Origin of the sequence: Kribbella sp. NBC_00382, from assembly GCF_036067295.1 — a bacterium.
GTDB lineage: Bacteria > Actinomycetota > Actinomycetes > Propionibacteriales > Kribbellaceae > Kribbella.
The window spans coordinates 6,630,831-7,553,576 of sequence record NZ_CP107954.1; the positions used below are offsets into that span (position 1 = coordinate 6,630,831).

A 922,746-nucleotide genomic window follows, 5' to 3' on the forward strand; every position below is an offset into this window, starting at 1 on the left:
TTCGCCGCCGAGACCGAGCGGTTCCGCAGGGAGCTGCTGGCGCACTGCTACCGGATGGTCGGCTCGGCCCACGATGCCGAGGACCTGGTGCAGGAGACCTATCTGCGCGCGTGGCGGTCCTATGCCGGGTTCGAGGGCGGTCGTCGATCCGGTCCTGGCTCTACACGATCGCGACCAACGTCTGCCTGACGGCGTCGAAGCCGCGCCCGATCCGGATGCTGCCCTCAGGCCTGACCGGCCCGTACGCCGGACCCGATCGCCCACCGATTCCCGTTGCGGCCGCCGAGGTCTCGTGGCTGGAACCGCTGCCGGATGCCTGGATCGCCCCGCCGGCCGACGATCCGGCCGCGGTGGCGGTCGACCGCGAGTCGTTGCGGTTGGCACTCATTGCCAGCCTGCAACACCTGACCTCCGGCCAGCGCGCGATCCTCCTCCTGCGAGACGTGCTGGCGTTCTCCGCGGCTGAAACCGCCCAGATCCTCGGCACCACCACGGCAGCGGTCAAGAGCGGTCTGCAGCGCGCCCGCGCACGACTCGACGAGCTGGAGCTGGAACCCGCCGAACTACTCGAACCGACCGACCAGCGAGCACGCGCGCTGCTCAACGGGTACATCGCGGCCTTCGAGCGCTCCGATGCCGGTCTACTGGAACAGGTGCTGCGCAGCGACGCCACGCTGGAGGCGACGCCGTTCCGCGACTGGCAGGCGGGCCGCGTCACGTGCATCCACATCCTCGACGCCTACGTACTCGGCACTCCCGGCGAGTGGCGGATGCTAGCCACCACCGCCAACGGCCAACCGGCCGCCGCCGTGTACCGCCGAGACGCAGACGGGATGCTCCGTGCCGACGGAGTCGTGGTGCTAACCGCCACCGCCACGGGCGTTTCGCACGTGGTCAAGTTCCACGACCCGGCGCTGGTCGCGACGTTCGGCTTCGCAGATGTGCTCACCCATTGACCGCCGGTACGGAGCCCTCAGGTGAGGCGGCGGACGGCGGTGTCTTGGCGGGGTTTTTCGTTGGGGGCTATCCGGATGTTGGTGTCGAGGACGGTGGCGCCTTGGGCGGCTACCAGGACGGAGCGGAGGTCGCAGCGGACTACCTCCTCGAGCTCCAGGGTTAGGCGGGAGACTCGGTGGAGGAGGTTCTCGATGGCTGGGATGTCGACCGGATCGGAGCCTCGGTAGCCGAAGAGGAGCGGGGCTGCTCGGACCTCGCGGACCATCTCGGCAGCGTCGGTGGTGGTGAGGGGTGGCATGCGGTAGGCGCGGTCGCCTAGGAGGTCGGTGGCGACGCCGGACAGGCCGAAGGTGACGACCGGGCCGTAGGAGACGTCCTCCAGGGCGGAGATGACCACTGGTACGCCGGGGGGCGCCATCTTCTGGACGACGAACTGGGCCCGTCCAGGGTCCGAGGCGACGCCGAAGGTTCGGGTCATCTCGGCCCAGGCGCCACGCATGTCGTCCTCGTCGTGGATGTGGCGCCAGATGTCCGCGAGGTCGGGACGCATCCGCCACTGCTCGGCGGTCGCCTTGAGGATGACCTCGAAGCCCAGGTCGGCCGCGCGGTCGACGGCTTCGTCCGCGGACAGCACGGGGAAGGCGGGCAGCACGCTGATGTCGTAGAAACTCAACAGCCGTTGGCGATCGGCGTCGTCCAGGTCGGCGCCGTGCGGATGCCGTTGCAAGAACTCGGCGACGAAGTCCTCGGCGCCGGCCGTGTCGACGCTCGGCAGGTCGGGGATCCGGCTGTCCGCGCGGCGGCGCCACTCGGCGTACGTCGTGGCCTTCGCGAGCGCTCCCACCGCGTACTGCGGAGACGAGAACGAAGGAATCGAGCCACGAGCAGCGCCCCCGTGCTCATCGGCGACGCGAAGCTGCTCGGGAACGCTGCGCGATGCGAGGAAGGTAGAGACGACCGGCTTGTCGGAACCGGCGGCCGCGGCGGCGAGCACTCGCGCGACCTCGGCGCCGTTCGACTGGACCGGCGGGGTGAAGATCACCACCACCGAATGCACCCGATCGTCCGCGAACACCTCGCTCAGCGCCTCACCGAAGTCGGCAGCCGTCGCCTCGGCGTTTAGCGTGCGCGGCTCCCCCGCGACGTCGAGCCCGTAGCCCGCCACCGAATCGAGCGCGAGCAGGGTCAGCGCGTCCGAGTTGCTCACGATCGCCACCCGGCGACCCTTGGGCAGCGGCTGGTGCGCGACCAACTGGGCGACGTCGAACAGCTCCCCCGGCGTGTCGACGCCGATCAGGCCGCTCTGCCGGAACAGCGAGTCGACCGTTGCCGGTGGCAACGTGCTGCGGCGGACCGTGTGCCCGAGCGGCACACCCTGAGTGGCGCGGCCCGACTTGAGCGCGATCACCGGCTTGCGACCGGCCAGCCGTCGCGCGACCCGGCTGAACTTGCGCGGGTTGCCCAGCGACTCCAGGTAGAGCAGGACGACCTCGGTCGCCTCGTCCGAGTACCAGTACTGCATCAAGTCGTTGCCGGAGACATCAGCACGGTTACCCGCCGAGACGAAGCTCGACAATCCGAGCCCACGACCGGCCATGTCGGCCAGGATCGACACGCCGAGCGCCCCGGACTGGCAGAAGAACGCGACCCGCCCCGGGCTCGGCATCAACGGCGAGAGCGTTGCGTTCAGGCTGACCCCGTCGGCCGTGTTGATCACTCCGAGCGCGTTCGGCCCGATCACGCGCATCCCGTACGACCGGGCGAGGCCGACCAGGTACCGCTGCCGCTTACGCCCTTCCTCACCGATCTCGGCGAACCCGCTCGACACCACTACCAGCCCGCGCACGCCCTTGGCCGCGCAGTCCAGGATGACGTCGGCAACCATCTCCGCGCGCACCGCGACCACGGCCAGGTCGACCGGCCCGTCGACATCCCGGATCGTCGGGTACGCCGGTACGCCCTCGATCTCACTGGCCTGGGTGTCAGCGTTGACCGCGTACAGCCGTCCTGGGAATCCCCCGTCGCGCAGGTTGCGCAGCAGTGCATTGCCGATCGTGCCCTCGCGTCGCGACGCGCCGATCACGGCGACACCGGCCGGAGTCAGCAACCGGGCGATCGAGAGCGCCTCCGAGCGCTGCTCGCGGGCCTGCATCACCCCGAACGAGGTGTCGGTCGGCGCGATGTCGAACTCGACCATGATCACGCCGTCCTCGAACTCCCGGGCGACCTTGTAGCCGGCCTCGGTGAAGACGGTGATCATCTTGCGGTTGTCCGGCAGCACCTCGGCGATGAACCGGGCGATGCCGTGCTCGCGCGCCGCCTGGGCGAGGTGCTCGAGCAGCAGTTGCCCGAGGCCACGGCCCTGGTGCGCGTCCTCGATCAGGAAGGCGACCTCGGCCGTCCGCGGGCCGGTGCGCTCGTAGCGGCCGACGCCGATCATCTCGTCGCCGACCGTCACGATCAGCGCGAGCCGGTCCACGTAGTCGACCTGGGTGAAGCGCGCCACGTCGCGGTCGGACAGTTGCGGGTACGGCGCGAAGAACCGGTAGTACTTCGACTGCTCCGAGACGCGCGCGTAGAAGGCCACCAGCAGGTCCGCGTCACCAGGCGTGATCGGCCGCAAGTGCGCTGTCGCCCCGTCGCGCAGCACCACGTCCGCCTCGTACACCGCCGGATAGCCCTCTGGGTACTCCAGGACATACTGGGCCGGTCGCTGGGGCTGCTCCGGCATTGTCACGCGGCCAGCGTACTCACTCACCAGATTTCGGAGGACGGCAATTCCATGTGGTGGTTGAGTGCGATCGGTGGCATCGCTGCGCTCGTCACCGGTCTGCTGGGGCCGTCTGACGCTCTCGACGTGATTCAGCGAATCGCTCCCGTGCTGGTCTTCCTGGTCGCCGTCACGGTGATCGCCGGGCTCGCCGACGCCGCGAAGGTCTTCGACGTGGCGGCACGTGAGGCGGCTCACCTCGCCCGCGGCCGGATGTGGCGGCTCTGGCTGCTCGTGGTGGTGCTCGCGACCGCCCTGACCATCGTGCTGTCGCTGGACACCTGTGCCGTGCTGCTCACGCCGGTGGTGCTCGCGATGGCGCGCCAGCTCGAGATCCCGCCGAAGCTGTTCGCGTTCACCACGGTCTGGCTGGCCGGCACCGCCTCGATGCTGCTGCCGGTGTCCAATCTCACCAACCTGCTCGCGCTGCACCAGTTCGACCGGCTCGGTCTCGGGCTGCGCGACTACCTCGGCCTGAGCTGGCGACCGGCCATCGCGGCGATCCTGATCACGGTCGTCGTCCTGGCCGTGCTGTTCCACAAGGACCTGCGCCGGTCGTACGAAGTGCCGCCGACGCCCGACCTGGACGACAAGGTGCTCTTCTGGGGCTCGGCGGCGGTCTGCCTGGCGCTCGGTCCCGCGTTCGTCACCGGTATCGACGTCGCCTGGCCGGCCAGCATCGGCGCGCTGGTGCTCGTCGTGCTCTTCGCCGTCCGGCGCCGCGCGGAGCTCACCTGGGTCCTGGTGCCCTGGCGCCTGGTCATCACCGTGGTCGGACTGTTTCTCGTCGTCGGCGCCCTCACCGCCCACGGACTCGAAGGCCTGCTCAGCGACATCGCCGGCAACGGAAACGGCCTGGCCGCGCACCTCCGGCTGACCGGCACGGCAGCGCTCGGCGCCAACGCGGTCGACAACCTTCCCGCGTACCTGGCGATGGAGCCGGTGGCCTCGGCGGACGGGACCCGGATGATGCTGCTGCTGATCGGGGTGAACTGCGGCTGCCTGCTCACCCTCTGGGGCTCGCTGGCCACCCTCCTGTGGCGCGACCGCTGCCGTGCCGCCGGAGTCCACATCTCCTGGTGGTCGTTCCTGTGGCGCGGGCTGATCCTGACCCCGCTCGTCCTCACCGGAGCCGTGCTCGCCGTCAGCCTCGGCTGACGGCCAGCACAACCACGGGAAAGACGCTGGATCGAACATGCGTTCGACTTTAGTCACAGATCGCAGTGTTTCGCAAACCCGGATGTCGCGTTGCCGATCTCGGTGCGCTCGGCAATAGTGCGCACCATGAGCCAGGAACAGAGCACCTCGGACAACACCCGCACGTTCCGTGAGGCACGCGACTTCCTGGTCGCCCATCGCGAGGACTACGACACCGCGTACCGCGAGTTCAGCTGGCCTGCTTTCGACCAGTTCAACTGGGCGCGGGACTGGTTCGACGCACTCGCCGTCGAACAGGCCGAGGTCGCCGCGCTGACCATCGTCGAGGAGGACGGCGAGGTCAACTCGCTCACCTACGCGGAGATGGCCGAGCGATCCCGCCAGGTGGCCGGCTGGCTCACCGAGGCCGGACTGCAGCCAGGCGACCGGGTACTGATCGTGCTCGGCAACATCGTCCCGCTGTGGGAGGTGATGCTCGGCTGCATCCGGGCCGGCGCGGTGATGATCCCCGCGACCACACTGCTCACCGATGCGGATCTGGCCGACCGGATCACGCGCGGTGCAGTACGGGCCGTCGTGACGACCGATCAAGATGCCCCCAGGTACGAAGGTATCGCTGATCAGTGCATCCGGGTCAGCGTCGGCGGACCTGTGGACAACTGGCTCGACTACGAGGACTCCAAGACCTACGACGGCCCGGTTCCCGCGCCCGACACCAAGGCCGACGACTCGCTCCTGCTCTACTTCACCTCCGGTACGACGAGTCAGCCCAAGCTCGTCGAGCACACCCAGGTCAGCTACCCGGTCGGCCATCTGTCCACGATGTACTGGATCGGCCTGCAACCCGGCGACGTGCACCTCAACGTCTCCTCACCCGGCTGGGCCAAGCACTCCTGGAGCAACGTCTTCGCGCCCTGGAACGCGGGCGCGACCGTCTTCCTCTACAACTACACCCGCTTCGACGCCGAGAAGATGCTCCGGGTCCTGCAGACCTACGGCGTGACCACCTTCTGCGCCCCGCCGACCGTCTGGCGGATGCTGATCCAGGCCGATCTGTCCGCGGTGGACATCAAGATCCGCGAGTGCATCTCGGCCGGCGAGCCGCTCAACCCCGAGGTGATCGAGCAGGTCCGCAACGCCTGGGACGTCACCATCCGCGACGGCTACGGCCAGACCGAGACGACCGCGCAGATCGGCAACCCGCCCGGCCAGCCGGTCAAGCTCGGCTCGATGGGCCGGCCGCTGCCGGGGTACAAGATCGCACTAGTCGACCCGGCCACCGACGAGGTCGGCGACGACGGCGAGATCTGCATCGAGCTCGCTCCCCCGCCGGTCCCGCTGATGCGCGGTTACCGGGACGCCGATGAGATGACGGAAGAGGCGATGCGCGGCGGCTTCTACCACACCGGCGACGTCGCAAGCCGGGACGAAGAGGGCTACATCACCTACGTCGGCCGCTCTGACGACGTGTTCAAGGCCAGTGACTACCGGATCTCGCCGTTCGAGCTGGAGTCGGTACTGATCGAGCACCCGGCCGTGGCCGAGGCTGCCGTCGTACCGTCGCCAGACCCGGTTCGCCTCTCGGTACCGAAGGCGTACGTCGTCCTGGCGGCTGGCCATGAGCCGTCACGGGAGCTGGCCAAGGACATCCTGCAGTTCTGCCGCGACCACCTGGCGCCGTACAAGCGGATCCGGCGGATCGAGTTCGCGGAGCTGCCGAAGACGATCTCGGGCAAGATTCGCCGGGTCGAGCTGCGCGCGGACGAAGCCGCCAAGGTGGACCAGGGCGAACCCACCGAACACGCCTACGACGAGGCCGACTTCCGGGACGCTTAACAAGTCAGGTGGTGCAATAGTCCGATGTCGCACGACACGGGCCTGGGGATCGCCGCAGTAATAGTGCTCCCACTCCTAGTCGCTATCGCCGTTGTGGCGTCACGACTCGCCTCCCTGCGGCATGAGAAGGGCATCGTCACAGCCGCCCTCCGTGCCCTGGTCCAGCTGGCCGTTGTCGGCGCGGTGGTCGGTTTCGCGCTCCAGTCGATCTGGGGAACGCTCGCCTTCATCCTGGTGATGATGGTCGTCGCCACGATCACCAGTGCTCGCCGCATCCGGCACGTGGCGGTGGTACCGGGTCAGTACCTGTACTGCGCTGCCGCGATCGCCGGGGGCGCAACCCTGGTACTCCTCCTGCTCGTCCTCCCCGGCGTGGTGCCGCGCAACCCGGGCAGCATCCTCCCGATGGGCGGCATCATCGTCGGCGGCGCGATGAACGCCACCACGCTCGCCGGGCGCCGGCTGCTGTCGGAGTACGGCGGCCGGTACGGCGAGTTCGAGGCGGGTCTGTCGATCGGCCTGATGCAACCGGACGCGTTCAAACTCGTGGCCGGCCCGGTCGCCGGCGACGCCTTGCTGCCTTCGCTCGACCAGACCCGCACGGTCGGCCTCGTCACGCTGCCGGGCGCCTTCGTCGGGATGGTCCTCGGCGGCGCCTCACCGACAGCTGCTGCGGCGTTGCAACTCGTAGTACTGATCGGCCTGCTCGCGGCCGGATCGATCGCCATCCTGACCACAACCGAGCTCCTTGCCCGGTCATCCCTTCCCGACGGGCGTACCGTTTCCTCATGACCGACGACAAGAGCCTTTTCAGCCGGATCGACGAGCTTGTTGCCGAGGAGCACGATCTGCGGACCAAGCACGCGGCCGGCGAGATCAACGATGCCGACGAGAAGGAACGCCTGCGCAAGCTCGAGGTCGAGCTGGATCAGTGCTGGGACCTGCTGCGCCAGCGCCGCGCCAAGCGTGAGTTCGGCGAGAACCCCGAGGACGCCCAGGCCCGCTCGGGCGACGTCGTCGAGGGCTACCTCAATTGAGACGAACCGGATGGGCCTCAAGCCTGAGGCCCATCCGGCGAGAGCTCAGAAGCCGCGGAGGTTGTCCGGGCGGATCCGGATCAGCACCGAGTAGTCGCGGTGGAAGTCGTCCGCGGTCAGGCTCAGTCCGCTCATGCCGGCCGCGTACTTCGCGTTGTACGCGGCCAGCTCCTCGTCCGTGGCCGGCTTGCCGTCGAGTACGGCGTCACCGGTGAGCACGCCGACGTCGCCGCCCGAGTGGGTCGCGTTGAAGTTGACCGCCACCCGGGACTGCCCGGCGATGTTGCGGAGCTTGGCCTGGCCGGGCTGGCTGAAGACGAGAACCTCGGTACCGTTCCAGCCGAACCAGACCGGGTTCGGCTGCGGCGTACCTGACTTGCCGACGGTGGTCAGCCAGATGACCAGCTCGTCGTTCAGGCGGCGCTCGATCCGCGCGCCGAAAGCGGTGGAGTTGTCGATGGTGAACATATTGGCCCCTCAGAACTCGCCGGAACGGGTCAGGTCGGACCCAGGCGTCCCCACTCGATCGCCGGGCAGCGGTTCATCACCATCGTCAGACCCGCGGCCGTCGTCCGGGTGTAGGCGTCCGGATCCACCACATCCAGCTGGAACCAGACCGCCCGCGCATTGATTCCCACCGCCTGGTCCGCGACCGCGCCGGCGAGCTCGGACCGTACGAAGACATCCACACAATCCACCGGGAACGGGATGTCGGCCAGCGACGCGTATCCCTGCTCGCCATGCACGGTCTCAGCCGACGGATGCACCGGCACGATCCGCTTCCCCTGCCGCTGCAGGAACCTCGCCACCCCGTACGCCGCCCGCTGGGTGTTGCTCGACAACCCCACCACAGCCCACGTCTCGCAGTCGGCCAGCACCTTACGGATGTCACTCTCATCAGCCCACGTCACAAGCCAATCATCCCTCGCCGACCAACCGGCGTAGGCTGCGAGCGACCCCGGACTCGACGACAGCTCACTCAGAGCTGCCCGCCACACCGGCCAGCGCACGGTACGTGCCCGCCATCGTCGACCCGAAGGATCCTCCCGTGACGACCGCAGCAGCCAGCCCCGCCGCGACAACGCGCATCCTGCTCGACACCACCAACACCAAGAACACCCTGCTCGACGGCGCCTGGTGGCCGCGCTCGAACGACCCGTACGCCGAACTGCCGGCCCTCGTCGAGGCGATCGACAGCCTGCGTGGACCCGTCAAGCGCCTGATCCTGCACGCCGGCGACTGGGCCGAGCAGCCCACCAAGCTGCAGGCGGCCGGCCGGGTGATCAAGCTCGGGTACTTCCGCAGCCAGCCCGCCACCCTGCTGACCGCGATCTGCGAGCAGCAGGCCCGCGTCGACCTGATGATCATCCCGCTCGACACCCCGGCCGAGACCGCCGAGGCAGCGATGAAACTGGCCGCGACCGCAACCAACCGGATCAACACCCCGGGCATCCTCAAGGCGGTCACCGGCTAGTTCAGCGAGGTTCAGCCGCGTAGGTAGGTGAGGACGGCTGAGACTCGGCGGTCTCGGCCGTCGGGTAGGTCGAGTTTGGCGAAGATGTTGCCGACGTGTTTGCGGACTGCTGCCTCGCTGACCACGAGTTCCGAGGCGATCGAGGAGTTGACCCGGCCCTCGGCCATCAGGGCCAGTACTTCGAGTTCGCGCGGTGTCAGCGCTGCCAATGGACCGTCGTCGCGCCGGCGTGCCAGCAACTGCCGCACCACCTCGGGATCGACGACCATCCCACCCTCGGCGACCCGGTCGAGCGAGGCGAGGAACTCGGTCACGTGCCCGACCCGGTCCTTAAGCAGGTACCCGATCCCCCCGGTCGTTGTCTCCAGCAACGACGAGAGGTACGCGTCGGCGACGTACTGCGACAGCACCAAGATCCCGATCTGCGGCAGCTCGGCCCGGATCGCGGCAGCCGCCCGTAGACCCTCGTCACTGTGGCCGGGCGGCATCCGCACGTCCGTGATGACGACGTCCGGCGGATCCTTGCGCACGACGGCCAGCAACGTGTCCGCGTCGCCGACGGTGTCGCGGACTTCGTGGCCGGCCCGGTCCAGGATGCTGGCCAGTCCTTCGCGCAACAGCAGTGAGTCTTCAGCCAGGACGATGCTCAGTCGTCGAGCCGGCACGGGCACTCCATCCTCAGTCGAGTGGGCCCACCGGGTGGGCTGGACAGGTCGAGTGTGCCTCCCAACGCGTCCAGTCTCGTCACCAGCCCTTTCAATCCTGTCCCACCGGCCGCATCGAAGGTCGCTCCACCGACACCGTCGTCGGTGACCGTCACGACCAGCCGGTCGCCCGCGACCCAACCCTCGACCTCACACCGGGTTGCCTGGGCGTGTTTCGCCACGTTGCCGAGGGCCTCGCTCACGACGAAGTACGCGGCCCCCTCGATCGGCGTAGGGAGTCTGTCGGGCAACGTCATCCGCACACTCACCGGCAGCGGGCTCCGGTCAGCGACCTCTCGTACCGCCGCCTCCAACCCGTGGTCCACCAGCACACGCGGATGGATCCCCCGCACCGCCTCGCGCAGATCCGCCAACGCGGCCTCGGCCTCACCATGCGCCTTCACCACCAGCCTGCGCCCCTCCCCCTCGGGCAGGTCAAGCTCGGCGAGTCCCAGCGTCATCGTCAGCCCGACAAGCCGCTGTTGTACGCCGTCATGCAGATGCCGCTCGATCCGCGCCCGCTCAGTCTCGAACGCGTCGACCAGATCGAGCCGGGACCGGCGCAGCTCCGCGACGTTGCGCCGCAACTCTTCCTCCCGCGGCCCGAGCAACGCCTTCGCCAACTCCGCCTCGGCCCCGGCGAGAGCCCCGAGAATGTACGAGCTGATGACGTAGAAGGGCGGCCCGAACAGGACCAGGAAAGCCCAGCCCTCTCGACCGGTGTCCAGGGTCCACGGCCCCATCCCCATCTCCTCGTGCGCGGCGATCCACGGCGCGGCCAACGTCAGGCCGAGCGCCGTCGCGCTGATCCCCCCGAACAGTGCGCTCAGCGGCCAGACGAAGACGCCCAGCACGAGCCCGTACCCGAGTGCCCGCAGCGACGCACGCTCGCGGCGCCGGAAGGTCAGCCGGGCCCGCAGCCGGTACCCCGGCGGGATCGTCGCGTGTGGCGACCGCACGCCGGCCGGGATCATCAGCCGCACCCGCCACCGCTCGATGCGGCCGATCACCATCCCGGCGAGCGGGAACGCCATCAGCATCCAGATACCGATGATCAGTGGACTGAGCACCAGGCTGAGGCCGACGGCAGCGAACAGCAGGGCGATCGTCAACGCGCCGACGGGCACCGAACTGAGCAGGTAGGCATAACTGCGCCAGGGCCACGACGAGATGAGGAACCGCCTCGATGCCAGGGCGGCCCACGCCGTGTCCGGTTTCTCCACTCGCTCAACACTAGGTCCGGTACGGGCCCCAGGTCGGTAGCGTGCGCGCTACTCCAGGTGTCCCGCGTAAGCCAGGGTGGCGAGGCCACCAAACGAGTTGGCTGGAACCATGACCAGCACCGCGCCGACGCGCTACCCCGTCGTACCGAGTGAACCGCCTGCCCTGCTACTGGACGGGATCACCAAGACGTACCGCTCCAAGGCCGGCTCGGTCGAGGCGCTGCGAGGCGTCACCTACCACTTCGTCCGCGGCTCCTTCACCGCTGTCATGGGTGCGTCCGGCTCGGGCAAGTCCACCCTGCTGCAGTGCGCGGCCGGGCTCGACCAGCCGACGTCCGGCGAGGTGATGCTCGGCGGTACCAGCCTGCGCGGGCTCGGCGAGGTCGCGCTCACCAAGCTGCGCCGGGAGCAGATGGGCTTCGTGTTCCAGGCGTACAACCTGCTCCCCTCGCTCACCGTCTACGACAACATCGCGCTGCCGTTGCGGCTGACCGGCCGCAAGCCGCGCCGCGACGAAGTTCATCGGGTACTCGACCAAGTCGGCCTCGAAGGCAAGGCCCGGCGCCGCCCGGCCGAGCTCTCCGGCGGGCAGCAGCAACGGGTCGCGATCGCGCGTGCCCTGATCACCCAGCCGGCTGTCTTCTTCGCCGACGAGCCGACCGGCGCGCTGGACAGCAGCACCAGCCGGCAGATCCTCGGGTTGTTGCGTGAGGCAACTGATCGAGCGGGCCAGACCGTTGTCATGGTCACCCACGACCCGGTCGCCGCGGCGTACGCCGAACGTGTCCTCTTCCTGTCCGACGGCCTGGTCGCCGGACAGATCGACCGTGGCACCCCGGCCCAGATCGCCGCGGCCATGAGCGACCTGGAGCGCTGATGTTCTTCCTGAGCCGGCAAACCGTCCGCCGGCACCTGTCCCTGTACGCCGGTTCCTTCGTCGCGCTCGCCGTCGGTGTCTTCCTCCTCGGGCTGGCCGCTACCGCAACCGCCGCCACCATCGCGTACCACGGCCCGGCCGCCGACTACATCACCGTCAACCTGCCCCACGCCGATCCGCCGACCACCGCGCGAGTCCTGCTCTCAGGTGAGGACGCATCCGGCCTCCAGGTCGTGCTCAGCATGGTCGGCGTGCTCAGCGGCTTCATCACCATCTTCGTCATCGCGAGCACCTTCGCGTTCGCCGTTGCGTCCCGGCGCCGGGAGGTCGGTCTGATCCGGTTGATCGGTGCGACGCCGAAGCAGGTCAAGCGGATGGTGCTCGGCGAGGCGCTCGTCGTCGCGCTCGCGGCATCGCTGACGGGCGCGGTACTCGCTCAGCTGGTGACTCCGCTGGTGCTGGCCAAGGCGTCATACACGGAACTGGCGCCGGTGAAGCTCGAAGCGGCCAGCCCCTGGGTGCCCCTCGCGATCGCGGTCGGCGCCGGACTGGTCGTCGCGCTCCTCGGCGCGCGATCGGCCGCTCGCCGGGCCGGGAAGGTCGGAGCCGTCGATGCCCTACGTGAGGCAGCGCTCGAGCCGCCGCGGATCGGGCCTGTCCGGGTGATCTTCGGCGTACTCTTCCTGGCCGCGGCGATCGTGCTGCTCGCCCTGATCCGCCCGGGCACCGGCGAAGCCGTCGTCCCGCTCGCGATGTTCACCCCGATGCTGCTGGTCATCGCGCTGACCTTGCTCGCGCCGCTCGTTGTCCCGTTGGTGAGTTGGCTGTGGGCGCTGCCGCTGGTCGCCTGGACGCAGGTCTCCGGACGACTTGCCCGCAGCAATGTTGTCGCGGCGCCCCGCCGCAGCGCTTCGCTGGCCGCTCCGATCCTGGCCATCTCCGCGATCGCCGGCTCGATGGTCCTCACCCTCAGCTTCGCCGCCGACGCCGCCACGGCGACGATCCGGGACACCGTCCGTACGCCGATCGTGGTGACCGCACCAGAGGACTCCGCGCCGCTGGGCGACCGCATCCTCGGTACGCCCGGAGTCGGGTACGCCGACGGCGCCGTCCCGGTCCGGCTGATCCGTACCGACCGCGACAGCGCCGAACTGGAGGACGCCGAAGGGATCGACCCGGCGATCGCCACCAAGGCCCGCGCGATCACCACGCTCAGCGGAGACCTGGCCGGGATGACCGGCAAGAAGGTTGCTGTGAGCAATCAAGTGGACGGGCACAAGTATCGGGTCGGCGACTCGATCGACGTCACCTTCGCCGACCGGACGACGGACCGGCTCGAGGTGGTCGCAATCCTCAAGGGAGCACCCGAGGTCAATCCCCCGCTGTTCATGTCGCTCGACCTCGCCCGCCGGCACGCCCCCCAAGCCGGCCCGACCCGCTGGTTCGTCCAACCGGCCGAGGGTGTCGACGCGGCCACGCTCATCAAGGCGCTCGACGAGCGACTGGCAGGTACGGGCGCGGACGCCGTACCGGCCACCGAGTGGGAGCAAGAGCAGGGTGAAGGGATCCGGACGGGCAACCAGCTCGGGCTGATCCTGCTGCTCGGCCCGGCCGCGTTGTACAGCGCCATCGCGATCGCCAACACCCTCCTGATGGGCAGCCTCCAACGCCGCCACGAGTTCGTCACCTCCCGCCTGCTCGGTGCCACGCCTGCGCAGATCCGCCGGATGGTGTTGTGGGAATCGTCGCTGGTCGGAGTGGTCGCGATCAGCCTGGGAACGGTGATCACGGTGACGGTCGGCCTGCTGATCCGGCACGCGATGACTGCTGACTTGTCAGATGTTCCGACGACCGTGCCCTGGGCGACGCTGCTGGGGATCGGCTCGGTCTGTCTCGTCCTGGCGGTGGGATCCGCGCTCGTACCGACCTCCTTCATCCTCCGCCGATCCCATCCCTCCGGCGCGGTCGACTAGCCGTTACGGCGTACGCTGTGCGGACTCTGGGGGCCCAAATCCGGCGGACAGCCGGGTCGGTGCTGGGATCGAGCACCCCCGGCAGTGACAATGGGCCCCAGCCGCCAAGCAGCTCGTACCTGAGCTGAGTCGATGAGGAGCACGCAGACCCGCATGGCACGCCGTACCAGCAGCACCGCCGAACCCGAGGACTTCGAGGAGCACATCCTCGATGTCGACGTCTCCGACGAGATGCGCAGCAGCTTCCTGGAGTACGCCTACTCGGTGATCTACTCCCGGGCCCTGCCGGACGCCCGCGACGGACTGAAGCCGGTCCAGCGCCGGATCCTGTTCTCGATGGCCGAGAACAACATCCGGCCCGACCGCGGTCACGTGAAGAGCGCCCGTGTCGTCGGTGAGGTCATGGGTAAGTACCACCCGCACGGCGACGGCGCGATCTACGACGCGCTGGTCCGGACCGCGCAGCCCTGGTCGATGCGGCTGCCGCTGATCGACGGCCACGGAAACTTCGGCTCGCTCGACGACGGCCCGGCCGCGATGCGGTACACGGAGTGCCGGATGGCTCCGTCGGCCGTGGCGATGACGAATGGCCTGGACGAGAACGTCGTCGACTACAAGCCGAACTACGACGGCCGGGAAGAAGAGCCGTCCGTACTGCCGGCCGCCTTCCCGAACCTGCTGGTCAACGGCGCCGCCGGCATCGCGGTCGGGATGGCCACCAACATGGCCCCGCACAACCTGGTCGAGGTGATCCAGGCGCTGCGGCACCTGATCAAGACGCCGGGCGCCGACATCGACGACCTGATGCGCTTCATCCCCGGCCCGGACCTGCCGACCGGCGGCAAGATCGTCGGCCTGGAAGGCATCAAGGACGCGTATCTGACCGGCCGCGGCAGCTTCAAGATGCGGGCCACCGCCCGGATCGAGAACGTCACCCCACGGCGCAAGGGCATCGTGGTCACCGAGCTGCCCTACACGGTCGGCCCGGAGAAGGTGATCGAGAAGATCAAGACGCTGGTCCAGGCCAAGAAGCTGCAGGGCATCGCCGACGTCAAGGACCTGACCGACCGGGCGCACGGGACCCAGCTGGTGATCGAGGTCAAGAACGGCTTCGTGCCCGAGGCACTGCTCGAGCAGCTCTACAAGATGACGCCGCTGGAGGACTCGTTCTCCATCAACGCCGTCTGCCTGGTCGACGGCCAGCCGCGCACGCTCGGGCTGAAGGAACTGCTCGAGGTCTACCTGGGTCACCGGTACGACGTGACGCGCCGGCGCACCGAGTTCCGCCGCAAGAAGGCGCAGGACCGGCTGCACATCGTCGACGGCCTGCTGGTCGCGATCCTGGACATCGACGAGGTCATCCAGATCATCCGGACCAGCGACGACGCGGCCGCCGCGCGGACCCGGTTGATGGACATCTACGACCTGTCCGAGGTGCAGACGAACTACATCCTGGACATGCCGCTGCGCCGGCTGACGAAGTTCTCCAAGCTCGAACTCGAGACCGAGAAGGGCGAGCTCGAGCGCGAGATCGAGAAGCTGTCCGCGATCCTGAACGACGAGACGCTGCTGAAGAAGACCGTCTCCGAGGAGCTCGCCGACGTCGCCAAGACCTATGGCACCCCGCGTCGCACGGTCCTGCTCGAGTCGTCCGGCGCGACCAAGACGGCGGCCGTGCCGCTCGAGGTCACCGACGACCCGTGCTGGGTGCTGCTGAGCTCCACCGGGTTGCTCGCGCGGACCAATGGCGTCGAGGCGTTCGGTGGCGGCGAGGACCGGGCCAAGCACGATGCGATCGTCTCGGCGATCAAGAGCACCGCCCGCGGTCAGTACGGGCTCATCACCAGCGCGGGACGGTTGATCCGGCTGGAGTCGCTCGACCTTCCCGCAGTACCGACGACCGCCTCGGCGCCGAACCTGCAGGGTGGGGCGCCGGTCGCCGAGTTCATCTCGCTGGATGCCGGTGAGAAGGCGCTGGCGCTCACCACGATGGACCCGGACTCGATCGGTGTCGCGCTCGGGACTTCGACCGGTGTCGTCAAGCGGGTCACCCCGGATCACCTGAGCAACCGCGACTCGTGGGAGATCATCCGGCTCAACGACGGCGACGAGGTCGTCGGCGCGGTCGAGCTGACCACGGGTGAGGAAGAGCTCGTCTTCGTCTCCAGCGACGCGCAACTGCTGCACTACAGCGCTTCCGCGGTACGCCCGCAAGGCCGGACCGCCGGCGGCATGGCCGGCATCCGGTTGGCGGCCGGCCAGAAGGTCGTGTACTTCGGCGCCGTCGACCCGGCCAAGGAGTCGGTCCTGGTCACCATCTCCGGCTCGTCGTCGGCGCTCCCGGGCACCGAGGTCGGCCAGGTCAAGGTGACGCCCTTCAGTGAGTACCCGGGCAAGGGCCGCGCGACCGGAGGCGTTCGATGCCACCGGCTGCTCAAGGGTGAGGACGGGCTGCTGCTCGCCTTCGCCGGAGCGGCCCCGGTCAAGGCCAGCGCCAACAGCGGCGCCCCGGTCGAGCTTCCCCCGCTGGACCCCCGACGCGACGGTTCCGGCGTACCGGTGGCTCAGCCGATCGCGGCGGTTGCCGCAGACCTGGCAGGCTGAGCCCATGAAGAAACTGGTCACGTTCGGTGCGGTACTCGTACTGGCTGTGTCACTGGCAGCTTGTGGCGGCAAGAAGGACAACGCCGCTGCCAAGACCGCTGACGATCCGGTCGCGCTGCTGACCGAGGTCAAGAAGACGATCGACGACGCCGCGAGTGTGCACGTCGTGATCACCGGGCGGGACCTGCCGAGCTCCGGTCAGGTGCTCGCCAGCGGTGACGGCGTCGCCACCCATGCGCCGGCGTTCAAGGGCAAGCTGACAGTCCGTACCGCCGGTTCGCCGATCGATGCGGAGGTCGTCGCGGTCGGCGGCAAGGTCTACGCGAAGCTGCCGTTCCTGCCGGGGTTCAACGAGGTGCCACCGTCGCAACTGGCCGGTCTGGGCGCACCCGATCCAGCCATCCTGCTCGACCCTGCCAAGGGCCTGACGGGGGTGCTGCCGACGCTGAAGGACGCCAAGATCAAGGGCGACACCCGCGACGGCGCGAAGGTGCTGACCGAGGTCACCGGCTCGGTCGAGGGCAAGACGCTGCAGGGCATCTTCCCGAAGGCACCGGCCGACCAGGACTTCCCGAGCAGCTTCAAGATCGACAAGGACACCAAGCAACTCGTGTCGGCGACGATCACCGGCCCGTACTACGACGGCGCCACCAGCAGCTATGACGTGACCTTCGACAAGTACGGCGAGCAGGTAGAGATCACCAAGCCGTGACCGCCAGCCCCCGGGCGCGGCTGACGCTCGCGTCGGTCGCGGTCGCCTTCGCGGCGGCCGACACCTACGTCGTCGTACTGGCGTTGCCCGACATGATGTCCGGGGTCGGCCTGTCTGCGGATCAACTGCAGCGAGCCGCTCCGATCGTGTCGGGCTTCCTGCTCGGCTACATCGCAGTACTCCCGCTGATCGGCCGCATCGCCGACGTGGTCGGGCGTACGCCGGTACTGGTCGGCGCGCTGATGCTCTTCGCGGTGGGCTCGCTCATCACGGCCAGCTCCTACGACCTGTCGTTGGTCGTCACTGGGCGGTTCCTGCAAGGAGTCGGCGGCGGTGGTCTCGTACCGGCGACGCTGGCTCTGGTGGCCGACCTCTGGCCTGCTGACAAGCGCGGACTCCCACTAGGCATAGTCGGTGCAGTCCAAGAGCTTGGGTCAGTGTTGGGGCCTTTGCTTGGCGCTGCTGTTCTCGCGATCGCCGACTGGCGCTACATCTTCTGGCTCAACCTCACGGTCGCCGTCATCCTTGCTCTGCTCCTCCGCGGACTCCGACGGCCACCGCTGTCAGCTGCAGTCGGGTTGCTGGCCTGCATCGCGCTAGGTCTGACCCTGACCGCTCCAGAGCGACTAGCCAGCGGGGTCACGCTGGGTCTGCCGTTCGTACCGTTCTCTGGTGAGTCCCGGCTCCTCACGCCCATCGGCGTCGTCTCACTCGTGCTGCTGGTCCTTTGGCTCGCACTGATCCTCTTCAAGGCTCGGGCGAGCCTCAGGGATCTGGTGAAGCAGGTGGACCTGGTGGGCGCACTGCTACTCGCCTGTGCGCTGGCGGGCGTAGTACTGGCGTTCGCGACAGCTGATCCTGAGCGTGAGGTCATGGCACCGGCTGGGCCGTGGCTGCTGGTCGCCGCTGCGGTCTTCGCCGGGCTATTCGCCCTCTGGCAACGCCGTACTGCGCAGGCGATCGTCCCGCCCGGTCTGCTCGGCGCCAAGCCGGCCTGGGGATCGCTGGTGGTCAGCTTCCTCGTCGGGGCCGCCCTGATCGCAGCACTGGTCGACGTCCCCGTCTTCGCCCGTACTACGCAGAGAGGCGGCCAACTCGCGGCCGCGCTGGTCCTGCTGCGCTTCCTGATCGCCCTGCCCATCGGTGCTGTCGTCGGAGGCTGGCTGACGCGTCGCTACGGACTGGGCCTCATCACCGGCGCCGGGCTCGGGCTCGCCGGCGCCATGTTCGTCCTGATGGCCCTGTGGGAGAAGGACGCCCTCAAGCATGCCCCGGCCACCATCGCGCTGCTCGTCTGCGGCTTCGGGTTCGGGCTCGCCCTGTCGCCGGTCAACACCGCGATCCTCGGCGCCACCCGGCCGGACAGCCACGGACTCGTCAGCGCGCTGGTCGTGGTCGCCCGGATGATCGGCATGCTGATCGGCGTCTCGGCCCTGACCGCCCTCGGGCTGCGGCGCTACTACACGCTCGTCGACGACCTTCCGTCACCGAACGACCTCTGCCCGGGCAAGGCCCCGACCACCTGTCGTCCGTTCATCGACGGACTGCAGGAAGCAGCCATTTCACAAGTTCACACGATCTTCGCCGGGGCGGCGATCTGCGCGTTCGCGGCCGCGGTACTGGCTGTTCTGCTGCTCGGGCGGCGTGGCGCTGTCCACAGGTGACGATGGTCATGGGGACAAGGTCTCCGCTCGCGTACCGTCTTACTTGTGAGCGCAACAAACAGCGGCAGACCGGGCCTGTGCTCGACCTTCTGCCGTGACCTGCAGGAACCGATGCCCGGTACGGCGGTGGTCGCCACCGGCTGGATCGTCGTTGAGCAGCCAGGCCCGTGGGGCAACAAAGCGCCGACGCAGAGCCATCTCGATCCCGAGTTCGGCGCCAAGATCGACGCCGACGCGAAGAAGGCGGACCTGCGTTTCGGGCTGATCCGCTCCCCTGGCAGGCACGCCGACGCGGCACCGCGCTCCCACCAGGTCTATGTCGCCAGCACGGTCCCGGGCCGGACCTGGCTGCTCGGCGGCTGCGTCGCCGACCCGAAGATGCTGCTGGCACTCGATCTGCCGGCCGTCAGCCGTGGCGACCGAGACGCGGCGATGCGCTCGCTGCCAGAACTTGCCCCGGTCAACGAACCTGTCCTGCTGGTCTGTACCAACGGCAAGCGCGACGAATGCTGCGCACTGCTCGGCCGGCCGATCGTCAAGGCGCTGGCCGCTCAGGCACCCGGGCGGGTGTGGGAAGCGAACCACCTGGGCGGTCACCGGTTTGCGCCGACCGCTACTCTGCTGCCCGCAGGGATCATGTACGGCCAGCTCGACGTGGAGACGGCCGGAGCCATTCTCACCGCGGCCGACCGCGGTGAGACCGTCCTCGAGAAGCTGCGCGGCCGGTCCACCTGGACCAAGCGCGGCCAGCTCGCCGAGATCACTGTCCGCAACCTCATCGGCGAGGCCGGACTCGACGCCCTCGGCGTCGTGGCGGAAGACCTGGAGACCGTGACGGTCAGGCACCGCGACGGCCGGCTGTGGACCGTCGAGGTGATCAGCGAGTCCGCCGATCCACCCCGCCCGGAGTCCTGCGGAAAGGAACCGTTCGCCATGTCGATCCTGCGTGCCGCAAGCGTCACCCCCGGAGCCGCCTCATGAGCGCCACCCCTCGTAACTTCGACGACCTGCTGGCCGCCAACGTGGAGTACAGCAAGAATTTCCAGTACAGCGGTTTCGACGGGATCGCCCACGCGGGCATCGGTTTCGTCACCTGTATGGACTCCCGGATCCCGCCGCTGGAGCTGCTCGGCCTCAAGCCGGGCGACATGAAGGTGCTGCGCAGCGCCGGCGCCCGGGTCACCGAGGTGACCATGACCGGCCTGGTCCTCGGCGTCCAGCTGCTCGGCGTGAAGCGGATCATGATCGTGCCGCACACCCGCTGCGCGATGGCCTCGATGACCGAGGACGAGATGCGCGCCAAGGTCGAGGTGGCGGCCGGCAAACCGGCCGGGTACCTTCCCCTCAACGTCATCCCCGACCAGCTCGAGGCACTGCGCCACGACGTCGCCGCAGTCCGCGAACACCCCTTGATCGGCGACGACATCCTGGTCGGCGGCTTCATGTACGACGTCGATACAGGCTTGCTGGAGCAGATCACCTGACGCACGGATCCCTCGGTCCGGGGGCGGAGATCTGATAGACATCACGTATGAGACTCCGCCCAAGCTCTCTTCCCCGCTTCGTCCTGCTCGGCGCACTGGCACTCGCCACCGCCCTGACCGCCACTCCAGCGGCGACCGCGGCCCCGGCGGCCGAGACTGCGGTCAAGCCGACCTGCTTCGACTCCGGCGTGGCCGGCACGGTCGAGGAGCAGCGGCTCGGCCGTGGTGTCGCCGGCGGTACGTCGGTACCGGCCGAGATCCTGGCCCGGTCCGGTTTCGATCGCCAGGTGGCGTTGTTCAGCAAGCTGCTCTGCGCAGTGCCGAACCGTGCCGCGGCGAACGCTCTCGTGCGCGTACAGGGTGAGGTGCTGTGGCGCACTGCCACCTACCGCGCCCAGCACCCGCAGGTTGCTCCCGCCCTGCCGTCCACCGACGACCGTGGTCTCTACTGGGCCCGCATCTCGATGGCGCTCGCGCTCCGCCAGTGGCAGCCGCATCACTTCAGCCTCGGTACGGCGGAACGCGCGGAGCTGATCCGGTCTCTCGAGTACTCGTCGCGCGGGATCACCAGCACGCGGTTCTCCCCGGGCGTCCAGAAGATCCTGGTCACCGGGTTCGACCCGTTCACGCTGGATGCCGACATCCGGATCGGCAACCCGTCCGGGGCGAACGCGCTCACGCTGGACGGTCAGCGGTGGAAGGTGAACGGCAAGACGTACGAGATCCAGACCGCCGTCTTCCCGGTCCGCTACACCGACTTCGACGAGAACATGGTCGAGAACGCGCTCGCCCCGCACTATCGCGGCGGCCCGCAGCACGCCGATCTCGTCATGACAGTGAGCCAGGGCCGGGTCGGGATCTTCGACCTCGAGGCGTTCAACGGGCGTCGTCGCTCGGTCAGCTCGATCGGCGACAACAACAACCTCTGGGGTGGCGGCACGATCAACGCTCCGGTCGTCTCCCCGAGCATGCCTCCCGGCCCGGAGTGGATCACCTCGAGCCTGCCGCTCGCCCGGATGGCGGGCGCGACGGTGCCGGCCCAGTTCCGGACCCGCGTGAACACCTCGGTCCTCGAGATCCCCGCCGGCGAGACTCTCCCGGTACGCCGCCCTGACGGCCCGACTCCTGGCTCGATCGCCTCCGAAGGTACCGGCGGTGGCTACCTCAGCAACGAGATCGCCTACCGCAACACGCTCCAACGCGATCTGCTCGACCCGTCGATGCCGGCCGGCCATCTCCACGTACCGGTCCTGCAGTTCGACGCCGCCAACAAGACCGCGATCACCGACCCGACGTACGAGGCCAACCGCGACCAGATCGTCGAAGGCGCCCACTCCGTACTCCGAACCGCCCTCGGCTGACCCGTCGACGCGGCAAGCCGCAGGGCTACTGCCCGGCTTGCCGCGTCGCTCAGCTTGCAAGGATGACCGGGAACGCCTGCAGCACCGACGCGAAGTGGTGCGTGGGCACCCGATCCGGCGAGGCGGCCGTCGGGTGATGGTTGCCGATCAGGATCGTGGACAGCCCGGCCGCGATCCCACCTGCGATGTCGTACGCGGGGTGATCCCCCACCATCCAGCCGTCGACCAGCGTCGCGCCGGTCTGCGCGGCAGCGATCTTGAAGATCCGCGGGTCCGGCTTTCGCACCCCGACCGCCTCGGAGATGCAGCAGTAGTCGACGACCGCCCCGACCCCGGTCCGCTCCAGCTTGATCGACTGCTGCACAACCCCACCATTGGTAACCACCGCCACTCGCCAGCCCGCCGTGCGGAGCGAGGCGAGTCCCGGCACCACGGCAGGGTCGATCGAGGCGAACACCGGGTACTCACGGTCGTAGGCATGCACCAGCGCGGCGACATCCGCATCGAGCCCGAACCGTTCCTTCATCCCCGCGAACAGTTCTTCCCGCGGGCGGTATCCGCCGCCGTCATGCTCGTGCAACCAGTCGACCGCCTCAGGCCCGAGACCTTTCCGCTGGACCCACCACTCGACCCAGTCGTGGAAGGCGCGATCGCGATCGATCAGCGTGTTGTCGAGGTCGAAGCAGGCGAGGCGGGGCATTGCCTCAGGGTGTCACAGCGGGTTTCGGGAGCAGCAGAGAGAGCAACGCGGCGACGGCGGTGAAGCCGGTCGCCCACCAGAAGGCTGCGCCGTAAGCATCGACGAGGCTGGTGGCGTTGGCCGCAGCGCTGGTGAGGATCACGGCCAGTACGGCGGTACCGAACGAGCCGCCGACCTGCTGGGCGATCCGGGTGATGATGCTCGCGTCCGGCATCTCGTGGCGTTCGAGTCCGACGTACGCGCCGGTCATCAGCGGGATGACGACTGCTCCCAGGCCGAGACCGCGGACGAGCAGTACCGCCATCAGGTACCAGGTGTTCGTGCTCTCCGAGGCGAAGGCGAACGGGACCGTCGCGATCGTCATCAGAGCGAACCCGGTGACCGCCACCCAGCGTCCGCCGATCTTGTCGGTGAGGCGGCCGGCCAGCGTTCGGGACGCGAGGGCGCCGATGCCTTGTGGTGCGAGGAGCAGACCGGCTCCCAAGGCGTCCTCGCCACGGACCTGTTGCCAGTAGAGCGGGAGGACCAGCATTGCGCCGTACAGGGCGATGCCGGTGAGGAACAACAAGGCGGTCGAGACGGCGAGCGCCCGATGGCGGAACAGCTGGAGGTCGATGAGGGCCTGCTCGCCACGCCGGGACGCCCACCACCAGAACGCAGCCAGCAGCACGAGCCCGGCCACCATGGGGACGAGTACCGCGGACTGGCCGAAGCCGCCCTTGGTGCCGACCTGGCTCAGCCCGTAGATCACGCCGACGACACCGGGCGAGACGAGCAGCAGCCCGACCACGTCGAGCCGGACCCGGCGGCCCGGTTCGTCGGCGGGGAACAGGCGGATCGCGAGGATCAGGCCGATGATGCCGAGCGGGAGGTTGATCAGGAACATCCAGTGCCAGCTCAGGTAGTGCAGGATGATGCCGCCGAACACCGGCCCGAGGATCGGACCGACCGCGGCCGGCAGGCTGACGGCGGCCATCAGGCGACCGAGGTTCCGGCCCTGGGCCGCCTGCATCAGGATCGTCGTCATCAGCGGCAACATCACGCCACCACCGACGCCTTGCAGGGCACGGAACGCGATCAGACTCGGCGCATCCCAGGACAGCGCGCACAGCAGCGAGCCGGCGGTGAAGACACTCAGGGCGATCAGCCACAGCCGCTTGCCGCCCAGGCGACTCTGGGCCCAGCCGGTGAGCGGGATCGTCGTGAACATCGCGATCAGGTACGCCGTACTGACCCACTGCAGAGTCGACACCGACGCTCCGAGGGCAGCACCGATGTCGTGCAGCCCGACGCTGACGATCGTGGTGTCGAGGATGACCGCCATCGCCCCGGTGATCAGGGCGATCGCCAACTTCTTGAGCTGTGGATCGATACCTGTGGTGGTGGCAACCTGATCGGACATTCAAACCCCCAGAAGATGCGCGACTGTTTCTTATCGCACCGTAGAGCGATGCGATAAGATACGCAAGTGGATCTTGAGAGCGAGCCTTTACGCCGTCGTCGTGGCGCCGAACTCGAGGACGCCCTGCTGGCCGCGGCCTGGGACGAGCTGATCGAAACCGGGTACGCCGCGCTGACCTTCGACGCGGTCGCGCACCGGGCGGGCACCAGCCGTCCGGTCATCTACCGCCGCTGGCCGACCAAGGCCGAACTGGTCCGCGCCGCCGTCGACCACACAATGCTGCGGGACCTCCCGGTCCCGCCCGACACCGGCGCACTCCGCACCGACCTGATCGCGCTGATGCATTTCGCCAACGAGCACCGCGCGGGCTTCACGGTGCTGCTCTCGTACTACCTCGGCCCGTACTTCCAGGAGACCGGCACCAGCCCGGCTGATCTGCGTGAGAGCGCCTTCGAGCACAGGTCGACAGGCGCCGACCTGGCCCTGGACCGCGCGGCCGCGCGCGGCGAACTGGACCCGGCCCGCCTCACCCCGCGCATCCGCTCGCTACCCTTCGACCTTTACCGCCACGAAGCCCTGATGACCCTCAAACCGGTCCCGGACGACGTGATCGAAGAGATCGTCGACGAGATCTTCCTCCCCCTCGTCCAATCCACTGAGCGAGAAGGATCACGATGACACTCGACTGGAAGCCCGATCTGCTCGGTGACGACTACCAGCAGCACACCATCGCGCTCGGCGCTGACCCCGACGGTGAAGGCGAGGTCGAGGCGACCCTGGTCCGGCGTACCGCGCCGGCCGAGCCCAACCGCGTTGTGCTCTATGTCCACGGCTTCGCCGACTACTTCTTCCAGACCGACCTCGCCGACTTCTTCACCGGCCGCGGCGCGGCGTTCTACGCCCTCGACCTCCGCAAGTGCGGCCGCGCCCGCCGTCCCGGCCAGACCGCCCACTACGTCTCCGACCTGGCCCAGTACGACGCTGAGCTCAACCGAAGCGTCGACCTCATCACCCGCGAACACCCGGGCCTGCAGGTCACCGTCGTCGCCCACTCGACAGGCGGACTCATCGCGCCTCTCTGGCTGGACCGGCGCCGCCGCAGCGGCCAAGCCGTCCCTGTCGAGGCACTGGTCCTCAACAGCCCGTGGCTAGACCAGCAGGGCAGCACCATGCTCCGCGGCCCCATCACCTGGGCCCTGGTCCCCCTCGCCCGCTTCATCCCGAAGCGAGTCCTGCCGGCCCCCGTCGGCGGCGTCTACGGAAACTCCATCCACATCTCCGGCACCGGCGAATGGGACTTCGACACCGCCCTCAAGCCACTGATCGGTTTCCCGGTCACCGTCGGCTGGCTCAACGCGGTCCGACGAGGGCACCGCAAGGTCCACCAAGGCCTGGAGGTCGGCGTACCGACCCTTGTCCTCCACTCCGACAAGACCCATTTCGCCAAGTCGTACACCGACGCCGTCGACCAAGCCGACAACGTCCTCGACGTCAAGCAAATCGCCCGCTGGTCCCCGCGCCTGGGAGCCCGCACCACCGCCGTAGTCATCCCCAACGCCCGCCACGACGTCTTCCTCAGCCAAGCCGCGCCCAGAGCCGAGGCCTACGACACCGTCACCACATGGCTCGGCGCCGTGCACCGCTCCGAGTGAGCGGTCCACGGCGCCGGCAAGACGGTCAGGCGTCGATGCGGTTCTCGTCCAGTTCGTACGCGCCCTGGACGATGAACTCCTTGCGGGGGGCCACGTCGTTGCCCATCAGGAGGTCGAAGACGCCGGCGGCTTCTTCGCCGTCGTCGACGGTCATCCGGCGCAGGGTGCGGTGGCGCGGGTCGACGGTGGTCTCCGCGAGCTGGTCGGCGTCCATCTCACCGAGACCCTTGTAGCGCTGCGGGGGCTCTTTCCACTTGACGCCCTTCTTCATCAGCTCGGCCGACTTCCGCTGGTACTCCGCGTCGGAGTACGTGTAGATGTACTTCTCCTGCCCCTTCTTCGGGTTCGTCAGCTCGAAGCGGTGCAGCGGCGGTACGGCGGTGTAGACCCGGCCCGCGTCGACCAGCGGGCGCATGTAGCGGAAGAACAGCGTCGCCAGCAGGCAGCGGATGTGCGCGCCGTCGGAGTCGGCGTCGGCCATGAAGATGATCTTGCCGTAGCGCGCCTGCTCCAGATCGAAGGTGCGGCCGGAGCCGGCGCCGACCACCTGGATGATCGAGGCGCACTCGGCGTTCTTCAGCATGTCGCCGACCGACGCCTTCTGCACGTTCAGGATCTTGCCCCGGATCGGCAGCAGCGCCTGGAACTCCGAGCTCCGGGCCAGCTTCGCCGTACCGAGCGCTGAATCACCCTCGACGATGAACAGCTCGGACCGGTCCACGTCGTTGCTGCGGCAGTCAGCCAGCTTGGCCGGCAGCGCCGATGACTCCAGCGCCGTCTTGCGCCGCTGCAGCTCGCGGTGCTGGCGAGCCGCGACCCGGGTCCGGGAGGCCGCGACGACCTTCTCCATCACCGCGCGGGCCTGCGCCTTGGCCACGCCCTTGGTCGAGCTGAGGAACGCCTCCAGCTCGGTCTGCACCACCTTCGCGACGATCCGCGAAGCGGCCGGAGTACCGAGTACTTCCTTGGTCTGGCCGTCGAACTGCGGCTCGGACAGCCGCACCGTGACCACCGACGTCATGCCCTCGAGCACGTCGTCCTTGATCAGCTCCTCGCCGCTCTTCAGCAGCCGGGTGCCGGTCAGCGCGCTGGTGAACACCTTCGGCAGCGCCCGCTCGAAGCCGGCCACGTGGGTGCCGCCCTTCGGCGTCGCCACGATGTTCACGAACGACCGCAGCTCGGTCTCGTAGCCGTCGCCCCAGCGGACCGCGATGTCCACCTCGAGGTCGCGCTCGACATCGGTCGGCGTCATGTGGCCGGCGTCGTCGAGCATCGGCACGGTCTCGCTGAAGTGGCCGGTACCGGTCAGCCGGACAACGTCGGTGACCTTCTGGTCGGTGGCCAGGAACTCGCAGAACTCGCTGATCCCGCCCTCGTGCTTGAAGGACTCCTCGGTCACCTCGTCGGTGCGCTCGTCGCGCACGACCAGCTCGAGGCCCGGCACCAGGAACGACGTCTGCCGCGCCCGGGTGACCAGCTCGTCGTAGTTGAAGGTCGCGTCCTTGGTGAAGATCTGCCGGTCAGCCCAGTACCGGATCCGGGTGCCGATCGAGCCCCGCTTGGCCCGGCCTGCCTTGCGCAGCCCGACCGACGGGGTGAAGGCCGCGTCGGCGCCCTCGGTCTCGAACTCGCCGGCCACACCCCGCCGGAACGAGGTGGTCCAGGTCACGCCGCCACGGTCGACCTCGACGTCGAGCCGCGCGGACAGCGCGTTCACGACGGAGGCGCCGACACCGTGCAGACCACCGGAGGCGTTGTAGGACCCGCCGCCGAACTTGCCGCCGGCGTGCAGTTTGGTGAAGACCACCTCGACGCCGCTGAGCCCGGTCTTCGGCTCGATGTCGACCGGGATGCCGCGGGCCTTGTCGCGCACCTCGACCGATCCGTCGTTGTGCAGCACGACGTCGATCCGCTCACCGTGTCCGGCCAGCGCCTCGTCGACGGCGTTGTCGATGATCTCCCACAGGCAGTGCATCAGGCCGCGACTGTCGGTCGAGCCGATGTACATCCCCGGCCGTTTCCGGACCGCCTCCAGGCCTTCGAGCACCAAGAGGTTGCGGGCGTTGTACGTCGGGTCGAGCTCGGTACTGCGAGGCGTCGGGGCGGCCACAGGGCTCCTTCTCTGGTTCACAAGCAGACAGCGCGCTCGGGCCGGAGCCGTCGCACGGGAACAGCCTACGCAGCCCCACCCCCAAAATCCGCCAACACCACCCGGTCGCGGCTGGTGTATCGGGCAACTGTCGTGGGTACTGACCCAGCACCAGATACGGTGGGCTCAGAAAGGTGTTACAGCAGATATCGATCCGGACTCGATCGACGTGTTTTCCGACACTCCGTTCATGCGCACGCAGTGACGTACATGTAGCGCACAGTGAAAGTAGACACGCCCGACACCCGTTGGAAACAGCAGATCACCCGAATCCGAAACGATTCCCCGTCAATATGCGTCATAAGGGAACAGGTGGTTCGTCTCACATTCGGACACGCTGCCCCTACCGGGAAGCGAACCGCATGTCAGGATGTTGCTATCTGGTGAGTACGGAACTAGATGAGATGAGGCCTCAAGTGACTACAGCACTCGCCCCGAGTTCGACCCTGTCGGCTGCGGACCGTTGTGACCGCTGCGGCGCGCAGGCCTACGTTCGTGTGACCCTGACCTCCGGTGGGGAGCTACTTTTCTGCGCCCACCACGGACGGGAGCACGCGGACAAGCTGCGCAACATCGCGATCACCATCCACGACGAGACGGGCAAGCTCGAAGATGCCAAGCCCGCCGAGTCGGTCCCTGCGGAGGGCGACCGGTAACCCGGCCTCGCGGCGCCAACGAGGGCGCTTCCCACGACTAATCTTCGATGGCGGTCACCCCACCAGGGTGGCCGCCATCCGTCATCTCAGACGATCTCCGGTACTACGTCCGCCGGGCCGTGCCGCCGCAACTCACGCCACGCCGACGCCAGCCGGTCGACCGCCTCCGACATCACCTCGGCGGAGTAGCTGAACGGCACCCGCAGGTGGTCGTCGTGCTCCCCGGTCGGATCCATCGCCCGGCCGGCAACGACCTCGACCCCGTGCCGCAACGCGACCTGGGCAAAGATCCGCGCGTCCGTATCCGGCAACCGGATCCACAATGCGGACCCGCCGACGGGCTCTTCCCACTGCCATTCCGGTAGACGTTTCGTCAGCAACTGACTCATCAACTGCTTTCTCGCCGTCGCCATTGTCGCCCGCGACGCAGTGAGTTCAGCGAGCCTCGGCAACAATCGCGCGGTGAGTGCTTGCTCGATCACCGGACTGCCGAGATCGGCGAGCGCTTTGTGGCGCGCGAGACGTTCGGCCAACGGACGCGGCGCGCGGATCCAGCCGATCCGCAAACCGCCCCAGACGGCCTTGGATACCGACCCGATCGTGAGAACCTCGGCGTCCTTCGGCGCATAGGCCGCCAACGGCGCCGGTACGTCGGGACCGGCCGGATCCCACGCGGAGTACGCGTTGTCCTCGACAACCACCACGCCATGCTTGGCCGCCAATTCGGCGACCTGCCGTCGTCGCGCCGCCGACATCAACCTGCCGGTCGGGTTGTGGAACGTCGGCATCACGAACAGCATCGCCGGCTGATGCTCCCGAAACGCGGCGGCCAACAGATCGGGCCGCACACCGGCATCATCCAGCGGTACGCCGACCACGCGGCCACCCGCGGCACCGAAGAGGTCGAAGCATCCCGGCCAGCTCGGCTGCTCGATCACGACCGCGGCACCCGTTCGCAGGTACATCTGCGTCACCAACGCGATCGCCTGATGCGCTCCACTCGTCACTACGATCTCGTCGGGGCTGGTCGGCAGACCTGACTCGGCGAAGTGCTCGGCGATGCGCTCACGTAGTACCTCGAGACCGCGCGGGTGATAGCCGACTCCTTGGAGTAGCAACGGGAGCTCGGTACGCGCCAGGTCCTCCACCTCGGCCGCCAACTCGGGGATGCCCGGGTCGACGGCGTACGTCATGGCGATCACTTCGCTCGGGCCGTGCGCAATCCGGTGGAACAGCGATTCGCCGTACCCAGCGGGCATCCGCTTGTCGGCGCGTGACCGGCCTTTGGAGGCGGCCGGCGCGACCGTCGTACCGCTGCCTCTGCGGCTCTCGACCAGTCCACGGGCGCGCAGTTCGTCGTACGCCGCGACGACCGTCGACCGGCTGATCGCCAACGCTTCGGCCAGTGGACGCTCGGCGGGCAACCGCGCACCGACCGGAAGCTCGGCCGATCCGATCAACGCGCCGATCGCGTCGGCCAGGCGGCGGTAGAGCCCACCCGATTGGCCGGTCAGCTGGTGGCCGATCAGGTCGGCGAGTGCGGCCGGATCTCCCGAACGGTCCACTTCTCTCCCTATTGGCTCGGGTGGACTGGGTCGAACCTCGTCAGGCTAGTCGCAAGCAGTCCAATTCGAGAGTGGAGGTCAGTGGATGGGGATCGGGCAGGCGCTCGGGTTCGTCGGAGCGACGGTGGTACTGGTCGGGATGCCGGGACCGAACAACATCTACATCTCGCTCCGCAGCCTCACGCAGGGCCGCCGGGCCGGTGTGGTCTCCGCCTTCGCGATCGAGACCGGTTCGATCGTCTACATCCTGGTCGCCGCGCTCGGGCTCGCCGCCGTGGTGCAGGCATCGCCGCTGGTCTTCACAGTGATCTCGCTGGCGGGCGCGGGCTACCTGGCGTTTCTGGGAGTGCGGACCCTTCGCTCGTCCGAGTCGCAGGGGGTCGGCGGGATCAAGGTCACCACGCTCGGCCGGGTCTTCCGCGACGGAGTGCTCGTCAATCTGCTCAATCCGAAGGCCGCGCTGTTCTTCCTTGCCTTCCTCCCCCAGTTCACCAGCCGCGGAGCCGGTACCGGGCAAGTTCGCGACGAGATGCTGTTGCTCGGCCTCGCCGTGCTGGTCATCGGCCTGGCACTCGATCTTTGTTATGCGCTCGGTGCCGACGCGATCGGCCGCCGGGTCCGGACCGGCGGCCGTTTCGGTGGCCTGCGCAAGTACGTTGTCGCCGGCATCTATCTGACGATCGCGGCAGTCGCCGCGCTGGGAGCCCTCTAGGCGACAGTGAGCATGCCGTCACTGACGCGGATCGACAGCACGTGGTCGCCGACGCGGACTCCCTCAAGCTTGATCCGCTGCCACGGCAGGACGGTGGCCGGAGTGAGGTCGAGGGTGCCTGCGGGGACGTTCGGTTCGATGCCCAGCGCTGCGACCACGACGGCGATCGCGGCGGCGGCAGCCCAGGCTTGCGGACGGCAGGACAGTGGGTAGGGCGTCGGCGTGGTCTCGTGGTCGATGCCTTCGCCGCCGTACAGCTCCGGCAGTCGGTAGTCGAAGGACTCGGCGGCGGTGAGTAGACCTTGGACGTACGACGTCGCGGTGGCGGGGTGGCCGGCGGCGTACAGGCCCTGGATTGCCATCGCGGTGTCGTGCGGCCAGACGCTGCCGGTGTGATAGCCGAGCGGGTTGAACTGAGTCATTGCCGTCGACAACGTTCTGAGCCCGAAGCCGCTGTTCAGCTCGGGCGAGGCCAACTGCTTGGCGACGGCGGCTTCTTCGGCGGCATCGAGCAGACCGGTGCCGAGGAGGTGGCCCATGTTGGAGGCTGGGCCGGCGACCGGGCGCTTGGCGGCGTCCAGTGCGATGGCGGGATAGCCGTCGACCCAGAAGGTCGCGCGGAAGCGCTCTCTGAGGGCCGCCGCCCAGTCTCGCCAGTCCGCGCCGCCGTCGAGGTTGAAGGCGTCGAGGAGCTCGGCACCGGCGATCGCTGCGGCGTAGGCATAACCCTGTACTTCGCAGAGCGCGATCGGCGCGGTGGCCAGGGTGCCGTCGGGCCATTGGACCGAGTCGCGGGAGTCCTTCCAGCCTTGGTTGGCCAGCCCGTGGCCGGACTCGTCGATGTACTCGAGGAAGCCGTCTCCATCGGGGTCCGCGTAGTCCCGGATCCAGCTGAGCGCTCTCTGGAGGTTCGGGAGCAACGCACGTACTTCGTCCTCGGGCATGCCCCAGCGCCAGGCTTTGTGGAGCGTGGTGATCCAGAGTTGGGTTGCGTCGTGCGTTCCGTAGTACGCGGCGGGGAGGACCAGGCCGCCGCCGTGGTCGGCGACTTCGGCGCGCAGCTCGTGCGGGATCTTGCCGGGTTGCTCAGCGGCGGCGGGGTCGACGCGAGAGCCCTGGTGCGCGGCGAGCGCGCGCAAAGTACCGGCGGCGAGTTGTGGGTCGACGGGGATCAGCATGCCGGCGGAGATGAGTGAGTCGCGGCCGAAGAGGGTCAGATACCAGGGCGGGCCGGCGCCGAGATAGCGCTCTCCCCCGTCGGCGGCCAGTTGCAGGCCGGCGACGTCGTCCAGGGAGCGGCGGATCCAGCGGCTGATGCGCTGGTCGTCGCAGTCGAGTTCGACACCGTCGTACGCCGGCCGGGCAGCAGGCGGCTCGATGGTGAAGGCGGTGGCCGGCGGGAAGCTCGCGGTCAACCTGAGCGTCACAGTTGCCGACTCGCCCGGATCGACCTTCAACCTCCAGCTTTGGTTGAGGTCCGGGGCCGGGTCGAAGGCGACATTTGCCCGGACGCCTGAGCCGTCGTCCCAGTGCAGGCCGTCCGCGTCGGCGGTCGGCTCGATGGCCGGAAGGTCGGCGGCGGCTTCGCTGCGGACTGCCGCAGTACCGGCCAAGTCGGTGCCCAGGGCAACAATCAGCTCGCAGTCGACGGTGTCGTGGGAGCGGTTCACGACGGTGATGCGCTCTGTGACGCCGGCACCATCCACCTGCCGGGTACGGAGCAGAGTCACCGTCGGGTCGTGGCCGGCGTCGCCCAGATCGTCCAGCACCGCGCCGTACCGAGTGGTGCTGGACGCGGGTTCGTCGACGTGGACCGGCTTCGGCGGACGGCCGTCGACGGTGATCTCCAGCCGGGACAGGATCCGTCGGTCGCGGGCGTAGACGCCCTCCGCGCCGGTACCGGTCAACTGCCCCGATCGCGGTGACAACACCACCCAGGGAGCGGCGAGCGTGGTGACGAGATCGTGAAGGTCAGGCATAGGTCCACCCTAAGACCGCCGATCTACGGCAGAGTGAGCACGTGAACAGCGTTGCGACGGTCCTGGTCGGCGTGGTCATCTTCGTCGGCATCCTCGGCATCGTGATCCCGGTGCTGCCCGGCGCCATCCTCAGCCTGGCCGCGATCCTGGTCTGGGCGCTGGAGGAGCAGAGCGCGACCGGCTGGATCGTGCTGTCCGCCGCGGTGGTGCTGATCGGGGCCAGCCAGGTGGTCAAGTACATCGTGCCGGAGCGGCGGCTGCGCGAGTCCGGCGTACCGCGAAGATCGATGTTCGTCGGTGTGGTGCTCGGGATCGTCGGGTTCTTCGTGATCCCGGTGGTCGGCATGTTCGTCGGCTTCCCGGCCGGCGTGTACCTGTCCGAGCGGCAGCGGCTGGGCACGCACGACCAGGCCTGGACGTCGACCAAACACGCTCTGCGAGCGACCGGTCTCTCGATCCTGATCGAGTTCGTCGGTACGTCGCTGGCCGCGGCCGTCTGGCTCGTCGCCGTGCTCTTCCTGGTCTGAACCCGGCCCCTGGGTTGCCAGGTTCTTGCCAGGCTCACGGCAGGTTCGTCTCAGGTCTGCGGTGGATCGTGGGATGACCAGTACCAGGCGACCTGCTTGGTACGCAGTACCGGGAGGCAAATACCGCATGGCGTCGAAGCAGAAGCTCACCGACAACCGCTGGCGTTTGGTCGGGACCGTGGCGGCAGTCGTGGTCACCACCGGAGCCGGCGGCGTCGCCTGGGCGGCGACCAACGCCGATCCGACCCCGAGCCCGTCCACGTCCCCGTCAGCGCCCAACCCGACGAACCCCGCCAAGCCCGGGGGTCCTGGTGGCCCCGGCGGACCTGGCCGGCACGGCGAGTTCGGGATGGGGAAAGCGCTCCACGGCGAGTTAACCGTCGAGAAGGACGGCGGCGGCTACCAGACCGTCGCGACCCAGACCGGCACCGTGAGCGCGGTCAGCAAGGACTCGATCACGGTGAAGAGCGCCGACGGCTACAGCAAGGAGTACGTGGTCACGGCGGACACGCTCGTCAACGCGACCCGCGACGGGATCACCAGCATCAAGACCGGCAACACGGTCAACGTCTCGGCGATCGTCGCCGACGGCAAGTCGACGGCGACCAGCGTCAGCGACGGCACCCAGCGCGACGCGGCCCACAAGAAGTTCGGCTTCGGTGAGCGTGGACCGCGCTGAGCAGCGCTGATTCAGGCTGATTCGGGCGGACACTCACAGTCGATTGCCAGGAATCTCCCAGGGTTAGCCAGGGTGCGGGCGTAAGACTGGGACCATGAGCCCGCACCTGCTGGTCGTCGACGACGAACCGAACATCGTCGAGCTGCTGTCCGCGAGTCTGCGCTTCGCCGGGTACGAAGTGACCACGGCGACGCACGGCGCCGAGGCGTTACGCAAGGCCCGCGAGGTCGAACCCGACCTCGTCGTGCTGGACGTGATGATGCCCGGCCTGGACGGCTTCGAGGTGGTCCGCCGGCTGCGCGGTGAGGACCGGCACGTACCCGTGCTGTTCCTCACCGCGCGCGACGCGGTCGAGGACAAGGTCCTCGGACTGCACACCGGCGGCGACGACTACGTGACCAAGCCGTTCAGCCTGGACGAGCTGGTGGCCCGGGTGCGCGCTCTGCTACGCCGCTCGGGCCACCGCGAGCAGACGGCGACAGAGCCCGCGGTACTTCGGTACGCGGATCTGGAGCTGAACGAGGACAGCTACGAGGTGTTCAAGGCGGGTGAGGCGGTGCAACTCTCGCTGACCGAGTTCAAGCTGCTGCGCTGCCTGCTGGAGAACGCGGAGCGGGTGATGTCCAAGGGCCAGATCTTGTCAGCCGTCTGGAACTACGACTTCGCGGGCGACGCGGGCGTGGTCGAGTCGTACATGTCCTACCTCCGCCGCAAGGTCGACACCGGCGACCAAAAACTCCTCCATACAGTTCGAGGCGTCGGCTACGTCCTCCGCACCCCCCGAGGCCCCAACTAATGCAAGGCCACCGCCGAATCACCGAGCGGTATCCGCTCCGAGTCACCATCGTGGTGGTGCTGCTGGCCTTGGTGACGGCGGCTCTGCTGGCCTCGGGTTTCACGGCAACCACCATCATGCGCGGCTACCTCGTCAACAAGGTCGACGACCAGCTGGCAGCCGCCGCCAAGACGTTGCCTCCGCCGAGGCCTTTGGGCGATACCAGCTGTCCGGGCGACGGGGAGGGCAGGGGCCGGCGGCCGCCGCTGCCGAGCTCCATCGTTCTGCAATTCAACCTCGCGGACGGGACGCCGAAGATCGGCCCCTGCCGTGCGACGCTGACCGACCCGGAACCTCTCCCCGACCTTCCCACGCTGGACCTCAACCAGGTGCGCAACCTCGATGGCCAGCCGTTCAACACCAAGGCCGTCAGTGGAGGCGCAACCTGGCGGGTGCTCAACATCGAGCTGCCCAACGGCGAAGGTTCAGTCGTCGTCGCGCAGAGCCTCGGGGAGATGGATCAGACGATCACCAAGTTGATCGGCATCCAGGCCGCCACGGGCATCATCCTGCTCATCCTGCTCGCGGGGGTTGGGACCTACGTCGTGCGGCGGAGTCTTCGGGGGCTTGAAGATGTTGAGCACACTGCGGTGGCGATTGCGGGTGGGGATCTCAGTCGGCGGGTGCCGCAGCGGGATCCTCGGACTGAGGTGGGGCGGTTGTCGTTGGCGTTGAATCAGATGCTGGGGCAGATCGAGGGGGCGTTTGCGCAGCGGACGGCGTCCGAGTTTGCGGCTCGGCGGTCGGAGGATGCGGCCAGAAGGTCCGAGGAGAATGCTCGGCAGTCGGAGGAGCGGATGCGGCGGTTTATTGCCGACGCCAGTCATGAGCTGCGGACGCCGTTGACCTCGATCCGCGGGTTCGCGGAGCTGACGCGGCAGAAGGGTGCCGCGGCTGATCCGGCGACGATGAAGCGGATCGAGGACGAGGCCAAGCGGATGGGGCTGCTCGTCGACGATCTGCTGCTGCTCGCGCGACTCGACCAGCAACGACCGCTGCAGCACCAGCCAGTGGATCTCCTGACGCTGGCCGGCGACTCAGTGCACGACGTACAGGCCGTTCAACCGGGTCGTGAGATGAAGCTGCAGATCCTCCCGAACTCTGGTGCGCCCGTCGTCAGCGGCGACGAAGCGCGCCTGCGGCAAGTACTCGGCAATCTCGTCAGCAACGCGCTGCATCACACGCCGGTCGACGCTCCGATCGCGCTATCCGTCGGTACCCGCAACGGCGAGGCGATCCTGGAGGTCGCCGACACCGGACCCGGCCTGAGCGAGGAGCAGAAGGTCAAGGTCTTCGAACGCTTCTACCGCGCCGACTCGGCCCGGACCCGCGCCACCGGCGGCTCAGGCCTCGGCCTCTCCATCGTCGCCGCGTTGGTGGCTGCGCATGGCGGCAAGGTCACCGTCACCGACACCGTCCCCCACGGCGCCACCTTCACCGTCCACCTCCCCGTCATCGCCTGACGGGGAGGCTAGACGGCTAAAGCACCGGGAACTGACGGGTGGTCGACTCGCCCTGCTCAAAGACCTGCGCAGCCGGCCCGAGGATCTTGGGATCGGCCTGGGCGACCAATTCGTGGTCCTTGTTGTCGTACTCGTAGAGGCTCAGCACGTGCCGCATCGCCTCGAGCCGCGCACGCTTTTTGTCGTTGCTCTTGACGACGGTCCAAGGCGCATGAGGCGTGTCCGTGTAGTGGAACATCGCCTCCTTCGCCTCGGTGTAGTCCTTCCACTTGTCGAGCGACGCGAGGTCCGTCGGCGACAGCTTCCACTGCCGGACCGGGTCGATCTGGCGGATCATGAAGCGGGTCTGCTGCTCGGCCTGCGACACCGAGAACCACAGCTTCACCAGATGGGTGTCGGACCGGACGAGCATCCGCTCGAACTCCGGCGCCTGCCGCATGAACTCCTCGTACTGCGAGTCGCTGCAGAACCCCATCACCCGTTCGACACACGCCCGGTTGTACCAGGAGCGGTCGAACAGCACCATCTCGCCGGCGGCCGGCAGGTGCTCGACGTACCGCTGGAAGTACCACTGGGTCTGCTCGCGATCGGTCGGCTTCTCCAGCGCGACGATCCGGGCGCCGCGTGGGTTGAGGTGCTCCATGAACCGCTTGATCGTGCCGCCCTTGCCCGCCGCGTCCCGGCCCTCGAACACAATCACCAGCTTCTGCTTCGAGCGCTTCACCCAGTACTGGAGCTTGAGCAGCTCGATCTGCAGCAGCCGCTTGTCCCGGTCGTAGACCTCGCGGGCGAGGCGTTCGCCGTACGGGTAGCCCTCCCGCCAGGTGTCGACCGGCGTACCGTCGCCGCGCAGCAGGACCGGGTCGTCGTCTTCTTCGTCGAGTACGCGGAACCCGAACTCATGGACCAGATCAGGGGCACTCATCGACGTCCTCGCTTCGCTCCGGGCGCCGATGAGGCACAAAGTGCACTGTCCTGAATGATGACCTCGCTGCGCTCGCTCATAGCCCCCAAGATTCGCCGGACCAGACACGCCGATGGTGAACATGGACTGTCGGCACGATGAACACCTGCGTCTCAGCTCAGCCGGCGTGCCTTCACCGTGGAGTCGCGACGGGCCAGCGTCTCGCCGTCGACGACCTGCTCACGGTCGTGGGCGCGGCTGACCAGGATCTCCCAGCGACCGTCGTCCAGCCTCAGATCGGCGATCACCTCGTCCGGCGTCGGGAAATGCACATCAGGGTGGTCCCCGTGCTTGAGCGACTCGGGCCAGTCGAGGTGCCCTTCGATCAGCAGGACTCCACCGGGTGCCACAGCCTCGGCCGCCGTCCGCAGGATCTCCTCGCGCGGCAGGTCGACCGTCGAGTGCAGGAACTGCGCCGACACGAGATCGAAGGTCCCGTCCGGGAACGACTTGCCGAGCTCGTGCTGCTGCCAGTCGATCTGCTCTCCCACGCCGGCCTCTGCCGCGTGCTGCGCCGCGCGCTCCAGGGCCACGGCCGAGACGTCCACGGCGGTCACTCGCCATCCCTGCTTGGCCAGCCAGATCGCGTCGCCTCCCTCGCCGGAGCCGAGGTCGAGGGCAGTCCCCGGCGTCATTCCGGAGACCTCGTTCACCAGCTCCACGTTCGGGTTGCCGCTCCAGATCCGGGTGCTCTCGCGGTAGCGGTCGTTCCAGTACTCTTCGGCGGTTCTGTCATCCACAGTCATGTCTCCAGCATCTGCGGTCCGCGGCCGATCTGACAAAGAAATTTGCTATTCCAGCAACTGTTGCCGTGCCGCCGCGATGATGCCGAGCAGCTCGTCGCGATCGCCCGGCTCCTCGGCCAGCTCCGTGTTGAGAACGCGCTGCAGCAGCGTAGTGACCCGCGGCGTCCCGATCCGCAGCGGGATGCTGTACGTCAGCTCGTCGATCGTCGTGCCGGGCAGCGGCGGGTCCGGCGGGTATTCGGCGTACCGGTCGAGCAGCGCCCGGAGGTCGTCGAGCGACTGGACCATCTCGGTCGTCGCCACGTACCGCGAATGCTCAGTCGGAATCCCGGCCATCGGCGCGCCGATCGCGTCGAACCACATCCAGCCGAGCCCGGACAGCTCCTCGGTCACCAGCCACTCCTCGACCGCCGGCGCTGCTTCGAGCCCGATCCTCAGCAGGTAACCGAAGACCGTGTTCAGCACCGTGCCATGCACGTGACTGCCGAGCCGCACCAGTTGGTACGCGAACTCCAGCGGCTCTGCCTGGTCGAACCACCGCTGCACACTCCACGCCTGATCGACCAGGCACAGCTTCGACGCCGCCGTCATGAACGCGATCAGATCCACCGATCGCAGATTCGCCCACCACTGCCCCGGATCGAGCAACCAGTACTCCGGATCCGCCCACCTCCCCCGCGTGAACAGCCCCCGTACGCCGACAGCCGTCAACCCCAGCTTGCCGTCGACAACTGTGACCGCCCCCAGCCGCTCAAGCAGCTCAGTACCGCCGGGCGCAACCGTCGTACCGTCCCGGAACGCCGTCAGCAACGGATCCACCAGCTCGGGCGACTCCGTGAGTACTACCCGATAGGTCTCCAGCCAGGCCTTCAACGGCTGGGCCGGAGTGAGCGTCGGATCGTCCGGATCCCACGCATGCATCGCCGGCCCGTACTGCGGACTCACCGGGCTCGGGCAGATCCACCCGGCCAGCACCGCGAGACGCCACAAGCTGTGCTCGGGCTGCTCCTGCTTGTTCAGATAGACATCCAGCGCGAACTCGTGCAGATCGTCGAGCAAGTCCGACGCCGCCGCAGCAGCGTCCAGCCGGCTGGGCATCTCGGTCACTGGCGTGGGTGAACCCGGCAAGGGCTCCAAAGGCAGCTCCACCGAGTGCTCGACCGGCGCGGTCAAGGCCTCCTGCTGACGCCGGTACTGGCACCAGCTCACCGGATCGGCCTTTCCGAGCAGTGGGTCGTTGAAGGCGACCGCGGCCTCGCCCGCGAGGAGGTCAGCGAGCTGGCCGCGGCCGGTCTGCCGCAGGATGGTGACGAACTGCGGGAACGCGACCCGCAGTTCGTCCATCCACCCGGGACGGACACCACCGGAGTACGGGAGCAGGTCGAAGAGCACCGTCGTCAACTGACCCGCGTGCCAGTTGTCGAGGTCCGCGCCCAGCTCGTCCTTCGCCAGGTCGAGCACCAGCTCGATGATCTCCTCATCCACCCCAGCAACGTACAGGCGAAACTACTCCGGCTGGATGTTGTGGTTGCCTGCGAACAGGTTGCCGGGGTCGTACTGCCGCTTGATCCGCGCGAGCCGCTCACGGGTAGCGCCCGGATAGACCGCCGCGACGGCCTCCTCGGTAGTGGAGCTGAGGAAGTTGGAGTAGGCGCCGCTGACGTGTGGTGCGAGCCTGCCCCAGAGCGCGGTCAGTGCCGGAACGGCCGCGTCGACGACGGGCTTCGGTCCGAGCACGGTGGTCGCGAACATCAACTCCGCTTGGCGATGCGCGTAGGCCGTGGCGTCGTCAGCGACCCGCGCCACCGCACCGCCGACACTGCGCACGGACATGATCGGCGACCGCTCCGCGCCGCCCACCTCGGCCAGGATCCGGAGCACCTCGGGCACCGAAGCGGTGTCCACGAAGCCGCTGCGGGTCATCAGCTGGATGCCCGGCGGCGGAGTCATGCCGTCGACCAGGATGTCGGCGTACGGGCGCAGCGAGACCTCGTCGCTGAGCACTGTGCCGAGTCGACGGATCGGGTCGATCGCCTGCGCGGCCAGTTCCGCGTCGTCGCCGTCGTACGCGACGTTGATCTCGACCGGCGCATTCGGCCCGCCGAGGAACGGATTGGCGAAGTCGACGATGCTCGTGAGTTCCTCCGGTGCCGTCCGCAGGTAGTCGGCCCAGCCTTGCAGCACGGTCGCCAGTTCCGTTGCCGGGAAGGCGATCTTGCCGAAGAAGATGTCAGTGGTCGGGTGCGCCGCGAACTCGAAAGCGGTGACGATCCCCAAGTTGCCGCCGCCCCCACGAACCGCCCAGAACAGCTCCTGGTTCTCATCACCGCTCGCCCGCACAACCTCGCCGTCGGCAGTCACCAACTCCACGGCAACAAGGCTGTCCAAGGCCAGCCCGTACTTCCGAACCTTCCAGCCGATGCCCCCGCTCAACGTCAGCCCGCCGACCCCGACGCTTCTCGTGTCGCCCGATGAGATCGCCAGGCCATCCGGGGCCAACCCGTCCGCGACCTGACCCCAGACGGCGCCGCCTCCGATCCGTACCAGGTGCTGTTCCTTGTCGACGACCTCGACAGTGGCCAGCCGGCTCAGGTCGATCACGACGCCACCGTCGTTGGTGGCGAACCCCGCGAACCCGTGTCCACCGCCTCGCACTGCCAGCTTCAGCCCCGTGTCGACCGCGAATCTGACCCCGGCCCGCACATCCGCAACACTCACCGGCCGGAGCACGTACGCCGGACTCCCCGGCACCACCACCGACCCACTGACTGCCTCGTACTCCGCCCCGCCCGGCTCGATGACATCCCCACCAAAGCCCTGCACTTCCAGCGCTGAACTCATGACGCCCTTCTTCACACCTAGAGACCCATTCACCACTCCTGACGACCCAGGCCGCCGAGATGTGACGGCGGACAGCCGGACCGCCACCACTCACAAACCTCAACTGATCGCATCAGGCCAAGCGTGCGCAGGCGTGCTCCCGGGTGGAACGGCAGGTTTGTGAGTGGTGGCGGTCCGGGTCTGGACCGGCCCGGCTAGCGCTGCAGGATCGTGCGCTCGGCGACGGTCCAGGTGGTTGTGGTGAGGAGGTAGATGCCGGCGGCCAGTGGCACGAAGGCGACGGTCAGCAGTGTGCCGAAGGGCAGTAGCTGGGCCAGGCGGCGGGACAGCTTCGGCGCAGTGGCGTCGAGTTGGCGGAGGGCCAGGCGGGCGGAGAAGTAGGCGACGATCGCGAGCAGGGCGGCCAGGACGAGGAAGGCCGGCGTACCGGTGAAGAGGGGCCAGTGCAGGCCGAGTTGTGCGCCGAAGAGGTTTCCGCTGATCAGTTGGTTCGACTCACCGCCTACTACGGCTCGGGAGAAGAGGGTGTACATGAGCCAGAAGAACGGGAGCTGCGCGAGGGTCGGCAGGAAGCCTGCGAAGACCGTGGTGCCGGAATCCGTTTGCAGCTTGGCGACCTCGCGCTGGAGGCGTTCGGGGTTGCCGCGGTGCTTCTCGGTCAGCTTCTTGAGTTCGGGCATCAGGACGGCCCGGGCGCGCATACCGCGATGCGCGCGCAGGCTGAGTGGGATGAGCAGCGACCGCACGGCGAGGGTGCAGAGCACGATCGCGAGCACGGCTGCGTAGCTACCGGCGAGCGGGTGGATGGCGTCGACGAGGGACGTGAGCAAGTGATAGGCACCGGTGACCGGCGCCTCCAGGAAGGAAGGCACAGCAAGACTCCACGAGTGAGAAAGGGATGGGTAGCGAGAAACTCGGCTACCTTCCCGGTGCTCGTGGTCGCGGCCTCCCGGCGGCGTCGGGGTCGCGGAGCAGGAGATACGCGGTACGGCGGGAGTTGGCGCGGGTGGCGCTGGCGCGCGCGGGCAGCGGCGACGAGAGCGGACGCTGGGCCGCAGTACTGGAGAGCTGGACGACGGCAAGCAAAACGGCCGCCGCCGTGAACACGGCGACGGCCAGTAAGCCGGAATCCTGACCGAGGGCAGGCATCGCCAGCATCCAGATGCCGGCGAGTGCCCTCTCGATCATTGCCCCATGATATGACACAGCATCATGCCAGCTGACTAGTCCAGGTAGTCGCGGAGCACCTGGGAGCGCGACGGGTGCCGCAGCTTCGACATCGTCTTCGACTCGATCTGGCGGATCCGCTCGCGGGTCACGCCGTAGACCTTGCCGATCTCGTCCAGCGTCTTCGGCTGGCCGTCGGTCAGGCCGAAGCGCATCGAGACGACGCCGGCCTCACGCTCGGACAGCGTGTCCAGGACCGCGTGCAGCTGCTCCTGGAGCAGGGTGAACGAGACGGCCTCGGCCGGCACGATCGCCTCGGAGTCCTCGATCAGGTCGCCGAACTCCGAGTCGCCGTCCTCACCCAGCGGGGTGTGCAGCGAGATCGGCTCACGACCGTACTTCTGCACCTCGATGACCTTCTCCGGGGTCATGTCGAGCTCCTTGGCGAGCTCTTCCGGAGTGGGCTCGCGGCCCAGGTCCTGCAGCATCTGGCGCTGGACGCGGGCCAGCTTGTTGATGACCTCGACCATGTGCACCGGAATACGGATCGTCCGGGCCTGGTCGGCCATCGCGCGGGTGATCGCCTGCCGGATCCACCAGGTCGCGTAGGTGGAGAACTTGTAGCCCTTGGTGTAGTCGAACTTCTCGACCGCGCGGATCAGACCGAGGTTGCCCTCCTGGATCAGGTCCAGGAACAGCATGCCGCGGCCGGTGTAGCGCTTGGCCAGCGAGACGACGAGTCGCAGGTTGGCCTCGAGGAGGTGGTTCTTGGCGCGCCGGCCGTCCTCCGAGATCCACTCGTACTCGTCCTTGACCTTCTCCTTGAGCTTGGTCTCGACGTCGCCGATCTGCTCCTCGGCGAACAGGCCGGCCTCGATCCGCTTGGCGAGCTCGACCTCCTGCTCGGCGTTCAGCAGGGGGACCTTGCCGATCTGCTTCAGGTAGTCCTTGACCGGGTCCGCCGTGGCGCCGGCGACCATCACCTGCTGCTCGGGCTCGTCGGTCTCGTCGGCCTCGGAGACGATGAAGCCCTGGTCCTCGGTGAGCTCCTTCTCCAGCGGCTTGACCGCGTCGGCGGAGAAGTCCGACTCGTCGACCTCGTCGAGCGCGCGCGGCTTACCGGTCTTCGGGTCGATCGCGAGACCCGCCTCGGACACGGCCTTCTTCGCCGGCGCCTTCTTCGCGGCGGCCTTCTTCGCGGGAATACCGTCCTCCTTGGGGGACACAGCGGCCTTCTTGGCGGGAGCGGCAGTCTTCTTCACACTGGCGCTGGTCCGTTGAGTCGTGGTGCGGGCGGTGGCGGCCACGGCCCGGGTGGACTCGGCGGGAAGGTTCTCGGACGAGCTGGACGACACGAATTACCTCTCGTCTGACGATTCAGTCTGCAGGGTTACTGGTACGGCAAAACAACCGTAAATAGCGGTAGTGCGTTTGGTGCTGGTGTGTACTGCGAGTCGGTGGCCCCGCGCTGGTCAGGCGGCAGCAACACTTCATTGTAATCCGGCCACCAAGTCCGGACGTCCCACGACCCCCCAACGGCGCGCCCAACCGGTACCAGTCCACGCTCGCTACTGGTACCGGTGGAACACAAATCCAGTGTTCAACTGTTCCTGGTCTGCCGGAGCGGTCTGGCCACCACGCGCTTCTCGACCTGCTGCTCCTGCTTGAACTGCCGCACCTTCACCAGGGACGCCACGTCGATCACGTCCGCGACCGACTTGTACGCGCCGTCCTCGCCGTACGGTTCGGAGGCCTCACGCCAGCCGCGCGGCCGGACCTTCAGCTGCTTGCCGAGCAGTGCGACGAAGATCTTCGCCTTCTGCGCGCCGAAGCCCGGAAGAGCCGACAGCCTGGCCAGCAGGTCGTCCCCACTCTTCACATCGGCCCAGACGGCCGAGGCGTTACCGCCGTACTCCTCGTCCAGGTGCTTGGCCAGCGTCTGGATCCGGGCCGCCATCGCGGTCGGGAACCGGTGCACCGCCGGCGGGCCGGCCACCACCTCGACGAAACCGTCGGGGTCGTAGGAGGCCACCGTGGACGGATCGAACGGGCCGTCCATTCGTTGCGCGATCGCAACCGGACCGGCGAAGGCTCGCTCCATCGGGATCTGCTGGTCGAGCAACATACCGACCAGCAGCGCGAACGCGTCTCTGCTCAGCATCTCGTCGGCGTCGGGCTGCTGTGCGAGGCACAGCTTCTTGCTGCGTGTCGAAGTCACCTCAGTCCTCCCCTTCGTCGGCCTTGACGGCCAGCACTGGACACGGAGCGTCGAGCAGCACCCGTTGGGCGTTGCTGCCGAGGATGAGCTTGCCGACCGGGGACCGGCGCCGGAGGCCGATCACGATGAATTCCGCATGCACTTGCTCGGCGACGGCCACCAGGTCCTCCGCCGGATCGAGTCCACGCACCAGCTGCCGCACCTCGTAGGGCACGCCGGTCGAGTCGAGCTGCTCCCGTACCTCCGTCAACGCGGCGTCACTCGCCGCGGCCTCGTCGCTGTCGAAGCTGCGTCCACCCCGGTGCGAGTTCACCACCACCAGTTTGGCGTCGCGCAGCGTCGCCTCCTCTGCCGCCCGCCGGAGCGCCGCGCGCCCTTCGGCCTTCGGCACATAACCCACGACGATGGTCGTCATCGACTTGCCTCACCTCCGGGTGTCCATCACCTGAAACGGTCGACCCGTTCCGAACGATACTGCCCTGAACCCGCTCCGGCATCTGTGGAAATGCACGATCTGTGTCGCGACCGTGACGCATTCGCGGTTGCGCCTGCAATACGGCCATACAGATCGGCCGTCACCCCTCGATCAAAGGGTGCCGGCCACCGTCCCCCAACGGTTCACGTCTCCATACCCGCCCTGTCGCGGTCTAACCTTCGTGGCGCACACCTTTGCAGGGTTGCGACCCGGCGCGCCAGCCCCCTCTTTTTCCCGCCGGGCAGGGACCGGTACGCCGTTGCCTTGGGCAAGGGCGCCCTTGGTTCCACCGGGCTGACCCCGGTTCCAGCCGTGTCTTTCGTTGTCTTGCGGGGACTTACGCGGTTAACCCGCTCAGTCGATCGGCCATTCGTGAACCGGAAGGTTCTCGTGCATGTGGTCGCGGTACCGGCGCAGCATGCCGCGCAAGGCGTCCTTGCGACCGTGCGAGCCCTTTGTATACAGGCGGTGGAACTCATCGGCCTGCCAGGAGGCGCCGTTGCGATTGGTCAGACAACGTTGCTCGATGATGCCCAGTAGCCGGTCCCGGACCGACGAGTCGACGCCCCACGAGTCGAGGCCCTGCGATGCCAACGGCAACAGCCGCCGCAGTACCAACTCGGTCGCGCGGGCCGTGCCGACGCCCGGCCAGAACACCTCGGCGTCGATGCCCTGCCGGGCCGCCTCGTGGAAGTTCTCCTCGGCGGCGCTGAACGACATCTGCGACCAGATCGGCCGTTCGTCGTCGGCCAGGGCCCGGACCAGACCGAAGTAGAAGGCGCCGTTGGCCATCGTGTCGACCACCGTCGGGCCGGCCGGCAGCACGCGGTTCTCCACCCGCAGATGCGGCTTCTCCCGGACAACGTCGTACACCGGACGGTTCCAGCGGTAGATCGTCCCGTTGTGCAGGCGAAGCTCCGAAAGAGCTGGCGTATCGCCGCGATCGAGGACCGCGATCGGGTCCTCCTCGGAGGTGACCGGCAACAAGGCCGGGTAGTAGCGCGAGTTCTCCTCGAACAGATCGAAGATCGAGGTGATCCAGCGTTCGCCGAACCAGACCCGCGGCCGCACGCCCTGGGTCTTCAGCTCGTGCGTGCGGGTGTCGGCCGCCTGCTCGAACAGCGCGATCCGGGTCTCCCTGTTCAACTCCTTGCCGAACAGGAAGGGCGAGTTGGCACCGATCGCGAGCTGCACGCCCGAGATCGCCTGGGCGGCGTTCCAGTACCGCGGGAACGCCTCGGGCGTGACCTGCAGGTGGAACTGCGTCGAGGTACAGGCGGCCTCGGGCACGATGCTGTCGGCGGTGACCTGCAGCCGCTCGATCCCGTCGATGGCGATCTGCACATCCTCGCCGCGGGCCTGGAAGATCTGGTCGTTCAGCAGCGCGTACCGCGGGTTGGTGCTCAGCGCCTCGCGGTTGATGTGCTCGGTCAGCAGGGTCGGCAGGATCCCGACCACGACCATCGAGGAGCCGGTCCGCTGGGCCTTCTCCTCGGCCGCGTTCAGGCTGTCCCGGATCGACTCCTCCATCCGGATCAGACCGGTGCCGTCGATCTTGCCCGGCGGCACGTTGATCTCGATGTTGAACTGGCCGAGCTCGGTCTGGAACGCGTCGTCCTCGATCGCGCTCAGCACCTCGCTGTTCTTGAACGCCGGGTCGCAGTTCTCGTCGACCAGGTTCAGCTCGATCTCGATCCCGGTCATCGGCTTCTCGGCCTCGAACCGCGACTCGCGCAGCATCCGCGCGAACGCGTCCAGATTGCGATGGACCTGGTTGCGGAACGCGGTCCGATCCGCCCGGGTGAACTCGACCCGGTCGACTTCCTCGCCCATCAGCGCCTCCCCTGTCAGTTCTTTGCCTCAGTCTGCCCGAAGCGCGACCGATCCGGGATGGTTCTCGCGTCTCTGCCCACCGGCTGGTACGCCGACCGGCCAAGTCACAGCGGTTCCCCGGTCGCCGAGAGCGGAAACACGATGAAGTGGTCCCGGACGATCCGGTGCGGCGTCTCCCCCGCCGCGGCCATCACTTCGGCGAGCTCGGTCAGTACTGCGGGAGCCAGCTGCAACTCGTGTTCGCCGGGATGCTGGTCGGCGCCGAAGTCGAAGTCGACGCCCGGCTCGCGAGTCAATTCGATGTGGGTGCCGAGTACCAGGTCGACCGGATTGCCAGCGGCAACGAACCCGGCCAGCCGGGCGACACTGGCCCGGAAGGCGGGCCAGTCGAAGACGTACAGCCGGCCCGGGTACAGCGAGTCGCCGGTCAGCAGGAGGCGGGTCGAGCGGTCGTAGTACGCGACATGCGAGGCGTGATGGCCGGGGATCGGAATGATGTCCAGCACCCGGTCGCCGAGGTCGAACTCGACGATCTGCTCCGGCCAGGCGGTGATACCGAAGTACTCCGCGACCGCTTCCGCCGACTTGCCGACGACGCTGTCGAACTGGTCGTCGCCGCCGACGTGGTCGCCATGCCCGTGGGTGTGGGCGACCACGAGCTCGAGGTCGCGGCCGGCCAGCAGCCCGTCGACGATCCCCCGCAGGTCGATGTGGCCGGTGCCGGTGTCGAGCAACAGGGCTCGCTCGGAGCCGAGCAGCAGGTAGATGAACGGACCCTCGAAAGTGGTCCGGAGCGCTTGCCGGATGATCGCCGTGCGCTCGTCGTACCAGTGGATCTGGTGATCGGGAGTGGTCGTCGTGGTGCCGTCGTCCCAGGCGGGGAAAGTCGTCATGGCTCGATCGTGCCAGGGCGGGGGGCCGAATTGTCGGTGGCGCCGGGGAGACTGGGGTTCGTGCGTACCGACCCGTCCGTCCTGCACGTCGACCTGGATGCGTTCTTCGCAGCGGTCGAGCAGCGGGACAAGCCCTCCCTGCGCGGCAAGCCCGTCGTCGTGGGCGGCATCGGCCTGCGCGGAGTCGTCTCGACGGCGTCGTACGAGGCGCGTAAGTACGGCGTACGGTCGGCGATGTCGACCGCCGAGGCGCGCTCACGCTGCCCGCACGCGGCGTACCTGGGGCCACGGTTCGAGGTCTACCGGGTGGTCAGTCAGGCCGTGATGGCCCAGATGCGCGCATTGTCACCGCTGGTCGAGCCGCTGTCGCTGGACGAGGCGTTCGTGGACCTGGCGGCGGCCGGGTTGAGCAACCTGACGGTCGAGGACGTCGAGGCGATCGCGAACGACCTGAAGGCGGCGATCAAGGAGGCCAGCGGTGGCCTGACCGCGTCGGTCGGGGCCGGCACGTCGAAGCTGATCGCCAAGATCGCGAGTGATCTCGACAAGCCCGACGGAGTGGTCGTCGTACCGGCCGGCACCGAGGCCGAGTTCCTCGCGCCGATGCAGGTGACGGTGATCCCCGGTGTCGGACCGGCGACCGCGCAACGGCTGAGCATGGCCGGGGTCCGGACGGTCGGCGATCTGCAGCAGCTGAACGAGGACGAGCTGGTCCGGCAGGTCGGCTCGGCGCACGGGTCGAGCCTGCATCGGCTCGCGACCGCGTCGGACGACCGGCCGGTGGTGAGCGATCGGGAGACCAAGTCGATCAGCGTCGAGGACACCTTCGAGACCGACATCATCGACCGGTCGTTGCTGGCGGCCATCGGCGACCGGATGGCCCATCGGGTCTCGGAGCGGCTGCAGAAGGCGCAGCTGTCCGGCCGGACGGTCACGGTGAAGACGCGGATGCACGACTTCACGACGCACACCCGCTCGTCGACGCTCGCGGGGCCGACCGACGATCCGCGGGTGATCGCCCGGATGGCCAAGCGGTTGCTGGAGGACAGCGACATCTCCGGCGGGATCCGGTTGCTCGGCGTCGGGGTGTCCTCGCTCGCGGACTGGATCCAGGACGACCTGTTCACGGAGAGCGAGCACGCGGAGGAGGTACCGGTCGAGGTGGTCGAATTGCCCGAGCGGCCGAGGGACCGGCTCGTCGGGTACTACCCGGGTCAGGATGTCGTGCACACGCAGCACGGCGAGGGCTGGGTCTGGGGTTCCGGGCGGGGTCTGGTGACAGTGCGGTTCGAGACCGCGCTGACGCCGGCCGGGCCGGTCCGGACCTTCGCGGTGACCGATCCGGAGCTCACGAAACGCGCCCTTTCAGGCGTCGAAGACGACAAACCGGCCGAAACCGGCCAAGATGGGCTGAATGACTGACGTCCGCGGCGGGGTGTACCCGTTCTGCCGAGCCTGCACCGCGTCGTCGACAGCCTGGCGAGCGCCGGATGCTGCGACCCGGCTCAGCGGCATGGGCAGCCGCTTCTACGGCCATCGAGACGTCTGCCCGGACTGCGGTTCGTCGGTGCGCACGCTCTACTCGACCTTCCTGCTGATCCCGGTCGCGTTCCGGGGCCGGTTCCGGATCATCAAGACCGGCGGCCGCAGCTTCGTCGGCCGCCGGCTGCTCGAGGGCCCCGCCGCCGTGCCGCCTCCGTCTCCGTCGTTGTCGGCGGAGCCGCCGCCGTCGGAGTTCAAGAACCATCCTGAGCTGGTCGATGCCACGTACCACGAGGCCGAGGCCCGGTGGGCAGCAACGGATTCCGCCGGCGCTCTCCCGCTGTACGAGGCGTCGCTCACCGCTTGCGAGAAGGTCCTGGAGGCCGACGATCCCGCCACCCTTCAGGTCCGGCTACGAGTAGCGCAGGCGCTGCTGGCAACCGGCGACTACGGGCTGGCCATCGGCTGGTTCGAGCTCATCACGCCTCAGCTGTGGCGGGTGTTCGGATCCGATCACGACCTCACCCGGATCGCCATCGAAGGCGTGACCGGAGCCCGGCTGATGGTCGGTGGGCCGCGGGAAGAGGCGAAGCTGCTGACCGGTCTGCTCGACCGGGACGAGAAAACCCTTGGCCGGCAACACCCCCAGGTCCTGCGAACCCGGGCCGCGCTCGGCGAAGCCAACACCTATGTCAATCAGCCGGGCACCGCGGTCGAGGTGCTGGAGACGACCGTTGCCGACAGCACCGAAGGGCTTGGTGCCGGCCACCCTGACACGGAGGTCTTTCGGGAGCTGCTGTCGAGGGCCTGTGACGCTGCCGATCGGGGCAGCAAACGGGATCGCGAGCTGGCTGCGGCCGCGCGGCGGCGGTGGCTGTCAGCCCCGAAGGCGGACTGACAGACAGGTCACGCAGCCTTCGAGTTTCTCGAATTCGCTGATGTCGACGACGACGGGCGTGTAGCCGCGTTCGCGGAACAGGTCAGCGGTCTTGGGGGCGGACGCCGCCATCAGGAGCCGGTCCTCCCCCAGCAGGACGACATGCGCGCCGCCTTCCTCTGGTACGGCGAGGAACTTCGGAAAGGCAGCCGGATTGTCCGTGAGCGATTCGTAGCCGATCACGGTGCCGTCGGGCAGCGCAGTCACCGCCGACTTCAGGTGCAGGACTTTCTCGACCGGTACGGCGACAACCTCCGCGCCAAGTGGCTCGAGGTGCTCGCGCAACTGGTCGATCGCCGACTGGTTGGTGCGGCCGCCCAGGCCGACATACACCGTCGAGCCCACCTTGAGGATGTCGCCGCCGTCGAAGGTGCCGGGCTCGGTGACGTGCGCAATCCGGTAGCCCTGCGCGGCGACGGCACGCTCGGCCTCGGCTGCTTCGGGACGACGCTCGTCGGCTCCGGCCCGGGCGATCACGGCGAGGTTGTCGAAGACAACCATCGTGTCCTCGACGAAGACACCGTCGGGGCAGTCATCGACCGGTGGCACCTCGACGGTGCTCCAGCCGGCGGCCTCCAGCGCATCGACGTACTGCTGCCATTGGCGTTGCGCGAGATCGAGGTCGACGGGGACGCGTTCGAGGTGGGTGAGCAGGCCCTCGGCGAGGCGTGGGCTCGGGCGGCGGACGAGTGCACGGACGGTGACCATCCACGCAGGCTAACCCGAGCGTGGTTGAGGTCGGCCGATGCGGGTACCGGAGGTCCACAGTGGTTCGGACTTGGAGGACGTGAGCATGCCGAAGATCCTGCAGCAGACCGGTGGCGATGTGGTCGAGGTCATCCTCGCCGACCATCGCTGGTTCGAGGAGGCCTTGCGCGAACTGCGCGACGTACAGGCCGATCGTGCGGCGGTGCTGGCGGATCTGGCGACCGTGCTGATCGCGCACGCCGAGGCGGAGGAGTCGAAGGTCTATCCGTCGTTGCGCAAGAAGCACGCGATCGATGCCGAAGAGGTCGAGCACTCCGAGCACGAGCACGACGAGGGCAACGAAGCGCTGCTCGCGTTGATGGAGGTCGAGGACACCTCTAGCGAGGAGTTCAGCGACAAGACGCATGAGCTCTCCGAAGCGTTGTCTCACCACCTCGACGAGGAGGAGCGCGACGTCCTCAACCCGGCCAAGACCGACATCTCGGCGGACGACCGGGCCAAGCTCGGCGAGGTGTTCGCCGAGGAGCGAGCCCGGCTGATCGAGAGCGGCTGCGGCTCGATCGAGAACGTCCGCACAGTGGTCGGGAAGTCCAAGAACTAGCCGCGCGCCCACCGCCGGCTCGGCGGGGTGCTGCGGTGGAGCCTACCGACCTTGAGCACGGGCCAGTCGCCAGAATCGGCGTCAGTGCGGCTGGCCCGTGCCCAAGGCGGCGGGATCAGGGCGGTAGCCGGCTCAGCAGATCTGTCTCATAGGGTCTGGGGATGGGCCGCCGCCGTTATCCGCTGCTGGAGCATCCCGGGTACGTGCGCTTCTGGACCGCGGACGCAGTGTCCATGGCGGGCTCGGCGTTCACGGCGCTGGCCGTGCCGATCATCGCGAAGCTCACGCTGCAGGTCAGTACCACCGAGCTAGGAATTCTCCGCGCCGCGGCCTGGCTGCCGTACCCGCTCTTCGGGCTGCTCGTCGGGGTATACGTCGACCGGCATCGCCGCCGGCCGTTACTGATCGGGTCTGACTTCGCCCGGGCCGTTGTGCTCGGCATCCTTCCGCTCGCGGCCGCCCTCGATGCGCTGACCTATCCCCTGCTCGTCTGCGTCACGTTGGCGTTCGGCTCGCTGTCGATCGTGTACGACGCGGCGCACCAGTCGTTCCCGCCCGTACTGGTTCCGAAGCCACTGCTGACTGCGGCCTACGCCCGGCTGGAGCAGAGCGCCGCCGTCGCCCAAAGCGCCGGTACGCCGTTGGCCGGTGTGGTGATCGGCATCATCGGCGCGCCGCTCGCGATCCTGCTGGACGCGATCTCGTACCTCACCTCGGCCATCCTGCTCAGCACCGTCCGGACCCTCGAGCCCGAAGTTGCCCTAGGCAAGGATCAGCCACGCCATCTGCGCCGGGAGATCCGCGAGGGACTGAACTGGGTCTATCGCAATCCTGCCTTCGGCCCGGTCACTCTGACGTCGCACCTGTGGTTCATCGCACAGGGTCTGCTCACCACGGTCTACCTGGCCTACGTCCTCGGATTCGAGCACGGTGCCATCGTGCTCGGCATCACCTTGGGCTGCACCGGGCTGGGCTCGGTGCTCGGAGCGGGCGCCTCAGGCTGGTACGGGCGTCGTTTCGGCGTCGGGCCGGGCATCATCGCGTGCCGGTGGCTCAGCCCGATCGCCTACCTCACGGTCCCGCTGGCCGGTGACTCGATCGGCGGAATCGCGCTGTTGTGCGCCGGGCAGTTGCTGTTCGGCATCTCGCTCGGGCTCGACGGACCGATCGAGATGGCCTATCGCCAGTCGATCACGCCGTCCGGGCTGCTCGGCCGGATGAACGCGACCACGCGGTCACTGAACCGGGCGATGATCGTGGTCGGCGCGCCGCTCGGCGGCATCCTGGCCGACGGCTACGGCATCAAGTTCGCCCTGTGGGTCGGCGTCGCGCTGATGGTCGTCCAGGCGATCTGGCTACAACTCAGCAGCTTCCGCCACGCCCGCCTTCCAGACTGACAACGAGTCCCTCTTCGGCGGCGATGACCTCACCGTCGAAAGCCTGCGTGGCCTCGGCCAGCGAGATGGACCGGTCGGAGCCTGGCCAGAAATGCGTCAGCAGCAGCTTGCTCGCACCGGCTGCTGCCGTGGCTGCCTCGGTCGCAGTCATCACGTAGCGAGGAGTCGTGTCCGGCGATGGCCCTTGCAGGGTCGCGTCGCAGATGAAGAGGTCGGCGCCGGCGGCCAATGCGGCGGCTTCTGGGCCAGGGCCGCTGTCGCCGGTGTACGCGACTGTCAGCTCGGGGGTGCTCAGTCGGACGCCGAGATTGGTCACATAGTGCGGTAGGAGAGCGGTTTCCAGGCGGAACGGGCCGACGGTGGTGTCGGCCAGGTCGTGGACGTCGAAGACGGTGGCAGGGTCGGGGCGTGGTTCGAGTGCTCTAAAGACGTCGAGGACGCCGGGCGGAGAGTAGAGCGGGATCGGCGGGGCGTCGGGCGTCACGTAGTACCGGACGCGGGCGAGGGCGCTGACGTCGACGCAGTGGTCCGGGTGCTGGTGGGTGACGATCACCGCGTCGACGCCGCCATCAGGGCAGTACTTGAGCAACTGCGGCAACGCGGCGTAGCCGAGGTCGAGTACGAGCTTGAAGCCGTCGTACTCGAGCAGGAAACCCGCGCACGCGCGACCCGGCTCGGGCCACGCGCCGCAGGAACCGAGGACCGTCAGTGACCTCATCGAGTGGCGAAGGGCTGGTCCGAGGGGACGATCTCCTTGCCGAGTGGGAGCAGCGAGATCGGGATCAGCTTGAAGTTGGCCAGGCCGAGCGGGATGCCGATGATCGTCACGCACAGCGCGATGCCGCTGGCCAGGTGACCCAGCGCCAGCCACCAGCCGGCCACGATCACCCAGATGACATTGCCGAGCACCGAGCCGGCGCCCGCACTGCGCTTGTCCACGACGGTGCGGCCGAACGGCCAGAGGGCGTAACCGGCGATCCGGAAGGACGCGATGCCGAACGGGATGGTGACGATCAGGATGCAGCAGATCAGCCCGGCGACGACGTAGCCGACGGCCAGCCAGAAGCCGGCCAGCACCAGCCAGATCAGGTTCAGAAGCGTTCTCATGCCCTCCAGCCTGCCACCCGGCGGGTGTGCTCAAGGGTCAAACGGGCCACCAGTCCGGGATCATTCCGGGGCAACCAGTGGCCGCCCCTGACCACTTGCACGCTCAGGTTCGGGGCCCACCGCGCCACGTCGGTCTGCATCGGCGTCGTCACGAACGCATCCCCGTCCGGTGACACAGCTAGCACCGGTACGCCGGTACGCCGCTCCCGCGGACGCCACAGCCGCTGGAGCACGTTCGCCCGGTACAGGTTCAGCCCGTTGACGTAGTCCCCCAGAGAGCGCTCCCCCTCGCCAGGAGCCTTCCCGCCCGCGCTGGCCTGCAACTGTCCGAACACGCGATGCGCCCAGCCCTTCCGCCAGCCGCGCTCCGGTAGCCACGGGAGCTGGAAGTAGAAGACGTACCAGGAATGCAGGAGCTGCCTCAGCCCCTCGCGAGACCGCCAGCGACCCCGCATGAAGTAGCCCACATGATCCAGCGACGGTCCGGAGATCGACACGAACGAGACGATCCGTCCCTGCATCCGCTCGCTCGTCACGAAGTGCCACGACTGGATCGATCCCCAGTCGTGCGCAAGCAACTGCACCGGTTGCCCAGGCGACACCGCGTCGATCACTGCGGTGAAGTCCTCCTCGAGCCGCTCCAGCCGGTACGCCGCCCGCTGCCGCGGTTGGTCCGATTCCCCCGCGCCGCGGACGTCGTAGGTGATGACCCGAAAGTGCTCGGCCAGCCTGGTGGCGACCGGCTCCCAGAGCTTCGCGTTGTCCGGGTACCCGTGGACTGCGATCAGCGCGGGAGCGGTCGGCTCGCCGTACTCGTAGACGGCGAGCCGGGTGCCGTCGGCGCTTGTCACGTACCGCATGGGCTCAGTAGTCCTCGACGCTCAGGATCTCGAACTTGATGCCTGCAGCAACCAATCGCCGGCGGAGCGCCGGTCCCATCGCCGAGGCTGTGGTCACCTGGCCGGAGGTCTCCGGGAGCGAGTCGAAGGCCAGCGAGAGCGCGCACTCGCTCAGCATCTTGGCGGTCTCGTCATAGCCGGGATCCCCGCCGGACACCTCGGTGACGACACGTTTGCCGCCGCCCTCACCGATGAAACGGGCCTTGAACCACGACTTGGCGCGGCGTTCCTCGGTGGGTCCTTCGCCGGCCTTGATCCTGTTGAGGATGGCGTTGCGGGCCGGTGGGATCTGCGCGGCGACAGCGAGCAGACCGACGCCGGCGATGCCACCGGCAACCACCGGCAACTGCTTCACGGCGGCGAAGTGGGAGTACCGGAAGTCAGGTCCGTACTCGTCGAGCAGCGCCGCCGAGTTCGCCACGATCTGCGGGTCGACGGTCGGCAACGGGACGGCCCAGAAGCCTTGGCTGCGATGGATCTTGCCGGTCACGACTTTGACCGATCGATTCGTCGGACGCGGCTGGGCCCGGCGTCGGGCGCGGTGGGCATCGAGGTTCTGCTTGCCGCGCGAGAAGGCGGTGATCACGGTGTGCAGGGTGCCGCCCGATGGCTTGCCGCCGGCCCGGATCATGCCGTCGACCTTGATCGGGACGTTCTTCGGCAGCTGCTCGACGGTGTACTGGACACCCAGGTCGTACGGGATCGAGTCGAAGCCGCAGCAGTGGATGATCCGCGCGCCGGTCTCGATCGCCTTCGCGTTGTAGGCGACGTACATCCGGTCGACGAACTCGGGCTCGCCGGTGAGGTCGAGGTAGTCGGTGCCGACTTCCGCGCACGCGGCCACCAGCGGTTCGCCGTACCGGACGTAGGGGCCGACCGTGGTGACGACGATCCGGGCGGCCTCGGCGATCTCCCGGAGTGAGGCGGCATCGTCGACATCGGCGATGAGCAGGTCGACCTCGACGCCGAGCTTGGAGCGGATCGCCTCCAGCTTGGTGCGGTTGCGGCCGGCCAGGGCCCACTTCAACTCCGCCGGGGCGTTCTTGGCGAGGTACTGGGCGGTGAGCGCTCCGGTGAATCCGGTCGCGCCGAAGATGACGACGTCGTACTTGCGACTCATCGTTTGGTGGCCTTCTCGGTGTCCGCCTTGCCGCCCGCGCCCGACGCGCGGGAGGAGGCCGCGGCGCCACGGGCCTCGATGTCGGCCAGCGCCGCACGGTCGGCCTTCGGAACGTTGAACCTGGCGCCGAGTTCGATCACGTGCGGGAGTAGCGCGCGGAAGATCTTCAGCACGCTGATCCAGCCGGGCACATGGATCACGCGAGAGCGCTTCTTGATGCCTTGCTGGAACTTGTCGACGGCGAATTCGAGCGGGTACGTCTTGCTGATCAGCGGGACGCCGGTACGGACCTTGCCGAACACCGGGTGCTCGTCGACGCCGCGCACCATGTCGGTGTCGACGAAGGTCAGGTGGGCGACGCCGACGTCCACGCCGAGATGCTTCAGTTCGGACCGCAGGCTGTTGCCCATCGCCTCGACGCCGGCCTTGGCGACGTTATACGACGCGAGCCCAGGGATGTGGACGACGGCGGCCAGCGACGACACCAGCAGCAGGTAGCCCTTGCTCGCCAGCAGGTGCGGCAGGGTGAGGTGGACGGTCCGCCAGACGCCGTACAGGTCGACGTCGAGAACGCGCTCCCAGACGGCCGGGTCCATGCTCCGGGTGAAGCCCGGCGCCGCGATACCGGCGTTTGCGATGACAACGTCGATCCGGCCATAGCGCTCGACGATCGAGTCCACCGCCGTGCGCAGCGACTCGAGGTCGGTAACGTCGACCTCCCACCAGCCAGCGTCCGGACCGCAGTCCTCGGCGACCTTCTTCAGCTCGTCAGGCTCCAGGCCGACCAGCGCCAGCGTGTCTCCCTCACCCGCCAGTCGGCGCGCGACGGCCGCTCCGATCCCGCGTGACGCGCCGGTGATGAGCACAACCTTGCCAGCCATCGTGACCTCCGCCTGTTGAGTGGATACTCAACAGTAAGTGCTTGTTGACCGATTACTCAATACACTGGGCCCGTGAGCCAGACCTCGTCCGCCAGATTGCAGCCCGCGGAGCGCCGGACCCAGATCCTCGACGCCGCCCGCCGGGTCCTCGAGGCGGACCCGCACCGCGAGCTGAGCGTCGAGCTCGTCGCCGCCGAGGCGGGCGTCTCGCCTGCGCTGCTGTTTCACTACTTCGGCTCGAAGAAGAAGTTCCAGTACGCCGTGATCGAAGCGGCCGCCGCCGAGGTGATGTTGCGGACGGCTCCCGACCTCTCGCTCCCCCCGGCCGAGCAGCTCCGTAGCGGCATCCGGGCTTTCGTCCGGGCCGTACTCGAGGCGCCTCAGCTCTACCGCGCGACCCTATTGATGTCAGCAGCCGGCGACCCCGCAGTACGGGCCTTGCATTCGGAGCTCCGGCAGGTCTTCAGCCAATGGGTGATCAACGCCGTCGCTCAGCGCGGAATCACCGTCACCCCATCGGTCGAGCTCGCATGCCACGGCTGGCAGGGCTACGTCGAGCAGACTCTCCTGAGGTGGATCGACAACCCCACGGTCTCGCCCGACGAACTGGAGCACCTCTGCGAACGCTCCCTCGACGCCATCCTCGGCACTGCTACTTCTTGAGACCGACCAACGCCTGCAGAACCAGGTCGGCCAGGTGCCCGGTACTTTCGTTGCCGAGGGCATCGAGTAGGTGTTGGTCGGCGGCTCGGAGTACGGCCCGGCCTTTCTCCAGCAGCGCCTGGCCGGCCTCGGTGACCTGGAGGTCCGCTGTCCGGCCGCGGCCCGGCTCGGTGAGGAGTTCGACGGCGCCCACGTCCTGGAGCTGGCGAAGGGTGGACTGCATGCTCTGAGCGGTGATGCCGTCGCGACGGGCCAGCTCGCTGTAGGAGAGGCCGGGCTGGTGGGCGAGGTGGCCGAGCGCGGAGAAGTGGCGCATCGACAGGCCCTGCTCGCGGAGCTCGATCTCTGCCTGCTCGCGGAGCTGACGACCGAGCATCATCAGCAGCAACGCTGGGCTCATCGCGGCGCCGGCCGGTGGTCCCCCTGATGCTTCTGTCACCCAGCCATCATCGCAGGACTAGTTTCAGCCAGACTGATAGGTGAGTTACAGTCTGCCTGAAACTAACCCCCAGGAAGGTCGCGATGAACAAGTTCCTGCTCAGCGTGCACGTGCTCGCCGCCATCATCTTCGTCGGCCCGGTGACGGTCGCCGCCAGCATGTTCCCGCCGATCGCCCGCCGCGAACTGGCCGCCGAGCAGCCGCAGACCGCAGTACTGGGGGTGCTGCACCGGATCAGCAACATCTATGCGATCGGCGGGATCGCGGTGCCCGTCTTCGGGATCGCAGTCGGTGCCGGGCTCGGCGTACTGGGTGAGGTGTGGCTGATCATCTCGATGGCGTTGACCGCGGTGGCGGCCGGAGTGCTCGTGGTCGCAGTACTTCCGGTGCAGGCCGAGGTCATTGCCGCAGCGGATCGGGATCACGAGGCGCGGACCGCTCTGCTCCCCCGCGCGAGAAGGCTGTCGATGACGACGGGGATCTTCGGATTGCTATGGGCGACCGTCACCGTGCTGATGATCGTCCGGCCCGGCTCGACGACCGGGGTGTGACCAGCAGCTAAGGTGCCGGGGTGCTGAAGGTTGCGACGGTGAACGTGAACGGGATCAGGGCGGCGTACCGGCGAGGGATGGCCGGGTGGCTCGAGGAGACCGATCCGGATCTGTTGCTGCTGCAGGAAGTACGGGCGACTGATGAAGTACTGCGTGATCATCTGGGCGCGGACTGGCAGATTGCCCATGCCGAGCCGGCGTTGGAAGGGCACAAGGGGCGGGCGGGGGTCGCCGTCGCGAGCCGGCGGCCGATCAAGCAGGAGAACGCGGAGATCGGGCCCGAGCGGTTCAGCGGGAGTGGGCGCTGGGTCGAGGCTGATGTGGTCCTCGACGACGGTTCGACGTTGACCGCCATCAGCACCTACGTGTTCACCGGCGAGTTCGAGACGCCGCCGCGGCAGGCGGAGAAGTACGCCTTCCTCGACGCCTTCGCCGAGCGGTTGTCGGCACTGCGCGCCGACGGGCGGCACGTACTCGTCTGTGGTGACCTCAACATCGCCCACCGCGAGGTCGACCTGAAGGCGTGGAAGGCGAACCGGAAGAAGAGCGGCTTCCTGCCCGAGGAGCGGGCCTGGCTGGATCGTTTGTTCGAGGCCGACTGGGTCGACCTCGGCCGGCGGTTCGGCGGCGACGGACCGGGACCCTATTCCTGGTGGTCGTGGCGCGGAAAGGCCTTCGACAACGACGCCGGCTGGCGGATCGACTACCAGATCGCCTCCCCCGAACTGGCAGCCGCCGCGACGTCCTGTGTGATCCATCGGGCGCCGACCTATGCGGAGCGCTGGAGCGACCATGCGCCGGTCGTCGCGAGCTATCAGATCTGAGTTAGTCTCGCGGCATGTCCGAGTTGAAGCCGCCAGTAGCCGCCCGCAAACCGATCGAACGCACGCACCACGGAGACGTTTTCGTCGACGACTACGAGTGGCTGCGGGACAAGACGAACGACGAGGTGCTGGACTATCTGCGCGCCGAGAACAGCTACACCGAGGCCCGCACCGAGCACCTGGAATCGTTGCGTGAGGCAATCTTCTCGGAGATCTCGGACCGGACCCTGCAGACCGACCTGTCGGTACCGGCCCGCAGCGGCGGCTTCTGGTACTACGCCCGCACGATCGAGGGCAAGCAGTACGCGCTGAGCTGCCGGGTCAAGGCGGCCGGCGACGAGCCGCCCGCGACCGACGGCGAGATCCCCGGCGAAGAGGTGCTGCTGGACGGCAACGAGCTGGCCGGCGACTCGGAGTTCTTCTCGCTGGGAACGGTCGACGTCTCCCCCGACGGCCGGCTGCTCGCGTACTCGGTCGACCTGACCGGCGACGAGCGATTCACGATGCGGATCAAGGACCTCGACAGCGGCGAGCTGCTGCCGGACGAGCTGCCCGGTGTGCACTACGGCTCCGCCTGGTCCACCGACGGCTCGACGATCTTCTACACGAAGGTCGACGACGCATGGCGGCCGCACCAGGTCTGGCGGCACACCCTCGGCGCCTCCGAGGACGTGCTCGTGATGGAGGAGCCGGACGAGCGGTTCTGGGTCGGCGTCGACCTCACCCGCAATGAGCAGGCCATCATGATCTCCCTCGGCAGCAAGCTGACCAGCGAGGCGTGGCTTCTCGACGCTTCCGACCCGACCGGCGATCCGGTTGTGGTGGTGCCGCGCCGTGAGGGCGTCGAGTACGACGTCGAGCACGCGGGCGACCAGCTGCTGATCGTGCACAACGCCGACGCGTCCAACTTCTCGCTGGCCACCGCGCCCCTGGACTCTCCCGGCACCTGGACCACGCTGATCGAGGGCGACGAGTCGAGCCGGCTGCTCGGTGTCGACGCCTTCGCCGACCACGTCATCCTGTACCGCCGTCGCGACGCGCTGACCGAGCTGGCGATCATGCGGCGCGAGGGTGGGTCCTTCGGCGCACCCGAGGCCCTGACCTTCGACGAGCCGATCTACACGGTGTCGCCGGGGCGCAATGACGAGTGGCAGGACACGCGGTACCGGTTCGGCTACACGTCGCTGGTGACACCCGGTACGACGTACGACGTGGATGTGGCGACGGGTGAGCGGCGGACGCTGAAGCAGCAGCCTGTGCTCGGCGGGGTCGACCTGAGTGCCTATACGCAGTACCGGGAATGGGCGACCGCACCGGACGGCACCCGCGTGCCGGTCTCGATGGTGGCGCGCAAGGACGTGGCCAAGGACGGGAACGCGCCGATCGTGCTCTACGGCTACGGGTCGTACGAGAGCTCGATGGACCCGTGGTTCTCGATCCCGCGGCTGTCACTGCTGGACCGTGGTGTGGTGTTCGCGATCGCGCATGTCCGGGGTGGCGGTGAGCTCGGACGGCACTGGTACGACGACGGCAAGATGCTCACCAAGCGCAACACCTTCACCGACTTCATCGCGGCGGCCGAGCACCTCGTCAAGGAGGGCTGGACCAGGCCTGAGCGGATCGTCGCGCAGGGCGGATCGGCGGGCGGTCTGTTGATGGGCGCGGTCGCCAACCTGGCGCCGCAGGCCTTCGGCGGCATCGTGGCCGAGGTGCCGTTCGTGGACGCGCTGACCACGATCCTCGACCCGTCGCTGCCGCTGACCGTGATTGAGTGGGAGGAGTGGGGCAACCCGCTCGAGGACCCCGAGGTCTACAAGTACATGAAGTCGTACGCGCCGTACGAGAACGTGACGGCCCAGCAGTACCCGCGGATCCTCGCGATCACCAGCCTGAACGACACCCGCGTCTTCTTCGTCGAGCCGGCCAAGTGGGTGGCGAAGCTGCGCGCGACCGCCAGCGGCAAGGTCGATGTCCTGCTGAAGACCGAGATGGACGCCGGCCACGGCGGCCGTAGCGGCCGGTACGACGCCTGGCGCGAGGTCGCCTTCACCCTCGCCTGGGAACTCGACACCCTCGGCCTGGCCTGAGCCCTCGGGAAGACTGCCGGACCCTCCAGCGTTGTCAATCAGTGAGAGCAGACCAGATGCATGTGTCCTGTGACACATTCATCGGCCCCGAATGGCTGATTCAGCAGCCATTCGGGGCCGCTCAGTGAGAAACCTGAGAATTGTTCGCGGTGCCTTTTCGGGCCGGAAACCCCACGAATCAAGCCGAATGTGCGCGGACCGTGTGTGCGGCGCGCAGAACCGGGGCACTGAGCGTGCAGCAGGGGGCGGTTTCGGCCCCGCGAGGGTGCCGGGAAATCTCAGGGAACGTTCAGGCTGTTTACACACTCATCGTGGAATCTTGAACCTCACTCGAGCGTTGCTCTCCATGTAACGACGAAGGGAGTTTCGGTGGCTCGCATGGCTCGTGTCCGGTCCACGGACGACGGTATCGACGGTAAGGACAGCGTCGGTCTCTACCTGGAAGAGATCGCTCGCACTCCTTTGCTGACCGCGGAAGAAGAAGTCGAGCTCGCTGAAACGGTCGAGGCAGGTCTCCTCGCGGAGCAACTGCTGGCCGAGGGGCGGGTTGGACGCAAGAAGGGCGGAGCGCCCAAATTTGCGACGGAGGAAGAGCTCGAGTGGCTGGCCGAAGAGGGCCAGCGCGCACAGCAGCGGTTCGTGACCGCGAACCTCCGGTTGGTGGTCTCGATCGCCCGCCGCTACGGACGGTCCCAGATGCCGCTCCTGGACCTGGTCCAGGAAGGCAACACGGGCCTGATCCGCGCGGTGGAGAAGTTCGACTACCGCAAGGGATTCAAGTTCTCGACGTACGCGACCTGGTGGGTCCGGCAGGCGATCACCCGCGGTATCGCGCAGCAGGCCCGAGTGGTCCGGCTGCCGGTACACGTGGTGGAGCAGCTGAACCAGATCGGGTCGGCCCGGCGGACGCTGGAGCGCAAGCTCGGGCGTGAGCCGGAGATCGCCGAGATCGCCGAAGAGCTGGACCTGGACCCGGAGCGGGTGACCGACCTGATCCGGATCGGCCGGGACCACATCAGCCTGGACAACCCGATCGACGACGAGGGCGAGACCTCGCTGGGCGACCTGATCGCGGCCGAGACCGCGCCGGGCCCCGACCAGCTGGTCGCGGACGCGTCGGACCGGTCCGGCCTGTTCAGCCTGGTCGACCAGCTCGACCCCCGGTCGGCGGACGTGATCCGTCGGCGGTACGGGCTGCACGACGGCCGCCAGGCCAAGCTCGCCGACATCGGCGCGGTGCACGGCATCTCCGCCGAGCGCGTCCGCCAGATCGAACGCGAGGCCCTCGGGCGCCTGCGTCTCCTGGCAGACCCGACACTGGCCGCCTGACCCGCACCACCAACTCCCCCAAGGACCCCCGAGCCGCCACCGCGGCCCGGGGGTCCTTCACGTTCGGCCCGTGTTCCAGCCCGCGAGGTCACGCTGGTCTAGCGGGCGTTCCAGGTGTCGATCAGCGGGAGCAGGTCGGCGAGGTTCTGGATGGTGGCGTCGGGGACGCCTTCGGTGTGGCCGATCTGCTCGGTGGGGATCGCGCTGTGCGGGATGTGAGCGGCGCGCATGCCGACATTCTGCGCGCCCCAGACGTCGTCGAACAGCCTGTCGCCGACGTAGAGCGCCCGGGCCGGCTCCGCTACCTCAACGGCTTGGAGCGCGGCTTTGAACGCCTCTGGGTGCGGCTTGGAGTACGGGATCTCGCTGGTGTAGACGGCGCCGTCGAGCAGTTCGAGGACGCCGTCGCGGGCGAAGATGTCCTCGTGCCGCTGCCGCGACCAGATGGTGTTGGACAGCACGCCCAGCTTCAGGCCGCGATCGCGGAGTCCGCGCAAGGTGTCGATGGCGTCCGGCGCGAGCTCGGTGTGCGGGTGCCAGCGCCGGTCGTACTCGGCCAGGGCAACCGGGGTCATCGCCACGTCGGCCAGCAGGCAGACCTCTTCCAGCGTGCTGCTGAGGTGCTCGTCGCGGGATCGGCGCCAGATCGAGTTCTCGGCCTCGAGCAGCCGGGTGGCGAGGTCGTCGGCCCGTGCCTCGTCGATCAGGGCGGCCACCGACCGCCACACGTCGTACAGGTCGATGTCGTGCCAGGTGGCGAGGGTGCCGCCCCAGTCGAACAGGACGGCCTCGATCGGTTCAGTCTTCACGTTTGTCACGGCCGACACCTTGCCAGAGGGTGCCGACAGAACTCAGCTTGTTTTCTCGGCGCTGACCCGGGCGATGTTGTTCCGCTTGGCGAGCCAGAGGACGCCGGCCGCGTAGAAGGCGATGCACGGCAGGTCGAGAACGAAGACCGACCAGGGAGCGCCGCCCTGCTCGGACCAGTCGGACAGTTGGCCCAGCGCCGCGGGGATCATGAACGCGATCAGGTTGTTGACGGTATGCAGCGCGATGCCGGTCTCCAGTCCCCCGGTTCTGATCGTCAGCCAGCCGACGGTCATCGCGAACAGGAAGATGTCGGCCATCGCCCAGCCCGTGTAGCCGTGGCCGAAGACGAACGCGACGCTGCTCACGACGAGGGCCGGCCATGGGGAACGGAAGAGCCGCTTGAGGTTCCTGACGAAGGGCTTGCCGTCGGTGTTGTCCGGGCCGTAGGCACCGACCGCCTGGACCAGCCAGCCGCGGAAGACGAACTCCTCGGCCGCTGACTGGAACGGGACGAGGAACAGGATCACCAGGGCCGGTACTACGAACCGTCCCCAGCCGACCCAGGAGCCGTCGTCGGTCGTGTCGGGGCCGGTGTCGACGTTCGGGAAGAGGGCGTCGAAGGCGTTCCCCAGGATGATGTTGAGGACCAGGTAGCCGAGGCCGGGCAGGCAGCACAACGCCAGCCAGCGCCAGCGGATCTTCGTCAGCACCGAGGCGACGCTGAAGGCGGGCCGGCGCTGGATCCAGCGGGCGATCAGCAGGACGAGCGGGGTGAGGACGCCGAGCAGGACCAGGTTGATCGCGATGTCTTCGGTCGGGTTCTCGAAGAAGCTGTCCGCGCTGTCGCCGGCCGACGGGCTGGGCGAGATCAGATCCCAGACGCCGATGATGAGGATCGTCGTGAAGATCGCGAGCAACCCCAGCACGATCGTCCCGAGAACCGGCCGCCACCACCGGTGCAACGGAGTCCGCGCAAGCCGGTGAAACGGCGTACCGGCGGCAGCCGGCACGATCCGGGGCTCCTTAACCCCGAACTGGTACTGGCTATATGGCTGCGGCGGGTACTGCTGATACGCCCCCTGCCCGTACGGCGCGGGCGCACCGGGTTGCGGATAACCAGGCGCCGGCGCATACGGCGAAGCCCCCGGATACGGCGAACTACCCGGCGCAGGCCCGTACTGCGGCTGCTGGCCCGGGTACTGCGGGTAAGGCGGCTGCTGGCCGGGGTGCTGGGGTGCGCCCGGGTACTGCGGCGGCGGTGGCTGCTGCGGCGGTGCGCCGTAGGGCGGTGGTTGCTGCGGTGACCAGCCTGCTGGCGGCTGCCAGCCGCCTGGCTGCACCGGCGGCTGACCAGGAGCCTGCCAGGTCGTGGGGTTCTGATGTGGTTGGCCAGGAGCTTGCCAACCAGTTGTGTCCTGAGGCGGCCGCTCTGCCGGTGGCTGCGGAGTTGCAGCGGGGTCCTGGTCGGCATTTGCCGGTGGGGTGTCGGCAGAGGGGGTGTCCGCGGGGGGCGGGTCCTGGTGGGGATCCATGGGGAGACTCTATGAGATTGGGGGTAATGGAGGGGGCGGGCTGGCATGCTTCGGGGCATGGGTGTTGTGGGGGTGCGGGTTCGGGTGGGGTATGCGTTGGGGTCGGTGGCCACCGGGTCCTTCGGGACGGTACCGGGGTTGCTGCTGTTGCCTTATCTGACCGACACGTTGGGGATCGCGGCAGCGGCGGCCGGAGCGATCGTGTTGTTGCCCAAGGCGCTTGATGTGGTGCTCAATCCGGTGGCGGGGCGGATCTCGGACCGGCATCAGTCGCCGCAAGGACCGCGACGGCCGTTCCTGCTCAGGGGTGGGCTTTCGCTTGCTGCCTGCTTCGCGTTGCTGTTCGCAGTACCGGATCTGGATTCGAAGGTGTTCGACGCGGCGTGGGTGCTGCTCGCGTTCGTCGGGTGCGCGACGGCGTACGCGTTCTTCCAGGTGCCGTACATCGCGATGCCCGCCGAGATCACCGACGACTACACCGAACGCACCCGGATGATGAGCTGGCGCGTCGCCGTGCTGACCATCGCGATCCTGATCAGCGGCGGCAGCGCCCCCGCCATCCGCGACGCGATCGGCGGCCGCGACGGCTACCGCGTGATGGGCCTCACCGTCGCGCTTCTGCTCGCCATCGGCACCTTCGGCGCGTACTACGGAACGCGCGGCGCCCCGATCGGCACCACCCGCGAAACCACCGGCACCCTGCGCGAGCAACTCCGTGTTGTCGCGCAAGCCGCCGACTTCCGCTGGCTCCTCACCACCCTCGTCCTCCAGGCCCTGGCGATCGGCTCGATGCTCGCCGGCATCGACTACCTCGCCCGGTACGTCCTGCGCAACCCCGGCGCCGCCACCATCGGCTTCGTCTGCGTGGTCGGCCCGGCGCTGCTGGTCAGCCCGCTCTGGCTTGCCATAGGCAACAAATACGGCAAGAAGACCGGCTTCCTGCTCGCCTCCGCCGTGCTCGGCCTGGGAGCGATCGCCGTCATCCCCGCCCAGCATGTCCCGACCTGGTGCGTGTACCTCGCCACCGCGATCGTCGGAGTCGGCTTCACCGGAGTACAGGTGTTCCCGCTTGCCATGCTCCCCGATGTCACGGCAGTCGACGCGGCCCGCAGCGGCATCCGTCGGGCGGGCGTCTTCACCGGCATCTGGACGGCAGGCGAGACGCTCGGCCTCGCTCTCGGCCCAGGCCTGTACGCCTTGGTGCTGGCCGCCGGCGGCTACGTCTCGTCCACCAACCGCGACGCCGTCCAGCCCGGCTCGGCGCTGACGGCCATCGTGCTCGGAATGTCGGTGGTCCCTGCTTTGCTGATCGCCGTCAGCTTCTTCGCACTCAGGCGATACAAGCTGACCGCCGAAGAGGTTCTGGAGGCCCGATGACCGACGTACTGGCCCGGCTGCGCGCGTTGCAGCAAGGTGACCTGCCGACGCACGGCGGCAGCACGCTCGCGTATGTCTACGACTCGGGTCTGGCCGAGGCCGACGAGATCGGCCGCCAAGCACTCGCCTTGTACGGCGCGACGAACGGCCTCGACCCGACCGTCTTCCCCAGCCTTCGGACGTTGGAGAACGACCTGGTCGCTTGGGCGGCTCGCCTGTTGCAAGGCGACGAAGCAGTCGGCACGGTCACGTCGGGCGGCACCGAGTCGATCCTGCTCGCGGTGCAGACCGCGCGCGACGCGGCACCCGGGATCGCGCAACCGACCATGGTGTTGCCGTCCACCGCACATGCCGCGTTCCACAAGGCAGCGCACTACTTCGGGGTTCGCGCGATAACGGTCGACGTGGACGCGGCGACGTACAAGGCGGATCCGGACGCGATGGCTGCGGCTTGCGATGACACGACGGTGCTCGTGGTGGCTAGTGCGCCGTCGTACGCGCATGGTGTCGTCGATCCGATTCCCGAGATCGCTTCGGTGGCGAGTGCGCGCGGCATTCGGTTCCATGTGGATGCTTGCATCGGTGGCTGGGTGCTGCCTTATCTGCGGGCGGATGGCGTGGAGGTTGCGCCGTTCGACTTCGTAGTACCGGGGGTGACGAGTATTTCGGTGGATCTGCACAAGTACGCGTACACGCCGAAGGGTGCGTCGATCCTGTTGCATCGGACGCCTGGGCTGCGGCGTCCGCAGTACTTCGCGCACGCTGACTGGCCGGGCTACACGATGCTCAACTCGACGACCCAGTCGACCAAATCCGGCGCTCCGCTGGCCGCCGCGTGGGCCGTCGTCCAGCACATCGGCGACGACGGCTACCAACGCCTCGCTCGTACGTCGTACGACGCGACGCTCCGACTGGCCTCGGAAGCCGGCGCCATCGACGGGCTGACCGTGCTTGCTCAACCGGCGACGACCCTGGTTGCGTTGACGAGCGACGAGCGGGCTGACGTGTTCACGATCGCTGACGAGATGACCGCACGCGGTTGGTTCGTGCAGCCTCAGCTCAGCTTCCGCGACCAACCGGCGTCGCTGCATCTCTCGATGAGTGCGGCGACGGCGCCGCGGCTGGATGAACTGCTTGCCGCCCTCAAGCAGTCGGTCGACGCAGCCCGGCAGGCTGGTCCGGTGCAGGTCGCGCCCGAGTTGGCGGAGGCAGCTCGGGCGCTGGACCCAGCGCTACTCGACGATGCCGCCTTCGACGGGCTGCTGGAGATCGCCGGTCTGGGGACGGGCGAGACGCTGCCGGAGCGGATGGCACCGGTGAACGCGCTGCTCGACGTCGCTCCCCCACGCCTGCGCGAGGCACTCCTGATCGCCTTCCTCGACCGCCTGATGCGCCCTAGCTGACCGCTCCCCGGACCCGCCGATGCGACCCACTTGAGGGCTCTGCCCGAGCCTTGTTGCATGCTGGCTGGCGTCTGCCGAATCTTTGGAGGATGTGCTCGATGGTGACCGATCCGACGCCTGGGCCGACCGCGTCGACCCGTGCCCTGCCGCAGTCCGTGCTGACCCCGCTGACCGGATCGGCGATCTTCCTCGTGGTCAGGATCGAGGCCGGCGGCGAGGAGCAGGCCCGCGATCTGCTGGAACGCGTCACCGGACTCACCCGCGCGGTCGGCTTCCGCGTGCCGGCCGGCAACCTGTCCTGCGTCACCAGCATCGGGTCCGACGCGTGGGACCGGCTGTTCGGTGGCCCACGCCCGGCCAAGCTGCACCCGTTCATCGAGTTGGAGGGCGCCAAGCACAGGGCGGTCTCGACGCCTGGTGACCTGCTCTTCCACATCCGCGCCGCCCAGCTGGACATGTGCTTCGAGCTCGCCCAGCAGATCATGAAGGAGCTCGACGGCGCCGCGACGGTGGTCGACGAGGTGCACGGCTTCAAGTACTTCGAGATGCGCGACCTGCTCGGTTTCGTCGACGGCACCGAGAACCCCACCGGCACCGAGGCCGACGAGGCCGTCCTGGTCAGCGACGGAGACCCGGATTTCGCTGGCGGCAGTTACGTGATCGTGCAGAAGTACCTGCACGACATGAAGGCCTGGAACGCGCTCACGGTCGAGCAGCAAGAGCTGGTGATCGGCCGGACCAAGCTCGAGGACATCGAGCTGCACGACGACAAGAAGCCGACGAACTCGCACATCGCGCTCAACGTGATCGAGGACGAGGACGGCAACGAGCAGCAGATCCTGCGCGACAACATGCCGTTCGGCACGATCGGCAGCCAGGAGTTCGGCACCTACTTCATCGGCTACGCCAAGGACCCCGGCGTCACCGAGCTGATGCTGCGCCGGATGTTCCTCGGCGAGCCCGAGGGCAACTACGACCGCATCCTCGACTTCTCCACCGCGGTCACCGGCACGCTCTTCTTCACCCCGACGGCCGACTTCCTCGACGACCTGCCGCCCGCTCCCTGACGGCGGAGCCCCGCGTACCGGCGTACGCGGGGCTCGAATCGGTTATTCGCCGTAGGGCGGGAGGTCGTAGCCGGCCGGGGCGACCCAGTTGAACAGGATCGGCTCGTTGAAGGTCGCGGGGACCTTGCCGCGGTTCTGGATCACCGTCGAAGCCCCGTTCGCGTGGCCGATGGCGTACAGGTAGCCGGCGTCGCTGTCCTTGTCGATGGCAAGCAGCAGTGTGCCGTACTGCCCGCAGCGATGCGCCTGCAAGGACTCGAAGCCCTGCCAGGTCGAGGTGCGAAGGTTCTTCACCACTGGCTTCATCGCCGCAGTCGTCGGGATGTGGATCGTGTACAGCCCGCCGCTGCGAGTGTTGGCCAGAAGCGTGTCGTACGTCGGCGTCTGACTGATCAGGGTGAACGTCTTCACCGACGCGAAACCCGGGGCGACGCCGGTGCTGTGCCAGACGCCCTTGCCATCGATCGTCCAGCGATAAAGGTTGCCGTCGCCCCGCAACCCGTACTCCGTAGTCCGGGCGTGCCCGCGGCTGTCGTCGAACCGAGAGGTCTCGATGGCGGTGAACGCGCCCCAGCCGCCGCCGACCTTGGTGGTCTTGAAGCTGCCCGGCTCGACGTCGAAGGTCTCGTTGAGGACGAACCAGCTCACCGAGTACATCGCGTCGCCGAGCACCATCCAGCCGGACCGCGACGAGCCCTCCAGATAGTCGGCGTCGTAGGCCGCCGAGCCGGGGAGTCGCACCTGCCCCGGGCCGAACAGCTCAGGCGTCTCCGTCCGGTCGACCGTCGACGAGGGCGGCGTGGTCGCGAAGAAGTCCTGCACCTTGACCGAGCCGTTCGCCGTCAGCGCGCCGGCCAAGGTGCCGCATTGCTGCGCGGTCACATTCGGTGGAGCGGCCGGATTGGGTGAAGTCGCCGTGGCGTGCGCGACGCCGGTGGCCGGAAGGGCGAGAAGCACGGCTGCGAGAAGAGAACGTGTCCTCATCTGTGATCACTCTCCACTGAACTGATCGAGGTCCGGGATGTAGCCCCAGCGGAAGTATGTCGTCGGGTTGAAGGAGCCCGGCAACTTGCCGCGGTTCTGGATCGCCGTGGCAGTGCCATTGGCATGACCGACGGCGTAGAGGTAGGCCACTTCGCTGTCCCGGTTGATGCCGACCAGCAGGACGCCTTTGCCGCAGCCCTGTGCGATGAGCGTGTCGAAGCCTTGCCAGGTCGACTTCCGGACCACTTTCACGACCGGCTTCATCGGCAGCTTCGTCGGGATGTGGATCGTGTAGAGCGCGCCGCCGCGGGTGTTCGCGAGGAAGGTGTCGTACGTGCGGGTCTTGCTGATCAGCGCCATCGCCTTGACGGCCGAGAAACCGGCCGCCGTCCCGGCGGTGTGCCAAGCGCCCTTCGCGTCTACGGTCCAGCGGAAGAGCGTGCCGTCGTTGCGCAGCGCGTACTCGTTGGTGCGATCGAAGGAGGCGTCGACGTACTGCGATTCCTCGAATGTGTGGAACATCCCCCAGCCGCCGCCGATTCTCCGGTAGATCGGCCGACCGACGAGTTGCTGGTTCTGGTCGGTGTTGTACTGGCTCCGGTACATCCCGTCGCCAACGGCCACCCAGCCGTCGGCATGACCGCCGCTTGCCGCGCCCGGCTCGTACTGGAACCGGCTGCTCATCCACGGGCCGCCCTGCGTGTACACGTGCTCGGTGGTCCAGGTGGGCGTGATCGACGGCGGGACCGTTGCCCTGATCTCCTGGCGGATGTGCTCACCGAGCGCACCGCCCGACCCCAGGCTCAAGCTACAAGCGGCCGCGGGAGTGGCCGACCCCTCCGTGGCCGCTCCCGCCGCGCTCGTCACCCCCAGGCCGGCCATCAGCAGTGTCAGCCCCAGGACAGCGGAGGCGCCCCGAAGTCGCCTCTGCTCAACATTCACCATGGTCGCTCCCCTTGCTTGAACCGGTCTAGACCTGGACTCGTAGTCAACCTTGTACAGGGAGCTAGATGCAGGCGGCACGGCGAAAGTTGCGGCCGGAAATTGTCGGTGGCGTGGGTAAGACTGGACGCATGTTGCTCGCAGATGTGGTCGCCACCTCGACCTCGCTGAGTCAGACCAGGTCGCGCCGGGCGAAGGCGGACCTGATCGCGACCCTGCTCTCCACCGCGACCGAGGCGGTGGAGACCGAGATCGTCGTGACGTACCTGTCCGGCGAGCTGCGGCAACGGCGGACGGGCGTGGGTTGGCGGACCCTCGCTGACGCGCCGGCACCGGCCGCGGAGCCTTCGCTGACGATCGAGGAGGTCGACCAGGCCTTCGCCGAGCTGTCCGAGTTCGCCGGCGCGGGGTCGCAGGCGAGGCGGCGGGAGGCGGTCGATGCGCTGTTCGGGCGGGCGACCGAGGACGAGCAGCGATTCCTGCGGCTGCTGGTCAGTGGCGAGCTGCGACAAGGCGCGCTCGACGGGGTGATGGCCGATGCCGTCGGCAAGGCGACCGGGATCCCGCTGGAGAAGATCCGGGCGGCGACGATGTTGCGCGGGGCGGCGGCGCCGGTGGCGGTCGCGGTGCTGACCGAGGGTGAGGCGGGGCTCGACCAGTTCGGGCTCGAGGTCGGGCGCGGGGTGCAACCGATGCTCGCGCAGTCGGCGACGAGTATCGCCGAGGCGCTCGCCAAGACGGGGTCGCCGGCGGCGATCGAGTGGAAGCTGGACGGGATCCGGATCCAGGTGCACCGCGACGGATCGGACGTGGTGGTCTACACCCGCACGCTCGATGACATCACCAGCCGGGTGCCCGAGGTGGTCGGTGCCGTGCTCGAGCTCAAGGCCGACAAGATCGTGCTCGACGGTGAGCTGATCGCGCTGCGGCCGGACGGGCGGCCGGAAGCCTTCCAGGTCACGGGTTCCCGTACCGCGACGCGGGCGGCGACCGGGCCCGAGGCAGTGCCGCTCACGCCGTACTTCTTCGACATCCTGCACCTCGACGGCCACGACCTGCTCGGGCTCGACTCGACCGAGCGGCACGAGTGGCTGAGCCAGGTGGTGCCCGAGGAGCGGCGGATCCCGCGGTTCGTCACGGCCGACGCGGAGGCGGGTGAGGCGTTCTTCACGGATGCGGTGAAGCGCGGGCACGAAGGCGTGATGGTGAAGTCGTTGTCGGTGCCGTACGAGGCGGGCCGGCGTGGGTCCGGCTGGGTCAAGGTGAAGCAGACGCACACGCTCGACCTGCTCGTGCTCGCGGCGGAGTGGGGGCACGGCCGACGTACCGGCTGGTTGTCGAACCTGCATCTGGGCGCGCGGGACGAGGAGACCGGCGAGTTCGTGATGCTGGGCAAGACGTTCAAGGGGCTGACCGACGAGCTGCTGCGCTGGCAGACCGAGAAGTTCCAGGAGATCGAGGCGAGTCGCGACGACTACACGGTCTACCTGCGGCCGGAGATCGTGGTCGAGATCGCGTTCGACGGCGTCCAGACCTCGCCGCGGTATCCGGGCGGGATGGCGTTGCGCTTCGCCCGGGTGCTGCGTTATCGCGACGACAAGACCCCGGCCGAGGTGGACACTGTGCAGGCTGTTCGGGCGATCCACCAACCCAGCGAAGGACCCACCGATGACGAGTGACCCCATCGACCCCGACCTCGCGTCCCGCCGCCTGGCTCACGAGTCACTGGAGCAGGACGACCCGACCGGGTGGTTCGAGCGCCTGTACTCCGCTGCGTCGGAGGGTGCTGCCGTCGTCCCGTGGGATCGCGGTACTGCGCACCCGCTGCTGGTCGACTGGGTCGAGACCGCCGACCCCCATGGCGCCGGCCAGCGGGCGCTCGTCGTCGGCGCGGGTACCGGCTGGGATGCGGAGCTCGTCGCTGACCAGGGCTACGACACGACAGCCTTCGACATCTCGCCGACGGCTGTCGAGACCGCCGAGCAGAACCACCCGGACTCCAAGGCGACATACGAAGTGGCCGACCTCCTCGACCCGCCGCCGGAGTGGCACCGCGCCTTCGACCTGGTCGTCGAGATCTACACCGTCCAGGCCCTGCCGATCCCCCTCCAACCCGAGGCAACCGCCCACGTCGCCGACTTCGTCCGCCCCGGCGGCACCCTGGTCGTCATCGCAGCCGCCCGCGCCGACAACGCCCCCGACTCCTCCGTCGAAGGCCCGCCATGGCCCTTGACCCGAGCCGCCATCGACGCCTTCACCACCTCAGACCTCAAACTCATCCAACTAGACCGCAGCCCCAGCCCGAACGACCCCACTCTCTACCGGTGGCGAGCCGAGTACCTCCGCGACTAGCCGAAGGCTTTCCCAATAAACCGCTGGTAGTGCGGGTCCAGCACATCCGGGCCAGCCGCGGCGATCTCGCCTGCTGTCCACCATCGCGCTGCGCGGAACTCGGTGAGGTCGACGGTCATCGGCATGCCTCGCCACCCATGCAGCACAAACCAGAGGCTCACGTCGGTATGCCCGTGATCGATCCCCACCGTCTCGGTGACCGTCACGAAGGCCGGCGCTTTCGCCGGGTCGGCGAAGACTGCTGTGACCCCAAGCTCCTCCTGCACCTCTCGGGCTGCCGTGTCCGCAGGATGCTCGTCGACCTCGACATGGCCGCCCGGTGGCAACCATCGGCGGGCGTTGAGGTGATCGACCAGCAGACTGCTGCCGTCCTGCGGATCCGACAGGACCGCGTACGAAACGAGATGCATTCCTGGAGTCGCCGGCTTCTGCCGACGGAAGACATCGTCGGTGCCTTCCAGCCAGCGCAGAACCTGGTCGCGATGCTCCGACTCGAGAGCGTCGACGGGTTCGAGCTGGGTGACGAGTTGGTGGATGGTTCGGACCGACGCTTTCATGCGGCGGAGTGTTCCAGGCGAGGCCGACAGTTCAGGGACGATACGGGCGGAAGGTGTTTTGCAGGTCGGCGGTCCATTCGGTGGGGAGTTCCCAGGGGATGAAGTGGCCGCCGGCGGGGTGGGCTGTCAGGTTGACGTGGTTGTACCAAGGGGCTCGGTCGCTGTCGAGGAAGTGCTGGACCCGGCGGTCGGTGGTGATGCCGGGTGGGTTCTCGTGGGCGACGAAGGTGATGCCGGTGGGGGCTTCGATCGTGGGGTGGCGGTCGTGGGACGGCGTCCACGGGTAGCGGTTGTTGTTGGAGTAGGTGCGGATCGACGTACCGATCGCGTTGTTGACCCAGAAGATCATCGCGTGGGTGAGCAGGTCGTCCTTGCTGAAGACGGTCTCCAGGTCGCCGCCGTTGTCGCTCCAGCTGCGCCAGCGTTGCAGGATCCACGCGAGCATCCCGGCCGGCGAGTCGGACAGACCGTACGAGAGGGAGCTCGGGTCGAGAACGTGCACCGCGAGATGGGTCGCGAACCGCTTCTCCAGCTCGACGATGCGCGCATGAACCTCGGGTGGCAAGCCTTCGGGGATCGGCTTGCCACCGCTCAGGTCCCAGCCGCGGTCACCGCTGAAGAGGTCGAGCTTCAGCCCCGAGCCGATGTGGATCGCGTACAGCTCATCGGCGTACTTGTGGCCCAGTTGCCCCGTCACCAACGCACCGACATCGCACCCGGCCGCCGCGTACTTCGAGTAGCCAAGCGTCCCCGTCATGAGTTCATGCCAGAGGTCGGCCACCTTCCAGAAGTTCATGTCCGGGTTGTCCGGCAACGGCGTCGAGAACCCAAAGCCGGGGAACGAGGGCACGATCACGTCGAACGCATCCGCCGGATCACCGCCGTACGCCGCCGGATCGGCCAGCGGCTCGATCACCTTCGACCAGTGCCAGAAGGTCCACGGCCAGCCATGCGTGAGGATCAACGGCACCGGGTTCGGCCCGATGCCAGGCTTGCGCAGGAAATGCACCGGTACGCCATCGACCTCGACGCGGTAGTGCTCATAGGCGTTGATCGCCGCCTCGGCCTTCCGCCAGTCGTACTCAGTACGCCAGTACTCGACCAGCTCCTGCAGATAGTCGCGGCGCACCCCGTAGTACCAGTCCTCGTTGCCGACATCGGCCGGCCAACGGGTCAGCGCCAGTCGCTGGCGAAGATCGTCGAGTACCTCATCCGGGACGTGGATCGGCGTTGCTTCCAAGGGAAAGTCGTTCATTCCTCACCCGATGCTCGATGGATTTCGACCAGGCGCGTCAGCGCGGGCAGCGCGGCCTGGATCTTGGACCGTTCGGCAGGCGTGAGCTGCTCGGCGAGCTCGGTCAACCGGACCATCCGCTCCTCCTGACGGCCGCGTACGACCGCCGCTCCCGCCGCGGTGATGTGCACGAGAACCGCCCGCCCGTCCGACGGATCCGCGCGCCGCTCGACCAGCCCGTCCCGCTCGAGCTTGGTCACGATCTGCGTCACCGCCGGCTGCGTGACCTGCTCACTCGCGGTCAACTCGCTGAGCCGCTGAGGCCCGACGGTGGCCAACGTGTGCAGGACGGACAGCGTCGTGAAGCTCAGCCGCTGGATGGCGGGCAACCGGATGTTCATCCGGGTGAACTCCCCCATCACCTCGACCAGCTCACCGATACTCAGCTCTTGTCTCACGCGGCAACTGTATAAGAATCTTAGATAAGTTTCTCATCTAATTCCGGTCCTCGGCCGTAGGCTTCGGCAGGTGGATCTGCAGACCTTGATGACGCGCTTCGGCAGCGAAGACGCCGAGCCGATCGACCTCGGCTACTCCGACGCGACTGTGGTCCGGCTGGTACGAGCCGGTGAAACCCTTTACTACAAAGGCGGCCCGGACGTCGGCGCGGAAGCCGATCGGCTTGGGTGGCTCGGCACGACGGACATCCCGTGCCCGCGAATCCTCGAGCGTGGCGACGACGAGAAGGGCGAGTGGATGCTCACCACGAAGCTCGCCGGCCGGGACGCGTCCCAGCCATGGCCTGCCGCCGAGCGTCCCGCAGTACTGGCGGCTGTGGCTGATGGCATCACGCAGTTGCATGCGCTGACCGAGTGTCCGTTCGATTCGCCTTACCCGGGGTCGCGGGGTGCCGTGACGCATGGCGATTTCACTGCGCCGAATGTGTTCGTCGACCCGGTGACGTTGCGCTTCAGTGGGCTGCTCGATCTCAGTCGGCTTGGGCTTGGCGAGCCGTACGTCGATTACGCGTTGATGTACCGGAGTTTGGCCGGCGGGCTCAATCCGCAGTACGGCGGAGTAGCGGCGGCGCGCGAATTCGTCGTACTGGCCGGTGGCGACCCGGATGATCCACAGCTCACGCGGTACACCGAGCTGGGCGTCTCCGGGGACTACTAAACTCCGGTAGATGTTTCCAACCGGACTGTCGATGCTGTGGGAATCGGTCGAGCCGCGGCAGGCGTTGCGGGACAGGTTCGGACTCGACAGCTTCGATGACGCGGCAAGTTGGCTAGCCAAGGTGCTGGCCGAGAGTTGGGCTCTCGACGTGGAGGCCTGCGACCGGATCCTGATCAGCGACAACAACGCCATCGCCTGGGTCCGTACGGATCAGGGAGCATTGGTGGCGAAGTGGTCTCGCGCCCAGGACCTGTTCGAGAGGTTCACCGCCGTCGCGGACCTACTCCAAGCGCTACATCATCAAGGCGTCCCGGTGGCGGCGCCGCTGCGGTCGATCGACGGTCGGTACCGCATGGTTGTTCATTCCGGTTCAAGGCCGTTGTCGATGACGGTGCAACCGCAGGTAGCCGGCGAGTTGCTCGACACAACCGATGAGACCGCCGTCTATCAAGCCGGCGCTTGTCTGGCCAGGTTGCACGGAGCGTTGGCCAGCCATCGGGACGACCGCCTGGCGGGCGTGCGCTTCGACCTGCCCCTGGATCTGCGCCAGCGGATTGAGGGCTGGCTCGAGCACAGGGACACAGGACTCGCACCGGCTGCCTCAGCAAGACTGCGCGACCAACTGGCGTCGCTGCAGCCGATCGACGTCGAGCCGCAGCTCATCCACAACGACTACCGGTCGTCGAACATCCTCACGGCTGGCTCGGAGGTCCTCGCCGTCATCGACTTCGACGAGGTCGGCACGGACTACTGCGTCAGCGACCTCGCGAACTGCCTCGTCCTCTTGGCCACCCGCTTCACCAAGTGGCAGCCGACTCCGGTCAGCGTCCGCACAATCCTTCTCGAGGGGTACGAATCCGTACGGCCACTCACCGCCCTCGAACACGATTGGCTCCGGGCCGTCACGCTCCTGCGCGGAATCCAGTCCATCCCCGCCGGCGACGACCCCGCCGGGTGGGCTGCTGCCGTCCAATGAAACCGATGGGAACATATGTTCGATAATGCTGTAGAATCGAGGTATGGCTGGGCGGAGTGAGGCGGGGCCCACCGCGTTGCGGATCATGTTGGGAGCGCATCTGCGGCGGTTGCGCGAGCGTGCCGGCGTGACCCGGCCGGAGGCGGGCTGGGCGATCCGGTCCTCGGAGTCGAAGATCAGCCGGATGGAGCTCGGCCGGGTCGGCTTCAAGGTGCGCGACGTGGAGGATCTGCTCACCCTGTACTCCGTGACCGAGCCCGAGGAGCGCGAGCGGCTGGTCCAGCTCGCCCGCGATGCGAACAACCGCGGCTGGTGGCAGCGGTACCACGACGTCACCCCGGACTGGTTCGACGCCTACCTCGGGCTGGAGGCGGCCGCGGACCTCATCCGGACGTACGAGGTGCAGTTCGTGCCGGGCCTGCTGCAGACACCGGAGTACACCCGAGCGGTCGCAGCCCTCACCTCTGGGACCGAGCGGTCGACGGAAGAGCTCGACCGCGTCGTCGCCCTGCGCAAGAGCCGTCAAGAGGTGCTCGACCGCGATCCGCCACTGCGGCTCTGGGCGGTGATCGAGGAATCGGTACTGCGCCGGCCGATCGGCGGGACCCGCGTATTGCGGGAGCAACTGGTCGCGCTGATCGAGGCGATCCACCGACCGAACGTCACGGTGCAGGTCATTCCGCTCGGCAGCCCCGGGCATGCGGCGACCGCGGGTGCGTTCAGCGTGCTGCGCTTTCCGCAGGCCGATCTGCCCGACGTGGTCTACCTGGAGCAACTGACCAGCGCGCTGTATCTCGACAAGCGCGACGACCTCGACGCCTACACCCACGTGTTCGACAGCCTGACTGTCTCCGCTCCCCCGCCGCAGGAGGCGGAGGCGCGGATCGCGGAGATCCTCGAGCAACTCGGCTAGATTTCTGGAGAAGCAGCTGTCCGTCTGGACCGTTGCCGTTCGTCGGTCGGGTGTAAGGAGGTCTTAGGTGAAGTACCTACTGATGATCTGCGGCGACGAGACCGCCGCGGAGCACGCCAACGACGGCTGTGGCGGCTGGTCCGAGGAGATGGAGCGGCGCGGCGTCGTCCGAGGTGGTGCAGGGTTGGCACCGGCCACTGACGCGACCACGGTGCGGGTGCGTGACGCGGAGGTGCTGCTGACCGACGGGCCGTTCGCCGAGACGAAGGAAGTGGTCGGTGGCTTCGTCCTGATCGAGTGCGCCGACCTCGACGAGGCGATCGAGATCGCCGCGAAACACCCTGCGGCCGGCTACGGCACGATCGAGATCCGCCCAGTCATCGACGGACCGACGCCCGACGTCCAGTGACCTCACGAGACCGCGAGCCGATTGAGGCGGTTGTTGGGCGGGCGTTTCGGGAGGAGTGGGGGCAGGTTGTCGCGACCCTGATCCGGGTGACCGGGGACTGGGATCTTGCGGAGGAGTGCACGCAGGATGCGTTCGCGGTGGCGTTGGAGCGGTGGCCGCGGGACGGGGTGCCGGGCAGGCCGGGGGCGTGGCTGACCACGACGGCTCGGCATCGGGCCATCGATCGGCTGCGGCGTGAGGCGGTGGGTGCTGCCAAGCTGCGAGAGGTGGCCGCGATGGCGGAGGACGTAGTACCGGATCATTCAGACGAGCACGACGATGCTGTGCCGGACGACCGGCTGCGGTTGATGTTCACCTGTTGCCATCCGGCGCTGGCGTTGGAGGCGCGGGTCGCGCTCACGCTGCGGACACTCGCGGGGCTCAGTACCGCCGAGATCGCGCGCGCGTTCCTCATCCCCGAGCAGACCATGCAGAAGCGGATCGGCCGGGCCAAGCAGAAGATCAAGAACGCTGCGATCCCGTACCGCGTACCGCCCGCGCAACTCCTGCCCGAGCGCACCCCCGCCGTGCTCGCCGTCCTCTACCTGCTCTTCAACGAGGGCTACACCGCAACCGCCGGCGCAGACCTGGTACGCCGGAATCTCAGCGCCGAAGCAATCCGCCTGACCCGCGTGCTCGCCCACCTGATGCCCGACGAACCCGAAGTCTCCGGCCTGCTCGCATTGATGCTCCTCCACGACGCCCGCCAGGCCAGCCGGCAGGACGACACCGGACAGCTGATCCCTTTGGAGGAACAGGATCGGGCTCATTGGGACGCCGAGACCATTGCCCTAGGCATCGAAGTGCTGGAGACCGCCCTCAGACGCCGCGAGCCCGGCCCGTACCAGATCCAAGCTGCCATCGCCGCCTGTCACGCGACCGCCCAAACAGCCCAGGACACTGACTGGCCGCAGATCGCCGGTCTGTACGCACAGCTGACGAGATTCGTCCCGACGCCGGTGGTCAAACTCAACCAGGCAGTCGCGATCGGAATGGCCGAAGGTCCAGCAGCGGGCCTGCTCCTCGTCGACGAGTTGGTTGCCTCAGGCACCTTGGCTGACTATCACCTACTACCGGCCACCCGAGCCGACCTGCTGCGCCGCGCCGGCCGCCTCACCGAGGCCGCGACCGCCTATCGCGAGGCCGTCACCCGGGCGACCACCGACGCCGAACGCGCCTTCCTGCAGAGAAGAATCGAAGAAACCACCCCCTGACCTGTCCGCCTGGGCCCGTCCCGTTCGTCGGTGAGATGACCGATGGACGAGAGGACGCGAAGAATGACCGACATCAGGCAACTGATCGCGGCGGAACGTCACGAACTGGCCACATTGCTCAAGGAACTGCCGAGCGACCAATGGGACGCACCGAGCCTATGCGAAGGCTGGCGAACCCGCGAGGTCGTCGCCCACCTGACCATGCCCTACCGCTACTCGACCTCCCGGTTCCTGCTCGAGCTGGCCAAGTCGGGCGGTCAGTTCAACACCATGTCCGACCGCGTCGCCCGCCGGGACGCCGCCGAACTCAGCACTGCCGAGCTCACCGACTGCCTAGCGGCCAATGTCGACCATCCATGGAAGCCACCAGGCGGCGGCTTCGAAGGCGCCTTGTCCCACGACGTGATCCACGGCCTCGACATCACCGTTGCACTGGGCATCGACCGCACGGTCCCACCCGAACGGATGCGCATCGTCCTCGGCGGCCTCTCCCCCAAACACCTCAAGTACTTCGGCGTAGACCTCACCGGCACGCAACTCAAAGCCACCGACCTCGACTGGACCTACGGCACCGGCACGCCCTTCGAAGCCCCGGCCCAAGACCTCCTCCTCAAGGTCTGCGGCCGACTTGCCAAGGGTAAGTAAGCCCTCGGGGGTTGACAGTCAGCGATCGAGTCACAACTATTTGTCACGTCACCGCCCCTGACAAGGTTGTCATCCGCGCCTGCCAGCGCTGACCGCCGCCCGTTCCGCCGAATGTTCGCGGGTGGTCGACAGTGCCTGGCAACGGCCAGGTCCATTCCGTGTAGTGAGGACCGGAAGGACGATCTCGATGAAATCGACCGTATCCCGAGTGGCACTCTTGTTCGCGGCAGTGGCGGCGACAGTGCTCGGCTCCATCCCCGCCGCCAGTGCAGCGCCGACGCCTGACCAGCCCACGGCAGTACAGGCCGCACCTGCGCCCGACGGCGTGAGGTTTGTGCCAGGCAAGGGTCAGGCGGTACCGCCGAAGATCACCGGGTGGGATGTCCCCACCGCCCGCCAGTACTACCTGACCGCCTCCTGTAACCAGTGGGCCGGCGAGATCCGCCAGGGCGCGACCGCTTGGAACCAGTTGAGCGAAGGTGGCGGCACCCCGGTGTCCTGCCAGACCACCTACATCACCGACTGTGGCGCCACTGGTGCGATCATCGGCTGCAACTACAACGCGGGCGACCGGATCACCCTCGTCCCGACGGCGACCGGCCAGGTCGCCCTGCTCGCGGCACACGAGTTCGGACACGACTGGTACGGCCACTCCGGCGACGGATGCGCCTCGTGGGCCAGCCCCGCCGACGTCATGCGAACAACCATCTGCGGCTGACCAACCCGACCCAACAAAGCGGCGTGCGCCTCCCCGAGGAAGCGCACGCTGCGGGTCAGTCCCACTCCCAGTCGATCCCCACGACACCCCGATCAGCAGCCGGTACGACGACGTGCACGCGGCCGTCGGGGGTCATCATCAGCTCGCGCCGCAGCACGTCCGGCCCACCGGAATGGTGGCGACGGAACTCGGTCACCCGGACCGGCATCGCCTCCCGGTGGAACTGGACCTCCAGCACGTGATGCGTCCCAGCCCATTCGTGGAAGCGGAAGTACTGGGTAGAAGGAATCCCGTTCCGATCGGCGATCTCGTAGTGGACGACAGCCGTGTCCCCGACGAGGAGCGTGCGATCCAACAGCAACTCGCCAAGCACGGCGCCATCCTCAGGGTCGCGAGCCACCCGGCCCGTGCGGCAACCCGCCAATCCACGCGGCACGATGTCCTGGGCATCGCAGCCCGGTTCGCCCTGGTGGACGACGATCAGCCGGTCCACGTCCTTGACCGCGACCAGCGCTTGGATCACCCGCTTCGAGGTCATGCTGCGGTCCGCCCCGATGCCGATCTCCTCGACGACGGTGATACTGCGCAGCCGGCCGTGCGCTTCCCGGCGTACCTCATCGAGCAGCCGGATGAGGGTCGACGCGTTGGCGACCACGGCGTACGGGCGAGTGGGCGCCTCGGTGGCGGGCGGCACCCGGACGGCGAGCCAGCCGGCCGGAAGCTCGAGCAGCTCCTCGAGCGCTGTCACGACGGCGAGCGAACCGGGCCGCGGATGGCGGCTGCCGTTCTGCCAGGTACTGAGCGTGGCGACGCCGACATGCAGTCCGCGATCGGCGAGCCGGGCCTGGATCCGGTTCAGGGCGAGTCCGCGGCTGGCGATCGCCGCCCGGAGCGCATCAGCGAACGGCGCTTCCGGGCCCACGTCCGGAACGTGGATCCGCGCTTCCGTCATCGTCCGCTCCCTTGCCGAGGCCGGGTCGGCGTCAGTGTAAACGTTCACAACCGGGCCGGGCTGTTGCTGGCCGCTTGCCGTTCACCGCGTGTCTGCCGTTCACACCCCCGCGCAACGCCGGAATCAGCGCTTGTCCGGACGTGACGGAGTGATCACGATGAGTGCCCTCACCGCCCCAGTGAAGGAGGCCCCCTATGAGGAGGGTCAGCACACCCCGTACGAGGTCGTGGCTCGCGGCAACGATCGTCGGCCTGGCGGCACTCCTGCCGCTCGCCCCCGCCGCGTCCGCCGCCGCTCCGGTCACTCCCGTCGCCCCCACCGCCTCGAAGCTGCTCGCCAGCCGGTACCTGAACGTCACCGGCCAGTCCCAGCAGAAGTCCAACTGGTGCTGGGCCGCCACCGGCAACAGCATCGCGGCCTACTACGGCAGCAACTACTCGCAGAACCAGTTCTGCAACATGGCCTTCGGCTACAGCCAGAACGGCACCTGCCCGAACGACCAGGCCACGCTGGCCAACGACCAGCGCGCGTTCCGGACGATCGGGATCAGCCAGGGCAGCTACATCAGCGGCACCCTGAGCTACGCCTCGATCCAGACCGAGATCAACGCCAACCGCCCGGTGATGACCCGGATCGGCTGGAAGTCCGGCGGCGGTCACATGATGGACATCATCGGCTACGACACGTCCAACTCGACGATCGAGTACTACAACCCGTGGGGCAGCGATCCCCGGTACAACTACTCGACCTACAACTGGTACCTGAACAACTCCCAGTTCCAGTGGACGCACTCGCTCTACCGGATCGGAGCCTGAGCCATGATGCCTGTGAAGCACCTCGTACTCCGGACAGCAGCCGGCCTCGTCGGCACCGTGCTCGCCTTCGCCGCAACTGCCGCCACCGCCTCGGCCGCCACCGGCCCCGACCTCGCAGCCGCCTCCACCGCTGCCCACTCGACCGAAGCGACCCAGCTGCTGAGCAAAGCCGCCCAGCGCCCGGGATCCGCAGCCGCCAAGTCGACCGCGAAGCTGGCCATCCAGCAGGACACCATCCCGGTGTACGCGCTGAGCGCCGACTTCGTCCGCACCGGAGCCGGTGACGTCGGCACCCTCTGGTACGTCGCGACGCCGGCCACCAAGGGCACCGACAAGCTCACCGTCTTCACCGCCCCCGACCAGGCCGGCGCCTGGCACCCGGTCAACGTTGCCAGCGGCAACACCGAGGCGACGATGGCAGCGGCCGCCCGGGGCGCCAAGCTCCTCATCGAACCCCAGATCGGAGCCTGGTACGCCGTCACCGGCAGCACTCTCCGTGCCCTCAACCCGGAGGCCACCAAAGCGGTGGGCAGCGCTCCGATCGCGCTGACGGCGTACCGCCAGCAGGTCACCGCCCGCTACCAGGACAAGCAGGCCGGCAGCACCTACGCCAAGAACGGCACCGCCGGCGGGTACGACGTGACGGCCAGCAACTCAGCCACCTCCACCGCCAAGAACGACACCACCCCCGGCGCCTGGCTCATCCTCGCCGCCGGCACAGCAGTCGCACTCGCCCTCGCGTCGGTCACCCTCATCACCCGTCGCAGGCGCACCACTTAACAGCCCGGCTCGCTGGTGTCCGAGACTCCCTGACCTCGGACACCAGCGAGTTGCTCGCTCCCGTCCGGTTCGCGGGAATTCGAAGATCGGACCGATTTCCACCTCCCTGAAATATCCACGCGACCCGTCTGCGGCTAAGCTTGGGTCAGCACCGAACGTCGGCGACGCTTCGAGCACCGCCGATCACCTCGTGACAGCTGCGCTTGCCGACTGGAACAGGCCATCGACGGCCGGTCCCACCCGGTGGCCAGCTCCGCCGGATTCCGACATCTCGACCACTCGAAGACCAGGGTGGTGGGGGCATCGAGCAGCCGTATACCCGGGTCGCCTCGGCGATCAGCCGGCCCGGACCACTGACTGCAACGTCGGACGGGTCATGCGAGGGCGTGCGGTGCGACGTACCGCCACGGCGAACACGCCGCGGCAGTTCAGAGGAGGAATCGTTTGGCCCGACGAGGCCAGCGCCAGCCCGGCGCTCGGCGTACTGCTGCTGCCACTCCGCGCCGACGGCGTCCTGCCCGCGATGCCGAGGGACTGATCCCGGTGCTCGCCCGCGCCGTCCGCGAGATCGAGGCGGCCGTCGAGCGTTCCAACGTGCAGCCGTCCGTCCGGACGAAGTTCCAGGTGGTGGCGCTGCTGGTGCGCGAGGAGCGGGCCCGGGTGAACGCCGACGCGAAGGCGACCGAGGCCTATCGCGCCACTCAGCTGCGACGCCTCGACGGGCTCGCGACGATCCTCGCCAAGAGCGCCGCGCTCGAGCCGTCGTTGCTCGCGCTGCTGGCCGAGGACGCCGTCATCTCCGAGGCTGCCGCCACGCTCAAGCGCGAGATGATGCTCGCCGCGGGTGAAGAGCCGCCGGAGCCGGTCGAGCCGACCGTGATCGAGCCGCAGACCGCCACCGCTCCCCCGCCACGCCAGGTGGTGCCGCAGTCGGTCGTCTCCCGCCAGCTCGCGAACCCCTTCCTCGCGCCGGACTTCAGCGCCGCGGCCGCCATCCCGAAGCCGCAGGCACGACGCCTGTCCGGCTGGGAGCTGATCAACCCGCTGCTCAAGTCCTTCGAGTACGCCACCGCCTCGGCCAGCAAGTCGCTGCCCGAGCCGGCTTCGCTGCACCTCCCGGGTGGCCAGGAGCTGATGCCTCACCAGGCACAACTCGTGGCCGCTGCAGCAGGGGGTCATCGCACATTCCTGCTCGCCGACGAGCCCGGCCTGGGCAAGACGGCACAGGCGCTGCTCGCTGCTCAGGCGGCCAATGCTTATCCGTTGCTGGTCGTAGTACCGAGCGTCGTGAAGACGAACTGGGCACGCGAGGCGGGGATCTGGACGCCGAAGCGGGTCGCCACCGTGATCCAGGGCGACGGCGACACGATCGACGGCTTCGCCGACATCGTGATCGTCAACTACGAGGTGCTCGACCGGCACGTCGGCTGGCTCGGCGACCTCGGCATGCGCGGCATGGTGGTCGACGAGGCGCACTTCATCAAGAACAAGAAGTCCCAGCGCTCCCGCAACGTGCTGCAGCTGGCCGAGCGGATCCAGTCCCGGACCGTCCGCCCGCTGCTGATGGCGCTGACCGGCACACCGCTGATCAACGACATCGACGACTTCCGGGCCATCTGGCAGTACCTGGGCTGGATCGACGACAAGGCGCCGAAGGCCGAGCTGATGGCCAAGCTCGACGACACCGATCTGACCCCGGCCGACCCCGGTTTCTACGCGGCGGCCCGGTCCTGCGTGATCGACATGGGTATCGTCCGTCGCCGCAAGGTGGACGTCGCGGCCGACATCCCGGCCCGCCGGATCGCCGATCTGCCGGTTGAGCTCGATGGCGCCGCCGGGCGTTCCATCCGGGCTGCCGAGCGCGAGCTCGCTGAGCGCCTGGTCGCCCGGTACGAAACCGCCCTCAAGACCCGTACGTCCGGCGTCACCGTCGAGGGCATCGATCACGACCTGGTCCGCGCAGTTGCCGGCTGGGAGCGGACCGAGCAGGCGAAGGCCAAGAACGGCGACAACATCTTCAGCCTGGTACGCCGGATCGGCGAGGCGAAGGCCGGCCTGGCCGCCGACTACGCGGCCCAGCTCGCGCACAACGTCGGCAAGGTCGTCTTCTTCGCCCGGCACATCGAGGTGATGGACACCGCCGAGGCGCTGTTCGCCGAGCGCGGCATCCGGTACGCCTCGATCCGCGGCGACCAGACCCCGAAGAAGCGTCAGGCGAACATCGACGCCTTCGTGAACGACCCCGAGGTCGAGATCGCGGTCTGCTCACTGCTCACCGCGGGCGTCGGCCTGAACCTCCAGGTCTCGTCCAACGTCGTGCTGGCCGAGCTCTCCTGGACCAACGCCGAGCAGACCCAGGCGATCGACCGGGTCCACCGGATCGGCCAGGAAGAGCCCGTCACGGCCTGGCGGATCATCGCCGCCCAGACCATCGACACCAGGATCGCCGACCTGATCGACGCCAAGGCCGGCCTGGCCGCACGCGCGCTCGACGGCTCCGACGAAGAGATCACCTCGTCCGCCGACCTGCAGCTCGAAGCCCTGGTCACCCTGCTGACCAACGCGCTGGAGGCGTGAGCTCCCACCTCTCCGGTAGCCAGGAGGGGTGGGAGGTGTTCGTAACGCTGGTGGACTTCTGATGTCACGGGTGCGTAACCGCATCGTCATAGGTTCGGCTGGGTGGGCGAACAGGTGCGTACCGTGTGCACGTACTGCGGCGTCGGCTGCGGCGTAGTACTGGACATCGCGCCGAGCGTTGACGGAGCCAGGCCGGTGGTCAAGGCTTCGGGCGACAAGGCTCACCCTGCCAATGCGGGGCGGTTGTGTACGAAGGGTGCCACCAGCGGGGAGCTGTTCTCGGCGCCGGGGCGGCTTGATCGGGCGCTCGTCCGGGCGGAGCGGGGAGCGGAGCCGGTTGCCCGGCCGGTCGACGAGGTGATCGCGGAGACCGGGCAGCGGTTGCGGGCGATCGTCGACGAGCACGGGCCGGACGCGGTGGCGCTGTATGTCTCGGGGCAGATGACGCTCGAGGCGCAGTACCTGGCGAACAAGCTCGCCAAGGGGTTCATCCGGACCAATCAGATCGAGTCGAACTCGCGGCTCTGCATGGCCAGCGCAGGCACCGGGTACAAGCTGTCGCTCGGCTCGGACGGACCGCCCGGATCGTACGAAGACTTCGATCACGCCGATGTGTTTTTCGTGAGCGGCGCGAACATGGCGGACTGCCATCCGATCCTGTTCCTGCGGATGATGGACCGGGTCAGAGCTGGAGCGAGGCTGATCGTGGTCGATCCACGGCGCAGCGCCACCGCGGACAAGGCTGATCTGTTCCTTCAGATCAAGCCTGGTACGGACCTCGCCCTGCTCAACGGCTTGCTGCATCTGCTGGTCGAGGGCGGGTATGTCGACTCCTCGTTCATAGAGTCACACACCGAGGGTTGGGAGGGGATGCCGGCGTTCCTTGCCGACTACCCGCCTGCGGTGGTTGCCGGGATCACCGGTCTGTCCGAGGCATCGTTGAGGCAGGCGGCCGAGTGGATCGGTGCCTCCGGCAACTGGATGAGCTGCTGGACGATGGGGCTCAACCAGAGCACGCACGGCACCTGGAACACCAACGCCTTGATCAACCTGCATCTCGCCACCGGCGCGATCTGCCGGCCCGGCAGCGGACCGTTCTCGCTGACCGGCCAGCCCAACGCGATGGGCGGCCGCGAGATGGGCTACATGGGCCCCGGCCTCCCCGGGCAGCGCTCGGTGCTGGTACCGGAGGATCGGGCATTCATCGAGGACCTCTGGCAGTTGCCGCCGGACACGCTGCGGACCGAGGTCGGACGCGGCACGGTGGAGATGTTCTCGCAGCTCGCCGAGGGCAAGATCAAGGCCTGCTGGATCATCTGCACGAACCCGGTCGCGTCGGTCTCCAACCGCAAGACGGTACTGGCCGGGCTGGAGGCGGCCGAGCTGGTGATCACCCAGGACGTCTTCACCGACACCGAGACCAACGCGTACGCCGATGTGGTGCTGCCCGCGACGATGTGGGCGGAGTCCGAAGGCATCATGATCAACTCCGAGCGCAACTTGACGCTGGTACCGGCCGCCGTACCGCCGCCGGGCGAGGCGCTGCCGGACTGGCAGCTGATCGCGCGGATCGCCTGTGCGATGGGCTTCTCGGAGGCCTTCACCTATGCCAATGCCGAGGAGATCTTCGAGGAGATCCGGCAGTGCTGGAACCCTCAGACGGGCTATGACCTTCGCGGCGCCAGCTACTCGAGGTTGCGCTCGGAGCCTGTCCAGTGGCCAGTGGCTCCGGACGGACCTACCCGCAACCCGATCCGCTATGTCGCCGACGACAAGCTTCGCTTCGCTACGGCCAGCGGTCGAGCTGTCTTCTTTCCACGGCCGCATGTGCCTGCGGCGGAGATGCCGGATGACGACTACCCGTTCCTGCTCAACACCGGCCGGGTCCAGCATCAGTGGCACACGCTGACCAAGACCGGAACCGTTGCCAAGCTCAACAAACTCGCACCCGGGCCGTTCGTGGAGATCAACCCCGTCGATGCTGCCCGCCTGGAAGTTGCCGAGGGCGACGAACTAGAGGTCGCGTCCCGTCGCGGGCGCGCGGTGATGCCGGCCGTGATCACCGACCGGGTCCGCGAGGGCAACCTGTTCGCTCCGTTCCATTGGAACGATCTGTACGGCGAGTACCTGGCGATCAACGCGGTCACCAACGACGCGGTCGATCCGCTCTCGTTCCAGCCCGAGTTCAAGGTCTGCGCGGTCACGGTGACCCTTGTTAGCAAGCAGTCGACGCCCAGCTTCGAATTACCTACCTCGCGACCCGACCTGACCGACGATGAGAAGCAGTACCTTGCGGGGTTCCTTCAGGGGGTTGAAGCACGGCCACTCGACGGCGCGGTGCCGGTACTGCCGGCCAGTGCGCCGTTCGCCGCGGATCGCGCGCTGTGGGTGAACGGCGTACTGGCTGGGATGTTCTCGCGTCTCCCGGCCGGGCCCGCTTCACCGACGGGCCGTCCGTTGTATGTGCTGTGGGCCTCGCAGACCGGTACCGCGGAGGAGTTCGCCGTCGACACCACCACGCCGAGACTCCTCGCGGCCGGGCTGGCGCCCGTCGCGCACTGCATGGCCGACCTCTCCCTTGACGCGCTCCCCCGCGACGCCGACCTCGTCCTCATCACCAGCACCTTCGGCGACGGCGATGCCCCGGACAACGGCACCGCCTTCTGGGACTCGCTGGAGAGCGCTCCCCCGGGTGCGCTCGCCGGCATCCGGTACGCCGTACTGGCGTTCGGCGACACGAGTTACGACAACTTCTGCGGTCATGGCCGACGCCTCGACACGCGTCTTGCCGAGCTGGGCGCGGTACAGCTGCTGGCGAGGGTCGACTGCGAGGCGGACGACTCCACCGGCCAATGGTTGGAGCAGCTTGTCGAAGCGCTGACGACCGCACCCCGCCGCAAGACCGCCGCGCAGCTCGCGCGGCTGGTCGGGAACCGGTTGCTCAGTCGGCCGGGCGCCGGCAAGGAGGTGCGGCAGTTCACGTTCGACACGACCGGGACCGGCCTGACTTATCAGGTCGGCGATTCGCTGAGCGTCATGCCGCGCAATTGCCCCGACCTGGTCAAGGAATGGCTGACGACCACCGGCATCGACCCCGCGACGGAGGTGGAGCTTGGCGGTACCGCAGTACCGATTGCCACGGCGCTTCGCGACCATCTCGACATCACGCGCATCACCTCGGACCTGTTGCGTTTCGCCGTCGAGCAGACCGGCGACCTCGAGCTCAGGAACCTGCTACGCGCCGACAACAAGGGCGAACTCGCCAAGTGGGCCTGGGGTCGGCAAGCCGTCGATGTCGTTGACTCGTACAACCTCACGGCCAGCGCGCAAGGCTGGGCGGACCTGCTGCCGAAGCTCAAGCCCCGGCAGTACTCGATCTCGTCGAGCCCGCTGACCAGCCCGGACCAGATCAGCCTGACCGTCTCCGTCATCCGGTACGCCGGTCCGCTCGGTGTCGGCCGCAAGGGCGTGTGCTCGACGTATCTCGCCGATGCCCCACTCGATCACCCGGTCGCGGTCACCGTCCAGCCCGCGCCGCATTTCCAGCCGCCCGCGGATCCCGGCGTACCGATGGTGATGATCGGACCCGGTACCGGCGTCGCGCCGTTCCTCGGGTTCCTGGACGAGCGGCGGGCGCGTGGGGACCGTGCGCCCAACTGGCTGTTCTTCGGTGAGCAGCACGAGGCGACCGACTTCTACTACCAGGACGAGCTGACCGCGATGCAGCGCGACGGGGTGCTGACCTCCATGGACGTCGCGTTCTCGCGGGACCAGCGCAACAAGGTCTACGTCCAGGACCGGATGCGCGAGCACGGCGCCAAGCTCTGGTCCTGGCTCGAAGACGGCGCCCACGTCTACGTCTGCGGCGACGCGACCCGAATGGCCAAGGACGTCGACCACACCCTCCGCGACATCATCACCCACCACGGCCACCTCACCACCGACGAGGCCGACGCCTACGTAAAAACCCTCACCACCACAAAACGCTACGTCCGCGACATCTACTAGGCAATTTTCGATACCCGGACGTCAGGTCCAAGCCACCGCCTAGTCGGAGCACGCCACGCGGTCGTCGAAGTCGCCTGGGGTGCCTGGATAGGCGCTGCCTGTGCCGTGGCCGTGGTCCTAGTTGTAGGTCAGGGCAGCTCCCGGTACGCCGAGGTGCCAGACATCGTCACGTCGGTGGCAGACCGGCCGCCGCCGGATCCCCAGGCGAACGACTGGAGGAAGTTCGGTGACATCGGCGTACGTCGGTCCCTGGCTGTGGACCTTCAGGTGATCGCCGCCGCAGATCCCCTCAGTCATAACGCCGAGTGCCCCGATCCGGGAGGGATCGGGGCACTCGGGAGGTGGTGGGTGGTTAGCCGCCGAGGACCTTGAAGAGGTGGGTGTGGTCGTTGGTGCCGAGGACTGCTTCGGCGCCGGGGCCCTGGGCCCAGACCGGAACCACGGTGCCGGTGTGCTGCTGGCTCGGCGGCGTACCGACGGGAGCCTTGCCCTCGCCACCGAAACCGGAGGTGCCGTAGGTCAGCGTGAGCGTCTGACCGTCCTTGGTGGTCACGTTGGTCGAGTAGCCGGTCGGCAGGCCCGAGCCGGAGTTGTCCTCGCCGACGATCTGGCTGGTGTGACCGTGGTCGGCAGTGACGACCACGAGCGTGTCGGGGTGCGAGCGCTGGTAGTCGAGCGCGACGCCGATCGCCTTGTCGAAAGCGACGGTCTCGCCGATCTGGCCACAGGCGTTGGTGGCGTGGTCCTGCTTGTCGATCGAGGCGCCCTCGACCTGCAGGAAGAAGCCCTTGCGGTTCTCCAGCAGCTTGATCGCCTTGGTGGTCATGTCGGCCAGGCTCGGCTCGTTCGACGGACGCTGGTTCTCCGTGCAGGCGACCGGCGCGTTGCCCTTACCCAGCGAGGCCGCCGGGCCGCTCCACTCCACCGACATGTTGCTCTTGTTGAACAGGCCGAGTACCGGCTTGCCGCTCTTGACGGACTTCAGCCCGTCCGCATCCGTCACGTACTGGATGCCCTTCGCCTTGGCCTGGTCGACCACGGTCTTGCCCGCGTAAGGCCCACCGGTGATCGTCTGCTCGAACCGGGCGCGACCGCCACCCAGCAGCACGTCGACCTTGTGGTCCACTTCCTGCTCCGCGATCGAGCCGAGACCGCCAGCGGCCTTGGTCTCCTTCGCGCAGGCGGTCATGTCCGCCGGGCCCTGGCAGCCGCGCAGCGAGATGTGCGACGCGAGCACCGCCGGAGTAGCGTCGGTGATCTCCGCGGTCGAGACGTTGCCGACCTTCAGGCCGCGCTTCTGCGCCACCTCGAGCACCGTCTTCAGGTTCTTGCCCGGTACGTCGATGGCGCTGCTCGGGCCCTGCGAGATCCGCTCGTCGAGGGTCTTCTGGCCGGTCGCCCAGCTCGAGCCGGTGGAGGCCGAGTCCGGGTCGTAGTCAGGCTTGTACGGTGCCTTGGCCGCGGGCTTCACCGACCACGTCGTGTCGAAGCCGGTGTATTTCGCCCGGTCGACGTTCAGCTTGTTCTGCACACCCTGGTAGTAGCGCGCTGCGGTGATCTCCTGGGTTCCCATGCCGTCGCCCAGCAGGAAGATCACGTTCTTCGGCCCGCGGGGCGACGAGTGCGCCTCCGAACCCTGGGCGGGTGAGAACACACCGCTGGCCGCGGCCGAAGCCATTCCCGCCGCGGCGACTACCGTCGCTGCAGCCAGGGCAGCCACAGCAGCTTTTTTCCTGATCATTTCGGGCCTTTCTCGTTGACGGGTCAGTCGGAACCTAGGGGCGGCACACAGATTCCAGATGACCCGCAGGCAGACAACAGGTAACAGTTGCCTGCGGCAAGGAGTGCCCTAGGTGCTGACTGGCCTATCCCCCAAGGGCGAGCGTCACGCGCTGTGGCCGGCGGGATGCGGTCAGGCGGCAGGTCAGGTAGATGGCAAAGGAGATGCTGGTGATGTACGGGCTGATCGGGACTGAGCTGCCCGCGGCCAGCAGCACACCGCCGACCGCGGCGATGAGGGCGAAACAGGTGCTCAGCAAGGGGACCCGTAGCGGGGAGGCTGAGACTTGGAGCGCCGCTGCTGCGGGTGTGACCAGGAGTGAGAGCACCAGGAGCGCGCCGACGATCTGGACCGAGACCGCGACGGCCAGGCCGAGCAGGATCATGAAGACGATCGACATCAGCCGCACCGGGACACCACGGGCGGCGGCGACGTCGGCGTCGGTGCTCGCGAACAGCAACGGCCGCCAGACCAGGACCAGCCCGCCGATGACCAGCGCGGAGATGATGATCAGGGACTTGATCTGCGGATCGTCGATCGCCACGATCTGACCGGTCAGCAGCCCGAACTTGTTCGCCGCGCGGCCGTGGTACAGGCCGAGACACAGGATGCCGAGGCCCAGGCCGAACGGCATCAGCACAGCGGTCACCGAGTTGCGATCACGCGCCCGAGAGCCGAGTACGCCGATCAGCAACGCGGCGATCAGGGATCCGACCAGCGAACCGGTGACCACGCTGGTACCGAGCAGCAGGCTGGCCGCCGCGCCGGCGAACGACAACTCGCTGACGCCGTGGACCGCGAACGCCATGTCCCGCATCATCACGAACACGCCGATCAGGCCGCCCATGACGCCGAGCACGACACACGCGATCACCGAGTTCTTCAGCAACGGAAGCAGTTCGGCGTAGTCGGAGAAGTTGAAGATCTGCGACCACAACGAGTCCAGGGCGATCATCGCAGTACCGCCTCGAGGTCCAGCGAATGGTGGTACGGCTCGTGATCCGGTACGCCGACCACGAGGATCCGCCCGTTGTGCCGGATCACGTCGACCGGTGCATCGAAGAGCTCGGTCAGCACCGGACTGGTCAGCACCTCGTCCGGCGTACCGATCCGGAACCGGTTGTTGGCGATGTAGAGGACCCGATCGACCTTGTCCAGGATCGGATTGACGTCGTGGGTGACGAACAGTACGCCGAGATCGAACCGCCGGCGCGCGTCGTCGACCAGGTCGCTGACCAGCCGCTGATTCGGCAGGTCCAACGACAACAGGGGTTCGTCACACAGCAGCAGTCGCGGCTCGGCCGCCAGCGCCTGAGCGATCCGCAGCCGCTGCTGCTCCCCACCGGACAGCGACGACAGCCGGGCATTCGCGTAGCCCTCGGCTCCGACGGACGCCAGTAACTGGTTCACCCGTTGGCGGCGCTGGCGAGACGGGAGCGGAATGCCCCACCGGTGCCCGTCGACGCCGAGCGCCACCAAGTCGCGGCCACGCAGCGGCAATCCGTCCTCGGCCATCCGCTGCTGCGGGATATACCCGATCCGGCGGTCACCGCGGCGTACCGGTGAGCCGAGGAAGTTAGCGGCTCCGGACCGGAGCCGCAGCTGGCCGAGTACAACCTTCAACAGGCTCGACTTGCCCGATCCGTTGGCCCCGAGGACGGCGATCAGCTCCCCTGCCCGGACCTCTAGGTCGAGGTCCTGCCACAGTGTCCGGGATCCGAAGCCCAGGGCGGCCCGCTCCAGCGTCAGCAACATCTTGCTACTGCCCCAACGCTGCGCCGAGCGCGGCCAGGTTGCCCGACATCCAGCCGACGTAGTCCTTGCCCGCCGGGAGCGTCTCGGTCACGGGTACCACCGCGATGCCGTTCTCCTTGGCCGCGTTCAGCACCTTCTCCGTCTCCGGACCGGTGGTCTGCGCGTTGTACGCGAGGACCTTGACCTGGTGGCCGCTGTAGAGCTGCAGCGTCTCGTTCAGGACCTTGGCCGGTACGTCGCTGTCCTCCTCGATGGCCTCACTGAACGCGGCCGGGGTCTTGTTCTGCAGGCCGACCGCGTCGAGCAGGTACAGCGGCACCGGCTCGGTGATCGCGACCGGCTGACCGTCGTACTTCTGCTTGAGGGTCGCCTCCTGCTGCTCGAGGTCGGCCAGCTTCTGCTTGAGTGCGTCCGCGTTCTGCTGGAAAGTCGCCGCATCGCCGGGGGCTGCCTTCGCATAGGCCTGCTCGAGCTGGTCGACGACCTTGACGACCGTCGGGAAGTCGTACCAGACATGCTCGTTGAGCTCGTCGCCGGCCGCGGCCTTCTTGCCCGAGATGGTGACCGCGTTCAGCACCGTCGTCGGGGAGCCCTTCGCGCTCTTCAGCATCCGGTCGATGAAGTCGTCGTACCCGCCGCCGTTCTCGATCACCACGGTCGCCTGGGCCAGGGACAGCTGGTTGCGGGTGCTGGCCTCGTACTCGTGCGGGTCGGCGTCCGGGCTGGTGATGATCGAGGTCACCTGCACCTTGTCGCCACCGACGCTCGTCGCCAGATCGCCCCAGACATTCGTGGAGGCGACCACCTTGATCGAGGCGCCCGTCGACGAGGACGCCGTACTGGGCGAGTCGTCGCCTGATGAGCAGGCGGTCAGGCCCACTGTGACAAGGGCGGCAGCAGCGGGCAGGGCGAACAGTCTGCGATTCACGAGCCAAGGCCAATCTTCGAGCGGGACCCCACTAATGGGAACGATTGTCATTATCGTACACCTATTAGCGATCAAACGTTCGTTCCCACAAAGGGAAACCGCTCGCCGGCACTTCCGAGACGATTCGGTCCGTTTGGCCAGTTTCGCCGTGTTGGACCGGGGGTAGTCGTGAGAGGTCGAAGCAGTGACGGACTCGGGGACGGGATTGGGAGGGAACGCTTGGCAACGGCTGCTGATGCCTTGCAAGACAGCTGGGACCTGGTCACGAAACACGGAGAACAGGTACCGCTGTACTTCTACTCGCACCTGTTCGTGTCCCACCCCGAGGTGCGGACGATGTTCCCGCTGTCGATGCTGAACCAGCGGGACAAGTTCGTCGGCGCGCTCGGCCGGATCGTCAGTCACGCCGACCAACTGGACAAGGACGCGCCCTTCCTGCAACACCTCGGCCGCGACCACCGCAAGTACGCCGTCGTCGCCGAGCACTACAACGCCGTCGGCGCTTCGCTGTGCGCGACCCTGATGCATTTCCTCGGCCCCGTGTGGGACGAGGAACTCGCCGCCCACTGGACGGCGGCGTATCAGGTGGTCGCACGGATCATGGTCGAAGCGGCCGAGATGTCCTCGGAGTCCACGCCTGACTGGTGGGATGCCGACGTCGTCTTCGCCGAGCGACGCACCATGGACCTCACCTTGCTCAGGGTTCGCCCCCGGCGTGCGTTCCAGTACCTCCCCGGCCAGTCGATCTCCATGGAGATCCCGCAACGCCCGCGCCAGTGGCGGTACTTCAGCCCGGCCAACGCCCCGCGCAAGGACGGCGCCATCGATCTCCACGTACAGCAGATCGACGGCGGCCAGGTGAGTCCGACGGTCGTCCGGTCCTTGAAGGCCGGCGATGTCGTGAAGCTCGGGGCGCCGGTCGGCGAGCGGCTGACCCGGCGCGAAGGCGATCCACGCGAGTTGCTGCTGGTCGCCGGAGGTACCGGCCTTGCTCCGCTTCTCGCTGTTCTCGAACAGATTGACGAAGAGTGGCAACGATTGCATACCGGGCCGCTGGTGCACCTGCTGCACGGCGTACGGATGCCCTGGCACCTGTACGACCGCCCGCGACTGCGCAACCTGGCCCAGCACCGGCCGTGGTTCGAGTACACGGAGGTCGTGTCCGACGACCCGTCCTACCCCGGCACCCGCGGGAAGGTCGGCACCGTCGCGGCGCGGCAGGTGCTGACCGGACGGACGGCGATGGTGTGCGGCGGACCGCAGATGGTGGCCCACACGCTGGAGCAACTGGCCGCCGCGGGGATGCGGCCCGAGCACATCAAGTACGAGCACTTCTACTACGCAGCCGCAGGTGAAAACACCGTCGGGCCGGCGATACCAGGTGAGGAGACGACAACTGATGAACAGCCACCGCCACGGCTCCATCCATCAGACACCTCGAACGATCCGGGACCAGGCGTTCCGGCGGCGGATGCGGGGTCTCGACTCCGACATGGTCTACGGGTACCTCGATCTGCTCGCTGATCAGGTCCAGGCCACGGAGCGGGAGCTCAACGAGAGCAGGGCCAAGAACCAGCGTCTCCAGACCGAGTTGCAACGCGGGAAGGCCGAGCTGCAGCGCGTCCAGGCGGAGCTGGATCACCATGAGCAGGCCGGCGCCCGGGTGAACGACCAGGTCATCCAGATGTTCAGCCAGGCCCAGCTCGTGGTCGAGGAGATGGTCCAGGACGTCAGCCGGGACGCCCGGGAGCGGATCGGCCAGGCGCGGGCCCACGAGCGCAAGATCGTCGCGGAGGCGATGGACACGGCCGGGGAGCAGGTGCGGTCGTACGCGCAGACCGCCCAGGAGCAGATGCAGTCGATCGTGAACTCGTTCGCCACCGAGGTCGAACAGCTCGGTACGCCGGAGCTCGGCCCGCATCCGAACGACCCGCTGCCCGACGAACCCCGGGACTGGCACTCCCACCTCCAGAACGGCAACGGTCCGGGTGCACGATGAGCCTCGGGCCGTGGCGAAAAGCCCCACGGGTCGGCCGGAGAGCATCGTCAGGTCCCGGGAGGGTCCGGGCCCGCTCCGAGTATTCGGCACCGTGGTCCGACCGTGCGGTGAAACATCTGGTGAGCGTGCCGGACCCAGTGCCGGCGAGAGTCGATCTCGAGGCGGTTCGTGCCGCATCGGAGGAGTTCCTCGAGCTCTTCTACGCCGAGAATCCCAAGGCTGGGCGGGTGGGCCCTCGGATCGCGGCGGTGAAGCGCGAGATCGACCTGACCGGGACGTACTGGCACACCACTGAGGAGCTGGCCTTCGGCGCTCGGGTCGCCTGGCGCAACAATGCCCGGTGCATCGGGCGGCTGTACTGGCACAGCCTGCAGGTCCGCGACCTGAGGACCGTCTCCCGCGCCGGCGATGTCGCCAGGCATTGCTTCGACCATCTGCGGGTGGCCCACAACGGCGGCAAGATCCGGCCGATGATCAGCATCTTCGCACCCGAGACGCCGGCCAGGCCTGCGCCCAGGATCTGGAACGAGCAACTCGTCCGGTACGCGGGGTACGAGCAGCCGGATGGGGAGCTGATCGGGGATCCTCGCTATCGGGCCTTTACGAGCGAACTCATCGGACGTGGATGGCGGCCGCCCTCCTCGCCCGGAGCCTTCGATGTGCTCCCGCTAGTGGTGGAGACCTTCGAGGAGGGGCCGCTGCTGTTCGACCTCCCCGGTCATGCGGTCCATGAGGTCGCACTGGAGCATCCCGAGCTGGCGTGGTTCGCCGACCTGGGCCTGCGATGGCACGCGGTCCCGGTGATCAGCAACAGCCGTCTCGTCATCGGCGGTGTCTCGTACCCGGCCGCGCCCTTCAACGGTTGGTACATGGGCACCGAGATCGGCGCCCGCAACCTGGCCGACAACGACCGCTACGACCTAGTACCCGAGGTAGCCGAACGAATGGGCCTCGACACCTCGACCGAGGCGACCCTCTGGCGGGACCGAGCCCTGGTCGAGCTCAATCGCGCCGTCCTGCACTCGTTCCACGCAAACAACGTCAGCATCACCGACCACCACACCGAGTCCCGCAGATTCCTCATCCACCTGGAACGCGAGGAGCAAGCCGGCCGCCACTGCCCCACCGACTGGACCTGGATCGTCCCACCCATGTCCGGCGCCCAGACCCCGGTCTTCCACCGCCACTACAACGCCACCCCCCAACTCCCCAACTTCATCACCGACCCCGACTCCACCCACCGAGCCCTCCAAGGCACACCCCCGGCATTCGGCACCTAAGTCAGGTGACGGAGGCCGGGCTCGCGGCGCCGAGCAAGGCAGCGCTGAGCTGCCTGCGCGACGTGACAGACCGTGGCCCTCGCCGTAGCCACGTCCCAAACATTAGGCAACAACAACGGCTCCCCCACCCGATGCAACCCCCGCAACAACTCACAACGCCCCTGAAGCTCAGAGCTGCCCATGTCAGCCCAACCTTTCCGCTCAAAAGGCTAAGGACAATCTCCATCAAGAAACCAGCTCCCGCGATGTCACAAACCGGGCAGGCATCCGGTCATTGGTCCAGGAACGGTATTCATCCGCACTGCCGCGCTCGGCACCGTTCGAAAGAGTGTTGTCGCCGCGACACCCTGCAACATCTCGCTGACCCCTCGTCATCGTGCACACTGGACCCATACACTGCGAAAGCTGACTTCGGGGACATGTACAGCCGACACGCCGAGACGGTTGGCCTGGCTGCAAACTACATAAGTGTAATTTCGACAATGAGAGCGACGGCGGCGACACCGGAGCGAGTAGTTGACCATTGGGGTGGTTGGATGGCCGGGTTTGAAGTCCTCGGGGGTATGGCATGAACGCCGATCAGGCTGCCGCGCACGAAGGGATGCGACCGGGCTCCAGATTCTCCGAGATCGAAGATCCTGAAGCGTACCTGGAATCATTCCGCGTCGAGCGGTCGATTGCAGACGCTGACGCGGCGGCGAGAAAGCGGGCTCAGCGCGCCGGCCGGCGAAGGCGGAGTTAGTCGGACCGCGGCAAGGGATTCAGGACGCCGGTTCCGAGCGTCCGCAGGTTCTTCACCAGGGTTTCCATCTGCTGGGTATCTTTCGCCCGGATCGCCGATTCGTCCTTTGTCTTCGACGAGGCGAGGGTGGCGATACCGACCACCTGTCGCCGCTGGGGAGCCTCGAGGTAGATCGGCACCGACAGGAACGACCGCCAGCGTGCGGGATACGGACGATCGCTGCGCTGATCCTTGGGTGGCTGGACGTCGCTCAGGTTCACGTACTGCGGTCGTCCTTCGGTGAAGCATTTGGCCGACGCCTGAGCTGACTCGAGGACGAGCTTCGCTTCGCGGAGCAGATTGCGGGGCGCGAGCAGGCCGAGGGAACTCCCCCACAATGCGAGGGAACGCCGTTGCGTCGGATACCAGCGAACCCAGAGCTCCACCTTGAACAGCTCCGCGTCTTCGACCGTCTCGCTCGGCAATTTCCAGTCCTGGCGAAGATTGTTGGTGAACTCGCGCAGTTCGGCGTAGGTGTCGATGATGTACGACGCGTTGCCTGATGCAGCCACCCAGTCGTCCCACCAGCTACCCAATCGCTGGCCGTAACTCACCGCCGGGTAGGTTTGCGGATCCGCGAGTCCCGCGCAGATGGTGGCTTCCTCGAAGAATTGAGCGATCTGCGTCTTGAAGTCCGGAGTGAGCAGGCTGAGACCGATCCGGGTACATCTACCGGCCAGGTGCTCGAGCAGGACAGGGACATCCGCCGCGGAATTTCCGGCCACATCGGTCGACGCGATAGCCATCAGCGCGAACCGCTGTTTGCGTCTCCGGGTCAAGGCCAGCGCATCGATCAGCGGTGGATCGGTCAGGCTTGCACCGACGACGATGCTGGCGCAGCGGCTGTGGTCGAGCAGACGGGTCAGAACATCGACCGTCACCGGGCGGGTCTCGGCGTAGTCCACTTCATCGAGCACGACCCGGCCCAAAGCGCGACCTTCGGGCGGAATCCGGCCGTGAAGATAGATCAGCCTGATAATCGGCAGACCCGGATCGGACGGCTTCACCTTCCGCGCCGGGCGACTGCTGCCGGCCGTCTCAACCTGAAAACCAGGGCGGGGCTTCTTGTTGTTGCTCCACCGCTTCAGCTCCTTGTCTATCTCCTGCTCGATGTAGGTGTCGTAGTTCGTCGTAACGATCGAGACCTGCTTTCCCACGGAAGCGGAAAACACGGCATACCGAGCGATGTTGCCGACCAGGCGCCCACCGCGCCAGGTATGCCTTCGATACAACTCTCGCTGCAAGTTGCCGATAATTTCGTGCCGCTGATCATCCTCGACGCTCGGATGCTTCAAGGTGAAGTGCTGGCGAAGGACCGAGGCCAGCCGCTGGGCGTCGAGTGACTTGTTGAGCACCGCGAGATGCTCATCGGTGACATAAGACGAGTCGTCCTCGGTATCGGCACGAAGACCGAGGGAAATGAGCTCTTTCCAGCCGAGCCCGGTTCGGTCGATCGTCACGCCTGCGCCGCAGTACAGGACCACATCGCTGGCTTGGGCGAGCGTCACCAAGCACTGCTTCGTAGAATCCTGCGAGAAGAAGGGCTTCGCACTTCGCTCGAAGAGCAGCGGGTCGTTCATGTCGTCAGCGCCCCCTGAAACGCCTAGCTGAACCACGTAGGCTACTGGGATCCCTGCCTGCTGCCTAGCCTGGTCGGCCGATTCCACGGTCGAACTCAGCTTCTTCATCAAACGCATCATTGAATTTCTCGGTGGATTGAATTCCCGATTCCAGACCTCCCCGATAAGTCACGGAACGTGCCAGAATGCGGCAAGGAAAGTTGTTACGGGGAGGACGACGTGAGCGCAGGCCGCCAGGTTTTGGCTGCGGTCGAGAACGAGATAGTCGACTATCAGGACGCGGCTCTGGGTCGTCTACTCGAAGTCAACGGCAAACGATTGGTCATCAAGTACGTGGCCAGCCGCTGGGCCGTTCCCTACACAGCCCCTGGCCTGCTGCTCAAGGTGTCCCAGGCTCCGGCCCTGACCTGGGGCACCGGGACTTATGTGAGCCCGATCTGCCATCCGTTGTCGACGGCTCTTTATGGGCGATGCGGTCTCGTGGCACGCGCGGACGATGCTCCGTCATGGCGCATTTTCGATGCCCGTAAGCACTCGGCTCAGGCCGCGTACATCAACTGGGCCAGAGCGCAGCCGATCTTCAACGATGTTCTGCTCACCGTTCACTCCGGCTACACCAATCACGTACTTCGCAACGCCTTCAGGCGGAGGTTCCGCATCGACTGTGTGCTTTTCCGTCCTGACCAAGCCGCGGAGTCCCATACCGATGTGCTCAACGACACCTGGCTTCTCGTCACCGACTGGGACAACGACGAGATCGATCCGACCTTCAGCAGGCGGTTGCTGGACGCGAGGTTCACCGTTCTGGTCGACGAGGAATTCGACCTTGCCGACCAGGGCGGTCTGCCGACGCGTGCGGCGGACCGGAAATTGGAGGCCGCGACGCTCGCGCGAACCTCGAATCGAGGGATCCACGTCGGCCAGGCGCGGACCAATCTTCGCGCACTGGCCGGCGATATCGCCACCGAGTACGGCCGCGACGGCTTTGTCCACGTCTGGATCGCACCATGAGCGGCATCCTGCGCCTCGCGAACGAATTCATCGAACGGATGATGAATCCCGCTTATGGTCAAGTCATCAACGACGAGTATTCGATGATGCTCGGAGACCTGTTGGCCGATGGCGAGGACGTAGAACGCCTGCTGTCGGAGGCCCACCGGCTGAGCAGGGTCGACGAACTCTCGGCCTACACGTGGACCTGGTTGCTCACTCTGCCTGGAACAGAGAATCAACTGAGCAAGGAACTTCTCCTCGAATTAGGTCAGCAGTTCCAAGCGCCGGCGTTCCGCGTCGCAGTCATCGATTGCGCCTTGCGCGGCAGTTACCGGCTTGCCGAGGGGGAAGGTCCTCACTTCGATCGCGTCCCGACGCTGGACGAGATCGAGAACCCCTGGCTGGCCCGGTTGGTCCTGTCCACTCTTCCCTCCGTGCCGGACGAGGCCCCAGACGCCGGCGCGGGGACCGTCGATTCAAGCGCCTACCAGGATGCCGAGAACCTTCTCGTTGCCTTGCTGACAGTCGATTGGCAGGACTGCCGACTGGCCGCCGTCGCGCTGCTGAACCACGAATGGGCCGGAAGACGGGAACTACTGAGCTTCTTCCGGAGCCGAACGACCGCCATGGACGAAGAGTCACGCGCGCGGTGGCTACGACTGAGTCCGCCGGAATAACAGAGTCCCGCCGAGGTGATTTGCGGCAGCAATAGTTGGCGGAAGTTCAGATGACCATTGCCGGGCGATCATGAACGTATCCGGTGCAGAATCGTTCGACCAGGACCCGAAGCTCGGCGATGGCCGGCCATCGGGGGAAGTCCTGTCGGCACGCGTGCTGTTCGGCGGCTCTGGTGGAGCCCTTGCGGTCGGCGCCGTGGCGGCGATCTTCGTCGCGGCAGGCTCGGGCGCGTCATGGAGCGAGGGTCTTCGCTGGTCGCTCTACATGATCGCCTCCGGGGTGATCGCCGTCATCGTGGGACTGATCTTCGGGGTGCCACGTGCACGTTCGGAGTTCGTCGCGGGTGCGAGCGAACGGTACTCCTCGAACTCGAACCTCGAGCAGATCTCCGACTGGCTGACCAAGCTTCTGGTGGGCGCGGGGCTCGTACAGCTGGCCAGCGCACCCGGCCGGCTTGCGAAGCTCGGTGACTATCTCGGGAGCGGATTGGAGGTCCCGAGCTCCGCCGCGTACTCCCTCGCAGCCGTGGTCTACGGCGCAGGTGTCGGCTTCACCTGTGGCTACCTCTGGACGCGCCTGCGGATGCGGATCTATCTCGAGGCGGCCGAGGTGCAGGCGGCCTACGCATCGAAGCAACGCGCCCTCGCCAGCATCGTACAAACGCAGAACCAGGTGAACGAACAGTCCGAACCGAGGCGTGACGTGGACCGGGCGGTGCAACGCGCGCTCGAAGCCCGGAAGGCTGTCGGTGGCCGCCGGATCGCCCCGATCCTCTGGGTCGACGACGTGCCGTCGAACAACACCGCCCTGATCGCCGCACTGAACACCCTCGACATCGAAGTCCAGCTCGCCGACTCGACAGCGAAGGCGATGGAGCTGATCGGCCAGCGCAACTACGGCCTGGTGATCTCCGACCTCGGCCGGCAGGAAGGGGATCACTATAACGACCGAGCCGGAATCGATCTCCTCGACCAGATTCGCGCCCGCGACACCACCGTGCCCGTCATCATCTTCGGCACCTACCGCGCCCTCGCCCTCCAAGACGAACTACGAGCGCACGGCGCCACCGCGGTAACCACCCGCGCCAGCGAACTACTAGAACTAGCAACAAAAGCAGTCACCGCGCCCTAGCAGGGGGACCAGATGATGCATCACACGCCGAACGTCGCAGAAGCACAACAGCTCGCCGAACGCATGAAGGCATCGGGAGAGTGCAACTGGTTCCGTGGTCAGACGCGTAACTGGCCGGTGCTGAGCAGCTTGAGCCGGCGCGACGAAGCCCAACACGCTGAGGCATGCGACCGGATGGCTGCTTTCGACCACTGGGTCGATCGCAATCCCGACGTCCGCTCGATGATCCGGACCCGCGATGATCGGATTGCCGTTGCCCAGCACTACGCCCTCCCGACCAACTTCGTCGACTTCACCACAGAGCCGGCTGTTGCCGCTTTCTTCGCCTGCCACGAGCCACCGCTGGAGTGGTCAAGCAGTGACCTGAGCTGCATCATCTGCGTCAATACCGACGATCTGCGCGACGTCTGGGAGACCGTCCGAAACGCCGGAGTGGAGATTCCGCCGTTCGAGGAGATACGAGTCGACGTTCCGGAGCTGTGGCGGCTGCAGGCACAGCGTGGCATCTTCCTCTACTTCCCCTTCGACGAGGGCTTCGAGCGGCACGTCTACGATTTCGACCGGATTTGTTTCCCGAGTCCACAGCCACCGGCCGGCTGCAGCGTCTCCATTCCTGAAGAAGACATCTATCCGACTCAACAGAGCCAGCTCGAGATATCGCTCGACCAGTTCTTCATGCTCGAACGGTTGACCGAAGGGCATCAGGCATTCGAACAGATGCTCAGCGACGGACGATTGAGAAAGATCACCAAGCCCAGCCTGCCTGACGGTCTGGATCCAGACGTTTTCGGGCCGCTCGGCCTCCCGGAACACGAATCATGGTCACCGGCGGCGCTTTCGGGATGGTCGACGCCGGCACCCGAGGCGTTCGTCCCGATCAGTACAGCTCCAGAGTTGGAGGTTTTCGTCCAAGCAGACGCGATGCCGAACGAGCGTCGGCTCAGGCTCGCGGAAAGTCTCACCCAGCAGATCGCGGGGACGACCGGATGCAGAGCCGGCCCGGTGCGCTGGCACCTGTCCGGCGAGGACTTCAAGGAAGGTTCGGGTCGGGTGTCGGAGGCAATGTCTCTCACCTGGGACGGTCTGCGCAGACTGCCATTCGGCGATGACGACCTGGCGCATGCCCTCGCGATGGCCGCCACCTTCGCTCTGGCCGTGCACGACGACCCGCAAGCACGATCCGACCCTGAGCTCGCCGGGCGACTGGCCGCTGTCTGTCTCGGAGCGTCCTCGGTCTTCGAGACCGAGATCGGCATGCTCGACGGCAGCTACACCCGTGGCTGGGCCGCGGCCGATGAGCTGGCCGCGGCGGTTCGGGACGATTTCCCGTCGTTCCTGAACGCCGAGTTCCGGTCCCGGATCGACTCGATCTGGACGATCCTGCAGGTCTCTACGGTTCCTCGACGGACGTTCGTCTTCGAGCGACTCGCGACCGTCTTCGCCCGTCAGATCGTACCGACGCAGATCGTCGCTCGCGGACCGGCGACAGGCAAAGCAAGGCTGTACAACCCAGTCCAAGCCATGAGCCTAGGACGACCCTGACAGCTCAGGCATCGGTGGCAGTGCCCCGCGGCGGCGCCAGTAGGTTGGTTGCCTCGGCGCGTTGGGTGTTGGTCAGGGCGGGATTGGTTGACGTCAAGGCTCTTTGGAGTGCGTCTTCTGCCTGGTGGGGTTGGCCGCGGCCGGTGAGGATCTTTGCTCGGCGCAGGTGGGCCCAGGCATTCTCCGGCGTGGCGCTGAGAGCAGAGGCGAGTTCCCGGTCTGCTTCCTCGGATCTGCCAAGTGCTTCGAGCGCGAGAGCACGCGCCGATCGTGCGTATGCCTCAGTGAGCAGGTCCGGCCCCAGCCCCAGGAGAAAGTCCAGATCTGCGAGAGCCTCCCGCGGCTGTCCCAGGTCGGCCAGTAACTGCCCACGGCCGTTCAAGGCGGCGAACGACAGCGGGTCGATCGTCAGCGCCCGGGTGAACGCCTCGATCGCCTGAGCCGGCTCGCCAGCGTACCAGAGTGTGCTGGCGAGTTGCTGTGCCGCGTCCAGATTGCTCGGGTCGAGCGCTACCGCCTCCTCCAGCTCCGCCTTGGCTTCGGCCAGTCGTTCCTGGTCCAACAGCAACCCGCCGCGAGCCGTCAGGACTCGAGCCAGCGCATGGTCGTCATGGATCACGCGCAGGCGGTTGCCGGCGTCGAGATAGATCTCCAAGGCTCGCTCGACGCGCTCCGCTCCTTTCGACGCCTCGATGTCACCCAGGAACGCGACGGCGTTGGCGGCGGCCCAGCGGTCACCGATCGATTCGCAGATCTCGAGCGCGATGCGGGCGCACTGCTGGGCCTCGTCGTACTGCTCGTTGCCCAGCAGGTGTTCTGCCCAGGCCAGATTCACCGCCGCCTCCTGGGCCCTGGATGCCTCGGGCGTTCGGAGAGAGGCCCGGTTGGAGCGACGGATCACCTCGATCAGCCGGTCGTGGGCGAGCTCGAACCAACGCGCCCGGGCCCGGTCTTCGGCCCGCAACACATGCCGGTCCTCCAGCCCCTTCGGCACCGCGTTCGGCATACCCCGGGTCATGGATCGGCCCTCGTTGACCGCGCCTCGGGTGTCGACGTCCGTGATGAACGTTTCCTCGATCCAGCGCCGGATTCGGGACGCCGCGATATTCGTACCGGCCGCGACGGCGTCGACCGCCTCGTCATAGAACGCACCCAGCGCCTGATCGACGTCGCCGAAGCTTCGGACCATCTCGGTGGTGATGACGTCGTCGTCCGGCGGTATCGAGTGCCAGAGCCGCTCGCAGACGACCTGCAACTGCACCGGCTCGACGAACTCGTCCACCACGGTGACCTCGGCGCCGTCCTCGTCCACCAACGTGGTGGTACGCAGCAGGTCGACCACCTCCGACGCCACCCCTTGCGCATAGCGGCGGCTCGTACTCAGAGCAGGCAGTTCCACCGCTTCGACCGCGGCCTTCGGCAGTAACGGGAGGAGGTGGAACCGGCCGCACGAACCGAAGCCTGACCGCTCGACCAGGCGGGTGTACTGCGCGAGGAAGTCCTCGCGCAGTCCGATCAGCACGTGCAGGTTGGGCACGGCATCCAGCGCTTCCCGCAGATCCGCGAGCAAGGCCATCCGATCGGCGGCCCGGTGAGCGCCGACCGTGAAGATCTCCTCGGCTTGGTCCATCACGCCGATCACAGGAACCGGGTCACCGTACCGGTCCAGCCGTACCTCCCGCCCCGAGACAGCAGCGAGAATCGGTCCGTTGTCCGCCGGCTCCGACGGCTCGGCCAGCTGCCACGAAGCCAACAAGGCGCGAGTGAAGTACTGGCCTTCTGCCGCTGGACCCGCCTGTGCGGCGGCGGATCGAGCGACCCGGCCAAGGGGCAACACATCCGCGCCTCCGGCTGCGAGCCGCGGCAGAAGGCCCGCGGCGAGGAGCGACGTCTTCCCGGTCCCGGAGGCGCCATAGAGCAGTACCGCCCGGTTGGACAGCAGCAGCGAACGGAGCTCGTGGGTCTCCCGGTCCCGGCCGTTGAACAAGCCGGCATCGGCCGCCTCGAACGGTTTCGGACCGACGTACGGCGCGGGAACCGGCCGGACGCTCACGTTCTGCCGTCCAGGCGAGCCGTCAGTTCGGTGCAGAACTCCTGCGCGGTGCCCCAATAGATCGAGATTCGCATGTTGTCGAAGTACTCGGCGAGATACTCCTGCGCGGCAGCACGGGTTTCCTCGGTGTCGTCGCGCCGGTCCGGGAGCAACTGCACGCTCATGTGACGCCGCTGCTGGTGCGGTGGAACGGTCGCGAGCAGACCGCGGAACACGACCCGGAAGGTCCAGTCCTGCAGGCTGTACCCGATGAAGAGCAACGGCCGGCTGCCGAGCGCCTCCTCGATCACCGGCGGCAGGATCTGTTGCTTCCCGGCGACGCGGACCAGGAAGTCGAGGTAGTCGTCCTCGCTGATGACGAGCGAGCGGGGTTCCGAGCTGTTGCCGTGCAAGTGGTACACGATCGGCTTGTCCGCGGCCGGCGCATAGCCGGCCGGCGTGTCGAAGACGGGATCCTGGGTAGCACCGGCGTACCAGGGACAAATGGCCTGATGCGGTTGCTTGCCCTGATTCGACAACGCGGCGGCCATGAACCCGTCGTAGTTAGTGGTCAGGTAGACCGGAATGGGGAATCGAGCCAGCAAGGCATGTGGCTCGTGTGCCTGAGTGAAGTCCGGCTGTTCGATGCCGTGGAAATGCTTCCGCGCGAGGCGGCCTTTCTCGTAGACCGCGTCGCCGCCCCTGCTCACGACGTACTGGAAGACCCGCGTCAGGTCGTCCTTGTCCTTGAACGGGTAGCCATGCTCATCCGCGGAATCCGTTGCCAGGGCAGCCCCGGTGGGCAGGTGGCCGGCACCGGCACCGGCCCCGAGGAACGGCGTACAGTCACCGTCTTGCAACTGGTCCATCAGCCGTTCCCAGTCGGCCTCGGTCAGCGAGCGTGCCATCGATGCGGCCCCCTCCCGGCGAGGCCCGGCAAGGTGGCCTCACATCGAGCCTCAAGCCTCGCAGCCCTAGTCCACCGGGTCCAGACCTTCAGCACCATGGCCAAGGTGATCCGGGGGGACTACGGTTCGTAAATGCGATTGCCGGAATCGGAGAAGATTGATCTTGCTGCCGCAACCGCATTGGTAGGCGCCGGGATCTCGGTGGACGCTGGACTTCCCACCGCATATGCGCTCTACGATGTCCTGATCGATGCGCTGGTACGTCGCGATTGGGCCGCTGAGGAACTCAAGCAGCTGGCCCGTCTACCGCGGGACGGGGCTCGGAATGCTTACGACGTAATCCGTTTCGAAACGTTGTTGCTATGGATTTCGGACGTCTTCGATGAAGACCTGACTCTCTTCGAGTTCTTGGATCACTACACCTCCCCCGCGCCATTGCACATAACTTTCGGCGAGGCAGCGCTGTCCGGATTATGGCTCGCCACGACAAACTTTGATGACCTACTCGAGCGAGGCATCCTGGCTGCCGGTGGCAGCCCCATGACCATCGATGCGCACACGCAACAAGCCAATTCGGCAGGGACGGCAGTTCTCAAACTCCACGGAACTCGTCACGTCCACGTCGACGGGAAGATCGCTCACGCCGCGGCGCCGTTGCACGCGACCACTGAGGTCATCGCCGCGCGGAACCCCGGCCAGCTTTTGAATTCAGATGCCGCGGAAGCACTGACGGAAGCGGTCAATGACCGAACGCTCGTCGTCGCTGGATACTCGGCGAGCGACGACCTCGACATCGTGCCTACGCTCGAATCGTGCCGCCCCGCCAGGGTCGAGTGGATCGATCATGGATCTCCCCCGCTCCGCCGGCACATCCTCAATTCATCCGGCGTGCTGGCCTCTCCAGCCGGTTCGCCGAGCGGTTGGCAAGCCCTGACGGAGAAGTGGGCCGGCAACAGCGTACCGGTCAGAGTGTGGTCCGGGCCCACGACGGACGCACTAGCAGCTTTGGGACTGCCCGCCGCAAACGTTGCTGCTCGTCCAACTGCCGAGATCTGGCGCCGGCAAGTGCAGGCATGGGCGCGCCGGGTGCGGTCTCAAGATCCCAGTGGCCTTGGTCTGGCCGCATTGCTCTTCGCAGAAATCCAGCGCTACGACATGGCCGAGCGAGCTATGAGAGAGAGCCGTGGACGGGCAACGCCGACGTCTGGATGGTCAACGGCACGCAGACGATATGAACTTGCCCAGGGAGCCCTTCTGAGAGATGCATCAGATCCTGCGCTCGCAGCCCGGCTCGCGCGGGATGCCCGCCGTGAGGCACGGCGAATCGGTGATGATCAGATGGAGGTGTTCTCCGTCCTTCTTCTCGGGCGCGCTGCCTTCCTCCAGCAGGACTGGCAGGTCGCGATCGCAGCCTTCGATGAGGCTGAAGCAATGGCATCGTCTCGCGAACACAAAGCCTACGCACAGAGTTGGTCCGGGCGGACGCACGCCTGGGCCGGTCACTATCGAGAGGCTCGCAAGCCGCTTGTTCGCGCGGCACGAACGTTTCGGAGCGCTGGAAATCTGGAGGGGCTCCTTGACTGTCTCCATGGCCTCGCAATGGCCGATCTGGGTCTCGGCGATCTCAGCAAAGCCAAGGCCGGCTTCGAGGAGGCAGACCGCATCGGAGCACTCCTCGGCTTCGCGGACCGACGCTCGACAACGCAACAGATGCTGGCGGAGATCGCCTTTTTGACCGGCGACTTCGACACCGCACAAGAACACCTCGACCTGGCTTTCGCGCTGTCAGAGGATGGCAGCGACGACGAAATCGCGGACGCCTGGATTCTTCGTGCTGAGATTTTCATCGAACTGCGGGACTACGAAGCCGCGCTGACCCACGCCGTGGGAGCGTTCGACTCGTTGAGTGTGATCTCGGACAGCAGAGCAGCCGAAGCGCAGGCGCTCGCTGCCTGGTGCCTCCTCCACCTCGACCGCCCCTCCGACGCACGGGCCAAGGTCCTCGACGCTTTGGCCCAGCCGGATTCCCGCAGTTCGTGGTGGGGACGCACACTCGGCTTGATCGTAGATCGATTTCTGGAGCAAGCGAGCACCGACGTCCTCAAAAGCACTCTAGTAGCCAGCCCCCCGGGAGGTCCGGTGCTCCTACGATGCGGCGTGATGCTGGCTCGCTCCGGAGCAGCTGACCAGGCCTCAAGGAAAGTCATCACCGCTGCCCGAAAACTGGCCAACCGCTGGAACGGAACCTACTGGCTGCAGGAGATCGACCAGTCCCGACCGGACAAAACTGAAGTCCTCAATCCAGCCAGCCATTGCATCCAGCTCGAATAGACCTCGAGCTGCCCCAGGTCCTCCGTACGGTCGCATCTGCAGGGATTTTGCGACCTACCACCAACCGGAGACCACGTGATCAAGAAACTAGTCGGCGCCCTCGCAGCCGCAACCGCACTGCTGCTCTTCACCGCCACCCTCACTCCCCCAGCCACAGCCGCCGACCTCACCACCGAACAGACCGCCGCCGCAGCAGCACTCCCCTGGCCGTACACCAGCCCCAACCCGGAGGTCTGGGAATCAGCCACCAGCCAGCAGCAAGCCACCGACTGGGTCAACCGCTGCCCCTCCGGCCGCTTCTGCACCTGGATCAGAGACGGCTCCAGCTACTCCCTTTTCCAGTTCTACCGCTGCGGCATCTACGCCCTCAACAACTTCAACGGCATCAGCAACTTCTACAACAACCAGAACGTCCGGGTAGAACTCCAAGGCTCCCGCCACGAACCAGTCCGCTACGAATCCCCCGGCTACAAATTCATCACCAACTGGGACCCCATCTGGTACATCAACCTCTGCGCCTGAGGTCCCCGCGCCACCGCCAACCCGCGGTGGCGCACCCCAGCGCGCCGCGACGCGGCAGCGCCGAACCGGATACGTTCGCGCCATGGCGAAATACCCCAGGATCCGCGAGCAGCACATCGTCGTCTTCGGCGAGAGCGGCTCCGGCAAAACGGTCCTCGTTTCCTCCTTCTTCGGCCCCACCCAGGAGGGCTCGTACTCGAACGAGGGACCTAGTCGCAGACGACACCGGCCAAGGCAACCGCCTACCAGAACTACCCCGGCACGCGAGACCGCGCGAGGGTGCCGGCAGCGACGCGATTCGAGTCCACCACCTACTACTTCTCGGTGAAGCTCAAGGGCGGCGACAATCCCGCAGCAACGAAGCGTCCGTTCGACGCCCTGCGACTCGCCTGGCACGACTACCCCGGGGAATGGTTCGAAGAGTCGCCGAGCAGCGAGGAAGAGGCCAATCGCCGGATCGACACCTTTCGGTCCCTGCTGCGTTCCGATGTCGCGATCCTGCTGGTGGACGGCCAGAAGTTGCTGGACTACGCGGGCGAGGAGGAGCGGTACCTCAAGTCCCTCCTGACGAACTTCCGCCAAGGCGTACTGCGACTCAAGGACGACCTCCTCGGCGACGAGGACCGCCTGGTCGAGTTCCCGCGAATCTGGATCATGGCTCTGTCCAAGGCAGATCTCTTCCCGGACTGGGACATCCACTCCTTCCGCGACCTCGTCATCGAGAAGGCGGCCAGCCACATCGAAGGCCTGCGCTCGACGCTCAACGACCTGGTGGACACGCCTGACGCGCTATTCGGTCGGCGAGACTTCATGCTGCTCTCCTCAGCCAAGTTCCAACTCGCCGCGGCTAGCCCCGAGCCGGTGGAGATCGACGTAACCCGACGGGTCGGCCTAGACCTCATCCTGCCGGTGGCCTCAGTACTTCCCCTGGAGCGCCGAGTCCAGTGGAGCGAGCGGATGGAGATCCCGAGGAAGGTACTGGACACCCTCGCAGACGGCGCCGAGACCCTGGCAGCAGTCCTGGTGGGCGGCAAAGCCCTCGGCATCGACAAACTGGTCGCATTCCTGCCCAAGGTAGGCCCCCTCGCAGGCATGGCAGCGATCCCTGTCCTAACTGAGGCCGCAAAAACTGGCCGGCTCGCAACTCAGGGAGATCAACGCCCAGGCCCGCGAACACCACGACTACCTGACCGCGACGCTCACCCAGTTCAAGCTGGACCTAGACCAAGGCGTCAAGAACAAACTCTTCATCAGGAGCCTCAAATGAGCGCTCACCCCCCACCCGAATCCCTCATCTGGGCCACCCGGAGCCACACCTGGGGCTTCCGCTTCCTCCTCAACGCAGGACACCCCGACCCCCTCCCGACCTACGAACGCGCGTTCGCGAACCTCCAGGACGACCCAACGACGTACCACCGAAGTGCCGGAAAGGTCGCGCTGCGCTTCCAGGACCCTCTGGACCGAAGAGACACAGCAGGCCGCCTCATCCCCCATGAGTTCATCATCTCCGGACCATTGGCCGACGAGATCAACTCAGTCGATGACGGCCTACACAAGATCTGGCCTCTAGTCGCAGCCGCCTACGCCGGAGTCTGGAACACGAAGACCCTGCCGTCACCCACAACCCTCGACTTCACCACCAGGGCCGACCCGCCTGCGTCATGATCCGCGACGGTTACTTCATCCGTTCTCGAGCTTGAACATCCCTGCTGCCGTCCCGCCTTACCTCGGCGGTCGTTTCCTTGTGGCCGGCGACTGGACAGTGATCCTCCGGAGAGGGATCGTGCAAGGGGAGACACAGATGGCTGACGTAGCGGAGCGAATCGGTGCCGGAGCGGCTACTAGCACGCTCCCGCGCAGGAGAAGCCTGGGCAGTGCGGTTCGCAAGTGGCTGACCACCACCGACCACAAGCTGATCGGGCACCTGTACCTGATCACCTCGTTCGCGTTCTTCCTGATCGGCGGCGTGATGGCGCTGCTGATCCGGGCCGAACTCGCCCAGCCGGGTCTGCAGATCGTCAACGAAGAGGTCTACAACCAGCTCTTCACCATGCACGGCACGATCATGCTGCTGCTGTTCGCCACCCCGCTGTTCGTCGGCTTCGCGAACGAGATCATGCCGATCCAGATCGGCGCTCCCGACGTCGCGTTCCCGCGGCTCAACATGTTCAGCTACTGGCTGTTCCTCTTCGGCGGCTTGATCACCCTCTCCGGATTCCTGATGCCTGGCGGGGCCGCGGACTTCGGCTGGACCGGCTATGCACCGCTGTCCAGCGGCGCGCGTTCGCCGGGCGTCGGCGCGGACCTGTGGATCATGGGCCTGTGGATGGCCGGTCTGGGCACCATTCTGGGTGCGGTCAACTTCGTCACCACGATAATCACGCTGCGCGCTCCCGGCATGACGATGTTCCGGCTACCGATCTTCACCTGGAACATCCTGGTGACGTCGATCCTGGTACTGATCGCCTTCCCGATCCTCGCCGCCACCCTGCTGATGCTGGAGGCGGATCGAGCCCTCGGGGCTCACGTCTTCGACGCCGCGAACGGCGGGCCACTGCTGTGGCAACACCTGTTCTGGTTCTTCGGGCATCCCGAGGTCTACATCATCGCGCTGCCGTTCTTCGGCATCATCACGGAGATCCTCCCGGTCTTCAGCCGAAAACCCATCTTCGGGTACGTCGGCCTGGTGGCGGCCACCCTCTCCATCGGAGCCCTGTCGATCGCCGTCTGGGCCCACCACATGTTCGTCACCGGCGGCGTGAACCTGCCGTTCTTCTCCTTCATGACGTTCCTGATCGCCGTACCGACCGGGGTGAAGTTCTTCAACTGGATCGGCACCATGTGGGGCGGCTCGATCTCGTTCGACACCCCGATGCTGTGGTCGGTCGGCTTCCTGGTGACCTTCCTGTTCGGCGGTCTGACCGGGGTACTCCTCGCCTCGCCCGGAGTGGACTATCAACTGTCCGACTCGTATTTCGTGGTCGCGCACTTCCACTACGTCGTCTTCGGCACCGTGGTGTTCGCCATGTTCGCGGGCTTCTACTACTGGTGGCCGAAGTTCACCGGCCGGATGCTCGACGAGAAGCTCGGCAAACTGCACTTCTGGCTGCTGTTCATCGGCTTCCACACCACTTTCCTCGTCCAGCACTGGCTGGGAGTCGAGGGAATGCCGCGGCGCTACGCGACGTACAAGGCAGACGACGGCTTCACCACGCTGAACCAGGTATCGACGGTCGGCGCGGCGCTGCTGGGCGTCTCGATGCTGCCGTTCTTCTACAACATCTACAAGTCGCGCAAGGCACCGCTCGTCGGTGTCGACGACCCGTGGGGCTGGGGCCGCTCGCTGGAGTGGGCGACCAGCTCTCCACCGCCGCGACACAACTTCGAGAAGCTACCGCGGATCCGATCCGAGAGCCCTGCCTTCGACCTGCACCACCCGGAGATCGCGCTGATGGAGTATCCGGACAGCGGCGCTCCCCCGGACAACCTGCTGGACGCCGGCGAGGACCAGGGCCGGGTCGAGAACCTCGAAAGCAACACCGGCACCGACAAGGACACCTAAGGGTGGCGGCACCGAGCAACGAACCCGCGGGCAAGGGGCGTCTCGCCGCGATCCCGACGGCCTGAACGCCTGGCTAGTCTCCACCGCCACCCCCGCCGGCAACCTAAAAACGACCCAACCAAACACCCCACCCACCGACAACTGACCGCCCCTCCCAGACGCAGCTCCTCCGTCGCAGCGCGGTGTGGGAATCAGATGTTGAGGGCGGCGCTGGTTTGGTCGGGGGTTGGTCGATCCGCCGGGGCCTTGCTGAGCAGGGCTTCGATGATCGGGCGCAGAGGGCCGGCGTGTACGAACGGGGCCGGCCGGGCCTCGACGACCGCGACCAGCGTGCTGAACGGGTCGCCGGCGCCGAACGGCGACCTTCCCTCGACGCCCGCGAACAGGGTCGCTCCGAGCGAGAACAGATCGGAGGCCGGGCCGACAGCGTCACCACGGGCTCGCTCCGGTGACATGTACGCCGGGCTGCCGGCCATGGCCGCGCTCGACAGCGTCTGCTCGTCGTCGATTTCGGTGGCGATGCCGAAGTCCATCAGCACTACCCGCCCGTCGCCGCACAGTTGTACATTCGCAGGCTTGACGTCGGAGTGCACCAGCCCCGCACGGTGGATGGCCCGCAGCGCGTCGACCAGGTGTAGCGCGATCCGCCGTACCTCCGCAATCGGCAGCGGACCGTCCGCCGCGACCGCCTCAGCAAGCGTCCGACCTGACAGCAACTCCATGACGATCCACTGCTCGCCGGAGTCCTCGATGATGTCGTGCACCTTCACCGTACTGTCGTGATCCAGTCGCGCCGCCGCACGCGCCTCAGCCAACGCACTGGCGCGGACGTACTCGGCCGCTTGGCCGCTGAGCATCACCTGCTTGAGGGCGACTCGCCGCTGCATCAGTTCATCCTCGGCGAGCCAAACGCGGCCCATCCCGCCGCGGCCGAGCAACGCGACCAAGCGGTACCGGCCGGCCACCAGCAACCCTGAGCCGACGATCGTCGGCGCCAACCCCACCGCGACTGTGTTCATGATCGCCTGCCTCTACGGGTTCGGATCTGTCTTCCGTGCTCTCTACACGGATCCTGGCCCCATCCGGTTCGATGACAGTTCCGATCGTCCTCGTCGCAGGCGCCCAGCACATTGTGGATGTCCCCGGGACCACCCCTGGTCCGCACCCAACGCACCCTTAGGGCACGACCTCAGTCTTTAGTTGCCTAAGGCACCTTCAGTGATCTGAACCGGTCGGTCGCAGCGGCCGTGTAGGGCGCATAGGTCAACACCAACTGGGAGGGATCGCATCATGAGTCACGTCACCAGAGGTTTCCGCCGAGGTCTCAGCACGGCAGCTGTCGCGTCTGTCGCTATCGGCATCGGCATCGCCGTGAGTCTGGCCGGCCCGGCAGCAGCAGCGCCCGCGAGCAGGGTCGTGATCGACACCGGCCAACTGATCGTCACCGGCACGAACCACGCCGACAACATCACCTTGACCGTGCCGGCTGCCGACACGACCGTACTCGAGGTCGACTTCGCTGACGGTACGGCGAAGCGCACGGTGAAGCGGAGCGACTTCGGCCAGATCCAGGTCAACAGCCGAGGCGGCAACGACGTCGTACGGATCGACTACGGCGCCGAGGTGCAGCCGTTCACGATCATCGACACCGGCGACGGCGACGACACCGCGTTCGGTGGTAGCGGCAACGAACTGTTCCGCACCGGCGCCGGCAACGATGCAGTCGACGGCAACCGTGGCACCGACACCGCGCTGCTCGGCAACGGCAGCGATACGTTCACCTGGGATCCGGGTGACGGCAGCGACGTGATCGAGGGCAATCGCGGCCAGGACACGATGGTGTTCAACGGCGCGGCCGCCGCGGAGAAGTTCGTTGCCGCCGCCAACGGTTCGCGGCTGCGGTTCACCCGGGACCTCGGCAACATCGTGATGGACACCGACGACGTCGAGCGAGTCACGCTCAACGCACTCGGTGGCGCCGACACAGTCACCGTCGGCGACCTACGTGGGACCGATGTCCGCAAGGTCGGCATCGACCTCGGCGCACAACTCAACACGAGTGGCGGCGACTCAGCGGTCGACGCGGTAACCGTCACAGGCACCCCCGGCAAGGACCACATCCGAGTCTCCGGCTCCGCCGGCAACGTGCGAGTCTCCGGCCTGAGGACCAACGTCACCCTGTCCGACGCAGACCCAACAGACCACCTAACCCTCGCCACCCTCACCGGCAAAGACAAAGTCACCACCACCAAACTCACCCCAACCACCATCACCCTCAACATCCTCTGACCACCCACCCCGGCGTCCGCCCAACAGCGGACGCCGGCACGCATACCTGAATCCCACGGCCGCCTCACGCTGACCGCACCACTACTGCCCTCAACCTGAATCGGCCGGATTCAAGGATGAGAGGAGCGAGTGCTGCGGGAGGGCGTAGCCATGTACCGAGTAGGGATCGTGTCCACCGCCTTGGGCGAGGTCGAGATCGCCAGAGTCAACGCGGCCGGCCCACCTGTGCTGTTCTCCCGGCGGTCATTGCTCGGCCACCGTCGACTGCGGCTGGGACCTGTACGCCGGCCTCGGGCACCCGATCGTCTCCTTCTCCCGACCCGGCTACGGCCGCACGCGAGTCGGTGACCTGACCGCAGCGGAGTCCGTGCCCGCCGTCGAGGAGGTGTGCACCGCGCGCGGCCTGGCCGAGATCGCCGCAGTCGTCGGGGTGTCGTTCGGTGCCCTACGCGCGCGCCACGACGAAGTGCCACGGAACCGGGTACCTTCGCGCCATGGCGAAATACCCCAGGATCCGCGAGCAGCACATCGCCGTCTTCGGCGAGAGCGGCTCCGGCAAGACCGTCCTCGTTTCCTCGTTCTTCGGCCCAACACAGGAGGGCTCGTACTCGAACGACCTCTGGGACCTGGTCGCAGACGACACCGGCCAGGGGAACCGGCTCTACCAGAACTACCTCGGCATGAGAGACCGCGCGAGAACGCCGGCGCCGACCCGATTCGAGGCCACCACCTACTACTTCTCGGTGAAGCTCAAGGGCGGAGACAACCCCGCGGCGACGAAGCGTCCGTTCGACGCCCTACGACTCGCCTGGCACGACTATCCCGGGGAATGGTTCGAGGAGTCGCCTAGCAGCGAGGAGGAGGCCAATCGCCGGATCGACACCTTTCGGTCCCTGCTGCGCTCCGATGTCGCGATCCTGCTGGTGGACGGCCAGAAGTTGCTGGACTACGCGGGCGAGGAGGAGCGGTACCTCAAGTCCCTCCTGACGAACTTCCGCCAAGGCGTCCTGCGACTCAAGGACGAACTGCTGGGCGACGAGGACCGCCTGGTCGAGTTCCCGCGAATCTGGATCCTGGCACTCTCCAAGGCCGACCTCTTCCCGGACTGGGACATCCACTCCTTCCGGGACCTTGTCATCGAGAAGGCCGCCAACCACATCGAAGGCCTGCGCTCGACGCTCAACGACCTCGTGGACACGCCTGACGCGCTATCGGTCGGCGAGGACTTCATGCTGCTCTCCTCGGCCAAGTTCCAGCTCGCCGCAGCCAGTCCCGAGCCGGTGGAGATCGACGTGACCCAACGGGTCGGCCTCGACCTCATCCTGCCGGTGGCCTCAGTACTTCCCCTGGAGCGCCGAGTCCAGTGGAGCGAGCGGATGGAGATCCCGAGGAAGGTACTGGACACCCTGGCAGACGGCGCCGAGACCCTGGCTGCGGTCCTGGTCGGCGGCAAAGCCCTAGGCATCGACAAACTGGTCGCATTCCTGCCCAAGGTCGGCCCCCTCGCTGGCATGGCCGCGATCCCCGTCCTGACTGAGGCCGCAAAACTCGCCGGCTCACAACTCAGAGCGATCAACACCCAGGCCCGCGAACACCACGACTACCTGACCGCGACGCTCACCCAGTTCAAGCTGGACCTGGACCAAGGCGTCAAGAACAAACTCTTCATCAGGAGCCTCAAGTGAGCGCTCACCCCCCACCCGCAACCCTCATCTGGGCCACCCGAGGCCACACCTGGGGCTTCCGCTTCCTCCTCACCGGAGGACACCCCGACCCCCTCCCGGCCTACGAACGCGCGTTCGCCGACCTACAGGACGAGCCGATCACGTACCAACGCAGCGCCGAAGAAGTCGCCCTCCGCTTCCCAGACCCCTTGGACCGACGAGATACAGCGGGTCGCGTCATCCCCCACGAGTTCGTCATATCCGGCCCACTAGCCGACAAAGTCAACTCAGTCGAAGACGGCCAACAAACAATCTGGCCCCTCGTCGCAGCCGCCTATGCCAAGGTCTGGAACACCAAAACCGCACCTTCGCCCACAGACCTCGGCTTCACCACCAGCGACAATCCGCAACAGTGATCACCCACATGCTTTGTCAAGAGTCTGCATGCCGCTGAAATGCCGCCGATCCTGAACCCGGCGGTCAATAAGTTCCCGATGGCAGGAATCTCGCTACACCGCTGATCGGAGAACGACATGCTCAAGACATTCTTCGGGCGAGGCCGCTCCTCGACTCACCGGCGCGGCCGGCTCACGGCGTTCACCGCCGTCGCCGCACTGATGCTCTTCGCCACCACCCTCACCGCCTCAGCAGCCGAGGCACGGCCGGACACCACCACCCAGATCGCCGCACCGGCCGGCGTCCTCGACCCCTGGGTCAGCCCGAACCCGGAGAACTCCGCGTTCGGCAAATGGACCCAGCAACAGGCCACCGACTGGTCAACAACTGCCCCGCCGCCCGATTCTGCACGTGGATCCGCAAAGGCGAGTACTACACCATGTTCCAGTTCTACAACTGCGGCACCTACTCGTTGAGCGGCTGGCTGGGCAACACCAACTTCTACAACCACCAAAACGTCCTGGTAGAAACCCTCGGCTCCCGCCACGAACACATCGGCTACATCCCCACCAACTGGAAATTCATCACCAATTGGGACAAGGTCTGGTACATCAACCTCTGCGCCTGACCACTAGGCGGGCGCGGACTACGTCAATCCCGAGGCGGTCCACGCCGCGCCAGCGACGGCCGCAGGAGGCCGTCGGCGGGGTGGGGCACGCACCCACGACGGAACTCACGGAGCTATGACGGAGCAAGAATTTACCCAGTTCAACATTCGCGTGTGTGCTAGCCCGAACTCAGGAGTGAACCTCAGCCTCGGCGAGCAGGCCGAACGGGCGCTCTGCATCGTCAACGGGCCTCGGCCCACTCCAAGATGTTGGCAGCCCGGACGAACCGAGGAATCTCGCTAGAAGAGCGGCGAACTGGGCTCCGAGCCGGCAACCGTGCGTAAACTACGCCCAGGGGTGGGGAACTAATGAGCGGAGTTGGTCATGGATGTAACAGTCCGCGTAGCCGAGGGGGACGCCGAGGACGAGTTGCGGTCACTACGTGATTGGCTGGCAACCGACGACGAGTTTCGGGGTCGTCTCGGTCTGGCTGGGAATGGGCCGGCTCCGGGGGAAATGGGCGCTGTGGTCGACCTGCTCACGGTCGCGGTCGGAGGTGGCGGCGTCGCAACAGTACTTGCCGCGTCTATCAGTGCCTGGCTTCGGACTCGGCGCTCGGATGTGACTATCGAGATCACCGAATCTGTTAACCTGCGCTCGGTCAAAGTGACCGCGAACAGGATCAAGGATCCTGAGGGAATGATTCGTGAGGTGCTTGACGCAAAGGAGCGGTAATGCGTCTGCCTGAGCTGGAGCGCTCCAGAGCCGTGTTGATCGGTACAGCCAACTATAAAGATGTCGGGCTGCCTGACCTTCCGGGTGTCACGGCTAACCTCGCTGACCTTAAACGACGACTCGTCGACGACCGTCACGGCGCTTTCCGCGAGGTTCGGACCGTACTCAATCCGCGCTACACCGTCGAGGTGGGCCCCGTTCTCGCGGAGGAGGCGGTGCTCGCAGAGGATACTTTGTTGGTCTATTACGCCGGTCACGGCCTTGTCGACGAACAAGGCGAATTGTATCTCGGCCTGACTACCTCTACCAGCCGCCATATCCACTCGAGTGCGATGCCTTTCGAGCACGTTCGGCGCGCCTTTCTAGACAGCCCGGCAGCGAATCGGGTACTAATCCTGGACTGTTGTTTCTCGGGCCGTGCTATCGAGGCAATGGCTGATCCGGATTCTGTGATCTCCGGACAGATCGACATCAACGGGGCGTACACGCTCACCTCATCTCCAGCGAATCGGACGTCGACTGCTCCCAGTGGCGCCCGCCACACATCGTTCACAGGCGAGCTGCTCAATCTCTTGGGCAAGGGCATTCCGTCGGGCAGCGAGATGATCTCTCTTGACGATACGTATACCTACCTGGTCCGTTCTCTCTCTGCACGCGGCCTGCCTAAACCGCAGCGCCGAGGTACCGGTACGGTCGGTCAGCTTGCCCTCTCTCGCAACCCGGCTTGGTCTAGACCCGTTGCTTCGCCCGTATCTGAGCGTGAGCTCGGCTTCTCCACCACCGTCACCGGCCTGAGCGGGGACCCTGGGAATCGGCCGTCTATTGGATACCTCACGCACCTGCTGGACTCAAGAAACCCGGAGATTGCGCAGGCGGCATATACGGTGCTGACCGAGCTTGAGGCCGGCGACAACCCTGATATCGCAATGATTGCCAGGGCCGCCCTCCGCGACGCTGACGGCAGCAACGTGGGCTCCGAGATTGATGACGACATCAGTCCTGCACTTGGGTTGCAGGTCGGCGGCCAATTCGAGCTGCGAACACCATTGCGCTGGGCGCAAAATCCAAGCAGTTCGAGCGTCAACACCGTCGCAGTTCAGGCTGAACCAACCTCGTCGATATCGGGCGATCTGCAACTGAAGACAGAGGCCGAGATCGCCCCTGACCAAGGGGCGAGAGGAGCCGCTGCGTCAGGGAAGGAGGCGATGGCTCCGCCGACCGACGACCTCTCCACTCGCAGACTGGGCGAAGAAATCCGCAACCTGAACAAGCTGTTCGAGAAGGACCTGCGGAGTCAACCGAACACAACTGCCCAGCTCCTCGCGGATCAAGCCGCCGGGAACTCTGCCGGCGCGGCTGCGACAGCCCGACCTAGAACCGCCGCCGAGATCATCGCGGAACACCGCGCCGCTCGCAGACTGAGTGAAGAACTCCGCGACTTGAGTGAACAAATCCGCAACCTGAGCGAGCAGTTCGAGAAGGACCTGCGGAGTCAACCGAAGACAGCTGCCGAGCTCCTCGCGGATCACGCCGTCGGCGCGGCTGTGACAGCCCGACCTAGAACCGCCGCCGAGATCGTCGCGGAACAACGCGCCAGAGAAGCTGCCGCAGAGGCCACGACCAGAAACGAAGAAGAAAAACAACCAAAGACACGCGTGTACGAGCTCGCCAAAGAACTCGGACTCACGAGCAAGATCGTTCTCACCAGACTGAACGACATGGGCGAGTTCGTGCGATCGGCATCCTCGACGCTCGAAGAGCCCACCGTGCGCAGACTCCGGGCAGATCTCGAGAAGAACCCGCCCAGTCGGATACGTCGGCCAATTATGCGGGTCATACGTCTTCAGGGCAGCTAGCCGACGGCCCCGTCCTCGTGCGGTCGACAGCCTCTGCAGGCTCCGCATCCCGGGATCGGATCATGGCTGACCAAGCAGGAGAGGGACGCCTGCTCGGGAGTGGGAACTGCGGTGGGGCGCAGGAGGCGAAGGCCGGCGGGGTGAACGATCCGCTGGCGAACAAACGGATGATGGGCGTTCACTGAGGAGGCTGCTGCATGGCGTGCGGATGCGATGGTGACGGATTGAAGGCGTGGGGAGTACGTCGATCCGGTGGCTGATCTCGGGCACCCCACTCGCCAGCCAGCCGCACGTGCCATCCGGCGTCCACCCGTCGACGGTGGAGGGCGGGTGGGTACTCACCCGCGACGGAGGAGCGGAAAAGGACGGGTGGGTGGGAGCGACCCAGAGCTGCTCGCGACGGAGGAGCGGGCGGCGGCGGGCGCGTGGGGATGGAACGGGTTAGCGGATTCGCATTCCTGAGATGGCTCGGGAGATGACGAGACGCTGGATTTCGGAGGTGCCTTCGAAGATTGTGTAGATTTTTGAGTCTCGGTGCATGCGCTCTACGGGGTATTCGCGGGTGTAGCCGTTGCCGCCTAGGATTTGGATGGCGTCTTCGGTTGCCTTGACGGCTACTTCGCTGGCCTTCAGCTTTGCCATGGAGCCTTCGCCGTGGCGGTAGTCGGGGGTTTGGCCGCGCATCAACGCCGCTGACATGAAGCCGGCGCGCCAGACCAGGAGGCGGGCGGCGTCGATTTCCATGGCCATGTCGGCGAGCTTGAAGGCGATGCCTTGGTTGTCGATGATGGGGCGGCCGAATTGTTCGCGGCCCTTGGCGTAGTCCAACGCGAATTCGTAGGCTGCGCGGGCGATACCGATCGCCTGTGAGCCGACGATGTGGCGGGTCATTTCGAAGGTGGCCATCGAGGCGTTGCCGCGGGAGGCTGAGCCGTTGTTCTCGCGGGCCTTGGCGATGCGGGCGTCGAGTTTTTCCTTGCCGCCGAGGACGTTCGCGGCGGGGATGCGGACGTTGTCGAAGAAGACGTCGGCGGTGTGGGAGGCGCGGAGGCCGTGCTTCTTGAGCTTGGTGCCCTGCTCGAGGCCCTTGACCTCGGACTTCGGTACTACGAAAGCGGCCTGCCCCTTACTCCCCAGCGACGGGTCGACGGTCGCCACGACGACGTGGATGTCGGCGATGCCGCCGTTGGTCGCCCAGGCCTTCTGACCGTTGATGACCCACTCGTCGGTCTTCTCGTCGTACGTCGCCTTGGTACGGATCGCAGAAACGTCCGAACCGGCGCCCGGCTCAGAAGAGCAGAAGGCAGCAACCTGTACGTCATCAGGCGTCCCGTAGCAGCGCGGAAGCCACTGGCTCCACTGCTCAGGCGTGCCATTCGAGAAGACGGCCGAGCTAGCCAGGCCGGTACCGACCAGCGACATCCCGATCCCCGCGTCGCCCCAGAACAGCTCCTCCTGGACCAGCGGCATCAGCAGCCCGGACGGGTCGATGAACAGGTTGATGCTGCCGTCCATCGAGTACAGCCCGATCTTGGCGGCCTCCTGGATCACCGGCCAGGGCGTCGCCTCGCGCTCGTCCCACTCGGAGGCAGCCGGCCGGATCACGTCGGCGGCGAAGGTGTGCGCCCAGTCGCGGATCTCGATCTGCTCGGGGTTGAGGTTGAGGTTGAAGGTCTGCCACTCCGGCTTCGAGCGCTCAGCCGCGAGCTCGCCGGCCAGCGCCATCACGTCGGCCGACAGCGGCTCGGCGGGCGGCGTACTGGTTGACTCGGTCATGGTCATCGATTCCTCCGGAGCGAGCTGCAGGGTGGTCGTACGGAAGTGATGTTACCCACGAGTGTAACTATCGTTTGCACCCAGGGGTACCCGTATGACTAAGATCGGTGCATGAGCTCCGCGCTGCTCGCGATCGGACGCCGCCGGACCACGGCGGAGCGTCGTCGCGACCGTGAGCGGGACATCATCCGGGCGACCCGTGAGCTGTTCGACGAGCGCGGCACGATCGACGCGCAGATCGACGACATCGCCAAGCGCGTCGGCATCAACAAGGCCCTCATCTACCGGCACTTCGCGGGCAAGGAAGAGCTCTTCGCCCTCACCCTGGTCGACTACCTCGGCGAGCTCGACGAGCGGCTCGAAGCAGTAGACGGCCCACGCAAGGCGCCGATGAACCGGCTGCGGAGCCTGAGCGAGGTCTTCGTCGACTTCTGCCTGGAGTACCCCGCCTTCGCCGACTGCGCGATGAGCCTGCTCAGAAGGACCGGCGAGCAGCTGTTCGGCGAGATCACCGAGCCGGTGATGATCAAGCTCGGCAACGCGATGGCGGCCGCGCTCGACCGGATCTCGACCATCCTCAAGGCGGGTCAGAGGACAGGCGTTTTCGACGAGGTCGACACCGACTACCTCGCCAACCACCTCTACACCCAGACCCTCGGCGCGATGCACATGGCCCGGATGGGCCTGATCGTCTCCCGTCAAACAGGAGACATGGCCCACCCAGTGGTCCACCACGCCGACATCAGCACAGTACGAGCGACAGCCATCACCGCAACGCTCGCCACAGCAGTTGGCCGCAAGGCACTAGCCGGTACCACCACGCGCAGTACGAAAAAGGCCACCGCCCGGCGCTCACCCTCTAGTACCGCAGGAGAGAACCAGTGACCGAGACCCGCAAGGTGGCTGTCGTCGCCGGCAACCGCATCCCGTTCGCCCGGCAGGACAAGACCTACCGGCACGCGTCGAACTCCGACATGCTGACCGCCGCCCTCAACGGTCTCGTCGACCGCACCGGGCTCGGCGGCCAGGAGGTCGGCGAGGTCGTCGCGGGCGCGGTCCTCAAGCACGCCCGCGACTGGAACATGGTCCGCGAGGTGGTCCTCGGCTCGAAGCTCGCGGCCACCACCCCGGCGTACGACATCCAGCAGGCCTGCGGCACCGGACTCGAGGCCGCGATCCTGGTCGGCAACAAGATCGCCCTCGGCCAGATCGAGGCCGGTATCGCCGGCGGCGTCGACACCGCGTCCGACGCACCGATCGCGGTCAGCAACGAACTGCGCAACGTGCTCCTCGATCTCAACCGGGCCAGGTCGCTCCAGGAGCGTCTCAAGGTGCTCACCCACCTAAGGCCGAAGGACATCGTCCCGGAGATTCCGCGCAATGCGGAGCCGAGGACGGGCAAGTCGATGGGCGACCACGCCGCCCTCACCGCGCTCGAGTGGGGCATCACCCGCGAGGCGCAGGACGAGCTCGCGTACAACTCGCACATCAACCTCGCCAAGTCGTACGACCGTGGCTTCCAGGACAGCCTCATCACCCCGTACCTCGGCCTCGAGAAGGACCAGAACCTCCGCGCCGACACCACCCTGGAGAAGCTGGCCAAGCTCAAGACCGTCTACGGCAAGGGCGAAACGGCGACGATGACCGCCGGCAACTCCACTCCCCTGACCGACGGCGCCTCCACCGTCCTGCTGTCGACCGACGAGTGGGCCGCCGATCACGGCCTCCGGCCCCTCGCCTACCTGACCCACTCGCAGACCGCGGCGGTCGACTACGTGAAGGGCGCCGAAGGCCTCTTGATGGCGCCCGCGTACGCCGTACCGCGGATGCTCGCACGAGCCGGCCTCACCCTCCAGGACTTCGACTACTTCGAGATCCACGAGGCCTTCGCCTCCCAGGTGCTGTCCACCCTGAAGGCCTGGGAGGACCCGATCTTCTGCAAGGAACGCCTCGGCCTCGACGCCCCGCTGGGTGAGATCGACCGGGTAAAACTCAACGTCAACGGCAGTTCGCTGGCGGCGGGTCACCCGTTCGCCGCGACCGGCGGCCGGATCGTCGCCGCACTGGCCAAGCAGCTCGACGAGAACGGCGGCGGCCGCGGCCTGATCTCGATCTGCGCCGCCGGTGGCCAGGGCGTCGTCGCCATCCTCGAGAAGTAGGAGCAGACCGAAGATGACGGATCGCTACCAGACCTTCACCCGTACGCCGCTGGGCCGCACGCTGGTCAAAAACCTGGGACTGCCGGACCCGACCCCGTTGCCGCGATGGACCGAGGGGTCGCCCGTGATCGACGGCCAAGTCGTCTTCGGCGCGATCACCGAAACCGATGCGGGCAAGGCGATCCAGGCCCTGCTGCGTGACATCGGCGCATCCTTCAGTACTGCGGCCGAAGGCGTCGCGTCCAGCACCCTCCGCCCGAAGGCACTCGTCTTCGACGCGACGGGCGCAACGTCGACCGCGGACCTCACCTCGTTGCAGCGCTTCTTCTCCCCCGTCATCCGCCAGCTCGGTCCGGCTGGACGCGTGATCGTCGTCGGCCGTACGCCGGAGCTGTCCGCGACGCCCGAGCAGCAGATCGCGCAGCGTGCCCTCGAAGGCTTCACCAGGTCGCTCGGCAAGGAGGTCAAGCGGGGCGCGACGGTCAACCTCGTGTACGTCGCACCCGACGCCCACGACCAGCTCGACTCGACCTTGCGCTTCTTCCTCTCCCCCAAGTCGGCGTACGTCGACGGCCAGGTCGCCCGGATCGGCACCGGCCCCCACGTCGGCAACGACCCGACCGCTCCCCTGGCCGGCAAGGTCGCCCTGGTCACCGGAGCTGCCCGTGGCATCGGCGCGGCCATCGCCGAGACTCTCGCCCGGGACGGCGCGATTGTGCTCGGCGTCGACGTACCGCAGAACGCCAACGACCTGCGCAAGGTGATCAGCAAGATCGGCGGCCACGAGCTGCTGCTCGACGTCACCGCGATCGACGCACCACAACGGATCGCGGCGGCCGGTGCAGAGCTGGGCGGCCTCGACATTGTCGTCCACAACGCCGGCATCACCCGCGACAAGCGGCTCGCGAACATGCGTACCGACGCCTGGGACGCCGTCCTCGACGTCAACCTGCGGGCGCCCGAGCGGATCACCGCCCACCTGCTCGAAACCAAGGCTCTCAATGACGGTGCCTCAGTGATCGGCGTCGCGTCAATCGCCGGCATCGCGGGTAACAATGGCCAGACCAACTACGCCACTTCCAAGGCCGGCGTGATCGGCCTCGTCCAGGCACTCGCACCACGGCTCGCCGAACGGAACCTAAGGATCAACGCGGTCGCACCCGGCTTCATCGAGACCGAGATGACCGCGAAGGTACCGTTCGCGATCCGCGAGGTCGGCCGCCGGATCAACTCGCTGCAGCAGGGTGGGCAACCGATCGACGTCGCCGAGACGATCGCCTGGTTCGCCGATCCGGCCTCCGCGGGAGTCACCGGCAACGTGGTCCGCGTCTGCGGCCAGAGCATGCTCGGCGCCTGAGATGCCCACTCGCCGGTACGACGATTCGCCGGGCCTCGGATCGCTCTACGCCCGCACGGTCAAGGCGACGCTGCGCAAAGCGGAGTACGAGCCGGACCTCGACGGGCTGACCCTGGAGTTGCCGCGGGCAACAGTCGACCAGGACCACCTGACGGCGTACCGGGAGGTGACCGGGTTCTCAGCAGGACCTGCGCTGCCGGTCACGTACCCGCACGTCCTGGCGTTCCCGCTGCATCTGGATCTGATGTCGGATCCGTCGTTTCCGTACAAGCCGATGGGCATCGTCCACCTCAGCAACACGATCACCCAGCTCAAGCCGCTGCCGATGCACGCCGAGTTCGCGATCACCGTGCACAGCGGCCCCGAGCGGCCGCATCCCAAGGGCACGGTCTTCGAGATCCTCAGCTCGGTCAGCGTGGACGAAGAGGTCGTCTGGACCGACACGACCACGCTGCTGAGCCGCTCGTCCGGCACCCCGTCGTCCCACGCCGACCTTCTCCCCGAGCCCGGCTTGGCGCCGACCGCCGTGTGGGATCTCAGGGCGAACCTCGGCCGCCGGTACGCCGCCGCGTCCGGCGACCGCAATCCGATCCACCTGTTCAAGCTGTCGGCACAGGCCTTCGGGTTCCCCCGCCAGATCGCGCACGGCATGTGGGCCAAGGCTGCTTCCCTGGCCTCCGTCCAGCGATCCGGCGGGCTCCCCGACGCCTACACGGTCCGCGTCGACTTCCGCAAACCGCTCCTGCTCCCCTCTCGTGTCACCTTCGCCCACAGCCGCAAGGGCGACGCGGTCGACTTCGCCATCTACAACGACGACCAGTCGGTCACTCACCTCATCGGTCAGCTTCAACCTCGCTGACCCGTCGAAGCGGGTCGCAGGCGAGGGCGATCTCATCCAGAGACTGCCCGATCGGTGCTGCAGGCAACTTCTCACCGTCGCGCAGGCGGAGGGCGATCGCGCCGTCCGCCGCCTCGCGCGCACCGATGACAGCCTGGTACGGCGCCAGCCGATTCTCCCGGATCCGCGCACCCAGCGACCCCTCGTCGGCATGCGCGATCTCCACTCGGAGACCGCGATCCCGCGCCCGCCGCGCAACCTGCTCGGCAGCCTTCTCCTCATCGTCCGAGATCGGCAGTACTACGAGTTGCACCGGCGCAAGCCAAGCCGGGAACGCGCCGCCATGCACCTCGATCAAATGCGCCACCGCCCTCTCGATGCTGCCCACGATCGCCCGATGCACCATCACCGGCCGATGCTTGTTGCCGTCAGCACCGATGTACTCCAGCCCGAACGCCTCCGGCTGGTGGAAATCAACTTGAATGGTCGAAAGGGTCGACTCGCGCCCGGCCGAATCGAGAATCTGGATGTCGATCTTCGGCCCGTAGAACGCCGCCTCCCCCGGCTCCTCGGAGTACTCCACCCCCGCCTTCTCCAACACGTCACGCAGCAGATCAGCCGCCACCGCCCAGCTCTCGGCTGAGCCGACGTACTTGCTCGACGGATCGCCAAACCGAGCGTCAGCAGCGGGAAGCGAGAGCACATAGCCCGACGCGCTGATCCCGAGATCGCGGTGTGCCTGCTTGATCAGTTCGAGCGCTGCCAACGCCTCGTCGGCGACCTGCTCGAGCATGCAGAAGATGTGCCCGTCGTTCAGCTGCATCGCGCGGACTCTGGTCAGCCCGCCCAGTACGCCGGACAGCTCAGAGCGGTACTGCCCACCAAGCTCGGCCATCCGCAGAGGCAACTCGCGATAGCTGTGCGCCCGCGATCGGAACATCAGCGCGTGATGCGGGCACAGGCTGGGTCGCAGGACGACCTCCTCGCCGCCGATGGACATCGGCGGGTACATGTCCTCGCTGTACTTCGACCAGTGGCCGGAGATCTCGTAGAGCTCGCGCTTGCCGAGTACAGGTGAGTAGACCTGCTGATAGCCCGCTCTTCGCTCCACGTCGGCGATGTACCGCTCCAACGCCTGCCGGATCGCGGCACCGGCGGGCAGCCAGTACGGCAGGCCGGCGCCGATCAGCGGGTCCGAGTCGAACAGGCCGAGCTCGCGGCCGAGCTTGCGGTGGTCGTACTTCGCGACGTTGTTCATGGTGCTGCACTCCTCAGTGATGAGTGAGGCGAGTGTCCACATGGCGAAGGCCCGGGGCACTCGCCCCGGGGCTTCGAAAATCGACAGTCAGCTGTCAGCGCGCCGGGACGTACCTCGGCGTCGTCGTCACCACTGCGCGCTGATTCATGTCACCAACGCTAGCAGATGTCTCAAGCTTCGTCGTCGTCCAATTCCAGCCCGATCGGCCGGATCAGCCCCTCCTGCGCGACCGACGCGACCAGCCGCCCGTCCTGACTGAACAGCCGCCCGGTGGCGAACCCGCGGGCCCCCGACGCGGACGGCGACGCCTGGTCGTACAGCAGCCACTCGTCCGCACGGAACGGCCGGTGGAACCACAGCGCATGGTCGATCGAGGCCGGCTGGATCCGCCGGTCGCCGATGATGATGCCGTGCGGCAACAAACTTGCCCCGAGCAACGTCAGGTCGCTCGCGTAGGCCAGAACGCAAGCATGCAAGGCGTGATCGTCGGCAAGCTTGCCCGAGGCCTTGATCCAGAACTGCCGCCCGGTGACCCCGGCCAGCCGGACGTCGAGCGCCGCCCACTCCTTGTTCCAGTCCTCTGCCTTGCGTCCGCTGGCCGCCTCGAAGACCGACGCCAGCGTTGGCGCCTCGTCTGGTGGTACCAGGTCGCCCGGCATCTTGTCGGCGTGATCCAGCCCAGGCTCGGGCACCTGGAACGACGCCGACATGTAGAAGATCGTCTTGCCGCGCTGCGACGCGACCACCCGCCGGCTGCTGAACGAGCGCCCGTCGCGGATCAGCTCCGGGTGGTACTCGATCGGTACGGAGGTATCACCCGGGCGCAGGAAGTACCCGTGCAGCGAGTGCACGATCCGATCCTCGCCGACCGTGCGGCTGGCGGCGGCGAGCGCCTGGCCGAGCACCTGCCCACCGAACACCCGCTGGGCACTCGTCTGCGGCTGCCGGCCCCGGAACAGGTCGGCGTCGATCTTCTCCAGGTCGAGCAGTTCGACCAGATCCTCCAGAGACTCGGGCATGTCTCATCCTGACAGCTTCGGCCGGTACTCCGGGCCGCCCGGCTCCGCGGCGCTCATGTGTCGCCGCTCACCCCGTTGTTTTCGGTGATCTTTCGGTCGCTCCCGGTAGATTGGTGAACGTTCAATCATCAAACGCACGACTGACAGGAGTAGCTGTGAGCCCCCTCCGCACGCTGACCCGGCCCGTCCACGCATCGCGCGACCTCGTGCTGCTGATCGCCCGCGTCGGCCTCGGCGTCGTCTTCATCGCCCACGGCTGGCAGAAGTTCCGCACCAACGGCCTCGACGGCACGGCAGCCGCCTTCGAGCAGATGGGCGTCCCCGCCCCCACGCTTTCGGCGTACTACGCGGCCGCGGTCGAACTCATCGGCGGCGCAGCGCTCGTCCTGGGCGTCCTCACCACGGTGGCCGGCGTCCTGCTGGCGCTCGACATGGCCGGCGCGTTCCTCTTCGTCCACATGTCGAACGGAGTCTTCGTCGCCGACGGCGGCTGGGAGCTGGTCGTCGTACTGGGCCTCTTCTCGCTGGCCCTGGCGGTTGTCGGCGCCGGGCGCTTCAGCGTCGACAACACGCTCACGCGCAGCACTGCAGGACGCGCGACCGTCTCGGCCTGAACGCAGGCAAGAGCCCCCACCAGTTCGGTGGGGGCTCTTCTACGTGGTACTTAGTTGTCGTCCTCGCGGTTGAGCTCGGCGAGGAACTGCTCGACCTCGGCGCCTAGCTCGTCGGCGGACGGTGTGGAGCCGGCGAGGAGGCTGCCGCGGCTCACTGAGCCGGCGGCGGCGTCGTACTGGGTTTCGAGGGCGTTAACCACCGAGGACGCGTCCTCGGAGGCCTCTACCTGCTCGTCGACCAGGCGGCCGGTCACTGCAGCCTCGTCGAGCAGGGCCTTGCTAGGGAGCAGCAGGCCGGTCGCAGCCGAGATGGCGTGGACCAGGGCCAGCGCTGCGCCCGGGAAGCGGTTCTCGGCCAGGTAGTGCGGCACGTGGACCGCGAAGCCCATCGCGTCCTTGCCGGCCTCACCCAGGCGGACCTGCAGCATCGTCGCGGCGCTCGCCGGCAGGCGCATCTCGCCGTCCCAGATGTTCGAGCGGGTGACCAGCTCAGGCCGCGTCGCGTGGGAGGTCAGGCCGAGCGGACGGGTGTGCGGGACGCCCATCGGGATGCCGTGCATGCCGATCGTCAGCGTCACGTTGTACTTCTCGATCAGCTGGCGGACCGCGCCGGCGAAGCGGTTCCAGTGGTTGTCGGGCTCGACGCCCTCCAGCAGCAGGAACTCGACGCCCGCGTCGTCCTTCATCAGGTGCAGCGACAGCTGCGGCGGGGTGTAGTCGATGAACCGGTCCTCGGCGAACGTCACCTCGGGACGGCGGGCCCGGTAGTCGTGCAGCAGGTCGACGTCGAACCGCGCGAGCAACCGGTTGTCGAGCACCTCGAGCAGGTGGTCGGCGGTCGCCCGCCCGGCCTGGCCCGCGTCCATGAAGCCGTCGAGCGAATGCACCAGCACTTTCGGCGTAGCCGCCGGGCCGGTCGCCACCGACTCGTCGACGATCTCGTAGAGGTCGTCCGGTCGCAGCATCGTCGTCTCCTTCTTAGTGGCCTTCAGGGCGGTCGGCCCCTCTATCCTGCCTTCTCCCTCAATAACGTCCGCGCGCCGGGCGGTAATTCCGCCTGCTGGGATCTTTCTCACTCCGTACTCCGGTCCGCGCTCACCCCGCTGCGTCGAGCTGTCCAAAAGTGGTCAGACATGCCCGTCGGCGAGCATTCCGGGAAAGCGCTTGCTAGCGTGCTCCTGTGCGCACCGAATCCGAACCGGCCCCGGCCGGCCACTCGCCGTCCCCTGAAGCCGCCCCGACCGCTGCCGTCACCGGCCGGCCGACGGTCATGCTCGCGATGAACGAGTCCAGCCGAGCGCGGGTGCTGGTCCCCGCCGTCCGCGAGCGGCTGGAGCGGGTAGCAGAGGTCCTCTCGATCAGCCCCGGCAACGCCGCCCGCTCTGGCAACGCCTTCCTTGACGATCCGGCCATCCGCGCGGCCCTCGCCGACGTAGACGTGCTGCTCACCGGGTGGGGCTGTCCGGCGATCACGCCTGACGTGCTCGCGGCGGCGCCGAAGCTCAAGGCGATCATCCACGCGGCCGGCTCGGTCAAGGGGTTCGTCGACCCGGCCACCTTCGAGCGCGGCATCCAGGTCACCTCGGCAGTCGTGGCCAACGCGCTGCCGGTAGCAGAGTTCACCGTGGCGACGATCGTGCTGAGCGGCAAACGCGCGTTCCGCCTCGGAGCGGAGTACAAGCTGAGCAAGCAGCGGCCGGACCCGGGCGCAGTGCCCGGCAGCTACGGCAGCACAGTCGGGCTCCTCGGCGCCTCGCGGATCGGACGGATGGTGGCGGAGCGGCTGCGCGCCTTCGATCTCGAAGTACTGATCAGCGACCCGTACCTGACAGCAGCTGAGGCTGCGGAGCTCGGCGCGGAGCTGGTCGAGCTGGACGACCTCTTCAGTCGCAGCGACATCTTGAGCGTGCACGCGCCGCTGCTGCCCGAGACGGTCGGGCTGGTCGACGCTCGTCTGCTCGGGCTGTTGAAGGACGGCTCGGTGCTCATCAACACCGCTCGCGGACGCATCGTCGACGCCGCGGCGCTCGAGCGGGAGTGTGTCGCGGGCCGGATCGACGCGGTCCTCGACGTCACCGATCCGGAGCCGCTGCCGCCGAATTCACCGCTGCTCGACCTGCCGAACGTCTTCCTCACCCCGCATCTGGCCGGCGCGGTCGGCAACGAGGTCGCTCGACTAGGTGAGCTCGCCGTCAGCGAGCTGGAACGCTTCGCCGCCGGTACGCCGCTGAAGCACGTCATCAGTTCCACCGAACTCGGGAGGATCGCATGAGCCGCCTCATGCTGCCGGACACCGACCGCGTGCTCTCGCGCCAGACCGGCTGGGTCCGTGCCCACTGGGAGGCACTCGCCGATCACCTGCTCGATTCGCTCGTCCCGTACTTCTCCCCCGGCAACGCCCGTGTCGTCCTGCCCGGTCGACCGAGCCGGTCCGGTACTGCGTCCGACGAACTGGAGGGGTTCGCCCGGTCGTTCATGCTCGCCGCCTTCCGGATCGCCGGTGTTCGCGGCGAGGGCTGCGAGAAGCTGATCGAGCGGTACGCGCGCGGCGTCACCAATGGCGCGAACCCGGACCACCCCGAGGCGTGGCTGCGGCTCACGCCTCGCTCGCAACAGATGGTCGAGGCGGCCGCGATCGCCGTCGCGCTGCACGAGTCCCGCGAATGGATCTGGGACCGGCTGGACACGCGGGCGCAGGAGCACGTCGCGGAGTGGCTCGGCGGCTTCATCGGCTCGACTACGCACGACAACAACTGGCGGCTGTTCCAGGTCGTCAGCGAGCAGTTCCTCGCCTCCGTGGGCGCGCCGTACTCGAAGGAAGACATCGAGGGCGGGCTGGACCGGATCGAGGACTGGTACGTCGGCGACGGCTGGTACTCCGATGGCGACGGACAGAACTTCGACAACTACATCGGCTGGGCGATGCACCTCTACCCGGGGATCTGGGCCCGGATGGCGGCGGCGACCCCGGGAGCGCAGTACGAGAATCGGCTGAAGGTATACCGGGAGCGGCTCGCACTGTTCCTGGAGGACGCGGTCCATCTGGTCGGGAACGATGGCGCGCCGGTCTACCAGGGGCGGTCGCTGACGTACCGGATGGCGTCCGCCACGCCGTACTGGATGGGTCAGATCCTCGACGCGACGCCGCTCAGCCCCGGGCAGACGCGGCGGTTGTGTTCGGGAATTGCGCGGCACTTTGTGCAGCACGGCGTACCGGATGAGCGGGGACTGCTGACGTTGGGCTGGTACGACACATTCCTGCCGACTACGCAGTCGTACTCCGGACCTGGGTCGCCGTACTGGGCCTCCAAGGGCTTCATCGGGCTACTGCTGCCGCCGGAGCACCCGGTGTGGTCGGACCCCGAGGAGACGGTGCCGCTGGACGAGGCTGACCAGGTACGGGCGATGCCTGCGCCTGGATGGTTGGTGCACGCGAGCCGGCACGACCAGGTGGTCAAGCTGATCAACCACGGCGCCGATCATGCTCCCCCTGCTGAACCTGATGGCGTCGAGCCTGCCGCTGACCCGCACTACGACCGCTTGGCCTACGCGAACCATGCTGGGCCGGAGATCTCCGATGCGGCCCTGTTGCAACGGGTGGACAACCTCACCTCGCTCGTCGACCAGCGCGGCAAGTCGAGCTATCGCGGGCGGATCCGGCGGCTGGGAGTCGGCGAACGATCGGCGGCGTCCTGGAACAACGCGTGGCTCGGCAACGACGGGCCGTGGGCGATCGAGACCGCGTCGGTGGTGCACGGCGGCTGGGAGATCCGTTGCTCACTGGTTGACGGGCCTGCCGGCGTACTGGTCCGGAGCGGCGGGTATGCGATTGCCGGGGATTCCTTGCCCACAGCAACAGTCGGCGAGGGGCCGGCGTGGGCGTCGGCGCGGAACTCGGACGGGCTGATGGCGGCCGTGGTCGACCTGCACGGGTACGACGAGGCCGGGGTGCACCGCGATCTGGGGGCGAACCCGTTCGGGCCGCACTCGACCACGCCGTACCTGACCGCGAATCACACCGGCTCACCGTTGGTTCTTGTGCACGCGGTGTTGCTGACCCGTGACGCGATCCGGCCCGAGGCCCTTGCCGAAGGCATCGCCGTGGCCGTCGACGGACACGAGATCACTCTCACACTGCCCGGCGACGACACCGAAATAGTGCGCCTCGGGAACCGCTGACCTCGTACCGTAGGGATCATGACGGAGACGATCGAACCCGCACCCACCGACGCGTTGTCGGCGGCGGTCGCGGCCGACCCCAGCACGGCGAACCAGGAAAAGTTGTGGGCGGCAACCTTCGGGCTGGAGCGCTGGTGGTTCGTCCAGCGCGGTGAGCCGGAGAACCCGCAGCCCTTTGTCGGAGTGCATCAGGACCAGCCGTTCCTGATGGCGTTCACCTCGGCGCAACGGGCGCGGGGCTTCGCGATCGAGAACGGGTTGAGCCCGGCCGACGCCGAGGTACTGGTGCTCGCGCTGACGCCCGACGACGCGGTCGCGCAGGCGCCGGTGTGGTTGCAGCAAGGGATCGCGGCGATCACCTTCGACCACGGGATCGCGGGCTACTTCGCCCCGCTGGGCAACCTTCCTGCGATCCGCTCGCATGTGGCAAGCCTTACCTGACCCGAATCTGACACGCCGTTAGGCCAGCCTCGCCAACGGTGAGATTTTGGTTGGCGAGCACTACATTGGCCTGCATGAGCACGTACGAGAAACTTCTTCAAGAGCAGATCAGGAACGAATTCACGGCGTCCCACCAGTACACGGCGGTGGCCGTCTGGTTCGACGACCAGGACCTCCCGCAGCTCGCGACGCACTTCTACAAGCAGTCGCTGGAAGAGCGCAACCACGCGATGATGATGGTCCAGTACCTGCTGGACAAGGACATCCGGCCGAACATCCCCGGCGTCGGCGAGGTCGTGAACGAGTTCAAGTCCGCGCTGGAGCCGCTGGAACTCGCGCTGCAGCAGGAGATCACGGTCACCAAGCAGATCGAGACGCTGGCCCGGACCGCACGCGACGACAGCGACTACGTCGGCGAGCAGTTCATGCAGTGGTTCCTCAAGGAGCAGGTCGAGGAGGTCTCCGCGATGACCACCCTGGTCAACGTCGCGAAGCGGGCCGGCGACAACCTCTTCCACCTCGAGGACTTCCTCGCCCGCGAACTCGTCGGCAACGAAGGCTCCGACCCGACCGCCCCCAAGGCCGCCGGCGGCGCTGTCTAGTTTTTTCCCCGTGCTCAGGGCCGCCGCCATGGGCGCGGCGGCCCAGCCGAACCCCCGGTACTACCAGGAGCCTCCGCCACCGCCGCCTCCACCGCCACCGGAGGAGCCGCCGCTGAAGCCGGAGGAGCTGCCGCCGCCTCCACCGCTTCCCGCGGGAGCAGGCGGCGGGTCGAACGTGCTGGCCACGGTCTGGCTGATGTTGCCGGCCGCGAAACCTGAGCTGTAGTAGGACGGGCCCGTGTACCAGTAGGGATCCGGGGTGATCCGGCCGGCCGCGACGAGCTGGGCGCAGACGCGCTGCCAGCGGTCGGCCAGTTCGAAAGCGATGGCCCAGGGCAAGTACTTGCTGAAGATGTCTTCGCCTTCTTCGAACTTCAGCTGGTCCGCCTCGGCCGTCGCGAGGTAGGTCCGGAAGCCCACCAGCTGGTCGGTCACCGCCCGGCCGGCCGCATTTCGTTGCCCCCGGCCCCGAACTCCGAACCAGATGCCGATCGCGATCAGCACGGCCAGGGCGGGGATCCCGTACGTGAGGGCCCGCCCCAGACCGCCGGTAGCCGCACCAATCGCCGTACCGCCGATCAGCCCGCCAAAGACCCACGTGCCGATGATGCCCAGGCAGGCGACTCGCGCGCCGCCCGAGACGGCCGAGCCGCCGCCGGCGCGTGGCATCCGGACGTACCAGTTGCGTTGTTTGATCTGCTGGCGTAGCTGGGCGATCATCGCGTCGTGCGCCTGCCGCATCGAGGTGTCACCGGTCGGGCGGCGCTCCAGCACGATCTCCGCACCTGGTTGCAGGCCGGGGAACAGACCCTGCATCAGGAACTGCTCGTGCGGGGCCGTTGCGACGGCGGGGTTCAGCAGGACGGCCTTCTGCTCATTGCCGGTGTTGTCGATCCGGATCCCGCCGCGGACCGCGAGGTCGATGAGGGTCGCAGCTGTCTCGGTGGTGTTCGCCTTGGCGTCGATCAGCAGCCCGCCCTCGGCGACCGGGATCCTCGGCGGTGAGAACGCGACCGGGAGCTGACTATCGTTCAGGTCGTCCTTGACCGGCGGCGCGACCATACCGTCCGGTGGGAAGCTGCCTGGCGGCATCCCGGCGAAGCGCTGGTCCTTGTTGCCGTTCTTGCTGTACAGCACGGCGCCGGCGATCGCGGCGAGAGAGACGGCGCCCGAGCCGATCAGGCTGGGAACGGTCAGACCGGCGCGCTCGAGCAGGCTCGGCGGGTCGACCACGATCGGTGTGTCGTTGCTGACCACCCCGGCCTTGATGCCGGCGACGATGGTGAGCTGCTGCTTCCGGTTCAGCGTTGCCTGCTGGAACACCGCTTCGCCACTCACGACCGTCGCCTGGCTGCATGCCACGTCCGGCGGGCCGGCGATGCACTTCACTTGCTGCACACCGGGCGCGGGGACGCTGACCTTGACGGTGACGTTGTTCAGGACTGCGTCCCAGCCGTTGCCGGTCGCATCCCAGTAGAGCTCGCTGTGGTCGGAGAAGTGCCGCAGGGCGCCGCGTACGTCGTACTGAATGACGTAGGTCGCCTTGGTGCCGGAGACGGTCCGGTTCGCGTCGCCGATCTTGATCTGGATGCTCTCGTCGCGCTGACTGTTCGACTTCGTCGTCTCCTTGGTGAAGTCTGCCGGCGCGCCACTGGGGCTGCTGACCTCGATGCCGGAGACCTCGTACTTCTGGTCCTTCGACTTGTCGTCGGCCCAGACCTCGCGGGTGATCAGGTTGCGGTAGATGCCGTGCCGGCCGGTACTGCCGAAGCTGTAGTCGATCGTCTCCTTCACCCCCAGCACGCCATCCGCCTTGACGGTGTACTCGATCTGCATCTTCGTCACGACGTCACCGAAGTCCGTCGGGCCGGCCATCGCTGGTGCGGCGCTGGCGAAACCCGCCAGGACTAGGCCGGAAAAGGCTGCGGCGACCGCTGTGAAGAATCCCCTACGCATGCGGCGACAGTACCGACGGCAAGGGTCCGTCAGCCCTCGCGACTGGCCGGTGTGTCGGTGCCGGCGGCCTGGATGGCGGCGGCTACTAGGTCGGCGGCCGTGGTGTCTCGGGTGCGGCGGCCGCGGTCGTAGTACTGGGTGGTGGCGATGGTGGCGTGGCCGACGTCTGCCTGGACGTGCTGGATGCGGGCGTCTTGCTCGAGGGCGATGGTGACGTAGGCGTGCCTGAGCGCGTGGGGATGGATGCGGTCGGCTACCTCAGCCAGCGCGGGACCAGCCTGTACTGCGATCCGCCGCAGCAGCGCATTGATGTCGAAGCGGGAGCAGCGGCCGCCGCCCCTGGTTGCGATCATCGGGGCGCGGTTGGCGCTGGTCCTGCCTCGGAGGGCTGGCGTGGCTGCGTCGCTGGTGCGGTCGCGCTCGGCCAGGTAGTCGGTGAGAGCCGTCGCGGCGAGGTCGGTCAGGTAGACCTCGCGATGGAGCCCGCCCTTGCCGAGGACTCGCAGCATGGGCTCTCCCCCGGACAGGACCAGACTGTCCCGATCCAGGCCAACCAACTCGGACACCCGAAGCCCCAGCGTCAGCAGGCCGACTACTGCAACTGCTCGGCGCGCATAGAGGTCCCTGTGCCGGGTGCGGTTGGGTAGCTCGGCAGCCGCGTCTAGAAGCGCCCTCAGCTGGCCCGCTGTCAGCCTGATCGTCGGTGACGCGTCGCGAGCAGTGCTCCCCAGCCCAAGCCGCGCCCGATTCAACGCCGCCGGATTAGCCGGTACCACGCCTGCCTCGGTCAGGTGCCCGTAGAACGCCGACAACGTAGACAACATCCGCTGCCGAGTCCGCTTCTCAGCCCCAGCCGCATCCAACTGATGCAACCAAGCCTTCACATCCCCACCAGTGGCTGCCCGCGGATCCATCCCCCGCCCCGCACACCACCTGAACCACGCCAGGTGATGCAGTACCCCAACCCTTCCCACGGGCGGAGGCGTGCCCGCCCCGCCGAGACCGCTGGTTTCGGCGGCAGTCGATCGGCGGCCGTCAGCGCTGGCCGGCCCTCCAGTGGTTGCACCTTGCCCGACGGGGCCGGTCACGGCATCCACCCAAGCCACCGGCAGGCCCAGGGCGTAGGCGTAGGTCTTGCGGGTGCCCGGGTTGGCGTATTGGGTCAGCCAGTCGGCTATCTGCGCCTGCAGTTCCGCCGGGTCTTCGACGCCTGGCCAGTCCTCGACCGGTTCTGCTGTGGCGGGCACTGCTCTGAGCGTCTCCAGGACCACCAAAGCGTCCAAATCTGTGGGCATTTGCCGATCTTCACCCGCCAACCCAGTCCAGCTCGGACGGCTCGCCGGACGTACCAACAAAACATTGGTTTCGTTGGCTGATGGTTTGGTTTTGGAAACGCCGAACCGGTTTCCCGGTTTTATATCTCCTAACCTCTACGCTCACGACCATGAGTGAGGACACTGGACGCTGCGGTTACAGCAAGTGCCGGGCGGAGTTGCCGGCGCCGGGGATGCAGGGTGGAAGGCCGCGGAGTTTCTGCCGGGATACCCGTTGGGACGGCGGCCGGACCTGCGCCCAGATGGCTAGAGCCGAAAGAGAAGCCCTGGGAGCACTCGGCCTGGACGCGGGCAGCAACACCTTCCGTCTAGACGCTGAGCGACTCCGCGACCACTTGGAGACAATCCGCGAGCCAGTAGACGCACTGACGGCGGCGCTAGCAGCGGTGACCACCCGCCTGGACGAGGTAGAGGCCGCCGCAGTCGCCTCCGTGGAGACAGCCCACGCCCAGGTAGCGGAGGCAGAGCGAGCCCGGCTAGCCGCCGAGGAAGCCCGTGAGGCTGCCGAGCACCGCACCCGCCAGGCAGTAGCCGCCGCGGAGAGAGCCGCCAAGGAGCGCACCGAGGCGGTAGACCGAGCCGGCGCAGCAGCACGCCAGGCGCTTGAAGCCACGGAGGCTCTCGGCGCAGCACGCCAGCAGGCGCAAGACGCGATCGCCGCCCGAGACAGCGCAGTACAGGCGCGGGAAGACCTCGTACAGGCGCTGGAGAATGCTGTACAAGCCAAGGACCACGCTGTCCGCCAGACGGAGACCGCGAACGCAGTACTGGCCACCAGGCAGCAGGAGTTGCATGACGGCGAGCGGGATCGCCTCGAGCTGGCGGCAGCGCTCGAACGGACGGCCTTGGAGCGAGACACCGCTCTCCGCGGCGAACAAGAACGCCGAGCCGAGTTGGAGCTTGTCCGGGAAGAGCTCACTTCCCAGCAGGAGGCTGACCGTCAGGCGGCTGCTCAAGCGGAAGCCACCGCAGTCGACCTCCGAGCTGCTCTGGCGGGCGCCGAAGCCAAGGCCACCCACCTGCGAGAACTGTCCGCTCAGACAGACGCCGAGCTCAGCCACTTCAGACGAACGGCCACGGAGACTGCCGCCGAGCTCGCGCGGCTTCGCACGGAGTTCGCCGAGCGGCCGGCGCCCCGCCTCCATCCCGAAGACCTCCAGGCAATGCTCACCGCCCTAGCACCCACACCCCCCACCACATCCGTCCCCACCTGACCACCCGCACGCCACCACTTTGTGCTCCACGTGAGTAAATCCACCCCGCCTCGACTGCTCACGCTGAGCACAAAGTCGCCCTGCCACCCCGGTGAGCCGAGAGGTTGGGAGCCGAGTAGGCGCCAAGTGGTGGGGTTGTGGTGGTGGGTGGGGTGGTGGGGGCTTGTGCTCGGTGGGCGGTTGGGGGAATGGTGGGTGAACCAGGAGGAAACGTCATGGCAGACAAGGCGAATGCTTCCCAGGGCGGTGGTGCTGCTCCGGTCGCGGACAGCCCGGCCGCCATCCGTAACGTGGTGCTCGTCGGGCCGTCGGGTGCCGGCAAAACCACTCTGATCGAGGCCTTGCTGGTTGCCTCCGGAGTGCTGAACAGACCGGGCACCGTCGTCGACGGTACGACGGTCTGCGACTGCGACGACGCCGAGATCCGGCAGCAGCGGTCGGTGGGGCTCGCGCTCGCCCCGCTCCCCCACAACGGCGTGAAGGTCAACCTGATCGACACCCCTGGGTACGCCGACTTCGTAGGAGAACTCCGGGCCGGACTCCGCGCCGCAGACTGCGCTCTCTTCGTGCTCCCGGCCAACGAGGGGATCGACGAGCCGACCAAGGCGCTGTGGCAGGAGTGCGACCAGGTCGGCATGCCGCGCGCCGTCGTGATCACCAAACTCGATCACGCCCGGGCGAACTACGAGAACGCGCTCTCCGCGGCCCAGACCGCCTTCGGGGACAAGGTTCTCCCCCTCTACCTGCCAACGACCAACGGGCTCGTCGGCCTGCTGTCGCAGACACAGTACGAGTACGCCGGCGGCAAGCGCACGACGCATGACCCGGATCCGCAGTACAGCGATCAGGTCGAGGAACTCCGCGGCACGCTGATCGAAGGCATCATCGAGGAGTCCGAGGACGAGTCGCTGATGGAGCGCTATCTCGAGGGCGAGCAGATCGGCCAGGACGTCCTGATCGAGGATCTCGAGAGAGCGGTTGCCCGCGGGTCGTTCTTCCCCGTCATCCCGGTCTGCAGCGGCACCGGCGTCGGCACGATGGAGCTGCTCGAGATCGCGACGAGTGGGTTCCCATCGCCGCTCGAACACCCGCTGCCCGAGGTGTTCACGCCGCACGGCGTACCGCGCAAGCAGGTCGCCTGCGATCCGGACGGGCCGTTGCTGGCCGAGGTGGTGAAGACGACGTCGGATCCGTACGTCGGCAGGGTCAGCCTGGTGCGGGTGTTCTCCGGCACCATCAGGCCCGACACGACGGTTCACGTGTCGGGCCATTTCACGTCCTTCTTCGGCGACGCGAACAGCCACGCGGACCACGACGAGGACGAGCGCATCGGCACGCTCTCGTTCCCGCTCGGCCGTCAGCAACGACCGGCCACCACGGTGGTCGCGGGAGATCTCTGCGCGATCGGCCGGCTCACCAGGGCGGAGACCGGGGACACGCTCTCCGACAAGGCGGACCCGGCGCTCCTCAAGCCGTGGACGATGCCCGAGCCGCTGCTGCCGATCGCAGTACAAGCACATGCGAAGACCGACGAGGACAAGCTGTCGGTCGGGTTGGCGCGACTGGCCGCTGAGGACCCGACACTGCGGATCGAGCAGAACCCGGAGACGCATCAGATCGTCTTGTGGTGCATGGGTGAAGCGCACTCGGACGTCGTCCTCGACGCGCTCGCCAACCGGTACGGCGTCACCGTGGACACCGTCGAGCTGCGGGTGCCGTTGCGGGAAACCTTCGGCGGCAAGGCCAAGGGGCACGGGCGCCACGTCAAGCAATCGGGTGGGCATGGGCAGTACGCCGTCTGCCACATCGAGGTCGAGCCGCTGCCCGAGGGGCAGGAGTTCGAGTTCGTCGACAAGGTGGTTGGCGGTGCGGTACCGCGGCAGTTCATCCCGAGTGTGGAGAAGGGCATCCGGGCGCAGATGGAGAGGGGTGTCGGCGCCGGGTATCCGATGGTCAACATCCGGGTGACGCTGCTCGACGGCAAGGCGCACAGCGTCGACTCGTCCGACATGGCGTTCCAGATGGCCGGCGGGCTGGCACTGCGCGAGGCGGCGACCGCGACCAAGGTGAACCTGCTGGAGCCGGTCGATCTGGTCTCCGTACTGACGCCCGATGACCTGGTCGGCGCCGTGATGAGTGACCTGTCCGGCCGTCGCGGCCGTCTGCTCGGCACCGAACGCGTCGGGGAAAGCCGCACGTTGGTCAAGGCCGAGGTCCCGCAGGTCGAGATCACCCGGTACGCCATCGACCTGCGCTCGCTCTCCCACGGCGCCGCATCCTTCACCCGCACCTTCGCCCGGTACGAAGCCATGCCCGACTCAGCGGCCGCCCGGGTGAAGTCCACGGTCAGCTGAGGCGACGGCTGAAGTCCACCGTCAGCTGAGGCGGCGGCGGATGTCCTTCGTACGCAGGTACTCCGCGACGTCGTCGTAGCGCTCGGACTGGTTCGCGAACTCGATGTACGAGCGGACCCGATGCAGCCAGTCGAGCGTCGACGGCTTCACCGTCGTGAGGGCCGCCGAGAGGTGCTGCATGGACAACGGCGGCTCGCCCCCACTGGTCAGCGCCTCGTCGATCACCCGATCCACCCCGCGTTCGACCAGCGCGCGCAGATCGGCGCCGCTGAACATCGGCGTCTGGCCGGCGAGCGACTTCAGATCCACCCCGGCCGTCGGTACGTCCTTCAGCACCACCGAGAGGATGTCAGCGCGAGCCGGCTCATCTGGCGGTGGTACGAAAATCACCCGGTCGAACCGCCCCGGCCGCAGCATCGCCTCGTCCACATCCCAGGGCGCGTTCGTGGCGGCGAGTACCAGCAAGCCCTCGTTCTCGGAGCCGATCGCGTCCAGCTCCTGCAGCAGTACGTCGACCAGCCGCCGCGACTCCGACCCGCCGTGCTTGTGCCGCGCGAACGCCAGCGCATCCAGCTCGTCCAGGAACAACACACACGGCGCATTCGCCCGCGCCCGCTCGAAGGCGGCATGCAGATTGCGCTCGGACACCCCGAGGTACGGGTCCATCACGTCCTCGATCCGGACGTTGACGAACGGCAGCCCACACTCCCCCGCGGTCGCCCGCGCGAGCAGCGTCTTGCCGCACCCGGGCGGCCCGTAGAGCATCACGCCACCGCCCGACCTGCGCCCGTACTTCGAGTACAGCTCGGGCCGGCTCAGCGGCAGGATCACCATCCGGTGGATGATCCGCTTGATCTCGTCCATCCCGCCGACCTGGTCGAAAGTCGTGGTCTCCTTGACCGTCTCACTCTCGACAACAGCCTCGTCCTCAGGACCGACCTTCACCCGTACGCCGCTGCGCTCGGAGATCATCTCGTCGGCAAGTTGCTGTAGCCGCCCGGTCCCTTCGACCACACCAGCCTGCCGGGCCGCTTCGAGGCAGCTCCTGAGCAAGGCGAGCCGTCCGTTGGCTGCGGCGAGCTCGCCAACCGGCACCAGCTGGTCCACGGGCAGTCCGTGCTGATCGAGCAGCACGACGTACTGGTCGAGCGCCGGCTCGGTCTCGTCCGCGGCCACCAGCGTCTCGGCGAGGATGAGGCGCAGCAGCACGTCGTCCGGGCTGGCCTCGACCGCCTTGCGCAGCGCGGAGATCCGGTCGTCCGTCATGAACCCCACTTCCGGTTGATCAGGCGGCGTACCAACGGCGGCGCGACCCATGAGTAGATGCAGAAGGCGAACCAGCCGATCGCCGCGACCGTCGCGAGCAGCCCGAACCCGGCGTACCGGAGGCCGTAGATGATCGCGACCGCGCCGATCCAGACCACCAGCGGATTGAACCGCTGGAAGGGACGCAGCGGGCGCAGGAGCGGATGGTTGATGAGTTTGGCTTCCCGTGCCGCTCCGCGCAGATCGCCATCGGCCGGGTTGTTCGCGGCGGCTGAGGCGAGAGAGCGGTATCCCGATCTCGGGTCGCCGGTGAGCATGGACGCCGTACCGTGCAGTGCCTGCGCGCCTGGATCCTCGGGATCGACAGAGAGCGCTTCCTGGCTGTGCCGCCGCATGTCCTTGTGCCGGCCCTGGGCGAAGGCGACCTGCGCCCGAGCCGATGACACGGCTGCGCTCTCCGGAGCGAAGGATGCTGCGCGTTCGACCAGAGCAGATGCCTTCTCTGTCTGGCCCGCCGCCAGGCAGACGATCGCGTAGCCGAGGAGGAGGTCGGGCTCGTTCGGGTCAAGGCTGAGGCCTTGCAGATAGACCGATTCGGCCTCCTGCAGCTGACCCTCCGACCGCAACGCTGAGCCGAGCAGGTGGAGCATCGGGGTGGACTGTCCATAGTGGGACAGGCCGTCACGTAGTACGGAGATGGCCTCGGTGTTGCGGTCGAGCGTGTGCAGCGCGGCGCCGCGGAACAGGAAGGCTCGGTAGTCGATCGCCGCGTCACCCCACAGCCCTTGGAGCTCGTCGAGAGTCCGCTCGGGGTGGCCGATCTGCAGCCAGTGGCCGGCCATCTGGAGCCTGGCCTCGGTCGGCTCGTTCACAGCGCCGCCTCCAGCAGCATCAGGAGGCCGACCTCGAGCACACCGCCGCCGATCACCGCGGCAAGCCCCGGCCACCACAGCGACTTGTACTCCGCGCCGCGCAACTGGAACGCCCGGTCCATCGGCTGCTGGATCCGCAACTGCGCCAGGCAGGTCAGTACGGCGATCACCCGTATCACCACCCGCGTCCCCGACGCGACCGTCACCTCACCCGTGAGCAAATCCAACACGACTGCTACAACCACGAACCCGGCCAGCCCGGAGCCGAGGATCAGCCACCGTCCACGAGCCGGTACGCCGAGCCGCCGCGCGTTCAGCCAGGCGATCACGGTGACCGCGATGACCCCGCCGAAGAACGCCACGTAGGCCTGCGACATCAACCGCCAGGGGCGCACGGTCACGTCGACGTCGGCGCCGATGGTCGGGCGCAGCAACTCGTCGGACATGGGACTCCCTCAGAGGATGGCGGTTCGCGCGCAGTTTAGCCTGGGGCGATGACCGAGAACTGTCTTTTCTGCGGGATCGTGGCCGGCACCATCCCGTCCCAGCAGGTCGCCGAGAACGACCGCGCGATCGCCTTCATGGACATCAACCCCGCGACCCGCGGCCACCTGCTCGTCATCCCGCGCGAACACTCGACCGATCTGCGCGAGGCCGCTCCCGAGGACCTCACCGCTGCCACGCTGCTCGCGCAGTCCTTGGTCAGTCGCGTGATCGATCGGCTGGATGCCGACGGCGCCAACCTGCTCAGCTGCATCGGGGCCGATGCGTGGCAGTCCGTGTTCCACACTCACCTGCACGTCATTCCGCGGTACAAGGACGACCCGCTGCAACTCCCCTGGCACCCGACGCCCGGCGACTTCGACGCCATCGCGGCGACTGCGACCTCCTTGCGCTAACGCCTGACGACGTTGCGCTAGCGCCTGGCGACCAGCTCGTAGACGGCGACGAGGTCGTCCACCAGAACACCCCAGTCGTACGCCGGTACTGCGGCCTTGCCGGCCATCCGTAGCTTCTCGCATTCATCCGGCGAGGCCAGCAGCCGGGCAGCCTGGGTGGCGAGCGCATCCGAGTTGCCCGGCTCGAACAGCTCGCCCAGCCGGCCGCCGTCGAGTACCTGCCGGAACGCGGCCAGATCGCTGGCGAGAACGGGAGCGCCCGCCGCCATCGCCTCCAGCAACACGATGCCGAAGCTCTCGCCACCGAGGTGCGGAGCGACGTACACGTCGGAACCGGCCAGCATGTCGGCTCGTTCTACGTCGTCGATCGCGCCGAGGAAGAGCACGTTCTCTCGACAGTGCTCCGGCAGCGAACGGCGGGCCTCATCGGCTTGACCGGTGCCGGCGACCAGTACCTTCACCTGCGGGCGCTTCGCCACCAACCGCGGTACGGCTGCCATCAGTACGCCGAGGCCCTTGCGTGGTTCGTCCATCCGGCCGAGGAAGCTGATCGTGCCGTGAGCGCCTTGCCACTCGGGACGGATCCGGCCGGCGAACCGGTTCGTGAAGAGCCCGTTCGGGATCACGACAGCCTCGCCGCCGATGTGTTGCACCATCATCGAGCGGGCGTTCTCGGAGACTGCGATCCTCGCGTCGAGCTTCTCCAGGGCCGGCCTCAGCAGCCCAGCCGCGGCGCTCATCGCCCGCGAGCGCACTTGCCAGGTATGGAAGGTCGCCACGAACGGACCGTCGCCGGCCCAGAGCGCGATGATCGAGGCGCTCGGCGTTGTCGGCTCGTGCACATGGACGACGTCGAATGCGCCCTCGGTCAGCCAGTTCCTGACGCGTGCGGCGGTACGGGGTCCGAAGGTCACGCGGGCGATCGAGCCGTTGTACGGCACCCCGACGGCATGCCCGGCCGATACGACATAGGGCGGGCCGTTGTCGTCGTCGACAGGCGCGAGCACCGAGACTTCGTGGCCGAGGGCAAGCAACGCTTCGGCCAGGTCGCGGACATGGTTCTGCACCCCACCCGGCGTACCGAGCGAGTACGGACAGACCAAGCCGATCTTCATCTCAGTCCAAGAAGATTCGCTGCAGCATGTGCCAGTCCTGCGGGTGTTCGGCGATGCCGATCGCGAAGGCGTCGGCGCAGCGCTGGGTCATTTGCGCGGGGCCGCCGGTGCGGTCGATCGGGTCGTGGAAGGTGATCACTAGCTCGGGGCCGTCGTAGTGCAGGGTCGCGGGGATCAGCGGGGCGCCGGTGCGGACGCTGAGTGCGGCGGGGCCGGCGGGCATCCGTGATTGGTGGTCGAAGAACTTCACCGGTACGCCGCGCTCGGACAGGTCCCGGTCGGCGACCAGGCAGACGAAGCCGCCTGACCGCAGGCGCTCTGCCAGTACTCCGAACACGTGCTCATCGCTTCCGGTGAGCGGAAGCACCTCCATGCCGAGCTTGGCGCGGTACGCGACGAAGCGGTCGAACAAGGACTCGGGGCGGAGGCGCTCGGCGACGGTTGACACGGGCATACCGGTCCGGCCCGCCCAGGCGCCCGCGTGGTCGTAGTTGGCCAGGTGCGGGAGGGCGCAGATGACGCCCTTGCCTGCGTCGTGGGCGTCGCGGAGGAACTTCTCGTTGACCGTGCGGACCCGGCCGACGATCCGCTCGTCATCCCACTCGGGGAGCCGGAACGCTTCCTGCCAGTACCTGAGATAGGACCGCATCCCCGCCTGGGTCAGCGCGTCCAGCTCGGCCGGTGTCGCGTCCGGCCGGACTACGGCGAGGTTGGACCGCAGGCGCTGGACGCCGCGGCCGTTCCGGCGTACGACGAAGTCCGCCACCCGCCGGAAGACCGCCGAGACAACAGACTCCGGCAAGCGCCGCACCAACGCCCACGCCACCGCGAACGCCAGATCAACGGCCCGCTGCCGCAACCCTTCCACTGGTCAGGAAGAGGTCGGTGGCGTGCCGGGCGCGCCACCATCCGGTCCACCCAGCCCGAGGTCGCTCGGTGCCACCCCATCCGTCGGGTCAGCGGCCGGCGTAGTACTGGCCGGTGGTGCGCCGAGGCCTGCGTTGGCGGGGTCGGAGAGGACCTGTTTGCGGACTGAGAGGGTGCGCTGGACGACTGTGATGGTGCTGGCGACGGCTAGGGCGCAGAGGACGATCTTGAGGAGGATGGGGAGGTTCAAGACGTCGGAGAAGAAGCCGATGACCAGCACCGAGACCAGCCGGTCCGAGCGTTCGGCCAGGCCGCCGCTGGCGTGCAGGCCGAGGCTCTCGGCCTTCGCCCGCGCGTACGACGTGGTCGCGCCCATCACCAGCGCCCAGAGCGTGACGCCGGCCATCCACGGGGTGTGCCCGGCGCTGCCCGCGTAGTACAGCACCAGCCCACCGAAGATGGCGCCGTCGCCCAGCCGGTCCAGCGTGGAGTCCAGGTAGGAACCCCACTTCGACGACGTACCCGAGGTGCGGGCCATGTAGCCGTCGATCAGATCGGAGAAGACGAAACAAGTGATCACGACCGCGCCCAGCCAGATGTGGCCGCGCGGGAAGAAGATCAGCGCACCGGCGCAGACGCCGATGGTACCGACCAGCGTGACGGCATCAGCGCTCACGCCGAGCCTGAGCAGGAGGTTGGCGATCGGTGAGATCACCTTGGTCCAGAACTGCCGGAATCTGTTAAGCATGGCGACGCGATCGTAGTCCAGTCCGGTCGCCGTCCTGTGACGCGCCACCCCGGATAACCTTCCGTGAGCCCGCCCGGAGGCGCACCATGGGCTCACGCCCACCTCCGACGGGAGGTCCCGATGACCGAGCCCCGGCTCTCTGCCGCGCGCCTTCGCACCGGCAAGCGGGCGTCCACCACACAGCAACCCACGGCAGGTCCCCGCCTTCGGCGGGTGGTTTTGGGGTGGGTGGTGCTCGGGTTGGTGGTGGGGTGTGGGGTGGCTCGGCGGGCGAACGAGGGGCTGCCGGTGACCCCGGCGCCGCCACCGGTGGTACCGACAGTCATCGCGCCTCCGCAGGCAGAGGGGCTGGATGGGACGTCTGGTGAGGCGGGCGTGAATGTGTGTACTGCGGTCGCTTGGCCGCTGAGCAAGGAGCTCAGGGTGACCGTGACCGGCAAGCCGTTCTCCTGGAATGACGGTGGGTTGCCGGCGCTCGACCTGTGCACGTTGCTGCTGGACGGGCGTTCGGTGACCGTCGGGATTACCGCGCTAGAGAAGCAGCCGGACTCCATCGACCGACTGGCCGCCGGGTCCGGGACGCTGGAGTTGCTCCCCGAGCTCGGGCCCGACGCGCGGATCAGCCCGTCGCGGGTCGTCTTCCCGGTCGACAACCGTGCGGTGCGGGTGCTTTCGACGGGCGGGATCGGTCGGTATCCGAGTGGGATCGATCGGGTGAAGGCGGTCGCGATCAGTCGGGCGGCGCGTGCCGTAGTACCGAGGCTCCTTCGTACTGCGCGGCAGACGGACTCAGCGTGTCAGCTGTCGACTCCGGAGGCGGAGCGGTTCATTGGTACGCACGTTCAGCTCCGGCGCGACTACCGGGTGAACGGCGCGCTGACCTGCATCTGGGGCAGCTTCGACGCGACCTTCTCGATCGTCGAGTCCTTCCACGCCGACACGATCCCCGAAGCGGTCCGCACCCCACCACCGCGGTTCGCGCCGATCGGCAAGCCCGGCTACTACCTCCCAGACCAGGGGGAACTCGTCTTCCGCCAAGGCCGCCGCGTCGTCCGCGTCAGCGGCCTCACCAACCCACCCCGCGAGGTCCCCCTCGACACCCTCCTCGGCGTCGTCGGCCCCCTGCTCCCGCTCTTCATCCGCTAGCGGGCGCAGCTAGTCGGTGGTGGGCCAGGCCTTCGCGAGCAGAGCGCGGGTGTCCGACAGCAACTGCGGGAGCACCTTCGTCTGGGCGATCACCGGCATGAAGTTGGCGTCGCCACCCCAGCGCGGCACCACGTGCTGATGCAGATGCGCGGCGATCCCCGCTCCGGCGATCTCGCCCTGATTCATCCCGATGTTGAAGCCATGCGCCGCCGACACGATCCGTACCGCCTGCATCGCCTGCTGCGTCAACGTCGCCACGTCGGACACCTCGTCCGGCGTCAGCTCGGTGTAGTCGGCAACATGCCGGTACGGCACCACCATCAGATGCCCCGGGTTGTACGGATACAGATTCAGTACCACGTACGCCGCCTCCGACCGCCGGACGATCAATCCGTCCACATCCGGCAACGTCGGGATCCGGCAGAACGGGCACCCGTGCCCCGCCTCCCCCGTGGTCGGCTTGTTCTCCCCGGCGATATAGGCCATCCGGTGCGGAGTCCACAGCCGCAGGAACGGATCCGGCGTACCGACCCCGTCCTGCTCCTCCACACCCTCCAGCTCGTACGGCGTATCGCCGGGGAGATCACTCATACCTGGACGCGCTTCTTGACTGCCTCGACGATCTCGGCGACCGCGTCGGCGATCGGGATGCCGTTCTTCTGGGTGCCGTCGCGGTAGCGGAAGGAGACCGAGCCGGCCGCCATGTCCTCGTCGCCGGCGATCAGCATGTACGGGACCTTGGCCTTCTGGGCGTTGCGGATCTTCTTCTGCATCCGGTCGTCGGAGTGGTCGACCTCGATCCGGATGCCCTCCGCCTTGAGCTTCTCGGCCACCTCGTACAGGTAGTCCACGTGCCCGTCGGTGATCGGGATGCCGATCACCTGGACCGGCGCGAGCCACGGCGGGAAGACACCGGCGTAGTGCTCGGTCAGGACCGCGACGAACCGCTCGATCGAACCGAACAGCGCGCGGTGGATCATCACCGGCCGCTGCCGCGAGCCGTCCGGAGCCGTGTACTCCAGCTCGAACCGCTCCGGCAGGTTGAAGTCCAGCTGGATCGTCGACATCTGCCAGGTCCGCCCGATCGCGTCCCGGGCCTGGACGGAGATCTTTGGTCCGTAGAACGCCGCACCGCCCGGATCCGGGACCAGCTCCAGCCCGGAGCCCTCGGCGACCTCGCGCAGCGTGTCGGTGGCTTCCTCCCAGACCTCGTCCGACCCGACGAACTTCTCCGGGTTCTTGGTCGAGAGCTCGAGGTAGAAGTCATCCAGGCCGTAGTCGGCGAGCAGGCCGAGCACGAAGGTCAGCAGGTTCTTGAGCTCGTCGCGCATCTGCTCGCGGGTGCAGTAGATGTGCGCGTCGTCCTGGGTGAAGCCGCGAGCCCGGGTCATGCCGTGGATGACGCCCGACTTCTCCAGCCGGTACACCGTGCCGAACTCGAACAGCCGCAGCGGCAGTTCCCGGTACGACCGGCCGCGGGATCCGAAGATCAGGTTGTGCATCGGGCAGTTCATCGGCTTGAGGTAGTAGTCCTGACCCTGCTTGCGGATCTCGCCGTCCGGCCCGCGCTCCTCGTCGAGGTGCATGGGCGGGTACATGCCGTCGGCGTACCAGTCCAAGTGACCCGAGGTCTTGAAGAGCTGCGCCTTGGTGATGTGCGGCGTGTAGACGAACTCGTAGCCGTCCTCCACGTGCCGCTGGCGCGAGTAGTCCTCCATCACCTTGCGGAGCACGCCGCCCTTGGGGTGGAAGACGGCCAGGCCGGACCCGATCTCGTCGGGGAAGCTGAACAGGTCCAGCTCGGTGCCCAGCTTGCGGTGGTCGCGCTTGGCGGCCTCCTCCAAGTGGTTCAGGTATGCCTTGAGGGCGTCGCGGCTGTCCCACGCGGTGCCGTAGATGCGCTGCAGTTGCGGGTTCTTCTCGCTCCCCCGCCAGTACGCCGCGGCGACGCGCATCAGCTTGAAGTTGCCCAAGTACCCAGTCGCGGGGACGTGCGGACCGCGGCACAGGTCCTTCCACGCCACCGAGTCATCGCGCCGGATGTTGTCGTAGATCGTCAGCTCACCGGCGCCGACCTCGACCGAGGCGCCCTCAGCCGCGTCGGCGGAGGCCGAGCCCTTGATCCCGATCAGCTCCAGCTTGTACGGCTCTCCTGCCAGCTCGGCACGGGCGTCGTCGTCCGAGACCACCCGGCGGCTGAACCGCTGCCGCTCCTTGATGATCTGCTGCATCTTCTTCTCGAGCTTGCCCAGGTCCTCCGGGGTGAACGGAGTGGCCACGTCGAAGTCGTAGTAGAAGCCGTTCTCGACCGGCGGGCCGATGCCCAGCTTGGCGTCCGGGAACAGGTCCTGGACGGCTTGGGCGAGCACGTGCGCGGTCGAGTGCCGGATGATCGCCAGACCGTCCGCGGACGACGCCAGCACCGGCTCGATCTCGTCGCCGTCGGCCACCACCCGGGCCAGGTCGCGCAGCTCCCCGTTGACCTTGGCGGCGATGGCGGAGCGATCCTGGCCGAAGATCTCGGCGAACAGCTCTCCGACGGTCGTCGTCTCGGTCACACTCCGCTCAGCCTCGCCCTCGACGCCGATCAGATGGACCTTGACTTCCGACACGTTCACTCCTCGGGTACGCCGGTCCGCCGTGCGCGGCCCGTCACATCGCAGATGGTATCGAGTCCGGTCGCCGGCCGTTGCGGCCCATCCACAGGGGCATCCGGACCTGACGAAAGTCGGGGGTGGGTGACTCCGATAGTCCGATGTGCCGCGGCCTGCGGATTCCTAGGTTCGTACTGACAGTGACGAACTCAGAAGGGGTCCGTGTGATCACCCTCGAAGCACTCAGCAAGCGGTACGGCGAGACGACCGCCGTGGACGCGTTGGACCTGACCGTCTCGCCCGGCCAGGTGACCGGCTTCCTCGGCCCGAACGGCGCCGGCAAGTCGACCACGATGCGGATGATCCTCGGGCTCGACACGGCCACCGAAGGCCGCGCGCTTGTCGACGGACGCCCGTACGCCGATTGGCCGGCCCCACTCGCCAAGGTCGGCGCCCTGCTCGACGCCAAGGCGCTGCATCCCCGGCGGACGGCCCGCAACCACCTCATCGCGATGGCCCGCAGCAACGGGATCCCGGTCAGCCGGGTCGACGAGGTCCTGACGATCGTCGGGCTGGACGAGGTCGCCCGCAAGCGCGCCGGACAGTACTCCCTCGGCATGGGCCAGCGACTAGGGATCGCTGGCGCATTGCTGGGCGACCCTGAAGTACTGATGTTCGACGAGCCGGTGAACGGTCTCGATCCGGACGGCGTCCGCTGGGTACGCCGATTGATGCGCCGGCTCGCCGCTGAGGGGCGGACCGTCTTCGTGTCCAGCCACCTGATGAGCGAGATGCAATTGACGGCAGACCAGCTCGTCGTGATCGGTCGCGGCCGCTTGATCGCCGATGCGCCGATCGCCGACGTCATCGCGGGATCGTCCCGGACGACCGTGCGCATCGGGATTCCGTCGCCGGCCGACCTCGCCGTACTCCGGGACCGGCTGATCGTCGAGGCGGAACAGGTCGAGACTGTGCCATTGCTGACCCCACCCCACCACCCCGGTCAGGTACCCGGCCAGCTGATCGTCACCGGCGTACCGGCTGAGCGGGTTGGCGATCTCGCGCACGAGCTCGGAGTACGGCTGCATGAGCTGCATACCGAGCGGGCCTCGCTGGAGGAGGCCTACATGGAGCTCACCGCGGACAGCGTCGAGTACGGCGTGGTGGCGGGATGAGCGACGCGATCCTGCACTTCACGCAGGAACTGATGTCGTCGTGGTGGATCTACCTGGCTCTGTTCGGCTTCGCTGCACTGGACGGGTTCTTCCCTGCGATCCCGAGCGAGACGCTTGTCGTCACGGCTGGCGTCTTCGCCGCGACTGGAGGGCCCAACCTGTACGTCGTGATCGCGATGGCTGCAGCCGGTGCGTTCCTCGGAGACCACGTCTCGTACTTGCTCGGCCGAGGTGCCGGCGGCAGGTTGCTCGACCGCCTCGAACCGGGAACGAAGCGGCACAAGCTGTCGCTGTGGGCGCGCAACGCCCTTGATGAGCGTGGCGGGTTAGTACTCGTCGTCGCTCGCTACGTCCCCGGCGGCCGGACCGCGGTGACGCTGACGATGGGCGCGGTCCGCTATCCCCTGCGCAACTTCTCCCTCTTCGCCGCGTTGGCCACTGTCAGCTGGGGCCTGTACTGCTCGCTGGTCGGCTACCTCGGCGGCAAGGCGTTCGAGGACAACCCGCTCAAGGGCGTCGTCCTCGGCATCGGCCTGGCGCTCGGCGTGACGCTGATCGTCGAAGCCATCCGCCACCACCGCCGGACCCCTGAACCTCAGGTCGAGGGTCAGCCCGAACTAGTCGAAGCAGGAGACCGATGACCACGGCAACCATCACGGTCCAGCGAAGGTCGAGCGGCCTGCGGGGCGCGATCGCGTCCGAGTGGACCAAACTCTGGACGGTCCGCTCGAGCTGGCTGAACATCGTCGCAGCCTTGGTGCTGACCGGACTGCTGGCTGTGCAGTTCGGCTTCTCGACCGCCTACGACTACGAGAACCGCGCGTACGAAGGGGTCATGGACAAGTCGGCTGTCGGCGGGGTGGCGGTCTCGTCGATGACGATCGTGCAGGTCGTCGTCGCGGCGTTCGCGATGCTGCTGGTCACCTCGGAGTACGCGACCGGCAGCATCCGCTCAACGCTGCAATGGACTCCGGTACGCCGGAACGTAGTACTCGCCAAGGCGATCGTCCTGGCCCCGGTGCTGTTCATCTACACCTTGCTGCTCAGCGTCGTCGCGTCGATCACCGGCGGCCTGGCGATGGGCCAGTGGGCCGACTGGGACCTGAAGACGCTGGTCATCGACCTGCTCTCGGTCGCTACCTACGTCACCCTCGCGGGGCTCTTCGCCGCCGGCATCGCCTTCATCATCAGAAGCACCGCCGGCACCCTCACGGCAGCCTTCCTGCTCCTGATCGTCATCCCGATGATGATGAGCCAGAGCAGCATCCGGGCCCTCATCTGGCTAGCCGCCCTACTCCCCGGCGGCGCCGGCCAGAACTACCTCTCCAGCTCCACCGATCCCCTATCCCCCACAACCAGCCTCCTGGTCCTGCTCACCTGGGCAGCCGGAGCCCTCTACGCCGGCTACACAGTCCTCACCCGCCGCGACGCCTGACCCCCGCCCAGCCGGACTCGGGCACCAAGGCGGCACCTTGAACGGGAGTGGCGACCTTGAACACGAAATGGCGACCTTGAACAAGTTATTACTTGTTCAAGGTCGCCACTGGGTGTTCAAGCCCGCACCTTCTCGACGGTGCGGTTGGTGTTCAGCGAGGGACGTTGAGTGCGATGGTGACTTGTTCGGCGACCTTGGCGGCCAGCTCGAGTGCGGCGCGGCGGGTGGCCGGCTGGAGGGCTGAGTGGTCCAGGGGGCCTTCGGCGGCGATGTGGGGGTCGGTGGGGATGTCGACCACGGCGGCTGCGCGCGATTCGAAGTACGGGCGGAGCTGCTTCTCGACCTCCTTGTTGACGTCGCCGGGGCCGTTGCTGACCGCAATGACCGCGCGGCGGATCAACCGCTGCGCGTCCGGACCCTGGTGGTCGAGCTCCTCCAGCATCTGCACGGCGGCGGCGCAGGACAGGCTCTTCCACTTGATCGGGATGACCAGGACGTCGGACGCCTTCATCGCCTCGCGCCAGTTGCTGGAACCCTCGTTGTTGCCGGTGTCGATGACCAGCACCTTGTAGAAGCGGCTCAGCAGCCGGTGGATCTGGTCGAAGTCCTTCGCCTCGATCTGCGCGTACGTCGTCGTCGCGGACGTCAGTACGTCGTACTGCCCCGACACCTGATGACGCAGGTACGCACCGACATCGCCGAGCCGCGCATCCGGCTGGGTGAGCATTTGCATCGCCTGCAGCAGATCCGTCACGGTCGAGCGGCTGTTGGTGTCATGCGTACGCAGGTGCATGTTGCCGCGCAGCTCATTGTTGTCCCAGGCCACTACCCCGCCACCACGGGCCTGACCGAGCGCGCCGGCCAGCAGCAGCGTGGTCGGCGTCTTGCCCGATCCGCCCTTCGGGTTGGCGATCGTCACCGTGACGGGCCGCCGGAAGGCAGTCGCCGCAGTAGCGCGAGCAATGCGCTCCAGCCGCTCAGAGGTGCCCGGGCGCAACCGCAGTACGCTGCGAACGCCCTTCTCGGCAGGAGCTTCCCGCGGCAACGGCAGAGCCTGCAGCAGCTCGTCTGCGCGGTACGAGACCTGGCGATCCGGCTGCGGCGCTCCCTGGCCGGGAATGCCTTGCGGGAAGAAGTGCTGCGCGGCCGGGGACAGCTGCGGCGACTGCTGACCGGCTGGCTCCTGGGTGGGCTGCGTCCACGGGTCCGCTGCCGGCTCCGGCGTACCGGACCTGGTCCAGGACTCCCCTGTCGGCTCATACCCGGCTGACTTGCTCCACGGGTCCGCAGCAGGCTCCGGCTTGGTCCGTGCTTCTGCGGCAGGCTCCGCGGCCGGCTGCTGGGTCCAGGCGTCGGCTGCGGGCTCTGCGGCCGGCTTGGTCCACGGGTCCGGGGCGGCGCTGGGTGTCTCGGCAGGCTGGGACCACGAGTCGCCAGGGAACTCCTGGGACAGCGCGTCCGACTGCTCCTCCTCCACGGCCTCGTCCTCGACCTCGTCCGGGTCGGGAGTCGCCTGGCTGCTCACCGGCGGTTTGTTCTGCGCAGGCGGCGGTGGGGGCGGTGGCGTGGTGGGAGCTGGGTTGGGATCCGGCTGGGTCCAGGACGGGGTCGGCTGCCACATCCTCCGGACCTCGGCCGCAGCCGCTTCCCGGTCCTTGTGCTGTCCGGAGTTGTGCGAGTCGGTCACGACCTAGATCCCCCGATTCTGTGAGAGGGGGCGGGGCTGCCGCTCCCCTGGGGCTGTTGAAGGGTGTATCCCAGGCACCAATCCACCCGGGAGGTCCACTATCCCATGACCGGGTGTCCAGGCGATGTCACCCGCCGGAGCGTCGGCCGGCCACCCGGATACTGCCCGTCGCAGGCCCCGGTCCGCCGGCGCTGGCCGGTAACGGTCAATCCGAGACCAGCCCGGCCTCGTAGGCAACGATCGCGGCCTGGACCCGGTTCTTCACCGCGAGGCGGGTGAGCACGGCGCTGACGTAGGCCTTGACGGTCCCTTCGACGAGGTACAGCCGTCCGGCGATCTCGGCATTGGAGAGCCCGGAGCCGACCAGGGCCAGTACTTCGCGTTCCCGCGGGCTGAGCACGCCGACCTGCTCTTTCGCCGCCGCGGCGCGTGCCATGCGACCACCGCCGGTACCGGCGCCGAGCTCGGCGATCACCCGGTGAGCGATCTTCGGGGACAGGTACGCCGCGCCTTCGGCGACTGCCTTCAGTCCAGCGATCAGCTCATGGGGATCGCCCGACTTCAGCAGGAATCCGCTGGCGCCGTCGCCGAGCGCCTTCGCGATGTACGCGTCCTCGGAGAAGGTGGTGAGCATGACGACGGCTGTCTCGGGAACGGTCCGCTTGATCTCGGCGCCGGCCGCGAGCCCGTCCATCCTCGGCATCCGGATGTCGAGCACGGCGACGTCGGGCCGGTGGCGTTGGGTGAGCGCGATGGCTTCCTGTCCATCGGCGGCCTCGGCGACGACCTCGATCAGCTCGTCCGAACCGAGGATGGCGCGCACACCCGCCCGAACCATCGCTTCGTCATCAGCAAGCAAAACCCTGATCGTCACGGCGTCCCTTCGGTGGTGGGCTGGGCTTCGCTCGGTTGGCCTTCGGTGGCGGGGAGCTCTGGTTGTACTGAGCCGGTCTGGACGGTGGCCTTGGCCACCAGCAGGCCGTTCTGGAAGCAGAGCCGATAGGCGTAGGTGGTCGAGAACGGCGCGTCCGGCCGGTAGAAGCGGCAGCTCCACTCCTTCGGCTGCTGGACCCGATCGGTCGGAGCATCGAGCATCTGCATGTCCGGCAATCGGGTCTCGACCTCGTCGAGCGGCTGCCCGACCTGGATCGCGTCATAGTCGGCCGGCCGCAGGATAGAGCTGTACCCGACGACCATGTAGTAGCCGAGGGCAACCAATCCGACGACGGCCCCGATCGCGACCGGCGCGGCAACCGCCGTGATCAACCCACGCCGGGCATTCCGCCGTACCGTCGCCCGCTCATCCGCCGCCCCAACACCAACCGGTACTTCAGCCTCGGCCGGCCCACCAGCTCGCGGAATCCGAGCCAGTACCTCGAATCCCCCACCACTCCGCCCCTCCGCCCGCAACGACCCACCGACCAACCGGACCCGCTCCCCCAACCCCGCCAACCCCCGACCGCCGGCCCCGCGCCCGGCGTCTGCCCGCCGACCGGCGGCCGCGCTGGCCGCCTCGAAGCCGCCCGCCCCGACCTCCATCAAGCCCGCCGCTCCCCGTCCACCCACCTCCGCATTGCCCGACCCCGCGATACGCCGACCACCCGCCCTCGTGTTGCCCAAACCCGCCTCACCCCGACCAACCGCCGTCGTGTTCCCCGCCCCCACCCCACCCCGACCAACCGGCTCCGCGTTGTTCGCCAGCCTCGCCTCACGCCGGCCAGGCGCCTCCGCGGTCGTCGACCCTGCGGCGGATCGTCGGGCGGCATGGGTGTTCGGCGGGCCGGGGGCAGGGTCGTTCAGCACTCGGACGTCGACGTGGTCGTCGACGTGCGACACAATCACCGTGACGTCGGCGCCTGGGGCGTGTTTGCTCGCGTTGGTGAGGGACTCCTGGACGATCCGGTGGACGGCGCGGTCGACCATCGGGGACAGCTCGGAGTTACCCTCCTGGACGAGCTTCACCTCCAGGCCGGATGCGGCCGCTCGCTCGACGAGGTCGGCCACAGTCTCCTGCGCCGGTACGACCGACGCCTCGCCATCACGGAGTACGCCGATGATCTCGCCGAGCCGTTCCGTAGCGGTGGCTGCTGCCTCGCGAAGCTCGGTAGCGGCGCGGCGATGGCGCTCGGGGAGTTCCGCGTCGACCTCCAAGGCGGCGGCTCGCAACGCGATCAGGCTGAGTTCGTGGCCGACCGAGTCGTGCATGTCCTCGGCGATCCGGGAGCGCTCTCTGAGTCGTTCCTGCGCGATCTCCATCCGGTGTTCGCGCTCGATCCGCTCGGCGCGATCCCAGCCGGCGGTGGCGAGCAACGCCTGCTGCGCGCGGTACCGGCCGATCAACCACGGGAGCACGACGACGAGCAGCCCGAGCAACAGGATCAGCAGCCAGCTCAGTACCGTCTCGGTCACCGGGATGTCGGGATGCACGACCAGGCCGAGGATCAGCAACGCGGCCAGCTGACCGCAGGACATGATCACGAACGGCCGCAGCTGCGTTTCCCGGCGCCCGGAAACGTAGCTCAGCAACGAGATCGCCGGGATCAGCGCGATCGGAACGCCGAGAGTCGTTCCGAGGCTGACGGCCAGGATGACGACCTCGGTGGCGATCACGAGGCCCAGCCCGATCACCGGGCGGGAGCGGCGGAGCAGGATGGCGACGGCCAGTACGGCGAGGCAGCCGGCCCTCATCCAGAGCGGGTCGTTCCGGGCACCACTCTCGGCGAGCACCAGGAGCGAGAGTCCGGCCCATAGCCCGAAGTCACCCGCGCGCGTCCACGTCACACCCCCGACGCTACACAGAAGCGCGCTTCCCGGAGTACTGCCGAAAGTCAGGCGTTCTCCCTGGCTGAGTGGCGGCGGGGTTCAGTTGCGGTCGGCATCGATCAGGTGGAACGGGACCAGGGAGAGCTTCGGGACGGATTCGCCGCGGAGTTGGGCCAGCAGCAGGTCGACGGCCTGTTTGCCCATCTCGCGCTGGTCCTGCCGGACGTGCAGGAACGGCGGGCCGGCGATCGGATCGCCCGGTGAGTCGAAGCAGCTGATCACCAGATCGCTCGGTTTCAGCGCGCGATCCAGCATCCTCGCCAGGTTGTACTCGCACGCAACGAACGCGGTCACCTCGGGGAAGCGGTTCCGGAACGCCCGGATCAGCTCGAGATCCGACCGAACGCTCTCCGGCGTGAACGATCCCGGCAACGTACTGCGCAACTCGGTCAGCTGATGCGGCTGGTACTGACCGGATGCCCGCTCCGCGAACGCCGACCGGAAGCCCTCCAGCCGGTCCTCGATGCTCGACGTGTTCAACGGCGGCGGCGACACGAACGCGATGTGCCGATGCCCCCGATCAAGCAGCCGCTCGGTCAAGGCACGCGACGCGGCGACGTTGTCTGTATGCACGGCCGACACCGGTATGCCCGACAGATGCCGGTCGACGAGTACGAGCGGAAACCCGTCGAGCACCTGGCGGAGGAGGCTCGCGTTGTAGAAGTCGCCGTGTACCGGGAAAACGATCAGCCCGTCGACCTCGCCCGATGCGACCAGGGACTCCACGGCCTGCTCCTCATCGGCTTGCCTGCCGCGGGTGCGTCGTACGATCAAATTTGCGCCTTCTTCGGCGCAGCGCTCCTCGATCGACTGGAGCAATTCGAGGCCGTACGCCTCCGACACATCCGGTATGACGAGGGCGATCGACCCCGGTACATGGTGGCGTCGCGCCGGGCGGAGCGCTCCCTTGAGCGGCGCGGTCACACCCTCCAGGTTCGGCAACTGCTTGACGACGAACGATCCTTTGCCCCGGATGCGTTCGATCAGCCCGGCTTCCCGTAGTACCTCGAGAGCGCGCTTGGAAGTGATCCGGCTGACCTCGAACTGCGCCGCCAGCTCCATCTCGGACGCCACCCGATCCCCCGGCCCGAGCACCCCACTGCGGATCTCCTCGAGCACATGCGTACTGATCCGCTCGTACAGCAGAACCACACCATCGCCTTCCCACTCAACAAGTTGATATACCAAACCAGCCCTATTCCCCAGAGGCAAGCACCCCGCTTGACCTATACCAACCTGTTGCGTCCTACAGCAGTCCCCTCGCGCGGCGCGACCACAGGGTGCGTCGGCAGTTCCTGTCGGTGGTAGCGGGGAGGGTGGTGGGTGGAGGTGATCGGCGTGCAGATTGCGGGCGAGGTTGCGGTGGTTACGGGTGCGGCGGTGGGGATCGGGCGGGCGATTGCTCAGCGGTTGGCGGGTGAAGGGGCTGAGGTGATGTTGGCCGATATCGATGAGGATGGCGGGCGGGAGGCCTGCGAGTTGATCGGGGCGGCTGCCACCTTCGTACGGGTTGATATGCGGGATGACGACGCGGTGGCTCGGCTGATGGAGTGCCGGCCGCGGATTCTGGTCAACAACGCGGGTGGTGGGGCTGTACTGCGGCCTTGCTTTCCTGAGGCGACTGTTGAGCGATGGTCCGCGTCGCTCGACCTCAACCTGCGGGCTCCGATGGTCGCGACGCAGCTCGCGATCGGTCCGATGCGCGATGCGGGCGGAGGGGCTGTAATCAACATGAGTTCGACTGCGGGGCTGGGGTTCGGCGCGCATGTCTCGCCCGAGTACAGCGCCGCCAAGGCTGCATTGATTCGGTTCACCGCGACGCTCGCGCCGCTGCGGGAGTCGCATGGCGTCCGGGTCAACTGCGTGGTGCCTGATTGGGTGGCGACCGAGCGTGGCATCTCGGAGTACGAGGAAATGCCGGAGGCCGAACGCGGCCTCGCCCAGGTGCCGCTGGCGACGTTGACCGATGCGGTGGTCGACCTCATCGCCGACGACTCGGTCGCGGGCAGGGCGATCCACCTGCTGCGCGGCGCAGCGCCGTACTTCCTCAGCTGACAAGTGCCGCACTTCGGCTGACGGCGAAAGCTTCCCGACGCCCCCACCGGCTGACAACATGCCGCCATGAATCGTCCCGGGGTGGGGTTCGCGGCGCGGCCGGTGGCCGGGATCGCGGTGACGCTGGCTGCGGTACTGACTGCTCTGTCGGGCCGCTACGGCTTCCATCGCGACGAGCTGTACTTCCTCGTAGCCGGCGACCACCTCGCCTGGGGGTACGTCGACCAGCCGCCCCTCACGCCGCTGCTGATCCATATGTCCAGCAGTATCTTCGGCGAGACCCCGATGGGCATCCGGGTGTTCTCGACGCTCGCCAGCGCCCTGACCGTCGTGGTGGTCGCGCTGATCTCCCGCGAGTTCAACGCCACCCGCCGAGCCCAGATCCTCGCCGCCCTCTGCACTGCGGTCTCAGGCTTCGTGATGGGCGTAGGCCACCTCGCGTCGACGGCCACCTACGACCTGCTCGCCTGGATGACCATCGCCCTGCTGGCCATCAAGCTCCTCCGCACCAACAACCCCCGCTGGTGGGTAGCCCTCGGCCTGGCAACCGGTATCGCCCTAGAGAACAAGTACCTAGTCGTACTCCCCTTAGCCGCACTCCTGATAGCCGTCCTCATCACAGGCCCCCGGTCCGTACTACGCACCTGGTGGCTCCCAGCCGGCCTAGCCGTAGCCGCCCTGATCGCCGCGCCCAACCTGATCTGGCAAGCAACCCACGACTGGCCCCAACTCACCGTCGCCAGCGGCATCAGCGAGGACGACGGCACCGAGAACCGCATCATGTTCGTCCCCCTCCAGATCCTCCAGCTCTCCCCGTTCCTGGTACCGATCTGGATAGCCGGCTTCCTCAACCTCTGGCGCTCCCCGACTCTGCGCTGGGCCCGCCCGGTCGCACTCGCCTACCCAATCCTCTGCGTCGTAGTACTAGCCCTAGGCGGCAAGCCCTACTACGCCCTCCCCCTACTCCTAGTACTAGTCGCAGCCGGCGCCCAACCCACCCTCAACTGGCTAACCACAACCGCTCGCCGCACCACCCTGGCAGTAGGCCTAGCCCTGACCGCCCTGACCTCGATGCTCTTCACCCTGCCGGTCCTACCCGCTTCAGCCGTCAACTTCGTCATCCCCGTCAATGCCGAGCAAGGCGAACAGATCGGCTGGCAAGAACTGACCATCGCCACCGCCAAAGCCTGGCAACAAATCCCCGAAGCCCAACGGGCCCGAGCCGTTCTCTTCGCCGGCAATTACGGCGAAGCCGGCGCGCTAGCGAAGTACGGACCCGCCCACGGCCTCCCCCAACCCGCCTCCGGCCACATGAGCCTGGCCGACTGGACCCAGCCCTCAGACATGCAAGACGGCCCAGTCCTCCTGGTCGAACAAGAACGCAGCCAGTCCTACGAAGCCAACTTCACCGAATGCCGGCAAGTAGGCACTGTCGGCAACGGCGTCAACGCAGACAACGAAGAACAAGGCGCAGCCCTAGTCCTTTGCACAGGAACCAAACTCCCCTGGTCCCAAACCTGGCCCGCCTTGCGTAGGTACTACTGACAAGCCAAGGCAGCCAAGGCTGGGCGGCAACCCAGCAAACCCGACCCCAGCCAAGGGGGTGTGGGTGGCGAAGCCCCCACAACGCGGCGAGCGAAGCGAAGCCGCACAAATGAAGAGAGCGACCCGGTCCGCCGATGTTGGCGGACATGGGTCGCTCGTCGATCTCGTGGGCGATACTGGGTTCGAACCAGTGACCTCTTCGGTGTGAACGAAGCGCGCTACCACTGCGCCAATCGCCCGGATCTGCTTGCGTCGTACTGTGTTGCGGGTGAAACCATAGCGCATTGGTCAGCGACGTACGAATCGGGCCGGGCTACTCTTGCTGGCAAGACGGACACCCCGTCGCGTTGGAGACGTGATTGTGACTTTCTCGCACGACACCGAGCACGCGCTCGGCACGCTGGTCCGGCTGGTCAACACGCTGCCCGGGCCGAGTAGCCAGGTCGACATGATGGACACGCTCGAGGACCTGGAGAAGTTCGTCCACGAACGCGAGTTCAGCGCGGTGGGCAATCTGACCGAGACCGACCTGCAGGACGTCCGGGAGCTGCGGCCGTTGTTCGCGCCGGTGTTCACGACGGCGTCGGACGCCGAGGCCGCGGCGATGATCAACGCGATCGTCGCCAGCGGTACGACGACGCCCCGGCTGACCAACCACGACGGTCACCCGTGGCACATCCACTACTCGCGCGACGGTTCGTCGCTGACCTGCCGGATCACGGTGGAGTGCGGGATCGCGCTCGCCCAGGTGATCTCGGCAGGTGAGCGCGAGCGGTTGCGGCGCTGCGAGGCGCCGGACTGCGACGACGCGCTGATCGACCTGTCGCGGAACCGCTCCAAGCGCTACTGCGACGCCCGTACCTGCGGCAACCGGCTGCATGTCGCGGCCTACCGCGAACGCCGCAAGACGGCCGGCGAGTAGCTGACGCGCAGCGTCCGGAGTACCGACTGGTGATCCGGACGCTCTCGTTTTCAGCCTGTACTACGTACGCCGCGCATTTCTGCCTGTACTACGTACGCCCTGCCCTTACGGGTCGAGGTCGTCGGCGGAGCGTTCGGCGAAGACCTTCGCGACGGTGGCCGTCACCTCACCCGGTACTGCGAGGTCGCGCTCATCGGCGCGGTGGATCGCCTGGACGTCGCGGGTGGTCGAGGTGAGGAAGATCTCATCGGCCTCGGCCAGCTTCGCCAACGGGATGTCCCGCTCGACTCCGCCGAACCACGCGAGCACCAGGTTGCGGGTGACGCCGGACAGCGCGCCCGACTCCAGCGTCGGCGTGACGAGCTCGCCGTCGAAGACGCAGAAGATGTTCGAGCCGGTCCCCTCGCACAGGTCGCCGATGGTGTTCGCGAAGATCGCCTCGCTGCCGCCGCGCTCCTTGGCATAGGCGAGCGCCCGGACGTTCTCGGCGTACGACGTGGTCTTCAGCCCGGCGACCGCGCTGCGCTCATTGCGCACCCACGGGACCGTGACGATCGCGGAACTCGACGCGGGCTTCTCGATCGCCTGGGCCGCGACGATCAGCGTCGGGCCGTCCGTACCGCGATCCGACGACAACGGCGAGACGCCACCGGTGTACGTGATCCGCAGCCGGCCGAACGCGATGTCCGGATCGGCCTTCACGACGGTCGCGATCGCGTCCCGTACCAGCGCCAGATCGGGCGACGGCAATCCGAGCCCGGTGGCCGAGACAACCAGCCGGTCCAGGTGCCTGGTGGCAGCGAACGGCTGCCCGTCGACGATCTTGATGGTCTCGAAGACGCCGTCACCCGTGGTGAGGCCGTGGTCGAGCGGCGAGACGGTGGCCCCGCCCGCAATGGCAGAGGCGTCGTGAAGAGCGCCGTTCAGCCAGATGTTCATTCCTGCTCCTTCCAACCCGGGACACCTTATGCCGCAAGGCTTCCGGGGCCCGTCACGACGCCCGCGAGTGACCGGGCGATGACACGCGGTTGGCCGGTAGGTGACCCCCGTTTTTGAACTGGCCCGCAGGTGCGCTAATGTTCTTCTCGCACCGAGGGGAACGAAAAACCCGGTTGCAACGCGAACGTAGCTCAGTTGGTAGAGCGCAACCTTGCCAAGGTTGAGGTCGCCGGTTCGAACCCGGTCGTTCGCTCGGAGAGGGCCATTTCTTGGTCATGGAGTCGTAGGCCAGCATTCTCTCGCTTGGTGGAGTGGCCGAGAGGCGAGGCAACGGCCTGCAAAGCCGTGTACACGGGTTCGAATCCCGTCTCCACCTCGATCAGCCTTGTTGCAGCATGCAGTTGCTTGGACGATTGGCGCAGCGGTAGCGCGCTTCCCTGACACGGAAGAGGTCACTGGTTCGATCCCAGTATCGTCCACGAGATCGAGAGCGATCTGTGTTCGCCAACATCGGCGAACCGGGTCGCTCTCGTCATTTGTGCGGCTCGCTTCGCTCGCCGCGCGTGGGGGCTTCGCCACCCACACCCCCTGTCCTGCGCGCCGACGGGGCGACGGTCGGTACTCCCCCGACGGCTGGCCTTTGCTTGTGGTGCTCCGGCGTTGGGGGGCCTATCCCCGGTCTCCGCCCACCCGCGTCTCGCCCGGGCCTCTCCCCGCGGGTCTCCGCCCACCGCCCTTGCACCCGCTCGTCTTTCGACTCGCGCGTGTCCACCTGGATTGCCGTCGGCGCTGCCGTGGTTGTTGTCTTGGCTTAGGTGAGCCAGTTGCCTTCGAGCATGAGGTCGCGGGTGGGGATTTCGTTGACTTCTCGCCAGGCTTGGATGCGGGTGGGGGTTACTCGGAAGAACGGGTAGTTGGCGGGGCGGGGGTCGAAGCCGGCTTTCTTGGCGAAGGCGTTGGCGGTGTTGTCGTCCAGGGAGTCGACGAGCTCGGCCGTGCCGGTGATGAGGACTACGTCTCGGGTCTCGCCTAGTGACAGTTGGATCAGGCCGGTTGCTTGGATGTTGAGGCTGGTTGGGTTCTTGCGGGCGGTCGAGAGCAGCAGGGTGTTGTCCAGCCAGAGGAACGAGAGGGGCATCAGGTACGGCGTACCGTCTGGTGAGGCCGTTGCCACCCAGGCGTCTACGTCGGATTCGAGGCGGTGGAGGATGTCGGCTTTGCGGGTTTCCGCGTTGCGGGCGGGGGCGTGGGGCATCGGGAGATCCTCCGGTTCGGCCTTGTGTGGTGGAGACATGATGCTTCAGGAACGGGTGCAACCAGTGGGGCTGAAGTGGCGAGATTCACGCCTGGGAAGGTGTGTCGGACTTGCCCGGATACTGATTTCAAACTTGGCGGAAAGTGCGCTACTGTTCTGCTCTCGCACCGAGCAGCTCGGAGTACTTCGAACAGCTCAGCGCGATGCGAACGTAGCTCAGTTGGTAGAGCGCAACCTTGCCAAGGTTGAGGTCGCCGGTTCGAACCCGGTCGTTCGCTCGGTACAGGTCAGTAGGCTGAGACTCTGTGGTGGAGTGGCCGAGAGGCGAGGCAACGGCCTGCAAAGCCGTGTACACGGGTTCGAATCCCGTCTCCACCTCGAAACATCCTGAAGCAGTCTGTAGTTGCTTGGACGATTGGCGCAGCGGTAGCGCGCTTCCCTGACACGGAAGAGGTCACTGGTTCGATCCCAGTATCGTCCACGAGAGCGATGAGCGACTCGTGTCCGCCAACATCGGCGGACCGGGTCGCTCTCGTCATTTGTGCGGCTGCGCTTCGCTTGCCGCGTTGTGGGGGCTTCGCCACCCACACCCCCTCTGCTGTGCTCACCCTCGTTGGTAGGCGACTCCCTCGCGAGCCGGCCTCGTCGGTAGGCGACTCCTCCGCGAGCCGCCCTCGTTGGTAGGCGACTCCGCTGTGATCCGCCTTTGTCGGTTGGTATCAGCTGCTTTGTTCGTGGCTGGTGTGCTTCTTGTCCGTCAGGTTCTGGTGAGCGGCAGAGAGGCCCAATCCCCCGTGAATCGGCGGATCCATGGGCCCTACTGGGAGGGGGAGCTGTGTTCACTGCGATTCTGGTGTTCGGGTACTTCGTGGGGGTGAGGATTGTCGGCCGACGGTACTTCGCGCGCCGGCACGGAGTTGGGCTGCGGTTCGGGGAGAGCGGGATGATGGGGGCGACGCTGGTCGGCGCTGGCTGGCCGGTGACCATGTGGTTGGAGTCCGTGCGGCAGCCGGACGCCTGTAGCCATCATCACCACGTCCTGCGACGCAACCAGCTCAGAGCGGAGATCTCGATGGTCGAGCAGCTGAGGCGGGACGAGCGGTCCTGAGCATCACATGCGGAGGTGGGAGCCGCCGTTGAAGTCGAGGACTGTGCCGGTGGCGAACTCCGCCAGGGGTGAGGCGAGGTAGAGGATTGCTGCGGCGACTTCTGCTGGTGCAGCGACCCTTTCTAGCGGGCTCTCTAGACGCCGTCTGTCGTAGCCGGAGCCGGAGAGGGCTTCGGCGGCCATGTCTGTGGTGGTCCAGCCGGGGGCTATGGCGGTTACTGCTATGCCTTCTGGGCCTAGGGATCTGGCCAGGGATTGGGTGAAGGAGACCAGGGCCGCTTTGCTGGCGCCGTAGGCGGGTTGGTTGGGTTCGCCTCGGAAGGCGCCGCGGGATGAGACGTTGATGATTCTGGCGCCTCGGGTCATGTGCTGGGCTGCGCACCAGGTGACGTTGGCGGTGCCGGTGAGGTTGACGTTGAGGGTGTTGGACCAGGCTGATTGCCATTGCTCGTACGTCGTCTGGCGGAGTGGGTGGGGTTCGTAGATGGCAGCGTTGTTGACCAGGACGTCGATTCGGCCGAGGGCACTGGCGGCGCTCTCGACCATCTGCTGGATTGCGGTTGGGTCGGCCAGATCGGCTTGAGCCAGGACGTGGCCCTCCCCCGGTAGGTCCTTCAGGATTGCTTCGGCGGAGTCCCGGGAGGAGCCGTAGTGGACGGCTACCCGATCTCCTTCGGCGGCGAACGCGTGGGCGGTGGCGGCGCCGATGCCGCGGGAGGCGCCGGTGACCAAGACGGAACGATCCATGGGGCCGAGTCTTCCACCCGGCCCTAGGGGCGCGGTTTGATGTCTCGGCGGTAGTCCTTGGTTTGGCGGACCCAGGCCTTGCGGGCCTCGGCCTGGAGGCGGCTGTCAGCTCGGCGGGCCATGTAGGCGGCTTCGCGTTGCAGCTTCACCCAGCTCTCGTACCGACGTACGGAGAGCGTTCCCTCGTCTAGAGCCTCCCGTACTGCGCAGCCTGGCTCGGTGAGGTGCACGCAGTCCTTGAAGCGGCATTGCTCGGCTAGGGCGGTGACGTCCGGGAAGGCAGCCGCTAGGCCCTCGCCGGCCTCTTGCAGGCCGATCCCTCGCAGCCCAGGGGTGTCGATGACGACTCCACCGGCGGGTAGGAGGATCAGCTCACGGCGTACGGACGTGTGCCGGCCTTTGCCGTCCTCGCGGATCGCCTGCACGTCTAGGAGCTGCACGCCGGCCAGTGCGTTCACCAGAGACGATTTGCCCGCGCCACTGGTCCCTAGCAAGGCCATGGTGGCGTTGCCGTCCAGTAGGGCTCTGACGTCTTCTAGGCCTTCGCCTGTTGTCGCACTGCAGACCAGTACGTCGGCACCGGGGGCGGCAGTCGCTACGTCCTCGGCGACGGTGTCGGCGTCGCCTACTAGGTCGGCTTTGGTCAGTACTACGACCGGTCGCGCGCCGCTCTCCCAGGCGAGGGCGAGGAAGCGCTCTATCCGGCCGATGTTGGGCTCTGGGTGCAACCCGACGACGATCGCGACCACGTCGATGTTGGCCGCGAGGACCTGGCCGCGCGAACTACCGCCGACCTCGGCCCGCACGATCGCGGTACGCCGTGGTGCCACCGCCTCGACCGTGATGCGGTCGTCCGGCCACTGGCGTAGCGCGACCCAGTCGCCGGTACACGGTACTGCTTGAGAGTCGGCGGAGATGGCCGCCAGTACTGCGCCTGACCAGCTGGCGCGGACCGGGCCGTCTTCGGTGAGGACAGTCGACAAACCCTTGTCGACCCGGACCACGCGGCCCGGTACCAGTTCCTCGGAGAGTGTTGCGAGGTAGTCGGCCGTTTCGGGGTCGAGCCCGAGGGCCAGAAGTTCTGCTGACATCTTGCGACGAACCTTTCGGGAGGCCCGGCCGCGAGTTCAGCTCAGCGGACGGACGAAGTGGGAGACGACGGCCCGGTGGGCCTGGTCCAAGCTCATGACACCGTCAGCTCCCTTCCATGTCCTGGGCGCTCCGCACACACGGAACGCTGCTGTCACGTCCCGATCAGCCTAGGTCGTCAGGTTCCTTGGGCGCACCGGGTTTTCCGACCGCCGCCGGCTCTCGCTCCTCAACCGGCTCAACCGACTCAACCGGCTCAACCCGCTCGACCACAGCCTCGACGACGGGCTCCACAACCGGTTCAGCGACTACCTCAACGACAGGCTCAGGTTCAACCACAGGCTCGACGACCTCGGCGGGTGCGGCATGTACGCGGGGTTCGCCCAGGGCTTCGATGGCTTTGGCCATTTTGACCTCGGGGCGTTCGTCGTCGGGGGTGATTGCTTCTTCGTGGTGGGTCTTGGAGTCCGTCTTCATGACCGGCTCGGTGGCCTCCGCGAGGGCGTGTTTGCGGGATTTGTGGGGCCACATGCGGTCGACGACCGCGTTCAACGCCGCGCCGATCAGTACGGCGATGGCTGTCATGTAGAGCCACATCAGCACGGCTATCGGCGCCGCCAACGGCCCATAGATCGAGGTGCCGCCGACAGTCGTCTGCAGGATCCAGCGGAGGACGAAGCTGCCTAGGATCCAGATCGAGAGGGCCAGGAAGGAGCCGGGGAGGTCGGAGATCCACGGGGTCCGTACGGGTACCGACAGGTGGTACAGGGTGTTGAGGAAGCCTGCGGACAGGATCGTGACGACCGGCCAGTAGAGCTGGTTGAGGAAGTCGAGCCGGGCGGGCAGCAACGCGTCGACCGCACCAGGACCGGCCAGTACCAGCGGGAGGACGATCACGCCGATCACCAGCGCACCGCAGTACAGGCTGAAGGACAGGGCCCGGGTGCGGATGATGCCGCGCCGGCCGCCCATCCCGTACATGATCGTGATCGTGTCGACGAAGACGTTCAGCGCGCGGCTGCCGGACCACAGCGCCAGCACGAAACCGACCGAGATCACGTCCGGCCGGCCGCCGTCGTCGAGCACCTTCTCCAGGGTCGGCACGATCACGTTGTTGACGGCGTCCGCGGTCAGCGCCCGGCCGGCCAGTTCGGCGATCTGCAGCTTGATGTCGTCGATCGTCTCGACCTGGAAGTACTTGCCGGCGATGAAACCGATGCTGCCGGCCAGTCCGAAGATCAGCGGCGGCAGCGACAGGATCGCGAAGAACGCCGCCTCCGCGGCCAATCCGGTCACCCGGTAGCGCAGACAGGTGCCGACCGTCTGGGTCAGCAACCGCCACGTCGTCCCGGGGAGTCGTCGGGCCCATGCAAGTGAGACGGAGGTCTCGGACCCAGAGCGTGCCATACCGCTTACCGTACTGACATGGCGGACCCAAACGCTGTAACGAATCAGGCTCCCCCACTGCAAGGGGTGAACTTCTTCACGCGAGACACCGCTCTCGGTGACTCTCTGCGTCCGTACGCTGACCTCTTCGACGATCCCGGCCTGACCGCGATCGGCGAACTGGCCAGCTCCGAGGAAGCGCTCTCGCACGCCCTCCCGGCCAATCAGAACTCCCCTGTACTCCGTACGCACGACCGCTACGGTCATCGCATCGACGAGGTCGAGTTCCACCCGTCCTGGCACTGGCTGATGGACAAGGCGGTCGGCTTCGGCCTCCAGGCATCCCCATGGACGAGCGACAAGCCGTCCCCACACCTCACCCGCGCAGCCGGCTTCTACGTCTGGTCGCAGGTCGAGCCCGGCCACGGCTGCCCGATCTCGATGACGTACGCCGCCGTACCGGCCCTCCGCGCCGACAAGGCACTTGCTGACCAATGGGTCCCCCACCTCGCAGCCACCCAGTACGACCCCCGCCGACTGCCCGCCGCCGAGAAGGCGGGCGCGCTGGCCGGGATGGGGATGACGGAGAAGCAGGGTGGATCCGACGTCCGGGCCAACCTCACGACCGCCACCCCGACCGGTGCCGAAGGTGAGTACGTGCTCAACGGGCACAAGTGGTTCTGCTCCGCGCCGCAGGTCGACGTCTTCCTCGTACTGGCCCAGGCGCCCGACGGCCTGACCTGCTTCGTCGTGCCGCGCGTGTTTGCCGATGGCAACCGGAACGCGTTTGCCCTGCAGCGGTTGAAGGACAAACTCGGCAACCGGTCGAACGCGTCCAGCGAGGTCGAGTTCCACGCCACCGTCGGCTACCGGCTCGGCGACGAGGGCGCCGGGGTACGGACGATCATCGAGATGGTCGCGGCGACCCGGCTCGACTGTGTGCTCGGCTCGGCCGCGTTGATGCGCCGGGCGCTGGTCGAGGCGACCTGGCACACCGCGCACCGGAGCGCGTTCGGCGACCTGCTGAAGAACAAGCCCGCGATGCAGAACGTACTCGCTGACCTCGCCATCGAGAGCGAGGCAGCAACCGCTCTCTCGATGCGCCTGGCGGCCGCGATGGACGCGTCGCAGGCCGGTGACGAGCAGGCAGCCGCATTCCGCCGGATCGCCTTGCCCTTGGCCAAGTTCTGGGTCTGCAAGCGGACGTCGTTCACCGTCGCGGAGGCGCTCGAGTGTCTCGGCGGCAACGGTTACGTCGAAGAGAGCGGTCTCCCGTTACTCTTCCGCGAGTCGCCGCTGAACTCCATCTGGGAAGGCTCCGGCACGGTCAACGCCCTCGACGTACTTCGAGCCCTCAGACGGCCCGAATCGCTCGAAGCATGGCTCCTCGAGGTCGGCGCGGCCCAGGGCGCCGATCATCGACTGGACGCGGCAGTGACCGACGTACTGGAATCGCTCTCCGACCTGGCCGGCGCGGAAGCGGGTGCTCGACGGCTGGCCGCCCGGATGGCCGTCTGCCTGCAAGCATCGCTATTGGTCCGGCACTCCACGCCCGAGGTGTCCGACGCGTTCGTGGCGTCGCGGCTGGCCGGCGACTGGGGTGGCGTCTTCGGCACGCTGCCGCGCAGTACGGCGTACGGACCGATCCTCGACCGCATCCTCTGACACGCTAGGGTTACGGCGTCGCGACTGGCGCTGAGGTGGGATCGACCACCGGGGAGCGAAAAGACCGTCGGCACCGTGCGCCTGGGTGCCGCGACCTTGTCACAGGGAACCCCTGTGCGACCTCAGGAGAGAGACGAAGATGACTCAACCCTTCGACGCCGAGAAGGCGTCGGCCGCGTACCGGAACGCGCTCGAGGTGATCGGCGCGGTGGAGCCCACCATCGCCGGCGCGATCAAGGCCGAGCTGGCCGACCAGCGGTCCTCGCTGAAGCTGATCGCCAGCGAGAACTACGCCTCCCCCGCCACCTTGCTGACGATGGGCAACTGGCTCTCGGACAAGTACGCCGAGGGCACCGTCGGGCACCGCTTCTACGCCGGCTGCCAGAACGTCGACACGGTCGAGCAGACCGCTGCCGACCACGCGCGCGAGCTGTTCGGTGCAGCCCACGCCTATGTCCAGCCGCACTCGGGCATCGACGCGAACCTGGTCGCGTTCTGGGCCATCCTGGCGAACCGGATCGAGTCCCCGGCGCTCGCCGAGGCCAGCGCCAAGCACGTCAACGACCTGTCCGACGAGGACTGGGCCAAGCTGCGCAAGGCGCTCGGCGACCAGAAGATGCTCGGCATGTCGCTGGACGCCGGCGGTCACCTGACGCACGGTTTCCGGCCGAACATCTCCGGCAAGATGTTCCACCAGAGCTCGTACGGGACCGACCCGGAGACCGGCCTGCTGGACTACGACAAGGTCGCCGCGACGGCGCGTGAGTTCAAGCCGCTGATCCTGATCGCGGGCTACTCGGCGTACCCGCGCAAGGTGAACTTCGCCAAGATGCGCGAGATCGCCGACGAGGTCGGCGCGACCTTCATGGTCGACATGGCGCACTTCGCCGGGCTCGTCGCCGGCAAGGTCTTCACCGGCGACTACGACCCGGTGCCGCACGCGCACGTCACCACGACCACCACGCACAAGTCGCTCCGCGGCCCGCGTGGCGGCATGGTGCTGTGCCAGCCCGAGTACGCCGATGCCGTCGACCGCGGTTGCCCGATGGTGCTCGGCGGCCCGCTCAGCCAGGTGATGGCGGCCAAGGCCGTCGCGCTCGCCGAGGCGCGCCGCCCCGAGTTCAAGACCTACGCGCAGAACGTCGCCGACAACGCGGTGACGCTGGCCGAGGGCCTGATGAAGCGTGGCGTCAAGCTGGTCACCGACGGCACGGAGAACCACCTCGTACTGCTGGACGTCTCGTCGTACGGCATCACCGGCCGCCAGGCTGAGTCGGCGCTGCTCGACGCGGGCATCGTCACCAACCGGAATGCGATCCCGCGCGACCCGAACGGCGCCTGGTACACCTCGGGCGTCCGGATCGGTACGCCGGCGCTCACCACCCGCGGCTTCGGCGCCGACGAGTTCGACAAGGTCGCCGAGCTGATGGTGGACGTCCTGTCCAGCGTCACCCCGACCACCACGTCGGCCGGTGCCGCGTCGAAGGCGAAGTACGTCCTCGCCGACGGCGTCGCCGACAAGGTCCGCGCGGCCTCCGCCGAACTGCTCGACAAGCACCCGCTGTACCCAGGCCTCGACCTGAACTGAGTCAGACCGAGCGGCGCCCGTCCCCTTCAGGGTCGGGCGCTGTTTTGGTACTAGGCATCAGTACTACGGCCAGCACCGCGCCCGCGATCGCGATGCCCGCCGACACCCACATCGTCGTGTTGAGACTGGTCAGGAACGCATCCCTCACCGAGTCGAGCAAGCCGGCCGAGCCCGTCTTCGCCGCCACGGCGAGCCCGCCGCCGAGACCTCTCTCGACCGCCTCGGCAGCAGTGGCGGGCAACCCCTCCGTGTCCACGTTGCTCCGATAGACCGAGTTCAGCACCGTGCCCAGTACTGCGACGCCAACCGTCCCGCCGACCTGCCGGAAGGCCTGCAGGAGCGCGGATCCGGTGCCTGCACGCTCCGGATCGAGTACGCCGAGGCCCGCGTTCATCGCCTGCGGCATCGAGCAGCCGAGCCCGAACCCGACCACGACGAACCAGATCGCCGTGTAGCCGTAGCCGGTACCGAGCTCAGTGGAAGCGCCGAGTACGAACCCAGCGGCCATCACGACGAATCCGGCGCTGACCACCAGCCTGGTCCCCAGCTTCGACTCGACCGGAGCGGCGAGCTTCGCGCCGAGCGTCATGCCGCCGATGAACGGCAGCAGCTTGAGCCCGGTGTGCAGCGCGTCAGATCCGTCGATGCCCTGGAAGTACTGCGGCATCGTGAACAGCAGGCCGAAGATCGCGAACACCGAGACCGTCAGCAGCAACGCGCTCCCGGTGAAGGTCTTCTCGCTGAACAGTCGCAACTCGATCAGAGCGTTACCGCGTCGACTGCGTTGCCACCGCAGGAACAGGGTCAGCAGAACGACGGCGAGCACCAGGAACACGATCGTGGCTCCATCGGTCCAGGAGCTCTCGCCCGCCTTCGTGACGCCGTACACGAGTGCGGCCAACCCGGCACTGGAGAGCGCGATCCCGAGCCAGTCGATGCTCGGGCGGTTCGCACTCCGTGACTCCGGTACCAGCAGGCTGACCGCGAGCGCGGCGAGCAGCGCAATCGGTACGTTGAGGTAGAAGATCCACTGCCAGCCGGCGTGATCGAGCAACAGGCCGCCGACGATCGGGCCGAGCGGCATGCCGATGCTGTTGGCCACGACGAAGAAGCCGATCGCCTTCTTGCGCTCCTCCGGGGTTCGGAAGAGCACGGTGATCAGGGAGAGCGCGACCGGGACGATCATCGCCGCGCCGATGCCGAGGGCCGCGCGTGAGGCGATCAGCGCGTCGGCCGAGTCGGAGAGCGCGCACGCCAGGGACGCGGCGCCGAAGAGTGTGAGTGCGATCGCGATGATCTTGCGCCGTCCGTACCGGTCGCCGAGCAGGCCGGCGGGCAGAAGGAGCGCTGCGAGCACCAAGTTGTACGAGTTCGCCATCCACTGCAGCTGGCTGGTGGAGGCGTCAAGGTCGGCGGCCAGCGTGGGCAGCGCGACGTTCAGCACGGTGGTGTCGAGGCCGAGCACGAGGACGGCCAGACAGAGCGCGGACAGTACGCCGAAGCGACGGCCGCCGGTCAGCGTCTCCGCCTCGGCCACGGGGGTGCAGGTCATGAATGCAAATTATCAGAACTCTCTGATAATTGGGATAGATCCGACTGCTGTAGTCTTCAACCATGTCACCGGATCCCACCCCTGCTGAGATCAGCCAGTTCGTCGAACGGTTCGCCGGCGTGCTCGCGAACAGCGGCGTACCGACGATGTCGGCCCGGGTGATGGCGTGCATGCTGGTCAGCCCTAACGGCACCATGACGGCAGCCGAGCTCGCCGAGTCGCTGAAGATCAGCCAGCCCGCGGTCTCCGGAGCCGTCCGGCAACTGATCCAGGTCTCCTTCATCACCCGCGAACGCCTGCCCGGCTCCCGCAAGGACCACTACCGCATCCGCGACGACGTCTTCGCCGCCATCCTCGAACGCCGCAACAACGCCCTCGGCGAATGGGAGTCCTCGGTCCTGTCCGGCGTCGACCTCTTCGGCGAGGACAGCGTCGTCGGCCGGCGCCTGTCGGAGAACGCCGAGTTCTTCGCCTTCATCCGCGAAGACCTCAACCAAATGATCAAGAACTGGCGCGCCGACCACCCAGCCCGTTAGTCCCCGCACGGCTCCTCCGCCGCATCTCCAACCCACCCCAGGTCGCACACCTCGACTTTGTGCACGGTGTACCCATCGGCAATCGTTTGCCGGTGACTACACCGTGCACAAAGTCGGCAGCCTCGGGCACCTATCGCTTGAACTGCCGTCCACGAGTCGCGTTCACGGTCGGGCGAGCGCCACGGTGGAGGAGATGGGTGGGGAGTGCTAGCGGGTGAGGGCGTAGACGGCGATGGCGGCGAAGTCGTCGGCGGGTTCTGAGGCCTGCCAGGAGCGGACGTCGTCCACGTAGCGGGAACCGCGGCCGGTGAACTGGTTGTAGAAGTCGATGCCGTTGACTGGGCAGGGCTTCATGTTGTCGAGGTTGTCGCCCAGGCCTTCTTCGAAGAGGTCGGCGGAGTTGGGGCCGTTGACCACGCCGCCGATCAGCGGGCGGTCGACGATGTTGGCGATCTGGTGGTGGGGGCAGCGCTCGGCGGGTTCACCGATGCCGATCATGAAGGAGACGCCCCAGGGGTTGGCGCCGAAGTTCCAGTTGAGTTGGTTGTTGCCGAAGGTGTCGTACCGTCGGTCGCCGGTGGCGGTGCGGTAGAGGCGGGCGGTGGCGGCGAGGCCGAAGGCGTGCGGGACGGCGTCGAAGTTGTCGTACTGTGCGCCGGCGCCGAACGGGTCCTTGGCGGCCCGCTTCACGCCGATCTCCAGTTGCGCCCGGAGGTCGTTCTTCAACGCGGCAACGTCAACCGTGCGATCAAAGCGGGCCGCGCGGATCAGGTCGGCATGGGCGAGAGCGCTGACGTCGTACAGGTTGAGGGTGTCGCCGCCGGCTTCGTGCTTGAGGTACTCCCCCGCCCAGTACTGCGAGGTCTTCAGCCAGCCGCGGGCCCTCGGGTCACGGAGCTTCTGGGCCGCCAGGGCGAGTTCAGCGGCGCCGAGTTCGAGGTCGTCTCGCCAGGCACTCTCCGGGTAGAAGGCGAACGGCAACGAAGTCGTCAGCTGCTTGACGTTCGTCGTCTGCGCAAGGGAGAAGATCTGCGCGGCGGTCGCCAGGTGCTGACGGGCGCGGCGTGGCGACGTACGGGCTTCCACCTGTGCAGCAAGGGCAAACGCGGCAGCCGTGCGACCAGCGAGGTTCGGGCTCAGGAGCTTGCCGGGAGCGGCCGCGCGGAAGACCGGGCGGTTCTTGATGAACTGGTGGCCTGGCGCGTTGTCGTGGTCGTCCGCCTCGGGCAGCCGCCAGATGTCGTGATCGCCGATGAAGGTCTCCTCGGCGTTCCCAGCGCCCGCACCAACCTGGATGTAGAGCGTCTTCGTCTTCTCGTCCCACATCTTGTCCAGCCAGGTCAGCCCGTGCCGAGCTTCCTTCAGCAACGTCTGATCCGGCCACCGGCCGTCCCGGGCCGATGCCCAGAGCAACGATTCCGAGTACGCCGCGATGTGGGTGAACTTGAGGTAGTCGCCCGCGTCGTACCAACCGCCCTCGACATCGACCGGCCCACCGATCCGCCGCAGCTCCCCCACGGTCTGATCCGTGTCGGGATCGACGAACTTTGGCGTCTCGTAGACCGACGCGGTCCGGTCCGTGAGGTGCGCCGGCTTACGCCCGAGCGACCCGCGGACGACGTTCGCCCCGTCCCGCTGCTCGGTGAAGAACGTCACCGCCTTGTCCTTCGCCCCGCCGAGCAACCGGTTGGCGGACCCGACCTCGAAGGCCGGCGACGTCGGCACCCCGGCGACCTTCACCCGGTACGTCCCCGACCGCCGCAGCCCGGACAGATCCAGCTTGTAGACATGCTTGTACGCCGTATTCCAACTGCCGGCGTCCTGACCAGCGCGCCCGGAGAGCAGCCGACGCCCCCGCCGATCAACCACCTCGAATCGCGCACCCGCCGCGACCTGCCCGGTCATCAGGTACGCCGCTTCGCCCGCCGCCCCCGTATAGCCGAGCTGGTTCACCCGGATCAGCCCCGAGTACAGCGGCGAGTATGCAGCGGCCGCCACCGGCGTCAGCGCCAGACCGGCGGCCAGAGTGCTCGAGATGACGCGGCGCAACGTTCCCATCGCGGGCTCCTCTGCGACAACCGTTAGGAAACCTTCCTATTGGTGGCCGACACGCTAGCGCAGGCGCGCGGCGGAGTACACCATCAGAGCGCCGAAAATCGCTCCGATCAGCAGACAGGCCGGGCCGATGCCGGACAGGCTGATCAGCGCGCCGAAGGCGACCATCGCCACGGGCATCAGCGCCTCGTCGGAGAGGCTCACGATGCTGCTCGTCCGGCCGAGGTACGCGGGGTCGATCGTCTGCTGGAACGCGCCGGACAACTGCGCTGACGCTAGTCCCGCGGTGAACCCGATGAGACCCATCGCGATGAAGACGCCCGGTCTTGGCGTCAGACCGATCGCAGCGCAGGCCGCGGCCTGCAGGATCAGGACGATCATCCCGGCACGAGCCGCGTTGTTCGGGCGCCAGCGCATGGCCAGGATGGCGCCGACGGCTGCGCAGATGCCTGAGCAGGCTTGGAAGAGGCCCAATGCTCCGGCTCCCCAGCCGGACTGCGAGGTTCGCTGGACCAGGCCGACCGCGATGACCGGACCGACGCAGAGGTTGAGTCCGAAGAAGGCGATCACGAGGGTGCGGGCTTGGAGGTCGCGGCGGAGGTAGCTGAAGCCGGCGCGGAGGTCGGCGCGGATCGACGTACCGGTTGAGGCGGGTTGTGGGACTCGGGGGCGGACGACGAAGGCCAGGGCGAGGGCGATCAGGGCGAAGGAGACGGCGTCGACGAGCATCACGGAGGCGAGGCCGCCGTGGGCGACGAGGAAGCCGCCGAGTGGGGCGCCGGCGAAGACTGCGAGGCGGCTGGCGAGTTGCTTGGCGGCGGCGAGGCTGACGAGGTCTTCGGGGCGGACCATTCGGCGCGGCATGGTGCCGGCGGCGGGGGTGTAGATCGCGTCGGAGGCGCCGAAGAGGATCGCGACCACGAGCAGCAGCGGGAGCGAGATGCCCTGCATGGTGGCGACCACGGCCGCGGAGGCGAGGACGACGATGCGGGCGAGGTTGGCGAGGATCATCGTGCGGCGGGCGTCGAGGCGGTCGGCCAGGGCGCCGCCGTACAGGAGCATGAGCGCCCGCGGGAGCGCGCCGACACCCATCACCAGCCCGGTCCCGGCAGGCGACGTCACCTGAGCAGCGCTCCAGGCAAGACCCACGTACCAGGCGACATCACCGACCTCGGACACCGCCGACGAGAAGATCCACCCCTGCACCCGCCGATCCCGCCGCAACGGGGGAAACACCGGGGCGACAGTCGTACTCATGGGCGGGCGGGGACGCCGTGGGCGAAGGCGAAGATTGTTTCGGCATCTTCGCCCGAGTCGGGGTTTTCGTAGTACTCCTGGATCAGGTCTTGGATCCGTCCGGACAGCTCAGTGAGGCGTTCAGGTGTCAATGTGAGCCAACTCTCGGTCGAGAACGCAGCCCGCACCCAGGGCTCGTCGTATTGCTGGCGATCTTCGAACCAGCCCCGCACTTTGGCCGTGTGATGGGCCAGGTTCACCTCCTCCGCGGTCGTCGCGACCAGCTCCGCAGCCGGGTCGCCGCCGGCGTCCGCGACGGACCACGAGTACGACGCGTGCGCGCTGCGCCACCACCTTTCGCGCCGGTTCTTCGCGAGCTCCGGCGCCTCCTCGATCACCCCCGCTGCAGCGAGAACCTTGAGGTGATGCGACACATTTCCGACCAGTTCACCGGTCGCCTCGGCCAATCGGGACGCCGTCGACGGACCCTCGACGCCGATCAGGTCGATCAGCCGGCGCCGGAGCGGGTGATTGATCGCGGCGATCACGGAGCTGTCGGCGGTACGCCGGTTCGCGGGGCTCATAGCGGTGAGACTATCTTCAACAAGAACTCTTGCACAAGAGTTCTTGCTGGTTACATTTCACGCCTGAATCAATCAGCAGCAGACTGGTACAGATAGCCACATCGTGAGATCGCATCTCACGATGCAGGAATGGGAGTTGATTTACCGGCTGATTCCACTGAGGCTTATCACCATGCTCGCTGCCCGCTCGACTCATCTCGTAGGTCGGATTCACGTCGACCTCGGTCGCATGCGCAGCGCCATCTGTCGTCCTTCGATGCTCTGACAGCCACCCCGCTCGAAACATCTGCTGGGTGCGCACCGCGCAGACCAGATCGAATCGACGACGCTTCGAGCTAGCCTCACGCGGACGCACCTGTCTCTAGGACAAGGACACCGTTCCGGATGACTGGCGTCTCCTCCCCACAGCAAGCCCGCAAAGCCCCGCGCCCCCGCAAGGGCAAGGGCGAAGGCCAATGGGCGCTCGGCTACCGCGAGCCGCTGAACAAGAACGAAGAGAACAAGAAGAACGACGACGGCCTGAACGTCCGGGCCCGGATCGAGAACATCTATGCCCACCGCGGGTTCGACTCGATCGACCCGGCCGACCTGCGCGGCCGGTTCCGCTGGTGGGGTCTCTACACCCAGCGCAAGCCCGGGATCGACGGCGGCAAGACCGCCACCCTCGAGCCGGAGGAGCTGGACGACAAGTACTTCATGCTCCGGGTCCGGATCGAAGGCGGCCAGCTGAGCGCCGAGCAGCTCCGGGTGATCGCGGAGGTGTCCAGCACCTACGCCCGCGACACTGCCGACATCACCGACCGGCAGAACATCCAGCTGCACTGGATCCGGGTCGAGGACATCCCGGCCATCTGGCAGAAGCTCGAGGCGGTCGGCCTCTACACCACAGAGGCCTGTGGTGACGTCCCGCGCGTGATCATCTCCAGCCCGGTTGCCGGGATCGCCGCGGACGAGATCATCGACCCGACGCCGGCCATCGACGACATCGTCGAGCGGTACATCGGTACCACCGAGTTCTCCAACCTGCCGCGCAAGTTCAAGACCGCGATGACCGGCCACCCGTCGCACGACGTGGTGCCGGAGGTCAACGACATCAGCTTCGTCGGCGTCGTCCACCCCGAGCACGGGCCGGGCTTCGACCTCTGGGTCGGCGGCGGCCTGTCCACCAACCCGATGCTCGCTCAGCGCGTCGGGGCGTGGATCCCGCTGGACGAAGTACACCTGGCCTGGAAGGGCGTCATCGGGATCTTCCGCGACTACGGGTACCGCCGGCTGCGGACCCGGGCGCGGTTGAAGTACCTGGTCGCCGACTGGGGCATGGAGAAGTTCCGCGAGATCCTCGAGAGCGACAAGTACCTCGGCCGCAAGCTGATCGACGGACCCGCGCCCGAGATCCCCGCAGTACAAGGCGATCACGTCGGCGTGCACAAGCAGAAGGACGGCCGGTACTACGTGGGCGTCGCTCCCGTCGTCGGGCGGGTCTCGGGGAGCGCTCTCGCCAAGGTGGCCGATGTCGTCGCGGCGCACGGTTCGGACCGGATCCGCACCACCGCGCAGCAGAAGTTCATCGTGCTCGACGTCGAGGAGTCGAAGGTCGAGTCGCTCGTCGCCGCACTGGACGACCTCGGCTTCCAGGCCCGGCCGTCGGCCTGGCGGCGGAACACGATGGCCTGCACCGGCATCGAGTTCTGCAAGCTGGCGATCGTCGAGACCAAGGCCCGCGCCGCCGAGCTGATCAACGAGCTCGAGGAGCGGATCCCCGATCTCGACACGCCGATCACGGTGAACGTGAACGGCTGCCCGAACTCCTGCGCCCGGATCCAGGTCGCCGACATCGGCCTCAAGGGCCAGCTGGTACTCGATGCCGAGGGCAAGCAAGTACCGGGCTACCAGGTGCACCTCGGTGGCGGGCTCGGCCTGGACGCCGGCTTCGGCCGCAAGCTGCGTGGCCACAAGGTCACCTCCGAGGGACTCGCCGACTACGTCGAGCGGATCACCCAGAACTACCTGAAAGAGCGGTCCGAGGGCGAGCGCTTCGCCCAGTGGGTCGTCCGTGCCGAGGAAGGAGCTTTGCAATGAGTGAGCGAGCAGCACCGTTGTACTGCCCGTACTGCGGTGACGAGGACTTGCGTCCTTCCGAAGAGGGTCACGGCGCGTGGGAGTGCCGCCCTTGTGCACGGGTGTTCCAGCTGAAGATGATCGGACTGCGGGTGAGCGTCGAATGAATGCCTTGAAGGAACTCGCCGAGGAGGCGAACGAACGACTAGCCGACGCCTCGGCGCTGGAGGTGCTGGCGTGGGCGCGGGAGACGTTCGGTGACGAGCTGGTGGTGACCGCGTCGATGGCCGACGGAGCACTCCCCCACCTGGCGGCTGAGGCGGCGCCCGGCGTCGACGTGCTGTTCCTCGACACCGGCTACCACTTCGCCGAGACGATCGGCACCCGGGACGCGGTCGCCGCGACCCTTCCGATCCACCTGATCAACGCGACGCCGAAGCAGACGGTCGCCGAGCAGGACGCGGAGTACGGCAAGGATCTGTTCGCCCGTGAGCCCGACAAGTGCTGTGCGATGCGCAAGGTCGAGCCGCTCAACCGGGTGCTGTCCGGCTACAAGGCGTGGGTCACCGGCGTACGCCGGGAAGAGGCGCCGACCCGGGCCAACACCCAGGTCGTCGAGTACGACGAGAAGCGCGACATGGTGAAGCTCAACCCGATCGCGCCGTGGACGCAGGCCGACTTGGACGAGTACATCAACGACAACGGCGTACTGGTGAACCTGCTGCAGTACGACGGCTACCCGTCGATCGGCTGCCAGCCGTGCACCAAGCAGGTCGCTCCTGGCGAAGACCCGCGCAGCGGCCGGTGGGCCGGCCAGGGCAAGATCGAATGCGGGCTGCACACGTGACCGCGGTGATCAGCGCGCCAGTGGCGACCGAGCTGGACGCGCTCGAGAGCGAGTCGATCTTCATCTTCCGTGAGGTGGCGGCGGAGTTCGAGCGGCCGGTGATCCTGTTCTCCGGTGGCAAGGACTCGATCGTGATGCTGCACCTGGCGCGCAAGGCGTTCGCGCCGGCGCCGGTGCCGTTCACGTTGCTGCACGTCGATACCGGGCACAACTTCACCGAGGTACTGGAGTATCGCGACGCGACCGTCGCGGCACTCGGGCTGCGGCTCGAGGTCGCCAAGGTCGAGGACTACCTGGCCGACGGCCGGCTCAGAGAGCGCTCTGACGGCACCCGCAACCAGCTGCAGACCATTCCGTTGCTGGATGCAATCAACGGGCACCGGTTCGACGCGGTCTTCGGTGGCGGACGCCGTGACGAGGAACGCGCTCGGGCCAAGGAGCGGATCTACAGCCTTCGGGACGAGTTCGGCCAGTGGGACCCGCGCAACCAGCGGCCCGAGTTGTGGTCGCTCTACAACGGCAAGCACAAGCCGGGCGAGCACGTCCGGGTGTTCCCGCTGTCGAACTGGACCGAGCTGGACATCTGGAACTACATCGAGCGCGAAGAGATCCCGCTGCCGAGCATCTACTACGCGCACGAGCGGGACGTGTTCGAGCGCGACGGCATGTTGCTTGCCGTCGGCCCCTACTCGCAGCCCCGCGCCGATGAGGACGTCACCCCCAGGGTGGTCCGCTATCGGACCGTCGGCGACATGTCCTGCACCGGGGCGGTCGCGAGCACCGCGGTCTCAGCGGCCGAGGTTGTCATCGAGGTCGCCGCGAGCGAGATCACCGAGCGCGGCGCCACCCGCGCCGACGACCGGGCCAGCGAGGCCGCCATGGAAGACCGCAAACGAGAGGGGTACTTCTGATGAGCGCCCTGATCCAGCGGCAGCTGCTGCGGCTCGCCACGGCGGGCTCGGTCGACGACGGCAAGTCCACGCTGGTCGGACGGCTGCTGCACGACTGCAAGGCCATCCTCGCCGACCAGATCGCGCACGTTCAGCACGTCTCGTCCAGTCGCGGCTCGGGTGACTTCGACTTCGCTCTGCTCACCGACGGTCTGCGGGCCGAACGCGAACAGGGCATCACGATCGACGTCGCCTACCGGTACTTCGCGACCGACAAGCGCTCCTTCATCCTGGCCGACTGCCCCGGGCACGTGCAGTACACCCGGAACACGGTCACCGGAGCGTCGACGGCGGATGTCGTGATCATCCTGGTCGATGCGCGGCACGGCGTACTGGAGCAGACCCGGCGGCACCTCGCCGTGGCCGGCCTGCTCCGGGTCCCGCACGTGGTGCTGGCGGTCAACAAGATCGACCTGGTCGGGTACGACGAGGCCGTGTTCAAGGGCATCGCCAAAGATGTCTCGCAACTGGCCGACCAGCTCGACATCGGCGACGTGCAGGCGATCCCGGTCTCCGCGCTCGTCGGCGACAATGTCGTGGAGCGCTCTCCGGCCACTACCTGGTACGACGGGCCGACGCTGCTCGAGTACCTGGAGAACGCGACCGGCCGCGACGACATCTCGGCCCAGCCGCTGCGCTTCCCGGTGCAGTACGTGATCCGGCCGCAGACCGACGACCAGTACCGCGACTATCGCGGGTACACCGGAACCGTTGCCTCAGGCACCGTGTCGGTCGGCGACCAGGTGATCGTGCTTCCCGCAGGGCGGCGTACGTCGGTCTCCGGGATCGACCACGCCGTCATCAGCGCCACCAGTACCGCCGTCGCCGAGCGGCCGTCCGCGGTCGCCGGTGAGGCCATCACTGTCCGGCTCGCAGACGACCTCGACGTCGCCCGTGGATCGGTCATCGTTTCCGCCGACTCCTCCCCCGGCACCCGCCGGGAACTGGCGGCCACCCTGTGCTGGCTGTCGGACCGTCCGCTGACCGTGGGCGCCCGGCTGCTGATCAAGCACACCACCACTACTGCCCAGGCGATCGTCACCAAGATCAACGGTGCGCTCGATGTAAGTGGCACAGGCACGCTCTCCGTTTTGCCGGCCACCGGGCTCGAACTCAACGACATCGGCAAGGTGCAGCTCAAAATCGCCGCACCACTCGCCGCTGACCCGTACTCCAGCAACAACATCACCGGATCGTTCCTGCTGATCGACGCCCACGACGGGTGGACGCTGGCGGCCGGAATGATCGACGACGAAGAAGGGGAACTGCTGTGACCGCACCAGCGCTCGTAGTCCTCGCCCACGGCAGCCGCGATCCGCGATCGGCCGCCACCGTCCACTCGCTGGTCGCGTGCCTGCGCGAGATGCGGGACGACCTGCGGATCGAAGCCTCCTTCCTCGACCACTGCCCGCCGACGCCGTACCAGGTGATCGGGAAACTCGCCGCCGAGGGCGTCGAGGAGGTGGTGGTGCTGCCGTTGCTGCTGTCCACCGCCTTCCATGCGCGGACCGACATCCCGGCCGTCATCGACGAGTCGCGCAGCCGGTTCCCGGACCTGCGGATCATCGCCTCCGACGTGCTCGGGTACGACGACACGCTGCTCGACGTCCTCGACCGCCGGATGCGCGCCGAGCTCAAGGACGGCCGGGTGCGTGAACTCGACGCGCTCGTACTGGCGTGCGCCGGCTCGAGCGACGCCCAGGCCAACGCAGCCGTCACCCGGCTCGCCAGGCTCTGGGGTCAGCGCCACAAGCTCCCGGTGACCGCAGCCTTCACCACAGCCGCCACCCCGAGCCCGGCTGAAGCCGTCCTCCAGTGGCGCCTCGAAGGCCGTCGTCACGTAGCCGTCGGCTCCTTCTTCCTAGCTCCCGGGGTCCTCCCCGACCGAGCCGAAGAAATGTCCCGCAAGGCCGGCGCTGTAGCTGTCTCCCGCCCGCTAGGAGTAAGCGCCGAAGTAGCCCGCCTAGTCCTCCTCCGCTACGGCGTAGCCGGCCTAGACCTCCTCACGCTGGCACCGGCGCCTCGCCCGGTGCTCATGCGCCCGGAGCTGGTTCGGACCGCCTGACCTCGCACCAGCACCAGAACCCCGCCGGGAAGCACGTCCCCGGCGGGGTTCCGTTTCTCCGGGGACGGTTGTACCTTCTGTCGCTAGTGGGACTGACCGGGCTTGGGGGATCTTGCGCGGCTGTTCAGGGGGAGGGCCGACGTGGGCGGGAGCACGGACGCCATTGTGTTGCCGTCCGGCGGCGGAGCGATGGCAGGGATCGGCGAGACGTTCGGTCCTGACCCACATACCGGCACAGGGAACTTCACCGTGCCGATCGCCCTTCCGCCAGGACGTGGGGGGCTCCAGCCTCAACTGCAACTGGGGTACAGCACCGGTAGCGGGAACGGGCCGTTCGGACTCGGCTGGGGGCTGTCACTGCCCGGTGTCAGCCGCCGAACCGGCAAGGGCGTGCCGCGGTACGACGAGAAACGCGACGTCTACCTGCTGTCGGGTGGGGAAGAGCTGGTCGCGGTCGGCAGCAATGGCCCGGCCACCCTCTACCGCCCACGCACGGAAGGGCTCTACGCGCGGATAGCCCGTCGGCGGGACGGTACCGACGACTACTGGCAGGTGACGAGCAAGGACGGCCTGGTCAGCACCTACGGGACACCGGGGTCCTTCGGCTCCGACCCGGCCACCGTCGCCGACCCACTGGACCGCAGCCGAGTGCTTGGCTGGCAACTCACCCGTACTGCGGACACGTTCGGCAGCCACATCGCCTACGACTACCGGCGTGACTCAGGTGTCGACGGAGCGCATCACTGGGACCAGCTCTACCCAGAGCGGATCCGCTACGTCGACAACGGGCCCGACTACCTGGTGAGTGTCGGGCTCGAGTACGAGGAGCGCCCGGACCCGTTCTCGGATCGCCGGGCCGGCTTCGAGGTACGGACCCGGCTGCGCTGCACCCGGATCGCCGTCAGCACCCATGCCGGCCAGGACCAACTCGTGCGCACCTACGACCTGACCTACTCCGACCAGGCCGCGAACGGCATCTCCCAGCTCACCAGGGTGACGATCACCGGGTACGACGAGGCCGGCGGCCAGGAGTCGATGCCCGCGTTGGTGTTCGGCTACACAGGCTTCCGGCCCGATCAGCGGTCGTTCACCCCAGTGACTGGGGTGAACCTGCCTGCGGTGTCGCTGGCCGACCCGTCGCTCGGCCTGGTGGATCTGGCCGGCAACGGGCTGCCTGACCTCGTCCAGCTGGGCGACTCCGCACGGCACTGGCGCAACCTCGGTGGTGGGCGGTTCGACGTACCGAAGGGCCTTCCCGACGCGCCGGCCGGGCTGAGCCTCGCTGACCCGGCAGTCAGGTTCGTGGATGCCAACGGTGACGGCCGGCCGGATCTGATGGTGACCTCGGGAGCGCTGTCCGGGTACTTCCCGATCCGGCCGGGACTGGGCTGGGACGAGCGATCCTTCCGCCGGTTCCGGCAGGCGCCGAGTTTCGAGTTGTCCGACCCGGAGGTCCGGCTGGTCGACCTGGACGGCGACGGGGTGACGGATGCGATCCGGTCCGGCGCGAGGCTGGAGTGCTTCTTCAACGACCCGGTCGAAGGCTGGCACGCGACCCGTTCGATCAGGTCCGGGCCGGCCTTCTCCTTCGCCGATCCCCGGGTTCACTGGGCGGACCTGACCGGCGACGGTCTCCAGGACGTCGGCCTCGTGCACGACGGCAACCTCGAGTACTGGCCGAACCTGGGGCTGGGCAACTGGGGTCCGCCCGTCTCGATGCGCAACGCCCCCAGGCTTCCGTCCGGCTACGACCCAGCGCGGATTCTCGTCGGTGACGTCGACGGTGATGGCCTGGCCGATCTCGTCTATGTCGACGACGACACCGTGACACTGTGGATCAACCAGAGCGGCAATGCGTGGAGTGACCCGATCACTGTCCGGGCGCGGGCGGGCTACCGCGGTACTCCCCCGCTGGCCGGTGGAGACGTCCGGCTGGTCGATCTGCTCGGGACGGGCACAGTCGGAGTCCTGTGGAGCCGTACCGGCCGCTCAGCGAGCATGTACTTCCTGGACCTGACCGGTGGCGCCAAGCCCTACCTGCTGGAGCAGGTGGACAACTCCGCCGGCAGCGTCACGACGATTGAGTACGCGCCGTCCACGCGGTACTTCGTGGAAGACGACCAGCACCACCTGACCCGCTGGCGAACCGCTCTACCGTTTCCGGTGCAAGTGGTGGCCGGGGCAGTGGTGCGGGACGAGTTCTCGGGCGGCAGCCTGCGGACGTCGTACCGGTATCGGCATGGGCACTGGGATGGGGCTGAACGAGAGTTCCGCGGGTTCGCGATGGTCGAGCAGCGTGATGCCGAGGTGCTGAACGGCACCGACCCGCCGCCGACGCTGACGCGCACCTGGTTCCATCCGGGGCCGGTGGGTGATGAGTTCGGCGGCTGGGACGCGCCTGACTTCTCGGACGCCTACTGGTCAGGTGATCCGACCCTGTTCGAGCCAACCGAGTTGCCGCCGCAGGTACGGGAGCCGGCCGGCCGAAGGATCCGGAGGGACGCCCTGCGCGCTCTGCGCGGGCGAGCGTTACGGACCGAGGTCTATGCCGAGGACGGAGGTCCACGAGCCGACCGGCCGTACACGGTCTCTGAAACCCGTTACGCCGTTGAGCAGCTGACCGACCGGGTCTTCTATCCGCATAGCGTCGCGCAGCGGAGCACTACCTGGGAGCGCGGCGACGACCCGATGACCAGCTTCGCGGTCAGCTCCTTCCTGGCCGACGACGGCAGCTTCGACCCGTTCGGCCGACCACACTCCAGTACTTCGATCGCCTGCCCACGCGGATGGCGGACGATGGCAGACCGCCCGGCAACGGAGTTCCTGGTTGCCCACAGCCGCACCGAGTACGCCGTACCGGCTGCAGCTGAGACCTACCTGCATGAGCTGGCTAGTGCCAGCACGGGGTACAGCCTGTCGGGCACTGCCGGGCAGACCGTCGCAGAGGTGATCGCCGACGCCCTGGCGGTCGGGCCTCGCCTCGAGGTGGACAGCCACAGCGTCACGCACTACGACGGCGAGGCGTTTGAAGGGTTGCCAGCCGGTCAGGTGGGCGCGCATGGCCTGCCCACACGGACCAGGACCCTCGTACTGACCGACGCGATCATCACCGAGGCGTACGGCGGTCCGCCGCCCTACCTCAAGCCGGCAACGGTCTGGACCGGTGACTACCCCGCCGAGTTCCGCACTCTGCTGTCACCGAACGCCGGATATCAGCGCGAGCCCGGGGGCTGGTATGCCACAGCCAGTCAGCGCTTCGACGAGCGCGGCCTGGCAGTGGAGAGTCGGGATCCTCAATGGCACGAAGGGAATCCGCAGGCCCACCGGGTGAGCAGCGAGTATGACGAGTACGGCCTGCTCGTGCTCAGGAACACCGATGCCGCCGGTCTCGTCACCGTGGCCGAGCCCGACTACCGGGTGTTCCTGCCGCGCAGGGTGGTGGATGCCAATGGCACGGACAGCCGCTTCACCTTCAGCCCACTCGGGCTCCTCACCACCAGCTCGGTCCGTGGACAGAGCGCGGCCGAAGGCGATGCTGCGGCTCCCACGGTCGAGATGACCTACGACTTCTCCCCTCCGATCAGCCTGCGCACGGTCCGGCGGATCCACCACGACACCGACCTGACCGTGCCCGCCGACCAGCGGGCCGCGACCATCACGACGGTCGAGTACTCCGATGGCTTCGGCCGGTTGCTGCAGACCCGCACCCAGGGCGACGAGGTCCGGTTCGCCGAAGCCGGCGACGACCTGGTCGGGCAGCGGGCGGAACCACAGCATCCGAACGTCGTCGTGAACGGCCTGACCGTCTACGACAACAAAGGGCGTGAGGTCGAGGTCTACGAGCCGTTCTTCAGCACCGGCTGGGACTACAGCCCGCCACCGGCGACCGGTGCGAAGGTGACGACGACCTACGACCCACTGGGCCGGGTCAGCTGCACCGAACTGGCCGACGGATCGCAGGAGCTGATGATCCCTGGCATCCCCGAGTTGACCGACCCACTGCGCTACGAGCCGACTCCCTGGATCGCCTACACCTATGACGCGAACGACAACGCCGGCCGAACGCATCCAGCCTCCTCCCAGAGCTACCGACACCACTACGACACCCCTGGCAGCGTGCTGGTCGACGCACTCGGGCGCGGGATCGAGATGGTCGCGCGGACGAGGGAGGCCGTCGGCGATCCGATCCAGGAGCAGGTCAGCAGGAACCGGTACGACAGCAAGGGCAACCTCCTTGAGGTCACCGACCCTCTGGGCCGCTCGGCCATCACCAGCGTCTACGACCTCGCAGGCAGAGCGCTCAAGGTCACCGAGCTGGACTCCGGCACCCGCGCCACGGTCTACAACGCCACCGGTGCACCGGTCGAGCATCGTGACGGTCGAGGAGCCCTGGTGCTGCAGGGGTACGACGGCCTTGGGCGGGCCAGCCGTACGTGGGCTCGCGAGCGGCCTGACCAGGAGGCGACTCTGGTCGTACGAGCCGAGTACGGTGATGGGGGTCGGCCGGACCAACCACCTGCCGAGCGTGCCGCGGCACGGACGGCGTACCGGCTCGGGCGGTCTTATCGCCAGTGGGACGGAGCGGGCCTGCTCACGGTCGAGCGCTACGACTTCGCTGGGCGGGTGACGGCCAAGGCCCGCCAGATGGTGTCGGATGCGGCCCTCCTAGCGCCGGAGCCGTTCCGCGCTGACTGGACGGATACTGCTGACCCCGTGCTGGAGGCCAGCAGCTTCGCGACTGACCTCCAGTACGACGCACTCGGGCGGACGACCCAGCTGATGCTGCCCGTTGACGTGGACGGGGACCGCAAGACCTTGCACCTTGGCTACTCCAGCGCCGGTCTGCTGACCTCGGTCAGGGCGAACGACGAGACCTATGTCGAGCGAATCTCGTACGACGCCAAGGGGCAACGCATCTTGATTGCCCACGGCAACCAGACGATCACCCGCTACACCCATGACCCGCAGACCCGTCGGTTGGCCGGCATGCGCACACACAGGTTCGCAGCACCGGCCGAACTCGTCTACCGGCCCACCGGCCAACCGCTGCAAGATCTGTCCTACCAGTACGACGTCTCCGGCAACGTCGTACTGATCAATGACCGCACACCCGGCTGCGGCGTACCCGGTACGCCGCTGGGTCCCGACGCGCTCGACCGGGTCTTTGAGTACGACCCGCTCTACCGGCTCCGAACAGCAAGTGGCCGCGAGTGCGCAGTACCGGCGGCGACCGACTACGACGTCGTGCCGCGCTGCACCGATGCGACCCAGACCCGGGCCTACACGGAGACCTTCCGGTACGACGCGCTGGGCGGACTGAGCGAGCTCAAGCACTTGGCGGGCGGCTCCGGCAGCACCCGCACCTTCACGACGGTAGCCGGAACCAACCGGCTGGCAGGCATGACGACAGGCGGTGGCAGCAGCATCGGCTATACCTATGATGCCAACGGCAACGTGCTGTCCGAGGGCGAGTCCCGGTTCTTCGAGTGGGATCACGCTGACCGACTGCGCGGCTACCGCACCCAGGCAGGCGCAGGCCCTGCCTCGGTCACCGCGCAGTACCTGTACGACGCCGCCGGCGCCCGCGTGAAGAAGCTGGTCCGGTCAGGTGGGCTGACCACCGTCACCCTGTACGTCGACGGCGGGTTCGAGCGGTGCAGGCGCAGTGGTGTCGGCGGGGACCTTGCCAACGACACGATCACGGTGCAGGACGACCGAAGCCGGATTGCGACGATCAGGGCCGGCCAGGCCTTCCCAGGCGACGCCACTCCCCCGGCGCAGTACCACCTGAGCGACCATCTCGGCAGCAGCACTGTCGTACTGGATGCTGCCGGTGCGGAGGTCAGCCGTGAGGAGTACACGCCGTACGGGCAGACCTCGTTCGGCGGTCAGTCCTTCAAGCGGTATCGCTACGGCGGCAAGGAGCGTGACGAGGAGAGCGGGCTCAACTACCACGGTGCCCGGTACTACGCGCCCTGGCTCGGGCGGTGGATGAGTCCAGATCCCGCTGGTCCGGTGGACGGGCTGCATCTGTACAGGTTCGCCTCGAGCAGCCCGATGCGGATGGCAGACCCCAGTGGGCTGCAGAGCTGTGACTCCTCCGGTTGCCAGGGCAGCTCCACTGCCACCAACGTCGAGGAGTCCGGCAAGGGGTCGAGCGGTGGGACCACTGCCGCCACCCCCGCGCCGGCCGCACCGCCGGCAGCGCCCGCGGAGCCGCCCCCGGTCGACGTCAAGACGCAGCCCGACGTACCACCGCGGACGGAGGCCGATAAGGCCTATGAGGCGCAGGCAAAGGCGGCCTTCGCGAAGTCGAGGGCGCAGCAAGGCAGCTTCCAGCAGATCGCCAAGAGTCTGTTCCGTTCGGTCTCCCCTGACGCGAACGCCCTGCTGCCGCCCGCGCCGCGGCTGCAGGGCATGCCGCCGGGGATGCAGCAACTGACCGATCCGGGCAAGCAGGACGACATCGCGTCGGCCGGTGGCGAGGTGGCGAAGGAGATCGCCGAGAAAGGCGTGACAGCGGCGTCGGTGGCCGGCGACGTCGGGCTGGTCGGCGTCAACATCGCGGTGGGCCAGGGCGGCAAGGCCGTCGCGAACGCGGTCGCGGAGAAGGCGGCGGAGACCGCCGTCGAGAAGACCGTCGAGAGCGCCGCGCCCAAGGCGGCGCCGGGGCTGATCGCCCGGGCCGCCGAGATCCACGCCGAGATCGCCAAGTACGTCTCCCCCCAGACCGCGCGGAAGATCGCGGTCGCCGTCGGAGACGGTGGCGGCCTGCGGGTGGTCACGGTCAACAACCGGGCCGCCTACAACCTGATCGTGAAGAAGGTCGTCAACCTGGCCGAGCACGAAGTGCTCGGGATCGCGCCCTACAAGCGCTACAACTACCTGCGCAACTACTGGCGCTTCACCAACCTCCACGCCGAGGAGCTGCTGATCAGGTCGTTCCGGCTGGTCGGCGTCCGCGGCGGCGAGATGGCGACCAGCCTGGAAGGGTGCTGGCGCTGCCAGACCATGATCAACGCCGCGAACGCGATCTTCCGCCACGCCTGGACCCATCTGAACCCGAAGCAGGGCGAGGTCCTGCGCCACACGGCCGGGTTCAGATAATGACGAGGGAGCTCAGATGCCCGAACCGTTCGTGATCTCAGGGATCGTGCGCCGCCGCGACGGCGACCCGGCCGGGCTGCTGGTCGTCGCCGAGGAACGCGGCCTGCCCAGCCGGGAGCGGCGGCTGCCGGACGGGCCGGTCGTCCTCGGGCGCGCGACCACGGACCCGGAGGGCTCCTTCGCGCTCGGCTTCGAGGCGACCCGGCCGGACCTGACGTTCACCGTGTCCGGGCCTGACGGCCGGTTGCTCGAGTTGCAGGAGGTTGTCACCGGCAACCATCAGGGCCGGGGCGACGACATCCTGTTCAACGCGATCAGCCCGCTCGTCGTCGAGCTGACGGTACGGGGTGACGCCGAGCCGGCCGGCGGTTCGGAGTACGAGACCTTGCTGGCGGCCATCGCGCCGGAGCTGGGCGACCTCGCACCGGGTGACCTGACCGAGGCCGATCTGAGCTTCCTGGCAAGGGACCTCGGGCAGGATGCCGACGAGCTCCTCCACCTGGCCTACCTGCGTGCGGCCGACCTGCTGTCACGTACTACGAATCTGGTCGCCGCAGCGTTCTACGGCTGGGCACGGCTGGCTGTCCCCGACCTCTGGAGTCAGCTACCGCCTTTTGACGACGAGCAGCGGCGTGACGACTACCTGGCTCGGCTGCTGAAGGAGCTGACCGCTACCGATCCCGACCGGCTCGCTGATTCGCTCCGGCGAGCCGCTGACGCTCGGATCATCCCTCCGCTGACTGGAGAGCGGGCTCATGCACTGGCGCAAGCACTGCGCGGCCGCGCACTCACCCAGGTCTCCGTGCGGCTCCTGCTGGTAGCCGCGGCCAGCGGGGAGCCGCTGGTCGGCTACGGCGTCCACGCCTATGACGGGACCAGTGATCTCGGGGCAGACGTCACTGATGCGCTCGGTGCCGTCGTGGTCAGCTACTACTCCGCTGACCCGAGTGTGGCGACATCTCTGCGGCTGCTGATCTCCGACGATCAGACGGAGGTCACCGCCGACGTCCTGCCCCCAGATACCGAGGTCAGAGTGCCCGTGCCGACACCGCCGGATCTCGAGGCCTTGGTGACCGCTGGGCATTTCCAGCTGACGCCCGGCACGCTCGACATCCTCGCTACAGCAGGGATCGCCGGCTATGCCGACATCCGCCGCCGCGGTGGCGTCGCAGGCCTGCAGGACCTCGATGCCGGTGATGCCCGGACGCTCGATGCACTGACCGAGCTGGATCTACTGACTCCAGATCCGGTCGAGGCAAGCAGCCTGCTCGCGCTGGACTACACCAGCGTCGGGGCGATCGCCGCCACGCCCTGGGGACGCTTCCTCGCCCATACCGCCGACCAGTTGCCTGCTGAACGAGCAGTAGCACTCCGAACCAGCGCGCAGGCGCAGGTGGGCATGCTCGACCTCCTGCTGGCCGGCCAGGCCGCTGACCTCGCGAACGGATTCAGCTCATGACCGATCTGCACTGCTCCTGCGGCGACTGCGAATCCGCAGTGAGTCCAGGCGCCTACCTGGCCAGCCTGCTCGACTACGCGCTCAAGCATGTGCAGAACGGCGATGCGCCGCTGGACCTCGGATACTTCACCGCACGCTTCCACCAGCCGTTCGCCGGTCTCCCGCTGGACTGCGAGGCCGCGGAAGCCACCGTGCCGCAGGTGCGGATAGCGGTAGAGGTGCTGCGTTCCTATGTCGGCCTGAGGCCATTGCTCAGGGCCGGCCAGGAGAACCGCCTGCTAGCCGGCGAAGCCGACTACCGGCTGGCTGCCTACACGGCCCTGCTCGCCGGTGCCGGCACGTCGTACGAGGAGGTGCGGCGGGTTCGCAACGGGAGTCCCGAGGAGCGGCTCGCCCTGGCCGAGCGGCTCGCTGTTCCTGAGGCATCGCTGGATCAGCTCTACCGCGACGCTTCGCTTCCGGCTGAGCTGACAGAGGAGTTCCTCGAGCGCACTTTCGGGCTCGCCGGTACTACGGCTCCCCCGCTACTGGTCGGACTCAAGGAGGGTGACGCCGCCGGACAGTTGACCAGCTGGCGATTCACCGGCTCCGACCCAGATCGCAATACCGACGCTGATGGCGTGGTCCATCTCTCTGTCACTCAAGACGGTCCGCAGTATGTGGTCTCTGCGTACGCAGACGCCGCCCGAGCGACGCTGGTTGCTCTAGGCGTGCGTGCGACTCCTAACGGGCCGGTCAGACTGACTCCTCGCGAAGGTAGTGGCCTGGTGGGCTCGGTAGAGCTCGCCTACACCGCCGACGCGGCCGACATCTCGGTGGTGGTAGCGCCGTTGCTCCAGTGCTGGCGGCTCAGCAGGCTCCGGGCTGGATGGCTGGCTCAGGACTGGCCAATCCCTGCGGTAGAAGGCGTTCCGCTGCTCGACCCGCAGACCATCGGCATGGCCGACCTCCGTAGTACCAGGCCGGGCAATGCTGCGTATGACCTCTGGCTGGCGCGCTACAACGACCTCGCGGCTCGACGGACTGCGCTGGTGGCGGCGAAGGATGCTGCTGCCGATCCTGCCGCCGGGTTGGCTGATGTGATCGCGCTGGCGCTGAGCCGCCCCGGCGACGCTGTCGACGTCACCCAGCTCGGGGCCTTGGATGACGCGCAGCGGCTCGGCGAACGGATCGGTCCGCGGCTTGCTCCGCTCGGCCTGAACTCGGCCGCCTTCGCCTTCCTCATCCCGATCGTGCGGCTTGCCCTGGCCGGGCAGCCGATCCTCGTGCCGGAGTGGGATGCGGTCATCGACACGCTGCTCGTGGCAGGAAAGCAACGCGACTTCGCCGAGTGGAGAGCAGCGGAACAGGCTGCTGGTATCACGCTCTCACCGGACTACTTCCGGCTGGCCACGGACGCCAGCACCGCACCGCTGACAGCGGTGAGCCTGACCATCGCGCCCTGGTTGTCGACCAGGGATCCACGGCGCTCCTGGTCCGAAGTACTGGAGGCCCGGATCGGCCAGGAAGCTGCTATCGGCGCTGGCGTGAACGCAAGTCGCAACAGCGCCGAGGAGAGCACGCTGCCTCTGTTGCGAGATCTCTTGGTGGAGGTGTCGGACGCCGAGGGCCAGTCCCTGGCCGAGGAGGCAGACTGGCTTACCCGACGGCTGTTGCTGGACCTGCGGACGGCCGGAACCCATCGGACGACCAGGGTCGCGCAAGCCATCGAAACCCTGCAGGAGTTGCTGTTCCGGCTTCGTACTGGGCAGCTGCCACTGGATGACCCCGGCAAGTTCTCCCCACGGTCGTCCGTCCGAGCAGTAGCGACACCGGACGGCCGTACTCATCTGCTGGCGCTGGATGACGACGGCATCGTCTGGCACCGGGTCTGGGACGGTATCTGGCGGACCTGGCACAACATCGGCGTACTGCCGGGTGCTGGCTTCTTGACGCCCTCCGCTCTGGCTATCGCCCTTCGCGGCGAGGGCTTCGACATTGCTGTCGTCGGTGGCGACCGCACCCTCTGGGGACGCCGCTACGAGTCCGGCTGGGAGCCTTGGCAGCAAGTGCCGGGCAGTCCCCAACTCACCGGCGGCCCTGCTCTGACTGCCCGCGGCTCTAACGCGCTCGACGCGTACGTACTACGAATCGGCGACCTGCAGGTACTCCGCCTCAGCTGGGACGGGATCACCTGGTCGGCACCAGAAGACACGGGCGTCACCTCGCAACGGGTGCCGGCGGCTGCCTCGCTCACGCCCGACACGGTTGACCTGGTCGTCGCCCGGGCCGGTGCCGACCTGTTCAAACCGTTGCATCGCTGGTGGGACGGTGCGACGTGGCAGAGCGAGAACCTGACGGGCATCCTCGGCAGTGACGCAGTAATGGTGGACGCCGGTCGCCTGGAGCTCTATCAGAACCTGGGTGGGCGCCTGAACCGACTGGTCCGCGACGGTGGCGTCTGGCTCGCGTGGGAAGACGTCGACGCCGGCCTGGCGGCTACTGATCCGCAACTAGAGGCTTCACCGACTGCTTGTAGTCCCGAGCCCGGTGTCGTCGACGTCTACGGCGTGCGGCGTTGGCGATTCGGTACGGCCCTGTGGTTCCGGCAGTTCGCCGCCGGTGCCTGGTCGGCCTGGGGCGAGTTGCCAGGTGAGCGGCTCGAGCTGGATGCGATGCAGTTCGACGCCGAGTGGCAGTGGATCGGGTCGTATGCGACCTGGCGCTCCGCCGTCTTCGTCAGGCTCTATCCGGACAACCTGCTGCTGCCGTCGCTCGCTCCACGGCAGACTCCTGCCTTCGCTGAGCTCGTCGCCCAGACGCGGCCCACCCGGCGGGTCACACCGGCTCAGGCCGACGCGTTGGCTCTCGACTACGCCAACTACCTCGCCGATGTGTCCGCGCTCAAGGTCCAGGCGTCCTGCCGCGTCGCGGTCCGGGTGATGGGGCCGAGCGGTGTACCGATCCTGCGCGCGGTGGAGTTCCTGTTCGGACGGTCGCCGACCGGGCGGGTCTACTGGTGCACCTTCGATCAGGCGGAGGTCGACGCGGGTGGCTACGCGCAGGGGTTCTGGACCGAGGTGCCACTGGCAGCCAAGGAGACCAACAGTGCGGCGCCCAAGGTCACCAGCATCGTTGGTGCGCTGCCCTGGCTGAACCCTTCCCTTGATCAGCACTACATCAGCCTGTTCCTGATCGCCTCTGAGGCCGGCGATCACACGCTGGTCCGGGCGCGTTTCGATCTCGATCGCTTCGGGCGGGACGACTTCTGCGAGGCCGGGGCTGTCGCGGTCGGCGGTCTGCCGCCGGGAGCCGGTGGCGTCGTCGAGAACATCGACCGGATGGTGGTGGTCCCAGTGCAGTCGGACCGGGTAGACGAGGCGCCGCAGCTCGCCATCCACACCCCCTCGTCCAGCAAGGCGTACATCCGGACGCTCAACGCTAGTACCGACGGCTTCGCCCAGGTCGCCGGCGACTGGGCCGCGTGCGAGGTGGTCCCCAACCTCATGACCACCGGCGGCTTCCTCGGCTCGGAGACTGTCACAGGTCTCCATGGCGCTCTGAGGACAGGTGGCCACAACTGGCTCGTCTACGCCCATAACACCAGCGTTCGCGTGTACCCACAACGCAGTGGTGGCTTGGCGGCCTCAGTAGTGGAGCTGCCCGACCGCGTCGTCGGAGTACTGCCGGGCGGACCGTCCACGGTCCTCGTTTTCACCGAGCAGGGCGGCACCAGCATGTACCAAGCGTTCAGCTACACCGCCGGCGCAATACAACCGGGGACTGTCTACCTCTCTCCAGGCGTCCCCAGCCTCGCCCGGCACACCGGTGCGACGTCGCCGTCCTTCCTCGTCGCACCCGGCAACGCAGGCCACTGGTACGCCTACCTGTGCCGCTTGCAAGGCGACAAGCTGATCAGCAGCCGTAAGTTCGACGTCGTACCGGTACTCGGCTCGGTCACCTCGATCCCGTCCCAGCAGACGGTCTTCGAACTCCAGAACCGGCGCGTAGCCATCCGTGGCGTCTACGACAACAACGCGGCCGCCTCGGAGAGCCTCCTGTGCGTACTACGGGAGGCCTACCGACTAGTGCCGCAGCAGCTCGCCCTGGCCCTGCAGGGAACCGGTGAGTACGTCGCAGCACTCGACTGGTTCGCCACTGTCTACGACTACCGAGCCCCACTCCCCGACCGCTACATCGACCACGGCCTCGCGCTGGACGCCACCCTCCCCGCCACCTCGGTACTACGCCAGCCCGAGGGCTGGTTGCTCGACCCTCTCAACCCGCATGCCGTAGCCCGGACCCGTCGAGCGGCAACCGCGCGCTACGCGATCGCTGCCATCATCAGCTGCCTCAACGCCTACGCGGACAACGAATTCGGCACCGACACCAGTGAGTCCCTGGTCCGGGCCAGGTTGCTCTACGACAGTGCTCTCGGCCTCTGCGACGTGCCGGAGTTCCGCCAGGCTCTGCCCGACTGCGGCGCGCTGATCGGGGCACTGCAGATCAGCCCGGGCGAATCGGTGCCACCAGAGGTCGCAGCGGCGCTGGGCGCAATCGCGGAGGAACTCAGTCAGGGAGCCGCCTTCCCGGCACCCGGTTCCGTCTTCACTCCGGAGAAGTACCTCAAGCTGATCCAGCAAGCGAAGGCAGGCATGGCGGAGTGGGCCACGGTGGTACCGGAGCTGCTGTCCTACAAGGAAGAAGTCCTTGCGTCGGCGGCACCACCACCGACAGCCGGCGGAGTGGTACTCGAGTCTGCGGCGCACCGGGCAACGGCGTACACGGCACTGCTCACTGATCCCGCCGTGGAGAAGGCCGTCCGACTGGCCGGCTCACTGAGCACGGCCCTCCCGGTCAGCCTGGGTGCGCTGTGAGCGGCCCGACGCCGGGCGGCGTACCGACTCCGCCGATCGCAATGCCGCCCCTGCAGTTCTGCATCCCGCCGAACCCGGCTGTCGGCACACTGCGCGCGCATGCGGAGCTCGGCCTGCGGAAGCTCCGCTCCGGGCGCAACCTGGCCGGCATCCTGCGTGAAGTGCCCGCCTATGCGGCCGCCACCGACACCACTACGGGCATGCCTGTTGCGACCAACGGGCAGCTCAGTGTCCCCACTGCTCGCGCAGTACCACCGACTGCGTACCGGTACGCGGTACTGATCGCGCGGGCCAAGGAGCTCGTATCGCAAGCCGCTCAGATCGAGATGCAGTACCTCAACGCGTCGGAACGACGAGACGAGGCCGGCTACACGCTCTTGAAGGCACGGCAGGAGCTGACGCTGGCTACCGCGCAGGTGCGGCTACAGAGCCTGCGAGTCGCCGAGGCCAACGACGGAGTGAAGCTGGCGGACTTGCAGATCCAGCGCACCCTGATTCAGCAACAGACCTACCAGGCCTGGATCGCCAACGGCCTGAACGACTACGAACAGTCGATGATGGACCTGTACGACGATGCCGCGAACGCACAGCGAGCCGAAGCGATCGCGAGTGCCAGCGTGCAGACAGCCCAGGCCATCACGACCGCTGCATCCGCTCAGTTCGGTGCAGCCGCGGCTGTCGCGAGCGCCGCCTCGGTGGGTCTGTTCGCCGCCGCCGGCGCGACGGCCTCCATCCTGGGCGCGGGCATTCAGGCGAGTATCGCGAAGAACAGCCTGCTGGCCAGCCAGGAACGCCGGATGGACGAGTGGCGGCTGCAGGCTGCCCTGAGTGCCCAGGACCTCCAGATCGGCGCAGCCGAGCAGAGCCTCGCGCAGGACCGGGTGGTGATCGTCGAACAGGAGCAGACGATCGCGAGCACCCAGGACAGCCAGGCCCGCGACACGTTGGAGTACCTGGCCAACCGCTTCACCGGGTTCGAGCTGTGGGACTGGATGAGCGGCGTTCTCGGCGACGTCTACCGCTCGCTGCTCCAGCAGGCCGCGGCGATGCTCAACGTCGCCCGTGCCCAGCTGGCCTTCGAACGCCAGGAGCAGCCACCGGTGACGATCCGCTCCGACTACTGGACCGTCCCGTCGTCCGCGGCCACCGCCACTGATTCAGACGACCGTCGCGGTCTCACGGGGTCAGCACGACTGCTGGCCGATCTCTACCAGCTGGACCAGTACGCATTCGACACCGACCGGCGCAAGCTCGCGGTCTCCAAGACGTTGTCGCTCGCCCAGTTGGCCCCCGCCGACTTCCAGACCTTCCGGGAGACCGGGGTGCTGGTGTTCTCGACGCCGACCGAGCTCTTCGATCGTGACTTCCCCGGCCAGTACCTGCGACTGATCCGGCGGATCCGTACCTCGGTGATCGCCCTGGTGCCACCGATCGACGGGATCAAGGCAACGCTGTCGAGCACCGGGATCTCCCGGGTCGTGGTCGGGCCGGAGCCGTTCCAGCCGGTGACGATCCGGCGCGATCCGGAGACCGTCGCGCTCAGCGTTCCGATCGGCGGCACCGGGGTGTTCGAGGGCGAGCAGCCGGCCGAGACGATGTACCTGCCGTTCGAGGGCAACGGCGTCGACGCCAGCTGGGAGCTACGGTTGCCCAGGGCATCGAACCGGTTCGACTTCAGCCGGTTGTCCGACGTCTTGCTGACCATCGACTACACGGCGCTGCAGAGCTACGACTACGGCCGCGCGGTCATCCAGTCGCTGACCCCACGGGTGCGCTCGGAGATCGCGTTCAGTCTGCGCAACGACTTCCCGGATGCCTGGTACGACCTGTTCAACCCCGACCTGCTCGCCGAGCCGGATCGTGGGCTGCTCAACCTGAGCGTCAGTCGCGACGACCTCCCCGCCAACCTGGACAGCATTCGGCTGGACCAGGTCAGCCTCTACCTGTCGGGCGACGCCCCGGTCCTGAAGACCTTCACAGTTCCGGGCCTGAGCCGCACCTCACCAACCGGTACGACGGTGGCCGGCGGAGCCGCCCGATCCATCGACGGCACCATCAGCACCCGACGCGGCAACGGCGCCTCCTGGCTACCGCTCACCGCCATGGCAGCGGGTGGCGAGGCGCCCACTCCGTACGGCGACTGGACGCTCAACCTCCGCACGCCCAACCCTGCCGACGCGCAAGCCCTGGAGGATGCCATCGCGACGGGCGACCTCCAGGACATACTCCTCGTCCTCACCTACACAGCCGAGACCCCACCCTGGCCGGCCTGATCAGGTCGCAGCCAGGCGCGCCTTCTCGGCTTCGATGTCGAAGTCGGGCTTGGGCCACTCCGGGTTGAGGTCTTTCAGGGTTTCCAGCAACAGGGTGGTGACGGCCCAGTTGCGGTACCACTTGCGGTCGCTGGGGATCACGTACCAGGGGGTTTCGGCGTTGTTGCACTGCTCGAGTGCCGCCTGGTAGGCCTCGGCGTACGCGGGCCAGAGCTCGCGCTCGTCGACGTCGCCCGGGTTGTACTTCCAGTACTTCGTGGGGTCGTCGAGGCGGGCCTCCAACCGGGCCTTCTGCTCGTCCTCGGAGATGTGCAGGAAGCACTTCACGACCGTCACGCCGCTCGCGGCCAGCTCGGCCTCGAACTCGTTGATCTGCTCGTACCGGCGGTGCCAGACCGGCGGGGCGACCAGGTTGCGGACCCGGGCGATCAGTACGTCCTCGTAGTGCGACCGGTCGAAGATGCCGATCATGCCGGGACCGGGCAGCGCCTGGCGGATCCGCCAGAGGAACCCGCGCCGCTTCTCCGCCGGAGTCGGCGCCTTGAACGAGGTGATCTTCAGCCCCTGCGGGTCCATCAGCCCCGCGCCGTGCCGGATCACACCGCCCTTGCCAGAGGTGTCCATGCCCTGCAGGACCAGCAGCACCCGGCGCTCGCCATCCTTGCGTCCCTCGGCGAACAGCCGTTCCTGCCACTCGGAGACCTCGGGCCCGATCGCGTCCAGCGCGATCTTGCCCTCGTCCTTGCTGCCGGGGAACCCGGTCGTCGCCCGCGTGTCCCAGGCGCTCAGGTCCACCGAACCCTGCGGCACCCGCAACTGGTCCAGCAACCTGCCACCCGCCACGTCATCCGGCTTCGGAGCCTTCTTCTTCGCCATCTGCCCATCCTGCCTCATCAGCAGCCGGGATCAGCTCAAGCAGAGACACTCGTCTGTCGCTGCCGCCGGACCAACTCGGTGACGACGATGAGCACCACACCCACGGCCAGCGCGATCAGGCTCCCGCTGACGCCCCAGACCAGCCCGCTCAGGTCATCGTCGTCACACGAGGCGACCTGCTGGCAGTGTGTCGACTCGTACCTGCTCACGCCGATGAAGAAGGCCACGATCACGGCGGCCACGACACCGGACAGGTACAGGGCTGCCCGGACCAGCCAATGCGAGCCGGCGGCTTGGCCGGACGGCTGGATGGACGTGGCGAGCAGCACCAGCCCGATCAGCCCGATCGCGACCTCCAGCAAGAAGAGTTCGCCTTCATCGGCCATCCAGACGAACCGGAACGCATCGTTGGTGGTGCTCTGCCAGACCAGGACGATGTCGAGCAACACCAGCGCGCCCCCGAACCACCGCCTCGACTGGCTACTGAGCAAGGCGATACCGGCGCCGCCAACGGCGACCACGGCCGCCAGGAACCCGAGCGGCAGGATCCACTGATCACTGCCGAAGCCCGAGTTGTCGTGGAACCGCACGAACCCGCCGACACCGAGCAGGACGATCGCCAGGGCCAACGCCCCGAGAGCACCTACCGCCGGCGTGGGGACTGATCGCTGCTCGTCTGTGGTCATGCCTCAGCGAACCACGGCACCGGCCCACGCGGCTTGAGTAAGACCACTCAACTCGCCGGGGCCATCCCGACGTGGGCGAGGGCGATCAGCCGGGAGAGCGCTCGCAGGTACTTCTTCCGGTAGCCGCCCTTGAGCATCTCCGGCGTGAACATCCGGTCGAGCGCTACTCCCCCGGCCAGCAACGGGATGTCGCGGTCGTACATCCGGTCCGCGAGCACCACCAGCCGCAGCGCGACGTTCTCGTCAGTCAGTTCACGGATGTCGGTGATACCGACCGTTGTCACGCCATCGAGCAGAGCGCCGTACTTGCTCGGATGCAGCTCAGCCAACTGCCGATAGAGATCCACGAAGTGATCGCACGATGCACCCGGAATCGCAGCCGCCGTCTCCTCTACCCGGCCGTCCGGCCAAGGCTCGGGAGCAACGGGCAACCCGCGATGCCGGTAGTCCGGACCATCGATCCGCCGTACGTCGAAATGCGCGGCCAACCCCTGGATCTCGCGCAGGAAATCCGTCGCCTGGAACCGTCCCTCGCCCAGCTTGTCCGGCAATGTGTTCGACGTCGCCGCCAGCTCGACCCCCGCCTCGACCAGTTGCCCGAGCAACCGCGAGATCAGCACCGTGTCGCCCGGATCGTCCAGCTCGAACTCGTCGATACAGATCAGCCGGTACGCCGACAGCGCCTCGACCGCCGAACGCATCCCCAGCGCGCCGACCAGATTCGTCAGCTCCACGAAGGTGCAGTACATCTTCGGCCCCGCCGACTCGTGCCACAGCGAGGCGAGCAAGTGGGTCTTGCCGACCCCGAATCCGCCGTCGAGGTAGAACCCGGGCTTGCCCGCAGAGAGCGCTTTCGCCCCGCGCAGCCGGTCCCACAGAGAGCGCTCCCTGCGCGGTTCCGCCAAGGCCAGCCCGCGCTCCCGCAGTACGGCCAAGGCCTCGGACTGGCTCGGCTCGGCCGGGTTGGGGCGGTAGGTGTCGAAGCGGACGTCGGCGAAGCGCAGCGGCGGCACGCACTCGGACAGCAACCGGTCCGGGCTCACCTCCGGCCGGCGCTCGCTGAGTCGGATCGGCATGCCCTCACCCTACAAAGAGTTGACCTCAACTGCTCTTGAGGTCATAGCTTCAGACGCGTTGACCCCCAGTGAGGAGTGCTGATGCACGCGGTACGGCTGCACGAGTTCGGTCCCGCCGAGAACCTGACCTACGAGGAACTGCCCGACCCCGTTGCCGAGTCCGGACAGGTGCGGATCCGGGTTGAGGCGGCTGGTGTGCATCTGCTGGACACGGTGCTCCGCGCGGGCAACGCGGGTGGGGGCCCGGTTGCCCCGCCAGAACTCCCGACGATCCCCGGCCGCGAGGTCGCGGGCACGGTCGATGCGGTCGGTCCGGGCGTGGCCAAGTCCTGGATCGGCAAGCGCGTCGTCGTCCACCTCGGACCGAACCCCGGCGGGTACGCCGACCTGGCGGTGGCCAAGGTGCAGTCGCTGCACGAGATCCCCGACCACCTGGACGGCGCGACCGCCGTCGCCACCATCGGTACCGGGCGGACGGCAGCCGGGATCCTCGAGCAAGCGGCCCTCACACAGGAAGACGCCGTCCTCATCACCGCCGCAGCAGGTGGCCTGGGCAGCCTCTTCGTCCAGGCTGCCCGCAACGCGGGGGCTCTGACCGTCGGCCTCGCCGGTGGGCCGGAGAAGGTCAAGCAGGTGCAGCAGCTCGGCGCACAGATCGCGATCGACTACACGGCCGACGACTGGCCGGATCAGGTGAAGACGCAACTCGACGGGCGGGAGCTGACCGTAGTACTGGATGGCGTGGCTGGTGAGAACGGGCAGCGAGCATTCGAGCTGCTCGGTATCGGCGGCCGGCTGCTGATGTTCGGCTGGTCCGGCGGCGGCCCGATCCAGCTCACCACCAACGACCTGATGGCTCGCGGTCTCACCGCCACCTGGGCGATCGGGCCGAAGCTCATGCGCAAGCTCCGCGCTCTCGAGGCCAAGGCTCTGCACGAGTCCATCGAGGGCCACTGGACTCCCCTCGTCACGAAGTACCCGCTCGCCAAGGCGGCCGACGCCCACCGCGCGCTGGAGAATCGCGAGACCGTCGGAAAAGTCGTACTGATCCCCGCTTGACCTTCACACCGTGTCAAGCCCCACCGTTGAGACATGTTCACCATCGGAGACTTCGCCGCCTTCGGCCGGGTGTCGACGCGGATGCTGCGGCACTACGACGCGATCGGCCTGCTGCGCCCGGCCGGCGTCGACCACACCACCAGCTACCGGTACTACACCGCCGACCAGCTGCGCAGGCTGAACCGGATCGTCGCGCTCAAGGAGCTCGGCTTCACCCTCCAGCAGGTCGGCGACATCGTCGACGCCAAGGTCGGGCCCGAGGAGCTGCGCGGCATGCTCCGGCTCCGCCGCGCGCAACTGGCGGAGCGGCTGGCCGAGGACGCGATCCGGCTCGATGCGGTCGAGGCGAGGCTCCGGATCATCGAGAAGGAGGGGCACATGTCCACTGACGACGTCGTACTGAAGACGATCCCGTCCGTCCGCGTCGCCGAACTGTCGGCCGTGGCGGCGAGCTACGAGGGACCCGACATCACGCCGGTGATCCAGCCGCTGTACGGGCAGATCTGGGAGCGGCTAGGCGCAGCGAGCGTGCAACCGGACGGTCCGCCGGTCGCGTACTACGAGAAGACCGACGGCGAGGCTGTCGTCGTGCACGCCGCTGTGACCGTCAAGCCGGACCAGACTGCCAGCGGCGACTTCCAGGTCGTCGACCTGCCCGAGCTGACGACCGCCGCGACGATCGTCCACCAGGGTTCGATGGACCACGCAGACCAGAGCATGCAGATCCTCGCCCGCTGGATCGACGACGGCGGCTACCGCAGCGTCGGCTACGCCCGCGAGGTCTGCCTGGCCTTCGACCCGGACGACGAGTCCAAGTGGGTGCACGAGTTCCAGATCGAGGTCACCAAGCCTTGAAAGCAGAGTGCCCCGGGCCGCCTGGTGGACGGTCCGGGGCGCTGCTGTCGCGGGGTTCTTACCAGATCGTGTACGCGAAAGTGGCGCTACCGCTCGCCCCGCCACTGTCGGTTCCAGTCACTGTCGCCGTGTAAGAGCCGCTGACCGTCGGCGTACCCGACACCACTCCGGCTGCGCTGATCGACAGGCCCGCAGGAAGGCCCGTCGCCCGGAAGGTGATCGGCAGGCCGGCGCTCGAGGTGGCCCGGATCTGCAGTGGGAAGGACGACCAGCCGACGAACCCGTACTGGCTGCCCGGGTTCTGCACGGTCACGGTGCCCGTTGAGGACCCGGTCACGGTCAAGCTGTAGGTCGCCTGGTGGCTGACCGCACCCGTCCCCTTCACGATCACCTGGTACGTCCCGGCCGGTGTTGTGGCCGAGGTCGCCAGCGTGAGCGTGGAGGAGCTGCCCGACGTCACCGTTGACGGCGAGAAGGATGCGGTCGCTCCGGTCGGCAGACCGCTGGCCGACAGTTGCACCGACTGCGGGTCACCGCTGCTGGTCGTCGTACCGACCGTCGTCTGGACCGAGCTGCCCGGGGCGACAGACCCCGAGGCCGGGCTCAGCGAGATCGAGAAGTCGCTGCCGGTCGGCGGGGCATCGCCGACTGCCAGCTTCCACAGCCCGTACGCCGCGGCGTCCGCGCTCCGGTCGAGCACCGTCGAGGAGATGTTCGACGGGTACTTGTCGCAGGCCGAGTGGTAGCAGGAGTCGTAGGCCTGGTTGGCCGTGCCGCCCCACTTCTGCGCCTGAGCCGTGGTCTTGCGAGCACTCGCGCCGGCGGCGACACCGCTGGTCGGGATGCCCGCGTTCTTGAACGAGGCGTCGTCGGACCGGCCGACACCCTCCTGGTTCTCCTCCGGCTGCAGGTTCAGGCCGTCGTAGAAGGCCTTCAGCACCTTGCCGGTGTCGGTGGTGATGTTGTTGACGAAGTACCCGGCGTTGGTCGAGGCGACCATGTCGAAGTTGAAGTACGCCTTGATCTTCGACTTGTCGGTCGAGGACAGCTGGCCGACGTAGAACTTCGAGCCGTTCAGGCCCTGCTCCTCGTCGGTCCACCAGCCGAACCGGACGTGCTTGGCCAGCGTCGGCTTGTCCTGGGCGAGCCGCAGCGCGACCTCCAGGATGGTGGCCGAACCCGAGCCGTTGTCGTTGCTGCCGGGGCCCGCGCTGACGCTGTCGAGGTGGGCGCCGAGCATGACGACCTGGTTGGCGTCACCGCCCGGGAAGTCCGCGATCAGGTTGTCCGACGGGTACTGGCAGCTCGTGCAGCGTTGCTTGACGACCGTGTAGCCGGCGTCGCGCAGCTTCTGCTCGATGTAGCTGACCGACGCGGTGTGGCCCGCGCTGCCGGCCCGGCGGTTGCCGCCGTTGTTGTCGGCCGCCTGCTGCAGCGCGGCCAGGTGCGCCTTGACCTTCTCGACGTAGATGTCCGGTACGCCGGCGGGCGGGGTGGAACCGCCGACGGTGAGCCGGTACGTCGCGGTCTTGTCGACGTCCGTGCCGTCACCGGTGATCGTCACGTTGTACGCGCCTTCCGGCGTGCTCGACGTGGTGGCGATCTTGAGGCTCGACGAGTTGCCCGACTGGACCGAGCTCGGGTCGAAGGTCGCCGTCGCGCCGCTCGGCAGCCCGCTCGCGGTGAGGCGGACGGTCTGGGCCGAGCCGCTGCCGATCACGGTGTTCACCGTGGCGGTCGCGGTCTCCCCCGGCTTGACCGACCCGCTGGCCGGTGAGACGGAGAGCGTGAAGTCGTTGCCGCTCGGAGTACAGGTCGCTTCCCCGGACTGGGCGCCGACGGAGACGGCGTCCCAAGCGGCCTTTACCTTGGCGTGCAACGCGCAGGTGCTGTCCAGGTTCTTGGCAGCGGTGAGCGTGGTCGAACGCCACTTGCCATAGGACATGTTCGACGTCTTGATCAACATCGAGTTGTAGAACAGCTTGCCGGCTTCCTGGTGGCCGATGCCGGTCAGCGTGGTGTTGTTGCAGGTCGGGCTCTTCGGCTGGCCGTTGGTCGGACTGGTGCCCTCGGCAAGCAAGTAGAACCAGTGGTTCATCGGGCCGGCCGACGCGTGGATCTCGTTCGGCAGGCTGGACGAGTTGCAGTCCGGGTGGCCGGAGACCTTCGACGGCTGGTACATGTACCGGATCGGGCCGCTGCCGGTCAGGTTGATCGTCTCGCCGATCTCGTAGTCCGGCTTGTCGTTGGCGTTGTTCAGGTAGAACTCGCTCAGCGTGCCCCAGATGTCGGCGACGGCTTCCTGGGACGGGTAGCCGGAGATGCCGCCGGGCGTCATCGCGTCCAGGCCGTGGCCGTACTCGTGCGCGACCACGTCCGTCGCGGTGATCCAGTTGCGCGCGTTGTTGTAGCCGAACACGACACCGTCGGAGTTGTACTGCGAACCCCAGTAGGCGTTGACGTCGCCGAGGCCGACGAGCGCATCGGCCCACTTGCCGTTGCCGTCCAGCCCGTTACGGCCGTACCAGTTCTTCAGCATGTCCCACTCGCCGGCGGCGACGTACATGACGTCGGTGCAACCGGCTTCCTTGTCGGTCTTCGACGTGCTGCCCCACACGTCGTCCGAGCCGGAGTAGGTGCTGCCGGTGGACTGGTCGCCACACCGCAGGTTCGGGCGGGCCGGGTCCGTCATCGAGTACGTCGTACCCGACTTGGTGGTGCCGATGGTCAGGTTCGAGCCGTTCCAGATGCCCGTACCGGTGCCGGCGGCGGTCTGCTCGATCGCCTGCAGCACCTTGCCGCTGCGCGCGTCGACGTACACCTTCTGCCGGCTCAGCTCGCCGTGGTTGCGACCCTGAACGATCGCTTCCCAGGCCAGTACCGGCTTCTTCGTACCGGCGTAGACGACCAGCGTCGGCTCACCAGGAGCCGCCTTGCCGTCGGTGATGGCCGTGCGGGCGGCCTTCTTGGCGGCGGCCTTGGTGACGACCGGCTGCCGGTTGACGTTGATGACGTCTTGCTGAGCCACGGTCAGGCTCTTGGCGTTGCCTTGGGCATCGGTCGTGACGACGAAGTCGCCGCCGATCACGGGCAGGTCCTGGTACGTGCGCTGGTAGCTCACGTACTGCAGACCCCAGGGCGTGCTGATGTCTTGCTGGCGGACGAACTGGTCGCTCGGACTCGCCTTGAGTTCGGCGACCCGGCCTTGGACCAGGCGGTCCGCCGTCTTGAGCGCGGCGGCTCGCGGATTCACCGGTGGTGCTGCGTCTTGCTGAGCCGATGCCGAGGGCATCTTCATGGCGATCACCGCTGTGGCGGCTACTGCCAGGCTCAGCACGCAACCGGCTGCGACGACGCGCAGGGCTGTGCTCTTCACGGGACACTTCCTCACTGAGGGGGCGGGAGCCCCGCCATCGGCCGGGGGGCTGCAAACCAGCCGGCGGATGGCGGGGCGAGGATGCCTGGTGGCGCACTTGGGCGTGCGCGCCGAAGAGTTCCGTGGGCAGGTGGATGAACTCCCGGCTTCCTCTGTTGGAAGAGATTGGCATCTGCGAGTTATGGCTGTCTTATCCCAGCAGGGCATAACCTCACCGCTATGGAGCTGGAACTACGCCATCTACGGGTCGTCTGCCGCCTCGCCGACACGGGCAGCGTGTCCAAGGCCGCGGCGGCGCTGGGCGTCTCCCAGCCGTCTTTGACCGCCCAGTTGCACAGAATCGAGGACGCGATCGGCGGTGTCCTGTTCGAACGCGGCCCGTACGGCGTCGTCGCGACGCCGCTCGGCAAGCATGTGCTCGGCCGTGCGCGAGCGATGCTGGCCGACATGGATGAGCTGGTGGGCAGCAGCCGGCGTTATACGACCAGCTCCTCCGTACTACGCCTCGGCGCGGTCCGGACCGTGATGTTCGGGGCCTGGCTGTCGCGACTCGAACAGCTGCTGCCGGGCCGCCAGATCGCGGCGCAGGTGGATCCGTCGTGCGCAGTACTGACTGATCTGCTGGCGGCCGATGTGGTCGACGTGGTGATGCTCGGGCGTTGTGACGACGCCTTCGCGCCGCCGTGCCCGCCGGGGATCCGCGAGCAGACGATGGTCTGGCCCGAACCCTTCGCGGTCGCCTTGCCGGCCGACCATCGACTCGCCGGCAAGGACACCATCGCGTTGGAAGACCTGGCCGAAGAGATCTGGATCTGCCCGCCCGCGGGCAAGGAGGACGGCGATCTCGCCTACCTCAGGAGCATCTGCGAATCGGCCGGCTTCACCCCGGAGTTCCGCTACGCCAACCTGGACACCTCGGAGATCGAGCAACTGATCGGCGCCGGCCGAGGCATCAGCCTGTGCGCGCCGACGGTCCGCGAGATCCCCAACACGATCGTCCTGCCGATCACCGGCGCACCTCTGCTCTGGCGCCGAGCCCTCCGCTGGCGCGCCGACAGCACCCCCCAGACCGACATAGACCTCATCCACCGCGCCTTCACCGACGTCTACCGCCAAACAATCACCACCCACGCCGCCACCCGCCCCTGGTGGTCACTCAACCCCGGCGCGCACCCGACCATCCTCACCCCATGAACGCCTAGAATCTGCCGCATGGACGTCACGCCAAGCAGGCCCAAGGTATTTCTGCTGACCGAGCAGGACCGCAACTTGGTTGCCGACGGCCCCGCACTGACCGACCCGTCCGGCGCGCGGCACGACATCCCGCCGAAGGTCTACGAGGCGATGGCATACGTCGAGGCCGCCCTCCGCGAGGGGTATGCCGTCCAGATCACCCCGCTGCGCCACGAGCTGCCGATCGACGAGGCTGCCGACGCGGCCCTGATGCCACGCAAGGAGCTCCGGCTGCTGGTGAGCCAGGGCGAGATCCCGTTCCGCTCGTCCGACTACGTCGACTGGGTCCAGCTGTCCGACGTACTGGCCCTCAGCGCCCGGCTCGACGCCGCGCGGGACGAGATGCTCCAGTCGTTCGCCGAGGAAGAGCCGTGGGACGACTCGCAGGACGGTGACCGATGACGAACCCCCGCAGCGCGTTCCTCGACGCGAACGTCCTGCGCGGCCAGCTCACCACCGACATCATGATGACGCTCGCCGCCGAGCGCCTCTACCAGCCGCAGTGGTCGCAGGACGTGCTGAACGAGGCGGGACGCAACCGTCCGCCGGGCGTCAGCGAGGAACAGGTCAACAAGCGCTTCGCGCAGATGAACAAGGTGTTCCCGGCCGCGATGACGACCGGCTATGAGGGACTCGAGCCGCAGATGCAGGCGGACGAGAAGGACAAGCACGTGCTCGCCGCGGCCGTCCAGGGCGAGTCGGACGTCCTGGTCACCGAGAACACCAAGGATTTCGATCCGCCGGCCAGCGGACCGCACGCGATGAAGGTCGAGCGCACCTCGGAGTTCCTGAACCAGCTCGCCGACGATCACCCGCGGGAGGTGGTCGGCGCCATGCAGAAGATGGTCGACCGCAACCGCCGGGCGCCGCAGACGATGCCGGAGCTGATCGACAAGATGGCGACCCAGCAGGACCTGAAGGGCTTCGCCCACAAACTCAACTCGCTGGTCCCACCGGACAAGCAGGGCTCGCACCCGAACCTGCAGGCGACTCAGGCTGCCAAGGTAGCGCTTGACGGGACGGCGCCGGCCAGCAAAGCGGTGAGTGCGCCGGCAACCGCTCCTGAGGCTCGCAAGGCCGGCACCGATGGCCCAGAGAAGTCCACCGGGCAGGAGCGCTAGCTCGGATCGGTCCAGGCCTGTGGACAATTGCCAACGACTACGGACTCCCGCGTCCTAGAATCCGAAGCATGGACGTTACGCCGAGTAGTACTGAGGTCTTTCTGTTGGCTGAGGAGGATCGGAATGTGGTGCCTGGCGGGCCTGCGTTGGTCGGGGCGGACGGCAGTCGCCGTGACCTTCCGCCGAAGGTGTACGAGGTGATGGCGTTCGTGGAGGAGGCGCTGCGTCAGGGGTATGCGCTTCAGGTCACACCCTTGCGGCAGGAAGTACCGGTCGACGAGGCCGCCGATGCCATCTCGATGTCGCGCAAGCAGTTCCGGCAGATCGTCGGCAAGGGTGAGATCCCGTTCCGCTCCAGCCAGTACGTCGACTGGGTGAAGCTGTCCGATGTACTGGCGTTCGACGCCCGCCGAAAGGCCCAGCGTGAGGAGGCCCTCCAGGCCTTGGCTGACGAGGAGCCTTGGGACCAAGAACCTCCGAAGGGCAGCTGATCGCCGGTGGCAGATCCGCGGATAGCCTTTCTCGACGCGAACGTGCTCCGTGGGCAACTGACGACGGACATCATGCTGAGCCTCGCGGACAGCAAGCTCTACGAGCCGCAGTGGTCGGCCGAGGTACTGGACGAAGTGAAGCGGAACCGCCCCGCCGGTGTCACCGCCGAGCGCGCCGACTCCCGGTTCGCCCAGATGGCCAAGGCTTTTCCCGAAGCACTGGTGACGGACTATCAGCACCTGATGCCGGAGATGCGCGCCGACGACAAGGACAAGCATGTCCTCGCCGCCGCCGTGCACAGTGAGGCTGACGTCCTGGTCACCGAGAACACGAAGGACTTCGACCCGCCGACCAGCGGAAGACATGCGATGAAGGTCGAGCGTACGTCGGAGTTCCTCAACCAGATGCTCGAAGAGCACCCGGACAAGGTGGTCGGGGCTATGCAGAAGATGGTGGACCGGAATCGGCGGGCCCCTCAGACGATGCCTGAGTTGATTGACAAGATGGCGACCCAGCAGGATCTGAAGGGGTTTGCGCACAAGCTCAACTCGATGGTGCCGTCGGAGCAGCAGGGGTCGCACCCGAACCTGCAGGTGGCGAAGGCGGCTCAGGCGGCTCTTGAGGGGACGTCGCCGGCCAGTCGAGCAGTCAGTACGCCGGCAACTGCGCCCGCGGCGCGGAAGGCCGGTACCGATGGCCCGGAGAAGTCCACCGGCCAGGAGCGCTAGCCCGGGTAGGTCCGGGCAGGCACGTTAGCTGGGGTCGGTCCAGGTTAGGCGGTAGGTGACTGCGCCGAAGCGGATGTGGTCGCCTGGGCGGACCCGGACGGGGGTGGTGATGCGGAGGCCGTTGAGGTGGGTGCCGTTCATCGAGCCGAGGTCTCGGAGGAGCCAGCCGTCGTCTACGTGGCGTAGTTCGGCGTGGAAGCGGGAGACGGAGAGGTCGGTCTCCCGGAGCGTGGCGCCGGGGCCGCGGCCGATGCGGACCGTCGGTGTGCCGGGCGACGGCAGGGCAAGGCCTTGCGGGCGGACGTACGGCTTCGCGGTGCGGGGTGCGATGGTCAGGCGCGGGATGCGGGCGAGCAGGCGGTTGAGGAGCTGGACCGCGCGGGGCTCGGTGCCGGGGAGGTCGTGGGTCGCGTTGGCGAGTTCGCGGCGGCTCTGAGCGCGGAGTACGAAGTTCATCCGGCGGATGAAGGTGTCGTGCGAGAGGCGGCCGCTGCCGGCGCCGTCGCGCAGGATCGCCAGCGCCCGGTCACGCTCGGCGTCCGAGGGACGCGCCAGCTCGATCCGTTCCGCCGTCATGTCTGGATTGTCCGCGCCCCCGGGTTCACCTGTCCAGCATGCCTCAGGGCCGGGCGGTCAGTACGTCGGCCAGGTCGAACTTGATCGGCTCCTCGAGCTGCTCGTAGGTGCACGACTCCGGCGTACGGTCCTCGCGCCAGCGCACGAACTGGGCCGTGTGCCGGAAGCGGACGCCCTCCATGTGGTCGTACTTCACCTCGACCACCCGCTCGGGGCGCAGCGGCACGAAGCTGAGGTCCTTGCCGGCCTGCCACCGACTGCCCTCCGCGTTGCGCGGTGTCCGGTTGCCCTCTTCCTGCTTCGCCCAGGCCCACGGGTGATTGTCGAAGTCCGTGACAAGCTCCTGCATCTCGACGAACAGCTCCTCGCGGCGAGCCATCGGGAACGCGCCGATCACGCCGACGCTCGCGAGCACGCCCTCGGCGTTGTAGAGCCCGAGCAGCAGCGACCCGATCCGGTTCTCGCCGCTCTTGTGCACCCGGTACCCCGCGACGACGCAGTCCGCGGTCCGCTCGTGCTTGATCTTGAACATCGTCCGCTTGTCCGGCAGGTACAGCCCGTCGAGCGGTTTCGCGATCACGCCGTCCAGTCCGGCGCCCTCGAACTGGTTGAACCAGTCGGTCGCGGTCGCCTTGTCGGTCGTGGTCCGGGTCAGGTGGATCGGCGCCGCGGCCTTGGCCAGCGCTTGCTCCAGCGCCTCCCGCCGCTCGGCGAACGGCCGCTCGGTGTAATCGGTATCGCCCAGCGCCAGCAGGTCGAACGCGACGAACCGGGCCGGCGTCGTCTCCGACAGCATCTTGACCCGGGAGGCGGCCGGATGGATCCGCTGCTGCAGTACTTCGAAGTCGAGCCGGTCCCCCGACGCGCCGACCACGACGATCTCGCCGTCGATCACGCAGCGCTCGGGCAGGTTGGCCTTGATCGCCTCGACCAGCTCAGGGAAGTACCGGGTCATCGGCTTCTCGTTCCGGCTGCCGATCTCCACCTCGTCGCCGTCGCGGAAGATGATCGATCGGAACCCGTCCCATTTCGGCTCGAAGCTGACGTTGCCGTCGGGGATCTGCTTGATCGGCTTCGCCAGCATCGGCGCGACCGGCGGCATCACGGGGAGCTTCATGGCCGCCATTCTGCCCCCACCAGGTTCCTTTCGGGGGCATGATGGGGGCATACCGACTGGTACGAACCGGAGGTACCGAGATGTACGACGTCGTACTGCTCGTCGAGCAGGAGCTGACCGAACCCGATGCCCAGCGCGTGGTCGAGCTGCACCAGGACATGCCCGAGACGGTGAAGTACCACGTGCTCGTGCCGTGCCACAACGCCGAGGCGGGTGTCGAGGCGTCGATCAGCGCGCTCGGCACGGCGGATCTCTACGGACCAGGACTCGCCGACCAGCGGCAGGATCTGGCCGAGGCGCAGAAGGCGATCGACAGTGAGGCGAGCGACTGCACCGGGCGGAGCATCCAGCGGCTGCGCGACCTCGGTCAGCAGGCCGAGGGCGGGATCTCGCACGACCGGCCGATCGACGCGCTGACGGCGACGGTCGACAAGGTGGGCGGGCGCGAGGTCATCATCCTCACCCGGCCGCACATCGTGGCCGAGTTCTTCCACCTCGACTGGACCAATTCGGCCCGCCGGCATCTCGGCGTACCGGTTCTTCATCTGCTCGAACAAGACGAAAAGTAGTCGGCGTCGTTAGACAGGTGTGATTCCAACCCTCTACACGACGGACGAGGTCGCGGACCTGCTGCGGATCTCGGTGTACGCCGTCTACAAGCACGTCGCAGCCGGGACGGTCAGCCCGCGGCGCACACCAGGACCGCTGCCGGCGGAGCTGCGCTTCACCAGTGATGACGTGGTGCGGATGCTGCTCGCGATGAGGCCGTCCGTCGCGACGCCAGTACGGCGGCATCTTGCCCTTGTCAGTGGATGAGCTCACCAGAACAATCGCTACCGCGTCCGCTGGTTAGACCCCCGCAGCTGAGCCGGATTCGGCGAACTGGGTGTGGTACAGGTCGGCGTACTCGCCGTCGAGGGCGAGCAGCTGCTCGTGCGTCCCGCGTTCGACGATGTTGCCGTGGTCAACCACCAGGATCTGGTCCGCGTTCCGCACGGTCGACAGCCGGTGCGCGATCACCAGCGAGGTCCGGCCCTCCAGTGCGGTGTCCAGCGCCTTCTGGACCGCCACCTCGGACTCAGAGTCCAGGTGAGCGGTCGCCTCGTCCAGTACGACGATGTGCGGTGCCTTCAGCAACAACCGGGCGATCGCCAGCCGCTGCCGCTCACCACCGGACAGCCGGTGTCCACGGTCGCCGACCACGGTGTCCAGCCCGTCCGGCAAGGAGTGGACCAGGTCCCACACCTGCGCCGAGCGCAATGCGTTGGCCATCTCCTCTTCGGTGGCGTCAGGCTTTGCGTAGGCGAGGTTCGCGCGGATGGTGTCGTGGAACATGTGGGCGTCCTGCGTCACGTACCCGATCGCGTCGTGCAGCGACTCCAGCGTCACCTCGCGGACATCTTTGTCGCCGATCCGCACCGCACCACCGGTCACGTCGTACAAGCGGGCCACCAGGTTGGTGATCGTCGTCTTGCCGGCACCGGACGGGCCGACCAGCGCGATCATCTGCCCGGGCTCGACGGTGAAGGAGATGTCTTCGAGTACTTGCGCGGAGACCCGCTTGTCGAGCACGGCGACCGACTCGAGGCTCGCCAGCGAGACCTGCTCGGCGGTCGGGTACCCGAACGACACCTTGTCGAAGGTCACCGAGGCCGCGTTGTCGGGCAGCGGCTTCGCGTCCGGCGCGTCCTTGATCATCGGCTCCAGATCGAGCACCTCGAAGACGCGCTCGAAGGAAACCAATGCGGTCATCACGTCGACGCGCACGTTCGACAGCGCCGTCAGCGGACCGTAGAGCCGGCCCAGCAAGGCGACCAGCGCGAGCAGAGTCCCGACCGTCAGGGTCTCGCGTACTGCGAGGTTGCCGCCGACACCATAGACAAGTGCTGTAGCTAGAGCCGCGACCAGCGTCAGCGCGGTGAAGAAGACCCGGCCGAGCATCGCGATCCGGATGCCCAGGTCGCGGACCCGGCCCGACTTCTCACCGAACTGCGCGTTCTCCAGCTCGGGCTTGCCGAACAGCGTCACCAGCAGCGCGCCGCCGACGGAGAACCGCTCGGTCATCGCGGTCGACATCTCCGCGTTGAGCGTCATCTGCTCGCGCGTCATCGCGGCCAGCCGGCGTCCGAGGTACCGCGCCGGCAGCAGGAAGACCGGCAGGATCAGGATCGCGACGACCGTCAGCTGCCAGCTGAGCAGCAGCATCGCGCCGACCACCAGGATCAGGCTGATCACGTTGGACACGACACCGGACAGCGTCGACGTGAATGCCTGCTGGGCGCCGATCACGTCATTGTTCAACCGGGACACGAGCGCGCCGGTCTGCGTCCGGGTGAAGAACGCGACGGGCATCTGCTGCACGTGCGCGAAGACCTTCGTCCGCAGGTCGTAGATCAAGCCCTCACCGATGCGCGCCGAGAACCAACGCTGCATCAGGCCGAGCGCTGCCTCGACAACCGCGAGCAATGCGACTACCAGGGCCAGCGCGGTCACCAAGCCCGCGTTGCCCTTGGTGATGCCGTCGTCGACGATCTTCTTGAACAGCAGCGGCGACGCGATCACCAGGAACGCCGAGATGATGACGAGCGCGAGGAAGGCGGTGATGTGCCACTTGAACGGCTTGGCGAACCGCAGGATGCGCCGCAGCGTGCCCTTGGCCAGCTTCTGATCCACCACCGACGCGTCCTGCCGCCGCCAGCTCATCGCGCTGCCGCCGCCACCACCCATTCGCATTCCTGCAGACATCCCGGTCCCTCCCCACACTCAACTCGTCAACGTTGACAACACCTGACCTCAGGCTTTGCTTCCCTGCGTTCAGCCGAAGGCCGCGATCAGCTCGGCGAGCCGCCGGGCCTGGGCTTCCCGCTCCGCCTTCAGCTGCTCCTCGTACGTACGGTCGGAGGCTCCCAGCAGCAGCGCCTTCGTCTCCCGCACCGCACCGACCAGCGGCGACAGCACCGCGTCGGACAGATCCTTCACCGTCCCGGCCAGCTCCTCACCCGGTACGACGATGTTCGCCAGCCCGAGCTGATGCGCCTCAGCCGCCTCGACCCACCGCGACGTCACGCAGATCTCCAGCGCTCGGGAGTACCCGACAAGCTGCACCAGGGGTTGCGTCCCGCCGAGGTCCGGTACGAGCCCGAGCGCCGGCTCCCGCATGCTGAACTTCGCGTCCGGCGTCACGACTCGCAGATCGCAAGCCAGCGCCAGCTGGAACCCGGCCCCCACTGCATGTCCCTGGACCGCGGCAATGCTCACGATCTCCGGCCTGCGCAGCCAGGAGAACCCACCCTGAAAGTGCGAGATCAACTCCTGCAACTCATCCGCAGGCTTCTTCCCCAGCGTGAGCAGCGGCTCCTGCCCGTCGACCGGCTCGCCCATCATCAGGTTGCGATCCAGCCCCGCCGAGAACGACTGCCCCTCCCCCGACACCACGACCACCCGGACCTCATCAGGCAGCGCCGCCCCGAAATCCGACAAGGCGGCCCACATCGCCGGAGTCTGCGCGTTCCGCACCTCCGGCCGATCCAGCACCACCCGGGCGACCGCCCCGTCCACCGACAACCGCAATCCAAGATCAGCCATGCCAGGAAGATACGTCACCCGGACCCGGGCGCGATTCCGCTGTCTCCGTACACGGCGATCGGGTCGTTCGGTGACCTATTCGATCCGTCTCGAAACGCTGGGTAACCGACGGGTCGCGTCGTTAGGGTCGGACGGCGGCCCTCTGAGGGGGTCGTTTCTGGCACAACAGACGATCGGGCGGGGTCTGGGGTCCTGCCCAGGAGGAGTGTGCACGTTGGCAACATCAAGGATTCGCAAGCCGTTGATCGCAGTCATGATCGGTGCGGGCGCCATCGTCGGCGTCGCGGCACCTGCCCTGGCCACCAGGGAATACCCGGGCGGTGGCGCTTGGGACTACGGCGACACCGGCCTCACGCTGTACTCGAACTACTACCACCCGAACAACTGCCACCGTTCGTCGGTGTCGGTGAACGGCTTGGTCACCCGAAGCCCCAACACCGCGGCGGGCCAGTGGTCGCATGCCGAGGACTGGTCGGCCGTCTCCGGGAACAAGGTGTATTGGAACAACGAGTGCTGAGTTGATCCACCGCCGTTGAAGTCGACGGGTACGGGCGCTCACCGCGTTCGTACCCGTCCCGGGGAGGAGACCAATTGCTGCCCAGGGCAATCAAGTTCGGCTACGTGGTGATCGTGCTGGCAGCGGCCATGCTGTCCTTCGTCACCCTGCGCGGACACGACGAGCTGGCGACGGCCGGCAGTTCGTACCTGATCCAGCTGGACAAGCCGGATGCCGGTGCCGGCGCCGCCGAGGTGGCCGGAGCGGTCGAGGCCTTCGCCCGGCAGCAGCGGATCAACATCGGCCGCCTGTACGACGATCCGCGCGACCCTGGCGAACGTACTGTCTTCCTGGCCGTCGGCGACACCGCGGCACCGTCGACGAGTTGGCTGAACAGCCGCTACCCGGGCTTCAGTCCCGCGGTGAACCTGCACTTCCGTCCGTACCAGGAGTCCCGGGCGCTGACCGCGGACGGCAGGTACCTGGTCTACGGCAGCCAGCAACAGAGCCTCGACCTGGTCCAGGCCTTCAAGGAGCTCGGCTACCACGGCGCGTCGACGCCGGTACCGTCGCTCGGTACGGAGCTCCAGAAGCTCGGAGCCGGCGCGCTGACCACCTTCGTCCTGGCGATCGCCCTCGTCATCGTCGTGACCGTCGCGTCGAGCGTGGTCCTGAACACGAGGTCGTACGGGATCCAGCGGCTGCACGGGCACTCGCCGGCCAGGATGATCGCGGGCGATTTCCGCCGGGTGCTGCTGCTCGCCGCGGTGACCGTCGTCGGGGTCAACCTGCTGCTCGCGCTCCCTTTGTACCTCTACAACGGTTTTCACCAGGTCGGCATGTTCCTGCGCGTGGAGCTGATCATCGCCGCCGCGCTGATCGTTCTTGCTTTGGTCGTCCAGGCTCTGACGGTGATGCTGCTGCAGAGCAGCCCGATCACCGAGGCGATCGGCGGCCGGATCACCGCCGGCTGGGCGTTTGCGGGCGCCTATCTGCTGCGCGGCTGGAGTCTGCTGCTGATCCTGTCCATCGCGTCCTCGAGCCTGACCGCGTTCTGGACGCTGACCGACGCGCGGGAAAGCCAGCGGACCTGGGCCGCGGCCGGCGAGGCCTACTGCCTGCGGGTGAGCGCCGCGATCGAGTACTCGAAGAACGCGGCGCAGCTCGACACCCGGATCGGCCAGGCGCTGCGGAAAGCCGACGAACGCGGCGAGGTGACCATTGCCGCGCGCTACAACCTCTTCGAGTCGAAACGCGACCTCCTCATGGTCGACGAGAGCTACCTGAGCAAGCACGACGTACGGGACGCGAACGGCCGTCGGGTGACACCCGGTACGAACGCGCGGCTGCTCGTACCGGCCCGGTACGGCGCGCAGGCGGCCCGGATCGAGGACGAGCTGCCTCGCTGGGCCGCGGTAGCCCTTCAGGGCAAGGCCCCTGACCTCCAGGCTGAGCCGATCCTCGATGGCCAGACGTTGCTGTCGTCAACCACCGGTACCGGCAATCGAACTCCTCTGGTGCGTGATGCGGTGGTGCTGGTCGTCCCCGCTGCCTCCGGGATCATCGGCGACGGCGCGTACACCACGATGGCCACCAACGGCGGCATCCTGGTGGAGAACCCCGAGCGCATCACGCAGGCTATGACTTCCGCTGGGGTGGGCGACTACATCCTTGGCGTGACGCCGTTCGCGTACGACGCCGGGCAGCGGTACCTCGAAGCCCGGCGGGACGCGGGGATCCAGCTGGTCAATCTGCTCATCGGGGTGGCGCTGCTGATCTTCACCGCGCTCGCGATCGCCTTCGTGTACAGCGGCCGCAACGCGCAGAGCCTGTTCGCCAAACACCTGCACGGCTGGGGATTCCTGCGCACGCACTGGCGGCTGCTGGCTCTGGAGGCGGCGATCGGTATCGCTCTGCTGGTATGGACCTGGAGCGGGTCGGCTGCGGTACTCGCCCGCAGCCGGGTCCCCACGCTGCCCCCGCTACCGGCGTACGTCGTCGACGGCGCCACCTGGAAGCCGGTACTGGCGGGCGGTGTCGTGCTGATCGCCGTGACGCTGGCCGCAGGTGCTGTGCGCTGGCTGTCCCCGGACAAGGAGATCCGATGATCGTCGCTGATCGCATCACCAAGGCCTTCGGGCCGGACCCGTTGTGGTCCGAGCTCTCGTTCACCGTCGAGCAGGGCGAGATGCTCGCCCTCACGGGCCCGAGCGGCGCCGGCAAGTCGACCCTACTCAACTGCCTTGGGCTGCTGGAGCGGGTGGACTCAGGCACGATCCGGGTCGGCGACCAGACCATCACCAACCTGCGAGCCGGTGGCCAGCGACGCTTCCGCAGCGACACCCTGGGCTACCTGTTCCAGAACTACGCCCTGATCGAAAACGCCACCGTCGACGCGAACCTCGCGATCGCAGGCCGGCGCGAGGCCTTCGCCCCCGCACTGCAGGCCGTGGGCCTGGCTGGACGTGGCCAGGACCCCGTCTACCGCCTCAGCGGCGGCGAACAGCAGCGCCTAGCGGTAGCCCGACTCCTGGTCAAGAAGCCGACGGTCGTTTTGGCTGACGAGCCGACGGCCGCGCTGGACACCGACAACACCGACCTAGTCCTCACCCTGCTGCGCCGACTGGCCGAAGACGGCTGTGCCGTGGTCATCGCCACCCACAGCAAAGAGGTCGAAGGCCACTGCGACAACACCCTCACCCTTTAGGCGAGAGAGACCAGATCCGCGTAGTCGTTGGTCCAGAGGTCTTCTACGCCGTCGGGGAGGAGCAGGACTCGCTCGGGCTCTAGGGCTTCTACGGCGCCTTCGTCGTGGGTTACCAGGACTATGGCGCCTTGGTAGGAGCGGATCGCGTTGAGGACCTCGGTGCGGGAGGCGGGGTCCAGGTTGTTGGTGGGCTCGTCCAGGAGGAGGACGTTGGCGGCGGAGACGACCAGGGTGGCCAGGGCTAGGCGGGTCTTCTCGCCGCCGGAGAGGACGCTGGCCGGCTTGTCGGCGTCGTCGCCGCTGAAGAGGAAGGAGCCCAGGACCGAGCGTGCCTGGGTTTCGTTCAGGTCGGGGGCGGCGGACTTCATGTTCTCGATGACCGTGCGGTTCACGTCGAGGGTTTCGTGTTCCTGCGCGTAGTACCCGAGCTTGAGGCCGTGGCCGTCGATGACCTCGCCGGTGTCCATCTTCTCGATGCCGGACAGCACCCGCAGCAGGGTGGTCTTGCCGGCGCCGTTGAGGCCGAGCACGACGACGCGTGAGCCGCGGTCGATGGCCAGGTCGACGTCGGTGAAGATCTCCAGCGAGCCGTACGACTTCGACAGCTCCTTCGCCATCAGCGGCGTCTTGCCGCACGCGGCCGGTGTCGGGAACGAGATCTTCGCGACGCGGTCGGACTGGCGCTCGTCCTCGAGCCCGGACATCAGCTTCTCGGCCCGCTTGAGCATCTGCTGGGCCGCGGTCGCCTTGGTCGCCTTGGCACGCATCTTGTTCGCCTGGGCGATCAGCTGGGAGGCCTGCTTCTCGGCGTTGCCCCGCTCGCGCTTGCGGCGGCGCTCGTCGGTCTCGCGCTGCAGCAGGTACGCCTTCCAGCCGACGTTGTAGATGTCGATCTCGGCCCGGTTCGCGTCCAGGTGGAAGACGCGCGTGACGGTCTCCTCGAGCAGGTTCACATCGTGGCTGATCATGATCACGCCACCGGGGTAGTTCTTCAGGAAGTCACGCAGCCAGACGACCGAGTCGGCGTCCAGGTGGTTGGTCGGCTCGTCGAGTAGCAGCGTCTCGGCCTGGGCGAACAGGATCCGGGCCAGCTCGACCCGGCGGCGCTGACCGCCCGAGAGCGTCCCCAGTGGTTGCCCCAGCACCCGATCCGGCAGGCCGAGGTTCGCCGCGATACGGGCCGCCTCGGACTCCGCGGCGTACCCACCGGCCGCATGCAGGTCAGCCTCGGCGCGCTCGTACCGCCGCATGCCCTTCTCGCGGGTCTTGTCGTCGGCGCTGGCCATCGACTTCTCCGCGTTGCGCATCCGCCGGACCACCTCGTCCAGCCCGCGCGCAGCCAAGATCCGGTCCCGGGCCAGCATCTCGAGATCGCCGGTACGGGGGTCCTGCGGCAGGTAGCCGATCTCACCCGAGGACGTCGCCGAGCCGGAAGCGGGCAGGCCCTCACCGGCCAGGATCTTGGTGAGCGTCGTCTTGCCGGCGCCGTTGCGCCCCACCAGCCCGACCTTGTCGCCTGGGCCGACGCGGAAAGAGGCAGCCGACAGCAGTTGCCTGGCTCCGACGCGTACCTCGAGGTTGGTGGCAGTGATCATGGCGGCGCAGGTGTCCTCAGGTCGGAAATGAACGGGCTGGGTCGGCGGGGCGGCAGCGGCTGGTAGCGGGCAGGGCCGCGCGCCGCGTCACAAGGCGGCCTCTTGCGGCGACGAGGTCTAGTGTATGTCGTGTGAAATTCAACCCTGACGCCGACTTGGACACGAGCGGTGTCGAAGACACCCGCGGCAGCGGTGGTGGAGGCGGCGGACGGCTGCCCGGCGGGATGGGGATCCCGGTGGGCGGCGGTATCGGCGGCATCATCCTGCTGGTCGTCATCCTGCTCCTGAACGGCACCCTCGGCGGCGGGGGCGGCAGCGACCAGCCCGCGGCGCAGAACACGGCCGCCGGCAATCTCGGCTCCTGCAAGACCGGCCGGGACATCGCCCAGAACCCTGACTGCGCCTTCGTCGCCTACCAGAACTCGATCGAGGGCTTCTGGGCCGCCGAACTCCCCCGCCGCGGCAAGAAGTACACCAAGGCGCCGATGCGGGTCTTCAGCAACTCGGTGAGCACCGGCTGTGGCCCCGCCACGGCGGCGGTCGGGCCGTTCTACTGCCCGCCCGACAAGACCGTCTACCTGGAGCTCGGCTTCTTCAAGACCCTGGAGACCGATCTGGGCGCGAAGGGCGGCCCGTTCGCCGAGGCGTACGTCGTGGCGCACGAGTACGGCCACCACGTCCAGGACCTGTACGGCATCCTCGACCGGATCAAGTCCCGCGAGGGCGCCAACTCCGACTCGGTCCGCTCGGAGCTCCAGGCGGACTGCCTGGCCGGCATCTGGACGAACCACGCAACCACGGTGCCGACCAAGAGCGGCAAGCCGTTGATCACCGAGCTGTCGCAGGACGACATCGAGCGTGGCCTCGACGCCGCCGCCTCGGTCGGCGACGACCGCATCCAGGAGAAGACCCAGGGCCAGGCCAACCCCGAGTCCTTCACCCACGGCACCGCGGCCCAGCGGATGAAGTGGTTCCAGCTCGGCATGGACTCCGGCGACATGACCCGTTGCGACACCTGGTCCGCCAACCCGCTCTGACCCCGCACGCACAACCGCCCCGGGAGGACTTCCTCCCGGGGCGGTTTCTTGTCTGAAGAGCCGGTACTACGCGACGAGACCCAGTACTACGCGACCGCCGCCGGCCGGTGATAGCCCGGCAGCAGCTCGTCGACCAAAGCGTCCGTCTCGGCCTCAGGCCCACGCGGTGCGCCGTGCTTGGCCAGCGCCCCGTACATCTGCGCCGCCACGTTGCCAACGTCCTCCGACGAACCGAAGTGCGCTGCCAGCCGCAGAGTGGCCCGCCAGAGGTCCTCGGAGGCCGGCGAGAAGCTCAGGCCGGTCTGGAGGGCCGTACGGGCCAGATTGCCGTCGTTGTGGCGAAGGCTGGCCTCAGCGAGGCGTAGAGCGGCGTCGACGACCGACTCGGCCATCTTCCGCTCGACACCGGACGCCGCGAGCCACGAGTAGCGGCCTGCGGGCAGGTTGGACCACGACTGACCGTGCACCAAGCTCAGGGCGGTCGACAGCGGACCACGCGGGTCCTCCATCATCGACGCCTGCTTGGCCAACGTACGGAAGACGTCCCAGTCGACCCGGACGACGCTGCGGTTCAGCAGCCAGCGACCGGACTCGTCGGCGTACATGGCGTCCACGCCGACCCAGTTGCGCGTGTGCTCCAGCGCCGCGTTGCGCAGCTCGTCGCTGATGCCGCGCGGCCAGATCGCACCGGCGAGCACGTTCGGGTGTACGCCGTAGTCCTGGCTGGCCAGGAACGCCACGATCTCCGTCGACAGCGCGACCCGGCCGGGGTCGATCTCGCCGCGGGCGTCCACCTCGACCGGACCGAGCAGGTCGATCTCGACCGGCGCGGGCCGGCTGAGATCCGTCGCGGAGAACTCGTACGCGGGCATGTCCAGATCCGCGCGCCGCTTGTCCAGCGCCTCGGCCTCGGCCACGCCGAACAGGGCAACCAGATCCGCGAACTGGGACGGGTTGATGCTGTGGGCATCGACCTCGAGCCCGAGCAGCCGGCAGACGGCCTGGTTCTTCTCGTCCACCACGAACCGCCACGGCGAGCTCATCACGTCACCGACGACGACCACCGCGACACAGCGCTTCGGGTCCGAGGCCAGCTTCGCGAGCTTGGCCTCCTCCTCGGGCGACGGCGGCGCGGAGACGAAGATGATCTCGGCACCCCACAACTGCGGGTCCGGGAAGGCCATCCGCGCGTCGGCGACCGAGGCGGCGTCGCGCCGCCCACAGGCCTGCACCTGAGCGTCCGTACGCCGGGTCACCTCCCGCAGCGCGTCGTCCAGGCTCACCCAGTAGCTCAGCCGGCTCGGGGCCAGCGTCGAAAGGTCGTCACCGAAGCCGACCATGCTGATGTGCGCGCCCTCGGACCACTGGTTGGTGGCCAGTTCGGCGGCCAGCGATCCGACGACGTCGCGCGAGGCGTTGGTGACGCCACCGAAGCTGACGATTCCGTCGGCGGTGTCGAGGTCGACCAGGACCGTCGCGCCGTCGGCGTTGCTGCCCAGGGTGACGAGCGTCGGGTACGGAGCGGGCGCGTCTACATCGCCCTCAGGCTGGTACGCACGGCGCAGTACCCAACGGGTGCCGTCGGCAATGGCCTGCCAGGGACCGGGAGGCGCAGCCTGCGACTCCCCCGGCTCCAGTACCAGCGTCAGCGCCCGATCGGTCACCAGCGCGGCAACCACGGTCGGCATCACCCGGTTGTCCTTGGTCATCGTCGCGCCCAGCGAGCGCAGCGCGTTGTCGACGAACCGAGCCGTCGGTACGTCGGAAGCCAGCCGCAGCCCGATCTCGGTCTGCCGGTGCCCGGCCGCCTTGGGACCAGGACCCTGGGCCCAGCCGCGACGACGCTTCAGCGCGATCGCGAGCCCAGCAGCGAGCAGCGTCGCCCCGAGGCCGTAGATGCCAGCCTGCTGAACGTCGAATCCGCTGTCCGCGGGAGCCTCGGCCTTGGAGCCGATCGGTGCCACAGCGACGCCCGCCTTGTCCGGCGTAGAGGCGTCGACGCCCGGCTGGACCGTCTTGCCGTCCACATCGACCGACGAGCCCGCTTCTTCCTTCTCGAACCAGCGACTGCCGACGGCATTGCCACCCTGCTCGGCAGTGCGCGTCTCGCTCGCCGGGTTCGCGGCCGGTTTCTCGGCGGGCTTGACCGCTGGCTTGGCGGCCGGAGTCGTGGTGGTCTTCGCGGCCGGGTGGTGGTCCACGTTGACGAGCACGGTGTGCACGCCGGCGCCCTTGGCGTCCGCGGGCAGCCGCACCTGCCAGCCCGGCAGGATCAGGTCCGGGTTCGTCAGCCGACGGCCGTCAGGCTGCAGCTTGTTGTGGTTGAGGTCGTAGATCTCCTTGTACCGCCGACCCTCACCCAGGTAGCGCTCGGCGATGTCCCACAGGCAGTCGTAGTTGCGCCCCTGCGGCGGCCGCACCTCGGTGTACTTGACGACCTGACCGGTGTGGTCGTTGTTCGTCCGTACGCCGGTGTGCGTGTGCTTGACAGGCGCGATGCCGATCTGCACCGAGCTGCGCGGCTCGGTCTGGCGGAAGGCCTCGACCGAGCTGTTGTCGTTGCTCTGGGCAACAGTCACCGAGGTCGGGTTGCCGACGGCCGGTGCCGTCACCGCGTTCGCGACCGGCAGCGTGACGCTGGCGGCGCCCGCGATCAGCACGACCCCCGCGATCAGCCGGCGGGCCAGCGTCTGCGAGCCCCCGCCGAGCGGGATCCGTGGCGACAAGCCGTGCCCGCGGATCTCCGCGACAGCCTCCGCGATCAGGCAGATGACGAAGTGCAGCCACGCCACCCAGATGAAGAAGGCGATGATGCCGATGATCGTCTGCGCGCTCAACTCGTCGAACAGCACATCCCGGTTCGGCACGTGGTCGGGCCACGGCGTACCGAAGAAGGTCAGCAGCACGTAGGGAACGCCGCCGACGATCGCAACGATCGCCGCCAGCGAGAACAGGCCTCTCAGCCGGTCGCCGGCCCCTCCGCCCGACCGTTGCGGCAGCCGCGCGTTCCGCACCGGCTCGCTCGTCTTCACCATCGTCGCCCCTCCCTTACCCACCGATTGCCTCAACTTCCTGCACAGGCAGGCGCTGTACTGCGTGAATGTCGGCCGTGCCGATCGTCTTCCAGTCGGGCCCACCGGTCCAGTAGGCGACCGTCCAGGTGATCGTCAGCTTCACCGTGTACATCCCGTCGGGCTGCTTGGCGCTCGACCGGGCGTACTTGTGCGAGCAGGTGCTCATCTGGTGGAACGGGTCCGCGTGATCGTCGTACCCGTCGAAGCCGTCGTCGACGCGACCGACGCCCATCGCGCAGGCGAACGGCTCGGTACCGTCGCCGGGATCGACCACCATCGAGGTGACCAGCCCGCGCATGGTCAGGTTGTGCGTCGCGTCGTAGAACGCGCTGTTCAGGTCCGGGTCGCCCTGCTCGGTGTGGAAGATCATCGAGCTCTCGCGGGTGAGCGAGAAGTACGCCGGTACGTTGACCCGGGGCGTGTAGGTCGGCTTGACCTGCAGCGCCGGATCCGGATAGGTGCTGTCGAACGTCGCCCAGAACTCGTCCATGTACGGCTCTTTACGGCACTGGTCGCGGTCCTGCGCCGAGACCGGCGTGATCGCCCGCTCGAGGTGGACGTCCTTGCCACCGTCGACGCTGTTCAGGTTGTAGTCCTCGATACTCACCCGCAGGACCCACTCCTTGCCGGGCGGCGGTTTGCCGAGCGCGATCCCTTCCGGGATCGGGAAGTCGCGGCAGGGGATGAAGATGTGGTTGCCGAGCCGGTCCTTCCAGGTCGGCGGCGGCGAGCCGTCACCGAAGTACGCCTGGCCCGAACTGCAGAAGGCGCCGAAGCCGATCGAGTTCACGTACATGCTGCAGACCCGGTCACCCTGGGTGATCGTGTCCGCGGAGGCGGTCGACGCCGGATAGACCAGCAGCAGTGCGAGCACCGTGGTCAGGGCTATCAGCCCTCGGCTCACTCGGTTGCGCATCCTCACTCCAGAGTCTCGATCGGCTACTCGCAGGTTATCTTCAGCCAGGGGCATCATGCCCGGTGAATTCTGTCCAGTCACGTCATTGCGGAAAACGATTGTATTTCGGACTAGGCCGGAAAGCGCACAGTTGAACAATTGCTCAGGTTCGCCGGGCCCATTTGGTACGGCAGCCAGCCGAGGCCGGTCCGGATCATGTCGATGGATCGTGCGACTCCCTTCGGCGCCGGCACCACCCAGCTTTTCGCCTTCGGGTTCCAGAACTGCGTGGTCTGGGACAGGCAGAGCTTGAGCCGGACCACACCGAGCGGCTGCGGCGCGGTGCCCATCACCACCACGCTGGCCGGTGGCTTCATCACCCACCCGTTACGTTTCGCCTCCGAGATGTCCTGCGAGGTGTCCGCGTAGAAATACGCCGGGAAATTGTCCTTGACGATCTCCACGTCCCGGGCGACGAGAGCGCTGAAATAGAGCGGGTAGCTCTTCACGAGGCCTTGGACGGCTTCCTGCGTCGCGAAGTTCCCTGGTACGACGGTGACCTGGTTGGCCGCGGGCGGTGGGGCGGTGGTGGTCGCCGGGGCCGAGGTCTTGCCGGTGGGCGCCGAGGTGGGGTCGGCGGACGGAGTACCGCTCAGCGTGACCGTGGGGCGGGTTTCGTCGCCGCCGACGGGCACGGGCATACCGCCGTCGTCTTTGCTGCCGCCGCAGGCGGACAGCAGCAGGGCTGCGGCCAGCACGGCGGCTGGGGCGCGGAAACGTCGCACGACGGGGGCTCCTCGAAGATCGGTCATCAGTTGACTCCCGGGGGCAGGGAGTTCTGCGGTACTTCCGTGGGCACCGAGTTCTGCGGTACTCCGGCAGGCGCGCCGCCGCCTGGCTTGGTTGTCTTCGGCGTCGTCGGCTTCGTCTTCTTCGTGTCGGTCGGCACCGGCCTGGTCGGCTTCGAGGACGTGGGGGTCGACGGCGGCGTCGTTCCCCCGGTGCCACCCGGAGGCGTCGGGGTGATGCTGGCGCTGCAGCTGGCCGGGATCGGGAACGGGATCTCCCAGGGCGGGCTCGTCACGCCGATCGTCCAGTTGACCGGGCACGGGATGTCGAGGGTCGGCGGTACGGCGGTGCTGGTGACGGGAATCTGGCCCGGGCCGTCGGTGCGGCCGCTGACCACGATCGGCGGGATCTTCGGGCTGTCGTCGGCCTTCAGGACGCCCTGCTCCGCATGCGCCTCGCCGGTGCCGGTGGCGTCGAGGTGGCCGATGCCGACCATGCCGAGGAAGGTCGTCTTGTTGCCGATGACGACCTGGACCTTGAGGCTGTCGTCGGTCAGCTCGGTGGCGCCGCAGCTCTGGACGGCTTTGTCGTTCTTCGAGACCTCGCCGCAGAAGGCGGCGACCGCGGCGCCGGCCTTGGTGGTGTCGATCTTGGCTTCGATGGTGTTCAGCTGGATGGTGGCGGCGCCGACGCGGGCCGCTTCCTGGGCGTAGCCGACCGCGCGGGACTTGGCGCCGAGCTGCCGCCCGCCGTCGATGACGAGCCCGGCCAGCGTGAAGATCATCACCGCGAGAATCGCCACCGCCGGGCTGAGCGCGCCCCGATGGTTGCCTGGGGCATCTACCCGGACGAACGCGACGAGGCGAGCCCAGGCGCCGGTACGCCGGACCGCCGGGTCAGGGGGTGTTGCCATCGCGGACTCCTCGGTAGGGGTCGACGGAGGAGCTGAAGCGCTTGGTGATGGTGGTGTCGCCGCCGATGCCGAGCAGGCCGAGATCGCGGTAGTTGATCGTGCAGGTCACCTCGACGGACAGCGTCGAGCCGGCCGCGAAGGCGCTGGTGATGCTGCCGCTCGCGCTGTCCTTGCACGACGTCACCGCCTGCCCCATCGTCCGCGTGACCGCCTCGTCCACCTGCCCCTGCGCATCCCCCAGCGACCGCATCTGACTGGCCGACCGAGCCCCGTCCCGCGCCGCGTTCTCCAGCAACGAAGACGTCTGGAAGTACCGCCCACAAGCCAGCAAGAACATGAACAGAATGAGCAGGAGAGGCGCCAGAATCACCATCTCCAAAGCCATAGTCCCCCGCTCACCGCGGAAGGCAGGCCGCAGCGCAGCTAGCCGGCCGCATGCGCGGCAGGCGGCGGCACCACGGGGGCGGGTGGGTGTCATGCCTCGCTCATTTGTCGTCGGCTTGGAATTGTTCGATGGGGCCGGTGGCGGTGCGGGTGACGGTGAGTTTGAGGCCGGGGACCAGGGAGATGGTCTCGCCGGTGACGGTGAACGAGACCATGCCCTCGGGCGTGTTGTACGCCGGTGGCTCCACCACGGCGTCGCCGAGGGTGTTGCCGCCGAGCTGCTGCGCGTAGGCCTCGATGTCGCCGCGGACCTTCTCACCGATCGCGCTGGTGTAGAGCGGCGGCTGGACGAGCCTCAACCGGGAGACCCCTTCCTGCGCCGCGTTCAGCGCGACCGACCGGCCGTACAGCCACAGCGCCGTCTGGATCGAGATGAAGATCAGCGCCAGGATCGACGGCGCCAGGATGGCCAGCTCGAGCGAGGACGCACCTCGCTCGGACCGCCTCCGACGCACGCGACCACTGCCCGCCCGGATCCTGCCCGGGCGGCGGCGCGCACTTCGTTCCCCAGGACGAGGTGACCGCGACAACGCCTCAGCCGTTCTGGATCTCGCCCGTGCGCTTGTCGATCACGCCCCGGACCACCAGACCGATGGCGAGTGCCGCGGCGACCAGGATCGCCGAGATGATCGCCCACTCCAGCGCCGACGCACCGAGCTCGTCGCGGGTGCGGGTGCCATTGGCCTTGGCGGCCGCGCCGCGGGCCCGTTGGGTGTGGGCCCGCGCCAGCGCGTAGCCGACCATCGCGCGCACGAACTGCGTTTCCACGTTCATCCGGTTAACCCTCCGAAACTCGTTACTTCAGTCCTGAGCCCGATTCGAGCCTCAGTATGCCCTGTACGACGGACACAAAGGCCCGACGGATCCCTGTTCCCTGTGACCGCCATCATCAACTGCCCAGGATGGCGGCGCCGGCCGGATAGCCGAGGAACAACATGAACGCCGCACACATCACCAGCTGCGCGACGAGCATCGACTGCGACCGCTCGCCTGCCTTGCCTTCCACATCCGCAAGCTCTTTCCGCCGCAGCGACGCCGCTCGCGCCAGCAGCGAGGCGCGGATCTTCGCACCCTCGTCACCGGCCAGCGCCAGCGCCGAGGCGAGGTCGCGGAGCTCCTCGACCCCGAGGTCCTCACCCAGCCGCGCCATCGCGTCCCACGGCGTGATGCCGATCAGTCGCGCGTTCGCCAGTGCCTGCCGGATCCGGGCCATCGCCCAGTGGTCGCCGATCGTGGAGGCCGTCATCAGCGCCTCCGGCAGACCCCGGCCGCCGGCCAGGTTCATCGCGACCAGATCCAGGAAGCTGCCGACCACGTGCCGGAAGTCGCGCCGGCGCGCCTCCGCCTCCTGGCGCAGAGCCAGGTCAGGCAGGAAGAACGCGAACGCCATCGCGGCCAGCGTGACGATCGCGGGCGTCGCCCCCGGCGCGCTGAACCCCAGCATGGCGAACAGGAACAGCACGAACGGGATGAAGATCAGCGCACCCAAAGCGAAGAACACCTTGGTCGCGAGCATCGCCGCGAACGGCTGGTTCATCACCGCGAGGTCGCGGCGCAACCGGCCGAAGGTCCAGCCCCGCGCGTTCGCTTCGGCCTCGAGCCGCTGGCCGAGGGTCTCGCGCGCCCGGTCCACCCCGCCGAGCACCCGCTCCCCCGCCGCGCTCGCGGTCGCCGCGCTGACGTATCCCGAACGGCCCGCGTCGATCCGCGCGATCGTCGAGAGCACGTTGGCGCGCGGCCGGATGATCATCCGGATCAGCAGGTAGACACCGAGTCCGACCATCGCTCCCGTGATGAAGGCGCCGGTCATCCGCCCACCACCTCCATCCGCTCGTCGCCACTGCGGGCAGCCCGCCGGTCGTCACTGCGGATCAGGAACCGATCCGGTACTTCGATCTTCGCCAGCTTGCGCAGCCAGACCAGCCCCACGGCGTACAGGGCGATCACGATGAACAGCACGAACTGGCCGATGAAACTCGTGTAGGGCGAGACGTAGGTCGGGTTGAACAGGATCAGCGCGGCGGCCACCAGCAGCGTGATCGCCACGACGACCTGCACGCTTCGGCGGGTCGACCGGCGCTCGGCCGCGACCTTCCGGCGGACGTCGAGCTCCTCACGGGCCGAATCGGCCAAGGCGCTCAGCACCTCGCGCAGACCTGGTCCGCGCAGTCGGGCGTTCAGTACGAGCGCCGCCACGATCAGGTCTGCCGACGGGTCGTCCAGGTCGTCCGCGAACCGCATCAGTGCCGAGGGCAACGGTTCGCGGATCCGGAGCCGGTCGACCAGCAAGTTCAGGCCCGGCTTGATCGCCGGCGCCGCGTTGATCGCAGTCGCCGGGATGGCCTGCTCCAGGCCGACCGCACCGGCGATCGTGTCGCGCAGCGCCTCGGTCCAGGTGGCCAACGCCTCCAGTCGCTCGATCGCGCGCCGCTCTTCCCCGGTACCACCGAAGAACCGGTCGGCCAGCGCGGCCAGCAGCCCAAGGGCCGCCGCCAGTACCAGCCAGTGGGTCACCACGAGGACGATCAGCCCGACGCCAAGCCCGGTGCCGAGCCGGATCAGTTGCTTGCGGCCCTCAACGCTCCCGCCCCGCCGGAACAGCGACGGGGTCGACTCGCGCGGCGTAGTACCGCGGATGGCGACGATCAGCAGCAGGATCGCGCCACCGACGACGGCGCCGCAGAGGAGGGACAACAGGGTTTCGTTGCTCATCAGGCCCACCGACCGTGCACGAGCGGCTGGTAGCCGTAGTGCTCGAGCTCGTCCATGCACGCGATCGGCGCGTGCGCCGCGGCCCGGCCGTCGGGGCCCGGGGCGAAGACCTCGCCGGACAGCACCCGGCCGTCCCAGCCGGTCACCTCGCGGATGCTCTCGATGTACCGGCTGAGCGTGCCGCCGTGCTGGTAGTCGTTGTGCTTGCGGACGAACACGACGAAGTCGAGCGCACCGGAGATCAGCATCTGGGTCGCCTCCATCGGCAACCGCTCGGACGCCTGGATCGCGTAGGTGCTGATCCGGTTGAACACCTCCATCGAGCTGTTCGAGTGGATCGTAGACAGCGAGCCGTCGTTGCCCTGGCTCATCGCGTTCAGCATCGTCACGATCTCGTCGCCGAGCACCTCACCGACGATCACCCGGCTCGGGTTCATGCGCAGCGAGCGGCGAACCAGGTCGGCCATGCTGACCTCGCCGACGCCCTCGGAGTTCGGCAGCCGCTCCTCGAACGCGACCACGTTCGGGTGCAGGTCCTTGAACTCCCCCAGCCCCAGCTCGAGCGAGCGCTCGACCGTGATCAGCCGCTCGTGCGGCTGGATCTCGTTGGCCAGGGCGCGCAGCAGCGTGGTCTTACCGGAGTTCGTCGCGCCGGCGATCATCACGTTCTTGCGCGCCGCCACGGCCGCTCGCAGGAAAGACGCGATGTCGGCGGACATGGTGCCGTTGGCCACCAGATCCTGCAGGAACACCTTGCCGAGCCGGGATCGCCGGATCGAGACCGACGGCCGCGACGTCACGCCCATCACGGCCGAGAGCCGGGAGCCGTCGGGCAGCCGCAGGTCGAGCTGCGGGTTGGCCGAGTCGAACGGGCGGCTGGTCAGGCCCGCGTGCGCGGCGAGCACCTGGATCAGCTCGACCAGCTCGTCATCGCTGTCGGCCACCGGTCCGGGGCGCTCCTCGCGACCGTCGCCGTACTGGATGAAGACCTGGTCGCACCCGTTGATGTCGATGTTCTCGACCTCGGGGTCGTCGATCAGCGGCTGCAGCCGGCCGACGCCGAACAGGGAGGCGTGGATGGCGCCGGCGATCTGCGCGTCGTCGTCCGGCGTGGGCGGGGTGCGTCCCTCGGCCAGCTCGTACCGGGCATGGTCCTCGAGTACCTGGACGATCAGTGAGCGCGCGTACTCCCGCTCGTCCTCGGCGCTCATCGGCGGTACGCCGTTCACCTGGTCGCGCCGGCGCTGCTCGTTCAGCCGCTCGGCGACCTGGACCCGGAGCTTGCGGACGAGCTCCTGATCCGTGCTCATCTACCCTCCCAGGCACCGTCGGGTGGGAAGGCCGCCTGGGCCATGTCGAAGTCGTGCTGGGTCGGCCGGTTGACCACCGCCGCCATCTCGGCCGCGATGTCGCTGGCGGTCCGGATCAGCGGCGTACGGTCCAGCCGGCCGTGTCCGCGACCGTCGAAGAACGCGGCGCCGACCGGGTCGTAGGCCAGATGCCAGCGGTGCTCCAGCGGCACGGACATCGCGTCCAGCACCGACCAGACCTGCTTGACGCCATCACGCTTCTTCGGGTCGGCGACCACGATGACGCCCAGCTTCGCGTCCACGTGATGCACGAGCGACGACAGCCGCTCCCGCAGGTGCGCGACGGACGAGCCGGTCGCAGTACAGACGAGAACAACCAGCCGAGCAGCCTGTACTACGGGAAGCTGCGGCGAAGCAGGACCGATCCGACCGCAGTCCGCGATCACGTCCGAGCTGAACATCTGGTTGAAGGTGATCCCCAACGGCTCCCAGAGCCCGCCCATGCCACCGATCTGCTCCGGCGCACGCACGCCGATCATGACGTCGAGGCCACCGTCGAGCTGCTGGCTGTGGGCCATGATGACGTCGTCATCGAGACCCTTGCGACCGGCAGCAGCAAGGCTGACCAATCCACGGTCGGAGTTGAGCGGCTGGCCACCGGGCGCCGTCATCCGGATCGCCACGTCGCTACCGGCCGGGTCGCACTCGGCCAGCAGCACCGGCCGCGGCCACAGCGCGCCGAGCACCAGGCTGGTCGTGGTCACCCCGGGCGAGCCCTTCGCGCTGGCCAGCGCTACGAGTGCCATCAGCTGTCCCCGTCGTTCGCGGGGACCTCGGGCTTCGTATTGGACGGCAGCTTCACCAGCACCAGCGTCTTGCTCGCAGCGGCGCCGGCGGCAGTGGTCGACTGCGCGGCCGGTACCACGATGGTGACGTTCAGGGTGGTGTTCGCGTTCGTCTTGTCGTCGGTGATCTTGCCGGCGACGCTCGTCACCTCGGCAGCCTTCACCAGGATCTGGGGCACGCCGCCGGCCTGGTTGGCGGCCGGCACCTGGACCACCTGGACGATGTCGCCGACCGACAGACCCGACGACGGCGCCCGGCCGGCCTCGAGGCTGACGCCGATCGCGACACCACCGGCGGCGATCTGCTTGTCCGTGAAGTTGCTCTCGGTGACGTACTGGCCCCGGTACAGCCAGCCGGTCGCGTACTTGTCCTTCACCTTCGTCTCCCACTGATCAGATGGGATCAGGGCAGCCGTCTTGCCGGCCAGGTCACCGGTGGCGAGGTCGCTCTTGGTCATCTTGTGGCCGGGGCTGATCGAATCCACGCCGATCGCGACGTAGTTGGTCCGATCCCCGCTGCGGAGCGCGATCAAGGCCGACCCGGCGGCGCCGAGCAGGATCAGGATCACCGCCAGGGCGGCGAGCGCGGGACGGCGTTCGCGGCCGGAGGGAAGTCGGTTCGAGCCACCGACCGGAGCCTTGGAACCGCGGGCACCGGGGGCGGAGGGACGCGTGGAGGACGAGAAACTCACGCGCCTACCGTAATGGTCGATGAGGACCATTCGGACCGAATGGTCATGCCGTTACCTCTTCGGTGCCCTGGATGCGACCTGCTCGCGCTCTTCCCGGGTGAGCAGCCGGGTGAACGTTCCCGGTCCGCCGTACAAGTGGTCTAGATAGGTGTAAAGCGCCTGCAGTGCGCGGCCCAGCTCGCCTTGCCAGTCTTCTGCAGCGGCCAGGTACGCCGTGAGCTCACGCCCCTCGGCCAGCGTCACGGCCGAATTCACCGGCTGATCCAGCCGGTCCAGCGGGTCGCCGTCCGGGTCCGCCGGAGTGGTCGACACCACACTCCGGATGAGACCACCCAGCGCGGCCTGCTGCGGCTCGGGCAGCAACTCGTCGAACCCGGTACCGCCGTACAGCTGGTCCAGGTACTCGCAGAGCGCGCTGAACAGCTCGATGCCGTCATAGGCATGGCCGTCGGCCACCGGACGTAGTTGAGCAGTCAAGCTCCGGGCCTCGGAAACCGACCACTGGGAAGGAGAAAGTTTCACGTTCATCGGGAACCAGCCTGACACGGCAGCGGCCGGAACTCAGCACCGTCGATCGGTAGCCGGATTGAAATCTTTTACCGGTTGCCGGGTGGAACCCAGGAGGTTACTTTGCGGTCACACTCACGTCACCGACGACGAAGGAGCGGGCTGGATGACCATCGCGGCGCAGGGCGATCCGGCCCACGGCACCCCGGCACAGGGTGACCTCGCCGCTGCCCGCGCTCGCCACGCTCTCGGCCTTGCCTTCGGCGTGGTCGCGCCCTCCGGCGTCCGGCTGCGCGACGGCAGCTTCCGGCTCGATGCCCACGAAGCCTTGCCGTCCGAGGTCGTCGATGCTCTGGACGGTCGGCTCAGCCGCCGGGCGGCTGACCGGGCGAGCGACGAGCGGTTGCTCGCCGAGTCGGTCGCCCTGGTGGGTGCCGAGGTCGCCCGCAACCGCGACCTCGAGCCCGCGGACGGCGCGATCGCCGCACTCGATCGCCTTTTGCACGTACCCGGTCTCGAGCAGGTCCGTCGCGACGAGGCCGACGCGATGCTGCGGATCGTCCTGGAGAGCGCCGCGCCGCGCTCCGAAGCCGCCGCAGCACGACTGGCCGCCCTGCCCGACCAATCTCAACCGGCCAGGCCGACAGAACTCGTTGCGGCCACACGTCAGATCCGCCGCGATGCCTACCTGCTGAACCACCAAGCAACCCCGGGACCAGCCGGTACTGCGCTGCCGATCGCGCAGCAGCAGCTGCAGCAAGGTGGACGGCATCGCGCCCAGCCCGGCTCGAGACACCGCGGGGTGGCCAACGCCCGGACCACGACCCCCGAGGTGCGCGGCTCCGGACTCGTCACCGGAATCGGCGGCAGGCCCGCCCTCGACCCGAATCTCGATGAGCGTGCAGCACTCGCGGCTCTGCAGCAGCTCGGCCGCGCAGAGCTCGGCGGCATGATCACGAGCCGGCCGTTCATCGATCCCCAGGCCCAACTCGCCGTACTGCAGACAACGACGAGCGACGCGCCTCAACACGTCCGGGTCGAGGTCCTGCCCACCGCGCGCGGTCAGGTCGCCGAGGGCCGACTCCGCTCGGGCACAGCCAACGATCCCCACGTACTACGGATCTCGCCGCGCCTGTCCGATGACCAGCTGGCCCAGGTCTGGGTCCACCAGCTCAGCCAGCTGACCCACGAGCTCCACGCGGCCAACACGCGGCGCCCGGCCGGTGTGCTCAGCAAGCTGCGCTCGGCCTTCGGACGCGAGAAACGCGATCGCAGCCTGAACGCCGACTACGCGTCGTACCAGTTCCTCAACAGTTCCTGGCAGCAGGCGAGGAACCGGCAGGATCCGCAGCGCACCGCCGTGCTGGAACGAGATCTCGATGCCCTCGCGACCTCGATCCGCCACAAGGGTGGTGTTTCGCCGGTACTCCCCTGGGCTGCCGACGCGATCCACGTCCGCGGGGCGTCAGCGGCAGGGACGGCGGCGGCGCTCGCAGTACGGACCGAAGCGGCCGCGCTGGCGCCGTACACGCCTGCTGCTCTGCAGCTGAAGGTCGACACTGCGGTCACCGGTCTGGAGTCGGAAGTCCAGGAGCTGCAGAAGCTGGCTGACGCGAAGACGGCTAGCTCCGCCGCGGCCGCCGAGGAAGCCCGGGACTTGTCGGCCAAGGTCGTTGCTGAGGGCAAGTTCAAGGACAACGGCCGGCACGAACGCGCGCGCGTCCTGGACGTCGAGGCCGCGGGCGCCGTCCGGAAGGCCAACCGGCACACCGAAATCGCCGGAGGTTACGAGGCGGCCGTCGCGGCGGCCGAGCAGGCGTTGAGCAGTCAGCGCGATCTCCTGGCCGAGCTCAACGCCGTCCTTGCCGATCCGAGTCGTCCCCAGGCAGCACTCGCCACGCTGGCGCAGAACGCCGTGGAGAAGACCACTGCGTACCAGGTCGCGTCGGATGCAGCTCTGCCGGTCAAGGACGTCCTCAATACCGGAGTACCGGACGGGGAGCTGCCAGCAGTCCCCGTCAGCGAGATCAACCAGGTACTGGCCGCGCACGGTATCTCTGCCCGGCTCAGTGACGGTGGCACCCCGCTGCCGGTGCCCACGGCGGCGTACCGGCGATTGGTGACGGACGAAGGGATCGAGTTCACGGTCGGCGGGAACGCTGACTCCGACGTGAGCGAACTGGCGCAGGTCCGGTTCCGCCTGAAGCCGCGGGACGTGCGCGAGAACCTCGACCGGGACTACGACCTGGCCGAGCAGATGACCGGCACGATCGGCGACGGCGGACAGAGCATTACCACCACGGCCAACCACTCCACCGGCGTCAACTTCGGCGTCTCCGCGCAGCCGTTCATGGCGATGGCACCACAGGGAAGCACCGTCCACACGCTGTCCCAATTCGCTGCTCCGCGGGTCGATGTGTCCTCCGGTCACGGACTCAGCGAGTCGAGCGGATCGACTGCGCACGAGAAGGAAGGCTCGGTCGACGACGACCGGGGCGAGTCGCTGCAGGTCGGCTGGACCGGCGAGTGGGAGATCGAGGTCCGCGCGTCGGCGACCGAGCCCTGGTCGGCACCGGCCGCCTTCGACGCCGGCCCGCAACTGACCTGGGTGTCCGCGGCGTACACGGTGAAGCCCGCGACCGAGACCGTCACGCTTGCCGAGCTCGGCCGGGCCGACGAGGTCAGCAAGGACTTCCCTCGCCACACGGTCACTCACATCGATGGCATGACCTCCATCCGGGACCGGCTCGTCGCGGGCGGCCGTGAACGCTTCGGCAAGATCGATCGGGTCGCCTACGGCCAGATCGACGGCCTGCTTACCCAGAACGTTTCGCGGCTGCTGCGCCAGACCAGCAGACCAGGTGGATACGGCCATCAGATCGTCAGCGCGGGCGAGGCGGCGTACCACGTCCAGCTCGAGGTCGAGCCGATCTGGAGTACGGCGAAGCTCAGCGGTGAGGCCAGCTACGACCTGTGGCAAGAGCGGGTCGAGGTCGACTTCAACGGCGTCAGCGCGAGCCAGAACTCCGATACCTCGGCCTCGGTCTCCGTCGGTGTCGGCGGCACTTTCAAGGACGTCGGCTCGACGACAGCCGACGTCGGCCCGAGTGTGTCGGCCGGGCGCAACGTCTCGCGGCAGGGCGGGCTGAGCGTCAGCGCGACCTCGATCACTCCGGTGGTCCACCGCAACCAGGGACCGACCCAGGGCGTAGTGGTCGGCTTCCGGGTCAGGGCCACGTTGCGCGACCTCGGCAATCCCAAGGCCGATCCGGTCGTCATCACGGACTTCTGCGACGCCAGGCTCCGAGTCCCCGAGAACGACCTCCTCCGGGCCGGCGGCCGGGTCGACAAGAACGCCGTACTGCTCAAGCCCGACGGCACAGTCCGCCTCGATCAGCACAACCGGGTACTGCTCCGCGGCGACCCCGAGCCGCCGACCGAGGAGCAGACGCTGCCACCCATCATCGGGAACGGCGCTGAGAAGCTGCACGGCGCCGGGCAGGCGCTCGTCCAGAACGTCACCGGCGATCGCGTCGCGCTGGAGCAGACCCTGCGCAAGCTCAGCCGTGACGGCTTGGTCCCCCCGCTCGACCACAACCTCCAGCCGGTCTTCGACGACCTGCCGGAGGATCGACGGCTGCGCAGCGGGCAGCTGATCAACTACGACCGAGTCATCCAGACCATCGCGTCCGAACGCCTGGAAGCCGGCTACAACCAGGCTGCGCAGAGCGGCATCCCGATGGTCCTGATCGACCAGCGGACCGGGCACGAGCCGCGGTACCGAACATTCCGGGTCGCTGTCCGACAGGACTTCGACGACGTCACCGGCGAGGGCACGAGTACGACGGACAACGTCGTCCGGCTCGGTATCGCCTCCGACGCGAACAGCCGGTCCGGCGGCCGGTCCAAGGGCGTGCCGCTCTCACTCGGAGCGAGCGTGAGCGACGGTCCGGGTGCTGGGGTCCGTGGCTGGGCCGGACGGCTCGGCGTGAAGCTCAGCCGGAGCGCGGTCGGCCGGAGCTTCAGCTGGTCGGCGGGCCGCCGGGTCAACCGGGTGTCGCTGACCGAGACCACCGCGCCGGTCGACATCCTGCGCGTCGGCCACGACATCGTGGTTACCGAGGTCACGCCGAACGGCGACACCGATCCTCTGGTCAGCGCGCCCGGCAGCGCCCGGATCTTCGTCGACAGCGCCTTGTCGCGAGCGGGTGAGCCGGTCCGTGGGCCCCAGCCCAAGGCGCCGAGCATGGCCGCGGTCAAGCAGTCGATGCCGGTTCACGTCGACGCGGGCAACCCGGTCGACCGGATCACCTCGGCCGTCGACGGGATCGAGCTGGGCTCCAACACGTACCTCGAACTGCACGCGATGCTCGGGCCGGACAGCCTGGTCGCGCACAAGGAGTGGATGAACGGGGAGTACCGGCTCCCGCTGACGATCGTCCCGCCGGCCGGCAATCCCGTCGACGCCGTCCGGCAGAGCACGATTCTGCCGCGCGGCTATAGCGTGGTGGTCCGGGGCGAGGCCGTCGACCGTGCCTTTGTCGCCGTCACCCAGCAGAACTCCGGCGACATCAACCTCACCATGAAGGACACCGGCTTCACGTCTGGCCGGTCCTCGTCGGGCGGGGTCGGGGTCGACGGCGGCGGTGGTCCGGTTCAGGCCGATGCGTCGTCGTTCGCGGGCAGCCTCAATGCCGGGCGTACCGGTGGTACGGCGCAGTCCACCAGCAACAGCCAGACCATGGGCGAAGAAGGCCTGCTGATCAACGTCGGCACGCACCACCAGTTCCTCGACCGGTACAAGCTGTCCGCGGACGTGATCGATGCCGACGGCAACGTCGTACAGTCCGTGCCGCTGCAGGACGCGAAGGTGCAGACGACGACGCCGGAGCGGCGGGCCCTGCGCCTGTACGGGCGTGGTGAACTCGATCTGCCGCTGGAGGTCGTCACCGACGCGGCCGAGCGATACCTGGGCGGCCAGCTCAAGATCAGTCCGCGCGACGCCAGCGCCTTCGTCCGTCGCTACAAGAAGGAGAAGGCCGGGATCACCACCGGTCTCGCGGCCGAGCACACCGACGAACGGCTGGCCGAGCGGCTTCTTGCTCAGAGCAAGGAGTCCCAGGCGACGCCGGCAGCCCCGGTCCAGCGGATCGATGACGTGATCGTCGAGATCGAGCAGGCCGCCGATCAGCCTCGCGTGATGAGCCTGCCACCGCAGTACGACGTCGGTCTCGCGTCGGCGCAGATCGAGGACATCAGCCCGATCGGTCAGCCAGGCGGACACGTCGACCTGCTCACCCCGGCGCTGCAGCAGGTGGAGGAGCTCGCGCCCGGACTGATGGCGACCAACCCGATGCTGCGCACTGCCCTCGCGATCGATCTCGGTACGGACGGCTGGCAGGGGCATCTGGGCGACATGTACGGCGTCCGCGGGTTCGTGACCGAGGTCGAAGTACCGGTCCCGGGTCAGCCTCAGCCTGACCTCATCGTCGTCCAGGTCAAAGCGCAGTACGACGGTCCGCCGATGGTCGACGGGACGCCGGACATCCCCGACGTGGACGCGATCGGGCTCAAGCAGAACTACGACTATGTCGGGCAGGACCAATCCGTCTCGCACACCACGACGTACGCGGCCGGAGCTGAGCTGAAGGGCTCGACCGACACGTCGTTGTCCGGGGGCGTCGGCACCGACCGCAGCCGGAACGTCACGGCGAAGCACGGGACCCAGAAGACCCACATCGACCGGACGGGACACTTCAAGCAGGCCGAGGTTCAGCGGGACGCCGCCTTCGACATCCAGGTGTCGCGGGTCCGCAATGCCGGCGCGGCGACGATGGCAGGTGTGCGCTGGCGCCTCAACCGCACGCTGCCGGCCGAGCAGACGACTCATGCGACGCCGGCCAGGGTCAACGCCCGGATGACGCAACTGGTGCCGCGGGAGTTGCTCAAGGAGGCCACTCCGAACGTTCCTGCTCAGCCTGTGCTGCCCGACCATCGCTCGTTCCGGATCCCGGAGGGCGCTAGTGCGGAGGCGATGGTCCCGTACGGTCCGGGTGAGCCCGCGACCGATCAGCTCCACGCGCAGGTCAGGGGCTATCTGGCCGCTCACAAGGACGTCGGCGAGGCGGCAATGCGGGAGTACGACGTCGCGCTGGCGGGCGAGCTCTCGCCGACCTCCCTGCGGTCCGCTCTGAAGCGCCTCACCAGCGACGAAGGCCTCGAACTGACGGCAATCGCCGGACGGGGCAACTCCGGTACAAAGTTCGTCGTTGTGGTGAAGGCCAGGCCGGTGGGCTGGACACTCCAGGACACGCCGATCCCCGGCGGTCAGAGCGGCCAGGTGTGGCGCGACATGGAGAGCAACGGGATCACCACGACCGGCAACAGACTCATGCCGGTCACGGCAACCGGTGGCGCGAGCGGCGGACCGGTCAACGTCGGCGGCTCGGTCGGTGAGCAGCTCAAGGAGCAGTCGTCCGACTCGCAGGGGACGCGACTGGAGACGAGCCGCTTCCACGAAGGGGCCCTCGGCACCGTCGAGGCGCCGATGGTCTACAGCGTCACGGTCCATGAGGTGTCCGATCGCGGCAACAACTCTTTGAAGGTCAAGCACTCGGAGCGACTGCCCGAGACGTCCAAGGCCGTGTACTACCTGAAGATGCTGCAACACGAGTACCTCGACGGGTTGCGGCAGCTCGAGTCGGGCCGGCGAGCCGCTCCCCCGTTGGAGGCCGCGGCACCCAAGGCCGCGAAGCCTGAGCTGCGCGCGACGGAGTACGTGATCGATGCCGCAGGCAACAGAACGCACCACCCCTACCAGCCGATGGTGGCCGCGTTGAGCAAGGCGGTGAACGAGAAGCGGACGGTCAGTCTGAGGGTCGAGGAAGCGGATGGCGTACGGCAGTACGAGGCTTTCAAGGACGGGACGATGACCGAGATCGGTGACGACAGTGGTTATGCCGAGGCCTTCGCCGAGCTGCATCCGTCCGTGGCGCTGATGTGTGAGGGGCGGGTTCCGTTGCGGGAGCTGTACAACGCCACGCCTCGCTCGGAGTCGTTCAACGCCAAGGTGGCCTCGGAGCTCGTGGAGAAGGGCGTACCGCTGTCCATGCTGAAGGGGCTCGACCATTCGGCGACCGTCCGGCAGTTGCCCGCGGCATCGGGACAGGGCGAGCGGCAGCCGACCGGAGGGGCCGCATCCGCCAGGACGATCACGAGCCACGGGCCGTCGTTGGCTGGTTCCTGACACGGTGCGGCTGTTGCCTGGCCAGCGGGCATGATGGTCCGGTCACCTACGACGAGAGGGATTCCGATGGCGTTCGCGGTCGCCCGCACGAGGGATGAGGCGTATCTCTATCTCGAGCTGCAGCCCTGCCCGGATTGCGGCTCGGTCGAGGCGCCTTGGGAGCACGCGCTGATCGAGGTCGACGGCGAACTGACGATCAGCTATGCCGCGGTCTGTCCTGGGTGTGAGGCTTCGCGGGAGTACCTGTTCGGGCTGCCGGCTCGGGAGACCGCGCCCGGTTCGTGGCCGACCTTTGGCGGCAGTGAGCCTTCGGAGTTGCTGGACGCCGGGCAATGGATGGCAGTGGCCGATCAGGCTGCGGGCAATGTGCCGGTGGAGCCGGGCGACGCGCGGGTCGCGTTGTCGATCGCGCGGGCGGCGGTCGGGGAAGTGATCAAATTCGTGCCGGCTGGGCGGGACGTAGTACCGGCGGAGGAGTTCTGGACGCCGGAAGGTCGCCGGGTATTCGACGCCGAACCGGGTAGGTTCCGGCTGGACCGGTTGCTGGTGGTCCACGACACGTATTCCGAACTCGTACGGGAAACAGGAGCGAACTAACCGATGCTGACCGCAAGGACGCTGGCCGAGGCGCAGGTCTACGTGAGCTTGACGACCGTGATCGACGAGTCGCTGCCGGCCGTCCAGCCCGCACCGATCGAACCAGGCGTGAACTCCGTCGAGGGTTCGGATGCGTGGACGTTGACCACGACGGCCGGTGAGATCGCCGTGCCGTACGCCTCCGAGCAGGCGGCCAGGACGGTCGGCTCACGCTTCGGCCTCGGCGTCTCGTCGCTCGTCGATGCCGTTCAGTGGGTACTGGTCGCGGAGGCGTACGCGCGCCGCGCACAGCTGGCCGACCTCGCCTACACAGGCGAGCCGGATCAGGACCGGTACGCCGTCGAGCTCAACTGGGAGTTCGCCGCCGACGCGACCGGCGAGGCGCTGAAGTTCCTCCCCGAGGGCGCCGAGAACGTGCCCGAGTCAGGCGTCTGGTCCGACCTCGGCACCCAGACCTGGGCCCAGAACCCCCAGATGCTCACCCGCAGCAAACTCGTCGACGACCTCCAGCACTACCGAGGCACCCTCGACGACTTCCGCGCTCTCTACGGCCCCGCCTAACCTCGGCCGGGTCGGTCGGCGTCCGGTGGGTCGGTCAGCTCGATCCTGATGGCGCGGGCATCAACACCGGCCTGCTCCAGTACCTTCTGCTTCGGATCAGCCACGCCGAGAAACGGCGGCCGCACCAACGGCCGGAGTCCCTTCAACCGCAGGTCCTCCAGCACGGTGTCGATCGCCTTGCGGTCTCCCCCACACACCAGCACCTCGAGCTTGGCCGGCGCGAGGATCCGTACCGCGACCTCGGTAGCCGCATTGAACGCCTCACGCGCCTGGTTGTCCCGCCGCCGCGCAAACCGCTGCTGCGACCACCCACCCGCCTTGGTCGTGCCCTGGACATGCCGAGACCCAACCTTGGAGTCCACCAACTTCCCCCCGTCGAACACCCCCGCGCCGTAGCCTCCCCGGCGTACCAGCAAGAGCCCCAGCCGACGGTCCTTCAACACATGAGCGACCAGCCCCGCAGGCGTCAGCTCTTCGAGCGGCCCGAACGGTACGTCGATCCCGGCCCGCGACCCGTCCTCGGCCGTCGCGCTCAGCCGGTCCGGCGTCACGGCGTACTCGGTCGCCCCGTGCCGCTCGGTGAATCCGTCCAGCCAGCGCTCGAGCCGCTCGGGTCCGATGGAGACGATTCGGGTCACCTGCTGACGCTAACCCATCCGGACATGCGAAAGCCCGGGCCACCTGACCCGGGCTGGCGCAGCACTACTGGTTTGTCAGACGTTGAAGCCGAGGGCGCGCAGTTGGTCCCGGCCGTCGTCGGTGATCTTCTCCGGGCCCCACGGCGGCATCCAGACCCAGTTGATCCGGAAGTCGTTGACCAGGCCGTCGAGCGACATCCGGGTCTGGTCCTCGATCACGTCGGTCAGCGGGCAGGCCGCGGACGTCAGCGTCATGTCGATGATGGCCGTGTTGCTGTCGTCCACGGTCACGCCGTAGATCAGGCCGAGGTCGACGACGTTGATCCCGAGCTCGGGGTCGACGACGTCCTTCAGCGCCTCGGTGACGTCCTCGACGGCAACCGTCGAGCCAGCCGGCTTGTTGGCGGCCTCGAGGTCGACCTCGGGCAGCTCGATCTTCTCGTCGGTCTGGTCAGACATTGGTTGCTCCTTCTTTCTTCGCGAGTGCCTGAGCGGTCGCGTCGCGCCAGGCCGACCAGCCCAGCAACGCGCACTTCACCCGGGCCGGGAACTGCGCGACACCCGCGAAGGCGACGCCGTCTTCCAGAACCTCTTCGTCCGGTTCGACATTCCCCCGGCCCTGCATCAGTTCCAGGAACTTCTCGTACGTCGCCATGCCCTCGGCGACCGGCTTGCCGATCACCAGGTCGCTCATCACCGAGGTCGCGGCCTGGCTGATCGAGCAGCCGACGCTGTTGTGCGTCACACCGGTGACCGTGTCCCCATCAAGCTCGACGCGCAGCGTGACCTCGTCCCCGCAGGACGGGTTCACGTGGTGCACCTCCACGTCGTACGGGTCCGACAGCCCCGCGTGGTGCGGGCTGCGGTAATGATCGAGGATGATCTCTTGGTACAAGCTGTCGAGCTGCATATCAGTCCACCTTGAAGAATGACCGGACGAAGCCGAGGCCGTCGACGAGCGCGTCGATCTCCCCGGGAGTCGTGTACAGGTAGAAAGACGCTCTGGTCGACGATTGCATTCCGAACCGCTCGTGCACCGGACGCGCACAGTGGTGCCCGGCCCGTACTGCGATGCCGCGGGTGTCCAGCACCGTCGACACATCGTGCGGGTGCACACCGTCCAGCTCGAAGCTGATCGCTCCACCGCGGTCGGCGATGTCGGTCGGCCCGAGGATCTTCAGCCCCGGAACCGTCTGCAACCCCTCCAGCGCGTACGCCGTGATGGCCTGCTCGTGAGCCGCCACCTTCTCCATCCCGATGCCGGCCAGGTAGTCCAGCGCCGCACCGAGTCCAACCGCCTGCGCGATCGGCGGCGTACCGGCCTCAAAGCGAGCCGGCGGCGGGGCGTAGGTCGAGCCGGTCATCCGGACGACCTCGATCATCTCGCCACCACCGAGAAACGGCGGCAGGGACGCGAGGAGGTCGTACCGGCCCCAGAGCACGCCGATACCGGTCGGCCCGACGGCCTTGTGGCCGGTGAAGACGAGCAGGTCAGCGCCAAGCGTGGACACGTCGACCGGGAACTGCGGTACTGCCTGCGAGGCGTCGACGACAACAGTCGCACCCACCGTGTGCGCCTTCGCGGCGATCTCGGTGATCGGGTTGATCGTGCCGAGCGCGTTCGAGACCCAGGTCAGCGAGACGACCTTGGTGTGCTCGTTGATCAGTTCCTCGATGTTGCTGAGGTCCAGCCGGCCCTCGTCGGTGACGCCGAACCAGCGCAGCGTCGCGCCGGTCCGCTCACAGGCGAGCTGCCACGGGACGATGTTGCTGTGGTGCTCCATCTCGGTGATGAGCACCTCGTCCCCGGGCTTCAGCGACGCGCCGAGCGTGTGCGCGGCCAGGTTGAGCGCCTCGGAGGCGTTCTTGGTGAAGACGATCTCGTCCCGGTTGGCCGCGCCGATGAAGGCCGCCACCTTGTCCCGGCCACCCTCGTACGCCGCGGTTGCCTCGGCACCCAGCTGGTGCATCGCGCGGGCGACGTTGGCGTTGTGGACCAGGTAGTGATCCTCGATCGCCTTCACGACCTGGCGAGGCTTCTGCGACGAGTTCGCCGAGTCGAGGTAGACCAGCGGATATCCGCCTGCCAACTCACGAGACAGGATGGGGAAGTCCGCCCGGACCGTTTGCAGGTCCAGCGGACTGCTGAAGGTCCGGGCGTCCGTCATGCCTTGGCGCCGGTCTTCAGGAAGCGCTCGTAGCCGTTTGCCTCGAGCTCGTCGGCGAGCTCGGGGCCACCCTCTTCGGCGACCTTGCCGTCGACGAACACGTGCACGAAGTCCGGCGTGATGTAGCGCAGGATCCGGGTGTAGTGGGTGATCAGCAGAACGCCCTTGTCACCCTTCTCCGCGAACCGGTTGACGCCGGTGGAGACGATCTTCAGCGCGTCGATGTCGAGGCCGGAGTCGGTCTCGTCGAGGATCGCGATCTTCGGGTCGAGCAGCTCGAGCTGAACGATCTCGTGCCGCTTCTTCTCACCACCGGAGAAGCCCTCGTTCACGTTCCGGGTGCCGAAGTCGGGGTCCATGTCCAGGTCGGCGAGCGCCTTGTTGACGTCCTTGACCCAGGTCCGCAGCTTCGGCGCCTCGCCGTCGATCGCGGTCTTGGCGGTGCGCAGGAAGTTCGACACCGACACACCCGGTACCTCGACCGGGTACTGCATGGCCAGGAACAGGCCGGCCCGGGCCCGCTCGTCGACGGCCATGTCGAGCACGTCCTCGCCGTCCAGCGTCACGGTGCCGCTGGTGACGTTGTACTTCGGGTGGCCGGCGATCGAGTACGCCAGCGTGGACTTGCCGGAACCGTTCGGGCCCATGATCGCGTGCGTCTGACCACCGGCGATGGTCAGGTCGACGCCGCGCAGGATCTCCTTCGGGCCGTTCTCGGTGTCGACCGACACGTGCAGGTCGCGGATCTCGAGTGTCGCCATGAGGGTTTCTATCTCCGTCTTTTTACTAGGAAGCCTGGTTCAGGGGGTTTTTGACATCGACCAGCAGATCGTCGCCGTCGACGCGGACCGGGTAGACCGGGACCGGGTCGTAGGCCGGCAGGCTGAGCGGCTCGCCGGTCTTCAGACTGAAGCGCGAGCCGTGCAGCCAGCACTCGATCTCGCAGTTGCCGACGTCACCCTCGGACAGCTGGATCTGCGCGTGCGAGCACTCGTCGCGGACGGCGAAGTACTGGCCCTCGCTCTTCACGACGGCCACCTCCACCCCGCCGACCTCGGTGGCGACGACCCCTTCGTCGGGGACGTCGGCCACCGCGCACGCGCGTTCGAACGAATCGCTCATGCTCAGGCCTTGGCCGCCGCGCTCAGCTCAGCCGCCCGGGACAGCTTCTGCTCGATCACGTCGTGCAGGTGCTCGGTCACCTCGGGCACGCCGATCCGGCCGATGATGTCGTTGAAGAAGCCGGACACCACCAGTCGCCGGGCCTCGTCCTCGGGGATGCCGCGGGCCTGCAGGTAGAACAGCTGCTCGTCGTCGAACCGGCCGGTCGCCGAGGCGTGCCCGGCGCCCTCGATCTCGCCGGTCTCGATCTCCAGGTTCGGCACCGAGTCGGCGCGGGCGCCGTCGGTGAGCACCAGGTTCCGGTTCAGCTCGAAGGTGTTGGTGCCCTCGGCCGCGGCCCGGATCAGCACGTCGCCGATCCACACCGAGCGGGCCCGGTCACCGGCCAGCGCGCCCTTGTAGAGCACGTTGGACTTGCAGTTGATCGCCTCGTGGTCGACGAACAGCCGGTTCTCGTGGTGCTGGTCGGTCTCGGCGAAGTACACGCCGAGGAGTTCGGCGTCGCCACCCGGGCCGGCGTACCGGACGTTGGTGGAGAGCCGGACAATCTTGCCGCCGAGGGTGACCGCGACGTGGTTGAGCTTGGCGTCGCGGCCGATCACGGCGTCGTGCTGACCGATGTGGATCGACTCGTTGTCGCCCTGCTGGATCGAGACGACCCGCAGCTCGGCGCCGTCGCCGACGACGATCTCGACGTTGCCGGCGTACTCGCCGCTACCGGTGTGGTCGATGATCACGGTCGCCCGGCTGTGCCGGCCGGCCTCGATCACCAGGTGACCGAAGCCGCGGCCGCCGAGGCTGGCGACGTTCACGTGCACCGGCTCGGAGAGCTCGGCTTCCACCGGGATGCGCACGGCGTGCGCCTCGCCGGCCTGGTTCCAGGCGACGGCGGCGATCCGGTCCTGCGGGGTGAGCGCCTTGACGGCGTCCGCGGCGATGCCTTCGAGGACGACGCCCTCGGGGCCGTGTCCCTCGATCTTCGGGGTCTCGGTGCCGGCCTCGTCGGCGAACAGCGCCTTCAGGGCCTTGACCGGGGTGAAGCGCCACTCCTCTTCACGGCCGTTCGGCACCGGGAAGTCGGCCACATCGTACGACGTGGTCCGCTCGCTCCGGGCCTGCAACGGCACCGGCGAACCCGGTCCGTGGGAGTGCGCCTGGTTACCGGTCGCAACCAGGGTTTCGGTGGCTGACATCAGCCGACGGCCCCTTCCATCTGCAGCTCGATCAGTCGGTTCAGTTCCAGCGCGTACTCCATCGGGAGCTCGCGGGCGATCGGCTCGATGAAGCCGCGGACGATCATCGCCATCGCCTCGTCCTCGGCCATGCCCCGGCTCATCAGGTAGAAGAGCTGGTCATCGCTGACCTTGGAGACGGTCGCCTCGTGCCCCATCGCCACGTCGTCCTCGCGGACGTCGACGTACGGGTAGGTGTCGGAGCGGCTGATCGTGTCGATCAGCAGCGCGTCACAGCGCACCGTGGACTTGCTGTGGTGGGCGCCCGGCGCGACCTCGACCAGACCGCGGTACGACGTCCGGCCACCGCCGCGGGCGACCGACTTCGAGATGATCGAGCTGGACGTGTACGGCGCGTTGTGGACCATCTTCGAGCCGGCGTCCTGGTGCTGGCCCTCGCCGGCGAACGCGATCGACAGCGTCTCGCCCTTGGCGTGCTCGCCCATCAGGTACACGGCCGGGTACTTCATCGTCACCTTGGAGCCGATGTTGCCGTCGATCCACTCCATCGTCGCGCCCTCTTCGCAGGTGGCGCGCTTGGTGACCAGGTTGTAGACGTTGTTCGACCAGTTCTGGATCGTCGTGTAGCGGCAGCGAGCGCCCTTCTTCACGATGATCTCGACGACCGCGGAGTGCAGCGAGTCCGACTTGTAGATCGGCGCCGTGCAGCCCTCGACGTAGTGAACGTAGGCGTCCTCGTCGACGATGATCAGGGTCCGCTCGAACTGGCCCATGTTCTCGGTGTTGATCCGGAAGTAGGCCTGCAGCGGGATGTCCACCTTGACGCCCTTGGGCACGTAGATGAACGAGCCGCCGGACCAGACCGCCGTGTTCAGCGCGGCGAACTTGTTGTCGCCGACCGGGATGACGGAGCCGAAGTACTCCTGGAACAGCTCCGGGTGCTCGCGCAGGCCGGTGTCGGTGTCCATGAAGATGACGCCCTGCGCCTCCAGGTCCTCGCGGATCTGGTGGTAGACGACCTCGGACTCGTACTGCGCGGCGACGCCGGCCACCAGGCGCTGCTTCTCCGCCTCGGGGATGCCGAGCCGGTCGTAGGTGTTCTTGATGTCCTCGGGCAGCTCTTCCCAGCTGGTGGCCTGCTTCTCCGTCGAGCGGACGAAGTACTTGATGTTGTCGAAGTCGATCCCGGACAGATCGGCGCCCCACGACGGCATCGGCTTGCGGTCGAAGAGCTTCAGGCCCTTCATCCGCAGGTCCAGCATCCACTCCGGCTCGTTCTTCAGCGTGGAGATGCCCCGCACCACATCGGCGCTGAGGCCGCGCTTGGCGATGGATCCGGCAGCGTCACTGTCGGACCAGCCGAACTTGTACGTGCCGAGCCCTTCGAGCTCGGGGTGAGCGGTTTGCGTCATCGAGTGGTCCTCGCAGATTCGCTGTCGGATACAGGGGAAACCGATGCCGGGGCACCGGGAATGTGCGTTGTGCAGACACCGTCGCCGTGGGCGATGGTGGCCAGTCGCTGGACGTGCCGGCCGAGGAGTCTCGAGAACACCTCGGTCTCGGCCTCGCACAGCTGGGGGAACTGCTCGGCCACATGGGCGACCGGGCAGTGGTGCTGGCAGAGCTGCTCGCCGGCACCGGCTTGCTGGGTTGAAGCGGCATACCCGTCCGCGGTGAGCGCCTTGGCCAGGGTCTGCGCCTTGTCACTGTCCGGAGCCGCCGCCAGGAGCTCCCGGTACCGCACCTCCACCTCGGCCACCCGTTGCCGGGCGAACTGTACGACGGCCTCGTCGCCACCGGACTCCGCGATGAAGCGGAGGGCGGTCGCGGCCAGGTCGTCGTAGGCCTGGTGGAAGTCGTGCCGGCCGGTGTCGGTCAGCACGAAGACCTTGGCGGGACGGCCACGGCCACGGGGGCCGTAGACGCGCTCCTCACGGCTCTCGACCAGGCCCGCTTCGAGCAGGTGGTCGAGGTGCCGGCGGACCGCCGCCGGGGTCAGTTCGAGTCGCTCGGCCAGCACCGCGGCGCTGGACGGCCCGTTGGTCAGGATGGAGCGGGCGACCCGGTCCCGGGTGGACTCGTCCCGCGCGACAGCGGTGCCCACAGGGGCCGTGCTGGTCTGCGCGGAAGTTTTCACAACATCAGTGTCACCTAATTGCCGGAGCCCTTCAAATAAGGTTGCCCTAACCGGTTCACGGCTCCGCGCCTGCCACTTGGGGTGACCGTGAGCAGGGTCACGTCAAGGCGTTGACTAGTCTGCCCTTGTGCCAGTCGCAGTGGAGATCGACAACCTCGTCGTCCGGTACGGCGAGAAAGCCGCAGTCGACGGCCTCAGTCTCACCGTAACCGGCGGAACAGTGACGTCCGTGCTCGGCCCTAACGGAGCCGGCAAGACGACGACCGTGGAGAGCTGCGAAGGCTTCCGCCGGCCCGACTCGGGTCAGGTCCGGGTGCTCGGGCTCGACCCGATCGCCGACCACGACGAGTTGATGCCCCGGATCGGGGTGATGCTGCAGGAGGGTGGCGCCTGGTCGGGCGTTCGCGCCATGGAGATGCTCCGGTACGTCGCTTCGCTGCATTCCTACCCGCTGGAGTTGCCGGCCCTGGTCGAGCGACTCGACCTGGGTACCTGTGGGCGTACGCCGTACCGGCGGCTGTCCGGTGGGCAGAAGCAGCGGCTGTCGCTGGCGATGGCGATCGTCGGGCGGCCGGAGATCGTCTTCCTCGACGAGCCGACGACCGGGCTGGACCCGCACGGGCGCCGGGAGATCTGGCAGCTGATCCGGGATCTGCGCGACGACGGCGTCACCGTAGTGCTGACCACCCATGCAATGGACGAGGCGGAGCAGCTGTCCGACCAGGTGCACGTGGTGTCGGCCGGCAAGGTGATCGCCTCCGGCAGCCCCGATGTGTTGACCGAGCATGGGTCCAAGTCGCTTGAAGATGTCTATTTGGCGCTGACGGCTCGGGAGCGCACCAAGTGAATGTTGCTGTGCTTTTGGCCTCGCCTTCGGCTCGGCGGGTCATGGGGCTGAACTCCCGGTCTTCCCTCGTCGCTTCGCTCCTCAGTCCAGACCGGGAGGCCCCATGACCACGTATGCACCTCATCCGCGGAGTGCTCCCTGGCCTCGCAAGGTCTACTCGCATGCGGTGATGGAGTTTCGGTTGCTGCTGCGGAACGGGGAGCAGTTGCTGCTTGCTCTGGTGATCCCGCTGGGGCTGCTGCTGCTTTTGGGCGGTACTGGGCTGGGCGACCGGCTTCCGCTCGGGGACGGGCCGGCGGTGGATCTGGCAGTACCGCGGGTGCTGGCGCTGGCCGTGTTGTCGACGTCGTTCACGTCACTGGCCATCGCTACCGGGTTTGAGCGGCGGTACGGGGTCATCAAGCGACTGGGCGCCTCTCCCCTGTCCCGGACCGGTCTGCTGGCCGGGAAGATCGGGTCGGTGCTCGCGATCCAGGTGATCCAGCTGGCCGTCCTGATCGGCGCTGGGTTCGCCCTGGGCTGGAAGCCGGTCGGTGGGGCTACTGCGGTGTTCGGCGTACTACTGATGGTGCTGTGCGGTACTGCGGCCTTTGCGTCACTCGGGTTGCTGATGGCCGGAGTACTGCGGGCCGAGGCGACACTGGCCGCGGCGAACCTGCTGTACCTGCTGCTGCTGGTGGGTGGCGCGATCATGACGCCGGTCGAGGAGTACCCCGACAGCATGCAGGGCGTAGTACGGCTACTGCCGAGTGCTGCACTGGCCAACGGGCTGGCGAACTCCACCCTGGAAGGTGTTGTGCCGTGGGCCGCCGCACTGTCCCTGGCGCTCTGGGCGGGCGTGCTGGGTTACCTGGTGTCCCGGACCTTCCGATGGGACTGAGAAGGCCCTTCTCTAGAGTGTGCCGGTGACCACGGACGCCCCCACCCACCCGACCGAGCCCGTCAACGGATTCTGGCGGTTGGTGCCAGAGCCGAGCCTGGACGTCGTCCGCCGCTGGGGCTGGACCTCGGTGATCGTCAACATCGGCATCGTGGTGACCGGTGGACTGGTCCGGTTGACCGGCTCAGGGCTGGGCTGCCCGACCTGGCCGTCGTGCACCGACGAGTCGTACGTGCCGCACAGCGCGCTCGGGTACCACGGCGCGATCGAGTTCGGGAACCGGATGCTCGGGTTCGTGGTCGCGGCGGTCGCGATCTGCACCTGGCTCGTCGTGATGCGGTACCGGCCCCGGCGTACCGACCTGCGTCGCCTCGCCACGGCGGCCGCGCTGGGGGTCCCACTGCAGGCCGTGATCGGTGGGATCAGCGTGCTCACCGGGCTGAACCCGTGGATCGTCTCGGCGCACTTCCTGGTCTCGCCGATCATCATCACGCTGACGGTGGCGATGATGCGGCGATCCCGCACCAGCCCTTATCCGCACACTCCCCCGGTGGTCCGAGCACTCGCAACCGCTTCTGTGGTGTGCGTCTGGCTGACCGTTGCCCTCGGCACCGTTGTCACCGGCGCGGGGCCGCACTCGGGCGATCCGGAGACCGGCCGGAACGGCTTCGATCCGGAGATCATCAGCCAGCTGCACTCCGACAGTGTGTTCGCCTTGCTGGGGGTCTCGATCGCGCTGGTGATCGCCACCCGCGTGACGGCGACCTCCCGCACCCTGCGCAAGCTCGCTGCCTGGTTGCTGGCTGTGGAGCTGCTACAGGGTGCGGTCGGCTTCACTCAGTACTTCACCGGCCTGCCGTGGGGTCTGGTACTGGTCCACATGTTCATGGCCGGCCTGCTGATCGCTCTGGTCACCGCGGTGTACGGCGAACGCGGAACGCCTGCTACCTAACTTCTACTTGACCCGGTAGACCGCGCCCGGCCCGAAGAGCGGCGACGAGACGAAGACGTCGCCCCACTTGTTGATCGCGGCGCCGGCCGGAAGGACCAGCTTGCCCTTGGCAAGTTCCTTCTTGTAGCCGGCCTTGTGGTGGCGGCCCTGGTACTGCAGGTACAGCGAGCCGATCACCGGTTCGGTGCTCGGTCCTTCGGCTGCGAGCCAGGTGGCCTTGGCCAGTTCGACGACCGCGATCGTGCCGTGCGGTCCGCCCGCCAGGTCGACGATCGAGGTGTAGCCGTCGGCGTACCGCTGGCAGTTGCCCTTGTTCGGCTTGTACGGGTCGCAGACCGCGCCCACTGAGCCCGGCTTGATCCGCCAGATCTCGGAGGTTCCGGCCGTTGCGGGGAAGCCGCGCAGCTCGCCCACGTAGTAGTAGCCGTCGGATCCGACCGTCACCGAGGTGGCGACAGCCTCTGCCGGCATCAGCTGACCACCGAACTCAGCCGGTGCCTTGACGACGCGCGGCTTGAGCCGTGCCACCGTCTTGATCTTCCCGTTCGGCCAGACGCGCAGCAGGTCGTTGCCCGCCGCATCGGAGACCAGGACCGTCCCGTCGCGCAGAGCGGCCACGCCGAATGGGTTCGACTCCGTCGGCTCGTCGGCCAGGTTGTACGGGTCGGGGTCTTGAGCCTGGTACTTCGCGATGTCGGCCACCTTGAGCGGCGCCTTACCCGGCCGCAGCCTGAACAAGGTCGCGCTACCTGGCGGGAGCGGCTGCCCTGGCTCGCCACCGGCGCCCGTCAGCGCATACGTCCGGCCCCACCGATCCGTGTCGATCGCCGGCGGGAACCCACCCGGAACCGTCCCGAGCTTCCTGATCCGCTTGTTGATCCCGTAGCCCCACGCCTCGTACACCGAGCCGTCGCCCACGCTGTAAACGACCTTCGTCCCGTTGACCGCCACACCCCGCGGCCCATCCAGCCCAGTCACCACCGGCTTCAGATTGCTCTGCCCAGTACCGTCAGCCTGCCCGGCCACCAGCACCGTACCGACCAACGCCACCACCGAAACCGCTGCTATTCGTACTGTTCTCCCTCGCACTACTGCCCCCTACATTCCCCGTCCCCCCAGCGTGGAGCCGCCCCCCACGGACTCTCCATGGCAACACCGCATCCCCTGCAGGTCAACGGGAAAGCACACCGCCACCACCCGAGCACCGAGGGCAAATAGGCCGACCAGGCAACCACCGTTGCCCAATCGGGCACCTCGTCCACGGTGGGCGCATTGCCGGCCACCGCTTCAGCCGATCGACTGGCGGGTTTTGGTGCCACTGGCGTGATGCTTCAGGCCAGTCGCCCGACAACCTGCCAGTGACCGGGCAGCGGCGGGCGCGTGGGCGTACGTAGTACTAGCGGAGCAGCGGGTCGATGGCTGCGGCTATGAAGAGGAGGGCGAGGTAGATGTTGGAGAAGTGGAACAGGCGCATCGGGCGGAGGGCTGGTCCGTCGGCGCCGGTGTTGGCTCGGGCCAGGAGGGCGAAGGCTTCGCGGAGGAAGACGACGCCGAGGGCAACTGCTGCCAGCGGGTAGACCCAGCCCGTACCGCCGACCGGCCAGAGAGCGATCGAGGTGATCACCATGACGATCGAGTAGAAGAGGATCTGCCGGGCCGTCTGCACAGCTGTGGCGACTACCGGGAGCATCGGGACGTCTACCGACGCATAGTCCTCGCGGTAGCGCATCGCCAGCGCCCAGGTGTGCGGCGGCGTCCAGAAGAAGACGACACCGAACAGCACCACCGGCGTCCAAGCAAGCGAACCGGTGACGGACGTCCAGCCGATCAGGGTCGGGAAGCATCCCGCGATCCCGCCCCAGACGATGTTCTGGACGGTCCGCCGCTTCAGCAGCATCGTGTAGCCGAAGACGTAGAACGCGTTCGCCGCCAGCGCGAGCAGCGAGGACAGCCAGTTGACGAGCAGGCCGAGCTCGATCGTCGCCAGGATGCCCAGGACGATGCCGAAGACCGTCGCCGAGCGCGGGCTGACCGCGTGCCGGGGCAGCGGGCGGCGGCGGGTACGGCGCATCTGCTCGTCGATGTCGCGGTCGAGCACGCAGTTGATCGTGTTCGCGCTACCGGCGGCCAGGATGCCACCGACCAGGGTGGCGGCGACGACGCCCAGCCCGGGGACTCCCCCGGCGGCCAGGAACATCACCGGCACGGTGGTGATCAGCAGCAACTCGATGATGCGCGGCTTGGTCAGACCGACGTACGCCTTGATCACGTCGCGTACCGACGGACCGGGCACCTCAAGGGTTGGGTCCAACGGAAGCGGCGCCGGGTACGACGTCGTCGCGGCTGGACGCGGGTCGACGGCCGTCACGAACACCTCGAACTGAGTGGGTTGACGCCGGGAACCGGCGCTGACGGTTCGACAGTCTACGACGGCCCGTAGGAGTCTTTTGCACCCACCCGCACCGGGGTGTCGTCCGGCCGCCGGGGACAGTCCGCCGGACAACCGTGGCACCGAAGTAACGCGCCCGTCGGACAGCGGTAATCAAGCTGTGGAATAAGGAGCGTGGATGCCGTCGAGAGGGGTACCGATGTGATCTGCCAGACGCCCCGCGCAACCGGGGAACAACGACGGGCCGGTCCCGGTTGCGGAGGTATGAAGGGCTCGGGACGACTGGGCGAGTAGGCTCGCTCACGGTGACGCGCGGGGGCGCGACGGCGGGTGGGCACTAGCGTCCGGCCGGACCCTCGAACGTCAGTAACTGCAGTATTCAGCAGCCATCGAGAGGAGCGCCGCCGGCGTGACGGAGAAGACCAGCCCCAAGCTTGACTGGACCGAGCTCGACAAGCGCGCGGTCGACACCGTGCGGGTCCTCGCGCTGGACGCCGTGGAGAAGGTCGGCAACGGCCACCCCGGTACTGCGATGAGCCTCGCCCCCGCCGCGTATCTGCTGTTCCAGAAGGTGATGCGGCACAACCCCGCCGACCCGCACTGGGCCGGCCGCGACCGCTTCGTCCTGTCTGCCGGGCACTCCAGCCTGACCCTCTACATCCAGCTCTACCTGGCCGGCTTCGGCCTGGAGCTCGACGACCTGAAGTCGCTCCGTACCTGGGGCAGCGCGACTCCTGGCCACCCGGAGTACAGCCACACCCCCGGCGTCGAGACCACCACCGGTCCGCTGGGCCAGGGTGTCGGCAACGCGGTCGGGATGGCCATGGCGGCTCGCCGTGAGCGCGGCCTGCTCGACCCGGAGACGGCCAAGGGCGAAAGCCTGTTCGACCACAACATCTACGTGATCGCCTCCGACGGTGACCTGGAGGAGGGCGTCTCCGCCGAGGCCTCCTCGCTGGCCGGTCACCAGAAGCTCGGCAATCTGACGGTGATCTACGACGCCAACAAGATCTCCATCGAGGACGACACGAACATCGCGTTCTCCGAGGACGTCGCGGCCCGCTACGCGGCGTACGGCTGGGACGTCCACGACGTCGACTGGACCAACGGCGGCACGGGCTACGAAGAAGACGTGCAGGCGCTGTGGGACGCGATCGAGGCGGGCCACGCGGTCACCGACAAGCCGACCTTCATCCGGCTGCACACGATCATCGGCTGGCCGGCCCCGAACGCGCAGAACACCGGCAAGATCCACGGTTCGGCCGCGGGTGCCGCCGAGGTGGCCGCCACCAAGACGGTGCTGGGCTTCGACCCGGAGCAGACCTTCGAGGTCACCGACGAGGTGATCGCCCACACCCGGGGCGCGCTCGACCGCGGCAAGGAGCTGCAGGCCGCCTGGACGACGAAGTACGAGGAATGGCGCCAGGCCTCCCCCGACCAGGCCGCGCTGCTCGACCGGCTGGACAAGCACGAACTGCCGGCCGGCTGGAAGGACGCGCTGCCCACCTGGGACGCCGACGCGAAGGGTGTCGCCACCCGCGCCGCCTCTGGCGAGGTGCTGACCAAGATCGCGCCCGAGCTCCCCGAGCTCTGGGGCGGTTCGGCCGACCTGGCCGGTTCGAACAACACGACTCCGAAGGGCCAGCCGTCGTTCATCCCGGCTGAGCACGCGACCAAGGAGTTCCAGGGCAACGAGTACGGCCGCGTCCTGCACTTCGGGATCCGCGAGCACGCCATGGGCGCGATCCTGAACGGGATCGCCCTGCACGGCGGCACCCGGCCCTACGGCGGCACCTTCTTGACCTTCAGCGACTACATGCGCCCGTCGGTCCGGCTGGCCGCGCTGATGAAGCTGCCCGTCACGTACGTCTGGACGCACGACTCGATCGGCCTCGGCGAAGACGGCCCGACCCACCAGCCGGTGGAGCACCTGGCCGCTCTGCGCGCGATCCCGGGCCTCGACGTGGTCCGCCCCGCCGATGCGAACGAGACCGCCGCCGCCTGGGCCACGATCCTCGACAACATCGACCGCCCGGCCGGGTTGATCCTGACCCGCCAGAACGTCCCGACCTACCCCCGCGGAACGGACGGCTACGCCACCACCGAGAACGTGCACAAGGGCGGGTACACGCTGCTCGACACCGACGGCACGCCCGACGTGATCCTGATCGGCACCGGCTCCGAGCTGCAGCTGGCCGTCGAGGCCCGCGAGACGCTGGCCGCCGAGGGCATCAAGGCCCGCGTCGTCTCGCTGGTGTCGCGTGAGTGGTTCGACGAGCAGGACGACGACTACCGCGACTCGGTCATCCCGGCCGCGGTACGGGCCCGTGTCTCGGTCGAGGCCGGCATCAAGCTCGGCTGGCGCGAGCTGGTCGGCGACGCCGGGCGCAGCGTCAGCCTGGAGCACTACGGTGCCTCGGCCGACTACAAGAAGCTGTACACGGAGTTCGGCATCACCGCCGAGGCCGTCGTGCAGGCAGCCAAGGACAGCATCGCCGCGGCAACCGAGCTCGGTGGCAGCGGTGTACCGGCAGGACGCGCCGCAGCAGGGCCGGTCGGACCGGCCGACACATCCGCCGCCAACAACTGAACAACCACAGAACACTCGGAGGGCTTCGGACATGACCGATCGTTTGAAAGACCTCGCCGACGCCGGCGTTTCCATCTGGCTCGACGACCTGTCCCGGCAGCGGCTGACCAGCGGCAGCCTGGCGAACCTGATCCACGACCAGCACGTCAGCGGGGTGACCACCAACCCGACCATCTTCGCCAAGGCGATCTCCGACGCCGGCGCGTACGCCGAGCAGGTCAACCGGCTCGGCGCCGAGGGCGTCTCGACCGACCAGGCGATCCGGGTGATCACCACCGACGACGTCCGCGACGCCGCCGACCTGTTCAAGCCTGTGTACGACGACACCGACGGTGTCGACGGCCGGGTCTCGATCGAGGTCGAGCCGGGTCTGGCCCGCGACACCGCCAAGACGGTCGCCCAGGCCAAGGAGCTGTGGGCCACCGTCGGCCGGGAGAACGTCTTCGTCAAGATCCCGGCGACCAAGGAAGGCATCCCGGCGATCACCGAGACGCTGGCGAACGGGATCAGCGTGAACGTGACGCTGATCTTCTCCCTCGAGCGCTACAAGGCGGTCGTGGACGCGTTCCTGTCCGGTGTCGAGAAGGCGATCGACAACGGCCACGACGTCACCAAGCTGGCCAGCGTGGCGTCCTTCTTCGTCAGCCGGGTCGACACCGAGATCGACAAGCGACTCGATGCCATCGGCACCGATGAGGCGGAGGCCCTGAAGGGCAAGGCCGCGATCGCCAACGCGCGGCTGGCCTACGAGGTGTTCGAGGAGGTCTTCGCCTCCGACCGCTGGCACGAGATCGAGACCGCCGGCGCCAAGGTCCAGCGGCCGCTCTGGGCCTCCACGGGCGTGAAGGACCCGGCGTACAAGGACACCCTGTACGTCGAGGAGCTGGTTGTCGCCAACGTCGTCAACACGATGCCGCAGGCAACGATGGACGCGTTCGCCGACCACGGCGAGGTCCGCGGCGACACCGTCACCGGCGACTACGACGGCGACCGCAAGGTGATCGCAGACCTCGAGAAGCTCGGCATCTCGTACGACGAGGTCGTGCAGCTGCTCGAGGACGAGGGCGTCAGCAAGTTCGACGTCTCCTGGACCGAGCTGCAGAACACCGTCACCGCAGCGCTGAAGGCGGCCGCGAAGTGACCGAGCCGGCTGTCACCACTGCCAACGGCGAGTGGTCCGAGACGATCGACCGGCTGGTGTCGGAGAAGATCGCCTCCCGGATCGCCGCCAAGGACGCCACGATCTGGGGCCCGGACGCCGAGTCCGAGTCCGCGATCCGGCTGAACTGGGTCGACCTGCACGACACCTCGCGGCCGCTGCTGGCCGAGATCGAGGCGCTGCAGGCCGACCTGCGGGCCGAGGGCCTGGACCGGATCGTGCTCGCCGGTATGGGCGGCTCGTCACTGGCTCCCGAGGTCATCACCCGTACTGCGGGTGTGGAGCTCGTCGTACTCGACTCGACCAACCCGAGCGTGATCGCCCGGGCCCTGGCCGGCGACCTGCAGCGCACCGTCATCGTGGTGTCGAGCAAGTCCGGCGGCACCGTCGAGACCGACAGCCAGCGACGCGTTTTCGTGAAGGCGTTCACCGACGCCGGGATCGACGCCGCCACGCGGGTCATCGTCGTGACCGACCCGGGTTCGCCGTTCGAGAAGCTCGCGGCCGACGAGGGCTACCGCAAGACCTTCTTCGCCGACCCGAACGTCGGCGGCCGGTACAGCGCGCTGACCGCCTTCGGGCTCGTCCCCTCAGCTCTTGCTGGGGCTGACGTGGCCGAGCTCCTGGACCAGGCGGCTGCGGCCGCTCCTGCACTCCAGGCGGACTCCGCTGACAACCCGGCGCTTGTGCTGGGCGCAGTACTGGCTGCGAGCGGTGGCCGGGACAAGGCGATCGTGGCCGCGGACGGCTCCGACATCGTCGGGTTCCCGGACTGGGCCGAGCAGCTGATCGCGGAGAGCACCGGCAAGCTGGGCAAGGGTGTTCTGCCGGTCGCCGTGAAGGGTGCCCACGCTCCTGAGCTGAACAGCGACTGGTCGGACATCGTCCACGCGCTGCTGGCTGATAAGGCGACCAGCGCAGTACCGACTGCTCTGACGTCGGGGTCGCTCGGCGGGCAGTTCCTGCTGTGGGAGACGGCGACTGCGGTCGCCGGGTACCTGCTCGGGATCAACCCGTTCGACCAGCCGGACGTGGAGAGCGCCAAGAAGGCCGCTCGCGGTCTGCTCGACGCTCAGCCGGAGCCGGAGGCTGCCGCCTTCACTGACGGCGCCATCGAGGTCCGTGGCACCGACGGTCTGCTGGACGGCGTCGACACGGTCTCGGGAGCGCTCGACTCGCTGCTCGGCCAGCTGGCTGACGACGGCTACGTCGCCGTGATGGCCTACCTGGACTCGGCGCGGGACGAGAACCTCGTCGCGATCCGGCCCGCCCTGGCGAGCAAGACGCAGCGCCCGGTCACCTTCGGCTGGGGTCCGCGCTTCCTGCACTCGACCGGCCAGTACCACAAGGGCGGCCACCCGCAGGGCGTCTTCCTGCAGATCACCACCTCGGAGTCCACCGACGTGGAGATCCCGGACCGCCCGTTCAGCTTCGGCACGCTCATCTCGGCCCAGGCCGCAGGCGATGCCGGAGTCCTGGCCGACCGCGGCCGCCCTGTCCTACGACTGCACCTCACCGACTCCGCCACCGGTGTAGCGCAGTTGATCGACCTACTCAACGCATCTGACAAATCGGAGGCTGGCGGCGCATGACCGCAGAGTACGACGAGGAGTCGACCGGCCCGGTGAACCCGCTGCGGGATCCCCAGGACCGGCGGCTCCCGAGGATCGCCGGGCCTTGCAGCCTGGTGATCTTCGGCGTCACCGGTGACCTGGCCCGCAAGAAGCTGATGCCGGCGGTGTACGACCTGGCGAACCGGGGCCTGTTGCCGCCCGGCTTCGCACTGGTCGGCTTCGCCCGCCGCGACTTCACCAACCAGGACTTCGCCCAGATCGTCCACGACTCGGTGAAGGAGCACGCCCGGACTCCCTTCCGCGAGGAGGTCTGGCAGCAGCTCGCCGAGGGCTTCCGGTTCGTCCCGGGCGACCTGACCGACGACGAGGCGTTCAAGCGGCTCAAGGAGACCGTGGACGAGCTCGACGTCAACCGCGGTACGGGTGGCAACCACGCGTTCTACCTCTCCATCCCGCCGGGTCTGTTCCCGCAGGTCGTGCAGCAACTGAACGAGCACGGCCTGACCAAGGAGACCCCGGGATCGTGGCGCCGGGTGGTGATCGAGAAGCCGTTCGGGCACGACCTGAAGAGCGCGCGTGAACTCAACCAGGTGGTCGAGTCGGTCTTCCCGCCCGAGGCGGTCTTCCGGATCGACCACTACCTGGGCAAGGAGACCGTCCAGAACATGCTGGCGCTGCGGTTCGCCAACGCCATGTTCGAGCCGGTCTGGAACAGCCACTACGTCGACCACGTGCAGATCACGATGGCCGAGGACATCGGCATCGGCGGCCGCGCCGGGTACTACGACGGCATCGGCGCCGCCCGCGACGTGATCCAGAACCACCTGCTCCAGCTGCTCGCGCTGATCGCGATGGAGGAGCCGGTCTCCTTCGACGCGTGGTCGCTGCGGCAGGAGAAGAAGAAGGTGCTGGCGGCCGTCAAGCTGCCGGAGGACCTCAGCCTGCACACCGCACGCGGCCAGTACGCCGCCGGCTGGGCCGGTGGTACGAAGGTCAAGGGCTACCTGCAGGAAGACGGCATCCCGAAGGACTCCGCGACGGAGACCTTCGCGGCGCTGCGGGTGGATGTGGACACCCGGCGTTGGGCCGGCGTCCCGTTCTACCTGCGGACCGGCAAGCGGCTCGGCCGGCGCGTCACCGAGGTGGCCGTGATGTTCAAGCGCGCGCCGCACCTGCCGTTCACCAAGACGGAGACCGAGGAACTCGGCCAGAACGCCCTGGTGATGCGGATCCAGCCGGACGAGGGCATCACGATGCGGTTCGGCGCCAAGGTGCCCGGCACGATGATGGAGATCCGGGACGTGAACATGGACTTCGCGTACGGCGGCTCCTTCACCGAGTCGTCGCCGGAGGCCTACGAGCGGCTGATCCTGGACGTGCTGCTCGGCGACCCGCCGCTGTTCCCGCAGCACACCGAGGTGGAGCTGGGCTGGAAGATCCTCGACCCGGTGATCAACTACTGGGCCGACCACGGCAAGCCCGAGCAGTACGCGTCCGGCGCCTGGGGCCCGGACTCCGCCCACGAGATGCTCGCCCGCGACGGACGCGCCTGGAGGCGGCCATGATCATCGACCTCACCGGTACGACGTCCAGCGAGATCGCGTCGGCCCTGCTGAAGGCCCGCCGCAACGCCGGTTCGCCGGCGATGGGCATGGTCGGCACCATCGTGGTGGTCGTCGACGAGGCCTCCCACCACGACGCGATGAAGGCCGCCAACGAGGCCGGCCGTGAACACCCCTCGCGGGTGCTCGTGGCGATCCTGCGCCCCGGCCGGGGCACGGGTGGGCTCGACGCCGAAGTACGCGTCGGCGAAGGCATTCCCGGCGAGGCGGTGCTGCTCCGGCTGCACGGCGAGCTCGCCAAGGTGCCTGAGTCCGTCATCACTCCCCTGCTGCTGCCTGACTCCCCCGTCATCGTCTGGTGGCCGGGTGGCGGGCCGAAGGTGCCGCACGAGGACCCGCTGGGTGCGTTGGGCCGTCGCCGGGTGACCGACGCGGCTGCTGGCCGACGGGCCGCCGTGGACTTCCCGGCGCGCGCCGAGGGCTATGCACCGGGCGACACGGACTTCGCGTGGTCGCGGCTGACGCCGTGGCGTGCGTTGATGGCTGCCGCGCTCGACCAGTACCCGACGAAGGTCTCGGGGGCCGAGGTCGTGTCGGCCAAGGGCAACGCATCGGCGGATTTGATGGCGGCTTGGTTGCAGTGCCGTCTCGGCGTACCGGTGGAGCAGCGGAACTCGCGAGGGCCGGGCATTACCGCAGTACGGATGTTCACGCCGGCTGGCCCGATCGCGTTGACGCGGCCGGACGGTGCGGTGGCGACGTTCAGTATCCCGGGTCAGCCTGACCGGCCGGTGGCGCTGAAGCGTCGGAACACATCTGAGTTGCTGAGCGAGGAGCTGCGGCGGCTCGACCCGGACGACGTGTACGCGCAGACGCTGGCGTGCATGGTCAAGCGGGAGAAGATGCCGGAGTCGGCGAAGATCGTCAGCGAGGCTGACCGGCGATCCGCGCAGACGGCTGCCGCGAAGGCTGCTCACCGTACGGCGACTCCAGCGAAGACGGCATCGCCTGAGCTCGAGGCGCACGCGGCCGGGACCCGGAAGACGGCGCCGAAGCGGCCCGCTGCGAAGAAGGCAGCTGCTGACAAGGCAGTGGTCCGGAAGGCGACCGCGGCGGCGAAGTCGGCCCGGAAGGCGGTCGCCAAGAAGGCAGCGCCGGCCAATACCGCGGCGGCTAAGAAGACCACCGCCAAGAAGTCGACGGCGAAGAAGAGTGCGAGCAAGAGGGTGGCAGGGCGGTCATGACAGAGCCGTCGATCCTGATCAACCGCGACGCCGAGGGCCTGGCCCACGCCGTCGCGGCCAGGCTGATCACCAAGCTGATCGACGTCCAGAGCAACGGCGGGGTCGCGCAGGTCGTACTGACCGGCGGCCGCGTCGCTGCGGTCGTCTACAAGGCCGTGGCGGCGTCCCCGGCCCGTACTGCGATCGACTGGAGCCGGGTCGAGTTCTGGTGGGGCGACGAGCGCTTCCTGCCCGAGGGCGACCCGGAGCGCAACGACACCCAGGCATGGGAGGCGCTGCTGTCCCACGTGGACGTCGACAAGGCGCTGGTACACCCGATGCCCGCTGACACCGGGCAAGGCGCTGAGGCGGCCGCAGCGGCGTACGCCGAGACGCTCGCGGTCGCCGCTGGTCCTCACGACGGCGCGGTCGATGGCGAGAGTGATGGGCCGGCGTTCGGGGACGGCGTACCGGCGTTCGACGTACTGATGCTCGGTGTCGGGCCGGATGGGCATGTGGCGTCGCTGTTCCCGGAGAACCCGGCACGGGTCGTCGTGGACAGCTCGACGGTCGCGGTGTTCGACTCCCCCAAGCCGCCGCCGACCCGGGTGTCGCTGACCTTCCCGGCGCTGGCGAACGCGCGAGAGACGTGGTTCGTCGTCTCCGGCGAGGACAAGGCCGACGCGGTCGCCGACGCCATCGCCGGCAAGGGCGACCTCCCCGCGTCGATCCCGAAGGGCATCGACCGCACGCTGTGGCTGATCGACGAGGCAGCCGCCTCGAAGTTGTAGTTAATTCGCCGGTGGCCGAACAGTCCGAATGACACGATGGCTGTCATGACGACCTTCCAAGAGCTGCATGAAGCGACCACCGGATTTGTGATGCCGAACGCGTGGGATGCCGGCAGCGCCGTGCTGCTGGTGGAGGCCGGCTTCCCCGCGATCGCGACCACGAGCGCGGGCATCGCCTTCTCGCTCGCCAAGGGCGATCACACCTTGCCTGATGGCGCGAAGGCGGTCTCCCGCGAGCAGATGTTCGAGCGCATCCAGCAGATCGTCGAGGCTGCCGGCGTACCGGTGAGCGGCGATCTCGAGGACGGGTACGGCGAAAGCCCCGAGCAGGTGGCCGAGACGATCACCCTGGCCCGCGAGGCAGGCCTGGCCGGCGGCAACATCGAGGACTACGACGGCCACGCCCTGTACGCCGAGCAGCTCTCCGTCGACCGCATCGTCGCCGCCCGCGAAGCAGCCGGCCCCGACTTCGTCCTGACGGCCCGCACCGACGGCCAACTCCTCAAGACACCAACCGCCTTGGCCGACTCCATCCGCCGCGCCAACCTCTACCGCGCGGCCGGCGCCGACTGCCTCTACGTCCCCGGCGTCAACGACCTCGACTCGATCAGCACGCTCGTCAAAGAGCTCGACGGCCCGGTGAACGTCGTACTAGGCCTCGGCACCAGCACCCTGACCACCCACCAGCTCCTGGCAGCCGGCGTCCAGCGCATCAGCCTCGGCGGCAGCATCGCCCGCGCCGCACTGGGCTTCATCCGGGCAGCAGCCAACGAACTGCAGACCGCCGGCACGATGACGTTCGCGGCCGACCAGATCCCGCAGGCCGAGCTGAACCAGCTGTTCGGCTCGCGCGCGAACTGACGCGAACCGGCCCGCGCCGATCGAAGGATCAGCGCGGGCCGGTCGGCGGACAGCTCAGAAAATAACGTCCCCGCGGGCGCGGCGGGCGCGGAGCTTCTGCAGGGCTTCGTCGAGGATCTCGGCGGCCTCCTGCTCGCTGCGGCGTTCCTTCACGTACGCGAGGTGCGTCTTGTACGGCTCGATCTTGGTGGGGGGCGGCGGGTTGTTGACGTCGGTGCTGGTCGGCAGACCGCACCTCGGACAATCCCAGGCCTCCGGTACGGCCGCCTCCACCGCGAACACAGTCGCGGTCTCGTGCCCGTTGGCACAGAAGAAGACGACTCGCTGGCGGGGCGCGGTGTCGCCGCGCTCCGCCTCGCCCATCGGTCCGGCACCTACCCGGCTGCCACGAATAGCACTGCCACCACCAGCCACGGGAGCTACTCCCCTCTCAGCCGAGCTTGTACAGCAGGCCGAGCCCGACGATGGCGGCGAACCAGATCAGGCCGACGCCGATCGTGATCCGGTCGAGGTTCCGTTCGGCCACCGACGACCCGCCCAGGCTGGACGAGACGCCGCCACCGAACAGGTCGGAGAGGCCGCCACCGCGGCCTTTGTGCAGCAGCACGAGCAGCGTCAGGATCAGGCTGCAGATGACGACGACGATCGAGAAAGCGAGAATCACGAGGAGTAGCCTAACTGAAGGTCCAGGTAACGGCAGATACCGGCGAACTCGTCCACCTTGAGGCTTGCTCCGCCCACCAGGCAGCCGTCGACATCCGGCTGGGCCATGATGCCACCTGCACTGGCCATCTTCACCGACCCCCCGTAAAGAATCCGTACCGAGTCGGCCACTGCCGGTGAAATCTCCTCCAGCCGGCCCCGGATCGCCGCGCAGACCTCCTGCGCGTCCTCGGGGGTCGCGACCTCGCCGGTACCGATCGCCCAGACCGGCTCGTACGCGATCACGACCTTGCGGACGTCGTCCGGCTTCAGCCCGGCCAGCGAGCCGTCGATCTGAGCCAGCGTGTACTCGACCTGGTCCCCCGCCTTGCGGACCTCGAGACCCTCGCCGACGCAGACGATCGGGGTGATCCCGGCCGCGAGTGCCTTGGTGGCCTTGGCGTTCACGGTGGCGTCGTCCTCACCGTGGTACTGGCGGCGCTCGGAGTGCCCGGCCAGCACGTACGTCACGCCGAGCTTCGACAGCATCGCCGCCGAGATCTCGCCGGTGTACGCGCCCTCGTCGTGCACGGAGATGTCCTGTGCGCCGTAGACGATCTTCATCCGGTCACCGTCGACCAGCGTCTGCACGCTGCGGATGTCGGTGAACGGCGGCAGCACGGCCACCTCGACCCGCTCGAAGTCGTGCTTCTTGTCCTGCAGCGTCCAGCTCAGCTTCTGCAGCAGGTGCACGGCCTCGACGTGGTTGACATTCATCTTCCAGTTGCCCGCCATCAACGGCGTACGGGCAGCGTTGTCAGCCATAGGTAGTCAGTCCTCTTCCAGCACAGCGAGACCCGGGAGCTCCTTGCCCTCCAGGTATTCCAGTGACGCGCCGCCACCGGTCGAGATGTGGCCGAACTGGTCGTCGGCGAAACCAAGCTGCCGTACTGCGGCCGCCGAGTCACCACCACCGACCACACTCAGCCCGTCCACCTCGGTCAACGCCTGCGCGACGGCCTTGGTTCCACCGGCGAACGCCTCCATCTCGAAGACACCCATCGGGCCGTTCCAGAACACCGTCCTGGCCGCCGCGATCTCCGCGGCGAACGCCTTGCCCGAGTCCGGACCGATGTCCAGCCCGAGCTGGTCGGCCGGGATCGCGTCCGCGGCGACGACCGTGGCCGGCGAGTCGGCCTTGAACTCGGGCGCGACGACGATGTCCGTCGGCAGCACGATCTCGACACCCTTGGCCTTGGCGGTCTCCAGGTAGCCCTTGACCGCGTCCAGCTGGTCTTCCTCGAGCAGGCTCTTGCCGACCTCGTGGCCCTGCGCCTTCAGGAACGTGAAGACCATGCCACCGCCGATCAGCAGCTTGTCGGCCTTGGCCAGCAGGTTGTCGATCACGGCCAGCTTGTCCGAAACCTTCGCGCCACCCAGTACTACGACGTACGGACGAGCCGGGTCCTCGGTGAGCTTCTTCAGCACCTCGACCTCGGCGAGCACCAGGCCGCCGGCGGCATGCGGGAGCTTGCCGGCCACGTCGTACACGCTGGCCTGCTTGCGGTGGACGACGCCGAAGCCGTCGCTGACAAACACGTCGGCCAAGCCGGCGAGCTCCTCGGCCAGCGCGCCGCGCTCGGCCTCGTCCTTGCTCTCCTCGCGAGCGTCGTACCGGACGTTCTCGAGCAGCAGCACCTCGCCCTCGTCCAGCTCCTGGACGGCTTCCTGGGCGCTGTCGCCGGTGACGTCGGTGGCGAAGTGCACCTTGATGCCCTCGGGCTGCAGCAGCTCACCGAGGCGCTTGGCGACCGGCGCGAGGGTGAACTCGGGGTTCGGCTTGCCCTTGGGCCGGCCGAGGTGGGCGGTCACGATCACCTTGGCGCCGGCCTTGGCCAGCTTCAGCAGGGTCGGCACGCTGGCCCGGATCCGGCCGTCGTCGCCGATCTGGTCACCCTTGATCGGCACGTTCAGGTCGGAGCGCACCAGCACCCTGCGCCCGGCGAGGTCACCCAGGTCTTCGATGGTCTTCACTGTTCTAGCTGTCCTGTCTGGAAACAGGCTTGCGCCCGAAGCGACACCAGGGTCACCTTCGGACGCAAGCTGTGGGAAGGAACGTCAGAGCGAGGCGCCGACGTAGTTGACCAGGTCGACGAGACGGTTGGAGTAGCCCCACTCGTTGTCGTACCAGCCGACGACCTTCACCTGGTTGCCGAGCACCTTGGTCAGGCCGGCGTCGAAGATGCAGGAGGCCGGGTCGGTGACGATGTCGCTCGACACGATCGGGTCCTCGGTGTACCGCAGGTAACCCTTGAGCGCACCCTCGGCCGCGGCCTTGACGGCGGCGTTGACCTCTTCGACCGAGGTCTCCCGGCCGACGTTGACGGTCAGGTCGGTGGCGGAGCCGGTCGGGACCGGGACGCGCAGCGCGTAGCCGTCCAGCTTGCCCTTGAGCTCCGGCAGGACCAGGCCGATCGCCTTGGCGGCGCCGGTCGAGGTCGGTACGACGTTGATCGCCGCGGCGCGGGCGCGACGCAGATCGGAGTGCGGGCCGTCCTGCAGGTTCTGGTCCTGGGTGTAGGCGTGGACTGTGGTCATCAGGCCCTGCTGGATGACGAACTCGTCGTGGATGGCCTTGGCCATCGGGGCGAGGCAGTTCGTCGTGCAGGACGCGTTCGAGATGACCGTGTGCTGGTCCGCGTCGTAGAGCTCGTGGTTGACGCCCATCACGATGGTCAGGTCCTCGTTCTTCGCCGGGGCGGAGATGATGACCTTCTTGGCGCCGTTGTCGGCGTGCGTCTTGGCCTTGGTGGCGTCGGTGAAGAAGCCGGTCGACTCGATCACGATGTCGGCGCCCACATCAGACCACTTCAGGTTCGCGGGGTCGCGCTCGGCGAACGCCTTGAAGGTGTGGCCGCCGACGCTGATGTCGGTGTCGGTGGCGGACACGTCACCGGGGAAACGGCCCAGGATCGAGTCGTACTTGAGCAGGTGGGCCAGGGTCTGGTTGTCGGTCAAGTCGTTGACGGCGACGACCTCGATGTCGGCACCGGACGCCTGCACGGCGCGGAAGAAGTTACGGCCGATCCGGCCGAAGCCGTTGATACCTACGCGTACGGTCACGGGACTACGTCTCCTCAAACTAGCTCTCGAGCACTGCCGCTACACCCGAAACACTAGCCCAACAGCCCACTCGACCCACTGGTCCCGTCCACATATAACCACCCGACCCGCGAGTAGCTCCGGAACCAGACCACCGCAGACCCCTGGCATTTCCCCACCGGCCACCACCTGGTAACTCCCCCGGCCAGCTCTCTCCCACCCCAGCCACCCGGCCGCGGAGCGCCCGCCCTCCCCCGTTCCAGCTGTTGCCCGGCGGCGCAGCCGCCGGGCAACAGCGTCGGAGTCAGCGCTCGAAGGCAGGCTTTGCCGCCCGGACGCCGGGGGTCTTCGATTTCGCACCGTCTGCCTGCTCGACAGCGGGGCCAGCGCTTCCCGCGCGCGGCTGACCTGAGTCAAGCAGGCTTTTGGCGAACGCGGCGTCGCCTGCCTTGCCTACGCCGAGGGAGCCGGCGATCTGGGTGAGGCGACCCGGGGCGGACTCCACCTCGTTGTCCGGCCAGCCCTGGCCGGTGCTCTGTGGGGTGTCCGCGACCATCTTGCTCTGCTGCTGTTCGCGGAGCTTGCGCAGTTCCTCATCGCGCTGCATCGCCTTGATCGCGTTCTCGGTCCGGACCCGCTCCAGCTCGGCGCGTGCCTTCGCTTCTTCTTCCTGGGTGCCCATCAGTCCTCAGCCTGTCGTCGGATGGAAGATCCCCGTCCGGCAATCCAAGCAGCACCCGGGACCCGGACTCGCCATGCGAGCACAACGGTCCGGGAACGATCACTCCGCGCGATCCGGCGCGGCGCCCGCAAGTACGGAGGACGAGGTGGATCAGGCCGGGTCGAGCATGTCCGGGGTGAGGTTGGCCTCGGTGTTCGGGATGCCGAGGTCGGCGGCGCGCTTGTCGGCCATCGCCAGCAGACGACGGATCCGGCCGGCGACCGCGTCCTTCGTCAACGCCGGCTCGTGCAGCTGGCCGAGCTCCTCGAGGCTGGCCTGCTTGTGCTCCAGCCGCAGCTTGCCCGCCACCTGCAGGTGGTCCGGTACGTCGTCGCCGAGGATCTCCAGCGCCCGCTCCACCCGCGCACCGGCCGCGACGGCAGCCCGCGCGGAACGGCGCAGGTTCGCGTCGTCGAAGTTGGCCAGCCGGTTCGCCGTCGCGCGTACCTCGCGGCGCATCCGGCGCTCTTCCCAGGCCAGTACCGACTCGTGCGCGCCGAGCCGCGTCAGCAGCGCGCCGATCGCGTCACCGTCACGGATCACCACGCGGTCCACGTTGCGGACCTCACGCGCCTTCGACCCGATTCCGAGCCGCCGTGCGGCGCCGACGAGAGCCAGCGCGGCCTCCGGGCCGGGGCAGGTCACCTCGAGCGACGAGGACCGGCCGGGCTCGGTCAGGGAGCCGTGCGCCAGGAACGCACCGCGCCAAGCCGCCACAGCGTCGCAGGACGCGCCGGAGACGACCGCCGGGGGCAGACCCCGGACCGGACGCCCACGGTTGTCCACGAGGCCCGTCTGCCGCGCCAGCGCATCACCGTCACGAACGACCCGTACGACGTACTTCGTCTGCTTCCTGATCCCCGACGGGGAGATCACCACGACGTCCGACGGGTGCCCGAAGATCTCCGCGATGTCCTTGCGTAACCGCCGCGCGGCGGCGCCGCTGTCGAGCTCGGCCTCCACCACGATCCGGCCGGACACGATGTGCAGACCGCCCGCGAACCGCAGCACGGAAGACACCTCGGCCTTGCGGCAACAGGGTTTCGTGACCTGAATACTGGTCAGCTCGGACTTCACCTGTGCTGTCATCGCCATGTAGTGAATCCTCCCACTCCTGTCAAAGACCCTCGAAAAAGCTGCTCGCTCCGCTCGCGTTGTGATCAGTGCTCGCTTCGCTCGCGTTGTGATCGGTCCTCGCTCCGCTCGGACGGGAGTGGGTGGTCACTTGGTGTCCAACTGTCAGGAGTGGCTGTTGTTACGAATCGCAGCAACCTTTCGTGTCAGTCATGTCGTTACCCCTCCCGAGATGAGAGGAGCCCGTGAATGCGAAGACGCGACGAACCGGAGTTCACCGAGTTCGCGACCGCCGTCATCGGGAGGCTGCGACGAACGGCGTACCTGATGTGCGGCGACTGGCACCGGGCCGAGGACGCGGCCCAGGACGCCCTGGTCCGGATCTACCGCCGCTGGCCCAGGCTCAACCGCGAGCACGGCCTCAACACCTATGCCCACAAGGTCGTCGTCTCGGCCGTGCTCGACCAGGCCAAACGACCCTGGCGCCGCGAACGCGCGACTGCCGAGCCGGCCGAGCCGCTGCGGCCGGAGCCGGGGCTGGACCCAGCCGGCACGATCGACACCCGGCAGCTGGTGGTCGCCGCCCTGGCCCAGATCCCGGCCGGTCAGCGGGCTTGCGTCGTCCTCCGGCACTACGCCGACCTCAGCATCGAGGAGTCGGCCGAGGTCCTCGGCATCAGCCCAGGGACCGTCAAGAGCCAGACCGCCCGCGGCCTCGCCCACCTCCGCGAACTGCTCGCCAGCCTCGAAAGGATCCCGTCATGAGAATCGAAGACCTTCTCACCGAGGCCGCCGACGACACCGGCCGCCCGCTCCGTCACTCCGTCGACGACATCGTTCGGCGGGGACGGCGGACGACCAGGGCCCGGCAACTGGCCACCGGTGCGACCGCGACGCTGACGACCGCCGTGGTGATCGCTGGCGTCGCCACCTGGCAGGCAGACCGCCCGGACAGCATCCAGCCCGCGGCGACGCCGGGGCAGACCTTCAAGACGGACGCGAGCACCGGCAAGCTCATCGATCCCACCACCGGCAAGCTGATCGAGCCACCGCCGCCGGTCAGCCCGCTGGCCGATGCCGAGATCATCAGGCGGTGCGGCCCGGACGACAAGTTGTGGCGCGAGCACCTTCCGAGCGCCGGAGACAAGGCCGGCCCCATCAACGGCCAGTGGACGGTTCCGCTCAAGACCGGCCGGGGTGACGGGTTCCAGGCCGTCATCCTCTCCCCCGATCGGACGATCGCCGTGACCTGCCAACTGAAGGACAAGTCCTCCGGCTCGGGCGAGGGCGACTACCGCCGGACGACGCTGGCGAGCCAGCCTTCGCTGCTGCCGACTGTTGACGCCAAGTCCAAGAGCCGCAAGATCTCGATGACCTGGAGCAGAGTGCCCGAGTCGGTGGTCCGCGTGGTGGGCCGACCGGTGACCGGCAGCCCGAGGGAGGCGCTCGTCACCCGTGGCTTCGCGACCTGGGGAATCGAGAAGGACCCCGGCGGTCTGCCGGTGTCGGGCAAGGTCACGGGGTACGACGCCGGCGGCAAGATCGTCTTCGAGGACACCGGGGGCGCCGTTCCCGTCGGTTGAGCTAGCCGAAGATCTCGCGGTAGACCTTGGCCAGTTTGTCGGGGGCGTGGTGGAGGTGGCGCTCGTCGTCGGCGATGTCGGCGACGACGAGCTCCGCGCCGAGCGATTCCGCCGTACGGGCCAGGGACGCGGGGTCTGGGACATGCTCCTCGTCGGCCAGGACCACGTCGATGCGGAGATCGGGGGCGTGGGCGGCCAGAACTTCGAGGTGGGTCTCCGGGGAGAAGCCGTCCGTCTCGCCCTTTTGCTCGCCCAGGTTAAGGGTGAGGAGGCGACGGGCGCTGGTCTCCTGGAGGCCGCGGGACAAGGCCGGTACCAGCAAGTTCGGGATGACTGAGGTGAACCAGGAGCCGGGGCCGACGACGACCCAGTCGGCCTCGGCGATGGCGACCAGCGCCTCGGGGCAGGCCGGCGGGTCGGCCGGGTCGAGGGAGACGTCCACCACTTGTCCGTTGGTGGTGGCGACCTCGGCCTGGCCGCGGATCTCGGTGATCGCCTCGGGGTGCTCGGGGTCGAGTCCGATCACCCGGGCGGTGATGTCGAGCGGTACGGCCGACATCGGCAGTACGCGCCCTTGAGCACCGAGCAGGCGGGCCACCCAGTCCAGACCGTCGACGGCCTCGCCGAGCAGCTCCCACAACGCGACGATCAGCAGGTTGCCGACCGCATGGTCGTGCAGCTCGCCGTCGCTGCGGAAGCGATGCTGCAGGACGTCGGCCCAAGTGCGGCCCCACTCGTCGTCGCGGCACAGCGCGGCCAGCGCCATCCTCAGGTCGCCGGGTGGCAGTACCCCGAGCTCCTTGCGGAGCCGGCCCGACGAGCCGCCGTTGTCGGCAACGGTGACGACGGCGGTCAGCTGGTCGGTGACCTGACGCAGTGCGGACAGCGAGGCGGCGAGTCCATGCCCGCCGCCCAGTGCGACTACCCGTGGGGCTCTCGTCACTCCCGCCCCAGATCCCGGTGCACTACCAACGTCGGTGAACCCTTCTCGCGCAGCCGCTTGCCGATCTCCTCGGCCATCGCGACGCTCCGGTGCTTGCCCCCGGTGCAGCCGATCGCGACCGTGACGAATCGCTTGCCCTCGTTCAGATAACCGGTCCGCAGCGTGTCCAGCACGTCCACATAGTTCTGCAGGAACTGCTGGGCCAGCGGATGACCGAGCACGAAGTCTGACACAGGCCGGTCCTGACCCGTCATCGGGCGCAGGTCGGGCTGCCAGTACGGGTTCGGGATGAAGCGCATGTCGGCCACCACGTCGGCGTCGACCGGGATCCCGTACTTGAAGCCGAACGACACCACGGTGGCCCGCAGCTCGGCGTTGTCCTCGTCCCCGAAGGCGTTCACGACCTTCGCGGCGAGCTGGTGGATGTTCAGGTTCGAGGTGTCGATCACCATGTCGGCGCCGGCCCGGATGTCGCCGAGCAGCTCGCGCTCGCGCTGGATCCCGGTCAGCAGCCGGCCCTCGCCCTGCAGCGGGTGCGGCCGCCGGACGCTCTCCTGCCGGCGAACGATCACGTCGTCGGAGGCCTCCAGGAACAGCGTCACCGGCCGGTAGCCCTTGGTCCGCAGGTCCTGGATCGCCGAGCCGAGCTCGTCGAAGAACATCCCGGTCCGGACGTCCACCACGATCGCCAGCCGCGGCGAGGCGCCGGTGCCGACGATCTGCTCGACGATCGTGGTCAGGAACATCGGCGGCAGGTTGTCGACCACGAACCAGCCGAGGTCCTCCAGTACGTCCGCGACCGAGCTCCGTCCCGCGCCGGACATCCCGGACACGATGATGAGGTTGCCGCTCGACTCGTCCATCAGTTCTCAGATCTCCCCGTTCGGGTCCCCGTGGCGCAGGCCGGTGAGCTCCGGCCCGTCGTCGTCCAGTATCTCGCCCGTCGCGGTATTGACCGACGGTGCACGGGAAGTGTCGGCCTTCGTTGCCGCGGAGTTCACTGCGAGTACGACGGATTCCGCCGTCCGGCGCCCGAATCCGGGCAGCTCGGCCACTTCGTCGACGGTGGCCTGGCGGAGCTTCTTCAGCGAGCCGAAATGCTTGAGCAGCGTCTTCCGCCGTACTTCGCCCAGCCCGGCGACCTCGTCGAGCACGCTCTCGACCATCGACTTGGACCGGCGATTGCGGTGATGCGTGATCGCGAACCGGTGCGCCTCGTCGCGCAGCCGCTGCAAGAGGTACAGGCCTTCCGACGTACGGGAGAAGATGACCGGGTCCTCGTCGTCGGGCAACCAGACCTCCTCGAGCCGTTTGGCCAGGCCGCAGACGGGGATGTCGCCGAGGCCGAGCTCGTCCATCGCCTGCCGGGCCGCCGCGACCTGCGGCGGGCCACCGTCGACGACCACCAGGCTCGGCGTGTAGGCGAACTTCTTCGCCCGGCCGGTGTCCGGATCGATCAGGTACGCCGTCGGATCCTCGCCCTCGGGGATCCCGGCCCGGTCCTCCAGCATCCGCTTGAACCGCCGGGTCAGCACCTCGGCGATCGAGGCGACGTCGTTCTGGCCGTCGACGCCCTTGATCACGAACCGCCGGTACTCGCTCTTGCGCGGCAGCCCGTCCTCGAAGACCACCATCGAGGCGACCACCTCGGTGCCCTGCAGGTTCGAGACGTCGTAGCACTCCATCCGGAGCGGGACCTCTGGCAGGTCGAGCGCGGCCTGGATCTCCTCCAGCGCGAGGTTGCGGGTGGTCAGATCGCTGGCCCGCTTGGTCTTGTGCATGGTCAGCGTCTGCAATGCGTTGCGCTCGACGGTCGCCATCAGGTCCTTCTTGTCACCCCGCTGCGGCACCCGGATCGCGACCCGCGAACCACGGAACTCGGACAGCCACTCGACCAGGGCCTCCTCCCCCGACGGCAGGGTCGGCACCAGGATCTCCCGCGGGATCGCGTCCGGACCCTCGCCGGCGTACATCTGCTGGATGAACCGCTCGACCAGGTCGGCGGTCGTCGCGTCGCCGTCGGCCTTGTCCGCGATCCAGCCGCGCTGGCCCCGGATCCGGCCGCCCCGGACATAGAAGATCTGTACTGCGACCTCCAGCGGATCCTCCGACAGCGCGATCACGTCGGTGTCCGTACCGTCGCCGAGGACGACCGCGTTCTTGGCGAGCGCCTTGTCGAGCGCGCTGAGGTCGTCGCGGATCTTGGCGGCCCGCTCGTACTCCAGCTCGGCCGCCGCTGCCTTCATCTCCTTCTCCAGCCGGCGGATGTACGTCGCGGTCTGACCGGACAGGAACGAGGAGAAGTCCTCGACGATCTTGCGGTGCTCCTCCTGGCTGACCTGGCCGGTGCACGGCGCCGCGCACTTGCCGATGTACCCGAGCAGGCAGGGCCGGCCGATCTGGCGGTGCCGGTTGAAGACGCCCTTGCTGCACGAGCGCATCGGGAACACCCGCAACAGCAGGTCGACGGTCTCCCGGATCGCCCAGGCGTGACTGTACGGACCGAAGTACCGGACGCCCTTCTTCTTGGGTCCGCGGCCGACCATCACCCGCGGGTACTCCTCGTTGAGGGTGATCGCGAGCCAGGGGTACGACTTGTCGTCGCGGTACTTCACGTTGAAGCGCGGGTCGTACTCCTTGATCCAGGAGTACTCCAGCTGCAGTGACTCGACCTCGTTGGCCACCACGGTCCAGTCGACCTTCGCCGCGGTGGTCACCATCGTCTGGGTCCGCGGGTGGAGGTTGACCAGGTCCTGGAAGTACGACGACAACCGCGAGCGCAGGTTCTTCGCCTTGCCGACGTAGATCACCCGGCCGCCGGCGTCGCTGAAGCGGTACACACCGGGCGAGTCGGGAATCGACCCCGGGGCGGGACGGTAGGAGGAGGGATCAGCCACCGACCCAGCCTAGTTCGCTCCACGGACAGAACACGCCGGACCTTGCGATCGTCCGGCGGTCGTGTTGCGGGTTGTCCCATATCGCTCGGTTGATCCCCGGTTGGGATGGGCGCGGTCCGTAGCTTGTCACTCAGGGTTGACGTGCAGGATCCGTGCGTGAGGCAACCGGGCCCGCGCTGACTCGAGGGAGTTCCGCCCATGTCCCCAGTGACAACACCCCGTCGGCTGAGAGCCGTTGGCGGCGCGACAGCAGCCATGGCGCTCGCCGTTGCCGGTCTGGTCGCCACAACGACCAGCAGCCAGGCCGGGGTGATTCCTCCTGACTCGTCAACTGCCGCAGTCCGTGGAGCCAACAGTCCGACCGCCGTCCCGGGCAGCTACATCGTCGTCCTGTCCGGATCCCGCTCGGCCGCGGAGACCCGGGTGACCACGCAGAACCTCGCGACGTCGTACGACGCGAAGGTGCGCAAGCAGTTCAGCGCCTCGATCAAGGGCTTCTCGGCGAGCATGTCGCCGGAGCAAGCCAAGAAGATGGCTGCGGACTCACGGGTGGCGTTCGTCCAGCAGAACCAGAAGTTCACGGCGAACCAGGACGACCCGCCGTGGGGTCTGGACCGTACGGACCAACGCGATCTGCCGCTGGACAAGAAGTACGAGCCCTCGGCAACTGCTGACAACGTCAACGTGTACGTGATCGACACCGGGATCTACGCCGCCCACAAGGACTTCGGCGGCCGTGCGTCCGTCGGCACCGACACCGTCGGCGATGGGCAGAACGGCGTCGACTGCATGGGCCACGGCAGCCATGTGTCGGGCACCATCGCCGGTACGAACTTCGGGCTGGCCAAGGGCGCGAAGATCTTCGGCGTCCGGGTGCTCGACTGCAACGGCTCCGGCACGACCGAGACCGTCGTGGCCGGGATCGAGTGGGTGACGGCCAACGCGAAGAAGCCCGCGGTCGCGAACATGAGCCTCGGCGGCGGGGCCGACGCTGCCCTCGACGCGGCCCTGAAGGCCTCGATCGCTTCCGGAGTCACCTATGCAGTTGCTGCGGGCAACGACTCTTCGGACGCCTGCAACAGCTCGCCGGCGGACGAGCCGTCGGCGATCACTGTCGGCGCGACCGACGACAAGGACGCGAAGGCGACGTTCTCCAACTGGGGCAAGTGCGTCGACCTGTTCGCGCCGGGCGTGGACATCGAGTCGGTCGGCATCACCTCACCTGACTCGACCGCCAAGATGAGCGGTACGTCGATGGCGACCCCGCATGTCGCCGGCGGCATCGCCCTGTACCTGAGCGCGCACCCGGACGCCAAGCCGGCCGACGTCGCCACCGCCCTGCTGGGTGCGACCACCCCAGACAAGGTCGGCGACCCCGGCACCGGCTCCCCGAACAAGCTCCTGTACGTCGGCAAGGTCGACCCAGCCACCCGCTGACCCGTCCGAGCCCACATCTAGTGGGCTCGGACACCTTCCGGTGGGCTTGAACACCTTCTGGTGGGCTTGAACACCTTCTGGTGGGCTTGAACACCTTCTGGTGGGCTTGAACACCTTCTGGTGGGCTCGGACATGAAATAACGTGTCCGAGGTCGCCGCTTGGTGTCCGAGCCCACCAGATGTGGGCTTGTGCCGTCGGGATCCTCAGGCGGGGCCGAGGATGTTGCCGCCGGAGACGGTGACCTGGATCGCCGCGAGCGGGGAGGGTGCCGGGCCGCCCTGGACGCTGCCGTCCTCGGCGCTGTACTTGCTGCCGTGGCACGGGCAGTTGATGGTGTTGTTCTCCACCGTGCGGACCAGGCAGCCCGCGTGCGTGCAGACCGCCGTGAACGCCTTGAACTCACCGGCCTTCGGCTGCGTCACCACGATCTTGTCGAACACCTTGCCGCCACCCACCGGCACATCGCCCACCGGGCCGAGTACCGCTCCCCCGCCGCCGCTGGACGGCGTACCGGAGGAGGAAGGCGCCGAGGTCGGTGTGCTGGCCGGCCCGGACGTCGTGCCGCCGGCGGCCGGCGTATCGCTCGCGCCGTCGCTGCCGCACGCGGCGAGCAACGGCACGCTGACGCCGGCGAGACCGGCGACCGCTGCGCCGCGGAGCACCGCCCGCCGGTCACGCAACGTGTCGATCGCCCGGGCGAGTTCTGCCGTTCTGTCGTCGCTCATGAATCTGGACCTCCAAGAGCCTGCTGGCAAAAGTAGTTGAACGCTTGGTTACTTGCTGTTGTAGCCGACGGCACCAAATCCCGGTGCCCGCCGTGGTCGATACCTTCGCTACACGGATCAGTCCGCCGGATGGTTCAACGGAGCACCAGGCTTTACCGAATACGCGCAGAACCCCCGCCCCGGTGACCCGGGTGCGGGGGTTCTGAACGTACTAGTCCGGTCCCGTCGCGTCAGCCGAGGCGCCTGACTGCCAGGACCTTCTCAGGCTTCGCTGCGCTTCCCAGCTAGCGCGCTTGCGCCACTTCTCAACCGGCGCGCTTGCGCCGCTTCTCAGTCGGCCCGCTTGCGGGCCGCGACCTTCTTGGCCGGCGCGGCCTTCTTCGCCGCCGTGCTCTTGACCGCCGCGCCCTTCGCAGTCGCCGTCTTCTTCGCGGCAGCCGTCTTCGTCACCGCCTTCTTGGCCGGTGCCTTGGTGACTGCCTTCTTCGCCGCAGTGCTCTTCACGGCCGGCGCAGGCGCGGCCTGCTTAGCGCTCGGCTTGGCCGCGCGACCACGAAGGATCTCGGCCAGGAACTCCCCCGTGTACGACGCCGGGTTCGCCGCGACCTCCTCCGGCGTCCCCTCCGCGACCAGCGTGCCGCCGCGACGGCCGCCGTCCGGCCCGAGGTCGACGATCCAGTCGGCGGTCTTGATGACGTCGAGGTTGTGCTCGATCACCAGCACCGAGTTGCCCTTGTCCACCAGGCTGCCCAGCACGCCGAGCAGCTTGCGGATGTCCTCGAAGTGCAGACCTGTCGTCGGCTCGTCGAGCACGTAGACCGTGCGCCCGGTCGAACGCTTCTGCAGCTCGGAGGCGAGCTTGACGCGTTGCGCCTCACCACCGGACAGCGTCGGCGCCGGCTGACCGAGCCGGACGTACCCGAGGCCGACCTCGTTCAGCGTGGTCAGGTGCCGGGCGATCGCCGGGATCGCGGCGAAGAAGTCCGCCGCCTCCTCGATCGGCATGTCCAGGATGTCGGCGACCGTCTTGCCCTTGTAGTGCACCTCGAGCGTCTCCCGGTTGTACCGGGCGCCGTGACACACCTCGCACGGCACGTAGACGTCGGGCAGGAAGTTCATCTCGATCTTCAGCGTGCCGTCACCCGAGCAGGCCTCACAGCGGCCGCCCTTGACGTTGAACGAGAACCGGCCCTGCTGGTACCCGCGGACCTTCGCCTCCGGGGTCTCCGCGAACAGCTTGCGGACGTGGTCCCAGACTCCGGTGTACGTCGCCGGGTTGGACCGCGGCGTCCGCCCGATCGGTGACTGGTCGACGTGGATCACCTTGTCGACCAGCTCGAGCCCGGAGATCTTGGTGTGCCGGCCCGGAATCGTCTTGGCGCCGTAGATCTGCCGCGCCAGCGACGTGTAGAGGATGTCGTTGACCAGCGTCGACTTGCCCGAGCCGGACACCCCGGTGACCGCGACGAAGACCCCGAGCGGGATCGCGACGTCGATGTCCTTGAGGTTGTGCTCGCGGGCGCCGAACACCTTCAGCTCGCGGCCCTCGGTCAACGGACGGCGAACGGCCGGGATCGGGATCTCCCGACGGCCCGAGATGTAGGCGCCGGTGATCGAGTCCGGGTGGTTGCGCAGGTCCTCGACCGTGCCGGACACCACGACCTGGCCACCGTGCTCACCGGCGCCCGGGCCGATGTCGACCACCCAGTCGGCGTGGTCAATGGTGTCCTCGTCGTGCTCGACCACGATCAGCGTGTTGCCGAGGTTCTTCAGGCGGACGAGAGTCTCGATCAGCCGCCGGTTGTCGCGCTGGTGCAGACCGATCGACGGCTCGTCGAGCACGTACAGCACGCCGACCAGGCCGGAGCCGATCTGCGTCGCGAGCCGGATCCGCTGCGCCTCGCCACCGGACAGCGAACCCGCCGGCCGGTTGAGTGCCAAGTAGTCCAGGCCGACGTCGAGCAGGAACTGCAGCCGCTCGCCGATCTCCTTCACCACCCGCTCGGCGATCTGCATCTCCCGCGGCGACAGCACCATCCCGGCGAGGAACTCGTGCACCTCGTCGATCGCCATCGCGCCGATCTCGGCGATGTTCTTGCCGCCCATCGTGACCGCGAGCGAGATCGGCTTCAACCGGGCGCCGTTGCAGGCCAGGCAGGGCACCTCCCGCATGTAGCCCTCGAACCGGTCCCGGCTGGTGTCGCTGGACGCCTCCGCGTGCCGGCGCTCGACATACGGGATGACGCCTTCGAAGGTCGTGTTGTACGAGCGCTCACGGCCGTACCGGTTCTTGTACGAGACGTGCACCTGGGTCTCGTGGCCGGTCAGCAGCGACTTCTTCGCCTTGGCGGGCAGCTCGGCGAACGGAGTGCTGGTCTTGATGCCGAGGTCCTTGGCCAGCGCGCCGAGCAGCCGCTCGAAGTACTGAGTGACGTTGGCGCCGGCCCAGGGCTGGATCGCGCCCTCGTCGAGCGACTTGGACGGGTCCGGGACGAGCAGCTCGGGGTCGACCTCCATCCGGGTGCCGAGCCCGGAGCAGACCGGGCAGGCGCCGTACGGGGAGTTGAAGGAGAACGAGCGTGGCTCGAGCTCGTCGATCGCGAGCGGGTGATCGTTCGGGCAGGCGAGCTTCTCGGAGAACCGGCGCTCGCGGCCCGGGTCCTTCTCCGGCAGGTCGACGAAGTCGAGCGTGACGATGCCGCCGGACAGGCCGAGCGCGGTCTCCACCGAGTCGGTCAGCCGCTGCTTCGCGCTGCCCTTGACCGCGAGCCGGTCGATGACGACGTCGATCGTGTGCTTCTTCTGCTTGTCGAGCTTCGGCGGCTCGGTCAGCTGGATCGTCTCGCCGTCCACCCGGGCCCGGGAGAAGCCCTGGCCGGTGAGCTGGCGGAAGAGGTCGAGGTACTCCCCCTTGCGGCCGCGGATCACCGGCGCGAGCACCTGGAACCGGGTGCCCTCGTCCAGCTCGAGCACCCGGTCGACGATCTGCTGCGGGGTCTGCTTGGCGATCGGCTCGCCGCACTCGGGACAGTGCGGGCGGCCGGCCCGGGCGAACAGCAGCCGGAGGTAGTCGTACACCTCGGTGATCGTGCCGACGGTCGAGCGCGGGTTCTTCGAGGTCGACTTCTGGTCGATCGAGACGGCCGGTGACAGGCCCTCGATGAAGTCGACGTCGGGTTTGTCCATCTGGCCGAGGAACTGGCGCGCGTACGCGGACAGCGACTCGACGTAGCGCCGCTGGCCCTCGGCGAAGATGGTGTCGAAGGCCAGACTGGACTTGCCGGACCCGGACAGCCCGGTGAAGACGATCATGGCGTCGCGCGGCAGGTCGAGCGAGACGTCCTTCAGGTTGTGCTCACGCGCTCCGCGCACGATCAGACGGTCAGACACAAGCTCTACTCTCAGCCGTTCTCGAGGGATTTCCAGGGGCAGTCCGTGATGCTAACCGGGCCCACCGACAAAAACTTCCGCACCGGTTCCGCAGGCGCTTTCGAAAGCATATTCGATAGAGTCCGGACATGGTCGCACCGGAGCCAACGAGCCGCCTGATCGCCGAGTTACCGTCCGCGAGCCGGCGCCTGCTCGACACCGTTACCCAACTACCGGATGACGCAGTACTGCGCCCGTCGCTGCTGCCCGGCTGGAGCGTCGGGCATGTGCTGAGTCACGTCGCTCGCAACGCCGACGCGCTCGTGAACTTGTGCGACTGGGCGCGCACCGGCGTCCGTAAACCAATGTACGTGTCGATGGAAGCCCGCGAGTCCGACATCGCGGACGGCGCCGGCCGACCGGTCCCGGAGCAGGTTCAGGACATCGCCGATACCCAGGCGAGGCTGCTCGAGCGGTTCGAGGACCTCCCCACTGCTGCGTGGGCTGCCGAGGTGACGTGGCCGAGTGGAGCCGTCCGTGCTGCGGCGCAGGTGGTCACGGCCCGGCTGTGCGAGTTGGAGGTGCACCATGTCGACCTGGGGCTCGGGTACACGTTCGACGACGTACCGGTCGAGTCCCGCGACGTCCTGCTCAGCTACGCGACCAGTCGGTGGCCTAGCGGGTTCGGCGTGGCGTTGCGTAGTACGGACTCGCCCTGGGTGTCGCCTGAGCACCCGGCCGATGCAAGGATCCTCACTGGTGGCAGCGCTGCTCTGCTGAGCTGGGTGCTCGGCCGGAGCGACGGTAGTGAGCTGGGTGGCGACATGCCACAGGCACCGCCCTGGGGATGAACCGAGGAGAGCGCATGACGGAGTATCACGGCAACGTCCACGTCGGCGGGCCGGCGCAGACGCACGAGCTGGCCAAGCTGATGATCACCAAGGTCGCCGTGGGGCCCGGCAACAACAACGCCTACCTGTTGCGCAGCCGACTCACTGACGAGCAGGTGCTCATCGATGCCGCCGACGAGGCCGAGACGCTGCTCAAGGTGATCGGTGAGGGCGGGATCAGCCGCGTCATCACCACCCACCAGCACGGCGACCACTGGCAGGCACTGGCCGAGGTGGTCGCCCGTACCAGTGCTGTCACCGTCGCCGGCCGCGACGACGCCGAAGGCATCCCGGTCCCGACCGACGAGCCCGTCGGCGACGGCGACCGCATCCACTTCGGCGAACTCAGCCTCGAGGTGATCACCCTGGTCGGCCACACCCCCGGCTCGATCGCCCTCCTCTACGACGACCCGACCGGCCCGCCCCACCTCTTCACCGGCGACTCCCTCTTCCCCGGCGGCGTCGGCAACACCCGAGGCGTGAAGAAAAACTTCGACTCGCTCCTCCACGACGTCGAAACCAAACTCTTCGCCCGCCTCCCCGACGAAACCTGGGTCTACCCCGGCCACGGCGCCGACACCACCCTCGGCACCGAACGCCCCCACCTCGCCGAATGGCACGAACGCGGCTGGTGAAGCCTGGTCAGCCGGCGAGGAAGGCCAGGAGGGTGGTTGTCAGTTCGGCTGGTTTTTCTTCGAAGAGCCAGTGGCCGGAGTTTGGATGACGCCGCCGGTGACGTTGGTGGCGTAGTCGCGGACCTGGTTCAGGACGAAGGGGCCCCAGCTCTATTGGGCGCCTAGGGCAAGTACCGGCATGGTCAGTTTGGTGTGGGCGTTGACGGCGTTGTCGGCTACGTCCTGGTTGAAGGCTCGGAACCATTCGAGGCTTGCCCGGAGGTGGCCGGAGCGTTGCATGTACCGGCCGTAGATCCTTGCGTCGGCGGCTGTTACGCCGTCCTTGTTGTACTCGAGCATGTCGGCGAAGCCGTCGATCCACTCGGCCTCGCGGCCCTGGATCATCCGCTCGGGCAGGCCGTTGCGGACGTTGAAGAAGCCGAGGTTCCAGGAACCGGCGCCCTGAGGGGTCAGGGACGGTGAGCTGTAGAGCTTCTGGTCCGGGATCGGCGCCTCGGTGAGGGCGAGCTTGGTGACGTCCGGATGCGCGGCGGCGTACGCGTAGGCGACCATCGTGCCGATGTCGTGGCCGCCGGCCGGGGCGTCGCTGCCACCCGCACCGCGCAGGTCCGGCGCGATCACGTGGTAGTGCTTGGCCAGCTCCGGCAGCACCTTGTGCCACGCGTACCAGGTCTCCGGGTAGCCGTGGAGCAGGACGAGCGTCGATACCTCACGTCGGCGGGCTGAACGGTGGATTGACAGAACAGCCCGCCGGCCTGTGACAACGACTCAGATGGAGACGTCCGGGATCTCGAAGGTCTGTACGGTGTTGGCTTCGAAGTACGACCAGAAGCGAGTGCCGTGCATGATCGTGTCCTGGTGGAACTGGTACCGCTCCGAGCCGCCCGTGATGGTCGACCAACGTGGGATGGGCGCGCCGTCGGTGGAGGGCTTGGTGAATTTGGCCAGGTCGAAGTCGAGGTACTGGGCGGTGCCGTAGTTGGTGGCGACGATGATGAGCTTGCGGGCCGTGGGGTCGTACGCCGCAATGGTGTTGCCGTTGCCGCCATCGATGATCTGCATGCCGGGGCGGATGTGGCGGGCGTACTGAGCCAGGACGTAGTACTTCGGGTTGACGCCGCCAGTGGTGCCATTGGCGAGGTCCTGGATCAGGCCCCAGCCCCCGCCGTCCACCACTTGCCAGTACACCCAAGCGGACGGGTGCAGCCAGCGGAAGTCGAGGTTGAGGTTGCTGGCCAGGCTCATCCCGGTGGCGTCGCTCTCGCCGTACTCCGAGTTCCACACCTTGCGGCCGGCGGCCTTCGCAGCGGAGTACAGGAGGTCACGGCGGCCACCGCCCTGCTGGTAGCCGTGCACGTTGATGCGGCCGACATTGCCGCGCGTGGTGCTGTCGAAGCTGTTCCAGGTCGACAGGGCCGAGTCGTAGCCCCAGGAGTCGGATGCGGCGATCGGCATCCAGCCCAGGTCGCGTGAGTTCAGCTCTGCCCGCAGGTAGTTGATCACTGGGCGTTGGGTGGCCGGTTCGAAGTGGCAGCCCTCCTGCGAGCCGTCGGCCCGCCACCAGCTGCCGTCGGGCTCGTTGAAGGGCTCTACCGAGGTGAAGTCGACGCCCCAGTGGTCATGGGCGTAGCGGGCGACTGTGGCGAGGTACACGGCGTGCTGCTGGTGGTTCCAGGTCTGCAGGTTGTCGCCGCCGTTGGCCGCGCCGGACGGGTTGTGGTTCTGGCACATCCACCACATCGGCGAGTTGGAGAACAGTTCGATCCGGTTGACGCCGCGGTCGCGGGCCTTCCACATCAGGTTGCGCTGGGCGCTGTCGGCGTACCAGTTCCAGCTGGCCGACGACGGGTCCGCGCTGAACCAGTCGAGCCAGTAGCCGTCGATCTGCCGGGCGTCGCCGATGTTGGGCGACCGGACCATCGACTCGCCGTTGATCGGCGTGGTCGAGCAGCCGCCGGCGTTGTACCGGGCGATGTTCAGCCCGAGCCCGGGGAGTTGGGCCCCTTGGTAGTTCACGGTGTTGCGGGTGAAGAACACGTCGGCCAGGTCGTCACGGTTGCCGTGCGCCTTGCCCCACCAGCACAACGACGTACCCCAGCCCTCCCAGGCTCCCCAGTCTGTGCGTGGATCGATAGTGCTGGCGGCCGCCGCGGCCGGTGTTGTCTGGCCAAGTACCGCCGCCCCCAACGGAGCGGCAACGATCGAGCCGAGCAAGGTACGACGACGCATGGCGATCCTCCAGAGGGGCGGTCCGGCAGGTAGCTCATCGCGACCATACCCACACCGGAAGTAGTTGCCCACCCACGCAACGTTCAGCTCGAGAGTGCCTGCGTCCTAGGCTCTGCGTTCATGAACGGTTTCGCGCCGTACGACCCTGACTCCACCCGCCGCGCGGCAGAAAGCGCGATCTCGGTACGACCCGCAGTCGCCGCGGATCTCGCCGTCTGCGCCGAGCTGATCGTCACCAGGACCGGCGGGCCGGCCGAGGCGCGCAGGGAGATGTTGCTCAACGACCTCGAGCGCGATGATCGCTACGTCGCGGTCGCCTGCGCTGGGTCGGAGGTGGTCGGCTACGGCGGCGTGTTTCGGCATGAGTTCGTGCCAGAGCATCCGGCGGCGCCGACCGGGTACTACCTGGTGGGGCTGATCGTCGCGCCGGCCTGGCGGCGGTACGGGATCGGAGAGTTGCTCACTGTCGAACGGATGCGATGGACGGCCGAACGGGCCGGGGAGATCTACTACTTCGCCAATCTGGGCAACGGTGCAACCCTCGACCTCCACGAGAGGTTGGGGTTCATCGAGGTGACCCGTGACTTCACCTTCCCCAAGGCGCCGATGGCGCCCGGGGCCGGCGTACTACTGAAGGCCCCGCTCAGTCGGTGAGCTCGGCCGGTTCGGCGACGACGTCGACCAGGGCGCCGTTGCGGACGGCGGTGATCTCGGTACGCCGGCCGATCGCGTCGGCGAAGAGTTGCCGCTGCAGGGACTGGGCATCTCGGAGCGGGGTGCCGTCGACGGCCAGTACCAGGTCGCCTTGCCGCAATCCGGCTTCCGCCGCCGGGCTTCCCGAGATGACCTCGACCACTCGGAGCGCGTTCCGCTGGCCGAAGCGCTCGGCCAGCTGTGGGCGGAGAGGGGCTGGGGTGGTGACGAGTCCGAGGTACGCCCGGCGGACCCGCCCGTCGTGCAGCAGTGAGTAGATGATCCGGCGGGTGGTCGGGTTCATCGGTACGGCCAGGCCGAGACCGATGCCAGCCACTGCCGTATTGATGCCGATCACCCGGCCGTTGCCATCGGCAAGCGCTCCGCCGGAGTTGCCCGGGTTGAGCGCCGCGTCCGTCTGGATCACGTCCTCGATGATCCGGCTCGCCGTTCCCGACCGGACCGGGAGCGATCGCCCGAGAGCACTCACCACACCGGCCGTCACGCTGCCGGCCAGCCCGAGAGGGTTGCCCACCGCAACCACCAGATTGCCGACCTTCACCTTGTCGGCGTCCCCGTACTCCGGCGGATCCGGAATCTCCCGATCAGCCCGCAACACGGCCAGATCGGACAACCGATCCACCCCGATCACCTGAGCCTGCGCCGCCGTACCGTCCGCGAACTCGGCCGTCGCACTACTACCGTCACCGACCACATGCGCATTCGTCAGCAGATGCCCGTCCGCCGTCAACACCACCGCCGACCCCGACGACTCCCCCCGCCGCCCCTGCACCCGCAAACTAGCCACCCGCGGAATCAACAACTCCGCCACCCCGGACACCACCCGCGAGTAAGCATCCAGAACGTCGTCATCCATCATCTCGCCACCTCCTGATTACATCATTACCCCGCAATCAAGCCGGCGGCATCACCCACCCGATACGGCAGGTAGGTATCGACGTAGATTCCGGTTCGCCCAGCCAGGACGGAGCTCGGGATCACGTAGATGCTGCCGTCGCCGAGAACGATGAAGAACAGGTCGAGGGAGTCCGGGTCGTAGGGCATCTTCCCGGCCGACTTGTCGAGTGCGTACGGTCGCCGCCCGACCCCGACGCTCCAGCGACCTTTGCCGTTCGGACGAACAGAGGTCTTGATCTGAACCCGCTGCACCCCGTCCGCAGTGGTCACCAAGAGGTCATACAGCTGCGGCTCCACGGGCAACGCAACCGCGCACCCACGCATCGCGAACCACGCCATGGCAATGCCGGGCGCCGCGGCGCTGAGCATCTCAGGCTGCACCGGCAGATCGAACATCTCACCTGTCATCGACGCCCGGTGCGGCGTCTTCAGGTGGCTGCAGTCGAGTTCGAGCCGGACGGCGTGCCCCTTGATCCGGACCCGGTCCTGACCACTGTCGGAGATACCGAGGCTGGCGAAGACCTCACTCCAGCAGGTCGATCCCAGCAGCGCCTGACGAAGCTGGCCATCGGTCCACCGGCGCTGTCCGGTGAAGTGCCCGCTGTCCAGCTCGAGCCTGAGGGCATGCCGCTTGATGGTGCGGACCACACCCGCGGAGGTGTCCTTCAGGCCCAGCGCACGGGCGACCGCGCGCCAGGAGCTGTTGTTCTCAACCGCCTTGCGCAGTTGGGCATCGGTCCAACTGCGTTTGTCCCCGATCGTGTCCATGGGGAGACAGTAAAGAGGGGCACCGACAGAATCGGTGCCCCTCTTTTTTCGGTCGGGCTGACAGGATTTGAACCTGCGACCCTCTGGCCCCCAGCCAGATGCGCTACCAAACTGCGCTACAGCCCGAAGTCGCCTGCCCATCAAGAGCAAGCGGGTAAACCTTACCCCATTCCCAGGCCAGTTCTGACCAGGGGGCCTAGCGTTTTGGCTTCTTCACGCGGGGGCGGATCTGGACGTGGACGGGGCTGCCGACGAAGCCGAAGTCTTCGCGGAGGCGGCGTTCGATGAAGCGCTGGTACGAGGGTTCGAAGGCGCCTGAGGTGAAGACGGCGAAGGTCGGCGGCATCGTGGTCGCCTGGGTGCCGAACAGGATCTTGGGCTGCTTGCCGCTGCGGACCGGGTGAGGGTGCGCGGCGACGAGACGGCCCAGGAAGGCGTTGAGCTGGCCGGTCGGTACGCGCGTCTGCCAGCCGTCGAGGGCTGCCTCGATGGCGGGGACGAGCTTCTCCATGTGGCGGCCGGTCATCGCGCTGATGTTGACCCGCGGGGCCCAGCGGAACTGGACCAGATCGCGGTCGATCTCGCGCTCGAGGTAGTACCGGCGGTCCTCGTCGACCAGGTCCCACTTGTTGTAGGCGATGACGAGTGCCTTACCGGCTTCCTCGACGGTGTTCATGATCCGCAGATCCTGCTCGGTCATCGGCTCGGACGCGTCGATCACCACGACGACGACCTCGGCCCGCTCGATCGCGCTGTTGGTCCGCAGGCTGGCGTAGTACTCGTGGCCCTGCACGTTCTTGACCTTGCGCCGGATGCCGGCGGTGTCGATGAAGCGCCACTGTTTGCCGCCGAGGACGATCTCCTCGTCGACCGGGTCGACGGTCGTGCCGGAGACCTCGCTGACGACGACGCGGTCCTCCTTGGCGACCTTGTTCAGCAGCGATGACTTGCCCACGTTCGGCTTGCCGACGATGGCGACCCGCCGCGGCCCACCCAGAACAGCGTCCCGCTCGGCAGGCGCCTCGGGCAACGCGGCCAGTACTGCGTCCAGCATGTCGCCGGTACCGCGCCCGTGCATCGCCGAGATCGGGAACGGCTCCCCGATGCCGAGACTCCACAGGTTCATCGCCTCGGCCTCGACCCGTGCGTCGTCGACCTTGTTGGCAGCCAGTACGACCGGCTTGCCCGCCTTGCGCAGTACGCGCACTACCGCCTCGTCCGAGTCGGTGATGCCGACGGTCGCGTCGACCACGAAAAGCACGGCGTCAGCAGCGTTGATCGCGACCTCGGCCTGCGCGGCCACCAGTGCGGCCATGCCGACCGCATCCGGGTCCCAGCCGCCCGTGTCGACGAGCGTGAAGCCGCGACCGGCCCAGTTGGCGTCGTACGAGACGCGGTCGCGAGTGACGCCCGGGGTGTCCTCGACCACAGCCTCGCGGCGGCCGATGATCCGGTTCACCAGCGTCGATTTACCGACGTTCGGCCGGCCGACGATCGCAACGACCGGCAGCGGGCCGGTGTCTTCGCGGTCGTGGGTCGGCTCCGCGTCGATCTCGTAGCCGGTGGGCAGGTCACTCATCAGGATCCTTCTGGTCTGGCTTGCCCGGTAGCGGGTGGCCGGTGGCTTCGACGGCCGCCTGCACATGGGCCCGCAACACGTCGCCGATCTGGTCGGCAACCGCGCGTACGTCGACATGCCTCCGGGGAAAGGATACGCGGTCAACCGTGAAGGTCTCGCCATATACCACGTCGACCCGGCTGCCGCGGGGCGGGAAGTGCTCGATATTGCCCCCTGGCTGCCGGGTCCCGAGCAGCGCCACCGGGAGGATCGGCGCTCCGGTGACCATGGCGAGGTAGGCCACTCCCCCGCGGATCCGCCGGAAGTCGCCCGGGCCGCGGTTCCCCTCGGGATAGACGCTCAGCGCGCGGCCTTCGCGCAGGATCTGGATCGCCCGGCGGATCGCCAGTACGTCGTATTGCGAGCGATCGATCGAGATCTGTCCGGCGCGGTGCAGCACGAAGCCCTGCACGCCCCCGAACGCCTCGACCTTTCCGAGCTGGTGCAGCATCCGCGGCGCGACGGCACCGAGCAACGGACCATCGAGCAGACTGAGGTGGTTCGGCGCGATCAGTACCGGGCCACCCGCCGGGAAGCGCTCCTCGTGGTGGATCGTCAGGTCGTAGCGCCAGCGCATATAGGGCCGGACGGCGTGACGCAGAACACTGCCCAGCCGATGCGGGATGGCCGGCAGATCGTCGGTCCGGGGCAGATCAAGGTGCCCGGTCAGCTCGTCAGCAGTCATGAGTCCCGGTCGCGTGACGCGGCCTCAGCCTCCTTCGCCAGTCGGGAGATGACGTCGATGACCTCTTCCAACGTCAGGTGGGTCGAATCGATTTCCACCGCGCCGTCGGAGGCCACCTGGAACTGCGAGACGGTCGAGTCGTCGGCGTCCCGGCGGACGATCTGGTCCCGCAACTGCTCCGCGGTGATCGAGCCCTCGGCCAGCTCCGCCTTGCGGCGGGCCATCCGGGCGTCCTGGTCCGCGGTCAGCAGCACCTTGAGCTCCGCCTGCGGCGCCACCACGGTGGCGATGTCGCGCCCCTCGACGACCGCGCCACCGGTCGGCTGCGCGGCCTCGATCAGCTCGCGCTGACGCCGGATCAGCTCGGCCCGTACGTCGAGATTGGTGGCGATCTTGCTGACGCTTGCGCTGATCCGGGGATCCCGGATCGCCTCGGTCACGTCGACTCCGTCCGCGGCGAACTGGGCCCGCTGCGGATCGGTACTGATCGACAGCCGTACTGCGCGGGCCCGCTCGGCGACCGCCTGCAGGTCGTCCAGGTCGAGCCCATGCTCCAGCGCCGACCACGTCACCGCCCGGTACATCGCCCCCGTGTCCAGGTACTGCAGACCGAGCCTGGTCGCGACTCCGCGGGCCGTGCTCGACTTACCGGACCCGCTCGGGCCGTCAACAGCGATGATCATGGGCCGAAGATTACCGGTGGACGGCCCAGCCCCGCTCGGTCAGTACCTCGACCAGCTGATCCACCGACGCCGGCTTGACCGACAGCTCGACCTCACCGACCGGGCGGCCGGGGCTGTGGTCGATCCGCAGGTCCTCGACGTTGGCGCCGGACTCGGCCGCATCCGCGAACAACCGGGCCAGCTGGCCGGGGCGGTCGGGGATGGTGACGAGCACGGGGACCAGGTCGATGTGCGGCGTGCCGTGCTTGCCCGGAACCCGGATCGCGCCGGAGACACCGCGATTCAGCACTGCGGTCACCTCGTCCGTCGCCTCTTCCTTGCCCAGGGCAATCAACAGCCGGTCGAGCTCGTCGCGGATACCTTCGAGCAAGCCGCTCAGCGCGGGCGAGTTGGCCGAGACGATCTGGGTCCACAGGCCGGGGTCGCCAGCTGCGATCCGGGTGACGTCGCGGACGCCCTGCCCGGACAGCTCGAGGTGCGCTGCCGGTGCGTCGACCAGAGTGCCGGCTGCCAGCGATGACATCAGCTGGGGCAGGTGCGAGACGCGAGCCACTGCCAGGTCGTGGTCCGCGACGGACAGCTCGACGGTGCGGGCTCCGGCTGCCTCGGCTAGTCGGCGTACCAGCTCGACCGCTTCGGGATCGCTGGTCTCGTGGGGCGTGATCGCCCAGGTCGCGCCGTCGAAGAGGTCTGCCCGGCCTGCGAGTGGGCCGCTGCGCTCGGAGCCGGCCATCGGGTGGCTGCCGACGTACCGGGAAAGGTCCTCGGGGTTCGCGACCAGGGCGCGGGCGTCGTGGAGGGGCTTCGACTTCACGCTCGCGGCGTCGGTGACGATCGCGTCGGTCTGCTGGAGTTGCTCGACGATGACCGCGCCGACATGGTCCGGTGGTACGGCGACGACGACCAACTGGGGCTCGATCTGGACCAGCCGCGAGCCGGCTCCGATTCGCTCGGCCATCAGGGCGTTGTCCGGGTCGGCGTCGACGAGCTCCACGACGACACCGAGCCGCCCGAGCGCGAGGCCGATCGACGTACCGATCAGGCCGGTACCGACGATCCGGACCGGGCCGCGCAGCTCGGTCACTGGGCGCCGGTCAGGTCGGGGCGCAGACTGACGGCGCCGTGCAGGTAGACGTGCTGGATCTTCTCCCGCGACCGCGGCGAGTCGGCATGCACCATCATCCGGACCACGCGGGGCAACGCGTGCGGCACGTCGATCTCCTGCATGCACATCAGCGGTACGTCGGTCAGCCCCATCTGCCGTCCGGCCACCGCCGGGAACTCGGAGTGCAGGTCCGGGGTGACGGTGAACAGGATGCTGATCAGGTCCGCGGACTCCACGTCGTTGGCCTCCAGCACGGCGTTGACCAGCTCCGCGGTCCGCGTGAGCAGATGCTCGCGCTCGTCCACCTCGAGCTGGGTGGCTCCGCGGATCGCCCGTACCGCCACAGCGTCTGCCTCCTCAATCGATGATGCCTTCACCCTCAACCCTAGGACAGAAGGCCTGGCCGGTGCGTCACCGTCTCGGATTCCGCACCTGCGCCTCGGCCGCGTCGACCGTCTGCTCCAGCAGGAGCGCGATCGTCATCGGCCCTACGCCGCCTGGCACCGGGGTGATCAGGCTTGCCACCTCGGCTGCCTCCTCGAAGTGCACGTCGCCGACGTTGCCTTCGTTGTATCCGGCATCGATCACGACGGCGCCGGGCTTCAGCCAGTCGCCGCGGACGAAATTGGCCCGGCCCACCGCGGCGACCACGATGTCGGCCGTCCTCACGAGGTCAGCCAGCCCGCGGGTCTTCGAGTGCGTGTAGGTGACGGTCGCGTTCGATGCCAGCAGCAACATCCCGACGGGCTTGCCGAGGATCGGGCTGCGACCGATGACGACGGCATGAGCGCCTTCCAGCGGTACGTCGTACGCCCGCAGCAGCCGCAGGATGCCACCCGGCGTACAGGAGACGAAGCCAGGTTCGCCAAAAGCCATCGCCGCGAAACCGTGCATGGTCACGCCGTCGACATCCTTGCCCGGCGCAATCGCTTCGAACGCTGCCCGCTCGTCGATCTGCGCGGGCACCGGGTGCTGCAACAGGATCCCGTGGACCTCCGGATCGGCCGACAACTTCTCGATCTCGGCCACCAGCTCCTCGGTGGTCGTGGCCGCCGGCAACACCACACTCCGCGACCCGATGCCGGCCTTCTTGCTGCGGTTCTGCTTCATCCGCACGTAGGTCGCCGACGCCGGATCATCCCCCACCAGCACGGCCGCCAGACACGGCTGCACCCCGGTCTCTTCAACCAGCTTGGCGGCCCGCTCCCCCGCCCGCACCACCATCTCGGCAGCCAGCTCGGTCCCGACCATCAACTTCGCACTCACGGCAACTCCTCCAGGCATCGACGAAGACTCGGATGCCCAGGCGCGCGGCTCAACCACCAGACCGTTCCCCGGTGGTGACCCACCTCAGCGCCAGTCGCGGTCCACCCCGGAGTTTACTTCGCGCCGAAGAAGCTCCTGCACGCCTCCAGACCATCCACCTGTACGTCGGTGCGCTGCCGCCAGTCGGCTCGCATCAACCGCAGCCGGTCGGAGACCACAGCCTCACCGTGCAACGCGTCACGCGAGATGCCATCCGGGCGATACCCGAGTTTGCGGGAGACGGCCTGGGATGCGTGGTTGTCCTGGAAGACCTCTGACAAAGCAGCCTCCGCTCCGAGTTCGGCAAAGGCGAGGTGCAACAGCGCAGTACGGGCTTCTGTCCCGTATCCCTGACCTTGATATGCCAGCCCGAACCAGGAACTGCTCCGTACCTCCCGCAGTACTGCGAACTGGCTCGCGCCCATCCACACCTTCCCGATCGGGAGCCCCTCACGGAAGACGACCAGGCCGAGCCCCCAGTCGTCCGGCGACCAGCTGCCGAGGCCGCTCCAGTGCCCCTGGCTCACCCATCGCGCGCGCTCCGCCGGCGGCAGGTCGCCAGTGGTCTGTCATCACCCGGCAATCCTCGGGCTGCTCCCGGACGACGGCAACTGAATTTAAATTTCATGCAATTCGGTGATCAATCGTATTAGTTGCTGAATGCAAAGAGCTGCCCTTTAGTGCACGATCTCTGGTGCACCCAGCGTAATGCGTGCGATTCTGACGGTAAGGGGAAATTCTGCACAAGGGGGCCGGCCAATGGCTGAGGAACGTCTTTTCCGATTCATGGCACTACGGGCGGCGAAGGCGGGGATCGACCGGGTGCCGCCGGGAGCGATCGAACTCCAGGTCAATCAAGGTGGCGACAACAGCACCCACGGCGAGATCACCCGAGCGCGGGCGGCCGGTGAGATCGCCACCGATGCCGCCAGCATGCCGTTGAACCTGAAGCCCTTCCTGCGATTCCTGCTCGCCCAGGCCGGGCAGCCGCCGACGATCGCCAAGCTGACAGACGGGATCCGGCAGGCGTTCAACCTCACTCCCGCCCAGTTGGTAGCCAAGCCGGAGTTCGCCGCGACCCAGCGTGCGGTCGGCGACGCGATCGTGGCGCAGACGGTGGTACCGGCCGCCGGCAGCCGTCCTGACCAACTGATGTTGTCCGCGCGGGCGCTGGCGCTGGTGCAGTCCGTCGCGGCCGGCACAGCCCCAACGGCTGCCACGATCGGCGACTACCTCGCCAGGACCCTGGTAGTGCTGCCCCAGCAGTCGTCCGCTGCGCTGGCGCGGTCGGCTCAGGCACCGTCGCCCGAGCCTGACGATGAGCCGCAGGCCCCAGCCGCGGATCCGGCCGAGCGCCGAGGACCGCTGGAACGAGCGCTGGGCGAGTTGGAGGCCCTGGGGCGCCGAGCGCGGACGACCTCGGTGGACGTACCGGTTCCTGCCCCGGCCGAGATGGCGGCGCTGCGGGTAGACCTGGACCGGATGCGTGAGGCCCTCGACGAGGCGGTGTCCCACCGTCCCGAAGAACAGACGGACGATCCGGGCTATCCGGCAAGCGATCCGGTTGCGACCGGGCCGGCGACCATGGTTCGGGCCAGTCTGCGGGCCGCGCCGGAGGACCTGGCCAGGCTGTCCGACGACACCGTCGCCGTGCTGGACGAACTGGGCCTGAGCGCCGCCGACCTGGACCCTGACCACGCCGTACTGTCGGTCGCCGGCGCGCTCGCCCAGGTCCCCGGCCCAAGCCTCGCGGGTCCGTCGGTCGTGAGGCTCGGCGGAGTCGACCTGGACGCGACCGTGCTCAAGAACATCTTCGGCGCGGGCAAGGGTGACCTCGACGGAGGCAAACTGCTGCAGGCCTGCCAGGCCGCCGCGAGCGTCGGCGACCTGCTGATCGTCAAGCAGAAGCTCAAGTCCTACGAGGCCGGCGACATCGCGCATGTCGAGAACGTGCTGTCCGGCGAGTCGAGGTCCCGCGAGCACCGCCGGCTCGACCGGACCGAGGAGACGACGACCACCGAGCAGGAGACCGAGACCGAGAAGGAGCGCGACCTCCAGAGCACCGAGCGCGACGAGCTGCAGACCGAGGCCACCAAGACCGTCGAGACGCAGACCCAGCTGGACGCCGGGCTGCAGGTCTCCGGATCGTACGGACCGGCCGTCAGCTTCAGCTCCAACCTGGACGTCGGCTACTCCACCAGTACCACCGAGTCGCAGCGCAAGGCCACCGCGTTCTCCCGCGAGGTCACCGAGAAGAGCGCGGAGCGGGTCCGCGAGCGGATCCGTACCGAACGGGTGCGCACAGTGGTGGAGGAGGTCGAGGAGATCAACAAGCACGGGATCGAGAACACTGGTCCCGCCAGCAAGCACGTACGCGGCGTGTACCGCTGGCTGAACAAGATCTACTCGGCCCAGACCTACAACTACGGCCAGCGGATGATGTTCGACTACGTCGTGCCCGAGCCGGCCGCGTTCTGGTTGTACGCCCAGCTGAACCCGCAGCCCAAGGACGGCCAGCTGCCGATGCCGCAGCCGCCGATGCTGGCCGGCAAGCTGTTGCAGCCCGACCAGATCAGTGAGACCAACTACCTCGAGCTGGTCGCGCAGTACCAGGTCACGAACGCTCCGGTACCACCGCCGCTGGCCCAGTGGGTGACGTACTTCGACCGGCAGGACGGCACCACCAAGAACAACATGGGCCGGGCCGCGAAGATCGAGATCCCGGCTGGGTACTTCGCGAAGACGATCACCGTGCACACCGCCTACCTGTGGATCGAGGGCGACAACAACTCCTTCCACCTGGTGCTCAACGGCCTTTCGTTCGACCGGACGAACCTGTGGGGCGGGATCGCGATCAACCTGCTCAGCGAGCCGGAGAAGGAGATCAGCATCGCCTACACGATCCTGCAGTCGGTGGCCTTCGCGGTCAGTGCGGACGTGTTGTGCATGATCACCCGGCAGGGCTGGCGCAAGTGGCAGCAGCAGGTCTACGACGCGGTGATCGAGGCGTACCAGCGGCAGAAGGCGGCGTACGACGAACAGCAGCGGGTGGCCGCGATCGCCGAGGCCAACCCGGTCCAGGGCCAGAACCCGCTGGAGAACGTCCGCTTGATGCGCGACGAGCTGAAGAAGTGGGTCCTGATGCTGATGACCGGCCGGACCGACATCGCCAGGGACGGCTTCACCGGCGCCCCGGTGCCGACCCTGGACCTGGGCGACGCCTGCGCGAACGGCTCCTACATCCGGTTCTTCGAGAACGCCTTCGAATGGCACAACCTGCTCTGGGTCTTCTACCCGTACTTCTGGGGCCGCGAGCCCCGGTGGGCGCCGGCGCTGCACTTCAAGGACCCGGATCCCGACTTCGCCGCCTTCCTCAAGGCCGGCGCGGCCCGGGTGCAGCTTCCGGTCCGGCCGGGATTCGAGCGCGCGGTGGCCTACTTCATGCAGCACGGCCTGATCTGGGAGGGGCAGGACCCACCGCTGAGCGGCGACAACGCCTACCTCCCGATCGCCGATGAGATCACCGAGAACCTGGGCAAGATCGAGGGCGGCGTGGTCTACCCGGCCGGCGCCCAGCCGTGGGAGGTCACCATCCCGACCTCGCTCGTGCTACTGCAGAACCTCAGCGAGGTACCGGCCATCCGGGACATGCTGACGGGTCAGCCGATCACCGTCACCCCGACGCCAGGCGGCTAGCCAGTGGGTACGTTCCATCTGGACGCCGACTGGGATCGCGACGGCAAGATCAACTCCACGCCGGCCGAGCGTTCCGCAAGGAGCCTGGCGCCAGGGCTGATCGTGCTGGCGAACCTCGACGTGGACGGGCGACGCCTGCCTGCCGCCGTGAAGTCGGAGAGCATCCAGACCCCAGACGCTGAGCAAGCCTCGGTGCCCAAAGGCGACGATGACGCCCGGACGCTCCGGGTATCGGCTGATGCGGCCCCCGGCGGGCCGTTCACGACCTCGCTGCTGGTGCCGGATCTGGCGGAGAAGACACTGCGCCTGAGCACCTCGGCCGGGACCCGGATCGCTGGGCGGAAGGGCGGCGGCACCATCCGCTTCCCGGTGCCCACCGCCGGCGTGGGCAAGCCTTCCTCGGTACTGCTGGAAGCGCGACTGCTACCCGGATCTCCGTTGGGTTCGACGGCCCGCGCATCGATCGAACTGGAGTCGGTGGACGCGAGCGGCCGGGTCGGCAAGGAAGCCGGTCTGATCAGCGTGGCGCCGCTCATCCTCGTCGGGGATCTGGCCACGCCCGAACGGCTGTACATGTGCCTGGACGAGGGCGAGAACGACCCGTCGGTCGCTGAGGTCCGGGCCGCCTGTGCGCAGGCCAGGGTGCCGTTCGTTTCGGTCCCGGTCTCGGTCCATGCCGGCGACACCTGGCTGCAGGACCAGTTCCAGATCGGCTACTGCCAGGGCCCGAACCAGATCATGCGGGTGCTCCTGCACCTACCGCGGGTGCGCAACGACTTCGTACTCGGCCAGTTGGCCCCGAATCTGGCCGCGCTGGTCGAAGGCCACTTCCCGTCGACCGGCCTCGGCATCTGTACCGACTTCTGGAAGCGGACCGTCAAGGTCACCGACGTCACCGGCGCGGTCCGGCAGCTGGCCTTCACCGATACCAGCGAACTGCTCTACAAGGTCGTCGGCGTCGGCGCGGTGTTCAACCAGGTGTTCTTCCAGCTCGCCCTGCTGGGTTCACCGTTCACGGGCGCGATGCCGACCACCTTCACAGGCGCCCGCCAGGCGTTGCCGGGTGCCTTGGCCCAACTCCGCGCAGCGGTAGGCAAAGCCAAGGCCGGAGCTCCTCAGCGTCGGGCGTCCGCGCTCGATGCCCGGCTGAAGACGATGGAGGCGCTGGTCAAGGCGGTGATCGCGGCCATGCCGATGACGAGTGCCGGCATCAGCCTGCCGGTCGGTGGCCAGACCGTGGTGCTCAGTCTCGTCGAGGCCGACCTGTTCGCCACCAAGCTCGAGGTGCTGCACGACTCGCTCAACTACGGCGGCAACATCGAGGTGGGTCCGGCCGGTACCGACGCGCCGTTCGGCCGGATCGTCATCGGTGAGGAGCCGGCCGGGCCGAACAGCAGCGGGCAGCCGCGCGAGATCGACCCGGAGCTGTTCGCCTTCCTGGCGGCCCAAGGCACCCAGCCGATCACCAAGATCGACACTTCCTGGCTGGACGTCGGTCACGTGGACGAGCTGATCTCGTTCGTACCGGATCGGGAATCGTCCAGCGGAGCGGCGGTGCTGCGGGCGTCGCCGCAGGTCGCGCTGGCGATCATCGACGAGCTGAAGGCCCGGTTCATCGCCGGTGCGCCGCCGGACCAGGTGCTGTGGGAGAACTACGTCTACCAGGGGCTCAAGCCGAGGCTCACCACCGGCGGGAGCTTCCCGGTCACCCATCTGCTCCGCGGCAAGCTCTGGCGGCACGAGCACCGTACCGGCGACGCGTCCGCGGCGGAGCCGCCCCGGATCTACCGGCGGCTGGCCGAGGCCGACGAGAAGGAGACGGTCTCGGGTCACCGGATCGACTACGAGGTCGGCATGAACATCAGCCGCACCTATAACGCCGGGATCAGCATCTTCGAACTGGCCGCGTTCGAGGCCGGTACGAACGCCACGATCGAGAAGACCAAGCTGGCCGGCGTGGACAAGGTCCTGACCGCGGCCTTCCCCGGATCGAGGCTGATCCCGGTGCCGGTGCTGTTCGACTACAGCGCCGACCTCGACACCACCCGGACTTCCGCGTTCACCCCTGACTTGGTCAACCTCCAGGTGCTCGGCAGGACGCTGCTGATGCCCCGGCCCTATGGTCCGCGGGTCCCGTTGGCGGCGGCTCCGGGAGTACTGCGCGCAGTCCTGCCCGACTCGGTGAAGTCCAGGGCGAGTGCCGACATCCTGGCCGGCAAAGGGCTGGACCGCACATCCCATTGGGCCAAGGACGGCAACGACCTCAAGCTGGCCGAGTTCTTCGCGGACGGCTTCCCGGGCGTACCGGCGGTCGAGGTGGCCAAGCGGATCCGGACGGCCAACCCGGCGCACTTCTTGCCGGACGGGCGGATGCGCGACGGGTGGCGGCAGCTCGTGATCCCGGAGCGGACCGTCGACCTGTTCCAGGCGTACACCGCGCTGGTGCTCGAACCGCTCGGCGTCACGGTCGCCTGGGTGGACTCGTGGTCGTACCACGTGCGGTTCGGCGGGATTCATTGCGGGACGAACGTACTGCGTGCGCCCACGCCGCCCGCCGTTCCGTGGTGGCGTACCAAGGCGGCCTCGAAGTGACCGCGGGTCAGAGCAGGCCGGCGTGGTCGAGGGCCAGGTAGGCGGCGTCGGTGCCGGTCATGATGCCGGGAGTGCGCAGGTCGGCGCGGAACTCGGCCGGGGTGAGTTCCACCGGTACGCAGTCCTCGAACTCGTCGAGGGACTGCTTGCCGTTCGGGCGGCAGCCGCGGGCGATGGCGACGTACTTGCGGAAGGTCGACGACGAACCGGCCCAGAGCCAGCCCTTCACCTCGATCGACTCGCAGCTGTAGCCGGTCTCTTCCTCAAGTTCACGACGTCCCGCGTCGGCCGGGTCTTCCCCGGGGTCGATCAGGCCGCCGGGCAGGTTGGTGACGATCTTGTCGGGGCCGGCGCGGAACATCCGTACGGTGACGATCCGGCCGTCCGGGGTCAGCGGCAACACGGTGACGCCGGCCCGGATGTCTGCTCCGGACTCGGGGCCGGAGACGTCCCAGACTGCCTCGCGGCCATCGGGTAGCCGGTAGCGGCGGACATTCACCGTCAGGAAGCCCTTGTAGCCGGGCTTCTCCCCCACCAACACCCACGGCTCGGGATCACCTGGACGTACGTCGTCCGCCCCTGGGGTTGAGCCAGGGGCGGACGGCAGGTTGTCGGTCACAGCGGGCGGTCGGTGTCCGGGTTCTCCGGCGGGGCGATCGGCGTGTCGTCTGCGGGCGGCGCCACCGGGGCGTCGCTCGCCGACTCGCTCTCGTAACTGCCGCCGTTGACCGTCTCGTCGGAGTCCGAGTCGGCGTGCGTCGCCGGCTCGGACGGGGACGTGTCGGGGCGCGACTCGGACAGGATCCGGGCCAGTGTCTCGTCCGAGATCCGCTTGAACTTGCGCACCTGGGTGCGGGTGCGGTCCAGGATGGCGACCTCGATCTGGTCCGGCTCGAGCTGCCGGATCTCGGTGCCGTCGTGGCCGAGGGCGTCCACCGCGAGGCGCAGGGCCCCCGCCAGTGAGATCCCTTCGGAGTAGTGCTCACCGACGTACTCGGCGACCTGCTCGGCCGGGCCGCCCATCACGGCGTAGCCGCGGACGTCCGCGATCGAGCCGTCGTAGGTGAGCCGGTAGATCTGGTCCTCGGCCGTGCTGGCGCCGATCTCGGCGACCAGGATCTCCACCTCGAGCGGCTTCTCGCCGCCGGAGGAGAAGATCGCGCCGAGCGTCTGCGCGTACGCATTCGCCAGCGCCCGGCCGGTCACGTCCCGGCGGTCGTACGAATAGCCGCGCATGTCGGCCAGCCGGACGCCCGCGATCCGCAGGTTCTCGAACTCGTTGTACCGCCCGACGGCGGCGAACGCCATCCGGTCGTAGATCTCGGCCACCTTGTGCAGCGCCGGGGACCGGTTCTCGGCGACGAACAGGATGCCGTCGGCGTACTGCAGCGCGATCGCGCTGCGCCCCTTGGCGATGCCCTTGCGGGCGAAGTCGGCCCGGTCCCGCATCAACTGTTCGGGCGAGACGTAGAACGGCGTACTCATCTGGGGTGTCGTCCTCTATCAGTCGATGGTGGTCAGGTGAGGGGCGCGGCCGGGCCGTCGGGACGCTCGTGCCGGGCGGCGATGATCGTGTCAACGATCGCGCCGACCTCCTCGGCCGGGAGCCGCCGGTAGCCGTCCACGGTGACCACGCCGACCACCGGGAAGATCCGCCGGAGCAGGTCCGGACCACCGGTCGCCGAGTCGTCGTCGGCGGCATCGACCAGGGACTGGACGAGCACCGTCGCCACCTCGGTCTCGGACAGGCCCTCGCGGTAGAGCTTCTTCAGCGCGCCCTTGGCGAACAGCGAGCCCGAGCCGACGCTGTGGAAGCCGCCGAACTCCTCGTACCGCCCACCGGTCGGGTCGTAGGAGAAGATCCGGCCGCCCTTCAGATCGTGGTCGTAGCCCGCGAACAACGGGACCACGGCCAGGCCCTGCATCGCCATCGCCAGGTTGCCGCGGATTAGCGCGGTCAGCCGGTTGGCCTTGCCGTCCAGGCTGAGCGTGGTGCCCTCGAGCTTCTCGTAGTGCTCGAGCTCGACCTGGAACAGCCGCACCATCTCGATCCCGAGCCCGGCCGTCCCGGCGAAGGCGACGCACGAGTACTCGTCGGCCGGGAAGACCTTCTCGATGTCGCGCTGGGCGATCACGTTGCCCATCGTGGCCCGACGGTCGCCGGCCATCACGACGCCACCGGGGAAGGTGGCGGCCACGATCGTCGTACCGTGCGGGACGTCCTTGCCGAGATCACCCGCCCCCAGGTCGCGCCGTCCGGGCAACAGGTCGGGCGCATGCCCGGCCAGGAAGTCCATGAAGGACGAGCCACCTGGGGTCAGGAAGGCTTCCGGCAACCGGCCGGAGGCATCAAATGTCATCTAGCGGTTCACTCCCCACCCTTTTGCACGAAGCCGCGGACGAACTCTTCCGCGTTCTCCTCCAGCACCTCGTCGATCTCGTCGAGGATCGAGTCGACGTCGTCGTCGAGCCGTTCCTTGCGCTCGGCCACGTCCTCGCTGGACTTGGTCTCGGCGACCTCTTCCTCGGTCGACGAGCGCTTCGGCTGCTTGTGCTGCTGTCCGCCGTCTTTAGCCATGGCACACACCTCCTAGAACCGCTGTGGAGAATCGCCCAACCGACTCTCTATAGCGACCCTACCCGGCAGCGCCCCCAGTAATGGTGCGAACCAGGTCACTCGCGGTGTCGCACTGGTCCAGCAACGCTCCGACATGCGCCTTCGTGCCGCGCAGCGGGTCCAGGGTCGGGATCCGTTGAAGCGATTCACGCCCGGGCAGGTCGAAGATCACCGAGTCCCAGGACGCGGCGGCGACCTGACCGGCGTACTGCTGCATGCAGCGGCCGCGGAAGTACGCGCGGGTGTCCGTCGGCGGGTGCGAGACGGCCATCCGGATCTCCTCGTCGCTGACCAGGCGTTGCATCCGGCCGCTCTTGACGAGTTTGTAGTACAGGCCCTTGTCCGGGCGCAGATCGGCGTACTGCAGGTCGACCAGGTGCAGCTTCGGGTCGTCCCACTCCAGCCCGTCGCGGTCACGATAGGACTGCAGCAGCTTGTACTTCGCGACCCAGTCGAGCTGGTCGGACAGCTTCATCGGGTCGGTGGCGAGCTGGTCGAGCACCGCCTCCCAGCGCTGCAGCACGTCGTTGGTCTGCCGGTCCGCGTCGTCGCCGTACTTGTTCTCGACGTACTTGCGGGCCTGCTCCAGATACTCCACCTGGAGCTGGACGGCGGTGATCTTGCGGCCGTCCTTGAGCGTCATCAGGTGCGTACAGCTCGGGTCGTGGCTGATCTCGTGCAGCGCGGTGACCGGCCGGTCGACGGACAGGTCGTCGGTCAGCCAGCCGTCCTCGATCATCGCCAGCACCAGCGAGGTGGTGCCGACCTTCAGGTAGGTCGAGATCTCGGCCAGGTTCGCGTCGCCGATGATCACGTGCAGCCGGCGGTACCGGTCGGGATTCGCGTGCGGCTCGTCGCGGGTGTTGATGATCGGCCGCTTCAGCGTCGTCTCCAGGCCGACCTCGACCTCGAAGTAGTCGGCGCGCTGGCTGATCTGGAAGCCGTTGGTGTTGCCGTCCTGGCCGATCCCGACCCGGCCGGCGCCGGTGACCACCTGGCGGCTGACGAAGAACGGCGTCAGGTGCCGCACGATCGACGCGAACGGTGTGGACCGGCGCATCAGGTAGTTCTCGTGCGAGCCGTACGACGCGCCCTTGTTGTCGGTGTTGTTCTTGTAGAGGTTCAGCTGCGGCGCGCCGGGGATCTGCCGGGCCTGCCGGGCGCCCTCCATGATCACCAGCTCGCCGGCCTTGTCCCAGACCACCACGTCGCGCGGGTTGGTGCACTCGGGCGCGGAGTACTCCGGGTGGGCGTGGTCGACGTACAACCGGGCGCCGTTGGTGAGGATGACGTTGGCCAGGCCGGTCTCCTCGTCGGTGAGCTGGCTCGAGTCGGCCACCTCCCGGCTCAGGTCGAAGCCGCGCGCGTCCCGCAGGGGGTGCTCCTCGTCGAAGTCCCACCGGGTTTTGCGCGCCAAGGGCTGCGTCTGGGCATAGCCGTTCACCACCTGGCTCGAAGTCAGCATCGGGTTGGCCCCGGGCTGGCCAGGAACCGAGATGCCGAACTCGGTCTCGGTCCCCATGATCCGCCGAACACTCATGCGATCGAGCCTACGCGGTACAGCGGACTAAATGCGGTGATGTGTCCACAGGGTTATCTGTGAGACTTCGGAAATGGACGAACTGGTGGCTTTGCTGGACAGCGACGGCAAGGTGTGCGGGTCTGCGCCACGCTCCGTGATGCGGCGCGACAACCTGCGCCATGGGGCAACCGGCGTACTGGTCCGGAACAGTGCCGGCGAGATCTACGTGCACCGCCGCACGCCGACCAAGGACGTCTACCCGCACCGGTACGACTTCGCCGCCGGCGGTGTCGTGGCGGCAGGTGAGGACCCGTACGACGCCGTCGTACGGGAACTGGACGAGGAGTTGGGCATCACCGGGGTCGAGCTGACCCGCCTGCCTGAAGGCGACTATGCGGACGAGCACACCAGCTACCGCGCCTACCTGTACACCTGCGTCTGGGACGGCCCGGTGAAACACCAGCCGGAGGAGGTCGAGTGGGGCGCGTGGATGTCGCCGGCCGACCTGGTCGCCAAGTTCGACGAGTGGTCCTTCATGCCGGACACCGTTGCCCTGCTCGGCCCGCTGGTCAGGACATATGCGCAGTGACCATCAACGATGACGGCTGGGACAGCCGGGCCTGGCTGGACGGCGAGTGGCTTAATCGTGAGCCCCGCCGCGAGGAGGTCCGCCCGCGACTACTCGCCGAGACCCGCCTGATGCCCTGGCTAGCCCCGCAACTCCCAGTACCGGTCCCAGTGCCCGAGCAGACGCAGTACGGCGTACGCCACCGCGTCCTGGTCGGCCAACCACTCGAAGCAGGCAGTACTGAGCTCGGCCGCCAGCTAGGCAAGTTCCTGAGCGCCCTGCACGCCATAGACCCGGCCGAGGCAGCGGCCCAAGGCGCTGTTGACGCAGCGACGGCTAGAGCCGCCAAGGCGGTCTTCCTGGACGAGTGCCGGGCCCAGGTAATTCCACTGCTTCCAGAGCACACCCACCAGACCGCCCTCGAGCTCCTAGACCGCGTAGCCAACACCCGCACAGCGCTAGTGCACGCAGACCTCGGCTCCGAACACATACTCGTCCAGGACGGCCGTATCGGCGGCATCATCGACTGGACCGACGCAGAGATCGGCGACCCGGCCCTGGATCTCTCCTGGCTCCTCAACGACGCCCCAGCCGGCATCGCGACCGGCCTGGCCGAGACCTACGACGTCACCCCGGTACTCCGCGAGCGCGCGCTCGACTGGCATCGCCTCGCACCTTGGTACGGGGTGCACCGAGGACTCCTGCTCGGCCTGCCGCACGATGTCGAGACCGGCTTGGCCGAGATCCTGACCCGGTTGTGATGCAACCATCGGCCGACCGAGCGGTCACTCCCCGGTGTGAAGATCATCCTGACGTTCGGGTTCACCCAGAGCGTCGCGGATACCGGCGCGACACCTCGCGTCCAGCAGCGCGAGGAGTTCCGGGCCTTCGATGCGGACGGAAACCCGGTGCCGTTGCGGTACTAGTGCTGGCGGCCGATGAAGCGCGAGATGGAGCGGGCCAGGTTGATACCGACCAGCCCACCCCAGCAGATGACGATTGCGAAGGCGCCTTCCTGGGCCGCGGCGATGGCTGTGATCGGGATGCCGGCGGTGACCGAGACGATCGCTAGGGCGAGCCCGCCGGGGTCGCTCTCGCGGCTCGGCTTCTCCGGCTTCACCGGCGGCGTGGCGAGATGCTGGGCGGTGTGCGCATCGAGCTTCGAGAGGAACCCCTCGATCACCTCGAGCTCGTACTCCGGCCCCAGCTCCTGCCGCGCCGCCACCGCGGCCCGCAGGTCCTTGCGAATCTCGTCCGTCGCCATACCCGTCAAGGTACGACGCGAACAGCTCGCTGCCTATCGGGGAAACCCCCTACCCACCCCTCTGACGGCGTCAGCGCCGTCGGTGCGGGACCCGGCCGTCGCCGGAGGCCCAGAAGTCTGAGACGACCTCGACGCGGCCGTTGCCGTCGTCGGCGATCAGGACGGCTCGGTGGTCGCCCTCGAAGTCCATCAGGTCGGTGAAGACCTCAGAGCCGGTACCAACGTGCTGGCCGTCCAGCTCCCAGTGCAGTTGCTCGTCCGCCAGTGGCCGGCCGAAGCAGTCCGTGGCCAGTGCCCAGAGGCGTACCAGGGAACCGGCCTTCACAGTCGACCCGGGGGCCGGCGCGAGGATGGATGCTTCAGGTGGTCGTCGGGGGACGTCTAGCCGGGTCCACTCGCTGACGGCGGTGTCGAAGCCGTCCGAGATGATCACCTGTACCAGGGCTGAGCCAGCGAGCAGCGGAGCCACCGGTACCGTCGCCTCGCCCGCGTCGAGCGCACCGGCGAGTACCTGCCAGGTCTCCCCCTCGTCGGCCGACCAGCGCAGCAGCCGGTGCACCTTCTCGGCGTACACCTCCTCCTGCCAGGTCAGGCGAACCCAGTCGCCCTCCACGGCGCCCTGCAGGCCCTCCAAGCGCGGCGGAGCACCGGCGGGCTCCCGGATCCACGTCTCCTCCTCGTCGCGCACGATGCGCAGCGTGGAGCCCCGCGGCGGCTCCGGGATCACAGCACAGACCACCCCAGAGCTCACCGAACCACCACCGCCGCAACCTCCGCTGCAGCCACCGCAGCCGCCCTGGCCGTCTCCACAGGCAGCGGTCTCGATCACCTGCACTGACGTAGTCGCAACGATGTGCCCCACGTCGTCGATCAGATCCAGCCGCGTCCCGGGGAGGCTGGTCCCCAACTGCTGCGCAACCGTCGTCTCCAGCGTGAGTACGTGCTCGATCTCGATCTGCCCCTCGACCATCCGCCCGAAGACCATCAGCGTCAGTACCGGACTCTGCAGATCGACCACCCACGGTGGCGGCGGATCAGGGATGTAGTGCGGAATCGGCCCATCGAGATCAAGCTCCACGTTGGGCGGCCGCATGTCACCCGGCCCCGGGATCCACGTCGGGTTCAGCGCGGAGTGCTGCAGCATCCGCTTGTACTGGTAGAGCGACGGCCAGCGCGGATTGCAGTACGACATGAAGTCGCGCCCGACAGCCGGCGAGATCATATTCGGGCCGGCCAGGTCGAAGCCGTACTCGCCGATCGACGCCATCTTGTTGGTGGCCGAGTCGTAGGGCTCGTACGCCGGATAGGCGAGGTCGACCTTGGGATCGTTGTTCAGCCCGCAAGGGGCGTGCCGGAAGTCGAGGACGTGGCCGAGTTCGTGGCCCATCGGCTCCTGCGATCCGACCGGCCCGGCGCCGAGTCCGGCTCCACCGCCGCCGCATCCGCCGGTACCGTCGCGTGGGATCGCGCTCGGCAGCATCCCGTAGTACAGCCAGCCGGGCTTGTTGCCGTCGGCCATCTTCACCAGGTAGAGCCACGCCAGCAGGCTGTTCCAGACGTCCGGGCACTTGCCCTTGACGATGCCGCCGGTCAGCGGGACGAACCAGTTCATCTGGCCGGCGATCGAGAGCTCCGGCGTCTTGGAGACCGGATACCAGTCGAGCGTCCGCCGTACCGTCGACTGCAGATCCGCAAGCGATGGCGCCGGCAGATCGACGTGATTGCCCGCGATGTCGTCGCCCGAGTAGTGGACCGGGATCATCCGCACCTTGAGCGTCTGCAGCAGGCTCGCGTTGACCACCTGCGTGTACTCCACCAAAGAGCGGCCGCTGCCGACGGAGACCTTGAGCCGGAAGGTCCCGCGCATCTGAGCGGCCGGGATGACGAAGTTGAGGCTGTTCGCGAGCGACCCGCGTTCGGTCGCATAGTCCGGATCAGCGAGCGCCGTGATCGCGCCAGGCGTCTGCTGGATGAGCGACCCGGCATCCACCCAGATCCCGTACCGCATCTTCTGCACCGTCACGGTAGCTCGCACATTGGGCACATCGCTGAACACCCCGTGCACGAACACCCGCACGTACGCCGTCTTGTCGGCGACGAGCTGGATCGAGTTGTCCGGACCATGATCGTCCGAGTCGGTCAGATGGTCAGCGGCGTGCCGGTACTGGATGACCTGTGTGACCTCGACGCCATCGATGAAAATGCCTGCGAGCAACGGTTTGAGCCAGTCGACCTGCGACAGCTGCTGTACGACCCCGGACATGCTGAACCTGGGCATGCTCGCCCACCCCCTGTAGCCCTCCCCCAGGCCATTCCCCTTGTCGCCTAAGAAAGCACGACCAGGCAGCCAAAGCAACAGCCGCCCCGGTCCGAAATCCGGACCGGGGCGGCTGCCGTTGGAACTGGTTACAGGTACTGACCCGTGTTGGTGGCCGTGTCGATCGACCGGCCCGGCTCGGTGCCCTGCTTGCCGGAGATGAGCGTACGGATGTAGACGATCCGCTCGCCCTTCTTGCCGGAGATCCGGGCCCAGTCGTCCGGGTTGGTGGTGTTCGGCAGGTCCTCGTTCTCCTTGAACTCGTCCACGCAGGCCTGCAGCAGGTGCTGCACCCGCAGGCCCTTCTGGCCGTCCTCGAGGAACGCCTTGATCGCCATCTTCTTGGCCCGGTCGACGATATTCTGGATCATCGCGCCCGAGTTGAAGTCCTTGAAGTACAGGACCTCCTTGTCACCGTTGGCGTAGGTGACCTCGAGGAAGCGGTTCTCGTCGGCCTCGGTGTACATCCGCTCGACCGTGCGCTGGATCATCCCGTTCACGCACTCGCGGCGGTCGCCACCGAACTCGCTGACGTCCTCCGGGTGCAGGGGCAGCGAGGTGGTCAGGTACTTCGAGAAGATGTCGCGGGCGGACTCGGCGTCCGGCCGCTCGATCTTGATCTTCACGTCCAGCCGGCCCGGCCGCAGGATCGCCGGGTCGATCATGTCTTCCCGGTTCGAGGCACCGATCACGATCACGTTCTCGAGGCCTTCGACGCCGTCGATCTCGCTCAGCAGCTGCGGGACGATGGTGTTCTCGACGTCGGAGGAGACACCGGAGCCGCGGGTGCGGAACAGCGAGTCCATCTCGTCGAAGAACACGATCACCGGCATGCCCTCGGAAGCCTTCTCCCGGGCGCGCTGGAAGACCAGGCGGATGTGCCGCTCGGTCTCACCCACGTACTTGTTGAGCAGCTCCGGACCCTTGATGTTGAGGAAGAACGACTTCTGCCCCTCCACCCCGGTCCGCTCGGCGACCTTCTTGGCCAGCGAGTTCGCCACCGCCTTGGCGATCAGCGTCTTGCCACAGCCCGGCGGGCCGTAGAGCAGGACGCCCTTCGGCGGCTTCAGCTCGTGCTCGAGGAACAGGTCCTTGTGCAGGTACGGCATCTCGACCGCGTCCCGGATCTGCTCGATCTGGCCCGCCAGTCCGCCGATCTGCGTGTAGTCGATGTCCGGGACCTCTTCGAGCACCAGCTCCTCGACCTCGGACTTCGGGATCTTCTCGTAGACATAGCCGGAGCGGGGCTCCAGCAGCAGCGAGTCGCCGGCCCGCAGCGCGATGTCGAGCAGCGGCGAGGCGAGCCGGACGATACGTTCCTCGTCGGCCTGTGCGATCACCAGTGCCCGCTCGCCGTCGGCCAGCAGCTCCTTCAGCATCACCACGTCACCCACGACCTCGAAGTCGCAGGCCTCGACCACGTTCAGCGCCTCGTTCAGCATCAGTTCCTGGCCGAGCCGAAGCGCGTCCAGATCGACTGAGGGGCTCGCCGCGACCCGGAGCTTGCGGCCCCCGGTGAACACGTCCAGCGTGTCGTCGTCGTTGCGGCCCAGGAAGGTACCGAAACCGGACGGCGGTTGCGCCAGCCGGTCGACCTCCTCCTTCAGGGCGATGATCTTCTCTCGGGCCTCGCGCAGTGTTTCCGCCAGCCGTTCGTTCTGGGCGGTCACACTCGACAAGGACGCCTGGGTTTCGGACAGTCTGCTCTCGAGCGACCGGCTGTCCGCCGGGTGCTCCAACAACCTCCGCCGCAACGCTGCGACCTCGGCCTCCAGGTAACGGACCTGGTTACGCAGCTCTGCCGCGGTAGGACTCTCGTCTCCAGCCACGATCATCACCTCACCATGTGGGGCTCGACCCTATGGACCTTACCCAGAAAAGCACGCCTAGCAAGCTGAATCCCATCACGTGTCGGTTGCGGATGAATCGGTTGCCTCCGGCGTGTCGACGGGTGTATCGGACTTGCGCGGCCCGGAGTAGTCGTCGCCGTACGCACCCGGGGCCGGCCGGCGCTTCTTCCGCGGAGCCTGTACGCCGTGCGCCATCCGTCGAGCCGTGACCAGGAATGCCGTGTGGCCTTGCATCCGATGGCCAGGACGGACGGCGAGCCCTTCGACGTGCCAGTCCCTGACCAGCGACTCCCAGGCCCGCGGCTCGGTGAACTCGCCATGGGCCCGCAGCGTCTCGACGACCCGGCTCAGCTGGGTCGTGGTGGCGACGTACGCGCAGAAGACCCCGCCCGGCACCAGGGCACCCGCGGCGGCGTCGATGCACTCCCAGGGGGCCAGCATGTCGAGCACGATCCGGTCGACGTCCTCCTCGTCCAGCGACTCGACCAGGTCACCGACCTGCAACCGCCAGGCCGGGTGCTCGGCGCCGAAGAAGCCGGTGACGTTCTTGCGGGCCACCTCGGCGAAGTCCTCGCGGCGCTCGAACGAGATCACCTGGCCGTGGATGCCGACCGCCCGCAGCAGTGCCGTGGTCAGCGCACCGGAACCGGCACCCGCCTCGACCACCTTGGCGCCGGGGAAGATGTCGGCCATCGTCACGATCTGCGCGGTGTCCTTGGGGTAGATCACCGCCGCGCCGCGCGGCATCGAGACCGAGTAGTCCGCCATCAACGGCCGCAGCGCGAGGTACTCGACCCCGCCCTTGGACCGGATCGTCACCGCGTCCGGGCCGTCGATCAGCTCGTCGTGCTCGATCCCGCCCTTGGTGGTGTGGAAGATCTTCCCGCGCTCGAGGAACACCGAGTGCCGGCGCCCTTTGGAGTCGGACAGGGTGACCCACTCACCGGCCTGCAACGGCCCGTGGTGCACCCCGGAGAAGGAAGCATCAGGAAAATCACGAAGATCAGACATAAGGCGCTCACCCTACTTCGCCACCCCGACAGCCCGGGAAACCCCACCGATGCCCCTGAAGCTGACCCGTCAGCAAGCCGTCGCCCACCGCCTCTCCGTCAACCACCTCACCACTCGCCTCCCACCCGGCGCGTACGCCGACGCCGCGCGCTACGGCCTCCAGGACACCGCCCCACGCGACGCCCTGATCGCCCTGCATGCCCGCGTAGAAGCCTGCGAGCCGACCGCCTGGGAGCATCCCGACCTCACCCAGACCTACAGCCCCCGGGCCGCCGTCTACGTCCTGCCGCGCGCCGACTTCGGCATCTTCACCATTGGGCGCCTCCCCCTTGCGCCTGAGGCGCTCAAGTATTTAGAGACTGCAGCGGACAGCATCTGCCGAGACCTGGCGGGCACAGAGGGCCGTAGCGGCGCACCGGACCTCAGAGGTGCCTGTGCGACCGGTCGCATCGCGTTGCGCTGGACAACGAGTGCCCTGTACTTCCGTGAGGTCCCCCGCCCTGGGGTCGACTTCATGGACGCCCACCGCGAGCTCTGCCGCCGCCATGTCGAGGCATTCGGGCCAACAACCCCAGCGGCCTTCGCCTGGTGGTCCGGTCTGTCCGCCAAGGACGCACGCGAGGTCTGGGGGCAGTTGGAGCTGCTGGAGGTCGACCTGGACGGCCACCGTGCCTGGATCCTGCCGGAGGCCGAGCAGGCCGTCCGCAATGCGCCGGAGCCGTCCGGAGTTCGGTTCCTGCCTACCCCTGACCTCCGCCTGCTCGGGCAGGACCGGCATGGGCTCTTCGTCGGGCCGGGCGGCAGCAAGCACCTGCCGCTGCACGACACCTTCCACCCCAACGGGCTGCTGGTGGACGGGCGGCTCGTGGGCATGTGGGTCGCCGCGGTGGGCAGATCGACGTGAAGCACGTCGGCCCGCTCGCGGCTGGGGCTCGGGCTCAAGTTGAGGTCGAGGCCTTGACGATGGCGATTCCGGGCGCGGAGATGCGGCTGAGCATCACGGAGTACTGACGGTCAGCGGTTGCGGAAGGCCTGCTCGACGTCGGTGGTGGCGAGGACGCCGTAGACCGCGCCGTTGGCGTCCAGGACCAGGTACTCCGAGGCGGGGTTCTCGCGGAGGATGGCGAGGATCTCCTCGCCGGTGTCGTTGACGCCGATGATGTGGCCGGCACCGATCCGGGTGGCGACCTCGCCGACCGTGGTCCATGGGCGCTGGTTCTGGGCGACGGAGTTGACCGCCGATTCCGAGACGAGCGCGTGCGGCTTGTCCTCGCCGTCGATGACCACCACGGCCCCGGCTTGCGCGCCGGCTGCGAGTCGTACCGCCTCGGAGATCGGCGTACTGGCGTGTACTGCGATCGCGCGGCGGGCCAGGGTGCGTACCTGCAGGGACGGCAGCTTGCTCCGGAGCCGGGCCTGCATCAGGGACGCGGTCGAGCCCATCCAGAGGAAGAATCCGACCGCCAACGCGATGATGTAGTCGACGATCGTGGGCTCCCGATCGAAGACCCGCTCCAGGATCACCGGCGCTGCCAGGACTCCGATCGCGATCACCCGGCCGGCCCAGGCCGCCGCGATCGTGCCCTTGTGCATGTTGCCGGTCAGCTTCCAGACGAAGGCGCGCAGCACCCAGCCGCCGTCGAGCGGCAGCCCGGGCAGCAGGTTGGTGACACCGACGATCAGGTTGGCGATGGCGAGCTCGATCAGCGCGACGTACCCGACGCCCTCGTCCACCGCCCGCGAGCCGAGGTACGCGAGACCGCCGACCAGCAGCGAGGCCAGCGGGCCGACGACGGAGACGGCGAACTCCTCGAACGGGCTCTTCCGCTCCCCCTCGATGTGTGTGCCGGCCGCGAAGAACCCGAGGTTGATCTCGGTCACCGAGATGCCGAACCGGAGCGCGACCAGCGCGTGCGCCAGCTCGTGGATCAGGATCGAGGCGGTGAACGCGATCACGAAGGCGAACGACGCGACGTACCGCCAGCTGCCCAGTTCGGGGAACTGCGCCCCGATGATGCTGGCGAAGCCGAGGGCCAGCAGCATCGCCACCGGCAGCCAGCTGTACCGCATCGTCAGCTTGATCCCGCGGACACGACCGATCACCCAGGTACCGGGCGTAGGACCGGCAGGCTGGGCGGGACTCTGGGGATCACGCGAATCGGACATCGAGGCAACGCTACTGGTCCCCTGTTAACAAGCCTTACACCCCCACCGCAAGCCGAGCCGTGTATCCCGTCTTCACGTCCCCGCTCATCGTCGCCAACTGGTGCACCGCCGCGTCGTCCCGGAACACGTTGTCGGTCTGCAGCGAGGTGCGGGAGAGGTTCTGAGCGCTTCCGTCATACCCGTCAGTCGCGTAGACCGCAGTACACGCCTCCGCGGGCAGTGCCAGCTGCGAGGTCGCACTGATCTTGCCGGCCGCGGTCGCCTCGGACAGGGACGAGTAGACCTCGAAGTGGATGTGCGGCCACCTCCCCTGGTACGCCCCGGGGAAGATCGTGGTGAAGGTGACCGTCCCGGCCGCATCGGCAGCCTGTACTCCGCGGCAGTAGTTCTCCTTGGTGATCTCCCCGTCGTAGAGCGAGTAGCGGCCCTGGGCGTCGCAATGCCAGAGGTAGACGGCAGCACCCGGCAGAGGCGTGTCCTTCGCTGCATCCAGTACTACGAGTTGCACCGTCAGCGGGATCCCCTCAGCCACCCCCGTCGCCGTACCGAAGCTCTTGGTGAGGTCACTCCGCACGATGCCCGACTCGGTCAGCACATTCGGCCCATTGGACCCGTCCCCAGGAAACGGCCCCGCCGTCTCCTCAGGGATCTCGTCCACACCATCATTTGTTGAAGAACTCTGTGGAACTGGAGTTGTTGAAGAACTCTGTGGAACTGAAGCCGTGTTGTCAGCCGCACAACCAGCCACAGCTACCAATCCCGCACCGGCGAACAGCCTCAGGACATTGCGTCGGCGGAGCATCCCCAAGTCGTACTCGAGGCCTCTGTCGTGGTCGTGCATCTCGGTCTCCCTTGCTCGTTGGGTCCAGAGTGCCAACCGGGACCGATGGTTTCCCGAAAGCCTGCTGGGAATCCGCTGTGAGGCCGTTATCCACAACCAGTGCGGCGACGACTCCGACTGTCGGTGGTCTCGCCTAGCCTTGGCGGCATGAGCGTTGCACCAGCAGTCGACAGGCACGGCCACCCGAACGGAGCGCTGTCTCCGTCCCGGGCGGCGGACTTCATGAGCTGCCCGCTCAAGTACCGGTTCCGGGTGATCGACCGGCTGCCGGAGAAGCCTTCGTCGGCGGCCGTCCGGGGCACGGTGGTGCACGCGGTGCTGGAGCGGCTCTTCGACCTGCCCAGTGGGCAGCGGACGCTGGAGCACGCCGCCGAGATGCTCGAGCCGCAATGGCAGAAGCTGCTCGAGGCCGAGCCCGAGGTCGCGGAACTGTTCGCCGAGGACGCCGACGGCGAGGAGCTCGCCAAGTGGCTGGCCGAGGCCCACCAACTGCTCGGCAAGTACTTCAAGCTCGAAGACCCGAACCTGCTGGAGCCGGCCGAGCGCGAGCTGTACGTCGAGACCGAGCTGGAGTCAGGCCTGACGCTGCGCGGGTACGTCGACCGCCTCGACGTCGCGCCGACCGGCGAGATCCGGGTGGTCGACTACAAGACCGGCCGGTCGCCGTCGGAGTTCTTCGAGGCCAAGGCGCTCTTCCAGATGAAGTTCTACGCCCTGGTGCTCTGGCGGCTGCGCGGCGTCGTACCGGCGATGCTGCAGCTCGTCTACCTCGGCAACGGCGAGATCGTCCGGTACGTCCCCGACGAAGCCGACTTGCGCGCTTGTGAACGCAAGGTCGGCGCGCTCTGGACCGCGATCACCCGAGCGCTGGAGTCCGGCGACTGGCGGCCGAGCCCGGGCCCACTGTGCGACTGGTGCGATCACAAGGCCATCTGCCCCGCCTGGGGAGGCACTCCGCCGCCCCTGCCGGACCGCTCGGTCGAGGAAGTCGCGCAGGAGTCCGCAGGCGTGGATCTGGTCGGAGTCGACGGATGATCGGCGGCCCTAGCACCGGGCTGAGTTTCTGCTCACACCCGGTCGATGCCATTGACAACCGCCCCGGCGGGATACGGTCCGCACTATGAGTCATCCGCATCCCGACCTCGGCCAACCGCCCCGCCTGCCCGACACCGCACTCCGTGTGGTCGCTCTGGGTGGTCTGGGTGAGATCGGCCGCAACATGACCGTGTTCGAGCATCGCGGCCGGTTGCTGATCGTGGACTGCGGCGTGCTGTTCCCCGAGGAGCACCAGCCCGGCGTCGACGTGATCCTGCCGGACTTCGGCCACATCCGCGACCGGCTGGACAAGATCGACGCGATCGTCCTCACCCACGGCCACGAAGACCACATCGGCGGCGTCCCGTACCTGCTGAAGGAGCGGGCCGACATCCCAGTGATCGGCTCCAAGCTGACCCTGGCGTTCATCACCTCCAAGCTCAAGGAACACCGGATCACCCCGAAGACCGTCGAGGTCAAGGAGGGCGACCGGCGTAAGTTCGGCCCGTTCGAGACCGAGTTCTTCGCCGTCAACCACTCGATCCCGGACGGCCTGGCGGTGGCGATCCGGACCAAGGCCGGCATCGTCCTGCACACCGGCGACTTCAAGATGGACCAGTTCCCGCTGGACCGCCGGCTGACCGACCTTCGCGGCTTCGCCAAGCTGAGCGAAGAGGGCGTCGACCTGTTCATGACGGACTCGACCAACGCCGAGGTGCCCGGCTTCACCACCTCCGAGAAGGACCTCGGCCCGGCGATCGACACGGTCTTCCGGACCGCGCCCGGCCGGATCATCGTCTCCAGCTTCGCCAGCCACGTGCACCGGATCCAGCAGGTGCTCGACGCGGCCAAGCTCGGCGGCCGCAAGGTGGCCTTCGTCGGCCGCTCGATGGTGCGCAACATGGGCATCGCCGGCGATCTCGGCTACCTGAAGATCCCGAAGGGCCTGATCGTCGACCTGAAGGAGCTGGAGAAGCTCCCCGACCGCAAGGTCACGCTGATCTGCACCGGTTCGCAGGGTGAGCCGATGGCGGCCCTGGCCCGGATGGCGAACCGCGATCACATGATCCGGATCGGCGAGGGCGACACGGTGCTGATGGCCAGCTCGCTGATCCCCGGCAACGAGAACGCGATCTACGGCCTGATCAACGGCCTGATCCGCTGGGGCGCGAACGTCGTGCACAAGGGCAACGCCAAGGTGCACGTCTCCGGTCACGCCAGCGCCGGCGAGCTCGTCTACTGCTACAACCTGATCAAGCCCCGCAACGTGATGCCCGTGCACGGCGAGTACCGGCACCTGAAGGCGAACGCGGCGCTCGCGGTCGCCACCGGGGTGCCGGCCGACCGGGTCATCATCGCCGAGGACGGTGTGGTGGTCGACCTGGACAAGGGCCGGGCGAAGATCGTCGGCAAGGTCGAGGCCGGCTACGTGTACGTCGATGCCATGACCGTCGGCGGGGTCACCGAGGCGAACCTGAAGGACCGCCGGACGCTGGCCGAGGAAGGCGTCGTCACCGTCGTGCTCCTGGTCGACGCCAACACCGGCCAGCTCGCCGAGCCGCCGGACTTCCTGGCCCGCGGTTTCGTCCACGACGACACCACGTTCAAGGACGTCATCCCCGTCATCGAGGACACCTTGGCCAAGGCCGCCTCGGAGAGCATCGGCGACGCCAACGCCCTGGAGGAGCTCGTCGGACGGGCCGTCGGCAACTGGACCTGGCGCCACTGGCGCCGCCGCCCGGTCGTCATCCCCGTGGTCATCGACGCCTGACAGCAGCCGTTCCCGCCCACCAGCCACCGACGACGGCTGGTGGGTCGGGCCGGACCGCCCGCCTGCGGGTCGGCGGGGGTGGGTCGCTCGCCGAGTCGGTATGTCGTACGGGCTGGTGGGTCGTCGCGGACCCGGTGGGGGTTAGCGTTCTCGCTGTGACGGTGAAAGTTGTCGGGCAGGGCGTGGCCATCCGGACCAGCGGTCTCGGGAAGAGTTACGGATCCGGGGACACCCGGGTAGAGGCGCTGGCCGACGTCGACCTGGAGTTCGGCAAGGGCCGGTTCACCGCGATCATGGGCCCGTCCGGCTCGGGCAAGTCGACGTTGCTGCACTGCCTGGCCGGGCTCGACCGGCCGACCACCGGCCAGGTCATGCTCGGCGACGTCGAGATCACCCGGCTGGACGAGAAGCGGCTCACCCATCTGCGGCGCGACCGGATCGGCTTCGTCTTCCAGGCCTTCAACCTGGTCCCGACGCTGACCGCGATGGAGAACATCACGCTCCCCCTCGACCTCGCCAACCGCAAGCCCGACAAGGAATGGGTCGACAAGGTCGTCACCGCGATCGGCCTGCAGGACCGCCTTCACCACAAGCCTTCCGAGCTGTCCGGCGGTCAGCAGCAGCGCGTCGCCTGCGCCCGCGCGCTCGCCTCCCGCCCCGAGGTCGTGTTCGCCGACGAGCCAACGGGCAACCTCGATTCCCGCTCGTCCGCCGACGTGCTCGGCTTCCTGCATCGCTCGGTCCGCGAGTTCGGCCAGACCGTCGTAATGGTCACCCACGACCCGACCGCGGCCTCGTACGCCGATCGCGTGGTCTTCCTCGCCGACGGCCGGCTCCAGGACGAGCTGCTCGACCCGACCGCGGACACCGTGCTCGACAAGATGAAGCAGCTCGACACCCAAGAGGCCGGCTGATGCTCAAGCTCGGCCTCCGGTCGGTGCTCGCGCACCGGCTCCGGTTCGTGCTGTGCACGGTCGCCGTCCTGCTCGGTGTCGCCTTCGTCGGCGGCGCGCTGATCTTCACCGACACCCTGTCGGCCGCGCTGAAGAAGAACTTCGCCGGCAGCCCGTCCGACATCACCGTCACCCCGGTCCAGACCCTCAAGAGCAACCCTGGCCTGTCCAACGCCCGCCCCGCCACGCTCACGTCCGACCTCGCGAACCAGATCGCCAACCTCCCCGGCGTCGCGAACACCGATCCACAGGTCCTGGTCCCCGGCGCCCAGATCCTCGGTACCGATGGCAGGCCGACCGAGGCATTCGGCCTGCCGACGTACGCGACCGGCTGGCCGCACGACCCCCGGACAGCGAACATCCACCTGCTCGACGGCCAACCGCCATCGGGCCGGGAACAACTCGCCCTCGACCAGTCGACCGCGAAGCGGGAGGGCTACGAGATCGGCGACCAGGTCAAGGTCGTCACTCCGGCCAAGGCCGTCACCGCGACCCTCACCGCGACCACCACGCCGAACCTCACCGGCGCGTCGGCGGGCGCACCACTGATCACCTTCGACTCGGTCACCGCCCAGCTGTACCTCCTCGGCCAGCCGGGCTGGACCTCGATCACCGTCGCCGTCCAGCCCGGTCAAGACGTCCAAGCAGTTATCCAGGCGATCACCAAGATCGCGGGCAAGGACGTCAGCGTCCGCACCGCGGCGCAGGTCTCGGCGGACGGCGAGAGCGACGTCGACAACACCTTCGGCGGCTTCAGCGCAGTACTGCTGCTGTTCGCCGGGCTCGCCTTGTTCGTCGGCACCTTCCTGATCGTCAACACCTTCTCGATGCTCGTCGCCCAGCGCTCCCGCGAGCTCGCCATGCTCCGCGCGATCGGCGCCTCGCGGGGCCAGGTCACCAGCACGGTCATGATCGAAGCGCTGATCATCGGCGCGATCGGCTCCACCCTCGGCCTCTTGGTCGGTGCCGGCGTCGCCGCCGCCCTGCAGGCGTTCTACCAGTCCCTCGACCTCGCGATCCCCGGTTCGAGCCTCCAGATCAGCGCCCCGACGGTGATCGCCTGCTACCTCGTCGGCATCGGCGTCACCCTGTTCGCAGCACTACCGGCAGCGCGCCGGGCAGGCAAGCTACCGCCCGTTGCAGCGATGCGCGACGACGTCAGCGTCCCCGAACGCTCACTGCTCCTCCGCCTGATCATCGGCAGTTTCCTGCTCCTGATGACCGCGTTGCTCGTCGCGATCTCGTTCACCCTGCAAGGCCTCCCCGCGGCGATCCTCCTCGGCCTCGCCGCCGGCCTCGCCCTGCTCGGCATGGTGATGACCAGCCCACTGATCAGCCGGTACGCCGTCCGCGGACTCATGTTCCCGTTCGGCCGGAAGGCACCGATCACGCTGGGCCGGCGCAATGCCGAGCGCAACCCCCGGCGTACCGCCGCGACCGCGTCTGCCCTGATGATCTCGGTGGCCCTGGTCAGCGGCCTGGTCGTCATCGCCGCCTCCGCAAAGGCCTCGGTCAACCGCAACCTTCAGGACGCGATCGGCAGCTCCGCGCTCCTGGTCAGCGGCGACGAGCCGTTCAGTGGTGAGGTCGGCGACAAGATCGCCAAGGTCCCCGGCGTCGCCGCGGTGCACCGGGTCCGGCAGATGCCGGGCGACATCGACGGCCACCGGGTCACCGTGGCCGGTGTCGACGACGGCACCCTGGCCGGCCCGATCACCACCCGGTTCGTCTCCGGCTCGGCCGACGGCCTGAAGGACGGCGAGGCGGTCATCCCCCGCAATTTGGCCAAACAACTCGACCTCGTCGTCGCGAAGAAGTTCGAGCTGACCACGACCACCGGCAAGCAGACCCTGCGAGTGGCCGGCATCATCGCGCCGAACCGCCAGCTCAACGCGATCATCCTCGCCCAGCCCGCCTTCACCCAGGCCGGCGGCGCGACCACCGACAACACCCTGTACGTCGATGTTGCCAACGGCACCGAATTCGGCCAGGTCCGGCTGGCAGTCGCGGCCGAGCTGAAGGACTACCCCGGCGTCCAGGTCCGCGACCAGCAGGCCTTCGCGAAGAGCCAGCAGCAGCCGATCGACATGGTGCTGGCCGTGATCGCGATGCTGCTCACGCTGGCGATCATCATCGCCGTGCTGGGCATCGTGAACACGCTCGCGCTCGGTGTGATCGAGCGCACGCGGGAGATCGGGCTGCTCCGCGCGATCGGGATGGACCGGCCGCAACTGCGCCGGATGCTCCAGGTGGAGGCGATCGCGATCGCCTTGCTCGGGGCGCTGCTGGGGTTGCTGATCGGGGTCCTGTTCGCGGCGGCCATCCAGCATGTGATGAAGGAGGACGGGCTCAGCGTCCTCGACCTGCCGTGGTTCCAGTTGCTGATCGCCGTCGTGGTGGCGGGCGTGGTCGGCGTACTGGCTGCAGTGTGGCCGTCACGCCGTGCAGCGAAGCTCGACGTACTGCGGGCGATCGCGGCCGAGTAGCACGTACGCAGTACCGTGGCGAGGGGCAGCCAGGACAAGTAATCGCAGGTAGCCTGCGGGTGTGCCGGGCAGCGTGCAGTCGATCGAGCGGGCCGCGGCAGTGCTGCGGTTGCTTGCCGCGGCGCCCAACGGACTGGGGGTGGCCGATTTGGGCAACGCGCTCGGGCTGGCCAAGACGACCGTGCACGGCATCCTCAAGACGCTGCACCAGGTCGGATTCGTGGAGCAGGACCGCAGCGGCGCGCACTACCACCTCAGTGACGCGTTCGGCCGGCTCGGCGAGACGTACCTCGATCCGAACGAGCTGCGCAGCCGCGCGATCAATTGGGCCGACTCACTGGCCTCCCGCAGCGGCGAGGTCGTCCGGGTCGGCCGCCTGGTCGAGGGCAAGGTCGTCGTCGTCCACCACGTCTTCCGCCCGGACGACAGCGATCAGGACCTAGATGTCGGTACTACGCTCCCTCCGCACGCCTGCGCACTGGGCAAGGCGGTGCTCGCCTTCGATGCCAGCGGTGCCGCCCGGCCGCGCAAGCTCGATGCCTACACGACGCGGACGATCATCGAGCCGGCCCGGCTGGCCGACGAGTTGGCGGCCGTACGGGCGAAAGGCTGGGCAGGTGAGTTCGAGGAGCACACGGTCGAACTGGCCGGCATCGCCGCTCCGATCCGAGGCCTCGGCGGGCTGGTCGTCGGCGCGGTCGGCCTCACCGGCCGGATCGAACGCATCTGCGACAGCCGCCTCCGCCACCGCACCGACCTGATCACGATGGTCAGAGCAACCGCCGAAGCCATCGGCCGAGACCTCCGCGAGGACAGGTGATCAGGCGAGGCGCCCGGACGCCGCCACCAGCGTTCGCGAGGGGGATCTGATGGCGGAGCAGTACGTCGCAGCGGTCGACCAAGGGACCAACTCCACCCGGTGCATCCTCTTCGACCGGCGGGGGCGGTTGGTGTCGGTGGCTCAGCGGGAGCACAAGCAGCATTTCCCCAAGCCGGGGTGGGTCGAGCACGACGCGGCGGAGATCTGGCGCAACGTGACTCGCGTAGTACCGGCCGCGATCCGGCAGATCGATGCCGAGCCGTCGCAGATCGTTGCCATCGGCATCACCAATCAGCGGGAGACCAGCCTGCTCTGGGACCGCCGGACCGGCGAGCCGATCGGGCACGCCGTCGTCTGGCAGGACACCCGGACCGACCGGCTGGTCCAGGAGCTCGCGGCCGACGGAGGTACGGACCGTTTCGCCGATCTCTGCGGTCTGCCGCTGACGACGTACTTCTCCGCGCCGCGACTCCGCTGGATGCTCGACCACACCCCCGGGCTGCGAGCGCGAGCCGATCGTGGCGAGGTGCTGTTCGGCACGATGGAGAGCTGGCTGATCTGGAACTTCACCGGCGGCCCGGACGGCGGCCTCCACGCCACCGACGTGACGAACGCCAGCCGCACGATGCTGATGAACATCGAGACGCTCGAGTGGGACGACGAGCTGCTCGCGGCCTTCGACGTACCGCGCTGTGTCCTACCCGAGATCCGTCCATCGTCCGGAGTCTTCGCGACGGCGACCACGGTGCTGCCCGGCGTACGGATCGGTGCGGCGCTCGGGGACCAGCAGGCCGCGCTGTTCGGCCAGACGTGTTTCAGCCCGGGTGAGGCCAAGTGCACGTATGGCACCGGATCGTTCCTGCTGCTGCACACGGGCAAGGAGATCGTCCGGTCGACGCACGGCATGCTCACGACGGTCGCCTACCAGATCGGGTCGGAGCCGGCGGCGTACGCGCTGGAAGGGTCGATGGCGGTCACCGGGTCACTCGTCCAGTGGTTCCGGGACGGCCTCGGACTGATCCACACGGCCGCCGAGATCGAGACGCTCGCGCGGACGGTCGAGGACAACGGCGGCGCCTACATCGTGCCCGCGTTCTCGGGGCTGTTCGCGCCGCATTGGCGCAGTGAGGCCCGCGGGGTGATCGCCGGGCTCACGTCGTACATCACCAAAGGCCATCTCGCCAGGGCGGTGCTCGAGGCGACCGGCTTCCAAACACTCGAGGTCGTCGACGCGATGAACGCCGACTCCGGGATCGCGCTGAAGGCGCTCAAGGTCGACGGTGGCATGACGGCGAACAACCTGTTGATGCAGTTCCTCGCCGACCTGCTCGACGTGCCGGTGGTGCGGCCGATGGTCACCGAGACGGTGTCGCTCGGCGCTGCGTACGCGGCGGGCCTTGCAGTCGGCTACTGGCCCGACCTGGAAGGGCTCCGGAGCAATTGGCATCGAGCGGGCCAGTGGCTTCCCCACATGGACCCTGATCGGCGCGCTACGGAGTACCAGAACTGGCAGGCGGCGGTCCAGCGCACCTTCGGCTGGATCCGCCCCGACCAGTAGCCGCTACGGCCGCCAGATCCAGTTCTTGCGGTCGTACTGGATCTCGAAGCCCGCCCGGGTCATGTTGTTCAGCGAGCTGTTCTTCTCGCCCTCGTCCGGCTTGCCGGTCTCGGCGCTGAACCACTTCACGCCTTCGGCCACGGCCTTCTGCGCCCGCGCCGCCAGCAGCGCCGACTGCGCACCCTTGCCGCGATGCTCCGGCAGCGTCGCCGCGCCGCAGAACTCCGCCACCTCGCCAGTGATCAGCAGTGACGCCGCAGCCACCAACTGATCGCCTTCATAGGCCCCGTACGCCGTCCAGCCCGGCTGACCCACGACCCCTAGCGACATCGGCACGAGCAGATCCTCCGGCATCCCGAAGCCGCGCGTCAGCACGGTCGCCCACAGCTCGGCATCCGCCGGTTCGATCTCGGCCACCCGCAACCCCGTCGAAGGCGTGGCGATCGGACCGGCGGGCCGGGCGACCTTCACCCAGGTACCACCGGCCGTGATGCCTTCCTTCGCACAGATGGCGTCCCAGTCGGCCGGCAGCACCGACGGAGCCAGGTTCAGCACCGCGACCGGGTTGCCGTTGCTCCGGTAGAAATCGATGATCGAGGCAACCACTTTCGCGGTGACCGGCTCGGTGAAGCCGAAGCCGAGGGCGCGACTCCAGTAGTGCGTCGCGTCGTTGCGCACCGCCAGCGCCACCCCGCCGCCGATCCGCGCCGACGCCATCCCGAACCGCTCCAGCACCTCGGGCGCCGCATGGGTCTCGTACCCCCACACCGCCTCGGCCTCGGCGGTCTCCAGCAGTTCGACGAGGCGATCGTCCGACATCTCAGGGCCTCCAGATCCAGAACTGACGATCGTACAGATCCTTGAAACCAGCCCGGCGCAGGTTGTCCAGCGACGGGTTCTGCTCGCCTTCGGCCGGCTTGCCGGTCTCGGTGGCCACCCATGTGCAGCCGGCCTTCAACGCATCCTGCACCCGCAACGCGATCATCTGCGTCTCGACCCACGCCCGCACACTCTCGGAGTCGCTGGGATCCACCGCCCCGATCCGCAAGGACGACTCCACGTCCACCATCGGCGCGTCATCGCGCACCAGCTTCACGATCGTCCCACCCGCTTCGAGCCCGTACTCGGCCCGGATCCCGTCCCAGTCCCCCGGCAACACGTCCGGCGGCAGATGAAAGTTCGCGGCCGGCGTCCCCGCCTCCCGATAGAACTCCACCACCTCGCCGATCAGCTCCGAGCTCACCGGCACGTCATCGCGCCCGAACCCCTGCGCCTTCGACCAGAACTGCGAAGGATCCTCCCGCACCGAGATCGCCACCCCACGGCCGAATCTACGCCCGGTGATCCCCAACCCCTCGAGGACGGATGGCTCGAGCCCGGTGATCCTGAACATCAAATTGGCCTCGACCACCTCGGCCAGCTCCACGAGATCCATGCCGCCACTCTAGCCATCGGCCAACATGCTTGCCCTCGACAACGGCTCAGGCGACGGCCGGTACCTCGTCGGTGATCTGCGCGGCGTGCGCCTCCTCGAACCCGGCCGCCGCCAGCCGGTCCAGCGTCCGTTCGAGCACCGCCGTGTCCTCCAGCGTCCGCACCTCGGTGATCTTCCCCCACCGCATCCGCAGGAACTGATGCACGACGTTCTCGTACCGCGTCCCGTCGACCACCCCGACGTGGACCGTCACCGCCGTCGCCACCCGGGTGTCCCACGGCCAGCCGGCGACCAGCACGTCCCGCACCTCGAAGGTTGTCTCCGGCAACAATCGGAAGCACCGCTGCCACCAGCGCCGGAGCGACTCGTGGGTGTGCCGCTCACCACCCAGCGCATGGTCACCGTAGAAGCGATAGGTGAACTCCGGCGCCATCCCGGCCACCATCGCCTCCCAGTTGCCCGCGCTGATCTCCGCGAACGCCGCCCGCACCTTGCCTGCCACGATTCGGTGGTACATGCCCGGATCCCCTCGTCGATGAGCTTCTCACCCTAGGCGTAGTGAGTTCAATGCAGCAACCCACTAAGCTGAGCAGATGCGGAACACGAGCTTCGCCGAGATGCACTGCTCCCTCGCCCAGTCGCTGGAGGTGATGGGCGACTGGTGGAGCCCGCTGATCCTGCGCGACCTGTACCTGGGCCTCGACCGGTTCGACCAGTTCGTCACGGACCTGGGGATCTCCCGCAACCTGCTCACCGACCGGCTGACCACGCTGATCGAGGCCGGACTGGTCGCGCGTACGCCGTACCAGGAGAAGCCGGTCCGCTACGCCTACTCCCTCACCGAGCCCGGGCGGGAGTTGATCCCGGTCCTGATCGCCCTCACCGCTTGGGGCGACCGCTGGGCCACGCCGCCCGCCGGCCAGCCCATCCGCTTCACCCACACCACCTGCGGCAAATCCACCACTCCCACGATCTGCTGCTCCGAGTGCGGCGGCCAACTCACCACCGCCAACACCACCCCCTCGCCCGGCCCCGGCGGCCGCACAGCCCCGGGCACGGCGCTCATCGCCACCGTGATGCAGACATGACAGAAGCCCCGAAGAGGCATCTTCGGGGCTTCTGTCAAACAGGGGTCAGGCCGGGGAGACGATGTCCGGGGCCTCGAGGCGGACCTTGTCGGCGGACTCGTCGTCGGGCTGGTCCTGGGAGTCGCGTTCGGACTGGACGCGCTGCTTGTAGAAGGAGACCTCGCGTTCGATCGTCGCCTCGTCCCATCCGAGGACGGGGGCCATCAGGCGGGCGGCCGCGTCGGCTGCTTCCACGCCGCGGTCCCAGGCCTCGATGGAGATCCGGGTCCGGCGGGCCAGCACGTCGTCGAGGTGACGGGCGCCTTCGTTCATGGCGCCGTAGACGACCTCGGCCTTGAGGTAGTCCTGCGTACCAGGCAGCTGCTCCCCCAGCGACGGGTCCTTCTCGACCAGTGCGAGCACCTCGTCGATGAGTGCGCCGTACCGGTTGAGCAGGTGCTCGATCCGGGCGACGTGCAGCCCCGAGCGCTGCGCGATCAGATGGCGCTGGTTCCACATCGCGTGGTAGCCGTCGGCGCCGACCAGCGGCGTGTTCTTGGTGACCGACTTCGGCACCCGCCCGTCGAGGGCGTTGGCGGCCGCGTCGACCGCGTCCTTGGCCATCACCCGGTACGTCGTGTACTTGCCACCGGCAACCACTACCAGCCCGGGGGCGGCGTGCGCGACGACATGCTCACGCGAGAGCTTCGAGGTGCTCTCCGACTCGCCGGCCAGCAGGGGCCGGAGGCCGGCGTACACGCCCTCGACGTCTTCGCGGGTCAACGGAGTCACCAGTACTGCGTTGACGTGGTCGAGCAGGTAGTCGATGTCCTTGCTGGTCGCGGCCGGGTGAGCCTTGTCCAGGTTCCAGTCGGTGTCGGTGGTACCGATCAGCCAGTGCCGGCCCCACGGGATGATGAACAGCACGGACTTCTCGGTCCGCAGGATCATCCCGGTGCTGGACTGGATCCGGTCCTTCGGCACGACCAGGTGGATGCCCTTCGACGCGCGCACGTGGTACTGCCCGCGCTCGCCGACCATGGCCTGGGTGTCGTCGGTCCACACGCCGGTCGCGTTGACGACCTGCTTGGCCCGTACTTCGAACTCCCGCCCGCTCTCCAGGTCCTTCGCCTGTACGCCGGTGACGCGCTCCCCCTGTCGCAGGAAGCCGGTCACCTTGACCCGGTTGGCGACATGCGCGCCGTACGACGCCGCAGTACGGGCCAGCTCCATCGTGTGCCGAGCGTCGTCGACCTGCGCGTCGTAGTACTGCAGAGCGCCGATCAGTGCGGACTTCTTCAGCGATGGCGCCAGCCGCATCGCGCCGCGACGCGACAAGTGCTTGTGGATCGGCAGGCCCGCGCCGAGGCCCGAGCTGAGGGCCATGGCGTCGTACAGGGCGACGCCGGAGCCCGCGTAGAACCGCTCCCACCACCTGTGCTGCAGCGGGTAGAGGAACGGCACCGGCTTCACCAAGTGCGGTGCCAGGCGTTGCAGGAGCAGCCCGCGCTCCTGCAACGCCTCGTGCACCAGACGGAAGTCGAGCATCTCCAGGTAGCGCAAGCCACCGTGCACCAGCTTGCTGGACCGGCTGGAGGTACCGCTCGCGAAGTCGCGAGCCTCCAGCAGCCCGGTGGTCAGGCCCCGCGTCGCGGCGTCGAGTGCCGAACCAGTGCCGACCACCCCGCCACCGATCACCAGGATGTCCAGTTCCCGGCCGTCCGCCATCGCGTCGATGGCGTCGGTCCTTGCCTGCGATGACAGTGCCACTGCGCCCACGTCTCTTCCTTCCGTCGTTCCCTCTTACAGCTACAACGCTGACAGCTGGTCTGTTAGTCCACGTCGACCCAGTCGAGGGTGCGCTGGACGGCCTTCTCCCAGCCCTTGTACCCCTCGGCACGCTGCTCGTCGTTCCACTCCGGGCTCCAGCGCTTGTCCTCGTTCCAGTTCTGCACCAGCTCGTCGGTGTTGTTCCAGAACCCGACCGCCAGACCGGCCGCGTACGCCGCTCCGAGGGCCGTGGTCTCCGCGACCACCGGCTTGCTCACTGGTACGCCGAGGATGTCGGCCTGCATCTGCATGCAGAGCTCGTTCGCCGTCACCCCGCCGTCGACCTTGAGGACCTCGAGCTTGACGCCCGAGTCCTTCTCCATCGCGTCGGCGACGTCCTTGCTCTGGTAGCAGATCGCCTCCAGTGTTGCTCGCGCCAGGTGAGCATTGGTGTTGAACCTGGACAGTCCGACGATCGCACCACGTGCGTCCGACCGCCAGTAGGGCGCGAACAGGCCGGAGAACGCCGGTACGAAGTACACGCCGCCGTTGTCCGGCACCTGCCGGGCGAGCGTCTCGGTCTCGCTCGCGCCAGAGATGATGCCGAGCTGGTCGCGCAGCCACTGGACGGCCGATCCGGTGACGGCGATCGATCCCTCCAGCGCGTAGACCGGGGCTTCGTCGCCGAACTTGTAGGCCATCGTGCTGAGCAGACCCGCCTTGGAGCGGACCAGCTCGGTACCGGTGTTCAGCAGCATGAAGTTACCGGTGCCGTAGGTGTTCTTGGCCTCGCCCGGGTTGAAGCAGACCTGGCCGACCGTGGCCGCCTGCTGGTCACCGAGGTCACCCGTCAGCGCTACCACGCCGCCGAGCGGGCCGTTGGCGAGCGTCTCGCCGTACTTGTTCGGGTCCGACGACGGCCGGATCTCCGGCAGCATCTGGCGGGGGATGTTGAAGAACGAGATCAGCTCGTCGTCCCACTCGAGCGTCTCCAGGTTCATCAGCATCGTGCGGCTGGCGTTCGTCACGTCCGTGACGTGGACGCCTCCCTCGGTACCGCCGGTGAGGTTCCACAGCAGCCAGCTGTCGGTGTTGCCGAAGACGGCGTCACCGGCCTCGGCCGCCTCCCGGACCCCGTCGACGTTCTCCAGGATCCACTGCACCTTGCCGGCCGAGAAGTACGTCGCCGGCGGCAGACCGGCCTTCTGCCGGATCACGTCGCCCTTGCCCTCACGCTCGAGCGCGGAGGCGATCCGGTCGGTCCGGGTGTCCTGCCAGACGATCGCGTTGTAGTACGGGCGTCCGGTCTTCTTGTTCCAGACGACGGCCGTCTCGCGCTGGTTGGTGATGCCGAGCGCCGCCAGGTCGCTCGCATGCAGTCCCTGGGCGTTCAGCGCGGTCCGGATGACCGCGCTGGTCCGCTCCCAGATCTCCACCGGGTTGTGCTCGACCCAGCCGGCCTGCGGCAGGATCTGCTCGTGCTCCAGCTGGTGCTTGCCCACCTCGTTGCCGGAGTGGTCGAAGATCATGAAGCGGGTGCTCGTGGTGCCCTGGTCGACGGCACCTACGAAGTCAGCCATGGATTTTCCTCTCCTCACGCTCGCGGGTCATGCGGTGGTCTTCTCCTCGGGGATCCGGCCCGGTTCCTCGTCGTCGTCGGAGATCGGCAGGTTGCGGCCGACCAGCAGGTCGTACAGGAACGCGCCGACCAGGGCGCCGATGATCGGTGCCACGATCGGCACCCAGAAATAGACATCCCCGAACTGGTCCTTCATCGCTCCGCCGTACCCGGTGAAGAAGGACGCCAGCCGCGGACCGAAGTCACGGGCCGGGTTGATCGCGTACCCGGCGTTGGTGCCCCACGCCATCCCGATGCCGACCACCAGCAGGCCGACGATCAGCGGCGCCAGGTTGGCCGCCGGGGAGGTGTTGCGCAGGTCGGTGATGGCCAGGATGACCATCATCAGGATCGCGGTACCGATGATCTGGTCCCGGAAGCCGCCCCACATGTGGACGCCGAGATCCATGCTGCCGTTACCGGGCAGCGTCGAGAAGACGCCCTGGGTCTTGATCGTCAGACCCGGGTCGACCTTGTGCAGTGCCTCGGTGTAGTTCCAGCGAACTACGAGCGCCGCCAGGAACGCTCCGAGGAACTGTGCCGCCGAGTACGGCAGCACCTTCTTCCAGCTGAACCCGCGGAACGCCGCCAGCGCGATCGTCACCGCCGGATTCAGGTGCGCGCCGGTCATCCGGCCCGCCACGTAGATACCCAGTGTCACACCGAGTCCCCAGGCCCACGCGATCGAGTCGTGGTCGCCGATACCACCGGCGACTACCTGGGCGACGACGCCACAGCCGAACAGGATCAGGATGAACGTACCGGCGAGCTCGGCGGAGCACTCCCCCAGAAGGGTCTTCGCCTTGACCGCCTCGGTCGTAGCCATGCTTGATCTCCCTTCCACCCCGTGACGACCACGGAGAACTGGAATCTAGGAGCGTTAGCGAGGCGGCACAACGCCACTCGTTCGACATTGTCGAACGCCACCACCTTGCCACACCGACCGGCTTTCGTACGACCTTCGGCGTACCGCGTGGCGCGGGACGGCAGACCTTGGGCAGACGCCGCCGGGATGCTCGGTTCCTAGCGTCGGGGCATGATCGAAATCCACGGATTGACCAAGCGGTACGGCGGCGCGACCGTCGTCGACGACCTGTCCTTCACGGTCGGGCCGGGGCGGGTGACCGGGTTCCTCGGGCCCAACGGGGCCGGCAAGTCCACCACGCTGCGGATCCTCGTCGGGCTGGCCCGGGCGACCAGCGGGACGGCGACGATCGACGGTGTCCCGTACGCCGAACTGCCGGATCCCCTGCGCCGGGTCGGAGCCCTGTTGGAGGCGACTCCGGTGCAGGGCGGGCGTACGGCGTACCGGCATCTGCTGGCGCTGGCGCAGACCCACGGGATCGGGACCGATCGCGTGGAGGAGGTGCTGGAGCTGGTCGGACTGACCTCGGCGGCGAGCCGGCCGGCGTCGGAGTACTCGCTGGGGATGCGGCAGCGGCTCGGGATCGCGGCGGCGTTGCTGGGCGAGCCGTCGACGCTGATCCTCGACGAGCCGACGAACGGGCTGGATCCGGCCGGGGTGCATTGGTTGCGCACGCTGCTGCGCGCCCAGGCAGCGGAAGGGCGGACCGTACTGGTGTCGTCCCACCTGATCAGCGAGATGGCGCTGACCGCGGATCAGCTGGTGATCGTCGGGCGTGGGCGGCTGATCGCGGATCTGCCGCTGGAGGGGCTGATGCTCGGGCACAGCTCGCTCGAGGAGGCCTACCTGGAGCTGACTGGCGACGCGGCCGAGTTCACCGGGGGTGTGCGATGACGTTGACATTCAAGCGGGTGCTGCGGTCGGAGTGGACCAAGTTGTCGACCGCCAACTGGTTGGTGTTGATCTCGTTGCCGGCGGTCTTCAGCGCGTTGTCCGGCTGGATCGGACACACCAACCACGCCCAGCCGACCCCGGCGACGCTCAGTGTGGGTGGCGGCTTCCTGCTGTTCGCGGTGGCGATCGGGGTGCTCGGGCTGACGATGATGTCGGGCGAGTTCCAGTCCGGGGTGATCCGGGCGACCTTCGCGGCGGTACCTCGGCGGCTTCCGGTGTTGTGGGCCAAGGCGATCGTCCTGGTCGTGGTGGCGACACCTGCCTTACTTGTCGGGTACTTCGGCGCGTTCCTCACCTTTCAGGCCTTCACCGACAGCGCGTATCGCCTCTCCCTGGGGGATCCGGGGATCTTCCGGTCGTTGCTCGGGGCCGTCGGCGCTACCGTGGCCGCCGGGCTGATCGCGCTCGCGTTGGGGACGCTGCTGCGCAGTACGGCGGGCGCGCTGTCGGCGTACATCCTCGTTCTGGTCGTTCTGCCGTCGGTGCTGATGTCCGCGCTGCCCGTGTCGTTCCAGGGCGCGTTGCCGTACTTCCCCACGCTCGCGCTGCAGGGCATGTTCCGGAATACCTCGGAGGCGATGGTCCAGGTCGGGAGCGCACCGGACGTGATGCTGTCCCCCGGCGTCTCGGGCATCGTGGTCCTCGGGTGGGTCATCCTGATGCTGGCGTGGGCCGCGGCTTTGCTCCGGCGCCGCGACGTCTGACCCCGGAGGATCCGTCGAGAGACCGCTGGAGGATCCGTTGAGAGACCGTTGGAGCATCCGTCCGCCGCGGCTCGTGGACGCCTGTCTCACCGCGTTGGTGGCGCTGATCGTGCTCCCGGCGACGGTAGGCGGGTCGACCGCGCCCGGAGCGATCGGATCAGGTCCCGGGATCGCCGGCGCGACGTGGCTCTTGTTCGCCGCCGTCCACTTGCCGCTGATCTGGCGACGGCGCGCCCCGGTCCTCGTCTTCTGGTCTGTCGTCACCCTGGTCGGGCTCTGCGTTCTGCTGGATGTCGCTGGTGTCTACCTCGTCTTCGCTCCGCTGTTCGCTCTGTACGGCGTTGCCCGGTATGCCCGGCTGATCCAGTTGTGGCCCGCGCTCGCAGCAGTGCTGACCGCGGTAGTCGTCGCCATCCTGACCAGCGACGGCCAGCTGTCGACCTTGATCGGGATCTGCTCGATCGTCGCCGTCATCTGCCTGCTGGCGATCTCGCTGCGGCTGCGGGAGGCGGCCGAGCAGGAGCGGATCCGGCACCGGCAGCAGGAGCTGGAGGCGCAGACGAGGATCGCGGTCGCGGCCGAGCGGACTCAGTTGGCCCGCGAGGTCCACGACGTGGTGGCGCACAACCTGGCCGTCATGGTCGCGCTCGCCGATGGCGCTGCCGCGACGGCTGCGACCGATCCCGGCCAGGCGACCGAGTTGATGCGGCAGTCATCCACCACCGGGCGGGCCGCCCTGACCGATATGCGGCGGCTGGTCGGCGTACTGCGGGACGGTCAGTCGCTGGCACCGCAGCCCGGTATCGCGGACCTCGATGACCTCGTCGCCCAGGTCCGGGACGCTGGGCTGACCGTCGAGCTCAGCGTCGGGGAGCTCCGGGGAGCGCTCTCCGCTGGGGCCGGCCTGGTCGTCTACCGGATCGTCCAGGAAGCCCTCACCAACACCCTCAAACACGCCGGTCCCACCGCCCACGCAACGGTCCGCCTGCACGGCACGCCCGACGGCCTGGACCTCGACATCACCGACGACGGCGCCCACACGCCGGCCCCCGCACCGATCCCCGGCGGCCACGGCCTCCTCGGCATCACCGAACGCGCCACGGCCTACGGGGGTACGATCCGGGCCCTCCCGCTCCATCCAACCGGGTGGCACCTGCACGCCCACCTGCCGCTGCCTACTGCTTCCACCCCGCTACGGCAGGAGGTGCGGGCATGATCCGAGTTCTTCTCGCCGACGACCAGGCCTTGCTCCGGCTGGGGTTCCGGGCGTTTCTCAGCCAGGAACCGGATCTCGAGGTGGTCGGAGAAGCCGGGAACGGTCAGGAAGCGCTCTCGCTGACCAGAAGGCTTGCCCCGGACGTGGTTCTGATGGACATCCGGATGCCGGTGCTCGACGGTATCGAGGCAACCCGCCGGATCGTCGCGTCCGGCTCCCCGGCCCGGATCCTGGTGCTGACGACCTTCGACCTCGACGACTACGTGTACGCCGCGCTCCGGGCCGGCGCCTCCGGGTTCCTGATCAAGGACGCGCTTCCCGCTGACCTCATCAACGGCATCCGGGTCGTCGCGGCCGGAGATGCGGCGGTCGCGCCCGCGGTCACTCGCCGGTTGATCGAGAGATTTGCTGAGCACCTGCCGGCTCCCGGCGTACCGGCCGAGGATCCGCTGACCAGCCTGACCCCACGAGAACGCGAGATCCAGCTCGAGATCGCCCGGGGCCACTCCAACAAGGAGATCGGCCTGCACCTCCACCTGTCCGAGGCGACCGTCAAGGTCCACGTCGGCCGCCTCCTCACCAAGCTCGGTCTCCGTGACCGCGCCCAGGTCATAGTCCACGCCTACGAACACGGCATCGTCCGCCCCGGCACCGGCTGAACGAAGCCACCCAACCTTTTCGCCGGTCCAGCGCGTCAGGGCGGGCAGGATGGCCCGACGGGGAGAGGGAGTACAGATGGCTGACGACTCCAGTGCGTTCGCGGAGTTCGCCACTGCCCGGCACGGGGCTCTGTACCGGTATGCCTACCTGCTGGCCGGTGATCGAGGGCTGGCCGACGACCTGGTCCAAGAGGGGCTGACCAGGACGTACGTCGCCTGGCGCAGACTGCGCGACCCGGCCAACGCCGAGGCGTACACCCGCAAGGCGATCACCAACGTCGCCATCGCCTGGTGGCGGCGGAAAGCCTGGCATGCCGAGCGCCCGCACGACGACGTACCGGAGCAACCGGCGGGTGACGAGGACGCCACTGCGCGCCTCTGGCTGTGGGACGAGCTCAAGCACCTGCCACCACGCCAGCGCGCCGCGGTCGTCCTCCGGTACTACGAAGACCTCACCGAAGCCCAGACGGCCGAGCTCCTCGACTGCTCGGTCGGCACGGTGAAGAGCCAGGTCTCCGACGCCCTGAAGAAACTCCGCGCCCGGCTCGGCGCCGACGCGGACCAGCTCCTGGACAAGGCGGGGATGACCGAATGACCGACCTTCTGAAAGACACCCTGACCGAGCACGCGGACCGGACCCAGCCGTCGCCACTCGACCTCGACGCGATCATCACCACCGGCAACCGCCGCCTGCGCCGCCGTCGAGTGGTGGCGATCGCCGGTACTGCGATGGTCACGCTCGCCGTCCTCATCACCACGCTCACCCTGATCAAGCCCGCCACCGACCAGCCGGCGCCGGTCTCCGTCCCGTTCACCGAACGCCGCGCGACCTACGCGATCGGCAGCGAGATTCACTTCGGCCAGGACGTCATCTCGACCGCCCCGCACAAGCTCACCGCCTTCGTCCAGACCAACTCCGGCTTCGCCTTCATCGCGACCGGTGAACGAGGCCTCTTCGTTGCTGATGGCAAGCAAGTACGCAAGATCGCAGCGTACCCCGGCGACCTCACCCGGTTGACAGCCGCGAATCACGGCAACCTGGTCGGCTGGGTGGAGGATTTCGACGGCGGCAGCGACTCTGTCATCTACGACGTCGCCACCGACCGCGAGGTTCTCCGTACCCCCGTCGGCAACGAGCGCGGCCCACTCCTGGACCCGGTGGAGTCCCCACGCATCGCCGCCATCGACGACCGCTTCGCCTATCTCGGCACCTTGAAGGGCACCTATCGCTGGGACCTGAAAACCGGCAAACACCAACTGCTCCTGAACACCACCACCGGCAACGTCCTCACGGCCGCCAGCGGCTTCTCGCTGCGCCGCGGTCCCGAGAAGGCCTACCTAACCGGCACCACCGTCGTGCTGGTCGACGACCTCAACGGCTTCCTCGCCCCCCGCACCTTTCCCGGCCAGGCCGGCTACCTCTCCCCGACCGGCGAGTACCTACTGACCGCCCCGAACGACTCCCGCAGCATCACGCCCCCGCCGGCCGCCCTACGCCTCTTCCAAACCACCACCGGCAAAGAACTATCCCTGACCCACCCCGGCCACCCCTTCCTGATCTTCAGCCAATGGCTCACCAACGACACCTTCACCGCCGCCGGACTCCGCACCACCACCCCCAACTCCCCCGTAGACCTCCTGACCTGCTCCCTCAAATCCCTAACCTGCCAAACCACCACCCCCGCCATCTCCACCTACACCTTCACCTTCGGCCCAGCCGGAACCACCACCCCCTTCACCCTCCCCACCGGCACCCCCATCTACCGCCTCTTCGGCTGACCCCACCACCCCGTTGAACTCCCCGCCCCCGGCCACTAGGTTGACCAGTCCCGTCCGCCGCCCGCCGCCCGCCGAGGAGTCCTAGATATGCCCCGCTCCCCCCTCACCTTCTTCGGTGCTCTACAGCTGGCCGAGGTGGAGCAGAACAAGCGCGGCATGCTCGACAAGCTCCTGGGTGGAGCGATCGTGGCCGGCGGCGCGGGCCTGGCAGTCACCGGCCCGCTGGCCGGGCTGGGCGCGGCAGCCGTGCTCAGTCTGGTCGACCCGAAGAACGAAGCGATCCGGCTGCTCGGGCCGTTGACCGACAGGTTCGTCGCACGCTTCAAGGGCGGCAAGGAAGAGAATCAGTACGACCTCGTGGTGGCGGCGCACACCGTCACCGTGCTGGCGTCCTACTTCGACGGCCTGCACGATTTCCTCGGCGCGAGGTTCACCAACCTGGAGCTGACTGACAAGGAGACGGCCCGGCTGGCTGGCCTCCCGGAGAAGGTCCTCCAGGCGGCCACTTTCGTCAACACCCTGCTCGACGCCAGCATCCCGCTTCCCTCCGAGGAATTCGGCGTACTCGAGAACCTCGACCAGCGCATCATCCCGTACTACCACCGGCTGACCAGCACCTGTCTAGACTTCTTCAGCGGCCTCGAAGTGTGGGAGCGAGACCCTCGGTCGCGCGATACCAGCGCCCTGACCGAACACATCGCCGTCGGCGCCGCCAACATCTACCGCGGCCGCATGCTGACCCTCGGCAAAGGCGACGCCTTCGCCATGTGGGTAACCCTCAACGAACACGCCGCCACCCGCTCGACGATCCGCGCCACGCAGGCCTCCGCACTGAGTGAGCTACAAACTATGCTGCCCCTCGTACTACGAGGAGCTCCCCCTCCCGCCCAGAGCTACCGAGCCCAACTCGTGCTGGCCGCCCGAGAGGTCCTCTCCGACCCGCTACTCCGCGCGGACTCCGACGGCCTGATCTCCCCCACCGTCGAACAAGGCTTCGTCGAACCCGCCTTCAAGGTCACCGCCGCCGACACCGAGGTCAGACCCGCCGATGAGGCCTGGTGGGACACCCTCCCCACGCACGAGTCGATCGTCGACTACCTGTCCAGCTACCTGGCCGACAACTCCAGCACCGAACTCCCGCTCCTCCTTCTCGGCCACCCTGGCGCCGGCAAGTCCCTGCTCACCGAAGTACTGGCCGCCCAACTACCCGCCGAATCCTTCGCCGTCGTCCGCGTCCCCCTACGCCGGGTCAACACTGACGACGAGCTGACCGTACAAATCACCAAAGAACTCCAGCGGACTCTCCAGCGGCCCCAAGCCGACCTCACCGAACTCCGTGACGAATGCGGCGAGGACTGCCGCCTGGTGATCCTCCTCGACGGCTACGACGAACTGATCCAAGCGACCGGCATCACCCAATCCGGCTACCTCAACAAAATCGTCGAATTCCAGAAACGCGCCCGCTCCCTCGGCGTCCCGACCTCGGTCATCATCACCTCCCGCACAGTCGTCGCCGAACACGCCGACATCCCCCACAACACCGCCATCCTCAAACTGTGCGAGTTCGACGAGCCCCGGATCGACCGCTGGCTAACCACCTGGAACGCAGCCCACACCGGCATCGCCAAGTACCAGCCGCTGTCCGTGGAGACCCTCATCAGCCAGGACAGCATCGCCGAACTGACCCGCCAGCCTCTGCTCCTGCTGGTCATGGCCGTCTACTTGGCCGACGCGGGCACCGACGTACTCCGCGACGGCGCCTTCAGCCAGGCGGACCTCTACCGCCGGATCCTCGACCGCTTCATCGATCGGCAGGTCGAGAAGAACGACTCGGATCGTCAAGATCCGAAGGCGATGGCGGCCCTGCAGCGCAAACAGTTGCAGTTCGCCGCGGCCGGAATGTTCAGCCGCGGCCGCCAACACGTCTCCGATACAGAACTCAACGCCGACCTGGCCGCGGTCGTCCCGCAAGCCGACAGGACCACCGAGACCGCCGCACTCCAGCAGGCCCATCGTGTGCTCGGCGCCTTCCTGTTCGTCCACAACGCCCAGGCGGACCGAGAACAACGCAGCGCTTATGAATTCCTGCACGCGACCTTCGGCGAATACCTCGTCGCTGAGCTGGCCTTCGAGCAACTGGTGCACCTGACCAATGTTCGCCAGGTACAGCCGACCAATCTCCCCCTCGCCGCCTCCCAACTCGACGATCTGATCCTCCGCCGGGTGCTCTCCCACCAGCCGTTCAGCACCAGGCCGCCGATCATCACCTTCCTGACCGAGCTGACCAACGAGCTGGCCCCCGACCGCCGCACCTCGATACTCAGCACGATCACCGAACTGATCCGCTCAGCGAAGATCCGCCCCGACGTCCCCGACGAGCTCTACAGGCCCACCCCGTACGACCCGGTACGCCGCCGCGCCGCGTACTCCGCCAACCTCACCCTCCTCCGCGTCCTCCTGGCGACCGAGCCGGTGAGCCCGGAAGAGATCATCGACAGCCCACACCGATCGGACTGGGAGAGCCATGTCCGCCTCTGGGATGCCGGTCTTGACAGCCCTGCCTGGCTGACCGTCATCGACGCCATCGGCGCCGCACCGACAGCCGACCTTCGGCTCTGCGCGCGGCAGACCAGGCACCGCGCCGAGACCGGCGAAGCCGAACTTCTCGGATACCGCGAGCTGATGGCGCAACTTGTCTTCGGTGAGAACAAGCCCGGGCCTGCTGCTTACAGGTGGTCGGAGGCCGAACTCGACGCGCTGAGCAAGCTCGCGAGGCTCTACCAGATTCACACCGGATCGCCTTACCTGAGGCAGATGCAGCCGGCCTACGTCGATCTGTACCTCGATCTGGCCAAGACGGACACCCACAACGACGAGCTTGCCAACCGCATCATGGTTCTGCTGTCCCGAGAGGCCGAGTACCTGCCGGTAGAAGCAGTGCACACGCTCCTCACCACCGCGACCTATCCCCTACACGGCGTCAAGTTGGCCGCTGTGGCCGCCACCCACCCACCGACCCTGAGGGAGGCGATCGCCAACATCGATCCTGCCCACGGGGCGGCCGTCGTCGCGATGCTTTGGCGAGCGTCAGCAGCGCACTCGGGCGATGAGCGCGACCTGCTGCTCGACCTCCTGGAGGTGGTCGACCAAGCGATGGCTGCCCTTCCGGGGCTCACCTTCAGCGACAGGCACTTCGCGCCAGAGTTCATCACCTATCTCCGAGAGGTCCAACCGCCGCACTGGACCCAGCGGCAAATTCCGTTCGGCGTCGTGTTCAACGGGCTCGCACCTTCGACTCTCCGGAGCATCGCGCCAGCCGACGTCCTCTACATGGCCGAGACCTGGCCGTCGTCAAGCATCGATTACTTCGTCGACAGGTATCTCGCCAGCCAGGGCTTCAACCATACTGACGTCCCCGATCGGATCGCAGTCCTGCGGACTCTCGTGCAGCAAGACTGAAGCCCGGGATCCGTTGGATCCCGGGCTTCGGCAGGTCAATTCAGCTAGCGGTGGCCTTGCGGGGGGCTTCGCCGCCTGGTTGGTTTTCTGGGAAGTGGCAGGCCGTTTGGTGGTTTGGCGCGATCTGCAGGAGTGGGGGTTCTACCGTTTTGCAGATGTCTTGGGCTTTCCAGCAGCGGGTGTGGAAGCGGCACGCCGGGGGTGGGTTGATGGGGCTGGGGACGTCGCCCTGGAGGCGGATGCGTTCCTGCTTGCCGCGGCGTTTGACGTCCGGGATCGGGACAGCCGACAGGAGCGCCAGGGTGTACGGGTGCATGGGGGTTTCGTAGAGGTCTACCCGGTCGGCGATCTCGACGATTTTGCCGAGGTACATGACTGCTACCCGGTCCGAGACGTGGCGGACGACTGAGAGGTCGTGGGCGATCATCACGTACGTCAGGTCGAACTCGTTCTGGAGGTCTTCGAGGAGGTTGACCACCTGCGCCTGGATGGAGACGTCCAGGGCCGAGACGGGCTCGTCGGCGACGATGAGCTTCGGGCGCAGCGCCAGGGTGCGGGCGATGCCGATGCGCTGGCGCTGGCCGCCGGAGAACTCGTGCGGGTAGCGGTTGTAGTGCTCGGGGCTCAGGCCGACGAGTTCGAGCAGCTCCTGGACGGCCTTCTTGGTGCCGCCCTCGGTCTTCACGTTCTGCAGCTTGAACGGGGCGCCGACGATCTTGCCGACGGTGTGCCGCGGGTTCAGCGAACCGTACGGGTCCTGGAAGATCATCTGGACGTCTTTGCGCAGCGGGCGCATCTTGCCCTCGGACAGGTGCGAGATGTCCTCGCCCTCGAAGACGATCTTGCCCGCGGTCGGCTCCAGCAGCCGGGTGAGCAGCCGGCCGGTGGTGGTCTTGCCGCAGCCGGACTCCCCCACCAGCGAGAACGTCTCGCCCTTGGTGACGGTGAAGTCCAGGCCGTCGACAGCCTGGACGGCGCCGGTCTGGCGCTGCAGCAGCCCCTTGCGGATCGGGAAGTGCTTCACCAGGCCCGTGACCGACAGCAGCGTCTCGCCGGTCGGCGGCGTCGCTGGGGTCGGCTCGGTGTCAGTCGTGGTCACGGTTGCTCCGTCAGTCCCCTGTGAGTTCACAGCTTCGGCTTGATGTCGGTTTCCCAGGCCTGCGTGCGCAGTTCCGGGGTGAGGTGGCAGGCCACCTGGTGCCCGTCGCCGATGTCGAGCAGCTCCGGCCGCTCGGTCTCGCTCGCGCCACCGTTCAGGTGCGCGTAGTTGCAGCGCGGGTTGAAGGCGCAGCCGGACGGCACGTTGATCAGGCTGGGCGGGGTGCCCTTGATCGGGATCAGCCGCTCAGTACGTTCCCGGTCGATCCGCGGCATCGAGCCGAGCAGACCCCAGGTGTAGGGGTGCTGCGGCCGGTCGAAGATGTCCTCGGCGGTGCCGTACTCGATCGCGCGGCCGGCGTACATCACCTGGATGTCGTCGGCCAGCTCGGCCACCACGCCGAGGTCGTGGGTGATGATGATGACGGCGGAGTTGAACTCCCGCTGCAGGTCCCGGATCAGGTCCAGGATCTGCGCCTGCACGGTCACGTCGAGCGCCGTGGTCGGCTCGTCGGCGATCAGCAGGTCGGGGTCGCAGGACAGCGCCATCGCGATCATCGCGCGCTGCCGCATACCGCCGGAGAACTGATGCGGGTACGCGTCCACGCGCTTGTCGGGCTGCGGGATGCCGACCCGATCGAGCATGTCGATCGCGTGCTTGCGGGCGACCTGCTTGGTCACCTTGTTGTGCACCCGGTAGGCCTCGATGATCTGCTTGCCGACCGTGTAGAACGGGTGCATCGCCGACAGCGGGTCCTGGAAGATCATCGCCATCCGCTTGCCGCGGAGCAGCCGGACCTCTTCCGGGGTGGAGGCGATCAGGTCCTGGCCGTCGAGGAAGACCTCGCCGGTGATTTTCGCGGTACCGCGCTTGTGCAGGCCCATGATCGACAGGCTGGTGACGCTCTTGCCCGAGCCGGACTCGCCCACGATGCCGAGCGTCTTGCCGCGCTCGAGCTTGAACGAGATCCCGTCGACGGACTTGACCATGCCGTCGTCGGTCGGGAAGTGCACCTTCAGGTCGCGCACGTCGAGGAAAGCCTCGCCCCGCGGGGCCCGCTTGGCCGGGGTGTCCTGGGTGTTGCCTGGGGTGTCCTGGATTTCTTCGGTCACGAGATGCGCACCCTCGGGTCGACGACGGCGTACAGGAGATCGACGATCAGGTTCGCCAGCACGATGAAGACCGCGGCCACCAGGGTCACCCCGAGGACCTTCGGCAGGTCGTTGGCGCGCAGCGCGATCACGGCGTACTGGCCGATCCCGGGCAGCGAGAAGGTGGTCTCGGTCAGGATCGCGCCGCCCATCAGCAGACCCAGGTCGAGACCGAAGATGGTCAGGATCGGGGTCAGGGCGGAGCGCAGGCCGTGCTTGATGACGACGTCCCGCTCGGTCAGGCCCTTCGCCCGCGCGGTCCGGACGAAGTCCTCGTTCATGGTTTCGAGCATGCCGGCCCGGGTCAGCCGGGCGTAGGCCGCGGCGTACAGGAAGGCCAGCGTGACCCAGGGCAGGATCAGGTCGTACGCCCACCAGACCGGGTTTGTTTCATCCAGTGGGTTGGTACCGCCCTGAACCGTCCAGCCGAGCCCGTAACTGAAGATCGACAGCGACAGCAGGCCGGTGAAGAAGATCGGCAGCGAGACGCCGGCCAGCGCGACCGACATCAGCGACCGGTCGAGCACCGAGCCTCGTCTCAGGGCCGACACGATGCCAGTGCCGACACCGGTGATGAGCCAGATGAACGCCGCACCACCCGCCAGCGAGGCAGTTACTGGTATTCGCGCCACCAGGTCCGGCCAGACCGGGGTCTGGGTCAGGAACGAGTAGCCGAAGCACGGCGCCGGGCAGTGCTCCACGGCAGGACCGTAGTTGTAGTCCTGCCCGGCGACGAGGCCCTTCACGAAGCGGCCGTACTGCACGTACAAGGGGTCGGTGAAGCCGAGCCGCACCGCCGTCTGGTGGATCTGCTCGGCCCCCGCGCTCTTACCGACATAGCGCGAGGCCAGGTCGTCGGCGGACGCGCCACCGAGCTTGGGGACCAGGAAGAAGATCGAGAACGTGACGGCCGTGACGATGAAGAGCAGGACTACTGCTCCGATCAACCGGCGGACCAGATATGCGAACACCGTGCTCGGCGTGGTGGCCGATGATCATCGCTGATCACCGGCCACCTAAGCCTTCACCTACCTCTACTGGCGAATGATGGTTGTTCAGGGCAACCGACGACTACTTCTGGGCAAGCCCGATGCCGGCGTAGTCGTACATGTTCTGACCGTCGTTGGAGAACACGTTGGCCAGGGTGTCGGGACGGTAGAGCAGGCCCTTGGCCCAGGTGCCCGGCAGGACGTTGGCCTCTGACATGACCTTCTTGTCGACATCGACCCAGATCGCGTTACGGGCGGCCTCGTCGGTGGTCGTCAGCGCCTTGTCGATCATCGCGTCGACCTCGGGGATCCGGACGCCCAGGTTGCTGTTACCACCGGTGGCGCGGATGGTCCGGCTGTCGACGATCTGGCTCAGGAAGCCGAAGCCGTCGCCCCAGTCAGCACCCCAGCTGTAGATGATCATGCCGAGCTTGTTGGCCTTCGCGAAGTCCGGCTTGCCGGCGTACAGCTTCAGGTAGTCACCGGTCGGGTAGGGCTTGGTGGTCAGGATGATGCCGGCCTTCTTCAGCGACTGCTGCAGGGTCTCGGCGACCGCCTTCTCCTTGGCCCGGTCGGCCCGGTAGGAGATGTTCATCGGGAAGCCGTTCGGCTGACCGCACTGCTTCAGCTCGTCCTTGGCCTTGTCGACGTTGCCGTTCTTGTCGGTCTCGAAGCCGTAGTCGTCGAACTTCTGCGCACCGGTGACCAGCGGCGGCATCATGTTGGTGGCGATGTCGCCACCGATCGGGCCGCCGTAGGCGCGCTGGTAGCCCTCGTGGTCGGCCGCGTACAGGATCGCCTTGCGGCAGTGCACGTTGTCCAGCGGCGGGACCTGGGTGTTCAGCACGGTGAAGTTGAGTCGCGACGCCGCCACGTTGTCGGTGTGCGCCTTCAGCTTCGGGTCGGCCAGCACCTTCGCCTGGGTCTCCGGCTGGACGCCGGTACCGGCGATGTCGACGTCGAGGTCACCGGCGATCAGCCGGTTGTCGATGTCGGTGCCGTTGACGTTGAAGGCGACGGTGATCTTGTCCGGCAGCGCCTTGCGGCCCGAGTCGGGGTCGGTGGCCGCGTCGTAGGACGTGTTGCGGACCAGCGAGAAGCCCTTGTTCGAGTCGTACGTCTCGAACTTGTACGGGCCGGTCGCGATCGGGTGCTCCTTGTACTTCGCACCCGTGTCCTTCGCCTGCGGCACCGGCGCCGTCGACGGCAGCTGCGCGAAGTAGTCGAAGCTGGCGAACGGCTTGTTCAGGTGGAAGACGATGGTGTTGGCGTCCGGCGTCTCGATCGCCTTGGCGACCCCGGCCAGCGTCTTGTCCTTGTAGACGCTGTAGTCCTTCGGCACGTCCAGCAGGAAGTCGTTGAAGTACGTCGGGCCGTTCGGCAGCGTCGCCTTGTCGAGCGACCGCGCGACGCCGTACTTGACGTCCTTCGAGGTGACCTCGGTGCCGTCCTCGAACTTGACGCCCTTGCGGATCTTGTAGGTCCAGGTCTTGGCGCCGTCGCTCGGCACACCCGGGGCCTCGGCCAGGTCCGGAACCGGCTTGGCGCCCTCGGCGCCCGGAGCCGACTTGAACATCATCAGCGGCCGGACGTAGTTGCGCGCCAGGTTCCAGGACAGACCGTAGTAGGTGTCACCCGGGTCGGTGGAGTCCCAGTTCTCGGTGATGGCCATCCGCAGGGTGCCACCCTTTTTGTCGGACGGGTTAAAGATCTTGCCGACCGCCGCGTTGGCCTCCGGCGTGGCCGCGCCCCCATTGCTGCTCGACCCGCCAGGGGTCGCCTTGGGGCCCCCACATGCCGCCACCAGGCTCAAGGCGACGGCCGCACTGACGACGGTCGCCGTCTTCATGCGATTCCATCTCATCTTTTCTTGCACCCCTTTTTTCGTGAGAGCCCAGGCTCCCTGGTTGGAGAGAAGTACTTATCGCGAGCGCGGGTCCAGCGCGTCACGCAAGCCGTCGCCGAACAGGTTGAAGGCGAGCACCGTGATGAAGATCGACAGACCGGGCGGCACCATGTACATCGGGTCGACCTGGTACCAGTTCGCCGCGATCGACAGCATGTCGCCCCAGCTGGCCGTCGGCGGGCGGACACCCACGCCGAGGTACGACAGGCCGGCCTCGAAGAGCACGTTGGTCGGGATCAGCAGCGTCGCGTAGACCAGGATCGGCGCGATCAGGTTCGGCAGCAGTTCGGTGAACAGGATGTACGGCCGGCGGGCGCCCAGGCTGCGGGCCGCGTCGACGAACTCACGTTCGCGCAGCGACAGCGTCTGACCGCGGATGATCCGGCCGATGTAGGGCCAGCTGAAGAAACCGATGATGAAGACGATCAGCGCGACCCGGAGGGCGTCGCCCTGCAGGCCGAGGATCGAGTCCGGGACGGCGCCGACCAGCGCCAGTGCGAACAGCACCAGCGGGAAGGCCAGGAAGATGTCCATCAGCCGGCTGATCAGGGTGTCGATCCAGCCACCGAAGTAGCCGGCGATGATGCCCAGCGCGACGCCGATCACCACCGACAGCAAGGTGGCCAGGAACGCGATCAGCAGCGAGATCCGGGCGCCGTAGACGATCCGGGCGAAGATGTCGCGGCCGTTCACCGGCTCGACCCCGAACGGGTGCGCGCCGCTGACGCCGCCGAGCTTGCCGATCGGGGTCTGCAGCGACGGGTCCACCAGGTCCTGGTGGAAGTCGTTCGGGGTGACGCCGACGAGCTTGCAGATCAGCGGCGCGAAGATCGCCACCAGGATCAGGAACACCACGAAGACGCCACCGGCGATGGCGATCTTGTCCCGCTTCAGCCGGATCCACGAGATCTGCCACAGCGACCGGCCCTCGATCTTGCGGACACCCTCGAGAACGGCTTCGGGCTGAGCCGCCGAAGATCCCGGCTCGACCTCGAGTGGTGTGCTCACGCGATGGGTACCCCTGCCTCATGTCGTCGGACCGGCCAGCAAAGAGAAACGCCGGTATGGCTGCCGCCTTAACCTGCCGCGATTACTGCCCGGAGTCAAACGCCGAAAGTGCTGCGTTGCCCGATCGTGATGAGCAGGAAATCGTCCCGTATCGTGGGACAACTCGCAGTACAGCATGCACCCACAGAGGGTCGCTGGCGACGCGCTGTCACTGGCACCGACGGGCCAGTACGGAACTACTTCCGCAACGGCGAGAAGTACACGAAAGACAGCGGATCCAGGGTCCTGCCGACGTTCTCGATCGCAGGCCCCGCGACCACCGTCAGCCGGCCCTGCCAGACCGGGATGACGGGCGCTTCCTGAGCCAGCAGGTTCTGCAGATCGGTCAGTAACGCTTCGCGTTCGATCTGGTTCTGCTCGGCGATCTGCTGGTCCATCAGCTTGTTCGCGGCGGAGTTGCGATAGCCGTTCTGAAACAGACCACCGTCGCGGACGAACGGCTGCAGGTAGTCACCGCTGTCCAGGTAGTCCGGGATCAGCCCGGCCTGGTAGAGGTCGTACGCGCCGGACCGGGCCAATTGCTGGTACTTCGGCCAGTCGGCGCTCTTCAGCACGACCTTGAACAGCCCCGACGCCTCCAACTGCCGCTTCAACTCCAGTACTTCGGCCTTGGCACCCGCGCCGTACTGGACCGGCGTCCACCCGACCGTCAGCGTCACCGGCGCCGTGATGCCCGCCTCACGCAGGATCGCGGCGGCCGCCGTCTTGTTCGGGTCCTTGTACTGCGTCCTGAACGCGTCCACCTGCCCGGCGAACCCGGGCGGCACCACCGAGTACAGCGGGGAGACGTGATCGCCGTACGCCTTCTTCGCGATGGCCGGCCGATCGATCAGCTGAGCCACCGCCCGGCGTACTGCCGGCTTGCGCGAGACGAGCGAGGCCATATGGAAGGCGAAGAACCGGATCTCGGCCGACCCCGCGTCGACGACCTGCAGCTTTCCATCGGCGCGCAATCTGTCCAACGTCGCCGGCCCCAACCCGTGCACCCCGTAGTCGGCCTTGCCGCTCGTCAACGCCTGCGCCAGGGCTGCCGCCGTCGTCAGCAGGCTGACCTCGACGGTGTCGTTCTGGGCCGCCCGCGGTCCGCGGTACCCCTTGAACTTGCCGAGCACCGCCTCGGAGCCCGCCTTGTACGACTTCAGCTGGTACGGGCCGCTGCCCATCGCGTTGTCACTGAGCAGCTTGCTCGCCGGATAGAACTGCTCGTCGACGATCGACGCGGCGGTGGTGGTCAGTAGATAGGGCAGCCGGGCATCGGGCTTCTTCAGCGTGAACACGGCGGTGAGCCGGTCCGGCGTACTGACCGAGGCCACCGAGCTGAACAGTGGGGCCGCTCCGCCGGGCGTCTTCAGCCGCAGCATCCGGTCGAAGCTGAACTTCACGTCCGACGACTCGAGCTCATGCCCGTTCGGGAAGGTCAGGCCGTCCTTCAGGCTGCACGTGTACGTCGTCGGCGCGTCGTACTGGCAGTCGGCGGCGTCCGGTACCGGCGACGGCTTGCCCGGCAGGATGGTGAGCAGGGTCTGGTACAGGTTGGCCTGCAAGGTGCGGGAGCCGATGTCGTACGGTCCGGCCGGGTCGAGCGAGCTGACCGAGTCGGTGGTCGCGACCTTGATGACCATTTCCTTCGGCGCCGGATCACCCTGGCCGGGGTGATCCGCGTTCGGCTTGCCGCAGGCAGCGAGCGAACCCGCCAGCACGCCGGCGGCCGCGAGCCACACGGCTCGGCGCTTCATCACAGTCACCATCCCACTCCCCCAGAACACCCCCATAGGCACCCAAAGAAGGTAGCCCCTCAGCGGAGCAAGTCGCGCAGCGCATCCGGGCTGAGTGACTCAAGTGACTCCAGTACGAGTCGGCGAGGGGCCGGCGGGATCGTCACCCACTGCGGTACGGCGACCACGAACGCTCCTGCCTCAGTACCGGCTTGAGTGCCGCCCGGGGAGTCCTCGATTACGATGCAATCGGCCGGTTCGACGCCGAGCTCGGCCATCGCGGTCAGGTACGGCTCGGGATGCGGCTTGCCGTTGGTCACCTCGTCGCCGGCCACCACCACGTCGAACAGATCCGGCGGCAGGTGGGACAGTACGGCGTCGATCATCGTCCGGTACGACGCCGAGACCAGCGCGCACGGAATCCCGGCCGTCTTCAGCCCGGTCAGCAGCTCCAGCGCGCCGGGGCGCAGGTCGACCTCTTCCTTCAGCGTGCGGATCACCTCGCCGTAGATCCGGCCGGCGAGTTCGTCCGGCTCGATCAGCCCCTCGGGCAACCGCGCCATCCAGACCTTGAGCGCATCACCGAGGTCGCTGCCGACCAGCGTCAGCGCGTCCTCGGCGGTCCAGGTCGTTCCGAGTTCGGCGAGCACCGAGATCTGCACCCGCACCCAGACCGGCTCCGAATCCACCAACGTGCCGTCCATGTCCCAGAGCACCGCTTGGAGCGTCATGGTCCGATCCTATGTAAGGCCAGGGCGACACCTTCCGCTGGCTGCGAAACGACCGCCGCCGGGTGGGCGATGGAAGTAGGCTGGGCAGTCCGACAGTGCGCAACTTCGGGGCACAACAGACGACTAGGACAGGGGATGGCGAGTGGCAGATCTCGCGAACCTTAGGGATCCGGTCGTGATCGCCGCGTTCGAAGGCTGGAACGACGCGGCCGAGGCGGCCACCGGAGCGGTCGATCACCTGATCGAGGAGTGGGACGCCGAGCTCGTCCTCGCGATCGACCCCGAGGACTACTACGACTTCCAGGTGAAACGGCCCGAGGTCGAGTTCGACGACGAGGGGGTCCGGCGGCTCACCTGGCCGACCACCCGGATCTATCTGGCGCGTCCGGACGACACCGGCCGCGACGTGATCCTGATCCGCGGCGTCGAGCCGAACATGCGCTGGCGCGGGTTCTGCCGGGAGCTGCTCGAGGTCGTCGACGAGTCGAACACGCAGCTCGTCGTCGTGCTCGGCGCCCTGCTCGCCGACTCGCCGCACACCCGGCCGATCCCGGTCACCGCATCGTCGTCTGACCCGGAGCTAACCGCGTCGTGGAGCCTCGAGCCGTCGAGCTACGAGGGCCCGACCGGTATCACCGGGGTCTTCGCCGACCTGTGCACGACTCTCGGCGTACCGGCCGTGTCGATCTGGTCGGCGATCCCGCACTACATCGCGGGCACGCCGTGCCCGAAGGCATCGCTGGCGCTGCTCAGCAAGGTCGAGGCGTTGCTGGACCTGCCGATCCCCGAGGGCGATCTGCCCGAGCTGGCCCGGGCCTGGCAGCGTGGCGCCGACGAGCTGAGCGAGGAGGACCCGGAGGTCGCGGAGTACGTCGCGTCGCTGGAAGAGCAGCGCGACACGACCGACCTGCCCGAGGCCACCGGCGACGCGATCGCCGCGGAGTTCGAGCGCTACTTGCGGCGACGCAACACTGACCGTCCGGAGTAGAAAAGGTGTACTGAGGAGTAGCCTCTTCGCTTCAAGCGTTCTATTGTCGACCGGGACGCTGGGGACGACGGGGAGCTGTGCATGCGGAAGGTACGCGCCGACGAGCGCGGTGGCGGGTCGATCGGGGCACTGGCCGTGCTCCTGGTCCTCGGCGCCGTCGCGGTCGTCGGGATCCTCGGCAACCGCAAGCACGCCGAGGCCGCGGTCGACCTGACCACGCTGACCGGCTCGTCCACGCAGATGACGATCCCCACCGCACCGCTCGACCCGGATCCGTTCGCGCTGACGGACGGCCTCGTCGTCCACCCCCGCGGACAGACCGCCCTGTACTCCGCGCCCGACGCCGACGCCTTCGCCAAGATCGGACCGACCCAGTTCGGCCCGACCTGGCTGCCCGTCGTCGAGGAGTCGGACGGCTGGTTGCGGGTGCTTCTGCCGTCGAAGCCGAACCGCTCGACCGGCTGGATCCGCGACGACGGACTCGATCGCGCTTCCTCGTCGTACCTGATCCGCGTGCACACCGGATCGCGGACGATCGAGCTGTTCGAGCAGGGCAAGAGCCTCGGCACCTGGCGGGCCGGCGTCGGCGCGAAGAAGACGCCGACACCGCCCGGCCGGACGTTCCTGCTCGGTTCCATCATCGACAACAAGCGCTCGGCGTCGCCGATCGTGCTGCCGTTGGGTGCGCACAGTCCCACCTTGGACACGTTCGGTGGCGGTCCTGGTACCGTCGCGATCCACGGCTGGCCTAGACCAGACGTCTTCGGCGCCGCGATCAGCGCCGGCTGCGTGCGGGTGCCAAAGGTCGCGCTGGCCAAACTCCAGCAGGTCCCGTTGGGGACCCTCGTCCTGATCGACAGCAAATGACAGTTTCTTTTGGTAGAGGCTTTTCGAGAGTGGGGATCTGATGCGACGACAGTTGGTACCGACCATCACGACGTTCGCCGCCGTGACCGGGGTCGTGGCGTTCACGCTGGTCGCGAGTGCTCCGGTGGGCAACGCGGCCGCGCGGCCCTCATCCGCGTACGCGATCAGCGCCGAGGGACAGGTCCCAGTGGCCCGTACTCCGTACGCCGAGTCGCTGGACGGCAAGCGGCACACCACCTCCGCGCTTGAGCTGCCGAAGAACCCGCTGATCTCCGTGCGGGCCGGCACCGCGACGGCCGGGAACGACGCCGCGTCGGTCGAGCTGTTCGACATCACCGTCGGGCCGGACATCCTCAGCCAGATCAAGCTGCCGCCGGACCTGAAGAAGAGCTGCGACACGCTGCCCGCCACGGGTGCCGACGACCTGCCGATCCCGAAGCTGCCGCTGCCCGACCTGGGCATCCCGCTGCCGGACCTGAGCACGATCGACCTGCCGGTCAAGAACCTGCCTGACCTGTGCAAGCTGCTGCTCACCCCGCCGAGTTCGCTACTCGGCATCGAGGGCGTCAACGTGTGGTGCTCCGGGGACACGGGCGGCGTCGACATCGGCGCGCTGACCCTGCTCGGCCAACGCATCGCAGTACCGACTGTGAAGCAGAGCGCCTCGATCCCCGCTGCTCCCCTGGCGACGATCACCGTCAACGAGCAGTCCAAGCACTCGGACGGCTCGTTCACGATCACCGGCCTCACCATCAACCTCGGCGGTGGCGCCGAGGTCATCCGCCTCGCCTCGGCCACCTGCGCCAAGCCCGCAGCCAAGCCGACCCCGAAGCCGACCCCCACCAAGACTCAGCCCGTCCCGCCGCGCGAGGCCCCGGCCCCCGCAGCCCCGGTCCCCACCCCGGTCAAGACCCACCACCCGGTCACCGGCTGACCACTGCCCACCGATCTGGTGGGCTTGAACACCTTCGGGCGACCTTGAACAAGTTATTTCATGTCCAAGGTCGCCGCTTCATGTCCAAGGTCGCCGCTTCTGGCGCTCAGCCGGCCAGCAATGCTTTGGCTCGCCTGGTGTCGTCGTCGGCCAGGACCTCGGTCTGGTCGGCTTCCAGGCCGTCGAGCGCCTGCCGGACGACATCGGCAGGGTCGTTCTTGGGGATGTCCCAGCCGGCCATCATGTCGGTGTCGGTGGCGGCCAGCAGCAGCCCGGTCACCAGCGTGCCCTGGTCGGCGAGCTCCAGCCGCGCGCCGTTGGTCAGGCTCCATTCAGCCGACTTGGCCGCGGCGTAGGCACCGGCTCCGGGTGACGTGGCCCACGACAGCGCCGACAACACGTTCAAGATGCCGCCACCGCCGTTGGCCCCGAGGATCGGCGCGAAGGCCCGGATCATCGACAACGTCCCGTAGAAGTGCGTGTCCAGCTCCCGCCTGATCTCTCCCAGGTCGCCACGGACCAGATCGTTCATGGTCGTGATCCCCGCGTTGTTGATCAACAGGTCCACGTCCCCCGCGACGGCGGCCGCCGCGGCAACAGCCTCCGGATCGGTGATGTCGAGCCGCAGCGTCTCCACCCCCGGCAGGTCGATCTGCTCCGGGTTACGAGCAGTCGCATAGACCTTGCGAGCACCCCGCTCCAGCAACGCCGCCGCGAAATGCCGGCCGATCCCCCGGTTGGCTCCAGTGACAAGTGCAGTGCTTCCAGCGATTTTCATAACTCCACCGTATGGATCAGCCCCCGAGTCAACCGATGCCCAAATGCGGCAGATCAATAGCTGTTTGTCGCATCGCGTAGCCTCAAAGCCATGGACTTGCTGGCCGATGCCCTAGCTGTGAGCGGCGTCCGCGGAACCCTCGGCGCCCGGATCGAGGGCGCCGAGCCCTGGGCAGTCGCGTGGCAACCCGTCGAGCGTGCCGTCATCTACGCCGTCACCGCGGGAACCGCCTGGCTCAACGTCCGCGGCCGCGAGCCGCTGGAGCTGATGCCCGGCGACGTCGTACTGCTCCGCAACGGCGCCGGCCACGTACTGAGTAGCGATCCGGGCGCGCTCGCACCCGGCTGCGACCACCTGGTCGCCGAGCGGGCGCGGGAGACCGGAGACGTCCTGCGCTTCGGTACCGGCGAGGTCCGCACCCACGTGACCAGCGCCAGCTACGAGAACGATCCGGCGATCTCCACCCAGGTGCTCGGGTCGTTGCCTGAGGTCGTGCACCTACCAGCCGACAGCAGCGGCAGTTGCCTCGACGACACCGTCCGGCTGATCGGCCGGGAGGTCGCGTATCCGCAGCTCGGTGCGGCGATCGTGCTCGACCGGCTGGTCGACATCCTGCTCGTCCAGCTGATCCGCGTCTGGCTCGCGCACCACCCCGAGGAGGCCAGGAAGTCTTGGCTCGGCGTGCTGGACGACCCGTTGCTCAGCGCGGCACTCACCAAGCTCCACGGCGATCCGGCCCGCCCATGGACGACGGCCAGCCTCGCCACCGAGCTGGCCGTCTCACGAGCCACCCTGTCGCGCCGCTTCCTCGCCGGCACCGGCGAGAGCCCGGGCGCGTACTTGACCAACTGGCGCATGGACCTCGCCGCCCGCCGCCTCCGCGACTCCGACGACACCCTCGAGACGATCGCCCGCGCAGTCGGCTACATGTCCGTCTACGCCTTCAGCCGCGCGTTCAGCCGCGCCCGCTCGACCCCACCCGGCCGGTACCGGCTGACCTCGCGCACAGCCGAGCCAGTCGGCGGTGCCTGCTAGAGCTTGACGCCCAGCAGAGCATCGACAGCCTGAGCAACCAGCGCCGGCGCTTCAGTGTCGTCGCCGTTGCTCTCGGCCCACTGGTCGACAGCGGCCAGTGCTGCAGCCGTGTCGAGGTCGTTGGTGAGGGCAGCGCGCAGAGCATCGACAGCAGCCGCACCGTCGGGGCCGGTGCCGCGGCCGATCGCGCCGCGCCAGATGTCCAGGCGTTCCTGGGCGGCGAGCAGGTCGGGAGTCGTCCAGAACCAGTCGGTGCGGTAGTGGTGGGCCAGCAGGGCCAAGCGGATCGCCATCGGGTCGGTACCGGCCTGGCGTTCCTTCGAGACCAGGACCAGGTTGCCCTTGGACTTCGACATCTTCTCGCCGTCCAGGCCGACCATCGCCTGGTGCACGTAGGCCCGCGCGAACGGGTGCTCCCCCGTCGCCACCTGCGCGCCGCTCGCCGACATCTCGTGGTGCGGGAAGATCAGGTCGCTCCCGCCACCCTGGACGTCGAACGTCATCCCGAGGTGCTCCAACGCGATCGCCGAGCACTCGACATGCCACCCCGGCCGGCCGCGCCCAAACGGCGAGTCCCAGGCCGGCTCCCCCGGCCGTTCGGCCCGCCACAGCAGGCTGTCCAGCGGGTCACGCTTGCCCTCGCGATCCGGGTCGCCGCCACGTTCGGCGAACAGTGCCCGCATCTTCTCGACGTCGTACCCCGACACTCCACCGAATGTCGGGTCGGCCTTCACTGCGAAGTACAGGTCGTCGTCGACCGAGTAGACCGCGCCTGCTCGTTGCAGGTCCTCGATCGCGCCGACCACCAGGTCGATCGACTCGACCACGCCGATGTAGTTCTGCGGCGGGATCACCCGCAGCGCGGTCATGTCGTCGCGGAACAACTGGATCTCGGACTGCGCGAGATCGGTCCAGTCGACGCCGGTCGCGGTCGCGCGCTCGAGCAGCGGGTCGTCCACGTCGGTGATGTTCTGGGTGTAGTGCACGGCGTACCCGGCATCGCGCCAGAGGCGGTTGATCAGGTCGAATGTGACGTACGTCGCAGCATGCCCCATGTGCGTCGCGTCGTACGGCGTGATGCCACAGACGTAAATGCGCGCCGCGCCATCGGGCCCCGGCGGCACCTCCACCGGACCCGCGGAAGCGGTGTCGTAGAGGCGAAGACGCCGCGCCGGCCCGGGTACGACCGGGATTTCTGGTTCTGTCCACGCCTGCATGGGAGCGAGCCTATCCAGTCAGCGAATTCGCGCCACGACCTGGCTCACTCCCCGATCCGCCGCGCGATCCCGGCGGTTTTGCGCTAGTGGGTCCGCCAGGCCCTCGCGGCGTACTCCCGGAAGGCGATCGCCGGCCGCCCGAGCAGCTTCGCGACGGTGTCGGTGGGTTCGGTGATCAGCCCCGACCGCATCACTTCGAACAGCCCACCCAACTCCGCCGCGACCTCGACCGGGTATCCCTCGCCGACCAGCCCCGCCTCGTACTCTGGACCCGTCACCTCGACGTACTCCATCGCCCGCCCACTCGCCTCGGACATCACCCGAACGGCCTCGGCGAACGTGATCGAATCCGGCCCCGACAGCTCATACACCTGCCCCGCATGCCCGACCCCGGTCAACGCCAGCGCCGCCACCTCGGCCACGTCCTGGACGTCGATGAACGGCTCCCCCACTGCACCGATCGGCAACGACAGCCGCCCGGCCAGCAACGGCTCGCGCCAGGTGTACTCGTCGAAGTTCTGGTTGAAGTTGTTCGCCCGCACGACCGTCCAGTCCGCCCCGGACGCCATCACCACCTGCTCAGCCGTCAACATCGCGTGCCCGAAGGCACCTCCAGCCTGGTCGAGCCTCCGCCCCGACAACACGACCAACCGCTCCACCCCCGCCCCCACGCCCTGCGCCACGAACTCCTCGATCGGCGCCGGATCGTCCGGCGCCACCAGATACACCGCCCGTACGCCGGCCAGCACCGCCTCCCACGACGCAGGCTCAGCCCAGTCGAACCGCACCTCCCCCGACCGCGACGCCGCCCGAACTTCGTTGCCCTCGGCCCGTAATTGCGGAACCAGCCGCCGCCCGGTCTTCCCCGTCGCCGCCAACACCAGAATCGTCATACCCACAACCCAACGACCTCACCGGTGAAAGCCCGCTCGGATACCTGACCGACCTGCGGATGACGCTCGCCGCCGACCTGCTTGCCGAGCCGGGCGCATCGGTCGGCGCGGTCGCCCGGCGCATCGGGTACGCCGACGCGTTCAGCTTCAGCGCTGCCTTCAAACGCGAACGAGGCATCAGCCCGAGCAACCTCAGCCAGCCGGCGACCGTCTAGCCAAGCCAGTTAGAAGGCCGGCCAGGGAATGGCTGGCCAGTCGTCGCTCGGCTGTGGGAAATTGCCTGCCTTCAACAGCGCGGCGCAGCGCTCGCGGGTGACCGCCAATTCGACCGGGGTGATCAGGTCGGCGAGCTCCGCACCGACTTCACCGGCCAGGCCGTCGGCGAGTTTGCGGACGTCGTCGAGTAGTTCTGGCGGTACCGGCGTACCGGCCCAGCCCCAGAGCACCGTACGCAGCTTGTCGTCGGCGTTGAAGGTGACGCCATGGTCGACGCCGAACACGCGTCCGTCGCCCGGGTTGAGCACGTGCCCGCCCTTGCGATCCGCATTGTTGACGACGGCATCGAACACCGCCATCCGCTGCAACGAAAGGTTGTCCGCGTGCACCAGCGTCACCGGCTTGTGCCGGCCGTCGAGTGCGTCGAGTACGCCGACCCAGCCCTTCGGCACCCGGCCCTGCGGGACGATGTCGACCAGCTCGGTCTTGCCCGGCGGCAACTCGATCTCGTCGATCCACAACTGCACCATGCCGACACCGAGCGGCCCGTCGCGGAGCAGCGTCGGCGGTACGACATGCCAGCCGAGCGCCTCGGAGACGACGTAGGCGGCGTACTCCCGCTCCGCCAGCGTCCCGTCCGGGAAGTCCCACAGCGGCCGCTCACCCTCGACGGGTTTGTAGACGACCGTCGCCGACTCGCCGTCGAGGCTCACCGTGCCTTGAAAGGTTCCGTTGGACGCGGCCACCAGGCGGCCGAGCAGATCCAGCTCGCCACGTGCGAGCAGGTCCGGGTCGATCATTCGCGGACGTGCCTGCGGTAGCCGTTGGCGCGCGGGCAGATGTGCCCCTCCGGGTCGATCGGGCGGCCGCAGAACGGGCAGCTCGGCCGGCCGGACGCGACCAGCGCGACGGCCCGGCGGGCGAACGCCCGGGCCTGCTCCTCGCTGATCCGGACGATGAACACCTCGGCATCGTCGGACTCCAGCGCTGCCGCGACCGGGTCGGGCTCCTCCACCTCGGCCTGCTCGGCGACGACTACCGCGAAGACCTCGATCACCACCTTCTCGGCGTCGGCCTCCCAGGCCAGCGTCATGGTGCCGGCCCGGAACTCCTCCTCGATCGGCTGCTCCAGCGGATCGGTGTCGTCGACCGTGGTCTGGCCGGCCGGCTCGCGGTCGAACCGCCGCGCGACCTCGTCCAGCATCACGTCCAGCCGCTCCGCGAGCGCCATCACCTGTTCCTTCTCACAGGCCACCGAGGTCAGCCGGTTACCCGCCCTGGCCTGCAGGAAAAAGGTCCGGGCACCGGGTTCACCGACGGTGCCGGCGACGAACCGGTCCGGATCGTCATACGAATGCACTACGCGCGCCATGCTCTAGACCCTATTACCGTCCACCGACTACGGCGTCGGAGGACTGCACTGCGGACTTCTTGGCGCGTCCCTTCGCCTTGGCCGGAGGCTTCGGGATCAGCGATGCCAGCTCGCTTCCCGAGTCGTTCAGCCGGATCAGGAACGGGCGGGTCTTGGTGTAGGTGATGATCGTGGTCGAGGCGGTGTCGACGACGATCCGCTGGAAGCTGTCCAGATGCTGGCCGAGGGCATCGGACACGATCGCCTTGATCACGTCGCCGTGCGACACGGCCACCCAGACCGCGTTGTCCCCGTGCGATGCCGCGATCGCCGCGTCGTGCGCGCGGATCGCGTCCACCGCGCGCTGCTGCATCCCGCGCATCGACTCGCCGTTCGGGAACGTGACGCCCGACGGATGCTGCTGGACGACGGCCCACAGCGGGTCCTTGGCCAGCGTGGCGATCTTCTCTCCGGTCCAGTCGCCGTACCCGCACTCGGTCAGCCGCCGGTCCGTTGCCGGACGCAACTCCGGGTGGTGCTTGGCGATCGCCGCCGCGGTCTGCTTGCAGCGGTCCAGAGGTGAGGTCACGATCGCGGCCAGCGGAAGGCCGGCCAGCCGCTCCGCCACCGCGGCCGCCTGCTGGACACCGGTCTCGTCGAGCTTCACCCCTGGCGTCCGCCCGGCCAGTACGCCGGAAGTATTGGCACTGCTGCGTCCGTGCCGGACCAGAATCACCGTGGGCATAGACCGCACGTTATCCGGTCGGGCAAGTCACCGATGCCATGATGTGTCCGTGATCGTGGATTGCGGGGTCTATTCGGAGGGTCAACGGCACGACCTGCCGAAGGACCCCGAGACGGTGGCGCGGACCATCGGCCACGACCAAGAGGCGTTCGGCTGGGTCGGCCTTTACGAGCCGACCGAGGCCGAGCTGGCCCGCGTCCAGGCGCTGTTCGACCTCCATCCGCTCGCCGTCGAGGACGCCCTCGAACCCCATCAGCGGCCCAAGGTCGATCGCTACGACGACTCCTTCGTGATGGTCCTCCGCACACTTTGGTACGTCGACGAGGAGGACGCCGTCGAGACCGGCCAGGTCAGCATCTTCGTCGGCCGCCGGTACGTCGTGACCGTCCGGCACGGCGAAGGCGCGCCCTTGACCACCGCCCGCCAGGACCTCGAGGACCGTGCCTCCGTACTCGGCCACGGCCCGGCCGCGGTGCTCTGGGCGATCTGCGACTCCATCGTGGACGGCTTCGAGACGGTCGCCGAGGCCGTCGAGGTCGATGTCGACGAGGTGGAGACCTCGGTGTTCTCCCCCGAGCGCACCAGCGACGCGGAACGGATCTACACCCTCAAGCGCGAGGTGCTGGAGATGCGCCGCGCGATCATCCCGCTGCGGGAGCCGATCGAGGCGTTCGCGCACGGCTCCGTACCGGGGATCAGCCACGAGGCCGCGCCGTTCTTCCGCGACGTCGCCGACCACGTGATCCGGGTCTCCGACCAGACCGACGCGCTCGACACGCTGCTCACCTCGGCCCTCAACGCACACCTGGCCCGCGTCTCGGTCCAGCAGAACGACGACATGCGCCGCATCTCTGCCTGGGTGGCGATCGCAGCGGCCCCCACGATGATCGCCGGCATCTACGGCATGAACTTCCACAACATGCCCGAACTGACCTGGCACTACGGCTACTACGCCGTCGTCACACTGATGCTCGTCACCTGCACCACGATGTACGCCGGCTTCCGCAAGGCCGGCTGGCTCGGCCCTTCGTAGTACCGCCCGCACTTCGTAGTACAGGCGGTACTTCCGTCAGGTCGCCGTGATGGTGCTGGTGGCCAGCAGGATCAGGATGACGATGCCGAGCAGCACCCGGTAGAAGGCGAAGATCGACGTCGAGTGCTTGGCGACGAAGCGGATCAGCCAGGCGACCGAGGCGTAGCCGACGATGAAGCTGACGATCGTGCCGACCAGCAGTGGTACCGGGCCGATGTCGCCGCCGAGCGCATCCTTCAGCTCGAAGACCGCCGCGCCGACCAGCGCCGGGATACCGAGCAGGAATGCCATCCGGGTCGAGGCGACCCGGTCGAGGCCGCGGAACAGACCGGCCGTGATGGTCGCGCCGGAGCGGGACACACCCGGGATCAGCGCCAGGCACTGGATCAGGCCCATCACGACCGCGTCGATCAGCGTGATCCGGGTGAGCGGCCGGGCTTTGCTGCCCAGCCTCTCGGCCGCGACCATGAAGAACGACCAGACGATCAGCGAGCCCGCGACCCACCACATGCTGCGCAGCGGGCCGGAGATGATGTCCTTCGCCAGGAAGCCGATGATGCAGATCGGCAGCGAGCCGACGATCACGAACCAGCCCATCCGGTGGTCGAACTCGCCCCGGTGCTCGGGGTGGCGCAGCCCGCGGAACCAGGCGACGGCGTACCGGCTGATGTCCTTCCACATGTAGAGCACGACGGCCGCGATCGCGCCGAACTGGATCACCGCGGTGAACGCGGTGACGGCCGGGTCGTCGATCTTCATGCCGAGCAGCTTCGACGCGATGGTCAGGTGGCCCGTGCTGGAGACGGGCAGGAATTCGGTCAGGCCCTCGACAATGCCGAGGATGATGGCGTCCCAGATCGTCATCGGTGCTCAGTCACCGATCCCGGCGAGGTCGAGTGCCTCGGCGACCGTCCGCAGCGTGGCGATCCGCTGCTCGACGGTCGGCTCGAAGGGGGTCAGGGCGACTGTCGTCGTACCGGCTTCGGAGTACGCCGTGAGCTTCTCGGCGATCCGCTCCTTGCCGCCGAGCAGCGAGATGGAGTCGATGAAGCCGAGCGGTACGGCGGCCATCGCCTCGCGGTGCTTCTTGGCCAGGTACAGGTCCTGGATCTCCTTGGCCTCGTCGGCGTACCCCATCCGGACGGCCAGGTTGTTGTAGAAGTTCTTCTCCCGGCTGCCCATCCCGCCGATGTAGAGCGCGGTGTAGCCGCGGATCGGTTCCGCGCCGGCCTCGATGTCGTCCCCGACCACGACCGGTACCGACGCGACCACGTCGAACCCGTCCATCCCGAGGCCTTCCTGACGGGTCTCTCGACCTGCCTTGATCAGGTTCAACTGCTCTCCCAGGTAGGCCGGGTCGTTGAGGATGCCGAGCCAGCCGTCGGCGATCTCGCCGGCCAGCTCGAGGTTCTTCGGGCCGACCGCGGCCAGGTAGACCGGCACGTGGTCACGGACCGGCCGGATGGACAGCTTGAGCGGCTTGCCGGGGCCGTCGGGCAGCGGCAGGGTGAAGTACTTGCCCTCGAACGCGACCGTCTCCCTGCGCATCGCCGAGTTCACGATCTCAACGTACTCACGCGTCCTGAGCAACGGCTGAGCAAACCGTACGCCGTGCCAGCCCTCGGACACCTGCGGGCCCGACACGCCGAGACCGAGCCGGAACCGGCCGTTGGAGAGCCGGTCCAGGGTCGCCGCGGTCATCGCAGTCATCGCCGGGGTCCGGGCCGGGATCTGGAACACCGCCGCCCCGATGTCAATGGTGGAGGTCTGGGCGGCTATCCAGCTGAGCAGCGTGGCGGCGTCCGAGCCGTACGCCTCCGCGGCCCAGGTGACCGAGAATCCGAGTGCCTCGGCCTCCTTCACCAGCCTCAGATGATCGAGGTGGTCGTCGCCACCGAAGACGAAGCCGATGTTGAGTCCGAGTCGCATGACAGGCGAGCCTAACGAGCCCATGTCGGTGGCCCGCAATAGGCTCGCTCCATGCAGCAGCGCTATCTCGGTCACAGTGGCCTCACGGTGAGCAGGCTCGGCCTGGGAACCATGTCCTGGGGACGCGACACCGACGAACATGAGGCGCGCGAGCAGCTCGCGGCGTTCGTGGCCGCCGGTGGCACCCTGGTCGACACGGCAGCGGCGTACGGGGACGGTGACAGTGAGCGGCTGATCGGGTCGCTGCTCGGCGACGTGGTGGACCGCGACGACCTGGTGATCGCGACCAAGGCCGGGTTCAGCGTCCGGCGGGGCGAGCGGATCACAGACACCTCCCGCGGCGCACTCCTGCGCGACCTGGAGGGCTCCCTGCGGCGGCTGAACGTCGACTACATCGACCTGTGGCAGCTGCACACCTGGTCGGACGACGTACCGCTGGAGGAGACGCTGTCGGCGCTCGACCACGCAGTGAGCTCCGGCAAGGTCCGGTACGTCGGTGTGTCCAACTACGCCGGCTGGAAGTCGGCCCGGGCGGTCACCTGGCAGCAGGCCTGGCCGGGACGCGCAGTACCGGTGTCGAACCAGGTGGAGTACTCCCTGCTCGCCCGGGACGCCGAGGCGGACGCCATCCGGGCTGCTGGTGGGCTCGGCATCGGCGTACTGGCGTGGTCGCCGCTTGGGCGGGGTGTGTTGACTGGGAAGTACCGGACCGGCATCCCTGCTGACTCGCGGGCGGCGTCTCAGCATCTGTCCAGATTCGTCGACCCCTATCTCGACGGGCGAGGTTCGGGCATCGTGGAAGCGGTCGCCCGTGCCGCTGACGGACTGGGCTGGACCCCGCTCGAGGTGGCACTCACCTGGGTCAGGGACCGGCCCGGGGTGACCGCGGCGATCGTCGGGGCCCGGACGGCGATGCAGCTGAAGTCGGTCCTGGGTGTGGAGGAACTCACCCTGCCGCCGGCCATCGTGGCGGCGCTGGAGGACGTTTCGTGAGGTAATGCTTGTTCCGGAAGGTTCGGAGGTGCGGATGGCCGAATACGAGTTGCAGCAGTTCGAGGTGTCGAGGACGGAGACGCGCGGGGCTGTGCGGCGGCTGCTCACCGAGCACGCCGAGTACGGCGGCTGGGAGCTCGCCCGGCTGAGGCGCTACCCCGACGGCACCCGCCGGGTCTGGCTCCGCCGCCGCATCATCAAGGTGATGCGCACGCTTTAGAGGTTGAGCCTAGAGGTCGTGCCGGACCCAGACGTTGGGTTCGACGTACACCGCGTAATTGTGGTCGAGGTCACAATGCACGGGAACCAGCGCCTTCGGGACGATGACCTCGCCCGTGCGGTCGAACGGCAGGCCGGTCCATTCGCGCCATTCGGCCAGCGAGCCGGCCATCACCATCGAGGTCTCCGCCGTGCGCAGGATCTTGCCGCCTGCCTTCACGTGCACCCGCAGCCACGGATCGACCGGCAGGCCGTCGTCGCGGACCTGTTCGAGGTACTCGGCCATTGGCTGCCTGGGATCCTGCTTGCCGTTCGGGCGGACCGGCGCGTAGAGCGTCTTGAGGCCCATCGACCGGACATTGGCACGCATCGTCGCGAGCATCGTGTGGGACAGCCCCTGGCCCAGGTGGCTGGCCCGGACCGAGATCTCCAAGGCGCTCGCCACCGTCGGTGTCCGGCCCTTGCGGTGATCGGCCGCTCCCCAGATCAGCGCCCGGTCCCAGCCGCTCGTGGGCAGCTCGGTACGGTCCTCGTCCGGGAACACGAAAGGGATGCTGCGGCCGATCGCGACCAGCTCATCGCCTTCCGTCGCGAGCAGGACGTGCTCGGGGAACAGCTCGCGCACCCGGCCCATCAGGGCACCGCCGACCGGGTCCTGCTGCATGAACACCGGCCAGCCGCCCTTGAACTCGGCCAGCGGATCGAACAACTCAGGCCGCTCGGCGAGCGTGGTGATCACGATCTTCTCGGACATGATCCGCAGTCTCACAGGGCCGGCCGCCCGGTGCAGCCGATTTTCTTCTGATCAGCACTCCGAGAGCGACCAGCGCGGTGAGCAGCCCGGAACCGACCAGCGTGTGCTCAGCACCGGCCGCCGCGATCACCGGACCGCCGATCAGCAGACCGGCCGCGCTCCCCGCGTTCACCACCACTGCCTGACCGGAGAGCAACGCGCGCCGCTCGGCGCCGGCCGAGGATCTCGTGATCACCACCGAGATCGCGGCGATCCCGAGCACCAGCGTCGCTCCGGAGAGCGCGGCCACCCCGGCGATCGCGGCGGGCGTCGTCCAGATCCCCATCCCGATCCAGCACAGACCCATCAGCGTCCACGCGAGAGCGGCCAGCGGCGCCGGAGAGAACCGCCGGACCACGGCCAGCGACGCCATCGTGCCCACCACCGACCCCAGGCCGTAGCCGGACATCCCGGCCGCGAGATACACCCCTGGCCGACCGCGCTCGGCCCCGATCACCGACAACCCGAGCGGAAACGCGAACCAGGTGAAGGATCCCGTCCCGCGCGCGATCCAGCCGTACAGGACGTCAGGCCGGCCAGCCAGGCTGCCCCGGATCGAAGGCACCACGGCCATGGCTGGAGAGCGCTCCCCGACGATCCCGATCGCGAGCAGCCCTGCCATCAGTACCGCGACCGCCTCGACCCACAACAACGCGTCCGTGAACCCAGCAGCCACCGCCAACGCCCCGAGCGGCGCTCCCACCACCATCCCGACCCGCCGGATCCCGTCCTGCCAAGTCAGCAGAACGACAGCCCGATCCGGACCCCACCGATCGCCGATATCAGCAAGCAATGCACTCCGCCCGGGACTCGACAAGGCGTCTCCACACCCCAGCAGCAACCCACTAGCGACCAGCACCCACGCCTGCAGCAATCCGAACATCGCCGCCGCCGGAACCATCGCCAGCGCCGCCGCCTGAACAACGGCCAGAATCGCCAGCCGCGTCCCCGAATCAACCCACTGCCTCGCCCGCCGAGCCCACCACGGCGACAACAGAACCGGGATCCCAGCGCACCCACCGGCCAACCCGGTCGCAGCCACTGACCCCGTCTGCTGCAACACCACCAACGGCAACGCAACCTGCGTGAACCGAACGGCAAGGTCCGCAGAACAGCTGCCTGCCAACAGGAACAACGCATCCCGACGAGCTTTCACACTCTCGATCGTCCGTCCCTGCCGTGATCCCTGGTAGCCGGCAGCAACGAACGATCGGTCATAGGCTGGGCCTATGGCTTCATTACCCTCGATCGAGGACCTGCAGCTCGTCCTGGCGATCAGCAGGACCGGTTCGGTCGGTACCGCCGCCCGCGAACTGCGGATCTCCCAACCGTCCGCATCCCAGCGTCTGGCCCGGATCGAACGCAGCTGCGGCACCAGCCTCTTCGCCCGCGACACCCGGGGAGCCCGGCCCACCGCCGCCGGCCACGAACTCGCCCGCCGGGCCGAGCACATCCTCGGCCACCTCGACGAGGTGTACGACGCCACCCGGGCAGCCGTCGCCGGCGAGCGCCTCTCCATCGGTACGTTCGCCAGCCTCGCACCGATCCTCTTCCCGGTCCTCGACGCCGAACTCCCCGACGTCGGCATCGACCAGGACGTCGACCACGGCCGGCACCTGGTCGAACTCGTTGCCGAAGGCACCATGGATGCCGCGTTCATCGCGATCGCCGACCAGCTGGTACTCCCCCGCGGCGCCGTCGCCCGCCCCGTCGGCCGCGACGAGCTGGTCCTGTTCGTACCGGCCGGCGTCGCCCCACCCGGCACCGGCAAGTACCCGCTCAGAGAGCGCGATCTTCCCTTCTCCACCTACGATCTCGGCGCCGACGAGATCCGCGCCCGCCTGATCGCCCACGGCGCCAACGCCCGCCGCGGCATCACCCTCGCCACCACCGTCGCGATGGCCCGCCGCCGCTCCCAACTGGCCCTGATCCCCCGAAGCGCCCTCTCCCACGAACTAGGCCCCGGCGAACGCCTGGTCCCCGCCCCTTTCCGCTACCGCCTGACCCTCAGCATGATCACCGGCACAACTCCACCGCCACGGCTCCTGGCCCTACTCCCCCGCCTCCGGGAAGCAATGCACCTCAACGCAGTACGACGGCCCCGCTAGCCGCCGAGAAGACTGCGCGCGGTGGCGACGACCTCGGTCTCCATCCCGGACAGGATGGTGAGGCAGGCATCGGCAACCTGGAGGGCCGCTTCACCTTCGTACCCGGCGAAAAGGCCACGCAGTACGGCGGCCCGCTGGTCGGACGGTGGATGCGTACGCCGGGTCAACGCGGGCGGGAGATCGAAGACCTCGCGCTGTACCCGCTGGACGAGGTGATCGATCGCCAGGAAGACGAACGGTCCCGCGACGGTGATGAACTTGAGCAGGGCCGGCGTCGACGGCGTCAACTCGCGCAGGAGCAGGAGCGCTGCCAGTTCGTCGGCCTCGTACTCGCGATCAACCCGGCCTGCGGCGGGCGGCTGGTGCAGATGGCCGGCCAGCAGATGACCCAGCTCATGCCCGATCGTGAACTTCTCCGCCGCCCTCATGACCAGGTGTCCGAACGCCAGCCGCTCGTCCAGCGCCAGCCGGAGCCGCACCGGCGGCTCAACGGTCCCTGGGGACAGGTACGTGACGATCGCCTCGGCGAGCATGACGCGAGCCTGCGCCCGGACCCGCTGCTGCTGTGCCGTCGCCTGCTCGTCCCGGCGGCTGCCGTCCGCCTGCCGCTCGGAGGTCAGCAGCGATGCACTGAGCAGCAAGGCGACGCGGTCGAGCAACGTCCGCAGCCCGGTGTTCAGCAGGATCAGGGTCCCGGTGCGAGCCCGCCGTGCCTGCGCGTTGTACGCGTGATGCGGATACTCCCCCACATACACGGGATCCGGTACTTCGAGACCGCTCGCACGCATCGTCGATCGGAGCTGCGCGTGCAGGTCGTCGAACGGATTCTCGTACTCGGCCCGGTAGCCGGTCGCAATCTGCTCCTCGACCAGGTCGCCCATGAACTCCCGCTCGGCCGGCGACAGTTGCTCGATGAAGTGCCGGACGATCTCCCGACTCGGCGGCTCCAGCAGCTGCCCATAACCCTCGCCACGCAACAGCTCCCGATACTCCTGCTCGATCGGTGTCCCGCTCAAAGCGCCCTCAACGCCGCCCGCGCCCGCAAGGCCAGCGCCTCGTCATCTCCTCGAGCCGCGATTCTGTAGTACTTGCGGGCCTTGCGGCTGCGGCGACGGTGCTCCCAGTACCGCGCGAGGTTGAACGCGCCGTGCTGGACCGGACGCGGCTCATCCGACTTGACGGCGTACTCGGCGAACTTGCGGGCCTGCGCCCAGTCGCCGTCGTCCTCCGCGAGAGCGCCGAGGTCCACCGCGGCCTCGGCCGCGCCGTGCGTCCCGAGCGTCAGCGCCTGGCGGTACGCCACCTTCGCCTCTTCCGGCCGTCCCAGGTTCTCGAGAGCCTGCCCTGCTCGGCAGGCGGCGAGGCCCCGGACCGCCACCGGTCCATCGACGATTGCCGGCCGGTACGCGTCGTATGCCTCCGCCAGCCTGTTCGCCCCGCGCAGTGCGTTTCCCAGGTAGAGGTGAGCGACAGCTTTCACATCGGTTTCGGCCGTCGCCGTCGCTTGCCGGTACCACTTGATGGCAGCCTTGCTGTCACCAGCCGCCGCGGCGAGTTCGCCCAGCCGCACGGCGGCCCGATACCCCGCCGGTTTCCCCGTGCCGGCGGAGATCTTGTACGCCTTGGCAGCCTTCGCCGTGTCGCCGGCCTCCATCGCCTTCTCGCCGCTGTCGAAGGCGTAGTCGGCTCGCACCATGTCGCTCACCGCTTCGAGCACGGACCGCCGACGGCCATCCGCCTGCTTGGACAGCTGACCACGCAGCAGTCCCGCCGCCGCGGAGGTCCCGCCGGGCGCCGTCAGGTGCCGGCTGAACTCGTCGAAGCCGCCGGCGGATTGCCCGTACGGCGACTCGCCCGCTCTGGCCGCGGCCACCACGCTGGAGTCCATCACCAGCCAGAACGTCTTCGTCCGTACCCCGCAGAGCAGACAGACCGTGCCGCTGACGCTCTTCATGAAGTCGCTCAGGTGATCCTTGCCCGGCACCTCTCGGTAGGCAACGCAGTGAAAACACTCCTCGGATACAGCTCCGACCAGCATCCTGTCCCCCAGTCGTCAGCCGCCGTCAACCTGCCAGCGCCGGGCATGACCGTCCCAATAGACGCGGACCTTCGTGCGCCGGTCGCGCGTCGCCTCGCTCAGGTCGAGCTCCAGCAGAGCCCGGATCGCCGCATCGTCCATGTCGGGCTCGGCATACAGCTTGAGGTCCAGCCCGGGGTCGTCGTTCTTCACCACCAGCAGGGTCCGTGCCGGGCCGGCTTGCTCTTTGCCCGTGACCCGCGCCTCGCGGTACCTGCGTCGCAGCAGGTCGCGCACAGCGTCGTACGTATCCTCCGCCGCCTTCTGCACCAAGGTCTGGACGAACGGCACCACCGCAGCCGTCACCACCGCAGTGATGATGACCGTCTCGAGCGCCTCCTCCTCGACCAGTTCCGGTCCGTCGACCAGCTCGGAATCCTCTGCCTCACCCATCCACCCCTGCTCTCTCTCCGTACACCCAACGCTACCGGGCGACACGGACAGAAAGCAGTCCGTTGCAGGTACCTGTCAGAACTGCACGTCAGGCCTCGGTGAAGAAGCGGTCGAGGACTCGGGAGCCGAACTCGAGGGAGGCGGTCGGGACGCGCTCGTCGATGCCGTGGAACATGCCCATGAAGTCGAGGTCCGGCGGGAGCTGGAGCGGTACGAAGCCGAAGCAGCGGACGCCCAGACGGGACCAGGACTTGGCATCCGTACCGCCTGACATCAGCAACGGCGCGGTCCGGCTCTGCGGGTCCTCTGCCGTGAGTACCGACTTCATGATCTCGACCAGCCGGCCGTCGTAGCTGGTCTCCAGCGCGATGTCCTCGATCACCGTCTCGCGCTGCACCTTGTCGCCGAGCAACTCGTCGATGGTGGCGAAGAACTCGTCCTCGTACCCGGGCAGGAACCGCCCGTCGATGTGCGCCTCGGCGTCGCCGGGGATCACGTTGACCTTGTAGCCGGCGTTGAGCATCGTCGGGTTCGCGGTGTTGCGGATGGTTGCCCCGAACATCCGGCTGAAGCTGCCCAGCTTGGCCAGCGTCTCGGTCATGTCCTCGGGATCGAGCTCGGTACCGAGTACATCCTCAAGCGTCGCGAGGAACTCCTTGACGGTCGGCGTCAACCGCAACGGCCACTCGTGGTTGCCGATCCGGGTGACCGCCTCGACGAGGTTCGTCACGGCGTTGTCGTTGTTGACCATCGATCCGTGGCCGGCCGTGCCGCGCGCCTTCAGGCGCATCCAGTTCATACCCTTTTCGGCGGTCTCGATGAGGTACAGGCGCAGGTCGTCCTTCATCGTCACCGAGAACCCGCCGACCTCACCGATCCCCTCGGTGCAGTCCGAGATGGTCTCCGGGTGGTTCTTGATCAGCCACTGCGCGCCGTACAGCCCGCCGGCCTCCTCGTCCGCCGTGAACACCAGCCGTACCGGCCGCCGCGGCTTCACGCCCGCCCGCTGACGAGCCCGGACCACCGACAGCACCATCGCGTCGAAGTCCTTCATGTCGACCGCGCCGCGCCCCCACACGCACCCGTCGAAGATCTCCCCCGCGAACGGATCAACCTTCCAGTCCTTCGGATCCGCCGGCACCACATCAAGATGCCCATGCACCAGCAACGGCTCGGCTGTGGCGTCCTCGCCCTCCCAATGCGCCACCAACGATGCTCGCCCAGGCTCGGACTCATAAATCGTGGACTCGATCCCCACCTCGTCCAGCTTCGCCGCCACATACTCCGCGGCGTCCCGCTCCCCGTTGCTCTTCCCGTTCCCGTAGTTCGTGGTGTCGAACCGAATCAACTCACTGCACAGCTCCACCACCTCGGCATCAGGGCCGTACGACTGGTCACCGGGGCTCGAAAAAGTCATACCCCCACCCTGCCAGGGCCCGATGTGAAATTCACCCGTGGGGTTTGCTAAGGTTCTCCAGTCGACGCCGCACAGCGGCAGACACCACTCGTCCGGGTGGCGGAATGGCAGACGCGCTAGCTTGAGGTGCTAGTGTCCTTTACGGGACGTGGGGGTTCAAGTCCCCCCTCGGACACGCGACTTAACCACACGGTCGGCCAATGGGTCGACCTCCACATCAACAATCTGGTTGGTGTGGTGACAGACCAGCGAGAGCCTTAGCGCTCCATAGAGCTGGCTCCTCTCCTCCGGATCGGCTCGCTCAAGAGCCCGGGCCATATCTCCTAGCTGATCGATGTAACCCGCCAGTTCCTCCCGGCTCATCACGGCCTCGGGAGGAATCTGCGTGATGGCCGTCTCAGCAGCCCGCTTCTCTGCCACAGCAGCGTTGTACTGCTCCCGCAGCGCCGCCGGATCCCACCCCGCATCCAACGCCCGCTGCAACCGCCCCATCACCACGTCGGCCGCCGCAACGCGATCCCGCAACTGCGCTACATGCTCGTCACGACGCGCCGAACTGTCGTCGTCCTCCAGAAGTAAGTCAATCGTTACCTGCCGATTCAACGGCCCGAACAGCTCCCCGATCCACCGATTGAGCGCCGGCGTGACGAGATCCTCCCGAAGGTAGATCTGCTGCGGATGCGCCAGCGCCGTGGCCGATTCCGGCACCAAGGTCCGGGCGTTGCATCGGTAGTACTTCACCTCCTTGTGCCGCGCCGCTCCCTCCATCTTCCGGTCACAAATCCCGCACTTGATTCGTCCGCGTAGCTCATAGGTCCGCTTCTTCGGTGCCCGTCGCCGACTCCGCGTCGACCACCCCTCCACCCCACCGCTCCGCCTCTTCCGCTTTTCCAGCTGAACCGCGGTGAACGTATCCACCGACACGATCACCGGATGCGCCGGCTCCCGTGACCGCACAATCTTCGCCTGGGGCGAGCGCCGAAACCTCGCGATGTAGCCCGCGGCAACATCTTCCGGATCAAGCAACTCCTCGACCTTCTGCCACCTTCTATAGATCGCGTACCCGGTGTATCGCGGGTTCTCGAGGATCGCGGCGACAGTCGAGTGCTGCCAGCCATCCATCTTCCGATGCCGGTTCTGATGCGGCGCATGCGCCGACGGACACGGCACCCATCCCGATTCAACTGCTCAGCGATCGCCTTCCTCCCCCACCCCGCGAGATACATCTCGAAGATCCGCTGCACCACCGCCGCTGCGATGTCATCCACCACCAACACCCGCAGCCGCTGCCCCTCCTGCGCCTTCCGCGGATGGGGATGAGGCCCACCATCAGCAACCAGATACCCGTACGGCGGCCGGCCACCCTGATACCGACCATCAATCAACACCTGCGCAGCCATCGCCGCCCGAACCCGCCGCTGCACATGCTGCCGCTCAGACTTCGACAACCCACCAGTAATCGTCATCGCCATGTCATGCACGGTGTTCTCCGGATCGAACCGCCCACCCAAACTCGGTATCCACAGGGACACCCCATACCGATCAAACTTCGGCCAAGTCAGGCTGAACTGATTACTGAACCAACACCGAGTCGCCTCCCCCACCACCAACCCGTCCCACCCTCGCCCAGGATCTTTGAGGGCCTGCAACACCCGGTTGGCCTCGCTCCTACGCTCCCAAGGCAACGACCTCGACTGCCCGATGTCGAAGAACTCCTCGACGATCTCACCGCCCAGTGGCTCGACGAACCGTGCGGCCTCCCCCATCTGCCAAGCCTTTGAGGTCGCCGGATCCTGATTGTCCTCAGTCGAACACCGCCCATAGAACGCCAACTGGCCAACCCCCGCGCTGCTCGCATCAGCCGCCAGCGCCTCCATCCCCAACAACTCATCCAAAGTCGCCCACACATCGCCGCTCAAGATGCCTCCTCGTCCGTCCTGCCGGCGTCCTCCACCAGCCGCTCCATCTTCGCCAGCCGCACGACGATCCGGCAGAGCACTCGCGCCACCTGTGGATAGACCACCGGTACCCCGTCCGGAAGTACCACCCGAACGACGCCGTCACCGCCCGCCGCTTCTTCCCCCTGCGCAGAAACCTTCTCGACACTCACACACCCTCAACGCCCGCGAAACAGAGGATTCTGCCGCTGGCACCCCGGAGTCGGGGTACTCACCAATCGTCAATTGTCGCCAGGATTCATCGCCTTCCGACAACACCCAACACATTGCAGAGATTCGTAGACAGCTCCGCTAGGAACCGTGGTCACCTTGAACAGCGCGGGAGATGACCAGGCGCAGGCCCTTCTGAGACGCCTTCAAAGATGTCGAGGATCTTGCCGGTGCAGGCGAGGGCAGATCGGCGACCACCCCGATCTGCCCTCGCCTGCACCGGCGGTTTTACTCTCAGCCGTTCTCGTCGCTGATCGTCACTTGCCAACGTCCCACGGAGCAGTGACGGAGCAGCGATCCGTTGAGCGGGCGGGGCGCTCTACCCCCACGGCGCGAGCTGAGCCCCTGCAGTGACGCTTTGCCGTGAAATTGCATGTGCCTTCAGCCGCCGGGTCGCTCGAACCTCTCGGCAGACTGCTCCTATTCCGATAGCTCAGGCGTGGGCTGAGCCCATGAATGTGGTCGTGTCGCCCTGCCATAGGCGACCGCGCAAAGGACTCGAGCCTTCGGCCCGGGGATCATGAGAGCCAAGCCAACACCAACACTGGCCAACTTCAGACTCCGCTAGTCAGGCTTCCCACCTCATCCAGCCACTCGACCAACACTGTTTGACAGCATTTCGCGTCACGACCCGCGTCACGTGACTCGCCGAGGGGTCGGCTGGGCAGGACGCCTACTTCAACTGTGGGAACGTACCGTCCCCGAGCCCGACGTTCTTCAGGTCGTTCCAGAGCCAGCGTGCAGCGAGGCTGGACGCCGGCCGCACCTTAGACATGTCGTCTGCGCCCGCGCCGCCCCACCCCAGACCACCCAGCAGTTCGCGGTTCTGCTGAGCGAGCCATGAACGCACTGTGTCGGCAATCGCGGAGTAGCGATCCAAGTCTGTCGAGCGGCTCTCGCGCCTCTCTGTGATCACCGACCGCCCGGACGCCGACCATGTCGCCTCGGCGCCAGAGGGAGCCATCGACGGCAGTAACTCCATCGGCACCCGCGTCGAGGTCAATCCGGGCATGTTGCCGATCCGGCCAGGGGTGAAATCCACTTCCAGGATGACGCCGAACGGCGCAATCGCTGAGTCTGGCATTGACCATCCAAGCCGAGCGAATGGGTGAGCCATCGCCTCGTCATACGCCTCACACGCGCGTCCGTATACCTCGGCCTCGAACTCCATCAGCCGCCGTGGTGAGTAGGAGTGCCAGATGAATCCGCCCTTCGGATGCTGCACATCCTTTTGCGGGAGGTGCGACACAATCTGTCCAGCTGGGATCGCATCGATCCACGAGACGAGGTCTTCAAGCTCCCCGCCGGAATAGAGCGCGGCACCGCCGAGCGAGATCCGAGCCTGTCGGTCTCGTCCAATCTGCTCTAGTAGGTCCGCCGCGCGGACCCGAACCTTGTCGGTGGGAAGGTCCCCGTGGAACAGAGACCCGAGGCCGAGGAGGCTGCGAGCAAGATCGAACCGACGCTCCTGGACCCAGACCCCGTCCGGGGCGCCGAGGAAAGGGTCGCGGGACAACTTTTTCAGGGTCTCTCTTGCAATGATCCTTCGCACCATCGTCCACGGCCAAGCGTCACCGTCCGGTGGTGCACCGCTCCACCACGGCTGCCAGTCCGGTACCGCATCCGGGCGCAGAGCGTGTACCTCAGGTGGAACCTCACTGACGTGATCGGCTGCCGGCTGAGACGTCGAGATAGCGATGTCGATCCAGTGACCGCGCACCGTGACACCCAAGCCGACCGGGCCCTGAACGATGCGGTAAGGGAGGATACCCTCAGCAAAGGGGCCCAGAGCGTTGGCCCAGGTGCGTAGCGCCTGGAGAAGGCGGGCCCCACTCGTCGTGGCGTCGAGATCCTCACTATCGTCGGTACGCCACTGCCGGTGTCCACTGAACGCCGCGTTGATGACCCATGCAGCAGCGCCTGGATTCCCGGTGACCCATGTCTCCAACAGGGCATCCACTTGCCTAGCATCAGGAGCGCTCAGCGCGGCTACGGCCGCCGCCCACCGCCACCGGCTGAAACCTCGAGCGTCCGCCACAACCTCCGCCGGCGGGACGTCACCGACGAGAATCGCCTGGGCCGCGAACCAGTGCTGGAAGATGGGCAGCGAAAACCGGACTGAGCCGTCGGCGTTGTCTGCGACGAGCCGACTCGAACGGGCGATCTGGCGGTCGCTGAATGACAGGCCGTCCCTACCCGTCCTGGTGAGCGCGACGGCGAGGTTCTCAAGGACCGATCGAGTCTCGCCAGAGGTTACCGCCGAGCGCTCGGTGCCTTTCGCGAGAGCGTTCTCGACCAGGCCTCGAATCAAATCCGCTTCTCCGCGAGCAGCTTCATCCCGCCCGAGCATCGCGCCCGCCGCGAGAGCAAAGAACGGCCTCGACACTGTGGCACGCATGTCGGCAGTCCAGCGCCAGGTGTCATGCGACTTCCCACCGGCCAACTCGACGAGCTTGAGCGCGTCGTCCTCAGCTAGGACTGCCGTCGTTGCCTGCTCCGCCGGAGTTGGGGACAAGATGCCAGGGCGAGCGGTCAGCAAGACACGAACATTGGTGTGGGCTCTGGCCATGATCCGGGCGGCATCCAGCAGAGTCTGCGCTGTGGCTGGGTCGGTCTCATCCAGACCGTCAACTGCTATCGATGCGCCCCGTCCTTGGCGCCAGGCTGGGCCTAGCTGCCGTTCGACGGCGTCTTCGAGCGGCTGACCATGCAGAGCGCTGGCGCTCAACCACACTGGGAACGGCGCATCCTGATCTTCGGTCAGAGTCTCAATCGCGCCTCGATGCCAGACTTCCGCGGTCTCGGACTTTCCGGCGCCGAAGTCGCCTAGCAATACCACGACTCCGCCGGCCGAGATATCCGGGACCTCGATCTGGGCGAAGTACGGGCCTAGGGCCGCTTCATCGACCTCGAACACCTGCAGGCGAACCGCTCGGCGCGCCTCAGACCGCCGTTGGAGAACCATCGCGAGGTCAGCAGAGCTCATCGCAGCGCCAGGACCTGCTAGCTGCAGTAGCCGATCCCGCACGTCTACGCTGCGGCGCTGCGCCCAGCTCTCAGTCAGCTCGACTCGTTGAATATCGGCGAGCGCCGCCGCGACGGCCGGGTACGTCAGCTCCACCAACCGCAATGCGTGGGAGAGATGGTCATCCGCGGACGCCCAGTTCTTCGATGCGCTTGCCAGTGTGTCATCGAGCCTTTTCGCCAGCAGGCCGTGGATAACCTCTACCGGCGTGGCGAGTTCCTCGGCGGTGATGGTCTTGAGCCACTTCCGATAGGCCCGCCACGGGCACTTGAAGTCGACTCTTTTCCGCACTTGCCACCAGACGATCCACCGAAACGACGACTTACGTGCGAGTGCCTTCGCAGCAGGCGCCGCTAGGCCTCCGAGGAGGCGTCCACCCCCAGCAATAAGGGCAGGCTCCAAGCCGCTCATGAGCCCTCCTCGATCTGATGGCTACTACCCAGGATGTGCGGGATCCGAGCCCATGGAGGCTCTCACATATACCTCGTGCACCTCCCGCCGAGGCTTCTCGTTCTCCTGCCTGATCGCGGCTCGACTCCTTATGGACCGTGGCCTAACCAATTCGATTCCCTTCTCGCTCGCCTGGGCGGCGCCGGGATCCGGACACTTTCCTGGCACACTCAGGCAGGAGTTGCAGCTCACTAGACATACGGGCATCCGCGACCATCGAGAAGTACGTTCAGACTATGTCCTTGGCCCCGCGCGCGACGACAGCGACGATGATTCCTGGGGCGAGCACGCCCAGACACTGCGCCACGCCCTCCGCACCCTGCCATGCTTACGCCATGTCACCGGATCGAGCTGACGGCGCGGGACAGCGCAAGAAGATTCACCCTGCCCAAGAGGCTGCCCTCTGGGCGTTGAGCAGTGGTCGATGTTACGCGCCAGGATGCATCCTGCCGGTGGTACTCGAGGTTCGCCCTGGCGTCTATCGCAAGAACGCTCAGGTAGCGCACATCTACGGCGTGAAGGGCGCGCGCTGCCGCCCCGGCATGGCCGCCTCAGAGCGCGACTCCTTTTCCAACCTTCTCCTGCTCTGCTATCCCCACCACACCGAGGTCGACGGCGACGAAGAGAGGTACCCGCCGGAGCGTCTCCGGGAGTGGAAGAACGAGCACGACGGTCCAGAGCTAGCTGCACTCAGCGTGGCCGCCGTCCCGGATCCCGACACATTCGTCGATTTCCTTGCCACGATCGCCAAGCCGCCCCTTGACCGTCTTGAGTCGATTACCGAACGGCTGGAGAAGACCGGAGAGGTAACCGAGGAGACAGTCGGCGAACTGAGGTACCTAGTGGGCATGATCTCCTCATCGGAGACCGGTGTCGACGCCCAAAGTGCGCGCAATCTCGCCGTCGCCGCAGAGATCCTCAGCTCGGTCAACATCAAGCAGAGCGCCAGCTGGCTCCTGACGGTCTCCGACACGCTGCCGAAGGTTGTTGCGCGCCTCGAAGCAGCCGTTCGGCAGCTCCCTCCGCAGTAGCCGACATCCCGCGTCGCGCAGCGCCCCGGCCAGGCCACGTTGCGGAGGCCGGCTGCTTGGCGCCCGGCGTAGACGTCACAAGGATCGTTGTCTGCCGTGCCCAAATGAACAAGCCGGGTACGGTCGCCGCGATGTCCGAGTGGTGGCGCAGATGACTCCCATGACTCCCACATCCGCCTGATTGCAGGCTGGGCAAACCTTGCCGAACGCATCTGCTTGGGTTGCGAATCCGTGGTCATCGCGAAGGTGGGCCTGAAGACATGGACTACCGGTGTCGTCGAGAGTTTGATGACGCGTCGGGACGCGGCACTCGACGAGGAGGCCGAGAAACGCTAGCTGGCGCCATCGGGTCGTTTCGCTGATCAGACGCGAAGGCGCCGCTCTTGCTCGGTCGGCCGACCTTCTCATTACGAGGAAGACCGACAGCGTCTCTTACGCTCTCTACGAGCGTATTGGCTTGCACGGCAAACCGCATCACACGCGGATTCCACCATGCTCATCCGCATTTTCGTGCCACGAGTAGTGCCACGCAAAGCAGCAGTCCGGGCCGGCGGTTGAGTGCCTCTCACGGGCCAACCCGGACCCCCAGCCTCATTCCGGTCGTGAGACAACGTCTGCACACCACGCGGTTACAGCCGATCCAGTGAGCAAGGTCCCGGTGCCGGACGGCTACCGGCTGTCAGTCCGCGTTCCAGATAGCCGAACGACCCGTCGCAGCCTGAAGCAACGCGCGGTCAAGAGCTCGCGGAGGTTCGATCTATCGCGAGAGTCTTCAGGTCATGTGTGGACCATTCTCCAGGAACGTGAGATCTTGCCGAGATGGTGACGGAGAGTACGGGGTGGGACTTCTTTGTTTCCTACACCCAGGCGGATCGCGTGTGGGCAGAGTGGATAGCTTGGGTCCTCGAAGAGAACAGCTACAGCGTCCTGGTCCAGGCATGGGATTTTGTGCCGGGCAGCAACTGGACTCAGAGCATGGTTAAGGGTGTAGCTGAGGCGGAGCTAACGATCGCTGTCTTGTCTGAGGCGTATCTGGGTTCGGTGTACGGCAGGGATGAGTGGCTGGCAGCTTGGGCGCAGCAACCGGTCAGTGAACAGCGCAAGTTGCTGCCTGTCCGGGTCAGCGACTGCGATCTGCCGGGTCTGCTCGGCAACGTCACCGGGTTCGATCTGTTCGGCCTGGACGAAGCGAAAGCCAGGGCTCGTCTCCTTGAGATGACTGCCGCGGCCACCGAGGGAAAACGAAAGCCTACCGGGCGTCCGCGTTTTCCCGATCAGGGCCGGGCGATGCAGAAGCGGGCCCGTTTCCCTGGTGATCTGCCGTCAACACTGAAGGTCCCCGCGCGGCACGCGAATTTCACCGGACGGACCGCGCTCGCGCGTGATCTCGAGCGGCGGATGTTGCTGTGGCTCGACGCGCAGGAAGGGAACAGCGTCAATCCTTCGACCTTGGAGCCCTTCGTGCAACTGGCGTCGACGAAGGATGGTGGCGAATACAGCGAGCGCCAAGTTCGGCTCGCAGCAGAATACTTGTACGAGAACCGGTTGATCGACGCTATCAGGGTCGATCAAGAGCATAACGGCTGGATCAGGCCGACCCTTACGGCCTCGGGAAAAACGTGCGTTACGGACTTCGGCGCGGATGTCGCTGAGTATTTGATTCGGGGACAGGCTCGTCCCGTCGAGACGAATCTGCCATCTGCTTCCCATAGCTCAGTCGGCGACAGTCAGGTCAACCTGTCCATAGCTTCGGACACGGCGAAGTTCCGCGAGGTCGGACGTCTGCGAGAGCAGGCCGGCGACCTCCACGACGCGCAGGTCTACTACCAGCGAGCAGCCGACTCCGGAGACACCGCAGCACTCCGCGACCTCGCACGATTGCGAGAGCAAGCCGGCGACTCTGTTAGCGCACAGACCTACTACCAGCAGGCTGTCGATGCCGGAGACACCGCAGCACTCCGCGACCTCGCACCTTCATCGAGAAGACCCAGCGGCGCGGACGAGCTCGCTGAGACGGCATCGGACGACATCGTCTCGTCGTCCCGCCCATCACTCCTGCCCGGCGCGATGGCGGACACGGTTCCAGAACCAGGCGATGGGCGGGTCAAGGGAGCAGACAAGCTCGGTGCGGCGTCCGACGTTGAGATGCTCGTGTCGGTATTGCTTGCGCGCGACACACCGCTACCACTGGCCGTTGGTCTGTTCGGTGACTGGGGCAGCGGCAAGAGCTTCTTTATGGCACTCATGCAAGAACGGATCGACGAGCTAGCCTCGCTCGCTAAGGCAGGCCGACCAGATGCCTGGCCGTATTGCAAGGAAGTCCGTCAGGTGCGCTTCAATGCCTGGCACTATGTTGACACAGACTTGTGGGCAAGCCTAGCAGCGACGCTATTCGACGAACTGGCCCGCGCAGGAAGACCCGATGAGACCACTGCCAAATTGAACGATCTCGATCAGGCGCGAGAGAAGGTCGCACGGACTAGGTCCGAACGGCAGCGATTAGAACGTGAGGTTAGCGATCTCGAGATCAGTGTCAATCGTCCGATCGCCGCCACACGAGCTGCGCTCACCGTCGCGTTACGCGCGGTCAGGAGTGAAGGAAAGATCCCTGGGAAGCTACGCGACGTAGCCGAGCATGGCGCCGAGGTCGCCGACGACCCGACAATGCAGCTCGCAGATACTCTCGGCGCGGTTGACCAGGCAGTTGGAAAGGCGCAGGTCGCCTGGCGCCTATTCAAGGAAGAAGTGCTTTATCAAAATCGGCGTGCAACCCTCGCCACTTTCGTTGTGTTAGCTGTCCTCGCAGTTGCGGGAGCGAAGTTTATTCAATGGCCGCCTGTAGTCACGGTACTAGCATTTGTAAGTGCTGTCATAGTGGGCTTAACGCCAGCCTTGAGCGCGACTGTGCGCGTACTGTACTGGGCGCGTGAAGCAAGAAAAACGCGCCAACTACCGCTGATCCAGAAGCGGGCCGAGCTGGCTGATGCGCAGGCGGCGGAGAAGGCAGCGAAGCATGAAGCGTCACTGGGAGAGCAAGAGCTCGCAGACGCGCGCAACAAAGGGCATCAACTACAGAAACTCGTGCGTGAGCGTGCTGCCAGTTCAGATTATCGTGACAGGTTAGGTGTGATGTCGAGGGTGCGCCGCGACTTCGAGGACCTAGTCAGCCTGATGCCCAGCGCCAGGCCTCGCGGGCAACAGCACCAGGCAGAAGCCGCGGACCTGTCCACCACCAGTGGCAACGAAGTCCCCGACGTGGACAGAATCTTCCTGTATGTGGATGACCTCGACCGCTGCCCACATGACAAGGTCGTCGAGGTGTTGCAGGCCGTCCACTTGCTGCTTGCATTCGAGCTCTTTGTTGTCGTCGTCGGAGTCGACAACCGGTGGCTGACAAAGTCAGTCGCAGCGCATTACGACAACCTCCTAGACGCGTCGGACAGCTACCTTGAGAAGATCTTCCAGATCCCGTTCGCGCTAGGCCCGATGACACGACGTCGCTACCAAGACCTCATCATCGCTCTGACCCCGCCACCAAGCCCAGACACTGAAGCCGCCCGTGCGACCGGCGTTCCCGGCTCGCCTGCCCCGGAAGTGTTGAGCAACGTCGATGGCGACCAACTAGGGACTGGGGCCCATCCCGCCACCACCGAGGCCTCAGTAGGGGCTGGAGGCTCGACTGAGCCAACCGATCCTGCAGCAATTGAAGCAACGCCACCTCGACCCGAATCATTATCGATTACAAAACCCGAGCAAGACCTACTCGGTAAAGTCAACGACCTCGTCCCGACACCGCGAGCCGCGAAACGCCTCGTCAACATCTATCGAATGTTGCGCGTGTCCGTACCAGACAGTGAGATCCAAGCCTTCCTCCCGCAAGAAGACCCGGAGGTCAAGGGGGGCAATGAATACCAAGCCGCCATCCTATTGCTCAGCATCCTGATCGGGCGCCCCGCAGCCGCCCAAAACCTATTCAAAGAACTAACTATCTCCCCTTCCGACCGCGATATTTGGCAGCTACTCGATACAATCCCAGGACTCGAGCAAACCTCTCAACTAGCCCGTGACTACGTGACAGTCACGCGCATCGATGCCTACCGCCGCTGGGCGCCTCGCGTGTCTCGCTTCTCTTTCCGCATGAGTTCAGAATCGACGTCTTCAAGCGAGGATCAACGCACCAAGTGAACCGTACGACCAGGTTCAAGCCGGACGATATGCACCAAACTATTGCGGGAGGCACATCAGATGCCCGGAACGAACTGAAGACCTTCTCATTACGAGTAGGACGTACAGCGTCGCATCCGCTCTCCACAAGCGGTTCTAGTCACGCGACTGCACCCATCGCACACGTGATCCACCATCGATCTCAGGAATTCGCACCACGAACCGCACCTCGACCCACACGCATGAGGTGGTGGGCCGCAGACGGCCCGCATCCTGCCCGAAGCAGCATCCCGATCGGCCTCGTTTGGCACGGGAACTCGATCCGACGACTCAGGGATTGTGAGAGCCTTCGTCATAGCCACACTGATGCTCTTTAGGCCCCCGTACTTCGCGAATCGACTGCATTAGACGACTCTAGCAACGTCACTCGCCCCTGTTTCGCACCATGTTTCGCACCACGCTCGCGACCTGTCTCTGAGTGCTGCCCTCGACGTAACACACCGACGGTCCCGACTCGAGCTGTTCGCAACAGGGTCCGGCGCGGCCCTCGCTGTCGTCGCACTGGCTGCATGGCCCCCTTAACCAGGCGAGCCAGTTCGAACACTCACATGCCAACGATCACCGATCCCTTCCAGTGACTAGGTTCCTGCGTCGGCGAATCAGGTAATCGGGGACGCTGTCAGGAGGGAACACAGAACGAATGGCCACCAGTTCAAAGGGGGCCGGGGATCGACATCGTGACGATACGTGAGACAGACTGCGATGTGTTTGGATGGTCCTTGTTTCCGGGCCTGACTGGGACGGTCTGATGGATCCGGTGTCATTGGTAGTCGCGGCGGTCGTGGCCGGCGCAGTCAGTGGGGTAAAGGACATGACGACGCATGAATCGCCCACTGGCAGCCAGCCGATGCCCCGACGATCGCCATGCAGACCGGGCAACGACCAAATGATGCGGAAAGCAACTTGAGGCAAGTAATGAGTTCACAGGAAACACCCAACCCATTGTCACCTCTCCTCGAAAGCGCCTACGGCTTCGTCGAACATTCCCTCCAAGAGGCCGACGCGGCTACAAATGAACCGAAGCGTTGGAGGTTCGCGATCATCGACATCGCGACCGCTGTCGAGCTATTCCTGAAGGAACGACTTCGGCGCGAGCACGCAATTCTGATCTACACCAAGGTTGACGAAGGTAGTGGCCATACCGTCAGCATGGATATTGCGATAAAGAGGCTCCGCGTATGCAATGTCAAATTTGACGAAGATGACCTCGCCCGACTGAAGCGATCGCGCGACATTCGAAACTCGATCATTCATTTCAGCACACAAGCGACGAGTGAGCAACTCCGTGCCGCATTTATAGATCTATTCGAATTCGCGCACGTGCTTCACGGACAGGAACTGGGAGAAGAGCTGCACGACGAAATCGATCAGGCATACTGGTCGGCAGAAGCCGCGTTCATGGAGGAGTTCAAGAGAGAGTACGTGTTATATCACGGTGAGATGGTCCACCGGGAATGGCCCAGTCAACTAGTAGACGCACAATACTTCACCCATGTTCGCATCGATGGCGAGCCATTCCAGCGCATCCCGTTTGGAGATACGCGTGAGGGCGGACAATCACTTCCGACGCGGCCGTGCCATGACTGCGCTGCCCTAGTGGGCCAATTCCACGGGCCTCTGTGCGATTCTGAATATTGCCCGAAATGTGGAGGACAGGCTCTCATGGAAGACTGCGCGGACGAATACGAGTGGGCCTCATGGCCTGATGCGAACTCCGGGCCACGACAGGAGGGCGCCTAATCAACACTTGGTGCCCAAGGCGCGCTTCACACCCTCGCGGCGAAGCCACTCGCTCAGCTTAACCTTGGCGCTGATGATGTACTCAAGGTCTGCGCCATCAATGGCATATATCATCCCGTCCGAACTCTGGAAATCTTTCAATCTCTCAAGTGAAGTTGACGCAAAGCCGGATATTGAGACGAAGACTCCCACTTTACAGATGGCCCCTCGGTCCTTGATCTTGGATTCCAGCACGCGGAGTTCAGGGACACCGATCTTTTCTTTCCAATTCTTGCATTCAATCAGAATTATCGGGCTTCCCTGCGCCATCCAGAACGGGTCTGTCAAGCTATTGCTTACAACGAGGTCGATTTCCTCCTCGCTTGTTCGATAGTTCTTCTCAACCACGCTCAACTCGGGTTCCTCGGCTCGTAGCATTGCCTCCATAAGTTCCTCGAGGGCATCACCACGAGCCTTCGTCGTCGAGGCCTCTGGCGTCATATTCAACGCCTTAAGTCTCGACAGTCGATCGGCGGCGGTAGCCAGCCAGAACGCTTCACCCAGAGCCCCGCCGGCGAAAGAGGCCAGGACGCCAAACAAGCGCCCCAGCTGGCGAGCAGATCCGACAAGGCTTTCGGAAGAGTCCGACCAGTATGCAGACGCGTACGCCCGACCTTCATCGACAGTAGTAATGCTGTCCATGTGCCCATGCATCGCGTCTTCGGTAAGGTCGTAAGCGATAGGGGTTGAGGGAGGCAGTGCGGCAAGAAAGGTGCAAATCAGCATGGGCCAGCCGATGAGCGGCGCCTCAACTTGCATCACCACCCAAGTTTCCACCGCCCGTGCTACACAGAATTCATCAACGCCGTCTAGCTTCTCCGCAATTTGAAATATTTCCATTAATTCGGTCGAATAGTATGAAGAGACTTGCCCGTCATAGGTCAGATCTTTAAGGATGACGACCTCTTCGGCGTCCGGGTCATTCCAGTTCGCGCCAATCGTGGCGCCAAGCGCTGTCAGATCGACCTCGGCGCCCAGATTCTCGAACTCAGCGGCTCTACGCTCTATGACACTTCGGCTATCACCCCTCGCAAGAGCGGACCCAGCCAAAAGGCCTGCGGCCAAGCCTCCTTGCCGAATCTCCGAATAGGCAGCCAGTGTTGCATTCCATCCCAAGCCCGACCGGGACAGGGTCTCGAGCACCTCACCAGCCGTAGACTCATAACGCACCGACACGAATACCTCATCGTTCTCGTCAACAGCGCGCTCTACTTTCACCTGGTCATGCCGGAACAATAGACACGGCAAAGAGCTAGCGTACTTGCGCCATTGAAGCGCCGTTTTTCCGTCGATTTCTAGATATGTATCGAAGCCCATGGCTACAAGCCCACCTTCCGTCGAAGTGCTTTGAGTTCAAGCGCGCGTAGCACTGAGTTGGTCCCCGTGTATGCCATCAGCGCCACGGACGCCACCAGCCAAGTCGGCGCAGGCGCTAAACTGTCGATGATGAACAGCAGCGCAACGCCAATCATCAATCTTGTGAGCGAGAGTTTCATGATGGTCTCAGGTAGCTCGGTCGATCCAGCTGGCGCCAAGTCCAACTTGACCCCCACAAAAGCGTGCTTGATGCTGAGGTCGACTGGGCCATCAATGAGGCACGGACAAGTGATCTGTTGCTTGCGGCTGATCAGACCTGGTTTAATCAAAAGCGACGACTCATCAAAGTCCGCCGCAGGAGCGATTTGGGCAGGCAAACTGCTGCCCACTTCTAGAAGTTCGAGGATGCGCAGACCCAGGTCAACACGCAACGGCTGATTCTGATCAAACTGAGATGATGCTATGTCGGCTCTGCCCGTGTTGCGAATTCCCACCAACACAATACGCGGGTCGACGAGCGCCCCGAATTCAGCATGCTGAATCGTTACACGATTCCCGATGTCAGGCGCGGCGGGGCTGCGAGAGAAGATTGGAATCTCCGTAACCGAGATACTCAGCCGCCGCTTGGGCGGGATAGTCAAATATGTGAAGATGGCGCTCGCCAAAGCAATGAGGAGCCCAGCCCCCACAGCGATATCGCGCCAATTGTCGGCCTTCATGCCATCCCCCTGATCCGCCTACCTGATGCTCGTGGGTAGCGTAGCGACCTTTCCCTCAGGCTACTAGGGCCGCTCACCCTGTCAGCTTCGGCAGATTCAAGGCGCGGAATGCACAAGAGTCGTGCAGCGCAGAAACACCGCATTGACCTAGTGCCTGCCTGAAGGCCGACCAAGTTGATTGCGGCCGGCGGTCGTACGACTGTGGCTCGCACGTCGCGGGCCGCTCTGGCCACCCTGCCGCGACCAGGAGCGCGACCGCACGGTGAGCGGTACTCCCCGCAGCGGCGTAACGCCGCTGGAGGTATTGAGGGCGCCATTGCAGCTGTTCCCGCGTCTAACGCGCACACGAAGGAGTCTTGATGAGCAAACCAACAGAAGGCCCCGATCAGCCGAGTGCTGATGAAGATCCACAGAATGTAGTCCAGATGCCGCAAAGCGACGCGACGGTGAAGAAGCCACGCAGGCTACTCGCTCCGCCGCCGAAACCTGACCGCACCTTTCTTCCGCGGCTATCGATGACTGTGGCGGAGGTGCTTGACCTGACTCAACTAGTGCTCGAGGACACCGTTGACGCGGCCGTCACCCTGTACTGGCACGACGTCGGCGAGCTCATACACCTGGAGCAGCCTGACGACCTGAAAAATGTCGCGAACCCACGCGACGTAGGAGCATTCGCGGTGGCGGTGCAGTACGGCGACGGCACGGCCCTCGAATTGCAACTCAGCTTCGGAAGACGCCGTGGACTCATTGATGTGCACGGCATCGGCCAGGCGCGGGAGCGGGGCCGAGCCATCCAACACCGCTTCGAGAGCTTGCGTCGGACCCCCCAGTGGTTGTTGAAGACCAGAAGCGCAATCTTCAAGCCCGGCGCGCTGATGGCGTGGATGACGTTGCTCCTGCTCGGTACCTGGGCAACCCTCGTGGGGGTCCTCGCTTTGACGGGCCAAGGACAAACCCTCCGGGAGTCCTTCTCCGGCGGCTGGCAATCCTGGGCGATCCCACTCCCCTTCGTCGCTCTCTTCTTCCTGGCCATCGAGTTGATCGATCGCCGGCCGCGGTTTCAACTGCGCGCCGACCAGATCAAGAACCCGCCGAACTGGGAGGTACGCTGGGGAGCTGCCGGTGCGATCGTCGGCGTCCTCGGTGTCATCGTCGCGCTAGTGCGCTGACAGCGTGCCCCCTGGCCGGCGGACCTTGGCGCGATCCTGTGGAAACTGTCGTCGGGCTACGGCAACGTGAAGGCATATGAGGAGCTGATCGCGGCCGAGACCGTCGCCGCTGAGCAGGTCGTCGCCGAAACCTCGCCCGGTGAGCCAGGTTTCCTGACTGCGTACCGGACATTGCTGTGGGTGTGGCGTGGGTCGGGTGCGCCGCCCCATCGAAAGACCACAGAAGCAGGCCCAGTGACGTTCACTGCGCATTGCAGGTAGCTGCAAAAGAACTGGCTGGGTGTCGGGCCTGGCCTGCCTGCATAGCCGCGTCGGCGGTGACGCCGGCGACCACAACGGGGTCGACCTTGGTCAGCGGCTTCGTGGAGTCTCTGCCGACCCAACGCTGCGAGGTGATCTCGTCCGGCCACGGATGGCGCTTCTTCGCGGGCCGTAAGACGGCGGCAAGCTCGGCTGACTGCGTAGGCGTCAGCGCGACGGTTCGCCCGACGACGACCAGCTCGTCTCGCGATAGAGCCCTGCGATGACTACCTCTGGCTGGTCGATCGGGCCGAGGACGCCGCCGTCGATCACCTCACGGTTCAAGGAAGATCCCGCCTTCGCTGAGGGCATCTGGTCACGAAACCGGCGGTTCAGCCGCTGAACGGCGGACTTGGCTGGACTACGGATCCACAGCTCAGTCGGCGACGGCTTATGGAGAACGGTCTAGACAGGCGGTGGCGATGCAGGCACCTTCAGTGGAGGGTTCAATTTCGTACCCGGATGCGAGTTAGGACTTGGGGGCGCAGTGTTACGTCGGCAGTCCACTGATCGCGCTATGGGCGATCGCCGCAAGGATGCAACAGGACTGACCCCCACGATGGTGCCGCTGGTTTGGCAAGCAACCGCGGCTGTCGCGGCTGCGCTGCTCGGGGCAGCCGCGCTTTACCTGCTGCTCGCCTGGTTGCTTGACCTACCACAGCGGCCTTCAGGCACGCAGCTCGAACAGCAGAAGCTGCTGGCAGACGTGGCGAAGATCGCCCTTGGACTGGCCGCGGGAGTTGGAGCCGCTGTCGCCGTCATCATCGGCTACCGCCGTGCTCGGGTCGAGGAGACAGCGAGCCACCGCGACGACCAACGACTGTTCAGCAGCCGCTATCAGGACGCCGCCGATCTTCTCGGCCATGACAAGGCCGCCGTTCGCCTCGCCGGTATCTACGCCCTGTCGCGACTGGCCGATGACTGGACCCAACAGCGGCAGCAGTGCCTCGACGTTCTATGCGCCCACTTGCGGCTGCCATACGATCCACAGAAGTGCGAGCCCGGTGAAGGGGAGGTCCGCCTCACCCTCATCCGCCTCATCACCGCCCATCTACGACCCGAAGCAACAACATCATGGTGCGGGCACGATCTAGACTTCACCGGAGCTGTCTTTGACGGTGGCAACTTCAGCCGCGCTGTGTTCTCCGGAGGTACGGTCAGCTTCGTCGGCGCCAAGTTCGTGGGCGGTTCCGTCGACTTCAGCTCTGCCGAGTTTTCCGGCGCGACAGTCCAGTACAAGGGCGCCGAGTTCTCCGGCAGTACTGTGGACTTTCTCCAGGCCAAGTTCTCCGGCGGAGACGTCAGCTTCGGTAGCGCCAAGTTTTCCGGTGGCAAAGTCAACTTCGCTGGGGCCAAGTTTTCCGGCGGAACCCTCACTCTGAGCGAAGCGACGTTCTCCGGCAGTGTGGTGGGCTTTGAGTTCGCCAGATTTTCGGGTGGAACAATCCACTTCAGCGGCATCGGGCACTCCGGCCACCTAGCCAGTCTTCTGGGCCTGCGCGGCTCCCAGTTTTCTGGTGGCATCGTCAGGTTCGACGGCGCCAGATTCTCCGGCGCCCACGTTCATTACAGTGGAGCCAAGTTCTCTGGCGCCACAGTCCGCTTCGTTGCCACTGAATTTTCCGGTGGCAGCGTTGGCTTCGGTGACGCGGAGTTTTCCGGCGGCACAGTCGACTTCCGCAGTGCGACGTTCTCCGGCGGCACAGTCGACTTCCGCGGCGCCACCTTCTCAGGCGGCACAGCGCCCTTCGCCGGCGCCACCTTCTCGGGCGGGACCGTCGACTTCGCTGCCTCCGTATTCTCAGGCACGGACATCGATCTAAGTGGGGCACGAGTTGTCGCTGCTGCAACGCCACCTCTTCTCCCTCTGAATCCTGGCGCTGGCCTGAAAGCGCCCAGTACCTGGGCCACGTAGGCATGAGAGCCGTTCCTGGCCTGGCTGATTGTTGCCTGGTCGCTCATCTGCAACTGTGAGATGTCATGGACGTTGAGCGTGACCGCGCGCGGCCGAAGTCGGAAGACATGCACACGGACCCACTGCCATCTACGGTCAAGCCCCGGCGATAGGAAAGACTGCCCGTGGGCGTTCTCTTTCCACGTATTGATCAACCCAGCCGCAGCGAACATCAATCCGAAGAACTCAAGTAAGTAGCCAGTCCATGTAACGAGGTCCATCTCGCAATAGTGGCTCAGCTGAGCCACTTGGGCTGCAACGGCTGGCCAGTGATCGCACGTAGTGGTACATCAGGGTCGTCGAGGTCGACGGCACCAACTGACGGTCGCCTCATTAGTCGATCTGTTGAGAAGGTGTATCTGTCGTGACGCTGAGGGGCCGGCGAGCGCTGGCACGCCAGGCAGCCCATCCGGGCCGTGCTCGCCGCCGCCACCATTTGCTACCTAGGGCCGCTGGTGCCGCCGTGCGCCAGTAAAGTTGTCCCACCTGAGCCGTCGCGGAGGGCAGGTGTCTATCGTCGACCGAAGCCCTAGAATCCTCAGCGTGTGGCCCAGAATAGATCTAGGAGAACGAACGCGATTCGGTAGGATCTCACCCTTCGACTTCGAGGTGAAACTTTCCTCATTGGCTTGGGCGCTCGACCCTGCCCTGCAGGCCGCCGAGGCGGGTGACACGGCTCGTGTGCTGCTATCAGAGTTGGCCAGGGCTGACCGGTTCACAGTCTGGCGCGCAGCCTCTAGTGAAACCATCGGCCCCGGGGAGTACCGCTGCATCTCGCCTCACACCCATGACGGGGACGGCGGTATCTCTTCACTAACGCACGATGGCAGCACTCGCCGTCTCGCCAACGCTGGACCAACCGCGAACAATCAGGCAATAGCAGAGCGCTGGGCAAAAGAATTGGGACTGGATCCTGCCCCTAGCAGCGACGCCTATGTCGCCAGCATTGCCACAATGGCTTTGGGTATCCATATGTTCGTAACCGATTCTCCGTTGTTACTACACCCAGATTTCAGAGACAGGCAAATAAACGTCGTCTCTGCCGAAAGTGCACTCGCAATCATCGGTTTACACATGCGGCTAGCCAACGACGTAATCCTGTCGAACCATCCGTCAGGGCTGACCCTAAGCGCACACTGGGCACGGCTCGTTGAAGCAACACGTCTAATGGACTTCGTACGGACACCGATGCGAGCAGAGAGTCGGTCAGTGCCGTGGGCGGGTCTACTGAGAGCCACTATCACCCGAGTCGAGCACATGCTCGACTGCAGGGATAGGCTGCTAGTCGGTTCGCTGCAGGTGGCATCGAAGGCTCCCCGCCCCAGCCCGGCCCTTGAACTAGAGTCAATGGCGCTCGCCGCAGGTGGCGCCCTCGATTCGCTCGCGCGGGCGGCAAACGAGCATCTGGAGCTTGGCCTACAACGACAACAGTGCGCGTGGGGGTCAAAGAATTTCGCCGACAAGATCTGCAGAGACCGGCCATCTCTGACCCAGGTTTTAGCCGATGCCAATACCCAGGCAATCTTCGGGATCATCAAGTCACTGCGTAACACTATTCATGCCGAACCACACCAGACCGTCGGGTTCCAGGGAAGAAATACGAACGGAACCGAGGAACGCGTCACCCTCCCAGGAGATGTCGCCGACGCATTCGTGGAGCATGCCAAAGTCTTGAAGCGCCGCGAGGTGTGGGCTGATACCAGTGGACCAGATGTGCTGCTACGTGCGACGACCCTTGGTGACGATCTCGTTCCACTAGTTGTACCGCTCTGCAGCAAGATCGTAGAGATTGTGTGGCCCGTCGATCCAAACGATTCCCCGCAACCATCGCCAACCGATGAGCGCAGCCCGTTTCACGCAACGAATATTGAGAGAAACAGGCTGCTTTACGGCGTCCGAGCGTGAATTTCGACACCATCGATCGCCTACCGTGACCAGCGACAAAATCGATGTCTGCCCTTTCAGCGCAATTATGCCGAGCGGCGACGGTAGCTCAGGGTAACGCCGTGCATGGTGCGATCAAGTCTGCCTAGCGGCCGGCGCACTTTCGGATGCAGAAGCGGCGCCGTTCGGAGCAGTCGAGTTACCGAAAGTCTCGGGATTTGGTTTTGGCCGCGAGTGGGAGGGGTTGGAGCTTTTCGGCGTTGAGGTTGACGACTTGGCCGGTGCGTTGGATGCGGCCGGTGACGATGACCGCGGCTGCGCCGCGGGCGACCTTGGCGTTGTGGTTCCAGGCGCCGATGGAGACGACGATGTTGGCCATGCCGGTTTCGTCTTCGAGGTTGATGAAGGTGACGCCGGAGGCGGTGGCGGGGCGTTGCCGGTGGGTGATGACGCCGGCCACCCGGACGCGGGAGCCGTCGTCGGCTTGGCGGAGGTCGGCGGCGGACAGGATGCCTTGTTCGCGGAGCCAGCCGCGGATGCGTTTGCCGAGGCGGCGTTGTCGCCGCAGGCTCCGACTCCGCCCATCGAGCCGCGCAGTTGGTGGGTTTTGAGGGCCCGGACGAATTTCTTGGACCGGAATTGGCTGCCCCGGTCGCTGTAAACGAGCAGACCGGCTGCAGGCGCCCTCAACGCGACTGCGTTACGCAGGGCGGCCGCGCGACCGCGAACCAGATCAGAGCTGGTCCACCGATTGGACCCGCACACGTCGCGAGATACTCGAACAAGCATCGAAGAACCTCGAACGAGGAGCTCCTGACGCTGCGTCTACGTAGGTGGCCGGCCGACGGCCGCGGGGCCGGATCACTGGCGCGCCCCGTGCGCACCGACCTCCCTTATCTTCTTAAGCTCCTCGCGTCCGAGAGGGCTTAGGCCAGGTCCATGGAACAGCCAAGCGAGACCTTCACGATTCTGTTTACTCGTCTCCCATGAGAGCCATTCTTCCGCTTCGGGACCGTATGCCTCAGTCATCAGCTCCGTCACGATCTTCTCAATTTGGGCTATGCGAGTTGATAGTTTCCCCATGTCCCACCCGGCATGCCACCAAGTAACAATCCCTAGGATCACCAAAAACACAGACACCGAGTACACCAACCAGTCAGGCAACCTACTACTGTCGGGGGTAAACCCAGCCACCAAGCTGGCTGCACCAATCGCAATCAGGGGAATTTGATGACGACTCGCATTTGTATTTAGAATTTCTGTTCGCAGTGTGGCGTACTCAAGCGAGCACGCCTTCAATGCCGCCTCTGCTCTCGCAGCAGCGTCGGCGCTCGAGGCGACAGGTCCATGGTTTGCAGTAGCCATACCCCAAGGCTGCCGCTCGACGCGCTGACTCGCAAGTATCACGTCGAGTTCGAGCGGCTTACCCTTCTCCAGTCCCTGGAGCATGAACGCCTCGTGTTCCTCTACCCGCTCGGCGCCGTAGTTCCCTTGTCCGCTGAGATGTCCGGATGCGAGCCGACCGCCCGCAGGGCGACTTCCAGGGGGCTAACCCGAAGCTCTAGAGAATTCCTTCACTCTCTAGACGCTGTCGGCACTGAACACATGTTACGGCCGTCAGCGGGAGGTCTCTCTTCCGTCGCTTGACAGTTCGAGACCCTTGCCTTGAACACAAGGTGTACCTCCCAACCCGTGTGCGACTAGCGCGTTGATGAACGGCCGCGGCATGAGTCACTGTCGCAGCCCCCACTGTCTCCACCGCTGTATAGGTAACTGGAGCGTCGACCTCCTCCTCCTGAACGGGCTCGTTCGTGTTCTCGATCAGAGCAACCAGCCCGTCACCTAGGTCGACCTCAACGGTCTCACCAGGTGCGGGAAGGTCAGCCTCGTCAACATCAAAGGATCTCATTCGTACAGTCTGCGTCAGATCACGCTCTGCCGCCTCGTCTCGTCAATCTTGTGCGTCGGCAATGTGCGGATGAGGAGCGCACGAACGACGGTAAGTCCGACACGTTGGAGAACAAGTCTGTCCAACGCGACGGGCGTTCTATCCCTGTCGGCCGGTGCGCTGCGCCACGTCCGACCGGGTGCGCTGGTAGACGAAGTCGCCGAGCAGTCCGCGCCAGCGGTCCTCATCCTCGAGTAGTTCCCGGGCCAGGTCGCTAGGCGATCGCAGGGCATTCTCGGGAGAAGACATCGAAGGATCGTTTCCGAGCTCCACCGCGGCGCGTCGATGCCGAATCCCGGCTGCCAGCATTGTCTTGGCAGCCGGCGTCGGCACACCGAACCGAAGATACTCGGGAAGGTCGACTACGGCTTCCGCCAGTTCAATGCCGATGTCAGCCAAGTAGCGGCCGAGAAGCGCGGTTGCCTGTTCGACCAGTGTCGTGAACGCGTAGCTCACTACCTGGCTGTGAACGCGCAACAACGCATCGATCTCGTAGTTCAGGTTCTGAGCCATCTCGCTGAAGGTCCGGCCTTCGATCCACGCCCGCACGAGTCGACTGATATCGGTCGCAGGGGGCAGGTCCTGCATGCGGTAGGCAGCGAGAACGTCGCGCTCGAAATCCCGCTGCTTGTACGCCCAGCTGACCATGACCTCCAGCAACTCCTCGTCCAGCGGTGATTCGACCTCATCCCATCGAGAGAAGCTCGGTACAAGATCATCGACAACCGAATCGACCAGTCGCACCCTGGCGCCGGTCTCGCGGATCCATCCCAGCCGACCGCCGGCACGGAGTTCAGCGACCTGGCCGGCCCTTAACGCAAAGACATTGCTCAGCATGACCTGCCCGGCCTCGTCGAGTTGCCTGGCGGCGAAGGTGCCGACAGCCAGTGATGACGCGAGTTCCTGGAATTCGTCGTCACCGAGTTCGTCATGGAGAAGCTCGACAAGGGTGGCATCGATACCGTCGACCAGCGGATAGACGATCGCATTGGCTTCAAGTACGCGGTTGGTCAGGTTGATTCCGTTCTGTCGCACAGCATTCTGAACGATGCCGAGTAGACGATGAAGCGCTCCGTGTACGTTCTCTCCAGGCTCCCCGGTGGCGACCGGCAGAACGGCGGGCCAGTCGTTCGGATTGGCGCAAATGACCAGTCCCTTGGTGGAGCTCCCCGCACGTTCGGCGCGGCCGGCGAGATTTCTGATGTCTCGTGCAAGCATCTGTTCTGCTTGGCCGGCCGCATTTCGGCGACGCACAGCGTACAGAACGATCGTCCGGATCGGGAGGTTGACGCCTTCGGCCAAGGTACTGGTGCAGAGCACCATCCGGACGTGGTGACGAGTCAGTAGCTCCTCCAGCGCCTCGCGGGTCTCCTGCGGGATATCGCCGTGATGAACAACGGCTCCGACACGGAGGGTCCGGGCACCGATCCATTCGGTGCCGTACTCCCGGGACAGGTAATCAGCGACCTCCGTGACGTCGGAATGAGTGACGAAATCCGACGGGTCCGGAAGAGGGAGACCGGCTGCTATCTGCGCGATCAACTCTTCACCCAGGCCGATAACTCCCTGCTGGCCAGTCTTGGTGGTCGAGAACACGGCGACCGTACCGAGAGCGAGCGACTTGCGCGCGGCCGCAAGGGCCTGGGTCTTGAATGATGAGTACGGGTAGGTGTTCCTGTGCCCCGTACGAAGGTTGGTGAACTCGAAGTCGGAGACCTGAAGAAAACCTGGCAGGGTATGCGCAGGAAGGTTCGTGGACAGCGGATGTGCTTCCAACCCAACAGTGATTCCTCGACCTCTGCCAGCAGGTCGCAGTACGGCGTACTCTGCCTCGGCGGGGCGGTAGTCACTCCTGACGACGGTGTCCTCTGAACCCCCGAGCCAGCTGTTGATCTCTTCGATGTTGGGGACGATGGCGGAGACGAAGACCACCCTCGGTGGCTCAGCCCGAGCCCGTAGTCGGGCGAGAAGCAGCTCCAGCCCGATCCCTCGCGCACCGCTGTCCAGCAGATGTCCCTCATCACAGATGGCCAGCGAGATCCGCGACAGCAGTCCGGTAGATCTGCCCAGCAGGCCGGTGAGCGCTTCAGGAGTCGCGATGAAGGCACGGACGGCATCCAGGTCCTGCGACTCTTCCGGAGTCGGCACAGTCCCCCCGTAGACCGTTCTGGTCGGGAGCCCAAGGTCCGTGAGACGCCTGGCCAGCGAGCCGCGCAGCTCCCGCGCAAGAGCGCGGTACGGGACCAGCAGTATGGCCACATCGTCCGGGTGCTCGGTCAGGTGACTGAAGATCAGTGTCTCCGTCAAAGCGGTTTTGCCTGCCCCGGTGGGCATCTGGAGGGAGTAGGTCACATCGCTGGTCAGAAGGCCGGCTTCGATTGCCTGAACCTGCGAGGGAAAGAAGTCCCAGGCCGGAGGTGTGCGGTCCAGAAACGAATCGACCAGCGGGTCCCATCGCCGAGCCATCCCGTCAGGGAGGACCGAGCGAAGATTCACCCGGCTGAATCTGGCAAGTAGCGAGGCGTAGGACTGTTGGGAGATCCACTCCTCGGGGCCTTGTGCCAGGGCATCCAGGACAGCCGACTCTGCATCAGGCAGGGCGCTGTCAGCGGCGCCGGAATCACCACGGCGTAGCGCAGCCAGCAACTCGAGGACCCGCTCCGAACGAGGCTCATGCGGGCGCGCCAGGAGGTCGTAGCTAGCGCGGTAGTTCTCTGACGCCCAGTCCTCCGGGTCGGCTCGCCTGATCGTCAGGTAGGCCGAAGCCGAGTATCCGCCGCTGTAGAACGCCACCGAGGCGAAGAAGAAGGCGTCCGATCGAGTGACTCCGGTCAGCCGCTCCCCCAATTGCGCGAGCGCGTTGCCCAGGGTCGCCCAATCTCGAGCGTCATCCGACTCCTGGCGAAGGGAATCGAAGAGTTCGCCCAGCAGGGAGAAGTAGAGGTCGGTCGTTCGACCGTTCTGGTAGTCGAGGATGTCGAGTTGGCGCGCCAGGCCGAAGGTCCTGATGCTTTGTCTGGTGTCGGCATCGGCGATCCAGCTGCGAAGGTTGTGCCTCATGCCTGCTGTGTCTCCACCATCGCGCTCGCCACGATCGCCTCGTACAGCGCCTGGTAGTTCGACTTGAGGTCCGGCACGGAGATCACCACAAGCGCGCACTCGTCGCCCGGACCCTGAACGTCCGCGATCTCGGCATCGACCAGACTCGAGCAGATGACTACCACCGCGTGGAACTCACGGGTGGCCGGCGGATGGTCGACGGCGTTGATGAATCGATCGAGCTGTTCGATGTCCACGCTGCCGAGGGCCTCGCCCAGCCCCCTCGCCTTCAGCCAGAGCAGCGTCTTGGCGAGCCTCCCTTCCCGATCCTTCTGGGAGTCGGCGATCGCCGATGCAATCGGAGTTGAGGCGCCGTTGGTCGACTTCGTCTTGACCTCCGCACAGATCAGCCGATCATCGGCCGACGGCGTAGGCCAGTCATGCAATATGAACTGGACGACGTCCGAGTAGGGTGCGGCCTTCAGCCGGTCCTGCTTCAGCCGCCACTTCTTCGGGTCGTTGACCTCGACGGGATGCTCTCTGGCCGCCAGGAAGAACGCCGTCACAAGCTCTCCGAAGTCCCCAGCCATCACCGACCCGGCATCCGGGGTCTTTGCCTTGACGATCTCGGATCGTGAGTATCCGGTTCGTTCAGCATTCGCGGCCAGCGCTTCGTCCGTCAGGTAACAGCGTCGAGCCGGCACGCCGAGCAACTCCGCCCACTGTCCAGCAGCCTCGGCCGACACCTTGATCAGTACGAACGGCTCATCCTGCACCTGTTCGAAGGCGATCTTGACCTCAGCCAGATCGACTCCCAGCTCCTTCACCGATCCTCCAACTACCGAGCAGCCGACAGTCGGTCAGGCTTCGCTCAGGCAGCCAACAGTAACTGGTGTGCTGGCGAACCTCAGTGAGCCTCGCAGGAAGGGACAGACAGGTCTGGGATCGACTCCAGTATGCGAGTCAGGAGGCGGCGCGCGGAGGCGGGAGTGGGCGGCCGTCTTCTTCTCACTCGTCATGCACTGAGCCCACGGAACCCAGCTCGTCAGGCGATTCCTGCCGCACCGTCAGCAGGCGAGATCATGTTGAGCGCGAGGCGTGTCGTTAAGGTGCGTGTTGCTCCTCGGACACAACAAGCCGGAGACCTTAAGGTCCGCGGCTTTCTTGTTGCCCATACTCTCTCGACCGCCTGGTGATGCGCCCACGAACTCGACATACCCGTCAAGCCCCTCGCGGCTCCCCGGCGTCCTGGGATGCACCTATGTGATGACCGCCTCAGCCACCCGCTTCTCTCCCACAGCAGCGTTGTACTGCTCCCGTAGCGCCGCCGGATCCAACGCCGCATCCAACGCCCGTCGCGACGCGCCGAACTGTCGTCGGCCTCCAGAAGTAAGTCAATCGTTACCTGCCGATTCAACGGCCCGAACAACTGCCCGATCCACCGATTGATCGCCGGCGTCACCAGATCCTCCGAAGGTAAATCTGCGACCGATGCGCCAACGCAGTAGCCGATTCCGGCAGCAAGGTCCGCGCATTTCAGCGGTAGTACTTCACCTCTTGATGCCTCGCCGCGCCCTCCATCTTCCTGGCACAGATCCCACACCGGATCCGCCCCCGAAACTCACAGGTCCGCTTCTTCGAGATCCGTTGCCGGCTTCTCGATGACCACCCGGCCACTCCGCCGGTCCGCCGCTTGCGCTTCTCCAGCTGCGCGGCGACCGCCTGAACCTCGCGATGTAGCCCGCGGCAACATCTTCCGGATCGAGCAACTCCTCGACCTTCTGCCACCGCCCATAGATCGCATACCCCGTGTATCGAGGATTCTCGAGAATCGCCAGCACAGCCGGGTGCTGTCACCGAGTCATCGCCTCGCCAACAACCAACCCGTCCATCCGGGCCCAGGATCCTCGAGCGCCTGCAGTACCCGGGTTTCGCCTCATCGCGCCGCTCCCGGGACACTCGTATGACGGCAGGCCTGAGTCGTCTGTGTCGGCCTGGCCGGGGAGGGGGCCCGGGTTGGGCGCCCTCCGCGGCCAGGGGTCGGGGTCAGCTCAGGGACTGGATTATTACGTCTCCCTTTCCGATGAGGACGCTGGAGTCCGTGCGGACCTCGACGCCTCCCAGCAGGACTCGTCCCGCTCCAGGTGCAGCGTTGGCGGTCACAGTGGCCGGGACGGTCCATTGCGCGCCCGCGGCCCGGGACGCGTTGAGGTCCGGGATGGCGACGGAGCCGTAGACCGGGTTGCTGAACACGTCACGGTAGTCGTAGGTCGTGGATCCCGCCGGTACCGCGAACGGGTCGACGAGTACGACCCAGGTTCCTGCCGCCGGGTTGTTCACCGTGATCGCTTCCTCCGCGGTACTGCCCGCACTCTGCGCTGCCAGAACACAGCTTCCGGACGTGCAGTTGTAGGCGAACAGGTCGAGATCCGCGCCGTGGTCGCTCGCATTCCCGATCGTGGCGCGCAGCGAGGTCGTTCCGGCCGGTACCTGCATGACGAACTGCTGCTGCGCTCCACCCTCCGTGGCCGTCGGCGTGGCGATCTTCGCGCTACCCAGCGCGGTTCCCACCGCACGCCCGACGAACGGCCCGAACGAGTTGGTCATCGTGTACGAGCGGTTCACCGGCGTTCCCAGCGTGGCCGACGCGATCACGTCCGGGTTCGGGGACACCGACGCTCCGAGCACCGCCGCCGTCAGGACGAACGGAGTTTGGGTGCGGTCCGACGTACGCCGTGCCTCAACCACGATCTCCCACACACCCGCCTGCGGATTGGCCACCGTGCGGCTGGCCGGATCGCCCTGGCAAGTCCCACCCGGTACTGGCGGGCTGTAGCAATAGAGGCTGTTGACGTCGCCCTCGCTGGCCACGCCGTACGGGTGGAACCGCAGGAAACGCGCCTGGCCGGTGCCCTCCGAGCCGTTCGGACCCGTCAGGTCGACCTTGAAGGCCGGCGACCCGGCGGGGACCTGGAAGAAGTAGCTCTGGAACTGGTTGCGGTTGATCTTGCCGGTGATCGTCTTGGCGGCCGCCGCCTGCGTCAGGCTGTACGGCACGACGAACGTGTTCAGTGTCTGGAACTCGATACCCGGTGAGCTGGGATCGTCGAAGTTCAGGATCGCCGAATGCGCTCCGGCGCTCGTGGGCTTGACGATGACCGGCAACATGACGTCCGTGTTGAGCGGCAGCGTGACGTTGCCCGCCGCCTCGAACATGCCACCCTCTCCCTTCCACGACAGCTTGTAGTTCACCGGTCCGGCTGGGCCGGACGTGCGCCGCAAGGTGTACGTGCGGGTGTACTGGACGCCCTGCGTGACGCCTTCGCGGTCGTTGATGCCGGTGCCCACACCAGGCGTGGCGAGGAAAGCCGACAGAGCCGTGCTGACCGGAACCGCAGCGGTGATGGTGTCGGTCCGCGGACTCTTCCTCAGGTCGTCCCAGGCAGCGCTGACCCTGGCCAGACCGTTGCCCTGCTCATAAGCGCCGTACTCCGGCATGAACCGTGCCGTCGACAGCAGCGCCTTGCGCAACTGGGCAGGCGTTACGGTGATCCCCTTGGCCTTCGCGGCACTCAACAGCAACGCACCGGCGCCCGCCATCTGCGGTGAGGCCATCGAGGTCCCGTTGAACATGCCCAGCCCCGGCGGCAGCGCGTACGTTCCGGCCACCGGCTGACCGTTCTGCCAGGTCGGGACGGCCGAGACCGCGGCACCCGCTGCGACGATCTGGGGCTTGAAGCCGCCGTCCTCCGACGGACCACGCGAGGAGAACGCGTGCAGGTTGTCGTACTGGCCGGTCCGCGATCCGTAGTTCGACATCCAGGTGTCCTTGTTGATGTACGAACCCACGCTGACGACCTGGGTCGCCACGGACGGGTCGCCGACCGTGTTCATCCCGGGGCCGCTGTTGCCGGCCGAGATGAACATCTGGACGCCGTAGTCGTTGATCAGCCGGTTGTACAACACCGCGCGGGCGTTGTTGCCGTCGTTCAGCGCGGGCAGACCGCCGATCGACATGTTGATCACGTCGACGTGCGCGACGGTGACCGCGTAGATCATCCCTTCGAGCAGCGCGTGGTTGGTGCAGCCGGCAGTGAACAGGCAGACCCGGACGGACACCAGCTTCGCGCCCGGCGCGGCGCCGTCGGCGGCCCCGCCGAAGATGTTGTTGCCCGCGGCGATACCGGCGACGTTCGAACCGTGCGCGCCGGAGACGATGCCGATGTTCACCGCGTTGTCGGCCGGGTCGGTCTGTACGACGAACGGCATCGACTCCTTGACCGGAGTCGCCGGGTTGTCGGTGCCGAACACGCCCGTGTCGTACCTGACCTTGTAGTCGGTCATGGCCTGGTCGTCGGCGAAGGTGCCGTTCTGGTTCGTGTCCACCCAGACGGTGCTGGTGTCCTTGTTCCACGCGACCGGGAAAAGCCCGGACGACCCCGCCGGGTTGCCGTCCCGGTTGACGTCGTTCCCGACTTCGCCGCCGAGCCGCGGGTCGCGTTCGTTGAACGTGGCGGTCCGGACGGTCTGGCCGGGCAGACCGACGGTCGCCCCGTCGACCGACTGAGTCATCCTCAGCCAGGTCGGGTCGTTGTCGGCGTTCACGTTGCCGACGAAGGTCGGGTCGGTGTAGGTGACCCAGTCGACGATCTTGCGCTCTCCGGTCGAGGTCGTGTTCAGCGCCGGGTGACTCAGGTCGACGCCACTGTCGAGAATGCCGATCGTGGTACCGCGGCCGTCCCAGGTCGGGTTGGTGTTGACGAACTGTGCCGCGCCGGTGTCCTGAGTCGGCAGGTACGGGTTGGCCCGCTCGGTCGACGCGTTCGGCGCCTGCTGCGGGATGGGATCCTCGCTGCCAAGCGGTCGTGGATCGTCGAGCGGGATCAGATCGTCGACGTCAGCCGTGGTCACGCCCGCGACGTTCGCGACGTCCTGCGCCTTGTCGATGCTGATCTTCACCCGCAGGTAGCCCACCGAGTCGGTGCGCTCCTCAACGGTGCCGCCGAGCTTTTCGAGGCTCGCGGCAACCTGGTTGCTCTTCCCCCGGTCTGCCGCCACCAGCAGCGTGACCGTTTTCTGGCCTTTGGTCCGTGCCTTCTGCAACAGCACTTTGTCGCCGTAGCCAAGATCCTTCGGCCCCTTCGCCGCGACCGCCGCGGGCGTTGCCCCCAGCATCGAGGCGATCACCACCCCGGCGGCCAGCACAGCGCCGTACTTCCTAGTTCGAGACAGCATTGTCCGATTCCCCTCCCCTAGGCACATTCCGAAGCACGATCGCACCGGCAGCCGGGTTCCGCCAGAGAGGAACAAATCTTTCCAACTCCCCCACCAATCCCGTTACCAATTACCATCCGACCCACATCACGGAGGCCCGGGACCACCTGGTTCTGCTGATGGACGGCGACATCACCGCAGGTGAGAACCAGGTCGCGAGGCTGTGCAGCCCGTCCACGACGATCTCGTGCAGCGGGTCTTCACCGTGCCGGCCGCGGGAGGTTGGGTTGCCTTCGGCGCCAGGCGCCCACGGCGACGACGGTGAGGACCCAGAGGGTGATGCCCGTTCCGCCGACTGCGAAGAGCTGGTCCAGTGCGTCTGTGAACGGGATCGTGACGGCTGCGGCGGCGAAGCTGGCGCCTCCTGCCGCGCCGAGGACCGCCGTCAGGCGGTTGCCGAGGTTGGCTGTCACGCCGGCGACGAGGGCGAGCAGCGCGATGCCAAGCGCCCACGGGGCGTCGGCGAGCGTCTCGTCGATGGTCATGAAGACGCTCAACGCGCCCGACTGCCCATCGGCGATGGAGTCGGCAGCCAGAGGTGCGAGCAGGTGGGGAACCATCGCGGCTGTCGTCAGGGCCGAGACCACGGCCATCACGCGGACGATGCGTCGGGTCATCGGCGCCAGCTCTATTCGGCCCGGCAGTCGCAGAAAGGCGACCGTGAACAGGCCGAACGAGGCCAGCAGGGCCAGGTGCGACGGGTACCAGCTGCTCTGGAGCAGCATGTGGTGCAACTGGGCGACCTTGTTGCCGGTACCACCGTCGTTGGGATGCAGGGCGCCACCGAGGTTGAACGCCACCGCGGCGCCGGCCAGGACGGCGATGGTCCAGCCGTCCAAGGTGAGGCGGCGCGAGCGGGCCGGCGAGTCGAGGCTGGTGGTCATGATCGTTCCCTTCGTTGGAGGGCTCCACGATCTGCCGACGCCCGTGTTCGCCGGTACGGGGTTGTCCCTGCAACCACGAAGCAGGGTGTTCCCTGGGTATGGCGGCTGTCGTTCTGTGTCACGATCACCTGCATGACGAGGTCAGCTCGGCGCGAGATGCTCTCGCTGGTCGCTGCGAGCACCGCGTGTGTCTTGGTCGCGGTGGGCTTCACCCGGGGAATCTGGTGGAGCAACATCCACAACGGCATCCTCGGTGTCACGCTCTCTTTGGTAGGTGCCTGGTTCGCGGCCGAGCGGCCGCGCAGCCGCGAGGGCGATCTCTTCCTGGCCGCCGGCCTGGTCGAGGCGGTCATGTTCGCCGGCCGCCAGATCGGCCACACAGCGACCGGAACCGCCTCCTCATGGCTGGGCTGGCTCGGTGTATGGCCGATCGTCGTCGGCATGCTGGTGACGACCTTCGCCGTGGTCTGCTTCCCGGAGGGTCACCTACCCTCGCGCCGGTGGCGACCGGGCGTCATCGTCGCCTGCGTGCTCACCGCCATCTGTGCGGTGCTCTCGGCATTGTGGCCAGTCGAGTGGGAGTCAGCGGGACTCATGCGCCCGGCGCCGTTCAACCTGCCGGGACGCGCAGCGGCTGCGGCCGTCTGGCACGTCCTGGCACATCCGCTCTATCTCGTCCTCCAGATCTCGTGGGTCGTCGCGGTCGTGATGCGATGGCGCACGGGGCGCAGCCGCGCACCGCTCCTCGGTCTGCTCCTCGGAGTCGCCCTAGCCTTCGTGGTGCTCCTGGTGGGATTCGTGGCGGTGGGCTCGACGACGCCGGGGCTGATCATGGTGTCGCTGATCCCCCTGGTCGCTGGATGGTCAGCCCTCTACGGCCACGTGCTTGGGCGGTACCGAGCCCTGTCCTGGCTCACGGACGCGCACCAGCGACAGGCAGGGCTGCCGACAGCGCTGGCCCGGACTGCCGCGGAGGCACTGGACGTACCAGGAGCGACCGTGTGGATGGGCGACGAGGCGGCGCTGCACGCCGTGGGCGTCTGGCCCGAAATCGACGCCGACCCCGCGCCGTGTCCACTGGACTCGCTTCCCGACCGTGCATGGCCGGTCAGTTCCGGCGGCCGAGTGGTGGGTGCACTCGTCGTGCCGGGAGTCACGGTTCTCACACGCAGTGAGGAGCGGATGATGCAGGACCTCAGCGCCCAGGCGGCCCTGCTCCTGGACCGGCTCACGCTGGCCGAAGTAGTTCAGCGGGAGTCGAGTGCCGGCCACCTCCAGCACCTCACGCCGCGGGAGCGTGAGGTCCTCGAACTGATGGCTCGCGGGTTGAGCAACGCAGCGATCTGCCAGGAACTGCACCTGAGTGTGAAGACGGTCGAACCGCTCATCGGCACTGTCTTCCGCAAGCTCGGGTTGCATGCCGATCCGACCGTCAACCGCCGCGTGCTCGCAGCCCTGGAGTACCACCGCGGCTGACGATTTCTGGCGCTGGCAACTCCTTCTGGGCGTCAGCAGCCGCAGGAGGTTCTGAGGATGAGCTCGGTCGGATAGGCGATCGCCTCGATGGCATCTTGACCGTCGATCAACCGGCTGACCGCGTCCAGGGCCATCCGCTCCAGCGGCTGTCGTATGACGGTGAGTGGGGGCCAGGTGTACTCGGTTTCGGCGGTGCCGTCGAAGGCCAGGACTGCGATGTCGTCGGGGACGCGAAGGCCGGCTTCGTGGATCGACCGGAGGGCACCGACGGCCTGGAGGTCGGAGCTGGCGAAGATCGCGGTGGGTCTGTCGGTGGCCGTGAGCAGGTCTCGGCCGGCGCCGTACCCGCCTTGCCGGCTGAAGTGCGCCCGGGCAATCGGGCCGTCAGGCAAACCGGCCTGATGGAGAGCGTCCCGCCAGCCGAGTTCGCGTTCACCGTTCGCGATGCCGCCAACGACCAGGCCGATGCTGCGGTGGCCGTGGGCAATCAAGTGCTCGACACCAGCGCGGGCGCCTTCGCGGTACTGCGGCCGTACCGAGCTCACCTCGGACAGGACCCGGTTGATCGCCACCACCGGGATGCTCACCTCGGTCAGGTCCGGGGCGTCGGTGGGAGCGACCAGCAGGAGACCGCTGACCTGGCGGATCAGGAGCTCCGCGATCTTGGCCTGCTCCGTCACGGGATCACCGTCTGTGCTGGTCTGCAGCACGACGTACCCGCGGGCCGAGGCTTCCTTGTCGATGGCCTTGGCCAGTTCGGCGAAGAGTGGATTGCCGCCGTCGGGGGTGATCAGCCCGAGGGTGCGGGTAGTGCCCATCCGGAGGGCGCGGGCAGTGGCGTTCGGCCGGTAGCCGAGGACCCGGATCGCCTCCAGGACCCGCTCCCGGGTCTCCGGCGCGACCGCACGTGGGCCTTCGTTGACCACGTAGCTGACCACCGCGGTACTGACGCCGGCGTACTGCGCAACGTCGTTCCGGGTGACTGGGGCGGCCTTGGACATGAGCCGATGATACGGCCTTGACCGGCCCGGAAATTCGTTGTTAGCGTGCATGATCTACACGAGTAGAAGGAGTCGTCATGCCTAGACGGTATGCAGTCGCCGGGACCGGTTCACGCGGGCGTTCGTACGTCAGCGCGATCATCGACGCGCACCCCGAGGAGGCCCAGCTCGTCGCGCTGCTCGACCCGAACCCGGGGCGGCTGGCGTTCTACCAGAAATATGTTCAGGAGCTGGGCGGCACGCGACTCCCGCAGTACGGCGCTGACCAGCTGGAGCAGATGGTCAAGGAGCAGTCCGTCGACCGGGTGGTCGTGACGAGCCCCGACTACACCCATGCCTCGGTGGTGTCGCGACTGCTGCGCGCGGGCGCTGATGTGATCGTGGAGAAGCCACTGACGATCGATGCCGACGGCACGCGCCAGATCGTCGACGCGATGAACGAGTCCGGCAAGTCCGTCGTGGTGACCTTCAATTACCGGTACTCCCCGCGGAACAGCGCGCTTCGGCGGCTGATCCAGGACGGCGAGATCGGTACGGTGACCAGCGTCGAGTTCCAGTGGGTGCTCGACACCCGGCACGGCGCCGACTACTTCCGGCGGTGGCACCGCGAGAAGCGGTTCTCCGGTGGCCTGCTGGTGCACAAGGCGTCGCACCACTTCGACCTGGTGAACTGGTGGATCGCGTCGTCCCCGACCCGTGTCTTCGCCTCCGGTGGCCTGTCCTTCTACGGCTCGGAGAATGCGGCAGCTCGTGGCCTCGGGCAACGACCTGAGCGCGGTACGGTCGATGGCTCGGCCGGCGATCCGTGGTTGCTGGACCTGCGGACCGACGATGTCGACCGTCAGCTGTACTGGGACAGCGAGCAGTACGACGGCTATCGCCGCGACCAGGACGTGTTCGGACCGGGGATCACGATCGAGGACAACCTTGCGGTGATCGCGGAGTACGCGAACGGTGCCCGGCTGAGCTACTCGCTCAACGCCCACTCGCCCTGGGAGGGGTATCGCGTCTCGGTCAACGGCACCGAGGGCCGCGCCGAGCTCGAGGTGGTCGAGCGGGCCGCGGTGATCGACGACCGGGTCGATCCGAGCTACCCGGCCGAACGCGTGGTTGCCGGCGAAGTACGGTCCGACGGCGAACGACTGGTCCTGCACAAGCACTGGGCCTCCGCGGTCGAGGTCGAGATCCCCCGCGGCGAAGGCGGCCACGGCGGCGGCGACCAGTTGATCTACGCCGACCTCTTCAAGGGACCTGGCAACGACCCACTGGGCCGCGCCGCCGACGTCCACGACGGCGTCCGAGCCGTTGCCGTCGGCATCGCTGCCAACCAGTCCCTGGCCACCGGCACAGCCATCACCATCACGGACCTCGATCTGGGCGGTTGGAGCTAAAGCTCCGGGGCGAAGGGCAGATCCGGTTGCCTGCGCAGGCCGATGCCGCTGCGGATCCCGGTCAGTTCACCGCCCCGGAGCACCTGCCGCCCGGCGACGAAGACATCGTCGACACCCTCAGCGAGCCGACGCGGATGGTTGTAGTCGGCCGGCGACCGGGTCGCGGCCGGGTCGACGACGATCAGATCGGCGATGCTGCCCGCGGTGAGCGAGCCGCGGCTGCCGAGGCGGAACCTACGAGCCGCGTTGGTGCTGAACGTGGTGGCGATGTCGGTCCAGCTGAGATCCCCGCGTTCGGCGGCGAAGACCGCGAGATAGCGGGCGAATGTCCCGAACGCGCGCGGATGCGGCGACCGCCCGACGAAGATGCCGTCGGAGCCGCCCAGGTGGGCCGGGTGCTTGAGATGCCCGGCCATCTCCGCGTCGTTGCGTTCTCTCGGCACCCTCATGATCACGCTGACCTCGAGGTCGGCCTCGGCCAGCACCTGGAGCGCCAACTCGGCGGGTGAGATGTCGAGCCGGCTCGCCGCCACGGACAGCGTCAGGCCATGCGCCCACTGATAGGAGTCCCTGGCGATGTGAGCGAAGCAGATGTTGTCTGCCCAGTTCGGCCCCATGTCCGCCCGGGCCGCCATGGCCGGGATCCACTCGGTGAGGAACTGCTGCCGTACCTGCGGGCGGGCGAGCTGCGCAACGCAGGAGTCGAATCCGCTCCGCAGAAAATCCGGGGGCAGTACGAGCATCGCCAAGATCGTGCAGCCTCGCGAGTACGGGTAGGAGTCGAAGCTCAGGTCGACTCCGGCGGCGATGAACTCGTCGACGAGTTCCACGATCAACTCCGACCTGGCATGGAAATGCGAGACATGGGTCCGGACGCCGCTCGCGTGGGCGATCGCGGCCACCTCGTCCAGGCCAGCTCGCGAGTTCTCCTCGTAACCGCCACGCATGTGGGTGACGTAGAGCCCATCGCACTCGGCGACCGGGACGCACAGCGCGGCGAGTTCGTCGACATCGGCGAAGCAGCCGGGGACGTAGTCCAGCCCGGTCGACAACCCGAGCGCGCCCTCGGTCATACCGGCGGCAACCAGGTCCCGCATCTGCCCTAGCTGAGTCTTTGTCGGCGTCGCGGCACTCAGACCGCAGACCAATTCCCGTACGGTGCCGGCCGGGATCAGGTATCCGACGTTGATCGGCGTGGTGTGCCGATAGCCTTCCAGCAGAGCGGCCACTCCCCCACCTCTGTAGCTCGGATGAGGCCCATTGATCGCCGCGAAGTAGCGGGTGGCGTACCGGCCTTCGCCAGGAGCGAACGACACCCCGTCCTGCCCGGCGATCACGGTCGTGACACCTTGCCGCAGCAGGGCGCGGCCGACCTCGTCGTCGAACACCGCCGCGTCGGCATGGGAGTGAGCATCGATCAGTCCCGGCAGGATGAGCCGGCCCGAGCAGTCGACCACCCGCTCACCCGGTTCTGGCCGCACCGTACCGACGGCAGCGACCCGCCCATCAGTGATCCGCAGATCACCGGACACTGTCCCCGGCCCCAGTCGCGCATCAACCAGCGCTCCGCCTCGCAGTACTAACGACTCGCTCATCCGCACCCCAGGGCGTCTTGGTCACTCACGAGTTCAACGACGGGGGCTGGAATCGTCCGCGAGCTCAGCCACCGCCACGTTGCCGGCCAGCAGGCCACCGTCGACCGGCAGGGTGATTCCGGTGATCCAGGATGCCTGATCGGAGGCCAGGAACAGCACCGCATCACTGACGTCCTCGCTCTGGCCGACCCTGCCCATTGGATAGAACCGCTGGAGGCGGTCGAGGACGGCCGGGTTCCTGTCGATCCGGCGCTGCCAGGCGGGCGTCGCGATGGAGGCCGGCGCCACTGCATTACAGCGGATCCCGTAGCGGCCGTACTCGGCCGCGATGGATCTGGTGAACGAGATCAGCCCCGCCTTCGCCGCGGAGTAGACGGTCTGGCCGAAGTACTGCATGCCGTTCACCGAGCTGAGGTTCACGATCACCCCGCTTCCCTTCGTGACCATGCCCGGTAGCACTGCCCGGGTGAGTCGCATCGCACCCGCCAGATCGACGTTCAGCTCGTGCAGCAACGCCTCGTCACTCATCTCGGTGAACGGCGTATCCGAGCAGATCATCGCGTTGTTGATCAAAACATCGATCTGACCGCGCCGATCCCGAATCTCGGCCGGCACATCCCGGATCGCTTCTACATCGGTGACGTCCAGCCGCAGTGCGAAGCTACCGGGCGTCATGGCCACCGTCTCGTCGGCCGCGGCCTCGTCGATGTCGGTGACCGCCACCACCGCCCCCTCACCGGCGAATGCCTGTGCGGTCACCCGTCCGATGCCCGACCCGGCACCGGTGATCAGCACAACCCGATCCTGAAATCGCATCAGTACGCACGCAACGAGACCACGTGAGCGTGCGGGTCTCCCCCGGTTACCTGTGCGACCAACCGGATCGCCTCGGCCCTGAGCTCTTGTTCGAACACGTGCGTCACCTTGCGCCGCTGATTGCCCGTCACGGCAGCAACCTCGACCCAGCCCTCGGCGGTCTCTGCCTGGATGGTGTAGTCGGTCAGCAACCCTGGCATGGTGGGGAACTCGGTCTTGTGGCGATGAAGGTTGATCAGGTCGATGTCCAGCGAGTCATCAAGGATGACGGTCAGCTCGGTGAAAGTTGCCCGCTCGCTCCAGCGAAGTTCGATCCATGGACTGGGATCATCGGCGAACGGCGCGCTGACCCACATGTTCGGTCCGCCAAAGGGACGCGCGTACCCTCCGATGACGTGGCGCGCAGCGTAGACGTCGCCATTTCCCCGCGTACGCAGGCAGATAGAGCGGCGATGCTCCGCCAACTTCCAATGCCTGAACTGCTCGGGCCAGACCTCGTCGGGCCCGGCGTCGCGATACCGAAAGACCAAGACACCCGGCTCGGAACGATCAGCGAGCTGCAGCCGGGCCAGCGGATTCTTCTCGATCACCACGAAGACATTGGCCGCAGCATCCAGCCTGGTCTTCACCGGAACCTCGATCCACTCCGCTCGGCCGCCCGCGACAGCCACCGTGGCGGAGCTGATCGGTGAGCCAGGCAGGTAGACCTGGGCCTTGTCGGTGGCATGAACCGTGACGACGATCTCGGTATCGACATCAGCCTCGACCAACAACTCAAGGCCCTCGAACCCCGGTACGACCGGCAGGACCACTCCCACCGCGGACCTCAACTCGAAGGCCTCCACAATCGGCCCCTCGACGCAGACCTCACGCAGCGTCGAGGATGCCGTGGCGGTCGCGGTGAGCGACTGGTTCGCCGGATCAGTGTCCGCCAGCCCGAGCACCGATGCGTCCGACCGGGTCAACGCACGCTGATAGAGCCCCAACTCCTCCGTCGCCAACTGCCTCGGCGTCAACTCATTGCCAACAGCAACCGCAGCACCCAGTCCTGCCGCCTCACCGGTCAGCGCACAGGTCGCCATCACCCTGGTCGATCCGAACGCGACATGGCTGGCCGAGATGTTCCGGCCGGCCATCCACATGTTGGTGACATTGCGCGAGTACAGCGATCGCAGCGGGATGTGGTAGTTCCCGTCAGGGTGCCAGTGCCGAGAGCCCGGCTCGGTGGCGTAGACCCCACCTGCCGGATGCAGGTCGATCGACCAGCCGCCGAAGCCTGCCTTGTCGTCGAACTCGGTCTGATTCAGTACGTCCTGCTGGGTCAGCACCACATCGCCGAGAAACCGCCGGTACTCGCGCTTGCCAGGAACAGCGCCGATCCACTCCAAAGTGAGATTGTCCGCCTCGAACTTCCCCGAGTTCTTGATGTAGTCCCAGATCCCGTAGACCACTCCTTGCAACTCGTCCCGGATCCGGGCGTCGTCGTGCACGATGTCCAGCTCGCCGCCCCACTCGATCCACCAGTAGGCACACCCGTTCCGGTCAGGCGTGATCAGCCGATGCTCCGGGATGCCGGTCCGCTCGATGTCCACCGCGAAACTCGGCGCGACGAAGCTGACCGGATGCCCGGCATCCTTGGTGTAGAACAAGATCGTGCTACCCAGCGTCGTCCGATCCGGTACTACGGGCGCCCACGACTCACCATAAACGTCTCGCGACTCACGCCCCGTCGAATGATCGGCGCCGGCAAGATACCCAAGAAAGCCATCACCCGTGCAGTCGCAAAAAGCCTCACTGGTAAAGGTGATCAGCCGCTCGGACCCCATCATCCACCCCGTGACGGATCGAATCGTTCGCGCCTGCGCCGGCCCGTCCACGTCCGCCTCGCGAAGATCGGTGTTGAGGAACAGCGTGATGTTCGGCTCAGCACGCACTGCCTCCAGCACGACCAGGTCCCAATAGTACGGGTTCCCGTCGGGATTGACGGCCTGGTTCCGGAGCCAGAGCTCTCCCATGATGCCGGTCTCGCGGGCGTACTGCTGCACGCCGTGAGCGGTTGCACCACAGACCCAGACCCGGATCTCGCTCGAGGAGTTGCCGCCCAGTACCGGCCGGTTCTGGACGAGACTGACGGTCGCGCCCTGGCGGGCGGCGGCGATCGCCGCGCAGACCCCGGCCAAGCCACCGCCGATGACAGTCACGTCGGAGGTCACTTGTTCTACTCGCACGTTCAGCTCTCTCTTTCGTGGTGATTGCACATGGCAACTATCAGCCCGCGCGGATCACTTCAGCCCGGTGAAGGCAAGGGCGGCGACGAACTGGCGCTGGAAGATCAGGAAGACGATCAGAATCGGTAGTACCGACGACACCGAGGCAGCCATCGCCAGGCCGGCCGACAGCCCGCCGTCACCGTCCACGAACTGGGTCAGCCCGAGCGGGATGGTGTAACGCGAGTCGTCCGACAGCATGACCAGCGGCGTCTCGTAGTCGTTCCACGACCCGACGAACCGGATGATTCCGAGCGCGGCGAGCATCGGACGGGCCAGCGGTAGATAGATCCGCCAGAACACTCCCCACTCGGAGGCCCCGTCCAGCCGGGCGGCTTCGGCCAGTTCGGTGGGCGTGGCGATGAAGAACTGCCGGAGCAGGAAGGTGCCGTACAAGGTGAACAGTCCAGGAAGGATCAGTGCGAACAGCGTGTTGTAGAGGCCGACCTGCTGGAAGAACATGAAGCGCGGAACGAGCAGTAGCTGGGACGGGACGATGGCCGTGGAAAGGTAGATGAAAAAGACCTTGTTCCGGCCACGGAAGGTCAGCAGGGCGAAGGCATAGCCCGCCATCGAGGAGGTGATCAGGTCGCCCGCGACACTGACCGAGGTCACCAGCAGTGAGTTGCCGAAGTACCGCAACATCGAGTGATCGCCCAGCCAGACCTCGGCGTAGTTCGCCCACTGGATCGGGTGCGGGATCCACCGCATCGGCGCAGTGAACACGTCGATGTTTCGCTTGAGCGAGGACGAGACCATCCAGACGAGCGGCGCGATGAAGCCGAGCGCGAAGATCCACAGCACGGCAGCGAGGACATACTTCCGGATCTGCCGCGGGAGCCGCGACAGCCGGGCGCTGGTGGCACGAGGACGAGTACTGACGACCCCGGTCGCGCCGCTCACGTGTACAGCCCGCGGCCGCGCTGGAATCGCCACATCACAACACTCAGTGCGAGTACGCCGAGAAAGCTCATGATCCCGATCGCCGCGGCGTAGCCGAACCGGTAGAACTGAAAGCCCTGTTCGTACATGTAATAGGACAGCACCGTCGTGGAATCGCCCGGGCCACCTTGGGTGAGGAAGGCGATCAGGCCGAAGCCCTGTGAGTGGCTGATCAGCATCGTGACTCCCAGGAAGGTCGTGGTCGGCATCAACGATCGCCAGGTCACCGTCCTGAACCGGGCGAACGGTCCCGCCCCGTCCAGCAGCGCAGCTTCGTGCAGGCTCGGCGGCATGCTCTGCAGGGCGGCGACGTAGATGACCGCGCAGTATCCGACGCCGGACCAGGTGACGATCAGTACCAGCGACGGCAGTCCCCAGACCTCCGAGACCAGCCAGCCAGGCGTCGAGGACAGGCCGAGGCCACGGAGGATCCGGTTGATCGGCCCGTTTCCTGGATCGAGGAGCAGTAGCCAGATCATGCCGATGGCGATCGAGCTGACGATGTGCGGGACGAAGAAGATCACCCGGAGGACCGCGCGCCCGGGAACATCGGTGTTCAACGCGAGACCGAGCAGCAGTCCGAGCAACATCGTGCCGGGAACGCTGATGCCGGCGTACCCGACAGTGCGCAGGGCCGAGCTCCAGAAGAGCGGGTCGCCGAGCAGTTCGACGAAATTGTCCAGCCCGACGAAATGGATCGCGCCGAGACCGGAGACCACGTTCCAGTTGGTGAAGGCGATGCCAAGGCCGGCGACCAGCGGAATCAGGGTGAAGGCCAAGAAGCCCAGCAAGTTCGGGGCGATGAACAGCCAGCCGACCCTGGTCGGTGTTCGTCTCGACCGTGCGGGCCGATGCTGAACAACGGCCGGCGCACTCTTGACGATGACGTCGGTCATGGTGTGGACACCCCGGTCTCAGCTCGCCTTGCGGATCGCCGCATCAGACTGCGCCGTCATCTGCTGCACCCACTGATCGACCGAGATAGAGCCGAGGAACGCCTGGTCGTTCAGCTTCGTCTGCAGGTCGGCGATCTCGGTCGAGGCGGTGAAGATCGTGTCCACCGGAATCTTCATGGCCGGGTCGAAGAGCACCTTGCCGAACGAGTCGACGTCGTAGAGCTTCGTCATGTCCGGCCCGAGCAGCTGGCTGATCGCGTCAGCCTTCTTGGCCGGGTCCGGTAGCGAGGGCAGCCGGCCGCCCTTGATCATGTAGGCGCCCGCGTTGGTCACCCAGTACTTGAGAAACGTCCAGGCCGCGTCCTGCTGGGTCGACTTGGTACTGATCGACATCAAGTCGCCGTAGGCGCCTGGATTCCAGTACGCCTTGCCCTTGACCGGCGCAGGGACCGGGTAGGCGCGCACCTTGAAGGAGTGGGGATATTGTTTGGTGTCGCTGATGTAGCGCACCAGGAATGCCTGAGTGCTGAACATCGCGAACTGCCCACCCAGAAAGGCGTTCTGCGCGAACGTCTGCAGCTTCTGGGCCAGCACCGTCTTGTGTGGGACGGCGCTGCGATCCTTCTGCATCGCGACCCCCAGCTCGACCTGTTTGCGCCAGGCGGCATCGGCGAAGTTCGACGCCTGACCGCCCTTCTGATAGTTGGCATCCGGGCCGAGGGCCGGGACCCCGATGGCCGGCGAACCAAGGGACCCACTGACTGAGCCAACCGTGAGTCGTTTGGCGATCCGGTGGTAATCCTCGACGTCCCAGTCGTCTGGGATCTCGATGCCGGCCTTGTCGAGCAGGTCGGCATTCGCCATCACGAGCTGGGGCGACCTTGCCGCAGGCACGGTGTAGACCTTGCCGTCGAAGACGTAATTCGCTCGTGGGGTGGCGCCCGCGGCGAACTTCGCGAAACTGGCTTCTGCCGCGATTTTCTGGCTCAGATCGAGCAGAAGCCCAGCAGAGACACGCTTACTGGCTCTCGGTGGTCCGTAGCTGAAGATCACGTCGATCGGCACCCCACCCTGGAGAGCGGTGTCAAGCTTCAGGTTGCCCGTCGCGTCGTTCACATAGCGCGTGTACTTGACCTTGATGCCCGGATTGGCCTTCTCGAAGGCGGCAATCATGTCGCCAGGCCCGGAATCTTCCGGCACGCCGCCCCATACGTTCAGCACACCGGCGGATCCGGACGAACCTTGAGTACTGCAGGCGGCCAGCGCCGTGGCGCCGGCGGCAACGGCGAAGGCGCCGCCGAGGAGCCGACGACGGCTCACCAAGGCGGCGGGTGCAGAGATCACCACGGATGCTCCTTCGATATGTTCCAGCATTGGTCTGCTAGATGCATCTCGGACACCGTATCAGCGTAATACGCATAGAGATACGCTTTGAGTCAGCTTTCTCGGCGGACTTCAGTTGTATGCGCAGTGCACTTGGCTGACTCCAGGCGGTCGCCGAAGGACGTCACGCACTGGAAGAGACCGGGAACGCGAGGACAGCAGTCGAGCGAGTCGAGGGATCACGCAATGGTGATGGAGCTGTGCGCGTCGACAGCGACGTCGTGATCGCCTCAGGGAGTGCGGAGTGCGGACTCCAGCAGGCGACGACCGTCGTGGAGCCAGAGACGGAGCGTGTCCGGATCGATGCCAGGCTCGGCGACGCCCGTCAACGAGAGCGCCAACGGTGGCTGACCTTCGTCCGGCGACTGAACGGGGATCGCAGCGCCGACGTCGCCACGCCGGCTCCAGCCGGGGAGGATGAGCACATCGTGCGCGACCTGCGCGGTCGCGAAGTCCAGCACCGCCTCCTCGGAGGAGGGAACTACGTCCTCGCCACGCCAGCCGAAGCGTTCCCGGGATCCGCGCAGGATCGTCAACGCCTCCTCGCGCGGGACGTCCAGCAGCAAGCGCAGACCGGGCGCCGAGAGGTGGACCGGGAAGTCCGACGTCACGAAGTCGATCGTGGGCGCGGTGGTGGAGGTTCGCAGGAAGTAGATCATCCTGCCCTTCCAGAGCGCGCCCAGAGTGACGCTGAAACCGGGACACAACTCGGCGATCTGCTCCATCGCCGCCCGCGGACGAGTCACCAAGGAGAACTTCGGGATGGTGCTCGCAGCCAGCGACAGCAGCCCGAAATCGGGAGCGAAACGGCCCCGCGACGGCCGGCGTACGTAGCCGTACTGAGCCAGCGTCGTCAGGATCCGGCTGATCGAGCTCTGGTGCAGGTTGAGCCGCCGTGCGATCTCCGTGGTGGTCAACGGCTCCGGGGACTCCACCAGCATCTGCAGCACGTGGAGCCCACGCGCCAACGCTTGGTTGCTGGACGTGACCGGCTCACTATGCACAGACCGAGATTAACATGATCAGGGCCGCATAAGGCGCACACAACTGCCTTTCGATGCACCTGACACTCAGCGGGTCTGGCCGCGCTCGAAGTAGGCGACCAGCTCCGGATCGAGGGGTGGCACCGGCAGTTGGCTGCCATCCCCGCGGAGTGAGTCGACGGCAACGCAACCGGCGGCCACCGACATCCGCGCCGCGATCGGCGAGGTCTGCGTGACGCCGCCGTCGCGGGCGAACCGGATGAACTCTGCGATCAGCCGAAGGTCGGCGCCGCCGTGTCCGCCCTCGCTTCCACCGATCTCGATCAGCTCGTCCGGTTCGGCGTAGCCGCCGTGCCGGGTGTCCCATACGGCGATGTGGGCCCCTTGCCGGTCGCCGAGATTCTCGATCCGGCCCCGGTCGCCGATCACGGTGTAGTTGCGCCAGTAGTCGGGGCTGAAGTGGCACTCCTGGTACGAGGCCAGCACGCCGTTGTCCAGCTTCATCATCATCATCGAGATGTCCTCGACGTCGACCACCGGGTTCAGTCCGGTCAGCGTCGCGGGCGGCCAGTTGCCGACGCTCAGCCACTCGCCCATTCGTTGCCCGGACCGATCCGTCCGGTCGGTGATCGAGCCGTAGACAATCAACTCCCCCATCGCGCTGACCGCCGTGCTGTATCCACCGGCCAGCCAGTGGATCACGTCGATGTCGTGCGCGCCCTTCTGCAACAGCAGGCTGTTGGAGCGGGTGCGGTCCGCGTGCCAGTCCTTGAAGTAGTAGTCGCCGCCGTTGCCGACGAAATGCCGGCACCAGATCGCTTTGACCTCGCCGATCCGTCCCGCCGAGATCAGGTCGCGCAGCTGAATGAACACCGACATGTGCCGCATGTTGTGGCCGATGTAGAGCCGCGCACCGGTGCGGCGGGCGGTGGTCAGCATCGCGTCGCACTCCTCGATGCTGATGCCCATCGGCTTCTCGCAGAACACACTCACGCCGGCCTCCAGCGCAGCGATCACCGGCCCGACGTGCTGGTCATCAGGGGTCGTGATGAGCACCGCATCGACAAGCGGCAGCAGGTCGGCGAGGTCGGAGGTCACCGTGGCCTCGGGAAAGTCCCGTCCGGCTTCGGCCAACCCACGCTCGGAGGTGTCGCAGACGGCGACCACCTCTGCATCCATGACGTCCTTGTCGATCGAGCGGCCGATGGTGCCGCGGGCTCCGTAGCCGACGAGGCCGACGCGGAGGGTCCCCTCGGAGGCCTGACGGGCTTCACGGGTATTGAGAGTCATCTGGGTGCCTGACGCTTTCTGATTGCCGCAACCTGCATGCAACCATATCATTATGCGTATTACGCTGATACGGTACCCGCCATGCGTCAGCAGTCCATCTGCTGGAGTAGCCCACTTCACCGCAACTCCTGGGAGAGCCATGCCTGGTTTGGACCGAAGGACTCTGCTCCTGGCTGGTGGCGCTGCCGCCCTGGCCGCTGTGGCGGCGCCCGCCCTCGAGGCGCAGGCGAAATCGACCCCGGCTATCTCCGGGCGCAGCGCCTCCGGGCAAGGCCGGGGCACGCGCTCGTTCCCGACCGTTGACGTTCAAGCCGACTGCGGCGCTGCCGGCGACGGCGTGACGAATGACAGCGCGGCCTTCAGGCAAGCTGCCCTCACCTTGCAGACCGCCGGTGGCGGCACCCTGGTCATCCCGGCAGGGACCTATGTGGTGGGCGAGCAGGTGCATACGACCGGCGTCACGCCGTACTACGTAGCGCAGCCGGTGTTCTCGGTCCACGACCTCGACCTGGTGGACATCCAGGGAAACGGAGCGGTCCTGCAACTCGCGGACGGGCTCCACTACGGATCGTTCGATCCCGTCACCGGCGCGGTGACCGCCGTGTCCAAGACACTGGATCACGCCTGCGCAACGGGCAACATCCTCGAGTTCACCCAGTGCCAGAACGTCACGATCAGCGATCTCGAGCTCGACGGCCGCAACGAGCATCTGGTTCTGGGTGGACCGTGGGGGGACAACGGCCGTCAGCTTGCCGGGAGTGGGATCTGGCTGCAGAGGTGTTCTGAGGTCCAGATCGTCGACGTCACGACGCACCACCATCCGCTCGACGGGGTCTATATCGCGTGGGCCGGACTGACCGGCACCGACCCGGCAACCCCGCACGCGCTGACCCGGGTGGTGAGCGAGTACAACGGCCGGCAGGGACTGTCGTGGGTCGGCGGTCGGGGACTCACGTGCACCGACTGCAGTTTCAGCCACACCGGGCGCGGAGGGCTGTCCTCGGCGCCGGCAGCGGGTCTCGACATCGAGCCCCAGCTGACGATGTGCCGCGACGGCCGATTCGAGAACTGTCATTTCGAGGACAACGCCGGAGTCGGCATGCTGGCCGCCGCGGGCGACGGTGGTTACAGCACGTTCGTCGACTGCACCTTCTGGGGCTCGACCAACTACAGCATCTGGTGCAGGCGGCCATCGCTGGCGTTCGAAGGCTGCACGGTGCGGGGAACCGCTGTGCACACCTACGGCTCTGCCGTGGCTGCCGAGGCCACCAAATTCACCTCGTGCACCTTTGCCGACGAACTTCCGGCCGGCGTGCCGAGCGGTTCGGTGTTCAGGACCAAGTATCTCTACGAATCCTCGGTCGACGGCCCGAACGTGAGTTGGGACGACTGCACCTTCACTGCCAACCAGGTGCGGTCGATCTATCTGACCGGCAGCACCACAGCCCCGGCCGTGCTGACCGGATGCACTTTCGTCCACCGGTCTCCGACCTTCAGCGACGGCGCCACGCAGCAGTGCGTCATCCGGAACAGCAGCATCGAGGGGACCCGGTTCTCGGAGGACTTCCCTGCCGGAGCGACGACCGCGTCCTACATCTCGCGCGGCGCCGTGACCGTCAGCGCCGGTGCCGCGACCGTTGTCGACGGCCCATTGGTGAGGTGGGGAAGTACCAGCGGACTCACCGGAACCATCCCGCCCGGCTCGTACTGAGCACGGCCCAGCACATCATCAGTTACCGAGGAGTGTCACGTAGTCATGAGCATCAGCATCGGTGTGGTCGGAGCCGGCCAGTTCGCCCCCTCGTTCCTGCGGTTGTGGTCGGCGCATCCCGACGTCAACGACGTCCGGTTGACGGACCTGCTGCCTGAGCGCACCAAGGAGATGGCCGCGAACCAGGGCGTCTCGATCACCTATCAGTCGTTCGAGGAGATGCTCGCCTCCGATGTCGACGCGGTGGCGATCTTCACCCAGCGCTGGCTGCACGGCGAGATGGCGATCCAGGCGCTGGAGGCCGGCAAGCACGTCTACTCGACGGTGCCGATGGCGATCCAGGCCGACCAGATCGCCCGGATCATCGAGCTGGTCAAGGAGACCGGCCTGACCTACATGATGGGCGAGACGAGCTTCTACTACCCATCGTCGGTCTACTGTCGGCAGCGGCTGGCCGCAGGTGACTTCGGCCGGGTCTTCTACTCCGAGGGCGACTACGTCCACGACATGGATCTCGGGTTCTACGCGGCGTACCAGTACAGCGGTGGCGAGGACTGGAAGAAGACCGCGTCCTTCCCGCCCATGCTCTACCCGACACATGCCGTCGGCAATGTGCTGTCGGTGACCGGTCAGCACGCCACGCACGTCTCCTGCATCGGGGTGCAGGACGACCGCGGCGACGGGGTGTTCGACAAGGAGATCAGCCAGTTCGACAACGACTTCAGCAACGCGACCGCGCTGTTCAAGCTCGCCGACGGCGGCATCATGCGGACCAACGAGATGCGCCGGGTCGGGTACCCGTCGCGCATCCGTGGGTCGCGGCTGCGCGTCTTCGGTACCGAAGGCAGTTTCGAGCAGCTGGCGACGACCACTGTCTGGCAGACCAAGGAAGGTGTGGAGGACATCAGCGACCTGATGGCCGCCGAGCCGAGCGGGTCGCTGAACGACGAGGACCTGGCGAAGGTCGACCCGGCGCTGCGCAACGAGTTCCGGTCCGGCCTTTCGCCGGTCCACGACCGCAGCCGGCTGCCCGACGAGTTCGACGGACTGCACAACGGTCACGAGGGTTCGCATCACTTCCTGGCCGACGACTTCGTCCGCGCGGTCGCTGACAAGACGCTCCCGCCGGTCAACGCCTGGGTCTCGGCCCGCTACACCCTCCCCGGCATCTACGCCCACCAGTCAGCCCTCCAGGGCGGCGTGCAACTGGAGATCCCCGACCACGGCGACGCTCCCGCCTGAGCACCAGCCAGTTCACTGAGCACGAGTTACCGAGGAGAGTCACGTGGTCAACATCGACAGCAGTCCAGCCGACGGTGACGCGAATCCGGCACAGCCGGGGAACTCGTGGGCGATCAGCCGGCGCGCCGTCCTGGGCGCCGGTCTGGGCGTCGCGGCCGCGGCCGCCGTCGCTCCCTCTGCGACGGCAGTGCCTCGAGTGGTACTGGCTTCATCGCAGCAACGGCTCCCGATCGTGGTGTCGCCGGCCGAGTCGGGCGATGTCACCGTGGCCGTCGACGAAGTGGTCGAGCACGTCACCGCGGTGACCGGCGCCGCGCCGGAGGTGGTCTCAACGGATCCGGGTCGCCCGGCCATCTGGCTCGGCGCGGCCGCTCGTGACCGGTTCGGGCTCCCGCTGCCGAGCAACCCGGCCGGCTTCGTCGTCAGGGCTTCATCGGGCTCGGTCACCGTCGTCGGCGGCAGCGAAACCGGCACCTTGTACGGCGTCTACGAACTGCTCGAGCGCTGCGGGGTGCGCTGGCTCGCACCCGGTCCGTACGGAACAGTGCTCCCTGCCGGCGCCCTGACAGTTGCTTCCGGCAACTATGCGTCCGCGCCCCACTTCAGCCAGCGCGTGCTGCAGGGCCTCCCCCGGTACGGCTCGCTACCGGCGGGCTCACCGGTGGACCCGCTCGAGGCCGCGGTCTGGTACCGGCGTCAGCGGCTCACCGGCGTTCCGTACGGGGCCCACGGCATCCCGCTCTATCCGGCGGCGACCAAGACCTCCAACCCTGAACTGTTCATCCACGAGAACGGGGTCGTCGCGAACCAGGTCGACGTCACCATCCCCGAGGTACTGGATCGCTGCGAGGCGGCCATCCGGCGCACTCTGGCTGCTGATCCCACTGCGGAGTACATCAATCTCGGACCCAACGACGGCCCGGGATTCGGGGTCACCGGCTGGGACGTCCCCGGGCGTATCGATCCCCTCTACGGCCAGCTCGTGGTGACCGATCGCTACATCAAGTTCTTCAACCTCTTGCTGGACCGGCTCGCCGACTTCCCTGACCTGAAGCTCGCCTTCTACGCCTACAGCGAGTACATGGAGGCGCCGCAGCGCGAGAAGCCGAATCCCCGGATCGTCCCGGTCTTCGCGCCGATCGCCGTCGATCGCCGCAAGTCGAGCGCCGACGACGACGGCTGGGAACGCCGCTATGTGCTGCAGGTGATCGCGGACTGGCAGGCGCTCGGCGTCGACTGGATGTACCGCGGGTACGTCGGCAATCTCGCCGATCCTGGTCTCCCGTACTCAGCGGCTCGCCAGCTCGCCGACGAACTCCCCGAGTACGCGCGCCTCGGTGCGACCGGTGGCATCCGCCTCGAGTGCATCGGCAGCTGGGGCCATCTTGGGCCGGCGTTCTACCTGGCCGCAAAGCTTTTCTGGGACCCCACGGCCAACTCGGCCGCGATCCTCCGGGACTACTACCGGGTCGCGTACGGATCGGCAGCCACCACTGTTCAGCGGTACTTCCAGCTGCTCGAGACGACAATGGCCACCGCACCGTACACCGCCGGCAGCATCATCGAGTTCCCTGAGTCACTGCCGGATCCGGTGATGACCCAGTTGAAGAGCCTGCTCAATCATGCGGCCGGCACCCTGGCCGCGGACGGGAACACCGCCGCAGCCGCCAGGCTCGCCGTCATCGGCCGGGTCCACGACTTCGGAGCGACAACTCTCAAGAGCCTGCGGGCACACAAGATCGGCGACAACGCGGCGGCAGTCGGGTCCCTGGTGCAGGCGCGTACGCAATTCGACGCCACCCAGGTCGACAGCCCGGCAGGTCTCCGCCCAGCCAGCAAGACCTACCTCGAGCGCTTCCTCGGACGAGCGGTCGAGCAGGTCGGTGCGGCCCTTGCGGCGTACGGTCCGCCGGTCGTCTCGGTACCTCGGCGCTGGGAGTTGCTCGTCGACACCGGCGGCACCGGCGTACTGCCCACTCCGCAGGACGGTCGCTGGACCACCATCGACACCCACCACACGTGGTCGGCGCAGGGACTCCGCTATCTGAAGGGACAGGCCTGGTACCGCTGCACTCTGCCGGCGACGCCGGTCTCGGGAAGTCCACGATTGATCCTGCCCAGCGTCGACGAGATCGCCACGGTCTGGGTCAACGGCGTTGCCGCACCGCTGATCACCGGAGCGGGCAGCTTCTTGCCCGAGAGCTTCGACCTCGGTACCGGCTGGTCCACCACCACCCCCAACCAGATCCTCGTGCTCGTGACCAACCGGGTCCTGGACGAACTCGGCACCGGCGGCATCTACGGAACGGCTGTCGTCCTCGCCGACTCGACCGTGCCGTGGAGTCCGCCCAACGTGACCGCGCCGACCGTACAGAAACCGTTCGACGGCCCGAGCGCGCCCGCGGCCCCTCATGGCGCGAGGCCGATCGCCGCCGACTGGGAAGCGATCATCGACCCGTACGGCGCCGCAGGCCGAATGGCGCTGTACGACCCACGGATCAGCAGCCAGCACTTCCGCGCCTACGACCCGGCGCGCTCCCCGCTCGCGCAGGGGCTCGGACGCTACAGCGAAGGCCTGGTCGTCCGGGCGAAGCTCAAGAAGCGGCCCCGCCCTGGTCCCGGCGGCATCCGACTGCTGCTCGCCGGAGATCCAACCAACCTCCAAGCCTGGCTGGATTCCGTCCCACTTGTACTGACGCCCGCAGCTCCCGGTTGGTGCATGGCCAAGGTCCCCCGGTCAGCCATCAACAAGTCGGCCACCATCGCCGTGGCGCAACGGCAGCTCACGGATATCCCTCTCGCACCGCACTGGAGCTGAACCATGGTCCGCAGAAAGGCATTGGTCACCGGCGGCGGTAGCGGCCTCGGCGAGGCAGCAGCACAGCGTTTACGTGCCGACGGCATCGAAGTGGTCACCGTTGACCTGCACGGCGCGGACGTTGCAGCCGACGTCACCGATCAGCAGTCGCTGGCGCGCATCGCAACGGAGGTGGGCCCGGTCGACGTACTGGTGAATTCGGCGGGTGTGGTCGGACCGAACCGGCCGCTGATCGAAACCACGGCGGACGAGTGGCGCGCGGTGTTCGAGGTGAACGTCATCGGCACCGTGAACACCATCCGGACGTTCGTGCCCGGAATGTGCGAGCGAGGCTGGGGCCGGGTCGTGAACCTCGCGAGCATGGCCGGCAAGGACGGCAACCCGAACCTGTCGATCTACTCCGCGTCCAAAGCTGCGGTCATCGGACTGACGAAGTCGGTCGGCAAGGAACTGGCCACCAGCGGTGTGCTGGTCAACGCCATCGCTCCGGCCGTCATCGCGACGCCGATGAACGACGAGACCGCGCCGGAGGTCCTGGCCCACATCACGAATCTCATCCCGATGAAGCGGGTCGGCCGGCCCGAGGAGGTCGCCGAACTGGTTGCGTTTCTCTGCTCCGAACGGGTCAGCTTCTCAACCGGCGCGGTGTACGACATCAGCGGCGGCCGAGCAACCTACTGAGCGCCGGCCCGCAGCATCACCCGATGAAGGAGAACACGATTACGACGCCCGACCTGCTCACCGCGACCACCTCGGACCAGCTCGAATGGGACTGGCACCAGCCGGCGGGCCCCGAAGGCAAGGGCTGGTCCGATACCGAGCGTCTCTACCACCGGCTGCCTGGCCGCGCCCGCGGCGTCGTTCCCGACTCGGTTTGGGACCTGAGCACGTATCCCAGCAGCCTGCTGGTGCGGTTCCGTACGGATGCGACCCGGATCGCGGCTCGCTGGACCGTCGGTTTACCCGAGCTGGGCAAGTGGCACATGCCGCCCACGGCGGTGAGCGGGCTGGATCTGTACGGCCGCGATGATGCCGGCCGGATCCGCTGGGTCGGAATATCGCCGTCGATCAGTTACCCGACGACCGTCGGCCCGATCGTCGACGGTCTCGATGGAGCCGTCCGCGAGTACCTCGTCTATCTCCCGCTGTTCAACACGCTGGAAAGCCTGGAGATCGGCGTCGGACCGGGAGCGCGGTTCGAGGTCCTGCCGGCACCGAATGATCGACCGATCGTCTACTACGGCACCTCGGTCATCCACGGTGCCGCCGCGTCGCGTGCGGGGATGACCGTGCCCGCGCAGCTGGGCCGCCGGCTCGGCCGTACTGTCGTTGGCCTGGGTTTCTCCGGCAGCGGCAAGATGGAGATCGAGCTGGCCCAGCTGATCGCCGAGATCGACGCCGCCGTTTACCTGGTGGACTGCCTGCCGAACATGAACGCCGACCAGGTCACCGAACGGGCGTTGCCGTTCATCCGCGAGCTCAGGTCGCGACGACCCGATGTACCGGTTCTGCTGATCGAGGACCGCACCTACGCCAATGCCTGGGCCCGCCCCGCGATGCAGAACCACCACCGCGCGAGCCGCGCTGCGCTGGCCGAGGCGCATCGTGCGGCGAGCGACCCGGGAGTGCACTACGTCACCGGAGGGCAGCTGCTCGGTGAAGACGGCGACGACACCGTCGACGGCTCACACCCCACCGACCTCGGCTTCGCCCGCATCTCCGAGACGCTGACACCGATCCTGGAACGGCTGCTCGGTCGATGATCATCTGAGCGGAACCAGGCCAAGGCCAGTAGGTCATCCGGCCGGAGGTCGAGGTTGGCCCGGCTTGGTACGGCGGCGGTGGAGATCAACCTGCGTCGAGCCACGGGATGAGGGCTGCCAGTAGGCGGTCGGGAGCGTCCAGTGGGATCAAGTGGCCGCAGTCGTCGAGTTGGAGTGTGGTGAGGTCGTCGGCGAATGCAGCGAGCTGCGTTGCCAGCGCGGGCCCGACCGGTCGAGCACCGATGGCCAGTACTGGAATCTGCAGCTTGCTGGGTGTCAGTCGCGCCAAACTCTTCTGCAGTCAAGACACTGGCCGAGTCGGGCGAGCTCCGCTACGCCGTCCTCAAACGCCGGACGCCGGGCATCTCGGCCAAGATGCTCGCCCAGACCCTGCGCGGCCTCGAACGCGACCAGCTGGTGATCCGCCGCGTCGAACCAACCGTCCCACCGGCTGTCCACTACTCCCTCACGCCACTCGGCCGAAGCCTCGACGAACCCCTCGCCGCCCTCCGCGACTGGGCCGAAACCCACATGCCGGAGACGACCGGGACAACCAGGCCTGAGCAGTAGCTCACCGAGCTACTGCTCAGGCCTGGTGATCATGCAATCGTCCGCCGGTTCAGTTGGGCTGGGCGACCGCTTGCAACTGTGGCAGTAGCAGGGCGGCCTGCTTCGCTCGGGCGGAGATGCCTAAGAGCTCGCGGGCCAGCATGACCAGCGAGATCGGGAACATCACGACTGCCACCAGCATCACGAAGATGGCGGCGAGGCCGTCCAGGGGCGAGTCGTTGCTGCGGGCATCGCCGCTGCTCGGTGAGGAGAAGTTCAAGCTGTCCCGCTTGCCCGTCTCGAGGAGACACCGGAACTTCGGCTTGTACGGGCGCACCGTCGCCTTGCTCCCGTCGGCGAACCGGAGCCTGATGCGGCTGCGGATGAACACGCCGCGGGAGACCTTCGTCACCGCGGGCAGTTGACGCCATGGACGGTCGCTGCGCTCGAGGACCGAGACGCGGCCCTCGTGGACCTGCAGTCCGGTGACGGTCTTCTTCAGCAGGACCATCGTCACGCCCGCGGGTAGTGGAGCCTCGCACGCGGCGCGGATCTCTTCGACCGTGTGTTGCGGCAATGGATCGGCTTGCTTCTTCGCCACGATGTCCCTCCGGAGGCCAAGATCGATTCGTCTCCGGAAGGCTAGCGTCTGTCCGCCGGCAAACCGGTGATCTGAGCCATGCCGCCGCGGTGGCGCCGTTCGCGTTGCTGATGGTTACCGGACTGGTTCGGCGATGGCGACGGCGTTGCTGAGGTAGGTCTTGCCGTTCCAGTCTTCGCAGGTGACCAGTACGAGGCGGCCGTCGGTGGTCTGGTCGAAGAGTTCGGCGGCGTGCTTCGCGAGTGATTGTTTGGGGTAGTTCGTCACCGAGGTGACGGCGTAGGTGATTCGGCCGGTGCTGGTGATGACGGTGACGAGCGCACCTGGCCGGAGTTTGTCGAGGTCGTCGAAGGCGCCGCCGCCGGTATGCACGGTGTGGGCCGTCATGACGGCCGAACCGATCCGGGCTCCGGGCTGGGCGCCGGCCGACCACCAGCCGACGGCGCGTGGGTTCGACGGCGGCGTGAGGATGCCGCCGTCTGCGGATATCGGTACCACCTGCGCCGATACTGCGATCTGCGGGAGCAGGATTCGCCTCGGACTGCCCTGGACTGCATTGTCGGATCGAATTGGCCTAGCGGCCGTGCTCGGTACGACCGGGCTGGTTGGGGCGTTCGCCTTCGACGGTGGGGCGGCTCCATCACCCGCCGGCTGGGCGAAGATCACCCATGTGGCCAGCAACGCGAGCACGAAGCCGGCCGCCGCGATCACCTGGCCTCGAAATGAGGACGCCAGGTGATCGCGGCGTACATGCCACCTTCTACGCATGCGGGATGTTTCCTGTCAGCGCTGGTGCAGTCCGCGGCGACGACGTACCAGCAGCGAGGCCAGTCCGATCATGATGGCGACGGCCAGCAGGCCGCTGCCTGCGATCGTCCAGCCGTGGCTGGAATCATCTTGCGCAACAGGGCCAGGAAGGCCGGCCTCCACGGCGGTTGGCACGGCTACTGGCGTCGACGGTACGGCGGTCGGCGTCTCGGACGGCGGTGCGGTTGAGGTGCCCGATGGCGGAGCGGTCGGCGTACCGGTCGGCGGCTTGAATGCGCACTTCACCCGCACCCGGAAAAGAGCGACGACGTCCCCGTCGACGTTCTGGGCCTGCAACTCGTACGTGTCGTTGGTCTCCGCCCAGAACGCGACGTCCTCAGACCCGTGCGGGGCGAGATTCACCACGTAGTTGGCATGAACATCGCCCGCGTGGAACCCGACCATGTAAATCTGCTCCGTCGGGTTGGTGTTTCTCAGCTTGGCCAAGACGTCGGCGCCGAGGTCGTGGCACTTGACCCGTACGTTGCTGTAGACCGGCGGCCGGACCTTGCTGGTCTGGCTGGTGAGGTCTGTACTGCCGGCGACAGGCTGGGCTGACGCAGACGCACTCCCCCACAGGAGCAGACCTGTTACCAGTGTGGCCGTCAGCAACCTGCCAGCGAATGCGTGACGTTTCATCGCGGGACCGCGAACCGCGTGCAGAAGCATGGCGGCGAGTTCGAACAGCTGGGGCGGATCGGTAGATGGAGGTGAACAGAACGAATGCTGTGAAAAGACTTCACGTTGCCCCCCTCAGGACACCTGTTCGATGCACCACGGGGGCTCAAAGTTATCGGCACTTGCCGCAGATTTGGTGTGGGTACAGGACCGGGCCGATGCCTGGTGCTGCTTGGGACCGGGCGAACTTCCGGACTGCCTTTGCCGCGCGGGGTGCGTTCTCGCCGGTGGCGGACATCCGGGCCGCGATCATGCCGGCTACCAGCGGTGCCGAGAACGAGGTTCCGCTCCAGCTCGCCAGGCCCTTGAAGTGCCTTCGCTCATGAGGGTCATTAGGGTCACGAGGGTCTTCGTAACACGTGTAGTCGCCGGTCGGGAACGCGTTCACCAGGTCTTCGCCGGGGGCGAACACATCGACCCAGTGGCCGTAGTTGGAGAAGACCGCACGAGTGTTGCCGTTCGCGGACAGGGCGCCGACGCCGATCACCCAGTCGTACGCCGCCGGGAACGTGCGCAGATTCGTCTTGTCGTTGCCGGCCGGGGCGACCACGACGACGTTCAGATGACGCAAACGCCTGTTGTAGAAGGCGTCGAACGTATGCATCGGTAGGTGGAGCCGGGTGACGCCGTCGAACTCACAGACGATGATGTCCGCACCGAGGTTGAGCAGGTCGATCATGCTCCGGATGATCTCGTGCTCGTACGCCGTTCCGCCGTGCTTGTGGATGTCGACGGCCTTGGGCTTCTTGACCCAGAGCTCCGTCTTCGGCGCCATGCACCGCACGCAGCCGGCCACGAACGTCCCATGGCCGGCGTACGGCTCGATGACTTTGGTGGGCGAAACGGAGAGATCGAGGTCCCCCTGCACACCCGCCATCCACGGCCACTGTTGCGCGTCCGCGACCAGCCCGCCGTCGACGACGCCGACCACCACGCCATCGCCGTCCCATCCACGCGTCCCGCAGCAGATCCCGCTGTTGACCGGCGGTACCGGGCCCGCCATGGCCGGTACCTCGGCGGGCTCCGTCGCCGGGCACGGATGACCGTTACCAGCGGTAGTGCACAACCAGAGCGCGTGGCAGGGCGTCCCAACACCTACGCCGACCCTCAAGTCCAGGCGCTCCAGCACACGTGGCGTGGACAGCGGATCGTCGTCATGGGGACGGCCGCCCGGTTCACCGCCGACGTCGTCGAAGTCGTCTCCACCGTACGTCCCACGGCCCCCGTCATCCACCGAGCGGCTGGTCCTGCCGTAGCGCCAGACCAGACCGGTGACTCCGTCAGTGACCGGCAGCTGATCGATGGCCACATGGCCGGGGATGATCGGTCCCGGACCGGCCGGGTCGCAATTGTCCGGAAACTTGTCTCCGTCGCGGTCAGGGAGGGATCTCGGGTCTTCACGCAGCGCGCGGATGACCCGCTTCACATCCTCGGTGCGGACCAGGATCGTGTCCCGGCGGTAGTAGTACTCGGCGTACCCGAGGTCTTCCCAGTTGTACGGATGGACGGCCACGCTGTCGTACCACCGCTCGCTCCCCACAGCTGATGCCTTACCGGCATCCAGGTCCTCCACGATGACGTTCAGTGCGTCCTTGAGCTGTTGATCCGCTGGCATTTCAGTCTCCTCCTCGATGGTGAAACCTTCCGGAACTACTGGGGCGGAGTACTACGATCGAAGGTGTCCAGGTAGGGGAGGCGGTTTTACCGTGGACACCGACGACCTGCAGGCGCTGGCACTGTCGCGGCCGGCTGACGCGCTGAGGCTGGCCCGCGAGGTTCTCGCGAACACCCCCTCCGACGCCGAGGCCGCGGCAGCCCACCAGGCGGCAGGCGTTGTGCACCGTGACTTCGGTGACATCAACGAAGCGGTGGCGGAGCTCAGGGCGGCGTACCGGCATGCCCGCAGGGCGTCCGATCCCGACCGCGAGGCAGACATTCAGGCCAGCCTCGGAGTTGCCCTGGTGATGGCCGGCCAGACCAGCCGCGGGCTCGCCCTTCTCGATTCGATCGTGCCCGGCCGGACCGGTGTGCATGCCGGCCGGATCCTGGTCCGGCGCGTCTGGGTCCGCGGAGCGCTGCTCGGCCGGCATGCCGAGGCCCTGGCCGACGCCGAGCACGCGGTCGAGTTTCTGAGCGACACCGGCGACCTGGTCTGGGAGGCCCGGGCGCTGACGCACCGGGCGATGGTGCTGCTCGCGATGGGAGCGATCGACCGCGCCGACGAGGACTACGCCCGCAGCGAGCAGTTGTTCATGAGGAGCGGCCAGCAAGCCGAGTACGCCGACACCCGGCAGGCCCGTGGTGCCGCGGCCTTCGCCCGTGGTGACCTGCCGAAGGCACTGCAGTACTTGGACGACGCACAGCAGATGGTCGAGGAGCTCGGCATTCTGGAGCCGGATCTGTACGTCAACAAGTGTTTGGTACTGCTGGCGGCCGGCCTGTCGCGGGACGCACTCACCGAGATCAACAGCGCGCTGGACCGGATCGAGAAGCAGCACGGCTCGGCGGCCCGGCGCGCGGAGTTGTTGTACTGCGCGGGACTCGCAGCGCACGCCGCCGGCGCGATCGACGTCGCAGAGAGCCGCAGCCGGGATGCACTGACGCTCTTCCGGCGCCAGCAGCGTCCATGGTGGGCGGCGCGCGCGGAGCTCGCACTGCTCCAGTTCCGCTATGCGGGCGGCGATCGAACAGCTCGACTGTTCCGTACCGGCCAACGGATCAGTACCGAGCTCGACCGGCTCGACCCGGACCTCGCGACCGAGGCGCATCTGCTGACCGGTCGGCTTGCGCTTGCCCGACACGATCCGGCCAAGGCCAGGTACCACCTGAAGATCGCGGCCGGAGCCCGGAACCGTGGTCTGCGAGCACGCGGCGCCGGCTGGCTCGCCCAAGCCACACTCCACCAGGACGACGGCCGCTCCCGCGCGATGCTGGCCGCCTGCCGACAGGGCCTGAACCTGATCGAGGTCTACCTGCGCACCCTCGGCGCCACTGAACTGCGCGTCCTCGCTACCGCACAGGGCGCCGAGCTCGCCGCGATCGCACTCCGGTACGCCGTCCAACGACGCAACGCGCGGCAGATCCTCGAGTGGAGCGAGCGCTGGCGGGCCACGGTGCTGGCGATTCCGCCGGTCCGGCCGCAGGACGACGCCGGCCTCGTCACCGATCTGACCGCGCTGCGTCGCCTGACCCAGCGGCTGGAGGCCAGCTACGATCGCGGGCCCGGTCCTGGCCCGATGCACCGCGAACGCCGCCGCCTCGAATCCGCAGTACGTCGCCGGGTCCTGCTGACGCCCGGCGCGATCGGTGAGCGGGCCGACCAGTTCCGCGTCGACGAGTTGCTCGATCACCTCGGCGACCGCACGCTGGTCGAGCTCACCGACGTCGATGACCAGCTGTACGCCATCGTGGTCGCGCGTGGCCGGGTCCACCTCGAGCTCGTCGGCCCCACCGCGCTGGCGACTCATCGCCTGTCCCACGCGTTGTTCGCACTGCGCCGCGCAGCGACAGCACACGGCACGAACCAGCTCGACCTCGACGCCATCGGGGCCCGACTAGAAACGGTCCTCCTCGGCAAGGCGATCAAGCACCTGCAGGACGGTCCGGCGGTCGTCGTACCGACGGGCCGGCTGCACGCCGTTCCGTGGAGCCTGCTGCCGTCCTTGCGGCATCGACCGACCTCGGTGGTTCCGTCGGCCGCGGCCTGGTTGCGTGCCCGGAAGGCCGTACCGCCGTCGACCGAGCGGGTGGTCCTGATCGGCGGTCCCGAGCTGTCGACCGGACACGAGGAGGTACGCCGGCTGTCGGAGCTGTATCCGGATGCGGTCGTGCTCACCGACGGTGGTGCGACCGCGGAAGCGGTTCTGAAGGCGGTGGATGGCGCATCGTTGGTGCACGTGGCCGCGCACGGCACGTTCCGGGCGGACAGCCCGCTGTTCTCGGCGCTCGAACTGGATGACGGACCGCTGACGGTGTACGACCTCGAACGGCTGCACCGAGCCCCGCACCGAGTCGTCCTGTCGAGCTGCAGTTCGGCGCTCGGTGGACCCAGCGGTGCGGACGAGTTGCTCGGTCTGGTCAGTGCGCTGGTCGCACTCGGATCTGCCGGCGTCGTGGCGAGCGTCGTACCGGTGAACGACCCGGCGACAGTGCCGCTGATGCTCGACCTGCACGGCCGGCTGCGCGCCGGGGACGACCTGGCCGAAGCGCTTGCCCGGACCCGGGCGTCGGCGGCCGACAGCCACTCCGCGCGCGCGGCCGCGCAGTCGTTCATCGCCCTCGGAGCCTGAGCATCGGCCACCCTCGTCCCCTGTGTCACAGTGCGGTCCTCCTGTCCTCAGATCAACGGCAGCGGTGGATTCAGACGCACCAAGAACTCGAGGTCGACGGCGCGTCGCTGCTCGGCGAGGCGCAGACTGTCGAGGCTCAGGGTCGCCTCCACAACGCATCTGCCACTGTTCAGTCTCAGCAGCGTGCCGGCCCGGACGACCGCCTCGAGTCCGGTCACCTCGAACACCACGACCAGCTCGAACTCGAACGAATGCAGCGTCGCGCCGTTCACCACCAGATCTACTCGCGGCGCGTAGGTCGATCGCATCCGGTGCGCTGCCAGGCTCACCAGCTCCCGGCTGCCGGGGACGGCGAGCGTCCGGCGGGCAGCATCGGTAAGTTCGGTGTACTTCCGCCAGCCGGCGATCAGCAGGTCGCCGAGGTCCAGGTCCAGCAGCTCTTCCGCCATCGCGGCGACCTCGTGATCGATCCCGGCCACCGCCGACCTGGTCAGCCGACGGACCGGGCGCAACGCAGCTCGGGCGATGTCGTCGTCGCCGATCGTCTGCTCGATCGTCTCGGAGACCGAACCGTTGCCGGCCAGCAGCGCGCGGACCGTCAGTGGAGCAGGCGCCGCGACGTCCAGCACCAGAGTGGAATCAATCATGAGTCAGACCTTTCGAGAACATGGGTACCGCGGTCGGCATACGGTTCGATCCGGACGACCGGTCTTCCGTGGTTCGCGCCTGTCTCAGTGATCGTCGGTACTGCGCCAGCTACCGGACTCACGACGATCCCCACCGAACGGCGCACCCATCGTTTGTTCAGCCGCTGTCGCAGCATCCGGGTCGCGACCGCTGCGGCGCCTGACAGGACGGCCAGCAGCCCGGCTACGGACGCCCACGAGAAGGGCTCCGCGAACGTCACTGTGACCTTGGTTCCGGCCGGCACCATGGTCCCCGCGGCCGGCTGCTGACTCACGATGGCGTGATCACTGGTGGTGGCGTTTCCGAGCACCAGACCCACCGTGGACAAGACCGTACGGGCATCGGCCACTTCGCTACCGACAAGATCCGGTACCGGCACGAGCCGGATCGCCACGAGCGATACGGTCACCAGGCTTCCGTCCTTGACGAACGTCCCGGAAGCTGGCTTTTGCGTAGCCACCTTGCGGGCGAGCTGTGGCTTTCCTCCGAGCTTCAGTCCGACGGACGTCAGCGCCGATCGAGCATCCGACACCGTACGTCCCACCAGATTGGGCACGCGGATCATGACCTCAGCGTCGAGATCCCGTTGGATGCTGACGCTGACGGCGCTGCCGACCAGGACCGGCGTACCGGCGGTGGGAAACTGGTCCCTGACGATCCTTCCCTCGCCGGTCACCCCACCCAGTACCAACTGGCGAGCGCCGAGCAGGGTAGGAACCTTGGCGATGTTCCGCCCGATCAGTCTCGGAACCAGGACTTTGTGGACGGGCTTCGGTTTCACCAGGTGGAGGTCGATGTCGACCGGGCTGCCGGGTTCTGCCGCGACGCCGGGACCAGGCTTCTGGCTCGTGACCTTGCTGCCTTCCCCGGTGATCCGGCCGAGCGACAGTTGCGCGCCGACCAGGGTCTTCTCCGCCAGGTCGCGATCCATGCCGATCACGTTCGGCACGAGGATCGGATCCGCCGGAGGAATCACCTCGAACGGCGCGGGCGCCTCGATCTTGAGCGAGTCCGTCCTCGCGCAGCGCGCAAGGACCGTATGCACCCCGCTCGTCGCGTCGGCGGGAACGAGGAACTGTGCGCTCGCGACACCTTTGCCGGAGTCTGTCGCCTCGGCGACCACCCTTTTCTCGTCCCAGACAAACTCCACTCCTCCGCCGGCCAACCTCAATGCGGCCGGGACGAGAGGCTCAGCGGGGCGTGCCGACGGCGATGGCGATGGCGACGAAGGCGGGAGGCATCGCCCGAATCCACTGGCGACGGCGGTGACCTGGCTGCCGGGCTCACCGCTCGGCGGGTCGAGCTTCAGCGTCGGCTCGCCGCCGTTGCCCGCCCACGCGGTCCCGGCCACGGGCAGGGCGAACAAGACCGTGAGCACGCCCAGTACCAAGAACCACCGCAGGTACGGGGTTCCCGTCATCGGCCGCCGGTCTCTGAGCTCCATCGGGATCATCCTTCTCACCGGTTCAGTGAGGTCCCGGAAGGACCTCACTGACTCGGAGACACGGATCCGGCGCTTGATACGACGTCGGCTACGGGGATACCCAGCCCGTCAGCGCTGCCGCGCCGGAGTCGGTTCTGCAGATGATCCGGAACGGACGGCTCGGAACGGGCCGGACCACAAAAAACCCGAGATCGTCGACCGGTATGGTGCCGAGATCGTCGGCCCCGGCGGCAAGCTGCACCGTGCCGGCCTGCGGGGGGCTGACCTGCCCCAGGATCTCGTCCCCTGTCAGCTCCAGCTCGATGCTCAGGGTCTCGGACGCGAAGGTGAGCCTCCGCAGGCTGGCGCTCTCCGCTGCCCGGGTGGCGCCCACCTCGGCGCCTTCCCAGGCGGAGTCGTAGGTCAGCGCGGCCAGCTCCGCATCGATAGTGCGCCAGGCGTACACCGCTTTGCCGGCCTCGACGAAACCGGGCGGCATCTCACTCGCACTGGTCAACGCATCACGTAGTACCTCGAGCAGTTGGTCATCATCGGTCCACCATTGGCCGGCCATGCCACTCACCTCCGTCCGACGCTCTGGGGCGCTCGTTGCAGGATTCGATCAGGGCGGCGAGCGCCGGTGCCTGGCGCAACCGGTCGAGGCAACGGGCCCGGTTGGGTCCGATACTGCCGACGGGCATGTGCAGCTTCTCGCTGATCTCGAGGTACGCCGCCGGTGGGTCCTGCACGAGCATCGAGAGCAACAGCCGGCAGCGCGGAGACAACTGACCGAAGGCGGCCTGGACCGCCGCGTGCCGCTCGTGGCGCAGGAGTTCCTGGTCGACCGGGACGAGATCGGACGGCATCGCCGCGAACAACTCGACCGGGTCGGCAGGCTCGGTCCGTTTGCTGAGCCGCACCAGCCGCAGGCAGTTCCGTTGAGTCGCCGTCGCGATCCAACCGGGCAGCGCGGCCGGCTCGCGCAGGTCGGTCAGGTGCTCGACCAGTTGCAACCAGACACTCTGACCGACGTCGTCGACGTCCGCGGCGGACAGTCCGTAGCGCCGGCAGATCGACCAGACCAGCGGTGCATACCGCTCGACCAACTCGTCCCAGGCGCCGCTGTCGCCATCTCTGGCGCCCACCACCATTCGGATGACGTCCGGGTCATCACGCATCCGGGCACCTCCCTCCGGGGTTCGACGCTCATAGAAGCGGAGTACGTCGAAGGCGCCTTGATACACAGCGGGCGAGCGGCTTGTTACTGGCTGGCGGTTGGGCCGTTGCGGAGGCCGTCTACCAAGAGGGTGATCACGCGGTTGGCGTAGGCGTGGTCGTCTGGGGCGGCGATGCCGCTGAGGGCTCGCATCAGGTCGTCGGGAGAGGTGTCTGCTCTGGTCTGGCCGGTTGCTGCTGCGGTGTTCAGGAACTGGGCGAGAACCGGGGTGAAGCTGTCCAAGAAGTAGGCGGGTAAGCCGCGGTACGCGGGTTCGCCGGAGGGCGGCGGCGCAGGGCCTAGTTCTGGATCGCCGTCGTGATCCACCGCCGGGAGGCGCCCTGCTGGTTCGGATCGGTGCCCATCGGGCGGCTGACCTTTGTCGTGAGCACCACGCTGTCACGCCGGCCCTTGAGCGCCCGGCCGGCGACCTGCTCCGAGTCGCCGTACACGTCGGCGGAGTCGACGAGATTGATCCCGGCATCGAGTGCCTTGTGGATGATCTTGACCGAATCCTCCGGGTCGGGGTTGCCGACCTGCGTCGCGAACATGAGCGTGCCGAGCCCGTACGGAGTCACCTTGGTGTTCCGCGTGTCAACGAGAGGGAACGATCTCGCTCCGTCCCTGCCAGGAGCCGTGTTCCGACAGGGGCCGGAAGCGGAGGGTGGCGAACTCGTGGTGGAAGTCCCGGCGGCGGCGTTCGGTCATCGCGACGGCATGACGGTCGGAGTCAGGGACGGCGCTATGGCCATGCACCATCTCTTCCATCTCCCGTATGGACCGCCAGATCGAGAACGTCGAGATCGTCCGGGGCGGACGCATCGCGGCCAGCGCCAGCGTCGTCCCCGGATGGTCGCGAACCAAGCGTTCGACGGGCTTGCCCCACTTGAGAAATCTCGGTACCTCCAACAGGCGCATCCGCGCCACCGTCACCGCCACGACGGGCTCGGCAGCGTCCCACTCCCCCGCCCTCGCCGGCAGATCGGGCAACGCCGCAAGCCGCGACCAACGCCGCAGGAACTCCATGCGAACATGCCAGCCCGCAGCCAACTCCCTGCCCAAGGGTTGATCCGCCAGGAAGGCATCGACCGCCGCCTCGTCCTCCCACCGCGCGAACATCGCCATCCGCCGCAACTGCATCCGGGCCGGCGAGACCGTCGGAGCACCGAGACGCATCAGCGCCAGGCACTCGGCGTACCGCAACCCAGGCATGGTCGGTGCCTTCCACAATGCCCGCGCCGTCGTCGCCGGTCGGAGCTCCGCGAGGTGGAACGTAAAGATCGTCATAGTCGAGCAACTGTCGCACGGCTAAGGTCCGGCTGTTCTTCGTTGCCCTAGGCCCCCACAGACCACGCCTGCGGGCGCGATCTGTGGGGGCACCGGATCTACCGGGACGAACTTTCAGACGACCTTACGGCTGGTACGTAACCGGTGGGGCGGGTCACGAAGGTTCCCCGGCCCTGGGTGCGGCTGCGTAGCTGGGTTGCGTAGCCGAACAGCTCGGCCAGTGGGACGGTGGCGACGATCACCATCGTGCCCGGTCGCGCGGTCGTACCCGAGATCTGGCCGCGCCGTGCCGCCAGGTCGCCGAGCACGCCGCCGACGGCGTCCTCGGGCACGGTCGCCGTGACCTCGGCGACCGGTTCCAGGAGCACCATCGCGCTGGCACGCAGCGCTTCGCGGAGGCCCAGTCGACCGGCCGTACGGAACGCCAACTCCGAGGAGTCCTTCGAATGGGTGGCTCCATCCGTCAGCGTGACCCGCACCCCAGTCACCCGGTGCCCGCCGAGAGGACCCTCGACCAGAGCATCCCGGCAGCCTGCCTCGACTGCGCGGACATACTCCTGCGGCACCCGTCCACCAACAACGACTGAGCGAAACACGAAGTCGTCATCAGCCAGCGGTTCCACATCGAGGGTGATCTGGGCGAACTGACCGGCCCCGCCGTCCTGCTTGACGTGCCGGTACACCAGTCCGGACACGCCACGCACAACAGTCTCCCGGTACGTCACCTGCGGCCGGCCGACCCCGACCTCCAGCCCGTGAGCACGGCGTACCTTCTCCACCGCGACCTCGAGATGCAGCTCGCCCATGCCAGACAACAGCGTCTGACCGGTCTCCGAATCGGTCCGAACCGTCAGCGAAGGGTCCTCCTCGACCAGGCGCGTCAGTGCCGACGCGAGGCGGTCGGTGTCGGTCCCGAAGCGGGCCTCGACGGCCACGGAAACGACCGGGTCAGCCACGACCGGCGGCTCGAAAACCAGCGGCGCCGTTGGCGAGCACAGGGTGGCGCCGCTCCGGGCAGACTTCGGCCCGACGACCGCGACGATGTCACCGGCGAACGCCTGCTGGATCTCGACGTGCTCGTCGGCCTGCACGCGCAGGATCCGGCCGATCCGCTCAGTGCGTCCCACACCCGCGTCCATCACCGTCTCTCCCTTCCGAATCGTTCCCGAATACACCCGCAGGTAGGTCAGCCGCCCAGTAGCGGTCGAGCTGACCTTGAACACAAGGGCCGCGAACGGCGCTCCCGGGTCGGCGACGCGCTCCTGCACGACACCATCCAACATCCCGCGCACCGCCGGCACCTCTTGCGGTGAAGGCAGATAAGCGACGACGGCGTCCAGCAGCGGCTCGATCCCGAGATTCCGGTACGCCGATCCGCACAACACCACCACGCCCGTACCAGCCAAAGTCAGCTCCCGCAGCGCAACAGCCAGCGTCTCCGCCGAGACCGTCGACCGCGCAGCGAACTCCTCCAGCGCGACCGGGTGGAGCTCGGCGACCGCCTCCTCAAGCAACCGACGCCGTCGCATCGCCTGCTCCACAAGGGAATCGGGCACCGGGCCGACCGCAATGGTGTCGCCGACCCAGACATACGCCCGCATCGCAAGCAGGTCGATCACTCCACTGAACTCGGCCTCCTCCCCCATCGGCAACTGGACCACCAGCGGGGTCACGTGCAACCGCTCGCGGATCGAGTCCACCGCAGCGTCGAGGTCGGCGCCCGGACGGTCCATCTTGTTGACGAACGCGATCCGCGGCACCCCGTGCCGGTCGGCCTGTCGCCAGACCGACTCGCTCTGCGGCTCCACTCCGGCGACGGCGTCGAACAGTGCGACGGCACCGTCGAGCACCCGCAGCGAGCGCTCCACCTCGTCGGCGAAGTCGACGTGGCCCGGGGTGTCGATCAGGTTGATCGAGTGCCCGCCCCAGTCGCAGCTCACGGCCGCGGCGAAGATCGTGATGCCGCGGTCGCGTTCCTGCGAGTCGAAGTCGGTGACGGTCGTGCCGTCGTGGACCTCGCCGCGCTTGTGGGTGGTACCGGTGAGGTACAGGATCCGCTCGGTGACGGTGGTCTTGCCCGCATCGACATGGGCGAGGATGCCGACATTGCGCAGGCCGGACAGCGGGCGATTGTGGTTGAGGTTGGTACGCATGGCCGATGGCCTTTCGGATGATGATCCGGATCGGGACAGCGCAATTCCCCGACGAAGCGGCCAGCAGGACAGGCTGGGTCAGTTCGTCGCGGACAGGAGCCGGCCGCGCAGCCGGCACCTGACACCCGGAGACACGAGGATCACGTCGTACCGGGGAACACTCACAGCGATGCGGTTACGCACGGCCGGGCTCCCCTCACTCGTCAACTGATTGAGGTTCGAGCGTAGTGGGCCCGACGATGCCGGACCACTGGATTTCTTGTCGTCAGCGCTCGGGGAAGCAGGCAGCGACGGCCAGGGTGTCCACGAAGTCGTTCATCTCGTGGCCGGAATGCCCCTTCACCCATTGGAAGGCGACATCCTCGCGCTTCATCACCAACTCCACCAGCGGCTCCCACAGGTCCCTATTGGCGACCGGCTTCTTCGCCGAGGTGAGCCAGCCTCGCTCAAGCCAACCTATGTGCCACCCGTCGCGGAAGCAGTTGACCACGTACGTCGAATCCGACACCACCAGCAGTGGACCATCGTTCGCCCGTACGGCCTCGAGGGCGGCCCGGATCTCCATCCGCTGGTTCGTGGAGTCAGCCTCATGACCGGCGGCGTACTCGCTCGTCGACAACGCCCAGGCCCATCCCCCAGGCCCGGGGTTGCGCGAACACGCACCGTCGGTGAACACCGACCGCGCACCGACGGGGACTGCCATATCGGCCGGACGAGGACGACGAACGCGAGGCTTCACCCGCGAAACCCTACCCCTCAAGCGGACTTGACTTCCCGCCGCAGCAGTCAACCTACGAACGCGGTCATCCTGATCGAGACGAGCAGGTCAGGGAGATCGACGCCGAGCTTGGCCACGTAGCGAGTCGGCGGGTCGGCCGGAAACCACCGCCCGTACTCCTCGTTGAGCCCGGCGAAGTCGGCCGGGTCCGTGAGCAGGATGCCGACCTCGATGACGTCGTCCAGTCCGGCACCGCCGGCTTGCAGAACGGCCTCACAATTCGCCAGCGCCTGCCGCGTCTGAGCTTGGATCGTGTGCTCGACCAGCTTGCCGGTACCCGGGTCGATGCCGACGATGCCCGAGACGAGGATGTGGGGTCCGGCCTTGACCCCTTGGCTGTAGAGCGGCGAGGCCGGCGCGTTCGCGGTCGTGATGATCTGCCGTGGCATGACGGTCCTCCTGAGCTACCGGAACCACGTCGACGCCCTCGTCGACGCCTGGGCGGGCTGGTGCGGTGGCGGGATCTGCGCACGATCCACGGGGCGGCTGACGTCGTTGGTGTGCAACAAGGTGCCCGAGCTCAGCAACCGGTGAACCTCCTCTGGCGTCACGCGCAGTGCCTTCGCTGCCTCGGCAAGGCCGAGCCAATTGCGTCGCCGCAGCGCCAGACCTTCTACCTCGGCCCGGGCCAGCGGCAGTTGCCCACCATGCCACGTGAGCAGCCGAACCGCACTCAACCGGTGAACGGCGGTCGTGGATTCCCCGAGGATGCGGGCCGCCTCCGCCACATTGATGCGCGCCGGCGCCTCCACCCACGCAAGCACATCCGCCAGCCGCACGGTCCTCGTGGACAGCTTCCCTTGCGCCGTGTTCTGCCGAGGCAAAGCCCCGGAGTCGAGCATGCTCCGCACGACAGCAACAGTCACATCCAGCACAGCCGCCGCCTGCTTGAGATCGATCAACGGATCCGCAGCAAGCAACGGCTCGCCGAGCAGATCCTCCAACCGATTTCGCTCCACCGCCGACATACCGATCATCACCAACCGCCTCCTGACGCTGCTACGCCATCACGTACACAAGCAGCGAGTCTGGTCGGCGACCTAGATCCAGCGACAGGGTCTTTGGTCCCTAGTCGTGGGGCTCGAGCAGGGCGAGGGTTTCGCGGGCTATTTGCCATTCTTCGTTGGTGGGGATCACCAGGATGGTGACTGGGCTGTCGGGGGTGGAGATAGTGGTGGGGGTGGGGTGGTTGTTGCGGGCGGGGTCGAGATGGATGCCTAGGCGTTCTAGGCCTGTGAGAGTGGTGGCGCGGACTCCGGCGGAGTGTTGGCCTACACCGGCGGTGAAGACGATCGCGTCTACGGTGCCGAGGACGGCGTAGTACGCGCCGATGTACTTCTTGAGGCGGTGGCAGTAGATGTCGAAGGCCAACTGGGCATGAGGGTCGCCTGCGGATCGGCGGGTGGTCAGTTCGCGGAAGTCGTTGTCGCCGGCGATGCCTTTGAGGCCGGACTCGTGGTTCAGGGCGCGGTCGATCTTGTCGACGGTCCAGCCGAGTTCGCGGACCAGGTGGGCGTGGATGGCCGGGTCGAGGTCGCCGGAGCGGGTGCCCATCACCAGGCCTTCGAGCGGGGTCATTCCCATCGAGGTCTCGACCGACACTCCCCCGCGAACGGCCGTTGCCGAGCAGCCGTTGCCCAGGTGGAGCACGATCAGGTTCAGGTCACCTAGGTCGCGCCCGAGCACTCGGGCCGCCTCGGCCGAGACGAAGGCGTGCGAGGTGCCGTGGAAACCGTACCGGCGGATGCCGTGGTCATCGCGCCACTCCAGCGGTACTGCGTAGGTGTAGGCCTCAGGTGGGAGCGTCTGATGGAAAGCCGTGTCGAACACCGCGACCTGCGGGTGATCGGGGAACAGCTGCCGGGCCACCCGGATTCCTTCCAGGTTGGCCGGATTGTGCAGCGGGGCCAGCGGCACCAGCTCGGTGACAGCGGCAACCAGTTCGTCGTCGATCAGCACCGGATCGGCGAACCGCGAACCGCCGTGCACGACACGGTGGCCGATGGCAACGATCTCGATATCGTCGAAGGACGGCCCGTACTCTTCGAAGGCGCTGATCACCGCCCGCATCGCGTCCTCGTGGGATGCGATCTTCAGGGTCGCACTCGTCTCGCCGTCCGGGCCGCGGTGCAGGTGGCGACTTTCGGGCTCACCGATGCGTTCGACCAGGCCGGACGCGGCCGCCTCGCCGGACGCGCCGTCGATCAGGCTGTACTTCAGCGACGACGAGCCCGCGTTGATCACCAGCACGTGGTCACTCATCGGCTGTACCGCCATACTGCGCCTGCACCGCCGTGATCGCCACAGTATTGATGATGTCCCGCACGGTGGCTCCTCGAGACAAATCGTTCACCGGCCTCCGCAATCCCTGCAGCACCGGCCCCACGGCAACCGCATTGGCTGAACGCTGCACCGCCTTGTACGTGTTGTTGCCCGTATTGAGGTCCGGGAAGATGAACACCGTCGCCCGCCCGGCAACCTCCGAGTCCGGCAACTTCGTCCGGGCCACCGCACTGTCGATCGCCGCGTCGTACTGAATCGGCCCCTCCACCAGCAACGAAGGCGCCCGCTCCCGGACGATCCCAGTTGCCTTCGACACCTTCTCCACATCGGTACCGCTGCCCGACGTACCGGTCGAGTACGACAGCATCGCCACCCGCGGCTCGACGCCGAAAGCAGCTGCGGTCGCCGCCGACGAGATCGCGATGTCGGCCAGCTGCTCCGCCGTCGGATCGGGATTGACCGCGCAGTCGCCGTACACGAGGACCTGATTCTCCAAGCACATGAAGAAGACCGAGGACACGACCGAAACTCCAGGCAGCGTCTTGACGACCTCCAACGCCGGACGGATCGTGTGGGCCGTCGTGTGCACCGACCCCGACACCATCCCGTCCGCCAGGCCGAGCTGCACCATCATGGTGCCGAAGTACGAGACGTCCCTGACGACTTCGCGGGCCTTGTCCAGGTCGACGCCCCGGTGCTGCCGCAGCCGGTGGTACTCCTGCGCGAACCGCTCCCCCAGCTCCTCGTCGTCCGGGCTGAGGATCCGCGCGGCCGAGATGTCCACCCCCAGCGCGGCCGCCTTCGCGCTGATCACCACTGAATCGCCGAGCAGTGTCAGGTCTGCCACACCCCGGCGCAGTACGACGTCAGCCGCCCGCAGGATCCGCTCTTCCTCGCCCTCGGGCAACACGACATGCTTGCGGTTGGCAACAGCCTCGTCGATCAGCTGGTGCTCGAACATCAACGGAGTCACCGCACCACTACGCGCAACCTCGAGCCGATCCAGCAGCGCAGGACCGTCGACATGCTGGTCGAACAACGCGAGCGCCCGGTCCACCTTGCGCGACGAGTTCTTGGTCAGCCGGCCACGCACCGCGGTCAGCGCCGTCGACGCCGCGTGCGTCCCCAGGCCGGTCTCGATCAGCGGCATCGTGCTCCCGATGCCCTCGATCAGCCGCAGGATCTGCGGGGGCAGCGCGAACCCGCCGTTGAGGAAGATCGCCGACACCTGCGGGAAGTTCTGCGACGCGTGCGCCATCAGCACCCCTACGACCACCTCCGGCCGGTCCGCCGCGGTGATCACCGCCGCCCCCTCGAACAGCCGGTCGAGCACGTTCGGCATCGTCATCGCTGCCACCAGCAAGCCGCTGACCTCGCGGGACAGCAGCCGCGGATCACCGCTGAGCAGTTGGCCGTCGACAGCGCTCACCAAATCCGCCACAGCGGGCGCACTGAGCAACGGCGCTTCCGGGATCGCGTACGCCGGTACGCCGGCCCCACCCAACGCCGCAATCGCCTGGTCGAGCTCGTCCTCGCTGACCCGATTGGCGATGACCGCGAACAAGGACCCGTGATTCGCGGTCAGCTCAGCGGTAGCCATGTCGATCAGCGTGCGCAGGTTCTCGGGGGTGCGCCCCGAGCCGTTCAGCACCAGCAGCACGGGCGCGCCCAGGTTGGCGGCGATCCTCGCGTTGTAGGAGAACTCGGTCGGCGTCCCGACGTCGGTGTAGTCGCTGCCGACGATCAGTACGGGATCTCCCCGCTCCGCCACGTGACGGTACCGCTGCACGATCCGGTCCAGCGCCGCATCGGGATCCGCGTGCACCTCGTCGTAGGTGACCCCGACGCACTCGTCGTACGACAGCGAAACAGCGTCATGCGAGGTGAGCAGATCCAGCACGTAGTCCCGCCCGCCGTACTGTGCGGTGTCCGGTCGCACGATCGGCCGGAACACCGACACCCGCTCGACCCGCCGGGACAACTGCTGGAGCACCCCCAGCGCCACGGTCGACTTCCCGGTGTACCCCTCCACCGATGCGATGTACACACTGCTTCCCATACCGGAACCCTATGCGGTGGCCTGACCGGATCGGTTCGGGACGTCGGTCCCGGATTTTGAGGGCCAATGGCACTGAGCCACGGGCCCTGCCGGCAGGTTCGATGAGAAGCAGCGGTACCCACGGGCCGGACGGAGCGGGCGATGAGCGGCACCAACCGGCAAGTCCGCCGTGGCGAGTCACTTCGGTGGGCGCTGCTTGGTCCGCTCGACGGCGTAGACGGCGGCCTCGGTGCGGCGTTCCATGTCCAGCTTGCGGAGCAGGCCGGAGACGTAGTTCTTCACCGTCTTCTCCGCCAGGAACATGTCCTGCGCGATCTGCCGGTTCGTCTTGCCCTCGGCGATCAGATCGAGGATCTTGCGCTCCTGCTCGGTCAGCGACTTGTACCTCGGGTCCTCGTCCTCCTCGGCCGGGTGCCGCAGCCGTTCCAGCACCGCCGTCGTCATCGCCGGATCGAGCAACGACTCCCCCGCCGCCAGCCGGCGAACCGCACCGATCAGGTCGGTACCGCTGACCTGCTTGAGCAGGTACCCCGCCGCACCGGCCATGATCGCGGTGAAGAGCGCCTCGTCATCGGAGTACGACGTCAGCATCAGGCACGCGGGCGGCTCGTCTATCGCCGAGCGGACCTCCCGGCAGACCGAGATGCCGTCCCCGTCGGGCAGCCGCACATCCAGGACCGCGACATCCGGCCGCAACGCCGGGATCCGCGCGACCGCCTGAGCCGCCGTGCCGGCCTCACCGATCACCTCGATGTCGTCCTCGGCCTCCAGCAGTTGCCGCAGCCCGAGCCGGACCACCTCATGGTCGTCGAGCAGGAACACCTTGATCGTCATATTGCTTCTCTCCCGCTCTCGCCTTCGATCCTCCTGGCCAGACTAGACCGCCCTCTCCCCGGAAAGGGGCCACGATGAGTGCCCCACCGCGCCGGTTCGACCACTCCGGCCTGCAGATCCTCGACGAGACCGACTGCCTGAAACTGCTCGGCTCGGTCCCGGTCGGCCGGCTCGTCTTCACCCAGGGCGGCCTCCCCGTCATCCGGCTGGTCAACTTCGCCATCGACGACCGGGCGGTCGTCTTCGCCACTGCGGACGGGGACATGTACCGGGCCGCGGAGCGTGGCGACGTGGTCGCCTTCGAGGTCGACGACGTCGACCGGGACCGGCACCTGGGCTGGTCCGTCACTGCGACCGGCCATCTGTCGGTCGTCGACCCCGACGAGGCAGAGGCCGTCCGGAGCACCTTGCCGATCCACCCCTGGGCGCCGAATCGCGACCAGCACCTGATCCGGCTGGCCATCGAGGTCCTCGACGGCCGCCGCCTCGTCGCCTGGGGTGAACGTCCGAAAGACCTCCGATGACAGCAGTCGCTACTCCTTGTCGGTAGCGGCGTGGAAGGCCTCGACCGCGGTCGGGAGGGTGAAGAAGACGCGGTCCGGGCCGAGCCGGTCCAGGAAGCCGGCCGCTTCGAGGTCGTCGCGGAGCTCCTGTTTGACCCGCGCCAGGGCGAGTACGACGCCGCGCTGCTCCAGCTCCTCGCGCAGGGCGTCGAGCGCATCGATCGCGGTGATGTCGATCTCGATGTTCGCCTCGGCGTTGAGCAGCAGCCACCGGACCGGCACGGGCGAGGCGTCGACCGCCGCCAGCGCCCGGCGATGGAAGTTCTCCGCATTGGCGAAGAACAGTGGCGAGTCGTACCGATAGACGACCAGCCCAGGAACGGGCTCCGCCGTCGGGTAGTCGTCGATGTCGTGCATACCAGGGACTCCCGGAACGATTCCGAGAATGCCGTCGTGCGGCCGGGCCACCCGACGGAACAGGTCGAGCACGGACAACGCGACCGCCACCAGTACGCCGTACAGGACATCGAGCGCGACGACGCCGACACAGGTCGCCACCGCCAGGATCAACTCGCTGCGACGGAACCGGGCGATCCGGCGGAACTCACCGACCTCGACGAGACGCACCGCGGCGTAGACGACCAGGGCGCCGAGCGCGCCGATCGGGAAGGTGGACAGGAGTGGACCGGCGAACAGCAGCGTCGCCACGACACATGCCAGCGCGACCAGGGAGTACAGCTGACTCTTGGCGCCTGCGGCCACCGCTACCGCCGTACGGCTGCCACTACTACTCACCGGGAAACCGTGCAGAGTCCCTGCAGTCAGGTTGGCGACACCCAGGGCGAGCAGCTCCTGGTCGGCATCGATCCGCTCATGGCGATCAGTGGCGAAAGCCCGGCCGGTCAGCACGGTGTCGGTGTAGCCGACCAGCGCGACGCCCACTGCCGGAAAGACCAGGAGCTTCAGATCGTCGACGTTCAGAGCGGGCAAGCCCGGAACAGGTAGGCCCGCCGGCACAGTGCCGATCACGGCAACTCCGTGGTCACGTAGGCCGGCGATTGCCGTGACTGCGGCCGCCAGAGCCATCACCATGAGCGGCGCCGGCCATCGTGGCAACCACTTGGCGGCCGCGAGGAGCAGGGTGAGGGCGACCACGGAGACCACCACGGTCGCCGGATGCCAGGAGCCGAAGTGCCGTACCGCCGAGATCAGCTCCGCGACCGGCGACTCCCCCGAAACGCTCGCGCCGGTCATCCGGCCGAGCTGACCGGCGACCATGATCACCGCGATCCCCGCCAGGTAGCCGATCAGCACCGGCTTCGACAGCAGATCGGCGAGAAAGCCGAGCCGGAGCAACCAGGCGATCAGGCAGATGGCCCCCACCAGCAGAGCGAGTGTGGCCGCCAGGATCGCGTACCGCGCAGGGTCCCCAGCGGCCAGCGATCCGAGACTTGCCGCGGTGATGAGCGCCGTCGTCGACTCAGGACCGACCGAGAGCAACCGCGACGTACCGAGGACCGCGTAGACCGCAAGCGGAGCCAGTACTGCCCACAGGCCGGCCACCGGCGGCAGACCGGCCAGCTGGGCGTAGGCCATTGCTTGCGGCACCAGGTATGCGGCCACTGTCACGCCGGCGATGACGTCCGCGCGCAGCCCACCCCACAAGCCGGTCAGGCCGGCGGCGATCTTCACCAGCTCAGTATGTCGGCACCACTACGTCGGTACCCCTGCGCACCACGCGGGCTTGCCGTCCGCGCTCCCCAGCGATCACGTGATGCGGAACGATCGCGACCGGGCAGGCCATCGCAGCCACTGCCCGGCGGGCGATCGGATCGCCGACGGGCAGCCGGCCGGCCCGGGCGCCCAGCACGACGAGCCCGGCTTGCGCTCCTTCGCGGACCAGCGCTTCGACGACCGGCTTGGCCGTCAGGAAGCGGGTCACCTTGACCTCGGGGTACTCGTCGGCCCAGCCGGCCAGCGTCTCCGACACGGTCAGGTCGCCCCGGCGTACCCAGGAGCTGTCGACATCACCGTCGACCGGGTCGTGCCGCGGCGCGTGCTGGGCGTGCACCACCGTCAGCTCGCCCTCGCGCTCGGCAGTCTCCCGGAAGGCGAACTCGACCGCCTCGACCGACAACGGCGTCCCATCGATGCCCACGGCAACTTTCCGGTCGAGCAGACCGGGACGCCAGCTCAGCGGCACGACGATCACCGGGCAGCCGGTCCGGGCGGTCAGGAAGATGTTGCTTTGGGCCGCGACCAGCCGGTGCGGGCCGCGGGCACGACTGCGGCCGACGACCAGCAACCGGGCATGCCTGGCCACCTGTGGCAGCACCTTCAGCCGGGCGCCCTCCTCGGAGACCGCGGTGACCTGCAGTTCGTAACCGTAGTGATGGCGGACATGCGCGACTGCCTGCCGCAACGCGGCATCGGCGATCTCCGCGGGTGGCTTCGGCTGATAGCCCGCTGTCATCGGGTTGTACGAGCTGTGCGCCGGGTACGGCGCAACCAGCACCAGCCCGGCTCCGGACCGCAAAGCCTCCAGTGCCGCGTAGTCGACGACATGCAGGCCTTCGGCGCTGCCGTCGACCTCGACGACCACCGGTCCCGTCCGTGCCCAGGTACGCATTTCGTCCTCCTCGTTCTGTTACCGCCAGCGTCTCGCTCGCGACGGCCTCCGATGCAGTGCCGCCGGGCACCGATCGACGGGACCCAAGGCGGCTCTTCGGGGGACCTTCGACCTGCCCACCCGAGTGATCCCTGGTTACGGCCCGTGGTCGGGCCTGTTCCCTATCCGGCAAGGGTTCCGTACGGTGGGCCGCATGGGTGGGAACGAACGCGAACCTCGAAGTGCCTGGGACGAGGGCACGCTCGAGTTCTCCAGCCTGTCCCGCGTCCGGCTCGATGCGCTGCTGCAGGAGTTGCTGGGCCGCGTGGACGAGATCATGGACTCCCAGGAGCGCCTTCGAGCCCTCCTCGACGCGGTCGTCGGCATCGGCGCGGATCTCGACCTCGACAGCACCCTGGACCGGATCGTCACGGCCGCCTGTGAACTGGCCGGCGCCCGGTACGGCGCCCTGGGCGTCGTCGGGCCCGACGGCAAGCGGCTGATCCGCTTCATCACCCGCGGCGTCACCGCCGAAGAGATCGCCGCGATCGGCCCGTACCCCGAGGGCCACGGCATCCTGGGCCTGCTGATCGACCATCCCACCCCGATCCGGCTCACCGATCTGGCCGAGCACCCGCGCTCGTTCGGGTTTCCGGCCAACCATCCCCCGATGAGCAGCTTCCTCGGGGTGCCGATCCGGACCCGCGAGCACGCGTTCGGCAACCTGTACCTGACCGAGAAGGCGGACAACGCCGACTTCACCGAGGACGACGAGCGCGCCGTGACCGCACTGGCCGCCGCGGCCGGCGTGGTGATCGACAACGCCCGCCTGTACGCCGACACCGAGCGCCGCCGTCGCTGGCACGAGGTCACCGCCGAGATCACCCAGCTGATGCTCGGCGACTTCGACCCCCAGCAAGCCCTCCAACTGATCGCCTCCCGGGCTCGCGAGGTGTCTGAGTCGGTGTTCGGAGCGGTGTTCCTGCACGACGACGGCGACCTCGTGGTCCAGGCCGTAGACGGGCCGCCGGCGTTCGCGAAGTACGTCGGCCGGCGGTTGGCCGCCGACCGGCCGATCCTGCGCGACGTACTCGGCAGCGACGAGCAGGTCGTGGTCGAAGACCTCGCCACCCTCGCCAAGGAGACCGGGCAGCTCGCGGACTTCCCTGAGCTGGGCGACCTCGGCCGGACCATCTTCGCGCCGCTGCCGGCCGGCACCGGGACCTCCGGCGGGATCCTGATGGTCGCCGCCGAGCACGGCGCGGTCCTCGGCGTGACCGTCGGCACCGACCTGGTCCGGATGTTCGCCAACCAGGCCACGCTGGCGCTCGACCGCGCTCAGGCTCAGCAGAACCGATCGATCCTCGCCGTCCTGGAGGACCGCGACCGGATCGCCAAGGACCTGCACGATCTGGTCATCCAGCGACTGTTCGCTACCGGGCTGCAGCTACAGGGCATGCACCGGATGGTGCGGCCCGAGGTCCAGGAGCGGATCACCCGGGCGGTCGAGGATATCGATGCCACCATCCGCGACCTGCGCGGCGCGATCTTCGAGCTGCAGAGCCAGCCGGGGAGACCGTCGCTGCGCTCCGACCTCCAGGCTCTGGTCGCCGAGTACGCCGAGCCGCTGGGGTTCCGCCCCGAGTTGATCATCACCGGACCGCTCGATACCGCCGTACCGGCGTCCGTGCGGCCGCAGATCATCGCCGCGGTCCGGGAGTCGCTGTCGAACGTGGTCCGGCATGCTCAGGCCAGTGCCGTTCAGGTGGAGATCACGGTGACCGGTGTGGACGTCACGGCCCGGATCTCCGACGACGGTGTCGGCATCAGCCCCTCCGATCGGCGCAGCGGTCTGCGCAACCTGGAAGAAAGGGCCGCCGCATTGGGTGGTGCCGTACGGCTGCAGTCCAATCAGCCGCACGGCACCGTGCTGGAGTTGCGCGCGCCCCTCAACGCCCACCCCAGCTGATCAGGCATCGTCCTTGGTGAGACGGATGACGGCGACCGGGCAGGTCGCGTGCTGCAGGACGCCTCTGGCGACGGATCCGAGCAGGACCGAGATCACCTTGCTGTGGTGGCGTCCGCCGATGACGAGCAACTGCGCGTCGCCGGCTTCGGCTGCCGCGATCAGGCCGTCGACGGCGTGCCCGCGACGGACGTCGACCTCGATGGCAAGGTCCGGGTACTTCTGCCGCCACTGCCGGGCAACGGCCTCGAAGTGCAGCTCGGCCGTTCGCGACCATGAGTCGAGGGCACCTTCGACCTCCATCGACTCCCAGCTGTAGATGGGCGGCAGATCCCATACATGCACCATCCGCAGGGCAATTCCTCGTTCGATCGCAGCCTCGGCCGCGAATTCGACCGCGGCCTCGGATTCACCCGAGTCGTCCAGCCCGACCACGACCGGGCCGGCGTGACCGGATGGCGTCCAGCCGTCCGGTACGACGATCACCGGGACGGTGGCCAGGTTCGCCACGGCCTCGGAGGTCGATCCGACCAGCAGGCGCTTGACCGTACTCATCCCCCGGCGTCCGACCACCAGCATCACGCTGCCGGCGGCCAGCTCGGCCAGCGTTGTCGCCGGCGGACCCAGCACGACCTCGGTGGAGTGATCCACGGCCGGGTCCCGTTCTTTCATCTTCTGCTGGACCTCTTCGACCAGGTCGATGGCCGCGTCGTCGACCACTTTCGGTTCCCAGTACGGCGCGTACCGCAGCTTCTCGTCGATGACGTGGATCGCCCGGAGCGGGGCCTTGCGGATGAGAGATTCCTGCAAGGCCCACTCCAGTGCACCCGTGTCTCGCCAGGAGCCGTCGACGCCCACGTGGATCACAGGTTGCTTGGTCATGGTGCTCACCGCAGCCAGGGGTAGTGCTTGACGATCGACATGCTGGACCACATCTTGCCGAGACCCCACACGTTGCCAGCAGCAACCAGTGCAAGCGCGATCAGGGTGATGGCGCCGATGATGTGGTCGTCGATCACGGGGTTCGTCTCGAGCGGCAGGCTCGCGCTCCACATCAGCACATAGAGCAGCGTGCCGGCCACCGCGGCGATCCGCATCCCGATCCCGAACGTCAGCGCGAGACCGATGCCGAGCAGGCCGATCATGAACAGCGGAGTGACCCAGAAGTCACCGACCAGCGAGTGGTAGAAGCTCGCGAACGGACCGGTCGCGCCCTTGCCGAGGAACCCGGCCGTCGGGTCGCCACCATCGATCCAGCCCTTGCCCGACTTGGTGGCAAAGCCAAGACCGAACACCTTGTCGACGAACGCCCACAAGAAGGTGAAGCCGTAGGCGATCCGCAAGACGGCGAGTGCTCGCCCAGCCGCCACCCGGGTGGTGCTTGCCGGTACATCCTCGGTAACTGCCGGGATGTGCTGCCGGTGCGATGTGGTGCTCATGGTGTTTCCTTCCGATTCGTAGGGACACCCTGATCGTCGCGGCCAAGACGGCGGTCCTGGCAGAGCACGTAGTCATGGACGTTGGTGCCGAAGGGCCCGACCAGTAGGGACCCATGCCTGCTGCGCGCCCGCGTACTACGGGCCGAGGCTGGGAAGGCGGCAGGAGTTGCCGCGCGAGCAGGTCGAGGAGGCCCCTCATGTCCGAACAGCAACTGTCCATGGAACAGATCGACGTACTGCTCAGCGCCGCCGTCGCAGCACCCAGCATGCACAACACCCAACCCTGGCGCTTCGAAGTCAACGGCCCCGCCATCGACATCTACCTGGACGGCTCCCGGGCACTGCCCGCCGAAGACCCCACCGGCCGGGCCATGCGAATCGCCGCCGGCGCCGCGACCTTCAACCTGCGCTGCGCCGCCGCCTCACTCGGCTACAACAGCTGGTTCGGACTCGTACCCGACCCGGCGGAACCTGAGCTGGTCGCCCGGATCGTCCTCGAACCCACCGGCACACCCGACCACCAACTCACCGAACTCTTCCACGAGATCCCCCGCCGCCACACCAGCCGCGAACCCGTCCGGCCCGTCAAAATACCCACCGACGCACTCATCGCCCTGACCCAAGCCGCCAGGACCGAAAACGCCGACCTCACCTGGCTCCCCGCAGACGAGGTCCACGAAGTACTCCGGCTGCTCATCGACACCGACCTCCGCGAGATCGGCGACTGGCACCGCCGCGCCGAACGCGCCCACTGGGTCGGCGGCATCCGCGCCACCGACGGCGTCCCCAGCACCGTCCTCGGTCCGCAGTCGGCCGCCTATCCGGCACCGGTCCGCGACCTCGGCACCCGCCCGACCGACCAAACCAGGGCACGTGCGACCTTCGAGGCCGAACCCGCACTAGCTGTTCTGTTCACCACCGGCGATTCCAAGACCGACCAGCTCGCTGCCGGCCTCGCCCTCCAACGCACCCTGTTGGTCGCCACCCGTGAAGGCTTGAAAGCGGCGTTCCTCAACCAGCCACTGGAGTTCGACGACCTGCGCCGCAAGGTTCAGCGCATCACCGGCAAGCCCGGCTTCGCGCACATGGTCATCCGGTTCGGCCACAGCACCGTCCAAGACACCACCCCACGCCGCCCCGTCTCCGCCTTCGTCCACACCGGCGCCGAGGAGTCCTGATGACCAACCTGACCGCCCTGCGCGCCGAGATCAGCCGTTGGGAGCACGACCTGGCCGAGCTCGAAGCCGAATGCACGGCCGAGGGCTGGACCGAGCCGGAGAAGCTGATGATGATCCTGCAGCGGACGTCCGGTACGTACCGGCACAAGGTTCTGGCGCGGCTTGAGGACGACGAACTTCCGCTCCTTCCGGCCACCCCGGACAGTGAGGCACCGCACGCGCTGGCGGTGTTGAACCTGATCATCGTCGACGAACTCAGGGATTTGGTCAGCCAGCTGGACGACCTGCGGCTCGAGCTCATCCGGTTCGGTCAGACCGCCCAGCTCCGGCTGCGGGCCACCGAGATCCTGGCCGGCCTGCGTGCCCTGGGCCGGCTCCTTCTGCGCTTCAGCCAGGAGGTCGACAATCCGGACCTCGACCACTGGACGTAGGAGCCAAGGGGTCTCAGGTGTCGCGGCGGGTCCAGCGGGGAGCCACCTGTTGCCATTCGGTCGCCCAGGCCGACGCGCGTCGCCGGTTCAGCGGCCGGCGGGCCGCGAGGAGCAGGATCCAAAGGACCAGCCATGCGCCCGCGATCGAGCCCATGCCGACCGCGAAACCGAGCGCTTCACTGTCACCGCTGGGTCGTGGGGCTTCGGCCAGAGCGCCGTCCCGGTCGATCCACACGGACAGCTCGGTACCGGCCTTGGTGCCCAGCACGGACTCGGCGGTGCCTCGATGGTCGAAACCGTACTCGTCCTGCCAGACAACAACGACCGGCCAGGTGATCCGCCCGATCTCCTGGCCGGTCAGAGCGGGGGCGTCCGCGGTGGTCCGGGCCTGTACCTGACGCAGGAGCACGCGCTGCGCGGCCGCCCGCGATTCGCTCGCGTCGCGTACCGAAGTACCGGCGGCAGCGCCGGCCGGCACCATCAACAGCGCGGTCAGCAGCACCAGTAGCGTGAGGCCGGCCTCGAATCGATCGGACGGGCGGCGCATCGGGTTCCGGCCGAAGCCCAGCCGGCGGGCCTGCATCGCGACCCACAACTCACCTCGTCGCGGATTACCGGTGCTCATCGATACCCCCTCGGCTCGTGGACGCAAGGGGAACCGCCGACCCACCGGACCGGCGACCGTCCTGATGACGGCGGATCTCGTGGCGCTTCGGCCACCTCCGTGGTGTGCCGGATCCGGCGGGTCGACTGCCTCCCCTGAGTCTTCAGAATCGGCGATCCGGGCCAGCCACGGCAGGGTCCAAGGTCCCTAGCTGTTGGGCCGGTCGACCGAGATTCGCCGGCCCGAGTGGCGGAGGCCCGAGGACTCCCCATGACAGGACCAACAGCCCTGCCCGGACGGCAGGCAGACGACGAGAGTCGAAGCAGAGAGATCCAGCTTCGAGGAGGAACCATGTCGTCACAGACCGCCCCGATCGTCGTCGGCTACGACGGCTCACCAGCCGGCACCGCGGCACTCGACTGGGCTACGGCCGAAGCAGTGCGGGAGAACGCGCCGCTACGGATCGCCGAAGTCTTCGAGATCGTCGTCATCGACCGCCCGTCACCCGGCAAGGTGGTGCCGCTGGCAGCGCTTCGGACCGTGCGCGAGCGCGGCCTCGAGGCCCTCGCGGCCGCCCTGCAGCTCAAGTATCCCGGGCTCCACGTGGACACCGTGCTCCTCGAGGGAGCTGCCGCCTCGAGCCTCATCGACGAGAGCGCCAACGCCCGGATGCTGGTGCTCGGCACCCGCGGAATGGGCGGCTTCACCGGCATGATCGTCGGCTCGGTCGCCGTCCAGGCCGGCGCCCACGCCCACTGCCCGGTCGTCGTCGTACCACCGGACACGATCCGGAGCCTGCACCAGCCACGTCGCGTCGTCGTCGGAGTCGACGGATCGAAACTGTCCGCGAAGGCGATCGACTTCGCGTTCGGACAGGCCGAGACGATCGGTGCTCGCGTCGTCGCGGTCCACGCGTGGAACAGCCCGTTCTCGACGTACCAGGGCACCGCCGGCGATGTGCTGTTCAACTACGCCCAGCTCGAGAAGGTCGCAGAAGTCCTCGTGGCCGAATCCCTCGCCGGACCACGCCAGGACCACCCGGACACCGAGGTCGACGTCGAACTCGTGCTCGGCCAGCCCGCCCGTGTACTTCTGCACGCAGCCGAAGCTGCCGACCTCCTCGTTGTCGGATCACGCGGCCACGGCGGCTTCACCGGCCTGCTGCTCGGTTCAACCAGCCAGCAGGTCCTGCACCACGCGCACTGCCCGGTCGCGATCGTCCGCTGAGCGTTCGAGCGAGGAGGAAAGAGCATGCGTACCGCAGTAGTGGAGGCACGAACGTTCGCGGCGCAGTCCACGGTTGTCCGGCGGACTGTGCTGCAGCCTGCGCAGGTGCACAGATGGGTGTCGGCCACCCTCGGCGAACTCGCCGAGTTGCTGCGCCGGCGCCGGGTCGTGCCGAGCGGTTTCCCGTTCAGCCGCCAGTACCCGATGCCCAGTGGACAGGTGATCGTCGAGGCGGGTTTCCCGCTGGCCATACCGGTGATGAGGAACAGTACGAGCCAGCCGTCGCTGTTGCCTGCCGGGCCGGTCGCGGTCACGGCCTACGACGGACCGTACGACGAGATCGGCACGGCGTACGACCTGGTCGACGACTGGCTGCGCCGGCACGACGCCAAGGCGGCCGGCGCAGCGTGGGAGGTCTACCACTCACCGCCGCTCGGGAGTCCCGACGGCTGGCACCCCGAGATCGTCCAGCCCTATGCGGATGCCTGCGATTCAGGTGCCTAAGGCAACACAACGTCGTCGATCGACCGCCGCGGGGTGGCCGGTACGGTGGGGCCGTACCCGAACCTGATCACCGCCTGCGGCCTGGACCACGCGCCCAACGGGTCGTGCAGCAGCCACCGCAGCCGGTCGTGTTCGATCGCCTGGTTGAGCAACGAGGTGGACACCCCGGAAGCCGTTGCCTCTAGCAACACTCGTTCCATCGCCTGGCCGGCCCGCAGCCACTCGGCCGGGCCGTCCCGCCGGGTGGCCAGGATCGCCAGCTGCGGATGGCGCTCGAAGACCGCCATCGGCCGGCTCGCCTCGACGGGCGTGGCAGCCATGTCCCGCACCGATGCGTCCAGCCGGGTCGGGCGCGGGCCGAGCGCACTCGTGGGGACTCCGTCGACCTTCCGTTCACCGCCGACCCAGAGCCGGCGTTCGGTCGTACGGGCCAGACTCCGGTCGTCTTCCATGCCGGCGTCGGCGGTTGCCAGGTGGAGCCAGTTGCGCCGCGCGTCCTCGTCCAGCCATTGCAGCTCGGCGCCTTCCAATCGGGCCGACATGTCCAGCAGCCGCCGGACGTCGGCCGGCAAGCGCTGTTCGGAGTACGGCTGACGGTTCGTCCGCCTGCCCCAGATCGCCGGCGCCAGCAGGTGCAGTTGTTCTGCCTCCACGCCACCGGCCGTGAGCTCGACCTCGGCGACCAGGTCAGGCCGGCCGCGGTCGAGCACAGTGCGCACGACGGCGCCGTACGCCAGGCGGGCCGCCTCGACCCTGAGGTTGAAGACGGCCGCGCCGAGCGACAGGTGGAGCATCCGGCGGTCCGGGTCCTCGGCCGGAAGCTCCCGGGACCGGTCGCGATACACCTCGATCACCGCGCCGTCGACGCGGAACCGCCACGGCTGCGTGTTGTGCATCGAGGGTGCCGCGACGGCTGCCCGGAGCAGCTCGTCGCGATCGCGATCGGTCGGCTCGAGCATCAGTTCAGCCCTCGAGTTCCTTGGACTCGTCGCTGAACAGCGCCACCTTCAGCGCGCCGGTCTCGCCGGCCCGGGAGAAGATGTCGTACGCGTCCTGCATCTCGTCGAGGCCGAAGCGGTGCGTGATCAGGCCCGGCATCGACAGCCGGCCGGCAGCCACCATCGAGAGCAGCCGGGGCGTGGTCCAGGTGTCGACCAGACCGGTGGTGATCGTCACGTCCTTGATCCACAGCTCTTCCAGATGCAGCGTCACCGGAGCACCGTGGACACCGACGTTGGCCACCCGGCCACCCGGCCGGATCACCTTGGTGCACAACTCGAACGTCTCCGGTACGCCGACCGCCTCGATCGCCACATCGGCGCCCATCCCACCGGTCAGCTCCTTGATCGTCTCGACCAAGTCGTCGGCAGGTCCGAACGCCATATCGGCTCCGTGGTCCAGGGCCGCCTTCTGCCGGGCCACCGCGGAGTCGACGACGATCACGCTCGACGGACTGTAGAGCTTGCTGGTCGTGACGGCCGCCAGGCCGATCGGGCCGGCCCCGACGATGACGACGGTGTCGCCCGGCGTGACCTGTCCGGCCAGCGTGCCGACCTCGTACGAGGTGGGGAGGATGTCGGCCAGCAGCAGGGCCGTCTCGTTGCTGACGTTGGCGGGCAGCTTGTAGACCGACCGGTCCGCGAACGGCACCCGGACCAGCTCAGCCTGCGTGCCATCGATCAGGTGGCCGAGGATCCAGCCACCACCGCCGAGGCACTGACCGTACCGGCCCTTGCGGCAGTATTCGCACCGGCCGCAGGAGCTGATGCACGAGATCAGCACCCGGTCACCGGCCTGAACGCCACGAACCCCGTCGCCGACACTGAGGATCGTCCCGACCGCCTCGTGGCCGAGGATCCGGCCGGGCGTGACGGTGGGGACGTCGCCCTTGAGGATGTGCAGGTCCGTGCCACAGATCGTGACTGCGTCCACCCGCACGATCGCGTCTTCAGGATCCTGGAGCACCGGGTCCGGCACCTCGTGCCAGCTCCGTTGGCCAGGTCCGTTGTAAACAAGCGCTTTCATGGTCGGTCGACCTCCAGGTCTCGGGATGTTCTCCTCACCTCGACCCTCCCGCGCGCGCGGATGCCCAGGCAGAGCAAAAACACACCAATAAGACGGGACCTAAGTCGTCCCCGGTCAGGCCATTGCTCCCTGTACGGAGCGCCGGCCGGCGGGTGGACTGGGACTGGAGTACTGCCCGAGCGAGAGGTGCCTCTGATGTCCGCGAACGCACACCAGCCGTCTGCCACCGGAGCGCACGGCACCGGCCGGCCATCCGTCGTCGTCGGTCTCGACGGCTCAGCGGACGGACTACTCGCCCTCGACTGGGCCGCCGACCTGGCCGCCCAGCGGGGCTGGATCGTGCGCGCTCTGCATATCGTGGACGACGAGCGGACGGCTCAACCGCCGACCACCTCCCCCGGACGCGATGACGGAAGCGAGGTCCTCGACGACGCTGCCGACGAACTCACCCGCCTCGGCTCCGACGACGCCGTCTTCGAGATCGGCTACGGAAACCCGGCCCAGGAGCTGCTCAAGGCTTCCCGCGACGCCGCGGCACTGGTCATCGGCCGCCGTGGCGCGGGGGGATTCGCCGAGCTCATGATGGGCTCCACGTCCCAGGTCTGCGCGGCACTGGCCCGCACGACCCTGATCGTCATACCGGACACCTGGCGCCCCACAGAGCCCACCCAGCATCAGATCGTCGTCGGCGTCGACGGCTCACAAGCAGGTCAGGCTGCGCTCGGATTCGCCTTCGAACTCGCTGACGAGCGCCGCGCCGAACTGACGCTCGTGCACGTACCGGACGTGCCCGAGTCCTTCCCACGACCCGACCTCTGGCTCGACCCTGATCACGCTCCCTGGCACCACACCGCCGAGGCCCTCGTGGCCGGAGCAGTGTCCGGCTGGCCCGACAAGTACCCGGACGTCGTCTTCCATCTCCACTACGAACCGGGTCACCCCGTTCAGGTGCTCGCCAAGGAGTCGCAGCACGCGGACCTGATCGTCGTCGGCGGCCTCGGCCGCACCGAATTCACCGAGCTCCGCCTCGGCTCGGTCTCCCGCGGCCTCCTCCACCACGCGCGCTGCCCAGTGGCGATCGTGCACAACGGCGGACGGACCTGACGGCAGGGTCGGAGGGACCGGGCCATCCGGGACCTTCGGCTCTGGGCACGGGTACCTGCTGGTTGGGACTGTCACAACCATGGATGCCATAGACCTTGCCCGCTGGCAGTTCGGGATCATCACCGTCTACCACTTCCTGTTCGTGCCGATCACGATCGGGCTGTCCGCGCTGGTCGCCGGGCTGCACACCGCGTGGTACCGGACCGGGCAGCAGAAGTACCGGCGGATGACGCAGTACTGGGGAAAGCTGTTCCTGATCAACTTCGCCATCGGCGTGGTGACCGGGATCGTGCAGGAGTTCCAGTTCGGGATGAACTGGAGCGCCTACTCCAAGTTCGTCGGTGACATCTTCGGGGCGCCGCTGGCGATCGAGGGGCTGCTCGCGTTCTTCCTCGAGTCGACCTTCCTCGGCCTGTGGATCTTCGGCTGGGACCGGTTGCCGAAGAAGGTGCATCTGGCCTCGATCTGGCTGGTGGCCATCGGCACCCAGTTGTCGGCGTACTTCATCCTGGCCGCCAACTCGTGGATGCAGTGGCCGCGTGGTTACACCTACAACGCCGCCTCCGGCCGGGCCGAGCTGCACGACTTCGGGGCCGTACTGACCAACAAGGTCGCCCTGGCCACCTTCCCGCACACCATCGCCGCGAGCTTCCTCACCGCCGGGGCCTTCATGCTGGGCATCGCGTTGTGGCACCTGCTCCGCCGGCCCGGTCAGCACGGCAGCATCTTCCGGCCGGCCGTCAAACTGGGCGCGATCACGACCCTGCTCGCGGCCGTCGCGCTGATCGTCACCGGCGACATCCAGGCCAAGATCATGACCGACACCCAGCCGATGAAGATGGCCGCCGCCGAGGCGCTCTACGACACCTCGTCGCCCGCGCCCTTCTCGATCCTGACGATCGGTTCGCTCGACGGCAGCAAAGAGGTCTGGTCGCTCAAGGTCCCGCACGGTCTGTCGTTCCTGGCGACCAGCACCTGGAGCGGCAAGGTCGAGGGGATCAACGACCTGCAGAAGGCGTACGAGCAGCGCTTCGGCCCGGGAACGTACAAGCCGAACGTCCCGCTGACCTACTGGACCTTCCGCTTCATGATCCTGTCCGGGGTGCTGGCCGCGGCCATCGCGCTGCTTGCCCTGTGGCTGCTGCGGCGGCAGCGGATGACGCCGTCCAAGTGGCTCATCCGCGCGGCGCTGGCCGTGCCGCTCCTGCCGCTGCTCGGCAACAGTCTCGGCTGGATCTTCACCGAGATGGGCCGCCAGCCCTGGATCGTGTTCGGCCTGATGAAGACGAGTGACGGCGTCTCCCCCAGCGTCGGCGCCGGCAGCGTCCTGACCTCCCTGATCGTCCTCACCCTGCTGTACGGCGTACTGGCGGTGGTCGAGGTGTTCCTCCTGCTCCGCTTCGCCCGTGAGGTGCCCGCGGAGACCACGCCGTCCGACCCGGAGGCCGCTGAGCCGGCCTTCCTGTACTGAGGAGCACTCCGGTGGCACTCACTGATATCTGGTTCCTGCTGATCGCCGTCCTGTGGACCGGCTACCTCGTGCTCGAGGGATTCGACTTCGGCGTCGGCATGCTGCTCCCGGTCGTCAGCCGGGACGCGATCGATCGCAAGGTCACCCTGCGGACCATCGGCCCGGTCTGGGACGGCAACGAGGTCTGGCTGCTCGTGGCAGGCGGCGCAACCTTCGCCGCCTTCCCGTCCTGGTACGCGACCTTGTTCTCCGGCTTCTACCTCGCGCTGTTGATCATCCTGGTCGCACTCATCCTGCGCGGCATCGCACTCGAGTACCGCGGCAAGATCGATGACCCGACCTGGCACCGGCGCTGGGACATCGTCATCGTGGGCGCCAGCGCAGTACCGGCTCTGTTGTGGGGCGTTGCGCTCGCCAACATCGTGCGCGGGGTGCCGATGGGCGCCGACCACGAGTACGCCGGAACGTTCTTCACCCTGCTCAACCCGTACGCATTGCTCGGTGGAGTCACCACTCTGCTGCTGTTCGCCCTGCACGGAGCGATCTTCCTCGCACTCAAGACCCACGGCGAGGTCCACGACCGGGCCCTCAAGGTGGTACCGCCGATCGGCATCGCCACCGTGGTCGCGGCCGCCGGCTTCCTCGGCTGGACGCAGGCCTTCGACGGATCATGGATCACCTGGACGCTCGCACTGGCCGCAGCGCTCTGCCTGGTCGGCGGACTCGCCGCATCCTGGCTCGGTCGCGAAGGCTGGGCGTTCCTCGGTACCGCGGCCACCATCGCGCTGGCCACCGCCACGCTGTTCACCACGCTCTACCCGAACGTGTTGCCCTCGACAACGGACGCCGCCTTCAGCCTGACGACGATCAACGCGGCCTCGACCCCGTACACGCTGAAGATCATGACGTGGGTCGCGGTCATCTTCACTCCCGTGGTGCTGCTCTACCAGGGCTACACGTACTGGGTCTTCCGCAAGCGACTCGGGCGCTCCGACATCCCCGCGCCGGTGCAGAAGGCAACGGTCTGATGCCAGCCATCGATCCCCGTCTGCTGCGCTATGCGAAGACGACCCGGATCTTCCTCACCCTGTCGGTACTGATCGGCGTCGGCCAGGCTGCGGTGATCCTCGCCCAGGCCTGGTTGCTGGCGTCGATCATCACCGATGCCTTCCTCCACGGTGCCGGGCTGAACGACCTCGACAGCCGGCTGATCCTGCTCGCCGCCACGTTGCTCGGGCGAGCAGGTCTGGCGTGGGTCGCCGAGGTGGCGGCCCACCACTCGTCCGCTGCGGTGAAATCCGAGTTGCGGATGCGGCTGCTGCACCAGGTCGTGCGGTTGGGGCCACGCTGGTTGACCGGCGAACGCAGTAGCGAGCTGACCACCCTGGCGACCCGCGGGATCGATGCCCTCGACGACTACTTCTCCCGGTATCTCCCCCAGCTGGTGCTGGTGTGCTTCGTCCCGCTGGTGGTGGCCGGCCGGATGTTCGCGGCCGACTGGCTCAGCGCCACGATCGTCGTCGTCACGCTGCCGCTGATCCCGATCTTCATGATCCTGGTCGGGCTGACCACCAAGCAGCTGATGAGCAGGCAGTGGGCGTCACTCCAACTCCTCGCCCACCACTTCCTCGACGTACTGGCGGGGCTCGGCACCTTGAAGGCGTTCGGTCGCTCCCGGGCGCAGGTGGCGACGATCGAGAAGCTCGCCGACAAGCAGCGCAAGGCGACGCTGGCCTCCTTGCGGATCGCCTTCCTGTCCTCGCTGGTGCTCGAGCTCCTCGCGACGCTGTCTGTTGCTCTGGTCGCCGTCTCCGTGGGGTTGCGCCTCGTGGACGGCCGGCTCGACCTACAGACCGCGCTGCTCGTACTGATCCTGGCTCCGGAGGCCTACCTGCCGCTGCGACTGCTCGGCGCGCACTATCACGCCAGCGCCGAGGGCCTCAGTGCTGCCGAGCAGGTCTTCACGGTGCTCGATCATGAGGTCCCCGAGGTCGGCCACGTCTCTGCCGATGCCGGCCAGACCATCGAGATCGAGGAGCTCGTGGTCGCTGCCGCTGATCGCGATGGTCCCTCGATCGACGGACTTTCGCTGACGATTCCGGCCGGGCAGGTCACCGGGATCGTCGGGCCCAGCGGCTGTGGCAAGTCCACGCTGCTCGCCGCACTGCTGGGTTTCGCCGAACTCGAGTCCGGCCGGATCGTTGCTGGCGGCATCGACCTTGCGACGGCCGACCCTGATCAGTGGCGGTCCCAGGTCGCCTGGCTCAGCCAGGATCCGGTGCTGTTCGCCGGGACGGTCTTCGAGAACATCCGCCTCGGGCGTCCGTACGCCGACGACCACACCGTCCGGCTCGCTGCCCACTCGGCGCGGGTCGACGTACCGCTGGAGCAGGTGGTCGGTGAACGAGGCAACGGTCTGTCGGCCGGACAGCGGCGCCGGATCGCGCTGGCCAGGGCGCTGTTGCTCGACGCTCCCCTGCTGTTGCTCGACGAGCCCACCGAAGGCGTCGACCCCGACACCGAGCACGACCTGCTCAGTACTCTTCCGGCTGCCTTCGCCGGGCGCACCGTCGTACTGGTGACACATCGCACCGCGCTCCTGAGCCTCTGCGACACCGTGATCGACCTGAACCCCGCGGAGGTACTGGCATGAACTCGCTGCGCTGGCTACTCCGGATCGCACGTCCCGAAGCTTGGCGACTCGTCGCGGCCGCACTGCTGGGCTCGCTCGCCCTCGGCTGCTCCATCGGCCTGATGGCGACCTCCGGCTGGCTGATCTCGCGCGCGGCCCAGCAACCGCCAGTGCTCTATCTCAGCGTCGCGATCGTCGCTGTCCGCGCCTTCGGCATCGGCCGCGGCGCCCTCCGGTACGCCGAACGCCTGGTCGGCCACGACGCCGCCTTCCGTGTCCTCGCCCGGACCCGCCTGCAGACCTGGCTCGATCTCGACAAGGCAGCACCGGCCGGACTCGGCAAACTCCGTTCGGGTGACCTCCTGGCCCGCGTGGTCGGCGACGTCGAAGCAGTCCAGGACCTCCTGGTCCGCGCGCTCCTGCCGATCGCCGTCGCCCTGATCACCGGTACTGCGACAGTGGTCCTGCTCGGCGTCCTGCTTCCGGCCGCCGGCCTCGTACTCCTCTTCGGCCTGCTGCTCGCCGGTGTCGCCGCACCAGCCATCACGCTGTCGGTGGCTGGACTGGCCGAACGTCGACTGGCACCGGCCAGGGCGGCATTGGCCGAGCCGGTCCACGATCTGTTGGCCGGCGCTGCCGAGTTGATCGCCTACGGTGCGGCCGGGCCGGCTCTCGAGCGGATCAAGGTGCACGATCGGAGGCTGACGTCATTGGCCCGCCGGTCCGCTGCGGGTGCGGGCATCGGGGCCTCGGTCGGGGCTGTTGCGTTGGCGCTGACGGTGGTCGGTGAGCTGTTGGTCGGGATCCAGGCAGTTCGTGAGGGGCGGCTGCCCGGAGTACAGCTGGCTGTTCTTGCGCTGACTCCGCTGGCTGCCTTCGAATTGACCAACTCGCTACCGGCCGCTGCCAAGCATCTCGTCCGCGGACTCCGCGCCGTCGACCGGTTGCGCGCTCTCGAAGAGCTGCCGCACCCGTCCGTTGCCTGGGGCAACAAGGACGTCATCGGCCACACTCTCGCGATCTCGCGCGCCGAGGCCCGCTGGCCCGGCGCCGACCAGCCGACCCTGCAAGACATCAGCCTGAGCCTGACCCCGGGCCGCCGGATCGCCGTCATCGGTGAGAGCGGCGCCGGCAAGTCCACCCTGATCGCCGCCCTGGCAGGCTTCCTGATCACGGACCGAGGCGGCGTCACGTACGGCGGCATCCCGCTGACCGACCTCGACGAGAACGCCTTCCGCCGCCACGTCGTCGTCTGCGCCCAGGACGACCACCTCTTCGACACCACCATCCGCAACAACCTGCTCGTCGCCAAACCCGGCGCCACCGACGCCCAACTGATGAAGGCCCTTCGCCAGGCTCGCCTCTCCACCTGGGTCAACCGCCAACCGCACGGTCTCGACACCACCGTCGGCGACCGGGCCGATCAACTCTCCGGCGGCGAACGCCAACGCCTAGCCCTGGCCCGAGCCCTCCTCGCCGACCCAGCGGTCCTCCTCCTGGACGAACCCACCGCCCACCTGGACGACCCCACCGCCGCCGACCTCACTCGAGACATCCTCACCGCCACCCGCGGCCGCGCCACCCTGCTGGTCACCCACCGCCTCGAAGGCCTGGCCGCCCTCGACGAGGTCATCGTCCTCAGCCACGGAAAGGTCGTCCGCCGCGGCCGCCCGGCCGACGTACTGGGCCCGATCCCCGCCTGAAGAAGCCAAATCTGCCGGCACAGGGGGTTCCGCTGACTTGCGGCCCCCGCCGAATGGACCTTCGGCCCTGCCCGCGGCACACCCCGGCCGACCAGGCTTAAAACATCCGACACAGCTGGGAGACACAAGATGGAACAGGTCGCGGACAAGCCGCTGACATCCGACGAGGCCGCCGCGCTGGACGCCTACTGGCGGGCAGCGAACTACCTGTCCGTCGGGCAGATCTATCTGCTGGACAACGCGTTGCTGACCAGGCCGCTCAAGGCCGAGAACGTCAAGCCGCGGCTGCTCGGGCACTGGGGAACCACGCCTGGCCTGAACATGATCTACGTCCACCTGAACCGCCTGATCAGGCTGCGCGACCTGAACATGATGTACATCATCGGCCCCGGCCACGGCGGGCCCGCGATCGCGGCGAACACCTGGCTCGAAGGCAGCTACAGCGAGACCTATCCCGACGTATCGCGCGACGAGCACGGGATGAACCACCTGTTCCGTCAGTTCTCCTTCCCCGGTGGGATCCCGAGCCATGTGGCTCCCGAGCTCCCCGGCTCGATCCACGAGGGCGGTGAGCTCGGCTACTCGCTCAGCCACGCGTACGGCGCCGTACTGGACAACCCGGAGCTGATCGTCGCCTGTGTCATCGGTGATGGCGAGGCGGAGACCGGTCCACTGGCCGCGTCGTGGCACTCCAACAAGTTCATCGACCCGCGTACCGACGGCGCGGTCCTGCCGATCCTGCACCTCAACGGCTACAAGATCGCCAACCCGGCCGTCCTCGCCCGCATCGGCGACGACGAGCTCACCAGCCTGCTCACCGGCTACGGCCATCGGCCCTATCTGGTGTCCGGCGACAACCCCGAACTCGTGCACCAGCAGCTCGCCGCCACCCTCGACCGGGCGCTCGACGAGATCGCGGACATTCAGCGCGAGGCCAAGGCCGATCCCGACGCGCCGCGCCGGAGCTGGCCGATGATCGTGCTCCGGACGCCGAAGGGCTGGACCGGACCGCATGAGGTCGACGGAGTCCTGGTCGAGGGCACGTGGCGGGCTCACCAGGTCCCGCTGTCCGGCGTACGGACGTCGCCGGAACACCTTGCCATCCTGGAGACCTGGATGCGCAGCTACCGGCCCGAGGAGCTGTTCGACGAGGAAGGCCGGCTGGTACCGCAGCTGCTGGACCTGATTCCCGAGGGCGACCGGCGGATGGGTTCGAACCCGCACGCCAACGGTGGACTGCTGACACGCGATCTGGAGCTTCCTGACCTGGCGGCGTACGCCGTCGACGTCCCGCACCCCGGCAGTGGGCCGCACGAGCCGACCCGGATGCTCGGCCGCTACCTGCGTGACGTGATGCGGGCCAACGAGTCCGAACGCAACTTCCGCGTCGTCGGGCCGGACGAGACCGCCTCCAACCGCCTCGATGCCCTGTACGAGGTCACCGGCAAGGCGTGGAACGCCGAGGTACTGCCGACCGACGAGCACCTCGCGGTCGATGGCCGGGTGATGGAGATCCTCAGCGAGCACACCTGTCAGGGCTGGCTCGAGGGCTATCTGCTCACTGGCCGGCACGGCTGGTTCTCTTGCTACGAAGCCTTTGTGCACATCGTCGACTCGATGGTCAACCAGCACGCCAAGTGGCTCAAGGTCACCAGCAAGCTGCGCTGGCGCCGGCCGATCCCATCGCTCAACTACCTGCTGACCTCACACGTCTGGCGGCAGGACCACAACGGCTTCTCCCACCAGGACCCCGGGTTCATCGATCACGTGGTCAACAAGAAGGCCGAAGTGGTCCGCGTGTACCTGCCGCCGGACACCAACACCCTGCTCTCGACGGCCAAGCACTGCCTGGCCAGCCGCGACCACATCAACGTGATCGTGGCCGGGAAGAGCCCGCAGGAGGACTGGCTGGACCTGGACGCGGCCGAGCTGCACTGCGCTCGCGGGCTGGGCGTGTGGAACTGGGCGAGCAACGACGACGGCGATCCCGATGTGGTGATGGCCTGCGCCGGCGACGTACCGACGCTGGAGACGCTCGCGGCGGTCAGCCTGCTGCGTGAACACTTGCCTGAGCTGCGGATCAGGGTCGTCAACATCGTCGACCTGATGCGCCTGCAGCCGGCCGGCGAGCACCCACACGGGCTGCCCGACCCGGAGTACGACGCGCTCTTCACCACCGACAAGCCGGTCATCTTCGCCTACCACGGCTATCCCTGGCTGATCCACCGCCTGACCTACCGGCGGACCGGGCACGACAACCTGCACGTCCGTGGGTACAAGGAAGAAGGGACGACCACCACCCCGTTCGACATGGTGGTCCGCAACGACCTCGACCGCTTCCACCTCGCGATGGACGTGATCGACCGGGTCCCCGGACTCGCACAGCGCGCCGTCGGATTCCGGCAGTGGCTGATCGACCAGCGGACCCGGCACCACGCCTTCATCCTCGAGCACGGCGACGACCTGCCCGAGATCCGCGACTGGCACTGGCCCATCCAGGAAGGAGACCTGACCCCAAGCCCGTACGGTGGGCTGTGACAGCGATCCTCGGGGCAGGAGGCCGGCAGATGGCTCATGGCAAGCGCGACAAGGCTCAGCGGATGCCGAAGAAGGTCTACGAGCGGGAGTTGCTGCGGTTGCAGGCCGAGCTGGTCAAGTTGCAGGAGTGGGTCCGGGTCGAGGGCGCGCGGGTGGTGGTGATCTTCGAGGGGCGCGACGCGGCCGGCAAGGGCAGCACGATCAAGCGCGTCTCGGAGTACCTGAACCCCCGCGTCGCGCGGATCGCCGCCCTGCCGGCGCCGACCGAGCGGGAGCGCACGGAGTGGTACTTCCAGCGCTACATCGAGCATCTGCCCGCCGCCGGGGAGCTCGTCCTGTTCGACCGCAGCTGGTACAACCGGGCCGGCGTCGAGCGCGTGATGGGTTTCTGCACGAGCCGCGAATACACCCGCTTCCTGCACCAGACCCCGATCTTCGAGCGGCTCCTGGTCGAGGACGGCATCCTGCTGCGCAAGTACTGGTTCTCGGTCAGCGACAACGAGCAGGAGAACCGCTTCCGCAGCCGCCTCGAGGATCCGATGCGGCGCTGGAAGCTGTCCCCGATGGACCTGGAGTCGATCTCCCGCTGGGAGGACTACTCCCGCGCCAAGGACGAGATGTTCGTCCACACCGACGTACCGGAGGCGCCGTGGTACGTCGTCGAGAGCGAGGACAAGCGGTCCGCGCGGATCAACATGATCGCGCACCTGCTCTCGACCATCCCGTACTACGAAGTGCAACGCCCCCCACTGGAGCTGCCACCACGGCCGCCCTCCAAGGGATACGAACGGACCCCGCGGGAGATGCAGACCCACGTCCCGGACCACGCCTCGACGGTGGCCGGGCACTGAGCGTCGGTCAGCTCGCGGACGCGTCGGCGAGGACCGGCCGGGTCGCCGACCAAGCCGTCATCGGCTCGACCTGGACCGCGATATCGGCGGTCAGGTGGTCGATGTCGCGAACCTCGCGATAGACGATCGCCCGATCGGTGAACAGTGAGCCCCAGCAGCGCTTGACCGCCGCCAGCAGGGCCTGCTCCCCCGTCACGCCGACGAAGATCTCGTGCGGTCCGGTCAGGAACTCGTCGAGCTGGTCGTCCGTGGTCACCGCTCCCACCACCAGTTCGGCGCCGGCTCGGCCGAGCTGCCGGTAGGCGCCCAGGAGCGACTCGGTCAGCTCGGGCGGCAGTTCGGCGTCGAAGTACGCGGTACGGATGAAGGCGCCCACGGCAACCAGATCCGCACCTTCGCGGAGCCGCCGGAGCTGGGTCGCGATGAGCGGCCGGAGCCGGGCCGCCTGGAGGAACTCCCGGTAGGCGGCGGGCGTGGTCACGAATCCCGGGTGGCCGGCGCAACTGACGACGTACAGGTTCTCGGTCATGATGCGTTCTCCTCTGGATCTGATAGTTCCATTCCAGAACAGCCCGCGACTGCTGATCAGGGCCGAAGGTCCTCGTTTGCCCGGGAACCTCCTGGGACCGATCGATCGGCCCACCGCCCTCAGGACCTTCGGCCCTGCTGACATCGCCCTGACCAGCGTTTGCTGGAGCTATCACCAGGTGGCGAAGGAGGTTTCGGATGTCCAGCAAGGTTCTGGTGACGTATGCCAGCAAGATGGGGGCGACCGCCGGGATCGCCGAGGCGATCGGCACCGTACTGCGCGAACGCGGGCACCTTGCCGACGTCCGCGACGTGACCGGGGTCGACTCCATCACGGAGTACGACGCCGTCGTCCTCGGCAGCGCGATCTACATCCGGCGGTGGCGGCCGGACGCCGTGCACTTCCTCCGCCGGTACGCCGATGAGCTCGGCGACCGGCATGTCTGGCTGTTCCACAGCGGCCCGGTCGGCCCTGACCGCGAGCAGGCCCAGGAGATGCCGGCCAACATCCACCGCCTCGCCCGCAGAATCGGCGCGGCCCCCGCCACCACCTTCTCGGGCGCCATCCTGCCCGCCACGGCCAAAGGCTTCCTCGCCCGCCGCCTCGCCGGCAGCAGCCTGGCAGGCGACTCCCGGGACTGGCCGCGGATCACCGCCTGGGCCGAAACCATCGCCGCTTCCCTCACCGCCACCGAAGACCCCACGCGGTCTCACCCCCGCGGCTGACCAGATCGGAGAATCAGATGTCCAGAAAGGTACTCGTGGCCTACGCCACCAAGATGGGCGCGACCGCCGGCATCGCCGAGGCGATCGGCACTGAGCTCCGCAGCCACGGCCACCAGGTCGACGTCCGTGAGGTCGGGCAGATCAGCAGGATCAGCTGGTACGACGCGGTCGTCCTCGGCAGCGCCGTCTACGCCCACCGCTGGCGCCCGGAAGCCGTCACCTTCCTTCGCCACCACACCAAGGAGCTGCGCGACCGGCAGGTCTGGCTCTTCCACAGCGGCCCGGTCGGACCGGCCAGCGACCAGCTCCAGTCGATGCCGCGGAAGGTCCAGCGGCTGGCCCGCCGGATCGGCGCGACCCCGGCGATGACGTTCGCCGGCAAACTCACCCAGGAAACCGCCGAGGGCTTCCTCGCCACCCGGATGGCCCGCACCCAACTCGCCGGCGACTTCCGCGACTGGGACCTGATCTCCGCCTGGGCGAAGGACATCGGCGCCGCCATCTCCGCGATCGAGGTCAGCACCTGGCACCGCCCCGGGGATCCGGCCAGCACCCAGAAATCACACACCTGACGCCAGATCAGACGTCCCGCCCACCGACGGCTGACGTGGAGTCGCGGTCGATCAGGGTGGGGCGAATCAGCCGGATCGACGGATCGGTCTCCCCGTCCAGCGCTCTGAGCGTCAGGTCGACGGCCCGTCGCCCCAGCAGGGAGAACTCCTGGTCGACCGTCGTCAGGGCCGGCCAGAGGTACCGCGCCTCGGGGACGTTGTCGAAACCGACGACGCTGATCTCGCCCGGTATGTCGCGCCCCTTCTCGTGCAGGGCGTACATCAGCCCCATCGCCATCCCGTCGTTCGCCACGAAGACCGCTGTCACGTCCGGATCCTCGGCGATCCGCAGGCCGGCCTGGTAGCCGCTCTCCGGCGACCAGTCACCGGCGAGCTCCGGCCCCGGCAGCACATGGCGATCCTCATGCGCTCGTTGCCAGCCGGTCCGCCGCTGGCCGGCCTCTACCCATTCCAGCGGGCCGGTGACATGGGCGACGTGCCGGTGCCCGAGGTCGAGCAGGTGCTCGACCGCGATCCGGGCCCCCGCTTCCTGGTCGATGCCCACCGCCATCCGCTGTCCTTCGCTCACTCCCTGGACGACGATCATCGGGACGGGAACCTCGAGCGACACCACCTGCTCGAGCGCCTCGCGATGGGCGACGGCCACGACGATCGCTTCGACCGCCTCGTCGAGCAGCCGGTCAAGGGCGTTGCGCAGCGACTCCGGCGTGAAGTCCTCGACGGCGACCAGGGACACGTCGTACCCCGCCTTGTGGCCGGCGTCCTGGACCGACACCGCGATCATGCTCGGTCCGTGCAGCACCAAGTGGGCGGAGATCATCCCGATCCGGCGCGACCTGTTCGTCACCAGGAGCCGGGCCGCGTTGTTGCGCCGGTACCCCAGCTCGGTGATCGCGGCCAGTACGCGGGTCCGGGTCTCGGCCCGGACCAGCTCCGAGCCGTTCAGCACCCGGGATACGGTCTGGTGCGAGACACCGGCCGCAGCAGCCACATCCGCCATGCTCGGCGCCCGGCCCTGAGCCCCGTACTGTCCCGTGCCCGCTCTCACCATGGGGAAATAGTAAAGTCAGCGACCCGCACCGGCACGGCGCTTGTTGTAGATGTCGAAGGCAACGGCCAGCAGCAGCACCAGGCCCTTGACGACGGACTGGGTCGACTGATCGATCCCCATCAGCTGCATCCCGTTGCTCATCACGGCCATGATCAGGCCACCGACCATCGCCCCGACGACCGTACCGACGCCGCCCGCGACCGCCGCGCCGCCGATGAACGCCGCCGCGATCGCGTCCAGCTCGAACATGTTGCCGGCCGCGGGCTGGGCGCCGTTGGACCGCGACGAGTAGATGACGCCGGCGACGCCGGCCAGGAAGCCCATGTTGACGAAGATCCAGAAGTTGACCTTGCGGACCTTGACCCCGGACAGCATCGCGGCGGACAGATTGCCGCCGATCGCGTACACCTGCCGGCCGAGCACGGTGTTCTTCGTCATCAGTCCATAGATGATCACCAGGACCGCCAGCACGATCAGCACGATCGGCAGCCCACGGGCATGAGCGAGCTGCCAGGCGAAGTACATGACGACCGCCGCGACCGCCAGCACCCGGGTGACGAACAACGGGAACGACTCCACCGGCTGCTCGTACCGGATCCGCGCCAACCGGGTACGGAACACACCGACCGTGTACCCCGCGACGGCGATCGCCGCGACGAGCAGCGTAAAGGCGTCGTAGCCATGACCGCCGAGCAGACCGTTCAGGAAGCCGCTGGCGACCTTCTGGTACTCGGCCGGGAACGGGGACAGCGAGACGTTGTCCAGCACCTGCAGGGTCAGCCCGCGGAACAGCAACATGCCGGCCAGCGTCACGATGAACGCGGGCATCCCGACGTACGCCACCCAGAAACCGTGCCAGGCGCCGACCGCCGTACCGACGGCCACGGCCGCCACCACACCCACCCACCACGGCTGGCCGTGCTGGATCACCAGGACGGCCGACACCCCACCGGTCAGCGCGACGATCGAGCCCACCGACAGGTCGATGTGGCCGGCGATGATCAGGATCACCATGCCGATCGCGAGCACCAGGATGTAGGAGTACTGCAGCACGATGTTCGTGATGTTGCCGGGGCTGAGCAGCACGCCGTCGGTCAGGAACGCGAACAGCGCCACGATCACGACGAAGGCGATGTAGATCCCGCTCTGCCGCAGGTTGCGGGTGATCAGCGTGCGCGGATCACTGGTACCGACGTGCAGCGCGGCGCTCGGAGCGCTCTCCGCCGCGACCGGCTCCGTCGGTGCGGATGGTTTCGTACTTGTCATCAGGCGAGCTCCTTCTCCCTCGTCATCAGCGCCATGAGCCCTTCCTGGGTCGCTTCGCCGGCCGGCATCTCACCGGTGATCCGGCCGGCCGACAGCGTGTAGATCCGGTCGCACATCCCCAGCAGTTCCGGCAGTTCGGAGGAGATGACGACGACGGCCTTGCCGGCCGCCACCAGCCGGTTGACGATCGTGTAGATCTCGAACTTGGCCCCGACGTCGATCCCGCGGGTCGGCTCGTCGAGGATCAGCACGTCCGGATCCGTGAGCAGCCACTTCGACAGCACGACCTTCTGCTGGTTCCCGCCGGACAGCGTGCCGACCGCGTCCATCACGGTGCGGGTCTTGATGTTCATCTCCCGCCGGCCGTCCTCGGCGACCTTGATCTCCTCGTTGCCGTTGACCCAGCCGGCCCGGGACAGCTTGCCCAGTGCCGCCGCCGAGACGTTGGTCCGGACGTCGGCGATCAGATTCAGCCCGTACCGCTTGCGATCCTCGGTGGCGTAGGCGATCCCGTTGCTGATCGCTTCGGCCACGGTGCGCGCCCGCACTTGTTTGCCGTGCATGTACAGGCGTCCGCTGATGTTGCGTCCGTACGAGCGACCGAAGATGCTCATCGCGAGCTCGGTACGTCCGGCGCCCATCAGCCCCGCGATCCCGACGACCTCACCGGCCCGCACGCTGAAAGCGGCATCGTCGACGACCTTGCGCGACTGGACCGGGTGCCACACCGTCCAGTCCTCCACCCGGAGCACCTCCGGACCGGGCTCGGAAACCCGTTCGGGATAGAACGTCGCGATGTCGCGCCCGACCATGCCGCGGATGATGCGTTCCTGAGTCGCCTCAGGCGAACGCATGTCGAGAGTCTCGACGGTACGGCCGTCGCGGATCACCGTGGTGGCGTCCGCGACGGCCGTGATCTCGCTCAGTTTGTGCGAGATCATGACGCAGGTGATCCCGCGGTCCCGCAGCCCGCGGAGCAACTCGAGCAGGTGCGCCGAGTCGACGTCGTTGAGTGCGGCGGTCGGCTCGTCGAGGATCAGCAGCCGGACCTCCTTCGACAGCGCCTTGGCGATCTCGACCAGCTGCTGCTTGCCGACGCCGAGCTCGATCACCGGTGAGACCGGGTTCTCGTCCAGCCCGACGGAGGCAAGCAGTTTGCGGGCCTCGGCATTGGTCTTGTTCCAGTCGATCAGGCCGCCGCGGCCGCGGCGCTCGTTGCCGAGGAAGATGTTCTCGGCGATCGACAGGTAGGGCACCAGAGCCAGCTCCTGATGGATGATGACGACCCCGACGGCTTCGCTGTCCCGGATCCCGCCGAAGTGCACGGGCGTGCCATCGAAGATGATCTCCCCGTCGTAGCTGCCGGCCGGGTAGACACCGGACAGCACCTTCATCAGGGTCGACTTGCCGGCTCCGTTCTCCCCGCAGATCGCGTGGATCTCGCCCCGCCGCACGGTCAGCGAGACGTCTTCGAGCGCCTTGACGCCGGGAAAACTCTTGCTGATGCCGCGCATCTCCAACAGCACGTCGCTCATCGACTCTCCTTCGCGCGTCAGCCGGCTGTCACTTGGCCTGACCGGCCGCCACCTCGGCAGCGGTGTAGTACTCGGTGTCGACGAGGTCCTTCTTGATGTCGTCCTTGAAGACGGTCTGGATCGGCAGCAGGTAGGCCGGCACGACCTTGACCCCGTTGTCGTACGACTTGGTGTCGTTGGCCTCCGGCGTCTTCTTCTGCAGGAACGCCTCCGCCGCGTTGACGGCCTGATCGGCCAGCAGCCGGGTGTCCTTGAAGATGGTGGAGCTTTGGACGCCGTCGTTGATCAGCTTGACCGAGGCGATCTCGGCATCCTGCCCGGTGATCGGCGGTACCGGACCGGCCGTCTTGCCGTAGCCCGCGTTCTGCAGTGCGGTGATGATGCCGCGCGAGATGCCGTCGTACGGCGAGAGCACGCCGCCGACCTTGCTGCCGTCGTTGTAGCTCGAGGTCAGCAGGTTCTCCATCCGCTTCTGCGCTGCCTCCTGCTGCCAGCGCAGGATCGCGACCTGCTCGAGCTTGGTCTGCTTCGACTTGACCACCAGCGCCCCGCTGTCGAAGTACGGCTTCAGGGTGTCCATCGCGCCCTGGAAGAAGAAGTGGGTGTTGTTGTCGTCCAAGGAGCCGGCGAAGAGCTCGATGTTGAACGGGCCGGTCTTGGTCCCCTTCGCGCCGTCCGCGGTCTCCAGCCCGAGCCCGCGCAGCAGCGCCTTGGCCTGAGCGACTCCGACCTTGTAGTTGTCGAAGCTGACGTAGAAGTCGACATTCGCGCTGCCGCGGATCAAGCGGTCGTACGCGATCACCGGGATCTTCTTGTCCGCGGCGGCCTGCAACTGGCTGCTGAGCGCGGTGCCGTCGATCGCCGCGACGATCAGGACGTCGGCGCCGCGGGTGATCATCTGATCCACCTGCTGCGACTGGGTCGGGATGTCGTCGTTCGCATACTGCAGATCGACCTTGTACCCCTTGGCCTCGAGCTTCTCCTTCACCGCCTTGCCGTCAGCGATCCAACGCTCCGACGTCTGCGTCGGCATCGAGACACCGATGGTCAGATCCGCGGGCTTCTGACTCGCGGTGTCTGAGGTCGCCCCCGCTCCCTCCCCGCCGCACGCAGCGAGACCGAGCACCAGCAGTGCACCACTGAGAGTGGCCACCAACTTCTTCTTCACGAACTCTCCCCTTCCCGGACAGGTCACTCCGCAGCACTCGGCTTCCCTTGAGTGTTAGCGCTCACATGTTGGCCCTGATGACCCGATCGGTCAAGACATCGACCTCGATCTCAGGCGTCACGGTCCAGTAACGCCCGTCGGCAAAGCCGCGACCCCGGCGCTATATCAGAGTGGACCTGTGAGCGTTCACATCGATGCCGTCGAAGGCCGGGGCGTGCGGGGAGAGTGGCTGGGTACCGGAGGAAGATGAGTGATGACGAACGATTGGTCGACACCGCACGACGACTCTCGTCGGCGCTGACGCCGGGTGATCTGGACCATACGCTGAGCCAGATCACGGCCGCCGCTGTCGAAGTCCTGCCAGGTGTCACTCATGCCAGCATCACGATCTCGCACGCCGACGGCACCCTCGACACCGCGGCACCCACCGACAAGCTGATCGAGATTCTCGACGCCGCGCAGTACCGGCTGCACCAGGGTCCTTGCTACGAAGCGGCCACCGAGACCCTTCACATCGCGTCTCCGAACCTGGCGGCCGACGAACGCTTCCCCGACTACGCGGCGATCGCCGTCGCGGCCGGCATCCGCGCCCAAGCAGCCGTCCGGCTGTTCGACACCGGCAAGTCCAAGGGCGCGCTCAACCTGTACTCCCCCAACGTCGGCTCTTTCGAGGACCTCGCCATCCTCAGCCGGCTCTTCGCCCACCAGGCCGCCGCCGTGATCGGCTACGCCAACGAGATCCAGACCCTCCGCGAGGCGGTCAACACCCGCTCCAGCATCGGCCAGGCGGTCGGCATCCTGATGGAGCGGTACAAACTCAACGACCACCGCGCCTTCGCCTTCCTCACCCGCCTTTCCCAGCAACGCAACGTCAAACTCCGCCTGATCGCGGACCAGATCAACGACACCGTCGAACTCCAGGACGGCGGCTAGCCCGCGGACCACGGAGGTCCACGGGCCGGCCGGTGCGTCAGGCAGCCGACGCCAACGGGGCGAGCCTGTCCTTGAGGTGGTCCAGGATCTTGCGGAGCAGGCGCGAGACCTGCATCTGGCTGACGCCGATCTCGGTGCCGATATCGGTCTGCGACAACCCGTCGACGAACCGCAACTCCAGGATCCGCCGGTCATCGGCGGACAGATCCGAAAGTACCGGCTGAAGCATGTCGATCGTTTCCAGCTGGTGCAGCGTCGGGTCGTCCTCGTCAGCCACCATCTCGCCCAGCGTGAGCCCAGCCTCAGCCTCCGGACGGTCCAGCGACAGCACGCTGAAACACCCGTGCGCGGCAACCGCCTGATCGATCTCGGCGGGTTCGGCACCCAGCCGTTCGGCGATCTCGGCCGTGCTCGGTTCCCGGCCGAGCTCCTGCTCCAGCTCCGGCAGCTTCGCGGCGATCAGCCCCTGCAACTCCTGCAGCCGGCGCGGAATCCGCACCGTCCAGGCGCAGTCACGGAAGTACCGCTTCACCTCACCGCGGATGGTCGGAATCGCGTACCCGATGAACGGCGTATCCGCAGCCAGCCGATAACCGTGCACCGCCTTCACCAAGCCCAGATACGCGACCTGCTCCAGATCCTCCGTATCCGGGCCCTTGTGCCGGAACCGCTGCGCGATCCCGCGGGCGATCTCGATATTGAGCTCGACGATCGCCTCGAGCAGCTCCTGCCGCTCGGTTTCGCCGGTACTACGCTCCCGGCGCTCGAACAACTCCCGGGTCGCCGCTTCGCGCGCCGCGCGATCCTTGGCCGAGTAACACTGGGTGGGCACTGCACTGACAAAAGAAATCATCTTCGACCTCGCGACATCTCACGTCACGTCATGGCCTACTTCCAGACCACGGTCAGCAGTACAAAGCCCGTACCCAACTTTTCACCGCTGATGCACCGATCCAGGCCAACCCGCCCCGCCGAAGAAACCCGAACTTGTGCGCCCGAAGGCCGCTGGACCGGCGTGAGGCGCGTTTCGTGGTGGTGGGGGTGGGACGTGGCATGCTGCGGCGGTGACTCTGTACTTGCACCGCGCCGAGCGCACCGATGTGCTGGCTGATGGGCTGGGGCGGCTGCTCGCTGTGCCGCTGGCTGACCCGTTTGCCGAGGAGCTCGTGGTGGTGCCGGCCAAGGGGGTCGAGCGCTGGCTTTCTCAGCGGCTGGCGCATCGACTGGGAGCCGCCGCGGGGCGGGGTGACGGGGTGTGTGCCGGGGTCCGGTTCACGACGCCGCGCTCACTGGTGGCGGCGCTGCTTGATCTCAACCAGGACGATCCGTGGGCCGCGGACGCGATGGCTTGGCCGTTGCTGGCTGTGCTCGACGAGTCTCTTGACGACGCCTGGTGCGTGCCCGTTGCCCGGCACCTCGGCCATTTCGACACGGGCGCCGAGGCAGAGCTGCGTCAGGGCCGCCGGTACGCCGTTGCAGCGCGACTCGCGCGCCTCTTTGCCTCGTACGCCGTACAGCGGCCGGCCCTCCTCACGGACTGGACCCAAGGTCGCGACACCGATGGCCGGGGCGAGACGATCGACGACGACCTCTCCTGGCAGCCGGAACTCTGGCGGCGATTGGTCGACCGCATCGACGCGCCGACGCCGAACGCCCGCCACGCCGACACAATCGACCAGCTTCGCAATCGGCCGGAGTCACTCGACCTCCCGGCCCGACTCTCGTTGTTCGGACACACCCGTCTCCCGGCCACCGAGGTCGAGTTGCTCTCCGCGCTGGCCGAGCATCGCGACGTACACCTCTGGCTCCCCCACCCCAGCAACGCGCTCTGGGAACGCTTGACGGCAGCCCGTACTACGACCGGCGACCGAGCCGACGACACCAGCCACCAAGAGGCCGACCACCCGCTCCTGGCAACGCTCGGACGGGACAGCCGCGAACTGCAGTCGACGCTCGCCAGCGTACCGACCGTCGACGACCACCTTCCCTCATCGGCAGGACCCGACACGCTTCTCGGCTGGCTACAGGACGACCTGCGCGGCAACGTTCTCGCCCCCGATGGCCGCCGCGTGGCCACCGGCGATCGCAGCGTTCAGGTCCACGCCTGCCACGGCACGGCTCGGCAGGTCGACGTACTGCGCGAGATCCTGCTGGGGATGCTGCAAGCCGACCCCACGCTGGAACCTCGCGACATTCTCGTCATGTGCCCCGACATCGAGACGTACGCGCCGTTGATCAGTGCACGCTTCGGCCTCGGCGACCTCCGCAACGACGGCCACCCGGCACATCGGCTGCGGGTGCAACTCGCCGACCGGTCGCTGACCCAGACCAATCCCCTGCTCGGCGTCGCCTCCCAGTTGCTCGGGATCGCCGGCAGCAGAGCGACCGCCAGCCAGCTGCTCGACCTGGCCGAGACCGAGCCGGTACGCCGCCGTTTCCGGTTCACCGACGACGACCTGGACACGATCACCGCCTGGGTCCGCGAGTCGGGCGTCCGGTGGGCGTTCGACCAGGAGCACCGGGCACCGTACGGTCTGGCCGAGTACCCGCAGAACACCTGGCGCTTCGGGCTCGACCGGATCCTCGCCGGCGTGACGATGTCGGCCGACGCACATGCCTGGATCAACACGACCCTGCCGCTCGACGACGTCGGCAGCACCCGGATCGAGCTGGCCGGCCGGTTCGCGGAGTACGTCGATCGGTTGCAGGCGGCAACTGAACGGCTCGACGGCAGACGGCCGCTCGCGGACTGGCTGGACGCGTTGCGTGCGGGCATCGATCAGCTGACCCGCGTGGTCCCCGATGACAACTGGCAGCTCAGCCAGGTCCATCGCGAGTTCGCTGAGGTGGCGGCCGACGCCGGCCAGCTGGCCCAGACCTCGCTGCGGCTCCCCGACGTACGGGCCCTCCTGTCCAGTCATCTGGCCGGCCGGCCGAGCCGCGCCGGCTTCCGGACCGGCACGCTGACGGTCTGCACGATGGTGCCGATGCGATCGGTCCCCCACCGGGTGGTTTGCCTGCTCGGACTCGACGACGGCGTCTTCCCGCGATTCGGGCTGTCCGACGGTGACGACGTACTGGCCAGGACTCCGCTCACCGGCGAGCGCGATGTCCGCAGCGAGGACCGCCAGCTCCTGCTGGACGCGATCCTCGCCGCCACCGAGTCACTGGTGATCACCTTCACCGGCGCCAACGAGTACTCCGGACAGCGCCGCCCACCCGCAGTCCCGCTGGGCGAGCTCCTCGACGTCCTCGACCGCACCACCGAGTCGAACCTCCGGGAAGCCGTCCTGGTCAGGCACCCGCTCCAGCCCTTCGATCGCAAGAACCTCGAACCCGGCCGGCTCGGCACGCCAGGACCCTTCACGTTCGACCCGACCGCGCTCGTCGCAGCCCGGGCCGCTGCAGGTACCCGGCCACCACGACCGGAGTTCCTGGCCGGGCAACTCCCGGTGTCGAGCGACGAGGACATCGCGTTGACCGACCTGCTGACGTTCTTCCGGCACCCCGTCCGGGGGTATTTCCGGTCGCTCGACCTGACCCTGCCGTGGGAGGTCGACGGGCTCTCGGACGAGATGCCCGTCGAGATCGACAGCCTGCAGAAATGGTCCGTCGGCGACCGGCTGCTCCGCGACATGCTGGCCGGAGTCAATCCGAACGACGCCCTGCATGCAGAGTGGCGACGAGGCACGCTGCCGCCAGGCCGACTCGGCTGGCGAACCGCGACCGACGTACGGGAGGAAGCCAAGCAGTTGGCGATCGCTGCCCATCGGCACCGACTGACGAGTCCCCGGGCCTTCGACCTGGACGTCGATCTCGGCGGTGGCCGACGGCTCACCGGCACCGTGCCGAGTGTCCACGGCCATCGACTGGTCTCGGTCGGCTTCTCCCGGCTCGACGCCAAGCAGTTGCTGGCCTCATGGATCCAGTTGCTCGCGCTATCCGCTCACGACGAGGACCACAACTGGACCGCCCTGGTCATCGGGCGGGGACGGAACAGCCCGGCGAGCCGGCTCCTCGGTCCGGTCGGGCCGGAAGCCCGTACTTTGCTGGCCGACCTGGCCGCCATCTACGACGCCGGTCGACGGGAGCCGCTTCCGCTTCCCCTCAAGACTTCCCTCGCCTGGCACGAGGCACGCCGCACCGGCGACGACCCGGCGACGGCTGCCGGCCGACGCTGGCGACCGGCCGCCTACGACGGTGAGAACGCCGACCCTGCGCACGTACGGGTCTGGGGACCGTACACGCGGCTCGACGTCCTGCTGGATCCGACCCGCGCCGATGAGGAACGCCCCGGCGAGCCGACCCGGCTCGGCGCCTATGCCGCCCGGCTCTGGGAACCGATGCTTCGCTTCGAGCAGGCGGCGACGTGATGGAACCCTTCGATCTGCTCGGCGAACTACCGACCGGAACCATCGTCCTGGAGGCGAGTGCCGGCACCGGCAAGACCTATGCGCTGGCCGGGCTCGTCACCCGCTTCGTGGCCGAGGGCCGGGCCAGGCTCGACCAGATGCTGCTGATCACCTTCGGCCGCGCAGCCAGCCAGGAACTCCGCGAACGCGTCCGCACCCAACTGCTCGACGCCGAACTCGCGCTCGCCAACCCTGACGATTGGCAGGACGACCCGGGCCTACTCGGCCACCTCGTCCACGGCAGTACCGCCGAGGTCGCCTTGCGCCGCTCGCGTCTTCGCGACGCGCTGGCCAACTTCGACGCGGCCACGATCGCCACCACTCACCAGTTCTGCCAGCTCGTACTGCGCTCGCTCGGCGTTGCCGGTGACACCGATGCCGGCGTGACTCTGGTGGACGACTTGAGAGACCTCGTCACCGAGGTGGTCGACGACCTCTATCTCAGCCTCTTCGGAAGTTCCGCGGATCAGCCGCCCATCACCCGCGGGACCGCCCTCGAGATCGCACTCAAGGCGGTCAGCAACCCGCATACCAAGCTGGTCCCAGACAAGTACGCCGAGGCCTCGCCGGAGGGCGTCCGGGTCTCGTTCGCGCACGAAGTACTGGCCGAGATGGAGCGCCGCAAACGCCGCCTCGGCATCCTCGGCTACGACGACCTGCTCACCCGTCTTGCCGCTGCGCTCGAGGAACCCGATGCTCCGGCCCGGCAGCAGATGCAACGCCGGTGGTCGGTGGTGATGGTCGACGAGTTCCAGGACACCGATCCGGTGCAGTGGAAGGTGATCGACGCCGCGTTCAACGGCAACAGCACCCTGGTCCTGATCGGCGACCCGAAGCAGGCCATCTACGCGTTCCGCGGCGGCGACATCGCGACGTACCTCGCGGCCGCGGCAACTGCCGGGCAGCGTCGCACCCTCGACACCAACTGGCGTAGTGACCAGCCGCTGGTCGACTGCCTCCAAGTGGTCCTGGGCGGTGCCCAGCTCGGCGACCCGGGCATCGTTGTTCACCCGGTTGCCGCTCACCATCAGGGCAGCCGTCTCGCCGGAGCGCCGTCCAACGCGCCGTTCCGGCTCCGGGTCGCGCAACGGGAGCTGTTCGGCTCGGCCAGGCGCAAGAGCATTCCGATGGATGACCTCCGCGGTTACATCGCTCGCGATCTGGCCGCCGATATCGGTGGACTGCTGGCCTCTGGAGCGACGTACGACGGCCGGCCACTGCGCGCCGGCGATGTCGCGGTGATCGTCGAGACACATAAGGACGCACGAGTCTGCCGGGAGGAGCTGGCCCGGGTCGGCATCCCTGCCGTGTACTCCGGTGACCTCGACATCTTCTCGTCGGAAGCGGCCAAGGACTGGCTGTGCCTGCTGGAGGCGTTCGAGCAGCCACACCGCTCCGGCCTGGTCCGGGCCGCGGCGACGACGATGTTCTTCGGCGAGACGGCGGCCAGCCTGCGAGCCGGTGGCGAGGAGCTCACCGACAGGACCGGCCAGACGCTTCGAGCTTGGGCCGACCGGCTGCGTACCAGTGGCGTAGCGGCAGTCTTCGAGGCCGCGCAGGTTCACGGGATGACCGAGCGAGTACTGGCCTGGCGCGGCGGCGAGCGCGACATGACCGACCTCGCGCACCTGGCCGAATTGCTCCACGAGACCGCACACCGCGAAGGGTTCGGACTGCCTGCCCTGCTCGACTGGTTGCGCGAGGAGTGCAGCGGCCGCGGCCGTACGACCGAGCGGACTCGTCGGCTCGACAGCGACGCCGCGGCCGTACAGATCATGACGGTCTGGGTCAGCAAGGGCCTGCAGTACCCCGTCGTCTACCTGCCGTTCGGTTTCACGCGCCACGTTGTCGAGGACACCGAACTGCTGGTCTTCCACCAAGACGGCGAACGGCGACTCGACCTCGGCGGCAAACGTCATCGCGGCCATCGAGCCAACCAGAAACTCTGGCGGGCCGAGGAAGCCGGCGACGACATCCGCCTCACCTACGTCGCACTGACCCGGGCGCAGTCCCAGGTCGTTGCCTGGTGGGCGCCGTCCTGGGACGAGGTCAACGGCGGAATCTCGCGGCTGCTGCGCGGCCGCAAACAAGGTGAAGCAATCGTGCCCGACACGCTGGACCGGCCATCGTCCGACGACGAGGTGCTGATCTGGCTCCGCCGCTGGCAGCAGGCCGGTGGTCCGGTGATCGAGGATTCGGTCATTGCCGAGCAGGTCGAGCCTGTGTCCGAAGACCTGCCTGGTGGGCTGGCGGTCGGACACTTCTCCCGCGAGGTCGACCTCGCTTGGCGGCGTACGTCGTACTCCGGGCTGATCCGCGCGGCGGACCAGCAGGTGGGCGGTGTCGCCAGCGAGCACGAAGAGAGCCAGCTCGAGGACGAGTCCGTCGACGCGGCGCCGATGCCAGAGGTCGCGCCGGCCGATGCGCTCCCGTCGCCGATGGACGGGCTGCCGGCCGGAGCAACTTTCGGATCGCTGGTCCACGCAGTTCTTGAAGAAGCCGATCCACAAGCGCCGGATCTGCACGCCGAGCTGGCCGGGAAGGTCCGTGAGCAGTTGCGCTTCTGGCGGGTCGATGTGACACCCGACGCACTGGCCACCGCGATGTTGCCGCTGCACCGGACGCCACTCGGTCCGCTGGTTCCCGGACTGACCCTTGGCGACCTGGGCCGCGCTGACCGGCTGCGCGAACTCGACTTCGAGATCCCGCTGGCCGGCGGCGACCAGGCGTCAGCGACCGACGTACGGCTGGCCGAGGTGGCGCCACTCTTGCGCATCCATTTGCCGACGGACGATCCGCTGCTCGCGTACGCCGAGCGGCTAGAGCAGCCGCTGCTTGGCGAGCAGAGTTTGCGGGGCTATCTCTCGGGTTCGATCGACGTAGTACTGCGTGTTCCTCATGGTGAGGGCCAGCGCTTCGTGGTGGTTGACTACAAGACCAACCGGCTTGGCGATCCGGAGCAGCCCGCGACCTCTGCGGAGTACGGGCCGGATGAGCTGGCCGCTGCGATGCTGCACTCCGACTATCCGCTGCAGGCGATGCTCTACTCGGTGGTACTGCACCGGTATCTCCGTTGGCGGCTGCCGGACTACGACCCCGAAGTACATCTGGGCGGGGTGATCTACCTCTACTTGCGCGGGATGTGCGGACCGGAGACGCCTCTTGTGGACGGGCATCCGGCAGGGGTATTCAGCTGGCCGATGCCGACTGCGCTCGTACTGGCGTTGTCGGAACTGCTTGATGGGAGGGTCGCGTGACCAGCACCGTCGACGAGTTCGATGCGACCCTCGCCCTCGGCGCGACCGGGATCCTGCGCGACTTCAACCAGGCCGGTGTGATCCTCGCCGCTGATGTCCACGTGGCTTCTCGGCTCACCAAACTACTTGCTGAGGGCAATGAAACGGTCGCGCTCGCGTGCGCGCTGATGGCACGGGCCGTCCGGGCCGGGTCCATCTGCCTCGACCTCAACGAAGTACGGGACGAGGTCGGCGAAGAGGGAGCCGAGCTGACCTGGCCTGCACCGGACGAATGGCTGGCGGCGCTCAGGGCCAGCCCCCTGCTCGCTGCACCGCACCCCCTCCATCTGGAGGACACACGGCTCTACTTCGACCGGTACTGGCGAGAGGAGGAGCAAGTCGAGCAGGACCTCCGCCGTCGGGCCGGCTGGCCATCGCCGATGATCGCCAACGAGGCAGCACTGGTCGCTGGGCTTGACCGGCTCTTCCCCGGTACGGCGTACGTCGAGCAGCGGACCGCTGCTGAGACGGCGGCTCGGCAGTGGACGACAGTACTGACGGGTGGCCCAGGTACAGGCAAGACCACCACCGTCGCCGGGCTGCTCGCGCTGCTCGCGGAACAGGCGCAGCTTGCCGGGGATCGCCGCCCGTGGATCGCACTGACCGCGCCGACCGGCAAGGCTGCAGGGCGCCTCGAGGAAGCCGTACGGCGCGAGATGAAGGAGCGCCTCAGCCCGGACGATCGGGACCGGCTCGGCGAATTCCACGCCGTGACCCTGCACATGTTGCTCGGCGGGCGCCCCGACTCGTCGACCCGCTTCCGCCATGACCGGGACAACCGGCTGCCGCACGACATCGTCGTCGTCGACGAGACCTCGATGGTCTCGCTGACGATGATGGCGCGGCTGCTCGAGGCAGTCCGGCCCGAGGCCCGGCTGATCCTGGTCGGCGACCCCGACCAACTGGCCTCGATCGAAGCCGGGGCGGTACTCGCCGACCTCGTCGCGGGACTGGTTGCCGGCGGCCACATTTCTGCCGCCGAGCTTCGCACCTCCCACCGCTTCGGAGGCGAGATCGGCAAGCTCGCCTTGGCGGTCCGCGACGACCAGCCGGAGGTCGTTCTCGACGTACTACGGGCCGGCGGCGACCGGGTCCATTTCGTCGAGGACGACGACCCCCGCGAAACCCTGCGCTCGACGCTGCTGCCCGACGTACTGGCAATCCGCGAAGCCGCCGAGGCAGGTGACACCGACGCAGCCCTGGCCGCCCTCGACCGCCACCGCCTCCTCTGTGCCCACCGCGAAGGCCCCTGGGGCGTCAGCCACTGGAACCGAACCGTAGAACGCTGGATCACCGAGGAAACCGGAGACCCCCTCTGGGACACCTGGTACGTAGGCCGCCCAGTCCTGGTCACCTCCAACGACTACGCCCTAGGCATCTACAACGGCGACGTAGGCGTAACCATCCGCCGCCCCGACGGCACCCTCCGAGTCTGCATCGACAGCTCCCGCGGCCGCCTCGACTTCGCCCCCAGCCGCCTGGGCAACATCGAAACCCTCCACGCCATGACCATCCACAAAGCCCAAGGCAGCCAGGCTACCGAGGTCACCGTCCTACTCCCGGGCGAAGAATCCCGCCTACTCACCCGAGAACTCTTCTACACAGCCATCACCCGAGCCCAGGACCGAGTCCGAGTAGTAGGCACCGAACCCGCAGTCCGCCAAGCCCTCTCCCACCAAGCCCTCCGAGCCACCGGCCTCCGCCAACGCCTCACCCCCGGCAACCTCCCCAACCACGTCTGTCAGAAGTAACGACCTCTGTTGGCTACAGTCCGTGGCATGGGAGTGCTCCGACTGACGAGGCAGCAGGCGCGGCGGGTCGCGGTTCGGGCTCAGTTGCTGACGGCGGATCGGCCGACGGACCTGGCGGCGATGGTTCAGGATTTGACCTTGTTGCAGGTTGATCCGACGGCGGCGATTGCGCCCAACGCGGATCTGGTGGCGTGGAGCCGGCTGGGGGCGTCGTACCAACCGGCTCATTTGCGGCAGGCGTTGGAGGTGGATCGGACGCTCTTCGAGTACAACGCGCTGATCCGGCCGACGAGCGACGTCGGGTTGTACCTGGCCGGCGCGGCGGAGCAGCCGACGTGGGAGCGGGCCCGCGAGTGGATGCGGAAGAACGACGGCTTTCGGCGCGACATCCTGCAGCTGCTCGGCGAACGCGGGCCGCTGACCTCGCGCGAGATCCCGGACACCTCGGTCGAGCCGTGGGCGTCGGCCGGCTGGAGCAACGCACGCAACGTCACCAAGATGCTGGACTGCCTGATCTCACGTGGCGAGGTCGCCATCGCCGGCCGGGCCGGCCGCGAGCGCAAATGGGATCTGCCCAAGCGGGTCTATCCGGCTGGCCTGGTCGTCCCGAGCGTCGAGGAGGCCACTCAGCAGAAGAACGAGCGGCGGCTGCGGTCGCTCGGGATCGCCCGTGCGAAGGGCACCGAGGTACCGGTCGAGCCCTGGATCGTCGGGTACGTCGGCGAGCCGGCCGAGGTCGAGGGCACCAAGGGCGAATGGCGAGTGGACCCAGCCGCTCTCGAGACCGACGACTTCGCCGGCCGTACTGCGTTCCTGTCCCCTTTCGACCGGCTGATCCACAATCGGGGCCGGGCGGAGGAGCTATTCGACTTCGAGTACACGCTGGAGATGTACAAGCCGGCCGCCAAGCGCCGCTGGGGCTACTTCGCGCTGCCGATCCTGCACGGCGACCAACTCGTCGGCAAGCTCGATGCGATCGCGGACCGGAAGGCCTCGGTACTGCGGGTGAACGCGATCCACCAGGACGTCCCCTTCAAGCGAGCAACCAGCAAGGCCGTCCAAACCGAACTCGAGAACCTCGCCCAGTGGCTCGGCTTGGCCGACATCCAGCACGCCTTATGAACAAGCGGTTCGGGTGAAGCGCTCGGCCAGGTGGGCGAAGGCGTTGGTCAGGTCGTCGGGGGTGATGACTTCGATTTCGGTGTCGAAGCGGGCGATGGCTGCGGCGAGGCTGGGCCAGGACCAGGAGCCCAGGGTTAGGCGGCAGCGGGTGGGGCTGATTGGTTCGACGAGGCCGTCTCGGGTGTAAAGGGCCACGGTGGCAGCGGGTAGGTCGAGGACTACGGTGCCTTGGCAGGGCCAGTTGCCGGAGGTGTCGGCGGAGCCGCGGAAGACGCTGGTGATGTAGGTGGCGACGTTTCCGCCGGGTACTTCGCGTGCGGTGAAGCGCGGTCCGTTGGGGGTGCGCAGGCGCATCCGGTCGGCGCGGAAGGTGCGCCAGTCGTCGCGATCCAGGTCCCAGGCGACTAGGTACCAGCGTCCGTCCCAGGTGATGACGTGGTGAGGTTCAGCGCGGCGTGAAGACAAATCGCCGTAGTCGAAGCGCAGGGTCTCCTGTACTTCGATGGCCGCGCTGATCGCCAGGAGTACGTCTCCGTCAACGGGATCAGCCGGCCTGGTGGCGGGGCGTTCGACGGCGGTGACTTGAAGCGCGTTGACGCGATGGCGTAGCCGGCTCGGCATGACTTGCCGGAGGGTGTTCAGCGCCCGCTCGGCATCCTCGGCGAGACCGTTGCCGGGTGTGGTGGCAACTACTTGAAGGGCGACGGTGAGGGCCACGGCCTGTTGGTCGTCGAACAGCAGCGGCGGCAGGTCCGTACCGGCGCTGAGTCGGTAGCCACCTTCGGGGCCCTTCACAGCGGCAATCGGATAGCCGAGCTCACGGAGTCTGTCGACGTCGCGGCGAATTGTGCGCAGGCTGACGTCCATGCGTTCCGCCAGCACCGCGCCGGACCAGTCCCGGCGGGTCTGCAGCAGCGACAGCAGGGTCAGCAGTCGCGAAGAGGTCTTCGGCATGCGGCCAATTCTGCCCGCAGTAGGTGACACACCCTGTCACCTACTGCTGAAAACCTGCTCCTACAACCAACCACCAAGGAGCTCTCAGAATGGCAATCTCCACCACCACCCACCTCAACTTCCGCGGCGACGCCCGTGCGGCGCTGGAGTTCTACCAGTCCGTGTTCGGCGGCCAACTCACGATCGTGGCGTACGGCGACTTCGGTATGCCGAAAGAGCTGCCCGACGCCGACAAGGTCGTCTTCGGCCAGGTCACGGCCGACAACGGGTTCAGCATCATGGCGTACGACGTACCGAGGCAGTCCGCTCCCGCCGCCGCACCGGCCGCCACCACCCGCGAGAACGGCATGACCCTGACCGGCGAGCGCTTCTTCGTCTCCGTCCGCGGCGACAGCGCCGAGGAGGTCAGCGCCCTCTGGGACAAGCTTGCCGACGGCGCCGACCTGATCGAGAAGTACGCTCCCTCGCAGTGGAGCCCCGGCTTCGGCATGCTGACCGACCGCTTCGGCACCACCTGGATCCTCGACGTCACCGGGTGATAGTCACCTCGGGGGGTGAGCCGCCTTAGCCGACTGGCCTTGGGCTACTTGCCCAGGAGCATCATGGCGATGGCGGGGCTGAAGTCGCCGGCCTCGCTGCCGGCGCCGAGGCCGCAGTCGCCGTCGGATTCGCCCGGCGGCTTGACCCACAGTTGCGCGTCCAGGCCGGTGGCTCCGCCGAGGCGAGGAGCGGGACCGACTCGTTGGCCGCTGGGGTTGCACCAGTCGTCGCCGTTCAGGGGGTTGCCGTTGCGGCTCGTGTCGATGACGAAGTGCTTGGTCGAGCCGAGGGCAGCGTTGACCGCGTTGGCATACGTCACGTTGCGCGCGGTGGTCTGGAAGTTCGACACGTTCAACGCGAAGCCGCGTGCCTTGGCGATCCCGGCAGCCTTGAGTCGCTTGGCCGTCGTGGCGGCGGGATTCCAGTCGTCGTGGCCGGCGTCGATGTAGGTCCAGGTGTTCGGTGCGGAGGTCCGCAGCCGGTCGACCGCGTAGCTGAGCAGCGACAGCTGGGTGGTCTGCATCGACGAGCTCAGACAGTCCATCCCGGCCAGCGCGTCCGGCTCCAGGATCACGACGGCGGGATGCTTGCCGATCGATGCGGCCATCGAGTCGATCCAGGACCGGTACGCCGATGCGCTCGCGGCACCTTCGCCCGCACAACCACGCTCGGTGATGTTGTAGAAGACGAGTACCGGGAGTTTGTGGGCTTTCGCCGCTGCCGCGGTGTAGGCCCGTGCGTCGGACACGTCCGCGCCGTCGCCGTTGAACCAACGGGCGATCGGGCGGTCGGCGATTCCAGCCTTGATGGCCGCTCGCCGCGAGTCAGTACTGTGCTCGCTCACCCAGTAGACCGGCTCGGACTGCGGGTCGACGTACAGGCCGCTGGTCTGCGAGAGCGGATTGCCCTGCACCGGTACCACCGGCGCCGGCTTCGTCGACGGCTTGCTCGTCGGCTTCGCCGTGGCCTTCTTGGTCGGCTTGGCCGAGGCCTTGGCCGTCGAACGGCTGGTCGGCTTGCGGACCGGCTGGGTCGCCGACCTGGCCGGCTGACCGACAGTCGGCCGGTTCAGCGGCGGCTTCGTACTGGTCCCGCTCAGGGTCGGATCCGAGCCACCAAGCCCGCCGTCGACCCCGGTCCCGGCCGTCGTGTCCGCAGACAGGGCCGGGTCACCACCTCTTGCCAGCGCCACCGTCATTCCGGCAACGGCGATCGCGCAAGTTGCACCCAGCGCGATCACTGCCCTGGACCGCCGTGTTTGTGGCAGTCGCATCTCAACTCTCCAAGCTAGATTCACGCGGCTCTCCCCGCGACAGCGACGAACACTAGTTGATAACAACCAGATAACAAACCCTCGAGCCAGTGGCATCCGGAACCCGGACGGAGGTCGCGATTTTGCTTATGAGAGTCGCGTTGCGGGTTGGTGGGGTGGGGCGGAAACTTATTGACGTGGTCGCCTTCTGGGCCGTGTAGTTCTGCCCTGCACCGGTGAGGAGTGCCGTGAGGAAATCTGTCGTTGCGCTTGTGGTTGCGGTTCTGGTTCCAGTGACGGTGACGGCGGCACAGGCTTCCGCTGATCCGCCGGCCACCCCTGTGGTAGCTCCGGAGAGCGTCAACCTTGCCTTGCTGCCGGGGGCGGTTGCGTCAGCGAAGTCGCAGCGGATGACGGCGCCGGCGGCCACGTATGCGCCGGCTAACGCGGCGGATGTGTTTGTGCACAACGGGTGGACTTCGAACTACGCCTCGGTGGGGAACGGGTACGACCCGACGCACGACTGGTTCCAGGTGAAGTTGGCTACGCCTGCTCCGGTGTATGAGGTGTTCAGCCGGTGGACCTCACCGGGCAAGCCGTCGGAGTACGAGCTGCAGGTCTCGACGGATGCCGACTGTCAGACCTGGTCGACGGTCGCTCACGTGGTGAATCCGGCTGACAAGGATTCCCAGGTGATCGATCGCCAGGACCCGGTCTCGTGTATCCGGATGCAGGCACTGGCCACGACATCGACCGTCGGGTACACGCTCAACGAGTTCGAGCTCTGGTCCGGTCCCAAGCCGCCGCCGGTAGTGGGACAGATCATTCCCGTACCGGTGAAGCAGACGCCCGGTACCGGTGAGCCGTGGGCGCTGACGAACAAGTCCCGGATCGTCGTCTCCAGCACCTCCCTCACCGCCACGGCGGACCTGCTCGCCGGGTACCTGCGACCGGCCACCGGATTCGTCCTTCCCGTGGTGACAGGTACCGCCACAGCAGCCGACATCGCGCTGAGCATCGGATCAGTACCTGGTCTCCCGGCGGCCAATGCGGACGAGGGCTACTCCCTCACCATCTCAACAGCCGGCGCGAAGATCACAGCACCCCAAGCGCACGGACTGTTCAACGGCTTCGAAAGCCTTCGACAGTTGTTGCCCGCAGCAATCAACTCGCAAACCGCCGGCACCGGGCCGTGGACGGCACAGCCGATCACGGTCCTGGACTACCCGCGGTACGAGCATCGAGGTCTTCAGCTCGACCCGGCCCGCAACTTCCTGACGGTGGCCGAAACGAAGTCCATGATCGACCAGCTGGCGGCGCTGAAGGGCAACCGGCTGCACCTGCACCTGAGCGACTCCCAGTCCTGGCGCCTGGAGATCAAGGGCTATCCGGCTCTCGACGGCACCGGCTGCAACGGAGCGGCCTGTATCGCCGGCTTCTACACGCAGGAGGACTTCAAGGGCCTGGTCAAGTACGCCGCCGACCGATTCATCGAGATCGTCCCGGAGCTCGAAGGCCCGGCCCATGCCACCGCAGCGGTCAGGTCCCTCGGCGGTATCGCGGTCATGGGTTGCCAGGGCCAGACCCAGACCGATCGGTTCTGTACCAACCCCAACGACCCGGCAAGCGCGCGGGCCCTCGCCTTCTGGCGGGACGCGATCGCGCAGCTGGCCGCGATCTCGCCCGCGCCGATCATCCACATCGGCGGCGACGAGGCCATCGGGATGCCCCACGAGGACTACAAGTGGTGGATCGGCCAGATGGAGGCCATCGTCGACGGCGCCGGCAAGCGACTGATGGGGTGGAACCCAGCACTCGAGGGCTACGCGCCCGGCTCGACCTCCATCAACCACTACTGGTCCGACTACACCGGCGGCGGTCCCCCGCTGATCAAGCCCGAGTGGTTCAACCAGGGCCGCGACGTGATCACCACACCCGAATGGAACGCGTACCTCGACTTCGGGTACGACGGATCGCCCGGCCGCACGCCACGGACGGAACTGGACAAGTCGTACTCGTGGGATCCCGAATGGGTGTGGGAGAAGTACCGGAACGTCTGGGCGCAACCGGCGTACGGCGGGCCGAAGGCGGAGGACATCATCGGCATCGAGGCTCCCATCTGGGGTGAGCAGATGCGCGGGCTGGCCACCAACGAGTTCATGGTCTTCCCGCGGCTGGCCGGAATCCTGGAGAAGGCCTGGTCGCCCAAGGTGCTGACCCAGGACTACGACGCGTACCGCCAACGGCTCAGCGCCGCCGGCCCCCGATGGGCGTTCGCCGGAGTGAACTACGGGTCCATCGCCCAGGTCGCCTGGAGTCCGGAGTCGATGGGCACGGTCACCCACTTCGGCGTGGACAGGACCGTGACCAACGCACCACTGGGTCGCTTGGCCGCGGGCTCGACGCCACCCGGTGAGTACACCGCGACGATCGATTGGGGCGACGGATCCCCGGCCGAGACCGCCGCAATCACAGCCCGCGACTACATCACCAGCCAACGTCAGGGCCGAAGCCTCATGACCGTCAACGGGAGCCACACCTACCCGACAGACGGGATCTACCACGGCATCGTCACCTACACCCGCCAGGGCCAGACCACGGCCGTCCCCTTCGTCGCGACCGGCGTCCCCGCCTGTACGACGATGCTCAGCGGGACACACAATGGCCCGCTCAAGGTCGCCTCGGGTATCGCCTGTTTCGACGGCGCAACCGTCTCCGGCCCCATCACCGTGGCTGCCGGTGCCGGGCTGTATGCATCCGGTACCGAATTCCGCGGACCGGTGACAGCGTCAGGCGACGTACTGCTCTGTGGCACGACCGTGTCGGGGCCGGTCACCGTAACCGGTGCGACCCGGGTCTGGATCGGCAACGGTGAATGCACGCCCACGACGGTCAGGGGTCCGGTCAGCGTCACCGGCACCACAGGTCAAGTGACCGTCGACAGCGCCACCATCGCCGGCCCGCTCGTACTGCGGAACAACACCGGCCCGACGATTGTCTCCGGCAACCACATCAGCGGCCCGTTGTCCTGCACCGGCAACTCCCCCGCACCCACCAACGCCGGCCGACCCAACTCCGTATCCGGCCCCAAGTCAGGTCAGTGCGCTGGACTCTGACCCCAAGATCCGCCCGCCGTGAACCGAACGTGTCGGCCGACCATCAAAGCCCTTCGGTACGACACACTGAGGACTCATTCCGGAGGGCATCATGAATCGCAGTATCAAGCTGGCCGGCCTGGTGGCGAGCGTTTCGGTCGCGGCTGTGGTGGCGGGCATCGTGGTCGCCGCCCAGCAGACGCCGACGCTCGCCTCGGCGTCCGGGGACGGCACGCTGAAGCCGATCGACAGCGCCACCAAGCCGGCGCCGAAACCGTCCACGACGCCGAGCCGGCCGCCCGGGACCGCGCCGGCCACGACCGGCGGAGTCAGCTCGAGCGGACCGGTCAAGCTCACGCTCGACCTCAGCAAGCTCAAGCAGGGCGCGGCACCGGCCGGGTCGTACGTCGACGGCCGGACGGTCCATGTCGGAGGCAACAAGTTCACCCTGCCGGCCACCGACGGCCCGGTCTGGGATGTTGCGCGGACAAGTACCGGCGCACTCGTTCTGCACCGGCCGACGGAGAACGGCAACGCCGTGCTCACCACCTGGACCAACGGCTCCCGCGGTGAATCCGTCAAGGACGTCTCGACGGTTCTCTCCTCGGCCGACCGGTCGAGCAGCGCGTACGCCGTTCAGCCGACCAACGCCGACGGCACCGAGCTTCCGCGCTTCACGCTGGTCTGGCGCGACAACCCCAGCGGCGAGAAGTACACGCTGCAGCGCAATGGCGAGTACGGACCGATCGTGCTCGCCGTCCAGGGCAGCGAGGTCTACTTCAGCGCGTCGAACAAGAGCGAGAAGCAGACCCTCTACAAGTGGACCGCCGGCGACGACGCGCCGAAACCGATCAGCGCCGTACCGGCCCCGTCCGCGGTCTCGTCGAATCTCGAACTCGCGGCGTCGATCGTCTCGACCACCGACGACGGCAGCTGCACCGCACTGATCGAGGTCGCCGCGGCCACGAAGCGCTGGAAGACCTGCGACTATGCGGTGGACGAGCTCTTCGCCGGGAGTGCCTACGCGCTCGGTGGACCGGCCTATCGGGACGGGTACGGCGACGGCCTGTTCGCCGCGCTGGACCTGAAGACCGGCAAGACCGTGCACGAGTGGTCCGGTGCGAACGCGGTCGCGATCATCTCCACCGCGATGGAGGACGCCGACCACATCCTGGTGCTGGCCGAGCAAGGCGGCAAGACCGCCATCGCCCGGTGCGACGCGAAGAGCGGCGCCTGTGAACTGGCCGCGCCCTTGAAGAAGGGCACCGGCGACGAGGACAACCGGCCGTACCAGCTAGGCCACTGACACCGAACCCCCTTATTTCTTGGGCGTATAGGCCAGCGAGTCGAGCACTCGCTCGGCCTGTACGCCGTCCTCGGCCCGCACCTGGATCCGGATCAACTGGCCGTCGATCTGCTGCACCCGTTCGTAGGTCGTCATGCCGGCCGGACAGCCGACGTACTTGGCCGTCGCCGTGAACGGCTTGTCGACCCGCTCGGCCGACTCCGCGCAACCCACCGGGCCGGGCAAGGTGGTTGCCGCCGGCAACTCCCCCGCCGGCAGCACGCCCGCGAAGACACCCGGCACCTTCGCATCGGAGTTGCTCCAGCTGTTGTTGTCCGCACTGACCAGCAGACCGGGAAGCGAGCCCGTCGCGCCCTGTGGTTGCCAACCGTTGCCGGTCCGGGTGCGCGTCCAATCCCGAGGAAGCTCAACCGAGAGGACCTGCTGTTGATCCACGACCCGCACCCATTGCCGTTGCACGCCGTAGCTCCAGCCCAGATAACCGCCGGCACCACCGAGCAGGGCGGCCGCGACCGTCGCGGCGACCCACGGGTTCACCGAAGGACGCCAGCGCGCCGGCGCCGGGAGGCTTGCCTGCGCAGCCGTCCGCAACGCTTCGGCGAACGACCGCACGTCCGGCCAGCGCTCCTCCCGATCCTGGCGCAGCCCACGCTGGATCACCTCGTCGACCTCGACCGGTATGTCGTCGCGAACCGTCCGCAACGACGCCGGCGGCCCGTCGACGGTGAGGACCGACGCCAGCGTCGTCGCACCGTACGGCGGCTTGCCGGCCAGCGCGGCATACGTGACCGCGGCCAGCGCGTACAGGTCAGCGCGCGGGTCGAGGACATCGCCGCGCACCTGCTCGGGCGCGACGTACGCCGGGGTCCCACTCGGCATCGTCACTCGGGACACCGCCTCGAGCGACTTGCCCAGGCCCAGGTCGCCGAGCATGGCTCGCTCGCCGGTCGGCGTACTGCGGAACAGCACGTTCTCCGGCTTGACGTCCCGATGCAGGACGCCCCGATCGTGGAGTTCCTGCAGGCCGGCGCTGACGTTGCCGATCACGTCCACCGCGTCGGCCAGCGGCAGGGGGCCGGCTTTGATCCGCTCGGCCAGCGATCCGCGGTCGGCGTAGGTCAGTACCAGGAACGGGCGGTCGTCGTCGGTGGTACCGATGTCGTGGACGCCGACGACGTACGGCGACTCGACCTTGCGCAGGAAGCGCCCCTCCTCGACGAAGCGGCGGCGGACGTCGAGATCGTCGACCCAGTGCTCCGCCAGCACCTTGACCGCGACCTCGGCGTCGAGTTCCTCGTCCCGGACCAGCCAGACGGCGGCGAAACCACCACTGCCCAGGCGCCGAATCACGGCGTACCGGCCGAAATGAGAAGGCTGAACCATGCGAGTCATTATCCTCACGCCCATGGTCACTGACGCGGATGCGCTCGACGAACTGGCGCGGCGTGCTGCCCAGGACCCCGCGCTGCTCGACGAGTTGATCCGGCAGGTCCAGCCGCAGGTGATGCGGATCTGCCAGCGGGTGCTGCCGCATCGCGCCGACGCCGAGGACGCCTGCCAGGACGCGTTGCTGTCGATCGCCACGAAGATCGGCACCTTCTCCGGCCGGAGCCGGTTCAGCACCTGGGTGCACGTGGTCGCGTCGAACGCCGCCCGCGAGACCTACCGACGGCTCAAGCGCCGGGCCGCCGAGAACACTGATGCCTGGCAGGAGGACGATCGCCCGGCGCGATACGACCGCCCCGACCCGCGAACCACCAGCGTCGTGGCCGGCACCCGGCTCGACCTACTCGACGCGCTGGAGCAGCTGGAGATCGACCTACCCGAGACGGTCACGTCGGTGGTACTGCGCGATATCTACGAGCTCAGCTACGACGAGATCGCCGACCAGGTCGGTATCCCCGTCGGCACTGTGAAGTCCCGCATCAGCCGCGCCCGCGCCTCGCTCAAGGCCCACCTACTCCCCCGCCAGCCCTGACCCAGTCAAAAGGTTGACGGGCTGCCGCCCCATATGGGAGCGGAGGAGCAGGTGCAGGGTGCTGTGGATAGCCAACCCTCCGAGTGCCCCGACGGCACGGAACGTCAGGGTGACGTCCACGATCGTCGGTACGTCGAAGCGGACCCGAAAGCCGCCCTCCTGCAGTGGCTCGCCGGTCAGCTCGTGCACGGGAAGGTCCAGCTCGATGCCCGGCACCGGGTCCGCCTCGATCACCAGCTGACCGGTCACGAAGCCGGTGTTGACGATCGGGAACTCGATCGGGTGCCAGTCCCCCATGGCCAGGCTCGCCACCCGGTGGCCGGTCCGGGCGGCGTTCACCCGGGCCTCCGGATTGATCGTGACGGAGATCGGCGCCGTGGTGTCGACTGGCGCGCAGCAGCCGGCTGGTTCGCCGTGAGCCATCAGTCGACCTCGCATTCCTCGAGCCGGGCCAAGTAGGTGGCTTGGGCCTCGTCGTAGGCTTCCCGCGCCGCTGCTTGTTCGGTATCGCGGATGAACCCGGACTTTGCCTTCCACAGCGCGTCGACGGAGTCGTGCAGCCATTGCGCGCTGCGCCGCGAGGCCCGGATCGGCAGCCCGGAGATCTCGACGAAGATCGGCTGGGTGTGCACGCTGCGCAGGATCCGCACGGCGATCCAGGACGAGCGCTCCAGGTCGAGGCCGAACTCGATCGCCTGCTCGTTGCCATCAGCAAGCAATTCCTGGGTCCCGGCCGGTACGCCGTTCACCAGCACCTCGACGAGCACCTTGCGGGACTGGCCGATGCGCGATCGCTCGAGGTGCCAGCCGACGGGCGCGGAGTACAGCGGCCGGCCAGCCGCTGGTGGAGCGGGTGGCTGTTCGGGTAGCCAGGCCGCGACCGTCGCTGTCACGCGGACTGGTCCCGGTTCGTCGACGGCGTGCTCACGAGCGGTGTCGCCGTCGACGGCGAAGTCGTAGATGTGGCTGCGGCCGTCGCCGAAGTACGAGGCGCCTTCCTTCAAGCCGCCGAGCCACGCCTCCAGAGCCTGCTCACCCTGCGGCGGCTCAGACAACTGGACGTAGGTGCGCCCGACTCCCGGGCCGTCGTCGTAGATGCAGGGGTAGTCGGTCTCGCCGAGCATCAGTGTGCGGTAGCCGACGTTGAGCAGGTGGTACCAGATGTTCAGCTCAGCGGCCGGTGAGAACTCGGCACCGCATTGGAAGTCGGCGGCACCGAGCGGGACGTCGACGATGATCTCGTTGGAGCCGATCGACTGGAAGCCCGGGACGATGTAGTTCGGCAGCTCATCGGTGCCGACCGAGAGGCCGAGACCGCAGTGTGCGTAGCCGACCATCGCGTTCTGCGCATGGCCCCAGCGCATGACCGGCAGGTTCCACGACGGCCAGTCCTCGATCAGCTGAGTGCCCGGATAGTCCTGGTCGGTGAGCCCGAGCAGGATGACGTGACCGGAGTGGCTGGATGGGAAGCCTGACACCTCGAGGTCGTACCGGAGCAGGCTCTGGCCATCCCGGTCAGTGTCCTGCGGGTCCCACGTCATGCCTTGGGCCTGCTGCATCGCCGGGTACTCCAGTTCGGCGCGCGGGCTGATCGACACACCGCTGAAGAACTGCTTCTGGTGGTAGTAGCACGGACCCCAGGTGAGCACGCTGCCCATCCAGAGCCCTTCACCGCGAACGTGCCGGATCATCGTCTCCGGCGTGACGCCCTCTGACGGCACGCTGTAGTGCGAGCAACCGCCGGCGTGAATGTGCGGATCACCCGAGTAGTAGCCGTGCGCCGCAGGATCGGCCCAGCGATCGAGCTCGATTGTGACCGCCTCGCTGTCGGCCGTCAGCTCGACATCGACGCGGACCTCCCGGTACTCCGGCCCGCGGCGGGCAGAGATCTCGTACTGACCCGCCGGCAGCGTGATGACCTCGCCGGTAGCCCGGTACACGTGTTCATGGAAGAACATGTCCGGAGCCAACCGCATCCCCTTCGACGGGTACGCCCGGCGCTGCGAGTCAAGGACGGTCAGCGCCGCCACGGTGCTGCTGCCGTCCGGCTCACGGACGTCGAAGCGGATCTCGCGGGCCGGCAGGCAGTCGAAGTCGAACTTCGCGGCGTACTGGCGGCTCTCGAATCCCATCCGCTTCCAGGCCTGCGCGGACGGCGGCCGCGTGAGGCTCTCCGTCGCCTCCTCCACCGCCAGGAAGAAGGACAGCTCGCCGGCGTGGTTGCCGCCGTCGCGCGCGTACAGGCTGATCACCTTGTACTCGACGTCCAGGCCGGACACGTCGGTCGGCCCGGCAAGCTTCACCTCCAGCCGGCTGCGCTCGATCCGCGGTACGACGGTCAACGTGTCGGCCAGCGTGATCCGCGCGGCGTGGCTGTGGTGATCGACCAGCCCGAGCACATGATTCGACGGCGCGAACAGGTCTCCCAACAAGCGATGCGGGTTCACCACCCGCACCAGGAAGCTGCGCCACCCATGCTGAACCAGCCGCGGCGGTGCGGCACCTGGCGTGGCTGCGATCAGCCCTTCCTCATCGATCTCCGCGTCGACCAGGACATACGGGCGCAGCAGCTCTTCGACCTTGGCTGCCCTGACGGCATCGGTCTGAGCGTCATCTAGCAGCTTGCCCAGCTGGTTCGTCAGGTCGTCGGGTAGTGGTTCACCGATGTCACGGAGTTTCTCAACGGCTCGAGTCGCGGACGCATGCAGTGGCTGGAACACAGGACCTCCTCGTCGCGGACCAACCTCGACCCTAGTTCGCCCGACCACATCTGGCTCTCGGTTTTTCCACAGCCCTAGAATCGGCGGCTCGGACTGGAGAAGGGTTGGACTGCGTGGGCGACGAGCTGGCCGGGGCCTTGGGGCAGTTGCGGGATCTGACCGGGCGAAGCCTGCGTGAGCTCGGGCGCGACATCAATGCCAGCAGTTCCTCGTTGTCTCGCTACTTCTCCGGTCAGGCCGTACCTCCGTGGCCGACCGTGGTGGCACTCTGCAAGGCGGCCGGGCGGGACCCGAGGCCGCTGCGGGAAGTGTGGGAGCGGGCCAAGGACGGGCCGACGCAACAGCCTGCGAGCGCGCCGATACGCAACGATCTGCCGCACGACATCACGGCCTTCACCGGACGTCAGGCGGAGCTGGACGTTCTGCTCGCAGCGGCCAGGGACGGATCCGTCGTCGCGATCGACGGCATGGGTGGCGTGGGCAAGTCTGCTGTGGCCGTGCACGCGGCGCATCTGCTGACGGCCCACTTCCCCGATGGGCAGCTCTACCTGGACTTGCATGGGTTCACCCCAGGTCGCGAGCGGGTCGACTCCGGGGAGGCGCTGCGGGTGTTGCTCACGGCTCTCGGCGTACAGCCCGGCAGGATCCCCGACGGTGGTGCCGAGCGGGCCGCGCTGTGGCGGTCGGAGCTGGCGACGCGGCGCGCGATCGTCCTGCTGGACAACGCGGCGGACGCTAATCAGGTCCGCGACCTGCTGCCGGGAGCCGGCCAGACCTTCGTCATCATCACCAGCCGCCGACGGATGGTGGAGCTGGATGGTGTCCAGCCGATCTCGTTGGACGTCCTGCCGGCCGAGGACGCGGCGCGGTTGTTCGTCGAGTCCGTCGGCGGCAGCCGCCTTGGTGATGTTGATGAGGTACTACGCCGCTGCGGGAACCTCCCGCTGGCCATCCGAGTGGCCGCCGCTCGGCTGCGGCACCGGCCCACCTGGACGGTCGACACCTTGGTGGAACGGCTGCGGGACGGCGAGTTGGCGGTGTCGGACGTGTTCGAGATGTCGCTACGGCAGCTCGACCCCGCGCAGCGGCGGATGTTCCGGCTCCTCGGACTGGTACCGGGCGAGGACATCGACGCGTACGCCACAGCCGCCCTGGCCGGGATCCCGCTGGCCAACGCCCGCTCGCTGCTGGAGGACCTGGTCGACGTTCACCTGGTCCAGGAGCCGGCGCCCGGCCGATACCGGATGCACGACCTGCTGCGGCAGACCGCTCGCGCCGACGATGCCGAAGCCGACCCGGTGCCGGCGATCGCCCGGCTTGCCGACTACTACTTGAGCGGCCTCGTCTCCGTCAAAGAGCTCTCCGGCGTCCTCATTCCACTGCCGGTGATCATCACGCAGCCGCCTCCCGCTCTCCCCGACCTGTCGACCTTCCATCAGGCCGTCGACTGGACGGACGCCGAGTGGGCCAACCTGATGGCGACGTTCACGCTCGCGGTGGAGCTGCGGATCGACGCGCCGGCGGTCGGGCTCGCCCAGCTCGCCACGATCACCCAGTCGCGTCGGGGTGGCATCGCCCGGCTCGGCCGAGCGCTCGTGGCCAGCATGCCCGCCGCCGAACGGCTCGGACAGCGTCGCCTGCTCGCCTCCCACCGGTACCTCCGGGGCGCGGTGTTGTTGCGAACCGGCCACCTTGCCGAGGCAGTACCGGAACTCGAAGCCGCCCGGACGCTGATGGCTGCGGAGGCCGACCTCATCGGTGAGGCGCTCGCGCTCCTGCAGCTGGCCGACATCCGCCTGTTCACCGGCGACGCCGCCGGTGCGGCCGAACTGTTGCGTGAGGCAACCGAGTTGCTCCCGGCGAGCGAGGCTGCCACGCGCGTCCAGGTGTGGGGCGGACTCGGCCAGGCGCTGGTGGAGCTCGGCAAGTATGAGGACGCGCGGGCAGTCGTCGCCGAGGTGCGCGACGTCCGGCGCGGGGCGGCAACAGCTGCCCCGGTCGATCAGCAGTCGGAGCGGGTCTGCCTCGAAGTACTGGGCCGGGCGGCACTCGGCCAAGGTGATGCCCAGACCGCGCTCGACCTCGCCGAGCAGGCGGTCGCACTCAACCAGGCGACCCGCCAGCAGGTCTTCGAGGCGGCCAGCCTCACGGACACCGCCATCGCCTTGCGGCACCTCGGTCGCGTCGAGGAGGCGTCGGCCCGGTACGCCGAAGCCGCGCGGATCCTCGAACGGGCTGGTGAGCCGCATCGACTGGCCCGCATCTGTCTGCCGTACGCGGAGGCATGCCTGCTGACCGGGGACGCGGAGACAGCGGCAGTGCATTTCGCGACAGTGCTCGAGCTCTCCACCACCCACGGCATCGACTACCTCATACCGATCTCCAAAGATGGGCTCGCCCGGGCGTTCTGAGACTGTCCCAGGTGCTCCGCGAGCTGTCCCGTCCCGTCCCGGGACAGCAGTCCGACAGCCGTCCGCTTCCGTAAACGCGCAGGTCAGTCCCCTGGCGGCGGACTGTCCCGTGTCCCGGCAAGGCCCAAGCCGATTGTGGGCAACCGCTGCCTTGGCGAGGCTTCTGCCATGCACACGACCTCTTCCCTCCTCGCAGAACTCGATGCGCTGCCCACCCGGTGGGAGGTGCAAGGAACGGTTCCCGCACCGGTCGCGGCGGTCGCCGAGCTACTCCTCGCCGTCGAGGCGGGCCGGGTCGGCGACCACAACCTGCTGGTACTGGCCAGGGCTTCGGCCGCACGGAAAGGCGCGATGACGGTAGTTGCCGGCGTCGACGCCTACAGCGTTGACCTCGCCGGGCCGATCGAGCCGGTCGAGATCGAGGTCGATGCAGTCCGGTCGACTCTCGCAGTACAGACCTGGTACGCCGGTACGCTCACCGCCACCGATTGCCCCGACGGCACCCTGGTGACCCATCGCGTGCACCGGGTGCTGCCCGACCACCCCGGCTTCGCGGCCGGGATCGCCGAGCTCGGCCTTCGAGCGCGGATGGAGCGCGATCTCGGTCAGGTACTGGCTGTGATCACCGACCGGCTCGGCTGCTGACCACCCCTGCTATCCCCTGCTTGCCCGTTCGAATCAAGGAGAACACCACGATGTCTACTACCACCGTCCAGCACCGCGGCTTCACCGAGGCCGGACTGCGCAAGCTGCGCGAGGTGCTCACCCGCCACGTCGACTCCGGGCGGATCCCCGGCCTGGTTGCGCTGGTCAGCCGGGGCGACGAGACCCACGTCGAGGCGATCGGGACGCTGCGTCACGACGGCGGCGGACCGATGCAGCGGGACACGATCTTCCGGATGGCGTCGACCTCCAAGCCGGTCGCGGTGTCGGCCGCGATGGTGCTGCTCGACGAGTGCCGCCTGCGGCTGGACGACACCGTCGACCAGTGGCTGCCCGAGCTTGCCGACCGCAAGGTGCTGAAGCGGCTCGACGGGCCGCTCGACGACGTCGTACCGGCCAAGCGGCCGATCACCGTCCGGGACGTGCTGACCTCCACCTTCGGTCTCGGGATGGACATGACCGTGCTCGGTACGCCGATCATGGGCGCCGTCTTCGAGCAGGGCATCACGCCCAACATGCCGACACCGATGCCGGAACAGGACGAGTGGATGCGGCGGCTCGGCACGCTGCCGCTGATGCACCAGCCGGGTGAGCGTTGGCAGTACCAGATCAGCAGCGATCTGCTCGGAGTACTCGTCTCCAGGGTCTCGGGGCAGTCGTACGACGCGTTCCTGCAGGAACGCGTCTTCGGCCCGCTGGGCATGAAGGACACCGGGTTCTACGTGCCGACGGACCAGCTGCACCGGCTGCCTCCGCTGTACGCGCCCGACCCCGCGACCGGTGAGTTCCACATCTGGGATGAGGCCGACGGCGGCCGGCACAGCAAGCCGCCGGCGTTCCAGGGCGGCGGTGGCGGGCTGAACTCCACCGTTGACGACTACCACGCGTACTTCCGGATGCTGCTCAACAACGGTCTGCACGGGACCGAGCGGATCCTGTCCCGGCCGGCCGTCGAGTTGATGACGACGAACCGGCTCACGCCTGAGCAACTCGCTGCCCGGGAGACCATGGCCCGCGACAACGTCCACATCTCGTTCGGGCAGGGACAGCACGGCGGCTGGGGCTTCGGGATGGCGGTACGGACGTACCGCGGCGACTACGCGCCGGTCGGCCAGTTCGGCTGGGACGGCGGGAGCGGTACGTCGTCGTACGCCGACCCGAGCAACCAACTCGTCGGGCTCCTGCTCACCCAGGTCGGGGCGTCCACGCCGGACTCGACGCGGCTCCTGCACGACTTCTGGACCACCGTCTACCAGGCACTCGCCGACTGATCACCCGTCGAGCGCTATGGCAGAGTAGTGCGGTGACTGATCTGGATGTGTCTACTGAACTCGGCCGGCTGCGGGGCACCATCGACAACATCGATGCCGCGTTGGTGCACCTGCTGGCCGAGCGGTTCAAGTGCACCCAGCAGGTGGGTGCACTCAAGGCTCGCAGCGGTCTCCCGCCGGCCGACAAGGGCCGGGAGGAACGGCAGATCACCCGGCTCCGGTCGCTGGCGACCGACGCGGGCCTGGACCCGGTCTTCGCGGAGAAGTTCCTCAACTTCGTGATCGCCGAGGTGATCATGCACCACGAGCGAATCGCCGAGGCCAACTGACCAACGCCGGCCCGCAAGCCCTCGGGCCTGCGGGCCGGGATCGCCCGATCAGGCATCATGACCTCCGTGATGCACCTCCGGCTCATCGTCCCCAGCGACCGTACCGACCTGGTCGTGAGCACCCTCGTCGCCGACGATCGGGTGACCAACGTCGTCGTACTGTCCGGCGCCGCGAAGCGGCCTGCGGGTGATGTCGTGCAGTGCGACGTCACTCGGGAGGCGACCTCCGACATCCTTGGCTGGCTGAAAGAACAGCGGCTGTACGACGACGGCGCGGTCGCGATCAGCACCGTTGACGCCGCGCCGTCCCGCAACGCGTGGCACACCGAGCAAGCAGCTCCCGGAGCACCGGACGACGCCGTCGTGTGGGACGCGGTAGTCGACCAAGGCTATGCCGAAGCCCGAGGATCCTGGGCCTTCTACGCCTTCCTCACGCTCGCCACGATGATCGCGGCCATCGCCGTCATCACCGACTCGTCGATCCTCGTCGTCGGCGCCATGGTGGTCGGCCCCGAGTTCGGCGTCGTGGCCGCGCTGGCTCTCGGCCTCGCGCTGGGCCGGCGAGGGCTCGCCACGCAATCGCTGGCACTGCTCGCCAAAGGATTCCTGGTGGCGATCCTGGTGACCATTCTGGTCGCCCTGCTGGCCCGGGCCGGTGGCTGGATCGACGTCGGCGATGTGACGGCGGACCGTCCACTCACCGGTTTCATCTGGCGTCCCGACCGGTGGTCCGTCGTCGTCGCCGTCCTGGCAGGCTGCGCCGGCGTCCTCTCGCAGACGGCCGGCCGGTCCAATGCGCTGGTCGGCGTCTTCATCTCGGTCACGACCGTACCGGCCGCCGGCGACCTCGCCCTGTCGATCGCCGTCTGGGCACCAGCGCAGATCGGCGGCTCAGCCGCCCAGCTCGGCATCAACCTGGTCGGCATGACCTGCGCCGGTGTAGCAACCCTGCTCCTCCAACGCCTCCTCTGGCGCTTCACCGCCCGCTCGCATCGCGAACACGAGCTCAAGTAGCAACGTGCTCAACCAGCCAGCGGGCCAGTGGGCGTAGCTGAGTGAAGGTGAAGCGGACCTGGTCGGCCGCAGCCGGCGTGTGAATCCAGTCGTCACCGCCGAGCGGCCGCGTCGCGATGACGGACCTGTGCCGCAGCAACTCTGCCCTCGGATGGTCAGCTGGATATCCCCGCAACGGGCGCTTCAGCAGGTCGCCGGAGATCTCGAAGCCCTCGCGCTCCAGCTTCCGAATGACGGCGACCAGCCGTGGCCCCGACCCGGAGTCCGCGACCGCCGCCCGGTACCGCTCGATCTGCACCGGCGGCGCGTACCACCACGCCAGGCTGACCTGCAGCCCGTCCAGATCGAACCGCAGCGACAGCTCGACGTTCGGCCCCAACCGGACAATCGCGCCCTGCCGCTGCCACGCCTCCAGCAAGACCCCTCCGTACCTCCAGACGGCGAAGTCCTCGTAGGCAGCGTCTTCGTAAGCCATCGCGTCGAGCAACTCGACCATCGGCTGCCGGACCAGCTCCTCCCGCTCCCGCCGGCACTCCCGCCGAACCTCGACCGAAGGCTCCCCCTCCAGCCGAAGCAACACGTCGAAGGCCTCCGGCGGCCACCCCGCGAAACCGTTCACGCTTCGCAGCCTAGCCACACCGCAGCCCACCCTGCCGGGCCTCGGTGGTTGCCGAAGGCCCGACAGGGTGGGGTCGTCAGTGCTTTGCCGAGAGGTCGAGCGGGCGCGGTTCGGCGGGTGCCGACTGCGGGGTGACGGTCTTCTTCTGGTCCTGGCGGCCGGGCCACCAGGCGGTGTGGCCGATCAGGGCTGTCAGGGCCGGGGTGAAGAACATGGCCATCACGAAGGCGGCTACGACGATGCCGAAGGAGACGGCGAAGCCCATTTCGGTGAGGAGGGAGTTGCCGCCCAGCATCAGGGTGGCGAAGGTCGCGGCGAGGATGAAGCCGGCCGCGGCGACGGTGGGACCGGCGTGGCGGATGGCCATACTGGCTGCTTCGCGAGGATCGCGGCCTTCTCGGGCCTCTTCGCGGAGCCTGGAGATCATCAGGATGTTGTAGTCGGTGCCGATGGCAACGACGAACAGGTACATGATCACCGGCAACATGAACATCAGGCCCGAGTGGCCCTGGCCCTTCTGGAAGATCAGGACCGTGGCGCCGAGGGTCGCTGCGAAGCCGAGCCCGACCGAGGCCATCAGGTACCAGGGCGCGACCACGCTCCGCAGCAGCAGGCCGAGGATGACCATGATCAGCAGCGCGGCGAGCGGGAAGACCGTGCGGTAGTCGTGGTTCACCGCCGCGTTGATGTCCTTGAAGATCGACGTCATCCCACCGACGAGCGCCTTCGAGCCGGCCGGTGCCTCAGCATGCGCGACCTCGCGGACGTCAGTGATCACGTCCAAAGCCGCGTCGGTCGCTGACCCGTACTTCAGGGTGACCGTGATGTTGGCGGTCTTACCGTCCTTGCTCATCGCGGCAGGCGCGACGTCCGCAACACCGGACACCGCCGCAAGCTTCTTCTCGTACGCCGGAAGCGCCGACTGATCGATAGCGCTGCTCGACGTGACGAGCACCGACGTTGGCTCCGCGGCGCCGGCCGAGTACGAGTTCTGCATCTCGGTCTGGACGACCATCGACTCCTTGGTCTCCGGCATCGACCCGGCCGCCAGGTCGAAGGTGGCCTTGAATCCGAGCGTACCGAGCGCCAGCGCGACCATGATCACGCCGGACACAGCGGCGTACAGGCCAGGGCGGCGTTGCACTCCACGTCCGAGGGCCGCGAAGCGCGCGTTGGCCGGCTCCTTGCGCCACGCCTTCGACGGCCAGAAGAGCGCCCGCGGCGGGATCAACGAGCAGATCGCCGGGAACAGCGTCAGCGCGGCGATCAGGGTCACCGCGACGCTGATGGCGAGCGCGGGGCCCATCTGCTTGAGGAAGCCGAGCGTCGACAGCAGCAGCGCGAGGAACGAGATCATCACTGCGCCGGCAGCGGACGCGATCGCCTCGCCGACCCGGTCGACCGCGTTGATCATGGCCTGCTTGGGCTCATCGCCGGCCCGCAGCCGTTCGCGGTACCGGAACATCAGGAACAGGTAGTAGTCGGTGCCGACTCCGAGCAGTACGACGATCAACAGCGCCGAGATCGAACTGTTCGCCTCCAGCCCGAAGAGCTTGGAGGCATCGGCGATCAGCGCGTTGGCCGTGGTGGACACCAGCGCGAGCAGGACGACCAGCGGCAGCACCGCGAGGATCGGCGAGCGGAAGATGATCAGCAGGGTCAGCAGGATGATGACGAAGGTACCGACGAACGTCAGCACGTTGGCGCGGTTGGACGACTCCTGCTGGTCCAGCCCCTGCGCCGCCGACCCACCGAGCTTGGCCTCCAGCTGGGTGCCCTTCGTGAGGTCCTTGGCATCGTTGCGTAACGCCTTGGCGGCGTCCATCTGGGCGGGCTGGCCCGCGGTTTCGTCGTTCATCGAGACCAGGCCCATGACGTACTTGCCGTCCTTCGACGGCGGGCCGGGCACGACCTGCTTCACCTGGTCGATCTTCTTGGCGCCGAGCTGGCTGGTGATCCCGGCCGCCGCCTTCAGGTCCTCCGGGGTCAGCTTGCCGCCGTCGGCACGCTGGTAGAGGACGATCGCGGACGGGGTGAAGCTGCTGGGGAAGGCGCTCTGCTGGAGCTCCGCAGCCTGGATCGACTCGTAGCTCTTGGGCAGGAAGCTGCTCTCGTCGCTACTCGACGGCAGGCTCGGCGCGGTGGCGACGACCGCCGCCGCGACGAAGACCCAGGCGAGGATCGTCCAGATGGGATGACGGACGACGGCGCGCCCGATGCGGTGGAACATATCGGTCTGCCTCCAGGCAGGGAGTGGTAGCGGGATGCTGCGGATCCACTATCACGAAGCCCACTGACACGCCGCTGACACGGCGCGCCAGCCCTGCCGGTACGCCGTCAGTCCGGGGCGATCTCGAAGCCGGAGGTCCGGAGTTCGTCGTTGCCCGCGCCGGTGATTCTGATCCGGTGGGCGATGTCGCCGGGGCTCACGGTGACGACGACGAATGCCTCCCGTACTCCGGCCGCCGTGGGCCGGAACCTGACCTTGATCGAGCAAGCCGTGCCCGGCTTCAGCATGCCGTCGCACTTCCGGGTGAGAACGAAGTCGCCGGCGTTCTCTCCGCCGAGCTCCGAGGTGCTGACCTGAAGCGAAGTGGCGCCGACGTTGCCCAGTCCGAGCTGCTTGCAGGACTCGCTCTCACCCACGGTGGTCTTCGGGCACTGCCGGCTCGCCGGTGCCTCGAACCCCGTGACGGCCTGCTCGTCCGAAGGCCTCATCGGTGCGTGCTTCTCGGCGGGCGGCGTCAGTTTCGGACGTACCGTGGGCTTCGCCGCCGGCATGGCCACGGGGGCCGTCGGAGTCGGACCTCGCCGGGTGTTCACGAAGGTACCCAGCGCCAGGATGGTCGCCGCGCAGATGAGCGACGCGAGGATGCCGAGCAGCAGCGACCTGCTGCTGAAGGCTTTGGTCTCCTTGATCTGCCAGCCGAGATGCCGGCTCTGGTGCCTGTCCATCGTGTCTCCCCCCGTTGCCTCCATCAACCGACCAGAGCAGCGATCCCCTGGCCTGATACACCGCGCGAAGATCCGGCGATGTATCAGGACCGGAGTTCGCGCCTCGATCTGTTATGACCACTGCAGCAGTTCGGAGCGGCCTGGGAGGCCGCAGGAGACAAGCCGCGATGAAGGCCAACACCCGGCGGCTGATCGGGACGATGAACTTCGTCGAGGCGGTACTGGCGCTGGCCGGTCTCGTCACGGCGTACGGTCTCGCCGAGCGACTGGTGGCCGCCCAGGAGGCGGCCGGGGCCGGCAAGATCGCCGTTCACACCGTCCGTTGGTGGGGACCTGACTTCAGCCTCACGTTGAACATGTCCCTGTTGATCGTCGGCGCGGCCGCCGGTGCGGTCGGCAGCGTCATCCACCAGAGCATGGTCTTCGCTCAACGCGCCGGCCTGGAAACCCTGGAACGCGGATTCGTCTGGTGGTACCTGCTCAGGCCGGCCTGGTCCGCCCTGCTCGGCTCGGTCGCCGTCGTCGCCGTCAACACGGGGTTGATCAGCATCGGCGACGAGACGACCTCCACGGCAGGCGTGACGGTCCTGGTACTGACGGGTTGCCTGGCCGGCCTCTTCACCGACGAGGCGATGCGGCGCCTCCGGCCCGTACTCGGCGCTACGGCACCCGAGCAGATGCAGGTACCCGACGACGAGGACGAGATCCAGCGCTAGGCGTTCAGCTCGGTCCGTCGCCGGGTTCGGTCGCCTTCGGATCGAACGGGTACGCGCCGGCGGACATGATGCCGCGCAGCGCGCCCAGGCAACGCTGCCGGGTCGGTCCGATGCTGCCGACCGGCATGTCCAGCGCCGCCGCGACCTCGGCGTAGCTCGGCGCGGGGTCCGCCATCAGCACTCGCAACAACGCCTGGCAGCGCGGGTTCAACGATCGGAACGACCGCCACAGCGCGGAATCCTGCTCGTCCTGCAGCAGCCCGTCGTCCAGCGGGTCGGCGTCGTCCGGCAGATCGTCCCAGGTCTCCGACACCACTACCTTGGCCCGCCGCCGCAGGACCGCGAGGCATTCGTGCCGCATCGTCGTGGCCAGCCAGCTGCCGATGGCGGCCGGCTGCCGGACGCTGTCGATCCGCTCCACCAGGTGCAGCCAGGTCGTCTGGACCGCGTCGGCCGCATCGTCGGAGCTCAGCCGCATCCCGCGGGCGATGAACCAGAGCAGATTCGTGTACCGGTCCGTCAGCGCCTCCCAGGCCGCCGGATCGGCTGATCGCACCCCCTCGACGAGCTCGGCGAGTTCGAGCTCCCGTTGCTGGTCCATCGCAGGTGTCACCGCAGTTTCGGAATGGGCGAACCGCCCTGGTCGCATTCTCGCCGAGAACCACGACCCAGTCCACCAAGGGAGTGCTGCCGTACCACTGGGGTCCGAGGTCTATCCGAGGTGAGGTTGTGGGCATAGCCTCGGCTCAGGTGGGCGCCAGAGGGGGTTGCCTGCCGGTACGCCGGTACCCGGGGGGGATCGGTCAACGGGCTGAGGGGTCTGCAAGCGTCATACCTGGGGGCATTTCCCGGCGTCCCGCGCCGACTTCCTCCGCTGACGGCGTCATCTGCCTTCACGGGAGGCCCACATGAGGTCCAGAACCCGGACCCGCAGTACCCGCCGTACCACCATCGCCGGCCTGTCCGCCGGCCTGCTGGTCGCCGCCGCTCTGCCCGCAGTGAGCGCGTCGGCGGCCGATCCGTCCCCCACTGACCCGACCGGAACCGGCCGGACCTGGAGCGCCACACCACTGACGCTCAGCGACAGGGTCAACGGCGCCAAGTCACCCAGCGGGCAGCTCGCCAAGAGCGACCCGGCACTCGTCAACAGCACCTCGGCCAAACAGGTCCGGGTCGTCGTCAAGCTCGACTACGACTCGCTGGCCTCGTACCGGGGTGGTCTCAAGGACCTGCCCGGTACCAGCCCCTCGGTCACCGGCAAGCGCCTCGACCCGAAGAGCTCGAACGCGACCAAGTACCTCAAGCACGTGACGGCCGTGGAGGACACCTTCCTCGCCGCCCTGCGTGACAAGGTCCCGAGCGCGCGAGCCGGACAGAAGCTCCGCACCGTGTACGGCGGTATAGCGCTGAGCGTGCAGGCCAACAAGGCCAAGGACCTGCTGAAGCTGCCCGGTGTGACCGCGGTGCAGCAGGACAACCCGCAGCAGCTGCTCACCGACTCCAGTGGCGCCTTCATCGGCGCCCCGACGATCTACAACCAGCTGGGTGGCTCGGCCAACTCCGGCAAGGGCATCATCGTCGGCATCCTGGACAGCGGCGCCTGGCCCGAGCACCCCTCGTTCGCCGACCCCGGCAACCTGCCTGCGCCGGCGGCAACCACCGACGGCGCCGCGCGTGAGTGCGACTTCGGCGACAACCCGCTGACACCGGCGAACGACCCGTTCGTCTGCAACCGCAAGCTGATCGGCGGCCGGCCGTTCCTCGACACCTACAACGCGGTGATCGGCGGCGACACCTACCCCGACTCCGCGCGTGACTCCAACGGTCACGGCACGCACACCGCCACAACCTCCGCTGGTGGGGCTGTCGCGCACGCCAACCCGCTGGGCATCGACCGCGGCGCACTTCTCGGTATCGCTCCAGCCGCGGCCGTCTCGGTCTACAAGGTCTGCGGCGCCGAGGGCTGTTTCCCGAGCGACTCGGCAGCAGCCGTCGCGCGGGCAATCCTCGATGGCGTTCGGGTGATCAACTTCTCGATCTCCGGTGGCAGCGACCCGTACAGCGACCCGGTCGAACTCGCCTTCCTGGACGCGTACGCGGCCGGCGTGTTCGTCGCCGCCTCGGCCGGCAACTCCGGTCCGGGTGCGAACACGACCGACCACCGCAGCCCGTGGGTCACCACGGTCGCCGCGTCGACCCAGAGCCGCACCTTCCGCTCGACAGTGACGCTGACGGGTGGCGGCGCGACCGCCACGGTCTCCGGCGCATCGATCACCGCGGGCATCAGTACTCCGGCGCAGGTCGTCCTCGCGTCCGCACCGCCGTACAACGACGCGACCTGTAACCACCCGGCACCGCCAGGCATCTTCGTCGGCAAGATCGTCGCCTGCCAATTCACGGCCGGCCGCGTGCTGAAGGGCTTCAACATCCTGCAGGGCGGCGCGGCCGGCATGCTGATGTACAACTCCGACCCGTTCGACGTGTTCACCGACAACCACTGGCTGCCGGCCGTCCAGCTGGAGAAGCCCGACGGCGATGCCCTGCTGGCCTTCCTCGCAGCACACCCCGGTACCACCGCCAAGTTCACGCAAGGCACCAAGACCACCTGGCAGGGCGACGTGATGACGTACTTCTCGTCCCGCGGCCCCGGTGGCGACTTCCTCAAGCCCGACGTCACCGCACCCGGTCTGCACATCCTGGCCGGACTGACGCCGACGCCCGAATCCCCGGCCGAAGGACCACCCGGAAACCTGTACCAAGCGATCGCCGGTACTTCGATGTCCTCACCACACGTAGCCGGCGCGGCCGCACTGGTCTTCGCCCTGCACCCGACGTGGACACCAGGCCAGGTCAAATCCGCCCTCGAGACAACCGGCAAGACGACGGTCAAGAAACCCGACCGCGTCACCCAGGCCGACCCGTTCGACTACGGCGGCGGCCGCATCGACCTCACCAAGGCCGGCGACCCCGGTCTGACCATGGACGAGACGGCGGCGAACTATGCGGCCTCGGCCACCGACCCGCTGAACCGGATCGACCTCAACCTGCCGTCGGTGAACGCGCCGACCATGCCAGGCCTGATCACGGCCGAGCGGACGGTCAAGAACGTCACCAACCAGACGCTCAACTTCACCGCCACCGGTACGACGGTCAGCGGCGCGAACATCACCGTGCTGCCACCGGTCTTCCAGGTGAAGGCGGGCAAGACGCAGAAGCTGACGATCGCGATCACCGCACCCGACCTGCCCGAGGGCCAGTACTTCGGCCAGGTCAACCTCAAGCAGGTCGGCGGCAGCCGTGCCCTGCACCTGCCCGTCGCGTTCTTCCGCCAAGAAGGCATCGTGCCGATCGACCAGACCTGCACGCCGTCGAGCATTCCGCGGAACACCGGGGCGTCGACCTGCACGGTGACCGTACAGAACAACAGCCTGAAGACCACCGATGTGACGGCGGTCAGCACGCTGAGTTCGCAGCTACGGCTGAACAGCGTCACCGGCGCGACCAAGGTCGGCACCCAGATCGCGACCAAGACCGCGACCCTGGCCGGACGTCAGCCGGACAAACCGGTGATCGCGCCGGGCGAGTTGTTCGGCTACCTGCCGCTCGACTCGTTCGGCGCCACGCCGATCTCGATCGGGGACGAGGAGGCGCTGAACTTCAACGTTCCGGCGTACCAGTTCGCCGGTCAGACCTACACCCGGATCGGTGTGACTTCGGACGGTTACTCGGTCGCCGGTGGAACGGCGCCGGGCGAAATCGTCCAGTTCATTCCGCAGACCCTGCCCGATCCCACCCCGCCGAACAACGTGCTCGCGCCGTACTGGACCGACCTGGACGGCACGGCCGCGCCGGGCGTCTATGCGACCACGCTGACCGATGGGGTGGCTACCTGGATCGCGATCGAATGGCGGGTCAACCTGTTCGGCACGAACGACCAGAAGGTGTTCCAGCAGTGGATCGGTGTCAACGGCGCCGAGGACATCACCTTCGCCTACCCGTCACCACTGGGTGACCCCGGGCCTGCCTACGGCCTGACGGTCGGGGCGGAGAACCTCGAGGGAACCGCCGGCAGCCAGATCGTCGGTCCCCCGGTGAGCGACTACCGCATCACCAGTACGCCGGGAGCCCCCGGTGGCTCGTTGACCTACTCGATGAACATCAAGGGTGTGCAGAAGGGAACCGGAACAGTCACCACCGGAACCTCCACGCCACTCGTCAAGGGCGTCACGATCGAGGTCGACAAGATCATCGTCAACTGACCTCCACACCACCAATCCGGGCCGGATCTCACGGGATCCGGCCCGGTCTGCCGTTCGGATAGCGGCGTAGTGGTATCAGCAGCCCGGGTCGCGGCTCCGAGCCAGTAGAAGATGCGCGTCAGCGCATTCCGGTTCTGGCCTAGGGGTGGGCGAAATGTCGTTGAGTGAAAGAGGATTCCCGGAGAGCTTCGAGCATCCGGCCGCAGGCGCGAGCACTCTGGTCGCCGAACTGTTGGCGATCCGGTGGCGTGACGGGGCGGAGCGCGGGGGCAAGGAAGAGTTGCTCGCGGAGACCGGGGTCGAGCAGGCGTCGATCGGTGATACCGACCGCCGGCCCGTTCTCGCGGTCAATCAGACCGACGGGCTTTGGTGGGTACGACGCGGGGACGGATCCGCCGGCGACGAGGAGCTGGTCGACCAGCTCGGGTCCAGCCCGCTGGTCGAGTGGGTGGCACCGGCGTACCGGGCCGCGGGCGCCGAGCGGGCGGCGAACGAGGCAGCGGCCTCCGGTGCTGTCTTCACCGTCAACCCGACCAGGCTTTACGTCCGGCAGCAGATCCTCGACGCGGCCAGGAGTACGGGAACACCAGACCTGGCACCGGATCCGGGGCGCCAGAGCCGGCTGCCGGAGTACTCCGTGATGCGGGTGACGAACGGTACGGCGCTGTCTGTGGCGGCCAGGCTTGCGGGCTCGCCTGAAGCCAGAGGCGTCGCCGGTGCGGCCGTCGTCCGGTTCGAGACCGTGCCCTTCGTCTCGCCGACCTGTTCGGTATCGGCGGCCCGGGGCAACTGCCGGCCGCCCGCGGGCGAGTTCGTCCCGAATGATCCGCAGTTCGGCAGCCAATGGGGATTGCAACGGATGGAGGTGCCTCGGGCATGGCAGATCGTGCGTGGTTCGCCCGATGTCGTTGTGGCGGTGATCGACGAGGGAGTCGAGTTGGGTCACCCCGATCTCTCGCTGTACCCGCAGTCGTGGAACGCGTCCTCCGACACTCCAGACGGCAGCCCGACCGGAGACCACGGCACTGCCTGCGCCGGGATCATCGCAGCTAGGCTCGACAACTCCCAGGGCGTGGCCGGGGTGGCCGGCGGATGCCGCGTGATGGCCATCGCCACCTCCACCTGGGCCGACGTGGACGTCGCCGAAGGTCTCTACTTCGCGGCGGACAACGGCGCCAAGGTCGTCTCGATGAGCTTCGGCGTCTACGAGTCGTGGGGAGCCTGGGACTTCGACCTGATCCGGGACGCGCTGCAGTACGCGCACGACCAGGGTCTGCTTCTGGTCGCGGCCTCCGGCAACGAGGACGGCGCCGTCGCCCGCTTCCCCGGAAGTGACTCGCGCACGCTGTGCGTCGGCGGCTCCAACCGCAGTGACGAACGCAAGCGCACCGGTGACGCGTCCGCCGAGGACTGGTGGGGAGCTTCCTACGGTCCCGATGTCGACGTCGTCGCTCCCTGCCTGGAGATCCCGACGACCGACCGGCTCGGCGGCGACGGGTACGACGCCGGCGACTACTTCGGCTTCTTCAACGGGACATCGTCGGCGACTCCTGCCGTGGCCGGACTGGGCGCGTTGGCGTTCAGCCTGCGACCACAGCTCGACAACGTCGCCGTGCGACAGATGATCGAGAGCACCTGCGACAAGATCTCGCCCGCCCTGTACGCCTACGCGAACGTGGCCGGCAAACCGTCCGGTACCTGGAACGACGAGGTCGGCTACGGGCGGGTCAACGCCGAGCGGCTGATGCTGACCGCCTGCGCCACAGGTGACAGTTCCGAGGACTGCACCGGGTGCGGTGGCAACTGCGAGGAGGAGACTCCGAGCGAGTGCCGGAGCCCGCGGCCGGTGCCATGGCTCCCGTTCGACCGCTGCCAGTACTTCTACGAGGCTCGCGTCTTCGATGTCGGCCGGATCGAACAGGGCCGGGTGGAGCTCCGAGTCACCTACGAGCACTGCCTCCGGCTACTGGGCCAGCAGCAGGGACCGTTGCTGTACACAACGACTCTGCTGCCCGGTGAGAAGGTCGTGCTGTACGAGTACGACCGGTACCGCCGGGTGCGGTCGGAGGAACAGCGGCTGTCCGTCCACTCGTCGTTCCGGCAGACGATGAGCGCGCTGTCGCAGACCCGCCGGTTCGCGTCCGCCGCCGCGTACGCCGAGACCCTGACCGATATCCGCACCTCGATGGACACCTCGGTGTCGGCCGGCGGTGGCCTGGCCGGGTTCTTCGGCGCGCCCACCGTCCAGGGCGAGTTCTCCCTCGCCACCGAGACCTCGCTGGCCAGCGGATCGTCGGTGACCACGGTCTCCGACCAGTTCACCCAGAACGCCATCACGGCCGCGCAGTCGACCGAGTCCGAGCGGTCGGTCGTCGTGTCGACCTTCGAGGAGGCCGAGCACCAGCAGTCGACCCGGCGGGTGCTGCGCAACCGCAACCACTGCCACGCGGTCACGTACCTGGTCCGCCGGGCCCTCGAGGTCTACGAAGCACACAGCCGGGTGATGTCGGTCGAGTGGCGGGTCGGGGACGGGATCTGGCGAGCTCTGAACGATCTGACCCGCGAGGTGGAGGGGGTCCTCAAGGACCTCGGCGACAAACTCCCCCGCCCCGGTGAGGAGGCCCGCGACCAGCGCTCGATCACGTTGCCTACGGACGGGACGCTCTACGAGCCGATGCTCGCCTACTGCTCGTCGTGCGAACCGGAAGATCAAGCCAGGCAGCTGGACCGTGCCTAGGATGCTGCTATGAAGCGACTCGAAATCGGCGATGGCCGGGTTGTGGAGTACCTGGTCGAGGGGCCTGCCGATGGGCGGCCGCTCGTGATGCACCACGGCACGCCGGGTGTGGCGATGGCCTTGGAGCCGATTGTCGAGGCGGCTGCGCGACATGGGTTGCGGTTCGTCACTCACAGTCGGCCGGGGTACAGCGACAGCACGCCGCAGCCGGGTCGGCGGGTGGCTGATGTCGCGGACGATGTCGGTGCGCTGCTCGACGTACTCGGCGCGGACGAGTTCGTGACCCTTGGATGGTCGGGTGGCGGGCCGCATGCTCTTGCCTGTGCGGCCTTGTTGCCGGACAGGTGCCGGGCGGCGGCGGTCATCGCGGGCGTGGCGCCGTACGACGCCGAGGGGCTCGATTGGCTGGCCGGGATGGGTGACGAGAATGTCGCCGAGTTCGGAGCGGCGGCGATCGGCAAGGATGCGCTCGACACCTACCTGGCCGAGGCGAGTGCGGAGTTGAAGGACGTCCAGCCTGACGACATCATCGCTGCCTTCGGCGATCTGTTGTCCGCGGTCGATCAGACTGCTCTCCATGGCGGCCTTGCCGACTACCTGGCCGCTTCGTGCCGGGCCGCCGTCTCCCGCGGGTACGACGGCTGGCGCGACGACGACCTCGCCTTTCTCGCCGATTGGGGTGTCGACCTTGCGAGCATCCGGGTCCCGGTCTCGATCTGGCAAGGCGACCAGGACCGGATGGTGCCGCGCGACCACGGCCGCTGGCTCGGCGAGCACGTCCCCGGCGCAACCACGCAGTTGGTGGCGGGCGAAGGCCACTTGTCCTTGATCAACAACATCGACTCGATCGTGGCCGGCCTCGCCTCGGCCTGACCCTGGGGCCGGTACGACTGAGCAAAGTCGTACCGGCCCTTCCCGGGTTAGGAGTTCCAGACCTGGAAATCGGAGATCTGGCCGGCGATCCAGCCGGTGTTGGCGGTGAGGTTGAGCCGGAAGTACCGCTGGGCGGTCGGGTTGAAGGTGATGGTCACCGTGTTGTTGTTGCCGGGGGCAAAGTTGTAGCCGGCGGATCCGGCGACGGTGCTGAAGTTCGAGCCGTCGGTGCTGCCGAGGACGGACAGGGTCTGGGTGCGGGCTCCCCAGCCGGCGGGGAGTTGCAGGACGATCCGGCCGGCGCTCTGCGCGGAGCCGAGGTCGACCTGGAGCCACTGCGGGAAGGCGTTGTTCGCGCTCTCCCAGTACGTCGCCTGGTTCCCGTCGGTCGCGTTGCTCGACTGGTATACGTCGTTGTGGCTCGACTCGCTGGTCGGCTTGCCAGCGGCGAGGTTGGTGTTGGGGGCACCAGCGCCGGTACCCGACAACGCAACCGTGGTGGGGTTGTTGGTCGCATTGCTGTTGATCGTCAACGACCCCGAACGAGTGCCCGACGCGGTCGGCCGGAAGCTGACATTGACCGTGCAGGAGGCGTTGACCGCGATGCTGCCGCAGTTGTTGGTCTGCGTGTAGTCCCCCGACACAGTGACGCTCGAGACCGAGGCAGCCAGGCTGCCCGTGTTGGTCACCGTGACCGCCTTGGCGGCGCTGGTCGTGTTGAGTGCCTGCGACGCGAAGGTGAGCGACGACGGGTTGGTGCTCAGGATCGGAGTGTTGATCGGGCTGCCACCACTCGGGTACACCTCGAACTCCGACACCTGCCCAGCAGGCCAACCACTGTTGCCGGTGACGTTGACCCGGACATACCGGGCGTTGGTTGCCGGAACGGTGATGTTCACGACGTTGGCCGGTGAGGTGAAGGTGTACGTGGCCGAGGCCACCGGCGTACTGAAGCTGGAGCCGTCAGTACTCGCCTGGACCGACAGCGTCTGCGTGCGGGTGCCCCAGGCCGTGGTCGGCGGAAGCTTCAGCGTCACCTTGCCGATGCTGCGCGCAGATCCGAGGTCCACCTGCAGCCACTGCGGGAAGGCATTGTTGACGCTTTCCCAATAGGTGTTGGCGTTGCCGTCCGTTGCCGTGGCGGGGATCTGGGTGCCGTTGACCTGGCTGCTCGCCGTGGCCGGTTTGCCGAGGGCGAGGTTGGTGTCGGTCCCGATCCCGTTGCCTGTCAGGGAAATCGAGGCTGGGCTGGCGTTGCTGGTGACAGTCACGCCGCCGGTACGAGCTCCCGATGCGGTTGGCCGGAAGGTGACGGTGACCGTGCAGGACGCACCGACTGCGATGGTCGAGCAGTTGTTCGTCTGACTGAAGTCGCCGGTGGCGGACACGCCCGAGACGGTCGCTGACGTGGTACCGGAGTTCGTCACTGTGACGGTTTGGGTCGACGAGGAGCTGCCCACTGCTGTGTCCGGGAAGGACAGGCTGCTCGGGTTGGCGCCAAGGATCGGGCCGGGTGCGACGCCGGTGCCCGAGAGCGGGACGGTGTTGGTGACGCCGGCGGCGGTGACAGTCAGGTTGCCGGAGCGGCCACCCGCGGCCGTCGGGCTGAAGGTCACGTTGACGGTGCACGAGCCGCCGGCCGCGATGCTGGTGCCGCAGTTGTTGGTCTGCGCGAAGTCACCGGTGATCGCGATGGAGCTGACCGGCGCTGCCGCAGTACCGCTGTTCGTGACGGTGACGGTCTTCGGCGCGCTCGACGAGCCGGTCGCGACGGAGCCGAAGCCGACGGCGGTCGGGCTGATCGAGATCGACGAACCGTTGTCCGGCAGGTACGGCGGGAAGGTGGGCGCGGTGATGTTCTGGCACTGGTTGGCGCCGAAGATCCCCGAGTTGCCACCACCGTCGGTGAGCGTGAAGCCGACGCCGCAGTTGTAGATCGGGCCGGGCGCCTGGGTCCCGGTGGCCGTGCTGTTGGTGATGGTCGCCGAGCCGCCGACCTGCTCCTGGACCACCCAGGTACCGGTGTTCTGGATCGTCGCGTTGTTGATCTTCACGTTGGTGATGTTCGAGCCCGACACGAACTGGATCGCCTCGAACGGGCTCTGCTGGATCAGGATGTTGTCGACGTTGGTCAGGCCGGTCATCGCACCGTCGCGCGCGTCGAACCACAGCGCGCCGACTCCGAAGTTCCAGTTCGGATCCAGTCCCCCGGACCGGATGATCGTGTTGCGCAGTACGTCGGTCCGTCCGAGCGTCGTCGAGCCGAACCGCTGCGCGACGTGGATCGCACCGCCCTGCGTGAGGCCAGCGTCGATCACCCGGTTGTCGGTGACGAAGTTGTCGTGGCCGCCGTAGATGGCGATGCCGTTGGCCAGGATCGGGTACTGCACCGTGTTGTGGTCGAACGAGTCGTTCGCGTCTGCGTTCTGCTCGGCCCAGGTGGCCAGGCCGTCGTCGCCGAGGTTGCGCAGATCGCTGTTGGTGACCTTCGAGTTCGTGACGCCGTTGTGGAAGTTGACGCCGTCAGCGGTCACGTTGCGGATCCGCAGCCCGCTCATCACCAGGTTGGTGAACGGGCCGTCCATCCAGGCGCCGACCTTCTCGTGCTCGATCCACACCCGGTCCACGGTCGAGTTGTTCAGCGCGCCGCCGATGCCGTTCACCTGAGCACCGTCGTTGCGCTCCTGGACGTCGCCGAAGATCGCGAAGTCCGACAGGTGTACGCCGCTGCTGGCATTGGGCGCGTAGTTGCCGTAGAAACCCGGTGCCGCACCGACGACGGTCGAGTGCCACATGCCCGCACCCTTGAAGGTGATGTTGTTCAGGATCAGGTGCCCCGGGATCTTGAACGTGCCCGGCGGGATCCACACGGTGCCACCGGATCCGGCCTGCGTCATCGCCGAGTTGAACGCGTTGGTGGAGTCGGCTGCGCCGGTCGGGTCCGCGCCTGCACTGGTCACCGAGACCGAACCGGCCGGCTGGGACAAGGCGCCCGCGACGTTCTCGAAGTCGGCGAAGTCGATCGTGTACGACGACGCGGTGTCCTCGGCATCGACCTGCAGCTTGAACTTGGTACCGGCCGGATAGGTGGTCGGGAACAGCCGGTGGGCCTCGTCGTAGAAGTGGTGCGGGTTGCTCCCCGGCGTATTCGTGAACGGGTAGCCGCCGTAGTACCAGCTGTACGCGTTGGTCAGGGTGAAGTTCGGCTGCTTGGTCCCGTTGACGTAGAGCGACAGTTGCGGCGTATAGACCGACCCTCCCCCGGTGTCCGGGATGCTGTAGCGGAAGACGATCGAGTTGGTCGCCGACGGCGTCGTGAACTCGACGAACTTCCCGGTACCTTGCAACGTCACCGCCTTGCGGTAGGACGCCTCGGCCGCCAGCGTGTTGTACGCGGCGCTCGGGCCGATGAGGGTGCCGTTGGTCGACGAGTTCTCGGCCTGTACTTCGACGTACGGCAAGGTCGCGCCGACACCGCCCGACGCCGCGGCCCAGGCCGGCCCGGTTGCCGAGACGGCAAGTCCGGCGGCGATCACGGCGCTGCAGACGGCGAGTACACCGACGCGAGCCTTCCGACTCCAGGATTCGATTGACCGGAACATGCGCAGCTCGCTCTCGACAGGGGCGGATAGTCGATGGTGGCCAGACCGTAACGCCACCGACACATCTACGCAATATCTCGATCAATCTTTGCAAGAACCGAACCGACACCCGGCCTCATGCCAAGGGTCCTTCATCTTCCCGACGGCGGCTGCCGGGTGGCGGACCTGATCGTGGACGCCGCCAGGTCAACCTCCTGACTGCGTCGCACCTACTCCGGATCGGCCGATCCGGCGTAGCCGTCGTCTGCGGAGGCGTCAGTCGAGCGGGCGGTCGAGGACGGCCTTCAGGTGGCTGAAGGTGTCGATCGAGTACTTGCCGTGGTACCGGCCCATGCCGCTCTCGCCGACGCCGCCGAACGGGAGGTCGGTCGCGGTCAGGTGGACCACCGGGTGACCGAACCCGACCGCGCCCGAGGAGGTCTCGGCGAGGATGCGCTGCTTGGTCTCGTCGGACTCGGTGAACGCGTAGAGCGCGAGCGGCTTGTCCCGGTCGCGGATGAAGGCGAGCGCCTCGTCCAGCGACGCGACGGTCAGGATCGGCAGGATCGGGCCGAAGATCTCCTGGCCCATCACCGGCGAGTCCGGAGAAACGTCGGTCAGCACGGTCGGGGCGATGTACTTCGCGGCCTTGTCCGTCTCGCCGCCGACCACAACCTTGCCGCTGGCAAGCAATCCGGAGAGCCGGTCGAAATGACGCTCGTTGACGATCCGGCCGTAGTCCTTACTCGTCGACGGGTCGTCACCGAACTTCCGGCGTACCTCATCGGTCAGCGCCGCCTCGAGCGGAGCCGAGTCGCCGATCGCCAGCACGTAGTCGGGAGCGACGCAGGTCTGGCCGGCGTTCAGGTACTTGGCCCGGACCAGCCGTCCTGCGACCAGAACGGGATCGACGTCGGTATCGACGATCACCGGGCTCTTGCCGCCGAGCTCCAGTGCGACCGGGGTCAGATGCTTCGCGGCGGCGGTCATCACGATCACGCCGACAGCACCATTGCCGGTGTAGAAGATGTGGTCGAAACGCTGCTCCAGAAGGGCGGTGGTCTCCGGGATGCCACCTTCGACGACTCCCACTGCAGACGAATCCAGGTACGCCGGTAGGTGCCGCGCGATCGCCGCGGACACGGTCGGCGACAGCTCGCTCGGCTTCACCACCGCAACGTTGCCTGCGGCAAAGATCCCGACCAGTGGGGCGAGCGCGAGGTGCAGCGGGTAGTTCCACGGCCCGATCACCAGCGCGACGCCGAGCGGCTCACGGATCACCTCTGCTTTGCCAGGCTGCAGCTTCTCCGGGAGCGGTGCCGGCTCCGGCGCGAGCCAGGCGTCGAGGTGCTCCAGCGTGTGGTCGATCTCGTTGATGACGAACTGCAGTTCGGTGCCGCGCGCCTCTTCGGCGGGCTTGCCGAGGTCGGCGTACAGAGCGTCGACGAAGTCTTTGTCCTGCTCGAGGAGCATGGTCTTCAGCGCCGTGAGCTGCGCCCGGCGCCACTCGACCGGACGGGTCACGCGGGAGTCGAAGGTGGCCCGGAGGTCGGTGACGAGCTTTGGAATATCGGTCATCTTCACAGTCCTGTCGGGAGCCATTCGGGGCGGCCGGAGCCGCGGGGGACGAGGATCGTACGGAAGTCGCCAGGGGTCGCGGACATCCGCACCTGGTCGGTGACGCCCTGGTAGAGGCCGAGCGGCGTTTCGGCGGTGAAGGTGTCCGGGTCGAGGTAGGCGTGGTCGACGCCGGTGCCGGCGATGCTGCGGGCGAAGTTCTTGTCGAAGACGCCCATGCTGATGATCCACAGCGCGATCCGGGTCAGCGAGATGTGCACCCGGTACGAACCGCCCTCGGTCGCCCGGCGGATCAGGGCCGAGCATATCCCGGCGGTCGCCAGCCATGGGACCAGGTAGTCGTTGACGACGCCGATGTGCGGAAGTACCGGCTGGTCGGCCGAGCCTTCCAGGGTCATCATCCCGGTGACGCAGCCGGCGGTCTGGTCGAATCCGACCCGCGTCGACCACGGCCCTTCCTCGCCGTGGAGCGAAACCGTGGTGTGGATGATGCCGGGCCGGATCGCGGCTGCCTGCTGCGGCGACAGGCCGAGCGAGGACACCTGGCCTGGCCGCCGGTTGGCGTAGAAGACGTCGGCACCCCGGAGCAGGTCGCGGACCGTCGCCATCGCGGCTGGGTTGCGGGCGTAGTCGACGGTGGCCGACCGTACGCCGACGTTCGCGGTCAGGTAGACGACCGGATTCTCCCACTCGGTTGGGCGCCAAAGGTTCAATGCGTCGGCACCGTGCTGGGCCAGCGCGCGGCCGATTCCGGCGCCTGCGATGACGTGGCCGAGGCCGAGTGCGCGGATGCCGTCCAGCGGCTGGAGAGCGCCTGCAGGCAACGGCTCGGGAGGAGAGTCGCCGATCTTCTCGATCTCGATCAACGGCAGGTCGGCGAGGACATCCTGATACTGCTTGGTCTCCAGGAACTCCTCGGTACTACGGACCATCGGCATCACGATGCCCGCGTCGGCGCCGGCTTCCTCCAGATCGGCAGCCTTCCACTTTGCGATAGCTGCGGCGATCGCCGTCGCATCGTCGTACGTCCGCAACAGCTTCAGCGTCTTCGACTTGAGCTTCGGATAGATGTTGAGCGGCATCACCCACCGCCCGTCGCCGGCCCGGTAGAAGGTCAGCGACAACGGACTCCCCGGATCGGCGGTATTCGTTGGTGGCAGCCCGTTAACCAACTCCCACTTCTTGTCGTAGAACGGACACAGCCGATGCGGCGCCTTCCGCAGATCCATGCTGATGTCCTGCCCCACCCCACCCCGATGCCGCCACAACGCAGCCAACCCGACCGACTTAGCCACCAACCCAACAGCCGGCGCCGCTCCCAGCCTTACAGCACTAGGCACAACCGGATCAGCCCCCACAAACTCAACCCGCCCCCCACAGTCGGCAGCCGTCAACCCAACCTCAGCCAGTACTTCCCCCAGCGCCGCATGAATGTCGAAGTGGTCGTCCGCCGCAGAGCGAATCGGATTGGCCAGCGCCGCGCGCACCCGGCCAGTGACGTCGCTCACTCGTCGTCCTCGGTCGGAGCGGTTCCCAACCCCTTCATCAGCCCGCGCGGGAAAGCCGGCGAGGCCAGAGGGGTGCTGAGCTGGGCCCTGACGTCGTCCTCGGACATGACCATGACCCGATGTTATGACACCGTCACACGCCGTTGCGTGAACCCACGTTTTCGCCGATCGGCGGCGGCCGGTTAGGGTTTCGATGGTGTCCACTTTCGATGTCGCCGCACCTGACCACGAACTGCCGGATGTAGAGGAACGCGCCTGGCGCGATGTCTCCGATGTCGGCATGGCCACCGCACGAACCGAATGGGCGGGCGCCGCCCGGGAGATGTTGCTCGTCGCGGCCAAGAAGTACCAATCGCTCGTCCAGCACAAGGACATCGCCGCCGGTGTCCAGGACCTGACCGGTATCCGGACCAAGCAGCCGACCCGGCAGTGGATCGGCGGGGTTCTCGCCGAGGTCTCCGCCGAGAGCCTGCGCCGCGGTGAGCCGATGCTGTCGGCGCTGTGCGTCAACCCCGACGAGAGCGTCTTCGACGGCTACGCCGCCATCGTCGGCGCAGCAACCGGTACCACTCCCCCGGACCCGGACGTCCACGCCTCCCACGAGCGGCTGGCCATCTACCGCCTCTTCGAGGCAACCGGCCTCCCGGCCGGCGGCGGCACCCCGATGATCCCGTCGAAGCTGGGCGCCGCCCGTGCTCGGGCTCGCAAGGCCGCCATCGCCGAGCGCCCGATCAAGAAGTGCCCCAAGTGCAACATGCAGACGCCGGCCAACGGCATCTGCGACACCTGCGACTGACCAAGCTCCAGACGCCAGCCCGCGCTGGTACTCCGCGATCGGCGGACCAGCGCGGCCTAGCGGATCCCGTAGTCGTGGATCTTCCGGTAGATGGTCGCCCGGGACATCCCGAGGGCGCGCGCCGCCTCGCGACGGTTGCCGTTGCTGTCGAGCAGGCTGCGGATGATGGCGTCGCGCTCGAGCGCCTCGAGCTGGCTCAGGTTGCGCCGGCTGATCGCCTGCAGGTCGGCCGGAAGGTCGCCGAGCACGACGACGCCGGTACGCCGGCGGTGCTGGACGATCTGCTTCAAGACCCCACGGAGCGCCGTCGTGTTGCCCGGCCACGCGGAGCGAAGGAGCTGGTGCAGGGCCTCCGGCGAGCACCGGAGATCGCGGCTCAGCTGGCTCAGGAAGTACGGGACCAGTTCGCGAATGTCGTCGGCATGGTGACGCAGCGGCGGCACGGTGACGGTGAGTGGGAACAGTGGCAGCAACTCGCCCAGGTCGGGCTCGGTGATGCCCGCGGTGGTCAGCGTCAGCGCGACCCACGGTGGATCTGATCGCCGGCGTTCCCGCGCGTTGTAGAACGCGCCGATCAGGTCGTCCAGCTGCTTCGGCGCGAGCCGCTCGGTGTGCCGAATCACCAGCGCCTGAACGGTATCGTCGGCCAGCTCTGCCTCGACGTCCGCTGCAAAGTCGCTCACCGGTACGGCCGCGTCCAGCACGTCGATCGCGCCGGCCGGGTTGTTCTGCTGGTGAGCGGCCCGGGCGAGTGCTGCCTTGCCGGTGCCCGCCTCGCCGCTGAGCACGATCCATTGCCCGGCGCGATAGGCGTTGTCGACATCCCGGCAGCACGCAAGCCATGGACCGCTTCTGCCGACCATGCCGGGAAGCTCGGGGCGTGGTGGCGGCCGGTTCGTATTGACCACCATCACGCCGAGGCCGGGCGTTCGCGGGCTGATCTGAAGTACCGCCGCGTTGGTCCGGACGCCTTCGGGCACCGGACGGCAGGTGATCCGGACCCGGCTGCCGCTGGGCAGCTCCACCGCCACGGCGGTCCGGCCGTCGGCCAGCATCTCGGAGCCGTGCGCGAGGATCGCCGCCTGGTCGCTGTTGTCGAGGTTCCGGCGGGCGTTCGTGTTCATCACCAGGAGATCGCCGTCGAAGGCGAGCACCATGTCCGCATTCCGGCGCCCGGCCTGCAGGTACTGCTCGACGAGCTCCTGCTGGCGGGCCGAGCAGTCCCGCATCAGTGCGGCCCGGATCTGGTCCGCGGTCGTCTTGGCCAGCGCGATCAGCAACGACCCGGCGTCCTTGCGCCAGCAGGTGAGGTCGATGGCCCCGATCGTCTTGCCGCTGATCGGGTGCTTGATCGGTACGCCGGCGCAGGCCAGGTCCTCCAGATCCTCCGCGTAGTGCTCGTGCCCGAACACATGCATCGGGCCCCCGCGCTCGAGCGCCGTGCCGATGCCGTTCGTGCCGGCGAACTGCTCGGAGTAGCTGAAGCCCGGCGCGAGGTGGACGCGATCGAGATGTCGGCTCAACTGGGTGTGGGACGTGAGCCGGCGGAGTACCAGGCCGTCCCGTTCGGTGAGGATGACGCTGATCGGCTGCCCGTCCAGGTGTTCGTGCAGCCGCATCAGCACCGGGTCCGCGCTCCGCGTCAGCGGCTGGTCGAGGTCCGGATCCGAGATGTACGGCAGGTCGATCCGGTCAGCCGGCAGGTTGCGGCGGCGCGAGCGCACCCAGGACGCCAGCACCGGGCGGCGGACATCGCCGACCGGGAAGGCGTCGAAGGTCAGGAAACTCACCCGGGCATGGGCGGTCCGGCCGCTGTCCCCTGACACGGTCTCGAGTTCGTCCACGACGAGGCCTCCCTCTCGCCGGTGGCATCGTTCCCTTCAGACTAGCCGCGCCCGCGAATCCGGCTGTCTCAATTTGAGACAGCCGGACGCGCGCGCGAGGAGTCTGATGTAGGGAGCGGAAGGGGCAGCGGATGGACGACCAGATTCCCACCGATGAGACCTACAACCCGTGGACGATCGTGCATGCGGTCTTCCACCAGCTCGTCGAGGCCGGGCTGCATCCGGTACTCGGCTCGGCCGGCGATCCCGGGGCGGCGGCCGCCGCGTTGCTCGAGGCGCTGGGCATCCGGCCTGCTGCGCCAGGCGATTCGCGCAGCCTGCGGGACGCGGCCGAGGAGCTCGCCCAGATCCGGGAGGCGGTCTTCGGAGACCGCTGAAAAGCAAGAGAAAGAAGGGGGTGGGGACGCGCGTCTCAATTTGAGACCTCTCGTCGAGGACCCGGTGGGATGTACTGCAAAGGCAAGCAGGACGTGGGGTTGCCCGCGTCGCACGGCCCCGACGGGGTGGGGGCCAGGCCAGAGGCCACAGGCCACAGCGAGCCATAGAGGAGTGCCATGAGTCGCCAGAGTGTGGCGAAGGCCCACCAGAAGATCCAGGAACTGTCCTGGGAGCCTGCCTACCACGAGCCCGTCTCCCAGTACGGTACCGACTACTCGTTCCAGAAGGCGCAGAAGAAGGACCCGCTCAAGCAGGTCCTGCGGTCGTACTTCCCGATGCAGGAGGAGAAGGACCACCGGGTCTACGGCGCCTCTGACGGTGCAATCCGCGGCAACATGTTCCGCCAGGTGCAGGAACGCTGGCTGGAGTGGCAGAAACTGTTCCTGAGCATCATCCCGCTGCCGGAGATCTCGGCCGCCCGGGCGATGCCGCTGCTGTTCCGGACGGTACCGAACCCGGAGCTGCACAACGGTCAGGCGATCCAGATGATCGACGAGGTCCGGCACTCGACGATCCAGCAGAACCTGAAGCGGCTGTACATGAACAACTACATCGACCCGGCGGGCTTCAACTCCAGTCTGCGCAACTTCCAGAGCGACTACTGCGGCACCATCGGCCGGCAGTTCGCGGAAGGCTTCATCACCGGTGACGCGATCACCGCGGCCAGTATCTACCTCACGATCGTGGCCGAGACCGCCTTCACCAACACGCTGTTCGTCGCGATGCCGGCCGAAGCGGCCGCGAACGGCGACTACCTGCTGCCGACGGTGTTCCACTCGGTCCAGTCCGACGAGTCCCGGCACATCAGCAACGGCTACGCGACGCTGCTGATGGCGCTGGCCGACGAGCAGAACCACCAGTTGCTGGCCCGCGACCTGCGGTACGCCTGGTGGAACAACCACCGCGTCGTCGACGCCGCGATCGGCACCTTCATCGAGTACGGCACGAAGGACCGCCGCAAGGACCGGGAGAGCTACGCGGAGATGTGGCGTCGGTGGATCTACGACGACTACTACCGCAGCTACCTGGTGCCGCTGGAGAAGTACGGGCTGGAGATCCCGCACGACCTGATCGAGGAGTCCTGGAACCAGATCTGGAACAAGGGCTACGTGCACGAGGTCGCCCAGTTCTTCGCCACCGGCTGGCTCGCCAACTACTGGCGGATCGACCCGATGACGGACAAGGACTTCGAGTGGTTCGAGTTCAAGTACCCGGGCTGGTACGACAAGTACGGCGCCTGGTGGGAGAACTACAACCGGCTGTCCACCCCGAACGGGCACAAGCCGATCGTCTTCGAGGACGTCGACTACGAGTACCCACACCGCTGCTGGACCTGCATGGTGCCGTGCCTGGTCCGTGAGGACATGGTGATGGGCAAGGTCGACGGTCAGTGGCGGACGTACTGCCACGAGATGTGCAAGTGGACCGACGAGACCGCCTTCCGGCCGACGTTCCAGGGCCGGCAGACGCCGAACATGGGCAAGCTGATCGGCCACCGCGAGTGGGAGACCCTGTACCACGGCTGGAACTGGGCCGACGTGGTCTCCGACATGGGCTTCGTCCGTGATGACGGCAAGACCATGGTCGCGCAGCCGCATCTCGACCTGAACCCGGACAAGATGTGGACGCTCGACCATCTGCGGCGCTGTCCCCCGCTGCAGAGCCCGAACGTGCTGCTGAACGAGATGGGCGATGCCGAGCGGACCGCGTTCGCGGCCCGGTACGTACGCGGTGGCCCTGCTGGACGGGCACCGAAGGACAACTGACCCAAGGCCGTGGGAGGGCGGGCGCCCCTCGCCCTCCCCCAGGTCCACTGTCCGGTCTGTGCAGCTTGCGAGGAGCCATGGGCGACAAGCACGTCGTACGGTTCGAGCCGGTCGGCATCGAGATCGAGGTCGACGAGGAGCAGACGATCCTGCGGGCCGCGGCCGAGCAGGGCGTGATGCTGATGCACGGCTGCAAGGAGGGCCAGTGTTCCTCCTGCAAGTCGTTCGTCCTCGACGGTGACGACATCGAGCTCGACCGGTACTCGACGTTCGCGTTGCCGGACTACGAGCTGGACGAGGGCTTCACGCTGCTGTGCCGGGCGCATGCCTACGAGGACCTGACGATCGAGCTGCTCAACTACGACGCGGACATGATCCGGTCCGGCCTGCCGATCCAGGAGGCGATCGCCGTGGTGGTCGCCAACAACGCGGTCACCCACGACATGCGGCACCTGGTACTCCGCCTGCTGGAGCCCGGCGAACTCAAGTACTTCCCCGGCCAGTACGTCGACATCACCGTGCCGGGAACCGAAGCCACCCGGTCGTTCTCGATGGCGAACACCTCGAGCCGCGACGGTGGACAGCTCGAGTTCGTGATCAAGATCTACCCGGGCGGACTGTTCTCGTCGTACCTCGACGAGCGGGTCTCGGTCGGCGACCAACTGGAGCTGACCGGGCCGTTCGGGGTCTTCACCCTGCGCGACAACCCCGGCGCCCCACTGGTGTTCCTCGGCGGCGGGGCGGGGATGGCCCCGATCCTGTCGCTGCTGCGGTCGATGGCCGAGCGGGCGATCGACCGGCCGACCACCTTCTACTACGGCGCGCGGGGCAAGCGCGACCTGTGCTTCGACGAGGAGCTGCGGTCCCTGGCAGCCACCTTGCCGAACTTCCGCTACCTGCCGGCGTTGTCCGAGCCGGCCGCCGACGACGACTGGGACGGCGAGGTCGGGCTCATCACCGATGTCGTCGCCCGCTACGAGAAAGGCCTCGCCGGCGCCGACGCCTATGTCTGCGGCCCGCCGCCGATGGTCGAGGCCGCGCTCCCCCTGCTGGAACGGCTGGGGGTCGCGCAGAAGCGCATCTTCTACGACAAGTTCACCACCACCGGCGACGCCGGTGATCCCGAGGCGCTGGAGGCAGAAGCCAGATGACGACCACACAGGACTCCCCGCAGGCACGCAGTGTGCCGCAGCCGGTCTTCACCGACGCCGAGGCCGGTGCCAAGGTCTTCCCGGACTCGACGGCCCGCCGGTACAACTACTACACCCCGCAGAAGCGCAAACAGAGCCACTACGAGGACGTCACGGTCGACGTCCAGCCGGACCCGCGGCACTATCTGACGCAGGGCTGGCTGTACGGCTTCGCCGACGGCCGCGGCGGCTACCCGCTGGACTGGACCGCGCTGAAGGCCTGGGGTTCGGACGTTCCGTCACCCCAGCGCGGGCCGGGCACCGGCGGCATGATCGTCAAGGAGTGGCCGGCCACCGGCTGGCACGAGTTCCGCGATCCCAATGAAGAATGGGAGATGACGCTCTACCGGTACAACTCGAACGTCGTCCGGCAGATCACCCAGAACGTCGAGGCGGCCCGGCAGTCCAAGGCCTTCGAGCAGTGGAACCCGAACTGGATCCGGTTCGTCGAGCAGCACGTCGGCGCCTGGATGCACGTCGACCACGGGCTCGGCCTGTACCTGTTCGCGAACGCGAACCGGCGGGCGCCCACCAACATGCACAACAACGCGATCTCGGTGAACAGCATGCACCGGATCCGGTCCGCCCAGGACCTCGCGCTGTACAACCTCACGCTGAGCGAGGAGATCGAGGGCTTCGACGGCAAGGCGCACCTGGACACCTGGAACTCCGACCCGGCCTGGCAAGGCGTCCACGAGGTCGCCGAGCAACTGACCGGGATCGACGACTGGTGCGAGGCGATCTTCGCCGCCAACATCATCTTCGAGCCGCTGGTCGGCGAGCTGTTCCGCAGCCACCTGGTCCAGCAAGCGGCGCCCGGCAACGGCGACTTCGTGACGCCGACGGTGATCGGCGCCGAGGAGTACGACTTCGCCGAACGCGACCTGCGCTACACCAAGGCGATGTTCGAGCTGCTCACCAACGACAAGGAGTTCGCCGACCACAACAAGGCGATCCTGCAGGACTGGCTGGCCGACTGGACCGAGAAGTCGATCGGCGCGGCCCGCAAGCTGCAGCCGCTGTGGTCGCAGCCGGACAGCAAGCCGCCACGATTCGAGGACGGGCTGGACTGGGCGAAGAGCCGCTTCCGCGGCATCGTCGTCGGGTTGGGCCTCGAGGAGCCCAAGGAGCTGGGACTGTGAGCACCACCTTCACCACCGCAGAGAGCCCGTTCAAGTCCGACAACACCCCGTCCAACCGGTGCGGCTTCACGCTGATGAACAACCAGGTCGGCGCGGTGATGGCCGAGGTGATGAGCGGCAAGGAGAACGTCACCGTGACGCCGCTGCCGTCGATGATCCGGGTCGACGCGGTCGGCAAGATGGAGGTCGTCTACGACGAGATCTCCGAGGCGCTGGGCGAGGAGGAAGGCTCCTTCGACGCGGCCCAGTTCGAGGAGAACATGTCCACCCACTACGGCCGGATGATCCACCTCGACGACCGCACGATCATGTTCGCCAACCCCGAGGACGCTGCCGAGTACATCGGCTTCGACCTGACCGCGCACTGATATTCGTCGGGAGGCGACCGTGTACGAGAAGAACGGCGAGAAGTACTTCGTGGTCGACAGCCACATGCACTACTGGAACGCGGGGCCGGACAACTGGGTGCCGGGTGCCGAGCAGTACGCCAAGGGCTGGATCGAGTGCTTCCACGCCTACCAGAGCCTGGCCCCCAAGGAGACCCACTGGACGATCGAGAAGTTCATGAGCTACACCGAGGACGACCTGATGAAGGACGTCTTCGAGGACGGCTACGTGGACGTCGCGGTCTTCCAGCCGACGTACCTGAAGGAGTGGTACAAGGAGGGCTTCAACACCACCGAGAAGAACGCCGGCCTGGGTGAGAAGCATCCCGGCATGTTCGTGCTGAACACCCGGTTCGATCCGCGCGACGGCGACAACGGCCTGGTCGAGCTGAAGGCCAACATCGACCGGTACGGCTCCATCGGCGTCAAGCTCTACACCGCCGAGTGGAACAACGGCTCGCGCGGCTACAAGCTGACCGACCCGGCGGCGTACCGGTACCTGGAGAAGGCCCAGGAGTACGGGATCAAGAACATCCACGTCCACAAGGGCCCCACCATCTGGCCGCTGGACAAGGACGCGTTCGACGTCTCCGACGTGGATCATGCCGCGACCGACTTCCCCGAGCTCAACTTCATCGTCGAGCACGTCGGGCTGCCGCGGATCGAGGACTTCTGCTTCATGGCGACCCAGGAGCCCAACGTCTACGCCGGTCTGTCGGTGGTGATCGGCGGCCTGATGGCGGCCCGGCCGCACTTCTTCGCGAAGGTGATGGGCGAGCTGCTGTTCTGGGTCGGCGAGGACAAGATGACGTTCGGCAGCGACTACGGCATCTGGGAACCGAAGTGGCAGATCGAGGGCTTCGTCGACTGGGAGTTCCCGGACGCGCCGGAGTTCGCCGACTATCCACGGCTCGGGGTCGAGGGCAAGAAGAAGATCCTCGGGCTGAACGCGGCGAAGCTGTACGACATCAAGGTGCCGGGCGAGTTGCAGCTCAAGGAGGCCACTCCGGCGGCGCAGGACGACGCGAAGCTGGTCACCCAGTAATGACGGCAACAGCTGAGAGGTCCAGGGTGCTGAGCGCCCTGGACCTTGTCCGCGATCCGGAGCTGGACGAGCCGATCACCACGCTCGGGTTCGTCGCGTCCTGTCATGTCTCGGCGGCCGGTGACGTTGTCGTCCGGCTCCGGCTGCCGACCTACTTCTGCGCGCCGAACTTCGCCTTCCTGATGGTCGCCGACGCGTACGACGTACTGGCGGCGCTGCCCGAGGTGCGGACGGTCGACGTGGCGCTGGAGGACCACTTCGCGGCCGACCAGATCAACGCCGGCGTCGCCGCCCGGGCCGGTTTCGTGGCGGCCTTCGACGGCGAGGCGGCGGCCGAGCTGGACGAGTTGCGGCGCGCCTTCGTGTCCAAGGCGATGCTGGCCGGCACCCATCAGGTGTGCCGGCCATTGGTTGCTGCAGGCACCGATCCGGCGGAGCTGTCCCGGCTGACACTGGGCGACGTACCCCCGTCGGCCGACCTCGACCGGCTCAGACGCCGGCGGGACGAGCTCGGGCTGCGTACTGACGACTCCGCGCCGCTGCTCGTCGACCCCGGTGGTACGCCGGTGGCCGCGGCCGGCGCACCGAAGTACCTGGGCCTGGCCCGGCTGACCCAGACCGGGATCGAGGCCAACACCGGGATCTGTAGGGGAATGCTCCAGCACCGGTACACCGGCGCTGGAGCCGGCGAGGAGGGAGCACCATGAAAGCTGTCCGGCTGCACGGGTACCACCAGCAACCAGTGGTCGAGGACGTTCCCGAGCCGAAGATCAGCGGCCCGCTGGACGTGATCGTCAAGATCGGCGGCGCCGGAGTGTGCCGCACCGACCTGCACATCATCGAAGGGCAGTGGGCCGACGCGATGCAGCCGACCCTGCCCTACACGATCGGGCACGAGAACGCCGGCTGGGTGCACGAGATCGGCGCCGCCGTCACCAACGTCCAGGTCGGCGACACGGTGATCCTCCACCCGACCCCGACGTGCGGGCTCTGCCACGCCTGCCGGGCCGGCGACGACATGCACTGCGAGAACAGCAGCTTCCCCGGGCTCGACAGCGACGGTGGCATGGCGGAGTACCTGCTGACGTCGGCTCGGGCGTGCGTGAAGCTCGATCCGAGTACGCAGCCCAAGGACGTCGCGGCATTGGCCGACGCGGGCATCACGGCGTACCACGCGGTGCGCAAGGCGATTCCGCTGCTGTACCCCGGTACGACCTGTGTGCTGATCGGGGCCGGCGGGCTCGGCCACATCGGCATCCAGTGCCTGTCCGCGCTGACCGCCACCAACATCATCGTGGTGGATCGCAATCCCGAGGCGCTCAAGCTCGCCGAGCAGCTCGGCGCCGATCACACGGTCGTTGCTGATGGCAACCAGGTACAGGCGGTCCAGGAGCTGACCGGTGGCGCCGGCGCTCACGTCGTACTGGACTTCGTCGCCGAGCAGGGCGCGGAGCAGGACGGCTTCGCGATGACCCGGCCGGCCGGTTCGTACTACGTGATCGGGTACGGCGGCGAGCTGCGGATCCCCACCCTGGACGTCATCTCCACCGAACGCAACGTCGTCGGCAACATCGTCGGCACGTTCAACGAGCTGGCCGAGCTGATGGCGCTCGCCCAGGCCGGCAAGGTCACCCTGCACACCAGGACCTACCCGTTGGAGGCCGCCGCGGAGGCGGTCGCGGATCTCGATGCGGGCCGGGTGCGAGGCCGGGCGATCCTCGTTCCGTAGCGCACCCACACACCGTTCGCCCTGACCGGGCACGTACTGAGGAGGGAACGATGGCCAAGGAACTGCGATTCGGTGCACAGGCGCGTGAACTGATGCTGAGAGGGGTCGAGCAACTGTCGGAGGCGGTCAGCTCGACGCTCGGGCCGAAGGGCCGCAACGTCGTACTGGAGAAGATCACCGGCTCGCCCGTCGTCACCAACGACGGCGTCACGATCGCCCGCGAGATCTATCTCAAGGACCAGTTCGAGAACATGGGCGCCCAGCTGGTCAAGGAAGCCGCGATCAAGACCAACGACATCGTCGGCGACGGCACCACCACCGCGACGGTACTGGCGCACGCGATCGTCCGGGAGGGGATGGCCGCGATCGGTTCCGGCGGCAACCCGGTGCTGATCAAACGCGGTATCGACCTCGCCGTGGCCCGGCTGGTCGAACGGCTGCGCCAGGTGGCGTACCCGGTCGCCACCGAACTGGACTTCGCCCGGGTGGCGGCGATCTCGGCCAACGACGACAACATGGTCGGGGCGGTGATCGCGAAGGCGCTGCACTCGGTCGGCGACGGCGGCATCGTGACCGTCGAGGAGTCGGCCGAGCACGGGATCCGGGTCGACTTCGTCGAGGGGTTCGAGTTCGACAACGGGTATCTGTCGCCGTACATGGTGACCGACCCGGGCAGCCTCCAGGCGGTCGTCGACGACCCGTACATCCTGCTCTGCAGCGAGAAGATCACCAAGGTGCAGGAGCTGATGCCGCTGCTCGAGAAGGTGATGCGGGATCCGAAACCGCTGGTGATCATCGCCGAGAGCCTCGAAGGCACCGCGCTCAGCATGCTGGTGCACAACCACATCAACGGGCACTTCCAGTGCATCGGGGTGCGGGCGCCCGGGTTCGGCGACCGGCGGCTGCACAAGCTGGAGGACATCGCCGCGATCACCGGTGGCGCGGTGCTCAGCAAGCACTCGGGGTTCAGCCTGGAGAACATGGACGTCGACCGGCTCGGCCGGGCGATCCAGGTCCGGGTCACCGCCGACCGGACTGCGATCGTCGCCTCCCCCGGCCACGAGAAGGATGTCGAGTTCCGGCTGGCCCAGCTCCGGGCCGAGCTCGACCGGGCCGCCTTCGGGATCGACGAGGACGTACTGACCGAACGGATCGGCGCATTGTCGGGCAAGGTCGCGGTGATCTCGGTCGGTGCGCCGACGCCGGCCGAGTTGAAGGAACTCCAGCACCGGGTCGAGGACGCGCTCTCGGCGACTCGAGCCGCGATGGCCGAAGGGATCGTGGCCGGTGGTGGGGTGGCGATCCTGCACGCCGCGTCGGCGCTCGACGATCTGGAGGTCAAGGACGACTACGCGATCGGCGTGGAGATCGTCCGGCGGGCACTGCGCGAACCGGCGTACCTGATCGCCACGAACGCCGGCTACAACGGCGAGGAGGTGCTGGAGCGGATCAGCCAGCTCGGCACCGACGACGGCTTCGACGCCCTCGACGGCCGCTACGGCAACATGCTCGAGATGGGCATCGTCGATCCCCTCCGAGTCGCCAGATCAGCCCTCCAGAACGGCGCCTCGGTCGCCGGCCTCCTTCTCACCACCAACGCGATGATCGCCGAGGAGCAGACAGCCTGGGGCGGCAGCGCAGCCCTTATGACCGAGTTCGGCCCCCTCGACGAAGGCCTCCACCAACCCTCCCCCGACTCCAGCACCCCCCAATCCCTGGGCCTCGGCCCCTCCATCGGCTGACCTGAGGTTCGTTGTACGTTGCGGTGTGATCAACCACGTCCAGAGAGAAGACTGGTCGCGGCCACTGGCGGGCGTCGAGACGGCTGAGATCGCTGTCCGGCGTCCGCGGCGGGTCTTCTACCTGAGCGGTACCGTGCTGTTCGGCGGCTGGATTGCCTACTTGCTGGTCGCCGGCGGAGACGATCCGATGACGGACTACGCGCGGTTCGCCTGCCACCTTTGCGTGGCAGGACTGGCCGTGTACGTGGCTGGTGCGGTCCGCCTGTACTACGGCATCTTCACCGGCCGGTCGAGACTGACGATCGGCCCGGACGGCATCGCCCTCGGACAGCATCGGATCGCTTGGGCCGACATCCAGGACATCACCCTGCGGCCGACCTCCCCGGTACTGCGCTATCTCGCCTTCGGCCCGCCGTCGGTCAGAATCCAAGCGCGCCAACGGCTTCGGCACATCGACGTCACCCGCGACCACGTCAAGAACCTCGAAGCCTTCGCCGGCTGGCTGAGGAGCACGCACGAGGCTCGAACCCGCACTCAGTCGCAGGGCTGATCGGCGTACTCGGTTTCCAGCCGGGTACCGGGGCGGCGGAGTCACGCCGCCAGGGGCGCGACACAGTGAAGGGGAAGTGGCATGACTGCCGATGTCGTCGATCTGATCATGCAGGACCACCGTGAGGTCGAGCGGCTGTTCGACGAGTTGAAGGACCACCCCGAGAAGCGCAAGGGTCTGGTACCTGTGCTGACGACCCTGCTGTCCGCGCACAGCCGCGCCGAGGAATCCGTCGTCTACCCGGCGGCCGCCGCCGAGGCCGACGAAGCCGATGACGTCGCGCACAGCCAGGAGGAGCATGTCGAGGCCGACCAGTTGCTGGCGAAACTGGCGGCGACCGACCCGGACTCCGCCGCCTTCGACAAGGTCCTCCAGGACCTCGTAGACGCGGTCAGCCACCACGTCAACGAGGAAGAGAGTAGCGTCCTTCCCGGGATCCGCGCCAAGCTGAGCGAGAAGCGCAGGCTCGAGCTGGCCGAAGCCTTCGCCGCCAGCCGCAAGGAACATCTCGGCGACCAGCCGGACGACATCACCCGCGCCGAACTGCTGCAGCAGGCCCGCAACGCCGACATCTCAGGCGTGTCCTCACTCGACAAGGACGCCTTGCAGAAGAAGCTCCGAGAAGAAGCAAGCGAATAGCCGCAAGTCGGTATCGCCCGCTGACGCCGAACCGCCGGGGTGGGCCCCTGTCCCATCCCGACGGTCCTTCGGTTCAGCTCAGCCAGTCCGCCTCTGTGACGTGGCCGCCGGCCACCTCGACCTTCAGTTGGACGGGTCCGTCGGGCAGCAGGTACAGCTCGTAGCTGCCTTCGGGGACGTCGAAGAAGACCGCCGAGTGGACCAGCTGGCCGTCCGGCGATGGCCGCGGAACAACGGCCACGTGCGGAAAGCCGTGCCCATGGCCATGCCCGTGGCCATGTCCATGGGCAGGTTGGTGGGCCTCCTCGGACCCGCCGATCGGGCGGCGTTCGATCTCGGCGTCCTCCAACTCGGGCGGCATCGTCAGCACGATCGCGCCGACGCCGTCGCCGATGTCGAGCAGGACCGACGAGCCTTTGCCGGCGTGTGGGTTCTCCTCAGCGTTGGTCAGCGGCCCGGTCATGACGCGGCCGGTACGCCGGGCTTGCTCTGGTAGCCACCACCCGGCGTACCGAGGTACGGGAACACCTTGAGGTAGGCGGAGTTCGTGTTCGAAGTCCCGTCCTGGACCGCCGAAGCAGCCCCGTCAGGCGTGAACGACGGATCCACCAACGGAATCGTCAACCCCGCGACCGCCCGGATCTCGACCGTGACGACATCGTCGAAAACCCTGCGCCCGTTGGGGAAACCGGCCGCGTCACCAGCCACCAGCCCGAGCGGATTCGGCGACTTCGACGGCGGCACCGCGACGTTCAGCCGCAGCATGTCCGCCTGCACCGGCCCGGTGTAGTTCTGGAACCCCGGTACGACGCCCTTCGGGATCCCGGTCAGCAGAATCGCGGCCAGATCAGCGCGCGGCTTCTTGTAGGCCGCCAGGTTCGGGAAGACACCCGGGTAGAGCACCGGCAGCAGACCGGCCAGTTCCGGCTTGGTCACGTACTGCGCGTACTTCTTGTCCTCCGACGGCGGCCGGCTGTTCCACTTGTCCTTCTCCGCCATCGGCACGATCACCTCGTTGAACAAGGGGTTCCCGAGCCGCGACACCTGCTTGTGCGGACCGTGCCAGGTCGAGATCCCGAGTAGATCGTCGAAGATCTTCGACTGCTGACGACTCGCGGTCGCATAGACGCCGATGACGGACTTGACGTCCATCACGTCCTTCGGCTTCTTACCGTCCCGAGTCAGGTCGGTGATCGGCACCTGGAGCGCGATCGTGTGCACGTTCGACCCCTGCAACCCGTTGACACCCATCGCAGCAGCGGACGGGATCAGGTGCGCCGCCTGGAACGGCCGCAACGTGCCCAGATCGAAGATCGAACCGAGATCGGCGAAGAACCCGTCCGCCCGCTGACCGGCGAACACCTTGCGATCCTTGCCGATCGTGTGGATCGCCTCACCCGCGAGCTTGGCGTAGTTCGGCGTACTGCGAACGCCGACGTTGACCGGCGGCGCGGCCAGATCGCGCGCCAGGATCCGCGACCGGCCGTGCTCGACCCGGGTGACCGAGTAGTACTGCGGCCGGTTCCAGGTCTTGTCCTTGATCGAGGTGATCGGACCGGTGTTGTACAGGAACGTCTTCTTGTTCCGGATCTCGGCGTGGAAGCGGAACTGGTAGCTGATGTCCGCCTTGCCGGTACCAGCGTTGGAGATGTGAATCTGGTAGAGCACGTCGTCGCCGAACTCGTAGAAGTTCGGCCCGCCGAACGGGTTCTGGAACGGGATGAAGTTGGCGATCAACGTGACCGTGTCCGGCTTGTCCGGGCTGACGAACGCATACACGTCGGTGTTGTCGGCGACCGGGTCCTTGGAGATCTCCGGTGCTTCGCGATGGGAAGACATGGTCCCTCTCCTCAGGCCGTCGTCACGCCGGCCAGCCGGGTGGCCAGCTCGCGATCGATGATCGATACCTCGCGCTCGCCGACCAGGATCGTCAGCTCGCCCTTCTTGACGTCCTTGACGTGCACGACGAACGACTCGGCGTTCGCCAGGTCCGCCGCCTCGAGCTGGGTCGCGGCGTCGGCGGACTTGTCGCCGAAGATCTTCGGCGCGGCGACCGCGCCGACCGCGGCCGCGGTCCCCGCCCCCGCGAACACCAGGAATCCGCGACGTGTTGCGTCACTCATGTCTGTCCCTTCCCTCTGTGGACTGCGCGTCCAACTGCGACTCAGTCGCAGATGCTGTGATCCAGATCACAAGCACAGTCGAGAGGCATTCGGGGCTGCCTCGCAGGTGGATGGGTGCGCGGCCTAACGCATTACTGGGCGTCTGGTGACGGCGTGCCTGACGGAGGAGGGCTCGACGGGGGCTCGGTGGGCGGCGTGCTCGACGGGGCGGTTGTCGGTGGGGTGGTGGTCGTCGCGGTGGGTGTGGGGCTCTGCGTCGGCTTACTCGGTGTCGGCGTTGGTGTCGGCGCGCTTGTCGTCGGAGTGGACGAGGGCGGCGGCGTGTTCGAGCTGGACGGCGTCTGGGAGGGCTGGGTCGAGGTGCGGCGAGTCGGCTGGCTGGGCTGGCTTGCCTCTGAGCTGGAGGTAGCGGTTGTGTCCGGCGTACTGGAGACGACTCCTGGTCCGGGGCCGATATCCGTTGTCGGCGCCTTCGGGTCGTTGTTGTTGAGGATGACTCCGACCAGTACCGCGGCCGCGACAGCGACGAGGGCTCCAGCGCCAGCGAGCAAAGCCTTCTTCCGCCCGGGCCGAGCAGGCGGCGTGTCGCTCACAGGCACTAGTGGTGTGGTCTCAACCGGCCCCGCAGCGACCACCGGTGCGGTCGCAAGAGGTGTGGTCGCAAGAGGTGTGGTCGCAAGCGACGCTGTTCGGAGCGAACCAGCCGCGATCGCCTCGGCGGTCGGCCGCTCGGCGGGGTCCTTGGCGAGCATCCGGAGCAGCTCAGCCTCGAGGCCACCGGCGAGTTCGGGACGGGTCGCGCTCGGCAGCGGCGGTGCGGCGTCGACGTGCTGGTAGAGAAGCGCCGCCGGGTGTTCAGCCGAGAAAGGCGGCTGACCGGTCAGCAATTGATAGAGCACACAGCCCAGCGAATACACATCGGACGGCTTGCCGGCCTGCCCACCCTTGGCGCGCTCGGGCGCCAAGTAGAGCGCGCTGCCGATCAGCTGACCGGTAGCGGTCAGCGCGGTCGCGCCAGTATCGGACTGGTGCGCGATCCCGAAGTCCGCGACCTTCACCATCCCGCCAGGAGCCAGCAGCAGATTGCCTGGCTTCACGTCGCGGTGGACGACGTTCGCGCGATGCGCCGCGGCCAGCCCGACGGCAGCCTGCTCGACGATGTCGATCGCCCGATCCTTCGGCAACGGACCGTGCTCGGCAAGCTCCGACGCCACCGTCCCGCCCTCGACCAACTCCATCACCAGGTAGAACTGGTCACCCTCCTGGCCGAAGTCGTAGACGGCGACAACGTGCGGATCGTTCAGCTGCGCGGCAGACCGTGCCTCCCGATGAAAGCGCTCTACCGCGCGGGGATCGCGATCGGTGGGCAGCATCAACTTGACCGCGACCGGCCGCCCCAACTGCTCGTCCACGGCACGGAAGACCTCCCCCATACCGCCACGCCCCAGTGAACTACCCACCCTGTATCGCTCCGCAACTAGCACCCTGCCATCCGTACCCCACGACACAAGCCCCAACCGGCCCGGAGGCGTGGCGAACAGCATCTAGGCTGTCGATTACGCCCAGACCACGCCGGATGGACGAATGGAGCTTCGATGACGGTAGGTACGGAGCCGCAGGGTTGGGTGCCGGTCGAGCATCGGTTGTTCGGACTCGACCGCCGGACCTTCAAGCCCGCGTTGATCGCGCTCGGCGTGGCGCTGGTGCTGATCTACGGTCTGCAGGGGCTCAACGCGGCGATTCCGTGGCGCAACGAGATCCAAGCCGGCCAGGTACTCGACCTGGGTGGAGGCGCGACCGCGGTCCCGCCCGTCGGGTGGCAGCTCGAGAACGGCACGCTGACCGGCGGCGCCGGAGCGAGCGCGACGAGTCTCCAGGTGCTGCTGGTCTCCGGGGGCGCGCGGATCGAGCTGATCGGTACGACGTACGACGGCAGCGCGGCCGCCTTCCTGCAACAGGTCCGGCGGTCGCAAGGTGATTCGCCCCAGATCCCGTCCGGCGAGGGCACGCTGAGGACCGACTCGGGCCTGGTCGGTGTGGTCGAGACCCGGACCGGGCCGACCGGCGACGGGGTCGACGTCGCGTTCAAGATGGCCGTCGGTGACAGCCAGGCCGTCAGCTCGGCGCCCGCGCTGCTGGTCCGGGTCCGGACGGCGGCGGGTCAGCTGGAGCAGTACCAGCACGAAGTGAGCGCCTTGTTGCTCAGCATCAAGCCGGGGGCGGCGCGATGACGGCCGTGCCGCAGGAACGAGTAGAGCAGGTTCGGGCAGCGCAGCTCGACGCGATCGAGCAGTCCGGTTGGGGCCTGCCGTACCGGTTCCTGCAGCCGCACAACCTCGCCTTCTGGGTCTACCTGCTCGGCGTGGGTGGCGGCCTCCTGACCATGCTCCGGTACTTCGGTGCCGGCGCGCCCTTCTACGCCCCGGCGCTGGCCGGAGGCGTCGTCCTCTTCGGCCTGTACCTCGTACCGTGGCTGTTGCTCCTGCGCCACCACAACCGCTTCACCGCCCAACCCGCCGGGCTGCTGCTCACCGGCTTCGTCTGGGGCGGAATCGCGGCGACCTTCTGGATCGCGCTACCGGCCAACACGGCGTTGCAGGCGATCTGGGCGAAGGTCGGTGGTACCTCGTTCGCCGCCGACTGGAGCGCCGGGCTGACCGCGCCGATCAACGAGGAATGGGGCAAGGCGCTCGGCCTGGTCCTGCTCATCGGGCTGGCGCCACGGCTGGTCCGCAGCGCCTACGACGGCTTCATCATCGGCGCCTTCATCGGCCTCGGGTTCCAGGTCTTCGAGGATGTCCTGTACGTCTACAACGGCGCCAGCCAGGTCTTCGGCGTCGACCAGTTCGGCACGTCGCTGCAGGTCTTCCTGGTCCGCGGCGCCGCCGGAATCGTGTCGCACGCTCTGTTCAGCGCGATCTTCTGCGCCGGCCTGATGTGGGCGCTCGGCCGCACTCGCGGCGAACGCAACACCGTGCGCGGCGTGCTCACCATGCTGACCGCGATGCTGTTCCACTTCGCCTGGGACGACATGACCGGCCTCAGCAATGGTGGCGTCTGGTCGGCGATCCTCCCGTTCGTGATCGCGGCGGTCGAGCTCGCCTTCCTTTTCTGGGTACTTCGCCACGCCGCCCGCCAGGAGCGCACCTGGATCCGCGCCCTGCTCACCCCTGAGGTCGACGATCCAGCACTGCTCGACGCCGTCAGCGGCTTCCGCAAGGACCGCAAGAGGTACCGCAAACACCTCCACGGCCGGCGGAAGGCCAGGCACCTGATCGAGGCCACCAACGACCTGGCCAAGGAGATCGCCGCGGCCCAAGGCGCCGAGACTCCCCGCGTCACCCACGCCCGCGCAGAACTCCACCGCCTCCGCGACAAGACCTGAACGTCAGTACGGCCCGAACACCCATTGCGACGGCGACTTCGGGTCGTCGCCGCGCCAGAAGCCCGACCACAGCTCGCGGAACTCGGTCCGCGAGAGGTGGCCGTCGCCGTTCAGGTCGAGCTGCGGGAAGACCTCCTCGATGCCGTCATCGGACCCCTTCCACGCGTACACGACCTGCTTGTGCTCGGCCAGCGCGATCCGGTCGTCGCCGTTCTGGTCGATCGCGTCGAACATCGCGTCCGCCGTCCCGTAGACCGCCTCGTCCATCGCCGGCAGCTGGTCGACCACGGTCATCAGCTCGTCGAGCGACACCTTGCCGGCGTCGTCGGCGCCGGACATGGTCGAGATCGCCGACCACCAGCCCATCATGATCGTCCGCATCCGCTCGTAGTCCGCGGTCCCCGGCTCCCACCCGCGCAGTCCCACCCAGCGCTCGGTCAACGTCTCGAAGTCGGACTCCTCGAGATAGCCGTTCCGATCGGCGTCCATCGCGCCGAACACCCCGGCCACCTTGCGCCGCTGAAACTCACTGGCCATCGACGGTTCCCCCTTGTCACGCTGACGATCAGAGCCGGCCACGCACAGTGACCGACTCCAGTATGTGACCGCCGTCGCGCTTTGTCACCGCGAACTTAATCGCGCCGGCACCCCGAAGAATTGAGGGTCAGGACGCGACCGCGGGCACCACCGTGTAGCCGCGATCCCGGATCTTGTCGAAGCAGCGGTCCCGTACCTCGGCCGACGGAAACGCCGCCACCACCTTCTTGGTCTCCAGGTCGATCTCCGACACCGTGACACCGTTGCTCTGCAGGACTTTGCTGACCGTGCTCGTGCAATGCGAGCACGTCATATCCGGTACCTCGAACACTTCATCGACAGGACTGTTCATCGCGATCTCCTCCTCCGAACCACCGGTGACCTCCACCAACTCCAGCAGGCGAACGAACGTCTCGACGAAGGCGTCGACCACACCGGGCAACAGCGTGATCCGACGCCCGTCCACGGTCGCCGACATGTTCGCGAGACACCGCGGCTGCTCCCCCACCGCCAGGGCGGAGTACTGCCGCATGAGACCGGCATCCTCGGGATCAGGCGAGGCGATCGTCGTGTCCTTCATTGCGCGCAGCATCCCGGCCGACTCAGCGGTGTAGCGCACGGTGCCATCGGCCAGCATGTTCAGCGCGACCGGGATCATCCCCCGCCGGAACGTCGACGACTGCAGTCCCCAGAACCACGTGTTCGCCACCACCGCGAACAACCCCGAGTCCCGCAGCCCCCTCGCAAACTCCGCAGGACTCCGGTACTGCGTACGCTCGGCCAGCCACGCATGCTGCACGAGCGCCCGGGCAGTCGTCTCGAGTCCGACGCTCAGAATCTCCACCGGGTCGCGATCCGTCGTCGTGGCAGCCATCGTGGCCAATTCACCGGCGTCCAGTCGCCCCGCAGAGACGCCGGCCAGAGCTCGCCGAAGTACCAGGACCGTCTCCCTGGCCGCGACGGGTACAACGGGGCCGCTCGGACCGCAGTGGGCGACGTTCAGCACACCATCGCTGTCGTGCCACATCACGCGGTGAGTCGCGCTCGTGACCAGCTCAGGAGGGCAAGGCCGCATTCCCGTTTCGAGGTACCTCAACTGTGCCGTCGTCAGGTGACTGCCAGGCGCCGGGACCAACGGCGTCAGCTCCGGTTCGGCCCGCCAGCGCGCTGCTGGAAGCCAGCGATCAGGCCGCAGATCCACGTCGGCAAGAGCCTGGGCCAGGATCCGCGCGGCGGCCGGCCGATCGTAGTGCGGCAGCATCCTTCAAGTCTGCTGGACGCTGACCGTCAGTGTGCTGCGCTACTGCGTGTCACGGTCCGTGCAACCCGGGTAGTCCTCGGGAAGGGCAGTTCGAAGAGCGCCTTCGGCAGGTATCGGTACAGGACGAGGCAGAGCCAGGCCAGGAATGCGGTCAGGACGACCGGCTCGGCGATCGCCACGATCCACTGGGTCCGCGGGCCTGCCGAGGACAACGGTCCGATCAGCACCGCGTGGGTCAGCGCTAGCAAGGGCATGTGCATGACGTAGATCGGCAGCGTCCGGCTACCGATGCTCGCCAGTCCGTTGGACAGGCCTTCCCAGCGAGTCACCAGTCCGGCAGCCGTGACACCCAGGACGATCGCCACCCCGCTCACCACCGGCCAGAGGCCGAACCAGGTCTTGGCGTGGAAGACGGCGATCACGCCCAGCAGTACGGCGTACGGAGTACCGATGAGCAACAGTCGTCGCCAACTCGCCCGCGCGGCCAGGTCCTCGATGAGGTGCTTGCCGTAGAGGCCGGCGAGGAAGAAGACCAGGTTCTGGTAGACGCCGGCGCGGTCGCCAGGGACGTCGAGCAGACCGGCTGATGCGGTTGCGGACAGGAGGAAGGCCAGACCGAGGATCGCCCAGGCAGGCACTCGATGCGCTGCTTTGGCGATCACGAAGTACAGGGCGAGGGCGTAGAGGTACCAGAGGTTCGACGGTGTGATCGTCAACTGGGCCAGGAACTTCAGCGGGCCGTTCGCGCGTTCGGTGCCGAAGTCCGGGACGAACGCCAGCACGACGGTGTGGATCGCCAGCCAGACGACGTAAATGTAGTAGAACTTCGCCACCCTGGTGCGCAGCAGCACCGGCCATGGGCGATTGACCGCGCGGACCGCGAAGAAGCCGGAGACCGCGAAGAACAAGGGCATACGCAACGGGAGCAGCTGCTCACCGAGCGTCCCCCACAGGCCTCGCGCCTGGCCGCCGATGTGCCAGTCGATCTGGAGGTAGTGCTTCATCAGCACGTGCCACAGGACGACCAGTAAGATACAGATGCCCTTGGCAACATCCGCCCAAACGATCCGGCCGCGCTCCGCCTTCAACATGCTTTAGAACTTAGAGAAATCGGCCCGTACTTCCGTCAGGCCCGAGTCGGGAGACCGGGTCATCCTGTGGTCGTAGGCAACGATCTCGGTGTCAACCCGCGGGCCGATAGCCGCCGCCCGCGCCGGGTCGCGCATTTTGTCGGTGGGCCCAGGTAGATTCTGGGCCGTGGATACCGGGGAGCGGATTCAGGAACTGGCTGACCAGATCGTCGTGCTGCGCGACGCGTACTACCGGGGCACGCCCTCGGTGGCCGACGCGGAGTACGACGCGGTCGAGGACGAACTGCGGACGCTGATCGAGGCGAACCCGGAGCTGGGGCCCGACCCGAACCCGCTGGAGCAAGTGGGTGCGCCCGCGATCCTGCACGCGCCGATCCGGCACTCGCGGCCGATGCTCTCGTTGGAGAAGGCGACCCGCCCGGAGCAGGTCGAGGCCTTCTTCAGTCGGTTTCCCGGGCAGTCGGTGGTGGTGATGCCGAAGCTGGACGGGTTGTCACTGGCGCTGGTGTACGAGAACGGGCGACTGGCCCGGGCGATCACCCGTGGAGACGGGACGACCGGCGATGACGTGACGCCGCTCGTGCGGGCGCTGGCTGATGGGGTGCCGGAGCGGCTCGAAGTACCGGGCCGGATCGAGGTGCGGGGCGAGGCGGTCATGTTGCGCTCGACCTTCGCCGCGTACAACGCCGCCCATCAGGACAAGCCGCTGATCAACCCGCGGAACGCCGCCGCCGGCACCTTGCGGGCCAAGGACCCGGCCACCGTTGCGGAGCGGCGGCTGCAGTTCCTCGCCTTCGATCTGCTCAGCGACGCCGACAACACTGATGCCGATCTGGAGCAGGCGCTGCAGACGCTGGGGTTCACGGTCGCCGAGATGAAGCACTGCGACGACGCGGCCGCGGCGCAGGCGGTCATCACCACGATCGAGCAACAGCGCAACGACCTCGACTACGACTTGGACGGCGCCGTACTTCGGTTGGCCGACCGTGACGCGTTCGCCGCCGCCGGTACGCGATCGAGCTCACCGCGAGGCGCACTGGCGTTCAAGTTCGCCGCCGAGGAGAAGACGACGATCCTGGCCGATGTCGTCTGGGATGTCGGCAAAACGGGCAAGATCGCGCCGGTCGCCTGGCTCGAGCCCGTCTTCGTCGGCGGTACGACGGTGACCCGCGCGACCCTCGCCAACCAGGAGGTCATCCGCGCCCGCGGCATCAAGATCGGCGACACCGTTCTGGTACGCCGCGCGGGCGACGTCATCCCCTTCGTCGCCGGCGTACTCGACGCCTCGAAGCGCACGGGTGCCGAGCGCGACATCGTGCCGCCGTCGGTGTGCCCGTCCTGCGAACAGCCACTGACCGAGCAGGGCAACAGCCGAGAACTGTTCTGCACCAACGTCGCCTGCCCGGCCCAGACCGTGCGACGCCTGATCCACTGGGCATCCCGGGCCGCTGCCGACATCGACGCGATCGGTGGCGTCTGGATCGAGCGCCTGGCCGAGGCCGGCATCCTCGAACACCCGTCGGACTTCTACCACCTGACCAAGGAAGGGCTGCTCGAGTTCGACCGGATCGGCGAGGTCTCGGCCGCCCGGATGATCGACTCGATCGACGCCAGCCGCCAGGTCGGCCTCCGCCGCGCGATGATCGGCCTCGCCATCCCGATGGCCTCCGAAGGCACGGCGACCAGGATGTGCCGAGCAGGCTTCGGCTCCTTGGAGGAGGTCGCCGACGCGGGCGTGGACGGTCTCGTCGCCGTAGAGGACATCGGCCCGAAGGTCGCCGCTTCCCTGACCGAGCACCTCGCCCGCCTGCGCCCTGAGCTCGAACGCCTCCGCGCAGCCGGCGTCTCCCTCGACGTCCGCGAGGAAGACCTCCCACCGGTCGTCGCCGCCGGCGCCCCACTGGCCGGCAAGACCGTGGTCGTCACGGGCTCGATCAGCGACCCGCGCTCCGGCGAAAAGGTCGCTCGCCCAGCCTTCCAGCGCCTCTGCGAAAAGGCCGGCGCCACCATCGCCTCCTCGGTCTCCGCAACCACCGACCTCCTCATCACCGGCGCCGACGTAGGCGCCGCCAAACTCACCAAGGCCGAAAAGCTCGGCGTCACCGTCATCGACCAATCCGAAATCTGGCAACAACTCCAGGACGCCGACCTCCTCCCCCGGTGACCGGAGAGCTTCGCCTCGCTCAGGCTGTGCTGACGAGGCCAGCGCGGAAGGCGAGGATCACCAACTGCACTCGGTCGCGGGCGTCGAGCTTGGTTAGTAGGTGGGCCACATGGGTTTTGGCTGTGCCCGGCTCGATGTGCAGGCGCTGGGCGATCTCCGCGTTCGACAAACCCTCGGCGACCAGGAGCAGTACCTCTCGCTCCCGCTCGGTGATGGCCGGCAATCTTGTCGAGGCACGGGACTGCATTGGTTGCGGTCGTGCCGCGAACTCGTCGATCAGGCGTCGGGTGATCGACGGGCCGAGTAGAGCCTCGCCGGCTGCGATCACCCGGATCGCGGTCAGCAGCTCCGCCGGCGGAGTGTCCTTCAGCAGGAACCCGCTGGCACCGCCACGCAGGGCGGCGTAGACGTACTCGTCGAGGTCGAAGGTGGTGAGCACCAGCACGCGGGCCGCCGTCGAAGCGGTGATCAGCCGGGTCGCCTGCAGGCCATCCATTCCGGGCATCCGGATGTCCATCAGGATCACATCCGGGCCTGTACTGGCAGCCAACTCCACGGCGGCCGAACCGGTGGCCGCCTCACCGACTACGAGCAGATCGGACGCAGTACCGACGATCCCTTTGAGTCCGGCGCGGACGAGCGCCTGGTCCTCGGCGATCAGCACTCGCACCGTCATGCCGGTCGCCCGTTCAACGGCAGGCGGGCCGACAGCTCGAAGCCGCGACCGGGCAACGGACCGGCGCGGAGCGATCCGCCGTACAGGGCGACGCGTTCGCGGATACCGATCAGCCCGTGCCCGGTTCCCACAACGCCGTCAGGGCAGCCGGCGCCGTCGTCAGTGATGCGGATCGCCAGCTCGGTCGGCCGGTACTCGACGAGCGCGTCGGCCCCCGAGGTCGCCGCGTGTTTGACCACGTTGGTCAACCCCTCCTGCACGATCCGGTACGCCGAAAGCCCGATCCCCGCCGGTACGTCGACGGGCCGGCCGGTGACTGTCAGGCGCACCTTCACCCCGGCCCGGCCGGTGTCCTCGACCAACTGCTCCAGCTGGCCCAGCCCCGGCATCGGGTCGAGGGCAGCCGGTTGGTCCTGCGCTGAACGCAGTACGCCGAGCACCTGCCGCAGCTCGGCGAGTGTCTGGCGTCCGGCAGACTCGATCGCCGCGAGCGAGGCCCGCGCTTCGTCCGGCCGCTCGTCGATCACCAGGTAGCCGTAGCCGGCCTGCACGGTGATCACACTCATGCTGTGGGCAACGATGTCGTGCAGCTCCCGCGCGATCCGCATCCGCTCCTGTTGCAGCACCAGCTCACGGTTGTGCCCGCGCTGCTGGGCAGCGACGTAGCCGGTCACCCAGGCAGCGGCGAACATCATCCCGAACGGCACGACCGCACCCGCTCCGCCGTCTGGCAGTACCGTCGCCAACGCACCTGCTTCAGCAACCGCCAGCAGAATCAGCGCAGTGCGCCGTCCGCAACCGCCAGCCACCCGGAACAGCGCGTAGCAAAGCGGCAGCACGGCAACGAAGCCCAGCGACGAGTCCACCGGCATCAGGGCGAGCGGCACCCACGCACTCGCAAAGGCCCAGACAGTGTGCCGCCTGGCGAGCACGATGGCCACAGCGGTCAACAGCGTCCCCAGCGCAGACACCACCGGCTGCGGACTCTTGTGCGTGAACAGGACCCAGGCAGCACCGCCGTACGCCGCTGCGAGGCCGATCCCCACGGCCAGCACCTGTCCCGGCCGTAGCCGCGTGACCAGGGGTGCCCGATTGTCCATAGCCAGCACGCTAGGCGTCCGAGCCCACCCGGTCATCACCCTCTAGGCATACATCGACCGGCAGATCTCAACCTCCAGAATGACGCGAATCTCTCCCGGCAGCACAATGCCCGGCCCCTGCCGGCCCGGAGATCGTGAGGCCATGATCGAAGTCCACGAACTCAGCAAGCGCTACCGATCGACCCAAGCCGTCGACGGCCTCACCTTCACGGTCCAGCCTGGCCAGGTGACGGCATTCATCGGCCCGAACGGGGCAGGCAAGTCCACTACCTTCCGGATGCTGCTAGGCCTCGACCGCCCCGATAGCGGTCACGCACTGATCAACAGCAAGCCCTACAACGCCCTCAAGCGACCCGTACGCCAGGTAGGCGCACTCCTGGACGCCAACGCGGCCCATCCCGGCCGGTCGGCACGCAACCATCTCCTCTGTATCGCCCAAGCGGCGGGGATCAGCCGGAGTCGAGTGGCGGCCGTACTGGAACTCACCGGCCTCACCGACGCAGCCAACCGACGTGTGGGCGGCTACTCCCTCGGCATGCGGCAGCGACTCGGCATCGCGGCGGCATTGCTCGGCGACCCCGCGGTTCTGCTCCTGGACGAGCCGGTCAACGGTCTCGATCCCGAAGGCGTGCGCTGGATCCGCGGCCTACTGCGTGGCCTGGCCGACGATGGGCGGACCGTCTTCGTCTCCAGCCACCTGATGACCGAGATGCAGCTGGTCGCCGACCACCTGGTGGTGATCGGCCGCGGCCGACTGCTCGCCGATACCCCGCTGGCCGAGTTCACTGCGGACGGACGCTCACTCGAGGACGCCTATCTCGACCTGGCCGACGACGCGACCCAGTACCGCACCGGAAGGACATTGTGATGCTGCTCTCCGAATGGACCAAGCTCCGGACCGTCCGCTCGACCCCGCTGAGCCTGGCGGCGGCGTTCGCGATCGCCGTCCTGGGCGGCTACTACTCGGCGGCGGGCCGGGCCAAGGACTACGCGAGTTGGTCGGCCGTCGACAAAGCCGCCTTCGATCCGGTCAACCTGAGCTTCGACGGGCTGGCGTTCGCACAGCTGGCGTTCGGCGTGATCGGCGTGCTGGCGATCAGTTCGGAGTACACCACCGGGCAGATCCGGACCAGCTTCACGGTCGTTCCCCGGCGACGGCACCTGCTCGCCGGCAAGGCCGTAGTACTGACAGTAATTGCGGTAGTCGTCGGCGGGCTGACCTCGCTGATCAGCTTCGTGGTCGCGCAACTGGGACTGCGCAGCGCTCACCTGAACGTCTCGCTCGGCGACGGCGCGGCACTTCGCGCAGTGGCCGGGGCAGCCGCCTACCTGGTCACCCTGACTCTCCTCGGGCTCGCGCTCGGCGCGATCATCCGCCATACGGCCGGAGCTGTCAGTGCCGTGTTCGGGTTGGTCTTCGTGATCCCGCTGGTGGCCGCGAACCTGTCCGACTGGATCAGCTGGCCCTCCAAATGGAACCTGTGGACCGCCGCCAACGCGCTGATCGCCACCGGCCCGCCGGCCGACGGAATGCCGTCGCCGGGGACGGGGCTACTCACCTGTGCCGGCTACGTGCTCGTGCCGCTGACGCTCGCGGTGGTGCTGATCGGGCGGCGAGACGCCTAGCCGGGTCACTCAGCTGAATCTCAGCGGGCTGGGGACAGACTGGGGGCATGCGGGTGCTGATGGTCGAGGACGAGGTACGGCTGGCGGACACGGTCCGGCGCGGGCTGACCGACGCCGGGTTCGTGGTCGAACTGGTCCACGACGGTGAGGACGCCCTCTGGGCCGCGACCGAGCACAGCTACGACGTGATCGTGCTCGACATCATGCTGCCCCGCGTGAACGGCTACAAGGTGCTCGAACAGCTCCGCGAACGCGGTATCTGGACACCCGTGCTGATGCTGACCGCGAAGGACGGCGAGTACGACCAGACCGACGCGTTCGACCTCGGCGCCGACGACTACCTGACCAAGCCGTTCAGCTTCCTGGTGCTGGTCGCGCGACTGCGGGCCCTGATCCGGCGGGGCGGCCCCGAGCGCCCCGTCGTGATGGCAGCCGGCGACCTGACGCTCGACCCGGCCCGCCGCCGGGTCGAGCGGTCAGGACAGGAGGTCGCGCTGACCCCCCGCGAGTACGGCCTGCTGGAGTTCCTGCTCCGGCACCGCGGCGACACCGTCTCCAAGATGGAGATCCTGGAGAGCGTCTGGGATCCCGCCTTCGACGGCGACCCGAACGTCGTCGAGGTCTACATCCGCTACCTCCGGCTCAAACTCGACACCCCCTTCGGCCGGCACGCGATCGAGACGGTCCGCGGCATGGGCTACCGCCTCGACCCAGAAGGTGGCTGATGGCAACGATCGTGCAAGAGACCAAACCATCCAGCCGCCGGTACGCCGTACCGCTGGCGAGCGTTGCGATAGCGGTGGCCGGCACGATCGGCGTGATCGGCCTGGCCGACGCGGCGACCGAGTCGGACGGCCTGGCGGCTCTCGACCCCGAATTCACCGCCGACGTCGTGTCCGACCGGACCCCGGTTCTGACGACGTTGGCGCGAGCCCTCACCTTCGTCGGCGACGTACCGGTCCTCGTGACCTTGATGCTGATCGCGGCATTCCTCCTGTGGCGATGGACTCACGGACTGCGAGCGCCTGCCCTGCTGCTGTTCGCCATGGCCGGGTCGGCTGCACTCACTGCCGGGTTGAAAGCGCTCGTCGAACGCAAGCGACCGGGTGTCCCCTTCGTCCTCGGGCCGATCGATACCGGCTTCGCCTTCCCGTCCGGTCACACTCTCAACTCGACCGTCTTCTTCTTCACGCTCGCCGCCTTGCTGTGGGTCGGTCTGCGGTCGTACGGAGCGAGAACCGCGCTGGCGGTCGCAGCCACACTGATGAGCATCGGCATCGGCCTGAGCCGCGTGTATCTCGGCTATCACTGGGCAACGGACGTCCTGGCCGGCTGGACGGTCGCCGTCACCTGGCTGGCACTGGTCTCGCTAGTTGCCTACTTCACCCGGCCACGGGAAGCCTGACGACGAAGCGGGCGCCGCCCAGGGGTGAGTCGGTGACTTCGACTGTTCCGCCGTGGCCGCGGACGACTTCCCGTACGATCGCCAGCCCGAGTCCCGAGCCACCACTGCCGCGAGCCCGGCTCACGTCCAGCCGGACGAAGCGCTCGAACACCCGTGACCGCTCCTCCGCCGGGATGCCGTCGCCGTCGTCCTCCACGGTCACCGTCGCCGTACCGAGTTCTTCGGCAAGGGTGAATCGCACCTTGCGATGGGCGGCCTGGACGGCGTTGTCGGCGAGATTACGCAGTACCTGACTGAGCTTCGCCGCGTCGCCGGTGACCCGCACGGGCGGTACGACGCCTTCCACCGCGACACCGTTGGCGGTCCGCAACCGGCGCACCTCGACCCCCACCAGGTCGTCCAGATCGACATCGGTCCGCTGGATCCGCAAGCCGGTGTCATCGGCCTTCGCGAGCAGCAGTAGATCCTCGACCAGCCGCCGCATCCGCTCGGTCTCGGCCTCCATCACCAGGTGAAGCTCAGGCGCGGACCGACCGGACTCGTCGGCCATGATCACGTCCAGCGCCGCCATCAGGCTGGCGATCGGTGACCGCAGCTCGTGACTGGCGTCCGCCACGAATCGCCGCTGGGTCTCCTGCCCAGCCTGCAACCGATCGAGCATCTCGTTCATCGTCACCGCCAGCCGGGCGATCTCGTCCTCGGCGGCCGGCACCGGCACCCGGTCGGCAAGCTGCCCGGCCCCGATCCCGTGCACTCGCGACCTGATCCGCTCGACCGGACGCAACGCCCTCCCCACCAGCATCCACGTCGCACCCCCGACGAGTACGAGCAGCAACGGGAACCCGATCAGCAGGTACGTCGTCACCGTGGTCACCGTGTCGCGCTGGGTCTCCACCGACGATGCCACCACCACCGTGTACCGGACGCCCCGGAATTCGGTGCCGCGGGCAACGATCAGGTACGGGGTGTCGTCGTCCAGCAACGGCATCTCACCGACCTCGTCCCGTACCGACTGCCCGACCGCCGGCCGCGAGTCGGTCAACGGCTCGCCGCCGCCCTTCGGCGCCGAACTCGCGACCACCTTGCCCTGCGCGTTCACCACCTGGATCAACTGCGTCACGCGAGTGTTCTCGACCAGCTCCTTGGCGAGCCCGGTCTCGCCTTCCTCAGACACCTGACCGGCGACATCGAACGCCCGCGACTCCGCCTGATCAGCAACACTCGTGATCAGCGTCCGCTGCAGCAACAACAGCAGAACCGCCGCCCCGATCGCCAACGCACCGGCGACGACGAGCAGCGCGGCCGCGGTCGAGCGCGCCCGGACCCCGGCCCGGCGAACGAACCCCGGCATCATCACCTTCGCAGCCTAACCAGCTTCCACACTCAGCGGCTGCTCAGCGGAAGGTCCGTACGGTCGGCCGGCATGACTACTGATACCGCGACCCGTTCGGCAGGACGCCGCGCGCTGCTGAACAAGGTGCCTGAGGTAACCATCTGGTTCTGGCTCATCAAGATCCTGTGTACGACGGTCGGTGAGAGCTTCGCCGACTGGATCAACCTGCAGCTCGGCGTCGGGCTCGTCGCCACCGCGGTCATCTTCACCGTGGTCTTCGCCGTCGCTCTCGGCTGGCAAATGAGCACCCGGCAGTACCGGCCCGCGGCGTACTGGCTCACCGTCGTGGTGGTCAGCGTCACCGGCACCCTCTACACCGACATCCTGACCGACCAGCTCGGCGTACCGCTGTGGCTCAGCTCCTCGGTGTTCGCCGTCGCGCTCGCCGCCGTCTTCGGCGTCTGGTACGCCCGCGAACGCACCCTCTCCATCCACAGCATCATCAGCCTCCCCCGCGAAGCCTTCTACTGGCTGGCCGTCCTCGTCACCTTCGCCCTCGGTACCGCCACCGGCGACTGGACCCTCGAACTGACCGGCTGGAGTCCCGGCGTCTCGGTACTACTCCCCCTGACCCTGATCGCAATCATCGCCGCTTGCTGGCGACTCGGCGCGAACCCGGTCCTCGCCTTCTGGCTCGTCTACATCCTCACCCGCCCGCTCGGCGCCAACCTGGGCGACTGGCTGGCGGCTCCCAAGGTTCCCGACCAGGGCCTGGGCCTCGGCACCCTCGTCACCAGCCTCATCTTCCTGAGCGCGATCCTTGCGACAGTCGTCTACCTGACCCTCACCAAGACCGACATCATCGAGGGCCACCGCGCCCGTACGCCGAAGTACCACCGCCCCGCCCGCGAACTCCCCCTCATCGCCGTCATGGCCGTCGCAGCCATCGCCGCCGGCTCACTCCTCAGCTGGGCCTCCGCCCAACCCCACACGAACGCAGCCGCTGAAAACGAAGGCCCGAACCCCGCAGCCAACGCCAACCTCACCCCCGAGCAGGCCACGTCCGCCTTCCCTAAGGCCGACGCCGTTTTCACCTCGGTCCGCGAAGAACCCGGCGGCCGAGAGGCAGGCCGTGCAAACCCTGCTGAGAACCCTCGGCGGCTGAGTGGAACGAACTAGCATCACGAGTGATGTCTACCCCAGCTGGCGTGCGTGATCGGCGGATGTGGCCGCTGTATGCGGCGGGGTTCACCACGGCGTTCGGCGCGCATGCGGTGGCGGCGAACCTCGGAGCATTCTCCGACGATGCGGTGAATTCGCTGCTGACGTTGGGGATTCTGCTCGCTCTGTACGACGGTGCCGAGGTGTTGCTGAAGCCGGTGTTCGGCACGATCGCGGACCGCATCGGCGCGCGGCCGGTGCTGATCGCTGGGTTGGTGGGCTTCGCGATCGCGTCAGGGCTCTATGCGGTTGCCGACAGCCCGCGATGGCTGTGGGTGGCTCGGCTCGGGCAGGGGGCGGCTGCGTCGGCGTTCTCTCCGGCCGCCTCGGCGTTGGTTGCCCGGCTCAACCCAGCGGCCAAGCACGGACGGGCGTTCGGTAGCTACGGCTTCTACAAGAGCATCGGCTACACGCTCGGACCGCTGCTCGGCGGAGCCTTGGTGTGGCTGGGTGGATTCCGCTTGTTGTTTGCGGTGATGACCGTTCTCGCCCTGGTCGCGGCCGGTTGGGCGCTGTTGGCCGTACCGGCTCTACCGCCGCTGCCGCGGACCCGGCAGACAGTGATCGACCTGGCTCGGCGGATCGCTGACCCCGGTGTTCCTGCGCCCGACCGCTGCGCTGGCGGCGCGACCGCAGCGTTGTCGGTCGGGGTCGGGTTCCTTCCGGTGACGGGCGCGGCAGATGGTTTGGGCACGATCGCCACCGGAGCCGCGGTTTCGGTACTGGCTGCGACGGCTGCCATCGTCCAGCCCCGCGCAGGCCGCGCTCTGGACAACGGACGCCTCAGCACCCGGACCGGTCTCACAGTCGGTCTCCTCGTCACAGCTGCCGGCCTGGCCTGCGCCGCTCTTCCCGGCGTCGCCGCTGTACTCGGCGCCGCGCTGTTGATCGGCGCCGGTACGGGTCTGATCACCCCGTTGGGATTCGCCGCCCTGGCAGCCTCGACCGAGCAAGCCCGCCTCGGCCAGACCATGGGCACCGCAGAACTCGGCCGCGAACTCGGCGACGCAGGCGGACCGCTCCTCGTCGCCGGAGTCGCCACCGCGGCAACCCTCGGCTACGGCTATGCCGCGCTCGCGATCGTCCTCGCCGCCGGACCCGTCATCGGTTTGCTGGTCCGGAAGCGACCTTCCCGTCCCAGCTAGCCTTCGCTCCTGAGTCGCCGATCCGGTACACGTCGTACACCGCGACACCGCCTGCGACGATCGACAGCACCGCGATCACGACCGTCGCCGCCATCGAGGCCGGGGCGAGGAACGTACGCCGCCCGGTCGCCGATCGGGTCAGCGTGGCGGTGCCCACCTGCGTGTTTCCGGACTCGTCGAGAACCGGAGCGGCACCGGCAGCGGGCTCTGCCGGGTAGCTGAGCTCTCGGCCACGCCACCAGACCACCAGCGCCATCACCCCGACCCCGATGGCCACGACGAGAGCCGTGTCTCCGAGCTCGGTGTGAGCCCGGACCAGTGCGGTGGACGCGACGCGATGCTCCAGCCATTCACCGGCACTGGTGGTGATCGGCACCAGCGCGACGACCACGACGGACAGGATGGCGTTCGGTCCGGCGAGGCGCCTGCGGGCCGGCGCCCAGACGGCGGTGAGCATCAAAAGCAGCGCGGACAGCGGAAGCAGCACGACAATCGCATGCACCAGCAAGACGTGCGCGGGCAACCCGTTGACGGTCGTCATCTAGGCATCTCCTCGAGAGGGTGAAGCTCGGCTTGGTCGGCATCGGGACCCGAGCATGCCGGTGCATTCTTAGTGCTTTCTTGGATCACTTGCCGAGATGGGCCGCGTCCAGGGCCGACTGCAGCGAGCGGCGGCAGCCGTCGGAGGTAAAGGTGGCGCCGGAGACGGTGTCGATGGTGGCGCTCTGGGCGCTGATTGCCTCCCGTTGGAGGATCGGCAGGGCGAAGCCGCTGATCGCCCGGTCGCGGTCGCCGCCGGACGGAGCGGCAAGGGTCTTGACCGCGGTGATCCGGGACGAGCTGATCGTCACCTGGACCTGCACGGGCCCGTAGCGGGTCAGCGCGGACTGGCCGTTGACCACGGTCGTCGCCCGTCCGCCGTGCCCCGCCGGCGCGGTACTGACGATTCCCGCTGAAGCTGCGGGCGCTGCCGGGCCGGCGACCCGGTTGGTACTGGTCGGGTACAGGAAGAGCAGGCCGAGTGTCGCGGTCGTCGCGCCAAGCACGATGCTGTTCCGCCGCAGATGCCCGGCTCTCACAGCGCACCGGCTCGATGAGCGGCGTCCAACGCCGACTGCAATGACTGGCGATAACCGTCGGACGTGAACGTCGCGCCGGACACCGCGTCGATGTGCGCCGACTGGGCGGCGACCACTTCACGATCCAGCACCGGTACGGCGTACGCGTTGATCTCGTCGGTCGTCCCGTCGCCTTGCGGATGCTCGATCGCCTGCGCCCGCTTGATCCGCCCGTGCTGCACGGTGATCCGCACCCGGACCGGCCCGTACTGCGTATCGACGAGCTCACCCTGGAAGCCGACAGCAGCCGCCGTCGCGCTCGGCGTCGGCTTCTTCGGGGCACTCGGGGTGGGGGAACCGGCCGGGAGGCGCGGAGCCACCGTCGGCGTCGGGGACGGCCGGACACCGACGTGCCGCGGCCTCCCGGCCGGCGTACTGGTCGACGAATGCGTCGATGAGGGGGGCGACGAGTGGGTCGACGAGCTGGACGGCGTACCGGACGGCTGCGCACCGGCCCGCAATCCCAACCCCACCACGGCAAGCGTGGCGACCGACATCGTCCGGACGACACCGCGTCTCATCGGCCGTCCTCCTGATCGTTCACCACGAGAACCTCTCCTGGTGCAATTGTTCCGTGGGGAGCCCGGCCGCCAGCGCCGCCGCACAGACCGCGTCCATCCAGGGATCCGGGCCGCAGACGAACACGTCGTACCCTTCGATCCCCGGCACCAGGCTCCGCAGAGCGTCGGCATCGGACCAGTTCGCCGCACTCTGTGGCAGCCACGACGGCCGGTCACGCAAGCGTGGCCCGAGGACGTAGTGCAGCTCGATTCCCCGCCGGGCGGCCAGTTCGTCGAGCTCGGCGCCGAAGACCAGATCCTCCGCGGCATGCGCGCGGTAGACCAGGACGGCGTCGCCAGGGGCGTAGTCGAGCCCTTCCAGCAACGACCGCAGCGGCGTGATACCGATGCCGCAGGCAAGCATCGCGACCTTCGAGGTGACCCGGTGCTCGCCGGTCAGCCGGCCGTACGGACCCTCGATCAGCACCTTGGTGCCCGGCCGCAACCAGGCCAGCCGGCGACTGCTGTCCCCTGCCTCCTTGGCGGTCACCCGGAGCTGCCGCGGCGACGGCGTCGCCGACAGCGAGTAGGGGTTGCCCCGCGACCATCCCGCTCCGTCCAGGAACCGGAACACGAAGTACTGGCCAGCCATGGCCGGCAGCCGGTGCAGACCCCGCCCGGTGAGATGGACCGAGACCACGTCCGGGCTCTCCCGCACTACCGAGCTGACCGTGATGCCGTGCCGCAGCGAGCGCCACAGCGGGAGCCCGAGCCGATAGACGACCACAGCCACCAGCGCCATCGCATAGACGGACCACCAGTAGACCCGCGCGAGCGAGGAGGTGGCGAAGTCGGCCCCGGTCCAGATCTCGTGCGGTACGGACAGTCCGACACCCACGTAGGCGTACAGGTGCAGGAGATGCCACGACTCGTATCGCAGCTTCCGGCGAGCCACTCGCACTGACGTGACGACGACGGCGGTCAGCGCGATGGCGGCGGCAACGGCGAGCAGCATTCCGCCGTACGAGGTGGTGGCGCTCCAGGTCTCGTGCAGCAGGTCGTTGTGGTCGCGCAGCGTGTAGCCGATCAGGATCAGCGCGACGTGCAGCATCAGCAGGTTGAACGACGCGAACCCCACCAGCCGATGCCGGCGGGCCAGCTCGTCCTGGCCGTAGCTGCGCTCGATGATCGGAACCCGCGCCATCAGGATCACCTGGATCAGCAGCAGGTCCGCCGCGACCAGTCCGGTGATCCGGCCGAGTGAGGTGAACAGATCGGCCGGGCCGGCGGCGAGCAGCTGGGCACCACGCCCGGAGAGCCAGAGCGCGATCACGATCAGCGCGCTTGCCCAGCAGGCGATCCCCACGACATCGCGCCACCAGCGCGGAGTCCGGCGGGTCCGGCGGCGGGTGTGTGCTGCGCGCGCAGGGCTCAGCAGGGAGGTCATCGGGACAACTGCCGGTCGTTCACTGCGGCTCCATCGGGTCGGATACCCCGAGGATGCGCCGGGATTCTTAGCCGTTCCTTGGAACTGCGGGAAGAACGAGCTCGAAGGCCGCTCCGGCATCACTCCGGACCAACCGGAGCTGGCCGCCATGACGGTTCGCCACGTCATGGGTCAGGGCGAGACCGAGACCGTAGTGCGCCCGGCCGGAGCGATGTCCGCCGGAGTCGAACCTGCGCAGTACCCGCTCCGCGTCCTCAGGCCGGATCCCCGGCCCGGTATCGCTCACCAGCAGCACCGCGTCCCGCCCCGCCCGCCGGACAGCCACTCGTACCTCTCCCCCGTCCGGCGTGTGGTCGATCGCGTTGTCGACAAGGGCCAGGACTGCCCGCCGCAACGCGCTAGGCGATCCGAGGACGGTGCAGTCCTCGTCCGTCGCGCCATGCAAGAGAGTGACTCCGGCTGCCGTGGCATGGGCTCGTGCACTGTCGGCCACCGAGCCGGCCAACCGGTTCAGATCAACCGGCTCGCGACTCTCCTCACTGCGCGGATCGGCCGCCACCAGAAGGTCCTCGACCACCTCGCCCAGCCGTTGCGTGTCCAGGACGACACCACGCGAGTCCCGCAGTACTTCCTCGCTCAACTCGCTGCGCTGCAAGGCGCGATCCAGTACCTGGGCTCGAGTGCTCAGCAGCGTCAGCGGTGTGCGCAACTCATGACCCGCGTCGGCGACGAAAGCACGCTGCAGGGCAAGCGCCTGCGCGAGCGGCCGAACCGCCCGCCGCCCCAAAAGAACGCCGAGCAGCGCCGCGAACACCAGTCCGACGAGAGTCGCGAACCCCATCGCCTGCAGCAATCTCGCCCGCTGCTCATGCGCCGCCGTGAGGTCGAGAACGGCCTGGATCGGCCGCCCGTCGCGCCGCACGGTGGCGATCCTGTACTCCGCTTCGTCGTCCTCCCGCACGTTCGTCAACTGCGCCGCCGCACCCGCCGTACCGCGCAACCCGGCCAGCGCCCCGTCCAGCTCGTCGGGCAGGCCGGGCGACTTCTCCAGCCCCTTCGCGGTGTCCATCACCAACCAGATCCCCGACGGTGGATCCCCAACGTCGTCAGCGGTGCGCAACGTGTTCCGCAGCAGGTCATCCGCCGCTCCGGCCTGGCCACGGACGACGACGATCGTCACCAGCACGACCAGCAGCAGCATCGCCACCGCGACCAGCCCCGCCACGTGGATCGCGACCTCACGCGCGGCCCGGCGGACCAGCACCTGGTCGCCGATAGGACGCGCACTCACGAGCGACCCAGCCGGTACCCGAGCCCGCGGACCGTACTGATCACTCCACGGCCCAGCTTGCGCCGGCAGTAGTGCACATAGGTGTCGACCACCGTCTCGGACTCCGCCTCGTCGAAGACCCGCTCGAGCAAGTCGGCCCGGCTGAAGACCACCCCTGGCCGGGCCGCCAGCAACGCCAGCAGCGCCGACTCCCGCTCCGACAACTCGACCACGCCACCGTCAGTACGCCGTACCGTCCGCCCAGCCAGATCAAGCTGCCCACCCGGTACTGCGAGATGCTCCGCCCGGTCCGGATGCCGCCGGAGCAAGGCCCGCAACCGGGCCAGCAACTCGGTCAGCTCGAACGGTTTCGCAAGGTAGTCCTCCGCACCGGCGTCGAGCCCGTCCACTCGCTCTGCCGTACTACCGCGTGCCGACAGCACCAGGATCGGCGTGGTGATCCCACGGCTGCGCAACCGGGTGATCAGGTCGAGCCCCTCGATAGCCGGCAGCCCCCGATCGACGATCATCACGTCGAACTCCTGACTCAACCCGAGATGCAGCCCGCGCTGCCCGTCCGGCGCCGCCGTCAGCACGTACCCCTCGTCACCGAGCACGCGCCCGAGCAGTCCGGCCAGGTCCTGGTCGTCCTCCACCAGCAGGAGCCGAGTCATCCTGCGTCCCTCGGCGTAACGCTCGGCCAGGTGGGCATCGCCCGGACGGTGCCGTCGACATGCACCCCGAGCCCGGCGTAACCAGGCAGCAATGAGACAACCCGCGGCCACTCGTCATCGGCGACAAATGCCGCCGTAGCAAGCACATCCGCCCACTCCAACGACGGCCCGGTCACCGAAACCGACGCCCAGCTGCCGACCACCGCTCCCCCACTCCGTGGATCGTAGAGATGGGCCCCACGCGCCGCCGTCCCACTCGTCGCGACCGCATTGCCACTACTACGCACAGTAGCCACTACAGCACCGGAATCAGCCGGATCCTGAATGCCAACGGTGAACGGCTCGCCACTCGGACAGATCACCACGACATCCCCACCGGCGTTGAGGCACCAATCGGCGCCGTCAACCTCAGCCAGCAATCTGCTCGCCCGCTCCGCGGCCCACCCCTTCACCAGCCCCGACGGATCCCAGCCACCAGCCGGTGTCTCGGCATCGAAGAGGCCACCAGTCAGCTCACGCGCCCGCCGACACCGATCGGCCACCTCACGAACTACCGAAGAAGCTTCCTCCCAGCCCAGTTCCCCGCGCGCCAGCCGGCTCACCTCACTGTCCGGCCGGTACGTCGAAAAGGTCCCGTCGACCTCCCGCAACTCCCGGTAGACAGCTTGAACAGCGATGTCCGCAGCCGTGGTGGAAGCCACCGGGCCTCTGGCGAGCACGCTGATCGGCAGCCCCATCACCTGCTCGACCCAACTCCGTTTCTGCAGCGAGGACACGACGCAAAGGTACGTCGGCGAAACTGCCGGCCGTGGCAGCGCACGACCGGCGAATCGAAGGACTTTCGACCCTTCCCTAGATCGTGACGGAGAGTCAGTATGTCCTTGGGGGGTCCGCGACAGCGGGCTCAAGGGGATGGACGGGTACGGCTGCGGCCAGGCCTGGGGGGCAGATGACGACGATATTGGTGGTTGACGACGAGCCTGAGCTGGTCCGCTTCGTCCGGCGCGGACTCGAGGCCGAGGGGTACCAGGTGCTGACCGCGACCGACGGTGCGGACGGCCTGCGGATGGCGCTGACCAAGAAGCCGGACCTGATGGTGCTCGACCTGAGGATGCCGGAGGTCGACGGCGAGGCCGTGATGGCCGGCGTGCTGGCCCGCTGCCCCGCCACCCGGATCCTGGTGCTGTCCGCGGCCGCGGACGTGCAGGCCCGGGTGCGCTGCCTGGAGCAGGGCGCCGTGGACATCCTGGCCAAACCGTTCGCGATCCGGGAACTGCTGGCCAGGATCAGGTTCAGGCTGCGCGAGTCGACCGACCGGGACCCGGACGAGTTCATGCTCCGGGTCGGGCCGATCACGCTCGACGTCCGGACCCGGCGCCTGCGGGTGGACGGCGCCGAGGCGGCGCTGTCGGAGCGGGAGTTCCTGCTGATGCAGCACTTCATGCGCAAACCGGACCTGGTCTGCTCGCGCAGCGAGTTGCTCTCGGCCGTGTGGGGCTACGACTTCGACCCGGCGACGAACGTGGTGGACGTCTGCGTCCGCCGGCTGCGGGCGAAGATGACCAGGGACGTGATCCAGACGGTGCGCAATGTCGGTTATCAGCTTCAGATCGCGTGACGCCGGCGTCGCGGGCTGGTTCCCGCGGCTCGGGCGGGGCATGCTGCGGCCGCACTGGTACCGGTTGATCGACGCCCTGCTCGCCGTCTTCGTGCTGGCGATGCTGGTCGCGATGAACCTGATGATCGAGCGTGAGGTGATCCCGTACCACCTGCTGTTCCTCGCCCTCACCTTGGTCTACGGCTTCCGGGTCTGGCCGTTGCGGCAGACCCTGCTGGTCACCTTCGCGATCACCGTGGTGACCGGCTGGATCCTGGTGGCGCACCAGATCCAGGACGGCAGCAGCCGGGCCGAGCTGGCCGAGGTCCCGTTGATGCCGATGCTGTTCCTGGCGATGGTCTGGCACGCACGCCGCCGGGTCGCCGCGCAGCAGCAGGTCGAGCTGATGGCCGAAGAGCGGTTGGCTCTGTTCGACCGGGAACGGCAGTTCTTCCGCGAGGCCTCGCATGCGATGCGCACCCCGGTGACCATCGCGCGCGGCCACCTCGAGCTGCTCGAGCCAGTGGTGAGCGGCGACGAGTCCCGGCAGGACCTTGCCATCGCGATGCGCCAGGTCGACCGGCTGTCCGCTTTGTCGACCCGCTTGCTGGCGCTGGCCAAGCTGGACTCGGGCAGAGCCGTCCGGCACCAGGAACTCGACCTGAGCGGGTTCCTCGACCAGATCGGGAAGAACTGGCGTGACGGTGCCGACCGGGACTGGGTGGTCGGCCGGCTGCCGTCGATGCCGGCTCTCGCCGACCCGGTCTGGCTGGAGCTCGCCCTGGACGCGCTGATCGAGAACGCCGTGCACTTCACCGGCCCCGGCGACCGGATCAGGTTGTCCGGTGGCGTTTCCGGTCAGTGGTACGTGATCGCCGTCGCCGACTCCGGGCCGGGGATCCGGACCGAGGACCTGCCCCATGTCTTCGACCGGTTCTGGCACCGGCGCCCGCCGAACGCCCCGATGGGCAGCGGCCTGGGGCTGCCGATGGCGCAGGCCACCGCCAAGGCGCACGGTGGCCGGGTCAGCGCCTCGCGGGCACCTGAGGGCGGCGCCTTGTTCGAGCTCACCCTGCCACGTCAGCAGGACTCCGGTCCGGTGGAGGACTGACCTCAAGCATGGTTCCCCGGCGCGACACCTGGCGGAGCCGGGCAAGCATCGCCACCCACCAACCGCCGGCGAGCAGGATTGTCACTGCGAACCACAACATGATCAGCTCCTTCTTGATCGGATCGGTGGACACGAGCACCGGCCGGGCCGTCGTGTTCGCCCCACCAACAGCCCAGGCATAGCTGTGCACGGCGTCCGGCAGGCCCGGTCGCCGCACCGTCACCTCAACCCGGGAGCTTCCACTGCTGTTCAGCACTACGGCTGCGGACCAGCGACCGTCGGCCAGCCGCTCGGCCCGCACACCCGGCAAAGAAGGGCCGTCAGCGTCGACCACGGCCACGGTCACCTGCTGGACGGGAGCGGGGGCCGGTCGCCGGGTGTCGAAGACGTCGACCATCACCAGGTTCCGGCCAGGCAGATTCGGGCGAACCGCCAAGGTCTGCTGAAGATCCGCCACCCGGGAGTCCTGCAGCGGTACCACCTCAGCGGCAGGATCTCTGACCAGCTGCGGCTCGACCGCGGGCTGGCCACTCGTGATCACGGCCGCCAGGCCGAGTACGACCACGGCCAGCCCCACCTCGGCCGCAAGGGTCGCGTGCCGCAGCATCGGTCCTGCCGTCCGCCGTAGCCGGAAGTGGTTCGCGAGACCGAGCACGCCGATCACCGCGAAGACTCCGACCTTGAGCAGCAGCGTCCGGCCGTAGAAGGTGACCAGCGCGGCGTCGACCGAACCGATCACACCACTCGTCAGGTAGATGCCCGAGGCAATGATCAGGCTGACGCAGCCCGCGGCAGGCACGCCGAAGGCGCGGAGTACCGCGAGAAGCTCGAGCCGCGGCCGCCGATCGCGCGCGGACCAGGCGAACCACAGTCCGAACAGCACCGCGCCGGACCAGGTCGCGGCCGCAATGACATGCACCGCGTCGGCGACGACCCGGGTGGACAGCAGGCCGTGCCCGGCACCCGAGTGTCCGGTCAACGCGCTGCCCACCGCGACCAGAGCCGCGCCCAGGACCAGTACCGGCCCACGCCACCTGCGGAGGCGACCAACAGCAGCGCCTATCAACAGCAGGAAGCCTGCCTCACGGACACCCCAGCGCACGCCGTACGAACTGCTGAGCAGCTCCGTCGAGCCCGCCCGCGACGTCTGATAAACCAACAACAGAAGGGCTCCGAGGGCACCCGCGCAACCGCCGATCAGCTCGCCACGACGAGCCAGCCGGGACCATCCGGCACCGGCCGTAGCTGCCTGGCGACGAGCGATGCGACCCATCAGCGCACCGCCAAGTGCGGGCGCCAGCGCGCCGAAGACCAGCCAGCGCAGCAGCACCTCACCCGGAGCAGGCACCGGTTCATCGAGACCGGCAGGAGCCACCGCGTGGCCGACACCGAAGACCAGAACACCCGCAGTCTTGTGAAGGTCGTCGGCCGACAGCGTCTGCCAGGACACCCGGTAAGCGCCCTTCGGTAACGCAGGCAGCGTGGCCAGAACGTCGGACGGCTCCTCGCCTCCTTCTCCCACGACTCGCACGTTCGTCACCTGGTAGTGCTTGCCGTCCTCAGCCACCACGTCGATCAGCGTCGCAGCGGGAACGACGGTCTCGCTGAACGCCAGCCGCAGCCGGGTAGGCGCCACTGACAGCGAGGAGCCGTCCGCCGGACTGGTCGAGGTGAGGTACGCATGGGCACTCGCGGTCTGCGGAGACCAGGTGAACAGAACCCCGACGAGGATCAGCAAGCCGACGAGCCGGCTGCGTGTCCCGGACATCAGAGCACCGGCACATGCAACAGGCTGAGGTCTCCCAGCTTGATCGTGGCCTCCTCGCCGTGCCGCAAGGCGCCCTTGGTGTTCTGGTACACCAAGTAGTAGGTCTGGCCGGATCGCAGGCTGTGCCCCTGTTTCATCACGGACACCCGCTTCGTCCCGCCGTCGCGGTCCTCGCTGCGTAGTTCCGGCGGATGCTGCACATCCGACTGGAACCGGGTGGCCTTCTCGCTGTCCAGTACGACGTAGGTCAAGGTGACCAGTCCCCCGTCGCCGACCACAGCGACCCGGGAGAAGCGCACGCCGTACTGCTCCTCGATCGACGAGCTCTGCGGGAAAGCAGCGGGATCCGATGACCCCCACAGCTTGACCGCGGCCAGCCCGCCCGCGACCAGCGCTACCGCCAGGACGGCGATCAGGATGACCAGACGATTGACCCGGCGACGTGGCGCCGGGATGACTTCACGGTGAATCGTGTCCAGCATGGCGGTCCCCTCCCAAGGACGGCGCCGGAGCCCTGATCCCCCAGGGCTCCGGCGGTCTTACCGCTACGGCATCGTGTACCTGGTCGAGGCGAAGCTGTCGAAGTACGCCCGTCCAGTGGAGCTCGCGCTGATCCCGGCCGACACGCCCAGCCAGGCCGTGTCGATCCGCAGCGTGCTGGTGTTCCCGGTCTGCAGCTGCCGGCTGACCCCGTCGACCGACAACCTCACCGATCCAGCACCCGTTCCCGTGGCCGGCCCCGAGATCCAGTCCACCTGCAGAGTGTGGGTTCCGCTGGTGAGCGTGACCCAGGCTCCGGTGAGAGCCCCAGCACCGCTCCGGTCGAGGATGGTCCGGACCTGCACCGAGCCGGCGTTAAGCCGGTACTCGAGCGCGTAGACCTGACCGTTGGCCGCAGTCCGGCCCTGCAGCAGGCTCAACGCCGTGTTCGCGTTGGTCCCCGAGGTGAGCGTGTTCCGGTTGAACACGAACCTCGCGTGGTACGACGTCTCCGCCGCCGGCGTCAGATCGGTCAGGTAGCCGTTGTTCGGCAGGGTGACCTGCAGACCCCGAGTACTACCTGGCTCGATCGCAGTCGGCAGAGCGGCAGTGGTCGTGTTGAGGACACCACCGGTACTCGCTCCCCAGAACCCGAAGCCGCCCGACTCGAACGTGTCGGAGAAGATCGCGTTCGGCCGCTGCACCGAGACCGTGGTGTTCACGGACTTGCTCCAGTTGCCGGCCAGGTCCTGCACCCGCAGGTTGAACACCTGGTTGCCCGGCGGCACCGAGGCCAGCGGCACGGTCACCTGGACCTTGCCGGCGACCACGCTGACCGGGAGCGAGATGCCCTTGCCGACACCGGGATCGGTGCCGCCCAGCCAGTACTCCGCCTTCGCGATCAGCGAAGCGTCCGTGACCGGCGCGGTCAGCGTCAGCGTGGTCGCCCCGTTGGTCGGGTTCGGTGACGCGGTCAGCGCACCGAGTACCGGCACCGTCTTGTCGACCACCAGGTTCACCGCGAACAACGGTCCCCAGTTGCCGGCCGCGTCCTGACCACGGACGTAGACGTGATGGGTGCCGTCGGCAAGCGACTTCACCTGGGTGAGCGGGATCAGCCCGTAGAACGCCTCACTGGTCGAGTTCAGCGTGCCGTCGACGGCTACCATCTGCAGCCCTGTTCCGCCGGCCGGGTTGGGTGAGGCCGGATCCAGGAACGCCTCGGCATCCGTCAGCAGACTCTGCACCGCGCCACCGGCATCCTTGTCGGTGATCTGCGCCGAGACCAGCAGGTTGCCCGGGTGACTCTTGTCCGCGAGCAAGCCGTTGGTCGGGTTCGGCCCGACACTGGCCGCGTCGACGGCCGGACCGGTCACGTCGATCGGCAACGTGATGTCGAGCGGCGGTCCCCACAATCCCAGCGAGTCCTTGCTGTGCACGAACACGTGGTGCTGGCCCTCGCCCAGGGTGCCGAGTAGCGCTGGTGGCAGGTCCGCGTCCTCGGACACCACCGTCGCGCTCCGGTTCAGCGTCAACGCCGTTCCGGTGCCGTTGGCGCTGACCGTGTCGAGGAAGTATTCGGCAGCCGTGATCAGCCCACCCGCGTCGGTGTCGTCACCGGTCGCCGAGATGCTGACCGTGACCGCGCCGTTGGCCGGTACGTCCGCGATCGACCCGTTGATGGTCTGCGGACCGGTCTTGGGCAGGTTCAGGATGGCCGAGCCGACGACGCCCCAGTTGCCGACGGCATCCAGCGCCCGCACGAAGACCGTGTGCCGGCCGGCGTCGAGAGCAGCGAGTACCGCGGTACTGATCGAGCCGGTCGCGCCGGTGATGCTGACGCCGCTGCCGGGCAGCGACATCGGCGTACCGAAGCCGACTCCGGTCGTCACCGCATCGTCGATGACGAACTCTGCCTGGCTGACCGCCGACCCTCCGGTCGTGGCGTCACTGAGGTCGGCTGTCACCGTCACCGGTGCGAGACCGGTCGACGGGTTGGGCGACAGCGCGATGTGATTCGAGACCGGCCCCACGCCGTCGGTACTGGGTGGCGGCGCGTTCGTGTCGAGGAAGGTGAGCATGCCGCCGAAAGCGAGCTGGCTGGGATCGGCGGTGTGCTGGCCGTTGTTGTCCAGGTGCCTGGCGGTCTCGTACAGCGCCAGCTTGGCCTCCGGCCCGGTCGGCATCGTGACGAGCGAGTCGAGCGTCTGGCCGGGGTCGATGCTCTCGGCCGCGACCGTGGTCGCATAGTGCGCGGGATGCCCACCCTGGGCGATCTCGGTCTGCAGTCCGCCGAGCACCGTCATCGGGTGCGTCAGCGAGCCCACGTTGACGTACCGCACCAGGACCTTGTGTCCCTGGTCGGTCGCGATCGGGTCACTGGCCGGGTACGGCTTGCCGTTGATCAGCCGATACTTCGGGCTGAACTTCCGCAGGTCGAAGGCCGCCGGGTTCGCGTTGAACGCCGGGTCGATCTCACTCAGCACGACCACCGCGTCGTCGTCGTACCCGGAGGCCGGGTAGCCGGCCGGCTGGGTCCCGTACGCCGTGCCGTCGGTGGGCAGCACCACGAAGGCGCCGGCCAGGCCCATCGCGACCTGACGAGCGCCACCCGAGGTGTGCCCGGCCTCGTAGAGGAAGGTGCCCGCTCGGCCGGCCGTGAAGCTGTAGGTGCGAGTAGTACCTGAGGCGACACCGGTCGAGTCCTCTCCCCCCGCCGGCAGCGGCTGACCCGGGAACGCCAGGGAGACGCTCTGTCCGGCCACCTGGTTGTGCAGCGTGACGGTCACCTGGTCGCCCTGGTGAACCACCAGCAGTGGGCCCGGCGCCGTTGCCGAGCCGGTTGCTCCGGTAGCGGAGAAACCCCAGATCGGGACCGGAACGCCCAGCAGAGTGGTCGTACCGGTCATGGCGTAGAGGTCGCAGGCAGCGGTGCCCGCGCCGAAGGTGCAGCCCCTCGGCGTGAGCTTGCCGACGGCAACCGATGCCCGGCCCGGCAATTGCTGTGCTGAAGTGGGCGTTGCGGTGGCGTGCAGCGACAGTGTCACGCCGAGCGTCGCGGCCGTCAGGATCGCAGCGGCGACACGGAATCTGTTCGTCATCGTCGGAGTCCTCACTGGCCCGGGCAGCCGGCCGGCGGGTCGATGCGGAAGACCGTCATCATGCCGCCGAAGGCTGCTCCGTAGTTGGTCGCTTGTTCCAGCGCGTGGCTGTGCGCGATGTGGTAGTACTCGCCACATTCGTTGTTCTGCGTCAGGTTCGCCGGCACCGGGTTCTTCGTGCCCAGGTAGCCGCTCTCGGAGAACCAGGTGTCCGGGCCGACCAGCAACTGGTCGGTGATCGCCGGGATCTGGGTCGGGATCGGGTTCGTGGTCGCGTTCCAGTGCTCGACGTCACGCCAGTCCATCAGCACGTCCAGGGTCTGCCCGGGACCGACGTCCAGGTCGTACTTCTGGTACGACAGGTCCTGGCCGGCCGGGCCCTGCAGGGCATGCCCGTCGCGGTTGACGACGCGCTCGTCGCTGCCGTGCGGGTGGAACGGGTAGTTGACGCTGCCGGCGTTCAGGTAGCGGATCGTGGCCGGCAACGGGTTCGTCGCGGCATCGTACGGTTTGACGTGCACGAGCGCGCCGTACGGCTGGGCCGGCAGCCAGGGTGCGTTGTTCGGCGCCAGGGTGTCCGGCATGCTCCGGCCGTTGATCAGGAAGTACCGCGACTTCGAGCTGTTGAGGTCGACCGGCTGGTTGCGCTCGACGGCGAGGTGCACGTCGGGATCGATCTCGGAGAGCAGGTAGACGTACTCCTTGCCGTTCGTGAAGGCCGAGTCGGACCGGTCGTTGACCTGGTTCGCATGGCCCGCGGGCCGGACCACCAGCGCGCCGTACAAGCCCATCTGCTGTTGCTTGCCGACGTCGGTCCCGGTCACGTAGAGGTAGGTACCGGGGCTTCCCGCCGTGAAGGTGTAGGTGACCGATCCGTCGTTGGCCGCCGCCGGCTGGACCAGTGAGGTCAACGACCCGCCGGAGTCGAACTGTGGCTGCGCCGGGTTGCCGTTCGCCTTCACCGACTGCTGTCCGGGGAAGACGATGGAAGTGGCCTCAGGCAACTTGTTGTGCAGGATCACGGTGACCGGCCGGCCCGACTCCACGCAGAGCGTGATGCCCGGTGACTGGAAGCCACGCTTGCTGTTGCCGTAGCTCCACATCAGGATCGAGTTGCCGTCGGGCGTGGAGACGTAGCCGTCGCTCGCCGTCAGTGAGAAGGTCTGGTTCGGGTCGGTGTCGCAGAGCAGGCCCTCCGACATCGCCGCGGCCGAGGACTGGGTCCAGACCACGGCAGGGGTGATCACCAGGACCGCAGCCGCGGTCAGGGACAGTAGCCGCTGGATCGAGAGTCGTTTCATCGGATCATCGCCCCCATCACGCGTTCGCCGCGGTCTGCGCGGGATAGGTGCCGGGTGGGCCGACGATGATCTTGGTCATCATGCCGCCGTAGCCGGCCCCGCCGCCGTTCTCGAGGTAGGAGTACTTGCGGTCGTACAGCAGGTACTCGCCGGGTCCGGGTGCGATGAACAGCGCATCGCGGCTCTCGCCGGGCCCGATCTCGACCATGTTGGTGGTCAGGTAGTTCGTGGTGCCGTCACGCCCCCTCAGCAAGCTGGCGTCCTTCGCGATCACCGTGAGGTCGAGGTTGTCCACCGTCATCGCGTGGTTCTGGTAACCCAGGTTGGACAGCCGCAACAGGACCCGGTCGCCCGCGTTGCAACGGATCAGCGAGGAGATCGGCTGGTACTGCAACTTGCCGCCCGCGGTGCTGAGCGGGTCGCCGTTGGCTGCGATCGTGTCCGGATAGGCCCGGCCGTTCAGCAGCCAGAAGCTCGGGTCGTAGTCGGTCCAGTCGTTTACCTGGATGTGCGCGTCCCGGTAGTGCGCTGCCGACCAGAGCTCGGTCAGCATGAACGCGAACTCCCGGTCGTACGCCGTCGAGCCGTCGCCGTCGTTGTAGGCGTACCGCTCGCCCGGATGCAGCGGCGTGCGGTTCTGGGCCGGGCGCACGAACACCATCCCGGTCATCCCCATCTGGACGTGCTCCACGTCCTCGAAGTGGCAGTGGTACATGTACGTGCCGGCGTCGTGCGGCCGGTAGAAGTAGGTCAGATCGCGCCCGATCGGCACTGCCAGCGAGAGCTCTGGCACCCCGTCGAACAATGGGATCGCGTTGACGAAACCGTGCCAGTGCAGGGTGTGCCCGTCGAACAGGTCAGGCCGTTGGGCCAGCCCCAGGTTGGTGAGCGTCAGGTAGACGTCGTCGTCCTCGTCGAACGCCATCATCGGCGCACTCACCTGCGCCTTGCCGCGCTGGGCAGCGACCAGGTTGGAGCTCATCCCGGTCACGTCGCGGAACCCGAAGACGTAGGTGTTGAACGGGCTGGGCGCGAGTGGGTCGGGGAAGAACGGCGGGTCGGGCGGGGCATCGCCCGGCATCGCCACCCAGCCGTCGGTACCGGCCAGGTGGACCTGCTTCTGCGGATGGGCGACGGTGGCGCGGTTCGGCGCCGCCAGCACCTGGCTCGAGCTGAGCAGCCCGCCGCCGAGGACGGCACCGCCGACAACGCCCGCGCTGGTGAGGAATGAACGCCGCGACAGTCCGCGCGGCAAGGATGTGTCAGTCATTGGGATCTCCCGTTGCTGGTCGATGTGCTCTGTGGAATGTGCGGCCCGCCTTGGGGGGTCTAAAGGCGGGCCGCACAGCTTCAGGGCGTCATCTGGTCCGAGCCGGCGTCGTACCGGCGTTGTACGAAGGGGAAGACCCCAGTGACGGTCGGGCGGGGCTGGCCGTCGATGTCCGGGCTGTGGGCGCTGACGGTGTAGCTGAACCCCGAAGTCGGGGTGCCCCACCGGACCACCGTGTTCGCTCCTCCCAGCCCGCGGGCGGACGAGGCTGGTGTCGCTGTGGCCAGATGGAAGTCGCCCATCAGGTTCGGCGGCAGCAGTTGCGCCACGATGGCCGCCTCCCGGAAGGCCGGGTACGACCGGACCGAGAGCACGTTGACGCTGACCTCGTACGGGGACACGAAGCCCGGGTCGACCAGCGAGTTCGACGGGTCCGGAGCGGATCCGGTCTCGTCCTGCAGCACCGAATGGGTCGGCGTGAGCAGGGCCCCGGGAACATCAGCCGCACCCATGTCCCACGAGTTGACGCTGTTGTCCGTACCGTCCGGCAACTTGCCGCCGATGCCATAGACCCAGCCACCGCTGAAGTTGCCGGCCCGGTTGTCCCAGAACACGTCGTTCAGGAGCGTCGGCTTGCTGAAGGTGGTGTTCGCCAGCGTCTGCGAACCCGGGAAGAGCGAGGTGTTGCGCAGCCTTGCCTGCAACGGATCGCTGTTCGCCGCCGTGGACAGTCCGGCCGGGGCCGGATCGCCGTTGCTGGTCACCGCCGTGGCGGTGGTCAGGTTCTTCGTCACCGTGTTGTTGACGATGTTCACGAAGGCCGAGTCGTCCAGCGCCAGGCCGCCACCCTCATGGGCGGACACGTTGTCGGCGATGGTGTTGTCGGCGATCAGGATGGTCTGCGGGTCGGAGCGGGAGATGTGCGATCCGCTCGTCTGCAGCAACCGGATCCCGCCACCGTCGTCGTTGGCCAGGTTGGCCTGGATCGTGTTGCCCTCGATGGTCACCGGTCCGGTGCCCGGCGACAGGGCCGTCGGGGTGGCCGGTAGCTCGCCGGCGATCATCACGCCGCCGCCCTCGTCGTACGAGGCGTTGAACCAGATCCGGTTGTTCGTGATGGTTCCTCCGGCGGTACCGCCGCCGTTGGCCATGTAGCCGTAGGCAGTCAGCGCTCCGCCGTACTCCGCGGAGAAGTTGCCGCAGATCGCGTTGGCGTTGATCTGGTAGCCGTCGCTGCCGGTGAACAATCCGATCCCACCGGCCAGGTTGGTGCCGCCGTTGTCGCGGATCTGGTTGCGGGCGATGGTCGCGTTGAAGTTCTGGTTGTTGCCGACGTACGGCGTACCGATCCGGACGCCACCGCCGTACGAGCCGCCGTTGCCGTGGATGACGTTGTCGGTCACCCGCAGGCTACGGACGTTCGCGTGGGCATAGACGCCACCGCCCTGGGTGACCAGCGCACCGGCTGCCCCGTACGGAGTCTTGACCGCACCGGTGAGCACGTTCACGTTCCCCGGCTGGTCAGCCTGGGCACCGCCCGTGATGCTCATTCCGTCCAGCGTGACCGGCCAGCTGTTCGGCGTCAGGCCGGCCAGCGCCGGATCGTCGAGCACCGTGACGACGGCCGAGTCCGGTACCGCCGGGTTGCCCGTGTAGGTCAGGCTGCTCAGCAGGTTGATCCAGGCCGTGCCGTTCGGGTTGTCGAGGTTGAAGCCCGACCCGTCGAGGATCGTTCCCGGTACCCAGGCGTTGTCCGAGTCGAAGCCACCCGGGCCGACCCCCTGGATCCGGACCTGGTGATGGACGATGACGTTCTCGTTGTAGTCACCCCTTGGGTTGGTACTGGTCTGCGCGTTCGGCCAGATCACCACCAGCCAGTACGGCCGCGCAGGCGTGATCACCTGTCCGCGGGGGTTGCGGATGACCCGGTTCGGTCGCGCCGCCTCGAGTCCCGCCTGGACTGTCTTGTACGTCTTCGTCGGACCGACCTCGATCAGGACCGGGTTGTTCTGGTCCGTGCCCGGTGTCGACGCAGTGGCTGCCGCCAGCACCTGAAGGGTCAGGCCGTTGACGCTCTTGAGCCCGCTGTGACCGGTGATCGCCAACTCGGCCGCGCCCAGGGCGAACCCGTTCGGCACGGTGAAGGTGATGCTCTTGTCGGTCCAGCTGGTCACCGTCATCGTCGTTCCGTTGAGCGTCACCCGGTCAGGTGCTCCCGCGGCGCCGAAGCCGAGACCGTTGATGGTGATCGAACGGTTGGGGTCCCCTCGCCTGATGTAGGGCCGGCTGACCGCCAGCAGTTGCGGCACGGTGGCACCGAGATCGCACATCGTCGGATTCACCGTCGTGGTGTCAGGTGCGAGCACGGTCGCCGCCACCTGAGTAGGCGCCTCGTCGGTCACTGTGTAGAGCCCCGGCCAGGCCTGGAAGTTGGTCGCGATCGTCCGGAACCTCGAGTTGTAGTCCGGGTTGAGCGCGCCTGGCTGGCCTGGGTCGTTGCCGACGAACCGGTACATGTTCGGGCAGGGGCCCGCCGGCAGCGGGCAGTTGTACGTGCCCGTCGACGGTTCCAGTGCCTCGTACAGGCCGTTGAAGTCGGTGTGCACGGTGTCCATCAGGCGTCCGGACCAGTCGTACAGGCCGACCGGGACGAAGGGCAGGCCCTGCGCCTCGCCGTAGTTGACGCTGCGCTTGTCGAGGGTCAGCCCGAGGTCGTTCAGCGTCAGTCCCCAGAAGTGCGTCGGGATCGGGACCTCGGTGAACAGGCTGAAGTTCGGCGCGACCGCTTGGTTCGCCCGCAGACCCACGAGCTTGTCGTCGCAGGACGGCCTTTCGTAGCCCTCGAACGGGCTGCCGCCGCCGGCATTGAAGGCTTCGTTCGTCACGTTGACGGTGTGCAGCGGTCCGGCGCACGGCGAGATGATGCCCGCCTGCTGCGACGGCGGCTGGTCCGGTGGTACCGGGGTCGGATCCGGCGGACCGGCCGGGTCGTTCGCCGCGGCCGGGGTGGCCGGCGGGTAGTTCTCCTGTGGCAGGTAGGTGTCACCGTCGAAGACGTTCACGTCTTCCTCGGCGGTGGACTTGTACATCGGCTTGCCGTCGACTGGATCGCTCGGGATGTCGACCGAGACGATGTAGTCGCGGGCCGGCAGATCCTGTTCCGTGCCGGCCGGCAGCGGCGCGTAGAGCGCCAGCCCGTCCGGGTTGTGCACGGTGTCGGTCGGCGGGTAGAGGTTGATCTTCGAGGTGGCGAACCCGTAGTTCCCGTTCACCGTCTGGCTGCCGCCGGGAGCGTCGCTCGCGCCGACCGCCAGGCCCAGCATCGGCGCCTCGACGCACATCCTGTTCGCGGCCGCGCCGAACTCCGGAAGTGCCTGCTGGTCGGTCAGCGGCTGCCCGTTGTACATCCGCGCGGTGCAGCCCCGCGGTGGCGCCCACTTCTCCGAGGTATAGGAGTCCTGGACCTCCGGCCCCTTCACGAACGCCCCGTACTTCGGGTTGTCCTGCAGCACGCCGTCGCCGTCGGGCACCTGCTTGGGCTCGGTCTCGTACCCCTGCCGGCAGAGTTCCGTCGGCGTGGTCGCGGTGCAGGCCTTCGGCAGGTAGAGCTTCACGGGGATGTCCGGGATGCCCGGCTGGTACGGCTCGGTGGCGACCTTCGCCGGGTCGAGCTCATTGCGGGTGGTGTCGTAGGTGACCGTGCCGACGATGCCGCCGTTGGTGCCCGGATCGTACGGCTGGACGCCCCAGTCGATCTGGCCGCGCAGGCCGATGATCGGCAGGAAGTTGATGTCTACCAGGCTGCCCAGCTGCGTGGTCGCCTTGGTCTCGTTGGCGCCCTTGTAGGTGATACCGGTGGTCTTGTAGCGGGTGTTGAAGCCTTCCAGGATCAGCCACTTGCCGAGCGGGTAGGTCTCCTTGATGTCGTAGTTGCCGTTGACATCGGTGCTGGCCGTGTTCATCGCCTGGTCCATCAGCGAGTTGTCGCGCTCGCGGACGGTCAGGCCGAAGCCGGGCACGGCCCGCTCACCGGTGTCGCGCTTGCCGTTGCCGTTGGCATCGACGAAGACGCTGCCGGTGATGTGGCTGAACCAGCCGACCAGCATCTTGTTGCCGACGTCGGTGACGTCACCGTTGTGGACCTCGACGTTGAAGCTCCAGAGGATGTAGTCCTGGTCGTCGTCCCACAGAGTCAGCTGATAGGTGCCGTCGGGCACGTTCTTGATGTCGAAGCTGCCGTCGGCCGCGCCGCGACCGACGTACACGGCCGCGTCGCCCGCGTCGAGGTCGGACAGCGCCACCCACGGGTTCGGGAGCGGGCCGTCGGACTTGGCGCCGGCGAAGCCGGTCTCGGGCACGACCTGGCCGTTCTGGCCGCCGATGTAGGGCAGACCGGCGATGGCGACACCCTTGATCTCACCGGTCGGCGGTGTGCCCGCCGGTGGGGTGATGGCCCGGGTACGGACGAAGCCGAACTGGACGGACGGCACGAGTTCACGGCCACGCACCTGCTCGGTGTCGTACCCGGTCTCGCCTTCCTGCTGCCAGATGTCGTGGTCGTGACCGCCTTCCAGCGTGGTCGTCTGGACCCACTGATAGGTCTGGCCGGGAGCCGGCGCAGGCGGTGTAACCGTGGCCGCGTAGCGGTTGGGGCCCATGTTCGGGATGACGATCTGGCCGGTCGCGTCGCTGACGCACTTGCCGGTCGACCGGGCGGCGTCCACGATCGGCTTGTTGTTGCCGTCGAAGAGCATCGGGCCAGTGCCGTTGGCGTTCGCGTGCTGGTACACGGTGCACAAGGCGTTGCCGTAGTAGTCCGTGCTGACCAGGCCGAGAACATCGGTCAGGGTGGCGCTGAAGCCGGCCAGGCCCTGCTCGGCGTCGACCTCGTAGGTTCCATCGACAGGGACACTGTCGTTGAACACCTGGATCCGCAGGGTGGTCAGCGGCAGCGGGGTCGGATTCATCCGGACCACCGCGTGCGCGGTGGCGCCGGAAGCGACGGTGAAGTGCTGCCCGTCGATCTTGAAGCCGTCGGCGGTGACGGAGATCAGGTACTTCCCGGCCGGCAGGTTGCCGAGCGCGGTGCCATCGCTGAGATCAGCCTCGGTGCCCTGGGCAACGATCGGTGCGAACCCGGAAGTATTCCTGGTCGACGGCCACGGGCAGCTGTCGGCGTAGTCCGGATCGGCCGACCCGCCGGTCGCCGTAGCCGGCAGGCACTGGCCCGTCAGCTGGTTCGCCCGGGTGCCCGGATTGCCGGTGTCGTCGACGTTGATCAGCCACTTGTAGTGCGGCACGGGATCGCCCTCGTGGACGAATCCCGGTCCTGAGTTGACCGAGCGCGCGCTCTCCACGTGCAAGGTCAGGCTGCCGGGCCCGGCAGCCTGCGCGGGCACCGCACCTCCCGAAGCCTGCCCCACCGAGACGAGCGCGGCGATCATGCTCAACCCCACCAGCGCTCGCAACCATCTGGGCGCGGATGTCCGTTGTCCTGTCACAGCCCCTCCCCCACCTGTCGACACGCGTGAGTCCTCCCGACGTCACGTCTGTCGCTCGCCAGCGTGGCGGAGCGAGCAACACCCCGACCGCAGATGACGGCGGCGTCATTTGTTTGTCACCGGCCGCTCCTCACGACGAAAGGCCCCCGCCCGGCTGGGTTGCCGGGTGGGGGCCCTCGTTGGTGGTCGGCTCAGCTCAGCCGTCGTTCTCCGCTGCTGGGATGGCGGCGCCTGGTACGTCTTGCGGGGCGTAGAGCTGGTTCTCGCCGGGGTACGGCTTGGACCATTCGTGTGCCTGGTACCAGTCGAAGTGGTTCATCTGGGCCGGGTTGGCGAAGTCGGCCCGGGCATCCGGGCCGGTGAGACGCTGCTGCGACTTCCAGGTGTCCCACTTGGCGGCCAGCTCCTGCTTGTCGGCAGGGACGGTCGCCTTGGGGGCCGGGGCCGCTGCCGGGTTCTGCGCCGCGGGAACGTCCGCGCCACAGGAGGGCAGGTTGGCGGTGCTGAGGCCCGCGGTCAGGGAGGTGCGGTTGGGCAGGTAGGTGAACGGGGTGAAGTCGGGCTTCGTGGTGAAGGCCGTCGTCATCGGGCTCGCCGCGCTGTCCTTCTGGTTCATCGGGTGGATGCCGAGGATCTGCTCGATCGTCCGGATCATCGTGATCTGCGTGTAGTACCGGTTGTCGACGACGCCGCGCTGGGCGTACGGGCTGATGATCTGGATCGGCGCCCGGTGGCCGTCGACGTGGTCCATCCCGGCCTGGGAGTCGTCCTCGACCACGAAGATGGCCGAGTCCTTCCAGTACTTGCTGTGCGAGATGGTGTCGACCATCTTGCCGACCGCGAGGTCGTTGTCGGCGACCTGGGCAGCTCCGTTCGGCGGGCCACCGGTGTGGTCGCTGGACAGCCAGAACATGTTCAGGTTGGCCGGACCGTTCGTCTCGAAATCCTTCTTCCAGATCTCGTTGCGGTAAATGTCCGGCACCGCGGTGTCGAACTTCGGGAAGCCGGGCACCGACACGTCGTTGAGCGACGGGATCGGCGACGACGAGTTCAGCGGGTACGCCGTGGTCGCACCGGTCGACGCCATGTTCTTCGTGTCGCAGTACAGGTTCTGCCAGGTCGCACCGGCCGGCTTGGTGAGGAACTGCTGGAACTCACCGAAGTCGCGCACGGTCTTGCCGGCCGCCTGCGCACCGGTCCAGATGAACCCGGTCCGCTGGTGGCCGAGGGCATCGTCCTCGGTGTCGTAGCTGCGCAGGTACTCACCGGCCGACGACTCGGTGTACTCCGGGTTGTCGGCCTGCATCAGCCAGTTGTGACCCTCGGCGGAGTTCGTGCCGATATCGTAGGTGTTGTCGTACAGCCCGAACTGCTTGGCCAGCGCGTGCTGGTTCGGCGTCACGTTCTCGCCGTACTGCGCGAGCGCGGGGTCACCGTTGCCTTCCGGGATGTCGCCGTAGAGCTGGTCGTACGTGCGGTTCTCCTTGACGATCATGAAGACGTGCTTGATCGTCGACGGCTCACCGAGCCGGTTCGGGACCGGTACCGGCTTCTTGTTGCCCTGGCCGACCCGGACCGAGCCCTTCGTCCAGGCGTTCTGCTCGAAGACCGCGTCGGTGCCGTTGCGGATCTCGCGATCCCCGGGCAGCTTGAACCGCTGCAGGCTCGACGTCGTGTCGTGAGTACCGTGCCCGGCAGCCGTCGTCGGGCGGCGGGCGTCGATACCACGGGTGTTGGAGACCAGTACCTGGTCGCCAACGGTGGCGATCTCCGCGGGGAAGTAGTCCGTCGGGAGCAGCCCGATGTAGCTGACCGGCTCCTGCGCGGACGTGTACTTGTAGACGGCGACCGCGTTGGCGCGGCCCAGTGTCACCAGCAGATGACCGTCGTCGGTCAGCGTCACCGCGTCGGGCTCGTAGCCGACCGATGCCTCCGGCCACGGCTGCGTGGCGATCGTCTGGACGACCTTGTCCTTGGCCGTGTCGATGACCGACACGTCGTTGGTCGCGGTGTTGGTGACGAAGAGTGCGCCGTCCTTGGCGTACAGCGCGGTCGGGTGCAAACCCACTGCGATGCTCGCTGGTGGCGCGCCCGGCGCGTTGAGATTGATGACGCTGACCGTGCCGCTGGTGGTGGCAGCAGTCACCTGGGACGCCAGTACCTGGGTGCCGTACGAGTTGATCGTCGGTTCGCCGGGTCCTGCCGGGCGGCCGCCCTCGTTGCTGATGTAGAGCTTGTCGCCGACCTTGACCATGTCACGCGGCGCGTTGCCGACGGCCCAGCTCTGCTGGATGGCTCCGGTCGCGGCGTCGATGGCGACGACACGGTTCTGGCCGTTGACCGCGGAGTACACGGTCGAGCCGTCGGCCGAGAATACCGGCTCCGCGACCAGCGCGTGCTTGGCACCGTCCGCGGGGATCGCGACGAACGTCGGGTTGGCGAGACTGCCGTCCGCGTTCACCGTGAACTTGCGATAGCCGTCGGTCTGGCCCAGCCACAGCTGCGACCCGTCGGGCGAGTACGTCGGCCCTTCCTGACCGATGTCGTTGCCCGGGATGCGCAGGTTCGCCGCGGCGTTGTTGCCGATCAGCTGCTGCACTTTCCAGGTCGACAGGTCGACGATGGCCAGTGCCATCCCGCCGTCGGTGATCGAGGCCGCGACGTGCTTGCCGTCGGGGCTGACCACGGACGACATGATCTTGCCGTTGTTGATGACGAGGCGGTCGCCGATCGGCTTGATGTACTGGTCGCTGGAGACGACCTGACCCTTGTCGGTGACCTGGCCTACCTGATCCGTTCCGAACATGTCCGTCTTCGCGACGGCGACGCCGGTACCGGCGGCCACGACGGCGACCGCGGTGGTACCCGCTGTCACCCGTGAGATCCGTCGGCCGACTTGTCGAGCGGCGAGGCCGGGGCCCCGTTGCTCGCGCCTGCGGCGGGTTACTTGCATCGAGCTTCCTTTCTAACTTGCGGACAGCAGTTCGACATTGGCGTCGAACTGCCAGAGCGGGTTCGGCTGGTCGCCGGCGGGTGTCTGCACCAGGAAGTAGCCGTTGACTTCCTTCGGTCCGTCGCCATCTGCGACGTAGCGCCCGTTCGGGGTGAGGTCGAGCTGGTAGATGGCCGAGCCGGCGGCCGCGATGCCGGGCAGATGCCAGGTCACCACGCATCGCCAGTCGTTACCCGGTCCCTCGGCATCGAGTTGGCCGCCGCCCTTGGTGCAGGCCGCCGTCGTGTTCAGCTGCTCCTCGGTCACATCGGGCCGGTTCAGCTGCTTGGCCTGGATGCGATACAGGTGCGCGAAGGCGGTCGCGACCGACCGCTGCACCTTGTCCTGGGTGATGCCGGAACCAGTCGCGCCAGTTGCCGGCGCGATCACGCCGGTGGTGACTCCGAGCAGTACGACCAGCGGCAGCACTCCGAGCCAGATCGCCCGGCGGGAGGATCCGTCGTCGGTCAGGTTGGTGAAGTCGCGGCGCAGGAACAGCAAGTAGGCCAAGGCTGTCGCGACCAAGGCCCAGACCAGGCTGACGATGATGCCGATCAGCAGTGGACCGACCTGGGTGGGGCTGGTGAACAGACCGTTCCAGGCGATGAACGCGTACCCCGGCAAGGCGAGCCGGAAGGCGACCGGGATCGGCAGCATCTGGGCGAGCTGCATCACCAGTGCGACGATCGCCGGTACCAGCAGACCCATCGGCGAACGGCCGAGCGCGATCGACCCGAGCAGCCCGATGGCGGCCAGCGCGAGGGTCGGAGCGAGCACGCAGGCCCAGGCGAGCAGGACCTTGCCGGCCGCGTCCGAGGACGACAGCAGGTGACCGTCCAGGCCGATCAGCGGTTGGTTGCCCACCGCAACGAGTCCGCCGACGGTGCTGCCGGCGACCAGCCCGGCCACCAGGAGCAGGATGACGGTGAGGCTGGCGAGCGATTTCGAGACGAAGATCCGCCGGGGCGACCGGACCGCGACGAGCAGATGCCGCCAGGTGCCGAGCCGGTCCTCAGAGGCGAAGACGTCACCGGCGATCATCGAGGTCAACAGGGGCAGTGCCCAGGTACCGGAGAAGCCGAGCGTGACGAGCGGTCCCGCCCAGGCGGTCGCGTGCATCCAGCGGCCGAACAGGGTGTCGACCGGCAGGGAGCCTTGCTGGCTCACCGCGGCGACGAAGACGGCGGGGGCAATCCAGCAGGCGATCACCAGCAGGCGCACCCGCCACTGGGAGACCAGCTTGACCAGCTCGAAGCGGTAGCCACGCGCGACAGAGACCCGGCCCGCGGTCGGTGCCGGCGTTGGCTCTGCCGGCTCTGCGGCGACGTCAGTGACGGTCGCGGTCATCAGTTCTCCTGCTGGTCGGTAGCGGCCTGATCGGTGAGCGCCAGGAACGCGGCTTCTAGTGGTGACACCACGGGAGCGAGTTCCCGGATCGCGACGCCCGCCTGGACGAGCCGGACGACTAACTCGTCCAGAGCCGGTACCTCCGCCCGCACCACGAGCCCGGACTGAGGTACTCCGCCGGTCGCCTCGACGACGTGAATGCCGGCCGTCTCGCCCGCCACTCGCCCCGCTGCCTCGTGGTCGGAGGTGAGCAACCGATAGTCGAGCTCACCGTTCTCGCCGGCCAGCTTGCTCAGCGGACCCGAGAAGACGACGCGGCCGGTGGCGAGGATGGTGACCTCGGAACACAGCTCCTCCAGGTCGTCCATCCGGTGGCTCGACAGGACGACAGCCGTCCCCTCGGAGGCGAGCCGGGTCAGTACGCCGTGCACGTGCCGCTTGCCGGCTGGATCGAGACCGTTGTACGGCTCGTCGAGCACCAACAGCCGGGGCTTGCTGAGCAGCGCTGCGGCCAGTCCGAGCCGCTGGCGCATGCCGAGCGAGAAGCCACGGACCCGGTCGTCGGCGACATCGGTCAGTCCGACGTCGTGGAGCACCTCGTCGATGCCGGCTGTGCGCGGATCACGGCCCTGGAGGGCGGCCAGCGCGGCGAGATTCTTGCGGGCGGTGAGGGACGGGTACAGGCCGGGGCCGTCGACGAAACCGGTGACTCCCTCGGGTGCGGCGAGGGCCCGGCCGACCGGCGTACCGAGGATCTGGAGGTTGCCCTTGTCGGCTACCGCGAGGCCCAGCAACAGCCCGAGCAGGGTGGTCTTGCCCGCACCGTTCGGCCCGACCAATCCGTGGATCTGCCCCTGTTCGACCTCCAGCTCGATGCCGTCGAGGGCGACGACCTCACCGAAGTACTTCTCGATTCCCCGGGCGCGGACGGCAGGGGACGTCTTCTTCATCAAGCGAACTCCGTCGGGGCGGAAACAATGTGGCGGGCTACCTGACCACGTTGTCACCAACTTCCCGCGACGTCACTACCTCGCCGGTGACCCGAAGGTGAACACTTGTTGACCCCCGGCTCGGAACCAGCCGGTCAGCGGAGTTCGAAGCCCTGGGTGTGGAGTGCCGTGCGGAGGTGTTCGCGGCCCTTCAGCCCCTCGATGCTGCCGAAGCGGTGAGCCACTCGACTGACCCAGCTGCTCGGCAGTCCCGCGGTGGCGTAGAAGGCGTTGAGGAGTTCTTCGTAGGCCTCGACGTGGGCGCGCTGCGGGGCGAGGGCGTACTGCTCGTGGTGCAGCACCGCCTGCTGCGGGAGCCGGGGCTTGACGGCCGCCTCGTTTCGCTGGTCCGGATGACCGACCGTGAGACCGAACACCGGGAATACGTTCGGCGGCAGCCCGAGCTCCGCCGCGACCTCGAGGGGCCGGTTGCGGATGGCGCCGACGAAGACCGTACCCAGGCCGAGCGACTCCGCGGCCAGCGACGCGTTCTGCGCCGCGAGCGCCACGTCGATGAACGAGAGCAGCGCCGCCTCGACGAAATCCGCACCCTCCGCGGTCGCCGAGCCGATCTCGGTGGTCACCTGACGAGCCCGGGCCAGATCCGCCAGCCAGACCAGCAGCAAGGGCGCGTCGACGATGAACTGCTGATCGCCGGCCAGGTGTGCGAGCCGCGCCCGGCGCTTGTCGTCCCGGACGGCGACCACACTCCACAGCTGCAGGTTCCCCGACGTCGGCGCCGACTGCGCCGCCGCGATCAGCGCCGCCAGCGTCTCGTCGGACACCGCGTCCGGCCGATACCCGCGTACCGACCGATGCGCCAGCTGCTGCTCGAGAACCTCGCTCCACGCCCCCGGCACGTCGAAGCCCGCCCCATACCGCAACCGATACGACTCTTCCGCAGCTGTGCTCACCCCACCGATTCTCACCGATGTCGACTACCTCACTGGACTATGTCCGCCATCCGATCCGAGGTGAGCGACAGGAAGGGAGTTACGTTGGCCAGAGCTCGGGTCACGTACTCGTCTTTTTCGCCGACGGGGGCGACGTAGTGCATGGCGTCTGTGGCGGCTTCGAGGCTGTGGAGACGGGCGATGATCCAGGTGGCGAGGTAGGTCGATGCCAGGCAACCGCCGGCGGTGGCCAGGTTGCCGCGGGCGTAGAACGGCTGGTTGAGGACCTCGACGCCGGCCGCTACGACCCACGGCTTGGTGGTGAGGTCGGTACAGGCCGGTACGTCGGTCAGGTGCCCGAGTTTGGCGAGGACCAGGGTGCCGGAGCATTGGGCGCCGAGCAGCTGGCGGCTGGGGTCGAGACGGCTCAGGGAAGCCATGATGGCGGGGTCCTCGACGACCTCGCGGGTCTTGCTGCCGCTGCCGACGATGACCGCGTCGGCGGTACAGGCCTCGTCGAGGTCGATCATCGCGTCGATGGTGACGCCGTTCATCGACCGCAGCCGTGGCGTCGGGCCGGCGATCGACACCCGCCAGCCGGGTTCGGCGACCCGGTTCAGGACGCCCAGGGCGATCAGGGAGTCGAGTTCGTTGTAGCCGTCGAAGGTCAGGATCGCGATGTGCATGGGGTCGACGCTAGAAGCCTCGATCCATGACGATCCAGAAATTGTCCTGCATACAATGCGGCGGTGAGAGTCCCGAAGTACAAGGGCGTGGTGGATGCGCTGGCGGCGCAGCTCCGGGACGGCCGGTGGCCGGCCGGGCATCGGTTGCCCACGCATCGCCGGCTGGCCGCCGACGAGGGCATCGCGGTGGTGACCGCTTCGCGGGTGTACGCCGAACTGGAGGCAATGGGCCTGGTCAGCTCCGAGCAAGGCCGGGGCACGTTCGTGCGTGATCTCGCGGCCGCGACCGGCGATGACGTCGATCAACGCGAGGTCGCGGTCGATGCCATCGATCTGAGCTTCAACTACCCGGCGATGCCCGGGCAGGCCGACCTCCTCCGCCAGGCCTTGCGCGACCTCGCGACCGCAGGCGATCTCGAAGCGCTGCTGCGCTATCAGCCCCATCGCGGGCGGACTCAGGATCGGGCCGCGGTCGCTCATCATCTGCGCCGGCGGGGACTCGACGTCGGCCGCGAACGAGTCCTGATCGTCAATGGTGCGCAGCATGGTCTGGCGGTGACGGCGATGGCCCTGTTCCAACCCGGCGACGTGGTTGCGGTGGATGCGCTGACCTATCCCGGATTCGTCGTGCTCGCGCGCACCTTGGGACTGGAGCCGGCGCCCTTGCCGATGACCGAGGCCGGACCCGACCTCGATGCACTCGACCAGTTGTGCCGGCGTCGCCGGGTCCGCGCCATCTACGCGATGCCGACCATGCACAACCCGCTCGGCTGGGTGCTCGACGGCTCCCAGCGCACTCAACTCGTCGCCATCGCCGAGCGGCACGGCGTATCGATCATCGAGGATGCCTCGTACGCCTACCTCGCCGAGGATCAGCCACCGCCGCTGGCGACGATCGCGCCCGACCTCACCATCTACGTCTCAGGACTGTCGAAGAGCATCGCGCCCGGTTTGCGAATCGGCTTCATCGTCGCGCCGACCGCACTCATGCCGGCGCTCGAGCGCGCCATCCGGGCAACCACTTGGCACACGCCCGGCATTACAGCGGCGATCGCCTCGCGCTGGCTGACCGACGGTACTGTCGACCGCCTCGAGACAGAGAAGCGCGCCGACGCCCGCCTGCGCCAATCGATCGCTGCGGAGGTACTGGCTGGGTTGCCGCTGGTACGTCACCCGTCCTCGTACTTCGTCTGGCTCCCGCTCCCCCAGGACGCCCGCCCGGACCGGATCGCGGCAGCCCTGGCTGACCAACGCATCGCCGTCTCCACGGCCGAGCCGTTCGCCACGACCCCCACGGTCCCGCACGCCCTGCGGTTGGCACTCGGCTCGGTCGGGATCCCCGAGTTGCGCGCGGCGCTTCCCGTAGTACGGACGGAAGTCGATCGCGATCCCTACCGCTAGTCGGCGATGCCTCGCGTCAGCAGCACCATGGCGATGAAGCTGCGGAAGAGCTCCAGCGGATCATCGTTGCGCAGGGCAACCACCTGCTCGGCCTGCCGCTCGACGTTCCGCAGCGCGCACACCAGCTCCGCGAAGGCCTCGTTGTGGAACCGTACGGTCAACTCCGCCGGCTGCGTGATGCTCGGCAAGTTGAACTCGGACAGCCTCTCCAATGCACGCTGCGCGCCGTCGTGGATCAACTCCCGAGCGATCTCGGGATGCACGGACAGAGCGGCGTGGTGCGAGACGGACTCCTTGACGACGACCGCCTCGATCCCGGGACAGAACGGTTGCGCCTCATCGATCGTCACCTGGTCACCCGAGATGAGCACCACCGGAACCCCATGCGCCAGCGCCACCAACGCGTTGACCCCGGCCTCGCCGGTGACCACGCCATTCAGCCGTACCTCGGCGATCGCCCGCGGGTTGTACGTGTGATGCAGCACGGACGACGTCGCGCCCGCTGACCCGTGGTACGAAACGAAGAGCGCCGCGTCGAAGGAATCATCGAGCCCTTGCATCATGTACAGCGGCTTGTGCCGCCCGGACAGATAGCTCGCGCGCCCATGCAACTCGTCCGGCCGCAAGTTCTGCATCGTCGAGTGCGAGTCGTTGACGAGAAACTCCGTCGCCCCGGCGGCCAACGCACCATCGATCGCTGCATTCACTTCCGCCTGCAGTTGCCCGCGGTAGTACTCGTACTCCTGCCCCGGCCCCCGGCACTGACTCCAGTCGACGACCCCCGCGGTCCCCTCCATGTCAGTCGACAGAAACACCTTCACAACTGCCACCTCCTGCCGTAGCCGACCGCCATCATCGCGCGACGGCCCGCTTCGGCGCAGCCGGGATCGACACCTCACCGAACGTGGTCGGCACCTTGGCGAACGTGCTCGCGGCGGCGGCGCCATCCGTCCCGTCGTCGCCGCAGTCGGCCAGGCCGACCATGGCGATCACGAGCAGGACGAACGGATCAGGCCGCGGGACCCCAGGATGCGCATGGCATGAAGTTAGCCTTACCTAAGTAAGACCTACCGCGGGGTCCCGGACCCAGGGGTCAGAGCGTGTGCAGCTTGTCGAACGGGGACAGGACGCGCAGCAGTTTGCCGCCGCCCAGATCGACCACCACCGCGTGGGTGCCCTCGACGGCGCTGATCGTGCCCATGCCCTCTTTGTCGTGAGACACCCGGTCACCTTCTTCGAAGGTCTTGATCGGGGCGGGCACCCGGGGCTTGAAGGGACTCGTGGACAGGTGACGACGCGTCGTCGCGCGGGAAGGCTCCATCAGGTCTCCAGTATGCGCCCTTCACACCACTGAGCGCATGTCACGTCTCGGTGAACGAGGTCTTGTCCGCCTCCGCCCGGCCGCAATAGCATCCAGCCTCACTACCGCCGAAGGGATGCCGTGATGGCGTGGCGTAAGGGCAAGCAGCAGGCGCAGGATCCGGAGAAGGGTGGCTCGCAGCCGGGCCGCCAGGCCAAGAAAGCGCCCGGCTCCGGAGGCGGTCTGGTCGGCGACAAGGTCGTCGACCCCAGGGGCCGGGTGGTGAAGGACTTCTCCGGTCGCCAGCGTCGTCAACCCAACGAGCACGGGGCTTAGGGGCTCGCTATCCCGGCGGTGGCGATCTGTAGCGTCACCGCATCGGGGTGGAGCAGAGGTCGCGCCAGGGCGGTGACTGCCCTGGCGCTCTCGGCGGTCTGTTGGCGGATCTCGGGGATCGGCGCCGACTGACCGCGGTCCTTGTACGCCGAGACCGCCTCAAGGAAGAGGCGGGACTCGAGCACGGTCCAAGGGCGAGCGCGTTCTGCGGTGATCGCCTCAACGCCGGCTGGTCGTTGGTGCCAGCGGCCGTCGGTGGTTCGCTGGTTGCCGTAGAGGAGGTCGCCGGTCGGACGCAGTACGGCGGCCAGGTCGGCGAGTTGGTCGCGATCGAGTGCCTCGGCTGCTCGGAGTACGGGCTGGGCGCGGTCTGGATCTGCGAGGCGGCCGTAGCCGTAGGCCTCCAGGGCGCGGAGATGGCGATCCAGTACGCCGAAACGGCAGCTCGCCTCGGATGCGGCGACGATCGCCACCTCGACCTGATACCCGGCGTCCTTGAACTCCCGAGCCGCTTGCTCGAAGTCACCAAGATTTTCCAGTAATACGTCGTAGCGCTGACTGCGGGCGTACCCGCTGGCGGCAGCCGTCCATCGCGCGGCATCCACAGGTTGGCTGGGCAGTTGGTGGAAGTCGGGATGATGCGGCTCATAGATGTCCGGACTGATCACGAGTGGTTGGCCACGACGCTTCAGGACAGCTCGTGCGAGGGCGGTGATCGACGCTTTGCCGTCACCGGGTTGACCGATGACGATCACGACGATCGGCTGCGCCTGCGACGTACCGATGAGCGCGTCCGGGATGATCCGTTCGCGGAAGATCTGCTCGCTCTCGTCGTCATCGAGCAGGCGCTGCGATGGCAGCCGGGGCGTGAGATCCGGTTGGTCATCGTCGGGGTCGGCGAGCAGGTCCTCGCCGTCGGAGTGGATGGCGGCGATCTCGTCCACGTCCAGGGGCGTCAGTTCGCGGCGCCGGACAGCCCACAGCTGTTGGGCCTGGCGCCAACCGGCGACCGGCGTACCGGTTTCTTCTTCGCGCGCGATCAAGTCGCTGTAGAACCCGATCACCTGATCCGCGCCCTCCAGCGCGACCTCGTACCGCACCGCTTCCTCAACCGACCACGTCGCCGAGCCCAGCTCGGCCAGCACGTTCAGCACCCGGGCGACGATAGCGACGATCGCCCGATCTGGACATGCCGAACCGTGTACCGGCCGGCACCCTCCGATGGGTCCTCGGCTGACGGCCGGCGTGCGAAGCTGAAGCATGCGTATTGTCATCGCGCTCGGCGGCAACGCCCTCCTGCGCCGGGGCGAGAAGCCCGATGCCGCCGTCCAGCTCGCGCATCTGGTCGCGGCGGCTCCCGCGCTGGCCAAGATCGCCGCCGAACACGAGCTGGTACTTGTCCACGGCAACGGTCCGCAGGTCGGGCTGCTCGCCCTGGAGAGCATTGCGGACAGGAGCCTGACGCGCTCGTACCCGCTCAGCGATCTGGTCGCCGAAACCCAAGGCATGATCGGCTACTGGCTCCAGCAGGCGCTCCGCAACGCCGGCCTCGGCCGCCCGGTCGTCACCCTCATCACCCAGGCCGTCGTCGCCACCGACGACCCCGGGTTCGAGCACCCGACGAAGTTCATCGGCAGCGGGTACACCGAGGACAAGGCCTACCAGCTCGCCAAGCGGAACGACTGGACGGTCCGCCGCGACGGCAACAGCTGGCGGCGAGTGGTCCCCTCCCCCAAACCCCAGCGGATCGTCGAACTCGACACAGCCGAGCTCCTGCTGCGGAATCAGACCACGGTCATCCTCGCCGGCGGGGGCGGCGTGCCAGTGACCGAGGGACCCGATGGCCTGACCGGCGTCGAGGCGGTCGTCGACAAGGACTACGTCGCCGCGTTGGTGGCAACGGAGCTGAAGGCCGACTTGCTGGTGATGCTCACCGACGTACCGGCCGTCTACCTCGACTACGGCACCTCAACCGAGCGTGCTCTGCACGACATCACCCTGGCCGACATCGCCGGCCACACCTTCCCACCCGGTTCGATGGGCCCGAAGGTCGCCGCCGCCCGCCAGTTCGTCACCGAAGCTTCCGGCCGAGCCGCCATCGGCTCCCTCGACGACACCACCGCGGTGGTAGCGGGCAGCGCCGGGACGCAACTCTCCTCGAGCTAGTGGCGTGTCCAGCGGGAAGAGATCTGCTCCCACTCGGCCGTCCATGCCTGATCACGACGGTGATCCAAGGACCGTCGAGCCAGGCTGAACAGGCCCCAGGCGATGACCCACACCAGCATCAGCAGCCCGGTCCCTGCGCCTACACCGATAGCGGTGGAGTCACCCGGTTCGCGGGGTGCCCGGTGAATAGCTCCGGAGCGGTCGAGCCAGATGGGCAGCTCAGCGCCCGCCCGGGTACCGATCAGAACATCCGCCCGACCTTCGTGGGACACACCCGTGGCGTCGACCCAGGCGATCCGAACCTCGGAGGCAATCTGCCCGGGCGCTGTCGGCACGAGGGTGGCGGTGTCCTCGAGGGTTCGTGCGGTGACCTGCTGGAGCCCGGCCCGCTCCTCGTTGGCCAACGCATCCTGGTGATCGCGGACCGCCGTACCGAGAACCATCGCGACCGGAATCGACAGCAGGGCGACCAGCAGCGCGGTCAGGAGCACAGTCGACTCCAGCCTGTCCACCCTTCGCCGTAAGGGATTGCGGCCGAACCCGAAACGACGCAGCCGACTCATACCGTCGCCTCCTCCGCGAACTCTCGCCGATCCTCACCTACTTCGACAGGGTGGCCGCCCTCGCTGTGACAGTCAACGCTCGACCCCGACTCTGCCGGCACCGATTCACGGAAGGGGCCATCGGCAACCAAGTCTGTCCGGTGCCGCGCCGCCTGTCGCCGGGCAGACCGACGATGGCCCGCGACGATAGCCGCGATACCCAGCAAGCTCCACACAACCAGTACTACGACATGCTGTGCGGCTCCGTGTCCGTCGAAGTAGGCGGCGCTGCGGAGCAGATTCGCGCCCGCGCCCGGCGGCATCAACTGGCCGAGCTCGCCCACCGCTGTTGGCATCAGTTCGGGCGCCGAACTGACCGCAGAGAACGGATTGCCGACGAACACCATCCCGATCGCGCCCACCGCGACTCCACCTGGTCCGAGCAGCGCGGCGAGACCGGCGACGAAGCTGCTGATGGCGAACAGCATCAGCGACAACGCCGCCCAGGTCTCGATCCGCCCGCCCGGCAGCGCACCCACGTAGTCCTGCGCCACCAGATGCACCCCGACCCCGGTGATCGCTGACACCAACGCGAGTGCGACGACCTCACGCCACGCGGGCCGGAACCCGACGAGCACCGCCACCAACACGGCCAGGATCACCCCGCCGAGAACCAGTGGCGTCATCGCGGCGGTGAAGATCGCGCCACGGGGATCGTCGCCCGAGGTCGCCACCACATCCTGGACCGCCGACCCGGCCACCGGCGGTAGCGACGGTTCAGCCTTCGTCGACAACCGTTCGGCCGTCGTGGTCAGCAACTGAGCTACGGCCGGGCCGGCCGCGCTGGCGGTCAGCACGGTGAATCGGCGCGACGAGATCTCGAAGGCGCCGTAGACCTCGCGGTCGGAGATCGCGGACCTGGCCGCCGCGTCATCGGCGTACAGGTGCAGTTCGAAGGCACCGGGGGCGACGGTCGCCAGGGTCCGCACGGTCTGCTGGGTGGCTGCGCCGGTACCGACGATGCCGACCGGCAGGCTCCGGGCGCCCGTCCGCGCCGCCGGCCAGGTGAACATCAGCACAGCGAGGCTGACCACCAGCGGGGCCAGCACCGACAGGATGAGCAACTGCCGCCACGGCGGGTGCTTGATGAGCGGATTCCTGGGCATTTCTGTGCCTCTCGATCGAGCGGATCGGCGCGCCGCGCCAACCGGCTCGCCAAACGACAATGCATGTTCGTTTTTGTACTATACTCGGACCGTGCCCAAGGTTTCCGACCGCTACCGCGATGCTCGCCGCGAACACATCCTCACCGCCGCACGCCGGGCGTTCCTCCGCCACGGCTTCCACGCGACCTCCATGCAGGACCTGTTCGCCGAGGCCAAGCTCTCCTCCGGAGCGGTCTACCGGTACTTCCCCGGCAAGGAAGACATCGTGCTGGCGATCGCCGAGGACAACATCCGGGAGGTCGCCGAGCTGATCCGGACGGTCACCGCCCGGCGCCCGGGCGACTCCCTCGGGGCCGTTCTCGCGGCGGCCGTCGAGCTCATCTCGGAGAAGAACAAGGACAGCGGACTGGCCGGCATCGGAGTCCAGGCCTGGTCGGAGGCGCTCAGCAATCCGCGGATCGGGGTTGCCTTCGGCCAACTGCTCTCGACGCTGCGATCCGACCTCGCGGATGTCGTCAGCCGCCATCAGCAGACGACGGCCCTGCCATCGGAACCGTCAGCCGAAGCCCTGGCCGGAGTGATGATCGGCGTACTCGTCGGCCATCTCCTGCAACTGGCACTTCTGGGCCCGGATGCCGTCGCCGACACCCCGGCCGCCCTCAGAGCACTCTGGCCAGCTACCTGATCGCGACCAACTTGGCGACAGACTCGGTGGTCAATGGAGTGCCGGCCAATCGGGCCGCATACAACGCCGCGCCGAGGACTGGTGACAGCATCGGGTCACGCAGGTCGACCGATGCGTCGGCCAGGTGCTGCTGGAAGGCAGTACGGACCTCGTCGCTGGTGAAGACGCCGCCCGAGTACGACACCGGTACGACCTCGCCGGGCGCATAGCCAAGTTGCGTGATCGCGGCTTTCACCAAGTCGGCCAGGGCTTGCCCGGCTTCACGCAGGATCGCAGTACAGACCTCGTCGCCGTCCGCGGCGCCCGCGGTGACCAATCGGGCAAGGGATGCAATGCGAGCCCGGTCGCCCTGCCAGCGATTCAGGACCACGTCGACGAGGTCCAGGTCCGAGGCGAGTTGCAGATGCTCGGCGAGGTGCTTAAGCAACGGCCCCGGGATCAGCCGGCCGTCTGACATCTTCGCGAACGCATTCAGACCACGGATAGCGATCCAGTACGCCGAGCCCTCGTCGTCGAACAGCTCACCCCAGCCGCCGATCCGCAACCCACGGCCGTCGCGTTCGCCGTACGCCATCGACCCCGTCCCGCCGATCACGTTGACGCCGTCGATCGCCCCCAGCGACCCGGCCCAGCCGGCGACCATGTCGTTGTCGCAGCTGTAGCGCTGATGCCCGAGCACTCGACCAGGAATCGAATTCAGCGTCTCCAGATCGGCGCTGACCTCGCCATATCCCGGCAACGCGAAGAACGCATACGCCAGCTGATCAGCCGGTACTCCGGCTGCGCCGCAAACGGACTCAACACCCTCGCGCAGCACGTCGGCGACCAGCTCGATGCCCTGCCCGAGGTAATAGCAACTGGGACCCACCGTGCTCGCCAGCACCTCACCTGCGCCGGACACCAGGGCGAAGGCGGTCTTGGTGCCACCACCGTCGACCCCCAGAAAGACACCGGACACGATCGCTCCCCTCGTTGCAATAATCTGCACAGATTAGCATTTGATTGTGCATTACTACACAGAAAGCATGTCAGGAGTTAATCGATTCAGCGTTCATGAATGATGCCAAAGGCAACTATTAGCGCTGCGTGATAGTGCTCACAGAGGGTGAGAGAAACTACCGTGAGTGTCCGTATTGACCTTATTGTGATCCCTCGTGCCTACCGCTCCCGCCCCTTCCGCCCTGGCCGCCATCGTCCCCGCTCTGCCCGCTGATCGCCTGACCCTGGCTGATTTCTCGGGCCTGGCGACCACCGTCGCCGGCTACCCCTACGTCAAGCTCGTCCTCGACCAGGAGACCTCGACGGTCCACCTGATCGACGGTGCCGAGCGCATGCTGCACGTCCAGTACGTCGCCGAGCGCATCCTCGGAATGACCCGGGCCGAGCTCGCCCGCAACCTGGACGCCTTCAACGATTCCGTGTACCGCGTCGGCGACCGGCGCTTCCTGCTCGGCACCCTCGCGTTGCACGACCGGCCGGAGCACGGCGGCCTGTTCTTCTCCCTGGAGACCGTCGAGGTCGACACGATGGGCCCCGACCTGCTCGGCACCTTCTACCGCACCGTCCGCGCCCTCATCGACGATGCGGTGCCGGTGCTGCTGAAGCCTGCGAACCACCTCCAGGAAGGCTTCCTGCAGGACACGACCACACCGCTGATCCTGGCCCACGAGCTGTACTCCACCGCGCCGTACGTCCCGCTCAACCCCGGTACGACGACCGGCCGCCTGCGCGTCTTCACCGACGAGGGCGCCTACCGCACGACGATCGATCCCGTCCGCTGGCACGACATCCTCGTGATGGAACGGATGCCCGACGACATCCCGCGAGTGTCCGGGCTGATCAACGCCAAGCACACCACTACCCTGTCGCACACCAACGTGCTCGCCGCCGGCTGGGGCATCCCGAACGCCATCCAGCAAGGCGCACTCCAAAGCCTCGCCGACCTAGACGGCACCTGGGTCGAGCTGACTGTCGACCAGTCCGCGCCAGAACTCGCAGTACGCGCGATCACCCGGCCGGACTCCGTCGACGCAGGCCCGCCCTGGGCGGTCACGCAGGTCGACATCGGCAAGCCCGACCTCGCCGCGGCCCAGATCCTTCCGCTGGACGAACTGCGCTCCACCGATGCGCATCGCTTCGGCACCAAGGCCGCGAACCTCGGCGAGCTGATCGCCGTACTGCGCGACGGATCGCCTTACTGGCTTGGTTTCTACGAGAAGCCGAGGCCGCCGCGTCCGCATCTGCTCGAGTACCTCGCCCGGCAGCTCGACACGACCGGCACCGACACCGCCGTACTCGACCAAACCGCGAAGCGGATGGTCAGCGAGCACGTCGTCGTACCGCGCGGGATCGCCCTGCCGTTCGCGTTGCAGCAGCAGTTCCTGGAGTCGTCGCCGGCGATCCAGCAGACCATCGGCAAGCTCAAGATGGCGCTCGCCCTCGGCGGCGAGATCGATGGACTGTGCGCCGAGCTCGGCGCCCTCATCCGCGACACCCCGTTGCCCGCCGAGCTGCGCACGCTGATCGAAGACTCCGTACTGCGCCACCTGACCGGCGCCGGCCGCGTCGTCGTCCGCAGCTCGTCGAACGCCGAGGACCTGATCGGCTTCTCCGCCGCCGGAATCTACGAGTCGGTCCCCGAGGCCGAGTCGATCGAGGACGTGATCCACGCGATCCAACGGGTCTGGGCCTCGCTCGTCACCACTCGCGGCGTCCTGCTCCGCGACGAGGCCGGTATCGGCCTGTCCGACTGCTTCATGGGAGTCGTCATCCAGCAGCAGCTCGACGGCGCGCTCGGCGGAGTCATGGTCACCACCAACCCGCTCGACCGGACCGACTTCCGCTCCGTACTACTGAACCTCGCCCGCAACTCGGTCGACGACGTGGTGTCCGGTGCTCGGGACCCACTGCAGCACCTCTACAACACGATGGAGGGCGGCAGCCGCACCGTCGCGATGGGCGCCGAACCGGCCGACGTGGACGATCAGGCCAAGGCGACACTCGGCCGGCTCGCCCTGATCGGACGGTTGCTCCAGGCCCACTTCGCGGGTACCGACGGATCCGTCGACGCCCCGGTGGACGTCGAGTGGCTCGTCGACGGCGACCGGATCGTGCTGCTGCAGTGCCGTCCGTACCAGCTCGCCGCGTGACCGCCGCCAGCCCCGATGCGGCGCGGGTGATCCGCCGCTACAACGCCTTCCAGTTGTTCGCCGGTCTGCTGTGGTGGTTGCCGGTCTTCTACGTGTTCCAGCGGTCCGCCGGGCTGTCGGACCAGGAGATCTTCTCGATCCAGAGCATCTTCTACCTGGCGTTCTGCCTGCTCGACATCCCGACCGGGATGATCGCCGACCGGTTCGACTACCGGCGTTGCCTGCAGGGTGGCGCGATCATCCTCGTGGTGGCGAACGTGATCCCGGTCTGGCAGCCCACCTTCGCCGGGTTCCTGGCCCAGTTCCTGCTGATCGCGTTGGCGCATTCGCTGTTCTCCGGCGCCGGAAGTGCTTATCTGTATGAGTACTTGCATCGGACCGGCAACGACGCGGCGTACCAGGGTGCCGAGGGCTCGGCTCGCGCGTGGACGCTGATCGGGCGGATCGCCTGTCTCCCCGCGGCCGGCTTCCTGACGGCCTGGTGGGGTCCTTCTCCGTATGTGATGTCGGCGGTGACCTGCGGTATCGCAGCTGTGATCGCCCTCGGCTTCCCTGCTCTACCCCGAACCGCCGAGGACCCTGCGGCTGCCGAGCCAGTACTACCCGCACTGGCCGGTGCGCTCCGATCGCTGATGAAGTCCAAGCGGCTGATGTTGCTGATGGCCCAGGGCATCGCGATCTTCACGCTGGTCCGGATCGGGCAGGCCAACCTGTTCCAGCCGATCCTTGAGTCGAAGCACCTGCCGCTGCACTGGTTCGGGGTGCTGATGGCGGCGACGACCGTGTTCGAGGTCGCGGGCGCCGCGCGTTCCAAAGTACTGGCTCGCTTCGGTCAGGTCCGGGTCGTGCTCGTACTGACCGTGTTGATGGCAGTTGCGCTCGCATCGGTCATCCCACTGGGGTTGGCCGGCACGATGGTCTGTCTCGCGGTGTTCTCGCTCGCGTCCGGGCTCGCGTTCCCGGTGCAGCGCAAGCTGGTCAACTCCGCTATCACCGAGCCGGCCCGACGGGCGACGCTGCTGTCCGTCGAGTCGCTGGCCGACCGCGCCGTCTGCGCCCTTGTGGTGTTCATCCTGGGCGCGTTTCTCACCCGCGGCGCGATGGCGGGCTTCCTCGTCGCGCTCGCGGCCACAGTCACCGTGGCGATGGTCATTCTCGCCGTACTCGTCAATCGGAGCCGCGACCGCGCGGCCGTCAAGGAGAGCGTCGCGTGAAGAAGATCCTGTATGTCTACGTCAAAGGCGGCGCTCCCCTGGAGACTGCGTTCCCCCGGATCGCGGCCTGCGGCGAGCTGCATGTGCTCGCGCTATCGCCGCTGCCCGAGGCCGGCAAGGAGATCTGGGAGCCGTGCTGCACCAGCATCACCGTCCACCCCGGTGGGCTGACGCCAGGTGAGCCGGTGGTGGAGGCGATCGTCGCGCATGCTCGCTCGCTGGGTGCGGATGCGCTGTTCACGCTGTCGGAGTTCGCAGTACTGGCCGTCGCCAACGCTGCCGACCGGCTGGGACTCGCCGGTGCGGGGCCGGGCATCCGGGTGGCCCGGGACAAGCGGCTGATGCGGCAGGCCTGGCAGGCTGCCGGGGTACCGATCCCCCGCTTCCGCCGGGTGGACTCCGCTGCAGACCTTCAGGGCGCGTTGGCCGCGTTGACTCCGCCGCTGCTGCTCAAGCCGGCTTGGGGCGCAGGGTCCGTGGCCCAGCTCGTACTGACGTCGCAGGACCAGGTCGCCAACGCCTGGGCTGAGATCGAGCAGGCGCTGGAGCTGGGCGGACAGGTCGGGATGAACGAGCTGTACGAGCAGAACACCGATGCCGACCGGCTGGTCGAAGAGATCATGGACGGCACCACCGAGGGCTGGTACTCCGAGCCGGGGTACGGCGACTACCTGAGCGTCGAAGGCATCGTTGCCAAGGGCAAGTACCATCCATTGGCGATCACGGCCAAGCTGCCGACCGTTCCGCCGTACATCGAGGTCGCCAGCACCTCGCCGTGCGTGTTGCCGGAGGAGCTGCAGCGGCGGATCGAGGAGGTCTCCCGGCGAGCGGTCGACGCTCTCGGGCTCGACACCTGCGGCACCCACACGGAGCTCAAGCTGCGTGCGGACGGCGAACTCGTGGTGATCGAGGTCGGCGCCCGCTTCGGCGGTCTGCTGACCACCCGGCAGGCCGAGATCGTCTTCGACCTGGACCCGATCGGGATGCTGATCCGCGAACAGCTCGGCGAGCAGGTCGACTACCCGCCGGCGATGCTGGTCGACGGCGGCCGGGCCGCTGCGTCCGTCGCGGTCGTACCTGCTGATTCGGCCGGTACGCCGTGGCAGACGCAGCCGCTCTGGCATCCCGAGCAAGTGGACTGGTCGAGCCTGCTGTCCCCGGGCAGCACTGTGGAGCCGGTGCCGGCCTTCATGCTGCCGACTGGGACCCGGGTTCCGGAGTTCGACCCGTCCGGCGGTTCACGCAACTGGCTGGGCGTCTTCCTCTTGACCGCCGTAGATGCCCCGACATTGCTCCGCGATTGTCGGGCCATCCTCGACGGGCTGGAAGACGCTCTCCCCAGCTGACGGACTCAGGGCAGCAATACGCGCCATACAGGTAGGTAGGCGGGGCGGTTGGGCTGGCCGATCAAGTACCCGGTCAGCCCAGTCTGCTCCGCCACCGTGATCTCACCGGGGGTCTCGCCCTCGTAGAAGGACCGGCAGGGAGCCGCCGCGTCCCGGCCGCGCTCGAACAGGGCGGGAGCCGGCTTGGACTCGGCCTTGGTCCGCGGGGTCAGGATCCGGTCGCCGAACAACTCCCAGGGGAACGGCTGCGACTCGGCCCAGGACGAGTTCACGTACGCCTTGGTCGCGGCGGCCCGCTCGGCGTCGGTGGCACCCCACTCCGGCGGCACGTTGGTGATCAGGCCGACCGGTACGCCGACGCTCCGCAGCAGCCACAAGTGGCGCAGCGCTCCGGGCATCCATGTCATCCGGCCGGGCACCGAGGTGTCCACCAGGGTGTTGCCGAGGTCGAACCAGACCACAGAACACGACGGTCGATGCTGCGTGCCTGCTGCTTGAGGAGCGGCGGCCGACGCTGTGGTCGCAGGGGCGAGGAGAGCGGTTGCCGCGAAGAGGACGACGACCAGCCGGGTGAGGCGATGCACGATGACTCCCTGGGGCGGTTACTCGAGCCAGACGGTCTCGAAGGTGGAATTCTCGTGGATGTGGATCGCCTCGTAGCCGCCGGGGCCGGTGGAGAATTTGTGCGGCGTCTCAGCCGGTACGACGATGATCTGCCCGGCCCGGCCGACCAGCTGCGCGTCGCCGACGGTGAAGGTCGCCGACCCGCGCCGGATGATGAAGGTCTCCGGGTAGTGGTGCAGGTGCAGGCGAGGGCCGACACCCTCCTTCGTGGTGGACTCGAAGATCAGCGAGACGCCCACCCCACCGGGCAGTTCTTCGTAATTCTCGGTCCAGTCCTCACCGTCGTCGCGACCGTCGGCCCGCTCGACGACGAAGGCTCCGCTTGCCAGCTCACTCATGGACGTCCCTCCACGGATGGTGTACTTCCAGCCAGTCTCAACCACCTCCCGGGTCATCTGGCGGACTGTTGCGACTAGTTGCTGGCAGCAACGGTTTCGGCGTGGATTCACCGCCGCTTCAAACGCGTGCTGGGGCAGGGATTCCGGCGAATTGTCAAGGCATCAAAGGGCACAGTTCGGCCGTCGGGTGGCATCGATGCCCGACCGTGTCCGGAAGTTCGGGCTGGGCTGGTGACAGGCGCGGGGTCTGCGGGGACACTATCGGTGACCGATCCAGTAGAGCCCGGCTGCTGTCAGTGACCGGGCTCGCACCGATGATTGACTCGCCAGGGGGGCGTAGTGGTGATCCGACTCGTCATCGGGCACCGGGGCAAGTTGGTCCGAGGGGCTCTCGCCGCGGTGCTCAGCAGAGAACCAGATCTGGCCGTGATCGCGGAGTACGAGAGCGCTGACGAGATCCTCGCGCTCTGCGCCGGGGACCCGCGGCTGGTGGTGGTGCTCGATCCGTTGCTGCCGGGCAGGCTCGGGATCCCGCAGCTGTGCGGCCGCCTCGACGGGCAGCCGGTCCTGCTGCTGATCGACCGGGAGGAGACGACCTCCATCTCGCTGGCCCTGACCGTGGCCAAGGAGTCCCGGTCCGTGGGAGTGATCGCCACCGACATCTCGCCGGACGACCTGGTCGATGCCGTCCGGGGAGTTGCCGAGGGACGGCCGGTCTTCGACGGGGGTCTGGCGCTGGTCGCGCTTCGGGCGGGTGGCAGCCCGCTGACCGAGCGGGAGCGCGAGGTGCTGCTGCTGATCGACACTGGTGCGACCGTGCAGGAGGTGGCCCGCAGCCTGAGCCTCAGCGCCGGAACGATCCGCAACTACCTGTCCCGGATCCTCGCCAAGACCAGAGCCAGAAGCCGGATCGAAGCCATCCGCAAAGCTCAGAACGCCGGCTGGATCTGACCGTCCCCCGCCGAACGGACCTGCTCCTCGCCGACCGGGTGGGCTTGATCGTTCGGGTTCCAGTGGCCGACCAGTTCGGCGTACAGGGGGCTTTGGTGGAGGAGGGTTTGGTGGGTGCCGAGGGTGGCGTTGCTGCCGTCGAGGACGAGGACGCGGTTGGCGCGCAGCGCGGAGCTGACCCGGTGTGCGATCACGATCAGCGTGCCGGGGCGGGCGGCGAAGGCTTCCTCGGCGATTCGCTCGGCCCGAGGGTCGAGGTGGCAGGTGGCCTCGTCCAGGACGGCCAGGCGTGCGGGTGAGAGGTAGGCCCGAGCGAGCGCGATCAGCTGACGCTCCCCCGCCGACAACTCGGACGGCCTGACCTCAGCCGCCAGCCCGCCCAACCGGCGTACCAGCGGGAACGCACCGACCGCATCGATCGCCGCGGAGATCTGCAGTGCCGTGGCGTCCGGCCGCAGGTAGGTCACGTTCTCGAGGACCGTACCGGTGAAGACGTACGCCTCCTGAGGAAGGACGACACGGGTAGCAGCCAGGTCGGTGGCGCCCAGCGAGGACGGAGGTACGCCGCCGAGCCGGATCTCCCCCTCGGTCGGGGACAGGAGTCCGCAGATGAGCCCCGCGAGCGTGGATTTGCCGATCCCACTCGGGCCGACCACCGCGAGGTGATCCCCCTCTGGGACCACCAGGTCGAGGTTGCGCAGTACCGGCTCTGCTGCCGGTCCATAGGCGAAGGACAAGCGCCGCAACTGCACCTCATGCCCCTCGGGCAGCCGAGTGACCGCCCTGTACTCCGGCAGCGAATTCCTGTCGAGGATGCGCCCCAAGGTCACCACGTACCGCAGCCCGCTGTCCCCCAGCGCGGACATCACCGTGTTGAGCGCCGGCTGCAGCCCCAGCAACACATAGGTCAGTCCACCGAGCACCGTTCCAGTGGAGACCCCGCGGCCGACGAGCCAGGGTGCAGTCGCGAGCAGGACGATCAGCGGCAGCCAACCACCGATGGCGAAGCACAGGGTCCGCAGCGCAGCCACCTTCGCCAGCGACCGCTCCGCCGCCGCCTGCGCCTCAACCGGTACGCCGACCAGCCCGCCGGCGAACTCCTCAGCCCCAGCGGCCGTCACGTCGCGTACCCCCGCAAAGACCATCCCGGCCGACGTAGCCAACTCCTCGTCGGCCCGCAACGAGGCACGCACCCGGGCGGCCGCCAGCCCCAAGATCCCGAAGGAAAGCAGGAAACCCACCAGGAACGGCGGCACCACCAGCGCCGCGACCAACGGCGACAACGACAACAACCCGCTGACCACCCCGATCGCAGTCACCACAAAGCTCCGGACGACAAGCACCAGCCCGGCGAAGGTGTCCCGCACAATCTCCACCTGCCGATTGAGCCGCGCCACCGCCCCGTCCGCCCGAGCGTTCCGAAGCGCTCCCGACACCACCTTGCGAACCAACTCGTCCCGCACCGGCTCAACCAACTCACCGAGCCGCCGATAAACCTGCCGAGCCCCGACCGCCCCCAGCACCGCCGCACCCAGCAACCCACCCAACCATGCGAGCCCCACACTCACCCGGCCCCCGAGAAACCCGTCCGTCGCATGCGCCACAGCCAGCCCGTAGAACGCGCTGGGCAGAATCTCCGGCAACGACCAAACCGCAAGCCGCACCCCGGCCCGCCCCCGCACCGCAGCTACCCCGAACCCCACCTCCCGCCTCATCCGGCGTTCAGCTCCCGCCTCATCCGGCCGCCACCCCGCAACCCCACCCAACGCGACCGCCCACCAGTTCGCGCTTCACCCGAAGGCCTTTCGATAGGCGGCGTCGCGCCACAGGTCGTCGTGATGGCCGACGGCTCGGACCCGGCCGTGGTCGAGCCAGATGACCAGGTCTGCGCGGGCTGCGGTGGCGGCGCGGTGGGTGATGATCAGGCGGGTTCGCCGGTGGTGGTCGCCCATCAAGGTTTCGGTGATCTGTCGCTCGGTTGCCGTGTCGAGGCTGGAGGTGGCGTCGTCGAGGATGAGCAAGCGTTCGGCTGCCCACGCCCTGGCGAGTCCGAGCCGCTGTGCTTCGCCACCGGACAGCGGTGCCTCGGCGAGCGGCGTGCGGTAGCCATCGGGCATCCGGCTGACGAACTCATGGACGTGGGTAGCGCGAGCCGACGCGAGCAGTTGGTCGGTCGGCACCACGCCGACGCCGATCGCGTCGCCTACCGTCGACCCGACCAAGGCGGGCCGCTCAAATGCGCACCCCACCGCCTGACGCAACGCCGCGTGGCTCAGCGCGCCCAGCGGAACTCCATCGAGCCGTACCTGACCAGAGTCGGGGTCTTGCAAGCGACCGGCGACAGCGGCCAGTACGGACTTGCCTGCACCGCTCGAGCCGACCACCGCCACAGCAGCCCCACCAGGCAGGTCCAGGTGAATGCGATCCAGCAGCAGCTCGTCGCCCGCTCGCACAGTGACCTCATCGAAGACCAGCCGACCTGGCCCCACCGGCAACGAGAGAGCACCGTAGGCAACGGGCAGAGCCGCACTCACCTCGGCCACCCGAGCGATGCCGGCCCGCGCCCGAGCCAGCTGCCCAAGCACTGACGTGAGGCTGCCCAGACCAGCACCGATCACGGCGTACTGCGCTGCCGCGAAGTACTCGCCCGCCGTGATCCGATGGTCGACCAACTCGATACCTCCGACCGCCAGGACAGCGATCAGCACCAGCGGACCGACCACGGCTGCCTGTGCTCCCGAGCGGGCCAGTAGCTGCCAGGTCCTCAGCCCACGCGCGTGCAACTCCGGCAGGAGGCGAAGTATCCGCTCCTCCTCGCGCTGAGCCGTCCCCGCGGCCGCAATCGTCCGCAGGCCGGCCAGTGCCTCCGTCAGCGTCGCAGCGATCCGGCCCTGCGTCTCCTGGTAGGCCAGGCTGATCTCAGCCGTCCGGCGCGCAAACAACCACAGCACGGCGACTACTAGCAACACGCCACCCAGGAAGGCTGCAGCCAGCCACGGGCTGATGAGCAACAGCAGTACCAGACTCCCGATCGGCGGTACCGCCGCAGTGACAGCCGTGAGTGTCGCCGGACCAGCCCGAACCGCATCAACAGCATTGCTCGACACCCGACTGACCAGATCACCAGTGTCGAACTGGCTCACACCACGAGGCCCCGCAGCCAGCACCCGAGCGACCAGCCCGTGCCGGAGCCACGCCGCCGTCCCAGCCACACAGGCAGTACCGGCAATCACCTCGACGACATCACACAAGATGCCGAGAGCAATCAACCCGCACGCGACCAACACCCAACCGCTCGGGTCGAGGTGAGCCGTGGGGCTGATGGCATCCACGGCGCGGCCAAGGACTGCCGGCAGGGCAAGGACGGTGAGGTTGCCCAGCAGGGCGGCGGCACCGATCAACGGGAGCCAGCCCCGCCCGCGTCGCAGTACCGCGCCGAAGGTGGTCACGGGGTCAACCCGGTGTGGAAAGCCAAGAAGGCAAGCATGTCGGCGGCCAGCCCGACACCCCGGCTGACCGCCGCCGGCAGGTGGCCCGCATCGTGCTCGTACCTCAGCAGGATCGGCCGTGAACCAGTGCTGGCGTGCTGCAGCGCCGCACACATCTTGCGCGCGTGCAACGGATCGACCCGGGTATCGGCCCCGAAGACCGTGAACAACACCGCCGGATAGTCGACCGGAGCCACCCGGTGGTACGGCGAATAGGCCAGCAACGCCTTGAATTGCTCAGGATCCTCCACCGACCCGTACTCCCCCACCCACGAAGCGCCGAGCCCCGACTGCTGATAGCGGACCATGTCCAGCAACGGCGCCGAGCAGACCGCGGCGGCGAACAGTTCCGGCCGCTGGGTGAGAGCCGCCCCGACCAGCAGTCCCCCATTGGACTCACCACAGATCGCGAGCTGACCGGGCGTGGTCCAACCGTCCGCGATCAACGTCTCGGCCGCGGCGAGATAGTCGTCGATGACGTTCTGCTTCGAGTCCAGCGTCCCGGCCCGATGCCACTGATCACCCTGCTCACCACCCCCACGCAGGTTCGCCGTCACGAACACCCCACCGGCCTCCACCCAGGCCAGCGCGAAAGACGAGTAGCTGGGAGTGAGCGAGAGCCCGAATCCGCCGTACCCGTAAAGCAGCGTGGGACGTGGCTCCCGCTTGCTCTTGCGCGCGAGCACGACCATGCGGACCGGCGTACCGTCTCGCGATCGGTAGCTGACGTTGCGCGCGTCGATCCTCGGTCCGGCGTCGGGTTCCACCGCCCACGGAGTCACCTGGAGCGTGCGCGCGTCGTACCGGTAGACGGTCGGCGGAGTGACGCTGTCGGTGTAGCTGAACCAGACCTCGTGGCCTCCTCCAGGCCGGGTACTGAGGTCGGCGATCGTGCCCGGCCCGGGCAGCGGTACCCGGTGCAGCCGACGACCGTTTCGCAAGTCGTACGCGGTCAACTCGCTGACGGCATGCCTCATCCGCGCGACGAGCAGCATGCCGTCGAGGACAGCCAACTGGCTGAGCGGTGCGCCCGGCTCTTCAGCGACCAGTTCTCGCCACTCCTCGTGGCCGGGCTCAACCGGGTCGCCGACGCAGATCCGGCCGGCGGGCGCGCCGAGGGTCGTCGCGATGTACATCCGGCCGTCCGGTCCCACAGCCAGCGCAGTACGGGCGTCGACGCACTGCTGGGCGACCACCCGGACGAAGTCAGGGCGGCTCAGATCGACGATCCAGACATCGTTGCGATCGGCAACTACTGCCGAGATGGTCAGCCATCTGCAGTCAGCGCTGATCTCCAGCCCGTACGCCGCTTCGCCCGCCAGCACCTGCGCGTCGTCCGGCTGTCCGAGGCGGTGCAGGTACAACCGTCGTGAGCGAACGAAGTAGAAAGACCGGCCGTCCGTGCGCCAGGCCACCGGGGAGTAGCGGCAGCGGTCGATCGGCCCGTCGACGATCTCACCGGTGTCGACGTCCAGCACCCGTAGTACCGACTCCTCGTTGCCCTGCGACACCTGGAAGGCCAGCAGCCGGCCGTCCGGCGACGGCTGCCAGCGATCGAGCGTCGTCAGACCGGAGGAGTCGAGACGCATCGGGTCGACCAGGATCCGGTCATCGGTCATCAAGACGGGATGTTCCTGGCCGGCGTTCCGTCGCAGGAAGAACTGGCGCGGGCCGCGCCAGGTCGGCGTACCGGTGGTCTCAACATCGCTCAGGGCGGCGACGCGAGCCCGGAAGCGGTAGCGGCCGGGCAGGGCGGCAGCTTGCGTGAGCCAGAGTTCGTCCTGCGCCAGCTGCCAGGACTGCGTCCGGGGATCGGCCGGATCCTCCAGCCAGCGATACGGATCCGCCACCTGGTGGCCGTGCAGGCACTCGACGCCGGCCTGACGCACGGCCTCGGGGTAGCTCAGGTTCACACGGCGCTCCTTCCAGCAAGCGGTCCCGGGCGGGCTGTCGGATCCCGCCCGGGACCTATGGGTGCCTAGTGGCACAGCACCAGGCTGACGTTGCTCGGGGTCTGGGACGCGCAGCCGAGGACGGTCAGCGTGCTGCCGCCGCCACCGTGACCGCCGCCTCCAGTCGGAGCGTCGAGACCTTGCAGGTCGAGAAGTGCCATGTTCTACACCTCCTTTCCAGGCTCGAAGGGATCGGACGACGGGACGCGTCCGAGGAACGGGAGAGCCACCGGCTGCTCGTGCAGCGCGGCTCCGAGGGCCAGCAGGACACCGGCCGAGCCCGTCGCGAGATCCATCGACAGGCGCAGCAGCTGGTTGCCGGGGAACGCCAGCCCGTCGGCGTACGGGAGCGCGTGCCAGCCGAGGCCGGCGATCAGCTGTTCCTGGACGGTCGGGTCGAGCTGGGTTGCGGCGAGCAGGAGACCGGCTCGGCCCATGAAGAGGCCGGGCTGCACGAAGTACCCGCAGTGGGTAACCTTCCGCAGGGACTCGAGGGCCGGGGCGAGCTCTTCGTCCGGGCGGTGGCGCAGGTAGCGGTCGAGCACTAGGGCGATACCGACAGAGCCCTCTTCGAGGTACGGGAGCGTTCGCCAACCCTGGTTGACCTGCAGCATGCCGTGGTCGTCCGTCGTGCAGCGACGCAGGTCTTGCTGCAGGGCGATCCGCGCGAGGTCGAGCAGACCGCTGTCGCCGGAACGCTCATAGGCGTGCAGGAACAGCAGCGCCGGTCCCGACGATCCGAACATCAGCCCGGCCCGCGGGCGCCCTTCGCCACTGAGCTCGGGGACGTCAGCAGGTCCACCGAGGCGATCGGCGACCTGGTCTACGACGCGGGTCGCGGCCGCGAGGACGGCCGGCTCGGCGGCGAAGTCGTACAGGTTGAGGCCGATGCCTGCCAGGCCGGAGTACAGGCCGAGCTCCTGCACGTCGACAGGTTGCATCAGGCAACGGTCGATCGCGTCGAGGGCATCCTGCCGGTAGCCGAGCTCGTTCAGCGCAAGGGCAATCCCGTGGAGCCCGCTGTAGAGTCCAGCGCCGATCCCCGAGTCGTGGGCATGCTTGCGCAACCACTGGTCGTACTCCGGAAAGCGCCCGCCCCCACATCGAGCCAGCGCGTACAGCACCCCGGCCGCACCATGCGCCAAGTTCACGCCACCACCCGGCTCGAACTGCTGGATGTCCCCCGGGAACAGCCGATCCTCCCGCTCCGGCGTAGCGCTCGCGATGATCGCCTTGGTCACCGCCGCGCGCACGTCCGGCCACGACTCCTTACCTGGAAGCGGTGGGTCCGGCTGCATCACCGGCTGCTCACCGACGATGGTCGCGACCGCCTGATCGAAGGTTGCCCTAGGCACCGAGAAGGTCGAGCTGATCTGATCCGCGAGCTGCGCAGCCTTATACGGGTGGAACCGCAGCAACATCGTCGACTGCGGAGCGAACAACCCGAGCGCCATACAGGCCAAGGCATAGCGGTCCACCTCGACACCCTGGCGATCACTGGGAGCCGCGTAACCGGGGTGGGCCAACGCCGACCGAGCTTGCTCGGTAGCCAACGTGGCCACCTCGAAGTCGATCAGCACCAGCCGGCCGTCCGCGTCGACGAGGATGTTGCCCGGGTGGAGGTCGTTGAAGACCACCCCACGCTCATGCAGCGCTGCAACCGCCAGCGACACATCGGCGAGCACCCCGAGCGCCCATGCGGCATACAACTTCAGCTCCTCGACCGAAGCATCCGGCCGAGTCAGCGGATAGCGCCGGACGATCAACCGCTGCAGGGGATTCGAGTCGACGAACTCCTGCACCAGGAAGTGATGGTCCCCGAGCGTGAAGTAGTCGTGGACAGCCGGTACGACGTCCAGCCCCGCCAGCCGTTGCAGGATGTCGCGTTCATGCCCGACCCGAGCGACCGCGTCCCGCCCGATCACGTCCAGCCCGGCCAGCGGCCGGCCTTCCTTCAGTACGACCTTGACCTCGCTGTCGCGGTGATGCCCGAGGTACACGCCACCGCCGTTGGAGAACTGGATCACGCTCTCGATCACGTACGCCAGCTCGTTGGTGGTCACCGCGTTGCGGGCCTCCAGATGCGGCTCCAGGAACGACGGCAGCGACACCCAGGAGGGGACCGAGAAGGTCGGCCAACGGACATCGGGCACCAGGCGGCCTTCGGCATCCGCCAGCGCGTAGACCCGTTCACCGCTGTCCGACAGGCAGTACCGGGTGACGAACGCGCCGTACCGGACGAAGAGCGGGCCGGTCGCGTAGCGCAGATCGCTCAGGATGTACGGTCCCTGGACTCCGGCGAGCAGCCCATCCAGCTCCTTGAGGACGAGCTCGAGCTGGGCGTCGTCGGCCGGATAGATGGTGACGAGCTTGCCGCTGGACCCGCGGGCGGCCGCCTTCGAGTTGAGCATGACCGCGACGGGCTTGCTGCGAAGGAACTTGAAGGCCAGACCGCGCGGAACGCAGTACTCCCAGATCGCGGCGATCGCCCGCTCGGCATCGTCGAGGCCGGCGGACACGTGGATCTTCCAGCCCTGCTGGGGAAGCTCGGCCTCCGACGGCGCGTAGTGCATCCAGACGTCGCCCGCGTAGTGGTCCCATCCACTCGGGATCGGCCGAGCGCAGGCGGCGAAGTCCGGATCCTCGGCGCCACGGTTGGTCGGGGTGTCGTAGAACAGTCGATCAGCGAGGCAGTAAAGCTCGTACTGCTCCATCCCGACCTCCTCGTGGTGAACAACCCGTCGTCACATGGTGTGTCCCCTTGAGCGCTCCGCGTAGTGCCTGCCGTCACGACCGAGGTGTGAGGAATGCGTCCGATACTCCTGCGTATCTCAGCCGCCGGGCGTGTAATCACCCACCTCTCTACTGAACTTGGCGTCGTGAAGAGGCGGCTGTTCGGCTTGCGGTCACAGCTTTCGTTCGAGTGACAACTGGTCTTGGCAGCGGCCGAGCCCAAGCCCCTGGGGTGCTACCTAGTCAGCGGATAGATCGGACGGTATCTGAGCCTTCGCGCTGAGTGTCCGCAGCGAAGCGGAGTATGGCGGAGGCGACTCCGCCCGGGTTGTCTGCTGGTGGAAGGTGCGCGCTGTCGGGCAGGAGTTCGAATTTGGCTTCGGCGATGGTGCCGGTGACGGCTCGGCTCGTCGACGCGGGCACGACTGGATCGAGCCCGCCGGCCAGTACGAGCAGCGGTATTCGAGTCGCTATCAGATTGGTGGAGTCGGGAGGCGGCGCGGATGCGTGGCGGCCACCGACAAGGCGAGCGGCGGGAGAGCTGGTGGCGTCGAAGCGAGCGAGTGCCTCACAGGCCAGGGCGTATGACTCCGGATCGGTGGCGGCCAGCGAGTGCAGCAAGCGTTGGGCCGCCTGGGGGTGGCGCTCGGTGAAGCCGGAGGCGAACCAGCGGGCGGGGGTGGCTGCCAAGACGGCCTCAATGCCGGCGTGGCGGACCAGACTGGCGCGTTCCAGCCACGCTTCGGGTGTTCCGATGCGAGGTCCGCTGGCGATGGCGATCGTGCCGCAGAAGGGTTCTGGGCGTAGGGAGAATTCGTAAGCAAGCGTTCCGCCTAGGGAGACGCCTGCGTACCAGCAGCGACGGTCGGCCGCGTTCTCCACTGCGATGCGGCGGACTGCGTCGACGAGGTCGGCCACGTCGAAGGCGGTGGTGGCGGGGTTGCCGCGACCGTGGCCGGGCAGATCCCAGCCGATCACCTCGAAATGGGAGCCGAGCAGGGTTGCGGTCTCCTGCCATAGGGCCTCGATCGCCGTCCCTAGTGAGGGACCGACGATCAGGAGGTCCTTGGCGTTCGGCTCGCCAGCCAGGCGTGTGGTCGATAGGAGAACCATGGTTCCTGTCTCGCAGTGAGAGATCAGCCGATTCAGTCCGTTCGATCCGCGGACGGGTCAATCGGGTGTCGGTCGATGGCGGAGGGGTGCTGGGTGAGGGCTGTGATTTCGATGTCCATGAACGGGAACAGCGGCAGCGACCAGAGCACGTCGTGCAGCTCGTCGGTGGACGAAACATCGAAGATGCTGACGTTGCTGTAGCGGCCGACGACACGCCACAGGTGGACCCAGACGCCGTCGCGCTGCAATTGCTGAGCGCGCTGCCGTTCTTCATCGACGAGGCGTTGTCGTTCGGCCGGGTCTAGGTCGTGCGGGATCGCGACGTCCATGCGGACGTGGAACATCATGGGTTCTCCGTCCGGAGTCCTGGACCTTTAGGCGGGCTCGAGCTCGAAGTCGTACCGTACGCGGGCCGTGCCGTCGTCCTCGGGTGTGGGATCGAGGATGAGTTCGGGTTTGGTGGCATCCGCAATGTCGGACTCGAGGTATTCGCCGCCGGCGAAGTAGAGCTGGGTGGTGATCGTTCGATGACCCTCTGCGCGGATCATCAGGTGGAGGTGGGCTGGGCGCCAGGGGTGCCAGCCGGCTGCCTCGATAAGTGCGCCGGTGGGGCCGTCGTGCGGGATCTGGTACGGGGCGGGCTGGACGGTGGTGATCTCGAACCGACCCCGGTCATCCGTGACGATCACACCTCGCAGGTTGCCGGTCGGTACGTGCGCGGCGAACCCGGAGTAGTAACCGGCGTTGTCGGCGTGCCAGATGTCGACCTCGGCACCGGCTAGCGGATCGCCGGCGATGTCGCGGACCTGGCCCTGGAAGACCAGCGGTGTCCCGGCTTCGTCCTCGCGCATCGTCAGGGTGGCTGTCGATGGGAGGCGGATCTGGTCGGGCAGATAGTAGGGGCCCTCGATGGTGCCCTTGCTGCCCTTCTGATTCTGCGCGGCGACCTCTTCGACGACGTGTTCGACGAAGACGTCCATGAACAGCGGCCACTCACCGCCCTCGCCGACCGAGATCAGCCACGCCTTGGCGGCCTGGAACTCGGGATAGGTGACGTCGTTGGCCCGGATGGCGTCGTGGATGCCCTTGAGTATGCCGGTGACGACGGTCGCGACTCGCTCGCTCGAGGATGCGGCGGAGCCGCGTCGCTCCAGGCTTGCCTTGAACGATTCGCTGGCGGAGGCGCCCGAGTCGGCGGCGCTCGGTGATTCGTGGGTCGTGGTCATGGGTGTCATCTCTTTCGTGTCAGCGGTCTTGGCGGTAGCGGTCGAGTTTGGCTTCGTCAATCTCGATGCCGATGCCGGGACGTTGAGGCAGGAGCAGCACACCGTCCTCGATGGCCAAGGGCTCAGCCAGAAGGTCGTTGCTCATGTCAAGGAAGTTCGACAGCTCTCCAGGGCGTCCGGCGGTGGCCTTGAACGCGGCGCCGAACGTGGCGGTGCACAGGGATCCGACCTGTCCGTCGATCTGGTTGCCCATGACGACTTCGATGCCGAGTCCCTGGCACAGGTTGAGGACTCGTTGCGAGGCTGTGAACCCGGTGCGCGCGGTCTTGATAGAGATTCCGGTGGCGGCGCCGCCGAGGACCTCGCGGGTGACTTCAGCCGGGGTGGTGACACTTTCGTCGGCGTAGATGGGTAGGTGGCTGTGCTGGACCAGCCAGCGGCGGCCAAGGACGTCGTCGGCAGGGCACAACTCCTCGGCAAACAGCAGCCCGACGCCGTCCAGGGCGTGCAGAGCGCGCAGCGACTCTGCGGCTGTCCAGCCGCGGTTGCCGTCGATGTACAGCTCGGCTTGCGGACCGAGTGCATCGCGCACGGCGAGGCAGGCCTGGATGTCGAGTTCGATGGGGTGGCGGCCGACCTTGATCTTGAAGCTGGTTATGCCGTGCTGGTCTCGCATGCGTAGCGCGTCGGCGACCATGGCGTCGGTCTCGGAGAAGCCGATCATGTGGGCAACGCGCATTCGGTCGGTGTAGCCGCCCAGGAGCTGGGAGACGGACACGCCGAGGCTGAGTCCGACCAGATCCCACAACGCCATGTCGACCGCGGCCTTGGCGACCGGATTGCCGACCGTGCGGTTCATGTGGGCGTGCGCGGTCTCCCGGTCGAGCGGTGAGAGCCCGATCAGGCCGGGCGCGAACAGGTCATTGATGGCCGCAGCGATGCTGGCTTGGGTCTCGCCGTAGGTGTAGGGCCGCGGCGGTGCGTCGGCCGTGCCGATCAGCCCCTCGTCGGTGTGCACGCGGACCAGCACGTGCTCGGCGGAGGTGACCACGCCACTAGCGAAGTACAGCGGCTTGGTGAACGGGATCGAGTACGGGATGGTCTCGATGCGGGTGATCTTCATGGGCTGTCTCCGAGTCGGACCGTGGCCCGGTCCCCGCCCCGCAGGCAGCGAGCGGGGACCGGTTTGGCGAATGGAGGCGGGTCTAGCCGAGGAACTCGTCGACGGCCGTGACCGTGTCGGCGTACTTCTCCACTTGGGGGATGTGTCCGCAGTCGTCGATGATGGCGACCTTGCTGCCGGCCACCGCGTTGGCGAAAGCGTCGGCGTAGGCCACGTTGACCAACCGGTCATCTCGGCCCCACACGACCAGCGTGCGAACACTGATACGGTGCAGCCGCTTGCGTAGCCCGCGGTCGGGGATGGGGAAGGCGAACTTGCCGGTGCACCCGAAAGCCCACACCATGCCTGCGATGGCGGCGATCTGCTGGTCGGGGTCTTCTGGCATGGCGAGCATCGCCTGGGCTGCGGCGCTGGACGGGTCGTGGAAGAGCAAAGCGGGCAGCTTGTCGGGAGGCGTGATGATCCAGTTGGCCGGTGGGTGATCTTCCAGCCAGAGGCCGATCGGGTCGAGGAGGACCAAAGCGGAGGGCAGGTCGGGGAAGGTCGAGGCGAGCTCGGCGGCAAGCATGCCGCCGAAGGATTGTCCGACCACGACCGGTTTGGTGAGGCCGAGTTTGCGGACCAGCTCCTCATAGGCGAGCACCACGTCGCCGAGGTCGTCGATGTTGTGGATGGCATGCGGGTCACCAACGCTGGTGCCAGGGAACTCAGGGGCGTACACCGTGTATCGCTCGGCGAGATGGCTCAGGAACGGGTCCCATGCCAGCCCTGCGGCAGGGTGCAGGTACAGCAGCGGTGTGCCGGCGCCGGCCACCTTGACCCGCATGGTGATCTTCCCGTTCCAGACCGAGATGATCTCCTCGGTGATGGTCGGCTCGGTCGCCTGGGTACTCATCGGGCACCCGCCATCTCGTCGCTGGTCGGCACGTGGACGTCGGCGGGAGACCCGCCGAGACGCTCGGGCCACCAGTGGTGCTGATGCTCGGTGTCGGTCCACAGGTCGCGTAAATGCGGCAAGACCTCTTCCGAGAACAGCTGGATATTCTTCATCACCAGGTGGCGGGGCAGCGAACCGAAGCCGAGCATCGCGTGCAGGTTGCCGATGCCGTAGGAGCGGCAGAAGTCGACCAGTTGGTCGCGCACAGTGGCCGGTGAGCCGGCGATGACGACCCCCGCCTCGACGAGGTCGCGGTAGGTAGCGGTCTTCATCTGACTGTAGAGGCCGAAGTCGCCTGGGTCCTTGAGGATGGCCTGGACACCGCGGATGTCGATGTTGCCGGGCAGCGCGAGCTTTTCCATGGGGATCGAGCCCAGCCCCTTGCGGAAGGCGTACTCGAGGTGGGCTCCGTACTCCTGCTCGGCGCGCTCGTCGGTTTCGGAGATCGCGATTGTCTGCAGGAACCCGAGGCGGTAGGGGTTGCGGGGAACGCCGACCTGGTCGGCGATCTCCCAGAACCGGTCGAAGATGCGCTGACCGGTGAGCTTGGCGCCGAACCAGCTGAGGTAGTTGAAGCCGAAGCCACGCAGCAGACACATCTGCATGGTGGCGGGATTGCCGATGCCGGTGATCCAAACGGGCAGGTTTTGCTGCAGCGGCCGTGGCCACATGTTGACCATCGGGTACTGGGAGAATCGGCCGTTGAATGCGAAGGGGGTCTGCTCCCGCCAGGCGCGCAGCACCAGCTCGAGGTTCTCGTCGAACCGCCTGCGAACCTCCATCGGCGGTACGCCGTTGTTGATGCTCGCGTCGTAGGAAAGGCCGACGACCAAGCCCGGTACCAACCGGCCGCCGGACATGACGTCGATCATCGCGTACTCCTCGGCGACCCTGAGGGGCTCCCTGGACTTCCCCAATGAACGGCCCATCGGATAGATGCCGACGTCGAGGCCTTCGGCCTCGGTCATGTACGCCAGCGCCCCGGCCACCAGGTCCGGGTTGGGCACCATGTCATAGCTGCTCTGGCCGTGTTCGGTCACCGCGACGGCGTCGAATCCCGACCGGGCCCCCAGCATCAGCTCGTCCATGAAGTCGCGCATCGAGGAGTACACCCCCTCTCGTGTCGTCAGCGAGTACGGGACGCTGCAAACCGACTCATGGTCGGTTTCGAAATCATCTGGCAGATACCGGTACGGCGCCTGCGCGAACATGGTGACCTTCACTGAGTCTCCTTCTGGGCCGGGACGGAACACGGGTGCCGGGTCGGTGGGACAAGGCGAGCCGGGGGTCAACCGGCCAAGTGGTGAACGAGGTGGGATTGGACGATGCCTCCGCCGATGATGGGGCCGGCATCGAGGACGCGGGGGTGGTCGTGGACCGAGAGTCCGACCATGGCGAAGCGACCGCGGTCGAACAGCAGCGGCTCGGGGTCTTCGCTGACCTCCGCCTCGATGACCTCACCGAGCTGGAGGACATGATCCCCACCGTCGTACGCCTTCCACGGGCGGCAGCGGAATGTCGCCAACGCACCGTGCAATGCAGGAGCGAGACCCTCGCTGCTCGGCAGCCACCTCAGCTCGAGACCCGCGCGGGGGCGGCCGGCGAACTGCATGGCGATATCGAGCTGCGAGGCCTTCAGGACATTGATCGTGAAGGGACGGTCCTCCAGGTTGGCCGTCGCCTTCGCTGTCTTGGCCAGCGAAACCAGGATCAGCGGAGGTTCCATCGAGACCGAAGTGAACGAGTTGACCGTCACACCGCGTGGCTGGTCGTCGACCTCATAGCTGATCACGGCGACGCCCGTCACAAACCGTGACAGGCAGGAACGCAGATGCTGCGGATGCAGAGCAGGTGTCGTCATCGAGGAGACTTCCTTCCGAGACCGGATCGCGAGGTCAGCCTGAGCGGGCGAGTTGCGACCACATGATGTAGATCACGTTAGGAACAGTGAGATTCATCTGTCCAACACCAGAAACCGAACAGATTCAGACGCAGTGCGACTAAACGCTGGCCCGTCGCAACAGGCGATGCGCGGCGGCCTGCGGTTCAGACGGAGTCGGGCAGATCCCGTTGGTCATCGAAAAGGGGCCCGCTCGAGGCCGGCTTCTGCTTCCGGACCACAGCCCGAGCGGTCTCGAGGTAGCCACGCACGAGCGGCGGGACGGGTCCCGACTTGTAGGCGATCGCCAGAGACAGCGTGACGTCGGTGCCGATGATCGGCCGATGAGTGACACCGTTGATACGCAGGTGCCGGACCGAGGCCGGGGCCAACGCGATGCCCAGTCCGGCGGCCACGAGCGCCACCAGACTGGAGGTCTCGGCCGCCTCCTGACGAACCTTCGGCGTGAACCCTGCCTGGCGGCAGGCGGCCTGCACCGTGCGGAAAACCGAGGACGGGGGCGAACTGGGGTAGCTGATGAAGGATTCTCCTGCCAGGTCGGCCAGGTTCAGGTTCACCCTGCTCGCCAGCGGGTGGCTGATCGGCAGGAGCACGACCAGAGGCTCGTCTCGAAGCACCTCGACCACGAGTCCTTCAGCAGTCACCGGAGGCCGCAACAGGCCCACCGAGACGGTGCCGTCCAGCAGGGCCGCCACTTGGGCGGGAGTGAGCATCTCGCTGCGTACCTCGAGCAGCACCCCGGGGTAGCGCTGGGCGTAGGCACTCACCAGTTGCGGCATCAGGTCGTAGGTGGCCGACCCGGTGAAGGCCAGTGAGAGTCTCCCCAGCCGTCCCTGACCGGCTAATCGCGCGTTGTCGGCCATTCGGTTTGCGGCGGCCAGCAGCGCGACCGCTTCTTCGTAGAACAGACAGCCCGCCGGGGTGAGCTGGACCGAACGGGTGCTGCGCTCGAACAGCGCGACGCCCAGCTCCCGCTCCAACTTCAGGATCTGCTGCGAGATTGGCGACTGCGCCATGGAAAGCCGGGCGGCTGCTCGAGTAAAGCTGAGCTCCTCGGCCACGGCGACGAAGTACTCGACGTGCCGCAGCTCCATCGCTACCAGTCCCTCTGCTGTGGTGATCCCCATTGTGGACGCCACCAACGTGAAGAGTATCCATCCAGGGCGTCGATCCCGGCTCGGCGTCGGTTCAGTGGGATGTTCCGAGGACTGCCGTCAGTGCGGTGGTGAGTTGGTGGAAGGCTTCTTCGCCGTCTCGTACTGCGTTGGTCTGGCGCCAGGCGACGTAGCCGTCTGGTCGGACCAGGATCGCGCCGGCTTCGTCGATCTGGCGGGCGCGGAACCAGTCGTGGTATCGGTCGGCGGTGTCGGGTGCGCCGATGATCACAGCATCGAGGAACGGCAGGTCGAGCTTGTCGACGGCGGCTGCCCAGGCGGTACCGGCGAGGCCCGTGACAAGGCTGAACCGGCCTTTGCCGGTGACGTCGAGGGTCGAGAGCTTGTGGCCGGTCTTGTCGACCAGCCACACGTGCGGAACCTTCGCCCCGGGGCGCGTGGTCGCCTGCAGGTGAAGGCCGGGGTCTCGGTCCCAGATCTCAGGTTCTGACGCGGGCACGACTGCCGTGGAGGTGTAGCGCTGGTTCAGTTCGGTGCCTTGGGCATTGAACTCGGTGTTCTTGAACTCGATGGCCGCGGCGAGTGCCTCGCGGGCGGCGACCCCTTCGTCGCCGGGGGCGGCGAGTTTCGCGAGACCTGCGGCGACCGGATCGGCCTTGCCGGTGGTACGAAAGGCCTCGTTGATGGGACCGTAGTCGACGCGGGATTGGTTGGCGCGGGCAACGACTTGCCGGCCGACGGGTGCGCGTTCTTGTGAGTAGGACTCCAGCAGTGGTGGCTCGGCCCAGCCTTTGAGGACGTAGGCGAGTTTCCAGGCGAGGTTGAAGGCGTCCTGGATGGAGGTGTTCGAGCCGAGGCCGCTCGATGGCGGGTGGCGGTGGACCGCGTCGCCGCCGCAGAAGACCCGGCCGGAGGAGTACTGGGTGGCCCAGGCTTGGTTGATCTGCCAGGTGGTGACGTTGTGGATGTCCACGTCGACGTCCGGGTCGCCGATCATTTCGCGGATGCGGGGCAGGACCGCTTCGGGGCTCAGGTCGGGTTCGGGGCCGTCGATGTCGTAGCCCCAGCCGGCGATCCATTCGGTCCAGGGGCGGATGGCGCGGAAGGTGCCCATGCCGATTTCGCCGTAGCCGGCGCCCGGCGTCATGATCCAGTGCAGGATGCTGGGCCGGTGTTCGACGTACTTGGTGAGGTTTGCCTTGAAGCGTGTGTAGATGGTGCCGGCCCGACCCATCGTGCCTTCGATCGGCAGGCCGAGTTCTTCGACGATCCGGGAGCGAGCCCCATCGGCGCCGACCAGGTAGCGGCTGCGGACGGTGTACTCGTGGCCGGTGAGCCGGTCACGCAGGTGTGAGGTGACGCCGTCGGCGTCTTGCTGGTGGGACAGGTATTCGGTGTTGAAGGCGATGTCGGCGCCGCGGGCCGCGGCGTTCTTCACCAGTACCGGCTCCATGTAGGTCTGGGGAATGTCGAGCAGCGGGCAGGGGCTGCCTTGCAGGTAGTCCCCGATGCGGTGTTCACCGGTTCCCCAGGTGCGCAGGCGGGCGACCTCGTGGCCGGCCAGGCTGGTGGTGAACAGGGTGTCGCCCATCAGGTTCCAGGGCGTGGCGACCGAGGTTGCTTCTTCTTCGACGCCGAGGTCGCGCAGTACTTCGAGGGTGCGCTGGTTGGTGATGTGGGCGCGGGGGCTGTTGGCCAGCCAGTTCCACTTCGTCGCGACGCGGACATCGACGCCGTACGTCGCCAGTGCGAGCGCGCAGGTCGCGCCGGTCGGTCCGGTGCCGACCACCAGGACGTCGGTGTCGTAACCGGTGTCGGGTCGGCGGTAGTCGAGGGCGGTCATGAGCTCGCTCCTACCGTGTGGGTGGTCCCGGCCGCGTCGTGGCTGCGTCGGGCGAGGTCCAGTGCGACGTCGACGATCATGTCTTCCTGGCCGCCGACCAGGCCGCGGCGTCCGACCTCGACGAGGATGTCGCGGGTGTCGATGCCGTATCGCTGGGAGGCGTTCTCGGCGTGTCGCAGGAAGCTGGAGTAGACGCCGGCGTAGCCGAGGGTGAGAGTTTCGCGGTCGACCTGGACGGGGCGGTCCTGCAGCGGCCGGACGAGGTCGTCGGCTGCGTCCTGGAGGGCGAACAGGTCGCAGTGATGCTGCCAGCCCTGAAGATTGGCTACAGCGATCAGCGGCTCGATCGGGCAGTTTCCGGCGCCTGCTCCCATCCCGGCCAGTGAGGCGTCGACGCGGGTGACGCCGTTCTCGACGGCGACGACGGAGTTGGCCACGGCCAGCGACAGGTTCTGGTGGGCGTGGATGCCGAGCTCGGTGGCGGGGTCGAGTACGTCGCGGTAGGCGCGGACCCGGTCGCGGACGTCGCCCATGGTGAGTCGGCCGCCGGAGTCGGTGACGTAGACGCAGTGGGCACCGTAGGACTCCATCAACCGGGCTTGGTCGGCGAGTTGGGACGGCTGGGTCATGTGGCTCATCATCAAGAACCCGGACACGTCCATGCCGAGGTCGCGGGCGCGGGCGATGTGCTGCGCGGAGATGTCGGCCTCGGTGGAATGGGTCGCGATCCGGACCGACGTGACGCCTTGGTCGTGGGCGCGGTCCAGGTCGTCGATCGTGCCGATGCCAGGCAGCAGAAGGGTCGTGAGTCTGGCCTGTTTGACGACGGCGGCAACGGCCCCGATCCATTCGGTGTCGGTGTGTGCACCGGGTCCGTAGGTGAGGCTGGCTCCGGCCAGGCCGTCACCGTGGGCGATTTCGATTGCGTCGACCCCGGCCGCGTCGAGTGCAGCGGCGATCGCGGTGACCTGATCGAGGGAGTAGCGGTGCCGGATGGCGTGCATGCCGTCGCGAAGGGTCACGTCTTGGATGTAGACCTTCGGCCCGGTGGTTTCGGGGTGGCTGCTGCTGGTCATGAGTGTGCCTCCGCGGGCAGAGCTCCGGAGCCGGCTGCCTGGGCTGCGAGGCGCTCGGCGACCTGCAGGGCGGCAGACGTCATGATGTCGAGGTTGCCTGCGTAGGCGGGCAGGTAGTGGGCCGCGCCCTCGACCTCCAGGAAGACGCTGACCTGTGTGCGGTCTGCGGGCTCGAGGTCGGGGTTGAGCGTGTGGGTGGTGTCGGCGGCGTCGAGGTCGTGAAATTGGACGGCCTGCTTCAGCCGGTAGCCGGGGACATAGGCAGCGACGTCACCGACCATTTGCTCGATCGACTTCGCCACGGCATCGCGAGCCGGTTCGTCGAGCCGATCGGTCAGGCACAGGACGGTGTCGCGCATGATCAGCGGCGGGTCAGCAGGGTTGAGCACGATGATCGCTTTGCCACGAGCCGCGCCACCGATCTGTTCGATCGCTGCGCGGGTGGTTTCGGTGAACTCATCGATGTTGGCTCGGGTGCCAGGACCGGCGGATTTCGAGGCGATCGACGCGACGATCTCCGCGTAGTGCACCGGTGTCACGCGGGCGATGGCCGCGACGATGGGGATGGTGGCCTGGCCGCCGCAGGTGACCATGTTGACGTTGACCGCATCCAAATGGGCGTCGAGGTTGACCGCGGGCACGGTGTAGGGGCCGATCGCGGCCGGTGTCAGGTCGATCAACTGCTTGCCCAGCGGAGTGAGGCGGGCCGCGTTGGCGAGATGGGCTTTGGCCGAGGTCGCGTCGAAGACGATGCGGATGTCGTCGAAGTCGTCCAGCGCGATCAGGCCGTCGACGCCGTCGGAGGTCGTCGCGATCCCGAACCGGCCGGCCCGGGCGAGGCCGTCGGAGTTCGGGTCGATGCCGACGAGTGCGGCGACTTCGAGGGTCTCGGACAGCCGCATGACCTTGATCATCAGGTCGGTTCCGATGTTGCCGGAACCGATGATCGCCACCTTGGTTTTTGTCATTGGGGTTCTCCAGCGTCAGAGGTCGCGGGCTGGACATCGCCGGTGAAGGCGGCGGTGACCGTTCCCACGCCGGTGATGGTCGCGGTGTAGGTCGCCCCGGCGGTGACGGGGACCATGGGCCCGAGAGCACCGGACAGTACGACGTCACCGGCGCGCAGCGGCGTGCCGTTGCGCAGCGCGGTGTTGGCGAGCCAGGCGACCGCCGCCCGTGGATCGCCGAGGCAGTCGGCGCCACTGCCACTCGACACGATCCCCTCGCCGTCGGTCATGTCCATTTCCACACTGCGAGGATCCAGACCGGTCAGCGCCACGTGGGTGTCGCCGAGAACGAACAGGCCGGACGAGGCGTTGTCTGCCACGGTGTCGACGATGGTGATGTCCCAGTCGGTGATCCGGCTGTCGACGATCTCCAGCGCCGCGACCACATAGTCGGTGGCCGCCTCGACATCGGCCTCGGTGACTGGTCCCGTGGTCAGATCGGCAGCAAGGACGAAGGCGAGCTCGGCTTCGATCTTGGGTTGCAGTAGGTCGCGCGACTCGATCGGCTCGTGCGGGCTCCGGGACATGTCGTCGAGCAGCACACCGAAGTCGGGCTGGTCGACGCCGAGCTGGACCTGGACTTTCGGGTTGGTCAGGCCGATCTTGTGGCCGACCACCGTGGCGCCGGCCGCGAGCCTGGCCGCGATGCCGGCGGTCTGCACGGCGTAAGCGGTGTCGAGGTCGCCCGCAGCGAGGAGATCGCGAACCGGTGGGCAGGGACGGCGCAGTCGCTGAGCTGCCGCCAGACGTTGGACGGCTTCGCGTGCTTGAGGCTCACCGGCGGTCATTGCTGCTCCTCGGCGAGGAACCCCAAGACCAGTTGATTGAACTTCTCTCGCTGTTCCCACTGTGGCCAGTGGCCGGCGCCGGTGACGTGCTCGAAGTGCCCGCCGCGGATCTTCTCGGCCATCTCGAGCCCGGCGGCCGCCGGACCGGACGGGTCGTTCGAGGTCCACACCACCAGGGCACCGTGTGGGACGGCCGCCAGTTCCGCGTCGGTGATCAGGTTGCGGCGCCTGACCTCTGGGTCTTGCAGGCACAGGATGTGCCGCATCGACTCGGCGAAGCCGGCGCGCGCGTAGATCGTGCGGCGGATGTCGACGAGTTCGTCGGTAACGGTCGCGGGGTCGGCCATCAGCCACTCCAGCCGGGCCCGGATTCGTTCGTCCGACGGGTCATCGGCGGCGGCCTGGGACAGGCTGCGGATCCGCTCCATCACCTCGGAGCGCGCCATCGTGCCGCCGGGGGTGTTCAGGACCAGCCGCAGAGTCCGTTCGGGGTGAGCGGCGGCGAACTTCACCGCGACCCACCCACCCAGCGATTCACCGTTCAGGTTGGCCGCGCCGATCCCGAGCGCATCGAGCAGGCCGGTCAGGTGGACGACGTAGTCAGGCAGTTCGAGATCGCTGGTCGCATGGGTGGTGTAGCCGTGTCCGGGGTAGTCGTAGGCGATCACGCGGTACCGCTCGGCGAACTCGGCGATGTTGTGGGCGTACGCCTCCAGGTGGCCGCCGGTGCCGGCCATCAAGACGAGCGGCTCACCGTCTTCTGGGCCGGCCTGCAGCACTCGCGTGTTCCACGGCCCGACCTGGACATATCCGATGCTGTGCGGGGTGGCTGACAACGCCACCCAGACCGGCAGATCCCGTGGCTGCGTCACGGCGGTCACTTCTTCTGCCGTGTTCATGCGGTGCCTTGGCCAGCGCCGAGCGCTTCGGTGATCTCAGCGCTGCTGGTGATCTCGCCGAGCAGCCCGAGCGAGGCGATCGACGCGTCGTGTGCGGCCGGATCAGCGGCACTGCAGGCGTCGGCGACGACGATGGTCCGGTAACCGAGATCGCTGGCCTGGCGGGCCGTTCCTTCGACCGACGCGTTCGTGGCGACGCCGGCGAACACGACGGTGTCGATCCCGCGGGACCGCAAGATGACGTCGAGTTGGCTGGACGCGAACCCGCCGACCCGCTGATTGGTGACGACGATGTCTCCGTCGACCGGCGCGATCTCGGGGAGGATCTCGGCCTTGGGGCTGCCATCGGCCAGGCACTTCGACTGGGCGACGATGCCCAGCAGTGGCGAGTTCACCACCAGGTCGGAGTAGTCGTCTCGCCAGGCGACTCGCGTGTAGACCACGGTCGCGCCGGCGCTGCGAGCGGCGTCGAGAAGCTTCCCGGTGATGCCGACGACGTCGCGCTCGGTGGCCTGGGCCGCGAAGAACCCACCGAACGCGCCGTCGGCGCTGACGATGTCGCGCTGCATGTGTACCGCGATGACGGCGGTGGTTGACGGTGTGAGCTCCATGGCGATCTCCCTGTCTGTGTGTATGGGGTGGCGGGTCAGGCGTGGGCGAGGATGGACGAGCCGATGTCCTGGATGTCGCGCCCGGCAGTGAACGGGTTCGACAAGAAGACGCTGACAATGTCGACGCCGCTGTCGAGCATCAGCTGGGTTTGCTCACGGACGTCGGCCGGTCCGCCGTACATGCACCAGTAGTCGACGAGCTCCTTGGTGATCAGTGGCCGGTGCGCCGGGTCGAGGCCCCGCAGGTACTTCGCCCAGGTCTCCAGGTAGTGCGGCTGGTCCGGAGCGGTGGGGTCACCGAGGTAGGCCATCGCGGCTTGCGTGGAGGCCTTCACGATCGGTTCGCCGAGCTCGTCGATGTGCTCGTTCATGAACCCGGCGTTGGTGATGCACGACGAGATCGGGCCGGAGCCGAACCCTTCGGTGATGCCGTCTTCCCACGTCTGCCCGTTGCGCAACTGGTAGAACCAGGTCAGCGAGATGAGCTTGACCGACCCCTCCGGGCGGCCGGCCTCGGCAACGGCCTTGTCGAGTTCGCGCCGGACCAGCTGAATCATCTCCGGCTGGGGACCGAGACAGTAGACGACCGCGTCCGCGAGCGCGGCAGCGGCCTTGAGACCACGCGGTCCACCGGCCGCCATCCAGATCGGTACGTCGTTGATGTCGTACCAAAGGCCATTGGTGTCGAGGAACTCGATCTCGGTCTCCTGGCCGAGCCAGCGGTGCTTGACCCGCTCGCCGCGCAGGAGTCCACGCGACACCTCGACCGAGTGCACCAGTTCCTTGATGGTGGCCGGCCGGTTGCCCATCGAACGCAGGGCGTTGTTCGCCGTCCCGATCCCGAGAAAGGTCCGGCCCGGGGCGAGTTTGTTCAAGGTGGCAACGGAGTTCGCGGTGACCGGCGCGATCCGGGTCAGCGGGTTGGTGACCATGGTGCCGAGATTGATGGTCGACGTCTGCTGCGACGCCAAGGCCATCTGCTGGTACGGGTCGGAGAACAGCAGCGGGCCTTCGCCCACACCGAAATGACTGACGCCGAGATCCTCGGCCTGCCTGACCAATCCGACCTGGTCGATCTTGGCGCAGGTACCGATACAGAAGTCCATGATGTGCTCCTAATGCGTCCCGGGCAGAGCCGGGGAGACGAATGAAAGGTCAGGCAGCGACAACGGACGACGTCGGAAGCGCTGTGGTGACAGCGAAACCCGCGATCCAGTCCGGGATGGGCTCGTAGTACGAGGCGGTGACCTTGTACTGGCCCGCAGAAGCAGCCAGGGCCGCGTAGGCCGCGATCGACGTGCGAGTCTCGTGTGCGGAATGACCTGCCTGTTCGGTGAACCAGTCCGTGGTCCAGCGGTCGATCTGCGCGAAGTCGCCCGCAGCGAGGACGTCCAGCACATTGCGGTCCCACTCAGGGTTCAGCGGCTTCATCGTCGAGACGCCCGCGGCGTAGTCGCGACCCGCCTGGATGACCCGCATCTGCCGGGCAGCCCGCTGCTCGGGTGTCAGACGCCGGCCTTCAGAGATCAGCGAGGCCGCCACTTCCGGCGCCGCACCCTCCAGAGTCGGCACGGGTGGGTCGTGCGACAAGCCTCCCGAACCGATGAACAGGATCCGCTTGTCCACGGTGGTGGCGTACCGGCCGATCGCCTCACCGAGCAGACGCGCTCGCCGCGGCGGGCCGAGGGGCTCGGCAACGCTGTTGATGAAGACCGGAACTATCGGTGCACGATCCAGTCCGCCCAGCAGCAATTCCAGCGGCTGCACGAAGCCGTGGTCGACGTACATGCGTTCGGAGAACGTGACGTCCAGGTCGGCGTCCAGCACCGCCCGAACCATCGCCATCGCGGCGTCGTGGTCGACGGGCAGGACGCCGGCCGTGGTGTCGTAGTCGCCGATCGATTCGGCGGCCGCGCCGATGCAGAACGGCGGCATCATGTCGTAGAAGTAGCCGTTGTAGTGATCCGGGCCGAACAAGACGACCAATTCCGGGTCGAAGTCGGCAACGAACGCCCGCGCATCGGCCAGCGCGGAATCCACCCGCCCCCGGGTCGCGGGAGCCGGCTCGGTAAAGCCCATCAAGGGCGAGTGGGACATCGTCACCAGAGCGGTGGCCACACTCTTCACCTCCAATAACGCAACTGGCATGCTAGCATTCCAGTTGGAAGGTAGCGCTCATCTTGTTCGTCGCGCAAGACCTCGCCTAGCAGTGATCGATCAGGCGAGGATCCGGAAGTCGCCGATAACCTGGAGCGGTGATGACAGCAGCATGGGACGGCCCGGACTCGCCGACTGGTGGCGTTCGGCCGCTCGCGGCCTCGTCGGGGCGCCGACTGGGGACACTCGCCTACGACCGCCTCAAGGAGCGTCTCCTCGAAGGCGGCTACAAAGCCGGCGAGCGACTGTCGATGGAGGCCTTGAAGGCCGAGTTCCAGGTCTCGAAGGCTCCTGTCATGGATGCTCTACGCCGGCTCGAAGCTGACGGGCTGATCGAGATCATTCCCCAGAGCGGATGCCGCGTCCCGGTGCACTCCGCCCAGTCAGTCGCAGACTTCTTCGCAGTCTTCGGCGGCATGGAAGGAGCCGTGGCTGGTGTTGCCGCACAGCGCCGTACCGAGTCTCAACTGCAGGAGCTGATCGCGGTCAACGACCAGATCAAACAACTGGACGCAGACCCCGACCCCGCCGCACGCGCCCACGGATACCGGCTGCTGAACCGCCGCTTCCACGCGATCATCCACGCCATGGCGCACTCGCCCGTCGTCTCGGAGATCAGCAGTCGGATGTGGGATCGCTCCGACCTGCTCATCAACACCAGTGGGGTGCCACAGCCGCTCGCATCGGCCGTCTCGGGCAGGCACGCCGACCATGAGCGGATCATCACCGCCCTCAAGAAACAGGACAACGCCGCTGCTCGTGCCGAAATGGAGGCCCACATCCTCGGCACCATCGACGTCATCCATGCCGAAGCCGCCTCCCGCGCCCCAGGCACAGCCTGACAACGCAAACGGCACTGTGCTCGGCCCTTCAGGCATCCTGACAAATGGAAATGCCCGAGCAGGCGAACAGCCGTTGTGTACCTCCCGATCATCAGCTCAGATCGCAGTCCGGGAAAGCCCGGCCTGGTATCACCAAGCTCCGGCGCGCGGTCGAGGCCCAGGGCGCCGTACTCCGGCTGATCGCTCCCGCAGGCGGCACGATCAAGCGGGCCCGCACGACGCACATCGACACGACGGCCCCCGGCATCCTCCTCGGCGAGAGCATCGCCAAGCCCTTCACCACCGACCTGATCAACCAGCTCGGCCTCCACCGCGCGTGGGACCGCGCCCAGCAGGTGATGGCCCAGTAGGCGGTCACCAGCGGCCCTCTAGCATTGGTTGCCATGGGCATCTCTGGGGTTCCGGCGGTCGAGGTCAGTGAGGGCATCTACGCCTACGTCCAGCCGGACGGGAGTTGGTGGATCAACAACGCCGGCTTCCTGGTCGGCCGGCGTGGGGTGATCAGTGTCGACACCTGTGCCACCGAGAGCCGCACTCGCGACTACCAGGCGACGATCGCCAAGATCACCGAGCAGCCGGTACGGACCATCGTCAACACCCATCACCACGGCGACCACACCTGGGGCAACGCGCTGTTCACCGGCGCGACGGTCGTGGGCCACGAACACCTCCGCGGCCAGATGGAGGCGTTCGGGCCACCCGCGCAACTACCGCCGCTCTGGACCCCGGTCGACTGGGGCAACCTCGAACTGCAGCTCCCCACACTCACCTTCGCCGATCGCGTCACCGTCTGGAACGATGACCTGGCCTGCGAGGTCCGGTACGTCGGTCAGCCCGCCCACACCACCAACGACTCGATCGTCTGGATCCCCGAGCGCAAGGTCCTCTTCACCGGCGACCTCCTCTTCAACGGCGGCACGCCCTTCGTCCTGATGGGCTCGGTAGCCGGCTCGATCGACGTCCTCGAGAACGTCCTCAAGCCGCTCAACGCCGAGACGATCATCCCCGGCCACGGCGAGGTCAGCGGCCCGCAACTGATCGATGACGTGCTCGGCTACCTCCGCTTCATCCAACAGACGGCCCAGGCAGCCAAAGCAGCCGGCCTCACCCCACTCGAAGCAGCCCGCAACACCGACCTCGGCCAGTACGCCGACCTGCTGGACCCCGAACGCCTGGTCGGCAACCTTCACCGCGCATACGCCGAACTAGACGACTCCACCCTCGACCTCATCGGCGCCTTCACCGACATGGTCACCTACAACGGCGGCCCCCTAACCTCGCACGCCTGACGGAATAGTCTGTTGGCATGAGCGATCGTGGGATGCAGGAGTTGGCGCTGCTGTTGCTGACGGCGCTGGCCAATGAGTCGCGCCATGGGTATGCGATCGCTCAAGAGGTCAAGAGCATCACGGACGGGCGGGTGACGCCGCGGACGGGGGCTCTGTACGGGGCTTTGGATCGGCTGCTGGCGGAGGGGCTGATTCAGGTCGAGCGGGAAGAGGTGGTGGGCGGGCGCGCTCGGCGGATCTTCGGGCTCAGCCCGGCTGGGCGCGAACGGCTGGAAGCAGAGGCGGAGAGGCTGGCGTCCACCGCTCGCGAGGTTCGACGGCGGCTGGCCGGGGGGACCTCGCCGGCCGTATGAGCGACAACCTTCTCCGGCTGTATCCGGCCGGCTATCGAGACGCGCACGGCCGCGAGATCCTCGATGTACATCGTGAGATGACGATGGATCTCCCGCTCGCGGCCCGGCTGCGCGCGGACGCCGACCTCATCGCCCACGCCCTACGAGTCCGCCTCGGCCTCGACTCCGCCTCCCCCGGCGGGCGCTTCTTCGCCCTCACCACCCCCATCGCCCTGGCAGTCGCCGCCGCGTACGGCGGCATCCAACTAATGCGCTGGTACGCCGGAGTCGCCATCTCCCCCGGCTCAACCTGGAGCCACGTCGCAACCACCGACGCCCCCCAAGCCCTCAACCTGCTGCTCCTAACCCTGATCCCCCTCGGCGCAATCCTCACCCTCACCCACCGCTGGCCACCCGGCCGAATCCTCACCACAGCAGGCCTCCTCGGCTACGCCCTCCAATGGACAGCCTCACCGAACCTCTACGCCAACGGCCCGATAGAACCAATCGCAGCAGCCCTAACAGCTGCCACCCTCCTAGCCTGTCCCCCAGACCTAGCCGGCTCAGCACTCAACTGGCCAACCCACAGCGGCAGCATCACCGGCCGGCGGCTGGCTGCGTTGGCCGGGGCGATGGCCGCTGTCGCCTGGTTTCCGATTGCGCTCGTTCAGACGCGGGCCTTTGTCGTCAGTACGGATTACGGCGCTTGGCCGGTGCTGGTTCTCGGCGCGACCGGCGTCGTCCTCGCCTTTCAGGCGCGGCCGTCCAGCCTGCGCGCGCTGGCGGCGACGGCCGTCGCCTCGCCGCTCTTCCTCGCCCACGCGTACACATCAGGGTTTTGGCAATAGTCCGTTGAAGTGAGTACTCTCAGATGCGGACTATCCCCAGCAGAGAGCGAACCCAGACGATGCCCTTCACCCTGGCCCATCCTGCCGCGGTGCTTCCTCTGCTGCGCCACCCCTTCGTCCCAGCAGCCCTGGTCGCCGGTTCCATGGCCCCCGACCTCCCGTACTTCCTCAGAGCCGCCGGCATCACCTCCACCACCGCCGGCGACTGGTACGAGCCTCTCCTCAACGCCACCCACACCCACTCCCTCAGCGGCCTCCCCATCGACCTCCTGTACGCCGTAGCGCTGGTAGCCGCCTACTGGATGGTCCGCGCCCCAATCACCGCCCTACTCCCACCCGGCCTAGCCCTCCCGCAACGGAAAGAACCACACAAGGCCAAGTACGCCGCCTGGCTACTCGCATCGGCGGCAATTGGCGTCGCCACCCATCTCCTCTGGGACGCCTTCACCGACACGGACCTACTCCCAGCGCAACGCCTACTCCAGTACGCGAGCACAGCGTTCGGCCTGGCCGTCGTCACCTGGTACCTCTGGAAACACCGCGCCCAACTCCGCACCAACGACGACGCGACTCCCCATCTCACCATCCCGATCCGACGGCTGACCGTCGCCTTCCTGATCGCAGCCCCGCTACTGGGCGCCGCCGTACTCGCCCACCGCGACTACACCGACTACCAGACCGATTCGGCCACCTGGACCGCAGTCGCAGAAGGCGTTCTGACCGGTGCGGTCAAGAGGGCGGGCGCCTCCTTCGCGATCGCCCTCTTGCTCTACGCCGCAACCTGGCAGCTGATCAACCGCCTACAAAAGCAGTCACAGCCTGCTTAAAGGCCTCAGGTTCTTCCAAATGGCCAAAGTGTCCACTGTTCTCTAGGACCACCAACTGCGAACCAGGGATCAGCTTGTTGAGCTCCTCAGCCCACCGCACGCCACAGATGGGATCGAGCCGACCGACGACCACAAGCGCCGGGACGGTGACGTCACCCAGCACCGAGCGGTCGTCGATCACGTCCGGCTCACCATCCGCGTCGACCCCCGAGATATAGGTGCCACTCACCTTCGCCTGCAGCGGTGCAAACTCCTCCCGCCGATTCCAGTAGTCGGCGACGTACAAGGGGATGATCCCGGCGAGCGCCGCGGTCATCCCCTCATCGGTCGAGATACTCGGGATCGCCTGCACCGTGGCCAGTACCTCCGGAAGGTCCGGATTCCCCTCGTTCCGGGCGACGAACTCCTCGATCTTGCGCATGAACTCGGCACCGTGCTCTGGCCCAGTGACCGGCGCACTGTCGTACAGGATGATTCCGGCCAGCCGCTCGGGATGCGCCAGCGCATACCGTTGGACCACGAAGCCGCCATGCGAGTGGCCGAGCAGGTAGACCGGGCCGGTCGCGAGGTGCTCGATCAGGCTGTCGAGCGCCTGGACGTACCGATCGCGGGTGTAGCCGTTGGGGTGGCTCGCGAGGCGTCCGGAGCCGCCCGTGCCGATCGGCTCGACGTAGACCATCGTGAGGTGGGCTTCCAGCTCCGGCATTCGCAGGTACTCCCAGAAGACGCCCGGCCCACCAGGGTGCGCGACGCAGACCGGGCCGGCGCCGTGGACGTGGTAGCGCTGGGCGATGCCGTTCAGGTCGACGGTGTGCGTGCCCATCGCCAGCGGGTTCAGATCAAGGTTGGTCATGCCGACAGGACGCGAGCGTACGGACGAAGTTCAATCCAGGCTGTGTGACCTGAGCCACCAAGCTCAGGCGGCAGCCGCGATCCTCGCGGGGTGGTACAGCCGCAACTCGCGGACCATCCCCTTCTCCAGCGACATCAGCCAGATGGAGGCCGGCGGGCAGTGCTCGGGATCGTCCGGCGGATTGATCAGCTCCGTCTCCCAGAGAACGATCTCCTGGCTGGCGACGACATGCCTGAGCCGCTGATGGACCCCGGCATCCAGATCGCCTTCCATCCCGCGCAGCAGGAAGTCGTGTCCGACGATCCGTTGCCCACCGGTGATCAGAGCAACGTCCGGCGACCACCGTTCCGCGAGCACCCCGGCGAACCTCCCCCGCTCGGCCTCCGCCAGCGTCTCCAGCCCCTCGCGCCGACTGGCCTCGGTCAACGCGGCCGCATCGCCATGCGCCGCGCTCGCAGTACCGCGCAACGCCTCGGCCAACTTGGCCCGGCCGTGGCTGAGCCGACTGCGAATCGTCCCCACCGGCACCCCGCAAACCGCCGCGATCTCCTGGTACGACGTAACGCCGGTACTGAAGTGGCGCAACATGACCGCCATCCGGATCGGCGCCGGCAGCTCCTCGATCGCCCGCCAGATCCAGTCGCGCGAGGCGTGCCGATCCAGCACCTGCTCGGGAGTCGGCTCGGTCGATGCCAACGGCAAGCTTTCGATCGGTACCAGCGTCCGGGCCGACCGCAACCGGCTCCGGCACGCATTGCGGACGATCATCCGCAGCCAGGGCCCCACCGCCGCCGGATCCCGGACATCTCCGATCCGCCGCAGCGCAACCAGAACGGCATCCTGAACCACGTCGTCGACATCAGGCCCGAACCCGAGCAGGCTGAGCGCCACCACCCGCATCCCGGCCTCATGCCGCTGGAGCAGTACTCCAAGGGCCCCGACATCGCCACCCTGGGCACTCCGCGTGAGCTCGGCGTCGGTACCCCCGCTGACCATGCTCCCCAGCGTACCGAGGCGGCCTGCGTCACCAGATATTCGCCTGCAGTACCCCACCAGTCACACCAGAAACGCGTGTCCCGTCAAGATGCGGGGGCATCGTTGCGGAGCTATGGTCTGAGCCACGAGCCCGGACGCCCACCGGTTGAGGAGCTCGGTCGTTCCCCTGGAAGGAGGCCGCGATGCGCGCCGGCCATCAGCAGTTCAGCGCTCTGCGGCGCTGGGCCTGGACGATCATCGGCAACCGCGCTGTCCGTGTCACCGCCCTGCTGGGCGCCGTCGGGCTGTCCTTATGGAACGTCGAGCGGGTTCCGCATACCGCGGTGCTACCGGCCATGATCGGGCTGCTGCCGTTCGCCATCGGCAAGTACGTCCTCTGCCCGCTCCGCTGGCACTCGCTGTCCACCAGCGGCCGATCGCGCTGCTGGCACCTGCGGGCCTATGCGGAGAGCGAGATCCTCGGCCTGATCTCCCCCTGGCACGCCGGCGCGGACCTGTGGCGGATCCACCGCCTGGAAGGGACCGGCGTACGCCGAGCGCCCGCGGTCGCCGAAGTCGCGCTCGACCGCTTCGTCGGTACGGTCGGGCTCTCCTGCGCCGTCGCGGTCTGTGGGGTGGCGTTCCCCCGGAAAGTACTGATCATCGCTCTGAGCGTGGCCGCTGTGGTCCTCGCGGTGGCGCTGATCGTGAATCGACGACATCCCGGACTGGCCGGCCGGTGGCCGTGGCCCACTCCGAAGGTGTTCGCGGGCGGCATCCTCTTGTCGGTCGGCTACCAGGCAACGATTCTCGGCCTGCTGATCGGTGCGCTGCATGCGGTCGGCGACTCGGTGTCGGCGTTCCAGTTGGCCGCCGTCTTCGGTGCCAGCCAACTCGCCGGTGCCTTGCCAGGCGTCCATGGCGCCAGCCCGCGTGAGGGTGCTCTGGTGGCCGGCCTCGCGTCGATCGGCGTACCGTGGACGGCCGCTTTCGGGGCGGTCGCTCTCACCGCGATTCTCTACTGGATCCCGGCCCTGCTCATCGGCGGTACTTTCCTCTTCCTGCGCTGGCGCGGCTGGTTCACCGATCCCGTACTCATGGCTCGCCCGGCCGATCAGGTCGCGTAGCACTGTTCGGTCGGGACCGAAGTACTCGAGTCGTACGGTGCTTCACGTGCTGACCGATCCGAGCTACCTCGTACCGACCACGCCGCCTGCCCCGACTGGGGTCGCCTGGTTGCGTTCATCCGTCGCGCGCTTCAGCAACGGCGCGACCCATGAACGCCGACGGGCACTCGCGGTGGCCGCGCTGGCTGAAATCGACCCATCCGAGCTGCGTGCTTTGGCAATCCGCCGAGGCACCGGCCCGGTCGAAGTACTGGCCGAAGCCCTCGGCCTCCCACCCACGATCGCCGACGACATCGCCGTGATCGCCAAGTCCTACCAACCGCACACCACGATCACCCCCGAGGCAGACCAGGCCGCGGCCCGCCTAGTACGCGTCCTCGGCTCCGACGACGAGCGAGCTGCGAACCTGATTGCCCTGCTGGTGCAGGCCTGTGACGCCACCAAAACTCTGGTCGAGAACACCCTCGCCGACCGCACCGACCCACCGGTGCCTCTCACCCGACGCGTTGCCCCCGACGGCACGACCGTGGAGATCGACCTGACCGAAACCCCCTTCGGTGCCGGCCCACACGCCTGCCCCGGACGCCTCCACGCGCTCGCGCTCGCCGACGGACTTGTGCAGGCCCGACGCGATCGATGAAACCGATCCGCGATGCTGTACGTCGTACCCGCCGTCAACGCCCAATGACACAGCGGAGGTAGCAATGAGTCACAAGATCAGCAGACGTCAGGCCCTGATGCTCGGTGGTGGAGCGCTCGCCGGCGCCGCGACCCTCGGCTCGGTGGCCGGGGCCGAGTCGGCTTCGGCAGCCAAGGGCCGACCCGATTCGGCGGCTAGGCCGCGACCGGCTCAGGCTGCGAGCGACTGGGTTCGGCTCCCGGTCATCACGGCCAACATCGGCCGCAAGAACCTCGGCGCGCGGGAGGCGGCGATCCGCGACGTGCGCAACGGCGATCCCGGCAACCGCCCGTTCGTCGGCTGGCAGGAGATCAGCGAGGGCGACAGCGGCGAGCCGGCGATCATCTCGCAGTACTTCGGCGACGCCTACCAGAACGCGTTCCTGCACCACGACACGTCGTACCGGGTGCCGATCTCCGTCCCGCAGCCGTGGACCGTCGTCAACTCGCAGGCGACCTTCGTGCACCCCGGCATCAGCGGAGTGACTCCCCCGCGATGGATCAACGAGGTCGCGGTCGAGCATCCGGCGTACCCGGGGCTGAAGTTCGTGATGATCAACTCGCACTACATCGCCGGCGCCTACAACGGCGGCCAGAACCCGAACCTGCGCGACGAATGGGACCTGCACAAGAAGACCCATCGCGAGCAGGTGATGGCGCACCACGATCGTGGCCACCTGGTGATCTGGACGGCCGACACCAACAACGCCAACTACGACCAGGCCACCGGTCAGCCCGACGAGCACAAGGTCTTTGCCAACGGCATCGACCGGATCGACTGGCTGCCCGGCGACGGCACCGTCCAGCTCGAACTGCTCACCGCCAAGACGATCCCGATGGCCGTCGACGGCCACGAGGCCCGCGAAGCCATCTTCCGGATCCGCCTCGCCTGAGCGTCACCGGGTGCAGGCGCGCGCCCCGATCACGCCTGCCGGCCGGCCGCCTCGATTACCTCGCGGCCGGCCGCCCGATCATGGCTGGCGCGTGGCTGCCTCGATCATCTCTTCGCGGGGTACGACCTTGATGCGTTCGCGGCCGTGGGGCTGGCCGAGGGACTGCTCGTGGGCGTCGAGGCGGGACCAGCCATCGGCGTCCACGACGGTCGCGCCGCGGTCGGCGAGGTGGGCCAGGATCGCGTCCGGGTCGGAGATCTCGGGCCGCGGCAGACCGTCGAGGTCGGCCAGCAGGCTGGCGATCGTCTCGGCCGCGTCCGACTTGGTGTGACCGATCAGCCCGATCGGGCCGCGCTTGATCCAGCCCGTGGTGTAGAGCCCGGTCAGCGGTACGTCGTCGATGTCGAGGACCCGGCCACGGTCGTTGACGATCACGCCGGCCTGGTGGTCGAACGGCACCCCCGGCAGATGCGAGGACAGGTATCCGACCGCGCGGTAAACGGCCTGCACCGGCGTATCGACGTACACGCCAGTGCCCTTCACCGTGCCATCACCCTGAAGCTCGGTCCGCTCGGTCCGCAGCCCCTCGACCCGATCGGTCCCGAGCACCTCGACAGGCGCCTGGCACAGGTGGATGTGGATTCGGTGCTCAGCTCCGGTCGGCTCGGCCTCGAGGTACTTCAGCAGCGTGTCGACCATCAGCCGCGTGCCCTTGTTGGAGTTGATCGCCTGCTGGCTCGCCTCGTCGATCTCGAAGCCCTCGGGGTGCACGATCACGTCGACGGCCGGCGAGTGCGAGAGTTCGCGCAGCTCCATCGGGGTGAACTTGATCTGCGCCGGACCGCGCCGGGCGAAGACGTGCACGTCGGTGGCCTGGTTGGCCTTCAGCCCCCGGTACACGTTGTCCGCGATCTCGGTGGTGAGCTGCTCGTCGGCCGGCTTGGCCAGCATCCGGGCGACGTCGAGCGCCACGTTGCCGGCGCCGAGGACCGCGACGTGGCGAGCCTCCAGCGGCCAGTCACGCGGTACGTCGGGATGGCCGGCGTACCAGCTGACGAAGTCGGCGGCGCCGTGGTTGCCCGGAAGATCGATGCCCGGGATGTCGAGCTCGCGGTCGGTGATCGCGCCGGTCGCGAAGATCACCGCGTCGTAGTGCCGGCGCAGGTCCTCGAGCTTCAGGTCGGCGCCGTACTCGACGTTGCCGAGGAACCTGATCCGGTCCCGGCCGACCACCCGGTGCAGCGCCTTGATGATCTCCTTGATCCGCGGATGATCCGGCGCGACGCCGTACCGGACCAGGCCGAACGGAGCGGGCAGCCGCTCGATCAGATCGACCGTGGCGGTCTCGTGTTCCTTGGTCAGGATGTCAGCCGCGTAGATTCCCGCAGGCCCGGCGCCGACGACGGCGACTCGGAGGTCTCTCACAGATCTCCCCAGTTCAGATTAGGCAAGCCTTACCTAACCATTCTAGGTTGCCCAGGGCCCGAATCCCAACTCTTGAGAGTTAATTCACAAGCAGCCGCAGGACCCTCGGAGAACCACTTCGAGAGGGAGCATCAGGTGGGGTTCCGCAGGCCGGACGCCACCGATCAACTGGAAGAGTCTCACGGTCGCGGCCCGGGCCAGTTCCTCGGCCGGGATGTGGACAGTGGTGATACCGGGAGTAGTCACTCGTGCTAAGCCGAAGTCGTCGAAGCCCACGATCGACACCTCCCCCGGTACGTCGAGACCGCCGTCCCGCAGCTCGGTCATCGCGCCGTACGCCATCTCATCGTTGGCCGCGAAGATCGCATCGAACCGCTTGCCCGAAGCAATGAGCTGCCGAGTCAGTGCCCGTCCCGACTCCTCGGTGAAGTCACCTGTCGACTCGCCCGCCGACTTGAGCCCCGCGGCCTTGAGCGCCTGGCGGAACCCTTCCTCTCGTTCGATCGTCACCTGATGCCCCGGCGGACCACCGAGATGCACCAGCCGACGCCGCTGGTGCGCGACGATCAGATGCTCGGTCACCTGCCGCGCCCCGTCCCGGTCATCGATGCCGACACTGACCGCCTCGGGCAACTGCGGAAACCGCCCCATCAGTACTACCGGAAGCCCCGACTCGACCAATGCGCTCAGATGTGGATCCTCGACCGTCGCCACGGTCACGATCGCGCCATCGGCAGCACGCGACCGGAGTACTCGGTCGTAGGCCGCGACGCTGTTGCCCTCGTCCTTGTTCGCCGAGATGATCACGTTCGCGTTGTGCTCGCCGCAGACGTCCGTGACCCCGACGAGCAGGTGCATGAAGTACGGATGGCCGAACGTGTGCGGGCCGGTGTCGGGAACGATCAGCGCGATCGATCCCGACGACTGCGATCGCAGCGCGCGAGCCGCGGAGTTGGTGACGTAACCGAGCTGCTGCGCAGCGGTCCGGACGCGCTCCTTGGTGCCGGCCGCGATCTCCGGGTGATCCGAGAGCGCCATCGAGACCGCGCTGCGGGACATGCCCACATGCGTCGCGACATCGATCAGGGTCACCCGGCGAGGTCTCTTCATGGCGTCGTCATGGCGTCAGGTAGCAGGACTTGACGACCTTGAAGGCGGGATCGTTGTCGAAGCCGCTGAAGGTCGAGTTGCAGGGCGCGCTGCCGGTGAAGGACTTGTAGACGAAGGAGCCGCGGCCGCCGTAGGCGACCGTGCGGAAGCCTGCGAACGTACAGACACCGTTCTCGGACGCGCAAGGTGCGCCGAAGCCGGTCGGGCCGCCGTTGCGCACGTAACAAGCCTTGGCCACGTTGGCGATCGGGTCACCTCCGAAGGTCGCGCTGGCGCAGGACGCGTTGCCGGCCAGGGCACTGTTATACCTGAACGCACCCTTCGCGCCGTACGCCACCACCGAGCCGCTCTCGACTGCGCAGGTGGCGCCTTCGTTGCCGCATTGGACCCAGGCCGAGCTCGGGCCCCCAGTCGGCGCGACATAGCAAGACTTGGCGACGCCGGCGAAGGGGTCCTGGAAGACGCCGTTCGTACAGGCGGTCGAGCCTTGAGCCGTCACGTAGTTGAACTGGCCGTTGTTGCCATAGGCAATTCTTGCCGGGCCGCCGGGGTTGCAGGTGCCGCCCTCGGTCGCGCATTGCGTCCAGCCTGTTGGGCCGCCTTGCGGCGCGACGTAGCAGGACTTGAGGATTCCGGGGGCTGGGTCGGTACCGCCGAACGCGGCGCCGTTGCATGCCGTAGTACTGGTTGCGGTTCTGTAGGAATAGTTGCCTGCGCCGTAGGCGACTCGGCGTGGGCCGGAGAACGAGCAGGTCTGGCCCTCGGCCGCGCAGCTGGTGTAGCCGGCGGGCAGTTCGTCGTAGACCGTCGCCGGGCTGCCGCCACCGCCGTTGTTCATCGTGCGTGACATGGCGATCAGGGCGAGGTTCGCTGCGCGGACCCGGGGCCAGTCGTACTTCGTCACTTGGCGGTCGTAGGTGTAGAAGCCGACCGGTTCGCCTTCGACGTCGCTGATCTCGGTGAAGACGCCGGCGCTGGTGCCCTTGGTCCGGATCAGGCCTTGCAACTTGGCCGCCATTCCGACGTACCGATCTGTCATCGCGGTACCGGACGTGAACAGCTCACCCCACCCGTAGTCGCCCCGCGGGCTGTACTCATGGCCGGGTGTCCGCAGTGCCAGCGAGCCGTACTCGCCGGTGACGGCGATCCTGGTCGTCGACGCGTGCCCGGAGTCGGGCCCGGGATAGTTGTGCTGGTCGTCGACCTGGCCGGCGCCCGTGTCGTTGTTCGCAGTGATGTTGTAGCCGGTCGACGCGTTGACCAGACGGGTCGGGTCGTAGGACTTGATCGAGTTGGAGATCCGTACCACGTCTGCCGGAGCCGGCTCGCCCCAGCCTTCGTTGTAGATCACGTACATGATCACGGACGGCGAGCTGCGGTGCTGGTCGACGATGTTGCGCATCTCCTGCTCCTGCTCGGCAAGCTGCGCCGGCGTGCGGGACGCGTAGTACTGCTGGGCGGGCACGTCCTGCCAGACCAGGAGACCGAGGCGGTCGGCCGCGTAGTACCAGCGCTGGGATTCGACCTTCATGTGCTTGCGCACCATGTTGAAGCCGAGCTCCTTCTGCTTCTCCAGGTCGAAGCTCAACGCAGCGTCGGTCGGTGGCGTCATGCCGCCGTCGGGCCAGTAGCCCTGGTCGAGAGTGCCGGCCTGGAAGACGAACTGGCCGTTGAGGGTCGGCATCAACCGGCCGTCGATGAGCTTGGTGCCGATCTCGCGCATGCCGAAGTAGTTCATCGTGGTGTCGACGGCCTGGCCGGCCGCGTTGCGGAGGGTGAGTCGGAGGTTGTAGAGGTACGGGTCTTCGGGCGTCCAGAGGCGTGGGTTCGGAACAGGGACGGAGAAGTCGGTACCTGGGTTGCCGGTCGCGGTGCCGACGACAGTTGAGCCGCTGAGCGCTTCGGCGTACACGGTGAAGCCGGTGGTGTTGCCGGACGTGAAGACGTGCGTGCGCAAGGTGCTGTTGGCCAGGTTGGGATAGGTATCGGCGCTGAAGATCGACGACACCGGAGTCGGCTCCAGCCAGACTGTTTGCCAGATGCCTGACGTCGGGGTGTAGAGCACGCCGCCGGGGTTGATGGACTGCTTGCCGAGCAGCGGACGGTCGGCGCCGCTGTCCGTGGGGTCGAAGACGCGGACGACCAGTTCGTTGCTGCCGCCGTTGAGTTGCGGCGTGATGTCGTACACGAAGGAGTCGTAGCCGCCGGTGTGCTCGCCGACCTGCTGGCCGTTGACCCAGACGGTGGTGCGCCAGTCGACGGCGCCGAAGTTGAGGTTCACCCGGCGGCCGTTCCAGCCGGCCGGGATGGTGAAGGCGCGGCGGTAGGTGAGGTAGTGGCGGTTGTCGTTGGCGGCGCGCATGATGCCGGACAGCGCCGTCTCGACCGCGAAGGGGACGTTCACTCGCTCGGGCAGGGTCGCCCCGAAGACCGGCGGGGTGTCGGTTGTGGACTGCTGCAGTTCCCATTCACCGTTGAGGTTTGCCCAATCGGGTCGGGTCATCTGCGGGCGCGGGTACTCCGGCAACGGAGTTCCGTTCAGCGCGGACGCGGTCCATGGAGTCGTCAGCGGTGGAGTCTTCGCCGGTACTGCGCCCGCGGGCGCCGGCGAGATTGCTGCCAACCCGGCGATCGCCAGCAGGAAATCCAGCAGCATTCGACCTGAACCACGCATGACGGCTCCTTCGGCTGGATTCCCTGAATCGATTCAGACCGTAGGTGCGGCTCGCCGGGCGGTCAAGATCAGCCGACCCCGATGTCCGGATCAGGCCACCGCTCAGCCAACGAAGCCGGATCCAGCGCGCCGAGCTTCACGTTTACCCGGGCGGGCAGGTGGAACTGGTGACGGAGGCGCCGACGCTGACGCCGGTCATCACCAAGTTCCTGTCGAGCTGAGTTCCTGGCTGAGGAGTGGATATGAGCACCGACCCGATCGACTTCTACCTGCTGGAGGCCCTGCTCGACGACGAGGATCGGCAGCTGCTGCACGCAGTACGGGACTTCGGCGACAAGCAGGTCGCGCCGATCATCAACGAGCACTGGTCGCGGGCGACGTTCCCGTTCGAGCTGCTGCCCGCGATCCGCGCGCTCGGCATCGCCGGTACGCCGTACCAGGGCTACGGCTGCCCAGGACGCAGCTTCCTGATGGACGGGCTGATCGCGATGGAGCTGGCCACCGCCGATCCGTCGATTGCGACCTTCTGCGGCGTCCACGGCGGCCTCGCGATGGGGTCGATCTACCTGTGTGGATCCGAGGAGCAGAAGCAACGGTGGCTACCGCGGATGGCGACCCTGGAGCTGATCGGCGCCTTCGGGCTGACCGAGCCGGGCGTCGGGTCCGGCGCGTCGGGCGGGCTGCAGACGACCGCGCGGCGCGACGGCGACAGCTGGGTGCTGAACGGCGAGAAGAAGTGGATCGGCAACGCGACCTTCGCCGACCTGACGGTGATCTGGGCCCGGGACGAGGCCGACGGTCAGGTCAAGGGCTTCGTGGTCGAGAAGGAGACGCCGGGCTTCAGCACCAGCAAGATCGAGGACAAGATGGCCTTGCGGGTGGTCCAGAACGCGCACATCACCCTCACCGACGCCCGCGTGCCGGAAGAGAACCGGCTGGCCAACGCCAACACCTTCCGGGACACCGCCAAGGTGCTGCTGATGACCCGGGCCGGCGTCGCCTGGATGGCCGTCGGGTGTGCCCGCGGCGCGTACCGTCAAGCCCTGGACTATGCGGGCCAGAGGCAACAGTTCGGGCAGCCGATCGCGTCGTTCCAGCTCGTCCAGGATCTACTCGTCAAGATGCTGGCCAACACAACGGCCTCCGCCACCCTGTGCACGCGGCTGTCCCAGCTCCAGGACGCCGGCCTCGCGTACGACGAACACGCCTCGCTCGCCAAGATGTTCTGCACCGTCCGGATGCGCGAAACCGTCGGCTACGCCCGTGAACTCCTGGGCGGCAACGGCATCCTGCTCGAACACAACGTCGGCCGGTTCGTCGCCGACGCCGAGGCGATCTACTCCTACGAAGGCACCCGGGAGATGAACACCCTGATCGTCGGCCGCGCGATCACCGGCCAGTCGGCCTTCGTCTAGGGCCCGTTGGGGGTGCTGTTGGTAGGGGGCTGTGGATCGCGTCGCCGGGCCTGCCGCCATCCGTCTTCCCCACCCAAGGGGCTGTGGATCGCGTCGCCGGGCTGCTTGAGTGTCCTAGTCGAGCCGGTGGGTATCAAGGGCGCTTCGCGTCCCTTCGGGATCGAACAAGTTCGACCCTTGACACTCACCACCACGACCAGGGAAAGACGCAGCTATCCCGGAGCCGCTGACAAGACCGGCAACAAATGACAGACCAACCAGACATTGCCCGGCGCACCCGTATTGCGGCCCGCGACGAGCACGGCCAGCCATGAGGCGTGGCCCATCACCGGCCGGCACCTTCGTGGGTCGCCTATGGCAGGTTTTGGGGCCGCTGGCGTCAAACATCACGCCAGCGGTACAAAAACCCGTCAGCGGACCCGCTCCTCGCTAGCGAAAGCCGCAGCTTCAGCGACTGACCTCCATGGGTCGCCGGCCGCCGGACAACCCGCCAGCAGACTTGGTCAACCTGCCGCGGAGCAAAAAACCCTTCAGGGTAAGGCGGTTGGGGAGGGAAATGCGCCGGATCGGGGGGAGGATCTTCCCCAGACCTGGGGAAGATCCTCCCCGAAACGGTTAAGTTGAGCGATCGGTGAGCGGCTGACGATCTCTGGCGGGGCACCTCTTGGGGCGGCCCGTTGCCGGGCCACCCCAAGTCAGTTACTTGGCGAGGGTGTAGCGGAGCATGTCGTTCCGCAGTACGTCGCCGGACACCTTCACGATGCGAAGGGTGTGGTTGCCGTTCGTCAGGCCGGCCTTGCTGAACACCTGCTGCTGGGTGAGCCGGGCATCGCCGTGCAGGTTGACCCGGGTGACGAGCTTGCCGTCGATGAAGACGTCGGCGTTGCCCTGGTCCGGAGCCAGCGCGGTGACCCAGTCGACGCTGACGCCCTTGAAGGCGAACTCGAAGGCCGCGCCGTCGGCGGTGGCCGCGTGCACGTCGTCGCGGTAGTCACCCTTGAAGCTGAAGTCCAGCTTCGTACTGCCGACCGGCTGGGCCGCGAGGTACGCCTTCTTGATCGTCACGACCTTGCCCGCGACGGTGTAGTCGGTGCCCTTGACCAGCACCTTGGTGCCGTTGGCAACCGAAAGCAGCTCGCCGGGATCGCGGGCGATCTCGGTGCTGACGTCGGCCTGGGCCTGCTTGTCGAAGGACGCCGTACCGGGGTTCAGCAGGCTCTCCTGCCGGATCACCAGCTTGTCGACGAGCATGAACTGGCCCGACTTCTTCACGCCGCGGATCGTGTGGCTGCCGTTCGGCAGATCCGAGATGCTGAACACCGTCTGCTGCGTCGATCGCGTGTCGGCGTGGGTGTCCACGGTCGCCTTCAGTGCGCCGTCGACGTAGATCTCGACCTCACCTTGGGACGGATCCTTCTCGGTGATGTAGTCGACGCCGTTGCCGACGAAGCTGTACGAGAACGCGTCGCCGTTGGCCTCGGTGTACTGGACGTCGTCCTGGTAGTCACCCAGTCCACGCCCGGTACTACGGCTCCACGAACCCGTGTAGACGATGCCCGAGTTGTCGTTGTTCAACTCGACGGTCCGGGTGCCACCGTTGCCCGCGACCGGCGGGGTCTGGGTGCCGGTGTCCGTCACGTCGACCGTCAGCGGCTCAGATACGGCCGGTACCTCGTTGTTGTTGTTCCGCGTCCAGACACCGTCGTACGCGACGCGCAGGTCGTCGTCGTTGACCCGGATCGCGGCCTTCTTCGCCGGCGTGACCTTGAACAGCCGAACGCCGTGCGGGGGTACGACTGCCGCGGTGTAGCTGCCGTTGTACTGACCCAGATCGCGGCGCGCCCACAGGTCGCGGACCGTCGCCGAGCCGTCCAGACCGAGGTCCGCGAAGTTCGCCGTCATGTTGGCCTCGGTGGTACCGAGGTTGAACAGCGCGACCGTGTACGAGCTGTCGGCGTTGAGCGAGTACCAGACCTGCTTGTTCGTCTTGGTCGACACGGGCTGCGCCGGACGTCCGGCCTGGTTGACCGCGATGACCTCGGGGTTCGTGAGCAGCTCGAGCCCGTACGAGTCCAGCTTGGTCATGTCGTTGCCGATGTAGAACGGTGCCGCCGAGACGGCCCACAGCGTGGCCGCGGTACGGCGCTCGTCCTTGGTCATCCCGTCCATCGTGCCGTTGCCGACATTCAGCGAGTCGAAGTCGTTCCAGCCACCAGGGCCAGCGTGCCGCCACCAGTCGGCGGCCTTCGGGAACAGCCGGTTGATGTTCGGCCAGGCCGTGAGTGCCTCACCAGGGCAGTAGCACTCGACGTCCCACTCGACCCGCCAGCCGTTCGCGACCGACTTCCAGTAGTCGGCGTAGTTGATGTCGAGCGCCCAGGACAGCTCCAGCCACATCTTGTGCCGGGCCAGCGCCTGCGACCAGCCCTTGACCTCTTCGCGAGCGTCGAGGGACAGGTCGTTCTTGCCCGAGCCCGGGGTGACGCTGTCGAACTTCAGCAGGTCGACGCCCCACGAGGCCATCAGGTCGACGATCGAGTCGATGTACTTCTGCGCGCACGGGTTGGCCATGTCGACGCGGTAGCCGAAGCCCCAGTAGTCGCCCTGCTGCAGCGGCTGCTTGGCCAGGTTGCCGGTCCGGCACTCGGGGGCGCCGTAGACGGGATAGTTGGCGTCCAGCACCGCCTTCGAGATCCCGGGGATGCTGTAGATGCCGACCTTCTGGCCGTTGTCGTGGATGTGCTTGATCAGCGCCGGCAGGCCGTGCGGGTACAGCTTGGCGCTCGGTACGGGCCGGCCGTACGCGTCGGTGCCGCTGTTCCAGGCCGCGTCGATGTTGATCCGGTTGTATCCGTACGGCTGCAGCTTCTTGTGCATCGCGTCCGACTGGGCGGTGAGCTGGGCCTCGTTGATCCAGTTGCTGCCGTCGTTGGAGTACACCTGCATGCTGTAGCTGCTCCAGCCCATGTAGGGCTTGGCCGCTTGCGCTCCCGCGGGCCCGAGTGACGGGCTCGCCGCGGTGATGACGTTCGCCGGCATCGAGATGCTGCCGGCCGTAGTACTGGTGGTGGTCTTGGTCTTGGCGTCCGCGGCACTCGGCGCGGGCTTGGCTCCGCCCGGCCCTTGAGCGGCGGAGGCGGTCAACCCGATCGGGACGACGGCGGCGACGAGAACCCCCGCGAGGATGCCTCGCCTCGTCTTGTTACGAAGGAACCTGGACATGAGCGATGACCTCTCTTTGTGGCTCGTTCAGCCCCCGGCGAGAACCACAGATCGGATAGGATATTGGAACCCTCATGCCTGTGGCAGGTGATGTCAAGATCCCAGAGGCAGGATTATTCACGCCGTTAAGTAATCGCTACCCGGGGAGCGGGATCCCGCTACGCCCGGTGGTCGGCGGACAGCGTCGCGGCCAGCTCGATGGTCGCGTCGTCGAGTTGAGCTGGTTCTTCCTGTACTCCGTACGCGGTGGTGACCTTTTGCTCGAAGGTGTCCGGGTCGAAGTTGGGTAGCTCTGATTTCAGCGAGCCGACCGAGGACGCGTCGAACGGGAGGTCGAGGTGGCGGTAGATGTCGCTGAGGAGTGGGCGGAGTTGGGTGTCGGCGCCGAGGATGACCAGGGCGCTGAAGAGCCAGGCGTTGCGGACTACGCGTTGGCCGGTGCCGACGAGCTTGACGACGCCGCGGGCGTTGACGCTGTGGGCGCCTGGGCAGTACTCCCCGGGTACCGCGCCGACGCGGGCGTCGATGCCGGAGTCGCGGAGGATGTCGGCGTACAGGTCACCGAAGTACTGGAATCTGCTCTCCAGGCCGTCCGGTGCGAGCGGCTCGTGCTTGACGTGGTCGATCACGAGAGCTTCCGGGGTGTACGCGACCGGGCGGCCGCCGACGGCCCGTACCAACGGTTCGAACCCGGCTGCGCGGGCGGATCGGACCGCCGCATCGAAGCCGGGGAGGCGCGTATCCCGGCGGCCGAACACCACGACGGGGGCTGTCGGGCGGTAGATCCGCAGCGCCTCGGTCAGGTCACCGGTGGATGCTCGCCGGACCATCGCATGAGCAACAGCCAACTCCATCGCCTCGTCGCCACCTGCCAACGCACCCGAGATGAGCCGCACGACGCCATCGTGCCATGGTTGGTTGCTGTGACGACCTATCGGGACCGGTATCCACTGTCAACGCGCGAGATCGACGGCGTCACCGTCCGGATCATCAGTCCGCCGCCTGGTGTCGAGCCGGCGTCCGGACTGCCCTGGGTGTGGCGGGCGGAGTTCCTTGGCGCTTTCGACGATGCCGACGTGGCGATGCTCGATGCGGGCTGGCATCTGGTTTATGTCGAGGTTCCCGATCGGTACGGCGATCCCGTTGCGATGGCCGCTTGGTGGTCGGCGTACCGGTTCCTGGTCGACGAGCTCGGCTTCGACCCGCGACCCGGCCTGATCGCGCTCAGCCGAGGCGGCCTCTATGCGATCTCCTGGGCAGCAGCCCATCCCGACTGCGTCAGCGCCATCTACCTCGACAACGCGGTCTGCGATCTCCGCAGCTGGCCCGGAGGCCTGGGCGACGCGCGCCCGGCCCCCACCGAGTGGCAACAAATGCTGAAGGTCTACGCGCTCGACCCGGCCGACCTCGACGGTGTCGCCGCGATCAGCCCGATCAGCAAACTCGCCCTGATCGCCGCCGCCCGCATCCCGCTCCTGGTCGCCTACGGAGACGCCGACCGTGCCGTACCGGCCAACGAAAACTCTGTCCCCCTCCTGGCGAACTACACCGGCCCGTCGCAGGTAGTCGTGCGTCCCGGCGCCGACCACCACCCCCACGGGATCGACCCGGCCACAGTCCGGACCTTCTTCATTTCCCACAAACAGCAACGCCATTAGGCGAACCGGGCCGACGGGCCCACTCTGAGGCATGAGCCACCTAGAAGTACTGAAGCCCGAAGAGTTGTCCACCCGCCGGCTGAACGTGCTGCGTGCCGGCTACGCGTTCATGGCGATCGGCCTGATCATCGTCAAATGGCCGGTCGTTCTCCAGGACGCCCGCTCTCTGCCCGTGATGGAAGGCGTCGTCGCCTGCCTGCTGACAGCGATGTCGCTGCTGGCGATCCTCGGCCTGCGCTACCCAGTCAAGCTGCTCCCGATCCTGGTGTTCGAGGTGCTCTGGAAACTCATCTGGCTCGCCGCGGTCGCCCTCCCCCACCTCATCGCCGGCGACGTGGATACGGAGACCGGCAGTGTCCTGTTCACCTGCTCCTTCATCGTCGTCATCATCGCCGTCATCCCGTGGCGATTCGTCTGGACGCAGTACGTCAAAGGCCCCGGCGCGGCCTGGCGCTAACGGGCCTCGACGATCGACATCCGGCTGGGGGTGTCGATGACGCGGGTCTGCCGCAGGCCGGCGGCGGTGAAGAGTTCCGCGTACTGGTCCGCGGTGCGTTCCCGGCCGCCGGGCATGACCAGCATGTTGATGTCGGAGAAGGCCGCCTGGGCCTCTTGGCCGGGGCGGTCGAGGATCGTTTCGATCACCAGGACCGCGCCGCCCGGGTTGAGGGAGCGGGCGCAGACGCGGAGGATGTCGACGCAGCGGTCGTCCGGCCAGTCGTGCAGGATCGACTTGAGCAGGTAGACGTCAGCGGGTGGCACTTCTTTGAAGAAGTCGCCGACGGCTGCCGACCACCTCGAGGTGACGGCAGGCGACACCGGCTCGGTGGCGACGACGTGTTCCTGGTCGAAGACCGTGCCGACCAGCTGGTCGTTGGCACTGAGTACTGCGTCCAGCACGATGCCCTTGCCGCCGCCGACGTCGACCACCGTACGGACGCCGGCGAAGTCGTAGGTCGCCGCGACCGCCGCCGCGATCTTCCAGCTGAGCGCGGTCATGTTGTCGTTGAAGATCTCGTTGTGCTCCGGCTGGTGCTGCCGATGCGTCCAGACGTCGACGCCGTGCAAGGCCTCGAAGGCGTTCTCACCGGTACGGACGCTGTGCCCGAGATGCCCCCAGGCCGCCCAGAGCGCGGGATCCTGCAGCGTCCGCGCGAGCGGCCGGAGGGTACCGGGGACGTCCGATCGCAGCATCTCGCCGAGCTCCGTGTTGCTGACGGCGCCGTCCTTCTCCGCGTAGACGCCGATCGCGACGAGCGCCTGCACCAGCCGCTCCAAGGTCTCCTCGTCCACCCCCGCCGTGGTCGCCAATTCGGCGACGGTCCGCGGCGTCTTCGCCAGTTCGTCCGACAGCCCGAGCTCTGCCGCGACGCTGAGCGCCGCGGAGAGCCGGTAGCCGGTGATCATCGATTCGAGCCCACCCCTGGTTTCCATGGATCCGATCATGCACCCAGAACGCCGCGACGGACTCGGCTCGGACGCGACTGCTTTTCGACAGCGCGTGTTCAGCCGGTAGTCGCTCGCTCACCGCAGACTCGGAGGGTTGCCCCCTTCGAGAGGACAGAAGATGAGCTGGCTTGGAAAAGCGCGCGCCGGGATCGTGGCCGTGGCGGTCGCGGGACTCGGGATCTCCGGTACTTCGTACAGCTGGGCCGCGACAACATGGCCGGGAGGCTCCGCCGTCACCACCGCCGACGCGAGCAACGTCTTCGGCAAGAACCTGAGCGGCCTGTCGTTCCAGAGCGCGAGCGTCTTGTGGGCTGTCGACAACGGCCCGGGCAAGGCGTACAAGCTCATTCCCAACGGCGTCACCTGGAAGCCGGACCCGGTGGGTGCGCGGACGCTGCACTACAGGAACGGCAAGGGCGACCCGGATGCCGAAGGTGTCGTCGTCTCGCCCGACGGTCTGGTAGCCGCGACCGAGCGGGACAACGACAACAATGACGACAGCCTGCTGAAGGTACTCCGCTTCGACGCCGGCTCCTCGTCGTCGACGCTCAACGCCAACGCCAACGCCGAGTGGAACCTCACCGCCGACCTGCCCGACGTCGACCCCAACGGCGGTCTCGAGGGCATCTCGTGGATCCCCGACTCGTTCCTCACCGCCCACGCCTTCCGTGACGAGCACACCGGCGCCGCCTACTCCCCCGCTAGCTATCCGGGCCACGGCAGCGGCCTGTACTTCGTCGGCCTCGAGGACAACGGCACGATCTACGCTTATGCGCTCAACCAGTCCAACAGCAGCTACACCCGGGTCGCCACGATCAGCAGTGGCTTCTCAGAGGTGATGGATCTCGAGTTCGACGGCGCGACCGGTCACTTGTGGGCAGTCTGCGACAACGGTTGCTCGGGGCAGACCAAGACGCTCGACGTCAACGCGCAGGGCAAGTTCGCGGTCACGGCGACGTACAGCCGGCCGTCCGGCATGTCCAACCTGAACAATGAGGGGTTCGCCATCTCACCGACCTGCTCCGGCGGCCACAAGGCGGTGCTGTGGTCCGACGACGACAACACGAGCAATCACGCGCTCCGCGCTGGCACCTTGAACTGCTAACTACTTGACGGCCTTCGCGGCTTTGTCCCAGTTCTCGTGCAGGTTGTCGAGGTACGACTGCGCTTGAGCACCCGGGGTGGCACCGGTCGCGAAGGCCCGCATATTCCCCGCACCCGTGTTGTAGCCCAGGGCAAGCAATTCGTCTTTGCTGAACTTGCTGGTACGCCGGTCCGGCAGTCGCCTGGCCAGGTCATGGAGATGCCAGGCGGCTGCCTCGATCGCAAGGTCGGGATGATCGGGCAGCTCTTCCCACTGCCGCTTACTGAACCGCCCACGCTTGGTGTCGTCGAAGGCCGCCCGATGCATGTTGGCGATCCCGAACGCGGAGTCTTCCTTGATGTGCTGCCAGGACCGCTCCAACTGCGGATCGTGCGGCTTGTACGCCTCGTTGTACAAGATTGCCATCAGCAACTGACTGCTGATCCCGGCCTTGCCCGCGTACTTCCGAACCGGTACCGCGAACTCCGCCGGATCGTAGTTGTTGAACCAGTCGTCCCGCTGCGCATTCGGGGCCGCCGCCGTCGGACTCGGCTTCTCCGTGGCAGTCGGCTTCGTCGGCTTCGTAGGCTGAGCCTGAGGCGTAGCCGACGTACTGGGCCGGGAAGCAGCCTCCGGGGAAGGCGAGTCTCCCCCACGCGCAGCCCACGCCGCGACGACCACCGCGCCCGCCACGAGCCACCACCAGCCCTTACTCACCCACGCCTCGCATCCCAGCAGCGTACTGGGCTAAGCCTTCTCCATCCCGAAGCGAGCCATCAACTCCCGTTCTTCATCGGGCGTCGGTGGCTCGCCGCGGTTCCAGAGGTCGTGCAGTTCGGCGAAGTAGGCGTCCATGGCCGGCGTTGGTATGGCGGTGGGGCGGAGGCCGGCGTCCGCCGACCGGCAGGGTGCGCTCCATCAGCGACAGGTCACCGTCGTCCTGGCCGGCCAGCGCCTTGAAGAACATCCGGCTTCCGCGAGCCGTGTACTCCTGCTCCGACTCGCCCGGACCCAGCATCCGCACCACCGTCACCACCCCTTTCGGCCTAGGGGTAGTTCACCACGTTGACCGGCACGGTGCCGGGCGGAGTGACTGCTCCGGTGTCGTTGATGACGTGGGTGATCACGCCCTGGTAGTTGAGGGAGACCGTGCAGAGGCTGTGGAAGCGGACATTGGCGTTGTTGGGTACCTCGAAGGCGTTGTAGGCGCTGACGGACGGGTTGACGTTGAAGAAGTTGTAGCTCCCCAGTCCCCAGGCCTCGTGCGAGGTGACGTTGTCGCCGACCTTGTACGCCGGATAGCCCGCCTTCCCGCCAGGCCGGTTCCAGCTCGCCTGGTTCGGTACGTCGTACGGCATCTCGTTCTGGAAGAAGATCGTCTTGCCGCCCTGCCCGTTCCAGATCACCTGGGACTTCTGGTAGTGCTCGACGAACAACCCGCTCGCCAGCACGTTGTTGCCGTTGACAAGCAATCCGGTGTCCGCGGTGGCCTGCGTCCAGCCCCAGGTGCCCGCGTTGCCGTGGTCGGCCCGCCAGGCCCAGATGTGGTCGATGATCACGTTGTTGCTGTTGACCACAAGGCTCGTGGTCGCGTGGCCGGCGATCGAGCCGCCGATCCGGAAGAACACGTCCTGCAGCGTGGTCGGGTTCGCCGCGTGACCAGCCGATGAGCCCGACGGCCCGACGGTCAGCAGCGCGGCGCTGTTCGTCGTACCGGCGTCGAACAGCAGGCCCTTGATCCGTACGCCGTCGACGTCCGCGACCTGCATCGCGTTCACGCCGCCGTCGGGGATCAGCGTCGGGTAACCGATGCCGAGGACAACAGTGTTGGCCCGCGTCACGTTGAGCGTCTGGTTGAGGTGGTAGACGCCCGGCGTGAAGAACAGGTTGCAGCCTGCCGCGAGGGCCGAGTTGATGGACGACGCGGTGTCGCCACCCTTGACCACGTAGAACTGGCTCATCGGGATCGACGTCCCCGGAGTCGAGCCGTTCGCCCAGCTGGCGCCCGAGGCGTTGGTCCGCAGCGACGGCGTGAACACCCGGTACTTCCCAGCGCCATCGATGTAGAGGTAGGGCACGTCCCGCGAGACCGGCGTGGTGGCGAGGGTCGTCTCGGGCGGGTTCGGGAAGGTGGTGGCGGGAGCGCCCGTAGTACCGGAGAACACCATGTTCCACACGCCGCCGGCCCAGCTGCCGAGGTTGCTGTCCCGTGTGTACCACTGCTGCTGCGAGATGGACGCCGTCTGGCCGGACACCTTCGTGTCGGCGATGTAGCCGCCGCTGGCGAAGCCATAGCTGGCCGGGTAGAGCTGCAGGTTGCCGCGGATGTCCATCCGGCGGAACGGCGCTGCCTGCGCGACCGCCCAGCGATCCGAGCCGCCGACCGGGTTCACGGCCATGTTCTCGGCGGACCGCCAGAAGTTCTGCAGGGCCACGCCCTGGTCGGAGGCGTTGAAGGCGTCGACCGTGATCGCGCCGTTGATGACCACGTCGCCGGGGTTCTGGCCGAGGCCGGCGACCGAGGTGTAGTAGCCGACGTCGTCGTGCACGCTGTACGCGCCGGGCTTGAACAGGTGCGCGACCCGGCGGTTGGCCATCTGCGCGGTCAGCGTGTCCTTCTGGTTGTTGAAGTCCGTGTCGAGCTGGGCCTGGATGGTCGCGGCCGACATGCCCGGGTCGAAGATGCGCGTGTTCGGGCCGAAGTTCGGTACGTCGGGCTGCGTCGTGCACCCGGTCGGTACCGAGCCGATCGTGTACGACGCGCTGCCGACGGCCGAGTTCGTCAGGCCCGACTTGAGGCCGATCGCGTTGATCGTCCGCGACGTGGGCACGCTGATCGGCCCGGAGTACAGGGTCGAGGACGCGGTCGGGGTGGAGCCGTCGACCGTGTAGCGGATCGTGGAGCCCGCGGTGGAGGTGGAGATCGTCACGGTCTGGGCGGAGGTGTAGTTGCCACCGGCCGGCGAGAAGGTCGGCGTCGCGACCGTCTGCGGCGGGGTCGTACCGCCGTGCGTGTAGCTGAAGTGCGGAGTGTCGTACTGCGGTCCGCTCTTCTCGTACGTGAACCAGTAGTCGATCACGCTGCCCGATGAAAGGCCGCCGACCGTCTTGCGCCAGGTGCCGCCGGACAGGTCCATCCGGAAGTTCTGCTGGCCCTGTCCGGTGACGATGTAGTGGACATCGACGTACAGGGCTGCCGTGGTCGGGGTGAACGCGATCTGGGCCTGCGTCGAGTTCAGCGAGGTAGCCGACTGGGTGTAGTCGTCGGCCGCCGTCGCTACGCCGCCCACCAGGAGGGTCGAGCAGACGGCCAGGACGAGCGCGACGATCGCCGCGCGCCAGCGCATACGGCGTCGGCGGGTTTGGACAGGGGTGGGTATCACGACTGCACCTCCGGGGCGGGAGAGGGAATTCCCGTGTGAGAGCGCTCACACGGACCTTGAAGGTAAACCGGATCGCCCGGTTGCGGAAGACCTCGGCGGCCATCGCCGTGAGCATCACCACTCCCCTCCGGCCGCGCCCGCTCCGGCGACTAAGGTGGGGTTGCCTCCCCGGGGTGGCCCGAGGAGCGACATCGACGGAGCAGAGGACAGACGCGAGTGACTGAGTCGACCATCATCTACACCCATACGGACGAGGCCCCGGCCCTGGCGACGTACTCGTTCCTGCCGGTGATCCAGGCGTACGCCGCACAGGCCGGTGTGGGCGTGGAGACCCGGGACATCTCGCTGGCCGGGCGGATCATCGCCGTCTTCGGCGACTACCTGACCGAAGACCAGCGGATCCCGGACGCGCTCGCCGAGCTCGGCGCGCTGACCAAGACGCCGGGCGCGAACATCATCAAGCTGCCGAACGTCTCCGCCTCGGCCCCCCAGCTCAAGGCCGCGATCGCCGAGCTGCAGTCGCAGGGCTACGCGCTGCCGGAGTACCCGGACGAGCCGAAGACCGACGAGGAGCGCGACATCCGCGCCCGCTACGACTCCACCAAGGGCTCGGCCGTGAACCCGGTCCTGCGCGAGGGCAACTCCGACCGCCGCGCACCCGCCTCGGTGAAGAAGTACGCGCAGACCCACCCGCACCGGATGGGCGCCTGGACCGCCGACTCGAAGACGAACGTCGCCACCATGGGCGCCGACGACTTCCGCTCGACCGAGACGTCGACGGTGATCGAGGCCGACGGCACGCTGCGGATCGAGTTCGCCGGCGCCGACGGGACGACCTCCGTACTGCGTGAGTCGATCCCCGTGCTGGCCGGCGAGGTCGTTGACTCGTCAGTGCTGCACGTCGCCGCGCTGGACGAGTTCCTGACCGCGCAGATCGCCCGCGCGAAGGCCGAGGGCGTGTTGTTCTCGGTGCACCTGAAGGCCACCATGATGAAGGTGTCCGACCCGATCGTGTTCGGCCACGTCGTCCGCGCCTTCTTCCCGAAGACCTTCGCGCAGTACGGCGAGACGCTGGCCGCGGCCGGCCTGTCCGCGAACGACGGACTCGGCGGGATCTACAACGGCCTGGCCGCGCTGGCCGACGGTGACGCGATCAAGGCGTCCTTCGACGCCGAGCTGGCCGACGGCCCGGCGCTCGCGATGGTCGACTCCGACAAGGGCATCACCAACCTGCACGTACCGTCCGACGTGATCGTCGACGCCTCGATGCCGGCCATGATCCGCAGCTCGGGCCACATGTGGGGCGCCGACGGCCAGGAGCACGACACCCTCGCGGTACTGCCGGACAGCAGCTACGCCGGGATCTACCAGGTCGTCCTCGACGACTGTCGCGCGCACGGCGCCTTCGACCCGTCGACGATGGGCTCGGTCCCGAACGTCGGCCTGATGGCGCAGAAGGCCGAGGAGTACGGCAGCCACGACAAGACCTTCGAGCTGGCCCAGGCCGGCACCGTCCGCGTGGTCGATGCCGACGGCAACGTAGTACTGGAGCAGGAAGTTGCCGCCGGCGACATCTTCCGTGCCTGCCAGACCAAGGACGCGCCGATCCGCGACTGGGTCAAGCTGGCCGTCACCCGCGCCCGCGCCACCGGCGACCCGGCGGTGTTCTGGCTGGACGACACTCGCGCGCACGACGCGAAGCTGATCACGAAGGTCACGTCGTACCTGACCGAGTACGACACCGAGGGCCTGGAGATCAAGATCCTGGCGCCGGTCGACGCGATCAAGTTCTCGCTCGAGCGGATCCGGCGTGGCGAGAACACCATCTCCGTCACCGGCAACGTGCTGCGCGACTACCTGACCGACCTGTTCCCGATCCTCGAGCTCGGTACCAGCGCGAAGATGCTCTCGGTCGTCCCGCTGATGGCCGGCGGCGGCCTGTTCGAGACCGGCGCGGGCGGCTCGGCGCCGAAGCACGTCCAGCAGCTGGTGAAGGAGAACTACCTGCGCTGGGACAGCCTCGGCGAGTTCTTCGCCCTGGCCGCGAGCTTCGAGCACCTGGCCCAGACCACCGGCAACGCGCGCGCCCAGGTCCTCGCCGACACCCTCGACCGCGCCACCGCGACCTTCCTCAACGAGGACAAGTCCCCCACCCGCCGAGTTGGCGGCATCGACAACCGCGGCAGCCACTTCTACCTGAGCCTGTACTGGGCCCAGGAACTGGCCGCCCAAACCGACGACGCCGACCTCGCCAAGGCCTTCACCCAAGCAGCCGAAACCCTGGCCACCAACGAGCAGACGATCGTCGACGAACTGATCGCCGTCCAGGGCTCCCCCGTCGACCTAGGCGGCTACTACCAGCCCGACCCGGCAAAGGCCGCAGCCATCATGCGCCCGTCGAAGACGTGGAACGACACCCTCGCAACACTCAGCTGAATCAACCTCAAAGAACGGCGTCCTTCGGGGCGCCGTTCTTTGCGTTTCACCGCAGGTCGAGCCGCATCAACACGCGGAGATGACCCGCCAACGTCGACTTCGTGTCCGCCACCTTCACAAAGCCCGCCCGCTCGAAGTTCTTCCGGATACCCGCGTACGCCATCGTCAGATCGACCTTCGCGTCACCGCTGTCCAACGGATAGGCCTCGACAACCGGTGCGCCGTTCACCCGAGCAAATTCAACAGCCCCATCGATCAGCACCCGCGACAACCCACCGCCACGATGCCCAGGCCGCACGCGGATGCACCAGAGCGACCACACGGGCAAGTCATCAACGTGCTGGATCCGCGTCGTCCGCGCGAACGACGTCTCCGACCGGGGCGCGATCGCCGCCCACCCAACCGGCTCGTCGCCGTCATACGCGATGACCCCAGGAGCAGGCGCCTTACGGCAGAGCTCAGCGACGTACTCCCCACGCTCCGGACCACGCAGCTGATTGTTCAGCTTCGACGGAATCCGGTGGCTCAAGCACCAGCACACCGTGGCGTCCGGCCGCCTCGGCCCGACCAGGGTCCGCACATCCTCAAAGACCGAAGCCGGCCGCACCTCGATACTCATCACTGCACGATGCCACAACCACCGGCTCAAGGAACCAACCCCTAGCGCCGCCGGAAAAGCTCCTGCGTGTACTTGGACGCCTGCATCCGCAACTGCGGCGGCGAGGTGCGAATCAGGTCAACAATGCCCTCTGCCGCAGATTCCGGAGCGGTTCTCTTCCGGGCCGCCGGCGCCTTCTTCGCCGCAGCCCCCTTCTTCGCCGCGGCTGCCTTCTTGGCCGGGGCCGCCTTCTTCGCCGCCGGGCGCTTGCGGGTCGGTGGCGTGACGGTCGACCCCGAACCGTCCTGCGCCGAGGTGAAGTACCGGGTCCGCAGCGTCGGAAGACTGAGGCTCTCCACGCTCGCCTGCCACCACTTGGCCGTCTGCCAGAACGCCTCCGGCGAGCTGGCGGCACTGTCCAGCCCAGGACACAGGTCGTACCCGGCCGCGCCGATCAGCGATTCGATCACCGCCGCGGACGGAATGCCGTGCCCACTCAGGATCGGGTTGCCCGCCGTACCGGCTCCCCACACGAACCCGAGCCACTCCAGGATCAGGCTCGGCACATCGACCGCGACGCGCTGCTCCGCGAACTGGCCGAGGATCGACTTCTGGTTCTCGAGATCGCCGAGCCACATGTCCGGTCCGACCGGGACCTTGATCAGGGCAACGTTCGGGTACTGCGCCGGATCGGCGTACCGGTCGAGCGTCGCGCCCTGGACACCGTTGAACATCGACGGCACCTGGAACCCTTCCTGCGGATCCAGCGACGTCTCCAGCAGCAGGCTGTCGCCGAGGGCCGGATCAACGGTGGAGATGAGCGCGGCATGCGACCAATGGCTCGGCGTCATGTCGTGCCGCAGATGTGACTGGGCAACTCTCAGCCGGAAGTCGTAGATGCTGGTACCGCCCACCAGCAGCAACCAGGTGGCTTCCGGCGGCTGGTCCGGGTCGTGGCCCAACTCGTCCAGTTGGCGTTGCACCCACTGAAGATTGTCCTCATCCACACCCCGGTCGGCCTGCTGGAACTGCTCCACCGGGTCGAGGGCTGAGGAGCCGCGAACTGTAAGCATCAGATCTCCTTGGCGTTATAACCGGCGCAACGAGAAGCGAGGCGCGTGGATCGGGTTCATGGACCGGCCGGGTTCGTTGATCATCCAGTAGGTGGTGTCCACGTCGACGCCGGTCTGACTCTGGCTGAACCTGAGCAAGGCGACGTGATCACCCATCTTGTCCGCGTCCTTGGTGGGCCACTCCATCAAGCAGTCCAGCAGCCCCACGCCCTCGGCGTGAAAGTGCCGGTCCGGTGCCTTGGCCTCCCCTCTCGGGAGCCCGGCGACCAGGGACACCGGCGAAGAGATGACCTCGTACAGCTTGCTCCACGGCCGATCCCTGTTGCCGGTCCAGTGCGTTGCCGAGAGGACCCGGCCGTAGTGGACGTCGCCTGTCAGCGCCAGTGGCGGCCGACCGGCCGCCGAGAGCCTGACCAGCGCTTTCATGATGTGCGGGTAGTCGGTCAGATTGGCCAGGTTGCCGTCCAGCAGCTTGGCCGGCCAGGTCTTCGGTGACTGGAACAGCGACGGGGCCGTCAGCAGTACCGGAAGCAGTTCACTGCTCTGGATCACCTCGTCGACCCACGCGTCGAACAGCTCCAGATCATCAGCGCCGGCACCGCTTCCCGCAGCGCCCCGCTTGCTGGCCGTCCGGAACGTCCGAGTGTCGAGCAGGAAGAACGACAGCGGGGGCACGTCGATGCGGTACGAGTACCGGCCGGTCTCCGCCAGCTGGAACGCGTCGAACGTGGCGCGAGCCGCCTCCCTCCAGTTCGTCAGGCCCGCCTCGAACACGGTCGCCGGCGACATGACGCTGCGCTGCGGATAGTTGTTCCAGTACTCATGGTCGTCGGGGAGCGAGGCGATGGGAGCGGCGCGGAGGATCTGCGCGTAGCCCGAGCCCTGCCAGTTCTTCCGGTACTTGACCTCGAAGGCCCGAGCGAGTGCCTCGTCGCCGAACAGCTTCGCCGACTTGAGCGGCGGGTTGTCCAGGTAGACCTGGTCCCCCATCGTCAGCACGAGGTGCGGCCGGGTGGCGTCATCCTGGCTCAGCGACGCGACCAAGGCACCGGCCTTGCCGACGGAATCGCCGGGTTCGTAGAAGCACGAGACAGCCAGGACGTTGAAGGTCTCGCCGTATCCGCTTGGCAGCCGTTCAGGAAGTACACGGGTCGTCAGCGGCAGGCTCTCGTCGCGGTGACCGGGCCAGACCGCGATCGCCTGGACGGTGTCCGGCTGCCGATAGTTCTGGCGAGCGCCAGCCGATGCAGGTAGCTCGAACACGCCGGTCCGGGTCACGACCTCGGGTAGGCCGAGCTTGGTCAGGGCTCTGACTTCACGGACGTCGTTGTCAGGTACCGGAAGTCCGTTCAGCCTCCACTGCAGACTCTCTGGCGGCTCCTCACTGAAAACGCCAAGCCAAATGCGATGGAACCCAGGCGTGGCCGGCGCGAGCGCATGCACGTCAACCGTTCTGTACATCAGGTTCTCCGGCAGACGAGTTGGGTAGCTGCAGTCCGAGCAGCTCTGCTAGCACCGCATTGACATCAGGAGGTACACCGCTCCCGCCTGGTGCTCCGGGAGGGCCGACGACGACGCGCCGTACCGGAGCTGCAGCAACCGATTCCGTGGACAGCCGCCCGGAAGCCGACGTGGGATCGTCGGTCGCCAAGGGTGGCTTCGTGCCGGAAGAGCGCAGGGTGACCAGCCTGGACAGCAGGTCGAACCAGAAGGGTCCGCCGAGCATGACCAGGAGCCCAGTCAGCAGAAACCCCATGGCGGTGGCCAACTGGGAGCCGTGCCACTCCCACGGCCATGGGTCGGCGGACCAGGTCGCCTTGTCCTCGGTGCCCCACCCAACCGGAAGCGAAAGCTCCTCCAGCTTGTCGGTTGCCGTAGCCACCGATTCGAGCTGTGAGGCGTCCGCGCCTTCCTTCACCACTTTGCTGGCGGCCTCCCCGACCGCCTGCCGGGTAGCGGTCCCCTGCCACAGGTCTTGGGCGACGTCGATCGTCGAAGCATTCGCCACTCCTGCGATCACCAGCCCGACGACGAACAGGAACGTGGTCGCCCAGCGTTTGTAGTTGCCTTCGAGCCTCTGCATGCCCTCGTCGTACCAAGCCTCCAGCCCCGCCTTCAGTCTCAGCAGATCGCCGCGGCCCTCGCGCACGAGCGCCTGGAGCCGCTTGTCGAGGTTCGGGAGTTTCGTCAGATCCGTAAGCTGCGGGCCGTCGGCAAGCATTTCGGTGACCGCGTCGGCGAACATCTTGGCCGACAGGTAGCTCGGGCCTTTCGCCTTCTTCTTGAAGGCCCGCGGCCGAGCGGCCGCACTCGCCGCCACCCAGACCGACGTCTTCTTCAGCGACTCCAGCGCTGCGCTGTTCTTGATCGGTGCTTTGCCGCTGAGCATGCTCTCGATCGTCTTCTCGAGGTCCTTCGCACGCTTCTTCAGCAGCCGAGATCCTACTTCGGTGATCGCGGATGCGGCCGTCGCGATGATGAAGAACATCGCGACCAAGCCGATCCCGGTCTCCAGAGTCTGTGAACCGAGCATGGCAATCCCTCCCCCACGCATATAACGCGCTGTGACCGGCATGCCTGTCAAGGGCCCGACCCCCCTGGCGACGGCTCGATGGGGTTACGGTTCGCCGTGGCGGTTAGGCCAGGGAGGCTGGGAGTGGGGTGGCGTGGACGACTCTTAGGGAGCTGACGGCTCGGGTGAGGACGACGTAGAGGCGTTGCAGGCCGCGGGGTTCGGCTGTGACGATTTGGGAAGGTTCGGCAACTATCACCGAGTCGAACTCGAGGCCTTTGGCAAGGGTGGCGGGGACGCAGACCAGGCGGGTGGTGTCCATCTCGTCTTCGGTGGCGCCGAGGAGGGCGGGCTCGAGGCCGGCGGCGCGGAGGGCGTCGTACAGGGTGGTGATGTGGGCGTCGGCGGCGATGAGGGCGACCGAGCCTTCGCCGGCTAGGGCTGTGCGGCAGGAGGTGATGAGGGTGTCGGTGAAGGATTGCTCGTCGGCGGCGACGATGCTCAGGGAGTCGGCGACGGTACGGACTCCGGTCGGTACGCCGAGCGTCGGGGCGATCTGGGGTAGGAGTCGCGCGGCGAAGTCGATGATCTGGTCGGGGACGCGGAAGCCTCGGTCGAGCTCGGCGACGATGGCGTCGGACTTGTCGAGGTGACCGAGCACCTGTTCCCACGAGCCGGCGGCCCAGGGAGTGGTCGCCTGGGCTACATCACCAAGGACTGTTGCTGATCCAGTGCGGCACCGGCGGCTGAGTGCGCGGAGTTGCATCGCCGAGAGGTCCTGCGCCTCGTCGAGCACAAGGTGGCCGAGTGAGCCGGAGGTGCGTTCGATCAGGTCGTTCAGCTCGTCCAGCAGCAAGGTGTCGGCGGCCGACCACTTCGCCGACTTCCACGAGCGGGCAGGCTTCTGCCAGAGCAGGGCGGCGCACTCCTCCGCGGTGAAATCCTCCGCGCAGTGAGTCAGGAAGTCCGCGTCGGAGAGCAGCCGATGCAGCACCTGCTCCGGTACGACCTTCGGCCAGACCGCGTCGAGCAAGGCCTTCACCGGCTTCGAGCGGGCGACGGCGTTCTGCGTGCGGTCGTCCGGCGACTCCCCCCGCCGCTCCATCTGAACCAGTACCGCGTGCGCGACCCGCTGCGCGAGCGCGTCCCGGCCGGGCGCGTACCGCGTCGACTCGCGCAGCGCCGAGACGATCTCCGCCAGCTCGTAGTCGTGCACCCGATAACGCTGAGATCCCTTGCTGTAAAGGATTCCCTCAGCCGGTACGCCGAGATGCGACCACAATGCCCGTCGCAATACCAGCGCCATCCGGGCGTCACTCTTCAGCCGCGCCGCCTCTGTCTCGTCCACTGCCGTGGCGGGCTGGCTGATCAACTCGTCGATCGTGATTTGCCGGACGTCGACCTCGCCGAGCGCGGGCAGCACCTTGCGGATGTAGGACAGGAACGACCGGTTCGGTCCCACGATCACGACGCCGCCGCGACTCAGCCGCTCGCGCTCGGTGTAGAGCAGGTACGCGACGCGATGCAGCCCGACAGCCGTCTTGCCGGTACCGGGCGCTCCCTGCACACAGACGCTCGGATGCAACGCCGCCCGGACCAGGTCGTCCTGCTCGGGCTGAATCGTGGCCACGATGTCGCGCATCGGCCCGGTCCGCGGCCGCTCGATCTCGGCCCGCAGGAACGCGTCGGCCTGATCGGTCTCGACGGCCCCCACCAGCGACTCGTCCTCGAACCCGGTCAGCTCGGCGTGATCCGAGAACCCGTACCGCCGCCGCAACACAAGCCGCTGCCGGTCGCTCCGAGTCGCCCGATAGAACGGCACCGACACCGGCGCCCGCCAGTCGATGACGAGCGGCACCCCACTGCCGTCGTGCACGTGCCGGCGCCCGATGTGGATCTGGTCCAGGTCGTCGAGCGTGCCGGCCTCGTAGTCGAGCAGCCCGAAGAACAACGGCACGTCCGGCAGATCGAGCAGCGCCTGCGTCCGCATCTTCTTGGCCCGCTCGTTCGCCTCGTTGGTGAAGCGCTCGTCGTTGTCCTCGCCCCCGATCAGCGGGACGTCGCGCTCTTCGACCTCATGATGCATCCGGGCCAGCGCGGCCTTGGCCTCGGCCAGGAAGGCGCGCTCGGCCTCGAGTTCTTGGGACAGGAGAGTGGTTTCGGCCATGACAAAGAGCCTCGAATCGGATCGGCGGGGAATGCTCGCGGTCAGAAGATCCCGCCCCGGAGAGCCGCCCGGTTCGTTTCGATCCACCATCAAAAAGACAGGCCGGGCACGTTACCAGCGGTCCAGGTCACCCGCAACCCGATATTCGTGTCGTTTCCGGACGGAGATACGGACCCAGACATTCCGGAATTCATTATCCCGGACCGGTAAAACGAAGTACAGCAATTCACCCGCACCTTCCACCGGGGTCGAAACCTCTTACCGGATCGCATTTGGGGGAAATATCCTCGACTTTCCGCCTCAACCCACCGCCCCGGGGGATTCTCAGATGAAGTCGACTGGTGCCGGCCGTGCGCTGCGCGGCCTTGTACTGCTGGTAGTTCTGCTGCTCACCGCCACCTTCACGACGGCGGGCGCATCCGCTCCACCGACCGGCGACAAACCCGCCGACGAGAAACGGACCCCACTCGCCGATATCGCCAAGACCCCGAAACCGGAGGTTCCGGACAAGACCTGGCAGGTCGATGCCCGCGGGTCGTTCACGGATCAGGTCAAGATCACGGTCCCGGCATTCCGAAATCTCACGCCGGACCTTTCCCTGAAGTACGACTCGGCCGGTACGAGCGGCTGGGCGGGGGTCGGCTGGAGCCTGGCCGGCGTGAGTCAGATCGAACGCGCCGGCGTGGGCCGCGGAGCGCCGAAGTACGACGCGACCGATCTCTACCTGCTCGACGGCATGGAGCTGGTTCCCTGCGCGACGGGCAGCGTCAGCCCGAGTTGTACGACCGGTGGCACCCACTCGACCAAGAAGGAGAGCTACGCGAGGCTCGCGCTGACCGGCACGGGCGCGGCCAGCCGGTGGACCGTGACGGCAAAGGACGGCACCAAGCGCGTCTTCGCGCCGGTCTACTCCGCTGCCACCGACCTCGTGTTCCGCTGGGGCCTGAGCCAGGTCGTCGATCGCTCGGGCAACACCGTCACCTACAACTGGGTCGACAACCAGCTCACCACCGTCACCTACAACGGTACGACCGTGAAGCTCTCGTACGAGGCCCGTCCCGACGTCGACCGCCAGGCGATCGGCAACGGCGCGCTGATGAGCGTCACCACCAGGATCAAGTCCATCGACGTCACCGTCAGCGGCAGCCGGGTGCGCGCGTACAAGCTGGTCTACACGGCCAGCGGCGCGACGGCGCGATCCCTGCTGACCAGCGTGCAGCAGTTCGGCAAGGACGCCGTGCTGGATGCCTCCGGAACGGTCACCGGCGGGACGAGCCTGCCTGCCGAGACGGTCAGCTACCAAGCCAATGCGCCAACCTTCGCGTCCGGGAACAGCAGCACGCTCGGCAACAAGGCTGACGCCCGGTACCTACCGATGGACATCAACGGCGACGGCAAGACCGACATGCTCGAGCTCTACCCGGGCTGGACCACCTTCGAGCGGCACACCTGGCTGTCGGACGGTACCGGCTTCACCCTCGCCTCGAACGACGTACCAGGGATCGCGATCCACGCGGAGACCCGGTTCCTGCCCGCTGACGCGAACGGCGACGGCAAGTCCGACCTGATCGAGATCTTCCCCAACGGACTCAACATGGGCCGACGCCTCTGGCTGTCGACCGGTACCGGCTTCACGCTCGCCTCGACCGGCTCCTCGGTCGGCGGCAACAGCAACGAGTCGCACTTCCTGGCGATGGACGTCAACGGCGACGGCAAGTCCGACATAGTAGAGCTGTACGGCTGTGGGATCTTCCCGCGGTACTACTGCCGCGCCACCTCGCTGTCGAACGGCACCGCCTTCACCCTCTCCACCAACGATCCCGGCGTCGGACTGAGCAACGACCGTCAGTTCCTGTCCGCGGATGTCAACGGTGACGGCAAAAGCGACATGCTCGAGATCTACGCAACCGGCCTCGGCGGCGGTGGCCGGCACATCTGGCTGTCGAACGGCACCGGCTTCGTCTCCGGCGCGACCGACACCGGCCTGCAGTTCGCCGCTCCGGACGGCGACGGCGCGGGCAGCCGCTTCATCGTGATGGACGTCAACGGCGACGAGAAGGCCGACATGGTCGAGCTCTATCCGTTCCTGGCCATGTATACCCGGCGGACCTGGATCTCCACCGGCTACAGCTACGTCCTCGGCTCCACCGACTCCGCCCTGCCGAGTGCCAACACCTCGCGCCAGCTCGCGGCCGACGTCAACGGCGACCACCGCGACGACCTGGTCACGCTGTCGCCGTACGGGCTGTCGACCCGCCGGCAGATCTGGTTCTCCACCGGCTCCGGCTTCACCGCCGGCCCGACCGACACCTCGATCGGTTCCTTCAGCTGTAGCAAGGGCAACTGCACCAGCGAGTTCCTCGAGATGGATGTCAACGGCGACGGGCTCGGCGAGATGACCGAGGTCAACACCGCTCCCCTGGGCTTGAACAAGGGCCGGCACGTCTGGAACATCGGCGGCCCGGTGCCCGACCTGCTGAGCACCCGCACCGACTCGTGGGGCGGTACGACGGCCGTGAACTACACGCCGTCGTCGGCCTGGCCGAACACCAACAACCCGCCACTCGTCCAGACCGCGTCGAAGGTGACGGCCGGCGATGGCAGGGGCGGAGCGGCCGCCACCAACTACAGCTACTCCGCCGGCGCGTACGACCGGGTCGAACGCCAATCCCTGGGCTTCGGTCAGCAGAAGGAGACAAAGCCTTGTATCGCAGGCGAAACGGCCTGCCCGTACTCCGCGACGACCTACCGCCAGGACCTGGGTGCGATAGGCGAGCCGGAGCGGCTGGACCGGCGTACCGGAGCCGGAGCGCTGCTCAGTTCGACGATCCACGAATACACGACGAACGGTACGACCGTGCCGCGGACCGCCTTGCTGACCGGCACCTGGGAGAACACCTACGTCAACACGGGCGCAGCCTGCCCCGGCGCTGATTGCAAGCGGTCCTACACGAGCCAGGAATACAACGCCTACGGCGAGGTCACGCAGCTGTTCGAGCACGGTGACAAGGAGCTCGCCGGGGACGAGCGCACGACGGCGACCACCTTCGCGCCCAACACGAGCGACTACATCGTCGACAAACCCGCCGCGATGACCACGTTCCAAGGCATCGGCACGACGGGGACCAAACTCACCGAGACGCTCGCGTACTACGACGGCGCCACGACCCCCAACCAGCCACCCACCACCGGCCTCGAAACCAAGACGGCCAAGTGGCTCTCGACCGACAACTCGTATGTTGCCACCGGCAAGGAGTACGACACCTGGGGCAACGTAACCGCCGAGATCAACGCGCTCGGCGCCCGCACGACTCTCGGGTGGGACCCGACGTACCACCTGTTCCAGACCTCGGAGACCAATGCGCTGGCGCAGCAGGTCACCGCGAGCTGGGACCCGGCCTGCGGACAGCCGACGCAGGTGCGCAACCTGAACAACCAGGACACGACGGTCTCGTACGACCCGCTCTGCCGGCGTACCGAGTACCTCCAACCCGGCGGCAAGTTCGAGCGATACACCTACGTGAACTTCGGCAACCCGGCAACGCAGTACGAGCAGACAGAGCGCCCGACGGCCGATGGGACCAGCAGCCCGCAGTGGAGCCGGCGCTATCTTGACGGGCTGCAGCGGGCCTGGCGGACGGCAGACAAGGGGCCTAACGCAACTACTGGGGACATCTACGTCGACACCGTGTTCAACCCCCGTGGACAGGTCGCTTCGAAGACTGCCTCCTACTACTGGGTTTCCGGCCAGGCGCAGCCGGCCACCTACCCGACGACGACCAGCTACGACGGTCTCGATCGGGTGACCAAGGTGACGCAGCCCGGCGGTGCGATCACGACCAAGAGCTACGGCCTGTGGTCGACGACCGACACCGACGAGCGCGGCAACCCGACGACCGACCGGCTCGATGCGTACAGCAAGCGGATCGCTCACGAGCAGACGATCGACGGTGTGCTCAAGACGGCGACCTATGTGTACGACGGCCGCGGCAACCTCGCCCGGTCGACGGACCCGGCCGGCAACGTCACGGCGTACCAGACGGATTCGCTCAACCGGCAGACGCAGATGACGGATCCGGACTCGGGGGCGACGAAGTACGAGTGGGACGCGGCCGGCCGGATGGTCGCGCAGACCGACGCGAAGAACGAGCGGACGACGTACAGCTACGACGCGATCGATCGCAAGACCGGCAAGACCAGCAGGGCCGGTACCGCAGCGGCGGCCACCGTGTCCTGGACCTTCGACCAGGTGCGGGCGGGGTTCAGCAACATCGGCCACGTCACCACGTCGACCGACGGCGCGGGGACCAAGACCTCCGACTACGACGCTGCCGGTCACGTGGTCAAGACGGTCCGCACGATCAACGGCACGGCGTACACCTTCACGTACGGTTTCGACGCCGGGGACCGGGCGCTGTGGACGACCTATCCCGACGGCGACACCCAGGGCACCGAGGCGGCACCGCTCCGGTACGACGGCGCGGGGCGGCTCCTCTCCATCCCCGGGATCGTGACGGCCGCGCAGTACGACGCAGGCGGTGAGCTGACCCGGATCGACAATGCCAACGGCACGGTCACCACCCGGCCGCACGACGCGGAGCGTGGCTGGCTGACCGGGATCAAGACGGTGGCGGGCAGTACGACCATCCAGGACAACACCTACACGCGCGATGTGAAGGGCAAGATCACCAAGGTCAGCAGCCCGTTCACCAGCGACACCTGGACGTACACGTACGACGACGCGGATCAGCTGGCCAGTTCGAACAACGGCACCAGCGACAACCAGGCGCTGACCTACGACGCGACCGGGAACCTGACGGCCAACTCGCAACTCGGCGCGTATGCCTATGGCACCAAGCCGCATGCGGTCACCACGGCCGGCTCGAACAGCTACAGCTACGACGCGACCGGGCTGATGACGTCCGGCGACGGTCGCACGATGACCTGGGACGGCGACAACCGACTGGCCTCGGTCACCAAGGGCGGCGTGACGACCAGCTACACCTACGACGCCGACGGCGCCCGGCTCCAGCAGGTCGAGGGGACGACCACCCGCCGGTACCTCGGTGAGGACTACGAGGTCACCGGTGGGGTCTCCACCAAGTACGTCAAGCTTGGGAGCACGGTCGTGGCGCGGGTCGATGGCACCACGAAGTACTGGGTGCACACCGATCACCAAGGGTCGATCCAGGCCGAGACGAACACCGCGGGCGCGGAGATCTACCGCAAGAAGTACGCGGCGTACGGCGAGGTCACCTCGGCAACCGGCCCCTATGAGGCACGAGGCTTCACCGGTCAGCGTCACGACTCGTCGGGCCTGGTCTACCTGCAGGCCCGGTACTACGACCCGGAGCTCGGTCGCTTCATCTCCCCCAACCCGGTCGTCGACGGCGACGACACGGTCGGCCTCAACCGGTACGCGTACGCGGCGAACGACCCGGTGAACCACACCGACCGCACCGGCCTCGACTGTGAGGAAGGCGGGAAGAAGTGCGACCGCGGAGGCTGGAAGTCCCACCTGCAGGCGTATGGCTACTCCTGCGGACCGGCCGCCGTCCGGGTCGCCCTCCAGGCCCAGGGCATCGAGCGCACCGAGGACCAGCTGATCCCCGAGCTGCACACCACCACTGACGGCACGAGCTCGGTGTTCGACGTCGCGCCGGTCCTGAACAAAGAGCTCGGCACGACCTTCTACCAGCCGAAACGGATCAGCACCGGCACCGGCGACGAACTCACGCAACTCAAGAACGACATCCGGTACGACCTCGTGCGCAACCGGACGATCGTCGCCAACATCGCCGGCTCGGCCCAGGACACCGACGACGACCCGCACACCTACAACGGCGGGCACTACGTCACCGTGGTCGGCTACGACGACTTCGGCGACACCGTGCACATCGCGGACTCAGCCGACATCAACAAGGTCTACGACTACTGGATGAGTACTGACAAACTCGCGGTCTGGATCGCCAGCCGCGGTTACGCCGGCTGAACCCGTCGAAGGCTGAGGGCGTTCCCGTCCTCAGCCTTCGATCTCGGCCAGCCGTAGCTCCAACAGCTGTTTGAGTGGGAGGGATTCGCCGTCGCGGGCTCCGAGGCCGATGATGATCGGTGGGTCGGACGGCAGGACCTGTACTCCGAGCAGCCGGGCCTTCACGCTCGGCTGCATTCCCAGGATGTAGAAGTTGCCCTCGGCATCGACCCCGAGCGAGTGGTTGCGCCGGAGGTACCAGCCGGTCACATCGGTCCGGTAGCTGGCGCCCGAGCCGACCACCGGCGCGCGCAGTGGCTGCGGGTCGATGCCCAGGGCCTGCATCTTCTCGACGAACCCGGCCAGCAACTTACGGGCCTGCGCAGTCTCGTTGTCCTTGCGGTGCTGAAGAGCCGCGGCCTGAGCGGCAGCAGCCTCCCGCCGAGCGTCACGCCAAGCCTGCTGATCGTCCATCATGCAAGCGTATGCGCAGGAACTCTGGACAACCTTCACCTAGGGCTGTGTACTCACCTCACCCCGACGGGAGTGGTGATGACAGCAATCCGGCTGGACTCGGTTTCGAAGACCTACGACGGCAAGTATCCCGCCGTGAACGACGTGTCACTGAACGTTGCGGACGGCGAGTTCATGGTGCTGCTCGGACCGTCCGGATGTGGCAAGACGACCCTGCTGCGGATGATCGCCGGCCTCGAGGAGATGAGCGCCGGCGAGCTGTGGTTCGGTCGCACGCTGGCCACCGACCTGTCCCCGAAGGACCGCGGTGTCGCGCTCGTTTTCCAGAACGGCGCGCTCTATCCGAACCGGACCGCGCGCGAGAACATCATGTTCCCGTTGCGGATGGCCGGCGACGACGCGGAGGAGGCGAGCAGCAAGGCCGCCGGGCTGGCCCGGATCCTGCGGATCGAGGGTGCCCTCGACCGGTTGCCGCGCACGCTGTCCGGTGGTCAGCGCCAACGCGTCGCGATCGGCCGGGCGATCGTCCGGCAGCCGCAGATCTTCCTGATGGACGAGCCGCTGTCCAACCTCGACGCGACCCTGCGGACCGAGCTGCGGCAGGAGATCGGCGCGATGGCCCGCGATCTCAACGTCACCACGGTCTACGTCACCCACGACCAGATCGAGGCGCTCACCCTGGCCGACCGGATCACCGTCATGCGCGACGGCCGGATCGAGGACGTCGGTACTCCCGACCAGGTCTTCAACGACCCGGCGACCGCCTTCGCCGCCGGCTTCCTGGGCAGCCCGCGGATCAACCTGATGTCGGCCGTCGTCCGGGTCACCGCGCACCACCGGGTCAGCCTCGACTTCGGCGCCCAGTCCGTCCAGCTGCCACCGATCGACCGCCGGTCGCTGATCCTGAGCAGCCACGACGGCGCCAAGGTGATCGTCGGCGCCCGCTCCGACGCGTTCACCGTCGCCGCCGCGGGTGGCGGCGAACCCGGCCAGCTCGCGGGCAAGCTGCGGACGCTCGAATTCCACGGCAACCAGTGGATCGCGTTCATCGAGTGCGGGATCGAGATGCTCAACCCGGACATGGTCGGCGTGATCGCACTCCCCCGTACGCCGAAACGCCTCGCCTTCGCCGATGGCGGCCCGCGGACCCGGCACGCGGCTCCCCACATGTCCGGCCTCACCACCCGTCTGTCGGGCTGGCGTTCCAAGGCCAAGGCCAAGACCGGCCTGGGCAGATTCGAGCCGTCGCCGATCGAGCACGAGCCGACCGCCACCGCGACCCACCGCCGCGCTGACCTCGTACTGGAGATCGACCCGGCCGCCGGCCTGAAGGCAGGCTCGAAGGTCCACCTCGCCGTCGACACCGCCCGGCTGCACATCTTCGACGAATCCGGCCACCGAGTGGACCGCGTGACCCGCTAACGCCAGCCGTGCCGGGCGGCCTGGAGACCCGCCTGGAAGCGACTGGTCGCGCCCAGCTGTTCCTGGATCTCCGCGATCCGGCGCCGCAGCGTCCGCCCGCTGATCCCCAGCTGGCGGGCGATCGCCTCGTCCTTCATGCCAGTGGCCAGCAGGTTGATCAGCGCGGCGGCCGGGTCGACGGCATCAGACTCTGTCAGCCGCAGCGGCGTCGCCTGACTCCACAGTTGGTCGAACAACACCTGAAGGGCATTGGTCAGCACCGAGTCCGTGACGACCACCGCCCGCGCCTGGGACGGAGTCGCCGGCTGGTCGCCGCCGGCCAGCGGCAGGATCGCGGTGGTGCCGTCGACGATGAGCAGCTTCAAGGGCACCTGAGGTAGTACCCGGGCCTGTTCACCGCGCTCGGCCATCGACGTCAGATGCGCGACCCACGCCGGATGATCCAGTACTTCGGAAGCGTAGATCGACCGGAATCGCACCCCACGGTCCAGCAGCGCCAGCTCGGCACTCGACACCTGATGACTGCCGTCCGCGACGTACGGCGGGGTGTCCGTGCCGACCGCCTGTTCCGTTGCCCCACGCAACATGTCCTCGATCCGTGCCTCGATCGCGTCCCGCCCGACCGCGATCTCGATCAGCCGACTGGGCTCGGCCCGCAGTTGCCCGGCGCTGAACTCGCGCGCCAGCTGATCGGTCATCGCCGCGACTCCGTCGATCGCCGCCCGCCGCTCCCGCACCAGCATCCCGACCCCGGACCGCGGATCCACCGGCGCCGGCGCCTCCTCCGACCCACTCCTGACCAGCCCCACCGCCGCCAGCCGCACCACCGCCGCCTCAACCGTCGCGATCGGCCTTCCGAGCGCCTCAGCATGTTGCGCCACCGGCATCCCCGGCTCCCGCAACAACTGCCGGTACACCTCGGCATCGAACCCGCTCAGCCCTACCGCTTCCCAGTCAGCCACCCGCCCAGCCTAGGTGGCCACAATCGGCGTTTGGCCGGAATGGGCGCCTTGGGGCTCCTTCCAAGGCTTAGCGTGTGCTCTGGCAGCGTCTAGGTCCCAAGGAGTGAACAGTGCGTCTGTATGTTGGCCGATCGGCGATAGCCCTGGCTGGGGCCGTCGCCACCGCGATACTCGTCAGCTCCGGGACCAGTGTGGCCACCGCGGAACAGCCCGCGGTCCCGAAGTTCGCGCCGCAGTCCATCGTCTGGCCGACCGCTAGCGACGGCTACCTGCTGGGCTCGTGCGGCAACGCGAGCTGCCTGGCCGAGGTACAGGCGACTCATGATGGCGGCAAGACCTGGGCGAAGGCCGGCAAGACCCACAACCCGCTCGCCATGAGCGGTGAGCCGGGGCTGACCAGCCTCCAGTTCGCCAGCCCGAAGTTCGGCTGGGCCTACGATCCGTACCTCGAAGTCACCAAGGACAGCGGCCGGACCTGGACGAAGGTTCCGGTACCCGGCGGCGATGCCAAGGTGCTGCAGTTGCTTGCGGCATCTGATGGCACCTACGTCCTCACCTCGGGCTGCGCGATCGGGACCGGCATCTGCGACGACAAACCGCTCAAGGTCTGGCGCGCGCCGGCCGGGAAGTCCAGCGGGTGGCAGCAGGTCAAGGTCCCGGTGGCGGCCGACGACAACGTCCTGTTCGCGTCCCAGGGCTCCACTGTTTATTTGCTCACGGCATCTTTCACCGCCCCCAACAAGCTGAACACCCTGCACAACGGCAAGGTCCAGTCGACCACCACGATCACCTGCGCGGACGCTGAGGACGCGATCGTCACCTCTCTCGCGGCCAACGGGCCGAACCGGCTCTTCGCCCTCTGCATCGCCCACTACGGTCGCGGCCAGTCCGAGAAGACCGTCATGGTCTCCGGCGACGGCGGCAAGACCCTCCGGTACGACGCTGTGCCCGGCACCCTCGGCCTGGGCAGCCAGCTCGCAGTCAATGCGGACGGCGCGGTCATGCTCACCACCGTCACCGCGAGCCTCGTCTACAACCGCCCGGCGCTCACCAAGTCCTGGCGGTACGACCAGAGCTGGCTGGAGAACAGCGAACACATCCACGATCTCGTCTGGCAGTCGGCGACCACCGCCTGGCTGGTCGAGCGCGACGCGGCCTACACCCCGGACAGCAAGCTCTGGGTGACCCGCGACGCCGGCGCGACCTGGAAGGCGGTCACCGCATGAACACCCCCGTACGCCGGTTGGCGATTCCCCTGGCCCTGCTGATGGTCGGCGGCACGAGCATGGTCGCGTCCGCGGAGGTCCGCGAGTCCCCGAAGGTGGTGGCCAGCTGCGACCAGAAGGTCGAGCCCGGCTACTTCACTTGCTTCGCGCAACGACGTGCCGACCTCGGCTTCCGCGCTCGCGTTGCCGGTGCGCCGCAGGGGTACGGCCCGGCCGACCTCACCGCGGCGTACAAGTTGCCATCCGCAACGGCCGGGAAGGGCCAGCGGGTCTACATCGTCGATGCCTACGACGACCCGACGGCCGAGGCCGACCTCGCCGTCTACCGCAAGCAGTTCGGGCTCCCAGCCTGTACGACCGACAACGGCTGCTTCCAGAAGCTCAACCAGGACGGCAAGCCCAGCCCGCTGCCGGCGCCGTCGAAGTCCTGGTCGGGCGAGATCTCGCTGGACCTCGACATGGTCTCGGCCGTCTGCCCGAATTGCGGCATCACCCTGATCGAGGCCGACTCCCCGAGCAACGACCTGCTCGCCGCGGTCAAGACCGCCGAGAAGCTGGGCGCGAAGTTCGTCTCGCTGAGCTGGGGTGGCCCCGAGTCGGGCAACCTGGCCGACCTGGACAAGGAATACTTCAACACCAGCGGCATCGTCTACGCGGCCTCGACCGGTGACTACGACTACGACGCCGGTACCTCCTACCCGGCAAGCTCCGCGGCGACCACGGCCATCGGCGGTACCTCGCTGACCAAGACCGACTCAGGTCGCGGCTGGGCCGAGACCGTCTGGAACAACGGACCCGGCCAAGGCACTGGCTCCGGCTGCTCCGCCGAGATCACCAAGCCGACTTGGCAAACGGTCATCCCAGCGGCCACCTGCCCGAAACGCGCTGTCGCCGATGTGTCCGCAGTCGCCGACCCCGCTACCGGTGTGGCCGTCTACCAGACCACCGGCGGCAACGGCTGGGCCGTGTACGGCGGGACGAGCGCGTCCGCGCCGATCATCGCTTCGACCTACGCCCTCGCCGGCGACCCCTCCCCCACGTCCCACCCGGCCAGCTACCCCTATGGCAGCACCGCCAACCTCAATGACGTTGTCGAGGGCAACAATGGCGAGTGCACGCCGGCTCCACTTTGTACCGCGCAAGCCGGCTGGGACGGCCCCACCGGCCTCGGTACGCCGAATGGCCCAGCCGGGCTCACCTCGCCGACTCCGGGCAACCACATCACCGTCAACGCACCGGCCCAGCAGTTCAGCGCCGTCGGCAGCCCGGTCGTGCTCCACGTCCGGGCAACCGACTCGGCACGTGGTCCGGTACGCCTCAGCGCGACGGATCTCCCGGACGGTCTGCGGCTCAATGCGATCACCGGCCTCATCTACGGCGTGCCCAGCAACCCGGGGACGCACTCGACGACGGTGACCGCGACCGACTCGACCGGTGCCCGCGGCAACACGGTCATCAACTGGGTCGTCAGCACTCACCAGGGAGCCGTCGTCAACGGCGACTTCGAGGCTGGTACCGGTGGGTGGAGCGAGTCTGCCGACGTGGTCCGTGAGGATGGGCAGTACAGCAACGGCGGGCTCGGGTACGCGATGCTCGGTGGCTATGGCGCGGTGCAGTCCGACTCGTTGAGCCAGCGGGTCGCAGTACCGGGCACGGGCCGGCCGCAGTTGCGCTTCGCCGTACGGATCAGTGGTGGCGACAAAGCCGACGCCCTGAAGCTGAGCGTCGACGGCAAAGCGATCCGCACGCTGACCGGTGCTCAGTCCGGTTCGCGCTACGTCTCTCAGTCGGTCGACCTGACGAGCTACCGAGGCCGTACCGTCACGCTGGCCTGGACCAGCTCCGAGAACGACGGAGCTCCGACGAGCTTCCTCCTGGACGACATCGCGATCACCCGCTAACGCAGCTGGACGACGTCGCGATCACTCGCTGACGGATCGTTTGACCGAGTCGATCAGCGCGTAGGACGCCTGGGCGGCGGTCTCGGGATCTCCCTCCCGGATCGCCGCCACCAGGCCGTAGTGCGCATCGCGGATGCGGGGATCCTCGGGGATCGTGGCCGTGTCGTGGATCGACGCGGTCAGTACTTCGGCAACTGCGTCGTACAGGCGGAGCAGCAGCGGGTTGCCACTCGCCTCGACGACGCCTCGGTGGAAGGCCATGTCCGCGGTGACGTAGCCGTCGAGGTCGCCTGCTTCATGCGCCGCACTGCGCGCCTCGAGCGCAGCCTCCATGGCGGCCAGCCCCCGCTGGGTGTGGTTGCCAGCGGCCAGTCGCGCGGCCGCCCCTTCCAGCCCCGCGCGCGTGTCGAGGACATGCTCCAACGTCGCCGACAAATCGTCACGGACGAGTACGCCGCTGATCTCGTTGGTCGCACGCACGTAAGTACCGTCCCCGACCCGCGGCTCGAGCAAGCCGGTCAGGCTGAGCGATCGCAGCGCTTCACGGACGGTCCCGCGGCTCACGCCCAGCTCACCGGCGAGCTGGTTCTCGCCAGGAATCTTGGCGCCGACCGGCCAGGTACCGGCCTCGATCAGCCTCCGGAACTGCTCCGAGACCTGCATCACCAACGGGGCCTGCCGTACCGGTCCACTCAATGCCATGGCTAGAGTGTAAATGTCGGACATTTGATCGGTCGAGCCAGTGAGGTGCGTGTCGTGGCAGTGACAACGGGAGCGGTGACCGCCCGGCGCAGCTCATTGATCGCCGCGAGCGTCTTCCTGGTCGCGTTGTGTCTGCGCCCGGCGATCACGGCGGTCGGGCCGCTGCTGCCGCAGATCGGCGCTGACGAAGGACTGGGCGAGGGCGCGCTGGGCGTGCTCGGGGCGCTTCCGCTCGTCGCGTTCGGGCTCGCGTCTCCCCTGGTGCATCGCGTTTCGAAGTGGCTCGGGATGGAGCGCGCTGTCTTCGTGTCGCTGCTGGTGCTGGCGGCCGGCAGCGTCGTTCGGTCGTACACGGGATCCGTCGGGTTGTGGCTCGGGACGATCGTGATCGGCGCCGCGATCGCGATCGGCAATGTGCTGGTACCGGTTCTGATCAAGCGTGACTACGCCGGACATGTGTCCCGCGCGATGAGCGTCTACACGGCTTTCATCACTGGTGGCGCGGCGCTCGCGTCGGCGGTGGCGGTACCGGTCGCAGCCGGCTCGGACTGGCGTCTCGCCTTGGCGATCTGGGGTGCGCTCGCTCTGGTGGTCGCCTTGATCCGGATCCCCGCGAACTCGACGTCGACCCCACTCGCTGCCGAGGCGCCGCTTGAAGGCGCTCCCCTGGTCAGCGTCTGGCGGCAACCGATGGCCTGGCTGGTCACCGCCTACATGGGTCTGCAGTCGACCAGCTTCTACGTCTTCGTCACCTGGCTGCCGACGATCGAGATCTCGCACGGCTTCTCGGACCGGGCCGCCGGCGTCCATCTGTTCCTCTTCCAGGGCTTCGGCCTGGTCGGCGGCCTCGCCATCCCGTGGCTGATGCGCAACCCGCTCAGCCAGCGCGCCGGTGCAGTCACCGCCAGCGTCCCGGTAGGCATCGCCTTCCTCGGCCTGCTCCTGGCGCCGAAGCTCGTCATCGGCTGGGCGATCTTGGGCGGCCTCGGCCAGGGTGCCGCTCTGGTTGCCGCCCTATCCCTGATCAGCATCCGCGGCCGCACCCACCACGAGACCGCCCAACTCTCCGGCATGGCCCAATCCATCGGCTACCTGCTAGCTGCCACCGGCCCCGCCCTCGCCGGCTACCTGACCCAACTGACCGGCAACTGGACCGCAGCCCTGATCGTCTTCGCAGTCCTCGCTGCGAGCCAGGTAGCCGTCGGCATAGCCGCCGGCCGCGACACCCGCGCAGCTTCGTAGGGGCGCCTGGCCCGGCGGTCCGGTGGCTGGGACCGCCGAACCAGTTGCCTAAGGCACCTTGTGCTCGGCCTGAGCACTTCCAGGCGACGGGTCCACTCACGTCGAGCACAAAGTGGTCCGTAACCGTCCGTGAGCGTAGCTCGCCCGGAGGACCGGACCGCCGCGCGTACGCAACCTCCGCGAACTGGTCCGGCACGCCGGGGCAAAGGTTTGCCGACCGGGTTGTGCATGCGCTGACGGACCGGATCGGAGCCCCAGCCCATCAAACGCCCCGCCCTGGGGCCGAAACGCCGGGGGGAAACGATTTCCGCTAGACGGTTGATGGGCTGGCGATCGCCTGTTGCCTTGGGCAACTTCTCCCGGTTTCGCGCCGGTGGCCGAACCCTCTCGGCGGGGCTCAGCCATCGAGTGGGGTTTTGTGCAGGATGACGGCGGCGATCAGGACGGCTCCGAGGAGCAGGGCGGCGCCGAGGGTCATGCCGAGGGCGTAGCCGTCATTGAGGGCCTCCGGCGTGGCTACACCGCCGGTACGCCGATGCGCCGCGGTACCGAGTGCCGCCAGCCCGAGCGACGCCCCGATCTGCCGAGAGCTGGCCAACAGCCCGGACGCAGTACCGGACTCGTGAGCCGAAACCCCTGCCGTAGCAAGGGAAACGACCGGGCCGAGGCACAGCCCGAAGCCGATGCTCGTGACGATCGACGGGCCGAGGAAGTCAGCATGGAAAGAGCCATCGGCACTGATCAGACCGAACCAGGCGAACCCAGCCGCCGTCAGCAACCCACCCGCCACCAGGAGGGTCCGCGGACTGAACCGGTAGCCGGACTTGATGGCAAGCACCGCACCGACAATCACCCCGAAGGCGAAAGGCAGGAACTCGATGCCGGTCCGGGCCGGGCCGGTTCCGAGCACCCTCTGGAGATACAGCGACGCGAAGTAGAACGACGATGCCATCGCCGCACCGAGCAGGAGGTTGTAGGAATTGGCCCCCGCGACCGCACGGTTGGTGAACAGGCCGAGCCGGATCAGCGGATCGCGCGTGGTCGTCCGCTCGACGTAGACAAAGGCGGCCAGCAGAGCGACGGCGATCGCCAGCGTTGTGATGGTGACCACAGAACCCCACGCATGCCGGTCAGTACGGACGACCCCGAACACCAGCGTGACCAAACCTGCGGTAGCGAGGAGCGCACCCAACACGTCCGGGCGCCCGCGAAGCCCGGCACCGACATCAGACCCGACACTGCGCCGAGCCAGCAGCAATGCGCCAGCCGCCATCGGTACGTTCACGAACATCAACCAGCGCCAGCTCGCGTACTCCGTGAGCAGACCACCGATCAGCACCCCGAGAGCGCCACCGGCCGCATTCGTCGCACTCCATATGCCGAAGGCGCGAACGCGTTCCTTGCCACTGGGGAAGGTCGAGGTCAGCAGCGACAACGCGGCCGGCGCCAGCGCGGCAGCACCGACACCCTGCGCGGCGCGGGCAGCGACCAATTGGCCGGCCTCCTGCGCGAACCCGCCTGCCAGCGAGGCGAGCCCGAATAGGGCCAGCCCGAACAGCAGGACGCGCTTGCGACCGTACCGGTCGGCGAGCTTGCCACCGAGCAGCAGCAGGCCGCCGAAGGTGAGGGCGTAGGCGTGGATCACCCAGGTCAGGCCGACTTCACTGAAGCCGAGGGCGGCGCCGATCTGTGGCAGGCCGAGATTCACGACCGACAGATCCAGCGACACCATGAACTGCACGACGGCCACCGCGGCGAGGACCTGTCCTGGCCGGGTGGCTCGCTCAGGCGTCCTGTGGCCTGGCGACTTTTCGAACGTGTTCCGGAACATGTTCCGAAAGTAGCATGCGCGGATCCGGCCGTCGAGTGCACGATGATGGGACGATGCCTCGACCACTCGCCCCGCAAGGCCGCACGGGCCGGCCGCCGGTGACGTCCCGCGCCCAGATCCTCGCGGGCGCCCGCCAGCTCATCGACCGCGACGGGTGGGAGCAGCTGACGATCCGCAAGCTGGCCGCCGAGCTCGGTGTCGGCCCGACGACGCTCTACCACCACGTGCGGGACAAAGAGGATCTACTGCTCCTGCTGATCACCGCGTACCTCGACCAGGTACCGCACCCCGAGCTGCCCAGCGCGCCGCGGGACCGGATGATCATGGCTGCCGTCGTCATCCACGACAGCCTCGCGGCCTGGCCTTGGACGGCGGAGGTACTCACCGTCGACGGGTTCATCGCCCGGCTCAATGAGTCTGCGTTGTGGTTCGTCGAGGTCATCCTGGCCGGCGCCGTCGATCATGGCTGTACTCCGCAGCAGGCCGTGCTGATCTTCCGCAACCTCTGGTACTACGCCGCCGGCGAGATCCTGGTCCGCGCCCGCACGAAGGAGCGCGCAACCCCACCCGACTTCGACGCCTTCTTCAAACGCCTCGACGACGCCAACCTCCCCCACCTCACAGCCGTAGCCCACGACTGGGACAAATGGGTAGCCCCCGACACCTTCACCCAAGGCATAGAAGCCGTAGTCGACGGCCTGCTGGCCCAGGCTCTCGCGACCTAGGCTCTGACTAGGCCCGCCCGTTCGACTCCCCCAGTGCCGCCACCGCCGGTTCGGCCTCTGCCGATTCGGCGCCGGCCGATTCAGGGACGGCGGACAGCTCCGCGACCGGCGCCGCCGATAGCGCCAGCTCCGCTGCGGGCGTGTCGCTTGCCAGTGGCGCCAGCTCGGCTGGAGGTGTGTCCTCCTCTGCGGCCGCCGGCTTCTCAGCCGGCTTGGGCTTCGGCGCCTCGGCAGGGGTGGAGCGTTCGAGGAAGCGGAGTAGTTCGACCGGGAACGGAAGTACCAGGGTCGAGTTCTTCTCGGCAGCGACCTCGACGACGGTCTGCAGCAGCCGCAGTTGCAGCGCGGCCGGATGATCCGCCATCACCTCGGCGGCCTGCCCGAGCTTCTCCGATGCCTGCAACTCGCCATCGGCGGTGATGACCCGAGCCCGGCGTTCCCGCTCAGCCTCGGCCTGCCGTGACATCGATCGCTTCATCGTCTCCGGCAGCGCGACGTCCTTGATCTCCACCCGCTCGATGTGCACACCCCAATCGAGCGCCGGACTGTCGATCATCAACTCCATGCCCTGGTTGAGCCGCTCGCGGTTGGACAGCAGATCATCCAGATCGCTCTTACCAATGATTGACCGCAGCGAAGTCTGCGCCACCTGAGCAATCGCCGAGATGTAGTCCTGTACGTCGACAGTCGCCCGCACCGGATCGACCACGCTGAAATAGACCACCGCATCGACCCGAACCGTCACGTTGTCGCGAGTGATGCCGTCCTGCGCCGGGACCGGCATCGTGATGATCTGCATGTTGACCTTCTGCAACCGATCCGCGATCGGCATCAGCATCGCCAGCCCCGGGCCGCGCACCTGCGGCTGCACCTTGCCGAACCGCATGACGACGCCACGCTCGTACTGCTTGACGACCCGCAGACTCAGCGCCGCCCCGATCAGGCCGAGGATGATCACGATGAAGACGATGTCGAGGATCATGTCCGCTCCCCGCGTGGATCGATGCCACCAGCGGGGTGAATCCGGGCCGGTCTCAGCGAACTCGAGCGATCCGCGCATCTCAAGCGTAGCTCGCATCAAGGGACGTTTCAGCGGCTCAGCGTGACGACCGTCCCGCTGGTCCGAGCTTCTTCGGCAGCCCAGACAACCCGATGCGTGGCGAGGCTCGCGCCGGCGTCAGTCGGCAGCAAAGTTGGGTCGCCGGTTTGGACCGCACGCAGGAAGGTCGCCGTGAGCTCCTGATCGCCGCCCCCATGCCCATCGCCATCGGCCTCCGGTACTGCGAGCAGCTCCTCCTCACCAGTCCGGAAATCCACCAATCGGATCGTCTGCCCGTCACCGTCGAGAAACCCATGCGTACCGAGAAGCCTCGTCCGGCGATGCTCCATCGGCGTGAACGCACTCATCGTGAACGAGCACGTCCCGCCATCCGGGAACTCCAGATTCACCACCTGGTGATCGACCACATCGTTGTCACACGCATAGACACACCGCCCGTACGGACCAGTCCGCAGCGCCTCGAGCACGCCGGCCTCGGTGCGCTCCTCCGTCACCGCACCCAACGGCCAGTAGTGCCGATCCGGATCGGCCAGGCAGTCGAGATAGAGCCGCTTCGCCGAGTACGGGCAGGAGGGCTCCAGCGGACAGTCGAGGCAACGCGGCGCCGCGCCCGCCGGACGCTCGGACGCCTTGAAATGGGTCAAACTCCCGAACGAGCTGACCCGCGCCGGTACCGCCCCGAACAGATGCACCAGCCAGTCGAGGTCATGGCAGGCCTTCGTGAGCAACATCGGCGCCGACGTGTCCGACCGCCGCCAATGCCCACGGACAAAGGAATGCGCCTGATGCCACCAGCCGACCGGCTCCAGGTGCTGGACATTCACGAGCCGCCCGATGCGACCCGAGTCGAGCAGGTCCTTCAGCATCCGCGTGTAGGGCGTGTACCGGAGTACGTGGCAGACGGCGAGGATGATCCCGTTGCGCTCCGCGGCACTCGTGATCGCGGCCGCCTCAGCCTCGGTCGTCGCCATCGGCTTCTCGAGCAGCAGGTGGTAGCCGAGATCCGCCATCCGCACGGCCGGCGCCATGTGCAGCTGGTCCTGCGTTGCGATGATCGCCGCGTCCGCCAGCTTCCCGGCATCGGCGAGGTCGGCCCAATCGGCGTACAGGCGATCGGGCGGTACTGCGAACTCCGCGCCGAGTGCGATCCGGCGACCCGGATCCGGTTCGGCGATCGCGGTCACCCGGGCGGCTCCGGAGGCGACGGCACTCCGGGCATACAGCTGTCCCCGGAGTCCGCCGCCGACCAGGGCTAGAGTCACGCTTGTCATGGATTCCTTTCCCCGAGATATAAAGGAGTCCATCATTATTGGCACCGATTCCGGCGAACCTCAAGGGGTGGCGATGACCGAGGAGCAGAGCGGTGGCGACCTGTCCCGGCTGCGGCAGCTCAACGCGATGGCGGCGATCAGAGCCTTGCGGGACGACAAACCGCTGACCCTGACCGAGCTGGCCAAGCGCACCGGGCTGTCCCGGGCCTCGACCGAGGACGTGATCCGCGAGCTGATCGGCCGCGGCTGGGTGGCCGAGGCCGAGCCAACCGCCGGTACGGTCGGGCGACCCGCGCGCCGCTACCGGTTCCGCGCGGACGCCGGGCGGGTGCTCGGCGTCGACATCGGCGGACATACGATCCGCGCCCTGGTCACCGACCTCGACGGCGAGGTGCTGCATTCCGCGACCGTCCCGGTAACACCCGAACTCGGCCGCAAGGAACGCCTAGCCGCCATCGACCGCTGCGTCACCACCGCCCTGGCCGGCGCCAGCACCACCCCAGCCGAGATCTGGTCCACAGGTGTCGCGACCACCGGCCTGGTCGACGGCACCGGCAAGGTCATGCTCTCCGACTCCCTGACCGAATGGACCGGCGTAGACCTAGCCGACCACCTGCGCCGCCTAGTCCCAGCGCCCGTCCGCGTAGAAAACGACAGCAAACTAGCCGCCCTGGCCGAATCCTGGCGAGGCGTAGCCCGCTATGCCAAAGACGTCGTCTTCCTCCTGGCCGGCGTCCGAACCGGCACCGGCCTGATCATCGACGGCAAACTCCACCGAGGCTTCGGCAACGCCGCCGGCGAAATAGGCGCCCTCCCCGCCATCGGCTGGCTAAAAGCCCCCGACCACCTCCGCACCTGGACCACCACCCACCACCCCACCAGCAACTCCCCCGCCCTCGCCCACCCCGACGAGTTTGGGGACGTGTTCGAGGCGGCTCGGCAGGGCGATCGGACAGCGGTCAAGGCTGTCCGCCGGTACACCCGGGACATCGCCGTCGGCGTCTCAGCGTTGATCCTGACGCTCGACCCGGAGTTGCTGGTGATCGGCGGTGGGTTCTCCCGCTCCGCCGATGTAGTCATCGAGCCGCTGCGCGGCGAGCTTGATCGGTGGTGTTTGCGGACGCCGGAGATCCGGATCTCGACCTTCGGCGACGAGGGTGTCGTGCTCGGAGCGGTCCGGTTGGCGCTCGAACAGGTCGAGACGAGCATGTCCGAGGGCGCTAACCCCTTGACATAATTTCCATGGACTCCATGATTAGTCCCAATCACCGGGATGTTGTCTGGAGGACCCAGGATGCGGATGTCGAAGAGGCTGAGCGCGCTGCTGCTCGGCGGGCTATTGGCGGTTTCGGCCTGTTCGGGCGGCGGCGACGACAAATCGGCGGCCGACCCGAACGCGAAGGTCACGCTGTCGTACGGCGTCTGGGACGCCAACCAGAAACCGGTGATGGAGGCGCTCGCCACCGACTTCACCAAAACCCACCCGAACATCACCATCCAGGTGCAGCTCACCCCCTGGGCCGACTACTGGACCAAGCTCAAGGCCAGCGTCACCGGCGGCGCCGCCCCGGACGTCTTCTGGATGAACGGGCCCAACTTCCAGCTCTACGCCTCCAACAAGGTGATCGCGCCGATGCCCGGCGAGGCCGACCTCTCGGTCTACCCCAAGCCGCTGACCGACCTCTACACCTTCGAGGGCAAGCCGTACGGGCTGCCGAAGGACATGGACACCGTCGGCGTCTGGTACAACAAGGCGCTCTTCGACGCGAAGAAGGTCCCGTACCCCAAGGACGACTGGACCTGGGCCGACTTCCAGGCCGCCACGGCCAAGCTCACCGATGCCGCCAAGGGCATCTACGGTACGGCCGCCCAGCTGGGCAGCTTCCAGGAGTACCAGTACGACACGATCGCCCAGGCCGGCGGCTACGTCATCTCGCCGGACGGCAAGAAGTCCGGGTACGACGACCCGAAAACCATTGCCGGGTTGACGTTCTGGACCGACCTGATCAAGAACAAGCAGTCGCCCGATCTGAAGACGATGACCGACACCACCCCGATCCAGCTCTTCGAGGCGGGCAAGATCGCGATGTACTGGGGTGGCTCCTGGAACGTCTCGGAGTTCACCGCGAACACGTACACCAAGGGCAAGGTCGACGTCGCCCCACTCCCCCGCGGCGAGAAGCAGGCGACCATCATCCACGGTGTCGCGAACGTCGTCTCGGGCAAGACCGAGCACCCCGACCAGGCCTGGGAGTTCGTCAAGTACCTCGGCTCGAAGGACGCGGCCGAGATCCTCGGGCAGAAGGGCCCGATCCCGGCGTACAACGGAACGCAGACCGCCTGGGTCAAGGCGCATCCCGAGCTCAAGCTCCAGACCTTCCTCGACTCGGTCAGCTACGCCGTACCGTTCCCGGTCTCGAAGAACACGGCCGCCTGGAACGAGGCCGAGCTGACGTACCTCACCAAGGCCTGGACCGGTGCGGAGCCGACCGACAAGGCCGCCACCGAACTCGCGCAGGCGATGAACTCGCTGCTCGCCAAGGAGTGAGATGCGGCGACCCGGGTCTGTGAAGGAGGCTCTGTGGGGGTACGCGTTCATCGCCCCCACAGGGCTCGGGATCGCGATCTTCTATCTCTGGCCGGTGCTGCAGACCGCGTACTTCTCCCTCACCGAATGGGGCGCGTTCGGCGGCCACACCTGGACCGGGATCGACAACTACCGCCGGCTGGGCAGCGATCCCGAGGTCGGCCGCGCGCTGGTCAACACGCTCAGCTACACCGGGCTCGGCCTGCTCAGCATCCCGCTGGCGATCGGCTTCGCGGTCCTGCTCAACCGGAAGGGCATGCGGTTCGTCGGCCTGTACCGGACGTTGTTCTTCCTGCCCGTCGTCACGATGCCGGTCGCGATCGCGATGGTGTGGCGGTGGCTCTACAACGGTGACTACGGACTGATCAACTACCTGCTGTCCCTGATCGGGATCGACGGCCCCAACTGGGTCGCCGATCCCGCGACGGCGCTGTACGCGTTGGTCGTGGTCGGTATCTGGGCCAGCGTCGGGTACAACCTGATCATCTTCCTGGCCGGTCTCCAGGCGATCCCCAAGGAGTACTACGAGGCCGCCGCGATCGACGGCGCCGGAACGTGGCGCCAGTTCTTCCACGTCACACTGCCGTTGCTGTCGCCGACCGCGTTCTTCGTCTCGGTCGTCTCGGTGATCGGATCGCTGCAACTGTTCGATCTGGTCTACGTGATGGCGGGAGCCGGGGCCGGCGCCCGGGCGAACCCGGCGTTCCCGCGGCTCGAGACCGTCGTCCAGCTCTTCTACGACCGGGCCTTCGTCACCAACGACCGCGGCTATGCGGCCGCCATCGTGATGATGCTGCTGCTCCTGATCGTCGTGCTGACCGCGATCCAGTTCCGGTTCCAGAAGAGGTGGGTGCACTATGCGTAAGAACTTGCCGGTGCACACGATCCTGATCGCCTCGGCGCTGGCGATGGTGGCGCCGTTCATCTGGCAGATCATCACCTCGCTCAAGTCGTTGAGCAGTGCAACGAGTGTGCCGCCGTCGCTGTTGCCGGAGGGGCGCTGGGACAATTACAGCAAGGTTTTCCAGGTACTTCCGTTCGGCCACCAGTTCCTCAATACCGTGCTGATGGCCGGGTTGCGCACGATCGGCCAGGTGCTGTTCTGCTCGATGGCCGCCTATGCCTTCGCCCGGTTGCGCTTTCCCGGCCGGAACGTGCTGTTCGGGATTCTGCTGTCGGTGCTGATGGTTCCGCCGCAGCTGTTCATCATTCCGCAGTACCAGATCATGTCGTCGCTCGGTTGGCTCAACTCGCTGCAGGCGTTGGTGGTGCCGGGGCTCTTCAGCGCGTTCGGGGTGTTCCTGATGCGCCAGTTCTTCCTCGGGCTGCCCAAGGAACTCGAGGAGGCCGCGGCGATCGATGGCGCTGGGCCGGTACGGATCTATTGGTCGATCGTCTTGCCGCTGGCTCGGCCGGGGCTGGTCGCGCTCGCGCTGCTCGTCCTGTTGTGGTCCTGGAACGACCTGTTCTGGCCGCTGGTCGTCAACACCGACCCCGACAAGATGACGCTCTCGGCCGGACTCGCCTCGCTGCAAGGGCAGTTCCAGACTGACTACCCGGTACTGATGGCCGGCTCGCTCCTAGCGTCCCTCCCGATCATCGCGATCTTCACGTTGCTGCAACGCCAGTTCATCCAAGGCATCGCCACCACCGGAACCAAAGGCTGACCCATCTGACTGGAAGGACCCACCGCCCATGAGGTCTCTGAAAGTACTCGCCGGCGTCGTCGCCGGGACCCTGCTCGCCGGCCTTGTCGCCACGTTGCCCGCCTACGCCACGATCAGCGGCCAGTCCGCGACCAACACCTCGACGACCGTCACGTACCAGTTCAGCTACACCGGCGCACCGACGTACGCGCGGACCTACATCGACACGGATCGGAGTGCGTCGACCGGCTTCGCCACGAGCGGGGTCGGGGCGGATTACCTGCTGGAGAACGGCAGCCTGTACCACCACAACGGCGGCGGCTGGAGCTGGACTCTGGTCGGGGCGGTCACCTTCTCCAGTACCGGTGGAGTCGCTCGCTGGACGGTGAATCGGTCGAGCATCGGCGAGACCGCGACTCCGAACGATGCGGATCTCGTCTTCCAGGTGGAGAGCCCGTTGGAGACGTCGGCGAAGTACACGCACATCTACAGCGGCGGGGGCGGTGGTACCGGCGATGTGACCTACACGGCGTCGACCGACAACTTCGCCAACCCCGAGCGCGGGCTCTACCACCACACCGGCGACTGCGACAAGACCGACCTCTCGCTCGCGACGCTGCAGAGCTACCGGACCAGCCAGGGCATCTCGCTCGTCATGTGCGTCTTCTACCTTGCGGAGTACAAGAACTCGGCGATCGCGCAGTCGGCGCTGGACCAGCTCCAGCAGCAACTGACGACCGTACGGGCTGCTGGGCTGAAGATGGTGCTGCGCTTCGCGTATACGACTTCGACCGCCGGCGATGACGCTCCGCTGAGCCGGGTGCAGTCGCATCTTGATCAGCTCGCGCCGTACCTGAGTAGCAACAAGGACGTCATCGCGGTCATGCAAGCTGGCTTCATCGGCGCCTGGGGTGAGTGGTACTACACGCAGAACTTCGGCAACGCCGGCACCGTCAGCACGACCGACTGGGCCAACCGCAAGGCCGTCGTCGACAAGATCCTCAGCGTGCTTCCGTCCGACCGGATGGTCCAGCTCCGCGCGCCTGCGATGAAGCGGACGATGTACTCGACCAGCCCGGTGGCGGCCGGCTCGGCCTACAACGGCTCGGCGCTGTCGCGGCTCGGGCACCACAATGACTGTTTCCTGGCCAGCCCGGACGACTTCGGGACGTACCAGAACACCGCGGTCGAGTATCCGTACCTGCAGTCCGACACGACCTACGTCGCGATGGGCGGCGAGACGTGCGGCTCGAACCCGCCGCGGTCGAGCTGCCCGACGGCGCTGAGTGAGCTCGCTCAGTTCCACTGGTCCTTCATCAACACCGACTACGAGCCGACCGTACTCAACTCGTGGAACACCGGCGGCTGCCTCGCCGACGTCACCAAGCGCCTCGGCTACCGCTTCACCTTGCAGACCGCCACTCTCCCGACGACCGCCACCCGAGGCGGCAGCCTGCCGATCTCGATCACCCTGCAAAACAACGGCTTCGCGACACCGTACAACCCGCACAACCCGCAACTCGTACTCCGCAACACGTCCACCGGTGCCGTCACAGCCCTGGCCCTGAGCACCGACCCGCGCAAGTGGACGGCTGGCGCGACCACCACGATCTCGCAGACGCTCACCGTCCCCGCGAGCCTCCCGACGGGCTCCTACGCCCTGCTCCTCAACCTCCCCGACCCGCAGCTGTCCAGTCGCCCCGAGTACTCCGTGCGCTTCGCGAACCAGTCCACCTGGGAAGCAGCCACCGGCATGAACTCGCTCCTGCGCACCATCACCGTCAGCTAGCCCAAGGAGTCCCCCCTCGTGAAACGATTGCTCGCAGCCATTGCTCTGATGAGCTTGGCCTTACCGACCCAGGTCGCCGTTGCCCACGGCAATGGATCGACCACCCGGACGTACACCGCGTCCACCGACGTGATCGCCAACCCCGAACGCGGTTTCTACCACCACACCGAGACGCACTACTACGCCGACGGCTCGGGCTACGTGCCGCTCGACAAGACGACCCTGCGCAACTTCCGCACCCAGGAGAACGTCACCCAGATCCTCCGCGTCTTCTACCTGGAGAAGTTCTCCGGCCAGGACAAACTCGACAAGCCCTACCTGGACAAGGTCCGCGCCGACTTCACCACCATCCGCGCCGCCGGCGTCAAGGCGATCGTCCGCTTCGCCTACGCCCTGCCCGGAGAAGGCTGGCCGCCTCCCACACCGTACGGCGATGCGCCACTGGCTCGCGTCCTGAAGCACATCAACCAGCTGACCCCGATCCTGCGCCAGAACTCCGACGTGATCGAGCTGGTCCAGGAGGGCTTCATCGGTTTGTGGGGTGAGGGCTACTACACCGACCACTTCTCCGACCCCAACGACCCGAGCATCGTGACCGACCAGAACTGGACCGACCGCAAGGCCGTGACCGATGCGCTGCTCCGGGCACTCCCCCGCGACCGGATGATCCAGGTGCGGACGCCCTACATGAAGCAACGAACGTACGGCGTACCGACCGGCACCGCCGGAGCCCTCACCGCCCAGCAGGCCTACAACGGCTCTGCACTAGCGCGGATCGGCCACCACAACGACTGCTTCCTGGCCAGCCCCGACGACTTCGGCACCTATCTCAGCGACCCGATCGAACTCGACAAGGACTTCGTAGCCCAGGACAGCAACTACCTCCCCCAAGGCGGCGAGACCTGCGCCGTCAACTCCCCCCGCTCCGACTGGCCGTCGGCGTCCGAGGAGATGGCGCGGATGCACTTCTCCTTCCTCAACACCGACTACAACCACGACGTCCTGGACACCTGGGGCGACGGCCTAACCACCGCCAAGAAACAACTCGGCTACCGCTTCACCCTCCTGAACGGCACCTTCACCAACTCCACCCGCCCCCACGGCAACGTCTCCGTCACCCTCAACCTCCACAACGACGGCTGGGCCGCCCCGTACAACCCGAAGAAGGTCCGCCTGATCTTCCAAGGCGACCACCACACCTACAGCGTCCCGCTCACCACCGACCCGAGGCGCTGGGCCCCAGGCACGACCACGACACTCGCCCAACAGGTCCGCGCACCCGCAGTGCCCGGTAAGTACAAGCTCCTTCTGAAGATCTCAGACCCTCAGCTGTCCAACCGGCCCGAGTACTCCGTGCAGCTGGCCAACCAGGGCACCTGGCAGCCCACCACCGGTACCAACGACCTCGGCCAGACGATCACCGTCACCCACCGCTGAGAGAACGCTGCCCGGCTCAAGCACCTGCGCCGGGCAGCTTCTCGGACAGCTCGATCATGTTGCCCCACGGATCGCGGAAGAACGCGAGCCGGCGGCTGATGTCCTCGATCTCGAACGGCTCGCCGACGAGCCGCACTCCTCGGCGAGCCAGTTCGGCGACCGTCGCGTCGACGCTGTCCACGTGCAGGCAGATGTGCTGGTAGCCGCCGTACCCCAGGCTGACCGCCAGGTCGTCGGTGGGCTCCTTCGGGAACGGGATCGGTCCAGCGAGCAACTCCAGGTGGAAGTCGTCGTCGTTGGCCGGGCTGAGATAGGCCAGCTTCAACTCTCCGTACGGCCATTCCTGCAGAACCCGGAAGTCGAGCTTGTCCAGGTACCACTGCTTGGCCGCCTCGAAGTCCGGCACCCGGACGCCGACGTGGTGGCCGCCGAACGAGGCGAACGGGCTGGCGGGATTCTTCGGCGGGTTGCTCGGCATCGGCATGAGGACACTCCAGATCGACAATGGTTGATGTCCCCAGCCAAGCCGCCCGGGTCGTCCCGCTGAAGCCTCTGCCTGGCACCGGTCAGACCAGGTCTGGCAGACCTACCCAGACCGTCGCGGCCATCGCGGGCGTCGCGCACAATGGACCCACGATGACCGAGCTCAGTGAGTTTCTCCGCTCTCGCCGGGCGCAGCTGACGCCGCCGGACGTAGGACTGCCGTGGAACGGGGAGTCCCGTCGGGTGAACGGCCTGCGGCGTGAAGAGGTCGCCGTGCTCGCGGGCGTGAGCGCCGACTATTACACCCGGCTGGAGCAGGGCCGCGCCCGGAACGTCTCGGAGCAGGTACTGGCCGCCGTTGCCGACGCGCTGAGGCTGACCGAGCTGGAACGCAAGCACCTGTACGACCTGGCCCGTCCTGCGACGGGTGGAGCGAACGCGGGGACGAAGGCGCCCAAGGCAAGGGTCGCCGTGCAGATGATGCTGGCCGCCCTTGACCCGGTTCCCGCGGTCATCCACGGGCCGCGGCTCGAGGTGGTCGCGATCAACCGGATGGGCAGCGTGCTGATCGATGACTTCGACGCGATGCCGCCCGCCGAGCGGAACATGGCACGCTGGATGTTCGTCAACCCGAAGGCACGCGTCGTCTACCCCGATTGGCCCGAGGTCGCCGCCCAGATGGTGGCGATCCTGCGGGCCGCCGTCAAGCCCCGGACGCCGGACCCCGCCCTGACCCGGCTGGTCGACACCTTGCGGGAGGAGTCGGCCGAGTTCGCCCGCTGCTGGTCGGAGTACAAGGTGTTCCAGCACACGCACGGGACCAAGCGGTTCCACCACGACGCCGTCGGTGAGATGGAGATCAACTACGAGTCGCTCGTACCACCTGATGACCCCCAGTTGTCGCTGATCATCTACACCGCCGCCACCGGTTCCCCCTCCGAGGAGAAGCTCAAACTGCTGAGCAGTTGGGCGGCGACTGTCAGCGCCAGATGAGTTGGTCGGCGGGGCTGCCGGGGACGGGTTCGAAGGTTACGTCTTCTGGGGGTACTTCGTTGCCGTTGGCATCTATGAAGCCTACGGAGACCAGTTCGCCGGTGCGGGTGTTGCGGCGGAGGACGGTGGGGCCCTCTTCGCGGGGTTCGTAGACGTCGCCCCATTGCTGGAGGGCGGCGAGGGTGAGTTTCAGGTCGGTGCCGGCCTGGGTCAGGTGGTAGGAGGAGCGGGTGCGTTCGCCTTCGGCGCGGTAGTCGCGCTTCTCCAGGACGCCTGCCTCGACGAGGGTGTGCAGGCGGTCGGTGAGGATGTTGGGGGCGATACCGAGGATCTGCTTGAACTCGGCGAAGCGGGTGTTGCCGCGGTGGGCCTCGCGCAGGATCAGGACCGACCAGCGGTCGCCGATCACCTCCAGCGTGCGAGCGATCGAGCACGTCGGCCGGGTCGTCTCAGTCTTCATTGCACCTCCGCCTCCAAGTTACTCCGTACTGCGAGCAACGCCGCCACCCCAAACGCAAGAACTGTAAGCACCCCGATCGCCAGCACCCCCAACAGCAACGCCGTACTCAACCCAGACGCTGTCGCGATCGCCCCGAGCGAGAGAGCAACCGCGCCCTGCCCGATGTAAGCCACCAAGTAGACCGCGGAGACGGTCCCGCCCCGGTGATGTGCCGGCGCGTGGGTGGCGACGAGCCCCAACCCGCCGGAGAACAACAGCCCGTAGCTGATTCCACCCAGCAGGCTGGTCAGGACGAACAGAACCAGCGAGTGCGTCCTGGCCGAGACCTCCAACAGCACCAACGCACTAGCGACGAATCCGGTACCGACGAGGACCTGCCGGCCAGCCGCAAAGCTGCGCGTGAGGATCGCGGTCACCCCGCCGGTAGCGGACAAGATCGCGAGCACCAGCCCAGTGACGAAGATGTTCGTCGAGCCGATCAAGTCACGGGCGAGCTGAGCACCCAAGGCCAGGAACACCGTGCCGAACGCGAACGACGTGGTCACCGCAAGCGCCGCAGCCGCGTACACCAGCCGAATCCCCTTAGGCACCCTGATCGGACGCGGACGCCACCGGCCCTGACTCTCATCCTTCGTGTGCCGCGGCATCATCCACACGAACGGGAACACCAGACCGATCACGCCCACCAACACCCAGAAGTCCAAGTGCCGCGGCGCCGGACCGTACTGAATCAAGCCCCCGCCAACGATCGTCGCCAGCGACAGCCCCACCGTCGTCGCCGCAGTCGTCACTGACGACGCACGCGCCGCCTTCCCGCGAGCGCTGAACTCAACCGCCGCAGCCGTCGCCGGCGCCAGTGCCAGACCGACACCAACTCCCATCAACGCGCGGCCGGCATAAACCCAGCCCACCGACGGAGCGACCGCGAAGAACAGCACCCCAGCCAGCATCGAGCCCAGGCCGTACAGCATCGTCGTACGCCGGCCGATGTAGTCGGACAGCTGTCCGAAGACCAGCAAGAACACGACCAGCACGATCGGATAGACCGCGAAGATCGCCGTCGTGGCCGTCGGCGTCAGATGCCAGGTCCGCGCGTACAGCGGGTACGTCGTAGTCGGCGCCGCGCTCGTCCAGAGGCTGAGCCCCGCGACGGCCGCCGCCGTCCAGAAGCTCGCCTTCCGGCTCAGCGTGCGCGGTTCCCGCGCGGTCACAACAGGCAGTTCGAGTGTGGTCATGCCACCCACAACACCTGAATATCAATTTGCAATCCAGCGAGCGGCGTGACACCGCTCACACCGGCGCCGGATTCTGTGCGAGCCTGTTCGTCCCCGACCCGCAGTGAATGGAGCAGAGATGACCGAGCTGGACGGTCAGGTAGTCGTAGTGATCGGCGGCAGCCTGGGCATCGGGCTGGAGACCGCCCGACGGGCCCGGGCCGAGGGCGCGAAGGTGATCATCACGGCGCGCAACGCCGAGCGCCTCGAGGCGGCAGGCCAGGAGATCGGCGCCGAGACCGCCGCCTTCGACGCCACCGACTTCACCCAGTTGACGACCTTCTTCAACGGCCTGCCCACCCCGATCGACCACATCCTCGTCACCGGCCCAGGCCCGTACTACGCTCCGCTGCCGGAACTCGACCTCGACCGGGCCCGCGAGGATCTGGAGTCGCATCTCCTGCTCCCGATCCAGCTCGGCAAGCTCGCGATCGGCAAGGTACGACCAGGCGGAACGCTGATCTTCATGGGCGGCACCGGCGGCAGGAAGAGCGCCGCCGGCATGTCCGTCATCGGCGCACTCACCGCCGCGGGACCCGCCCTCACCAGGAACCTCGCCGTCGAGCTAGCCCCGATCCGGGTCAACCTGATCGCGGCCGGCTTCGTCGACACACCCCTGTCGGCGACGCTGCTCGGCGATCAGCTCGACGCCCGGCGCGAGCAGCTCCGCACGACGCTCCCGATCGGCCGGGTCGTCGGTCCCGAGGACATCGCCAACCTGGCCGTGCACCTGATGACCAACACCGCTCTCACCGGCGGCACGTACGACATCGACGGCGGCCAGCAACTCGTCTAGAACCCTCAGCCGAAAGTGAACACGTACGCCTCGGCGCCGGCTTCGGCGAAGGTGACCTCGACGGTCCGGTCCCGCACCGGGCCGTCCTGCCGGATCAACTGGTACATCCGGCCGGCCTCGAGCAGACCGTTGCCCTGAGCATCGACATCCACCCCAGCGGCCACGCCGGGAGCCTCGCCATCAAGGGTGACCCGGAACGGAATCGGATCGGGCCGTCGCGACGACAGCACCAGGTGCGCATCCCTGGCATGGAAGCGGAAGGCGATGCTGCCACCGGCCTTCTCCAGTACGACGTACTCGCGCTCGACCGTCCAGTCGCCGGTGAGCCCGTCGATCGGCTCGCCACGGGTGTAGCCGAGGTACGTCTCGGGAGTACGCAGCTGGGCCCAATCCGCCGCGGCCTCCACCCCGACGCCCTCGACCTGGACGGGCTCGCGCTCGATCCCCAGCAGTTGCTGGATGACGCGTTCGGATTGGTCGTACCGGCCCTCGCCGAAGTGGTGGTCCCGGATCTTGCCGTCGCGATCCACGAAGTACAACGCCGGCCAGTAGTGGTTGGCGAAGGCGGTCCAGATCCCAAAGTCGTTGTCGAGGGCAACGGGATAGTCGATCTCCCGCTCAGCGACCGCGAGCCGCACCCGGTCGAGCTCGTGCTCGAAGGAGAACTCCGGCGTGTGCACCCCGACCACAACAAGCCCGTCATCGCGGTAGGCGCGCGACCAGGCCCGGACGTACGGCTCGGTGCGCAGCCAGTTGATGCAGGTCAGGGTCCAGAAATCCACCAGTACGACCTGACCGCGCAGCGCGGCCAGGTCCAGCGGTCCCGAGTTCAGCCAGGCCGTGGCCCGATCGAACGACGGCATGTGCGTCCCTGCGAACATGACCCACCTCCCGGACTGGTCAGCCCCTGCGCTCGATCGCCCGGAGCGTCTTGTCGAATGCCTTGCCGAGGACGTTCTTCCCGGCGACTGTCAACAGCAACCCCAGCGCCTTGCCCTTGAGGCCCATGCCTTCCCGGGCGACAACGACCGCGATGTCGGTCTTGCCGTCCGGCCGCTCGGTCAGCGTGTACTCGTGGCCGGAGCCCGGGCCCCACAGGTTGGACTCGGTGGTCTTGAGCACGATGTGGTGCGGGTCGGTCCAGTCGTAGGACAGCCGCTCCCAGATACCGTTCGAGCCCTCGGTGACGTCGGCATGACCAGGGCTCTGGTCGTGCACCTTCAGGTAGCCGTCGGCGCTGTTGCCGAAGAGGTCGCTCCGGCCGGGGCCGAAGTCGGTGAGGCCGGCGATGAACTGCTCGGGTGTCGCGGTGGTGGTATCGGTGAAGCGAATTGTCGCCATGCTCGTACCATACCGGCGGCGAGGCGGCCTGACGGCCGCCTCGCCACTGCCGGCCGGGAGCTACTCCGGCAGGTCTGCGCCGGACTGTTCGGCGACCATGTAGGCGGCGTACCAGGCCGGCCACTCGTCATCGTGTTCGCCCGTGCGCTTCTCGTGTTCGCCATGGGCGGTCGCGGCCCGGATCAGGGCGTCCTGAACGTCCTGCACCGAGGCGTACGTCGTCTCACCGGAGTCGATCCGCCCGGGAAGGCGCTTCGTGATCTCCTGCAGCAGCCAGGTGTTGCCGTCCGGGTCACTGAAGGTCGCGAAGGAGCCGTAGCTGGCCGCGTCCACGGCCCGGCCATCCTCCCGCCCCTCGCCGTCCGCCGCGAACTGGGCACCGGGCGCCACGCTGTGGAACACCTCGGTGACCTTGGCTCCCTTCGCCAGCAGCTCCGCGCGAGCGGCCTCGATGTCGGAGACGACAAGGTAGAGGCCCTGGGCAGAACCGGCCGGCGCCGAGGTGATCTTCGACCCGAACTGTACGGACGCCGGCGAACCCGGCGACGTGAACTGCACGACCCGGAAGCCGTTGTCGAACGCGAAGTCGGCGTCGAGCCGCCAGCCGAGCTCGCTGTAGAAGGCCTTCGCCCGGTCGACATCGGTGACCGGGATGACAACTGCTTCCAGCTTCAGATCGCTCATTACTTCCTCCTGAGTAGGACTGCTACTACAACCCTCCCGTTCCAGCCCTACTCTCGCACCAGTGCCTCACCCTGGTCATCGCCCTGGCTCCCAGGCATCGGAACCATCGCAAGGCTGGCGGGGTAGGTGTTGTAGGCGCATCATCGGCTGTATGGGGTGGTACGTCGTGCGGATCCGGGTGCGGATGGGCTGGCCCGCGTCGGCGTCCGACCTGCACGCCACCCGGTACGCCGGCCGCCGGCTGCCCTGGCCGATGCGGTTGCGCTCCGACCTCTGCTTCGTCCATGGCGATGTCGAGTTCACCCTCCGGACCCGGAGCCAGACGCCCACGATGGCGATCCAGCAGGTCCGGCTCGCCCTCCCGATGCTGCGCCTGCGTCGCGAGACCATCCAGCAGATCGACGTACGGCGGATCCATCCGCTCCCCTCGCACCGGGATCTCCTCGCCAGCTGGACGCCGCCGCCGACCCGAAAAGGGCTCGAAAATCGACGCTCCGTCGGCCGCTGAACTCAGCCCGTCACCAAATACACCCGGACTGCTCGAAGGTGGCGATCGTGAGCTGATTGTTCAGCTGCTGTTTGCCTTGGGCAGTGAGGATCGGCGGTCACGTCCAGGATCCAAGGAGCACCGCAATGTCTCTCGATCGTCGTTCAGTCCTCCGGGGTGCCGCTGTCGGCGCCACCGGGGTCGGTTTCGCCGCCGTCGGCGCCGTCCCCTCGCTCGCCGAGGCGACCCCCGGGCCCGCCGAGGGCGGCTCGCGACCGTTCCCGACCAACCGCCCGTTCCCGCCACTGATGGACGACCCCAAGGGTCTGCTCGCGCTGCCCCCGGGCTTCAAGTACACGGTCGTCACGCACGCCGGCGAGACCAAGCTGAAGAGCGGCCAGCCGACTCCGACACTGCACGACGGCACGGCGGTCTTCGGCAACGGCACCAAGCAGTACACGCTGATCCAGAACCACGAGATCAGCGCCAACGACCCGCTCGGCGTACCGCAGATCGCCGGCACCGTCTACGACTCGGGCGTCGGCTCGGCCGGTGGCTGCACCGTCATCTCGGTCGACCGCGACGGCACCAACCACGGCGAGTGGGTCGGTATCTCCGGCACCCTCACCAACTGCGCCGGCGGCCCGACGCCGTGGGGCACCTGGTGGACCTGTGAGGAGACCGAGAACAAGGCCAACGGCACCACCCGGCTGAAGGACCACGGCTACGTCTTCGAGGTCTGGACCGACGGCAAGACCGCGCACCCGGTGCCGCTGAAGGCGCTCGGCCGGTTCGCCCACGAGGCGGTCGCGGTCGATCGCGACAAGCAGCACGTCTACCTGTCCGAGGACGCCTCCGGCCCGAACGGATCCTTCTACCGCTGGACCGCCCCGGCCGGCTACCGGCTCGGCAAGGACAGCTGGAAGGACCTGCAGGACGTCAACTTCGGCACCCTCGAGGCGATGGCGATCCTCAACGACGACGGCAAGCCGATCCCGGACGTCGCGTACCTGACCTCGGCGCAGCTGCTGCGTCCGTTCCGGGTCGCCTGGGTGCCGGTCCCCGACCGCGACGCCGTCTCGGTCTCCGCCCGCAAGCAGTTCACCGACGGCCAGGTCACCCGCGGCAAGAAGTTCGAGGGCGTCTACGGCACCCACGACGGCGTCTACGTGGTCAACTCGTTCGCCAAGATCGGTACCACCGACATCCCGGCCGACGGTGTCCCGCACGAGGGCATGATCTGGTTCTACAACTACAAGCACCAGACCATCCAACTGGTCACCTACTTCCCGGCCAACCCGGCCGCCGACCAGGGCGCCAAGGCGAAGTACGACGACTTCAACTTCGACGCTCCGGACAACGTGACCGTCACCCCGTGGGGCTCGCTGATCCTGGCCGAGGACGGCCTGGCCAGCAGCCACGTGCTGAGCTCGGTGCCCGGCGGCCCGACCTACGCGATCGCCCGCAACATGCTCAACGACTCCGAGTTCACCGGCCCGACCTTCTCCGAGGACGGCAAGGTGCTCTTCGTCAACATCCAGACCCCCGGCATCACCCTGGCCATCACCGGCCCCTGGCGCGACTACCTCGGCTGATCACCAGCTGAGGTCGAAGCCGGCGGAGTCATCCATCGCGATGCCCCGCCGGCAAGGCCGGCGCGGATTAGGGGCGTCGGCGATTTCGAGGTCAGTGGCGGGTTTTGGTGCCGCTGGCGTGAAGCTTGCCGCCAGCGGCCCGAAAACCTGCCAGTGGCTGGGACTCTCGCTGTCAGGCCGGTTTGCGGGAGATGACGAAGACGTGCCGCAACTCGTCGGGCACCTCGTCGAGTGGGGTGAGCAGGTCGTCCTGGGCGGCCAGGTAGGTATCGACCCAGCCCGCGTCGGCAACCAGCTTCAGCAGATGATCGACCGGTACGACGATGTTGGTCATCGTGGTTTCGAACCGGTCGTACCGGCCGTCCTCGGCCCGGACGACTCCGGAGATGCGGTAGAAGCCGACGCCGGCGCTCTCGTTCAGCGCGCCGCGGAACAGCAGCATCGCCTCTTCGGTGTCGCGGATCTGGACCGTGTTCATCCCGCGCAGTCCCGCGACGGTGGCGATGTCGAAGGCGAACAACCCGCCTGGTGCGACGGCGTTGTACACACACTGCAGGTAGGCCGCGATCCGGTCCAGGTCCGGCAGGTGGTTCGGGATGTCGTAGGTCGACACAGCGACCGGGAACTGCACGTCGACGGTGAAGTCCGCCGCATCCCCCTCGATCAGCACCGCATCATCGCCGAGCCTCTCCCTGGCCCGGGCGAGCATGGCCGGCGACATGTCCAGGCCGGTCACCGCTAAGCCTGCCTGCATCAAATGCTCAGCCACGATCCCAGTGCCGCAACCGACGTCGAGTACGCGGCGGGCCTCGGGAGTCAACGACTGCAGCAGTTTCAGCAGCGACTGCGCGGACTTGGCCGGGTACGGGCGCCAGAACTGGTCGTAGGCCTGGGCGAATCCTTCGACGTATCCCTCACTCATGGGCGGACTCCAAGGTCTTGTCGGGGAGGTGAAGCCGGACGGCCGGGTTGGCGAGCGCGCCCGCCGCGGCCACGATCATCAGGCCGCCGAAGAGCAACAGTCCGGTCGCCGGTCCCAGGCCGGTGGCAGCCAGACCGGCGACGACCGCTGCGACGGGTTTCAGCGAGAGGGCGAACAAGTACTCGTACGAACTGACCCGCGACAACGCGTCGGCGGGGACCTCGGTCTGCATGATGGTGTCCCACAGAACGCCGAAGACATCCGTCGCGATGCCCGCGCAGATCGCCGCGCCGACGATGACCGGCAACGGCGCCCGGAAGCCGAGAGCCAGCAGCGGAAGCGCCAGCAGCAAGGCGAACAGCAACGACGTCGGCAAGGGACGCGCCGGCTTGAACCTGATCGCCACCACGACACCGGCCAGCATCCCGACCGCGTAGCCGGCCAGTACCAGCGACCAGGCCAACGCACCGCCGAGCCGGTCCTTGGCCAGCGCCGGACCGAGCACACCGAAGGAGGCCGTCGATGCGGCGTTGATCAGTCCGGCCGCCGCGACGGTGGTCCACAACCAGGACCGGCTCGCGAACTCACGCCAGCCCACCCGCAGGTCGCCCACCAGATCACGGCGCCCGGCGCGGACCGTACCGGGCAACCGGAGCGCGCTCAGCAGCCCGGCCGCGACGAGATAGGTGGCCGCGTCGACCGCGAGCGCGACGCCGGGTCCGAGCCACGCGACGGTTGCCCCGGCCGCGACCACGCCGGCGATGCGAGCCGAGTTCGTGCCCAACCTGAGCCGCCCGTTGGCGCTTTGCAGCGAGTCGGCCGGCACCAGGTCAGCCACCGTTCCGGTCAGCGACGGCAGTAGCAGGGCGGAGGCTGCTCCGGCGACGAAGGCAGCAGCGCACAATCCGAGGATCGGTGCGTGCCCGGTCAGCAGCATGGTCGCCAACGCGGCATAGGCGATGCCCGACACGAGTTCGGCCAGGACGAGCACGCGGTACCTGGGGAATCGGTCGCCGATCACACCGCCCAGCAGGAGCAACGCCAACTGGGGAACGCTTTGCGCAGCCAGTACTACGCCCAGCGTCGCCGGCGTGGTACCGGGCAGCGAGAGAACTCCGAACGCGAGCGCGATCGGCCCGAACGAGTTGCCGAGCACGGACACCGTTCGCGCGCTGAGGAAGAGCCAGAACCGCGTCGGCACCGGCTACTCGCGATCAGGTCTGCCGCGCGGCAGCCATCGGTCGACCACTGTGTCACCGTCGAGCACGGTGAGCTCGACCTTGGCACGCATCAGGTTCTTGGCCAGCGGGCAGACGTGGCCGGGCAGCAGCCGGTCGTTCAACGGCACCGACACCACCTCAGGAGCCCAAGGCTGGCCGCAGGCGGTCAACAGATCCGGGCGATCGCTCGCCACGCTGATGGCGACCTCCTTCAGCTCGCACGCGCCCGCTGCAGCCAGTCCGCCGTCCAACGTCGCGTAGGCGCCGGCGACGATCTCGGTGATGCCGTCGACGAGGAGCGCGCCCGCGGCGGTCGGAGTACCACCCGCGCTCACCACCGGGCAGTCGATGCCGTCAGCCTTGATCGACTCGGCGACCTCGACCAACTGCTCGGCGTGACGTTGCCCGAGCGCCGCGAAGTCGACGATGTCCTGCGGTGTTTCGGGCCCCTGGTAGCCGGTCACCCCGTCCAGCCGCACGCCCGGAGTGGCCGCAACCAAACGGGCCAGCGGGAGGACATCAGCTACCGGTGTGTGCCGCAGGTCGATCCGCGCGCCAACCTGTACTCCGGCGGCGGCAGCCACTCGTCCGAGCCCCGTGATCGTCTCCGCGGTGTCGACGTGGACAGCGAAGTACTCGAGTTCACGGGCGGCATCGACGTACAGGGGCCAGCGCCACGGCTCCTGCCAGGGCCACGCCACCACAACGTCGGTCACTCCCGCCTTAGCCAGGTCGAGAGCGGCCTGCGCGGAGTGGACGGCAATACCCACGGCACCGGCCGCAAACTGCCGCACTGCCAGCTCGGTGGTGCGATGTGCCTTGAAGTGCGCTCTGGTCACGCGGCCGGCGGCCGCCACCTGGTGGTGGAAGCGCTGCAGGTTCTGATCGAGCTGCTGGATGTCGACGGAGACGGCGGGCATCGGTCCTCGCACGGTCGACCGGTACCAACGGATACCGGGTGCCTTGACGACTGCGCCCGGGGCCGGAGCCACCGGGCGCAGCGCCCTGCTTCAGGGTCCAGCGACGGGTCAGCTCTCTTCTGGCGGCTCGATGCAGCGCATGACGCCCCCCTCCCTGTGGTCCGAGTCGGAGGCTCGGAGTCTAGGTCAGCCGTTCACCGCCCGTAAGGCCTTGATCACGGCAAATTCTGAGCAGTTTTCGCCGTACCGCGGTCAGCGGCTTTCCTCGGCAGGTCCTCGGCCAGGAACGCGTCTCGCGGGTGCTGGACCGAGGCGAGCGAGACGATGTCGCGACCGAACAGGAAGCCGGTCAGCCAGATCGCGGCCACCCGGATCTTGCGTTCCCAGGTCGGCACCGCGAGCACGTGGTAGCCGCGGTGCATCAGCCAGGCGGGCAGACCCTTGATCACCAGGCGGCGGTACTGGAAGATGCCGCGGCCGAGTCCGAGGGTGGCGACCGAGCCGAGGCTGTGGTGCACGTAGTTCTTGGGCTCGCGGCCGCGGAGTACGGCGATGATGTTCTTCGCCAGCAGCTTGCCCTGCCGTACCGCGTGCTGCGCGTTCGGCACCGTGAGAGCGCCCGGGATCTCCGACGCCAGGTCGGGAACCGCTGCGTCGTCGCCGGCACCCCACGCGTCCGGAATCACCTCGTCCTTCGTACCGACGCGAAGGTCGGCCCGCACGCTGAGCAGGCCACGCGCGTCGATCGGCAGGTCGGTGTGGCTGCGGACCATCGGGTTCGCGGCGTTGCCGGCCGTCCACACCATCAGCTCGGTGTCGAACTCCTCGCCGGTCGACAGCACCACATGACCGTCGGTGGCCGAGACGATCTGGCTGTTCAGGTGGACGTGCCCGCCACGCTTCTCCAGCGACCGCACCACCCACTGTCCTGGTACGTCAGTGACCTCGGGCAGGATCCGGCCCGCCGCCTCGATCAGATGGAACTGCAGCTCGCTCGCGTCCAGCTGGGGATACGACTTCAGCAAAGAGGTTGCCAGCGACAACAATTCGCCGAAGCCCTCGACGCCGGAGAAGCCACCACCGACGAACGTCACGGTGAGCAGCCGGCTGCGGAGCGGACCGGGCTCGAGGACAGCGGCCTGGTCGAAGGCGGTCAGCAGCCGGTCACGGATCGCCACCGCTTCCTCGACGTGCTTCATGCCGATCGCCTGCTCGGCCACGCCCGGGATCGCCAGCTTGCGCGTGACGGCGCCGGCGGTGACCACGATGATGTCGTAGTTCAGCTCTACGTCGGGCCCGAGCGACGGCCGGACGGTCACCGTCTTGTGCCGATGGCAGATCGCGGTGACCGTGCCCGCCAGGATCCTGGTCCGCTTGAGATGCCGCCGCAGCGACACCGCCGCGTGCCGGGCCTCGATCGACCCGGCCACCACCTCGGGCAGGAACGGTTGGTAGGTCATGTAGGGACGCGGATCGACCAGTACGATCTCCGCCTCACCCCGCCGGAGCTTCTTCTCCAGCTTCCAGGCCGTGTAGAAGCCGGCGTACCCGCCACCAACCACCAGGATCGTGCGCACGTTGTCCTCGACTCTCTAGGTCTCTCTAGTAAAGACCAGATAGCCCTCCTGGATGTGACAGCGCAATGGGTCAGGCGCGGAGTTCTGGCTCGACGTATTCGAAGGTCGGTCCGGCGGTGTATCCCTCGGCATCGGGCATCGCCATCAGGGCCTGGGCCTTGCCCTTGAGCTGGTACATCATGCCGGTCGCCGTGCGGAGCAAGGACGGTTCGCCGTTGGTTGCCTGCTCCAGGAGTTGCAGCAGGTTGCAGTAGATCCCGTTGAACTCCTCCTGCGCCTGCCGGATCGGGCTGTCCAGGCCGTGGTCGGCCAGTCGTGAGTTGGGGCGTACGGGCTGTACGCCGGTGTAGTCGACCGCGACCGGCTCGCCCGTCGGGCCGGACTCGGGCGTGTCACCGCGCTGGTACCGCCGCCCGAGCTTGAGCTCCTGGAATCGGAAGTAGTGCGCGACCTCGTCCCGATCGCGGTGGAAGATGTCGTGGTCGCCGTCCCAGACCTCGCCCCGCGACGTGCCCTCGCCCTGCTCGACAATCTCCTCGAGCGCGGCTAGGGCCGACTCGAGATCGGTGACCGGGTTCAGTGCGCCGGCGCTGTGCCCGAAGTGATCCGCGGTCAGCTGCCGCGCCGGATCACCGGTGAAGACCTTCTCCTCGCCGAATTGGTCGCACAGCTCGCGCAACCCCAGTTCGATCGCGTCGTAGAACTGCCCGATCGTCTCGTACTGATCCCCCTCGGCCGGCCCACCGTGCGGCGCCGGCAGCTCCAGCCGGAGGAACATCTCGATCGCCTCCGGCCCGAACGGAACCAGCGACAACTCCAGCGCCGGGGCAGCGTGCGGCAGCCGCCGTGGATGGCGGGGCAGCATCTCGCGCGTGTCCAACTGCGGGTGACCACCGACGGCGTTGAGCAGGTTCGCCGCGAGCGCGAGGTGGATCATCTCCTCGACGAAGACGCTGCTCACCACCTGGACCGCGTCCGGGTTCTTGTTCTCGTCGAGCGAGTACAAAGCAGTCATGTACGGCGGTAGCGTCGCGTGCTCCAGCTCGACCGCCCACTGCAGATGCTGGCGAAGGCTCTCCAGCGTGTCGATCCGGGCTCCTGCGGAGACATCATTCATGGAAACTTAGACAGAGCAGCCGCACCGGCTGTGACAGCTCAGCGGGGAGCGCAGACCGCTGTCGTGTTGCTGGGGTGTGCGTTCAGGAGGGGGCGGGCGCGGTGGCGGCCGTAGTTGAATTCGAGCCAGTCGTCGTTGCTGGTCTCGTGGCCTTTGAGGGCGCAGTTGGCATCCTGGGCGGGGAGTTTGGCGAGGACGGGGACGGCGTCGTCTGAGAGGCCTTGTAGGAAGACCCAGTCGACCTTTCCGGTGGCGGTGTAGCGGTCGACGTTGTGCTGGGCGATCCAGGCGTCGGGGTTGATCGCGGCCAGGCCGAGCAAGAGGGTGGCGCCGCTGAGGAGGGCCGCTCGGGGTAGCCAGGTTGCCTTGAGGGTTATGCCGGTCACGATCACACCGACCACGAGCAGGCCGAGCCAGCCTTCGAAAACGTCCACCAGCAAGCGTAGTTGGGTGAAGCCGTAGGCCTCTTGGTAGAGGTGCATGCGGTAGAGGGCGGAGGCGACGACGACCAGGGTCAGCACGCAGAGTACGCCGAGGGAGCCGCGCAACCAGAGGACGTCGGCGGGCGTAGTACGGGGTGCTTTGCGGGCTGCTGCCCAGACGACGAGCAGGGTGAGGGCGGTGGCGACGGTGAGTTGGCCGAAGCCTTGGTGCACGTACTCCGCGTAGGTGAGGCCGGTGATGCGTTCGACGTACTCATGGCCGCCGAAGCTCGCCGTTGCCTGGGCGATGAGGAAGACGAGGAAGACGGCGTCGACGAGCAGTACCGGCGCCAGCCACTCGTAGCGGCGGGCGACCGGACGTACGGGGCGGGTGGCGGTCTCGACCTTCGGTGGGTTCAGGCCCAGGTACGTCGCTGCCAGCACGATGCCGCCGATGAAGACGGTCAGGAAAGCCCGCAGGACAAAGGAATCGAGGTTCAGGTCCGGGATGATCGCGCCCGCCCACTTCTTGAAGAGCGCGTCGGCGGACGCGAACAAGAGCCCGAAGATGAGGACGCCGAGGACGGACCAGATGACGGTACGTACCGCCGCCGCGCTCTTGCGCAGGCTGGTGACGGCTTGCAGGGAACGTCCGAGCCAGGGCAGGCCGCGCAGTCCGGCCAGCGGCAGCGAGATGCCGGCCAGGATGAACGCGGGCGTGCTCCGGCCGTTGACGAGCCCGGCCACGCAGAGCACGCCGCTGGCCAGGATGGAGAGGATCACGATCCACTCGGCGTCGCGGACGACGGTGGTGAGTGCCAGGAGCGCACAGAGCACCGCGCAGGCCTGGGTGAAGCGCGAGCGGCGGTTGGCGGCGAAGGTCAGGATCACGCCGCCGGCGGCGAGGATGACGATGGCATACCCGATGCCCATGTCGCGGAACGGCAGGACGATCCCGGCCAACAGCCCCGCCGCAAGGCTGTAGAGCACGGCCCGCACGTTGCCGGGAATCCGCGCATCAGGCCAGAACTTCCCGAACAACGCATCCATCGGAGACTCAGGCCCGGGGGGCGCTGCAGGTGTAGGAGTGATGACCGGTTGGGACATGACGGGCTCCTCGGCCTTGGTCGAGATCTGACGATGTTCTAGTGGTTTACGCGGGAGGTCGACGCGGACTCGGGCGCCGGTGGTCTCTGATTCGACGAAGTGGATGGTGCCGCCGTGGAGGTCGGTGACCCAGCGGGCGATGGCGAGGCCCAGGCCGGTACCGCCGCCGCCCTCGGTCTCGGCCAGCGTGCCGAAGCGTTCGAAGACGCGGTCCCGATCGGCGACCGGGATACCCGGTCCTTCGTCGGTGACCTCCAACCGCCAACCCTCGGCGGTCGCGAGCGCCACCAGCCGGACTACTCCACCGGCCGGACTGTGCCGGGACGCGTTGTCGAGCAGGTTCGCGACCAGTTGATGCAGCCGAGACAGATCGGCCGGCACCGTGAGCCAGGTCGGCGTGACGCTCACGTCGTACCGGACCTCGCGACCCGAGACCTTCGCCTCCGCCACGGCCTGCTCCAGCAACTCCCCCACCGCGACTTCGGTGGTCGACAGCTTGGCCTTGCCCGCGTCGACCCGGGCGAGGTCGAGCAGATCGGAGGCGAGCGCGGCCAGCCGCTCGGCCTGGTCGAGCGCAGTACGGAGGGCGACCGGATCCGGCTCAGCCACGCCGTCGACCAGGTTCTCCAGTACTGCGCACAGCGCCGCGAGCGGAGTACGGAGCTCGTGACTCACATTCGCCACCAGCTCGCGGCGCTGCCGGTCGACGGCTGAGAGGTCCTCGGCCATTCGGTTGAACGCCCGAGCCAACTCCCCCACTTCATCGCTCGAAGTCGCCGTCACCCGGGCGGAGTAGTCGCCGCGAGCCATCCCCCGAGCCGCCGCGGTCATCTCCCGCAGCGGCGAAGTCATCCCGACCGCCAGCAACTGAGTCACCCCGAGCGCCAGGGCGACCGTCACCGGAACCGTTAGCCAGAAGGGCACGCCGCCGACAGCACCGGTCGCCGCGAGGATCGACGCCACGGTGACGCTGACCGCGACGAGCAGCCCGAGCTTGACCTTGACCGACGTGACCTGGTTGAGGATCGGCGAGCTCATGCGCCCGGCTCCAACGCATAGCCGACGCCATGCACGGTACGGACGCGGTCGGCGCCGATCTTCGACCGGAGCGCCTTCACATGACTGTCGACCGTGCGGGTCCCGGAGGCACCCGGCCAGCCCCAGACTTCGGCGTACAGGTTCTCTCTGGTCAGTACGACGCCGGGGCTGGCGGCCAGGCAGAGCAGCAGATCGAATTCGGTCGGCGTCAGGTGTACCTCGGTCTCCGCGACCCAAACCCGCCGCGCTGCAGCATCGACGCGCAGGTCACCGAGGTCAGTGGTCGTCGGTCGGTTGGCCAGCTCAGCGGCACGATCGACCCGGCGCAGCAGAGCACCGACGCGGGCCACCAACTCCCGCATCCGGAACGGCTTGGTCAGGTAGTCGTCGGCACCGACGCCAAGGCCGACCAGGATGTCCGCTTCGTCGTCGCGAGCGGTCAGCATCAGCACCGGTACCGGCCGCGCGGCCTGGATCCGCCGGCACACCTCATGACCGTCGAATCCCGGCAGCATCACGTCGAGCAGCACCAAGTCCGGTGCCGTCTCAGTGAACTGCGAGACCGCGCCGGGCCCGTCCCATGCCTGGACGACCTCGTACCCCTGGCCGCGCAACCGATCGGTGACCGCCTGGTTGATCACCGGCTCGTCCTCGACCACGAGGATCCTGGCCCCTGCGCTGACTGACATAGCTTGAGACTAGGAGTCCACCTGGTCGGGAGTGGCGGACGACTCGTGAAGGTTTTGTGCAGGTCCCACCTCAACCCGCGACGGCGTCGACCGCCTCGAGGATCGTCGCGGCGACCGCGGCCGGCTGGGAGACGCTCAACGCGTGCGATCCGCCGGGGACCTCGCGAGTACCGCGGGAGCCGGCCCGCTCGGCGAAGTACCGGTGGGCTGCGACCGGGATGTTCAGGTCCTGGTCACTGATCACGAACCACGAGGGGATGGTCGTCCAGGCCGGCTTCTCGGTCGGCAGGGCATCGGTGAGCGCAGCCTGGGTGACCGGCCGCTGAGTGGCAGCCATCAGCGCGCCCTGCTCGGCGGACACATCCGCGCAGAACTGGTGATGGAACAGCTCCGGCTTGATGGCCAACTCGTTGCCGCCGGTGGCCACCGGGTAGGCGTTGAGCGCCTCGCCCAGCGTGCTGCCGGGGAATTTGCCGGACAAGTCGAACGCATTCTCCCCATGGTCGGGCGCGAAGGCATCGACGTACACGAGCCCGACGACCGCATCGTTGCCGGCGCCTGCCTCGGTGATCACGAAGCCGCCGTACGAATGCCCGACCAGTACTACGGGCCGCCCGATCCCCGCGATGACGTCGCGCACGTAGGCCGCGTCCCCGGCGACGCTGCGCAGCGGGTTCGCCACGGCGACCGCCTCGATCGACTTCGCCTGCAACTGCTGGATCACACCGTTCCAGCTCGCCGACTCGGCGAACGCTCCGTGGACGAGTACGACGACCGGTTTCTGCTCACTCATGATCTGTTGCCTTCCTCTGGCTGAGCCACGGCCGGCGGATCCCGGCCTACCAGCTAAGACAGAGTGGCCCCTCGCCCTGTGACGGGCGGGGGCCAACAGTCGAACGAGTCAATGGCGGGTCGACGTGGTGTTGCCCAGAGCTGACAGCGGCTCGCGCCCAAGCGGCTGAGTCGGCCGGGGCAGCAACGGCTTGCGGGGATGGACCGGCAAGGTCACCGGCTTGCCGACGGTCACTTCGATCTCCTCCCCCTCATGGAGAATCGTGAGGCTGGCGTCCGGGCCGTCATGGACGGAGTACGTGACGTGGTCCTGGCGGATCTCCACCCGCAACCGGACCCCGCGCCAGCGGACGGTGAAAGCCAGCTTGTTCAGCCCGGTCGGAAGTACCGGTTGGAAGGAGAGCCCTGCTTCGCGCGCCCGCAGACCGCCGAAGCCGGCGACGAGCGCGGTCCAGGCACCGGCGAGCGACGCCATGTGCAGACCGTCGCCGGTGTTGTGGTGCAGATCGAGCAGGTCGATCAGCGCAGCCTCGTACGCGTAGTCGTAGGCGAGGCCGAGATGGCCGACCTCCGCCGCCGTCACCGCTTGCACGCAGGCCGACAAGGACGAGTCCCGGACCGTGATCCGCTCGTAGTAGTCGACGTTGCGCGCCTTCTGCTCGGGCGTGAACTGGTCGCCGCACCAGAACATCGCCAGCGTCAGGTCCGCCTGCTTGACGACCTGGCGGCGGTACAGCTCGAAGTACGGGGCGTGCAGCAGCAACGGGTACTTGTCCTTGTACCCCTCGAAGTCCCACAGCGCGTAGTCGGTGAACCCCTCCGACTGCGGGTGCACGCCTAGTTCCTTGTCGTACGGGATGTAGACGGCGGCCGCGGCGTCCCGCCAGCTGGCCTCCTCCTCGGTGTCCACGTCGAACCGGCGGGCGTCGTCGGGGAACCGCGTGACGAAGGAGGCCGCGATCCGAAGGTTGCGCGCGGCCATCAAGTTGGTGAAGACGTTGTCGTCGGCAACGGCGCTGTACTCGTCCGGGCCGGTCACGCCCGGCAGGTGCCACTTGCCGTGCCGGTCGTGATGCCCGAGCGACATCCACAACCGGGCACTCTCGACGAGCAACTCCAGACCGCAGTCCTTGATGAAGGCGTCGTCACCTGTCGCGAGGTGATAGCTGTCCACCGCCGCGGCGATGTCGGCATTGAGGTGGAAGGCCGCAGTACCGGCCGGCCAGTAGCTCGAGCACTCCTGTCCCCGGATCGTGCGCCACGGGAACGCCGCGCCGCGCAACCCGAGCACCTCGGCGCGCTCCTTCGCCATCGACATCGTGCCGTGCCGCCAGCGCAACGCGTCGGCTGCCGCGTCGGGCATCGTGAAGATCAGTACCGGCAGTACGAAGCCTTCGGTGTCCCAGAAGGTGTGCCCGTCGTACCCGGCGCCGGTCAGGCCCTTCGACGGAATGGCCCGCCGCTCGGCCCGCGCGCCGGACTGCAGGACGTGGAACAGGGCGAAGCGGACCGCCTGCTGCAACTCCGGATTGCCCTCGACCTCGACGTCTGCCGCATCCCAGAAGTCGTCCAGGAAAACCTTCTGCTGGGCGACCAGGCCGTCCCAGCCGGAGAACTTCGCACCCACCAGCGCCGCCGATACCTGGTCGGTGATCGCCGTCTCCGACCGCAGACTCGACCAGCCGTAGGCGAGGAACTTCACCACCCGGATGGACTCCCCCGGCTGCAGCTCCGCCACGACCGTCGTCCGTCCCCAGTCCTCGCGGACGTCGACATCCACCTCGGTACGGGCCGGGCACTCGACCGTGTGAGTCATGCCCGCGGCCATCAACTGGTTGCTGGACCGGGTCCGGTGGACCAGGATCACTTCCTCGTCGTCGCTGTCCTGCGAGACCGCTTCCAGCGGGTTCTCGAGGACTGCCGAGACGCGAGGGTCGTTCGACAACTTCGGCTGCTTCTCGTTTGCGACCAGTTCCGACTGGACGACGAAGCGGACCGGCTGGTCGACTGCTTCCACGACGTACTCGATCGCCGCGACCGCACGCTGGGTCAGCGAGACCATTCGCCGGGACCGCACCTTGATCCGCTTGCCGGCCGGTGAGGTCCAGTCGAGCTCGCGGGTGAGGATGCCGGTCCGGAAGTCGAGGCGGCGCTCGTGCGAGTGCAGTTCGCCGTACCGGACGTCGAGCGGCGAATCGTCGACGAGCAGCCGGATCAGCTTGCCGTTGGTGACGTCGACCAGGGTCTGCCCCGACTCGGGGTAGCCGTAGCCGGCTTCGGCGTACGGGAGCGGGCGCTGCTCGTAGAAGGAGTTCAGGTAGGTACCGGGGATCGCGTACGGCTCCCCCTCGTCGAGGTTGCCGCGCAGGCCGATGTGCCCGTTGGAGAGCGCGAACAGGGACTCCGCCTGGGCGAGTTTGTCGAACGGCAGCTCGGTCTCGCGCAGCTGCCAGGGCTCGATCGGGTGCGGTCCGCGGTCGATCATCGCGTTTCTCCTTCAGACCCGTCGATCAATTCGGCGAGGTCCTTCACGACGATGTCGGCGCCGTTGCTCTTCAGCTGATCGGCCTGCCCGACCCGGTCCACCCCGACCACATAGCCGAACTTTCCGGCCCGGCCGGCCTGTACTCCGGCCAGCGCGTCCTCGAAGACGACGGCCTCGGACGGCTCGACCCCGCACCACTTCGCGCCTGCCAGGAAGGTGTCCGGCGCGGGCTTGCCCTTCAGTCCGGTCTCGCGGATCGTCACGCCGTCGATCCGGTGCTCCACCAGCGGCGCGAGGCCGGTCACCTCGAGCACCTGCTGGGTGTTCGCGCTCGACGACACCACCACTCGCCGCAGCCCGGCCTCCTTGGCTGCCTCGAGGTAGCGCCGGGAGCCTTCGAAGACCCGGACGCCGTCGTCGTGGATGCGGCGCAGGACGGCGATGTTCTTCTGGTTGCCGAGCCCGTTGATCGTCTGCGTGCCCGGCGCGTCGTCGGGCTCACCCTCGGGCAGCGTGATGCCACGCGAGGTGAGGAAGTCGCGGACGCCGTCGGCGCGCGGCTTGCCGTCCACGTGAGCGTCGTACTCGTGGTGGGCGTCGAACGGGACGAACGGGATGCCCGCCTTCTCCGCGTGGGCGCGCAGGAAGTCGTCGAACATCTCCTTCCACGCCGCCGCGTGCACCGCCGCGGTATCGGTCAGCACCCCATCGAGATCGAACAGACAGACCTTGATCTGCCCCGGCAACCCCAACATCGTTCGCCTTCCGGTCGGTGACGTGGTTCGAGCATCACGCTCATAGTCACCGTAGCCGGTGTCCGGCCAGGTCCTTGGTCAGGACGTGCAGAGGAACGGCGGCTGTCCGCCGCCCGAATGGTAGTTGTACCGGGCCCCGTCGGCCTCGAGTACCGTCCGGGTGCCTTTGACAACAGCCTGTGTGTAGAAGCGTCCGGGCTTAGGGCAACCAAGGCTGCCGTCGGGCCAGGTCACCTCCTCGGAGCTGACCACGGTCACATCGGCCTCGTCGATGCCGAGGTGGACGGCCAGGTCGGCCTTCGCCTGGGCGACGAGCTCTGCCGTCATCGTTGACCGCGCTTCATCGCTGGGTGGCCGGTTTGACCGGCGGCGGAGGCATCACGGGCGGCTTCGTCGGTGGTACCGGCGGCTTGGTGGGCGGTACCGGCGGCTTCGGCGGCTTGGGCTTGTTCTTCTCTTCCTTCGCCTTCTTCTCCGCCTCGTACTTCTTGTCGAGCTCCGCCTGCGCCTTCTGCTGCGCGGGGGTGCCGTTGACGAGGCGGTCGCTGGGAGCGGTGAACCGGCGCAGCGGCATGCCCTGCAGCGCGTTCTGCATCGCGGTCTTCCACAGCGGACCGGCAGTACCGGAGCCGGTCGGGTCGGAGATGTCCTCGCCGTTCAGGTCGTGGCCGTACATCAGGTTCGTGTACGGGAGCGTGGCATCGGCGACCACCGCGGCGCCGGCCAAGTTCGGCGCGTAGCCGGCGAACCACACCGCCTTGTTCTCCTGGATCGTTCCGGTCTTGCCGGCCAGATCCCACTTGCCGAAGTTCAGCTTGCCGCCGGTGCCGCCCGGCTCCATCACCGCGCTCAGCACCCGGTTCACCCCGTCGGCCACGCCCGGCTGAAGCGCCTGCCGGCAGGTGATGCCCGGCGTCTGGATCGGCCGGCCCGCCTTGTTCACCACCGAGGTGACGATCAGCGGAGCACAGTACTTGCCGCGGGCGGCGAAGGTGGCGTAGGCGTTCGAGAGCATCAGCGGCGTCGTGTAGCCGACGCCGAGGGTGAACGAGACCACCTGGTCCAGCGGGGCGAGGGTCTGCGCGTTGTACATCCCGAGCTTGGCCGCGATGGTGGCCGGCGCACACAGCCCGGTGCGCTGGGACAGCTGCAGGAAGTACGTGTTGGTGGAGGCGCGGGCCGCCTCGACCATGCTCAGGTACCCGCTCTTGGTGGAGTTCTGCGGCGTGTAGTCGGGGTCCTCGGTGGTGCCCTTGCAGGTGGTGAACTTCTTGCCGCTGAGGTCGATCTGTTTCGGCGAGTTGATCTTGTAGCTCATCGGCAGGCCCTTGGACAGCGCCGCCGCGATCGTGAACGCCTTCATCGTCGAGCCGTTCTGGAACCCGCCGTAGCCACCGGCATACGACTTCTCGACGTTGTAGTTGTACGCCGTCTGGTTGCGCCCGGCCCCGTACGGCCGGCTCTGCACCATCGCCCGTACCAGCCCGGTGCCGGGCTGAACGATGGTGATCGCCGCGATGGCCGAGTCGGTCTTCTTCGTGTGCGCGCTGATCGACTTCTGCGCGGCCGCCTGGATCCGCGGGTCGAGCGAGGTTCGTACCGTGATCCCGCCGGTCTTGAGGAAGTGCTCCCGGTCCGCGCGGGTCTTGCCGAGCGCCGGGTTGTCGAGCAGCTTCGAGACGGCGTACTCGCAGAAGAACGGGTACGGCGAGTTGGCGCAGCCGGCCTTGACCTTGTACATGTGGCTCAGGTCGATCGGCGTCTTGATGGCCGCGGCCGCCTGCTTGGCGGTGATCACGTTCAGCTCGGCCATCCGGCGCAGCACGACGTCGCGGCGCTCGCGGGAGCGCTTGAGGTTGTTGGTCGGGTCGTACCCGGTCGGGTTCTTCACCAGCCCGGCGAGCATCGCGGCCTGCGGGAGGTTGAGATCCTTGGCCGCCACGTGGAAGTAGTGCTGCGCGGCCGCCTGGATGCCGTAGGTGCCGTCGCCGAAGTTCACCAGGTTCAGGTACTTCTCCAGGATCTCGTCCTTGGAGTACTCCTCCTCGACCGCGATCGCGTAGCGCAGCTCGGCCAGCTTGCGCTCGTACGTGACCGCCGTCGCCAGCTCGCGCTGCGCCTGCGTCTTGGCCTTCTCGACCAGGGTCAGCTTCACGAACTGCTGGGTGATGCTCGAGCCACCCTGCTGGACGCTGCCCTCGGACTGGTTGCGGACCAGCGCCCGCAGCGTGCCCTTGGCATCGAGCGCGCCGTGCTCGTAGAACCGGTCGTCCTCGATCGCCACGATCGCCTTCTGCATGATCGGGCTGACCTTGTTGAGCGTCACCGGCACCCGGTTCTGCTCGTACATGGTCGCGATCAGGCTGCCGTCCGCGGCCAGAATCCGGCTCCGGGTCGCCAGCGGAGCCGTCGTCAACTCGACCGGCAGGTCCTTCACCGACCCGGCGACTGTGGCGGTGCTGCTGCCCGCGAACCCCGCGAACGGGATCACCAGCCCAGCCGACAGCGCACCCGCGAGAACACTCACGCCGATCAGCTTGATCAAGGCCTGAGTACCACCGCGTACGCCTCCCCTGGCTGAACGCATGCCCCAAGAGTAGTCGACACTGGGTCACCAAGCAGCCACAGGCGCGGTTTCAACTCTGCAACCAGTACTGCCGGCCGCCGTCCCCCGAGCGGCAGCCGGCGCGGATCAGGCGGTCAGCTGGCCGTTCGGCTGGCCCTGGAGGCGGAATCGGGCGGCAGCCGACAGCTTCTGTGCGAAGTCGTTGGGGAGGGACAGCCGGAACACCTTCGACCACGCCGACGCGACCTGCTTCGGCAGCGGGCCGGTCGTGTACGCGAGACCGTAGTCTCGGAACAGCTGCTGCACCTGCGGCGCGATCTCCTGGTACCGGTTGCTCGGCAGGTCCGGGAACAGGTGGTGCTCGATCTGGTACGAGAGGTTGCCGGTCATGATGTGCATCGCGCGGCCGCCGGAGATGTTGGCCGAGCCGAGCATCTGCCGCAGGTACCACTCGCCGCGGGTCTCGCCGTCGATCGACTTCTTCTCGAACGTCTGCACGCCCTCGGGGAAGTGACCGCACATGATCACCGAGTGCGCCCAGACGTTGCGGACGATGTTGGCGGTGAAGTTCGCGGCCAGCGTGTGCAGCGCCGACGGCCCGGACAGCAGCGGGTGGACGACGTAGTCCTTCGTCATCTGGCCACGGATCTTCTTGAACACCTGCTTGTACCGGGCCTTGAAGTCCGGGCTCTGCCGGCGCTTCTTGCTGGCCAGGTTCTTGCCCAGCTCCAGGTCGTACGCCGCGATGCCGTACTCGAAGAACATCGCGTTGATGAAGTTCCACAGCGGCTGGGCCAGGTACGCCGGGTACCACTTCTGGTCCTCGTCGACCCGCATGATGCCGTAGCCGAGGTCGTTGTCCTTACCGACGACGTTCGTGTACGTGTGGTGCAGCTCGTTGTGCGAGTGCTTCCACTGCTCGGACGGCGACGCGTGGTCCCACTCCCACTTGGTCGAGTGGATCTTCGGGTCGCGCATCCAGTCCCACTGGCCGTGCATGATGTTGTGGCCGATCTCCATGTTCTCCAGGATCTTGGCCACCGAGAGTCCCGCAGTACCGATCAGCCAGGCCGGCGGGAACAGCGAGGCGAGCAGCACGGCCCGGCTGCCCAGCTCCAGCTTGCGCTGCACGCTGATCACCTTGCGGATGTACGCCGCGTCGGAGGCGCCTCGCTCGGCGATGACGTCGGCGCGGATCGCGTCGAGCCGGCGGCCGATCTCCTCGATGTCGTCAGCCGTGAGGTGAGCGATCGGGTTGTCGGCCTTCTTCTGCAGAACAGTCATATGAGTCTCTTCCTCAACAGTCGATGTCGCACGCGCCGGCCGCGGCCGAGATGCAGGTCTGGATCAGGACGCCGTCGCCGGGCGCGGCAGTGGTCACGTCGCCGGAGCGAAGGTCGCGCACCGAACCGGAGCGCAGAGGCAGTACGCAGGAGAAGCAGATCCCCATCCGGCAGCCGGACGGCATCAGTACGCCGCTCTGCTCGCCGGCCTCGAGGATCGGGGTGGTGCCGTCGAGCTCGATCGTGGTGCCGGTCCCGGTGAAGTGGACGGTCCCACCCTCGCCGGGTTCAGCGAGCGCAGTACGGAATCGCTCTGTGTGCAGGCCGCCAAGCTCAAGCGAAGCCCACTGCTCTTCGAGCGCGTCGAGCAGACCGGCAGGCCCACAAGCCCAGGTCTCCCGCTCCGCCAGATCCGGTACTACGTCCGCCAACGCCGCAACGTCGAGCCTGCCGTGGGTGTCGGTGTGCTGCTCGACCAACCGCAGGTGGCCGGCGTCAGCCCAGGCTCGCAGCTCGTCGCCGAAGATCACGTCCTCGGGGCAGGACTCGGAGTGCACGAGCACAACGTCATCGAGCCGGTCGAGGCCGGAGCGCAGCATCCCCATGACAGGCGTGATGCCGCTGCCGCCGGTGACGAACAGGACCTTGCGGGGTGCCCGCTCCGGAAGTACGAAGTCGCCGACGGCCTGGTCGAGGTGCACCAGCTGGCCGGGACGCAACTCCTGCGCGAGGTGGGCGCTGACGAGCCCGTCCGGGACCGCCTTGGCCGTGATCGTGAGGAGGGCGCTCCCCGGAGCGGAGGTCAGCGAGTACGAGCGCCACAACCGGATGCCGCCGACCTCAAGGCCGATGCGGACGTACTGCCCCGGCTGGTGGCCGCGCCAGGCTGCGCCGGGACGCAGTACGACGGTCACCGCGTCGGCCGTCTCGCGACGGACCTCGATGACGCGGGCGCGCAGGTCAGCGCCGGCTCGCAGCGGGCGGAACATGTCGAGGTACTCGGAGGGGTCGAGCGGGTGGGTTGCAGCTGCCGCGACCTTCCAAATCCGGTCGCGCAGCCTTCCCCGGAGGGTGGCCGGGGCCTCGGCGTCGGACGCAAACGTGGTCATGCACTCCAGCATCCTCGACGGGAGGTGTAGTTTCATGACCGTCAGCGGTGAATCTGTTCTGCGATCTTGTTCGGAGGGAACAAAGAAATGGTCGATGTCGATCCGGCTCGGCTGCCGGATCCAGCCCAGCAACCGCCAGAGCACACCAGCCGGACGGCCCGCGGCGCCGCCGAGCTCGAGCTGGGCGAGGCAGCGGTCGAACTGTTGCGCTCCCGGCTGCCGGACATCGCCGGCCTGACCGTGACCGCGATCATCGTCGAGGTGCCCGCCTATACGAACGCGCTGGCCGGCCCGATGGGCGCCAAGATCGAAGGCGCCGTCCAGCTCGCCCTCGGCGGGTTCCTCCGGCTTGCCAGCAGCGGCGACCCCGGTACGCCGCTCGCTCCGGCTCTCGAGGGCGCGTACATACTCGGCCGCGGCGAAGCCCGCAGCGGCCGCACGATGGACGCCCTGCTAGCCGCGTACCGCGTAGGCGCCAGAGTCTCCTGGCGCGAACTCTCCCGCACAGCCGTGGAAGCAGGCCTCCCCGCCGACACCCTCGCCAAGTTCGCCGAACTCGTCTTCGCCTACATCGACGAACTCTCTGCCGCCAGCGTCTCCGGCCACACCGACGAACTAGCCACCACCGGCCGAGTCAGAGAGCGCTATCTCCAGGACCTGGCTCTCGGTCTGTTGCACGGCGACTCAACCGAACAGCTGACCGCCCGGGCCGAACGAGCCGACTGGGAACCACCGCGCACGCTGACCGCGGTCATCCTGCCCAGCGCCCAGGTTCGCAGCATGCTCGGCGCGCTGGACCCGCGGACGCTACGACCCGAGGCGGACCTGCCTGAGATCCAAGAAGAGGACGGCACCCCGGAAACAGCAGTTCTCCTGGTTCCCGACTCGGAAGGGTCAACCCGGCTTGCTCTGCTCAGGAACCTGCGCGGTTACCAGGCGTACGTCGGCCCACCTCAGCCTTGGATGACCGTCCGTACGTCGTACCTGCGGGCCCTTCGAGCGCGGCAGCTTCAACTCACCTCGGAACCCGATGAACCGGTCGACACCGAGCGGCACCTGACCACGTTCGTCGTCACGTCCGACCCGGCAGCTCTCGAAGACCTCCGGCGTCAGGTCCTCGCACCCCTCGCGGACCTCCGCCCGGCCACCGCCGACCGACTCACCGAGACCCTCCGCGAGTGGCTGCTTCACCTGGGCCGCCGCGACGAGGTCGCCGCGGCCCTCCACATCCACCCGCAAACAGTCCGCTACCGCATGGGCCAGATCCGCGACCTCTACGGCCCCCGCCTGGACGACCCTCAAGTCGTCCTGGACCTCACGATCGCCCTAGCCACCCCGCGCTAGGTCAGCCCCCTGCCTCCTGCGCGGCGACAGTGTCGGACTCCCCAACGCCGGACCGGCACTTTGGCGGGGTGCCCACTGGCAGGTTCTCGGGCCGCTGGCGTCAAGCATCACGCCACCGGCACCAAAACCCGCCAGCCGACCCCAGCTGAGCCCATTCCCGCCGATCCGTCGCCGCGCGACACCACCGTCCCGACCAAGACACCTGTCGCGCCGCGACGAAGCCGGCCGCCCGGACCGCCACCACTCACCAACGACCGAGAACCGCCCCGACACGCCGAGGTAAGCGCGTTCCTGCCACCCTCTGCTGTGCTGCGGATCCGCCCCCCAAAACCCAGCCGGCCAGGCGACCGTCCCCCGCAACCAGAGCACCGGTTTGCTAGCTCAGGAGAGCCCTGCCTCCAGCGCGGCGATGAGTTGCGGGCGCAACTCCTCCGGGGTGATCACGGCATCTACCGATCCGACCGCGACGGCTCTGTGGATGCTGTGGACTCGGTCGAACTCGGCTGCCACCTCACCCAGCTTCTCCGCGCGGACCGTCGAGCGGATGTCGGCCAGCTCGTTGGTCAGGGCGGCCCGCTCGGCGCCTTCCGACTCGGCAAGCCGGTCCGACACCGACGTCACTCGCGAGTCGGCCGACGTGCGGTTGTTCACCTCACCCGAGAACACCACCGCGGCAGCAGGCGCTCCACCGATCACGGACGCGAACGAGCCCTCGACGGCGAGCACCGTCATCCGCGGATTCAGCGTCTTCGAGAACACCACGAACGCACCACCGTGGTACCGGGAGACGACGCAGAACACGATCGGCCCCTGGAAGTTCACGATCGCGCGACCGATCTCCGCGCCGTACTCCAATTGCAGGTTCCGCATCGACTCCGGCGACCCGTCGAACCCGGACAGGTTCGCCAGCACCACCAGCGGACGGTTGCCACTGGCAACGTTGATCGCGCGCGCCGCCTTCTTCGACGACCGCGGGAACAGCGTGCCGCCGTTGTACGTGTCCGGCCCGTCGGTGGGCGGGAAGCCCCGCCGCGCCACCGACTTGGACTCGATCCCGAGCAGGCAGACCGAGATGCCACCGAGCCTGGTGTCGACGACGACCGCAGTCTCCGCGTCGGCCATACCGGCCCAGCGCTCGAGCATCGGGTGGTCCTGGTCGGCGACCGCGCGCATCACCGTGCGGATGTCGAACGCCTTCTTGCGATCCGGGTTGGTGGCATCGGAGAAGATCTCGCCGATCGTGCTGAACCCGCCGTCGACCGGATCGTGCGGGAACACCGTCACGTCACGATCATGCGGATCGGAGGAAGCAGCGCGACGCGGCCCGCTCTCCCCCGGTACGACGTAAGTGTGGTCGTAGTGCGCCATCAGGATGTCCCGCGCACTGGCCAGATCGGGCGCCCAGTACTGCGCCTGCCCGTTCGGCCCCATCACCCGGTCGTACCCGCCGATGCCGAAGTTGTCCTCGGCCGACACACCACCCGCGAAGTCCAGCGTCTGCTTGCCGGTCAGCACCATCGCGCTGTCCGGCGTCATCACCAGGATGCCCTTGGTGTGCATCAGCATCGTCGCTTCGGCGTTCCAGTACGGCTGCGCACCGACATTGATGCCCGCGACAACCACATTGATCTCGCCGCCGGCCTGGGTGAACTCGACGATCCGCTTCAGCGCCTTCGCGACCCAGTCCATGTTCTCGGTGCCGGAGTCCATCGAGATCCGCGCACCAGCCGACACCGCGAACCACTCAACCGGTACGCCGAGCTTCTCCGCCAGGTCGAGCGCCCCGATGATCCGAGCACACTCCGCCTCGGCGACCGCACCCAATGCCTTGGTCGGGTCGCCACTCAACACGACCCGGGTGACGCCTTCGGAGTGCCGACGGGTCGGCGTACTGACCACACCCACGATCAGGCCGGCCTTGTTGAGCCCACGCGGCCGCTGAACCGGTACCAGCGAACCCGAGTCGTCGAGGTCGTGCTCGACGAAGGTGCCGCCCGCGCCGACGACCATGCCCGCGACCTCATACGGGTAGACCGTGTTGCGCCGACGCGCCCGCTGGACCTTCTGTGCGTAACCGTCCAACGGCTTCAACGGCTCGGTGGCCGGCCGCTCGACAGCGGTCACAACCCCAGCGCCGGGCTGGTAGTAGAACCGTCCGACGACCGGGAACGGCTGACCGTTCGAGCCGATCACGCGACCGGTGACGACGACCTCTTCGATGCCCGCGCCCGACGTCAGCGGCGCGATATTGCGCTGCAACGCGGTGAGCTCGGCGACCTGACCGTCGATGACCGGCCAGACCGTCACCCAGACGTGGTTCATCTCCAGGCGGGCGCCGGCCGCGCCGCGCGCAGTACGGGCCCGGCGGATGCCTTCGAGGCAGTTCGCGATCGCCCGCTCGACGTGCGGCAGCGAGGTGACCTTGCCGGTCTCGTCGCGAACCACTGCGAACTGGCGGACCTGAGCCAGTGCGACCAGCCGCTCGTCGGCTTCGTTGTCGCGGGCAACACAGTGGTAGAGCAGGACGTCCTCGGGCGCTTCGAGCCGGGTGATCCGGAAGTCGCGCAGCCGCCACAGGTTGAGCCGGCGGCCGACCATCGGGTGTACGCCGCGGACGTTGTCGTCCTCGACGATGCCGGCCGACGATGGGCGGTAGGTGAAGTACCAGACCTCGCGGCCGCCACCCGGCGCCACCGCGATGGCGACCCGGCGGACCTGCTGGGTGAACGGCAGACCGGCGACGATCTCGCACAGCCGGTCGGACGCCTCCTGCTGGTTCTCCGGGGTGTCGGGCCAGGACAGGTACAGGTCGGCGACCGCCTCGTGCCCAGCCGGCCGGATGGCGATCTCGGCGGTCAGGTCGTGGACCAGGCCGCTCTCGACATCTGCGAGCTCGGCGACCGTACCGACCGTGCTGACCAGATGCGTCGGGCGCTCGTCCAGCGTGTAGTCGGCCGTCGTGAACGCGCGGCCGTTGACGCTCGCGTTGCGCAGGTCGTGCAGCTCGTGCTCGAGGTAGTGCCGGCGGACCAGCACCTCCAGCATCGGTTCGTTGCCGTTGGCACCATTCGTCAACCGCTTGGCGAGGAACATGACGATCTGCTCGGGGATCGTCGCCAGTGCCTCGATGCGTTCCGAGTAGTCGGACGCTGCCGGGTCGAGCGCGAGCGCCGCCAGCTCGTCGCCGACGACCGACAGCACCTCGGCGCGCGCCTGGTCGACCAGCGGCTGGTCGAACCACCGGAACCGCACGCTGCGGGCCAGGTCGCCGATCACGGGGAAACGCAGCTGGGTCGCAAGTACCAGGTGGTCGAGGACCGCGTTCGCCTCGGTGTCCAGCGGCGACTCGGGCAGCGGGCCGGCGAGCCACTGCTGCAGCAGCGCGGTCACGAGCAGTACGTCGGGAGATGTGCGCTGCTGAGCGAGGAAGATCCGGAAGACCGCGTCGGTCAGTTCCTCGCCGCGGTCCAGGTCCTTGACGCCGTACCAGCAGAGCACCCGGGCAAGCCGGTCGACGAACTCGGCCGGCAGCCCCGCCCGCTCGGTGTCGAGGGTCTGCAAGTACGTGTGGAAGTGCTCCTTCGGGCTGTGCACCCGCAGCTCGGTGTTGAGGTCCTCGCCGACCGGCCGGTTGCGGCTCAACTCGGCGAAGTCGGCGAACAGACGCAGTACGCCGATCTCGTCGGCAACCGGCGCCTCGGCCAGCTCCGCACGGGCCTCCAGGTACTCGGCCAAAGTCCGGCCTTCGTCGCGCGGGTCGATGTCGAAACCGAGCAGCATGCTGCGCAGATCATCCAGCCGACGGGTAGCCCGCTCGGCCGCGGTCGGCCGCGTCTCAGGTTCGGGCAGTTCGAGATCGGCGCCGGCGGCGTCCTCGACCTTTGCATCGGCATCCCCGATGAGTTCCAGGCGCACCAGCGGCGTACCGGTCTCGACCTGGCTGCCCGCCGAGACGGGCAGCTCGCGGACGATCGCCTTGAACGGCGCGTAGAGCACCGTCTCCATCTTCATGCTCTCCAGCACCAGCACCGGAGCGCCCGCCTCGACCTCGGCGCCGGCCGCGACCGGAGTCGCCACCACGAGCGCCGGAGCGGGTGCGCGCATGACGCCACCCTCGTCGCGGCTGACCCGGTGCGTGACCCCGTCGACCTCGACCAGGTGCACGGGTCCGTGCGTCGCGGTGATCAGCCGGAACCGACGACCGGCCACCACGATGCGTGCGTCGTACGCGTCCAGCCGCTCGATCTCGACATCGAGGTACTGCAGGTCACCGTTGGAGCCGACGCCAGCGCGATAGCGATGCGGCCCGATCCGGGCGACAGACACCTGGTACGCCGCTCCGCGCAACTTCAGCGCAATGGCCCGACCCACCTCGTGCTGGACCTGAGGCCGGCCGCCGCGCGCGGTCTCCAGCAACCGCTGCCGCTCGACCCGCTCGGCCTCCTCGTACGCCTCGATCGCCGCGACGATCAGCGCAACACCGGAGTGCCGGCTTGAAACCAGTCGCCCCTCACCACGGACCCGGTCGATCCAGCCGGTGTCGGCGCTGCCGTCGATCACCTCGGGCTGGTCGAGCAGATCGAGGACGAAACTCTTGTTGGTCGCGCCACCCTCAAGTACGACGGTGGTGTCAGCGACCGCGCGCCGCAACCGGCCGAGCGCCTCGTCGCGGGTCCGGCCGAAGGCGATGATCTTGGCGATCATCGAGTCGAAGTCGGCCGGGATCTCGTCGCCCTCGCTGACGCCGGTGTCGACCCGGATGCCCGGGCCGGACGGCAGCCGGAGCCGGGCGATCCGGCCGGGTGACGGCGCGAAGTCGCGATCCGGGTCCTCGGCGTTCAGCCGGGCCTCGACGGCGTGCCCGTGCTCGGCGGGCTGCGGGCCCTCCAGCTTGTTGCCCGACGCAACATGAATCTGCGCCTTGACCAGGTCGACCTCGGTGGTCAGCTCGGTGATCGGGTGCTCGACCTGGAGCCGGGTGTTGACCTCCAGGAAGGCGAAAAGCTTGTCGGCGGGCTGGTACAGGAACTCGACCGTGCCCGCGCCTTTGTAGCCGACGGCAAGGGCCAGTCGCTCGGCCGACTGCTTGAGCTCGAGGTTCTGCTCCGGCGTCATGACCGGCGACGCCGACTCCTCGATCACCTTCTGGTTGCGCCGCTGCACCGAGCAGTCCCGCACGCCCAGCGCCCAAGCGGTCCCCTGCCCATCGGCGATGACCTGTACCTCCACATGCCGCGCGCCCGTGACCAGGCTCTCCAGGAACACGATGCCGCTGCCGAATGCGCGCAGAGCCTCGTCGCTGGTGCGCTGGTACGCCTCGCGCATCTCCTCGTCATCGCGGATCATCCGGATGCCACGGCCACCACCACCAGCGGTCGCCTTCAGCATCACCGGGTAGCCGACCTCGTTCGCCGACGCGATCGCCGCGTCGAGCGACTCGACCGCGCCCCGGCTCCACGGCGCCACCGGTACGCCGACCTCCTCGGCGATCAGCTTGGAGCCGATCTTGTCGCCGAGCTTGCGCATCGCCTCGGCGCTCGGCCCGATGAAGGTGACGCCGATCCGGTCGCACAGCTCAGCGAACGCCGGGTCCTCGGCGACGAAGCCCCAGCCGACCCAGGCGGCGTCCGCCCCGGACTCGGTCAGCGCGCGCTCGAGCTTGGCGTGGTCGAGGTACGGGCGGTCGGCGGCCGGACCGAGCGGATAGCTCAGATCGGCCTCGCGCACGAAGGTCGCGGTGCGCTCGGCGTCGGTGTACAACGCCACCGTCTCGATCAGGCTCCCGGTCTCGGCGTTGAGCTCGCGGACCGCGTTGATCAGCCGCATGGCGGCTTCTCCCCGGTTGACGATGGCGATACGGCTGAACACCGGGCAGTACTCCTGTCGTCGGGAAACCTGTCAGTGCACACATTCCCAGGCTTCAGCCCCTACCGTCGAGTCGGGGTGCAAACTCATGGAACAGCCCGGACCTTTCGGCCCGGGCTGTTCCTGTGACACTGAATCAGCTGATGTCGTAGCGATCCAGGTTCGTCACCTTGACGAAAGCGGCCACGAAGTCCTTCACGAACTTCTCCTGGGCGTCGTCGCTGGCGTAGACCTCGGCCAGCGCACGCAGCTCCGAGTTCGACCCGAACAGCAGGTCGACGCGGCTACCGGTCCACTTGACCTCGCCGTCGGCGCCGCGGGCCTCGTAGGTCCCGTCGTCGGCCGCGGCCGGCTTCCACGTGACCCCCATGTCGAGCAGGTTCGCGAAGAAGTCGTTGGTCAGCTGGCCCGGGCGCTCGGTCAGTACGCCGTGCGCGGACTGTCCGTGGTTGGCGCCCAGGACGCGCAGGCCGCCGACCAGGACGGTCATCTCCGGCGCGCTCAGGGTCAGCAGGTTGGCCCGGTCGATCAGCAGGTACTCCGCCGGCAGCCGGTTGCCCTTGCCGAGGTAGTTGCGGAAACCGTCCGACGTCGGCTCCATCGCGGCGAAGGAGTCGACCTCGGTCTGCTCCTGCGACGCGTCGGTACGGCCCGGCGTGAAGGGCACCTGGACGTCGTACCCGGCGGACTTGGCGGCCGTCTCGACGGCGGCGACGCCACCGAGCACGATCAGGTCGGCCAGCGAGACCTTCTTGCCAGAGGCGTTGAAGGTCTCCTGGATGCCCTCGAGCGTGCGCAGGACCTGCGCGAGCTGCTCGGGCTCGTTGACCTCCCAGCCGACCTGCGGCTGAAGGCGGATCCGGGCGCCGTTCGCGCCACCACGCTTGTCACTGCCACGGAACGACGCGGCCGACGACCACGCGGTCGACACGAGCTGCCCGACCGACAGGCCGGTACCGAGGATCTGCGCCTTCAGGGCCGCGACGTCGTCGTCGTTGACCAGCTCGTGGTCGACGGCCGGCACGCGGTCCTGCCAGAGCAGCTCCTCCTGCGGCACCAGCGGGCCGAGGTAGCGCTGGATCGGGCCCATGTCGCGGTGCGTCAGCTTGAACCAGGCGCGGGCGAAGGCGTCCGCGAACTTGTCCGGGTTCGCCAGGAAGTCACGGGCGATCGGCTCGTAGATCGGGTCGAAACGCAGCGCCAGGTCGGCGGTCAGCATCGTGGGCGCGCGGTTCAGCGAACCGTCCTCGGGGTCGGGGATGGTGTTCGCCCCGGCGCCGTCCTTCGCCTTCCACTGGTTCGCTCCGGCCGGGCTCTTGTCGAGCTCCCACTCGTAGCCGAACAGGTTCTCCAGGAAGCCCATGCTCCACCGGGCCGGCGTCGAGGTCCAGGTGACCTCGAGACCGCTGGTGATCGCGTCGCGGCCCTTGCCGGTACCGAAGCTGTTCCGCCAGCCGAAGCCCTGCTCCTCCAGCGGCGCGCCCTCGGGCTCGTGGCTGACGTACTTCTCCGGGTCGGCCGCACCGTGGGTCTTGCCGAAGGTGTGCCCACCGGCGATCAGCGCGACGGTCTCCTCGTCGTTCATCGCCATCCGGCCGAACGTCTCACGGATGTCGCGGGCCGAGCCCAGCGGGTCCGGGTTGCCGTTCGGGCCTTCGGGGTTCACATAGATGAGGCCCATCTGTACGGCGGCCAGCGGCTTCTCGAGCTCGCGGTCACCGGTGTAGCGCTCGTCGCCGAGCCAGGTGGCCTCGGGACCCCAGTAAACGTCCTCGTCCGGCTCCCACACGTCCGGGCGGCCGCCGGCGAAGCCGAAGGTCTTGAAGCCCATCGTCTCCAGCGCGCGGTTGCCGGTGAAGATCATCAGGTCGGCCCAGGACACCGAGGCGCCGTACTTCTTCTTGACCGGCCAGAGCAGCCGGCGGGCCTTGTCCAGGTTGCCGTTGTCGGGCCAGCTGTTCAGCGGCGCGAACCGCTGCATGCCCGCCCCCGCGCCACCGCGGCCGTCGCTGACCCGGTACGTACCGGCGCTGTGCCAGGCCATCCGGATCATGAACGGGCCGTAGTGCCCGAAGTCGGCCGGCCACCAGTCCTGCGACGTGGTCAGCACCGCGTCGACGTCCGCGGCGAGCTCGTCCAGGTCGACGGTCGCGAACGCGGCGGCGTAATCGAACTCCTCGCCCATCGGGTTGGCGACCACCGGGTGCTTGCGCAGGATCTTCAGGTTCAGCTGGTTCGGCCACCACTCACGGTTGGTGCCGCCCTCGGTCGGGTGCTTCAGCTGTCCGTGGTCTACGGGGCACTGGGCTCCGCTCTCGTCGTTCATCTCGCCGACTTCGGCGTTCGGTCCTTCAGACACGGCAAACCTTCCGGGATCAAAGAGCTCTGGACGTGGTGGAACAGGTGGGACACAGGCCCCAATAGACGACTTCGGCCTCGTCGATCACGTAACCGTGATCGTCCGACGCCGTCAAACAAGGGGCGGAGCCGTGCGCGCAGTCGACGTCTTCGATCGCTCCGCAGGACCGGCAGACGACATGGTGGTGGTTGTCCCCGACGCGCCCCTCGTACCGTGCGACCGACCCGGTCGGCTGGATCCGCCGCAGCAGTCCAGCGCTGGTGAGCGCACGCAGTACGTCATAAACAGCCTGATGGGACACATCGAGCTCGCCACGGACGGACTGAATGATCGTGTCCGTGTCAGCGTGCGGGTTCTCCTCCACGGCGGCGAGCACAGCCACCCGCGGCCTGGTGACGCGCAGAGCAGCCCCCCGCAACCGGTGCTCGAACTCCGTCGTCGCCACGATCCGGAGTCTTCCCCCTTTTCTGGAATCAGTCAAGATTAGCTGCGCGGACAGCGTGTCACCGCTTGCGATTACCTCGCTGGGGGCGCTGGGGCGTCCTGGCCGGTGCCGACTTCTTCGCCTTGGCCTTGGCCTTGGCTTTGTCGGTTGCCTTGACCTTGGGTGCGGCCACCGGCTGGCGAGAACTGTTGACGGTACGGCCGCGGATGATGCCGATCAGCTGTTCCATCAGTTCGGACGGCTCGCCTTCGGGCCAGCTCAGTACGACCTGGGACTCGGGAGCGTCGGTGATCGGCCGGTACGTCAGGTCCTTGCGGTGATGAAGCCTGGCCAGCGATTGCGGTACGACGAGCAGCCCCACTCCGGCCGCGACCAGCTCGATCGCCAGCGCAGTCGTCTCCGGCCGCTCGGCGAAAGGGTGACCAGGCAACTGTTCCCACTCGAGCGTGTCGTCGAGCGGGCGTAGTACGACATCATCGGCGAGATCGGCCGCAGTGACCTCCTCGGCCGCCGTCACCAGATGATCCTTCGGCACGACGACCACCGTCGTCTCCGTGTAGAGCGGGATCGCGTGCAACCCGTCCCGATCGATCGACAACCGCAACAATGCGGCCTCCGCTCCCCCGCCCCGGACGAGCTCAGCCGCCTCCGCAGCCGGTACGCCGACCAGCTCGAGCGCGACCCTGGGCAGCCGCTCGTTCCAGATCCGCACCCACTTGGTCGGTGTCACGCCGGGGACATACGCGAGCCTGAAAGTCGGTGCTGTCACCGGGTCAGGCTATCTCTCGATACCCTGGGCCCCATGACGTCGCCGAAGACCAGCCAGACAATGAAACCCGCAACGGCGGCCAAGAAGCTCGGTGTGTACCTCGAAGCCACGCCCGCGGAGTTCCAGGAAGGCCTCGTCACCCGCGACGAGCTCAACTCCCTGCAGACCGACCCGCCGCAGTGGCTGCGCGACCTGCGCGCCAACGGCCCGCACCCCCGCCCGGTCGTCGCCGCCCGCCTCGCCGTCTCCATCTCAGGCCTGGCCCGAGCCGGCTACACCGAGCCGCTCACCACCGCCGAGATCGAGGAACTCCGCGCCGAGAACCCGGATTGGCTCCAGCGCGAACGCGAGATCCAGGCGGACGTACAGGCCGAAGCCGAGCGCGTGAAGGAAGCCAAAGCAGCCAAGGCCGCCCGCCACTGACCTACCCCTCGGTTGAGTCCTCAACTACCATAGGTAGATGGCGATCTTCCGGCTGAACCACGCAGTCCTCTACGTCCGCGACGTCACCGCGAGTGTCGCCTTCTACCGCGACGTCCTCGGCTTCGACTACATCGAAGGCGGCGACGCCTACCAGGGCGCCGCCTTCCTCCGAGCCCCCGACTCGACCAACGACCACGACCTGGGCCTCTTCCAACTAGGCGCCGAGGCCGGCCCATCAGGCGCAGGCAAAACCACAGTCGGCCTCTACCACCTGGCCTGGGAGGTAGACACCCTGGGCGACCTCGAAGACCTCCAAAAAGCCCTGACCACCGCCGGCGCCCTGGTAGGCCAATCCGACCACGGCACCACCAAGTCCCTCTACGGCAAAGACCCCGACGGCCTGGAATTCGAAATCGTCTGGATCATCCCCGCAGACCAGCTAACCCCCGAAGACAAAACCAAATCCGGCGTCTCCCGCCTGGACCTAGCCGCCGAGCTAGCCAAATACGGCCGAGAATCCCGCAGCGGCCTAGGCATCTCCCGCCCGAACAACTGACCACCAATTTCTTCTTGTTCTTGCTTTTGTTCTTTGCTAGACGGTTGTGGTTGTGGCGGGCCAGGCGATGGTGGCGGCGGTCAGCAGTACTACAAGGGCTGTGATGACTGCTACGACGCCGGTGACGGTGAGGGTTGGGGCTGCGAGGGGGACTAGTAGGACGGCCGCGGCGCAGATGGCGGTTGTTGGGCGGCGGGTGATGGTGTTGGGGCTGATCAGCGAGTGGACCGTGTGCAGCAGGATGAGGAACGCGCTCACCGGGATGGCTACGGCGTAGGCGACGGTTGTTTCTGAGGCTTCTAGGTGGTGGCCGGCTTGGGCGACGCTGACCTCTAGGCCGCCGCCCAGTGCTGCGAGGGCGCAGAAGATGCCGTAGTGGATGTAGCCCCACTGGTACGACTTGTGGCGGCGATCTGCCAGGCCCGAGCCGGCGGGGTGGAGGAAGTACAGCCACCAGATGGCGAAGATCAGGATCAGGCCGCAGAGGGCTACCGCGATCAGGGCGAAGCTGACGTGTTCTGACTCCACCGCATCCTGGACTGCTGCAGTCGCGGCCAGCACGCTCTCACCGAGGACGATGATGACGAAGAGCCCGTACCGCTCCGCGATGTGATGTGGATGCCAACTGGTCTTCGCGGCGCGCTCGGCCCACAACGGGACAGCCAGCTCGAGGACGACCAGCAGCAGGAAGGTCCACGCGCTGACGCCGTGCACCAGCAGAACCCGCAATATCCAGCCGACCTGCAGGAGCGAGATCCCGGCCGCATACCGGAAAGCCGTAGTACGGCAGGACGGATCTTCCACCCCGGCCCGGATCCATTGGCTCACCAGGCCGAGCCGCATGATCAGGTAGCCCAGCGTGATCCACTTGTAGTCCGAGTGCGACGCAGCAGCCGGTACGCCGGCCGCAAGTACCAGCGCACCGGCCATCTGCACCATCGTGGTCAGCCGATAGACGATGTCGTCGGTGTCGTAGGACGAGGCGAACCAGGTGAAGTTCATCCACGCCCACCAGATCGCGAAGAACACCTGCAGGAAGGGCACGACCGCGTCGTGGGTGTGCCCTTCCTCGATGCCGTGCGCGAGCTGCGCCACCACCGCGGCGATCGCGACCACGAAGGTGAGGTCGAAGAGCAGTTCGAGCGGACTCGAGACGCGATGCGGCTCGTCGATCGGCCGGGCGCGCATCCGCACCCGGAATCGCGCGGTCATGCCCACCAGCGTCCTCCAGCCACTCGCCCGTCTGCTCACCTCAGGCTAGGCGAGCCGAGCCGGGATCGGTGTGATCTCCTTCTAGAGCCTCGATCGCGCCGCGCAGGCTGCGCAGGCTCGCTTCCTCGTACTCGAGCTCGGCCGGATCGACCTGCCACTGATCGGGTGACATGGCCTCGTCCGGCCGGCTCGCCTCGATCGTCGTCAGCTCGACGTCCACGTCGACCTCGAGCTCGTCGAGGAACTCCTCGTCCGGCGTCGTCATGACTGCGGCGGAACCCGCCGGCCCTTGCGCTCTTCGAGTTCCTTGTCGCTGACGACGGTGAACATCGGCTGACCCGGTACGCCGAGCATGGTAACGACGAACTTGCTCGGGACGTCCGAACGGTTGTTGCCGTCGCGGTAGTGGATGACGTCGCCGCCCGGCTCCCAGAACGCCTCGCCGGCCTTGATCGCCCGCGGCGCCTCACCCTCCAGCTCGAACCACATCTCCCCCTCCAGCATGTAGCCGAAGGCCGGTCCGGAGTGCCGGTGCGGCGGAGCGCCCGGGTCACCCGGCGGGTACTCGATGATCGCCGTCATCACCTCGGCCTGCTCGGAGATGTGCGGCGGGGTCGCCGACTGCAGCATGGTGAGCCCGTTCTGCCAGGCTCCCGAGCCCGGTACGCCCTTGTCCTGCAGGACGCCTTCTTCTACCTGCGTGTCCGTCATAGCTACTTCCCTTCCGCGGCCTGCGCCGCGAGCCAGTCGCCGAAGTGGACGTCACCGAGCAGCGCATCGCCTTCCGGTACCAGCGACCGCTCCGAGACCGCGATCCCGAAGTACGTCGCGTTCGGGTCCTGTACCACCGTGCGCGCGTCCTTGCGCGAAGCAAGCGCGATCCGGATGAACTCGTCCAACTCGTACTGCTCCGGCCCACCGACCTCGGTGATCCCGTTGGTCGCCGGCGCAACCGCGGCCCGTCCGACTGCCTTCGCAACGTCCTCGGCCGCCATCGGCTGGATCAGCGCACCCGGCATCCGGACCGTGTCGCCCTCGGTACCGGTGTCCGCGATCGCCGCGGCGAACTCGTAGAACTGGGTCGCGTGCACGATTGAGTACGGGATGCCCGACTGCTGGATGAGGTTCTCCTGCAGCAGCTTCGCCCGGAAGTACCCGCTGGTGGACTTCGGGTCGTTGTCCGCCTTCGCCAGCCGGTCCGTACCGACGACCGACAGCGCGACGTGGTGCCCGACCCCGGCCTCCTTCTCGGCGGCCAGCAGGTTGGTGTTGGAGGTCTCGAAGAACTCGGTCGCCGCCGCCTCCTCGAAGCTCGGCGAGTTCGAGACATCGATCACCACGTCCGCACCCTTGAGCACCTGCTCGAGGCCCTCGCCGGTGAGCGTGTTGACACCCGACGCGGGCGAGGCGGCGACGGCCTCGTGGCCGTGCTCTCCCAGCTTCGCGACGACTTTCGAGCCGATCAGTCCAGTGCCGCCGACCACGACGATCTTCATCTGCCGATTCCTCCTTCTCAGCCGCCGGCACCCGTTGCCGCCGGTCCTGCAGCTAAGACAGGGCAGTTCCCCGACCTGTGACAGTGGCGTCCATCGGGTGGGAGGGAGCACTCTGGGACGGATACCGGCGGGAGGTCTTGGCGTGGCGACTGCGGAACTGCGTAGTGCGGCGGGGGTGGCGGTAGTCAGCGCGACCATCCTGGCCTCGACCATCGGGTTCCTGGATGCGTCGGTGGTCAGCGTCGCGATTCCTGCGATCGGTACCGACCTCCACGCAGGCGTCGCGGCGCTCCAGTGGGTGGTGACCGGCTACCTGGTCACAGTCGCCGCACTGTTGCTCGTCGCGGGCGGCCTGTCCGACCGGTACGGCCGGCGGCGCCTGCTCGTCGCGGGGCTGATCCTCACCCTGGCCGCCTCGGTGCTCTGCGCACTCGCCAACTCGGTCGGTCTGCTGATCGCGGCGAGAATCCTGCAGGGCGTGGGCGGTGCGTTGACCGTACCGAGCAGCCTGGCCCTACTCAACGCGACCCTGCGTCCGGAGGACCGCGCCCGGGGCATCGGGCTGTGGGCGGGCCTGGCGACCCTCGGGATGGCGATCGGCCCGTACGCCGGTGGCTGGCTGGTCGACCACGCGTCCTGGCAGTGGCTCTTCCTGCTCAACCTGCCCCTGGGGATCGCTGCCCTGCTGGTACTGCGCCACGTCAAGGAGAGCCTCGACGAGAATGCCAGTGGACGGCTCGACCTGCTGGGTGCGGCGCTGACCGTGGCCGGCTTCGGCGGCGTCATCTACGCACTGACCGAAGGATCGGCCCACGGCTGGTCCCGTCCCGCGGTGATACCGGCCGGTCTGATCGGACTCGTCTGCGTGATCGCCCTCTTCCCGCTCGAGTCCCGGCGCCAGGCACCGGTCATCAGGCTCCGGCTGTTCAAGTCGCGCCAGTTCGATGCGATCAACCTGAGCACGTTCCTGTTCTATGCGGCGCTCGGCGGAGCCGGCTACATCCTGTATCTGCAACTCGAACTGCAGTTGAACTACAGCGCCACCGCGGCCGGCGCCGCCCTCATCCCGTCCACGGTCGTCTTCCTGCTGATCTCACCCCTGAGCGGCGCACTCGTCGCGCGCGCCGGTCCCCGCTGGATGATGGCGATCGGGATCACGTTGGTCGGCATCGGCTTCGTCTACCTGACCGGGCTCGGCCCCGGGTCGACCTACCTGGGCGGCCTCCTCCCCGGGATCCTGCTCGAGGGCGTCGGGCTCGGCATCGCCGTGACTCCCCTGACAGCCGCTGTACTGGCAGCCGTTGACAACGCGGATCTCGGTGAGGCGTCGGCGATCAACAACACGGTCGCGCGGATCGGCGGTGTCGCGGCGATCGCACTGCTCCCCGCCCTGGCTGGTGGCGCCGGGCTCAACCTCAAGGAGACGATCTCGGCCAGCTACCGGCCGGCGATGATCGCCACCGCGGCGCTGTGCTTCGCCGCCGCGGCGGTAGCCGCCGTCTTCGTCTCGAGGACCGCCGGCGTCGCCGCGCCGAGAATCGCTCCCGCGCCACCGCATGGCTGCATCGCCGACTGTCTGTCCCAGCCTCTAGAATCCGGCCGGTGACCTACGACGACCTTGACCCCTTCGAGCAGTTGAACGCCGCCGGCCTTCCCGAGCGGCAGCAGAAGATTCTGGTGGCGATCCGGGACTGGGTGGTCAAGCACGGGTACTCGCCGAGCACCCGGCAGATCGGTGAGGCCGTCGGCCTGCGCTCGTCGTCCACGGTCTCCCGGCACCTGACCAGCCTGGAGGAGAAGGGCTTCCTCAGCCGCAGCCAGTCGATGTCGCGGCCGATCGACGTCCGGATGTTCCTGCAGGACAACCAGGCACCGACCCAGACGGACGACTCGGTCTCCGTCCCGGTGGTCGGCGACATCGCGGCCGGTACGCCGATCTCCGCGATCGAGCACCTCGACGACTCGCTCATGCTGCCGCGCGAGCTGACCGGCCGCGGCACCATCTTCGCGTTGCGGGTCCGCGGCGACTCGATGATCGACGCGGCCATCTGCGACGGCGACATGGTGGTGATCCGGCAGCAGTCCGAGGCGCACTCGGGCCAGATCGTCGCGGCGATGATCGACGAGGAGGCGACCGTCAAGGTGTACCGGCGCCGCAACGGCCACGTCTACCTGGAGCCGCGCAACCCGGCGTACGAGGTGATCGACGGCGACAACGCGACCATCCTCGGCATCGTCGTCTCAGTACTACGCAGTGTCTGATTCGCAGGGTCTGAGAGGCTGGCCGGTATGACGACCTTGGCTGAAGTAGTAGCGCTGGCGAGCGAAGACCAGGGGCTCGCCGTGGTCTCCACGCTGCGCGCCGACCAGACCATCCAGTCCTCGCTGGTGAACGCCGGCGTGCTCGACCATCCGGAGACGGGCTCACCCGTCCTCGCCTTCGTCACCTACGGCAAGGTGAAGCTGGCCAACCTCCGGGTACGTCCGCAGTTGTCGGTCACCTTCCGCAAGGGCTGGAAGTGGGGCACCGTCGAGGGACGGGCCCAGCTCGCCGGCCCGGACGACCCGCAGCCGTGGCTCGACGCCGAGTCGCTGCGGCTTCTGCTCCGCAACATCTTCATAGCCGCCGGCGGTACGCATGACGATTGGGACGAGTACGACCGGGTGATGGCCGAGCAGCACCGCACCGCAGTACTGATCACACCGGAACGCGTTTACGGCTGAGCCTGTTGGGCCGGTGGAGTACCGGCCCAACAGGTTCGCTTACGCCAGTACCGGCAACAGCGATGGCCGGTAGAGCGTTTCGCCTGACTCGTCGTCGACGACGGCCACCCGGACCTCGTCCGGCTCGTAGCGCAGGCGCGGTACTGCGAAGACGGCCGTCGCCTGGCGGTCGTCGTACGACGCCGTGTAGCTGATGAAGCGCCAATCCCCTTCATCCCAGTGGTCGTGGATTCCGGAGCGGAGGAGCGCGTTCACTGCCCGGTACGCACCACTGCGCAGCAACTGGTGCTCCGAGGTTGCCAGCGGTACGCCGTACGAGGCCGTGTTCGCCAAGGGATGCGTGAGCCTGACCTTCAGGCGACGCAACGGCAGCAACCAGTAGCGGTCGAGTTCGGACGACAAGGCAACGAACAGCATCGCCTCGACGACCACCACCGCGACAGCAGTTGCTCCCGGCAACGACGCGGCCCAGCCCGTGTCCGCCGTCGACGCCCAGACCGCGGCGCCCATCAGCAACCCTGCCCGGCCGAAGGACCGCCACGTGACGGGTGCCATCGCGGACCCTGCGCAACCGCAGGACGAGTCCGGAGCGGCAATCCGCGTGTACGTCAGATAGCTGAGAAAGCCTACCGACAAGGCGATCGTGGCCAGGCTCTCCACCTTCCACACCGGAGGTAGCAGAAGCATGGCGGCGAGCAGCAACTCGACCGCGCCGACCGCACGGAACGCCGGCTCGGCCCGATCCTCACCGACGAACCTCTTCAGAGCGGTTCGCCGTGCCCTGGCACCGACCAGCGGCCCGACGAGCTTCCCGTACGACGACCACACCAGCAGCGCGCTGATCACCAGCGCCTGGAGGGCCGCCACCTGTCCCATCATCGACGGCCGCCCTACGCCGACGCCGCGTAGATGGTGGCGACGTCGATCTCGTTGGTGTCCGGTCGCCAGGCGCCGATCACCTGGATGTGCTTGCCGACCTTGACCTTCGACATGTCGGCCACCGCGGGCGCACCGTTGTAGACGGCGGCGCTGGTGCCCGGCACGACGTGGCCGACGATCTTCGAGCCCTTGTGGTCCAGGTGCAGGGCGTTCAGGCCGATCCCGGTGACATGGACGTTGAGATTGACGATGTTCACCCAGACCGACTCGGCGGCGATCGTGCCGTCGGGCATCACCACGCCCCGGGCGTACAGGCCGTCGCCGACCTTGACCTGGTCGAGGGTGGTCGGGCGGAGTTTCCAGACACTGGTACCACCGGTCAGCCGGAGCCGGTGAAACCGGCCGTCGGAGCCGGAGACCAGGATCATGCTGCCGTCGCGGGCGGTGACCCGGCCCTCGGCGAAGTTCGGGTCGGGCGCGCCCGGCTCGGCGTTCTGCGCACGGGCGGCGAAGGCGGTCTCGGGAGCGAGCGAGCCCATGGCGGTCGCGCCGACCAGGGTCGCGGTGCCCAGTACGGCGCCGCTGAGCAAGGTCCGGCGATCCATCGTGTTCGTCATCGGTCAGTCCCCCTCAGCCCGCGTCTACCTGGCACGGGATGAGTCCGGAGCTCAGACTCGCGATCGCGCTGAACGCCGCCGGGGTGAGGTCGATGACCCGGTTCGATGCGCAGGTACCACCGCAGCAGGCCCGCTCACCGCAGAACAGGTCGGTCTGCGGACCGCAGTCGGCGATGCTGGTGGTGACGTGCGCGCCGTTGCACAGGTTGGTGGTCTGGTGGCGGAAACCGCAGGTCCGACGGGTGACGCCGGTGATCCCGCAGCGGTCGGGACGGGTGATCGAGTAACACCCGTCCGAGGTGTTGGTCCAGGCGTGCTGCGAGCTGCCCGAGTTACAGGTGCCGCAAGCGCCGTGCCCGGCCGTTCCACAGGGTCCCCATGCGTTGCCGCAGCAGAACCATGACACTTCTCCTCGTAATCCAGCCATTGTGTTCCTCCTAGGTCCAAGGGGCGGTTCGAACCTTTCGGCACCCTTATACCTCGCGCGGAGTGGGATATATACAACTCAGCGTGATATTCGGTAACTTTTCACCCTTGTGTTGGGGTTGATGCGTCACCCGGAAACCGCCGAACCCGTTGCGTTTGGCAACGTCGCGGTAGGGCACAGTTGGCGGAGTACGGAGCGTCTCGGACGCGGCCGACCGCCCTGCGGAGGGGGCGAGACCCGCGAGACGCTCGACTCCGACGAAAGGACGTAGAGCGACATGGGTGTCTTCGACAACATGAAGGACAAGCTCACCGACGCGGTCGACGACCACGGCGACAAGATCAGCGACGGCCTCGACAAGGCGGGCGACGCCCTCGACGAGAAGACCGGCGGCAAGTACGGCGACAAGATCGACCAGGGCGCCGACCAGGCCAAGGACCGCCTGGACGCCCTCGACGGCCAGGACGACGACATCAGCTGATCCCTCTCAGCACCGAACGGGCCGCGAGCACTCCACTCGCGGCCCGTTCTGTCGTACCGGCTACGGTGTGGCAGTCAAGGAGAGGTGAGGCGGATGCCTGAGCGGCGGTGGTACCGCAGCGATCCGTCCAGACGGCGCCCGGTCAAGATCGAGACCGTTCAACGCTGGGTCTTCGCCGTCATCCTGATCCACATCGGCGGCTCGCCGACCCTCGCGCTCGCGGCGTACAGCCCACACCTCGAGAACACCAAGCACTCCTCGGGCGTCGGCCTCTGGGTGATGTCAGGCGTAGTAGGCCTAGCCACCACCGCCGGCGTCCTCCTGGTCCACCAACGCTCCGTACTCTCCCCCTGGCTCCTCGCCGGCATCACCCCAATGGCAATCTCCGCCTTCTACGTCTTCTGACTCAGGCCGGTACGACGTACTGCATGGCTTCGGGGATGGTGTTGGCTACGGGGGCGCCGGTGGACTCGAGGGATTGGCGGGTCATGGCGCCGGTGGAGACGAGGATGCAGGGGGCACCTACTGCTTGGGCGGCGAGGGCATCGTCTACCACGTCGCCGATGAGGACTACGTCTGCTGGGGTTAGGTTCTGGGCGGTCAGGTGGCGGATGAGGTGGTCGGTTTTGGATTCGCCGCCGAGGGTGCCGGGGAGGCCGTCTACGCGTTGGAAGAGGTCGGTGAGGCCGTGGCCGGCGATGGTGGGGACCAGTTGGCTGTGGAACCACATCGACAGCAGGGACTGTGTGCGGCCGGTTTCGCGCCAAGCAATCAGTTCATCCGGTACGCCGGGCGCCAGCACGCTCGTGTGGAGCAACAAGTCGTACTTGTCGTGGTACAGCCGATCGACGCGAGCCCAGTCGTCGTCATCCAGCGAGCGGTCGAGGACCCGCTCGTAGCAAGCGCGCACCGGCCGTGAGTAGAACTGCTGCCACTCCTCCCACCGCAACGGCGCCCGCCCGAACTCGGCGCACACCTCGTTGACCGCCGCGAGCACCACCTCGTTGTCGTGCAGCAAGGTGCCGTTCCAGTCCCAGACGATGTGCGATGCCTTCACGATGCTCACCGGCGCAACCCTAAGCAGCCTTGTGTAACCGGCCTGAGCCCGGGTACCGGGGCGCCATGACTGACAAGAAGATCGCATTCCTGGTTGCCGCGGAGGGTATCGAGCGAGTGGAGCTCACCGAGCCGTGGAAGGCCGTCGCCGACGCCGGTCACCAGCCTGTACTGCTCAGCCCGAAGACCGGTGACGTCCAGACCTTCGACCACCTCACCGCGAGCGACAAGAAGCCCGTCGACCAAGCGGTCAGCGATGTCTCCGTCGACGATTTCGCCGCCCTCGTCCTCCCCGGCGGAGTGGCCAACCCGGACGCGCTCCGGACCGACGAAAGCGCGGTCGGGTTCGTCAAGGCGTTCGTCGACTCGGGCAAGCCCGTCGCCGCCATCTGCCATGCGCCCTGGACCCTGATCGAAGCGGATGTCGTACGAGGTAAGACGGTCACGTCGTGGCCCAGCCTGCAGACCGATCTGCGCAACGCCGGCGCCACCTGGGTGGACGAGACCGTCGCCACCGACGGCAACCTGATCACCAGCCGCAACCCCGACGACCTGCCCGCCTTCAACAAGGCCCTGCTCGACGCCATCGGCTGAGGCTGACGGCCGCTGGCATACTCAGCGGTCATGACCAAGTACACGCCCGAGGAGTTCAACAAGTTCGGGGTCGGGGCGTTGCCGGGGCTGATCGGGATCGACTTCACCTCGGTGACGCCGGAGCTCATCAAGGCCCGTACGCCGGTACGCCCCGAGCTCCTGGCGCCGAACGGCTACCTCCACGCCGGTACCGTCGTCAGCATCGCCGACACGCTCTGCGGCTACGGCACCATCATCAACTTGCCCGAGGGGTCGAACGGGTTCACCACGATCGAGTTGAAGAGCAACTTCCTCGGCACGGCCCGCGAAGGCGCAGTGCTGTGCGAGGCCCGGCCGGTGCACCTCGGCCGGACCACCCAGGTGTGGGACGCCGATGTGACGAACGAGGACACCGGCCGCAAGATCGCCACCTTCCGCTGCACCCAGATGGTCCTCTGGCCGAAACCTTGACCGAGTCAATGTTTTAACCCGGTAGCTACAGCCGGATCTCATCTGTCGCCCGCCGCCGACGGATGAGGCAGGATGAAGCTCCGCATGTTTCCTTCGTCGATCGGACTCCGCCCGTGTCTGAGCAACGAAAGCTCCGGCTTGCCCTGCGAGCGACCGCCCTGCTGGCCGCCGTCTCGATTCCCGGCCTCGCGTTCGCGGCACCCGGTACGCCGGCCGCTCGTCCCGGCGCCGACGCCGGACCGGCCGCCGCGGCCGTAGTACCGGCGGCTGAGAAGCCGGATCCCGTCAACCCCTGGCAGTTCGACCACTGGCCGCAGCAGCAGCCGTGGCAGGAGTCGGAGTTCGCCGCGAAACGCGTCGCGCAACCCGGCTTCGGACAGGCCATCGACCCGCAGAACTGGGTCAACCCGGACCACATGACGTGGGCCGACTACAAGAAGCCGCCCGGTACGGATTGGGCCGACCCGAGCAAGAAGGGTTCGGTCCGGACGTTCAAGGGCGCGCTCGTGCTCGTCGACTACCCGAACCAGCCGTTCGTGATCACCCAGCCGAAGGCGTCGACGCCGTTCGGCAACCCGAGCGCCGAGGCCAACGGCATTCCGCGTGACCAGGTCGCCGACTTCTACCGCGACTTCCTCAACAAGCCCGGCGCGCTCAACCGCGGGCACACGATCCACGAGTACTGGATGGAAGATTCAGGCGGCCGGTACGGCGTCGATCTGACCTCCTTCGGCGCGTACCGGCTGCCTGGCAAGTCGTACGAGTACGGCATGGAGTTCCAGGCCGGCACCGCCTGCCCCGCCGGCGATAGCTGCAACAAAAACCTGCGGACCGATGCCCGTGCTGCATGGGTCGCCGACCAGGGCGCCGAAGTACCGGCCGGGTTCGACTTCGTGTATTACCTCAGCGCTGGCCAGGACGAGTCGTCGACCTGGCAGGAGTTCGGGTCGATGAAGTTCCCGACCAAGGAAGACGTTACCGACGACTTCGGCCCGCCGGACCCGCTGCTGCCGAACTGGTCGCTCACCCGGTACGTCCCCTGGACCTCCTGGGCATCCGGCTCGACGCTGTGGCCCAACGCCGGTGGCGGTTCGACCACGCAGGCCGAGAGCTCCGGCATGTCGGTCTTCGCCCACGAGCTGAGCCACATCCTCGGGATCGGCGACAACTACAACAACCCGTTCGGCGTACCGGCGCGACGGGACTACTCCGGCCCGTGGGAGATGCTCAGCCGCGGCACGTTCAACGGTCCCGGCGGCCCCCACAGCCGCTGGATGATCCCGGCCACCGGCGGCGCATCGATGGGCGCACAACACATGCTGCGCAACAAGATCAAGCTGCAGATGGTCGACGAGCAGAACGTACTCCGGCTCTCGCGCGAGGCCCTCGCGCAATCCGGCCTGGTGGTCGCCGACGTCACCGCCCGGGCGATCCAGCCGGGCGCTCAGGACCTGTCGGGCATCAACATCGCGCTCGGCACCGGCGACCTCTCCCCCAAGTGCGATGTCAGCACCGACCCGATGTGCGACGGCGGCGGGTACAACAACTACACGATCGAGGTCGTCGACCGGGTCGGTACCGACTCGTTCACGCCCGACTCCGGCGTCCTGCTGACGAAGACCAAGAACCAGGACGCGGCGCCCTTCGAGTGGGTCATCGACGCCAACCCGCAGGACATCAACATGACCGACTACGTGCTGCCCGACGGTACGAAGGTCCCGATCACGATCGGCGACTACCGCCAGTTGTCCGACGCGCTGTTCCACGCCGGTACCAACTCGGGCAGCGAGTACGAGTACGTAGATCAGGCGAACCGGCTGCACTTCTACATCACCAACGTGCACCGTAACGCCAAGGGCGAGCTGTCCTACACCGTCGCGATCCGCTCCCTCGATGGCGCCGGCCCGCAGCGGCGCGGCGTACGGGTGCTCCCGACGGTTGGCCTCCCGGGCCGTGCCGGCGTCAGCACCTGCGTCTTCCCGCTGACCAACACCGGCAAGACTGCACCGCCGCAAGGCACGCATCCTGAGGACGTCGCGAAGTACCTGAACAACGACGTCTACCGACTGTCCGCCAAGATCACCGGCAAGGGCTGGACCCTGTCCCTTCCGAACGCCCTCGCCACCGCCAAGACCGGCTCCACCATCAAGATCCCGGTCCAGGCCAAGGCCGCCGCCAAGGCATCGCGCCTGGCCAGCATCACCTTCACCGCAACCTCAGAATCCGACCCCACCAAGAAGTCCACCACCACCTGCCTCGCGATCGCCAAGTAGCCCTGCATACCCACCACTGGTGGGCTTGAACATCTAGCGGTGACCTTGAACAAGTTATTACCTGTTCAAGGTCGCCGTTGGGTGTCCGAGCCCGCCAGTGGTGGGCTCGGTCAGGCTTCGGCGAGGGTGGTGGTCGCTGCTTGGCCCGCGGTGGTGGTGCGTTGGAGGAAGTCGGACAGGAGCTCCAGGTCGGCGGCTGAGTAGTCGGCCAGGAGGTTGTCCATCTTGCTGTTCATACCCGCGTACAGCTTGAAGACCTCGGCGCTGCGTTCGCGGAGGGCGTGGACCGTGACGGCGCGGCGGTCGGTGGCTTCGGGGTTGCGTTCGCGGGCTACCCAGCCGCCCTTCTGGAGCCGGTCGAGGATGCCGGTCATGGTGGCGGGGTGCAGGCCGGCTCGGCGGGCGATCTCGCTCGGGCTGAGCGGGCCGTGCCTGGTGATGAGTTCGAGGCAGTCCAGGTCGACGTCCTTGAGGTCGAGGTGCGCGCCGACCTGGTGGTTGAGCAGGGCGAGCTGGTTGCTCAGCTCGCGCAGTGAATCCTTGATCTCGGTCGCCAGCCGGCGTCGGCGCCGGGCGTCGTGGGCCGTTACCGGATTCATAAGATCTGCTCCTCGTGTTGTACGAATCTCGAACAACACTTTACGCAGCCGATCTCCCCGGTACGCCGATCAGCAAACCGAACGCGACGATCGCGGCGACCGTCCGGGCGAGATGCGCGAGTTGCCACCGGTCCGTACGTCGGCCCAGTCGGCCGGTGGAGTCTGGACCGACCAGCCGGCTTGGTCGTGGTTGATGGGCAGGTTGACGACCAGCGTCAGCAAGAAGACGCCGGCCAGGAGCGCGAGTGCTGCGATCGTCGGCGCGCTTCTAGCTCGCAGTACCAGAACGATCGTCGTGATGAGTGCCGGGAGCAACGTCACGCTGGCCAGGGTGTCGAGCCGGGCGAGCTCGACCTGGCGCACCTGGGTGTAGACGTGTGCGTCGAAGCTGCGCAGCGATTGCTCCAGGACGAGGACTGTGAGCAGGAATCCGGCGAAGAGTCCGGCGAACGAGAGGTTGGCGAGCTTGATGAACCTCATCAGTACGCGATGCCGACCGCATGGCCGATCGTCAGCGGGTCGGCGAGCGCGGCGAGCATGAAGTGGGCGGTGTCCTCGCGGGAGACCGAGAGACCACGCGGAAGGTTGGCGTCCAGCGCCGTGCGATAGACACCGGTGACCGGCTTGCTGACCAGCTTCGGCGGCCTGACAACGGTCCACTCGGCTCCGCTCGCGGCCAGTTCTTTCTCCATCAGCGCGAGATCGGCGTACGTCTCCTTGAGAATCCACCCGAAGAACGGATGGATGAACGCCCGGTTGAGCAAGCTGTCGCCCTCCGGGATCGGCCCGACGGGTGCCGCGCTGACCCCGACGTACCGGCGTACTCCGGACTCCCACATCGCCTGAACGATCGCCCTGGTCGAGGTCGACGTCACCGGTCCATCCTTCCGCCCCCGCGGCCCGATCCCCGACACCACGGCCTCAGCCCCATCAACTGCGGGCAGCAATTCGGCCGCCGCCGTCACCCCCGACACCTTCACCACCTCGAGTGCCGGATGCCGCACCTCATACCGAGCCGACTCCCGCACCACCGCCACCACCTTGTGTCCCGCCTCGAGCCCCTGCTCAACCACCGCAGCCCCGATTCGCCCAGTAGCCCCGAACACCGTGATCCGCATACCCCTCACCTCTCCAGTCGTCTAATATCTAGACCGTATCATATGAGTTTCATACGATATGAGATGTGTGAGCTACTCCCCACGACCGCTACCAGCTCCTCGCGACCCCACCGGCCCTTCACTCCGACGGCATTGCCGAGGTAGTCGGCGATCTCGCCCGCGTCCCACCCATGCGCCTCACGCAGCCCGGCGGCGATCCAGGTGAGGTAGGCGGCGCTGGGAGCTGATGGTTCGAGGTCAGCCGCCTCGCCGTGGGTCATCGTCAGCATCGGTACGCCGTCGCGCAGGCCCACCCGCGTGATCGTCTCGTAGCGGCCGGGGCCCATCGCGTGCACGGTCTCGACCGATTGCGCGACTGCACTCAGGGCCAGTGCGAAGGGGCCGCCGGGTGGACGACGCATCTCCTGCGCGACCACATCAGCGAACTGGTCGGTGGTGATGAGGTAGGCGCGAGCGGCAACCCGCGTACCGGCGTACGGGTCGTAAAAGGCGCTGCCTCCGGTCCATACCTTCGACTCGCCGGAGAAGACGAGGCCGCCGGGGATGTGGAGGCTGAGGATGTCCGCGGGTTCGCTGGGGTCACGGCAGCCGATGTAGTCGCGCATGCCGCCGGCCGGGCGTCCGCCGGAGACGTAGCAGCGGAACCGATTCAGTGCGAGATTCGAGCCGTAGGCGACGTACCAGACGCTGTTCAAACGTTAACTCCGTCCGTTACAGCTTGCAGTCGGTTGGAAATGAACAACAAACTTCATATTCCGTCCATCTGAAGTTCCGGTTAGGGTGCCTCCGATGCAGTGCTGGTGCTGAACGCTCCACCCGTCCCGCCCGATGAGGAGACCCGTCATGCCAGATCTGAACCGCCGTCGGTTTATGCAGCTCGCCGGTGGCACCGCCGCGCTCGCGGCGATGTCGAGCAGTATTGAGCAGGCCGCCGCGATCCCGGCCAACCGCCGGACCGGCAGCATCGAGGATGTCGAGCACATCGTCGTCCTGATGCAGGAGAACCGGTCCTTCGACCACTACTTCGGCTCGCTGAAGGGCGTCCGCGGCTTCGGGGACCCGCGCCCGGTCACGCTGCCGAGCGGCAAGTCGGTCTTCCACCAGCAGAGCGGTACGAAGGAGATCCTCCCGTTCCGCCCGGACGCGGACAACCTGGGGCTGCAGTTCATCCAGGACCTGAACCACGACTGGGCCGGCGGCCACCGCGCGTTCAACAACGGCAAGTACGACCAGTGGATCCCGGCCAAGACGTCGACCACGATGGCGTACCTGACCCGCGAGGACATCCCGTTCCACTACGCGCTGGCGGACAAGTTCACCATCTGCGACTCGTACCACTGCTCGTTCATCGGCGCCACCGACCCGAACCGCTACTACATGTGGACCGGCTACGTCGGCAACGACGGTACCGGCGGCGGCCCGGTCCTCGGCAACGACGAGCTGGGCTACGGCTGGACGACGTACCCGGAACGGCTCGAGCAGGCCGGCGTCTCGTGGAAGATCTACCAGGACATCGGCGACGGCCTCGACGCCGACGGCGGGTGGGGCTGGATCAACGACCCGTACCGCGGCAACTACGGCGACAACTCGCTGCTGTACTTCAACAACTACCGCAACGCCGCGCCGGGCAACCCGCTGTACGACAAGGCACGGACCGGTACGAACGCCAAGGCAGGCGAGAGCTTCTTCGGTCAGCTGCGTGACGACGTCCAGAAGGACAAGCTCCCGCAGATCTCCTGGATCGCGGCGCCCGAGGCGTTCACCGAGCACCCGAACTGGCCGGCCAACTACGGCGCCTGGTACGTCTCGCAGATCCTCGAAGCGCTCACCTCGAACCCCGAGGTCTGGAGCAAGACCGCGCTGTTCATCACGTACGACGAGAACGACGGCTTCTTCGACCACGAGGTCCCGCCGTACCCGCCGATGTCCGCGTCGCAGGGTCTGTCGACCGTCGACGTCAAACCCGACCTGTACGCCGGTGGCCCGAGCTACGCCGCCGGTGCGTACGGGCTCGGCCAGCGGGTCCCGATGCTCGTCGTCTCGCCGTGGAGCACCGGCGGGTACACCTGCTCGGAGGTCTTCGACCACACCTCGATCATCCGCTTCATGGAGCGACGGTTCGGGGTGCACGAGCCGAACATCTCGCCCTGGCGGCGGGCGATCTGCGGTGACCTCACCTCGGCGTTCGACTTCGACAAGACCGACAACAACCCCGGTACGTTGCCCGACACCTCGGCGTACGAGCCGCCGGACCGCGACACCCACCCGAGCTACGTGCCCAAGCCCCCGGCGGTCGGCACCATGCCGGTCCAGGAGCCGGGCGCCCGGCGGACCAGGCCGTTGCCCTACGCACCGTACGTCGACGGCGCCACCCAGGCCGGCAAGTACCAGCTGACGTTTGCCTCCGGCAACGATGCGGGCGCGCAGTTCCTGATCACCTCGGCGAACCGCACCGACGGCCCGTGGACCTACACCACCGAAGCCGGCAAGACGATCGCCGACACTTGGAACACCGCCTACTCCGGCGGCGCCACCGACCTGACCGTCCACGGCCCGAACGGCTTCCTCCGCACCTTCAAGTCCAAGCCCGACACCGCCCTCGAGATCACCGCCCGCCACAACGGCACCACCGGCGACCTCGACTTCACCCTCACCAACAGCAGCACGGCTGACGTCATCTTCACCCTCACGAACTCGTACGACGGCCGCCCCAAGCGCTTGAAGGTCCTCAAGGGCCGCACGACGCAGTACAAGCTGAACATCCACCACAGCAAGCAGTGGTACGACGTATCGGTGGTCGCCGACACCGCCCCAACGTTCCTCCGCCGCTTCGCCGGCTACGTAGAAACCGGCGAAGCAGGCGTCAGCGACCCCGCCATCATCACCGCCTGACCCTGCCCCCCTGCCCCGGCGACAAGCCGGGGCAGGCGTCAGGCGCCAGGTACTCCCCCCCACGCTCACCGTCTGGGTGAGGGGACTGCCGGGCCGTCTGCCGGGCTGGTGTCAGGCGCCAGATACTCGCCCACGCCGCCGTGGACGCTGTACGCGTCAGGCGACCGCCGCTTGCCCGCCGAACTGAGCTAGCTAGCCACGACATGCTCGCGCCTAGGTCGTGCTCGTCACCGCTGAAATCCGTGCCGGGGCGGCGGGTGGTGTGCCGATCGACAGGTAGTGCACCTCAACACGATGTACGCAGGCTGGCTCTGCGCGCTCAAGTGCACTAGGTGGCGTCTATTACCTCCTGTCCGTCGGCACGCCTCCCGACCGTGTGGCTGGCCCTGCCCAGACCCAACCGGCGGACAGGAGCGGATGAGTACCACCACCGGCGCTAAGGGCTTCCATCACACCCGACCGTTGCGAGCAGACGCCGGGCACTACCGCCGCTCGGGTTTGCCCCGCGTCGATGGGATCAACGCGTCCGCATCCACGCGCCCGAGGTGGCGCGCAGCGCCACGAGGCAGTTCTCCTCGCGTTTCGTGCAGCAACACCCCAAGCACCGGCGCTCAGGTCGCCGTCCCCAACGAAGGTCTGATCCCGTCAGCATCCAGGCGGACCCGAGGTGGCGCCCAGCGCCACGAGGCTTTACCCGCAGGCGGTAGACGGCTAGCCAGTAACAGCCAAGTACCTGCGCTCAGGTTGAGCCGCTTCGAAGGGCTCAGCGCCTCAGCATCCGCAGGTGCCGAGGTGCCGAGGTGGCGCTAGGCGCCACGACGCCTGCACCGGCCGACCGTTCGACCAGCGGAGCTGCCAGTTGCCAAACGCCAAGGGATTCACTCGTCGGAGGGGTCAACGCGTCAGCATCCAGGAGGTGGCGCCCAGCGCCACGAGGCAGCACCAGCCCAGCACCCGCGCTCAGGTCGCCGTCCCATCGACAGTCTGATCCCGTCAGCATCCAGGCGGAGCCGAGGTGGCGCCTGGCGCCACGAGGCTTTACTCGCGGGCGGACGGCGTCGAGCCAGCAACAGCCCAGTACCTGCGCTCAGGTTGAATCACTTCGAAGGACTCAGCGCGTCAGCATCCAGCCGGAGGCCGAGGTGGCGCCCCAGCGCCACGAGGCTGTACCCCGGGGACGAACGCAAGCGAGCACCGGCGCTCAGGTTGCCTGCATCGGAGGGGCCGACGCGTCAGCATCCAGGCGGAGCCGAGGTGGCGCGTAGCGCCACGAGGCTGTTCTCACGTGGGTTAGCGGGTTAGGTGGGGGGCTAGGTCGTGGCGGGAGTGGACTTCTAGTTTTCGCATGGCGTGGGAGAGGTGGTCTTCTATGGTGCTTACGGAGAGGGTGAGAGTAGCGGCGATGCGGGTGTTGCTGAGGCCTTCTGCGGCTAGGCGGGCTACTTCTAGTTCTCTTGGGGAGAGGGCGTTGCCGTAGCCTCGGCGGCCTCGTTTGGGGGTGATGGGGACGCCTGCTTCGCGGAGAGCTTCGCGGCAGCGGCGGGCGTCGGCTCGGGCGCCCATTGCTTCGTAGGTGTTGGCGATCGAGATCAGGTCGTTGGGGTCACCGTGAGCCAGTAGGAGTCGGCCGCGGGCTTCCAGGGCTATGGATTCGTCGTAGTGTCTGCCCATTGCTCGGTATTGGTCGGCGGCGGTGGTGAACAGGTCTGGTGATTGCTCGAGGACGGCGTGGATCAGCGAGACAGCCGCCGTCGCGGCGGGCGCGTCCAAGTCGTCGACCGCCGCGGTGAACCTTGCCGCCAGTTCGTGTGTGGCGACCTTTGAATGAGGGAGCCCGCTGAAGGCGCAGGTCAGTAGGTCGCTCGCCCAGGCCCAGCCGTGCTTGTGGATCACCATGGCGATGCATTCGTCCACAGGAGCGTCGGCGTAAGGGCCGAGGGCAGCTGCCGCAGCCGCGCGGAGGGGCCACGGGCCGCGGACAGTCGTGTCCAGGACCGACTCGAGTAGTTGTTTGCCTCCAGCAACATCACCTTGGGCCAGGCGGAGGCGGCCGTCGACGAGGTCCAGTTCGGCACGCACCAAAGGTAGGTTGGCTGCCTCTAGGCGGGCCCGGGCCAGGCGGTCCGCCAGGCCGGACCAGTTGCCGGCAGCAAAGTCCAGTCGCGCCCTGACCGCGGCGATTGCTGTTCTGGTGAAAGGGTTCTCGGTTTCGGCGGCGCGGTCGAGCAACGCGGTACTGCGCCGATCGTGCCCCAACCACGCCAACCCGCTGGCGACCTCAACCCCATCAGCCTCGTCGACTTCACCAAGAGCCAACCGGAACCGCGCCTGATTCCGCCGTACTGCGAGTTGCCCCGCCCCCTCTGCATGATCACCCACCAAAAGCAGCGCGTGCTCCAGCCACCCACGCTGCTCAGCAATCGAGTCAGGCCCCATCGTCGGTACCGCCAACGCCGACAAAGCCCAAGCCGCCGACTCCGGATCCGAACCCAACTCGCTGACAGCCGCCGCCAGCTCCCGCCGCCCGGCGCAGATCTCCCCCGCCTGCTCAGAAAGCAACAACCCCAACGCCAACCGCAACCGCCCGCGAACAGCACTCGCAACGCTAGAGCCGCCCAGTACAGTCCGAAGTGTCGCGACAGCATCCTCAAGCGCACCAGTAGCCGACGCAGCCTGCCCCAGCTTCACTGCCAACCGCGCGCGATCCCCCCACGGCAACGCCTCCAACTCCAGCATCTCCGTCAACTGGCAGACGGCCGCAGCATGATCGCCCCGGCTGACCGCATGCTCGGCAGCAAGCTCCGAGTGGATCATCCAGTCCCCAAGAGACCCACCAAGCCGTGAGTGCACAGCGATTTGCGCATGATCCGGAGGCTCGACCGCAGCCAGCGCGCCAGCGGCCCGGCGATGCAGTCGTCGTACTTCGTCCGGCGGGATCGTCTCGTAGATCGCGCGACGAGCGAGCGCATGGCGCAGGTCGTATAGGCCTGGTTTCGGTTCGCCGAGGAGACCGCGGGCCAACCCGGCGTCCATCGCAGCCGTCAACTGGTGCCCGGAGACCTCGGCGACGACGCCCAGGATCGCTTCTGACGCAGGCGCATCGAGTACGGCGGCAGCGCGGATCACCGCGCGGGAAGAGTCCGGAAGCTGCTGAAGCCGAATGGTGAGCGAGGCCCGCAAAGCGACGGGCGCCGGTTTGCTAGCCAAGGCCCGCAGCAATGTATCGCCGCGCCCCAGCGTTTCGTCACGAAGGAGCTCCTCGACGACAAACGGAAGACCGCCGGTGCGCTTGACCAACTCATCGGCCAATGCCGTCGGCAACGACTTCACGCCGAGCAAACCAGCGGCCAACTCTTGTACTGCAGGAGGCTCCAACGGCTGAACCCGTACTTCGGTCGCCCGCGCCCCCGTTGGTACGCAGCCAGCCAGCGCCGTGATCTCGCCCGCATGCTGAGTGTCCTCCGGACGGTACGTGCCGATCAGCACGAACTCGCGAGGCAGCCGGCCCGCGAGGAAACGCAGCAGTTGCAGGGTTCCAGGGTCGGCCCAATGCAGATCCTCCACCACGAGAACGGTCGGTCCGGCGCCGGACAGCTGCTCCAGCACGGAGCTGAAGACGGCGTGGCGCGTACCTGAGCGCAGTACCGGCTCTCCGATGGCTTCGAGCACGGGAGCCAGAGGGATCTGCTCCTCCACCGGCCGGCACTGGCCGACCAGCCATCGGCCGGTGTGCGATCCCTGTACCTCCGCGACCAACCGGCTCTTGCCGACCCCTGCTTCCCCGACGACCAGTACCAGCCCGGGAACGGCCCGCAGCGCGGATCGTAGTACCCGGAGCTCTTGCTCCCTCCCCACCAACTTCACGAGTTCACCGATGCATTCGGCGTTGGGCGGCCATGGCGGCGCCACCGGTCAGAACCACCAGGAGCGTGGCCAGGGACCAGCGACGGAGGACTTGGACCGTACGGTCGTTGGGAGGTGGGGTGGCGGCCGTCTGGGGAGCGATGGTGATCTCCGAAGGAGTGGGCCGGATCGGACGGGGAGTCGGCGTGGGCGTCGGGGTCGGAGGCGGAGGCGGCGCCAGCGGGAGATCGGCCACGGGCGTCGGAGTCGGCGACGGCGTGGGTGTCGGCGTAGGCGTGGGGGGAGGCGAAGGCCGCACAGAAGGAGGCGGCGTGGGAGTAGGCGTAGGAGTGGGAGAAGGCGTGGGTGTCGGAGTAGGCGTCGGAGTCGGAGAGGGCTTGGGAGTTGGCGTCGGCGTAGGCCGAGGCGGCGTAGGAGTCGGGGTCGGCGGAGGCGGAGGTGGTGGCGGCGGAGGTGCGGTGTAAAGACAGCCCGCGGCATCAGAGCCGACAGCAGCCGGCAAGGTCGCCAAAGAGGTCGAAGAGCCGTCCAGCCCCACGCGATACAGGTGGCTCCGCGAGCCATACCCTGTCCGCACGGCGTACAGCACCCCGCCCGACATCACCACCGAGCTATAAGAGTCGCGCCCAGGTATCCCCCGCACAGTAGCGACGACTTTCACCTTGCCCCGTTGAGGATCCAGACTCACCACCCGAGCCTTCTGCCCAGACGTCGAGATCCCATAGAGCAACCCGTCCACCGGATTCACCGCGAAATCATCCACCGACAACGCCAGCAACACCGACGACAGATGCACCACCTTCACGACTGACTTGTACGTCGTACTGCCCGGGTCGATGTCCATCGTGTACAGCCGATGCCCGTCGCGCAGGTACAGCCGCGACCCCGCCACCGCCCCGGCCGTCGGGTCGGCGACCCCACCGACACCGACCCTCACCTGACCGAGATCGGTGACGGCGCCGCGGCGATCGACGGTCACCAGGTGCGGCCGCCGACGCAACCACCCCGACCTGTCCCGCGTAGCGATCCCATAAACCAGGTCCTGATCTTTGGCATAACCCGCAGCGTTGATCTGGTAGTCGAGCCGTCCAAGGTCGGTACTCCGCCCCGACGGCAACTCCACCAATGCCAACCGCGACAAAGAGCTGTACCCCGCCGTCTGGAACTGCAGCATCGAGCAGTCCGCAGCCGCATCCGACGAGCCCGCAACCAGTACGGTCGTCAGGCAAGCGAGGACGAAGGCACCCACACCCGCCGACGCACGCAGTACGGGGCGTACGCCGGCGAGCGGGGCAACCAAAGGGCGGGCAATCGAAGGACGGGCCATCGTCATCCGCCGTGACTCAGCCTGGCCAGCGCCGCGACGAAGGCGTCAGGCCCCACACTCGCGCCACCGCTGAACGGGTTCTGCAGCTGGTAGATCGCGAACAGCAGCAGCCCGATCGCCCCGGACAGCATCGACACGATGATCGCGTACGAGTACAGCCCCGGCCCGCCGAACATGAACATCAGCGCCACCGACATCACGCTGCCGACCATGATCGCGAACCAGACGACCGCACTGACCCCGCTGCCCGCGGCGTTCAGCCGCACCTGCCTTGCCTGGTAGACGTTCCAGACCTGGTTGGCGGCCTCGACGCGACTGTTCTCCTGCCGCTCGGTCGTCGTCTTCGCGCGTTCGACCGTCGTCTGCAGGTTGGACAACAGCGTCCATCCCTCGGCGCTGGTCGGCCGGCCCGCCTTCATGTCCGGCCACTCCTGCTCCGACACCACGGTCGCGTACGACTGGGTCAGCTCCTCGACCTTCACCCGATCCGCCGGCGCGAGCGACTCACTCGCCCACTGCACCGCGACGAGCGCGTTCGCTTCGTCGTACGTCGTGTCCTGCGCCTTGTCCATCGCGTCGAACAACGAGATCAGCACGAACGCGGCGATCACCACGTTCACCCCGCCGACAACCGTGAAGACCTGGCCGGCTACCTCGTTGTTCGCCTCACGGCCCTCCCGTTGCCGAGCCCGGCGCAGGACGACCGCCAGCACGGCGGTCACCGCCATCACCCCGACCACCCAGAACAGACCACTCACCAGAAGATTCATGAGTCCTCCCCCACAGCCGCAGGCCACTCGTGGCTCATCGCCTCCTCGAGCAGCGCCTCGACGATCTGGCTCTCCGGGACGGTCCGGACGATCTCGCCCTTGACGAAGATCTGGCCCTTGCCGTTGCCCGACGACACCCCGAGATCGGCCTCCCGCGCCTCGCCGGGTCCGTTGACGACGCAGCCCATCACGGCCACTCGGAGCGGTACCGGGAAGCCTTCGAACGCAGCTGTCACCTGCTCGGCCAGCTTGTAGACGTCCACCTGCGCGCGCCCACACGACGGGCAGGAGACGATCTCCAGCCGGCGCGGCCGCAGCCCGAGCGACTCGAGGATCCCGATCCCGACCTTGATCTCCTCGACCGGCGGCGCCGACAGCGAGACCCGGATCGTGTCCCCGATCCCCTCGGCGAGCAGCACGCCGAACGCGACGGCCGACTTGATCGTGCCCTGGAACAACGGCCCGGCCTCGGTCACGCCGAGATGCAACGGGTAGTCACACTTGCGCGCCAGCTCGCGGTAGGCGGCCACCATCACCCGCGGATCATGGTGCTTCACCGAGATTTTCAGATCGGTGAACCCGTGCTCCTCGAACAGCGAGCACTCCCACAACGCCGACTCCACCAGCGCCGCCGGAGTGGCTTTCCCGTACTTCGCCAGCAGCCGCTGGTCCAGCGACCCCGCGTTGACGCCGATCCTGATCGGCACCGACGCCGCCGACGCGGCCCGGGCGATCTCCGCGATCTTGTCGTCGAACTGCTTGATGTTGCCCGGATTCACCCGTACCGCCGCACACCCCGCGTCGATCGCCGCGAACACGTACCGCGGCTGGAAGTGAATGTCAGCCACCACCGGAATCCCCGACTTCGCAGCAATCGCAGGCAGCGCATCCGCATCATCCTGCGAAGGCACCGCCACCCGCACGATCTGGCACCCAGCCGCCGTCAGCTCCGCAATCTGCCGCAACGTCGCCTCGACATCAGCCGTCGGCGTAGTCGTCATCGACTGCACGGACACCGGCGCCCCACCCCCGACCGGCACGCTCCCGACGGCCAGCGCTCGCGACTTGCGTCGTAGCACCGGCAGCTCTGGTAGACCCAGCTGTACGGCGGTCATGCTTGCCTCACCGCTGATGGGAGGGTGAAGTGGATGGTCTCCTGGGTGATCTCCCGCTCGACCACGTCGACCGGCCCGAACTCGCGCAGCCAGTCGATCACCCCGTCCACGAGTCGTGGCGGCGCCGAGGCGCCGGCCGTCAGACCGACGACGCGCACCCCGGCGAGCCAGTCGACCTCGACTCCCGACGCGTCGTCGACCAGGTACGCCGGGGTGCCGTGCTTGTGCGCCAGTTCGACCAGCCGGCGCGAGTTGGACGAGTTGGTGGAGCCGACCACCAGGACGAGGTCGGCCTCCTCGGCGATGGCGGCGAGCGCTTCCTGCCGATTGGTCGTCGCATAGCAGATGTCCGCCTCGGACGGACCCTTCAAAGCGCGGAACTTGTTGCGCAAGGCATCCAAGATGGCCGTCGTCTCGTCCACCGCCAGCGTTGTCTGGGTCAGATAAGAAACGCGCGAAGGATCCTCGACCTGCAACCGGGCGACGTCCTCGACCGTCTCGACCAGCAGCGTCTGGTTCAGCGCCTCCCCCATCGTTCCCTCGACCTCCTCGTGCCCCGCGTGGCCGATCAAGATGATGGTGTCGCCGCGGGCGGCGTACCGGCGTGCTTCAGCGTGCACCTTGGTGACGAGTGGGCAGGTCGCGTCGATCACGTCCAGCCCCCGACGGTCCGCCTCACTGCGGACCGCCGGGGACACTCCATGGGCCGAGAAGACGACGGTCGCGCCGTCCGGTACTGCTTCCAGTTCGTCGACGAAGACGGCCCCCCGGCTCTCCAGATCCGCGACGACGTGGGTGTTGTGGACGATCTGTTTGCGGACGTAGATCGGATGGCTGCGCTGGGCGAGCAACTGCTCGACCACTTCGATGGCCCGCTCGACACCGGCACAGAACGAGCGCGGTGAAGCCAGCAGGATGGTGCGTGTCGTCATAACTTTGCCCCCTTTCATCCTTCCCCCCTTCCTTCAGCGATCGCGGCGCGTAGCCAATCTGGCCAGTTGTTCCAACTCGGCAGCGGCCGGCTCGAGTGCTTGCGCAGAAGCCAGTTCGCCCAGGGAGGCAGCCAGTAGCGCGTCTGCCTGCAGCTGGCTCTGGTCTCGTGCTCCGGTCGCCTCGATCAGGTCCGCTGCGTGCGCCAACTCAGCGCCGGACAGTTCGTCCTTGCGGTGGTACAGCGCCGCAAGCTCACGACCGGCGTCCGTACCAGAGGTCAGCGCAGCGATCGCCGGCAGCGACTTCTTCCGCCGACTCAGGTCCGAGTGCACCGGCTTGCCCGTGACCTTGGGGTCCCCCCAGATACCCAGCAGATCATCCACGTACTGGTAGGCGAGCCCGAGATCCTCGCCGTACAAGCGCAGGTGGTCGACCTGCTCGGTCCGGCCGCCGCCGAAGAGCGCACCGAGTGCCGTCGAGCACCCGAGCAGCGCGCCCGTCTTGAGCTGAGCCATCCGCACGCACTCCGCCAGTACGACGTCGTCGCGGGTCTCGAAGTGCGAGTCCGACAGTTGCCCGTCGACCAGCTCCTGGACCGCAGCGCCCAGCATCCTGGACCCTTCGTCCGCCCGATGGTTGCCGCTGTCAACGAGTACTTCGAACGCCAGACTGAGCAATGCGTCACCGGCCAGGATCGCCGGGCCGAGACCGAAAACGGACCACGCGGTCGCCCGGTGCCGCCGGGTCAGGTCGCAGTCCATCACGTCGTCGTGCAGCAGCGAGAAGTTGTGGACCAGCTCCACCGCTACCGCAGCGGGAACCGCAGCTTCCGCAGTACCGCCAACGGCTTGAGCAGCCAGGAGTACCAGCGCTGGGCGGAGCGCTTTGCCCCCGTCAGCGTTGGCTGGAGCTCCTTCCTCGTCCTCCCAGCCGAAGTGGTAGTTGGTGATCCGCTGAGTTGCCAGCGGCATCTTTCCGACCGCGGCACGGAGTGCGGGTTCGACCTGATCGCGGCTCCAGGCCAGGAGTTGCTGAGCAGACCGGCCGGCGCCGGCGGCCTGGCTCGCGTGCTGGAGAGTGGACATGACATGCTCCTCATCCACCGAGTTCGACGTTTTCCAGAACGCCGAGCGCGTCCGGGACGAGCACAGCCACCGAGTAGTAGGTGCTGACCAGGTACGAGCTGATGGCCTTCTCGCTGATCCCCATGAAGCGGGCGTTCAGGCCGGGCTCGACCTCGTCGGGCAGACCGGTCTGCCGCAGGCCGATGACACCTTCGTCGTCGAGCCCGGTACGCAGTACCAGCACCGAGGTGGTGTTCGTGTTGGAGATCGGGATCTTGTTACAGGGCAGCAGCGGTACGCCGCGCCACGCCTGCGCCCGCTGGCCTTCGACCTCGACGGTCTCGGGCAGCACGTGCCGGCGGGTGCACTCGCGGTTGAACGCCGCGATCGCGCGTGGGTGGGCGAGCAGCAACCGTGGCTTGCGGCGACGGGTGAGCAGCTCGTCGAAATCGTCGGGCGTCGGCGGCCCGGTCCGGGTGTAGATGCACTGCTGGAAGTCGGCGTTGTGCAGTAGGCCGAAGTCCCGGTTGTTGATCAGCTCGGACTCCTGCCGCTCCCGCAACGCCTCGATGGTCAGCCGGAGCTGCTGCTCGGTCTGGTTCATCGGGTTGTTGTAGAGGTCCGCGACCCTGGTCTGCACCCGCAGGATCGTCTGCGCCACCGACAGCTCGTACTCCCGGGGCGCGGGGTCGTAGTCCACGAAGGTGCCGGGCAGGTCGTCCTCGCCGGCGTGCCCGGAGGCGAGCTCGATCGCTGCCTCACCGTTCTTGTTCTGCGCGGGCTTCGGCCGTTGCCGGACCTCGTCGAGATGCTGCCGGAGCGATTCCGAGTGCTCGACGAGGTTGTTGAAGTCGTTGCGGTGGAGCTTGAGCACCGTGCACTGGGTCAGCGCCTTGGCGGTGAACTCCCAGAGGTTCTCCGGCGGCTCGGTCAGCAGCCCCTCGCCGAGATAGTCGCCGTCGGCAACGGTCCCGAGATCGGTACCGTCGCCGTACTCGCCGATCCCCACCTTGCTGACCTTGCCGTGGGCAATCAGTACGACGTCATCGACCCGGCTGCCGAACTCGGCGATCACGTCGCCCGGCTGGTACTCGACCTGGTAGAACCGGCCCGCGAGCGCGGTCAGTACGTCCTCGTCAACGAAGTCCCGCAACGGTGGCAACTCGGTGAGCTCCGCCGGGATCACCCGGATGTCCGCGCCGGTGGCCGAGAAGCTCAGCCGGCCGTCGCCGACCGCGAAGGTCGTCCGGCGGTTGACTCGGTACGCGCCACCCTGCGTCTCCACCCACGGCAGCATCCTGAGCAGCCAGCGGGGCGAGATGCCCTGCATCTGTGGCACGGACTTGGTGGTGCTCGCCAGCTGCCTGGCGGCCTCGGTCCCAAGACTCAGCTGTGGCTTGTCCTGATCGATCGCCGTCACAAGGCACCGTCCATTCTGCTCGCACCAACAAGGTGCCGTGGTCTAGGGAGTCGAGCTGCGGAGGTACCGAATCCAGTGGCACCGCCAAGAACCCGGAGTTGCTTGGCCGGTTCGCCGGCTCGGGCCAGCAGGGTCGGCTCCTTGTAGCGGTCGACGCCGGCGTGCCAGACGAGGATTCCGGACATCCAGTTCTGCAGCTCCTCGGCGTACCCGAGCAGCGTGCGCCGGACCTCGTCGTCCAGGCCGAAGTCGGTGAACAGCGTCGGCAGGTCGACCGCGACCAACTGCTCGAACTGCTGCATCCGCGCGGTCATCAGGTCGTTGACCAGGCCGAGTGCCTTGTCCCGGTCGCAGCCGAGGAAGTTCTGCACGACCATCACCGCGTTGTGGAACTCGCCCTCGAACTGGATCTCCTTCTGGTACGAGAAGACGTCGTTCAGCAGGCAGGCGTAGTCGGCGGCGGCGTTCTCCATCGCCTGGATCGGCCGGGACCGGTACATCTCCGGCGGCACCGTCCGCCCGTGCCCGATCCGGCACAGGCTCATGGTGAGATCCGAGCCGAAGGTTCGGCGCCGCATCTCGATGTAGTCGACCGGATCGGGGATCCGGTTCTGGGACATGTTGGCCAGCTCCCACAGCCAGCTCTCCGTCATCGTGTCGATGGCGGCCCGGAAGTCCCGGCGTTGGTCGACCGTCATCGGACCGGCCGTCCTGACCCAGAGATCAGCCAGGCTCCGTTCCAGCGGCGTCACCGGAACGGTCGCCGCGGGCCCCTCGATCGGCATCAAGTCCGACAGCCGCTTGGTCGTCGCCTTCGCGCCGGTCATGTCGCGGGTCCGCCCGAAGACGATCGGGTAGTAGTCGTCGGCGTACGTCCCCCAGGCCAGCCAGTCCGAGGACAGGTTGAGCGCCTCGGGCGACGCGTCTGGGTGGATGCCCGCCGCGCACAACGGCAGGTCGTTGGCTTCCAGGTAGTCGGCGTCCCAGACCACGCCGTCGAGTAGTCCCATCTCCGCACACCAGCCGCGCAGGTGCTCCCTCGCCGCGTCCAGGTGAGGGCTGCGCTTGGCGGAGTACGGCATATAAAAGCCCGGCAGAGGAGTTGCCCCGACCGGCTGAAAAGGGGTGAAGGTGTGGCTTCTGATCCGGTACGGCGCGGTTGCAACGAGCGACTGGAGGATGCGTGCGGCTGACGTGCCTATGCCTGTCGGACCGCCGAGTGCTGCCTTGCCGCCGTTGTTCATATACCGACTGGACCTGAGGTGCCACTCATGGCCGCCGGACTGCCAGTCCTGCAGGCCTTTCACGTAGTTCAGTACGTCGAGTTGGCCTTGCGGACCAACCAGGTTCTCGGCCAGCAGCGGCGGGATCTCCGCGACGGCCGTGTTCTCGAACTGGTGCAGCCGCGAGGTGAGGATGTCGTTGACGACCTCGGCTGCCTCTTGCGGGCTGCAGCCGAGGAAGCGCTCCACGACGAGGACGCCGTTGTTGACCTCGCCCTCGGTCTCCACCTCGCGCTGGTACGAGAACAGGTCGTTGCGCAGATGGACCGCGTCCGAGAACGTGTCGCTGAGCACCTGCATCGCTCGCGTCCCGGCGATTTCGACCGGTACTTCGGCATTGCTGGCGTACTCGACCAGGTTGGCCGACCACGGAGCGCCGCCGACCTTGCGACGCATCTCGACGTACTCGATCGGGTTCGCCACCCGGCCGGCGCTGATGTTGGTGAGTTCCCACAGCGACTCGGCCAGCAGGGCTTCCGTCGTACCGATGAATCGTTGCCGCCAGCCCGGTGACATCGACGGCACCGTGCGGTTCCACAGGTCGACCAGACCGCGCTCCACCGGGTTCTCCGGTATCTCCGTGATCGGGCCCTCGACCGGCATGAACAACGGCAGCCGGTCGAGATAGGCCTTCGCGCCGGCCATGTCCTGCGTCTTCTTGTAGAGCTCGAGGAAATGGTCGTCGAAGTAGAACACCCAGACGTACCAGTCCGTCACCAGGTCCAGCGCCGGACCGGTCGCGTCGGGATGGGTGTAGGCGCACAGCAGCGCGTAGTCGTGGGAGTCGAAGTCGTGCTCGTCCCAGATCGCCTTGCCCTGCTGGGGGACGTCGATCATGTCGAACTCGTAGGCCCAGGCCTTGCTGTGCGCCCGGGCTCCCTCCAGGTGTGGACTGATCCTGGCCGGGTAGGGCACATAGAAGTCGGGCAGCTGGTAGGGCTGCTTGGACATGGCCTAGCCTTCTCGCCCGATTTCGACGCCTTCGAGGATGCCGAGCGCGTCGGGGACCAGGACGGCCGTGGAGTAGTAGGCGCTGACCAGGTAGTTGATGATCGCCTTCTCGCTGATGTTCATGAAACGCACCGACAGCCCTGGCTCGTACTCGTCCGGCAGACCGGTCTGCTGCAGGCCGATGACGCCTTGGCTGTCCTCCCCCGTGCGCATGAGCATGATCGAGCTGGTCCGGGTGTCGCTGATCCCGAGCTTGTTGCACGGGAAGATCGGTACTCCGCGCCAGGCGGGCAACCGGTGCCCGCCGACGTCGATGCTGTCCGGGTAGATGCCGGCCTTGGTGCACTCCCGGCCGAAGGCGGCGATCGAGCGCGGGTGCGCCAGGAAGAAGGCCGGCTCCTTCCAGACCAGGCTGAGCAGCTCGTCCAGGTCACCCGGCGTCGGCGGGCCGCTGCGGGTCGGGATCCGCATGCTCAGGTCCGCGTTGTGCAGCAGGCCGAAGTCGCGGTTGTTGATCATCTCGTGCTCTTGCCGCTCACGCAGCGCCTCGATCGTCAGCCTGAGCTGCTGCTCGGTCTGGTCCATCGGGTGGTTGTAGAGATCGGCGACGCGCGTGTGCACCCGCAGCACGGTCTGGGCGACGCTCAGCTCGTACTCCCGCGGCGTCGTCTCGTAGTCGACGTACGTACCGGGCAGGTCGGACTCGCCCTCGTGGCCGGCCGCGACATCGATCGCGGCCTCGCCGAACTCGTCCTTGGCCCGCTCCGGACTGTTGCGGAACTCCTCGATGTGCTGGCGCAGGCTGTCGACCTGGCCGACCAGCTCCTCGAAGGAGTCCTGCGACAGGGTCAGCACCGTGCAGGTCGTGGTCGCCTTGATGGTGAAGTCCCAGAAGTCGTCCGACTCCAGGATCGCCTTGTAGGTGAAGTGGTCGCCGTCGACCAGCGTCTCCAGTACCGTCTCGTCGCCGTACTTGCCGACGCCGATCTTGTCCACCTTGCCGTGCGCGATCAGGCAGATCTGGTCGGCCGGCCGGCCGCGCTCGACGATCACGTCACCGGGCTGGAACTCCTGCTGGACAAAGCGATCCGCGAGCGCGGACAGTACCTCGACGTCGTCGTAGCTGCGCAGCAGGGCGAGTTCGCACAGCTCCTGCGGGATCACCCGGACCTCGGCGCCGCTGGTCGTGAAGGTGACCCGGCCGTCGCCGACGGCGTAGCTGAGCCGCCGGTTCACCCGGTACGCGCCCCCCTTGGCCTCGACCCAGGGCAGCAGCTTCAGCAGCCAGCGCGAGGTGATGCCCTGCATCTGCGGCTCGGACTTGGTCGTCGTCGCGAGGTTCCGCGCTGCCGCGGTCCCCAGGCTCAGCTGCGCCTTGGCGTTGACATCCGACGAGGCCGGCTCGGTCAAAGTCACACTACCCACCACCATTCGTTCGCGGTTCGTTGTCACGCCCGGGTCTCGGGCGTCATCGGCCCATTCCGGGCAGGGGTCAGCTCGCCGGCGGGTGGACCGGCGCGGGTTCGGGCACAGGTGCACACAGCACCCGTTCGATGGATTGGTTGATCAGCTCAGCTGGTCACGATCGGCCGACAGCCCACCAAGGAGCTCCAGTCGGACCACAGACTGCCGGCGCCCAGTTCGCCCTGTGTCCCCACCGTCTCGACCGCTACGTGACAAACGGTAACCGAGCCCTCACCATCGGCGTCAAGATGAGCACACCTGCAAGTTTTTCCAAACCTTCCAAAACCCCGAAACAATCGCGTCCACACCCCGAGGAAACACCCGTTCCCCCCGATCCGCTTGCCACCGGCAACCGCCGCCGATGCCCTCGGCAACCTCTCGCGACCAACGGTTATGGAATCGATACCACGAATCGCCCTCACTTCAAGCAAACGCTCCACTCGCCTGGACCCACCGGTGGCGGGCTTGAACAGGCAACGGCGACCTTGAACACGAAATAACTTGTTCAAGGTCGCCGTTTGATGTCCGAGCCCATCGCTTGTTGTCCGAGCCCACCAGTGGTGACTCGGACAACTAGATGATCGGGGTGGCCTCGGTGGCAGTGTCGGTGGGTGGGGTGGCGGTGGACTCGTCGACGTTGATCCGGGTGGTCCAGCGGGCGTCGGGGTCGGGTTGCGGGATGGAGTCGAGCAAGAGGCGGGTGTAGGGGTGGGTCGGGGTGTGCATGACCTCGGTGACCGGGCCGCGCTCAACGATCTCGCCTTTGTTGATGACCATGACCTGGCCTCCCAGGTAGTACACAGTCGACAGGTCGTGGGTGATGAAGAGCGTGGTCATGCCGTGCGCGCGCTGGAAGTCGAGCAGGATGTCGAGGAACATCTTGCGGATCTGGGCGTCGAGCATGGAGACCGGCTCGTCGGCGATCACGAAGGCCGGGCGGAGCATGTGGATGCGGGCCAGCATGATCCGTTGCCGTTGGCCGCCGGAGAGCTGGTGCGGGTACCGGCCCAGGACCCGGTCGGGGTCGAGGCTTACCGCTCGCAGGGACTCCTCGATCAGCGCTAGGCCGGCCTCGCGAGTAGTGGCCAGGGAGAACTTCTTGACCGCTTTCCAGAGCACCCGGTCGACCCGGTAGAAGGGGTTGAAGATCGAGTACGGGTCCTGAAAGACCGGTTGCACGTTGCGGCGGTACTCGTCGTACTCGCTGCGGTTGAGCTTGAAGATGTCTTTGCCGCCGTACGTGATCGTGCCCGCCGTCGGCTTCTGCAGGCCGAGGATGTTGCGGGCGATCGTGCTCTTGCCGCTGCCGCTCTGGCCGACCAGGCTGACCACCTGCGGCGGGTGCGCGTCGAGGCGGAAGCTGGCGTCCTCGACCGCGGTCAGGTAACCGTCGGGCGTTCCCCGAGCATGAAAACGCTGCTGTACTCCGCGCAGCTCGATCACCTTGTCGGTCGTCATGACGCCCTCCGTCCGAGCCGCGGGATCGACTCGATCAGCTGCCGGGTGTACTCGTGCTGCGGGTCCTTGAAGACCTGGTGCACGTCACCGACCTCGACCAGCCGGCCCTCGTACATCACCGCGACCCGGTCGACCAGTTGCGCGTGCACTCCCATGTCGTGCGAGATCACCATCAGCGTCACGCCGAAGTCCTGGCGCAGGTCGGCCAGGCTCTGCAGGATCACCCGCTGGATCGTCACGTCCAGCGCGGTGGTCGGTTCGTCGGCGATCACCAGGTCGGGTTCGAGCGCGACGCAGATCGCCATCAGCACGCGCTGCTTCATCCCACCGGACAGTTCGTGCGGGTACATCCGGGCCACGCGCGGCTCCAGGCCGACCTGGTCGAGCAGTCGGCCGATCAGCTCGGTGAGTCCCTCTTTGCGGTCGGGCGCGTGTTCGAGGATGACGTCCTTGAACTGGTCCTCGACGCGCATGACCGGGTTGAGCGAGCTCTGCGAGCCCTGGGGCAGATAGGAGAGCGCGCTCCAGCGCAGTACGCGGAGCTCCTCGCCGTCGACCTTCATCAGGTCGATCGGCGAACCGCCCTTGCGGTGGAAGATCGCCTCGCCGGCGGTCACCTTGCCCGGTGGTTTGAGCAGTCGCAGCAGCGCGACCGCGAGCGTCGACTTGCCGCTGCCCGACTCCCCCGCGATGCCGAGGATCTCACCGCGGCGGACGGACAGGTTCAGGTCCTGTACCGCCCTCACGTCGCCCTTGTTGGTCGAGTACACGACCTCCAGGCCGGACACCTCCAGCACGGTCTGCTCACTCACCGGCCACTCCTCTCAGCCGTGGGTTGTAGACCTCTTCGAGGCCGATGTTGATCATGTTCAGCGCCGCGAACAGCGCCGTCAGCAAGACGATCGGGACCACGAACATCGGCCACGCGCCGAGCGTCAGCGCGCCGGTGTTGATCGCGTTGAAGATGATCTGGCCGAGGTCGATCACGCCGCCGGGCCCGAGCCCGATCACCTCCAGGCCGACCAGCCCGAAGATCGCGCCGAGCGCCGACGAGGCGAAGCCGACCCCGATGAACGGGAGCAGGTTCGGCAGCAGCTCGGTGGCGATGATCTCGAGATCTCGCGACTTGCTGACCCGGGCCAGATCGACGTACGGGCGGGAACGCAGGCTCAGAACCTGGGAACGGATGGTCTTGGCCGCGAACGGCCAGGAGAAGATCGAGATCATCACGCCGACCTGGAAGAGCGACACGTTCTTCGCGTACGCCGAGAGCGCGATCAGCAACGGGAACGTCGGGATCACCAGCAGGATCCCAGTGAACGTCGAGAGAATGTTGTCGATCCAGCCACCCTTGTAGCCGGCCACGAACGCCACGATCACGCCGACAACGGTCGAGATGATCCCGGCGATCGCACCGATCTGCAGCGACACCGAGAGCGCGCTCACCACCATCGCGAGGACATCTCTGCCGAACTGATCCGTCCCGAGCACGTGGTCCCCGGACGGAACGAGCCATTTCTCGTACGCCGCCAGCTCGATCGGATCCGTGCCGCCGCCGATGGCGTGCACGATCAACGGGCTGAGAACCGCCAGTAACGCCATCGCGGCCAGGATCACCAGGCCGGTCGCCAGCCGCCGGCTGCTCCGAACGGTGCGCACCACCGCGTGCAGGATTCTCATCGTCATCACTTCCAGTACTTGACGCGAGGATCGAGCAACGGCAGCAGCAGATCCAGCAGCAGCACGGCGGTCAGTACCGAGAAGATCGCCATGTCGGTGACGCCGAGGATCGTGTTGAAGTCGAGTTGCTGGATCGCGGTCACCAGCGTCGTGCCGAGGCCCGGATAGTTGAACAACTGCTCCACCAGGACATTGCCATTGAAGATGAACCCGAGCGAGATCCCGAACGCGGTCACCTGCGGCAGATAGCAGTTGCGCAACGCGTAGCGGGTCAGGATCCGCCACGGCTTGAGGCCCTTCGCCTCGGCATACACGAGGTAGTCCTCGCCGAGTACCGGCACCATCAGCATCCGCGTGGACAGGATCCACCCCATCGCGCCGATCCCGACGATCGACAACCCCGGCAGGAACCCGTACTTGAGCACGCTGCCGATGAAGGCCACGGAGAACCCGGGATTGATGTTGGAGTCATACGCCGAGCGCGCGGGCAACCAGCCCAGCGTGTAGGCGAAGACGTAGACCAGGATCAGCGCGACGAAGAAGAACGGTACGTGGGCCAGCGCGATCGACAGGTTGGTGATGATCGCCGAGCCCGCCTTGCCGCGCCGCCAGCCGGCGATCGCGCCGACGACGATGCCGATCACCCAGGACAGTACGGCCGAGATGCCGAGCAGGCCGATCGTCCACGGCAGTGCCCGCAGGATCACGTCCTGCGCGGGCGTCGGGTAGTTGATCAGCGACGGTCCGAGATCGCCGTGCAGGATCAGCTTCTCCATGTACTTCAGGTACTGGGAGAAGATGTTCCCGTCGAGACCGAACTCGTGCTGGTACCGGGCGATGATCTCGGCGCTGGCCTGCGCGTTGTAGATGTAGTTCTGCTGCAGGCTCTGGATCAGTGTGTTGATCGGGTCGCCGGGCATCATCCGGAAGAAGAAGAACGCAATCGTCAGCGCTCCCCACAGCTCCACCAAGTAGAGCCCGAAACGGCGCAGGGCGTACGCCGCCAACGGGTGCCTGGACAACCAGGCGCGCACCCCGGTCCGGGGCGCGGCGGGCTTGGCCTTGTCCACGACAACCACCGGCGGCGCCTCAGCGGTCACGCCGGCCCTTTCTGCCCGGTGGGCTTGATCTTGGCGAGCACGAAGATGAAGTGCGGCCACCAGTTCAGCGGCACCTCGTACAGATCCGCGTCGGTCGGCCAGTCGGTCCAGAACGCGGTGTTGAAGTACGACGGGTAGCCGGTCTGGATCACCGAGAGCATCGGCAGCTCCTGGAAGTAGATCTCCAGAGCCTGGTCGAGGAACGGTTTCGCGTCCGGGCTGCTCGGGTCGAGCCCAGCCAGCTTCCCGGAGATCTCGTCGAACTTCGCGTTCCGGAACCGCATCTTGTTCTTACCGGCCGCGTTCTTGCCGATCGGCTGGTACTTGTCGCTGGTCCAGTCGGTGTACAGCTGCTCGGGATCGATCGCGAACCCGGCCCAGCTGGAGTCGATGTCGTACTGCCCGCGCTGGAACTTCTCGTCGTGCACGCTGCCGGACAGGCTGCGCAGGGTGGCCGGCACGCCGACCTTGGCCAGCTCGGTCTTCAGCACGTTCGCGATCGCGTACTCGCCACCGTCGACCGGTGACGGGGTGATGATCTCGAGGTTGATCTCCTTGCCCTTGTACGTCCGCTTGCCGGCGGCGTTCTTGGGCGCGATCTCGTCCAGCAGCGCGGTCGCCTTCTCCGGACTGAACTCGAACTTGTACTTGTTCGCGAGCTCGTCGTTCTTCCACTTGTCGTTGGTCGGGTAGTCCGCCCAGGGGTAGACGGCCGACGGCACCTCCACCGGCCAGATCGACTTGCCGATCTTCTCCCGGTCGAGGCAGTAGTTGATCGCCCACCGCATCTTCGGCTCGGAGACGACGCCTCGGGCCGGATCGCAGTTCAGCCACATCACCCGTGGATTCGGGTCGTGGAACTGAGTGGTCACCAGGTTCGGATAGCCGCTGTTGCGCAACTGCTTGGCGTGCGGCTCGTCGACCGAGCCGACGTCGAACTCAGCGTGCTCGAACGCCAGCGACGCCTGGTCGAGCTGCTTCGACGTGCTCTGGTAGACGACGTACTGCGGCTTGACGTCGAGCTTGTCCTTGTTCCAGTAGCTCGCGTCCTTCTCCCAGACGAACATCTTCTGGTTCCGGATCGCCTGCTTCAGCTTGTACGGGCCCGACCGGACCGGCGGATTGTCCTTGTACTTGGTCGGATCCTGCGACTTCCAGATGTGCTCGGGCATCAGGTTGATCGGCGCGCCGGCGATCGCGGCGATGAAGTTGTAGTGCAGCCGCGGGGTCGGCTTGAGCAGCTTGACCACCGCGGTGTGCGCGTCCGGGACGTCGACGCTCTTCACGAACTCCTTCAGCTCACCACCGCCGCCGAACAGATCGGGGCGGTCCTTCAGCAGCATCACCGTGAACTTGAAGTCGTTGGCGCCCAGCGGCTGACCATCGTTCCAGTGCGCTTTCGGATCGAACTTCATCGTCAGCTCGGTGTGGTCGTCGTTGTACTTGTACTCCGTAGCCAGCCACGGCGTGAGCTTGCCGGTGGCGAAGCTCAGGAAGAACAGCGGCTCGGTGGCCAGCTCCACGCCGGCGCCACCGGGTGAGCCGTTGGGGATCATTCCGTTGAAGCTGTCGAACACGGTGTACTCGACCTGGCCGGTGACAACGGTCTGGTCCCGGGGAACCGGGATGTTCGCCTTGTTGATCTGGATCGACTTGGTGGCGGCCGGTTTGTTGCCGGCAGGCTTGTCGGAGTACGAGCCACCGCCGCCGGAACAGGCGGCCAGGAACGTGGCGAGTGCCGCCGCTCCCCCTCCCATCATCGATCGTCGGCTGAGTTGATAGCGGACGACCTCGGAGACGTCTTCGAACTGCGGGCGCGGCGCGTCGTTCACGAGATGGTTCCCTTCGATCCGAGTCCTGACCGGACTCTCCTCACCCGGCGCAGCTGGCCGGACCGATGTGACGGAAGCCACCTCCGTTTCGCTTGCCTAAGGACGGTTGTCACCGTTGGAAACGTTTCTCGGACTATAAGTAGCGTTGACAACGTTGGCAAGACTTGGCGTGTGGCCGACAACGGACGGGCCGAATGCGCTGATCAGTGGATATATCAACCTCTGACAACGAAAGCGCTGTACCGGTTGACCGTGACGAGGTCTTGTGTTCACACGGCTCGTCACACGGTCGGGCGGTCTGATCGGGGTACACCGCGCAGGGCGGTGGCGTCGCTGGGGGGCGCGGTTCTTGCCAGAGGAGCTGTGGATGAGTACGGAAGTTTCGGGGACGGCGGTTGATTTCGAGGCGATCAAGGCCAAGCAGCGGGCGGGGTGGGAGACCGGCGACTATCCGCGGGTCGGCAACACGCTGCAGATCATCGCCGAGCTGCTGGTCGAGGCGGCGGATCTGCGGGCCGGTCAGGCGGTGCTGGATGTCGCTTGTGGGCAAGGGAATGTGGCGATGGCCGCAGCCCGGCGGTTCGCCGATGCGACCGGGGTCGACTACGCGGTCAACCTGCTCTCGCAGGGGCGGGAGCGGGCGGCTGCCGAGCATCTGACGGTGAACTTCCTGGAGGGTGACGCGGAGCAGTTGCCGGTTCCGGATGAGGCGTTCGATCTGGTCGGGAGCACGGTTGGCGTGATGTTCGCGCCGGATCATCAGCGGGCAGCGGACGAGCTCGTCCGGGTGACGAAGCCCGGGGGCAAGATCGCGCTGGCCAGTTGGACGCCGACGGGGATGATCGGCGACCTGTTCCGGGCGGTCGGGAAGTGGGCGCCGCCGCCGGCCGGAGTACAGCCGGCCACGCTGTGGGGGTCCGAGGAGCACCTGTCCGGGCTGTTCGGTGACCGGGTCGAGTGGGTGGGGCTGACCAAGCGGTCATTTGTGTTCCGGTACCACTCTCCGGAGCACTTCTCGGAGTGGTTCCGGCTGTATTACGGGCCGATCACTCGCCTTGCCGGGACGCTGTCCGAGGCCGACCTGGCCGCCTTCGCGGCTGACCTGGCCGCGGTACCGCGCGCGTTCAACCGTGCTGACGACGGCACTGTCGCCGCACACGCGGAGTACCTGGAAGCAGTGGGCATCCGGCGCTGATGCGGTCCGTGATCAGCGCTGGCGGGGTTGCTGTTCGGCGCTGACGGCGTTGCTGCTTGGCGCCGGCGGGGGTCGCCGTTTGGCGCCCGGGGGGTCCGTGTGGCGTATCGGCTGGGCACTCGCCCGGGGGCGGCCGGTGCGCCACACTGAGGTTCGGGGAGGGGGTGTGGGCATGAGCAAGATCAGGCTGCTGGGGGCGCCGGCGATCGAACAGGCGGATGGCACTGCCCGGCCGCCGCGTGGGCGTAAGACGTGGGCGTTGCTCGCGTACCTTCTGCTGGCTGATCGGCCGCCGAGTCGCAAGCGGTTGGCGGAGCTGCTCTTCGCCGATGCGGATGACCCGCTGGGGGCTCTGCGCTGGTCGTTGGCTGAGCTGCGGCGAGCGCTGGGCAGTGGGGATGTCATCACTGGTGATCCCCTGATGCTCATGCTTGGGCTGGACACATCTGTGGACGTGCTGGTGGCTACCGAGGACTCCGCAGATCCGGCGCCGCTACTGGACTTCAGTGGCCAGTTGCTTGATGGGGTGGAGATTCCGTCCTGCCCGGAGTTCGAGGCGTGGTTGCTGGTGGAGCGGCATCGGCTCTCTGCTGCGATCGAGGGTCGGCTGCGGGAGACCGCTGTTTCGCTGGTGGCCAGTGGGCGAGCTGCTGATGCCATCGCTTATGCATCCAAGGCGGTCGCGCTGAATCCGCTGGAGCAGGGTAATCACGAACTGCTGGTACGCAGCCTGGCGATCTCGGGGAATCGGACGGCTGCGCTTCGGCAGATCGCTGTCTGTGAAGACCTTCTGCGGCGTGAGCTGGGGCTGGAGGCGTCGGCGGCTCTGCGGGAGGCGTCCGAGGTTGGGCCTGGCTCGATCGCTGGTCCTGCTCTGGGTGGGCGGGCCGCGGCGGCGAGCCAGTTGGAGGCGGGCCGGGCGGCGATCGCTGCAGGGGCGGTCGACGCCGGGCTCCAGTGTCTTCGGAGAGCGGTCTCTGAGGCGGAGCACTGCCACGACGCTGGCTTGCGAGGTCGCGCTCTCGCGGCGTTGGGCGGCGCTCTCGTCCATGCCATTCGCGGCCATGACGAGGAGGGCGCCATCGTGCTGCACGAGGCGATCCTGGTTGCCTCGGAAGCGGGTGATCGCCGGACGTCGGTACTCGCTCATCGGGAGCTGGGGTTCGTCGAAGTACAGGCTGGTCGGCGGCAGACGGCTCGCAGTTGGCTGACTCGCGCACAGCGGCTGGCTGAGACCGATGAGGAGCACGCGGCGATTCTCGGCGTACAGGGGATGAACTCGTCGGATCAGGGCGACTATCCGGCGGCCTTCGAGTACTTGGGTGAGTCGGTGGAGAAGGCCGCGCGGTGTGGGGATCGGCGGCAGCAGGCGTGGTCGTTGTCGATCATGGGCCGGGCGCGGCTGCTGCGCGCGGAGTACAGCCAGGCGGCGTCGATCGTCCGAGAGTCACTCGATCTCGTCCGCCAGGAACGCTGGATCGCCTTCCTGCCTTGGCCGCAGGCGCTCAACGCCGAGCTCGACCTGTACGCCGGTGATCTCGATGCCGCTGCCGACGGGTTCGAGCAGGCCTGGGTGCTCGGCTGTCAGCTCAACGACCCTTGCTGGGAAGGGATGGCGGGACGCGGACTCGGCCTGCTCAGCGCCGACCGTGGGGATCATGCGGGCGCGGCCGAGTGGCTCACGCAAGCCGTGAGCAGCGCGGGCCGCGAACCCGACCGCTACCAATGGGTGCACGGACATGTACTCGATGCAGCCTGTACTACGGCGTTGGCACGTGACGACGCCGACCGTGCTCGGCCGTTGGTGACACAGCTGGCTGCGTTGGCAGCGCGATGCGACATGCGAGAGCTGATGATCCGGGCCAACCTCCACCAGGCCACCCTTGGCGACCCGACGGCGGCGGCGTCAGCACGGCTGCTGAGCACGGAGATCGACAACCCCGCGCTGACGGACCTACTACTCCGCTGACCATCGTGCGGTCAGTACGCCGCTGACCATCGTGTGGTCCGTACTCGGCTGACTATCGTGCGGATCAGTCGAAGGTGGCGTCCAAGCGGAGTTCGCTGGAGCGGTCTGGTTCGGAGAGGACTGCCCGGATGACGTGGCGCTGATCCCAGCGCCCGGAGGACCAAGCGAGTGCCTTGGCGAGGCCGTCGAAGGTGGCGGCGTGGGGGTGTTTGTCCCCGTCGACCCACCAGGAGACGTCGACGCCATCGACGGTCAACTCCTCGTGTTCCCACCAGGTCGCCGGCGCCTCGGGGACGAGCTCACGGACCAGGTCCGGTACGTCGGCCGCGGTCCCCTCGCCATCGATGTTGCCATCGGCAACTTCCCCGGCCATCGGCACGTCGAGCAGGTCGCTCAGTCCGTCGGCGGCTGCTCCGGAGGCGACGATGAATCCGCCGAGATCGCCACGCTGCAACCACATCGGCGCATCGGCGACCACCGCGTCACCGGCGCTCATCACGGTCGTGACGCCGCTGCCGTCGAGCACCCGAACGTCGTCCGGGGTCTCCCCCGGGTACGCCTCGTGGGTTCCGAGCTGACTCCAGAGCCGCAAGATCGCGCTCTCTTCGACCTCCCGCTCCGGATCCGCGAGCCGCTCCAGCAGCAGCTCGACGCCGGCCGCATCCAGATCGCTGACCACGCGCACCAGGCCGACCGCAGTCCGCACCTCAGGATCCAACCTCGCCGTCCACTCGGGTGCAGCGTCGAGGAAGCTCGCCAAGACCGGATCCGCGGCGGGATCAGCCCGACCCGCCAACGGCTCGCCGTCTTCGAGCAGAACGCGCTCTCTGATCCACCAAGCCGCGTACGAAGGAGCACCGTGCGGGCGATCGTCGGGCCCCACCACACGCACCGTCTCGACCAGTGCACGACGGAGCTCGGGTGAGGTCCCGAAGAGTTCGAGCACCCGCGGCCAGGCGTCGTCGACGATCCAGTCCAGGTCGCGGACCGCCAGCAACTCCCCCACCGTCGCCCCGAAACGCGAGCCGTCCGGTGCGACGTCGTCGGCCCAGTCCTCGATCCCGTCGAGATCCGCCAGCGCTTCGGGCAACTCGTCGAGCGTGAGGTCCGCGGCCGAGACGGTGCCGAGCGAACTCAGTACGCCGATCGCCTCCAGCGCGGGCAGTCCGTAGCGCTCGACGAGGGCGTTGTCGATCGTGGCGACCTCTTCCTCGTCGAGTACGGCGGCTGCGTCGGAGCCGGCGATCACGAGGGCGTTGGCCGGGATGAGGTCGCCCTCGGCGTCACGTAGTACGAGGTCGGAGAGCCACCACAGGCCCTCGGCCTGGGAGACGTCCGCGGCGACGACGGTGAGCACGGCCTCGGCGATGACGTCGGGGTCGTCGGCTTCGGCGGAGTGCTCGACGGCGACGCGTACTGCGTTGTCTTCCAGCAACGCGCGCGGCGACATGGGGAGCGCTCCCAGGCGTTCCAGCGAGGGATGCACGGCTTCCGGGTGCACGACCCGTACGCCGTACTCGCCGAAGATCGCCAATGCGTCGGCGGGCAACTCGGTGCCGGGCAAGAGCAAGCCACGGACCCCGCGAACCAGGCGGCCGTCAGCGAGCGGAACGGGGAGGGTGCCGAGGGACTCGCGGAGCAACGGCTCGGTGACCATCGCGGAGAGCGCTCCATAGACGTTGTGCCACCAGGCCGGAGGCTCTGCTGCAGCGGCCGAGCCCAGCTGGTCGATCAGGTCTGCAAGGTCGAGCCGACGGATGCCGAGGGCATCGAGCGCGGTCCGGTCCTGCCGTGGTGAGGCGATCAGACCAGGCACGATCGGCGCCAGGACGACATTGAACGCATCGTCCGAGCCCTCTACGACGACTGCGTCGCGAGGTGGCAGGAGGGTACCGTCCTCGACTGCTCGGACGATCGGCGTACTGGGCAGAACGGCGAGGATCGCTTCTCGGAGAGCGCGATCCAACGCGCCTGCCGCGAGGCCGATCGGTACCAGCGGCAGGACATTCGCTCCGTCCTCCGCACGGTGGCGGAGCAGCTCCGCGTAAGCCGTCGCCGCCTCTTCGACGAGCCGATCGGTCAGCGCGCCGGTGGCGACGTGGCGTCGCGACGGATCCAGCGGAAAGGTTGCCAAGAGCAACGCTGGAAGGGAGAGTGCTTCATCGGTGGGCGTGGGTGCGTGGACGACACCAGGCAGCTCATCGCTCGACGAGAGCGGGTCGACACGGCCCGACGGGTCGGCAACGGCGGTGCGCGGAAGCGCCCAGAGGATGGACCAGTGCGGGCGGGTGCGTTCTTCGGTGGGGCGGTCGGCGAGTAAGCGCTCTCTGTCGTTCTCGTCGAGTACGCCGGACGCGCGCTGCACGTACCAACGGGACTCGGCGTCGGCGAGTACGCGCGTCGAGCCGTCGATGTCGATCTCGATGCGCTCGAGACCGGGCAAGGCGAGCAGCAGGGCATCGTCGGCTTCGGCTAGCAACCGGCGTACCAGTTCGGCCGCCGCCTCGTCGCGCAAGGGCAGGATGACGGCGGTGTCGTAGCCCTCCGGCGGCTCGCCTTCCGCCTCGAACGGCAAGCGCAGTACAGGTACCTGACCATCGCGCCGGCGTACCTCGGTCGCCAGCCCCGGCGACTGCAGACCAGCTACGGCGGCTGCGGTGTCCGCACGCGAGAAGCGGACGCCGCCCGTACGCGACAAGATCACCGGCTCGTCGGTCACCGCCAACACGGCCGAGAAGCCGACGCCGAAGCGTCCGACAGCGCTCTCCGAGTCGTCCCGCTTGGCCGACGCACGCAGGGTCGCCAACGACTCCACGCCTTCGGCGCTCAACGGCGTACCGGTGTTGGAGACGACCAGCGTCGCGCCGCTCAGGGAGAACTGCACCCGTCCCGGCACACCCGCCCGAGCAGCCGCATCGGCCGCGTTCTGGGCGAGCTCGACCACCACCCGATCGAGGTAGCCGCCAAGCGCCAGATCCTCCTCGGCGTTGGCATCCTCCCTGAACCGAACCGGCGCCGCCGCCCACCCAGCCAGTACGCGCTCTCTGATCCCGCCAACCCCGAACTCGTCACTCACCCGGGTGAGTATGCCGCCCGCCGAACTCGCCGCCACACCGGGAGTGCGTCGGTGCTCCGGCTGAACGCATCGCGGTGTCTCGGGAGCAGGTCGGCGTACCGGATGGTCAGCGGCGGGCGCGGGAGGTCCCGGAAGGCAGGGATCGCCTGCCCTTCCGGGGCAAACTCTAGAAGTCGCAGCCCGGGTTGGGGGCGTCTTCGGAGAGCGGGGCGCCGTGCGGGAGGACGTACAGGACCTCTAGGACGACGGGCTTCTTGCCGAGGTTGATTCCTTCGTGCACATGGTTCGCACCGCTGGGCTCGACGAAGGCGGCGCCGGTCTTGTAGACGATGCTGCTGTCGCAGGACGAGTCCGGGTGGGTGAGCGTGCCCTGGGCAACGAAGGCGTACAGGGTGCCGTCGTGGAAGTGCCAGCCGGTCTTGCCGCCGGGCTGGATGGTGACCTCACGCAGGATGTAGTCCTTGCCGCCGGCGGTGGTCTGACTGATGATCACGCCGGTGACGCCGGTACCGGGAGTGGCGTTCGCGACGGCCGGCAGCAGCGCCAGACCGGCCGCGGCGACGCCGGCGGTGGCGGCCCGGCGGATTCCCCGAGTGACTCCACGCATGGGTGATTCCTTTCGGTGCGGGGGTTGGTTGCAGCTGAGACAGCACAGCCACACGGGCTGTGACAATTCATCGTGCCAGGTATCGTCGGCGCGTGATCACCGCTGGCAGTCGCTATGTCTCTTTGGGCAGCTCCTTCGCCGCAGGGCCCGGAATCAAGCCGATCGTCGACAAGGCCGCCAGCCGCTCCGGCCGGAACTATCCCCAGCTCGTCGCCGAGGCACTCGGCCTGGAGCTGACCGACGTCACGTACTCCGGCGCGACGACGGCGCACCTCCTGCGCGACCGCCAGGACGACGCGCCACCGCAGATCGATGCCGTCGGCCCCGATACCGCGCTGGTCACGATCACTGCCGGAGGCAACGATCTCGAGTACATCGGGACCTTCATCCGGGGCAGCATGATGAACACGCTGGCCAAGCCCGCGACCCTGCTCGGCCGGCGGGTGGCCAACCGGATCCGCGCCCGGGTCAGCTACCTCAAGGACCCGGCCGAGTACGACGCCGTCGCCGCCTCACTCGCCGAGGTCGTCAACGCGGTCCGGGAGCGTGCTCCGCGGAGCCGGGTCCTACTCGTCGACTACCTGACGGTGGTCGGACCGAGTACCCGCGCGCGTCTCGACGTACCGCTGAACGAAGAACAACTGCCGAGCATCGTGATGATGGCCGACGGGCTGGCGAAGGCTTTCGCAACCGCCGCCGAGACGACTGGCGCCGACCTCATCGCAGCGTCGGCGGCCAGCCAGTCTCATGCGGTGGGCTCGGCGGAGCCGTGGACCACGGGCTTCCGCTTCGGCCCGGGCCGGGGCGTCCCCTACCACCCGACGGCGGCCGGCATGACTGCCGTCGCCGATCTGATCGTCGCTAAAGTCCGCTGACCTTGGGAGGGCGGCGGACCCGCCGTTCACGCCGGGGCGACGCCCTGGGGGTGGATCTCCACCGCCTGGTAGACGGGAAGGCCGCCGGGGCCGGGGCAGATGGAGATACGGTCGACGATCTCCAGCAGGCGCTCGTCGGTGGCCACGTCGACGACCCAGTAGCCAGCCAGCACCTCCTTCGTCTCGCTGAAGGGGCCGTCCGTGATGATCGGCTCACCGTCGGCCTGCGCCTGATAGGTCCGCATCTTGTCCGGACCTTCGAGCCCACGCGCCTCGACCAGTTCGCCGGCTGCCTGCAGCTCCCGGTTCAGGTCGTGCATGTACTCGACCATCACCTTGAGGTCGTCCTGCGACCAGGTGTTCGGCATGTCGTCCCAGCCCTGCTTGTTCGAGTGCATCAACAGCATGTACTTCATCGGTCCCACTCCTTGTCCTCTGACCCGTACCGGGGTCGCTCAGCAGCTACGTCGGAACCGATCTCGCGTTCTCGACAGGGTTCTGGTCTAGAGCAGTTTCTGACGTGACGCCTGTACTCCGAGCTGGAACCGGGTCTGTGCTCCCAGCGTCTCCTGGAGCCGGCTGATCCGGCGTGCGATGGTTCTCTCGCTGACCCCGAACTCGCGGGCGATCGACTCGTCGGTGAGACCGGCGCTGAGATACGTGAGCAGCCGTTTCGTCTCCAGCGACGGCGTTCCGACCGCGTCGCTCGTGTCGGTCCCGCTGGTGATCGGCACAGCCATCCGCCAGAACGCGTCGAACACTCCGACCAGGCCGGTCAGAAACGGCGAGTGGTGCACGACCATGGCCGCAGTACTGGTGATCTCGCCGGCCGTGGTCCGCGCCGAGAGCAGCGCCCAGCGATCATCGACGATGGTCAGATTGAGCGGTACCTGCGGAAACACCCGCGCCTGCTCGCCCGCATCGACGCACAGCTGCACCATCCGGAGCGCGGCCGAATCCTGCAGCACCCGCGTCCCGTAGATCACCTCGTACGAGACTCCGCGCCCGAGCGCGTCGAAGAGCCCGTCGACGATCTGGTGATCCGGCGACGCGAGATTGCCGACGGTCATCGCCCGGACCTGATGCTGGACGTCGACCTGAACGTGGTTGAGCACGGCCCGTGCCGTCTCGGCCGACGGCAACAACTCGACGTACGTCTGCTGCCCGATCCCGGCGGTCCAGAGATCGGAGAGCAAGGCCGCGCTCTCTCTAGCGAGATCAGCTTCTCTCGTACGCCGCTGCGCCAGCGCCTCCATCGCGAGATGCGGCGGCTGCGGCAACACCTTCCCATCGGCCCGCTCGATCAGCCCGATCGCGGCCAGCTCCCCCAACGGCCCTTCCAGCCCGGCGGAATCGCCACCCGCGGTGAGTTCGTCGACACCCAACGCACCGCGGGCCATCAGCTCGAGGTAGATCGCCTCGGCCTCAGCGGAGATGCCCAACGCGCGGAGTTGCTGCATCCCCCCTGTGTATCAGCTACTTGGCGTGTACACGTACGGCGTAGTGGTCGTGACGGCCAGGAATCCGAGGCGCTGGAGGATCGGGGAGCTGTCGTCGGAGGCGTCGACCTGGAGGTAGCGGTAGCCGAGTTCGACCGCACGGGCGGCGCGGACGGCGACCAGTGCCTTATAGATGCCTTGGCCTCGCCACTCGGCCAGCGTCGAGCCGCCCCACAGGCCGGTGAAGTCGGTGTTCTTCTTGTAGACCGCCCAGGCGGCCGAGACGACTTCACCGGTCGCATCCGCTTCCGCCACGAAGATGTCGGTCAGGCCGGTCGCGTGCCGGCGCACCAGATCGTCGGTCAGCCAGGACCAGTCCTCGCCCCAGACGGTCGACTCCATCGCGGCGATCCGCTCGAAGTCGGCCCTGTCCTCGGTACGCCGGATCGTCACGCCCTCGACCTCGTCGCGACCAGCCAGCTTGTGGACGATCTCGGCGCTCTCCGCGATGACGACCGTCTCGCGCTCCTCCGGCACGAACCCGGCGGCGGTCAGTCGCTCGGTCAGATCGGCCGGCAGGTCGTGCCCGCGGGTCTTCCACTCGACGGGCTGCCCCTTCGCGGCGAAGTACTCCCGCTGACGGGCGATCAGCGCGTCGAGCTCAGCGCCGTCGAGCCCTTCGAGAGAGCGGTAGCTGACGAATCCGCGACTCGGGTACTCGACCCGGATGACGGGCCCGTCCGTGCTCGTCGGTACGTCGGCCGCCTCGGCGCCGCCCCGCAGCTGGTCGTCGTACGCCGCCAGCAGCATCGCGGCCCGGTTGGTCTTGAGTTCAGAGTTGATTCCTTCAGTCACCCGAGGACTGTGTCACGAGACGGGGGCTCTTCACGACCTGTTCGGTGCCGGTCGAACGTCGCCGGACCAGCGCGGTGACGCTCCGCCGGAGAGCGCTCCACGGACGGTGCCGGCGACGCTGGACACGGAGGGCTTCCTCGGCGGTCCGGCGTACCTCGTCGTAACCGCTGGTGGAGTGCCGCACCTCGTCGGCGACGATCTTGCTGTTCACGACCAGACTCAAGGCTTCCATTGCTCCACGCTCCTGCTCTGGGCTCCCTCTCTCGGGTGCCTTCACTACACAGGTCGGAGCTGTCGAACGGATCTATACATTTCCTGGCGACTCAGTTGAGAGAACGAGAATGCGGAGCAGGTTGGTCAGGTGATCCTGGTCGGCGGCCGGCAGCTGGTTGACCAGGTCGACCTCGATCTGGGTGATGTCGCCGAGGGCCTGCTGCCAGATCTTCAGCCCGGGGTCGGTGAGGGTGGCGACGACCTTGCGGCGGTCGTCGCGGTCGTGGTGGCGGGCGACGTACGTCATCCGCTCGAGTGCATCCAGCCGGTTCGTCATCGCGGCTGGAGAGAGACCGAGTTGAGTTGCCAGGCGGCCCGGCGTCGACTGGTACGGCGCTCCACCGCGGCGCAGCATGTGGAGCGTCTTGAAGCCCCACCACTGCAGGCCGTGCTCAGCCAGTACTGCGTCCCGCCGGCGGTCGAGGTAGCGCCCGAGCGCCTGCAACCGGGTGGCGATCCCCTCGACCCGGAGGTCCATGTCCGGGAGCTCTCGGCTCCACAACTCCACGTGCGCGTCGATCGAGTCCTTCACCCGCTGAATGATTCAGCGAGTGAAGCTTTGTTGTCAAACCTTTCGATATCGAAATATCCTCCCGGCATGACTCAGATTGCGCTCTCTCCGCTCATCCGGTCCGGTCTCTGCCTGATGCGGGCGGGACGGTGGGACGACGCCACCCAACTCCTCGCGGCCGCTCAAGCGGACACCGCCTCGGAACGGCTCGCACTGGCTCTCGCCTTGGCCGAGGTCGCTGTCGACCAGGACTTCGCTCAGCAGACCGACAACGCCGGCTCGCGGCTCGTAGTACTGGCGGAAGCGCTCTCTGAGACGCCGGATGCGTGTGCTGGTTGGGATTTCGCCTTCCTGCAGTTGCGGAAGGACTACGGCACCGCCCTAGTCGCCGGCAACCGAGCCGCCGGACCCGAACTGGCGGAGCGAGTCGGTCAGCTGAGGACCGCCCCCGACGAAAGCCGCTCCGGCCATGCCACCTTCTATGCGGGCGTGATCGCGGACAATCTGCTCGAACAGCCCGACGAGGCCTTCGCCGCCTACACAACCGCACTCGACCTCGGCGAACGCTCCGGCGACGACCTCCTGGTCTCGCTGGCCCTCCGCCACCTCGGCGACCACGCCCACACCGCCGGCGACCTCGCGCTGGCCCGCGCCCACTGGGAACGATCAACCGAACTCCGCCAGAAAGTCGGCCATCTACTCGGCGCCCTAGCCCAGCAAACCCTGCTCGCAGTACTGGCCCGCGACGAAGGCAACCTCGCGGCCTCCAAAGCCCTCGCCACCGAGGTCAACCGCTGGTCCAACCAAGCACACATCCCTTGGCTACAAGCCCAGTCCGCGGACCTGATGAGCTGACACACTCGCCGGGTGATCGAAGAACGCATCCGGGTATCCGACGAGGTCGAACTCTTCGTCGCCCACTCCCCCGGCCCCACCGAGAACCCGCTGCTGGTCATCCACGGAGGCCCATGCTGGGATCACACCTACCTCCTGGAACCGCTGGTCCACCTCACCGACCGCAAACTCCTCTTCCCAGACCTCCGCGGCTGCGGCCGCTCCACTGGCGGACTCCCCGACGACCGCTACACCCCTGACCTGGTCATCGACGACCTGATCGGCCTACTCGACCACTTCGAGGTAGACCAAGCCGACGTACTCGGCTTCTCCTACGGCGGCCTGATCGCCCAACGCCTAGCCCTGCGTACCAACCGAGTCCGCCGCCTGATCGTCGCCTCCAGCAGCATCCCACCCGTACCACCCGATGCCTTCGGCAACTGGCCCGAACGCACCCTCCGCCAGTCCGAAGAAACCCCCACCGACCTAGAAGGCCCCGCCCGCACCCGCCACAACGCCCTAACCAGCGCCCGAGCCAACGTCTGGCGCCCCGAATCCCTCCCCGACTACCGAGCCCGCATCAACAACATCCACTTCACCAACGACTGGGACGCCCCCTACCTAGCAGGCACCCTCCCCTCGCCCCGCTACCCCGACGCCCTACAACGCTTCACCACCAGCAACCTCCCCATCCTCCTACTCCACGGCGCCCAAGACATGACCTTCCCCGCCCACCTAGCCACCGAAGCCGCCACGGCCATCCCCACCGCCACGGCAGTAGTCCTAGACCAAGCCGGCCACATGACCCACATAGACCAACCCGAACCCTGGCTAACCGCAGTACAAGAATTCCTGAGCTGAGGGCGGCACGGACTTCATCGTGCGCGCCGAACCATCAGCGATAGGCCGTGCGGCAGCGAGACAAGCTTGAGACAGACCGCCACTTGACCGCCAGTCTGAACCACCACTCATAGATTCTTGTTCTTGTTCTTGTTCTTGTTCTTGTTCTTGTTCTTGTTCTTGTTCTTGTTCTTGTTCTTGTTCTTGTTCTTGTTCTTGTTCTTGTTCTTGTTCTTGTTCTTGTTCTTGTTCTTGTTCTTGTTCTTGTTCTTGTTCTTGTTCTTGTTCTTGTTCTTGTTCTTGTTCTTGTTCTTGTTCTTGTTCTTGTTCTTGTTCTTGTTCTTGTTCTTGTTCTTGTTCTTGTTCTTGTTCTTGTTCTTGTTCTTGTTGTTCAGGCTGATTCTCGGGGGACGAGGTGGGGGTCGAAGATGACTGAGGTGGGGTGGAGGGTTGGGGTTTCTATGTGGGCCAGGAGGAGGCGGGCCATTTCGGCGGCCATTGCTTCTACTGGTTGGGCGACTGTGGTGAGTTGGGGGCGGGTGGAGTGGGCTGGTTCGCTGTCGTCGAAGCCGACTACTGCTACGTCGTCGGGGACGGTGCGGTGGTGGGCTTGGAGGACGGTCAGGGCGCCGGCGGCCATTAGGTCGTTGGCGGCGAAGACGCCGTCCAGGTCGGGGTGGGCCGCCAGGAGTTCGGCCATTGCCAGCTCGCCGCTCTCGCGGGTGAAGTTGCCTTTGGCAACTGGGATATAAGCCTGCCCGTGGCGGGCCATGGCGTGACGGAAGCCGGTGAGGCGGTCTTGGGCTGCCGGTACGTCGCTGGGGCCGGCGATTGTGACGACCCGGCGGCAACCGCGGGCTACTAGGTGGTCGGCAGCCAAAGCGGCGCCGCGTTCGTGGGCTAGGTCGACGTAGCTGATCGGCACGTCGCGACCCGGGCGCGCGAAGAGGACAGCGGGGATCCCGGCGTCGACGAACAGTCCGGGCAGGGTGTCGTCGGAGTGGGTGGAGACGAGCAGCGCGCCATCGGCTTTGCCTTGGCGGACATAGCTGACGGCATCCGCGCGCGCCGCGTCTGAGTCGGCCAGTACTAGCGTCGGATGGACCTTCTGCGGCAGCAGGCTCTTCACGACCCCCGACGTGATCCGGCCGAAGAACGGGTCACCCAGCACCTGCTCGGCTGAGCCGTCCGAGCCCGAGATCACCAGCGCGATCGCGCCCGCCTTCCGGGTGACCAGTGACCGGGCCGCGGTGTTCGGGACATACCCGGTCGTCCGCACCGCCGCCGCGACCTTCGACCGCATCGTCTCGTCGACGGTCTCCACGCCGTTGATCACCCGCGAGGCAGTCGCGCGTGACACCCCGGCGGCCTTGGCGACGTCTTCCAGAGTCGGCCGATTGCTGTTCATGGCATCGGATCGTAGCTGCGTCAAGCTCTCCCCCTCGTCGAGATATCCACAGGTGCGGCGGCCTGCTGCCCACAGGCCGCCGCACCTGAAGCATGGTCAGTTGCGGTAGATGCCGAACTCGAACAACGAGTAGCCCCAGCCGGTACCACGCTGGGTCCCGGTCATCCGGACATAGCGCCCGGACCCACCGGAGGCGATGTTGTCGACATCGCCGTTGCCATCAGCAGTCGTGTAGACCGGCCGCCAGTTGTTGCCGTCGTCCGACGCCTCGATCCGGTACGCCCGGGCGAAGCTCGCCTCCCAGACCAGCTGGATCCGGTTGAACGACTGCACCGAGCCGAGATCCACCTGCACCCACTGCGGATCCGACCAGTCACTCGCCCAGCGCGTCGTGTTGTTCCCGTCCGTCACGTTCGACGGCGGGTACGGCGCCCCGTTCCCGACCTGCTGGTACGACGAAGCCGTCGCCGGCTTGCCACGAGCGATGTTGGTGCCCTGCACCGGCGGAGCCACCACCCGGAAGGACTTCGTCTCGATCCCGACGTTGCCCTTGCCGTCGCGCACGTAGTCGTACAGCTTCCACACACCGAGCCGCTCGGGCACCGTCACGGTGAACGGTCCGTTGCCGCTGAACGGCGTACCGACGAGAGCGCCGCTGCCGTCGATGTACTTGCCGCCGACCCTGAACTCGTGCGTCAGCGCGTCCCCGTCAGGGTCGGACACGTTCACGGTCACGCTGATCGTGCCGCCGGCCGGCACATCCGTCGTACGGCTCAACGTCATGTTGCTGATCACCGGAGCCGTGTTGCCGCCGCCGGCGCCACCGAAGGCCTGCCGCACGGCGTAGTACGAGAGCCGCTTCAGACCACCAGGCGTCAGGTTGAACCACACAGCGCCGAAGTCGTCCTCAACGCCGTAGTGGAACAGGGTCGCACCCAACGCGACACCCGTGTGCCCCGTGATGCAGTTCCACGCAGCGAGGTAGCCGTCACGCTTCTGGATGTCGGTGGGCTCGTTCGGTACGCCGTTCGCGTCGTTCGGCACCTCCCACTCGCCGGCCGGGCCGGCCTCGGTCACGATGTACGGCTTGTTGTAGCCACCCGCGATCCAGTCCTGCTTGACCTGGCAGATGTGCCCGTAGGAGTTGACCGCGAGCAGATCCAGCGCAGGCGTGTACTGCTTGAAGTACGGCCACGCACCAGTCCAGGCATCCGTCGAGGTGACCGGGTGGTTCGGGTCGATCGCGTGGATCGCAACGGTCGCCTCGTTCACGAACTTCGCGTAGGCGATCCGCTGGTTCTCAAGCTCCGTACCGGAGAAGCAGTTCTGCATACCGAGCACGGACTCGTTGCCGACGTTCCACAGCAGCACGCCTTGGTTGTCCTTGTACTCCGTGGTCCAGCGGCGGATCTCCGTGAGCATGTTGGCCTTGTACGTCGCATCCGTCACGTAGTTGACGCAACCGCCGCTGCCAGGCCCACCACCAGGTTGGAGCCAGTATCCGGCGATCACTCGCATGCCGTTCACGGCCGCGGCGTCGAAGAGCGGCTTGGAGGAAGCGTCGGTCCCCCAGGTACGCACAGTGTTGACGCCGATCGACTTCAGCGCGGGCAAGCGTGCCCCTGCCTCGGAGGCCGGCGGACCCCAAGTCAGGCCCTTGACCTGCCAGGGAGCGTTGTTGACGAGCAGCTGCCAGTTCCCTTGGCTACCAGCGACATGGACAGTGCCGCTGCCTTGCGGCGGACCGTTGTCGCCGCCGGTACCGAGCACCTGGAACTCGTACAGGGACATGCCGTAGCCGTTGGCGCGCTTGACGCCGTACATCCGGACGTACCGGCCACTGCCGTTGACGTTGAGGGTCTCGTTGCCACCGGGGCTGGTGGTCGTGCTGTAGATCGGGTTCCAGTCCTGGCCGTTGCCGGACACCTCGATCCGGTACTCCTTGGCATAAGCGGCTTCCCAGCGCAGTACGACCTGGCTGATGGACGAGGTGGCACCGAGGTCCACCTGGAGCCACTGGTTGTCCTGCCAGGCGCTGGACCATCTGCTGTTCAGGTCGCCGTCCACTGCGGCGGTGGCCGGAGTACCGGCGCCCTCCGATGACGAGGCCGTCACCGGGTGCCCTTGGGACAGCAGGGTGGCCGCTTGCGCGGGTTGAGCCAGTAGTACGACGTTGCCGAGCAGCACGACGGCTGCTGCGACCGTGGCGGCGATCGCCGATCGGCCGCGATGTCTGCGCCGGGAGGGCTGCAGCCGCACGCGGCGGGTCGCGAAGTCCATTCGGGTACTCCTTCGCTGGAGTGCGAGAGGGGGGCGGGTGGAGTCAGAGAGCGCTCTCTCGCGGTCCGATGGTTGCCCGCGGGTTACCGCCTTGTCAACGGCTCGTCACGCTCAGCCGGTTCCGGAACCTTCAAGCACTTGACAGCGGAACCGGCCCGGCAGAGGCTGTCTCAGAGAGCGCTCTCCCGCGATGTCCCACCGCGGGTTGCCTGCACCTACCGCCCCCGCGGAATCCCCCGAACTGGAGGAGATCCGTGTTCACCAGAAGGAAAACAGCCCTGTCCGCAGGCGGCATCGCCGCCGTCCTGATCGCCTCGGCGCTCGCCGCCGTGGCCGGTTCCTCGGCCCAGGCCGACGACCTGGTCACCCACCACGAGTTCCAGGTCAACTGCAATCTGCACCACCGCGCCACCAACGACCCGATCGTGTTTCCGAACATGCCGGGCGCCTCGCACGAGCACAGCTTCGTCGGCAACGCCACGACGAACGCCGCGACCACCCTCAACAGCCTCAACGCGGCCGGCGTAGGCCAGACCACCTGTCTCAACCCCGACGACCTGTCGGCGTACTGGTGGCCGACGATGTTCCGCAACAACGACCCGGTCCCGCAGACCTGGCGGCAGACCATCTACTACAAGTCGGGCATCCTGCGGTACCAGGACGTCCGTCCGTTCCCGGCCGGCATCAGGTTCGTGGTCGGCAGCCCGAGCGCGACGCTGGACCAGTTCAAGAACTCCCCCGGCGCGGTCGAGGGGTTCGAGTGCGGCGACATCTCGAAGAGCTGGGACATTCCGGCGTACTGCACCCCCGGCACCCAGGTGAACGTCCGGTACCAGGCCCCGAGCTGCTGGGACGGCGTGAACCTGGACTCGGCCGACCACAAGAGCCACATGGCCTACCCGGTCAACCTGGTCTGCCCGGCCGACCACCCGGTCGCCGTGCCGATGCTCGAGTTCAAGATCTCGTTCGAGGCCAGCGGTGACATGACCGGCATCAGGTTCGCCAGCGGTCGTGGCTACACCTGGCACTACGACTTCTTCAACGCGTGGGATCCGCCCACGCTGGCTGCCCTGGTGAGCCACTGCATCAACGGTGGCCTGCAGTGCAACGGAAAGGGCTTCGACCTCTACAAGCCGAACCGCGGCCAGGTGCTCGGCGACAACTACCGTCTCCCGGGCCGTCCGACCGTTCCGACCATCTAACCGAAACTCCCTGCGGTGCTGAAACTGGGGAAAGGGACAGCACCGCAGGGTCTTCGGGGTTAGGAGGAGAAGGCCGCGTCAAACGAAGCGGTCGGTGGGTCGAAGGCCAGTGACTTCACGAACTGCAAGGCCTCCGCGGCGCCGACGAGACGATCCATGCCGGCGTCTTCCCATTCGACCGAGATCGGGCCGGTGTAGCCGATCGTGTTGAGCATCCGGAAGCAGGCTTCCCAGGGGACGTCGCCGTGGCCGGTGGAGACGAAGTCCCACCCGCGGCGCGGGTCGCCCCAGGCCAGGTGCGAGCCCATCCGGCCGTTGCGGCCGTTGCCGACCTGACGCTTCGCGTCCTTGCAGTCGACGTGGTAGATCCGGTCCTTGAAGTCCCAGAGGAAGCCGACCGGGTCGAGGTCCTGCCAGACGAAGTGGCTCGGGTCCCAGTTCAGGCCGAACGCCTCGCGGTGACCGATCGCCTCGAGCGTCGTCGTCGTCGACCAGTAGTCGTAGGCGATCTCGGACGGGTGTACTTCGTGGGCAAACTTCACGCCGGCTTCATCGAAGACATCCAGGATCGGGTTCCAGCGGTTCGCGAAGTCCCGGTACCCCGCATCGACCATCGCCTGCGGCACCGGTGGGAACATCGCGACGGTCTTCCAGATCGACGATCCGGTGAAGCCGACGACCACGTCGACACCTAGCGCGCGAGCGGCCCGCGCGGTGGTGGCCATCTCCTCGGCCGCCCGCTGCCGGACGCCTTCCGGATCCCCGTCGCCCCAGATGTGCGCGGGCAGGATCGCTTGGTGCCGCTGGTCGATCGGGTCGTCGCAGACCGCCTGGCCGAGCAGGTGGTTGGAGATCGTCCAGACCTTCAGGTTGTACTTCTCCAGGATGTCCAGCCGGTTGCGGACGTAACTCTCGTCCTCGGCCGCCTTGCGGACGTCAAGGTGATCACCCCAGCAAGCGATCTCCAGCCCTTCGTAGCCCCACTCGGACGCGAGCCGGGCCACCTCCTCGAACGGCAGGTCGGCCCACTGGCCGGTGAACAAGGTGATCGGTCGAGCCATGAGAAACTCCTTAAATACTAAAAACTAAAGGAAGCGCCGCCTTCGGCGGCGGTGTTGGGGAGGCAAGAGAACTAGGGGTGTCCCGCGGCGCCGCGGCCGGAGCGCTGGTCGCGGCGCCGGGGACAGGAACCGGACTGGCCGGTCCCCCGCCGACCGTGTGGCACCGCTCCCCCGCGACCCGGGACGGGGCCGAACCACCCCGGGTCGTGAGAGTTCCTGTCCGCCTCTCCGCGTCGGACAGGGTGCGGTGCCACACGGCGACGAGCATGGGGTCAGATCCTCCGCTTGAGGTCCTGGCCGATGGCGACGAGCAACGTTCTGGCCGGTACGTCGGCGACGTTGGCCGCCTCCGCCAGGTAGTTGTCCATCGCCGTGCGTGCGGCTGCCAAACGGCCCTTGCTGTGTTCGCGCTGGGCCGCCCGCAGCTGCACCTTCATCACCACGGTCGGATCCAGCGGCAGCGTCCTGACGTCGCGGTACCGCTTGACCACCTCGATGGCCTCGTCGTACGTCGCGATGACGGTGAACGGAACCTTCGTGACCGCGATGTTGCCGGCCTTGTCGGTCGCCCGGGCGATCACCTCGTGCGCGCCCAGGCCGAGCAGCATGCCGTCGAGCTTGCCGTCGGCCGCCAACGGCTGCCCGTCGATGGTCAGCGTCACGCCCACCAGACCGGAGAGCGCGTCCGTGGCCGTCGCCGTGACGGTGGCCAACTTCGACACCCCGAGCTCAGTACCGGCCGTCAGGCCGGTGACCGTCGTCGCCGGGGCGGTCTGGTCGATCTTGACCGTCACCGACTTCGGCTCGGACACGTTGCCCGCGGTGTCGCTGGCCCGCACCTGGACGGTGTGGGTGCCATCGGCCGTGAGGTTGATCGCGTGGGTGTACTCGGCCCAGTCGCCGCCATCGACCTTCTGCTCGATGTACAGCTGGCCCGGCTGGTTGTCGGTCGCCATCGCCGTCGCGACGACCGCGTCCTTCCACCAGCCGTTGTCTCCGGACGGAGCCGACGGGTTGACCGACAGGGTCACCTCCGGCGCCACGTTGTCCTTGACCAGCTTGAAGTAGTCGAACTTCGCCGTCTTCGACGCGACCTGGTCGACACCGAAGGCATAGACCCCGAAGCTCGCCGAGCTCAGCGCGGTGTTGGTGACGGGCGGCAACGCCGTCCACTCCAACCCGTCCGCGCTGTACGAACCGGTGTACTTCGTACCGGCTTTGGCCAGCCGCAAGTACCAGACACCCTGGCTGGGCGACGGCGCGTTCGGCTGCGGATCGAGGACGACGTTGTTCACTTCGCTGCGCAGTTCGATCCCTCGGGTCACCGTGCCGCCAGGGGCGTTGGAGGTGAGGAAGTCGAACTTCACGTAGTTCGCATCGTCGCCGTAGACCATCAGGCCGCCCTGCTGGTAGGCCTCGTCGAACGCGGACCCGTCCACCTTGGTCTCGATCGTCCAGTCACCGTCGGGAGCCGGCTGCAGCAGCAGGTTCTTCGGGTTCGTGGCGGTCGTACCGTAGATGTCGCCCTTGCTCGTGTCGATCTCGAGGCCACCACCGGTCACCCGGTACGCCGAAGCGTCCGGCCGCACGCTCGCCGACCAGCGGCAGGCGTTCAAGGTGGATCCGTCGAACTGGTCGTCCGGGGTCGGTACCTCGGCGGTGTCGTCCGGCGTGATGGAGAAGTAGTCGAACTGCGCCGTGATCGGCAGCGCCTCGGCCCGGTTGGCCAGCCCGAACAGCCCGATCTTCGGGTTGCTGATGCCCGCCAACTGCTTCGTCTCCGGCATGTCGACGAACGTCGCGCCGTCGGCGCTGTACGACGCCCGTAGGTTCTGCCCGTCGCTGGTGAAGCGGACCCAGAAGGTGTCCGGGTACGCCGCGCCGAGGTTGGCCGTGTTGGAGGCGGCCACCTCGTTCGGCGCGCCCGCCTCTTCGCGGATGAACTGGAAGATCCGGTCCGCGGCCGACGAGGTCGTGTTCCGGCCCTGCAGCACCATCTTGGCGTAGTTGTCGTCGTCTCCGTAGACGATCAACCCGGCCTGCTGGTAGGCGAGCCGTGCCGGCAACGTCAGCTTGGTGGTCGCCTGCCATGCGCCGGCCGGCAACGGCTGGAGCACGATGTTCGGCGTACCGGTGTTGCCGGTGCCGTAGATGTCGGTCGCCGTCAGCGGAAGCACCAGGTTACCGTTGCTCACGGCAAGTTCCTGATTGCCTCTGACAACCGAGTTCCAGCGGGCGGTGTCGAGAGTGGTTCCCTCGAAGCCGTCCGAGCGACCGGTCAGGCAGGTCGGCGGAGCAGCCGCGTCCACCTTCACCTGTACGTGGGACGTGCCGGCCGCACCTCTGGCGTCCGTCACCGTGACAGTCGCGTCATGGGTGCCGGCCGTCGTGTAGGTGTGGCTGACCGTGGCGCCGGTGGCGGTCGCGCCGTCACCGAAGCTCCACGCGTAGGACAGCGGCAGATCGCCTTCGGGGTCGGTCGCCGTTGCCGTGAAGTCGACCTTGAGCGGCGCCTTGCCCTGCAGGGTGGACGCGTTGATCGACACGTTCGGGCGCTGGTTCTCGGTCACGCCCTTGCCGATGAACTTCACCCAGTTGACGTTCAGCTGCCCCGTCGTCTTGACGAAGTACAAGGGTCCGCTGGTCAGCGACGCCCCGGACACGTCCGCGGTGAAGTTGCCGTACGTCTGCCAGGCGCCCGTCGGTGTCACGTTGATGGTGGCAACGATCGGCCCGTCGGTCGGTGAGCCCTGCCGGACCTGGACCGTCGCGCCCGCGTCCGGAGACGCCGCCCGCAACTGGATCTGATCGATCCCGGTCAGGTTGGTCGGCTTCCAGTCCCACCAGTCACCGTCTTCGATGAACCCGATGTTCTTGCCACCACCGGCGACGTCGCCGGTGTCCTCGGTCTGTACTCCGCCGGTCGAACCCGGACCGCCGGTCTCGTTGAAGAACTCGGCCTCGCGCGTCTTCGGCTGGAGCTGGACGACCTTCTGCGAGGTGATCCGGCCGGTGCCCGGTGCGCCCTTGTCGGTGTACGTCACGGTCACGATGCCGAAGATGTTCGCCCCGACGTGGCCGTCGTCACCCGGCAGCGGGAAGGTGCCGGTGCAGCCGTGGTACTGCTCGTACGGGTGGGCGTGCTCGTCATGCCCGAGGGCCGGCTGGGTGATCACGTCGTTGCAGTCGATCGTGCCGTCCTCGGGATCGGTGACGGTCACCTTGTACTTGATCGTGTCGCCGAAGTCGAAGAACCCACCGTCGACCGGCCCCTCCACGGTGATCGTCGGCGCCGTGTTGCCCGCCGTGATCGTCTTGTTGGAGACCGCCGTCCGGCCGTCCGGGTCCGTCACCGTCAACCGGGCCGTGAACGTGCCGGCCGTGGTGTAGGTGTACGAGGGCTTGGCCTCGACGCTGTCCGTCGTGCCGTTGCCGTCGAAGTCCCAGGCGAGGGTGACCGGTTGACCGTCCGGATCGCGCGAGCCGGTCGAGTCGAAAGCAACCGTCAACGGAACCGGTCCGGCCGTCTTGTCCGTGCTGAACTGGGCGAGTGGTGCCCGGTTCCCTTGCACGTAGTCGATCCGGTAGATCCCGGAGTCGGCGTTGTTGCCACCGAACCCGCTACCCCACTCGATCACATACAGGGCGCCATCAGGTCCGAACTGCAACGCGTGCGGCCGGATGAAGTTCATCTTCTGCAGCATCCGCGACACGTCCGCCACGCCGGCGCGGTCGTCCTTCAGCTGCACCGAGAACAACCGGCTGTCGTTCCAGTCGGCGAACACGGCCTTGCCGTCGAAGTACTTCGGCCACTTGCGGGGCGAGTCGCTGTCCGGGTCGAACTTGTACGCGCCGCTCGTCATCGGCGCTCCACTGCCACCGATCTCCGGTACGCCGGTCGACGACTTGCCCATCCACATGGTCGCCGGGACAGCAGCGGGCAACTGAGCGATACCCGTGTTGTTCGGCGAGTTGTTGACCGGAGCCGCGCAGTTGAAGACCGGGCCCGAGGTACTCGTGGCGAAGTCGAAGTCGTTGTACGGCGTGTTGTTGCCGACGCAGTACGGCCAGCCGTAGAAGCCCGGCTTGTCGAGGATGTTCCACTCCACCCGGCCGTCCGGACCGCGAGTCGGCGAAGCCTGGCCGGCGTCCGGGCCGTAGTCGGCGACGAAGAGGTGGTTGGTGGTCGGGTCGATGCCGATCCGGAAGGGGTTCCGGAAGCCCATCGCGTAGATCTCCGGCCGCGTCTTCGCAGTACCGGCCGGGAACAGGTTGCCTGCGGGGACCGTGTAGGTGCCGTCGGCCTCCGGGTGGATCTTCAGGATCTTGCCGTTCAGTGCGTCGCTGTTGGCGGCGCTGCCCTGGGAATCCCAGGCGGACCGGCCCGCCCGCTCGTCGATCGGCGAGTAGCCGTCCGAGTCGAACGGGTTCCGGTTGTCACCGGTGGCGATGTAGAGGTTGCCGTCGCCATCGAACTCGAGCGCTCCACCAGCGTGGCAACACTCATTGCGTTGGGTGTTGATCTGGAGCACCTGTTTGGCACTCGCCATGTCGAGGGTGTCCCCGGTGACCTTGAAGCGCGACACCTGGTCGAACGACCCACCAGTTGCAGGCGAGTTGTACAGGTAGATGAAGCCGTTCTGGTCGAAGGCCGGATCGAGCGCGATGCCCAGCAGCCCGAACTCCTGGCCGGTATAGACGTCGAGGGTGCCGGCGGTCACCACGGAGCCGTCGGTCTTGATGATCTTCACCGCGCCGTTGCGGTCGATGTAGAAGACCCGGCCGTCCTTCGCGATCGACAGCTCCATCGGGTTCGCGGTGTCGTCGTCCAGGGTGACCTTCTCGTAGCTGTTGCTCAGCGACGCGCCACAGTCGGCGGGCTGTACTCCGGCCGCGGTCTTGATGCCGCCGAGCAGCTCCTTGCGGAAGGTCGGGTCGGCGTACGACTCGATCGTGTGACCCATGCCGGTGTACCAGGCGCGGCCGCCGTCGTAGTCCTGACACCAGACGATCGGGTGCTCGACGCCCATGTTGCCGCCGGTGTACGACGTCTCGTCCAGGGATGCGAGCACGTGCACGGTGTCCCGCGGGTTGGTCCGGTAGTTGTACCACTCGTCCGTCCGCGGCCACAGCGTCGGCGCGTCGGCCGTCGACGGGTGCGCGTGGTCCTCCACCTTCACCGTCGCGTTCGGCGTACCGGCGGGGTGGCTGTCGAAGTACGCGCCGACGAGCTTGCCGTACCAGGGCCAGTCGTACTCCGTGTCCGAAGCGGCGTGGATACCCGCGTACCCACCGCCGCCGCGGATATAGCGCTCGAACGCGGCCTGCTGGTCCGCGTTCAGCACGTCACCCGTTGTCGACAGCCAGATGACGACCTCGTACTTCGCCAGCTCGGTGTCGTTGAACATCGCCGCGTCCTCGGTCGCGGTGACGGTGAAGCCGTTCTCGGTCGCGAGCTCCTTGATCGCCTGGATCCCGGCCGGGATCGAGTCGTGCCGGAACGCGGCCGTCTTGCTGAAGATCAACGCGTTGAAGGTGTCGTCCCCGTGCCCCGGATGGGCCTGGGCGGTAACCGCCGACAACGGGATCGCCAACGCGGCGATCAGGGCGAGCACGAGGGCGCGGACTAACGTGCCGTGCCTGCGTAGCTGGATCATGGGGGTGCTCCTCATGGGTCGGATAAGGTGCGCGCTCCATACGGTTTCCAAGGCGGGTCCCTGGATTTTCGGCCCTGGTACTACGAGAGCTCAGCTACTGCTTGTCCCCGTGCTCAGCCCTGCCTCGCGTCTTAGCGAACGCCGAGCAAGTGATCCATCGCGAGCTGGTCGAGCCGCTCGAACCCGAGGCCACGCTCAGCCAGCGCGTCCGGGTCGAACGTTGCCTTGCGCAACTCTTCGAGGGTCTCGCCTTCGCCGAGGGTCGGCTGGGTGATCTCGGTGATCCGCGCGCTGGCCAGCACCTCGGCGACCTCGGGGTCGGCACGGAAGGCCTGCACCTTCTCCCGCAGGATCAGGTAGTTGCGCATGCACCCGCGAGCGGTCTCCCAGACGCCTTCGAGATCCTCGGTGCGCGGCGGCTTGTAGTCGAAGTGGACATAACCGTCGTACCCCGGTCCGCCGGCCGTGCCCTGCAGGACGTCGACCGTCCAGAACGCCTCGCGCAGGTTGCCGGCGCCGAAACGCAGGTCCTGGTCGAACCGCGGACCGTGCTGGCCGTTGAGGTCGATGTGGTAGAGCTTGCCGTGCCAGAGCGCCTGCGCGATGCCGTGCGCGTAGTTGAGCCCGGCCATCTGCTCGTGGCCGACCTCGGGGTTGATCCCGACCAGGTCAGGGTGCTCCAGGTCGTTGATGAACGCGAGCGCGTGCCCGATCGTCGGCAGCAAGATGTCACCGCGCGGCTCGTTCGGCTTCGGCTCCAGGGCGAACCGGATGTCGTACCCCTGCTCCTGCACATAGGTCGTCAGCAGGTCCATCGACTCCTTGTACCGGTCGAGGGCCGCGTGCACATCCTTCGAGCCGCCCGACTCGGCGCCTTCGCGGCCGCCCCACAGCACGTACGTCTTGGCGCCCAACTCGGCGGCCAGGTCGAGGTTGCGCAGGAGCTTGACCAGCGCGTACCGGCGTACGTCGCGGTCGTTGGCGGTGAGCCCGCCGTCCTTGAAGACCGGATGGGCGAACAGGTTGGTGGTGGCCATCTCGACGACCATGCCGTTGTCGGCGAGCGCCTTGCCGAACCGGTCGAGCACCTGCTGGCGGGTGCTGTCGTCGGGGACCAGATCGTCGTCGTGGAAGGACACCGCGGCGGCGCCCAGTTCGGCGAGCTTCTCGACCGCGAGCACCGGGTCGAGCGGGGCGCGGACGGCGGTACCGAAGACGTCGACGCCCTGCCAGCCAACGGTCCACAGGCCGAACGAGAACTTGTCGTCCTTGGTGGGGGTATACGAGGTCATGAGGGGATCTCCTGCCATTGTCGGGAGGCCGAGCTGTCCTCGACCGCGGCCAGCACGCGCTGGACCTGCAGGCCGTCCGCGAACGAGGGCGCGGGGTCCGTGCCCTCGGCGATCGCGGTGATCAGATCGACCACTTGGTGGGTGAAACCGTGCTCGTAGCCGAGCAGGTGACCGGGCGGCCACCAGGCGGCGACGTACGGGTGCACGGGCTCGGTGACGAGGATGCGGCGGAAGCCGGCCGTCTCGGCCGGCTCGGTCGCATCGTAGAAATGCAGCTCGTTGAGGTCCTCGAAATCGAAGGCCAGACTGCCCTTGCTGCCGTTGATCTCGAGCCGGATCGCGTTCTTCCGGCCGGTCGCGAACCTGGTCGCCTCGAAGACGCCGAGCGCGCCCTCTGCGAAGCGGGCCAGGAAGATCGCGGCGTCGTCGACTGTGACCGGGCCACGCTCGGTGCCGGCCTCGCCGGACAGGCCACTGTGTGCGGCGGCCACCGGGCGTTCCTTGACGAAGGTCTCCAGCTGACCGCTCACCTCGGTGATCCGGTCGCCGGTGATGTACTGCGTCAGGTCGACGATGTGCGCCCCGATGTCGCCGAGCGCACCCGAGCCGGCCTTCTCCTTGTCGAGCCGCCAGGACAACGGCGCCTCCGGGTCGGCGATCCAGTCCTGCAGGTACTGAGCCCGCACGTGCCGGATCGTACCGAGCTCGCCCTCGGCAACCAGCTTGCGGGCCAGCCCGATGGCCGGCACCCGGCGGTAGGTGAACCCGACCATCGACCTGATCCCGTTGGCCGACGCCTCGGCGGCCGCGGCAGCCATCTGCTCGGCCTCCGCGACAGTGTTGGCCAGCGGCTTCTCACAGAGCACGTGCTTGCCTGCCTGCAACGCGGCGATCGCGATCTCGGCGTGGCTGTCCCCCGGCGTACAGACGTCGATCAACTGCACGTCGTCGCGGGTGAGCAGCTTGCGCCAGTCCGTCTCGGTCTGGCTCCAGCCGAGCTTGGTCGCGGCCGCTTGGAGTGCCTCCGCGTTGCGGCCACAGAGGACTGTCATGTCCGGCTGCAGTGGCAGGTCGAAGAAGCGCGGTGCGTTGCGCCAAGCCTGTGAGTGGGCGGCGCCCATGAAGGCGTACCCGACCAGGCCGATGCCCAGGTTCGTCATACAGTCTGTTCCTTAGCTCTCGCTGTGTTGTTCAGCTTTCGAAGGCTGACGGCAGGTACTGGTCGACGTTGTCCTTGGTGACGACCGGCGCGTACAGCTGGACCGTGCGCGGTACCTCGACCTCCACCAGGTCGCCGAGGGCCTTCTTCTGGACCAGCAGGCGGGCCAGCCGGATGCCGTCCGCGCCCTGGGTGGACGGGTAGATGACAGTGGCCTTCAGCAACGTGTTGCCGGCCTTGATGTCCCGCATCACGTTCGCCGAGCCGGCCCCGCCGACCACGAAGAACTCCTTGCGGCCGGAGTTCTTGATCGCGGCCATCACGCCGACACCCTGGTCGTCGTCGTGGTTCCAGATCGCGTCGATCTTCGGCGCCGCCTGCAACAGGTTGGTGGCCGCCTTCTCACCGGACTCGACGGTGAACTCGGCCGCGACCCGGTTGTTGACCTTCAGCCCGCAGTCGGCCAGTGCCTCCTTGAAGCCCTTGCTGCGGTCCTGAGTCAGCGGCAGCGAGTCGATGCCGGCGATCTCCGCGACGACAGCGTCCTTCTTGCCCTTGAGCTGGCTGCAGATGTAGGTGCCGGCCGAGACACCCATGCCATGGTTGTCTCCGAGCACCGTGGTCCGGGCGGCGAACGAACTGTCGAACTCGCGGTCCACGTTGATCACGGTGATCCCGGCCTGCATCGCCTTCGTGGCCACCGCGGTCAGCGCGGCGCCGTCGAACGGCAGCAGCACGATCGCGTCGACCTTCTGGTTGATGAAGGTCTCCACCTGGCTGATCTGCAGGTTCACGTCGTTGGTGCCCTCGGCCACCTGCAGCTCGACGTCGGGATACTTCTTCGCCTCGGCCTGGGTGGCCTTGGTGATCGCACCCATCCAGCCGTGGTCGGCGGCCGGCGCGGAGAAGCCGATCTTGACCTTCTTGCCCGGCTCGTCGTTGCCCTTGGCAGCGACCTGCTGGGTTCCGGTGCTGGTGGTCTTCTCGGCCTCGGGAGTGTTGCTGGTGCAGGCGATCAGCGCCATCGAGCTGATCCCGACCAGGCCGGCGGTGACAGCTAATCGGGCGGTCCGTACAGACATCCTGTCCTCCAAAAGATGGTCCTGCTGCTCAACAGGGGTTTCTTGGTGTGTTGCTGATAACTAGGGCGCGGTGGCGCGGGCTGCCAGGCGTTGCTGGAGGAGGACGGCGATCACGATGATCAGGCCCTTCGCCACCGACTGGGCGGAGATGCTCAGGTTGTTCAGGGTGAAGACGTTGTTCAGGGTGGTGAAGATCAGTACGCCGAACACGGTGCCGACGATCGTGCCGCGGCCACCGGAGAGCAGCGTGCCGCCGATCACCACCGCCGCGATCGCGTCGAGTTCGTACAGCTGACCGTGGGTGGAGCTACCGGTCGTGGTCCGGGCCATCAGCATCACCGCGGCGATGCCACAGCACAGACCACCCAGGACGTAGAGCGCGACCGTGTGCCGCTGCACCTTGATACCGGCCAAGCGCGCCGCCTCGGCGTTGCCACCGACGGCGAAGGTACGGCGACCGAAGGTCGTCCGGTTGAGCAGCACCCAACCGGCCGCGGCGACCAGCAGGAACATCCAGACCAGCACCGGGATGCCGATCAGGTTCCCGCCGAAGAAGTCGACGAACGAGTTGACGCTGATGATCTGGGTCTTGCGGTCGGACAGGATCTCGGCCAGTCCGCGGGCGCCGGCAAGCATCGCCAGCGTCGCGATGAACGGGACTATCTTGCCGTAGGCAACCAACAGCCCGTTGACCAGGCCACACGCCGCGCCGACCAGGAGGGCGGTGGTGACCATGAAGATCCAGCCGTAGTCGGCGCCCATCTGCTGGGTCGCCAGCGTGGTCGCCCAGACACTCGCCAGCGCCACCATCGCGCCGACCGACAGGTCGATACCGCCGCCGGTGATCACGAACGTCATCCCGATGCTGACCACGCCGATCACGGCGGCCAGCCGGAGGATCGTGAGCACGTTGGCGGTACTCGCGAACCGGTCCCCCGCTGTCGCCACACCGACGATGCAGAGCAGCACCAGCGCGATCACCAGCCCGATGTTGCGACCGGCTCCGCTCTTGAGCAGATTGCCGACCACGCTGGTGGACGCCGTGCCGCTGCCGCGTCCGCTCCGTACCGCCGTCGGGTCGACCTCGACCATCGCCTGGCCCTGGACCGGCTCGTCCTGTTTCGTTGCCTCTGGTCGTGCGACTTCCTCACTCATCACACGGCACTTCCTTCCATCACCAGATCGAGGACCTGGTGTTCGTCGATTTCGTGCGCGGGGCCCGTGTGCACGGCCCGCCCCTCCCGCATCACCACGACCCGGTCCGCCAGACCGAGCACCTCCTCGACCTCGCTGGAGACCAGCACGATCGCTACCCCGTTGGCGGCCAGCTTGCGCACGAGCGCGTAGATCTCGGACCGCGCTCCCACGTCCACACCCCGGGTCGGCTCGTCCAGCAGCAGCACCCGGCAGTCCCTCATCAACCAGCGGGCCAGAACGACCTTCTGCTGGTTGCCGCCCGACAGGTTGCGGACGGGATGGTCCACCCCCGCCGGCCGGACATCCAATGCCTTGGTCAACTCCTCCGCGGCCTGCTTTTCGGCGTGACCGTTGAGGAATCCGGCGCTGGCGAAGCGTCCCATGCTCGACACGGTGATGTTCTTGTAGACCGCCTCGTCGAGCAACAACGCCTGGCTCTTGCGCTCCTCCGGGGCCAGCCCGACGCCGGCCTTGACGGCCTGCTGCACCTGCCCCGGCCTGAGCACCTTGCCATTCACCCGGACGACACCGGTCGCCGCCTTGCGCGCGCCGTACACGGTCTCCAGTACTTCGGAACGCCCCGACCCGACCAGTCCCGCGAGACCGAGGATCTCGCCGGCCCGGACCGAGAAGTGGATGTCGGCGAACTCCCGCGGCCTGGACAGGTTCTCGACCTCGAGTACCACCGGCGCAGTGTTCTCGACCTCGTCGCGGGGCGGGAAGACGTACTCGATCGAGCGGCCGGTCATCAGCCGGATCAACTCGGCGGTCGGGGTCTCCCGGGCGTCGAGGCCGGTCGCGACGGTGGCGCCGTCCTTCAGCACGGTGACCCGGTCGCCGATCTCGCGGATCTCCTCGAGCCGGTGCGAGATGTAGACGATCGCGACGCCTTGCGAGGTGAGGTCGCGGATCACCCGGAAGAGGTTGTCGACCTCTTCGGAGTCCAGTACCGCGGACGGCTCGTCCATCACGATCAGCCGGGCTTTCCTGGAGAGCGCTCTGGCCATGCTCACCACTTGCTGGCCGGCCGCGGACAGCAGGCCGACGGTCCGGCCGGGCGGGATCTCGCCGTGGCCGAGGCCCTTGAGCAGCTCGCGTGCCTTGGTGTTCGCCTCGTGCCGGCGGGTCAGGCCGAAGCGGGCGGGCTCGTGGCCGAGGAACACGTTCTCGGCGACAGTGAGGTCCGGTACCAGGTCCAGCTCTTGGTAGATGGCGGCGATGCCGAGCGCCATCGAGTCGGCCGGGGTGCTCAGCGAGACCAGGCTGCCATTGACGTGGATCGTGCCGGCGTCCGGTTTGTGCGCGCCGGTGAGGACGCGGATCAGGGTCGACTTGCCGGCGCCGTTCTGGCCGAGCAGGCAGTGCACCTCGCCGCGGCGGATGTCGAGGTCGACGCCGTCGAGTGCTCGCACACCGGGGAACTCCTTGACGATCCCGGTCATCCGGAGCAGGTCTTCACCGGCCGCGGCCGGGACTTCGTACTCGGTCATTGGGCTACTCCTGCAGCGTCGCGACCGACGAGGGTCGGGTCGAGGAAAACCTGGTCGAGCGAGATCTGCGCGCCGCCGCGGACGGCGGCGGTGAAGCCGAGCTCGGACTGGACGACGCGGCAACCGCCACCCTCCGGTGCGATCACGCGATCCCGGATCGCGTTCTCCAGCGGCTCTTTCAGCCACGGCCCGAGGACGGCGAAGTAGCCGCCGAGCACGAGTACGTCCGGGTTCAAGATGTTCACCAGGATCGCGCCGCCGATCCCCAGCCAGGTACCGACATCGGCCAGCGCCTTCAGGGTTCTGCTGCTGCCGTCCTCGGCTCGCCGGGTGATCTCGGCCAGCCGCTGCTCGACATCCAGCGACGGGTCGCGGACCGGGTCGTCCGAATCAGTTGCCTTGTTCAATAAAGCGGTCAGGCCGACGACGGTCTCCCAGCAGCCAGTACGGCCACAACCGCACGTCCCGCCGGCCGGCGCGACCGGCATGTGCCCGACCTCGCCGCTGAACCCGTGCCCGCCACGCAGCAGATGCCCTCCGGTGACCATGCCGCCACCGACACCGACAGCACCGGTCAGCAACACGATGTCCTGGACCTGATCGGCATCCTGCTCGGTCGCAGCTTTCATCTCCGAGTACGCCGCCAGCGCCGCAAGGTTCGCCTCGTTGTCCACCCGCACCGGGTACGCCGGACTGCCGAGGCGCTCGCGCATCTCGTCGACGACGGGGACCTCGGCCCAACCAAGGTTCGGGGCCAGCTTGAGCAACCCGGTCGCACTCTGGACCAGGCCGGGTACCGCCAGCGTGACGCCGGTGATCTGGCCGCCACGGGCCACGACCGTGGTCACGGATTCGCGGATCAGCTCGGCCAGCTGGTCGAGCGTCGTCGCGGGGTCGAGGTGGGCGACATCGAGCGGGACTCGTCGATCGGTGACGGTCTCGCCGCTCAGGTCGAGGGCGGTGACGGCGAGGTAGTCGACGTTGATCTCGGCGCCGACTCCGCAGACGCCACTGCCGTCGAGCTCGACGAGCTGCCCGGGGCGGCCGAGCGCACCGGCTTCGGCCTGGCCCTCGCGGAGGAGTCCGCGATCGACGAGCTCGGCGACCAGGCTGCTGACGGTGGCCTTGTTGAGTCCGGTGTCGGCCGCGATCCGGGCACGAGAGCGCGATCCCGCGGCACGGACGTGCCGTAGTACGACCGAGAGGTTGTTCCGCCGGAGCGAGACGTGATCGGCGGCGACCACACCGCTGCCTGGTCGGCTGTTCTCGGACAGCGTCATAAGTCCCACCCCTTCTCCCCCGACAGGAGAAATCGCGGCTGTTGTGACGCCGCTCACAGACTTTGTCTGTTGAGCCAACAAACTAAGTACCGGCGGACTGGGCGTCAAGATGTTGCGGCGAAGTTTCTTCAGGACGTCGGTTTTGTATCAGTCTGGAAATTGCAAGTACTTCTTCAAATTTTGCGTCCGACCTTGCGCGCCGAAGCGCCCGTTTGTACGCTCGCGCCACTCTCCGCAGTCCTGTCCGCCCCCTTTCAGGAGCCTGCAATGTCTTTGACACGCCGTACTTTTCTGGCTGCCGCAGCAGCCGCCGGAACCTCCATCGGCACAGCTCTGCCCTCCTCCGCGACCACCGCGACACCCGTTGCCAGTGGGCCGGGTGACGTCGTCGGCAAGATCACCGTCGGCTACCAGGGCTGGTTCGCCTGTATCGGCGACGGTGCCCCGATCAACAGCTGGTGGCACTACAGCCGGAACGCCGGCCAGCCGCCGTCGCCGACCAACACCACGATCGTCAGCTGGCCGGATGTCCGTGAGTTCACGGCGACCTACCAGTCGGCATACGCGAATCTCGGCAACGGACAGCCGGCCAAGCTGTTCTCGTCGTACGACCAACAGACGGTCAACACGCACTTCCAGTGGATGCAGCAGAACGGCTGCGACACGGCTGCCCTGCAACGGTTCAACCCCACTGGCGGCGAAGGCCCGACCCGGGACGCGATGGCGGCCAAGGTCCGGCAGGCCGCGGAACAGTACGGGCGCAAGTTCTACATCATGTACGACGCGACCGACTGGACGAATATGCAGTCGGAGATGAAGACCGACTGGACCAACAAGATGAAGGCGTACACGTCGTCACCGGCGTACGCGAAGCAGAACGGCAAACCGGTCGTCTGCATCTGGGGCTTCGGCTTCAACGAGGCCAACAAGGCCTTCCCTGCTTCGGCTTGTCTCGATGTCATCAACTGGTTCAAAAGCCAGGGCTGCTACGTGATCGGCGGTGTGCCGACGCACTGGCTGCCGGGCAACGAGGACTCGCGGCCCGGGTATCTCGAGGTGTACCACGCGTTCAACATGATCTCGCCGTGGATGGTCGGCCGGATCAGCGACGTCGCCGGCGCTGATCACTACTACAACAACGTGAATCAGCAGGACCAGGCCGACTGCAACGCGCACGGTATCGACTACCAGCCCTGCGTCATTCCGGGCGATCTCTCGTCGGGGCACCGTGCTCATGGTGAGCTGATGTGGCGGCAGTTCTACAACCTCACCCGGGTCGGCGTGCAGGGCATGTACATCTCGATGTTCGACGAGTTCAACGAGGGCAACCAGATCGCCAAGACGGCCGAGAGCCAGGCCTGGATCCCCAGCGGGTCAGGGATTCGGGCGCTCGACGAGGACGGTACGGCGTGTTCGTCGGACTACTACCTGCGGCTCACCAATGACGGCGGGCGGATGTTCAAGGGGCAGATCCCGGTGACCGCGACGCGGCCGACCCAGCCGATGCCGAACCAGGGCACGGGTGGCGTGATCTTCTACCAGCACATCGATTACGGCGGCACGGCCGGGCAGGCGCTTGCCAAGGGCAACTACACCCGGGCGCAGTTGGCGGCGGCCGGCGTGCAGGACAACTGGGCGTCCTCGGTGAAGGTACCGGCCGGGTGGACGGTGACCATCTTCGCCGAGGACAACTTCACCGGGCAGACCTGGACGCGGACGGCCGACACGGCGAACTTCGTTGCCCTGTCACCCAATGCGAATGACCAGTTGACGTCCTGCCGGATCTCCTAGTTTTACAGGAGTTCCAGACTGTCGGTGGCGAGAGTGATGACCGCGCCATCGAGATGCAGGCGGCAGGCAATGGCGTGGCCGGCGCAGGTGAGAAGGGCGGGGCCGGCCACGTCGACCACCCGGTACGCGACCGGCTGGGTGCAGGGCTCGACGACGGCCTGCTGCTCGCGGTAGCAGCCGAGCACGTGGCAGGTCACCACTTCACCGACAGCCATCAGGGTCAGGCCGTGGTCTTCGCACATACCCCAGGTGACGCCACAGGTCTGGCCTTCGGTCGCTGCCAGGCGGATCAGGTTGCCTGCGGTAGTTTCGAGTTCACTGGCGACGGTGCGGAAGGTGTCTGCGGCTTGGTCCAGGTCGCGGCGGAGTTGGCGTGAGGCCACTGATTCAGGGAGGCCGCGCGTTGCCGCGATCAGGCCTTCGGACAGGGCGATCGCGGCCAGGGCGATCTCGTCGACCTTGACCGGGGTGCCGAAGCCGGACGGACGGTTCGGGTCGGGGGTTGCGGCGGTCCGTGGTACCGGGTCTGGCGGGATCAGTCGGCCTTGCGGCATCGCGTTCGGCGGTAGACCGCTGGCGACGTTGCCGGTTGCGCCGCTGCTACCTGTGCCGTTGCTGCCTGTGCCGTTGCTGGTTGCGCTGCCGTTGTTCGGCGGGTGTCCATTGCTGGGCGCACTGCCGTTGGGCGTGTGACCGTTCTGTACGCGCAGCGGACCCCGGCCGTTCTGGCCCGTGCGTCCTGCTCCTTCGACCACCATGTCGTTCGCGCTCCGGTCACTCGCACGCTTGGCCTTCGCCATTCGCTCGCCCCCTGATGTGTGTCTCCCCCGGTGGCCGATGGTGCCATGCCGGGAGGGGGTGCGGCCAGACCAAATCGACCAGCATCACGCAGGGCTCAACACGCCTTGCGCACAGCAACGATTCGACCCTTCTCGGTACCGGAAACCACCCCCGAACTTCAACTGCTTGTGCACTCTTCCCGGGGTGGGCGCTGGTAATCACAGAGAGCGAATTCCACACACTCCCTTAACCTTGGCGCACGCTTGGTGACGTTACTCCTGCGTCGCGTCGATCTGCTGGTGGAGAAACTCGACTGCGCGGGTACGGGCCGCCAGCGCGAGGTTGCCCGGGACCTCGCGGACCTCGGCGGTGAGGGCGGAGTGGGCGCTCTTCGCGAAACCGCCTGGGTTGCCTGGGCTGGAGTCCAGTTCGATCACCTCGAAGGCGTCGCCGAGGTGCTCGCGAAGAGTAGCGAAGCGCTCCGGCGGTACCGCCCGGTCGCGGGTGAACCGCACGCCGAGCGCGCACAGCCCGTCGGTGCGGGTCCGCTCGACCACCTGTGCCAACTCCTCCTGCGACAGGCCGGGATCACGCCGCCTGCTAGCGGAGATCGGCATCGGCGTGGCCGGCTGACTCAGTACCGATGCGAGCACGCTCGACTCGACGGCCGTGGCGAGCGCGAATCCGCCGGTGAAGCACATCCCAATGACGCCGACGCCGCGTCCCGGAGTACGGGCTGCGAGATCGGCAGCGACTGCTCGCAGGTACGCGGTGATCGGACGCTTGGCATCCACCGCGAAGGCGCGGAACTCCGATGACACACACAGCCGGACGACCGTGCCCAGGATGTAGCCCATCGACTCGGGCTTGCCGGGCGTGCCGAAGGGTGACGGGATCACCACGGTGAAGCCCTGATCGACGAGGTGATCCGCGAGGCCGAGCACCTGCGGGGTGATGCCGGGGATCTCGGGGATCAGGACGACGCCCGGGCCCTCGCCCTTCTCGTAGCAGTCATAGGTGCGCCCGGCGCCGGTGAACGGCGCCTTCACCCAGCCGGCCAGCGTCGAGGTCGGGGCGGCATCAGTCATCGGTGGAGTCTCCTCATGGTGGTCGAGCTTTCAGCCTAGAACTGCGGAGAGCGCTCCCCCGACGACGCGCTGTGTTATCCGGCTTTCGCGCCGGTCAGTCGAAGTCGTCGGTGAGGGCGCGGATCTCGACCATGCCGATCTCGGCGACCGGGTGCTTGCCGGCGATCTCGATCGCCTCGTCAAGGTCGCGGCAGTCGATCAGGTCGAAGCCGCCCATCTGCTCCTTCGACTCGGCGTACGGGCCGTCGGTGGTGACGACCTTGCCCGCCCGGCGGCTCACGCCCGTCGACTCCGCGGGCGGGCGGAGAGCCGCGCCTTCCCGGCGTACGCCACGCTCGGTCATCTCGCGCACCCATGCCTCGGTGGCCGCGATCATCTCCTCGGGCGCACCACCGGAGTAGTCCACATCCGGCCGGATCAGCAGCATGTACTTCATCGTTCTCCTCGTATCTCTCCTGCGCTCCCTTGCCGAGCGCTGCACCCGGTACGTCGTAGTGGGGTCGGCGGGCTCGACATTCCTTCTGTCAGGGAGCGCTTCTGTCTGGGGAGCGCTCTCCGTGGTCAGGGTGCGTAGTGCTGGACGGCGCCGCCGCGGGACAGGTCGACCAGGGTGTGGGCGAGCTCGCGGGCGTCTTCGAGAATCTCGTCGAGGTCCACCGTGGTGAGCCGGCGGTCCCTGACAACTATGTTGCCATCGACAACTACCGTGACGACGTCGGAGGCGCGGACCGAATAGACCAGCGCGGCTCGCGGATCGTGCAGCGGCTGGTTGTGCGGTGCGGACAGGTCGACCAATGCGATGTCGGCGCGTCGGCCGGGCTCGATCGCGCCGATCTCGTTGGCCAGGCCGGCTGCCGCCGCGCCGCCTCTCGTCGCGAGGCGGAGGGTGTCCGAGATGGTCATCCACTCGGCGTCCTGCTCGCGTTGCTTCTGCGTCAAGGCGAGCAGCCTCAAGGATTCCCAGACGTCGAGGGTGTTGTGTACGGCCGCTCCATCGGTACCGATTCCGACGGTGATGCCGGCCGACCAGAGTTGCTTGACGGGAGTGGTCGGGCCCATCGCGAGTTTGAGGTAGACCTTCGGGCAGGCGGCGACCGTAGTACGGGCTGCGTGCTTCGCCAGGATGGGGAGGTCCTCGTCGGTGATACCGCAGCCGTGGGCGATGAGAGCTCCTGCTTGGAGGACGCCGGTGCGGTCGAGTACTTCGATGGGGGTGGCGCCGAGGCGGTCTTTCGACGATTGCGTCTGGTCGGCTGTCTCGGCGGCGTGGAGGTGGATGCGGAATCCTTCGGCTTGCGCGACTTCCGCAGTACGGGCCAGGTCTTCTTCCGAGACCGTATAGGTGGCGTGCGGTCCGAGGCTTGCGGTGATGCGTGGCGGGTTTGCGGCGTTGTTGCCGAGGGCGCGAATCTGCCGAGCTGCCTCGTACGCCGCTTCGCGACCTTCAGTGCCGCTGGACGAGAAGAAGGTCGGCGCCAGGTCGGCCCGGATCCCGGTCTCGAGCGCGGCGGCGGCGATCTGGTCGGCGTGAAAGTAGTGGTCCACAAAGGTGGTGACCCCGGCCAGCAACATCTCCGCACACGCGAGCCTTGCGCCGACCTTGACCCGCTCGGCCGTCAGGTTCATCTCCATCGGCCAGATCTTGCGATTGAACCAGTCATCGATCGAGACATCCTCGGCCGCACCCCGCATCATCACCATCGGACTGTGCGTATGCGCGTTCACCAGCCCTGGTACGGCGATCAGCCCGGTCGCATCAAGCTCCTCGATGTCATCAGCGGCCGCCAGCGCTCCCGCCGGCATCACCTCGTCGATCGCCCCGTCCTCGATCACAATGTCCTGATACTCATCAACCCGGCACTCCCCCGCCACCGGCACCACCAACACAGAACAATTCCGAACCACCAACCGCCCCATAAGTCCTCCAACCCGACCACCCGTCCCCAGCAGTCTGCTCCATCCCCTCGCCACACCCCCGCTGATTACTACCCCACCTAACCGCGCGCCTTACTCCCCCAGCTAACCGCGCGCCGCCCCGCCAGCTACCCCTGCGCTGCCTCACCACCTCCGCCAGCTCCCCACGCGCCGCCTCCTCACCCCCGCCAGCAACCCTCCGCCTCCTCCCCACGCCCCGCCTCCCCGCCAGCTCCCCGCGCACCGCCTCGCCACCCCGCCAGCTACCCCTGCGCCGCCTCGCCACTCAACCAGCCACCCCCGCGCGCCGGCGACCCAACCGAGGCGATCCGCGCGGCTGGCCGCTCCCAGGACGAGTTCCGCGACATCGTCGGCGACCCGCACGCCCACTACGGCGCCCTCCTGCTAGCCGGCGCCCACGGCATCGCCGGCATGGAACTCACCGGCTACCTAGCCCCGGCAAATGGCACACCACCGCCGACGAGGTCCTGGACACCCTCGTCCAAATGATCACCACCACCAGCAAAACTCCTTAGTCGAACCGGCAACGGGTTAACTTCTGATGATGGTGTTCTGGCAGTTGACGATCGACGCGAACGATCCCGAACGACTCACCCTCTTCTGGCAGCAAGCGCTCGGGTGGGTGCGGACGCCGCCACCTCCCCCGACGGGTGAGGCGGAGGACGAGCCGACTTGGTGGACGCATTACCGCGGGCGGCTCGGCGACCAGGCCGCGTTCACCGACCGGCTGTTCGATCCTGCTGGTACCGCGCCGCCGCTGTGGTTCCAGAAGGTGCCCGAGGCGAAGGCCGGCAAGAACCGCCTGCACCTCGACCTCTACCCCACGGGCCGCGACAACTCCCTCACCCAGGAACGCCGCATCGAACTGGTCGACGCGAAGGCTGCCGAACTGGTCGTACTAGGCGCCACCATCAAGCACCGCATCCGCGACGACAACCCGGCGGACCCGGCGTACTACCTAACCCTCCAAGACCCCGAAGGCAACGAATTCTGCATCAGCTAGCAGGGTCCACGCAGGGCCAACTGCCGAGGCCTGCTGCCGAGGTCAGCTGGCCAGGTCGGCGGCGAGTCGTAGCGCTCTGGTGAGCATCTGGTCGAGGTCCGGCGACGATCGCGCCCGTTCGAAGTCCAGTACTTCGAACACGGTCGAGCTGACGCAGATCTTCAGTACGTCCGGACCGGCGATTCGTTCTGCCTCGGTCCGGATCGTCGCCAACGCTGATGGGTCTCCTCTCCAGAGGTATCCCTCGCGGAGCAGGCTGGCCAGGTCGAAGACACGTGTGCCGCTGCCTAGCGCCTCGATGTCGACGACTCCCGTGACTCGGCCGTCCTGAACCAGAACGTTGTTGGTACTCAGGTCGCCGTGGACGAGATCGCCGCTGGGGAGTTCGAGGTTCTCGAGGCCATGGCACAGGCGCAGGAAGGCTTCCACAACTGCGGCTCCGGTGGGACTGCTTGCGCGGAGGCGATCCCGAGCCGGGGCGGTCTCGCCGAAGACGACGGAGCGGGCGTACTCACTCCAGTTGCGCCCGGGATCGGGGTCCAGGCCGGTTTGGCGGTTGACGAGATTGATGAGCAGTACGGCTTCTGCTTCGCCGAGGTCGGCCATTGGCTTGCCTGGCAGGAACTCCTGCAGTTGATACGGAAACCCGTCGCTTGTCACTCCGACAGCCAGCCAGGCGGGGGTCGGGTAGCCGCGTTCTCGGATCAACGGGATTCTTGGCGCAGCCCGAAGGACTTGGCCGGCCCAAGCGGTTCGTTCTGACCACTTGAGCACCGCTTGGCGATGGTCCGGGGCCCGGACGAGATAGGCGCCGCTCTGATTCCCGCCGGCCAGCCGTTGAACCAGCTGATAGCTCGAGCCGTGGGCTTCATTGATGAACTCAATGACTTCCTCGACTTCCTCGCCTGCAGGTACCCGCGTCACCTGGTCACCATAGGTGCGTCAGTAGCTGGTGGTCCCGTCGATTAGTTCGCGGAGGGCATCGAGGTGGCCTAGGTGGCGAGCCGTTTCCTCGAGGAGGTGGCCGATGATCCAGCGCAGGGAGACGAGCTCCAGACCTTCGGGCGCCCGGGCCTCTAGCTCGTCGAGTTGATGTGCGGCCACGATCTCGCGGGAACGAGCGCACTGAGCGTCGTACTCATCGAGCAGGATCGCAAGGGGCGTGCTGGGCGGGTCGGCGAGTTCCAGAGGATCCCGATCCGTCAGCTCCGGCGCACCGGCGAAGCTGATCTCGAACCACGAGAGCTCGACCCGTCGCAGATGCGCCACAACCGAAGCCACGCACATCCGCGGAGAAGCCGGCAACGGCGTCAGCCGCGCCTGCTCATCCGACAGCCCCTCACACTTCAACCGCACAGTCGCCCGCTGCCAATCCAGCCAGCCCGTCACCATCCCCCGCTCGCCAGCATTCGCCGGCGGCCGTCTACGTGTCACCCCTCGACCCTAAACGCCAGCGGAGCCCATCGAATGGCGGGATCTAGGGGAACATCTGTTCGAATGTCAGGTATGGTGGGGGCATGGGTGCTGATCTTCAGGCCTCCTTGCTGGATGCGTTCGAGGATCCCGAACTGGGGTCGCTGGACGGGATTCGGCGGACGGAGCTGAGCCAGGGCGCGTGGATCGACGTGCTGCCGCGGTGGTTGACCGGGGCTGACCAGGTGTACGAGCGGCTTGCCGCCGACGTGCCTTGGCGGGATGAGCGGCGGCAGATGTACGACCGGGTCGTCGACGTACCTCGACTGCTGTGCTTCTACGGGGAGAACGAGGATCTGCCGTTGCCGATCCTCGACGAGGCGCGGGAGCTGTTGAGTGAGCACTATGCGGAGGAGCTCGGTGAGCCGTTTCGGACGGCCGGCTTGTGCTTCTACCGGGACGGGCGGGACAGCGTCGCGTGGCATGGCGACAAGATCGGTCGGGGTAGTCGTGAGGACACGATGGTGGCGATCCTTTCTGTCGGTGAACCGCGGGTTCTCGCGCTGCGGCCGAAGCCGGGCAGTAACAGCGGGCCGGTCAGCTCGACCATTCGCTATCCCTTGGGGCATGGCGATCTGATCGTGATGGGCGGCAGTTGCCAACGCACTTGGGAACACGCCATCCCCAAGTCCTCCGGCCACATCGGCCCCCGCATCAGCATCCAGTTCCGCCCCCGAGGCGTCCGCTGACAGCAACCCCGCTCGCGGTAAACACCACAGGTTGCTCACGGAGACGCACGAACGGTTGCTAGCTGGCCAGCAACGCTCGGCCTGCGAGTTGTTGCTGGGCGGTGGGCAGTGGCTCAGCCGGGCATGGCGAGGTAGTCGCGAGCGGGAGCGCGGCAGGGCTTGGCGGGCTCGCGGTGAGGCGGGGTTGGGCAGGGCTGGGTGGGGTGGTCCGGAGGCGGGGTTGGGCAGGGCCGGGTGGGGTGGTCCGGAGGCGGGGTCGGGTGGTGCGTGGTGGGGTGGGTAGGGGGACGGCGTGGAGGTCGGTGGGGGTGGCTAGGTAGAAGGCTAGGAGGTGGATCGAGGCGGATCGGCAGGTTTGGATGGCTGCTTCGGTCCAGTCGTGGTCTGAGGGTGGGTCCGGTTTGGGGCGGCCCAGGGCCAGGATGAGGGCGCCGTCGGGGCGGCTCTCCAGGACCGGGATCAGGGGTGCCAGGGCTCTGACGCAGGACTTGGGTGAGGCGAGCGGGGCGTCTCGCGGGAGGTCCAGGTGGATCGAGGTGCGGAAGCGGGCTCGGCGGTCGCAGATCAGGGCTGCGAGGACGCCTTGCCGGCGCTCGGCCGCGGTGACGAACAGGTCGACGACGTTGGCGGCGAGGACGGGATCGGTGAGGGGACGGGAGAGCCAGTTCGTGGGGAGATCGCTGAAGGTCATACCTAGAATGTGCCGTCGCTTTCCGCCGGATCCGCGGTTGTCCACAGGCCAAATCCCAGCACCTCTCCCCCACATCCAGAACCTCTCCCAATATCCAGAACCTCTCCCGCGACCAGATCCGGAACCTTTCCGATGGCACGGGCCGCAATCAATTGGCCCATTAGATCTAGCAAGAAGTGGACCTCACCGGCGGGCCGGTGGAGCTCTAGGCTCGGGGTAACAAGAGCTGAGGGAGACTGAGATGACCGCCACCACTCGCACCAGCAAGGCCGGTTCGTTCCTGCCGCCGGCCGGGACTGCCCGCAATCTCGCGTTCGCGCAGCTGGCCAACTCGGTGGGTGACGGCGCGTTCATCGTCACCTCCGCCCTCTTCTTCATCCGCGTCGTCGGCCTGTCCACCGCGCAGGTCGGGCTCGGCCTCACGATCGCCTGGCTGGTCGGCTTCCTCACCGGCGTACCGCTCGGCAACCTCGCCGACCGCAAGGGCCCTCGCGGCGTCGCCATCCTGCTGGCACTGTCCACCGCGGTCTCCGTGAGCTCGTTCCTCTTCGTCCGCAGCTTTCCGCTGTTCCTGATCGCGGCCATCGCGTACGCGAGCAGCCAGACCGGCCTGACCGCCGCCCGCCAGGCACTCCTCGCCGGCCTGGTCCAGCCGGCCGAGCGCACTCGCATCCGCGCCTTCCTCCAATCGACGGTCAACGCCGGTCTCGCAGTGGGCGCCGCGCTCGGCGGTGTGGCACTGCGGTTCGATACGGCACCGGCGTACCTGACGGTCTTTGCCATCGACGCGGCCAGCTTCCTGATCGCCGCCGCCCTGATCCACCGGGTCCCCGCGGTCAAGCCTGTGACGCTCCGGGTTGCCGGCGAGCCTCGCCTGGCAGTACTGCACGATCGCCCGTACGCCGTATTGGCTCTGCTCAATGCGGTGATGCTGATGTTCATGCCGCTGCTGAGCCTGGTTGCCCCGCTGTGGATCGTCGAGCGCACCAATGCACCCAGCTGGGTCGTCGCCTCGCTGCTGATCATCAACACCCTCGGCGTCACCTTCTTCCAGGTACGGATCGCCCGGTCGGTCACCAACCTCCGTACTGCGACCCGCTCGGTCCGCTTCGCCGGAGTCGCGATGCTGGCCGCCTGTGGAGTCTTCGCCCTCTCCGCCATCGGGATGGCCCCCGCCGGCGCAGCCGTAGTACTGGCTGTCGCTGCGGTGCTGCTGACACTCGGCGAGATGAAGCTGGCCTCTGGTGCATGGGAGATCAGCTTCGGCCTCGCACCTGCCGACAAGCAGGGGCAGTACCAGGGCTTCTTCGGAACTGGCCCGGCAGTGGCCCGGATGCTCGGCCCGGCGCTGCTCACCACACTGATCCTGGGATGGGGTCCGGTGGGCTGGATGATCGTCGGTGCACTATTCCTAGGGACCAGTGTGGTGACTGGTCCCGCCGTACGATGGGCAGCACGGACGCGGTCCGCCGGCCAGGTGACCGAGCCGTCGCTGGAGGAGGAGCACGCCGCCTGATGGACATCCCCGGACTGGTCGAGATCACCTCGTACGACGAGCTGCGCGAGGTGGTCCCTGCCCCGTTGCCCACCACCGCGAACAAGGTACGCAAGGAGCTCCACGAGCTCGACAAGCAGTGGCTGGCCGAGTCGCCGTTCTGCCTGATCGCCACCGCCGCCGCCGACGGCAGCTGCGACGTCTCCCCCAAGGGCGACCCGGCCGGCTTCACCAAGGTGCTGGACGACTGCACGATCGCGATCCCGGAGCGGGCCGGCAACCGGCGGATCGACGGCTTCCTGAACATCGTGAGCAACCCGCACGTCGGGCTGATCTACCTGCTGCCGGGCCGCGGCGAGACGCTGCGGATCAACGGCCGGGCCCGGATCATCAAGGAAGCGCCGTTCTTCGACGAGATGATCGTGAAGGGCAACCGGCCCCAACTCGCGCTGCTGGTCGAGATCGAGGAGATCTTCCACCACTGCTCGAAGGCGTTCCTGCGCTCGAAGCTGTGGAAGACCGAGAGCTGGAACCCGGAGGCCATGCCGAGCCGCGCCGAGATCGCCAAGGCGACCGACCGTCAGGACGCCGACCTGGCTGAGTTGAAGGAGTACTACGGCACCAGCTACGAAGAAGGCATTTACAAGGTCAAGTACTGACGTACTGCGCCGAAGTCGGCAGTACTGCGGACGGAGCAGAACGAAGTACTCCGTGGCGACGATGACACCGGATGGGCCGGACCTCTACGGTTCGAGGGTGAGCACTACTGAGCTGACCTCCGACGGCCGCCTGAGGCGGGTGCTGCTGCCTGCGGTCGTCACGGTCATCGTGGTGTTCGGGTCGTTCGGTTCGTCCAACAACCAAGACGGACGACGCCACGGCGACTGGATCATGGTGGTGCTCGTCCTGATCGGCTCGGTGGCGCTCTACTGGCTGCGGACCCACCCGATACCGGTGCTGTGGGCAACGGTCGTGTCGTCGCTCGCCTACATGTTGATGCAGTACGGGTACGGGCCGATCATCTTTCCCTTTGTGATCGCTGTCTTCACGGTGATCAGGACCGGGCACCGACTGGCGGGCTGGGTCGGGCTGGTCACCCTGTACGCCGGACATGTGCTCGGGCGACTCGTGCTCGGGTTGAGCGGGCAAGGCATCTACCAGGTCCTCCTGGTCGGCACCTGCTTCGTAGTACTGGGGTTCATGGCTGAGCTGTTCCGTGGGCATCGCGAGCGGGTGACGGCAGCCAACAAGACCAGGCGAGAGGCAGAGCTGCGCCGGGCCGGTGAGGAGCGCCTGCGGATCGCACAGGAGCTCCATGACGTGGTGGCGCACCACATCTCGCTGATCAATGTGCAGGCGTCCAGTGCGCTCCACCTGATCGACCGGCAACCGGAGGAGGCTGCCCCTGCGCTAGCGGCGATCAAGGAGGCCAGCAAGGAGGCACTTGTCGAGCTGCGGTCGATTGTCGGCGTACTACGCCAGTCGGACGAGTCAGCACCACGCCAACCGGTGGCCGGGTTGGACCGTCTCGACCACCTGATCAGCCGTACGTCGATGGCCGGGCTGGAGGTGCACGCGATCGTCCACGGCGACCCGCGCCCGCTACCGACCAGCCTGGATCGGGCGGCGTTTCGCATCATCCAGGAGTCGCTCACCAACGTCGTCCGGCATGCGAAGGCGACTGCTGCGACGGTGCGGATCCAGTACGGCGAGGAAGCGCTTGTGCTGCAGGTGGATGACGATGGCTCTGCATTGGCCGGTCCGCCACGCGAGGGCAACGGCATAGTCGGCATGCGCGAACGTGCCACCGCCCTGGGCGGCACCCTGACCGCCAGCCGGACTCCGACTGGCGGTCTGCGGATCGTCGCCAACCTGCCGATCTGACGACGATCCGGTGCCAGCGGGCCAGCGGGCCAGCGGGCCAGCGGGCCAGCGGGCGGTAGTACCGGCTGTCAGGGCAGGCGGACGTGACCTGGGTTGAGGTCTGCGACCTTGTCCACGCCCAGGAGAGCCATGGTGCGGTGGACCTCGGTGGTGAGGATCTGGGCGGCCTTGGCTACTCCGCGCTCGCCACCGGCCATGAGGCCGTAGAGGTAGGCGCGGCCCACCAGGCAGGCGTCGGCGCCTAGGGCCAGGGAGGCGACGATGTCGGCGCCGCTCATGATGCCGGTGTCCAGGTAGATCTCGGCGTCGGTACCGATGGCCTTGCGGACCTCGGGGAGGATCCGGAGCGGGGTGGGGGCCCGATCCAGCTGGCGGCCGCCATGGTTGGACAGGACGATGGCGTCGGCGCCGGCGTCGACTACCCGTCGGGCATCCTCGATCGTCTGGATGCCCTTGATGATCAGCGGCCCGTCCCAGATCGAGCGGAGCCAGTTCAGGTCGTCGATGGTCATCGTCGGGTCGAACAGCTGGTTCAGCAGGTCGGCGACCGTACCGTCCCAGCTCGAGAGCGACGCGAAGGTGAGCGGGCGGGTGGTGAGCAGATTGGCCCACCAGGCCGGGTGCATCGACGCGTCCATGACCGTCTTGACCGTCAGCGACGGCGGGATGGTGAAGCCGTTGCGGACATCGCGAAGGCGGGCGCCGGCGACCGGTACGTCGACGGTCAGCATCAGCGCCTCGTACCCGGCAGCGGCCGACCGCTTGACCAGGTCCTCGCCGGCGGCGCGGTCCTTCCAGACGTACAGCTGGAACCACTTGCGTGCGTCCGGAGCCGCAGCGGCGACGTCCTCGATCGAGGTCGTTCCCATCGTCGACAGCGCGTACGGGATGCCGATGTCCTGGGCGACCTTGACGACCGCGCTCTCGCCCTCGTGGTTCATCATCCGGGTAAAGCCGGTCGGCGCGAACGCGAACGGCAGCTCCGAGCGCCGGCCGAGGATCGACGTACCGAGGTCGATCTCGGAGACGTTGCGCAGGATGGACGGCTGCAGCTCCATCTCGCGGAACAGCCGGCGGGCGCGGGAGAGGCTGATCTCGGCCTCCGCGGCGCCATCGGTGTAGTCGAAGACCGAGCGCGGCGTACGGCGCTTGGCGATCGCGCGCAGGTCGGCGATCGTGAGCGCCTTCTCCAGCCGGCGGTCGGTCGCGTTCAGGGTGACCGGCTTGGGGCGCAGCAGCGGCTTGAGCTCGGACCAGCGGGGTATCTGGCGTTCGGTCATCGGTGCTTCCCTCGGCAGGTGAACTGTGTGGTCGGACCACAGCATAGTCTGTGGTCCGACCACAGGGCTACACTCCGGTCTGTGAAGAACTGCTCTGTACTTGCGAACTGCGCCGTGCTCGCGGACTGCTCCGTACCTTGTGTGCGCCGGTGAAGAACTACGAGCTGGTCCTGAGCCGGGTGGAGGCCGATCTCGCGGCTGGCCGGCTGCGACTTGGCGAGCGATTGCCTGGGGAGCGCTCTCTGGCGGAGCAGCTGGGGATCAGCAGGCCGTCGGTGCGGGAGGCGGTGCGGGTCCTGGAGGCGATGGGCGTCGTCCGTACTGCGACCGGCTCAGGGCCGGAGTCGGGCGCGGTGATCGTGGCCGAGCCGGCGTCGCCGTTGACCGCGTTGCTGCGGTTGCACCTCGCGACGAATCACCTGCCGATGGGCGACATCGTGCAGACGCGTGTCCTGCTGGAGTCGTGGACGGCTCGCGAGGCGGCGCATCATGCGGGTGCCGGGGATTTGGTGGCGGCCGAGGAGTTGCTGGATCGGATGGATGCTCCGGGGTTGACGCCGGAGGAGTTCCATTTGCTCGACGCGGAGTTCCATGTGGCGTTGTCGGCGCTGGCGGGGAATGTGCTCATTGCGGCGGTGATGTCGTCGTTGCGGACGGCGATTCATGGGTATGTGCTGGCCGCAGTACCGAATCTGGCGGACTGGGATGCGACGGCTGTCGGGTTGCGGGCCGAGCATCGGTCGATCGTGGGGGCGATTCGGGCTGGCGCTGGGGATGAGGCCGCGGCGTTGATCACGGCGCATATCGAGGGGTTTTATCGGGCGGCTCAGTTGCGTTAGAGGTAGGCGGTTCCGGCGATGAACGGGATCTTGAGGAGGCCGGGGGCGGTGTAGTGGGTGAGGTCGACCGTCGCGAAGGCGGCTTCGATCGCGGGGGCGAGGTCGCGGCTGGGGTCGCAGCCGCGGTCGACCACGCGGGTGATCGGGGCGATCATGCGCTGCATTCGCCGGAGAGCGCTCCCCGGCGGGGCCGCCACGTGTTCCAGGAAGACGAAGCGGCCGCCGGGTCGTAGTACGCGCTGTATTTCAGCCAGTACTGCGTTCAGGTCGTCCACTGAGCACAGCACGGCCGTCGACAGGACCGCGTCGATGCTTGCTGAGGGCAACGGGATCGCTTCGGCGCGGGCGGCCAGCACGCGCCGCTCACCAGAAGCTGATTGGACGGCGTTGGTGAGGGTGCGGCGGGCGCGGGGGTTGGGTTCTAGGGCTGTCCAGGTGATGGATGGCGGGAGGAGGGGGAGGTTGGCGCCTTTGCCTGCGCCTATTTCTAGGACCTGGCCGGTGAGGGTGGCGATCAAGGTGCGCTTGAGGGGTTGGTAGCCGGGCCAGGTGGTCATTCGGGGGTCCTCACGCGGTGGGGGTGCAGCGGGCCTCGGTGGAGAGGGCGGTGCGGCGGAGGCCGAGGATGATCAGGCTACCGACCACGAGGTGTAGGGAGGCAAGGCCTAGTTTGGCGCCGATGCCGATGCCTGCGGTTAGGGGGCTGGTGAGGGATAGGGCGCACGCGATCGTGGCGGTGATCGTCCAGGCTTTGCGGGCGGCGGGGGTGTTGTGTTCGAGGACGGCTAGGAGGGCCCAGGCGGCTAGGGATATTGCCAGGCTGGCGACGAGGACTGAGGGCGCGCCGATGTGGATGGTGGACCCCTGTTTGGCTGCCAGGGTGATGTTGAAGGCTTGGGTGAGGACGGCCCACCAGGCGACCGCGACGACGGTGACGGATCCGGCGACTGCGAGCCGGCTGCGGCCCTCGACGCGGGTTGGCCGGGCGGTGGGCGCGGGGGTGCCTGCCGCGTTGGTGTTGCCCGGCGTCGTGGTGCTGCCGGGCGCATTGGCGTTGGTCCTGCCCGACTTGGTGGTGCGGTCGGTGGCGGTGCTGAGGTTGGTGGTGGTGGGCGTGGGTGCGGTGGCTTCTGGGGTGTTGGTCATGGGGTAAGGATTGGCGGGGGTGAGGGTTGGGGGCATCGGCCGGGTGGCTGGAGGTGACTGGTCTCAAGTCGGTGGTGTATCGACTTTGGTCGGTGGTGGTGGGGCAGCGGGCGGCCTAGTCTCGGCGGCATGGAGGAGATCTGTCGGCCGTCGCGTCGCAATCGCTGGGCCAATGTCATCGCGGTGACCGCTGTCGGCATGTTGACGGCATCGACGATCTACGGGCGGCAGGCGGGAGACCTTCAGCCAGGGTGGCTGGCGCTGGACGTCGCGGTCGGGATTGTTGCCTGCGGCCTCATTCCGGTACTTGGGCGGTACCCGGTCCAAGGCGCCCTGGCGCAGGCTGCGCTAGCAGCCCTCTCCCCCGCGGCGACTCCGCCGTCGACGGTCGGCACGCTGAGCGTCGCCCAGCGCCGCCCGCTGAAGACGGCCGCTCTCGTCGCGCTCGCCGGTGTGGTCGGACACTTCATCCAAGGACTCTGGCGACCGATCCACGGGCTCAACCTGGTCTGGTACGCCGTACTGGATGTCGCCGTCCACGCCGCCCTGCTCGGCTGGGGTCAGTGGATGCAAGCCCGCCAGGACCTGCTCAATTCGCTGCGAGAGCGCGCTCTCCGGGCCGAGAACGAGCAAGGCCGCCGGGTCGCCGAGGCGCGGACGCTGGAGCGGACCAAGATGGCGCGCGAGATGCATGACGTACTCGCGCACCGGCTGTCGCTGCTCGCTACGTACGCCGGCGCGCTCGAGTACCGGCCGGATTCGTCGCCGGAGAAGCTTGCCAAGGCGGCCGGCGTCATCCGTACCGGAGTTCATCAGGCGCTGGAGGAGTTGCGCGAGGTGATCAGCGTGCTCCGCGACAGCGAGATCGACGAGCTCCCCGGCGGACGCCCGCAACCCACCTTCGGCGACCTCGCCGGACTGGTCGCCGAGTCGCGCGATGCCGGTACGGAGATCCTGTACGCCGAATCTGTCGCCGCGCCAGAATCGTTGCCACCGGCAACCGGACGGACTGCGTACCGGGTGGTGCAGGAGGGGCTGACGAATGCGCGCAAGCACGCTGCCGGGCATCCCGTCACGCTGGTCGTCGACGGCAAGCCCGGTGAATCCCTGCGGATCGAGCTCAGCAACCCGAGCGGCAACGGGGTAACGCTGACGCCGGGGAGCGGTACCGGCCTGGTCGGGCTGACCGAACGCGTACACCTCGCGGGCGGAACGCTGGATCACGGGCGCGCGCCCGACGGACTGTTCCACCTGGAGGCGTTGCTCCCATGGCCGCAGTGAGCGAAAGCCGCCCGACCGCAGTCCTCGCCGACGAGAGCCGTCCGGCTGGAGGCGTTGCTGCCGCGGCCAGTGGGGGTCCGAGTCCCGCTACGGTGGCGGGTGTGAGTGAGACGATTCGGGTGCTGGTGGTGGATGACGACGCGTTGGTGCGGGCGAGTCTGGAGATGATGCTGGACGGTGCCAATGGGATCGCGGTGGTTGCCCAGGCGGCTGACGGCGATGAAGTACCGGCGGCGATCGATGCGCATTTTCCGGATCTAGTGCTGATGGATCTGCGGATGCCTCGCGTCGACGGGATCGTTGCGACGCAGCGGCTGCGGGCGCGGAAGAATCCGCCCGAGGTGATCGTGTTGACGACCTTCGATACCGACGAGAACGTGTTGCATGCGTTGCGCGCGGGGGCGAGCGGGTTCTTGCTGAAGGACACGCCGCCGGCGCGGATCGTCGAGGCGGTACGCCGGGTCGCGGCGGGTGACCCGATCCTGTCGCCGGCCATCACGCGGCGGTTGATGGATCAGGCTGCGACCCAGGCCGACGCGCATACGCGAGCTCAGGAAGCGCTCTCGCGGCTGTCTCCCCGGGAGTACGACGTGATGCTGGCGGTCGCGCGGGGCAAGGCGAACGCGGACATCGCTACCGAGCTGTACATGAGCGTCGCGACCGTCAAGGCGCACATCTCCCACATCCTCGGCAAACTCGAACTCGGCAACCGCACCCAGATCGCCCTCCTCGCCCACGACGCCGGCCTCGCCTGACGGCCCTCAGCACCCGGCCGGCCCAGCGCCCCGGCCTTTGGCTCGCTCGTCAACCGGCGCTGACCGGCGGATGCTCTAGGTTTGCTGCATGATCCGGGTGTTGCTGGCTGACGACCAAGCGCTGGTGCGTGCGGGGTTCCGATCGCTGCTGAATGCGGAGGACGACATCACCGTGATCGGTGAGGTCGCCGATGGTGCAGCCGCGTTCGAGCTGGCGAAAGCGGAGAAGCCCGACGTCGTTCTGATGGATATCCGGATGCCGGGGATGGACGGGCTCGAGGCGACCAAGCTGATCGGTGCCGAGGAAGCGCTCTCTGATGTTCACGTGGTGATCCTGACGACGTTCGATCTGGACGAGTACGTGTTCGAGGCGCTCCGGGTGGGCGCGAGTGGGTTCCTGGTGAAGGACACCGAGCCGGTTGAGTTGCTGCAGGCTGTTCGTGTTGTCGCGCGCGGCGATGCGCTGCTCTCCCCCGGGGTCACCCGGCGGCTGGTTGCTGAGTTCGCGAGCCGAAGCCGGCAGCCGCATGCCACTAAAGAGCTGGACGTACTGACCGAGCGCGAACGCGAGATCGTCGCCCTCGTCGGCGAAGGGCTCTCCAACGACGAGATCGCCCAGCGCCTGGTACTCAGCCCGGCCACCGCCAAGACCCACGTCAGCCGCGCGATGGTGAAACTGGCCGTCCGCGACCGAGCCCAACTCGTCGTCGTCGCCTACCAAACCGGCCTCGTCCGCCCCGGCTGGCTCGGCTGACCAATCGCACCGTGCTCCTCTACTCCTCCTGAGGTAGCCGCGGTCACTCCCGCTGGGCGACGCGGTGGGCATGCCCAGACCGGCACTGTCTAAGGCATGAACGCAACCACTGCCCCGCTGGTCGAGGTCTCCGGCCTGACCAAACGCTACGGCGACACCTTGGCCGTCGACGGTGTCGATCTGACGGTTCTGCCCGGCGAGGTCTACGGCTTCCTCGGGCCGAACGGCGCCGGCAAGACCACCACCTTGCGCATCCTCACCGGCCTGATCTCGCCGACCAGCGGTACGGTCCGTGTCCTCGGCGGCGCGCCCGGCCAGGCACAAGTCCTGGCCCGTACCGGCTCGATGATCGAGTCGCCCGCCTTCTACCCGTACCTGTCCGGCCTCGACAATCTCCGCGTCCTCGCCGAGTACGCCGACGTGCCACGCCCCCGCATCGACGAGGTACTCGCCCTCGTCGACCTGGCCGATCGAGCCCGCGACCGCTTCTCGACATACTCGCTGGGCATGAAGCAGCGACTCGGTGTCGCCGCGGCCCTCCTCAAGGATCCCGAGCTGGTGATCCTCGACGAACCCACCAACGGACTCGACCCGGCCGGAATGCGCGACATGCGCCGACTCATCCGCGAACTCGGCGCCGACGGCCGGACCGTCCTGCTGTCCAGCCATCTGCTCGGTGAGGTCCAGCAGATCTGCGACCGCGTCGGCATCATCAGCGAAGGCCGGATGGTCGCCGAGCACACCGTCGACGAGCTGCGGACCGAGCAGGAGCTGGTGATCCGGGCGACGCCTCGAGAGAGCGCTCGCTCGATCCTGGCTGAGGCTCTCGGTGCCGCAGCAGTCCACCTGTACGACGAGACTCTGCGGGTCAAGGTCGCACCCGACCGGGCCGCCGAGGTCAACCGCCTCCTGGTCGAAAAAGGGATCGCGGTCTCCGAGTTGCACAGCACAGAACGCGCTCTCGAGGACGTCTTCTTCGAGCTGACCACGACGGACAAGGAGAAGACCCATGCTGGGTAGCTATCGCGCCGAGCTGCTCAAGCTCCGCAAACGATCCGCCGTCTGGGTTCTGTTCGGCGCCGGCCTCATCCTGAGCGTCATCTTCGGCTATCTCCTGCCCTACCTGGGCTACGTCACCGGCGACGGCAACCAGCAGACGGACGGCATCCCCCGCGCCGAGGTACTCCGCGGAGTCCTGCCGGAACGCGTTATGGACAACACGATCGGCGGCTTCCCGGTCTTCGCGGGAGCGCTCGCTCTGGTCCTCGGCGCGATCGTGATCGGCGGCGAGTACACCTGGGGAACGCTGAAGACGATCCTCACCCAGCGCCCCGGCCGGAGCACCCTGCTCGGCGGCCAGCTCCTCGGGTTGCTCACGCTGGTCGCCGTCTGGGTGCTCGGCATCTTCGTCGCCTGCGCCCTGTGCAGTATCGGGATCGCCGCGGCCGAGAACGCGCCGATGGACTGGCCCGGCCCACTCGCCCTGCTCAAAGGACTTGCCGGCGGCTGGCTCGTCCTCAGCCTGTGGTGCCTGGCCGGCGCTGTACTGGCCGTTGCCTTCCGCAACGTCGCGCTGCCGATCGGGCTCGGTGTCGTCTGGATCCTCGGGATCGAGACGCTGCTGGCCGGGGTGGTCAGCAGCCTGCTCCCCGATCTCGAGGTCCTGTCCGACGCGCTGCCGGGCGCGAACGCCGGTGCGCTGATGTTCAGCGTGACGGGGATGAGTACGGCGGACGCGCCTCCCGGAGTACGGGATGCCGTGTCGGGAGATCGCGCTCTCCTGACCGTACTGGGCTACGCCGCCGTCTTCGTCGTACTGGCCGTCGTCACCACCCGGCGCCGGGACGTCAGCTGAGCTTGAGCCCTGCGTGGCTGAGGCAGAGCTCGCAGAACATCGCGTTCGCCCAGGAGAACCACTCGCGGGTGAAGTTCGCCGGATCGTCGGTGTGGAACGACTCGTGCATCTGGCCGGTACCGCCGGTGGTGTCGCGCAGCAGCTCGAGCAACTGCTGCCGCTCGTCAGCCAACGTACTGGTCAGCCCTTGGACGGCCAGCGCAATCGGCCAGATGTGGTCCGGCGGAGTGTGCGGGCTGCCGATCCCCGCACCGTGAGAACCGCTGTAGTAGTACGGGTTCTCGGGGCTGAGCAGCAGCGAACGCGTCGCCAGGTACGTCGGGTCATCGGCTGCAGCGAACCCCGTCATCGGCGCCGACAACAGGCTCGGCATGTTCGCGTCGTCCATCAGCAACCGCTCCCCCGCGCCGTCCACCTCATAGGCGTAGACCCGGCCGAGTGACGGGTGGTCGACGGTGCCGAACTGCGCGATTCCGTCGTCGATCCTGGCCTTCAGCTCCTTGGCGCGATCACCGAGGGCGGAATCGTCGAGCAGCTCGCTCGCGATCGCCTGCAGGTAGCCGAGCACGACCGAGGCGAACATGTTGCCGGGCACGTTGAAGCCGTGCTCGGTGGCGTCGTCACTCGGCCGGAAAGCGCTCCACGACATCCCGGTCGGCTGAGTCGGCTGCCCGAGACCGCCACGGATCAGCGAATCGCTCGGCCGGTCGTCGTGCCGCTGGAACCGGTACGGCGACTTGTTCTCGTGGTCCAGCTCGGTCTCCAGCACCTCGAGGGCCGCGGCCGCCGCCACCCGGAAGCGGTCGTCGATCACGTCCTTGCGCCCGGTGATCCGCCAGAGCCGGTAGGCCAGCTCGATCGGGTAGCAGAGCGAGTCGATCTCGTACTTGCGTTCCCACACCCACGGCGACATCTCGGTCTCGTCGGTGGTGTGCCCGGCGCCGTTCGCCTCACGGTTGAAGGCGTTCGCGTACGGATCGAGTGCCATGTACTCGAGCTGCCGGTGCAGGACGCCGATCAGTACGTCCTGCAGCGCCGGGTCATCGGCGCACAGCACCAGATAGGGCCGCAACTGGGCGGCGGAGTCGCGCAACCACATCGCCGGGATGTCACCGGTCAGCACGAACGTCGTACCGTCCGGCAGCCGCTCCGCGACGGCGGGCAGGTTCTCCGCCATCGACCGGTGGAACATGTCCGCGATCACCTGGTCGCCGGTCGCCTGGCGGACCTTCTCGGTGGCTCGGGCCAGAACCTCGGGATCGATACCGGTCATCAACACATCAACCTTTCGCGGACCCGACTACGACAGGTGGAGCGCTCTCTGCGGGTCCGAGCAGGAGCACTGAGGGGTTGGGAGAGAACGTGTGGTCGAGCACCAGGCTGGCAGCGCCGACCGCACCGACGTCCGCGCCGAGGGCGGTACCGGTGACGACGAAGGGGTGTACCGAGCGGACCAGAAAGCGCTCTTCCAGCGCGGCCCGGACTGCCTCGTCGAAGAACGGCGCGAGGTGGTCCCAGTGCGGGCCGCCGAAGACGACGCGTTCCAGGTCGAGCAGGTTCGCGATGTCCTCGACCACCTTGGCGATCCGGCCGGCCAGCGCTGCGATCAGCTCCCGCGCGACCTTGCCGCCCGCCAGCGCCTGCTGACACAAGTCCGCGAAGGCGAGATCGACGGCGCGCCGGTCGTCCAGATCGATGCCCTTGGCAAGCACTCCGGCGTGTACGGCCTGCTGGACGAGATAGCGCGGCTGGCTCGTCTCGCCGACGCAACCACGGCGGCCGCAGAAACAGAGCGGACCGTCGGGGTCCACGATCACGTGGCCGATCTCGCCGACGTTGCTGCTCGAGCCGCGGACCACCTCGTCGCCGATCACCAGGCCGGCGCCTACCCCGGTACCGAGGTAGAAGAAGACGAAACTGCCGCGACCGTTCGGCCCGCCGGCCCACTTCTCGGCGGAGGCCGCGGCCGTGACGTCCTTGTCGAGCAGGACTGGCAGGCCGGTCAGCTCGCGCAGAGTGTCGCGCAACGGGACCAGATGCCAGGCGCTCAGGTTCGGCGGGTTGATCACCACGCCGCGCTCGACGTCGATCGGGCCGGGGGCGGCGATGCCGACGCCGACCACGCGTTCACGTGGCGCTCCGGCCTCAGCGATCACTTGCTCAACTGTGGCAGCGATTCCCGCGATGAGTACGTCGGGATCGTCGGAGGCCGGTGTCTCGGCGCGGCGGCGGACGACGACCTGCCCGGTCAGATCGAGCACGACCGTGGTGACGACGGCCGGGTCGAGGTGCACCCCGACGGCGTACTGGCCAGTGGGCTCGAGCTCGAGCAAGGTCCGCGGTTTGCCGAGGCCGGTGCTCTTCTGCCGGCCGGCCTCGCGGACCAGACCGGCGTCGAGCAACCGGCGGGTGATGTTGGAGATGGCCTGGCCGGAGAGTCCGGTGGCGGCGGCGATCTCGACCCGGCTGAGCCGTTCGTCGGCGCGCCGGATCGCGTCCAGCACCACCGTGTCGTTGAAGCCACCTACGCGATCGAGATTGGTACCCCGGCGTACTACGGCCGGCGGCTGGTCGCTGCTCACCACTCCCCCTGTCTCCACTGCCCGACGCCCCACTGCTTCGCGCACCGCCGGCCCGTGCCCCATAGGTCCACGCCTCAGCCCGCAGCCGGGTCCGCGCCCCACGGTCGCGACCAGGCGTAGCGAACCGTGCCGGTGCCGCCCCGCCAGGCGGTCGGCGTGGTGTTCACCAGCCAGTCGAGCGGCTCGATCCCACCATCCGCGGCGTTTCCACCACTGAGCGCCAACCGTATACCGTCGCCAAGATCGCGGTCGGTCTGCGGCGTCCGGGCGGACGGGTCGATGGAGACGAAGAGAGCGCTCCCTGACCTGGCGATGAGGTCGAGGAACTGCCGATTGAGTTCCCAAGGCGTCTGCGGCGTACAGGGCACGCAATCTGCGTCGAGGGTGAAGAACCTTTGGTGCTGGGGCAGCCGGAAGGCGAGCGAGTTGATGCCCATCTTGCGGGTCCGCTCCCAGTCGCGGCCGGAGGTGTCGTCGCCGGTGCGCTGGACGTCGACGAGCCCGGCGGCGAGGTGGCCGACGGTGTTGCAGCCGATCAGTACTAGGTCATCGGCGGCGGCGCGGATCTCGGCGTACAGGTCCAGGATGATCTCGGCGGTGGTACGGGTGTTGTCGTGGAACTGCCAGCCGTCGTCGGTCAGGTGGGCGCCCATCGCCGGGCCGAAGCGGCCGAACAGGTCGTAGGTGCTGAAGTCGTGTTTGACCAGCTCGAATCCCCAGTCCTTGAAGCGGTGCAGGTCGGCTCGGAGCAGGTCGAGGACTTCCGGGTACGTCGGGTCGAGGGCGCGGCCGAAGCCGTCGGACTGGCCGGTTCTTTGCCAGGGGCCCTGCTCGCGGGAGAGCAGTGGGCGGAACCAGAGGCCTGGTCGGGCGCCTAGCTCTTTGACCGCTTGGGCTGTCCTGGCCATGTCGTCGAAGAGGCCGGAGATACCGCTCTCCCAGGGGCCGCCGGATGCGTTGCCGCCTGGGTTCCAGCCGTCGTCTACGACGCTGAACGGTTTCACGGGGTGGCCGGCTGCTAGTTCGACGACGGTTGCGGCGTCTTGCAGTACTGCTTTTTCGTCGAAGCCTTGGCCGTACGCGTAGTACCAGTTGTTGGCGCCGACGACGGGGCCGATGTCTCTTGGGGTGATGGCGGTACTCATTGCTTCGACGGCTGCATGGAGGGTGAGCCACGGAGTACCGGCGTCTTCGAAGCGGCGGACGGTTGCTGCCTTTAGCTGGCGGCCGTTGAGTTGGGTAGGGCCGCCGCCGTTGCGGAGGTCGAGCCAGAGGGTGAAGCCGGTCTGGTCGACGGTCCAGGAGCAGAAGGCCTTGGGGTGCACGTCGACGCCGGCGCCTTCGGTCTTGCCGGTCTTCTGGTCGTGAGCGAGCCAGTACCACGGGAGGAGCCGGTCGGGCTGGAGGTGCCGCCATTGGAGGTCGCCGTACGACCGCTCCCAGGCGTCGCCGAGGATGAGCGCCTCTGCCGGTGTGGGCTCATCCCAGCGCAGGGCAACCCGCGCGACGCTGCCGGCGGTGACCAGTACGTCGCCGGCTGACCAACTGACCTCGGTCGCTGTAGCCGGACGGAGGTTTTCTGTTGGGGTGAGCTGGATGAAGACCTGGCTGGGCTCGTTCACGGGAAAGAGCTTACCCAGATTTACCCCATCGAGTTGATTTAGTACGTCTTGTAATAGATCAGCTCGCCCGATTCACCGGCGCCGGCGCCTTCGCTCGGGATGAAGAGCGTCATGACGAGGCCCGACTGGCCGTTGGGGGCTTTCAGATTGGTGATGGTCGGGTTGGCGAAGGCGGCGCTGCCGGCGTCGGTGCGAATCGTCGTACGGTCCGCGTTGCCGGTCTGGTAGTCGTAGACGAAGGTCCGCCAGGAGCCGAAGTCGCCCTTCGTGTACTGGCCCTCGATCAGGCCGAAGCTGTAGCCGCGGAAGCTCACCTGGTCGCGGTCGCCGATGTTGCCGCCGACGTTCCAGTAGAGCAGGGCGTTATCGAAGTTCGGCTGGGCCGAGGTCGTCCAGGAGTTGAAGTTGGTGAGCCTGCCGCGTTGCTGGCGGTCGCGGTCGCAGTTCCACCAGTAGTGGCCGCCGAGGTCGATCGTCGAGTGGTCGATGTCGGGAGAGAGCGTGATCCCGTAGATGTTCGGGGTGCCCTCGGCGCAGGAGGAGAGTCTTCTGGGTGCGTCGAAGGAGCGGGTGACGCGGCCGGCGAGGAGGTCGGCGCGGTTGGCGAAGTACCGGAAGGCTAGGTGGTTGTTGCCGCCGCCGGGTTGCTCCTGCTCCCAGGCCATCATGTAGCCGCCGTTGGAGGCTTGGGCGATGGTTGGTTGGGAGGCTGGGCCGGTGTTGCTGCCGGCTAGTTCGCGGACCCAGTGCCAGTTGAGTAGGTCGGTTGAGGTGGCTAGGTTGACGCGGAAGTGGCCGTCGGTCGCCATGTGGTGGGAGACGGCGAGGTAGCCGTTGGCGTTGTCCTGGATGATTTTGACGGTGTCCATGACGTGACCGGCGTCGTCCTTGGTGGCGTAGCGCTTGCCGGTCGCGCCGGCCACGTTCTCGACGATGCCGCGGAGCTCGGCTCGCGCTGGATCGGAGACTGCGGTGGTACCGGCGCTGCTCGTTGTGCTGGCGCTGCCTGTTGTGCTGGCGCTGGCTGTCGTGGTGGCAGTGGCTGTGGCGAGGGTTGCTGGGGTTGCGATGGCGGTGAGGGCGAGTGCGGCGAGTAGCAGGCGGGCGGTGCGCACGTCAGGCCCCTAGGGTTTCGATCGCCTCGATCAGGCGGTCGACGTCGGTTTGATTCGTGTACGGCGCCAGGCCGACTCGGACCGCACCGGTGTCGCCCAGGCCGAGATGCCGGGACGCCTCCAACGCGTAGAAGGATCCGGCCGGCGCGTTGACCCCCGATTCAGCCAGCTTGGCGGCGACGGCACGCGACTCCCAGCCGTCGACGGAGAACAACAACGTCGGCGTACGCCGGGATGCGTGCCCGTAGAGCGTGATCCCGTCGATCGCCGCCAGCCGGGTCTCGAGGTCGACCCGCAAGCCGTCCTCGTGTTCCTCCAGCAAGGCGAGCGAACTCAGCAAGCGCTCTCTCCGGTCGCCGGACGCCACTCCCCCGAGCCCTGCGATGAAGTCGACCGCGGCGGTCGTACCGGCAAGCAACTCGTACGGCAGCGTGCCGAACTCAAAACGCTCCGGCACGACATTGGTTGCTGGGAGCAACTTGTCTGGGTGAAGCCCTTCGAGCAGAGCCGGCGCGGCCGAGAGCACCCCGCAGTGCGGACCGAAGAACTTGTACGGCGAGCACGCGTAGAAGTCGGCGAACGACGCATCGATCGGTGAGTGTGCGGTGAGATGTACGCCATCGACGTACACCAACGCACCGGCGTCGTGGACGAGCGTCGCGATCGCCTCGACATCGGGCCGGGTGCCGATCAGGTTGGAAGCAGCCGTCACCGCGACCAGCCGGGTCTGCGCCGAGAGCAGCGGCGCGATGTCGTCCAGCTCCGAGGTCTCGGGATCGAAGGCGAGCCAGCGGACCGTCGCGCCGACCGCTTCCGCTGCATGCACCCACGGCCGGATGTTCGCATCGTGGTCGAGCCGGGTGACGATCACCTCGTCCCCCGGACCCCAGTCCTTGGCGAGCGTACGGGCGAAGTCGTACGTCAACTGCGTCATACTCCGCCCGAAGACGATGCCGCCCGAATCCGTCCCCAGCAAATCCGCCATCGCCTGCCGAGCGCCGACCACGATCGCGTCGGCCCGCCGCTCGGCAGCAGTCAACTGCCCCCGATTAGCCAACGCCGACACCATCGTCCCCGCCACCACATCAGCCACCACCTGAGGCGTCTGCGACCCACCCGGCCCGTCAAAATGCGCGGCCCCTTCCCCCAACGCCGGAAACTCCTTGCGCACAGCATCCACCTCAAAGCCCATCCCGCCATCCTCCCCCGAACCCCACCCAAAAGCCCCCCAACGAGTGTCGCCACCCTGCCAGCGCGGGCCTGCCTGGTAAGCCACGGCCGCCCGAACGGAGCGCAACCGCCCACGCAACACCCCGCGGCCAGCAACCAGCCGAGACAACAGCAGGTCCCATCCGCCCAACCCGCACAGCCGCCTACGCCTAAGCCAGCCGTCAGCCCTCCACCGCCAACGGGCTGTCGCGCCAGCTCGCGGTAGCGACGGCCGCCCGAACGGAGCGCAACCGCCTGCGCAACGCCCCGGCGGGCAGGCACCGGGCCGAGACAACAGCACCAGTTCCCATCCGCTCACGCCGGCACGGGCGCAAGCCAACCCCTACACCGACGGCCAACCCGTCGCACCCCCCACCACCATCGGGCTGTCGTGCCGGCTCGCGGGGTAAGCGACGGCCTCCCGAACGGAGCGCAACCGCCTGCGCAACGCCCCGGCGGTCAGGAACCGAACCGAGCCAACCCACCAGGTCCCATCCACCCAACCCGGCACGGGCGCAAGCCAACCCCTACGTCGACGGCCGCCCCGCCCTGCATTGCCAACGGGGCTGTCGCGGTGCGCCAACTCGAACCGCCCCGCTACCCCGTAGCCGAACCTCCTCGTCTTACCGATCCGTGTGATGAACATCGGCACCACCTCGGGCGATCAGCGAGTCCTCAAACCCAGATGGCAAGGGATCCTTGGTTCGACCGTCGGGCGTAGTTTCCCAAGTAACCTCCAATGCCCGCTCCTCCTTCGCGCGGTCCAACGATGACGCGCAAGCATCCTCGGCGCACCGACCGACTGGAGTTAGCCGCACAGCGGCCAACCGCTCTGGTCATCCACAGATCTCGCTTCTCTGTGGACAACCTGACCGAATCCGGCCATTCAGGAACCCCTTATAGATAACGGGTTCTCGGCTTCGAAAACTGTCGGCGGCGGTGCCTAGTGTTGTGTCCATGGAGATCTCGCAGCTACGACCCGCGTACCTCCAGAGCGACACCGAAGTAATCGTCACTCTGGACACGGTCGAAGCTGCCCTGAACACCCTCGGCTCCTACCGCCTCGAACTCCTCGGCGACGTCGAATCCCGCGGCCTGGCCAAGGAACTCGACGCCCGCAACACCATCGAACTCCTCGAACTACGCCACCGCCGCGACCCCGCCAACACCCGCAGCGACCTCAAATTCCTCAAGAACCTCCCCAACTACCAGGCCGTCACCGCAGCCCTCGCCGTGGCCGGCGACGATCCAACCGGTCTGACCCCGGACCACGCGAAAGTCATCGTCACCACCCTGGAGAAAGCACCTTCCACGGTGCCGGTGGAGACGCTCCGGGTCGCCGAAGAACAGATGATCGAAGCCGCCCGCCACATCACCCCCAGCGGCCTGCGCGACTTCGGCCGCCAGGTCCTCGACCGCCTCGACACCGACGGCCCCGAACCCGCCGAAGAAGAGGCGTATCAGAACGAGAAGCTGTGGATCCGGCCGGCCGACCACGGCGTGAAGTTCGGTGGCTACCTGGCCGGCGCCAACGCGGAACTGTTCAAAACCGCGATCCACGACCTGGCCAAACCCCACCGGACGGTCGATGGTGAACTCGACCCGCGATCGCACGAGAAGCGCCAGGCCGACGCGTTAACCACGATTCTGGACATCGCCACCGGTGCCGACCCCACCACCGGCGTACCTGGCGTGCCGCATCTGACCGTCACCATCGACTTCACCGACCTCAAGGCACTGACCTCGGCAGCCGTGGGTGAACTGGTCTTCGGTGACAACATCTCCGCCTCCGCCGTCCGCCTGCTCGCCTGCGACGCCGCCGTCCTGCCCATCATTCTCGGTACGGATTCTCAGCCGTTGGATGTAGGGATGGAGTACCGGTTCGTCACCCGCTACATCCGCCGCGCCCTGAACCGCCGCGACAAAGGCTGCGTCATCTGCAAAGCCCCACCCTCGCACTGCCACGCCCACCACGTCATCCACTGGGTCGACGGCGGCCCCACCTCGATCCAGAACCTGGTGCTGCTGTGTGGCGCCCACCACCGCGCCGTCCACGCCGGCCACTGGACTGTCGCCATCACCGCCGGCGTCGTCCACATCACCCGCCCCGACTGGACCATCCCCACCCCCGCCCGCCTGACCATGCCATTCCCGTCATCGAACGGCCCACAGCCGACGTCATCACCCACCGGCCCCGCACCGAGCGCATCCACACCGAACACCGCGCCAACCACACCGCCCTGGAACGCGTCGCCAAACCCAGGCACCTTGACGTTGGACGGAACCGCCGCAGCCTGGCTCGCCCCCACAACCGCCGCCGCAGCCTGGTCCGTCGACGTCAACCCCCACACCCCACAGACCGACCGGCTACGCCGCCCCACCGCGCTCACACCAACCAACCCCGCCGCCACAGGCCTGTCCTGGCTAACCCCCGAAGCCGTCACCGACCTCAACCCCTGGGGCGAAACCGGCACCCCCTCCACCGGCCCCTAGCCCCACCCGCACCACGGCCTCCAGCCGCCCACAACCAGCATCCGGGCTCCCCTCCGTACAGGCAGGCGGGCGACTGCGCCACGTGCTCCAACGGCTTACGGAGCACTCCAACGGCTTACGCAGGGCTCCAACGGCCTACGCAGTACGGCTGACCTGAGGTGCCGCCCGTATGGCGTAAGCCAGCACGCCAACCGGTAGGGCAGCCCCGATGCTGGCAGTCCAAGGAGGCGCGCCTGTTCAGAGCGTCGTGGGCGTCGGATTGCCCGGGCCGGGACTGGTGACGATGTCCCCCTCGCCCTCTGTCCATCGGGGCGTTGCGCAAACGGTCGTGACCATTCGGGCGACGGTTGCTTAACCGGCGAGGCGCCTCGACACACGGGCCTTCGACGAAGGCGATCCGCTCGGAGGACCTCCAGCCGTGTCCCAGGGGAAACAGCTGCGGTTGGGCGGGGCGGAAGCGAGTGCGGTTTCCCCCACGCGCCAGGTACCCGCCGGGTCGTTGCTCAGGCGGTCGCGCCCATTCGGGCGGCCGTTGCTTAACCGGCAAGGCGCCCTCGACGCGCGGGCCGTCGACGAAGGCGATCCGCCCGAAGGATCCGGCCGTGTCCGAGGCGGAGACGGGTGCGGTTGGGCGGGGCGGAAACGGATGCGGTTCCTCCACGGGCCAACCACCGGGGCGTTGCGCAAGCGGTCGTGCCCCGTTCGGGAGGCCGCGCAGGGTCGGGCTGGGTGAAACCGGTACAGATGCATCACTTCGGTCCCGCCCGCCAGGGCGTTGCTCAAACGGGTCGCGGCTCATTCGCGCGGCCGTGCGGCGGTGGGTGGGGCGGAACGGGTGCGGTTCCCACCACACGCGCCGCCCGCCAGGGCGTCGCGCAAGCGGTCGTGCCTTATTCGGGAGGCCGCGCGGCGGTAGGCCGTGCGGGAGTGGTGCGGGCTCCTCCAGGCGCCAGTCAGCCGCCGGGGCGGTGCGCACGCGGTGCGCCCTCGTTCGGGAGGCCTGTGCGGTGTTGGGCGGGCGAACGGTGCCGACCTCCACCACGCTAGCCACCCGCCGAGGCGTGGCGCACGCGTTCGAGCCCATTCGGGCGGCCGCGCGAGGTTGGGTGGGGCGGGAGTGGTGCGGGTTCGCCAGCTGGCCGGCGGGGCGTTGTGCAAGTGGTTGCGCTGCCATTCGGGAGGCCGGGCGGTGGTGGGTGGGGCGGTTGTCTGGTTGGGGGTGCTCGTGGGTGCCCGATTGTGGGCAGGGAAGGGGGGAATGTCGGAGGGATGAGGCAGGATGTCAGGAGTGAGCATGCTTTCGACTCCTGACAAGCCGCCTGTTCGGGCCTGGTTGCCGACTATGTTGTTGCTCGGCGCGATCTGGGGCTGCAGTTTTCTGTTTATTTCGGTTGGGGTGCGGGAGTTGCATCCGGCGTACCTTGCGCTGGGGCGGGTGATCGCAGGGTCGCTGGTGTTGCTCACGATCCTGGCGGTCAAGCGGGAGGCGTTGCCTCGGTCGCCAAGGATCTGGGCGCATAACTTTGTCGCGGCGGCGATTGGGTCGGCTATCCCGTGGACCTTGTTCGGGTACGGCGAGCAGCGCGTGCCGAGTCTGCTCGCGGGGATCTGGAACGGGATCACTCCGCTGGTGGTGCTACCGATCGCTGTCTGGGTGTTCCGGACCGAAAGGTTCACGCTGCAACGGGTTCTCGGGCTGCTGATCGGCTTCGGCGGCATGTTGGTCGTGCTCGGGGCCTGGCAACTTCACGGCGGCTCGGATCTGACTGGCCAGCTGTTCTGCATGGCGGCTGCGGTGGCGTACGGCATCGCGATCCCGTACCAGAAGAGGTTCATTGCCGGCAGCAACCTGTCCGGGACCGCGTTGTCGGCGACCTTGCTGATCTGCTCCACGGTCCAGCTCGCGATCGCGGCGCCGATCCTGACCGGTCATGCTCCGCCGGCCCCGTCGTCGCTCTCGCTCGAGGTGATCGGCAGTGTGATCGCCCTTGGCGCGCTCGGCAGCGGAGTCGCGTTCGTGCTGAACCTGCGGCAGATCCGGCTGATCGGCGCGAGCATGACCTCGATGGTCACCTACATCATGCCGATCTTCGCGATCGTGGCCGGCGTCATCGTGCTGCACGAGCACCTCACCTGGTACCAGCCGGTGGGCGCGGTGATCGTGCTGGCCGGGGTCGCGGTGTCCCAAGGGGTCATCAGTACGGTCCGATCGCGCAGGCGGGCGAAAATCGCTGCCGAGCCCGAACCTGCTCCAGTACCGTAAAACGCCGGGCCGCGCTGGTCGGGGGGAGACCTTCCGGCGCCAAGCGCCCGGCGTACCGGGGAGCAAGCATGAGCAGGACCGCAGTACCTGACACCCACGAGATGGTGATCATCCACCGCGTGTTCCGGCGTGAATTCCGGCTGCTGCACGACCTGATCTGGCGGGTCGTCGGCCGCCGCACGTACGACGGCTACGTCCGGATGATCAGGCGCTCTTCCTGAGGCTACGTCCGGATGGTCAGGCGCTCTTCCTGAGGTTGGGCACGGCGGCGACGATTACCGCGACCAGGGCGAGCAGGGTCCCGGCGACGACCGGCAGCGTGACCTTCTGGTCAGAGGCCGGTACGAACAGGTCGATGAACAGGCTCGCGATCAACTGACCGGCGATCGTGCCCAACCCGAGTACGAACACGCCGACAACGCGGACGACGGCGGCGGCCGCGCTGATGAAGATGACGCCGCACATGCCGCCCAGGTACAGCCAGGGGTTGGACGGCAGGCTGTTCGGAGTACCGCGGACCAGCAGGTCGACGAGGAAGACCACCAGCAACGCGGCGAAGCCGACCAGGAAGTTGATGACTCCGGCCGCAATCGCTCCGGAGGCGTCGCCGGCCGCAGTCTGGGCCACTCGGCCATTGATAGCTTGCTGCACCGCAGTAAAGACCCCACCCAGTGCGGGGAGCAGTGCGAGCAGTAGTCCGGACGGGTGGTGCAACCGATCGGACACAGCCAGTACTACGGCCGCCGTCGCCAGCACTGCACCCACTATCCGCAGTGGCGTATAGGCCTGGCGTCCAGCCGGGCCGAAGCCCAGTCGGTCCACTACCAAGCTACTGACGGCCTGCCCAGCCACTACGGCGACTATGAAGACAGCAACGCCGATCACCGACACAGTGATCGACTGGGTGGCGACCAGGAACGCACCGGCGAGTCCACCGATGCACTGCCACCACCTGAGCAGTCCGCCTCCATCAGAGGGCGTCCTGATGGTCCGCCAGACCCTCCCTACCGACCGGCGTATCGGTGGGATCACCGCACAGCCGGCCAGCAGGACCACGAGTCCGCTACCGAAGGAGACCAGCGCGGCCGGTATGCCGTCGCCGAGCCGCTGGCCGAGTTCGCCGTTCAGCCGGGACTGGATCGCGAACAGCATCCCGATGCCGAAAGCCGCCGTGAGCCCGATGAACTGGTGCTGCTGGGCGCTCCGGGCCGGGCGGACTTCGGTGGCGGTCACCACTCCATCATGACCGTTCGGCTTCACACACCTGACATCAGGTCCGTCTGATGAGCGCCAGATACATCGCGTCGGTGCCGTGAACATGCGGCCACAGCTGCAGGTCCGGCCCCTCCCCCAGCGAGGGCACGTCCGGCAGGAGCGCACGGGCGTCCTCCAGCACGGCATCGCCGCGCTGCGCCAGCACTGCGTCCACTACCGCCCGTGTCTCCATCAGGTGCGGGGTGCAGGTCACATACGCGACCACACCGCCCTTGCGGACGGAAGTGATCGCCGAGTCGAGCAGTTGCTCCTGCAACGGGCGCAGCTCGGCCACGTCTTCCGGAGTACGACGCCAGCGCGCCTCCGGCCGCCTCCGCAGAGCACCAAGCCCACTACAGGGCACATCGGCCAGGACCCGGTCGTACGAGCCTTCCGGCCAGGTCGGCTTGGTGCCGTCGCCGACCACCACCTGGTGGTTGCCCGGCACCGCACGCAGGTTGGACCGCACCAGCTCCGCACGGTGCGGCAGCGGCTCTACCGCCGTGATCGCCGCACCCCGCTGGCGACCGATCGACGCGAGCAGAGCGGCCTTACCTCCTGGCCCAGCGCACAGGTCCAGCCACTTGGCATCCCTGCCCTCTAGCGGCGCCATTGCAAGCGCAGTGGCGACCAACTGCGACCCCTCGTCCTGTACTCCGGCCCGCCCGGCAGAGACCGCCGAGATCCGACCCGGGTCGCCCCCACCTTGCAGCACGGCCGCGTACGGGGAGTACCGGGCCCTGGTCGCCCCTGCCTCAATGAGGTCGTCCACCGACGCCAGGCCGGGCCGTGCGACCAGCGTCACCCGTGGCGGCTCGTTGTCGGCGTCCAGCAGTTCGTCCAGCTCGTAGCCTTCGGTATGGAGCGCGTCAGCGAAGGCCTCGACGATCCAGCGAGGATGCGCCTTCGCGATCGACAGGAACCCGAACAGGTCGTCGTCGGAGTGCGGGGCGACATCGACGATCCACTGGTCGAACGTGCGCTGGCTGACCTTGCGCAGTACCGCGTTGACCAGGCCGCTGCGGCTCTGGCCGGACACGGCGCGGGTCAGGGTGACCATCTCGTTGACGGCGGCGTAAGAGTCGACGCGCATCCGCAGCAGCTGGTGCGTGCCGAGGCGAAGCAGGTCGAGCAGCTCCGGGTCCAGCTCGGCGAGTGGGCGGGAGACGTTGCCGGCGAGGATCGCGTCGTACGTGCCCTGCCAGCGCAGTGTGCCGTGCACGAGCTCAGTACAGAAGGCGGCGTCGCGGCCGCTCAGCTTCTGGTCGCGCAGGGCCTTGTTGAGGGCGAGGTTCGCATAGCCGTCCTGCGAGGTGACCTGCCGGATCACCTCGTAGGCGACCTGCCGGACCCTGTCGGGGCGGCGCTGCGGCGCCCGGTTGCGAGGACTGCGGTCGCTCACTCTGCCTTCGCTTCCGGACCGAGAAGGTCATCGGCGGTGATCCGTACGCCGCGCGCCCAGTCGGCGGCCGCCATCGGCTTCTTGCCCTGCGGCTGGACCGTCGCGAGCTTCAGCACCTTGCTGCCTGTACCAACCTCAACGCTCGACTTGGTCGCGCGGAGCTCGCCGGGCTTCAGGTCATCCAGATCGGTCAGGTCGACGTCCAGCACCTTCAGCCGCTCGCCGCGGAACGTCGTCCAGGCCCCCGGCGCCGGGTTGCAGCCGCGGACCAACCGGTCGACGCGCTGCGCCGGCGCGGTGAAGTCCAGCTCGGCATCCTCGACGTTGATCTTCGGAGCGAGGGTGACGCCATCGGCAGGCTGCTCGACGGCCACCAAGGCACCGGCCTCGATGCCGTCCAGGGTGTCGACGAGCAGCTTGGCGCCGGACTCCGCGAGCCTGGCGAGCAGGTCGCCGGACGTGTCCTTCGGGCCGATCCGCTCCGTCAGTACGCCGTACACGGGGCCGGCGTCGAGGGCCTTGACGATCCGGAACGTGCTCGCTCCGGTGACGTCGTCGCCGGAGATGATCGAGTGCTGCACCGGCGCGGCACCACGCCAGGCCGGCAGTACGGAGAAGTGCAGGTTGATCCAGCCGTGCGGCGGGATGTCGAGGGCGGCCTGCGGCAGCAATCCGCCGTACGCGACAACCGGGCAGCAGTCGGGCGCGATCTCGGTCAGCCGGGCCAGGAAGTCGGGATCGCTCGGCTTGACCGGCTTGAGCACCTCGATGCCGAGCTCCTCGGCGTACTGCGCGACCGGCGAGGCGAGCAGCTTGCGGCCTCGACCCGCCGTCGCGTCCGGCCGGGTGACGACGGCGACCAGCTCGTGGCCGCTGGCAACGATCGCGCGGAGCGCGGTGACGGACACCTCGGGGGTGCCGGCGAAAACTACTCTCACAGGCCGAATCCGTTCATGGGGTGCGGGGAGACCTTGACCTGCGGCGGGCCGGACAGCCCGGACCACTCGGCCTCGCGGATCGCCTTCATCGCGGCCTTGCGGGTCAGCGTGTCCAGCCGGTCGACGAACAGTACGCCGTCCAGGTGGTCGGTCTCGTGCTGGATGCAGCGCGCCAACAGGTCCGAGCCCTCGATCACCACCGGGTCGCCGTACATGTTGAAGCCTCTGGCGACGACGCCCATCGCGCGGCGGCAGTCGAAGGTCAGGCCGGGCAGCGACAGACAGCCCTCGGGCCCGAACTGCTCCTCGGCCGACAGGCTCAGCTCCGGGTTGACCAGGTGGCCGAGCTCGCCCTCGATGAAGTAGGTGAAGACGCGCAGGCCGACGCCGATCTGCGGTGCGGCCAGCCCGGACCCCGGGGCCGCCTGCATGGTGTCGGTCAGGTCCGCGACCAGCCGGCGCAGCTCCGCGTCGAAGTCGACGACCGGGTCGGCCTTGGTGATCAGGACGGGATCGCCGAACAGGCGGATGGGTTGGACCGACACGCAAACTCCACAGCACTCACCGAAAGGGGGACCGGACAAGTCTAGTGGTCGCCCTGGGAACGCTCAGCACACCGCCTACCGTCGCTGTCAGCGACCACCCCCCTCCACATTGTTGCCACAAGCACGTACTGTGGTCTCAGGCGTACCTACAGTCACTACCGTCACACGCCTCTCGGGAGACCACAATGCCCACAGCCACACGGGGGGCAGCCGGACTGATCCTGCTCGGCGCCCTGATCGCTCAAGCTCCACTGGCCGCCGCGTACGCACCGCGCGAGCCGGACGCTGGAGTCGCCGCACCGACCACAGGGCCCAGCACGGCACCGACCGCGGTCCCCACCACGACCCCAGCGGCGACCCCGGCCGCGACTCCGACCATCGATCCGGAACCTGATCCGACCGCTCCGACCGCTCCGGACGACAAGTGGCCGGGCGGTGAGCCAGTCGGCGAGCCGCCCGCTGCGACGTCGTGGACCGAGGTCGTGCAGGAGGTGATCCGCACGGCGCCGGACTCATCGATGCTGCGGGCAACCGCTCTCGCCGACCAGAGCAAGCAGGTCATGCGGTGCTTCAAGCTCGAGACCGAGAACTACTGCCTCGGCCTGGGCTTCGTCGACCAACTGCCCAGCGGCGCGCAGCTCAGCGCGATGACCGCCGCGCCTGAGGCGGCCGTCGGCAGCCGGAGCGCCGACGCCGACGCGGAGCAGGACATCGCGACCGGCGCGCTGTCGCCGGCCCAGTTCGTCAGCGAGCGGTCCTCGTTGTCGGACAACGCCCGGCTGGACGAGGAACTCGACGAGATGCAGGCGGCCTGGGACGGCCGCGAGAAGGCGCGCGCCTTGCGTGAACTCGACGCACCGGCCAGTACTTCGGGCGAGCCCAGCACAGAGCCCACAACGGAGCCGACCACAGGCCCGACCGCGGTGCCGACGGCGACCGCGACCACAGCGCCCACGGGAACGCCGACGATGCCCGACCGGACGACGCCCGCCTCGCCCGGTCAGCCGAAGCCGAAGCCGCCGGTGTCCGCGCCGGTGAAGCTGCCGTCCTCGTCGTACATCATGAAGGGCTTCGCGACCTCGCAGGACAAGGGCTACTGGTGTGGACCGGCGACCTTCCAGTCGATCGACTGGGCCGACGACAACCAGAAGGACACCCAGGCGTCCTGGGCCAAGGACCTCGGCTCGTCCAGCTCCGGCACCGGGATCTCGGCGATGGTCAAGCAGACCAACCTGAAGACGAACTGGGACCTGGCGGCCGGCAGCTACATCGTCCAGAACGTCGGCCACTGGAACACCCAGAAGTTCTTCAGCGTGCACCAGAACCACCTCGGCGACGCCAAGCCGGCCCCGGTGATCGAGCACGTGCAACTGCTGAAGCGGTACTTCCCGTACCTCGCGTTCAACCACAGCGGCCACTACCAGGTCGGCCGCGGCTACGACGCGAAGAAGGGCACGATCGGCATCTACGAGGTGTTCAACGAGCGCCGTTTCAACAGCCGTGGCAACACGACCAACGGGCCGAAGAACATCCCGGCGTCGGCGCTGTTCAACGCGACGCTGGCCAACACCTTCCAGAACATCGGCCTGTAGGCGAATGCGCAGGACATTAGCCCCGATCGCGATCGTCGCCGGCCTGGCACTGCTCGCCAGCGCATGCTCGTCAGACAAACCGGAGAGCGCTCCCCCAGGCTCACCCAGCACAACCGGTACGCCGAACACCACCAAGACACCGTCGAGCCCGTACAGTACGCCGAGCTCGCCCAGCGTCCCGCCCACCCCCGCGGGGCCGCCGAAGCTGACCAAGATCCTCCAGCAACCCGTCGACGGTCAGCACGTCGTCACCCAGCAGCGGAAGTACCTCGTCACCCGCGGCAGCGACGACGCCGGCATCACGACGGTGACCGACCGTTCCAGCAAGCGGGTCGTCGTCAAGCACGTCCCGCCGGCCGGATTCGTCGCGCAGTCGCCCGTGGTGATCGACGACCACTGGGCGCTGATCGAGGACATCCGCGACGACGGCCCGGACCCGCAGATCCGGGCGTACCGGTATGACCTGACGACCGGCAAGGCCGTCGATCTGGCCACCCAGAAAGCGCTCCCCCGCATCTCCGAGCCGGAGATCGGGGCAGCCGAGGGGACCTTCGCCTACAGCAGCACTGACGCGAAGCGCAGGTCCTGCCTGGTGATCGCGGAGCTGGCGACGCTGAAGGCGCGCACCGTCAGCTGCGTGGCCGATCCGGGCTACGTGGCGGATCCGGTCGTCTCCGCCGACTCAGTGACGTTCAGCGAGATCACCAACCCGCAGACGGCCCGCCGCTGCAAGCGACTGCTGACCGCGCCACTCGCCGGTGGCGCGGTCAAGCCCATCGCGGCCGCGAAGAACTGCATCCAATGGAGTGGTGCTTCATTGCGTGGAGCAACTGTCTGGTCGGAGATCGGCGCCTCGGATCCCGACCAGTACCAGAGCACCGGCTACGTCCGCGAGACCGCCACTGGCCAAGCCCGCTCGATCGGCTCCATCGTCACCGACACCATCGTTGCTTGCGGCAACTGGATCCACTGGGAGGTCCGTACCGTCACGGAGGGCGTAGAGCGCTTCCAGCTCCAACGCTGGCAGCCAGGAACGGCTCGTCCCCAACGCGTCTATGCCACTCCCCCGGACTCCGCCGTCACCCCACCCACCTGTCAGGACGGCAACCTGATCTTCGAGGTCGCCCACCTCGGCGCCGGCTCGAAGTACACCGAGGCCCTCCAGGTCAGCGCCAGCTAAACCGGCAGACCGCGCTCTCTGAGCTGCGTGCGAAGGGTCTGGGCGTCGATGAAGGTCTCGGCGTCCAGCCCCACAGCGCGGGCGGCGACGACGTTGTAGTCCTTGTCGTCGGTGTAGAAACTGCGGGCAGGGTCGAGGTCGTAGCGCTCGATCAGGATCCGGTAGATCTTCTCGTCGGGCTTGACCGTCTGCTCGGTCCCGGAGACGACCTCACCGGTGAAGCCGGCCAAGATCGGGAACGCTGCCTTCGCGATCTCCCACTTCTCCGCCGAGAAGTTCGTCAGCGCGTACGTCGGTACGCCCTGCTCGCGCAACTCGCTGAGCACCTCGGACGTCCCCTCGATCAGCCCGCCGACCATCTTGAGCCAGCCGGTGTCGTACGCCTCGATCCACTCGGCGTGCTCGGGGTGCAGCGAGGTCAGTTCGGCCACCGCCTCGGCCCAGGTCCGCCCGGCATCCATCTGCAGGTTCCACTTAGGCGTCGCCACGTTGGTCAGGAAGTGCTCCCGCTGCCCGGCGTCCGGGATCAGCTCGCGGTAGAGGTAGTCGGGATTCCAGTCCAGCAGCACCCCACCGATATCGAACACCACATCGTCAACGCTCCGCTCGCTCATACCGCAACCCTACGAAACGGCCGGGCGGTTGGCGTGAAGGGTGCGGCCGACTTGATGGTTCGCAGTACGGGAGCGCTCTCCAGCGTGGTGATCTCGGGGAACGCGGCCAGCCGGTGGGTCAGATACTGGTGCAACGAGTCCGGGTCGGGGCTGAGGGCATGTGCCGCGAGGTTGGTCCGTCCGGTAGTCGCCGCGACGAAGGCCAACTCATCGTGATCGGCCAGCGCCTCACCAACCCGGTCGAGATGCGCCGGTACCACCGACATCCACAGCAACGCCCCGGTCGTGACCCCGTACAGCGCCGGATCGAGATCGACATCGAAGTAGATCGCCCCACTCGCCCGCAGCTCACCCAACCGCTTCGCCACCGTCGCAGCCGACCAGCCCGTGGCGGCGGCCAGCTCAGCAAACCCAGCCCGCCCGTCCTGCCCCAGCACCGCAAGCAGTTGCTGGTCGGAGGTACCGACCGCTGCAGTACCGCCCTGTACTTCGCCGACCAACTCTCGCTGCTGGTCGGCGGTCAGGGCTCTGGTGTGGGCGCGCCAAGCGGTGGGGCCGCCTAGGTACATGTGGAGGAGGTAGTGGGCCGAGACCGCGGTGATGCCGGCGGTGCGGGGGATGTCGTGGAGCAGGAGGGCGTTGCCGTCGCCGGGAGTCGTCTGGATGATCGCGGAGATCTCAGTACCACCGGAAGCCAGCCGTACCCAGGAAGTGTCGTCCCGCTTCGCTAGCGCTCGGGCCAGGTCCTGAGCCGCCTGAGGTGCAGCGGTCAACCGGGCCAGCCACTGAGCCTGCCCGGCACGACGCGGATCGGCCAGCCCGACCACTCGCAAACCAGCCTCGGCCACCAGCCGCCGGTACCGGCGCGCCACCGTCTGCGTCGACACCCCGAGGACCGCCCCGATCCGGCTGAACGCAGCCCGGCCGTCGATCCGTAGGGCGTGGACCAGGCCACGATCGATCTCATCCAGCACGAGATCATTCTGCATCGATCTCGCCGCGAATGGAAGAAATCAACAGATCCAGGCCGGATGATGGAAGCACAACACACCAGGACCGCAAGCTCACGGCATGACTCAGGTTGAAGAGAAGAGCCAGGCGGCGGGCTACCGCTGGCGCTGGGCAGCGCTGGCCGTCCTGCTCGTCGCAGAGGCGATGAATCTGCTCGACGCGACGATCGTGCAGGTCGCAGCACCGCTGATCCACACCGAGCTCGGTGGTCGCGAGTCGGACATCCAATGGTTCAGCGCCGCCTACACGCTGCCGTTCGCCGGGCTCCTGATCACCGGCGGCCGGCTGGGCGACATTGTGGGACGCAAGCGGTTGTTCCGGATCGGGATGATCGGGTTCCTGCTCGGCTCACTCACCTGCGCTCTGGCGCCAGGCGTCGGTGTCCTGATCGCGGCCCGGGCCGTTCAGGGCGCGGCGGCGGCCTTGGTGATCCCGCAGACGATCGGTCTGATCCGCGCGATGTTCGATCAGGCCGAGTTGCCGAAGGCTCTCGGCAGCATCGGCCCCGTGATGGGTCTCGCCGGAATCAGCGGCCCTTTGCTCGGCGGTCTGCTCACCCACGCCGATCTCTTCGGCAGCTCCTGGCGTGCCGTCTTCGCCGTGAACCTGCCACTGGGACTGGCCGTTCTACTCGCGACCCCGCTCCTGCTCGAAGACCGTTCGCCCCTGCGCCTGCGACCCGACCTCGCAGGGAGCGCTCTCCTCGTGATCGCGACCGTCCTGATCGTCTATCCGCTGATCCAGAGCAGACTCTGGATCCTGTTGCCGGTCGGACTGCTCGTCGCCGCGGCCTGGCTGTTGCAGCAACGCCGCCGCAACCACACAGGTCGTACGCCGCTGATCGAGTTCAGCCTGTTCGAGAACCGCGGTTTCGCCGCCGCCCTGCTCACCTCCACCCTGTTCTTCGCCGTCCTCACCGGCGCAACACTGGTGATCGTCCTGTACCTCCAGGTCGGACTGCATCAAGGTGTGCTGCACGCCAGCCTCATTTTGTTGCCTTGGTCAACAGCTTCCGGACTGGCGTCCTGGCTGGCCGGCAGCCGGCTGATCCCGAGGTACGGGACGACCCGGATCATGTTCACCGGATTGGCGATCTTCGCGACCGGCCTGCTGCTGATCATCGCGGGCCTGCAGTTGTCCGTCGCGCTCGGCATCGCCGGGCTGGGTGCCGGCCTGTTCACCACGCCCTTCTTCACTGCTGCGCTGCATCGCGTACGACCAACCGAGACCGGCTCGGCGGCGGGCCTACTCAACGCGGTCCAACAACTCGGCGGCACCATCGGCGTCGCCCTGCTCGGCACGATCTTCTTCCACCACCTCTCCCCCGCTCACCCGAAGGCTGCGGCAGAGAGCGCTTTCTGGATCGCCCTGATCCTCGTCGCGGCTGCAGCGACCTCAGCCGCGTTCATGCGAAGGCGGGACTAGGCGCTGGGGATGAGGTTGTTCGCGGCGGCTCGAGCGTGAAGAGCGGGAGCCAACGCCAACTGTCCGGCGAAGAGCACACCACCCAGCACCGCGCAGCCAAGCCAAACGGTGACCCGGCCTGCATGCTCAAGAACGTTGGTACCGAGCAACGGACCGATGACGCTGCCCAACCCGAACGACATGCTCCCCGCCAGCCCCATGTACCCGCCGCGGAGGTCGACCGGCGCGAGGTCGGCGAAGACCGCACCGACCACGGCCGCGAAGCCGATCTCCCCGATCGTCCAGACCACCACCGACAGCCCGTACCCCCACCAGCTCTCCACGATCGCCCCGAGCCCGAAGCCCAGCCCGACGATCAGCATCGACCCGGCCAGCAGCTTCGGCCGGTCGAGCGCGGCCAGCCGCCGGTTCACGAACGGCTGCACCAGCACGATCACGACACCGTTCAAAGCGATCACCAGCCCGTACGTCGACGAAGGCAGCCCGTCCCCCGCCATCGCGAGCGGCAAGGTCGAGTACCCCTGGAAGTAGATCGTCGCGTAGCCGACCTGGAGCAGGATCATCAACAGGAAGGTGGTGTCCCGCAACGCGACCGGCAGCAACGGCCGGCGCGGCCCGTCGTCGAGCACCGGCCGGGTCTCGGGCACCATCCGCCAGATCACCAGCGCCGCGAGGACCGAAGTGCCGGCGTTGATCCAGAACAGCCAGTTGTAGCCGACGCTCGCGAGCACACCGGCGCTGACCGTCGAGACGGAGAAACCGAGGTTGATCGCCCAGAACAGCAGCCCGTACGCGCGAACGCGCTCTCTCGGCTGGAGCAGGTCGGCCACGGTCGCCTGGACCGCGGGCCGGAACAGGTCCCCCATCAGGCCGACCACGAAAGCAGCCGCCCAGATCGTCACCATCGGGCGGGCCGAGCCGAGCAGGATCAACGCGGCCGCGGTACCGAAGAAGCCGATCAGCATCGTCCGGCGGCGGCCGGAGCGATCGGACAGCCAGCCGCCGACGAGCTGCGAGACGACGGACCCGGCACCGACCGCGGCCACCACGGCACCCGCGGTACCGGCCGAGAGATGCCGGTCCTGCGTCAGGTACAGAACCAGGAAGGGCTGGACGAAGCTGCCGAGCCGGTTGATCAGCTGGCAGACCCACAGAGCCCAGAAAGCGCGTGGCAGGCGCGGAGCGTCGTTCATGGTCTCTACTGTCGACGGGTTCCAGCAGGGTGTCGAACACTTAGGCCCAGAACTAATCCTTTCGCCGCGGCGAACCCCGAGATTAGAGTGCGGGAGTGATCACTCTCAGGCTCAGCACCGACGACGTGAGCCGGATCAGGTTCGCGTTCTCGCCGGTCTGGGAGACGGTGACGAGCATCCGGGCGTTGAGCAACAGTACGGTGAGCAGCGTGCACGGACCGTGGCTGCGCAAGGTCCGGCCGTTGCTGGCCGGGCATGACCTTTCGTTGCTCAAGGCCCTCATTCCGCCGGTCAGCTACATCCCCGACTTCATGACCCCGGCGCCGCCCCGCCGCTCGACCAGCTTCGAGTCAGGTCTCGCAGCAGTCGCCGCCACTCCCCTGCATCTGGTCACCGCCGAGTTGAAGCAGCTGCATGCGGACACCCCACATCCGATGCTGCCGGAGCTGATCGCCAAGCCGGCCAAGGCGCTGGACCGGATCACGTCCGCACTTGAGGAGTACTGGCACCTGGCGATCGAGCCTGACTGGCGGCGGATGCGGGCGCTGCTGCACGACGACCTCGCGTTCCGGCTGGAGGAGTTGGCCAGCGGTGGCGTCGAGCGGGTGTTCCGCAATCTCCATCCCTCGGTGAACTTCCGCGGCGACCGCGTCGAGATCGACCGCCCGTACTGCTGCGACGGCGAGCCGCTCCCCGGTCAGGGCCTGCTGCTCGTACCTTGCGTGTTCGCCTGGCCAGCCGCCCTTCCGGTGACCGCTGCGCCGCACGTGCCGACGATCACCTACCCGCCGCGTGGTCTCGGCCGGATCTGGGAGAGCCAGGAGGACGTCAGCGAGTCACCACTCGCAGAGCTCGTAGGCAGGACGCGGGCCGCGATAGTCAGCCACCTCGACCTGCCGATGTCGACGACTCACCTCGCCCACCAACTCGGCGTCTCCGCACCGACTCTCAGCGTGCACCTGAGCATCCTGCGTGCCTCCGGCGTCGTCGAGTCGCGCCGCGACGGCCGAGCGGTCCTCTACTACCGCACCTCCCTCGGCAACCACCTCCTGAGCGCCTCCCGCCCAGCCGCCCTCGCCTCAGCCTGAATGCCCCAGCCTGAATGCCCCTGAATGCCTCGGCCTGAATGCCTTAGCCGAAGGACGCGGGATCCACCTGGACTCGCACGGATCCCAGCAGTTTCTTGGTACTACGAGCCGCCTGCCCCTCCCTGAGCGCCCGCGCGAGACTCGTGCCGGACGCTCGTGGAGTCCGCACCACGGCGCGCGACGTCTCGTCGTCGATCGCCACCGGCCCGAGAACCTCCAAGCCCGCTTGGGGATCCACCAATTGCTGCACCCGGGTGACGAGATCGGAGACCGCGTCCGTCGGTCCGGTCAACTCGGCCAGCTTGGCGGCCGGCGCCAGCCGCGCAGTACGGCGTTCCTCCAACTCCCGCGACGCGAATCCCTCCGGGCTCCAACGGACAATCGCCTGCAACGGCATCGCCGACGGCTCACCGACCAGGATCACCATGCCGCCGTCATGCGCCGAACGGACCAATGCGGCTGCGTTGAACCACCGCCGCACAGCCTCTTCAGGCGCTCGCAGATCGGGCCGCGCGAGCAATAGCCACGTATCCAGCAGCAACGCAGCGCTGTAGCCACCGACGGCGACCGGCTCCGCGCCCGGCGTGGTGACGATCAGGGCGGGCTCGTCCGATACGGAATCGAGCATGTTGTCGCCACCCGACGTACGGACGAGCACTCCGGGGAAGGCTCGGCCCAGCTCCTCCGCTGTACGCCGAGCACCGACAATCGCCGCACGCATGCGCGTGTCCCCACACTCCGGGCACCGATGATCCGCCGCCGGTCGGCCACACACACTGCAACTCGGCGGACCTGATCCGCCTGTACGACGTAGCGAACCACCGCAGGTAGAACACCGAGACGGCGCCCGACACGTCTGGCACACCAGGCTCGGCAGATACCCGGCTCGCGGGACCTGAACGAGCACCGGGCCAGTCTTCAGTCCCTCACGCGCGATCTCGAAGGCCCGATGCGGAAGGCGCGCCGCCCGAGCTGCCGGATCCCGCGCAATGTCATGGTCGGACTCACCCGAGATGTGCACCGACGGCGCAGCGGCCCGGATAACCTTGCGATCCGCGATCAGCTCGCCGGCCCACCCGGACTCGATCAGCGCCGCCGTCTCCGCGGATCGCGCGAACCCGCCCATCAGCGCGGCACACTTCTGCCGGTACGCACGCAGGAGCAAAACCTCACGCGCATGCGGGTAAGGCGCTCGCGGCTCGGCATACGAGTCGTCGCCGTCGTCCCACAGGGCAACGAGTCCCAGATCAGCAACAGGCGCGAAGGCTGCGGCGCGAGTGCCGATCACCACGCGGGTACTGCCACGCAACGCGGTCAGGAACGCCCGGTACCGGGCGGTCGGACCCAGATCAGCAGAGAGCGCGACGAATCCGTCCGGACCGAGCACCGCAGTACAGGCTGCTGCCAGCCGCTCGAGATCACGCGCATCCGGTGCCAGTAGGAGCGCGCCGCGACCAGCCGAGGCACAGACAGCAGCCGCTTGGGCAAAGGCAGTCGCCCAATCAGCTCCCGGTACTGCGGTCCAGATCGCGCGCGGCGCCTCGGAACGGGTCAACGCGTCGAGGAATCCGCCAGCCAACGGATACGGCGCCCACTCCGAGCGCGAGTCGGACGTCACCGGGCGGACGGGTTGGGTGCATTTCAGCACCTCCGCCTCGACCTTCGCGTGGCGAGGCGGCACTGCGAGGCGGGTGACGTCGGCCAGGACTCCGGCGTACCGATCGGCGACCGCGCGGCAGAGGTCAGCCACCTCAGGGGTCAGCACCTGCTCGGCCGAGACCACCTTGCGGATCCTCGCCAGCTTGCCCTCGTGCTCGGACGACTCCAGCCGCTCCAGCACGAACCCGTCCAGGTCCTTGCCCGCGAACCGCACCTTCACCCGCGCCCCGGGCTGGGCCGCGTCGGCGAGGTCGTCCGGGACCAGGTAGTCGAACGGCCGGTCCAGATGCGGCAACGGCATATCGACCGCGATCCGGGCGACCGGCAACGACTCGGTGATGCCGGCCGGCTCCTTGGTCCGCGAACGCCGAACGGTCTCGCGAAGCAGCGTCAACTGCTCAGGTGAGTCCCCGTTCGATGCCACCGCCGAAGCCTAGTCGGCCTGGCCGACATCCCGCGGCACCCCTGTGCACAACCCGCCACGACTGGCGACCTTGACCACCAAACGGCGACCTTGAACAGGTAATAACGTGTTCAAGGTCGCCAACTGGTGGTCGAGGTGACTACTTGTTGACCGCTGCCTTCAGGGCTTCGACGCGGTCGGTGCGCTCCCAGGTGAAGGCGTCGCCGGTACGGCCGAAGTGGCCGTTGCGGGCCGTCTGGGCGTAGATCGGGCGGAGCAGGTCGAGGTCGCGGATGATCGCGGCCGGCCGCAGGTCGAAGACCTCGAGAACCGCGTCGCTGATCTTGTCGACCGGGACCGTCTCGGTGCCGAAGGTGTCGACGTAGAAGCCGACCGGAGCCGCCTTGCCGATCGCGTAGGCGACCTGGCACTCGGCCCGCGCGGCCAGGCCGGCGGCGACGATGTTCTTCGCCACCCAGCGCATCGCGTACGCCGCCGAGCGGTCGACCTTCGACGGGTCCTTGCCGGAGAAGGCGCCGCCACCGTGCCGGGCCATCCCGCCGTACGTGTCGATGATGATCTTGCGGCCGGTCAGCCCAGCGTCGCCCATCGGGCCGCCGATCTCGAACCGGCCGGTCGGGTTGACCAGCAGCCGGTAGTCGGTCGAGTCGATGTCGAACTGCTCGAGCACCGGGTCGACGACGTGCTTCTTCACGTCCGGCGACAGCATCGAGTCGAGGCTGATGTCGGCCGCGTGCTGGCTGGACACCACCACGGTGTGCACCCGGACGGCCTTGTCACCGTCGTACTCGATCGTCACCTGGGTCTTGCCGTCCGGACGCAGGTACGCCATCGTGCCGTCCTTGCGGACCTCGGACAGCCGCGCCGACAACCGGTGCGCGATGGTGATCGGGAGCGGCATCAGCTCGGGCGTCTCGTTCGACGCGTAGCCGAACATCAGCCCCTGGTCGCCGGCGCCCTGCAGGTCGAGCGCGTCCTCGGACAGGTCCGAGCGCGTCTCGTACGCCGTGTCGACACCCTGCGCGATATCCGGCGACTGGCTGCCGATGGCGACCGTGACGCCGCAGGACGCGCCGTCGAAGCCCTTCAGCGACGAGTCGTAGCCGATCTCGAGGATCCGGTCCCGGACGATACCGGGGATGTCGACGTACGCCGTCGTGGTGACCTCGCCGGCCACCACCACCAGACCGGTGGTCACCAGGGTCTCCACCGCGACGCGGCTCTTCGGGTCCTCGGCCAGCAGTGCGTCGAGAATCGAGTCGCTGATCTGGTCAGCGATCTTGTCGGGATGACCCTCGGTCACCGACTCGGACGTGAAAAGGCGCCGTGCCACGGATACTCCCTGATTTCCTCGTCTGCCACCTGACAGGGAAGATCATCCCCCGCCCGCACACCACCTCACGCGATGCTGTGGGGAAGTATGCCAGCAGAACCGCCCACGGGCCCGGACGCCGTCCCGATTCGCCCAATTATTGAGACTGTCTCATCACATCCTGGACATCCCCGCGTAAATCGGCCAGGTAATTCGCGCCACACCTGGAACTCAGGCGTGCGCGCCCACTGTCGCCTCGCCGATCGTCAGCACCGGCTGGGCGCCGACAATGACCCCGAGGCGCTCGGCCTCCTCGTCCAGCCGGCGGAGCTGCAGCGGCTTGAGCCGGCGGAACGGCTCGACCGTCAACTGGAGCTTGCGGCCGCTCTTGCGTTGGTGCCAGACGCCCGCGACGATGCCGTCGACGAGCAGCAGCGGGTAGTTGCCGGCCTGGCCTCTCGCGAGAGCGCGATCCCACGCCTTGCCAGGGAAGAGCAGTTCGCGCGGATGGCTGCCCACGCCGTAGGCGTCGAAGTACGGGAGCAACCGGAGGCCACCGGCACGAGCGGCGGTGAAGTCCGTGTCGCCGCGGACCAGCCAGGCGGGCTGACCGTCGAGGACGACTTCTTCCAGCTCGTCAGCTCGCTCGGTGAACACCTTGGTGGCGGCCACCGGCGAGATGCTGAGCCACCTCGCGAAATGCTGCGGCGTCGCCGGCCCGTAGGACCAGAGGAACCGCCGCAACAACTCAGTGAGCGCTCTCTCGGCACTCACCGGCTGGAACGGCGCAAACCGATGCGGGTTGGTGTAGGTGGTGTTGCGCCCACGGTTGGGTCCGTAGCAGAGCACCCCGGCGTTGGCCGCCGAGGAGATCGCCTGCCGCCACCGCGGCCAGTACGTCTGGAAGGCGGGCATCACCAGGTCCCCCGCCCACGGACCGGTCCGTGCGATCACCTGGTCGCTGAGCTCATCCACGGTCAGATCATCATCGGCCAGCGCGTCACCGATCGCCGCGATCACCTGCGCGGTCTGCTCCGGCGTCATCCGCATCACCAGCGGCGCCGTCGAGTTCGGCGGCTGCAGAGCGGACAGAGCGCTCACCCAACTGGCCAGCTCATCGGTCGGCAGCAGGTGGACAGTCCCCCGCGGCCCGAACGTCTTCACCAGACTGCGGTCCTCCCACAGTGCCCGCTGAACGTCCTCCCGCGTCGCCCCTTCCATCCGGAGCGCGACAGAGATCTCAGCCGCCGACAACACCTGAGCATGAGCCCCAGCCATCGCCCGTACTACGTCCGCCGGGCTACCCGTCGCGGGAACGCTCAGGTGGTGTCTCGCCATCCGCCGCGCGACAACCGCCGGCCAACTCAGCTCCATACCGGAAGGCTAGGAGCAGAAGCGGTCAGGACCTGACCTAAGCGGACTTAGTGCCAGTGAGTGGCGACGAGGTTCCAGATGACGCCGGCCAGGGCGTCCTTGCTGCCCGACGGGACCGGCAGGGCAGCGCCGTCGCGGTCAAGGATGACCGCTTCGTTCAGGTCGCTGCCGAAGACCTTGCCGCCGGAGACGTCGTTGACGACGAGCAGGTCACAGCCCTTGCGCTCCAGCTTCGCCCGGCCGAGCTCCAGGACGCTGTGCTGGCCGTCCCCGGTCTCGGCGGCGAACCCGACGATCACCTGGCCGTCGCGGCGGCGGTCGTGCGAGACGGTGGCCAGGATGTCCGGGTTCTCGATCAGGCTGACGGCCGGTACCGAGCCGTCGCCGGTCTTCTTGATCTTGTGCTCGGCCACATCCGCCGGGCGGAAGTCGGCCGGCGCGGCGGCCATCACGATCGCGTCGGCGTCGCCGGCCCGCCCGGTGATCTCGTCGTACAGGTCCCTGGTGCTGGTGACCTGGACGACCTCGACGCCGGCCGGATCGGCCAGCTCGGAGTTGGCTGCGACCAGGGTGACCTTGGCGCCGCGGGCGGCAGCGATCCGGGCGAGCGCGTAGCCCTGCTTGCCGGACGAGGAGTTGCCCAGGTAGCGAACCGGGTCGAGGTGCTCGCGGGTGCCGCCGGCGCTGATCAGGACCTGCTTGCCGGTCAGATCTGCGACCGATTGGCCGGCAGCGCGCGCTGCCTCGTCGGCCAGCATCAACTGGCTGATGGCGAAGATCTCCGACGGCTCGGGCAGCCGGCCTCGGCCGGTATCGGCACCGGTCAACCGCCCGACAGCGGGATCGAGCACGGTGATACCGCGCGAACGCAGAGTCGCGACGTTGGCCTGGGTGGCCGGGTGCTCCCACATCTCGGTGTGCATCGCGGCCGCGAACAGGATCGGGCAGCGCGCGGTCAGGAGCGTGTTGGTGAGCAGGTCGTCGGCCAGCCCGTGGGCGGCCTTGGCGATCAGATTCGCGGTCGCGGGCGCGACGACAACGAGGTCCGCGCCCTTACCGATCCGGACGTGCGGTACCTCGTGAACGTCGTCGAACGGGTCCGCCGTCACCGGCTGACCCGACAGCGCCGCCCAGGTGGCGGCGCCGACGAACTCCAGGGCGGCCGCGGTCGGCACCACCCGGACACTGTGCCCGGACTCGGTCAACCGGCGGAGCAGATCGCAGACCTTGTACGCCGCGATCCCGCCACCGACGCCGAGTACTACCGACGGCCGCTGCCCTGTGGTCGTCATCGAGACAGTGTTACTCGGACTTCTCCGCGGCGGCAGCGGCGGCTTCCGCCTCGGCCTCGGGGTCGATGTCGGTGCAGGTCAGCACGCCGTCGTTGATCTCGCGCATGGCGATCGAGAGCGGCTTCTCCTGGACGTGGGTCTCGACCAGCGGTCCGACGTACTCCAGCAGGCCTTCGCCGAGCTGGCTGTAGTAGGCGTTGATCTGCCGCGCCCGCTTGGCCGAGTACAGCACCAGCTTGTACTTCGAGTCGGTGTGGGTGAGCAGGTCGTCGATCGGCGGGGAGGTGATGCCGATGGCGACGGGCTGGTTGCCAGACAAAATGTCAGCTCTTTCCAGAGATGTTGGGTGATCGAATCAACTTTACCAACTGATCGGCCGCTTCCCGAACCGACGCGTTCACGATCGTCACGTCGAACTCCTTCTCGGAGGCCAGTTCGAGGGTCGCGGTCTCCAGCCGGCGCTCCCGCTCCTCGGCCGTTTCGGTCCCCCGGCCGACCAGCCGGCGGACCAGCTCGTCCCAGCTGGGCGGGGCCAGGAAGACGAAATGCGCCTCCGGCATCGTCTCGCGGACCTGACGGGCTCCCTGCAGATCGATCTCCAGCAGGGCCGGCCGGCCGTCGGCCAGCTTGTCCAGGACCGGCTGCCGGGGCGTCCCGTAACGGGCCGCCTTGTGCACCACGGCCCATTCGAGCAGCTCGTCGTCGGCGATCATCCGGTCGAACTCCTCGTCGGAGACGAACAGGTAGTGCACGCCGTGCACCTCGCCCGGCCGGGCCTTGCGGGTGGTCGCCGAGACCGAGATCCAGATCTCCGGGAAGCGCTCCCGGATGTCGGCCGCGACCGTGCCCTTGCCGACCGCCGTCGGGCCGGCCAGCACCGTCAGCCGGGCGCCACCGACCTCCTGGGTGCCCTGAGCGCCGTCTTGGGCGCCGTCCCGGGCTCCGTCGGTGGAACCGTTCCCCGTGGCCACGTCTGTCTCCAGCTCGCTCGGCTCCAGCTCACTCGACGTCAGCTCGGTCGAGGTCAGCTCAGTCTGCATCATCGGCGTCACTCGGCGAACTCGCGCATCAGCGCGGCGATCTGGTTCGTGCCCAGACCACGCACCCGGCGGGTCTCGGAGATACCGGCCCGCTCCATGATCTGCTGCGCCCGCACCTTGCCGACGCCCGGGACGCACTGCAGCAGCGCGCTGACCCGCATCTTGCCGATCACGTCGTTGGTCTGCCCCTCGTGCAGCACCTCCGTAGGAGACGCCCCCGAGTGCCTGATCCGGTTCTTGATCTCCGCACGCTCACGCCGTGCGGCAGCGGCCTTGTCCAGAGCAGCCGCGCGTTGCTCCGGGGTCAAAGAAGGAAGTGGCACCGTCTCACCTGTCCCGTTGTGTGTCTTCGCAGGTGAACCTAGCCAAACACTCCCTCCGACAGCAAACAACACACCAAGCGGCGACGACGGCATCCAGACGTGAGTCTGAACACCGTCGTCGCCGAACCGCTGTGGAGCTGTCGCGCTACGTGACCGTGATGCAGCCGATGCAGGTCGACGTACCGCCGTCAGGATTCGTCACCGTGATGTTGCGCGGACCCGTCGCCCCGGAGACCGACGACGTGGTGACGTTGATCGAGTTGGCCGACCGGCTGAGCAGCAACACGTTGATCCCGGACCCGGAGAAGCTCACCTGGCTGGCCGAGGTGAAGCCGGATCCGATGATCGTGAACGACTTGAACAATCCTCTGGACACCGAGGACGGCGACGCACCGGTCACCTTCGGCGCCGCGTTCAGCGTGAAGCAGTTGGCGCAGACCGCGTCGACCGTGCCCGCCCGGCTCACCACGACGTTGCTCCTGGCCACCGTTGCGGTCGCCGAGGTGCTGATCACCGCGTTGATCCGGGTCGCACTGACGAAGCTGTACGACGTCATGGTGATCCCAGCGCCCGGGAAGGACGGCACCGATGCCGCCGTGAAGCCGGTGCCGTTGATGGCCACCGCCCGCCCGGTCAGGCCCTGTGCGAACGCGTTCGGCGAGATCGACGTCACCGTCATGCCGCTGCGCAGCTGGATGATCACACTCGGGCTGGTACCGACGTTGGTCGCGGCGTCTGTCGACGAGGCGCTCAACGTGTACGTACCCGCTGCCAGACCCGAGACGGTGGTGCTCCAGGCTCCCGCCGTCGCGGTAGCGGTCAAGGTGCTGACCAACGCGCCGGAGGTGTTGCTGCCCGAGTACACCTTCAGAGTCACTGTCGGGCTGTCGCCTGCCAGTACCCCGGTCGTGCCGGACACCGTGAACGTCGTGGTAGTGACGCTCGCGTTGTTGACCGGACTGGTGATCCGGACGATCGGCGCGACCGTGTCGACCGTGAACGTCGACGTCGCGGTACCGACGTTGCCGGCGGTGTCGGTCTGGGTCACCTGAGCCGTGTAGGTCCCCTGCGGGAGTACTGCCGGCGTGAGCGACCAGGTCCCGGTGGCGGAGATCGTGACCGCTGTCGTCGACCTGGCCGTTCCGGTGGCGGTGGTCCCGTTGAAGATGCGGACCGTCGCCGTGGTGGCGTCGCCGGCCAGCTTGCCGCCGGTACCGCTGATCACCGGTTGGGTCGTCTTGACGGTTGAGTTGTTCGCCGGTGTGGTGATCGCGACCACTGGCGCGGTCACGTCGGCGGCGTCGTTCACCACGAAGGTCCGTGGCGAGCTGTACCCGATCAGGCCGTTGGCGGTCTGCGCGGCCTGCAAGGTGTAGGTGCCGTTCGCGAGCGGGCCGGACAGTGCGACCGACCAGTTGCCCGCGGTGTTGGTCGCGACTCCGGTCATGACCGGAGTACCGGTGGTGTACGTCCCCGCGTAGACCGCGACGGTGACGTCGCCGCCGGCGGCCGCGCCGGTGCCGGTCACGGTCGGCGCGACGTTGACCGTCTGGCCGGCTGTCGGCGTGCTGATGATCGGGTTCGGCACCGCGTTGGCGCCGTTCATCACCTCGGCCACGTCCTTGACCGAGATGCCCCGGCTGGTCTGGGCGGGCGCGTTCAACCAGTCCAGGAACTGGTTGAAGACGGCGGCATCGATCGGCCGGTAGTCAGCCATACAAGCGGCGTAGTTGCTGGTGCCCTGGTAGCAGATCTCGTGGAAGAGCATCGGCACCCAGCCACCGGCGTGGTCGGCCGCACCGTTGGTGGCGTCGATCATCGACTGCAGCGAAACCGGCCCGTCGAACGTCGTCCCGAGCGCGTAGAGCGCGAACGGGTCGCGCGGCGGTGTCGTCTCGCTGTAGATCGGCCCGCCCACCAGGATGGTGCCGCCACTACGGCCGGTCTGGTAACCACAGCCCTTGACGATGCTGATCGCCTCCGGGTTGAAGGCCGCCTCCGGGTACGCGAAGCTGATCGGCGAGAAGCCCCTCGCCTGCAGGGCGGCCCGATCGTCACAGACCTGGTGCCACTTGTAGTCGAACGTGGTGGCCGGGTCGGTGATGATCATGTGGTCCTTGGTGTGACCACCGATGTCGTTGCCGTCGGCCTTCAGGTTCGCGATCTGGGCCCACGTCATGATGCCGTCTTCGTCGGGGTTCTCCACGTTCCCGGAGTTGATGTAGAAGGTGCCGTGGACGCCGTGCGAGGCGAGCGTCGAGCGCAGCCCGTAGTGGCTGAGCAGGCCGTCGTCGAAAGTGAGCGAGATCTGCGTCGGCCGCGGCGGCAGCACGGGCTGCGGCCCGGCGCCCATCACGTCACGGACCTTCTCGATCGTGGTCCCGGCCGGCGCGTCGGTGCTCTTCAGCCAGTCGATGAACTGGCCGAGCACGGTCGAGTCCAGGGCCTGGTAGGTGCCCATGCAGTCCGCGTACTCGGGTGACCCGGGCTGGCAGACGTAGTTGAAGGCCAACGGCACCCAGCCGCCACCGTTGCTTGAGGCAACGTTGACGGCGTTCTGCAGATCGGCCAGCTGAAGCGGACCGCTACCGAAGTTGGCGGTGCTGAGCCAGAACGGATTGGCCGGCGGCCGGGTCTCGGCGAACGGGGCGCTGGTCGGCGCCAGCCCGCCCACGGTCCGGCCGGACAGATAGCCACAGCCCTGCACGATGCTGCCGGCGTTCGCGTCGACCGCCGCGAACGGATAGCTGAAGCTCACCGGGTCGTACCCGAGGTTCGTCAGTCGTTGCTTGTCGCTACAGACCTGGTCCTGCTTGTAGGCCTGCGTCGTGTTCGGATCGGTGAGATCGATGTGGTCGCGGCTCAGACCACCGATCTCGTTCCCGTCCCGGTACAGGGCGTCGGCCTCCCAGGTGGCGAAGTAACCTGGCGCGTTCGCGTCGATGATCCTGCTGGAGACGTAGAACGTCCCGTTGACGTTGTGGGACTTCAGTACCGGTCCTGCGTATTGGTACTGCGACTTGAGTCCGTCGTTGAACGTCAAGGAGACGGCTGTCTCCCCCACGGCTTGAGCCTGGGTGACGAACGTGATCTGGCCGAACGACACGGCCACGGCAACAGCCGCACCGATCCGCACGGCACGTGATTTGAGCACACCTGAAAATGACACCGAGGCCCCCCTGGTATCTGCGTTACGAATCCAACCCAGGACGGGCGCAGGATGCGCAGCCGTCCCCCCACGAGCGAGGCTAGCACTTGGGAACCGTTTCGGATACGACAGGACGATGCGCTTGCGGCCGACTCCGGTGCGTGTGCGGTCTAGCTCAATTACGGACCGCTCAGGTTCAGTTGAGCTTCGGGACGTCGACCTTGCAGGAGTCCTTGGCCTGGGTCGCGATCGCCTTGTAGGCGGACGTGACCGGGCCCAGCTGCTTGGCCAGCCGGGCCAGCTCGACCTCGTTCTTCCCGGCCTTCTGGGCCTTTTCGGCGAAGGCGACGATCACCTTCCAATCGTCCTTCACCTCGTCCGGAGCGCTGTCGCGGAGCTTCTTCGCGTCGTCCAGGATCTTCACGTAGTCGGCCGGCTTGGCCGGATCGACATTTGTTGCCGACGCTGCATAACCGGCCAGGTCGACGCAGTAGGCCTGCGCGTCGGTGCAGGCGGTCAGCCCGGCGGACGCGATCACGATCGTCGCGGTCAGTACGGCGGTACGGCGCATCTGCTGGTTCGTCCTCAACTCGAGATGGTCACGTTGCAGGTGTCCTTGCCCTGCTTCGCGATCGCTTCGCCGGCGGTCACCAGCTTCGGTCCACTGTCCTTGGCCAGCTGGTTCAGTCTGGCCTTGTCGCCATCGGCCTGCTTCACGTCGGCGAGGTACTCGCTCATCACCTTCCAGCTGTCCTTCAGCTCGTCCGGCGCCGACTTCGACAGCTTCTTGGCCTCGGTGGTCAGCTTGTCGACGGTCTCCGGATCGCTCAGATCCTTGAAGTTCTTGACCGCCTCGCCGTAGTTCTGCAGCTCACTGCAGTAGTCGCCGCCGCCCGCGCACGCCGTCAACGTTCCGGCGCCCAGCATCACTACCGCCACCAGGGCAGCACCCTTACGCATTCCAGACCCAACTCTCGTTCAACGTGTCAGTAACCCAGATCAGTAACCCAGTACGGTCCGGAACGCGTCGTTGGCGCGATCGGCGGCATCCCGCAGCGAAGCGGCGTCCGGGCCGGCCCCGAGGATCTCACGAGAGCTCGACGGTACGACGTTGCGCACCGCCGATCCGAAGACATCTTTCAGCCCCTCGGCCGTGCCACCCTGCGCGCCGAGTCCCGGGGCGAGCAGCGGGCCGCGGATGTCGAGGTCCTCCCCCGTCGACTTGATCGTCGCGCCGACCACGGCACCGAACGAGCCCAGGTCGCCGGCATCGGCGTTGAGCTCACGCAGCCCGTCGAGCACGGCACCGGCGACGGTCGGTCCGGCCGCGGTGCGCGCGGACTGGAACTGCGGACCTTCCGGGTTCGACGTCAACGCCAGCACGAACAGCCCTGCGCCGGCCTCGCGGGCCTCGTCGATCGCGGGCTGCAGCGAGCCGAAGCCGAGGTACGGGCTGACGGTCAGCGCATCGCAGGCCAGCGGCCCCTTCTCTGCCAGGTACGCCGACGCGTAGCCGGCCATCGTCGAGCCGATGTCGCCGCGCTTGGCGTCGATGATCACCAGCGCGCCGGCCTCGCGGAGCTTGATGGTCGCCTGCTCGAGGACGTAGATGCCGGCCGATCCGAAGCGCTCGAAGAACGCCGACTGCGGCTTGAAGACGGCTACTCGGTCGGCGAGTGCGTCCACGACGCCGTAGGTGAACGAGGCCAGGCCCTCGGCGGTGTCGGGCAGGCCCCACTGCTCGAGCAGATGCGAGTGCGGATCGATGCCGACGCACAGCGGACCGCGCTGGTCCATGGTCGCCCGCAAGCGGGTCCCGAACGGTTTGTTCTGCATGGGTTCACGCTCTCTCATCGGGAGGCCAGCTTTCGGTTTGTACGCCGTACCAGGGAAGGCCCGCGGTAGATCAGGCCGGTGTAGAGCTGGACGAGGCTGGCTCCGGCGTCGAACAACCGCACGGCGTCGTCCGGCTCGAGGATGCCTCCGACGCCGATGATGGGGAGCGCTCCCCCGGTCTCGGCGTTGATGTGGGCAACGGTCTTGGCGGAGATCTCCGTCAGCGGCCGGCCCGACAAGCCGCCGGCCTGCTCGGCCTGCCATTCGTCGGCCGGGGCCAGACCGGTGCGGCCGATCGTTGTGTTGGTGGCGATGATGCCGGCCACGCCGACGTCGGTGCAGACGCCGAGCAGTTCGTCGATCGCCTGCTCGGTCAGGTCGGGGGCGATCTTCACCAGGATCGGCTTCGGGTCGCGCCCGCCGGTGCTCAAGACTTTCGCTTCCGTGTGCAGGGCGGTCAGCAGCTCGCGCAGATGGCCCGAGTCCTGCAGAGAGCGCAATCCCGGAGTGTTGGGCGAGCTCACGTTGACGGCGAAGTAGTCGCCGTACCGGTAGAGGCGCTGCAGTGAGGTCACGTAGTCCCCCACCGCGTCCTCCAGCGGCGTCACCTTGGACTTCCCGATGCTGATGCCCAGCGGGTACCCGAGATCCCCGTACGCCGCCAGCCGACGGGCCAGCGGCTCGGAGCCCTCGTTGTTGAAGCCCATCCGGTTGATGACCGCTTCGCTCTCGACCAGCCGGAACAACCGGGGCTTCTCGTTGCCCGGCTGCGGCTGCGCGGTCACCGTACCGACCTCGACGAACCCGAACCCAAGCGATCGCCACGCGGGAAGCGCGACGCCGTTCTTGTCCATACCCGCCGCCAGCCCTACCGGGCTCGGGAAGCGCACGCCGAAGACGGTCCGCTCAAGCCCGGCCGGCAAAGCACCGTACGAACGGTTCAGTGCCGACACCGCCCCCGGGATGCGGCTGAGTCGCCGCAACCCGTGAAGCGTCTGCTCATGCGCCACCTCGGCGTCGCCCTTACCCAATCGGTAGAGGGCTGGCCGAATCAGTTTTCTGTACACAGGCCTCAGACCTCACCGCGGATGCGGCTGGCCCAGTCCTGCAGACTCCGTACTCCGATATCGCCTGCCTGCTGTGCTTCGATGCCCTGTACCGCCGCGCCCAACCCCTGGACCGTAGTGATGCAGGGGATGTTGCGGGCGACCGCGGCGCTGCGGATCTCGTACCCGTCGAGGCGGGGTGAGCCGTCCTTGGTGATGCCGATCGGGGTGTTGACGATCAGGTTCAGCTCGCCGTCCTGGACCATCTGGACGATCGTCGGCTCACCGTTCGGGCCCGGGCCCTGGCTGCTCTTGCGGACCGTGACGGCCTGCACGCCGTTGCGGCGCAGTACGTCCGCGGTGCCCTCGGTCGCGTAGATCTGGAAGCCGAGATCGGCAAGCCGTTTGACCGGGAAGATCATGTGCCGCTTGTCCCGGTTCGCGACCGACACGAACACCTTGCCGGCCGTGGGCAACGGCTGCGAGGCGCCGGCCTGCGACTTGGCGAACGCAGTACCGAAGGTGGTGTCGATACCCATCACCTCACCGGTCGACCGCATCTCCGGCCCGAGCACCGTGTCCACGGACGAGCCGTCGATGGTCCTGAACCGGTTGAACGGCATCACGGCCTCCTTGACCGCGATCGGCGTCGAGGTCGGCAGCGTGCCGCCGTCGCCGACGGCCGGGAGCATGCCCTCGGCCCGCAGATCGGCGATGGTTGCCCCGAGCATCACCCGGGCGGCCGCCTTGGCCAGCGGCGTCGCGGTCGCCTTGGATACGAACGGGACGGTCCGCGACGCCCGCGGGTTCGCCTCCAGCACGTAGAGCACGTCTCCGGCCAGCGCGAACTGGATGTTCAGCAGACCCCGTACGCCGATGCCGCGGGCGATCGCCTCGGTCGACTCCCGGATCTTCTGGATATCCGCACTGCCCAGCGTGATCGGCGGCAGTGCGCAGGACGAGTCGCCCGAGTGCACCCCGGCCTCCTCGATGTGCTCCATCACGCCACCGAGGAACAGTTCGTCGCCGTCGAACAGCCCGTCGACGTCGATCTCCACCGCGTCGTCGAGGAAGCGGTCGATCAGGACCGGGTGCTCCCAGTTGGCGGAGAGCGCTCCACCGCTGAGCCGCTCGAGCGCGGCGGTCAGCTCGGCGTCGGAGTACACGATCTCCATGCCGCGGCCGCCGAGTACGTACGACGGCCGGACGAGTACCGGGAAGCCGATCTCGGCGGCGATCTCCTGGGCCTGCCCGAACGACATCGCGGTGCCGTGCTTGGGCGCCGGCAGGTTCGCGTCGGACAGCACCTTGCCGAAGGCGCCGCGCTCCTCCGCCAGGTGGATCGCCTCAGGTGAGGTACCGACGATCGGTACGCCGGCGTCGCTGAGCCGCTGAGCCAGGCCGAGTGGGGTCTGGCCACCCAGCTGGACGATGACTCCGGCGACCGGGCCGGCCTGCATCTCGGCGTACACGATCTCCAGGACGTCCTCGCAGGTGAGCGGCTCGAAGTACAGCCGGTCGGAGGTGTCGTAGTCGGTGGAGACCGTCTCGGGGTTGCAGTTGACCATCACCGTGCAGTAGCCGGCGTCGCGCAGCGCCATCGACGCGTGCACGCAGGAGTAGTCGAACTCGATGCCCTGGCCGATCCGGTTCGGGCCCGAGCCGAGGATCAGCACGGCCGGAGTCTCCCGCGGCGCGACCTCGGTCTCCTCGTCGTACGACGAGTAGTGGTACGGCGTGGTGGCCGCGAACTCGGCGGAGCAGGTGTCGACCGTCTTGAAGACCGGCCGGATCCCCAGCGCCTGCCGGACCCCGCGGACGACGTCCTCGGTCAGATCGCGGATCTCGGCCAGTTGCAGGTCGGAGAACCCGTGCCGCTTCGCCAGCCGGATGATCTCGGGCGTGAGCCGCGGTGCGGCCGCGATCTGGCCGGCGGTCTCGTGGATCAGGTACATCTGGTCCACGAACCACGGGTCGATCTTGGTCGCGTCGAAGATCTGCTCCGGCGTCGCGCCGGCCCGGATCGCGTCCATGACGGTCCGCAGCCGACCGTCGTGCGGCGTCTTGATTGCCTCCAGCAACGACTCCAGGTCGGTCGACGGAGCGCCGAGCCAGGAGAACCGGGCCTCGGGCTTCTCCAGCGACCGGAGCGCCTTCTGCAGCGCCTCGGTGTAGTTGCGGCCGATCGCCATCGCCTCGCCGACGCTCTTCATGTGCGTGGTCAGCGTGGCGTCCGCGGCCGGGAACTTCTCGAACGCGAACCGCGGCACCTTGACCACCACGTAGTCCAGCGTCGGCTCGAAGCTGGCCGGGGTCTTCTTGGTGATGTCGTTCGGGATCTCGTCCAGCGTGTAGCCGATCGCGACCTTGGCGGCGATCTTGGCGATCGGGAAGCCGGTCGCCTTCGAGGCCAGCGCGCTCGACCGGGACACCCGCGGGTTCATCTCGATCACGATCAGCCGGCCGTCGGCCGGGTTCACCGCGAACTGGATGTTGCAGCCGCCGGTGTCGACGCCGACCTCGCGGATGATGCCGATGGCAAGCGTCCGCATGGTCTGGTACTCGCGGTCGGTCAGCGTCATCGCCGGCGCGACGGTGACCGAGTCGCCGGTGTGCACGCCCATCGGGTCGACGTTCTCGATCGAGCAGATGATCACGACGTTGTCCGCCTTGTCGCGCATCACCTCCAGCTCGTACTCCTTCCAGCCGACGATCGACTCCTCGATCAGCACCTCGGTGGTCGGGCTGGCGGACAGGCCGGCGCCGGCGATCCGGCGCAGGTCCGGTTCGTCGTACGCCATCCCGGAGCCGACGCCGCCCATCGTGAACGACGGCCGGACGACCAGCGGGTAGCCGAGCTGGTCGGCCGCGGCGAGCACGTCGTCGAGGCTGTGGCAGATCACCGAGGTGGCCGTCGAGGCGCCCAGCTTCTCGACGATCTGCTTGAACGACTCGCGGTTCTCACCGCGCTGGATCGCGTCGACGGAGGCGCCGATCAGCTCGACGCCGTACTTCTCCAGCACCCCGTTCTCGTGCAGCGAGATGGCCGCGTTCAGCGCGGTCTGGCCGCCCAGGGTCGCGAGCAGGACGTTCGGGCGCTCCTTCTCGATCACCTTCTCGACGAACTCCGGCGTGATCGGCTCGACGTAGGTCGCGTCGGCGAACTCGGGGTCCGTCATGATCGTGGCCGGGTTGGAGTTCACCAGGATGACCCGGAAGCCCTCCTCCTTCAGCACCCGGCAGGCCTGGGTACCGGAGTAGTCGAACTCGCAGGCCTGGCCGATCACGATCGGGCCGGATCCGATCACCAGCACCGATTCGATATCTGTACGGCGTGGCATCAGCTACGACCCTCCATCAACTCAACGAAACGATCGAACAGGTAGGCGGAGTCGTGCGGACCCGCGGCTGCCTCTGGGTGGTACTGGACCGAGAAGGCCAGCGGCTTGCCGTCCTTGCCGGTCAGCTTGAGCCCCTCGACCACGTTGTCGTTGAGCGAGACGTGACTGACCTCGGCCGTTCCGTACGGCGTCTCGACAGTGCTGTCGAGCGGCGCGTCGACCGCGAAGCCGTGGTTCTGCGCGGTGATCTCGACCTTGCCGGTGGCCCGGTCGAGTACCGGCTGGTTGATCCCGCGGTGCCCGTACTTGAGCTTGAAGGTGCCCAGCCCGAGCGCCCGCCCGAAGACCTGGTTGCCGAAGCAGATCCCGAAGTACGGCTTGCCGCGCTGCAGCAGCTCCTTGAGCAGCGTGGTCGGGTGCTCGGTGGTCTCGGGGTCGCCCGGTCCGTTGCTCATGAAGATGCCGTCCGGGTTCACCGCCAGCACCTCCTCCAGCGTCGCCGTGGCGGGTAGCACGTGCACCTCGATGCCGCGCTCGGCCATCCGCTTCGGCGTCATCGACTTGATCCCGAGGTCGAGCGCGACGACCGTGAAGCGCTTCTCACCTTCAGCCGGTACCACGTACGCCTCGGTGGTGGTGACGTCGGCGGCCAGGTCGGACCCGGCCATCGGCTGCTGCTCCAGCACCTTCCGCAGCAGTACCTCGGGGTCGAGGATCTCGGTGGAGATACCGGCTCGCATCGCGCCGCGCTCGCGGAGGTGGCGGGTCAGCGCGCGGGTGTCGATCCCGGAGATGCCGACGATGCCCTGACCCTTGAGCTGGTCGTCGAGGGACCGGGTGGCGCGCCAGTTCGACGGCACCCGGGCGGGGTCGCGGACGACGTACCCGGCGACCCAGATCCGCTGCGACTCGTCGTCCTCGTCGTTGACGCCGGTGTTGCCGATGTGCGGCGCGGTCTGGGTGACGATCTGGCGGTGGTACGACGGATCGGTCAGCGTCTCCTGGTAGCCGGTCATCCCGGTGGTGAACACCGCCTCGCCGAAGGTCTCGCCGGTGGCCCCGTACGACGTGCCGGCGAACGCGCGGCCGTCCTCGAGGACCAGCAGGGCGGCTTGGGTTGCGGCCTGGCTCATTGCTCGGCTCCGATCAGGGTCGAGATGGATTCGGTCAGCGGGGCGGTGTCGGCCTTGCGCCGGGGGCGGAAGCCGGTGTCGAGCTCGTGGCCGTCGTGCGTCCAGGTGACCACGACCAGCCCGGAGGCCTCGGCGGTGACCTTGCCCGCGATGCCGCGGTCGGTCCGGACGCCGGTCAGGTGGTCGACGGGGATGAACACGTCCGCCGCGCCTTGCCGATGGAAGATCAGGCCGGCCTCACTGACGGCCAGGTCCGCGGTGCTGCGGACTCCGAGTTCGTGCACGGCGATCCGGTCCATCCAGTCGCCGGCGGTCGTCGTGGCCACGTACACGCCTTCGACGCCCTTCACCTTGCCCTCCGGCACGGCCGGCAGCGGGGCCAGGTCGGCCTGCCGCCGCTGGCGGTTGCGCCAGCCGCGGTACATGCCGAACCAGCCCACGCCGATGATCGCCAGCGTGCCGATGATGCCTAGAACGGTCTTCACTTCGTGAGCTTCCCGTCCAGCACGGTCGGCTCGCCTCTGAGGAACGTCGCAGTGACCTTGCCTGGCAGCTTCATCCCGGCGAACGGCGTGTTCCGCGACAGCGACGCGGTCTCCGCCGGTACTACGGTCCGCTCCGCGGCCGGGTCGACCAGCACCAGGTTGGCGGGCGCACCGACGGCCAGCGGCTGCCCGTGCTCGGTGATCTGTCCGATCGCGGCCGGCCGGTAGCTCATCCGGTCGGCGAGGTCGGCCCAGGTCAGCAGCTTGGTGTCGATCATCGCGTGCTGGACAACGCTCAGCGCGGTCTCCAGCCCGGTCATCCCGAACGCGGCCGCGCTCCACTCGCAGTCCTTGTCCTCGACCGGGTGCGGCGCGTGGTCGGTGGCGACGATGTCGATCGTGCCGTCGGCCAGGCCCTCGCGGACGGCCTCGACGTCGGCCTTGGTCCGCAGCGGCGGGTTCACCTTGTAGACCGGGTTGTACGACGCCGCCAGGTCCTCGGTGAGCAGCAGGTGGTGCGGCGTCACCTCAGCGGTGACCTCGAGGCCCTTGGCCTTGGCCGCGCGGACGATGTCGACCGAGCCCTTGGTGGACAGGTGGCAGATGTGCAGCTTCGAGCCGACCAGCGCGTTGAGCATGATGTCGCGGGAGATGATCGACTCCTCGGCGACGCTCGGCCAGCCGGTCAGCCCGAGGACGCCGGAGAGCGCTCCCTCGTTCATCTGCGCGCCCTTGGTCAGCCGCGGCTCCTGCGCGTGCTGGGCGATCGTGCCACCGAAGGCCTTCACGTACTCGAGGGCGCGGCGCATCAGGGCCGCGTCCCAGACACAGTCGCCGTCGTCGGAGAACACCCGGACCCGGGCGGCCGAGTCGGCCATCGCGCCGAGCTCCGCGAGCTGGGTGCCCTGGCGGCCGACCGTGACAGCGCCGATCGGGTAGACGTCGGCGTATCCGGCCTCGCGGCCGAGGCGCCAGACCTGCTCGACCACACCGGCGGTGTCGGCGACCGGGTCGGTGTTGGCCATCGCGAAGACCGCGGTGAATCCGCCCAGTGCGGCGGACCGGGTGCCGGTGAGAACGGTCTCGGCGTCCTCGCGGCCGGGCTCGCGCAGGTGGGTGTGCAGGTCGACGAGCCCGGGGAGCGCGATCTGCCCGGTCGCGTCGATCCGCTGCACATCGTCCGGCGCGTCGAGCTCGTTGCCGATGGCCACGATCTCGCCGTTGTCGAGCAGCAGATCCGCCACCTCGCCACCGATGATGCTGGCGCCCGTGATCAGGTACGCGGTCATGCCTGGGTCTCCTCTGTGGGGTTGCTGGTGTCGTTACTGCCTGAGAGCAGCAGGTAAAGCACGGCCATCCGCACCGCCACGCCGTTCGTGACCTGTTCGACGATCACCGAGCGGGTGGAGTCGGCGACCTCGGCGCTGATCTCCATGCCGCGGTTCATCGGGCCGGGATGCAGCACGATCGCCTCGTCGGGCAGCTGAGCCATCCGGTGCACGTCCAGGCCGTACCGGCGGGTGTACTCCCGGGCGCTCGGGAAGAACGCGTCGCCCATCCGCTCGCGCTGCACCCGCAGCATCATCACGGCGTCGCTCTTGCCGAGAGCGCCGTCCAGGTCGTATGACGTGGTGCACGGCCAAGTGGTCATATCGACCGGGAGCAGCGTCGGCGGGGCGACCACGGTGACCTCGGCGCCGAGCGTCGAGAGCAGCAGCACGTTCGACCGGGCGACCCGGCTGTGCAGGACGTCGCCGACGATGGTGATCCGGCGGCCGTCGAGCGAGCCGAGGTGGCGGCGCATCGTGAACGCGTCCAGCAGGGCCTGGGTGGGGTGCTCATGGGTGCCGTCGCCGGCGTTGACCACCGAGCCGTTCAGCCAGCCCGACGTCGCCAGCAGGTGCGGGGCACCCGACGAGCCGTGCCGGCAGACGACGCCGTCGGCGCCCATCGCCTGCAGGGTCAGCGCGGTGTCCTTGAGGCTCTCGCCCTTGCTCACGCTGGAGCCCTTGGCGGAGAAGTTGATCACGTCGGCGGACAGCCGCTTGGCGGCCGCCTCGAACGAGATCCGGGTCCGGGTGGAGTCCTCGAAGAAGAGGTTCACCACCGTGCGGCCGCGCAGGGCGGGCAGCTTCTTGATCGGCCGGTCCGCGAGCGAGCGCATCTCCTCGGCGGTGTCCAGGATCAGGTTCGCCTCATCGCTGGACAGATCTCCAGCACTCAGCAGATGCCTCACTTCGCCACAGCTCCCGTCTTGTCGGCCGCAGTCTTGTCGGCGATCAGTACGGCGTCGGTTCCGTCGTACTCGGTCAGGTGGACGGTGACCCGCTCGACCAGCGAGGTGGGCAGGTTCTTGCCGACGTAGTCCGCGCGGATCGGCAGCTCGCGGTGGCCGCGGTCGACCAGGACGGCCAGCTGGACCGCCTTCGGCCGGCCGATGTCGCCGATCGCGTCCAGCGCGGCGCGGATGGTGCGCCCGGAGAACAGCACGTCGTCGATCAGTACGACGACCTTGCCGTCGATCCCGCCGGGCGGGATGTCGGTGTGCTCGAGTGCCCGGGCGGGTTTGAGGCCGATGTCGTCGCGATACATCGTCACGTCGAGTGACCCGGTCGGTACGCTCCGCCCTTCGACGGCCGCGATCCGCTCCGAGATGCGGGTCGCCAGACCCACCCCTCGGGTGGGAATGCCGAGCAGGACGACGGGGTCGGCACCCCGGTTGCGCTCGAGGATCTCGTGCGCGATCCGGGTCAATGCCCGGGATATGTCGGAAGCATCCAGCACTGTGCGGGGTACAGCCTTGTCCTGGGGTGCGGAAACTTGTGCACTTTCGGACTCGGACTGCGGTACCGAGGCAGGGCTCATCGCTACCGTTCCTCCTTTCCCGCCTCTCTGGACGGGTCTTTAAAGGACGTTCGGACCGCTTGACATGGTATCGGAAGTGACACGCCGTCTTGACGCTGGCCTCGCGACCAGAATATTGTTACTCTGTGTAACCGTGGGGGGTTTCACCAAAAGGCCCACTACCGGGCTACCCGAAGTAACGACCATAAGTCGGAGGGAAGAACCAGCGTGCCTAGCGAATACGCGAAGACACTGGGCGGCAAGTTGCGCGCCATCCGCCAGCAGCAAGGTCTGTCGCTGCACGGCGTGGAAGAGAAGTCCAAGGGTCGCTGGAAGGCGGTCGTCGTCGGCTCGTACGAGCGTGGCGATCGGGCCGTCACCGTCCAGAAGCTCGCGGAGCTCGCCGATTTCTACGGCGTGCCGATCCGTGAGCTGCTTCCTGGATCCGCCAGCGCGGCTGCAGCGGCTGCTGCACCGCCGAGGCTGATCCTCGATCTGGAGGCTCTGCAGCACCTCGACGCGAGCGAGGCCGGTCCGCTCACGCGGTACGCGGCCACGATCCAGGCTCAGCGCGGGGACTACAACGGCAAGGTGCTGTCGATCCGTCAGGACGACATGCGCACCCTCGCCGTGATCTACGACGAGTCGCCGACGACTCTGACCGAGCGTTTCATCTCCTGGGGAGTGTTGAACCCGGAGGCGAAGGGTGACGTCGAGGAGTCCGAGGCAGCCGGCGCCTGAGCGGCGTCCGGTAGACGGCGAGACAAGACGGTCGGGGCTCGTAGCAGCTTGCCCGCGGCCGCCTGCCCGCCTCTCCACACGGAGACGGGCCACCAGCAGGACGTAGTACCGGAGTACCGGCTTTTTCAGTATGAACAGCGCTTTTTCGTTAGGCGCAACACCAGGCCGGGGCCGTTCCCCCCGAGCCGACGAACGGGGACGCTGAGAAGGCCCGGCACCGCACTATGGCGGTACCGGGCCCGTTGTGCTTTCTGAGGCCGTGAAGGGGTGTTTTTAGACGCCCAGCGTGGGTTTGAGCTGCAGCAGCCGGGCCAGCAGCCCGTTGACGAACGCCGGCGACTCGTCGGTGGACAGGTCGCGGGCCATCGAGACGGCCTCGCTGACCGCCACCACGTCCGGCACCTGCTCGTCGAAGAGCAGCTCGTAGGCGCCGATCCGCAGGATGTTGCGGTCGACGGCCGGCATCCGGTCCAGCGTCCAGCCCACCGAGTGGGCGCCGAGCAGCTCGTCGATCGCCTCGATGTGCTCGGACACGCCCTCGACCAGCGCCACGGTGAACTCGTTCACCGGCGGGTCGTTGTCAGCCACCCGGTCGGCCAGGGTGCCGCCGACCGGCAGCCCCCGGACCTCCGACTCGTAGAGCACGTCGAGGGCGCGCTTGCGGGCCTTGCTACGGGCAGACATGTTCTGTTGTCCAGCTCTCGGGGGTCAGGACGTGACGCGGCCGAGGTAGTCCCCGGTCCGGGTGTCCACCTTGACCTTCTCGCCGGTGGTCAGGAACAGCGGGACGTTGATCGTGTAGCCGGTCTCCAGCTTGGCGGGCTTGGTGCCGCCGGTGGAGCGGTCGCCCTGCAGGCCGGGCTCGGTGTACTCGACGGTCAGCTCGACCGAGGCCGGGAGCTCGACGTACAGCGGCAGCTCTTCGTGCACCGCGACGATGGCTTCCTGGTTCTCGAGCAGGAAGTGCGACGCCTCACCGACCACCTCGGCGGTGATGTGGACCTGCTCGTAGGTGGAGCTGTCCATGAAGACGTAGGAGCCGCCGTCGTTGTACAGGTACGTCATGTCGCGCTTGTCGACGTTGGCCACCTCGACCTTGACGTCGGCGTTGAAGGTCTTGTCGACGACCTTGCCGCTCAGCACGTTCTTGAGCTTGGTGCGCATCACGGCGCCGCCCTTACCGGGCTTGTGGTGCTGGAACCAGACGACAGACCACAGCTGCCCATCCAGGTTGAGCACCATGCCGTTCTTGAGGTCGTTCGTCGATGCCACGCGGGAAATCCCCTTTGAAAAGTCTGAGTGAAAGTGATCAGCGGTACGCAAGATTGTAGCGGTCGGTACCGGGTTGTTCCGACTCCTGGTCTCCGGGGGCTCTACGCTGGGCATCACGCAGTATCCAGACCGCGCCCTGGAGGCATCCGATGACGGGCTTCATCATCTTCGTGGTCCTGATGATCATCTTCGGATTCGGACGGAACGCGGCCAACAAGCAGAAGAAGTCCGGCCAGCCGAGCCCGCGCGTACAGGCGCTGATGGCGAAGATCCAGGCCCAGCAGGCCGCGAGCCAGGCGCCGGTCCAGGGGCAGTACACGCAGCCCGCGTCGGGTCAGCCGCTGCCGGATCCTCAGCAGAGTGGGCGGGCGCAGAGCAGTGCACAGCTCGCCGGGATGCTGCAGTCATTGCTCCAGGCGGGTCAGCAGGCAGGGCAGCGGCCGGGAGTGCCGGTTACTCAGTACGCTCCCCCGGTTCAGTTCCAGCCCGCGCCGAGTCAGTACGAGCAGCCTGCGACCGGGCAGTACCAGCCGGCGCCGGTTCAGCAGTACCAGCCGACGCCGAGTCAGTACGCGGCCCCTGGCCAGTTCCAGCCGCAGTGGCAACCGCAGTACCAGCAGCACCATGCGGAGCACAGCCTGCCGGCGCCGAACAGCCCGCTGGAGAACCGAGTGCGCGAGCTGATGAAGTCCGGGAACGAGGTGCCGGCGATCCGGCTGCTCTGCGACGAGCAGGACCTCGGCATCATCGAGGCCCAGAAGTACGCGCGCAGTCTGATCGCCCCGGCCGCGAAACCTGGTCAGGCAGCCTCGGACGGCGATCGCCCGGAGCGGGACGTGGACGAGAACCGGTACGTCGGTTCGGCGGCGTTCGCCGAGTCGGTCTTCGATCTGGACCGGGACGAGAACGTCTGGGCCAGCGGCTGGGTCGAGAAGCCCGAGCCCGACGACCGGTCGGACATGGATGAACTGTGGCAAACCGTCCGCAACGCCGGACGCCCGACCACCCCGCCTAGCTGACGCCCCCACACTCCTTTGGCCAGCCCGGCCAGGTGAGGGTCAACTGGTTGTGTCGCTTGAGGAGATGGAAGCCGGGCGGCAGCTGAGCCAGCGGCCGGCCCGCCGGGTCGATCCGCAGCGTCGGGCCTTTGCCGCGGCGGAGGTGTTCGTTCCAGCTACGAACCTGGTCGACGAGTAGCTCGGCGAAGTCTTGCCCGGCCGGGCCATGGGCGTTGGCGCCGAGTTCGACGAAGTCCGGGTCGGCCGCCGGACGAGCGGTGAGGTAGCCGAGCGAGGTGCTGGACGCCATCGCGGATGCTCCCCAGCGTGGGACCGGGGCAACGATTCCCTTCTTCAAGGCACGTGGCTCGGCGCTGAGGACGCAGTACCCGGGGATGGTGCTCGCGAGCCAGAGGTCTAGGTCGGAGAGCGGTTCCTCGCGGTTCATCAGCACGCCGGACCAGGCTGACGCCTTCGGCTGGTCGAGCACCCGCTCGGGCGGTACCGGTTCGGACTCCTGGTCCTCGTCGAAGGTCAGGCTGACCAACTCGCCGTGCAGCGGGACGTACTGCTCGTGGCCCGCGCCCGCACCCTGCATGTTGACGAAGCCGCAGACGGTCATCGACCTGCTCTCCAAGGACTCTTCGAGCAGATCGAAAGCGATCGACCGGGTCTGCGACCGGAACCTCAGCGGTACGACGATTCGCCCGCCCGGCGCGAGCTGGTCCACCCAGGCAGGTGCGAGGTCCCACGCGGTGACGGTGACGATGATGCGGTCGTAGGGAGCGCTCTCCGGGCCGCCGAACTCGCCGTCGGTGCGCAGTACGCGGACGTCCGGATAGCCGGCCGCGTCCAGGGTCTCCCGCGCGCGGATCGTCACGTCCTCGTCGATGTCGATCGTGGTGACCTCGCCGGCCGGACCGACCAGCTCGGCCAGCAGGGCCGCGTTGTAGCCGCCGGAACCGATCTCGAGCACGCGATGACCGGGCCGCACGTCGGCCTGCTCGAGCATCAGCGCGACCACGGTCGGCTGCGAGACCGAGCTGATCGCGACGCCGGACTCGTCGCGCTTCATCAGGACGACGTCGTCGGTGTACGCGATCTCCAGCGGCACCAAGGGGACGAAGAGATGCCGCGGGACCACCCGGAACGCGGCGGCGACCCGCTCGTCGTGGATGGTGCCCTGGTCGACCAGTAGGTCGGTCAACGCCGCGCGCAACGTTCCGGCGTACGGGGAATCGTTGCTTTCGGCATCCATTGGGTCAGTCTGTCGTGTCGCCGAGTGATTCGAGCAGCTTGCGCAGGGTGTCGGCCAACGTCTCGCGTTCGGTCGCCGACAGGCCGGCCAGCAGGCCGTTCTCGGTGTCGATGTGGGTCGGCAGGACCTTGTCGACCAGCTCCAGGCCGGCCGGGGTGAGCGCGACCTGGACACCGCGGCCATCCGTTTCGCTCGGGGTGCGCTTGACCAGGCCGCGCTCCTCCAGCTTGTCGAGCCGCTGGGTGATCGCGCCGGAGGTGACCATCGAGGAGCGCATCAGGCCGGCCGGGGTCAGGCTGTGCTCCGCGTTGCTGCGGCGGAGGGTCGCCAGCACGTCGAAGGAGGCCCGGTCGAGGTCGTGCTTGGCGAAGTTGCGGCGCAGCTCGCCGTCGATCAGCAGGGAGAGTCGCTTCAGCCGGCCGATCACGGCCATCGGCGAGGCGTCCAGATCCGGGCGGCGCTCGCGCCACTGGTCGAGCACTCGATCGACATGGTCTGCCATCTCTCCAGCGTACTGGAAATCGCTTAGCGGTGAGATAAAACACTGGTGAAGTTGCTTAGCGGTGAGATACATTGTCTTAGTGCTAAGCAATCGAGTCTCACTGATCCTCACCACGGCGATCGCGCCGGCGCTGTGGGGAACCACGTACCTGGTCACAACGGAGCTGCTGCCACCGCAGCGTCCGCTTCTCGCCGCCTTCCTCCGCGCACTGCCCGCTGGCCTGCTCCTGGTCGCGATCACCCGACGTCTGCCGCAAGGGATCTGGTGGTGGCGCGCACTGGTACTCGGCGCCCTGAACATCGGCGCCTTCAACGCCCTGCTTTTCATAGGCGCCTACCGACTGCCTGGCGGAGTCGCTGCGACCGTGGGCGCGCTGCAGCCGCTACTGGTCGCCCTGCTCTCCACTGGGCTGCTAGGCGAGCGCTTGACGGTCAAGACCCTGCTGACGGCGACTGCTGGAGTAGCAGGCGTCAGCCTCCTAGTACTGCGCGCCGACGCACGCCTGGACGCCTGGGGCGTTATCGCTGCCCTGGGTGGAGCCGTAGTGATGGCCACCGGCGTAGTACTCAGCAAGCGCTGGGCCTCCCCCGCTCCCCTACTAGCCACCACCGGCTGGCAACTAGTCGCCGGCGGCCTACTGCTCATGCCGGTCGCCTGGCTGGTCGAGGGAGCGCCCCCTGCCTCCTTCACCGCCGCCAACCTCGCCGGCTACAGCTACTTGGCACTCTTCGGCTCCGCCATCGCGTACGCCCTCTGGTTCCGCGGCCTCCGAGCCCTCTCCCCCACCAACGTCACCTTCCTAGGTCTACTCAGCCCAGTAGTAGCCACCACCCTCGGCTGGCTGGTCGTCGACCAGCACCTCACTCCCCTCCAACTCCTAGGCGGCCTGATCGTCCTAGCCGCCCTCATCACCGCCCAACTGAAAAGGACCAGCCATGCGCATCACCATCTTCGGCGCAACCGGAGCAGTAGGCACCCGAACAACCCAGGAAGCCCTCTCCCGGGACCACGAGGTAACAGCAGTCGGCCGGAGCCGTGTACGCCTGGAGATGCTGCCGCCTAGCCATGGACGCACACTCCTCATCGAACAAGGAGATGCATCTGACCCGGCTGATGTCGTCAGGCTGAGTCGCGGGCAGGATGTCGTCATCGGCGCCACCCGACCCCTGCCTGGGCAGGAACACGAGTTGGCGATTGCTGCCAAGGGGTTGACAGCTGGGCTGGCGGGTTCCGCGGTTCGGTTGGTGGTCGTCGGTGGTGCAGCGAGCCTCACGTTGCCTGGCGCTCCGCGGATGACGGTTGTGGACGGCCCCGACTTCCCGCGCGAGCTGCGGCCGATTGCGTTGGCTTGCAACGAGCAGTACGAGGTGGTTCGGGGCAGCGATGACGTGGACTGGGTTTATGTGAGTCCGCCGGCCAGCCTCGAACCCGGCGTACGGACCGGGCAGTACCGGGTGGGGCGGGACGAGTTGCTGGTGGCTCCCGGCGGGGCGTCGTACATCTCGATGGAGGACTTCGCCGTCGCGCTGATCGACGAGATCGAGCACCCGCAGCACCACCGGACCAGGTTCACGGTCGGGTACTGAACGGGCAGTGGCGCTGCACATCAGAGCGCCGGACCGGGTTGGGCCCGGTCCGGCGCTGGGTGGGGCTGCTAGATGAGGCCCTCGCGGAGGGCGTAGGCGACGGCGTGCGAACGGTTCTTGAGCTGCAGGCGGCTGGTGACGTCGTGCAGGACGTTCTTCACCGTCCGCTCCGAGTAGGACAGCGCACGCGCGATCTCCTGGGTGTCCTTGCCGTCGGCCACGAGCCGCAGTACCTGCGTCTCCCGGTCGGACAGCCCGGTGTGGGACAGGCCGCGCGGTGCCAGCACGTGCCGCTGCATGCGCGACACCTGGCCGAGCAACCGGCCCAGCAGGTCAGGCGGCAGGCTGCCATCGCCGGCAGCCGCAGCCTGGAGCAGATGCACGATGCGGTCAGCGGTCGCGTCGGTACGCCGAAGCACACCCGAGACCCCCAGCTCGACCGCGGTCATCAGCGCCTCGTCGTCGATCGTGCTGCCGATCAGCACGGTCCGGCGACAGCCGCGTTGGATAGCCGAGCGCAGTACCTGCACCGCGCCCGCGTCCAGCGAGTCGACCGCGATCAGAGCCACCACTGGCGGGGTGGTGCGCTGGTCGGTCTTGCCCTGCTGCGACTGCGCCTGCTGCGACTCGGCCAGTTCGGCGTCACCGATCAGCACGATCTCCGGACGCTGCCGGAGCGCGTGCACCAACCCGAACTGCGACAGCGGGTCGAGCGCCTTCACCCAGACAGGTATGCGTTGTTGCGTCATGTACGTCACTCCCCCAGAGCGTTTTCGTGGAACGGAACGGATCGAATCCGCAGTCACGTCGAACCCCCAAAATCGTCAATCCCGATCGTGGTCCCCGACCTTCAGCCAGCCTTAAATTTCGGCTGCCGGCCGGGCACCGACTCGATCCAAGAGTCACGCGGGCGCAGTTCACCGACGTCTCATGCCGATCTCTTGTCCATCCGCCCCCGTGAAACAGCCCCTCGGGGAGGTCAGGCCAGGGTGGTCAGAACAGGGTCGTCAGGGCGCGCAGGGCCAGGCGGTAGGAGTCGAGGCCGAAGCCGGCGATGGTGCCGCTGGCGACGGCGGCCACGACGCTGGTGTGGCGGAACTCCTCGCGGGCTGCCGGGTTGCTGATGTGGATCTCGATCAAGGGCGCGGTGCGCTGGGCGCAGGCGTCGCGGAGGGCATACGAGTAGTGGGTGAAGGCCGCCGGGTTGAGGACCACGGGGGTCTTGCTGTCCGCGGCCTCGTGGATCCAGCCGACCAGTTCCGCTTCGTCGTCCGTCTGGCGGACCTCCACCTGGAGGCCGAGCTCGGCACCGGTCTTCTCGCAATCGGCGACCAGATCGGCGAACGTGGTCGCTCCGTAGACGTCGGGCTCCCGGGAACCCAGGCGGCCCAGGTTCGGTCCGTTCAGTACCAGTACGCGGCGTCCGTCAGCATCAGTCACGGGACTCAGAGTAGTGCTCCGAGTCCGCCGTCCCGTTGAAAGACTTCGTACTTGGGCACTATCGGCGGGCGAGCCGGGCATAGGCCTGTTTCGCCTCGGCGACCGCCGTCTTGTAGAGGGTGTCCGCGGTGATGCCGCCGGTGAGCGCGACCCAGTTGCGGCGGGACAGGACCTGTTGGGTCGAGATCAGGTCGGCGGCTGTCAGCTCGTTGGCCAGGCCGCCGCCGAGTGCGTCGGCAAGAGCGGTCTGGTCGGCTGCGACGAACTGATGGACGTGGTTGGCCAGTGCCGGGGTGTGGAGGATCAGGCGGTAGTAGGCGAGGACGCTCGGGGTGTCGTTGAGACCGGTGACCGGATCCCGCCGCTTCAGGCCGTCGACGAAGTGATCGCGCAGCGCCTCGACCGGGTTGGCCGGCGCCGCGGCGACGACGCGCGCTGCCTCGCCGGCGTGATCGGCGATCCGGTGCAGGGCGAGGTCCTGCTTGGTGGCGAAGTACTTGAACAGGGTCGGCTTCGAGACGTCCGCGGCGGCCGCGATGTCCGCCACCGACACCTCGTCGAACCCGCGCTCCAGGAAGAGCTCGATCGCCGCCCGGGAGAGCGCGTCGTGGGTCTGCTGCTTCTTACGGTCCCGCAGTCCGGCCATGCCCTGACGATAGCAAAGTGTTAACCTGGTCAAAGACTTAACCGAGTTAACCTTTTGAGTTTGGTGGGTGGATGCGGGGACTGGACGAGGAACGCGAGTACGCCGGGCGCTGCCGCGTCGCGCTCGAGGCGATGATCGCCGGGGCGCGGCAGAACGTGGTCGTCGGCGAGCTGACCTGGGGTGATCGGTACACGGCCGAGCGGCTCGGCTACTACCTGCGGAGCCTTGCGCAGGAGCTCGGCGACGAGGGGACGGGACCGCCGTTCTTCGGCCTGATCGGCTACGGCGACGACGAGACCGCAGGCGAGCACCGCAACCAGACCTACTACCTCGGCCGCCGGCACATCTCGGATGCCATCGGCCGCCCGCCCCTGGTCATCGACTGGCGTGCCCCGGTCTCAACTTCCTTCTACCGCGCGAGCCCCACAGACCCCCGCGGCATCACCACCCGCCGCCGCTTCGGCTGGTCCACCAGCACCCTCACCGGCTACGAAGACGAACACCTCCAGCAACCAGCCAATCAGTCTTCAGCTCCGGTGTCAGGGATCTTGCGGGCGGAGATCGAGCGGCCTCGGGTGGGGCCGATGCGGGACATCGTGGCGACCATTCAGCCCGAGCAGGATCTGCTGGTGCGGGCCGAGCTGGACGAATCGCTTTGTGTGCAAGGGGCTCCGGGGACCGGGAAGACAGCGGTCGGGCTGCATCGGGCGGCCTACCTGTTGTACGTGCATCGCGCTCGGTTGCAACGCAACGGAGTACTGGTGCTCGGCCCCAACCGGGCGTTCCTGCACTACATCTCGGCCGTACTTCCGACGCTCGGCGAGGTCGATGTCGAGCAGACGACGATCGAGGAGCTGCTGACCGACGAACGGCACCCGATTCGCAGTACGGACGAGCCGGCGACTGCGCGGACGAAGCACGACCCGCGGATGGCCGAGGTGCTCCGGAGAGCGCTCTACGAACGGGTCCGCACACCAGAGGACGCAGTCGTCGTACCGGACTCGTCGTACCGGTGGCGGGTCAACCAGCACGAGTTCGAGCAGATGGTCGTCGACGCGCGGCAGGAGGCGACGGCGTACCTACTCGGCCGGGAGCGGGTGATCTCCCGCCTCGTCGCCGCCCTCCAGCGACAGGCCGAGGCCCGCGGCCAGAACTGCAACGGCATCTGGCTTCGCAAGATGGGCCGCGCGGTAACACCGGCCGTCGACGCGGTCTGGCCGGCCGTCAAAGCCGACGAGCTCCTCGCCGACCTACTCAGCGACCGCGCCCTCCTCGCCAGGGCCGCCGACGAGCTCCTCACCGACAACGAGCAGGGCGCGATCAGCTGGCCGCGCCCCCGCAAACCGAAGAGCGCTCTCTGGACCGCCGCCGACGCCGTCCTGCTGGACGAAGCGAGCGCTCTCCTCGAGCGCGGCCAGACCTACGGCCACGTGGTCATCGACGAAGCGCAGGACCTCTCCCCCATGCAGTGCCGCGCGATCGCCCGCCGCAGCGAACACGGCTCGATCACCGTCCTCGGCGACCTCGCCCAAGGCACGACGCCGTGGGCCACCCGCAACTGGCCCGACCAGCTCGCCCACCTCGGCAAGCCCGACAGTCAGATCGTCGCCCTCACCACCGGCTACCGCGTCCCCGCCGCCGTCGTCGAGCTGGCGAACCGTCTCCTCCACAGCCTCACCATCGACGTCCCGCCGACGAGATCCTTCCGCTCCGACGGCCGCCTGACCATCCAACGGGCAACAGACCTCGCCAAGGCCTGCACGGACGCAGTACGGGCTGCTTTGAAGGAAGAGGGCTCGATCGGCGTCATCGCCGCCGACAACGCGATCGACCACCTCAGAACAGCATTGCGAGAGGACGGCATCGACACGATCGAGCCCGACGGCGACGGCCGGGTAGCGGTCGTCCCGGCTGCGCTCGCGAAGGGCCTCGAGTACGACCACGTCATCGTCATCGAGCCCGCCGCCATCATCGAGGCCGAGCCCCGTGGCCTGAACCGGCTCTATGTTGTGCTCACCCGGGCGGTGTCCAGGCTGGACGTCCTGCACTCTCGCGCCCTCCCGCAGGAGCTGGACGGAACCGGTACCTGACTTCCGGACTCTTCCGGGTATGAGTACACCGATAGTGGGGGTGCTGATGGGAGAGGGCACGGGGCAGGCGGTCGATTCGGATCGGGAGCTGTGGGAACGGCTGCGATCCGCTGACCAGGTCGCCCTGACCGAGCTCTTCCATCGGTACAGCGACGCCGTCTACAACTTCGCGTTCCGCCGGACGAGCTCCTGGTCGCTCGCGGAGGACATCGTCCAGGCGACGTTCACCGCGCTGTGGCGGCGCGCCGGCGAGGGCCGGATCGACGTATTGGCGCTCGACAGCGCGCGCCCGGTGCTGCTGACGATCGCGCGGTACGAGTGCGCCAACGTGACCAGGTCCGGTCGGAGGCTGACTGCTCTGCGCCAGCGGCTCGGTGCCATCGGCGGGTCCACCACCACCCCGGACCACTCCGCGCTGGCCGCCGAGAAGGTCGACGACGAGCGTGCGATGAGCGAGTTGCGCCGGGCCCTGGCGAAGGTACCGGCCGATCAGCGCGAGGTGATCGAACTGGTCGCCTGGTCCGGTTGCTCGATGGCCGAGGCGGCCCAGGTCCTCGGCGTCCCCGAAGGCACCGTCAAGTCCCGCCTGGCCCGAGCCCGCCGCCGCCTCACCGGCCTGATCGATCTCGACACCACGGAAGGCCTGCGATGACCATCACCAAGCCACCTGCCGAACGCCCCCTGCCGAACAAGCAGCAGATCCTCGACAAGATCCTCACCGTTCCGCGCGAGGCGAAGCCCGCCAAGCGCCCGGGCTGGCTGGTTCCCGCGGTCGCCGCCGCAGCCGTCGCTGCCGTCGTCGGCGCCATCCTGATCGTCCCGCAGACCCTGAAGTCCGGCGACCCCACCGTCACCCCCGCGAGCAAGCCCGCTGAATCCGAGGTCTCCCTTGATCTCGGACCACTGTCCAAGGCCGAGATCGCGCAGGTTTTCACCATCTGCAGGCCCTGGGAGAAGCCGTACACCGTTCTGCACGCGCTCAAGATCCGCACTGCCTGGGGAAAGCACGAGGACTGGACGGTGGCCGTCGAGGGACACGATCCCGGTGGCAACGGCATCCCGCCAGGCGACGGGCGGTTGACAGCTTGCAGCGGCTACCCGGTCAAAACCGCTGGAGAGGACCTCGCGAGCCGGGGCATGCGGCTGGAGACCTTCTGGACCACCGTCGGGCCGGCGCTCACCCAGGAAGAGCTCGCGAAGTTACCCAAGGGCGAGAGCATCTTCACGCCCCGCTACGACGACAGCTTCCGGCCCAAGGAGATGATCGAGTTCGAGGCCAAGCCGGGCAAGAAATGGGCCACCCCCCTCTGGGTGCGGGTGCCTCCGGAGGTGGACCGGGTCCGGCAACGCATCCTCATCAACGGAACCCCGCAGCCGCAGTGGTTCAGCAGCAAGGCACTCGACGGCCTCAGCTTCACCCAGGCCTGGCTCGACGCCCCGATCAGCAGGGCGGCGAAGTACCAGGTCGAGGTGCAGTTCCTCGACAAGTCGAACCGGCTGGTCGAGATTCCCGGATCCACCGGCCCCACCACCGTGGTGGACTCCGGCGGATTCGGCTTCAACAAGACCTACAAGAACAGCGACTACTTCAGCTGACCTCGGTGTAGGCGGCGATGAGGAGGCCTGGGTCGGGGGCTTCGAGGATTGTGGGCTTGGCGAGGGCGTCGAGGATCACGAAGCGGAGGCGGTCGGCCCGGGTCTTCTTGTCGAGTTTCATCGCGTCCTGCAGGTGCGGCCACGCGTCGGCGCGGTACTTCACCGGCAGTCCGAGCGATTCCAGTACTGCGCGATGCCGATCGGCCGTCGCGTCGTCGAGCTTGCCCGCCGCTCGGGCGAGCTCGGCGACGAAAACCATCCCGATGCTGATCGCCGCACCATGACGCCACTTGTACCGCTCGACCCGCTCGATCGCGTGCCCGAGCGTGTGTCCGTAGTTGAGCGCCTCGCGCCCGATCTGCCCGCCAGCGGTCGTCGTCTTCTCGCGCAGATCCGCGCCGACCGTGTCCGCCTTGACCTGGATCGCGCGGGCGATCAGTTCCTCGGTGTGCTTGTACGCCGGTGACGCAGCCCCCTCCGGATCCGCCTCCACCAACTCGAGGATCACCGGATCGGCGATGAAGCCACACTTCACCACCTCGGCCAGGCCGCTCACATAATCGTTGCGGGGCAGGGTTTCCAGCGCGGCCAGGTCGCAAAGTACTCCGGCCGGCTCCCAGAACGCGCCGACCAGGTTCTTGCCCTCGGCCGTGTTGATGCCGGTCTTGCCGCCGACGGCCGCGTCGACCATGCCGAGCAGCGTCGTCGGGATGTGCACCACCTTGACGCCACGCAACCAGGTCGCCGCCACGAAGCCGGCCAGGTCGGTTGTCGTCCCGCCGCCGATCGACACGATCGCGTCGGACCGGGTGAAGCCGGCCTGACCGAGCACCGACCAGCAGTACGCGAGCACCTCGGCCGACTTGGCCTCCTCGGCGTCCGGGATCTCGATCGCATGTGCTGTGTACCCGCCGGCGACCAGGTCGTCGCGGATCGCGTCACCGCTGGTCCGCAGCGCACGTGGGTGGATAACCGCTACGCGGCGGACGTCATCGCCCAGCAGGGCAGGCAGTTCGCCGAGCAGATTGTTGCCGATGACAACGTCGTACGGCGAAGCCGCGGCAACCCGGATCCGGTTGGCGCCGGCCGCGTCGACGACCTGCTCCGGCTGGTGGTCGGTCATCCGAGTTGCTCCAGGATCTCGTCGGCGATCTCCTCGGGCGCCCGGCCGTCGGTGCTCACCGTGTGCTTGGCGATCTCGGCGTACAGCGGCCGGCGGGCGTCCATCAGGTTCTTCAGCTGCGTCCTGACGTTGCCCAGCAGCAACGGCCGCGCGACGCCGAGACCGACCCGCTTGGCCGCTTCGCCGACGGAGACGTCGAGGAAGACGACGTTGTGACCGGCCAGATCCGCACGCGTGTCGGGGTCGAGGATGGCGCCACCGCCGAGCGACAGTACGACGTCGTCGGCGCCGAGAGCCGCCACGATCGCCGCCCGCTCCATCGCCCGGAACGCAGGCTCACCCGAGTCCACGAAGATGTCCGAGATCGGCTTCCCCGCCGTGTTCTCGACATCCGTATCGGTATCGCGGTGAGCCTTGCCGAGCTTCGCCGCGATCAGCTCAGCGATCGTCGACTTCCCCGACCCAGGCGGCCCAACAAGAACGACTACAGGAGCGCTCACTCGGCGCTCCACTCGCGGGGGGTGATGGTGCTGGGGAGGCCGGCCAGGTAGCTCTTGTGGTTGCGGGAGGTCTCGCCGACCGAGTCGCCGCCGAACTTCTCCACCGACACATCGGCCAGCACCAGCGCGACCATCGCCTCGGCGACGATCCCCGCGGCCGGTACGGCGCAGACGTCGGAGCGCTGGTGATGCGCCGCGGCCGCCTCGCCGGTGACCGTGTCGATCGTGCGCAACGCCCGCGGCACGGTCGCGATCGGCTTCATCGCCGCGCGCACGCGCAGCGTCTCCCCCGTGCTCATGCCGCCTTCGGTACCACCGGAGCGGCCGCTGGTACGCCGTACCGAGCCACCCTCCGCGACGATCTCGTCATGCGCCTGCGACCCCGGCGTCCGGGCCAGCTCGAAGCCGTCGCCGAGCTCGACGCCCTTGATCGCCTGGATGCCCATCAGCGCACCGGCCAGCTTCGAATCCAGCCGCCGATCCCAGTGCACGTAGCTGCCGAGGCCCGGCGGGAGTCCGTCGACGATCACCTCGACGACGCCACCGAGGGTGTCGCCGGCCTTCTGCGCCTGGTCGATCTCCGCGACCATCTGCTTGCTCGCGTCCGGGTCCAGGCAGCGGACCGGATCGGCGTCTAGCCGCGCGACATCGTCGTACGAGGGAATCACGCCGTACGGCGCCTTGACGGTGCCGAGCTCGACGACATGGCTGACGATCGTCACGCCGTACGCCTGCTGCAGGAACCTCGCGGCGACCTCACCGAGCGCGACCCGGGCCGCGGTCTCGCGAGCACTCGCCCGCTCGAGCACCGGCCGGGCCTCGTCGAACCCGTACTTCTGCATGCCGGCCAGATCCGCATGGCCAGGCCGGGGGCGGGTCAGCGGCGCGTTCCGGGCCAGGTCGGCCAGTACGTCGGGATCGACCGGGTCGGCCGACATCACCTGCTCCCACTTCGGCCACTCGGTGTTGCCGACCTGGATCGCGACCGGGCTGCCGAGCGACAGTCCGTGCCGGAACCCGCCGAGAAAGGTCACCTCGTCCCGCTCGAACTTCATCCGGGCGCCACGGCCGTAGCCGAGACGACGACGGGCCAGGGCGTCGGCCACGTCATCTGTGGTGACCTGGACGCCTGCGGGAAGACCTTCGAGTACGGCGACGAGCGCTTGTCCGTGCGACTCGCCGGCGGTGAGCCAGCGCAACATGCCGCAATCCTCCCATGAGCCCACCCACCGGCCGGGAGCGGTCTCACGCTACCTAGTCACTTCGAGGCGGCTGTCAATCGAGGCAGAACTCGTTGCCCTCGATGTCCAGCATCGTGATGCACGACTCGTTGAAGCCGTCGGCGACCTGCTCCTGGAAGACCGTCGCACCGAGCGCGATCAGCCGCTCGGACTCGGCCCTGAGAGTCGCCAGCCGCTCGTCGCCCACCAGCCCGGTACCGGCCCGTACGTCGAGATGCACCCGGTTCTTGACCACCTTGCCCTCGGGCACCCGCTGGAAGAACAGTCGCGGACCCACCCCGGTCGGGTCGACGCAGGCGAAGGCCGACCCCTGATGCTCGGCGGGCAGCGAGCGGTCGAACTCGTCCCAGTCGGCAAAGCCCGGGGGCGGCGGCGGTACGACGTAGCCCAGTACCTCGCACCAGAAGCGGGCGACGCGCTCGGGATCCGCGCAGTCGAAGGTGACCTGGACCTGCTTGACCGTTGCCATGCGCCCCACCCTAAAGCCGGCAAGTGGCAACCGTGCAACGAATTAGCAGGTGCTGGCGCGCTCCGGGTCGAGGGCGCTGCGGACGGAGAGTGCGACGTCCAGGGCCTTGCTCACCGGGTTGGTCCCACAGGCGTTGTGGCTCTGCGATGTCGCGGCGGCGGCCCCTGCGGCGGCAGCACCACCCAGTACTACTGTTGCCAGGCCCGCGGCGGCCGCCCGGGCGACGGTGCGGCGCAGTTTGCTGGTCATGGCGTCCTCCTCGTTGGTCCGTGGTTCGGTAAGTACGAATCTATGAGCCGGCGAGGCGGAACGAACTGGCCTTGGGACCCGTCTAGAGGTAGTGCTAGCGCCACCATGGCCGTTCTCTTGCGACCACCCGACGACTGGGAGATACCGATGACACGGGCCGACGACGAGGCCTACCGGGCCCGGGTCAGGGGCTGCCTGCTCGGCGGCGCGATCGGCGACGCGCTGGGCGGTCCGGTGGAGTTCGACGACCGGTCGTCGATCGTCGCCGACCACCCCGACGGCGTCCGCGAATTCGTTGCCAAGGGCCCGTACTGGCCGGCCGGTACGGTCACCGACGACACCCAGATGACGTTGTTCACGGTCGAGGGGCTGATCCGGGCCGGCGTCCGGACCGACCGTGGGATCGGCTTCACCCTCGGTGTCGTGCACCACGCCTACGACCGATGGCTGGACACCCAGCTGCTGCTGAAACCGAGCGGCGAGCGCGACGGCTGGCTGCAATCCGTCCGGTGGCTGTATGCACGCCGGGCGCCGGGCAATACCTGTCTGGAAGCGCTGACCGCGGCGCGCAAGGACGGCGACACCATCCAGCGCTTCGGGGAGCAGGCCGTCAACGACTCCAAAGGCTGCGGCGGCGTGATGCGGGTGGCGCCCGTCGGTCTGCTTCCCGCGAACAACGCGGAGTGGATCTTCGACGCGGCGGCCCAGATCGCCGGGTACACCCACGGCCATGTGACCGGCAAGCTCGCCTCGGGTGCGCTGGCCGCCATCATCCACCACCTCAACCAGGGCGCCGGCCTTGATGATGCGCTGGACGAAGCCCAAACCCTGCTGGCGACGAAGCCGGGCCATGAGGAGACCATCGCCGCGCTCGCCGCCGCGCGGGAGCTCGCGGCACAGGACCTTGCCCACAGTCCGGAGACGATCGAGCGGCTGGGTGGCGGCTGGATCGCTGAGGAAGCGCTCGCGATCGGCGTGTACTGCGCGCTCGCCTACCCCGAACCCGACCAGTTCCTCGACGCTCTTGCGCTCGCGGTGACGCACTCCGGCGACAGCGACTCCACCGGCGCGATCTGCGGCAACATCCTCGGCGCCTTGCATGGAGAGACCGCTCTCCCGGCCGAGCTCGTCTTCCCGCTCGAAGGCCGCGGCACGATCCTCCAGCTGGCCGACGACTTCGTCCTGGAGTTCACCCGCGCCAACCGCCTGCACGGCGACTACGGCCCGCACACCACGTGGACCACCCGCTACCCCGGCTGGTAGACCCGTCCGCCGGGACGTCCGGCCCGTCCCCCGAGGATCAGGCCCGGCGTCCCGGCCGGGGCGGAACACACTACGCGGGCGGCGGGTCGTCAACTGGTCAGCCGAGGTAGAGCCGCTCCAACGGCTGGCCTGCCAGTACGCCGATCAGCGCGCCGACGAGCATGAACGGGCCGAACGGGAACAACTGCTTGCGTTTGAACACCTTCGCAGCGGTCAGCACGATCCCGATCACCGCGCCGAGGAAGAACCCGCCGTACAGACCGGCCACCAGCTCGCCCCAGCCGAGCCAGCCCAGCGCGATGCTCAGCAATCCGGACAGCCGCACGTCGCCGAAACCGACGCCTCGCGGGAACACGAACCAGAGCAGGTAGAACACACCGAACCCGACGGCTCCCGCGATCGCGGACCGCCACAGCGATCCCCACTCGCCCGTCTGCAGCGCAGCGATCACCAGCGCCAGACCGACGAGCAGGTACGCGGGCCAGATGATCGCCGACGGGAGGTATCTCGTCCGCGCGTCGATGTACCCGAGTACCGATCCCGCGACCGCGAGAACCAGCCAGGCGGCCAGCCCGGCCGACGCCCCGAGCGCCCACCCGAGCAGCCCGCCGGCGATCGCGGCCGTCACGCCACACCAGTACGCCGCCTTGGTGGCGACGCCTTGCCCGGCGAGTTCGGCGTACGGGATCTTGGTGTCGCCCTCTTCGAGGATCGGCTCCGGGATCCGGCGCATCACCAGCGGCCCGAGCGCGAACGCGGCCGGCCCGCAGAGGACGATCCCGGCCCCTGCCGCGAGCAACGCATTGTCAGCCGGCACGATCCAGCAGCCTAGACGATCCCCGACCGCCTAGACCTCCTCACCAGGCCCCCTGTGGACAACGCGCTTCACGAGCCTTCGGCCGATCAGCGCGGCGCCGACGCCGATCAGCAGCGGGCCGCCGAGCAGCACCGCGATCGTGCTCCACAGGCCCTCGTTCTCGGTGACGTACTTCACCCGCTCGAACTCGTCATTGTTCGCCGCCTGGGTGAAACCGAAATCAGCGGTGATCCGGCCCGGCTCGCGATACGTCACCGAGTACGCCGTCAGGAACGTTGTGGGCGCGGCGAGTTGCGGAGCGTCCTCGTTCGCCAGGCGTCCGGCGTACAGGAGCTCGGGCTTCACATCCGGATCGGGCAGCGTCGAGGCATCCACCCGGTACGCCGCTGCGACGTAAACGGTGACCGTCTGAGCCGTAGTCGCCCCCTTGCTGAGCCGCATCGGGTAGACGATCTGTGGCGAGGCAAAGGTCAGCCGCAGCGGTGGGGTCGAGCCCGTCATCGGAGTGCCGTCCTCCTTCGGGGCCAGCTTGACCGCGACGATCTCCCACTTCTCGGTCAGGTACGGCGTGAGGTTGGCGGCCAGACTCGCAGGAGCGGCGTACCCGTTGGTGCGGAGCCAGTCGGTCACCGCAGTGCCGCTCGCCCCGCCGAGCCGCGCCACCTGGAAGGGGCCGAGCCGCATCTGCTGGCGCACGTCCACGCCCGCACCCGCCATCGGTGCGCCGCCGGTGTCACCGCGGCTGCCCATGATCCCCAGATCGCGGAACGGCCAGTACGTCTTGCGGGTCACGATCTTCGGCCGGGTGATCGACTGCAACCGGGAGAAGAGGTCGTTGTCGCCGAGCTCGACCTTCGCGGCCGCCGGCACCGGCATGATCCAGGCGGCCTTCTTCGACTGACCCTGGACGGACATCGACAACACGATCTCCTCCTGGCCGCCGTCGTAGCGGACCAGGGCGTTCTCGCCGAACACCCGGGCGCGCGACTCCGCGTCCGGGAGGTACCCGCCACAGGCGCACGCCCACGCGGGCGCGACGCCGACTCCCAGCAGGGCCAATCCGAGCACTCCCGCCACCAACCGCCACAGTTTCATGGCCGAAGGCTAGTGGCGGGTGGGGCCGGGTCAGGCGATTGTGTAGCTGTTGTGGAAGAAGTTGGTGGGGTCGTACTTCTTCTTGACTGCTTGCAGGCGGGCGTAGTTGGCGCCGTAGTACGTGCTGACCGAGCGGCCGGTCTCCACGTAGTTCACGTAGCCACCGGCTGACGACGGCTTGACGGCGCGGTGGCCGTTGGTGATGAAGGTCTGGGCCGCCTTGAGCTGGGCGGCTGTCGGGTGGGCTGCCAGTCCGGAGTACCACTGGACGACGCCGACTGCGGATCGGTGACCCCAGGAGGAGCCGCCGGACGGGATCTTCGCCGCCTGACCGCCCAGCGGGTCGAGGATCGCGGCAGCCGGAAGCTTCGCCCGAGCGGCAGTCTTCACCGCACCAAGCAGGGCAGCGATGGTCGTGGCGGACATCGGCTTCAGCACGTCGGAGCCGGCCAGGAAGCCCTGACGAGCACTGGTCGTGCCGCCACCCAGGTACTTCACCGCCTCCATGTGCGTGCGGACCGCGAAGGTCCGGGTGGTCGCCTTCGATCCGACGTACGACTCGAGCTGCGCCGCGGCGGCCGCGCCGTTGCCGGCGGTCGAGCATCCGAGGACGTGGATCTGCAGCGTTCCGTTGCTCTTGGCATCGATGTGCACGTTGCCCCAGGAGGTGATCGGCGCGACCTGGGCGAACTTCTGCCAGCCCTTGATGACGGCCGCGGCCTTCGACTCCGGCCACGTCAGCCGGAAGAACCCGAGCTTCGCCGCCGGGATGGTGATCAGCTTGAACGATGTGACGATGCCGAGGTTGCCACCGCCACCACCACGCAGCGCCCAGAACAGGTCGGGATCGACCGTGGCGCTGACGTTGCGCGCGACGCCGTCGGCGGTGATCACGCCCATCGACTGGATTCGGTCGCAGGTCAGGCCGAACGCCCGCGTGTGCACGCCCATCCCGCCGCCGAGGGTGAGCCCGGCGATACCGACGGTGGGGCAGGTCCCGGTCGGCAGGGACTTGCCGTACTTGTCCAGGAACGTATGGACGTCGTACAGCTTCGCGCCTGCACCGACGGTGAGCACGTTGCCCGAGTAGCTCATCGAGCGCATCTGGCTGACGTCCACGACCAGCCCCTTGCTGACCGTCGAGGCGCCGACGTACGAGTGTCCGCCGCTCTTCGGCACCGAGAGCAGCTTGTTCTTGCGCGCGAACAGGATCGCCGTGCGGACGTCGGTCGCGTTCGCCGTGCGCACCACAGCCGCCGGCGCGACGGTGTCCCACCGCGGGTTGAAGAGCTGGCGCACGGTCGGGTATCCGGGCTTGCCCTGGAGGTACACGGTGCCCTTGATGCTCTTCTGGAAGGCCGTCCAGTCCGGCCCGGCGGTAGCGCCCATGAGCCCGGCGGGACCGGCGTTGGCCGGCTTGACCTCGGAGCAGCTGGTCAGCGCGATCGCGGCCAGCGCGCCGCCTGCCTTCAGTACGGTACGGCGGTCAACTGGGCTCACGGTCGTTCAGCTCCTCACGCGCGGCGGCTCTCATAGCCGCCAGGGGCGCGGGCGACATACCAGTCATCATCTCCACTTGGAGGGTCGCCTGATGCACAAGCAGGTCAAGGCCGTTCAACAGCTCTGTACCGATCCGGTGCGCCGCGATCGCGAGCTGGGTCGGCCAGGGGTGGTAGGCCACGTCGAAGACCACCGGCGCGACCTGGGCGAAGTGCTCCGCCCACGGGTCCACGGCGCCGCCGGGCAACGTCGAGACGCAGAGGTCGAAGCCACCGATCTGCTCGACCTGGTTGAAGTCCGTCGCCGAGACCTTCAGGCCCAGCTCGGCAGCGAGATCCCGCAACCGCTCGGCCTTCGACAGGTCACGCACCACCAGCGTCACCTCGCTGACCTTCAACCCACGCAGGGCAGCCAGGGTCGACGCAGCAGTCGCTCCCCCACCCAGTACTACGGCCGTGTCGGCGCCGGTGATCCCCCGCTCGGCAAATGCCGACACCAGCCCCGGTACGTCGGTGTTGTGGGCCGACCGCGATCCGTCGGCCTCGAACAGCATCGTGTTCGCCGCACCGATCAACTCGGCCACCGGATCGACGACGTCGACCAAGTCCAGCGCGACGCGCTTCAAAGGCATCGTCAAGGACAGCCCGCGGACATCGTCGCCCAACGTACTCAAGAAGGTACGCAGCTCATCCTCGCCGACCTCGTACGCGTCGTACCGCCAGTCGAGCCCGAGTTCGGCGTACGCCGCTCTGTGCATGGCAGGCGACAGTGAGTGCGCGATCGGCTGACCGAGCACGGCGCAACGGGTCATCGGTTCAGCACCTACCGGTGTGGGCCTTACAGAACGCCGTCAGCAGGTCGACGTTCTTCTGGTGCTCTTCGCCGGTGGTCGCGAACCGGGTCTCACCGGTGTCGAGATTGACCAGGGTGAAGTACTTCCAGGTGCCCGTCGCCGGGTTGAGGGCCGCGCGCAGCATGTCCTTGTCCGGGGAGTTGATCGGCGTCGGCGGCAGTCCCTCGTGCAGGTAGGTGTTGTACGGCGACTGCGTCTCGCGCTGCTGCTTGGAGGTGTAGACGCCACCGGTGCGGCCGACGATGTAGTGGATCGTCGAGTCCATCTGCAGCTTCTGCCCGGCCGCCAGCCGGTTGTAGATGACCCGCGCGACCTTGCCGTAGTCCTCCTTGCGGTTCGTCTCGGCGCCGATGATGCTGGCGACGATCACCGCCTGGTACGGGTCGAGGTGCTTGCGGTTGGCCTTCTGGATCAGCTGCAGGTCGGCCGCGGCCTTGGCGAAACCGGCCGTCGACAAGCGGAGGACCGTGTACGCGTTCGCGTCCTTCGGGATGTCGTAGGTGCCGGGGAGCAGGAAGCCCTCGGGGTTGTTGTTCGCCCACGACGGGAGCTTGAGCTGCTGCGGCTTGCTCATCGCGATCTGAGCGGCGCCGGGCGGGAGCTTGGCCGCCTTGCTCTTCTGCAGCAGGTTGACGATCTCGGCCTTGGTCCGGGCGGGCGGGATGGTGAACCGGGTGACGAGCACCGACTTCGCCGTGTCGAGCAGCAGCTCCAGCGCGGCCTTGGACGACATCTGCTTGTGCAGCGTGTACAGGTTCGCCTGGATCTTCTTGGAGCGCGGGTCGTCGCGGGCGACCCGCTCGAACGCCTTGGCGCTCTTCACCACGCCCTTCTTCTCGAGCGTGTCGGCGATCGACTGGGAGCTCTGCCCGGCGGCGATCTCGACGGTGACCGTCTCGCTGCTGCCGGCGCCCTCGTAGTCGGGGGCGGCGAACACCTTCTCGATCGCGTCGCGGCCCTTGCCGAAACCGACGGCGAGGGCGGCCACCAGGGCGCCCACGACGAGCAGCGAGACCAGGCCGGCGAAGCAGCCGAAGCCGCGCCGGGCGCGGGTCTTGCGGCGGTTGGCCCGGCGTTCGACCCGGCTCTCCGGGCGCAGGCCGAGATCGTCCCTGAAGTCCTCGGTCTGGCCGTCGCGGGGGTTGTCGCGGTCTTCGTTCACCGATGTTCCGTTCACAGGGGCCTCCCGGGTGGGTTGCCGGTCTCGCGCTCGAAGTCGAGCGCGTGTTGCAGAATCACGACCGCCGCGGCCTGGTCGACCACGGCCCGCCGCTTGGAGCCCTTCTTACCCCGTTCCCGCAGCATCCGTTCGGCGGTGACGGTCGTGAACCGCTCATCCACCAGCCGCACCTCCGCCTCCACGTTCGCCGTCCGCAGCAGTTCGCCGAGCTGTACCGAGGTAGCCCGTACCTTCACTGCCGCCGGTCCCTCTCCCCCAGACAACGACCGAGGCAACCCGATGATCACCTCGAACGCCTCCAGTTCGACCACAAGTCCGACAATCCGCTCGAGCGCCCCAGCCCCAGCCCGAACAGTCTCCACCGGCGTAGCAAGAATCCCGTGCGGATCCGAGCTAGCGACCCCGATCCTCGCATCCCCGACATCCAACGCGACGCGTACGCCCCGGCGCATCAGTGTGCCCCGCCCAGGGTCCACCAGTACAACCGACCGCCGCGCTGCGGTGCAGCGCGGCGGCTCAGAGGTGTGCGGGGGCGGAGGTTCATCCTCAACCAGTTACTAGTTGGCCGATGGCGTGTTCGACTGCGGCAAGGGCCTTGTCGGCGCCGGAGGCTTCCGTGCCGCCGCCTTGGGCGACGTCGTCCTTGCCGCCGCCTCGGCCGCCCAGCTGCTCAGCAGCGATGCGGACCAGATCGCCGGCCTTCAGGCGCCATTCGCGGGCTACGTCGTTGAGGGCGATGACTACGCCAGGCTTGCCGTCGTTGACGCTCAGTACCGCGACAACAGCCGGCTTGTCGGCAGGCATCCGGCCACGCACGTCGAGCGCCAGCTTGCGCAGGTCGCCGCCGTTGACGCCGTCGGGCGCCCGGTGACCGACATAAGCGACCCCGAAGACGTCCTTGGGAGCCTTCGCCAGCTCCGCACCGGCCGCCAGCACCTGACCAGCGTGGATCTTCTCCAGCTCCTTCTCGGCGACCCGCAGCCGCTCGGCCAGATCGGCCACCTTCGCCGGCAGCTCCTCCGGCCGCGTCTTCAGGTTCTCCGAGAGCAGCCGCACCAGCGCCCGCTCGCGACCCAGGTAGTGCAGCGCGTCCATACCGACAAACGCCTCGAGCCGCCGCACACCAGCACCAACGGACGACTCACTCGTCACCGTCAGCGCGCCGACCTGCGACGAGTGCTTCACGTGCGTACCACCGCAGAGCTCACGCGACCAAGGTCCGCCGATCTCCACCACCCGCACGGAGTCGTCATAGGTCTCGCCGAACAGCGCCAGCGCACCCCACTCCCGAGCCTCCGGCAGCGACATGTACTGCGCGGACACCTGCAGGTCCTGCCGGACAGCCAGGTTCGCGACCTCTTCGATCTCACTCCGCGTCGCCTGGTCCAGCGCCGACGACCAAGCGAAGTCGAGCCGCAGATACCCAGGCTTGTTGTACGACCCGCTCTGCAACGCAGTCGGGCCAAGCACCTGACGCAACGCAGCGTGGACCACGTGAGTCCCGGAGTGCGCCTGGCAAGCCGAGATCCGCCACTCCTTGTCGACCTGAGCGTGCACATCAAGCCCAGCCTGCACGGCACCCTCGACGACCTCGACGCGGTGCACGATCAGACCCTTGACCGGCCGCTGGACGTCGAGCACCTTCAGCTTGAACCCGTCACCGACGATCAGACCTTCATCCGCGATCTGGCCACCGGACTCCGCGTAGAACGGAGTCTTCTCCAGCACCACCTCAACGGTCTCACCCTGCTCGGCAGCGCCGGCGATTGCGCCATCCCGCAGCACACCACGGACCTGCGAATCGGTCGCGAGCTCGTCGTACCCGGTGAACTCGGTGACGCCCTTCTCCCGCAGCTCCCGGTACGCCGAGGTGTCCGCGTGGCCGGCCTTCTTGGCCCGCGCGTCCGCCTTGGCCCGCTCGCGCTGCTCCTTCATCAACGACCGGAAGCCGTCGGTGTCCACCTGCAGACCCTGCTCGGCGGCCATCTCGACGGTCAGGTCGATCGGGAACCCGTACGTGTCGTGCAGCTGGAAGGCCTGGTTGCCCGCCAGTTGCGCGTCACCGGAAGCCTTCACGTTCTTCACAGCCAGGTCGAAGATCGTCGTACCGGCGGTGAGAGTACGCCGGAACGCCTCCTCCTCCGCATAGGCGATCTGGCTGATCCGCGGGAAGTCGGCCTCCAGCTCGGGGTACGACTTCTTCATCTGCTCAAGGCTGGTCGGCAGCAGCTCCACCAGGCTCGGGTCCTCGTAGCCCAGCAGGCGCATCGACCGGATCGAGCGCCGCAGCAGGCGGCGGAGTACATAGCCGCCCTGCTCGTTGCCCGGGGTGACGCCGTCGCCGATCAGCATCAGCGCGCTGCGGACGTGGTCCGCGATCACCCGGAAGCGGACGTCGTCGACCTGGTCCGCGCCGTACTTGCGGCCGCTCAGCTCCGAGGCCTTCTCGATCACCGGGAAGATCTCGTCGATCTCGTACATGTTGTCGACGCCCTGCATCAGGTACGCGACCCGCTCCAGCCCGAGGCCGGTGTCGATGTTCTTGTTCGGCAGCTCGCCGAGGATCGGGTAGCCCTCCTTGCCGCCACCCTCGCCGCGGATGTTTTGCATGAAGACCAGGTTCCAGAACTCCAGGTAGCGGTCGCCCGCCTCCCAGTCCCGGTCGGCGCCGAACTGTGGGCCGCGGTCGATCAGGATCTCCGAGCACGGGCCGCACGGACCCGGGATGCCCATCGACCAGAAGTTGTCCTTCATCCCGAGCCGGACGATCCGGTCGTCGGGCAGCCCGGCGACCCGCTTCCAGATGTCGATCGCCTCGTCGTCCTCGTAGTACACCGAGGCGTACAGGACCGACTCGTCGAAGCCGTAGCCGCCGTCGCTGACCGGCTTGGTGACCAGCTCCCAGGCGTACTGGACGGCCTGTTCCTTGAAGTAATCGCCGAACGAGAAGTTGCCGTTCATCTGGAAGAACGTGCCGTGCCGGGTGGTCTTGCCGACCTCCTCGATGTCGAGGGTCCGGACACACTTCTGCACGCTGGTGGCGCGCGGGTACGGCGGCGTCTGCTGGCCGACGAAGTACGGCACGAACTGGGCCATGCCGGCCACGTTGAACAGCAGGTTCGGGTCCGGCGACGGCAGCGGTGCGCTCGGCACCACCGTGTGGCCACGGTCCTCGAAGTAGCTCAGGAACCGCCGGCGAATCTCACTGGTTTCCATGGTGTTACCGGTAGTCCTCACGCGTTGAATCGTTCTGGTTTGCCGCTGTGTCGATGCCGAGCGCGTCGCGCAGCTCGGTCTCCCGCTCGGCCATTCCGGCCCGTACCTCGTCGCCGAAGTGCCGGATCGCGCTGGCCACCTTCTCCGCCGACTGCTGCAGGCTGTCCGGCGCGAGCTGCTGGGCCCGCTTCTTCAGCCGGGTCACCGCGTAGACGCCGACGGCGACCCCGATGATCAGCCAGAAGATCCGCTTCATCGGACGTCACCCCGCTTCTTCGCCTTGCGCTCGGCCTTCATCTCGTCCTTCACCCGGCGGGACACGTCGCGGCGCTGGTTCTCGCCGAGCGCCTTGCGGACGCCGTACGTGAACGCAGCGGCCTTCACCAGCGGACCACCAGCGGTCGCCGCGAACAAAGACGCGAGCGCGGCCGCATTGGTTGTCACGGTGGTGGCGTTGTCGGTGATCGTGTCCACCTTGGCCAGCTGGGCGTTCGTGGTGGCGACCGTGTTGGTCACCTCGCCGAGCAACGGAACGCTGGAGTCAGAGACGCCCTTGACCATCACCCGGGTCTCTTCGAAGACCTTGCCGAGCTTGAGGATCGGATAGGCCAGCAGGCCCACCAGGATGAGCAGTGCGCAGGCTGCTATCAGCCCCGCGACTTCACCGACGCTCATGGTTACGATCCGCCTTCCGTTCGTCTACCCCGTCCCGAGACCCCGGGTACCTCAGGGACCTTATCGCGCGGGTAGCACAGTCCTGGCCACAGGGACACCCTCCCTGACCCAGCAGCGAACCAGTGCGCTGCGTCACCGGATAGGGAATACTGAGGAGAGCTCCGGGGGGAGTTGTTCACGGGTGGGGGGAGACCACGCATGGACGAGACTGCTGTCGCTGTCCTGGGGGCGGGTCCACATGGCCTGGCCGCAGCAGCAGCACTTCGGCGCGCGGGCGTGGAGGTCCGCGTCTTCGGCGACCCGATGTCGTTCTGGCGGACGATGCCGGCCGGGATGGTGCTGAGATCGAACTGGACCGCGACCTGTATCGCGGAGTACGACGGTCCGCTCTCGCTGGACTCCTATCTGGCCGAGACCGGCGCCGAGGTGCCCCGGCCCGTACCGCTGGACGATTTCGTCGCGTACGGCACCTGGGTGCAGGCGAAGGTGGCGCCCGACGTCGACCGCCGGTGGATCGACCGGGTCACCGCGAGTGACGACGGCTTCGTGCTGGAACTGGCCGACGAGTCGCGGATCCGGGCCAGGCGCCTGGTGGTCGCGGCCGGGATCGCCGATTTCGTCAACCGGCCGGACGTCGCCGCCGGGCTGCCGGGGCAGCTGACTTCGCACACGGCCGACCACGACGACCTGGCGACGTTCGCCGGTCAGGAGGTTCTGGTGGTCGGCGGCGGACAGAGCGCGCTGGAGTCGGCGGCCCTGCTGCACGAGAACGGCGCCGAGGTCGACGTCGTGGCCCGGGCGGACAACCTCAACTGGCTGCACGGCGGCGTCTGGCAGCGCCGGCTCGGGCGGCTGAAACCACTCTTCTACGCACCGACCGATGTCGGCCCGCTGGGGATCTCGCGCATCGTCGCCGCACCCGGACTGTTCACCAGCCTCCCGCGCGCCGTCCAGGAACCGATGGCCCATCGGGCGATCCGGCCGGCCGGCGCCGCCTGGCTGATCCCGCGGCTCGTCGAGGTCCCGATCCGGGTCGGCGTCTCCGTCACGAAGGCGACCCGGAAGGGCTCGCGGGTCGAGGTCGAGCTGAGTGACGGCGACCGGCGCGAAGTCGACCACCTGATGTTCGGCACCGGGTACCGGGTCGACATCAGCCGCTATCCGTTCCTTCCTCCGGCATTGGCGGCACGGATCCGCTCGGTCGACGGCTACCCCGTGCTCGGACGCGGAATGGAGTCGTCCGTGCCCGGACTGCATTTCCTCGGCGCCCCGGCGGCCCGCAGCTTCGGCCCGCTGATGCGGTTCGTCGCCGGCGGCTGGTACGGCGCGGAGTCACTGACCAGGGCGGTTCGTGGCCGCCCTGGCCGGGCCGCCCACAGCCATGCGGGGCGGCTGGAAGCAATGGGCGGTGGCAGATGAGCCGGGCCTACGGCTCGGCCGAGGTGCCCGTCGGCGCGGTGGTCGTCGGTGGTGACTACCAGGGACTGGGGATCGTCCGCAGTCTCGGCCGGTTCGGCGTACCGGTGACCGTGCTCGACGACGAGCGTTCGATCTCCCGCGTGTCCAGGTACACGACCGCTCACGAGCGGGTCCCGGAACTGCGGGACCCTGACCAGACCGTGGCCATCCTGATCGATGCCTGCAAACGGCTCGGCCTGCAGGGCTCCGTGCTCTACCCGACGCGGGAGGAGACGGTGGCCGCGATCGCCGGTCACCGAGACGAACTGAGTGAGTACTACCGGCTGCCAACCCCCGCCTGGTCGGCGGTCAAGCCGGCCTGGGACAAGCGGGAGACGTACCAGCGGGCCGAGCGGCTGGGGGTTCCGGTGCCCCGGTACTGGTTGCCGACGTCGCTCGCCGACCTGGCCCGGGTGGACCTCAGCTCGCCGGTGATCGTGAAACCGGCGATCAAGGAGCACTTCTTCTACGAGACCCGGGCGAAGGCCTGGCGGGTCGACACCCGGGCCGAGCTGGAGGCGGCGTACCGGAAGGCGGTCGAGATCGTCGACCCGGCCGAGGTGATCATCCAGGAACTGATCCCCGGCGGCGGTGACCGGCAGTTCGGCTACTGCGCCTTCGTCAGGAACGGCGAGGCGGTGGCCGAGATGACGGTCCGGCGGCTGCGCCAGCACCCGTCGGACTTCGGCCGGGCCAGCACGTTCGTGGAGACCATCGACCAGCCGGAGCTGGCCAAGCACTCCCTCACCTTCCTGCGCGACATCGGGTACTACGGACTCGTCGAGCTGGAGTACAAGCAGGACGAGCGCGACGGGCAGTACAAGCTCCTCGACGTCAACGCCCGTACCTGGGGCTACCACTCCCTCGGCTACGCGGCTGGGGCCGACTTTCCCTACCTGGTCTACCGCGACCAGGTAGGCCTTCCGGTCAGCGAGGCCCAGGCCAGGGCCGGCGTGCGCTGGATCCGGCTGGCCACGGACCTGCCGAACGCGGCCCTGGACGTCAAAGCGGGCAGGCTGCGGGTCTGGCCCTACCTGAAGACGCTCAGGCTGGCCGACACCGAAGCGGTGTTCGCCCTCAGAGATCCGCTGCCCGGCCTGTACGAGGTCGCGCTGCTCCCCTACCTGGCATTCAAGCGGGGGATCTAGCCGTGTTCGAGTCCTCCCATGCCTTCAGCTTCTTCGACTACTTCCGGATCCCGTACGCCGTCCGCACCAACGCGCGGGAGTCACGGCTAGGGACGCTGACCTCCACCAGCTCGGGGCGAACCTTGTCCTGGCCCCGCCCGGCCGGCCGGGGTCCGATCGGTGCGGCGCGGTTCCGTGCTCGTAACTACAAGGCCGATCGCTACCAACTGGCCGGTTTCACGATCGTCTGTCACCTCTACACGGGCGACGACCTGGTCGGTGAAGGCTGGCGGGCGATCGAACCGATCCTGGACCGGAACGGCCATCAGGTCGCGGCGGTCTGGCAGAACGACTCCGGTGACGTCTTCCTGCCCTTCGCCCCGGACGAGACGATCGAGTACCTCCGATCCGAGCGGTACACCACAGTCAGCACCAGCAAAGCGGCCCAGCTCGCACGCCGGAGCCTGGTCAAGGGGTACTACGTGATCCGGCCGTTGCTGGCCCGCCCGCTACAGCTCCGGATGCGGCGGGCCTTCGCCCGGCACCAGCACGTTCCGTCCTTCCCGGCCTGGCCGATCGAACACAGCCTGCACACCTTCTACGACTGGTTGTTCGAGCTCAGTACCGGCCTCGCGGGCGAGCCGGTGCCCTGGATCGATCTGTGGCCGGACGGGCGGTCCTGGGCGATGGTCCTCACCCATGACGTCGAGACTGCCGCCGGTCGCGACTCGATGGAGCTGCTCCGAGCACCGGAACGTTCGCGCGGCTACCGCTCCTCGTGGAACTTCGCCGGCGGGCGTTACGAGGTCTCCGACGAGATCGTCGAACGGGTGACCTCGGACGGCTGCGAGGTCGGCGTCCACGGGCTGCGGCACGACGGCCGCGATCTGGCCTCGCGGCGGCTGGTTCATCGGCGGTTGCCGCAGATGCGGGAGAACGCGCGCCGCTGGGGCGCGGTCGGCTTCCGCTCTCCCGCAACGCAGCGGTCGTGGAAGCTGATGCCGGAACTGGGCTTCGACTACGACTCGTCGTACACCGACTCCGACCCGTACGAGCCACAGCCGGGCGGCTGCTGCAGCTATCTGCCGTTCACCAACGGCCCGCTGATCGAGCTGCCGATCACCTTGCCGCAGGACCACACGCTGTTCGAGATTCTCGGGCACGCCGATGGCGAGATCTGGCTCGGCAAGGCGCGGGAGATCCGGGAGCGGCGCGGCATGGTGCTGATACTGACCCATCCGGACTACGCGGGTGACCAGCGGATCGCCACGGCCTGGCGACAACTGCTGGACGAGTTTGCGGGCGACGAGAGCGCATGGCGAGCTCTGCCCCGAGAGGTGGCGGGCTGGTGGCGAGACCGGGCTGCCAGCCACCTGTGCAGAGGGTCCGACGGCTGGACGCTGACAGGACCCGCCGAATGCCGAGGCGGTATCCGGCAGACCGTACCGGTCGAGCGAGGGAGCTAGACAAGTGTCGAAACCACTGCATGTCGCGGTGATCGTGGAGAACATCCCGTTGTGCGTCGATCCCCGGCTGCGCAAGCAGGTGGACGACCTGCTGGCGGCCGGGGCCCGGCTGTCGGTGATCTCCATGCGCGACGAGGGCAACGCCCGGTACCGCGACCAACCGGGCCTGACCCTGTACGAGTACCCGGCACCCGCTCAGCCGACGGGGGCGGTGGGCTACGTCGGCGAGTACCTGGTGTCGTTCTTCTGGGCCGGCTGGTTCCTGGCCCGGCTACGGCTACGCGGGCGGATCGACGTACTGCAGCTCTGCCAGCCGCCGGACATCTACTTCCCGCTGGCCTGGGTACTGCGCTGGGCCGGCACCCGGATCGTGGTCGACCAGCGGGATCTGATGCCCGAGATCCTCTCGCAGCGGTACGCCGAACCGCCACGGCTGATGCTGAAGGCCCTGCACTGGCTGGAGCGACGGACCCAGCGAGTCGCTCACCAGAGCATCACCGTCAACTCCTACCTGAAGGACCGGCTGGTCGCTGCCGGCGCCGAGCCCGACAAGGTCGCGGTCGTCTACAACGGCCCCGTGCTGGCCCGTTCGGCGCTCGCCGTGGCCGAGCCGAGTCTGCGCGGCGAGCATCGGTACATGGTCTGCTGGGCCGGGAAGATGGGCCGGCAGGACCGCGTCGAGCTGGTGATCCGGGTGGCCGAGCAACTGGTCCACAAGCTCGGCCGGGAAGACTGCGCCTTCGTCCTGCTGGGGGATGGCGAGTGCCTCGAGGAGCTGCAGCAGCTGACCACAGAGCTAGGTCTGGAACGCTGGGTGTCCTTCCCCGGCTGGATTCCGGAGAGGGACCTGTTCAGCTACCTGGCCACCGCCGACGTCGGTATCGACACCAGCCTGCAGGTGGAGGTCTCACCGGTGAAAGTGATGGAGTACATGGCTCAAGGGCTGCCGGTGATCTGCTTCGACCTGCAGGAGAGCCGTCTGCTCGCCGACGGGGCCGGCGTGTTCACCACGGTCGGAGACGTTCCCGAGATCGCCACCAAGCTGGCCGAACTACTGGACGACCCGGCCACCCGCAAGCAGTTGGGTGACACCGGCCGGCGCCTGATCACCGAGGAGCTGGCCTGGGAGCGGCAGACCCCGGTCTACCTGAAGGCCGTCGGCGGCGAGGGGTCAGCCCTCACCAGGACAGTGCCGGAACCAGCTACAGAAGGCTGAGGGCGAGGCCCAGGCTCGGTCGAGCCAGGGCTGCTCTGTCATGAACTTGTGCACGGTCACGACGTACGCCTGCGCCGGCTTGGTGCGCCACGCTCCGGCGAACCAAGCTCCGGTGCAGCCGTCCAGCCGCTCGGGGCCGGCCGCTGAGCCCTTGCCGCTGAGCCACCAGGCCCAGCCCTCCAGACAGCCGCGCATGAAGGCGCCGTAGTAGTCCAGGGCGAAGGCGGTGGAGTCACGGTTGAAGGGGAAGGTGCCGTTCTGGTTCTCGGGCACCTGTCCCCAGGCCGGGTCCTGGTACGACATCACGCCGATGATCGAGAACGTCTTCGGGCACCGGTCGGTGCCGTAGTCGCGCTGGTAGTCGTAGCCATGGACCTTCAGCCCGTTGCAGAAGTCCTTGGACGCGGGAGTCGCCTTCGGGAACAGGTCACCGCAGCCACGCTTCTCCACGCACGCACCGGTCGGGTACAGGTCCTTCTGGTACCAGGTCGACTCGGCGTTGGCGACCGCGCGCACCAGGTTGTCGGCCAGGCCCCACTTGCAGGCCGCCCACTGGATGTTCTCGTCGGTCGTCCCCGTGTGATGCCCCGTCACCCTGGGGAGCAGCCATTTGTCCCACTGCGGGTCGTACGCCTCCGCCTTTGGGTCATGCGGCCGGGCGGCCAGTGAGGCATGCACCGCCTCGGCAGGCGGCATGGTCTGGTTCGGGCCCTTGTTGCCCGGCCGTGGCTCCCAGTCCGAGTGATGGACCTTGGCCGCGCACTCGTTGTCGCTGGGCAGCTTGGACCAGGAGCCGGTGGGCTGGGTCTGCCAGTAGCCCTCGGCCGGCGGAGGGTTGCTCCCGCGACCGTGTAACCCCGGTAGCGCGACCCACACCCCCGCCAGCGTGACGACAGCTATGACCCCTCGCACCAGCCGCTTACGGAGCCGACTGTCCGAAAACATCCCGTCAGTACCCGACATGTTCCGACGTCGAGACCGTTCCACCCTCCGCCGGCTGACCGGCGGAGTGCGACCCGGCCCAGCCCGAGCTGGGCTCGATCGCGGCCGGAACGACCTTGCGCTGGAACCGCCGCGACCGCGGCTGGTTCGCGACGCAGCCGATCAGGTTCGCGCCGACCCCGGTGAGCGCGGCCACCGCGGACTCGGCCTCGACCCGCGAACCACGGTTCGGATCGATCACCAGCAAGGTGAAGTCGGCCCGTCCCGCCAGCACAGCGGCCTCGGAGGCGCCGATCGCGGTCGGCGCGTCGATCACCACGAACGCGTGCTTCGACAGGCCCTGCAGCAGCAACTCGAGGTCCTCGACGTTGATCCACGCCCCGACCCGAGGCGTCCCGCCGGCCAGCACCCGCAGGTTGACGAACTCGGTCGAGTGCACTGCCCGCTCCAGCTTGGAGCGGTCGCCCAGTACGTCGGTAAGCCCCGGCGTCAGCGGCGTACCGAACAGCAGGTGCAGGTCGGGATGCCGCAGGTCTCCCCCGATCAGCACGACCTCCTTGCCGGTCGCAGCCATCGCGATCGCCACCTGGGCGGCCACTGTCGTCTTGCCTGCGCCGGGAGCCGGGCTGGTGATCACCAGCGAAGCACCCTTGCCACGACTGATCAGGGTGGTCAGGTGTGCGGCCAGATACCCGAACACCTCTCGTGTCGGCGTCGGCGGCCCGGTCTCCGGGACCAGCGGGAACTGCATCCGGACAGCCGGGACCTGGGCGAGCACCTTCAGGCCGGTCTGCCTGGTGACGTCGCCGGAGCCGCGGAAGCGACCGCGCACCCGATCCCAGACGAAGGCGAAGCCGATGCCCAGCATCGCGCCGAGGACCAGCCCCAGACCGATGATCAACGGCAGGTTCGCCTCTTCGGGCTCGGTCGGCACGGTTGCCGGTGAGATCACGTCGGCCAGCTTCGACGACCGGCCCTTGTTGCGGTAGTCGACGTAGGCGTCGGTGAAGGCGGCTGCCCCGTTCAGGGCGCGGACCCGGCTGGCCGACGTGTACTTGAACTGGAGCACATTGGCGTCGACCGGCACCGACACGGACAGTCCGTCGGTCGCCTCGGTCACGCCGATCCGCAGTGTCTTGGCCGCCGCGGCGGAGACCAGGCCGGAGTTCGCCACCTCACGTTCGGTGCCCATGTCAGGTACCGCTCCGGCACCCCGCGCGGGGTCGGAGTACACGACCACCTGCGACACACCCACGTACACCTTGGGCTTGCTGATCACCGTCGCCGCCGCGGCACCCGCGGTCAGCGCCGTCACCAGGACGATCAACCATAGATAAGTGCGGACGATCCCTCGCGTCTTCGTCGCCTGGTGCCTGGTTGACCTCATCTGCCCACTCCCCTGTCGTCTGTCCCCATGATGGGCTCCCCTTGCCCTTCCTCGACAGTGTCGGGCCGATGATGACGCCCGATCTTGTCCGGTGGACCCTTCTCCAACGCACGCTGCTCCAGTGGCCGCTCCTCGGGCGGCCGCTGGCCGACCGCAGCCAGCGCAAGTAGCGCGAACAGCAGGTCCGCCGTCCCGCGATACGTCAGGTGCGGGTCGAAGTTCATCAGTGCGACGATCACCCACACCCCGGTGAACGCGCCGACCGCGGCGACCGCGCTCCAGTCGGTCAGATCCTTGCACCGGGCCCACAGTTCCTTCACCGAGACCCGGACGAACCAGACGAACGCGGCGAACAACGGAATGCCGCCACCCCACAGCAGCCAGGTGTAGCCGCTCTCGATCCAGACAAAGCCGGTGCCCTGCGACAGCACGACCACCCGGGCCGACGGCCGCACACCGAACAGCACGTTGGAGCCGCTGAACAGGTCCGGCCAGAAGTACATCGAGAGGTTGTACCAGCGCACGATCCAGCTGTTCGGCAACCCCTGGGCCGACTGGAACCCCTCGAGCCGATGGGTCACCGCCGGCCAGGCCGCGATGATGGCGACGCACAACCCGACCGGCGCGTACTTCAGCAGGTCCAGCCGGCGGAGCGCCATCGCGATGCACACCACGCCCACGACCAGGCCCAGCACGCTGGAGAACTCACCGGCGGCGAAAGTACCGATCACGAAGACCAGGCAGGCGCCGACCAGCAGAGCGATCTGCCGACGGCTCTTCCAGAGCATCGCCACCGCGATCGCGAGATTGAAGATCAGTACGTCGGCCGTTGCCGCCGGCAACGAGAGGGTCGAGCTGCCACGCGGGATCGCCAGCTGTTCGGCGTACCCGAACGGCGCCCAGAAGGTGAGCAGCAACGGCCGGATGCCAGGCACGTCGAGGGTCTGCAGGATCGCGATCCCGCCGAGCACGACCGCCGACCCGATCGAAGCGGCCAGGCAGTTGCGGACCTGCTTCTGGGTCTTGACCGTGAACCGGACCACCGCGTAGACGCCGAGGAACTTCCACAGCACCAGCGCGTAGGACAGGTCGTCCGGGATGATCTCCTTGCCCTGCAGGAACATCCAGGCCAGCGGCAGGATCGAGCTGCTGACCGCGATCGAGACCAGCGCCAGCTCGATCCGGGTGATGTACGGCCGGAGCGGCGTACCGGGCCGGTACTGGACGAAGTACCGCAGCGTCAGGATGCCGGCGCAGAACACGGTCAGCGCCTCGTTCGGCCGCAGCACGGGCACGATCCGGCCCCGGTCGATACCGGCCACCAACGGCGTCAGGCCGATGATCAGGTACGCCGCGGTGACGGGCTTCTGCCAGACGAGCACGGCCAGTCCGATCACAGCGACCAGCGCCAGCGCGTAGAGGATCGAGACGGCGACAAGCGTGCCCATCAGGACGGCAACACAAAGGCCGGCCAACGCCAGGATCACCAGATCCAGGCGGGGCCGGCCGATCCGCCGTCCGGTGCCGGCCACTGTGTTGGGGAAGGTGACCGTCATCAGGTCTCCCCGTTGGTCACACCGTCAGGAGCACCGTCAGCGATAGGTGCCGCCCGGCGGTTGCGCAGGCCGGCTCCGAGCCAGGCCAGCTCCGGCGAACGCAGTACCAGCTGGACGATTCCGTAGGTGATCGCACCGACCGCAGCACCGACGAGCAGGGCGGCCGTCTGACCGACCCGTCCGTCAACGTGGGCCACGAGCAGGCGGGCTACGAAGTAGACCGGCACCACCATCACGGCCGCGGCGGTCAAGGTCCGGCCGAGCGACCCTGCCAGTCGGCGCTGGATCTGCCCCAGACCCATCCGCAGGAACAGGTGTGCGCCACCGATGATCGCCGCGATGGCGTACGCCGCTGCGGTAGCCGGCAGCAACAAGCGAGCCGGTGCGAAGGTGGCCATGACACACAGTGTCAGGCAGATGCCCGCCTGGAGCCCCATCGACACCAGCGGCGTCCGGGTGTCCCCTCGGGCGTACGCGGCCTGAGTGGTGACGTAGAAGGTCGTCTCGCCGATCAGGCCGAGCGAGAGTGCGGCCAGCCCACCGGCGATCATCCGGAGACCCTCGGGCGAGGCCATCTGACCTGCCGCGATGGTGTGCGCGATCGGACTGGCCAGTACAACGAAGCCGACCGCCGCCGGGACCGCCAGGAACAAGGCCATCCCGAGGCCCTCGATGAAGGTGCCGGAGAACTCGTCGGAGGAATCGCTCTGGTGCAGCCGCGAAAGCCTCGGCAGCAGAGCGAGCGCCACCGGCGTCGCGGCGAGAGCGATCGGCAGGTAGTAGAAGTTCAGCGCCATCTGGATCGCGACGGTGCCGCCCGCAACCCGGTTCGAGACCAGCAGGAGCGCCAGCAACTGCAGTGCGAGCAGCCCTGCTTGGCTGACCGAGCGCAGCGCCTTCCGGATGGTCACCAGGACCTCCGGATCACGCCAGCCCGGCCTCGGACGCAGGTGCACTCCGGAGCGCCGGGCTCCCCACCATTGGAGCGACGCGTGCAACGCGACCGCACCGGTGGAGCCCAGGCCGAGCAGGAGAACCTGACCCGTCGACTGCGCGCCGAGCTCCTTGCCGGTGCCGTAGAGCAGGGCACTCAGGCCGAGTACGGCGATGATGCCGAGGTTCTCGACCAGCGGTGCGGCGGCGGCCAGCGCGAACCGGCGATGCGCGTACATCACCGCGGTGGCCGAGCCGACCACGGCGTACAGGAAGATCTGCGGGATGGTCAGCAGGATCAGCAGCCGGGTGACGCCGATCTGGCCGCTGTCCTGGGCGGCCGAACCGCTCAGGCCGACGCCGCCGATGCTGGTCACCCGCAACAGCTCGGGCAGCCCGAGCACGGCGATTGGCGCCAGCAGGGCCAGTGCGGCCAGCGCGATCCCGAGGAAGCCGCCGCTGACCCGGGCGACATCGCGCGGCCGGCGCTCATCGATGTGCTGGACCAGCGCGGGTACCAGCAGCGAGACGAACAGCGAGCCGGCCAGGAAGCCGTAGTAGATCAGGTTCGGCAGCGAGTTGGTGAGCTGATAGGTGTTGCCGAGAAAGGTCGGGCCGAGGACCGCTCCGATCACCACGACCCGGATCACTCCGGTACCACGGCTGAGCGCCGTCCAGACGCCGACCGTGACGGTGTCGCGGGCGGTACCGCTGGCACTCGTCAGGTCGTCCTGCAGCATCTCGCCGCCGGAGCCTGTCCTGGGCTCCGACGACGAGAGCTGCTCGCTTTGATCGGCCGTGGTCAACGCGCGCCCCCGAGCAGGGCCGGAACGGTCTTGAAGATGATCAGCAGATCGAGCCGGACACTGCGGGTGTCGACGTACTCCAGGTCCCAGCGCAGACCCTCGTCCATCGTCAGCTTGTTGCGTCCGTTGACCTGCCACAGCCCGGTCAGACCGGGCTTGACCTCGAACCGCCGTTGCGCCCACTCCCCGAAGAGCTCCGCCTCGAAGGGCAGCATCGGGCGCGGTCCGACCAGCGACATCTCGCCGCGCAGCACGTTGATCAGCTGCGGCAGCTCGTCGAGGCTGGTCTTGCGGAGGAACTTGCCGGGCTTGGTGACCCGCGGGTCCTGGTGCAGCTTGTAGAGGCCGTCGACCTTCTCCACCTTACCCGCGGCGAGCCGGCGAACGTACTCCTGGTGGACCGCCGGATCGGCGTCGGTCCGCATCGTGCGGAACTTCAGCATCACGAACTCCCGCTGATCGGCGCCCAGCCGGACCTGCCGGAAGAACACCGGCCCCGGGCTGGTCAGCCGGATCCACAGGTAGATCGCGATCAGTACCGGCGAAGCCAGCACCATCCCGGTGAAAGCAAGGATCAGGTCGAGAGACCTTTTCGCCGGCCCCACCGGAATGATGCGGCTCACTCCGCGGACGGGAATAGGCCGGACTACGGGGGTTGCCCGGCTACCGCGGAGGAGACTCATCCCATTACCTCCATCGTGACACCGTTGCCCAGTGCCGTCTTGTCGTCGGCCGGTTCGGCGGGCGAGAAGCGGTACCGGGAGGCGGATGCGTCGTCCGGCTGGATCCGCGAGCTGATGTCCTCCAGCTCGCCGACCAGGCCACGGACGCGGGCTGGATTACCGAACGCGACGGTCCCGGCCGGCAGGTCACGGGTGACCACCGACCCGGCGCCGACCAGGCAGTTCTCGCCGATCCGGACGAACGGCAGCACCGTCACGTTGACGCCGAGCTGCGCACCGGCGCCGATCGACGGCCCGGACATCACCTCGGCCGACTCGGAGCTGCCCGGGTACAGATCGTTGGCGATCGTCACGCCGGGCGCGAGGAACGCGCCCGGCCCGATCTCGGTGTACTGCGCGACGTAGCAGTTCGTGTGGATCTTGACCCCGGCACCGATCCGGCAGCCGTAGTCGATCACCGTGTTGCTCCAGACCGACACGTCGTCGGCGATCTCGCACTGCTCCCGGACCACCACGTTGTGCCCGGTCTCGAACCGCTCGCCGATCCGCGAACCGGCGTACAGGATCGTGCCGCTGCGCAGCCGGGCACCCTCGCCGAGGGTCAGCTCCTGATCGGCTACCCGCGCCGCGGGGTAGCCGATCTGGACACCCGGGTCGGCGTTGACCGCCGGGTGCGTGGTCATCGGTCCAGCTCCGCCAGGACGGCGTTCAGTCCCTCGGCCACCCGGCGCGCGTCGTCCTGGGACAGATGCGGGAACATCGGCAGAGACAGTTGCCGTGCGGCGGCCGCCTCGGCCACCGGCAGCGGCCCGTCGGCGTACTGCGCGTAGGGCCCCATCACGTGGCAGGGAACGGGATAGTGGATGCCGGTCCCGATCCCCCGCTCCTGCAGGAGTTCACGCACCCGGTCGCGCTGGTCCACCTGGACGACGGCCAGGTGGTGCACACCCTCGCCGTCCTCGAGCTGCTCGACCAGCTTCGCGCGCTCCGGATCGATCAGCTCCCGGTAGATCGCCATCAGCTCGCGCCGCTGCTGGTTCCACTCGTCGAGGTGCCGCAGCTTCGCCGACAGTACGACCGCCTGTACGCCGTCGAGCCGGCTGTTCATGCCCAGCACCCCGTGCGAGTAGTGCCCGCCCTCGCTCTGCATCCGGCCGTGGTCGCGGATCGACAGCATCAACTCGGTCAGCTTGGCATCCGAGGTGACGACCGCGCCCGCGTCGCCGAAGGCGCCGAGGTTCTTGCCCGGGTAGAAGCTGAAGCAGCCGACATGGCCGAACGAACCGGCCCTGCGTCCGTTCCAGGTCGCGCCCTGGGCCTGCGCGGCGTCCTCGATCAGGATCAGACCGAGCTCTTCACACATCTGCGTGATCGCCGTCATGTCGGGCAGCTGGCCGTACAGATGGACCACCGCGACCGCCTTGGTGGCGGGCGTGACCGCAGCCTTGATCGTCTCCGGCGTGAGCAGCAGCGTACCGTCGTCGACGTCCGCGAACCGCGGTACGGCGCCGGCCAGGATCACGGCCTCCGCCGTTGCCACGAAGGTGTTCGCGGGCACGATCACCTCGTCGCCGGGACCGATGCCCAGGGCACGGATCGCCAGGTGCAAGGCATCGGTGCCGTTGGCAACACCGACCGCGAAGTCGGTACCGCAGTACTCGGCCCACTCCTTCTCGAAGGCCGCGACCGCTTTACCGCCGACGTACTGGCCGGTGCGGAGCACCTCGTCCCAGCCTGCCCGCACCTCCTCGGCGACGTCGGCGGTGGCGCCGGAGATGTCCAGGAAAGGCACAGGTTCGGAGGACCGAGCCGGCTGCTGCCGGTCGGTCGTGACTTCAGCGGTCACCGCAGTTCACCCACCGGGGCCGAACCGTTCTGGTGCAGCTTGACCTCGTCCAGCACGACCTTCGCCGCCCGCTCGGCGCGGACCTCGTCGATCAGCACCTCGCGGCCCTCGGCGGCCGACAGCTGGGCGGCCTCGAGCACCTCGACCACGGCCAGGCCGTTCGCCCCACCGGTCAGCGGCGTCAGCCCGGTCAGGATGCAGTCGACGAAGTGCTCGTCCTCGACCATCAGCGGCTCGTTCATCACCAGGTGCGGCGACACGACGTCGCCGTAGCGGTAGGACATCGGCGGCTGGGTCAGGTCCTCACCGAGCTGGGGCGGCTGCGTGACGCCCTTGTCGTGGACCTTGATCCGCTCCTCCGACGCCAGGTCGTTGAAGATCACCATCTTCTGGCTGCCGACCATGGTGACCCGGCGGACCTTGCACGGGTCCAGCCAGCTGACGTGCACGTTGGCCGTCACGTCCGGGTCCTTGTAGTGCAGCCGCAGGTAGCCGACATCCTCGAGCCTGGAGTTCGCGTGGTGCGACGACCAGCACTGCACGCTGACCGGAGTCGCGCCCAGTACGTAGTTCAGGATCGAGACGTCGTGCGGCGCCAAGTCGAACAACACGTTGCAGTCGTGCTGGTAGAGCCCCAGGTTGAGCCGCGCGGTGTCCAGGTAGTACAGGTCACCGAGCTCCTTCTTCTGGACCATCTCGCGCAGCTGCCAGACCGCCGAGTGGTACTCGAAGGTGTGGCCGACCATCAGCACGACGTCCTTGGCCTTCGCGGCCTCGATCATGTCCCGGGCGTCCGCCGCGGTGGTCGCCAACGGCTTCTCCACCATCACGTGCACGCCGGCCTCGATCGCCTTCAGGGCAAGCGGTTTGTGCGTGCTCGGCGGTGTCGCGATGATCACCGCGTCGAGGTGCGGAAGCGCCTCGTCCAGATTCTTGTACGCCTCCAGCGCCGGATAGTTCCGGGACAGCTGCAGCGCGCGGTCCGGGTTCGGGTCGATGACCGCGATCGTGGCCACCGACTCCAGTGAGTGAAGAACCCTGATGTGCTTGGATCCCCAGTAACCGCAGCCGACCACGCCGACGCGCAGACCAGTAGTATTCGTCATTGCCGGAAAACCCCCATAGTGAGACCCACCCCTGACCCTGCCAACCAGCGGTGACTCTCAGCCCCCGCTGACCCCCTGACCGACCCCCCGGTCAGCAAATGTCGATTGAACCGACAACGAAACAATAGGCCGACTTTTAGACCACGTACAGGCCTACGCCGCCTTGCGTGTCGCGAACTCGCTGGGTAATCGGACGACTCCAGAAAATCACAGTCCGGCGGTGGGCCGCAAGAGCCAGACGACTGACACTTCCGGGCAGATTCTCACTGTTCACCGCGACTTCGGCCGAAACTCCTTTACCTACCGGGCGTTTCCGGCGGAGTGCACAGACAACTCCGGACGGTTGGCCGTTCGCCGAATTTCCGGCACCGAAGCGTCTCGATGACGATCGGGCTCCGCCAATTGTGGCTATACCGCTTTTATTGTTGTGAATTCCCTGGGAAATACCTGGGAAATTCACCGGCGCACCGGAACTGCCCGGTCAGCGTTTCCGGAGGATCTCGCGAATCTTGGTCAGCGCCTCGGCATAAGCCGCCTCGCCGCCACGCCGGGTCGGTTGGTAGTAGTCCACCTTGTCGACGACGTCGGGGGCGTACTGCTGGCCGACCACACCCCGAGGATCGTTGTGGGAGTACTGATATGACGCTCCGTGGCCGATCTTCTTGGCGCCCGAGTAGTGCGCGTCGCGCAGGTGTGCGGGGACCGGACCGACCTTGCCCGCCTTGACGTCGGCGATCGCGGCGTCGATGGCCAAGATGACGGCATTCGATTTCGGCGCGAGGGCGAGTGCGACGACGGCCTGGGCGAGATTGATTCGCGCCTCCGGCATCCCGATCAACTGCACCGCTTCGGCTGCGGCGATGGCGACACCGAGTGCGGTCGGGTCGCCCATCCCGATGTCCTCGCTGGCCGAGATCACCAGCCGGCGGGCGATGAACCGCGGGTCCTCACCGGCCTCGATCATCCGGGCCAGGTAGTGCATCGCGGCGTCGACGTCGGACCCGCGGATCGACTTGATCAGCGCGGAGGCGACGTCGTAGTGCTGGTCGCCGGCCCGGTCGTACCTGACGGCTGCCCGATCGACCGCCGTCTCCAGCGTCTTCAGGTCGATCAGCACCGGACCGTCCGCGCCCGGCTCGGCTGTCCCTGCGACGCTCTTGTCCGCAGCGGCTCTGGCTTTTGCACCGCCGGCCGCTGCCTCCAGATAGGTGAGCGCGCGGCGGGCGTCCCCACCAGCCATCCGCAGCAGGTGATCCTTGGCGTCGGCGGCCAGCTCGAACTCACCGTTCAGCCCGCGCTCGTCGACCAGCGCGCGGTCGAGCAGTACGGCGATGTCGTCGTCGGTGAGCGACTCCAGGGTGAGCAGCAGCGAGCGGGACAGCAGCGGCGAGATGACCGAGAAGAACGGATTCTCGGTGGTCGCCGCGACGAGCGTCACCCAGCGGTTCTCCACGCCGGGCAGGAGGGCGTCCTGCTGCGCCTTGGTGAACCTGTGCACCTCGTCGATGAACAGCACGGTCTCGACGGTGTCGGCCCGGGTCAGGTCCCGCCGGGCGCCGTCGATCACCTGCCGGACCTCTTTGACCCCGGCGGTGACCGCGGACAGCTCGACGAACTTCCGGTTGGTGGCATGTGACACCACCGCCGCGATGGTGGTCTTCCCGGTCCCGGGCGGCCCCCACAGCAGCAACGACATCGGCTGATCACCCTCGACCAGCCGCCGCAACGGCGAGCCCGGGCTCAGCAGATGCTGCTGACCGACCAGCTCGTCCAGACCTCGCGGCCGCATCCGCACCGCCAGCGGCGCCGAGGTGTGATCGGCGTCGGCCAAGCTCCCGCCCCCACGCGCGGAAGCAGGAACACCTGGCAGCTCGAACAACCCATCACTCACCCCACGACCCTAACCAACGCCACCGACAATCCCCGCCCCGAGCCACCTGGACCGGTCAGGTTCACGTCCGGTAGCGGCAGCGGCGACGGATTCGGCGTGGCCGTGGTCTACAGCTCAGGCGGTCGAGTAGTTCGTCGTCTCCTTGTTCGGTGGCTAGCGTTACCGGCATCGCGATGATCGACCACAGCGCACGGAGGCGCCGCGTGAGCTCCTGCTCCGCAGTCTGAGCCCCCGCAGGTCGCGACGAATCGTGTTCTCCCATGTGTCCCCAGTTCTCCCCTGCCCCATGTATCGCAGGAGAGGGGGACAACGTTTCACGGAGACTCAGTCGGGCCCGTCACAGACTCACTCTTTGACGTCGGGCTTCTTCTCTTCGGCGTCCTCGTCGGCGTCGCGGAGCTCTTCGGGCAGCTCGTCGGCGAGGTCCTCGTCGTCGAGGTCGCGGAGTTCCTCGGGCAGCTCGTCCTCGTCGAAGGTCTCGGCCGGGATCTCCTCGGCCTGCCCCTCGGACTCGGGCTTGATGGCGTTGCGGAGCCGGCCGAGGATCCGGTCGGCCTCGGTGCCGAACGGGTTGTCGTTGACCAGGTAGGTCCAGGTCGCCGTCGGGCGCGGTACGCCGGAGGCTTCCTCGTCCAGGCCGTCGGCGGTGATCTCGGCTTCCTTGAAGGTCTCGGCCGCCTCGGTCCAGGAGTCGGCGATCAACGTGTCGAAGGAGGCGATCGCCGACTTGTTGAACTCGTCGATCGGCTTCATGTGCACGATGCCGCCGGCCAGCGAGCGCAGGTGGATGCCCTCACGCAGATCGGCCAGGTAGGCGAGGTGGTCGGTCCACTTCCGGTCCAGGTGGTGCAGCGCGATCTTCCGCGCCGCCGCCTTGACGGTCTCCTCGTCGAGTTCTTCGACCAGTTCGTCGTACCGCTCCTTGGCCCGCTCCGCCAGCTCCTCGGCGGCCAGGTCCTCGGTCAGCACCTTCTCGCGGGTGTCGAGCAGGATCGACCGCTGCTGGCCGGTGAGCCGGTGGTACGACCAGGTCGTACGGTGCAGCTCGGCGTTGGCGCCATCGGCGACGCGCTGCGCGTGCTCCAGCATGCCGATCGCCTTGCGATCGGTCAGTCGGCCGTCGGCGTCCGGCGATGGGCGCAGGCCTGACGTCACGGAGTACCGGGTGACGAGCTCGTCGGCGAGGCTGGCGAAGAACAGCGAGCCGCCCGGGTCGCCCTGCCGTCCGGCGCGGCCGCGTAGCTGGTCGTCCAGCCGGCGCGAAGCGTGCAGGCCGGTGCCGATGACATAGAGCCCGCCCAGCTCGACCGCGCGGTCCTTGTCCTGCGACTCGTCCCGCCCGCCAAGGCGGATGTCGGTACCGCGGCCGGCCATCTGCGTCGATACGGTCACCGTCCCCGGCACACCCGCCTCGGCGATGATCGCGGCTTCCTCGGCATCGTTCTTAGCGTTCAGGACGACGTGCGGGATGTCGGCTTCCTCGAGCTGATCGCTCAGCTGCTCGGACTCCTCGACGCTGTGCGTCCCGATCAGGATCGGCCGGTCGGTCTCGTGGACCTCCCCGATGTGCTCGACGAGCGCCTTGTTCTTCTGGGCGACCGTCAGGTACAGCCGGTCGGGCTCGTCGACGCGGACGTTCGGCGTGTTCGGCGGGACGACCGCCACCTCGACCTTGTAGAACTCCTGAAGCTGCTCGCCGACGACGACCGCGGTACCGGTCATGCCGCACAGCGTCGGGTAGCTGCTGACCAGCGCCTGCACGGTGATGCTGTCGAGCACCTCACCGGAGTCGCTGACCGGGACAGCCTCCTTGGCCTCGACGGCCGCCTGCAGACCGTCGGGCCAGCGCTGCAGCTTGGCGATCCGGCCGCGGTTGTTGTTGATCAGGCTGACCTTGCCGTCGCGGACCAGGTAGTCGACGTCGCGGCGCAGCAGTACTTCGGCGTGCAGCGCGACGTTGATCTGGGTCAGCCGGTCGAGGTTCTCGTCCTCGTACAGGTTGATGTCGCCGAGTGCCGCCTCGACCTTGTCCGTACCCTTGTCGGTCAGCGCGACCGTCCGGCCGTCGCCGTCGATCTCGTAGTCGAGCCCGGCGCGCAGCGTACGGACCAGCGCGACCACGTCGTCGTCGAGCTCCTCGGTGCGGGTCGCGCCGGCCAGGATCAACGGCACCCGGGCCTCGTCGATCAGCACCGAGTCGGCCTCGTCGACGAGCGCCACGTCGGGCTCGACGGTGACCCGGTCGGCGACGTCGTTGACCAGCCGGTCACGCAGTACGTCGAAGCCCAGCTCGCTCACCGGCGCGTAACAGACGTCGGCCTGGTACGCCGCACGCCGCTCCTCGGGTGTCGAGGCCTGGCCAATGTGGCTGACCGTCACGCCGAGCAGCTCGTAGATCGGCCCCATCCACTCCGAGTCGCGCTGGGCCAGGTAGTCGTTGACCGCCATCACCTGGACGCGCCGGCCACCGATCGCGTACCCGGCGGCGGCGAACGCACCGGCCAAGGTCTTGCCCTCACCGGTCGCCATCTCGACGATCCGGCCCTGCAGCAGCGCGAGCGCGCCGACGATCTGGCCGTCGAAGGCCCGCTCGCCGATGGCCCGCAGCCCGGCCTCCCGGGCGAGCGCGAGGAACTCGATCTGGTCGCCCTCGTCCAGACCACCGGTGGTCCGCATCTCGGCGACGACCTCGGTGAGTTCTTCGTCGGTGAGGTCCTTGAGCGACTCCTCCGCCTCGCCGACCGCAGTGGTCAGCTTCTCGTACGGGCCGAGGTCGATCGAGCCGGGGCGCTGCAGCAGCCGGCGAAAGCGCGAGGTGAGTTTCATGGCCATGATCTCCGCAACGTACAGCCTGCCGAGGTCGTTCCGCTCACCGGGTTGGGCGTGTCAAGCCATCTGTTGATTCCGCCATTCGTACCCGATGGTGGTCGCGACAGCGTGCAGGCCGAGCTTCTGCAGGATCGGCCGGGAGTCCTCCGATGCGTCGACGCGCAGGAACTCGTACCCGCGCTCCTTCGCGATCTTCGCCCGGTGCACCAGGATCGCGCTGTACAGCCCCTGCCGGCGCCATTCCGGCAGCGTCCCGCCACCCCACAAGCTCGCGAACCCGGTCCCCGGATGGAACCGGATCCACGCCGCAGTCAGCGCTGGCCCCTCGGGTCCCCGCAGAGCATCCTCGATCAGCGTTACCACCAGCCGGTCCGGGAACATCCGGTACTCCGCGGCCAGCCGCTCCTCGATCCGCTCCAGCCCCATGTGCCACAGCGAGTCCATCAGGACCGCGATCCGATGGAAGTCCGCCGGATCCTCCCCCACGTCCCGCATCCGCACCTTCGACGGCAGCGCCCCCGGCCGGGCCAGGATCGCGTCCACCTCGCCGAGGATCAGCGTCTCCGGTTTCGCCGCGACGAACCCGGCGCGGAGCAGCCGCTCCCCCAGGTCAGCCGGTTCGTCGTACGCGTAGGTCTTCCACTCGAACTCCAGGTCGCGCCCGCGGAAGAACTCGATCTGGGCCGCGATCACCGCGTCCGGGTCGTCGCCGAGCCCGCGCGGCGTCTCCACGAATCCGCCGCCGCCCGCGCCCTCGAGATACGAGCGGTGCACGAGCCCGTCCAGCTCCTGCTTCCAGCCGGGAATGGTGTCGGCATCCGGCAGCCGGATCCGGCGGTGGAAAACGTCTAGCAGCTCATCAGGTGTCATCACCGCCATCCTCGCCGTTCCGACGTCAACCGTCATCCCCTTTACGACGTCTTACCTGTAGAGCACTTCAGACGTCACGGAAGGGATGAACGTCATGAGCAGATTCGGTTCCTCCTCCCTCCCCGTCCGCGGCTCGATCGTCACGCTGGCGATCGCCGCCCTGGCCACCGGCGCCGCGGTCGCGGTACCGGCGCAGGCGAGCCCACTCGTCGAGCGGTCGGTGGCGCGCTCGACCAGTTGCTCGGTCGTCTGGGGTTCGTTGCCTGAGGCAAGTTCCAAGTGGAGTGCGGCCGCGGTCAAGAACCTCCGGACCGGCCGGCACGCCTGCTACGACCGGCTCGTCATCGACCTGGCCGGCAAGCGATCCACCGGCTACCGGGTCGGCTACGTGAAGGTGGCCACCGCCGATGGCTCGGGCGCACCGATCCGGGTGCGTGGCGGCGCCGTGCTGCAGATCGTCGTCGACGCCCCGGCGTACGACGCGAGTGGGCGGCCGACGTACCGATTCAAGAACCAGAAGGAGCTGTCTGCCGTCGCCGGGTACAGCGCCTTCCGCCAAGTGGCCTGGGGCGGCAGCTTCGAAGGCCGGACGACTCTGGCGCTCGGCGTCCGGGCCCGGCTGCCGTTCCAGACCCACGTCCTGACCGGCCCGGGCACCACCACCCGGCTCGTGATCGACGTGGCCCACCACTGGTGAGTTGCGATCGAACATTGCTCGTGTTCGGATGAACGTGTGCACAGTGAGGAACGGCTGAGGTTCGTCGTCGAGGAACTAGCCCGTTCTGGCCGGGTCGGTGTTGCCGACCTGGCTCAGGACACCGGGACGTCGGAGATGACGATCCGCCGCGACCTCGATCTGTTGCAGAGCCAGGGCTTGGTACGCCGGGTCCGCGGCGGCGCGGTCGGGGTCGCACTGCGGGGCGAGATCATCCCGTTCACGCTGCGGGACAAGCAGGGTAAAGAGGTCAAGCGGCGGCTCGGTGCGGCCGTCGCCGAGTTGATCTCCGACGGCGAGGCGGTCGCGCTGGACAACGGGACGACCTGCCTCGCGGTCGCCCGCGAACTGGCCGGGCGCGCGATCACGGTGATGCCGCTGTCGCTGCACTCCGCCGTCGTCCTTGGCGAAGCGGCGAGGACAAAACTGATCATGCCTGGCGGCGAGGTGAGCTCGCCCGAGCTGGCCTCGTACGGCGCTGCCGCGGAGGCCGGCGTCCGTGGCATCCACTTCGACACCGCCGTGATCAGCAGTTGCGCCGCACTCCCAGCGCACGGCCTGACGACCAACACGCTCGCCGACGCGGCGATGAAGCGCGCCCTGATCGAGTCCTCCGCGCGGGTCCTGCTGGCCGTCGAATCGGCCAAGCTCGAACGAACCGCGATGGTGACCGTGGCCGGCCTCGAGTCCGTAGACGTCCTGATCACCGACGCAGCCGCCAACAACGAAGCCCTAGAAGCCTTCCGCTCCGCCGACGTCGAAATCCGGTTCACATGACCACCACATCCCCCAATCCAATGTCCACCAGGACGGCGGCGGGAGCCGTGTTCCTGTTGTTCGTGACCAATGGGCTGCTGATCGGCGGTGTCGGCGGAAGCCTGCCGGCGCTGCGGGATCGGCTCGACATCGGTGCTCAAGGGCTTTCGCTGTTGCTGTTCTGTCTGGCGTCGTCGGCTGTTGTGTCGATGCAGATCGGTGGCCGGCTCGCCGACCGGATCGGTGCGCGGCCGGTCGCCCTTGTCACGCTGACCCTGCTCGCGCTCGGCGTCGGCGCCCTGTCGATCACCTCATCGTTGCCCTGGGCAATCGTCGCGATGGTGCTGGCCGGACTCGGCAACGGCGCGATGGACGTCGCGATGAACTCGCTCGGCGTCGAGGTCGAGCAGGCCCGCCCGAAACCGATCATGAGCCGCTTCCACGCCTTCTGGAGCGTCGGCAACCTGACCGCCGCCGGCATCATCGTGCTGATTGCGCGCCTGTTCGACAAGACTGGCGCGGCCAACGTAGGCCCGGCCCTGGGCACGCTCTGCATCGTCGGACTGGCGTCCATCGCCGTCTGCATCCGGATCGTGCCGCGCGGACGGAAGATTGAGCACACCGAGGACGGCGTCCGTACACCGATCCCCCGGCTGGCCTGGGCACTCGGCCTGATGGCGTTCTGTTTCGGCCTGGCCGAGGGTACCGCCGTCGACTGGTCCTCGGTCCACGTCACCGACGTCGCCAAGATCGACCCATCGACAGGCGCCCTCGGCCTGGTCGCCGTCAGCGGCTTCATGGTCATCATCCGCCTACTCGGCGACCGAGCAGTAGCACGCGTCGGCCGCCGCACCGTAGTACGCGTCGGCGCGGTAACCGCCATCGGCGGCTACCTGTTCACGGTCTTAACCCAGCCTCTCCCACTCCTGCTGATCGGCTGGGCCCTAGTCGGCCTAGGCGTAGGCCTAGTCGCCCCTCAGGTCTATGCCGTGGCCGGCCACGTAGGCGGCGGCCGCATGCTCGCCATCGTCGTAACCTTCGGCTACGCCGCCTTCCTGGTCGGCCCCGCGATCATCGGCCAACTCGTCCAGCACTTCGGCATCCAGCACGCGATGATCCTGCCGCTCGCGCTGTCGGCCTGTCTGGTCGCGGTCTCAGCCGTCCTCCCCCGCGACGAAGAAGCTCAGCCGGATCGATAACTTCCCACCCTCCGGGCGCATCTAACAGGTGTCCTGAGGGGGGCACATGAAATGCATCCAGTTCATCCACCACCACCCACCGATCCGCACCGCACTCGCAGTACTCGCCCTCGCCGCACTACCGGCGGGCGCGGTCAATGTGCCGGCGTACGCCGCGCAGACCACGACTACCGCCGTTGCCGCCGGCTGCCCCACCGACTGGGGTTCCTTGCCTGAGGCAAGCACCTACCAAGGCTGGGGCCAGCTGACCAACGTCCGGACCGGCAGGCACACCTGCTACGACCGGATCGTGTTCGACGTGCAGGGCAAGCCGTCCTGGTTCCGCGCGCACTACGTGAAGAACTTCTACACCGTCGGCGAAGGCAAGCTGATCCCGGCGCGCGGTGGCGCCAAGCTGGAGATCATCCTGTCGGTGTCCTCGTTCGACACCGACGACGGCGTCCCGAGCTACGATCCGCCGAACTACCACGAGCTGACCAACGTGCACGGCTACCGGACGTTCCGGCAGATCGTGGACGAGGGAAGCTTCGAGGGCGAGACGGCCATCGGTGTCGGACTCCGCGCCCGCCTCCCGTTCCGCGTCTTCACCCTGACCGGGGCTGGCAACACCAGCCGGATCGTGGTCGACGTGGCGCACCACTGGTAGTACCGGTGGGAAGGCTGTAACCGAAAGCCGCTGGACCTGCCGCGCCACCGCGGCAGGTCCAGCTTCTGGTCAGAGCACGCGATTGAGTAGGTCGAAGAAGCTGTTGGCGAGAACCAGTTCGTACGGGTCCTTGAGCAGCGCAGCCAGCTCTGAGATGTCCGACGGAGTCCACGACCACGCATTGATCCCGCCGGAGATGAACAGCGGCTTCGTACCGTCCCACTGTGCGACCCGGGCATCCAGCGCGGCCTTGTACTCCGCGGCCTTGCCGGGCGCACCCCACTGTCCGACGATCGGCAGCCCACCCTGGCGGACCGCGAGCAGATCGCCGTCCCAGGTCTGCATGATCCCCTTCAACGGCGTGTACTTCTTGAAGCCGGCGGCGATCTCCGGCGACAGCAACACCCACTTGTCGTTCTCGCGGTGGCTGTAGGAGTAGACGACATCCATCCCGGTCCGGCGCAGCGTCGAGCCCGTCAGCTTCAGGAATTGCGTGAACTGATCGGCCGCCCACGACCCCGGATACGTGTAGCCCGCGCCCGACGGGCCGCAAACCAACAAGTCGTTGGCCGTCGCGGTCCGCTGGTAGTGACTGAACAGTCCCGGCCCGGTCTCGAGGAGCAGCGGACTGATGGTCCAGTTGGCGGGCGCATCGCCACGCTTCGGGTCGTCCCACAGGTCGCGCATGTGCCGCTGGCAGTACTGGATGTTGTCGCCCTCGCCGAAGGTCAGCGTCAGGTACACCTTGTTCTTCGGCTTGTTGATCCGCCGTACCGGCCGGACCTTCTCCGAGATCGGGGCGGTGAACCCGGCGTGGACCGTCCCGTTCATGTAGAAGTCGGCCGCGATCACCGGCGAACCACCTTGTGAGGCGAGGTCGACGCCGTCCCACTCGCCGGAGACGTCGTTGGCGAACCAGCCCATGTACGGCGCCAGCGTCGGGTACTTCGCGAAGTGCTCGACCAGCAGGTCGCCGGTCTCACCACCCGGCGGTAGCCAGCTCACCAGGGCTTTGGTGGCCACCACGTAGTCGCGGAAGTACGCGAACGGTTCGATCCGGGTCGGTGAGGTGTCGGTCGCGCTCACCAGGTACTGGTTCCACATCGTCACGGTGACCACGAGGGACGTCGTACCGGCCGGTGGGGCGAACTGGTAGATGAAGTAGCCGCCGCCGTCGCTGAAGCGGTTGGCCTCGCCGCCGATCGACGAGTTGACGCCGTCGAAGAGGAACGGCGCCTCCTCCGGCGTACCGGGCAGGAAGTGGGCGATCTGGGTGCCGTTGGCCTTCACGGTGACCTCGGAGACCGAGGCGCCCCAGCCGTCGTCGGTGAACGAGTCGGAGAACCGGACGAAGACGGTTCCCTTGCCGAGCTTGGCCGAGACGTCGAGGTCGTAGTTGCCGCGGTTGGACGAGTCGCGGATCTGCCGGGTCTCCCGGGCGATCTCCTGCCACTGCACGTTCTCGACCGCGACCACGCGGGTCGGTGGCAGGCCGGCGAGCAGCTTGTGGGTGACCCGCGGGAACAGGTTGTCGAGCTGCCAGCGGTAAGTCTTCACCCGGTCGTCGTCGAACATCCCGCGCAGGTCCTTGACGATCCGCAGGCCGTGCGCCTTGGCCTGATCGGCGTCGGCGACGACGGCGTTCTCCAGGCCGGCCAGGGTCGTCGCGACGTTCAGCGAGTCCGGTACGGCGGGGTCGTGGACGATCGCGCCGCGGACCCGATGCCGGTACTTGGCCACCAGGTCCAAGGGATTCTGGTACGTCGTCGTGGGCAGGTGCATGTCGGCGAGCCACTTCGCGTCCGGCGTACTCATGGTGCCGGTGTCGAAGCTGAAGTAGAGCTCGGGCTTACTGCGGTTGACGATGCCCTGCAGGGTCGTCAGCAGCGTCTGGTCGCCGCCGCTGAGTTTGCTGACATCGCCATAGTGCAGGTGTTTCGGTCTACTGAAGGCCGGCAACAGCCGGCCGCCTCCACCTGTGCTCGTGCTCTCCGTCGTGCTCTGGGCCGCGCTCGCGGGTAGGCCGGGGAGCAACCCGAATCCACCTGCTGTCAGTGCGCCGCTGCCCGCCAGGAACGTTCGTCTCGACACCATCGTGACCACTCCCCTGTCGCTGACATCGCTGTCAAATGACGGGGAGATTAGTCAGCATTACGCCGCGTGTCGAGACCTCGGACAACGTTGTCGGCAGATTGCTTGGAATCGTTTCCGTTTGCTTCGACGCTCAAGGCTCTACCGTATGGTGATACGGTATCGACATGAGTGACTTGGGATCCGGCCGCGCTCGCCGGGCGGGCGGCGCCAAGCGCACGCTCGTGCTCGATCAGGTGATCGCGGTGCTCGCCGACCGCGGCTACGCCGGTACGCGGTACGCCGACGTGTCCGAGGCGTCGGGGGTGGCGGTCAGCACCTTGCAGGGTTATTTCGGCTCGCGCGAGGACATGCTGATCGAGGCCTTCGGGCGCGCCACGGCCGTAGCGGTGACCGCTATGGACGAGCTGGTGGCACAGTTCGATGACCCCTGGCAGCAGTTGGTCGCGATGGTCGATCAGGGGCTGTCGACGGGGGTCGGCACCTGGCGGATGTTGATGGAGTTCTGGACGGCCGCCGCTCATGACGCCGAGTTGCAGGAACACGCTGGGGCGCTGGCGGCGCAGTACCGGGAGCCGTTCGTCGATGCGGTGCGGCGAGGAGTCGAGAGCGGTGCGTTCACTCCGCGCTTCGACGCTGCCGCCGTGGTCGAGGTCGTGGTGGCGACCATCGTCGGGCAGCTCTACCCGGTCGTACTGGGTCATCGAACGCCGCAGGACAAAGACTATCGCGAGGTTGTGCTGGCTCAGCTCGCCTTCGCGCTCACGATCAACCCAGCAGAGAGGTGACCTGCATGTTCGTCAACCCGGAGGGCCTGCACAACCCGGCCCCGTTCGGCTACAGCCATACCGCCGCCGTTCCGGCCGGCTCAGATCTGGTGTTCGTCTCGGGCCAGTACGGATCGGGCCTGGACGGAATGGTCGTCTCACCCGACTTCGCCGAGCAGGTGAAGCAGGCGTTCACCAACCTGGGGATCGCGCTGGCCGCCCACGGGCTCGACTTCAGCCATGTGGTCCAGCTCAGGACGTACGTGGTGAACCCAGACTTCGAGAAGCTCGGCGTGATCGGCCAGGCCGTCGGCGCCACTCCCCCGACCCAGACCGTGATCGGGGTAGCAGCGCTGGCGATGCCCGACATCCTGTTCGAGGTGGAAGCGGTCGCCGCCCGCTCGTAATTGCCCTAGGCAACTACCAGGCTTCGTGCAGGATGCGGGTCGCCTCGGACAGCGAGAGGTTGGCCCGGCGGGCCGCGCGGGCGAACACCGTGGCCGCCGCCTGAGTCTCCTCGTCGTCGATCTCGCTGCGCGCGGCCAGTACGAACGTCCCGTTCCGGCCGCGCGTCTCGATCAACCGGTCGGCCTCGAGCTCCTTGTACGCCCGGGCCACGGTGTTGACCGCGAGTCCGAGATCCCCGGCGAGCTGGCGCACGGTCGGCAGGCGCGTCCCTTGCGCCAGCTCACCCCGGCGGATCAACTGCTCCACCTGCTGCTTCACCTGCTCGTACGGCGGCTGGGATGCGGCCGGGTCCACCGAGATGATCATCAGCTCTGCCTGTCTCCGGTCTGCTGGATCGCTTGCTGCGAGCGACGCAGTCCGCGCTTACTGTCGGCGGCGCCCCAGATCAGGCATTCGCCCGCCGTGCCGCCGATGAACATAACCCAGGCGAACGGCTCGGCGAAACCAGGAACGCCGACCGGCACGGTCATGGGCGGAGGGTGGAGAGCAGGGTGCTGATGAGGAGGGCGGGGGCGTCGGCTGAGGTCAGGCGGCCGGCGTCGACCTCGTCGGCGGCCGCGTGCAGGATCGCGTAGAAGGTGGCGACCAGCCAGTCCACCGGCTGATCGGTGCGGAAGTCACCGGTCGCGCGTCCCCGTTCCACCAGCCGGCCGACATGCTGGAAGGCGGCGTCGTGCTGGCGCCGCAGCGCTTCCGGACCGATCTCGGCGAGTGCGATCGTCCGCACCCGCCGATGCCGATCCAGAATCGGCCACGTCTCTTGCACCATCCGCGCCAGCGCCTCCGCAGGCGGCCGATCTTCCAGTTCAAGCTCCGTCAGTACCTCATCGGTGTGCGCGATCCCCCGCCGCAACACTTCCTCCAGCAAAGCCTCACGCGACGGGAAGTGCGAGTACAGGGTGACGCGGCCGATCCCGGAGGTGGTGGCGACCTCGCTCATCGACGGCAGCACGCCGCGCGCCATCAACTCGTGGGTAGTGCGCAGGATCGTCTCGATGTTCCGCTCGGCGTCGGCCCTGCGCTTAGGAGTGGAGGTGGGCACGGCTCCACCTTACGAGGCCTCAGTGCCCATGTCCGTGACCCGCTACTACGAGGGCCTTGCCTGCTGGGACGAGGGCCAGGGCGATCACCCCGGACACCCCTGCGGCGATCGCGCAGACGGCGTACCCGGCGGAGAAGCCGTCCGTGCCGATAACCATCGGGCCGGCGAAGCTGGCAGCCGCGACAGTCGACATCACCGCGATCCCGATGCTCCCGCCGAGCTCGTGGAAGGTCGTGACGACGCCTGACGCCACCCCGGCCTCGGCCGAGGGCACGTTGGCCATGGTGGTGGTCATCGCGGTCACGAAGAGCGGCCCGACCCCGAACGCTGCCAGCAGGAACCCAGGCAGTACTCCGGTCCAGACACTCTCGCCGACTCGACTCAACAACGCCGCTCCGACGGCAACGACGAGGAAGCTCCCCGCAGCGACCGCACGTCCACCTACCCGCCCGATCAGGTGCCCGCCGACCTGCGCTCCTAAGGTGATCGCCAAGGCGACCGGCAGGAACACCAACCCGGTCTTGAGTGCACTGTAGCCACGAACCTCTTGCAGCAAAGGAGAAGTCAGGAAGAACAAGCCCAGCAGGAGCCCGGTCGCCACCAGCATCAGGAACATCCCCGAAACCACCGGACGACGACCCATCGTCCGCAGATCCATCAGCGGGACAGCCGTCCTCGCCTCCACCAACAGGAACAGTCCATAGCCAACCGCAGCAGCCGCCAGAACCCCCAACGTCCTCGCCGAGGCCCACCCGTCCGCTCCAGCGTTGACCAACCCATAGATCAGCAGCCCGGTCGCACCTGTCACCAGCAGAGCACCTGGCACGTCAATCGACCTCCGCCCGACACCCGCCCGGACCGTGTGTGCTTGCCCCGGGGCCAGTCGGGGTAGCAGTACGAACACCGCCGCGCCGATCGGTACGTTCACGAAGAAGATCCACTGCCAGCCGGGTCCGGCCGTCAGCAGACCTCCGAGAAGCACTCCGGCCGCCGCCCCGGCGCCGCCGATGGCCGCCCAGATCCCCAGCGCCCGGCTGCGATCCCGCTCGTGGAAAGTCGTCGCGACGATCGCGAGCGCCGCCGGCGAGAGCAGCGCCGCTCCCAACCCCTGCGCCGCCCGGCCGGCGATCAGCACCGCAGCGGATCCCGCCAGCCCGGACGTAGCCGACGCCAGCGTGAAGACCACCAGCCCGGCCAGCAACGTCCGCCGCGCACCGAGCACATCGGCCAGCCGCCCACCGAGGATCATCAGCCCGCCGAACACCAGCGTGTACGTCGTCACCACCCAGGTCAGCGACTGCCGACCGAGCCCAAGATCGGTCCCGATACTCGGCAACGCGATCTGCACGACAGTGATGTCGACCACCAGCATGAACTGCACGAACGCCAGCAAGCCGAGCACCAGCCATCTGTTCTGTCGCATCTCCACACCCTTCTAACCTGAACACTGCTGTATAGTTTATTGAAGAGAGCGTGGCACGGACGCCAAGATTCGGCAAGAGCCGAATCTCTGGATCAGCCGGCGGGAAGGACCGAGGCTCGCGGTATGACGACAGACGAACGCGTGGGGCAGAGCGGCACCGGCCCCGGGGAGATCGCGCCGGACGGCAGTTCGGTGGATTTGTACGTCCAAGTGCAGCCACACGGCGAGGACGAGTTGGTCAACGCCGCGATCGCTCACGGCAGCAGCATTCTCGAACTGGGCTGCGGGACCGGGCGGATCACCCGGCCGTTGGTTGCCTTCGGCCACCAGGTGGTGGCGGTGGACGAGTCGGCGGCGATGACGGCGCAGATCACCGAGGCGGAGACGGTGGTGTCGACGATCGAGGACCTTCGGCTGGATCGCCGGTTCGACGTGGTGCTGATGATGTCGTACCTGATCAACGTCGCCGACGACGGCGCTCGGCAGCGCTTGCTCGACACCTGTGCGCACCACGTCAAGCCGGACGGGGTGGTGCTTCTGCAGCAGCAGGATCGGGAGGTGTTCGCGCGGAACGTAGTACGGGAGAGCGCGCAGCGGCGGGTCGAGGTCGCGGATGTGCAGCAACTCCCCGACGACATGCAGTCGGCCACGATGATCTACACCGTCGGCGACCACACCTGGTCGCAATCTGTCCTGGTCAAAAACTTGACCGAGGAAAGACTTGTCGCTGCCCTGCACGCGTCCGGGCTCGCTCTGGACGGCTACCTGACGCCTGACCGGGGCTGGATCCGAGCCAACCTGCTGTAGCCCGCAACCTGGCAGGCAACCCAGCGGGGACCCGCGGACCCTGTTAGGTATGCCCATGACATCGAGCAGGCAGGACAAACCTCCGCCTGCGATGCCCACCGACCACGACCTGTGGGAGGCACTGCGCCGCTGCGACCCCGAGGCCCTCGGCACCCTCTTCACCCGGTACGCCGGTGCCGTACACGCCTACGCCGTGCGTCATACCGGCTCGTACTCGACCGCCGACGACGCAGTACAGGCCACCTTCATCACTGCGTGGAGGCAGTTCAGCCATGCCGACCCAGGGCCGCTGGTGCATGACACGGCCCGCGCCTGGCTGCTGACGATTGCCCGCAACGAGCTACGGAACTCCACCCGAGCCAGAAGGCGGCTGGCCCAGTTCGTCAGTCGTCAACCCGCTCCCCTGCACGCACCCGACCATGCTGAGAGCGTTGCGGCGCGCGTCGACTCCGAGCAGCAGATCCGGGCCGTCCGGGCCGCGCTCGGCCGACTGCCGGCACACGAACGCGAGACGGTCGAGCTCGTCTACTGGGCTGAACTACCGCTCGCCGAGGCAGCCGCAGTACTGGGCGTCGCCGAAGGCACCGTCAAGGCACGCCTCTCCCGGGCCCGCCGACGATTGCCTGCCCTGCTTGACCAATCCGGACCGGAGGAGGCCCGATGAACAACCTCACCACCCCACCCCCGGTCGAGGAACTCGACCCGCAGTACGCCGAAGACCTCCGCGCCGAACTGGTCCGCAACGCCCGCGGTACCCGCCGCGAGTGGTCCGTCTGGACCCCGATTCTGGCCGCCGCCTGCGGAGTAGCCGTCATCACCGGCGGAGTTGTCGCCAGCACGCGCGGCAGCGGCTCATCGGACCCGGCCGGCAGCCCCGCACCGACTCCGTCGTCGACCGTGGCCAAGAAGGTCCCGGACGGCGGCTCCGAGCGGATCAACCTCGACCGCGGTTCCACGAACAGCTTCAGCTCATTCGGTGAGGCAGTCGGCAAGCGATGCCTGGCCGCCAAGACCTCGGCCGCAGGCGACGCCAATCCGGCAAAGCCGAGCGACGCTGTCGACTACGCCAGTTACATGCCCCGGTGGACGAAGGCTCTGCCTGGTACCGACGACCAGATCCGCCCGGTGAAGACCAAGCTGCTGATCCAGAGCTACACGACCCAGGCCGGGGCACATGCCTACTGCGTCGACGACCAGCTGATGCAGGTCTTCGATCCCGCCGCGGGCCGGTCCTGGGAGCAGAGCCGGAACCTGAGCAAGACCGAGCCTCTCAACGGGCAGTGGACCATCTCGCAGCTCCCGTACGGCCAGTCGAGCCTGCTGTTCGTCAGCTTCAGCTTCGCCGCGATGCCGGACATCGTGAAGGTCGAGCTCCGGATCCGGTGGACCGGCGGCGCGTCACCCTGGTACGGCGTACCGGTGGACGACGGCTTCGGCTACGCGACGGCCTCGCAGGCGGGCGCGGTCCACGAACGCGGAAAGATGGAGGTGGACTACCGCGCGCTCGACAACGACGACCGCGTGGTGTTCAGCGGCATCGAGTACGGCTAGAGCAGCCGCGGCCGGCTGGACATCAGGTGGAGTCCAGCCGGCCGGGGCTTTAGCGGTGGATCTTCGGGTGAGGAGGGGTCAGCCGAGGCCGCCGCCTACCTTGGTCAGCGCGTCGAACTGGGTGCGGGTGAGCTTGCTCGTGTCGCCACTCAGCGCCTTGGAGCGGGTGCAGATGATGCCGCCTGGCACGGAGCCGGTCAGCACCCGGATCGCGCTCTTGAACGAGTCGCATCGACGCTGGTCCTCAGCGCCGGCCGGGTAGCCGATCGCGGCGTTGACCTTGCCCATGTTGAGCTGGTCCGCGAACGGGTTGATGTTGCGGGCAACCGTCCAGTACCACCGGGCGATCGGAGCGCTCCACTGCAGCGACCGGGCCAGCTCGGGATTGCCGAGCAGATCGATACCGAAGTACTGACCGGCCGGTCCGTAGTTGAAGTCACCGGTCAGCTGGATGTAGCCGCGACCACCGTAGACACGGGTGTCGCCGATCTCGCGGATGTTGTACTCGAGCCGCGACTCGTGCACCAGCGTCGCCAGGAAGGCTGCCTTCCGGTACGGCGTATTGATGTTGGCGTCCCGCATTGCCTGGTTGAGGGACGGCAGCCCGGTCTGGACGAGCGACGGATTCGCGATGCGCGTACCGAACATCGCCTGGACCTGCGCGAGGGTGATGTCACCCGACGGCGGGTTGGTGCCACCGCATTCGGGGACGCCGGGGAGCTTGTCCTCGGGGATCGCGACGTACGCGACGGTGACGTACCCGCCGAGCGCCGGCACGTGCGCCCACCAGCGGCTCGAACCGCCGGAGACGGTGACCAGGTCGCCGTACTTCTGGCAGTCGACGTCGATGGCGGTCGGGCCGGGCAGCGTCCGGACGACGGGCGAGGACAGGTAGGCGTCGGCGCGCACGTTCACGCCGGTGCCGTAGGTGTTGAAGACGGCGGCATTGGCCGGAACGGCGGTGATCAGGCCACCGGCGGTGAGCCCGGCGAGGGCGAGGGTGGCGATGAGGAGGCGGCGGATTCTGCGCTTGAGCATGACAACTCCCGGGGCGGGGCAGTTTGGGCGGGTGTCGTGAAAAGTTCACGTTGCCTATCGCGACACTGTTACTTTCCACCCAAACGGCCCCGGGCTCAAGCCTTTCGACCCAGGTTGCAGCTCAGCCGACAGTGCCGGGGATCCGGTCGAGGGCCTCGAACTGGGTCTTGGTGAGCTTGCTGGTGTCACCGCTGAGCGCCTTCGAGCGGGTGCAGATCACGCCGGCCGGGACGGAGCCGGACAGGTACCGGAGCGCGTTCTTGAAGGAGTCGCAGCGCCGCTGGTCCTCGGCGCCGGCCGGGTAGCCGATGGCTGCATTGACCTTGCCCATGTTGAGCGCGTCGGCCATCGGGTTGATGTTGCGGGCGACGGTCCAGTACCAGCGGGCGATCGGGGCGCTCCACTGCAGCGAGCGGGCCAGCTCGGGGTTGCCGAGTAGGTCGATACCGAGGTACCGGCCGGCGGGGCCGTAGTTGAAGTCCCCGGTGAGCTGGATGTAGCCGCGGCCGCCGTAGACGCGGGTGTCGCCGATCTCGCGGATGTTGTACTCGAGCCGCGACTCGTGGACGAGGGTGGCGAGGAACGCGGCCTTGCGGCGGGGCGTGTTGATGTTGGCGTCCCGCATTGCCTGGTTGAGCGATGGCAGGCCGGTCTGCACGGTCGACGGGTTGGCGATCCGGGTGCCGAACATCGCTTGGACGTCGGCGAGCGTGACATCACCGGCAGGCGGCGGCGGGTCCGCCGGACAATCCGGTACGCCGGGAAGCTTCGTCCCCGTGGTGTTGATGTACCCGACCGTCGCGTACCCGCCATGCGCAGGCAGATGAGCCCACCAACTAGTCGCCGCCCGCCCCGGCACCGTGACCGAGTCGCCCAACTTCTGGCAGTCGACATCAACTCCCGTCGGCCCGTTGAGCACCTTCACCACGGCGGCGGACAGGAATGGCTCGGACCGGATGTTGAGAGCACTAGCGGTGGTCTGGAAGGCAACCGCATGAGCAGGTGTCGCGGCAACCAGGCTGATCGCGGCCACAACCACAACAGACGACAGAACGCGCTTGAACATGAGAACTCCCGGGCGGTAGGAGGATGATCGTCACCTTCCCACCGCCCGGGAGCCGTTGCTCAAGTGCGCAACGCCAACTACTCCTTGGGTTCCGGCTTGGCGTCTACGCCGGCTTCCTTGCGCTGGGCGGGGGTGATGGGGGCCGGGGCCGCCGTCAGGGGGTCGAAGCCGCCGCCGGACTTGGGGAAGGCGATGACGTCGCGGATGGACTCCGTACCGGCCAGCAGGGCGGTGATGCGGTCCCAGCCGAACGCGATCCCGCCGTGCGGCGGCGCGCCGAACTTGAACGCGTCGAGCAGGAAGCCGAACTTCTCGGTCGCCTCCTCGTCCGTCAGGCCCATCACCTTGAAGACCCGCTTCTGCACGTCCTCGCGGTGGATACGGATCGATCCACCACCGATCTCGTTGCCGTTGCAGACAATGTCGTACGCGTACGCCAGCGCCGATCCCGGATCCGTGTCGAACGTCTCCAGCGAGTCCGGCTTCGGCGACGTGAACGCGTGGTGCACCGCTGTCCACGCACCCGACCCAACCGCCACATCACCAGCAGCGGTGGCGTCATCGGCCGGCTCGAACAGCGGCGCGTCGATGACCCACACGAACGACCAGGTCGACTCGTCGATCAGCCCACCGCGCCGGCCGATCTCCAGCCGTGCCGCACCCAGCAGCGCCCGCGAAGACTTCACAGCGCCGGCCGCGAAGAAGATGCAGTCGCCCGGCTTAGCACCGACGTGGTCGGCCAGCCCGGCGCGCTCCTCCTCGGACAGGTTCTTGGCGACCGGTCCGCCCAGCTCGCCATCCTGACCGACCAGCACGTACGCGAGCCCACGCGCACCACGCTGCTTGGCCCACTCCTGCCACGCGTCCAGCTGCTTGCGCGGCTGATCGGCCCCGCCCGGCATCACCACGGCACCGACATACTGCGCCTGGAAGACCCGGAACGGCGTGTTCTTGAAGTAGTCCGTGCACTCGACCAGCTCGAGCCCCATCCGCAGATCCGGCTTGTCGCTGCCGAACCGCGCCATCGCCTCGGCGTACGTCATCCGCTGGATCGGCGTCTGCACCTCGTGCCCGGCGAGCTTCCACAGCTCGACCAGGATCTCCTCGGACAGCGCGATGATGTCGTCCTGGTCGACGAAGCTCATCTCGATGTCGAGCTGGGTGAACTCCGGCTGCCGGTCGGCGCGGAAGTCCTCGTCGCGGTAGCAGCGGGCGATCTGGAAGTACCGCTCCATCCCGGCCACCATCAGCAACTGCTTGAACAGCTGCGGCGACTGCGGCAGCGCGTACCACGATCCCGGCTGCAGGCGCGCCGGTACCAGGAAGTCACGCGCGCCTTCCGGCGTCGACTTGGTCAGCGTCGGCGTCTCGATCTCGACGAAGTCGTGCTTGTCCAGTACTGCGCGCGCCGCCTTGTTCACCTTGCTGCGCAGGCGAAGCGCCGAGCCGGGGCCCTGACGGCGCAGGTCGAGGTACCGGTACTTGAGCCGGACCTCCTCGTTGACCGGCGTCGCGTGGTGCTCCTCGACCGGGAACGGCAGCGGCGCGGCCTCGTTCAGGACCTCGATCTCCTCGGTGATGATCTCGATCTCACCGGTCGGCAGGTCCGGGTTCGCGTTGCCCTCGGGGCGCGCGGCGACCGTACCGACGATCTTCAGGCAGTACTCCGAACGCAGCCCGCTCGCGGCCGCCTCGTCGCGGATGACGACCTGGACGGTGCCGCTGGAGTCGCGCAGGTCGATGAACGCCACGCCGCCGTGATCGCGTCGCCGCGCCACCCAGCCCGCCAGCGTGACGGTCTGTCCGGTGTTTTCGGCCCGCAGGGAGCCGGCGGAATGGGTACGGATCACGAGTTCTCCTGAGGGGTTTCGAGCTGCGGTGTTTCGAGCTGCGGTGTTTCGATGCTGGGTCGTACGTCCTGCGCGGGGGGTGACCAGGTGGCCGGGTCGGCCGCTACCTGCTCACCGCTCCGGATGTCCTTCACTTCAGCGCCGTTCTCGGTCGTGAACCAGACGAACGGGATGCCACGCCGATCCGCGAACTTGATCTGCTTGCCGAACTTCGCCGCCGCCGGCGCCACCTCGACCGGGATATTGCGCGCCCGCAGCGCAGCCGCGGTCCGCATCGCGTCGGCCCGCTCATCTTCGTTGTTCAAGGCAACCAGTACCGCGGTCGGCGTACTGCGGGAGCCCTTCACCAGGCCCTGGCTGAACAACCGGGTGATCAACCGGGACACCCCGATCGAGATGCCGACGCCCGGGTACGTCGTCTTGCCATCGCTGGCGAGCGAGTCGTAGCGGCCGCCCGAGCAGATCGAGCCGTACGACTCGTGTCCGATCAGCTGGGTCTCGTAGACGGTGCCGGTGTAGTAGTCCAGCCCGCGCGCGATCTTGAGATCGGCGACCAGGAGGCCGGGAGCGTGCTCGTTGGCGGCCGTCATGATCGCGGCCAGCCGCTCGAGGCCCTCGTCGAGGATCTCGTGCTGGACACCGAGCGCCCGCACCTGCTCCACGAAGGACGCGTCCGTGCTCGAGATCTCGGCCAGCCGGAGCACCTGCTTGGCGGTCTCGGCATCGAGTGCCGGGCCGTCCTCGGCGGTGAGCAGCTGGGTGACCTTGTCCGGGCCGATCTTGTCCAGCTTGTCGACGATACGGAGTACGGACGCTACGTCCTCGATGCCGAGGCCGCGGTAGAAACCCTCGGGGATCTGCCGGTTGTTCACCTGGATCCGGAACGGCGGGATCGGCAGCTTGCTGAACGCGTCGGCGATGACGAGAGGCAGCTCGACCTCGTAGTGGAACGGCAACGTGCCGTCGCCGACGATGTCGATATCGGCCTGGGCGAACTCGCGGTACCGGCCCTCCTGCGGGCGCTCACCACGCCAGACCTTCTGGATCTGGTAGCGGCGGAACGGGAAGGCCAGCTTGCCGGCGTTCTCCAGGACGTACCGGGCGAACGGCACGGTCAGGTCGAAGTGCAGTCCGAGGTCCGACTTCTCGTCAGCGGGGGCGCCGAGGCGGCGTACCGCGTAGATCTCCTTGTCCGCGTCCTCGCCCTGGTTCGAGAGCCGCTCGACCGGCTCGACGGCGCGCGTCTCGATCGAGGCGAAGCCGTGCAGCTCGAACGTCTCCCGGATCACGTCGAGGAAGTGCTGCTCGACGATCCGGTCCGACGGGAGGAACTCGGGGAACCCACTGATCGGGGTTACCTTGCTCATTTTCTTATGTCTCCAGGTCCTGCAAGTAAGGGTTGGTCGCCTTTTCCCGGCCGATCGTGGTCTGGCCGCCATGACCCGGCAGGACGACGATCTCGTCGCGCATCGGCAGGATCTTGGTGGCCAACGTATGCAGCATGGCCGGATGGTCGCCGCCGGGCAGATCCGTCCGGCCGATCGACCCGGCGAACAACACGTCCCCGGAGAACAGCACCGCCGGTACGTCCTCGGGACCCAGGTACGGGGTGGTGAAGGTGACCGAGCCACGGGTGTGCCCCGGCGTGTGGTCGACGGTGAACTGCAGGCCAGCGAGCTCGAGCTGCTGGCCGTCCTTGAGCTCCTGGACGTCGTCGGGCTCGGCGAAGGTGTGGTTGCCACCGAGCAGCATCCGGGCGCTCTCCGGGCTGATACCGGCCATCGGGTCGGCCAGCAGGTGCCGGTCGTCCGCGTGGATCCAGGCGGTGCTGTCGTAGGCGCCGCAGACCGGAAGTACGGAGAACATGTGGTCTATGTGGCCGTGGGTGAGCAGCACGGCGACCGGCTTCAGCTTGTTCTCACGGACCACCTGCTCGACTCCGCTGGTGGCGTCCTGCCCGGGGTCGATGACGATGCACTCCGCGCCCTGGCCGGTGGCGACGACGTAGCAGTTCGTACCCCACGATCCCGCGGGGAACCCGGCGATGAGCACGACAGACCTTCCTGGAACGGATCAGGGACCTGTCAAGGCTACCGGTCACGCTGCGCTGAGTACGAACCGCATTGTTTGTCTGCTTGTTCTGTGCCCGATTGTGATGGCAACCCCGTTGCGTAGCGGCCGGGAGTTTGTGATTGTTCAGTGATACGCGTGGGGACAGCACCCGACGCGCCCGGCTGGACCCTGTCGACGGCGATGAACCGGCGACTGGACAGAATGGGAACGAGCGCAGTACATACCGCCGGAAGGGGCGAGTTGTGGCCGAGGAAAGCTGGGGCCGGGTAGCCGACGACGGAACGGTCTTCGTACGGACCAAGGACGGGGAGAGAGCGGTCGGCCAGTGGCCCGACGCGAACCCTGAGGAGGCACTCGCCTTCTACACCCGCCGGTACGACGCCCTGGCGTTCGAGGTGGACCTGCTGGAGAAGCGGGTCCAGGCGGGCACCGTCTCGCCCGACGACGCCCGGGCCGCGGTGAAGAAGGTGACCAGCGCGATCGACGAGGCCCAGGCCGTCGGCGACCTGGACGGGCTCCGGTCCCGGCTGGACGCGCTCACCCCGCTGGTCGCCCAGCAGCGCGAGAAGAAGAAGGCCGAGCGCGCCGCGAAGGTCGAGGAGGCCCGCGACGCGAAGACGAAGATCGCCACCGAGGCCGAGACGATCGCGGCCGGTACCGACTGGCGGCACGGGGTCACCCGGCTGCGCGAGCTGCTGGACGAGTGGAAGGCACTCCCCCGGCTCGACAAGTCCAGCGACGACGAGCTGTGGCACCGCTTCTCGTCCGCGCGGACGACGTACACGCGGCATCGCAAGCAGCACTTCGCCGAGCTGTCCTCCAAGCGGGACGAAGCCGCCGTGGTCAAGGAGCGGCTCGCCGCCGAGGCTGAGGGACTCTCGTCGTCCACCGACTGGGGACCGACGTCAGGCCGCTTCCGTGACCTGATGCGCCAGTGGAAGGCTGCTGGCCCGGCGCCGCGCGAGGTCGACGACAAGCTGTGGGCGCGGTTCCGCAGCGCCCAGGACGCGTTCTTCGGCGCTCGCGACGCCGAGCAGGCCCAGGAGAACGAGGAGCAGGTCGCCAACCTCGCCGCCAAGGAGACCCTCCTGGTCGAGATCGAGGCGATCCTCCCCGTCAACGACGCCAAGGCTGCCCGCGACCAGCTCCGCGACCTCCTGGACCGCTGGGACGCCATCGGCAAGGTCCCCCGCGACTCGATGCGCACCATCGACGGCCGCCTCCGCGCCGTCGAACAGGCCGTCAAGTCCGCCGAAGACGAGGTCTGGAACCGCAGCAACCCCGAAGCCCGAGCCCGCGCCGAAGCCACCGTCAAGCAACTCCAGTCCCTCATCACGGACCTGGAGAAGCAAGCGGCAAAGCACGAAGCCCAAGGCAACACCCGCAAGGCCACCGAGGCCCGCGAAGCCATCGCCGCCCGCCGAGAATGGCTAACCCAAGCCCAAAACGCCCTCACCGACTTCAGCTGAAACCAGCCCCAGGTCAGATCATCTGACCTGGGGTTTCTTGCGTGCTGATGCAAACGCCCCACCCGTACTCACATCGCGCGCCAAAGCATTGCCCCCACCCGAACCACTGAGCATGAACTGCACACGCCGTAGCCGACTCGCATGGCGTCGGGTAGACCGACCACGCTGCCCCCGGCCCCTCCCGGCCCCCGTGTTCCCCGGTCCCTTCGCGGGCTGCCCGCGCCCTGCCCACAGCGACCCTTCGGTGGTGTGCACTGCCTGTGGCGCTGGCGGCGTCGGCTGTGGATAACGCGAAGCATGAGGTGGTGGGTTTCGGTCATCCTGGGCCGATGTCCTTTCCACCGTTCTTCTGCGGCCTCCCCTTCACCGGCCGCCAGGCTGGCAAGAAGTTGAAGTGGCTGCTCGCCAACGGCGAGATCCGCCAGTTGCTTGCGGACGTGTACGTCGATACCGAGACGCCCGATTCGCCTGAGCTCCGTGCGTCGGCCGCCGAGCTACTGCGCCCCGCCGACGGGATTGCCTGCGGCCAATTCGCCGCCTGGCTGCACGGCATCGATACCACCGCCCTCGGCCCCAAGCCACCCCGCGCCCAGTGGACACGCGAGGCAGCTGATGTAGTACAGGTCCGTGGCGTACCGGTGATCAGCCCGATCGCCACCGGCGTCGAACTCGCGATGCACCTCCCCCGCCCCTTCGCCCTCTCGGCAGTAGACGCCTTGCTCCGCTCTGGCAAAGCCGACCGCTGGGCAATCCGAGCGGCCTCAGCCCAGTACGAGGGCCAGCGAGGCATCAAGCAGGCCAACGAGATCCTCCGGTACGCCGACCGCCGAGCCGAATCTCCAGGCGAGTCCTGGCTCCGCCTGCGCCTCATCGACGCCGGCTTCGGTACCCCCGACCTGCAAGTCCGCGTCAACGGTCCGACCCGCGAGTACCGCCTGGACCTCGGCTACCCGGAACCGGTCGACGGTGTCCGGCTGGGGCTTGAGTACGACTCGGACCGTTGGCACTCCGGCGACCGCGTTCAGGTTCGCGACGAGGAACGCCGGATCGGGTTGAAGGCGCTCGGCTGGCACATCATTCCGGTTCGGCGTACCGATCTGTGGGGTTCCTATCCAGCGCTGGAACTCGCGGTCGGGAGCTTCCTCTGCCAGTGGCCCCGCCTGCCTCGCCGCTGGTGAAGCGCGGGTCAGCCGAGGCGGGCCACGGCGCCGCATCAGCGAGTTGCTGCTCGAGGAACTCCAGGCTCTCGGCCATCTCGAGCCCCAGCAGGCAGTCGATCAGATCCACCTCGTCGACGACTGGCAGCAAGCACCGCGCTGACCGGCTCCCTCACCGCTGGTGAGGGAGCCGGTCAGGTGATCAGGGGGTGGCGAAGAAGGTCATCGTTCGGGTGATGAGGTTGGCCTTGTCCGATGCGGTGCCGTAGGCCTCGACCGGGAAGGCCAGGAAGACGACCTTGTAGGTACCACTGAAGGACAGCGCGTCCGTTTGGGCGGTGTCGTCGGTGAAGGCTGCCAGGGCGCCACCGTTCGGGGTGACCTGGTCTTCGAAGGTCGCGTCCAGGACCGAGTGGTCCAGCGGTACGGCGCCGATGCCGTCCGTCACCGGGTTGCCGGCGACGCCGTGGACCGCGCCGGTGGCCTTGTCGTTCTGGGCTTCGGTGCCGTCCCAGGTGATGTGCAGGTAGTCGTGCACGAAGGCCGTCGTACCGGCCGCCTGGTCGAGGATGTCCTGGCCGGACATCAGCAGCCGCCCTCCCCCGTCCAGGAATGCCTGCAGCCGGGCCTCGTACGGCGTGATCGGCGCCGGATAGGTGTCGCCGGTGAACCAGACGACGTTCTTGAACGCCAGCAGGTAGTTCACCGGAAGGTTGCTGTCGGCATCCAGATCCCAGGTGCTGAACGAGACACCCGCGCCGGTCAGCGCGGCGGCGTACACGGCCTGTACGTCGGGAGCGTTGCCGTCCTCGTCCACCAGCAGGGTGTCGACCGTGACCGCGATGGTCTTGATCGTCGCCGTCGCCGAGACCCCGGGACTGCCGACCGAGGTCGCCGTGATCGTCGCCGTGTTGGTTCCGGTGGCTCCGGTGGGCACAGCCACCTTCACACAGACCGTCGTCGTCGCGCCCGCAGCAACGGTGGGTGTGGTCGGCTGCGGCGTCGTACAGGTGGCATCGAAGAAGCTGACGGGATCAGTTCCGCCGCTGCTCGCCAACGTGTAGCTGTCGGCGGTGAACCCAAGATTTCGCACCGTCTCGGTGTAGGACACCGAGGTACCGGGCTTGCCGCCGTCGATCTGCGTCGCCGGAGTGAGGCTCACTCCGTACGCCGGCGCGTTCCGCGTGGTCACCGGCGATCCGGTCGTGAACCCTTGTCCACCCGGGTCCACGACGGCGTGTCACTGACCTGCGCATCCGGACTGACATAGACACAGCCGTCTTCCCAGGTCGGGGCTGATGGGCCGTTACCGTGGTCCGGCTCAGTTCGGAAGACCGCTGGGCCCGCGCCTCGGCAGTGGTCTGCCGACGCGCGGGCGTTTGGGTGGGTCAGTTGCGGTAGCGGAAGGTGATTCGGCCTCGGGTCAGGTCGTAGGGGCTGAGCTCTACCAGGACCCGGTCTTCGGGGAGGATCTTGATGTAGTTCTTGCGGATCTTGCCGCTGATGTGGGCCAGGACTTTGTGGCCGTTGGTGAGTTCAACCCGGAAGTTGGCGTTGCGGAGGCACTCGACGACGGTGCCTTCTACCTCGATGCCGCCTGTTGGTTTGGGCATGGTCAGACCTCCTTGCTGACGAGTTCGAGGGTGGTGCCCGTGCGGCGGGCGCCTAGGCTCTCGAAGAGTGCAAGGGCAGGCTTGTTGGATTCGTCGACCTCTGCGGTGACGGCCTCGAAGCCCTTGTTGTGCAGGGTCTGCAGTACTTGAGCCAGCAGCGCGCACCCGACGCCATGTCGCTGGTCGGCGGCCAGGACCGCGACCAGGCCGATCCTCGGGCGACGGGTTCTCGTCGCCACCCGGACCATTCCGGCGTACCGGCCGTCTCGGATCGCGACCGTGTACGTCGACGGATCCATCGGACGCGTGCCGCCCTGCCAGGCCAGTACCTCCGCAGGCATCGTCTGCCACCCGACGGCGGCCTCGACCTCGGCCCGAATCGCCTTGTCCAGCAGGCGAAGCGGCCCCTCCTCGGCCGTGGCGATGACCACGTCCGAAGGAATCAGGACGGTCGCCTGTTCAGTCGGTACGACGAACTCGTACTCGCGACGCGAAGTCGTGAACCCGGCCCGTTCCCAACTGGCCTTGAGCTCGCGATCGGTCTCGTCGACCACCGTGTACAACGGCACCGACTGGTCGACCAGCATCGCCGCAGCAAGTTGGTCGAAGATCTCCTCGCGCCAGGTGTCGACGCTGACGAAGGTCCGACCGTCAAGCCTGCGCGAAGCATGCCCACGGCCGACGACAAGATCGTTCTCCACCGCGTGCCACTGATTCTCCGCGACCCGCGAGATCGTCACCGCATGGGCACCGAGGCCTCGCGACGCGAAAGGCAAAGTATTCATAGCTGTCTTCCTTCCAGGAGTGCCGAAGATTTCTCGGGGCGCTCCCGGCGACACCTACGTCAGTCGCCCACCCGTGACCACGAGAGGGGACGCACCCACTGCGCTACAGCGTTCATGGGTTCCCACCTCCAGGCCTGATGTCACGGACGACGAAACGGTACCAACCCACCCACTCCCCCAGCCAACTGTTTTCCGTCGCCAGGCCGGTGGTGGGTGTTAGGTGCGGAAGCCGGCGTGGATGTGGTCGTGGTGGGTTTGGTCGGAGAAATACGTTGCGCCGGGTAGTTGGTAGGGGCCGCCTACGTTGTAGGAGTTGGCGGCGGCTGCGGCGCGCATGTAGGTGGTGATCAGGGAGCGGGGGGTGGCTGGGTTGACTACTGCTTGGCCGTTGATTTGCCAGGTGTCGAAGGCTCGGCCGCGGGGGTGGTCGCTGGGGCGGTTGGTGCCGAAGACGTTCAGGGGGTGGCCGGAGCGGAGGACGCTGATGCCGATGCGGTACGTCTCGGAGAGGGTGAGCATCGCGGTCAGGACGGTGTCATGGATGTTTCCGGAGCGGATGTCGGCGGCCGACGCCGGTGGGAGGATGATGCGGTCGCTCGCAAGTACGCGTCGGGCGGCGGACGAGAGGCTCGAAGCAGGCGATCCGGGTTGGGCTGGGTGCTGGGAAGTGACCCGCCAGGTCTGACCTGATCTGCTGAGTCGTACGTCGACGGTGGTGCCGGCGGTGATTAGCTTGCCATTGGCAACGGAGTACGTGCGGCAAGGGACGAGCACGCTTGCGGTGTCGGCCAGTAGGCCGCCGTACTGGGCGTCGATGATCTCGACGACGGTGTTCGGGCGGGCCAGCAGCTTTTGGACGGCCTGGACGGCGGCGAGTTTGGCTTCGGGGACGAGTTCGCCGCGTCCTGGGGTCCAGGGTTTGACCGAGGGCAGCTTCGGCGCGTTAGGCGTCGACGGTACGGACGCCGACGGAGACGAAGGAGTCGCGGAGGCTGGAGGCGTCGCAGGCGTGGTCGCAGAGTTTGTGGGCGCCGCGGAGGTTGAGCCGGTGCTGGACGGCTTGCCGAAGGAGCTGCAGCTGGCCAGAGTGCCCGCGCCAAGGATCAGCAGGCCGCGGCGGGTGAGCTGCGGCCTGCTGAGTCGGGACCAGTTACTGGGTGACCCGGTAGACGTCAAAAACGCCCTCGACCGAGCGAACGGCCTTCAACACGTGACCCAGGTGCGTCGGGTCGCCCATCTCGAAGGTGAAGCGGGACTTGGCGATCCGGTCGCGCGTGGTCGTCAGTGCCGCCGACAGGATGTTCACGTGGTAGTCCGAGAGGACCCGCGTGATGTCGGAGAGCAGGCGAGCCCGGTCCAGCGCCTCGACCTGGATGGCGACCAGGAAGACCGATTGGGCGGTCGGCGCCCACTCGACCTCGACGATGCGCTCCGGCTGGGTCTGCAGGTTCTCGACGTTGGCGCAGTCGGCCCTATGCACCGAGACGCCAGCGCCGCGGGTCACCCAACCGATGATCTCGTCACCCGGCACCGGCGTACAGCAGCGGGCGAGCTTCGAGAGCACGTCTGTCGCGCCCTTGACGATGACACCGGCGTCGCCGCGCGCGGTCCGCTTGCGCCGCTCGCGGGTTGCCGGCAACCGCAGGCCCTCGGCGAGATCCTCCGCCGCGCCCTCTTCGCCGCCGTACGTCTCGATCAGCCGCCGTACGACCGCCTGCGCACTCACGTGGCTCTCGCCAACAGCGGCGTACAGACCGGTCACGTCGGGGTAGCGCAGTGAGTTGGCGACCGCGGTCAGCGTCTCGTGCGAGAGCAGGCGCTGCAGCGGCAGGCCCTCCTTGCGGAGCTGCTTGGCGATCGCGTCCTTGCCGTGCTCGATCGCCTCGTCGCGGCGCTCCTTGGAGAACCAATGCTTGATCTTGTTGCGCGCTCGCGGACTCTTGACGAACATCAGCCAGTCGCGCGACGGTCCCGCGCCCTGCGCCTTCGAGGTGAAGACCTCGACGACGTCGCCGTTCTCCAGCGTGCTCTCCAGCGGCACCAGCCGCCCGTTCACCCGGGCGCCGATACATCGGTGTCCGACCTCGGTATGGATCGCATACGCGAAGTCGACCGGCGACGATCCTGTCGGCAGCGACATCACGTCACCGCGCGGGGTGAAGACGTAGACCTCGGAGTTGTTGATCTCGAACCGGAGCGAGTCGAGGAACTCCGACGGGTCGGAGGTCTCCCGCTGCCAGTCGACCAGCTGCCGGACCCACGGCATCTCGTTCGGAGCGCCGATCTCGGTGGTCGGCGGCGCGCCCACCTCGGGCGCCGGCGCGTTCGGGTCTTCCTTGTACTTCCAGTGCGCGGCGATGCCGTACTCCGCGCGCCGGTGCATCGAGAAGGACCGGATCTGCAGCTCCACCGGCTTGCCCTGCGGGCCGATCACGGTGGTGTGCAGCGACTGGTACATGTTGAACTTCGGCATCGCGATGTAGTCCTTGAACCGGCCGGGCACCGGATTCCATCGCGCGTGCAGCACACCGAGAGCGGCATAACAGTCGCGGACCGACTCGACCAGCACGCGGATGCCGACCAGGTCGTAGATGTCGCCGAACTCGCGGCCGCGGACGATCATCTTCTGGTAGATCGAGTAGTAGTGCTTCGGCCGGCCGGTGACGGTCGCCTTCACCTTGGCGGCGCGCAGGTCCTCGTGCACCTGGTCGATCACCGAGGCGAGGTACTCGTCGCGGGACGGGGCGCGCTCGGCGACCAGCCGGACGATCTCGTCGTACACCTTCGGGTGCAGGGTCGAGAAGGACAGGTCCTCGAGCTCCCACTTGATCGTGTTCATACCCAGCCGGTGCGCCAGCGGGGCGTAGATCTCGAGCGTCTCGCGGGCGATCCGCTCCTGCTTCTCCTGGCGCAGGAAGCCCAGCGTGCGCATGTTGTGCAGCCGGTCGGCGAGCTTGATCACCAGCACCCGGATGTCCTTGGCCATCGCGACGACCATCTTGCGGATCGTCTCGGCCTGCGCGGACTCGCCGTACTTGACCTTGTCCAGCTTGGTGACGCCGTCGACCAGCATCGCGATCTCTTCGCTGAAGTCCTTGGTCAGCTCGGCGATCGTGTAGTCGGTGTCCTCGACCGTGTCGTGCAGCAGGGCAGCGCACAGGGTCGGCGCGGTCATACCCAGCTCGGCCAGGATGGTGGCCACCGCGAGCGGGTGCGTGATGTACGCGTCGCCGCTCTTGCGGAGCTGGCCGGTGTGGTGCTTCTCGGCGGTCCGGTACGCCCGCTCGATCATCGCCAGGTCGGCCTTGGGGTGGGTCGCGCGGACCACCCGGAACAGCGGCTCGAGCATCGGCGCCCGGTTCGGATGCCGGGTGCCGCCGAGCCGGGCCAGCCGGGCGCGAACCCGGGCCGGCGCGATCCTGGGCGGCTGCGCCGACGGTGGCGGCGCGGTGACTGGAGACGGCGATGGAGCGGCCACCGGGCGGCTCGCGGGAGCGCGCGGAGGATCGAGCGGCACCACGTCAGGTACCGCTGAAGTCATCGCCGGGTCTTCACCCACGTTGTTTCCCTCCGCCGACAGACCACCAGTCTAGGGGGAAGGAGCCAACGCGGCCGACACGGCCTGTGGACAACACGCCGATTTGATGTAACCGCTTGACTTCAGACAGTGACGAGCGTGTCCACACGCTCCCCCGCCAGGCGCTCACGCCAGGGCAGGAACGACAGCTCGAGCAGTACCGAAGTGGCCACCACCTCGGCACCGCAGCGGCGTACCAGGCGCAGGCAGGCCTCGAGGGTGCCACCGGTGGCGAGCACGTCGTCGATCACCAGCACCCGGTCACCGGGCGCGAAGGCGTCCTGGTGGACCTCGATGGTCGCCT

The 922,746-nt window shown here is 67.6% G+C and carries 795 protein-coding genes, 9 tRNA genes, 5 pseudogenes and 2 riboswitches (2 of these 811 running past the window's edge); of the genes and pseudogenes, 337 read left to right on the forward strand and 472 right to left on the reverse strand.

Features of this window, described 5'->3' with window-relative positions:
- Window positions 1–189, forward strand: partial view of a sigma factor gene (locus OHA70_RS31480; RefSeq protein ID WP_328323743.1) — the 3' portion only. Its footprint begins 39 nt before the window's first position; only the last 189 of its 228 coding nucleotides appear in the window; its start codon lies beyond the left edge, outside the window; it ends in the stop codon at window positions 187–189.
- Window positions 111–956, forward strand: coding sequence for an RNA polymerase subunit sigma-70 (locus OHA70_RS31485; protein ID WP_328323745.1), 846 nt, complete (start codon window positions 111–113; stop codon window positions 954–956). The genes OHA70_RS31480 and OHA70_RS31485 overlap by 79 nt, the downstream gene beginning before the upstream one ends.
- A gap of 17 nt (window positions 957–973) precedes the next feature.
- On the opposite strand, the gene OHA70_RS31490 is transcribed toward OHA70_RS31485, so the two are convergent.
- A complete protein-coding gene (locus OHA70_RS31490) occupies window positions 974–3,688 on the reverse strand; it encodes a bifunctional acetate--CoA ligase family protein/GNAT family N-acetyltransferase (protein WP_328335246.1) in 2,715 nt (904 codons plus the stop codon).
- 51 nt (window positions 3,689–3,739) lie between these two features.
- Between OHA70_RS31490 and OHA70_RS31495 the strand changes: the two genes are divergently transcribed.
- The 4 genes from OHA70_RS31495 (at window position 3,740) to OHA70_RS31510 (ending at window position 7,758) form a co-directional block, all read left to right on the forward strand.
- Window positions 3,740–4,885 (forward strand): SLC13 family permease, encoded by a 1,146-nt coding sequence (locus OHA70_RS31495; protein ID WP_328323747.1) that lies wholly within the window; start codon window positions 3,740–3,742, stop codon window positions 4,883–4,885.
- Window positions 4,886–5,011: 126 nt separating this feature from the next.
- Window positions 5,012–6,721, forward strand: coding sequence for an AMP-binding protein (locus OHA70_RS31500; protein ID WP_328323749.1), 1,710 nt, complete (start codon window positions 5,012–5,014; stop codon window positions 6,719–6,721).
- A 24-nt stretch (window positions 6,722–6,745) separates the two neighbouring features.
- Window positions 6,746–7,513, forward strand: coding sequence for an ABC transporter permease (locus OHA70_RS31505; protein WP_328323751.1), 768 nt, complete (start codon window positions 6,746–6,748; stop codon window positions 7,511–7,513).
- Entirely contained in the window at window positions 7,510–7,758 is a 249-nt protein-coding gene (locus tag OHA70_RS31510; protein ID WP_328323753.1) for a DUF2630 family protein, read from the forward strand. The genes OHA70_RS31505 and OHA70_RS31510 overlap by 4 nt, the downstream gene beginning before the upstream one ends.
- A 45-nt stretch (window positions 7,759–7,803) precedes the next feature.
- Here OHA70_RS31510 and OHA70_RS31515 read toward each other — a convergent pair whose 3' ends face one another.
- Together OHA70_RS31515 and OHA70_RS31520 are read right to left on the reverse strand one after the other, a co-directional pair.
- Entirely contained in the window at window positions 7,804–8,226 is a 423-nt protein-coding gene (locus OHA70_RS31515) for a TIGR03667 family PPOX class F420-dependent oxidoreductase (protein ID WP_328323755.1), read from the reverse strand.
- Between the two features lie 29 nt (window positions 8,227–8,255).
- Complete coding sequence (locus OHA70_RS31520; RefSeq protein WP_328323757.1) at window positions 8,256–8,669, reverse strand: CoA-binding protein; 414 nt, start codon at window positions 8,667–8,669, stop codon at window positions 8,256–8,258.
- Between the two features lie 137 nt (window positions 8,670–8,806).
- On the opposite strand from OHA70_RS31520, the gene OHA70_RS31525 reads away from it, so the two are divergent.
- Window positions 8,807–9,232: a DUF5994 family protein gene (locus OHA70_RS31525; RefSeq protein ID WP_328323759.1), complete on the forward strand. Its 426-nt coding sequence runs from the start codon at window positions 8,807–8,809 to the stop codon at window positions 9,230–9,232.
- 11 nt (window positions 9,233–9,243) lie between these two features.
- Here the strand turns inward: OHA70_RS31525 and OHA70_RS31530 are convergent, their stop codons facing one another.
- Window positions 9,244–9,897, reverse strand: coding sequence for a response regulator transcription factor (locus OHA70_RS31530; RefSeq protein WP_328323761.1), 654 nt, complete (start codon window positions 9,895–9,897; stop codon window positions 9,244–9,246).
- Entirely contained in the window at window positions 9,879–11,159 is a 1,281-nt protein-coding gene (locus OHA70_RS31535) for a sensor histidine kinase (RefSeq protein ID WP_328323763.1), read from the reverse strand. The genes OHA70_RS31530 and OHA70_RS31535 overlap by 19 nt, the downstream gene beginning before the upstream one ends.
- 109 nt (window positions 11,160–11,268) lie before the next feature.
- Here OHA70_RS31535 and OHA70_RS31540 point away from each other — a divergent pair, with 109 nt between their 5' ends.
- The 8 genes from OHA70_RS31540 to OHA70_RS31575 all read left to right on the forward strand — a co-directional run bounded on the left by OHA70_RS31540 (window position 11,269) and on the right by OHA70_RS31575 (window position 21,834).
- Complete coding sequence (locus OHA70_RS31540; protein ID WP_328323765.1) at window positions 11,269–12,036, forward strand: ABC transporter ATP-binding protein; 768 nt, start codon at window positions 11,269–11,271, stop codon at window positions 12,034–12,036.
- A complete protein-coding gene (locus OHA70_RS31545) occupies window positions 12,036–14,009 on the forward strand; it encodes an FtsX-like permease family protein (protein WP_328323767.1) in 1,974 nt (657 codons plus the stop codon). The genes OHA70_RS31540 and OHA70_RS31545 overlap by 1 nt, the downstream gene beginning before the upstream one ends.
- Before the next feature lie 153 nt (window positions 14,010–14,162).
- Window positions 14,163–16,613: a DNA gyrase/topoisomerase IV subunit A gene (locus OHA70_RS31550; RefSeq protein WP_328323769.1), complete on the forward strand. Its 2,451-nt coding sequence runs from the start codon at window positions 14,163–14,165 to the stop codon at window positions 16,611–16,613.
- Window positions 16,614–16,617: 4 nt separating this feature from the next.
- Window positions 16,618–17,325 carry an LppX_LprAFG lipoprotein gene (locus OHA70_RS31555; RefSeq protein ID WP_328323771.1) on the forward strand — a complete coding sequence of 236 codons (708 nt, stop codon included), beginning with the start codon at window positions 16,618–16,620 and terminating at the stop codon, window positions 17,323–17,325.
- Window positions 17,322–18,989 carry an MFS transporter gene (locus OHA70_RS31560; protein ID WP_328323773.1) on the forward strand — a complete coding sequence of 556 codons (1,668 nt, stop codon included), beginning with the start codon at window positions 17,322–17,324 and terminating at the stop codon, window positions 18,987–18,989. The genes OHA70_RS31555 and OHA70_RS31560 overlap by 4 nt, the downstream gene beginning before the upstream one ends.
- Window positions 18,990–19,034: 45 nt before the next feature.
- Window positions 19,035–19,970: a sucrase ferredoxin gene (locus OHA70_RS31565; protein WP_328323775.1), complete on the forward strand. Its 936-nt coding sequence runs from the start codon at window positions 19,035–19,037 to the stop codon at window positions 19,968–19,970.
- Window positions 19,967–20,473: a beta-class carbonic anhydrase gene (locus OHA70_RS31570; protein WP_328323777.1), complete on the forward strand. Its 507-nt coding sequence runs from the start codon at window positions 19,967–19,969 to the stop codon at window positions 20,471–20,473. The genes OHA70_RS31565 and OHA70_RS31570 overlap by 4 nt, the downstream gene beginning before the upstream one ends.
- 47 nt (window positions 20,474–20,520) lie before the next feature.
- The gene (locus OHA70_RS31575; RefSeq protein WP_328323779.1) at window positions 20,521–21,834 is read left to right on the forward strand and encodes a hypothetical protein; all 1,314 of its coding nucleotides are present in this window, start codon (window positions 20,521–20,523) and stop codon (window positions 21,832–21,834) included.
- Between the two features lie 49 nt (window positions 21,835–21,883).
- Here OHA70_RS31575 and OHA70_RS31580 read toward each other — a convergent pair whose 3' ends face one another.
- Both OHA70_RS31580 and OHA70_RS31585 read right to left on the reverse strand, forming a co-directional pair.
- Window positions 21,884–22,534, reverse strand: coding sequence for an HAD family hydrolase (locus OHA70_RS31580; RefSeq protein ID WP_328323781.1), 651 nt, complete (start codon window positions 22,532–22,534; stop codon window positions 21,884–21,886).
- Window positions 22,535–22,538: 4 nt separating this feature from the next.
- A complete protein-coding gene (locus OHA70_RS31585) occupies window positions 22,539–23,936 on the reverse strand; it encodes an MDR family MFS transporter (protein ID WP_328323783.1) in 1,398 nt (465 codons plus the stop codon).
- Between the two features lie 66 nt (window positions 23,937–24,002).
- Here OHA70_RS31585 and OHA70_RS31590 point away from each other — a divergent pair, with 66 nt between their 5' ends.
- Window positions 24,003–24,614, forward strand: coding sequence for a TetR/AcrR family transcriptional regulator (locus OHA70_RS31590; RefSeq protein WP_328323785.1), 612 nt, complete (start codon window positions 24,003–24,005; stop codon window positions 24,612–24,614).
- Window positions 24,611–25,588 carry an alpha/beta hydrolase gene (locus OHA70_RS31595; RefSeq protein ID WP_328323788.1) on the forward strand — a complete coding sequence of 326 codons (978 nt, stop codon included), beginning with the start codon at window positions 24,611–24,613 and terminating at the stop codon, window positions 25,586–25,588. The genes OHA70_RS31590 and OHA70_RS31595 overlap by 4 nt, the downstream gene beginning before the upstream one ends.
- 25 nt (window positions 25,589–25,613) lie before the next feature.
- Here the strand turns inward: OHA70_RS31595 and OHA70_RS31600 are convergent, their stop codons facing one another.
- Window positions 25,614–27,698, reverse strand: a complete 2,085-nt coding sequence (locus OHA70_RS31600) for a DNA gyrase/topoisomerase IV subunit B (RefSeq protein ID WP_328323790.1) — start codon at window positions 27,696–27,698, stop codon at window positions 25,614–25,616.
- Window positions 27,699–28,141: 443 nt separating this feature from the next.
- On the opposite strand from OHA70_RS31600, the gene OHA70_RS31605 reads away from it, so the two are divergent.
- Window positions 28,142–28,393: a DUF7455 domain-containing protein gene (locus tag OHA70_RS31605; protein WP_328323792.1), complete on the forward strand. Its 252-nt coding sequence runs from the start codon at window positions 28,142–28,144 to the stop codon at window positions 28,391–28,393.
- An 86-nt stretch (window positions 28,394–28,479) separates the two neighbouring features.
- Here the strand turns inward: OHA70_RS31605 and yczR are convergent, their stop codons facing one another.
- Window positions 28,480–29,958 (reverse strand): aminotransferase-like domain-containing protein, encoded by a 1,479-nt coding sequence (gene yczR / locus OHA70_RS31610; RefSeq protein ID WP_328323794.1) that lies wholly within the window; start codon window positions 29,956–29,958, stop codon window positions 28,480–28,482.
- Window positions 29,959–30,043: 85 nt separating this feature from the next.
- Between yczR and OHA70_RS31615 the strand changes: the two genes are divergently transcribed.
- Window positions 30,044–30,670, forward strand: a complete 627-nt coding sequence (locus tag OHA70_RS31615; protein WP_328323796.1) for a LysE family translocator — start codon at window positions 30,044–30,046, stop codon at window positions 30,668–30,670.
- On the opposite strand, the gene OHA70_RS31620 is transcribed toward OHA70_RS31615, so the two are convergent.
- Window positions 30,667–32,649, reverse strand: coding sequence for an amylo-alpha-1,6-glucosidase (locus OHA70_RS31620; protein WP_328323798.1), 1,983 nt, complete (start codon window positions 32,647–32,649; stop codon window positions 30,667–30,669). The two genes, OHA70_RS31615 and OHA70_RS31620, sit on opposite strands and share 4 nt — an antisense overlap.
- Before the next feature lie 41 nt (window positions 32,650–32,690).
- Between OHA70_RS31620 and OHA70_RS31625 the strand changes: the two genes are divergently transcribed.
- The 4 genes from OHA70_RS31625 (at window position 32,691) to OHA70_RS31640 (ending at window position 36,153) form a co-directional block, all read left to right on the forward strand.
- Window positions 32,691–33,176 carry a DUF456 domain-containing protein gene (locus OHA70_RS31625; RefSeq protein ID WP_328323800.1) on the forward strand — a complete coding sequence of 162 codons (486 nt, stop codon included), beginning with the start codon at window positions 32,691–32,693 and terminating at the stop codon, window positions 33,174–33,176.
- 73 nt (window positions 33,177–33,249) lie between these two features.
- Complete coding sequence (locus tag OHA70_RS31630; RefSeq protein ID WP_328323802.1) at window positions 33,250–33,855, forward strand: hypothetical protein; 606 nt, start codon at window positions 33,250–33,252, stop codon at window positions 33,853–33,855.
- A 94-nt stretch (window positions 33,856–33,949) separates the two neighbouring features.
- Entirely contained in the window at window positions 33,950–34,651 is a 702-nt protein-coding gene (locus OHA70_RS31635; RefSeq protein ID WP_328323804.1) for a response regulator transcription factor, read from the forward strand.
- On the forward strand, window positions 34,651–36,153 hold the full coding sequence (locus tag OHA70_RS31640) for a sensor histidine kinase (RefSeq protein ID WP_328323806.1): 1,503 nt from the start codon (window positions 34,651–34,653) through the stop codon (window positions 36,151–36,153). The genes OHA70_RS31635 and OHA70_RS31640 overlap by 1 nt, the downstream gene beginning before the upstream one ends.
- 16 nt (window positions 36,154–36,169) lie before the next feature.
- Here OHA70_RS31640 and ppk2 (OHA70_RS31645) read toward each other — a convergent pair whose 3' ends face one another.
- The 11 genes from ppk2 (OHA70_RS31645) to OHA70_RS31695 form a co-directional block, all read right to left on the reverse strand.
- Window positions 36,170–37,078 carry a polyphosphate kinase 2 gene (gene ppk2, locus OHA70_RS31645; protein WP_328323808.1) on the reverse strand — a complete coding sequence of 303 codons (909 nt, stop codon included), beginning with the start codon at window positions 37,076–37,078 and terminating at the stop codon, window positions 36,170–36,172.
- A gap of 152 nt (window positions 37,079–37,230) precedes the next feature.
- On the reverse strand, window positions 37,231–37,863 hold the full coding sequence (locus tag OHA70_RS31650; RefSeq protein ID WP_328323810.1) for a class I SAM-dependent methyltransferase: 633 nt from the start codon (window positions 37,861–37,863) through the stop codon (window positions 37,231–37,233).
- A gap of 45 nt (window positions 37,864–37,908) precedes the next feature.
- On the reverse strand, window positions 37,909–39,348 hold the full coding sequence (locus OHA70_RS31655; protein ID WP_328323812.1) for a hypothetical protein: 1,440 nt from the start codon (window positions 39,346–39,348) through the stop codon (window positions 37,909–37,911).
- 21 nt (window positions 39,349–39,369) lie between these two features.
- Entirely contained in the window at window positions 39,370–40,704 is a 1,335-nt protein-coding gene (locus OHA70_RS31660) for an FAD-binding oxidoreductase (protein WP_328323814.1), read from the reverse strand.
- Window positions 40,705–40,898: 194 nt separating this feature from the next.
- Window positions 40,899–41,576, reverse strand: a complete 678-nt coding sequence (locus tag OHA70_RS31665) for a YidC/Oxa1 family membrane protein insertase (RefSeq protein WP_328323815.1) — start codon at window positions 41,574–41,576, stop codon at window positions 40,899–40,901.
- A 46-nt stretch (window positions 41,577–41,622) separates the two neighbouring features.
- Entirely contained in the window at window positions 41,623–41,892 is a 270-nt protein-coding gene (locus OHA70_RS31670; RefSeq protein ID WP_328323817.1) for a DUF6412 domain-containing protein, read from the reverse strand.
- Window positions 41,893–41,927: 35 nt separating this feature from the next.
- A complete protein-coding gene (locus OHA70_RS31675) occupies window positions 41,928–43,226 on the reverse strand; it encodes an RNA polymerase sigma factor (protein ID WP_328323819.1) in 1,299 nt (432 codons plus the stop codon).
- A 245-nt stretch (window positions 43,227–43,471) separates the two neighbouring features.
- Window positions 43,472–44,089, reverse strand: coding sequence for an HhH-GPD-type base excision DNA repair protein (locus OHA70_RS31680; protein WP_164596287.1), 618 nt, complete (start codon window positions 44,087–44,089; stop codon window positions 43,472–43,474).
- A 1-nt stretch (window position 44,090) separates the two neighbouring features.
- Window positions 44,091–44,504, reverse strand: coding sequence for a universal stress protein (locus tag OHA70_RS31685; RefSeq protein ID WP_131357832.1), 414 nt, complete (start codon window positions 44,502–44,504; stop codon window positions 44,091–44,093).
- 414 nt (window positions 44,505–44,918) lie between these two features.
- Window positions 44,919–46,397 (reverse strand): glutamate--cysteine ligase, encoded by a 1,479-nt coding sequence (locus OHA70_RS31690; protein WP_328323828.1) that lies wholly within the window; start codon window positions 46,395–46,397, stop codon window positions 44,919–44,921.
- A gap of 104 nt (window positions 46,398–46,501) precedes the next feature.
- On the reverse strand, window positions 46,502–47,290 hold the full coding sequence (locus OHA70_RS31695; protein WP_328323830.1) for an MBL fold metallo-hydrolase: 789 nt from the start codon (window positions 47,288–47,290) through the stop codon (window positions 46,502–46,504).
- Between the two features lie 60 nt (window positions 47,291–47,350).
- Between OHA70_RS31695 and OHA70_RS31700 the strand changes: the two genes are divergently transcribed.
- Window positions 47,351–48,712, forward strand: coding sequence for a DNA polymerase IV (locus OHA70_RS31700; protein ID WP_328323832.1), 1,362 nt, complete (start codon window positions 47,351–47,353; stop codon window positions 48,710–48,712).
- On the forward strand, window positions 48,705–49,670 hold the full coding sequence (locus OHA70_RS31705; RefSeq protein ID WP_328323834.1) for a tetratricopeptide repeat protein: 966 nt from the start codon (window positions 48,705–48,707) through the stop codon (window positions 49,668–49,670). Before OHA70_RS31700 ends, OHA70_RS31705 begins: the two co-directional genes overlap by 8 nt.
- Here OHA70_RS31705 and ddaH read toward each other — a convergent pair.
- Window positions 49,650–50,417 carry a dimethylargininase gene (gene ddaH / locus OHA70_RS31710; protein ID WP_328323836.1) on the reverse strand — a complete coding sequence of 256 codons (768 nt, stop codon included), beginning with the start codon at window positions 50,415–50,417 and terminating at the stop codon, window positions 49,650–49,652. The two genes, OHA70_RS31705 and ddaH, sit on opposite strands and share 21 nt — an antisense overlap.
- Before the next feature lie 85 nt (window positions 50,418–50,502).
- Here ddaH and OHA70_RS31715 point away from each other — a divergent pair, with 85 nt between their 5' ends.
- Together OHA70_RS31715 and OHA70_RS31720 are read left to right on the forward strand one after the other, a co-directional pair.
- The gene (locus tag OHA70_RS31715) at window positions 50,503–51,018 is read left to right on the forward strand and encodes a hemerythrin domain-containing protein (protein WP_328323838.1); all 516 of its coding nucleotides are present in this window, start codon (window positions 50,503–50,505) and stop codon (window positions 51,016–51,018) included.
- A gap of 161 nt (window positions 51,019–51,179) precedes the next feature.
- Window positions 51,180–52,415, forward strand: coding sequence for an MFS transporter (locus OHA70_RS31720; RefSeq protein ID WP_328323840.1), 1,236 nt, complete (start codon window positions 51,180–51,182; stop codon window positions 52,413–52,415).
- Here OHA70_RS31720 and OHA70_RS31725 read toward each other — a convergent pair.
- The 5 genes and pseudogenes from OHA70_RS31725 to OHA70_RS31745 form a co-directional block, all read right to left on the reverse strand.
- A complete protein-coding gene (locus OHA70_RS31725; RefSeq protein ID WP_328323842.1) occupies window positions 52,381–53,133 on the reverse strand; it encodes an MBL fold metallo-hydrolase in 753 nt (250 codons plus the stop codon). The two genes, OHA70_RS31720 and OHA70_RS31725, sit on opposite strands and share 35 nt — an antisense overlap.
- Window positions 53,130–53,522 (reverse strand): YccF domain-containing protein, encoded by a 393-nt coding sequence (locus OHA70_RS31730; protein ID WP_328323844.1) that lies wholly within the window; start codon window positions 53,520–53,522, stop codon window positions 53,130–53,132. Before OHA70_RS31730 ends, OHA70_RS31725 begins: the two co-directional genes overlap by 4 nt.
- Complete coding sequence (locus OHA70_RS31735) at window positions 53,519–54,382, reverse strand: alpha/beta fold hydrolase (RefSeq protein ID WP_328323846.1); 864 nt, start codon at window positions 54,380–54,382, stop codon at window positions 53,519–53,521. Before OHA70_RS31735 ends, OHA70_RS31730 begins: the two co-directional genes overlap by 4 nt.
- Before the next feature lie 4 nt (window positions 54,383–54,386).
- Window positions 54,387–55,541 (reverse strand): saccharopine dehydrogenase family protein, encoded by a 1,155-nt coding sequence (locus OHA70_RS31740; protein WP_328323849.1) that lies wholly within the window; start codon window positions 55,539–55,541, stop codon window positions 54,387–54,389.
- Window positions 55,538–56,425, reverse strand: a pseudogene (locus tag OHA70_RS31745) (SDR family oxidoreductase); the annotation flags it as partial. The pseudogene OHA70_RS31745 and the gene OHA70_RS31740, both read right to left, overlap by 4 nt.
- A 69-nt stretch (window positions 56,426–56,494) precedes the next feature.
- Here OHA70_RS31745 and OHA70_RS31750 point away from each other — a divergent pair.
- The gene (locus tag OHA70_RS31750) at window positions 56,495–57,085 is read left to right on the forward strand and encodes a TetR/AcrR family transcriptional regulator (RefSeq protein ID WP_328323851.1); all 591 of its coding nucleotides are present in this window, start codon (window positions 56,495–56,497) and stop codon (window positions 57,083–57,085) included.
- On the opposite strand, the gene OHA70_RS31755 is transcribed toward OHA70_RS31750, so the two are convergent.
- Window positions 57,075–57,524 carry a MarR family winged helix-turn-helix transcriptional regulator gene (locus OHA70_RS31755; protein ID WP_328323853.1) on the reverse strand — a complete coding sequence of 150 codons (450 nt, stop codon included), beginning with the start codon at window positions 57,522–57,524 and terminating at the stop codon, window positions 57,075–57,077. The genes OHA70_RS31750 and OHA70_RS31755 overlap by 11 nt on opposite strands.
- Before the next feature lie 83 nt (window positions 57,525–57,607).
- Between OHA70_RS31755 and OHA70_RS31760 the strand changes: the two genes are divergently transcribed.
- The 4 genes from OHA70_RS31760 to OHA70_RS31775 all read left to right on the forward strand — a co-directional run bounded on the left by OHA70_RS31760 (window position 57,608) and on the right by OHA70_RS31775 (window position 62,315).
- Window positions 57,608–58,075, forward strand: coding sequence for a DUF2269 family protein (locus OHA70_RS31760; protein ID WP_328323855.1), 468 nt, complete (start codon window positions 57,608–57,610; stop codon window positions 58,073–58,075).
- A gap of 20 nt (window positions 58,076–58,095) precedes the next feature.
- Complete coding sequence (locus tag OHA70_RS31765; RefSeq protein ID WP_328323858.1) at window positions 58,096–58,899, forward strand: exodeoxyribonuclease III; 804 nt, start codon at window positions 58,096–58,098, stop codon at window positions 58,897–58,899.
- 14 nt (window positions 58,900–58,913) lie between these two features.
- The gene (locus tag OHA70_RS31770; RefSeq protein WP_328323860.1) at window positions 58,914–60,986 is read left to right on the forward strand and encodes a S9 family peptidase; all 2,073 of its coding nucleotides are present in this window, start codon (window positions 58,914–58,916) and stop codon (window positions 60,984–60,986) included.
- Between the two features lie 369 nt (window positions 60,987–61,355).
- A complete protein-coding gene (locus OHA70_RS31775; protein ID WP_328323862.1) occupies window positions 61,356–62,315 on the forward strand; it encodes a sigma-70 family RNA polymerase sigma factor in 960 nt (319 codons plus the stop codon).
- Between the two features lie 98 nt (window positions 62,316–62,413).
- On the opposite strand, the gene OHA70_RS31780 is transcribed toward OHA70_RS31775, so the two are convergent.
- On the reverse strand, window positions 62,414–63,133 hold the full coding sequence (locus OHA70_RS31780) for an HAD family hydrolase (RefSeq protein WP_328323864.1): 720 nt from the start codon (window positions 63,131–63,133) through the stop codon (window positions 62,414–62,416).
- 33 nt (window positions 63,134–63,166) lie between these two features.
- Complete coding sequence (locus OHA70_RS31785) at window positions 63,167–64,657, reverse strand: CPBP family glutamic-type intramembrane protease (RefSeq protein WP_328323867.1); 1,491 nt, start codon at window positions 64,655–64,657, stop codon at window positions 63,167–63,169.
- A 57-nt stretch (window positions 64,658–64,714) separates the two neighbouring features.
- Here OHA70_RS31785 and OHA70_RS31790 point away from each other — a divergent pair, with 57 nt between their 5' ends.
- The 3 genes from OHA70_RS31790 to OHA70_RS31800 all read left to right on the forward strand — a co-directional run bounded on the left by OHA70_RS31790 (window position 64,715) and on the right by OHA70_RS31800 (window position 68,504).
- Window positions 64,715–66,034 (forward strand): MFS transporter, encoded by a 1,320-nt coding sequence (locus OHA70_RS31790; protein WP_328323869.1) that lies wholly within the window; start codon window positions 64,715–64,717, stop codon window positions 66,032–66,034.
- Window positions 66,031–67,437 carry a pyridoxal phosphate-dependent decarboxylase family protein gene (locus tag OHA70_RS31795; protein ID WP_328323871.1) on the forward strand — a complete coding sequence of 469 codons (1,407 nt, stop codon included), beginning with the start codon at window positions 66,031–66,033 and terminating at the stop codon, window positions 67,435–67,437. Before OHA70_RS31790 ends, OHA70_RS31795 begins: the two co-directional genes overlap by 4 nt.
- A 98-nt stretch (window positions 67,438–67,535) precedes the next feature.
- Entirely contained in the window at window positions 67,536–68,504 is a 969-nt protein-coding gene (locus tag OHA70_RS31800) for a Dyp-type peroxidase (RefSeq protein ID WP_328323873.1), read from the forward strand.
- A gap of 42 nt (window positions 68,505–68,546) precedes the next feature.
- Here the strand turns inward: OHA70_RS31800 and OHA70_RS31805 are convergent, their stop codons facing one another.
- The gene (locus OHA70_RS31805) at window positions 68,547–69,488 is read right to left on the reverse strand and encodes a hypothetical protein (RefSeq protein ID WP_328323875.1); all 942 of its coding nucleotides are present in this window, start codon (window positions 69,486–69,488) and stop codon (window positions 68,547–68,549) included.
- A gap of 6 nt (window positions 69,489–69,494) precedes the next feature.
- Window positions 69,495–70,433 carry a hypothetical protein gene (locus OHA70_RS31810; protein ID WP_328323877.1) on the reverse strand — a complete coding sequence of 313 codons (939 nt, stop codon included), beginning with the start codon at window positions 70,431–70,433 and terminating at the stop codon, window positions 69,495–69,497.
- Window positions 70,434–70,561: 128 nt separating this feature from the next.
- Here OHA70_RS31810 and OHA70_RS31815 point away from each other — a divergent pair, with 128 nt between their 5' ends.
- Both OHA70_RS31815 and OHA70_RS31820 read left to right on the forward strand, forming a co-directional pair.
- Window positions 70,562–72,109: an ATP-dependent DNA ligase gene (locus OHA70_RS31815; protein WP_328323879.1), complete on the forward strand. Its 1,548-nt coding sequence runs from the start codon at window positions 70,562–70,564 to the stop codon at window positions 72,107–72,109.
- Entirely contained in the window at window positions 72,099–72,782 is a 684-nt protein-coding gene (locus OHA70_RS31820; RefSeq protein ID WP_328323882.1) for a class I SAM-dependent methyltransferase, read from the forward strand. The genes OHA70_RS31815 and OHA70_RS31820 overlap by 11 nt, the downstream gene beginning before the upstream one ends.
- On the opposite strand, the gene OHA70_RS31825 is transcribed toward OHA70_RS31820, so the two are convergent.
- The 3 genes from OHA70_RS31825 to OHA70_RS31835 are packed head-to-tail and all read right to left on the reverse strand — an operon-like array spanning window position 72,779 to window position 75,031.
- Window positions 72,779–73,339, reverse strand: coding sequence for an NUDIX hydrolase (locus tag OHA70_RS31825; protein ID WP_328323884.1), 561 nt, complete (start codon window positions 73,337–73,339; stop codon window positions 72,779–72,781). The genes OHA70_RS31820 and OHA70_RS31825 overlap by 4 nt on opposite strands.
- Before the next feature lie 31 nt (window positions 73,340–73,370).
- The gene (locus OHA70_RS31830) at window positions 73,371–74,594 is read right to left on the reverse strand and encodes an epoxide hydrolase family protein (RefSeq protein ID WP_328323886.1); all 1,224 of its coding nucleotides are present in this window, start codon (window positions 74,592–74,594) and stop codon (window positions 73,371–73,373) included.
- Window positions 74,591–75,031, reverse strand: a complete 441-nt coding sequence (locus OHA70_RS31835; protein ID WP_328323888.1) for a MarR family transcriptional regulator — start codon at window positions 75,029–75,031, stop codon at window positions 74,591–74,593. Before OHA70_RS31835 ends, OHA70_RS31830 begins: the two co-directional genes overlap by 4 nt.
- Before the next feature lie 70 nt (window positions 75,032–75,101).
- On the opposite strand from OHA70_RS31835, the gene OHA70_RS31840 reads away from it, so the two are divergent.
- From OHA70_RS31840 to OHA70_RS31870, 7 genes are all read left to right on the forward strand, one after another.
- Window positions 75,102–75,749 (forward strand): phosphotransferase, encoded by a 648-nt coding sequence (locus OHA70_RS31840; RefSeq protein ID WP_328323890.1) that lies wholly within the window; start codon window positions 75,102–75,104, stop codon window positions 75,747–75,749.
- 10 nt (window positions 75,750–75,759) lie between these two features.
- Window positions 75,760–76,725: a phosphotransferase gene (locus OHA70_RS31845; RefSeq protein ID WP_328323892.1), complete on the forward strand. Its 966-nt coding sequence runs from the start codon at window positions 75,760–75,762 to the stop codon at window positions 76,723–76,725.
- 43 nt (window positions 76,726–76,768) lie between these two features.
- Window positions 76,769–77,638 carry a helix-turn-helix domain-containing protein gene (locus OHA70_RS31850; protein ID WP_328323894.1) on the forward strand — a complete coding sequence of 290 codons (870 nt, stop codon included), beginning with the start codon at window positions 76,769–76,771 and terminating at the stop codon, window positions 77,636–77,638.
- A 67-nt stretch (window positions 77,639–77,705) separates the two neighbouring features.
- On the forward strand, window positions 77,706–78,047 hold the full coding sequence (locus tag OHA70_RS31855) for a YciI family protein (protein WP_328323896.1): 342 nt from the start codon (window positions 77,706–77,708) through the stop codon (window positions 78,045–78,047).
- Window positions 78,044–79,300, forward strand: coding sequence for an RNA polymerase sigma factor (locus OHA70_RS31860; protein ID WP_442913849.1), 1,257 nt, complete (start codon window positions 78,044–78,046; stop codon window positions 79,298–79,300). The genes OHA70_RS31855 and OHA70_RS31860 overlap by 4 nt, the downstream gene beginning before the upstream one ends.
- 63 nt (window positions 79,301–79,363) lie before the next feature.
- Entirely contained in the window at window positions 79,364–79,945 is a 582-nt protein-coding gene (locus tag OHA70_RS31865) for a maleylpyruvate isomerase family mycothiol-dependent enzyme (RefSeq protein WP_328323900.1), read from the forward strand.
- Window positions 79,946–80,132: 187 nt separating this feature from the next.
- The gene (locus OHA70_RS31870; RefSeq protein ID WP_328323902.1) at window positions 80,133–80,663 is read left to right on the forward strand and encodes a hypothetical protein; all 531 of its coding nucleotides are present in this window, start codon (window positions 80,133–80,135) and stop codon (window positions 80,661–80,663) included.
- 55 nt (window positions 80,664–80,718) lie between these two features.
- Here the strand turns inward: OHA70_RS31870 and OHA70_RS31875 are convergent, their stop codons facing one another.
- Window positions 80,719–81,615, reverse strand: coding sequence for a hypothetical protein (locus tag OHA70_RS31875; RefSeq protein ID WP_328323904.1), 897 nt, complete (start codon window positions 81,613–81,615; stop codon window positions 80,719–80,721).
- A gap of 194 nt (window positions 81,616–81,809) precedes the next feature.
- On the opposite strand from OHA70_RS31875, the gene OHA70_RS31880 reads away from it, so the two are divergent.
- From OHA70_RS31880 to OHA70_RS31895, 4 genes are all read left to right on the forward strand, one after another.
- Window positions 81,810–82,430 carry a papain-like cysteine protease family protein gene (locus tag OHA70_RS31880; protein ID WP_328323906.1) on the forward strand — a complete coding sequence of 207 codons (621 nt, stop codon included), beginning with the start codon at window positions 81,810–81,812 and terminating at the stop codon, window positions 82,428–82,430.
- Window positions 82,431–82,436: 6 nt separating this feature from the next.
- The gene (locus OHA70_RS31885; RefSeq protein ID WP_328323908.1) at window positions 82,437–83,210 is read left to right on the forward strand and encodes a hypothetical protein; all 774 of its coding nucleotides are present in this window, start codon (window positions 82,437–82,439) and stop codon (window positions 83,208–83,210) included.
- A 444-nt stretch (window positions 83,211–83,654) separates the two neighbouring features.
- Window positions 83,655–85,787, forward strand: coding sequence for a DEAD/DEAH box helicase (locus OHA70_RS31890; protein ID WP_328323910.1), 2,133 nt, complete (start codon window positions 83,655–83,657; stop codon window positions 85,785–85,787).
- Between the two features lie 102 nt (window positions 85,788–85,889).
- Entirely contained in the window at window positions 85,890–89,795 is a 3,906-nt protein-coding gene (locus tag OHA70_RS31895) for a bifunctional nitrate reductase/sulfite reductase flavoprotein subunit alpha (protein ID WP_328323912.1), read from the forward strand.
- 117 nt (window positions 89,796–89,912) lie between these two features.
- Here OHA70_RS31895 and OHA70_RS31900 read toward each other — a convergent pair whose 3' ends face one another.
- From OHA70_RS31900 to OHA70_RS31920, 5 genes are all read right to left on the reverse strand, one after another.
- Window positions 89,913–90,092, reverse strand: a complete 180-nt coding sequence (locus tag OHA70_RS31900; protein WP_328323914.1) for a hypothetical protein — start codon at window positions 90,090–90,092, stop codon at window positions 89,913–89,915.
- Between the two features lie 55 nt (window positions 90,093–90,147).
- Entirely contained in the window at window positions 90,148–91,536 is a 1,389-nt protein-coding gene (locus OHA70_RS31905; protein WP_328323916.1) for an alkaline phosphatase, read from the reverse strand.
- Between the two features lie 124 nt (window positions 91,537–91,660).
- A complete protein-coding gene (locus tag OHA70_RS31910) occupies window positions 91,661–92,530 on the reverse strand; it encodes a metal ABC transporter permease (protein ID WP_328323918.1) in 870 nt (289 codons plus the stop codon).
- Window positions 92,527–93,330 carry a metal ABC transporter ATP-binding protein gene (locus OHA70_RS31915; RefSeq protein ID WP_328323920.1) on the reverse strand — a complete coding sequence of 268 codons (804 nt, stop codon included), beginning with the start codon at window positions 93,328–93,330 and terminating at the stop codon, window positions 92,527–92,529. The genes OHA70_RS31910 and OHA70_RS31915 overlap by 4 nt, the downstream gene beginning before the upstream one ends.
- Before the next feature lie 4 nt (window positions 93,331–93,334).
- The gene (locus OHA70_RS31920; protein ID WP_328323922.1) at window positions 93,335–94,258 is read right to left on the reverse strand and encodes a metal ABC transporter solute-binding protein, Zn/Mn family; all 924 of its coding nucleotides are present in this window, start codon (window positions 94,256–94,258) and stop codon (window positions 93,335–93,337) included.
- A 219-nt stretch (window positions 94,259–94,477) separates the two neighbouring features.
- On the opposite strand from OHA70_RS31920, the gene OHA70_RS31925 reads away from it, so the two are divergent.
- From OHA70_RS31925 to OHA70_RS31935, 3 genes are all read left to right on the forward strand, one after another.
- Entirely contained in the window at window positions 94,478–95,782 is a 1,305-nt protein-coding gene (locus OHA70_RS31925) for a globin domain-containing protein (RefSeq protein WP_328323924.1), read from the forward strand.
- The gene (locus OHA70_RS31930) at window positions 95,751–96,257 is read left to right on the forward strand and encodes a hypothetical protein (RefSeq protein ID WP_328323926.1); all 507 of its coding nucleotides are present in this window, start codon (window positions 95,751–95,753) and stop codon (window positions 96,255–96,257) included. Before OHA70_RS31925 ends, OHA70_RS31930 begins: the two co-directional genes overlap by 32 nt.
- Before the next feature lie 107 nt (window positions 96,258–96,364).
- Window positions 96,365–97,537 carry a nitric oxide synthase oxygenase gene (locus tag OHA70_RS31935; protein WP_328323928.1) on the forward strand — a complete coding sequence of 391 codons (1,173 nt, stop codon included), beginning with the start codon at window positions 96,365–96,367 and terminating at the stop codon, window positions 97,535–97,537.
- A gap of 738 nt (window positions 97,538–98,275) precedes the next feature.
- Here OHA70_RS31935 and OHA70_RS31940 read toward each other — a convergent pair.
- Window positions 98,276–100,006, reverse strand: a complete 1,731-nt coding sequence (locus OHA70_RS31940; protein WP_328323930.1) for an SIR2 family protein — start codon at window positions 100,004–100,006, stop codon at window positions 98,276–98,278.
- Window positions 100,007–100,138: 132 nt separating this feature from the next.
- Between OHA70_RS31940 and OHA70_RS31945 the strand changes: the two genes are divergently transcribed.
- From OHA70_RS31945 to OHA70_RS31960, 4 genes are all read left to right on the forward strand, one after another.
- Window positions 100,139–100,909, forward strand: a complete 771-nt coding sequence (locus OHA70_RS31945; protein ID WP_328323932.1) for a hypothetical protein — start codon at window positions 100,139–100,141, stop codon at window positions 100,907–100,909.
- Entirely contained in the window at window positions 100,906–101,568 is a 663-nt protein-coding gene (locus OHA70_RS31950) for a hypothetical protein (RefSeq protein WP_328323934.1), read from the forward strand. The genes OHA70_RS31945 and OHA70_RS31950 overlap by 4 nt, the downstream gene beginning before the upstream one ends.
- Before the next feature lie 70 nt (window positions 101,569–101,638).
- On the forward strand, window positions 101,639–102,700 hold the full coding sequence (locus OHA70_RS31955; protein WP_328323936.1) for a response regulator: 1,062 nt from the start codon (window positions 101,639–101,641) through the stop codon (window positions 102,698–102,700).
- Window positions 102,701–102,712: 12 nt separating this feature from the next.
- Entirely contained in the window at window positions 102,713–104,242 is a 1,530-nt protein-coding gene (locus OHA70_RS31960; protein WP_328323938.1) for an FRG domain-containing protein, read from the forward strand.
- Window positions 104,243–104,246: 4 nt separating this feature from the next.
- Here the strand turns inward: OHA70_RS31960 and OHA70_RS31965 are convergent, their stop codons facing one another.
- Window positions 104,247–106,295, reverse strand: a complete 2,049-nt coding sequence (locus tag OHA70_RS31965) for an nSTAND1 domain-containing NTPase (RefSeq protein WP_328323940.1) — start codon at window positions 106,293–106,295, stop codon at window positions 104,247–104,249.
- Complete coding sequence (locus tag OHA70_RS31970; protein WP_328323942.1) at window positions 106,292–107,182, reverse strand: SIR2 family NAD-dependent protein deacylase; 891 nt, start codon at window positions 107,180–107,182, stop codon at window positions 106,292–106,294. Before OHA70_RS31970 ends, OHA70_RS31965 begins: the two co-directional genes overlap by 4 nt.
- Before the next feature lie 132 nt (window positions 107,183–107,314).
- Between OHA70_RS31970 and OHA70_RS31975 the strand changes: the two genes are divergently transcribed.
- From OHA70_RS31975 to ctaD, 4 genes are all read left to right on the forward strand, one after another.
- Window positions 107,315–109,513 carry an SIR2 family protein gene (locus OHA70_RS31975; RefSeq protein ID WP_328323944.1) on the forward strand — a complete coding sequence of 733 codons (2,199 nt, stop codon included), beginning with the start codon at window positions 107,315–107,317 and terminating at the stop codon, window positions 109,511–109,513.
- 75 nt (window positions 109,514–109,588) lie between these two features.
- A complete protein-coding gene (locus OHA70_RS31980) occupies window positions 109,589–110,035 on the forward strand; it encodes a hypothetical protein (protein WP_328323946.1) in 447 nt (148 codons plus the stop codon).
- 279 nt (window positions 110,036–110,314) lie between these two features.
- Complete coding sequence (locus tag OHA70_RS31985; RefSeq protein ID WP_328323947.1) at window positions 110,315–111,700, forward strand: hypothetical protein; 1,386 nt, start codon at window positions 110,315–110,317, stop codon at window positions 111,698–111,700.
- Window positions 111,701–111,836: 136 nt separating this feature from the next.
- Entirely contained in the window at window positions 111,837–113,597 is a 1,761-nt protein-coding gene (gene ctaD, locus OHA70_RS31990; protein WP_328323949.1) for an aa3-type cytochrome oxidase subunit I, read from the forward strand.
- A 191-nt stretch (window positions 113,598–113,788) separates the two neighbouring features.
- On the opposite strand, the gene OHA70_RS31995 is transcribed toward ctaD, so the two are convergent.
- The gene (locus tag OHA70_RS31995) at window positions 113,789–114,616 is read right to left on the reverse strand and encodes a serine/threonine-protein kinase (protein WP_328323951.1); all 828 of its coding nucleotides are present in this window, start codon (window positions 114,614–114,616) and stop codon (window positions 113,789–113,791) included.
- Between the two features lie 271 nt (window positions 114,617–114,887).
- Here OHA70_RS31995 and OHA70_RS32000 point away from each other — a divergent pair, with 271 nt between their 5' ends.
- The 3 genes from OHA70_RS32000 (at window position 114,888) to OHA70_RS32010 (ending at window position 117,966) form a co-directional block, all read left to right on the forward strand.
- The gene (locus OHA70_RS32000; RefSeq protein ID WP_328323953.1) at window positions 114,888–115,886 is read left to right on the forward strand and encodes a calcium-binding protein; all 999 of its coding nucleotides are present in this window, start codon (window positions 114,888–114,890) and stop codon (window positions 115,884–115,886) included.
- A 494-nt stretch (window positions 115,887–116,380) separates the two neighbouring features.
- Window positions 116,381–117,571 (forward strand): TRAFAC clade GTPase domain-containing protein, encoded by a 1,191-nt coding sequence (locus OHA70_RS32005; RefSeq protein ID WP_328323955.1) that lies wholly within the window; start codon window positions 116,381–116,383, stop codon window positions 117,569–117,571.
- Window positions 117,568–117,966 (forward strand): hypothetical protein, encoded by a 399-nt coding sequence (locus OHA70_RS32010; protein WP_328323957.1) that lies wholly within the window; start codon window positions 117,568–117,570, stop codon window positions 117,964–117,966. The genes OHA70_RS32005 and OHA70_RS32010 overlap by 4 nt, the downstream gene beginning before the upstream one ends.
- A 155-nt stretch (window positions 117,967–118,121) precedes the next feature.
- Here the strand turns inward: OHA70_RS32010 and OHA70_RS32015 are convergent, their stop codons facing one another.
- Window positions 118,122–118,298, reverse strand: coding sequence for a hypothetical protein (locus tag OHA70_RS32015; RefSeq protein ID WP_328323959.1), 177 nt, complete (start codon window positions 118,296–118,298; stop codon window positions 118,122–118,124).
- Between OHA70_RS32015 and OHA70_RS32020 the strand changes: the two genes are divergently transcribed.
- The 5 genes and pseudogenes from OHA70_RS32020 to OHA70_RS32040 all read left to right on the forward strand — a co-directional run bounded on the left by OHA70_RS32020 (window position 118,299) and on the right by OHA70_RS32040 (window position 121,330).
- Window positions 118,299–118,574, forward strand: coding sequence for a hypothetical protein (locus OHA70_RS32020; RefSeq protein ID WP_328323961.1), 276 nt, complete (start codon window positions 118,299–118,301; stop codon window positions 118,572–118,574).
- A 364-nt stretch (window positions 118,575–118,938) separates the two neighbouring features.
- Window positions 118,939–119,289 carry an effector-associated constant component EACC1 gene (locus OHA70_RS32025; protein ID WP_328323962.1) on the forward strand — a complete coding sequence of 117 codons (351 nt, stop codon included), beginning with the start codon at window positions 118,939–118,941 and terminating at the stop codon, window positions 119,287–119,289.
- Window positions 119,289–119,930: pseudogene (locus tag OHA70_RS32030) on the forward strand (caspase family protein); the annotation flags it as partial. The gene OHA70_RS32025 and the pseudogene OHA70_RS32030, both read left to right, overlap by 1 nt.
- A 1,014-nt stretch (window positions 119,931–120,944) precedes the next feature.
- Window positions 120,945–121,097 (forward strand): annotated as a pseudogene (locus OHA70_RS32035) (translation initiation factor IF-2 N-terminal domain-containing protein); the annotation flags it as partial.
- 110 nt (window positions 121,098–121,207) lie between these two features.
- Complete coding sequence (locus OHA70_RS32040; protein WP_328323964.1) at window positions 121,208–121,330, forward strand: hypothetical protein; 123 nt, start codon at window positions 121,208–121,210, stop codon at window positions 121,328–121,330.
- A gap of 256 nt (window positions 121,331–121,586) precedes the next feature.
- On the opposite strand, the gene OHA70_RS32045 is transcribed toward OHA70_RS32040, so the two are convergent.
- Window positions 121,587–122,921, reverse strand: a complete 1,335-nt coding sequence (locus OHA70_RS32045) for an acyl-CoA dehydrogenase family protein (RefSeq protein ID WP_328323966.1) — start codon at window positions 122,919–122,921, stop codon at window positions 121,587–121,589.
- A 111-nt stretch (window positions 122,922–123,032) separates the two neighbouring features.
- Here OHA70_RS32045 and OHA70_RS32050 point away from each other — a divergent pair, with 111 nt between their 5' ends.
- Genes OHA70_RS32050 through OHA70_RS32065 form a run of 4 tightly spaced genes read left to right on the forward strand, consistent with a single transcriptional unit; the run spans window position 123,033 to window position 127,296 of the window.
- Window positions 123,033–123,806, forward strand: coding sequence for a TetR/AcrR family transcriptional regulator (locus tag OHA70_RS32050; RefSeq protein ID WP_328323968.1), 774 nt, complete (start codon window positions 123,033–123,035; stop codon window positions 123,804–123,806).
- Window positions 123,803–125,080 carry an acetyl-CoA C-acetyltransferase gene (locus OHA70_RS32055; protein WP_328323970.1) on the forward strand — a complete coding sequence of 426 codons (1,278 nt, stop codon included), beginning with the start codon at window positions 123,803–123,805 and terminating at the stop codon, window positions 125,078–125,080. The genes OHA70_RS32050 and OHA70_RS32055 overlap by 4 nt, the downstream gene beginning before the upstream one ends.
- A 13-nt stretch (window positions 125,081–125,093) precedes the next feature.
- Complete coding sequence (locus OHA70_RS32060; protein ID WP_328323972.1) at window positions 125,094–126,437, forward strand: 3-oxoacyl-ACP reductase; 1,344 nt, start codon at window positions 125,094–125,096, stop codon at window positions 126,435–126,437.
- Between the two features lies 1 nt (window position 126,438).
- Window positions 126,439–127,296 carry a MaoC family dehydratase gene (locus OHA70_RS32065; protein ID WP_328323974.1) on the forward strand — a complete coding sequence of 286 codons (858 nt, stop codon included), beginning with the start codon at window positions 126,439–126,441 and terminating at the stop codon, window positions 127,294–127,296.
- Here OHA70_RS32065 and thrS (OHA70_RS32070) read toward each other — a convergent pair.
- Together thrS (OHA70_RS32070) and OHA70_RS32075 are read right to left on the reverse strand one after the other, a co-directional pair.
- Window positions 127,271–128,533 (reverse strand): threonine--tRNA ligase, encoded by a 1,263-nt coding sequence (gene thrS, locus OHA70_RS32070; protein ID WP_328323977.1) that lies wholly within the window; start codon window positions 128,531–128,533, stop codon window positions 127,271–127,273. The two genes, OHA70_RS32065 and thrS (OHA70_RS32070), sit on opposite strands and share 26 nt — an antisense overlap.
- Before the next feature lie 170 nt (window positions 128,534–128,703).
- A complete protein-coding gene (locus OHA70_RS32075) occupies window positions 128,704–129,552 on the reverse strand; it encodes an acyl-CoA thioesterase (protein ID WP_328323979.1) in 849 nt (282 codons plus the stop codon).
- 155 nt (window positions 129,553–129,707) lie between these two features.
- Here OHA70_RS32075 and OHA70_RS32080 point away from each other — a divergent pair, with 155 nt between their 5' ends.
- Window positions 129,708–130,166, forward strand: coding sequence for a DoxX family protein (locus OHA70_RS32080; RefSeq protein ID WP_328323981.1), 459 nt, complete (start codon window positions 129,708–129,710; stop codon window positions 130,164–130,166).
- A 50-nt stretch (window positions 130,167–130,216) separates the two neighbouring features.
- Here OHA70_RS32080 and OHA70_RS32085 read toward each other — a convergent pair whose 3' ends face one another.
- On the reverse strand, window positions 130,217–131,131 hold the full coding sequence (locus OHA70_RS32085; RefSeq protein WP_328323983.1) for a proteasome assembly chaperone family protein: 915 nt from the start codon (window positions 131,129–131,131) through the stop codon (window positions 130,217–130,219).
- A gap of 215 nt (window positions 131,132–131,346) precedes the next feature.
- Here OHA70_RS32085 and OHA70_RS32090 point away from each other — a divergent pair, with 215 nt between their 5' ends.
- The 4 genes from OHA70_RS32090 to OHA70_RS32105 all read left to right on the forward strand — a co-directional run bounded on the left by OHA70_RS32090 (window position 131,347) and on the right by OHA70_RS32105 (window position 135,388).
- Window positions 131,347–132,438 carry a hydroxyacid dehydrogenase gene (locus tag OHA70_RS32090; RefSeq protein ID WP_328323984.1) on the forward strand — a complete coding sequence of 364 codons (1,092 nt, stop codon included), beginning with the start codon at window positions 131,347–131,349 and terminating at the stop codon, window positions 132,436–132,438.
- Window positions 132,435–134,345, forward strand: coding sequence for a DUF2264 domain-containing protein (locus OHA70_RS32095; protein ID WP_328323986.1), 1,911 nt, complete (start codon window positions 132,435–132,437; stop codon window positions 134,343–134,345). The genes OHA70_RS32090 and OHA70_RS32095 overlap by 4 nt, the downstream gene beginning before the upstream one ends.
- A gap of 18 nt (window positions 134,346–134,363) precedes the next feature.
- Window positions 134,364–134,786, forward strand: coding sequence for a hypothetical protein (locus OHA70_RS32100; RefSeq protein ID WP_328323988.1), 423 nt, complete (start codon window positions 134,364–134,366; stop codon window positions 134,784–134,786).
- 74 nt (window positions 134,787–134,860) lie between these two features.
- Window positions 134,861–135,388, forward strand: coding sequence for a ferritin (locus OHA70_RS32105; protein WP_328323990.1), 528 nt, complete (start codon window positions 134,861–134,863; stop codon window positions 135,386–135,388).
- Window positions 135,389–135,448: 60 nt separating this feature from the next.
- On the opposite strand, the gene OHA70_RS32110 is transcribed toward OHA70_RS32105, so the two are convergent.
- Both OHA70_RS32110 and OHA70_RS32115 read right to left on the reverse strand, forming a co-directional pair.
- Window positions 135,449–137,344, reverse strand: a complete 1,896-nt coding sequence (locus OHA70_RS32110; RefSeq protein WP_328323992.1) for a DUF2207 domain-containing protein — start codon at window positions 137,342–137,344, stop codon at window positions 135,449–135,451.
- A gap of 29 nt (window positions 137,345–137,373) precedes the next feature.
- The gene (locus OHA70_RS32115) at window positions 137,374–138,639 is read right to left on the reverse strand and encodes a tyrosine-type recombinase/integrase (protein WP_328323994.1); all 1,266 of its coding nucleotides are present in this window, start codon (window positions 138,637–138,639) and stop codon (window positions 137,374–137,376) included.
- 149 nt (window positions 138,640–138,788) lie between these two features.
- Between OHA70_RS32115 and OHA70_RS32120 the strand changes: the two genes are divergently transcribed.
- Both OHA70_RS32120 and OHA70_RS32125 read left to right on the forward strand, forming a co-directional pair.
- Window positions 138,789–139,892 carry a hypothetical protein gene (locus tag OHA70_RS32120; protein WP_328323996.1) on the forward strand — a complete coding sequence of 368 codons (1,104 nt, stop codon included), beginning with the start codon at window positions 138,789–138,791 and terminating at the stop codon, window positions 139,890–139,892.
- A gap of 215 nt (window positions 139,893–140,107) precedes the next feature.
- A complete protein-coding gene (locus OHA70_RS32125) occupies window positions 140,108–142,246 on the forward strand; it encodes an elongation factor G-like protein EF-G2 (RefSeq protein WP_328323998.1) in 2,139 nt (712 codons plus the stop codon).
- Between the two features lie 21 nt (window positions 142,247–142,267).
- Here OHA70_RS32125 and OHA70_RS32130 read toward each other — a convergent pair whose 3' ends face one another.
- Genes OHA70_RS32130 through OHA70_RS32140 form a run of 3 tightly spaced genes read right to left on the reverse strand, consistent with a single transcriptional unit; the run spans window position 142,268 to window position 144,830 of the window.
- Entirely contained in the window at window positions 142,268–143,512 is a 1,245-nt protein-coding gene (locus OHA70_RS32130) for an AAA family ATPase (RefSeq protein WP_328324000.1), read from the reverse strand.
- On the reverse strand, window positions 143,509–144,384 hold the full coding sequence (locus OHA70_RS32135; RefSeq protein WP_328324002.1) for a tetratricopeptide repeat protein: 876 nt from the start codon (window positions 144,382–144,384) through the stop codon (window positions 143,509–143,511). Before OHA70_RS32135 ends, OHA70_RS32130 begins: the two co-directional genes overlap by 4 nt.
- Window positions 144,381–144,830, reverse strand: a complete 450-nt coding sequence (locus OHA70_RS32140) for a hypothetical protein (RefSeq protein WP_328324004.1) — start codon at window positions 144,828–144,830, stop codon at window positions 144,381–144,383. Before OHA70_RS32140 ends, OHA70_RS32135 begins: the two co-directional genes overlap by 4 nt.
- A 48-nt stretch (window positions 144,831–144,878) precedes the next feature.
- Between OHA70_RS32140 and OHA70_RS32145 the strand changes: the two genes are divergently transcribed.
- Window positions 144,879–145,283 (forward strand): HIT family protein, encoded by a 405-nt coding sequence (locus OHA70_RS32145; RefSeq protein ID WP_328324006.1) that lies wholly within the window; start codon window positions 144,879–144,881, stop codon window positions 145,281–145,283.
- A 17-nt stretch (window positions 145,284–145,300) separates the two neighbouring features.
- On the opposite strand, the gene OHA70_RS32150 is transcribed toward OHA70_RS32145, so the two are convergent.
- From OHA70_RS32150 to pgsA, 3 genes are read right to left on the reverse strand one after another with little or no spacing between them, the layout of a single operon-like run.
- Window positions 145,301–146,398: a glycosyltransferase family 4 protein gene (locus OHA70_RS32150; RefSeq protein WP_328324008.1), complete on the reverse strand. Its 1,098-nt coding sequence runs from the start codon at window positions 146,396–146,398 to the stop codon at window positions 145,301–145,303.
- A 1-nt stretch (window position 146,399) separates the two neighbouring features.
- The gene (locus tag OHA70_RS32155) at window positions 146,400–147,266 is read right to left on the reverse strand and encodes a phosphatidylinositol mannoside acyltransferase (protein WP_328324010.1); all 867 of its coding nucleotides are present in this window, start codon (window positions 147,264–147,266) and stop codon (window positions 146,400–146,402) included.
- A 3-nt stretch (window positions 147,267–147,269) separates the two neighbouring features.
- The gene (gene pgsA, locus OHA70_RS32160) at window positions 147,270–148,013 is read right to left on the reverse strand and encodes a phosphatidylinositol phosphate synthase (RefSeq protein ID WP_328324012.1); all 744 of its coding nucleotides are present in this window, start codon (window positions 148,011–148,013) and stop codon (window positions 147,270–147,272) included.
- A gap of 120 nt (window positions 148,014–148,133) precedes the next feature.
- On the opposite strand from pgsA, the gene OHA70_RS32165 reads away from it, so the two are divergent.
- Window positions 148,134–149,159 carry a hypothetical protein gene (locus OHA70_RS32165; protein WP_328324014.1) on the forward strand — a complete coding sequence of 342 codons (1,026 nt, stop codon included), beginning with the start codon at window positions 148,134–148,136 and terminating at the stop codon, window positions 149,157–149,159.
- A gap of 9 nt (window positions 149,160–149,168) precedes the next feature.
- On the opposite strand, the gene OHA70_RS32170 is transcribed toward OHA70_RS32165, so the two are convergent.
- Both OHA70_RS32170 and thrS (OHA70_RS32175) read right to left on the reverse strand, forming a co-directional pair.
- Window positions 149,169–149,750 (reverse strand): HIT family protein, encoded by a 582-nt coding sequence (locus tag OHA70_RS32170; protein WP_328324016.1) that lies wholly within the window; start codon window positions 149,748–149,750, stop codon window positions 149,169–149,171.
- Window positions 149,747–151,771 carry a threonine--tRNA ligase gene (gene thrS / locus OHA70_RS32175; protein WP_328324018.1) on the reverse strand — a complete coding sequence of 675 codons (2,025 nt, stop codon included), beginning with the start codon at window positions 151,769–151,771 and terminating at the stop codon, window positions 149,747–149,749. Before thrS (OHA70_RS32175) ends, OHA70_RS32170 begins: the two co-directional genes overlap by 4 nt.
- Window positions 151,772–151,977: 206 nt before the next feature.
- Here thrS (OHA70_RS32175) and OHA70_RS32180 point away from each other — a divergent pair, with 206 nt between their 5' ends.
- From OHA70_RS32180 to OHA70_RS32190, 3 genes are read left to right on the forward strand one after another with little or no spacing between them, the layout of a single operon-like run.
- The gene (locus tag OHA70_RS32180) at window positions 151,978–152,928 is read left to right on the forward strand and encodes an ABC transporter ATP-binding protein (protein WP_328324020.1); all 951 of its coding nucleotides are present in this window, start codon (window positions 151,978–151,980) and stop codon (window positions 152,926–152,928) included.
- Window positions 152,925–153,569: a DedA family protein gene (locus OHA70_RS32185; protein ID WP_328324022.1), complete on the forward strand. Its 645-nt coding sequence runs from the start codon at window positions 152,925–152,927 to the stop codon at window positions 153,567–153,569. The genes OHA70_RS32180 and OHA70_RS32185 overlap by 4 nt, the downstream gene beginning before the upstream one ends.
- The gene (locus OHA70_RS32190; RefSeq protein ID WP_328324024.1) at window positions 153,566–154,363 is read left to right on the forward strand and encodes an ABC transporter permease; all 798 of its coding nucleotides are present in this window, start codon (window positions 153,566–153,568) and stop codon (window positions 154,361–154,363) included. Before OHA70_RS32185 ends, OHA70_RS32190 begins: the two co-directional genes overlap by 4 nt.
- Before the next feature lie 151 nt (window positions 154,364–154,514).
- On the opposite strand, the gene OHA70_RS32195 is transcribed toward OHA70_RS32190, so the two are convergent.
- The 4 genes from OHA70_RS32195 to OHA70_RS32210 form a co-directional block, all read right to left on the reverse strand.
- Window positions 154,515–156,050, reverse strand: a complete 1,536-nt coding sequence (locus OHA70_RS32195; RefSeq protein WP_328324026.1) for a chromosome partitioning protein — start codon at window positions 156,048–156,050, stop codon at window positions 154,515–154,517.
- 205 nt (window positions 156,051–156,255) lie between these two features.
- Window positions 156,256–156,924: a response regulator transcription factor gene (locus OHA70_RS32200; RefSeq protein WP_328324028.1), complete on the reverse strand. Its 669-nt coding sequence runs from the start codon at window positions 156,922–156,924 to the stop codon at window positions 156,256–156,258.
- Window positions 156,921–158,831 carry an ATP-binding protein gene (locus tag OHA70_RS32205; protein ID WP_328324030.1) on the reverse strand — a complete coding sequence of 637 codons (1,911 nt, stop codon included), beginning with the start codon at window positions 158,829–158,831 and terminating at the stop codon, window positions 156,921–156,923. Before OHA70_RS32205 ends, OHA70_RS32200 begins: the two co-directional genes overlap by 4 nt.
- A gap of 81 nt (window positions 158,832–158,912) precedes the next feature.
- Window positions 158,913–160,025 carry a GntR family transcriptional regulator gene (locus OHA70_RS32210; RefSeq protein WP_328324032.1) on the reverse strand — a complete coding sequence of 371 codons (1,113 nt, stop codon included), beginning with the start codon at window positions 160,023–160,025 and terminating at the stop codon, window positions 158,913–158,915.
- 186 nt (window positions 160,026–160,211) lie between these two features.
- On the opposite strand from OHA70_RS32210, the gene OHA70_RS32215 reads away from it, so the two are divergent.
- Complete coding sequence (locus tag OHA70_RS32215; RefSeq protein WP_328324034.1) at window positions 160,212–160,928, forward strand: SDR family NAD(P)-dependent oxidoreductase; 717 nt, start codon at window positions 160,212–160,214, stop codon at window positions 160,926–160,928.
- A gap of 66 nt (window positions 160,929–160,994) precedes the next feature.
- Entirely contained in the window at window positions 160,995–162,473 is a 1,479-nt protein-coding gene (locus tag OHA70_RS32220; RefSeq protein ID WP_328324036.1) for an ArnT family glycosyltransferase, read from the forward strand.
- Window positions 162,474–162,640: 167 nt separating this feature from the next.
- Here OHA70_RS32220 and OHA70_RS32225 read toward each other — a convergent pair.
- Window positions 162,641–162,712: transfer RNA gene (locus OHA70_RS32225), tRNA-Val, on the reverse strand.
- 122 nt (window positions 162,713–162,834) lie between these two features.
- On the opposite strand from OHA70_RS32225, the gene OHA70_RS32230 reads away from it, so the two are divergent.
- Window positions 162,835–163,395, forward strand: coding sequence for a CGNR zinc finger domain-containing protein (locus OHA70_RS32230; protein ID WP_328324038.1), 561 nt, complete (start codon window positions 162,835–162,837; stop codon window positions 163,393–163,395).
- Between the two features lie 105 nt (window positions 163,396–163,500).
- On the opposite strand, the gene OHA70_RS32235 is transcribed toward OHA70_RS32230, so the two are convergent.
- Entirely contained in the window at window positions 163,501–164,334 is an 834-nt protein-coding gene (locus tag OHA70_RS32235) for an aminotransferase class IV (RefSeq protein ID WP_328324040.1), read from the reverse strand.
- 180 nt (window positions 164,335–164,514) lie between these two features.
- On the opposite strand from OHA70_RS32235, the gene OHA70_RS32240 reads away from it, so the two are divergent.
- From OHA70_RS32240 to OHA70_RS32250, 3 genes are all read left to right on the forward strand, one after another.
- A tRNA-Gly gene (locus OHA70_RS32240) sits at window positions 164,515–164,587 on the forward strand.
- Window positions 164,588–164,639: 52 nt separating this feature from the next.
- Window positions 164,640–164,710, forward strand: a tRNA-Cys gene (locus OHA70_RS32245).
- Window positions 164,711–164,741: 31 nt separating this feature from the next.
- Window positions 164,742–164,813, forward strand: a tRNA-Val gene (locus tag OHA70_RS32250).
- Window positions 164,814–165,145: 332 nt separating this feature from the next.
- Here the strand turns inward: OHA70_RS32250 and OHA70_RS32255 are convergent.
- Window positions 165,146–165,589 (reverse strand): pyridoxamine 5'-phosphate oxidase family protein, encoded by a 444-nt coding sequence (locus tag OHA70_RS32255; RefSeq protein WP_328324042.1) that lies wholly within the window; start codon window positions 165,587–165,589, stop codon window positions 165,146–165,148.
- A 205-nt stretch (window positions 165,590–165,794) separates the two neighbouring features.
- On the opposite strand from OHA70_RS32255, the gene OHA70_RS32260 reads away from it, so the two are divergent.
- The 4 genes from OHA70_RS32260 to OHA70_RS32275 all read left to right on the forward strand — a co-directional run bounded on the left by OHA70_RS32260 (window position 165,795) and on the right by OHA70_RS32275 (window position 166,697).
- A tRNA-Gly gene (locus tag OHA70_RS32260) sits at window positions 165,795–165,867 on the forward strand.
- Between the two features lie 29 nt (window positions 165,868–165,896).
- Window positions 165,897–165,967, forward strand: a tRNA-Cys gene (locus OHA70_RS32265).
- A gap of 31 nt (window positions 165,968–165,998) precedes the next feature.
- Window positions 165,999–166,070 (forward strand) — tRNA-Val (locus tag OHA70_RS32270).
- A 354-nt stretch (window positions 166,071–166,424) separates the two neighbouring features.
- Window positions 166,425–166,697 carry a hypothetical protein gene (locus OHA70_RS32275; protein WP_328324044.1) on the forward strand — a complete coding sequence of 91 codons (273 nt, stop codon included), beginning with the start codon at window positions 166,425–166,427 and terminating at the stop codon, window positions 166,695–166,697.
- A gap of 3 nt (window positions 166,698–166,700) precedes the next feature.
- On the opposite strand, the gene OHA70_RS32280 is transcribed toward OHA70_RS32275, so the two are convergent.
- The 3 genes from OHA70_RS32280 to OHA70_RS32290 all read right to left on the reverse strand — a co-directional run bounded on the left by OHA70_RS32280 (window position 166,701) and on the right by OHA70_RS32290 (window position 169,940).
- Entirely contained in the window at window positions 166,701–167,444 is a 744-nt protein-coding gene (locus OHA70_RS32280) for an SDR family NAD(P)-dependent oxidoreductase (RefSeq protein ID WP_328324046.1), read from the reverse strand.
- A gap of 23 nt (window positions 167,445–167,467) precedes the next feature.
- Entirely contained in the window at window positions 167,468–168,535 is a 1,068-nt protein-coding gene (gene rsgA, locus OHA70_RS32285) for a ribosome small subunit-dependent GTPase A (RefSeq protein WP_328324048.1), read from the reverse strand.
- 163 nt (window positions 168,536–168,698) lie between these two features.
- Window positions 168,699–169,940: a YihY/virulence factor BrkB family protein gene (locus OHA70_RS32290; RefSeq protein ID WP_328324050.1), complete on the reverse strand. Its 1,242-nt coding sequence runs from the start codon at window positions 169,938–169,940 to the stop codon at window positions 168,699–168,701.
- 18 nt (window positions 169,941–169,958) lie between these two features.
- Between OHA70_RS32290 and OHA70_RS32295 the strand changes: the two genes are divergently transcribed.
- Both OHA70_RS32295 and OHA70_RS32300 read left to right on the forward strand, forming a co-directional pair.
- Window positions 169,959–171,584, forward strand: a complete 1,626-nt coding sequence (locus OHA70_RS32295) for an acyl-CoA dehydrogenase family protein (RefSeq protein ID WP_328324052.1) — start codon at window positions 169,959–169,961, stop codon at window positions 171,582–171,584.
- 10 nt (window positions 171,585–171,594) lie between these two features.
- A riboswitch (ZMP/ZTP riboswitch) is annotated at window positions 171,595–171,678 on the forward strand.
- Window positions 171,679–171,723: 45 nt separating this feature from the next.
- Entirely contained in the window at window positions 171,724–173,172 is a 1,449-nt protein-coding gene (locus OHA70_RS32300; protein WP_328324054.1) for a glycine hydroxymethyltransferase, read from the forward strand.
- A 1-nt stretch (window position 173,173) separates the two neighbouring features.
- Here the strand turns inward: OHA70_RS32300 and OHA70_RS32305 are convergent, their stop codons facing one another.
- A complete protein-coding gene (locus tag OHA70_RS32305; protein WP_328324056.1) occupies window positions 173,174–174,724 on the reverse strand; it encodes an MFS transporter in 1,551 nt (516 codons plus the stop codon).
- A 62-nt stretch (window positions 174,725–174,786) separates the two neighbouring features.
- Here OHA70_RS32305 and OHA70_RS32310 point away from each other — a divergent pair, with 62 nt between their 5' ends.
- A complete protein-coding gene (locus OHA70_RS32310; protein WP_328324058.1) occupies window positions 174,787–175,260 on the forward strand; it encodes a GbsR/MarR family transcriptional regulator in 474 nt (157 codons plus the stop codon).
- A 207-nt stretch (window positions 175,261–175,467) separates the two neighbouring features.
- On the opposite strand, the gene OHA70_RS32315 is transcribed toward OHA70_RS32310, so the two are convergent.
- Genes OHA70_RS32315 through OHA70_RS32325 form a run of 3 tightly spaced genes read right to left on the reverse strand, consistent with a single transcriptional unit; the run spans window position 175,468 to window position 179,135 of the window.
- On the reverse strand, window positions 175,468–177,318 hold the full coding sequence (locus OHA70_RS32315; RefSeq protein WP_328324060.1) for a glycoside hydrolase family 9 protein: 1,851 nt from the start codon (window positions 177,316–177,318) through the stop codon (window positions 175,468–175,470).
- A 54-nt stretch (window positions 177,319–177,372) separates the two neighbouring features.
- Window positions 177,373–178,572 carry an MFS transporter gene (locus tag OHA70_RS32320; RefSeq protein ID WP_328324062.1) on the reverse strand — a complete coding sequence of 400 codons (1,200 nt, stop codon included), beginning with the start codon at window positions 178,570–178,572 and terminating at the stop codon, window positions 177,373–177,375.
- Complete coding sequence (locus OHA70_RS32325) at window positions 178,569–179,135, reverse strand: ArsR/SmtB family transcription factor (protein WP_328324064.1); 567 nt, start codon at window positions 179,133–179,135, stop codon at window positions 178,569–178,571. Before OHA70_RS32325 ends, OHA70_RS32320 begins: the two co-directional genes overlap by 4 nt.
- Before the next feature lie 384 nt (window positions 179,136–179,519).
- Between OHA70_RS32325 and OHA70_RS32330 the strand changes: the two genes are divergently transcribed.
- The 10 genes from OHA70_RS32330 to OHA70_RS32375 all read left to right on the forward strand — a co-directional run bounded on the left by OHA70_RS32330 (window position 179,520) and on the right by OHA70_RS32375 (window position 200,750).
- Window positions 179,520–181,214 (forward strand): nitrite/sulfite reductase, encoded by a 1,695-nt coding sequence (locus tag OHA70_RS32330; protein ID WP_328324066.1) that lies wholly within the window; start codon window positions 179,520–179,522, stop codon window positions 181,212–181,214.
- Complete coding sequence (locus tag OHA70_RS32335) at window positions 181,211–181,360, forward strand: hypothetical protein (RefSeq protein ID WP_166678852.1); 150 nt, start codon at window positions 181,211–181,213, stop codon at window positions 181,358–181,360. Before OHA70_RS32330 ends, OHA70_RS32335 begins: the two co-directional genes overlap by 4 nt.
- Window positions 181,357–182,040 carry a phosphoadenylyl-sulfate reductase gene (locus tag OHA70_RS32340; protein WP_328324071.1) on the forward strand — a complete coding sequence of 228 codons (684 nt, stop codon included), beginning with the start codon at window positions 181,357–181,359 and terminating at the stop codon, window positions 182,038–182,040. Before OHA70_RS32335 ends, OHA70_RS32340 begins: the two co-directional genes overlap by 4 nt.
- Window positions 182,022–182,951 (forward strand): sulfate adenylyltransferase subunit CysD, encoded by a 930-nt coding sequence (gene cysD, locus OHA70_RS32345; protein WP_328324073.1) that lies wholly within the window; start codon window positions 182,022–182,024, stop codon window positions 182,949–182,951. The genes OHA70_RS32340 and cysD overlap by 19 nt, the downstream gene beginning before the upstream one ends.
- Complete coding sequence (locus tag OHA70_RS32350; protein ID WP_328324075.1) at window positions 182,951–184,264, forward strand: sulfate adenylyltransferase subunit 1; 1,314 nt, start codon at window positions 182,951–182,953, stop codon at window positions 184,262–184,264. Before cysD ends, OHA70_RS32350 begins: the two co-directional genes overlap by 1 nt.
- Window positions 184,261–185,055, forward strand: a complete 795-nt coding sequence (locus OHA70_RS32355; RefSeq protein WP_328324076.1) for a sirohydrochlorin chelatase — start codon at window positions 184,261–184,263, stop codon at window positions 185,053–185,055. The genes OHA70_RS32350 and OHA70_RS32355 overlap by 4 nt, the downstream gene beginning before the upstream one ends.
- 141 nt (window positions 185,056–185,196) lie before the next feature.
- Window positions 185,197–192,162, forward strand: a complete 6,966-nt coding sequence (locus tag OHA70_RS32360) for a SpvB/TcaC N-terminal domain-containing protein (RefSeq protein ID WP_328324077.1) — start codon at window positions 185,197–185,199, stop codon at window positions 192,160–192,162.
- A gap of 16 nt (window positions 192,163–192,178) precedes the next feature.
- On the forward strand, window positions 192,179–193,621 hold the full coding sequence (locus OHA70_RS32365) for a hypothetical protein (protein WP_328324079.1): 1,443 nt from the start codon (window positions 192,179–192,181) through the stop codon (window positions 193,619–193,621).
- Window positions 193,618–198,477, forward strand: coding sequence for a hypothetical protein (locus OHA70_RS32370; protein ID WP_328324081.1), 4,860 nt, complete (start codon window positions 193,618–193,620; stop codon window positions 198,475–198,477). Before OHA70_RS32365 ends, OHA70_RS32370 begins: the two co-directional genes overlap by 4 nt.
- A complete protein-coding gene (locus tag OHA70_RS32375) occupies window positions 198,474–200,750 on the forward strand; it encodes a hypothetical protein (protein WP_328324083.1) in 2,277 nt (758 codons plus the stop codon). The genes OHA70_RS32370 and OHA70_RS32375 overlap by 4 nt, the downstream gene beginning before the upstream one ends.
- Here OHA70_RS32375 and OHA70_RS32380 read toward each other — a convergent pair whose 3' ends face one another.
- The 3 genes from OHA70_RS32380 to zapE are packed head-to-tail and all read right to left on the reverse strand — an operon-like array spanning window position 200,751 to window position 203,388.
- Window positions 200,751–201,626, reverse strand: a complete 876-nt coding sequence (locus tag OHA70_RS32380; RefSeq protein WP_328324085.1) for a PPK2 family polyphosphate kinase — start codon at window positions 201,624–201,626, stop codon at window positions 200,751–200,753.
- A 35-nt stretch (window positions 201,627–201,661) separates the two neighbouring features.
- Window positions 201,662–202,312 (reverse strand): hypothetical protein, encoded by a 651-nt coding sequence (locus OHA70_RS32385; RefSeq protein ID WP_328324087.1) that lies wholly within the window; start codon window positions 202,310–202,312, stop codon window positions 201,662–201,664.
- Window positions 202,313–202,359: 47 nt separating this feature from the next.
- The gene (gene zapE, locus OHA70_RS32390) at window positions 202,360–203,388 is read right to left on the reverse strand and encodes a cell division protein ZapE (RefSeq protein WP_328324089.1); all 1,029 of its coding nucleotides are present in this window, start codon (window positions 203,386–203,388) and stop codon (window positions 202,360–202,362) included.
- 81 nt (window positions 203,389–203,469) lie between these two features.
- Between zapE and OHA70_RS32395 the strand changes: the two genes are divergently transcribed.
- Together OHA70_RS32395 and OHA70_RS32400 are read left to right on the forward strand one after the other, a co-directional pair.
- Window positions 203,470–204,447: a zinc-binding dehydrogenase gene (locus OHA70_RS32395; protein ID WP_328324091.1), complete on the forward strand. Its 978-nt coding sequence runs from the start codon at window positions 203,470–203,472 to the stop codon at window positions 204,445–204,447.
- A gap of 33 nt (window positions 204,448–204,480) precedes the next feature.
- On the forward strand, window positions 204,481–205,302 hold the full coding sequence (locus OHA70_RS32400; protein WP_328324093.1) for a MerR family transcriptional regulator: 822 nt from the start codon (window positions 204,481–204,483) through the stop codon (window positions 205,300–205,302).
- A 58-nt stretch (window positions 205,303–205,360) separates the two neighbouring features.
- Here OHA70_RS32400 and OHA70_RS32405 read toward each other — a convergent pair whose 3' ends face one another.
- Complete coding sequence (locus OHA70_RS32405; protein WP_328324095.1) at window positions 205,361–208,678, reverse strand: M28 family peptidase; 3,318 nt, start codon at window positions 208,676–208,678, stop codon at window positions 205,361–205,363.
- A 219-nt stretch (window positions 208,679–208,897) separates the two neighbouring features.
- On the opposite strand from OHA70_RS32405, the gene OHA70_RS32410 reads away from it, so the two are divergent.
- The 5 genes from OHA70_RS32410 to OHA70_RS32430 all read left to right on the forward strand — a co-directional run bounded on the left by OHA70_RS32410 (window position 208,898) and on the right by OHA70_RS32430 (window position 212,252).
- Window positions 208,898–209,872 carry a LysR family transcriptional regulator gene (locus OHA70_RS32410; RefSeq protein ID WP_328324098.1) on the forward strand — a complete coding sequence of 325 codons (975 nt, stop codon included), beginning with the start codon at window positions 208,898–208,900 and terminating at the stop codon, window positions 209,870–209,872.
- An 18-nt stretch (window positions 209,873–209,890) separates the two neighbouring features.
- On the forward strand, window positions 209,891–210,313 hold the full coding sequence (locus OHA70_RS32415; RefSeq protein WP_328324100.1) for a hypothetical protein: 423 nt from the start codon (window positions 209,891–209,893) through the stop codon (window positions 210,311–210,313).
- Window positions 210,310–211,032 carry a PIN domain-containing protein gene (locus OHA70_RS32420; RefSeq protein ID WP_328324102.1) on the forward strand — a complete coding sequence of 241 codons (723 nt, stop codon included), beginning with the start codon at window positions 210,310–210,312 and terminating at the stop codon, window positions 211,030–211,032. The genes OHA70_RS32415 and OHA70_RS32420 overlap by 4 nt, the downstream gene beginning before the upstream one ends.
- A gap of 68 nt (window positions 211,033–211,100) precedes the next feature.
- Window positions 211,101–211,523 (forward strand): hypothetical protein, encoded by a 423-nt coding sequence (locus OHA70_RS32425; RefSeq protein ID WP_328324104.1) that lies wholly within the window; start codon window positions 211,101–211,103, stop codon window positions 211,521–211,523.
- Between the two features lie 6 nt (window positions 211,524–211,529).
- Window positions 211,530–212,252: a PIN domain-containing protein gene (locus tag OHA70_RS32430; RefSeq protein WP_328324106.1), complete on the forward strand. Its 723-nt coding sequence runs from the start codon at window positions 211,530–211,532 to the stop codon at window positions 212,250–212,252.
- A 24-nt stretch (window positions 212,253–212,276) separates the two neighbouring features.
- On the opposite strand, the gene OHA70_RS32435 is transcribed toward OHA70_RS32430, so the two are convergent.
- Together OHA70_RS32435 and OHA70_RS32440 are read right to left on the reverse strand one after the other, a co-directional pair.
- Window positions 212,277–212,828: a DUF1707 and FHA domain-containing protein gene (locus OHA70_RS32435; protein ID WP_328324108.1), complete on the reverse strand. Its 552-nt coding sequence runs from the start codon at window positions 212,826–212,828 to the stop codon at window positions 212,277–212,279.
- Window positions 212,829–212,871: 43 nt separating this feature from the next.
- Window positions 212,872–213,945, reverse strand: a complete 1,074-nt coding sequence (locus tag OHA70_RS32440; protein ID WP_328324110.1) for an ATP-dependent DNA ligase — start codon at window positions 213,943–213,945, stop codon at window positions 212,872–212,874.
- 80 nt (window positions 213,946–214,025) lie between these two features.
- Here OHA70_RS32440 and OHA70_RS32445 point away from each other — a divergent pair, with 80 nt between their 5' ends.
- Entirely contained in the window at window positions 214,026–214,514 is a 489-nt protein-coding gene (locus tag OHA70_RS32445; RefSeq protein WP_328324112.1) for a hypothetical protein, read from the forward strand.
- Between the two features lie 19 nt (window positions 214,515–214,533).
- Window positions 214,534–214,761 carry a helix-turn-helix domain-containing protein gene (locus OHA70_RS32450; RefSeq protein WP_328324114.1) on the forward strand — a complete coding sequence of 76 codons (228 nt, stop codon included), beginning with the start codon at window positions 214,534–214,536 and terminating at the stop codon, window positions 214,759–214,761.
- 33 nt (window positions 214,762–214,794) lie between these two features.
- On the opposite strand, the gene OHA70_RS32455 is transcribed toward OHA70_RS32450, so the two are convergent.
- Window positions 214,795–216,690, reverse strand: a complete 1,896-nt coding sequence (locus OHA70_RS32455) for an ABC transporter ATP-binding protein (RefSeq protein WP_328324117.1) — start codon at window positions 216,688–216,690, stop codon at window positions 214,795–214,797.
- A gap of 69 nt (window positions 216,691–216,759) precedes the next feature.
- Complete coding sequence (locus tag OHA70_RS32460) at window positions 216,760–217,530, reverse strand: enoyl-CoA hydratase/isomerase family protein (protein ID WP_328324119.1); 771 nt, start codon at window positions 217,528–217,530, stop codon at window positions 216,760–216,762.
- A 214-nt stretch (window positions 217,531–217,744) separates the two neighbouring features.
- Between OHA70_RS32460 and OHA70_RS32465 the strand changes: the two genes are divergently transcribed.
- From OHA70_RS32465 to OHA70_RS32475, 3 genes are all read left to right on the forward strand, one after another.
- Window positions 217,745–218,047 (forward strand): lactococcin 972 family bacteriocin, encoded by a 303-nt coding sequence (locus OHA70_RS32465; RefSeq protein WP_328324121.1) that lies wholly within the window; start codon window positions 217,745–217,747, stop codon window positions 218,045–218,047.
- Window positions 218,048–218,121: 74 nt separating this feature from the next.
- Window positions 218,122–220,134, forward strand: coding sequence for a hypothetical protein (locus OHA70_RS32470; protein ID WP_328324123.1), 2,013 nt, complete (start codon window positions 218,122–218,124; stop codon window positions 220,132–220,134).
- Window positions 220,131–220,733 (forward strand): ABC transporter ATP-binding protein, encoded by a 603-nt coding sequence (locus OHA70_RS32475; protein ID WP_328324125.1) that lies wholly within the window; start codon window positions 220,131–220,133, stop codon window positions 220,731–220,733. The genes OHA70_RS32470 and OHA70_RS32475 overlap by 4 nt, the downstream gene beginning before the upstream one ends.
- On the opposite strand, the gene abc-f is transcribed toward OHA70_RS32475, so the two are convergent.
- Window positions 220,730–222,328, reverse strand: coding sequence for a ribosomal protection-like ABC-F family protein (gene abc-f, locus OHA70_RS32480; RefSeq protein WP_328324127.1), 1,599 nt, complete (start codon window positions 222,326–222,328; stop codon window positions 220,730–220,732). The two genes, OHA70_RS32475 and abc-f, sit on opposite strands and share 4 nt — an antisense overlap.
- A 131-nt stretch (window positions 222,329–222,459) precedes the next feature.
- On the opposite strand from abc-f, the gene ypfJ reads away from it, so the two are divergent.
- Window positions 222,460–223,365, forward strand: coding sequence for a KPN_02809 family neutral zinc metallopeptidase (gene ypfJ, locus OHA70_RS32485; RefSeq protein ID WP_328324129.1), 906 nt, complete (start codon window positions 222,460–222,462; stop codon window positions 223,363–223,365).
- A gap of 86 nt (window positions 223,366–223,451) precedes the next feature.
- Here ypfJ and OHA70_RS32490 read toward each other — a convergent pair whose 3' ends face one another.
- The 13 genes from OHA70_RS32490 to OHA70_RS32550 all read right to left on the reverse strand — a co-directional run bounded on the left by OHA70_RS32490 (window position 223,452) and on the right by OHA70_RS32550 (window position 235,495).
- Window positions 223,452–226,400, reverse strand: coding sequence for a hypothetical protein (locus OHA70_RS32490; protein ID WP_328324131.1), 2,949 nt, complete (start codon window positions 226,398–226,400; stop codon window positions 223,452–223,454).
- A gap of 13 nt (window positions 226,401–226,413) precedes the next feature.
- Window positions 226,414–227,355 (reverse strand): hypothetical protein, encoded by a 942-nt coding sequence (locus tag OHA70_RS32495; RefSeq protein WP_328324133.1) that lies wholly within the window; start codon window positions 227,353–227,355, stop codon window positions 226,414–226,416.
- Window positions 227,356–227,465: 110 nt separating this feature from the next.
- A complete protein-coding gene (locus tag OHA70_RS32500; protein WP_328324135.1) occupies window positions 227,466–228,119 on the reverse strand; it encodes a hypothetical protein in 654 nt (217 codons plus the stop codon).
- 26 nt (window positions 228,120–228,145) lie between these two features.
- On the reverse strand, window positions 228,146–229,036 hold the full coding sequence (locus OHA70_RS32505) for a TadE/TadG family type IV pilus assembly protein (RefSeq protein WP_328324137.1): 891 nt from the start codon (window positions 229,034–229,036) through the stop codon (window positions 228,146–228,148).
- A complete protein-coding gene (locus OHA70_RS32510) occupies window positions 229,020–229,514 on the reverse strand; it encodes a TadE/TadG family type IV pilus assembly protein (RefSeq protein ID WP_328324139.1) in 495 nt (164 codons plus the stop codon). Before OHA70_RS32510 ends, OHA70_RS32505 begins: the two co-directional genes overlap by 17 nt.
- Window positions 229,515–229,521: 7 nt before the next feature.
- Window positions 229,522–229,935: a TadE/TadG family type IV pilus assembly protein gene (locus OHA70_RS32515; RefSeq protein ID WP_328324141.1), complete on the reverse strand. Its 414-nt coding sequence runs from the start codon at window positions 229,933–229,935 to the stop codon at window positions 229,522–229,524.
- A 79-nt stretch (window positions 229,936–230,014) separates the two neighbouring features.
- Window positions 230,015–230,254, reverse strand: coding sequence for a hypothetical protein (locus OHA70_RS32520; protein ID WP_328324143.1), 240 nt, complete (start codon window positions 230,252–230,254; stop codon window positions 230,015–230,017).
- Between the two features lie 115 nt (window positions 230,255–230,369).
- Window positions 230,370–231,290 carry a type II secretion system F family protein gene (locus tag OHA70_RS32525; RefSeq protein WP_328324145.1) on the reverse strand — a complete coding sequence of 307 codons (921 nt, stop codon included), beginning with the start codon at window positions 231,288–231,290 and terminating at the stop codon, window positions 230,370–230,372.
- Complete coding sequence (locus OHA70_RS32530) at window positions 231,287–232,192, reverse strand: type II secretion system F family protein (protein WP_328324147.1); 906 nt, start codon at window positions 232,190–232,192, stop codon at window positions 231,287–231,289. The genes OHA70_RS32525 and OHA70_RS32530 overlap by 4 nt, the downstream gene beginning before the upstream one ends.
- Window positions 232,192–233,502, reverse strand: a complete 1,311-nt coding sequence (locus OHA70_RS32535; RefSeq protein ID WP_328324149.1) for a CpaF family protein — start codon at window positions 233,500–233,502, stop codon at window positions 232,192–232,194. Before OHA70_RS32535 ends, OHA70_RS32530 begins: the two co-directional genes overlap by 1 nt.
- On the reverse strand, window positions 233,499–234,308 hold the full coding sequence (locus OHA70_RS32540; protein ID WP_328324151.1) for a hypothetical protein: 810 nt from the start codon (window positions 234,306–234,308) through the stop codon (window positions 233,499–233,501). Before OHA70_RS32540 ends, OHA70_RS32535 begins: the two co-directional genes overlap by 4 nt.
- A complete protein-coding gene (locus OHA70_RS32545; RefSeq protein ID WP_328324153.1) occupies window positions 234,308–235,039 on the reverse strand; it encodes a hypothetical protein in 732 nt (243 codons plus the stop codon). Before OHA70_RS32545 ends, OHA70_RS32540 begins: the two co-directional genes overlap by 1 nt.
- A gap of 51 nt (window positions 235,040–235,090) precedes the next feature.
- The gene (locus OHA70_RS32550; RefSeq protein ID WP_328324155.1) at window positions 235,091–235,495 is read right to left on the reverse strand and encodes a hypothetical protein; all 405 of its coding nucleotides are present in this window, start codon (window positions 235,493–235,495) and stop codon (window positions 235,091–235,093) included.
- A 217-nt stretch (window positions 235,496–235,712) separates the two neighbouring features.
- Between OHA70_RS32550 and OHA70_RS32555 the strand changes: the two genes are divergently transcribed.
- The 3 genes from OHA70_RS32555 to OHA70_RS32565 all read left to right on the forward strand — a co-directional run bounded on the left by OHA70_RS32555 (window position 235,713) and on the right by OHA70_RS32565 (window position 243,950).
- Window positions 235,713–242,792, forward strand: coding sequence for a hypothetical protein (locus tag OHA70_RS32555; RefSeq protein ID WP_328324159.1), 7,080 nt, complete (start codon window positions 235,713–235,715; stop codon window positions 242,790–242,792).
- A gap of 66 nt (window positions 242,793–242,858) precedes the next feature.
- Complete coding sequence (locus OHA70_RS32560; protein WP_328324160.1) at window positions 242,859–243,389, forward strand: hypothetical protein; 531 nt, start codon at window positions 242,859–242,861, stop codon at window positions 243,387–243,389.
- 3 nt (window positions 243,390–243,392) lie between these two features.
- Window positions 243,393–243,950 carry a hypothetical protein gene (locus tag OHA70_RS32565; RefSeq protein WP_328324162.1) on the forward strand — a complete coding sequence of 186 codons (558 nt, stop codon included), beginning with the start codon at window positions 243,393–243,395 and terminating at the stop codon, window positions 243,948–243,950.
- Here OHA70_RS32565 and OHA70_RS32570 read toward each other — a convergent pair.
- The 9 genes from OHA70_RS32570 to OHA70_RS32610 form a co-directional block, all read right to left on the reverse strand.
- Window positions 243,947–244,588: an acVLRF1 family peptidyl-tRNA hydrolase gene (locus OHA70_RS32570; protein ID WP_328324164.1), complete on the reverse strand. Its 642-nt coding sequence runs from the start codon at window positions 244,586–244,588 to the stop codon at window positions 243,947–243,949. The genes OHA70_RS32565 and OHA70_RS32570 overlap by 4 nt on opposite strands.
- Before the next feature lie 75 nt (window positions 244,589–244,663).
- Window positions 244,664–245,047, reverse strand: a complete 384-nt coding sequence (locus OHA70_RS32575; RefSeq protein WP_328324166.1) for a metal-sulfur cluster assembly factor — start codon at window positions 245,045–245,047, stop codon at window positions 244,664–244,666.
- Window positions 245,040–245,498: a Fe-S cluster assembly sulfur transfer protein SufU gene (gene sufU, locus OHA70_RS32580; protein WP_328324169.1), complete on the reverse strand. Its 459-nt coding sequence runs from the start codon at window positions 245,496–245,498 to the stop codon at window positions 245,040–245,042. The genes OHA70_RS32575 and sufU overlap by 8 nt, the downstream gene beginning before the upstream one ends.
- A 1-nt stretch (window position 245,499) precedes the next feature.
- Complete coding sequence (locus tag OHA70_RS32585) at window positions 245,500–246,756, reverse strand: cysteine desulfurase (protein ID WP_328324171.1); 1,257 nt, start codon at window positions 246,754–246,756, stop codon at window positions 245,500–245,502.
- Window positions 246,753–247,517 carry a Fe-S cluster assembly ATPase SufC gene (sufC, locus tag OHA70_RS32590; RefSeq protein ID WP_328324174.1) on the reverse strand — a complete coding sequence of 255 codons (765 nt, stop codon included), beginning with the start codon at window positions 247,515–247,517 and terminating at the stop codon, window positions 246,753–246,755. The genes OHA70_RS32585 and sufC overlap by 4 nt, the downstream gene beginning before the upstream one ends.
- Before the next feature lie 25 nt (window positions 247,518–247,542).
- Window positions 247,543–247,878: a non-heme iron oxygenase ferredoxin subunit gene (locus OHA70_RS32595; RefSeq protein WP_328324176.1), complete on the reverse strand. Its 336-nt coding sequence runs from the start codon at window positions 247,876–247,878 to the stop codon at window positions 247,543–247,545.
- Window positions 247,879–247,880: 2 nt separating this feature from the next.
- A complete protein-coding gene (gene sufD / locus OHA70_RS32600; RefSeq protein ID WP_328324177.1) occupies window positions 247,881–249,071 on the reverse strand; it encodes a Fe-S cluster assembly protein SufD in 1,191 nt (396 codons plus the stop codon).
- Window positions 249,071–250,483: a Fe-S cluster assembly protein SufB gene (gene sufB / locus OHA70_RS32605; protein WP_328324179.1), complete on the reverse strand. Its 1,413-nt coding sequence runs from the start codon at window positions 250,481–250,483 to the stop codon at window positions 249,071–249,073. Before sufB ends, sufD begins: the two co-directional genes overlap by 1 nt.
- The gene (locus tag OHA70_RS32610; RefSeq protein ID WP_442913850.1) at window positions 250,480–251,208 is read right to left on the reverse strand and encodes a helix-turn-helix transcriptional regulator; all 729 of its coding nucleotides are present in this window, start codon (window positions 251,206–251,208) and stop codon (window positions 250,480–250,482) included. The genes sufB and OHA70_RS32610 overlap by 4 nt, the downstream gene beginning before the upstream one ends.
- Before the next feature lie 127 nt (window positions 251,209–251,335).
- Between OHA70_RS32610 and OHA70_RS32615 the strand changes: the two genes are divergently transcribed.
- The 3 genes from OHA70_RS32615 to OHA70_RS32625 all read left to right on the forward strand — a co-directional run bounded on the left by OHA70_RS32615 (window position 251,336) and on the right by OHA70_RS32625 (window position 253,887).
- Window positions 251,336–252,055: an ABC transporter ATP-binding protein gene (locus OHA70_RS32615; protein WP_328324181.1), complete on the forward strand. Its 720-nt coding sequence runs from the start codon at window positions 251,336–251,338 to the stop codon at window positions 252,053–252,055.
- Between the two features lie 103 nt (window positions 252,056–252,158).
- Entirely contained in the window at window positions 252,159–252,935 is a 777-nt protein-coding gene (locus OHA70_RS32620; RefSeq protein ID WP_328324183.1) for an ABC transporter permease, read from the forward strand.
- A gap of 25 nt (window positions 252,936–252,960) precedes the next feature.
- Window positions 252,961–253,887: a COX15/CtaA family protein gene (locus OHA70_RS32625; RefSeq protein ID WP_328324185.1), complete on the forward strand. Its 927-nt coding sequence runs from the start codon at window positions 252,961–252,963 to the stop codon at window positions 253,885–253,887.
- 3 nt (window positions 253,888–253,890) lie between these two features.
- Here the strand turns inward: OHA70_RS32625 and OHA70_RS32630 are convergent, their stop codons facing one another.
- Both OHA70_RS32630 and OHA70_RS32635 read right to left on the reverse strand, forming a co-directional pair.
- Complete coding sequence (locus OHA70_RS32630; RefSeq protein ID WP_328324187.1) at window positions 253,891–254,937, reverse strand: ScyD/ScyE family protein; 1,047 nt, start codon at window positions 254,935–254,937, stop codon at window positions 253,891–253,893.
- 346 nt (window positions 254,938–255,283) lie between these two features.
- Window positions 255,284–256,255 (reverse strand): heme o synthase, encoded by a 972-nt coding sequence (locus OHA70_RS32635; protein ID WP_442913851.1) that lies wholly within the window; start codon window positions 256,253–256,255, stop codon window positions 255,284–255,286.
- A gap of 430 nt (window positions 256,256–256,685) precedes the next feature.
- Here OHA70_RS32635 and tkt point away from each other — a divergent pair, with 430 nt between their 5' ends.
- Genes tkt through OHA70_RS32670 form a run of 7 tightly spaced genes read left to right on the forward strand, consistent with a single transcriptional unit; the run spans window position 256,686 to window position 266,036 of the window.
- The gene (gene tkt, locus OHA70_RS32640; protein WP_328324189.1) at window positions 256,686–258,866 is read left to right on the forward strand and encodes a transketolase; all 2,181 of its coding nucleotides are present in this window, start codon (window positions 256,686–256,688) and stop codon (window positions 258,864–258,866) included.
- 31 nt (window positions 258,867–258,897) lie between these two features.
- Entirely contained in the window at window positions 258,898–260,007 is a 1,110-nt protein-coding gene (gene tal / locus OHA70_RS32645; RefSeq protein ID WP_328324191.1) for a transaldolase, read from the forward strand.
- Complete coding sequence (locus tag OHA70_RS32650) at window positions 260,004–261,617, forward strand: glucose-6-phosphate isomerase (RefSeq protein WP_328324193.1); 1,614 nt, start codon at window positions 260,004–260,006, stop codon at window positions 261,615–261,617. The genes tal and OHA70_RS32650 overlap by 4 nt, the downstream gene beginning before the upstream one ends.
- The gene (gene zwf, locus OHA70_RS32655) at window positions 261,614–263,164 is read left to right on the forward strand and encodes a glucose-6-phosphate dehydrogenase (RefSeq protein ID WP_328324195.1); all 1,551 of its coding nucleotides are present in this window, start codon (window positions 261,614–261,616) and stop codon (window positions 263,162–263,164) included. Before OHA70_RS32650 ends, zwf begins: the two co-directional genes overlap by 4 nt.
- Window positions 263,161–264,405 carry a glucose-6-phosphate dehydrogenase assembly protein OpcA gene (locus OHA70_RS32660; protein WP_328324197.1) on the forward strand — a complete coding sequence of 415 codons (1,245 nt, stop codon included), beginning with the start codon at window positions 263,161–263,163 and terminating at the stop codon, window positions 264,403–264,405. Before zwf ends, OHA70_RS32660 begins: the two co-directional genes overlap by 4 nt.
- A complete protein-coding gene (pgl, locus tag OHA70_RS32665) occupies window positions 264,402–265,175 on the forward strand; it encodes a 6-phosphogluconolactonase (protein ID WP_328324199.1) in 774 nt (257 codons plus the stop codon). The genes OHA70_RS32660 and pgl overlap by 4 nt, the downstream gene beginning before the upstream one ends.
- Before the next feature lie 45 nt (window positions 265,176–265,220).
- The gene (locus OHA70_RS32670) at window positions 265,221–266,036 is read left to right on the forward strand and encodes an isocitrate lyase/PEP mutase family protein (protein WP_328324201.1); all 816 of its coding nucleotides are present in this window, start codon (window positions 265,221–265,223) and stop codon (window positions 266,034–266,036) included.
- Window positions 266,037–266,090: 54 nt separating this feature from the next.
- Here the strand turns inward: OHA70_RS32670 and OHA70_RS32675 are convergent, their stop codons facing one another.
- From OHA70_RS32675 to whiA, 7 genes are all read right to left on the reverse strand, one after another.
- Window positions 266,091–266,450 (reverse strand): RNA polymerase-binding protein RbpA, encoded by a 360-nt coding sequence (locus OHA70_RS32675; RefSeq protein ID WP_328324203.1) that lies wholly within the window; start codon window positions 266,448–266,450, stop codon window positions 266,091–266,093.
- Window positions 266,451–266,466: 16 nt separating this feature from the next.
- Window positions 266,467–266,700, reverse strand: a complete 234-nt coding sequence (secG, locus tag OHA70_RS32680) for a preprotein translocase subunit SecG (protein WP_328324205.1) — start codon at window positions 266,698–266,700, stop codon at window positions 266,467–266,469.
- Window positions 266,697–267,503 (reverse strand): triose-phosphate isomerase, encoded by an 807-nt coding sequence (gene tpiA, locus OHA70_RS32685; protein WP_328324207.1) that lies wholly within the window; start codon window positions 267,501–267,503, stop codon window positions 266,697–266,699. Before tpiA ends, secG begins: the two co-directional genes overlap by 4 nt.
- Window positions 267,504–267,509: 6 nt before the next feature.
- Window positions 267,510–268,712, reverse strand: a complete 1,203-nt coding sequence (locus OHA70_RS32690) for a phosphoglycerate kinase (RefSeq protein WP_328324209.1) — start codon at window positions 268,710–268,712, stop codon at window positions 267,510–267,512.
- 84 nt (window positions 268,713–268,796) lie between these two features.
- Window positions 268,797–269,801 carry a type I glyceraldehyde-3-phosphate dehydrogenase gene (gene gap, locus OHA70_RS32695; protein WP_328324211.1) on the reverse strand — a complete coding sequence of 335 codons (1,005 nt, stop codon included), beginning with the start codon at window positions 269,799–269,801 and terminating at the stop codon, window positions 268,797–268,799.
- 283 nt (window positions 269,802–270,084) lie between these two features.
- Window positions 270,085–270,462 (reverse strand): hypothetical protein, encoded by a 378-nt coding sequence (locus tag OHA70_RS32700; RefSeq protein WP_328324213.1) that lies wholly within the window; start codon window positions 270,460–270,462, stop codon window positions 270,085–270,087.
- 150 nt (window positions 270,463–270,612) lie between these two features.
- Window positions 270,613–271,596, reverse strand: a complete 984-nt coding sequence (whiA, locus tag OHA70_RS32705) for a DNA-binding protein WhiA (protein ID WP_020384835.1) — start codon at window positions 271,594–271,596, stop codon at window positions 270,613–270,615.
- Window positions 271,597–271,824: 228 nt separating this feature from the next.
- Between whiA and OHA70_RS32710 the strand changes: the two genes are divergently transcribed.
- Together OHA70_RS32710 and OHA70_RS32715 are read left to right on the forward strand one after the other, a co-directional pair.
- Complete coding sequence (locus OHA70_RS32710; protein ID WP_328324218.1) at window positions 271,825–272,340, forward strand: SigE family RNA polymerase sigma factor; 516 nt, start codon at window positions 271,825–271,827, stop codon at window positions 272,338–272,340.
- Window positions 272,337–273,158, forward strand: coding sequence for a hypothetical protein (locus tag OHA70_RS32715; protein WP_328324220.1), 822 nt, complete (start codon window positions 272,337–272,339; stop codon window positions 273,156–273,158). The genes OHA70_RS32710 and OHA70_RS32715 overlap by 4 nt, the downstream gene beginning before the upstream one ends.
- A 1-nt stretch (window position 273,159) precedes the next feature.
- Here OHA70_RS32715 and OHA70_RS32720 read toward each other — a convergent pair whose 3' ends face one another.
- The 3 genes from OHA70_RS32720 to uvrC are packed head-to-tail and all read right to left on the reverse strand — an operon-like array spanning window position 273,160 to window position 276,998.
- On the reverse strand, window positions 273,160–274,101 hold the full coding sequence (locus OHA70_RS32720; protein WP_328324222.1) for a gluconeogenesis factor YvcK family protein: 942 nt from the start codon (window positions 274,099–274,101) through the stop codon (window positions 273,160–273,162).
- Window positions 274,098–274,964, reverse strand: a complete 867-nt coding sequence (gene rapZ, locus OHA70_RS32725) for an RNase adapter RapZ (RefSeq protein ID WP_328324224.1) — start codon at window positions 274,962–274,964, stop codon at window positions 274,098–274,100. Before rapZ ends, OHA70_RS32720 begins: the two co-directional genes overlap by 4 nt.
- 6 nt (window positions 274,965–274,970) lie before the next feature.
- On the reverse strand, window positions 274,971–276,998 hold the full coding sequence (gene uvrC, locus OHA70_RS32730) for an excinuclease ABC subunit UvrC (protein ID WP_328324226.1): 2,028 nt from the start codon (window positions 276,996–276,998) through the stop codon (window positions 274,971–274,973).
- Window positions 276,999–277,196: 198 nt separating this feature from the next.
- Between uvrC and OHA70_RS32735 the strand changes: the two genes are divergently transcribed.
- On the forward strand, window positions 277,197–278,435 hold the full coding sequence (locus OHA70_RS32735) for a S8 family peptidase (protein WP_328324228.1): 1,239 nt from the start codon (window positions 277,197–277,199) through the stop codon (window positions 278,433–278,435).
- Between the two features lie 204 nt (window positions 278,436–278,639).
- Here OHA70_RS32735 and OHA70_RS32740 read toward each other — a convergent pair whose 3' ends face one another.
- The gene (locus OHA70_RS32740; RefSeq protein ID WP_328324230.1) at window positions 278,640–279,161 is read right to left on the reverse strand and encodes a Rieske (2Fe-2S) protein; all 522 of its coding nucleotides are present in this window, start codon (window positions 279,159–279,161) and stop codon (window positions 278,640–278,642) included.
- Between the two features lie 330 nt (window positions 279,162–279,491).
- Entirely contained in the window at window positions 279,492–282,551 is a 3,060-nt protein-coding gene (uvrA, locus tag OHA70_RS32745) for an excinuclease ABC subunit UvrA (RefSeq protein WP_328324232.1), read from the reverse strand.
- 128 nt (window positions 282,552–282,679) lie between these two features.
- Between uvrA and OHA70_RS32750 the strand changes: the two genes are divergently transcribed.
- Window positions 282,680–283,381, forward strand: a complete 702-nt coding sequence (locus tag OHA70_RS32750; protein WP_328324234.1) for a maleylpyruvate isomerase family mycothiol-dependent enzyme — start codon at window positions 282,680–282,682, stop codon at window positions 283,379–283,381.
- 14 nt (window positions 283,382–283,395) lie between these two features.
- Window positions 283,396–284,055, forward strand: a complete 660-nt coding sequence (locus tag OHA70_RS32755) for an MBL fold metallo-hydrolase (RefSeq protein WP_328324236.1) — start codon at window positions 283,396–283,398, stop codon at window positions 284,053–284,055.
- Window positions 284,056–284,205: 150 nt separating this feature from the next.
- On the opposite strand, the gene OHA70_RS32760 is transcribed toward OHA70_RS32755, so the two are convergent.
- Both OHA70_RS32760 and OHA70_RS32765 read right to left on the reverse strand, forming a co-directional pair.
- Window positions 284,206–284,796 (reverse strand): alpha/beta fold hydrolase, encoded by a 591-nt coding sequence (locus OHA70_RS32760; protein ID WP_328335251.1) that lies wholly within the window; start codon window positions 284,794–284,796, stop codon window positions 284,206–284,208.
- Window positions 284,797–284,823: 27 nt separating this feature from the next.
- A complete protein-coding gene (locus tag OHA70_RS32765; RefSeq protein WP_328324238.1) occupies window positions 284,824–286,284 on the reverse strand; it encodes a glycoside hydrolase in 1,461 nt (486 codons plus the stop codon).
- Between the two features lie 120 nt (window positions 286,285–286,404).
- On the opposite strand from OHA70_RS32765, the gene OHA70_RS32770 reads away from it, so the two are divergent.
- The gene (locus OHA70_RS32770) at window positions 286,405–286,938 is read left to right on the forward strand and encodes a GNAT family N-acetyltransferase (RefSeq protein WP_328324240.1); all 534 of its coding nucleotides are present in this window, start codon (window positions 286,405–286,407) and stop codon (window positions 286,936–286,938) included.
- Here OHA70_RS32770 and OHA70_RS32775 read toward each other — a convergent pair.
- The 10 genes from OHA70_RS32775 to OHA70_RS32820 form a co-directional block, all read right to left on the reverse strand.
- On the reverse strand, window positions 286,928–287,854 hold the full coding sequence (locus OHA70_RS32775) for a S1C family serine protease (protein WP_328324242.1): 927 nt from the start codon (window positions 287,852–287,854) through the stop codon (window positions 286,928–286,930). The genes OHA70_RS32770 and OHA70_RS32775 overlap by 11 nt on opposite strands.
- 26 nt (window positions 287,855–287,880) lie before the next feature.
- Window positions 287,881–288,663 carry a hypothetical protein gene (locus OHA70_RS32780; RefSeq protein WP_328324244.1) on the reverse strand — a complete coding sequence of 261 codons (783 nt, stop codon included), beginning with the start codon at window positions 288,661–288,663 and terminating at the stop codon, window positions 287,881–287,883.
- Window positions 288,664–288,715: 52 nt separating this feature from the next.
- A tRNA-Pro gene (locus tag OHA70_RS32785) sits at window positions 288,716–288,789 on the reverse strand.
- Window positions 288,790–288,859: 70 nt separating this feature from the next.
- Complete coding sequence (gene der, locus OHA70_RS32790; protein ID WP_328324246.1) at window positions 288,860–290,242, reverse strand: ribosome biogenesis GTPase Der; 1,383 nt, start codon at window positions 290,240–290,242, stop codon at window positions 288,860–288,862.
- Complete coding sequence (locus OHA70_RS32795; protein ID WP_328324248.1) at window positions 290,235–290,966, reverse strand: lysophospholipid acyltransferase family protein; 732 nt, start codon at window positions 290,964–290,966, stop codon at window positions 290,235–290,237. The genes der and OHA70_RS32795 overlap by 8 nt, the downstream gene beginning before the upstream one ends.
- Window positions 290,963–291,649, reverse strand: a complete 687-nt coding sequence (cmk, locus tag OHA70_RS32800) for a (d)CMP kinase (protein WP_328324250.1) — start codon at window positions 291,647–291,649, stop codon at window positions 290,963–290,965. The genes OHA70_RS32795 and cmk overlap by 4 nt, the downstream gene beginning before the upstream one ends.
- 10 nt (window positions 291,650–291,659) lie before the next feature.
- Window positions 291,660–292,733 (reverse strand): prephenate dehydrogenase, encoded by a 1,074-nt coding sequence (locus OHA70_RS32805; protein ID WP_328324252.1) that lies wholly within the window; start codon window positions 292,731–292,733, stop codon window positions 291,660–291,662.
- Complete coding sequence (aroH, locus tag OHA70_RS32810; RefSeq protein ID WP_328324254.1) at window positions 292,730–293,131, reverse strand: chorismate mutase; 402 nt, start codon at window positions 293,129–293,131, stop codon at window positions 292,730–292,732. The genes OHA70_RS32805 and aroH overlap by 4 nt, the downstream gene beginning before the upstream one ends.
- Window positions 293,132–293,165: 34 nt before the next feature.
- Window positions 293,166–294,020, reverse strand: a complete 855-nt coding sequence (locus OHA70_RS32815; protein WP_328324256.1) for a bifunctional 5,10-methylenetetrahydrofolate dehydrogenase/5,10-methenyltetrahydrofolate cyclohydrolase — start codon at window positions 294,018–294,020, stop codon at window positions 293,166–293,168.
- Window positions 294,021–294,047: 27 nt separating this feature from the next.
- A riboswitch (ZMP/ZTP riboswitch) is annotated at window positions 294,048–294,128 on the reverse strand.
- Window positions 294,129–294,133: 5 nt separating this feature from the next.
- The gene (locus tag OHA70_RS32820) at window positions 294,134–294,613 is read right to left on the reverse strand and encodes a GNAT family N-acetyltransferase (RefSeq protein ID WP_328335253.1); all 480 of its coding nucleotides are present in this window, start codon (window positions 294,611–294,613) and stop codon (window positions 294,134–294,136) included.
- Between the two features lie 205 nt (window positions 294,614–294,818).
- Here OHA70_RS32820 and OHA70_RS32825 point away from each other — a divergent pair, with 205 nt between their 5' ends.
- Window positions 294,819–297,755 (forward strand): hypothetical protein, encoded by a 2,937-nt coding sequence (locus OHA70_RS32825; RefSeq protein ID WP_328324257.1) that lies wholly within the window; start codon window positions 294,819–294,821, stop codon window positions 297,753–297,755.
- Between the two features lie 3 nt (window positions 297,756–297,758).
- Complete coding sequence (locus OHA70_RS32830) at window positions 297,759–300,347, forward strand: protein-arginine deiminase family protein (RefSeq protein ID WP_328324259.1); 2,589 nt, start codon at window positions 297,759–297,761, stop codon at window positions 300,345–300,347.
- 7 nt (window positions 300,348–300,354) lie between these two features.
- Here OHA70_RS32830 and OHA70_RS32835 read toward each other — a convergent pair whose 3' ends face one another.
- The 5 genes from OHA70_RS32835 to dop are packed head-to-tail and all read right to left on the reverse strand — an operon-like array spanning window position 300,355 to window position 304,504.
- Window positions 300,355–300,966, reverse strand: coding sequence for an NUDIX hydrolase (locus OHA70_RS32835; RefSeq protein WP_328324261.1), 612 nt, complete (start codon window positions 300,964–300,966; stop codon window positions 300,355–300,357).
- Entirely contained in the window at window positions 300,963–301,832 is an 870-nt protein-coding gene (gene prcA / locus OHA70_RS32840; RefSeq protein ID WP_328324263.1) for a proteasome subunit alpha, read from the reverse strand. The genes OHA70_RS32835 and prcA overlap by 4 nt, the downstream gene beginning before the upstream one ends.
- A 32-nt stretch (window positions 301,833–301,864) precedes the next feature.
- Window positions 301,865–302,707 (reverse strand): proteasome subunit beta, encoded by an 843-nt coding sequence (gene prcB / locus OHA70_RS32845; RefSeq protein WP_328324265.1) that lies wholly within the window; start codon window positions 302,705–302,707, stop codon window positions 301,865–301,867.
- A gap of 8 nt (window positions 302,708–302,715) precedes the next feature.
- Window positions 302,716–302,925 (reverse strand): ubiquitin-like protein Pup, encoded by a 210-nt coding sequence (locus OHA70_RS32850; RefSeq protein ID WP_328324267.1) that lies wholly within the window; start codon window positions 302,923–302,925, stop codon window positions 302,716–302,718.
- A 58-nt stretch (window positions 302,926–302,983) separates the two neighbouring features.
- On the reverse strand, window positions 302,984–304,504 hold the full coding sequence (dop, locus tag OHA70_RS32855) for a depupylase/deamidase Dop (RefSeq protein ID WP_328324271.1): 1,521 nt from the start codon (window positions 304,502–304,504) through the stop codon (window positions 302,984–302,986).
- A gap of 73 nt (window positions 304,505–304,577) precedes the next feature.
- Here dop and OHA70_RS32860 point away from each other — a divergent pair, with 73 nt between their 5' ends.
- Genes OHA70_RS32860 through OHA70_RS32870 form a run of 3 tightly spaced genes read left to right on the forward strand, consistent with a single transcriptional unit; the run spans window position 304,578 to window position 305,980 of the window.
- Window positions 304,578–305,075, forward strand: coding sequence for an NUDIX hydrolase (locus OHA70_RS32860; protein WP_328324273.1), 498 nt, complete (start codon window positions 304,578–304,580; stop codon window positions 305,073–305,075).
- Complete coding sequence (locus OHA70_RS32865) at window positions 305,072–305,815, forward strand: phosphotransferase (RefSeq protein ID WP_328324275.1); 744 nt, start codon at window positions 305,072–305,074, stop codon at window positions 305,813–305,815. The genes OHA70_RS32860 and OHA70_RS32865 overlap by 4 nt, the downstream gene beginning before the upstream one ends.
- A gap of 36 nt (window positions 305,816–305,851) precedes the next feature.
- Complete coding sequence (locus OHA70_RS32870) at window positions 305,852–305,980, forward strand: hypothetical protein (protein ID WP_328324277.1); 129 nt, start codon at window positions 305,852–305,854, stop codon at window positions 305,978–305,980.
- Here the strand turns inward: OHA70_RS32870 and OHA70_RS32875 are convergent.
- The 4 genes from OHA70_RS32875 to OHA70_RS32890 form a co-directional block, all read right to left on the reverse strand.
- Window positions 305,977–306,318 (reverse strand): hypothetical protein, encoded by a 342-nt coding sequence (locus OHA70_RS32875; protein WP_328324279.1) that lies wholly within the window; start codon window positions 306,316–306,318, stop codon window positions 305,977–305,979. The two genes, OHA70_RS32870 and OHA70_RS32875, sit on opposite strands and share 4 nt — an antisense overlap.
- A gap of 70 nt (window positions 306,319–306,388) precedes the next feature.
- Window positions 306,389–308,596 carry a hypothetical protein gene (locus OHA70_RS32880; RefSeq protein WP_328324281.1) on the reverse strand — a complete coding sequence of 736 codons (2,208 nt, stop codon included), beginning with the start codon at window positions 308,594–308,596 and terminating at the stop codon, window positions 306,389–306,391.
- A gap of 128 nt (window positions 308,597–308,724) precedes the next feature.
- Window positions 308,725–310,470: a proteasome ATPase gene (gene arc, locus OHA70_RS32885; protein WP_328324283.1), complete on the reverse strand. Its 1,746-nt coding sequence runs from the start codon at window positions 310,468–310,470 to the stop codon at window positions 308,725–308,727.
- 69 nt (window positions 310,471–310,539) lie between these two features.
- Window positions 310,540–311,496, reverse strand: coding sequence for a tRNA (adenine-N1)-methyltransferase (locus tag OHA70_RS32890; RefSeq protein ID WP_328324285.1), 957 nt, complete (start codon window positions 311,494–311,496; stop codon window positions 310,540–310,542).
- 49 nt (window positions 311,497–311,545) lie between these two features.
- Between OHA70_RS32890 and OHA70_RS32895 the strand changes: the two genes are divergently transcribed.
- Entirely contained in the window at window positions 311,546–312,400 is an 855-nt protein-coding gene (locus OHA70_RS32895; protein WP_328324289.1) for a DNA glycosylase AlkZ-like family protein, read from the forward strand.
- 110 nt (window positions 312,401–312,510) lie between these two features.
- Here OHA70_RS32895 and OHA70_RS32900 read toward each other — a convergent pair whose 3' ends face one another.
- Together OHA70_RS32900 and OHA70_RS32905 are read right to left on the reverse strand one after the other, a co-directional pair.
- A complete protein-coding gene (locus tag OHA70_RS32900; RefSeq protein ID WP_328324291.1) occupies window positions 312,511–313,662 on the reverse strand; it encodes a site-2 protease family protein in 1,152 nt (383 codons plus the stop codon).
- 34 nt (window positions 313,663–313,696) lie between these two features.
- A complete protein-coding gene (locus OHA70_RS32905; RefSeq protein ID WP_328324293.1) occupies window positions 313,697–314,320 on the reverse strand; it encodes an intradiol ring-cleavage dioxygenase in 624 nt (207 codons plus the stop codon).
- 330 nt (window positions 314,321–314,650) lie between these two features.
- Here OHA70_RS32905 and OHA70_RS32910 point away from each other — a divergent pair, with 330 nt between their 5' ends.
- The 6 genes from OHA70_RS32910 (at window position 314,651) to glpK (OHA70_RS32935) (ending at window position 323,126) form a co-directional block, all read left to right on the forward strand.
- On the forward strand, window positions 314,651–315,538 hold the full coding sequence (locus OHA70_RS32910; protein WP_328324295.1) for a RecB family exonuclease: 888 nt from the start codon (window positions 314,651–314,653) through the stop codon (window positions 315,536–315,538).
- A gap of 85 nt (window positions 315,539–315,623) precedes the next feature.
- Entirely contained in the window at window positions 315,624–317,309 is a 1,686-nt protein-coding gene (locus tag OHA70_RS32915) for a ribonuclease J (protein ID WP_328324297.1), read from the forward strand.
- 155 nt (window positions 317,310–317,464) lie between these two features.
- Complete coding sequence (locus OHA70_RS32920) at window positions 317,465–318,223, forward strand: ABC transporter ATP-binding protein (protein ID WP_328324299.1); 759 nt, start codon at window positions 317,465–317,467, stop codon at window positions 318,221–318,223.
- The gene (locus tag OHA70_RS32925) at window positions 318,223–320,748 is read left to right on the forward strand and encodes an ABC transporter permease (protein WP_328324301.1); all 2,526 of its coding nucleotides are present in this window, start codon (window positions 318,223–318,225) and stop codon (window positions 320,746–320,748) included. Before OHA70_RS32920 ends, OHA70_RS32925 begins: the two co-directional genes overlap by 1 nt.
- Window positions 320,749–320,809: 61 nt before the next feature.
- A complete protein-coding gene (locus OHA70_RS32930; protein WP_328324303.1) occupies window positions 320,810–321,568 on the forward strand; it encodes an IclR family transcriptional regulator in 759 nt (252 codons plus the stop codon).
- A gap of 49 nt (window positions 321,569–321,617) precedes the next feature.
- A complete protein-coding gene (gene glpK, locus OHA70_RS32935) occupies window positions 321,618–323,126 on the forward strand; it encodes a glycerol kinase GlpK (protein ID WP_328324305.1) in 1,509 nt (502 codons plus the stop codon).
- 3 nt (window positions 323,127–323,129) lie between these two features.
- On the opposite strand, the gene OHA70_RS32940 is transcribed toward glpK (OHA70_RS32935), so the two are convergent.
- Genes OHA70_RS32940 through OHA70_RS32950 form a run of 3 tightly spaced genes read right to left on the reverse strand, consistent with a single transcriptional unit; the run spans window position 323,130 to window position 325,078 of the window.
- Window positions 323,130–323,945 (reverse strand): GNAT family N-acetyltransferase, encoded by an 816-nt coding sequence (locus OHA70_RS32940; protein ID WP_328324307.1) that lies wholly within the window; start codon window positions 323,943–323,945, stop codon window positions 323,130–323,132.
- A gap of 1 nt (window position 323,946) precedes the next feature.
- Window positions 323,947–324,561: a hypothetical protein gene (locus OHA70_RS32945; RefSeq protein WP_328324309.1), complete on the reverse strand. Its 615-nt coding sequence runs from the start codon at window positions 324,559–324,561 to the stop codon at window positions 323,947–323,949.
- 46 nt (window positions 324,562–324,607) lie between these two features.
- Window positions 324,608–325,078: a nuclear transport factor 2 family protein gene (locus OHA70_RS32950; protein ID WP_328324311.1), complete on the reverse strand. Its 471-nt coding sequence runs from the start codon at window positions 325,076–325,078 to the stop codon at window positions 324,608–324,610.
- Between the two features lie 76 nt (window positions 325,079–325,154).
- Between OHA70_RS32950 and OHA70_RS32955 the strand changes: the two genes are divergently transcribed.
- On the forward strand, window positions 325,155–325,649 hold the full coding sequence (locus tag OHA70_RS32955) for a winged helix-turn-helix transcriptional regulator (RefSeq protein WP_328324313.1): 495 nt from the start codon (window positions 325,155–325,157) through the stop codon (window positions 325,647–325,649).
- A 45-nt stretch (window positions 325,650–325,694) separates the two neighbouring features.
- On the opposite strand, the gene OHA70_RS32960 is transcribed toward OHA70_RS32955, so the two are convergent.
- From OHA70_RS32960 to OHA70_RS32970, 3 genes are read right to left on the reverse strand one after another with little or no spacing between them, the layout of a single operon-like run.
- Entirely contained in the window at window positions 325,695–327,407 is a 1,713-nt protein-coding gene (locus tag OHA70_RS32960; RefSeq protein WP_328324315.1) for a glycerol-3-phosphate dehydrogenase/oxidase, read from the reverse strand.
- A 53-nt stretch (window positions 327,408–327,460) separates the two neighbouring features.
- Entirely contained in the window at window positions 327,461–328,978 is a 1,518-nt protein-coding gene (gene glpK, locus OHA70_RS32965) for a glycerol kinase GlpK (protein WP_328324317.1), read from the reverse strand.
- Window positions 328,979–329,005: 27 nt separating this feature from the next.
- On the reverse strand, window positions 329,006–329,842 hold the full coding sequence (locus OHA70_RS32970; protein WP_328324319.1) for an MIP/aquaporin family protein: 837 nt from the start codon (window positions 329,840–329,842) through the stop codon (window positions 329,006–329,008).
- Between the two features lie 210 nt (window positions 329,843–330,052).
- Here OHA70_RS32970 and OHA70_RS32975 point away from each other — a divergent pair, with 210 nt between their 5' ends.
- The 7 genes from OHA70_RS32975 (at window position 330,053) to OHA70_RS33005 (ending at window position 338,652) form a co-directional block, all read left to right on the forward strand.
- Entirely contained in the window at window positions 330,053–330,775 is a 723-nt protein-coding gene (locus tag OHA70_RS32975) for an ABC transporter ATP-binding protein (protein WP_328324321.1), read from the forward strand.
- Window positions 330,772–331,539, forward strand: a complete 768-nt coding sequence (locus OHA70_RS32980; protein ID WP_328324323.1) for an ABC transporter permease subunit — start codon at window positions 330,772–330,774, stop codon at window positions 331,537–331,539. Before OHA70_RS32975 ends, OHA70_RS32980 begins: the two co-directional genes overlap by 4 nt.
- 37 nt (window positions 331,540–331,576) lie before the next feature.
- Window positions 331,577–332,755, forward strand: coding sequence for a sensor histidine kinase (locus OHA70_RS32985; protein ID WP_328324325.1), 1,179 nt, complete (start codon window positions 331,577–331,579; stop codon window positions 332,753–332,755).
- Window positions 332,752–333,414, forward strand: a complete 663-nt coding sequence (locus OHA70_RS32990) for a response regulator transcription factor (protein ID WP_328324328.1) — start codon at window positions 332,752–332,754, stop codon at window positions 333,412–333,414. The genes OHA70_RS32985 and OHA70_RS32990 overlap by 4 nt, the downstream gene beginning before the upstream one ends.
- 76 nt (window positions 333,415–333,490) lie before the next feature.
- Window positions 333,491–334,009 (forward strand): SigE family RNA polymerase sigma factor, encoded by a 519-nt coding sequence (locus tag OHA70_RS32995; protein ID WP_328324330.1) that lies wholly within the window; start codon window positions 333,491–333,493, stop codon window positions 334,007–334,009.
- Entirely contained in the window at window positions 334,006–335,193 is a 1,188-nt protein-coding gene (locus tag OHA70_RS33000) for a hypothetical protein (protein WP_328324332.1), read from the forward strand. Before OHA70_RS32995 ends, OHA70_RS33000 begins: the two co-directional genes overlap by 4 nt.
- 87 nt (window positions 335,194–335,280) lie before the next feature.
- The gene (locus OHA70_RS33005; RefSeq protein ID WP_328324334.1) at window positions 335,281–338,652 is read left to right on the forward strand and encodes an NACHT domain-containing protein; all 3,372 of its coding nucleotides are present in this window, start codon (window positions 335,281–335,283) and stop codon (window positions 338,650–338,652) included.
- A gap of 40 nt (window positions 338,653–338,692) precedes the next feature.
- On the opposite strand, the gene OHA70_RS33010 is transcribed toward OHA70_RS33005, so the two are convergent.
- From OHA70_RS33010 to OHA70_RS33040, 7 genes are all read right to left on the reverse strand, one after another.
- Window positions 338,693–339,751 (reverse strand): ABC transporter ATP-binding protein, encoded by a 1,059-nt coding sequence (locus OHA70_RS33010; protein ID WP_328324336.1) that lies wholly within the window; start codon window positions 339,749–339,751, stop codon window positions 338,693–338,695.
- Window positions 339,752–339,777: 26 nt separating this feature from the next.
- Window positions 339,778–340,740: an ABC transporter ATP-binding protein gene (locus OHA70_RS33015; protein WP_328335255.1), complete on the reverse strand. Its 963-nt coding sequence runs from the start codon at window positions 340,738–340,740 to the stop codon at window positions 339,778–339,780.
- Window positions 340,741–340,859: 119 nt separating this feature from the next.
- On the reverse strand, window positions 340,860–341,873 hold the full coding sequence (locus OHA70_RS33020; RefSeq protein WP_328324338.1) for an ABC transporter permease: 1,014 nt from the start codon (window positions 341,871–341,873) through the stop codon (window positions 340,860–340,862).
- Window positions 341,874–341,973: 100 nt separating this feature from the next.
- On the reverse strand, window positions 341,974–343,755 hold the full coding sequence (locus tag OHA70_RS33025; protein ID WP_328324340.1) for an ABC transporter substrate-binding protein: 1,782 nt from the start codon (window positions 343,753–343,755) through the stop codon (window positions 341,974–341,976).
- Window positions 343,756–343,812: 57 nt separating this feature from the next.
- A complete protein-coding gene (locus OHA70_RS33030; protein ID WP_328324342.1) occupies window positions 343,813–344,805 on the reverse strand; it encodes an ABC transporter permease in 993 nt (330 codons plus the stop codon).
- A 236-nt stretch (window positions 344,806–345,041) separates the two neighbouring features.
- Window positions 345,042–346,601: an ABC transporter substrate-binding protein gene (locus OHA70_RS33035; protein ID WP_328324344.1), complete on the reverse strand. Its 1,560-nt coding sequence runs from the start codon at window positions 346,599–346,601 to the stop codon at window positions 345,042–345,044.
- 59 nt (window positions 346,602–346,660) lie between these two features.
- A complete protein-coding gene (locus OHA70_RS33040) occupies window positions 346,661–347,311 on the reverse strand; it encodes an HAD family hydrolase (protein ID WP_328324346.1) in 651 nt (216 codons plus the stop codon).
- Between the two features lie 142 nt (window positions 347,312–347,453).
- Here OHA70_RS33040 and OHA70_RS33045 point away from each other — a divergent pair, with 142 nt between their 5' ends.
- From OHA70_RS33045 to OHA70_RS33055, 3 genes are all read left to right on the forward strand, one after another.
- On the forward strand, window positions 347,454–348,299 hold the full coding sequence (locus tag OHA70_RS33045) for a PAC2 family protein (protein WP_328324349.1): 846 nt from the start codon (window positions 347,454–347,456) through the stop codon (window positions 348,297–348,299).
- Window positions 348,300–348,380: 81 nt separating this feature from the next.
- Window positions 348,381–349,166 carry a L,D-transpeptidase gene (locus OHA70_RS33050; protein ID WP_328324351.1) on the forward strand — a complete coding sequence of 262 codons (786 nt, stop codon included), beginning with the start codon at window positions 348,381–348,383 and terminating at the stop codon, window positions 349,164–349,166.
- 40 nt (window positions 349,167–349,206) lie between these two features.
- Complete coding sequence (locus tag OHA70_RS33055; RefSeq protein WP_328324353.1) at window positions 349,207–350,100, forward strand: hypothetical protein; 894 nt, start codon at window positions 349,207–349,209, stop codon at window positions 350,098–350,100.
- 106 nt (window positions 350,101–350,206) lie between these two features.
- Here OHA70_RS33055 and OHA70_RS33060 read toward each other — a convergent pair whose 3' ends face one another.
- On the reverse strand, window positions 350,207–350,878 hold the full coding sequence (locus OHA70_RS33060; RefSeq protein ID WP_328324355.1) for an SDR family oxidoreductase: 672 nt from the start codon (window positions 350,876–350,878) through the stop codon (window positions 350,207–350,209).
- Window positions 350,879–350,968: 90 nt separating this feature from the next.
- Here OHA70_RS33060 and OHA70_RS33065 point away from each other — a divergent pair, with 90 nt between their 5' ends.
- A complete protein-coding gene (locus tag OHA70_RS33065) occupies window positions 350,969–351,913 on the forward strand; it encodes an AraC family transcriptional regulator (RefSeq protein WP_328324357.1) in 945 nt (314 codons plus the stop codon).
- Here OHA70_RS33065 and mshC read toward each other — a convergent pair.
- Together mshC and OHA70_RS33075 are read right to left on the reverse strand one after the other, a co-directional pair.
- On the reverse strand, window positions 351,910–353,130 hold the full coding sequence (gene mshC, locus OHA70_RS33070; protein WP_328324359.1) for a cysteine--1-D-myo-inosityl 2-amino-2-deoxy-alpha-D-glucopyranoside ligase: 1,221 nt from the start codon (window positions 353,128–353,130) through the stop codon (window positions 351,910–351,912). The genes OHA70_RS33065 and mshC overlap by 4 nt on opposite strands.
- An 83-nt stretch (window positions 353,131–353,213) precedes the next feature.
- Window positions 353,214–354,023 carry an NAD(P)H-binding protein gene (locus tag OHA70_RS33075; protein ID WP_328324361.1) on the reverse strand — a complete coding sequence of 270 codons (810 nt, stop codon included), beginning with the start codon at window positions 354,021–354,023 and terminating at the stop codon, window positions 353,214–353,216.
- Between OHA70_RS33075 and OHA70_RS33080 the strand changes: the two genes are divergently transcribed.
- On the forward strand, window positions 353,966–354,238 hold the full coding sequence (locus tag OHA70_RS33080; RefSeq protein WP_328335257.1) for a helix-turn-helix transcriptional regulator: 273 nt from the start codon (window positions 353,966–353,968) through the stop codon (window positions 354,236–354,238). The two genes, OHA70_RS33075 and OHA70_RS33080, sit on opposite strands and share 58 nt — an antisense overlap.
- A 9-nt stretch (window positions 354,239–354,247) precedes the next feature.
- Here OHA70_RS33080 and OHA70_RS33085 read toward each other — a convergent pair whose 3' ends face one another.
- The 3 genes from OHA70_RS33085 to OHA70_RS33095 are packed head-to-tail and all read right to left on the reverse strand — an operon-like array spanning window position 354,248 to window position 356,335.
- Window positions 354,248–355,039 carry an SCO1664 family protein gene (locus OHA70_RS33085; protein ID WP_328324364.1) on the reverse strand — a complete coding sequence of 264 codons (792 nt, stop codon included), beginning with the start codon at window positions 355,037–355,039 and terminating at the stop codon, window positions 354,248–354,250.
- Complete coding sequence (locus OHA70_RS33090; protein ID WP_328324367.1) at window positions 355,036–355,611, reverse strand: DUF3090 domain-containing protein; 576 nt, start codon at window positions 355,609–355,611, stop codon at window positions 355,036–355,038. The genes OHA70_RS33085 and OHA70_RS33090 overlap by 4 nt, the downstream gene beginning before the upstream one ends.
- Before the next feature lie 13 nt (window positions 355,612–355,624).
- On the reverse strand, window positions 355,625–356,335 hold the full coding sequence (locus OHA70_RS33095; RefSeq protein WP_328324369.1) for a histidine phosphatase family protein: 711 nt from the start codon (window positions 356,333–356,335) through the stop codon (window positions 355,625–355,627).
- A gap of 49 nt (window positions 356,336–356,384) precedes the next feature.
- Here OHA70_RS33095 and corA point away from each other — a divergent pair, with 49 nt between their 5' ends.
- Window positions 356,385–357,368, forward strand: a complete 984-nt coding sequence (gene corA / locus OHA70_RS33100) for a magnesium/cobalt transporter CorA (RefSeq protein ID WP_328324371.1) — start codon at window positions 356,385–356,387, stop codon at window positions 357,366–357,368.
- Window positions 357,369–357,404: 36 nt separating this feature from the next.
- Here the strand turns inward: corA and OHA70_RS33105 are convergent, their stop codons facing one another.
- On the reverse strand, window positions 357,405–358,232 hold the full coding sequence (locus tag OHA70_RS33105) for an undecaprenyl-diphosphate phosphatase (RefSeq protein WP_328324373.1): 828 nt from the start codon (window positions 358,230–358,232) through the stop codon (window positions 357,405–357,407).
- A gap of 6 nt (window positions 358,233–358,238) precedes the next feature.
- Window positions 358,239–359,297: an LLM class F420-dependent oxidoreductase gene (locus OHA70_RS33110; RefSeq protein WP_328324375.1), complete on the reverse strand. Its 1,059-nt coding sequence runs from the start codon at window positions 359,295–359,297 to the stop codon at window positions 358,239–358,241.
- 51 nt (window positions 359,298–359,348) lie between these two features.
- Between OHA70_RS33110 and OHA70_RS33115 the strand changes: the two genes are divergently transcribed.
- On the forward strand, window positions 359,349–360,290 hold the full coding sequence (locus tag OHA70_RS33115; protein WP_270138833.1) for an aldo/keto reductase: 942 nt from the start codon (window positions 359,349–359,351) through the stop codon (window positions 360,288–360,290).
- Between the two features lie 34 nt (window positions 360,291–360,324).
- On the forward strand, window positions 360,325–360,510 hold the full coding sequence (locus OHA70_RS33120) for a DUF5703 family protein (protein WP_185445878.1): 186 nt from the start codon (window positions 360,325–360,327) through the stop codon (window positions 360,508–360,510).
- Window positions 360,511–360,519: 9 nt separating this feature from the next.
- On the opposite strand, the gene OHA70_RS33125 is transcribed toward OHA70_RS33120, so the two are convergent.
- Entirely contained in the window at window positions 360,520–361,263 is a 744-nt protein-coding gene (locus OHA70_RS33125; protein WP_328324382.1) for an N-acetyltransferase, read from the reverse strand.
- Window positions 361,220–362,458 (reverse strand): MFS transporter, encoded by a 1,239-nt coding sequence (locus OHA70_RS33130; protein ID WP_328324384.1) that lies wholly within the window; start codon window positions 362,456–362,458, stop codon window positions 361,220–361,222. The genes OHA70_RS33125 and OHA70_RS33130 overlap by 44 nt, the downstream gene beginning before the upstream one ends.
- A gap of 73 nt (window positions 362,459–362,531) precedes the next feature.
- Between OHA70_RS33130 and OHA70_RS33135 the strand changes: the two genes are divergently transcribed.
- Window positions 362,532–363,410, forward strand: a complete 879-nt coding sequence (locus OHA70_RS33135; protein WP_328324386.1) for a LysR family transcriptional regulator — start codon at window positions 362,532–362,534, stop codon at window positions 363,408–363,410.
- Here OHA70_RS33135 and OHA70_RS33140 read toward each other — a convergent pair.
- The 4 genes from OHA70_RS33140 to OHA70_RS33155 form a co-directional block, all read right to left on the reverse strand.
- Window positions 363,407–364,426, reverse strand: coding sequence for a hypothetical protein (locus OHA70_RS33140; RefSeq protein ID WP_328324388.1), 1,020 nt, complete (start codon window positions 364,424–364,426; stop codon window positions 363,407–363,409). The two genes, OHA70_RS33135 and OHA70_RS33140, sit on opposite strands and share 4 nt — an antisense overlap.
- Window positions 364,423–365,394 carry a tetratricopeptide repeat protein gene (locus OHA70_RS33145; RefSeq protein WP_328324390.1) on the reverse strand — a complete coding sequence of 324 codons (972 nt, stop codon included), beginning with the start codon at window positions 365,392–365,394 and terminating at the stop codon, window positions 364,423–364,425. Before OHA70_RS33145 ends, OHA70_RS33140 begins: the two co-directional genes overlap by 4 nt.
- A 69-nt stretch (window positions 365,395–365,463) precedes the next feature.
- On the reverse strand, window positions 365,464–365,880 hold the full coding sequence (locus OHA70_RS33150) for a hypothetical protein (protein WP_328324392.1): 417 nt from the start codon (window positions 365,878–365,880) through the stop codon (window positions 365,464–365,466).
- 88 nt (window positions 365,881–365,968) lie between these two features.
- Window positions 365,969–367,297, reverse strand: a complete 1,329-nt coding sequence (locus tag OHA70_RS33155) for a M20/M25/M40 family metallo-hydrolase (protein ID WP_328324394.1) — start codon at window positions 367,295–367,297, stop codon at window positions 365,969–365,971.
- 90 nt (window positions 367,298–367,387) lie between these two features.
- Here OHA70_RS33155 and OHA70_RS33160 point away from each other — a divergent pair.
- Window positions 367,388–367,472: transfer RNA gene (locus OHA70_RS33160), tRNA-Leu, on the forward strand.
- Here OHA70_RS33160 and OHA70_RS33165 read toward each other — a convergent pair.
- From OHA70_RS33165 to OHA70_RS33175, 4 genes and pseudogenes are all read right to left on the reverse strand, one after another.
- The gene (locus OHA70_RS33165) at window positions 367,454–368,419 is read right to left on the reverse strand and encodes a recombinase family protein (RefSeq protein WP_328324396.1); all 966 of its coding nucleotides are present in this window, start codon (window positions 368,417–368,419) and stop codon (window positions 367,454–367,456) included. The genes OHA70_RS33160 and OHA70_RS33165 overlap by 19 nt on opposite strands.
- Window positions 368,420–368,454: 35 nt before the next feature.
- Window positions 368,455–369,174: pseudogene (locus OHA70_RS39820) on the reverse strand (recombinase family protein); the annotation flags it as partial.
- A 38-nt stretch (window positions 369,175–369,212) separates the two neighbouring features.
- The gene (locus tag OHA70_RS33170; RefSeq protein ID WP_328324398.1) at window positions 369,213–369,407 is read right to left on the reverse strand and encodes a hypothetical protein; all 195 of its coding nucleotides are present in this window, start codon (window positions 369,405–369,407) and stop codon (window positions 369,213–369,215) included.
- A 731-nt stretch (window positions 369,408–370,138) separates the two neighbouring features.
- A complete protein-coding gene (locus OHA70_RS33175) occupies window positions 370,139–372,901 on the reverse strand; it encodes an NACHT domain-containing protein (protein ID WP_328324400.1) in 2,763 nt (920 codons plus the stop codon).
- A gap of 374 nt (window positions 372,902–373,275) precedes the next feature.
- Between OHA70_RS33175 and OHA70_RS33180 the strand changes: the two genes are divergently transcribed.
- From OHA70_RS33180 to OHA70_RS33190, 3 genes are all read left to right on the forward strand, one after another.
- On the forward strand, window positions 373,276–373,971 hold the full coding sequence (locus OHA70_RS33180; RefSeq protein ID WP_328324402.1) for a hypothetical protein: 696 nt from the start codon (window positions 373,276–373,278) through the stop codon (window positions 373,969–373,971).
- A gap of 819 nt (window positions 373,972–374,790) precedes the next feature.
- On the forward strand, window positions 374,791–378,156 hold the full coding sequence (locus OHA70_RS33185; RefSeq protein WP_328324404.1) for a TIR domain-containing protein: 3,366 nt from the start codon (window positions 374,791–374,793) through the stop codon (window positions 378,154–378,156).
- Window positions 378,157–379,110: 954 nt separating this feature from the next.
- Window positions 379,111–379,935 (forward strand): hypothetical protein, encoded by an 825-nt coding sequence (locus OHA70_RS33190; protein ID WP_328324406.1) that lies wholly within the window; start codon window positions 379,111–379,113, stop codon window positions 379,933–379,935.
- On the opposite strand, the gene OHA70_RS33195 is transcribed toward OHA70_RS33190, so the two are convergent.
- A complete protein-coding gene (locus OHA70_RS33195) occupies window positions 379,936–381,291 on the reverse strand; it encodes a restriction endonuclease (protein ID WP_328324408.1) in 1,356 nt (451 codons plus the stop codon).
- Window positions 381,292–381,293: 2 nt separating this feature from the next.
- The gene (locus OHA70_RS33200) at window positions 381,294–382,010 is read right to left on the reverse strand and encodes a hypothetical protein (RefSeq protein WP_328324410.1); all 717 of its coding nucleotides are present in this window, start codon (window positions 382,008–382,010) and stop codon (window positions 381,294–381,296) included.
- A gap of 530 nt (window positions 382,011–382,540) precedes the next feature.
- Here OHA70_RS33200 and OHA70_RS33205 point away from each other — a divergent pair.
- Window positions 382,541–383,179: a hypothetical protein gene (locus OHA70_RS33205; protein WP_328324412.1), complete on the forward strand. Its 639-nt coding sequence runs from the start codon at window positions 382,541–382,543 to the stop codon at window positions 383,177–383,179.
- A gap of 468 nt (window positions 383,180–383,647) precedes the next feature.
- On the opposite strand, the gene OHA70_RS33210 is transcribed toward OHA70_RS33205, so the two are convergent.
- Window positions 383,648–383,791 carry a hypothetical protein gene (locus OHA70_RS33210; RefSeq protein ID WP_328324414.1) on the reverse strand — a complete coding sequence of 48 codons (144 nt, stop codon included), beginning with the start codon at window positions 383,789–383,791 and terminating at the stop codon, window positions 383,648–383,650.
- Window positions 383,792–384,038: 247 nt separating this feature from the next.
- Here OHA70_RS33210 and OHA70_RS33215 point away from each other — a divergent pair, with 247 nt between their 5' ends.
- Entirely contained in the window at window positions 384,039–385,394 is a 1,356-nt protein-coding gene (locus OHA70_RS33215; protein ID WP_328324416.1) for a pentapeptide repeat-containing protein, read from the forward strand.
- 1,386 nt (window positions 385,395–386,780) lie between these two features.
- The gene (locus tag OHA70_RS33220; protein WP_328324418.1) at window positions 386,781–387,338 is read left to right on the forward strand and encodes a hypothetical protein; all 558 of its coding nucleotides are present in this window, start codon (window positions 386,781–386,783) and stop codon (window positions 387,336–387,338) included.
- A 178-nt stretch (window positions 387,339–387,516) separates the two neighbouring features.
- Here OHA70_RS33220 and OHA70_RS33225 read toward each other — a convergent pair whose 3' ends face one another.
- From OHA70_RS33225 to OHA70_RS33255, 7 genes and pseudogenes are all read right to left on the reverse strand, one after another.
- Window positions 387,517–387,777 carry an OB-fold nucleic acid binding domain-containing protein gene (locus OHA70_RS33225; protein WP_328324420.1) on the reverse strand — a complete coding sequence of 87 codons (261 nt, stop codon included), beginning with the start codon at window positions 387,775–387,777 and terminating at the stop codon, window positions 387,517–387,519.
- A gap of 89 nt (window positions 387,778–387,866) precedes the next feature.
- Window positions 387,867–388,031: pseudogene (locus OHA70_RS33230) on the reverse strand (IS3 family transposase); the annotation flags it as partial.
- A gap of 147 nt (window positions 388,032–388,178) precedes the next feature.
- Entirely contained in the window at window positions 388,179–388,766 is a 588-nt protein-coding gene (locus OHA70_RS33235; RefSeq protein WP_328324422.1) for a hypothetical protein, read from the reverse strand.
- 598 nt (window positions 388,767–389,364) lie between these two features.
- On the reverse strand, window positions 389,365–392,112 hold the full coding sequence (locus OHA70_RS33240; protein WP_328324424.1) for a DEAD/DEAH box helicase: 2,748 nt from the start codon (window positions 392,110–392,112) through the stop codon (window positions 389,365–389,367).
- A 209-nt stretch (window positions 392,113–392,321) separates the two neighbouring features.
- Complete coding sequence (locus OHA70_RS33245; protein ID WP_328324426.1) at window positions 392,322–393,131, reverse strand: hypothetical protein; 810 nt, start codon at window positions 393,129–393,131, stop codon at window positions 392,322–392,324.
- Between the two features lie 1,219 nt (window positions 393,132–394,350).
- Window positions 394,351–397,539, reverse strand: coding sequence for a S8 family serine peptidase (locus OHA70_RS33250; RefSeq protein WP_328324428.1), 3,189 nt, complete (start codon window positions 397,537–397,539; stop codon window positions 394,351–394,353).
- A 239-nt stretch (window positions 397,540–397,778) separates the two neighbouring features.
- A complete protein-coding gene (locus OHA70_RS33255; RefSeq protein WP_328324430.1) occupies window positions 397,779–398,462 on the reverse strand; it encodes a hypothetical protein in 684 nt (227 codons plus the stop codon).
- 132 nt (window positions 398,463–398,594) lie between these two features.
- Between OHA70_RS33255 and OHA70_RS33260 the strand changes: the two genes are divergently transcribed.
- The gene (locus tag OHA70_RS33260; RefSeq protein ID WP_328324432.1) at window positions 398,595–399,938 is read left to right on the forward strand and encodes a helix-turn-helix transcriptional regulator; all 1,344 of its coding nucleotides are present in this window, start codon (window positions 398,595–398,597) and stop codon (window positions 399,936–399,938) included.
- Window positions 399,939–399,970: 32 nt separating this feature from the next.
- Here OHA70_RS33260 and OHA70_RS33265 read toward each other — a convergent pair whose 3' ends face one another.
- Window positions 399,971–400,939 carry a LacI family DNA-binding transcriptional regulator gene (locus tag OHA70_RS33265; RefSeq protein ID WP_328324434.1) on the reverse strand — a complete coding sequence of 323 codons (969 nt, stop codon included), beginning with the start codon at window positions 400,937–400,939 and terminating at the stop codon, window positions 399,971–399,973.
- Window positions 400,940–401,016: 77 nt separating this feature from the next.
- Between OHA70_RS33265 and OHA70_RS33270 the strand changes: the two genes are divergently transcribed.
- Window positions 401,017–402,330, forward strand: coding sequence for a Gfo/Idh/MocA family protein (locus OHA70_RS33270; protein ID WP_328324436.1), 1,314 nt, complete (start codon window positions 401,017–401,019; stop codon window positions 402,328–402,330).
- Here the strand turns inward: OHA70_RS33270 and OHA70_RS33275 are convergent.
- From OHA70_RS33275 to OHA70_RS33310, 8 genes are all read right to left on the reverse strand, one after another.
- Window positions 402,327–403,925, reverse strand: a complete 1,599-nt coding sequence (locus tag OHA70_RS33275) for an N-acyl-D-amino-acid deacylase family protein (RefSeq protein WP_328324438.1) — start codon at window positions 403,923–403,925, stop codon at window positions 402,327–402,329. The two genes, OHA70_RS33270 and OHA70_RS33275, sit on opposite strands and share 4 nt — an antisense overlap.
- Window positions 403,926–403,958: 33 nt before the next feature.
- A complete protein-coding gene (locus OHA70_RS33280; RefSeq protein WP_328324440.1) occupies window positions 403,959–404,741 on the reverse strand; it encodes an SDR family NAD(P)-dependent oxidoreductase in 783 nt (260 codons plus the stop codon).
- Window positions 404,741–406,954 (reverse strand): FAD-dependent oxidoreductase, encoded by a 2,214-nt coding sequence (locus OHA70_RS33285; RefSeq protein ID WP_328324442.1) that lies wholly within the window; start codon window positions 406,952–406,954, stop codon window positions 404,741–404,743. The genes OHA70_RS33280 and OHA70_RS33285 overlap by 1 nt, the downstream gene beginning before the upstream one ends.
- A 69-nt stretch (window positions 406,955–407,023) precedes the next feature.
- Window positions 407,024–407,911, reverse strand: coding sequence for a carbohydrate ABC transporter permease (locus OHA70_RS33290; protein WP_328324444.1), 888 nt, complete (start codon window positions 407,909–407,911; stop codon window positions 407,024–407,026).
- A complete protein-coding gene (locus tag OHA70_RS33295) occupies window positions 407,908–408,846 on the reverse strand; it encodes a carbohydrate ABC transporter permease (protein WP_328324446.1) in 939 nt (312 codons plus the stop codon). The genes OHA70_RS33290 and OHA70_RS33295 overlap by 4 nt, the downstream gene beginning before the upstream one ends.
- An 18-nt stretch (window positions 408,847–408,864) precedes the next feature.
- Window positions 408,865–410,193: an ABC transporter substrate-binding protein gene (locus OHA70_RS33300; protein ID WP_328324448.1), complete on the reverse strand. Its 1,329-nt coding sequence runs from the start codon at window positions 410,191–410,193 to the stop codon at window positions 408,865–408,867.
- 266 nt (window positions 410,194–410,459) lie between these two features.
- Window positions 410,460–411,233 (reverse strand): IclR family transcriptional regulator, encoded by a 774-nt coding sequence (locus tag OHA70_RS33305; RefSeq protein WP_328324450.1) that lies wholly within the window; start codon window positions 411,231–411,233, stop codon window positions 410,460–410,462.
- Between the two features lie 66 nt (window positions 411,234–411,299).
- Window positions 411,300–412,502: a Gfo/Idh/MocA family protein gene (locus tag OHA70_RS33310; protein WP_328324452.1), complete on the reverse strand. Its 1,203-nt coding sequence runs from the start codon at window positions 412,500–412,502 to the stop codon at window positions 411,300–411,302.
- A gap of 139 nt (window positions 412,503–412,641) precedes the next feature.
- On the opposite strand from OHA70_RS33310, the gene OHA70_RS33315 reads away from it, so the two are divergent.
- The 5 genes from OHA70_RS33315 to OHA70_RS33335 are packed head-to-tail and all read left to right on the forward strand — an operon-like array spanning window position 412,642 to window position 420,036.
- Window positions 412,642–414,213: a right-handed parallel beta-helix repeat-containing protein gene (locus OHA70_RS33315; RefSeq protein ID WP_328324454.1), complete on the forward strand. Its 1,572-nt coding sequence runs from the start codon at window positions 412,642–412,644 to the stop codon at window positions 414,211–414,213.
- Between the two features lie 45 nt (window positions 414,214–414,258).
- A complete protein-coding gene (locus OHA70_RS33320; protein WP_328324456.1) occupies window positions 414,259–415,455 on the forward strand; it encodes a Gfo/Idh/MocA family protein in 1,197 nt (398 codons plus the stop codon).
- 43 nt (window positions 415,456–415,498) lie between these two features.
- A complete protein-coding gene (locus OHA70_RS33325; protein ID WP_328324457.1) occupies window positions 415,499–418,273 on the forward strand; it encodes a DUF4838 domain-containing protein in 2,775 nt (924 codons plus the stop codon).
- A gap of 3 nt (window positions 418,274–418,276) precedes the next feature.
- Entirely contained in the window at window positions 418,277–418,954 is a 678-nt protein-coding gene (locus OHA70_RS33330) for an SDR family NAD(P)-dependent oxidoreductase (protein WP_328324459.1), read from the forward strand.
- Window positions 418,955–418,977: 23 nt separating this feature from the next.
- Complete coding sequence (locus OHA70_RS33335; RefSeq protein ID WP_328324461.1) at window positions 418,978–420,036, forward strand: SGNH/GDSL hydrolase family protein; 1,059 nt, start codon at window positions 418,978–418,980, stop codon at window positions 420,034–420,036.
- Between the two features lie 85 nt (window positions 420,037–420,121).
- Here the strand turns inward: OHA70_RS33335 and OHA70_RS33340 are convergent, their stop codons facing one another.
- Window positions 420,122–420,325, reverse strand: a complete 204-nt coding sequence (locus tag OHA70_RS33340; RefSeq protein WP_328324463.1) for an alpha/beta fold hydrolase — start codon at window positions 420,323–420,325, stop codon at window positions 420,122–420,124.
- Here OHA70_RS33340 and OHA70_RS33345 point away from each other — a divergent pair.
- Window positions 420,310–420,606, forward strand: coding sequence for a winged helix-turn-helix transcriptional regulator (locus OHA70_RS33345; protein WP_328324465.1), 297 nt, complete (start codon window positions 420,310–420,312; stop codon window positions 420,604–420,606). The two genes, OHA70_RS33340 and OHA70_RS33345, sit on opposite strands and share 16 nt — an antisense overlap.
- Window positions 420,607–420,655: 49 nt before the next feature.
- Here OHA70_RS33345 and OHA70_RS33350 read toward each other — a convergent pair whose 3' ends face one another.
- From OHA70_RS33350 to OHA70_RS33365, 4 genes are all read right to left on the reverse strand, one after another.
- A complete protein-coding gene (locus tag OHA70_RS33350) occupies window positions 420,656–421,186 on the reverse strand; it encodes a hypothetical protein (protein ID WP_328324467.1) in 531 nt (176 codons plus the stop codon).
- Between the two features lie 114 nt (window positions 421,187–421,300).
- Window positions 421,301–421,954, reverse strand: coding sequence for a class F sortase (locus OHA70_RS33355; RefSeq protein ID WP_328324469.1), 654 nt, complete (start codon window positions 421,952–421,954; stop codon window positions 421,301–421,303).
- A gap of 15 nt (window positions 421,955–421,969) precedes the next feature.
- A complete protein-coding gene (locus OHA70_RS33360) occupies window positions 421,970–422,632 on the reverse strand; it encodes a hypothetical protein (RefSeq protein WP_328324471.1) in 663 nt (220 codons plus the stop codon).
- Between the two features lie 151 nt (window positions 422,633–422,783).
- Window positions 422,784–424,286 carry a S8 family peptidase gene (locus tag OHA70_RS33365; RefSeq protein ID WP_328324473.1) on the reverse strand — a complete coding sequence of 501 codons (1,503 nt, stop codon included), beginning with the start codon at window positions 424,284–424,286 and terminating at the stop codon, window positions 422,784–422,786.
- 91 nt (window positions 424,287–424,377) lie between these two features.
- Between OHA70_RS33365 and OHA70_RS33370 the strand changes: the two genes are divergently transcribed.
- Window positions 424,378–426,960 carry a CHAT domain-containing protein gene (locus OHA70_RS33370; protein WP_328324475.1) on the forward strand — a complete coding sequence of 861 codons (2,583 nt, stop codon included), beginning with the start codon at window positions 424,378–424,380 and terminating at the stop codon, window positions 426,958–426,960.
- Window positions 426,961–427,007: 47 nt separating this feature from the next.
- Here OHA70_RS33370 and OHA70_RS33375 read toward each other — a convergent pair whose 3' ends face one another.
- The 14 genes from OHA70_RS33375 to OHA70_RS33440 all read right to left on the reverse strand — a co-directional run bounded on the left by OHA70_RS33375 (window position 427,008) and on the right by OHA70_RS33440 (window position 439,680).
- Window positions 427,008–427,607, reverse strand: a complete 600-nt coding sequence (locus OHA70_RS33375) for a hypothetical protein (RefSeq protein ID WP_328324477.1) — start codon at window positions 427,605–427,607, stop codon at window positions 427,008–427,010.
- The gene (locus OHA70_RS33380; RefSeq protein WP_328324479.1) at window positions 427,604–429,091 is read right to left on the reverse strand and encodes a PASTA domain-containing protein; all 1,488 of its coding nucleotides are present in this window, start codon (window positions 429,089–429,091) and stop codon (window positions 427,604–427,606) included. The genes OHA70_RS33375 and OHA70_RS33380 overlap by 4 nt, the downstream gene beginning before the upstream one ends.
- 88 nt (window positions 429,092–429,179) lie before the next feature.
- Entirely contained in the window at window positions 429,180–429,644 is a 465-nt protein-coding gene (locus OHA70_RS33385) for a hypothetical protein (RefSeq protein ID WP_328324481.1), read from the reverse strand.
- Window positions 429,619–430,248, reverse strand: a complete 630-nt coding sequence (locus OHA70_RS33390) for an RNA polymerase sigma factor (RefSeq protein ID WP_328324483.1) — start codon at window positions 430,246–430,248, stop codon at window positions 429,619–429,621. The genes OHA70_RS33385 and OHA70_RS33390 overlap by 26 nt, the downstream gene beginning before the upstream one ends.
- A gap of 83 nt (window positions 430,249–430,331) precedes the next feature.
- Window positions 430,332–430,613 carry an SbtR family transcriptional regulator gene (locus OHA70_RS33395; RefSeq protein WP_328324485.1) on the reverse strand — a complete coding sequence of 94 codons (282 nt, stop codon included), beginning with the start codon at window positions 430,611–430,613 and terminating at the stop codon, window positions 430,332–430,334.
- The gene (locus tag OHA70_RS33400) at window positions 430,586–430,864 is read right to left on the reverse strand and encodes an aldo/keto reductase (RefSeq protein ID WP_328324487.1); all 279 of its coding nucleotides are present in this window, start codon (window positions 430,862–430,864) and stop codon (window positions 430,586–430,588) included. Before OHA70_RS33400 ends, OHA70_RS33395 begins: the two co-directional genes overlap by 28 nt.
- Window positions 430,865–430,880: 16 nt before the next feature.
- Window positions 430,881–431,573 carry a hypothetical protein gene (locus OHA70_RS33405; RefSeq protein WP_328324489.1) on the reverse strand — a complete coding sequence of 231 codons (693 nt, stop codon included), beginning with the start codon at window positions 431,571–431,573 and terminating at the stop codon, window positions 430,881–430,883.
- 98 nt (window positions 431,574–431,671) lie between these two features.
- Window positions 431,672–433,726: an elongation factor G gene (fusA, locus tag OHA70_RS33410; protein ID WP_328324491.1), complete on the reverse strand. Its 2,055-nt coding sequence runs from the start codon at window positions 433,724–433,726 to the stop codon at window positions 431,672–431,674.
- Between the two features lie 265 nt (window positions 433,727–433,991).
- The gene (locus OHA70_RS33415; protein WP_328324494.1) at window positions 433,992–434,465 is read right to left on the reverse strand and encodes a ribonuclease H family protein; all 474 of its coding nucleotides are present in this window, start codon (window positions 434,463–434,465) and stop codon (window positions 433,992–433,994) included.
- Window positions 434,466–434,512: 47 nt separating this feature from the next.
- Window positions 434,513–434,893, reverse strand: a complete 381-nt coding sequence (locus OHA70_RS33420) for a RidA family protein (protein WP_328324496.1) — start codon at window positions 434,891–434,893, stop codon at window positions 434,513–434,515.
- A 15-nt stretch (window positions 434,894–434,908) separates the two neighbouring features.
- Window positions 434,909–435,481 carry a helix-turn-helix transcriptional regulator gene (locus OHA70_RS33425; RefSeq protein WP_328324498.1) on the reverse strand — a complete coding sequence of 191 codons (573 nt, stop codon included), beginning with the start codon at window positions 435,479–435,481 and terminating at the stop codon, window positions 434,909–434,911.
- A gap of 91 nt (window positions 435,482–435,572) precedes the next feature.
- Window positions 435,573–436,766, reverse strand: a complete 1,194-nt coding sequence (locus OHA70_RS33430; RefSeq protein ID WP_328324500.1) for an acetate/propionate family kinase — start codon at window positions 436,764–436,766, stop codon at window positions 435,573–435,575.
- On the reverse strand, window positions 436,759–438,846 hold the full coding sequence (gene pta / locus OHA70_RS33435; RefSeq protein ID WP_328324502.1) for a phosphate acetyltransferase: 2,088 nt from the start codon (window positions 438,844–438,846) through the stop codon (window positions 436,759–436,761). Before pta ends, OHA70_RS33430 begins: the two co-directional genes overlap by 8 nt.
- 177 nt (window positions 438,847–439,023) lie before the next feature.
- The gene (locus OHA70_RS33440; RefSeq protein ID WP_328324504.1) at window positions 439,024–439,680 is read right to left on the reverse strand and encodes a response regulator transcription factor; all 657 of its coding nucleotides are present in this window, start codon (window positions 439,678–439,680) and stop codon (window positions 439,024–439,026) included.
- Between the two features lie 74 nt (window positions 439,681–439,754).
- On the opposite strand from OHA70_RS33440, the gene OHA70_RS33445 reads away from it, so the two are divergent.
- The gene (locus tag OHA70_RS33445) at window positions 439,755–440,204 is read left to right on the forward strand and encodes a pyridoxamine 5'-phosphate oxidase family protein (RefSeq protein ID WP_328324506.1); all 450 of its coding nucleotides are present in this window, start codon (window positions 439,755–439,757) and stop codon (window positions 440,202–440,204) included.
- A gap of 9 nt (window positions 440,205–440,213) precedes the next feature.
- On the opposite strand, the gene OHA70_RS33450 is transcribed toward OHA70_RS33445, so the two are convergent.
- Window positions 440,214–441,875 carry a SulP family inorganic anion transporter gene (locus tag OHA70_RS33450; protein ID WP_328324509.1) on the reverse strand — a complete coding sequence of 554 codons (1,662 nt, stop codon included), beginning with the start codon at window positions 441,873–441,875 and terminating at the stop codon, window positions 440,214–440,216.
- A gap of 4 nt (window positions 441,876–441,879) precedes the next feature.
- On the reverse strand, window positions 441,880–442,812 hold the full coding sequence (locus OHA70_RS33455) for a universal stress protein (protein ID WP_328324511.1): 933 nt from the start codon (window positions 442,810–442,812) through the stop codon (window positions 441,880–441,882).
- A 193-nt stretch (window positions 442,813–443,005) separates the two neighbouring features.
- On the opposite strand from OHA70_RS33455, the gene OHA70_RS33460 reads away from it, so the two are divergent.
- Window positions 443,006–444,760, forward strand: coding sequence for a GAF domain-containing sensor histidine kinase (locus tag OHA70_RS33460; RefSeq protein ID WP_328324513.1), 1,755 nt, complete (start codon window positions 443,006–443,008; stop codon window positions 444,758–444,760).
- On the opposite strand, the gene OHA70_RS33465 is transcribed toward OHA70_RS33460, so the two are convergent.
- A complete protein-coding gene (locus tag OHA70_RS33465; protein WP_328324515.1) occupies window positions 444,761–445,639 on the reverse strand; it encodes a universal stress protein in 879 nt (292 codons plus the stop codon).
- Between the two features lie 5 nt (window positions 445,640–445,644).
- Window positions 445,645–446,196: a hypothetical protein gene (locus OHA70_RS33470; RefSeq protein ID WP_328324519.1), complete on the reverse strand. Its 552-nt coding sequence runs from the start codon at window positions 446,194–446,196 to the stop codon at window positions 445,645–445,647.
- A 113-nt stretch (window positions 446,197–446,309) separates the two neighbouring features.
- Here OHA70_RS33470 and OHA70_RS33475 point away from each other — a divergent pair, with 113 nt between their 5' ends.
- Together OHA70_RS33475 and OHA70_RS33480 are read left to right on the forward strand one after the other, a co-directional pair.
- Window positions 446,310–447,374: an Acg family FMN-binding oxidoreductase gene (locus tag OHA70_RS33475; protein ID WP_328324521.1), complete on the forward strand. Its 1,065-nt coding sequence runs from the start codon at window positions 446,310–446,312 to the stop codon at window positions 447,372–447,374.
- Window positions 447,374–447,805 (forward strand): hypothetical protein, encoded by a 432-nt coding sequence (locus OHA70_RS33480; RefSeq protein ID WP_328324523.1) that lies wholly within the window; start codon window positions 447,374–447,376, stop codon window positions 447,803–447,805. The genes OHA70_RS33475 and OHA70_RS33480 overlap by 1 nt, the downstream gene beginning before the upstream one ends.
- 13 nt (window positions 447,806–447,818) lie before the next feature.
- Here the strand turns inward: OHA70_RS33480 and OHA70_RS33485 are convergent, their stop codons facing one another.
- A complete protein-coding gene (locus tag OHA70_RS33485; protein WP_328324525.1) occupies window positions 447,819–448,430 on the reverse strand; it encodes an Rv1733c family protein in 612 nt (203 codons plus the stop codon).
- A gap of 330 nt (window positions 448,431–448,760) precedes the next feature.
- Here OHA70_RS33485 and OHA70_RS33490 point away from each other — a divergent pair, with 330 nt between their 5' ends.
- Window positions 448,761–449,636, forward strand: coding sequence for a universal stress protein (locus tag OHA70_RS33490; RefSeq protein WP_328324527.1), 876 nt, complete (start codon window positions 448,761–448,763; stop codon window positions 449,634–449,636).
- Between the two features lie 24 nt (window positions 449,637–449,660).
- Complete coding sequence (locus tag OHA70_RS33495; protein WP_328324529.1) at window positions 449,661–450,140, forward strand: GyrI-like domain-containing protein; 480 nt, start codon at window positions 449,661–449,663, stop codon at window positions 450,138–450,140.
- Here the strand turns inward: OHA70_RS33495 and OHA70_RS33500 are convergent.
- Complete coding sequence (locus tag OHA70_RS33500) at window positions 450,137–451,099, reverse strand: Acg family FMN-binding oxidoreductase (protein ID WP_328324531.1); 963 nt, start codon at window positions 451,097–451,099, stop codon at window positions 450,137–450,139. The genes OHA70_RS33495 and OHA70_RS33500 overlap by 4 nt on opposite strands.
- Window positions 451,100–451,103: 4 nt before the next feature.
- Window positions 451,104–452,165 carry a zinc-dependent alcohol dehydrogenase family protein gene (locus OHA70_RS33505; protein WP_328324533.1) on the reverse strand — a complete coding sequence of 354 codons (1,062 nt, stop codon included), beginning with the start codon at window positions 452,163–452,165 and terminating at the stop codon, window positions 451,104–451,106.
- A gap of 195 nt (window positions 452,166–452,360) precedes the next feature.
- Here OHA70_RS33505 and OHA70_RS33510 point away from each other — a divergent pair, with 195 nt between their 5' ends.
- The 7 genes from OHA70_RS33510 (at window position 452,361) to ppk2 (OHA70_RS33540) (ending at window position 462,464) form a co-directional block, all read left to right on the forward strand.
- Complete coding sequence (locus OHA70_RS33510; RefSeq protein ID WP_328324535.1) at window positions 452,361–453,269, forward strand: universal stress protein; 909 nt, start codon at window positions 452,361–452,363, stop codon at window positions 453,267–453,269.
- 79 nt (window positions 453,270–453,348) lie between these two features.
- A complete protein-coding gene (locus OHA70_RS33515; protein WP_328324537.1) occupies window positions 453,349–454,740 on the forward strand; it encodes a cytochrome ubiquinol oxidase subunit I in 1,392 nt (463 codons plus the stop codon).
- 11 nt (window positions 454,741–454,751) lie between these two features.
- Window positions 454,752–455,768 carry a cytochrome d ubiquinol oxidase subunit II gene (cydB, locus tag OHA70_RS33520; RefSeq protein WP_328324539.1) on the forward strand — a complete coding sequence of 339 codons (1,017 nt, stop codon included), beginning with the start codon at window positions 454,752–454,754 and terminating at the stop codon, window positions 455,766–455,768.
- A complete protein-coding gene (gene cydD, locus OHA70_RS33525) occupies window positions 455,768–457,393 on the forward strand; it encodes a thiol reductant ABC exporter subunit CydD (protein WP_328324541.1) in 1,626 nt (541 codons plus the stop codon). The genes cydB and cydD overlap by 1 nt, the downstream gene beginning before the upstream one ends.
- The gene (cydC, locus tag OHA70_RS33530) at window positions 457,390–459,075 is read left to right on the forward strand and encodes a thiol reductant ABC exporter subunit CydC (RefSeq protein ID WP_328324544.1); all 1,686 of its coding nucleotides are present in this window, start codon (window positions 457,390–457,392) and stop codon (window positions 459,073–459,075) included. Before cydD ends, cydC begins: the two co-directional genes overlap by 4 nt.
- Window positions 459,076–459,204: 129 nt before the next feature.
- Window positions 459,205–461,613 (forward strand): phosphoketolase family protein, encoded by a 2,409-nt coding sequence (locus OHA70_RS33535; protein WP_328324546.1) that lies wholly within the window; start codon window positions 459,205–459,207, stop codon window positions 461,611–461,613.
- Window positions 461,614–461,642: 29 nt separating this feature from the next.
- Window positions 461,643–462,464: a polyphosphate kinase 2 gene (ppk2, locus tag OHA70_RS33540; protein ID WP_328324548.1), complete on the forward strand. Its 822-nt coding sequence runs from the start codon at window positions 461,643–461,645 to the stop codon at window positions 462,462–462,464.
- Window positions 462,465–462,471: 7 nt separating this feature from the next.
- Here ppk2 (OHA70_RS33540) and OHA70_RS33545 read toward each other — a convergent pair whose 3' ends face one another.
- Window positions 462,472–462,993 (reverse strand): PEP/pyruvate-binding domain-containing protein, encoded by a 522-nt coding sequence (locus OHA70_RS33545; protein WP_328324550.1) that lies wholly within the window; start codon window positions 462,991–462,993, stop codon window positions 462,472–462,474.
- Between the two features lie 197 nt (window positions 462,994–463,190).
- Here OHA70_RS33545 and OHA70_RS33550 point away from each other — a divergent pair, with 197 nt between their 5' ends.
- Together OHA70_RS33550 and OHA70_RS33555 are read left to right on the forward strand one after the other, a co-directional pair.
- Window positions 463,191–463,718, forward strand: coding sequence for a flavodoxin domain-containing protein (locus tag OHA70_RS33550; protein ID WP_328324552.1), 528 nt, complete (start codon window positions 463,191–463,193; stop codon window positions 463,716–463,718).
- A 17-nt stretch (window positions 463,719–463,735) separates the two neighbouring features.
- A complete protein-coding gene (locus OHA70_RS33555; RefSeq protein ID WP_328324554.1) occupies window positions 463,736–464,290 on the forward strand; it encodes a flavodoxin domain-containing protein in 555 nt (184 codons plus the stop codon).
- Between the two features lie 7 nt (window positions 464,291–464,297).
- Here the strand turns inward: OHA70_RS33555 and OHA70_RS33560 are convergent, their stop codons facing one another.
- Genes OHA70_RS33560 through chvE form a run of 4 tightly spaced genes read right to left on the reverse strand, consistent with a single transcriptional unit; the run spans window position 464,298 to window position 469,310 of the window.
- On the reverse strand, window positions 464,298–465,341 hold the full coding sequence (locus OHA70_RS33560) for a LacI family DNA-binding transcriptional regulator (RefSeq protein ID WP_328324556.1): 1,044 nt from the start codon (window positions 465,339–465,341) through the stop codon (window positions 464,298–464,300).
- 15 nt (window positions 465,342–465,356) lie between these two features.
- Window positions 465,357–466,607 carry a multiple monosaccharide ABC transporter permease gene (gene mmsB / locus OHA70_RS33565; RefSeq protein WP_328324558.1) on the reverse strand — a complete coding sequence of 417 codons (1,251 nt, stop codon included), beginning with the start codon at window positions 466,605–466,607 and terminating at the stop codon, window positions 465,357–465,359.
- Window positions 466,607–468,142: a multiple monosaccharide ABC transporter ATP-binding protein gene (gene mmsA, locus OHA70_RS33570; RefSeq protein ID WP_328324560.1), complete on the reverse strand. Its 1,536-nt coding sequence runs from the start codon at window positions 468,140–468,142 to the stop codon at window positions 466,607–466,609. Before mmsA ends, mmsB begins: the two co-directional genes overlap by 1 nt.
- Window positions 468,143–468,170: 28 nt before the next feature.
- The gene (gene chvE, locus OHA70_RS33575; protein WP_328324562.1) at window positions 468,171–469,310 is read right to left on the reverse strand and encodes a multiple monosaccharide ABC transporter substrate-binding protein; all 1,140 of its coding nucleotides are present in this window, start codon (window positions 469,308–469,310) and stop codon (window positions 468,171–468,173) included.
- Between the two features lie 246 nt (window positions 469,311–469,556).
- On the opposite strand from chvE, the gene OHA70_RS33580 reads away from it, so the two are divergent.
- Window positions 469,557–470,243, forward strand: a complete 687-nt coding sequence (locus OHA70_RS33580) for a GAF and ANTAR domain-containing protein (RefSeq protein WP_328324564.1) — start codon at window positions 469,557–469,559, stop codon at window positions 470,241–470,243.
- Between the two features lie 37 nt (window positions 470,244–470,280).
- On the opposite strand, the gene OHA70_RS33585 is transcribed toward OHA70_RS33580, so the two are convergent.
- On the reverse strand, window positions 470,281–471,075 hold the full coding sequence (locus OHA70_RS33585; RefSeq protein WP_328324566.1) for a sigma-70 family RNA polymerase sigma factor: 795 nt from the start codon (window positions 471,073–471,075) through the stop codon (window positions 470,281–470,283).
- Between the two features lie 232 nt (window positions 471,076–471,307).
- On the opposite strand from OHA70_RS33585, the gene recC reads away from it, so the two are divergent.
- From recC to OHA70_RS33605, 4 genes are read left to right on the forward strand one after another with little or no spacing between them, the layout of a single operon-like run.
- The gene (gene recC, locus OHA70_RS33590) at window positions 471,308–474,616 is read left to right on the forward strand and encodes an exodeoxyribonuclease V subunit gamma (protein WP_328324568.1); all 3,309 of its coding nucleotides are present in this window, start codon (window positions 471,308–471,310) and stop codon (window positions 474,614–474,616) included.
- Window positions 474,616–477,912 carry a UvrD-helicase domain-containing protein gene (locus OHA70_RS33595; RefSeq protein ID WP_328324570.1) on the forward strand — a complete coding sequence of 1,099 codons (3,297 nt, stop codon included), beginning with the start codon at window positions 474,616–474,618 and terminating at the stop codon, window positions 477,910–477,912. The genes recC and OHA70_RS33595 overlap by 1 nt, the downstream gene beginning before the upstream one ends.
- On the forward strand, window positions 477,909–479,702 hold the full coding sequence (gene recD, locus OHA70_RS33600; RefSeq protein ID WP_328324572.1) for an exodeoxyribonuclease V subunit alpha: 1,794 nt from the start codon (window positions 477,909–477,911) through the stop codon (window positions 479,700–479,702). The genes OHA70_RS33595 and recD overlap by 4 nt, the downstream gene beginning before the upstream one ends.
- Before the next feature lie 27 nt (window positions 479,703–479,729).
- On the forward strand, window positions 479,730–480,824 hold the full coding sequence (locus OHA70_RS33605; protein WP_328324574.1) for a DNA glycosylase AlkZ-like family protein: 1,095 nt from the start codon (window positions 479,730–479,732) through the stop codon (window positions 480,822–480,824).
- On the opposite strand, the gene OHA70_RS33610 is transcribed toward OHA70_RS33605, so the two are convergent.
- On the reverse strand, window positions 480,819–481,778 hold the full coding sequence (locus OHA70_RS33610; RefSeq protein WP_328324576.1) for a helix-turn-helix transcriptional regulator: 960 nt from the start codon (window positions 481,776–481,778) through the stop codon (window positions 480,819–480,821). The two genes, OHA70_RS33605 and OHA70_RS33610, sit on opposite strands and share 6 nt — an antisense overlap.
- Window positions 481,779–481,867: 89 nt before the next feature.
- Between OHA70_RS33610 and OHA70_RS33615 the strand changes: the two genes are divergently transcribed.
- Entirely contained in the window at window positions 481,868–482,317 is a 450-nt protein-coding gene (locus tag OHA70_RS33615) for a VOC family protein (RefSeq protein WP_328324578.1), read from the forward strand.
- A gap of 44 nt (window positions 482,318–482,361) precedes the next feature.
- On the opposite strand, the gene OHA70_RS33620 is transcribed toward OHA70_RS33615, so the two are convergent.
- Window positions 482,362–483,591: a glycoside hydrolase family 6 protein gene (locus OHA70_RS33620; RefSeq protein WP_328324580.1), complete on the reverse strand. Its 1,230-nt coding sequence runs from the start codon at window positions 483,589–483,591 to the stop codon at window positions 482,362–482,364.
- 227 nt (window positions 483,592–483,818) lie between these two features.
- On the opposite strand from OHA70_RS33620, the gene OHA70_RS33625 reads away from it, so the two are divergent.
- Both OHA70_RS33625 and OHA70_RS33630 read left to right on the forward strand, forming a co-directional pair.
- Entirely contained in the window at window positions 483,819–486,686 is a 2,868-nt protein-coding gene (locus OHA70_RS33625; protein WP_328324582.1) for a family 20 glycosylhydrolase, read from the forward strand.
- Between the two features lie 91 nt (window positions 486,687–486,777).
- Complete coding sequence (locus OHA70_RS33630; RefSeq protein ID WP_328324584.1) at window positions 486,778–487,971, forward strand: hypothetical protein; 1,194 nt, start codon at window positions 486,778–486,780, stop codon at window positions 487,969–487,971.
- 12 nt (window positions 487,972–487,983) lie between these two features.
- On the opposite strand, the gene OHA70_RS33635 is transcribed toward OHA70_RS33630, so the two are convergent.
- The gene (locus OHA70_RS33635; protein WP_328324586.1) at window positions 487,984–489,354 is read right to left on the reverse strand and encodes a serine/threonine-protein kinase; all 1,371 of its coding nucleotides are present in this window, start codon (window positions 489,352–489,354) and stop codon (window positions 487,984–487,986) included.
- A gap of 22 nt (window positions 489,355–489,376) precedes the next feature.
- Between OHA70_RS33635 and OHA70_RS33640 the strand changes: the two genes are divergently transcribed.
- A complete protein-coding gene (locus OHA70_RS33640; RefSeq protein ID WP_328324588.1) occupies window positions 489,377–489,949 on the forward strand; it encodes an RNA polymerase sigma factor in 573 nt (190 codons plus the stop codon).
- On the opposite strand, the gene OHA70_RS33645 is transcribed toward OHA70_RS33640, so the two are convergent.
- Together OHA70_RS33645 and OHA70_RS33650 are read right to left on the reverse strand one after the other, a co-directional pair.
- Window positions 489,929–490,372, reverse strand: a complete 444-nt coding sequence (locus tag OHA70_RS33645) for a hypothetical protein (RefSeq protein ID WP_328324590.1) — start codon at window positions 490,370–490,372, stop codon at window positions 489,929–489,931. The two genes, OHA70_RS33640 and OHA70_RS33645, sit on opposite strands and share 21 nt — an antisense overlap.
- Entirely contained in the window at window positions 490,372–492,669 is a 2,298-nt protein-coding gene (locus OHA70_RS33650) for a CehA/McbA family metallohydrolase (protein WP_328324592.1), read from the reverse strand. The genes OHA70_RS33645 and OHA70_RS33650 overlap by 1 nt, the downstream gene beginning before the upstream one ends.
- Window positions 492,670–492,782: 113 nt before the next feature.
- Between OHA70_RS33650 and OHA70_RS33655 the strand changes: the two genes are divergently transcribed.
- The 5 genes from OHA70_RS33655 (at window position 492,783) to OHA70_RS33675 (ending at window position 498,357) form a co-directional block, all read left to right on the forward strand.
- Entirely contained in the window at window positions 492,783–495,080 is a 2,298-nt protein-coding gene (locus OHA70_RS33655) for an ATP-binding protein (RefSeq protein ID WP_328324594.1), read from the forward strand.
- 168 nt (window positions 495,081–495,248) lie between these two features.
- Window positions 495,249–495,725 carry a hypothetical protein gene (locus OHA70_RS33660; protein WP_328324596.1) on the forward strand — a complete coding sequence of 159 codons (477 nt, stop codon included), beginning with the start codon at window positions 495,249–495,251 and terminating at the stop codon, window positions 495,723–495,725.
- 50 nt (window positions 495,726–495,775) lie between these two features.
- Window positions 495,776–497,014, forward strand: coding sequence for a serine hydrolase domain-containing protein (locus tag OHA70_RS33665; protein WP_328324598.1), 1,239 nt, complete (start codon window positions 495,776–495,778; stop codon window positions 497,012–497,014).
- Between the two features lie 32 nt (window positions 497,015–497,046).
- Window positions 497,047–497,343: a chorismate mutase gene (locus OHA70_RS33670; protein WP_328324600.1), complete on the forward strand. Its 297-nt coding sequence runs from the start codon at window positions 497,047–497,049 to the stop codon at window positions 497,341–497,343.
- Window positions 497,344–497,400: 57 nt separating this feature from the next.
- Window positions 497,401–498,357 (forward strand): DUF389 domain-containing protein, encoded by a 957-nt coding sequence (locus OHA70_RS33675; protein WP_328324602.1) that lies wholly within the window; start codon window positions 497,401–497,403, stop codon window positions 498,355–498,357.
- Here the strand turns inward: OHA70_RS33675 and OHA70_RS33680 are convergent.
- The 3 genes from OHA70_RS33680 to OHA70_RS33690 form a co-directional block, all read right to left on the reverse strand.
- Window positions 498,350–498,976, reverse strand: coding sequence for a DUF2461 family protein (locus OHA70_RS33680; protein WP_328324604.1), 627 nt, complete (start codon window positions 498,974–498,976; stop codon window positions 498,350–498,352). The two genes, OHA70_RS33675 and OHA70_RS33680, sit on opposite strands and share 8 nt — an antisense overlap.
- A gap of 76 nt (window positions 498,977–499,052) precedes the next feature.
- A complete protein-coding gene (locus OHA70_RS33685) occupies window positions 499,053–501,206 on the reverse strand; it encodes an MMPL family transporter (protein ID WP_328324606.1) in 2,154 nt (717 codons plus the stop codon).
- A 107-nt stretch (window positions 501,207–501,313) separates the two neighbouring features.
- On the reverse strand, window positions 501,314–501,931 hold the full coding sequence (locus tag OHA70_RS33690; protein ID WP_328324608.1) for a hypothetical protein: 618 nt from the start codon (window positions 501,929–501,931) through the stop codon (window positions 501,314–501,316).
- A 167-nt stretch (window positions 501,932–502,098) separates the two neighbouring features.
- Here OHA70_RS33690 and OHA70_RS33695 point away from each other — a divergent pair, with 167 nt between their 5' ends.
- The gene (locus OHA70_RS33695; protein ID WP_328324610.1) at window positions 502,099–502,647 is read left to right on the forward strand and encodes a hypothetical protein; all 549 of its coding nucleotides are present in this window, start codon (window positions 502,099–502,101) and stop codon (window positions 502,645–502,647) included.
- A 4-nt stretch (window positions 502,648–502,651) separates the two neighbouring features.
- On the opposite strand, the gene OHA70_RS33700 is transcribed toward OHA70_RS33695, so the two are convergent.
- On the reverse strand, window positions 502,652–503,248 hold the full coding sequence (locus OHA70_RS33700; RefSeq protein ID WP_328324612.1) for an RNA polymerase sigma factor: 597 nt from the start codon (window positions 503,246–503,248) through the stop codon (window positions 502,652–502,654).
- Between the two features lie 307 nt (window positions 503,249–503,555).
- Between OHA70_RS33700 and OHA70_RS33705 the strand changes: the two genes are divergently transcribed.
- The 3 genes from OHA70_RS33705 to OHA70_RS33715 all read left to right on the forward strand — a co-directional run bounded on the left by OHA70_RS33705 (window position 503,556) and on the right by OHA70_RS33715 (window position 510,516).
- Window positions 503,556–506,906, forward strand: coding sequence for a S8 family serine peptidase (locus OHA70_RS33705; protein ID WP_328324614.1), 3,351 nt, complete (start codon window positions 503,556–503,558; stop codon window positions 506,904–506,906).
- A 154-nt stretch (window positions 506,907–507,060) separates the two neighbouring features.
- Entirely contained in the window at window positions 507,061–509,643 is a 2,583-nt protein-coding gene (locus OHA70_RS33710) for a S8 family serine peptidase (RefSeq protein WP_328324617.1), read from the forward strand.
- Window positions 509,644–509,652: 9 nt separating this feature from the next.
- Window positions 509,653–510,516, forward strand: a complete 864-nt coding sequence (locus OHA70_RS33715; RefSeq protein ID WP_328324619.1) for an alpha/beta fold hydrolase — start codon at window positions 509,653–509,655, stop codon at window positions 510,514–510,516.
- 47 nt (window positions 510,517–510,563) lie between these two features.
- Here the strand turns inward: OHA70_RS33715 and OHA70_RS33720 are convergent, their stop codons facing one another.
- The 3 genes from OHA70_RS33720 to OHA70_RS33730 all read right to left on the reverse strand — a co-directional run bounded on the left by OHA70_RS33720 (window position 510,564) and on the right by OHA70_RS33730 (window position 517,183).
- Window positions 510,564–514,118: a choice-of-anchor D domain-containing protein gene (locus OHA70_RS33720; protein ID WP_328324621.1), complete on the reverse strand. Its 3,555-nt coding sequence runs from the start codon at window positions 514,116–514,118 to the stop codon at window positions 510,564–510,566.
- 255 nt (window positions 514,119–514,373) lie between these two features.
- Entirely contained in the window at window positions 514,374–515,675 is a 1,302-nt protein-coding gene (locus tag OHA70_RS33725) for an aldehyde dehydrogenase family protein (RefSeq protein WP_328324623.1), read from the reverse strand.
- A 2-nt stretch (window positions 515,676–515,677) separates the two neighbouring features.
- Window positions 515,678–517,183: a CoA transferase gene (locus OHA70_RS33730; RefSeq protein ID WP_328324625.1), complete on the reverse strand. Its 1,506-nt coding sequence runs from the start codon at window positions 517,181–517,183 to the stop codon at window positions 515,678–515,680.
- Between the two features lie 196 nt (window positions 517,184–517,379).
- On the opposite strand from OHA70_RS33730, the gene OHA70_RS33735 reads away from it, so the two are divergent.
- Window positions 517,380–517,979: a hypothetical protein gene (locus OHA70_RS33735; protein WP_328324627.1), complete on the forward strand. Its 600-nt coding sequence runs from the start codon at window positions 517,380–517,382 to the stop codon at window positions 517,977–517,979.
- A gap of 56 nt (window positions 517,980–518,035) precedes the next feature.
- Here OHA70_RS33735 and OHA70_RS33740 read toward each other — a convergent pair whose 3' ends face one another.
- Window positions 518,036–519,823, reverse strand: coding sequence for a sigma-54-dependent Fis family transcriptional regulator (locus tag OHA70_RS33740; protein ID WP_328324629.1), 1,788 nt, complete (start codon window positions 519,821–519,823; stop codon window positions 518,036–518,038).
- Between the two features lie 131 nt (window positions 519,824–519,954).
- Between OHA70_RS33740 and OHA70_RS33745 the strand changes: the two genes are divergently transcribed.
- From OHA70_RS33745 to OHA70_RS33795, 11 genes are all read left to right on the forward strand, one after another.
- A complete protein-coding gene (locus OHA70_RS33745) occupies window positions 519,955–520,200 on the forward strand; it encodes a hypothetical protein (RefSeq protein ID WP_328324631.1) in 246 nt (81 codons plus the stop codon).
- A gap of 177 nt (window positions 520,201–520,377) precedes the next feature.
- Window positions 520,378–522,027 carry a hypothetical protein gene (locus tag OHA70_RS33750; RefSeq protein ID WP_328324633.1) on the forward strand — a complete coding sequence of 550 codons (1,650 nt, stop codon included), beginning with the start codon at window positions 520,378–520,380 and terminating at the stop codon, window positions 522,025–522,027.
- 77 nt (window positions 522,028–522,104) lie between these two features.
- A complete protein-coding gene (locus OHA70_RS33755) occupies window positions 522,105–523,178 on the forward strand; it encodes an NADH:ubiquinone reductase (Na(+)-transporting) subunit F (RefSeq protein ID WP_328324635.1) in 1,074 nt (357 codons plus the stop codon).
- Window positions 523,175–524,359 carry a hypothetical protein gene (locus OHA70_RS33760; protein ID WP_328324637.1) on the forward strand — a complete coding sequence of 395 codons (1,185 nt, stop codon included), beginning with the start codon at window positions 523,175–523,177 and terminating at the stop codon, window positions 524,357–524,359. The genes OHA70_RS33755 and OHA70_RS33760 overlap by 4 nt, the downstream gene beginning before the upstream one ends.
- On the forward strand, window positions 524,356–524,727 hold the full coding sequence (mimD, locus tag OHA70_RS33765) for a propane 2-monooxygenase effector subunit MimD (RefSeq protein WP_328324642.1): 372 nt from the start codon (window positions 524,356–524,358) through the stop codon (window positions 524,725–524,727). The genes OHA70_RS33760 and mimD overlap by 4 nt, the downstream gene beginning before the upstream one ends.
- Window positions 524,728–524,746: 19 nt before the next feature.
- The gene (locus tag OHA70_RS33770; protein WP_328324644.1) at window positions 524,747–525,790 is read left to right on the forward strand and encodes an amidohydrolase family protein; all 1,044 of its coding nucleotides are present in this window, start codon (window positions 524,747–524,749) and stop codon (window positions 525,788–525,790) included.
- Window positions 525,790–526,497 (forward strand): iron-sulfur cluster assembly protein, encoded by a 708-nt coding sequence (locus OHA70_RS33775; RefSeq protein ID WP_328324646.1) that lies wholly within the window; start codon window positions 525,790–525,792, stop codon window positions 526,495–526,497. The genes OHA70_RS33770 and OHA70_RS33775 overlap by 1 nt, the downstream gene beginning before the upstream one ends.
- Window positions 526,494–527,519: an NAD(P)-dependent alcohol dehydrogenase gene (locus OHA70_RS33780; protein ID WP_328324648.1), complete on the forward strand. Its 1,026-nt coding sequence runs from the start codon at window positions 526,494–526,496 to the stop codon at window positions 527,517–527,519. The genes OHA70_RS33775 and OHA70_RS33780 overlap by 4 nt, the downstream gene beginning before the upstream one ends.
- Window positions 527,520–527,569: 50 nt before the next feature.
- Window positions 527,570–529,261 carry a chaperonin GroEL gene (groL, locus tag OHA70_RS33785; RefSeq protein ID WP_328324650.1) on the forward strand — a complete coding sequence of 564 codons (1,692 nt, stop codon included), beginning with the start codon at window positions 527,570–527,572 and terminating at the stop codon, window positions 529,259–529,261.
- 25 nt (window positions 529,262–529,286) lie between these two features.
- The gene (locus OHA70_RS33790; RefSeq protein WP_328324652.1) at window positions 529,287–529,811 is read left to right on the forward strand and encodes a hypothetical protein; all 525 of its coding nucleotides are present in this window, start codon (window positions 529,287–529,289) and stop codon (window positions 529,809–529,811) included.
- 81 nt (window positions 529,812–529,892) lie between these two features.
- On the forward strand, window positions 529,893–530,450 hold the full coding sequence (locus OHA70_RS33795; protein WP_328324655.1) for a hemerythrin domain-containing protein: 558 nt from the start codon (window positions 529,893–529,895) through the stop codon (window positions 530,448–530,450).
- Between the two features lie 73 nt (window positions 530,451–530,523).
- Here OHA70_RS33795 and OHA70_RS33800 read toward each other — a convergent pair whose 3' ends face one another.
- From OHA70_RS33800 to OHA70_RS33815, 4 genes are all read right to left on the reverse strand, one after another.
- Window positions 530,524–530,913 (reverse strand): hypothetical protein, encoded by a 390-nt coding sequence (locus tag OHA70_RS33800; RefSeq protein WP_328324657.1) that lies wholly within the window; start codon window positions 530,911–530,913, stop codon window positions 530,524–530,526.
- Window positions 530,910–532,289, reverse strand: a complete 1,380-nt coding sequence (locus OHA70_RS33805) for a DUF4331 domain-containing protein (RefSeq protein WP_328324659.1) — start codon at window positions 532,287–532,289, stop codon at window positions 530,910–530,912. Before OHA70_RS33805 ends, OHA70_RS33800 begins: the two co-directional genes overlap by 4 nt.
- An 11-nt stretch (window positions 532,290–532,300) precedes the next feature.
- A complete protein-coding gene (locus OHA70_RS33810; protein WP_328324661.1) occupies window positions 532,301–532,573 on the reverse strand; it encodes a twin-arginine translocation signal domain-containing protein in 273 nt (90 codons plus the stop codon).
- A 131-nt stretch (window positions 532,574–532,704) separates the two neighbouring features.
- Window positions 532,705–534,033, reverse strand: coding sequence for a serine/threonine-protein kinase (locus OHA70_RS33815; RefSeq protein WP_328324663.1), 1,329 nt, complete (start codon window positions 534,031–534,033; stop codon window positions 532,705–532,707).
- A 135-nt stretch (window positions 534,034–534,168) separates the two neighbouring features.
- Between OHA70_RS33815 and OHA70_RS33820 the strand changes: the two genes are divergently transcribed.
- On the forward strand, window positions 534,169–534,804 hold the full coding sequence (locus OHA70_RS33820; protein ID WP_328324665.1) for a hypothetical protein: 636 nt from the start codon (window positions 534,169–534,171) through the stop codon (window positions 534,802–534,804).
- Window positions 534,801–535,958 carry a PrsW family intramembrane metalloprotease gene (locus OHA70_RS33825; protein ID WP_328324667.1) on the forward strand — a complete coding sequence of 386 codons (1,158 nt, stop codon included), beginning with the start codon at window positions 534,801–534,803 and terminating at the stop codon, window positions 535,956–535,958. The genes OHA70_RS33820 and OHA70_RS33825 overlap by 4 nt, the downstream gene beginning before the upstream one ends.
- 3 nt (window positions 535,959–535,961) lie before the next feature.
- Here OHA70_RS33825 and OHA70_RS33830 read toward each other — a convergent pair whose 3' ends face one another.
- From OHA70_RS33830 to OHA70_RS33840, 3 genes are all read right to left on the reverse strand, one after another.
- Window positions 535,962–536,495 (reverse strand): EF-hand domain-containing protein, encoded by a 534-nt coding sequence (locus OHA70_RS33830; protein ID WP_328324669.1) that lies wholly within the window; start codon window positions 536,493–536,495, stop codon window positions 535,962–535,964.
- A gap of 127 nt (window positions 536,496–536,622) precedes the next feature.
- Window positions 536,623–537,756, reverse strand: coding sequence for a heavy-metal-associated domain-containing protein (locus OHA70_RS33835; RefSeq protein WP_328324672.1), 1,134 nt, complete (start codon window positions 537,754–537,756; stop codon window positions 536,623–536,625).
- A 26-nt stretch (window positions 537,757–537,782) separates the two neighbouring features.
- The gene (locus OHA70_RS33840; RefSeq protein WP_328324674.1) at window positions 537,783–538,847 is read right to left on the reverse strand and encodes an acyltransferase family protein; all 1,065 of its coding nucleotides are present in this window, start codon (window positions 538,845–538,847) and stop codon (window positions 537,783–537,785) included.
- Between the two features lie 166 nt (window positions 538,848–539,013).
- On the opposite strand from OHA70_RS33840, the gene ligA reads away from it, so the two are divergent.
- Window positions 539,014–541,011 (forward strand): NAD-dependent DNA ligase LigA, encoded by a 1,998-nt coding sequence (gene ligA / locus OHA70_RS33845; protein WP_328324676.1) that lies wholly within the window; start codon window positions 539,014–539,016, stop codon window positions 541,009–541,011.
- A gap of 19 nt (window positions 541,012–541,030) precedes the next feature.
- On the opposite strand, the gene OHA70_RS33850 is transcribed toward ligA, so the two are convergent.
- Both OHA70_RS33850 and OHA70_RS33855 read right to left on the reverse strand, forming a co-directional pair.
- Complete coding sequence (locus tag OHA70_RS33850; protein WP_328324678.1) at window positions 541,031–541,687, reverse strand: response regulator transcription factor; 657 nt, start codon at window positions 541,685–541,687, stop codon at window positions 541,031–541,033.
- Window positions 541,684–542,787, reverse strand: a complete 1,104-nt coding sequence (locus OHA70_RS33855) for a sensor histidine kinase (protein WP_328324680.1) — start codon at window positions 542,785–542,787, stop codon at window positions 541,684–541,686. Before OHA70_RS33855 ends, OHA70_RS33850 begins: the two co-directional genes overlap by 4 nt.
- Before the next feature lie 142 nt (window positions 542,788–542,929).
- Here OHA70_RS33855 and OHA70_RS33860 point away from each other — a divergent pair, with 142 nt between their 5' ends.
- From OHA70_RS33860 to OHA70_RS33875, 4 genes are read left to right on the forward strand one after another with little or no spacing between them, the layout of a single operon-like run.
- Window positions 542,930–543,655, forward strand: a complete 726-nt coding sequence (locus tag OHA70_RS33860; protein ID WP_328324682.1) for an ABC transporter ATP-binding protein — start codon at window positions 542,930–542,932, stop codon at window positions 543,653–543,655.
- Complete coding sequence (locus tag OHA70_RS33865; RefSeq protein WP_328324684.1) at window positions 543,655–544,413, forward strand: ABC transporter permease; 759 nt, start codon at window positions 543,655–543,657, stop codon at window positions 544,411–544,413. Before OHA70_RS33860 ends, OHA70_RS33865 begins: the two co-directional genes overlap by 1 nt.
- Before the next feature lie 47 nt (window positions 544,414–544,460).
- On the forward strand, window positions 544,461–545,138 hold the full coding sequence (locus tag OHA70_RS33870; RefSeq protein ID WP_328324686.1) for a response regulator transcription factor: 678 nt from the start codon (window positions 544,461–544,463) through the stop codon (window positions 545,136–545,138).
- Complete coding sequence (locus OHA70_RS33875; protein WP_328324688.1) at window positions 545,138–545,818, forward strand: phosphatase PAP2 family protein; 681 nt, start codon at window positions 545,138–545,140, stop codon at window positions 545,816–545,818. Before OHA70_RS33870 ends, OHA70_RS33875 begins: the two co-directional genes overlap by 1 nt.
- Here OHA70_RS33875 and OHA70_RS33880 read toward each other — a convergent pair.
- Window positions 545,796–547,172 (reverse strand): sensor histidine kinase, encoded by a 1,377-nt coding sequence (locus OHA70_RS33880; protein WP_328335265.1) that lies wholly within the window; start codon window positions 547,170–547,172, stop codon window positions 545,796–545,798. The genes OHA70_RS33875 and OHA70_RS33880 overlap by 23 nt on opposite strands.
- Window positions 547,173–547,241: 69 nt before the next feature.
- Between OHA70_RS33880 and OHA70_RS33885 the strand changes: the two genes are divergently transcribed.
- Window positions 547,242–548,330 carry a COG4705 family protein gene (locus OHA70_RS33885; RefSeq protein ID WP_328324691.1) on the forward strand — a complete coding sequence of 363 codons (1,089 nt, stop codon included), beginning with the start codon at window positions 547,242–547,244 and terminating at the stop codon, window positions 548,328–548,330.
- Between the two features lie 11 nt (window positions 548,331–548,341).
- Window positions 548,342–549,517 carry an MFS transporter gene (locus tag OHA70_RS33890; protein WP_328324693.1) on the forward strand — a complete coding sequence of 392 codons (1,176 nt, stop codon included), beginning with the start codon at window positions 548,342–548,344 and terminating at the stop codon, window positions 549,515–549,517.
- On the opposite strand, the gene OHA70_RS33895 is transcribed toward OHA70_RS33890, so the two are convergent.
- The 7 genes from OHA70_RS33895 to OHA70_RS33925 all read right to left on the reverse strand — a co-directional run bounded on the left by OHA70_RS33895 (window position 549,474) and on the right by OHA70_RS33925 (window position 555,302).
- Window positions 549,474–550,058 carry a hypothetical protein gene (locus tag OHA70_RS33895; protein WP_328324696.1) on the reverse strand — a complete coding sequence of 195 codons (585 nt, stop codon included), beginning with the start codon at window positions 550,056–550,058 and terminating at the stop codon, window positions 549,474–549,476. The two genes, OHA70_RS33890 and OHA70_RS33895, sit on opposite strands and share 44 nt — an antisense overlap.
- An 85-nt stretch (window positions 550,059–550,143) precedes the next feature.
- Entirely contained in the window at window positions 550,144–550,596 is a 453-nt protein-coding gene (locus OHA70_RS33900; RefSeq protein WP_328324698.1) for an FMN-binding protein, read from the reverse strand.
- Window positions 550,593–551,156 (reverse strand): FMN-binding protein, encoded by a 564-nt coding sequence (locus tag OHA70_RS33905; RefSeq protein WP_328324699.1) that lies wholly within the window; start codon window positions 551,154–551,156, stop codon window positions 550,593–550,595. The genes OHA70_RS33900 and OHA70_RS33905 overlap by 4 nt, the downstream gene beginning before the upstream one ends.
- A 19-nt stretch (window positions 551,157–551,175) precedes the next feature.
- Window positions 551,176–552,582, reverse strand: a complete 1,407-nt coding sequence (locus tag OHA70_RS33910) for a ferredoxin reductase family protein (protein ID WP_328324700.1) — start codon at window positions 552,580–552,582, stop codon at window positions 551,176–551,178.
- Window positions 552,583–552,649: 67 nt separating this feature from the next.
- On the reverse strand, window positions 552,650–553,873 hold the full coding sequence (locus OHA70_RS33915) for a sensor histidine kinase (RefSeq protein ID WP_328324702.1): 1,224 nt from the start codon (window positions 553,871–553,873) through the stop codon (window positions 552,650–552,652).
- Window positions 553,870–554,526: a response regulator transcription factor gene (locus OHA70_RS33920; protein ID WP_328324704.1), complete on the reverse strand. Its 657-nt coding sequence runs from the start codon at window positions 554,524–554,526 to the stop codon at window positions 553,870–553,872. The genes OHA70_RS33915 and OHA70_RS33920 overlap by 4 nt, the downstream gene beginning before the upstream one ends.
- Entirely contained in the window at window positions 554,523–555,302 is a 780-nt protein-coding gene (locus tag OHA70_RS33925) for an FAD:protein FMN transferase (protein WP_328324706.1), read from the reverse strand. Before OHA70_RS33925 ends, OHA70_RS33920 begins: the two co-directional genes overlap by 4 nt.
- A 173-nt stretch (window positions 555,303–555,475) precedes the next feature.
- Between OHA70_RS33925 and OHA70_RS33930 the strand changes: the two genes are divergently transcribed.
- A complete protein-coding gene (locus OHA70_RS33930; RefSeq protein ID WP_328324708.1) occupies window positions 555,476–556,144 on the forward strand; it encodes a response regulator transcription factor in 669 nt (222 codons plus the stop codon).
- Window positions 556,116–557,234: a sensor histidine kinase gene (locus OHA70_RS33935; RefSeq protein ID WP_328324710.1), complete on the forward strand. Its 1,119-nt coding sequence runs from the start codon at window positions 556,116–556,118 to the stop codon at window positions 557,232–557,234. Before OHA70_RS33930 ends, OHA70_RS33935 begins: the two co-directional genes overlap by 29 nt.
- Here the strand turns inward: OHA70_RS33935 and OHA70_RS33940 are convergent.
- From OHA70_RS33940 to OHA70_RS33990, 11 genes are all read right to left on the reverse strand, one after another.
- Window positions 557,191–559,002: a copper resistance CopC/CopD family protein gene (locus tag OHA70_RS33940; RefSeq protein ID WP_328324712.1), complete on the reverse strand. Its 1,812-nt coding sequence runs from the start codon at window positions 559,000–559,002 to the stop codon at window positions 557,191–557,193. The two genes, OHA70_RS33935 and OHA70_RS33940, sit on opposite strands and share 44 nt — an antisense overlap.
- Complete coding sequence (locus OHA70_RS33945) at window positions 559,002–559,484, reverse strand: hypothetical protein (protein WP_328324714.1); 483 nt, start codon at window positions 559,482–559,484, stop codon at window positions 559,002–559,004. The genes OHA70_RS33940 and OHA70_RS33945 overlap by 1 nt, the downstream gene beginning before the upstream one ends.
- Before the next feature lie 63 nt (window positions 559,485–559,547).
- Complete coding sequence (locus OHA70_RS33950; RefSeq protein WP_328324716.1) at window positions 559,548–562,583, reverse strand: multicopper oxidase domain-containing protein; 3,036 nt, start codon at window positions 562,581–562,583, stop codon at window positions 559,548–559,550.
- 11 nt (window positions 562,584–562,594) lie between these two features.
- Complete coding sequence (locus OHA70_RS33955; protein WP_328324718.1) at window positions 562,595–563,884, reverse strand: multicopper oxidase domain-containing protein; 1,290 nt, start codon at window positions 563,882–563,884, stop codon at window positions 562,595–562,597.
- Between the two features lie 16 nt (window positions 563,885–563,900).
- On the reverse strand, window positions 563,901–565,154 hold the full coding sequence (locus OHA70_RS33960; protein ID WP_328324720.1) for a multicopper oxidase domain-containing protein: 1,254 nt from the start codon (window positions 565,152–565,154) through the stop codon (window positions 563,901–563,903).
- A gap of 80 nt (window positions 565,155–565,234) precedes the next feature.
- Window positions 565,235–570,655: a hypothetical protein gene (locus OHA70_RS33965; RefSeq protein ID WP_328324722.1), complete on the reverse strand. Its 5,421-nt coding sequence runs from the start codon at window positions 570,653–570,655 to the stop codon at window positions 565,235–565,237.
- A 196-nt stretch (window positions 570,656–570,851) separates the two neighbouring features.
- On the reverse strand, window positions 570,852–573,530 hold the full coding sequence (locus OHA70_RS33970) for a bifunctional YncE family protein/alkaline phosphatase family protein (RefSeq protein WP_328324724.1): 2,679 nt from the start codon (window positions 573,528–573,530) through the stop codon (window positions 570,852–570,854).
- Window positions 573,531–573,620: 90 nt separating this feature from the next.
- Complete coding sequence (locus OHA70_RS33975; RefSeq protein WP_328324726.1) at window positions 573,621–574,994, reverse strand: ABC transporter permease; 1,374 nt, start codon at window positions 574,992–574,994, stop codon at window positions 573,621–573,623.
- Window positions 574,994–575,944, reverse strand: a complete 951-nt coding sequence (locus tag OHA70_RS33980; protein ID WP_328324728.1) for an ABC transporter ATP-binding protein — start codon at window positions 575,942–575,944, stop codon at window positions 574,994–574,996. Before OHA70_RS33980 ends, OHA70_RS33975 begins: the two co-directional genes overlap by 1 nt.
- A 134-nt stretch (window positions 575,945–576,078) precedes the next feature.
- The gene (locus OHA70_RS33985) at window positions 576,079–576,897 is read right to left on the reverse strand and encodes an NADPH-dependent oxidoreductase (RefSeq protein ID WP_328324730.1); all 819 of its coding nucleotides are present in this window, start codon (window positions 576,895–576,897) and stop codon (window positions 576,079–576,081) included.
- Window positions 576,898–576,926: 29 nt separating this feature from the next.
- Window positions 576,927–577,562 (reverse strand): DJ-1/PfpI family protein, encoded by a 636-nt coding sequence (locus tag OHA70_RS33990; RefSeq protein ID WP_328324732.1) that lies wholly within the window; start codon window positions 577,560–577,562, stop codon window positions 576,927–576,929.
- A 63-nt stretch (window positions 577,563–577,625) separates the two neighbouring features.
- Between OHA70_RS33990 and OHA70_RS33995 the strand changes: the two genes are divergently transcribed.
- Entirely contained in the window at window positions 577,626–578,963 is a 1,338-nt protein-coding gene (locus tag OHA70_RS33995; protein ID WP_328324734.1) for an aminotransferase-like domain-containing protein, read from the forward strand.
- On the opposite strand, the gene OHA70_RS34000 is transcribed toward OHA70_RS33995, so the two are convergent.
- The 3 genes from OHA70_RS34000 to OHA70_RS34010 all read right to left on the reverse strand — a co-directional run bounded on the left by OHA70_RS34000 (window position 578,960) and on the right by OHA70_RS34010 (window position 580,284).
- Entirely contained in the window at window positions 578,960–579,784 is an 825-nt protein-coding gene (locus OHA70_RS34000) for a M55 family metallopeptidase (protein ID WP_328324736.1), read from the reverse strand. The two genes, OHA70_RS33995 and OHA70_RS34000, sit on opposite strands and share 4 nt — an antisense overlap.
- 31 nt (window positions 579,785–579,815) lie before the next feature.
- Window positions 579,816–579,956 (reverse strand): hypothetical protein, encoded by a 141-nt coding sequence (locus tag OHA70_RS34005; protein ID WP_328324738.1) that lies wholly within the window; start codon window positions 579,954–579,956, stop codon window positions 579,816–579,818.
- A gap of 100 nt (window positions 579,957–580,056) precedes the next feature.
- Window positions 580,057–580,284, reverse strand: coding sequence for a hypothetical protein (locus OHA70_RS34010; RefSeq protein ID WP_328324740.1), 228 nt, complete (start codon window positions 580,282–580,284; stop codon window positions 580,057–580,059).
- A gap of 123 nt (window positions 580,285–580,407) precedes the next feature.
- On the opposite strand from OHA70_RS34010, the gene OHA70_RS34015 reads away from it, so the two are divergent.
- Entirely contained in the window at window positions 580,408–580,599 is a 192-nt protein-coding gene (locus tag OHA70_RS34015; RefSeq protein ID WP_328324742.1) for a hypothetical protein, read from the forward strand.
- Here the strand turns inward: OHA70_RS34015 and OHA70_RS34020 are convergent.
- Entirely contained in the window at window positions 580,596–581,753 is a 1,158-nt protein-coding gene (locus tag OHA70_RS34020) for a zeta toxin family protein (protein WP_328324744.1), read from the reverse strand. The two genes, OHA70_RS34015 and OHA70_RS34020, sit on opposite strands and share 4 nt — an antisense overlap.
- A 106-nt stretch (window positions 581,754–581,859) precedes the next feature.
- Here OHA70_RS34020 and OHA70_RS34025 point away from each other — a divergent pair, with 106 nt between their 5' ends.
- Window positions 581,860–582,765 (forward strand): carbamate kinase, encoded by a 906-nt coding sequence (locus tag OHA70_RS34025; RefSeq protein ID WP_328324746.1) that lies wholly within the window; start codon window positions 581,860–581,862, stop codon window positions 582,763–582,765.
- Here the strand turns inward: OHA70_RS34025 and OHA70_RS34030 are convergent.
- Both OHA70_RS34030 and OHA70_RS34035 read right to left on the reverse strand, forming a co-directional pair.
- Window positions 582,762–583,328, reverse strand: coding sequence for an Rv1733c family protein (locus OHA70_RS34030; RefSeq protein WP_328324748.1), 567 nt, complete (start codon window positions 583,326–583,328; stop codon window positions 582,762–582,764). The two genes, OHA70_RS34025 and OHA70_RS34030, sit on opposite strands and share 4 nt — an antisense overlap.
- Entirely contained in the window at window positions 583,325–584,473 is a 1,149-nt protein-coding gene (locus OHA70_RS34035; RefSeq protein ID WP_328324750.1) for an ABC transporter permease, read from the reverse strand. The genes OHA70_RS34030 and OHA70_RS34035 overlap by 4 nt, the downstream gene beginning before the upstream one ends.
- Window positions 584,474–584,564: 91 nt before the next feature.
- On the opposite strand from OHA70_RS34035, the gene OHA70_RS34040 reads away from it, so the two are divergent.
- Entirely contained in the window at window positions 584,565–585,158 is a 594-nt protein-coding gene (locus OHA70_RS34040; RefSeq protein ID WP_328324752.1) for a TetR/AcrR family transcriptional regulator, read from the forward strand.
- Here the strand turns inward: OHA70_RS34040 and OHA70_RS34045 are convergent.
- Complete coding sequence (locus OHA70_RS34045; protein WP_328324754.1) at window positions 585,151–586,116, reverse strand: N-acetylglucosamine kinase; 966 nt, start codon at window positions 586,114–586,116, stop codon at window positions 585,151–585,153. The genes OHA70_RS34040 and OHA70_RS34045 overlap by 8 nt on opposite strands.
- Window positions 586,117–586,312: 196 nt before the next feature.
- On the opposite strand from OHA70_RS34045, the gene OHA70_RS34050 reads away from it, so the two are divergent.
- Genes OHA70_RS34050 through OHA70_RS34060 form a run of 3 tightly spaced genes read left to right on the forward strand, consistent with a single transcriptional unit; the run spans window position 586,313 to window position 590,867 of the window.
- Window positions 586,313–588,307: a PEP/pyruvate-binding domain-containing protein gene (locus OHA70_RS34050; RefSeq protein ID WP_328324756.1), complete on the forward strand. Its 1,995-nt coding sequence runs from the start codon at window positions 586,313–586,315 to the stop codon at window positions 588,305–588,307.
- The gene (locus OHA70_RS34055; protein ID WP_328324758.1) at window positions 588,304–589,521 is read left to right on the forward strand and encodes an MFS transporter; all 1,218 of its coding nucleotides are present in this window, start codon (window positions 588,304–588,306) and stop codon (window positions 589,519–589,521) included. Before OHA70_RS34050 ends, OHA70_RS34055 begins: the two co-directional genes overlap by 4 nt.
- Window positions 589,518–590,867 carry an ATP-grasp domain-containing protein gene (locus OHA70_RS34060; protein WP_328324760.1) on the forward strand — a complete coding sequence of 450 codons (1,350 nt, stop codon included), beginning with the start codon at window positions 589,518–589,520 and terminating at the stop codon, window positions 590,865–590,867. Before OHA70_RS34055 ends, OHA70_RS34060 begins: the two co-directional genes overlap by 4 nt.
- Before the next feature lie 5 nt (window positions 590,868–590,872).
- Here the strand turns inward: OHA70_RS34060 and OHA70_RS34065 are convergent, their stop codons facing one another.
- Together OHA70_RS34065 and OHA70_RS34070 are read right to left on the reverse strand one after the other, a co-directional pair.
- Window positions 590,873–591,451, reverse strand: a complete 579-nt coding sequence (locus OHA70_RS34065) for a hypothetical protein (RefSeq protein ID WP_328324762.1) — start codon at window positions 591,449–591,451, stop codon at window positions 590,873–590,875.
- Window positions 591,452–591,469: 18 nt separating this feature from the next.
- Entirely contained in the window at window positions 591,470–591,829 is a 360-nt protein-coding gene (locus OHA70_RS34070; RefSeq protein WP_328324764.1) for a cupin domain-containing protein, read from the reverse strand.
- A 342-nt stretch (window positions 591,830–592,171) separates the two neighbouring features.
- On the opposite strand from OHA70_RS34070, the gene OHA70_RS34075 reads away from it, so the two are divergent.
- Window positions 592,172–592,780 carry a response regulator transcription factor gene (locus OHA70_RS34075; RefSeq protein ID WP_328324766.1) on the forward strand — a complete coding sequence of 203 codons (609 nt, stop codon included), beginning with the start codon at window positions 592,172–592,174 and terminating at the stop codon, window positions 592,778–592,780.
- Here OHA70_RS34075 and OHA70_RS34080 read toward each other — a convergent pair.
- The 21 genes from OHA70_RS34080 to OHA70_RS34180 form a co-directional block, all read right to left on the reverse strand.
- Window positions 592,759–594,495 carry an ABC transporter ATP-binding protein gene (locus tag OHA70_RS34080; protein WP_328324768.1) on the reverse strand — a complete coding sequence of 579 codons (1,737 nt, stop codon included), beginning with the start codon at window positions 594,493–594,495 and terminating at the stop codon, window positions 592,759–592,761. The genes OHA70_RS34075 and OHA70_RS34080 overlap by 22 nt on opposite strands.
- Window positions 594,496–594,570: 75 nt before the next feature.
- A complete protein-coding gene (locus OHA70_RS34085) occupies window positions 594,571–596,229 on the reverse strand; it encodes an ABC transporter ATP-binding protein (protein ID WP_328324770.1) in 1,659 nt (552 codons plus the stop codon).
- The gene (locus OHA70_RS34090; protein WP_328324772.1) at window positions 596,226–598,181 is read right to left on the reverse strand and encodes a prolyl oligopeptidase family serine peptidase; all 1,956 of its coding nucleotides are present in this window, start codon (window positions 598,179–598,181) and stop codon (window positions 596,226–596,228) included. The genes OHA70_RS34085 and OHA70_RS34090 overlap by 4 nt, the downstream gene beginning before the upstream one ends.
- A gap of 65 nt (window positions 598,182–598,246) precedes the next feature.
- On the reverse strand, window positions 598,247–598,381 hold the full coding sequence (locus tag OHA70_RS34095) for a SapB/AmfS family lanthipeptide (protein ID WP_328324774.1): 135 nt from the start codon (window positions 598,379–598,381) through the stop codon (window positions 598,247–598,249).
- Window positions 598,382–598,384: 3 nt separating this feature from the next.
- Window positions 598,385–600,934 (reverse strand): class III lanthionine synthetase LanKC, encoded by a 2,550-nt coding sequence (gene lanKC / locus OHA70_RS34100; protein WP_328324776.1) that lies wholly within the window; start codon window positions 600,932–600,934, stop codon window positions 598,385–598,387.
- Between the two features lie 262 nt (window positions 600,935–601,196).
- The gene (locus tag OHA70_RS34105; RefSeq protein WP_328324778.1) at window positions 601,197–602,066 is read right to left on the reverse strand and encodes an alpha/beta fold hydrolase; all 870 of its coding nucleotides are present in this window, start codon (window positions 602,064–602,066) and stop codon (window positions 601,197–601,199) included.
- A gap of 32 nt (window positions 602,067–602,098) precedes the next feature.
- Window positions 602,099–602,413 (reverse strand): muconolactone Delta-isomerase, encoded by a 315-nt coding sequence (gene catC, locus OHA70_RS34110; protein ID WP_328324780.1) that lies wholly within the window; start codon window positions 602,411–602,413, stop codon window positions 602,099–602,101.
- Between the two features lie 27 nt (window positions 602,414–602,440).
- Window positions 602,441–603,292 carry a catechol 1,2-dioxygenase gene (gene catA, locus OHA70_RS34115; protein ID WP_328324782.1) on the reverse strand — a complete coding sequence of 284 codons (852 nt, stop codon included), beginning with the start codon at window positions 603,290–603,292 and terminating at the stop codon, window positions 602,441–602,443.
- A 19-nt stretch (window positions 603,293–603,311) separates the two neighbouring features.
- Window positions 603,312–604,415 (reverse strand): mandelate racemase/muconate lactonizing enzyme family protein, encoded by a 1,104-nt coding sequence (locus OHA70_RS34120; RefSeq protein WP_328324784.1) that lies wholly within the window; start codon window positions 604,413–604,415, stop codon window positions 603,312–603,314.
- 82 nt (window positions 604,416–604,497) lie between these two features.
- On the reverse strand, window positions 604,498–605,310 hold the full coding sequence (locus OHA70_RS34125) for an alpha/beta fold hydrolase (protein WP_328324786.1): 813 nt from the start codon (window positions 605,308–605,310) through the stop codon (window positions 604,498–604,500).
- The gene (locus tag OHA70_RS34130; RefSeq protein WP_328324788.1) at window positions 605,307–606,575 is read right to left on the reverse strand and encodes an LLM class flavin-dependent oxidoreductase; all 1,269 of its coding nucleotides are present in this window, start codon (window positions 606,573–606,575) and stop codon (window positions 605,307–605,309) included. The genes OHA70_RS34125 and OHA70_RS34130 overlap by 4 nt, the downstream gene beginning before the upstream one ends.
- A 65-nt stretch (window positions 606,576–606,640) precedes the next feature.
- The gene (locus OHA70_RS34135) at window positions 606,641–607,213 is read right to left on the reverse strand and encodes a flavin reductase family protein (protein WP_328324790.1); all 573 of its coding nucleotides are present in this window, start codon (window positions 607,211–607,213) and stop codon (window positions 606,641–606,643) included.
- 185 nt (window positions 607,214–607,398) lie between these two features.
- A complete protein-coding gene (locus OHA70_RS34140) occupies window positions 607,399–608,379 on the reverse strand; it encodes a LysR family transcriptional regulator (RefSeq protein WP_328335267.1) in 981 nt (326 codons plus the stop codon).
- A 61-nt stretch (window positions 608,380–608,440) separates the two neighbouring features.
- Window positions 608,441–610,210 carry an FAD-dependent oxidoreductase gene (locus OHA70_RS34145; RefSeq protein WP_328324792.1) on the reverse strand — a complete coding sequence of 590 codons (1,770 nt, stop codon included), beginning with the start codon at window positions 610,208–610,210 and terminating at the stop codon, window positions 608,441–608,443.
- On the reverse strand, window positions 610,207–611,286 hold the full coding sequence (gene dmpG / locus OHA70_RS34150; protein WP_328324794.1) for a 4-hydroxy-2-oxovalerate aldolase: 1,080 nt from the start codon (window positions 611,284–611,286) through the stop codon (window positions 610,207–610,209). Before dmpG ends, OHA70_RS34145 begins: the two co-directional genes overlap by 4 nt.
- Complete coding sequence (locus OHA70_RS34155) at window positions 611,283–612,254, reverse strand: acetaldehyde dehydrogenase (acetylating) (RefSeq protein WP_328324796.1); 972 nt, start codon at window positions 612,252–612,254, stop codon at window positions 611,283–611,285. Before OHA70_RS34155 ends, dmpG begins: the two co-directional genes overlap by 4 nt.
- A complete protein-coding gene (locus OHA70_RS34160; RefSeq protein WP_328324798.1) occupies window positions 612,251–613,081 on the reverse strand; it encodes a 2-keto-4-pentenoate hydratase in 831 nt (276 codons plus the stop codon). Before OHA70_RS34160 ends, OHA70_RS34155 begins: the two co-directional genes overlap by 4 nt.
- Window positions 613,078–613,953, reverse strand: coding sequence for an alpha/beta fold hydrolase (locus OHA70_RS34165; RefSeq protein ID WP_328324800.1), 876 nt, complete (start codon window positions 613,951–613,953; stop codon window positions 613,078–613,080). Before OHA70_RS34165 ends, OHA70_RS34160 begins: the two co-directional genes overlap by 4 nt.
- 23 nt (window positions 613,954–613,976) lie before the next feature.
- Window positions 613,977–614,591, reverse strand: coding sequence for a cysteine hydrolase family protein (locus tag OHA70_RS34170; RefSeq protein ID WP_328324802.1), 615 nt, complete (start codon window positions 614,589–614,591; stop codon window positions 613,977–613,979).
- 35 nt (window positions 614,592–614,626) lie between these two features.
- Window positions 614,627–615,697 (reverse strand): LLM class flavin-dependent oxidoreductase, encoded by a 1,071-nt coding sequence (locus OHA70_RS34175; RefSeq protein ID WP_328324804.1) that lies wholly within the window; start codon window positions 615,695–615,697, stop codon window positions 614,627–614,629.
- Between the two features lie 49 nt (window positions 615,698–615,746).
- Complete coding sequence (locus OHA70_RS34180; RefSeq protein ID WP_328324806.1) at window positions 615,747–616,709, reverse strand: 3-carboxyethylcatechol 2,3-dioxygenase; 963 nt, start codon at window positions 616,707–616,709, stop codon at window positions 615,747–615,749.
- A gap of 140 nt (window positions 616,710–616,849) precedes the next feature.
- Between OHA70_RS34180 and OHA70_RS34185 the strand changes: the two genes are divergently transcribed.
- The 6 genes from OHA70_RS34185 to OHA70_RS34210 are packed head-to-tail and all read left to right on the forward strand — an operon-like array spanning window position 616,850 to window position 620,886.
- Window positions 616,850–617,590 carry a GntR family transcriptional regulator gene (locus tag OHA70_RS34185; RefSeq protein ID WP_328324808.1) on the forward strand — a complete coding sequence of 247 codons (741 nt, stop codon included), beginning with the start codon at window positions 616,850–616,852 and terminating at the stop codon, window positions 617,588–617,590.
- Window positions 617,591–617,634: 44 nt separating this feature from the next.
- A complete protein-coding gene (locus tag OHA70_RS34190; RefSeq protein WP_328324810.1) occupies window positions 617,635–617,940 on the forward strand; it encodes a hypothetical protein in 306 nt (101 codons plus the stop codon).
- Between the two features lie 33 nt (window positions 617,941–617,973).
- Window positions 617,974–618,879 carry an MBL fold metallo-hydrolase gene (locus OHA70_RS34195; RefSeq protein ID WP_328324812.1) on the forward strand — a complete coding sequence of 302 codons (906 nt, stop codon included), beginning with the start codon at window positions 617,974–617,976 and terminating at the stop codon, window positions 618,877–618,879.
- A gap of 17 nt (window positions 618,880–618,896) precedes the next feature.
- Entirely contained in the window at window positions 618,897–619,232 is a 336-nt protein-coding gene (locus tag OHA70_RS34200) for a PadR family transcriptional regulator (RefSeq protein ID WP_328324814.1), read from the forward strand.
- Complete coding sequence (locus tag OHA70_RS34205; RefSeq protein WP_328324816.1) at window positions 619,229–620,059, forward strand: hypothetical protein; 831 nt, start codon at window positions 619,229–619,231, stop codon at window positions 620,057–620,059. Before OHA70_RS34200 ends, OHA70_RS34205 begins: the two co-directional genes overlap by 4 nt.
- Window positions 620,060–620,118: 59 nt before the next feature.
- Window positions 620,119–620,886 (forward strand): DUF4184 family protein, encoded by a 768-nt coding sequence (locus tag OHA70_RS34210; RefSeq protein WP_328335269.1) that lies wholly within the window; start codon window positions 620,119–620,121, stop codon window positions 620,884–620,886.
- On the opposite strand, the gene OHA70_RS34215 is transcribed toward OHA70_RS34210, so the two are convergent.
- Both OHA70_RS34215 and OHA70_RS34220 read right to left on the reverse strand, forming a co-directional pair.
- On the reverse strand, window positions 620,852–621,739 hold the full coding sequence (locus tag OHA70_RS34215; RefSeq protein ID WP_328324818.1) for an alpha/beta fold hydrolase: 888 nt from the start codon (window positions 621,737–621,739) through the stop codon (window positions 620,852–620,854). The genes OHA70_RS34210 and OHA70_RS34215 overlap by 35 nt on opposite strands.
- 63 nt (window positions 621,740–621,802) lie before the next feature.
- Window positions 621,803–622,735: an RNA polymerase sigma factor gene (locus tag OHA70_RS34220; RefSeq protein WP_328324820.1), complete on the reverse strand. Its 933-nt coding sequence runs from the start codon at window positions 622,733–622,735 to the stop codon at window positions 621,803–621,805.
- A 182-nt stretch (window positions 622,736–622,917) separates the two neighbouring features.
- On the opposite strand from OHA70_RS34220, the gene OHA70_RS34225 reads away from it, so the two are divergent.
- The 3 genes from OHA70_RS34225 (at window position 622,918) to OHA70_RS34235 (ending at window position 625,412) form a co-directional block, all read left to right on the forward strand.
- Complete coding sequence (locus tag OHA70_RS34225) at window positions 622,918–623,841, forward strand: hypothetical protein (RefSeq protein WP_328324822.1); 924 nt, start codon at window positions 622,918–622,920, stop codon at window positions 623,839–623,841.
- A 46-nt stretch (window positions 623,842–623,887) separates the two neighbouring features.
- Complete coding sequence (locus tag OHA70_RS34230; RefSeq protein WP_328324824.1) at window positions 623,888–624,481, forward strand: hypothetical protein; 594 nt, start codon at window positions 623,888–623,890, stop codon at window positions 624,479–624,481.
- Window positions 624,482–624,545: 64 nt separating this feature from the next.
- Window positions 624,546–625,412 carry a hypothetical protein gene (locus OHA70_RS34235; RefSeq protein WP_328324826.1) on the forward strand — a complete coding sequence of 289 codons (867 nt, stop codon included), beginning with the start codon at window positions 624,546–624,548 and terminating at the stop codon, window positions 625,410–625,412.
- A gap of 78 nt (window positions 625,413–625,490) precedes the next feature.
- Here OHA70_RS34235 and OHA70_RS34240 read toward each other — a convergent pair whose 3' ends face one another.
- From OHA70_RS34240 to OHA70_RS34250, 3 genes are all read right to left on the reverse strand, one after another.
- The gene (locus OHA70_RS34240) at window positions 625,491–626,837 is read right to left on the reverse strand and encodes an FAD-dependent oxidoreductase (protein ID WP_328324827.1); all 1,347 of its coding nucleotides are present in this window, start codon (window positions 626,835–626,837) and stop codon (window positions 625,491–625,493) included.
- A gap of 84 nt (window positions 626,838–626,921) precedes the next feature.
- Complete coding sequence (locus OHA70_RS34245; protein WP_328324829.1) at window positions 626,922–627,947, reverse strand: LacI family DNA-binding transcriptional regulator; 1,026 nt, start codon at window positions 627,945–627,947, stop codon at window positions 626,922–626,924.
- 7 nt (window positions 627,948–627,954) lie between these two features.
- The gene (locus OHA70_RS34250) at window positions 627,955–630,621 is read right to left on the reverse strand and encodes a glycoside hydrolase family 2 protein (RefSeq protein ID WP_328324831.1); all 2,667 of its coding nucleotides are present in this window, start codon (window positions 630,619–630,621) and stop codon (window positions 627,955–627,957) included.
- Window positions 630,622–630,863: 242 nt separating this feature from the next.
- Between OHA70_RS34250 and OHA70_RS34255 the strand changes: the two genes are divergently transcribed.
- Entirely contained in the window at window positions 630,864–632,036 is a 1,173-nt protein-coding gene (locus tag OHA70_RS34255; protein ID WP_328324833.1) for an acyl-CoA dehydrogenase family protein, read from the forward strand.
- 699 nt (window positions 632,037–632,735) lie between these two features.
- Here the strand turns inward: OHA70_RS34255 and OHA70_RS34260 are convergent.
- Together OHA70_RS34260 and OHA70_RS34265 are read right to left on the reverse strand one after the other, a co-directional pair.
- On the reverse strand, window positions 632,736–635,258 hold the full coding sequence (locus OHA70_RS34260; protein WP_328324835.1) for a X2-like carbohydrate binding domain-containing protein: 2,523 nt from the start codon (window positions 635,256–635,258) through the stop codon (window positions 632,736–632,738).
- A 158-nt stretch (window positions 635,259–635,416) separates the two neighbouring features.
- Window positions 635,417–636,154 (reverse strand): lipoate--protein ligase family protein, encoded by a 738-nt coding sequence (locus OHA70_RS34265; protein WP_328324837.1) that lies wholly within the window; start codon window positions 636,152–636,154, stop codon window positions 635,417–635,419.
- Between the two features lie 27 nt (window positions 636,155–636,181).
- On the opposite strand from OHA70_RS34265, the gene OHA70_RS34270 reads away from it, so the two are divergent.
- A complete protein-coding gene (locus OHA70_RS34270; RefSeq protein ID WP_328324839.1) occupies window positions 636,182–636,916 on the forward strand; it encodes an alpha/beta fold hydrolase in 735 nt (244 codons plus the stop codon).
- A 31-nt stretch (window positions 636,917–636,947) separates the two neighbouring features.
- Entirely contained in the window at window positions 636,948–637,373 is a 426-nt protein-coding gene (locus OHA70_RS34275) for a hypothetical protein (protein ID WP_328324841.1), read from the forward strand.
- On the opposite strand, the gene OHA70_RS34280 is transcribed toward OHA70_RS34275, so the two are convergent.
- The gene (locus OHA70_RS34280; protein WP_328324843.1) at window positions 637,370–638,350 is read right to left on the reverse strand and encodes a methyltransferase; all 981 of its coding nucleotides are present in this window, start codon (window positions 638,348–638,350) and stop codon (window positions 637,370–637,372) included. The genes OHA70_RS34275 and OHA70_RS34280 overlap by 4 nt on opposite strands.
- Window positions 638,351–638,483: 133 nt before the next feature.
- On the opposite strand from OHA70_RS34280, the gene OHA70_RS34285 reads away from it, so the two are divergent.
- Window positions 638,484–639,470, forward strand: coding sequence for a hypothetical protein (locus tag OHA70_RS34285; RefSeq protein ID WP_328324846.1), 987 nt, complete (start codon window positions 638,484–638,486; stop codon window positions 639,468–639,470).
- On the opposite strand, the gene OHA70_RS34290 is transcribed toward OHA70_RS34285, so the two are convergent.
- The 3 genes from OHA70_RS34290 to OHA70_RS34300 form a co-directional block, all read right to left on the reverse strand.
- Window positions 639,471–640,166, reverse strand: coding sequence for a transglycosylase SLT domain-containing protein (locus OHA70_RS34290; RefSeq protein ID WP_328324848.1), 696 nt, complete (start codon window positions 640,164–640,166; stop codon window positions 639,471–639,473).
- 73 nt (window positions 640,167–640,239) lie between these two features.
- The gene (locus tag OHA70_RS34295; RefSeq protein WP_328324850.1) at window positions 640,240–640,476 is read right to left on the reverse strand and encodes a hypothetical protein; all 237 of its coding nucleotides are present in this window, start codon (window positions 640,474–640,476) and stop codon (window positions 640,240–640,242) included.
- A 19-nt stretch (window positions 640,477–640,495) separates the two neighbouring features.
- Window positions 640,496–642,832 carry a chitobiase/beta-hexosaminidase C-terminal domain-containing protein gene (locus tag OHA70_RS34300; protein ID WP_328324852.1) on the reverse strand — a complete coding sequence of 779 codons (2,337 nt, stop codon included), beginning with the start codon at window positions 642,830–642,832 and terminating at the stop codon, window positions 640,496–640,498.
- A 216-nt stretch (window positions 642,833–643,048) separates the two neighbouring features.
- Here OHA70_RS34300 and OHA70_RS34305 point away from each other — a divergent pair, with 216 nt between their 5' ends.
- Window positions 643,049–645,268, forward strand: a complete 2,220-nt coding sequence (locus tag OHA70_RS34305) for an NADP-dependent isocitrate dehydrogenase (RefSeq protein ID WP_328324854.1) — start codon at window positions 643,049–643,051, stop codon at window positions 645,266–645,268.
- A gap of 46 nt (window positions 645,269–645,314) precedes the next feature.
- Here OHA70_RS34305 and OHA70_RS34310 read toward each other — a convergent pair whose 3' ends face one another.
- From OHA70_RS34310 to OHA70_RS34330, 5 genes are all read right to left on the reverse strand, one after another.
- Entirely contained in the window at window positions 645,315–645,887 is a 573-nt protein-coding gene (locus OHA70_RS34310) for a GNAT family N-acetyltransferase (protein WP_328324857.1), read from the reverse strand.
- Between the two features lie 41 nt (window positions 645,888–645,928).
- On the reverse strand, window positions 645,929–646,939 hold the full coding sequence (locus OHA70_RS34315; protein ID WP_328324859.1) for a hypothetical protein: 1,011 nt from the start codon (window positions 646,937–646,939) through the stop codon (window positions 645,929–645,931).
- A gap of 15 nt (window positions 646,940–646,954) precedes the next feature.
- Window positions 646,955–648,400 carry an alkaline phosphatase D family protein gene (locus OHA70_RS34320; RefSeq protein ID WP_328324861.1) on the reverse strand — a complete coding sequence of 482 codons (1,446 nt, stop codon included), beginning with the start codon at window positions 648,398–648,400 and terminating at the stop codon, window positions 646,955–646,957.
- Window positions 648,384–649,472: a hypothetical protein gene (locus OHA70_RS34325; protein ID WP_328324863.1), complete on the reverse strand. Its 1,089-nt coding sequence runs from the start codon at window positions 649,470–649,472 to the stop codon at window positions 648,384–648,386. The genes OHA70_RS34320 and OHA70_RS34325 overlap by 17 nt, the downstream gene beginning before the upstream one ends.
- A gap of 103 nt (window positions 649,473–649,575) precedes the next feature.
- Window positions 649,576–651,618, reverse strand: a complete 2,043-nt coding sequence (locus OHA70_RS34330) for a HelD family protein (RefSeq protein ID WP_328324865.1) — start codon at window positions 651,616–651,618, stop codon at window positions 649,576–649,578.
- Between the two features lie 328 nt (window positions 651,619–651,946).
- On the opposite strand from OHA70_RS34330, the gene OHA70_RS34335 reads away from it, so the two are divergent.
- On the forward strand, window positions 651,947–657,610 hold the full coding sequence (locus tag OHA70_RS34335) for an RHS repeat-associated core domain-containing protein (protein ID WP_328324867.1): 5,664 nt from the start codon (window positions 651,947–651,949) through the stop codon (window positions 657,608–657,610).
- 30 nt (window positions 657,611–657,640) lie between these two features.
- Here OHA70_RS34335 and OHA70_RS34340 read toward each other — a convergent pair whose 3' ends face one another.
- The gene (locus tag OHA70_RS34340; protein WP_328324868.1) at window positions 657,641–658,063 is read right to left on the reverse strand and encodes a hypothetical protein; all 423 of its coding nucleotides are present in this window, start codon (window positions 658,061–658,063) and stop codon (window positions 657,641–657,643) included.
- Window positions 658,064–658,141: 78 nt separating this feature from the next.
- Between OHA70_RS34340 and OHA70_RS34345 the strand changes: the two genes are divergently transcribed.
- Complete coding sequence (locus tag OHA70_RS34345) at window positions 658,142–659,485, forward strand: ABC transporter ATP-binding protein (RefSeq protein WP_328324871.1); 1,344 nt, start codon at window positions 658,142–658,144, stop codon at window positions 659,483–659,485.
- On the opposite strand, the gene OHA70_RS34350 is transcribed toward OHA70_RS34345, so the two are convergent.
- Complete coding sequence (locus tag OHA70_RS34350) at window positions 659,482–660,447, reverse strand: helix-turn-helix domain-containing protein (protein ID WP_328324873.1); 966 nt, start codon at window positions 660,445–660,447, stop codon at window positions 659,482–659,484. The two genes, OHA70_RS34345 and OHA70_RS34350, sit on opposite strands and share 4 nt — an antisense overlap.
- Before the next feature lie 110 nt (window positions 660,448–660,557).
- Between OHA70_RS34350 and OHA70_RS34355 the strand changes: the two genes are divergently transcribed.
- Window positions 660,558–661,673, forward strand: a complete 1,116-nt coding sequence (locus tag OHA70_RS34355; RefSeq protein WP_328324875.1) for a hypothetical protein — start codon at window positions 660,558–660,560, stop codon at window positions 661,671–661,673.
- Window positions 661,670–663,574, forward strand: a complete 1,905-nt coding sequence (locus tag OHA70_RS34360) for a putative Ig domain-containing protein (RefSeq protein ID WP_328324877.1) — start codon at window positions 661,670–661,672, stop codon at window positions 663,572–663,574. The genes OHA70_RS34355 and OHA70_RS34360 overlap by 4 nt, the downstream gene beginning before the upstream one ends.
- Before the next feature lie 21 nt (window positions 663,575–663,595).
- Here the strand turns inward: OHA70_RS34360 and OHA70_RS34365 are convergent, their stop codons facing one another.
- Window positions 663,596–664,276: a FadR/GntR family transcriptional regulator gene (locus OHA70_RS34365; protein ID WP_328324879.1), complete on the reverse strand. Its 681-nt coding sequence runs from the start codon at window positions 664,274–664,276 to the stop codon at window positions 663,596–663,598.
- A gap of 54 nt (window positions 664,277–664,330) precedes the next feature.
- Here OHA70_RS34365 and OHA70_RS34370 point away from each other — a divergent pair, with 54 nt between their 5' ends.
- Window positions 664,331–665,518, forward strand: a complete 1,188-nt coding sequence (locus OHA70_RS34370) for an MFS transporter (protein ID WP_328324881.1) — start codon at window positions 664,331–664,333, stop codon at window positions 665,516–665,518.
- Window positions 665,519–665,915: 397 nt separating this feature from the next.
- Here OHA70_RS34370 and OHA70_RS34375 read toward each other — a convergent pair whose 3' ends face one another.
- Window positions 665,916–667,349, reverse strand: a complete 1,434-nt coding sequence (locus OHA70_RS34375) for an MFS transporter (RefSeq protein WP_328324883.1) — start codon at window positions 667,347–667,349, stop codon at window positions 665,916–665,918.
- A gap of 53 nt (window positions 667,350–667,402) precedes the next feature.
- Between OHA70_RS34375 and OHA70_RS34380 the strand changes: the two genes are divergently transcribed.
- Complete coding sequence (locus OHA70_RS34380) at window positions 667,403–668,074, forward strand: TetR/AcrR family transcriptional regulator (protein WP_328324885.1); 672 nt, start codon at window positions 667,403–667,405, stop codon at window positions 668,072–668,074.
- Window positions 668,075–668,081: 7 nt separating this feature from the next.
- Here the strand turns inward: OHA70_RS34380 and OHA70_RS34385 are convergent, their stop codons facing one another.
- Window positions 668,082–669,152 (reverse strand): slipin family protein, encoded by a 1,071-nt coding sequence (locus OHA70_RS34385; RefSeq protein WP_328324887.1) that lies wholly within the window; start codon window positions 669,150–669,152, stop codon window positions 668,082–668,084.
- Between the two features lie 11 nt (window positions 669,153–669,163).
- Complete coding sequence (locus OHA70_RS34390; RefSeq protein ID WP_328324889.1) at window positions 669,164–670,405, reverse strand: Gfo/Idh/MocA family protein; 1,242 nt, start codon at window positions 670,403–670,405, stop codon at window positions 669,164–669,166.
- 73 nt (window positions 670,406–670,478) lie between these two features.
- On the opposite strand from OHA70_RS34390, the gene OHA70_RS34395 reads away from it, so the two are divergent.
- The 6 genes from OHA70_RS34395 (at window position 670,479) to OHA70_RS34420 (ending at window position 677,864) form a co-directional block, all read left to right on the forward strand.
- Window positions 670,479–671,642 carry an ROK family transcriptional regulator gene (locus OHA70_RS34395; RefSeq protein ID WP_328324891.1) on the forward strand — a complete coding sequence of 388 codons (1,164 nt, stop codon included), beginning with the start codon at window positions 670,479–670,481 and terminating at the stop codon, window positions 671,640–671,642.
- Window positions 671,643–671,705: 63 nt separating this feature from the next.
- Window positions 671,706–672,953, forward strand: coding sequence for an ABC transporter substrate-binding protein (locus OHA70_RS34400; protein ID WP_328324893.1), 1,248 nt, complete (start codon window positions 671,706–671,708; stop codon window positions 672,951–672,953).
- A gap of 1 nt (window position 672,954) precedes the next feature.
- Window positions 672,955–673,857: a carbohydrate ABC transporter permease gene (locus OHA70_RS34405; protein WP_328324895.1), complete on the forward strand. Its 903-nt coding sequence runs from the start codon at window positions 672,955–672,957 to the stop codon at window positions 673,855–673,857.
- Window positions 673,850–674,659, forward strand: a complete 810-nt coding sequence (locus OHA70_RS34410) for a carbohydrate ABC transporter permease (protein ID WP_328324897.1) — start codon at window positions 673,850–673,852, stop codon at window positions 674,657–674,659. Before OHA70_RS34405 ends, OHA70_RS34410 begins: the two co-directional genes overlap by 8 nt.
- Before the next feature lie 28 nt (window positions 674,660–674,687).
- Window positions 674,688–676,427 (forward strand): DUF4832 domain-containing protein, encoded by a 1,740-nt coding sequence (locus OHA70_RS34415; protein WP_328324899.1) that lies wholly within the window; start codon window positions 674,688–674,690, stop codon window positions 676,425–676,427.
- 18 nt (window positions 676,428–676,445) lie between these two features.
- Entirely contained in the window at window positions 676,446–677,864 is a 1,419-nt protein-coding gene (locus tag OHA70_RS34420; RefSeq protein WP_328324901.1) for a DUF4832 domain-containing protein, read from the forward strand.
- A 16-nt stretch (window positions 677,865–677,880) separates the two neighbouring features.
- On the opposite strand, the gene OHA70_RS34425 is transcribed toward OHA70_RS34420, so the two are convergent.
- Entirely contained in the window at window positions 677,881–678,348 is a 468-nt protein-coding gene (locus OHA70_RS34425; RefSeq protein WP_328324903.1) for a VOC family protein, read from the reverse strand.
- Window positions 678,349–678,500: 152 nt separating this feature from the next.
- Here OHA70_RS34425 and OHA70_RS34430 point away from each other — a divergent pair, with 152 nt between their 5' ends.
- Complete coding sequence (locus OHA70_RS34430) at window positions 678,501–679,340, forward strand: helix-turn-helix transcriptional regulator (protein WP_328324905.1); 840 nt, start codon at window positions 678,501–678,503, stop codon at window positions 679,338–679,340.
- On the opposite strand, the gene OHA70_RS34435 is transcribed toward OHA70_RS34430, so the two are convergent.
- Both OHA70_RS34435 and OHA70_RS34440 read right to left on the reverse strand, forming a co-directional pair.
- Window positions 679,327–679,800, reverse strand: a complete 474-nt coding sequence (locus tag OHA70_RS34435; protein WP_328324908.1) for a winged helix-turn-helix transcriptional regulator — start codon at window positions 679,798–679,800, stop codon at window positions 679,327–679,329. The genes OHA70_RS34430 and OHA70_RS34435 overlap by 14 nt on opposite strands.
- Window positions 679,797–681,035: an MFS transporter gene (locus tag OHA70_RS34440; protein ID WP_328324910.1), complete on the reverse strand. Its 1,239-nt coding sequence runs from the start codon at window positions 681,033–681,035 to the stop codon at window positions 679,797–679,799. The genes OHA70_RS34435 and OHA70_RS34440 overlap by 4 nt, the downstream gene beginning before the upstream one ends.
- A gap of 118 nt (window positions 681,036–681,153) precedes the next feature.
- Here OHA70_RS34440 and OHA70_RS34445 point away from each other — a divergent pair, with 118 nt between their 5' ends.
- On the forward strand, window positions 681,154–681,870 hold the full coding sequence (locus tag OHA70_RS34445) for an SDR family oxidoreductase (protein ID WP_328324912.1): 717 nt from the start codon (window positions 681,154–681,156) through the stop codon (window positions 681,868–681,870).
- A gap of 5 nt (window positions 681,871–681,875) precedes the next feature.
- Here OHA70_RS34445 and OHA70_RS34450 read toward each other — a convergent pair whose 3' ends face one another.
- The 3 genes from OHA70_RS34450 to OHA70_RS34460 are packed head-to-tail and all read right to left on the reverse strand — an operon-like array spanning window position 681,876 to window position 683,895.
- On the reverse strand, window positions 681,876–682,751 hold the full coding sequence (locus OHA70_RS34450) for a redoxin family protein (protein ID WP_328324914.1): 876 nt from the start codon (window positions 682,749–682,751) through the stop codon (window positions 681,876–681,878).
- A 19-nt stretch (window positions 682,752–682,770) separates the two neighbouring features.
- Window positions 682,771–683,211, reverse strand: coding sequence for a hypothetical protein (locus tag OHA70_RS34455; protein ID WP_328324917.1), 441 nt, complete (start codon window positions 683,209–683,211; stop codon window positions 682,771–682,773).
- Between the two features lie 60 nt (window positions 683,212–683,271).
- Window positions 683,272–683,895 (reverse strand): VOC family protein, encoded by a 624-nt coding sequence (locus OHA70_RS34460; RefSeq protein ID WP_328324919.1) that lies wholly within the window; start codon window positions 683,893–683,895, stop codon window positions 683,272–683,274.
- A gap of 151 nt (window positions 683,896–684,046) precedes the next feature.
- On the opposite strand from OHA70_RS34460, the gene OHA70_RS34465 reads away from it, so the two are divergent.
- Both OHA70_RS34465 and OHA70_RS34470 read left to right on the forward strand, forming a co-directional pair.
- On the forward strand, window positions 684,047–684,403 hold the full coding sequence (locus tag OHA70_RS34465) for a hypothetical protein (protein WP_328324920.1): 357 nt from the start codon (window positions 684,047–684,049) through the stop codon (window positions 684,401–684,403).
- 125 nt (window positions 684,404–684,528) lie between these two features.
- The gene (locus OHA70_RS34470) at window positions 684,529–685,977 is read left to right on the forward strand and encodes an alkaline phosphatase PhoX (protein ID WP_328324922.1); all 1,449 of its coding nucleotides are present in this window, start codon (window positions 684,529–684,531) and stop codon (window positions 685,975–685,977) included.
- A 172-nt stretch (window positions 685,978–686,149) separates the two neighbouring features.
- On the opposite strand, the gene OHA70_RS34475 is transcribed toward OHA70_RS34470, so the two are convergent.
- The 14 genes from OHA70_RS34475 to OHA70_RS34540 form a co-directional block, all read right to left on the reverse strand.
- Window positions 686,150–686,899, reverse strand: a complete 750-nt coding sequence (locus OHA70_RS34475) for a class I SAM-dependent DNA methyltransferase (protein WP_328324924.1) — start codon at window positions 686,897–686,899, stop codon at window positions 686,150–686,152.
- Window positions 686,892–688,100, reverse strand: a complete 1,209-nt coding sequence (locus OHA70_RS34480) for an MFS transporter (protein ID WP_328324926.1) — start codon at window positions 688,098–688,100, stop codon at window positions 686,892–686,894. Before OHA70_RS34480 ends, OHA70_RS34475 begins: the two co-directional genes overlap by 8 nt.
- A gap of 3 nt (window positions 688,101–688,103) precedes the next feature.
- Window positions 688,104–689,039 carry an alanine racemase gene (locus OHA70_RS34485; RefSeq protein WP_328324928.1) on the reverse strand — a complete coding sequence of 312 codons (936 nt, stop codon included), beginning with the start codon at window positions 689,037–689,039 and terminating at the stop codon, window positions 688,104–688,106.
- 215 nt (window positions 689,040–689,254) lie between these two features.
- Window positions 689,255–690,616, reverse strand: a complete 1,362-nt coding sequence (locus OHA70_RS34490; protein ID WP_328324930.1) for an NAD(P)/FAD-dependent oxidoreductase — start codon at window positions 690,614–690,616, stop codon at window positions 689,255–689,257.
- 70 nt (window positions 690,617–690,686) lie between these two features.
- Entirely contained in the window at window positions 690,687–691,733 is a 1,047-nt protein-coding gene (locus OHA70_RS34495) for a ferritin-like domain-containing protein (protein ID WP_328324932.1), read from the reverse strand.
- Window positions 691,734–691,771: 38 nt separating this feature from the next.
- Window positions 691,772–694,300 carry a DUF4153 domain-containing protein gene (locus OHA70_RS34500; RefSeq protein ID WP_328324934.1) on the reverse strand — a complete coding sequence of 843 codons (2,529 nt, stop codon included), beginning with the start codon at window positions 694,298–694,300 and terminating at the stop codon, window positions 691,772–691,774.
- A complete protein-coding gene (locus OHA70_RS34505) occupies window positions 694,297–694,989 on the reverse strand; it encodes a response regulator transcription factor (protein WP_328324936.1) in 693 nt (230 codons plus the stop codon). Before OHA70_RS34505 ends, OHA70_RS34500 begins: the two co-directional genes overlap by 4 nt.
- Before the next feature lie 70 nt (window positions 694,990–695,059).
- Window positions 695,060–695,782: an alpha/beta fold hydrolase gene (locus tag OHA70_RS34510; RefSeq protein WP_328324938.1), complete on the reverse strand. Its 723-nt coding sequence runs from the start codon at window positions 695,780–695,782 to the stop codon at window positions 695,060–695,062.
- A 108-nt stretch (window positions 695,783–695,890) separates the two neighbouring features.
- Window positions 695,891–698,266, reverse strand: coding sequence for a glycoside hydrolase family 65 protein (locus OHA70_RS34515; protein WP_328324939.1), 2,376 nt, complete (start codon window positions 698,264–698,266; stop codon window positions 695,891–695,893).
- The gene (locus OHA70_RS34520; protein WP_328324941.1) at window positions 698,263–699,021 is read right to left on the reverse strand and encodes an HAD family hydrolase; all 759 of its coding nucleotides are present in this window, start codon (window positions 699,019–699,021) and stop codon (window positions 698,263–698,265) included. The genes OHA70_RS34515 and OHA70_RS34520 overlap by 4 nt, the downstream gene beginning before the upstream one ends.
- A gap of 78 nt (window positions 699,022–699,099) precedes the next feature.
- A complete protein-coding gene (locus OHA70_RS34525) occupies window positions 699,100–699,348 on the reverse strand; it encodes a hypothetical protein (protein WP_328324943.1) in 249 nt (82 codons plus the stop codon).
- Between the two features lie 13 nt (window positions 699,349–699,361).
- Entirely contained in the window at window positions 699,362–701,608 is a 2,247-nt protein-coding gene (locus OHA70_RS34530) for a transglycosylase domain-containing protein (RefSeq protein WP_328324945.1), read from the reverse strand.
- 105 nt (window positions 701,609–701,713) lie between these two features.
- Window positions 701,714–702,871: a fatty acid desaturase family protein gene (locus tag OHA70_RS34535; RefSeq protein ID WP_328324947.1), complete on the reverse strand. Its 1,158-nt coding sequence runs from the start codon at window positions 702,869–702,871 to the stop codon at window positions 701,714–701,716.
- A gap of 13 nt (window positions 702,872–702,884) precedes the next feature.
- Window positions 702,885–703,979, reverse strand: coding sequence for a ferredoxin reductase (locus tag OHA70_RS34540; protein WP_328324948.1), 1,095 nt, complete (start codon window positions 703,977–703,979; stop codon window positions 702,885–702,887).
- A gap of 87 nt (window positions 703,980–704,066) precedes the next feature.
- On the opposite strand from OHA70_RS34540, the gene OHA70_RS34545 reads away from it, so the two are divergent.
- On the forward strand, window positions 704,067–705,323 hold the full coding sequence (locus tag OHA70_RS34545; protein WP_328324950.1) for a PucR family transcriptional regulator: 1,257 nt from the start codon (window positions 704,067–704,069) through the stop codon (window positions 705,321–705,323).
- Between the two features lie 381 nt (window positions 705,324–705,704).
- Here OHA70_RS34545 and OHA70_RS34550 read toward each other — a convergent pair whose 3' ends face one another.
- From OHA70_RS34550 to OHA70_RS34565, 4 genes are all read right to left on the reverse strand, one after another.
- Window positions 705,705–711,191: an ATP-binding protein gene (locus tag OHA70_RS34550; RefSeq protein WP_328324952.1), complete on the reverse strand. Its 5,487-nt coding sequence runs from the start codon at window positions 711,189–711,191 to the stop codon at window positions 705,705–705,707.
- A gap of 133 nt (window positions 711,192–711,324) precedes the next feature.
- Window positions 711,325–713,514, reverse strand: a complete 2,190-nt coding sequence (gene katG, locus OHA70_RS34555; RefSeq protein ID WP_442913913.1) for a catalase/peroxidase HPI — start codon at window positions 713,512–713,514, stop codon at window positions 711,325–711,327.
- Window positions 713,515–713,563: 49 nt separating this feature from the next.
- A complete protein-coding gene (locus OHA70_RS34560) occupies window positions 713,564–713,992 on the reverse strand; it encodes a Fur family transcriptional regulator (RefSeq protein ID WP_328324956.1) in 429 nt (142 codons plus the stop codon).
- A gap of 58 nt (window positions 713,993–714,050) precedes the next feature.
- Window positions 714,051–714,761, reverse strand: coding sequence for a LysR family transcriptional regulator substrate-binding protein (locus tag OHA70_RS34565; RefSeq protein WP_328324958.1), 711 nt, complete (start codon window positions 714,759–714,761; stop codon window positions 714,051–714,053).
- A 33-nt stretch (window positions 714,762–714,794) separates the two neighbouring features.
- Here OHA70_RS34565 and OHA70_RS34570 point away from each other — a divergent pair, with 33 nt between their 5' ends.
- Together OHA70_RS34570 and OHA70_RS34575 are read left to right on the forward strand one after the other, a co-directional pair.
- Window positions 714,795–715,184, forward strand: coding sequence for a DUF5997 family protein (locus OHA70_RS34570; protein WP_328324960.1), 390 nt, complete (start codon window positions 714,795–714,797; stop codon window positions 715,182–715,184).
- Window positions 715,185–715,221: 37 nt separating this feature from the next.
- On the forward strand, window positions 715,222–715,740 hold the full coding sequence (locus tag OHA70_RS34575) for a VOC family protein (RefSeq protein WP_328324962.1): 519 nt from the start codon (window positions 715,222–715,224) through the stop codon (window positions 715,738–715,740).
- Between the two features lie 36 nt (window positions 715,741–715,776).
- On the opposite strand, the gene OHA70_RS34580 is transcribed toward OHA70_RS34575, so the two are convergent.
- The 4 genes from OHA70_RS34580 to OHA70_RS34595 are packed head-to-tail and all read right to left on the reverse strand — an operon-like array spanning window position 715,777 to window position 718,448.
- Window positions 715,777–716,952, reverse strand: a complete 1,176-nt coding sequence (locus OHA70_RS34580; RefSeq protein WP_328324964.1) for a low temperature requirement protein A — start codon at window positions 716,950–716,952, stop codon at window positions 715,777–715,779.
- A 40-nt stretch (window positions 716,953–716,992) separates the two neighbouring features.
- Complete coding sequence (locus tag OHA70_RS34585) at window positions 716,993–717,217, reverse strand: hypothetical protein (protein WP_328324966.1); 225 nt, start codon at window positions 717,215–717,217, stop codon at window positions 716,993–716,995.
- On the reverse strand, window positions 717,214–717,663 hold the full coding sequence (locus OHA70_RS34590; RefSeq protein WP_328324968.1) for a cupin domain-containing protein: 450 nt from the start codon (window positions 717,661–717,663) through the stop codon (window positions 717,214–717,216). Before OHA70_RS34590 ends, OHA70_RS34585 begins: the two co-directional genes overlap by 4 nt.
- 2 nt (window positions 717,664–717,665) lie before the next feature.
- Window positions 717,666–718,448, reverse strand: coding sequence for an SDR family oxidoreductase (locus tag OHA70_RS34595; protein ID WP_328324970.1), 783 nt, complete (start codon window positions 718,446–718,448; stop codon window positions 717,666–717,668).
- A 142-nt stretch (window positions 718,449–718,590) separates the two neighbouring features.
- On the opposite strand from OHA70_RS34595, the gene OHA70_RS34600 reads away from it, so the two are divergent.
- From OHA70_RS34600 to OHA70_RS34610, 3 genes are read left to right on the forward strand one after another with little or no spacing between them, the layout of a single operon-like run.
- Window positions 718,591–720,054, forward strand: a complete 1,464-nt coding sequence (locus tag OHA70_RS34600; protein WP_328324972.1) for a DHA2 family efflux MFS transporter permease subunit — start codon at window positions 718,591–718,593, stop codon at window positions 720,052–720,054.
- Window positions 720,051–720,710, forward strand: a complete 660-nt coding sequence (gene lexA, locus OHA70_RS34605; protein WP_328324974.1) for a transcriptional repressor LexA — start codon at window positions 720,051–720,053, stop codon at window positions 720,708–720,710. The genes OHA70_RS34600 and lexA overlap by 4 nt, the downstream gene beginning before the upstream one ends.
- Before the next feature lie 27 nt (window positions 720,711–720,737).
- Window positions 720,738–721,172, forward strand: coding sequence for a TIGR03618 family F420-dependent PPOX class oxidoreductase (locus OHA70_RS34610; RefSeq protein WP_328324976.1), 435 nt, complete (start codon window positions 720,738–720,740; stop codon window positions 721,170–721,172).
- Between the two features lie 39 nt (window positions 721,173–721,211).
- Here OHA70_RS34610 and OHA70_RS34615 read toward each other — a convergent pair whose 3' ends face one another.
- From OHA70_RS34615 to OHA70_RS34625, 3 genes are read right to left on the reverse strand one after another with little or no spacing between them, the layout of a single operon-like run.
- Window positions 721,212–722,039 (reverse strand): MauE/DoxX family redox-associated membrane protein, encoded by an 828-nt coding sequence (locus OHA70_RS34615; RefSeq protein ID WP_328324978.1) that lies wholly within the window; start codon window positions 722,037–722,039, stop codon window positions 721,212–721,214.
- A 23-nt stretch (window positions 722,040–722,062) separates the two neighbouring features.
- On the reverse strand, window positions 722,063–722,668 hold the full coding sequence (locus tag OHA70_RS34620; protein ID WP_328324980.1) for a cell wall protein: 606 nt from the start codon (window positions 722,666–722,668) through the stop codon (window positions 722,063–722,065).
- 13 nt (window positions 722,669–722,681) lie between these two features.
- Complete coding sequence (locus OHA70_RS34625; RefSeq protein ID WP_328324982.1) at window positions 722,682–723,074, reverse strand: hypothetical protein; 393 nt, start codon at window positions 723,072–723,074, stop codon at window positions 722,682–722,684.
- A gap of 298 nt (window positions 723,075–723,372) precedes the next feature.
- On the opposite strand from OHA70_RS34625, the gene OHA70_RS34630 reads away from it, so the two are divergent.
- Together OHA70_RS34630 and OHA70_RS34635 are read left to right on the forward strand one after the other, a co-directional pair.
- Window positions 723,373–723,576, forward strand: a complete 204-nt coding sequence (locus tag OHA70_RS34630) for an antitoxin (RefSeq protein ID WP_328324984.1) — start codon at window positions 723,373–723,375, stop codon at window positions 723,574–723,576.
- 93 nt (window positions 723,577–723,669) lie between these two features.
- Window positions 723,670–723,981 carry a hypothetical protein gene (locus OHA70_RS34635; protein ID WP_328324986.1) on the forward strand — a complete coding sequence of 104 codons (312 nt, stop codon included), beginning with the start codon at window positions 723,670–723,672 and terminating at the stop codon, window positions 723,979–723,981.
- 1 nt (window position 723,982) lies between these two features.
- Here the strand turns inward: OHA70_RS34635 and OHA70_RS34640 are convergent, their stop codons facing one another.
- Entirely contained in the window at window positions 723,983–724,642 is a 660-nt protein-coding gene (locus tag OHA70_RS34640) for an HAD family hydrolase (protein WP_328324987.1), read from the reverse strand.
- A gap of 56 nt (window positions 724,643–724,698) precedes the next feature.
- On the opposite strand from OHA70_RS34640, the gene OHA70_RS34645 reads away from it, so the two are divergent.
- From OHA70_RS34645 to OHA70_RS34655, 3 genes are all read left to right on the forward strand, one after another.
- Entirely contained in the window at window positions 724,699–725,226 is a 528-nt protein-coding gene (locus OHA70_RS34645; RefSeq protein ID WP_328324989.1) for a type 1 glutamine amidotransferase domain-containing protein, read from the forward strand.
- A gap of 30 nt (window positions 725,227–725,256) precedes the next feature.
- Window positions 725,257–725,676, forward strand: a complete 420-nt coding sequence (locus tag OHA70_RS34650; protein ID WP_328324991.1) for a PaaI family thioesterase — start codon at window positions 725,257–725,259, stop codon at window positions 725,674–725,676.
- A gap of 113 nt (window positions 725,677–725,789) precedes the next feature.
- Window positions 725,790–727,949, forward strand: a complete 2,160-nt coding sequence (locus OHA70_RS34655; protein WP_328324993.1) for a M6 family metalloprotease domain-containing protein — start codon at window positions 725,790–725,792, stop codon at window positions 727,947–727,949.
- A gap of 110 nt (window positions 727,950–728,059) precedes the next feature.
- Here the strand turns inward: OHA70_RS34655 and OHA70_RS34660 are convergent, their stop codons facing one another.
- The 4 genes from OHA70_RS34660 to OHA70_RS34675 form a co-directional block, all read right to left on the reverse strand.
- Window positions 728,060–728,548: a MarR family transcriptional regulator gene (locus OHA70_RS34660; protein ID WP_328324995.1), complete on the reverse strand. Its 489-nt coding sequence runs from the start codon at window positions 728,546–728,548 to the stop codon at window positions 728,060–728,062.
- Between the two features lie 69 nt (window positions 728,549–728,617).
- On the reverse strand, window positions 728,618–729,028 hold the full coding sequence (locus tag OHA70_RS34665; protein ID WP_328324997.1) for a DUF1772 domain-containing protein: 411 nt from the start codon (window positions 729,026–729,028) through the stop codon (window positions 728,618–728,620).
- Window positions 729,028–729,666 (reverse strand): NAD(P)-dependent oxidoreductase, encoded by a 639-nt coding sequence (locus OHA70_RS34670; protein ID WP_328324999.1) that lies wholly within the window; start codon window positions 729,664–729,666, stop codon window positions 729,028–729,030. Before OHA70_RS34670 ends, OHA70_RS34665 begins: the two co-directional genes overlap by 1 nt.
- Window positions 729,667–729,704: 38 nt before the next feature.
- Window positions 729,705–730,361 (reverse strand): histone deacetylase, encoded by a 657-nt coding sequence (locus tag OHA70_RS34675; protein WP_328325001.1) that lies wholly within the window; start codon window positions 730,359–730,361, stop codon window positions 729,705–729,707.
- A 148-nt stretch (window positions 730,362–730,509) separates the two neighbouring features.
- Between OHA70_RS34675 and OHA70_RS34680 the strand changes: the two genes are divergently transcribed.
- On the forward strand, window positions 730,510–732,558 hold the full coding sequence (locus OHA70_RS34680; RefSeq protein WP_328325003.1) for a phosphocholine-specific phospholipase C: 2,049 nt from the start codon (window positions 730,510–730,512) through the stop codon (window positions 732,556–732,558).
- Window positions 732,559–733,848: 1,290 nt separating this feature from the next.
- Here the strand turns inward: OHA70_RS34680 and OHA70_RS34685 are convergent.
- The 14 genes from OHA70_RS34685 to OHA70_RS34750 all read right to left on the reverse strand — a co-directional run bounded on the left by OHA70_RS34685 (window position 733,849) and on the right by OHA70_RS34750 (window position 752,819).
- Entirely contained in the window at window positions 733,849–736,422 is a 2,574-nt protein-coding gene (locus OHA70_RS34685) for an ATP-binding protein (RefSeq protein ID WP_328325005.1), read from the reverse strand.
- Between the two features lie 4 nt (window positions 736,423–736,426).
- Window positions 736,427–737,749: a DUF6923 family protein gene (locus tag OHA70_RS34690; RefSeq protein WP_328325007.1), complete on the reverse strand. Its 1,323-nt coding sequence runs from the start codon at window positions 737,747–737,749 to the stop codon at window positions 736,427–736,429.
- A 2-nt stretch (window positions 737,750–737,751) separates the two neighbouring features.
- Window positions 737,752–738,519 carry a bestrophin-like domain gene (locus OHA70_RS34695; RefSeq protein ID WP_328325009.1) on the reverse strand — a complete coding sequence of 256 codons (768 nt, stop codon included), beginning with the start codon at window positions 738,517–738,519 and terminating at the stop codon, window positions 737,752–737,754.
- Window positions 738,516–739,634: a flavodoxin-dependent (E)-4-hydroxy-3-methylbut-2-enyl-diphosphate synthase gene (ispG, locus tag OHA70_RS34700; protein ID WP_328325011.1), complete on the reverse strand. Its 1,119-nt coding sequence runs from the start codon at window positions 739,632–739,634 to the stop codon at window positions 738,516–738,518. Before ispG ends, OHA70_RS34695 begins: the two co-directional genes overlap by 4 nt.
- Complete coding sequence (gene ispH / locus OHA70_RS34705) at window positions 739,631–740,566, reverse strand: 4-hydroxy-3-methylbut-2-enyl diphosphate reductase (RefSeq protein WP_328325013.1); 936 nt, start codon at window positions 740,564–740,566, stop codon at window positions 739,631–739,633. The genes ispG and ispH overlap by 4 nt, the downstream gene beginning before the upstream one ends.
- A gap of 33 nt (window positions 740,567–740,599) precedes the next feature.
- On the reverse strand, window positions 740,600–741,652 hold the full coding sequence (locus OHA70_RS34710; RefSeq protein WP_328325015.1) for a family 2 encapsulin nanocompartment cargo protein polyprenyl transferase: 1,053 nt from the start codon (window positions 741,650–741,652) through the stop codon (window positions 740,600–740,602).
- A 10-nt stretch (window positions 741,653–741,662) separates the two neighbouring features.
- Window positions 741,663–743,051, reverse strand: coding sequence for a family 2B encapsulin nanocompartment shell protein (locus OHA70_RS34715; protein ID WP_328325017.1), 1,389 nt, complete (start codon window positions 743,049–743,051; stop codon window positions 741,663–741,665).
- Window positions 743,048–745,285 carry a terpene synthase family protein gene (locus OHA70_RS34720; protein ID WP_328325019.1) on the reverse strand — a complete coding sequence of 746 codons (2,238 nt, stop codon included), beginning with the start codon at window positions 745,283–745,285 and terminating at the stop codon, window positions 743,048–743,050. The genes OHA70_RS34715 and OHA70_RS34720 overlap by 4 nt, the downstream gene beginning before the upstream one ends.
- Before the next feature lie 3 nt (window positions 745,286–745,288).
- Window positions 745,289–746,701, reverse strand: a complete 1,413-nt coding sequence (locus OHA70_RS34725) for a family 2B encapsulin nanocompartment shell protein (RefSeq protein WP_328325021.1) — start codon at window positions 746,699–746,701, stop codon at window positions 745,289–745,291.
- Between the two features lie 621 nt (window positions 746,702–747,322).
- Complete coding sequence (locus OHA70_RS34730) at window positions 747,323–748,207, reverse strand: ABC transporter ATP-binding protein (protein WP_328325023.1); 885 nt, start codon at window positions 748,205–748,207, stop codon at window positions 747,323–747,325.
- A complete protein-coding gene (locus tag OHA70_RS34735; protein WP_328325025.1) occupies window positions 748,204–749,019 on the reverse strand; it encodes an ABC transporter ATP-binding protein in 816 nt (271 codons plus the stop codon). Before OHA70_RS34735 ends, OHA70_RS34730 begins: the two co-directional genes overlap by 4 nt.
- Window positions 749,012–749,887, reverse strand: coding sequence for an ABC transporter permease (locus OHA70_RS34740; RefSeq protein ID WP_328325027.1), 876 nt, complete (start codon window positions 749,885–749,887; stop codon window positions 749,012–749,014). Before OHA70_RS34740 ends, OHA70_RS34735 begins: the two co-directional genes overlap by 8 nt.
- Before the next feature lie 5 nt (window positions 749,888–749,892).
- Window positions 749,893–750,987 carry an ABC transporter permease gene (locus OHA70_RS34745; protein WP_328325029.1) on the reverse strand — a complete coding sequence of 365 codons (1,095 nt, stop codon included), beginning with the start codon at window positions 750,985–750,987 and terminating at the stop codon, window positions 749,893–749,895.
- Window positions 750,984–752,819 (reverse strand): ABC transporter substrate-binding protein, encoded by a 1,836-nt coding sequence (locus OHA70_RS34750; RefSeq protein ID WP_328325031.1) that lies wholly within the window; start codon window positions 752,817–752,819, stop codon window positions 750,984–750,986. The genes OHA70_RS34745 and OHA70_RS34750 overlap by 4 nt, the downstream gene beginning before the upstream one ends.
- A 367-nt stretch (window positions 752,820–753,186) precedes the next feature.
- Here OHA70_RS34750 and OHA70_RS34755 point away from each other — a divergent pair, with 367 nt between their 5' ends.
- Together OHA70_RS34755 and OHA70_RS34760 are read left to right on the forward strand one after the other, a co-directional pair.
- Entirely contained in the window at window positions 753,187–754,014 is an 828-nt protein-coding gene (locus OHA70_RS34755) for a class I SAM-dependent methyltransferase (RefSeq protein WP_328325033.1), read from the forward strand.
- A 172-nt stretch (window positions 754,015–754,186) separates the two neighbouring features.
- Entirely contained in the window at window positions 754,187–755,983 is a 1,797-nt protein-coding gene (locus OHA70_RS34760; RefSeq protein ID WP_328325035.1) for an AfsR/SARP family transcriptional regulator, read from the forward strand.
- Window positions 755,984–756,047: 64 nt separating this feature from the next.
- Here OHA70_RS34760 and OHA70_RS34765 read toward each other — a convergent pair whose 3' ends face one another.
- Both OHA70_RS34765 and OHA70_RS34770 read right to left on the reverse strand, forming a co-directional pair.
- Window positions 756,048–759,059 carry a sacsin N-terminal ATP-binding-like domain-containing protein gene (locus OHA70_RS34765; protein WP_328325037.1) on the reverse strand — a complete coding sequence of 1,004 codons (3,012 nt, stop codon included), beginning with the start codon at window positions 759,057–759,059 and terminating at the stop codon, window positions 756,048–756,050.
- A 166-nt stretch (window positions 759,060–759,225) separates the two neighbouring features.
- A complete protein-coding gene (locus OHA70_RS34770) occupies window positions 759,226–759,666 on the reverse strand; it encodes a cupin domain-containing protein (protein ID WP_328325039.1) in 441 nt (146 codons plus the stop codon).
- Between the two features lie 92 nt (window positions 759,667–759,758).
- Here OHA70_RS34770 and OHA70_RS34775 point away from each other — a divergent pair, with 92 nt between their 5' ends.
- Window positions 759,759–760,541: an SGNH/GDSL hydrolase family protein gene (locus OHA70_RS34775; protein ID WP_328325041.1), complete on the forward strand. Its 783-nt coding sequence runs from the start codon at window positions 759,759–759,761 to the stop codon at window positions 760,539–760,541.
- A 26-nt stretch (window positions 760,542–760,567) separates the two neighbouring features.
- Here OHA70_RS34775 and OHA70_RS34780 read toward each other — a convergent pair whose 3' ends face one another.
- The 5 genes from OHA70_RS34780 to OHA70_RS34800 form a co-directional block, all read right to left on the reverse strand.
- Window positions 760,568–760,957, reverse strand: a complete 390-nt coding sequence (locus tag OHA70_RS34780; protein ID WP_328325043.1) for a YciI family protein — start codon at window positions 760,955–760,957, stop codon at window positions 760,568–760,570.
- An 87-nt stretch (window positions 760,958–761,044) separates the two neighbouring features.
- Window positions 761,045–762,001 carry a LuxR C-terminal-related transcriptional regulator gene (locus OHA70_RS34785; RefSeq protein WP_328325045.1) on the reverse strand — a complete coding sequence of 319 codons (957 nt, stop codon included), beginning with the start codon at window positions 761,999–762,001 and terminating at the stop codon, window positions 761,045–761,047.
- 12 nt (window positions 762,002–762,013) lie between these two features.
- Window positions 762,014–762,835, reverse strand: coding sequence for a GNAT family N-acetyltransferase (locus OHA70_RS34790; RefSeq protein WP_328325047.1), 822 nt, complete (start codon window positions 762,833–762,835; stop codon window positions 762,014–762,016).
- The gene (locus OHA70_RS34795) at window positions 762,828–763,067 is read right to left on the reverse strand and encodes a hypothetical protein (protein WP_328325048.1); all 240 of its coding nucleotides are present in this window, start codon (window positions 763,065–763,067) and stop codon (window positions 762,828–762,830) included. The genes OHA70_RS34790 and OHA70_RS34795 overlap by 8 nt, the downstream gene beginning before the upstream one ends.
- Before the next feature lie 72 nt (window positions 763,068–763,139).
- Entirely contained in the window at window positions 763,140–763,640 is a 501-nt protein-coding gene (locus OHA70_RS34800) for a MarR family winged helix-turn-helix transcriptional regulator (protein WP_328325049.1), read from the reverse strand.
- Between the two features lie 66 nt (window positions 763,641–763,706).
- On the opposite strand from OHA70_RS34800, the gene OHA70_RS34805 reads away from it, so the two are divergent.
- Together OHA70_RS34805 and OHA70_RS34810 are read left to right on the forward strand one after the other, a co-directional pair.
- A complete protein-coding gene (locus OHA70_RS34805; RefSeq protein WP_328325051.1) occupies window positions 763,707–764,474 on the forward strand; it encodes a hypothetical protein in 768 nt (255 codons plus the stop codon).
- Window positions 764,475–764,486: 12 nt separating this feature from the next.
- On the forward strand, window positions 764,487–765,314 hold the full coding sequence (locus tag OHA70_RS34810; protein WP_328325053.1) for an alpha/beta fold hydrolase: 828 nt from the start codon (window positions 764,487–764,489) through the stop codon (window positions 765,312–765,314).
- A 370-nt stretch (window positions 765,315–765,684) separates the two neighbouring features.
- Here the strand turns inward: OHA70_RS34810 and OHA70_RS34815 are convergent, their stop codons facing one another.
- Together OHA70_RS34815 and OHA70_RS34820 are read right to left on the reverse strand one after the other, a co-directional pair.
- Window positions 765,685–766,701 carry a LacI family DNA-binding transcriptional regulator gene (locus OHA70_RS34815; RefSeq protein ID WP_328325055.1) on the reverse strand — a complete coding sequence of 339 codons (1,017 nt, stop codon included), beginning with the start codon at window positions 766,699–766,701 and terminating at the stop codon, window positions 765,685–765,687.
- 96 nt (window positions 766,702–766,797) lie between these two features.
- A complete protein-coding gene (locus tag OHA70_RS34820; protein WP_328325057.1) occupies window positions 766,798–768,981 on the reverse strand; it encodes a discoidin domain-containing protein in 2,184 nt (727 codons plus the stop codon).
- A 254-nt stretch (window positions 768,982–769,235) separates the two neighbouring features.
- Between OHA70_RS34820 and OHA70_RS34825 the strand changes: the two genes are divergently transcribed.
- On the forward strand, window positions 769,236–770,183 hold the full coding sequence (locus OHA70_RS34825) for a DUF1996 domain-containing protein (RefSeq protein ID WP_328325059.1): 948 nt from the start codon (window positions 769,236–769,238) through the stop codon (window positions 770,181–770,183).
- 59 nt (window positions 770,184–770,242) lie between these two features.
- Here the strand turns inward: OHA70_RS34825 and OHA70_RS34830 are convergent, their stop codons facing one another.
- The 8 genes from OHA70_RS34830 to OHA70_RS34865 all read right to left on the reverse strand — a co-directional run bounded on the left by OHA70_RS34830 (window position 770,243) and on the right by OHA70_RS34865 (window position 784,401).
- On the reverse strand, window positions 770,243–771,244 hold the full coding sequence (locus OHA70_RS34830; RefSeq protein WP_328325061.1) for a sugar phosphate isomerase/epimerase family protein: 1,002 nt from the start codon (window positions 771,242–771,244) through the stop codon (window positions 770,243–770,245).
- 272 nt (window positions 771,245–771,516) lie between these two features.
- On the reverse strand, window positions 771,517–776,901 hold the full coding sequence (locus OHA70_RS34835; RefSeq protein ID WP_328325063.1) for a ThuA domain-containing protein: 5,385 nt from the start codon (window positions 776,899–776,901) through the stop codon (window positions 771,517–771,519).
- Between the two features lie 131 nt (window positions 776,902–777,032).
- Entirely contained in the window at window positions 777,033–778,193 is a 1,161-nt protein-coding gene (gene xylA, locus OHA70_RS34840) for a xylose isomerase (protein WP_328325065.1), read from the reverse strand.
- On the reverse strand, window positions 778,190–779,353 hold the full coding sequence (locus OHA70_RS34845; RefSeq protein WP_328325067.1) for a Gfo/Idh/MocA family protein: 1,164 nt from the start codon (window positions 779,351–779,353) through the stop codon (window positions 778,190–778,192). Before OHA70_RS34845 ends, xylA begins: the two co-directional genes overlap by 4 nt.
- A gap of 31 nt (window positions 779,354–779,384) precedes the next feature.
- Window positions 779,385–780,434 carry a substrate-binding domain-containing protein gene (locus OHA70_RS34850; protein WP_328325069.1) on the reverse strand — a complete coding sequence of 350 codons (1,050 nt, stop codon included), beginning with the start codon at window positions 780,432–780,434 and terminating at the stop codon, window positions 779,385–779,387.
- A gap of 60 nt (window positions 780,435–780,494) precedes the next feature.
- Entirely contained in the window at window positions 780,495–781,589 is a 1,095-nt protein-coding gene (locus tag OHA70_RS34855) for an ABC transporter permease (protein WP_328325071.1), read from the reverse strand.
- Window positions 781,589–783,121, reverse strand: coding sequence for a sugar ABC transporter ATP-binding protein (locus tag OHA70_RS34860; protein WP_328325073.1), 1,533 nt, complete (start codon window positions 783,119–783,121; stop codon window positions 781,589–781,591). Before OHA70_RS34860 ends, OHA70_RS34855 begins: the two co-directional genes overlap by 1 nt.
- The gene (locus tag OHA70_RS34865) at window positions 783,118–784,401 is read right to left on the reverse strand and encodes an ROK family transcriptional regulator (RefSeq protein WP_328325075.1); all 1,284 of its coding nucleotides are present in this window, start codon (window positions 784,399–784,401) and stop codon (window positions 783,118–783,120) included. The genes OHA70_RS34860 and OHA70_RS34865 overlap by 4 nt, the downstream gene beginning before the upstream one ends.
- Before the next feature lie 267 nt (window positions 784,402–784,668).
- Here OHA70_RS34865 and OHA70_RS34870 point away from each other — a divergent pair, with 267 nt between their 5' ends.
- Window positions 784,669–786,192, forward strand: a complete 1,524-nt coding sequence (locus tag OHA70_RS34870; protein ID WP_328325077.1) for a glycoside hydrolase family 71/99-like protein — start codon at window positions 784,669–784,671, stop codon at window positions 786,190–786,192.
- Between the two features lie 2 nt (window positions 786,193–786,194).
- Here the strand turns inward: OHA70_RS34870 and OHA70_RS34875 are convergent, their stop codons facing one another.
- The 4 genes from OHA70_RS34875 to OHA70_RS34890 all read right to left on the reverse strand — a co-directional run bounded on the left by OHA70_RS34875 (window position 786,195) and on the right by OHA70_RS34890 (window position 789,893).
- Window positions 786,195–786,992, reverse strand: a complete 798-nt coding sequence (locus tag OHA70_RS34875; RefSeq protein ID WP_328325079.1) for a hypothetical protein — start codon at window positions 786,990–786,992, stop codon at window positions 786,195–786,197.
- A gap of 252 nt (window positions 786,993–787,244) precedes the next feature.
- Window positions 787,245–788,060 carry a dienelactone hydrolase family protein gene (locus OHA70_RS34880; protein WP_328325081.1) on the reverse strand — a complete coding sequence of 272 codons (816 nt, stop codon included), beginning with the start codon at window positions 788,058–788,060 and terminating at the stop codon, window positions 787,245–787,247.
- A gap of 94 nt (window positions 788,061–788,154) precedes the next feature.
- Window positions 788,155–788,496, reverse strand: a complete 342-nt coding sequence (locus tag OHA70_RS34885; RefSeq protein WP_328325083.1) for a YciI family protein — start codon at window positions 788,494–788,496, stop codon at window positions 788,155–788,157.
- A gap of 125 nt (window positions 788,497–788,621) precedes the next feature.
- Window positions 788,622–789,893, reverse strand: coding sequence for an amidohydrolase (locus OHA70_RS34890; RefSeq protein WP_328325085.1), 1,272 nt, complete (start codon window positions 789,891–789,893; stop codon window positions 788,622–788,624).
- 646 nt (window positions 789,894–790,539) lie between these two features.
- Between OHA70_RS34890 and OHA70_RS34895 the strand changes: the two genes are divergently transcribed.
- Window positions 790,540–790,998: a VOC family protein gene (locus OHA70_RS34895; protein ID WP_328325087.1), complete on the forward strand. Its 459-nt coding sequence runs from the start codon at window positions 790,540–790,542 to the stop codon at window positions 790,996–790,998.
- Window positions 790,999–791,040: 42 nt separating this feature from the next.
- Here OHA70_RS34895 and OHA70_RS34900 read toward each other — a convergent pair whose 3' ends face one another.
- Together OHA70_RS34900 and OHA70_RS34905 are read right to left on the reverse strand one after the other, a co-directional pair.
- Entirely contained in the window at window positions 791,041–791,922 is an 882-nt protein-coding gene (locus OHA70_RS34900; protein WP_328325088.1) for an aminoglycoside phosphotransferase family protein, read from the reverse strand.
- A gap of 18 nt (window positions 791,923–791,940) precedes the next feature.
- Window positions 791,941–792,432, reverse strand: coding sequence for a DinB family protein (locus tag OHA70_RS34905; protein WP_328325090.1), 492 nt, complete (start codon window positions 792,430–792,432; stop codon window positions 791,941–791,943).
- 83 nt (window positions 792,433–792,515) lie between these two features.
- On the opposite strand from OHA70_RS34905, the gene OHA70_RS34910 reads away from it, so the two are divergent.
- Window positions 792,516–793,160 carry an alpha-ketoglutarate-dependent dioxygenase AlkB gene (locus tag OHA70_RS34910; RefSeq protein ID WP_328325092.1) on the forward strand — a complete coding sequence of 215 codons (645 nt, stop codon included), beginning with the start codon at window positions 792,516–792,518 and terminating at the stop codon, window positions 793,158–793,160.
- 58 nt (window positions 793,161–793,218) lie between these two features.
- Here the strand turns inward: OHA70_RS34910 and OHA70_RS34915 are convergent, their stop codons facing one another.
- A complete protein-coding gene (locus OHA70_RS34915; protein WP_328325094.1) occupies window positions 793,219–793,851 on the reverse strand; it encodes a hypothetical protein in 633 nt (210 codons plus the stop codon).
- Window positions 793,852–794,092: 241 nt separating this feature from the next.
- On the opposite strand from OHA70_RS34915, the gene OHA70_RS34920 reads away from it, so the two are divergent.
- From OHA70_RS34920 to OHA70_RS34930, 3 genes are all read left to right on the forward strand, one after another.
- On the forward strand, window positions 794,093–795,367 hold the full coding sequence (locus OHA70_RS34920) for an MFS transporter (RefSeq protein WP_328325096.1): 1,275 nt from the start codon (window positions 794,093–794,095) through the stop codon (window positions 795,365–795,367).
- Window positions 795,367–796,005: a pyridoxamine 5'-phosphate oxidase family protein gene (locus tag OHA70_RS34925; protein ID WP_328325098.1), complete on the forward strand. Its 639-nt coding sequence runs from the start codon at window positions 795,367–795,369 to the stop codon at window positions 796,003–796,005. Before OHA70_RS34920 ends, OHA70_RS34925 begins: the two co-directional genes overlap by 1 nt.
- Before the next feature lie 97 nt (window positions 796,006–796,102).
- Window positions 796,103–797,230 (forward strand): sensor histidine kinase, encoded by a 1,128-nt coding sequence (locus OHA70_RS34930; protein ID WP_328325100.1) that lies wholly within the window; start codon window positions 796,103–796,105, stop codon window positions 797,228–797,230.
- 68 nt (window positions 797,231–797,298) lie between these two features.
- Here the strand turns inward: OHA70_RS34930 and OHA70_RS34935 are convergent, their stop codons facing one another.
- The gene (locus OHA70_RS34935) at window positions 797,299–798,510 is read right to left on the reverse strand and encodes an alpha-hydroxy acid oxidase (protein WP_328325103.1); all 1,212 of its coding nucleotides are present in this window, start codon (window positions 798,508–798,510) and stop codon (window positions 797,299–797,301) included.
- A 149-nt stretch (window positions 798,511–798,659) separates the two neighbouring features.
- On the opposite strand from OHA70_RS34935, the gene OHA70_RS34940 reads away from it, so the two are divergent.
- On the forward strand, window positions 798,660–799,349 hold the full coding sequence (locus OHA70_RS34940) for a FadR/GntR family transcriptional regulator (RefSeq protein ID WP_328325105.1): 690 nt from the start codon (window positions 798,660–798,662) through the stop codon (window positions 799,347–799,349).
- Here the strand turns inward: OHA70_RS34940 and OHA70_RS34945 are convergent.
- The gene (locus OHA70_RS34945) at window positions 799,346–799,906 is read right to left on the reverse strand and encodes a class I SAM-dependent methyltransferase (protein WP_328325107.1); all 561 of its coding nucleotides are present in this window, start codon (window positions 799,904–799,906) and stop codon (window positions 799,346–799,348) included. The genes OHA70_RS34940 and OHA70_RS34945 overlap by 4 nt on opposite strands.
- Window positions 799,907–799,916: 10 nt before the next feature.
- Window positions 799,917–800,495, reverse strand: a complete 579-nt coding sequence (locus OHA70_RS34950; RefSeq protein ID WP_328325108.1) for a DUF6069 family protein — start codon at window positions 800,493–800,495, stop codon at window positions 799,917–799,919.
- A 129-nt stretch (window positions 800,496–800,624) separates the two neighbouring features.
- Here OHA70_RS34950 and OHA70_RS34955 point away from each other — a divergent pair, with 129 nt between their 5' ends.
- The 5 genes from OHA70_RS34955 to OHA70_RS34975 all read left to right on the forward strand — a co-directional run bounded on the left by OHA70_RS34955 (window position 800,625) and on the right by OHA70_RS34975 (window position 805,140).
- Window positions 800,625–801,776 carry a sensor histidine kinase gene (locus OHA70_RS34955; protein ID WP_328325110.1) on the forward strand — a complete coding sequence of 384 codons (1,152 nt, stop codon included), beginning with the start codon at window positions 800,625–800,627 and terminating at the stop codon, window positions 801,774–801,776.
- Between the two features lie 101 nt (window positions 801,777–801,877).
- Window positions 801,878–802,531 carry a response regulator gene (locus OHA70_RS34960; protein WP_442913852.1) on the forward strand — a complete coding sequence of 218 codons (654 nt, stop codon included), beginning with the start codon at window positions 801,878–801,880 and terminating at the stop codon, window positions 802,529–802,531.
- Window positions 802,532–802,619: 88 nt separating this feature from the next.
- A complete protein-coding gene (locus tag OHA70_RS34965) occupies window positions 802,620–803,285 on the forward strand; it encodes a response regulator transcription factor (protein WP_328325112.1) in 666 nt (221 codons plus the stop codon).
- Between the two features lie 96 nt (window positions 803,286–803,381).
- A complete protein-coding gene (locus OHA70_RS34970) occupies window positions 803,382–804,305 on the forward strand; it encodes an ATP-binding cassette domain-containing protein (RefSeq protein ID WP_328325114.1) in 924 nt (307 codons plus the stop codon).
- The gene (locus OHA70_RS34975) at window positions 804,295–805,140 is read left to right on the forward strand and encodes an ABC transporter permease subunit (RefSeq protein ID WP_328325116.1); all 846 of its coding nucleotides are present in this window, start codon (window positions 804,295–804,297) and stop codon (window positions 805,138–805,140) included. Before OHA70_RS34970 ends, OHA70_RS34975 begins: the two co-directional genes overlap by 11 nt.
- On the opposite strand, the gene OHA70_RS34980 is transcribed toward OHA70_RS34975, so the two are convergent.
- From OHA70_RS34980 to OHA70_RS35000, 5 genes are all read right to left on the reverse strand, one after another.
- Window positions 805,133–806,413 (reverse strand): glycoside hydrolase family 125 protein, encoded by a 1,281-nt coding sequence (locus OHA70_RS34980; RefSeq protein ID WP_328325117.1) that lies wholly within the window; start codon window positions 806,411–806,413, stop codon window positions 805,133–805,135. The two genes, OHA70_RS34975 and OHA70_RS34980, sit on opposite strands and share 8 nt — an antisense overlap.
- Window positions 806,414–806,420: 7 nt before the next feature.
- Window positions 806,421–807,722, reverse strand: a complete 1,302-nt coding sequence (locus tag OHA70_RS34985) for an ROK family transcriptional regulator (RefSeq protein WP_328325119.1) — start codon at window positions 807,720–807,722, stop codon at window positions 806,421–806,423.
- Between the two features lie 74 nt (window positions 807,723–807,796).
- Window positions 807,797–809,344 (reverse strand): hypothetical protein, encoded by a 1,548-nt coding sequence (locus tag OHA70_RS34990; RefSeq protein WP_328325121.1) that lies wholly within the window; start codon window positions 809,342–809,344, stop codon window positions 807,797–807,799.
- A 38-nt stretch (window positions 809,345–809,382) separates the two neighbouring features.
- Window positions 809,383–810,459: a hypothetical protein gene (locus tag OHA70_RS34995; protein ID WP_328325123.1), complete on the reverse strand. Its 1,077-nt coding sequence runs from the start codon at window positions 810,457–810,459 to the stop codon at window positions 809,383–809,385.
- 1 nt (window position 810,460) lies between these two features.
- The gene (locus OHA70_RS35000; protein ID WP_328325125.1) at window positions 810,461–811,651 is read right to left on the reverse strand and encodes a cysteine desulfurase-like protein; all 1,191 of its coding nucleotides are present in this window, start codon (window positions 811,649–811,651) and stop codon (window positions 810,461–810,463) included.
- A 974-nt stretch (window positions 811,652–812,625) separates the two neighbouring features.
- Between OHA70_RS35000 and OHA70_RS35005 the strand changes: the two genes are divergently transcribed.
- The 3 genes from OHA70_RS35005 (at window position 812,626) to OHA70_RS35015 (ending at window position 816,645) form a co-directional block, all read left to right on the forward strand.
- Window positions 812,626–814,161, forward strand: a complete 1,536-nt coding sequence (locus OHA70_RS35005) for a DUF222 domain-containing protein (protein WP_328325127.1) — start codon at window positions 812,626–812,628, stop codon at window positions 814,159–814,161.
- A 1,294-nt stretch (window positions 814,162–815,455) separates the two neighbouring features.
- Window positions 815,456–816,424 (forward strand): DMT family transporter, encoded by a 969-nt coding sequence (locus tag OHA70_RS35010; protein ID WP_328325129.1) that lies wholly within the window; start codon window positions 815,456–815,458, stop codon window positions 816,422–816,424.
- 68 nt (window positions 816,425–816,492) lie between these two features.
- Window positions 816,493–816,645 carry a hypothetical protein gene (locus OHA70_RS35015; protein WP_328325131.1) on the forward strand — a complete coding sequence of 51 codons (153 nt, stop codon included), beginning with the start codon at window positions 816,493–816,495 and terminating at the stop codon, window positions 816,643–816,645.
- A gap of 16 nt (window positions 816,646–816,661) precedes the next feature.
- Here OHA70_RS35015 and OHA70_RS35020 read toward each other — a convergent pair whose 3' ends face one another.
- Genes OHA70_RS35020 through def form a run of 4 tightly spaced genes read right to left on the reverse strand, consistent with a single transcriptional unit; the run spans window position 816,662 to window position 820,563 of the window.
- Complete coding sequence (locus tag OHA70_RS35020) at window positions 816,662–817,657, reverse strand: DMT family transporter (RefSeq protein WP_328325133.1); 996 nt, start codon at window positions 817,655–817,657, stop codon at window positions 816,662–816,664.
- 37 nt (window positions 817,658–817,694) lie between these two features.
- Window positions 817,695–819,080 carry an RsmB/NOP family class I SAM-dependent RNA methyltransferase gene (locus OHA70_RS35025; RefSeq protein WP_328325135.1) on the reverse strand — a complete coding sequence of 462 codons (1,386 nt, stop codon included), beginning with the start codon at window positions 819,078–819,080 and terminating at the stop codon, window positions 817,695–817,697.
- Window positions 819,077–820,018 (reverse strand): methionyl-tRNA formyltransferase, encoded by a 942-nt coding sequence (gene fmt / locus OHA70_RS35030; RefSeq protein WP_328325137.1) that lies wholly within the window; start codon window positions 820,016–820,018, stop codon window positions 819,077–819,079. Before fmt ends, OHA70_RS35025 begins: the two co-directional genes overlap by 4 nt.
- Complete coding sequence (gene def / locus OHA70_RS35035) at window positions 820,015–820,563, reverse strand: peptide deformylase (RefSeq protein WP_328325139.1); 549 nt, start codon at window positions 820,561–820,563, stop codon at window positions 820,015–820,017. Before def ends, fmt begins: the two co-directional genes overlap by 4 nt.
- Window positions 820,564–820,748: 185 nt before the next feature.
- On the opposite strand from def, the gene OHA70_RS35040 reads away from it, so the two are divergent.
- Window positions 820,749–822,155 carry a C39 family peptidase gene (locus OHA70_RS35040; protein WP_328325143.1) on the forward strand — a complete coding sequence of 469 codons (1,407 nt, stop codon included), beginning with the start codon at window positions 820,749–820,751 and terminating at the stop codon, window positions 822,153–822,155.
- 4 nt (window positions 822,156–822,159) lie between these two features.
- Window positions 822,160–823,335 carry a hypothetical protein gene (locus OHA70_RS35045; RefSeq protein ID WP_328325145.1) on the forward strand — a complete coding sequence of 392 codons (1,176 nt, stop codon included), beginning with the start codon at window positions 822,160–822,162 and terminating at the stop codon, window positions 823,333–823,335.
- Here the strand turns inward: OHA70_RS35045 and OHA70_RS35050 are convergent.
- Window positions 823,332–823,949 carry an HAD family hydrolase gene (locus OHA70_RS35050; RefSeq protein WP_328325147.1) on the reverse strand — a complete coding sequence of 206 codons (618 nt, stop codon included), beginning with the start codon at window positions 823,947–823,949 and terminating at the stop codon, window positions 823,332–823,334. The two genes, OHA70_RS35045 and OHA70_RS35050, sit on opposite strands and share 4 nt — an antisense overlap.
- Window positions 823,946–824,923, reverse strand: a complete 978-nt coding sequence (locus OHA70_RS35055) for an Lrp/AsnC family transcriptional regulator (RefSeq protein ID WP_328325149.1) — start codon at window positions 824,921–824,923, stop codon at window positions 823,946–823,948. The genes OHA70_RS35050 and OHA70_RS35055 overlap by 4 nt, the downstream gene beginning before the upstream one ends.
- 97 nt (window positions 824,924–825,020) lie before the next feature.
- Here OHA70_RS35055 and OHA70_RS35060 point away from each other — a divergent pair, with 97 nt between their 5' ends.
- Window positions 825,021–826,385 (forward strand): MFS transporter, encoded by a 1,365-nt coding sequence (locus OHA70_RS35060; protein WP_328325151.1) that lies wholly within the window; start codon window positions 825,021–825,023, stop codon window positions 826,383–826,385.
- Here OHA70_RS35060 and OHA70_RS35065 read toward each other — a convergent pair.
- Window positions 826,382–827,578: an MDR family MFS transporter gene (locus tag OHA70_RS35065; protein ID WP_328325153.1), complete on the reverse strand. Its 1,197-nt coding sequence runs from the start codon at window positions 827,576–827,578 to the stop codon at window positions 826,382–826,384. The two genes, OHA70_RS35060 and OHA70_RS35065, sit on opposite strands and share 4 nt — an antisense overlap.
- A gap of 95 nt (window positions 827,579–827,673) precedes the next feature.
- Between OHA70_RS35065 and OHA70_RS35070 the strand changes: the two genes are divergently transcribed.
- Window positions 827,674–828,666, forward strand: coding sequence for an ArsR/SmtB family transcription factor (locus OHA70_RS35070; protein ID WP_328325155.1), 993 nt, complete (start codon window positions 827,674–827,676; stop codon window positions 828,664–828,666).
- Between the two features lie 43 nt (window positions 828,667–828,709).
- Here the strand turns inward: OHA70_RS35070 and OHA70_RS35075 are convergent, their stop codons facing one another.
- The 18 genes from OHA70_RS35075 to pyrR form a co-directional block, all read right to left on the reverse strand.
- Complete coding sequence (locus OHA70_RS35075) at window positions 828,710–830,749, reverse strand: primosomal protein N' (RefSeq protein WP_328325157.1); 2,040 nt, start codon at window positions 830,747–830,749, stop codon at window positions 828,710–828,712.
- Between the two features lie 139 nt (window positions 830,750–830,888).
- A complete protein-coding gene (metK, locus tag OHA70_RS35080; protein ID WP_328325159.1) occupies window positions 830,889–832,082 on the reverse strand; it encodes a methionine adenosyltransferase in 1,194 nt (397 codons plus the stop codon).
- A 210-nt stretch (window positions 832,083–832,292) separates the two neighbouring features.
- The gene (locus OHA70_RS35085; protein ID WP_328325161.1) at window positions 832,293–833,435 is read right to left on the reverse strand and encodes a winged helix DNA-binding domain-containing protein; all 1,143 of its coding nucleotides are present in this window, start codon (window positions 833,433–833,435) and stop codon (window positions 832,293–832,295) included.
- A gap of 47 nt (window positions 833,436–833,482) precedes the next feature.
- Window positions 833,483–834,727, reverse strand: a complete 1,245-nt coding sequence (coaBC, locus tag OHA70_RS35090; protein ID WP_328325163.1) for a bifunctional phosphopantothenoylcysteine decarboxylase/phosphopantothenate--cysteine ligase CoaBC — start codon at window positions 834,725–834,727, stop codon at window positions 833,483–833,485.
- A 10-nt stretch (window positions 834,728–834,737) separates the two neighbouring features.
- Window positions 834,738–835,046, reverse strand: coding sequence for a DNA-directed RNA polymerase subunit omega (gene rpoZ / locus OHA70_RS35095; RefSeq protein WP_328325165.1), 309 nt, complete (start codon window positions 835,044–835,046; stop codon window positions 834,738–834,740).
- 4 nt (window positions 835,047–835,050) lie between these two features.
- On the reverse strand, window positions 835,051–835,770 hold the full coding sequence (gene gmk, locus OHA70_RS35100; protein WP_442913853.1) for a guanylate kinase: 720 nt from the start codon (window positions 835,768–835,770) through the stop codon (window positions 835,051–835,053).
- 5 nt (window positions 835,771–835,775) lie between these two features.
- Entirely contained in the window at window positions 835,776–836,090 is a 315-nt protein-coding gene (mihF, locus tag OHA70_RS35105) for an integration host factor, actinobacterial type (RefSeq protein ID WP_026163363.1), read from the reverse strand.
- Window positions 836,091–836,235: 145 nt separating this feature from the next.
- Window positions 836,236–839,244, reverse strand: a complete 3,009-nt coding sequence (locus OHA70_RS35110; RefSeq protein WP_328325172.1) for a polysaccharide deacetylase family protein — start codon at window positions 839,242–839,244, stop codon at window positions 836,236–836,238.
- A gap of 190 nt (window positions 839,245–839,434) precedes the next feature.
- Window positions 839,435–839,827 carry a hypothetical protein gene (locus OHA70_RS35115; RefSeq protein ID WP_328325174.1) on the reverse strand — a complete coding sequence of 131 codons (393 nt, stop codon included), beginning with the start codon at window positions 839,825–839,827 and terminating at the stop codon, window positions 839,435–839,437.
- Entirely contained in the window at window positions 839,824–840,177 is a 354-nt protein-coding gene (locus tag OHA70_RS35120; RefSeq protein ID WP_328325176.1) for a hypothetical protein, read from the reverse strand. The genes OHA70_RS35115 and OHA70_RS35120 overlap by 4 nt, the downstream gene beginning before the upstream one ends.
- A 60-nt stretch (window positions 840,178–840,237) precedes the next feature.
- Entirely contained in the window at window positions 840,238–841,074 is an 837-nt protein-coding gene (pyrF, locus tag OHA70_RS35125) for an orotidine-5'-phosphate decarboxylase (protein ID WP_328325178.1), read from the reverse strand.
- Window positions 841,075–841,088: 14 nt separating this feature from the next.
- On the reverse strand, window positions 841,089–842,141 hold the full coding sequence (locus OHA70_RS35130) for a quinone-dependent dihydroorotate dehydrogenase (protein ID WP_328325179.1): 1,053 nt from the start codon (window positions 842,139–842,141) through the stop codon (window positions 841,089–841,091).
- A 5-nt stretch (window positions 842,142–842,146) separates the two neighbouring features.
- Entirely contained in the window at window positions 842,147–845,461 is a 3,315-nt protein-coding gene (carB, locus tag OHA70_RS35135; protein WP_328325181.1) for a carbamoyl-phosphate synthase large subunit, read from the reverse strand.
- Window positions 845,461–846,594: a glutamine-hydrolyzing carbamoyl-phosphate synthase small subunit gene (gene carA, locus OHA70_RS35140; protein WP_328325183.1), complete on the reverse strand. Its 1,134-nt coding sequence runs from the start codon at window positions 846,592–846,594 to the stop codon at window positions 845,461–845,463. Before carA ends, carB begins: the two co-directional genes overlap by 1 nt.
- Window positions 846,591–847,079, reverse strand: a complete 489-nt coding sequence (locus OHA70_RS35145; RefSeq protein WP_328325185.1) for a PH-like domain-containing protein — start codon at window positions 847,077–847,079, stop codon at window positions 846,591–846,593. The genes carA and OHA70_RS35145 overlap by 4 nt, the downstream gene beginning before the upstream one ends.
- Window positions 847,076–848,368, reverse strand: coding sequence for a dihydroorotase (locus OHA70_RS35150; protein WP_328325187.1), 1,293 nt, complete (start codon window positions 848,366–848,368; stop codon window positions 847,076–847,078). The genes OHA70_RS35145 and OHA70_RS35150 overlap by 4 nt, the downstream gene beginning before the upstream one ends.
- Complete coding sequence (locus OHA70_RS35155; protein ID WP_328325188.1) at window positions 848,365–849,315, reverse strand: aspartate carbamoyltransferase catalytic subunit; 951 nt, start codon at window positions 849,313–849,315, stop codon at window positions 848,365–848,367. Before OHA70_RS35155 ends, OHA70_RS35150 begins: the two co-directional genes overlap by 4 nt.
- Window positions 849,312–849,944 carry a bifunctional pyr operon transcriptional regulator/uracil phosphoribosyltransferase PyrR gene (gene pyrR, locus OHA70_RS35160; protein ID WP_328325190.1) on the reverse strand — a complete coding sequence of 211 codons (633 nt, stop codon included), beginning with the start codon at window positions 849,942–849,944 and terminating at the stop codon, window positions 849,312–849,314. The genes OHA70_RS35155 and pyrR overlap by 4 nt, the downstream gene beginning before the upstream one ends.
- A 207-nt stretch (window positions 849,945–850,151) precedes the next feature.
- Between pyrR and bldD the strand changes: the two genes are divergently transcribed.
- Window positions 850,152–850,664, forward strand: coding sequence for a transcriptional regulator BldD (gene bldD / locus OHA70_RS35165; RefSeq protein ID WP_026163359.1), 513 nt, complete (start codon window positions 850,152–850,154; stop codon window positions 850,662–850,664).
- A 273-nt stretch (window positions 850,665–850,937) separates the two neighbouring features.
- Here the strand turns inward: bldD and nusB are convergent, their stop codons facing one another.
- Window positions 850,938–851,348, reverse strand: a complete 411-nt coding sequence (nusB, locus tag OHA70_RS35170; protein ID WP_328325194.1) for a transcription antitermination factor NusB — start codon at window positions 851,346–851,348, stop codon at window positions 850,938–850,940.
- A gap of 24 nt (window positions 851,349–851,372) precedes the next feature.
- The gene (gene efp / locus OHA70_RS35175) at window positions 851,373–851,936 is read right to left on the reverse strand and encodes an elongation factor P (RefSeq protein WP_328325196.1); all 564 of its coding nucleotides are present in this window, start codon (window positions 851,934–851,936) and stop codon (window positions 851,373–851,375) included.
- A 149-nt stretch (window positions 851,937–852,085) separates the two neighbouring features.
- On the opposite strand from efp, the gene OHA70_RS35180 reads away from it, so the two are divergent.
- A complete protein-coding gene (locus OHA70_RS35180; protein ID WP_328325198.1) occupies window positions 852,086–852,955 on the forward strand; it encodes a hypothetical protein in 870 nt (289 codons plus the stop codon).
- Here the strand turns inward: OHA70_RS35180 and fxlM are convergent.
- Together fxlM and OHA70_RS35190 are read right to left on the reverse strand one after the other, a co-directional pair.
- Window positions 852,948–854,192: a methyltransferase, FxLD system gene (gene fxlM / locus OHA70_RS35185; RefSeq protein WP_328325200.1), complete on the reverse strand. Its 1,245-nt coding sequence runs from the start codon at window positions 854,190–854,192 to the stop codon at window positions 852,948–852,950. The genes OHA70_RS35180 and fxlM overlap by 8 nt on opposite strands.
- 4 nt (window positions 854,193–854,196) lie before the next feature.
- Entirely contained in the window at window positions 854,197–854,694 is a 498-nt protein-coding gene (locus tag OHA70_RS35190) for a MarR family winged helix-turn-helix transcriptional regulator (RefSeq protein WP_328325202.1), read from the reverse strand.
- A 79-nt stretch (window positions 854,695–854,773) separates the two neighbouring features.
- On the opposite strand from OHA70_RS35190, the gene OHA70_RS35195 reads away from it, so the two are divergent.
- Window positions 854,774–855,757 (forward strand): DMT family transporter, encoded by a 984-nt coding sequence (locus tag OHA70_RS35195; protein ID WP_328325204.1) that lies wholly within the window; start codon window positions 854,774–854,776, stop codon window positions 855,755–855,757.
- Entirely contained in the window at window positions 855,642–856,280 is a 639-nt protein-coding gene (locus OHA70_RS35200; RefSeq protein WP_328335274.1) for an NAD(P)-dependent oxidoreductase, read from the forward strand. The genes OHA70_RS35195 and OHA70_RS35200 overlap by 116 nt, the downstream gene beginning before the upstream one ends.
- 68 nt (window positions 856,281–856,348) lie before the next feature.
- Here OHA70_RS35200 and OHA70_RS35205 read toward each other — a convergent pair whose 3' ends face one another.
- The 3 genes from OHA70_RS35205 to OHA70_RS35215 all read right to left on the reverse strand — a co-directional run bounded on the left by OHA70_RS35205 (window position 856,349) and on the right by OHA70_RS35215 (window position 858,366).
- On the reverse strand, window positions 856,349–857,029 hold the full coding sequence (locus OHA70_RS35205; RefSeq protein ID WP_328325206.1) for a response regulator transcription factor: 681 nt from the start codon (window positions 857,027–857,029) through the stop codon (window positions 856,349–856,351).
- Between the two features lie 244 nt (window positions 857,030–857,273).
- Window positions 857,274–857,720 (reverse strand): type II 3-dehydroquinate dehydratase, encoded by a 447-nt coding sequence (aroQ, locus tag OHA70_RS35210; protein WP_328325208.1) that lies wholly within the window; start codon window positions 857,718–857,720, stop codon window positions 857,274–857,276.
- A gap of 58 nt (window positions 857,721–857,778) precedes the next feature.
- Window positions 857,779–858,366, reverse strand: a complete 588-nt coding sequence (locus tag OHA70_RS35215) for a TetR family transcriptional regulator (RefSeq protein ID WP_328325210.1) — start codon at window positions 858,364–858,366, stop codon at window positions 857,779–857,781.
- A 71-nt stretch (window positions 858,367–858,437) separates the two neighbouring features.
- On the opposite strand from OHA70_RS35215, the gene OHA70_RS35220 reads away from it, so the two are divergent.
- From OHA70_RS35220 to OHA70_RS35230, 3 genes are read left to right on the forward strand one after another with little or no spacing between them, the layout of a single operon-like run.
- Window positions 858,438–860,456, forward strand: a complete 2,019-nt coding sequence (locus OHA70_RS35220; protein WP_328325212.1) for a HelD family protein — start codon at window positions 858,438–858,440, stop codon at window positions 860,454–860,456.
- Window positions 860,457–860,475: 19 nt separating this feature from the next.
- Window positions 860,476–861,108 carry an RNA polymerase sigma factor gene (locus tag OHA70_RS35225; RefSeq protein WP_328325215.1) on the forward strand — a complete coding sequence of 211 codons (633 nt, stop codon included), beginning with the start codon at window positions 860,476–860,478 and terminating at the stop codon, window positions 861,106–861,108.
- Window positions 861,105–862,052, forward strand: a complete 948-nt coding sequence (locus tag OHA70_RS35230; protein ID WP_328325217.1) for a hypothetical protein — start codon at window positions 861,105–861,107, stop codon at window positions 862,050–862,052. Before OHA70_RS35225 ends, OHA70_RS35230 begins: the two co-directional genes overlap by 4 nt.
- On the opposite strand, the gene aroB is transcribed toward OHA70_RS35230, so the two are convergent.
- From aroB to OHA70_RS35255, 5 genes are all read right to left on the reverse strand, one after another.
- Window positions 862,045–863,175, reverse strand: a complete 1,131-nt coding sequence (aroB, locus tag OHA70_RS35235) for a 3-dehydroquinate synthase (protein ID WP_328325219.1) — start codon at window positions 863,173–863,175, stop codon at window positions 862,045–862,047. The genes OHA70_RS35230 and aroB overlap by 8 nt on opposite strands.
- A complete protein-coding gene (locus OHA70_RS35240) occupies window positions 863,172–863,675 on the reverse strand; it encodes a shikimate kinase (RefSeq protein WP_328325220.1) in 504 nt (167 codons plus the stop codon). Before OHA70_RS35240 ends, aroB begins: the two co-directional genes overlap by 4 nt.
- Window positions 863,672–864,877, reverse strand: a complete 1,206-nt coding sequence (gene aroC, locus OHA70_RS35245) for a chorismate synthase (RefSeq protein ID WP_328325222.1) — start codon at window positions 864,875–864,877, stop codon at window positions 863,672–863,674. The genes OHA70_RS35240 and aroC overlap by 4 nt, the downstream gene beginning before the upstream one ends.
- Before the next feature lie 73 nt (window positions 864,878–864,950).
- Window positions 864,951–865,385: a VOC family protein gene (locus OHA70_RS35250; protein ID WP_328325224.1), complete on the reverse strand. Its 435-nt coding sequence runs from the start codon at window positions 865,383–865,385 to the stop codon at window positions 864,951–864,953.
- Window positions 865,386–865,427: 42 nt separating this feature from the next.
- On the reverse strand, window positions 865,428–865,634 hold the full coding sequence (locus OHA70_RS35255; RefSeq protein ID WP_328325226.1) for a hypothetical protein: 207 nt from the start codon (window positions 865,632–865,634) through the stop codon (window positions 865,428–865,430).
- A gap of 147 nt (window positions 865,635–865,781) precedes the next feature.
- Here OHA70_RS35255 and OHA70_RS35260 point away from each other — a divergent pair, with 147 nt between their 5' ends.
- Window positions 865,782–866,897: an ADP-ribosylglycohydrolase family protein gene (locus OHA70_RS35260; protein ID WP_328325227.1), complete on the forward strand. Its 1,116-nt coding sequence runs from the start codon at window positions 865,782–865,784 to the stop codon at window positions 866,895–866,897.
- 97 nt (window positions 866,898–866,994) lie between these two features.
- On the opposite strand, the gene OHA70_RS35265 is transcribed toward OHA70_RS35260, so the two are convergent.
- The 9 genes from OHA70_RS35265 to OHA70_RS35305 form a co-directional block, all read right to left on the reverse strand.
- Window positions 866,995–867,714, reverse strand: a complete 720-nt coding sequence (locus OHA70_RS35265; RefSeq protein WP_328325229.1) for an A24 family peptidase — start codon at window positions 867,712–867,714, stop codon at window positions 866,995–866,997.
- 30 nt (window positions 867,715–867,744) lie between these two features.
- A complete protein-coding gene (locus tag OHA70_RS35270; RefSeq protein ID WP_328325231.1) occupies window positions 867,745–868,809 on the reverse strand; it encodes a DUF2330 domain-containing protein in 1,065 nt (354 codons plus the stop codon).
- Between the two features lie 30 nt (window positions 868,810–868,839).
- Complete coding sequence (locus OHA70_RS35275; protein WP_328325232.1) at window positions 868,840–870,309, reverse strand: FAD-binding oxidoreductase; 1,470 nt, start codon at window positions 870,307–870,309, stop codon at window positions 868,840–868,842.
- Window positions 870,296–871,120 (reverse strand): shikimate dehydrogenase, encoded by an 825-nt coding sequence (locus OHA70_RS35280; RefSeq protein WP_328325234.1) that lies wholly within the window; start codon window positions 871,118–871,120, stop codon window positions 870,296–870,298. Before OHA70_RS35280 ends, OHA70_RS35275 begins: the two co-directional genes overlap by 14 nt.
- A 4-nt stretch (window positions 871,121–871,124) precedes the next feature.
- On the reverse strand, window positions 871,125–872,339 hold the full coding sequence (mltG, locus tag OHA70_RS35285) for an endolytic transglycosylase MltG (protein ID WP_328325236.1): 1,215 nt from the start codon (window positions 872,337–872,339) through the stop codon (window positions 871,125–871,127).
- Entirely contained in the window at window positions 872,336–872,794 is a 459-nt protein-coding gene (gene ruvX / locus OHA70_RS35290) for a Holliday junction resolvase RuvX (protein WP_328335276.1), read from the reverse strand. Before ruvX ends, mltG begins: the two co-directional genes overlap by 4 nt.
- A 94-nt stretch (window positions 872,795–872,888) precedes the next feature.
- Window positions 872,889–875,558 carry an alanine--tRNA ligase gene (gene alaS, locus OHA70_RS35295; RefSeq protein WP_328325238.1) on the reverse strand — a complete coding sequence of 890 codons (2,670 nt, stop codon included), beginning with the start codon at window positions 875,556–875,558 and terminating at the stop codon, window positions 872,889–872,891.
- Window positions 875,559–875,562: 4 nt separating this feature from the next.
- Window positions 875,563–875,814 carry a DUF6167 family protein gene (locus tag OHA70_RS35300; RefSeq protein WP_328325240.1) on the reverse strand — a complete coding sequence of 84 codons (252 nt, stop codon included), beginning with the start codon at window positions 875,812–875,814 and terminating at the stop codon, window positions 875,563–875,565.
- On the reverse strand, window positions 875,811–876,233 hold the full coding sequence (locus tag OHA70_RS35305) for a DUF948 domain-containing protein (RefSeq protein ID WP_328325242.1): 423 nt from the start codon (window positions 876,231–876,233) through the stop codon (window positions 875,811–875,813). Before OHA70_RS35305 ends, OHA70_RS35300 begins: the two co-directional genes overlap by 4 nt.
- A gap of 198 nt (window positions 876,234–876,431) precedes the next feature.
- Between OHA70_RS35305 and OHA70_RS35310 the strand changes: the two genes are divergently transcribed.
- From OHA70_RS35310 to OHA70_RS35325, 4 genes are read left to right on the forward strand one after another with little or no spacing between them, the layout of a single operon-like run.
- Window positions 876,432–877,652 carry an FAD-dependent oxidoreductase gene (locus OHA70_RS35310; protein WP_328325244.1) on the forward strand — a complete coding sequence of 407 codons (1,221 nt, stop codon included), beginning with the start codon at window positions 876,432–876,434 and terminating at the stop codon, window positions 877,650–877,652.
- Complete coding sequence (locus tag OHA70_RS35315) at window positions 877,649–878,839, forward strand: carboxylate--amine ligase (protein WP_328325246.1); 1,191 nt, start codon at window positions 877,649–877,651, stop codon at window positions 878,837–878,839. The genes OHA70_RS35310 and OHA70_RS35315 overlap by 4 nt, the downstream gene beginning before the upstream one ends.
- A 2-nt stretch (window positions 878,840–878,841) precedes the next feature.
- The gene (locus OHA70_RS35320) at window positions 878,842–880,284 is read left to right on the forward strand and encodes a hypothetical protein (protein WP_328325248.1); all 1,443 of its coding nucleotides are present in this window, start codon (window positions 878,842–878,844) and stop codon (window positions 880,282–880,284) included.
- Window positions 880,285–880,288: 4 nt separating this feature from the next.
- Entirely contained in the window at window positions 880,289–881,500 is a 1,212-nt protein-coding gene (locus OHA70_RS35325) for a glycosyltransferase family 4 protein (protein WP_328325250.1), read from the forward strand.
- Here OHA70_RS35325 and OHA70_RS35330 read toward each other — a convergent pair.
- The 11 genes from OHA70_RS35330 to OHA70_RS35380 all read right to left on the reverse strand — a co-directional run bounded on the left by OHA70_RS35330 (window position 881,456) and on the right by OHA70_RS35380 (window position 896,349).
- The gene (locus OHA70_RS35330; RefSeq protein ID WP_328325252.1) at window positions 881,456–882,445 is read right to left on the reverse strand and encodes a hypothetical protein; all 990 of its coding nucleotides are present in this window, start codon (window positions 882,443–882,445) and stop codon (window positions 881,456–881,458) included. The genes OHA70_RS35325 and OHA70_RS35330 overlap by 45 nt on opposite strands.
- Window positions 882,446–882,449: 4 nt before the next feature.
- On the reverse strand, window positions 882,450–883,829 hold the full coding sequence (locus OHA70_RS35335) for a hypothetical protein (RefSeq protein ID WP_328325254.1): 1,380 nt from the start codon (window positions 883,827–883,829) through the stop codon (window positions 882,450–882,452).
- Window positions 883,826–885,385, reverse strand: coding sequence for a hypothetical protein (locus OHA70_RS35340; protein WP_328325256.1), 1,560 nt, complete (start codon window positions 885,383–885,385; stop codon window positions 883,826–883,828). The genes OHA70_RS35335 and OHA70_RS35340 overlap by 4 nt, the downstream gene beginning before the upstream one ends.
- Entirely contained in the window at window positions 885,385–887,124 is a 1,740-nt protein-coding gene (gene murJ, locus OHA70_RS35345; protein ID WP_328325258.1) for a murein biosynthesis integral membrane protein MurJ, read from the reverse strand. Before murJ ends, OHA70_RS35340 begins: the two co-directional genes overlap by 1 nt.
- On the reverse strand, window positions 887,121–887,747 hold the full coding sequence (locus OHA70_RS35350) for a sugar transferase (protein WP_328325259.1): 627 nt from the start codon (window positions 887,745–887,747) through the stop codon (window positions 887,121–887,123). Before OHA70_RS35350 ends, murJ begins: the two co-directional genes overlap by 4 nt.
- Window positions 887,748–887,803: 56 nt before the next feature.
- Window positions 887,804–888,490 carry an acyltransferase gene (locus OHA70_RS35355; RefSeq protein WP_328325261.1) on the reverse strand — a complete coding sequence of 229 codons (687 nt, stop codon included), beginning with the start codon at window positions 888,488–888,490 and terminating at the stop codon, window positions 887,804–887,806.
- Entirely contained in the window at window positions 888,487–889,653 is a 1,167-nt protein-coding gene (locus OHA70_RS35360; protein WP_328325263.1) for a DegT/DnrJ/EryC1/StrS family aminotransferase, read from the reverse strand. The genes OHA70_RS35355 and OHA70_RS35360 overlap by 4 nt, the downstream gene beginning before the upstream one ends.
- On the reverse strand, window positions 889,650–890,759 hold the full coding sequence (locus OHA70_RS35365) for a Gfo/Idh/MocA family protein (RefSeq protein ID WP_328325265.1): 1,110 nt from the start codon (window positions 890,757–890,759) through the stop codon (window positions 889,650–889,652). The genes OHA70_RS35360 and OHA70_RS35365 overlap by 4 nt, the downstream gene beginning before the upstream one ends.
- A 481-nt stretch (window positions 890,760–891,240) precedes the next feature.
- A complete protein-coding gene (locus OHA70_RS35370; RefSeq protein ID WP_328325268.1) occupies window positions 891,241–892,650 on the reverse strand; it encodes a replication-associated recombination protein A in 1,410 nt (469 codons plus the stop codon).
- A gap of 345 nt (window positions 892,651–892,995) precedes the next feature.
- The gene (secA2, locus tag OHA70_RS35375; RefSeq protein WP_328325270.1) at window positions 892,996–895,476 is read right to left on the reverse strand and encodes an accessory Sec system translocase SecA2; all 2,481 of its coding nucleotides are present in this window, start codon (window positions 895,474–895,476) and stop codon (window positions 892,996–892,998) included.
- A 60-nt stretch (window positions 895,477–895,536) separates the two neighbouring features.
- Window positions 895,537–896,349 (reverse strand): GNAT family N-acetyltransferase, encoded by an 813-nt coding sequence (locus OHA70_RS35380; protein WP_328325272.1) that lies wholly within the window; start codon window positions 896,347–896,349, stop codon window positions 895,537–895,539.
- Between the two features lie 94 nt (window positions 896,350–896,443).
- Here OHA70_RS35380 and OHA70_RS35385 point away from each other — a divergent pair, with 94 nt between their 5' ends.
- Genes OHA70_RS35385 through OHA70_RS35400 form a run of 4 tightly spaced genes read left to right on the forward strand, consistent with a single transcriptional unit; the run spans window position 896,444 to window position 899,665 of the window.
- Window positions 896,444–897,046: an AMIN-like domain-containing (lipo)protein gene (locus OHA70_RS35385; protein ID WP_328325274.1), complete on the forward strand. Its 603-nt coding sequence runs from the start codon at window positions 896,444–896,446 to the stop codon at window positions 897,044–897,046.
- A gap of 36 nt (window positions 897,047–897,082) precedes the next feature.
- Window positions 897,083–897,841 (forward strand): DeoR/GlpR family DNA-binding transcription regulator, encoded by a 759-nt coding sequence (locus OHA70_RS35390; RefSeq protein ID WP_328325276.1) that lies wholly within the window; start codon window positions 897,083–897,085, stop codon window positions 897,839–897,841.
- A 20-nt stretch (window positions 897,842–897,861) separates the two neighbouring features.
- Window positions 897,862–899,019: an MFS transporter gene (locus tag OHA70_RS35395; protein ID WP_328325278.1), complete on the forward strand. Its 1,158-nt coding sequence runs from the start codon at window positions 897,862–897,864 to the stop codon at window positions 899,017–899,019.
- Between the two features lie 46 nt (window positions 899,020–899,065).
- Window positions 899,066–899,665, forward strand: coding sequence for an AMIN-like domain-containing (lipo)protein (locus OHA70_RS35400; protein WP_328325280.1), 600 nt, complete (start codon window positions 899,066–899,068; stop codon window positions 899,663–899,665).
- Window positions 899,666–899,734: 69 nt separating this feature from the next.
- Here the strand turns inward: OHA70_RS35400 and OHA70_RS35405 are convergent, their stop codons facing one another.
- Complete coding sequence (locus tag OHA70_RS35405; RefSeq protein WP_328325282.1) at window positions 899,735–901,759, reverse strand: GxGYxYP domain-containing protein; 2,025 nt, start codon at window positions 901,757–901,759, stop codon at window positions 899,735–899,737.
- A 164-nt stretch (window positions 901,760–901,923) separates the two neighbouring features.
- On the opposite strand from OHA70_RS35405, the gene OHA70_RS35410 reads away from it, so the two are divergent.
- Complete coding sequence (locus OHA70_RS35410; protein ID WP_328325284.1) at window positions 901,924–902,544, forward strand: TetR/AcrR family transcriptional regulator; 621 nt, start codon at window positions 901,924–901,926, stop codon at window positions 902,542–902,544.
- A gap of 5 nt (window positions 902,545–902,549) precedes the next feature.
- Complete coding sequence (locus tag OHA70_RS35415; protein ID WP_328325285.1) at window positions 902,550–902,930, forward strand: RidA family protein; 381 nt, start codon at window positions 902,550–902,552, stop codon at window positions 902,928–902,930.
- Between the two features lie 13 nt (window positions 902,931–902,943).
- Here OHA70_RS35415 and OHA70_RS35420 read toward each other — a convergent pair whose 3' ends face one another.
- From OHA70_RS35420 to OHA70_RS35435, 4 genes are read right to left on the reverse strand one after another with little or no spacing between them, the layout of a single operon-like run.
- Window positions 902,944–903,297, reverse strand: coding sequence for a GntR family transcriptional regulator (locus OHA70_RS35420; protein WP_328325287.1), 354 nt, complete (start codon window positions 903,295–903,297; stop codon window positions 902,944–902,946).
- The gene (locus OHA70_RS35425; RefSeq protein WP_328325289.1) at window positions 903,297–903,461 is read right to left on the reverse strand and encodes a hypothetical protein; all 165 of its coding nucleotides are present in this window, start codon (window positions 903,459–903,461) and stop codon (window positions 903,297–903,299) included. The genes OHA70_RS35420 and OHA70_RS35425 overlap by 1 nt, the downstream gene beginning before the upstream one ends.
- Window positions 903,458–904,033 carry a TetR/AcrR family transcriptional regulator gene (locus OHA70_RS35430; RefSeq protein ID WP_328325291.1) on the reverse strand — a complete coding sequence of 192 codons (576 nt, stop codon included), beginning with the start codon at window positions 904,031–904,033 and terminating at the stop codon, window positions 903,458–903,460. Before OHA70_RS35430 ends, OHA70_RS35425 begins: the two co-directional genes overlap by 4 nt.
- Before the next feature lie 19 nt (window positions 904,034–904,052).
- Window positions 904,053–905,456: an MFS transporter gene (locus OHA70_RS35435; RefSeq protein ID WP_328325293.1), complete on the reverse strand. Its 1,404-nt coding sequence runs from the start codon at window positions 905,454–905,456 to the stop codon at window positions 904,053–904,055.
- A gap of 123 nt (window positions 905,457–905,579) precedes the next feature.
- On the opposite strand from OHA70_RS35435, the gene OHA70_RS35440 reads away from it, so the two are divergent.
- Genes OHA70_RS35440 through OHA70_RS35450 form a run of 3 tightly spaced genes read left to right on the forward strand, consistent with a single transcriptional unit; the run spans window position 905,580 to window position 907,814 of the window.
- Entirely contained in the window at window positions 905,580–906,263 is a 684-nt protein-coding gene (locus OHA70_RS35440; protein WP_328325295.1) for a class I SAM-dependent methyltransferase, read from the forward strand.
- A 49-nt stretch (window positions 906,264–906,312) separates the two neighbouring features.
- Entirely contained in the window at window positions 906,313–906,927 is a 615-nt protein-coding gene (locus OHA70_RS35445) for an RNA polymerase sigma factor (protein ID WP_328325297.1), read from the forward strand.
- Window positions 906,924–907,814: a hypothetical protein gene (locus tag OHA70_RS35450; RefSeq protein ID WP_328325299.1), complete on the forward strand. Its 891-nt coding sequence runs from the start codon at window positions 906,924–906,926 to the stop codon at window positions 907,812–907,814. The genes OHA70_RS35445 and OHA70_RS35450 overlap by 4 nt, the downstream gene beginning before the upstream one ends.
- 78 nt (window positions 907,815–907,892) lie before the next feature.
- Here the strand turns inward: OHA70_RS35450 and OHA70_RS35455 are convergent, their stop codons facing one another.
- The 5 genes from OHA70_RS35455 to OHA70_RS35475 form a co-directional block, all read right to left on the reverse strand.
- Window positions 907,893–908,852, reverse strand: a complete 960-nt coding sequence (locus OHA70_RS35455; protein ID WP_328325300.1) for a glycoside hydrolase family 19 protein — start codon at window positions 908,850–908,852, stop codon at window positions 907,893–907,895.
- 121 nt (window positions 908,853–908,973) lie between these two features.
- Window positions 908,974–909,918 carry a glycoside hydrolase family 19 protein gene (locus OHA70_RS35460; RefSeq protein WP_328325302.1) on the reverse strand — a complete coding sequence of 315 codons (945 nt, stop codon included), beginning with the start codon at window positions 909,916–909,918 and terminating at the stop codon, window positions 908,974–908,976.
- 77 nt (window positions 909,919–909,995) lie between these two features.
- Window positions 909,996–911,768 (reverse strand): aspartate--tRNA ligase, encoded by a 1,773-nt coding sequence (gene aspS, locus OHA70_RS35465; protein WP_328325304.1) that lies wholly within the window; start codon window positions 911,766–911,768, stop codon window positions 909,996–909,998.
- Window positions 911,765–913,135 carry a histidine--tRNA ligase gene (gene hisS, locus OHA70_RS35470; RefSeq protein ID WP_328325306.1) on the reverse strand — a complete coding sequence of 457 codons (1,371 nt, stop codon included), beginning with the start codon at window positions 913,133–913,135 and terminating at the stop codon, window positions 911,765–911,767. The genes aspS and hisS overlap by 4 nt, the downstream gene beginning before the upstream one ends.
- 4 nt (window positions 913,136–913,139) lie before the next feature.
- Window positions 913,140–913,820, reverse strand: coding sequence for an MBL fold metallo-hydrolase (locus OHA70_RS35475; RefSeq protein WP_328325308.1), 681 nt, complete (start codon window positions 913,818–913,820; stop codon window positions 913,140–913,142).
- Window positions 913,821–914,083: 263 nt separating this feature from the next.
- Between OHA70_RS35475 and OHA70_RS35480 the strand changes: the two genes are divergently transcribed.
- Window positions 914,084–915,310 (forward strand): DUF349 domain-containing protein, encoded by a 1,227-nt coding sequence (locus OHA70_RS35480; protein WP_328325310.1) that lies wholly within the window; start codon window positions 914,084–914,086, stop codon window positions 915,308–915,310.
- Between the two features lie 329 nt (window positions 915,311–915,639).
- A complete protein-coding gene (locus tag OHA70_RS35485; protein WP_328325312.1) occupies window positions 915,640–916,488 on the forward strand; it encodes a hypothetical protein in 849 nt (282 codons plus the stop codon).
- 181 nt (window positions 916,489–916,669) lie between these two features.
- Here OHA70_RS35485 and OHA70_RS35490 read toward each other — a convergent pair whose 3' ends face one another.
- From OHA70_RS35490 to OHA70_RS35515, 6 genes are all read right to left on the reverse strand, one after another.
- Window positions 916,670–917,659, reverse strand: a complete 990-nt coding sequence (locus OHA70_RS35490) for a hypothetical protein (protein WP_328325314.1) — start codon at window positions 917,657–917,659, stop codon at window positions 916,670–916,672.
- 196 nt (window positions 917,660–917,855) lie between these two features.
- Window positions 917,856–918,080, reverse strand: a complete 225-nt coding sequence (gene infA / locus OHA70_RS35495; RefSeq protein ID WP_328325316.1) for a translation initiation factor IF-1 — start codon at window positions 918,078–918,080, stop codon at window positions 917,856–917,858.
- A 2-nt stretch (window positions 918,081–918,082) separates the two neighbouring features.
- On the reverse strand, window positions 918,083–918,865 hold the full coding sequence (locus OHA70_RS35500; RefSeq protein ID WP_328325318.1) for a GNAT family N-acetyltransferase: 783 nt from the start codon (window positions 918,863–918,865) through the stop codon (window positions 918,083–918,085).
- Between the two features lie 216 nt (window positions 918,866–919,081).
- Window positions 919,082–920,041 (reverse strand): hypothetical protein, encoded by a 960-nt coding sequence (locus OHA70_RS35505; protein WP_328325319.1) that lies wholly within the window; start codon window positions 920,039–920,041, stop codon window positions 919,082–919,084.
- The gene (locus OHA70_RS35510; RefSeq protein ID WP_442913854.1) at window positions 920,016–922,406 is read right to left on the reverse strand and encodes a RelA/SpoT family protein; all 2,391 of its coding nucleotides are present in this window, start codon (window positions 922,404–922,406) and stop codon (window positions 920,016–920,018) included. The genes OHA70_RS35505 and OHA70_RS35510 overlap by 26 nt, the downstream gene beginning before the upstream one ends.
- A gap of 119 nt (window positions 922,407–922,525) precedes the next feature.
- Window positions 922,526–922,746, reverse strand: partial view of an adenine phosphoribosyltransferase gene (locus tag OHA70_RS35515; RefSeq protein WP_328325321.1) — the 3' portion only. Its footprint extends 319 nt past the window's final position; 221 of the gene's 540 nt are visible here — the last part of the coding sequence; the start codon falls outside the window, past its right edge — the gene reads right to left on this strand; its stop codon occupies window positions 922,526–922,528.

Bases quoted from the DNA above. Each gene is read 5' to 3' on its own strand.
- OHA70_RS31490 (WP_328335246.1), bottom strand. From the start codon at position 3,688: ATGCCGGAGCAGCCCCAGCGACCGGCCCAGTATGTCCTGGAGTACCCA.
- OHA70_RS31495 (WP_328323747.1), top strand. From the start codon at position 3,740: ATGTGGTGGTTGAGTGCGATCGGTGGCATCGCTGCGCTCGTCACCGGT.
- OHA70_RS31500 (WP_328323749.1), top strand. From the start codon at position 5,012: ATGAGCCAGGAACAGAGCACCTCGGACAACACCCGCACGTTCCGTGAG.
- OHA70_RS31505 (WP_328323751.1), top strand. From the start codon at position 6,746: ATGTCGCACGACACGGGCCTGGGGATCGCCGCAGTAATAGTGCTCCCA.
- OHA70_RS31510 (WP_328323753.1), top strand. From the start codon at position 7,510: ATGACCGACGACAAGAGCCTTTTCAGCCGGATCGACGAGCTTGTTGCC.
- OHA70_RS31515 (WP_328323755.1), bottom strand. From the start codon at position 8,226: ATGTTCACCATCGACAACTCCACCGCTTTCGGCGCGCGGATCGAGCGC.
- OHA70_RS31540 (WP_328323765.1), top strand. From the start codon at position 11,269: ATGACCAGCACCGCGCCGACGCGCTACCCCGTCGTACCGAGTGAACCG.
- OHA70_RS31545 (WP_328323767.1), top strand. From the start codon at position 12,036: ATGTTCTTCCTGAGCCGGCAAACCGTCCGCCGGCACCTGTCCCTGTAC.
- OHA70_RS31550 (WP_328323769.1), top strand. From the start codon at position 14,163: ATGGCACGCCGTACCAGCAGCACCGCCGAACCCGAGGACTTCGAGGAG.
- OHA70_RS31555 (WP_328323771.1), top strand. From the start codon at position 16,618: ATGAAGAAACTGGTCACGTTCGGTGCGGTACTCGTACTGGCTGTGTCA.
- OHA70_RS31570 (WP_328323777.1), top strand. From the start codon at position 19,967: ATGAGCGCCACCCCTCGTAACTTCGACGACCTGCTGGCCGCCAACGTG.
- OHA70_RS31575 (WP_328323779.1), top strand. From the start codon at position 20,521: ATGAGACTCCGCCCAAGCTCTCTTCCCCGCTTCGTCCTGCTCGGCGCA.
- OHA70_RS31580 (WP_328323781.1), bottom strand. From the start codon at position 22,534: ATGCCCCGCCTCGCCTGCTTCGACCTCGACAACACGCTGATCGATCGC.
- OHA70_RS31585 (WP_328323783.1), bottom strand. From the start codon at position 23,936: ATGTCCGATCAGGTTGCCACCACCACAGGTATCGATCCACAGCTCAAG.
- OHA70_RS31595 (WP_328323788.1), top strand. From the start codon at position 24,611: ATGACACTCGACTGGAAGCCCGATCTGCTCGGTGACGACTACCAGCAG.
- OHA70_RS31605 (WP_328323792.1), top strand. From the start codon at position 28,142: ATGAGGCCTCAAGTGACTACAGCACTCGCCCCGAGTTCGACCCTGTCG.
- OHA70_RS31615 (WP_328323796.1), top strand. From the start codon at position 30,044: ATGGGGATCGGGCAGGCGCTCGGGTTCGTCGGAGCGACGGTGGTACTG.
- OHA70_RS31620 (WP_328323798.1), bottom strand. From the start codon at position 32,649: ATGCCTGACCTTCACGATCTCGTCACCACGCTCGCCGCTCCCTGGGTG.
- OHA70_RS31630 (WP_328323802.1), top strand. From the start codon at position 33,250: ATGACCAGTACCAGGCGACCTGCTTGGTACGCAGTACCGGGAGGCAAA.
- OHA70_RS31635 (WP_328323804.1), top strand. From the start codon at position 33,950: ATGAGCCCGCACCTGCTGGTCGTCGACGACGAACCGAACATCGTCGAG.
- OHA70_RS31640 (WP_328323806.1), top strand. From the start codon at position 34,651: ATGCAAGGCCACCGCCGAATCACCGAGCGGTATCCGCTCCGAGTCACC.
- ppk2 (WP_328323808.1), bottom strand. From the start codon at position 37,078: ATGAGTGCCCCTGATCTGGTCCATGAGTTCGGGTTCCGCGTACTCGAC.
- OHA70_RS31650 (WP_328323810.1), bottom strand. From the start codon at position 37,863: ATGACTGTGGATGACAGAACCGCCGAAGAGTACTGGAACGACCGCTAC.
- OHA70_RS31660 (WP_328323814.1), bottom strand. From the start codon at position 40,704: ATGAGTTCAGCGCTGGAAGTGCAGGGCTTTGGTGGGGATGTCATCGAG.
- OHA70_RS31670 (WP_328323817.1), bottom strand. From the start codon at position 41,892: ATGATCGAGAGGGCACTCGCCGGCATCTGGATGCTGGCGATGCCTGCC.
- OHA70_RS31685 (WP_131357832.1), bottom strand. From the start codon at position 44,504: ATGACGACCATCGTCGTGGGTTATGTGCCGAAGGCCGAAGGGCGCGCG.
- OHA70_RS31690 (WP_328323828.1), bottom strand. From the start codon at position 46,397: ATGGGCGAGGAAGTCGACCGGGTCGAGTTCACCCGGGCGGATCGGACC.
- OHA70_RS31695 (WP_328323830.1), bottom strand. From the start codon at position 47,290: ATGACGACTTTCCCCGCCTGGGACGACGGCACCACGACGACCACTCCC.
- OHA70_RS31705 (WP_328323834.1), top strand. From the start codon at position 48,705: ATGACTGACGTCCGCGGCGGGGTGTACCCGTTCTGCCGAGCCTGCACC.
- ddaH (WP_328323836.1), bottom strand. From the start codon at position 50,417: ATGGTCACCGTCCGTGCACTCGTCCGCCGCCCGAGCCCACGCCTCGCC.
- OHA70_RS31715 (WP_328323838.1), top strand. From the start codon at position 50,503: ATGCCGAAGATCCTGCAGCAGACCGGTGGCGATGTGGTCGAGGTCATC.
- OHA70_RS31720 (WP_328323840.1), top strand. From the start codon at position 51,180: ATGGGCCGCCGCCGTTATCCGCTGCTGGAGCATCCCGGGTACGTGCGC.
- OHA70_RS31725 (WP_328323842.1), bottom strand. From the start codon at position 53,133: ATGAGGTCACTGACGGTCCTCGGTTCCTGCGGCGCGTGGCCCGAGCCG.
- OHA70_RS31730 (WP_328323844.1), bottom strand. From the start codon at position 53,522: ATGAGAACGCTTCTGAACCTGATCTGGCTGGTGCTGGCCGGCTTCTGG.
- OHA70_RS31735 (WP_328323846.1), bottom strand. From the start codon at position 54,382: ATGCGGTACGTGACAAGCGCCGACGGCACCCGGCTCGCCGTCTACGAG.
- OHA70_RS31740 (WP_328323849.1), bottom strand. From the start codon at position 55,541: ATGAGTCGCAAGTACGACGTCGTCATCTTCGGCGCGACCGGATTCACC.
- OHA70_RS31760 (WP_328323855.1), top strand. From the start codon at position 57,608: ATGAACAAGTTCCTGCTCAGCGTGCACGTGCTCGCCGCCATCATCTTC.
- OHA70_RS31770 (WP_328323860.1), top strand. From the start codon at position 58,914: ATGTCCGAGTTGAAGCCGCCAGTAGCCGCCCGCAAACCGATCGAACGC.
- OHA70_RS31785 (WP_328323867.1), bottom strand. From the start codon at position 64,657: ATGGATCCCCACCAGGACCCGCCCCCCGCGGACACCCCCTCTGCCGAC.
- OHA70_RS31790 (WP_328323869.1), top strand. From the start codon at position 64,715: ATGGGTGTTGTGGGGGTGCGGGTTCGGGTGGGGTATGCGTTGGGGTCG.
- OHA70_RS31795 (WP_328323871.1), top strand. From the start codon at position 66,031: ATGACCGACGTACTGGCCCGGCTGCGCGCGTTGCAGCAAGGTGACCTG.
- OHA70_RS31800 (WP_328323873.1), top strand. From the start codon at position 67,536: ATGGTGACCGATCCGACGCCTGGGCCGACCGCGTCGACCCGTGCCCTG.
- OHA70_RS31805 (WP_328323875.1), bottom strand. From the start codon at position 69,488: ATGAGGACACGTTCTCTTCTCGCAGCCGTGCTTCTCGCCCTTCCGGCC.
- OHA70_RS31810 (WP_328323877.1), bottom strand. From the start codon at position 70,433: ATGGTGAATGTTGAGCAGAGGCGACTTCGGGGCGCCTCCGCTGTCCTG.
- OHA70_RS31815 (WP_328323879.1), top strand. From the start codon at position 70,562: ATGTTGCTCGCAGATGTGGTCGCCACCTCGACCTCGCTGAGTCAGACC.
- OHA70_RS31820 (WP_328323882.1), top strand. From the start codon at position 72,099: ATGACGAGTGACCCCATCGACCCCGACCTCGCGTCCCGCCGCCTGGCT.
- OHA70_RS31825 (WP_328323884.1), bottom strand. From the start codon at position 73,339: ATGAAAGCGTCGGTCCGAACCATCCACCAACTCGTCACCCAGCTCGAA.
- OHA70_RS31830 (WP_328323886.1), bottom strand. From the start codon at position 74,594: ATGAACGACTTTCCCTTGGAAGCAACGCCGATCCACGTCCCGGATGAG.
- OHA70_RS31845 (WP_328323892.1), top strand. From the start codon at position 75,760: ATGTTTCCAACCGGACTGTCGATGCTGTGGGAATCGGTCGAGCCGCGG.
- OHA70_RS31850 (WP_328323894.1), top strand. From the start codon at position 76,769: ATGGCTGGGCGGAGTGAGGCGGGGCCCACCGCGTTGCGGATCATGTTG.
- OHA70_RS31865 (WP_328323900.1), top strand. From the start codon at position 79,364: ATGACCGACATCAGGCAACTGATCGCGGCGGAACGTCACGAACTGGCC.
- OHA70_RS31870 (WP_328323902.1), top strand. From the start codon at position 80,133: ATGAAATCGACCGTATCCCGAGTGGCACTCTTGTTCGCGGCAGTGGCG.
- OHA70_RS31875 (WP_328323904.1), bottom strand. From the start codon at position 81,615: ATGACGGAAGCGCGGATCCACGTTCCGGACGTGGGCCCGGAAGCGCCG.
- OHA70_RS31880 (WP_328323906.1), top strand. From the start codon at position 81,810: ATGAGGAGGGTCAGCACACCCCGTACGAGGTCGTGGCTCGCGGCAACG.
- OHA70_RS31885 (WP_328323908.1), top strand. From the start codon at position 82,437: ATGCCTGTGAAGCACCTCGTACTCCGGACAGCAGCCGGCCTCGTCGGC.
- OHA70_RS31900 (WP_328323914.1), bottom strand. From the start codon at position 90,092: ATGACTGAGGGGATCTGCGGCGGCGATCACCTGAAGGTCCACAGCCAG.
- OHA70_RS31905 (WP_328323916.1), bottom strand. From the start codon at position 91,536: ATGATCAGGAAAAAAGCTGCTGTGGCTGCCCTGGCTGCAGCGACGGTA.
- OHA70_RS31910 (WP_328323918.1), bottom strand. From the start codon at position 92,530: ATGATCGCCCTGGACTCGTTGTGGTCGCAGATCTTCAACTTCTCCGAC.
- OHA70_RS31915 (WP_328323920.1), bottom strand. From the start codon at position 93,330: ATGTTGCTGACGCTGGAGCGGGCCGCCCTGGGCTTCGGATCCCGGACA.
- OHA70_RS31930 (WP_328323926.1), top strand. From the start codon at position 95,751: ATGGTCTACGGGTACCTCGATCTGCTCGCTGATCAGGTCCAGGCCACG.
- OHA70_RS31940 (WP_328323930.1), bottom strand. From the start codon at position 100,006: ATGAAGAAGCTGAGTTCGACCGTGGAATCGGCCGACCAGGCTAGGCAG.
- OHA70_RS31950 (WP_328323934.1), top strand. From the start codon at position 100,906: ATGAGCGGCATCCTGCGCCTCGCGAACGAATTCATCGAACGGATGATG.
- OHA70_RS31955 (WP_328323936.1), top strand. From the start codon at position 101,639: ATGAACGTATCCGGTGCAGAATCGTTCGACCAGGACCCGAAGCTCGGC.
- OHA70_RS31960 (WP_328323938.1), top strand. From the start codon at position 102,713: ATGATGCATCACACGCCGAACGTCGCAGAAGCACAACAGCTCGCCGAA.
- OHA70_RS31970 (WP_328323942.1), bottom strand. From the start codon at position 107,182: ATGGCACGCTCGCTGACCGAGGCCGACTGGGAACGGCTGATGGACCAG.
- OHA70_RS31975 (WP_328323944.1), top strand. From the start codon at position 107,315: ATGCGATTGCCGGAATCGGAGAAGATTGATCTTGCTGCCGCAACCGCA.
- ctaD (WP_328323949.1), top strand. From the start codon at position 111,837: ATGGCTGACGTAGCGGAGCGAATCGGTGCCGGAGCGGCTACTAGCACG.
- OHA70_RS31995 (WP_328323951.1), bottom strand. From the start codon at position 114,616: ATGAACACAGTCGCGGTGGGGTTGGCGCCGACGATCGTCGGCTCAGGG.
- OHA70_RS32000 (WP_328323953.1), top strand. From the start codon at position 114,888: ATGAGTCACGTCACCAGAGGTTTCCGCCGAGGTCTCAGCACGGCAGCT.
- OHA70_RS32005 (WP_328323955.1), top strand. From the start codon at position 116,381: ATGGCGAAATACCCCAGGATCCGCGAGCAGCACATCGCCGTCTTCGGC.
- OHA70_RS32020 (WP_328323961.1), top strand. From the start codon at position 118,299: ATGGACCCAGCAACAGGCCACCGACTGGTCAACAACTGCCCCGCCGCC.
- OHA70_RS32025 (WP_328323962.1), top strand. From the start codon at position 118,939: ATGGATGTAACAGTCCGCGTAGCCGAGGGGGACGCCGAGGACGAGTTG.
- OHA70_RS32040 (WP_328323964.1), top strand. From the start codon at position 121,208: ATGGCTGACCAAGCAGGAGAGGGACGCCTGCTCGGGAGTGGGAACTGC.
- OHA70_RS32045 (WP_328323966.1), bottom strand. From the start codon at position 122,921: ATGACCGAGTCAACCAGTACGCCGCCCGCCGAGCCGCTGTCGGCCGAC.
- OHA70_RS32050 (WP_328323968.1), top strand. From the start codon at position 123,033: ATGAGCTCCGCGCTGCTCGCGATCGGACGCCGCCGGACCACGGCGGAG.
- OHA70_RS32060 (WP_328323972.1), top strand. From the start codon at position 125,094: ATGACGGATCGCTACCAGACCTTCACCCGTACGCCGCTGGGCCGCACG.
- OHA70_RS32065 (WP_328323974.1), top strand. From the start codon at position 126,439: ATGCCCACTCGCCGGTACGACGATTCGCCGGGCCTCGGATCGCTCTAC.
- thrS (WP_328323977.1), bottom strand. From the start codon at position 128,533: ATGAACAACGTCGCGAAGTACGACCACCGCAAGCTCGGCCGCGAGCTC.
- OHA70_RS32075 (WP_328323979.1), bottom strand. From the start codon at position 129,552: ATGCCCGAGTCTCTGGAGGATCTGGTCGAACTGCTCGACCTGGAGAAG.
- OHA70_RS32085 (WP_328323983.1), bottom strand. From the start codon at position 131,131: ATGCTGCGACCGGACGACCTCTACGAGATCGTCGACGAGTCGGTGGCG.
- OHA70_RS32095 (WP_328323986.1), top strand. From the start codon at position 132,435: ATGAGCCGCCTCATGCTGCCGGACACCGACCGCGTGCTCTCGCGCCAG.
- OHA70_RS32100 (WP_328323988.1), top strand. From the start codon at position 134,364: ATGACGGAGACGATCGAACCCGCACCCACCGACGCGTTGTCGGCGGCG.
- OHA70_RS32105 (WP_328323990.1), top strand. From the start codon at position 134,861: ATGAGCACGTACGAGAAACTTCTTCAAGAGCAGATCAGGAACGAATTC.
- OHA70_RS32110 (WP_328323992.1), bottom strand. From the start codon at position 137,344: ATGCGTAGGGGATTCTTCACAGCGGTCGCCGCAGCCTTTTCCGGCCTA.
- OHA70_RS32115 (WP_328323994.1), bottom strand. From the start codon at position 138,639: ATGCCCACAGATTTGGACGCTTTGGTGGTCCTGGAGACGCTCAGAGCA.
- OHA70_RS32120 (WP_328323996.1), top strand. From the start codon at position 138,789: ATGAGTGAGGACACTGGACGCTGCGGTTACAGCAAGTGCCGGGCGGAG.
- OHA70_RS32125 (WP_328323998.1), top strand. From the start codon at position 140,108: ATGGCAGACAAGGCGAATGCTTCCCAGGGCGGTGGTGCTGCTCCGGTC.
- OHA70_RS32130 (WP_328324000.1), bottom strand. From the start codon at position 143,512: ATGACGGACGACCGGATCTCCGCGCTGCGCAAGGCGGTCGAGGCCAGC.
- OHA70_RS32140 (WP_328324004.1), bottom strand. From the start codon at position 144,830: ATGTCCGACGAGTTGCTGCGCCCGACCATCGGCGCCGACGTCGACGTG.
- OHA70_RS32145 (WP_328324006.1), top strand. From the start codon at position 144,879: ATGACCGAGAACTGTCTTTTCTGCGGGATCGTGGCCGGCACCATCCCG.
- OHA70_RS32150 (WP_328324008.1), bottom strand. From the start codon at position 146,398: ATGAAGATCGGCTTGGTCTGTCCGTACTCGCTCGGTACGCCGGGTGGG.
- pgsA (WP_328324012.1), bottom strand. From the start codon at position 148,013: ATGCTTAACAGATTCCGGCAGTTCTGGACCAAGGTGATCTCACCGATC.
- OHA70_RS32165 (WP_328324014.1), top strand. From the start codon at position 148,134: ATGACCGAGCCCCGGCTCTCTGCCGCGCGCCTTCGCACCGGCAAGCGG.
- OHA70_RS32170 (WP_328324016.1), bottom strand. From the start codon at position 149,750: ATGAGTGATCTCCCCGGCGATACGCCGTACGAGCTGGAGGGTGTGGAG.
- OHA70_RS32185 (WP_328324022.1), top strand. From the start codon at position 152,925: ATGAGCGACGCGATCCTGCACTTCACGCAGGAACTGATGTCGTCGTGG.
- OHA70_RS32190 (WP_328324024.1), top strand. From the start codon at position 153,566: ATGACCACGGCAACCATCACGGTCCAGCGAAGGTCGAGCGGCCTGCGG.
- OHA70_RS32220 (WP_328324036.1), top strand. From the start codon at position 160,995: ATGAATCGTCCCGGGGTGGGGTTCGCGGCGCGGCCGGTGGCCGGGATC.
- OHA70_RS32235 (WP_328324040.1), bottom strand. From the start codon at position 164,334: ATGAACATCTGGCTGAACGGCGCTCTTCACGACGCCTCTGCCATTGCG.
- OHA70_RS32255 (WP_328324042.1), bottom strand. From the start codon at position 165,589: ATGCCCCACGCCCCCGCCCGCAACGCGGAAACCCGCAAAGCCGACATC.
- OHA70_RS32280 (WP_328324046.1), bottom strand. From the start codon at position 167,444: ATGGATCGTTCCGTCTTGGTCACCGGCGCCTCCCGCGGCATCGGCGCC.
- rsgA (WP_328324048.1), bottom strand. From the start codon at position 168,535: ATGTCAGCAGAACTTCTGGCCCTCGGGCTCGACCCCGAAACGGCCGAC.
- OHA70_RS32290 (WP_328324050.1), bottom strand. From the start codon at position 169,940: ATGGCACGCTCTGGGTCCGAGACCTCCGTCTCACTTGCATGGGCCCGA.
- OHA70_RS32295 (WP_328324052.1), top strand. From the start codon at position 169,959: ATGGCGGACCCAAACGCTGTAACGAATCAGGCTCCCCCACTGCAAGGG.
- OHA70_RS32300 (WP_328324054.1), top strand. From the start codon at position 171,724: ATGACTCAACCCTTCGACGCCGAGAAGGCGTCGGCCGCGTACCGGAAC.
- OHA70_RS32305 (WP_328324056.1), bottom strand. From the start codon at position 174,724: ATGACCTGCACCCCCGTGGCCGAGGCGGAGACGCTGACCGGCGGCCGT.
- OHA70_RS32310 (WP_328324058.1), top strand. From the start codon at position 174,787: ATGTCACCGGATCCCACCCCTGCTGAGATCAGCCAGTTCGTCGAACGG.
- OHA70_RS32315 (WP_328324060.1), bottom strand. From the start codon at position 177,318: ATGGGAACGTTGCGCCGCGTCATCTCGAGCACTCTGGCCGCCGGTCTG.
- OHA70_RS32320 (WP_328324062.1), bottom strand. From the start codon at position 178,572: ATGAGTACGACTGTCGCCCCGGTGTTTCCCCCGTTGCGGCGGGATCGG.
- OHA70_RS32325 (WP_328324064.1), bottom strand. From the start codon at position 179,135: ATGAGCCCCGCGAACCGGCGTACCGCCGACAGCTCCGTGATCGCCGCG.
- OHA70_RS32330 (WP_328324066.1), top strand. From the start codon at position 179,520: ATGACTGGCGTCTCCTCCCCACAGCAAGCCCGCAAAGCCCCGCGCCCC.
- OHA70_RS32335 (WP_166678852.1), top strand. From the start codon at position 181,211: ATGAGTGAGCGAGCAGCACCGTTGTACTGCCCGTACTGCGGTGACGAG.
- OHA70_RS32340 (WP_328324071.1), top strand. From the start codon at position 181,357: ATGAATGCCTTGAAGGAACTCGCCGAGGAGGCGAACGAACGACTAGCC.
- cysD (WP_328324073.1), top strand. From the start codon at position 182,022: ATGCGGGCTGCACACGTGACCGCGGTGATCAGCGCGCCAGTGGCGACC.
- OHA70_RS32350 (WP_328324075.1), top strand. From the start codon at position 182,951: ATGAGCGCCCTGATCCAGCGGCAGCTGCTGCGGCTCGCCACGGCGGGC.
- OHA70_RS32365 (WP_328324079.1), top strand. From the start codon at position 192,179: ATGCCCGAACCGTTCGTGATCTCAGGGATCGTGCGCCGCCGCGACGGC.
- OHA70_RS32370 (WP_328324081.1), top strand. From the start codon at position 193,618: ATGACCGATCTGCACTGCTCCTGCGGCGACTGCGAATCCGCAGTGAGT.
- OHA70_RS32380 (WP_328324085.1), bottom strand. From the start codon at position 201,626: ATGGCGAAGAAGAAGGCTCCGAAGCCGGATGACGTGGCGGGTGGCAGG.
- OHA70_RS32385 (WP_328324087.1), bottom strand. From the start codon at position 202,312: ATGACCACAGACGAGCAGCGATCAGTCCCCACGCCGGCGGTAGGTGCT.
- zapE (WP_328324089.1), bottom strand. From the start codon at position 203,388: ATGCCGATCCGACTCAGCGAGCGCCGGCCGGAGGTGAGCCCGGACCGG.
- OHA70_RS32395 (WP_328324091.1), top strand. From the start codon at position 203,470: ATGCACGCGGTACGGCTGCACGAGTTCGGTCCCGCCGAGAACCTGACC.
- OHA70_RS32400 (WP_328324093.1), top strand. From the start codon at position 204,481: ATGTTCACCATCGGAGACTTCGCCGCCTTCGGCCGGGTGTCGACGCGG.
- OHA70_RS32410 (WP_328324098.1), top strand. From the start codon at position 208,898: ATGGAGCTGGAACTACGCCATCTACGGGTCGTCTGCCGCCTCGCCGAC.
- OHA70_RS32415 (WP_328324100.1), top strand. From the start codon at position 209,891: ATGGACGTCACGCCAAGCAGGCCCAAGGTATTTCTGCTGACCGAGCAG.
- OHA70_RS32420 (WP_328324102.1), top strand. From the start codon at position 210,310: ATGACGAACCCCCGCAGCGCGTTCCTCGACGCGAACGTCCTGCGCGGC.
- OHA70_RS32425 (WP_328324104.1), top strand. From the start codon at position 211,101: ATGGACGTTACGCCGAGTAGTACTGAGGTCTTTCTGTTGGCTGAGGAG.
- OHA70_RS32435 (WP_328324108.1), bottom strand. From the start codon at position 212,828: ATGACGGCGGAACGGATCGAGCTGGCGCGTCCCTCGGACGCCGAGCGT.
- OHA70_RS32440 (WP_328324110.1), bottom strand. From the start codon at position 213,945: ATGAAGCTCCCCGTGATGCCGCCGGTCGCGCCGATGCTGGCGAAGCCG.
- OHA70_RS32445 (WP_328324112.1), top strand. From the start codon at position 214,026: ATGTACGACGTCGTACTGCTCGTCGAGCAGGAGCTGACCGAACCCGAT.
- OHA70_RS32455 (WP_328324117.1), bottom strand. From the start codon at position 216,690: ATGTCTGCAGGAATGCGAATGGGTGGTGGCGGCGGCAGCGCGATGAGC.
- OHA70_RS32460 (WP_328324119.1), bottom strand. From the start codon at position 217,530: ATGGCTGATCTTGGATTGCGGTTGTCGGTGGACGGGGCGGTCGCCCGG.
- OHA70_RS32475 (WP_328324125.1), top strand. From the start codon at position 220,131: ATGATCGTCGCTGATCGCATCACCAAGGCCTTCGGGCCGGACCCGTTG.
- abc-f (WP_328324127.1), bottom strand. From the start codon at position 222,328: ATGATCACTGCCACCAACCTCGAGGTACGCGTCGGAGCCAGGCAACTG.
- OHA70_RS32490 (WP_328324131.1), bottom strand. From the start codon at position 226,400: ATGGTGAAGACGAGCGAGCCGGTGCGGAACGCGCGGCTGCCGCAACGG.
- OHA70_RS32495 (WP_328324133.1), bottom strand. From the start codon at position 227,355: ATGCGCAACCGAGTGAGCCGAGGGCTGATAGCCCTGACCACGGTGCTC.
- OHA70_RS32505 (WP_328324137.1), bottom strand. From the start codon at position 229,036: ATGGCAACACCCCCTGACCCGGCGGTCCGGCGTACCGGCGCCTGGGCT.
- OHA70_RS32510 (WP_328324139.1), bottom strand. From the start codon at position 229,514: ATGACACCCACCCGCCCCCGTGGTGCCGCCGCCTGCCGCGCATGCGGC.
- OHA70_RS32520 (WP_328324143.1), bottom strand. From the start codon at position 230,254: ATGAACGTGGAAACGCAGTTCGTGCGCGCGATGGTCGGCTACGCGCTG.
- OHA70_RS32525 (WP_328324145.1), bottom strand. From the start codon at position 231,290: ATGACCGGCGCCTTCATCACGGGAGCGATGGTCGGACTCGGTGTCTAC.
- OHA70_RS32530 (WP_328324147.1), bottom strand. From the start codon at position 232,192: ATGAGCAACGAAACCCTGTTGTCCCTCCTCTGCGGCGCCGTCGTCGGT.
- OHA70_RS32535 (WP_328324149.1), bottom strand. From the start codon at position 233,502: ATGAGCACGGATCAGGAGCTCGTCCGCAAGCTCCGGGTCCAGGTCGCC.
- OHA70_RS32540 (WP_328324151.1), bottom strand. From the start codon at position 234,308: ATGGCACTCGTAGCGCTGGCCAGCGCGAAGGGCTCGCCCGGGGTGACC.
- OHA70_RS32555 (WP_328324159.1), top strand. From the start codon at position 235,713: ATGACCATCGCGGCGCAGGGCGATCCGGCCCACGGCACCCCGGCACAG.
- OHA70_RS32560 (WP_328324160.1), top strand. From the start codon at position 242,859: ATGGCGTTCGCGGTCGCCCGCACGAGGGATGAGGCGTATCTCTATCTC.
- OHA70_RS32565 (WP_328324162.1), top strand. From the start codon at position 243,393: ATGCTGACCGCAAGGACGCTGGCCGAGGCGCAGGTCTACGTGAGCTTG.
- OHA70_RS32575 (WP_328324166.1), bottom strand. From the start codon at position 245,047: ATGTCTGACCAGACCGACGAGAAGATCGAGCTGCCCGAGGTCGACCTC.
- sufU (WP_328324169.1), bottom strand. From the start codon at position 245,498: ATGCAGCTCGACAGCTTGTACCAAGAGATCATCCTCGATCATTACCGC.
- OHA70_RS32585 (WP_328324171.1), bottom strand. From the start codon at position 246,756: ATGACGGACGCCCGGACCTTCAGCAGTCCGCTGGACCTGCAAACGGTC.
- sufC (WP_328324174.1), bottom strand. From the start codon at position 247,517: ATGGCGACACTCGAGATCCGCGACCTGCACGTGTCGGTCGACACCGAG.
- OHA70_RS32595 (WP_328324176.1), bottom strand. From the start codon at position 247,878: ATGAGCGATTCGTTCGAACGCGCGTGCGCGGTGGCCGACGTCCCCGAC.
- sufD (WP_328324177.1), bottom strand. From the start codon at position 249,071: ATGTCAGCCACCGAAACCCTGGTTGCGACCGGTAACCAGGCGCACTCC.
- sufB (WP_328324179.1), bottom strand. From the start codon at position 250,483: ATGACGCAAACCGCTCACCCCGAGCTCGAAGGGCTCGGCACGTACAAG.
- OHA70_RS32620 (WP_328324183.1), top strand. From the start codon at position 252,159: ATGACCACGTATGCACCTCATCCGCGGAGTGCTCCCTGGCCTCGCAAG.
- tal (WP_328324191.1), top strand. From the start codon at position 258,898: ATGACCGATCGTTTGAAAGACCTCGCCGACGCCGGCGTTTCCATCTGG.
- zwf (WP_328324195.1), top strand. From the start codon at position 261,614: ATGACCGCAGAGTACGACGAGGAGTCGACCGGCCCGGTGAACCCGCTG.
- OHA70_RS32660 (WP_328324197.1), top strand. From the start codon at position 263,161: ATGATCATCGACCTCACCGGTACGACGTCCAGCGAGATCGCGTCGGCC.
- pgl (WP_328324199.1), top strand. From the start codon at position 264,402: ATGACAGAGCCGTCGATCCTGATCAACCGCGACGCCGAGGGCCTGGCC.
- OHA70_RS32670 (WP_328324201.1), top strand. From the start codon at position 265,221: ATGACGACCTTCCAAGAGCTGCATGAAGCGACCACCGGATTTGTGATG.
- tpiA (WP_328324207.1), bottom strand. From the start codon at position 267,503: ATGGCTGACAACGCTGCCCGTACGCCGTTGATGGCGGGCAACTGGAAG.
- OHA70_RS32700 (WP_328324213.1), bottom strand. From the start codon at position 270,462: ATGGGCACCCAGGAAGAAGAAGCGAAGGCACGCGCCGAGCTGGAGCGG.
- whiA (WP_020384835.1), bottom strand. From the start codon at position 271,596: ATGGCGATGACAGCACAGGTGAAGTCCGAGCTGACCAGTATTCAGGTC.
- OHA70_RS32710 (WP_328324218.1), top strand. From the start codon at position 271,825: ATGCGAAGACGCGACGAACCGGAGTTCACCGAGTTCGCGACCGCCGTC.
- OHA70_RS32715 (WP_328324220.1), top strand. From the start codon at position 272,337: ATGAGAATCGAAGACCTTCTCACCGAGGCCGCCGACGACACCGGCCGC.
- rapZ (WP_328324224.1), bottom strand. From the start codon at position 274,964: ATGGACGAGTCGAGCGGCAACCTCATCATCGTGTCCGGGATGTCCGGC.
- OHA70_RS32735 (WP_328324228.1), top strand. From the start codon at position 277,197: ATGTCCCCAGTGACAACACCCCGTCGGCTGAGAGCCGTTGGCGGCGCG.
- OHA70_RS32740 (WP_328324230.1), bottom strand. From the start codon at position 279,161: ATGAGCGACGACAGAACGGCAGAACTCGCCCGGGCGATCGACACGTTG.
- OHA70_RS32750 (WP_328324234.1), top strand. From the start codon at position 282,680: ATGGTCGCACCGGAGCCAACGAGCCGCCTGATCGCCGAGTTACCGTCC.
- OHA70_RS32755 (WP_328324236.1), top strand. From the start codon at position 283,396: ATGACGGAGTATCACGGCAACGTCCACGTCGGCGGGCCGGCGCAGACG.
- OHA70_RS32765 (WP_328324238.1), bottom strand. From the start codon at position 286,284: ATGCGTCGTCGTACCTTGCTCGGCTCGATCGTTGCCGCTCCGTTGGGG.
- OHA70_RS32770 (WP_328324240.1), top strand. From the start codon at position 286,405: ATGAACGGTTTCGCGCCGTACGACCCTGACTCCACCCGCCGCGCGGCA.
- OHA70_RS32775 (WP_328324242.1), bottom strand. From the start codon at position 287,854: ATGGATGACGACGTTCTGGATGCTTACTCGCGGGTGGTGTCCGGGGTG.
- OHA70_RS32780 (WP_328324244.1), bottom strand. From the start codon at position 288,663: ATGGACACGATCGGGGACAAACGCAGTTGGACCGATGCCCAACTGCGC.
- der (WP_328324246.1), bottom strand. From the start codon at position 290,242: ATGAGTGACCTGCCCACCGGCTACGAGATCGACGCGGAGCCGACCCAC.
- OHA70_RS32795 (WP_328324248.1), bottom strand. From the start codon at position 290,966: ATGACTGCTGACGAGCTGACCGGGCACCTTGATCTGCCCCGGACCGAC.
- cmk (WP_328324250.1), bottom strand. From the start codon at position 291,649: ATGATCATCGCTGTTGACGGCCCGAGCGGGTCCGGTAAGTCGAGCACG.
- OHA70_RS32825 (WP_328324257.1), top strand. From the start codon at position 294,819: ATGGCTGAGGAACGTCTTTTCCGATTCATGGCACTACGGGCGGCGAAG.
- prcA (WP_328324263.1), bottom strand. From the start codon at position 301,832: ATGAGTACGCCGTTCTACGTCTCGCCCGAACAGTTGATGCGGGACCGG.
- prcB (WP_328324265.1), bottom strand. From the start codon at position 302,707: ATGACATTTGATGCCTCCGGCCGGTTGCCGGAAGCCTTCCTGACCCCA.
- OHA70_RS32850 (WP_328324267.1), bottom strand. From the start codon at position 302,925: ATGGCTAAAGACGGCGGACAGCAGCACAAGCAGCCGAAGCGCTCGTCG.
- dop (WP_328324271.1), bottom strand. From the start codon at position 304,504: ATGAGTGTTCGGCGGATCATGGGGACCGAGACCGAGTTCGGCATCTCG.
- OHA70_RS32860 (WP_328324273.1), top strand. From the start codon at position 304,578: ATGGACGAACTGGTGGCTTTGCTGGACAGCGACGGCAAGGTGTGCGGG.
- OHA70_RS32875 (WP_328324279.1), bottom strand. From the start codon at position 306,318: ATGGCGACGGACGAGATTCGCAAGGACCTGCGGGCCGCGGTGGCGGCG.
- OHA70_RS32880 (WP_328324281.1), bottom strand. From the start codon at position 308,596: ATGCCCAGGTTCAGCATGTCCGGGGTCGTACAGCAGCTGTCGCAGGTC.
- arc (WP_328324283.1), bottom strand. From the start codon at position 310,470: ATGATCGTGGCTGGAGACGAGAGTCCTACCGCGGCAGAGCTGCGTAAC.
- OHA70_RS32890 (WP_328324285.1), bottom strand. From the start codon at position 311,496: ATGTCTGATCTTCGTGATTTTCCTGATGCTTCCTTCTCCGGGGTGCAC.
- OHA70_RS32895 (WP_328324289.1), top strand. From the start codon at position 311,546: ATGCCCCTGAAGCTGACCCGTCAGCAAGCCGTCGCCCACCGCCTCTCC.
- OHA70_RS32900 (WP_328324291.1), bottom strand. From the start codon at position 313,662: ATGTCCGATTCGCGTGATCCCCAGAGTCCCGCCCAGCCTGCCGGTCCT.
- OHA70_RS32910 (WP_328324295.1), top strand. From the start codon at position 314,651: ATGAGCGTTGCACCAGCAGTCGACAGGCACGGCCACCCGAACGGAGCG.
- OHA70_RS32915 (WP_328324297.1), top strand. From the start codon at position 315,624: ATGAGTCATCCGCATCCCGACCTCGGCCAACCGCCCCGCCTGCCCGAC.
- OHA70_RS32925 (WP_328324301.1), top strand. From the start codon at position 318,223: ATGCTCAAGCTCGGCCTCCGGTCGGTGCTCGCGCACCGGCTCCGGTTC.
- glpK (WP_328324305.1), top strand. From the start codon at position 321,618: ATGGCGGAGCAGTACGTCGCAGCGGTCGACCAAGGGACCAACTCCACC.
- OHA70_RS32940 (WP_328324307.1), bottom strand. From the start codon at position 323,945: ATGTCGGACGATCGCCTCGTCGAACTGCTGGAGACCGCCGAGGCCGAG.
- OHA70_RS32945 (WP_328324309.1), bottom strand. From the start codon at position 324,561: ATGGATCTCGTGGAGCTGGCCGAGGTGGTCGAGGCCAATTTGATGTTC.
- OHA70_RS32950 (WP_328324311.1), bottom strand. From the start codon at position 325,078: ATGTACCACCGAATCGTGGCAGGCAAGGTGCGGGCGGCGTTCGCGGAG.
- OHA70_RS32955 (WP_328324313.1), top strand. From the start codon at position 325,155: ATGCGGAACACGAGCTTCGCCGAGATGCACTGCTCCCTCGCCCAGTCG.
- glpK (WP_328324317.1), bottom strand. From the start codon at position 328,978: ATGGCTGACTTCGTAGGTGCCGTCGACCAGGGCACCACGAGCACCCGC.
- OHA70_RS32970 (WP_328324319.1), bottom strand. From the start codon at position 329,842: ATGGCTACGACCGAGGCGGTCAAGGCGAAGACCCTTCTGGGGGAGTGC.
- OHA70_RS32975 (WP_328324321.1), top strand. From the start codon at position 330,053: ATGATCGAAATCCACGGATTGACCAAGCGGTACGGCGGCGCGACCGTC.
- OHA70_RS32980 (WP_328324323.1), top strand. From the start codon at position 330,772: ATGACGTTGACATTCAAGCGGGTGCTGCGGTCGGAGTGGACCAAGTTG.
- OHA70_RS32990 (WP_328324328.1), top strand. From the start codon at position 332,752: ATGATCCGAGTTCTTCTCGCCGACGACCAGGCCTTGCTCCGGCTGGGG.
- OHA70_RS32995 (WP_328324330.1), top strand. From the start codon at position 333,491: ATGGCTGACGACTCCAGTGCGTTCGCGGAGTTCGCCACTGCCCGGCAC.
- OHA70_RS33000 (WP_328324332.1), top strand. From the start codon at position 334,006: ATGACCGACCTTCTGAAAGACACCCTGACCGAGCACGCGGACCGGACC.
- OHA70_RS33005 (WP_328324334.1), top strand. From the start codon at position 335,281: ATGCCCCGCTCCCCCCTCACCTTCTTCGGTGCTCTACAGCTGGCCGAG.
- OHA70_RS33015 (WP_328335255.1), bottom strand. From the start codon at position 340,740: ATGGTCAAGTCCGTCGACGGGATCTCGTTCAAGCTCGAGCGCGGCAAG.
- OHA70_RS33025 (WP_328324340.1), bottom strand. From the start codon at position 343,755: ATGAGATGGAATCGCATGAAGACGGCGACCGTCGTCAGTGCGGCCGTC.
- OHA70_RS33035 (WP_328324344.1), bottom strand. From the start codon at position 346,601: ATGAAGCGCCGAGCCGTGTGGCTCGCGGCCGCCGGCGTGCTGGCGGGT.
- OHA70_RS33040 (WP_328324346.1), bottom strand. From the start codon at position 347,311: ATGACGCTCCAAGCGGTGCTCTGGGACATGGACGGCACGTTGGTGGAT.
- OHA70_RS33050 (WP_328324351.1), top strand. From the start codon at position 348,381: ATGCGGAAGGTACGCGCCGACGAGCGCGGTGGCGGGTCGATCGGGGCA.
- OHA70_RS33055 (WP_328324353.1), top strand. From the start codon at position 349,207: ATGCGACGACAGTTGGTACCGACCATCACGACGTTCGCCGCCGTGACC.
- OHA70_RS33060 (WP_328324355.1), bottom strand. From the start codon at position 350,878: ATGAAAATCGCTGGAAGCACTGCACTTGTCACTGGAGCCAACCGGGGG.
- OHA70_RS33065 (WP_328324357.1), top strand. From the start codon at position 350,969: ATGGACTTGCTGGCCGATGCCCTAGCTGTGAGCGGCGTCCGCGGAACC.
- mshC (WP_328324359.1), bottom strand. From the start codon at position 353,130: ATGCAGGCGTGGACAGAACCAGAAATCCCGGTCGTACCCGGGCCGGCG.
- OHA70_RS33075 (WP_328324361.1), bottom strand. From the start codon at position 354,023: ATGACGATTCTGGTGTTGGCGGCGACGGGGAAGACCGGGCGGCGGCTG.
- OHA70_RS33085 (WP_328324364.1), bottom strand. From the start codon at position 355,039: ATGATCGACCCGGACCTGCTCGCACGTGGCGAGCTGGATCTGCTCGGC.
- OHA70_RS33090 (WP_328324367.1), bottom strand. From the start codon at position 355,611: ATGGCGCGCGTAGTGCATTCGTATGACGATCCGGACCGGTTCGTCGCC.
- OHA70_RS33095 (WP_328324369.1), bottom strand. From the start codon at position 356,335: ATGCCCACGGTGATTCTGGTCCGGCACGGACGCAGCAGTGCCAATACT.
- OHA70_RS33105 (WP_328324373.1), bottom strand. From the start codon at position 358,232: ATGACGATCTGGGACGCCATCATCCTCGGCATTGTCGAGGGCCTGACC.
- OHA70_RS33110 (WP_328324375.1), bottom strand. From the start codon at position 359,297: ATGCGACTCGGACTCAACATCGGCTTCGTCTTCGGTGGCGACGACCAC.
- OHA70_RS33115 (WP_270138833.1), top strand. From the start codon at position 359,349: ATGCAGCAGCGCTATCTCGGTCACAGTGGCCTCACGGTGAGCAGGCTC.
- OHA70_RS33120 (WP_185445878.1), top strand. From the start codon at position 360,325: ATGGCCGAATACGAGTTGCAGCAGTTCGAGGTGTCGAGGACGGAGACG.
- OHA70_RS33125 (WP_328324382.1), bottom strand. From the start codon at position 361,263: ATGTCCGAGAAGATCGTGATCACCACGCTCGCCGAGCGGCCTGAGTTG.
- OHA70_RS33135 (WP_328324386.1), top strand. From the start codon at position 362,532: ATGGCTTCATTACCCTCGATCGAGGACCTGCAGCTCGTCCTGGCGATC.
- OHA70_RS33150 (WP_328324392.1), bottom strand. From the start codon at position 365,880: ATGGGTGAGGCAGAGGATTCCGAGCTGGTCGACGGACCGGAACTGGTC.
- OHA70_RS33155 (WP_328324394.1), bottom strand. From the start codon at position 367,297: ATGACTTTTTCGAGCCCCGGTGACCAGTCGTACGGCCCTGATGCCGAG.
- OHA70_RS33165 (WP_328324396.1), bottom strand. From the start codon at position 368,419: ATGGATGGCTGGCAGCACTCGACTGTCGCCGCGATCCTCGAGAACCCG.
- OHA70_RS33175 (WP_328324400.1), bottom strand. From the start codon at position 372,901: ATGAGCGGCTTGGAGCCTGCCCTTATTGCTGGGGGTGGACGCCTCCTC.
- OHA70_RS33180 (WP_328324402.1), top strand. From the start codon at position 373,276: ATGTCACCGGATCGAGCTGACGGCGCGGGACAGCGCAAGAAGATTCAC.
- OHA70_RS33185 (WP_328324404.1), top strand. From the start codon at position 374,791: ATGGTGACGGAGAGTACGGGGTGGGACTTCTTTGTTTCCTACACCCAG.
- OHA70_RS33190 (WP_328324406.1), top strand. From the start codon at position 379,111: ATGAGTTCACAGGAAACACCCAACCCATTGTCACCTCTCCTCGAAAGC.
- OHA70_RS33195 (WP_328324408.1), bottom strand. From the start codon at position 381,291: ATGGGCTTCGATACATATCTAGAAATCGACGGAAAAACGGCGCTTCAA.
- OHA70_RS33200 (WP_328324410.1), bottom strand. From the start codon at position 382,010: ATGAAGGCCGACAATTGGCGCGATATCGCTGTGGGGGCTGGGCTCCTC.
- OHA70_RS33210 (WP_328324414.1), bottom strand. From the start codon at position 383,791: ATGCCCTCAGCGAAGGCGGGATCTTCCTTGAACCGTGAGGTGATCGAC.
- OHA70_RS33215 (WP_328324416.1), top strand. From the start codon at position 384,039: ATGGTGCCGCTGGTTTGGCAAGCAACCGCGGCTGTCGCGGCTGCGCTG.
- OHA70_RS33220 (WP_328324418.1), top strand. From the start codon at position 386,781: ATGGCGCTCGCCGCAGGTGGCGCCCTCGATTCGCTCGCGCGGGCGGCA.
- OHA70_RS33235 (WP_328324422.1), bottom strand. From the start codon at position 388,766: ATGCTCCAGGGACTGGAGAAGGGTAAGCCGCTCGAACTCGACGTGATA.
- OHA70_RS33250 (WP_328324428.1), bottom strand. From the start codon at position 397,539: ATGCTGTCTCGAACTAGGAAGTACGGCGCTGTGCTGGCCGCCGGGGTG.
- OHA70_RS33255 (WP_328324430.1), bottom strand. From the start codon at position 398,462: ATGACCACCAGCCTCGACTCGCCGGCCCGCTCGCGCCGCCTCACCTTG.
- OHA70_RS33260 (WP_328324432.1), top strand. From the start codon at position 398,595: ATGACGAGGTCAGCTCGGCGCGAGATGCTCTCGCTGGTCGCTGCGAGC.
- OHA70_RS33265 (WP_328324434.1), bottom strand. From the start codon at position 400,939: ATGTCCAAGGCCGCCCCAGTCACCCGGAACGACGTTGCGCAGTACGCC.
- OHA70_RS33270 (WP_328324436.1), top strand. From the start codon at position 401,017: ATGCCTAGACGGTATGCAGTCGCCGGGACCGGTTCACGCGGGCGTTCG.
- OHA70_RS33275 (WP_328324438.1), bottom strand. From the start codon at position 403,925: ATGAGCGAGTCGTTAGTACTGCGAGGCGGAGCGCTGGTTGATGCGCGA.
- OHA70_RS33280 (WP_328324440.1), bottom strand. From the start codon at position 404,741: ATGCGATTTCAGGATCGGGTTGTGCTGATCACCGGTGCCGGGTCGGGC.
- OHA70_RS33295 (WP_328324446.1), bottom strand. From the start codon at position 408,846: ATGACCGACGTCATCGTCAAGAGTGCGCCGGCCGTTGTTCAGCATCGG.
- OHA70_RS33310 (WP_328324452.1), bottom strand. From the start codon at position 412,502: ATGACTCTCAATACCCGTGAAGCCCGTCAGGCCTCCGAGGGGACCCTC.
- OHA70_RS33315 (WP_328324454.1), top strand. From the start codon at position 412,642: ATGCCTGGTTTGGACCGAAGGACTCTGCTCCTGGCTGGTGGCGCTGCC.
- OHA70_RS33320 (WP_328324456.1), top strand. From the start codon at position 414,259: ATGAGCATCAGCATCGGTGTGGTCGGAGCCGGCCAGTTCGCCCCCTCG.
- OHA70_RS33330 (WP_328324459.1), top strand. From the start codon at position 418,277: ATGGTCCGCAGAAAGGCATTGGTCACCGGCGGCGGTAGCGGCCTCGGC.
- OHA70_RS33335 (WP_328324461.1), top strand. From the start codon at position 418,978: ATGAAGGAGAACACGATTACGACGCCCGACCTGCTCACCGCGACCACC.
- OHA70_RS33355 (WP_328324469.1), bottom strand. From the start codon at position 421,954: ATGCGTAGAAGGTGGCATGTACGCCGCGATCACCTGGCGTCCTCATTT.
- OHA70_RS33360 (WP_328324471.1), bottom strand. From the start codon at position 422,632: ATGAAACGTCACGCATTCGCTGGCAGGTTGCTGACGGCCACACTGGTA.
- OHA70_RS33365 (WP_328324473.1), bottom strand. From the start codon at position 424,286: ATGCCAGCGGATCAACAGCTCAAGGACGCACTGAACGTCATCGTGGAG.
- OHA70_RS33375 (WP_328324477.1), bottom strand. From the start codon at position 427,607: ATGATTGATTCCACTCTGGTGCTGGACGTCGCGGCGCCTGCTCCACTG.
- OHA70_RS33380 (WP_328324479.1), bottom strand. From the start codon at position 429,091: ATGGAGCTCAGAGACCGGCGGCCGATGACGGGAACCCCGTACCTGCGG.
- OHA70_RS33385 (WP_328324481.1), bottom strand. From the start codon at position 429,644: ATGGCCGGCCAATGGTGGACCGATGATGACCAACTGCTCGAGGTACTA.
- OHA70_RS33390 (WP_328324483.1), bottom strand. From the start codon at position 430,248: ATGCGTGATGACCCGGACGTCATCCGAATGGTGGTGGGCGCCAGAGAT.
- OHA70_RS33405 (WP_328324489.1), bottom strand. From the start codon at position 431,573: ATGACGATCTTTACGTTCCACCTCGCGGAGCTCCGACCGGCGACGACG.
- fusA (WP_328324491.1), bottom strand. From the start codon at position 433,726: ATGCGTACCAACCTCAACCACAATCGCCCGCTGTCCGGCCTGCGCAAT.
- OHA70_RS33420 (WP_328324496.1), bottom strand. From the start codon at position 434,893: ATGCCACGGCAGATCATCACGACCGCGAACGCGCCGGCCTCGCCGCTC.
- OHA70_RS33425 (WP_328324498.1), bottom strand. From the start codon at position 435,481: ATGATCGGTATGTCGGCGGTGGAGCGAAATCGGTTGGAGGATCTGCTC.
- OHA70_RS33430 (WP_328324500.1), bottom strand. From the start codon at position 436,766: ATGAGTGACCACGTGCTGGTGATCAACGCGGGCTCGTCGTCGCTGAAG.
- pta (WP_328324502.1), bottom strand. From the start codon at position 438,846: ATGGGAAGCAGTGTGTACATCGCATCGGTGGAGGGGTACACCGGGAAG.
- OHA70_RS33440 (WP_328324504.1), bottom strand. From the start codon at position 439,680: ATGACGATCAAGGTGTTCCTGCTCGACGACCATGAGGTGGTCCGGCTC.
- OHA70_RS33445 (WP_328324506.1), top strand. From the start codon at position 439,755: ATGAGTGCCCCACCGCGCCGGTTCGACCACTCCGGCCTGCAGATCCTC.
- OHA70_RS33455 (WP_328324511.1), bottom strand. From the start codon at position 442,812: ATGCGTACCTGGGCACGGACGGGACCGGTGGTCGTCGAGGTCGACGGC.
- OHA70_RS33460 (WP_328324513.1), top strand. From the start codon at position 443,006: ATGGGTGGGAACGAACGCGAACCTCGAAGTGCCTGGGACGAGGGCACG.
- OHA70_RS33465 (WP_328324515.1), bottom strand. From the start codon at position 445,639: ATGACCAAGCAACCTGTGATCCACGTGGGCGTCGACGGCTCCTGGCGA.
- OHA70_RS33470 (WP_328324519.1), bottom strand. From the start codon at position 446,196: ATGAGCACCACATCGCACCGGCAGCACATCCCGGCAGTTACCGAGGAT.
- OHA70_RS33475 (WP_328324521.1), top strand. From the start codon at position 446,310: ATGCCTGCTGCGCGCCCGCGTACTACGGGCCGAGGCTGGGAAGGCGGC.
- OHA70_RS33480 (WP_328324523.1), top strand. From the start codon at position 447,374: ATGACCAACCTGACCGCCCTGCGCGCCGAGATCAGCCGTTGGGAGCAC.
- OHA70_RS33485 (WP_328324525.1), bottom strand. From the start codon at position 448,430: ATGAGCACCGGTAATCCGCGACGAGGTGAGTTGTGGGTCGCGATGCAG.
- OHA70_RS33490 (WP_328324527.1), top strand. From the start codon at position 448,761: ATGTCGTCACAGACCGCCCCGATCGTCGTCGGCTACGACGGCTCACCA.
- OHA70_RS33495 (WP_328324529.1), top strand. From the start codon at position 449,661: ATGCGTACCGCAGTAGTGGAGGCACGAACGTTCGCGGCGCAGTCCACG.
- OHA70_RS33500 (WP_328324531.1), bottom strand. From the start codon at position 451,099: ATGCTCGAGCCGACCGATCGCGATCGCGACGAGCTGCTCCGGGCAGCC.
- OHA70_RS33505 (WP_328324533.1), bottom strand. From the start codon at position 452,165: ATGAAAGCGCTTGTTTACAACGGACCTGGCCAACGGAGCTGGCACGAG.
- OHA70_RS33510 (WP_328324535.1), top strand. From the start codon at position 452,361: ATGTCCGCGAACGCACACCAGCCGTCTGCCACCGGAGCGCACGGCACC.
- OHA70_RS33515 (WP_328324537.1), top strand. From the start codon at position 453,349: ATGGATGCCATAGACCTTGCCCGCTGGCAGTTCGGGATCATCACCGTC.
- cydD (WP_328324541.1), top strand. From the start codon at position 455,768: ATGCCAGCCATCGATCCCCGTCTGCTGCGCTATGCGAAGACGACCCGG.
- cydC (WP_328324544.1), top strand. From the start codon at position 457,390: ATGAACTCGCTGCGCTGGCTACTCCGGATCGCACGTCCCGAAGCTTGG.
- OHA70_RS33535 (WP_328324546.1), top strand. From the start codon at position 459,205: ATGGAACAGGTCGCGGACAAGCCGCTGACATCCGACGAGGCCGCCGCG.
- ppk2 (WP_328324548.1), top strand. From the start codon at position 461,643: ATGGCTCATGGCAAGCGCGACAAGGCTCAGCGGATGCCGAAGAAGGTC.
- OHA70_RS33545 (WP_328324550.1), bottom strand. From the start codon at position 462,993: ATGACCGAGAACCTGTACGTCGTCAGTTGCGCCGGCCACCCGGGATTC.
- OHA70_RS33550 (WP_328324552.1), top strand. From the start codon at position 463,191: ATGTCCAGCAAGGTTCTGGTGACGTATGCCAGCAAGATGGGGGCGACC.
- OHA70_RS33555 (WP_328324554.1), top strand. From the start codon at position 463,736: ATGTCCAGAAAGGTACTCGTGGCCTACGCCACCAAGATGGGCGCGACC.
- OHA70_RS33560 (WP_328324556.1), bottom strand. From the start codon at position 465,341: ATGGTGAGAGCGGGCACGGGACAGTACGGGGCTCAGGGCCGGGCGCCG.
- mmsB (WP_328324558.1), bottom strand. From the start codon at position 466,607: ATGACAAGTACGAAACCATCCGCACCGACGGAGCCGGTCGCGGCGGAG.
- mmsA (WP_328324560.1), bottom strand. From the start codon at position 468,142: ATGAGCGACGTGCTGTTGGAGATGCGCGGCATCAGCAAGAGTTTTCCC.
- OHA70_RS33580 (WP_328324564.1), top strand. From the start codon at position 469,557: ATGAGTGATGACGAACGATTGGTCGACACCGCACGACGACTCTCGTCG.
- OHA70_RS33595 (WP_328324570.1), top strand. From the start codon at position 474,616: ATGGAACCCTTCGATCTGCTCGGCGAACTACCGACCGGAACCATCGTC.
- OHA70_RS33605 (WP_328324574.1), top strand. From the start codon at position 479,730: ATGGGAGTGCTCCGACTGACGAGGCAGCAGGCGCGGCGGGTCGCGGTT.
- OHA70_RS33610 (WP_328324576.1), bottom strand. From the start codon at position 481,778: ATGCCGAAGACCTCTTCGCGACTGCTGACCCTGCTGTCGCTGCTGCAG.
- OHA70_RS33615 (WP_328324578.1), top strand. From the start codon at position 481,868: ATGGCAATCTCCACCACCACCCACCTCAACTTCCGCGGCGACGCCCGT.
- OHA70_RS33620 (WP_328324580.1), bottom strand. From the start codon at position 483,591: ATGCGACTGCCACAAACACGGCGGTCCAGGGCAGTGATCGCGCTGGGT.
- OHA70_RS33630 (WP_328324584.1), top strand. From the start codon at position 486,778: ATGAATCGCAGTATCAAGCTGGCCGGCCTGGTGGCGAGCGTTTCGGTC.
- OHA70_RS33635 (WP_328324586.1), bottom strand. From the start codon at position 489,354: ATGGTTCAGCCTTCTCATTTCGGCCGGTACGCCGTGATTCGGCGCCTG.
- OHA70_RS33640 (WP_328324588.1), top strand. From the start codon at position 489,377: ATGGTCACTGACGCGGATGCGCTCGACGAACTGGCGCGGCGTGCTGCC.
- OHA70_RS33645 (WP_328324590.1), bottom strand. From the start codon at position 490,372: ATGGCTCACGGCGAACCAGCCGGCTGCTGCGCGCCAGTCGACACCACG.
- OHA70_RS33660 (WP_328324596.1), top strand. From the start codon at position 495,249: ATGCACACGACCTCTTCCCTCCTCGCAGAACTCGATGCGCTGCCCACC.
- OHA70_RS33665 (WP_328324598.1), top strand. From the start codon at position 495,776: ATGTCTACTACCACCGTCCAGCACCGCGGCTTCACCGAGGCCGGACTG.
- OHA70_RS33675 (WP_328324602.1), top strand. From the start codon at position 497,401: ATGACCTCCGTGATGCACCTCCGGCTCATCGTCCCCAGCGACCGTACC.
- OHA70_RS33685 (WP_328324606.1), bottom strand. From the start codon at position 501,206: ATGTTCCACCGCATCGGGCGCGCCGTCGTCCGTCATCCCATCTGGACG.
- OHA70_RS33690 (WP_328324608.1), bottom strand. From the start codon at position 501,931: ATGGACAGGCACCAGAGCCGGCATCTCGGCTGGCAGATCAAGGAGACC.
- OHA70_RS33695 (WP_328324610.1), top strand. From the start codon at position 502,099: ATGAAGGCCAACACCCGGCGGCTGATCGGGACGATGAACTTCGTCGAG.
- OHA70_RS33700 (WP_328324612.1), bottom strand. From the start codon at position 503,248: ATGGACCAGCAACGGGAGCTCGAACTCGCCGAGCTCGTCGAGGGGGTG.
- OHA70_RS33705 (WP_328324614.1), top strand. From the start codon at position 503,556: ATGAGGTCCAGAACCCGGACCCGCAGTACCCGCCGTACCACCATCGCC.
- OHA70_RS33710 (WP_328324617.1), top strand. From the start codon at position 507,061: ATGTCGTTGAGTGAAAGAGGATTCCCGGAGAGCTTCGAGCATCCGGCC.
- OHA70_RS33715 (WP_328324619.1), top strand. From the start codon at position 509,653: ATGAAGCGACTCGAAATCGGCGATGGCCGGGTTGTGGAGTACCTGGTC.
- OHA70_RS33720 (WP_328324621.1), bottom strand. From the start codon at position 514,118: ATGTTCCGGTCAATCGAATCCTGGAGTCGGAAGGCTCGCGTCGGTGTA.
- OHA70_RS33725 (WP_328324623.1), bottom strand. From the start codon at position 515,675: ATGACCGATATTCCAAAGCTCGTCACCGACCTCCGGGCCACCTTCGAC.
- OHA70_RS33745 (WP_328324631.1), top strand. From the start codon at position 519,955: ATGGACGACCAGATTCCCACCGATGAGACCTACAACCCGTGGACGATC.
- OHA70_RS33750 (WP_328324633.1), top strand. From the start codon at position 520,378: ATGAGTCGCCAGAGTGTGGCGAAGGCCCACCAGAAGATCCAGGAACTG.
- OHA70_RS33755 (WP_328324635.1), top strand. From the start codon at position 522,105: ATGGGCGACAAGCACGTCGTACGGTTCGAGCCGGTCGGCATCGAGATC.
- OHA70_RS33760 (WP_328324637.1), top strand. From the start codon at position 523,175: ATGACGACCACACAGGACTCCCCGCAGGCACGCAGTGTGCCGCAGCCG.
- OHA70_RS33775 (WP_328324646.1), top strand. From the start codon at position 525,790: ATGACGGCAACAGCTGAGAGGTCCAGGGTGCTGAGCGCCCTGGACCTT.
- OHA70_RS33780 (WP_328324648.1), top strand. From the start codon at position 526,494: ATGAAAGCTGTCCGGCTGCACGGGTACCACCAGCAACCAGTGGTCGAG.
- groL (WP_328324650.1), top strand. From the start codon at position 527,570: ATGGCCAAGGAACTGCGATTCGGTGCACAGGCGCGTGAACTGATGCTG.
- OHA70_RS33795 (WP_328324655.1), top strand. From the start codon at position 529,893: ATGACTGCCGATGTCGTCGATCTGATCATGCAGGACCACCGTGAGGTC.
- OHA70_RS33800 (WP_328324657.1), bottom strand. From the start codon at position 530,913: ATGACCGGGCCGCTGACCAACGCTGAGGAGAACCCACACGCCGGCAAA.
- OHA70_RS33805 (WP_328324659.1), bottom strand. From the start codon at position 532,289: ATGTCTTCCCATCGCGAAGCACCGGAGATCTCCAAGGACCCGGTCGCC.
- OHA70_RS33810 (WP_328324661.1), bottom strand. From the start codon at position 532,573: ATGAGTGACGCAACACGTCGCGGATTCCTGGTGTTCGCGGGGGCGGGG.
- OHA70_RS33820 (WP_328324665.1), top strand. From the start codon at position 534,169: ATGACGGTAGGTACGGAGCCGCAGGGTTGGGTGCCGGTCGAGCATCGG.
- OHA70_RS33825 (WP_328324667.1), top strand. From the start codon at position 534,801: ATGACGGCCGTGCCGCAGGAACGAGTAGAGCAGGTTCGGGCAGCGCAG.
- OHA70_RS33830 (WP_328324669.1), bottom strand. From the start codon at position 536,495: ATGGCCAGTGAGTTTCAGCGGCGCAAGGTGGCCGGGGTGTTCGGCGCG.
- OHA70_RS33835 (WP_328324672.1), bottom strand. From the start codon at position 537,756: ATGCTGCCGCACTACGATCGGCCGGCCGCCGCGCGGATCCTGGCCCAG.
- OHA70_RS33840 (WP_328324674.1), bottom strand. From the start codon at position 538,847: ATGTTGAAGGCGGAGCGCGGCCGGATCGTTTGGGCGGATGTTGCCAAG.
- OHA70_RS33850 (WP_328324678.1), bottom strand. From the start codon at position 541,687: ATGACGGTGCGAGTGCTGATCGCCGAGGACCAGGCGCTCGTCCGCGCC.
- OHA70_RS33855 (WP_328324680.1), bottom strand. From the start codon at position 542,787: ATGGACAATCGGGCACCCCTGGTCACGCGGCTACGGCCGGGACAGGTG.
- OHA70_RS33860 (WP_328324682.1), top strand. From the start codon at position 542,930: ATGATCGAAGTCCACGAACTCAGCAAGCGCTACCGATCGACCCAAGCC.
- OHA70_RS33865 (WP_328324684.1), top strand. From the start codon at position 543,655: ATGCTGCTCTCCGAATGGACCAAGCTCCGGACCGTCCGCTCGACCCCG.
- OHA70_RS33870 (WP_328324686.1), top strand. From the start codon at position 544,461: ATGCGGGTGCTGATGGTCGAGGACGAGGTACGGCTGGCGGACACGGTC.
- OHA70_RS33875 (WP_328324688.1), top strand. From the start codon at position 545,138: ATGGCAACGATCGTGCAAGAGACCAAACCATCCAGCCGCCGGTACGCC.
- OHA70_RS33880 (WP_328335265.1), bottom strand. From the start codon at position 547,172: ATGATGCCGGGGTTCGTTCGCCGGGCCGGGGTCCGGGCGCGCTCGACC.
- OHA70_RS33885 (WP_328324691.1), top strand. From the start codon at position 547,242: ATGACTACTGATACCGCGACCCGTTCGGCAGGACGCCGCGCGCTGCTG.
- OHA70_RS33890 (WP_328324693.1), top strand. From the start codon at position 548,342: ATGTCTACCCCAGCTGGCGTGCGTGATCGGCGGATGTGGCCGCTGTAT.
- OHA70_RS33895 (WP_328324696.1), bottom strand. From the start codon at position 550,058: ATGACGACCGTCAACGGGTTGCCCGCGCACGTCTTGCTGGTGCATGCG.
- OHA70_RS33905 (WP_328324699.1), bottom strand. From the start codon at position 551,156: ATGAGACGCGGTGTCGTCCGGACGATGTCGGTCGCCACGCTTGCCGTG.
- OHA70_RS33910 (WP_328324700.1), bottom strand. From the start codon at position 552,582: ATGACCTCCCTGCTGAGCCCTGCGCGCGCAGCACACACCCGCCGCCGG.
- OHA70_RS33920 (WP_328324704.1), bottom strand. From the start codon at position 554,526: ATGACTCGGCTCCTGCTGGTGGAGGACGACCAGGACCTGGCCGGACTG.
- OHA70_RS33930 (WP_328324708.1), top strand. From the start codon at position 555,476: ATGACGACGATATTGGTGGTTGACGACGAGCCTGAGCTGGTCCGCTTC.
- OHA70_RS33935 (WP_328324710.1), top strand. From the start codon at position 556,116: ATGTCGGTTATCAGCTTCAGATCGCGTGACGCCGGCGTCGCGGGCTGG.
- OHA70_RS33940 (WP_328324712.1), bottom strand. From the start codon at position 559,002: ATGTCCGGGACACGCAGCCGGCTCGTCGGCTTGCTGATCCTCGTCGGG.
- OHA70_RS33945 (WP_328324714.1), bottom strand. From the start codon at position 559,484: ATGCTGGACACGATTCACCGTGAAGTCATCCCGGCGCCACGTCGCCGG.
- OHA70_RS33950 (WP_328324716.1), bottom strand. From the start codon at position 562,583: ATGACGAACAGATTCCGTGTCGCCGCTGCGATCCTGACGGCCGCGACG.
- OHA70_RS33955 (WP_328324718.1), bottom strand. From the start codon at position 563,884: ATGAAACGACTCTCGATCCAGCGGCTACTGTCCCTGACCGCGGCTGCG.
- OHA70_RS33960 (WP_328324720.1), bottom strand. From the start codon at position 565,154: ATGACTGACACATCCTTGCCGCGCGGACTGTCGCGGCGTTCATTCCTC.
- OHA70_RS33975 (WP_328324726.1), bottom strand. From the start codon at position 574,994: ATGACCGCGACCGTCACTGACGTCGCCGCAGAGCCGGCAGAGCCAACG.
- OHA70_RS33980 (WP_328324728.1), bottom strand. From the start codon at position 575,944: ATGAAGAAGACGTCCCCTGCCGTCCGCGCCCGGGGAATCGAGAAGTAC.
- OHA70_RS33990 (WP_328324732.1), bottom strand. From the start codon at position 577,562: ATGCACATCGCGATCCTGACCTTCGACGGCTACAACGAACTCGACTCC.
- OHA70_RS34010 (WP_328324740.1), bottom strand. From the start codon at position 580,284: ATGGAGCCTTCCCGCGCGACGACGCGTCGTCACCTGTCCACGAGTCCC.
- OHA70_RS34015 (WP_328324742.1), top strand. From the start codon at position 580,408: ATGGCGTGGCGTAAGGGCAAGCAGCAGGCGCAGGATCCGGAGAAGGGT.
- OHA70_RS34025 (WP_328324746.1), top strand. From the start codon at position 581,860: ATGCGTATTGTCATCGCGCTCGGCGGCAACGCCCTCCTGCGCCGGGGC.
- OHA70_RS34030 (WP_328324748.1), bottom strand. From the start codon at position 583,328: ATGAGTCGGCTGCGTCGTTTCGGGTTCGGCCGCAATCCCTTACGGCGA.
- OHA70_RS34035 (WP_328324750.1), bottom strand. From the start codon at position 584,473: ATGCCCAGGAATCCGCTCATCAAGCACCCGCCGTGGCGGCAGTTGCTC.
- OHA70_RS34070 (WP_328324764.1), bottom strand. From the start codon at position 591,829: ATGAGTGAGCTGGCAAGCGGAGCCTTCGTCGTCGAGCGGGCCGACGGT.
- OHA70_RS34080 (WP_328324768.1), bottom strand. From the start codon at position 594,495: ATGAGGCGGGAGGTGGGGTTCGGGGTAGCTGCGGTGCGGGGGCGGGCC.
- OHA70_RS34095 (WP_328324774.1), bottom strand. From the start codon at position 598,381: ATGGCACTTCTCGACCTGCAAGGTCTCGACGCTCCGACTGGAGGCGGC.
- lanKC (WP_328324776.1), bottom strand. From the start codon at position 600,934: ATGGAGCAGTACGAGCTTTACTGCCTCGCTGATCGACTGTTCTACGAC.
- OHA70_RS34105 (WP_328324778.1), bottom strand. From the start codon at position 602,066: ATGGTTCTCCTATCGACCACACGCCTGGCTGGCGAGCCGAACGCCAAG.
- catC (WP_328324780.1), bottom strand. From the start codon at position 602,413: ATGATGTTCCACGTCCGCATGGACGTCGCGATCCCGCACGACCTAGAC.
- catA (WP_328324782.1), bottom strand. From the start codon at position 603,292: ATGACCACGACCCACGAATCACCGAGCGCCGCCGACTCGGGCGCCTCC.
- OHA70_RS34120 (WP_328324784.1), bottom strand. From the start codon at position 604,415: ATGAAGATCACCCGCATCGAGACCATCCCGTACTCGATCCCGTTCACC.
- OHA70_RS34125 (WP_328324786.1), bottom strand. From the start codon at position 605,310: ATGAGTACCCAGGCGACCGAGCCGACCATCACCGAGGAGATCATCTCG.
- OHA70_RS34135 (WP_328324790.1), bottom strand. From the start codon at position 607,213: ATGACGACACCTGCTCTGCATCCGCAGCATCTGCGTTCCTGCCTGTCA.
- OHA70_RS34140 (WP_328335267.1), bottom strand. From the start codon at position 608,379: ATGGGGATCACCACAGCAGAGGGACTGGTAGCGATGGAGCTGCGGCAC.
- OHA70_RS34145 (WP_328324792.1), bottom strand. From the start codon at position 610,210: ATGACCGCCCTCGACTACCGCCGACCCGACACCGGTTACGACACCGAC.
- dmpG (WP_328324794.1), bottom strand. From the start codon at position 611,286: ATGACCAGCAGCAGCCACCCCGAAACCACCGGGCCGAAGGTCTACATC.
- OHA70_RS34155 (WP_328324796.1), bottom strand. From the start codon at position 612,254: ATGACAAAAACCAAGGTGGCGATCATCGGTTCCGGCAACATCGGAACC.
- OHA70_RS34160 (WP_328324798.1), bottom strand. From the start codon at position 613,081: ATGACCGCCGGTGAGCCTCAAGCACGCGAAGCCGTCCAACGTCTGGCG.
- OHA70_RS34170 (WP_328324802.1), bottom strand. From the start codon at position 614,591: ATGGAGCTCACACCGTCAACCACCGCCGTCATCGCGGTACACATGCAG.
- OHA70_RS34175 (WP_328324804.1), bottom strand. From the start codon at position 615,697: ATGGACTTCTGTATCGGTACCTGCGCCAAGATCGACCAGGTCGGATTG.
- OHA70_RS34185 (WP_328324808.1), top strand. From the start codon at position 616,850: ATGACAGCAGCATGGGACGGCCCGGACTCGCCGACTGGTGGCGTTCGG.
- OHA70_RS34190 (WP_328324810.1), top strand. From the start codon at position 617,635: ATGGAAATGCCCGAGCAGGCGAACAGCCGTTGTGTACCTCCCGATCAT.
- OHA70_RS34195 (WP_328324812.1), top strand. From the start codon at position 617,974: ATGGGCATCTCTGGGGTTCCGGCGGTCGAGGTCAGTGAGGGCATCTAC.
- OHA70_RS34200 (WP_328324814.1), top strand. From the start codon at position 618,897: ATGAGCGATCGTGGGATGCAGGAGTTGGCGCTGCTGTTGCTGACGGCG.
- OHA70_RS34205 (WP_328324816.1), top strand. From the start codon at position 619,229: ATGAGCGACAACCTTCTCCGGCTGTATCCGGCCGGCTATCGAGACGCG.
- OHA70_RS34210 (WP_328335269.1), top strand. From the start codon at position 620,119: ATGCCCTTCACCCTGGCCCATCCTGCCGCGGTGCTTCCTCTGCTGCGC.
- OHA70_RS34215 (WP_328324818.1), bottom strand. From the start codon at position 621,739: ATGACCAACCTTGATCTGAACCCGCTGGCGATGGGCACGCACACCGTC.
- OHA70_RS34220 (WP_328324820.1), bottom strand. From the start codon at position 622,735: ATGGTCAGCGGGGGTACCGACGCCGAGCTCACGCGGAGTGCCCAGGGT.
- OHA70_RS34225 (WP_328324822.1), top strand. From the start codon at position 622,918: ATGCGCGCCGGCCATCAGCAGTTCAGCGCTCTGCGGCGCTGGGCCTGG.
- OHA70_RS34235 (WP_328324826.1), top strand. From the start codon at position 624,546: ATGAGTCACAAGATCAGCAGACGTCAGGCCCTGATGCTCGGTGGTGGA.
- OHA70_RS34245 (WP_328324829.1), bottom strand. From the start codon at position 627,947: ATGAAGAGACCTCGCCGGGTGACCCTGATCGATGTCGCGACGCATGTG.
- OHA70_RS34250 (WP_328324831.1), bottom strand. From the start codon at position 630,621: ATGCGTGGTTCAGGTCGAATGCTGCTGGATTTCCTGCTGGCGATCGCC.
- OHA70_RS34255 (WP_328324833.1), top strand. From the start codon at position 630,864: ATGAGCACCGACCCGATCGACTTCTACCTGCTGGAGGCCCTGCTCGAC.
- OHA70_RS34260 (WP_328324835.1), bottom strand. From the start codon at position 635,258: ATGTCCAGGTTCCTTCGTAACAAGACGAGGCGAGGCATCCTCGCGGGG.
- OHA70_RS34275 (WP_328324841.1), top strand. From the start codon at position 636,948: ATGAGCCACCTAGAAGTACTGAAGCCCGAAGAGTTGTCCACCCGCCGG.
- OHA70_RS34280 (WP_328324843.1), bottom strand. From the start codon at position 638,350: ATGGAAACCAGGGGTGGGCTCGAATCGATGATCACCGGCTACCGGCTC.
- OHA70_RS34285 (WP_328324846.1), top strand. From the start codon at position 638,484: ATGAGCTGGCTTGGAAAAGCGCGCGCCGGGATCGTGGCCGTGGCGGTC.
- OHA70_RS34310 (WP_328324857.1), bottom strand. From the start codon at position 645,887: ATGAGTATCGAGGTGCGGCCGGCTTCGGTCTTTGAGGATGTGCGGACC.
- OHA70_RS34315 (WP_328324859.1), bottom strand. From the start codon at position 646,939: ATGCTTACAGTTCGCGGCTCCTCAGCCCTCGACCCGGTGGAGCAGTTC.
- OHA70_RS34320 (WP_328324861.1), bottom strand. From the start codon at position 648,400: ATGTACAGAACGGTTGACGTGCATGCGCTCGCGCCGGCCACGCCTGGG.
- OHA70_RS34325 (WP_328324863.1), bottom strand. From the start codon at position 649,472: ATGCTCGGTTCACAGACTCTGGAGACCGGGATCGGCTTGGTCGCGATG.
- OHA70_RS34330 (WP_328324865.1), bottom strand. From the start codon at position 651,618: ATGGCCGAAACCACTCTCCTGTCCCAAGAACTCGAGGCCGAGCGCGCC.
- OHA70_RS34335 (WP_328324867.1), top strand. From the start codon at position 651,947: ATGAAGTCGACTGGTGCCGGCCGTGCGCTGCGCGGCCTTGTACTGCTG.
- OHA70_RS34340 (WP_328324868.1), bottom strand. From the start codon at position 658,063: ATGGACGATCAGCAGGCTTGGCGTGACGCTCGGCGGGAGGCTGCTGCC.
- OHA70_RS34345 (WP_328324871.1), top strand. From the start codon at position 658,142: ATGACAGCAATCCGGCTGGACTCGGTTTCGAAGACCTACGACGGCAAG.
- OHA70_RS34360 (WP_328324877.1), top strand. From the start codon at position 661,670: ATGAACACCCCCGTACGCCGGTTGGCGATTCCCCTGGCCCTGCTGATG.
- OHA70_RS34365 (WP_328324879.1), bottom strand. From the start codon at position 664,276: ATGGCATTGAGTGGACCGGTACGGCAGGCCCCGTTGGTGATGCAGGTC.
- OHA70_RS34375 (WP_328324883.1), bottom strand. From the start codon at position 667,349: ATGTTCCGGAACACGTTCGAAAAGTCGCCAGGCCACAGGACGCCTGAG.
- OHA70_RS34380 (WP_328324885.1), top strand. From the start codon at position 667,403: ATGCCTCGACCACTCGCCCCGCAAGGCCGCACGGGCCGGCCGCCGGTG.
- OHA70_RS34385 (WP_328324887.1), bottom strand. From the start codon at position 669,152: ATGCGAGCTACGCTTGAGATGCGCGGATCGCTCGAGTTCGCTGAGACC.
- OHA70_RS34390 (WP_328324889.1), bottom strand. From the start codon at position 670,405: ATGACAAGCGTGACTCTAGCCCTGGTCGGCGGCGGACTCCGGGGACAG.
- OHA70_RS34395 (WP_328324891.1), top strand. From the start codon at position 670,479: ATGACCGAGGAGCAGAGCGGTGGCGACCTGTCCCGGCTGCGGCAGCTC.
- OHA70_RS34400 (WP_328324893.1), top strand. From the start codon at position 671,706: ATGTCGAAGAGGCTGAGCGCGCTGCTGCTCGGCGGGCTATTGGCGGTT.
- OHA70_RS34405 (WP_328324895.1), top strand. From the start codon at position 672,955: ATGCGGCGACCCGGGTCTGTGAAGGAGGCTCTGTGGGGGTACGCGTTC.
- OHA70_RS34410 (WP_328324897.1), top strand. From the start codon at position 673,850: ATGCGTAAGAACTTGCCGGTGCACACGATCCTGATCGCCTCGGCGCTG.
- OHA70_RS34415 (WP_328324899.1), top strand. From the start codon at position 674,688: ATGAGGTCTCTGAAAGTACTCGCCGGCGTCGTCGCCGGGACCCTGCTC.
- OHA70_RS34425 (WP_328324903.1), bottom strand. From the start codon at position 678,348: ATGCCGATGCCGAGCAACCCGCCGAAGAATCCCGCCAGCCCGTTCGCC.
- OHA70_RS34430 (WP_328324905.1), top strand. From the start codon at position 678,501: ATGACCGAGCTCAGTGAGTTTCTCCGCTCTCGCCGGGCGCAGCTGACG.
- OHA70_RS34435 (WP_328324908.1), bottom strand. From the start codon at position 679,800: ATGAAGACTGAGACGACCCGGCCGACGTGCTCGATCGCTCGCACGCTG.
- OHA70_RS34440 (WP_328324910.1), bottom strand. From the start codon at position 681,035: ATGACCACACTCGAACTGCCTGTTGTGACCGCGCGGGAACCGCGCACG.
- OHA70_RS34445 (WP_328324912.1), top strand. From the start codon at position 681,154: ATGACCGAGCTGGACGGTCAGGTAGTCGTAGTGATCGGCGGCAGCCTG.
- OHA70_RS34450 (WP_328324914.1), bottom strand. From the start codon at position 682,751: ATGTTCGCAGGGACGCACATGCCGTCGTTCGATCGGGCCACGGCCTGG.
- OHA70_RS34455 (WP_328324917.1), bottom strand. From the start codon at position 683,211: ATGGCGACAATTCGCTTCACCGATACCACCACCGCGACACCCGAGCAG.
- OHA70_RS34460 (WP_328324919.1), bottom strand. From the start codon at position 683,895: ATGAGCGATCTGAAGCTGGAAGCAGTTGTCATCCCGGTCACCGATGTC.
- OHA70_RS34465 (WP_328324920.1), top strand. From the start codon at position 684,047: ATGGGGTGGTACGTCGTGCGGATCCGGGTGCGGATGGGCTGGCCCGCG.
- OHA70_RS34470 (WP_328324922.1), top strand. From the start codon at position 684,529: ATGTCTCTCGATCGTCGTTCAGTCCTCCGGGGTGCCGCTGTCGGCGCC.
- OHA70_RS34475 (WP_328324924.1), bottom strand. From the start codon at position 686,899: ATGAGTGAGGGATACGTCGAAGGATTCGCCCAGGCCTACGACCAGTTC.
- OHA70_RS34485 (WP_328324928.1), bottom strand. From the start codon at position 689,039: ATGCCCGCCGTCTCCGTCGACATCCAGCAGCTCGATCAGAACCTGCAG.
- OHA70_RS34495 (WP_328324932.1), bottom strand. From the start codon at position 691,733: ATGAATGATGTCTCCGCAGGAGCCCGGATCGACACGCTGGAGAGCCTT.
- OHA70_RS34500 (WP_328324934.1), bottom strand. From the start codon at position 694,300: ATGAGCTCGCCGATCCTCAACCAGGTCACGTCGGTCAAGGTCAAGCTC.
- OHA70_RS34505 (WP_328324936.1), bottom strand. From the start codon at position 694,989: ATGTCAGTCAGCGCAGGGGCCAGGATCCTCGTGGTCGAGGACGAGCCG.
- OHA70_RS34510 (WP_328324938.1), bottom strand. From the start codon at position 695,782: ATGAGTGAGCAGAAACCGGTCGTCGTACTCGTCCACGGAGCGTTCGCC.
- OHA70_RS34515 (WP_328324939.1), bottom strand. From the start codon at position 698,266: ATGATCGACCGCGGACCGCACCCGATCGAGCCCTGGCAGCTGCGCGAG.
- OHA70_RS34520 (WP_328324941.1), bottom strand. From the start codon at position 699,021: ATGTTGGGGTTGCCGGGGCAGATCAAGGTCTGTCTGTTCGATCTCGAT.
- OHA70_RS34525 (WP_328324943.1), bottom strand. From the start codon at position 699,348: ATGACGGCAGAGCTCGTCGCCCAGGCGAAGGCCGACCTGGCCGTCCAC.
- OHA70_RS34530 (WP_328324945.1), bottom strand. From the start codon at position 701,608: ATGCGTTCAGCCAGGGGAGGCGTACGCGGTGGTACTCAGGCCTTGATC.
- OHA70_RS34535 (WP_328324947.1), bottom strand. From the start codon at position 702,871: ATGACTGTTCTGCAGAAGAAGGCCGACAACCCGATCGCTCACCTCACG.
- OHA70_RS34540 (WP_328324948.1), bottom strand. From the start codon at position 703,979: ATGACCACGTTTGCGTCCGACGCCGAGGCCCCGGCCACCCTCCGGGGA.
- OHA70_RS34545 (WP_328324950.1), top strand. From the start codon at position 704,067: ATGGTCGATGTCGATCCGGCTCGGCTGCCGGATCCAGCCCAGCAACCG.
- katG (WP_442913913.1), bottom strand. From the start codon at position 713,514: ATGAACGACGAGAGCGGAGCCCAGTGCCCCGTAGACCACGGACAGCTG.
- OHA70_RS34570 (WP_328324960.1), top strand. From the start codon at position 714,795: ATGACGTCGCCGAAGACCAGCCAGACAATGAAACCCGCAACGGCGGCC.
- OHA70_RS34575 (WP_328324962.1), top strand. From the start codon at position 715,222: ATGGCGATCTTCCGGCTGAACCACGCAGTCCTCTACGTCCGCGACGTC.
- OHA70_RS34580 (WP_328324964.1), bottom strand. From the start codon at position 716,952: ATGACCGCGCGATTCCGGGTGCGGATGCGCGCCCGGCCGATCGACGAG.
- OHA70_RS34585 (WP_328324966.1), bottom strand. From the start codon at position 717,217: ATGACGACGCCGGACGAGGAGTTCCTCGACGAGCTCGAGGTCGACGTG.
- OHA70_RS34590 (WP_328324968.1), bottom strand. From the start codon at position 717,663: ATGACGGACACGCAGGTAGAAGAAGGCGTCCTGCAGGACAAGGGCGTA.
- OHA70_RS34595 (WP_328324970.1), bottom strand. From the start codon at position 718,448: ATGAAGATCGTCGTGGTCGGCGGCACTGGACTGATCGGCTCGAAAGTC.
- OHA70_RS34610 (WP_328324976.1), top strand. From the start codon at position 720,738: ATGACGACCTTGGCTGAAGTAGTAGCGCTGGCGAGCGAAGACCAGGGG.
- OHA70_RS34620 (WP_328324980.1), bottom strand. From the start codon at position 722,668: ATGACGAACACGATGGATCGCCGGACCTTGCTCAGCGGCGCCGTACTG.
- OHA70_RS34630 (WP_328324984.1), top strand. From the start codon at position 723,373: ATGGGTGTCTTCGACAACATGAAGGACAAGCTCACCGACGCGGTCGAC.
- OHA70_RS34635 (WP_328324986.1), top strand. From the start codon at position 723,670: ATGCCTGAGCGGCGGTGGTACCGCAGCGATCCGTCCAGACGGCGCCCG.
- OHA70_RS34645 (WP_328324989.1), top strand. From the start codon at position 724,699: ATGACTGACAAGAAGATCGCATTCCTGGTTGCCGCGGAGGGTATCGAG.
- OHA70_RS34650 (WP_328324991.1), top strand. From the start codon at position 725,257: ATGACCAAGTACACGCCCGAGGAGTTCAACAAGTTCGGGGTCGGGGCG.
- OHA70_RS34660 (WP_328324995.1), bottom strand. From the start codon at position 728,548: ATGAATCCGGTAACGGCCCACGACGCCCGGCGCCGACGCCGGCTGGCG.
- OHA70_RS34665 (WP_328324997.1), bottom strand. From the start codon at position 729,028: ATGAGGTTCATCAAGCTCGCCAACCTCTCGTTCGCCGGACTCTTCGCC.
- OHA70_RS34670 (WP_328324999.1), bottom strand. From the start codon at position 729,666: ATGCGGATCACGGTGTTCGGGGCTACTGGGCGAATCGGGGCTGCGGTG.
- OHA70_RS34680 (WP_328325003.1), top strand. From the start codon at position 730,510: ATGCCAGATCTGAACCGCCGTCGGTTTATGCAGCTCGCCGGTGGCACC.
- OHA70_RS34690 (WP_328325007.1), bottom strand. From the start codon at position 737,749: ATGGCCCGTCCTTCGATTGCCCGCCCTTTGGTTGCCCCGCTCGCCGGC.
- OHA70_RS34695 (WP_328325009.1), bottom strand. From the start codon at position 738,519: ATGAATCTTCTGGTGAGTGGTCTGTTCTGGGTGGTCGGGGTGATGGCG.
- ispG (WP_328325011.1), bottom strand. From the start codon at position 739,634: ATGACCGCCGTACAGCTGGGTCTACCAGAGCTGCCGGTGCTACGACGC.
- ispH (WP_328325013.1), bottom strand. From the start codon at position 740,566: ATGACGACACGCACCATCCTGCTGGCTTCACCGCGCTCGTTCTGTGCC.
- OHA70_RS34710 (WP_328325015.1), bottom strand. From the start codon at position 741,652: ATGTCCACTCTCCAGCACGCGAGCCAGGCCGCCGGCGCCGGCCGGTCT.
- OHA70_RS34720 (WP_328325019.1), bottom strand. From the start codon at position 745,285: ATGTCCAAGCAGCCCTACCAGCTGCCCGACTTCTATGTGCCCTACCCG.
- OHA70_RS34730 (WP_328325023.1), bottom strand. From the start codon at position 748,207: ATGACGACCGACAAGGTGATCGAGCTGCGCGGAGTACAGCAGCGTTTT.
- OHA70_RS34740 (WP_328325027.1), bottom strand. From the start codon at position 749,887: ATGAGAATCCTGCACGCGGTGGTGCGCACCGTTCGGAGCAGCCGGCGG.
- OHA70_RS34755 (WP_328325033.1), top strand. From the start codon at position 753,187: ATGAGTACGGAAGTTTCGGGGACGGCGGTTGATTTCGAGGCGATCAAG.
- OHA70_RS34760 (WP_328325035.1), top strand. From the start codon at position 754,187: ATGAGCAAGATCAGGCTGCTGGGGGCGCCGGCGATCGAACAGGCGGAT.
- OHA70_RS34770 (WP_328325039.1), bottom strand. From the start codon at position 759,666: ATGCGTGGAGTCACTCGGGGAATCCGCCGGGCCGCCACCGCCGGCGTC.
- OHA70_RS34780 (WP_328325043.1), bottom strand. From the start codon at position 760,957: ATGAAGTACATGCTGTTGATGCACTCGAACAAGCAGGGCTGGGACGAC.
- OHA70_RS34785 (WP_328325045.1), bottom strand. From the start codon at position 762,001: ATGCAGCAACTCCGCGCGTTGGGCATCTCCGCTGAGGCCGAGGCGATC.
- OHA70_RS34795 (WP_328325048.1), bottom strand. From the start codon at position 763,067: ATGGAAGCCTTGAGTCTGGTCGTGAACAGCAAGATCGTCGCCGACGAG.
- OHA70_RS34805 (WP_328325051.1), top strand. From the start codon at position 763,707: ATGACTCAGATTGCGCTCTCTCCGCTCATCCGGTCCGGTCTCTGCCTG.
- OHA70_RS34815 (WP_328325055.1), bottom strand. From the start codon at position 766,701: ATGAACAGCAATCGGCCGACTCTGGAAGACGTCGCCAAGGCCGCCGGG.
- OHA70_RS34820 (WP_328325057.1), bottom strand. From the start codon at position 768,981: ATGGACTTCGCGACCCGCCGCGTGCGGCTGCAGCCCTCCCGGCGCAGA.
- OHA70_RS34830 (WP_328325061.1), bottom strand. From the start codon at position 771,244: ATGGCTCGACCGATCACCTTGTTCACCGGCCAGTGGGCCGACCTGCCG.
- OHA70_RS34835 (WP_328325063.1), bottom strand. From the start codon at position 776,901: ATGATCCAGCTACGCAGGCACGGCACGTTAGTCCGCGCCCTCGTGCTC.
- xylA (WP_328325065.1), bottom strand. From the start codon at position 778,193: ATGACCTCGTATACCCCCACCAAGGACGACAAGTTCTCGTTCGGCCTG.
- OHA70_RS34845 (WP_328325067.1), bottom strand. From the start codon at position 779,353: ATGACGAACCTGGGCATCGGCCTGGTCGGGTACGCCTTCATGGGCGCC.
- OHA70_RS34850 (WP_328325069.1), bottom strand. From the start codon at position 780,434: ATGTCTGTACGGACCGCCCGATTAGCTGTCACCGCCGGCCTGGTCGGG.
- OHA70_RS34855 (WP_328325071.1), bottom strand. From the start codon at position 781,589: ATGAGTGAGGAAGTCGCACGACCAGAGGCAACGAAACAGGACGAGCCG.
- OHA70_RS34860 (WP_328325073.1), bottom strand. From the start codon at position 783,121: ATGACCGAGTACGAAGTCCCGGCCGCGGCCGGTGAAGACCTGCTCCGG.
- OHA70_RS34865 (WP_328325075.1), bottom strand. From the start codon at position 784,401: ATGACGCTGTCCGAGAACAGCCGACCAGGCAGCGGTGTGGTCGCCGCC.
- OHA70_RS34870 (WP_328325077.1), top strand. From the start codon at position 784,669: ATGTCTTTGACACGCCGTACTTTTCTGGCTGCCGCAGCAGCCGCCGGA.
- OHA70_RS34875 (WP_328325079.1), bottom strand. From the start codon at position 786,992: ATGGCGAAGGCCAAGCGTGCGAGTGACCGGAGCGCGAACGACATGGTG.
- OHA70_RS34880 (WP_328325081.1), bottom strand. From the start codon at position 788,060: ATGACTGATGCCGCCCCGACCTCGACGCTGGCCGGCTGGGTGAAGGCG.
- OHA70_RS34885 (WP_328325083.1), bottom strand. From the start codon at position 788,496: ATGAAGTACATGCTGCTGATCCGGCCGGATGTGGACTACTCCGGTGGT.
- OHA70_RS34895 (WP_328325087.1), top strand. From the start codon at position 790,540: ATGGTGTTCTGGCAGTTGACGATCGACGCGAACGATCCCGAACGACTC.
- OHA70_RS34910 (WP_328325092.1), top strand. From the start codon at position 792,516: ATGGGTGCTGATCTTCAGGCCTCCTTGCTGGATGCGTTCGAGGATCCC.
- OHA70_RS34915 (WP_328325094.1), bottom strand. From the start codon at position 793,851: ATGACCTTCAGCGATCTCCCCACGAACTGGCTCTCCCGTCCCCTCACC.
- OHA70_RS34920 (WP_328325096.1), top strand. From the start codon at position 794,093: ATGACCGCCACCACTCGCACCAGCAAGGCCGGTTCGTTCCTGCCGCCG.
- OHA70_RS34925 (WP_328325098.1), top strand. From the start codon at position 795,367: ATGGACATCCCCGGACTGGTCGAGATCACCTCGTACGACGAGCTGCGC.
- OHA70_RS34935 (WP_328325103.1), bottom strand. From the start codon at position 798,510: ATGACCGAACGCCAGATACCCCGCTGGTCCGAGCTCAAGCCGCTGCTG.
- OHA70_RS34945 (WP_328325107.1), bottom strand. From the start codon at position 799,906: ATGACCACCTGGCCCGGCTACCAACCCCTCAAGCGCACCTTGATCGCC.
- OHA70_RS34950 (WP_328325108.1), bottom strand. From the start codon at position 800,495: ATGACCAACACCCCAGAAGCCACCGCACCCACGCCCACCACCACCAAC.
- OHA70_RS34955 (WP_328325110.1), top strand. From the start codon at position 800,625: ATGGAGGAGATCTGTCGGCCGTCGCGTCGCAATCGCTGGGCCAATGTC.
- OHA70_RS34965 (WP_328325112.1), top strand. From the start codon at position 802,620: ATGATCCGGGTGTTGCTGGCTGACGACCAAGCGCTGGTGCGTGCGGGG.
- OHA70_RS34970 (WP_328325114.1), top strand. From the start codon at position 803,382: ATGAACGCAACCACTGCCCCGCTGGTCGAGGTCTCCGGCCTGACCAAA.
- OHA70_RS34975 (WP_328325116.1), top strand. From the start codon at position 804,295: ATGCTGGGTAGCTATCGCGCCGAGCTGCTCAAGCTCCGCAAACGATCC.
- OHA70_RS34980 (WP_328325117.1), bottom strand. From the start codon at position 806,413: ATGACCGGTATCGATCCCGAGGTTCTGGCCCGAGCCACCGAGAAGGTC.
- OHA70_RS35000 (WP_328325125.1), bottom strand. From the start codon at position 811,651: ATGGGCTTTGAGGTGGATGCTGTGCGCAAGGAGTTTCCGGCGTTGGGG.
- OHA70_RS35005 (WP_328325127.1), top strand. From the start codon at position 812,626: ATGGAGATCTCGCAGCTACGACCCGCGTACCTCCAGAGCGACACCGAA.
- OHA70_RS35010 (WP_328325129.1), top strand. From the start codon at position 815,456: ATGCTTTCGACTCCTGACAAGCCGCCTGTTCGGGCCTGGTTGCCGACT.
- OHA70_RS35015 (WP_328325131.1), top strand. From the start codon at position 816,493: ATGAGCAGGACCGCAGTACCTGACACCCACGAGATGGTGATCATCCAC.
- OHA70_RS35040 (WP_328325143.1), top strand. From the start codon at position 820,749: ATGCCCACAGCCACACGGGGGGCAGCCGGACTGATCCTGCTCGGCGCC.
- OHA70_RS35045 (WP_328325145.1), top strand. From the start codon at position 822,160: ATGCGCAGGACATTAGCCCCGATCGCGATCGTCGCCGGCCTGGCACTG.
- OHA70_RS35050 (WP_328325147.1), bottom strand. From the start codon at position 823,949: ATGAGCGAGCGGAGCGTTGACGATGTGGTGTTCGATATCGGTGGGGTG.
- OHA70_RS35060 (WP_328325151.1), top strand. From the start codon at position 825,021: ATGACTCAGGTTGAAGAGAAGAGCCAGGCGGCGGGCTACCGCTGGCGC.
- OHA70_RS35065 (WP_328325153.1), bottom strand. From the start codon at position 827,578: ATGAACGACGCTCCGCGCCTGCCACGCGCTTTCTGGGCTCTGTGGGTC.
- OHA70_RS35085 (WP_328325161.1), bottom strand. From the start codon at position 833,435: ATGGAGCTGAGTTGGCCGGCGGTTGTCGCGCGGCGGATGGCGAGACAC.
- coaBC (WP_328325163.1), bottom strand. From the start codon at position 834,727: ATGACGACCACAGGGCAGCGGCCGTCGGTAGTACTCGGCGTCGGTGGC.
- gmk (WP_442913853.1), bottom strand. From the start codon at position 835,770: ATGATGCAGACTGAGCTGACCTCGACCGAGCTGACGTCGAGTGAGCTG.
- pyrF (WP_328325178.1), bottom strand. From the start codon at position 841,074: ATGCAGAACAAACCGTTCGGGACCCGCTTGCGGGCGACCATGGACCAG.
- carB (WP_328325181.1), bottom strand. From the start codon at position 845,461: ATGCCACGCCGTACAGATATCGAATCGGTGCTGGTGATCGGATCCGGC.
- carA (WP_328325183.1), bottom strand. From the start codon at position 846,594: ATGAGCCAGGCCGCAACCCAAGCCGCCCTGCTGGTCCTCGAGGACGGC.
- OHA70_RS35150 (WP_328325187.1), bottom strand. From the start codon at position 848,368: ATGACCGCGTACCTGATCACGGGCGCCAGCATCATCGGTGGCGAGGTG.
- pyrR (WP_328325190.1), bottom strand. From the start codon at position 849,944: ATGAGCCCTGCCTCGGTACCGCAGTCCGAGTCCGAAAGTGCACAAGTT.
- nusB (WP_328325194.1), bottom strand. From the start codon at position 851,348: ATGTCTGCCCGTAGCAAGGCCCGCAAGCGCGCCCTCGACGTGCTCTAC.
- OHA70_RS35180 (WP_328325198.1), top strand. From the start codon at position 852,086: ATGACGGGCTTCATCATCTTCGTGGTCCTGATGATCATCTTCGGATTC.
- fxlM (WP_328325200.1), bottom strand. From the start codon at position 854,192: ATGGATGCCGAAAGCAACGATTCCCCGTACGCCGGAACGTTGCGCGCG.
- OHA70_RS35190 (WP_328325202.1), bottom strand. From the start codon at position 854,694: ATGGCAGACCATGTCGATCGAGTGCTCGACCAGTGGCGCGAGCGCCGC.
- OHA70_RS35205 (WP_328325206.1), bottom strand. From the start codon at position 857,029: ATGACGCAACAACGCATACCTGTCTGGGTGAAGGCGCTCGACCCGCTG.
- OHA70_RS35215 (WP_328325210.1), bottom strand. From the start codon at position 858,366: ATGGCCGGACTGCGGGACCGTAAGAAGCAGCAGACCCACGACGCGCTC.
- OHA70_RS35220 (WP_328325212.1), top strand. From the start codon at position 858,438: ATGCGGGGACTGGACGAGGAACGCGAGTACGCCGGGCGCTGCCGCGTC.
- OHA70_RS35225 (WP_328325215.1), top strand. From the start codon at position 860,476: ATGAGTACACCGATAGTGGGGGTGCTGATGGGAGAGGGCACGGGGCAG.
- OHA70_RS35230 (WP_328325217.1), top strand. From the start codon at position 861,105: ATGACCATCACCAAGCCACCTGCCGAACGCCCCCTGCCGAACAAGCAG.
- aroB (WP_328325219.1), bottom strand. From the start codon at position 863,175: ATGACCGACCACCAGCCGGAGCAGGTCGTCGACGCGGCCGGCGCCAAC.
- aroC (WP_328325222.1), bottom strand. From the start codon at position 864,877: ATGTTGCGCTGGCTCACCGCCGGCGAGTCGCACGGACAAGCGCTCGTC.
- OHA70_RS35250 (WP_328325224.1), bottom strand. From the start codon at position 865,385: ATGGCAACGGTCAAGCAGGTCCAGGTCACCTTCGACTGCGCGGATCCC.
- OHA70_RS35255 (WP_328325226.1), bottom strand. From the start codon at position 865,634: ATGACCAGCAAACTGCGCCGCACCGTCGCCCGGGCGGCCGCCGCGGGC.
- OHA70_RS35260 (WP_328325227.1), top strand. From the start codon at position 865,782: ATGACACGGGCCGACGACGAGGCCTACCGGGCCCGGGTCAGGGGCTGC.
- OHA70_RS35270 (WP_328325231.1), bottom strand. From the start codon at position 868,809: ATGAAACTGTGGCGGTTGGTGGCGGGAGTGCTCGGATTGGCCCTGCTG.
- OHA70_RS35280 (WP_328325234.1), bottom strand. From the start codon at position 871,120: ATGACCCGTTGCGCCGTGCTCGGTCAGCCGATCGCGCACTCACTGTCG.
- ruvX (WP_328335276.1), bottom strand. From the start codon at position 872,794: ATGCGCCGGGGCGTACGCGTCGCGTTGGATGTCGGGGATGCGAGGATC.
- alaS (WP_328325238.1), bottom strand. From the start codon at position 875,558: ATGGAAACCAGTGAGATTCGCCGGCGGTTCCTGAGCTACTTCGAGGAC.
- OHA70_RS35300 (WP_328325240.1), bottom strand. From the start codon at position 875,814: ATGAAGCGGATCTTCTGGCTGATCATCGGGGTCGCCGTCGGCGTCTAC.
- OHA70_RS35305 (WP_328325242.1), bottom strand. From the start codon at position 876,233: ATGAGCGTCGGTGAAGTCGCGGGGCTGATAGCAGCCTGCGCACTGCTC.
- OHA70_RS35310 (WP_328325244.1), top strand. From the start codon at position 876,432: ATGGACGAGACTGCTGTCGCTGTCCTGGGGGCGGGTCCACATGGCCTG.
- OHA70_RS35315 (WP_328325246.1), top strand. From the start codon at position 877,649: ATGAGCCGGGCCTACGGCTCGGCCGAGGTGCCCGTCGGCGCGGTGGTC.
- OHA70_RS35330 (WP_328325252.1), bottom strand. From the start codon at position 882,445: ATGTTTTCGGACAGTCGGCTCCGTAAGCGGCTGGTGCGAGGGGTCATA.
- OHA70_RS35335 (WP_328325254.1), bottom strand. From the start codon at position 883,829: ATGAGGTCAACCAGGCACCAGGCGACGAAGACGCGAGGGATCGTCCGC.
- OHA70_RS35340 (WP_328325256.1), bottom strand. From the start codon at position 885,385: ATGACGGTCACCTTCCCCAACACAGTGGCCGGCACCGGACGGCGGATC.
- OHA70_RS35355 (WP_328325261.1), bottom strand. From the start codon at position 888,490: ATGACCACGCACCCGGCGGTCAACGCCGACCCGGGTGTCCAGATCGGC.
- OHA70_RS35365 (WP_328325265.1), bottom strand. From the start codon at position 890,759: ATGACGAATACTACTGGTCTGCGCGTCGGCGTGGTCGGCTGCGGTTAC.
- secA2 (WP_328325270.1), bottom strand. From the start codon at position 895,476: ATGAAACTCACCTCGCGCTTTCGCCGGCTGCTGCAGCGCCCCGGCTCG.
- OHA70_RS35380 (WP_328325272.1), bottom strand. From the start codon at position 896,349: ATGACACCTGATGAGCTGCTAGACGTTTTCCACCGCCGGATCCGGCTG.
- OHA70_RS35385 (WP_328325274.1), top strand. From the start codon at position 896,444: ATGAGCAGATTCGGTTCCTCCTCCCTCCCCGTCCGCGGCTCGATCGTC.
- OHA70_RS35395 (WP_328325278.1), top strand. From the start codon at position 897,862: ATGTCCACCAGGACGGCGGCGGGAGCCGTGTTCCTGTTGTTCGTGACC.
- OHA70_RS35400 (WP_328325280.1), top strand. From the start codon at position 899,066: ATGAAATGCATCCAGTTCATCCACCACCACCCACCGATCCGCACCGCA.
- OHA70_RS35405 (WP_328325282.1), bottom strand. From the start codon at position 901,759: ATGGTGTCGAGACGAACGTTCCTGGCGGGCAGCGGCGCACTGACAGCA.
- OHA70_RS35410 (WP_328325284.1), top strand. From the start codon at position 901,924: ATGAGTGACTTGGGATCCGGCCGCGCTCGCCGGGCGGGCGGCGCCAAG.
- OHA70_RS35415 (WP_328325285.1), top strand. From the start codon at position 902,550: ATGTTCGTCAACCCGGAGGGCCTGCACAACCCGGCCCCGTTCGGCTAC.
- OHA70_RS35420 (WP_328325287.1), bottom strand. From the start codon at position 903,297: ATGATCATCTCGGTGGACCCGGCCGCATCCCAGCCGCCGTACGAGCAG.
- OHA70_RS35425 (WP_328325289.1), bottom strand. From the start codon at position 903,461: ATGACCGTGCCGGTCGGCGTTCCTGGTTTCGCCGAGCCGTTCGCCTGG.
- OHA70_RS35435 (WP_328325293.1), bottom strand. From the start codon at position 905,456: ATGCGACAGAACAGATGGCTGGTGCTCGGCTTGCTGGCGTTCGTGCAG.
- OHA70_RS35440 (WP_328325295.1), top strand. From the start codon at position 905,580: ATGACGACAGACGAACGCGTGGGGCAGAGCGGCACCGGCCCCGGGGAG.
- OHA70_RS35445 (WP_328325297.1), top strand. From the start codon at position 906,313: ATGCCCATGACATCGAGCAGGCAGGACAAACCTCCGCCTGCGATGCCC.
- OHA70_RS35450 (WP_328325299.1), top strand. From the start codon at position 906,924: ATGAACAACCTCACCACCCCACCCCCGGTCGAGGAACTCGACCCGCAG.
- OHA70_RS35455 (WP_328325300.1), bottom strand. From the start codon at position 908,852: ATGCTCAAGCGCAGAATCCGCCGCCTCCTCATCGCCACCCTCGCCCTC.
- OHA70_RS35460 (WP_328325302.1), bottom strand. From the start codon at position 909,918: ATGTTCAAGCGCGTTCTGTCGTCTGTTGTGGTTGTGGCCGCGATCAGC.
- hisS (WP_328325306.1), bottom strand. From the start codon at position 913,135: ATGAGCAAGGTAACCCCGATCAGTGGGTTCCCCGAGTTCCTCCCGTCG.
- OHA70_RS35485 (WP_328325312.1), top strand. From the start codon at position 915,640: ATGTCCTTTCCACCGTTCTTCTGCGGCCTCCCCTTCACCGGCCGCCAG.
- infA (WP_328325316.1), bottom strand. From the start codon at position 918,080: ATGCCCAAACCAACAGGCGGCATCGAGGTAGAAGGCACCGTCGTCGAG.
- OHA70_RS35500 (WP_328325318.1), bottom strand. From the start codon at position 918,865: ATGAATACTTTGCCTTTCGCGTCGCGAGGCCTCGGTGCCCATGCGGTG.
- OHA70_RS35510 (WP_442913854.1), bottom strand. From the start codon at position 922,406: ATGACTTCAGCGGTACCTGACGTGGTGCCGCTCGATCCTCCGCGCGCT.